The sequence below is a fragment of the Streptomyces sp. DSM 40868 genome (assembly GCF_011820545.1).
Lineage (GTDB): Bacteria > Actinomycetota > Actinomycetes > Streptomycetales > Streptomycetaceae > Streptomyces > Streptomyces eurythermus.
The window spans coordinates 4,361,056-5,042,500 of record NZ_CP050504.1; the positions used below are offsets into that span (position 1 = coordinate 4,361,056).

At 72.2% G+C, this 681,445-nt stretch carries 605 protein-coding genes, 10 tRNA genes, 15 pseudogenes and 2 riboswitches (1 of these 632 cut by a window edge); of the genes and pseudogenes, 362 read left to right on the top strand and 268 right to left on the bottom strand.

All coding sequences use genetic code 11. The annotated features are described in order from the left end of the window. The 3 genes and pseudogenes from HB370_RS19845 to HB370_RS19855 all read right to left on the bottom strand — a co-directional run. Positions 1-1,270: pseudogene (locus HB370_RS19845) on the bottom strand (HAMP domain-containing sensor histidine kinase); its annotated part reaches 269 nt to the left of the window's first position; the annotation flags it as partial. Beyond that, positions 1,267-2,007, bottom strand: coding sequence for a response regulator transcription factor (locus HB370_RS19850; RefSeq protein WP_030786112.1), 741 nt, complete (start codon positions 2,005-2,007; stop codon positions 1,267-1,269). The gene HB370_RS19850 and the pseudogene HB370_RS19845, both read right to left, overlap by 4 nt. Before the next feature lie 115 nt (positions 2,008-2,122). After that, entirely contained in the window at positions 2,123-2,995 is an 873-nt protein-coding gene (locus HB370_RS19855) for a DUF2797 domain-containing protein (RefSeq protein ID WP_078637604.1), read from the bottom strand. 408 nt (positions 2,996-3,403) lie between these two features. On the opposite strand from HB370_RS19855, the gene HB370_RS19860 reads away from it, so the two are divergent. Next, on the top strand, positions 3,404-3,802 hold the full coding sequence (locus tag HB370_RS19860) for a hypothetical protein (RefSeq protein ID WP_244405568.1): 399 nt from the start codon (positions 3,404-3,406) through the stop codon (positions 3,800-3,802). A gap of 256 nt (positions 3,803-4,058) precedes the next feature. Here the strand turns inward: HB370_RS19860 and HB370_RS19865 are convergent, their stop codons facing one another. From HB370_RS19865 to HB370_RS19875, 4 genes and pseudogenes are all read right to left on the bottom strand, one after another. After that, the gene (locus HB370_RS19865; protein WP_157855598.1) at positions 4,059-4,559 is read right to left on the bottom strand and encodes a hypothetical protein; all 501 of its coding nucleotides are present in this window, start codon (positions 4,557-4,559) and stop codon (positions 4,059-4,061) included. Next, complete coding sequence (locus tag HB370_RS19870; RefSeq protein ID WP_157855599.1) at positions 4,543-5,547, bottom strand: hypothetical protein; 1,005 nt, start codon at positions 5,545-5,547, stop codon at positions 4,543-4,545. Before HB370_RS19870 ends, HB370_RS19865 begins: the two co-directional genes overlap by 17 nt. A gap of 438 nt (positions 5,548-5,985) precedes the next feature. After that, positions 5,986-6,368, bottom strand: a pseudogene (locus tag HB370_RS41950) (hypothetical protein). Further along, positions 6,362-6,733 (bottom strand): ATP-binding protein, encoded by a 372-nt coding sequence (locus HB370_RS19875; RefSeq protein WP_244405570.1) that lies wholly within the window; start codon positions 6,731-6,733, stop codon positions 6,362-6,364. Before HB370_RS19875 ends, HB370_RS41950 begins: the two are co-directional and overlap by 7 nt. On the opposite strand from HB370_RS19875, the pseudogene HB370_RS19880 reads away from it, so the two are divergent. The 7 genes and pseudogenes from HB370_RS19880 to HB370_RS19910 all read left to right on the top strand — a co-directional run. Then, positions 6,714-7,127 (top strand): annotated as a pseudogene (locus HB370_RS19880) (DUF2637 domain-containing protein); the annotation flags it as partial. The gene HB370_RS19875 and the pseudogene HB370_RS19880 overlap by 20 nt on opposite strands. Positions 7,128-7,138: 11 nt before the next feature. After that, complete coding sequence (locus HB370_RS19885) at positions 7,139-7,330, top strand: mobile element transfer protein (protein WP_030786125.1); 192 nt, start codon at positions 7,139-7,141, stop codon at positions 7,328-7,330. A 16-nt stretch (positions 7,331-7,346) separates the two neighbouring features. Continuing rightward, positions 7,347-7,541 (top strand): hypothetical protein, encoded by a 195-nt coding sequence (locus HB370_RS19890; RefSeq protein ID WP_167513003.1) that lies wholly within the window; start codon positions 7,347-7,349, stop codon positions 7,539-7,541. A 25-nt stretch (positions 7,542-7,566) separates the two neighbouring features. Further along, positions 7,567-7,806, top strand: a complete 240-nt coding sequence (locus tag HB370_RS19895) for a SpdD protein (protein ID WP_167513004.1) — start codon at positions 7,567-7,569, stop codon at positions 7,804-7,806. Positions 7,807-7,969: 163 nt separating this feature from the next. Beyond that, positions 7,970-9,247 (top strand): replication initiator, encoded by a 1,278-nt coding sequence (locus HB370_RS19900; RefSeq protein WP_167513372.1) that lies wholly within the window; start codon positions 7,970-7,972, stop codon positions 9,245-9,247. After that, positions 9,244-9,450: a helix-turn-helix domain-containing protein gene (locus tag HB370_RS19905; RefSeq protein ID WP_167513005.1), complete on the top strand. Its 207-nt coding sequence runs from the start codon at positions 9,244-9,246 to the stop codon at positions 9,448-9,450. Before HB370_RS19900 ends, HB370_RS19905 begins: the two co-directional genes overlap by 4 nt. Next, on the top strand, positions 9,438-10,673 hold the full coding sequence (locus HB370_RS19910; RefSeq protein WP_208974419.1) for a site-specific integrase: 1,236 nt from the start codon (positions 9,438-9,440) through the stop codon (positions 10,671-10,673). Before HB370_RS19905 ends, HB370_RS19910 begins: the two co-directional genes overlap by 13 nt. 77 nt (positions 10,674-10,750) lie before the next feature. Here the strand turns inward: HB370_RS19910 and HB370_RS19915 are convergent. Together HB370_RS19915 and HB370_RS19920 are read right to left on the bottom strand one after the other, a co-directional pair. Further along, positions 10,751-10,823: transfer RNA gene (locus HB370_RS19915), tRNA-Arg, on the bottom strand. Between the two features lie 202 nt (positions 10,824-11,025). Next, positions 11,026-11,116 (bottom strand) — tRNA-Ser (locus HB370_RS19920). Between the two features lie 165 nt (positions 11,117-11,281). On the opposite strand from HB370_RS19920, the gene HB370_RS19925 reads away from it, so the two are divergent. The 3 genes from HB370_RS19925 (at position 11,282) to HB370_RS42705 (ending at position 17,336) form a co-directional block, all read left to right on the top strand. Beyond that, positions 11,282-11,869, top strand: a complete 588-nt coding sequence (locus HB370_RS19925; RefSeq protein ID WP_078637605.1) for an SSI family serine proteinase inhibitor — start codon at positions 11,282-11,284, stop codon at positions 11,867-11,869. 387 nt (positions 11,870-12,256) lie between these two features. Beyond that, positions 12,257-17,059, top strand: coding sequence for a PAS domain-containing protein (locus HB370_RS19930; RefSeq protein ID WP_244405572.1), 4,803 nt, complete (start codon positions 12,257-12,259; stop codon positions 17,057-17,059). Further along, a complete protein-coding gene (locus HB370_RS42705; RefSeq protein ID WP_348273508.1) occupies positions 16,968-17,336 on the top strand; it encodes a response regulator in 369 nt (122 codons plus the stop codon). Before HB370_RS19930 ends, HB370_RS42705 begins: the two co-directional genes overlap by 92 nt. Positions 17,337-17,506: 170 nt before the next feature. Here the strand turns inward: HB370_RS42705 and HB370_RS19935 are convergent, their stop codons facing one another. After that, positions 17,507-18,088, bottom strand: coding sequence for a TetR family transcriptional regulator (locus HB370_RS19935; protein WP_030786145.1), 582 nt, complete (start codon positions 18,086-18,088; stop codon positions 17,507-17,509). Between the two features lie 133 nt (positions 18,089-18,221). On the opposite strand from HB370_RS19935, the gene HB370_RS19940 reads away from it, so the two are divergent. Further along, on the top strand, positions 18,222-19,433 hold the full coding sequence (locus HB370_RS19940) for an MFS transporter (protein ID WP_030786148.1): 1,212 nt from the start codon (positions 18,222-18,224) through the stop codon (positions 19,431-19,433). A gap of 124 nt (positions 19,434-19,557) precedes the next feature. On the opposite strand, the gene HB370_RS19945 is transcribed toward HB370_RS19940, so the two are convergent. From HB370_RS19945 to HB370_RS19955, 3 genes and pseudogenes are all read right to left on the bottom strand, one after another. Continuing rightward, on the bottom strand, positions 19,558-21,213 hold the full coding sequence (locus HB370_RS19945) for a long-chain fatty acid--CoA ligase (RefSeq protein ID WP_030786153.1): 1,656 nt from the start codon (positions 21,211-21,213) through the stop codon (positions 19,558-19,560). Between the two features lie 153 nt (positions 21,214-21,366). Next, complete coding sequence (locus HB370_RS19950) at positions 21,367-21,924, bottom strand: SigE family RNA polymerase sigma factor (protein ID WP_030786156.1); 558 nt, start codon at positions 21,922-21,924, stop codon at positions 21,367-21,369. A gap of 216 nt (positions 21,925-22,140) precedes the next feature. Beyond that, positions 22,141-22,350 (bottom strand): annotated as a pseudogene (locus tag HB370_RS19955) (lipid-transfer protein); the annotation flags it as partial. Positions 22,351-23,096: 746 nt separating this feature from the next. Between HB370_RS19955 and HB370_RS19960 the strand changes: the two are divergent. Both HB370_RS19960 and HB370_RS19965 read left to right on the top strand, forming a co-directional pair. Next, positions 23,097-23,972: a bifunctional DNA primase/polymerase gene (locus tag HB370_RS19960; RefSeq protein WP_030786162.1), complete on the top strand. Its 876-nt coding sequence runs from the start codon at positions 23,097-23,099 to the stop codon at positions 23,970-23,972. 57 nt (positions 23,973-24,029) lie between these two features. After that, complete coding sequence (locus tag HB370_RS19965) at positions 24,030-24,272, top strand: hypothetical protein (RefSeq protein ID WP_208974420.1); 243 nt, start codon at positions 24,030-24,032, stop codon at positions 24,270-24,272. A gap of 154 nt (positions 24,273-24,426) precedes the next feature. Here HB370_RS19965 and HB370_RS19970 read toward each other — a convergent pair whose 3' ends face one another. The 3 genes from HB370_RS19970 to HB370_RS19980 all read right to left on the bottom strand — a co-directional run bounded on the left by HB370_RS19970 (position 24,427) and on the right by HB370_RS19980 (position 26,461). Further along, complete coding sequence (locus HB370_RS19970) at positions 24,427-24,711, bottom strand: hypothetical protein (RefSeq protein ID WP_030786167.1); 285 nt, start codon at positions 24,709-24,711, stop codon at positions 24,427-24,429. An 84-nt stretch (positions 24,712-24,795) separates the two neighbouring features. After that, positions 24,796-24,882, bottom strand: a tRNA-Ser gene (locus tag HB370_RS19975). Between the two features lie 67 nt (positions 24,883-24,949). After that, positions 24,950-26,461, bottom strand: coding sequence for a trypsin-like peptidase domain-containing protein (locus HB370_RS19980; protein ID WP_030786169.1), 1,512 nt, complete (start codon positions 26,459-26,461; stop codon positions 24,950-24,952). Positions 26,462-26,697: 236 nt separating this feature from the next. Here HB370_RS19980 and HB370_RS19990 point away from each other — a divergent pair, with 236 nt between their 5' ends. The 3 genes and pseudogenes from HB370_RS19990 to HB370_RS20000 all read left to right on the top strand — a co-directional run bounded on the left by HB370_RS19990 (position 26,698) and on the right by HB370_RS20000 (position 29,795). Continuing rightward, complete coding sequence (locus HB370_RS19990; RefSeq protein ID WP_030786171.1) at positions 26,698-27,525, top strand: glycerophosphodiester phosphodiesterase; 828 nt, start codon at positions 26,698-26,700, stop codon at positions 27,523-27,525. Between the two features lie 74 nt (positions 27,526-27,599). Then, positions 27,600-28,181: pseudogene (locus HB370_RS19995) on the top strand (ATP-binding protein); the annotation flags it as partial. 651 nt (positions 28,182-28,832) lie between these two features. Then, complete coding sequence (locus tag HB370_RS20000; RefSeq protein WP_030786177.1) at positions 28,833-29,795, top strand: DUF5926 family protein; 963 nt, start codon at positions 28,833-28,835, stop codon at positions 29,793-29,795. 285 nt (positions 29,796-30,080) lie between these two features. On the opposite strand, the gene HB370_RS20005 is transcribed toward HB370_RS20000, so the two are convergent. Both HB370_RS20005 and HB370_RS20010 read right to left on the bottom strand, forming a co-directional pair. Further along, positions 30,081-30,659 (bottom strand): hypothetical protein, encoded by a 579-nt coding sequence (locus HB370_RS20005; protein ID WP_244405574.1) that lies wholly within the window; start codon positions 30,657-30,659, stop codon positions 30,081-30,083. Positions 30,660-30,714: 55 nt separating this feature from the next. After that, positions 30,715-31,380: a bifunctional DNA primase/polymerase gene (locus HB370_RS20010; RefSeq protein WP_030786182.1), complete on the bottom strand. Its 666-nt coding sequence runs from the start codon at positions 31,378-31,380 to the stop codon at positions 30,715-30,717. Positions 31,381-31,872: 492 nt separating this feature from the next. On the opposite strand from HB370_RS20010, the gene HB370_RS20015 reads away from it, so the two are divergent. After that, positions 31,873-33,390: a PP2C family protein-serine/threonine phosphatase gene (locus tag HB370_RS20015; RefSeq protein WP_208974421.1), complete on the top strand. Its 1,518-nt coding sequence runs from the start codon at positions 31,873-31,875 to the stop codon at positions 33,388-33,390. A 174-nt stretch (positions 33,391-33,564) separates the two neighbouring features. Further along, positions 33,565-35,049 (top strand): aminopeptidase P family protein, encoded by a 1,485-nt coding sequence (locus tag HB370_RS20020; protein ID WP_030786186.1) that lies wholly within the window; start codon positions 33,565-33,567, stop codon positions 35,047-35,049. A gap of 25 nt (positions 35,050-35,074) precedes the next feature. On the opposite strand, the gene HB370_RS20025 is transcribed toward HB370_RS20020, so the two are convergent. Next, positions 35,075-35,518 carry an ATP-binding protein gene (locus HB370_RS20025; protein WP_030786188.1) on the bottom strand — a complete coding sequence of 148 codons (444 nt, stop codon included), beginning with the start codon at positions 35,516-35,518 and terminating at the stop codon, positions 35,075-35,077. Between the two features lie 206 nt (positions 35,519-35,724). Between HB370_RS20025 and HB370_RS20030 the strand changes: the two genes are divergently transcribed. The 9 genes from HB370_RS20030 (at position 35,725) to HB370_RS20070 (ending at position 46,064) form a co-directional block, all read left to right on the top strand. Further along, complete coding sequence (locus HB370_RS20030; protein ID WP_030786191.1) at positions 35,725-36,573, top strand: hypothetical protein; 849 nt, start codon at positions 35,725-35,727, stop codon at positions 36,571-36,573. Positions 36,574-36,745: 172 nt separating this feature from the next. After that, complete coding sequence (locus HB370_RS20035; RefSeq protein WP_030786193.1) at positions 36,746-37,474, top strand: YcnI family protein; 729 nt, start codon at positions 36,746-36,748, stop codon at positions 37,472-37,474. A gap of 104 nt (positions 37,475-37,578) precedes the next feature. Further along, positions 37,579-38,235, top strand: coding sequence for an SCO family protein (locus HB370_RS20040; RefSeq protein ID WP_030786194.1), 657 nt, complete (start codon positions 37,579-37,581; stop codon positions 38,233-38,235). Continuing rightward, positions 38,232-38,699: a copper chaperone PCu(A)C gene (locus tag HB370_RS20045; protein WP_030786196.1), complete on the top strand. Its 468-nt coding sequence runs from the start codon at positions 38,232-38,234 to the stop codon at positions 38,697-38,699. The genes HB370_RS20040 and HB370_RS20045 overlap by 4 nt, the downstream gene beginning before the upstream one ends. A 13-nt stretch (positions 38,700-38,712) precedes the next feature. Further along, complete coding sequence (locus tag HB370_RS20050; protein WP_030786198.1) at positions 38,713-41,043, top strand: copper resistance protein CopC; 2,331 nt, start codon at positions 38,713-38,715, stop codon at positions 41,041-41,043. 8 nt (positions 41,044-41,051) lie between these two features. Then, complete coding sequence (gene efeB, locus HB370_RS20055; protein ID WP_030786201.1) at positions 41,052-42,332, top strand: iron uptake transporter deferrochelatase/peroxidase subunit; 1,281 nt, start codon at positions 41,052-41,054, stop codon at positions 42,330-42,332. Between the two features lie 175 nt (positions 42,333-42,507). After that, complete coding sequence (gene pheA / locus HB370_RS20060) at positions 42,508-43,440, top strand: prephenate dehydratase (protein WP_030786203.1); 933 nt, start codon at positions 42,508-42,510, stop codon at positions 43,438-43,440. A gap of 552 nt (positions 43,441-43,992) precedes the next feature. Further along, a complete protein-coding gene (gene serS / locus HB370_RS20065) occupies positions 43,993-45,270 on the top strand; it encodes a serine--tRNA ligase (RefSeq protein ID WP_037702252.1) in 1,278 nt (425 codons plus the stop codon). Continuing rightward, on the top strand, positions 45,267-46,064 hold the full coding sequence (locus tag HB370_RS20070; protein WP_030786207.1) for a Cof-type HAD-IIB family hydrolase: 798 nt from the start codon (positions 45,267-45,269) through the stop codon (positions 46,062-46,064). The genes serS and HB370_RS20070 overlap by 4 nt, the downstream gene beginning before the upstream one ends. A gap of 63 nt (positions 46,065-46,127) precedes the next feature. Here HB370_RS20070 and HB370_RS20075 read toward each other — a convergent pair. The 5 genes from HB370_RS20075 to HB370_RS20095 all read right to left on the bottom strand — a co-directional run bounded on the left by HB370_RS20075 (position 46,128) and on the right by HB370_RS20095 (position 50,005). Next, positions 46,128-46,214 (bottom strand) — tRNA-Ser (locus tag HB370_RS20075). 289 nt (positions 46,215-46,503) lie between these two features. Further along, entirely contained in the window at positions 46,504-47,223 is a 720-nt protein-coding gene (locus HB370_RS20080) for an ABC transporter permease (RefSeq protein WP_030786209.1), read from the bottom strand. 10 nt (positions 47,224-47,233) lie between these two features. Beyond that, positions 47,234-48,145, bottom strand: a complete 912-nt coding sequence (locus HB370_RS20085) for an ABC transporter ATP-binding protein (protein WP_030786219.1) — start codon at positions 48,143-48,145, stop codon at positions 47,234-47,236. Continuing rightward, entirely contained in the window at positions 48,142-49,050 is a 909-nt protein-coding gene (locus HB370_RS20090; RefSeq protein WP_030786222.1) for an ABC transporter permease subunit, read from the bottom strand. Before HB370_RS20090 ends, HB370_RS20085 begins: the two co-directional genes overlap by 4 nt. Beyond that, positions 49,040-50,005 (bottom strand): ABC transporter ATP-binding protein, encoded by a 966-nt coding sequence (locus HB370_RS20095; protein ID WP_030786226.1) that lies wholly within the window; start codon positions 50,003-50,005, stop codon positions 49,040-49,042. The genes HB370_RS20090 and HB370_RS20095 overlap by 11 nt, the downstream gene beginning before the upstream one ends. 239 nt (positions 50,006-50,244) lie before the next feature. Here HB370_RS20095 and HB370_RS20100 point away from each other — a divergent pair, with 239 nt between their 5' ends. From HB370_RS20100 to HB370_RS20115, 4 genes are all read left to right on the top strand, one after another. Then, the gene (locus HB370_RS20100) at positions 50,245-51,087 is read left to right on the top strand and encodes a M24 family metallopeptidase (protein WP_030786230.1); all 843 of its coding nucleotides are present in this window, start codon (positions 50,245-50,247) and stop codon (positions 51,085-51,087) included. Then, entirely contained in the window at positions 51,084-52,838 is a 1,755-nt protein-coding gene (locus HB370_RS20105) for an SDR family oxidoreductase (RefSeq protein ID WP_030786233.1), read from the top strand. Before HB370_RS20100 ends, HB370_RS20105 begins: the two co-directional genes overlap by 4 nt. 209 nt (positions 52,839-53,047) lie before the next feature. Then, entirely contained in the window at positions 53,048-53,950 is a 903-nt protein-coding gene (locus HB370_RS20110; RefSeq protein ID WP_030786236.1) for an LLM class flavin-dependent oxidoreductase, read from the top strand. 84 nt (positions 53,951-54,034) lie between these two features. Further along, positions 54,035-54,904 (top strand): HAD-IIB family hydrolase, encoded by an 870-nt coding sequence (locus HB370_RS20115; RefSeq protein ID WP_030786239.1) that lies wholly within the window; start codon positions 54,035-54,037, stop codon positions 54,902-54,904. A gap of 98 nt (positions 54,905-55,002) precedes the next feature. Here HB370_RS20115 and cydD read toward each other — a convergent pair whose 3' ends face one another. The 3 genes from cydD to HB370_RS20130 are packed head-to-tail and all read right to left on the bottom strand — an operon-like array spanning position 55,003 to position 61,112. Continuing rightward, positions 55,003-58,521 (bottom strand): thiol reductant ABC exporter subunit CydD, encoded by a 3,519-nt coding sequence (gene cydD / locus HB370_RS20120; RefSeq protein ID WP_167513006.1) that lies wholly within the window; start codon positions 58,519-58,521, stop codon positions 55,003-55,005. A 59-nt stretch (positions 58,522-58,580) separates the two neighbouring features. Then, positions 58,581-59,588 (bottom strand): cytochrome d ubiquinol oxidase subunit II, encoded by a 1,008-nt coding sequence (cydB, locus tag HB370_RS20125; protein ID WP_030786244.1) that lies wholly within the window; start codon positions 59,586-59,588, stop codon positions 58,581-58,583. Between the two features lie 15 nt (positions 59,589-59,603). Continuing rightward, the gene (locus HB370_RS20130; RefSeq protein ID WP_030786246.1) at positions 59,604-61,112 is read right to left on the bottom strand and encodes a cytochrome ubiquinol oxidase subunit I; all 1,509 of its coding nucleotides are present in this window, start codon (positions 61,110-61,112) and stop codon (positions 59,604-59,606) included. 210 nt (positions 61,113-61,322) lie between these two features. Between HB370_RS20130 and HB370_RS20135 the strand changes: the two genes are divergently transcribed. Then, entirely contained in the window at positions 61,323-61,700 is a 378-nt protein-coding gene (locus tag HB370_RS20135; RefSeq protein WP_030786248.1) for a cyclophilin-like fold protein, read from the top strand. 83 nt (positions 61,701-61,783) lie between these two features. Here the strand turns inward: HB370_RS20135 and hisC are convergent, their stop codons facing one another. After that, positions 61,784-62,863 (bottom strand): histidinol-phosphate transaminase, encoded by a 1,080-nt coding sequence (gene hisC, locus HB370_RS20140; RefSeq protein ID WP_030786252.1) that lies wholly within the window; start codon positions 62,861-62,863, stop codon positions 61,784-61,786. Positions 62,864-63,317: 454 nt separating this feature from the next. Between hisC and HB370_RS20145 the strand changes: the two genes are divergently transcribed. The 3 genes from HB370_RS20145 (at position 63,318) to HB370_RS20155 (ending at position 66,838) form a co-directional block, all read left to right on the top strand. Continuing rightward, positions 63,318-64,430, top strand: coding sequence for a LacI family DNA-binding transcriptional regulator (locus HB370_RS20145; RefSeq protein ID WP_030786254.1), 1,113 nt, complete (start codon positions 63,318-63,320; stop codon positions 64,428-64,430). 281 nt (positions 64,431-64,711) lie between these two features. Further along, a complete protein-coding gene (locus HB370_RS20150; RefSeq protein ID WP_030786257.1) occupies positions 64,712-65,791 on the top strand; it encodes a metallophosphoesterase in 1,080 nt (359 codons plus the stop codon). Positions 65,792-65,971: 180 nt separating this feature from the next. After that, positions 65,972-66,838 carry a hypothetical protein gene (locus tag HB370_RS20155; protein ID WP_030786260.1) on the top strand — a complete coding sequence of 289 codons (867 nt, stop codon included), beginning with the start codon at positions 65,972-65,974 and terminating at the stop codon, positions 66,836-66,838. A gap of 96 nt (positions 66,839-66,934) precedes the next feature. Here the strand turns inward: HB370_RS20155 and thiC are convergent, their stop codons facing one another. Then, positions 66,935-68,719, bottom strand: coding sequence for a phosphomethylpyrimidine synthase ThiC (gene thiC / locus HB370_RS20160; RefSeq protein ID WP_030786263.1), 1,785 nt, complete (start codon positions 68,717-68,719; stop codon positions 66,935-66,937). Further along, positions 68,712-68,889, bottom strand: a riboswitch (TPP riboswitch). It overlaps the preceding gene by 8 nt. Before the next feature lie 81 nt (positions 68,890-68,970). Here thiC and HB370_RS20165 point away from each other — a divergent pair. Next, a complete protein-coding gene (locus tag HB370_RS20165) occupies positions 68,971-70,401 on the top strand; it encodes a YibE/F family protein (RefSeq protein WP_030786265.1) in 1,431 nt (476 codons plus the stop codon). A gap of 141 nt (positions 70,402-70,542) precedes the next feature. Here the strand turns inward: HB370_RS20165 and HB370_RS20170 are convergent, their stop codons facing one another. From HB370_RS20170 to HB370_RS20185, 4 genes are all read right to left on the bottom strand, one after another. Next, positions 70,543-70,980, bottom strand: coding sequence for an SsgA family sporulation/cell division regulator (locus HB370_RS20170; protein ID WP_030615049.1), 438 nt, complete (start codon positions 70,978-70,980; stop codon positions 70,543-70,545). A gap of 99 nt (positions 70,981-71,079) precedes the next feature. Then, positions 71,080-71,832: an IclR family transcriptional regulator C-terminal domain-containing protein gene (locus tag HB370_RS20175; RefSeq protein ID WP_280117748.1), complete on the bottom strand. Its 753-nt coding sequence runs from the start codon at positions 71,830-71,832 to the stop codon at positions 71,080-71,082. A 397-nt stretch (positions 71,833-72,229) separates the two neighbouring features. Further along, a complete protein-coding gene (locus tag HB370_RS20180; protein WP_030615053.1) occupies positions 72,230-72,442 on the bottom strand; it encodes a DUF5326 family protein in 213 nt (70 codons plus the stop codon). Positions 72,443-72,575: 133 nt separating this feature from the next. Next, positions 72,576-72,893, bottom strand: coding sequence for a cupin domain-containing protein (locus tag HB370_RS20185; protein ID WP_030786269.1), 318 nt, complete (start codon positions 72,891-72,893; stop codon positions 72,576-72,578). Between the two features lie 103 nt (positions 72,894-72,996). On the opposite strand from HB370_RS20185, the gene HB370_RS20190 reads away from it, so the two are divergent. From HB370_RS20190 to HB370_RS20210, 5 genes are all read left to right on the top strand, one after another. Continuing rightward, the gene (locus tag HB370_RS20190; RefSeq protein ID WP_030786272.1) at positions 72,997-73,374 is read left to right on the top strand and encodes a phage holin family protein; all 378 of its coding nucleotides are present in this window, start codon (positions 72,997-72,999) and stop codon (positions 73,372-73,374) included. A gap of 7 nt (positions 73,375-73,381) precedes the next feature. Further along, positions 73,382-73,873 carry a low molecular weight protein-tyrosine-phosphatase gene (locus tag HB370_RS20195; RefSeq protein ID WP_030786275.1) on the top strand — a complete coding sequence of 164 codons (492 nt, stop codon included), beginning with the start codon at positions 73,382-73,384 and terminating at the stop codon, positions 73,871-73,873. Further along, on the top strand, positions 73,870-75,018 hold the full coding sequence (locus HB370_RS20200; RefSeq protein ID WP_030786280.1) for a cystathionine gamma-lyase: 1,149 nt from the start codon (positions 73,870-73,872) through the stop codon (positions 75,016-75,018). The genes HB370_RS20195 and HB370_RS20200 overlap by 4 nt, the downstream gene beginning before the upstream one ends. Before the next feature lie 225 nt (positions 75,019-75,243). After that, on the top strand, positions 75,244-76,149 hold the full coding sequence (locus HB370_RS20205) for a LysR family transcriptional regulator (protein WP_030786289.1): 906 nt from the start codon (positions 75,244-75,246) through the stop codon (positions 76,147-76,149). 87 nt (positions 76,150-76,236) lie between these two features. After that, a complete protein-coding gene (locus tag HB370_RS20210) occupies positions 76,237-76,719 on the top strand; it encodes an NUDIX hydrolase (RefSeq protein ID WP_030786293.1) in 483 nt (160 codons plus the stop codon). Positions 76,720-76,773: 54 nt separating this feature from the next. Here the strand turns inward: HB370_RS20210 and HB370_RS20215 are convergent, their stop codons facing one another. Continuing rightward, entirely contained in the window at positions 76,774-77,406 is a 633-nt protein-coding gene (locus HB370_RS20215) for an HAD-IB family phosphatase (protein WP_030786296.1), read from the bottom strand. A 153-nt stretch (positions 77,407-77,559) separates the two neighbouring features. On the opposite strand from HB370_RS20215, the gene HB370_RS20220 reads away from it, so the two are divergent. Further along, positions 77,560-78,426 carry a GNAT family N-acetyltransferase gene (locus HB370_RS20220; RefSeq protein WP_030786299.1) on the top strand — a complete coding sequence of 289 codons (867 nt, stop codon included), beginning with the start codon at positions 77,560-77,562 and terminating at the stop codon, positions 78,424-78,426. A gap of 72 nt (positions 78,427-78,498) precedes the next feature. Here the strand turns inward: HB370_RS20220 and HB370_RS20225 are convergent, their stop codons facing one another. Next, positions 78,499-78,918 carry a heme-binding protein gene (locus HB370_RS20225; RefSeq protein WP_030786302.1) on the bottom strand — a complete coding sequence of 140 codons (420 nt, stop codon included), beginning with the start codon at positions 78,916-78,918 and terminating at the stop codon, positions 78,499-78,501. Between the two features lie 112 nt (positions 78,919-79,030). Then, positions 79,031-80,239, bottom strand: coding sequence for an MFS transporter (locus tag HB370_RS20230; protein ID WP_030786305.1), 1,209 nt, complete (start codon positions 80,237-80,239; stop codon positions 79,031-79,033). A gap of 142 nt (positions 80,240-80,381) precedes the next feature. On the opposite strand from HB370_RS20230, the gene HB370_RS20235 reads away from it, so the two are divergent. Together HB370_RS20235 and HB370_RS20240 are read left to right on the top strand one after the other, a co-directional pair. Beyond that, positions 80,382-80,840 (top strand): MarR family transcriptional regulator, encoded by a 459-nt coding sequence (locus tag HB370_RS20235; RefSeq protein WP_030786314.1) that lies wholly within the window; start codon positions 80,382-80,384, stop codon positions 80,838-80,840. 9 nt (positions 80,841-80,849) lie between these two features. Beyond that, on the top strand, positions 80,850-81,302 hold the full coding sequence (locus HB370_RS20240; protein ID WP_030786315.1) for a GNAT family N-acetyltransferase: 453 nt from the start codon (positions 80,850-80,852) through the stop codon (positions 81,300-81,302). A gap of 71 nt (positions 81,303-81,373) precedes the next feature. Here the strand turns inward: HB370_RS20240 and HB370_RS20245 are convergent, their stop codons facing one another. The 3 genes from HB370_RS20245 to dnaB form a co-directional block, all read right to left on the bottom strand. After that, on the bottom strand, positions 81,374-82,759 hold the full coding sequence (locus tag HB370_RS20245) for a serine hydrolase domain-containing protein (RefSeq protein ID WP_030786318.1): 1,386 nt from the start codon (positions 82,757-82,759) through the stop codon (positions 81,374-81,376). A gap of 106 nt (positions 82,760-82,865) precedes the next feature. Next, positions 82,866-83,294, bottom strand: a complete 429-nt coding sequence (locus HB370_RS20250) for a VOC family protein (RefSeq protein ID WP_030786320.1) — start codon at positions 83,292-83,294, stop codon at positions 82,866-82,868. A gap of 85 nt (positions 83,295-83,379) precedes the next feature. Then, positions 83,380-84,858, bottom strand: coding sequence for a replicative DNA helicase (gene dnaB, locus HB370_RS20255; RefSeq protein ID WP_030786322.1), 1,479 nt, complete (start codon positions 84,856-84,858; stop codon positions 83,380-83,382). A gap of 482 nt (positions 84,859-85,340) precedes the next feature. On the opposite strand from dnaB, the gene HB370_RS20260 reads away from it, so the two are divergent. Then, complete coding sequence (locus HB370_RS20260; RefSeq protein ID WP_030786324.1) at positions 85,341-86,678, top strand: MATE family efflux transporter; 1,338 nt, start codon at positions 85,341-85,343, stop codon at positions 86,676-86,678. A 157-nt stretch (positions 86,679-86,835) separates the two neighbouring features. Here HB370_RS20260 and rplI read toward each other — a convergent pair whose 3' ends face one another. The 4 genes from rplI to rpsF form a co-directional block, all read right to left on the bottom strand. Beyond that, positions 86,836-87,282 carry a 50S ribosomal protein L9 gene (gene rplI / locus HB370_RS20265; protein ID WP_030786327.1) on the bottom strand — a complete coding sequence of 149 codons (447 nt, stop codon included), beginning with the start codon at positions 87,280-87,282 and terminating at the stop codon, positions 86,836-86,838. An 18-nt stretch (positions 87,283-87,300) separates the two neighbouring features. Next, on the bottom strand, positions 87,301-87,537 hold the full coding sequence (gene rpsR, locus HB370_RS20270; protein WP_003949403.1) for a 30S ribosomal protein S18: 237 nt from the start codon (positions 87,535-87,537) through the stop codon (positions 87,301-87,303). Positions 87,538-87,617: 80 nt separating this feature from the next. Continuing rightward, positions 87,618-88,193, bottom strand: coding sequence for a single-stranded DNA-binding protein (locus HB370_RS20275; RefSeq protein ID WP_030786330.1), 576 nt, complete (start codon positions 88,191-88,193; stop codon positions 87,618-87,620). A gap of 80 nt (positions 88,194-88,273) precedes the next feature. Then, positions 88,274-88,564, bottom strand: coding sequence for a 30S ribosomal protein S6 (rpsF, locus tag HB370_RS20280; RefSeq protein ID WP_014673750.1), 291 nt, complete (start codon positions 88,562-88,564; stop codon positions 88,274-88,276). A 274-nt stretch (positions 88,565-88,838) separates the two neighbouring features. Here rpsF and HB370_RS20285 point away from each other — a divergent pair, with 274 nt between their 5' ends. The 3 genes from HB370_RS20285 (at position 88,839) to HB370_RS20295 (ending at position 91,503) form a co-directional block, all read left to right on the top strand. Beyond that, positions 88,839-89,153, top strand: a complete 315-nt coding sequence (locus tag HB370_RS20285) for a hypothetical protein (RefSeq protein WP_030786334.1) — start codon at positions 88,839-88,841, stop codon at positions 89,151-89,153. Positions 89,154-89,270: 117 nt separating this feature from the next. Next, positions 89,271-90,389, top strand: coding sequence for a peptidoglycan bridge formation glycyltransferase FemA/FemB family protein (locus HB370_RS20290; RefSeq protein WP_030786336.1), 1,119 nt, complete (start codon positions 89,271-89,273; stop codon positions 90,387-90,389). An 82-nt stretch (positions 90,390-90,471) separates the two neighbouring features. Continuing rightward, on the top strand, positions 90,472-91,503 hold the full coding sequence (locus HB370_RS20295) for an alanine racemase (protein ID WP_030786347.1): 1,032 nt from the start codon (positions 90,472-90,474) through the stop codon (positions 91,501-91,503). Between the two features lie 127 nt (positions 91,504-91,630). Here the strand turns inward: HB370_RS20295 and HB370_RS20300 are convergent, their stop codons facing one another. Together HB370_RS20300 and HB370_RS20305 are read right to left on the bottom strand one after the other, a co-directional pair. Further along, complete coding sequence (locus HB370_RS20300) at positions 91,631-93,187, bottom strand: glycosyltransferase 87 family protein (protein WP_030786348.1); 1,557 nt, start codon at positions 93,185-93,187, stop codon at positions 91,631-91,633. Between the two features lie 144 nt (positions 93,188-93,331). Beyond that, entirely contained in the window at positions 93,332-96,010 is a 2,679-nt protein-coding gene (locus HB370_RS20305) for a transglycosylase domain-containing protein (RefSeq protein ID WP_208974422.1), read from the bottom strand. A gap of 394 nt (positions 96,011-96,404) precedes the next feature. On the opposite strand from HB370_RS20305, the gene HB370_RS20310 reads away from it, so the two are divergent. The 3 genes from HB370_RS20310 to HB370_RS20320 all read left to right on the top strand — a co-directional run bounded on the left by HB370_RS20310 (position 96,405) and on the right by HB370_RS20320 (position 99,576). Beyond that, on the top strand, positions 96,405-97,088 hold the full coding sequence (locus tag HB370_RS20310; RefSeq protein ID WP_030615125.1) for a PadR family transcriptional regulator: 684 nt from the start codon (positions 96,405-96,407) through the stop codon (positions 97,086-97,088). Positions 97,089-97,131: 43 nt separating this feature from the next. Beyond that, positions 97,132-98,214: an inositol-3-phosphate synthase gene (locus tag HB370_RS20315; protein WP_030615128.1), complete on the top strand. Its 1,083-nt coding sequence runs from the start codon at positions 97,132-97,134 to the stop codon at positions 98,212-98,214. Positions 98,215-98,313: 99 nt separating this feature from the next. Beyond that, positions 98,314-99,576 (top strand): MFS transporter, encoded by a 1,263-nt coding sequence (locus HB370_RS20320; RefSeq protein ID WP_030786364.1) that lies wholly within the window; start codon positions 98,314-98,316, stop codon positions 99,574-99,576. Between the two features lie 119 nt (positions 99,577-99,695). Here the strand turns inward: HB370_RS20320 and HB370_RS20325 are convergent, their stop codons facing one another. Beyond that, positions 99,696-101,138: a CCA tRNA nucleotidyltransferase gene (locus HB370_RS20325; protein WP_030786367.1), complete on the bottom strand. Its 1,443-nt coding sequence runs from the start codon at positions 101,136-101,138 to the stop codon at positions 99,696-99,698. A 296-nt stretch (positions 101,139-101,434) separates the two neighbouring features. Between HB370_RS20325 and HB370_RS20330 the strand changes: the two genes are divergently transcribed. The 7 genes from HB370_RS20330 (at position 101,435) to trxA (ending at position 111,281) form a co-directional block, all read left to right on the top strand. Next, positions 101,435-103,807, top strand: a complete 2,373-nt coding sequence (locus HB370_RS20330) for a DUF6049 family protein (protein WP_030786370.1) — start codon at positions 101,435-101,437, stop codon at positions 103,805-103,807. Positions 103,808-103,852: 45 nt separating this feature from the next. Continuing rightward, positions 103,853-106,201, top strand: a complete 2,349-nt coding sequence (murJ, locus tag HB370_RS20335) for a murein biosynthesis integral membrane protein MurJ (RefSeq protein ID WP_030786373.1) — start codon at positions 103,853-103,855, stop codon at positions 106,199-106,201. A gap of 118 nt (positions 106,202-106,319) precedes the next feature. Beyond that, positions 106,320-108,041: a protein kinase family protein gene (locus HB370_RS20340; protein ID WP_030786376.1), complete on the top strand. Its 1,722-nt coding sequence runs from the start codon at positions 106,320-106,322 to the stop codon at positions 108,039-108,041. A 26-nt stretch (positions 108,042-108,067) separates the two neighbouring features. Then, complete coding sequence (gene sigM / locus HB370_RS20345) at positions 108,068-108,817, top strand: RNA polymerase sigma factor SigM (RefSeq protein ID WP_030786379.1); 750 nt, start codon at positions 108,068-108,070, stop codon at positions 108,815-108,817. Beyond that, entirely contained in the window at positions 108,814-109,779 is a 966-nt protein-coding gene (locus HB370_RS20350) for a hypothetical protein (protein ID WP_030786381.1), read from the top strand. The genes sigM and HB370_RS20350 overlap by 4 nt, the downstream gene beginning before the upstream one ends. Positions 109,780-109,931: 152 nt before the next feature. After that, entirely contained in the window at positions 109,932-110,900 is a 969-nt protein-coding gene (trxB, locus tag HB370_RS20355; protein WP_030786383.1) for a thioredoxin-disulfide reductase, read from the top strand. Between the two features lie 48 nt (positions 110,901-110,948). Continuing rightward, entirely contained in the window at positions 110,949-111,281 is a 333-nt protein-coding gene (trxA, locus tag HB370_RS20360; RefSeq protein ID WP_030786385.1) for a thioredoxin, read from the top strand. Positions 111,282-111,350: 69 nt separating this feature from the next. On the opposite strand, the gene HB370_RS20365 is transcribed toward trxA, so the two are convergent. The 9 genes from HB370_RS20365 to rpmH form a co-directional block, all read right to left on the bottom strand. Further along, positions 111,351-111,968, bottom strand: coding sequence for a GNAT family N-acetyltransferase (locus HB370_RS20365; protein ID WP_030786387.1), 618 nt, complete (start codon positions 111,966-111,968; stop codon positions 111,351-111,353). A gap of 199 nt (positions 111,969-112,167) precedes the next feature. After that, complete coding sequence (locus HB370_RS20370) at positions 112,168-113,268, bottom strand: ParB/RepB/Spo0J family partition protein (RefSeq protein WP_030786390.1); 1,101 nt, start codon at positions 113,266-113,268, stop codon at positions 112,168-112,170. Further along, positions 113,265-114,338 carry a ParA family protein gene (locus HB370_RS20375; RefSeq protein ID WP_078637619.1) on the bottom strand — a complete coding sequence of 358 codons (1,074 nt, stop codon included), beginning with the start codon at positions 114,336-114,338 and terminating at the stop codon, positions 113,265-113,267. The genes HB370_RS20370 and HB370_RS20375 overlap by 4 nt, the downstream gene beginning before the upstream one ends. 414 nt (positions 114,339-114,752) lie before the next feature. Further along, positions 114,753-115,469, bottom strand: a complete 717-nt coding sequence (rsmG, locus tag HB370_RS20380; RefSeq protein ID WP_030786395.1) for a 16S rRNA (guanine(527)-N(7))-methyltransferase RsmG — start codon at positions 115,467-115,469, stop codon at positions 114,753-114,755. Positions 115,470-115,584: 115 nt separating this feature from the next. Further along, positions 115,585-116,097 (bottom strand): R3H domain-containing nucleic acid-binding protein, encoded by a 513-nt coding sequence (locus HB370_RS20385; RefSeq protein WP_030786398.1) that lies wholly within the window; start codon positions 116,095-116,097, stop codon positions 115,585-115,587. 15 nt (positions 116,098-116,112) lie between these two features. Next, positions 116,113-117,384, bottom strand: a complete 1,272-nt coding sequence (gene yidC / locus HB370_RS20390) for a membrane protein insertase YidC (protein ID WP_030786401.1) — start codon at positions 117,382-117,384, stop codon at positions 116,113-116,115. Between the two features lie 3 nt (positions 117,385-117,387). After that, positions 117,388-117,753, bottom strand: coding sequence for a membrane protein insertion efficiency factor YidD (gene yidD / locus HB370_RS20395; RefSeq protein WP_078637607.1), 366 nt, complete (start codon positions 117,751-117,753; stop codon positions 117,388-117,390). Then, entirely contained in the window at positions 117,750-118,121 is a 372-nt protein-coding gene (gene rnpA / locus HB370_RS20400; RefSeq protein ID WP_078637608.1) for a ribonuclease P protein component, read from the bottom strand. The genes yidD and rnpA overlap by 4 nt, the downstream gene beginning before the upstream one ends. Positions 118,122-118,142: 21 nt before the next feature. Further along, on the bottom strand, positions 118,143-118,280 hold the full coding sequence (gene rpmH / locus HB370_RS20405) for a 50S ribosomal protein L34 (protein ID WP_003956500.1): 138 nt from the start codon (positions 118,278-118,280) through the stop codon (positions 118,143-118,145). Between the two features lie 371 nt (positions 118,281-118,651). Here rpmH and dnaA point away from each other — a divergent pair, with 371 nt between their 5' ends. From dnaA to HB370_RS20450, 9 genes are all read left to right on the top strand, one after another. After that, on the top strand, positions 118,652-120,550 hold the full coding sequence (gene dnaA, locus HB370_RS20410; protein WP_078637609.1) for a chromosomal replication initiator protein DnaA: 1,899 nt from the start codon (positions 118,652-118,654) through the stop codon (positions 120,548-120,550). Between the two features lie 1,102 nt (positions 120,551-121,652). Beyond that, positions 121,653-122,783, top strand: a complete 1,131-nt coding sequence (gene dnaN, locus HB370_RS20415) for a DNA polymerase III subunit beta (protein WP_030615171.1) — start codon at positions 121,653-121,655, stop codon at positions 122,781-122,783. 238 nt (positions 122,784-123,021) lie between these two features. Next, positions 123,022-123,897: a phosphogluconate dehydrogenase (NAD(+)-dependent, decarboxylating) gene (gene gnd / locus HB370_RS20420; RefSeq protein ID WP_030786407.1), complete on the top strand. Its 876-nt coding sequence runs from the start codon at positions 123,022-123,024 to the stop codon at positions 123,895-123,897. Between the two features lie 35 nt (positions 123,898-123,932). Then, the gene (recF, locus tag HB370_RS20425; protein ID WP_030786409.1) at positions 123,933-125,054 is read left to right on the top strand and encodes a DNA replication/repair protein RecF; all 1,122 of its coding nucleotides are present in this window, start codon (positions 123,933-123,935) and stop codon (positions 125,052-125,054) included. Next, a complete protein-coding gene (locus HB370_RS20430) occupies positions 125,051-125,620 on the top strand; it encodes a DciA family protein (RefSeq protein WP_030786411.1) in 570 nt (189 codons plus the stop codon). The genes recF and HB370_RS20430 overlap by 4 nt, the downstream gene beginning before the upstream one ends. A gap of 385 nt (positions 125,621-126,005) precedes the next feature. Continuing rightward, positions 126,006-128,087, top strand: a complete 2,082-nt coding sequence (gene gyrB, locus HB370_RS20435; RefSeq protein WP_030786414.1) for a DNA topoisomerase (ATP-hydrolyzing) subunit B — start codon at positions 126,006-126,008, stop codon at positions 128,085-128,087. Positions 128,088-128,129: 42 nt separating this feature from the next. Further along, entirely contained in the window at positions 128,130-130,724 is a 2,595-nt protein-coding gene (gene gyrA, locus HB370_RS20440) for a DNA gyrase subunit A (RefSeq protein ID WP_030786417.1), read from the top strand. A gap of 18 nt (positions 130,725-130,742) precedes the next feature. Further along, entirely contained in the window at positions 130,743-131,456 is a 714-nt protein-coding gene (locus HB370_RS20445; RefSeq protein ID WP_078637611.1) for a DUF3566 domain-containing protein, read from the top strand. 111 nt (positions 131,457-131,567) lie between these two features. Beyond that, positions 131,568-131,644, top strand: a tRNA-Ile gene (locus HB370_RS20450). Between the two features lie 68 nt (positions 131,645-131,712). On the opposite strand, the gene HB370_RS41960 is transcribed toward HB370_RS20450, so the two are convergent. Then, positions 131,713-132,003, bottom strand: a complete 291-nt coding sequence (locus tag HB370_RS41960; RefSeq protein WP_244405576.1) for a tyrosine-type recombinase/integrase — start codon at positions 132,001-132,003, stop codon at positions 131,713-131,715. Further along, positions 132,000-132,596 (bottom strand): N-terminal phage integrase SAM-like domain-containing protein, encoded by a 597-nt coding sequence (locus HB370_RS20455; protein ID WP_244405578.1) that lies wholly within the window; start codon positions 132,594-132,596, stop codon positions 132,000-132,002. The genes HB370_RS41960 and HB370_RS20455 overlap by 4 nt, the downstream gene beginning before the upstream one ends. Before the next feature lie 51 nt (positions 132,597-132,647). Here HB370_RS20455 and HB370_RS20460 point away from each other — a divergent pair, with 51 nt between their 5' ends. Continuing rightward, positions 132,648-133,031 carry a hypothetical protein gene (locus HB370_RS20460; RefSeq protein WP_030786422.1) on the top strand — a complete coding sequence of 128 codons (384 nt, stop codon included), beginning with the start codon at positions 132,648-132,650 and terminating at the stop codon, positions 133,029-133,031. Between the two features lie 431 nt (positions 133,032-133,462). On the opposite strand, the gene HB370_RS20465 is transcribed toward HB370_RS20460, so the two are convergent. Both HB370_RS20465 and HB370_RS20470 read right to left on the bottom strand, forming a co-directional pair. Beyond that, a complete protein-coding gene (locus HB370_RS20465; RefSeq protein ID WP_030786425.1) occupies positions 133,463-133,921 on the bottom strand; it encodes a PPOX class F420-dependent oxidoreductase in 459 nt (152 codons plus the stop codon). Between the two features lie 420 nt (positions 133,922-134,341). Then, positions 134,342-138,484 carry an AAA family ATPase gene (locus HB370_RS20470; RefSeq protein WP_030786428.1) on the bottom strand — a complete coding sequence of 1,381 codons (4,143 nt, stop codon included), beginning with the start codon at positions 138,482-138,484 and terminating at the stop codon, positions 134,342-134,344. A 432-nt stretch (positions 138,485-138,916) separates the two neighbouring features. Here HB370_RS20470 and HB370_RS20475 point away from each other — a divergent pair, with 432 nt between their 5' ends. Both HB370_RS20475 and HB370_RS20480 read left to right on the top strand, forming a co-directional pair. Next, positions 138,917-139,084 (top strand): hypothetical protein, encoded by a 168-nt coding sequence (locus HB370_RS20475; protein ID WP_167345749.1) that lies wholly within the window; start codon positions 138,917-138,919, stop codon positions 139,082-139,084. Positions 139,085-139,160: 76 nt separating this feature from the next. Further along, complete coding sequence (locus HB370_RS20480) at positions 139,161-139,439, top strand: ferredoxin (RefSeq protein WP_078637612.1); 279 nt, start codon at positions 139,161-139,163, stop codon at positions 139,437-139,439. Here the strand turns inward: HB370_RS20480 and HB370_RS20485 are convergent. Together HB370_RS20485 and HB370_RS20490 are read right to left on the bottom strand one after the other, a co-directional pair. Continuing rightward, positions 139,417-140,208, bottom strand: coding sequence for a glycosyltransferase (locus HB370_RS20485; protein WP_244405580.1), 792 nt, complete (start codon positions 140,206-140,208; stop codon positions 139,417-139,419). The genes HB370_RS20480 and HB370_RS20485 overlap by 23 nt on opposite strands. 186 nt (positions 140,209-140,394) lie before the next feature. Further along, positions 140,395-140,793: a DUF6344 domain-containing protein gene (locus HB370_RS20490; RefSeq protein WP_244405582.1), complete on the bottom strand. Its 399-nt coding sequence runs from the start codon at positions 140,791-140,793 to the stop codon at positions 140,395-140,397. A gap of 350 nt (positions 140,794-141,143) precedes the next feature. Between HB370_RS20490 and HB370_RS41370 the strand changes: the two genes are divergently transcribed. Further along, positions 141,144-141,272 carry a DLW-39 family protein gene (locus HB370_RS41370; protein WP_003999697.1) on the top strand — a complete coding sequence of 43 codons (129 nt, stop codon included), beginning with the start codon at positions 141,144-141,146 and terminating at the stop codon, positions 141,270-141,272. Positions 141,273-141,577: 305 nt separating this feature from the next. Continuing rightward, positions 141,578-142,930 (top strand): hypothetical protein, encoded by a 1,353-nt coding sequence (locus HB370_RS20500; RefSeq protein ID WP_244405584.1) that lies wholly within the window; start codon positions 141,578-141,580, stop codon positions 142,928-142,930. 34 nt (positions 142,931-142,964) lie between these two features. Here the strand turns inward: HB370_RS20500 and HB370_RS20505 are convergent, their stop codons facing one another. Next, positions 142,965-144,398, bottom strand: a complete 1,434-nt coding sequence (locus HB370_RS20505) for a serine/threonine-protein kinase (protein ID WP_167513007.1) — start codon at positions 144,396-144,398, stop codon at positions 142,965-142,967. A 97-nt stretch (positions 144,399-144,495) separates the two neighbouring features. Then, positions 144,496-145,044 (bottom strand): DNA-binding protein, encoded by a 549-nt coding sequence (locus HB370_RS20510; protein ID WP_030780911.1) that lies wholly within the window; start codon positions 145,042-145,044, stop codon positions 144,496-144,498. Positions 145,045-145,227: 183 nt separating this feature from the next. On the opposite strand from HB370_RS20510, the gene HB370_RS20515 reads away from it, so the two are divergent. From HB370_RS20515 to HB370_RS20525, 3 genes are all read left to right on the top strand, one after another. Beyond that, positions 145,228-145,300, top strand: a tRNA-Ala gene (locus tag HB370_RS20515). A 139-nt stretch (positions 145,301-145,439) separates the two neighbouring features. Continuing rightward, positions 145,440-145,673 carry a cupin domain-containing protein gene (locus HB370_RS20520; protein ID WP_051815588.1) on the top strand — a complete coding sequence of 78 codons (234 nt, stop codon included), beginning with the start codon at positions 145,440-145,442 and terminating at the stop codon, positions 145,671-145,673. Positions 145,674-145,683: 10 nt separating this feature from the next. Next, positions 145,684-146,184: a tetratricopeptide repeat protein gene (locus HB370_RS20525; RefSeq protein WP_030780905.1), complete on the top strand. Its 501-nt coding sequence runs from the start codon at positions 145,684-145,686 to the stop codon at positions 146,182-146,184. Between the two features lie 11 nt (positions 146,185-146,195). On the opposite strand, the gene HB370_RS20530 is transcribed toward HB370_RS20525, so the two are convergent. Beyond that, complete coding sequence (locus HB370_RS20530) at positions 146,196-149,486, bottom strand: BTAD domain-containing putative transcriptional regulator (RefSeq protein WP_030780901.1); 3,291 nt, start codon at positions 149,484-149,486, stop codon at positions 146,196-146,198. 240 nt (positions 149,487-149,726) lie between these two features. On the opposite strand from HB370_RS20530, the gene HB370_RS20535 reads away from it, so the two are divergent. The 4 genes from HB370_RS20535 to HB370_RS20550 all read left to right on the top strand — a co-directional run bounded on the left by HB370_RS20535 (position 149,727) and on the right by HB370_RS20550 (position 154,140). Continuing rightward, positions 149,727-150,269: an SDR family oxidoreductase gene (locus tag HB370_RS20535; RefSeq protein WP_030780898.1), complete on the top strand. Its 543-nt coding sequence runs from the start codon at positions 149,727-149,729 to the stop codon at positions 150,267-150,269. A 214-nt stretch (positions 150,270-150,483) separates the two neighbouring features. Then, complete coding sequence (locus HB370_RS20540; RefSeq protein ID WP_030780895.1) at positions 150,484-151,728, top strand: MFS transporter; 1,245 nt, start codon at positions 150,484-150,486, stop codon at positions 151,726-151,728. 110 nt (positions 151,729-151,838) lie between these two features. After that, positions 151,839-152,687, top strand: a complete 849-nt coding sequence (locus HB370_RS20545; protein WP_051815586.1) for an alpha/beta hydrolase — start codon at positions 151,839-151,841, stop codon at positions 152,685-152,687. Between the two features lie 229 nt (positions 152,688-152,916). Then, on the top strand, positions 152,917-154,140 hold the full coding sequence (locus HB370_RS20550; RefSeq protein ID WP_030780887.1) for an LLM class flavin-dependent oxidoreductase: 1,224 nt from the start codon (positions 152,917-152,919) through the stop codon (positions 154,138-154,140). A gap of 163 nt (positions 154,141-154,303) precedes the next feature. Here the strand turns inward: HB370_RS20550 and HB370_RS20555 are convergent, their stop codons facing one another. Beyond that, a complete protein-coding gene (locus tag HB370_RS20555) occupies positions 154,304-154,993 on the bottom strand; it encodes a DUF5324 family protein (RefSeq protein WP_030780884.1) in 690 nt (229 codons plus the stop codon). Between the two features lie 210 nt (positions 154,994-155,203). Between HB370_RS20555 and HB370_RS20560 the strand changes: the two genes are divergently transcribed. Together HB370_RS20560 and HB370_RS20565 are read left to right on the top strand one after the other, a co-directional pair. Beyond that, positions 155,204-155,734, top strand: a complete 531-nt coding sequence (locus HB370_RS20560; RefSeq protein WP_030780882.1) for a peptidylprolyl isomerase — start codon at positions 155,204-155,206, stop codon at positions 155,732-155,734. Positions 155,735-155,865: 131 nt separating this feature from the next. Next, entirely contained in the window at positions 155,866-156,753 is an 888-nt protein-coding gene (locus HB370_RS20565; protein WP_030780877.1) for a rhomboid family intramembrane serine protease, read from the top strand. Positions 156,754-157,043: 290 nt separating this feature from the next. On the opposite strand, the gene crgA is transcribed toward HB370_RS20565, so the two are convergent. Further along, entirely contained in the window at positions 157,044-157,298 is a 255-nt protein-coding gene (gene crgA, locus HB370_RS20570; protein ID WP_030609281.1) for a cell division protein CrgA, read from the bottom strand. Positions 157,299-157,450: 152 nt separating this feature from the next. Between crgA and HB370_RS20575 the strand changes: the two genes are divergently transcribed. The 6 genes and pseudogenes from HB370_RS20575 (at position 157,451) to HB370_RS20600 (ending at position 161,666) form a co-directional block, all read left to right on the top strand. Then, positions 157,451-158,239: a DUF881 domain-containing protein gene (locus HB370_RS20575; RefSeq protein ID WP_030780874.1), complete on the top strand. Its 789-nt coding sequence runs from the start codon at positions 157,451-157,453 to the stop codon at positions 158,237-158,239. Positions 158,240-158,241: 2 nt separating this feature from the next. After that, positions 158,242-158,441: pseudogene (locus HB370_RS41965) on the top strand (class E sortase); the annotation flags it as partial. A gap of 53 nt (positions 158,442-158,494) precedes the next feature. Beyond that, positions 158,495-158,656, top strand: coding sequence for a hypothetical protein (locus HB370_RS20585; RefSeq protein WP_030609287.1), 162 nt, complete (start codon positions 158,495-158,497; stop codon positions 158,654-158,656). Then, the gene (locus HB370_RS20590; RefSeq protein ID WP_030780871.1) at positions 158,653-159,294 is read left to right on the top strand and encodes an aminodeoxychorismate/anthranilate synthase component II; all 642 of its coding nucleotides are present in this window, start codon (positions 158,653-158,655) and stop codon (positions 159,292-159,294) included. Before HB370_RS20585 ends, HB370_RS20590 begins: the two co-directional genes overlap by 4 nt. A 473-nt stretch (positions 159,295-159,767) precedes the next feature. Further along, positions 159,768-160,892, top strand: coding sequence for a class E sortase (locus tag HB370_RS41970; protein WP_030780868.1), 1,125 nt, complete (start codon positions 159,768-159,770; stop codon positions 160,890-160,892). Between the two features lie 27 nt (positions 160,893-160,919). Further along, a complete protein-coding gene (locus tag HB370_RS20600) occupies positions 160,920-161,666 on the top strand; it encodes a class E sortase (RefSeq protein ID WP_030780864.1) in 747 nt (248 codons plus the stop codon). Positions 161,667-161,733: 67 nt separating this feature from the next. Here HB370_RS20600 and pknB read toward each other — a convergent pair whose 3' ends face one another. The 6 genes from pknB to HB370_RS20630 all read right to left on the bottom strand — a co-directional run bounded on the left by pknB (position 161,734) and on the right by HB370_RS20630 (position 170,164). Further along, on the bottom strand, positions 161,734-163,749 hold the full coding sequence (gene pknB / locus HB370_RS20605; protein ID WP_030780861.1) for a Stk1 family PASTA domain-containing Ser/Thr kinase: 2,016 nt from the start codon (positions 163,747-163,749) through the stop codon (positions 161,734-161,736). A 206-nt stretch (positions 163,750-163,955) separates the two neighbouring features. Beyond that, positions 163,956-165,440 carry a penicillin-binding protein 2 gene (locus HB370_RS20610; RefSeq protein WP_030780858.1) on the bottom strand — a complete coding sequence of 495 codons (1,485 nt, stop codon included), beginning with the start codon at positions 165,438-165,440 and terminating at the stop codon, positions 163,956-163,958. Further along, the gene (locus HB370_RS20615) at positions 165,437-166,879 is read right to left on the bottom strand and encodes an FtsW/RodA/SpoVE family cell cycle protein (protein WP_030780855.1); all 1,443 of its coding nucleotides are present in this window, start codon (positions 166,877-166,879) and stop codon (positions 165,437-165,439) included. Before HB370_RS20615 ends, HB370_RS20610 begins: the two co-directional genes overlap by 4 nt. A 27-nt stretch (positions 166,880-166,906) precedes the next feature. Further along, entirely contained in the window at positions 166,907-168,607 is a 1,701-nt protein-coding gene (locus tag HB370_RS20620; protein WP_208974423.1) for a Stp1/IreP family PP2C-type Ser/Thr phosphatase, read from the bottom strand. Between the two features lie 140 nt (positions 168,608-168,747). Further along, positions 168,748-169,287, bottom strand: coding sequence for an FHA domain-containing protein (locus tag HB370_RS20625; protein WP_030780850.1), 540 nt, complete (start codon positions 169,285-169,287; stop codon positions 168,748-168,750). A 10-nt stretch (positions 169,288-169,297) separates the two neighbouring features. Continuing rightward, on the bottom strand, positions 169,298-170,164 hold the full coding sequence (locus HB370_RS20630) for a DUF3662 and FHA domain-containing protein (protein WP_030780848.1): 867 nt from the start codon (positions 170,162-170,164) through the stop codon (positions 169,298-169,300). A gap of 459 nt (positions 170,165-170,623) precedes the next feature. On the opposite strand from HB370_RS20630, the gene HB370_RS20635 reads away from it, so the two are divergent. After that, a tRNA-Leu gene (locus tag HB370_RS20635) sits at positions 170,624-170,710 on the top strand. 204 nt (positions 170,711-170,914) lie between these two features. After that, entirely contained in the window at positions 170,915-171,997 is a 1,083-nt protein-coding gene (locus HB370_RS41975) for an LAETG motif-containing sortase-dependent surface protein (protein WP_030780845.1), read from the top strand. 173 nt (positions 171,998-172,170) lie between these two features. Here HB370_RS41975 and HB370_RS20645 read toward each other — a convergent pair whose 3' ends face one another. Beyond that, on the bottom strand, positions 172,171-172,776 hold the full coding sequence (locus HB370_RS20645; RefSeq protein WP_037701336.1) for a TetR family transcriptional regulator: 606 nt from the start codon (positions 172,774-172,776) through the stop codon (positions 172,171-172,173). A gap of 155 nt (positions 172,777-172,931) precedes the next feature. On the opposite strand from HB370_RS20645, the gene HB370_RS20650 reads away from it, so the two are divergent. The 3 genes from HB370_RS20650 to HB370_RS20660 all read left to right on the top strand — a co-directional run bounded on the left by HB370_RS20650 (position 172,932) and on the right by HB370_RS20660 (position 175,814). Next, positions 172,932-174,464, top strand: a complete 1,533-nt coding sequence (locus HB370_RS20650) for a DUF2252 domain-containing protein (RefSeq protein WP_078637479.1) — start codon at positions 172,932-172,934, stop codon at positions 174,462-174,464. Between the two features lie 139 nt (positions 174,465-174,603). Continuing rightward, entirely contained in the window at positions 174,604-175,416 is an 813-nt protein-coding gene (locus HB370_RS20655; protein ID WP_030780836.1) for a hypothetical protein, read from the top strand. Positions 175,417-175,484: 68 nt separating this feature from the next. After that, positions 175,485-175,814: a rhodanese-like domain-containing protein gene (locus tag HB370_RS20660; RefSeq protein ID WP_030780833.1), complete on the top strand. Its 330-nt coding sequence runs from the start codon at positions 175,485-175,487 to the stop codon at positions 175,812-175,814. A 42-nt stretch (positions 175,815-175,856) separates the two neighbouring features. Here HB370_RS20660 and HB370_RS20665 read toward each other — a convergent pair. From HB370_RS20665 to paaA, 6 genes and pseudogenes are all read right to left on the bottom strand, one after another. After that, a pseudogene (locus HB370_RS20665) lies at positions 175,857-176,042 on the bottom strand (acyl-CoA dehydrogenase); the annotation flags it as partial. A gap of 213 nt (positions 176,043-176,255) precedes the next feature. After that, positions 176,256-177,320, bottom strand: coding sequence for a 2Fe-2S iron-sulfur cluster-binding protein (locus HB370_RS20670; RefSeq protein ID WP_030780827.1), 1,065 nt, complete (start codon positions 177,318-177,320; stop codon positions 176,256-176,258). Continuing rightward, positions 177,320-177,925 carry a 1,2-phenylacetyl-CoA epoxidase subunit PaaD gene (paaD, locus tag HB370_RS20675; protein WP_030780823.1) on the bottom strand — a complete coding sequence of 202 codons (606 nt, stop codon included), beginning with the start codon at positions 177,923-177,925 and terminating at the stop codon, positions 177,320-177,322. Before paaD ends, HB370_RS20670 begins: the two co-directional genes overlap by 1 nt. Continuing rightward, a complete protein-coding gene (paaC, locus tag HB370_RS20680) occupies positions 177,919-178,650 on the bottom strand; it encodes a 1,2-phenylacetyl-CoA epoxidase subunit PaaC (RefSeq protein ID WP_030780820.1) in 732 nt (243 codons plus the stop codon). The genes paaD and paaC overlap by 7 nt, the downstream gene beginning before the upstream one ends. Next, the gene (paaB, locus tag HB370_RS20685) at positions 178,647-178,934 is read right to left on the bottom strand and encodes a 1,2-phenylacetyl-CoA epoxidase subunit PaaB (protein ID WP_014673816.1); all 288 of its coding nucleotides are present in this window, start codon (positions 178,932-178,934) and stop codon (positions 178,647-178,649) included. The genes paaC and paaB overlap by 4 nt, the downstream gene beginning before the upstream one ends. After that, the gene (gene paaA / locus HB370_RS20690) at positions 178,931-179,947 is read right to left on the bottom strand and encodes a 1,2-phenylacetyl-CoA epoxidase subunit PaaA (RefSeq protein WP_030780813.1); all 1,017 of its coding nucleotides are present in this window, start codon (positions 179,945-179,947) and stop codon (positions 178,931-178,933) included. The genes paaB and paaA overlap by 4 nt, the downstream gene beginning before the upstream one ends. A gap of 606 nt (positions 179,948-180,553) precedes the next feature. Here paaA and HB370_RS20695 point away from each other — a divergent pair. The 3 genes from HB370_RS20695 to HB370_RS20705 are packed head-to-tail and all read left to right on the top strand — an operon-like array spanning position 180,554 to position 183,392. Beyond that, positions 180,554-181,432 (top strand): DUF5819 family protein, encoded by an 879-nt coding sequence (locus HB370_RS20695; RefSeq protein ID WP_037701330.1) that lies wholly within the window; start codon positions 180,554-180,556, stop codon positions 181,430-181,432. After that, positions 181,429-182,643, top strand: coding sequence for an HTTM domain-containing protein (locus HB370_RS20700; RefSeq protein WP_030780809.1), 1,215 nt, complete (start codon positions 181,429-181,431; stop codon positions 182,641-182,643). The genes HB370_RS20695 and HB370_RS20700 overlap by 4 nt, the downstream gene beginning before the upstream one ends. Next, positions 182,640-183,392, top strand: a complete 753-nt coding sequence (locus HB370_RS20705) for a TrmH family RNA methyltransferase (RefSeq protein WP_030780806.1) — start codon at positions 182,640-182,642, stop codon at positions 183,390-183,392. Before HB370_RS20700 ends, HB370_RS20705 begins: the two co-directional genes overlap by 4 nt. A 7-nt stretch (positions 183,393-183,399) precedes the next feature. On the opposite strand, the gene paaN is transcribed toward HB370_RS20705, so the two are convergent. After that, positions 183,400-185,094 (bottom strand): phenylacetic acid degradation protein PaaN, encoded by a 1,695-nt coding sequence (gene paaN / locus HB370_RS20710; RefSeq protein ID WP_030780803.1) that lies wholly within the window; start codon positions 185,092-185,094, stop codon positions 183,400-183,402. A 149-nt stretch (positions 185,095-185,243) separates the two neighbouring features. On the opposite strand from paaN, the gene HB370_RS20715 reads away from it, so the two are divergent. Together HB370_RS20715 and HB370_RS20720 are read left to right on the top strand one after the other, a co-directional pair. Continuing rightward, positions 185,244-186,758: a 3-hydroxyacyl-CoA dehydrogenase gene (locus HB370_RS20715; RefSeq protein ID WP_030780800.1), complete on the top strand. Its 1,515-nt coding sequence runs from the start codon at positions 185,244-185,246 to the stop codon at positions 186,756-186,758. Then, complete coding sequence (locus HB370_RS20720) at positions 186,755-187,342, top strand: TetR/AcrR family transcriptional regulator (RefSeq protein WP_030780797.1); 588 nt, start codon at positions 186,755-186,757, stop codon at positions 187,340-187,342. Before HB370_RS20715 ends, HB370_RS20720 begins: the two co-directional genes overlap by 4 nt. A 2-nt stretch (positions 187,343-187,344) precedes the next feature. On the opposite strand, the gene HB370_RS20725 is transcribed toward HB370_RS20720, so the two are convergent. Beyond that, positions 187,345-187,830 (bottom strand): Lrp/AsnC family transcriptional regulator, encoded by a 486-nt coding sequence (locus HB370_RS20725; RefSeq protein WP_030780794.1) that lies wholly within the window; start codon positions 187,828-187,830, stop codon positions 187,345-187,347. Between the two features lie 188 nt (positions 187,831-188,018). Here HB370_RS20725 and pdhA (HB370_RS20730) point away from each other — a divergent pair, with 188 nt between their 5' ends. The 7 genes from pdhA (HB370_RS20730) (at position 188,019) to HB370_RS20760 (ending at position 196,134) form a co-directional block, all read left to right on the top strand. Next, positions 188,019-189,191, top strand: coding sequence for a pyruvate dehydrogenase (acetyl-transferring) E1 component subunit alpha (gene pdhA / locus HB370_RS20730; protein WP_030780791.1), 1,173 nt, complete (start codon positions 188,019-188,021; stop codon positions 189,189-189,191). Next, complete coding sequence (locus HB370_RS20735; RefSeq protein WP_030780788.1) at positions 189,188-190,192, top strand: alpha-ketoacid dehydrogenase subunit beta; 1,005 nt, start codon at positions 189,188-189,190, stop codon at positions 190,190-190,192. Before pdhA (HB370_RS20730) ends, HB370_RS20735 begins: the two co-directional genes overlap by 4 nt. Further along, positions 190,192-191,589, top strand: coding sequence for a dihydrolipoamide acetyltransferase family protein (locus tag HB370_RS20740; protein WP_030780785.1), 1,398 nt, complete (start codon positions 190,192-190,194; stop codon positions 191,587-191,589). The genes HB370_RS20735 and HB370_RS20740 overlap by 1 nt, the downstream gene beginning before the upstream one ends. 123 nt (positions 191,590-191,712) lie before the next feature. After that, the gene (locus HB370_RS20745) at positions 191,713-192,627 is read left to right on the top strand and encodes an NTP transferase domain-containing protein (RefSeq protein WP_030780782.1); all 915 of its coding nucleotides are present in this window, start codon (positions 191,713-191,715) and stop codon (positions 192,625-192,627) included. Beyond that, a complete protein-coding gene (locus HB370_RS20750; protein WP_030780779.1) occupies positions 192,624-194,030 on the top strand; it encodes a molybdopterin molybdotransferase MoeA in 1,407 nt (468 codons plus the stop codon). The genes HB370_RS20745 and HB370_RS20750 overlap by 4 nt, the downstream gene beginning before the upstream one ends. Next, positions 194,027-195,124 (top strand): potassium channel family protein, encoded by a 1,098-nt coding sequence (locus HB370_RS20755; RefSeq protein ID WP_078637478.1) that lies wholly within the window; start codon positions 194,027-194,029, stop codon positions 195,122-195,124. The genes HB370_RS20750 and HB370_RS20755 overlap by 4 nt, the downstream gene beginning before the upstream one ends. A 29-nt stretch (positions 195,125-195,153) precedes the next feature. Further along, positions 195,154-196,134 (top strand): NAD(P)H-quinone oxidoreductase, encoded by a 981-nt coding sequence (locus tag HB370_RS20760; protein WP_030780773.1) that lies wholly within the window; start codon positions 195,154-195,156, stop codon positions 196,132-196,134. Positions 196,135-196,175: 41 nt separating this feature from the next. Here HB370_RS20760 and HB370_RS20765 read toward each other — a convergent pair whose 3' ends face one another. Then, a complete protein-coding gene (locus HB370_RS20765; protein ID WP_030780770.1) occupies positions 196,176-197,069 on the bottom strand; it encodes a hypothetical protein in 894 nt (297 codons plus the stop codon). Positions 197,070-197,243: 174 nt separating this feature from the next. Here HB370_RS20765 and HB370_RS20770 point away from each other — a divergent pair, with 174 nt between their 5' ends. Further along, the gene (locus tag HB370_RS20770; RefSeq protein ID WP_030780767.1) at positions 197,244-197,780 is read left to right on the top strand and encodes a bacterial proteasome activator family protein; all 537 of its coding nucleotides are present in this window, start codon (positions 197,244-197,246) and stop codon (positions 197,778-197,780) included. Positions 197,781-197,940: 160 nt separating this feature from the next. Here the strand turns inward: HB370_RS20770 and HB370_RS20775 are convergent, their stop codons facing one another. After that, the gene (locus HB370_RS20775; RefSeq protein WP_030780764.1) at positions 197,941-199,599 is read right to left on the bottom strand and encodes a Stk1 family PASTA domain-containing Ser/Thr kinase; all 1,659 of its coding nucleotides are present in this window, start codon (positions 199,597-199,599) and stop codon (positions 197,941-197,943) included. A gap of 343 nt (positions 199,600-199,942) precedes the next feature. Here HB370_RS20775 and HB370_RS20780 point away from each other — a divergent pair, with 343 nt between their 5' ends. Continuing rightward, on the top strand, positions 199,943-201,592 hold the full coding sequence (locus HB370_RS20780) for a protein kinase (protein ID WP_106980629.1): 1,650 nt from the start codon (positions 199,943-199,945) through the stop codon (positions 201,590-201,592). 114 nt (positions 201,593-201,706) lie between these two features. Here the strand turns inward: HB370_RS20780 and HB370_RS20785 are convergent, their stop codons facing one another. Beyond that, positions 201,707-202,723 (bottom strand): phosphotransferase, encoded by a 1,017-nt coding sequence (locus tag HB370_RS20785; RefSeq protein WP_030780758.1) that lies wholly within the window; start codon positions 202,721-202,723, stop codon positions 201,707-201,709. Positions 202,724-203,264: 541 nt separating this feature from the next. Between HB370_RS20785 and pdhA (HB370_RS20790) the strand changes: the two genes are divergently transcribed. Genes pdhA (HB370_RS20790) through HB370_RS20800 form a run of 3 tightly spaced genes read left to right on the top strand, consistent with a single transcriptional unit; the run spans position 203,265 to position 206,881 of the window. After that, positions 203,265-204,482, top strand: a complete 1,218-nt coding sequence (pdhA, locus tag HB370_RS20790; RefSeq protein ID WP_030780755.1) for a pyruvate dehydrogenase (acetyl-transferring) E1 component subunit alpha — start codon at positions 203,265-203,267, stop codon at positions 204,480-204,482. 1 nt (position 204,483) lies between these two features. After that, on the top strand, positions 204,484-205,461 hold the full coding sequence (locus tag HB370_RS20795) for an alpha-ketoacid dehydrogenase subunit beta (RefSeq protein ID WP_030780752.1): 978 nt from the start codon (positions 204,484-204,486) through the stop codon (positions 205,459-205,461). A gap of 10 nt (positions 205,462-205,471) precedes the next feature. Next, on the top strand, positions 205,472-206,881 hold the full coding sequence (locus HB370_RS20800; protein ID WP_030780749.1) for a dihydrolipoamide acetyltransferase family protein: 1,410 nt from the start codon (positions 205,472-205,474) through the stop codon (positions 206,879-206,881). An 85-nt stretch (positions 206,882-206,966) separates the two neighbouring features. Here HB370_RS20800 and HB370_RS20805 read toward each other — a convergent pair whose 3' ends face one another. The 4 genes from HB370_RS20805 to HB370_RS20820 all read right to left on the bottom strand — a co-directional run bounded on the left by HB370_RS20805 (position 206,967) and on the right by HB370_RS20820 (position 210,368). Next, a complete protein-coding gene (locus tag HB370_RS20805; protein ID WP_030780747.1) occupies positions 206,967-207,902 on the bottom strand; it encodes a Bro-N domain-containing protein in 936 nt (311 codons plus the stop codon). A 128-nt stretch (positions 207,903-208,030) separates the two neighbouring features. Further along, on the bottom strand, positions 208,031-208,993 hold the full coding sequence (locus tag HB370_RS20810; protein ID WP_051815584.1) for a DUF1648 domain-containing protein: 963 nt from the start codon (positions 208,991-208,993) through the stop codon (positions 208,031-208,033). Positions 208,994-209,013: 20 nt separating this feature from the next. Beyond that, positions 209,014-209,361 (bottom strand): GntR family transcriptional regulator, encoded by a 348-nt coding sequence (locus HB370_RS20815; protein WP_030780730.1) that lies wholly within the window; start codon positions 209,359-209,361, stop codon positions 209,014-209,016. 104 nt (positions 209,362-209,465) lie between these two features. Beyond that, complete coding sequence (locus tag HB370_RS20820) at positions 209,466-210,368, bottom strand: D-alanyl-D-alanine carboxypeptidase (RefSeq protein WP_030780728.1); 903 nt, start codon at positions 210,366-210,368, stop codon at positions 209,466-209,468. Between the two features lie 198 nt (positions 210,369-210,566). Here HB370_RS20820 and HB370_RS20825 point away from each other — a divergent pair, with 198 nt between their 5' ends. Both HB370_RS20825 and HB370_RS20830 read left to right on the top strand, forming a co-directional pair. Further along, positions 210,567-211,241: a GntR family transcriptional regulator gene (locus HB370_RS20825; protein ID WP_030780725.1), complete on the top strand. Its 675-nt coding sequence runs from the start codon at positions 210,567-210,569 to the stop codon at positions 211,239-211,241. Then, on the top strand, positions 211,238-212,545 hold the full coding sequence (locus HB370_RS20830; protein WP_030780722.1) for an MFS transporter: 1,308 nt from the start codon (positions 211,238-211,240) through the stop codon (positions 212,543-212,545). The genes HB370_RS20825 and HB370_RS20830 overlap by 4 nt, the downstream gene beginning before the upstream one ends. Positions 212,546-212,562: 17 nt before the next feature. On the opposite strand, the gene HB370_RS20835 is transcribed toward HB370_RS20830, so the two are convergent. After that, complete coding sequence (locus tag HB370_RS20835) at positions 212,563-213,387, bottom strand: maleylpyruvate isomerase family mycothiol-dependent enzyme (RefSeq protein WP_030780719.1); 825 nt, start codon at positions 213,385-213,387, stop codon at positions 212,563-212,565. 184 nt (positions 213,388-213,571) lie between these two features. Here HB370_RS20835 and HB370_RS20840 point away from each other — a divergent pair, with 184 nt between their 5' ends. After that, positions 213,572-214,372 carry a carbon-nitrogen family hydrolase gene (locus tag HB370_RS20840; RefSeq protein ID WP_030780716.1) on the top strand — a complete coding sequence of 267 codons (801 nt, stop codon included), beginning with the start codon at positions 213,572-213,574 and terminating at the stop codon, positions 214,370-214,372. A 19-nt stretch (positions 214,373-214,391) separates the two neighbouring features. Here HB370_RS20840 and HB370_RS20845 read toward each other — a convergent pair whose 3' ends face one another. Further along, entirely contained in the window at positions 214,392-214,886 is a 495-nt protein-coding gene (locus HB370_RS20845) for an LURP-one-related family protein (RefSeq protein WP_030780713.1), read from the bottom strand. Between the two features lie 43 nt (positions 214,887-214,929). Continuing rightward, complete coding sequence (locus tag HB370_RS20850; RefSeq protein WP_030780710.1) at positions 214,930-215,937, bottom strand: helix-turn-helix domain-containing protein; 1,008 nt, start codon at positions 215,935-215,937, stop codon at positions 214,930-214,932. Between the two features lie 51 nt (positions 215,938-215,988). Between HB370_RS20850 and HB370_RS20855 the strand changes: the two genes are divergently transcribed. The 3 genes from HB370_RS20855 to HB370_RS20865 all read left to right on the top strand — a co-directional run bounded on the left by HB370_RS20855 (position 215,989) and on the right by HB370_RS20865 (position 219,313). Next, on the top strand, positions 215,989-216,393 hold the full coding sequence (locus tag HB370_RS20855; RefSeq protein WP_030780707.1) for a cupin domain-containing protein: 405 nt from the start codon (positions 215,989-215,991) through the stop codon (positions 216,391-216,393). Positions 216,394-216,538: 145 nt separating this feature from the next. After that, on the top strand, positions 216,539-217,399 hold the full coding sequence (locus HB370_RS20860) for a calcium-binding protein (protein WP_030780703.1): 861 nt from the start codon (positions 216,539-216,541) through the stop codon (positions 217,397-217,399). A 93-nt stretch (positions 217,400-217,492) separates the two neighbouring features. After that, entirely contained in the window at positions 217,493-219,313 is a 1,821-nt protein-coding gene (locus tag HB370_RS20865; RefSeq protein ID WP_030780699.1) for a thioredoxin-like domain-containing protein, read from the top strand. Positions 219,314-219,325: 12 nt separating this feature from the next. Here the strand turns inward: HB370_RS20865 and HB370_RS20870 are convergent, their stop codons facing one another. The 3 genes from HB370_RS20870 to HB370_RS20880 all read right to left on the bottom strand — a co-directional run bounded on the left by HB370_RS20870 (position 219,326) and on the right by HB370_RS20880 (position 222,907). After that, positions 219,326-219,580, bottom strand: coding sequence for a hypothetical protein (locus HB370_RS20870; protein ID WP_030780696.1), 255 nt, complete (start codon positions 219,578-219,580; stop codon positions 219,326-219,328). 86 nt (positions 219,581-219,666) lie between these two features. Next, a complete protein-coding gene (locus HB370_RS20875) occupies positions 219,667-220,965 on the bottom strand; it encodes a M18 family aminopeptidase (RefSeq protein ID WP_030780693.1) in 1,299 nt (432 codons plus the stop codon). Between the two features lie 115 nt (positions 220,966-221,080). Beyond that, a complete protein-coding gene (locus HB370_RS20880) occupies positions 221,081-222,907 on the bottom strand; it encodes an acyl-CoA dehydrogenase (RefSeq protein WP_030780690.1) in 1,827 nt (608 codons plus the stop codon). 310 nt (positions 222,908-223,217) lie between these two features. Here HB370_RS20880 and HB370_RS20885 point away from each other — a divergent pair, with 310 nt between their 5' ends. The 6 genes from HB370_RS20885 (at position 223,218) to HB370_RS20910 (ending at position 227,314) form a co-directional block, all read left to right on the top strand. Then, entirely contained in the window at positions 223,218-223,646 is a 429-nt protein-coding gene (locus tag HB370_RS20885; protein WP_030780688.1) for a calmodulin-binding protein, read from the top strand. 39 nt (positions 223,647-223,685) lie between these two features. Continuing rightward, positions 223,686-224,165, top strand: coding sequence for an SseB family protein (locus HB370_RS20890; RefSeq protein WP_030609496.1), 480 nt, complete (start codon positions 223,686-223,688; stop codon positions 224,163-224,165). A 110-nt stretch (positions 224,166-224,275) separates the two neighbouring features. Continuing rightward, complete coding sequence (locus HB370_RS20895; RefSeq protein ID WP_030780684.1) at positions 224,276-225,247, top strand: pirin family protein; 972 nt, start codon at positions 224,276-224,278, stop codon at positions 225,245-225,247. Between the two features lie 446 nt (positions 225,248-225,693). Beyond that, positions 225,694-226,239 (top strand): DUF5994 family protein, encoded by a 546-nt coding sequence (locus tag HB370_RS20900; protein ID WP_030780682.1) that lies wholly within the window; start codon positions 225,694-225,696, stop codon positions 226,237-226,239. A gap of 242 nt (positions 226,240-226,481) precedes the next feature. Next, on the top strand, positions 226,482-226,778 hold the full coding sequence (locus HB370_RS20905; protein ID WP_030780679.1) for a hypothetical protein: 297 nt from the start codon (positions 226,482-226,484) through the stop codon (positions 226,776-226,778). Then, positions 226,775-227,314, top strand: a complete 540-nt coding sequence (locus HB370_RS20910) for a DUF5994 family protein (protein WP_030780676.1) — start codon at positions 226,775-226,777, stop codon at positions 227,312-227,314. The genes HB370_RS20905 and HB370_RS20910 overlap by 4 nt, the downstream gene beginning before the upstream one ends. Here HB370_RS20910 and HB370_RS20915 read toward each other — a convergent pair. The 6 genes from HB370_RS20915 to HB370_RS20940 form a co-directional block, all read right to left on the bottom strand. Beyond that, positions 227,305-227,460 (bottom strand): DUF6131 family protein, encoded by a 156-nt coding sequence (locus HB370_RS20915; protein WP_167345733.1) that lies wholly within the window; start codon positions 227,458-227,460, stop codon positions 227,305-227,307. The two genes, HB370_RS20910 and HB370_RS20915, sit on opposite strands and share 10 nt — an antisense overlap. A gap of 102 nt (positions 227,461-227,562) precedes the next feature. Further along, positions 227,563-228,171, bottom strand: coding sequence for a hypothetical protein (locus HB370_RS20920; RefSeq protein WP_030780673.1), 609 nt, complete (start codon positions 228,169-228,171; stop codon positions 227,563-227,565). Between the two features lie 26 nt (positions 228,172-228,197). Beyond that, a complete protein-coding gene (locus HB370_RS20925) occupies positions 228,198-228,860 on the bottom strand; it encodes a DUF6286 domain-containing protein (protein WP_078637476.1) in 663 nt (220 codons plus the stop codon). Between the two features lie 55 nt (positions 228,861-228,915). Beyond that, on the bottom strand, positions 228,916-229,308 hold the full coding sequence (locus HB370_RS20930) for an Asp23/Gls24 family envelope stress response protein (protein ID WP_030780669.1): 393 nt from the start codon (positions 229,306-229,308) through the stop codon (positions 228,916-228,918). After that, on the bottom strand, positions 229,305-229,472 hold the full coding sequence (locus HB370_RS20935; RefSeq protein ID WP_030609522.1) for a hypothetical protein: 168 nt from the start codon (positions 229,470-229,472) through the stop codon (positions 229,305-229,307). The genes HB370_RS20930 and HB370_RS20935 overlap by 4 nt, the downstream gene beginning before the upstream one ends. A 7-nt stretch (positions 229,473-229,479) precedes the next feature. Beyond that, positions 229,480-229,965: an Asp23/Gls24 family envelope stress response protein gene (locus HB370_RS20940; RefSeq protein ID WP_030780665.1), complete on the bottom strand. Its 486-nt coding sequence runs from the start codon at positions 229,963-229,965 to the stop codon at positions 229,480-229,482. A gap of 160 nt (positions 229,966-230,125) precedes the next feature. Here HB370_RS20940 and HB370_RS20945 point away from each other — a divergent pair, with 160 nt between their 5' ends. The 3 genes from HB370_RS20945 to HB370_RS20955 all read left to right on the top strand — a co-directional run bounded on the left by HB370_RS20945 (position 230,126) and on the right by HB370_RS20955 (position 232,508). Then, a complete protein-coding gene (locus HB370_RS20945; RefSeq protein WP_030780662.1) occupies positions 230,126-230,716 on the top strand; it encodes an RNA polymerase sigma factor in 591 nt (196 codons plus the stop codon). Beyond that, positions 230,707-231,342, top strand: coding sequence for an Asp23/Gls24 family envelope stress response protein (locus HB370_RS20950; RefSeq protein WP_030780659.1), 636 nt, complete (start codon positions 230,707-230,709; stop codon positions 231,340-231,342). Before HB370_RS20945 ends, HB370_RS20950 begins: the two co-directional genes overlap by 10 nt. 122 nt (positions 231,343-231,464) lie before the next feature. Continuing rightward, positions 231,465-232,508, top strand: a complete 1,044-nt coding sequence (locus tag HB370_RS20955; RefSeq protein WP_030780656.1) for an AI-2E family transporter — start codon at positions 231,465-231,467, stop codon at positions 232,506-232,508. 6 nt (positions 232,509-232,514) lie between these two features. Here HB370_RS20955 and HB370_RS20960 read toward each other — a convergent pair whose 3' ends face one another. Then, positions 232,515-234,692, bottom strand: a complete 2,178-nt coding sequence (locus tag HB370_RS20960; RefSeq protein WP_030780653.1) for a SpoIIE family protein phosphatase — start codon at positions 234,690-234,692, stop codon at positions 232,515-232,517. Between the two features lie 153 nt (positions 234,693-234,845). Between HB370_RS20960 and aspS the strand changes: the two genes are divergently transcribed. Further along, on the top strand, positions 234,846-236,609 hold the full coding sequence (gene aspS, locus HB370_RS20965) for an aspartate--tRNA ligase (protein WP_030780652.1): 1,764 nt from the start codon (positions 234,846-234,848) through the stop codon (positions 236,607-236,609). An 18-nt stretch (positions 236,610-236,627) separates the two neighbouring features. Here the strand turns inward: aspS and HB370_RS20970 are convergent, their stop codons facing one another. After that, positions 236,628-237,332: a nucleotidyl transferase AbiEii/AbiGii toxin family protein gene (locus HB370_RS20970; protein WP_030780647.1), complete on the bottom strand. Its 705-nt coding sequence runs from the start codon at positions 237,330-237,332 to the stop codon at positions 236,628-236,630. Positions 237,333-237,478: 146 nt separating this feature from the next. On the opposite strand from HB370_RS20970, the gene HB370_RS20975 reads away from it, so the two are divergent. After that, positions 237,479-238,822, top strand: coding sequence for a polysaccharide lyase family 1 protein (locus HB370_RS20975; protein WP_030780644.1), 1,344 nt, complete (start codon positions 237,479-237,481; stop codon positions 238,820-238,822). Between the two features lie 72 nt (positions 238,823-238,894). Here HB370_RS20975 and metG read toward each other — a convergent pair whose 3' ends face one another. From metG to HB370_RS20995, 4 genes are all read right to left on the bottom strand, one after another. Next, on the bottom strand, positions 238,895-240,610 hold the full coding sequence (gene metG / locus HB370_RS20980) for a methionine--tRNA ligase (RefSeq protein ID WP_030780641.1): 1,716 nt from the start codon (positions 240,608-240,610) through the stop codon (positions 238,895-238,897). Positions 240,611-240,733: 123 nt separating this feature from the next. After that, entirely contained in the window at positions 240,734-242,383 is a 1,650-nt protein-coding gene (locus HB370_RS20985; RefSeq protein ID WP_030780638.1) for a VWA domain-containing protein, read from the bottom strand. An 87-nt stretch (positions 242,384-242,470) separates the two neighbouring features. After that, positions 242,471-244,414 (bottom strand): FUSC family protein, encoded by a 1,944-nt coding sequence (locus tag HB370_RS20990; RefSeq protein ID WP_030780636.1) that lies wholly within the window; start codon positions 244,412-244,414, stop codon positions 242,471-242,473. Positions 244,415-244,481: 67 nt separating this feature from the next. Continuing rightward, positions 244,482-245,270, bottom strand: a complete 789-nt coding sequence (locus tag HB370_RS20995) for an alpha/beta fold hydrolase (RefSeq protein WP_030780633.1) — start codon at positions 245,268-245,270, stop codon at positions 244,482-244,484. Between the two features lie 88 nt (positions 245,271-245,358). On the opposite strand from HB370_RS20995, the gene HB370_RS21000 reads away from it, so the two are divergent. Beyond that, positions 245,359-246,705 carry a PLP-dependent aminotransferase family protein gene (locus tag HB370_RS21000; RefSeq protein WP_030780632.1) on the top strand — a complete coding sequence of 449 codons (1,347 nt, stop codon included), beginning with the start codon at positions 245,359-245,361 and terminating at the stop codon, positions 246,703-246,705. 264 nt (positions 246,706-246,969) lie between these two features. On the opposite strand, the gene HB370_RS21005 is transcribed toward HB370_RS21000, so the two are convergent. Beyond that, positions 246,970-247,902, bottom strand: a complete 933-nt coding sequence (locus HB370_RS21005) for a hypothetical protein (RefSeq protein ID WP_030780629.1) — start codon at positions 247,900-247,902, stop codon at positions 246,970-246,972. 359 nt (positions 247,903-248,261) lie between these two features. After that, complete coding sequence (locus HB370_RS21010) at positions 248,262-248,744, bottom strand: membrane protein (protein ID WP_030780626.1); 483 nt, start codon at positions 248,742-248,744, stop codon at positions 248,262-248,264. A 163-nt stretch (positions 248,745-248,907) separates the two neighbouring features. Between HB370_RS21010 and HB370_RS21015 the strand changes: the two genes are divergently transcribed. The 3 genes and pseudogenes from HB370_RS21015 to HB370_RS21025 all read left to right on the top strand — a co-directional run. Continuing rightward, positions 248,908-250,068 (top strand): PP2C family protein-serine/threonine phosphatase, encoded by a 1,161-nt coding sequence (locus HB370_RS21015; RefSeq protein WP_208974531.1) that lies wholly within the window; start codon positions 248,908-248,910, stop codon positions 250,066-250,068. Positions 250,069-250,167: 99 nt separating this feature from the next. After that, a pseudogene (locus tag HB370_RS21020) lies at positions 250,168-250,779 on the top strand (hypothetical protein); the annotation flags it as partial. 834 nt (positions 250,780-251,613) lie between these two features. Continuing rightward, positions 251,614-252,036: pseudogene (locus tag HB370_RS21025) on the top strand (hypothetical protein); the annotation flags it as partial. Between the two features lie 44 nt (positions 252,037-252,080). Here the strand turns inward: HB370_RS21025 and HB370_RS21030 are convergent. Beyond that, positions 252,081-252,767 carry a DUF6445 family protein gene (locus HB370_RS21030; protein ID WP_030780621.1) on the bottom strand — a complete coding sequence of 229 codons (687 nt, stop codon included), beginning with the start codon at positions 252,765-252,767 and terminating at the stop codon, positions 252,081-252,083. A gap of 251 nt (positions 252,768-253,018) precedes the next feature. Between HB370_RS21030 and HB370_RS21035 the strand changes: the two genes are divergently transcribed. Continuing rightward, the gene (locus tag HB370_RS21035) at positions 253,019-253,759 is read left to right on the top strand and encodes a DUF4142 domain-containing protein (RefSeq protein WP_030780618.1); all 741 of its coding nucleotides are present in this window, start codon (positions 253,019-253,021) and stop codon (positions 253,757-253,759) included. A 16-nt stretch (positions 253,760-253,775) separates the two neighbouring features. Here the strand turns inward: HB370_RS21035 and HB370_RS21040 are convergent, their stop codons facing one another. Then, positions 253,776-255,434: a glycoside hydrolase family 13 protein gene (locus tag HB370_RS21040; protein ID WP_030780615.1), complete on the bottom strand. Its 1,659-nt coding sequence runs from the start codon at positions 255,432-255,434 to the stop codon at positions 253,776-253,778. 79 nt (positions 255,435-255,513) lie between these two features. Then, positions 255,514-255,864, bottom strand: coding sequence for a metalloregulator ArsR/SmtB family transcription factor (locus HB370_RS21045; protein WP_030780613.1), 351 nt, complete (start codon positions 255,862-255,864; stop codon positions 255,514-255,516). 78 nt (positions 255,865-255,942) lie between these two features. Then, a riboswitch (cobalamin riboswitch) is annotated at positions 255,943-256,127 on the top strand. Positions 256,128-256,155: 28 nt separating this feature from the next. On the opposite strand from HB370_RS21045, the gene HB370_RS21050 reads away from it, so the two are divergent. Then, positions 256,156-257,238, top strand: coding sequence for a HoxN/HupN/NixA family nickel/cobalt transporter (locus HB370_RS21050; RefSeq protein WP_030780610.1), 1,083 nt, complete (start codon positions 256,156-256,158; stop codon positions 257,236-257,238). Here HB370_RS21050 and HB370_RS21055 read toward each other — a convergent pair. The 4 genes from HB370_RS21055 to thrS all read right to left on the bottom strand — a co-directional run bounded on the left by HB370_RS21055 (position 257,135) and on the right by thrS (position 262,083). Continuing rightward, complete coding sequence (locus HB370_RS21055) at positions 257,135-258,214, bottom strand: bile acid:sodium symporter family protein (protein ID WP_208974424.1); 1,080 nt, start codon at positions 258,212-258,214, stop codon at positions 257,135-257,137. The two genes, HB370_RS21050 and HB370_RS21055, sit on opposite strands and share 104 nt — an antisense overlap. A 347-nt stretch (positions 258,215-258,561) precedes the next feature. Further along, entirely contained in the window at positions 258,562-259,413 is an 852-nt protein-coding gene (locus HB370_RS21060; protein ID WP_030780605.1) for an isocitrate lyase/PEP mutase family protein, read from the bottom strand. Between the two features lie 388 nt (positions 259,414-259,801). Next, the gene (locus tag HB370_RS21065) at positions 259,802-260,767 is read right to left on the bottom strand and encodes a nucleoside hydrolase (RefSeq protein ID WP_030780603.1); all 966 of its coding nucleotides are present in this window, start codon (positions 260,765-260,767) and stop codon (positions 259,802-259,804) included. 26 nt (positions 260,768-260,793) lie between these two features. Then, positions 260,794-262,083 (bottom strand): threonine--tRNA ligase, encoded by a 1,290-nt coding sequence (gene thrS / locus HB370_RS21070; RefSeq protein WP_078637475.1) that lies wholly within the window; start codon positions 262,081-262,083, stop codon positions 260,794-260,796. 384 nt (positions 262,084-262,467) lie between these two features. On the opposite strand from thrS, the gene HB370_RS21075 reads away from it, so the two are divergent. Continuing rightward, on the top strand, positions 262,468-263,268 hold the full coding sequence (locus tag HB370_RS21075) for a hypothetical protein (protein WP_030780597.1): 801 nt from the start codon (positions 262,468-262,470) through the stop codon (positions 263,266-263,268). 3 nt (positions 263,269-263,271) lie between these two features. Here HB370_RS21075 and HB370_RS21080 read toward each other — a convergent pair whose 3' ends face one another. Further along, positions 263,272-264,651, bottom strand: a complete 1,380-nt coding sequence (locus HB370_RS21080) for a tetratricopeptide repeat protein (protein ID WP_051815579.1) — start codon at positions 264,649-264,651, stop codon at positions 263,272-263,274. A gap of 114 nt (positions 264,652-264,765) precedes the next feature. Between HB370_RS21080 and HB370_RS21085 the strand changes: the two genes are divergently transcribed. Both HB370_RS21085 and HB370_RS21090 read left to right on the top strand, forming a co-directional pair. Next, on the top strand, positions 264,766-264,966 hold the full coding sequence (locus HB370_RS21085; protein ID WP_030780591.1) for a hypothetical protein: 201 nt from the start codon (positions 264,766-264,768) through the stop codon (positions 264,964-264,966). A 184-nt stretch (positions 264,967-265,150) separates the two neighbouring features. After that, positions 265,151-266,098 carry an MIP/aquaporin family protein gene (locus HB370_RS21090; protein ID WP_030780588.1) on the top strand — a complete coding sequence of 316 codons (948 nt, stop codon included), beginning with the start codon at positions 265,151-265,153 and terminating at the stop codon, positions 266,096-266,098. 10 nt (positions 266,099-266,108) lie between these two features. Here HB370_RS21090 and HB370_RS21095 read toward each other — a convergent pair whose 3' ends face one another. Both HB370_RS21095 and HB370_RS21100 read right to left on the bottom strand, forming a co-directional pair. Then, on the bottom strand, positions 266,109-266,786 hold the full coding sequence (locus HB370_RS21095; protein WP_030780585.1) for a L,D-transpeptidase: 678 nt from the start codon (positions 266,784-266,786) through the stop codon (positions 266,109-266,111). After that, positions 266,776-267,294 (bottom strand): SigE family RNA polymerase sigma factor, encoded by a 519-nt coding sequence (locus HB370_RS21100; RefSeq protein ID WP_037701327.1) that lies wholly within the window; start codon positions 267,292-267,294, stop codon positions 266,776-266,778. The genes HB370_RS21095 and HB370_RS21100 overlap by 11 nt, the downstream gene beginning before the upstream one ends. A gap of 77 nt (positions 267,295-267,371) precedes the next feature. Between HB370_RS21100 and HB370_RS21105 the strand changes: the two genes are divergently transcribed. Continuing rightward, on the top strand, positions 267,372-268,433 hold the full coding sequence (locus tag HB370_RS21105) for a L,D-transpeptidase (RefSeq protein ID WP_167513008.1): 1,062 nt from the start codon (positions 267,372-267,374) through the stop codon (positions 268,431-268,433). A gap of 31 nt (positions 268,434-268,464) precedes the next feature. Here HB370_RS21105 and HB370_RS21110 read toward each other — a convergent pair whose 3' ends face one another. The 3 genes from HB370_RS21110 to HB370_RS21120 form a co-directional block, all read right to left on the bottom strand. Continuing rightward, entirely contained in the window at positions 268,465-268,818 is a 354-nt protein-coding gene (locus HB370_RS21110; RefSeq protein ID WP_030780577.1) for a hypothetical protein, read from the bottom strand. After that, entirely contained in the window at positions 268,815-270,536 is a 1,722-nt protein-coding gene (gene ctaD, locus HB370_RS21115; RefSeq protein WP_030780574.1) for a cytochrome c oxidase subunit I, read from the bottom strand. Before ctaD ends, HB370_RS21110 begins: the two co-directional genes overlap by 4 nt. A 253-nt stretch (positions 270,537-270,789) precedes the next feature. Beyond that, the gene (locus HB370_RS21120) at positions 270,790-271,341 is read right to left on the bottom strand and encodes an EF-hand domain-containing protein (protein WP_030780572.1); all 552 of its coding nucleotides are present in this window, start codon (positions 271,339-271,341) and stop codon (positions 270,790-270,792) included. A 252-nt stretch (positions 271,342-271,593) separates the two neighbouring features. On the opposite strand from HB370_RS21120, the gene HB370_RS21125 reads away from it, so the two are divergent. Both HB370_RS21125 and HB370_RS21130 read left to right on the top strand, forming a co-directional pair. Then, complete coding sequence (locus tag HB370_RS21125) at positions 271,594-272,091, top strand: SigE family RNA polymerase sigma factor (protein ID WP_030780569.1); 498 nt, start codon at positions 271,594-271,596, stop codon at positions 272,089-272,091. A 57-nt stretch (positions 272,092-272,148) separates the two neighbouring features. Then, positions 272,149-273,420, top strand: a complete 1,272-nt coding sequence (locus HB370_RS21130; RefSeq protein ID WP_030780566.1) for a hypothetical protein — start codon at positions 272,149-272,151, stop codon at positions 273,418-273,420. A gap of 30 nt (positions 273,421-273,450) precedes the next feature. Here HB370_RS21130 and HB370_RS21135 read toward each other — a convergent pair whose 3' ends face one another. From HB370_RS21135 to HB370_RS21165, 7 genes are all read right to left on the bottom strand, one after another. Next, positions 273,451-274,464 (bottom strand): sigma-70 family RNA polymerase sigma factor, encoded by a 1,014-nt coding sequence (locus HB370_RS21135; RefSeq protein WP_030780563.1) that lies wholly within the window; start codon positions 274,462-274,464, stop codon positions 273,451-273,453. A 106-nt stretch (positions 274,465-274,570) separates the two neighbouring features. After that, a complete protein-coding gene (locus HB370_RS21140) occupies positions 274,571-275,044 on the bottom strand; it encodes a DUF5994 family protein (RefSeq protein ID WP_244405586.1) in 474 nt (157 codons plus the stop codon). Positions 275,045-275,112: 68 nt separating this feature from the next. Further along, on the bottom strand, positions 275,113-275,412 hold the full coding sequence (locus tag HB370_RS21145; protein ID WP_030780557.1) for an SCO5918 family protein: 300 nt from the start codon (positions 275,410-275,412) through the stop codon (positions 275,113-275,115). An 82-nt stretch (positions 275,413-275,494) separates the two neighbouring features. Then, positions 275,495-276,997 carry a DEAD/DEAH box helicase gene (locus tag HB370_RS21150; RefSeq protein ID WP_037701325.1) on the bottom strand — a complete coding sequence of 501 codons (1,503 nt, stop codon included), beginning with the start codon at positions 276,995-276,997 and terminating at the stop codon, positions 275,495-275,497. Between the two features lie 213 nt (positions 276,998-277,210). Beyond that, the gene (locus HB370_RS21155; protein ID WP_007383480.1) at positions 277,211-277,414 is read right to left on the bottom strand and encodes a cold-shock protein; all 204 of its coding nucleotides are present in this window, start codon (positions 277,412-277,414) and stop codon (positions 277,211-277,213) included. A 266-nt stretch (positions 277,415-277,680) separates the two neighbouring features. Continuing rightward, positions 277,681-278,022, bottom strand: coding sequence for a MerR family transcriptional regulator (locus HB370_RS21160; RefSeq protein WP_030780551.1), 342 nt, complete (start codon positions 278,020-278,022; stop codon positions 277,681-277,683). 299 nt (positions 278,023-278,321) lie between these two features. After that, positions 278,322-279,692 carry a hydrolytic protein gene (locus tag HB370_RS21165; protein WP_244405588.1) on the bottom strand — a complete coding sequence of 457 codons (1,371 nt, stop codon included), beginning with the start codon at positions 279,690-279,692 and terminating at the stop codon, positions 278,322-278,324. Between the two features lie 202 nt (positions 279,693-279,894). Between HB370_RS21165 and HB370_RS21170 the strand changes: the two genes are divergently transcribed. From HB370_RS21170 to HB370_RS21260, 19 genes and pseudogenes are all read left to right on the top strand, one after another. Next, positions 279,895-280,617: a response regulator transcription factor gene (locus HB370_RS21170; protein WP_051815575.1), complete on the top strand. Its 723-nt coding sequence runs from the start codon at positions 279,895-279,897 to the stop codon at positions 280,615-280,617. Between the two features lie 221 nt (positions 280,618-280,838). Then, a complete protein-coding gene (locus HB370_RS21175; RefSeq protein WP_106980628.1) occupies positions 280,839-284,072 on the top strand; it encodes a DUF11 domain-containing protein in 3,234 nt (1,077 codons plus the stop codon). Then, positions 284,069-284,776, top strand: coding sequence for a DUF4255 domain-containing protein (locus HB370_RS21180; protein WP_030780544.1), 708 nt, complete (start codon positions 284,069-284,071; stop codon positions 284,774-284,776). The genes HB370_RS21175 and HB370_RS21180 overlap by 4 nt, the downstream gene beginning before the upstream one ends. Positions 284,777-284,886: 110 nt before the next feature. Next, a pseudogene (locus HB370_RS21185) lies at positions 284,887-286,973 on the top strand (ATP-binding protein). A 367-nt stretch (positions 286,974-287,340) separates the two neighbouring features. Continuing rightward, positions 287,341-288,900, top strand: a complete 1,560-nt coding sequence (locus HB370_RS21190; RefSeq protein WP_030780540.1) for a phage tail sheath family protein — start codon at positions 287,341-287,343, stop codon at positions 288,898-288,900. Between the two features lie 53 nt (positions 288,901-288,953). Further along, a complete protein-coding gene (locus tag HB370_RS21195; protein ID WP_030609652.1) occupies positions 288,954-289,394 on the top strand; it encodes a phage tail protein in 441 nt (146 codons plus the stop codon). Beyond that, complete coding sequence (locus HB370_RS21200) at positions 289,391-289,894, top strand: zinc-ribbon domain-containing protein (RefSeq protein ID WP_030780538.1); 504 nt, start codon at positions 289,391-289,393, stop codon at positions 289,892-289,894. The genes HB370_RS21195 and HB370_RS21200 overlap by 4 nt, the downstream gene beginning before the upstream one ends. Further along, positions 289,891-290,049, top strand: coding sequence for a DUF6760 family protein (locus tag HB370_RS21205; RefSeq protein WP_167345732.1), 159 nt, complete (start codon positions 289,891-289,893; stop codon positions 290,047-290,049). Before HB370_RS21200 ends, HB370_RS21205 begins: the two co-directional genes overlap by 4 nt. Positions 290,050-290,053: 4 nt before the next feature. Further along, positions 290,054-293,392, top strand: coding sequence for a hypothetical protein (locus HB370_RS21210; RefSeq protein WP_157855557.1), 3,339 nt, complete (start codon positions 290,054-290,056; stop codon positions 293,390-293,392). An 89-nt stretch (positions 293,393-293,481) separates the two neighbouring features. Then, positions 293,482-293,907 carry a phage tail protein gene (locus HB370_RS21215; RefSeq protein WP_030780534.1) on the top strand — a complete coding sequence of 142 codons (426 nt, stop codon included), beginning with the start codon at positions 293,482-293,484 and terminating at the stop codon, positions 293,905-293,907. Between the two features lie 80 nt (positions 293,908-293,987). Further along, complete coding sequence (locus HB370_RS21220) at positions 293,988-294,710, top strand: LysM peptidoglycan-binding domain-containing protein (RefSeq protein WP_030780532.1); 723 nt, start codon at positions 293,988-293,990, stop codon at positions 294,708-294,710. Further along, on the top strand, positions 294,707-296,530 hold the full coding sequence (locus HB370_RS21225; protein ID WP_030780530.1) for a VgrG-related protein: 1,824 nt from the start codon (positions 294,707-294,709) through the stop codon (positions 296,528-296,530). The genes HB370_RS21220 and HB370_RS21225 overlap by 4 nt, the downstream gene beginning before the upstream one ends. A gap of 44 nt (positions 296,531-296,574) precedes the next feature. After that, a complete protein-coding gene (locus tag HB370_RS21230) occupies positions 296,575-296,883 on the top strand; it encodes a PAAR domain-containing protein (RefSeq protein WP_030780528.1) in 309 nt (102 codons plus the stop codon). Beyond that, positions 296,883-297,305 (top strand): GPW/gp25 family protein, encoded by a 423-nt coding sequence (locus HB370_RS21235; RefSeq protein ID WP_030780526.1) that lies wholly within the window; start codon positions 296,883-296,885, stop codon positions 297,303-297,305. The genes HB370_RS21230 and HB370_RS21235 overlap by 1 nt, the downstream gene beginning before the upstream one ends. Continuing rightward, positions 297,305-299,266, top strand: a complete 1,962-nt coding sequence (locus HB370_RS21240; RefSeq protein ID WP_030780525.1) for a putative baseplate assembly protein — start codon at positions 297,305-297,307, stop codon at positions 299,264-299,266. Before HB370_RS21235 ends, HB370_RS21240 begins: the two co-directional genes overlap by 1 nt. Beyond that, a complete protein-coding gene (locus tag HB370_RS21245; RefSeq protein WP_030780523.1) occupies positions 299,263-299,838 on the top strand; it encodes a phage tail protein in 576 nt (191 codons plus the stop codon). The genes HB370_RS21240 and HB370_RS21245 overlap by 4 nt, the downstream gene beginning before the upstream one ends. A 742-nt stretch (positions 299,839-300,580) precedes the next feature. Further along, positions 300,581-301,594, top strand: coding sequence for a zinc ribbon domain-containing protein (locus HB370_RS21250; protein ID WP_244405590.1), 1,014 nt, complete (start codon positions 300,581-300,583; stop codon positions 301,592-301,594). A gap of 121 nt (positions 301,595-301,715) precedes the next feature. Next, the gene (locus HB370_RS21255; RefSeq protein WP_030780519.1) at positions 301,716-302,960 is read left to right on the top strand and encodes a hypothetical protein; all 1,245 of its coding nucleotides are present in this window, start codon (positions 301,716-301,718) and stop codon (positions 302,958-302,960) included. Further along, complete coding sequence (locus tag HB370_RS21260; protein WP_030780517.1) at positions 302,957-303,592, top strand: hypothetical protein; 636 nt, start codon at positions 302,957-302,959, stop codon at positions 303,590-303,592. Before HB370_RS21255 ends, HB370_RS21260 begins: the two co-directional genes overlap by 4 nt. Before the next feature lie 36 nt (positions 303,593-303,628). Here HB370_RS21260 and HB370_RS21265 read toward each other — a convergent pair whose 3' ends face one another. Beyond that, on the bottom strand, positions 303,629-306,103 hold the full coding sequence (locus HB370_RS21265) for a tetratricopeptide repeat protein (protein ID WP_030780514.1): 2,475 nt from the start codon (positions 306,101-306,103) through the stop codon (positions 303,629-303,631). Positions 306,104-306,299: 196 nt separating this feature from the next. Here HB370_RS21265 and HB370_RS21270 point away from each other — a divergent pair, with 196 nt between their 5' ends. Next, positions 306,300-309,374: a tetratricopeptide repeat protein gene (locus HB370_RS21270; RefSeq protein ID WP_030780510.1), complete on the top strand. Its 3,075-nt coding sequence runs from the start codon at positions 306,300-306,302 to the stop codon at positions 309,372-309,374. A gap of 383 nt (positions 309,375-309,757) precedes the next feature. Then, positions 309,758-310,165 carry a hypothetical protein gene (locus HB370_RS21275; RefSeq protein ID WP_030780507.1) on the top strand — a complete coding sequence of 136 codons (408 nt, stop codon included), beginning with the start codon at positions 309,758-309,760 and terminating at the stop codon, positions 310,163-310,165. A gap of 21 nt (positions 310,166-310,186) precedes the next feature. Here HB370_RS21275 and HB370_RS21280 read toward each other — a convergent pair whose 3' ends face one another. The 5 genes and pseudogenes from HB370_RS21280 to HB370_RS21300 all read right to left on the bottom strand — a co-directional run bounded on the left by HB370_RS21280 (position 310,187) and on the right by HB370_RS21300 (position 317,948). Further along, positions 310,187-311,053: a diiron oxygenase gene (locus tag HB370_RS21280; protein ID WP_030780505.1), complete on the bottom strand. Its 867-nt coding sequence runs from the start codon at positions 311,051-311,053 to the stop codon at positions 310,187-310,189. 217 nt (positions 311,054-311,270) lie between these two features. Then, positions 311,271-311,807: pseudogene (locus HB370_RS21285) on the bottom strand (GNAT family protein); the annotation flags it as partial. A gap of 65 nt (positions 311,808-311,872) precedes the next feature. Next, positions 311,873-312,478, bottom strand: coding sequence for a hypothetical protein (locus tag HB370_RS21290; protein ID WP_030780499.1), 606 nt, complete (start codon positions 312,476-312,478; stop codon positions 311,873-311,875). Further along, positions 312,475-312,834 carry a hypothetical protein gene (locus HB370_RS21295; protein WP_030780496.1) on the bottom strand — a complete coding sequence of 120 codons (360 nt, stop codon included), beginning with the start codon at positions 312,832-312,834 and terminating at the stop codon, positions 312,475-312,477. The genes HB370_RS21290 and HB370_RS21295 overlap by 4 nt, the downstream gene beginning before the upstream one ends. Continuing rightward, a complete protein-coding gene (locus HB370_RS21300) occupies positions 312,831-317,948 on the bottom strand; it encodes a caspase family protein (protein ID WP_030780493.1) in 5,118 nt (1,705 codons plus the stop codon). Before HB370_RS21300 ends, HB370_RS21295 begins: the two co-directional genes overlap by 4 nt. A gap of 388 nt (positions 317,949-318,336) precedes the next feature. Between HB370_RS21300 and HB370_RS21305 the strand changes: the two genes are divergently transcribed. Then, positions 318,337-319,185: a LysR family transcriptional regulator gene (locus HB370_RS21305; RefSeq protein ID WP_167345731.1), complete on the top strand. Its 849-nt coding sequence runs from the start codon at positions 318,337-318,339 to the stop codon at positions 319,183-319,185. Between the two features lie 478 nt (positions 319,186-319,663). Here the strand turns inward: HB370_RS21305 and HB370_RS21310 are convergent, their stop codons facing one another. From HB370_RS21310 to HB370_RS21325, 4 genes are read right to left on the bottom strand one after another with little or no spacing between them, the layout of a single operon-like run. Then, positions 319,664-320,905 (bottom strand): FAD-dependent monooxygenase, encoded by a 1,242-nt coding sequence (locus HB370_RS21310; RefSeq protein WP_037701313.1) that lies wholly within the window; start codon positions 320,903-320,905, stop codon positions 319,664-319,666. Then, complete coding sequence (locus tag HB370_RS21315) at positions 320,902-321,156, bottom strand: hypothetical protein (protein WP_037701310.1); 255 nt, start codon at positions 321,154-321,156, stop codon at positions 320,902-320,904. The genes HB370_RS21310 and HB370_RS21315 overlap by 4 nt, the downstream gene beginning before the upstream one ends. Then, the gene (locus HB370_RS21320; protein WP_200692124.1) at positions 321,153-321,761 is read right to left on the bottom strand and encodes a VOC family protein; all 609 of its coding nucleotides are present in this window, start codon (positions 321,759-321,761) and stop codon (positions 321,153-321,155) included. Before HB370_RS21320 ends, HB370_RS21315 begins: the two co-directional genes overlap by 4 nt. 51 nt (positions 321,762-321,812) lie before the next feature. Continuing rightward, complete coding sequence (locus tag HB370_RS21325; RefSeq protein WP_030780485.1) at positions 321,813-323,222, bottom strand: MFS transporter; 1,410 nt, start codon at positions 323,220-323,222, stop codon at positions 321,813-321,815. 171 nt (positions 323,223-323,393) lie between these two features. On the opposite strand from HB370_RS21325, the gene HB370_RS21330 reads away from it, so the two are divergent. Beyond that, positions 323,394-324,269 (top strand): LysR family transcriptional regulator, encoded by an 876-nt coding sequence (locus tag HB370_RS21330; RefSeq protein ID WP_030780484.1) that lies wholly within the window; start codon positions 323,394-323,396, stop codon positions 324,267-324,269. Positions 324,270-324,307: 38 nt separating this feature from the next. Here the strand turns inward: HB370_RS21330 and HB370_RS21335 are convergent, their stop codons facing one another. Continuing rightward, a complete protein-coding gene (locus tag HB370_RS21335) occupies positions 324,308-325,984 on the bottom strand; it encodes a class I adenylate-forming enzyme family protein (protein ID WP_051815573.1) in 1,677 nt (558 codons plus the stop codon). 479 nt (positions 325,985-326,463) lie between these two features. On the opposite strand from HB370_RS21335, the gene HB370_RS21340 reads away from it, so the two are divergent. From HB370_RS21340 to HB370_RS21370, 6 genes are all read left to right on the top strand, one after another. Further along, positions 326,464-327,273 (top strand): hypothetical protein, encoded by an 810-nt coding sequence (locus HB370_RS21340; protein WP_037701307.1) that lies wholly within the window; start codon positions 326,464-326,466, stop codon positions 327,271-327,273. 81 nt (positions 327,274-327,354) lie between these two features. Continuing rightward, on the top strand, positions 327,355-328,047 hold the full coding sequence (locus HB370_RS21345) for a class I SAM-dependent methyltransferase (RefSeq protein ID WP_051815571.1): 693 nt from the start codon (positions 327,355-327,357) through the stop codon (positions 328,045-328,047). A gap of 61 nt (positions 328,048-328,108) precedes the next feature. Continuing rightward, a complete protein-coding gene (locus tag HB370_RS21350; RefSeq protein ID WP_078637480.1) occupies positions 328,109-329,353 on the top strand; it encodes a 3-deoxy-7-phosphoheptulonate synthase in 1,245 nt (414 codons plus the stop codon). Positions 329,354-329,405: 52 nt separating this feature from the next. After that, positions 329,406-329,738: an antibiotic biosynthesis monooxygenase gene (locus tag HB370_RS21355; protein WP_030780474.1), complete on the top strand. Its 333-nt coding sequence runs from the start codon at positions 329,406-329,408 to the stop codon at positions 329,736-329,738. 1,407 nt (positions 329,739-331,145) lie between these two features. Continuing rightward, a complete protein-coding gene (metK, locus tag HB370_RS21365) occupies positions 331,146-332,309 on the top strand; it encodes a methionine adenosyltransferase (RefSeq protein ID WP_167513009.1) in 1,164 nt (387 codons plus the stop codon). A 1-nt stretch (position 332,310) separates the two neighbouring features. Further along, the gene (locus HB370_RS21370; protein WP_030790668.1) at positions 332,311-333,261 is read left to right on the top strand and encodes a carbohydrate kinase family protein; all 951 of its coding nucleotides are present in this window, start codon (positions 332,311-332,313) and stop codon (positions 333,259-333,261) included. Between the two features lie 214 nt (positions 333,262-333,475). On the opposite strand, the gene HB370_RS21375 is transcribed toward HB370_RS21370, so the two are convergent. Further along, entirely contained in the window at positions 333,476-333,820 is a 345-nt protein-coding gene (locus HB370_RS21375) for a MerR family transcriptional regulator (protein WP_030790671.1), read from the bottom strand. Between the two features lie 563 nt (positions 333,821-334,383). Here HB370_RS21375 and HB370_RS21380 point away from each other — a divergent pair. Next, positions 334,384-334,758, top strand: coding sequence for a hypothetical protein (locus tag HB370_RS21380; RefSeq protein WP_030790674.1), 375 nt, complete (start codon positions 334,384-334,386; stop codon positions 334,756-334,758). Between the two features lie 76 nt (positions 334,759-334,834). Here the strand turns inward: HB370_RS21380 and HB370_RS21385 are convergent, their stop codons facing one another. The 4 genes from HB370_RS21385 to HB370_RS21400 form a co-directional block, all read right to left on the bottom strand. Beyond that, on the bottom strand, positions 334,835-335,161 hold the full coding sequence (locus HB370_RS21385) for an SCO5918 family protein (protein ID WP_030790677.1): 327 nt from the start codon (positions 335,159-335,161) through the stop codon (positions 334,835-334,837). Between the two features lie 54 nt (positions 335,162-335,215). After that, positions 335,216-335,539: a CBS domain-containing protein gene (locus tag HB370_RS21390; protein ID WP_030790680.1), complete on the bottom strand. Its 324-nt coding sequence runs from the start codon at positions 335,537-335,539 to the stop codon at positions 335,216-335,218. Between the two features lie 109 nt (positions 335,540-335,648). Beyond that, complete coding sequence (locus tag HB370_RS21395; protein ID WP_030790683.1) at positions 335,649-337,148, bottom strand: DEAD/DEAH box helicase; 1,500 nt, start codon at positions 337,146-337,148, stop codon at positions 335,649-335,651. A gap of 179 nt (positions 337,149-337,327) precedes the next feature. After that, positions 337,328-337,531: a cold-shock protein gene (locus tag HB370_RS21400; protein WP_030790686.1), complete on the bottom strand. Its 204-nt coding sequence runs from the start codon at positions 337,529-337,531 to the stop codon at positions 337,328-337,330. A gap of 433 nt (positions 337,532-337,964) precedes the next feature. Here HB370_RS21400 and HB370_RS21405 point away from each other — a divergent pair, with 433 nt between their 5' ends. Together HB370_RS21405 and HB370_RS21410 are read left to right on the top strand one after the other, a co-directional pair. Further along, the gene (locus HB370_RS21405; protein WP_244405592.1) at positions 337,965-338,591 is read left to right on the top strand and encodes a DUF308 domain-containing protein; all 627 of its coding nucleotides are present in this window, start codon (positions 337,965-337,967) and stop codon (positions 338,589-338,591) included. Positions 338,592-338,731: 140 nt separating this feature from the next. Further along, positions 338,732-338,944 (top strand): hypothetical protein, encoded by a 213-nt coding sequence (locus tag HB370_RS21410; protein ID WP_030790692.1) that lies wholly within the window; start codon positions 338,732-338,734, stop codon positions 338,942-338,944. Positions 338,945-339,263: 319 nt separating this feature from the next. Here the strand turns inward: HB370_RS21410 and HB370_RS21415 are convergent, their stop codons facing one another. After that, positions 339,264-339,698, bottom strand: a complete 435-nt coding sequence (locus HB370_RS21415) for a MarR family transcriptional regulator (RefSeq protein WP_030790695.1) — start codon at positions 339,696-339,698, stop codon at positions 339,264-339,266. 201 nt (positions 339,699-339,899) lie between these two features. Here HB370_RS21415 and HB370_RS21420 point away from each other — a divergent pair, with 201 nt between their 5' ends. From HB370_RS21420 to HB370_RS21435, 4 genes are all read left to right on the top strand, one after another. Further along, positions 339,900-341,072: a PP2C family protein-serine/threonine phosphatase gene (locus HB370_RS21420; RefSeq protein ID WP_030790697.1), complete on the top strand. Its 1,173-nt coding sequence runs from the start codon at positions 339,900-339,902 to the stop codon at positions 341,070-341,072. A gap of 136 nt (positions 341,073-341,208) precedes the next feature. Then, positions 341,209-342,099, top strand: coding sequence for an STAS domain-containing protein (locus HB370_RS21425; RefSeq protein WP_167513010.1), 891 nt, complete (start codon positions 341,209-341,211; stop codon positions 342,097-342,099). Beyond that, the gene (locus HB370_RS21430; RefSeq protein WP_078637750.1) at positions 342,096-342,584 is read left to right on the top strand and encodes a hypothetical protein; all 489 of its coding nucleotides are present in this window, start codon (positions 342,096-342,098) and stop codon (positions 342,582-342,584) included. The genes HB370_RS21425 and HB370_RS21430 overlap by 4 nt, the downstream gene beginning before the upstream one ends. Beyond that, positions 342,584-343,030, top strand: a complete 447-nt coding sequence (locus HB370_RS21435) for an anti-sigma regulatory factor (protein WP_030790703.1) — start codon at positions 342,584-342,586, stop codon at positions 343,028-343,030. Before HB370_RS21430 ends, HB370_RS21435 begins: the two co-directional genes overlap by 1 nt. A gap of 138 nt (positions 343,031-343,168) precedes the next feature. On the opposite strand, the gene HB370_RS21440 is transcribed toward HB370_RS21435, so the two are convergent. Further along, the gene (locus tag HB370_RS21440) at positions 343,169-343,672 is read right to left on the bottom strand and encodes a MarR family transcriptional regulator (RefSeq protein WP_030790706.1); all 504 of its coding nucleotides are present in this window, start codon (positions 343,670-343,672) and stop codon (positions 343,169-343,171) included. Between the two features lie 144 nt (positions 343,673-343,816). Between HB370_RS21440 and HB370_RS21445 the strand changes: the two genes are divergently transcribed. Then, on the top strand, positions 343,817-343,984 hold the full coding sequence (locus HB370_RS21445; RefSeq protein WP_157855640.1) for a hypothetical protein: 168 nt from the start codon (positions 343,817-343,819) through the stop codon (positions 343,982-343,984). A gap of 36 nt (positions 343,985-344,020) precedes the next feature. Here HB370_RS21445 and HB370_RS21450 read toward each other — a convergent pair whose 3' ends face one another. Together HB370_RS21450 and HB370_RS21455 are read right to left on the bottom strand one after the other, a co-directional pair. Next, entirely contained in the window at positions 344,021-344,866 is an 846-nt protein-coding gene (locus HB370_RS21450; protein WP_030790709.1) for an RNA polymerase sigma factor SigF, read from the bottom strand. Positions 344,867-345,047: 181 nt separating this feature from the next. Beyond that, complete coding sequence (locus HB370_RS21455; RefSeq protein ID WP_030790712.1) at positions 345,048-345,401, bottom strand: hypothetical protein; 354 nt, start codon at positions 345,399-345,401, stop codon at positions 345,048-345,050. Positions 345,402-345,658: 257 nt separating this feature from the next. Between HB370_RS21455 and HB370_RS21460 the strand changes: the two genes are divergently transcribed. The 3 genes from HB370_RS21460 to HB370_RS41990 all read left to right on the top strand — a co-directional run bounded on the left by HB370_RS21460 (position 345,659) and on the right by HB370_RS41990 (position 348,912). Continuing rightward, positions 345,659-348,316, top strand: a complete 2,658-nt coding sequence (locus tag HB370_RS21460; RefSeq protein ID WP_030790715.1) for an RICIN domain-containing protein — start codon at positions 345,659-345,661, stop codon at positions 348,314-348,316. 214 nt (positions 348,317-348,530) lie between these two features. Further along, a complete protein-coding gene (locus HB370_RS41985; protein WP_244406090.1) occupies positions 348,531-348,716 on the top strand; it encodes a hypothetical protein in 186 nt (61 codons plus the stop codon). A gap of 61 nt (positions 348,717-348,777) precedes the next feature. Next, a complete protein-coding gene (locus HB370_RS41990; RefSeq protein WP_342450996.1) occupies positions 348,778-348,912 on the top strand; it encodes an alkyl sulfatase C-terminal domain-containing protein in 135 nt (44 codons plus the stop codon). Here HB370_RS41990 and HB370_RS41995 read toward each other — a convergent pair. Further along, complete coding sequence (locus HB370_RS41995; RefSeq protein WP_244406091.1) at positions 348,902-349,123, bottom strand: hypothetical protein; 222 nt, start codon at positions 349,121-349,123, stop codon at positions 348,902-348,904. The two genes, HB370_RS41990 and HB370_RS41995, sit on opposite strands and share 11 nt — an antisense overlap. On the opposite strand from HB370_RS41995, the gene HB370_RS42000 reads away from it, so the two are divergent. The 5 genes from HB370_RS42000 (at position 349,041) to HB370_RS21490 (ending at position 352,020) form a co-directional block, all read left to right on the top strand. Beyond that, positions 349,041-349,328: a hypothetical protein gene (locus tag HB370_RS42000; protein ID WP_244406039.1), complete on the top strand. Its 288-nt coding sequence runs from the start codon at positions 349,041-349,043 to the stop codon at positions 349,326-349,328. The two genes, HB370_RS41995 and HB370_RS42000, sit on opposite strands and share 83 nt — an antisense overlap. Positions 349,329-349,381: 53 nt before the next feature. Continuing rightward, on the top strand, positions 349,382-350,005 hold the full coding sequence (locus tag HB370_RS21475) for a DUF6230 family protein (RefSeq protein ID WP_030790720.1): 624 nt from the start codon (positions 349,382-349,384) through the stop codon (positions 350,003-350,005). A 90-nt stretch (positions 350,006-350,095) separates the two neighbouring features. Further along, positions 350,096-350,575 (top strand): DUF6114 domain-containing protein, encoded by a 480-nt coding sequence (locus HB370_RS21480; protein ID WP_244406040.1) that lies wholly within the window; start codon positions 350,096-350,098, stop codon positions 350,573-350,575. A gap of 145 nt (positions 350,576-350,720) precedes the next feature. Next, positions 350,721-351,416, top strand: coding sequence for a hypothetical protein (locus HB370_RS21485; protein ID WP_157855642.1), 696 nt, complete (start codon positions 350,721-350,723; stop codon positions 351,414-351,416). A gap of 160 nt (positions 351,417-351,576) precedes the next feature. After that, positions 351,577-352,020, top strand: a complete 444-nt coding sequence (locus HB370_RS21490) for a hypothetical protein (protein WP_030790728.1) — start codon at positions 351,577-351,579, stop codon at positions 352,018-352,020. Between the two features lie 163 nt (positions 352,021-352,183). On the opposite strand, the gene HB370_RS21495 is transcribed toward HB370_RS21490, so the two are convergent. The 16 genes from HB370_RS21495 to HB370_RS21570 form a co-directional block, all read right to left on the bottom strand. Then, entirely contained in the window at positions 352,184-353,314 is a 1,131-nt protein-coding gene (locus tag HB370_RS21495) for an acyl-CoA dehydrogenase family protein (RefSeq protein WP_030790732.1), read from the bottom strand. Positions 353,315-353,396: 82 nt separating this feature from the next. Continuing rightward, complete coding sequence (locus tag HB370_RS21500; protein ID WP_051816091.1) at positions 353,397-360,164, bottom strand: hybrid non-ribosomal peptide synthetase/type I polyketide synthase; 6,768 nt, start codon at positions 360,162-360,164, stop codon at positions 353,397-353,399. A 25-nt stretch (positions 360,165-360,189) separates the two neighbouring features. Continuing rightward, complete coding sequence (locus HB370_RS21505) at positions 360,190-369,420, bottom strand: type I polyketide synthase (protein ID WP_030790738.1); 9,231 nt, start codon at positions 369,418-369,420, stop codon at positions 360,190-360,192. Positions 369,421-369,540: 120 nt separating this feature from the next. Next, on the bottom strand, positions 369,541-369,837 hold the full coding sequence (locus HB370_RS21510; protein WP_030790741.1) for a putative quinol monooxygenase: 297 nt from the start codon (positions 369,835-369,837) through the stop codon (positions 369,541-369,543). Beyond that, positions 369,837-370,805 (bottom strand): NAD-dependent epimerase/dehydratase family protein, encoded by a 969-nt coding sequence (locus tag HB370_RS21515; RefSeq protein ID WP_030790744.1) that lies wholly within the window; start codon positions 370,803-370,805, stop codon positions 369,837-369,839. The genes HB370_RS21510 and HB370_RS21515 overlap by 1 nt, the downstream gene beginning before the upstream one ends. Continuing rightward, complete coding sequence (locus tag HB370_RS21520) at positions 370,798-372,045, bottom strand: MFS transporter (protein ID WP_078637740.1); 1,248 nt, start codon at positions 372,043-372,045, stop codon at positions 370,798-370,800. Before HB370_RS21520 ends, HB370_RS21515 begins: the two co-directional genes overlap by 8 nt. Continuing rightward, the gene (locus HB370_RS21525) at positions 372,042-373,343 is read right to left on the bottom strand and encodes a hydrolase (RefSeq protein ID WP_244405594.1); all 1,302 of its coding nucleotides are present in this window, start codon (positions 373,341-373,343) and stop codon (positions 372,042-372,044) included. Before HB370_RS21525 ends, HB370_RS21520 begins: the two co-directional genes overlap by 4 nt. Further along, positions 373,340-374,602 carry an ATP-grasp domain-containing protein gene (locus tag HB370_RS21530; protein WP_030790754.1) on the bottom strand — a complete coding sequence of 421 codons (1,263 nt, stop codon included), beginning with the start codon at positions 374,600-374,602 and terminating at the stop codon, positions 373,340-373,342. The genes HB370_RS21525 and HB370_RS21530 overlap by 4 nt, the downstream gene beginning before the upstream one ends. A gap of 57 nt (positions 374,603-374,659) precedes the next feature. Next, positions 374,660-375,616, bottom strand: a complete 957-nt coding sequence (locus HB370_RS21535; RefSeq protein ID WP_051816092.1) for a transketolase — start codon at positions 375,614-375,616, stop codon at positions 374,660-374,662. Further along, entirely contained in the window at positions 375,613-376,431 is an 819-nt protein-coding gene (locus HB370_RS21540) for a transketolase (protein ID WP_051816093.1), read from the bottom strand. The genes HB370_RS21535 and HB370_RS21540 overlap by 4 nt, the downstream gene beginning before the upstream one ends. After that, positions 376,428-378,284 carry a M20/M25/M40 family metallo-hydrolase gene (locus tag HB370_RS21545; protein WP_030790762.1) on the bottom strand — a complete coding sequence of 619 codons (1,857 nt, stop codon included), beginning with the start codon at positions 378,282-378,284 and terminating at the stop codon, positions 376,428-376,430. The genes HB370_RS21540 and HB370_RS21545 overlap by 4 nt, the downstream gene beginning before the upstream one ends. After that, entirely contained in the window at positions 378,281-379,348 is a 1,068-nt protein-coding gene (argC, locus tag HB370_RS21550; protein ID WP_030790764.1) for an N-acetyl-gamma-glutamyl-phosphate reductase, read from the bottom strand. The genes HB370_RS21545 and argC overlap by 4 nt, the downstream gene beginning before the upstream one ends. Further along, complete coding sequence (locus HB370_RS21555) at positions 379,341-380,660, bottom strand: aminotransferase class I/II-fold pyridoxal phosphate-dependent enzyme (RefSeq protein WP_030790768.1); 1,320 nt, start codon at positions 380,658-380,660, stop codon at positions 379,341-379,343. Before HB370_RS21555 ends, argC begins: the two co-directional genes overlap by 8 nt. Then, on the bottom strand, positions 380,657-381,286 hold the full coding sequence (locus HB370_RS21560; RefSeq protein WP_030790771.1) for a DegT/DnrJ/EryC1/StrS family aminotransferase: 630 nt from the start codon (positions 381,284-381,286) through the stop codon (positions 380,657-380,659). The genes HB370_RS21555 and HB370_RS21560 overlap by 4 nt, the downstream gene beginning before the upstream one ends. 14 nt (positions 381,287-381,300) lie before the next feature. Beyond that, the gene (locus HB370_RS21565; RefSeq protein ID WP_030790774.1) at positions 381,301-382,170 is read right to left on the bottom strand and encodes a RimK family alpha-L-glutamate ligase; all 870 of its coding nucleotides are present in this window, start codon (positions 382,168-382,170) and stop codon (positions 381,301-381,303) included. Beyond that, positions 382,167-382,355, bottom strand: coding sequence for a lysine biosynthesis protein LysW (locus tag HB370_RS21570; protein ID WP_030790778.1), 189 nt, complete (start codon positions 382,353-382,355; stop codon positions 382,167-382,169). The genes HB370_RS21565 and HB370_RS21570 overlap by 4 nt, the downstream gene beginning before the upstream one ends. 298 nt (positions 382,356-382,653) lie before the next feature. Here HB370_RS21570 and HB370_RS21575 point away from each other — a divergent pair, with 298 nt between their 5' ends. After that, positions 382,654-385,755, top strand: coding sequence for a BTAD domain-containing putative transcriptional regulator (locus HB370_RS21575; protein WP_063766445.1), 3,102 nt, complete (start codon positions 382,654-382,656; stop codon positions 385,753-385,755). Between the two features lie 10 nt (positions 385,756-385,765). On the opposite strand, the gene HB370_RS21580 is transcribed toward HB370_RS21575, so the two are convergent. Continuing rightward, positions 385,766-385,918: a hypothetical protein gene (locus HB370_RS21580; RefSeq protein ID WP_157855643.1), complete on the bottom strand. Its 153-nt coding sequence runs from the start codon at positions 385,916-385,918 to the stop codon at positions 385,766-385,768. Positions 385,919-386,486: 568 nt separating this feature from the next. Here HB370_RS21580 and gcvH point away from each other — a divergent pair. Next, on the top strand, positions 386,487-386,879 hold the full coding sequence (gene gcvH / locus HB370_RS21585; protein WP_030790782.1) for a glycine cleavage system protein GcvH: 393 nt from the start codon (positions 386,487-386,489) through the stop codon (positions 386,877-386,879). A 109-nt stretch (positions 386,880-386,988) separates the two neighbouring features. Next, positions 386,989-387,162, top strand: coding sequence for a hypothetical protein (locus HB370_RS21590; RefSeq protein WP_157855644.1), 174 nt, complete (start codon positions 386,989-386,991; stop codon positions 387,160-387,162). Positions 387,163-387,821: 659 nt separating this feature from the next. On the opposite strand, the gene HB370_RS21595 is transcribed toward HB370_RS21590, so the two are convergent. From HB370_RS21595 to HB370_RS21605, 3 genes are read right to left on the bottom strand one after another with little or no spacing between them, the layout of a single operon-like run. Then, positions 387,822-388,802 (bottom strand): SUKH-3 domain-containing protein, encoded by a 981-nt coding sequence (locus HB370_RS21595; RefSeq protein ID WP_342450995.1) that lies wholly within the window; start codon positions 388,800-388,802, stop codon positions 387,822-387,824. Beyond that, positions 388,745-389,116: a YwqJ-related putative deaminase gene (locus tag HB370_RS21600; RefSeq protein WP_342447394.1), complete on the bottom strand. Its 372-nt coding sequence runs from the start codon at positions 389,114-389,116 to the stop codon at positions 388,745-388,747. Before HB370_RS21600 ends, HB370_RS21595 begins: the two co-directional genes overlap by 58 nt. Positions 389,117-389,126: 10 nt before the next feature. After that, on the bottom strand, positions 389,127-389,603 hold the full coding sequence (locus tag HB370_RS21605; RefSeq protein ID WP_030790786.1) for an SUKH-3 domain-containing protein: 477 nt from the start codon (positions 389,601-389,603) through the stop codon (positions 389,127-389,129). Between the two features lie 350 nt (positions 389,604-389,953). Here HB370_RS21605 and HB370_RS21610 point away from each other — a divergent pair. Continuing rightward, a pseudogene (locus HB370_RS21610) lies at positions 389,954-390,181 on the top strand (site-specific integrase); the annotation flags it as partial. A gap of 320 nt (positions 390,182-390,501) precedes the next feature. On the opposite strand, the gene HB370_RS21615 reads toward HB370_RS21610, so the two are convergent. From HB370_RS21615 to HB370_RS21625, 3 genes are all read right to left on the bottom strand, one after another. Beyond that, positions 390,502-391,179, bottom strand: coding sequence for a response regulator transcription factor (locus HB370_RS21615; protein ID WP_030790790.1), 678 nt, complete (start codon positions 391,177-391,179; stop codon positions 390,502-390,504). Positions 391,180-391,200: 21 nt separating this feature from the next. Continuing rightward, on the bottom strand, positions 391,201-392,403 hold the full coding sequence (locus tag HB370_RS21620) for a sensor histidine kinase (protein ID WP_037702873.1): 1,203 nt from the start codon (positions 392,401-392,403) through the stop codon (positions 391,201-391,203). 94 nt (positions 392,404-392,497) lie between these two features. Further along, a complete protein-coding gene (locus tag HB370_RS21625; RefSeq protein WP_030790796.1) occupies positions 392,498-394,696 on the bottom strand; it encodes an MMPL family transporter in 2,199 nt (732 codons plus the stop codon). A 303-nt stretch (positions 394,697-394,999) separates the two neighbouring features. Between HB370_RS21625 and HB370_RS21630 the strand changes: the two are divergent. Continuing rightward, a pseudogene (locus HB370_RS21630) lies at positions 395,000-395,463 on the top strand (site-specific integrase); the annotation flags it as partial. Positions 395,464-395,512: 49 nt separating this feature from the next. Here HB370_RS21630 and HB370_RS21635 read toward each other — a convergent pair. Beyond that, positions 395,513-395,586: transfer RNA gene (locus HB370_RS21635), tRNA-Gly, on the bottom strand. Between the two features lie 497 nt (positions 395,587-396,083). Here HB370_RS21635 and dcd point away from each other — a divergent pair. Together dcd and HB370_RS21645 are read left to right on the top strand one after the other, a co-directional pair. Beyond that, positions 396,084-396,659, top strand: a complete 576-nt coding sequence (gene dcd, locus HB370_RS21640) for a dCTP deaminase (protein WP_030790799.1) — start codon at positions 396,084-396,086, stop codon at positions 396,657-396,659. Between the two features lie 13 nt (positions 396,660-396,672). Beyond that, the gene (locus HB370_RS21645) at positions 396,673-397,176 is read left to right on the top strand and encodes a phosphoribosyltransferase (protein ID WP_030790803.1); all 504 of its coding nucleotides are present in this window, start codon (positions 396,673-396,675) and stop codon (positions 397,174-397,176) included. A gap of 84 nt (positions 397,177-397,260) precedes the next feature. Here HB370_RS21645 and HB370_RS21650 read toward each other — a convergent pair whose 3' ends face one another. Continuing rightward, entirely contained in the window at positions 397,261-398,310 is a 1,050-nt protein-coding gene (locus tag HB370_RS21650; protein ID WP_208974425.1) for a Yip1 family protein, read from the bottom strand. 86 nt (positions 398,311-398,396) lie between these two features. On the opposite strand from HB370_RS21650, the gene HB370_RS21655 reads away from it, so the two are divergent. Continuing rightward, positions 398,397-398,735 (top strand): antibiotic biosynthesis monooxygenase, encoded by a 339-nt coding sequence (locus HB370_RS21655; protein ID WP_030790809.1) that lies wholly within the window; start codon positions 398,397-398,399, stop codon positions 398,733-398,735. 212 nt (positions 398,736-398,947) lie between these two features. Here HB370_RS21655 and HB370_RS21660 read toward each other — a convergent pair whose 3' ends face one another. Continuing rightward, positions 398,948-401,215, bottom strand: coding sequence for a (Fe-S)-binding protein (locus HB370_RS21660; RefSeq protein ID WP_030790812.1), 2,268 nt, complete (start codon positions 401,213-401,215; stop codon positions 398,948-398,950). 200 nt (positions 401,216-401,415) lie between these two features. Between HB370_RS21660 and HB370_RS21665 the strand changes: the two genes are divergently transcribed. The 7 genes from HB370_RS21665 to HB370_RS21695 all read left to right on the top strand — a co-directional run bounded on the left by HB370_RS21665 (position 401,416) and on the right by HB370_RS21695 (position 409,486). Further along, positions 401,416-402,441, top strand: coding sequence for an MraY family glycosyltransferase (locus tag HB370_RS21665; protein WP_030790816.1), 1,026 nt, complete (start codon positions 401,416-401,418; stop codon positions 402,439-402,441). A 94-nt stretch (positions 402,442-402,535) separates the two neighbouring features. Then, positions 402,536-404,371: a molecular chaperone DnaK gene (gene dnaK / locus HB370_RS21670; RefSeq protein ID WP_167513011.1), complete on the top strand. Its 1,836-nt coding sequence runs from the start codon at positions 402,536-402,538 to the stop codon at positions 404,369-404,371. Continuing rightward, positions 404,368-405,039 carry a nucleotide exchange factor GrpE gene (gene grpE, locus HB370_RS21675; protein WP_030790819.1) on the top strand — a complete coding sequence of 224 codons (672 nt, stop codon included), beginning with the start codon at positions 404,368-404,370 and terminating at the stop codon, positions 405,037-405,039. Before dnaK ends, grpE begins: the two co-directional genes overlap by 4 nt. Before the next feature lie 33 nt (positions 405,040-405,072). Further along, positions 405,073-406,239, top strand: coding sequence for a molecular chaperone DnaJ (gene dnaJ, locus HB370_RS21680; protein ID WP_030790822.1), 1,167 nt, complete (start codon positions 405,073-405,075; stop codon positions 406,237-406,239). 5 nt (positions 406,240-406,244) lie between these two features. Then, complete coding sequence (locus HB370_RS21685) at positions 406,245-406,712, top strand: helix-turn-helix domain-containing protein (protein WP_030790825.1); 468 nt, start codon at positions 406,245-406,247, stop codon at positions 406,710-406,712. 404 nt (positions 406,713-407,116) lie between these two features. Continuing rightward, positions 407,117-408,223 (top strand): substrate-binding domain-containing protein, encoded by a 1,107-nt coding sequence (locus HB370_RS21690; protein WP_030790827.1) that lies wholly within the window; start codon positions 407,117-407,119, stop codon positions 408,221-408,223. Positions 408,224-408,445: 222 nt separating this feature from the next. Continuing rightward, positions 408,446-409,486, top strand: coding sequence for a LuxR C-terminal-related transcriptional regulator (locus HB370_RS21695; protein ID WP_167513012.1), 1,041 nt, complete (start codon positions 408,446-408,448; stop codon positions 409,484-409,486). 15 nt (positions 409,487-409,501) lie between these two features. On the opposite strand, the gene HB370_RS21700 is transcribed toward HB370_RS21695, so the two are convergent. Beyond that, the gene (locus HB370_RS21700; protein WP_078637742.1) at positions 409,502-410,506 is read right to left on the bottom strand and encodes a helix-turn-helix transcriptional regulator; all 1,005 of its coding nucleotides are present in this window, start codon (positions 410,504-410,506) and stop codon (positions 409,502-409,504) included. Positions 410,507-410,852: 346 nt separating this feature from the next. Between HB370_RS21700 and HB370_RS21705 the strand changes: the two genes are divergently transcribed. Further along, positions 410,853-411,188 carry a hypothetical protein gene (locus HB370_RS21705; protein WP_030790839.1) on the top strand — a complete coding sequence of 112 codons (336 nt, stop codon included), beginning with the start codon at positions 410,853-410,855 and terminating at the stop codon, positions 411,186-411,188. A 145-nt stretch (positions 411,189-411,333) separates the two neighbouring features. On the opposite strand, the gene HB370_RS21710 is transcribed toward HB370_RS21705, so the two are convergent. Next, complete coding sequence (locus HB370_RS21710) at positions 411,334-411,747, bottom strand: TIGR03618 family F420-dependent PPOX class oxidoreductase (RefSeq protein ID WP_030790844.1); 414 nt, start codon at positions 411,745-411,747, stop codon at positions 411,334-411,336. 113 nt (positions 411,748-411,860) lie between these two features. On the opposite strand from HB370_RS21710, the gene clpB reads away from it, so the two are divergent. Then, positions 411,861-414,458, top strand: coding sequence for an ATP-dependent chaperone ClpB (gene clpB, locus HB370_RS21715; protein ID WP_030790847.1), 2,598 nt, complete (start codon positions 411,861-411,863; stop codon positions 414,456-414,458). Between the two features lie 151 nt (positions 414,459-414,609). After that, positions 414,610-415,143: a YbjN domain-containing protein gene (locus HB370_RS21720; RefSeq protein ID WP_030790849.1), complete on the top strand. Its 534-nt coding sequence runs from the start codon at positions 414,610-414,612 to the stop codon at positions 415,141-415,143. 55 nt (positions 415,144-415,198) lie between these two features. Here the strand turns inward: HB370_RS21720 and HB370_RS21725 are convergent, their stop codons facing one another. Continuing rightward, the gene (locus HB370_RS21725) at positions 415,199-416,383 is read right to left on the bottom strand and encodes a pyridoxal phosphate-dependent aminotransferase (RefSeq protein WP_030790852.1); all 1,185 of its coding nucleotides are present in this window, start codon (positions 416,381-416,383) and stop codon (positions 415,199-415,201) included. 820 nt (positions 416,384-417,203) lie between these two features. Here HB370_RS21725 and HB370_RS21735 point away from each other — a divergent pair. The 16 genes from HB370_RS21735 to HB370_RS21810 all read left to right on the top strand — a co-directional run bounded on the left by HB370_RS21735 (position 417,204) and on the right by HB370_RS21810 (position 434,711). After that, the gene (locus tag HB370_RS21735) at positions 417,204-417,728 is read left to right on the top strand and encodes a DUF2617 family protein (RefSeq protein WP_030790858.1); all 525 of its coding nucleotides are present in this window, start codon (positions 417,204-417,206) and stop codon (positions 417,726-417,728) included. A gap of 108 nt (positions 417,729-417,836) precedes the next feature. Beyond that, positions 417,837-419,528: a polyamine aminopropyltransferase gene (locus HB370_RS21740; RefSeq protein WP_030790861.1), complete on the top strand. Its 1,692-nt coding sequence runs from the start codon at positions 417,837-417,839 to the stop codon at positions 419,526-419,528. A gap of 108 nt (positions 419,529-419,636) precedes the next feature. Next, positions 419,637-420,527, top strand: a complete 891-nt coding sequence (locus HB370_RS21745; RefSeq protein ID WP_030790864.1) for an SRPBCC family protein — start codon at positions 419,637-419,639, stop codon at positions 420,525-420,527. A gap of 43 nt (positions 420,528-420,570) precedes the next feature. Beyond that, entirely contained in the window at positions 420,571-421,359 is a 789-nt protein-coding gene (locus tag HB370_RS21750; protein WP_030790868.1) for an aldose epimerase, read from the top strand. A 10-nt stretch (positions 421,360-421,369) separates the two neighbouring features. After that, positions 421,370-421,921 carry an orotate phosphoribosyltransferase gene (gene pyrE, locus HB370_RS21755; protein WP_030620592.1) on the top strand — a complete coding sequence of 184 codons (552 nt, stop codon included), beginning with the start codon at positions 421,370-421,372 and terminating at the stop codon, positions 421,919-421,921. Between the two features lie 141 nt (positions 421,922-422,062). After that, positions 422,063-423,085 carry a class II fructose-bisphosphate aldolase gene (gene fbaA, locus HB370_RS21760; RefSeq protein ID WP_030790871.1) on the top strand — a complete coding sequence of 341 codons (1,023 nt, stop codon included), beginning with the start codon at positions 422,063-422,065 and terminating at the stop codon, positions 423,083-423,085. 62 nt (positions 423,086-423,147) lie between these two features. Further along, entirely contained in the window at positions 423,148-424,605 is a 1,458-nt protein-coding gene (locus HB370_RS21765; RefSeq protein ID WP_030790874.1) for an MFS transporter, read from the top strand. Between the two features lie 160 nt (positions 424,606-424,765). After that, a complete protein-coding gene (locus tag HB370_RS21770; protein ID WP_030620585.1) occupies positions 424,766-425,179 on the top strand; it encodes a DUF3151 domain-containing protein in 414 nt (137 codons plus the stop codon). A gap of 155 nt (positions 425,180-425,334) precedes the next feature. Next, on the top strand, positions 425,335-426,183 hold the full coding sequence (locus HB370_RS21775) for a tryptophan 2,3-dioxygenase family protein (protein WP_030790877.1): 849 nt from the start codon (positions 425,335-425,337) through the stop codon (positions 426,181-426,183). Continuing rightward, positions 426,176-427,360, top strand: coding sequence for a kynureninase (gene kynU, locus HB370_RS21780; RefSeq protein ID WP_030790879.1), 1,185 nt, complete (start codon positions 426,176-426,178; stop codon positions 427,358-427,360). Before HB370_RS21775 ends, kynU begins: the two co-directional genes overlap by 8 nt. A 188-nt stretch (positions 427,361-427,548) precedes the next feature. Continuing rightward, positions 427,549-428,487: an alpha/beta hydrolase gene (locus HB370_RS21785; protein ID WP_030790881.1), complete on the top strand. Its 939-nt coding sequence runs from the start codon at positions 427,549-427,551 to the stop codon at positions 428,485-428,487. A 706-nt stretch (positions 428,488-429,193) separates the two neighbouring features. After that, positions 429,194-430,147 (top strand): alpha/beta hydrolase, encoded by a 954-nt coding sequence (locus HB370_RS21790; RefSeq protein WP_037702899.1) that lies wholly within the window; start codon positions 429,194-429,196, stop codon positions 430,145-430,147. Further along, positions 430,140-431,360, top strand: coding sequence for an acyltransferase (locus HB370_RS21795; RefSeq protein WP_051816096.1), 1,221 nt, complete (start codon positions 430,140-430,142; stop codon positions 431,358-431,360). The genes HB370_RS21790 and HB370_RS21795 overlap by 8 nt, the downstream gene beginning before the upstream one ends. A gap of 79 nt (positions 431,361-431,439) precedes the next feature. Further along, complete coding sequence (locus HB370_RS21800; protein ID WP_037702901.1) at positions 431,440-432,753, top strand: sensor histidine kinase; 1,314 nt, start codon at positions 431,440-431,442, stop codon at positions 432,751-432,753. After that, the gene (locus HB370_RS21805; RefSeq protein ID WP_030790893.1) at positions 432,750-433,430 is read left to right on the top strand and encodes a response regulator transcription factor; all 681 of its coding nucleotides are present in this window, start codon (positions 432,750-432,752) and stop codon (positions 433,428-433,430) included. Before HB370_RS21800 ends, HB370_RS21805 begins: the two co-directional genes overlap by 4 nt. A gap of 60 nt (positions 433,431-433,490) precedes the next feature. Continuing rightward, positions 433,491-434,711, top strand: coding sequence for a cytochrome P450 (locus HB370_RS21810; RefSeq protein ID WP_030790895.1), 1,221 nt, complete (start codon positions 433,491-433,493; stop codon positions 434,709-434,711). 26 nt (positions 434,712-434,737) lie between these two features. Here the strand turns inward: HB370_RS21810 and HB370_RS21815 are convergent, their stop codons facing one another. Continuing rightward, positions 434,738-435,577: a hypothetical protein gene (locus tag HB370_RS21815; protein ID WP_030790897.1), complete on the bottom strand. Its 840-nt coding sequence runs from the start codon at positions 435,575-435,577 to the stop codon at positions 434,738-434,740. Positions 435,578-435,774: 197 nt separating this feature from the next. Here HB370_RS21815 and HB370_RS21820 point away from each other — a divergent pair, with 197 nt between their 5' ends. Continuing rightward, positions 435,775-437,058 (top strand): adenylosuccinate synthase, encoded by a 1,284-nt coding sequence (locus HB370_RS21820; protein WP_030790899.1) that lies wholly within the window; start codon positions 435,775-435,777, stop codon positions 437,056-437,058. Positions 437,059-437,135: 77 nt separating this feature from the next. Here the strand turns inward: HB370_RS21820 and HB370_RS21825 are convergent, their stop codons facing one another. The 3 genes from HB370_RS21825 to HB370_RS21835 form a co-directional block, all read right to left on the bottom strand. Then, positions 437,136-437,786, bottom strand: a complete 651-nt coding sequence (locus tag HB370_RS21825; RefSeq protein WP_030790901.1) for a hypothetical protein — start codon at positions 437,784-437,786, stop codon at positions 437,136-437,138. 110 nt (positions 437,787-437,896) lie between these two features. Further along, positions 437,897-438,592: a GntR family transcriptional regulator gene (locus HB370_RS21830; protein WP_030790903.1), complete on the bottom strand. Its 696-nt coding sequence runs from the start codon at positions 438,590-438,592 to the stop codon at positions 437,897-437,899. Positions 438,593-438,714: 122 nt separating this feature from the next. Continuing rightward, complete coding sequence (locus tag HB370_RS21835) at positions 438,715-440,070, bottom strand: aspartate aminotransferase family protein (protein ID WP_030790905.1); 1,356 nt, start codon at positions 440,068-440,070, stop codon at positions 438,715-438,717. Positions 440,071-440,325: 255 nt separating this feature from the next. Between HB370_RS21835 and HB370_RS21840 the strand changes: the two genes are divergently transcribed. Continuing rightward, positions 440,326-442,389 (top strand): serine/threonine-protein kinase, encoded by a 2,064-nt coding sequence (locus tag HB370_RS21840; RefSeq protein ID WP_030790908.1) that lies wholly within the window; start codon positions 440,326-440,328, stop codon positions 442,387-442,389. A gap of 3 nt (positions 442,390-442,392) precedes the next feature. On the opposite strand, the gene HB370_RS21845 is transcribed toward HB370_RS21840, so the two are convergent. Then, positions 442,393-443,145: an SLATT domain-containing protein gene (locus HB370_RS21845; RefSeq protein WP_030790911.1), complete on the bottom strand. Its 753-nt coding sequence runs from the start codon at positions 443,143-443,145 to the stop codon at positions 442,393-442,395. 259 nt (positions 443,146-443,404) lie between these two features. Here HB370_RS21845 and HB370_RS21850 point away from each other — a divergent pair, with 259 nt between their 5' ends. From HB370_RS21850 to HB370_RS21880, 7 genes are all read left to right on the top strand, one after another. Beyond that, the gene (locus tag HB370_RS21850) at positions 443,405-443,746 is read left to right on the top strand and encodes a YbaB/EbfC family nucleoid-associated protein (RefSeq protein ID WP_030790914.1); all 342 of its coding nucleotides are present in this window, start codon (positions 443,405-443,407) and stop codon (positions 443,744-443,746) included. A gap of 82 nt (positions 443,747-443,828) precedes the next feature. After that, a complete protein-coding gene (recR, locus tag HB370_RS21855; protein WP_030790916.1) occupies positions 443,829-444,428 on the top strand; it encodes a recombination mediator RecR in 600 nt (199 codons plus the stop codon). After that, on the top strand, positions 444,421-445,083 hold the full coding sequence (locus HB370_RS21860; RefSeq protein ID WP_030790918.1) for a DUF5063 domain-containing protein: 663 nt from the start codon (positions 444,421-444,423) through the stop codon (positions 445,081-445,083). The genes recR and HB370_RS21860 overlap by 8 nt, the downstream gene beginning before the upstream one ends. Positions 445,084-445,250: 167 nt before the next feature. Beyond that, entirely contained in the window at positions 445,251-446,522 is a 1,272-nt protein-coding gene (locus tag HB370_RS21865) for an aspartate kinase (RefSeq protein WP_030790921.1), read from the top strand. 36 nt (positions 446,523-446,558) lie between these two features. Next, positions 446,559-447,653 carry an aspartate-semialdehyde dehydrogenase gene (locus HB370_RS21870; protein ID WP_051816097.1) on the top strand — a complete coding sequence of 365 codons (1,095 nt, stop codon included), beginning with the start codon at positions 446,559-446,561 and terminating at the stop codon, positions 447,651-447,653. 312 nt (positions 447,654-447,965) lie between these two features. Beyond that, positions 447,966-448,646, top strand: coding sequence for a SigE family RNA polymerase sigma factor (locus tag HB370_RS21875; RefSeq protein WP_078637745.1), 681 nt, complete (start codon positions 447,966-447,968; stop codon positions 448,644-448,646). Between the two features lie 113 nt (positions 448,647-448,759). Next, positions 448,760-449,851 (top strand): hypothetical protein, encoded by a 1,092-nt coding sequence (locus HB370_RS21880; RefSeq protein WP_030790927.1) that lies wholly within the window; start codon positions 448,760-448,762, stop codon positions 449,849-449,851. 83 nt (positions 449,852-449,934) lie between these two features. On the opposite strand, the gene HB370_RS21885 is transcribed toward HB370_RS21880, so the two are convergent. Both HB370_RS21885 and HB370_RS21890 read right to left on the bottom strand, forming a co-directional pair. Further along, positions 449,935-450,726, bottom strand: a complete 792-nt coding sequence (locus HB370_RS21885) for an SURF1 family protein (protein WP_208974426.1) — start codon at positions 450,724-450,726, stop codon at positions 449,935-449,937. 43 nt (positions 450,727-450,769) lie between these two features. Continuing rightward, positions 450,770-451,549: a class I SAM-dependent methyltransferase gene (locus HB370_RS21890; protein WP_037702903.1), complete on the bottom strand. Its 780-nt coding sequence runs from the start codon at positions 451,547-451,549 to the stop codon at positions 450,770-450,772. Positions 451,550-451,772: 223 nt separating this feature from the next. Here HB370_RS21890 and HB370_RS21895 point away from each other — a divergent pair, with 223 nt between their 5' ends. Further along, the gene (locus HB370_RS21895; RefSeq protein ID WP_030790934.1) at positions 451,773-453,578 is read left to right on the top strand and encodes a prolyl oligopeptidase family serine peptidase; all 1,806 of its coding nucleotides are present in this window, start codon (positions 451,773-451,775) and stop codon (positions 453,576-453,578) included. A gap of 71 nt (positions 453,579-453,649) precedes the next feature. Here the strand turns inward: HB370_RS21895 and HB370_RS21900 are convergent, their stop codons facing one another. Next, positions 453,650-454,216 (bottom strand): dihydrofolate reductase family protein, encoded by a 567-nt coding sequence (locus tag HB370_RS21900; RefSeq protein WP_030790937.1) that lies wholly within the window; start codon positions 454,214-454,216, stop codon positions 453,650-453,652. Between the two features lie 318 nt (positions 454,217-454,534). Beyond that, the gene (locus HB370_RS21905; RefSeq protein WP_037702882.1) at positions 454,535-454,990 is read right to left on the bottom strand and encodes an ATP-binding protein; all 456 of its coding nucleotides are present in this window, start codon (positions 454,988-454,990) and stop codon (positions 454,535-454,537) included. 245 nt (positions 454,991-455,235) lie between these two features. Between HB370_RS21905 and HB370_RS21910 the strand changes: the two genes are divergently transcribed. The 9 genes from HB370_RS21910 (at position 455,236) to HB370_RS21945 (ending at position 460,717) form a co-directional block, all read left to right on the top strand. After that, complete coding sequence (locus tag HB370_RS21910) at positions 455,236-456,090, top strand: helix-turn-helix transcriptional regulator (protein ID WP_030790943.1); 855 nt, start codon at positions 455,236-455,238, stop codon at positions 456,088-456,090. A gap of 11 nt (positions 456,091-456,101) precedes the next feature. Further along, complete coding sequence (locus tag HB370_RS21915; protein ID WP_030790945.1) at positions 456,102-456,302, top strand: DUF397 domain-containing protein; 201 nt, start codon at positions 456,102-456,104, stop codon at positions 456,300-456,302. A gap of 210 nt (positions 456,303-456,512) precedes the next feature. Continuing rightward, positions 456,513-456,779, top strand: a complete 267-nt coding sequence (locus HB370_RS21920) for a hypothetical protein (RefSeq protein ID WP_030790948.1) — start codon at positions 456,513-456,515, stop codon at positions 456,777-456,779. Beyond that, positions 456,748-457,281, top strand: coding sequence for a DUF6879 family protein (locus HB370_RS21925; protein WP_030790950.1), 534 nt, complete (start codon positions 456,748-456,750; stop codon positions 457,279-457,281). The genes HB370_RS21920 and HB370_RS21925 overlap by 32 nt, the downstream gene beginning before the upstream one ends. Before the next feature lie 15 nt (positions 457,282-457,296). Further along, positions 457,297-458,145, top strand: coding sequence for a helix-turn-helix transcriptional regulator (locus tag HB370_RS21930; protein ID WP_030790953.1), 849 nt, complete (start codon positions 457,297-457,299; stop codon positions 458,143-458,145). Between the two features lie 135 nt (positions 458,146-458,280). Next, positions 458,281-458,472: a hypothetical protein gene (locus HB370_RS21935; protein ID WP_030790956.1), complete on the top strand. Its 192-nt coding sequence runs from the start codon at positions 458,281-458,283 to the stop codon at positions 458,470-458,472. Positions 458,473-458,624: 152 nt separating this feature from the next. Beyond that, positions 458,625-458,756, top strand: a complete 132-nt coding sequence (locus tag HB370_RS42485) for a hypothetical protein (RefSeq protein ID WP_280117751.1) — start codon at positions 458,625-458,627, stop codon at positions 458,754-458,756. Between the two features lie 17 nt (positions 458,757-458,773). Next, entirely contained in the window at positions 458,774-459,940 is a 1,167-nt protein-coding gene (locus tag HB370_RS21940) for a methyltransferase domain-containing protein (protein WP_037702905.1), read from the top strand. A gap of 264 nt (positions 459,941-460,204) precedes the next feature. After that, positions 460,205-460,717, top strand: a complete 513-nt coding sequence (locus HB370_RS21945; protein WP_037702884.1) for a GNAT family N-acetyltransferase — start codon at positions 460,205-460,207, stop codon at positions 460,715-460,717. 33 nt (positions 460,718-460,750) lie between these two features. Here the strand turns inward: HB370_RS21945 and HB370_RS21950 are convergent, their stop codons facing one another. Continuing rightward, positions 460,751-462,547 (bottom strand): NAD(P)-binding protein, encoded by a 1,797-nt coding sequence (locus HB370_RS21950; protein WP_030790965.1) that lies wholly within the window; start codon positions 462,545-462,547, stop codon positions 460,751-460,753. Positions 462,548-462,636: 89 nt separating this feature from the next. Beyond that, positions 462,637-464,706, bottom strand: a complete 2,070-nt coding sequence (locus tag HB370_RS21955) for an NAD(+) synthase (protein ID WP_030790968.1) — start codon at positions 464,704-464,706, stop codon at positions 462,637-462,639. A gap of 161 nt (positions 464,707-464,867) precedes the next feature. Here HB370_RS21955 and HB370_RS21960 point away from each other — a divergent pair, with 161 nt between their 5' ends. After that, positions 464,868-465,302 carry a hypothetical protein gene (locus HB370_RS21960; protein WP_051816098.1) on the top strand — a complete coding sequence of 145 codons (435 nt, stop codon included), beginning with the start codon at positions 464,868-464,870 and terminating at the stop codon, positions 465,300-465,302. 114 nt (positions 465,303-465,416) lie between these two features. Continuing rightward, entirely contained in the window at positions 465,417-466,799 is a 1,383-nt protein-coding gene (gene gltX / locus HB370_RS21965) for a glutamate--tRNA ligase (protein WP_244406041.1), read from the top strand. A 6-nt stretch (positions 466,800-466,805) separates the two neighbouring features. On the opposite strand, the gene HB370_RS21970 is transcribed toward gltX, so the two are convergent. Next, complete coding sequence (locus HB370_RS21970) at positions 466,806-467,441, bottom strand: pyridoxamine 5'-phosphate oxidase family protein (protein ID WP_030790977.1); 636 nt, start codon at positions 467,439-467,441, stop codon at positions 466,806-466,808. Beyond that, on the bottom strand, positions 467,442-467,804 hold the full coding sequence (locus HB370_RS21975; RefSeq protein WP_030790979.1) for a metalloregulator ArsR/SmtB family transcription factor: 363 nt from the start codon (positions 467,802-467,804) through the stop codon (positions 467,442-467,444). It abuts the gene before it with no gap. 164 nt (positions 467,805-467,968) lie between these two features. On the opposite strand from HB370_RS21975, the gene HB370_RS21980 reads away from it, so the two are divergent. The 3 genes from HB370_RS21980 (at position 467,969) to HB370_RS21990 (ending at position 470,912) form a co-directional block, all read left to right on the top strand. Next, positions 467,969-469,207 carry an MFS transporter gene (locus HB370_RS21980; protein ID WP_051816099.1) on the top strand — a complete coding sequence of 413 codons (1,239 nt, stop codon included), beginning with the start codon at positions 467,969-467,971 and terminating at the stop codon, positions 469,205-469,207. A 227-nt stretch (positions 469,208-469,434) separates the two neighbouring features. After that, the gene (locus tag HB370_RS21985; protein WP_030790983.1) at positions 469,435-470,268 is read left to right on the top strand and encodes an SDR family oxidoreductase; all 834 of its coding nucleotides are present in this window, start codon (positions 469,435-469,437) and stop codon (positions 470,266-470,268) included. Further along, positions 470,265-470,912 carry a TetR family transcriptional regulator gene (locus tag HB370_RS21990; protein WP_244405599.1) on the top strand — a complete coding sequence of 216 codons (648 nt, stop codon included), beginning with the start codon at positions 470,265-470,267 and terminating at the stop codon, positions 470,910-470,912. The genes HB370_RS21985 and HB370_RS21990 overlap by 4 nt, the downstream gene beginning before the upstream one ends. A gap of 13 nt (positions 470,913-470,925) precedes the next feature. Here HB370_RS21990 and HB370_RS21995 read toward each other — a convergent pair whose 3' ends face one another. Together HB370_RS21995 and HB370_RS22000 are read right to left on the bottom strand one after the other, a co-directional pair. Then, entirely contained in the window at positions 470,926-471,117 is a 192-nt protein-coding gene (locus HB370_RS21995) for a hypothetical protein (protein ID WP_030790987.1), read from the bottom strand. Then, positions 471,114-471,578 (bottom strand): hypothetical protein, encoded by a 465-nt coding sequence (locus HB370_RS22000; RefSeq protein ID WP_051816100.1) that lies wholly within the window; start codon positions 471,576-471,578, stop codon positions 471,114-471,116. The genes HB370_RS21995 and HB370_RS22000 overlap by 4 nt, the downstream gene beginning before the upstream one ends. 733 nt (positions 471,579-472,311) lie before the next feature. Between HB370_RS22000 and HB370_RS22005 the strand changes: the two genes are divergently transcribed. The 14 genes from HB370_RS22005 to HB370_RS22070 all read left to right on the top strand — a co-directional run bounded on the left by HB370_RS22005 (position 472,312) and on the right by HB370_RS22070 (position 488,001). Further along, complete coding sequence (locus tag HB370_RS22005; protein WP_244405601.1) at positions 472,312-473,172, top strand: IclR family transcriptional regulator C-terminal domain-containing protein; 861 nt, start codon at positions 472,312-472,314, stop codon at positions 473,170-473,172. 367 nt (positions 473,173-473,539) lie between these two features. Next, positions 473,540-475,027, top strand: coding sequence for an FAD-dependent monooxygenase (locus tag HB370_RS22010; protein ID WP_030790996.1), 1,488 nt, complete (start codon positions 473,540-473,542; stop codon positions 475,025-475,027). A gap of 108 nt (positions 475,028-475,135) precedes the next feature. Further along, on the top strand, positions 475,136-475,468 hold the full coding sequence (locus HB370_RS22015) for a TcmI family type II polyketide cyclase (protein WP_030790998.1): 333 nt from the start codon (positions 475,136-475,138) through the stop codon (positions 475,466-475,468). Beyond that, positions 475,465-476,736: a beta-ketoacyl-[acyl-carrier-protein] synthase family protein gene (locus HB370_RS22020; protein ID WP_030791000.1), complete on the top strand. Its 1,272-nt coding sequence runs from the start codon at positions 475,465-475,467 to the stop codon at positions 476,734-476,736. The genes HB370_RS22015 and HB370_RS22020 overlap by 4 nt, the downstream gene beginning before the upstream one ends. Next, positions 476,733-477,956, top strand: coding sequence for a ketosynthase chain-length factor (locus HB370_RS22025; protein ID WP_030791003.1), 1,224 nt, complete (start codon positions 476,733-476,735; stop codon positions 477,954-477,956). The genes HB370_RS22020 and HB370_RS22025 overlap by 4 nt, the downstream gene beginning before the upstream one ends. Before the next feature lie 80 nt (positions 477,957-478,036). Then, the gene (locus HB370_RS22030) at positions 478,037-478,309 is read left to right on the top strand and encodes an acyl carrier protein (protein ID WP_030791005.1); all 273 of its coding nucleotides are present in this window, start codon (positions 478,037-478,039) and stop codon (positions 478,307-478,309) included. Between the two features lie 123 nt (positions 478,310-478,432). Further along, positions 478,433-479,215, top strand: a complete 783-nt coding sequence (gene fabG, locus HB370_RS22035) for a 3-oxoacyl-ACP reductase FabG (protein ID WP_030791009.1) — start codon at positions 478,433-478,435, stop codon at positions 479,213-479,215. A gap of 27 nt (positions 479,216-479,242) precedes the next feature. After that, entirely contained in the window at positions 479,243-480,190 is a 948-nt protein-coding gene (locus HB370_RS22040) for an aromatase/cyclase (protein ID WP_030791012.1), read from the top strand. After that, a complete protein-coding gene (locus tag HB370_RS22045) occupies positions 480,180-481,652 on the top strand; it encodes an FAD-dependent monooxygenase (RefSeq protein ID WP_030791015.1) in 1,473 nt (490 codons plus the stop codon). The genes HB370_RS22040 and HB370_RS22045 overlap by 11 nt, the downstream gene beginning before the upstream one ends. A gap of 19 nt (positions 481,653-481,671) precedes the next feature. After that, positions 481,672-483,192 carry an FAD-dependent monooxygenase gene (locus HB370_RS22050; protein WP_051816101.1) on the top strand — a complete coding sequence of 507 codons (1,521 nt, stop codon included), beginning with the start codon at positions 481,672-481,674 and terminating at the stop codon, positions 483,190-483,192. Then, positions 483,176-484,129, top strand: coding sequence for a 4'-phosphopantetheinyl transferase superfamily protein (locus HB370_RS22055; protein ID WP_244405603.1), 954 nt, complete (start codon positions 483,176-483,178; stop codon positions 484,127-484,129). Before HB370_RS22050 ends, HB370_RS22055 begins: the two co-directional genes overlap by 17 nt. Further along, positions 484,113-485,657 (top strand): acyl-CoA carboxylase subunit beta, encoded by a 1,545-nt coding sequence (locus HB370_RS22060; protein WP_030791023.1) that lies wholly within the window; start codon positions 484,113-484,115, stop codon positions 485,655-485,657. The genes HB370_RS22055 and HB370_RS22060 overlap by 17 nt, the downstream gene beginning before the upstream one ends. 25 nt (positions 485,658-485,682) lie before the next feature. Next, on the top strand, positions 485,683-485,892 hold the full coding sequence (locus tag HB370_RS22065; protein ID WP_030791025.1) for an acyl-CoA carboxylase subunit epsilon: 210 nt from the start codon (positions 485,683-485,685) through the stop codon (positions 485,890-485,892). A 336-nt stretch (positions 485,893-486,228) separates the two neighbouring features. After that, positions 486,229-488,001 (top strand): biotin carboxylase N-terminal domain-containing protein, encoded by a 1,773-nt coding sequence (locus HB370_RS22070; RefSeq protein ID WP_167513374.1) that lies wholly within the window; start codon positions 486,229-486,231, stop codon positions 487,999-488,001. Between the two features lie 30 nt (positions 488,002-488,031). On the opposite strand, the gene HB370_RS22075 is transcribed toward HB370_RS22070, so the two are convergent. Continuing rightward, positions 488,032-488,550, bottom strand: a complete 519-nt coding sequence (locus HB370_RS22075; RefSeq protein WP_030782079.1) for a MarR family transcriptional regulator — start codon at positions 488,548-488,550, stop codon at positions 488,032-488,034. A 134-nt stretch (positions 488,551-488,684) separates the two neighbouring features. On the opposite strand from HB370_RS22075, the gene HB370_RS22080 reads away from it, so the two are divergent. From HB370_RS22080 to HB370_RS22095, 4 genes are all read left to right on the top strand, one after another. Continuing rightward, on the top strand, positions 488,685-489,437 hold the full coding sequence (locus tag HB370_RS22080; protein ID WP_051815626.1) for an SDR family oxidoreductase: 753 nt from the start codon (positions 488,685-488,687) through the stop codon (positions 489,435-489,437). A gap of 286 nt (positions 489,438-489,723) precedes the next feature. Further along, positions 489,724-490,203 (top strand): hypothetical protein, encoded by a 480-nt coding sequence (locus tag HB370_RS22085; protein WP_157855563.1) that lies wholly within the window; start codon positions 489,724-489,726, stop codon positions 490,201-490,203. After that, positions 490,200-491,816 (top strand): multicopper oxidase family protein, encoded by a 1,617-nt coding sequence (locus HB370_RS22090; RefSeq protein ID WP_030782068.1) that lies wholly within the window; start codon positions 490,200-490,202, stop codon positions 491,814-491,816. Before HB370_RS22085 ends, HB370_RS22090 begins: the two co-directional genes overlap by 4 nt. Before the next feature lie 28 nt (positions 491,817-491,844). Beyond that, the gene (locus HB370_RS22095) at positions 491,845-492,408 is read left to right on the top strand and encodes a hypothetical protein (protein WP_030782065.1); all 564 of its coding nucleotides are present in this window, start codon (positions 491,845-491,847) and stop codon (positions 492,406-492,408) included. Between the two features lie 314 nt (positions 492,409-492,722). On the opposite strand, the gene HB370_RS22100 is transcribed toward HB370_RS22095, so the two are convergent. The 4 genes from HB370_RS22100 to HB370_RS22115 form a co-directional block, all read right to left on the bottom strand. Continuing rightward, on the bottom strand, positions 492,723-493,514 hold the full coding sequence (locus HB370_RS22100) for an ABC transporter permease (RefSeq protein WP_030782062.1): 792 nt from the start codon (positions 493,512-493,514) through the stop codon (positions 492,723-492,725). Then, positions 493,511-494,488 (bottom strand): daunorubicin resistance protein DrrA family ABC transporter ATP-binding protein, encoded by a 978-nt coding sequence (locus HB370_RS22105; RefSeq protein WP_030782060.1) that lies wholly within the window; start codon positions 494,486-494,488, stop codon positions 493,511-493,513. The genes HB370_RS22100 and HB370_RS22105 overlap by 4 nt, the downstream gene beginning before the upstream one ends. A gap of 133 nt (positions 494,489-494,621) precedes the next feature. After that, positions 494,622-495,464 (bottom strand): DUF4097 family beta strand repeat-containing protein, encoded by an 843-nt coding sequence (locus tag HB370_RS22110; RefSeq protein WP_030782058.1) that lies wholly within the window; start codon positions 495,462-495,464, stop codon positions 494,622-494,624. 81 nt (positions 495,465-495,545) lie between these two features. Then, positions 495,546-496,058 (bottom strand): toxin-antitoxin system HicB family antitoxin, encoded by a 513-nt coding sequence (locus HB370_RS22115; RefSeq protein ID WP_030782056.1) that lies wholly within the window; start codon positions 496,056-496,058, stop codon positions 495,546-495,548. A 293-nt stretch (positions 496,059-496,351) separates the two neighbouring features. Here HB370_RS22115 and HB370_RS22120 point away from each other — a divergent pair, with 293 nt between their 5' ends. Next, on the top strand, positions 496,352-496,834 hold the full coding sequence (locus HB370_RS22120; protein WP_030782053.1) for a hypothetical protein: 483 nt from the start codon (positions 496,352-496,354) through the stop codon (positions 496,832-496,834). Between the two features lie 21 nt (positions 496,835-496,855). On the opposite strand, the gene HB370_RS22125 is transcribed toward HB370_RS22120, so the two are convergent. The 6 genes from HB370_RS22125 to HB370_RS22150 form a co-directional block, all read right to left on the bottom strand. Next, on the bottom strand, positions 496,856-498,280 hold the full coding sequence (locus HB370_RS22125; protein WP_167513013.1) for a non-reducing end alpha-L-arabinofuranosidase family hydrolase: 1,425 nt from the start codon (positions 498,278-498,280) through the stop codon (positions 496,856-496,858). Between the two features lie 155 nt (positions 498,281-498,435). Continuing rightward, a complete protein-coding gene (locus HB370_RS22130; protein WP_030782051.1) occupies positions 498,436-499,296 on the bottom strand; it encodes a hypothetical protein in 861 nt (286 codons plus the stop codon). Between the two features lie 77 nt (positions 499,297-499,373). Beyond that, on the bottom strand, positions 499,374-499,850 hold the full coding sequence (locus HB370_RS22135) for an SUKH-3 domain-containing protein (RefSeq protein ID WP_030782048.1): 477 nt from the start codon (positions 499,848-499,850) through the stop codon (positions 499,374-499,376). A gap of 636 nt (positions 499,851-500,486) precedes the next feature. Beyond that, complete coding sequence (locus HB370_RS22140) at positions 500,487-500,852, bottom strand: hypothetical protein (protein WP_030782041.1); 366 nt, start codon at positions 500,850-500,852, stop codon at positions 500,487-500,489. Positions 500,853-501,416: 564 nt separating this feature from the next. After that, positions 501,417-501,872 carry a helix-turn-helix domain-containing protein gene (locus HB370_RS22145; protein ID WP_167513014.1) on the bottom strand — a complete coding sequence of 152 codons (456 nt, stop codon included), beginning with the start codon at positions 501,870-501,872 and terminating at the stop codon, positions 501,417-501,419. A gap of 691 nt (positions 501,873-502,563) precedes the next feature. After that, positions 502,564-503,886: an EVE domain-containing protein gene (locus tag HB370_RS22150; protein ID WP_030782036.1), complete on the bottom strand. Its 1,323-nt coding sequence runs from the start codon at positions 503,884-503,886 to the stop codon at positions 502,564-502,566. Between the two features lie 441 nt (positions 503,887-504,327). Here HB370_RS22150 and HB370_RS22155 point away from each other — a divergent pair, with 441 nt between their 5' ends. The 15 genes from HB370_RS22155 (at position 504,328) to HB370_RS22225 (ending at position 515,610) form a co-directional block, all read left to right on the top strand. Beyond that, the gene (locus HB370_RS22155) at positions 504,328-504,765 is read left to right on the top strand and encodes a hypothetical protein (RefSeq protein WP_030782033.1); all 438 of its coding nucleotides are present in this window, start codon (positions 504,328-504,330) and stop codon (positions 504,763-504,765) included. Beyond that, positions 504,762-505,727, top strand: a complete 966-nt coding sequence (locus HB370_RS22160; RefSeq protein ID WP_167513015.1) for a hypothetical protein — start codon at positions 504,762-504,764, stop codon at positions 505,725-505,727. The genes HB370_RS22155 and HB370_RS22160 overlap by 4 nt, the downstream gene beginning before the upstream one ends. 555 nt (positions 505,728-506,282) lie before the next feature. Further along, entirely contained in the window at positions 506,283-507,131 is an 849-nt protein-coding gene (locus HB370_RS22165) for a helix-turn-helix transcriptional regulator (RefSeq protein ID WP_078637508.1), read from the top strand. Between the two features lie 95 nt (positions 507,132-507,226). Next, a complete protein-coding gene (locus HB370_RS22170) occupies positions 507,227-507,616 on the top strand; it encodes an ATP-binding protein (protein ID WP_030782027.1) in 390 nt (129 codons plus the stop codon). Positions 507,617-507,791: 175 nt separating this feature from the next. After that, complete coding sequence (locus tag HB370_RS22175; protein WP_030782024.1) at positions 507,792-508,643, top strand: RNA polymerase subunit sigma-24; 852 nt, start codon at positions 507,792-507,794, stop codon at positions 508,641-508,643. Next, positions 508,640-509,461, top strand: a complete 822-nt coding sequence (locus HB370_RS22180) for a hypothetical protein (protein WP_030782021.1) — start codon at positions 508,640-508,642, stop codon at positions 509,459-509,461. The genes HB370_RS22175 and HB370_RS22180 overlap by 4 nt, the downstream gene beginning before the upstream one ends. A 182-nt stretch (positions 509,462-509,643) precedes the next feature. After that, a complete protein-coding gene (locus tag HB370_RS22185) occupies positions 509,644-509,991 on the top strand; it encodes a hypothetical protein (RefSeq protein ID WP_030782018.1) in 348 nt (115 codons plus the stop codon). Between the two features lie 5 nt (positions 509,992-509,996). Beyond that, a complete protein-coding gene (locus tag HB370_RS22190; protein ID WP_030782015.1) occupies positions 509,997-511,361 on the top strand; it encodes an FtsK/SpoIIIE domain-containing protein in 1,365 nt (454 codons plus the stop codon). 86 nt (positions 511,362-511,447) lie between these two features. Then, positions 511,448-512,146 (top strand): DUF2637 domain-containing protein, encoded by a 699-nt coding sequence (locus tag HB370_RS22195; RefSeq protein WP_030782012.1) that lies wholly within the window; start codon positions 511,448-511,450, stop codon positions 512,144-512,146. Positions 512,147-512,159: 13 nt separating this feature from the next. Further along, on the top strand, positions 512,160-512,339 hold the full coding sequence (locus HB370_RS22200; protein ID WP_030734401.1) for a mobile element transfer protein: 180 nt from the start codon (positions 512,160-512,162) through the stop codon (positions 512,337-512,339). A 14-nt stretch (positions 512,340-512,353) separates the two neighbouring features. After that, positions 512,354-512,509, top strand: coding sequence for a hypothetical protein (locus HB370_RS22205; RefSeq protein WP_106980647.1), 156 nt, complete (start codon positions 512,354-512,356; stop codon positions 512,507-512,509). 19 nt (positions 512,510-512,528) lie between these two features. After that, positions 512,529-512,828, top strand: a complete 300-nt coding sequence (locus tag HB370_RS22210; RefSeq protein WP_030782008.1) for a hypothetical protein — start codon at positions 512,529-512,531, stop codon at positions 512,826-512,828. 91 nt (positions 512,829-512,919) lie between these two features. Then, on the top strand, positions 512,920-514,266 hold the full coding sequence (locus HB370_RS22215) for a replication initiator (protein ID WP_030782005.1): 1,347 nt from the start codon (positions 512,920-512,922) through the stop codon (positions 514,264-514,266). Further along, positions 514,259-514,441 carry a helix-turn-helix domain-containing protein gene (locus tag HB370_RS22220; RefSeq protein WP_030782002.1) on the top strand — a complete coding sequence of 61 codons (183 nt, stop codon included), beginning with the start codon at positions 514,259-514,261 and terminating at the stop codon, positions 514,439-514,441. The genes HB370_RS22215 and HB370_RS22220 overlap by 8 nt, the downstream gene beginning before the upstream one ends. Next, a complete protein-coding gene (locus HB370_RS22225) occupies positions 514,441-515,610 on the top strand; it encodes a site-specific integrase (protein ID WP_030781999.1) in 1,170 nt (389 codons plus the stop codon). The genes HB370_RS22220 and HB370_RS22225 overlap by 1 nt, the downstream gene beginning before the upstream one ends. Before the next feature lie 333 nt (positions 515,611-515,943). On the opposite strand, the gene HB370_RS22230 is transcribed toward HB370_RS22225, so the two are convergent. The 3 genes from HB370_RS22230 to HB370_RS22240 form a co-directional block, all read right to left on the bottom strand. Further along, entirely contained in the window at positions 515,944-516,447 is a 504-nt protein-coding gene (locus HB370_RS22230) for a hypothetical protein (RefSeq protein ID WP_030781989.1), read from the bottom strand. Positions 516,448-516,780: 333 nt separating this feature from the next. Then, positions 516,781-518,151 carry a hypothetical protein gene (locus tag HB370_RS22235; RefSeq protein WP_157855561.1) on the bottom strand — a complete coding sequence of 457 codons (1,371 nt, stop codon included), beginning with the start codon at positions 518,149-518,151 and terminating at the stop codon, positions 516,781-516,783. A gap of 199 nt (positions 518,152-518,350) precedes the next feature. After that, positions 518,351-518,740: a hypothetical protein gene (locus tag HB370_RS22240; RefSeq protein ID WP_157855560.1), complete on the bottom strand. Its 390-nt coding sequence runs from the start codon at positions 518,738-518,740 to the stop codon at positions 518,351-518,353. A 179-nt stretch (positions 518,741-518,919) separates the two neighbouring features. Between HB370_RS22240 and HB370_RS22245 the strand changes: the two genes are divergently transcribed. Then, positions 518,920-520,374: a Mur ligase domain-containing protein gene (locus tag HB370_RS22245; protein ID WP_030781980.1), complete on the top strand. Its 1,455-nt coding sequence runs from the start codon at positions 518,920-518,922 to the stop codon at positions 520,372-520,374. 11 nt (positions 520,375-520,385) lie between these two features. Here the strand turns inward: HB370_RS22245 and murF are convergent, their stop codons facing one another. The 4 genes from murF to HB370_RS22265 form a co-directional block, all read right to left on the bottom strand. Next, complete coding sequence (gene murF / locus HB370_RS22250) at positions 520,386-521,759, bottom strand: UDP-N-acetylmuramoyl-tripeptide--D-alanyl-D-alanine ligase (protein WP_030781978.1); 1,374 nt, start codon at positions 521,757-521,759, stop codon at positions 520,386-520,388. 216 nt (positions 521,760-521,975) lie between these two features. Further along, the gene (locus tag HB370_RS22255; protein WP_030781975.1) at positions 521,976-522,212 is read right to left on the bottom strand and encodes a hypothetical protein; all 237 of its coding nucleotides are present in this window, start codon (positions 522,210-522,212) and stop codon (positions 521,976-521,978) included. Further along, on the bottom strand, positions 522,209-522,625 hold the full coding sequence (locus tag HB370_RS22260) for a hypothetical protein (RefSeq protein ID WP_030781972.1): 417 nt from the start codon (positions 522,623-522,625) through the stop codon (positions 522,209-522,211). The genes HB370_RS22255 and HB370_RS22260 overlap by 4 nt, the downstream gene beginning before the upstream one ends. Next, the gene (locus HB370_RS22265; RefSeq protein ID WP_030781969.1) at positions 522,625-523,038 is read right to left on the bottom strand and encodes a recombinase family protein; all 414 of its coding nucleotides are present in this window, start codon (positions 523,036-523,038) and stop codon (positions 522,625-522,627) included. Before HB370_RS22265 ends, HB370_RS22260 begins: the two co-directional genes overlap by 1 nt. A 119-nt stretch (positions 523,039-523,157) precedes the next feature. On the opposite strand from HB370_RS22265, the gene HB370_RS22270 reads away from it, so the two are divergent. The 3 genes from HB370_RS22270 to HB370_RS22280 are packed head-to-tail and all read left to right on the top strand — an operon-like array spanning position 523,158 to position 525,653. Next, positions 523,158-524,201, top strand: coding sequence for a hypothetical protein (locus HB370_RS22270; protein ID WP_030781966.1), 1,044 nt, complete (start codon positions 523,158-523,160; stop codon positions 524,199-524,201). Next, entirely contained in the window at positions 524,198-524,887 is a 690-nt protein-coding gene (locus HB370_RS22275; protein WP_030781963.1) for a YdcF family protein, read from the top strand. Before HB370_RS22270 ends, HB370_RS22275 begins: the two co-directional genes overlap by 4 nt. Positions 524,888-524,939: 52 nt before the next feature. Beyond that, positions 524,940-525,653 carry a WbqC family protein gene (locus HB370_RS22280; protein WP_051815624.1) on the top strand — a complete coding sequence of 238 codons (714 nt, stop codon included), beginning with the start codon at positions 524,940-524,942 and terminating at the stop codon, positions 525,651-525,653. 97 nt (positions 525,654-525,750) lie between these two features. Here HB370_RS22280 and HB370_RS22285 read toward each other — a convergent pair whose 3' ends face one another. The 5 genes from HB370_RS22285 to HB370_RS22305 all read right to left on the bottom strand — a co-directional run bounded on the left by HB370_RS22285 (position 525,751) and on the right by HB370_RS22305 (position 531,159). Beyond that, the gene (locus HB370_RS22285) at positions 525,751-526,146 is read right to left on the bottom strand and encodes a DUF6234 family protein (protein ID WP_051815621.1); all 396 of its coding nucleotides are present in this window, start codon (positions 526,144-526,146) and stop codon (positions 525,751-525,753) included. Positions 526,147-526,352: 206 nt separating this feature from the next. Continuing rightward, the gene (locus tag HB370_RS22290; protein WP_030781953.1) at positions 526,353-528,077 is read right to left on the bottom strand and encodes a mobilization protein; all 1,725 of its coding nucleotides are present in this window, start codon (positions 528,075-528,077) and stop codon (positions 526,353-526,355) included. A 57-nt stretch (positions 528,078-528,134) separates the two neighbouring features. Continuing rightward, a complete protein-coding gene (mobC, locus tag HB370_RS22295) occupies positions 528,135-528,632 on the bottom strand; it encodes a plasmid mobilization relaxosome protein MobC (protein ID WP_030781951.1) in 498 nt (165 codons plus the stop codon). Between the two features lie 926 nt (positions 528,633-529,558). Next, complete coding sequence (locus tag HB370_RS22300) at positions 529,559-530,254, bottom strand: ATP-binding protein (RefSeq protein WP_030781948.1); 696 nt, start codon at positions 530,252-530,254, stop codon at positions 529,559-529,561. Further along, positions 530,251-531,159, bottom strand: coding sequence for a hypothetical protein (locus tag HB370_RS22305; RefSeq protein WP_030781946.1), 909 nt, complete (start codon positions 531,157-531,159; stop codon positions 530,251-530,253). The genes HB370_RS22300 and HB370_RS22305 overlap by 4 nt, the downstream gene beginning before the upstream one ends. A 501-nt stretch (positions 531,160-531,660) precedes the next feature. On the opposite strand from HB370_RS22305, the gene HB370_RS22310 reads away from it, so the two are divergent. The 5 genes and pseudogenes from HB370_RS22310 (at position 531,661) to HB370_RS22330 (ending at position 535,537) form a co-directional block, all read left to right on the top strand. After that, complete coding sequence (locus HB370_RS22310; protein ID WP_030781943.1) at positions 531,661-531,918, top strand: helix-turn-helix transcriptional regulator; 258 nt, start codon at positions 531,661-531,663, stop codon at positions 531,916-531,918. A gap of 119 nt (positions 531,919-532,037) precedes the next feature. Next, a complete protein-coding gene (locus tag HB370_RS42010) occupies positions 532,038-532,364 on the top strand; it encodes a helix-turn-helix domain-containing protein (RefSeq protein ID WP_244406042.1) in 327 nt (108 codons plus the stop codon). A gap of 39 nt (positions 532,365-532,403) precedes the next feature. Further along, a pseudogene (locus HB370_RS22320) lies at positions 532,404-533,918 on the top strand (LacI family DNA-binding transcriptional regulator). Positions 533,919-534,110: 192 nt separating this feature from the next. Beyond that, positions 534,111-535,046, top strand: coding sequence for a DUF6192 family protein (locus tag HB370_RS22325; protein WP_030781940.1), 936 nt, complete (start codon positions 534,111-534,113; stop codon positions 535,044-535,046). A gap of 2 nt (positions 535,047-535,048) precedes the next feature. Beyond that, positions 535,049-535,537, top strand: a complete 489-nt coding sequence (locus HB370_RS22330) for a hypothetical protein (RefSeq protein WP_030781938.1) — start codon at positions 535,049-535,051, stop codon at positions 535,535-535,537. Between the two features lie 338 nt (positions 535,538-535,875). Here HB370_RS22330 and HB370_RS22335 read toward each other — a convergent pair. The 3 genes from HB370_RS22335 to HB370_RS22345 form a co-directional block, all read right to left on the bottom strand. Further along, positions 535,876-535,949, bottom strand: a tRNA-Pro gene (locus HB370_RS22335). Between the two features lie 66 nt (positions 535,950-536,015). Beyond that, positions 536,016-536,774 carry a Pr6Pr family membrane protein gene (locus tag HB370_RS22340; protein WP_030781928.1) on the bottom strand — a complete coding sequence of 253 codons (759 nt, stop codon included), beginning with the start codon at positions 536,772-536,774 and terminating at the stop codon, positions 536,016-536,018. 167 nt (positions 536,775-536,941) lie between these two features. Further along, positions 536,942-537,871 carry a metallophosphoesterase gene (locus HB370_RS22345; protein WP_030781925.1) on the bottom strand — a complete coding sequence of 310 codons (930 nt, stop codon included), beginning with the start codon at positions 537,869-537,871 and terminating at the stop codon, positions 536,942-536,944. A gap of 186 nt (positions 537,872-538,057) precedes the next feature. Here HB370_RS22345 and HB370_RS22350 point away from each other — a divergent pair, with 186 nt between their 5' ends. Then, the gene (locus HB370_RS22350; RefSeq protein ID WP_030781920.1) at positions 538,058-538,525 is read left to right on the top strand and encodes a GatB/YqeY domain-containing protein; all 468 of its coding nucleotides are present in this window, start codon (positions 538,058-538,060) and stop codon (positions 538,523-538,525) included. 420 nt (positions 538,526-538,945) lie between these two features. On the opposite strand, the gene HB370_RS22355 is transcribed toward HB370_RS22350, so the two are convergent. Continuing rightward, positions 538,946-541,303, bottom strand: coding sequence for a transglycosylase domain-containing protein (locus tag HB370_RS22355; protein ID WP_030781917.1), 2,358 nt, complete (start codon positions 541,301-541,303; stop codon positions 538,946-538,948). 559 nt (positions 541,304-541,862) lie between these two features. On the opposite strand from HB370_RS22355, the gene wblA reads away from it, so the two are divergent. Continuing rightward, the gene (gene wblA, locus HB370_RS22365) at positions 541,863-542,201 is read left to right on the top strand and encodes a transcriptional regulator WblA (protein WP_030606400.1); all 339 of its coding nucleotides are present in this window, start codon (positions 541,863-541,865) and stop codon (positions 542,199-542,201) included. A gap of 146 nt (positions 542,202-542,347) precedes the next feature. On the opposite strand, the gene HB370_RS22370 is transcribed toward wblA, so the two are convergent. Beyond that, entirely contained in the window at positions 542,348-543,691 is a 1,344-nt protein-coding gene (locus HB370_RS22370) for an ArsA family ATPase (protein ID WP_030781914.1), read from the bottom strand. Further along, complete coding sequence (locus tag HB370_RS22375) at positions 543,688-544,665, bottom strand: ArsA-related P-loop ATPase (RefSeq protein WP_030781911.1); 978 nt, start codon at positions 544,663-544,665, stop codon at positions 543,688-543,690. The genes HB370_RS22370 and HB370_RS22375 overlap by 4 nt, the downstream gene beginning before the upstream one ends. Positions 544,666-544,760: 95 nt before the next feature. Between HB370_RS22375 and HB370_RS22380 the strand changes: the two genes are divergently transcribed. The 4 genes from HB370_RS22380 to HB370_RS22395 all read left to right on the top strand — a co-directional run bounded on the left by HB370_RS22380 (position 544,761) and on the right by HB370_RS22395 (position 547,187). After that, the gene (locus HB370_RS22380; protein WP_086024262.1) at positions 544,761-544,919 is read left to right on the top strand and encodes a DUF4177 domain-containing protein; all 159 of its coding nucleotides are present in this window, start codon (positions 544,761-544,763) and stop codon (positions 544,917-544,919) included. Further along, positions 544,916-545,380: a RidA family protein gene (locus HB370_RS22385; protein ID WP_030781908.1), complete on the top strand. Its 465-nt coding sequence runs from the start codon at positions 544,916-544,918 to the stop codon at positions 545,378-545,380. The genes HB370_RS22380 and HB370_RS22385 overlap by 4 nt, the downstream gene beginning before the upstream one ends. Before the next feature lie 68 nt (positions 545,381-545,448). Beyond that, positions 545,449-546,360, top strand: a complete 912-nt coding sequence (locus HB370_RS22390) for an NUDIX hydrolase (protein WP_030781905.1) — start codon at positions 545,449-545,451, stop codon at positions 546,358-546,360. Next, positions 546,357-547,187, top strand: coding sequence for an MBL fold metallo-hydrolase (locus HB370_RS22395; protein WP_030781901.1), 831 nt, complete (start codon positions 546,357-546,359; stop codon positions 547,185-547,187). Before HB370_RS22390 ends, HB370_RS22395 begins: the two co-directional genes overlap by 4 nt. Positions 547,188-547,254: 67 nt before the next feature. Here the strand turns inward: HB370_RS22395 and HB370_RS22400 are convergent, their stop codons facing one another. Then, on the bottom strand, positions 547,255-547,929 hold the full coding sequence (locus HB370_RS22400) for a Crp/Fnr family transcriptional regulator (RefSeq protein WP_014674022.1): 675 nt from the start codon (positions 547,927-547,929) through the stop codon (positions 547,255-547,257). A 275-nt stretch (positions 547,930-548,204) separates the two neighbouring features. Here HB370_RS22400 and nth point away from each other — a divergent pair, with 275 nt between their 5' ends. The 3 genes from nth to HB370_RS22415 all read left to right on the top strand — a co-directional run bounded on the left by nth (position 548,205) and on the right by HB370_RS22415 (position 551,418). Continuing rightward, positions 548,205-549,377, top strand: coding sequence for an endonuclease III (gene nth / locus HB370_RS22405; RefSeq protein ID WP_078637503.1), 1,173 nt, complete (start codon positions 548,205-548,207; stop codon positions 549,375-549,377). Between the two features lie 55 nt (positions 549,378-549,432). Beyond that, complete coding sequence (locus tag HB370_RS22410; protein ID WP_030781892.1) at positions 549,433-550,128, top strand: CoA pyrophosphatase; 696 nt, start codon at positions 549,433-549,435, stop codon at positions 550,126-550,128. Positions 550,129-550,218: 90 nt separating this feature from the next. Next, complete coding sequence (locus HB370_RS22415) at positions 550,219-551,418, top strand: MarP family serine protease (RefSeq protein ID WP_030781889.1); 1,200 nt, start codon at positions 550,219-550,221, stop codon at positions 551,416-551,418. A gap of 16 nt (positions 551,419-551,434) precedes the next feature. Here HB370_RS22415 and HB370_RS42015 read toward each other — a convergent pair whose 3' ends face one another. The 5 genes from HB370_RS42015 to acs all read right to left on the bottom strand — a co-directional run bounded on the left by HB370_RS42015 (position 551,435) and on the right by acs (position 556,902). Further along, entirely contained in the window at positions 551,435-551,614 is a 180-nt protein-coding gene (locus HB370_RS42015) for a hypothetical protein (RefSeq protein WP_078637502.1), read from the bottom strand. Positions 551,615-551,752: 138 nt separating this feature from the next. Then, complete coding sequence (locus HB370_RS22425; RefSeq protein WP_030781886.1) at positions 551,753-552,688, bottom strand: alpha/beta hydrolase; 936 nt, start codon at positions 552,686-552,688, stop codon at positions 551,753-551,755. Beyond that, positions 552,685-553,173 (bottom strand): phage holin family protein, encoded by a 489-nt coding sequence (locus tag HB370_RS22430; protein ID WP_030606372.1) that lies wholly within the window; start codon positions 553,171-553,173, stop codon positions 552,685-552,687. The genes HB370_RS22425 and HB370_RS22430 overlap by 4 nt, the downstream gene beginning before the upstream one ends. 122 nt (positions 553,174-553,295) lie before the next feature. Next, a complete protein-coding gene (gene nhaA, locus HB370_RS22435; RefSeq protein ID WP_030781881.1) occupies positions 553,296-554,726 on the bottom strand; it encodes a Na+/H+ antiporter NhaA in 1,431 nt (476 codons plus the stop codon). A gap of 208 nt (positions 554,727-554,934) precedes the next feature. Then, on the bottom strand, positions 554,935-556,902 hold the full coding sequence (gene acs, locus HB370_RS22440; protein WP_244405606.1) for an acetate--CoA ligase: 1,968 nt from the start codon (positions 556,900-556,902) through the stop codon (positions 554,935-554,937). A gap of 387 nt (positions 556,903-557,289) precedes the next feature. Between acs and HB370_RS22445 the strand changes: the two genes are divergently transcribed. Beyond that, complete coding sequence (locus tag HB370_RS22445; RefSeq protein ID WP_030781874.1) at positions 557,290-558,555, top strand: hypothetical protein; 1,266 nt, start codon at positions 557,290-557,292, stop codon at positions 558,553-558,555. 3 nt (positions 558,556-558,558) lie between these two features. On the opposite strand, the gene HB370_RS22450 is transcribed toward HB370_RS22445, so the two are convergent. Beyond that, entirely contained in the window at positions 558,559-559,539 is a 981-nt protein-coding gene (locus tag HB370_RS22450; RefSeq protein WP_030781871.1) for an ATP-binding protein, read from the bottom strand. Positions 559,540-559,640: 101 nt separating this feature from the next. On the opposite strand from HB370_RS22450, the gene HB370_RS22455 reads away from it, so the two are divergent. Next, positions 559,641-560,465: a Fic family protein gene (locus HB370_RS22455; protein ID WP_030781870.1), complete on the top strand. Its 825-nt coding sequence runs from the start codon at positions 559,641-559,643 to the stop codon at positions 560,463-560,465. 332 nt (positions 560,466-560,797) lie between these two features. On the opposite strand, the gene HB370_RS22460 is transcribed toward HB370_RS22455, so the two are convergent. Next, positions 560,798-561,628 carry an HAD-IB family hydrolase gene (locus HB370_RS22460; RefSeq protein WP_030781867.1) on the bottom strand — a complete coding sequence of 277 codons (831 nt, stop codon included), beginning with the start codon at positions 561,626-561,628 and terminating at the stop codon, positions 560,798-560,800. A 592-nt stretch (positions 561,629-562,220) separates the two neighbouring features. Between HB370_RS22460 and ssd the strand changes: the two genes are divergently transcribed. The 7 genes and pseudogenes from ssd to HB370_RS22495 all read left to right on the top strand — a co-directional run. Beyond that, positions 562,221-563,327: a septum site-determining protein Ssd gene (gene ssd / locus HB370_RS22465; protein WP_030781865.1), complete on the top strand. Its 1,107-nt coding sequence runs from the start codon at positions 562,221-562,223 to the stop codon at positions 563,325-563,327. Further along, entirely contained in the window at positions 563,324-564,511 is a 1,188-nt protein-coding gene (locus HB370_RS22470) for a TadA family conjugal transfer-associated ATPase (RefSeq protein WP_030781860.1), read from the top strand. Before ssd ends, HB370_RS22470 begins: the two co-directional genes overlap by 4 nt. A 135-nt stretch (positions 564,512-564,646) precedes the next feature. Then, positions 564,647-565,540, top strand: a complete 894-nt coding sequence (locus HB370_RS22475) for a type II secretion system F family protein (RefSeq protein ID WP_244405608.1) — start codon at positions 564,647-564,649, stop codon at positions 565,538-565,540. Positions 565,541-565,634: 94 nt separating this feature from the next. Further along, positions 565,635-566,423, top strand: a complete 789-nt coding sequence (locus tag HB370_RS22480) for a type II secretion system F family protein (protein ID WP_244405610.1) — start codon at positions 565,635-565,637, stop codon at positions 566,421-566,423. Positions 566,424-566,519: 96 nt separating this feature from the next. Continuing rightward, the gene (locus tag HB370_RS22485; protein ID WP_244405612.1) at positions 566,520-566,720 is read left to right on the top strand and encodes a DUF4244 domain-containing protein; all 201 of its coding nucleotides are present in this window, start codon (positions 566,520-566,522) and stop codon (positions 566,718-566,720) included. Between the two features lie 34 nt (positions 566,721-566,754). Continuing rightward, positions 566,755-567,093 (top strand): TadE family type IV pilus minor pilin, encoded by a 339-nt coding sequence (locus tag HB370_RS22490; RefSeq protein ID WP_030781847.1) that lies wholly within the window; start codon positions 566,755-566,757, stop codon positions 567,091-567,093. Between the two features lie 161 nt (positions 567,094-567,254). After that, positions 567,255-567,629: pseudogene (locus HB370_RS22495) on the top strand (Rv3654c family TadE-like protein); the annotation flags it as partial. Positions 567,630-567,995: 366 nt separating this feature from the next. Here HB370_RS22495 and HB370_RS22500 read toward each other — a convergent pair. After that, entirely contained in the window at positions 567,996-570,473 is a 2,478-nt protein-coding gene (locus HB370_RS22500; RefSeq protein WP_078637501.1) for a DEAD/DEAH box helicase, read from the bottom strand. Between the two features lie 81 nt (positions 570,474-570,554). On the opposite strand from HB370_RS22500, the gene bldG reads away from it, so the two are divergent. The 11 genes from bldG (at position 570,555) to HB370_RS22555 (ending at position 587,225) form a co-directional block, all read left to right on the top strand. Beyond that, positions 570,555-570,896: an anti-sigma factor antagonist BldG gene (gene bldG / locus HB370_RS22505; RefSeq protein WP_030781841.1), complete on the top strand. Its 342-nt coding sequence runs from the start codon at positions 570,555-570,557 to the stop codon at positions 570,894-570,896. Positions 570,897-571,114: 218 nt separating this feature from the next. Then, positions 571,115-571,549, top strand: a complete 435-nt coding sequence (locus HB370_RS22510; RefSeq protein WP_030781839.1) for an ATP-binding protein — start codon at positions 571,115-571,117, stop codon at positions 571,547-571,549. A 297-nt stretch (positions 571,550-571,846) separates the two neighbouring features. After that, a complete protein-coding gene (locus HB370_RS22515) occupies positions 571,847-574,249 on the top strand; it encodes a sodium-translocating pyrophosphatase (protein ID WP_030781834.1) in 2,403 nt (800 codons plus the stop codon). 214 nt (positions 574,250-574,463) lie between these two features. Next, the gene (locus HB370_RS22520) at positions 574,464-575,075 is read left to right on the top strand and encodes a hypothetical protein (protein ID WP_030781831.1); all 612 of its coding nucleotides are present in this window, start codon (positions 574,464-574,466) and stop codon (positions 575,073-575,075) included. A gap of 61 nt (positions 575,076-575,136) precedes the next feature. Continuing rightward, positions 575,137-576,660, top strand: a complete 1,524-nt coding sequence (locus HB370_RS22525) for a class I SAM-dependent methyltransferase (RefSeq protein WP_030781828.1) — start codon at positions 575,137-575,139, stop codon at positions 576,658-576,660. A gap of 254 nt (positions 576,661-576,914) precedes the next feature. Beyond that, positions 576,915-577,112: a hypothetical protein gene (locus HB370_RS41380; protein WP_030781826.1), complete on the top strand. Its 198-nt coding sequence runs from the start codon at positions 576,915-576,917 to the stop codon at positions 577,110-577,112. Between the two features lie 256 nt (positions 577,113-577,368). After that, positions 577,369-580,203, top strand: coding sequence for a type I DNA topoisomerase (gene topA, locus HB370_RS22535; RefSeq protein ID WP_030781823.1), 2,835 nt, complete (start codon positions 577,369-577,371; stop codon positions 580,201-580,203). 264 nt (positions 580,204-580,467) lie between these two features. Next, positions 580,468-583,875, top strand: a complete 3,408-nt coding sequence (gene tmk / locus HB370_RS22540; protein ID WP_030781820.1) for a dTMP kinase — start codon at positions 580,468-580,470, stop codon at positions 583,873-583,875. A 203-nt stretch (positions 583,876-584,078) separates the two neighbouring features. Beyond that, complete coding sequence (locus tag HB370_RS22545) at positions 584,079-585,284, top strand: DNA polymerase III subunit delta' (RefSeq protein WP_030781817.1); 1,206 nt, start codon at positions 584,079-584,081, stop codon at positions 585,282-585,284. A gap of 127 nt (positions 585,285-585,411) precedes the next feature. Continuing rightward, positions 585,412-587,040: an alpha/beta hydrolase gene (locus HB370_RS22550; protein ID WP_030781814.1), complete on the top strand. Its 1,629-nt coding sequence runs from the start codon at positions 585,412-585,414 to the stop codon at positions 587,038-587,040. Positions 587,041-587,148: 108 nt separating this feature from the next. Then, positions 587,149-587,225, top strand: a tRNA-Thr gene (locus HB370_RS22555). Positions 587,226-587,274: 49 nt separating this feature from the next. Here HB370_RS22555 and HB370_RS22560 read toward each other — a convergent pair. Genes HB370_RS22560 through HB370_RS22570 form a run of 3 tightly spaced genes read right to left on the bottom strand, consistent with a single transcriptional unit; the run spans position 587,275 to position 591,172 of the window. After that, positions 587,275-589,464 carry a hypothetical protein gene (locus HB370_RS22560; protein ID WP_030781811.1) on the bottom strand — a complete coding sequence of 730 codons (2,190 nt, stop codon included), beginning with the start codon at positions 589,462-589,464 and terminating at the stop codon, positions 587,275-587,277. Continuing rightward, positions 589,464-590,324 carry a hypothetical protein gene (locus HB370_RS22565; protein ID WP_051815616.1) on the bottom strand — a complete coding sequence of 287 codons (861 nt, stop codon included), beginning with the start codon at positions 590,322-590,324 and terminating at the stop codon, positions 589,464-589,466. The genes HB370_RS22560 and HB370_RS22565 overlap by 1 nt, the downstream gene beginning before the upstream one ends. A gap of 5 nt (positions 590,325-590,329) precedes the next feature. Beyond that, a complete protein-coding gene (locus HB370_RS22570; RefSeq protein ID WP_030781803.1) occupies positions 590,330-591,172 on the bottom strand; it encodes a vWA domain-containing protein in 843 nt (280 codons plus the stop codon). 620 nt (positions 591,173-591,792) lie between these two features. Between HB370_RS22570 and HB370_RS22575 the strand changes: the two genes are divergently transcribed. Continuing rightward, positions 591,793-595,437, top strand: a complete 3,645-nt coding sequence (locus HB370_RS22575; RefSeq protein ID WP_244405614.1) for an AfsR/SARP family transcriptional regulator — start codon at positions 591,793-591,795, stop codon at positions 595,435-595,437. Between the two features lie 111 nt (positions 595,438-595,548). Here the strand turns inward: HB370_RS22575 and HB370_RS22580 are convergent, their stop codons facing one another. Both HB370_RS22580 and HB370_RS22585 read right to left on the bottom strand, forming a co-directional pair. Next, positions 595,549-597,237: a bifunctional 3'-5' exonuclease/DNA polymerase gene (locus HB370_RS22580; protein WP_030781799.1), complete on the bottom strand. Its 1,689-nt coding sequence runs from the start codon at positions 597,235-597,237 to the stop codon at positions 595,549-595,551. A gap of 61 nt (positions 597,238-597,298) precedes the next feature. After that, on the bottom strand, positions 597,299-598,048 hold the full coding sequence (locus tag HB370_RS22585; protein ID WP_030781797.1) for a Clp protease N-terminal domain-containing protein: 750 nt from the start codon (positions 598,046-598,048) through the stop codon (positions 597,299-597,301). A 136-nt stretch (positions 598,049-598,184) separates the two neighbouring features. Between HB370_RS22585 and HB370_RS22590 the strand changes: the two genes are divergently transcribed. After that, entirely contained in the window at positions 598,185-599,294 is a 1,110-nt protein-coding gene (locus tag HB370_RS22590) for a DUF2786 domain-containing protein (RefSeq protein WP_030781794.1), read from the top strand. Between the two features lie 37 nt (positions 599,295-599,331). Here HB370_RS22590 and HB370_RS22595 read toward each other — a convergent pair whose 3' ends face one another. The 3 genes from HB370_RS22595 to rpmB form a co-directional block, all read right to left on the bottom strand. Next, positions 599,332-599,847: a DUF4232 domain-containing protein gene (locus HB370_RS22595; protein ID WP_030781791.1), complete on the bottom strand. Its 516-nt coding sequence runs from the start codon at positions 599,845-599,847 to the stop codon at positions 599,332-599,334. 868 nt (positions 599,848-600,715) lie between these two features. Beyond that, positions 600,716-601,021 carry a 30S ribosomal protein S14 gene (gene rpsN, locus HB370_RS22600; protein WP_030781788.1) on the bottom strand — a complete coding sequence of 102 codons (306 nt, stop codon included), beginning with the start codon at positions 601,019-601,021 and terminating at the stop codon, positions 600,716-600,718. Beyond that, complete coding sequence (rpmB, locus tag HB370_RS22605) at positions 601,021-601,257, bottom strand: 50S ribosomal protein L28 (RefSeq protein ID WP_030606221.1); 237 nt, start codon at positions 601,255-601,257, stop codon at positions 601,021-601,023. Before rpmB ends, rpsN begins: the two co-directional genes overlap by 1 nt. Before the next feature lie 62 nt (positions 601,258-601,319). Here rpmB and rpmG point away from each other — a divergent pair, with 62 nt between their 5' ends. From rpmG to HB370_RS22630, 5 genes are all read left to right on the top strand, one after another. Further along, positions 601,320-601,484: a 50S ribosomal protein L33 gene (gene rpmG / locus HB370_RS22610; RefSeq protein WP_030606219.1), complete on the top strand. Its 165-nt coding sequence runs from the start codon at positions 601,320-601,322 to the stop codon at positions 601,482-601,484. An 8-nt stretch (positions 601,485-601,492) separates the two neighbouring features. Beyond that, positions 601,493-601,747, top strand: a complete 255-nt coding sequence (locus HB370_RS22615; protein ID WP_030781785.1) for a type B 50S ribosomal protein L31 — start codon at positions 601,493-601,495, stop codon at positions 601,745-601,747. Continuing rightward, positions 601,744-602,970: a GTP-binding protein gene (locus HB370_RS22620; protein ID WP_030781782.1), complete on the top strand. Its 1,227-nt coding sequence runs from the start codon at positions 601,744-601,746 to the stop codon at positions 602,968-602,970. The genes HB370_RS22615 and HB370_RS22620 overlap by 4 nt, the downstream gene beginning before the upstream one ends. After that, entirely contained in the window at positions 602,970-603,203 is a 234-nt protein-coding gene (gene rpsR, locus HB370_RS22625; RefSeq protein ID WP_030781781.1) for a 30S ribosomal protein S18, read from the top strand. Before HB370_RS22620 ends, rpsR (HB370_RS22625) begins: the two co-directional genes overlap by 1 nt. Positions 603,204-603,692: 489 nt before the next feature. Beyond that, a complete protein-coding gene (locus HB370_RS22630; RefSeq protein ID WP_030781778.1) occupies positions 603,693-603,962 on the top strand; it encodes a DUF397 domain-containing protein in 270 nt (89 codons plus the stop codon). A gap of 110 nt (positions 603,963-604,072) precedes the next feature. On the opposite strand, the gene HB370_RS22635 is transcribed toward HB370_RS22630, so the two are convergent. Further along, the gene (locus HB370_RS22635; protein WP_030781775.1) at positions 604,073-604,546 is read right to left on the bottom strand and encodes an ATP-binding protein; all 474 of its coding nucleotides are present in this window, start codon (positions 604,544-604,546) and stop codon (positions 604,073-604,075) included. Between the two features lie 369 nt (positions 604,547-604,915). Between HB370_RS22635 and HB370_RS22640 the strand changes: the two genes are divergently transcribed. The 6 genes from HB370_RS22640 (at position 604,916) to HB370_RS22665 (ending at position 610,824) form a co-directional block, all read left to right on the top strand. Further along, positions 604,916-605,740: a helix-turn-helix transcriptional regulator gene (locus HB370_RS22640; RefSeq protein ID WP_051753873.1), complete on the top strand. Its 825-nt coding sequence runs from the start codon at positions 604,916-604,918 to the stop codon at positions 605,738-605,740. A gap of 95 nt (positions 605,741-605,835) precedes the next feature. Next, positions 605,836-607,296 (top strand): aldehyde dehydrogenase family protein, encoded by a 1,461-nt coding sequence (locus HB370_RS22645; RefSeq protein WP_030781765.1) that lies wholly within the window; start codon positions 605,836-605,838, stop codon positions 607,294-607,296. 116 nt (positions 607,297-607,412) lie between these two features. Beyond that, a complete protein-coding gene (locus tag HB370_RS22650) occupies positions 607,413-607,961 on the top strand; it encodes a DinB family protein (RefSeq protein WP_030781762.1) in 549 nt (182 codons plus the stop codon). Between the two features lie 23 nt (positions 607,962-607,984). Continuing rightward, entirely contained in the window at positions 607,985-608,626 is a 642-nt protein-coding gene (locus tag HB370_RS22655; protein WP_030781760.1) for a PadR family transcriptional regulator, read from the top strand. A 215-nt stretch (positions 608,627-608,841) separates the two neighbouring features. Further along, entirely contained in the window at positions 608,842-609,594 is a 753-nt protein-coding gene (locus HB370_RS22660; protein ID WP_030781748.1) for a MerR family transcriptional regulator, read from the top strand. 201 nt (positions 609,595-609,795) lie between these two features. After that, a complete protein-coding gene (locus HB370_RS22665) occupies positions 609,796-610,824 on the top strand; it encodes a VTT domain-containing protein (protein ID WP_030781745.1) in 1,029 nt (342 codons plus the stop codon). A gap of 24 nt (positions 610,825-610,848) precedes the next feature. On the opposite strand, the gene HB370_RS22670 is transcribed toward HB370_RS22665, so the two are convergent. Beyond that, the gene (locus HB370_RS22670) at positions 610,849-612,510 is read right to left on the bottom strand and encodes a threonine/serine exporter family protein (RefSeq protein ID WP_030781741.1); all 1,662 of its coding nucleotides are present in this window, start codon (positions 612,508-612,510) and stop codon (positions 610,849-610,851) included. 130 nt (positions 612,511-612,640) lie between these two features. Then, complete coding sequence (locus HB370_RS22675; protein WP_029381130.1) at positions 612,641-613,132, bottom strand: inorganic diphosphatase; 492 nt, start codon at positions 613,130-613,132, stop codon at positions 612,641-612,643. Between the two features lie 124 nt (positions 613,133-613,256). Between HB370_RS22675 and dacB the strand changes: the two genes are divergently transcribed. From dacB to folE, 6 genes are all read left to right on the top strand, one after another. Beyond that, entirely contained in the window at positions 613,257-614,798 is a 1,542-nt protein-coding gene (gene dacB / locus HB370_RS22680) for a D-alanyl-D-alanine carboxypeptidase/D-alanyl-D-alanine-endopeptidase (RefSeq protein ID WP_030781736.1), read from the top strand. Positions 614,799-614,913: 115 nt separating this feature from the next. Beyond that, complete coding sequence (locus HB370_RS22685) at positions 614,914-616,047, top strand: zinc-dependent metalloprotease (protein ID WP_030781734.1); 1,134 nt, start codon at positions 614,914-614,916, stop codon at positions 616,045-616,047. Between the two features lie 192 nt (positions 616,048-616,239). Next, positions 616,240-617,268: a tRNA lysidine(34) synthetase TilS gene (gene tilS / locus HB370_RS22690; RefSeq protein WP_030781731.1), complete on the top strand. Its 1,029-nt coding sequence runs from the start codon at positions 616,240-616,242 to the stop codon at positions 617,266-617,268. 125 nt (positions 617,269-617,393) lie between these two features. Continuing rightward, positions 617,394-617,954, top strand: coding sequence for a hypoxanthine phosphoribosyltransferase (hpt, locus tag HB370_RS22695; protein ID WP_030606186.1), 561 nt, complete (start codon positions 617,394-617,396; stop codon positions 617,952-617,954). A 196-nt stretch (positions 617,955-618,150) separates the two neighbouring features. Beyond that, on the top strand, positions 618,151-620,190 hold the full coding sequence (ftsH, locus tag HB370_RS22700) for an ATP-dependent zinc metalloprotease FtsH (protein ID WP_030781728.1): 2,040 nt from the start codon (positions 618,151-618,153) through the stop codon (positions 620,188-620,190). A gap of 135 nt (positions 620,191-620,325) precedes the next feature. Next, positions 620,326-620,931: a GTP cyclohydrolase I FolE gene (gene folE, locus HB370_RS22705; RefSeq protein WP_030781724.1), complete on the top strand. Its 606-nt coding sequence runs from the start codon at positions 620,326-620,328 to the stop codon at positions 620,929-620,931. A gap of 25 nt (positions 620,932-620,956) precedes the next feature. On the opposite strand, the gene HB370_RS22710 is transcribed toward folE, so the two are convergent. From HB370_RS22710 to HB370_RS22735, 6 genes are all read right to left on the bottom strand, one after another. Further along, a complete protein-coding gene (locus tag HB370_RS22710) occupies positions 620,957-621,445 on the bottom strand; it encodes a DUF3180 domain-containing protein (protein ID WP_030781720.1) in 489 nt (162 codons plus the stop codon). 78 nt (positions 621,446-621,523) lie between these two features. Beyond that, a complete protein-coding gene (gene folK / locus HB370_RS22715; protein ID WP_030781717.1) occupies positions 621,524-622,135 on the bottom strand; it encodes a 2-amino-4-hydroxy-6-hydroxymethyldihydropteridine diphosphokinase in 612 nt (203 codons plus the stop codon). Continuing rightward, a complete protein-coding gene (gene folB, locus HB370_RS22720) occupies positions 622,132-622,491 on the bottom strand; it encodes a dihydroneopterin aldolase (RefSeq protein WP_030781712.1) in 360 nt (119 codons plus the stop codon). Before folB ends, folK begins: the two co-directional genes overlap by 4 nt. Positions 622,492-622,762: 271 nt before the next feature. Next, entirely contained in the window at positions 622,763-623,296 is a 534-nt protein-coding gene (locus HB370_RS22725) for a nuclear transport factor 2 family protein (protein WP_030781709.1), read from the bottom strand. Continuing rightward, complete coding sequence (folP, locus tag HB370_RS22730; protein ID WP_030781706.1) at positions 623,293-624,207, bottom strand: dihydropteroate synthase; 915 nt, start codon at positions 624,205-624,207, stop codon at positions 623,293-623,295. The genes HB370_RS22725 and folP overlap by 4 nt, the downstream gene beginning before the upstream one ends. Before the next feature lie 94 nt (positions 624,208-624,301). After that, entirely contained in the window at positions 624,302-626,113 is a 1,812-nt protein-coding gene (locus HB370_RS22735; RefSeq protein ID WP_030781703.1) for a phosphatidylglycerol lysyltransferase domain-containing protein, read from the bottom strand. Positions 626,114-626,339: 226 nt separating this feature from the next. On the opposite strand from HB370_RS22735, the gene HB370_RS22740 reads away from it, so the two are divergent. Both HB370_RS22740 and HB370_RS22745 read left to right on the top strand, forming a co-directional pair. Then, positions 626,340-627,467 (top strand): alpha/beta hydrolase-fold protein, encoded by a 1,128-nt coding sequence (locus HB370_RS22740; protein WP_030781700.1) that lies wholly within the window; start codon positions 626,340-626,342, stop codon positions 627,465-627,467. 97 nt (positions 627,468-627,564) lie between these two features. Further along, entirely contained in the window at positions 627,565-629,145 is a 1,581-nt protein-coding gene (locus HB370_RS22745) for a hypothetical protein (protein WP_030781697.1), read from the top strand. 84 nt (positions 629,146-629,229) lie between these two features. Here the strand turns inward: HB370_RS22745 and HB370_RS22750 are convergent, their stop codons facing one another. Together HB370_RS22750 and HB370_RS22755 are read right to left on the bottom strand one after the other, a co-directional pair. Continuing rightward, positions 629,230-630,570 (bottom strand): PH domain-containing protein, encoded by a 1,341-nt coding sequence (locus HB370_RS22750; RefSeq protein WP_030781694.1) that lies wholly within the window; start codon positions 630,568-630,570, stop codon positions 629,230-629,232. A 134-nt stretch (positions 630,571-630,704) separates the two neighbouring features. Next, the gene (locus tag HB370_RS22755; RefSeq protein WP_030781689.1) at positions 630,705-631,208 is read right to left on the bottom strand and encodes a PH domain-containing protein; all 504 of its coding nucleotides are present in this window, start codon (positions 631,206-631,208) and stop codon (positions 630,705-630,707) included. A gap of 31 nt (positions 631,209-631,239) precedes the next feature. On the opposite strand from HB370_RS22755, the gene HB370_RS22760 reads away from it, so the two are divergent. Next, positions 631,240-632,391, top strand: a complete 1,152-nt coding sequence (locus HB370_RS22760; RefSeq protein WP_030781685.1) for an NADH-quinone oxidoreductase subunit D — start codon at positions 631,240-631,242, stop codon at positions 632,389-632,391. A gap of 24 nt (positions 632,392-632,415) precedes the next feature. Here the strand turns inward: HB370_RS22760 and HB370_RS22765 are convergent, their stop codons facing one another. Continuing rightward, positions 632,416-633,471, bottom strand: coding sequence for an SAM-dependent methyltransferase (locus tag HB370_RS22765; RefSeq protein ID WP_244406043.1), 1,056 nt, complete (start codon positions 633,469-633,471; stop codon positions 632,416-632,418). 217 nt (positions 633,472-633,688) lie between these two features. Between HB370_RS22765 and HB370_RS22770 the strand changes: the two genes are divergently transcribed. Together HB370_RS22770 and HB370_RS22775 are read left to right on the top strand one after the other, a co-directional pair. Beyond that, positions 633,689-634,894, top strand: a complete 1,206-nt coding sequence (locus HB370_RS22770) for a sensor histidine kinase (protein ID WP_030781679.1) — start codon at positions 633,689-633,691, stop codon at positions 634,892-634,894. A 71-nt stretch (positions 634,895-634,965) separates the two neighbouring features. Further along, complete coding sequence (locus tag HB370_RS22775) at positions 634,966-635,637, top strand: response regulator transcription factor (RefSeq protein ID WP_030781676.1); 672 nt, start codon at positions 634,966-634,968, stop codon at positions 635,635-635,637. Positions 635,638-635,679: 42 nt separating this feature from the next. Here the strand turns inward: HB370_RS22775 and HB370_RS22780 are convergent, their stop codons facing one another. Further along, on the bottom strand, positions 635,680-636,783 hold the full coding sequence (locus HB370_RS22780; protein WP_030781674.1) for a DUF5937 family protein: 1,104 nt from the start codon (positions 636,781-636,783) through the stop codon (positions 635,680-635,682). A 164-nt stretch (positions 636,784-636,947) separates the two neighbouring features. Between HB370_RS22780 and HB370_RS22785 the strand changes: the two genes are divergently transcribed. Continuing rightward, complete coding sequence (locus HB370_RS22785) at positions 636,948-637,154, top strand: hypothetical protein (RefSeq protein ID WP_030781671.1); 207 nt, start codon at positions 636,948-636,950, stop codon at positions 637,152-637,154. Between the two features lie 154 nt (positions 637,155-637,308). Here HB370_RS22785 and HB370_RS22790 read toward each other — a convergent pair whose 3' ends face one another. Next, the gene (locus HB370_RS22790; protein WP_244406044.1) at positions 637,309-638,427 is read right to left on the bottom strand and encodes a beta-eliminating lyase-related protein; all 1,119 of its coding nucleotides are present in this window, start codon (positions 638,425-638,427) and stop codon (positions 637,309-637,311) included. Positions 638,428-638,674: 247 nt separating this feature from the next. Between HB370_RS22790 and HB370_RS22795 the strand changes: the two genes are divergently transcribed. The 10 genes from HB370_RS22795 to HB370_RS22840 all read left to right on the top strand — a co-directional run bounded on the left by HB370_RS22795 (position 638,675) and on the right by HB370_RS22840 (position 647,058). Further along, positions 638,675-639,631, top strand: a complete 957-nt coding sequence (locus tag HB370_RS22795) for a DUF2520 domain-containing protein (protein WP_030781665.1) — start codon at positions 638,675-638,677, stop codon at positions 639,629-639,631. After that, positions 639,628-640,620 carry a pantoate--beta-alanine ligase gene (panC, locus tag HB370_RS22800; RefSeq protein ID WP_030781661.1) on the top strand — a complete coding sequence of 331 codons (993 nt, stop codon included), beginning with the start codon at positions 639,628-639,630 and terminating at the stop codon, positions 640,618-640,620. Before HB370_RS22795 ends, panC begins: the two co-directional genes overlap by 4 nt. Beyond that, a complete protein-coding gene (locus HB370_RS22805) occupies positions 640,617-642,338 on the top strand; it encodes an L-aspartate oxidase (protein ID WP_030781658.1) in 1,722 nt (573 codons plus the stop codon). Before panC ends, HB370_RS22805 begins: the two co-directional genes overlap by 4 nt. Before the next feature lie 5 nt (positions 642,339-642,343). Next, a complete protein-coding gene (nadC, locus tag HB370_RS22810) occupies positions 642,344-643,321 on the top strand; it encodes a carboxylating nicotinate-nucleotide diphosphorylase (protein ID WP_030781655.1) in 978 nt (325 codons plus the stop codon). Positions 643,322-643,326: 5 nt separating this feature from the next. Beyond that, positions 643,327-644,124, top strand: a complete 798-nt coding sequence (locus HB370_RS22815; RefSeq protein ID WP_030606136.1) for a type III pantothenate kinase — start codon at positions 643,327-643,329, stop codon at positions 644,122-644,124. Positions 644,125-644,305: 181 nt separating this feature from the next. Continuing rightward, the gene (locus HB370_RS22820) at positions 644,306-644,938 is read left to right on the top strand and encodes a hypothetical protein (RefSeq protein WP_030781652.1); all 633 of its coding nucleotides are present in this window, start codon (positions 644,306-644,308) and stop codon (positions 644,936-644,938) included. A gap of 144 nt (positions 644,939-645,082) precedes the next feature. Further along, on the top strand, positions 645,083-645,277 hold the full coding sequence (locus HB370_RS22825) for a hypothetical protein (protein WP_167512918.1): 195 nt from the start codon (positions 645,083-645,085) through the stop codon (positions 645,275-645,277). Positions 645,278-645,516: 239 nt separating this feature from the next. After that, positions 645,517-645,975 carry a BlaI/MecI/CopY family transcriptional regulator gene (locus tag HB370_RS22830; protein WP_078637500.1) on the top strand — a complete coding sequence of 153 codons (459 nt, stop codon included), beginning with the start codon at positions 645,517-645,519 and terminating at the stop codon, positions 645,973-645,975. Positions 645,976-645,984: 9 nt separating this feature from the next. Then, a complete protein-coding gene (locus HB370_RS22835) occupies positions 645,985-646,518 on the top strand; it encodes an amino-acid N-acetyltransferase (RefSeq protein ID WP_030781644.1) in 534 nt (177 codons plus the stop codon). A gap of 204 nt (positions 646,519-646,722) precedes the next feature. Next, the gene (locus tag HB370_RS22840) at positions 646,723-647,058 is read left to right on the top strand and encodes an Lsr2 family protein (protein ID WP_030606126.1); all 336 of its coding nucleotides are present in this window, start codon (positions 646,723-646,725) and stop codon (positions 647,056-647,058) included. Here the strand turns inward: HB370_RS22840 and HB370_RS22845 are convergent. After that, a complete protein-coding gene (locus HB370_RS22845; protein WP_030781641.1) occupies positions 647,037-647,738 on the bottom strand; it encodes an SCO3374 family protein in 702 nt (233 codons plus the stop codon). The two genes, HB370_RS22840 and HB370_RS22845, sit on opposite strands and share 22 nt — an antisense overlap. A gap of 431 nt (positions 647,739-648,169) precedes the next feature. Here HB370_RS22845 and HB370_RS22855 point away from each other — a divergent pair, with 431 nt between their 5' ends. Then, complete coding sequence (locus HB370_RS22855) at positions 648,170-650,695, top strand: ATP-dependent Clp protease ATP-binding subunit (RefSeq protein ID WP_030781638.1); 2,526 nt, start codon at positions 648,170-648,172, stop codon at positions 650,693-650,695. Positions 650,696-650,749: 54 nt separating this feature from the next. On the opposite strand, the gene HB370_RS22860 is transcribed toward HB370_RS22855, so the two are convergent. Beyond that, on the bottom strand, positions 650,750-653,779 hold the full coding sequence (locus HB370_RS22860; RefSeq protein WP_030781635.1) for an NACHT domain-containing protein: 3,030 nt from the start codon (positions 653,777-653,779) through the stop codon (positions 650,750-650,752). A 61-nt stretch (positions 653,780-653,840) separates the two neighbouring features. After that, positions 653,841-654,500, bottom strand: a complete 660-nt coding sequence (locus HB370_RS22865; RefSeq protein ID WP_030781632.1) for an HAD family acid phosphatase — start codon at positions 654,498-654,500, stop codon at positions 653,841-653,843. A 473-nt stretch (positions 654,501-654,973) separates the two neighbouring features. On the opposite strand from HB370_RS22865, the gene HB370_RS22870 reads away from it, so the two are divergent. Further along, entirely contained in the window at positions 654,974-655,525 is a 552-nt protein-coding gene (locus HB370_RS22870; RefSeq protein ID WP_030781628.1) for a M23 family metallopeptidase, read from the top strand. 28 nt (positions 655,526-655,553) lie between these two features. On the opposite strand, the gene HB370_RS22875 is transcribed toward HB370_RS22870, so the two are convergent. After that, positions 655,554-656,156: a TetR/AcrR family transcriptional regulator gene (locus HB370_RS22875; RefSeq protein ID WP_030781625.1), complete on the bottom strand. Its 603-nt coding sequence runs from the start codon at positions 656,154-656,156 to the stop codon at positions 655,554-655,556. Positions 656,157-656,284: 128 nt separating this feature from the next. On the opposite strand from HB370_RS22875, the gene HB370_RS22880 reads away from it, so the two are divergent. Next, entirely contained in the window at positions 656,285-657,853 is a 1,569-nt protein-coding gene (locus HB370_RS22880; protein ID WP_030781622.1) for an MDR family MFS transporter, read from the top strand. 221 nt (positions 657,854-658,074) lie between these two features. On the opposite strand, the gene HB370_RS22885 is transcribed toward HB370_RS22880, so the two are convergent. The 6 genes from HB370_RS22885 to HB370_RS22910 form a co-directional block, all read right to left on the bottom strand. Beyond that, positions 658,075-658,833, bottom strand: coding sequence for an SDR family oxidoreductase (locus tag HB370_RS22885; RefSeq protein ID WP_051815611.1), 759 nt, complete (start codon positions 658,831-658,833; stop codon positions 658,075-658,077). 84 nt (positions 658,834-658,917) lie between these two features. After that, on the bottom strand, positions 658,918-660,270 hold the full coding sequence (cseC, locus tag HB370_RS22890) for a two-component system sensor histidine kinase CseC (protein WP_030781615.1): 1,353 nt from the start codon (positions 660,268-660,270) through the stop codon (positions 658,918-658,920). A 10-nt stretch (positions 660,271-660,280) separates the two neighbouring features. After that, a complete protein-coding gene (gene cseB / locus HB370_RS22895; protein WP_030781612.1) occupies positions 660,281-660,979 on the bottom strand; it encodes a two-component system response regulator CseB in 699 nt (232 codons plus the stop codon). A 38-nt stretch (positions 660,980-661,017) separates the two neighbouring features. Beyond that, positions 661,018-661,617: a hypothetical protein gene (locus HB370_RS22900; RefSeq protein ID WP_037701471.1), complete on the bottom strand. Its 600-nt coding sequence runs from the start codon at positions 661,615-661,617 to the stop codon at positions 661,018-661,020. Between the two features lie 41 nt (positions 661,618-661,658). Then, positions 661,659-662,198 carry a SigE family RNA polymerase sigma factor gene (locus tag HB370_RS22905; RefSeq protein WP_030781607.1) on the bottom strand — a complete coding sequence of 180 codons (540 nt, stop codon included), beginning with the start codon at positions 662,196-662,198 and terminating at the stop codon, positions 661,659-661,661. A gap of 274 nt (positions 662,199-662,472) precedes the next feature. Continuing rightward, positions 662,473-663,348: an A/G-specific adenine glycosylase gene (locus HB370_RS22910; protein WP_030781604.1), complete on the bottom strand. Its 876-nt coding sequence runs from the start codon at positions 663,346-663,348 to the stop codon at positions 662,473-662,475. A gap of 179 nt (positions 663,349-663,527) precedes the next feature. Between HB370_RS22910 and HB370_RS22915 the strand changes: the two genes are divergently transcribed. Beyond that, positions 663,528-664,364: a hypothetical protein gene (locus tag HB370_RS22915; protein WP_208974431.1), complete on the top strand. Its 837-nt coding sequence runs from the start codon at positions 663,528-663,530 to the stop codon at positions 664,362-664,364. 130 nt (positions 664,365-664,494) lie between these two features. Here HB370_RS22915 and disA read toward each other — a convergent pair whose 3' ends face one another. Then, entirely contained in the window at positions 664,495-665,619 is a 1,125-nt protein-coding gene (disA, locus tag HB370_RS22920) for a DNA integrity scanning diadenylate cyclase DisA (RefSeq protein ID WP_030781598.1), read from the bottom strand. Between the two features lie 81 nt (positions 665,620-665,700). Then, the gene (radA, locus tag HB370_RS22925; RefSeq protein WP_030781596.1) at positions 665,701-667,110 is read right to left on the bottom strand and encodes a DNA repair protein RadA; all 1,410 of its coding nucleotides are present in this window, start codon (positions 667,108-667,110) and stop codon (positions 665,701-665,703) included. 187 nt (positions 667,111-667,297) lie between these two features. Between radA and HB370_RS22930 the strand changes: the two genes are divergently transcribed. Continuing rightward, positions 667,298-669,181: a hypothetical protein gene (locus HB370_RS22930; protein WP_037701486.1), complete on the top strand. Its 1,884-nt coding sequence runs from the start codon at positions 667,298-667,300 to the stop codon at positions 669,179-669,181. Between the two features lie 48 nt (positions 669,182-669,229). On the opposite strand, the gene HB370_RS22935 is transcribed toward HB370_RS22930, so the two are convergent. Continuing rightward, positions 669,230-670,087: a hypothetical protein gene (locus HB370_RS22935; RefSeq protein ID WP_030781592.1), complete on the bottom strand. Its 858-nt coding sequence runs from the start codon at positions 670,085-670,087 to the stop codon at positions 669,230-669,232. 71 nt (positions 670,088-670,158) lie between these two features. Here HB370_RS22935 and HB370_RS22940 point away from each other — a divergent pair, with 71 nt between their 5' ends. The 4 genes from HB370_RS22940 to ilvD all read left to right on the top strand — a co-directional run bounded on the left by HB370_RS22940 (position 670,159) and on the right by ilvD (position 674,622). Then, positions 670,159-671,091 (top strand): Ppx/GppA phosphatase family protein, encoded by a 933-nt coding sequence (locus HB370_RS22940; RefSeq protein ID WP_030781589.1) that lies wholly within the window; start codon positions 670,159-670,161, stop codon positions 671,089-671,091. A 93-nt stretch (positions 671,092-671,184) separates the two neighbouring features. Continuing rightward, the gene (locus tag HB370_RS22945) at positions 671,185-671,997 is read left to right on the top strand and encodes a sugar phosphate isomerase/epimerase (RefSeq protein ID WP_030781586.1); all 813 of its coding nucleotides are present in this window, start codon (positions 671,185-671,187) and stop codon (positions 671,995-671,997) included. After that, on the top strand, positions 671,994-672,635 hold the full coding sequence (locus HB370_RS22950; protein ID WP_030781583.1) for a TetR family transcriptional regulator: 642 nt from the start codon (positions 671,994-671,996) through the stop codon (positions 672,633-672,635). Before HB370_RS22945 ends, HB370_RS22950 begins: the two co-directional genes overlap by 4 nt. Before the next feature lie 133 nt (positions 672,636-672,768). Continuing rightward, positions 672,769-674,622 (top strand): dihydroxy-acid dehydratase, encoded by a 1,854-nt coding sequence (gene ilvD / locus HB370_RS22955; RefSeq protein WP_030781580.1) that lies wholly within the window; start codon positions 672,769-672,771, stop codon positions 674,620-674,622. Positions 674,623-674,686: 64 nt separating this feature from the next. Here the strand turns inward: ilvD and HB370_RS22960 are convergent, their stop codons facing one another. Then, positions 674,687-676,849: a serine/threonine-protein kinase gene (locus HB370_RS22960; RefSeq protein WP_030781578.1), complete on the bottom strand. Its 2,163-nt coding sequence runs from the start codon at positions 676,847-676,849 to the stop codon at positions 674,687-674,689. A 159-nt stretch (positions 676,850-677,008) separates the two neighbouring features. On the opposite strand from HB370_RS22960, the gene HB370_RS22965 reads away from it, so the two are divergent. The 4 genes from HB370_RS22965 to proC all read left to right on the top strand — a co-directional run bounded on the left by HB370_RS22965 (position 677,009) and on the right by proC (position 679,635). Further along, positions 677,009-677,332, top strand: coding sequence for an SH3 domain-containing protein (locus tag HB370_RS22965; RefSeq protein WP_030781575.1), 324 nt, complete (start codon positions 677,009-677,011; stop codon positions 677,330-677,332). Positions 677,333-677,394: 62 nt separating this feature from the next. Continuing rightward, on the top strand, positions 677,395-677,919 hold the full coding sequence (locus HB370_RS22970; RefSeq protein WP_030781572.1) for a hypothetical protein: 525 nt from the start codon (positions 677,395-677,397) through the stop codon (positions 677,917-677,919). A 51-nt stretch (positions 677,920-677,970) separates the two neighbouring features. Then, positions 677,971-678,756 (top strand): class I SAM-dependent methyltransferase, encoded by a 786-nt coding sequence (locus HB370_RS22975; RefSeq protein ID WP_030781569.1) that lies wholly within the window; start codon positions 677,971-677,973, stop codon positions 678,754-678,756. A 66-nt stretch (positions 678,757-678,822) separates the two neighbouring features. Continuing rightward, a complete protein-coding gene (gene proC / locus HB370_RS22980; RefSeq protein WP_030781567.1) occupies positions 678,823-679,635 on the top strand; it encodes a pyrroline-5-carboxylate reductase in 813 nt (270 codons plus the stop codon). 64 nt (positions 679,636-679,699) lie between these two features. On the opposite strand, the gene trpS is transcribed toward proC, so the two are convergent. Next, the gene (gene trpS, locus HB370_RS22985) at positions 679,700-680,725 is read right to left on the bottom strand and encodes a tryptophan--tRNA ligase (RefSeq protein ID WP_030781565.1); all 1,026 of its coding nucleotides are present in this window, start codon (positions 680,723-680,725) and stop codon (positions 679,700-679,702) included. Between the last annotated feature and the right edge of the window lie 720 nt (positions 680,726-681,445).

A 681,445-nucleotide genomic window follows, 5' to 3' on the forward strand; every position in this document is an offset into this window, starting at 1 on the left:
GGGTGTGCTTGCGGGCGTTGCCCAGCAGGTTGACCAGCACCTGCTGGATCCGGGCCGGGTCCGCCGAGACCGGCGCCGGGACGTCGGGCAGGTCGAGCCGCCAGGTGTGGTCCGGACCCGCCGCGCGGGAGTCGCTGACGGTGTCGACGACCAGCGGGACCAGATCGGTGTGCTCCCACTGGAGCGGACGGCCGGCGTCGAGCCGGGCGAGCAGCAGCAGGTCCTCCACGAGCAAGGTCATCCGCCCCGCCTCCGACTCGATCCGCCCGAGGGCGTGCCGGGTGTCGGGCCCGATCTCCTCGTGTCCGCGCCGGGTGAGTTCGGCGTATCCGCGGATGGAGGCGAGCGGGGTGCGCAGCTCATGGCTGGCGTCCGCCACGAACTGGCGCACCCGTGTCTCGCTGCGCTGCCGGGCGTGCAGGGCGCCGTGGACGTGGTCGAGCATCCGGTTGAGCGCGGCGCCGACCCGGCCGACCTCCGTGTGCGGGTCGCACTCCGCCTCGGGGACCCGTTCGCTCAGGTTCACCTCGCCGGTGTGCAACGGCAGTTCGGAGACCCGGGTGGCGGTGGCGGCGACCCTTCGCAGGGGGCGGGTGGCGACGCCGACGAGCACGTAGCCGGCGATGGCGGCGGCGACGAGTCCGGCGGCGGTGACGCAGACTTCGACCAGGATCAGGGTGTTGATGTTGTCGTCGGTGTCCTTGGTGGGCAGCGCCACGTAGAAGGCGTCGGCACCGCTCTGGCTCGCCATGTACTTCACGCGGTAATCGCCGAGGCCCGGGATCCGTACGGTGTGCGCGGCGCCGTCCCGAGGCACCGTGCCGAGCGCCGTCTTCTGCGCGCCGGTCAGGCTGTCGGCACGCGACCGCTTGAAGAAGCCGTTGTCGTCGTTCTGCCGCCGGGCGACGGCCGCGCTGCTGATCGAGGAGCCGCGTGCATAGGCGGCGACGGCGCCGAACGGGGTCGGCCCCTTCGTCAGCAGGTTCTCCACCTTGGTGTCCGGGGTGGAGGCGTCCGGCATGCGGGGCAGCGCCCCGGGACCGGCACCGCCGCCGGGTTCCGGGTGCCCGACCCCGCGCAGGGCGATCTCGGTGACCTTGCCGTCCAGCTGCTCGTACAGATGCGAGCGCAGCGCCAGCGTGGTCACCGTGCCGATCACCGCGCACACCACCGCGATCAGCGTCACGGACGCGACGACGAGCCGTGTCCGCAGGGTGCGCGGCTGACCCGCCCGGCGCCGCCGGGGACCGGGCCGCCGCCGCCCGCTCACGACGCGGCGGGCTTGATCAGATAACCGGCCCCCCGCCGGGTGTGGATCATCGGCTCCCGGCCGGCGTCGATCTTCCGCCGGAGGTAGGAGATGTACAGCTCCACGACATTGGCCTGGCCGCCGAAGTCGTACGACCACACGCGGTCCAGGATCTGCGCCTTGCTGAGCACCCGCCGGGGGTTGCGCATGAGGAAGCGCAGCAGCTCGAACTCGGTGGCGGTGAGGTGGATGGACGCACCGCCCCGGAAGACCTCGTGACTGTCCTCGTCCAGGGTCAGGTCGCCCACGACGAGCACGGAGTCGGACCGCCGGTCGGTGGCGCCCGACCTGCGGATCAGCCCGCGCAGCCGGGCGACGACCTCCTCCAGGCTGAACGGCTTGGTGACGTAGTCGTCGCCGCCGGCGGTGAGCCCCGCGATACGGTCCTCCACCGCGTCCTTGGCGGTGAGGAAGAGCACGGGCACGTCCGGCAGTTCGCGCCGCAGCCGCCCGAGCACGGACAGGCCGTCCATGTCCGGCAGCATCATGTCGAGCACGACGGCGTCGGGCCGGAACTCGCGGGCCGCCTGGACGGCCCCCTGTCCGTCGCCCGCGCTCCTGATCTGCCAGCCCTCGTAGCGCAGGGCCATGCTCAGCAGTTCGGTGATCGACAGCTCGTCGTCCACCACAAGCACCCGGACGGGGCTCCCGTCCGGCCTCAGCAGTTCGGTGCGCCCCTGGGGCGAGGTCGTGGTCATGCCGGCCACCCTGTCGGGGCGCTCTGAGAAGACGCTTTCCAGAGTCTGTGATTTCTCTGAGAAACACCCGAGGAACCGTCAGGGGGCCATCAGGAGGCCGTCGGCGCCCCGCCGTTCAGAACAGTCCGTCGGGCTCCCTGCCGAACTCCCGGACGGGGAAAGCGCATCCGTCCACCGCCGGTCCGGCCGGCACCAGCTGCCACCCCGTCATCAGCCGGGTGTCGAGGACGACGGCTCCGCGCCCGCCGACGGCCAGATGGAGATCGGGTCCGGCGGCCGCGACCAGTTCCCCCCGCACGCTCCCGCCCGGCACCAGTTCCAGCACCTCACCGAACGCCTCCGGGACCCCCGCAAGCCCGAACACCCCCATGTGGTCCACGACCTGGCAGGGCTCGAGACGCAGCGACTCGGGCCACCCGGCGAGCGCGACGGCCCGCGCGTGCAGCTCCCGCACCTCGGCGGCGCGCTCCGCTTCCGTGCCCGGCAGCGCCGACCGCACCGCCCGTTTCTCGGTGTACGGAACCCGGTCCGGCACGCCCAGCGCGGCCCGCAGCAACTCCTCGGCGCGCCGCGCGGCCATCAGCGGGCCGGTGCCGAGCCAGCTGAAACAGACGGCGCCCTGTTCGAGCAGCCGGGCCGGTCCCCGCTCCACGGCGGTGATGCCGGCCTTCACCATGCCCGGCCCGAACCAGGCCAGGTAGACCCGGTAGGGCCGGGGGTCGTCCGCGACCGTATCGGCGGCCACCGAGTGGGCCCGGGCCAGCCGCGCGCACTCCTCGCACCGCCCGCCCGTACTCCGCCCCGGCACGACGGCCCGCACCGGACACTCGTTCCCCCGCGCCCCGGCACACGCCCGCACACCCTCCTCCGGCACGGCGAAGGCGATCCGCTTCCCCCGCGTCAGCGCACTACTCCGCCCACCGCCCCACACCAGCGCCGCACCGTCCACCGCCCAACGGATCCCCGAACACTTCCAGACCTGTGCCATCACTGGGGAGGGTAAGGGGTGGGTCGGACACCCTCGGCACCTGGCGAGCTGGGCAATCTGCGCCCTGGGGCGCGCAGTGTGCTCGCGCCCGGAGAGGCAGAGCCCACGCAGGAAGCCGACACCTGCGCCCTCGGGCCTCAGCCACGCTCCCGAAGACAGACCGACGATCTACGAGGCCGACGAGGCCCTGAGCTGACAGGAGCCCTTCTGAGCCGGTTGCCGTCAAAACACTGCCGTCAAGGCAAAAGCCAGAGGCCCCGCAGATCTCTCCACGGGGCCTCTGGTTTGCTGTGCACTCGGCAGGATTCGAACCTGCAACCTTCTGATCCGTAGCTCTACAGAGATCGGTCGCTGACGGTCATACAGGTCGCATGTCGGCCCCGGGGAGACGCTTCAGGGTGGGGCCGGTTGCTGTGGTTGCTGTATCCGGCTGCTGTACAGCAGGATCCCGGTGGGGGTGACGGCATGGAGCGGGAACTACTCGAACGGCTGCTGGTCGGGAACGACGAAGCATCCGTGGCCGCCCTGGCTGCGCTCCGCTGCGGCGCTTCCCACGTGGTCTGGGAGGGGACCACGTCTGCTGGGGCGCTCGCCCGTGTCTATGAACGTCGACTGCGGTACACACGCCGCCGGGGCATCGAGACCACGAACCTGGCACACGCCGTGGATCAGCTCGGCCGGCATCAGCACCCAGTCCGCCTGGGGCAGATCAGGGCTGCTGATGGCGCCTGGACTTTCATGCTGTTCCTCACCGAGGACGGCAGCAGGCTGATCGCGTGCACCGGCGTTCGGCGGACCCGGGTCTGAACCACAGCCGACGAAAGTCAGCCACGACGGCGGGTGCGCCGATCGCTCAGGCGCGCGTATGTCTCGCTGCACCCCCACCGGGCTCAGCCACGCTGCTGATGCCGTCGGCCAGAGCAAGCTGCGACAACCGATGCGTGACCACGGCGCCAGAGCCCCCGATAGGGACTGACGAGAGCGGTAGCTTCCATGAACCCTCCAAACGTGACGCGGATGATCACCGTAGGCTCCAGCACAACACTCCCTTTGATTGCGGAGATCACGTCAGCGATTGAAGGAATGCCGAGCGAATTCGGCGCATGATCATAAAGAGGGTGAGGATGAAGTGAGTCAGAAGCGCCACGAGGATGCTACTCAACCATCGGTTGATCTTTTCCATCCCCATGCCCGACGCCACACCCAAGATGCCTGCCGCCCCTAGAGCCATAAGGAGCGCATATGTAACATTTGCCTGAAGCTGCTTTGCTAGTTTTAGCCGTACATTCTGTGGACCTAGACCGCCGGCTTGGGCAGCCTTCGCCGCTACATCGAAGAGCAATACCAGCAGATTGAATAGAAGTCCAGCCAGGATTGCGAAGGCGGCGAGGATATTACCGACCCCCTTTACCTTCCAATCAAGGAAGGCTCCGAAAGCACCCAACAATACGGGAGCGCCGAGGAAAAAAGAGATTTCCCCCCACATTACTTGATTAGTGGCATGACTTCTTAGGGTCTGAAAATGATCCTTGATGATCGGTACGAGATCAATCATGCGGATCAACGGGTACCTCCAGCCGATAGTGGTCCCAGAGCTCCGGCCACTCGAACTCTCGGTGCATCGCTTCAGTGCTCATTCCCATGGTCTGCGCGAGGTCTTCTGCCAGATCGCGAGCCTTCGAGTACACCCACGCGTCAGTCATCTCGGCGAGTCCGTCCTTGCGGAGCTCGGAGTCCAGGTCATAGAGCATGGCAGGAGTTGTACCAGACGACACTGACAACGTACGGGTGGAACCGGCGATCTTTACTACGACCTTCATCTCTCGATACTCGACTCCGCGCCATTCGAGCATGCTGGCAACATCTGCGTCACCAGTAAACACTGACTCGATCTTTCTCTTTCCGAAGGCGCCGAGTCGCGGAGGTCGCATAACCACCTCGAGGGAGCCCAAATCGCGCTCCGTGTCGCCCATTCCGAGGACCTCGGCAACGTCATGAGGGATCGCTTGCCGAACAAGGCGTATTGCTTTAATTTCACCGCTAGCAAGATACATACCGAAAGCAGCCTCGGACGTCATGTTGTTGATTTCTAGCGTGTAGCCGTGATGCTTCGCAGCGAAAGCCTTTTTAAATGCCTCTGACAGAGCAGCAATGACACCATTTCCCTGGAACCGCTCAGTGAAGAGTAGGCCCGAGGAGGCATTGCGGGGTAGGGTCAAAAAATTACGCAAGTCGGTAAGATCTATATGATCTTCTTCCTTTTGGAAGACAACCTGCCCCGAACTCCTGTCACGGATTCGCGATTGTGCCCCGTATGACCCGTAGCCGAGTTTAAAGTTCAACGAGCGCTTATCCTTGAAGACCTCCTGACACTCAAGAGATCGCTCCTTTTCCGTGATCTCGTAAGGGCGATCCTGGAGACTCAAGAGAAATCCATAAAACTCCTTAAGAAGATCTCCCCCGGATCGATCAAAATTATCGAGTGGCAGGTATTCCGTTTCTCGACTCCTGCGGATCCTCACTGCGTAGCTTGCGAGCGTGTACTTCGCCACTCGGCACCTCCCCTGATGATTATCAGATCTTCCCACATCTGCGTGGAGTTGACGCACTGTTAGGACAATGCGCTTGGTGCGTGGTGTGCCTCGACTGGACGGGGCGCGCAAGCTAGAGGTCGGTGGCGCTGCTTTGGAGCCAGTGGTCACGGCTCCGTAAGCTTCCGGCGCGCCGGGCAAACTATGGGCCTGCCGGGTAAAGCACGACGTGGGGGCCTTGATCTGCGAGGCTCGCGCCAAGGTGGCTAAGCCGTGGAGCCGACCGCCCCAGCCACGACGTACCCCTTCTCTGACGTCAGGTGCCTGCTTGCTGTGCGCGCGGCACGGGCGCCGGCCGGGCTGGAGCGGGGCGGAGACAGGAGCGCAGGCCCGGCCGGTGGCCGGGCCGCGCGCGGTGAGCGGAGCGAGCCGCCTTGAACCAGTAGAGGCAGTTGTAACTCACTCCGCCGAGCGGGGCGTGAAGTCGTACGCGCATGCCGGGAGTCGGTGTCCTGGCGGTGTGCGAGGGGCAGGAAGAACGCCGGTCGGATCGTCCAGGTGATGCGGGTGCTGGCGTGCGTCAGGGACACCGTGCAGGGCTCGGCCCGCAGCAGGGCTCGCCGGGTGTCGATCCGGCCGTCATACATCCACTCCCACGCTTCGGCGGATGCGTCCGAGTCCAGAGCCGGGGAGATCGTTTCGAGGGCGACCGCTACCCAACGGTCCGCTTGGGGAGCGGAGTAGGCGTCGAACGATGCCACCAGTGCCGGCGGCCCCTGTTCGGTCAGGCTCTCCGTCCAGCACTCGCACCAGAATCCCCGCCGGGGCAGTTTCATCAGCATCGTCGGCCTCCCAGCCGTGCGTCGGCGTACAGCTCGGCGGTGACCGTGTGGCCCTGGTCGGTGTCGTGGACGACGACCCGGTGGGCGAGGGCGCTGACCATGCCCAGGCCCCGGCCTCGCTCGGCGTCATGGTCCTGGTGCTCGACCTTGGGGGCCGTGGACGCGCCGCCGTCGTCCGTGACCGACACCGCGACCACCTGAGCCGAGACCGCGACGGCCAGATGGAAGCTGCCCGGCTCCCAGCCGCTGGCCGTGTGGCGGATCGCGTTCGTGCTCAGCTCGCTCACGATCAGCTCGGCGTCGTCGACCAGAGGGGAGTCGCGCAGGATGCCCCCCGGTCCAGCGGCCTGGTGCTGGTTCGTCACCGCCCTCGCCGCCTCCCTCGGCGCCAACGTCGCCACCGCCGGCCTCCTCGACCTCGGCAACGTCCCCGCCTGGTTACGCATCCTCGTCGCGGGCTGGCCCGCCATCGCCTTCCTCGGCGGGACGCTCCTCGCCCACTCCGCCCCCAAGCCGGGCCCCGAGACAGAAGTCATCGAGGACCAGGTGGACGAGCCCGAAACCGCCCCCGAACAACCCTCCATCGAGACACCGACGCGACCGGCACCCATCCCCGTCCCGTCCGCCCTGGTCGACCACGCCCGAAAGGTCGCCGTCGAGCACCACGCCCGTACCGGCGCCCCCATCGACACCCCGACCCTCCGCGCCCGCCTCGGCGTCCCCGCACCGATGGCCGAAGCCATCGCCACCCACCTCTGAGAGGAGACCGCATGTCCGCCAACCGCAGCTTTCGCAACGTCATCCGCATCGGCCCCGTCCAGGTCGGCACCTCCTACGACAACCGGGGCCGTGAGAAGCACACCGCCGCCTGCACCGCCCCGCGCTGCGGCTTCTCCGCCGACTACGACAGCCGCGCCGCCGCCGAACTGGCCGCCCGCACCCACCGCTGCCCCGTTCGCTGAAAGGACCCGGACCACCGTGACCGTCAGCCTGCCGCTCGTCCTCATCCTCGGGTTCTTCGCCTGGGGAGCGATCAAGTTCCTCGGCGTCCGCCCCTGGATCGTCGTTCTCATCGCGCTGTTCGGTTTCTGGCTCTCGCACACCTTCCTCGCCCCCGCCATCGAGTCCGGTACGCGGTCCGGCGTCGGCGTCGTAAACGGTTCACATGACTAGACGAGTAGATAAGGAAGCCCAAGCCGTGTTCCTGCCCAAGTACCCGGAGAATCCAACCCCGCCGTCCGCCCACACCCACGCGCCCACCGATCCGGCACCCGCCCGACGCGGCCTCGCGTCCCTTCCCGTCGATCAGAAGACGGTCGTGGCCCTGCTCGTCGGCGGAGTCGTCCTCACGGCACTCCTGGCCGCCGTCGCCGTCACGGCCATCTCCGTGGCCGTCGCCACCGTCGTCCTGCGCTCCCTGCTCCGCGAGCGGCGCTGAGAACCAGCCCACCTGACACCCGGGACGGCCGCGACACGGCCAAGCATCCGGCCGCCCCGGGCCCATCACCCCTGACCGATCCAGTCAGAAGGAGACCGCCATCTTCACCCGCACCACCCCGCCCCCGCTCCCGGAACTCGCGAAGCTGGCCGAAAGCAGCGGCCTGCCGGGCATCCTGCGGCAGCTCTCCGGGCTCGGCGGCTGCACCCACCCGATCCGCCTCGACGGCCACCGCACCGAGTACGACATCGACACCACCACCGGAGAGATCGGCCGCGTCCTCCACCACCTCGACTCGACCACCCTCCCGGCCGGCCAACTCCTCGTCCGCTGCAACAACCGCCGCACCACCCGCTGCCCAGCCTGCGCCGAGGTCTACCGCCGCGACACCTTCCACCTGATCACCGCCGGACTGCGCGGCGGCAAAGGCACCCCGGAACACGTCGCCGCACACCCCCGCGTCTTCGCCACCTTCACCGCCCCCGGCTTCGGCCCGGTCCACAACCGCCGCACCGACGGCCGCCCCTGCCGCTGCGGAACCCACCACGACCAGGACGACACCACACTCGGCACCCCACTCGACCCGGACACCTACGACTACGAAGCCGCCGTCCTCTGGAACGCCCACGCCGGACAGCTCTGGCGCCGCTTCTCCATCCACCTCCGCCGCGAAGTCGCCAAGCGCGCGGGCCTGTCACAACGCCGCTTCCGCGACCACGCCCGCGTGTCCTTCGCCAAGGTCGCCGAGTACCAGAAGCGTGGAGCCGTCCACTTCCACGCGGTCATCCGCCTCGACGGCCCCGGCGGCGCCGACACCCCGCCCCCGCCCTGGGCCACCGCCGAACTCCTCACCGACGCCATCCATGCGGCAGCCACCAAGGCACGCGTCGACGGCCCGGTCATCGACGGCCGCGCCCACACCTTCACCTTCGGCCGCCAACTCGACGTACGCACCATCCGCTCCGCCGACTTCAACGACGGCCAGGAGCTGACCGAGCGGGCCGTGGCGGCCTACATCGCCAAGTACGCCACCAAGGGCGCCGAAACCGCGACAGGCGCCCTCGACCGGCCGCTCAAGTTCGCTGCCGAACTCGCCCAGCTCGACATCAGCGACCACGCCCGCCGCCTCATCCGAACCGCCTGGACCCTCGGCGCCCGCAAGGACCTGGAACACCTCCGCCTGCGCGCCTGGGCCCACATGCTCGGATTCCGCGGCCACTTCTCCACCAAGTCCCGCCGCTACTCCACCACCCTCGGCGCCCTCCGCGACGCCCGCGCCGCATGGCGCCGCGCCCAGGCAGCAACCGACGAACGCCCGACCGACACGACGTATGTCCTCGCCCACTGGGCCTTCGCCGACACCGGCCTGTCCGACACCGAAGCCTGGCTCGCCGCATCCCTCGAACCCGCCCCCGGAACGGAAGGAGAACCCACCGCATGACCACGGTGACCATCACCCGTAAGTGGCACACCACGGCCGAAGTCGCCGAGATGCTCGGCTTCGGTCTCTCCAAGACCAAGGCGCTCATCCTGAGCGGTGAGATCCGGTCCGTGAAGATCGGCCGGAACCGCCGGATCCTCCCGGCCTGGGTGGACGAGTACGTGGCCCGCTGCACCTCCGAGACCGAGGAGTGGGCGGCATGAGCGGAAAGCGCGCGAACGGCGAGGGCTCCATCTACCCGTACAAGAACGGCTTCGCGGCCTACGTCTGGGTCACGACCCCGGAGGGTGACCGCAAGCGGAAGTACGTGTACGGCAAGACGCGCGAGGAGACCCACGAGAAGTGGATCAAACTGCACAGCGAAGCCAGCAAAGGCCCTGTGCAGACCCGGCACCGCACGGTACAGGCGTTCCTCGCCTACTGGCTTGAGTCGATCGTGAAGCCCAACCTGGCCCCGCTGTCGTACGTGTCCTACGAGGGCTCGGTGCGGCTCTACATCAACCCGCACCTGGGCGGGAAGCGGCTCGACAAGCTGACCGTCCGGGACGTCCGGGAGTGGCTGACCAAGCTGGCCGGCATCTGCCAGTGCTGCGCCCAGGGGAAGGACGCCAGGCGGGCCAAGGCACGGCAGCGGTGTTGCGCCATCGGGGAGTGCTGCGAGGCGTTCCCGTCCCGGCGCGTCATCCAGGCCGCACGTGACGCCCTCCGTGCTGCCCTGACCCATGCCGTGGCCGAAGAGGAGATCGGCAAGAACGTCGCCTCGCTGGTGAAGGTCCCCAAACCGCGCCGCCGCCGAATCAAGCCCTGGTCGGTCGCCGAGGCGGGCCGGTTCCTCGCCGACTGCGCCGCACGGGACGATCACCTCTTCGCGGCCTGGATGCTCGTGCTCTGCCTCGGGCTGCGCCGGGGCGAGGTCCTGGGGCTCACCTGGAAGTCGGTGGACTTCGACGCGGGTGAAATCTACGTGGATCATCAGATCCAGCGGGCCGGGCGGCAGATCCTCCACCGGGAAACCAAGACCGAGGAGTCGGACGACTTCCTTCCTCTCCCGGCGCTGTGCCTCAAGGCCCTCCGCATGCGGCGGGCTCAGCAGATCGGTGACCGGAAGGCGGCCGGTGAGCTGTGGCAGGACACGCGCGGGCTGGTCTTCACCACGAAGTACGGCACTCCGATCGAGCCGGGGAACCTCACCCGGATGTTCGCGCTGCGGGCTCGTCGCGCCGGCGTCCGCGTCATCCCGCTGCGGAACACCCGGCACACGTGCAGCTCGCTCCTCGTCGCCCTGAAGGTGCACCCGAAGGTCGCCCAGCGGATCCTCCGGCACTCCCAGATCGCCATGACGATGGAGGTCTACGCCGAAGCCAGCGAGGAAGAAGTGCGAGCCGCGCTCGGCAAGCTGTCCGATGCCATGGGCGGCGCCAGCTGACGCGGTTGCTGTACTTCGCTGCTGTACACCTCTGAAACGCAAGAGGCCCCGGAGTAATCCGGGGCCTCTCATCTGTGTGCACTCGGCAGGATTCGAACCTGCAACCTTCTGATCCGTAGTCAGATGCTCTATCCGTTAAGCTACGAGTGCTTGTTCTTTTGTTTTGCCTTCGCTCCCGGTCCTTTCGGCCCGCTCGCGGCGACAGGAAGAACATTACATGACTGCCGCCGTCATGTGAAATCCGATCCCCGCACCCCCTCTGACCTGCGGAAACGCCCCCAGGCCCAGTGCGGGGCGAGGGAACCCGGGGAACGACGAAGCCCCGGTCCTGGGGACCGGGGCTTCGGTGGAGCGGAGGCGGAGGGATTTGAACCCTCGATGGGCTTTAAGGCCCAAACCGCATTAGCAGTGCGGCGCCATAGACCGGACTAGGCGACGCCTCCAGCACAACCGCTCCCGCGAGCGCGCGAGTGGTGCGTGCAGATGATGACACAGGCGAGTGCCCTGTCACCAATCGCCCCCCACGGTACTAGGCAGGCGGGCCGCAGGGCAAAGGGCTTCCCGGCCGACACGGCGCAACGTCCCGGCCGGTCCGGCGTTGACAGGGCATGGTCTCTGTTCTGCCGCTCCCGCCGGTCACCGCACGGTGCCGCCACCGCGCCCTGGCGTCCCTCGCCGTCGCCGCCTGCCTCCTCCCCCTCGCCGCCGTACCCGCCGCCGCGGCCGGCGCCATGCCACCGCCGGTCCGGCCCGAGGACCGCGCGTCCGGTGCCATGCCGCCTCCCGTCCGCCCCGAGGACCGCGGTGATCACCTCACCGTCGTGGTCCGGCACGCCGGTGTCGGGCGGGACGGGAGGTACGACGTGTACTGCCACCCCGAGGCCGGCCGGCACCCGGACCCCGCCGGGGCCTGCCGGGTGCTCGACGAGAACACGCGGTGGGGGCGGGACCCCTTCGCGCCGGTCGCCCCCGGCACCGTCTGCACCATGGTCCACGGCGGCCCGGCCACCGCCCGGATCACCGGCACCTGGGCCGGACGCCCGGTCGACGCCACGTACGACCGCGGGGACGGGTGCCGGATCGCGCGGTGGGACCACATGGTGCCCCTGCTGCCGCGGATCGTCGGCCCCGCCCGGACCGAACCACCGACCCTCGGTTCCCTCCAGGCCGAGCCACGCACCAGCGTGTCGGCCTGACCCCCGCCGCAGACCAGCGGCACCCCCCACGCCGAACCACCGACCGAGGATCCCCTCGAGGCCGAGCCAGGAACCCTCGGTCCTCTCTGGGCCGAACCGGGGATCGGTGGGACCGGTCACCGGTCGGGTCGGCCCAGCCCGGCCCCGGACGCGGGTGTGACGTGTGGGTCCGACGGGGGCGCCGGTTCCGTAAAGGACCCGGGAAGGTCTCGCGGAGCCGGGGTATCGGTCATGCGTTCGCCGTCACTTCCTCGTGGGACCTCGCCGCCATCCGGCGCCGCGAGTACGACCCGTGCCCTTAGACTCCCTCGCGTGACACGTCGCGGGCCCCTTGGCAAGATGGCCCGAGCGGTCGGCAAGGTGCGGTAACAGGGAGGAAGGCGTCTCGTGAGCAGCAGGCCATCCCGAGGCGCTGCTCGCCTCGCAGCCATACTCGACGCGCTGCCGGACGCGTTGGTCCTGGTCAACGCCAACGGAACCGTCGTCAACGCCAACACCATCGCGCTGGAGGCCTTCGAGACGCCCGGCACGGCCCTCGTCGGCCGTGGGCTGCTCGATCTGCTGCCGCAGTTCGACTCACGGCTCATCCCCGGCTCGATGCGGCGGCCCGACCACATGGCCCCGCAAGGCCGGACCAAGCCCACCCGGATGGTCGCGCGGCGCACCGACGGGACCGAGTTCCCGGTCGAGGTCACCAGCGCGAACCTGGAGAACGGGCAGCAGGCGTACGACGGTTACGGCTACACCGGTGACGAGCTGCTGATGATCGTGGTCCGGGACCTGTCCGGGACCGTCGACACCGAGGCGGAGCTGGCCCGCTCGCAGCGGCAGACCGAGATGATCCTGCGGGCGGCCGCGGAAGGTGTCGTGGGCACCGACACCGACGGGCGGATCGTGCTGGTCAACCCGGCCGCCGCCCAGATACTGGGGTACCGGGCCGGTGAGCTGGGCGGCAAGGAGCTGCACACCCTCGTGCTGCACTCCCGCGCCGACGGCTCGCCCTTCCCGTACGAGGAGTCGCCGCTCGCCGACACCCTGCGCTCCGGCCGCAAGCACCGGGTGCGCGGCCAGGTGCTGTGGTCCAAGGGCGACCAGAAGGTGCCGGTCGATCTGACCACCGCGCCGGTGCGCGACGGTGACCAGCTCGTCGGCGCCGTGATGACCTTCACCGACCGCCGGCCGTACGACGCCGTGGTCGAGGAGAAGGCCGCGCTGGAGAAGGCGCACGCCGAGGAACTCGAGCGGCTCTCCGAGGAACACGCCTCCGACCTGACCGCACTGCGCCAGCAGCATGTCGCCGAGATCGAGGAGCTGCGCGAGAAGCACGCGGAGGAGCTGGCGGCCGGCGAGGAGCGGTACGCGGCGCTGGCCGAGCGGGAGAAGGACCGGTACGAGGCCCTCTCCGGGCGGCACGAGCAGTTGCTGACCCTGCTCGGGCAGTCGCTGCGCGGGCCGCTGGACGAGCTGCGGCGCGAGCTGTCCGCGCTGGCGGCCGACGACGCCGGCCAGCTGTGGCCCGAGGCCAACCAGGTCCTGCACCACCTGTCCGCCGGGTACTCCCGGATCACCACCCTCATCAACAACGTCCTCGGCTACCAGCGGCTGGACGCGGGCACCGAGGACATCACCCGTACGAAGGTGATGCTGGACGCCGTCGTCGCCGCCGGTGTGGACGGGGCCGTGGAGCTGATCGGGCCGGGGCGGGTGCAGTTCGCCGTGCACGCGCCGCCCATCGAGGCCGAGGTCGACCCGCGGCGGCTCGCCGTCGCGCTCGCGCACCTCGTCGCGGACGTCGCCGGGGTCGACGCCACCGGCAACACGCCCGTGTCGACGGGCGGTTACCTGGACAACACCGTCGTGGTCGCCGCCGCCCAGCGGGGCGAGGTCGCGCGGATCGAGGTACGCGGGCCGTACGCCGGGGGAGACCCGGTGCACGAGCCGATCGTGCGCGGGATCGTGCGCGCCCACGGGGGCGTGCTCCAGACGCACGAGGTGCCGGGCATGAGCGGCAGCGCGTACGTCCTCGAAGTGCCCCTCGGGGGCGGGGCGGGCGCGATCGCCCCGCAGGTCCCGGACGCCACCGGCGCGCAGCTCCCGGACGCCGTCGGCGTGCGCATCGCGGGCGCCGTGGCCGGCGCGCCGCTGCCCGATGCCGTCGCCGGCGCGCCGCTGCCGGACGCCGTCGCCGGTGCGCCGCTGCCGGACGCCGTCGCCGGTGGACCGCTGACGGACGCCGGTGAGGTCGCCGGGGACGATGCCGGCGCGGCCGAGCAGGGCGGCGGAGGCGGCCGGCGGCGTGCCCGGCGGTCCTCCACGGACGCCTTCCTTGAGAGTGACCTGGCCGGTGCCGGTGACACCGGTGAGATCGGGGCACCGGCCCCGACCGGCCGGCGCCGGCGGCGGGCCGCAGCGCCCGCCGGGGAGACCGGCGTGGTTCCGGCCGAGGGCGCGGAGAGCGCCTCCGGCGGGACCGGACGGCGCCGCGCCCGGCCGGCCGACGGTGCCGGTACGGACGCGGGTGCCGTCGAGGGCAGGGGCGCGGGCGACGGCGTGGCCGAAGGGGCCGTCGTGACCTCGGCCGAGCAGAGCGCGGGGGCCGCCGCCTCGGGTACGGGGCTGGGCGGCACCGTGCCGCCGCAGGGCGTGCCCGTGGGTACGGGCCGGCGGGCCCGCCGCGAGGTGGACGCCGCGCCGCAGGCCGCCCTGCCGCCCGCCCTTCCCGCGGCGGAAGCCGGTGGCGCGGTGGCGCCGGGTGCGCGAGCCGTTCCCGTCCAGGGCGGTCCGGTGGTTCCGGCGCAGGGTGGTCAGGCGGGTGACGCGCAGGGAGGCGAAGCCGTCGCCGCCGAGGGCGCCCAGCCGGGCGGGCGGCGCCGACGAGCGCTGGCCGCCGCGGCGGAGCGTGCCGCGGCGCAGGAGGCGAGCGGCCCGCGTACGGTGTTCGCCCTGCCGCCGGCCGACGCCGACCGGTCCCCCGAGACCCCTGAGCCCCAGGGGGCCGATGAGGGCGAAGGGACCCACGAGACTCCGGTCCCGGCGAGTGGTACGGCTCCGGACCCGGTGAGTGGTACGGCTCCGGGTGCGGGTACGGCCGTACCCGTGGCTCCGGGCGCCGACGCGAGCGCTGCCGTACCGGTGGCTCCCGTTGCCGGTGTGCCCACGGCCCCGGACGCCGGTGCGCCCGTCGCTCCGGGGGCCGGGATCGCCGAGGGTGGCCGGCCGCGCGTTCCCGGTGCCGGGCCGCTGCCCGGCCAGGCGCAGTCACCCGCCCAGGCGCCGTTGCCCGGCCAGGTCCCGCTGCCCGGCCAGGTGCAGTTGCCCGCCCAGATGCCGATGTCCGTCGAGGGGCTGCCGGGTGTCGACGGGCGGCACGACGCCGTACCGCTCGACCAGGCCGAGGACCACACCCCGCCGCAGGCGCATCCGACCAGCGCGCCGACGGGCCGTCGGCGCCGGGCCGTGGCGCAGCCCGCCGAGGCCGCCCAGGCGATGGCGCGCAGACGCGAACCCGGCGAGACCCGGCCGCTGCCGGAGCCGGGCGCTCCCGGCCAGGTGCCGCACGGGACCGCCGCCGCACCGCCGGTTCCCGGTCAGCACACCCCCGCGCCCGGCGTTCCGGCGCAGGGCGCGGCCGCGCAGGGCACGATCGGGCAGGGCATCCCCCTCCAGGGCGGTCCCGTGGCTCCCGGCGCCCAGCCCGGCGCCGCCGTACCCGCCCAGGGCACGCCGGGACAGCCCGCACCCGCCCCGGCGGCGCCCACCTCCCCGGCACCCACCCCGGCGACTCCGGCCTCGGCCACGCCGCCCCAGGGCACGCCCGCCCACGGCATGCCCGTCCAGACCACGCCCGCACAGGGCACACCCGTGCCGGGCACACCCGTGCCGGGCACACCCGTCCAGGGTGCCGCCGGACAGCCCACGCCCGCGCCGCAGTCGCCGGCCGCCGCGCAGCCGGGCACTCCGCCCGCCGGTACCCCGGTGGCGGGCCCGGGCCCGTTGCCGTTGCCCGCCGAGGCCGCGCCCGGCCAGGTGCCGGGCGCCCAGCCCGTGCCGGTGCCGCCCTGTCGGCGGTCCCGCGGCCGGCGCCCCGCCGCAGTGGCCGGGTGCCGGCGACACCGCGGGCGCGGGAACCCCGCTCCCGGCTCAGGACCCCACGCCCCCCGCCCCGGCGGCGCCCGCCACACCCGCTCAGGGCACCCCGGCCCCCGGCACGCCTGCCGCTACCGCCCACGGTGGTCAACCGGCGCGCGCCGCACAGCCGTTGCCCGCCGAGGCCGCGGGTGGCGGACCGGTCGACCCGGACTCCACGCAGGGGCGGTCGATCTCCGTGCGGACGCTCGGGCAGGGCGTGCCGTTCGCCCGGCAGGCCGCGCAGGTGCAGCAGCCGACGGCGACCCCGCCGCCGCACGCGCCCGGCGGTTCCGGCCGCCGCCGCAAGCTGGGCACGCCCCCGGACCCGGCCACCCGCCAGGAGGCCCGGCCGGAGCAGGGGGCCCGGCCGCACCCGGCGTCCGAGCCGATGCCCGGTCACCCGGCACCCGTCGGCCGGCCCCCGGCGCCGCAGCCCTCACCGGCCGGTCAGCCGCCCATGCCGGGACGGCCGGCCCCGGGCACCGAGGGAGCCGGGCGGTCGTACGCCATCGGCGCGCCGGAACCCGACGCCGCCGAGGGACCGGAGCCGCTCGACGGTCCGGGCGGGGCCGTGGAGGTGGCGGACACCCCGCGCCCGCAGCCGCTGGACGACGAGCTGCCCCCGGAGCCGCTGGACAACCCGCGCCGGCTGCTGGTGTGGCCCGCGCCGGACGTGACGACCCAGCAGGCGCTCAGCGACCGTGGTTACCGGCCGGTCATCGTGCACTCGCGCGAGGAGGTCGACGCGCAGATCGCGGCCTTCCCCGCCGCGCTCTTCGTGGACCCGCTGACCGGGCCCATCACCCGGACGGCCCTGCAGTCGCTGCGTCAGGCCGCCGTGGCGGCCGAGGTGCCGGTGCTGGTCACGGCCGGGCTCGGCCAGGCGTCGCGCGAGGCGGCGTACGGCGCCGATCCCGCCGTACTGCTGAAGGCGCTGGCGCCCCGGGACAGCGAGCAGCATCCGCCGCGGGTGCTGCTCATCGAGGAGCACCCCGAGATCGCGCTGGCGCTGACCACGACGCTGGAGCGGCGCGGGATGCAGGTGGCGCGGGCCGCGAGTGACAACGACGCGGTGACGCTGGCGGGGCAGTTCCGGCCGAACCTGGTGGTGATGGACCTGATGCAGGTGCACCGCCGACGGGCCGGGATCGTGGACTGGCTACGCGCGAACGGGCAGCTCAACCGCACCCCGCTGGTCGTCTACACCGCCGCCGTCGACCAGGCCGACCGGCCCCGGCTGGCCTCCGGCGAGACCGTGCTCTTCCTCGCCGAGCGGTCCACCAGCACCGAGGTGCAGAGCAGGATCGTCGACCTGCTGGCCCGGATCGGCACCAACTAGGGTCCGCCGGCCGAACGGCACCGCCCGAGCCCCGGTCCGGCCATGACCGTACGCCGCAGGCCGGCCGGACAACGGCCGAACCCCGGCTCGGCCACGACCGAACGCCGCCCGCCGGCCGGACAACGGCCGGACGGACGTCGCACGCCGGCCCGAAAGCGGTCGGCCGCGGACTAGCGCGCGACCAGCCTGCGGGCCGCCTCCTTGACGGAGGCCCGCAGGCGGTCCCGGTCGCCGTCCCCCGTGCCCGCGAGGATGCGCCGCATCTGCGGGACCGCGGAGACCCAGTTCGTCAGCGAGATCAGCAGGATCAGCAGGTCACCGGCCGGGATGGTGTCCGTGATGACACCCCGTTCCTGGCCGTCCCGGATCTGGGCGACCTTGCGGGCGTAGTGGTCCTGGCGGGCCTCCTCGTCGGGCAGTTCGGCGGTGCCGTACTCGATGCCCTCCCAGAAGAGCAGGCGCAGCAGTTCGGGGTGGGTGGCGTGGTAGTCGAGGAGGCGGTCCACCCAGCCGTCGATGTCGTCGGGGTCGACGGGCACGGCCGCGGCCAGGTCCACCATGCACCTGCCGAGGACCTGGGTGAACAGCTCCGCCTTGTTGCCGAAGTAGGCGTAGATCAGCTGTTTGTTGGCCTTGGCCGCGGCGGCGATGCGGTCGATGCGGGCGCCCGCGATGCCGTGCCGGGAGAACTCGTCGACCGCCGCCTCGAAGATCCGGGCCTTGGTGGCCTCGGGGTCCCTCACTGTTGCCATGGGGACAGGGTAGGCGCCCGGGAGTCGGTAACCAACTGTTTGGTTGACGGGAATGCGGACGTCGGTGCACGCTGTTGACGTCTATCAACCAACCAGTTAGTTGCGTGAGCCGGCTCTAAGGAGAAGCTCTTCCATGCCGTCAGCCACCACCACCCACCAGGCAGCGCCCGTCCGGGATCCCGCCCGTGAGCGACCGGCCTCCGGCACCCTCTTCCTCCTGCTCATCGCCGTCTGCACCGCCGTCACGGCCGCCAACATCTACCTCGCCGCCCCGCTGCTCCCGCTGATCTCCCACGACTTCGGCACCACCCCGTCGGCCGTCGCCTGGATCGCCTCGGTGGCCCAGCTCGGTTACGCCGCCGGCCTGCTCTTCTTCGCTCCGCTCGGCGACCGCGTCAACCGCCGGCCGCTCGTCGCCTGGCTCTCCGTCGCCACCACGGTCGCGCTGCTCGCCGCGGCCGTGGCACCGGGCACCGCGGCCCTGGCCGCCGCCGTCTTCGTCGCCGCCGCGGCGACCGTCATCCCCCAGCTGCTGGTCCCGCTGGTGGCCGCCCGCGCCCCCGCCGACCGGCGCGCCCGGCACGTCGCCGCCGTCATCGCCGGCCTGTTCACCGGCATCGTCGCGGCCCGGGTGCTCGGCGGTCTCGCCGGGCAGGGCCTCGGCTGGCGCTGGGTGTTCGCCGGGTCCGCCGTCCTCACCCTCGCCCTGGGGCTGGCCACCGCGCTGGCCCTGCCGTCCGACCGGCCGGCCCGGCAGGGCGGGCTGTTCTCCGGCATGGCCGAGCTGCCGGGGCTGCTGCGCCGCTCCCCCGAGCTGCGGCGGTCCTGCATCCGGCAGGCGGGGATGTTCGGCGCCTGGAGCGCCCTGTGGACCTCGCTGTCCCTGCTGCTGACCGGGCCGGCGTACGACCTGTCCACCGCGACCGCCGGGCTCTTCGGCCTCTTCGGGCTCACCGCCAGCGTGGTGGCGCCGCTGGCGGGCGGCCTGGTGGACCGGTTCGGTGCCGCGCGGGTCGTCGGAACCGCGTTCGTACTGGCCGCCGTCGCCGTACCGCTGTTCTGGCTCGGCGGACACGTGCTGCCGGCGCTGTTCGCCGCCGCGATCGCGATCCACGCGGCCCTGGTCGCCTCCCATGTGGCCAACCAGACCGTGGCCCTGACCACGACCACCGCACCGGCCACCGCCAACACGGCCTACGTCGTCTCGGGCTTCGCCGGCGGCGCGCTCGCCTCGGCCGCCGCGGGCCCCGCCTTCGGGCACTGGGGCTGGGCCGGGGTGTGCGCGGTGGCGGGCGTGTGGCTGGCGCTGGGCTGGGCGACGACGATGCGGACCGGCCGGCGCTGACGCCGATACCGGAGGCCGGGGCCGGAACCCACCACGCGTGGGCTCCGGCCCCGGTCTCGTTCAGCGACAGGAGGTGGCCGGGCACGTACCCGCGACCGTCACGGCCGGAGCGCCCCTACCGCCGTCACAGGTGGGTGACCTGCAGCTCCCCCTCCGCGTACTGCCGGCGCAGCACCTTCTTGTCGAACTTGCCCACGCTCGTCTTCGGCACCGACTCGACGGTGGTCCAGCGCTCGGGCAGCTGCCAGCGGGCGATCCGGGCCTCCTCCGCGAGGAAGGTGCGCAGGGCCTGGAAGTCGGCGCTCGCGCCGGGCCGCAGGACGACCGTGGCCAGCGGGCGCTCGCCCCACTTGTCGTCGGGTACGGCGACCACGGCGGCCTCGGCGACGTCCGGGTGGGACATCAGCGCGTTCTCCAGCTCCACCGAGGAGATCCACTCGCCGCCAGACTTGATGACGTCCTTGGCGCGGTCGGTGAGGGTGAGGTAGCCGTCGGGGGAGATGGTGCCGACGTCCCCGGTCTTCAGCCAGCCGTCCGCGCTGAACTTGTCGCCGGGGCGCAGGGGTTCGGCGTCGGGGCCGTTGTAGTAGGCGCCGGCGATCCAGGCGCCGCGCACCTCCAGCTCGCCGGCCGACTCGCCGTCCCAGGGCAGGTGTGCGCCGTCGGGGCCGGTGAGGCGGGCCTCGACGCCCGCCGGGAAGCGGCCCTGGGTGACGCGGTAGCGGAACTCCTCGTCGGTGCCGACCGCGTGGGCCGGCGGGCGGGCCACCGTGCCCAGCGGGGAGGTCTCCGTCATGCCCCAGGCGTGGCAGACCCGCATCCCCAGCTTGTCGAAGGCCGCCATCAGGGACGGCGGGCAGGCGGCGCCGCCGATGGTGACCTGGGTGAGGGAGGAGACGTCCCGTGGCCGTGCGGTGAGTTCGCCGAGCAGGCCCTGCCAGATGGTCGGGACGGCCGCCGCGTGGGTGGGCCGTTCGGACTCGATCATCGCGGCGAGCGGGGCCGGCTGGAGGAAACGGTCCGGCATCAGCATGTTCACGCCGGTCATGAAGGTGGCGTGCGGCAGCCCCCACGCGTTCACGTGGAACTGCGGGACCACCACCAGGGAGGTGTCCTGGTCGGTCAGGCCCATGGACTGGGCCATGTTGACCTGCATGGAGTGCAGGTAGACGGAACGGTGGCTGTAGACCACGCCCTTGGGGTCACCGGTCGTGCCGGAGGTGTAGCACATGGCGGCGGCCTGGCGTTCGTCCAGCTCGGGCCAGTCGTAGTGGTCGGGCCGGCCGGCGATCAGCTCCTCGTACTCGTGCACCCGGGCGGTGGCGCCCGCCAGCGGGGCGCGGTCACCGGGGCCGGAGACGACGATGTGCTCGACCGTCGGCAGGTGGGGAAGCAGCGGCGCGAGGAGGGGGATCAGCGAGCCGTTGACGATGACGGCCTTGTCGGCCGCGTGGTTGATGATCCACACCAGCTGCTCGGCGGGCAGCCGCAGATTGAGCGTGTGCAGCACCGCGCCCATGGACGGCACGGCGAAGTACGCCTCGACGTGCTCGGCGTTGTTCCACATGAGCGTGCCGACCCGGTCGTCGCCCCTGACGCCCAGCTCGTCCCGCAGGGCGTGGGCCAGCCGGGCGGCGCGGGCCCCTATCTCGGCGAAGGTGCGCCGGTGCGGCTCGGGCTCCCCGGTCCAGGTGGTCACCCGCGACGATCCGTGGACCGTGGACCCGTGGGTCAGGATCCTGGAGATCAGCAGCGGTACGTCCTGCATGGTGCTCAGCACGGAGTCCTCCCGGGCGACATTGCCTACGCGGTGGTAGAGGTTGCGCTGATTCTGCGCGCATACCACGCGGTATGTCACTAGGGGGTGCGTCACGCTCCGGTCACCGTGAGCGGAGTTCACCGGCGGGGCGGTGGTCACCGCGGGCGGAAGGCTCTAGCGGGCCGGGGCCAGCTCAGGGTCCTCTCGCAGCTTGCCCAGGGCCCGGGAGACCGCCGACTTCACCGTGCCCACCGACACCCCGAGCAGCTCGGCGGTCTGTGCCTCGCTCAGGTCCTCGTAGTACCTGAGGACGACCATGGCCCGCTGGCGCGCCGGCAGCCGCAGGACCGCCCGCCACATCGCGTCGCGCAGCGCCTGCCGCTCGGCCGGGTCCTCGCCCACGGGCAGCGGCTCGGGCTCGGGCAGCTCCTCGCAGGCGAACTCGTCCACCCGGCGCTTGCGCCACTGTGAGGTGCGGGTGTTCACCAGCGCCCGGCGCACATAGCCGTCCAGCGCCCGGTGGTCCTCGATCCGCTCCCACGCGACATAGGTCTTGGCCAGCGCGGTCTGCAGCAGGTCCTCGGCGTCGTTCGGGTTCGCGGTCAGCGAGCGCGCGGTGCGCAGCAGGACGGGCTGGCGGGCCCGCACGTACGCCGCGAACGTCGGGTAGAGGGGAGTCTGCCGCCTGGGTGCGGCGGCGGCCGAGGCGCTGGTGCAGACGGGTGTGGTCATGCCTCAACGCTAGGAGTGGGGACCCCGGCCGGGTATCGGCCGCAGGTCCTGAAGACGGGTCCCCCTCAGGTTGTAGGGGTAGGGCTGCCACCACCTCCTGAAGGTGGAGCACGGGCCTGTCCGGTCTGCGGGTACGACCCTGAGGAGCCGCCGGATGCGCCCCTGAGGAGTCACCGGGTACGCACCCGAGGAGCCGTAGAGTACGCCCCCGAGGACTCACCCGTCCGCCGTCAGGACCAGCCCTGATGCCGGTACCCCGGCACCGTCCGTCACCAGGGTCCGCGAGGCCCCCGGCACCTGGTTCACGGCCGTGCCCCGCAGCTGCCGTACCGCCTCCGCGATGCCGTTCATGCCGTGCGGGTACGCCTCCCCGAGCCGGCCCCCGTGGGTGTTCAGCGGCAGCCGCCGCTCGGCCACGAAGTCCGCCGTCAGATCCGCGGGACTGCCAAGGTCGCCGGACACGACTGCGCGGCGGCGCCGAAGCACCGCCGCGCGGTCGTGTCACGACCTTGAAGCACACCCCACGAGGCCCCTCCCCACGAAGGACCTCAGCCGAGGCTCACCCCCACGGACTCACCCCCATGCACAGTCGCCTCCCCCTACAGGCTCACCCCCTACGGACTCACCTCCTACGGGCTCACCCCCACAGGGGAGTGAAGTCGACGGAGCCGTCGCGGTCGCTCTGCTGGACGCCGGCCCACGCGGAACGATTGACCTGCGCGGTATCGCTCTGGTTCGAGGAGGGCGGCCGCGAGCGGCAGGGCGGAGACGGCGGCGAGAACGCGGGCGGTACGGACGCTTGCCATGTGTTCCTCCAAACCAAGCACTGAGCGGCCCGAGGGCCGGAAGTGTGTGAACCGCTGTCCGTGTCGAGGCGGTTGGCCGACCGTCTCGACGATCGTGGACGACGTCGCGCAACCAGAGTTGCCCAGCGGCTCCCCGGCGAACCACTCCGGAAGCCATGATTCGCACTCAAGCGTGATGACAAGTCGATAAACCCCTATCGGCATCTTTAGCCGCTTTATCTCCGAGAGGGGGCAGATGCGACGTTTCTCCCGCCAAGTAGCACAAGGGGTGAATCGTTCCGGCGCAGCTCCATGCCACCCCCACCCGCCGACGCGTAACCGATATCCACCCTTCCTTTCCTCGAACACATGTACGACCATGGGGTCATGGCCACCACCGACCGGCAGGCCACGGCACTGGCCCTCGCGCACGCCCTGTCCGCCGCCGAGCGCGGCCTGGCCGTCATCCCCCTGTCCCGGACGAAGCTCCCGGCCCTGCGCTCCCCCCACCGCGACGACCCGGCACCGCCCGGACCGCCCTGCCACGGCGCCTGCGGCCGCCCCGGCCACGGCGTGTACGACGCCACCACCGACCCCGGGCGCGTCCGTGCCCTGTTCGCCGCCGCGCCCTGGGCCACCGGCTACGGCATCGCCTGCGGGCTGGCGCCGTACCACCTGATCGGCGTCGACCTGGACACCAAGTCCGGCACGGACTCCGCCGCCGCCCTGCGTGAACTGGCCCTGCGCCACCAGTTCACGATCCCGGGGACGGTCGTCGTACTCACCCCCAGCGGGGGCCGCCACCTGTGGCTGACCGGCCCGCCGGACACCGTGGTCCCCAACTCGGCCGGCCGGCTCGCCCCCGGCATCGACATCCGGGGCGCCGGCGGCTACCTGGTGGGCCCCGGCTCCCGCACCGACCACGGCGTCTACGCCGTGGCCCCCGGCACGGCCCGGCTGCCCCCGGCCCCCTGCCCACCGGCCCTGCTCCGCCTTCTGGTCCCCCCTCCCCGGCCCCGCCACCCGGCGCCGACCGCCCCCGGGGACCAGGGGCACGGCCTGGTCCACTTCGTCCTCACCGCGCACGTGGGCCAGCGCAACACCCGCCTGTTCTGGGCGGCCTGCCGTGCCTACGAGACCGGGATCGGCCCCGCCCTGGCGGACGCCCTGACCGAGGCGGCCCGGACGACCGGCCTGCCGGAGCGCGAGGCCCGCGCCACGATCGCGTCGGCGGCCCGGATGACCGGGCACCAGGACCACTGAACGGGTCCCCGGGCGGCTGGGCAGGCGCCGAGGCGCGAACCCTTTTACGATCCGAACGTGACGGACATACCGGATGAACTGATCAGGCTGGAACGCACCGCCGAGGAGGAACGCGCCCGCTTGGCGGGCCTGACCGGCGAGGCGTACGACGAGCAGCGGCGCCGCTTCTGCGCGGCCTCGGACGCGGTGCACGAGGCGATCACCGCCCGGGCCGAGGCGACCGGCACCGACCCCCACGAGGTCGAACAGGCGGTACGCCGCGCGGTACGACAGGCCCAGGAGGACCCGGCGGTGGAGTAGCCGCACCACGCCTCGACGAAGACCGGGACCGTACGACCGGCTCACTGGTTGCCGTCCTGCCCCGCTCTGTGTGCCTCAGCTCGGTCCTCGGCCACCGTTCCGAGCACCCCCGCTGCTGCCGCCGGGCCCCGGTCCCGGCAGGAGGAGTGTCGCTTCAGACGCGCTTCTCGGCGGGTGCCCACGGCGTGTCCGCCCGGAAGCGCCTCCGGAAGACCGTGCCGGGATCGCTGAGGGCCGCCCCGACCGCGTCCGCCGGAATCCTGCCGCTCGTGGCTCGTGTCGGAATCCCCAGGTAACCACAGGACCGGAGGAGGCTCTTGGCACCCGCCCAGTCATCGGCGGCCACGACCACCTCGTCCACGGCATCACACGCGTTGGTCGCGTCGGCCAAGGCGGTGTAGGCGACGACAAGACCCGCCACCCGCACCCTGGCGGCCATGCTTTTCACGTCAACACCCCCTACGCAGAAAGGGCGCCCCTCGTTCAAGGAGCGCCCCTTCGGGCCGCACATCTACAACCTCTGCGGAGGCGGTGGGATTTGAACCCACGGTGACATCGCTGCCACGACGGTTTTCAAGACCGTTCCCTTCGGCCGCTCGGGCACGCCTCCCCGCGCCGGCGGAGGCCGACGGCGCGGGTACAGATTACCGGCCCGTCGGCCGTGGCGGGCGGCCCCGTCAGCTGTCGCCCTCGCGCGCGCCCAGTGTCAGGTCCGCCGTGCGCTCCTGGCCGCCCCGCTTGTAGGTGATCGTGACCTTGTCGCCGGGCTGGTGGGTCCAGATCTCGCCGATCAGGGTGGGTCCGCTGTCGATCACGTGGTCGTCGAGCTTGGTGATGACGTCACCGGGCTTCAGGCCGGCCTTGTCCGCCGGGCCGCCGGACTCCACCGCCGCGGCGCCGCCCGTGCCCTGGTCGGTGATCTTCGCGCCGTCCGAGGAGTCCTCCAGGGAGACGGACGCGCCGATCTTGGCGTACACCGGCTTGCCGGTCTTGATCAGCTGCTGGGCGACGTACTTCGCCTGGTTGATCGGGATGGCGAAGCCCAGGCCGATCGATCCGGACTGACCGGAGCCGAAGCCGCCGCTGCCCGTGGACTGGATCGCGGAGTTGATGCCGATGACCGCCCCGGAGGCGTCCAGCAGCGGGCCGCCGGAGTTGCCCGGGTTGATGGACGCGTCGGTCTGCAGGGCGCTCATGTAGGACGCCTTGCTGGTGGAGCTGCCGTCGCTGGAGGCCACCGGACGGTCCTTGGCGCTGATGATGCCCGTCGTCACCGTGTTGGACAGGCCGAAGGGCGCGCCGATGGCGATGGTCTCGTCGCCGACGGCCACCTTGTCGGAGTCGCCGAGGGCGAGCGGTCGCAGATCGGAGGGGGCGTTCTTGAGCTTGATGACCGCGACGTCGTAGCCCTGGGCGTGGCCGACGACCTCCGCGTCGTACTTCTTCCCGCTCGGGAAGGTTGCCGTGAGCCGGCCGCCGTCCACCGCCTCCGCGACCACGTGGTTGTTGGTGACGATGTGGCCCTGGGTGTCGAAGACGAATCCGGTGCCGGTGCCGCCCTCGCCGTCGCTGCTCTCGGCCTGGATCGTCACCGTGCTGGGCAGCGCCTTGGCGGCCACGTTGGCGATCGTGCCCGGCGCGCGCTTGACCTGCGTGGCGCTGTCGGGGGCGGAGACCGTGGTGGAGCCGCGGTCGTCCCGGTCCTTGGCCAGGGTGTAGCCGAGGCCGCCGCCCAGACCGCCCGCGACCAGCGCGGCCACCAGGACCGCCGCCACCAGGCCGCCGCGGCCGCCGCGCGGCTTGGGTGCGGGCTGCTGCCAGGAAGCTCCCCAGCCCGCGCCCGGACCGCCGGCACCCGGACTCCCGGCATCGCCGCCGTAGACCGGGCCGCCGGCGCCGTACGCGGCTCCGTCGCCATAGGAGCCGTAGGAGGGGGTGGCCTGGGGCGGGGGCGGCCAGGAGCCGTCGGGGGCCGAACCGGCCGGGGCCGCGCCCTGGCCCGCCGGAGCCGTACCCGTACCCTGGCCCGCCGGGGCCGCCGGGTTCTCCTGGGGCACGGGCGGGCGGGGCGCCCCCTGGGCGTTCCCCTCGGGCGCGGTGCCCTGCGGGGAAGCGTCGGGAGAGGCCACCGGCACGGGAGGTGCGGACGGCGCCGGGGGTACCGCGTTGCCCTCGTTCTCGGTGCTCACAGCTCTTCTCCTCGGTCCACGCCTGTTGTCGTCGGTCGCACTGGTCTTGCGGTCAGCTTTTCCCACGGGCCGTCAGAGCACCATAAGCCGTGGCTGTGGGTCCGGCGGTCCTCTTTATATAGGATCTGTTGGGGCATTCACCGTAAAAGTTATATAAGCGATCAGGGCACCGCTCGTTCGTCGTCTGAACGCCTCATCCCGCCCCGCCTGCCCGGCGACGATGGCACCATGACGCGGTGACCCACGCACCACAGCGCTCCATCCAGGTCGTCGCCCACCGGGGCGCCTCCGAAGACGCCCCCGAGCACACCCTCGCCGCCTACCGGAAGGCCATCGAGGACGGCGCCGACGCCCTGGAGTGCGACGTACGGCTGACCGCTGACGGCCACCTGGTCTGCGTCCACGACCGACGGGTGAACCGTACCTCCAACGGCCGCGGCGCGGTCTCCGCGCTGGAACTGGCCGACCTGGCCGCGCTCGACTTCGGCTCCTGGAAGACGCGCGAGGCCTGGCACGGGCGGGACGAGGAACCCGACTGGGAGCACCGGCCGGAGGACCGCGAGGCCACCTCCGTGCTCACCCTGGAGCGGCTGCTGGAGCTGGTCGCGGACGCCGGCCGCCGGGTGGAGCTCGCCATCGAGACCAAGCACCCCACGCGCTGGGCGGGCCAGGTCGAGGAGCGGCTGCTGACCCTGCTGAACCGTTTCGGCCTCGCCGCGCCGGCCTCCGCCGCCGAGTCGCCGGTCCGGATCATGAGCTTCTCGGCCCGTTCTCTGCACCGCGTGCGCACGGCGGCACCGACCCTGCCGACGGTCTATCTGATGCAGTTCGTCTCCCCCCGGCTGCGCGACGGCCGGCTCCCCGCGGGCGTGGGCATCGCGGGGCCCTCGATCCGCATCGTGCGCAACCACCCCGCCTACGTGGAGCGGCTGCGGCAGGCCGGCCACCAGGTCCACGTGTGGACCGTGAACGAGCCCGAGGACGTCGACCTCTGCGTCGAGCTGGGCGTCGACGCCATCATCACCAACCGCCCGCGCGCGGTGCTCCACCGGCTGGGCCGCTGAACGACCGGCCGCACCGGCCGGCCTCGGTCACGGGGAGTGCACCGGCGCGTTCGACGCGTGTGCGGCCGTGACGAATGCGTCACCGGAAGAGGACTGGCCGGTTTCCGGTACAGGCCAAGGGGGCATCCACACCGTGGCGTGGGGCGAAGGAGGTCTCGGGGGTGGCGTTGATGGTGGCACAGGAAGTGCCCACGTCGTCGAGCATGGCCGTACCCCATGGCCCTGCGGGCGTGGGGGAGGCGCGGCACCGGATGCGGGCGCAGCTGCGCGGCGGGGGCGTGGCGGAGTCGGTCATCGACGACGCCGTACTGATCCTTTCGGAGCTGTTGAGCAATGCCTGCCGGCACGGGCGGCCCCTGGGGGACGCGCCGGCCGGGGACGGTGACGTCCGGGCCGCCTGGCGGGTCGACGCGCGCGGCCGGCTCCTCGTGGAGGTCACGGACGGCGGCGGCCCGACCCGCCCGGCGCCGGCGACACCGTCGGTGACCGCGCACGGCGGGCGCGGACTGAACATCATCACGGCCCTCGCCGACGACTGGGGCGTCCGGGACGACGTCGAGGGCGAGGTGACGGTCTGGGTGCTGGTCCACGGGGACGTCCACGATCCCGATGCGGGCCACCCCTATGACGCGTTCGCTACGCGCGTCACCCGGCCCAGGACGGGGAGGACACCGCTCCCGGAGCTGGCGGCGCTGCCAGGCGTGGCGGCGGCCTCCGAGGCGGCACTGCCCGGTGCGTCGGCGGCCCCGGCAGCCGCCCTGTCGGGTGCGTCGGCCGGTGAGGTGCCACTGCCTCACCTGCCCTCCGTGAACGGCACGTTGCCGGACGGGCCCGCCCCGGACGCGCCGCGCACGGGCATATCGGAGGCGGCCCTGTCGGGGATACCGGACACGAGGCTGGCGGGCGTATCGGACACGAGGCCGACGGGCATGCCCACCCCGGACGTGCCCTTGCCCGGCCGGACCACCCCCGGTCTGACCGCCTCCGGCCTGTCCCTGCCGGACCTGTCCGGCCTGGACTTCGCCGACGCGTTCGAGGACTTGGACTGACCGCGACCGACACGGCACGGGCCGCCGGTGCTGCCGGCAGCCCCCGGCCAGTGAAGACGGGCACGGTCGCACCCCGGTACGCGTCCACCGGCGGGCGTCGGCGGCGCGGACAGGAACCGCCGTGCCCCGACCGGCTGTTCCCCGTTCCCCCTCCCAGCCGTCGAGCGCCCGTACGTTGTCCACAGGTTCCCGTCGCTCGGGGTCCGAACGGCTAGGCTCCCGACGTACGAGAAGCGCCGTAACCGGGAGACACCCACCATGGCCAAGAAGCGCCCCCAGACGAAGGCCAAGCCGCAGCTGATCGACGGGGAGATCCCGGTTGTCGGCGCTCGCGAACCCTGCCCCTGCGGCAGCGGCCGGCGCTACAAGGCCTGCCACGGCCGGGCCGCCGCGCACGCCGCGACCGAGCTGGTGCACCGCCCGTTCGAGGGACTGCCCGGCGAGTGCGACTGGGTCGCGCTGCGCGAGCTGGTCCCGGCCGCGACGGCCGAACTGACCCTGCGGGACGGCCTGCCCGAGGGCGTCCCGTCGGTCACGCTCGCCACGGTGCTGCCGATGGCCTGGCCCGCGCTGCGCCGGGACGACGGCTCGATCCTGCTCGGCCTGCAGAACGACACGGCGTCCGGCGACATCAGCCGCGACCTCGCCGACACCCTGCTGCGCGCCCTGGAGGCCGAGCCGGGCACCCCGGTGCAGGGCCGCCGCGCCCCCGCCGAAGGCCCGCGGCTGCAGGACCTGCTGGACCCGGAGGGCGCTTTCCGGCCGGTCGTGCACAGCGGCTTCGAGTTCTGGGTGCCGGACGCGGAGAACGCCACCCCGGAGGTGGCCGCCTCCCTGGAGCGGGCCAACGCCGCCGCGATCCCGACCGTGCGGCTGTCCGGCGTGGACGCCGCCTACTGGTGCGAGACCCCGGAGAAGAACCACCTGCGCTGGGTCATGCCGCACCCGGAGGAGCAGCTTCTGGACGCTCTCGCGCGGCTGCACGCGGCGGGCCGCTCCAGCCTCGGCGAGGGCACCCGGCTCGTGGGCTCCTTCCGTGCTCACGGCCTCACCGTGCCGGTCTGGGACCTGCCGAGCGGAATCTCGGCCAAGGACGTGGAGCAGCCGGCCGCCGAGTTCGCCGAGCGTCTCGCCGCCGCCCTCGCCGTGGCGGAACCGCTCACTCCGGAGGAGCGCCGGGCCCGTGGCGGACTGACCAACCGGCAGGTCACGCTCAGCTGACGCGCCGTACGCGGGGAGGCACGGCCGACCGGGCGGCGGGCCGTGCCTCCGGGCCGCGCGGAGGGTGACTCGTGTCACAACCCGGCGCTTCTCCCGGAAAATCGGTGTCCGAATCGGCAAGACCGAATTTGCGAACCGCCGATCTCTTGTTACGGTTCCTGTAGCCCGGTTGCTGGTGCATCCCCCGTCGCCAGCAACCGGGCCTTTCCATGCCCGCGGCCACGCCCCCGGACGTACCCGCACCGGTGTACGGAACCGGGCGGAGCGTCAACTGCCCGGGACGCCTCAGGTGTTGCTGCCCGAGCGGAGCAGCAGCGCGCCGTTCCCGCCCCGTTCGGCGAACTCGGTGACGGCCGTGTAGGCGTCCGGCCGGCCGCGAAGGTGTTCGCGCGGTGTCTCACAGGTCGCGGGCTCGTCGTCGGTCCCGGTGGCGCAGCGCGTCTGGACGGTCCGGCCGCCCGGTCCCATCATGCTCAGCAGCGAATCCAGCGCTCTGCCCGTGGCGTTGCGGTAGTAGGTGCGCGCCCAGGTGTCCTCGCCCTGCGTCAGCACACAGGTCTGGGCCTCGATGCCGTCCGGCGAGGTGAGCGCCGGGCCGCAGCGGGCGGCGGTGGCGAGCCCGATGCCGAGCAGGAAGGGGGAGCGGCGAGCGCCGTGCGCGCCGGTCTTGGCGTCGGCCCGGACAGCGGTCGGTACGGCGCTCCGGCCGGCCTCGCCCACCTGACCCGCGGACGCCACGGTCAGCGGCAGCGCGGCCGCGGTCGCCACGACGGCCCCGAGGGCGAGCAGCAGCCGCGGCCTGCGCGGGCGCCGCCCGCGGTGGCGGGGCTGTGGGGCGCGGTGGCCACCGGAATGACGCAGCATGTCCGGAAGATAACGAGCGGGCGGGCCCCGCCCGCCCCGGCAGCGCCCGACACCCCTACAACTCCGGCGCGCTCACACCCGTACGAGTGAGGGCGTCGACCACGGCGTCCACCACGGCCTCCACATCGGGCACCCAGGGCACGGCCGAGCCGGGCAGCGGGGCGCGCTCCCAGCGGACGGCGCCCTGGCCGGTCTCGGACGGGGGCAGGGCGAGATAGCCGCCTTCGCCGTGGAAGCGCAGGGAGCCGGGGACGAAGTCCTTGGCGTAGAGCAGTTCGCCGAGCTGTTCCATGGAGTACGGCTTCACCAGCAGCGCCCAGCGGGTGGGCGAGGCGACCACCGGGCCGAGCCGCATGCCGCGCCGGTCGAGCAGGGCGAGGGCGCGGGAGGCCGCGAGGGCCGGCAGGCTGACCGCGCAGGGCGCCCGGCCCCCGGTCGCCAGGATGACCGGAGCGCTCGGCCGGTTGGTCCACCACCAGCGCACCATGCGCGCGTCGGTGGTGGCGGCGAGCAGTCCGGGGTCGAAGGGGTGGGCGCCGGGGACCGTGCACTCCGGGTCGGGGCAGGCGCAGCGGGCCCGCCCCTGCGGGTCCGGCGCCACACCGGGGAGTACCGGCCACTGCCATTCCGTCGCGAAGGTCAGGGCCGCGCCGAGCAGCTCGGGCTTCCCGCCGTTCCGCCTGGACAGGAGCCTGCGTCGCCTTCCGAGGATCTCGCGCATGAGCGCTCGTTCCTTTCCGTTGCACCGCTGGCAACACCGTGGGCTACATCACACCATGTGTCGATCACTTCACTGTGCGTACCTGATGGCGCATCACACCCCGCGCACGGCATGGGAACCCCAAGGGGGGTCGAGCGTGGGCCGCGTCCGCGTCCATAGTGCGTCTATCAAAAGCACGGCCGCGGCGTGGGGTGGCGAAGTCTGGCGTTTTGCGTCGCGCGTGTTTCTCTCCGCCTCCGCCACGGGAGGATGGGGCTCGGTCGTCGGTGGCTATGACGCCCGGGTCCGTCGCCAGGTTCCGGGTGGCCCCCAACCACCCCTGGCCTTCTCCGAGTACGTACCCATCACGACCGTTGTGACGCTCCGTGGAGCAGAGCCAGTCGACCGCAATGGACCGATACCTAAGGCAGTTTTCAGCCAACTTGCCGGTAAGGCAAGGGGTTCGGGCAAAACCCCTCGGGTCTCTTGGACACCAGGAATCCCCGCAGGACAATGCTGGACATCCCCTCACGAGTGCGTGTACATGTGGAGACACTGCTAGCGGCGCAGAATGACATGGGGGTTTGCGATGCTTTCCAGCAATACGCGCCGGTCTGGAAGCCGGACACCATGAACGCCCCGCACCCTCCGAAAGTGGCTGGAATCGATTCAACAGTTCCCACTCCCGCCCACACTGCGACGCCCGTCCCACCCGCCCCCGGCGCCCCTTCCGTCCCGGGCACCCCCGCCGTCCCCGCTCCCCACTCGCCCGCCCCCGGCACCCTGCTCCAGGACCGGCTGGCCGGCTGGGTCTCCGATCTGACGACCCTCCACGAACTCACCGAGCGCCTCTCGCGCACCAGCGCGCTCGACCCCGCCCTGCACGAGCTGCTGCGCGCCGGAGCCGCCCTGGTCGGCGCCCGCCGCGGCCTGGTCGCCCTGGACCCCGCCGACGGTCTCGGCCCCCGCACCAGCCTGGGCCTGGGTCTGGGCCGCGCCGACCTCGGCCACATGGAGACCGTGCCGCGCGACTCACTGCCGTACGACACCTGCGGCACCGCCGAGCTGGTCCACCCCGACCTGCTCGCCGAGGAGGGCCTCGACCCGCGCCACCGCGAGGTGGCCGTCCGTCTCGGCTACGCCGCCAGCTACGCCCTGCCCCTCGCCACCGACTCCGCCGGCCGCCTCGGCGCCGCCGTGTGGTTCTACGACGAACCGGCCGAGCCGGACGAGCACCGCCGCCATCTCGCCGGGCTGTACGTCCGGCACGCCACCGAGCACCTGGCCCGGCTGCTGGAAGTGGAACGCACGCGCGCGTGCGTGGCGACCCTCACCGACGGGCTGCTGCCCTCCCGGCTGCCCCGGGTGCCCGGCGTGCGGCTCGCCGCCCGGCACCGCACGAGCGCGCGCGGCGGCGGCGACTGGTACGACGCCCTGCCGCTGCCGGACGCCGCGCTCGGCCTGTCCGTCGGCTCGGTCACCGGCTCCGGGCCCGGCGCGGTGGCCGCGATGGGCCGGCTGCGCGCCTCCCTGCGCGCGTACGCCGTGATGGAGGGCGAGGACCCGGTCGCCGTCCTGTCCGACCTGGAGCTGCTGCTGCGGCTGACCGAACCGGCCCGCTCGGCCACCGCCCTGTTCGCCTACTGCGAGCCCGCGCTGCGCCGGATCACCCTGGCCGGCGCCGGGCACAGCCCGCCGCTGCTGATCGGCGAGCGGCGCACCGAGTTCGCCGAGACCTCCGTCTCCGCGCCGCTCGGCATGCTCGCCTGCTGGGAGGCGCCCAGCGCCGAGGTGCGGACGGAGCCCGGCGAGACGGTCCTGCTCTACACCGACGGGCTGCTGCACCGTACCGGCGACCCGATGGACCGCGCCTTCGCCCGGCTGCACGCGGCCGCCGCGGGCGTGCCGCGCGCTCTGCGGCACGACCCGGGGGCCGTCGCCGACCACGTCCTGCGCACGGTCCTGCCGGACGGCCTGGACACGGCCGACAGCGAGGAGGACGTGGTGCTGCTGGCGGCCCGCTTCGACTGACGGTTCCCACGACGGTCCCGGCGACGGTTCCGGCCGACCGGTATGACCGGGCATAACAGGTCATCCGCCCCCGCCCGCTCCCGGTACGACCGTACGATGATGGAGGCCCCGCTCGGCCACAAGCAGGAGCGCACGGGCCCCGGGGGAGATCACTGGCGTATCGAGGAGGATCACGTGTCCGACGAGCTCAACCCGGCTGTGCCCGACTCCGCTACCGCGGAGGGCCCGGAGACCGAGCCCGAGGAGCCGGTCAAGCAGCGGAAGAACGGCCTGTACCCGGGCGTCTCCGACGAGCTGGCCGAAAACATGAAGTCCGGCTGGGCCGACACGGAGCTGCGTGACCTGGAGCCCGTCGAGCAGGCCGCGCACACCGCGCGCCGCCGCGCCGCGCTCTCCGCCCGCTTCCCGGGCGAGCGCCTGGTCGTCCCGGCGGGCAACCTCAAGACCCGCTCGAACGACACCGAGTACCCCTTCCGCGCCTCCGTCGAGTACGCGTACCTCACCGGCAACCAGACCGAGGACGGCGTCCTGGTCCTGGAGCCCAAGGGCGACGGCCACGAGGCGACGATCTACCTCCTGCCCCGCTCGAACCGGGAGAACGGCGAATTCTGGCTCTCCGGCCAGGGCGAACTGTGGGTCGGCCGCCGGCACTCCCTCACCGAGTCCGAGGCGCTCTACGGCATCCCCGCCGCCGACGTGCGCGAGCTGGCCGACAAGCTCCGCGAGGCCACCGGCCCGGTCCGCGTGGTACGCGGGTACGACGCCGGCATCGAGGCGGCCCTGACCGACAAGGTCACCGCCGAGCGCGACGAGGAGCTGCGCGTCTTCCTCTCCGAGATGCGCCTGGTCAAGGACGAGTTCGAGATCGGCGAGCTGCAGAAGGCCGTCGACTCCACCGTGCGCGGCTTCGAGGACGTCGTGAAGGTCCTCGACAAGGCCGAGGCGACCTCCGAGCGCTACATCGAGGGCACCTTCTTCCTCCGCGCGCGCGTGGAGGGCAACGACGTCGGCTACGGCTCCATCTGCGCGGCCGGCCCGCACGCCTGCACCCTGCACTGGGTCCGCAACGACGGCCCGGTCCGCTCCGGCGACCTGCTCCTGCTGGACGCCGGCGTGGAGACGCACACCCTGTACACCGCCGACGTCACGCGCACGCTGCCCGTCAACGGCACCTACAGCGAGATCCAGAAGAAGATCTACGACGCCGTGTACGACGCCCAGGAGGCCGGGATCGCGGCCGTCAGGCCGGGCGCCAAGTACCGCGACTTCCATGACGCCGCCCAGCGCGTGCTGGCCGAGCGGCTCGTCGAGTGGGGCCTGGTCGAGGGCCCGGTCGAGCGCGTCCTGGAGCTGGGCCTGCAGCGCCGCTGGACCCTGCACGGCACCGGGCACATGCTCGGCATGGACGTCCACGACTGCGCCGCCGCGCGGACCGAGACCTACGTGGACGGCACGCTCGAGCCGGGCATGGTGCTCACCGTCGAGCCGGGTCTGTACTTCCAGGCCGACGACCTCACCGTGCCCGAGGAGTACCGGGGCATCGGCGTCCGCATCGAGGACGACATCCTCGTGACCGAGGACGGCAACCGGAACCTCTCCGCGGGGCTGCCGCGCCGCTCGGACGAGGTCGAGGCGTGGATGGCCACGCTGAAGGGCTGATCCGGTGACGAAGGACCCCTCGCGCTCACGCGGTGAGCAGCGAGGGGTCCTTCGTCCATTTCAGGATCTTGTCGAAGCTGACCACCGTCCCGCCCAGACCGGGTTTCGCCCCGATGTGGAGGTGGTCGGTCAGCTCCTGGATCAGGCACAGGCCGCGCCCGTGCTCGGCGTCCGCCCGGGCCGGCTCGAAGTCCTGGGCACGGGGCAGACCGGGCCCGGAATCGGCCACCTCGATACGGCACTTCTCCCCGTCGAGGTACGCCGTCACCCGGTAGGCCTGCGAGGCACCGGGCGCGGCGTCCCCGCCGTGCTCGACCGCGTTCGCGCAGGCCTCGGTGAGGGCCAGCGACAGGTCGTAGGAGATGTCCGGGTCGACGCCCGCCGTCTCCATCGTGCCGATCAGCAGCCGTCGCGCGAGCGGCACGCTCGCGGCCTCGCGCCGCAGATGGAGTGACCACCAGATGCTCATGCTCCAGCCTCCTGGCCGCGGCTCGACATACCGTTACGTATTGCCGCGCGTGGGCGACCATAAGCACTCCGTCCGCGTGACCGGGCCCAGATGGCCGATGCGCCGGGGCCGGAATCGGTGTATGGGCGGGTCGAACCGGTGATCGGGGGCGGCTCGGCCGACCTGCCGTAGGCAGTGGCGGAGGGCAGTGGGATGATGAGCCCGCCATGACTGCCCCCCACCCGCGCACGGCGCGCCCCGGAGCCGGGCTCCGGATCCTGCGGGCCGCGGTGTTCGCCGCGGCCTGCGTCGCGCTGGCCGCGGGCGGGCACACCCTGGCCTCCTGCGCGGGCGTGCCGCTGTGGACGCTCGGCGCGGGCTTCCTCGGCTGTCTGCTGCTCGTGGCCCCGCTCACCGGGCGGGTCCGCTCGCTGCCGGGCATCGCCGCGCTGCTCGCCCTCGGCCAGACCGTGCTGCACACGCTGTTCGGGCTGGGCCAGCACGGGGCGATGGCCGCACCGACGGCGGCGATGACCGCCGGGTCCACCGGCTCCGCGCTGAGCGACCGCGCGCTGGTGGACCAGGCCACCCGGCTCCTGTGCGGGTCGACCCCGTCGTCCCTCACCCCCGGGCACGCCTACCGGCTGCTGCTCGACGCCCGGCTGATCGACCGCTCGGGCCGGCCGACGCCGGCCCTGGGCACCCTGGAGCACGCCCACGACGCCGCGGGCGCCTCGGCCGGTCTGCTCCCCTCGCTGCCGATGCTGCTCGGCCACGTGCTCGCGGCCGTCGCCGCCGGCTGGCTGCTGCGCCGGGGGGACCTGGCCGTACTGCGGCTGATCGAACTGTCCGCGCACGGAGCGCACGGAGTCGCCGAGACCGCGCTCATACGGTCCCTGCGCGCCGCGCTCGCGCTGGTGCGCGCCCTGTGCGCCGGACTGCTGCCGGACGCCGGGACCGGCCCGCGCGGCCACCGCACCGACCGGGACGACACCCCGGCCCCGCACACCGCCGTACTCCAGCACACGGTGATCCGGCGCGGCCCGCCCGCCGCCGCCTTCCTCCTCGCCGCCTGACACGACGCGACGACCACCGCGACCGGATCCGAGAGAGCCGGCCGGGAGGCGCCGCCGTCGTGCGGCACGCGCGCGTGCGCACACCGGTACCGGCCGCTTCGAACGGCACGGCCTCGCGTACGCGTACTCCCGATCACCAACGCATCTCACCCGGAGTGGAGTACTCCCTGCCATGAAGGCTTCTCGTATCGCCGCCGCCACCGTCGCCGCCGGCTCGGCCGTCCTCGCCCTGTCCGTCCCCGCGTTCGCGCACGTCACCGTGCAGCCGGAGGGCACCGCGGCCAAGGGCGGCTACGCGGTCGTGGACGTCAAGGTCCCGAACGAGCGCGACGACGCCTCGACCACCAAGGTCGAGATCAGCCTGCCGACCGACCACCCGATCGCCTCGGTCATGCCGCAGCCGGTGCCCGGCTGGAAGGCCACCGTCACCAAGTCCAAGCTGGACAAGCCGATGACCATGCACGGCGAGAAGATCGACGAGGCCGTCAGCAAGGTCACCTGGACCGCCGACGGCAAGGGCATCGAGCCCGGCTTCTTCCAGAAGTTCCCGCTCTCCCTGGGCGCCCTGCCCGAGAACACCGACCAGCTGGTGTTCAAGGCCCTGCAGACCTACTCCGACAAGGAGGTGGTCCGCTGGATCGAGGTGCCGCAGGAGGGCCAGGACGAGCCGGAGAACCCGGCCCCGGTGCTGAAGCTGGCCGCCGCCGACGAGGACGAGCACGGCTCGGCGAGCGCCGCGGACGCCACCGACAAGACCGGCAAGACCGAGAACACGGCCGCCGCGGACTCCGGTGACGGTTCCGACACCACCGCGCGCGTGCTCGGCGTGGCCGGCATCGTCATCGGCATCGCAGGCGTGGCCTATGGCGTCTTCGCCGGCCGCCGCCGCACCGCCGCCTGATCCTCGTTCCACAGCGCGTACCGGGCGTCGCGCGGGGGCCGTCCCCGCGCGGCTTCGCGCGACCCCGGTGCGCACCGGAGTTCACACATCTGGGACATTTTCCTATGCGCAAGAAGACGTTCGCCGCGGCGGCGCTGCTCGCCGCCGCCACCCTGACCCTCTCCGCCTGCGGCAGCGGGAACGACGACGACAACGCACCGATCGCCGTGGTCTCGGGCGGCACCGAATCGAACAGGCCCGCCACCGTCCTCGACCAGCCGTTCGACAAGCCGGCCCTGGTCCTCACCGACACCCACGGCAAGAAGTACGACCTCCGCCAGGAGACCAAGGGCCACCCGACCCTCGTCTACTTCGGCTACACCCACTGCCCGGACATCTGCCCGGCCACGATGAGCAACATCGCCGTCGCCAAGAAGGCGCTGCCCAAGGCCGAGCAGGACGCCCTGAAGGTCGTGTTCGTCACCACCGACCCCGACCGCGACACCCCCGCCGAGCTGGGCAAGTGGCTCAAGGGCATCGACCCCGCGTTCATCGGCCTGACCGGCGACTTCGCCAAGGTCCAGGCCGCCGCCCGGTCCCTCGGCATCGCCGTGGAGCCGACCAAGAAGGACAAGAACGGCAAGCTCGTCTCCATGCACGGCACCCAGGTCGTCGCCTTCTCCCCGAAGACCGACGCCGGGTACGTCCTCTACGGCGAGAACGCCTCGGCCGACGACTACACCAGGGACCTGCCCAAGCTCGTCAAGGGAGCCAACCCGTGAGGCGCCGGGCCGTCCTGACCGCGGGCGCGTTCGCCGCCGCGCTGGCCCTCACCGGCTGCTCGGAGTCCGCGGCGGACTCGGGCTCCAAGACGGCGGAGCTGTCCGTCAGCTCTCCGTACATGCCCCAGCCCGTCTCCGCCGACATGGCCGCCGGATTCCTGACGATCACCAACAAGGGCGGGGCGGGCGACGAGCTGACCTCGGTCAGCAGCGATGTCGCCGGGCAGGTCACCATGCACAGCACCACCGGCGGGGCCATGGCGGAGGAGTCGTCCTTCCGCATACCGGCGCACGGCCGGCTGGTGTTCCGCAGCGGGGGCAACCACCTGATGTTCGAGCAGCTGAAGCGCGCGCCGAAGCAGGGCCAGACGGTCAGCGTGAAGCTCACCTTCGCCAAGTCCGGGCCGCTCACCGTCGAGATGCCGGTGAAGCCCGCGACGTACAACCCGTCGACCGGCCACTGAGGGAGGGACCACCGTGAACCGGACCACCGCCCCCCGTCCGCGGGCCCTGCTGCTGCTCCTGCTCGCCGTCACCGGCGCGCTGCTGGCGGGTGCCTCGCCCGCCTCCGCCCACGCGGCGCTGACCGGCAGCGACCCTGCGCAGGGGGTGGTGGCCGGCACGGCACCCACCCAGGTGTCGCTCACCTTCTCCGAGAAGGTGGCCATGGGTGACGACTCCGTGCGCGTCCTCGACCCCCGGGGCAAGCCGGTGCAGACGGGCAGCCCCGCCAACGTGAGCGGGACGACGTACGCCGTGAAGCTCAAGAGCGGCCTGGCCAAGGGCACCTACACCGTCACCTACCAGGTCGTCTCCGCGGACAGCCACCCCGTCGCCGGCGCCTACACCTTCTCCGTCGGCGCGCCCTCGCAGACCGTCGTGACCGGCACCGCGCCGGCCGCGGGCGGCGGAGTCGTGGGCGGGCTCTACGCGTTCGGCCGGTACGTGTCGTACGCCGGTTTCCTCGTGCTCGCCGGCGGCGCGGCCTTCGTGCTCGCCTGCTGGCAGCGCGGCGCGGGCGTACGGGCCGTGCAGCGGCTCGTCGTCGGCGGCTGGATCGCGCTGACCGCGGCCACCCTGTGGCTGCTGCTCCTGCGCGGCTCGTACACCTCCTCCGGGAGGTTCGCCGACGTCTTCGACCTGGACCTGCTCGGCCAGGTGCTCCAGACCAAGACCGGGGCCGCGCTGGTCTCCCGGCTGCTGCTGCTCGCCGCCGCCGCGCTGTTCGTCGCCGTCCTCTTCGGCACCTACACCCGGCGCGAGGACGTCACCGAGAAGCGCGACCTGACCTTCGGGCTCGCGGTCGGCGGAGTGGTCGTCGCGGCCGGGCTCGCCACCAGCTGGGCCATGGCCGAGCACGCCTCCACCGGACTCCAGCCGGGCCTCGCCATGCCGGTGGACGTCGTCCATATGCTGGCCGTCGCCGCCTGGCTGGGCGGGCTCACCGCCCTGTTGACCGCGCTGTACCGGGCGCCCGCCGAGCAGCCGGTCGAGGCCGCCGCCGTCCGGCGCTTCTCCCGGCTGGCCTTCGGCTCGGTCCTCGCGCTCGTCGTCACCGGCGTCTACCAGTCCTGGCGGCAGCTCGGCTCCTGGTCGGCGTTCACCGAGACCCGCTACGGGCAGCTGCTGCTGGCCAAGATCGCCCTGGTGGCGGTGCTGGTCGGCATCGCGGGCCTGTCCCGCCGGTGGACGGGACGGCTCACCGACCGGAGTGGGGACGCGGAGCGGGAGGGGACGGACCGGGGTCCGGCCGACGCCGCCGTACAGGAGACGACGGATTCGGTCCGGGCCGTCGACGCCCGGATGGAGCGGGCCCCGGACAGTGACGCCGAGCCGGAGCGGACGGGCCTGGTCCCGGCCGCCGACGCCGGACAGCCGGCCCCGGCCCGGGAAGAGCGCAGCACGCCCGCCGGCGCCCGAGAGCAGGTCCCCGCCGCCACGACGACCGGTGGCGGCGGCACGGCCGGGAAGGCCGACGGACCCACCGGTGACGACGGCACGGACCGGAAGCCCAGCGACCTCACCGGTGGCGGCGACGCGGGCCGGAAGCCCAGCGACCCCACCAGTGGCGGCGACGCGGACCGGAAGCCCAGCGACCCCACCAGTGGCGGCGACGCGGACCGGAAGCCCAGCGGCCCCACCAGTGGCGGCGACGCGGACCGGAAGCCCAGCGGCCCCACCAGTGGCGGCGACGCGGACCGGACGGCCGGTGACCCCGGTGACGCCCGGCGGGCCGCCCAGCTCGCCCGGCAGCGCGCGGCCGTCGACGCCGCTCGGCGGAAGCGGCTGCGCGACGCCGACGAGAACCGCTTCGGACTGCGCCGCTCGGTGCTCGCCGAGGCCGGTGTCGCCCTGGTGCTGCTCGCCGTCACCACCGCGCTGACCCAGACCGAGCCGGGCCGCACCGAGCAGGAGGCCAAGGCGGCCGCCTCGTCCCCGGCCGGCTCCGGCACCTCGGCGGCCTCCGGCGCGCTCACCCTGGACATGCCGTTCGACACCGGCGGCACCGACGGCAAGGGCGTCGTCCGCGTCGACCTCGACCCCGCGCGGGTGGGCGGCAACACGATGCACGTCTACGTCCAGCGGCCCAACGGCCGGGCCTTCGACGTCCCGGAGGTGAAGGTCTCCTTCACCCTGGAGGCGCAGAAGATCGGCCCGCTCCCGGTGAACCCGGACCACATCACCACCGGCCACTGGTCGGCGAACGGGGTGCAGCTCCCCGTGGCCGGCAACTGGAGGATCGCCGTCACGGTCCGCACCTCCGACATCGACCAGGCCACCGTCTCCAAGAACGCGCAGATCGGCTGAACCGCACCATGCCCGAGCAGTCCCTCTCCCAGGTCCGTACCCCCGACACGTCGGCGGCGGAGCCGGGGGCCCGCACGAGCGGTGTCTCCCGGCGCGCCCTGCTCGGCACCGCCGGTGCCACCGGGCTCGCGCTCGGCGCGGCCGGCGGGGCCGTGGGCTATGCCGCCGCGCCCGCCGGGGCCACCCCGCTGACCGCGCTCGGTGCCGGCCGGGCGATGTTTCACGGGAAACATCAGCCCGGCATCACCGAGGGCCTCCAGGCACGCGGCCATCTCGTCGCGTTCGACCTGGTGCCGGGCGCGGGCCGCAAGGAGGCGGCGGCCCTGCTGCGCCGCTGGTCGGTCACGGCCGAGCGGCTGATGGCGGGCGAGCCCGCCCCGCACGACGACACCGACGTGGCCCGGGACGCGGGGCCGTCCTCGCTGACCGTCACCTTCGGCTTCGGCCGCAGTTTCTTCGACCGGACCGGGCTGCGGAAGCAGCGGCCGGCCGCGCTGGACCCGCTGCCGGACTTCTCCTCCGACCGGCTCGACAAAGCCCGCAGCGACGGCGACCTGTGGGTGCAGATCGGGGCGGACGACGCCCTGGTGGCCTTCCACGCGCTGCGCGCGATCCAGAAGGACGCGGGGTCGGCCGCCCGGGTGCGCTGGCAGATGAACGGCTTCAACCGCAGCCCGGGGGCCACCGCGCACCCCATGACGGCCCGCAACCTCATGGGCCAGCTCGACGGCACCGGCAACCCGAAGCCGTCGGACGCCGACTTCGAGAAGCGGATCTTCGTGCCCGCCTCCGGCGAGCCGGCGTGGATGGCGAACGGCTCCTACGCCGTCGTCCGCCGCATCCGCATGCTCCTGGACGACTGGGAGAAGCTGTCGACCACGGCCCAGGAGCAGGTCATCGGGCGGCGCAAGGCCGACGGGGCACCGCTGTCCGGCGGTACCGAGACGACCCCGATGGACCTGGAGAAGGCCGACGCCAAGGGCGACTACCTGGTCCCGCTCAACGCGCACGCCCGGATCACCCGGCCCGACCGCAACGGCGGCGCGGCCATGCTGCGGCGGCCCTTCTCCTACCACGACGGCATCGACGCGGACGGCACCCCGGACGCCGGTCTGCTCTTCATCTGCTGGCAGGCCGATCCGCTGCGGGGCTTCGTCCCGGTGCAGCGCAAGCTGGACCGGGGCGACGCGCTGTCCCCGTTCATCCGGCACGAGGCGAGCGGACTGTTCGCGGTGCCGGGCGGGGCGGCGAAGGGCGAGTACGTGGGTCAGCGGCTGCTCGAGGGGTGACGACGGCGGTTCGAGGGCCGTACCGGAGGCCGCTCGAGGGACGGGCCGCTCGAGGGGTCGCGTGAGGGACGCACGAGGGGCCGCTTGGTGGACGAACCAGGTTCAAACCACCCGGCCGAGTGGTATTCCCGAGACACCCGCGCCGGGTCCCTCCGCGGCCATTAGGGTGAGGACCATGCCAGCGAGCTATGCCTATCTCGGCCCGGAGGGCACCTTCACGGAGGTCGCCCTGCGCACGCTTCCGGAGGCGGCCACCCGGGAGCTGATCCCGTACGTGTCGGTGCAGTCGGCGCTGGACGCGGTCCGGGCCGGCGAGGCCGAGGCCGCGTTCGTGCCGATCGAGAACTCCGTCGAGGGCGGCATCACCACCACCCTGGACGAGCTGGTCGCGGGCGAACCGCTGATGATCTACCGCGAAGTGCTGCTGTCGATCACCTTCGCGCTGCTGGTCCGGCCCGGCACGAAGCTCGTGGACATCAAGACGGTCTCCGCCCACCCGGCGGCCCAGCCGCAGGTGCGCAACTGGATGCGCGCCCACCTCCCGGACGCGGTCTGGGAGTCGGCCGCCTCGAACGCGGACGCCGCCCGCCTGGTCCAGGAGGGCCGCTACGACGCGGCTTTCGCGGGCGAGTTCGCCGCCGCCCGGTACGGCCTGGAGGCGCTGGAGACCGGCATCCACGACGCGGAGAACGCGCAGACCCGGTTCGTGCTGGTCGGCCGCCCGGCCCGGCCCGCCGCGCCCACCGGTGCCGACAAGACCTCGGTGGTGCTGTGGCAGCGGGACGACCACCCCGGCGCGCTGCGCGACCTGCTCGGCGAGTTCGCCTCGCGCGGCATCAACCTGATGCTGCTCCAGTCCCGGCCGACCGGCGCGGGCATCGGCAACTACTGCTTCTGCATCGACGCCGAGGGTCATATCGCCGACCGGCGAGTGGCGGAGGCCCTCATGGGACTGCGGCGTATCTGCCTCCAGGTGCGATTCCTCGGCTCGTATCCGCAGGCGAACATGACACCGGACGAGGCCCGGCCGACCCTGCCGGGGACGTCGGACGAGGAGTTCATGGCGGCGGCGGACTGGGTGGCGCGCTGCCAGGACGGCCGCTTCTGACCGGTCATACGGCCTGACGAACGTTATCCACAGAAGTTATCCACAGGTGCCCTTCTCGACCTGGGGACAAGTCGACAGGCGGCGGGCACAGGGTCGACAAATCGCCCTACGGGAGCCGACCCGTGCCACCGCTCCCCGACCCACCCTTCGTCCACCTGTTTCCGTTGGTTCATCTTTCAGGGCGACCGTTTTCCACCCGAAAGTGGGCGTCGACGACGTTTGGGCCGGGAATTCTTCGGCCTGGCGAGACTTTCCGCAGTGATCAATTCGGGAGTCCACAGATCTTCCACACAGCCTGTGGATAACTTTCGAGAGGGCGTGGATCTCTGTGGACAACCGGCTCGCCAAATCCCGTTCTCCACAAGGGAATCGGGTCAACCGGACACCCGCGGCCTGCCCCGTCCCAGGGAGTGAGACACTTTCGCCTTGACCCGAGGCACACCGGAGGGAACACCTCCGGCAATTACCGCATAACGGAACGTAGGCCGCGAATGCGAACTCACCGTAATAGTGATTCGTGAGCCGAGACCCCGCACCGGTAGCCTTGGCCTCGTGATTGACCTTCGCCTGCTTCGTGAGGACCCCGACCGTGTGCGCGCGTCCCAGCGCGCCCGTGGAGAGGACGTCGCGCTCGTCGACTCCCTCCTGTCTGCCGACGAGCGGCGCAGGTCCTCCGGCGTCCGCTTCGACGAGCTGCGCGCCGAGCAGAAGCAGCTCGGCAAGCTGATCCCCAAGGCCGCCGGCGAGGAGAAGGCCGAACTCCTCAAGCGCGCCGAACAGCTGAAGGCCGACGTCAAGGCCGCCGACGCCGAGCGCGACGCGGCCGACGCCGAGACCCAGGAGCTGCTGCTCCGGCTCGGCAACCTCGTCCACCCCGACGTGCCCGTCGGCGGCGAGGAGGACTTCGTCACGCTGGAGACGCACGGCACGATCCGCGACTTCGCCGCCGAGGGCTTCGAGCCCAAGGACCACCTGGAGCTGGGCCAGCTGCTCGGCGCGATCGACGTCGAGCGCGGCGCCAAGGTCTCCGGCTCCCGCTTCTACTTCCTCACCGGCGTCGGCGCCCTGCTGGAGCTGGCCCTGGTGAACGCGGCGATCGCACAGGCGACCGCGGCCGGCTTCACCCCGATGCTGACCCCGGCGCTGGTGCGCCCGCAGTCCATGGCCGGCACCGGCTTCCTCGGCCAGGCCGCCCAGGACGTCTACCACCTCGACAAGGACGACCTGTACCTGGTCGGCACCTCCGAGGTCCCGCTGGCGGCCTACCACATGGACGAGATCATCGACGCGGACCGGCTGCCGCTGCGCTACGCGGGCTTCTCCCCGTGCTTCCGCCGCGAGGCCGGCTCGCACGGCAAGGACACCCGGGGCATCTTCCGCGTGCACCAGTTCGACAAGGTCGAGATGTTCTCGTACGTCGCCCCGGAGGACTCCCAGGCCGAGCACCAGCGCCTGCTGGAGTGGGAGAAGCAGTGGCTGACCTCGCTGGAGCTGCCGTTCCGCGTCATCGACGTCGCCTCCGCCGACCTCGGCTCCTCGGCCGCCCGCAAGTTCGACTGTGAGGCGTGGATCCCGACCCAGGGCAAGTACCGCGAGCTGACCTCGACCTCGGACTGCACCGAGTTCCAGTCCCGCCGGCTGTCCATCCGGGTCCGCGACGGCAAGCAGGTCAAGCCGCTGGCCACGCTCAACGGCACGCTGTGCGCCGTCCCGCGCACCATCGTGGCGATCCTGGAGAACCACCAGCAGGCCGACGGCTCCGTCCGCGTCCCCGAGGTGCTGCGCCCGTACCTGGGCGGCCGCGAGGTCCTGGAGCCGGTGTCCCGGTGAGCTTCCCGTACGGGCTCATCGCCACCGACCTCGACGGAACACTGCTGCGCTCCGACGAGTCGATCTCGCAGCGCACCCGTGACGCGCTCGCCGCGGCCACCGCGGCGGGCGCGGCCCACATCGTCGTCACCGGCCGCGCGGTCCCCTGGACCCGGCACGTCCTGGACGACCTCGGCTACGACGGTCTCGCCGTCTGCGGCCAGGGCGCGCAGGTGTACGACGCCGGCGCGCACCGTCTGCTGACCTCGGTCACCCTGGACCGGCAGCTGGCGGGCGTGGCCCTGGCCAAGATCGAGGCCGAGGTCGGGCCGCTGTATCTGGCGGCCAGCCGCGACGGCCTGGACGGCGAGGTCCTGGTCGGCGAGGGCTACACGGTCACGGGCCGGCTGCCCGGCACCCCGTTCACGGACGTCTCCGACCTGTGGGCGGCGCCGCTGAACAAGATCTACATACAGCACCCGACGCTGGGCGACGACGAGCTGGCGGCGGCGGCCCGGCAGGCGGCCGGCGGCTTCGTCACGGTGGCCATGGCGGGCGCGGGCATCGTGGAGCTGCTTCCGCTCGGCCTGTCCAAGGCCACGGGACTGTCACTGGCGGCCCGCCGCCTGGGCCTGAAGGCGGCCGACACGATCGCCTTCGGCGACATGCCCAACGACATCCCGATGTTCGCCTGGGCGTCCCGGGGCGTGGCCATGGCCAACGCCCACGCGGAGCTGAAGGCGGTGGCCGACGAGATCACCGCCTCCCACGAGGAGGACGGCATCGCGGCGGTCCTGGAACGCCTGCTGGCGTAGCCCGCCGAGCAGCGACGCGAAGAGGCAGCGCTGCCGCGGCAGAGCCCCAGTGGCAATGTCTCGCGGAGGATGCACGGATCGAACGTGCGCGGGCTTTCCAGCCCGACCACGGCTCAGCAAGCCGGTGCCTTGCCACTCGGCCAATCCTCCGGGTGGGCGGCCTCACGCGAGCATGGCGCTCGCGTGCTCGAAGCGGCCGCCCCGGGCGGTTCCCTGGCTCTACGGAGAGATGGCGAACTACTCCGGAGCCGGCCTCGGGCCGCCCTGACGGGAGCCGGGCGTACTGCCGTGCATGGACATCGCCCACCTCCACTCCCGGTTCATGTCGCCGGGACGATCCCGGCGGACGGTGCACGACCACTGTGCCCCGCCGCCGAATCGGACGCCACCGAATAAAAGGCGCGTGGAGAAGGGCGTACAGGAGGCGGCTCCTGCTTCCTCACTCCTCGCCGGCGAGCGTCAGCGACCGCAGCTTCTGGCCGGCGTACCAGGTGGCCAGGACGGTGACCGCCACCAGCAGCACGGTGGCCGTCGGCAGGCCCACGTCGGAGGTCACCAGCGGTCCGTCGGCGATCTTGTGGGCGACGGCCAGCGACCACTGCTGGACGCTCAGGGTGCGCGCGCCCGGCACCAGGGTGCCGAACAGCGCCTCCCAGACCAGGGCGTAGACGAGCCCGAACACCACCGCGTGCCGGGAGACCGTGCCCAGCAGCAGGAACAGCGCCGAGTAGGCGATGGAGGAGACCAGCGCGGCGACCGTGTAGGCCACGGCGACCTGCTGGCCGTTGCCGTTCAGGATCAGGCCCGCGATCAGCGTCGGCACGGCCGAGAAGACCATGGTCACGGCGATGGCGACGATGAGCTTGGTGACGATGATCGTGGGCCGCTTCAGCGGCTTGGACAGCAGGTAGACCACGGATCCGTCGTCGATCTCCGGGCCGATCGCGCCCGTGCCCGCGATCACGCCGATGATCGGGACCATGGTGGCGAGCGCGAAGCCGCCGAGGACGTCGGAGGCGGTCTGGTCGTCGGCCCCGGTCAGGGCGCGTACGGCCACGGAGATCACGATCAGCAGCAGCGGCAGCGCGCCGAGGATGAGGGCCCGGCGACGGCCGAGCAGCGCCCGGTAGGTGAGCCGGGCCACGGTGGGGTCGTACATCTTCGGCCTCCTACGCCGCGACCAGATACGAGAAGACGGACTCCAGGGACTCGTCGGACGGCGAGACCGTGAGGAGCCGGATGCCGTGGTCTCTGGCGACCTTCGGCAGCAGGGCGGTGAAGCGGCCGAAGTCGACGGCCTGGATGCGCAGCACGCCCTCGGCGTGGTCGACCTCGATGCCGGCCGTGGAGGGATCGGCGATCAGCGCGGCCGCGAGGGCGCGGTCGTCGCTGGAGCGCACCAGGTAGCGGTGCGGACGGTCGGTCATCAGACGGCGGATCCGGCGGAAGTCGCCGCTGGCCGCGTGCCGTCCGGCGACGACGACCTCGATGTGCCGGGCGAGCTGCTCGACCTCTTCGAGGATGTGCGAGGAGAACAGCACCGTGCGGCCCTCGTCGCCCATCCTGCGCAGCAGGTCCATCAGCTGCATGCGCTGGCGCGGGTCCATGCCGTTGAACGGCTCGTCCAGCAGGAGCAGGGACGGGTCGTGCACCAGGGCGCTCGCCATCTTCACGCGCTGCCGCATGCCCTTGGAGTACGTGGCGATCTTCCGGTCCTGCGCGTACTCCATCTCCACGGTGGCCAGGGCGCGCTGGGCGGCCTTGGCGTCGAGGCCGTGCAGCTCGGCGTTGGCGAGGACGAACTCGCGGCCGGTGAGGAAGTCGTACATCGCCTCCCGTTCGGGGACGATGCCGATGTGCCGGTAGATGGCCTCGTTGCGCCACACCGGCTGCCCGTCGAGGGTGACGGTGCCGGTGGAGGGGGCGAGGAAGCCGCCCATCATGTTGATCAGGGTGGACTTGCCGGCGCCGTTGGGCCCGAGCAGTCCGGTGACGCCGGGGCCGATGGTCATGGTGATGTCGTTGACGGCGACCACGTTGCCGAACCAGCGGGAGACGTGGTCGATCTTCAGGGTGGTCACAGTCCCACCTTGCGGTAGCGGCGGATGAGGAGGCCGTAGCAGGCGGCGATCAGGCCCAGCACGAACAGGACGTGGACCACGCCCTGGCCGCCGGAGGGACCGGTGCCGCCCGGATAGGCGGAGCTGCCGCCGAGGAACGCGGACTGCACGCCGTCGATCAGCGTGATCGGCGAGAACAGCCCGATCCACGGCACGGCGGAGCTGCTGCCCTGGGTGTCGGCGATGGCCTGGAGGGTGGAGACCGCGCCGTAGGAGATGGTCAGTACGGCGATCACGGCGGCGATGCCGAAGCCGCGGCGCGGGGTGAAGGCGGCGATGACCAGGCCGATGCCGGCGAAGAGCAACGAGAGGAGAGCCACGGAGACCAGTCCCTGGGCGAATTCCTTGGTCTGATGGGCGAAGTCCATCTTGGACAGCAGCGCGCCCACGTACATCACCAGCAGCGGGGCGCCGGTGAGGATGAAGAGCGCGGAGGCGAGCGCCGCGAACTTGGCGCGGACGTAGTCGGCGGTCTCGATGGGCCGCGAGAAGTACAGCGGCACGGTCTTGAAGCGCAGGTCGCGGGAGACCGCCTGGGGTGCCTGCGAGGCGACGTACAGGCTGATCACGGCCTGCGTGACGATCGCGTACCGGGTGTAGGACACCGGCAGTTCGTGCGCCTTGGTGACGACGGCGACGGCCACCATGATGGCGGCCGGCACGCACATCACCGCGAACAGCAGCATCGGCAGCACCTTGGACTTCACCGAGCGGCCGAGGCCGTAGGCGCCGCGCAGGGACTGCGAGTACAGCGAGCGGCGGGCGTAGGAACGGCCGAGGCGGGGGCCGTCGTAGCCGCGGTAGCCGATGTCGTGGATGCGGCTCTGGTCGCCGGTGGGCATTGCCGGGGGATGCTCAACCGCCATGGCCGACGGCCTCCTTCCGCTGTTCGTCGCCGTTGGTGAAGACCTCGGAGATGTGGTGCCGGCGCTGTTCCATGCGCACCAGGCCGAGGCCGAGGTCGGCGACCACGTCGCGGACCAGGTCGTACGTGTCCTCGCCGGTGGCGGTCAGCAGCAGGATGTGCCCGGCGCCGGGCAGTCCGCCGGCCTCCGCGTGGGTGTCGACACCGCGCGCGTGCAGCGCCTCGCGGAGCGCGCGGGTGCCGTCGGGGTGTGCGTCGCTGTCGGTGACCTCGATCGCGAGGGTGGTCGTGGTCTGGGTGAAGTCGGTGGTGGAGCTGGAGCGCAGCAGCTTGCCTCCGTCGATGACGACGACGTGGTCACAGGTGCGCTCCAGCTCGCCCAGCAGGTGGGAGGTGACCAGGACCGAGATGCCGAAGTCGCTGTGGATGCGGCGGATCAGGCCGAGCATCTCGTCCCGGCCGACCGGGTCGAGTCCGTTGGTCGGCTCGTCCAGGAAGACCAGGCGCGGGTCGTGCACCAGGGCCTGGGCGAGCTTCACGCGCTGCTTCATGCCGGTCGAATAGCCGCCGATGGGGCGGTAGCGCTCCTCGTACAGCCCCACGTGGCGCAGGGTGTCGGCGGTGCGCTCCCGCGCGGCGGCGGGTGGCAGGCCGGACATGCGGGCCATGTGGACGACGAACTCGGTGGCCGAGACGTCCGGCGGGAGGCAGTCGTGCTCCGGCATGTACCCGACGCGCTCGCGGATGGCGGCGCCCTTTGCGGCGACGTCGAGGCCGAGCACCTGGGCCCGGCCCTCCGTGGCGGGGGACAGCCCCAGCAGGATCTTGATCAGGGTGGACTTGCCGGCGCCGTTGGCCCCGACGAGTCCGGTCACACCCGGCCCGATGTCCACGGACAGCCGGTCGAGGGCGGTCACCCGGGGGAACCGCTTGCTCAGGCTTTCGGTCGCGATCACAGTCACGCCTTCGACGGTAGTGATCCGGACCACGTCCGTCGTCAGACCTCAGAGCCGTTTCCTCGTCCGCCCCAGGTATTACGGGACCCTAAGGGTCACCCACCCAGGGGAAGCCCGGGCGCGGCGGACGGCCGTCGTCCACGGCCCTTGATCCCGCCTATTGACGCCGCCTCTAACAAGTGCCAGATTCGCCTGTGTCAAGTTACGGACGCGTAGCGCTCTCGACGGGACGGGGCGGCATGACGACGGCAGTGAGCAGCGAACCCTCCGCGGACCTGCGGGGATTCAAACGGGTGCAGCGCCTGGCCTACGAATGCGCGGAGGCCGTCGCGGCCCGGCTCGAACCGGGCGTGACCGAGCGCGAGGCGGCGAGGATGCAGCGGGAGTGGCTGCGCGAGCGCGGGGTGCGGGACTGGTTCCACCTCCCCTTCGCCTGGTTCGGCGACCGCACGGCCTTCACGAACTTCCGCATCCCGCTCCAGTTCTTCCCCACCGACCGCGCCCTGGAGCCGGGGATGCCGTTCATCCTGGACCTGGCGCCGGTGTACGAGGGCTACCCCGCCGATGTCGGCTACTCCGGCTCGCTGGGTGTGAACCCGGTGCAGGACCGGCTGATGGCCGACCTGGAGGCGCACCGGGAGCTGATCCTGCGCGAGGTGCGCGAGCGGCGCCCGCTGCGGGAGATCTACCAGGACGTGGACCGGCTGATGGTCCGCCAGGGTTACGCCAACCGGCACCGCGCCTACCCCTTCGGGGTGATCGCCCACAAGGTGGACCGGGTACGGCGGCGCCGCTGGTCGCCCCATCTGTTCGGTTTCGGCACGCAGTCCCTGAAGGGCCTGGCCTCCGACGCGCTGCACGGCCACCGCGAGGGCTGGTCACCGCTGTGGTCGCCGTACCGCTTCTCGGACCACCCGCCGCGGCCGGGCCTGTGGGCGGTCGAACCGCACCTCGGCTTCCGGGGCACGGGCGCGAAGTTCGAGGAGATCCTGGTGGTCACCGACTCCCGGGACGCCGAGGAGAGCGCGTTCTGGCTGGACGACGATCTGCCGCACGTGCGGCGCTGGGCGGAGGAGAAGTGACCTTGAAGGGTGCGCGCGAGCGCCGGGTGCGTACCGGCGGGGTCGACCTGTGCGTGGCCGAGCTGGGCGACCCGGCCCAGCCGACCGTCGTCCTGGTGCACGGCTACCCGGACAGCAAGGAGGTTTGGTCGGAGGTGGCCGTACGGCTGGCCGACCGCTTCCACGTGGTGCTCTACGACGTCCGGGGCCACGGCCGCTCCACCGCGCCGAAACCCCTGCGCGGCGGCTTCACCCTCGCCAAGCTCGCCGACGACTTCCTCGCCGTCGTGGACGCGGTCAGCCCGGACCGGCCGGTGCACCTCGTCGGGCACGACTGGGGCTCGGTGCAGTCCTGGGAGTTCGTCACCGTCGGCCGCACGGAAGGCCGTATCGCCTCGTTCACCTCGATCTCGGGTCCGTCCCTCGACCACTTCGGGCACTGGATCGACGCACGCGTGAAGCGTCCGACGCCCCGGCGGGTGGGCCAGCTCCTCGGCCAGGGCGCCAAGTCCTGGTACGTCTACCTGCTGCACACCCCGGCCCTGCCCGAACTGGCCTGGCGCGGCCCGCTCGGCAAGCGCTGGCCCCGGATCCTGGAGCGGGCCGAGCGGGTCCCGGCCGGCGACTACCCGACCGGCTCCCTCCCCTCGGACGCGGCGCACGGCGCCTGGCTCTACCGGGACAACGTCCGCGCCCGGCTGCGCCGGCCCCGCCCGGACGCCTACGCCCACGCGCCCGTACAGCTCATCACCCCCGAGGGGGACGTGTTCCTCTCCGAGCGGCTGTACGACGACCTGGACCGGTGGGTGCCCCGGCTGACCCGCCGCACGCTGCCCGCCGGGCACTGGGTGCCGCGCACCCGCCCCGATCAGCTGTCGGCGTGGATCGAGGAGTTCGTCGTGTCCGTGGAAGGCGGCCGGCCCGTCCCGCGCCCCACCGGCCGGCACGCCGAACGGTTCGCCGGGCAGCTGGTGCTGATCACGGGCGCGGGCAGCGGCATCGGACGGGCCACGGCGTTCGCCTTCGCGGAGGCCGGGGCGCGGGTGGTCGCCGTCGACCGGGACGCCGAGTCCGCGGCCCGCACCGCCGAGCTGTGCCGGCTGGTCGGCGCGCCCGAGGCGTGGGCCGAGCCGGCCGACGTTTCCGACGAGCAGGCCATGGAGAAGCTCGCGGAGAAGGTCCACCGCGCCTACGGCGTGCTGGACGTGCTGGTCAACAACGCGGGCATCGGCCTGTCGGGCTCGTTCTTCACCACGACGACCGACGACTGGCGCTCGGTGCTGGACGTGAACCTGTGGGGCGTCATCCACGGCTGCCGGCTCTTCGGGGCCCGCATGGCCGAGCGCGGCCAGGGCGGCCACATCGTCAACACGGCCTCGGCGGCGGCCTACCAGCCCTCGCGCCTGCTGCCGGCCTACAGCACCTCCAAGGCGGCGGTGCTGATGCTCTCCGAGTGCCTGCGCGCGGAGCTGGCGCCGAAGGGGATCGGGGTCACGGCGGTCTGCCCGGGCATCGTCAACACCGGCATCACCGCCACGGCCCGGTTCACCGGCGTCGACGAGGCCGAACAGCGCCGTCGCCGACAGCGGTCCGCCCGCCTGTACGGCCTGCGGAACTTCCCGCCGGAGAAGGTGGCGGACGCGATCCTGGACGCGGTCGCCCGGGACAGGCCGGTGGCTCCGGTGACCCCGGAGGCCAAGGGCGCCCATCTGCTGTCCCGGTTCGCGCCGGGGCTGCTGCGGAGGATCGCGCGGGTGGAGCCGAGGCTGTGAGGCCGGGGACGGGCGCCCGCGGGCGTCACGTCCCCTCCGGTTGTCCACAGTTTCGCCAATTCACCTGTGGATAACCCCACTTCGTTGTGGATCAAACCTCCGACCGGGAAAACACGAGTGATCTGCGTCTCTCTCCGGCGGGTTCATGGCGTGCCCGCGCACGGTGACCGTTTCGTTCGACGCCGGCGGGCCCGCTTACGCTCGGACCCATGAGTCTGCGTCTGAGCACCGTGATCCTTCCGTACCGCCGCTGGCACGAAGGCGCCCGTTCGGCGTGGGTGCGCGCCGAACAGCTCGGCTTCCACACGGCGTACACCTACGACCACCTGACCTGGCGCAGCTTCCGTGACGGCCCCTGGTTCGGTGCCGTCCCGACCCTGACGGCCGCCGCCGCGGTCACCGACCGGCTGCGCCTGGGCACGCTGGTCACCTCGCCGAACTTCCGGCATCCGGTGCCTTTCGCCAAGGAGCTGATCTCCCTGGACGACATCTCCGGCGGCCGGATCACCCTGGGCATCGGCGCGGGCGGCACCGGTTTCGACGCGACCGCCCTCGGCCAGGAGCCCTGGACCCCGCGGGAGCGCGCGGACCGGTTCGCCGAGTTCGTCTCCCTCCTCGACCGGCTGCTCACCGAGGACACGGTGACCTACGAGGGGCGTTTCTACTCGGCCCACGAGGCCCGGAACGTCCCGGGCTGTGCGCAGCGGCCCCGGCTGCCGTTCGCCGTGGCGGCCACCGGCCCGCGCGGTGTGAAGCTCGCCGCGCGGTACGGCCAGGCGTGGGTGACCACCGGCGACCCGAAGCTGTACGAGACCGGTACGCCGGAGCAGTCCGTCGAGGCCCTGCGCGGCCAGATCGGCAGGCTGGCCGAGGCGTGCGAGGCCGCCGGGCGGGACGTGACCGGACTGGACAAGGTCCTGCTCACCGGCTTCACCCCGGACCGCGCCCGGCCGCTGTCGTCCCTGGACGCCTTCGTGGACTTCGCCGGCCGCCACCGCGAGCTGGGCTTCACCGAGATCGTGATCCACTGGCCCGTCCCGGACTCGGTCTTCGCGACCGACGAAAAGGTCTTCGAGCAGATCGCCATGGAGGCGCTCGCCCAGCTGGCCTGACCGGGGCCCGCCACGGACGTCGTCTGTGTCTCATCTGTGCGCAGTCCCGCACGGCCGTGCGGACACCTGCGCGAGAATGGCCGGGTGACCTCAGCGACCAGACAGCACGGGACCCCTGCCGCCGCCCTGCCGGCGCGGCTGATCGCCACCGACCTCGACGGCACTCTGCTGCGCGACGACAAGTCGGTCTCCGCGCGGACCGTCGCCGCGCTGGCCGCCGCCGAGGAGGCCGGGATCGAGGTCTTCTTCGTCACCGGCCGGCCCGCCCGCTGGATGGACGTGGTCAGCGACCACGTCCACGGCCACGGCCTGGCGATCTGCGGCAACGGCGCCGCCGTGGTCGACCTGCACGGCGGCCCCGGAGCCCACCGGTTCGTGAAGGTCCGCGAGCTGGCCCGGGAGAACGCCCTGGCCGCCGTACGGCTGCTGCGCGAGGCGGCCCCCGGCACGGTGTTCGCGGTCGAGCAGACCTACGGCTTCCACCAGGAGCCGGACTATCCCAAGCTGCACATGGAGATACCGGACGCCGTGCTGCCCGCCGAGGAACTGCTCGCCCCCGACGGCCCGGCCGCCGGCCAGCCCGTCCTCAAGATCCTCGCGTACCACCCCTCCCTCGACCCCGACGCCTTCCTCACACTGGCCCGGCTGACGGTCGGCGAACACGCCAACGTCACCCGCTCCAGCCCCAGCGCCCTGCTGGAACTGAGCGGCCCCGGCGTGTCCAAGGCCAGCACCCTCGCCCTGTGCTGCGCCGAGCGCGGCATCTCGCACGAGGAGGTCGTGGCCTTCGGGGACATGCCCAACGACGTCGAGATGCTGACCTGGGCCGGGCAGTCGTACGCGATGGGCAACGCCCACCCGGACGCCATCGCCGCCGCGTCGGGCCGTACCGTCGCCAACAACGACGACGGCGTGGCGGTGGTGATCGAACAGCTCCTCGCCGACCGCGGGTAGCCGACGCCGCCTCGCCGCTCCGACGACGCCCGCCGTGCCGGGCGCCCGCGTCCGGGACGGCATGCCTCGCCGGGCGCCCGCGTCCGGGACGGCACGCCTCAGCGCGCCCCGGCCAGCGCCTCCGCCTCGGACTCCCGCACGGCCATCTCCCGCAGCGGGCCGTCCTCGGCCAGCAGCCGCCGGTACGGCCCGCGCTGCGCCACCCGGCCCGCGTCCAGCACGATCACCTCGTCCACCGCGTCGAGCCCGGCCAGCCGGTGGGTGATCAGCAGCGTGGTACGGCCCTCGGTCGCGGCCAGCAGATCGGCGGTCAGCGCGTCCGCCGTCGCCAGGTCCAGATGCTCCGCGGGCTCGTCCAGGACCAGCACCGGGAAGCCGGCCAGCAGCGCCCGGGCCAGCGCCAGCCGCTGCCGCTGCCCGCCGGACAGCCGGGCCCCGTGCTCTCCGACGAGCGTGTCCAGACCGTCGGGCAGCGACTGGACCCAGTCCAGCAGCCGGGCCCTGCCCAGCGCCGCGCGCAGCTCCGTCTCGGACGCGTCCTTCCTGGCCAGCAGCAGGTTCTCGCGCACCGAGCTGTCGAAGAGGTGCGCGTCCTGGGCGCACAGCCCGACGAGCCGCCGTACGTCGTCCCCCGCCACCGCGCACGCGTCCACCCCGGCGAGCGTGTACGAGCCCGCCCGCGGATCCAGGAACCGCAGCAGCACCTGCGCGAGGGTCGTCTTGCCGGAACCGGAGGCCCCCACCACCGCGATCCGGCGCCCCCGCTCCAGCGTCAGGTCCAGCCCGGCGAGCGCCTCTCCCCGCTGTCCCTCGTACCGGGCGGTCACGCCCTTGAGGACCACCGGGAACGGCGTGACGGGCGCCGGCCGGGGCTGCTCCGGCTCGCGTACGGGCTCGGCGGCGTCCAGGATCTCGTACACCCGCTCCGCGCTGCGCCGCACCCGCTGCCGGTGCCGCACGGCGAGCGGCAGCCCCAGGACGGCCTCGAAGGCGGCCAGCGGTGTCAGTACGACCACGGCCATGGCCACGCCGCCCAGCCGGCCGGCCGCCACCGCCTGGGCGCCGGACAGCGCGGTGGCCGTGACGGTCAGCCCGGAGATCAGCGCGGTGAGACCGTCCCCGAGTCCGGTGACGGCGGCGGCGCGCGCGGCGATCCCGGTGAGGGTGCGATCCGCACGCCGGGCCGCGTCCGTACGGGCCGGCAGCGCGCCGGCGACGGTCAGCTCCGCGGTGCCGGTGAGCAGGTCGGTCACCCGGGTGGCGAGGACGCCACGGGCGGGCGCCAGCCGCCGCTCGGTCCGCCGGGCCACGGCCGCGGTCAGCAGGGGCACGCCGGCGCCCGCCGCCAGCAGACCCGCCGCGAGGACGGCGCCGGCCTCGGGCAGCAGCCAGGACGTGAAGCCGACGGAGGCGGCGGAGACGGCGACGGCGACTCCGGCCGGCAGCAGCCAGCGCAGCCAGTAGTCCTGGAAGGCGTCCACATCCGCGACCAGCCGGGTGAGCAGATCGCCGCGGCGGGTGCCGCGCAGCCCCGCGGGGGCGAGGCGCTCCAGGCGCCGGTACACCGCCACCCGGGTGTCGGCCAGCATCCGCAGGACGGCGTCGTGCGAGACCAGCCGCTCGGCATAGCGGAAGACGGCCCGCCCGATGCCGAAGGCACGGGTCGCGGTCACGGCCACCATCAGATACAGCACCGGCGGCTGCTGCGAGGCCCGCGAGATGAGCCAGCCGGAGGTCGCCATCAGCCCGACGGCACTCCCCAGCGCCAGACTCCCCAGGACCAGGGCCCCGGCCAGCCGCCCCCGGGCCCCGCCGCCCAGCGCGCGAACCCGCGCCAGCACACTCCGCCCCTTGCGGACCGGCGCCCGCTCCTCCTGCGCGCTGGAACTCTTCGGTTCGCCCTCGGGCCCACCGAGCGGGCGAGGACGGGGGTCCAGGGGGCGGAGCCCCCTGGGAGTCCGGCCGTCCACCGGGGACTCCGGGACATCCGCACTACCCAGCCGTACGACCCTGTCGGCCACCCCCAGCAACGCGGGCCGGTGCACGACCAGAAGCACGGTCCGCCCGGCGGCCAGCCTCCGCACCGCCGCCACGACGTCCCCCTCGGTCACCCCGTCCAGCGCTGCCGTCGGCTCGTCCAGCAACAGCACGGGCCGGTCCGCGAGGAACGCCCGGGCCAGCGCGAGCCGCTGCCGCTGCCCCGCCGACAGCCCGGCCCCGTCCTCCCCGAGCACGGTGTCGATCCCGTCCGGCAGCGCCGCCACGAACTCCCACGCGCCCGCGTCCCGCAGCGCCCGCCGCACGGCACCGTCATCGGCCCCGGGCCGGGCCAGCCGTACGTTCTCCGCGACGGTCCCGGCGTACAGGTGGGGCCGCTGCGGCACCCATGCGATCCGCGACCGCCACTCCTCCAGGTCCAGGCCGGCGAGATCGGCACCCCCGACCCGCACCCGTCCCCCGGTGGGCCGTACGAATCCCAGCAACACGCTCAGCAGCGTCGACTTGCCCGCCCCGCTCGGTCCGACCAGCGCCACGGTCTCACCGGGCTCCACACGGAACGACACACCGGTCACCGCGTCCGACGAGCGCCCGGGATAGCGGACGCTGACATCCTCGAAGGCCACGGCGCCCGCCGGCACCGCGCCCGTACCCGACACCGGAACCGGCGTCTCCAGCACGGAGAAGATCTCCTCCGCGGCGGCAAGTCCCTCCGCCGCCGCGTGGTACTGCGCCCCCACCTGCCGCAGTGGCAGATACGCCTCGGGCGCCAGCACCAGGATCACCAGCCCGGTGTACAGGTCCATGTCCCCGTGGACGAGCCGCATCCCGATCGTCACGGCGACCAGCGCGACGGACAGCGTGGCCAGCAGCTCCAGCGCGAAGGAGGAGAGAAAGGCGATCCGCAGGGTGCGCAGCGTGGCCTGCCGGTACTCCCCGGTGATCCGCCGGATGGACGCGGCCTGAGCCTTGGCCCGGCCGAACACCTTCAGCGTCGGCAGACCCGCGACCACGTCCAGGAAGTGGCCGGACAGCCGGGACAGCAGCCGCCACTGACGGTCCATCCGGGACTGGGTCGCCCAGCCGATCAGCATCATGAACAGCGGTATCAGCGGCAGGGTGCCGACGATGATCGCCGCCGACACCCAGTCCTCCGTGACGATCCGGGCCAGCACCGCCACCGGCACGACCACGGCCAGCCCCAGCTGCGGGAGATAGCGCGAGAAGTAGTCGTCCAGGGCATCGACACCGCGCGTGGCCAGGGTGACCAGCGAGCCGGTCCGCTGCCCGCTCAGCCATCCCGGGCCGAGCGCCGCCGCCCGGTCCAGCAGCCGGCCGCGCAGCTCCGACTTCACCGCCGCGCCGGCCCGGTGCGCCGCGAGTTCGGTGAGCCACGCGACCAACGACCGCCCGACGGCTACGGCCGCCAACAGCAGCAGGGGAGTGCGCAGTCCGGCGGCCGACTGACCGTGCTGGAACGCGCCGACGACGATCTCGGCGACGAGCATCGCCTGCGCGATGACCAGTCCGGCTCCCACGGCCCCCAGGCCGATGACGGCCACGAGGAAGAAACGGGTGGCACGGGCGTACCGCAGCAGGCGTGGGTCGATTGGTTTCACGTGAAACATGCCCTTCGGTCCAGAGGGTGTGTTTCACGTGAAACACACCCTCGACGGACTCAGTGAGCGGCGTCGGGAGCGATGTGCTGCGTGCCGATCCGCTTGCGGAAGACCCAGTAGGTCCAGCCCTGGTAGAGCACGACGAGCGGGGTGGCGATCGCCGCCAGCCACGTCATGATCTTGAGGGTGTAGGGGCTCGACGAGGCGTTGGTGACCGTCAGGCTCCAGTCCCCGTTCAGGGTGGACGGCATGACGTTCGGGAAGAGCGAGAGGAAGAGCACCGCCACGGCGGCCACGATGGTGACCCCGGACAGCGCGAACGCCCAGCCCTCCCGCCCGGCCTGATTGGCCACCAGCGCGGCGACCAGGGCGGCGACGGCCACGATCACGGCGACCAGACTCTTGCCGTCACCGCTGTCGGCCTGCGTCCACAACAGGAAGGCCAGCGCCACGAGGGTCGCCACCAGACCGACCCACCGGGCCAGCTTCCGCGCCCGTACCCGGATGTCGCCGACGGTCTTGAGCGCGGTGAAGACCGCTCCGTGGAAGGTGAACAGCGTGAGCGTCACCAGGCCGCCGAGCAGGGCGTAGGGGTTGAGCAGATCCCAGACGTCACCGACGTACTCGAAGTGCTGGTCGATCTTCACGCCCCGCACGATGTTCCCGAAGGCCACGCCCCACAGGAACGCCGGGAGGAGCGAACACCAGAAGATCGCCGTCTCCCAGTTGCGTTGCCAGTTCTCCTCGGGCCGCTTGACCCGGTACTCGAAGGCGACGCCCCGGACGATCAGGCAGACCAGGATGAGCAGCAGCGGCAGGTAGAAGCCGGAGAAGAGGGTGGCGTACCACTCGGGGAAGGCGGCGAAGGTCGCACCGCCCGCGGTGAGCAGCCACACCTCGTTGCCGTCCCAGACCGGGCCGATGGTGTTGATCAGCACCCGGCGCTCGGCTCGGTCCCGGGCCAGCAGCTTGGTGAGGACACCGACTCCGAAGTCGAAGCCCTCCAGGAAGAAGTAGCCGGTCCACAGGACGGCGATCAGGACGAACCAGACGTCGTGAAGTTCCATGACTGTTCCCCCGGCCTAGTACGAGAAGGCCATCGGCTTGTCGGCGTCACGGGTGTCGCCGCCGATCTTCGTGGGCGGGTTGAGGTCGGCCTCGGTGAGTTCGGGCGGGCCGGCCTTGACGTACTTCGCGAGCAGCTTGACCTCGACCACGGCGAGGATCGCGTACAGCGCGGTGAACACGGCCATCGAGGTGATGACCTCGCCCTGGGAGACACCGGGGGAGACCGCGTCCCGGGTCTGGAGGACGCCGTAGACGACCCACGGCTGGCGGCCCATCTCGGTGAAGATCCAGCCCCAGGAGTTCGCGATCAACGGGAAGGCCATCGTCCAGGTCGCGATGCGCCAGTACCAAGGGGTGAGCTTCGGACCGAGCGCCTGCTTCTTGAACAGCACCAGGTGCGGCACCTCGTCCTCGCCGACCCTGAGGTGCTGCGGCAGCATGAACTTCTTGCGGGTCAGCCAGAGTCCGGCCAGCCCGATGGCGAAGGAGGCCATGCCGAAGCCGATCATCCAGCGGAAGCCCCAGAAGGCCACCGGGATGTTGGGCCGGTAGTCGCCGGGCCCGAACTTCTGCTGCTCGGACTTGTTGACGTCGTTGATGCCGGGGACGTACGAGGTGAAGTTGTCGTCGGCGAGGAAGGAGAGCAGGCCCGGGATCTCGATGGCCACGCTGTTGTGGCCCTTCTCCACGTCGCCGTAGGCGAAGATCGAGAACGGCGCGGGCTTCTGGCCGTCCCACAGCGCCTCGGCTGCGGCCATCTTCATCGGCTGCTGCTTGAACATCACCTTGCCGAGGGTGTCGCCGCTGATCGCGGTGAGCAGACCGGCGATGACCACGGTGATCAGACCGAGCCGCAGCGAGGTCTTCATCTCGCGGATGTGCTTCTTGCGGGCCAGGTGGTAGGCGGATATGCCCACCATGAAGGCGCCGCCGGTCAGGAAGGCCGCAGAGAGCGTGTGGAAGGCCTGGGTGAGGGCGGTGTTCTGGGTCAGCACGGCCCAGAAGTCGGTCAGCTCGGCCCGGCCCCTCGCCTTGTCGATCTTGTAGCCGACCGGGTGCTGCATCCAGGAGTTGGCCGCGAGGATGAAGTACGCCGACAGGATCGTGCCGATCGAGACCATCCAGATGCAGGCCAGGTGGATCTTCTTCGGGAGCTTGTCCCAGCCGAAGATCCACAGGCCGATGAACGTGGACTCGAAGAAGAACGCGATGAGCGCCTCGAAGGCGAGCGGGGCGCCGAAGATGTCACCGACGAAGCGCGAGTAGTCCGACCAGTTCATGCCGAACTGGAACTCCTGCACGATGCCGGTGACCACGCCCATGGCGATGTTGATCAGGAAGAGCTTGCCCCAGAACTTGGTCGCCCTGAGGTACTTCTCCTTCTCCGTGCGCACCCAGGCCGTCTGCAGCCCGGCCGTGAGCGCGGCCAGGGAGATCGTCAACGGAACGAACAGGAAGTGGTAGACGGTGGTGATGCCGAACTGCCAGCGCGCCAGTGTTTCCGGCGCCAAAGCCAGGTCCACGTCGTCACTCTCCTTACTACGGCGTGGTCAGCGGCGGTTTGCCCCTGTTTGTTGCCCGCATACAGGAGCAAACGGGACGCGCTTGTGAACGCGTTCACATTCACAAGCCATTATGACGCACTGATTTTCGGCCGAACCAGGGGGGTCCCCCCTATCGCCGTAGCGTCAAGACCTTGGCAGTGACTTCAACATCTTGTTGAATTGCCCGCCATGCAGATACGCATTTCCTGGCCCGCGGGCAGCATCACCGCGAGCCTCGACGCAAGCACCCCGACCGTGCAGGCCCTCGCCAAGGCACTGCCCCTCGCCTCGACCGCGAGCACATGGGGTGAGGAGGTGTATTTCGACACAGGCGTCTCTGTTTCACGTGAAACGGACGCCCGCCAGGTCGTGGAGCCGGGCACGGTGGCCTTCTGGACGGAGGGCAACGCCCTCGCGCTCCCCTACGGCCCTACGCCGATCTCGCACGACGGGGAGTGCCGCCTCGCGAGCCCGTGCAACATCCTCGGCGGCCTGGACGGGGACGCCGGCCTCCTGGCGACCGTACGAGCCGGCGACCCCATCCGTCTGGAACTGATCGAGGACTGATCCCGCCACGGGATCAGTCCCTTGCGGCGTTTCCGTGCCCCTGGGGAGCCACAGCTCCCACGGCACCCGGCGCCGCCCCCGAGTCACCGCTCCTTGGGGAACGCCTCCGCCACCTTCAGGAAGATGTCGTTCGCCTCGGCCTCGCCGATCGTCACCCGCACACCCTCGCCCGGGAACGGCCGGACCACCACCCCATGCTCCTCACAGGCCTGCGCGAACGCGACGGTGCGCTCCCCCAACCGCAGCCACACGAAGTTGGCCTGCGTCTCCGGGACCGTCCAGCCCTGATCCCGCAGCGCGTCGACCACGCGCGTGCGCTCACACACCAGCGAGCCGACCCGGCCCAGCAGCTCGTCCTCGGCGCGCAGGGAGGCGATCGCCGCCTCCTGTGCCAGCTGGCTCACCCCGAACGGCACCGCCGTCTTGCGCAGGGCCGCCGCCACCGGCTCATGGGCGATCGCGAAACCGATCCGCAGCCCGGCCAGCCCGTAGGCCTTGGAGAAGGTCCGCAGCACGCAGACGTTGGGCCGCTCCCGGTACAGCTCCACACCGTCGGGCACCTCGGGGTCGCGGATGAACTCCCGGTAGGCCTCGTCCAGCACCACCAGCACGTCCCGGGGCACACGGTCGAGGAACCGTTCCAGCTCGGCCCGCCGCACCACCGTGCCGGTCGGGTTGTTGGGGTTGCACACGAAGATCAGCCGCGTCCGGTCGGTGATCGCGTCCGCCATCGCGTCCAGGTCGTGCACATCACCCGGCGTCAGCGGCACCTGTACCGACCGGGCGCCGCTGATCTGCGTGATGATCGGGTACGCCTCGAACGACCGCCAGGCGTAGATCACCTCGTCACCGGGACCGCTGGTGGCCTGGATCAGCTGCTGGGCGACCCCCACCGAGCCGGTCCCGGTCGCCACGTGGGACAGCGGCACACCGAAGCGGTCGGACAGCTCGTTCATCAGCCCGGCGCAGGACATGTCCGGGTAGCGGTTGATGTCGCAGGCCGCGGCGGTCACGGTCTCCAGCACGCCCGGCAGCGGCGGGTACGGGTTCTCGTTGGAGGACAGCTTGTAGGCGACCGGGCCGCCGGCCGCGGCCGGCTTGCCCGGCTTGTAGGTGGGGATACCCTCCAGCTCGGCGCGCAGCTTGGGGCTTGTCTCGCTCACCGCAGTCCTCCTCGCGATCACCGGCGGACCGTCGACGCCGCCGGCTTCCAATACTCATCACCATAAGAGGATTCGGCCCGGCTGAGTACAGGCTCGCACTGCCGGACCCATGCCCCCGGGCCCCGGGGAAGGCGCCGATCACACGGCTCCCGTCGGCATCGGGGGCATCACCGCACGAAGGCGTGCGTTTCGGGGGGCGCGCCGTACATATATCTACGCGCCGGTGGCTTGCGCCCTGGCGCGCGTCGCCCGTGCAGGTGAGTTGAGACCTCTTCGAAACATCGGACGCTTGGCAGGTCCGTACGCCTCGGCACATCGCGTCCTACCCTGCAGACCCGCAAAGTCCTTTATTTCTAAGGCACTTGACGCCATATGGCCATGCAGAAACGTGCCTCCCAAGGTGGGCATATGCGGCCGCACCACCCCGCCGCATGAGCCCTACTATCGGCTCGCCATGACAGCAGCAGGGAAGCACCAGGTGAGCCGCGCGGAAACCTCACGTCGAGGCAGTCGGCCGGGCCGGGCGGGCATCAGAGACGTCGCCGCCGCCGCCGGGGTCTCCATCACGACCGTGTCCGACGCCCTCAACGGCAAGGGCCGGCTCCCGGATGCCACCCGGCGCCACGTCCGCGAGGTCGCCGACCGACTCGGGTACCGGCCCTCGGCCGCCGCCCGGACCCTCCGTACGGGCAAGTCGGGCCTGATCGGCCTGACCGTGACGACCTACGGGGATGAACCTTTCACCTTCACGGAGTTCGCGTACTTCGCGGAGATGGCCCGGGCCGCCACCTCGGCCGCACTCGCCCGCGGCTACGCCCTGGTCATCCTGCCCGCGACCTCCCGCCACGACGTCTGGTCCAACGTGGCCCTGGACGGCACGGTCGTCATCGACCCCTCCGACCAGGACCCGGTGGTCAGCGAGCTCGTCCGGCAGGGACTGCCGGTCGTCTCCGACGGCCGCCCGGCCGGCTCCCTTCCCGTCACCGCCTGGGTCGACAACGACCACGAGGCCGCCGTACTCGGCATCCTCGACCATCTCGCCGACGCCGGCGCCCGCCGCATCGGCCTGCTCACGGGCACCTCGACGGACACCTACACCCATCTGTCCACCACCGCCTACCTGCGCTGGTGCGAACGGGTCGGCCAGGACCCGGTCTACGAGGCGTACCCGGCGCACGACCCGTGCGCGGGCGCCGTCGCCGCCGACCGGCTGCTCGCCCGCCCCGACCGGCCCGACGCGGTCTACGGGCTGTTCGACCCCAACGGCACCGATCTGCTCGCCGCCGCCCGCCGCTACGGCCTGCGCGTCCCCGACGACCTGCTGCTGGTGTGCTGCAGCGAGTCGACCATGTACGCCAGCACCGAGCCGCCCGTCACCACACTGTCGCTGAAGCCCCGCCGCATCGGCACCGCCGTCGTCCAGCTCCTCATCGACGCGATCGAGGGCGTCGAGTCCGAGCAGCCGGTCGAGCAGGTGATACCGACCGAGCTGATCGTGCGCACCTCCTCCCAACGGCGGTCCCCGCGCACGACGGTCAGCCCGCCACGCACCCCGGACGACCGGTAGCGCCCCGGGACGTCCCGGGGCGGCGCGGCGGACGCGGCACGGGGCACGTCCGGTGCGGCGCGAGAACCGGTCGGCCGGGGGATCAATCGGCCGACAGCCGGTCGAACATCTGCCCAAACAGGGCGAAAGCCGCGGTGAACCGGAGTCTTGTTCCGATTCACCACCCCTGGGTCATCACACGGCGCGACGCGCATTCCTATGATGGGCCCCACGACACCGCGGACCGCTGCGACCAGGCAGTCCGAAGCGGTGCAGATGCGGCGCGATGGTGGAGGGGTCTGATGACTCAGGGGGCCGGTCAGGGACCCGAGGCGGAGCGGACGGCGACGCTGCGCGACTTCCGGGTACCCGCGTACGTGCACGAGACCGGTCCGTACGCCGACGGCACCCACCCCGGCAACGCCGTCCCGGCCGGCGACGAGGCGTACCCCGAGGGCTACACCCCCACCCAGCGCGACCTGCCGGTCATCAACCGCGGCGACACCCTCCAGCTCCCCGTCGAGCCGGTCCCCGCCCCGCCGGCCCCGCAGCCCGCGACCGGGCCCGGACCGCTCTACGTCGTCGGCGACGTCCACGGCTACCTGGACGAGCTGGTGGCCGCCCTGCAGGAGCAGGGCCTGATCGACGCCTCGGGCCAGTGGTGCGCCGGCACCACCCGGCTGTGGTTCCTCGGTGACTTCACCGACCGCGGCCCGGACGGCATCGGCGTCATCGACCTGGTCATGCGGCTGTCCGCGGAGGCCGCCGCGGCAGGCGGTTACTGCAAGGCCCTCATGGGCAACCACGAGCTGCTGCTGCTCGGCGCCAAACGGTTCGGCGACACCCCCGTCAACTCCGGCGCGGGCACCGCCACCTTCCAGGCGGCCTGGCTGCTCAACGGCGGCCAGAAGACCGACATGGACCGCCTCCAGGACCACCATCTGCAGTGGATGGCCCGCCTCGACGCCGTGGAGGTGGTCGACGGCTACCTGCTCATCCACTCCGACACCACCGCCTACCTCGACTACGGCGACTCCATCGAGGCGGTCAACGACACCGTCCGCGAGACCCTGACCCGTAACGACGCCGACGAGGTCTGGGATCTGTTCCGCAAGTTCACCAAGCGCTTCTCCTTCCGCGACGAGGGCGGCTCCGACGCCGTGCGCACCCTCCTCGACACGTACGGCGGTACCCGCGTCGTTCACGGGCACAGCCCCATCCCCTACCTCCTCGGCGAGGTCGGCTCCGAGGACGGCGAGGAGGGCACCGGCCCGGTCGTCGAGGGGCCGCACGTCTACGCCGACGGTCTCGCCATCGCCATGGACGGCGGAGTGACCATGGCCGGAAAGCTGCTGGTCCAGCAACTCCCGCTGAACGACTGAGCGTTCCCTGGTCAGACGTCCCCCGACCGCGTACGCGCAGGCCGGAGGCCAATTTCCGGCAATCCCCTGTCATCGCGCGCCGTCACGGCTCTACCATCGGCTTGTCCGTAGCAGGCTCCCCTCCGTTTCTGCCCGACGGCAGTCGGCGCGCGAGCCCCAAGCCCTACGGAGCATCGGGGGATGCAGATGAACAGCCTTCCGCAGCACCTGAAGAGCGAGGACCTCCGGGAATTCGAGCGGCTGCTCGACGAGGCGCTGCGCTCCGCACCGCACCGACCGGAACCGGCCGCCAACGGCCGCCCGCTGACCACCGCTCAACTGCGCACCATGGCACTGGAAGCCTCCGCCCTGATCACGGCGGTCGCGGCGGCCGAGTACCGGCACTACGCCGAACTCCGCGACACACCACGCCACCCGGCGCTGTCCGCCCCGGCGGCCACCGGAGACTCCGCCGCCGCGCTCTCTGGTCCGACCGCGCCGGATACGGGCGCCCCGCCCGACGAGGCGGCCGAGGACACCGGCGCGGGCGCCGCCGCGGTCCTCGCCGTGCTGGCGCCCGTCCTCTCCGGGACAGCAGCGGCGATCTTCCTGCTCGTCGGCTACGTCCTGCGGGCGTTGAGCTCCGGGCAGACCCTCGCCCGCACCTTGCTCGCCACCGGCTGGGTGTTCGGCGCGCTGACCGCGGCGACGGCCCTGGTCGCCGCCGCCGGACTGCTGCTCGCCGCCCTGCGCAACCGCGCCCCGGCAGACGTCCGGGCCCTGGACAGGGCGGACGAGGCGGAGGTGGAGCGGGCCAGAGATGCCTGGCGGGACGCCCTGCTGGAGCGGGGCATCCTGCCCTTCCTCCGGGAGGCACTGGCCGAGGCGGGCCCCGCCGGGGCACAGCACCCGGTCCGGCCCGCACCGAGCGGCCGCATCCCGCGTCTGGGCTACGACCGGCCCGGCTTCAGCAGCCCGGGCGACGGCACGGCGTCCGGCCGCCCCCGCTACACCAGCCCCGATTACACGAGCCCGGACTTCGGCGGCCCGGAACACCGCCCCGAGTAACCCGGCCGCGCACCGGCGTGACCCGGCCGGACACCGGCCACCCGGTCGCGCACCGCGCACGGTCTGGCGGGCGCGGTGCGCTCACGGTGGGCCGGTTCAGTCGGCGATGGGCAGGTACACCCGGTTGCCGGCCGCCGCGAACTCCTGCGACTTCTGGGCCATGCCCGCCTCGATCTCGGCCCGGTTGCCGCCGTGCTCCCGCCGGATGTCCTGCGAGATCTTCATGCTGCAGAACTTCGGGCCGCACATGGAACAGAAGTGGGCCGTCTTGGCGGGCTCGGCCGGCAGGGTCTCGTCGTGGAACTCCCGTGCCGTGTCGGGGTCCAGGGCGAGGTTGAACTGGTCCTCCCACCGGAACTCGAAACGGGCGTCGGACAGCGCGTCGTCCCACTCCTGCGCCCCGGGGTGCCCCTTGGCGAGGTCCGCCGCGTGCGCGGCGATCTTGTAGGTGATGACGCCGGTCTTGACGTCGTCCCGGTTGGGCAGGCCCAGGTGCTCCTTGGGCGTGACGTAGCAGAGCATCGCCGTGCCCCACCAGGCGATCATCGCGGCACCGATGCCGGAGGTGATGTGGTCGTACGCCGGCGCGACGTCCGTGGTCAGCGGGCCGAGCGTATAGAACGGAGCCTCATCACAGATCTCCTGCTGAAGGTCGATGTTCTCCTTGATCTTGTGCATCGGGACGTGCCCGGGGCCCTCGATCATCGTCTGTACGTTGAAACTCTTGGCGATCCGGTTGAGTTCCCCGAGCGTCCGCAACTCCGCGAACTGCGCCTCGTCGTTGGCGTCGGCGATGGAACCGGGCCGCAGGCCGTCACCCAGCGAGTACGTGACGTCGTAGGCGGCGAGGATCTCGCACAGCTCCTCGAAGTTCTCGTACAGGAACGATTCCTTGTGGTGCGCCAGGCACCACGCGGCCATGATGGAGCCGCCGCGCGAGACGATGCCGGTCTTGCGGTTGGCGGTGAGCGGGACGTACGGCAGCCGGACGCCCGCGTGGACCGTCATGTAGTCCACGCCCTGCTCGGCCTGCTCGATGACGGTGTCCTTGTAGATCTCCCAGGTCAGTTCCTCGGCCTTGCCGTCGACCTTCTCCAGCGCCTGGTAGAGCGGCACGGTGCCGATCGGGACGGGGGAGTTGCGCAGCACCCATTCGCGGGTGGTGTGGATGTTGCGGCCGGTGGACAGGTCCATGACCGTGTCGGCGCCCCAGCGGGTCGCCCAGGTCATCTTCTCGACCTCTTCCTCGATGGAGGACGTCACCGCCGAGTTGCCGATGTTGGCGTTCACCTTCACCAGGAACCGCTTGCCGATGATCATCGGCTCGATCTCCGGGTGGTTGACGTTGGCCGGCAGCACGGCCCGGCCGGCCGCGATCTCCTCGCGGACCACCTCGGGCGACACGTTCTCCCGGAGGGCCACGAACTCCATCTCCGGGGTGATCTCGCCCCGGCGGGCGTACGCGAGCTGCGTCACCGCCTGACCGTCGCGCCCCCGCCGCGGCTGGCGCGGGCGGCCGGGGAAGACCGCGTCCAGGTTGCGCAGCCCGCCGCGCGGCGAGGTGTGCTTGATCCCGTCGTCCTCGGGACGGACGGGCCGGCCCGCGTACTCCTCGGTGTCGCCGCGGGCGATGATCCAGTTCTCCCGCAGCGGCGGCAGGCCCCTGCGGACGTCCGTTTCGACGAGTGGATCGGTGTACGGGCCCGATGTGTCGTACAGCGTGACCGACTGCCCGTTGGTGAGATGCACCTGACGGACCGGCACCCGGAGGTCGGGGCGCGAGCCCTCGACATACGCCTTGTGCCAGCCGATGGACTTCCCGGCCTCCGTGGACTTCTCGTCCTGGGCGGAGGCAGGCGTGCGTGCGTCCTTGTTGGTCATGAGACCTACTCCCTACGCCGGCATTACCCGGTAACAGGTTCGGCGGTCGACGCAGCGGTTTCCGTCGGCCGACGTTCCCCGCGGAACATCGCTCGTTCCACGTGAAACATCGCATCCACGGAGGTCAGCGCCCTCTCAGCCCGGTGCTCCGAGCTCCCGCGTGTGCAAAGGTGCCTCCACGCTAGCGCCATGTATGGCGCGGTGAACAGTGGGCCCCCCTGCGTTCTTGGGATGATCGGGCGGTGACCAGCATGGAGCAGTACCCCTACCAGCCGCCCGACCCGCACCGCCGAGACGGCGCGGAGCAGGGCACCGGGCACGGTCACCAGGCCGCCGAGACCGGCCACGGAGCCGCTTCCGGGCAGGGACACGCGCACGGTCACAGCCACAGCCACGGCCCGGCCGCTCCCGTCTCCCAGCATCTGCGCAAGGTCATCGCGGCGATCCTGGTTCCCTTCACCGCGGCGGTCCTGGTCGGCCTGGTCGTGCTCTGGCCCGGACAGGCCCCGGCCCACAAGCGCACCGGCGTCGGCTTCGACCGGCAGACCCAGCAGGCCACGGTCACCCGGGTCGTGGAGCTGAGCTGTGCTTCGGCGAACGCCTCCGGTGTGCCCCCGACCGGTGACACCTCCACGGCCGAGGGCAGCTCGGCGCAGCAGCAGGCCGACGGCACCTGCAAGAAGGCCACCATCCGGGTCGACACCGGCAAGGACAAGGGCCGTACGTTCACCGAGATCGTGCAGCCGGACCAGTCGCGCCAGCTCCACCAGGACGAGAAGGTAGTCGTCGCCTACGAGCCCTCGGCGCCGAAGGAGCTGCAGTACGCGGTGACCGATGTGAACCGGAAGTTCCCCATGACGCTGCTCGCGGGGGTCTTCGCGGTGGCCGTGGTGCTGGTGGGCCGGCTGCGCGGTGTCATGGCGCTGGTGGCGCTGGCCGTCAGCTTCCTGGTGCTGACGCTGTTCATCCTGCCGGCGATCCTCGAGGGGTCGAACCCGCTGCTGGTGGCCGTGATCGGATCGAGCGCCATCATGCTGATCGCCCTGTATCTGTGTCACGGGCTGTCCGCCCGTACCTCGGTGGCGGTGCTCGGCACGCTGATATCGCTGGCGCTGATCGGTGTGCTCGGCTCGCTGTTCATCGGGTGGGCCGCGCTGACCGGCAACACGGACGACAACACCGGTCTGATCCACGGCCTGTATCCGTCGATCGACATGAGCGGTCTGCTGCTGGCCGGGGTCATCATCGGTTCGCTCGGCGTCCTGGACGATGTGACGGTGACCCAGACCTCGGCCGTCTGGGAGCTGCACGAGGCCAACCCGTCGATGGGCTGGCGCGGGCTGTACCGGGCGGGCATCCGGATCGGCCGCGACCACATCGCGTCCGTTGTCAACACCCTGGTGCTCGCCTACGCCGGTGCCGCGCTGCCGTTGCTGCTGCTGTTCTCGATCGCGCAGAGCAGCGTCGGGACCGTGGCCAACAGCGAGCTGGTGGCCGAGGAGATCGTGCGCACGCTGGTGGGCTCGATCGGTCTGGTCGCCTCGGTCCCGGTCACCACGGCGCTGGCCGCGCTGGTGGTGTCGGCCGACCGGGCCGCCCCGGACGCCGGGGCGGCCGGGGCATCCGCCGGGGCCCGGCCCGCGCCGGCGCGCGGGGGCCGGGGGCGGCGCCGGAAGCGGTGAGCGCCGGCGGTTCCGCCGCCGCGATGAGCGTCGCCTGGTCCGGCAGCGCGATGGGCGCCGCCGAGACCGGTGCTCGTCGCGCAGAAGCGTTACTGCGGCGCGCCGCGCGGGACCGGCGGAGCGCCCCCTCGCCGTAGCGCTTCAGCCGGCGCTCTGCTCCTCGGCCAGGATGCGGTCCAGGGCCTCGTCCAGATGCGCGTCGAAATCGGCCAGGGCGCCCTCCTGCCCGAGCGGCACCAGCTTGTCCGTGCGGTCGAGGAAGGCCACGAGCGGGGGTGCCGACGAGCGGAAGAGGGCGTGGTCGCCGCCGACCTGAAGACGGATCAGCACCTCGCCCAGCACCTCGGAATCGGCGGGGGAGATGCGCACGTCTCCCTCCCCGCACGGCCGGCCGACCCCGTCGACCAGCAGTTCGCGCCCGAAGGCCCAGGTCACCGGCGCGTCGCCGGGCAGATGAAAGGTGAGCCGCACGGCATAGGGATCACTGGTCTCGTAGCGCAACTCCACCGGGATGCGGAAGGAGAGCTCCTCCGACACGAGAAAGCTCATCATGACTTCTGCCTGTACGGACTCGCGCATTGACTACCCCGTCATATGACGTCGACTGGCCGGGATCGATCCCTCTGACCGTGCTCAAATCTTGCTGAACGTACACAGTAGATTACAAGGAGTGAGTTTTCAGATACTGATAGAGAGCGTGAGCGTGCCCAGGTGACGCCCGATCTCCGTCTGCAGCCGGCGGGCGGCGGGCAGCAGCCGGTCGGCCTGGTGGGCGGGGAGCGAGAGGGCCATCGTGGCTGCGGTGGCGCCGACTGTGATGGGGACCGCCGCGCAGACCGTCCCGACGGCGTACTCCTGGCGCTCCACCGTCGGCTCCATCCGGCGGGTCCGGGCCAGCCGCCGGAGCAGCGCGTCGTCGTCCCGCACGGTGTACGGCGTGAGGGGCCGGACGGGATAGCGCGCGAGATGGTCGCGCCGCGCCTCCTCGTCGAGCTGGGAGAGCAGGCACTGTCCGATGGCGTGGGCATGGCCGGTCTCGCGGAAGTCCGCCCATTCCTCGACCGCCGGTGCCTGCCGGGAGGCGGAGACGCACATGACCTCGATCTCGCCGTCCCGGTACATCGCGTAGTAGACCGGCACACCGATGGAATCGCGCCAGTGCGCGAGCGTGTCCGCCACCATGCTGCGACGTTTCTGCTGTGCTCCGCCGCGGGCCAGGCGTTCGGCGGCGTCACCGAGGAAGAACAGTCCCTTGTCCCGGTGCAGATAGCCCTCGTGCACCAGGGTGCGCAGCAGGTGGTAGGTGGTGGGCAGAGCGAGCCCGGTCTCGCGGGCGAGTTGTTTGGCGGGAGCGCCGTAGGCGTGCGAGGCGACGGTCTCCAGCAGGCGCATGGCGCGCTGGACGGAGCCGATGAGCGTGGCGGCGGGCACGGGCCGCGGTGCCGGCCGGCCGGCGGACGACGGTGGCCCGCAGACATCCGCGGCTGGCGGCGGGCCGGGGCTGTCCGCCGCGGGCGCGGAGCCCTGGCCGGGGACGAGCGGGGAAGGCGATCGCTGGAGAGGGGGTGCGCAGGGGCGCGGTGCGACGGCGGGTGCGGGGGGTGCTGCCGGTGCGGTGTCGACGATGGCCAAGGGGGTCACTCCCGAAGCGCGAGGGGGAGCCCGTGCGAGAGGACGTGCACGGGGGGGGTGGCGCCGCCCACGGAGCCGGAGCCGGTGGGGGGTTCCGGACTTTAACCGTCCGCCAGCGCGCCGGAACCGCTCCGGACCGAAACTTCCCTCCCCCGAGGGAACCGCCCCCGTCACCGCTGACCGATGACCGGGTGCCTCACCACCCGCTGCGCGACGAGGAGTTGCCGGTGAACTTCCGCACGATGTAGATCAGGCCGCCGACCAGGGCGACGAAGACCAGCGCCTTGAACAGCAGGCCGATCACGAACCCGACCACGCTCGCTATCAGACCTCCGAACACGACCAGGGCGATGACCGGCACCGCGACCCACTTCACCCACCACGGCAGCCCCGCGAAGATCTCTCGCATCGCCTCGTCCTTTGCGCTCTCGTGCGTTGTCTGTGGTACGCACTCGATGCTAGGGCCGCGAAGGGACCGAGCGGGGGCCCGGCATCCCTTGTCCTGCCCTGATCCGTCCCCTAGGGAATCCGGGGCACCCGGCTCACGCCTCGGGCGGAGAGAACACGACGAGCACCCTGAGGTCCTCGCTGATGTGATGGAACTTGTGCGGGACCCCGGCGGGCACGTACACGACGCTGCCCCGCGCCACCTGCGTCGTCTCGAGGCCGACCGTGAGCGAGGCCCGGCCGCTGACCACGAAGTACACCTCGTCCTGGTGGTGCGGCTTCTGCGGGTCCTGCTCTCCCGCGTCCAGGGCGTACAGGCCGACCGACATGTTCCGCTCGCGCAGGAACTGCAGGTAGGCGCCGTCGTTGGCGGCGCGCTCCGCCTCCAGGTCATCCAGCCGGAATGCCTTCATCGCCGCTGCCGTCCTCGCTTCACTGCTCGTCGTCGCCCTGCTCCTCGCGGTCCCGCCCGCCGCTGTCCGGCCGGGTTCCGCCTGGTCTGCCACGATCAGACACATGAGGAATTTCCTAGTCAAGACGATCGCCAACGCGGGTGCCCTGGCGGTCGCGGTATGGGCGCTCGACAAGATCACCCTGACCGGTGACAGCACCGCCAAGAAGGCCGGCACGCTGATCGCCGTCGCGTTGATCTTCGGCTTGGTCAACTGGCTGGTCAAGCCGATCGTGAAGGTACTCACCTTCCCGCTGTTCATCCTGACCCTCGGGCTGATCACCCTGGTCGTGAACGCGCTGATGCTGCTGCTGACCTCCTGGGTGTGCGGCAAGCTCGACCTCAGCTTCCATGTGGAGGGCTTCTGGACGGCCGTGCTCGGCGGTCTGATCGTCTCCGTCGTCTCCTGGGCGCTGCACGTCGTCCTGCCCGACGAGGACTGAGCGCGCCATGACCTACCGCGTCTGTTTCGTGTGCACCGGCAACATCTGCCGTTCCCCGATGGCCGAGTCCGTCTTCCGCGCGCGCGTGGCGGAGGCCGGTCTGGAGGATCTGGTGGTGGTCGACAGCGCCGGCACCGGGGGCTGGCACGAGGGGGAGCCGGCCGACCCGCGCACCGTCTCGGTCCTGGAGGAACACGGCTACGACAGCGAGCACACGGCCCGCCAGTTCCTGCCGTCGTGGTTCTCCCGGCTCGACCTGGTGATAGCCCTCGACACCGGCCACCTCAGGGCCCTGCGCCGCCTCGCGCCCACCGAGGAGGACGCCCGCAAGGTCCGACTGCTGCGTTCCTACGACCCCGCTGCCGGTCCCGACCTCGACGTACCCGACCCGTACTACGGGGGCCGGGACGGCTTCGAGGAGTGCCTTGAGATGGTGGAGGCGGCGAGCAGCGGGCTGCTCGCCGCCGTACAGGACGAACTGGAAGGACGGGCCGCATGAGCGAGGGCACGAAGGACGAGGGCCGCACGGGCGACGGCACGCGCGCGGTACGGGCGGGACTGCCCGAGCCGGTCAAGCACGAGCCGACCCTGCCCGGCCCGGTGTTCGCGGCGCACTTCCACCTGCCCGGCGAGGTGACGGGACCGTACTCGTACGGCCGTGACGACAATCCGACCTGGACCCTGCTGGAGCGGGCCATAGGCGAGCTGGAGGCACCGGGGCAGGAGGACGTCGAGACGCTGGTGTTCGCCTCCGGCATGGCGGCGATCTCCTCCGTGCTGTTCTCGCAGCTGCGAGCCGGCGACGCGGTCGTGCTGCCCTCCGACGGCTACCAGGTGCTGCCGCTGGTCCGCGCCCAGCTGGAGGCCTACGGCATCGAGGTGCGCACCGCGCCGACCGGCGGCGACGCCCAGCTGGAGCTGCTGGACGGGGCACGGCTGCTGTGGATCGAGTCCCCGTCGAACCCCGGGCTCGACGTCTGCGACATCCGGCGGCTGGCCGATGCGGCACACGCGCGTGGCGCGCTGGTCGCCGTGGACAACACCCTCGCCACCCCGCTCGGACAGCGCCCGCTGGAGCTGGGCGCCGACTTCTCCGTGGCCAGCGGCACCAAGCAGCTCACCGGGCACGGTGATGTCCTGCTGGGCTACGTGGCCGGCCGCGACGCCGAGGCGATGGCCGCCGTGCGCCGCTGGCGCAAGATCGTCGGCGCGATCTCCGGGCCCATGGAGGCATGGCTCGCGCACCGGTCCATCGCCACGCTCCAGTTGCGCGTCGACCGGCAGAACGCCACCGCCCTGGCGGTCGCCGAGGCGCTGCGGCAGCGGCCCGAGGTCTCCGGTCTGCGCTACCCCGGTCTGTCCGACGACCCCTCGCACCCGGTCGCGGCACGGCAGATGCGGCGCTACGGCTGTGTCGTGTCCTTCACGCTGCCCACGCGCGCGCGTGCCGAGCGTTTTCTCGCGGCCCTGCGCCTGGTGGAGGACGCGACGAGCTTCGGCGGGGTGCGGTCCACGGCCGAGCGCCGCCGCCGCTGGGGCGGGGACGACGTCCCGGAGGGCTTCATCCGGATGTCCGTCGGCGCGGAGGACCCGGAGGACCTGGTGGCCGACGTCCTGCGCGCCCTGGACGAGTCCGCCGAGTAGTTCCTTTCGCGGTGGCCGGCCGCCGTTCCGGGACGGTCCGAGCCTCCCCCCCTCGTGGCTCGGACCGCCTGCGGCCCGGGTGGAAAGACCGCTCGGACAAGGCTAGTTGACTCTGCGTCAGTGTCCAATCACGGTAGCGACAGGGACGTATCGACATATTTATAGTTGGTGCCTGCCTGGCGGCCGGCGGAAGGGCGAGGAGGGCAGGGACAGGGAGGGCACGCCATGGATCTGGCCTTGCTGCGGACCTTTGTCACCGTGCACAGGGCTGGTTCCTTCACCCGCGCCGCCGCTCTGCTCGGCCTGTCCCAGCCGGCCGTCACCTCGCAGATCCGCACACTGGAGCGCCAGCTCGGCAGGCCGCTCTTCCTCCGCCAGGCGCGGGGAGTGACCCCGACGACCATCGGTGACGAACTCGCCCACCGGGCAGCGCCGCATCTCGACGCCCTGGTCGAGATAGCGGAGAGCGGGCTGGACGACGACTCCTCGTCCCGGACGCTGTACCTGGCCGGCCCTCCAGAGTTCACCACCGAACGCGTGCTGCCCGCCCTCACCGGGCTGACCGGCGACGACGGCCAGGGCTTGACGTTACGCGTCTCTTTCGGCACGGCCGAGGAGACGCTGGAGGGGCTGTCCTGCGGCCGGCACGACCTGGCCATCAGCACGACCCGGCCGCGCGGTGCCCTGCTGTCGGCCACTCCGCTGTGTGACGAGGAGCATGTACTGGTCGCGGCCCCGCGCTGGGCGGAGCGGATCGGCGCGGACACCGTGCGACTGAAGGGCGCGCCGGCCCTGGATGACCTGCCCGTGGTCGAGGTCCACGAGTCGCTGCCGTTCGTCTCGCGCTACTGGGCTTCCGTCTTCGACTGCGCCCCGGCCGCCACGGGCACGGTGATCGTCCCGGATCTGCGGGCGGTGCTCTCCTGTGCGAGCGCCGGGGCCGGGCTGGCGGTGCTGCCCCGCTATCTGTGCGCGCGTGCGCTGGAGCAGGGCGCGGTCGTCACCCTGCTCGACCCGGTGGTGCCGCCGTTGCGCACGTACTTCCTGGTGGTGCGGACCGGGACACTCGCCCTGCCCCATGTCGCTCGGGCCCACGAGTGGCTCCGGCATGCGGCCACGGCCTGGTGCTGAGGCCGCCCGGGCGCCGTGTACGCACAGCGGTCGGCTCGTGGCGCTTTGCGATGTTTCACGTGGAACCAGCGGGGCCACATTTCTCCCATGACCGTCCGACCCGTGGTCAAGCGCACCGCCCGTGCCGTTCTCCTGGACGGTGACGACCTGATCCTGATCAAGCGCACCAAGCCCGGCATCGATCCCTACTGGGTCACTCCCGGTGGCGGGGTCGAACCCGGGGACTCGACCGTCGTGGACGCCCTGCACCGGGAGGTGTACGAAGAACTCGGCGCCAAGATCACCGATGTGGTGCCGTGTTTCGTGGACACGGTGGAGCACATCGGTGAGGACGGCGGCGCGACCGGTGTGAAGGTGCAGCACTTCTTCGTCTGCCGGCTGGAGTCCATGGACCCGGCCCTGCGGCACGGCCCCGAAGTGGAGGAACCGGCCGGTGAGTACGAGATCGTCCGCGTCCCGTTCACCCGCGTCGGCATCGCCTCCGTCCACCTCGTCCCGCTGTCCCTGCGTCACTACCTGGACGGGAACATCGAAGGAGTACGGGCCATGCACGCCCCCGACCTCGGATGAGCGGGGCCGGCGAACAGGAGCACGACTCCGGGTGCCGGCAACGGCCTCTTGGGACTACTGCGCCGGTCCGACCAGTTCATAGGCTTCCCACAGGTCCAGGCCCGAGTAGGAGTGGGTGGCGAGGCCGGCCACGTGGGAGTCGGCGTTGACCGCCACGGACACCGGCACGGCGGCGAACAACTCCTTGTCCGACGCCGAGTCGCCGTACGCCACGCAGTCCGCGCGGGTCACGCCGAATTCCGCGCAGAGCCGTTCCGCGATGACCACCTTGGCGGCGGCGTTGAGCACCCCGGACGGGTCGACGGGCTCGGTGAACGGTACGGCCGGGAAACGGGAGCCATGGGCCGCGTGGGCACCCCAGTCCAGGAGGCGTTCGACGAAGAAGGAGGGCGAGAGGGACACCACCGCGCAGTATTCGCCCGCGCTCCTGATCCGCGCCCACACCTCGCGGATCCGGGCCAGCCAGGGAGCCGCCTCGAACGCGGCCCGCACATGCGCGTCGGTCAGGCCGGCCCACAGGTCGTACACCTGCGCGGCATACTCCGGCGGTCCGATCCGCCCGTCCGCGATCGCCCGCTCCAGGGCCACCGTCTCGCTTTCCAGGCCCAACTGGCGCGATATCTCCAGCGGAGCGGTGGTCCCGTGCAGCAACGTGCCGTCCATGTCGAACAGATGAAGTCTGGTCACGACGCCGAGGCTAGTGAGGTCGTGCGGTGTTTCACGTGAAACACCGCACAGCTGTCCGATGGTTGTACGGATGGCCATGAGATGGCCAAAAGCACGTGCGTCTGCATCGAAACAGGTGGACGGCAGGGGCGCCGTTCGGACAGCCTGACCTGCGTGCCAACTCCTTCCCTCACCCATCTGCCCATCCGCCGTCTGACGCTTCGCGATCTCACCGCCTGCGCCGACCTGTCCGAAGACCGGGGGTGGCCACGCGAGGAACACAAGTGGGGCTTCCTCCTCACCGCCGGGAAGGGATACGGCATCGACGACCCCGAGGGCGGTCTGGTCGCCGCCTGCGTCGTCACGGAGTACGGCGCGTGGGGGCGGCCGGATCTCGGCGCCATCGGCATGGTCCTGGTGGCCGAGCGCCATGCCCGTCAAGGGGTCGGCCGCCGTTTGATGCGGCACGTCGTCTCGGTCATGGGGACCACTCCCCTGACCCTGCACGCCACCCCCAACGGCCGACCCCTCTACGAGGAGCTGGGCTTCAAGGTGACGGGCCGGGCCGAGATGCTGAGGGGCCGCTTCACTCCCGGCGGCCGGGAGCCCGCGGTCGTCACGCGTGCCGCCACCGCGGAGGACCTCCCGGCGATCGTGCGCCTCGACGAGGAGGTGTTCGGCACCGATCGAACGCCTCTCATCACCCGGCTGCCCGCCTTCGCCGATCAGTTGCGGGTCGCCGAGGAGGCCGGCCGGCTCATCGGCTACACCGCCGCGTGGCCCAACATGGACACCCATGTCGTCGGCCCGCTGATCGCCCGGGACACGGAGACCGCCAAGGCGCTCATCGCCTCGCTGGCGGCCCGTACCGAGCGCCCCCTGCGCACCGACATCGACGTGCGCCACGAGGAGCTGCTGGACTGGGCCAAGGAGCGGGGGATGGCTTCGGTGGCCTTCAACTCGGTGATGACCTACGGCATCCCGGAGCTGCCAGGGGACTGGACCCGGCGGTTCGCACCCCTGACCGTCGCTGCGGGCTGATCCGCGTACGGACGTGCGCCGGCCCCGCCGCCCGAAGGCGGCGGAGCCGGCGTCACGAGGCCGGCTACCGGGTCAGGCGAGCGCCGCCACGGCCGCGGTGGCGAACCCGTGGTCCTGCTCCGGCGCACCGCCGCCGACACCGATGGCGCCGATCAGCCGGCCGTCCCGGTGGACGGGGACACCGCCCGCGATGAACAGCAGAGGCCGGTCGAGAGCGGTGGGCAGGGTGTGGAAGAGGCCGCCGGGCTGGACGGCGTCGACGAGGTCGGCGGTGGGCGCATTCAGCTGGAGGGCCGTGTAGGCCTTGCGGGTGCTGGTCTCGCCGGAGATCAGCACGGCCCGGTCGTCCCGGCGGAAGGCGAGCAGGTGGCCACCCGCGTCCAGGACGGTGACGCTGACGGTGACTCCGGCGTCCTCTGCCGCCCGGCGGGCCGTGGCGACGAGCAGCTCGGCGTCCTCGATGGTGAGCGGGGCGACGGCGGTGGTGCTCATGGAGCTGTCTCCTTGGATGGTGCTCTGGGGCGGTGCTTGCCGTACCGGGACAAAGGCCCGGTACGGACGACGGTGGGATTACGGGGAGTGAGGCGTCCGGAGTGCGAGCGGCTCAGTGGTGGACGGCGGTCCGCCGCTCGGCCGACGTCCTGGAGGCGACCACGGTGCCGTGCGTACCGTCCCGCCGCTCCAAGGCGGCCGAGAGGAAGGCGAGGAGCAGCGCGGCAGCGGCGAGGACGGCACCGACCCAGTTGGGGGACGCATAGCCGAAGCCGGCCGCGATCACGACACCGCCGAGCCAGGCGGACAGGGCGTTGCCCAGGTTGAAGGCGCCGATGTTCACGGCGGACGCGAGCGTCGGGGCGCCGTGTGCCTGGTCGAGGACGCGCTTCTGCAGCGGCGGCACGGTGGCGAAGCCCAGGGCGCCGATCAGCGCGATGGTCACCGCCGCCGCGATCTTGTTGTGGGCGGTGAGCGTGAAGAGCGCCAGGACGACGGCCAGGGCGCCCAGGGAGATGTACAGCATCGGCATCAGGGCGCGGTCGGCGAACTTGCCGCCGATGAGGTTGCCGCCGACCATGCCGAGGCCGAACAGGACCAGCAGCCAGGTGACCGATCCGTCGGAGAACCCGGCGATGTGGGTCATCATCGGCGCGATGTAGGTGATGGCCGCGAAGACACCGCCGAAGCCGAGGACGGTCATCGCCATGGCGAGCAGCACCTGGGCGTTCTTGAAGGCGGCCAGCTCGTGGCGCAGCCGCACGCCCTGCGGGCGGGGCAGCTCGGGAACGAGCTTGGCGATACCGGCGAGCCCGACGACACCGAGCGCGGCGACGATGCCGAAGGTGACGCGCCAGCCGACGCTCTGCCCGATGAGCGTGCCCAGCGGCACGCCGACGACATTGGCGATGGTCAGGCCGGTGAACATCATCGCGATGGCTCCGGCCTTCTTGTCCGGTGCGACCAGTTCGGCCGCGACGACCGAGCCGATGCCGAAGAAGGCGCCGTGGGCGAGGGAAGCGATCACCCGTCCGATGAGCATGACCGCGAAGACCGGGGCCACCGCGGAGAGCAGGTTGCCGACGACGAAGAGGCCCATCAGCAGCATCAGCATGCGCTTGCGCGGGACCTTGGTGCCGAGCACGGTCATGATCGGGGCCCCGATGACCACGCCGAGGGCGTAGCCGGTCACGAGCAGGCCCGCCGTGGGGATGGAGACCCCGAAGTCGCTCGCGACCTCGGGCAGCAAACCCATGATCACGAACTCGGTCGTTCCGATTCCGAAGGCCCCGATCGCGAGGGCCAGAAGCGCGAGAGGCATGTGGGGGTACACCTTCCCAAACGATTGCAGGAGCGCTTAGCGTGCGTCCACAATAGTTGCAGACGCTGGATAAATGCAAGCGCCGACAATTGCGGCGGTGCTCTACCCTTGTGGGAGCCGCTCCTGGACGGAGGAAACGCCAATGACAGCGACGGACCCAGCGCTCACCGCCCTCGCTCAGGGCTGGTGCGCCCTTTCTGCGCTGCACGGAAGGATCGAGGCGCACATCGAACGCGCCTTGCAGGCCAAGCACGATCTGAGCGTGCGCGAGTACTCGCTGCTGGACGTGCTCAGCAGGCAGCACGCCGGCGATGGCGGACATCTGCAGATGAAGCAGGTCGCCGACGCGGTCGTCCTCAGCCAGAGCGCCACCACCCGCCTGGTGAGCCGGCTGGAGGACCGCGGCCTGCTGGAGCGCTACCTGTGCCCCACCGACCGGCGAGGCATCTACACCAACGTCACCGAGGCGGGCCTGCGCCTGCTGGAAGAGGCGCGGCCCACCAATGACGCCGCCCTGCGTGAGGCCCTGGACGATGCCGCGAAGCTTCCCGAACTGGCCCCGCTGGTACGAGTGGTGGAGTCGCTGAACGTGCCCGCATAGGGTGCGCGCATGGGAGATCTTGAGATACGCGCCGCGACCGCCGACGACCTGCCGGCGATCGTGGCGATGCTCGCCGATGATCCGCTCGGCGCCCAGCGCGAGTCACCGGACGACCTGACGCCCTACCGGACCGCGCTGGCGCGCCTGGCCGCCGATCCGAACCAGCACCTCGTCGTCGCCGTGCGCGAAGGCCGCGTCATCGGCACCCTGCAACTCACGATCATCCCCGGACTCTCGCACCGGGGGGCCACCCGCGCCCTCATCGAGGCCGTGCGCATCCACGCCGACGAACGGGGCAGCGGGCTGGGCAGCAAGCTGATCGAGTGGGCGATCGACACCTCGCGGCAGCTCGGCTGCCGGATGGTGCAGCTGACGTCCGACAAGACACGCACCGACGCCCACCGCTTCTACGAACGGCTGGGCTTCACGGCCTCGCACGAGGGCTTCAAACTGCGACTCTGACCGTGCTCCGGTGCGCCGCAACGGCCAAAGGGGTGTGTTTCACGTGAAACACACCCCTGGCCGGCCGGGGATCAGCCGATGCCCCGCCACCCCTGTGCGTCCACGCCCCCGGGCACCGCGGCCTCGGGGTCGTACGGCTGCCGGGTGAACACAAACGAGCCGAGATCGAGATGGCTCACGGCCCCGTCCGGGCGCCGCACGGGCCGCAGCAGTTCCCCGGCGTAGTAGCCCTCCAGCCCGGTCCAGGTACCGTCCCCGTTCGCGCGGAAGCGGGCCCTGCGGCCTCCCCCTGTCAGCGGCGCCAGGCAGAGCAGCCCGTCGGCGGTCGCGCGCAGGCCGAAGGCGTGCGTCCCCCAGTACCACTGCCCCACCAGCTCCAGCACCGCCGGATCGATCTCGCGCAGCGGCCGCCAGGGCTCGGGGATGCGGGGCTCCGCCTCGGCGACGATTCGCACCAGGTCCGCCGCCACGGCACCCGGCAGCGGACCGCTGGTGCAGTTGGTGAGCACCACCGCGGCGACATCGTCCGCCACGCTGATGGTGAGACTCGCCAGGAAGCCCGGCAGCGAACCGGAGTGCCCGACGAGCAACCGGCCGCCCCGGTGCTGGATCTGCAGCCCGAGACCGTACGTGACCCCGTCCACCACGTCCGCGCTCTCGGCCGGTGCCGCGGGCCTCCGCATCTCCGCCACCGACTCAGCGCCGAGGACCCGGTCGTCTCCCCGGGTCAGGAACGCGGCGAACCGCGCCAGGTCCCCGGTGGTCGACCAGAGCTGACCGGCCGGCGCCATCCGGCCCAGGTCCTCCAGCGGCTCGGGCAGCATCGCGTCGGCCCACGGGTGCACGGCCCAGCCGCCCGCGTGCGGAGCCTGCGGTTGCGTACTCGTCCGGTGCAGGCCGAGGGGCTCCAGGATCTCCTCGCGCAGCACCTCCTCCCAAGGGGCGCCGCGCACCTCCTCCACCAGGGCGCCGAGCAGGGTGTAGCCCGGGTTGGAGTAGTGGTGCCGCCGTCCGGCGGGATGCAACAGGGGCTGCTCGCCCAGCACATCGCTCAGCTCGGGCCGCAGCGAGCCGGGCGTGCGCTCCCACCAGGGCGCGGGTGACTCGGCCGCCAGCCCCGCGGTGTGGGCGAGCAGCTCCGCGATGGTCACCTCCCCCACGCCGGTGCCCGGCAGATGCTTCTCCAGTGGATCACCGATGTCGAGCAGGCCCTGGTCGCGCAGCCGCAGCACCAGCACGGCGGTGAAGGTCTTGGTGATGGACCCGATCCGGTACTGCACTGTCTCGTCCGGTCCGTGTCCGTCCACCGACGTCCGCGCCCCGTGCCACACGGCCCGCCCGTCCCGTACGACGGCGGCCACCAGCGACGGAGTCCGCCCCTCGGCCTGCGCGACGGCGATCCGGTGCAGCAGCGCGCGCCGGGTACCCGGCAGCAGCGATTCCTGATGTGTCGTCATGCGCCCAGTCCACCCCGTGCCGGCGGCGGCCGTCGAATCCATTTACCGTGCTCAGGCCGCCGTGGCACCGCTTGGCGTGGTACGGCTCGTCGCGTTCGCGGGCCCCTCAGTCCAGACAGAACTCGTTGCCCTCGATGTCCTGCATCACGATGCACGAATCATGGCCGTCGTACAGCAGTCGCTGGCGTACCGCCCCCAGCGGGACCAGTCGCGCGCACTCGGCTTCGAGCGCGGCCAGGCGCTCCTCACCGACGAGCCCGGTGCCGACCCGCACGCACAGATGCACCCGGTTCTTGACGACCTTGCCCTCGGGAACGCGCTGGAAGAACAGGCGCGGACCCACACCGGAGGGATCGACGCAGGCGAACCGCGAACCCTGGGCCTCCGGCGGCAGCGAACGGCTGAACTCCTCCCAGCTGGTGAACCCCTCCGGCGGCGGAGGCACGACATACCCCAGCACCTCGCACCAGAAGCGGGCGAGCCGCTCCGGTTCCGCGCAGTCGAAGGTGACCTGGAACTGCTTGATCGACACCATCGGCACACCCTAGTGGCGCGCACTGTGCACCGGAACCCTGGAGCGTCATCGCCACCAGGGCCGAGGTTTCACACGTCAGAGGAACTCAGGTCTGGGCCATGTCCACGAAGCGGGAGTAGTGGCCCTGGAAGGCGACCGTGATGGTGGCCGTGGGGCCGTTTCGGTGCTTGGCGACGATCAGGTCCGCCTCGCCCGCGCGCGGGGACTCCTTCTCGTAGGCGTCCTCGCGGTGCAGCAGGATGACCATGTCGGCGTCCTGCTCGATGGAGCCGGACTCACGCAGGTCGGAGACCATCGGCTTCTTGTCGGTGCGCTGCTCGGGGCCACGGTTGAGCTGGGAGAGCGCGATGACCGGGATCTCCAGCTCCTTGGCGAGCAGCTTGAGGTTACGGGACATGTCCGAGACCTCCTGCTGACGGCTCTCGGCGCGCTTGGAGCCGCCGGACTGCATCAGCTGGAGGTAGTCGATGACGACGAGCTTCAGGTCGTTGCGCTGCTTCAGGCGCCGGCACTTGGCCCGGATCTCCATCATCGACAGGTTCGGGGAGTCGTCGATGTAGAGCGGCGCGGCCGACACGTCCGGCATCCGGCGGGCGAGCCTCGTCCAGTCCTCATCCGTCATCGTGCCGGACCGCATGTGGTGCAGGGCGACCCGGGCCTCGGCGGACAGCAGTCGCATCGCGATCTCGTTGCGGCCCATCTCGAGCGAGAAGATCACGCTCGGCAGGTTGTGCTTGATGGACGCGGCCCGGGCGAAGTCCAGCGCGAGCGTGGACTTACCCATGGCGGGACGGGCGGCGATGACGATCATCTGCCCGGGGTGGAGGCCGTTCGTGAGGGAGTCGAAGTCGGTGAACCCGGTGGGCACGCCCGTCATCTCGCCGCTGCGCGAGCCGATCGCCTCGATCTCGTCGAGGGCGCCCTCCATGATGTCGCCGAGCGGGAGGTAGTCCTCGCTGGTGCGCTGCTCGGTGACGGCGTAGATCTCGGCCTGGGCACGGTTGACGATCTCGTCCACGTCGCCGTCGGCCGCGTAACCCATCTGTGTGATGCGCGTACCGGCTTCGACCAGGCGGCGCAGGACGGCCCGCTCGTGGACGATCTCCGCGTAGTACTCGGCGTTGGCCGCCGTCGGGACGGTCTGGACGAGGCTGTGCAGATAGGCGGCGCCGCCGACCTTGTTGATCTCGCCGCGCTTGGTCAGCTCGGCGGCGATGGTGATCGGGTCCGCCGGCTCGCCCTTGGCGTAGACGTCCAGGATGGCCTGGTAGATCGTCTCGTGCGCGGGCTTGTAGAAGTCGTGGCCCTTGAGGATCTCCACGACGTCGGCGATGGCGTCCTTGGACAGCAGCATGCCGCCCAGCACGGACTGCTCGGCGTCCAGGTCCTGCGGCGGCACCCGCTCGAAGGCGGAGGCCCCGCCGTCCCAGGCGCCGGACTCCCGGCCCCGGTCGTGCTGCTCGTCCCGGCCGCGGGCGCCGTCGCCCCGCCGACGGGAGGCCGGCAGACGATCGCTGGGTCCGCTGTCGGCCCACGGATCGTCCAAGGGCTCGGAAATGCTCACCGAGCCACCTCCTCCCGTCCGCACGGCGGACCTCGCCGTGGCCTCTTTTGTACGGCACGACACTGACAAATCGAGAAGCCCGACTCCGGTTCTCGCGCGTCGGATTTGTGACGGTTCCCGGGCCGGAAGAGGGTCACTCGCCGGGCCGCGGGAAGGAGCGGGCGCCGCACCACGGTAGGCCCGTCGGCACCGTCAGCCAATCTGGTTATCCACAGGCCATGTGGACGACGGGCCCGATGCTGTGGAGAACTCGCCGAAACCTGTGCACGACCCGGTGGACAGCCCTGTGAACAAGCCCTCGATCTTCCCAGCATCACGTCTCTGACCTGCGCTTTTGCGATCCACCGGCTGTGCAGAAGAAAAACTTCCCCAGTCGGGCCAAGATCGCTTCGAACGGTGCCCGAAACGACACGGCCCGAGACGAGAGGTAAGGAGCACTAGACGGTTGCATCGCTTACCTGTGGACGATTAGATTGATGCGCATGACAGAGGCTCCAGACATACCCCAGGCCACCCGGCGGCGGCACGACCGAGAAATCGTCGCGCTGGCCGTCCCGGCCTTCGGCGCCCTCGTCGCCGAGCCTCTTTTCGTCATGGCCGACAGTGCGATCGTCGGCCATCTCGGAACCGCCCAGCTGGCCGGTCTCGGCGTCGCCTCGGCGCTCCTGACCACCGCCGTGAGCGTGTTCGTCTTCCTCGCCTACGCCACCACCGCCGCGGTGGCCCGCCGAATGGGCGCCGGCGATCTCCCGGCGGCGCTCCGGCAGGGCATGGACGGCATCTGGCTGGCGCTGCTGCTCGGCATCGCCGTCATCGCCGTCTTCCTGCCGCTGGCCCCCGGTATCGTCGATCTCTTCGGTGCCTCGTCCACCGCGGCCCCCTACGCCACCACCTATCTGCGCATCTCGGCGCTGGGCATCCCCCCGATGCTCATCGTCCTGGCCGCGACCGGGGTACTGCGCGGCCTGCACGACACCAGGACCCCGCTCTACGTCGCCATCGCCGGCTTCGTCACCAACGCCGCCCTCAACGCCGTACTCGTCTACGGCGCCGGACTGGGGATCGCCGGCTCGGCCTGGGGCACGGTCATCGCGCAGTGCGGCATGGCCGCCGTCTATCTGACGGTGGTCGTCCGTGGGGCCCGTCGGCACGGTGCCTCGCTCCGGCCCGACGCGGCCGGGATCCGTGCCTCGGCCCAGGCCGGCGTACCCCTCTTGGTCCGCACGCTGTCCCTGCGGGCGATGACCATGATCGCCACGGCGGTTGCGGCCCGCCTTGGGGACGCCGACATCGCCGCGCACCAGATCATCCTCTCCCTGTGGAGCCTGCTGGCCTTCGCGCTCGACGCGATAGCGATCGCAGGGCAGGCCATCATCGGCCGCTATCTCGGCGCGGACGACGCCCAGGGGGCCCGCCAGGCCTGCCGGCGCATGGTCCAGTGGGGCATCGCGACCGGTGTCGTCCTGGGCGTGCTCGTGGTGGTCACGCGGCCGCTCTTCCTGCCACTGTTCACCGGCGACTCCGGAGTGAAGGACGCCGCGCTGCCGGCCCTGTTGCTCGTGGCGCTCGCGCAGCCCGTCTGCGGGATCGTCTTCGTCCTGGACGGAGTCCTGATGGGTGCGGGAGACGGCCCCTATCTGGCCTGGGCCATGGTCGTCACGCTGGCTGTATTCGCCCCTGTGGCCCTGCTGGTGCCCACGCTCGGCGGCGGGCTCACCGCGGTCTGGGCGGCTATGGCCCTGATGATGATGGTCCGCATGCTGACGCTGTGGCTGCGCACCCGCTCGGGCCGTTGGATCGTGACGGGCGCGACCCGCTGACGGTTCCGCACGCTTCCGGCCGCCCGCCCGTTTCACGTGAAACATGCCGCGGTGACCGCCCCCGAACCCGGGACGCACGGTCATGCCAAAGGGGCCGCACCCTTCACGGATGCGGCCCCTCTCAACGGCTCAAGCGAGCGTTGCGATCACGCGGCGATCAGGCCGCGACGACCTCGATGTTGACCTTGGCGGCAACCTCGGGGTGCAGACGCACGGACGTCTCGTGGGCGCCCAGGGTCTTGATCGGAGCACCGAGCTCGATGCGGCGCTTGTCGACCTCGGGGCCACCGGAAGCCTTGATCGCGGACGCGATGTCGGCCGGGGTGACGGAACCGAAGAGACGGCCGGAGTCGCCGGAGCGGACGGCCAGGCGGACCTTGACGCCCTCGAGCTGGGCCTTCACCTGGTTGGCCTGCTCGATGGTCTGGATCTCGTGGATCTTACGGGCGCGGCGGATCTGCTCGACGTCCTTCTCGCCGCCCTTGGTCCAGCGGATAGCGAACTTCCGCGGGATCAGGTAGTTGCGAGCGTAACCGTCCTTGACGTCGACGACGTCGCCCGCGGCACCGAGGCCGGAGACCTCGTGGGTGAGGATGATCTTCATGAGTCGGTCACCCTTCCCTTATCGCGCGGTGGAGGTGTAGGGCAGCAGCGCCATCTCACGGCTGTTCTTGACGGCCGTGGCGACGTCACGCTGGTGCTGCGTGCAGTTGCCGGTCACGCGACGGGCACGGATCTTGCCGCGGTCGGAAATGAACTTCCGCAGCATGTTCGTGTCCTTGTAGTCCACGTACGTGACCTTGTCCTTGCAGAAAGCGCAGACCTTCTTCTTCGGCTTGCGCACAGGCGGCTTCGCCATGGTGTTCTCCTGTGTGATCAAGAAGTGGGGGTACGACCCGCCCTCGGCCCGGACCGGCCCGGAAGGCCTGGCCCGAAGGCTTAGAAGGGGGGTTCGTCCGAGTAGCCGCCACCGCCGCCGGAGCCGCCGCCCCAGCCGCCGCCACCCTGCTGGTTGCCACCGGCGGGAGCGCCGGTCGCCCACGGGTCGTCGGCCGGAGCGCCGCCCTGACCGCCACCGGGGCCGCCGCCCCAGCCGCCGCCCTGACCGCCACCGCCGCCGTAACCGCCCTGGCCACCGCGGGCACCGCCACCGGCGGTCTTGGTGACCTTGGCCGTGGCGTTGCGCAGGCTGGGGCCGACTTCGTCGACGTCCAGCTCGTAGACCGTGCGCTTGACGCCCTCGCGGTCCTCGTAGGACCGCTGCTTCAGCCGGCCCTGCACGATGACGCGCATGCCTCGCTGGAGCGACTCGGCGACGTTCTCCGCCGCCTGGCGCCAGACCGAGCAGGTCAGGAAGAGGCTCTCGCCGTCCTTCCACTCGTTCGTCTGGCGGTCGAAGGTGCGGGGAGTGGACGCGACGCGGAACTTCGCGACCGCCGCACCGGACGGGGTGAAGCGCAGCTCGGGGTCGTCGACAAGATTGCCGATGACCGTGATGACGGTCTCGCCTGCCATGGGGGAACCTCTCGGCGGGTTTGCTGCTCTGGCTGCTTGGTTGCTGCTACTCGAATCCCGGGATCAGCTGAGCGCGGGGCTCAGTGGGTCTCGGGACGGAGGACCTTGGTCCGGAGGACCGACTCGTTCAGGTTCATCTGGCGGTCGAGCTCCTTGACGACCGCAGGCTCGGCCTGCAGGTCGATGACCGAGTAGATGCCCTCGGGCTTCTTCTTGATCTCGTAGGCGAGACGACGACGGCCCCAGGTGTCGACCTTCTCAACCTTGCCGCCGCCATCACGGACGACGGACAGGAAGTTCTCGATCAGCGGGGAGACAGCGCGCTCCTCGAGATCGGGGTCGAGGATGACCATCACCTCGTAGTGACGCATGTGGAACCCACCTCCTTTGGACTCAGCGGCCACGGTCGTTCCGTGGCAGGAGGGTTGTGATGCGTACGCAACGGTATCGGCCGCCACTGACAATCGGGGTTCCCTCTGGGGAGCCGGTCGGTGTGACCTGTACAGGTCTGGGCAGACACCAGTGCAGACGGTACAGACTACCCGCACACCCGCTTCCGGTTGAAATCCGGCCGCCGGGCCGGACAATCTGTACACAACGGGTGTGTACGGCGCTACGATGCGCCGCCTTCCGCTGGAGGTGCCCATGGCACAGGCATTGCAACCCAACACCGCCGGTTCCCTCTTCGCCTCGGACGGCAAGCCCCATCCCCTGCAGGACGCCCTGATGGCGGTGACGCTCGTCCTGGGCGTGCTGTCCTTCATCACCGCCTTCTTCCACAGCCTCCACCTGCTGACCTCGTGGGCGGGCCTGGTCGCGCTGTGCACCGGCGTGTACGGACAGTGGATCTCGGTGACCACGCGGCAGCGGTTCGGCCTCATCCTGGGACTCGGTGCCGCGGGGGTCGGCTTCCTGATCGGCATGGCGCACGGTGGTCTGTTCGGCGGTGTCGTCGGCTGACTCCCCGGCTCGAGGCCCATATGCCCAGTCGGGGCGCTCGCGAGGCGCAGTAGGCTTCGGCGCGAGAGCCGGAGCCCCTGAACCCATGGGGACACACCAGCCCGAGGAGCGCCCCGAATGAGCCTGACCCTGAGGACCATCAGTCGCGAGCAGCATCTGGCCTTCATCCAGAGCCTGCCGGCGGCGAGCCACATGCAGGTCCCGGCCTGGGCCGATGTCAAGGCGGAGTGGCGCTCGGAGAACCTCGGCTGGTTCGACAAGAGCGGTCACCTGGTCGGCGTCGGTCTGGTCCTCTACCGCCAGCTGCCCAAGATCAAGCGCTACCTCGCGTATCTGCCCGAGGGCCCGGTCATCAACTGGTACGCGCCGAACCTGGACGACTGGATCCAGCCGATGCTGGCGCACCTGAAGCAGCAGGGTGCCTTCTCCGTGAAGATGGGCCCGCCGGTGATCATCCGCCGCTGGAACGCCGACACGATCAAGCGCGGCATCCAGGATCCGGACGTCAAGCGGCTGCGCGACCTGCAGGCCGACTACATCGAGCCGCGCGCCTTCGAGGTGTCCGACAAGCTGCGCCGCATGGGCTGGCAGCAGGGCGAGGACGGCGGCGCCGGCTTCGGCGACGTGCAGCCCCGCTACGTCTACCAGGTTCCGCTGGCCAACCGCTCCCTGGAAGAGGTCCACAAGAACTTCAACCAGCTGTGGCGCCGCAACATCAAGAAGGCGGAGAAGGCGGGCGTCGAGGTCGTCCAGGGCGGCTACCAGGACCTGCCCGAGTGGCAGCGGCTGTACGAGATCACGGCCGTCCGCGACCGGTTCCGGCCGCGCCCGCTGTCGTACTTCCAGCGCATGTGGACCGCCCTCAACACCGAGGACCCCAACCGCATGCGGCTGTACTTCGCGCGCCACAACGGCGTGAACCTCTCCGCGGCGACGATGCTGATCGTCGGCGGTCACGTCTGGTACTCCTACGGTGCCTCGGACAACATCGGCCGCGAGGTCCGGCCCTCGAACGCGATGCAGTGGCGGATGCTGCGCGACGCCTACGCGATGGGCGCCACCGTCTACGACCTGCGCGGTATCTCCGACTCCCTGGACGAGACCGACCACCTCTTCGGTCTGATCCAGTTCAAGGTGGGCACCGGCGGTCAGGCCGCCGAGTACCTCGGCGAATGGGACTTCCCGCTGAACAAGCTGCTCCACAAGGCGCTCGACATCTACATGTCGCGCCGCTGAGCCGCCGGCGTTTGATTCCATAGCCTTCACAGTTCTTCCCTCTCTGATCCACCCAGCCACGAGAAAGGTCCCGGGTCCGGCCATGGCGCTCACGCTCTACGTCGACACCGCGCGCTGGCGGGCGCACCACAAGCACGTGCAGGAGCAGTTCCCAGGGCTCGTCCCGGTCTGCAAGGGCAACGGCTACGGCTTCGGGCACGAACGGCTGTCGGAGGAGGCCACACGGCTCGGCGCCGATCTGCTCGCGGTCGGCACCACGTACGAGGCCGCGCGCATCAAGGACTTCTTCGGCGGTGACCTGCTGGTGCTGACGCCGTACCGGCGGGGCGAGGAACCCGTTCCGCTGCCCGACCGGGTGATCCGCTCGGTGTCGTCCGTCGACGGCGTCTACGGCCTCGTGGGCGCCCGTGTCGTCATCGAGGTGATGTCCTCGATGAAGCGGCACGGCGTCAGCGAGCAGGACCTGCCGCAGCTGCACCAGGCCATAGAGAACGTCCGGCTGGAGGGCTTCGCCATCCACCTGCCGCTGGACCGCACCGACGGTTCGGACGCCGTCGAGGAGGTCATCGGCTGGATGGACCGGCTGCGCGCGGCCCGGCTGCCGCTGCACACGATGTTCGTCAGCCACCTCAAGGCGGAGGAGCTGATCCGCCTCCAGCAGCAGTTCCCGCAGACCCGGTTCCGCGCCCGTATCGGCACGCGGCTGTGGCTGGGGGACCACGACGCCACCGAGTACCGCGGCGCGGTCCTGGACGTCACGCGCGTGGCGAAGGGCGACCGGTTCGGCTACCGGCAGCAGAAGGCGGCCTCCGACGGCTACCTGGTGGTCGTGGCGGGCGGTACGTCGCACGGGGTGGGCCTGGAGGCCCCGAAGGCCCTGCACGGCGTCATGCCGCGGGCCAAGGGCGTCGCCCGGGCCGGTCTGGCCACGGTCAACCGGAACCTGTCCCCGTTCGTCTGGGGCGGCAAGCAGCGCTGGTTCGCCGAGCCGCCGCACATGCAGGTGTCGATCCTGTTCGTGCCCTCGGACGCCCCCGAGCCGCATGTGGGCGACGAGCTGGTGGCCCACCTGCGGCACACCACGACCCAGTTCGACCGCATCGTGGACCGCTGAGGCAGGTCACGACGGCGGGAAGGCCGTACCCGGAGTCCCGGGTACGGCCTTCCGTCTGCCCGCGCCACGCCGACGGGGCGCGGGCCTTCCGTCTGCCCGCGCCACGCCGACGGGGCGCGCGGTGCTCTCAGAGCGGGCGGTCGTCGGGGGAGGGTGAGCCGGGGCGGCCCCAGTCCACCGGCGGTGCCCCGAACCGGGCGTCCCCTCCCGTCGGGCCGGCCGCCACAGCCCCGAGCGCGAAGGCGTCCGGCGCCCCGTCGAGCACCCCGCCCGAGGGATCGTCGTCCCCGGACCGGCGCACCACGTCCCGCTCCGGCATGAGGATGTCCCGTACGACGACGCCACACAGGTACAGCGTGCCCAGCAGGTGCACCACGATCACCCAGTGGTAGCCCTGCGTCGGCAGTCCCTTGTGGGCGTCTCCGCTGGTCGTGTAGGCGAGGTACATCCAGATGCCCAGGAAGTACGCCACCTCGCACGCCTGCCAGATCAGGAAGTCCCGCCACTTGGGCCGGGCGAGGACCGCCAGCGGCACCAGCCACAGGACGTACTGCGGCGAGTAGACCTTGTTGGTGAGGACGAAGGCGGCCACCATCAGGAAGGCGAGCTGGGCGAAGCGCGGCCGGCGCGGTGCGGTGAACGTCAGCGCGGCGATGCCGAGGAAGCACAGCACCACCAGCACGGTGGCCGCGTTGTTGATGAAGCCTGTGGTGGGCGGGTCGCCGGAGTTCTGTGCCCAGATCAGCCAGAAGGAGCCGAAGTCGACGCCGCGTTCCTTGCTGAACGTGTAGAACTTCGCCCAGCCCTCGCGGATGTGGAAGCCCGACGCGTCGTGGGTGAGCATCACCGGCAGGTTCACCACGAGCCAAGCACCCACCGCGCCCGCCAGGGCCTGGAAGAACGCGCGCCACTTCCCGGCCCGCCAGCACAGCACCAGCAACGGGCCGAGCAGCAGGAAGGGGTACAGCTTGGCGGCCGTGGCGAGGCCCAGCAGGACGCCGAAGGCGAGGGCCCGGCCCCGCGACCACATCAGCATCGCGGTGGCCGTCAGCGCCACGGCGAGCAGGTCCCAGTTGATGGTCGCGGTCAGGGCGACGGCGGGCGCCAGGGCGACCAGCAGGGCGTCCCAGGGGCGCCGGCGGTGGGTACGGGCCACGGTGACGGCGATGACGGCGGCGCACGCCATCAGCATCCCGGCGTTGACGAACCAGTACCACCGCTCCTGGTGCTGGAGCGAGCCGCTGTGCGGGGTCAGCCAGGAGGCCACCTCCATGAACACGCCGGTGAGCACCGGGTATTCGAGGTAGTCCATGTCGCCGGGGAGCTTGTCGAAGTACGGCACGAGATCGTCGGCGAATCCGCGGCCCTGGTAGAGGTGCGGGATGTCCGAGTAGCAGGCGTGGGTGTACTGGCTGCTCGCGCCGAAGAACCAGGCGTCGTGGTAGCAGGGTGCCTTCTGGACCAGGCCGAGGGCGAACATACCGATGGCCACGAGCGCCACGATCCGCACCGGGGTCCACCAGAAGGACCCGGGCAGGGCGCGCCGTCCCAGGGGGCCGCCGATCAGCTCACTGCCGGCGGCGGCGACCTCGTCCTCCCTGGTCGGCGACACTTGTTCTGCCGGGGCGGACCGCACGGGCTCGGGCTCGTGCTGGCTCGCGGGCGTCGTCTCTGCACTGGGCATGGGGCACATCCTGCCGTACCCGTCCGGGAAGCCGTACCCGTCCAGGAATACGCCGAGGGCCGCCGCACCTCGTGGGTGCGACGGCCCCTGTTTCACGTGAAACGCTCCGGGCAGGCCCTACCGTGCCGGCCGGCCGGAACCGGGCTAGCCCTCCTGGCCCGCGAACCAGCCTCCGCCGTCGCCGCCGTTGCCATCGCCCCGGCTGGTTCCGGGTGCGGTGGTCTCGGTGCCGGTGGGCGTCGGGAAGGTGCCTCCGTCGGTACCGCCCGTGTCCGTGCCTCCGATGCCGTTGCCGCCACCGTCGGCGCCGCCGTTGCCGTTGCCGTTGTCACCGCAGTTGTCGCCCCATCCGAAGCCGCAGGTCTCGCTCGCCGAGGGGGTCGGCGTGGGCGTCGTCTTGCTGGGAGTGGGGGTCGGCGTGGCGCTCGGGGTCCGGCTCGGGGTGGGGGTGAAGCTCGGGGTCGGCGTGGGGGCCCCCGCCTGGTTCTGGACCGTGCCGATGGGGGTGGACTTCGGGAAGCCGGGGTCGTTCTGGCCCTTGAGCGCCGCCTTCATGTAGTCGGTCCACACCTGCGTCGGGATGTCACCGCCGTGGATGGAGTCCGTGTTCGCGGTGCCGTTCATGGACAGCAGCCTGTGGTCCTTGGGGTTCTCGCGGAACATCGCCACCGAGGTCGACAGCTGCTGGGTGTAGCCGACGAACCAGGCCGACTTGTTCTCGTCGGTGGTACCGGTCTTGCCCGCCGCCGTACGGCCGAGAGCGAGGGCCTTCGTGGCGGTGCCGTTCTGGATGACGTTCTCCAGGACGTCCGTGACGTTGTTGGCGATGTTGGGGTCCATCGCCTCCTTGGGGGCGGGCTTCGGCTTGACGAAGCTGGGCGCGTCGCTGCCGTTGTGCTTGACGGCCGTCACGGAGTACGGCTCCGTCTGCTGACCCGACGCGGCGAAGGTCGCGTAGGCGTCGGCCATGCGGATCGCGCTGGGCGTGGACGTACCGATGGCGAAGGAGGGGTTGAGGTCCTGCGACATGCTCTGCGGCAGGATGCCGGCCGCCTTGGCGACGTCACGCACCTTGGACATCCCCACGTCGACACCGAGCTGCACGAAAGGTGTGTTGACGGACTGCTCCATCGCCTTGCGCAGGGTGATGTAGCCCCAGGGGTGGTCGCTCTCGTTCTCCTGGAAGAAGTAGGAGTTGTCCTTGTTGAGGTAATACGTCCCGTCCGGTTTGCGGACCTTGAGATGGTCGTCGCCGTTGTACTTGCTCAGCGGGGACACGCCCTGTCCGCCGGACTTGTACGTGCCGTACTCCATGGCCGCGGCGAGCACGAAGGGCTTCCAGGTCGAACCCACGGGGACACCGGAGGTGTCCGCGTTGTTGGTGAAGTGCCCCTTCTCGTAGCCGTCACCGCCGTACAGCGCCACGATCGCGCCGTCCTTGGGCTTCACCGAGGCCGCGCCGAACTGGACGTACTTGTCCAGCTCCCGGTGCTCCGGGTCGAGCTTCTCCTCCTGCACGCTCTTCACGGCCTTGGCCAGCGCGCTGACCTTGTCCTTCTCGAAGGTCGTGTAGATCTGGTAGCCGCCCCGGTCGAACTGCGCCTCCGTGATGTCGGAGTGGGCCAGGACGTACTTCTTCGCCGTGTCGACCAGGTAGCTGACCTGGCCGGTCATGCCCCGGGTCGCCTTGCGGCCGTCGGGCTTGGGGTACTGGGCGATGGCTTCCTTGTACTCGGCGTCGCTGAGGTGCTTGTCCTTGTGCATCTCGCCGAGGATCCACGCCCAGCGCTCCTTGGAGCGCTTCTCGTTGGCCTGCGGGGTCGCCGTCTTGTCGAGGTCCTGGTTGCCCGCGGGGTCGTAGTACGTCGGGCCCTTGAGCAGCGCGGCCAGGACGGCGCACTCGCTCGGCTTGAGGTCGACGGCGTTCTTGCCGTAGTAGGTCTGCGCCGCGGCCTGGATGCCGTACGCGCCCCGCCCGAAGTACGAGGTGTTCAGATAGCCCTGGAGAATCTGGTTCTTGTCGAGCTTCGTGCCCACCTTTATGGAGATGAACATCTCCTTGAACTTGCGGGTGACCGTCTGCTCCTGGCTCAGGTACGTGTTCTTCACGTACTGCTGGGTGATCGTCGAGCCGCCCTGCGTCTGGCCGCCCCGGGCCATGTTGGCCATGGCGCGCGCGATGCCCATGGGGTCGACGCCGGAGTCCTGGTAGAAGGACTTGTTCTCGGCGGAGATCACCGCGTACCGCATCGCCTCGGGGATCTGGTCGATGCTGACGTTCTGCCGGTTGACGCCGGTGCCCGTGGCCACCATCTGGGTGCCGTCGGACCAGTAGTAGACGTTGTTCTGCGACTTCGCCGCGTCGTTCTCGTTAGGGATCGACACCATCGCGTAGCCGACGCCGATCATCACCACCAGGCCGCCGACGAAGCCGACGAACAGCCCGCTGACGAGCTTCCAGGACGGCACCCAGCGCCGCCAGCCGCCCTTGCCGGCCCGCGGGTAGTCGATGAACCGCTTCTTGCCGGGTGCCGTCGTCGCACGGCCCCTGCCGCGTCCGGGGCCCGTGGTGTCGGCCCCTCTGCGCCGGCTGCCTCTCTGCGCCGCGCGGCGCGCCTCGGCCCGGCCGCCGTAGGGGCGCTCCTCTCCCCCCGGGCCGGCGGAGTCCGGCTCATGGGAACGGAATCCATAGGAGTCGGCAGGAGACCCGGTGGCGCCTCGCGGTGCCGCACGGCGGCCGGAGGACGAGCCGGACTGGCCGCGTCGGGCCGCGGCACGTCCGCCTCCCTGCGGCTGCGGCGGTTTGCGACGGTGCTCGCTCATCGAACGATTACTCCTCGGGCAGGCGCACCCGTGCGCGCCTGGAACGGCGGCTGGTTTCCGGTCCCCCCGGAGTACGGATGTGGTCGGTTCCGCATTCACCCGTACTGCACCGGGGACGAGGACGCTCCCCAGGCGTCACGCGGTTCCCGGTGGTGTCCATGCCGCACAGACTACGCAGCGCCAAAACCCACCGAGCCCCGAAGTTCACCCCAAAACAGGCAACTTGCCTCCTACGAATCGGTGATGTGATCCCGTTCACCGCCGTCCCCCTTGTCGCATGTGACGGGCCGTTCTATCGTCGTGATGTATCGAACCGATACATCAGCGTGAGATAAGGCGCTGAGAGGCACTGCGAGACCTGCGGGACCACCCCGCGGGCCGGGAGGAGGCGACGATGAGCCGGCGCTCCGGCATCCTCGAGTTCGCCGTGCTCGGCCTGCTGCGGGAATCTCCTATGCACGGCTATGAGCTGCGCAAACGGCTGAACACATCGCTGGGTGTGTTCCGTGCGTTCAGCTACGGGACGCTCTACCCGTGCCTCAAGACGCTGGTCGCCAACGGCTGGCTGATCGAGGAGCCCGGGAACACCCATGACGACGCCCTCGCCGCTCCCCTCGCCGGGCGCCGCGCCAAGATCGTTTACCGGCTGACGGCGGAAGGCAAGGAACACTTCGAGGAGCTGCTCTCGCAGACCGGCCCCGACGCCTACGAGGACGAACACTTCGCCGCGCGGTTCGCCTTCTTCGGGCAGACCTCGCGCGATGTGCGCATGCGCGTCCTGGAGGGCCGGCGCAGCCGCCTGGAGGAGCGCCTGGAGAAGATGCGCGCCTCGCTGGCACGCACCCGGGAGCGCCTCGACGACTACACGCTTGAGCTCCAGCGCCACGGGATGGAGTCCGTGGAGCGCGAAGTGCGCTGGCTGAACGAGCTCATCGAGAGCGAGCGGGCCGGGCGGGACCTGAGGGGTTCCGCCTCCGGGGGGCCCGCTCAGCAGGACACCACCAATGGATCGACGGGCGGCCTGCCCCGTCGCGGGGAGGCCCCCCGCACGGATACGCCCGACGACACCGCCACGTGAGACCCAGTCAGGGCCTCACTCGTACACACAGGGAGCAACCGGAATGGGTTCGGTTCGCGTAGCCATCGTCGGCGTGGGCAACTGCGCGGCGTCGCTGGTGCAGGGAGTCGAGTACTACAAGGACGCCGACCCGGCGTCCAAGGTCCCCGGCCTGATGCACGTGCAGTTCGGTGACTACCACGTGCGCGACGTCGAGTTCGTCGCGGCGTTCGACGTCGACGCCAAGAAGGTCGGTCTGGACCTGGCGGACGCCATCGGCGCCTCCGAGAACAACACCATCAAGATCTGCGACGTGCCCAGCACCGGTGTCACGGTCCAGCGCGGCCACACCCTCGACGGTCTCGGCAAGTACTACCGCGAGACCATCGAGGAGTCCGCCGAGGAGCCGGTCGACGTCGTCCAGGTCCTGAAGGACAAGCAGGTCGACGTCCTGGTCTGCTACCTGCCCGTGGGTTCCGAGGACGCGGCGAAGTTCTACGCCCAGTGCGCCATCGACGCCAAGGTCGCCTTCGTCAACGCCCTCCCGGTCTTCATCGCCGGCACCAAGGAGTGGGCGGACAAGTTCACCGAGGCGGGCGTCCCGATCGTCGGTGACGACATCAAGTCCCAGGTCGGCGCGACCATCACGCACCGTGTCATGGCGAAGCTGTTCGAGGACCGCGGTGTCATCCTCGACCGCACGATGCAGCTGAACGTCGGCGGCAACATGGACTTCAAGAACATGCTCGAGCGCGAGCGCCTGGAGTCCAAGAAGATCTCCAAGACGCAGGCCGTCACCTCCCAGATCCCCGACCGGGACCTCGGCGAGAAGAACGTCCACATCGGCCCGTCCGACTACGTGGCCTGGCTGGACGACCGCAAGTGGGCCTACGTCCGCCTGGAGGGCCGCGCCTTCGGTGACGTCCCGCTGAACCTGGAGTACAAGCTGGAGGTCTGGGACTCCCCGAACTCCGCCGGTGTCATCATCGACGCCCTGCGCGCCGCGAAGATCGCCAAGGACCGCGGCATCGGCGGCCCGATCCTGTCGGCCTCCTCGTACTTCATGAAGTCCCCGCCGGTCCAGTACTTCGACGACGAGGCCCGCGAGAACGTCGAGAAGTTCATCCGCGGCGAGGTCGAGCGCTGAGGCGCTGAGGACCGCTCGCACGAAACGCTCCTGCCAGGGCTGTGAAGGTCCCCGGGTCACGCGACCCGGGGACCTTCCGCTTATGTGAGGCTGTCGCCCATGCCCGTCGTACGTGATCTGCGCCTGCTGTGGAGCCTGCGGCGTTTCCGGCACCTGCTGTACGTCCGCCTCCTGTCCCAGGGCGCCGACGGGGTCTACCAGGTCGCGCTCGCCGCATACGTCGTCTTCTCCCCGGAGAGACAGGCCTCGGCGGCCGCCATCGCCTCGGCCATGGCCGTCCTGCTGCTCCCCTACTCCCTGGTCGGCCCCTTCGCCGGTGTCCTGCTGGACCGCTGGCGGCGCCGGCAGGTCTTCGTGTACGGCAATCTGCTGCGGGCCCTGCTGGCGGCGGCCACCGCCGTGCTGATCACGGGCGGGGCCCCCGACTGGCTCTTCTACGTCTCCGCGCTGTGTGTCACGGCCGTCAACCGCTTCGTCCTGGCCGGGCTCTCCGCTGCCCTGCCCCGGGTCGTCGACGCCGAGCGCCTGGTGCTGGCCAACTCGCTCTCCCCGACGGCGGGCACCCTGGCCGCGACCGCCGGTGGGGGTCTGGCCTTCGCGGTCCGGATGGTGGCGGCCGACTCCGACGCGGCGGTGGTCCTGTGCGGGGCCCTGTTGTACCTGAGCGCGAGCCTCGCGTCCCTGCGCCTGCCCCCGGGCCTCCTCGGCCCCGACCGGCGCCCGGCCCGCCCCCGTCTCGGCACCGCCCTCGCCGGGACCGCGCGCGAGCTGCCTGCGGCCATCCGGCACCTGACGGCGCCCCGGCGCCGCGAGGCGGCGTGGGCGCTGGCCGCGATGACGCTGATGCGCTTCTGCTACGGGGCGCTCCTCGTCCTGCTGCTCATGCTCTGCCGTTATGCCCTGGCCGGCACCCCCGAGGAAGGGCTGCGGCTGCTGGGGGTGGCACTGGCGCTGTCCGGCGCCGGGTTCTTCGCGGCGGCCGTGGTGACGCCCTGGGCGGCGGGGCGGCTCGGCCCCCGTCGCTGGATCGTGGCGTGCTCCGGTGCGGCCATGGTGCTGGAGCCCGCGCTGGGGCTTCCGTTCGCCACCGGACCGCTCATGGTCGCCGCCTTCGTCCTGGGGCTGATGACCCAGGGAGCCAAGATCGCCACGGACACGATCGTCCAGGCGTGTGTGGAGGACGGCTTCCGCGGCCGCGTCTTCTCCGTGTACGACGTCCTCTTCAACGTCGCCTTCGTCGGTGCGGCGGGGGTGGCCGCGCTGATGCTGCCTCCGGACGGCCGCTCGACGCCGCTGGTGCTGCTCGTCGCCCTCCTCTACGGCGTGATCGCCGTGACCCTGGCCCGCCTCGGACGACGGTGAGACGACCCGCCCCGAATCCGGCAAGACAGAGCGAGGGCCGATGTTTCACGTGAAACATCGGCCCTCGGCGCCACCGTCCCGGGAGGGATGTTTCACGTGAAACACCGCCGGGACCCGGCTCAGCTCTGTGCGGCCCACCACTCCTTGAGGGCCGCCACCGCGGCAGCGTGATCCATGGGGCCGTGCTCCAGGCGCAGCTCCAGCATGTGCTTGTACGCCTTGCCGACGGCCGGGCCGGGGCCGACCCCGAGGATCTCCATGATCTGGTTGCCGTCGAGGTCCGGACGGATGGCGTCCAGCTCCTCCTGCTCCTTCAGCTGGGCGATCCGCTTCTCCAGGCCGTCGTAGGCCCGGGAGAGCGCCGCCGCCTTGCGCTTGTTACGCGTGGTGCAGTCGGACCGGGTCAGCTTGTGCAGGCGCTCCAGCAGCGGGCCCGCGTCACGGACGTAGCGGCGGACCGCCGAGTCCGTCCATTCCCCGGTGCCGTAGCCGTGGAACCGCAGATGGAGTTCGACCAGCCGGGAGACGTCCTTGACCAGCTCGTTGGAGTACTTCAGGGCGGTCATGCGCTTCTTGGTCATCTTCGCGCCGACCACCTCGTGGTGGTGGAAGGAGACCCGGCCGTCCTTCTCGAAGCGGCGGGTACGCGGCTTGCCGATGTCGTGCAGCAGCGCGGCCAGCCGGAGAGTGAGGTCGGGACCGTCCTCCTCCAGCGCGATCGCCTGCTCCAGGACGATCAGCGTGTGCTCGTAGACGTCCTTGTGCCGGTGGTGCTCGTCGCTCTCCAGGCGCAGCGCCGGCAGCTCGGGCAGGACGTACTCGGCGAGCCCGGTGTCGACCAGCAGCGTCAGCCCCTTGCGCGGGTGCGCGGACAGCAGGAGCTTGTTCAGCTCGTCCCGGACCCGCTCCGCCGAGACGATCTCGATCCGCCCGGCCATCTCCGTCATCGCGGTGACGACCTCGGGGGCCACCGTGAAGTTCAGCTGGGCGGCGAACCGGGCGGCCCGCATCATCCGCAGGGGATCGTCCGAGAAGGACTCCTCGGGCGTGCCCGGGGTCCTCAGCACACGGGCCGCGAGGTCCTCCAGGCCACCGTGCGGATCGATGAAGGTCTTCTCCGGCAGCGCCACGGCCATCGCGTTGACCGTGAAGTCGCGGCGGACCAGGTCCTCCTCGATGGAGTCGCCGTACGACACCTCCGGCTTGCGCGAGGTGCGGTCGTACGCCTCCGACCGGTAGGTGGTGATCTCGATCTGGTAGCCGCCCTTGTGCGCGCCGACCGTGCCGAAGGCGATCCCCACCTCCCAGACGGCGTCCGCCCATGGCCGGACGATCTTCAGTACGTCCTCGGGGCGGGCGACGGTGGTGAAGTCCAGGTCGTTGCCGAGCCGGCCGAGCAGCGCGTCCCGGACCGATCCGCCGACCAGGGCGAGCGAGAACCCGGCCTCCTGGAAACGGCGGGCGAGGTCGTCGGCGACGGGCGCCACCCGCAGCAGCTCGGCGACCGCGCGCTGCTGCGCCTGGCTCAGGGCAGAGGGAGTGTCTTCGTTGGGGTTCGGCACAACAGAAGAGGGTACGTGGCCCGCGCGCCCGAAGGCGGCCCGGCCGGAGACGGTCATCGGCGTGCGCCCGCCCCGGAGCACCCCGCCGGGGCGGTGGGACAGCTCCCTGCATATCCACCGCAAGCGCAGCTCTCGCGGCGTACAGCCGCTCTCCCCGCGATACTGGATATAGGGGACGCGCCACGGCTGTTCGCCGATCTTGTGAAGGAGACCGCGGCACTTCCCTTCAGCGCGCATCGTTACCATGCGTGGACGCACATTCCGACGACCACTGACGACGAGGGACGGGCGAGCGCGTGGCCGAGGCGGCTGACTTCCAGGGGACCAGTGCCTCACCTGCCCGCCGGTGGCTGCGGCGCGCCGGAGCACTGCTCACCGGGGCGCCACTGCTGGCCGGTCTGCTCCAGCTGCCCGTCGCCGCGCCCGCGCAGGCCGCCTCCTCGGACTCGGTGTCCGTCTCCCTGGACTCGCTCACCCCGAGCGCCCCCACGGACGGCGACACGCTGACCGTGTCCGGCACGGTGACCAACAACGGCAAGCAGGCCGTCACCGACGCCCATGTGGGCCTTCGGGTCGGCCCCCAGCTGACCACCCGCTCGGACATCGACTCCGTCGCCCGGCACTCCGACGATCCGCAGGGCGGAACCGGCTCCGAGGTCGGCGACAAGTACGAGGAGAAGTTCGACAAGCTCGCCCCGGGCGTCGCCCAGCACTTCAGCATCTCCGTCCCCGTCGACAAGCTCGGCCTGGACGACGACGGGGTCTACGAGTTCGGGGTCGCCCTCTCCGGCGAGACCTCCGCCCGGCCCTGGCCGCGGGTGCTCGGCATCCAGCGGACCTTCCTGCCGTGGCAGCCGTCGGATGCCGGCACCAAGACCAGGACGACGTTCCTGTGGCCGCTGCTGTCCACAGTCCACATGACGGCCAAGACCGGCGCGGGCGACCTGCAGACACCGGAGTTCCTGAACGACGACCTGGCGAAGGAGCTGGCGCCCGGCGGGCGGCTCGCCCAGATGGTGGACCTGGGCAAGGATCTGGACGTCACCTGGGTGATCGACCCGGACCTGCTGGCCTCGGTCGACGCGATGGCCGTGGGCAACTACCGGCTCCAGGCCGCCGACGGCACCAGCACGCCCGGCCCGCGCGAGCACCAGGCGGTCGCCAAGCAGTGGCTGGCCGCCCTGCAGAAGGCGGTGGCCGGCAAGGAGGTCGTCGCCCTGCCCTTCGCCGACCCCGACCTGGCCTCCCTCGCGCACAACGGCACCAGCGTCACCGGCTCGCTCAGCCACCTCAAGGACGCCACCGACGTCGCCGCGACCACTGTCAAGACCGTGCTCCACGTCACCCCGACCACCGACTTCGCCTGGCCGGTCGACGGCGCCGTGGACCGGTCGATCATGAAGGTCGCGACCTCCGCCGGGGCCGACCGGGTGATCGCCCGCAGCGACAGCCTCCAGGAGACCGCCGGGCTGCCGTACACGCCGTCCGCCGCCCGCCCGGTCGGCGGGGGCACCACGGCCGTGGTCGCCGACAGCCGGCTGTCCACGGCGTTCGAGGGCGATCTGACGAAGGCGGGCGCGGCCACCCTGGCCGTACAGCGGTTCCTGGCCCAGAGCCTGGAAGTGAACTCGCAGACCGACAAGCAGCGCAGCATTCTCGTCGCCCCGCAGCGCATGCCCACGGCGAGCCAGGCGCAGGCGATGGCGGCAGCCGTGAAGGCGCTCCAGGGCGGCACCTGGACCCAGCCCCAGGACCTCACCGCGACCGCCAAGGACAAGCCCGACCCGGCCGCCACCACCCGCATCCCCCCGGCGTCCGCCTACCCCGCCTCGCTGCGCAAGCAGGACCTGCCGCGCACCGCCTTCGAGCAGATCGCCCGCACGCAGGCCAAGCTCGACAACTTCCGTGTGATCCTCAGCGACCAGTCCCGCGTCGTCACCCCGTTCGGACGGGCCATAAACCGGGACATGTCCACGTCCTGGCGAGGCCACCGGGGCGCGGCGGAAGGGTACCGGGACGGCGTGGAGGCCTGGCTCGACGAGCTGGCCGACCAGGTCAAGCTGATCGACAAGTCCGAGACCAAGCTCTCGGGCCGCAGCGCCACCATCCCGGTCACGGTCCAGAACAACCTGGTCCAGCCCGTCGGCCACCTGGTGCTGCGCCTGGAGTCGACCATGCCGACCCGTCTGGAGATCGGCGGCAAGGCCTACTACGAACAGCCCGTGGAGATCTCCGGCGGGCACAGCCAGTCGGTGAAGTTCACCACCTCGGCCAACGCCAACGGCCGCGTCGCGGTCATCGCCCAGCTGTACACCGAGGACGGCCGCAAATACGGCGAACCCGTCACCTTCGACGTGAAGGTCACGGAGGTCACCCCCACGGTGATGCTGGTTATCGGCGGTGGCGTCCTGCTCCTCGTCCTCGCCGGCTTCCGGATGTACACCCAGCGCAAGCGCGCCGCGGCCCGGCAGCCCGAGGACGACGGCCCCGACACGGCGGCGAAGGACCCGGCCGAGCCCGGGAACCCCGGGGCACCCGAGGGCCGTCTCCCCCAGGAGTCCGGCTCCGGCTCCGGGGCAGACGACCCGGAGCAGCCGAGTGACCCTGCGCCGGACACCGCACCGGAAAGCGCCGACCCGTCCGGGACGGGTGAGAGAGTGGACCGTTGAGCGATGTCGTGGCCGGTGGGCCCGGGACGATGAGGTGGGGTAAGCATGAACGCGCCGTACGACGGTGACCGCGGCCAGGGCGCGGCCGGCTCGGGCTACCCCGAGCCGCCGCCCGAGCCGGGCCAGGTGCCGCCGCAGCACGCGGCGGACATGTATCTCCAGGACGCCTACGAGCAGGACCCCTACCGGGCGCACGACCTGGCCGCCCAGGACCCGGTCGCCGAGGCGCTCTACGACCGTGCCGCGCACCCGCCACCACCCCCGGGCTCGTACGACGCCCAGCAGCCGCTGTACGCACCGCCCGCACAGTCGCCCTACGCGCCCGACCCCCGCGTGTGGGCACAGCCGCCCGCGCCCGAGCCCGGCGCCGCCGCCACCCAGTACCTGCCGTACGGCGAGGACCCGCGCACGACCCAGTTCGTGGGCGTGGACGACCTGGTCACGCACTCCGGCGAGGAGTACCACGAGCCGGACGCCTTCGCGCACCTCTTCAAGGACCAGCAGCACAGCGGCGGACACGCGCCGATGGATCCCCCGGCCGCCTCCGGCCAGTACCCGCAGCAGTACGGGCAGAGCTCGCAGCAGGGTCACGCGTACGCCGGCGGCTACCCGGCCGGACCGTCCGTGCCCGGGTATCCGGCGCAGTCCGCGGATCCCGCGCCGGCCGTCGCGGCGGACCCGGGCCAGCCGGAGGTCCCCGCGTCGGGTGACACCCCCGCCGGTGCCGTGGCTCCGGTGGCGCCGGTGGCTCCCGCGAAGAAGGGCGGGAAGGCCGCCGGGCTGCTGAAGTCCAGCGCCGTGATGGCGGCGGGCACGATGGTCTCCCGCCTGACCGGTTTCATCCGCTCCGCGCTGATCGCCGCCGCGCTCGGCCTCGGCTTCCTCGCCGACTCCTTCCAGGTGGCCTACCAGCTGCCGACCATGATCTACATCCTCACCGTCGGCGGCGGCCTGAACTCCGTGTTCGTGCCCCAGCTCGTGCGCTCCATGAAGGAGGACGAGGACGGCGGCGAGGCCTTCGCCAACCGGCTGCTGACCCTGGTGATGGTCGCGCTGGCCGCGCTGACCGGGCTGGCGATGTTCGCCGCGCCGCTGCTGGTGCGGCTGCTGGCCAACCCCGTGGCCAGCGACCCCGCGGCCAACGAGGTCGCGGTCACCTTCACCCGCTACTTCCTGCCCTCGATCTTCTTCATGGGCATCCACGTGGTGATGGGGCAGATCCTCAACGCGCGCGGGAAGTTCGGCGCGATGATGTGGACCCCGGTCCTGAACAACATCGTCATCATCGTGACGCTCGGCATGTTCATCTGGGTCTACGGCACCGCCGCCAACTCCCACATGGGCGTCACCACCATCCCGCCGGAGGGCCAGCGGCTGCTCGGCGTCGGTGTGCTGCTCGGCCTGGTCGTCCAGGCCCTGGCGATGATCCCCTACCTGCGCGAGACCGGCTTCCGGATCCGGCTGCGCTTCGACTGGAAGGGCCACGGCCTGGGCAAGGCCGCGATGCTCGCCAAGTGGACGGTCCTGTTCGTCCTCGCCAACCAGGCGGGCGCCATGGTCGTGACCCAGCTGTCGACCGCCGCCGGCGCGGACTCCGGCGTCAAGGGCACCGGCTTCGCCGCCTACGCCAACGCCCAGCTGATCTGGGGCCTGCCGCAGGCCATCATCACCGTGTCCCTGATGGCCGCGCTGCTGCCGCGCATCTCGCGCTCGGCCGCAGAGAACGACACGGGTGCCATCCGCGACGACATCTCCCAGGGCCTGCGCACCACCGCCGTCGCCATCGTGCCCATCGCGTTCGGGTTCGTCTCGCTCGGCGTCCCGATGTGCACGCTGATCTTCGGCTCCGCCGGCACGGGCGCGGCCACCAACATGGGCTACATGCTGATGGCCTTCGGCCTCGGCCTGATCCCCTACTCCGTGCAGTACGTCGTCCTGCGTGCCTTCTACGCCTACGAGGACACCCGCACCCCCTTCTACAACACGGTCATCGTGGCCGCCGTCAACGCCGGCGTCTCGGCCCTGTGCTACTTCGTACTGCCGGCGCGCTGGGCGGTCGCGGGCATGGCCGCCGCCTACGGTCTCGCCTACGCCATCGGGGTGGGTGTCGCCTGGCGCCGGCTGCGCAAGCGGCTGGGCGGGGACCTGGACGGGTCCCGGGTGCTGCGTACGTACGCGCGCCTGGGCATCGCCTCGGTGCCGGCCGCCCTGCTCAGCGGCGCGGCCTGCTACGGCGTCGGACACACTCTGGGCCTGGGCGTCGTCGGCTCCTTCGCCGCGCTGATCGCCGGCGGTGCCGTCCTGTTCGGCGTCTTCTTCGTCGCCGCCCGGCGGATGCGCATCGAGGAACTCAACTCGCTCGTCGGAATGGTGCGGGGACGTCTGGGGCGCTGAGGCGAGGGTAGGCGCACAACCATCGTCCGCCGCCGTGTGTCGTGCATAGCGGCGGACTGTGGGCACAATTGGTTTCGGCGTCGGACAGCGTGCAACGGATGGGGAGGCAGGGACGACGGTGGCGGAACGGAGCACAGCTGCCGTCGACGTGGCAGACAACAGCGGTGAGCAACCGCTGACCGCGAAGGCGGACCAGTCCACGGCCGACGGGGTGGCCAATGACCCGGAGCGGGACACGGACAGCGACGAGGCACAGGGGAGCGGCGGCACCGAGGGTCCCGGACGGAAGGCCTCCGCGCCGGAGTTGCACAGCGGTCACAAGCTCGCCCGGCGCTACCGGCTGGAGGAGTGCGTCACCCGTCTGGACGGGTTCAGCAGCTGGCGTGCGGTCGACGAGAAGCTCCGCCGGGCCGTCGGCGTCCACGTCCTGCCCGCGGGCCACGCCCGGGCCCGCTCCGTCCTCGCCGCCGCCCGTTCCTCCGCGCTCCTCGGCGACCCCCGCTTCGTCCAGGTCCTCGACGCCGTCGAGGAGAACGACCTCGTCTACGTCGTCCACGAGTGGCTGCCCGACGCCACCGAGTTGTCCACCCTCCTCACCGGCGGCCCGCTGGAGCCGCACGACGCCTACCAGATGGTCAGTCAGGTCGCCGCGGCCATGGCCGCCGCGCACCGGGAAGGCCTCGCCCATCTACGGCTGAACCCGAACGCCGTCCTGCGCACCTCCACCGGCCAGTGGCGCATCCGCGGCCTCGCCGTGAACGCGGCGCTGCGCGGCATCAGCTCCGCCACCCCGCAACGCGCCGACACCGAGGCGATCGGTGCCCTGCTGTACGCCGCGCTGACCCAGCGCTGGCCGTACGAGAACGACGCCTACGGCCTGGCCGGCCTGCCCAAGGACATCGGACTCATCCCCCCGGACCAGGTGCGGGCCGGGGTGCACCGCGGGCTGTCCGAGCTGTCCATGCGCGCCCTGGTGAACGACGGCGCCACGGCGTCCCGGCACGAGGCGCCGTGCACCACGCCGGAGGAGCTGGTGAAGGCGATCGGCGAGATGCCGCGCATCCGCCCGCCCGAGCCTTCGTTCGCGGCGCCGCCGGACTACCAGCGCACGACCTACCAGCAGGGCAGCTACGGCCGCCCGGCCCCGCACGCCGGTGCCACCCAGCCCATCGTGCCCCCGCCGCCCCCGTTGCAGAGCCGTACCGGCAAGGCCCTGAAGTGGGCGGTGTCGGCCCTGCTCATCGCCGCGCTGGGCCTGGGCAGCTGGCAGCTGGCGGACGCCCTGATGGACCGCGGCAACAAGCCGGACGACACCAACAAGAGCCAGACCACGGACGGCGGCGGCAAGAACGCCGTGAAGCCGAAGCCGATTCCGATAAAGATCCAGAACGGCCAGGAGTTCGTCGCCAAGGGCGGTGCCCAGAGCCCCGGCAACGTCCCCAACACCTACGACGGTGACGCGTCGACGTACTGGAAGACCAAGAGCTTCAACGAAGGCCCCACGATCGCGCCGTACAAGCCGGGCGTCGGCATCGTGTACGACCTCGGCTCGGCCAAGAAGGTCAGTGCGGCCACCATCGACATGCGCTACGGCGGCGACCACACCACGGTCGAGCTGTACGCCGCGGACTCGCTGTCGCCGGCCTCCCTGGACTCCATGACCAAGCTCGGTGACGTCACGACCACGGGCACCAGCGCCACGGTGAAGGTGACCAAGCAGATCAAGACGCAGTACGTCCTCGTCTGGCTGACGGCCGTGCCGAATTCGGGGTACGACTCGGCCCTGTACGCCAGTCCCGGCTACAAGCAGGCCATCGGCGAAGTGAAGTTCACGGGCTGACGTCTCACCCGGACCGGAGGGGGCAGATGACGGAGGGCGCCGGATACGAAGGAGTGGGCGACCGGGACCTGCTCGCCCGCCACGTGGACGGCGACCCGGAGGCATTCGGCGAGATCGTACGACGGCACCGGGACCGGCTCTGGGCCGTGGCCCTGCGGACGCTGGGGGACCGTGAAGAGGCGGCGGACGCCGTGCAGGACGCCCTGGTGTCGGCCTACCGGGCCGCCCACACCTTCCGGGGCCAGTCGGCCGTCACGACCTGGCTGCACCGGATCACGGTGAACGCCTGCCTGGACCGGGCGCGCAAGGCCGCCTCCCGCAGGACGGCTCCGGTGGACGACACCGAGCGGCTGGAGCAGCTGCTGGAACCGCACGAGTCCGCCTCGGCGCCGGCCGAGCGGAAGGACGTGCACCGTCAGCTCCTCGAAGCGCTCGGCACCCTTCCCCCGGAACAGCGCGCCGCTCTGGTCCTGGTGGACATGCAGGGTTACCCCGTGGCCGAGGCCGCGCGGATCCTCGATGTGCCGACGGGGACGGTGAAGAGCCGGTGCGCCCGGGGCCGGGCCAGGCTGCTGCCCCTGCTCACACATCTGCGGCCCGAACGCGCCGGAGGCCCACGGCCGGACGGTACCGGGGACGCAAAGGAAAACGACCCGGGACGGAACCGGCGGCCAGGGCCGTCCGTCCCACCGGCGACGGGGTCACCGAGCGCACACTCCCAGGGCGCGGGACCGAGCGATCCAGCCGTAGTGAAGGGCGGAGGTGGGCGAGCGTGACATCGACGACGGACACGACCGGGCACCCGGACGTCGCGGAGATCTCCGACCTCACCGAGGGCCTGCTCGCCCCCGACCGGGACAGGGACGTGCGGCGCCACCTGGACGTGTGCGCCTCATGCGCGGACGTGTACGCCTCGCTGGAGGAGATCCGGGGCCTGCTCGGTTCCATGCCGGAGCCGGAGCGCATGCCGGACGATATCGCCGTACGCCTCGACGCCGCCCTCGCCGAGGAGGCCGCGCGGAACACCGGCGCCGAGGCCGCACGGAACGCTGGTGCCGAACGCGGGCGCGATGTCGGTGCCGAGGACGCCACGGGTCATGTTTCACGTGAAACATCGCTCGCCGCGGACCACCGCGCCGAGCGTCCAGCGGATCAACCCGCCGATCGCCCCTCAGGGCGCCCCCGTGCCGCGACCGGGCCGGGCCGCAAGGGCACCGAGCGCGGCCGGCGACGCGGCCGGATCGCCCTGGGGGCCGTTCTCACGGCCGCGGTCCTGGGCGCCGGAAGCCTGCTCGTGACGTCCCTGTCCGGCACCTCCGACCACACGTCGGCCCATGGCACACCGACCGCCTCGGCCGGCGCCTTCTCCGGTGACAGCCTGGAGAACCAGGTCCATTCCCTGCTCACCGCCGAGAAGACGCTGCCACACGGTGGTGACAGGCCCCGGCAGCGCCCGGACGACGGGACTCGGTCGTTCGGGTCCACCGAGGGACCCAACACCTTGATCCAGACCGCTGTCCCGGTCCCCGACTGTGTCCGGCAGGCGCTCCGGCAGAGCGCCGACGTGCTCGCGGCCAAGACGGGAACGTACGCGGGCAGATCGGCCTACCTCGTCGTGGTGGCCGACACCCGTGACAGCGCTCGGGTCACGGCCTATGTCGTCGACGCGTCCTGCGTACAGCACCAGCCCTCGCCGGCCGGCACGGTCCTGCTGAAGCAGTCCCTCGCCCGCCCCTAGGCCGCTGGACCACTCCTTCGGGCGCCCCGGGGTAGGCGTGTGCCCGGACACACCGGGAATGCACGCCCCGTAGGATCCGTTGGGTGGGGTGAGAGTCCCGAAAGGGGCTCCCGCCGGTCGACTGACGCAGACCAGAGACGAGGAATCAAGCCGTGAGCGATGTCCGTAACGTGATCATCATCGGCTCCGGGCCCGCAGGCTACACGGCGGCGCTGTACACCGCCCGTGCATCGCTGAAGCCCCTGGTGTTCGAAGGCGCCGTCACCGCGGGCGGTGCGCTGATGAACACCACCGAGGTCGAGAACTTCCCGGGCTTCCGCGACGGCATCATGGGGCCGGACCTCATGGACAACATGCGCGCCCAGGCCGAACGCTTCGGTGCCGAACTCGTTCCGGACGACATCGTCGCCGTCGATCTGACCGGTGAGATCAAGACCGTCACCGACACCGCCGGCACCGTCCACCGGGCGAAGGCCGTCATCGTCACCACCGGCTCCCAGCACCGCAAGCTGGGCCTGCCGAACGAGGACATGCTGTCGGGCCGTGGTGTCTCCTGGTGTGCCACCTGTGACGGGTTCTTCTTCAAGGAGCACGACATCGCCGTGATCGGCGGCGGCGACACCGCGATGGAGGAGGCCACGTTCCTCTCGCGGTTCGCCAAGTCGGTCACGATCGTCCACCGCCGGGACACCCTGCGCGCCTCCAAGGCGATGCAGGAGCGGGCCTTCGGTGACCCGAAGATCAAGTTCGTCTGGGACAGCGAGGTCGCCGAGATCCAGGGCGACCAGAAGCTCTCCGGTCTGAAGCTGCGGAACGTCAAGACCGGCGAGCTGTCCGAGCTGCCCGTGACGGGCCTGTTCATCGCCATCGGTCACGACCCGCGCACCGAGCTGTTCAAGGGCCAGCTGGACCTGGACGAGGAGGGCTACCTGAAGGTCGCCTCGCCGTCCACCCGTACCAACGTGACCGGTGTGTTCGCAGCCGGTGACGTGGTCGACCACACCTACCGCCAGGCGATCACCGCGGCCGGTACCGGCTGCGCCGCCGCTCTGGACGCCGAGCGGTACCTCGCCGCCCTCGCGGACGAGGACCAGGCGGAGCCCGAGAAGACGACTGTCTGACCTTCCCCCTTCCCCGCCCCACCGCGTAACCGAGGTAAGGAGCCCACTGTGGCCGGCAACGTGAAGACTGTGACCGACGCGACCTTCGAGGAGGAGGTCCTCAAGAGCGACAAGCCCGTTCTGGTGGACTTCTGGGCCGAGTGGTGCGGTCCGTGCCGCATGATCGCCCCGTCCCTGGAGGCGATCGCGGCCGAGCACGGTGACAAGATCCAGATCGTCAAGCTCAACATCGACGAGAACCCGAACACGGCCGCCAAGTACGGCGTCATGTCCATCCCCACCCTGAACGTGTACCAGGGCGGTGATGTCGCCAAGACGATCGTGGGCGCCAAGCCGAAGGCGGCGCTCCTGCGCGACCTGGACGAGTTCATCACGAAGTGATGTTTCACGTGAAACACGATGGGGCCGGCCCGCTTGGGCCGGCCCCATCGGCGCTATAGCGGGCTTTCGCTACAGCGGCCTCAGCGCGGGTTCCTTCTGGACCGCTCCCAGCAGCCGGTCGAGTGCCATCTCCACGTCTTCCTTCCAGGAGAGCGTGGACCGCAGCTCCAACCGCAGCCGCGGATGGGCGGGATGCTGCCGGACCGTCTTGAAGCCCACGGCCAGCAGATGGTCGGCGGGCAGCAGACAGCCGGGCTGCTCCCAGCGGGCGTCCCCGAACGCCTCGACCGCCTTGAAGCCCCGGCGCAGCAGATCCTTGGCCACCGTCTGCACCAGCACCCGGCCCAGGCCCTGCCCCTGATAACCGGGCAGGACGAACCCGGTGATCAGTTGCACGGCGTCCGGCGAGACCGGGCTCGTGGGGAAGGCAGTCGACCGCGGCACATAGGCCGGCGGGGCGTAGAGCACGAAACCCGCCGGGACGTCATCGACGTACACCACCCGTCCGCACGATCCCCAGTCCAGCAGGACGGCGGAGATCCAGGCTTCCTTCTCCAGCGCGGTGGTGCCCGCCGTCACCGCCGCCTCGCCGCTGACGGGGTCCAGCTCCCAGAAGACACAGGAGCGGCAGCGATGGGGAAGATCCTGAAGGTTGTCCAGCGTGAGCGGCACGAGCCGACGCCCCATGAAGGCTGATCCTCGCTTCCTTCGCCCGCCGCATCGCGAGCGGCTGTCAGCTGCTGACCGGTGGATATGCCCTAGCTGATCGCATCGTATCCACGATCCGATTCACTCGATACCGTGCCAAAGCAAAGAGCGGGCCGTGTTCCGGTACACACCGGACACGGCCCGCTCCACTGCCCCGAAGGGCACGAACAACCCGCAATCAGTCCTGCGTCTCGTCGCCGTCGCCGTCCTGAAGGCTCTTCTGGAGGGCCAGCCTCTCGCCCGGGGCGAGCGTGCTGAGGATCCTTTCGAGGTCCTCGGCGGAGGCGAACTCGACGGTGATCTTGCCCTTCTTCTGCCCCAGCTCGACCTTCACCCGCGTCTCGAACCGGTCCGAGAGCCGGGTGGCCAGTTCGTTCAGCGCCGGGGAAGGCACGGACCCGGCCCGGGGCCCCCGGGAGCGCGAGGCCTTCTGAGGCCGTGAGCCCATCAGGGTCACGATCTCTTCCACGGACCGCACCGACAGGCCCTCGGCGACGATCCGATGGGCCAGCCTGTCCTGTTCCTCGGAGTCCTCCACGGCCAGCAGCGCCCGGGCGTGACCGGCCGAGAGCACCCCGGCGGCCACCCGCTTCTGAACGGTCGGCGACAGCTTCAGCAGACGCAGCGTGTTGGAGACCTGCGGGCGGGAGCGCCCGATCCGGTCGGCCAGCTGGTCGTGGGTGCAGTTGAAGTCCTTCAGCAGCTGGTCGTAGGCAGCGGCCTCTTCGATCGGGTTCAGCTGCGCACGGTGCAGGTTCTCCAGCAGTGCGTCCAGGAGGAGCTTCTCGTCCTCCGTGGCCCGCACGATGGCCGGGATGGCCTGGAGACCGGCCTCACGGCACGCGCGCCAGCGGCGCTCGCCCATGATCAGCTCATACCGGCCGGGCCCCAGCTGCCGCACCACGACGGGCTGCAGAAGGCCGACCTCCTTGATGGAGGTGACCAGCTCCTGAAGCGCGTCCTCGTCGAAGATCTCGCGCGGCTGGCGCGGGTTCGGTGTGATGGCGTCCAGGGGGATCTCGGCGAAGTGGGCGCCCACCGGGGCTGCCGGCACCTCGACGGCGGGGCTCGCCGGAACCGCCTCGATGTCCTGTGCGGCGGGCGGCAGCGTGGCCACCTTGGCCGCGGCCACTCCGCGGTCGCCGGTCAGCACCGGGACGGCCGCGGGGGAGGTGGAGCCTCCACCCCCCAGCGCCGCGGAGGCCGGCGTCCTCTCGGTCGGGGCAGCGGGGATCAGTGCGCCGAGACCACGGCCCAGACCCCTCCGTCGCTCGCTCACTGAATCCCCTCCACCATGCTCTGGTCTTTCTGGGCGCCGATGTGGGCCTGGCTCGCGTCATAGCTGATGCCGACGCCCCTCAGCGCGATTTCCCGGGCCGCCTCAAGGTACGAGAGGGCACCGCTCGATCCTGGATCGTAGGTCAGCACCGTCTGCCCGTAACTCGGTGCCTCGGAGATACGGACCGAGCGGGGAATGCTCGTCCGCAGCACCTCTTCACCGAAGTGACTGCGCACCTCTTCCGCGACCTGGGAGGCGAGACGCGTCCGGCCGTCGTACATGGTGAGCAGGATGGTCGACACATGCAGGGCGGGGTTGAGGTGCCCCCGCACCAGGTCGACGTTGCGCAGGAGCTGACCGAGGCCCTCCAGCGCGTAGTACTCGCACTGGATCGGGATCAGTACTTCGGCGCCCGCGACAAGCGCGTTGACCGTCAACAGGCCCAGCGAGGGCGGGCAGTCGATGAGGATGTAGTCCAACGGCTGCTCGTACGCCTGGATGGCCCGTTGCAGCCGGCTCTCCCGGGCCACCAGGGACACCAGCTCGATCTCCGCACCGGCGAGATCGATGGTGGCCGGGGCGCAGAAGAGGCCCTCGACATCGATGACGGGCTGGACCACCTCGGCAAGAGGCTTGCTCTCCACCAACACGTCGTAGATGGAAGGCACTTCGGCGTGATGGTCGATCCCGAGGGCGGTGGACGCGTTGCCCTGCGGGTCGAGGTCGATCACCAGGACCCGGCCACCGTGCAGAGCCAGCGAGGCGGCAAGGTTGACGGTTGTCGTCGTCTTGCCCACGCCGCCCTTCTGGTTGGCGACCACGATGACTCGGGTCTGCTCCGGTCGCGGCAGGCCTGCGCCGGCGCGGCCGAGAGCCTCCACCGCCAGTTGGGCAGCTCGACCGATGGGAGTGTCGTCCATCGGGGGCGGTGTTTCACGTGAAACATCCGCTCCCATCGACTCGGTACGGGGACCGGGGACCGGATCGGTCATCGGTCCCGCGATGTTGGCGTCGGACCGCAAGGATTCACTCTCCTCGACTTCAGGCTCGCGATGAACAGAGCCTCCCATGTCTTCGGGGTCGTGAACCAGTGAGGCCTGGCCATCTGTGGAGAAATCCACCTCTGTGGACAACTCCGTGCCCCTGGAGAGGGACGAGTTTTCCAGGAAGCGGGGCGGAATCTCCGAGGAGCGGGGCGAAGCCCCCGCGGAGCGGGGCAGGACCTCCGGGGAAACGGGGTCCTCTCCGAGTGCGCCGAGGGGCTTCCGGTCGCGCGGTTCGGCCGCAGCGCGGCCACGACTGATGATGCCGTGCAGCAGTGAGCGACGTTTCACGTGAAACACGATGCACAGCCGCTGCGACCGGACCTTTGCGACACTCCGGCTCGCCCGGGTTCGGCAGCTTGTGTGGAGTACGTTCCGTCGTCAGGACGGGTCAGCGCCGGCCGACCCCTACAGCCCACCGGCGCACACCCGTCCTCCGGCTCACCGGCGTCGCCGGGCCCGACCCGTGCGGGCGGCCTTGGCCCGCTTGGCGGCGAAGCGCACACCGCCCGGGCTCTCCCCGACCTCGACCCGCACCACGGTGGACATCGGGTCCACCACGCCCTCACCCACATGCAGGATGGACGTCTCCACCGCCCCCAGCTTGCTCAGCGCGGTGGCCGCCGCCTTCAGCTCCTCCTCGGCGGTGTCCCCCTTGAGCGCGAGCATCTCGCCGTACGGGCGCAGCAGCGGAATGCCCCAGGTGGCCAGGCGGTCCAGCGGGGCCACGGCCCGTGCCGTCACCACGTGGACCGGCGGCAGCTTGCCCATGACCTCCTCGGCCCGGCCGCGCACGACGGTGACATGGTCCAGGCCGAGCAGCTCGACGACCTCGGTGAGGAAGTTGGTGCGCCGCAGCAGGGGTTCCAGCAGGGTGATGTTGAGATCGTCGCGGACCAGGGCCAGCGGGATGCCCGGCAGCCCCGCACCGGAGCCGACGTCGCATACCGTCACCCCCTCCGGAACGGCCTCGGAGAGCACCGCACAGTTCAGCAGGTGCCGCTCCCACAGGCGGGGCACTTCCCGCGGACCGATCAGGCCGCGCTGCACGCCTGCCTCGGCGAGCAGCTCCGCATAGCGGACCGCATCGGCGAAGCGCTCACCAAACACTTCCCGCGCCTGCTCGGGCGCGGGGGGAAGCTCCGCTGCCTCCGTCACGGGGACCGTCCTTCCGTACAGCGCCGGCGCTTCGCGCACCGGCCACCAGAACTACCAGGCTGACAAAGTTCGGCCCCGCCTGCTCAACAGACGGGGCCGGTGGAACGGGGGCCGATCAGGCGGGCAGCACGACGACGAACCGCTGCGGCTCCTCGCCCTCGGACTCGCTGCGCAGCCCCGCGGCCTTGACCGCGTCGTGCACGACCTTGCGCTCGAACGGGGTCATCGGCTTGAGCTTCACGGGCTCGCCGGTGCTCTTCACCTCGGCGGCGGCCTTGGCGCCCAGCTCGGACAGCTCGGAGCGCTTCTTGGCGCGGTAGCCCGCGATGTCCAGCATCAGCCGGCTGCGGTCACCGGTTTCCCGGTGCACGGCCAGCCGCGTCAGCTCCTGCAGCGCCTCCAGCACCTCGCCGTCCCGGCCGACCAGCTTCTGCAGGTCGCGGCTGCCGGTGTCGCTGATGATCGACACGGAGGCGCGGTCGGCCTCGACATCCATGTCGATGTCGCCGTCGAGGTCGGCGATGTCCAGCAGACCCTCCAGGTAGTCCGCCGCGATCTCACCCTCCTGCTCCAGGCGGGTGAGGGTGTCTGCACCCTCGGCAGCGGCGGAGGTGGTGCCTTCCGTCACGGGATGGGCTCCTTCTTACTTCTTGGACGGGGACTTGGGCCGCTGCGGGCCACCCTTGCGCTGGCCGGACTGGGCCTTGCTGCGGGTGCCGGAGCCGGACTTCTGGGGCTGCTTGGCAGCCGCGGGCTTGGCGTCCTGCGGTGCGTCGGACTTCTCCAGCGACGGGGAGTCACCCGTCTTGGTCCCGCCGGACTGGCGCTGGGACTTGCTCTGGCGCTTGGGCTGCTGGCGCCGGGCGGCGGTGGCCGAGTCGGTACCGGCGGCAGCGCCGTCCTCGGTCTGTGCCGCGGCCTGGGCCACGCTCTTCGTCACGGTGCCGTCGGCCTGGGCGGCGAGACCGGCCTTGTTGAGCGCGTTGACGAACTTGCGCTCGAACTCGTTGCGGTCGCGGCCCTTGGCGACGATCGCCTTGACGATGGCCTTCTCGCTGCGCCGGCGGATCTTGCCGTGCTGCGTGACGTGCTTGGTCAGGCGCTCCAGGTAGGCGGCCTGGGCCTTGGAACCCGGGGTCGGGTTGTTGTGGATGACGTACATCTGCTGGCCCATGGTCCACACGTTGGTGGTCAGCCAGTAGATGAGGACACCGACCGGGAAGTTCACACCGAGGACGGCGAACATGATCGGGAAGACGTACATCAGCATCTTCTGCTGCTGCATGAACGGCGTCTTCACGGTGGTGTCGACGTTCTTCGTCATCAGCTGGCGCTGCGTGTAGAACTGCGACGCCGACATCAGCACGATCATGATCGCGGTCACGATGCGGACGTCGGTCAGCGAGGCGTGCAGGGCGCTGACCTGGCTGTCGCTGCTGAAGAACTTGGCGGCCAGCGGGGCGCCGAAGATGTGGGCGTTCCGCGCGCTCTCGAGCAGGTCGGCATCGATGACGCCGATCTTCTTGCCCGACGCGATGCCGGCGAGCACGTGGTACAGGGCGAAGAAGAACGGGGACTGCGCCAGGATGGGAAGGCACGAGGAGAGCGGGTTGGTACCCGACTCCTTGTACAGCTTCATCATCTCTTCGGACTGGCGCTGCCGGTCGTTCTTGTAGCGCTCCTGGATCTTCTTCATCTCCGGCTGGAGCGTCTGCATCGCGCGGGTCGCCTTGATCTGCTTCACGAAGAGCGGGATCAGGCAGATGCGGATCAGGATCACCAGCGACACGATGGACAGGCCCCAGGCCCACCCGGTGTCAGGTCCGAAGATCGCCCCGTACACCTTGTGGAACTGGACGATGACCCAGGAGACGGGCCAGGTGATGAAACTGAAAAGGCTGGCAATCGTGTCCACTAATCATGCTCCTTGGGCATGGGACGAGGTCTCTGCGGCCGGGCTCGAAGGAGACTCCGTTGGTGGCTTCGCTTCGGTGGCCGTTTCGGCGGCGGAGGACCCGCCCCTGCGTGCGCGCCAGGCGTCGCGCAGCATTTCGTGCCACCGCGGACGCTTACGCGGCGGAACATGGTCCACGCCACCCGGCGACCACGGATTGCACCGGAGGATGCGCCAGGCGGTCAGTGCGGTCCCTTTGACGGCACCGTGCCGGTCGATGGCCGTGTAGCCGTAATGGGAGCACGACGGGTAGTACTTGCATACCGGCCCCAGCAGCGGACTGATCGTCCACTGGTACAGCTTGATCAGAGCCAGCAGCGGGTACTTCATCGCGCGCCCCCTCCCAGTAGCCGCTGAAGGGCGGCGTCCAGGTCTCGGGCCAGCTGTGCGTGGTCTGCGTCGCCCGCTCCGGGCAGCGCTCGTACGACTACCAGGCTACCGGGGGGGAACAGGCCGACTCGGTCACGCATCAGATGGCGCAGTCTGCGCTTCACTTTGTTGCGCACGACCGCACCACCCACGGCCTTGCTGACGACGAAACCCGCACGCGTCGGGGGAGCGCTCTCCCCAGGCGCGTGCGGGTCCGTGGCACCGCTTCGAAGGTGGACGACGAGCGTCGGGCGGCCTGCCCGGCGCCCTCGTCGTACCGCGGTCGCGAAGTCCTCGCGCCGCCTCAGCCGGTTCTCGGTGGGCAGCACGATGTCATGACCTGACCGGGATCAGGCGGACAGACGGGCGCGACCCTTGCTACGGCGGGACGCGAGAATCGCGCGGCCGGCACGGGTGCGCATACGCAGCCGGAAGCCGTGGGTCTTCGCGCGACGACGGTTGTTCGGCTGGAAGGTGCGCTTGCTCACTCGGGGGCTCCAGAAAATCGGTAGTGGCGGGGTGCCGTCCTGGCTGTCACCGTGCGCCCACGAGTAGCTCGCGTCACGCCCGAGTGCACCGCTTCCCGATCACCTGACGTGACCTGTGCCCATCGGAGGCAGGCGGCAGCAGCCATCGACAACTCGACCTGGTTACGGTACGCGGGGCCGAGCCGTCCGGTCAAACCGAGGGCTGCCGGGAGACACTGTCCACAGGCTGGGGACAACAACTTGAACCGCACCCGCCGCGCTGACTACCGTGGCTGGACTCCGATTCGTTCCCTTATCCCCGCCCGACCCGATTTTCATCCCGACCCGTCCCCGAACCACACGTTCGTGGGACCTGTGAGAGAGCGTGCCCTGTGGCTGACGTACCTGCCGATCTTGCCGCAGTGTGGCCGCGAGTACTGGAACAGCTGCTCGGCGAGGGCCGCGGACAGGGTGTGGAGGCCAAGGACGAGCACTGGATCCGGCGCTGCCAGCCGCTCGCGCTGGTCGCGGACACCGCCCTTCTCGCCGTGCCGAACGAATTCGCGAAGGGCGTTCTGGAGGGCCGTCTGGCGCCCGTCGTCAGCGAGACCCTGAGCCGGGAGTGCGGCCGCCCCATCCGCATCGCGATCACCGTGGACGACTCCGCGGGCGAGCCCCCGGCGCCTCCCGTCCAGCAGCCGGCGAACCCGCGCTACGAGGAACCGGAGCTGCCCTCGGGGCCGTACGAGGGCTACGGACGGCCCCGTGGCGGCGAGCAGCCGGGCGGCGAGCAGCACTCCGAGCAGCCCCCGGCCGGCCGCTCCGACCAGCTCCCCACGGTCCGCCCGGTCTACCCGTCCGAGTACCAGCGGCCCGAGCCCGGCGCCTGGCCGCGCCCCGGGCAGGACGACTACGCCTGGCAGCAGCCCCGGCTCGGCTTTCCCGAGCGGGACCCGTACGCCTCGCCGTCCTCCCAGGACGGCTACGGATCCGGCGCGGACGCGTACGGCGCGCCGTCCCAGGACTACCGCCCGCAGGGCACGGACCGGCCGCCGTACCAGCAGCAGCGCGGCGACTACGACTCCGCGCGGGGCGAGTACGACCCGTCCCGGACCGAGTACGACCAGCGCGACCCGGTCCGCCGTGAGCTGCCCGATCCGGCGGCCCACCGCGGCGGCCCCGGCCGTCCGGACGGGCCCACCGGCGCCCCCGGCCCGCTGGCCGCGCAGCCGGCGCCCGCGAGCGGCCCCGGCGAGCCGACCGCGCGCCTGAACCCCAAGTACCTGTTCGACACGTTCGTGATCGGCGCCTCCAACCGCTTCGCGCACGCGGCGGCGGTCGCGGTCGCCGAGGCGCCCGCGAAGGCGTACAACCCACTGTTCATCTACGGGGAGTCCGGGCTCGGCAAGACCCATCTGCTGCACGCCATCGGCCACTACGCGCGCAGCCTGTACCCGGGCACGCGGGTGCGGTACGTCAGCTCGGAGGAGTTCACCAACGAGTTCATCAACTCCATCCGCGACGGCAAGGGCGACAGCTTCCGCAAGCGCTACCGCGAGATGGACATCCTGCTCGTCGACGACATCCAGTTCCTCGCGGACAAGGAGTCGACGCAGGAGGAGTTCTTCCACACCTTCAACACGCTGCACAACGCCAACAAGCAGATCGTGCTCTCCAGCGACCGGCCGCCCAAGCAGCTGGTCACGCTGGAGGACCGGCTCCGCAACCGTTTCGAGTGGGGCCTGATCACCGACGTCCAGCCGCCCGAGCTGGAGACGCGGATCGCGATCCTGCGCAAGAAGGCGGTCCAGGAGCAGCTGAACGCGCCGCCGGAGGTGCTGGAGTTCATCGCCTCCCGGATCTCGCGGAACATCCGTGAGCTGGAGGGCGCGCTGATCCGGGTGACGGCGTTCGCGTCGCTCAACCGGCAGCCGGTGGACCTGGGCCTGACCGAGATCGTCCTGAAGGACCTCATCCCCGGCGGCGAGGACAGCGCGCCGGAGATCACCGCTACGGCGATCATGGCGGCCACCGCGGACTACTTCGGGCTGACGGTGGAGGACCTGTGCGGCACCTCGCGCGGGCGCGCGCTGGTGACCGCGCGGCAGATCGCGATGTACCTGTGCCGCGAGCTGACGGACCTGTCGCTGCCGAAGATCGGCGCGCAGTTCGGCGGCCGGGACCACACGACCGTGATGCACGCCGACCGCAAGATCCGCGCGCTGATGGCCGAGCGGCGCTCGATCTACAACCAGGTCACCGAGCTGACCAACCGCATCAAGAACGGCTGAGCCGGCCGTACGCGGGCGCGGAGGGCGCCCCGGGGCACACACCGCCTCCGGGGCGCCCTCCGACGTTCCCGGCGCATGGAGGCCCATAGAGGCCCACGGAGGCGCACCGACGGCTCCGGTACCGAGGACGTCCCGCGCGCCGCGGCGCCCGAACGCGGCGGCGCCCGAACGCGGCCGGCCGCATCCCACGCGGCGCCGACGGCGAGCCAGGCAACCCTTTCGCACCCCTTGGACGGCCCTCGGACCGCCTCCGGCACCCCTCCGACCGCCCTCCGACGACCTCAACACGCGTCCGAAGCGCCGGATGCGACCCCGCGAGCCGTTTCCTCCCCGTCATCCCTTGTTCGATTACCTGCCTGGTTACGGCCTTCCTCCACAGATTCGGCGACTTTCTTCCGTCCACAGACTGGGGACTGCGAAGTTGTCCCGAACTGCGTCCACAGGGAGGCTGGCTCCAGCGCATCCACCCAGCTCACGGGCCTGTGGAATCGTGGACAAACGATCTCCACAGACTGTGGATAACTACGTCGTCCCCAGGCCGGACGTCGCGTTTTCCACCGGTACCCCACAGGCTGGGGGCGGTTGTCCCCAGCGAACCCGGGCTTCTCCACATGGCTGTCCACTGTTCGGCAACCCGACGCCCCCGCTCACCGCGTCGAGTGAAAGGCGTCACAGGAAGCTGCCGGATTGGGTTGTGGGAAACCTGGGTATTCCTGGGGACACAGCTGGGGAGAACTGCCCTCAGCCTGTGGGCGGTGTGTGCAGAACTTTCCGTTCTCCACAGAGGGCCCAGGTTGTCCACCGGCTCCACCCACAGGGGCGGTGGATAAAAAACCCGCGCTGAGCTGGGCAAACGTGGTTATCCACCGTATCCACAGGCCCTACTACTACTCCCGACTAGAGAGAGCTCGGCAATCGTTTTGAAGCGGGGGCTGTGCACAACTCGCCCTCTCGCGCCCGGCTGCCGCTCGGACCGACTTGACCCCGACGGGCACCTACTGTCAGTGCCGTGCGTCAGACTGGTCCCCGGTGTCCTTCCCGTCCCAGGGGGCGGTGACACCGAGTCGGAGGACTCAGTAGCAACAGCAGGAGGCGGCTTACGGTGAAGATCCGGGTGGAACGCGACGTACTCGCGGAGGCAGTGGCCTGGGCGGCACGCAGCCTCCCGGCCCGTCCGCCGGCGCCTGTCCTCGCCGGCCTGCTGCTCAAGGCCGAGGACGGCCAGCTGAGTCTGTCGAGCTTCGACTACGAGGTCTCCGCGCGGGTGAACGTCGAGGCGGAGGTCGAGGAGGAGGGCACCGTCCTGGTCTCCGGCCGGCTGCTCGCCGACATCTCGCGCGCCCTCCCCAACCGGCCGGTGGAGATTTCCACAGACGGTGTACGGGCGACCGTGGTCTGCGGCACCTCCCGGTTCACCCTCCACACCCTGCCTGTGGAGGAGTACCCGGCCCTGCCGCAGATGCCGAACGCGACCGGCACCGTCCCCGGCGAGGTCTTCGCCGCGGCCGTCTCCCAGGTGGCCATCGCCGCCGGCCGTGACGACACGCTGCCGGTGCTCACCGGTGTGCGCATCGAGATCGAGGGCGACACGGTCACCCTGGCCTCCACCGACCGCTACCGCTTCGCGGTCCGCGAGTTCCTGTGGAAGCCGGAGAACCCCGACGCCTCCGCCGTCGCCCTGGTCCCGGCCAAGACGCTGCTGGACACCGCCAAGTCGCTCGGTGCCGGGGACAGCGTCACGCTGGCGCTGGCCGGTGCCGGTGCCGGTGAGGGCCTGATCGGTTTCGAGGGCGCCGGACGGCGTACGACCACGCGTCTGCTGGAGGGCGACCTGCCCAAGTACCGGACGCTGTTCCCGACCGAGTTCAACTCCGTCGCCGTGATCGAGACCGCGCCGTTCGTCGAGGCGGTCAAGCGTGTGGCCCTGGTCGCCGAGCGGAACACCCCGGTGCGGCTGAGCTTCGAGCAGGGCGTGCTGATCCTGGAGGCCGGGTCCAGCGACGACGCACAGGCTGTGGAAAGGGTCGACGCCCAGCTGGAGGGCGACGACATCTCGATCGCCTTCAACCCGACGTTCCTGCTGGACGGCCTGAGCGCGATCGACTCGCCGGTGGCGCAGCTGTCGTTCACCACGTCCACGAAGCCGGCGCTGCTCAGCGGGAAGCCGGCGGTGGACGCGGAGGCCGACGACGCGTACAAGTACCTGATCATGCCGGTCCGGCTCAGCGGCTGACGTTTTCCACAGGTGTGCACGGTGCCGGGCGTCCCTGTGGAAGCCCGGCACCGTGGCCGGGTGGTGCGGCGGACCCGCTCATGGGTGGCCCACGACCGCGAGGAACTACGTTTCCGCAGGTCAGCGCGGGTCTCGCATGAGCGCGTATGCCCACAGCTGTGCGTGAGCGTCCGGGTTTAGGCTCGGCTCGGCACCTCGGTGCCTCTCACGCCACACAGCAACCTAAGGAACACAACTGATGGAGCTCGGTCTCGTCGGCCTCGGCAAGATGGGCGGCAACATGCGCGAGCGGATCCGCCGCGCGGGCCACACCGTCATCGGGTACGACCGCAACGCTGACGTCGCGGATGTCCACAGCCTGGAAGAGCTTGTGGGCAAGCTCAGCGGCCCGCGCGTGGTCTGGGTGATGGTCCCGGCCGGCGAGCCCACCCAGTCGACCATCGACCGGCTCGCCGAGCTGCTGGAGCCCGGCGACGTGGTCGTGGACGGCGGAAACTCCCGCTGGACCGACGACGAGCGGCACGCCGAGGAGCTGGCCGCCAAGGGCATAGGCTTCGTCGACTGCGGTGTCTCCGGCGGCGTGTGGGGCCTGGAGAACGGGTACGCGCTGATGTACGGCGGCGACGCGGAGAACGTCGCCAAGGTGCAGCCGATCTTCGACGCCCTGAAGCCGGAGGGCGACTTCGGCTCGGTGCACGCGGGCAAGGTCGGCGCGGGCCACTTCGCGAAGATGGTCCACAACGGCATCGAGTACGCCATGATGCAGGCCTACGCCGAGGGCTGGGAGCTGCTGGAGAAGGTCGACTCCGTGGAGAACGTCCGCGAGGTCTTCCGCTCCTGGCAGGAGGGCACGGTCATCCGGTCCTGGCTGCTGGACCTCGCGGTCAACGCCCTCGACGAGGACGAGCACCTGGACGCCCTGCGCGGTTACGCACAGGACTCCGGCGAGGGACGCTGGACGGTGGAGGCGGCCATCGACAACGCCGTGCCGCTGCCGGCGATCACCGCCTCGCTGTTCGCGCGGTTCGCCTCCCGGCAGGAGGACTCGCCGCAGATGAAGATGATCGCCGCGCTGCGCAACCAGTTCGGCGGTCACGCCGTAGAGAAGAAGTAAGCCGCAGCACAAGCAGGGAGGTCGGCGGGACGACCATGCACGTCACGCATCTTTCGCTGGCCGACTTCCGCTCGTACGCCCGGGCCGAGGTCCCGCTCGACCCGGGCGTCACCGCCTTCGTCGGCCCCAACGGGCAGGGCAAGACCAACCTGGTGGAGGCGGTCGGATACCTGGCCACGCTCGGCAGCCACCGCGTCGCCTCCGACGCGCCGCTGGTGCGCATGGGCGCCGAGCGGGCGATCGTGCGGGCCCAGGTCCGCCAGGGCGACCGGCAGCAGCTGATCGAGCTGGAGCTGAACCCGGGCAAGGCCAACCGCGCCCGTATCAACCGGTCCTCGCAGGTCAGACCGCGGGACGTGCTGGGGATCGTACGGACCGTGCTGTTCGCGCCCGAGGACCTCGCCCTCGTCAAGGGCGACCCGGGTGAGCGGCGGCGGTTCCTCGACGAGCTGGTCACCGCGCGGTCCCCGCGGATGGCGGGCGTGCGCTCCGACTACGAGCGGGTGCTCAAGCAGCGCAACACCCTGCTGAAGTCGGCCGCGCTCGCGCGCCGGCACGGTGGGCGGTCCATGGACATGTCCACGCTCGACGTCTGGGACCAGCATCTGGCGCGGGCGGGCGCCGAGGTGCTCGTGCAGCGGCTCGACCTGGTCGCGGCGCTCCAGCCGCTGGCCGACAAGGCCTACGAACAGCTGGCCCCGGGCGGCGGTCCGGTGGCGCTGGAGTACAAGCCGTCGGCGCCGGGCGAGGCCCACACCCGCGAGGAGCTGTACGAACAGCTGATGGCGGCCCTCGCCGAGGCGCGCAAGCAGGAGATCGAGCGGGGCGTCACCCTGGTCGGTCCGCACCGGGACGACCTGGTGCTGAAACTCGGGCAGCTGCCCGCCAAGGGCTACGCCTCGCACGGCGAGTCCTGGTCCTACGCCCTCGCCCTGCGGCTGGCCTCGTACGACCTGCTGCGCGCGGAGGGCAACGAGCCGGTGCTGATCCTGGACGACGTCTTCGCGGAACTGGACGCCCGCCGCCGGGAACGGCTGGCGGAACTGGTCGCCCCCGGCGAGCAGGTGCTGGTCACCGCCGCCGTGGACGACGACGTACCCCATGTGCTGGCCGGCGCCCGGTACGCGGTGGCCGGCGGGACGGTGGAGCGCGTATGAACCCCGAGGACCCCGCACCGAACACCCCGAAAGCCCCGGGCGCCCCGAAGGCGGCGAACGCCAAGGAGCCCTCCGGTGTCGACCTCGCGCGCGTGGCGTTGCGCGCGGCGAGGGAGCAGGCACGCGCGCGTGGGGACGCGGCACGGCAGAAGAAGCAGGCCCGGCGCGGCGGCGGCCTGCGCTCCGGTGCCCGCGCCGACGGACGCGATCCGCAGAAGCTGGGGGCGGCGATCAGCCGGCTGATCACCGAGCGCGGCTGGGAGACGCCCGCCGCGGTGGGCGGGGTGATGGGCCGCTGGCCGCAGATCGTCGGTGAGGACCTGGCCAAGCACTGTGTGCCGCAGCGGTACGACGAGGACGAGCGGGTGCTGGTCGTGGCCTGCGACTCCACGGCCTGGGCGACCCAGCTGCGGCACCTCGCGCCCGCGCTGGTGGCCCGGCTCAACCAGGATCTCGGGCAGGGCAGCGTGCGGATGATCAAGGTGCTCAACCCGGGCGGCCCGGCCCGCCGCTACGGCCCGCTGCGGGCGCCGGGCAGCACCGGGCCCGGCGATACGTACGGGTGACGTACCTCACGTCCGCGAGGGCGCACGGGGAGGCCGTCGTGGCCGTACGAGGCGGCGGGGACCGGGTCCGGATCGTCCCCGGATCGCCCGCCGACGGCCTTCTGACCCGCCAGTAGCCACGGGTTGACGACGCGAAGCGCTGAGTGCCGCTGTGAGCCCCTTGGAGCCCCCATCCGTATATCGGGACCCGGCCGAGACCGGTTCAGGGCGGCACATGGGAGCTGAGGTGCCCGCAAACCCCCATCGATGTCAGTGCTACCGGTAGACTGGAAGACAATCCCGCCCCAACGTGGGGACCGCCCGGGAAAAGCTGAGCAACGCTGATCAAGGCTTACCAACGCAACATGCCGCAGCCGCTCCGGCAACCTGCCGACGAGCCCGGCTCGTGCTGTGCCAGAAAGGGCGCTTCGTGGCCGATTCCGGCAACCCCAACGAGAACATCCCGTCCACCGACGCCGGCGTGAACGGCGAGGCCACCGAGTCCGGCGCGGCCTCAGCCTCGTACGACGCCAGTGCCATCACCGTGCTCGAAGGGCTGGACGCGGTCCGCAAGCGGCCCGGCATGTACATCGGCTCCACGGGCGAGCGCGGTCTGCACCACCTGGTGTACGAGGTCGTCGACAACTCGGTCGACGAGGCGCTGGCCGGCTACGCGGACACCATCGACGTGACGATCCTCGCCGACGGCGGTGTGCGCGTCGACGACAACGGCCGCGGCATCCCGGTGGGCATCGTGCCCTCCGAGGGCAAGCCGGCCGTCGAGGTCGTGCTGACCGTGCTGCACGCGGGCGGCAAGTTCGGCGGCGGCGGCTACGCCGTCTCCGGCGGTCTGCACGGTGTGGGCGTGTCCGTGGTGAACGCGCTGTCCACGAAGGTCGCCGTCGAGGTGAGGACGGACGGCCACCGCTGGACGCAGGACTACAAGATGGGCGTGCCGACGGCCCCGCTGGTCAAGCACGAGGCGACCGAGGAGACCGGCACGTCGGTCACCTTCTGGGCCGACCCGGAGATCTTCGAGACCACCGAGTACTCCTTCGAGACGCTGTCCCGGCGTTTCCAGGAGATGGCGTTCCTCAACAAGGGCCTGACGATCCGGCTCACCGACGAGCGCGAGTCGGCCAAGGCCACCAGCGGCGCGGACGAGGCGGGCGCCGACGAGAAGGCCGAGGTCAAGACCGTCACGTACCACTACGAGGGCGGCATCGTCGACTTCGTGAAGTACCTCAACTCCCGCAAGGGGGACGCGGTGCACCCGACGGTCGTCTCGCTGGAGGCCGAGGACAAGGACAAGAGCCTGTCCCTCGAGGTCGCCATGCAGTGGAACAGTGGCTACAGCGAGGGCGTGTACTCCTTCGCGAACATCATCCACACCCACGAGGGCGGCACCCACGAAGAGGGCTTCCGCGCGGCGCTGACCAGCCTGATCAACAAGTACGCCCGCGACAAGAAGCTGCTGCGCGAGAAGGACGACAACCTCACCGGCGACGACATCCGTGAGGGTCTGACCGCGATCATCTCGGTCAAGCTGAGCGAGCCGCAGTTCGAGGGCCAGACGAAGACCAAGCTGGGCAACACGGAGGCCAAGACCTTCGTGCAGAAGGCGGTCTACGAACACCTCAACGACTGGCTGGACCGCAACCCGGTCGAGGCCGCGGACATCGTCCGCAAGGGCATCCAGGCGGCCACCGCGCGCGTGGCGGCCCGCAAGGCGCGCGACCTGACCCGCCGCAAGGGCCTGCTGGAGACGGCGTCGCTGCCGGGCAAGCTGGCCGACTGCCAGTCCAACGACCCGGCCAAGTGCGAGATCTTCATCGTCGAGGGTGACTCCGCCGGCGGCTCGGCCAAGTCCGGCCGGAACCCGCAGTACCAGGCGATCCTCCCGATCCGCGGCAAGATCCTGAACGTGGAGAAGGCGCGGATCGACAAGATCCTGCAGAACCAGGAGATCCAGGCGCTGATCTCGGCCTTCGGCACGGGTGTGCACGAGGACTTCGACATCGAGAAGCTCCGCTATCACAAGATCATCCTGATGGCGGACGCCGACGTCGACGGCCAGCACATCAGCACCCTGCTGCTGACCTTCCTGTTCCGCTTCATGCGGCCGCTGGTCGAGGCCGGGCACGTGTACCTGTCCCGCCCCCCGCTGTACAAGATCAAGTGGGGCCGGGACGACGTGGAGTACGCCTACTCGGACCGCGAGCGCGACGCGCTGATCGAGATGGGCCGCCAGCGCGGCAAGCGCGTCCGCGAGGACTCCATCCAGCGCTTCAAGGGTCTCGGCGAGATGAACGCCGAGGAGCTGCGCGTGACCACCATGGACCAGGAGCACCGGGTCCTCGGCCAGGTCACCCTGGACGACGCCGCCCAGGCCGACGACCTGTTCTCGGTCCTCATGGGCGAGGACGTGGAGGCCCGCCGCCAGTTCATCCAGCGCAACGCCAAGGACGTCCGCTTCCTCGACATCTGAGTCGGTCTCAGCTGACCGCACCAGGAAGGATCTTCACCAGCAATGGCCGACGAGAACATCCCCGCCACCCCCGAAGGTGACGGCGTCATCGCCCAGCGTGTCGAGCCCGTCGGGCTCGAGACGGAGATGCAGCGCTCGTACCTCGACTACGCGATGTCCGTCATCGTCTCCCGCGCGCTGCCGGACGTCCGGGACGGTCTCAAGCCCGTCCACCGCCGTGTGCTGTACGCGATGTACGACGGCGGCTACCGCCCCGAGCGCGGCTTCTACAAGTGCGCCCGTGTCGTCGGCGACGTCATGGGCAACTACCACCCGCACGGCGACTCCTCCATCTACGACGCCCTGGTGCGCCTCGCCCAGCCGTGGTCGATGCGGATGCCGCTGGTGGACTCCAACGGCAACTTCGGCTCCCCGGGCAACGACCCGGCGGCGGCCATGCGCTACACCGAGTGCAAGATGGCGCCGCTGTCGATGGAGATGGTCCGGGACATCGACGAGGAGACCGTCGACTTCACGGACAACTACGACGGCCGCTCCCAGGAGCCGACCGTCCTGCCGGCCCGCTTCCCGAACCTGCTGATCAACGGCTCGGCCGGTATCGCGGTCGGCATGGCCACCAACATCCCGCCGCACAACCTGCGCGAGGTCGCGGCCGGCGCCCAGTGGTACCTGGAGAACCCCGACGTCTCCCACGAGGAGCTGCTGGACGCGCTCATGGAGCGCATCAAGGGCCCGGACTTCCCGACCGGCGCCCTGGTCGTGGGACGCAAGGGCATCGAGGAGGCGTACCGCACCGGGCGCGGCTCCATCACGATGCGCGCGGTGGTCGAGGTCGAGGAGATCCAGGGCCGTCAGTGCCTGGTGGTCACCGAGCTGCCGTACCAGGTGAACCCGGACAACCTCGCGCAGAAGATCGCCGACCTGGTGAAGGACGGCAGGATCGGCGGCATCGCGGACGTCCGCGACGAGACGTCGTCCCGTACCGGCCAGCGCCTGGTGATCGTCCTGAAGCGGGACGCGGTCGCCAAGGTCGTGCTGAACAACCTGTACAAGCACACCGACCTGCAGACGAACTTCGGCGCCAACATGCTGGCGCTGGTGGACGGCGTGCCGCGCACGCTCTCGCTGGACGCGTTCATCCGGCACTGGGTGACGCACCAGATCGAGGTCATCGTCCGCCGGACCAGGTTCCGGCTGCGCAAGGCCGAGGAGCGGGCGCACATCCTGCGCGGTCTGCTGAAGGCGCTGGACGCCATCGACGAGGTCATCGCGCTGATCCGGCGCAGCGAGACGGTCGAGATCGCCCGCGGCGGCCTGATGGACCTGCTGGAGATCGACGAGATCCAGGCCAACGCGATCCTGGAGATGCAGCTGCGGCGCCTGGCGGCCCTGGAGCGGCAGAAGATCGTCCAGGAGCACGACGAACTCCAGGCGAAGATCAACGAGTACAACGAGATCCTGGCCTCGCCGGTCCGCCAGCGCGGGATCGTCAGCGAGGAGCTGGCCGCGATCGTCGAGAAGTACGGCGACGACCGCCAGACCAAGCTGATCCCGTACGAGGGCGACATGTCCATCGAGGACCTGATCGCCGAGGAGGACATCGTCGTCACCGTCACGCGCGGCGGCTACGTCAAGCGGACGAAGACGGACGACTACCGGGCGCAGAAGCGCGGCGGCAAGGGCGTGCGCGGCACGAAGCTGAAGGAAGACGACATCGTCGACCACTTCTTCGTCTCCACCACGCACCACTGGCTGCTGTTCTTCACCAACAAGGGCCGGGTGTACCGGGCCAAGGCGTACGAGCTGCCCGAGGCCGGCCGGGACGCGCGCGGCCAGCACGTGGCGAACCTGCTGGCCTTCCAGCCGGACGAGGCGATCGCGGAGATCCTGGCGATCCGGGACTACGAGGCGGCGCCGTACCTGGTCCTCGCGACCAAGTCCGGTCTGGTCAAGAAGACGCCACTGAAGGATTACGATTCGCCCCGCTCCGGCGGTGTCATCGCGATCAACCTGCGCGAGCGCGAGGACGGCAGCGACGACGAGCTGATCGGTGCCGAGCTGGTCTCCGCCGAGGACGACCTGCTGCTGATCAGCAAGAAGGCGCAGTCGATCCGGTTCACCGCTTCGGACGAGTCCCTGCGCCCGATGGGCCGCGCCACCTCCGGTGTCAAGGGCATGAGTTTCCGCGAGGGCGACGAGCTTCTCTCGATGAATGTCGTCCGACCCGGTACGTTCGTGTTCACTGCCACCGACGGTGGGTACGCGAAGCGGACCGCCGTCGACGAGTACCGCGTCCAGGGCCGCGGCGGCCTCGGCATCAAGGCCGCCAAGATCGTGGAGGACCGTGGTTCGCTCGTCGGCGCGCTGATTGTCGAGGAGCACGACGAGATCCTCGCGATCACCCTCTCCGGCGGTGTGATTCGTACGCGAGTCAGCGAGGTCAGGGAGACGGGCCGTGACACCATGGGCGTCCAACTGATCAACCTGGGCAAGCGCGATGCCGTGGTCGGTATCGCACGTAACGCCGAGGCCGGGCGCGAGGCGGAGGAAGTCGACGGCGACGTGGCCGTGGACGAGACCGCCGAGGGTGCCGCGACCACCGGCACGGACGAGGGTGAGGCACCCTCGGCCGAGTAGCACGAGGAGTGAGTCATCGTGAGCGGAGCCACGGGCGCCGGATCGGCCGGTACCTCCACGGGTACGGAAACGGACGGCGGCGGCCGTGGCTCCGCCGCGCGTGCGGCAAGTGCGAGCGACCCGCACACGACCGACCTGAAGCCGGTGAAGGGGTCCGAGACGGACTCCTCCCGTACGTCTGGATCCCAGGGGGGAACGGTGACGGACACCCGAGGCCCGGCCGGCGAGGCACGTGCGGCGTCGCCGCTGCCCGGTGAGCGGCACCCGGAGCAGCCCGCCGTTCCGTACCACCCGCCGCAGGCCTATCCGGCGCAGGGCGCGGTCCGCAAGCCGCGCACGGGGATGCGGCCGACGGCGCCGCGCACCCGTAAGGCGCGGCTGCGGGTGGCCAAGGCCGACCCGTGGTCGGTGATGAAGGTCAGCTTCCTGCTCTCCATCGCGTTCGGCATCTGCACGATCGTCGCCTCGGCGGTGCTGTGGATGGTGATGGACGCGATGGGCGTGTTCTCGACGGTCGGCGGCACCATCTCGGAGGCGACCGGCTCCAACGAGGCCAACGGCTTCGACCTCCAGGCGTTCCTGTCCCTTCCGCACGTCCTGACGTTCACGTCGGTCATCGCGGTCATCGACGTGGTCCTGGCGACCGCGCTGGCGACGCTCGGCGCGTTCATCTACAACCTCTCCGCGGGCTTCGTGGGCGGCATCGAGCTGACCCTCGCGGAGGACGAGTGACGCGCCGGCCGGCGGCGTCCTGACGGTCCCCGACAACCGATTTTGGGACTGACGGTGTCGTGCGCTAATCTTCAGGAGTCAGCGCGCGGGACACACACCGCAAAGCGCGGCGGGGCTATAGCTCAGTTGGTTAGAGCGCATCCCTGATAAGGATGAGGCCACAGGTTCAAATCCTGTTAGCCCCACCAGCGAAAAGACCCCCGGTCCATTGGGCCGGGGGTCTTTTGACACCCACGCTTGACACCAACAGCGGCGGTCAGCCGATGAGCGGGTCCTCCAGCAGCTCGGCGAGCATCGCGACGGCTTCCCGCTCACTGTCGCCGGCCACGTGGGTGTAGACGTCCATGGTCCTGCTGATCTGGCTATGCCGCAGGATCGCCTGGGCGACCTTGGGGTGCACCTTCAGGAAGGCGAGCAGGGTGCCGCAGGTGTGCCGGGCGAGCCGGACCGTGATGCGGCGGACGCCGGCGCGCTTCACGAGGCGGTCAAAGGTGCGGGAGAAGCCGACCGGATCCGTCAGACCGCCGTGCTCGGACGAGAAGATCACGTCATGGTCCGGTTTCTCGTGCCAGTGATCACCGGCGATCTTCCGCTCCAGCTCCTGAAGCTGGCGGCGTTCATCCAGAGCACGGGCGCAGAACTCCGGGAGGGGGGCAGCGCGACGTTCCGGGTCAGGATCTCTTCCTTGATCGCATGGTTCAGGGCGTTCCGGAGCGTACGAAGCACCTCGAACCGAGTGGGTGCGGGAATCTCCTGCCGGGTCAGCGTGGCCATGAAGGCTCGCACCTGTGCGGCCGACAGGCGGGCGAGTGGCTTTTTCCCCAGGTGTGGACGAATGTAGAGACGCACCTTGGATTCGTACTTGTCGTAGGTGTTGTCCTCCCGATTCGGGCGCACGATGTGCTCGATCCAGTAGTCCAGCCATTCGCCGACCGACCAGGCGCGTGAAGGAACCGGGATGCCGTGACGCTCTTGGTCCTGGAGCTTGCCGAGCTTTTCGTTCGCTTCGTCCCAGGTGGCGCCGTAGACGGTCTTGCGGACGCGATTGCCGTCGGTGTCGGTGACGTACGCGCGTCCCATGTAGCGGCCGTCCGCCCGCCTGGAGATCGTGCCGCCGCTGTTGGGCCGCCTCCTGGCCATCAGGCCGCCTCCCCCATCTGCTGCCGCCGACGCACGGCTGGGAGGCTCGCGATGCAGGTGAGGTTGCCCCGGCGGGGTTTCTGGTGCGAGTGCTGGACGGAGAGCCTGACCGAGCAGGGGCAGCCGACGCTGGTGGCATCGTTCGACGCCTATTCCGCCCCCCAGGCGGACCGTTGGGTAGCGGTCGCCCTCCAGACGATCTCCCCGGCACTGGACTCGGACGCGTCTGCCGAAGCCTGGGAGCGGATGTATGACGGCCGGATCGACACCCGCCGAGCCCTACTGCGGGCCGAGCCCTGCACGGTATCCCTGACCCACGCCGGCACCCGCATCACCTGGACGATCCAGCCGGTGCTCTTCCTGCCCCTCGCACACCGCCAGGGCACCGAGCTCCCGGCATGCGCTCACGACTTCACGCCCCGTCCTGAAGAGTGAGTTACAACTTTCTCTACTGGTTCAAGCCCCGGCTGCGCTCCGCTCCGCCGGGCGCGCTTCCCGGCTCTGGCTGCGCCCGCGCTCCTGCCTTCGGCCCGCTCGGCGCTGCCGCCGCCGACGCGCGCCCACATGTGGATAGGGCCGGGTGGCCATGAGTCGATCACCGCATAGCGCGGCACGTTCAAGACGATGCCTCCGGCGGGGGATCGGCCGGCACCGGGATGGAGGGGGCGCCGTTTCCGCCCGCAGGTCCGTAGTGGCGTGGGATGGGAGCTGGGGAGGGTGTCGGTTGAGGAAGTGGGCAGCTAGACGGCCGCACGGACCATCTCACCGGTGCCACGAGGTACGACAAACTCGCCGTCCGCAATCACGCGACCGTGCTGGCCGCAGCCATCAACGAGTGGCTATGACCAGCACGGACGCGATACGTCCTAACCGTTGATGTCGAGCGCTGTTCCGTACAGACGGTCCACCTTCAACCGGATGACCACTCGGCGCTCAGCAACAAGATGCTCCAGAAACGCATCTTCATCCTCCGGCTTCGCGGCCTGCGGGATCATTCCGAGCAGTTCCCGACCGACCGCATCGCCAGGAACCGTCGTGATCTCGGAGACCTCGGCCTCACCTTCGGCGACGGCGAACGACCACACGTCGCCGCCCTGCACGTGTAGCGCCGCACGCGGGTCGCGTCGCAGGTGCCCGACCTTGATGCGGTCGGCCGTCGTCGAGAACCGCACGATGCGGGCCTCGGAGTCCCAGCTGTACACCATGGTGGTCAGGTGGGGGTGGCCACTGCGCTTGACGGTGGCGAGCGTGCCGAACTGCTGCTTGCCAAGCAGGTTGGAGAGGGCTTCATCGGACAGTGGGCGAGGTGCTGGTCTTTGAGTCATGACGTGATGAACGTCCGTAGCCGCTCCACGATTTCATGGACGTTGTGAGCCCAACCCCCACTTTCACAACGCGCTCTAGTGCGCTGTGTTGGCTTTGTCAAGAGCGTCTCTCTTCGGTGACACCAGTACCTGACACCAACAGGGCCGAACAGCGGCGGACACCGCCGAACGCCGACGGACCGCCAGTCGAGGCGGGGACGAGTTGGCCGACGTTCCAGGGGCCTGTTAGCCCCACCAGCGAGAAGACCCCCGGTCCATTGGGCCGGGGGTCTTCTGCGTGTGCGGGTGGTTTTCGGTGGGGAAGCAAAAGGCCCGACCGCTGGCGACGGGGGATGCACCAGCGATCGGGCTATGGCCAAGGGTAACAAGGTTGTGGGTTGTGTGGGGCCAAGTCCAGGGGAAATCAGGCAGGTTGGCCGATCATCGACCGCACGGAGGGTCGTAGGAGAGGCGCGGCAGGTACTCCTGCCAGCGCTGCTTCGTCAGAACGCCCCGGGTGACCGAACAGATGTGGCGGATCGCCGTGTCCTCGTCCAGGCTCCACAGGCGGACCGTGTCGGTGCCGCTGGAGACGCCGAGGACGTGGCTGTTGGGGCTGAAGGAGAGGAAGTGGCCGGTCTTGGCGTTGGGGCTCATGGACTGGCCGATCGGGGTCGTCCGGGCCGGGTCGGTGACGTTCCACAGGCGGACCGTGTTGTCGTTGCCGCCGCTGGCCAGGGTGTGGCCGACCGTGCTGAAGGTCAGGGACGTCACCGCCTCGGTGTGGCCGGTCAGCGGCCTGCCCAGCGGCTCGGCGTGCGCGGGGTCGGTGACGTTCCACAGGCGGACCGTGTCGTCGTCGCTGCCGCTGGCCAGGGTGTCCCCGTCGGCGCTGTAGGCGAGCGCGTTCACCGGGCCCGCGTGCTCGGCCAGCGGAGCGCCCAGGGGGACGGTGCGCGCGGGGTCGGTGACGTTCCACAGCCGGATCTCGCTGTCCGCGCTGCCGCTGGCCAGGGTGTGTCCGTCGGGGCTGAAGGCGAGCGCGTTGACATAGCCCCGGTGGCCGGTGAGCGGTCTGCCCAGCGGTACGGCGTGCGCGGGGTCGGTGACGTTCCACAGCTGGACGGTGCGGTCGTCGTAGGCGGTGGCCAGGGTGCGCCCGTCCGGGCTGTAGGCCAGCGCGTCCGGTCCCATGAAGCGGGTCCGCAGGGCCAGCGGCGGGCCCGCGGCGACCGGGCGGGCGGGGTCGGAGACGTCCCACAGGTGCACCGTGCGGACACCGGTGAGGACGGCCAGGACGCGGCCGTCGGGCGAGAACACCATGGAGCGCTGGTCGCCGTCGGCCCGCATGAACGGCTCGCCCAGCAGCACGGGCCGGCCCGGCCGGGTCACGTTCCACAGCCGCAGCCGGCCGTCGCGGGCGGCGGTGGCCAGCACCCGGCCGTCCGGCCGGAACGCCCCGCTGCGGCCGACCATGTCGGAGGTCGGGACCGACCACAGCCGCACCTTGCCGTCCCCGCTGCCGGTGGCGAGGGTACGGCCGTCCGGGCGGAACCCCAGGGCGTACATCTCCCCGCTGCTGCCCGCGAGCGGCTCGCCGACCTGGGACGGTGACGCGGGGTCGGCGACGTTCCACAGGCTGGCCGTGCTGTCCGCGCTCGCGGCCGCCAGCCGGCCCCCGTCCGGGCTGAACGCCACCGACCAGATCGGCCCGGTGTGCCCGGTCAGCGGGGAGCCGAGCGCCGTCGCGCGCCCGGGCCGGCGTACGTCCCACAGCCGGATGGTGTCGTCCGCGCTGCCGCTGGCCAGGGTGCGCCCGTCGGGGGCGAAGGCCACCGAGTGCACCAGGTCCGTGTGCCCGCGCAGGGTCCTCAGCGGCTCCGGCCGGCGCGGGTCGGCCACGTCCCACAGGCGGATCGAGTTGTCGTCGCCGCCGGTGGCGAGGGTGTGCCCGTCCGGGGAGAAGGTCACGCAGCGCACCGCGGCGGTGTGACCGCGCAGGGTCTTGAGCGGCTCCGGGCGGTTCGGGTCGGCCATGTTCCACAGCCGTACCGTGTGGTCCTCCCCGGCCGAGGCCAGGGTGCGGCCGTCCGGGCTGAACGCCACCAGGTAGATCGTGCCCCCGTGGCCGGTGAGCGGCTCGCCGAGCGGCACGGGGTGCGAGCGGTCGGTGACGTTCCACAGCCGGATCGTGCCGTCGTCGCCGGCCGAGGCCAGGGTGCGGCCGTCCGGGCTGAACACGGCGCTGCTCACCCAGCTGGCGTGACCGGTGAGCGGCTTGCCGAGCGGTGCCGGGCGGTTCGGGTCGGCGACGTTCCACAGCCGGACCGTGCGGTCGTAGCTGGCCGTGGCCAGGGTGCGGCCGTCCGGGCTGAAGGAGGTGAGGTAGACCGCGCCGGTGTGCCCGGACAGCGGGGTGGCCAGCGGCGCGTTCACGATCGACAGCAGGCGGCTGTACGTGCCCTCGTCCCCGGGGCGCAGCTGGTGCGCGACCAGGTCCAGCTGGGCGGCCAGCGACGGGTCGCTGTGCTGGACCCGGTCGGCCTCGGCGAGGACCTGCTCGAACACGGCGTCGTCGCGCTGCTTCCAGGCGATCACGGCGGAACCGGCGGCCAGCACGGCCAGCACCACCAGCGCCGCCACCGCGGCCCGGCTCAGCCACACCGTCCGTTTGCGCAGCCGCACCGAGGCGGCCAGGAACTCCATCGCGCTGCGGGTCAGATAGGTGTCCCCGGCCGACCGGGCCCAGCTGCGGGCCTGCTCCAGCCGCGACCCCCGGTACAGCAGCGAGCTGTCCCGGCCCGAGTCCTCCCAGGCCCGGCCGTCCTCCTCCAGCCGCTGGCGCAGCAGATGGTCGCCGCGGCCCTCGTCGATCCAGTGCCGCAGCCGGGGCCAGGCGTGCAGCAGCGCCTCGTGGGTGATCTCCACGGTGTCCGCGTCCAGCGTCACCAGCCGGGCCCGCACCAGGGCCTCCAGCGACTCCTCCGTCTTGCCGGGGTCCGCCGACTCCTCGGCCAGCTGCCGCCGGGTGCCGCGCCGCCGGGTGGCCTGGGTGTCCTCGCCGAGCCGGACCAGCCGCAGCAGCAGCAGGCGGGCGGCGGTCCGGGCCGCCGGGTCCAGGCCGGACCAGGCCCGTTCGGCGGTCGCCGCGACCGCGCCCTGGATGCCGCCGGCCGCGCGGTAGCCGGCCAGCGTCAGCTTTCCGGCCTTGCGGCGCTGCCAGGTGGCCAGCAGGGCGTGCGACAGCAGGGGGAGCACGCCCGCGTCGTGCGCCCCGCGCGGGCCGTCGGCGCTCACCTCGCGCACGATCAGCTCGGTGAGCCCCGGCTCCAGCTCCAGGCCCACCGCCTTGGCCGGCCCGGTCACCGCCTCGCGCAGCTCGGTACTGGTCAGCGGGCCGAGCACCATGTGCCGGTGCTGGAGCGCGTCGGCCAGGTCCGGATAGCCGAGGCACTGCTCGTAGAAGTCGGCCCGTATGCCGAGGACGACACGGACCGGCGCGGGGTCCGCGGAGCCGGCCGGCGGGGTGCAGGCGGCGTGCAGGAACTGGATGAAGGAGCGCCGGTCCGCCTCGTCGGCGCAGAGGGTGAACGCCTCCTCGAACTGGTCCACGATGACGACCGGCCGGGTGCCGGGGGCGAACGCCCGGCGGGCCCAGGCCGCGACCGCCGCGCGCACGGCCCGGGTGACGTACGGGGCGTCGCTGCCCGGCAGCGCCGGGTTCCGCGCCGCCTCCCGCTCGGCCCGCCGTGCCTCGGCGGCGACGGCGGCCAGTTCGGGAATCCGGCGGACCAGCTCGCCCAGCGGATCGGCGCCGGGGACGAGTTGGAGGATGGGGTCCTGGGGTTCAGGGGGATCAGGGGGCCCTGAGGGATCGGAGGGTTCGGAGCGCTCGGCGGGTTCGCGCGGGTCGCCGGTGACCGGCGTGACCGTGACGGGAGTGACTGGAGGGGGCGGGGCCGTGTCGTCGTTCAGGGCGCCGTCCCGGATCGCGGGGACGAGGCCGGCGTTGAGGAGGGACGACTTCCCCGCGCCCGAGGCGCCGACCAGCATGACCAGGCCGCCGGACCGCTCGGCCGCGCGGAGCTGGGCGACGAGGGCCTTCGTACTGCGCTCCCGGCCGAAGAACCACCGGGCGTCCTCGCGCCGGTACGGGGCCAAGCCCCGGTACGGGCACACGCCCCCGGGTACCGGCGGCGCCTGGGCCGGTGGCCGCCGGTTCTCCTCCGCGGGCGGCGCGGCCCGGTCGCCGGCCGGACCGGTCAGGGCCAGCTCCCACAGCCGCTGCCAGTGGGCGAGGTCGTACAGGCCGGCCGAGACGGGGGTGGGGCGCAGCCGCCGGGCCTCCGGGATCAGGATGTGGAGGACCGCAGCGAGGGCCGCGAACTGGGCCGGTACGTTCCGGGCCCGCCGCCAGTCGCTGATCCGCTGCGCGGACACCCGCACGGGCCGGCCGCGCTCGTCGACCCGCTGGAGCCGTACGACCGCCTGGGCGACGCTTTTGAGGGGAGGATTTCCGGCCTCCTTGTAGAGCAGCGCGAGCCGCTCGGCGAAGGCTGTGCGTGCCCCTGAGTCGGAACTCAAGGTTCCACCCCTTACTTCCCCCGCGTGTCGGACGTCCGGACCGGAAAACTCACCCTATACGTCTGACCTGCGGTTAAGGGGTGGATCGAGGTCCGGAACCTCCTCGTCGGCGATGACAAATGGCAGGATCCGAACCCGGTAGCGGACTCGTCACACACCGTCCGGACAGGCCACCGGCCCGGTGCTCGGAAAGACAGCCCATGGCGCCGAATGTTCTCGGTCAAATTCGGCCACCTTGTGCCGCGCCCGGGCGGATGAGCCCGCGAGCGCCCCGGAAACCGTCCTCGCACTTCGACCCGCGCCGCGCCGACATGGCGTGGGTCGACGTTCCCGCACCGTTCGGCACCGGTCCCCGCGAGGGGAGGGACCGGTGCCGGGCGGGCGGGAATCGGAACCAGTCAATCCACAGGGTGGGCCCGGCCGGCCGAGCGTATGACGGACCGCCGGCACCAGGTGCTGCTGGCCGGGCTGGACCGGGCGGGCCTGTACGACCTCGGTCCGGAGGACGCGGAGGCGGTCCGCGTCCTGGCCGACCGGCTCGACGAGCCCACCGTCCGCCGGGTCGCCCACTGGCCGGCCACCGCGGGCGGGCGGTCGTAGGCCCTCTCGGCGGGTTGGGAGGGCGGTCCGGCGGGCAGTGACCTTCCGAAGGTCACCGCCCACGGCTGGAGGACGTATGGAGGTCTCCATCGACCGCGCCCTGTGCTACGGCTCGGCCGAGTGCGCGCACCGGGCACCGGACGTGTTCGCGTTCGAGGACGGCTACGGCGTGGTGCGCCCCGGAGGCGTCCGGACGGCCGGGGACCCGCGGATACGGGAGGCGGTCCTGGAGGCGGCCGAGAAGTGCCCCTCGCAGGCCATCGTGCTGAGGGAACAGGCCGCCGCGCCGAGGGAAGTGGCTGCCGCGCCGGAGCAGTGGGGGTCGCCGTTCGCTAGTCGGCCGCCGGAGGCGTAGGTGCCGTCGGCGGGCAGGTCCAGCCGAGGTCGGCGAGCGCGCGGGCACGGGCCTCGGCGACCGCCGTACGGGCCGTTCGCTCGGCGGGGTCGACATGGGCGGCCTGGCCCGTGACCTGCCCGTCCCACTTGCGGTACAGCAGACCGGCCTGCGCCGAGAACCAGCCGCGGCTCACCGCGTCCAGCGCCAGCAGCAGCCCGGTGTCCTCGGAGGCCGGCAGCGCCATCCAGCCGCCCAGCGCGAGCAGCAGCTCACGTCGTACGCACAGGGTCGCCGGATGGACCGGCAGGCGGAAGTCGTTCCGCTTCCAGTGGTCGAGGACGGTGCCGCGCTCCAGCGGACCCTCGTCGGGGTCGCCGGGGAAGCCGGCCGTGGTGCCGTCGGGGAGCAGGTCCAGCACGCGGGAGGTCGCCCAGCCGACGGTGGGACGCGCCTCCAGGACGGCCAGGTCGCGGGCGAGCGCGCCCGGGGTGAGCCGGTCGTCGGCGTCCAGCACCTTGACGTAGGCGCCCCGGGCGCGGGACAGCGCGATCGTCCGGGCCACGCCGGGACCGCCCGGCCGGCCCTGGCGGAAGGACACCCGCGCGTCGTCCGGGACGTACGGGCGGACCTGGTCCGTCGTCCCGTCCTCCTGTACGACCCACTCCCACTCCCAGCCGGCGGGCAGCCGCTGCGCGCACAGGGACGCGTACGCGTCCGGCAGGAACCGGGCGGACGGGCCGTGGACAGCGGTGACTACGGTGACGCGCCGGCTCACGGCAGCGCTCACCACCTTTCCGTGCGGTCGGGGCCTGTTGCCGCTGCCAGCATGGCGTACGGCGGGTCCGGGCACCCGGCGGGTCCCGGAAACAGCGCGAGACCCCCGGCCGGGGCGGCCGGGGGTCTTCCGTGTCGACTGGTGCGTACGCAAGTCGCCTTGTTGTCGAGACGTTGCGGTACTGCGGCGGGCGGGGGCTCAGCAGTCGAGCGCCGCCGGGGCGTGGTCGGGGCTCTGTGCCTCCGCCTCGGCCCGGGTCCGGGGCCGGGTCTGCTGCTGGAGTTCCGTCTCGCTCTGCTGGGTCTCGGTCAGCGGCCGGTGCCGGCAGCTCGGGGCCTTTCCGTGGGCCTCGGCCCGGATCCGCTGCTTCATCGTGGGGGGCAGGGCCCTGGCGCGGGACCAGGCCCAGGGATGTGCGACCGGGATCGTCGGGAGCGTGCGGTGCGCGGTGCCGGTGTCGGCGCTCTCGGTCCGGGGTCCGGCCGGGGCGGCGGTGGCGGTGGCGGCGCCGGCGGAGACGAGGCCGAGCGCCGTGCACAGCGCGAGGAAGGCGGTGACGATGGCGGTCCACATCTTCATGACCTTGGTCCGGGCCATGATCCCCTCACTTTCGGGTTGGGCGATTTGCGTACTTTGTTCATGATGTGTATGAGGGTCGCGATGTGGTGGACCGACGCCCGTGGCGCGTCGATGTTCCGATGAACACCACTCGGATGGGTGCAAGAAGGGAGAAAGCCCTCTAAAAGGCGACGAGTACGGCCGAAGAGGGAGCAAATTAACGGTCCGTGGGGGCCTGGTCACGCTCCGGACGGCACGGCATGTGACCCCGCCTACTAAGCCGCCGGGTGCGGGAGTTGGGCACCGACGCAGGTCACCGACCGATATCGGGCGGTGTGTATAGTCGGGCGCCAGAGGTCCCCTACGTCAAGGAAAGACGAGGTCGCGCGGTGAAGAAGCTGCTCCTGGTCGCACTGGCCGCCATCGGCGGGCTCCTCGTGTACCGCCAGATCCAGGCGGATCGCGCCGAGCAGGACCTGTGGACGGAGGCGACTGACTCCGTGCCCACGGGTTCGTGAGTCCCCCTGTCGAAGCCGATACCCGATCTGTACAGACCCCGGTCGCCCGAGCGGCCGGGGTTCTGCGTTGTCGGGGGGCGTCCCGGGTTGCGGGGGCGCGCGGGCCGGGGTAGCCGGAAGGGGACGTGCTCCCGCGGGGGCCGGACGTTTCGGACGGGTGTACGCGTTGCCCGGATGGCGCAGGGCCCGCCGGGGCAGGATGGAGCCCGCGACGCGGTGCGGTGGTCCGACGAGTGGGGGTGTGGCGCGTGCGGGGCCGAGGGGGTACGGCGTGGGGGCGCGGGGGCGCCGCCCGGTGCGCGGTGGTGGTGTTGCTGCTGGGACTGTGGTCCCTCGTCGGTCCGGTGGCCGGCGCGGGCGCCGAGGAGGCCGGGCCGTCGACCGTAGCGCGGGCCGAGGAGGCCGGGCCGTCGGCCGGCGCCCGGGACGGGGATGCCTACGCCTTCACGCCCGGCGCCCGTACCGTCGCGGGTGCGCCGGACACCGCGAGCGCCGTCCCGCTGGACGCCCACCACACCTACCGCAGCACCCTCCCCCGCGCCGCGAAGCTGTACTACCGCCTCCGGCTCACCGCCACGGAGACGGCGTACGTCCCCGTCACCGCCGTACCGCCCCCCGCCGCCGCCGTCTCCGCCACCGACGGCATCCGCGTCTCGCTCCGGAACGCGAACGGCACCTCCTGCTCCTACGCCTCCGCGCGCTTCGGCGCCGGGATCAGCCCGCGCCCGGTCACGGCCCTGGGGCAGCGCGAGACCGGCAAGGCGCTGTGCCGGGGCAGCGGCACGTACTACCTGCTCGTCGAGCGTCTCGACACCGGGCGCCCGGACGAGAGGGCCGAACCCGGGCCGTGGGACCTGGAGATCGCGCCCGTGACGGAACCGGGCCTGGTCCGGGCCGGCTCCACGACCCCGCCGCGCGCCTGGGACCCGGCCAGTCCCGAGCCCCCCTCCGGGCGGCCCCGTGAACGTTCCGGCGGCACCGGGTTCGCGACCGCGCGAACCGTGGGCCAGGGCGTCTGGCGGACGGAGCTCGCACCCGGCCAGACCCGGTTCTACAAGGTCCCGGTGGACTGGGGCCGACGGCTGCACGCCTCCGCCGAACTGGGCGGCGCCCAGGGTCACGGCTACGTCGGCGGTGCCCTGACCCTCTCCCTCTACAACCCCGTGCGCGGCGCCGTCGACGACACCTCCGCCGGCTACACCGGCACCGCCAAGCCCACCGCGCTCGCCCCGCTGCCGCCGGTGGAGTACGCCAACCGGTACGCCGTACCGGCCGGGGTGACCTCCGTACGGTTCGCCGGTGACTACTACCTCGTCGTGCACCTCAGCACCCGGCTGGCCGAGCCGTTCGGGCGGGGGCCGTACGAGGTGACCCTGCGGGTGCGGGTGGACGGGCGGGCGCACGAGGGTCCCGCGTACGACGGCGGGCCCGTGCCGGAGGACGTCTTCACGATCAGTGACGCGGACCGTGCCGCCGCGCTGACCGGGGGCCTCGGGGACCCGGTCGCCGGGGAGGCCGCCGAGGGGCGGAAGGCCGGTGCCGGTGACGGGGCGATGCGGCTGGTCGCCGTCGGGGGGATCGGCTCGGGGACCGCGCTGCTGCTGGTCCTCGGCGGCTGGACGGTGGCGGCCCGGCGGGCGCACGCGCGGGCCCGGTGACGGCGGGCCCGGTGACGGCGGGACCGGTGCCGGGTCAGAGCCGGGTCAGGGCCCAGAAGCCCACCGTGTAGCAGACGAGCGCCAGCAGCAGGAGGGGGATCACGGCCTTCGCGGGCGGGCCCGGACGCCGGAGCGCCCGCCGCGCCCGGTGCCGCCGGCCGGGCGCGGGCGAGGGTGCCGGGAGCGGCGGGGCCGCGGGTGCCGGGTGCGGCGCGCGGGCGGTGTAGGCGGCGGTGGTGGTGTCGACGGGCGGGGCCGGCAGGGGGTCCGGCATCGGTCCCGGCACCTGGACCGGGGGCGTGTGCGGCGGTGGGGGTGCGGGGGTGGACGGGAGGGGGCGGGGGCCGGGGATCGGGTCCAGGGGGTGCGGAGGTGGGGGGAGACGGAAGCTCCCGGTGTCCGACAGGGAGCCGGTGGAGGAGGAGGCGCTGGGATCCGTGTCGGTACGGGCGTCCGTACTCCCGCCTGGTCCCGTACCCGTGTCACCCGTACCCGTGCCGGTGTGCGGGCCTTCTTGCGAGGCTGTGCCGGAGGGTGGGGCCGGGGGGCCGGCGGGGAGCAGCTCCAAGGCGATGCCGGGGGCCTGGCGGAGGGGGCCGTCGGGGCCGAAACCGGGGGGCAGGGGCCCGAGTTGGTCGAAGATCTCGATGAGCTCGTCGTCGATGCCGGGCTCCGGCAGGAGTTCCGCGGCGGCGGCGAGCGCCTTGCGCGCCCCCGTGGCCGTACGGAAACGGTCCGCGGGATCGGGCTGGAGCAGCGAGGCGACGACCTGCCAGAGCGGTGCCGGGATGCCCTTGGGCGGGCCGGGCGTGCCGTGCTCGAGGAAGTACCGCACGAGCGCCTTGGTGTCCGGCTTGGCGCCCTCGAGGAGATAGAGGGCGACCAGCCCCACGGCGAACAGGTCGGCCGGGAAGTCCGGTTCGGCGCCCTGCATCTGTTCGGGGGCGAGGTAACCGGGCGTGCCCACCACGAGGTTGGTCTCCGTCAGCCGGGGCTCGCCGAGCCGCATGGCGATGCCGAAGTCGGACAGCCTGAGCCGGGGGCGGCCGGTGCCGGTCGCTTCGAGGAGCACGTTGGCGGGCTTGATGTCCCGGTGGACGACGTCCTCGGCGTGGACGGCGGCGAGCCCGGACAGCAACTGGTCGAGCAGCGTGCACACGAAGGCGGGCGGGAGGGGGCCGTAGTCGCCGACCAGGTGGACCAGGGAACCGCCGGTGACCAGGTCCATGGTGAACAGCACCTTGTCGTCGTCGGCGGCCCAGCTGGCCGGGGCGAGGACGTGCGGATGATCGATGCGCATGCCCTGCTCGCGGACGAAGCGCAGCAGGGAGTGGGCGTCGCGCTGCTGAAGGACCTTGGCGGCCACGTAACGCCGCCGGCGGTGGTCCCAGGCCCGCCATACGGCGCCCACGCCACCGCGTCCGATCGGGTCGGCCAGCTCGTACCGGCCGGCGAAGACCTCACCCATGCAGCCGCCGCTCCTCCTCGTGGCCCTGTGCGCCCCCGCTGGTGATCCCGTACCCCGTGTCCCGGCCGGTCCGCCCCCCGGTGCGCCGGCCCGTGGGTCAGCTCTGGTGGGACTGGTAGTGCGCGACGGCGTCGGCGGTGCGGCCGGCGCCGTAGACGCGGAGGAACTCGGCGAGTTCGGGGTGGCTCGGCGCCAGGGCGTCGGCGGCGTCGATGATGTCACCGGCGGCGGCCACCGAACGGAGCAGCGACTGGATCTCCCGGACCACGCGCTTGACCGTGGGCGCGCCCGAGCTGCCGGTGGTCTGGGTGGTGTTGCTGAGCACGGAGCCTCCCTGTGACTTCTTGATCTCCTCCATGCGCTCGGTCGCCTCGGCGGCGCTGACGCTGCCGTCCGCGACCTGGGAGGCCAACTCCTGCAGCAGCTGGACACGCTGGACGACGGCGGGGTTGCCGATCTTGGCGCGCTGGCCGCTCATCAGCTGGGAGAGCATCGGAGCGGACAGGCCGAGGACCGCCGCGAGCCGTGCCTGGTTCAGCCCGAGATCGTCGATGAGCTTACGGAAGAGCGCCCCCAGCGGCTCCCCGTACCAGTTCCGCTGCAGCTCCCGCGCTCTGGCGGTGGCTTCCTGCTGTGCGGCGTCCATTGCGTCTCCCCATCGCTTCCCCTGAAAACCGCGGTTCGCTGTAGCGAACCACGTCGAGCATCTTACGGAGAGTGGTCATCCGCGGGGACCCCCAATCTTTTTGCGGGATACGGGGGGTGACCCGGTACTCTGGTCTGCGGCACCCGCCGGATCCTGATCCTTCCGGCCGGCCGCTGCCGTTCCGGGGCCTTAGCTCAGTTGGTAGAGCGCCGTCTTTGCATGGCGGATGTCAGGGGTTCGACTCCCCTAGGCTCCACTTCCCAAAACCCCCTTTTACCTGCGGAAACGCTGGTGAGAGGGGGTTTTGCCGCTGCTGGGACCCTTTACTCTCCGGTCGACCAACCGGCGGGCGGGGAGCGGCAGCGTCGGGGCATCCACCGATCACCACCGCTTCGGTGAAGCTGCTGCGCATGGACGGGACGCCGGTGCGGGAGGAAGCGCACGGCACGGCCGGGATCCTGATCGTGCTCGACGGCCGGATGGAACTGGCCGTCCAGGGTGACCCGGTGGCGGTGGGTCCCGGGGAGATGTACCGCGTCCCGGCCGGGGCCGCCCATGCCGTGGGGCCGGGCAGCCACGGCACCCTGCTGATCGTGGAGGTTCCCGAGGGGACTGTTCGGACTCTATGATCACCGGTCCATGGACGAACCAGGCAGGGACGAACTGCTCGCCGCCGCTGTCCGGCTGCGCGGGCAGGGGGATCCCGTTCAGGCCCGGCTGCGGCTGCTGGAGCTGGCCGACCGGTACCCCGACGACCCCGAGGTGGCCTACCAGACCGCCTGGACGCACGACGTGCTCGGCCGGGAGGCCGAGGCCGTTCCCTTCTACGAGCGCGCGGTGCGGGGCGGCGGGCTGTCGGCGGAGGACCGGCGCGGTGCCCTGCTGGGCCTCGGCAGCACCTACCGCGTGCTCGGCCGGTACCCGGAGGCGGTGGACACGCTGCGCCGGGCCGTGGCGGAGTTCCCCGGCGACGGGGCCCTGCGGACCTTCCTCGCCATGGCCCTGTACAACACGGGCCGGCACGAGGAAGCCATGCGCCTGACGCTCACCCTGCTCGCCGCCACCAGCGAGGACCCCGGTGTACGGCGGTACCGGCGGGCCATCGAGGAGTACGCGCGCGACCTGGACGCCACCGTCTGAGCGGCCCGGGGCTACCGGCGGACGCCCTCCAGCGCCGGCGCCGCCTCGCGCAGGGCCTGCTCGGGGGTCAGGAGGCTGCCGGTGGTGAAGGAGCGGGTGAAGGCCGCGCCGCCCAGGGTGGCACGGGCCGCCCGCTCGACGCGGTCCACGTCGGTGCGCTCGGCCGGGGGGAGCGGCGCGCCCACGCTGCGCCGGGCCGCGTCGGCCGCGCCGAGCAACAGGGCCGCGCAGGCCGCCGCCGAAGGGGTGCCCCGCAGGGCCGCCGCGCCGGCCAGGCCCTCCAGGGACAGCGCGAGCGCCCGCGGCTCGTCTATCGCGCGGGCCACGTCCAGGCCGCGCAGATGGTGTGCCGCGGCCGTGCCGGCGTCGCCGCGCAGTTCGGCGACGAAGCCCAGCTCGGCCAGCACCAGATGATCGCCGGCCTGCGAGGACACATCGGCGTACCCCTCGCGCAGATGCCGCAGGTGTGCCTCGGCGGCATCGAGGTCGCCGGCGCGGCGGGCGCCGAGCGCGAGGCCCATCTCGGCGTGGATCTCGCCGTATTTGTAGCCCTGTTCGGCGGCGCTGCGCCGGGCCTGTTCGTGCAGGTCGCGGGCGCGGTCCCAGTCGTGGGCCAGCAGCGCCAGGCGGCCCAGGCCGGACAGCCGGGCCGACACCTCGGCAGCGAGGCCCAGTTCGCGGGCGATCCGCAGCCCTTCGTACTGGCGGTCGGCGGCCTCCTCGTACTCGCCCTTGATCTCCGCGAGCGCCGCCAGCGGTGACACCGTCTGGAGTTCGCCCCAGCGATCGCCCAGTTCGCGGAAGAGCGCGGCGCTGCGCCGGCCGTCGCGGCCCAGCCCGGCGAGGTCGCCGCGGACCAGCGCGAGCGTGGCCCGCAGACCGAGCGCGGCGGCGGTGCCCCACGGGTCGTCCGCCGTGGCGAACAGCGTCAGCGCCCGGTCGTTCAGCTCCCCGCTGTCGGCCACCGCGCCCGCGCTGAACAGGCCGTACGCGCACAGCCACAGCGAACGGGCCCGCCGTACCGGGTCGGGCCCGGCGGTGCCGTCGGCGCGGGCGGAGCCGGCGGGCAGGGCCGTGTCGTCGGGGAGGGCGGTGGCCGGGTCGCGGTCTCCGGTGAGCAGGGCGAACGCGGCGTGCAGCAGCGTGAGTTCGCGGCGGTCGGCGGCCGTCGTGGTGTCCAGTACCGCGCGCAGGCTGCGGCGGGCCTGGGCGAGCCGGCCGCGCAGCAGCCACCACCAGGCCAGCGCGGTGGCCAGCCGTGCCGCCTGGGCCGGGTCCCCGGCGGCGGCGCGCCGTACGGCCTCGTCCAGGGCGGAGCGCAGATTGCCGGACTCGGCGTCGAGCCGGACCAGCCAGGACCGCTGCCCGGGGCCGCGCAGCTCGGGTTCGGCGCGTTCGGCGAGCGCGAGGTAGTGGCGCAGATGCCGGTCGCGTACGGCGGCGAGGTCCTCCATCTCGTGCAGCCGCTCGGTGGCGTACGCGGCGACGGACTCCAGGAGCCGGTAGCGCGGGCCGGTGGGCCCGGCCACGACCACCACCAGGGACCGGTCGACCAGCCGCGTCACCAGGTCCGGCACCTCGGCGCAGGACACCCCGTCGCCCGCGCACACCGCCTCGGCCGCCTCCAGGTCGCAGCCGTCGCTGAACGCGGCCAGCCGGCGCAGCACGATGCGCTCCGGCGCGCTGAGCAGCTCCCAGCTCCAGTCGATCACCGCGCGCAGGGTCTGCTGGCGCTCGGGCGCGCCGCGCCGCCCCGAGGTGAGCAGCCGGAACCGGTCGCCGAGCCGGGCCGCCAGTTCGCGCACGCCCAGCGCGCGGACCCGGGTCGCGGCGAGTTCCAGGGCGAGCGGGATGCCGTCCAGGCGGCGGCAGATCTCGGTGACGGCGGCGCGCTCGGAGTCGTCGCAGGCGTCTGGGGCGAGCGGGAAGCCGGGGGCCGCGGCGGCGGCACGCTGGGTGAACAGCCGTACCGCGTCGTCGGTGGGCAGCGGCTCGACCAGGAACACCTCCTCGCCCGGCAGGCCCAGCGGCTCCTGGCTGGTGGCCAGCACACGCAGGCCGGGCGCGGTGCGCAGGAGCAGGGTGGTGAGGTCGGCGGCGGCGTCCACGACGTGCTCGCAGTTGTCGAGGACGAGCAGGGTGCGGCGGTCGCGCAGGACGGCGGCCAGGTGGTGCGCGGGGGACCGGGTGCCGGTGCCGGAGACGGGTACGGCGGAGGGCGCGTGGTCGCTGATGCCGAGGGACGCGGCGACGACCTGGGCGAGATCGGCGACGGCCCCGCCGCGGACGCCGGAGAACTCCACGAACCAGGCGCCGTCGGGGAGTTCGGGTGCCTGGGTGAGGAGCGCGTCGGCCGCCGCCACCGCCAGCCGTGTCTTGCCCACGCCGCCGGGGCCGGTCAGGGTCACCAGGCGGGCCGCGCCGAGGAGTCCGGTCACCCGGTCGAGCGCGTCGCGGCGGCCGATGAGGGGAGTGAGGGACGCGGGCAGGTTGGAGGGGGCGGGCTTGGGGGGCGCGGCGGGTGCCTCGGGTTCCCTGGGAGCGGCTTCGGCGGGGCGTGGCGCGACCGTGAGCGCGGGGTCCTGGCGGAGCACCGCCTGGTGCAGCGCGGCGAGTTCGGGGCTCGGTTCGACCCCCAGGTCGGCCACCAGCCGGGCGCGCAGGTCCTCGTAGGCCGCGAGGGCCTCGCTCTGCCGGCCCGCCGCGTACAGCACCCGTATCTGCAGCGCGCGCAGCCGTTCCCGCAGCGGGTGCCGGGCCACCAGGTCGGCCAGCTCCCCGGCGAGGAGCACGTGTTCGCCGGCCGCCAGGCGGGCCTCGGCCTGCTCCTCCAGCACCGACAGCCGCTGGTCGGTCAGGCGCTGTGCCGCCGCGCGCGCGAACTCCTGGTCGGCGAAGTCGGCGTAGGCCGGTCCGCGCCACAGTCCGAGGGCCTCGGTGAGCAGCGCGGCCCGGTCGTCCGGGGCCTCGACGGCACGGGCCCGGTCCACCAGGGCGCGGAACCGTACGGCGTCCACCTCGTCGGTGTCGTCCAGCCGCAGCCGGTAGCCGGCCGGCTGGAGCTGGACCCGGTCCCGGCCCAGCACCCGGCGCAGCTGGGAGACCTTGGCCTGGAGGGCGCCGGCGGGCCGGCCCGGCGGGCGGTCGCCCCACAGGTCGTCGATCAGCCGGTCCGCGGGGACCGGTCCGCCGTCGTGGGCGAGCAGGTCGGCGAGCAGCGCCCGGACCTTCGCCTCGGGAACCCTGACGGCCACCCCCTCGTCGTCCCACACCGTCAGTGGGCCGAGCACCCCAAACCGCATGCGCGTCACTGTACGTCACGGTGTCGATCCGGTGGGGTGTCCGCCCGGCCGGGCGCCGCCCACCAGCGGTTTCGCCGGTCACCGGTGCTCCTGGCTGCCGGCCGTGAGCCGTACGTCAGCCCGTCCGGGGCGGGCCGTGAGCCGGCCGTAAGCCGTTCCGAAGGTTTCCCGAAGCGCCCGGGCGCAAGGTCGTTTCCACCGAGCCGTTGGGGCAGGTGCGGCGCAGGAAGAGGAAGCAGCATGACCAAGTACGCGGGCCGGACGGCCGTGGTCGTCTCAGAGGCCACCGCCATCGGACTGGCCGTGGCCAAGCGTCTGGTGGAGGGCGGCGCCCACGTCGTGCTGACCGCCCGCACCACGAAGGAGCGGGACCGGCTGGGCGGGGAACTGGGCTCCGCCGCCCGGGTCGTCGCCCCCTCCGACGTGACCGCCTGTCTGGGGCCCGGCGGTGTCGTCGACCTGCTGTTCGCGGATGCCGTGGCCACCGCCCGGCCGCTGCTGCCGCGGCTCAGGGACGGCGGCGCGGTCGTGCTGATGACCCAGGCCCCCTCGCCCGCCGCCGTGCACGCGCTGGCCGGCGAGCTGGTCTCCCGGGGCATCCGCGTCAACGCCGTGGCGCCGGGCTGTATCGAGGCGCCGGGCGGCAACGGGGCGCCCCTGCCGCCCCTGGGCCGCCTCGGCGCCGCCGAGGAGGTGGCCCGGGCCGCGCTCTTCCTGGCCACCGACGCCACGTTCACCACCGGGGCCCGCCTGCCGGTCGACGGAGGACTGACCCGGCCATGACGACGTACCGGACCCGGCCGAGGGGGCGTACGCCACGGCGGGCGTACCCGCGGACCCGGCCATGACGGCGTACCGCACCCGGCCGGCGAGCCGGACTCCACGGCGGGCGTACCGGCGGTCCCGGCCGACGATCCCCGGCCGCCCGCGCACCCGGACCCCCGGCCCCGCCCCGAGCGTTCACCCACTCCGTCCCCGAACCCCTGGAGCACATTCCATGAGCACCACACCCGATACCGCGGCCGGTTCGCCCGTGCGGACCGGCGCCGAGGCGAGCCCGGCGGGCGCCGGCGAGCAGCAGAAGCTGCCCATGTTCGCCCTGCTGGCCCTCGCGACCGCCGTGTTCATCACGAGCCTCACCGAGACCCTGCCCGCCGGTCTGCTCCCGGCGATGAGCGACGACCTGCACGTGAGCGAGTCCGCGACCGGGCAGACGGTCACGATCTACGCCCTCGGCACCGCGCTGACCGCGATCCCGCTGACCGCGGCGACCGCCGGCTGGCGGCGCAAGCGGCTGCTGCTGACCTCCATGGCCGGCTTCGCCGTCGCCAACACCGTCACCGCGCTGTCGTCCCTGTACGGGCTGACGATGGCGGCGCGCTTCGTCGCCGGTGTCGCGGCGGGCCTGGCCTGGGCGCTGCTCGCCGGGTACGCGCGCCGGCTGGCCCCGGTGCCGCTGCAGGGCCGGGCCATCGCGGTGGCGATGGCGGGCGTCCCCGTCGCCCTCTCCCTCGGTGTGCCCGCCGGCACCTTCCTGGGCAAGGTGACCGACTGGCGCGTGGCGTTCCTCGCGATGACCGCGCTGACCGTCGTCCTGCTGGCGTGGATCGCCGCCGCCGTACCGGACCACCCGGGCCAGGAGCGCGGCGAGCGGCCGAAGATGCTGCACGCCCTGCGGGTGCCCGGCGTGGTGCCGGTGCTGTTCGTGACGCTGGTCTTCGTCCTGGCGCACACCATCATCTACGCGTACATCGCCACCTTCCTCGACGACCTCGGCATGGGCGGCAACACCGACCTGGTGCTGCTGGTCTTCGGCGCCGCCTCGCTGGCCGGCATCTGGATCGTCGGCGCGCAGATCCACCACCGGCTGCGCGTGCTGACGATCGCCAGCTCGCTGCTGGTCGCGGTGTCCGCAGCGGTGCTGGCGGTGCTCGCCGACCAGACCGCGTTCGTCTACCTCGCGGCCGTGCTGTGGGGCTTGGGCTGGGGCGGGGTGCCGACCCTGCTGCAGACCGCGGCCGGTGACGCGGGCGGCGAGAAGGCGGCCGACGCGGCCCAGGCCATGCTGGTGACGCTGTGGAACGTCGCCATGGCGGGCGGCGGTGTCATCGGCGGTGTGCTGCTCGACCTGACCGGCAGCGACTCGCTGCCGTGGAGCGTGCTGCTGCTGATGCTGCCGGTGATCGCCGTCGTCGTCCTCGCCCGCGGCCACGGCTTCCCCGCCAAGCGCCCGGTGGCGTAGGCGCGGCGTACGGCGGCGGGGACGGCCGGCTCTCCCCGCCGTACCGGCCTCTCTTCTTTCTCGCCGCCACCCCTTGTTCACCACCCTTGTCATCACCGGAGTGCGGAGCCATGACCGAAGAGACCGGACCGACCGAGACCGCCGAGACGCCGAAGCCGGTGCAGCAGCTGCTGCACCACGTCGAGTTCGGCTCCGGTACACCCGTGGTGCTGCTGCACGGCTACACCATCGACCACCGGCTCCTGCTGCCGCTGGAACCCGTGTTCGCCGCGCGCCGCGGCTGGCGGCGGCTCTACGTCGACCTGCCCGGCTCCGGGCGCTCGCCCCGGCTGACCGGGCCGGTCACGGCGGAGGCCATGGGCGAGGCGGTGCTGCGGTTCGTGGACAAGGTGGTCGGCGACGAGCCGTTCGCGGTCGTGGGCATCTCCTACGGCGGCCAGCTCGCCCGCCATCTGGTCGCCGAGCGCGGCCCGCAGGTGCTGGGCACCGCGCTGATCGCCCCGCTGGTCAAGCCGGACGGGGAGCGGACACTGCCCGAGCGGCAGGTGCGGGCCCGGGACGAGGCGCTGCTGGCCGCGCTCGACCCGGCCGACCGCGAGGTGTTCACGAGCATCGCGCTGTACCAGGACGACGCCGGCTGGAACGCCTTCCGCGACCATGTGCTGCCCGGCTTGCGCGCCCACCACCGCGAGGACGCCGCCGAACTGCTCAAGGCGTTCCTGCTCCGGCAGGCCCCGGAGTCCCGCTTCGAGGCGCACGAGGGCACGCACCTGGTGGTGACCGGACGTCAGGACCACATGGTCGGCTGGCGGGACCAGCTGGAGCTGCTCGACCACTATCCGCGCGCCACCTACGCGGTCGTCGACGGCGCCGGGCACAACGTCCACCTCGACCAGCCGGACACCGTGCACGGGCTGCTGGGCAACTGGCTCGACACTCTGACGGCACAACGCGACTGATCAGACGCCGCACCGGCCTCCCGAGCGGACCGCCGAAGGCATTCCCCGGCCTTCGGCGGTCATCGCGGCCGGCGCGTTCGTCCGGCCCGGTGCCGACCGCTTCGCCCACGGAGAAGGGCGTCCACCGGCGCGACCGCACCGGCCCCGCACGACCACACCGGACCGCCCCCGCACGACCACCCGGGCCCGCCGCCCGCCCGGAGCGCACCCTCGTACCGAAGGAGACCCCGTGACCGCACCTCCGCTGCACCTCGCCGTCGCCCTGGACGCCGCCGGCTGGCACCCGGCGGCCTGGCGCGCCGAGGACGCCTGCCCCACCGAGCTGTTCGGCGCGGACTACTGGACGGACCTGGTCATCGAGGCCGAGCGCGGCCTGCTGGACTTCGTCACCTTCGAGGACGCGCTCGGCTTGCAGTCGGCCGCCTTCCACCGGCCCGACGACCGCACCGACCAGGTCCGCGGCCGCCTGGACGCGGTGCTGCTGGCGGCCCGGGTGGCGCCGCTGACCACGCACATCGGGCTGGTCCCGACCGCGAACGTCACCCACACCGAGCCGTTCCGCATCTCCGCCGGCATCGCCACCCTGGACCACGCGAGCACCGGCCGGGCCGGCCTGCGTCCGCAGATCGCCTCGCGTGCCGCCGACGCCACCCACTTCGGCCGCCGTACCACCCCGCAGCTCACCGACGAGGACGTGCGCGACCCGGAGCGGATCGGCCGGCGCCTGAGCCCGCTGTTCGACGAGGCCGCCGACGCGGTGGCGGCCGCCCGGCGGCTGTGGGACAGCTGGGAGGACGACGCCGAGATCCGCGACGCCGCCACCAGCGGCTTCGTCGACCGCGGCAAGGTCCCCCACATCTACTTCGAGGGCGAACGCCTCAGCGTCCGCGGCCCCGCGACCGTCCCGCGCCCGCCGCAGGGGCAGCCACCGGTGATGAGCCTGGCGCACGCCAGCGTGCCGTACGAGTTCGCGGCGCGCGTCGCCGACGCCGTGTGGGTCACCCCGCACGACCGGGCCGGAGCGGCGGCGATCCTCGCCCAGGTGGACGCGGCCGTGCGGCGCTCCGGCCGGGACACCCGCGCCCGGCCGTTGCTGCGGTTCGCGGAGGTCCTGGTCTTCCTGGACGTCGAGCCGGGCGCCGCCGCCCGCCGCAAGGCCCGCCTGGACGACCTGGACGGCGCCGAACTCGGCTCCGACGCCGAGGTGTTCACCGGCACCCCCGGTGAACTGGCCGATCTGCTGCTGGACTGGCGCGAGGCCGGGCTGGACGGCTTCCGGCTGCGCCCCGGCGCGCTGCCGCACGATCTTCTGGAGATCACCTGCGGCCTGGTGCCGGAGCTCCAGCGGCGCGGGGTGTTCCGAACGGCGTACGACGCGACGACCCTGCGGGGCCACCTGCGCCTGCCGCGTCCCGCAAGCCGCTCCGCGCGGGCAGGCCGAACCGACCTGTGAGGGCGCATGATCTCCGCGCCCCTGAGAAGACGACCGCGGCCGCCTTCCCGGCCGCCGGCCTGTTCATCGCCTGCATGAACCAGGTGATCACCGCGTACGCCACACGCTGACACGGCGGAGCCTCCGCCGCTCCGGCGGAGGCTCCCCGAGCGGGGACGGGGCTTTAGGGCTCGTCCTCCTGGTCGGCCTGCTTGGCCTGCACCTCGGGGTCGAGTTCGCCGGGCTCGGTGCCGTCCACGGAGGCGATCCGGGGCGAGTCGGCGGGGACCTCGGTGGCGGCGGGCGGCTCGACCAGCCAGTCGGGGTTGGCCTGCTTGTCCCACCACTTCCAGGCCGCGAAGGCGCCGCCCGCCAGGACGGTCAGCACCGCGCACACCTTTACGGTCCGGCCGGTGCGGGACCGCCGCTCCTGGCGCCGGACCAGCTTCTGGATGTCCTCGGCCGAGACCTGTCCGCGCAGCGCGGCCATCGCGGCGGCACCGCGCGCGGCGGCCTCGTCGCGCACGGGCGCGGCCGCGGCCACCGCCTGCTCGATCTTCGGACGCGAGTACAGAGCGGCCTGCCGGGCCGCCTTGCGGGCGCGCAGGGCGGCCTCCTGGGCGGCGAGGTCGACCTTCGGCGGCACATGGGTGAGCGCCTGCTCCAGGCGGGGGGCGAGCCGGGCGTCGTACTGCACGCGGGCCTGCTCCGCGGCCTGCGTCACCTTGGGCGCCAGCCGTACGCGTGCCTCCTGCGCGTAGTACGCGGCACGCTCCTTGGCCGTGTCGGCGTAAGGCGCCACCACTTCCGCGGCGTGCAGCACGCTGTCCTTCGCCGAGCCGGTCGCGGCGCGCACGCTGTCAATGCGGGTCACGGGTTCCTCCTCCTCGGTGGCGTACGGTATTTCGACTTTCCACCCTTTTACGGATCATGCCTGCCCGGGGCCGGTGCGGCACGCGCGGGCGGGCATATGGGTGCCGACGGCTCCTCCCGGCGCGATCCGGGCGGTGGCGGCCGGGCGTCGGGCGGGCGGGAGCGTGGAAGGATCGGAGCACCGCGGCGGAACGACGACGGAAGGCGGACCGTGGCCGAGCAGCTCTACGCCACCCTGAAGACCTCTCTCGGTGACATCGAGATCCGGCTCTTTCCGCTGCACGCGCCCGTCACGGTCAGAAACTTCGTGGAACTGGCGCGCGGCGAGCGCGAGTGGACCCATCCCGGCACCGGCGTGCGCAGCAGGGACCCGCTCTACGACGGCACGGTCTTCCACTCGGTGATGGAGGGCTTCATGATCCAGGGCGGCGATCCCCTGGGCAACGGCCTCGGCGGCCCCGGCTACGGCTTCGAGGACGAGTGCCATCCCGACCTGGCCTTCGACACGCCGTACCTGATGGCGATGGCCAGCGCCGGCCCGGGCACCAACGGCTCGCAGTTCTTCATCACCGTCACCCCGAGCACCTGGCTGAACGGCAAGCGCACCATCTTCGGCGAGGTCAGCACCCCGGCCGGCCGCAAGGTCGTGGACGCCATCGCGCGCGTGCCGACCGGACGCAACGACCGCCCGCTGGCCGACGTCGTGCTCCGCACGGTGCTGATCGAGACCCGCGAGGAGTGAACGGCGCTCGCCCCGGACCGCTCACGCGGGGAACGCGGGGAACGCGGGGAACCGCACAGCGCGCTCGTCCGTAAGGATGAAGGGGGCAGGATGGTGCCCTCAGGCACGGACACGACGAGCAAGGGGATCTGATGGAGCAGGCCGCAGGGAGCGCGCAGGACGCCCACAGCGCGCCCGGGTGCTACCGGCACCCGGACCGCGAGACCGGCGTGCGCTGCACCCGCTGTGAACGCCCCATCTGCCCCGAGTGCATGGTCAGCGCCTCGGTCGGCTTCCAGTGCCCGGACTGCGTCCGCGGCGGCACCGGCGAGGGCCCCGCCCCGCAGGCGTCCCGCCCGCGCACGCTCGCCGGCGGCACGGTCACGGCCGACCCCCGGCTGCTCACCAAGATCCTGATCGGGATCAACCTCGCGATGTTCGTCGCGATCAAGGCCGACCCCTCGTTCCTGTACGACGTCGTGCTCTACGGCGGCCTGCCCGAGAAGCCCTTCACGCCGACGTCGGGCGTGGCCGGCGGCGAGTGGTACCGCTTCGTGTCGTCGATGTTCGCGCACGAGGAGTACTGGCACATCGGCTTCAACATGCTCAGCCTGTGGTGGGTCGGCGGCCCGCTGGAGGCGGCCCTCGGCCGGGCCCGCTATCTGGCGGTGTACTTCGTCTCCGGGCTGGCCGGCGGCGCGCTGACCTATCTGCTTGCCGATCCGGCGGCCGCCTCGCTCGGTGCCTCGGGCGCGCTCTACGGCCTCTTCGGCGCCACCGCCGTGCTGATGCGCCGGCTCAACTACGACATGCGTCCGGTCATCGCGCTGCTGGTGATCAACCTGATCTTCACCTTCAACGGGTCCCTGCACATCGCCTGGCAGGCGCACATCGGCGGGCTCGTCGCCGGTGTCGTCACCGGGTACGCGATGGTGCACGCCCCGCGCGAGCGGCGGGCGCTGGTGCAGTACGGCACCTGTGCCGTGGTCCTGGCGCTGGCCTTGGCGCTCGCGTTGATCAGGACCGCCCAGCTCACCTGACCGGGCTGGGGAACACGCTGTCCCCGAACCGTTGTCCACAGCTTGTGCCCGATCTTGTGCACACGGTGCGGGCACAGCTGTGCCCCCTGCCGCTCGGATGTGTTTCCGCAGGTGAGGCAGGGGGCGAACAGATGTCTGGGGGATGTTGGACCAGTCACACCGGCGTCAACATCCGGCAGGTTATCCACAGATCGTCGTTCTTTTTCCCCACTGTGGACAACGGCTGTGGATAACTCAGTGGATAACCCTGGGCAGAGCTGTGCGCGGGGCTATGTCCCCTGCCGCCGGGGCTACTTCCACTGCGTGGAGACACCGAACCCGGCGGCGATGAAGCCGAAGCCGACCACGATGTTCCAGTTGTCCAGGCTGTCGACGGGCAGCGAGCCGTCCGTCACATAGAAGACGACGATCCAGGCCAGGCCGATCAGGAACATGGCCAGCATGACCGGTGCGACCCAGGCCCGGTTGGTCAGCCTGATGGCCTGCGCCTGCTTCGCCGGCGGCGGCGTGAAGTCGGCCTTCTTGCGGATACGTGACTTCGGCACGAGGGTCTCTCCTGTCGATGCGCTGCGTGGCCGCGCAGGGAACTGGGTCGGGCTCGGGGCAGCGTACAAGGGGCCAACATGACGACTCTGTGTGCTCCCCCGGGCGTCCGTTAGCGTAGTGCTTCCGTGGCGCCGAAGGAGATAAGGGTACGTTGAGCAATTCTGCCGACTCCCCCGCGACGGGAGCAACGGGCTCCGGTCCCGCCCGCAGGCCGCGCCCCCGACCGGTGCGGATCCTCACGGCTGCCGTCTTCGCCCTCGCCGGACTGATCTTCTTCACCAGCTTCGACACGGCCAAGGGCACCGACATCCGCCAGGACGCCTCCCTGCTGAAGCTGTCCGACCTGATCCAGGAGCGCAGCCGCAAGAACAAGGGGCTGGACGAGTCCAACGCCACCCTGCGCGACAGCGTGGAGTCGCTGGCCGAGAGCGACGACGGCAGCACCAAGGCCGAGGACGACAAGCTCAGCGGACTGGAGAAGAACGCGGGCACCCAGGAACTGACCGCCAAGGCCGTCACCGTCACCCTGAACGACGCCCCGCCCGACGCCACCGCCAAGCTCCCCGGCTACCCCGAGCCGCAGCCCGACTACCTGGTCATCCACCAGCAGGACCTCCAGGCCGTGGTGAACGCGCTGTGGCAGGGCGGCGCCAAGGGCATCAAGGTCATGGACCAGCGGCTGATCTCCACCAGCGCGGTGCGCTGCGTCGGCAACACCCTGATCCTCCAGGGCCGCGTCTACTCGCCCCCGTACAAGATCACGGCGGTCGGCGACCCGGACCGGCTCAAGCAGGCCCTCGCGGACAGCAGGGCCATCCAGACCTACATGGTCTACGTCAACGTCTACGGCCTCGGCTGGAAAGTCACCGACGACGGCACGGTGACTCTTCCCGGCTACTCCGGCACAGTGGACCTGCACTACGCGAAGCCAGTGGGGTAGCCGTCCGTCAGACCGGCAACTTCGCGGTCGCCGGCCACCGGCGCACCTACGGCGACCCCTTCGACAAAGGGCCGTACCGGACCGTGCCGACGGACCGACGTGCGACCCGGAGTGGGGCCACAGCCACCGGCTGATCGTGCGGGCGCATCTCGATGCCCCCCAGCCTGTGGACAACGGCCGGCCGGAGGCCCTGCGCCGCTAGTCTGGTGACGTACGGCGTGGGTCTGGTGCCGTAGGGGATACGGAAGGGACGGCATGTACGGCTGGATCTGGCGGCATCTGCCGGGGAACGCGTGGGTGAAGGCGCTCATCTCGCTCGTACTGATCCTGGCCGTGGTCTACGTCCTCTTCCAGTACGTCTTCCCGTGGGCCGAGCCACTGCTGCCCTTCAACGATGTGACGGTGGACAACCAGTGAGTGCGCGGATTCTCGTCGTCGACAACTACGACAGCTTCGTCTTCAACCTCGTGCAGTACCTGTACCAGCTGGGTGCGGAGTGCGAGGTGCTGCGCAACGACGAGGTGACGACCTCGCACGTCCGTGGGGGAGGTTTCGACGGCGTGCTGCTCTCCCCCGGGCCCGGGACGCCCGAGGAGGCGGGCGTGTGCGTGGACATGGTCCGGCACTGCGCGGCCACCGGCGTGCCGGTCTTCGGGGTGTGCCTCGGCATGCAGTCGATGCAGGTGGCCTACGGCGGCGTGGTCGACCGGGCGCCCGAGCTGCTGCACGGCAAGACCTCGCTGGTCGAGCACGAGGGCAAGGGCGTCTTCGCCGGGCTGCCCAGCCCCTTCACGGCGACCCGCTACCACTCCCTGGCCGCCGAACCGGCCACGGTCCCGGCCGAGCTGGAGGTGACCGCCCGCACCCGGGACGGCATCATCATGGGCCTGCGGCACCGGGAACACCGCGTCGAGGGCGTGCAGTTCCACCCCGAGTCGGTGCTGACCGAGCACGGTCACCGGATGCTGGCCAACTGGCTCGCGGAGTGCGGTGACCACGAGGCCGTGGCGCGGTCGGCGGGACTCGCCCCGGTGGTGGGCAGGGCCACGGCGTGACCGCGCTGCGCCCCGAGCGCGAGGACGTGTACGGCGGCGGCAGCCCGTACGAGCCCTCCGCCGGTGCGCGGCCGCACCCGAGCGGCCGCCCCGCCGGGCAGCCCGCCGACCCGCCGACGGCCCCCCTGCCCCCACTGACGGACGACGCTCGGACAGCCCCGCTGCCCCGGGACACGGACGAGCCGCGTACCGCGCGGCCGCCCCGGGCGACCGAGGAGCCCCGGAGAGTGCCGCAGCCCCCGGCGACCGCCGGCCCCGGGAGCGCTCCGGGCCGGCGGGTGACCGGGCAACCCCCGGCCGCTCCGTTGCCCCGGATCGCGGACGAGCCCTTGACGGCTCCGCTGCGCCGGGTGACCGGGGAGTCCGGGAGGGCGCCGCGGCCCCCGGCGTCCGCCGGTCGCGGGGGCGCGCCGGATCCCTGGGCGCCCGGGGAGCCCCGCACCGCTCCGTTGCCCCGGGTCGTGGAGGAGCCCTTGACGGCTCCGTTGCGCCGGGTGACCGGGGAGTCCGGGAGGGCGCCGCGGCCCCCGGCGGCACCCGGCCCCGGGAGCGCGCCGGGCCCCCGGGCGACCGAGGACGCCCTGACCGCCCCGATGCCCCGGATCACGGACGAGCCGCGTACCGCGCGGCTGCCCCGGGTGACGGACGAGCCCCCGGCGGCTCCTTTCCCGCCCGTCGACGACGAGACGATGGCGCTGCGGGTGGTGCCGGCGGGGGAGCCCGTGGGCGCCTCTGCGGCCTCCCCGGGCCCGGCCGCCTCCCCCGTCACACCGGGCGGCCGTGCGGCCCGCAGGAAGGCCGCCAAACGGCGTGGCGGGCGCCGGACCGGTGCCGGCCCCCGGACGACCACGGCACCCCCCGCCGAACGGGACCCGCAGCGCCCCCTGACCCGGGTCGAGGCCCGGCGCCAGGCCCGGCTGCGCAAGCCCAGCCCGGCGACCCTGGCGAGCCGGGCCATCGGCGAGCTGTTCATCACCACCGGCGTGCTGATGCTGCTGTTCGTCACCTACCAGCTGTGGTGGACCAACGTCCGCGCGCACGCGCAGGCCGGCAACGCCACACACCGGCTCCAGGACGACTGGGCCAGCGGCAAGCGCAGCCCCGGAGTCTTCGAGCCGGGCCAGGGCTTCGCCATCCTGCACATCCCCAAGCTGGACGTGGTCGCCCCCATCGCGGAGGGGATCAGCAACAAACGGGTCCTCGACAAGGGCATGGTCGGCCACTACGGCGAGGCCCCGCTGAAGACGGCGATGCCCCAGGACAGGACCGGCAACTTCGGTCTCGCGGCGCACCGCAACACGCACGGCGAGCCGTTCCGGTACATCAACCGGCTCTCGCCGGGCGACGCGGTCGTGGTCGAGACGCAGGACACCTACTTCGTGTACCAGGTCACCTCCTCGCTCCCGGTGACCTCGCCGTCCAACGTCAGCGTGCTGGACCCCGTCCCGCCGGGCTCCGGCTTCACCCGCCCCGGCCGCTACATCACCCTCACCACGTGCACACCGGAGTTCACCAGCAAGTACCGGCTGATCGTCTGGGGCAAGATGGTCCAGGAACGCCCGCGAGCCAAGGGCAAGCCGGACGCGCTCATCGAGTAGGGCTCACCGAGTAGGGGCAGAGGAACTGTGGCAGCGACCGCCGACGAGACCGAAGAGACCACGGACGCGCCCGGACCGGCCCCGCGCCGCCGGCGCCCCGGCCGGATCGCCCTGGCGGTCAGCGTCTTCGGTGAACTCCTCATCACGGCGGGCGTGCTGCTCGGCCTGTTCGTCGCCTACTCGCTGTGGTGGACGAACGTGATAGCGGACCGCAAGGCGGACCAGAAGGCCGACAAGGTCCGCGAGCACTGGGCGCGGCAGAAGGACGCGGGCCCGGGGGCGCTCGACACCGGTGACGGCATCGGCTTCCTGCACGTGCCGGCGATGCACAACGGCGAGGTGCTGGTCGAGAAGGGCACCGGCTCGGACGTCCTCAACGACGGCGTGGCCGGTTACTACACGCAGCCGGTCAAGGCGACGCTGCCCACCTCCGGCAAGACCGGCAACTTCACCCTCGCCGCGCACCGGGACGGCCACGGTGCGAAGTTCCACAACATCGACAAGCTGGAGAAGGGCGACCCGATCGTCTTCGAGACCCGGGACGAGTGGTACGTCTACAAGGTCTACTCGATCCTGCCCGAGACCTCGAAGTACAACGTCAAGGTCCTCACCGCGGTCCCCGGCGGATCCGGCCGGAAGAAGCCCGGCCACTACATCACCCTGACGACCTGCACCCCGGTCTACACCTCCCGCCACCGCTATGTGGTCTGGGGCGAACTGGTCCGGACGGAGAAGGTCGACAGCGAGCGCACCCCGCCGGCGGAACTGCGCTGACACCGGCCCGGAACGGCGCGTGGCCCCGCCGGGCATCCCGGCGGGGCCACGCGGAGGCGGGGAGGGGTCAGTTGCCCCAGCCGCCGCCGAAGAAGTCCGTCCCGTCGCCGTCACCGTTGTTGTTGTCGCCGTTGCCGTTGCCGTTGCCGCGGCCGAACGCGACCGTGGTCAGCGTGACCGTCGTGCCGTTCGGGTCGGCCTGGCTGTTCGGCTGCGGGTCCTGCTGGGTGACGAGCGCGTTGTCGTCACCGGAGCTGCCGGGCGCGAACTGGATGTTGTTGAAGCCGGCCTGCTGAAGCATCTGCCGGGCCTCCTTCACCCGCCGGCCGACGACACCCGGCACCGACGACTGCTGCTGCTGGGCCTTGCCGACGCTGATCACCACATTGGTGTTCTTGACGACCTGCTGGCCCGCCGCCGGGTTGGTGTTCTGCACCTTGCCGTCCTGGGCGGGATCGGTGACCGGCGTCTCGGTGCAGCTCGGCACCAGACCCTGGGCCTGGAGCGTGGCCTTCGCCTCGTCACAGGACTTGCCGGTGACGTCGGGAACCGCGATCTTCTCCTCCGGCTTGGCGACCGTGAGGGTGATCGTGGTGCCCTTCTCCTTGCTGACGCCCGGCTCCGGGTCCTGGGTGATGACGACGCCCGGCGTGCGGTCCGACACCTCCAGCTTCTTGTCGACCTCGAAGCCCTTCTCCTTGAGCTGGGACTCCGCCTGGTCGAACTGGGCCCCGCGCACGTCCGGCACCTGGACCTTGGGCGCGCCCGTGGAGATCACCAGGCTGACCGTGCTGTTCTTGTCGACCTTCTCGCCCTGCGGCGGGTCCTGCGAGCACACGTTGCCGGTGGCCTGGTCCTCGCACTCCTTCTTGCTGATCGACACCTTGAGGTCGACGTTGGCGGCCATCTTCTCGGCCGTCTTCTGCGGCTGGCCCACGAACGCCGGCACGGGCACCTTGCCGTCGTTCCCCTTCTTGTCGCCGAAGGCGTACATGCCGATCAGGATCGCGCCGACCAGCACCAGCAGGCCGGCGATCACCAGCAGGACCGTGCCGGTGCTGGACTTCTTCTTCTGCTGGCGGCGGCGGTCCGGGCGGTCGTCGTAGCCGTAACCGCCGTCATCGGGGTTCATCGGCGGCAGCACGGTGGTCGCGCCCGCGTCCGCGCGCAGCGCGGTCGTCGCCTGCTCCTCGGGGTAGCCGCCGTAGCCCACCGCGCCCAGCGCGGCGGTGGCCGCGACCGGCTGGCCGTCCAGGCACGCCTCGATGTCGGCGCGCATCTCGTCGGCCGACTGGTAGCGGTAGTTCGGGTCCTTGACCAGCGCCTTGAGGACGATCGCGTCCATCTCGGGCGTGATCTCGGGGTCGAAGACCGAAGGGGGCTGGGGCTCCTCGCGCACGTGCTGGTAGGCCACGGCCACCGGGGAGTCGCCCACGAACGGCGGCCGTACCGTCAGCAGTTCGTAGAGGAGGCAGCCGGTCGAGTACAGGTCCGAGCGGGCGTCGACCTGCTCGCCCTTGGCCTGCTCCGGGGAGAGGTACTGGGCGGTGCCGATGACCGCGGCCGTCTGGGTCATGGTCATGCCGGCGTCGCCCATGGCGCGGGCGATGCCGAAGTCCATCACCTTGACCTGGCCGTTGCGGGTCAGCATGACGTTGGCCGGCTTGATGTCCCGGTGGACGATGCCGCTGCGGTGCGCGTACTCCAGGCCCTGGAGGATGCCGATGGTCATCTCCATCGCCCGCTCGGGCAGCAGCTTGCGACCGGAGTGCAGCAGCTCGCGCAGCGTGGAGCCGTCGACGTACTCCATCACGATGTACGGGATGGAGACCCCGTCGATGTAGTCCTCGCCCGTGTCGTAGACCGCCACGATCGCGGGATGGTTGAGCGAGGCGGCCGACTGGGCCTCCCGGCGGAACCGGGCCTGGAAGGACGGGTCGCGCGCGAGGTCCGCGCGCAGCGTCTTCACCGCCACGGTGCGGCCGAGCCGGGTGTCGTGCGCGAGGTAGACCTCGGCCATGCCACCGCGGCCGAGCACCTGGCCCAGCTCATACCGGCCGCCGAGGCGACGCGGCTCTTCCATAGCTACCTACCAGCCCTCTCCGTCGGTCTCGGCCGCGCCCCTGTGCGCGGCCGGAGGCGCTGCCGTCCGGGCCTACCGTACCCGGCTCGCTCTGTGTGACCTGGCCAAGCCCGTAACCCGATACAGGACCGGTATCGCAACGTGCGACGATGTGGAAAACGTGTGAGCGGCCTCACTTGGGGGGCCGCGTCACCCGCGGGGGCCCGTCACTTCTTGGCGTTGACGACCGCCTCCATGACGTTCTTCGCGATCGGCGCGGCCAGGCCGCCACCGGAGATGTCGTCGCGGTTGGCGCTCTCGTCCTCGATCACCACGGCCACCGCCACCGGCGAGCTGCCGTCGGGCAGCTTGGCGTAGGAGATGAACCACGCGTACGGGTTCTCGCTGTTCTCCACGCCGTGCTGGGCGGTACCGGTCTTGCCGCCGACCTTGACCCCGTTGATCCGCGCGTTCGTACCGGTGCCCTTCTCGACCACCGTCTGCATCATGTCCTGCAGGATCTGCGCGTTCTTCGGCGACAGCGGCCGGCTCAGCTCCTCCGGCTCGGTCTTGGCGACCTCGTCCAGGTTGGAGGACTGGAGCGTGTCGACCATGTACGGCTTCATCAGCTTGCCGTCGTTGGCGACCGCCGAGGCCACCATCGCCATCTGCAGCGGGGTCGCGGCGGTGTTGTACTGGCCGATGGAGGACAGCGCGGTCTGCGACTGGTTCATGTCGTCGGAGAACACCGAGGCGGTGGCGCGGACCGGGGTGAACTGCTCGGAGTCGAAGCCGAACTTCTTCGCCTCCTCCAGCATCTTGTCGTTGCCGAGGTCGGAGCCGATCTTGCCGAAGACGGTGTTGCAGGAGTACTGGAGCGCGACCCGCATGGTCGCGTTCTCGCACGGGATGTTGCCCTCGTTCTTCAGCTCGGTCCGGGTGCCCGGCATGATCCACGGCAGCGGCGTCTCGGTCCGCTCGTCGGCCGAGGTGTACTTGCCGTTCTCCAGCGCGGCGGCGGCCGTGACCACCTTGAAGGTCGAGCCCGGCGGGTAGGTCTCGCGCAGCGCCCGGTTCAGCATCGGGTCGTCGGGGTTGTATTTCTTCTGGAGCTTCTTCCAGGCCGCCGCGTCGTCGTCGGTGTTGCCCGCGAAGGACGAGGGGTCGTACGACGGGTAGGAGGCCAGCGCCAGGATCTTGCCCGTGGACGGCTCCAGCGCGACCACCGCGCCCTTGCCGCCCTGCTTCTTCAGGCCGTCGAACGCGGCCTTCTGCGCGGCGGCGTTGAGCGTGGTGACGACGTTGCCGCCCTGCTGCTCCTTGCCGGTGATCATGTCCAGGGTCTTGCGGAAGAACAGCCGGTCGTCGTTCCCGGTGAGGATGCCGTCCTCGATGGACTCCAGCTGGGTGGCGCCGAAGGCCTGCGAGGCGTAACCGGTGACCGGCGCCCACATGGGGCCGTTCTTGTACGTCCGCTTGTACTTGAGATCGTTCAGACCGCTCTTGCTGGTCTCGGTGGACCCGGTGATCGGATCGCCGCCGACGATGATGTCGCCGCGCGGGTTGGCGTAGCGGGCGATCGTCACACGACGGTTCTTCGGGTCGTCCTTGAGGCTGTCGGCCCTGACGTACTGGAGGTAGTTGTCCCGCAGCAGCAGGGTCAGCACGAGCAGGCCGCAGAAGATCGCGATGCGGCGCAGGGGCTTGTTCATGACGGGCGGACCACCTGGGTCATCTCGGCGTCGGGGCTGCTCGCGGGGGCGGGCGCCGGGCGGCGGGCGGTGTCGCTGATCCGGATCAGGATGCCGATCAGCGCCCAGTTGGCCAGCACGGACGAACCACCGTACGCGAGGAACGGCATGGTCATACCGGTCAGCGGGATGAGGCCCATGACACCGCCGGCCACCACGAAGACCTGGAGGGCGAAGGCACCGGACAGGCCGATGGCGAGCAGCTTGCCGAACGGGTCGCGGGCGGCGAGGGCGGTGCGCACACCGCGCTCCACGATCAGACCGTAGAGCAGCAGGATCGCCATGACGCCGGCCAGGCCCAGCTCCTCGCCGAAGGTGGCGAGGACGAAGTCGGAGTTGGCGGCGAACCGGATCAGGTCCGAGTGGCCCTGCCCCCAGCCGGAGCCGAGGGTGCCACCGGAACCGAAGGCCCACAGGGCCTGCTGGAGCTGCTCGGAGTGGCCGCCCACGCCCTGGCGGCTGAGGGTGTACTCCCTCATCGGGTCGAGCCAGGACTGGACGCGGCTCTTCACGTGCGTCTCGACGCTCGCCACACCGACCGCGCCGACCGCGGACATCAGCAGACCGAAGACGATCCAGCTGGTCCGCTCGGTGGCGACGTACAGCATGATGACGAACATTCCGAAGAACAGCAGCGAGGTGCCGAGGTCCGTCTCGAAGACCAGGATGAGGATCGAGATCGCCCAGACGACCAGGATCGGCCCGAGGTCGCGGCCGCGCGGCAGGTACAGGCCCATGAAGCGGCGGCTGGCGAGGGCCAGGGCGTCGCGCTTGACCATCAGATAGCCGGCGAAGAAGACGGCGAGGACGATCTTGGCGAACTCACCGGGCTGGAGGGAGCCGAGACCGGGGATGTTGATCCAGATCTTCGCGCCGTAGATGTTGGCCCCGAGGCCCGGCACCAGCGGCAGGATGAGCAGCACCAGGGCGCTGAACATGGAGATGTAGGTGTAGCGCTGGAGGACGCGGTGGTCCTTCAGGAAGATCAGCACCACGACGAACAGCGCGATGCCGAGCGCGGTGTACAGCAGCTGGCGGGGCGCGGCCGTGACGAAGTTGGGCAGTGACTGGAGCAGCTTGGACTGGTCCAGCCGCCAGATCGCGACCAGTCCCAGCCCGTTGAGCAGGGTGGCCAGCGGCAGCAGCAGCGGGTCGGCGTACGGCGCGAACTTCCGTACGGCGAGATGGGCGACGCCGGCCAGCAGCCCGAGGCCCAGGCCGTAGCTGAGCAGCCCGGAGGGGACCTGGTCGCTGATGGCCAGGCCCACGTTGGCGTAGGCGAACACCGGGATGGCCACGGCGAAGACCAGCAGGGCCAGCTCGGTGTTGCGGCGGCTCGGCGCGCCGATGGCGCCGATCGTGGACGTGTGATGCGTCGGCGAATTCGTAGAACTGCTCATCGTGTGACGGGGCCTCTCACGGCTTGCCTACTGCTTACCGCACAGCGAGACGACCTTCTGCTCATCCTCCGAGAGAGTGGGGCCGGGGCTGGGGGTCGCGGACGGGGTCGTGGACGGAGACTTCGAAGGGACCGCCGGGGTCGTCTTCGAGGCCGACGGATTCGGGGCCGGGGTGGCCTTCGTGACGAGGGAGACCTGGGCGAGGGTGACGACCGGCGTGGCGGGGTCCCCGGAGAACGCGGTCTGCGTGCCCGTGCCCGCGGTGGAGCCGGTACCGGCACCGGTGCCGGTACCCGTGGTGGCGCCGGTACCGGTACCGGTGGTGGCGCCGGTGTCGGTGCCACCGGTTCCGCCGGTGCCCTTGTCGGCGTCGGTGGTCTTGCCCTTGTCGTTCTTCGCGTCGCGCGCGGCCTCGTCCGCGGCCTTGCGCTCGGCCTGCTTCCGGCAGGCGGAGGCCTGCACGGCCAGCTCCTCGACCTTCGTCCGGGCCGCCTGGAGGCCGCCCTCCGCGATCGTGGCCTTCACCTGCTTCTGCTGGTACGGCGGCAGGTACTTGAGTTCGATCTCGGGGTGGTCCTTCTCCACCTCCGACAGCGACACCCAGGCCAGGTCCTGGCTGATCCCGCGGTACAGCGCCACGTGCTCGTCCTTGGCGCCGACGTAGTACTGCGTCTGCGTCCAGCGGTAACCGCCGTACAGGCCGCCGCCCACGACGGCCAGGGCGAGGGCGCCGTACAGGGAGGTCTTCAGCCACCTGCGCGGCTTGCGCTGCTTGGTGAAGTCCTCGTCGCCGTACTCGCCGAAGCCGCCGGCCGGGAGGTAGCCGGTGTCACCCGAGCCGGGCGGCCCGAACTCGCCGCCGCCCTGACCACGCCGGCCCAGGTGGGCGGCGCGGCCGGCCGGGGTCTGCATGATCCCGTTGTCCTGCGGGTGGTGCTGGTTCTCGGCGACCGCGCCGACCACCACCGGCTGGTCGGACAGCTGGCCGGCGAGGGTGTCGCCCTGGTCCAGGTCCAGCACGTCGGCGACGATGACCGTGATGTTGTCGGGGCCGCCGCCGCGCAGCGCGAGCTGGATCAGCTCCTGCACGGTCTCCTGCGGACCCTGGTAGCTGGCGAGGGTCTCCTCCATCGTCTGGTGGGAGACCACCCCGGACAGGCCGTCGGAGCAGATCAGATAGCGGTCGCCGGCGCGGACCTCGCGGATGGAGAGGTCGGGCTCGACGTGCTCGCTGCTGCCGAGGGCGCGCATCAGCAGGGAGCGCTGCGGGTGGGTGGTGGCCTCTTCCTCGGTGATCCGGCCCTCGTCGACCAGCCGCTGCACCCAGGTGTGGTCCTGGGTGATCTGGGTGAGGACGCCGTCGCGCAGCAGATAGGCGCGCGAGTCGCCGACGTGGACCAGACCGAGCCGCTGCCCGGTCCACAGCAGGGCGGTCAGGGTGGTGCCCATGCCCTCCAGCTGCGGGTCCTCCTGGACCATGGCGCGCAGCTGGTCGTTGGCGCGCTGCACGGCGGTGCCGAGGGAGGTGAGGATGTCGGAGCCGGGCACGTCGTCGTCGAGCGGGACGATGGTGGAGATCACCTCGGAGGAGGCGACCTCGCCGGCCGCCTGGCCGCCCATGCCGTCGGCGATGGCCAGCAGGCGCGGGCCGGCGTAGCCGGAGTCCTCGTTGTGCCCGCGGATCATGCCCTCGTGCGATCCGGCGGCGAAGCGCAGTGACAGACTCATGCGCACCTCGCCCGTCGGCTCCGAATGCAGCCGGTCGTGTCGAGCCACACTGCCCACCCTCCGGTCGGGAGCGCGCCGGAGACCGGGTGGCGGCCTGCCGCGGCGTGCTCGCTCCGCTCGCGCTTATTCATGACGTGGCACTACTTCCGCAGCTCGATCGCGGTCTTGCCGATGCGGATCGGCTTGTCCAGCGGGATCGGTGTGGGGGTCGTCAGCCGGGACCGGTCCAGGTAGGTGCCGTTGGTGGAACCGAGGTCCTCGATGATCCACTGGCCGCTCTGGTCCAGGTAGATCCTGGCATGGCGGCTGGAGGCGTAGTCGTCGTCCAGCACGATCGTGGAGTCGTGCGCCCGGCCCAGGGTGATGGTCTGGCCCTGGAGCGCCACGGTGGTGCCGGTCAGTGTGCCCTCGGTCACGACCAGCTTGGTGGGGGCGTTGCGGCCGCGCCGGCCGCCGCCCTGCTGGCCGCGCTGCGGCGGAGGTGCGGCCTGCTGCCGGGCCTGCTGCCGGGTCTGCTGGCGCCCGGACTGCTGCGGCCGGGCCGCCTCCCTACGCGATCCGCGCTGGGTGACGCGCGTACCGAACAGGTCGCTCCGGATGACCTGCACGGCCACGATCACGAACAGCCACAGTACGGCCAGGAAACCCAGCCGCATGACCGTGAGGGTCAGCTCTGACATTGCCCCCGCTTCACCCTTCGGCTTGCCTATAGATAACGGTGGTGCTGCCCACGACGATCCGCGAGCCGTCGCGGAGCGTAGCGCGGGTGGTGTGCTGCCCGTCCACCACGATGCCGTTGGTGGAGCCGAGATCCTGGATCGTCGAGGGCGTTCCGGTCCGGATCTCGCAGTGCCGGCGGGAGACGCCGGGGTCGTCGATCCGCACGTCGGCGTCGGTGCTGCGGCCCAGCACCAGCGTCGGGCGGGAGATCTGGTGGCGGGTGCCGTTGATCTCGATCCAGTAGCGGGTGCGCGCGCCGCTCATCGGCGCCGCGGCGGGCCGCTGGGTGGCGGGCTGCGGATAGCCGTACCCGCCGGGCCGGGCGCCGGGCGGCGGCGTCGACGGCATCGGGGGCGCGCCCGCGGGCGGGGCGGCCGGCGGATAGCCGTAGCCGCCGGGGGCGCTCGCCGCGGGGCGGCCGCCCGCCGGGGCGGGCGGTGCCTGCTGGTCCTGCTGGCTGCTGGAGGACGCCAGGGTGCGCGAGCGCACCCGGTACAGACCGGTGTCCAGGTCGTCGGCCTTCTCCAGATTGACCTTGATCGGGCCCATGAAGGTGTAGCGCTGCTGCTTGGCGTAGTCGCGCACCATGCCGGCCAGCTCGTCGCCCAGCTGCCCGGAGTAGGGGCTGAGGCGCTCGTAGTCCGGCGCGCTCAGCTCCACGATGAAGTCGTTGGGCACGACGGTGCGGTCGCGGTTCCAGATGGTGGCGTTGTTGTCGCACTCCCGCTGGAGCGCTCCGGCGATCTCCACGGGCTGGACCTCGGACTTGAAGACCTTGGCGAAGGTGCCGTTCACCAGACCTTCGAGACGCTGCTCGAACTTCTTCAGGACTCCCATGGGGCACCTCCTCCGTCCCTGCCGTCGTCTTGCCTTGCTCTGTGCCGCTGCCTTGCCGGGGTACTGCCGGGTACTGCTTACTGATCGTATCTACGCGCCCGCCAATCAGCCGGTTCCCCCAGCGGCTCCCCTTCGAACTCCGGGCGCGTGTCCTGCTGCCCCTGGATCGTAGAGGCGGGCGAAGACCAGTGTCCCGCACCGGGCTGTGCACCCGGCCCGCCTTCCGGGGAGACGGCCGGGACCGGTACGAGGTTGATACGTGAACCGTGTCTCCCTGAGACGGACGGGCACGGGCGGGACGCGTGAGGACGCGGACGCCGACCCCGCAGGGGGGCGCGCCCGAGGCGGTCGCCGGGGGCGCCCGGGAAGGGATGTGAATCCACCCCGGACGACGTGCTAATGTTCTCGATGTCGGAAGGGGCCAGCCCGAAAGGGAAGGAACCGGAAGACACACCCAATGCGCGGGTGGCGGAATAGGCAGACGCGCTGGATTCAGGTTCCAGTGCCCGCAAGGGCGTGGGGGTTCAACTCCCCCCTCGCGCACCACCGAAATGAGCGGCATCGTAATCACGATGCCGCTCATTTCTGTTTCCCGGGCGTGGTGCTCGTCCGTGATGCGTGACGAAGGTCTCAGGCCCGCAGGGACTGTGATGGCCTTCACATAAAGGCGGGGTAAGGGTGGTGCAACCCTTTACGGCCTCTCCGGGTCATGACTGCGCACGCACTGGTCACTCCCGTTCTGAGGTTCGTATGAAGCTTCGCCGTTCCCTGGCCCTCGCCGCCGCCACGGCCGCCATCACGCCGGCCGTTCTCCTCGCGGCCCCGATCGCCCACGCGGCGGACGGGGACACTCCGGCGACCACCGTCACCGAGACGACGCCGGGCCAGGAGGCATCCTCGCCCTCCGCCGACGAGTCCCCTGCGGCCGACGAGTCCCCCTCGGCCGACGAGTCCCCCGCCGCCGGGAACGGCACGACTCCGTCCGAGGGGGCGTCCTCGCCCGCGGCCGACGGGGACACCGCGCCCACCGCGAAGTCCTCGCCCAGCGCTTCCGCCTCGGCTTCTGCTTCCGCCTCCGCTTCCGTGTCCGCGTCCCCCTCGGCGTCCGCGTCCCCGTCGGACGGCCCCGCCGAGTGCTCCGACGACGAGGCCAAGATCGACGACAACCTGCGGACCGCCCTGTCCGGGCTGCCCTCGAAGATCGTGGCCGGCAGCGGCTTCCACGGCTTCCGGCTGAACGTGAAGAACAGCGGTGACCGTGCGTACCAGCGCGTCGACCTCGGGGTCTTCGCCGCCCAGGTGGACGAGGAGGAGTACTTCATCGACACCAGCCACCTGACCCTGCAGTACAAGGACCCGTCGTCGGGCCAGTGGAACGACATCTCCCTGGACGAGAACGACGAGGGCGCCGGCTACCTCGGCTACACCGACGTCAAGGCCCACGAGTCCTTCTCCATCGACCTGCGCCTGGCCGTGGACAGCTCCGCCCCGGCCGGCCTGGGCTACGCCCTGAGCATCGGCATGTACGCCGACGACGAGGGCAACTGCGTCCTCGCCGGCGACGACAGCTACTACGAGTTCGACATCCTCAAGGCCGGCACCGCCCCGGGTGAGCCCGGGGACGCCAAGCCGCAGGGCGGCAAGAAGCCGCTGCCCCAGCACCAGCCGGCCGGCAACACCAAGATCGAACCCCAGGGCCACCTCGCCGAGACCGGCTCCAGCTCCGCGCTCCCGATGATCGCCCTGGCGGGCGGCGCGGCGGTCGCGGTCGGCGCGGGCGCCATGTTCGTCGTGCGCCGCCGCAAGACGGCCGGTCCGAACGCCACCGTCTGACGGGATCTTCCCTGCTGCCGGCCACAGGACGCGTAGCCGGCGCCGGTGCGGCGGCGGACTTCATGACCTCCGCCGCCATGCCGGTCCCGCGGTGTTCGGGCCGCTGCCGTACTAGGTCCGCCCGAGCCCGCCCGGTACGGCCACGACACGGCCGGGCAGCCGGTGCGGGTCGGTCACAGGCGGAGTCCGCCGAGGCGGTCCAGTGCCCAGGCGAAGAGGGTCGTGAGGTCCGGTTCACCGTCGCGCTCCGCCCAGTACAGGAGCGTCTCGGTGGTCACCGCGACGAGGACGGCCGCGCCCAGCCGGACCTCGTAGGCGTCCGCGTCCCTGCCCGCGCGGCGGGCGAGCAGCGCGGCCGTGTGCGCCACCTGTGCTTCCTGGTGCTGCCACAGGCGCGCGCGCAGCGGCCGCACCCGCGCGGCCAGCCTGAGCCGCGCCAGCGTGGTGTCCGGGTCCGGGCCGACGCGCCGGGCGAGCAGGTCGCGGAGCGTCGCCCGCACCGCGTCGTCCGCCGGCGGCTCCCCCGAAAACCCGGGGCCGGCCGCGCAGGCCGCCCCCGGTTCGTCGGGGGACGGGCCGGGGTCGTCCATGAGGACCACGTCTTCCTTGGCCGGGAAGTAACGGAAGAACGTGCTCGGCGAGACGTCGGCCGCGTCACAGATCTGTTCGACGGTGGTGTGGTCGTACCCCTGCGTCACGAAGAGACGGAGGGCTTCCTGCCGGAGAAGGCGGCGGGTCTTGGCCTTCTTCCGCTCCCGCAGGCCGGGTCGGGTGGTCATGGGCCTGTACCTTCCTGACGCATGCGGCCGCCGCCCATTGTCCCACCGGTGCCGCGGAGTCGATCAGGGCCGCTCAGGGCCCGGTCGACGGCGTCGAAGCCCGGGTCGCCGCGAGCCGTCCCCGGGGCCACTGGTTGTACCGTCTCCCCGAGTTGATGTTCGTACCGACGTACGTTCGAAGATGTGCGGGGGAGGCGGTCGCGGTGACCGGAAGCGGTGAGCGGGTGGCGGGCACGGCGGACCGGGGCGCGCGCCGCCTGCCCCGGGTACGGGGATTCGCCCCGGGGCCGTCCCAGGGAGCGCCGGGCGAGGCGGAGGGCCCGGATTCCCCGGGTACGGCGGCCGGGTTCGGTTCGCCGAAAAAGGAGGGCAAGGCTCTGCGGCGGAGTGTGCCGCGTTCCGCCCACCGCACGCTCGACGCGGACGCCGGCCGCCCCGACGCGGTGACCGCGGTCCGGGAGTCCGGCGCCGGCCGCATCCCCGAGCTGGTCCCGCTGCGGGTGGGCCGGATGGCGGCCGGACCGTTCGCCTTCCTGCGCGGCTCTGCCGGGCTCATGGCGTACGACCTCGCCCGCACCCCCACGACCGGGATCGCCACCCAGATATGCGGCGACGCGCACGCGGCCAACTTCGGCCTGTACGGCGACGCCCGCGGCGACCTCGTCATCGACCTCAACGACTTCGACGAGACCGCGCGCGGCCCCTGGGAGTGGGACCTGAAGCGGCTCGCGGCCTCCCTGGTGCTGGCGGGGCGGGAGACGGGCGCCGACGAGGACACCTGCCGCGCGGCGGCCCGCGACGCGGCCGGCGCCTACCGCCGCACCATGCGGCTGCTCGCCAAGCTGCCCGCGCTCGACGCCTGGAACGCCATCGCGGACGAGGAACTGGTCTCCCACACCGACGCCCATGACCTGCTCGGCACCCTCCGGCGGGTCTCGGAGAAGGCCCGGTCCAACACCAGCGGCCGGTTCGCGGCGAAGTCGACGGAGGCCGTCGCGGGCGGCGGACGCCGGTTCGTGCCCGCCCCGCCGGTGCTGCGCGACATCCCGGACGCCGAGGCGGCGGCGGTCGCCCTGGCCCTGGAGGAGTACGTCGGCACGATCGGCGAGGACCGCCGTCCGCTGCTCGCCCGGCACGCCGTGCACGACGTGGCCTTCCGGGTGGTCGGCACCGGCAGCGTCGGCACCCGGTCCTACGTCGTCCTGCTGCTCGACCACCGCGGGGAGCCGCTGGTCCTCCAGGTGAAGGAGGCGCGCCCCTCCGCGCTCGCCCCGCACCTGGCCACGGCCGGTTTCCCGGTGCGGCCGGTGGCGCACGAGGGCCGCCGGGTGGTCCTCGGCCAGCAGCGGATGCAGGTGGTCAGCGACATCCTGCTGGGCTGGACCACCGTCGAGGGGCGCCCGTACCAGGTGCGGCAGTTCCGCAACCGCAAGGGCAGCGTCGACCCGGCCGCCCTCCCCGCCGACCAGCTCGACGACTACGGCCGGATGACCGGCGCCCTGCTGGCCCGCGCCCACTCCCACAGCGCCGACCCGTGGCTGATCGCCGGCTACTGCGGCAAGAACGAGGAACTGGACGAGGCCATCGCCGCGTTCGCCGTCGCCTACGCCGACCGCACCGAATCCGACCACGCCGACCTCCTGACAGCCATCCGAGCGGGCCGCATCGAGGCGGAGACGGGGGTATGAGCCCCGTCCTCGTTCCGCACGCGCGGACGAGCACCCGGGCGAGTGGGTCCCTTCCACCCGCCTGCGTCCGTCCGGGCCGGGCCGCCGAGAGCCCAGCGCCACGCCTGGGCCGGGCCCGGCGGAGCGATACGCTGAACGCGTGACCTCCCCCGAAGCCGGCCAGTCCCAGGCGCCGCGCCCCGAGGAGCGGCTGGAACAGGCCGTCCGGGCCGCCGAGCAGGCGCTGATCGAGTACGAGATCGCCGTGGAGACGTTCCGCGTGGAGGTGGAGAACTTCTCCCGCCTGCACGACCAGCGGCTCGGCCCGCTGTACGCCCGGATCGAGGAACTGGACGCGCGGATCGCCGAGGCGCGGGCCGCCCGCACCGGCGACCCCGAGGACATCCGGCGCGCCGCCGAGGCCCGTGCCCGGGTGCTGCCGCTCCCGGACGTGGAGGAGCTGCTGCACGGCTGGATGGACGGCGACGGCCTCTTCCCGGAGGCCACCGCCATGCTCACCGGCCAGGCGGTACGGCCCCCGCAGCGGGTGCGCCCCAGTGAGCGGGCCCGCAAGCTCTACCGCGACCTCGCCCGCAAGGCCCACCCCGACCTGGCCCAGGAGGAGGCGGAGCGCAAGCGGCGCGAGGAGTTCCTCAGCCGGGTCAACGCCGCCTACGCCCGGGGCGACGAGGCCCTGCTCACGGAGCTGGCCGCCGAATGGGCCGCCGGTCCGGTGCCGCCCGAGCGCCGGCCGAGCCCCGCCGAGGAGCTGTACGCCCGCCTCGAATGGCTCGCCCAGCGCAAGGAACTGATCACCCTCGTCGCCCGCGAGCTGGAGGAGGGCGCGATCGCCGGGCTGCTCCGGCTCGCCCCGGACGACCCCGACGGGCTGCTCGACGAGATCGCCGGCCGACTGGGCGCCGACATCGCCCAACGGGAGGCGGAACTGGCCGGGCTGCTGGGACAGGGCTGAGCCGGGTTGCCGGGACGGGGCTGAGCCGGGCTTCGGGTAGCGTCGGAGCCATGAATTTCGGAGCTGGTGTGCCCACGGTCCAGGTGACCGACGTCGAGGACGGTGCCTTTCTGCTGGATGTCCGCGAGGACGACGAGTGGCAGGCGGGCCACGCCAAGGGGGCGCTGCACATCCCTCTCAGCGATTTCGTGGCCCGCTACGGCGAGCTGACCGAGGCCGCCCCGCAGGACGGCCGCGTCCACGTCATCTGCCGCTCGGGCGGCCGCTCGGCCCAGGTCACCATGTACCTGGTCCAGCAGGGCCTCGACGCGGTGAACGTCGACGGCGGCATGCAGGACTGGCAGCGGGCCGGCCGCCCGGTCGTCACCGACGACGGCACCCCGGGCTTCGTCGTCTAGCCGTCCCCCAGGATGCGGCCGTCCATCGGCGGGAGCCCTCCGTCAGCCGAGCGGATGGGTGGCCGGCAGGTCCCCGAGCCGCTCCTCGTACGCCGCCGCGGGGCCGAGCGCCGGTTCCAGGTGCTTGGCCCAGGCGTGGTAGCGGTGCAGTGGGCAGTCGGTGTCCGCGCCGAAGCCGCCGTGCGGGTGCTGTGCCGTCTGCACCACCCGCCGCACCCCTTCCGCCGCCAGGCGGCCCGCCAGAGGGTGGTATCCCCGCGCCGCCTGCTGCTCCTCGGTGAAGGTGAAGTCCACGACCTGTCCTCCCGGCGGGTACCGTCGTCTGACGGTCCGTCAAGGTGGAGCAGGTTCAGGAGAAGGGAACGGGCGGTACGGAAGGGGTCGGGACGGCGGCAGCGAGACCGGCGCGAGGGCCCCGCGCTCGCCGGTGGCCCTTGCGGGTCAGCGGTCGAAGTCCAGTTCCACCCTTTCCGTCAGCGGATGCGACTGGCAGGCCAGCACATACCCGGCCTCCGTCTCCTCCGTCTCCAGCGCGAAGTTGCGGTCCATGCGCACCTCGCCCGCGACCAGGAAGGCCCGGCACGTCCCGCACACCCCGCCCTTGCAGGCGTAGGGCGCGTCGGGCCGGTTGCGCAGCACCGTCTCCAGCAGCGACTCGCCCTCCCGCACCGGCCAGGTGCCGCCGCGTCCGTCCAGCCGCGCGGTGATGGTGCTGTGCGCGGGAGCCGCCGCCGTCGCCGCGGGGGCCGAGCCCGCGTCCACGTGGAAGATCTCCTGGTGGATCCGGTCCCGTGCCACGCCCAGGTCGCGCAGCGCCCGCTCGGCGCCCTCCACCAGCCCGTACGGGCCGCACAGGAACCAGCCCGCCACCTCCGCCACCGGCACCAGCGCGGGCAGCAGCCCCGTGAGCCGTTCCCGGTCGAGCCGGCCCGAGGGCAGGCCCGCCTGCTGTTCCTCCCGGGAGAGCACGGTCACCAGCTGAAGCCGCTCGGGACAGCGGTCCTTCAGATCGGCGACCTCCTCGAGGAACATCGTCGAGGCGGCCGTCCGGTCGCTGCGTATCAGACAGAACCGGGCCCGTGGTTCGCGGGCCAGCAGCGTGGCGACGATGGACAGCACCGGGGTGATGCCGCTGCCGCCGACCACCGCCGCGTACCACCCCGGCGCCGGGTCCAGCGTGAAGCGGCCCGCCGGGGTCATCACGTCCAGCTCGTCCCCGACGTTGATCTCCTTCAGCGCGTACGTGGAGAAGGCCCCTCCCTCCACCAGCCGCACCCCCACCCGCAGGGTGGCCGGTCCCTCGCCGGCCGGGAGCGGGGCGGGGGAGCAGATCGAGTAGGTGCGGCGGATCTCCGTGCCGTCCACCCGGCGGCGCAGCGTGAGGTGCTGGCCGGGCGCGTGCCGGTACTGCGCGCGCAGCTCCGGCGGGACGGAGAGGGTGAGGGCGACGGAGTCGTCCGTGAGCCGGTCGACCGCGGCCACCGGGAGCGGGTGGAAGCGTGCCATCACAACTCCTTGAAGTGGTCGAACGGTTCGCGGCAGCCCAGGCACCGGCGCAGCGCCTTGCACGCGGTCGAGGAGAACCGGCTCAGCAGCTCGGTGTCGGCCGAACCGCAGTGCGGGCAGCGGATTGGTTCGGTGCGGGTCTCCGTGTACGGGGCCGCGCTCGTGCCCTCGTCCGTGGCCGTACCCGTGACCGTGTCCGTGGTGGCGTTCGTGGCCGTGGGGCGTGTGCGGGTCGGGCCCAGGGGCAGCGGAACCGGGCCGGCGGCCCGCCGGGCCCGGGGCGGCGCGATGCCGAACTCGCGGAGTTTCTCGCGGCCTTCGGGAGTGATGTCGTCGGTCGACCAGGCCGGGCTGAGCACCGTGCGGACGGTGACCTCGCGCATGCCGTGGGCGCGCAGCACCCGCTCTATGTCGACGCTCATCGCCTCGATGGCGGGGCAGCCGGTGTAGGTGGGGGTGAGATCGACCTCCACCGCGTCCGTGCCGTGGACGTGCACCGCGCGGAGCACGCCCAGCTCCCGCAGCGTGAGCACGGGCAGCTCGGGGTCGGGCACCGTCCCGGCCAGCTCCAGCAGTTCCGCCTCCAGGGCGGTGCCGGTCACCATGTCGCCCCCGGGTGGCTGCGGTGCAGGTGCTGCATCTCGGCGAGCATCCGGCCGAACGGCTCGGTGTGCAGGCCCTGCCGGCCGGCCCCGGCCGACCAGGCACCGGTGCGCGGCCCCTCGGGGAGGGTGAGGGTGGCACGGGTCAGCACGTCGGTGATGGACTCCAGCCATCGCTCCTCCAGCCGCGCCCAGCCGGCGGCCAGGCCCTCCACCGGCTGGAACATCTCCCCGGTGTACCGCCACAGCGCGGCGCACGCCCGGGCCATCCGCTCATGGCTGGTCTCCGTGCCGTCGCCCAGCCGGAGCGTCCACTGCTCGGCGTGGTCGCGGTGGTAGGCGACCTCCTTCACCGCCTTCGCGGCCAGTGGCGCGAACGGGCCGTCGCCTGCGGCCAGGTCGGCGTAGAGGAGGTGCTGGTACGTGGAGAAGTACAGCTGGCGTGCGATGGTGTGCGCGAAGTCGCCGTTCGGCTGCTCCACCAGCTGGAGGTTGCGGAAGGCCCGTTCCTCGCGCAGATAGGCCAGTTCGTCCTCGTCACCGGCCAGCGACAGCAGTACCCGGGCCTGACCGAGCAGGTCCAGGGCGATGTTGGCGAGGGCGACCTCCTCCTCCAGGACGGGGGCGTGCCCTGCCCATTCCCCGAGGCGGTGGGAGAGCACCAGGGCGTCGTCGCCGAGGGCGAGCGCGGCGGTCACCGGGACGGTGGCGGGGCCGGTGGCGGTCACAGGTGCTTCACCCCTTCCGGGATCTCGTAGAAGGTCGGGTGCCGGTAGGGCTTGTCGGCGGCCGGCTCGAAGAAGGGGTCCTTCTCGTCCGGCGAGGAGGCGGTGATGGCGGCGGCCGGGACGACCCAGATGGAGACGCCCTCGCCGCGCCGGGTGTACAGATCGCGGGCGTTGCGCAGGGCCAGCTCGGCGTCGGGCGCGTGCAGGCTGCCGGCGTGGGTGTGGGACAGGCCGCGCCGGGAGCGGACGAAGACCTCCCACAGGGGCCAGTCGGTGGTGCTCATGCTCGCGTCGCTCCCGTCCCACCGGTGTCGCCGGTGTGCTTGGCCGCGTAGGCCGCGGCGGCTTCCCGTACCCACGCGCCCTCGTCGTGGGCGCGCCTGCGCTGGGTGAGGCGCTGTTCGTTGCAGGGGCCGTTGCCCTTGAGGACCTCCCAGAACTCCGTCCAGTCGATCGGGCCGAAGTCGTAGTGTCCCCGCTCCTCGTTCCACCGCAGTTCCGGGTCGGGGAGGGTGAGGCCCAGGGACTCGGCCTGGGGGACGCAGATGTCCACGAAGCGCTGGCGCAGTTCGTCGTTGGAATGGCGCTTGATCTTCCACTCCATCGACTGCGCGGAGTGCTGGGACTCGTCGTCGGGCGGGCCGAACATCATCAGCGACGGCCACCACCAGCGGTCCACCGCGTCCTGGGCCATGGCGTGCTGCTCCGGTGTGCCCTTGCTGAGGGCCAGCAGCAGTTCGTAGCCCTGGCGCTGGTGGAAGGACTCCTCCTTGCAGATCCGGACCATCGCACGGGCGTACGGGCCGTAGGAGCAGCGGCACAGGGGGACCTGGTTGGTGATCGCGGCGCCGTCCACCAGCCAGCCGATCGCTCCGACGTCGGCCCAGGTCAGGGTCGGGTAGTTGAAGATCGAGGAGTACTTCTGGCGGCCGGCGTGGAGTTTGTCCAGCAACTCGTCACGGCTGGTGCCGAGCGTCTCGGCCGCGCTGTACAGGTACAGGCCGTGGCCGGCCTCGTCCTGGACCTTGGCCATCAGGATCGCCTTGCGGCGCAGGGAGGGCGCGCGGGTGATCCAGTTGGCCTCCGGCTGCATGCCGATGATCTCGGAGTGCGCGTGCTGGGCGATCTGCCGGACCAGGGTCGCGCGGTAGGCATCCGGCATCCAGTCGCGCGGTTCGATGCGCTCGTCGGCGGCCACGGCCGCGTCGAAGGCGCGCTGGTAGGCCGTCGTGTCGGCGGTGTCCGGCGCGCCGTCCGCCCCTGTACGGGCCGTGCGCTGCGCGGCTGCTGTGGCCATGCGGTCCCCCTGACCTCGGCTCTGCGGTGAACACTGTCCTTCCAGCCCGGCCCGACCGATCGTTCGGTCCGTGCGCAATCCATGGTGTGCCGGGCCGCCATGGGGTGTCAACCGCTGTGGAAAACTCCCGCCGCGACCTGTGGACAACGTGCGGGGAGGCGGGAGGCGAGCTGGTCCGGGAGGGGATGGGCAGGGTGGAAGGGGGTGGAAGGGGGCGGGGGCGGGAGGGCGTCGCGGGGGCTGGCGCGAGGCGTGCCTCGGCGGGGTGACGGCTGGGGCGAAGTCCGGCTGAGCAGGAGCGGTGACAGCGGCAACAGGCAGTGCCCGGTCGCCGCCTCTGCCGGAGCGCCGAAGCCGTGACCGTCGCGTTCCCGTGTGGCGTTCCGTGGCGTGGGCCACGTCTCGGTTCGTACCCGGGGCTGCGCCCGGTGCCCCCGGCTGAGTACCGTTCCGTGCGGGCGCCGAGAGGTGGCGCCCGTGCGGCATGCGGCGCCTGTGACGAACCCGGCGCCGACGGCTGCCCCCGCCCGGCCGACGCCGGGCGGACGACACCGAGCGGAACGACCGGGCCGAACGAGAATGAGCCGAAACGGGGGACGGGACCCAATGGACGCGTACGACGAGGACTCGCGGGAACCGCAGGCTCCCGACGGGCCGGCCGGGACGCGTCTCCCGGAACAGCCGCCACGCCCGGCCCCGCCACCGGCCGCCACGCCCGAGCCCCGTACCCCCGTGTCCTGGCCCGAGTCCCGCGCCGGTGCCACCGGTACTGAGCCCCGTACCGCCGTCGCCGCGCCCGAGGCCGGGCCGGGTACCGGGAAGGGCCTGCCCCGGCCCCGTACCGGCGTGGCCGCCCTCTCCCTCCCGTATCAGATCGTCGCCGCCATGGCGCTCTCCGTGATCGCCGTGGCCGCCTGTGTGCATGTGCTGATGGTGTTTCTCAGCCTCGCGCCCTCCAACACCGTGACGAAGCAGCACGGCGAGGCGATAGAGGAGTGGGTGTACCCCGAGTTCGAGCAGAACTGGAAGCTGTTCGCCCCGAACCCGCTCCAGCAGAACATCGCCGTACAGGTCCGCGCCGAGGTGCGGATGCGCGACGGCGGGCTGCTCACCACCGCGTGGACCGACCTGTCCGCCCAGGACGGCGCCGCCATCGACGGCAATCCGGCGCCGAGCCACACCCAGCAGAACGAGCTGCGCCGGGCCTGGGACTTCTTCGCCGCCACGCACGGCGCCGACAACCGCGCCGTCGGTCTGCGCGGCTCGCTGTCCGAGCAGTACCTGCGCCGGATCGTGGTGATGCGCCTGCACCGGAGCGATCCGATGAGCCGGGAAGGCGTGATCCAGCGCGTGCAGGTCCGTTCCCGCACCGCCAATGTGCAGCCGCCGCCCTGGAGCCGTGAACGCGTGCCCGACAAACCCGCCTACCGCCTGCTGCCCTGGTGGTCCGTGACGTCCGACGAGGCCGCGGGAGGCGTGCGGTGAACCGTCTCTCCCTGACGCTGTCGCGGGGTGTCGCCCAGGTCACCGGCGCGGCCCTCGGGCCGTACCAGAGCGCCGTGATCCGGATCGGGTTCGCCGGGACCTGGCTGCTGTTCCTGCTGCGCGAGTTCCCCCACCGCCAGGAGCTGTACGGTCCCTCCGGGCCATGGGGCTGGAACCTCGCCAAGCAGCTGACCGACGACAACCAAGCCTTCACGGCGCTGCTGTGGTCCGACGGGCGGCTCTGGTTCGAGATCTGCTACGCGCTGGCCGTTCTCGCCTCTGCGGCCCTGGTGCTCGGCTGGCGCACCCGGACCTCCTCCCTGCTGTTCATGGTGGGCGTGCTGTCGCTGCAGAACCGGAGCGTCTTCGTCGGCGACGGCGGCGACAACGTCCTGCATCTGATGTCGATCTACCTGGTGTTCACGCGCTGCGGTCAGGTGTGGTCCCTCGACGCCCGCCGTGCGGTCCGCGCGGCGGCGGCACGCGCGCGTGGCGAGCGAGTGCCCGCCGACCTGGTGGGACCGGTGCTGTGGGCGGTGCTCGGCCTGGCGCTCGGCACGGCAGCGCTGACCGGGCGGTTCCATGCCACCGAATGGCTGATCCCGGCGCTGCTGTGGACGGCCTGGGCGGGACTCGGCCTGTGGTGGGTCGTCGAGCGCCGGGCGGCCCGGCGGGAGCCCCGGATCCTGCTGGACGTCGTCGCCAACGTCCTGCACAACGGCGCTCTGGTCGTCATCATGGCCGAGGCCTGCCTGATCTACGCCACGGCCGGCTGGTACAAGGTCCAGGGCTCGCGCTGGCAGGACGGCACCGCCGTCTACTACCCGCTCCACCTGGACTACTTCTCGCCCTGGCCGGGGCTCGCGGACCTGATGTCCTCCAGCGGCACGATCATGATGATCGCGGCCTACGGGACGGTCATGGTGCAGGTCGCCTTCCCGTTCACCCTGTTCAACCGGCGGGTCAAGAACGTCCTGCTGGTGGTGATGATGGCCGAGCACGCGGTGATCGCGGTCGTCCTCGGCCTGCCGTTCTTCTCGCTGGCGATGATCGCCGCCGACGCGGTGTTCCTGCCGACGTCCTTCCTGCGCCGGCTCGGCGACCTGGCGGCACGCGCGCGGGGGCGGCTCGCCGGGGGCGCCGGCCATGAGGTCCCGGCACCGCGCCCCACGGAGGAGAGCACGGCCGACCACGTAGGGTTCACCGCATGACCGACCCGCTGAGCCGCTGGCGCGCGCACGCTCAGGGCGCCGTCCTGCTCGACGGTTTCCACGCCCTGAAGCACGCGCTGCGCTTCGGCGCCGAGGTGCCGGTCGCGGTCACCACCGACCGGCGGGCCGCGCTCGTCCTCGCCGAGGAGCTGGCCGGGGACGTGCGCGACACCCTGGACGCCCTGCTGACGGAGGTGTCCGGGCCGGAGTACGCCGCCCTGGTCCCGCGCCCGCATCCGACCGGTGTGGCCGCCCTGGCCGCACGGCCGTCCCGCGCGGAGAATCTGCGCGCGCTCGCCCGTACGCCCCGCACCGCCCCCGTCGTGGTCCTGGACAACCCGCGCAATCTGGGCAACGCCGGTGCCGTGATCCGGCTCGCCGCCGGGTTCGGGGCGACCGGGGTGGTCACCACGGGCACGCTCGACCCCTGGCACCCCACCGTGGTGCGCGGCGGCGCGGGTCTGCACTTCGCGACCGCCGTCGAGCGGCTGGACCTCGACGACCTGCCCGCCGGGCCGCTGTTCGCGCTCGACCCGGAGGGCGAGGACATCCGTGCCACCCGGCTGCCGGACGACGCCGTTCTGGCCTTCGGCTCGGAACGCACCGGCCTGTCGGCTCCGCTGCGCGCCCGCGCCGATCACCTGCTGCGCCTGCCGATGCGCCCCCAGGTCTCCAGCTACAACCTCGCCACCAGCGTGGCGATGACGCTGTACCACTGGAGCGCGACCGGGGGCGCGTCACTGGCTTAGGCCGGGTTCAGGCCTCCCGCCGCACCTCCACCATCCGGAAGCGGTTGGCCACGAAGGCGCTGTCGGTCAGGGCCGCGTTGGCCGCCGGGTTGCCGCCGGAGCCGTGGAAGTCGGAGAAGGCGGCCGTCTGGTTCACGTAGACCCCGCCGGTCAGGTTCAGGGAGAGCTGGGCCGCCTCCTCCAGGCATGCCTCCTCGACGGCCTGCTCGGTCGCGGCGTCCGTGGTGTACGCGCCGACCGTCATCGCGCCCTTCTCCCGGACGGTGCGGCGCAGCAGCTCCACGGCGTCGGCCGCCGAGTCGACGGCGACCGCGAAGGAGACCGGGCCGAAGCACTCGCTCATGTACGCGGCCTCGTCGTCCGGCTTGGCGCCGTCCAGCTTGACGATGACGGGGGTGCGGACCACCGCGTCCGGGAAATCCGGATGGGTGACCTCGCGCGAGGCGAGCGCGACTTCGCCTAGCCCGGCCGCGGCCTCCAGGCGGGCCTTGACGTCCGGGTTGACGATCGCGCCCAGCAGCGCGTTCGCCCGGGCGTCGTCGCCGAGCAGGCCGTCGACCGCGCGCGCGAGGTCGGCGGTGACCTCGTCGAAGGACTTGTGCCCCTGGTCGGTGGCGATGCCGTCGCGGGGGATGAGCAGGTTCTGCGGGGTGGTGCACATCTGGCCGCTGTACAGGGACAGCGAGAACGCCAGGTTGGACAGCATGCCCTGGTAGTCGTCCGTGGAGTGCACGATCACCGTGTTGACGCCGGCCTTCTCCGTGTAGACCTGCGCCTGGTGGGCGTTGGTCTCCAGCCAGTCGCCGAACGCCGTCGACCCCGTGTAGTCGATGATCCTGATTTCGGGGCGCAGTGCCAGGGTCTTGGCGATGCCCTCGCCGGGTCGCTCGGCGGCCAGGGCGACCAGGTTCGGGTCGAAGCCCGCCTCGGCGAGCACGTCCCGGGCGATCCGGACGGTCAGCGCGAGCGGCAGCACCGCGCGCGGGTGCGGCTTGACCAGGACCGCGTTGCCGGTGGCCAGGGAGGCGAACAGGCCGGGGAAGCCGTTCCAGGTCGGGAAGGTGTTGCAGCCGATGACCAGGCCGATGCCGCGCGGGACCGCGGTGAACCGCTTGGTGAGGACCAGCGGGTCGCGCTTGCCCTGCGGCTTGGTCCACTCCGCCTGCTCCGGGGTGCGGACCTGCTCCGCGTACGCGTACGCCACCGCCTCCAGGGCGCGGTCCTGGGCGTGCGGGCCGCCCGCCTGGAACGCCATCATGAACGCCTGGCCGGAGGTGTGCATGACCGCGTGCGCGAACTGGTGCGTGCGGTCGCTGATCCGCTTCAGGATCTCCAGGCACACCACGGCCCGCAGCTCGGGGCCCGCGTCCCGCCAGGCGCGCTGCCCGGCCCGCATGGCGGGCAGCAGCACGTCGATGTCCGGATGCGGGTAGGTCACGCCCAGCTCGATGCCGTACGGGGAGACCTCCCCGCCCACCCAGTCGTCGACGCCCGGCTGGTCGGCGAGGTCGAGGCGGTTGCCCAGCAGGGCGTCGAAGGCGGCCTTGCCCGCCGCCGCGTCCAGGCTGCCGTCCTCGCCGTAGGCCTTCGGGTGCTCGGGGTGCGGGGACCAGTACGCGCGCGTGCGGATCGCTTCCAGCGCCTGGTCGAGCGTGGGCCGGTGCTTCCGGAGCAGCTCGTGGGCGGTCGGTTCGGCGGCCATGCGGGACCAACTCCTCGTCTGGAGAGCCTCTTCGTCGAGTCCGTGACCTGGGCAGGGGCTGCCCGTCAGAGCTAGAGTAACCGAACGATCGGTCGGGACAAGGGGGTCCGCCGCATCTGTGGAAAACGTCGTGCGGGAGGATCGCGCACATGACAGCACTCGACCTCAGCAGCCCCGTGGCCGTCGTCGGCACCGGCACCATGGGCCAGGGCATCGCCCAGGTCGCGCTGGTCGCCGGCCATCCCGTGCGGCTCTACGACGCCGTACCCGGGCGGGCCCGGGACGCGGCCGAAGCGATCGGCGCCCGGCTCGACCGGCTCGTGGAGAAGGGCCGGCTCTCCGCCGGCGACCGGGACGCGGCCCGCGCCCGCCTCACGCCCGCGGACGGCCTCGCGGAGCTGGCCGACTGCGCCCTGGTGGTGGAGGCCGTCCTGGAACGGCTGGACGTCAAGCAGCGGCTCTTCGGCGAGCTGGAGGAGATCGTCGCCGAGGACTGCCTGCTGGCCACCAACACCTCCTCGCTGTCGGTGACGGCCATCGGCGGCGCCCTGCGCCACCCCGGCCGCTTCGTCGGCCTGCACTTCTTCAACCCGGCGCCACTGCTGCCGCTGGTGGAGGTGGTCTCCGGGTTCGCCACCGACGTCACGTCGGCCACGCGCGCGTACGAGACCGCCCGCGCCTGGGGGAAGACCCCGGTGGCCTGCGCCGACACCCCCGGCTTCATCGTCAACCGCATCGCCCGGCCCTTCTACGCCGAGGCGTTCGCCGTCTACGAGGCCCAGGCCGCCGACCCCGCGACCATCGACGCGGTCCTGCGCGAGTCGGGCGGGTTCAAGATGGGCGCCTTCGAACTGACCGACCTGATCGGCCAGGACGTCAACGAGTCCGTCACCCACTCGGTGTGGCAGTCCTTCTTCCAGGACGTGCGCTTCACGCCTTCCCTGGCCCAGCGCCGGCTGGTGGAGTCCGGCCGGCTCGGCCGCAAGAGCGGGCGCGGCTGGTACGACTACGCCGAGGGCGCCGAGCGGCCCGAGCCGCACACCGCCGACAAGGAGCGGCCGCCCGCCCACGTCGTCGCCGAGGGCGGCCTGGGGCCGGCGGCCGAGCTGCTCACGCTGATCCGCGAGGCGGGCATCGAGGTCCGCGAGGAGGACGAGAACCAGGGCACCCGCCTGGTGCTGCCCGGCGGCGGCGACCTGGTCCTGGCCGACGGCCAGACCTCCGCCGAGTTCGGGGACGTCGTCTACTTCGACCTCGCCCTGGACTACCGCGCGGCCACCCGCATCGCCCTGTCCGCCTCCCAGGACACCTCGCCGCGCACCCTCGCCGAGGCCACCGGGCTCTTCCAGGCGCTCGGCAAGGACGTCAGCGTCATCGGCGACGTCCCCGGCATGATCGTCGCGCGCACCGTCGCCCGGATCATCGACCTCGCCCACGACGCCGTCGCCAAGGGCGTGGCCACCGAGGAGGACATCGACACCGCGATGCGCCTGGGCGTCAACTACCCGCTGGGGCCCTTCGAGTGGGGCCGCAGGCTCGGCCGCGACTTCGCCTTCGACATCCTGGACGAGATGCACGAGCGCGACCCTTCCGGACGCTACGCGCCCTCCCTCGCGCTCTACCGTCACGCCTATGCCAACGACCGGCGGGAGAGCACCTCATGACCACGGCCAGACGCGACACGTACACCCCCGAGACGCTGCTCTCCGTCGCCGTGCGGGTCTTCAACGAGCGCGGTTACGACGGCACCTCCATGGAGCACCTGTCCAAGGCGGCCGGCATCTCCAAGTCGTCGATCTACCACCACGTCAGCGGCAAGGAGGAGCTGCTGCGCCGGGCCGTCAGCCGCGCCCTGGACGGCCTGTTCGCCATCCTGGACGAGGAGCCCGCGCGCGTGGGGCGCGCCGCCGACCGGCTGGAGCACGTCGTGCGCCGCATGGTCGAGGTACTCACCGCCGAACTGCCCTATGTGACGCTGCTGCTGCGCGTGCGCGGCAACACCGAGACCGAGCGGTGGGCGCTGGAGCGGCGCCGCGACTTCGACCACCGGGTGGCCGAGCTGATGAAGGCGGCGGCGGCCGACGGGGACATACGCGGCGACGTGGAGGTGCGGCTGGCCACCCGGCTGGTCTTCGGAATGATCAACTCCATCGTGGAGTGGTACCGGCCGGAGGCGCGCGGCGCGACCGGCCCGGAGATGGCCGACGCCGTCGTCCGGCTGGTCTTCTCGGGGCTGCGCCGCGCCTGACCTCAGCCGTCCGGCTCCAGGTCCTCCTCCTCGAACACCAGCAGCGTGCGGGTGCTGAGCACCTCGGGGATCGCCTGGAGCCGCGTCAGCACCAGCTCGCGCAGCGCCCGGTTGTCGGGCGTGTGGACCAGCAGCAGCACGTCGAAGTCGCCGCCCACCAGGGCGATGTGGGAGGCGCCGGGCAGCTGCCGGAGCTGCTCGCGGACCGTGCGCCAGCTGTTCTGGACGATCTTCAATGTGATGTACGCGGACGTGCCGTGACCTGCCCGTTCGTGATCCACGCGGGCGCTGAAACCCCGGATCACCCCGTCCTCGACGAGCCGGTTGATCCGCGCGTAGGCGTTGGCGCGCGAGACGTGGACGCGCTCGGCGACGGACCGTATCGAGGCCCGGCCGTCCCCCTGGAGGATCCTCAGGATGTCCTGGTCGATGGCGTCCAGCGGGCGCGGGGGCGGCAGCGCGCCGCCGTCCTGCGGTCCGTAGGCCATTTGTTCAGGCGCCATGTTCCCCCGCTTCCCCGCCGTGGACGTCCTGCGTTCATTCCAGGCTGTGGAGAACCGTTTGTCCACAGCCCCGGGCTGCCTGTAGCCAAAATGCGCCGTCAACCGAACAATCGGTAGGTGAGACGGGTCACAGACGCTCCGTCTCCTAGCCGCTCCCACGAGGAGGTGCCGTCATGACGGTTCTGGAGCAGCGGGGCGCGTACCGGCCCTCGCCGCCGCCCGCCTGGCAGCCCCGTACGGACCCCGCGCCGCTGCTGCCCGACGCCGAGCCCTACCGCGTCCTCGGCACCGAGGCGGCCGCCAAGACCGACCCCGGCCTGCTGCTGAGGCTCTATGCCCAGCTGGTGCGCGGGCGCCGCTACAACGCGCAGGCCACGGCGCTGACCAAGCAGGGCCGGCTCGCCGTCTACCCGTCCAGCACCGGCCAGGAGGCCTGCCAGATCGGCGCCGCCCTGGCCCTCGAGGAACGCGACTGGCTCTTCCCCAGCTACCGCGACACGCTCGCCGTCGTCGCCCGGGGCGTGGACCCGGTCCAGGCGCTCACCCTGCTGCGCGGCGACTGGCACAACGGCTACGACCCCTACGCCCACCGGGTGGCCCCCCTCAGCACCCCGTTGGCCACCCAGCTGCCGCACGCCGTCGGCCTCGCCCACGCCGCCCGCCTCAAGGGCGACGACGTGGTGGCGCTGGCCATGGTCGGCGACGGCGGCACCAGCGAGGGCGACTTCCACGAGGCGCTGAACTTCGCCGCCGTATGGCAGGCCCCGGTCGTCTTCCTGGTCCAGAACAACGGCTTCGCCATCTCCGTCCCGCTCGCCAAGCAGACCGCCGCGCCCTCCCTGGCCCACAAGGCCGTCGGGTACGGCATGCCGGGCCGGCTGGTCGACGGCAACGACGCCGCCGCCGTGCACGAAGTCCTCGCCGAGGCCGTACGGCACGCGCGCGCGGGCGGTGGCCCGACCCTGGTGGAAGCGGTGACGTACCGCCTGGACGCCCACACCAACGCCGACGACGCCACCCGCTACCGACAGGACGCCGAGGTCGCGGCCTGGCGCGCGCACGACCCGGTCGAGCTGCTGGAACGCGAACTGACCGCACGCGGGCTGCTGGACGAGGCCGGTGTCGAGGCCGCCCGGCAGGACGCCGAGACCATGGCCGCCTCCTTGCGCGAACACATGAACCGGGATCCCGAACTCGACCCCATGGACCTCTTCGACCACGTCTACGCCGACACGACCGCCCAGCTGCGCGAACAGCGGGCCCTGTTGCGGGCCGAGCTGGAAGCCGAGCGGGAGCAGTCAGGGGCCGGCGACGAGCCCGGCGCGCGGGAAGGCGGCGCCCGATGACCACCGTCGCCGTCAAGCCCGCCACCCTGGCCCAGGCACTCACGCGCGCGATGCGCGACGCCATGGCCGCCGATCCCGCCGTGCACGTCCTGGGCGAGGACGTCGGCACCCTCGGCGGGGTCTTCCGCGTCACCGACGGGCTCGCCAAGGAGTTCGGCGAGGACCGCTGTACCGACACCCCGCTCGCCGAGGCGGGCATCCTCGGTACCGCCGTCGGCATGGCGATGTACGGGCTGCGCCCGGTCGTGGAGATGCAGTTCGACGCCTTCGCCTACCCGGCGTTCGAGCAACTGGTCAGCCACGTCGCCCGGATGCGCAACCGCACGCGCGGCCGGATGCCCCTGCCGATCACCGTCCGCGTCCCCTACGGCGGCGGCATCGGCGGCGTCGAGCACCACAGCGACTCGTCCGAGGCCTACTACATGGCCACCCCGGGCCTGCACGTCGTCACCCCGGCCACCGTCGCCGACGCCTACGGGCTGCTGCGCCAGGCCATCGCCTCCGACGACCCGGTGGTCTTCCTCGAACCCAAGCGGCTGTACTGGTCGAAGGACACCTGGGACCCCGAGCGGCCCACGGACGTGGCGCCCATCGGACGCGCGGTGGTGCGCCGCCCCGGCAGCAGCGCCACACTGATCACCTACGGCCCCTCCGTGCCGGTCTGTCTGGAGGCCGCCGAGGCCGCCCGGGCCGAGGGCTGGGACCTGGAGGTGATCGACCTGCGCTCCCTGGTGCCCTTCGACGACGAGACGGTCTGCGCGGCCGTCCGGCGCACCGGCCGCGCGGTCGTCGTCCACGAGTCCACCGGGTTCGGCGGCCCGGGCGGCGAGATCGCGGCCCGGATCACCGAACGCTGCTTCCACCACCTGGAGGCGCCGGTGCTGCGCGTGGCCGGCTTCGACATCCCCTATCCGCCGCCCATGCTGGAGCGGCACCACCTGCCCGGCGTCGACCGCATCCTGGACGCCGTGGCCCGGCTGCAGTGGGAGGCCGAGGGCTGATGGCTCAGGTGCTGGAGTTCAAGCTGCCCGACCTCGGCGAGGGGCTCACCGAGGCGGAGATCGTCCGCTGGCTGGTCCAGGTCGGCGACGTGGTCGCCGTCGATCAGCCGGTGGTCGAGGTGGAGACGGCCAAGGCGATGGTCGAGGTGCCCTGTCCCTACGGCGGCGTGGTCACCGCCCGCTTCGGCGAGGAGGGCGCCGAACTGCCCGTCGGCGCCCCGCTCCTGACGGTCGCCGTCGGCGAACCGGAGGACGGCACGGAGGGCTCGGGCAACGTCCTGGTCGGCTACGGCACCCAGGCACCGGCGGCCCGCCGGCGCCGGGTCCGGGCGGGCACGGCCGCCGTCGACGGACAGGCCCGGCGTCCGGGCACCGCCGACGCCGCCCCGCACGCGCGCGTGGCCGCGCCGCCGCCGACGGCCGGCACCGCACCCGTGTCGGGGCCGGCGGCCGCCCCCGCACCCGCTGGGGGACCGGTCCCCGTGATCTCCCCGCTCGTGCGCAAGCTCGCCCGGGACAACGACCTCGACCTCAGGCAGCTGACCGGCTCCGGCCCGGACGGCCTCATCCTGCGCGCGGACGTCGAGAACGCCCTGCGCACCCGGACCGCGCCCGCGGATACGGCCGCCGGCCAGGCCGTACGGACTCCCGCCGGTACGGCCGGCGGGCAAGCCGGAGCGGCCCCCGCGACAGCGCCCCGCGCCGAGGGCGGGGTGCGGATCCCGCTCAAGGGCGTCCGCGGTGCCGTCGCCGACAAGCTCTCCCGCAGCCGCCGGGAAATCCCGGACGCGACCTGCTGGGTCGACGCCGACGCGACCGGACTCATGCGCGCCCGGGCCGCCATGAACGCCACCTCCGGGCCGAAGATCTCCCTCCTCGCGCTGCTCGCCCGGATCTGCACCGCCGCGCTGGCCCGGTTCCCCGAGCTGAACTCCACCGTCGACACCGAGGCCCGCGAGATCGTCCGGCTCGACCGCGTCCACCTCGGGTTCGCCGCGCAGACCGACCGCGGGCTGGTCGTGCCGGTCGTCCGGGACGCCCACACGCGCGACGCCGAGTCCCTGACCGCCGAGTTCGCCCGGCTCACCGAGGCCGCCCGCACCGGGACACTGACCCCCGGTGAACTCACCGGCGGCACCTTCACGCTGAACAACTACGGGGTCTTCGGCGTCGACGGCTCCACGCCGATCGTCAACCACCCCGAGGCGGCCATGCTCGGCGTCGGCCGCATCGTGCCCAAGCCGTGGGTGCACGAGGGGGAGCTGGCCGTCCGGCAGGTCGTGCAGCTCTCGCTCACCTTCGACCACCGGGTGTGCGACGGCGGCACGGCGGGCGGCTTCCTGCGCTACGTGGCGGACTGCGTGGAACAGCCGGCGGTGCTGCTGCGCACCTTGTAGCAGGGCCCACCTTGTGAAGAGGGAGCGCCTTGTGAAAGGAGACACCCCTGCGGGAGGAGAGCGTGCGCATCCTGTGACCCGCGCCCGGTCCGGAAGCAGGGCCCGACGGGACATACTCGTGGGGTGACCGACGCCGCACCCGCCGCCCCCGGGACACCCGCCCCGTACGACGCCGTCGTACTGGCCGGCGGTGCCGCCCGGCGGCTCGGCGGGGCCGACAAACCCGGCGTCCGGGTCGGCGGCCGGGCGCTGCTGGACCGGGTGCTCGCGGCCTGCGCGGACGCCCGGACGACCGTCGTCGTGGCCGCGCCCCGTCCCACCGCCCGCCCGGTGCGCTGGACCCGCGAGGACCCGCCCGGCGGCGGGCCGCTCGCCGCGCTGGCGGCCGGACTGCGGCACACCACCGCCGGGCACACCGTCGTCCTCTCCGCCGATCTGCCCTTCCTCCGGTCCGGGACGCTCCGCCGGCTCCTGACCGCCCTGCGGGACACGGGCGCCGACGGTGCGCTGCTCACCGACGCGGGCGGCCGCGACCAGCCGCTCGTGGCCGCCTACCGCACGGCCGCCCTGCGCCGCGAGCTGGCCGCCCTCGCCGCCGCCCACGGCGCCCTCACCGGGCTCCCCCTGCGCCGGCTGACCGGAACCCTCCGCCTCACCCGTGTCCCGGACCCGCTCGCGTCGTTCGACTGCGACACCTGGGACGACATCGCCGACGCCAGGGCACGCATCAGGGAGCATGGGCACGTGTTGGATGAATGGATCTCCGCAGTCAAGGACGAGTTGGGCATCGACCTGGACGTCGACACCGGCGTCCTGCTCGACCTGGCCCGTGACGCCGCCCACGGCGTGGCCCGCCCCGCCGCCCCGCTGACCACCTTCCTCGTCGGCTACGCGGCGGCCCGGGGCGCGGGCGGCCCCGAGGCCGTCGCCGAGGCCGCCCGCAAGGCCGCCGCGCTGGCCTTGCGCTGGGAAGAGGAGAGCGACGCTGCCGGGAAGAGCGCTAGCGGCGGGGGCCCGAGCGCCCCGGACGCCGGATGACCGCCCCCGGCACCCCGGCCGGGGCACCCGCCGCCGACACCGACGACCTCGACGTCGAGGAGGCCCTGGCGCTGGTGCGGGAACCCCACCGGGAGCCCCCGGACGACGGCGCCGCCCGCCCGCCCGGCGGTCCGGCCGTACGACAGCCCGCCGAGCGCCACACGGCCACCCCCTGGCCCCACGCCCGCGAGATCGCCGCCCGCGCCGCCCGGACCGCGCGCGCCCACGGCCGGCAGGGCACGGCGGACAGCTCCGCCGGGGACCGGCGCGCGCCCGTCTCCGTGCCCCTCGGTGACGCCCTCGGACTGGTGCTGGCCGCCCCCCTGGACGCGCTCACCGACCTGCCCTCCTTCGACACCTCCGCGATGGACGGCTGGGCGGTCGCCGGGCCCGGGCCCTGGCAGGTACGGGAGGAGGGGGTGCTCGCCGGGCACGCCCAGCCCGAGCCGCTCACCGACGGCGTGGCGGTCCGCATCGCCACCGGCGCCCGCGTTCCCGCCGACACCACCGCCGTCCTGCGCACCGAGCACGGCCGGACCGACGCCCAGGGCCGGCTGCACCCCACCCGCGAGATGTCCCACGGTCAGGACATCCGTCCCCGGGGCCAGGAGTGCCGTACCGGTGACCAGTTGCTGCCCGTCGGTACCCTCGTCACCCCCGCCGTCCTCGGCCTCGCCGCGGCGGCCGGCTACGACACGGTCACCGTCGTTCCCCGCCCCCGCGTCGAAGTCCTGATCCTGGGCGACGAGTTGCTGACCGAGGGCCTGCCGCACGACGGCCTGATCAGGGACGCGCTCGGGCCCATGCTGCCGCCTTGGCTGCGTGCGCTCGGCGCCGACGTCGTGGCCGTGCGCCGGATCGGCGACGACGCCCGGGCGCTGCGCAAGGCGGTCACCGCCTCCCGGGCCGACCTCGTCATCACCACGGGCGGCACCGCCGCCGGACCCGTCGACCACGTCCACCCGGTCCTGGAACGCGTCGGCGCCGAACTCCTCGTGGACGGCGTCAAGGTGCGGCCGGGCCACCCCATGCTGCTGGCCCGCACCAAGGAGCACCAGCACCTCGTCGGCCTGCCCGGCAACCCCCTCGCGGCCGTCTCCGGCCTGCTCACGCTCGCCGAACCGCTGCTGCGGACCCTCGCCGCCCGCCCCGCCCCCGAGCCGTACACCCTGCCCCTGAAGGAGGCGGTGCAGGGGCACCCGTACGACACCCGGCTCATCCCCGTGGTGCTGCGCGGGGACCACGCCGTGCCGCTGCACTACAACGGCCCGGCGATGCTGCGCGGCATCGCCGCCGCCGACGCGCTGGCCGTCGTACCGCCGGGCGGGGCCCGGCAGGGCGAGGAGGCGGAGCTGCTGGACCTGCCATGGGCGACCGCCGGAATCGGGGTGTGTTTCACGTGAAACTTCCGGGCCATGACGCCATCGCCCGCCAAGCGGACGAGCATCTGGTGACCCATCGGGTGAAACTCCCGAGAAAAGTGGTGGAGCGCCCGATCCGCCAGGTCGTCAAGCGGTTGGTCATGGCCCTGGCGGTGCTGGTGGCCACCGCGTTCATCGTCTATGCCGACCACGAGGGCTACCGCGACAACGCCGACGGCTCCGTGAGCCTGCTCGACGCGTTCTACTACGCGACCGTGACCCTCTCCACCACGGGATACGGCGACATCACCCCGGTCAGCGACGGTGCCCGGCTCACCAACATCTTCCTCATCACGCCGCTGCGCGTGCTGTTCCTGATCATCCTGGTCGGCACCACGCTGGAAGTCCTCACCGAGCGCACCCGTGAGGAATGGCGCCTGAACCGCTGGAGGTCCGTCTTGCGCGATCACACCGTTGTCGTCGGCTTCGGCACGAAGGGGCGGTCGGCCATCCAGACCGTCTGCGCGACCGGGCTGAAGAAGGAGCAGGTCGTCGTGGTCGACCCCAGCTCCAAGGCGATCGACGCGGCGACCGCCGAGGGGTACGCCGGGGTGATGGGCGACGCCACCCGCAGTGAGGTGCTCAAGCGGGCCGAGGTGCACAAGGCGCGGCAGATCATCATCGCCCCGCAGCGCGACGACACCGCGGTCCTCGTCACCCTGACCGCCCGCCAGCTCAACCGCGGCGCCAAGATCGTGGCCGCCGTCCGCGAGGAGGAGAACGCCCCGCTGCTGCGGCAGTCCGGCGCCGATGCCGTCATCACCAGCTCCGGCGCGGCCGGCCGGCTGCTCGGCCTGTCCGTGCTGAGCCCGGCCGCCGGCATGGTGATGGAGGACCTCATCCAGCAGGGCAGCGGACTGGACCTCGTCGAACGGCCGGTGGTGCGCGGCGAGGTGGGCAAGACGCCGCGCGAGACGGACGACCTGGTGGTGAGCGTCGTGCGCGGGCACCGGGTGCTGGGGTACGACGACCCGTCCGTCGGCACCCTCCAGCTGACCGACCGGCTCATCACCATCGTCCGGGCCACCCCGGGCAACCAGGTCACTCCGGACACCCGCCCCCTGTCACACGGCTGACCGGGCCGGTGGGGAGTAGCGTCACCGGCATGCATGCGATCACGATTCCCCAACCCGGTGGTCCCGAGGCTCTGGTGTGGACGGACGTCCCCGATCCGGTGCCCGGCGAGGGCGAGGTGCTGGTCGAGGTGGCGGCCAGCGCCGTCAACCGTGCCGACATCCTCCAGCGCCAGGGCTCCTACTCCCCTCCGCCCGGCGCCTCCCCCTACCCCGGCCTGGAGTGCTCCGGCAGGATCGCCGCGCTCGGCCCCGGCGTCTCGGGCTGGGCCGTCGGCGACGAGGTGTGCGCGCTGCTCGCGGGCGGCGGCTACGCCGAGAAGGTCGCCGTACCGGCCGGGCAGCTGCTGCCCGTGCCCGAGGGCCTGTCCCTCCGGCAGGCGGCCGCGCTGCCCGAGGTGGTCTGCACGGTCTGGTCCAACGTGTTCATGGTCGCCCATCTGCGGCCGGGCGAGACGCTGCTGGTGCACGGCGGTTCCAGCGGCATCGGCACCATGGCGATCCAGCTGGCCAAGGCCCTCGGCGCCCGGGTCGCGGTGACCGCCGGCACGAAGGAGAAGCTGGAGCGCTGCGCCGAGCTGGGCGCGGACGTGCTCATCAACTACCGCGAGCAGGACTTCGTCGCGGAGATCAAGCAGGCCACCGACGGCGCGGGCGCCGACGTCATCCTCGACAACATGGGGGCCAAGTACCTGGACCGCAACGTCCAGGCCCTCGCCGTCAACGGACGCCTGGCGATCATCGGTATGCAGGGCGGGGTGAAGGGCGAGCTGAACATCGGCGCGCTGCTCGGCAAGCGGGGCGCCATCAGCGCGACCTCGCTGCGCGGCCGCCCGCTGGGCGAGAAGGCGGCCATCGTCGCCGCCGTCCGTGAGCATGTGTGGCCGCTGCTCGCCGCCGGGGACGTCCGGCCGATCGTGGACCGGGAGCTGCCGATGCCGGAGGCGGCCGAGGCGCACCGGCTGGTGGAGGCCAGTGGTCACATCGGCAAGGTGCTGCTGGTGGCGCCGTAGCGCGAGAGCCGGACGGGCCCCGCGTCGGCGGGGCCCTCTGGTCAGCTCCTGCGCAGTCTCAGGCCCAGCAGGGCCAGGCCGAGACCCAGGCCGATGAGCACCAGGCCGCTGCCCAGCGGCAGGATCCGCAGGACCGGCTCGGTCACGGCCTCGCTCTGCCGGCTCGCCTGCCGGGTGCCGGGCCGTGGCGCGGGCGGGGTGGAGCCCGGGCCGGCCTCCTGGGCCGGGTCCTCGGAGGCGGCGGGCACGTCCGTGGTCTCCGGCTCCGCCGGCTGGACGGCCGGGGTGGCGGTGGCGGAGTCGTCCTCGTCCTCCGCCTCGGTGGCGGGCCGGTCCGGCCGGCCCGGGCGCATCCGCCCCTCACCGGCCCGGCTGCCCGCCCGGGTGGGCTCGGTCCAGGCGAGGGAGCGATAGGGGTGGACCGAGGCCGAGGCCGAGGCGGAGTCGGACGGCAGGGGCACCGGGGTGGCGGAGTCCTTCTGCGCGGGGCCGGAGGAGGCGGACGGCCCCCGACCGGGCCGGTCGCGGCCCGGGTGATCCTCGCCCGTGTGGTCCCGGTCCCCGTCGTGCCGGTCCGTGTGGTCCCGGTCCGGGCGCTCATGTTCCGGGCGCTCCTGCTCCGGGGCACGGTGGTCCGCGTCCGGATGCCGGTCGTGCGGGCGCGCCCCGGCGGAATGGGCCTCGGCGGAATGGGTGCCGGCGGAGTGGCCCGGGGGCGGGAGCTTCGGCACCGACCGCCCCGGTGGCGCGTCCCGGGCGGGTCCCTGCCGCCCCTCGCCGTGGCTCGGCGCGGACGCGGGGGCCGGGCCCGGCTCGGCGGCGTACGCGGACGGACTGCCGTGGACGACGGCGATGCCGTACCACGGCAGCGTCGCGGCCGTGAGGACGGCCGGCAGCCGCAGACAGCGGAACGTGAGTCGCAGGCGTGGAGTCACGTCGGTGACCTCCCGGAGCCCAGGTGTCGTGACCGATGGATAACCGACGGGAACCAGCCTCACATCCAATCCGAAAGGGGGCATTTCGGATTGGGCCGTCGGGTCGAAACGGCGGATCCGCGCCACGCGGGGGCACCACGGTGATGAGGTGGGGGCGTGCGAGAGAATGACGGCATGGAGATGCCGAGGAACGAACGGTCGCCGGAGAATCCGCAGATCCTCGTCGTGGGTCAGGACGGGATGGCACTCGGCGGCGGGGACGAGGACTCCCGTGAGACCCCGGTGACGGAGCAGGTGGAGCAGCCGGCCAAGGTCATGCGGATCGGCAGCATGATCAAGCAGCTGCTGGAGGAGGTGCGGGCGGCTCCCCTCGACGAGGCCAGCCGGGTGCGGCTGAAGGAGATCCACGCCAGCTCCGTGAAGGAGCTGGAGGACGGCCTGGCCCCCGAGCTGGTCGAGGAGCTGGAACGGCTTTCCCTGCCGTTCACCGACGACGCCACTCCCAGCGACGCGGAACTGCGGATCGCCCAGGCGCAGTTGGTGGGCTGGCTGGAGGGCCTCTTCCACGGGATCCAGACGACGCTGTTCGCCCAGCAGATGGCCGCGCGGGCCCAGCTGGAGCAGATGCGCCGCGCGCTCCCGCCGGGTGTGACCGGCCCCGAGGGCGGCGACGAGCACGCGGGCGGCCGTTCGGGCGGCCCGTACCTGTAACCCGCGCGGCCCGCGCCCGGAGCGGCCACGCGATCCGACACGACACGGACACGACACGACAAGGGCCCGGCGGACGACCGCCGGGCCCTTGTCGTGTCCCGTGCCCCCCGGGGGCGTACGTGCGGTGCCCCGCCCTGCCTGCCGGTCACCGCCGGGATGGCTACTGCGGGGGATTGCCCGTCGACACGCTCAGTTCGATGGTGCCCACGTCGTCCGGGTCCACATCGGCGCCCTGGGCGGGGAACTGCTTCAGGACGGTCCCGTCGCCCCAGGTGTTGTCGTCCTCGTGGGCGATCTTCCACGTCCAGCCCGCGGCCTGGAGGCACTGCTTCACGGAGTCGATGTCCTTGTACCGGAAGTCGGGCAGCTCGATCTTGGCCGAGTCCTGCCACGACTCCTGCGGGTCGGTGCACTCGTTCTTGTCGATCCGCCGGGTGTGGTCCGGCCCGCGGTAGCCCGCCCGGTGGGACGCGGACGCCGAGGGGACGGCGCCGCCGCCCTTGGTGTCCGTGCCGTCGTCCTTCAGCGTCAGCGCGACGGTCACCCCGGCGACCACGATGGCCGCCACCGCGACCGAGGTGACGATCACCGGCCGCCTGCCGCGTCCGGAACCGCCGGACGGCCGGGACGGCTGGGACGACTGGGCCGGCCGGGGCGACATCGTGTACGGCGGCGGGGTCTGGGCGGCGGGGCCCTGCGGACCGTAGGCGACGGGCGGGGCCTGGTAACCGGCCCGCGGCGGGTAGCCGTAGGCCGGGGCGGGCGGTGTCGGCGAGCCGTACGGGTTCGGCGCCGGGGCGGGAGCCGGCTGGTACGGCGTCAGCGGCTGCGCCTGCGGGGCCGAGGCCGCCCGGTCGACCGGCGGGAACACCGCGGCGCCGACGCCCGAACCGCTCTGCCGCGGCCCGGCGTCCGGCACGATGCTCGGCGTCGCCGCCTGGAGGGAGGCCGCGACGCGCAGGCACTCGTCGCGCATGGCCTCGGCGGTCGGGAAGCGTTCGTTCGGGTTCTTCTTCAGCGCGCGGGCGACCAGCGCGTCCACGGCGGGCGGCAGCGCGCGGTTGACCGAGGAGGGCGCCACCGGCTCCTCCTGCACATGCGCGTACGCGATCGCCAGCGGCGAGTCCGCGTCGAACGGCAGCCGGCCGGTGACCAGTTGGAACAGCATGATGCCGACCGAGTACAGGTCGGAGCGGGCGTCCACGCCACGGCCGAGGGCCTGCTCGGGCGAGAGGTACTGCGGGGTGCCCACGACCATGCCGGTCTGCGTCATCGAGGTGACGCCGGACTGCATGGCGCGGGCGATGCCGAAGTCCATGACCTTGACCACACCGCGCTTGGTCGTCATCACGTTGCCCGGCTTGATGTCGCGGTGGACCAGCCCCATCTCGTGGCTGATCTCCAGGGCGGCGAGCACATCGGCGGTGATCTTCAGCGCCTTGTCGGCGGGCATCGCGCCGTACTGCCGGATGTCCTCCTCCAGGACCGAGCCCAGCGGTCGGCCCTCGACGTACTCCATGACGATGTACGGCGTGGCCATGCCGTTCAGCTCGTCCTCGCCGGTGTCGAAGACGGAGACGATGTTGGTGTGCGTGAGCTTGGCCACGGCCTGCGCCTCGCGGCGGAAGCGCTCGCGGAACGCCTGTTCCCGGCCGAGTTCGGTGTGCAGGGTCTTGATCGCGACCGGACGGTCCAGCACCGTGTCGTGCGCCAGGTGCACCGAGGCCATGCCGCCCTCGCCGAGCAGGTCGCGCAGCTGGTAGCGGCCCTGGGCCAGGGCCTGCCCCGCGTACCGGCCCGGTGCGCCGTGCTGGCTCATCTCTCCGCGTCCCCCACTGGCCGTCCGGCGCCGTGATCCAGCGAACAGGCCTTGATCGAATGTCTCATTCCCGGCCAAGTCTGCCGGAGGGCACCGACACGTCAAGCTCGGTGCCCGTTCCGTGACCGTACGCGCAAGAAGCGTCGCGCAAGCGTTACAGGGGACGTACGACCGGCGCACATAATTTGCACGACAGCGCCTGCTGGAGGTTTCATGACCGGTCCGTCTCGGGTCCGTCCCGGTTGCGGTTCCGGACCGGCGGCCCCCACGAAGGCTGTAGCGTGGCCGACGGAGACCGTAACAACACCGCGCGCACCGCGGGCAGAAACGACGGCGAGGACTGATGGCACAGACGCAGCGCTCTCAGGGCCCGTCCGACCCCGAGGCGACTGGCGGCGGCATGTCGGACGCGCCGGAGCTGTGGGGCAACGGCGGGCTCGTCGGCGACGGGCGGTACCGGCTCACGCACCGGCTCGGCCGGGGTGGCATGGCCGAGGTGTTCGCCGCCGAGGACGTCCGCCTGGGCCGCACGGTCGCGGTCAAGCTGCTCCGCGCGGACCTGGCCGAAGACCCGGTCTCCAAGGCGCGGTTCACCCGCGAGGCGCAGTCGGTCGCGGGGCTGAACCACCACGCGATCGTCGCCGTGTACGACTCCGGCGAGGACACGGTGGGCGGCCAGTCCGTGCCGTACATCGTCATGGAGCTGGTCGAGGGCCGCACCATCCGCGATCTGCTGATGAACGCCGAGGCGCCGGGCCCCGAGCAGGCTCTGATCATCGTCTCGGGGGTGCTGGAGGCGCTCGCCTACTCGCACCAGCACGGCATCGTGCACCGTGACATCAAGCCGGCGAATGTCATCATCACCCACAGCGGTGCCGTCAAGGTGATGGACTTCGGCATCGCCCGCGCCCTGCACGGCGCGTCCACGACGATGACGCAGACCGGCATGGTCATGGGCACCCCGCAGTACCTCTCCCCGGAGCAGGCGCTCGGCAAGGCCGTCGACCACCGCTCCGACCTGTACGCGACCGGCTGCCTGCTGTACGAACTGCTCGCGCTCAGGCCCCCGTTCACCGGCGAGACGCCGCTCTCCGTGGTCTACCAGCACGTCCAGGACATGCCGGTGCCGCCGTCGCAGGTCGTCGACGGCACCTGCCCGCCGGAGCTGGACGGCCTGGTGATGCGCTCCCTCGCCAAGGACCCCGACGACCGGTTCCAGACGGCCGAGGAGATGCGCGGCCTGGTCCAGTACGGCCTGCAGATGCTGTACGAGCAGGGCGGCCACACCGGCACCTGGAACACCGGCCTGGTGGAGGCGCCCGACGGCCGGCACACCCCGTCGGCCGGTTTCGCGGGGACGACCGTCATGCCGCACCCGGTGGACGCGGGCGGCACCGCGCAGATCCCGCAGCCGATCCTGCCCACGGGCTACGGCAGCGGCGACGACGGCGGCTTCGAGGGGCACGGCAACCGGGGCAGCGGGCGCGGCAAGCTGTGGATCCTCGCCGTCCTCGCGGTCATCGCGATCTCCGCGGGCGTGGCACTGGCGCTGTACAGCACGAAGGACGACGGCGGCAAGGGCGGATCCGACACCAAGCCGTCCGCGACGCACTCCAAGAACACCGAGAAGGAGTCGCCCTCCCCGACCCCGTCCGACGAGGACACCACCGGCGAGCCGTCGGACACCTCGGCGGGGACGGGTGAGTGGAACACGAGCGGTGGCGGCACGGGCGGGGGGCCGGCGACCACGCCGTCGTACCCCCAGTCGCAGTCGGCCTCCCCGCCCCCGAGCAACCAGCCGTCGAGCCCGCAGACCACGCCGTCGCAGCCCACGGACCCGGTGAACGGCGGCACCGACGCCGGCACCACCGAGGGCGGCACGGACGAGGGCACGACCGAGGGCGGCGACACGACCGAGGGCACCACGACCGAGGGCGGCACCTCCGAGGGCACCACGACCGTCGGCGGCACCGCGGGTGACACCGCCGGTTGAAGCGCACCGGCGACGACCGGGCCGACGACACCCTGAGGTGACGCCGGCCGTTCGCCGCGCGCATCGAGGTGACGCCGGCCGCTCACCGCGCGCGTCGAGGCCGGCGTCGCCCGCTCACCGCACGAACGCGTCGCACACCGCGTCGTACTCGCGCGTCCACCACACCGCGAGCGCCGACGCGGCCGGGAACTGGCAGTCCGCGCGCGTGTCGCCGCGTTCGTAGTGCCAGCGCAGCATCCAGAAGTCGTTCAGCCGCTCCCACCACACGCGGTGCACGGCCGCCGTCAGCTCCGAGGGCGTGGCACCGGCCGCGCGCCGGTACGCGCGCGCGTAGGCCCGCACTTTGGGCAGGTGCAGCCGTCCGGAGGGGCGTACGAAGAAGATGGCGGCGGCACGGACGGCCTCCTCCGCGCGCGGCTGCACCCCGAGCCGGTCCCAGTCCACGATGGCGGCCGGGGCGTCGTCCTTGTAGAGCAGGTTGAACGGGTGGAAGTCGCCGTGCACCCAGCCCACCGGGCCGCCGCGCGGCGGGCGCCGGTCCGCGTGCTGCTCCAGCAGGGCGCGGCGCTCCAGCAGCCGGTGCCGGGCGAGTTCGTCGAAGGCGTCGGCGGGCCGGTGCCGGCGTACGTGCGCCAGCAGGTCGTCGATGAGGGCGAAGGTGTCGGCCGGGTCGGCGCTCTCCACGGGGTGCGGGCTCGTCGCCGGGCGGGTACGGCCCTTGGGCGGCATCACCCGCTCCAGGCAGGCGTGGACGGCGCCCAGGAGCGCGCCGAGGCGGGCGCTCTCCGCGCGGGTGAGCTGGCCGCCGTGGCGGTGTCCGCCGTCGATCCAGGGGTGCAGGGCGTAGGCGTGGCCGCCGACGACCGCGACCGTGCGGCCCTCGCGGTGCGCGAGCGGCGGGGCGACCGGGACGCCGAGGTCGGCCAGCCGCTGGGTGGCCCGGTGCCGGCGCTCGATGGCGGCCGGGTCGGCGGTGTCCGGATCGAAGTGGTGCTTGAGGAAGTACCGGCCGCGGGTGGTGCACAGCCGGTAGCCGCGGTTGAGCAGCCCCTGGTCGACCGGCTCACAGGTGAGGGCGGTTCCCGCGGCGTACAGGCGCAGCAGGGCGGACAGAGGGGGCGCGTGAGGCACGACAGGTGGTACACATGAGCGCGGCACGCGCCAGATGTTAGGGCACACGGGAAGCCCGTGAGCTGGGCGTTGTCACAGACAGTCTCCGGCGATCGCTTTCGGTCACGGGCCGGGCATTTGCTCGTACATTCGGGTGACAGTGAAGGCCCCCGGTATCGCCATCGCATTCCGGACTCAGGCAGCCGGGCGGAAATAACGGGATTTCTCCCGCTTCGTGTACGAGTCCCGTCTCACATTGAACTCTTCCCGTGACCTGGGTCGTCGGGATAACGTGCGCTTGCTCGGGCCAGCCGCAAGGCTGTGACCAGCACGCTTTCCCATCCCCTCGATTTACTTGGAAATCCAAGCAAAATCGCAGGTCAAACGGGGTTTCACAGAAATGTGGGGCACTGGGTAACGTGATGGTTGCAGGGCGCTCGCCGGGGCACCTGTCACGCCTGTTCCCGGCCGAGTGGCACCCACCCCGTGCCCGGTGGTCGAAACAGGTGAGCCGCACTGGCCTACCGGCAACCCCGGGGGCCGGAACGACGGAGGAGCACACGTGACCGTGGAGAGCAGTGCCGCGCGCAAGCCGCGACGCACCGCCGCAGGCAAAGCCGGCACCACCGGCAGCAAGACCGGAGCCACCGGCACCAAGCGCACCACCCGTACCACCCGCAGTACCGCGAAGAAGAGCACCGACCCCGACCTCGTACAGCTCCTGACGCCCGAGGGCGAGCGGGTCGCGAACGCCGAGTACGACGCCTACGTCGCCGGCATCACCCCCGAGGAACTGCGCGGCCTGTACCGCGACATGGTGCTCACCCGCCGCTTCGACGCCGAGGCCACCGCCCTGCAGCGCCAGGGCGAGCTGGGCCTGTGGGCCTCCCTGCTGGGACAGGAGGCCGCCCAGATCGGCTCGGGCCGCGCCACCCGTCCGGACGACTACGTCTTCCCGACCTACCGCGAGCACGGCGTCGCCTGGTGCCGCGGCGTCGACCCGACCAACCTGCTCGGCATGTTCCGCGGCGTGAACAACGGCGGCTGGGACCCGAACAGCAACAACTTCCACCTGTACACGATCGTCATCGGCTCCCAGGCGCTGCACGCCACCGGTTACGCGATGGGCGTGGCCAAGGACGGCGCGGACTCGGCGGTCATCGCCTACTTCGGCGACGGCGCCTCCAGCCAGGGCGACGTGGCCGAGTCCTTCACCTTCTCCGCGGTCTACAACGCCCCCGTGGTGTTCTTCTGCCAGAACAACCAGTGGGCGATCTCCGAGCCGACCGAGAAGCAGACCCGCGTCCCGCTGTACCAGCGGGCCCAGGGCTACGGCTTCCCGGGCGTCCGGGTCGACGGCAACGACGTGCTGGCCTGTCTCGCGGTCACCAAGCGGGCGCTGGAGCGGGCCCGCAACGGCGAGGGCCCCACCCTGGTCGAGGCGTACACCTACCGCATGGGCGCCCACACCACCTCCGACGACCCCACCCGCTACCGGGGCGACGAGGAGCGGCAGGCCTGGGAGGCGAAGGACCCGATCCTGCGCCTGCACCGCTACCTGGAGGCAACGAACCACGCGGACGAGGGATTCTTCGCGGAACTCGAGGCCGAGTCCGAGGCGTTGGGCAAGCGAGTGCGCGAAGCGGTCCGCGCCATGCCCGACCCGGACCGGTTCGCCCTCTTCGAGAACGTGTACGCGGACGGACACGCGCTCGTGGACGAGGAGCGCGCCCAGTTCGCTGCCTACCAGGCGTCGTTCGCCGATGAAGGGGGTCACTGAGATGGCCGAGAAGATGGCGATGGCCAAGGCCATCAACGAGTCGCTGCGCCGCGCCCTGGACGCCGACCCCAAGGTTCTGATCATGGGTGAGGACGTCGGCAAGCTCGGCGGTGTCTTCCGGGTGACGGACGGGCTGCAGAAGGACTTCGGCGAGGACCGGGTCATCGACACCCCGCTGGCCGAGTCCGGCATCGTCGGCACCGCGATCGGCCTGGCCCTGCGCGGCTACCGCCCGGTGGTGGAGATCCAGTTCGACGGTTTCGTCTTCCCGGCCTACGACCAGATCGTCACCCAGCTGGCGAAGATGCACGCCCGCTCGCTGGGCAAGGTCAAGCTGCCGGTCGTCGTGCGCATCCCCTACGGCGGCGGCATCGGCGCGGTCGAGCACCACTCCGAGTCGCCGGAGGCGCTGTTCGCCCATGTGGCGGGCCTAAAGGTGGTCTCGCCGTCGAACGCCTCGGACGCGTACTGGATGATGCAGCAGGCCATCCAGAGCGACGACCCGGTGATCTACTTCGAGCCCAAGCGGCGCTACTGGGACAAGGCCGAGGTCGACCCCGAGGCGATCCCGGCCCCGCTGCACAAGGCGCGCGTGGTCCGCGAGGGCACGGACCTGACCCTGGCGGCCTACGGCCCGATGGTGAAGCTGTGCCAGGAGGTGGCGGACGCGGCGGCCGAGGAGGGCAAGCACCTGGAGGTGCTGGACCTGCGCTCGGTCAGCCCGCTGGACTTCGACTCGATCCAGACCTCGGTGGAGAAGACCCGCCGCCTGGTCGTGGTGCACGAGGCGCCGGTGTTCTTCGGCTCCGGCGCGGAGATCGCCGCGCGGATCACCGAGCGCTGCTTCTACCACCTGGAGGCACCGGTGCTCCGGGTCGGCGGCTACCACGCCCCGTACCCGCCGGCCCGCCTGGAGGAGGAGTACCTGCCCGACCTGGACCGCGTGCTCGACGCCGTCGACCGCTCGCTGGCGTACTGAGGAGAGGGACGTGACGACGATGACGGATGCGTCCGTACGCGAGTTCAAGATGCCCGACGTGGGCGAGGGGCTCACCGAGGCCGAGATCCTCAAGTGGTACGTCCAGCCGGGTGACACGGTCACCGACGGCCAGGTGGTGTGCGAGGTCGAGACGGCGAAGGCCGCCGTCGAACTGCCCATCCCCTACGACGGCGTGGTGCGCGAGCTGCGCTTCCCCGAGGGCACCACGGTGGACGTGGGCACGCCCATCATCACGGTCGCCGTGGCCGGCGCCGCCGCGCCCGAGGCCCCCGAGGTGCCCGCCGAGCAGCCCGCCCCGGCCGCGGAGGAGCCCAAGCCGGAGGGCCGCCAGCCGGTGCTGGTCGGCTACGGCGTGGCCACCACCTCGACCAAGCGCCGCCCCCGCAAGGGCCCCCAGGTCGACGTGCCGGGGCCGGCGCAGGCGATCCAGGCCGAGCTGAACGGCCACGGCGCGACGCTCGCCGAGAAGTCCCGCCCGCTGGCCAAGCCCCCGGTGCGCAAGCTGGCCAAGGACCTAGGCGTCGACCTGGCCTCGGTCACCCCGTCCGGCCCGGACGGCGTCATCACCCGCGAGGACGTCCACGCGGCGGCCGCCCCGAGCGCCGCCGCACCGGTCACCGAGGCCCCCGCCGCCGCACCGGCCCCGGCCGCACCGGCCGCCGCCGCGGCTCCGGCGCCCGTGGCGTCGTACGACACCGCGCGCGAGACCCGCGTGCCGGTCAAGGGCGTCCGCAAGGCCACCGCGCAGGCGATGGTCGGGTCGGCGTTCACGGCACCGCACGTCACCGAGTTCGTGACGGTGGACGTGACCCGCACGATGCGGCTGGTCGAGGAGCTGAAGCAGGACAAGGACATGCAGGGCCTGCGGGTCAACCCGCTCCTGCTGATCGCCAAGGCCCTGCTGGTCGCCATCAAGCGCAACCCGGAGATCAACGCCTCCTGGGACGAGGCCAACCAGGAGATCGTGCTCAAGCACTACGTCAACCTGGGTATCGCGGCGGCCACCCCCCGTGGGCTGATCGTGCCGAACATCAAGGACGCGCACGACAAGACGCTCCCGCAGCTGGCCGAGGCGCTCGGCGAACTGGTGACGACGGCCCGCGAGGGCAAGACCTCACCGGCGGCGATGCAGGGCGGCACGGTGACCATCACCAACGTCGGCGTCTTCGGCGTCGACACCGGTACGCCCCTGCTGAACCCCGGTGAGTCCGCGATCCTCGCGGTCGGCGCGATCAAGCTCCAGCCGTGGGTCCACAAGGGCAAGGTGAAGCCGCGTCAGGTCACCACCCTGGCCCTCTCCTTCGACCACCGCCTGGTCGACGGCGAACTGGGCTCCAAGGTCCTCGCGGACGTGGCGGCGATCCTGGAACAGCCGAAGCGGTTGATCACCTGGGGTTGAGGCCCGTCGGTGGGTAACCTCTGACAGGTGAAGGGGACGGTCGCAATTTCTCCTTGCGACCGCCCCCTTCGTCATTCAGTGCCCGTCAGCCTTGATTGAGCACGTACACCGGCGCTCCGTCCTCCGTGCCGCCCCGCGAGCGGATGCAGGCGTGCTTGCGCAGCAGCCGCAGGCATTCGTTGACGCGGTGCACGGACAGGCCGGTCCGCGCCGCGATGGACTCCAGCGGCTCGCGCAGCTCGCCCTTCTCGGCCAGGACCGGGGCGATGACGACGGCCACCGCCCACACGTCCGCCGTCACGGACAGCCGCTGCCGCCAGTCGGCCAGCAGGGCCTCCGTGGTGGGCGGCACCACCGGATCGGCGCCGGGCAGGGGACGCGGGAGGGGGAGTCCGTCGAGCCGGTCCGCGATCCGCTCCATCGCCCGCACCATGGCCTGCTGGACGGCCAGGGTGGCCTTCTGCAGTTCGATCGACTCGCGCTGCCCCTTCGCCAGTTCCTCGTCCAACCGGAGGTTGTGCGCCTCCAGCCGGACGATGGCCTCCGCGACCTGCTCCGGCATGGCATAGGCGACGGGCGCGCCCGGCTCGGCGGGCTGCACCTCGGCTTTTTCGAGAGTGTAAGAACCCTCCCTCTGTACGGTCTCGATGACTTCGGCGACCCACAGTTTGAAGGGCATGCAGGCCGGCTTGGTGCAGGCGTTGACGAGCAGGATGAGACCCTGCAGAGAGATCAGATTCAGGTCTCGGCGCCACCCCCTACCTGCGGGAATGCTGAGACCGTAACCTCCAGTTACGGTCTCGAGTGTCTCTCGGTGATCGTCGGGGACGTGGTCGGCGAGAGCCTTCCGAGAGTTGCTGTGCCCGAGTTCCTTGCAGACATCCACCGCCGGGAACCAATGGCTTCCGTCCGGCATGGTGAGCCGGCGGACCCGGGCTCCGGTCGCCGCGTACACGAAGTCGCTGATGTCGATCGCCTGACGCCGTCCCTCGGCGTCGGGCCGCTTCCTGGGTTCGTTCATGTGAACACCTCCGTCGCGGAACGTAGAACGGAGGAATTCGAATATGCCAACTGCAAGGCTGATATTCGTGATTACAGGTGAATCAGAGGCATGTGGGTGACAAGAGAAGGGCCGACGAAGTAGCTCGGTCAGTCGGTGGGCAGCCGGGTGCGGAGGGTGTTGAGCAGGGCCGCGCCCCGTTCCGCGTCGTCCACGCTCACCGCGAAGTCGGCGCGGCGGCCCCGGGGCCGTATCACCAGACAGTCGCCGGCGCGGAGCATGACCGTCGTGCCGAGGCCGCTGATCCGGTACCCCCAGCCGCCGACCTGGGACGGCAGTCGGCGCTCGGCGCGGGCGGTCTCGATGGCGTCCGGTGACCAGCGGCGCACGGGCCAGCCCAGCGGACCGAACGACACCTCCAGGCCCGCCTCCGACACCTTGGCCTGGACCGAGGAGAACGTGGCCCCGCTGAGCGCGACGACGGCGGACGCCGCGCACGCCGTCCACAGCCCGGCGGGATCGGCCAGGCCCATGGCCAGGGCGACCAGCGCGACGACGGCCACCAGCCCGGCCACCGCCGCCAGCAGGAGGAGCCAGGGGTTGGCCGTGCGGGAGAACCACACCAGGCGTTCGCCCTCGGGCACCTCCAGCGTGGGAGCGGCGGCCGGGACGGCGGCGGGCCGTGGGGCGAACCGCCAGGCGGCCACCGCCGCGACCGCGGCGAGCGCGCCGATCAGCACCACCCCGAGGACCGGCTGGCGGGCCTGGTGCCAGTCGGTGTGGTCCAGGTTCGCCCGGACGACGGACACCTGGGCGCCGACGAGCACCGCCCCCGTGGGCGCGAGCGTCATCACCCGCCAGGAGCGCGCGGCGGGGCCGGAGCGGCGCGGGCGCACGCTGGTCGCGAGGACGGTCAGCAGCCAGACGCCGGCCGGGAGCAGGCAGGCCGCCCACAGGGGGAGCGAGCCGTCGGGGGTGCCGCCGCCGCTCCAGTGGGTCGCCGGCCGGTCGGGCAGCCGGTCCCGCAGGGCCCAGGGCAGCCCGGCGAGCACGGCCGTGACGCCCGCCGCCGCGCCGGCCGGCCACCATCGCGCGATACGGCCCCGGGTCACCGGCCCGGGTTCCCCGCCCCTCATGTCAACCCCCGGATCATGTCGATGACATCGGTCCGGCTGTAGCCCAGCCGGGACGCCTCCGCGACCAGCTCGCGCACCCTGATCTGGAGGCCGGAGCGGCGGGACGCTCCCTCGGCGACCGTGATGCCCCGGCCGCGCCGGAACTCCAGCAGGCCCTCGTCCCGCAGCTCGCGCAGTCCGCGCAGCACGGTGTTGACGTTGATGTCCAGGGCCGCGGAGAGATCGCGGGCGGAGGGCAGCCGGTCGCCCGCGCGGCACTCGCCCTCGGCGATGGCCCGCCGGAGTGCCGCGGCGACCTGTTCGTGCAGCGGGCGGGTGTCGGACGTGTCCAGACGCAGCAGCATGGTGCCAATGAAGCTAGCACCATGCGCGTCATCGGGGAACCCGGCGCAACGGAAAGGGGGCCCGTCGCGGCAGGCGACGAGCCCCCTTCGGGGGTGACCGGATGTCAGCCCAGGCGGGCGAAGCCGTAGTTGAGGAGCTTCTTCGCGTCCGCCTCGCGGTTGGCGATGGAGGAGGAGGCGAGGACGGTGCCGATGACCGTCTTGTTCTTCCGGGTCGCGGCGAAGACCAGGCAGTACTTGGCCTCCGGGCCGGAGCCGGTCTTCACGCCGATGGTCCCGCTGTAGCTGCTGAGCAGCCCGTTGGTGTTCTTCCAGGGGGCCATCGTGCGGGTGCCGCCCGACTTGGTGCGGGTCTTGGCGGTGTACGTCTTGGTCTTGACGATCGTGCGGAACGTGGAGTTCTTCATCGCGCTGCTGGCGATCTTCGTCAGGTCGCGCGGCGTCGAGTAGTTGCTGCCGTTGCCGATGCCGTCGAAGGAGTCGAAGTGGGTGTTCTTCAGGCCCAGGTTCTTGGCGGCGGTGTTCATCTTGCCGATGAAGTTCTTCACGCGCGCCGCCCGGGTCGAGCCGGAGCCGTACTTGTCGGCGAGCGCGTAGGCGGCGTCGCAGCCGGACGGCAGCATCAGGCCGTACAGCAGCTGCCCGACGGTCACCTGGTCGCCCACGATCAGGTGGGCCTGGGAGGCGTTGTTCTTGACGACGTAGTCGCTGTACGCCTTCTGGATCGTGACCTTGGCGTTGAGGTTGAGGTTGGGCTGGGCGAGCACGACCTTGGCGGTCATGATCTTGGTGGTGGAGCCGGTGGAGAGCCGGGTGTCCGCCTTCTTGCCGTACAGCGTCGAGCCATTGGCGTTGTTCATGAGGTACCCGCCCTTGGCCACGATCGAGGGCGCGGTGACGGCCTGCGCGGGTGCCGCGGTGAGGGCGCCGGTGGCGGCCAGCGCGCCGGCGGTGACGGTGACGACGGCGGCCCTGCGGAAACTGGTGCCCATAATGCCGGTAATCAACTGATGTACCTCGAATGTGTTGAATGCCCCTGATGTGCGGCCGAGTTGAGGTGAGTGCGCAAGAGGGCCGCATGTGTGTGACACGTAAGTAGCACAGAAGGTTGTGCGGTCGCCGGGGCGAGGGGCATTTCCAGGCCGCGAGGGTCCGCATGATGGACGGTCCACCGCTTGCGTACGTGTTGTATCTATCCTGTCGGCATGAGAACGGCCGTCGAGCATCCCGCGCCCCAGTCCCTCAAGCAGCCACCCGCCGCCGACCGCGTGTACACCCACGTCAAGCAGGGTGTGCTCGACCGCCGCTACGAGGGCGGCACCCTGCTCACCGAGGGTGAGCTGGCCGAGGCCGTCGGGGTCTCGCGCACGCCCGTCCGGGAGGCGCTGCTGCGGCTGGAGGCCGAGGGCCTGATCCGCCTCTACCCGAAGAAGGGCGCCCTCGTCCTGCCGGTCTCCGCGCAGGAGATCGCGGACGTGGTGGAGACCCGGCTGCTGGTCGAGGAGCACGCGGCCCGCAAGGCCGTACCCGCCCCGCCGGGGCTGCTGGAGCGGCTGACCGAGTTGCTGGAGCGGCAGAAGGAGCAGGCCGCCGCCGGTGACCTGGCCGCCGCCGCGGTCACCGACCGCTGCTTCCACGCCGAGATCGTGCGCAGCGGGGGCAACGAGATCCTCTCCCGGCTCTACGACCAGCTGCGCGACCGCCAGCTGCGGATGGGGGTCGCCGTCATGCACTCCCACCCCGACCGGATCGCCAAGACGCTCGCCGAGCACGAGGAGATCCTGGACGCGCTGCGCGCCGGGGACGCCGAGACGGCCGTCGGGGTCGTGCACCGGCACGTGAGCTGGGTCTCCCACCTCGCGCGGGGTGAGGTCCGATGAGCGCCACGGTGCGCGACGCCACCCTCCCCGGCGACCCTCCGGGCGGCCGCAAGGCGGTCGTCGTCTGGTCCATAGGCGTGGCGGTCTACTTCGTCGCCGTCATCTTCCGCACGTCGCTGGGGGTGGCCGGGCTCGACGCGGCCGACCGCTTCCACGTGGGCGCCTCCGCCCTGTCCACCTTCTCCATACTCCAGCTGCTGGTCTACGCCGGCATGCAGATACCCGTCGGCCTGCTGGTCGACCGGCTCGGCACCAAGAAGGTGCTGAGCATCGGCGCGCTGCTGTTCACCGTCGGGCAGCTGGGCTTCGCCTTCTCCCCGACCTACGGCGCCGCGCTCGCCTCCCGGGCGCTGCTGGGCTGTGGCGACGCGATGACCTTCATCAGCGTGCTGCGGCTGGGCACCCGCTGGTTCCCGGCCCGGCGCGGCCCGATGGTCGCGCAGCTCGCCGGGCTGGTCGGCATGGCGGGCAACCTGGTCTCCACCCTGGTCCTGGCCCGGCTGCTGCACGGCATCGGCTGGACCCCGGCGTTCGCGGGCAGCGCGCTGGCGGGCGCGGTCGTCCTGGTACTGACCCTGCTGTTCCTGAAGGACCACCCCGAGGGCATGGAGCCGGAGCCGTCCCCGCACCGGGGCGCCGCCTACGTCCGCGGGCAGATCGCCGCCGCCTGGCGGGAGCCGGGCACCCGGCTGGGCCTGTGGGTGCACTTCACCACCCAGTTCCCGGCGATGGTGTTCCTGCTGCTGTGGGGCCTGCCGTTCCTCGTCGAGGCGCAGGGGCTCAGCCGTGCCACGGCCGGCGAGCTGCTCACCCTCGTCGTGCTGTCCAACATGGTGATCGGCCTGGTCTACGGCCAGATCGTCGCCCGGCACCACGCGGCGCGGCTGCCGCTGGCGCTGGGCACGGTGGGCGCGACCGCGCTGCTGTGGGCGGCGACCCTGGCCTACCCCGGGCGGCACGCGCCGATGTGGCTGCTGCTGGTGCTGTGCGCGGTGCTCGGCGCCTGCGGGCCGGCGTCCATGCTCGGCTTCGACTTCGCCCGGCCGGCCAATCCGCCCGAGCGGCAGGGCACGGCGTCCGGCATCACCAACATGGGCGGCTTCATCGCCTCCATGACGACGCTGTTCGCGATCGGCGTGCTGCTGGACGCGACCGGGGACGACTACACCGTGGCGTTCGGCTCCGTGTTCGTGCTCCAGGCGCTCGGGGTGAGCCAGATCCTCCGGCTGCGGGGGCGGGCGGCCCGGCGGGAGCGGGAGCGGCTGATCTCCAGCCGTATAGAGACGGTGCACGTGCCCGCGTAGGGGCCCGCGGCCCGGGTCTACGGCGTGACCGCGAAGTTGCGCAGGATGGCCGCCGCCAGCTCCTGGTCGCCGTCCGTCTTCACCCGGTCCGCCGCCGCCTCGGGGGAGACCCGGCCGCAGGCCAGGCGGACGTACGTCTCCCAGTCGAGGGTGAGGGTGGCGGCCGGGCCGAGGGCGGGGACGGCCTCCAGGGTGCCCCGGCCCTGGATGTCGACGCGGACGGTGCGCAGGAACTCGACCGGGCCGTGCACGTCGAACACGATCGCCGAGCTGCGCGGGGCGTTCGCGTCCCGCGCGACCACCTTGGGCAGCGCCTCCAGCAGCACGTCCCGGGTGACGTACGCGCCCGGCGAGTCCAGGTTGCCGGGGCGGCCGAGGGCCGTGCGCAGGTCCTGCTCGTGCACCCACACGTCGAACGCCCGCGTGCGGTAGGCCTGCTCCAGGGTGATCTCCTTGCCGAGCGGGCCGCGCACCAGGGTGCCGGGGTCCCGGGACTCGCCCCGGAGCTGGCGGTTGCGGCGGATGACCGTGTACTCCAGCTCGGCCGTCATCTCCGGCGCGGTGTGGTGCCGGCGGACGTCGACCTGCATCTCCATGTAGCGCTGGTGCTCGGTGGCGACGTGGAAGAGGTCGCGCGGCAGGGCGTGGATGGGGCGCGGGTCGCCGAGCATCTCGCAGTCCATGCCGATGACGTGGGAGATGATGTCGCGCACCGACCAGCCGGGGCACGGGGTCCGCCGGTTCCACTCGCCCTCGACGAGTGACTGCGCCATCTCGGATATCGCTTCGATGGAGTGCGTCCAGGCGTCGGCGTAGGGCTGGAGAGTGGGATGCAGACTCACGGAACGGGACCCCTCGGCGGTCGGTACACGGGCGGGTTTGCGGCGGCGTTGCCGGCGGACGGCGGCTGCACTTCGGCGGGTGTCTTGAGTCGCTAAGTTACGCTGCGGAAAGGCACCCCGGCAGTGCTTTCGTGTGACGATCGTAGGCCCGTATGGACGACTCGAAACCCAGGACGGTGGTAGTGTGCGCGCCTCGCTGATCCAAGCAGCCGTGGACGAGCGGGAACCGGTCGGCTCCCGGCGGCAGCGCCTGGCCGCGCTGGTGCGTGAGCAGAGCGGCTCCGACCTCGTCGTCCTGCCGGAGCTGTGGACCACCGGTGCCTTCGCCTACGAGGAGTTCGGCCGCGAGGCCGAGCCGCTGGAAGGGCCGACGTACGAGGCGATGGCCAAGGCGGCGAGCGACGCGGGCGTGTGGCTGCACGCGGGCTCCATCCCGGAACGCGACCCCGAAGGCCCCCTCTACAACACCTCGCTCGTCTTCTCCCCCTCCGGCGAACTGGCCGCGGCCTACCGCAAGATCCACCGCTTCGGCTTCGACAAGGGCGAGGCCGTGCTGATGGGCGCGGGCCGGGACCTGGTGACGGTCCGGCTGCCGGACACCACGCTCGGCGTGGCCACCTGCTACGACCTCCGGTTCCCCGAACTCTTCCGCGCGCTGGTCGACGCCGGCGCCGAGACGCTGGTGATCCCGGCGGGCTGGCCCGAGCGGCGGCGCGCGCACTGGACGCTGCTGGCCCGGGCGCGCGCGGTGGAGAACCAGGCGTTCGTGCTCGCCTGCGGGACGGCCGGGACCCACGCCGGAGTTCCCCAGGCGGGTCACTCGATCGTGGTGGATCCGTGGGGCGAGGTGCTCGCGGAGGCCGGCTCCGGCGAGGAGGTCCTCACGGTCGACATCGACCCGGCGAAGCCGGCCGCGACCCGCGAGCAGTTCCCGGCGCTGAAGGACCGCGTCCTGGGCCTGGAACCGCCCCGGCACCGGGCCTGAGCCTCCTCGCGGCCGGGGGTCAGTCCTCCTCGCCCTCCTTCTCGGCGAGGTGGATCACGCACACCGCCACCGCGATCAGCAGCGCCGGATCGGCGTCCTCGCGGACGATCTCCACGCCGTAGGTGTCGCGGACGGTCAGCCAGCGGCGGGAGATCACCGCCAGGAGTTCGCCGTCGTACTCCACGGCGAACTCCCGGTCCAGGATCTTCCCGCTGACGTCCAGTTCGGTGCCGTCCACCAGGGCGACCCGGTAGTGGTTGCGCAGCAGGGACAGCCGCTTGCGCCGGATCCGGGCGAGGACCTCGCCGTCCCGTTCGATCACCATGGTGTCGCGCAGCGCGAACATCTTCTGGTGGATGTCGATCAGGACCCGCCCCTGGGTGTCCTTCAGCTCGAAGGTGTCCCGCAGCCGCATGGCCTTGCCGTCGACGAGGTAGACCTTCCGGCCGTGCTCGTCCTCGATCCACCAGTCGTCACCGATGCCGAGGATCCGGTCGCGTACGAGGAATCTCATACGGAGCATGCTTCCCCGGGGCCGGGCGACCGTCACAAACCCGTCATACGGACAGGGCCCCCGCGCCCTCTCCCGGCACCCCGCCGAACCGCTTGCGGTACTCCGACGGGCTCAGCCCCGTCTCCCGGCGCAGCCGGGCGCGCAGATTGGCCGCCGTGCCCAGACCGCTGCGCGCCGCCACCACGTCCAGCCGCTCCTCGCCCCGCTCGATCAGCCGGCAGGCCAGCGCCACGCGCTCCCCGGTGAGCCAGGCCAGCGGAGTCGTGCCGAGCTGGCTGCGGAAGCGGCGGTGCAGGGTGGCGGGCGAGACGGCGGCGCGGGCGGCGAGACCGGCGACGGTCAGCGGCTCGTCCAGGCGTTCCTGCGCCCAGGCCAGCAGCGGGCCGAGGGACTCGTCGGGCACCTCGGGCACCGGGCGCTCCACGAACTGGCGCTGCCCGCCGTCGCGGTGGGCGGCGAAGACGAGGCGCCGGGAGACGGTGTTCGCCGTCTCGGCCCCGTGGTCGCGGCGCCAGAGGTGCAGCCCGAGGTCGAGCGCGGCGGCGCTGCCCGCCGCGGTGAGGATGTCGCCCTCGTCGACGAACAGCACATCGGGTTCCAGCCGTACCGCGGGGTGCAGGTCCCGGAACGTCTCCGCCCACATCCAGTGGGTGGCGGCCCGGCGGCCGTCCAGCAGCCCGGCCTCGGCGAGCGCGAAGGTGCCGGTGCAGAAGCTGACGACGCGGACGCCCCGCGCGTGCGCGCGGCGGATCGCGGCCAGGACGTCCGGCCCGCGCGGCACGACGTTGTCCGGGCGGCCGGGCACGATCAGGGTGTCGGCCGTGTCCACCGCTTCCAGACCGGGCAGGCCGCTCATGGTGAAGAAGCCGTGGTTCATCCGGATCTCGGGGCCGGGCGCGCACAGCGTCACCTCGTAGAGCGGACCGCTCAGGCCCAGCTCCGGGCGGGGCAGCCCGAACATCTCGGTGGCGACACCGACTTCGAACGGGTTGGTGCCGGCGTCCACGAGCACCGCCACCCGGTGCGGGGGCTGAGAGGATTCTTGCGGCATATGCGATTCCTAGCACTCGTACGGCGGTCCGGTCACCCGCACGATGAGCGCATGGCACACACGGAACACCCCGCACCCGTCCTCCTCGAGCAGGCCCTCGCCTCCTTCAGCGAGCAGTGGAGCCCCCGCATCGTCACCACGGTCAACGACTACGACGTGCGCGTGGCGAAGGTGGAGGGCGAGCACCTCTGGCACGTGCACGAGAACACCGACGAGTTCTTCCTGGTCCTGACCGGTGAGCTGCGCATAGGTCTGCGCGAGCCGGCCGGCGAGCGCACGGTGGTGCTGCCCAGGGGCGCGGTGTTCACCGTCCCGCGCGGCACCGAACACAAGCCGTACGCGCGCGTGCCCACCGAGATCCTGCTCTTCGAGCCCACCGGCACCCTCACGGTGGGCGACCGGCACGAGGAGGTGCCGGAGCACGTGGACGCCACCACCGGCCACGCCCTCGGCTGACCGGACGGTGGACTCCACCCGGCGGCGAAGCGGCTGGCCGGTGAACTCTGCGTGCCCCCACGGAAGTTGCCCAACCAAACGGGAGCATCCCGAGTCGGAAGGTGCGTAAGGCGCACGGCCGCGCACGTCCTCTCGGAGGTTTGCCATGCTCGCTCGTCCCGCCCGCCGCCGGATGCTCCGCGCCGTCCCGGCGACGGCCCTCGTCCTCGGTACGGCACTGGCCGTACCGCTCACCCTGGCCGGCCCGGCCGGTGCCGCGACGGCGCCGGCCACCGCCGAGGTCAACGGGTACGACTGGCAGCTCACCTACAAGGCGGCCCCCGGGCAGGCCAACAAGGCCACCGTCACCGCCTCGCTCACCGCCGACCGCACGGCCATCACCTACCTCGTCGACGACGTGGTGCCGGTCGCGGCGGGCCACGGCTGCGACCACCCCGTCGCCGCGGACCGCACGAAGGTCTCCTGCACGGTCACCCTCGTGGACAGCCAGGACCCCTACGCCGCCCTGGTCATGGACCTCGGCGACCGCGGCGACACGGTCGCCTACAAGAACGCCACCGACCAGATCTACTCCTACGCCCAGATCTCGCTGGGTGCCGGCAACGACAAGGCGACCGACTCGGGCCGCCTCGACGGCGCCTACGTCTCGGGTGACGCGGGCAATGACACCCTCACGGTCGGCAAGGAGGGCCTGGCCTGGGGCGGCGACGGCAACGACACGATCAACGCGGCCGGCGGCGGCAATATCGCGCAGGGCGGCAAGGGCGACGACACGCTGCACGGCGGTGCCGGCTCCCAGTCCCTGTCCGGCGACGACGGCAAGGACACGATCACCGGCGGTACCGGCGCCGACGAGCTGTACGGGGGCAAGGGCGACGACGTCCTGTACGGCAACAGCGGCGACGACAGGCTCTACGGCAACAGCGGCAACGACCGGCTCCACGGCGGCCCGGGCCGCGACACCCTCTCCGGCGGTCCCGGCCGGAACGTGGTCCACCAGGACTGACCGCACCTCGGTCTTATCCACAGCCGGGGCGTTCCCGGAAAGTTGTCCACAGGCGCCGAAACGTCCGTCGGCGCGAGGTGGCACCCTGGATCCATGACCGACTCCGCACCCCGACGCGCCCGAGTACGCGCCCCCGAGCTGATCGGCAAGGGCGGCTGGCTGAACACGGGAGACCAGCAGTACACCCTTGCCGACCTGCGCGGACGCATAGTCGTCCTGGACTTCTGGACCTTCTGCTGCATCAACTGCCTGCACGTCCTGGACGAGCTGCGCGAGCTGGAGGAGAAGCACCGGGACACGCTCGTGGTGATCGGGGTGCACTCGCCGAAGTTCGTGCACGAGGCCGAGCACCAGGCGGTCGTGGACGCCGTCGAACGCTACGGCGTGGCGCACCCGGTCCTGGACGACCCGGAGCTGGCCACCTGGAAGCAGTACGCGGTGCGCGCCTGGCCCACCCTCGTGGTGATCGACCCCGAGGGCTACGTCGTCGCCCAGCACGCCGGCGAGGGCCACGCGCACGCCATCGAGCGGCTGGTCGAGGAGCTGGAGGCCGAACACGAGGCGAAGGGCACCCTGCGCCGCGGCGACGGCCCCTATGTGCCGCCGGAGCCCGAGCCGACGACGCTGCGCTTCCCCGGCAAGGCGCTGCTGCTGCCGTCGGGGAACTTCCTGGTCAGCGACACCACCCGGCACCAGCTGGTGGAGCTGGCCGGGGACGCCGAGACGGCCCTGCGGCGGTTCGGCACCGGCACGCGCGGCTTCGCCGACGGCGGCCCGGACCAGGCGTCCTTCAACGAGCCGCAGGGTCTCGCCCTGCTGGACGACGGCTCGGTGGTGGTCGCCGACACCGTGAACCACGCCCTGCGCCGCCTGGACCTCGCCACCGGAGAGGTGACCACCCTGGCGGGCACCGGCAGGCAGTGGTGGCAGGGCTCGGCCACCTCCGGACCGGCCCGCGAGGTGGACCTCTCCTCGCCGTGGGACGTGGCGGTCTTCGGCGGCAAGGTGTGGATCGCGATGGCGGGCGTCCACCAGCTGTGGACCTACGACCCGGACGCCGGGACGGTGGCCGTGGCGGCCGGCACCACCAACGAGGGCCTGGTGGACGGTCCCGGCGCCGAGGCCTGGTTCGCCCAGCCCTCCGGGCTCGCGGCCACCGCCGACCGGCTGTGGCTCGCCGACTCCGAGACGAGCGCCCTGCGCTGGGTGGACACCGACGGGCAGGTGCACACCGCCGTGGGCACCGGGCTGTTCGACTTCGGCCACCGGGACGGCGCCGCCGGCCAGGCGCTCTTCCAGCACCCGCTGGGCGTCACCGCGCTGCCGGACGGCTCGGTCGCCGTCGCCGACACCTACAACCACGCCCTGCGCCGCTACGACCCCGCCACCGGCGAGGTCACCACGCTCGCCACCGATCTGCGCGAACCCAGCGACGCCGTCCTCGTCGGCGAGGACATCGTGGTGGTGGAATCGGCCCGGCACCGGCTGACCCGGCTGCGGCTGCCCGAGGAGGCGGTGCGCGTGGAATCGGTCGCCCACCGCACCCGGCGGGCCGCCACCGAGGTCGCCCCCGGCCGCCTCCGCCTGGACGTGATCTTCCAGGCACCGGCCGGCCAGAAGCTCGACACCCGCTACGGCCCCTCGACCCGCCTGCTGGTCTCCGCCACCCCGCCCGAGCTGCTGCTCAAGGGCGAAGGGGCGGACACGGACCTGTCCCGCGAGCTGGAACTGAACCCCGCCGTGTCCGAGGGCGTCCTGCACGTCTCCGCGATGGCCGCCAGCTGTGACGACGACCCGGCCAACGAGTATCCCGCCTGCCACGTGCACCAGCAGGACTGGGGCGTCCCGCTGCGCCTCACAGAGGGCGGGACGGACCGTCTGCCGCTCGTCCTGGCGGGCATGGACGAGCAGTAGACGGACGGCGCGTCAGATGCCGTAGCCGTCCGAGTAGCCGTCGACACGGTGGTGGCGGTGGGGCTCCTCCTCCACCACCGGTGTCGTCGGCGGGACGACCACACGGCGGCGGCGGGCTATGCCGCTGAACGTCGCGACGCCGATCAGGCCCACGGCCATCAGGATCAGGCCGACGACGGTGACGTTGACGCCCTTCATGTGCCAGTCGGTCGCGAACGTCAGAATGGCCCCCACGCCGATGAGGATGATGCATCCGCCGAGACCCATGAGACCTCGCCTCCCCTTCCGGTTCCGGAATCTCCGGTGCCGTCCGGGTACCCGGCGGGATGCCGCCTAGGCCCTGAGGGCAGGACCTAGCCCTCCAGGAAGGCCGTCAGGGCGTTCGCGAGGAGGAACGGGTCGTCCGCGCCGCACAGTTCGCGGACGCTGTGCATGGACAGGATCGCCACGCCGATGTCGACCGTGCGGATGCCGTGCCGGGCCGCGGTGATCGGGCCGATGGTGGTGCCGCACGGCATGGAGTTGTTCGATACGAAGCTCTGGAAGGGCACGCCCGCCTTCTCGCAGGCCGCGGCGAACACCGCGCGGCCCGAACCGTCGGTCGCGTAGCGGTTGTTGACGTTGACCTTGAGGATCGGGCCGCCGTTGACCCGCGGGTGGTGCGTCGGGTCGTGCCGCTCGGCGTAGTTGGGGTGCACGGCGTGACCGGTGTCGGAGGACAGGCAGACCGAGGCGGCGAAGGCACGGGCCCGGTCCTCGAACGTCCCGCCGCGCGCGAGCACCGAGCGCTCCAGGACGGAGCCGAGCAGCGGGCCGTCGGCGCCGGTGTCCGACTGGGAGCCGTTCTCCTCGTGGTCGAAGGCGGCCAGCACCGGGATGCGGGTGAGCGGGGCACCGGAGGCCGCGACGGCGGTGAGGGCGGCGGCAGCGGCGTGCACGGACAGCAGGTTGTCCATGCGCGGGCCGGCGACCAGCTCCCGGTCCCGGCCGAGGTAGGCCGGCGGCTCCACCGGGTGGGTCATCAGGTCCCAGCCGGTCACCGAGCCCGCGGTCAGCCCGGCCTCCTGCTCCAGGAAGGCGATGAGGTCGCCGTCGCCCACCTGGTCGCCGAGGCCCCACACCGGCTGGAGGTGCCGCTGCTTGTCGAGCTTGAGTCCCTCGGAGCCGACCGAGCGGTCCAGGTGGATGGCGAGCTGCGGCACCCGCAGCAGCGGCCGGTCCACGTTGACCAGGACGGACGAGCCGTCGCGCAGGGTCAGCCGGCCGGCCAGGCCGAGGTCCCGGTCCAGCCAGGAGTTGAGCAGCGGGCCGCCGTAGATCTCCACGGCGACCTGACGCCAGCCGTGCGCCCCGCTGTCCGGGCGCGGCTTGACCCTGAGGCTCGGGGAGTCGGTGTGCGCGCCGATGATGTGGAAGGGAGTGTGCGCCTCGGCGCCCTCGGGCACGTACCAGGCCACGATCGCGCCGCCGCGCAGCACATACTTGCCGCCGTGCGTCCCGTCCCAGGCGTCCGTCTCCGCGACCTGCCTGAAGCCCGCCTTCTCCAGCCGCTCGGCGGTGTTCGCCACGGCGTGGTACGGCGACGGGCTCGCCGCCAGGAAGGACATCAGGTCGTCGGTGTGGCCGCGGTCGAAGCGGGCTGGTGCGCTCATGGGATTCACCTTAACGACGTGCACGGGCCCGCTCCCGGAAAGAGAGCGGGCCCGTGCGAGGAATCGACGGGGACGTCCGGAACGTCGGAAAACCGGACGCCCGGAACGCCGGGACCTAGAACGCGGCCTCGTCCAGCTCCATCAGGTCCAGTTCCACGTTGCCGGCGACCTTGCGGGCGAGGGTGACGCCCGGCAGGACGTTCGCCGCGAAGAACTTCGCCGCGGCGATCTTGCCGGTGTAGAAGGCCTTGTCCTTCGCCGAGGCGGTGGCCAGCTTCTCGGCGGCGACCGCGGCGCCCTTGAGGAGGAGGTAGCCGACGACCACGTCACCGGAGGCCATGAGCAGGCGGGTGGTGTTCAGGCCGACCTTGTAGATGTTCTTGGTGTCCTGCTCGGTGGCGGCGAGGTCGGTCAGCATCACGCCGACGATCGCCTCCAGCTCCACGGCCGCCTTGGCCAGCTGCTCGCGGGCGCCGGCCAGCTCCTCGCCGCCGGTGCCGAGCGCCAGGAACTTCTTGATGTCCTCGGCGAGGGAGTTCAGCGCGGCGCCCTGGTTGCGGACGATCTTCCGGAAGAAGAAGTCCTGGCCCTGGATCGCCGTGGTGCCCTCGTACAGGGTGTCGATCTTGGAGTCCCGGATGTACTGCTCGATCGGGTACTCCTGCAGGAAGCCGGAGCCGCCGAAGGTCTGCAGCGACTGGGCCAGCTGCTCGTAGCCCTTCTCGGAGCCGTAGCCCTTGACGATCGGCAGCAGCAGGTCGTTCAGCGCGTGCTCGGCGGAGGCGTCCTCGCCGTTCGCCTCCTTGATCTGGATGGCGTCCTGGACCGAGGCGGTGTAGAGCACCAGGGCGCGCATGCCCTCCGCGTACGCCTTCTGCGTCATCAGCGAGCGGCGCACGTCGGGGTGGTGGGTGATGGTGACCTTGGGCGCGGTCTTGTCCATGAAGTTCGCCAGGTCCGGACCCTGGACGCGCTCCTTGGCGTACTCCAGCGCGTTCAGGTAGCCGGTGGACAGCGTGGAGATCGCCTTCGTGCCGACCATCATGCGGGCGAACTCGATGATGCGGAACATCTGGCGGATGCCGTCGTGCTTGTCGCCGATCAGCCAGCCCTTGGCGGGGTGCTTGTCGCCGAAGGTCATCTCGCACGTGTTGGACGCCTTCAGGCCCATCTTGTGCTCGACGTTGGTGGCGTAGACGCCGTTGCGCTCGCCCAGCTCGCCGGTCTCGAAGTCGAACAGGTACTTCGGCACGAGGAAGAGGGACAGGCCCTTGGTGCCGGGACCGGCGCCCTCGGGACGCGCGAGCACGTAGTGGAGGATGTTCTCCGACATGTCGTGCTCACCCGAGGTGATGAAGCGCTTCACGCCCTCGATGTGCCAGGAGCCGTCCTCCTGCTGGATCGCCTTGGTGCGGCCGGCGCCCACGTCGGAGCCCGCGTCGGGCTCGGTGAGCACCATCGTGGAGCCCCACTGCTTCTCGGTGGCGATCTTCGCGATGTGCTTCTGGACCTCGTTGCCCTCCTCGAAGAGGATGCCGGCGAACGCGGGGCCCGAGGAGTACATCCACACGGCCGGGTTGGCGCCCAGGATCAGCTCGGCGTAGGCCCAGATCAGGGAGCGCGGCGAGGTGGTGCCGCCGATCTCCTCGGGCAGGCCGAGCCGCCAGTACTCGGAGTCCATGAAGGCCTGGTAGCTCTTCTTGAAGGACGCCGGGACCGGCGCGGTGTTGGTCTCCGGGTCGAAGACCGGCGGGTTGCGGTCGGCGTCGGCGAAGGACTCGGCCAGCTCGTTCTCCGAGAGGCGGGTCATCTCCTCCAGGATGCTCTTGGCGGTGTCGACGTCCATCTCCTCGAACGGGCCGGTGCCGTACACCTTGTCGCGCCCGAGTACTTCGAAGAGGTTGAACTCGATGTCGCGGAGATTCGACTTGTAGTGCCCCATGGCGACGGCTCCGTAGAGGGATCGGCGAGGCACTGACTCCTCGCACCTAGTTCACGTACCAACAAGTAGCTACGATGATGCTACCCGCCGGTAATAAGACGCAACCCCGATCCGGGCATCTGTGACGCGTCTCAAGTGCCGTAGCGGGCGCCTTGTACATGCCAGGTGCATGCCCTCTCCGGGTGCTCCCCGAACACCTCGCCACTCCCGGCCGTTCGAGTGAACCCGTGCCTCCGGTGCGGGCGTGCCGTGTAATCGACTGCCTACGATCCGTAGTCGATCACCCTCATCTCCGTGTCCGGAGGCACTCATGCGACGACTCCTGAGCAAGCTCGGCGGCCTGGCGGCAGCGACGATGCTCACCCTTGGCCTGGCCCACCCCGCGCAGGCGGCGGACCCGGCCTACTTCGAGTTCACGGACATCACCCGGGAGCGGGCGGTCGTCCGGCTCGACGACCCGGCCAAGATCCAGCACGCCCGGGACCTGCTCAGCGGGAAGACCGACGAGCGCCCTCATCTCGTCGGACGGATCGTCAAGCGCCAGGCGTCGTACAACCCGAGGTGGTCCTTCCACTACAACCCGGACACCGTCGACTTCTTCGACGTGGCCATCGAGGTCTGTGACGCCACCCTCCCCTACGTCGAGGACCACCTGGACGAGGCGGGCGGCGCCTTCCTGCCCGGGCTCTTCTGGTGCCCCTGGTCCTCCCGCCTGGTGCGCGAGGTTCCCGCGCCGTAACCCGTCCGGGTGAAGGGGTGGCTCGGTACGCTTCTCCCCATGTACGGCTACGACCAGAACGTGGGCGCTCAGCAGCAGTACGCCCCGCCGCAGCAGCAGATGCCGGGCGGTGTCGGCGGGTACGGCCAGCAGCCGCCGCTCTATCCGGAGCCGTCCCCGCCCTCGCTCGCGGACGCGGTGCGCGCCTTCACCACCGGGCAGATGGCCGCCGAGGACTTCCAGCAGATCTTCGCCACCTCCAAGGTGTACTGCCCGCGCGGCGACACTCCGGGCTTCCTCGCGCTGCACAACACCCAGCAGCCGGTGATCCCGATGTTCACCTCGCTGAAGGAGCTGCGCCGGTACGCGGGCAAGGAGTCCAAGTACTTCGTCATCACCGGCGCCGAGGTGATCGACCTGCTGCCCACCGGCTACGGCTTCGTCCTGGACATGGAGGGCGAGCACCGGATCGTGTTCGACGCGAAGGCGGTCGAGCAGATGGTCGACTTCGCGATGCGGCGCATGTACGGCGGCGGCTGAGCCGGCGCCCGGACGGAGGCCCGGAGGGAATTCCCTCCGGGCCTCTTCCGTTATGGGTGGCAAGAAGTTCAACGCTCAACTAAAGTGGGCGTACCAAGGAGGTACCCGCCATGCCCGCAGTGACCGTCGAGAACCCGTTGACGCTGCCCCGTGTGACCGCTCCCGCCGATGCCGTGGCACGTCCCGTGCTCGCCGTCACGACCGCCCCGAGCGGTTTCGAGGGTGAGGGATTCCCGGTGCGCCGGGCGTTCGCGGGGATCAACTACCGCCACCTCGACCCGTTCATCATGATGGACCAGATGGGGGAGGTGGAGTACGCGCCGGGCGAGCCCAAGGGCACCCCCTGGCACCCGCACCGCGGCTTCGAGACCGTCACCTACATCATCGACGGCGTCTTCGACCACCAGGACTCGCACGGCGGCGGGGGCACCATCACCAACGGCGACACCCAGTGGATGACGGCCGGCTCCGGCCTGCTGCACATCGAGGCCCCGCCGGAGTCCCTGGTCGTGTCCGGCGGCCTCTTCCACGGCCTCCAGCTGTGGGTGAACCTCCCCGCCAAGGACAAGATGATGGCCCCGCGCTACCAGGACATCCGCGGCGGCAACGTCCAGCTGCTGACCACGCCCGACGGCGGCGCGCTGCTGCGCGTCATCGCCGGTGAGCTGGACGGGCACGCCGGGCCCGGCATCACGCACACGCCGATCACGATGATCCACGCGACGGTGGCGCCGGGCGCGGAGGTCACGTTGCCGTGGCGGGAGGACTTCAACGGGCTGGCGTACGTCCTGGCGGGCCGCGGCAGCGTGGGCAGGGAGCGCCGGCCGATCCACCTCGGCCAGACGGCGGTCTTCGGCGCCGGAGGCTCGCTGACCGTGCGCGCGGACGAGCGGCAGGACTCGCACACCCCGGACCTGGAGGTCGTCCTCCTCGGCGGCCGGCCGATCCGTGAGCCGATGGCCCACTACGGCCCGTTCGTCATGAACACCCGCGAGGAGCTCCAGCAGGCGTTCGAGGACTTCCAGAAGGGCCGCCTGGGGACCATTCCGGCCGTGCACGGGATGACGGAGCGCGGAATGTAGGTATCGCCGGTCCGAGTGCGGACGAGTCACGTGCGGAGCCCTCGGTGCGAGGGCTCCGCACGGTGGCGGAAGGCTTCCCCGGCGGCTGCGGCCTGCTGTTCGTGGCCGCGCCGCTGATGCGCCGGTCACGTCGCACAGGACACCGCCGAACGGCGCCGGGCAGACCTGGGCGACGGCCTCGTCCCCGGAGCCGAGCGCGGTGGTGGTGTGCCGCCATGGTCCGGCGGGATCCACCCCGTACTGCGGGCGGTCGGCCACTTCCTGGCGAGGGGTCGACGGCCAGGTCCGAAGACGGGAAATAGCTGGTCATCCCCGCCTTTTCCAGGACATGGGCGAGTAGGCTGAAGACACCGGGAACTCTTCGCGCACCGGCTCCTCCGCGGGTGCCGTTTCCGGTGATCGACGGCGCCGGGCCGCATCCACGGGCCCGGGGACAGGTCCGCATCATGACCGTGACCATTGACCGTACGGCAGCCGGACGGCGCACGGCCTTGCCACCGGCCCGGCTGTCCCTGACGCCCCTGCCGGGCGGTCTGGACGGCGTGTGGTGGCCCCGGTCCCGGGCCCTGATCCGTGAACTGCCGTCCCTGACGGCCGCGTTGGGCGCTCTGCGGGGGCGTGTCACGGAAGTCGCCGTGCACCCCGCCCACTGGCCCGTCCTCCCGCACTGGGTGTCGGACGCCGGGCGCACCGTGCGGGTGAGCTGGTCCGGCGAGGAGCAGGATCCGCACAGGCTCACTCTTCTCTCCGCCGACGGCCGCCGGGACCTGCTGGTGATCCCGCCGGGAACCGGTGCGGACGCCGCCGCGCGGCTGATGGCCGGCGTCGGCGGCGACGCCGGGGTCCGGGAGGGCCCGGCCGACGGGGCTGATGCCCGCAGGAGGGAAGAGGCGTGGGAGACCGACGGCGGAGCGGGTCCCCCGTCGTCCCCGCCCGCGCCCATCGGCTCGACCGGGCTCCGGCAGCCCGCCGACGGAGGTGAGAGGACATGACGGTCACCGTCGTCGCCGTGCTGCTCGTCCTGGTCGCCGTAGGAGCCGTTCTGATCCACCGGCTCAATGCCCAGCACGGCGAACGGATCGCCGACTTCCACTACAGCGACGCTCTGCCGGGGGTCGGCCGCCGGCCACGGAGGCACCGCCTGCCGGCGGCGGCCACCACCGTTCCACCGGTCCCCACCGCGACGGCGACCGGCGCATCCGATCCGGACGAGGGGGACGGAGGAGGGCACATCATGGCCGTGCTGCGCGAGCGGAAGGGTTACCGCGAGAAGATCATGCGGGCTCTGTACCAGGCCGCCGAGGGCAATCGCCTCCTGGGCGTCGAGGGGGCGAAGCTCCGCGACGACCTCGGAATCCCCGCACCGGATCTGGCCGCCGCCTGCTCGTACCTGGCGGGTGAGGGCTGGGTCGTCGTCGACTGGGGGAGGGGCAACACCCCGGAGATGATCACGCTGACCCACCGGGGGATCCGGCGGATGGAGACGGACGAGGAAAGCGGCGTTCCTCCCGAAGGCGGGGTGGCACCGTGACCGGCTCCGGAACGCCCGGCACGCCCAGGCCGCTGCCGGACGCCGTCCACACGGCGGTGCGTCCCGGAACGGCCCTGCTGCGGCTGGAGACGACCCACGCACGCGAGGGGATCCTGGACGGTGCCTGGTGGCCGCGCTCCCGGGACGTCGCCGCCGAACTGCCCCCGCTGATCACCGCGCTGACCGAGTACCTGGGACCCGTCACCCGCGTCGGGCTGGACAGCGGTGCCTGGGACGGACTGCCGACCCGGCTGACGGTGGACGGCCGGGTCGTGCACCTCGACTCCTTCCCGGTCGGCGACGGCACCGTCCTCGTCACCCGAGGAGACCAGGACCACTTCTCCCTGCTGGTGGTCCCGCCGGACACGGCGCCCGACGCGGCACGCGCCGCGATGGCCAGGGCCGTCCGGGCCGACAACGTCACCGGGGCCGGACAGATCCTCATCGACATCGCCCTCGGCACCCCCGCCGTCGATCGCTCCGGTCCCCCGGCCACCGGCCCGTCGCCGACCGGGCCCGGCCCCGGTCACCAGTAGTGGCGTCGGCCGGCGACGGCGTGTCCCATCGCGCCGAGGATCCACAGGATGACTCCCACGACCGCCAGGATGATCCCGATGGTCCACAGGATGGATATCCCGGTGAGGAAGCCGATGACGAGCAGGATGATGCCCAGGACGATCATGATCTCTCCCTTGGGGAGTAGTGCCGGTTCCCCCGCGTGCCGCGGACGGCCACGGGGGCGCTGAAGTCGAACGGGGACGGTCGGCCTCCTTCCTCTTCCTCCCTACTCGGCGCGGTGGGGCCTGTGGCGGGTGACGTGGAGGCGGACCTCGGTGGGCAGGTCAGGCAGGCCGGTGGACCGGCGAGCGGTGCGCAGCGGGCCTTCGCAGAGGGCACCGAGGACGGCGCGCGGCACGGCCTCGGGAGTGAGGGTGAGCCCGACGCGGGTGTGATGGCGGGCGGGCCGGCCGGTGATGCGTACGGTCGCGTGGTCGACCCCCGGCAGGGCCCCGGCCTCGGTCTCGATCGCGTCGCTGAGCGCGCTGTCGCGCACCTCGACGCCCTCCTGCGGGGGTGTGCCGCCGACGGGCAGTGAGCCGGGTCGGTGCCGGCGCAGTTGGGCGAGCAGCCACCACAGGGCGAGCAGGGCGACGAGGGCGAGCGCGGCGATGACCGCGGGCCACCACCACCAGCCCTGGCCGCTCCAGCGGGTCCGGTCGGCGGAGCCCAGCAGGACGTCGGCCGGGGCGGTGAGGGGCCAGCCGTCGGGCGGGACCAGATCGCGCCGCCGGTAGAGGTCCAGTCCGGCGGAGAGGATCAGCAGCCCGCCGCCGAGCAGCACCAGTCCGGTAAGGCCCAGCAGACTGCGGTTGAGTGAGGATCGCGGCGTCATGGCGGGCTCCGGTGCTGCGAGGTCGGTCAGTCGGTGCGTCGCCGCACGCGTACGGCGACGCGGGGAGGACGGGCGAGGGCCAGCCGGTCGCACTCCTCGTCGAGGGCGGCGACGAGGTCCTCCTTCACCTGCCGGGGGTCACGGAAGCGGACGTCCACGCGCGCTCTGACGCGGTGGCGGCGTACCCGGACGCGTGCCGCGCCGACGCCGGGGACCCGCGTCGCGGCGTCCCGCAGCAGGGCGGCGGCCCCGTCGCGGTCCAGGGAGGCCCGCAGCCGGGGGCAGCCGGCGGGGCGGCTCAGGGGCAGCCAGCGGCGCAGACCGGGGGTGAGCGCCAGGACGATCAGCCAGGCGCCGACGGCGGCGGCCACGGCGGCGCCCGTGAGCATCCATACGTCGTCCACGGGGCGGGTGGCCAGCGCGTCGGTCAGATGCCGTCGCCACGCCGCCGCCGGGCGTCCGGCCCGTACGGCGATGACGTCGGCCAGCGCCGCGACCGCCGCGACGAGGATCACCGCGGCGACCAGCGCGGCCGGGACGCGGCGCGCGGACCACGGCCGGTGGGCCCGGTGGCCGCCGTCGCGCCCACCGTCCGGCACGTCGCGTTCGGGTGGGCCGGGCTCCTTCGCCAGCGGCACCGTGGCACGCTCCTCGGCGTCGCGGCCGGGAGGACGGGGGTCCGGTGTCATCGGGATGCCCCTTCCTGTGCCGCGGGCCCGGTGGTCGGGACCGCCGTGCGGCCGCTCACCGGACCCGCCCCCGGCCCGCTTCGGCGGCGGTCACCAGCCGCCGGACGGTGAGGGTGATCTCTCCCACGCGCAAGCCGGTCAGCTGGGCCACCCGTTCGGCGACGTCCCGCCGGATCCGCTCACAGACATGGGGGATGTCGGTGGGGTAGGGCAGATCCAGGGCCAGATGCAGGCGCACCGACCCGGTACGGACGGCGGCGGTGGCGCTGGGCGCCGTCGGCCCGCCCCGCTCCGGCGGTACGGCGGCGCGCCTGGACTGGGCCGTGCGTGCGGCCTGGGTCGCGATGCGGGCGACCACCCGGTCCGGGATGACGGTGGCGCCCCGCTCGGCCGGGGGCGGCAGACCGGTGCCCGACGTCTCGCGGGCGGAACCGGGCCCGGTTCTCACCGCTGCCTCCGGGACCGGAGGTCGAGGTCACCCTGCACGGCGAGACCGACGACCAGCCCCACCGCGCCCAGGACCAGCACCAGCAGAAAAGCCCAGAAGCCGCCGAAGTATCCGGCGAAGCCCAGGGCCATACCGGCCACGAGGCCCGTCGTAGCTGCGTTCATCGTGTACTCACCTCACGCGGCCCTCGTCCGGTCCGGCCTCTTCCTCGTCGTCGGGCAGGTGGACGTCGTCGACGGCGACGTTCACCTCGACGACCTCCAGGCCCGTCATCCGCTCCACGGCGCCGATGACATTGGTGCGGACGCCGCCGGCGACATCGACGATGGAGACGCCGTAATCGACGACGACGTCCAGGTCCACCGCCGCCTGACGCTCGCCGACCTCGACCTTCACCCCTCGCGTGACGGCTCCGGCGCCGCCTCCGGGGACGCGTTCCCGCATGGCCCCGAAGGCGCGGGCCATCCCCGCTCCGAGGCTGTAGATGCCCGGCACCTCGCGGGCGGCCATGCCCGCGATCTTGGCCACCACGCCGTCCGCGATGGTGGTCTTCCCCCGTGTCTCGGCCGGAGCCCCGGCCCCGGTACGGCCCTTGAGCGCGCTCACGCCCGCGTCGGGCCCCCCGCCCCCGCCGACGCTGGTGATGTTGTCCGTCATGGCGGTCGCCTCGATCGGTTCGCTCGGTCGGACACCGGTGTGGCGCCCATCGCGAAGTTGGACATACCGGGCATCACATTCCTCACGCGGATGCGATGTGATGTGCGTCACAAAGCCCTCGCGGGTACCCGGACGGTCCCGAGCTTTGTGCGGGAACGTCATGACCGAACGCGCTGTCCCACCACCGCCGGAACCCGACCTGCCAGGACGCGACCTCCCGGACGGGCTGCTGGTCGTACGGGCGGCCGAGGGGGACGAGGACTCCTTCGCCGTTCTCGTCCAGCGGCACGGCCGGCCCCTCCTGGCCCTGGCCCGCTGCATGCTCGGCAACTCCCAGGACGCCGAGGAGGCGGTTCAGGACGCCTTCGTCAGCGCCTGGCGGCGACTCCCGGAATACCGCCACGGCGCGGAGTTCCGCACCTGGATGCACCGGATCACCGTCAACCGCTGCCTGACCATGCGGCGGCGCCGGCCGCCGCCGCTCCCGCTGGACGCCGTCGCCGAGCCCGCGGCGGAAGACGCCTGGAGCCAGCCCGCCCGGTCCGCCGAGCAGGACGCGGCCACCGCCGCCCTGTCCCGCGCGCTCAGCGATCTGGATGCCGGGCAGCGCATCTGCTGGATCCTGCGGGAGGTGCAGGGCCTGTCCTACAAGGAGATCTCCCATGTCGCCCGGACCAGCGAACAGACGGTGCGCGGCAGGCTGTTCAGGGCGCGCCGATCCCTCCAGGAGGCGATGAGCCCATGGCGCTAGACGGCCCGCGGACGCGGCCTTCCGAACCGGCCGACGGTCCTCCGTTCCAGGGCGATGAGGTGCTCCCCTGCGGCCGGCTCCTCAGCCGGGCCTGGGAACAGGCCCGGGACGCGGCGCCGGCCGCCGACCCGCACACCCTCTCCTGCCCGCACTGCCACGAGGCCGCCGAGGGACTGGCCGTGGTGAGCGCGGCCACCCGGGCACTGCGCGCCGAGGCCACGCCCGTCCTCCTCGCGCTCGTCGGACGCGTCATGGGGATCGTCAGGGCAGAGGTACGGCGCGGGCGGCTGCTGCCCGTGGCCGGCCCCGGCCGGGGAATGCGCATCGCCGAGAACGCCGCGGCGAAGGTGCTCCGGCGGGCCGCCGACACGGTCCCCGGTGCCAGGGCCGCGACCTGCCGGCTCGTCCCCGTGGGTGAAGGCACCGGTGTGCGGGTGACCATGACCCTGGCCGCCGCTCTCGACCACCCGTTGCCCGAGCGGGTCCGCCAAGTGCGCCGATCGGTCCTCCACTCGGCCGGACAGGACCTGGGCATGGCCGTGACGGCCGTCGACATCGCCGTGGTCGACGTCCTGGAGCCGGAGCCGTTCCGCCGTCCTGGCCTCCCGGACGGCCGCGGTACGTGACGACCGTCCTCCGCACGGCCAGTCTCCCCGGCGGCGCACACCTCGACGGCCGGCAGGGCACACCTCGCCCGTCCGGACCCGCGCGGCGGGACGGCGGGCGGCGCGTGTGATCGGCTGGGACCGTGCTCCCGCTGCCCGAACCCGTGCGCCGGCTCGCCGCCTGGTGTGCCGTGGTGCTGCTCGTCGCAGGGGTGGGCTGGGTCGGCGTACGGCTGTGCGGTGAGCTGCGCACGGCCGTCACGCCGGTGCTGCTCGCCCTGCTCGGCACCGCGCTGCTCGGGCCGCTGTACCGGTGGCTGGTGCGGGCGGGGGTGCGGGCGTCGCTGGCGGCCGGGCTCACCTGTGCCGCCGTCGTGGCCGTCGTCGGCGGCGCGGTGTACATCGTCGTCGCCGCGCTCGTCGACAGCGGCGCGGCGATCCTCGCCTCGCTGCGGAACGCCGCCAAGGGGGTCGCCCGGCACTTCGGGGCTGCGGGGACCGGGCTCGACGATCTCGCCGCCAAGGTGCCCGAGCTGCTGCGCAGGTTCGGCGGCACGGCCGCGTCCAACGTCGTCAGCGGGGTCGGCCTGGTCACCGAGGGCATCGCCATGGCCGTCCTCGCGCTGCTGCTCGTCTTCTTCTTCCTGCGCGACTCCCACCGCGCCCTCACGGCCCTGCGCGCCCTCGCGCCCGGCGACAGCGCCGACACCGTGGAGGCCGTCGCCCGGCGGGCCTTCGCCGCGGTGGAGGGGTTCATGCGCGGGACGACCTTCATCGCGCTCATCGACGCCCTGTGCATCACCGTCGGCCTGCTGATCCTCAAGGTGCCCGGCGCGATCGGGCTCGGTGCGCTGGTCTTCGTCGGCGCCTACGTCCCCTACCTCGGCGCCTTCCTCTCCGGCGCGGTGTCCGTGCTGGTCGCCCTCGCCGACCGGGGGTTCGTGATCGCGCTGTGGGTGCTCGGGGTGGTGCTCGCGGTGCAGGTGCTGGAGGGGCATGTGCTGCAACCGGTGATCCAGAGCAGGACCGTGCGGATGCACCCGGCCGTGGTGCTGGTGGCGCTCACCGCGGGGGCATCCGTCGCGGGCATCCTCGGCATGCTCCTCGCGGTACCGGTGACCGCGGCGGCCTTCGGGGTCTGGGCGGAGCTGCGGGAGCGCCGCGGGGAACCGCCGGCCGCCCGCTAGCGCTGCCTACGGGACGTACGACCCCGGCGGGGTTCCGGGTGCGCCCGCCCCCGTCCGTTCCCTCAGTTCGAACCAGATGCTCTTGCCCTCGCCCCGGGGGGCCACGCCCCACGTGTCCGCGAGGAGCTCGATCAGCATCAGGCCGCGGCCGGAGGAGGCCAGTTCGCCGGGACGGCGCTTGTGCGGGAGGTCGTCGCCGGTGTCGAAGACCTCCACCCGCAGCCGCCGCCCGCCCTCCCCGCACAGGACCTCGGCGAGCAGCAGGGCGTCGGCGTCGGTGTGCACCAGCACGTTGGTGACCATCTCGGAGACCAGCAGCACCGCCGAGTCGACCTGCTCGGGCGAGGCCCAGTCGTGCAGCAGCTCGCGCAGGTGCTGGCGGGCCTCGGCGATCCGGTCCGGCTCGTCCTGGGCCACCGACAGCAGGGTGCGCCGCACCGGGGGACCGGCCGTGACGGTGCCGTCGCGCCCGCAGGCCGCGGCCGGCCGGCACAGCAGCACCAGCGCGATGTCGTCCTCGCGGCGGTCGGCCAGCGGGCCGGTGGTGTGGTGCGAGGACGGCCCGTGCACCGCCTGCACCAGGGCGTCGGCCAGCGTCTCCAGGTCCTCCTGGCGGTACTCGCCCGCCCGGTGGTCCTCCAGCAGCATCCGCAGTCTGCGCCAGCCGCTCTCCAGGTCGTGCCCGCCGGTCTCGATCAGACCGTCGGTGCACAGCATCAGCGTCTCGTCGGGTTCGAGGGTGAACCGGGTCGTCGGGTAATCGGCGTCCGGGTCGACGCCCAGCGGCAGCCCGCCCGCCGTCGGCCGCATCATCACCGTGCCGTCCGCCATCCGGATCACGGGGTCCGGGTGCCCGGCGCGGGCGACCTCCAGCATGCCGGTCGCCGGGTCGGCCTCCACGTACAGGCAGGTCGCGAACCGCGGGTCGGCCAGGGCGTCCGGCCCGGAGCCGTCGGTGACCCCGTGCAGGAAGCGGGAGGCGCGGGAGAGGACGGCGTCCGGCCGGTGCCCCTCGGCGGCGTAGGCGCGCAGCGCGATCCGCAGCTGGCCCATGATCCCGGCGGCGCGCACGTCATGGCCCTGGACGTCCCCGATGACCAGCGCGAAGCGGCCGGAGGGCAACGGGATCATGTCGTACCAGTCGCCGCCGACCTGGAGTCCGCCGCCGGTCGGGATGTACCGGGCGGCGATCCGCATCCCCGGGATCTCCGGCCCCAGCGACGGCAGCATGGAGCGTTGCAGGCCCTCCGTCAGCTCGCGCTCCGACTCCGCGGCACCGGCCCGGGACAGCGCCTGGGCGAGCATCCGGGCGACCGTGGTCAGCACCGCCCGCTCGTCGGGCGTGAACGCCACCGGGTAGGTGAACGCGGCCATCCAGGCGCCCATCGTGCGCCCGGCGACCGTCAGCGGCAGGAACGCCCACGAGTGCCGGCCGAAGCGCCGGGCGAGCGGCCAGGTGGCCGGGTAGCGGTCCCGGTACTCCTCCGGGGAGGACAGATAGACGGCCCGCCCGGTGCGGACCACCTCGGCGGCCGGGTAGTCGGTGTCCAGCGGCATGTGGGAGAAGGGGTTCATGTCGCCGGGATGGTGTCCGTGCTGGCCGGTGATCGTCAGCCGGTCGCCCTCCACGCCGTAGACCACGAGGCCGTCCGGGGAGAAACCCGGCATCGACAGGCCCCCCGCCACCCGCAGCACCTCGGCCGTGGACCGTGCCTCCGCCAGCGCCCGGCCCGCGTCCAGCAGGAACGCCTCCCGGGAGCGCCGCCAGTCGCCGGTGACCGCGCTGCGGGCCGCGGGCGTGCCCGGGGCGGGTTCGGTCACCTCCTGGAGGGTGCCGATCAGTTCGTAGGTGCGCCGCTCGGGGTCGAAGGACGGCTTGGACCGGCTGCGGACGACCCGCAGGATGCGGCCGTCGGCGTCCATGACCCGGATGCGGACCTCGGCGAGGGTGCCCTCGGCGGCGGCCAGCCGCACCACCCCGGCGACCTCGTTCCAGTCGACGGGGTGCAGCCGGGCCCGGGTCTGGGCCTCGGTGAGGGTGACCGGCCGCGCGGGCAGCCCGAGCAGCCGCGCCGCCTCCGCGTCCAGGGTGACCAGGCCGGCGGCCGTGTCCCAGTGCCACAGTCCGGTCGCGAGGGCGGCGAGGACCTCCCCGACGGACGGCAGGGGCTCGCCTGTGCGCATTGTCCCACTTTATGGAGAGGTGACCGATGGGTGCCACCTAGGCGGGCGGACGGTAATCGTGGGGAGCCGTTCTTGGGGTGCCCGGTACCCTTGGGATGGCCTAGGCCGTACCCGCCTGGCGACACCCGATCCGCACAGACTGGATGAACGACGATGCATCGGTACAGGTCCCACACCTGCGGCCAGCTCCGCGCCTCTGACGTCGGCACCGACGTCCGGCTGAGTGGCTGGCTGCACAATCGGCGCGACCTGGGCGGCATCCTCTTCATCGATCTGCGCGACCACTACGGCATCACGCAGTTGGTCGCCCGCCCCGGCACCCCGGCGTACGAGGCCCTGGACAGGATCTCCAAGGAGTCCACGGTCCGCGTCGACGGCCGCGTTGTTTCACGTGGAACCGAGAACGTGAACCCCGACCTGCCCACCGGTGAGATCGAGGTCGAGGTCGCCGAGGTCGAGCTGCTCGGCGCGGCCCAGCCGCTGCCCTTCACGATCAACACCGAGGACGGGGTCAACGAGGAGCGGCGCCTGGAGTACCGCTTCCTGGACCTGCGCCGCGAGCGCATGCACCGCAACATCATGCTGCGTACGGCGGTCATCGGCGCCATCCGCCAGAAGATGACGGCGCTCGGCTTCAACGAGATGGCCACCCCGATCCTGACGGCGACCTCCCCCGAGGGCGCCCGTGACTTCGTGGTCCCCTCCCGGCTGCACCCGGGCAGGTTCTACGCCCTGCCGCAGGCCCCGCAGCAGTTCAAGCAGCTGCTGATGATCTCCGGCTTCGACCGCTACTTCCAGATCGCGCCCTGCTTCCGCGACGAGGACGCCCGCGCCGACCGCTCGCCGGGCGAGTTCTACCAGCTCGACGTCGAGATGAGCTTCGTCGAGCAGGAGGACGTCTTCCGGCCCATCGAGCAGCTGATGACCGAGCTGTTCGAGGAGTTCGGCGGCGGCCGTCACGTCACCTCCCCGTTCCCGCGGATCCCGTTCCGCGAGGCGATGCTCAAGTACGGCTCCGACAAGCCGGACCTGCGCGCCAAGCTGGAGCTGGTGGACATCACCGACATCTTCGAGGGCTCGGAGTTCAAGGCGTTCGCCGGCAAGCACGTGCGCGCCCTGCCCGTCCCGGCCGTGCAGGACCAGCCGCGCAAGTTCTTCGACCAGCTCGGCGACTTCGCCGTGTCGCTGGGCGCCAAGGGCCTGGCCTGGGTCCGGGTCGGCGAGGACGGCACGCTGTCCGGCCCGATCGCGAAGTTCCTCACCGAGGAGAACGTCGCCGAGCTGACCAAGCGCCTGTCGCTGGCCCCCGGCCACGCCGTCTTCTTCGGCGCGGGCGAGTTCGACGAGGTTTCCAAGATCATGGGCGCGGTCCGCGTCGAGGCCGCCAAGCGCGCCGGCCACTTCGAGGAGAACGTCTTCCGGTTCTGCTGGATCGTCGACTTCCCGATGTTCGAGAAGGACGAGGACACCGGGAAGATCGACTTCTCGCACAACCCGTTCTCGATGCCGCAGGGCGGTATGGAGGCGCTGGAGACGCAGGACCCGCTGGACATCCTGGCCTGGCAGTACGACATCGTCTGCAACGGCGTGGAGCTGTCCTCCGGCGCGATCCGGAACCACGAGCCGGACATCATGCTCAAGGCGTTCGAGATCGCGGGCTACGACCGCGAGACCACCGAGCGCGAGTTCGCGGGCATGCTCCGCGCGTTCCGCTTCGGCGCCCCGCCGCACGGCGGCATCGCCCCGGGCGTGGACCGTATCGTCATGCTCCTCGCGGACGAGCCCAACATCCGCGAGACGATCGCCTTCCCGCTCAACGGCAACGCCCAGGACCTGATGATGGGCGCCCCGACCGAGCTGGAGGAGTCCCGCCTGCGCGAGCTGCACCTGGACATCCGCAAGCCGCAGCCCAAGTAAGCGAACCACCGCCAGGGCTCAGCCGCCCTGCTCGTCGGACGGCTCGTCGGACGGCGCGTCCGGGGACGCGCCGTCCTCCAGCAGCCGTTCGGCGATGTCGTCGGACCAGGCTTGCGCCCAGGCGCGCAGGGCGGCGACGTCGTCCTCGGCCAGGCCGTACCGGAGGAAGTCCCGGTCGGCGTAGAAGTCCGTGCCCGTCAGCCGTGACTGGAGGGTGGGCAGGTCGAACGGGTCGTGGGCGTGCCGCCGGCCCAGTTCCTCCAGGTCCGGCAGCGAGAACCGGTCCGCGCAGGCGCGGGCGTCGACCAGGTCGACGGCCGCGCCCCGGTCGTACAGCGCCCGGATCTTCGTGCCGACGGCGTCCGCGAGGCAGAGCGCCGGGCCGTAGCCGGTCGGCTCCGGAGGCTGCCAGAACGTCTCCTTGTGCAGTGCCAGCGCGCACGGCTCCCCGGTGGGCGGATCGGTCACCGTCAGCCGCACGGTCAGCGCGGTGACCGCGCCGGTCGCCACCCCCCACCCCCGCTCCTGAAGGGCCCCGCCGACGGCGGCGGCGATCCGCTCCATGGGCTCGGCGCTCTCGGTGGCCAGGTCGACATCGGCGTGCGGGCGGCTCAGCAGACCGTGCGCCTGGAGGGCGTAGCCGCCGGCCAGCACCAGACCGTACGGGCCGCCCGCCGAGGCGGCGTCCGCGAGGAGCCGGCGATGGGGTTCGGGGATGTCCACGGGGACGATTCTCCGGCCTGCCGGGCCCGGGGCGCGACACCTGACCGGGCCGCGGGGAAATTTTCCCGCGCCGGCGGCAACCTCCCGGCGCCGGGCGGCCACTGAGGAGTCGTAAGGCATGTACGACAGACCCTAAGGACTCCTCCGTGGCAGCTCCCTCCCACCGCCGGTCCCTCCGCAAGCGGCGCGTTCTCGCCGTGTCCGCCGCCGTCGTGGCCGCGGGCGTGGGCGCCGGGGTGTTCGTGCTGAACGCGAACGCCGACGGCGTCGACCTGTACCACCAGACCCTCCCCGCCAAGGACGGCTGGGCGGCCTCCGGCACGGGGACCACCGGCGGCGCGAAGGCCGACTCCGCGCACACCTTCACCGTCTTCACCCGCGCCCAGCTCGTGAAGGCGCTCGGCTCGGCCTCGGACACCACGCCCCGCATCATCAAGGTCAAGGGCACGATCGACGCCAACACCGACGACAGCGGTAAGAAGCTGACCTGCGCCGACTACGCGGCCGGCACCGGCTACTCGCTGTCCGCCTACCTCAAGGCCTACGACCCGGCCGTCTACGGCCGCTCCAAGCTGCCCTCGGGCACCCAGGAGAAGGCCCGCGCCGCCGCCCAGGACAAGCAGGCGAAGACCATCGTCTTCAAGGTGCCGGCCAACACCACGATCGTGGGCGTGCCCGGCACCAATGCCGGGATCACCGGCGGCATGCTCCAGATCCAGAACGTGGACAACGTCATCGTCCGCAATCTGACCTTCTCCGCCACCGAGGACTGCTTCCCGCAGTGGGACCCGACCGACGGCGACGACGGCAACTGGAACTCGAACTACGACTCGGTCACCCTGCGCGGCGCGACCCACGTCTGGGCGGACCACAACACGTTCACCGACGCCCCCCACTTCGACAAGGCCAACCCGAAGTACTTCGGCCGCGAGTACCAGATCCACGACGGTGCCCTGGACATCACCAAGGGCTCCGACCTGGTGACCGTCGAGCGCAACCGGTTCACCGACCACGACAAGACGATGCTGATCGGCTCCAGCGACAAGGACAGCACCGGCAAGCTGCGCGTGACGATTCACCACAACGTGTGGAAGGGCATCGTGCAGCGGGCCCCGCTGGCCCGCCTCGGCCAGATCCACCTCTACAACAACGTGTACGACACGACGACCGTCAACGGCTACGCGCCCCAGTACAGCATCAACTCGCGCGCCAAGGCCCAGGTCGTCGCGCAGGCCAACTACTGGACGGTGCCGAGCGGGGGCAAGGTCGCCAAGCTGCTCAGCGGCGACGGCACCGGCTCGGTCGCGGGCAGCGGCAACCTGGTCAACGGCACGGTCACCGACCTGGTCGCCGCGTACAACGCCGCGAGCTCCAAGAAGATCAAGACGACCGTGAACTGGACCCCGGCGCTCACCGCGGGCCTTGAGACCTCGGCGAAGAACCTGCCGGCGGAACTGTCGGGCACCACCGGCGCGGGCGTGCTGAAGTAACCCCGCCGTACGCGAAAGGGCGCCGGGCCGCGACGGCCCGGCGCCCTCCTCACGCGGACGGAAGCGGCGGGGTCAGCCCTCCTCGCCGCCGAAGCGCTCCTTGTACGCGGCCAGGTCCTCGTCCGTCAGCTTGGCGAACAGCACCGGCGGCACCGTGAACGGGGTGCCGGCCGGGACGGCGGCCAGGGCCTTGGCCTCCTCGGCGCTGACCCAGGAGGCGGTGTCGTCCGGCAGGGCGAAGGCACCGCGCATCGCCGCCGAGGTGGCCGGGATCAGCGGCTCGGAGACCACCGCGTACAGGTGGATCAGGTTCATCGCCGTACGCAGGGTGAGGGCCGCGCCCTCCTTGTCCGTCTTGATCTCCAGCCAGGGGGCCTTCTCCTCCAGGTAGGAGTTGCCGGCCGACCACAGGGCGCGCAGCGCGGCGGCGGCCTTGCGGAACTGCAGGGCCTCCATCTGCTCCTCGTACTCGGCGAGCAGCCGGGCGATCTCCTCGCCGAGCCGCGCCTCCGCCTCGCCGGGCTCGCCGCCGGCCGGGACCTCCTCGCCGAACCGCTTCTTGCTGAAGGACAGCACGCGGTTGACGAAGTTGCCGAGGGTGTCGGCCAGGTCCTTGTTGACCGTGGCGGTGAAGTGCTCCCAGGTGAACGACGAGTCGTCTGACTCCGGGGCGTTGGCGATCAGGAAGTAGCGCCAGTAGTCGGCGGGCAGGATGTCCAGGGCCTGGTCGGTGAAGACACCGCGCTTCTGCGAGGTGGAGAACTTGCCGCCGTAGTACGTCAGCCAGTTGAACGCCTTGACGTAGTCGACCTTCTTCCACGGCTCGCGCACGCCCAGCTCGGTGGCCGGGAACATCACCGTGTGGAAGGGGACGTTGTCCTTGGCCATGAACTCGGTGTAGCGGACGGTGTCGTCGGCCTCGTACCACCATGCCTTCCAGTCCCGGTTCTCCGGGTCCTGGTCCGCCCACTCCTTCGTCGCGCCGATGTACTCGATCGGGGCGTCGAACCAGACGTAGAAGACCTTGCCCTCGGCCGCCAGCTCCGGCCAGGTGTCCGCCGGGACCGGGACGCCCCAGTCCAGGTCGCGGGTGATCGCGCGGTCGTGCAGGCCCTCGGTCAGCCACTTGCGGGCGATGGAGGAGGCGAGCTGCGGCCAGTCGTCCTCGTGCCGGGCGACCCACGCCTCGACCTCGTGCTGGAGCTTGGACTGGAGCAGGAAGAGGTGCTTGGTCTCGCGGACCTCCAGCTCGGTGGAGCCGGAGATCGCCGAGCGCGGGTTGATCAGGTCGGTCGGGTCCAGCACGCGGGTGCAGTTCTCGCACTGGTCGCCGCGGGCCTTGTCGTAGCCGCAGTGCGGGCAGGTGCCCTCGACGTAGCGGTCCGGCAGGAAGCGGCCGTCGGCCGGGCTGTAGACCTGGCGGATCGCCCGCTCCTCGATGAAGCCGTTCTCGTTCAGCTTGCGGGCGAAGTGCTGGGTGATCTCGACGTTCTCCGGGCTGGAGCTGCGGCCGAAGTAGTCGAAGGCGAGCGCGAAGCCGTCGTAGACCGCCTTCTGCGCGTCGTGCGCGCGGGCGCAGAACTCGGCCACGGGCAGGCCCTGCTCCTTGGCGGCCAGCTCGGCGGGGGTGCCGTGCTCGTCCGTCGCGCAGATGTAGAGGACGTCGTGGCCGCGCTGGCGCAGATAGCGGGAGTAGACGTCCGCCGGGAGCATGGACCCCACCATGTTGCCCAGGTGCTTGATCCCGTTGATGTACGGAAGGGCGCTGGTGATGAGGTGTCGAGCCATCGTGGCTGCTCCCAGGTCGCTGCTTTTCTGCGGTTTCGAACCTTCAAATCGTAGCCGACACGGGTGGGCCGCCCGCTTCCCGTTTCGCGGACCGGGAAGGGGCGGCCGGGGCACTACGGAGCGTTACGGGCGCCAGTCGGCGAGGACACCTTCGTACAGCTCGGTGTCCGTCAGCTCGCGGGGGGTGGGGCCCGCGTGGAAGAAGGACGCGTTGGGGGTCTTCAGCCTGCGGAGGTAGTCGAAGGCCTTGTTGTCGTGGTCACCGAAGGCGACGAAGGAGAAGAAGACGCCCGGGTGGGTCTCCGCGGCCTCGGTCAGGGCCTGGGTGGCGGGGGTCTTGGCGTCGGGGGCGCCGTCGGTCTGGAAGACGACGAGTGCGGGGACCGTTTCGCCGTTGACGTGCGTGTCGTGGTGCCGGTCGTAGTGGTCGAGTACGGCGGCCACGGCGGCGTGGTAGCTGGTACGGCCCATGCGGCCGAGGCCGGCGTGCGCGTCGTCGATCTTCGTGTCGTGGCCGGGGGTGAGGGAGAGATCGGTGGTGCCGTCCACCTCCGTGGAGAAGAAGACGACGTGGACCGTGGGGTCGGGGGCGGGGTCCAGGTGGGCCGCGAGGGCGAGGGTCTGGTCGGCGAGGGACTGGGCGGAGCCGTCCTTGTAGTACGGGCGCATGCTCGCGGAGCGGTCCAGCACGAGGTAGAGCTTCGCTCGGGTGCCGGTGAGGTTCTTCTTGCGGAGGGTGGTCGTGGCTGCCTTGTAGGCGGTGGCGAGGGCGGGGGTGCGGGACTTGACCTTGGTGAGGGGGGTGGCGGGTTTGGGCTTGGGCGTGGCCTCGGCCTCGGCTTCGCCTTCGGCGGTCGTGCTCCCACCCGCACCGCCCGTGCGGGTTTCGTTGTCGGGTGCGGGCCCCTGCGGGGCGGTGTGCGCCGGCGCCTCGGCTTCGCCTTCGGCGTCCGTGTTCCCACCCGCACCACCCGTGCGGGTTTCGTTGTCGGCTGCGGGTGGCCCCTGTGGGGTGTCCTCGCCGTCGGCGGCCTGCGGGGTCGTGTCCGCCGTCGCCTCGGCTTCGCCTTCGGCGTCCGTCGGCGGCTCGGGCTTCGCCTCAGCGGGGGCTGTCGCCTCCGCCTGCGGCGCGGGTTCGGCTTCTGTCTCCGGCACCGTCTCCGGCTCAGATCCGGCTGCTGCCTCTGTTACGGGCTCCGGCTCGGCTGCCTCCGTTACGGGCTCTGGCTCGGCTGCCGCCTTGGGCTCGGGCTCGGGTTCGGCTGCCGCCTTGGGCTCGGGCTTTGGTTCGGGTGCTGCCTTGGGCTCGGGCTTTGGTTCGGGTGCTGCTTCCGCCACGGGCTCCGGGGCTGCTGCTGCCTCCGTCATGGGCTCCGGGGCTGCTGTTGCTTCCGGTTCCGGGGCTGGCTCGGCCTTCGGCTTCGGTTCCGGTTCGAGGTCGGCTGCCGTCTTCGTTGCTGCTTCCGGGGCGGCGCCTGTTTCCGTCACGGCTTCCGGTTCCGGCTCGGTCGGGGCCGTTGGCTCCGGGGCCCTCTCCGGCTCGGAAGTGGTCTTCGCTTCCGGCTCGCCGGTCTGCTGCTCCGCCGGAGGCGTCTGATGGGGGACCTTGACCTTGTCGAAGGCCGCTGCCACCAGGTCGTGTTCCTCGGGAGAGGACTGGCGGGGTTCGGGGACGGGCGGCTGCTCGGGGGTCTCGGGGGCACCCTCCGGCTCGGTGGCTCGTGGCTTGCGTGAGCGGCCGAACGCGTTCCGCAGGAGAGTGAGAATGCCCATGTGCGCAACCCTTCGCGTGAGTTGTAGCCCGTCGATCGCTGGCCAGGACGGACACGTAAGGTTAGCGGCCCGCCGGTGCGGGACCGGTCAACGCGGCGACGTGATCGAGCGGGCCGCCGCCACCTCCTGGCGCAACGGCTCCAGCACACTGTCCGCCGGCCCGGTGAGATCGGTGCGTACGGCGGTCAGGGTCCGTGCCCGCCGTACGCCTTCGGCCAGCTCCCGTAGTTGCAGGGTCACCTGCGCGATCTCCGCCGGTGACGGGGGCGCCGCGCCGTGCTTGACGCGGACCCGGGCCGCCGTCGTGGCGTCGACGATGCGCTCCACCGCCACCACCAGCGGCCACCACGCGGCGGCCCGCCGGCCGGTCGGCGGTGGCTCGGTCAGGGCGCGCTGGAACTCCGTGCGGATGACGGACAGGTCGCGGTAGAGGCGGCGGCGCATCCGGGCCCGCGCGGCCGGGTCGACTCCGGGGCCGAACGCCCTCTCGACGTAGACCGCCGTGTCGGCCACCGCGTCGGCCAGCCGGTCGCCCACCCGGGTGTGCCAGCTCTCCGGCCAGCACAGGTAGCCGGCCGTCAGGGCGATCGCGCAGCCCAGCAGCGAGTCGTTCAGCCGGGGCAGCAGCAGGGCCGTGCCCTGGCGGTTGAGGACGTCGGACAGCAGGAGGATCACCGGGGTGATGGCCGCGGTCTGGTGGCCGTAGCCCCGCGGGGTCAGGGCGGGGATCAGGGGCGCGAGGAGGAACAGGACCGGTACGTCCCACCAGCCCAGGGGGACCTCGGCGAGGACCACCGCCGCCACCACCAGGCCGGCCACCGTGCCCACGGCGCGCATGAGGGCGCGAGAGAAAACCGAGCCGAAGTCCGGCTTGAGGACGAAGGTGACGGTCAGCGCGACCCAGTAGGAGCGGGGGACCGGGACCAGGGAGACCAGCGCCTGGGCGAGGCCGATGCAGAGGGCCAGCCGGACGCCGTAGCGCCAGGAGTTGGCGGACAGCATGACGTTGCGCGCGGCCCGGGCCGTGCGGACGCCGAGCGTGGCCGGACGGCCCAGGCGGTCGTCGATGCCCCGGGGGTCGACATCGGGCGCGGCGACCACCTCGGCGGTGTGGCGCAGGGCGTGGTCCACCGCCCGGGCCGTCTCCGTGGTGGGCACGGGGAGGTCCGGGGGAGGCGCGGGAGCCGTGCCCGCCGCCACGTCGCGGGCCAGGGCGCGGACCGCCTCGGGGATCCGCGGGGGCAGCGGGCGGGCCGCCAGGTGGGCGGCGGGGGCCGCCTCGATCACCGGGGTGATCGCGTTCAGCTGGGCCAGCAGCCGGGTCAGGTCCGGGCTGCGGCCGTGGTGCCGGGCGCGCCGGGCGAGGATCAGGTCGTAGGACTCGTTCAGGGACTGGGTGACCGCACGGCGGGCCTCCTCGTACGCGTCGGCGCGGTCGGTGCCGGCGGTGGCGAGCAGGTCGGCGACCGCGCGGTAGGTGGCGGCGACCGCGGTCCGCTCGGGGACCCCCGCGCGCAGCGGCCAGGCCAGCAGGGCGAGGAGCAGGACCAGCAGGCCGCCGCCGGTCATCAGGGCCGGGGCCAGCCACCAGGGGGAGGGCATCGGCAGGCCCGCGCCGACCACGCAGTTCAGGAGCAGCAGCAGGCCGGAGACCGAGGCCACCGCGCCGATCGTGGAGATCATCCCGGAGACCAGCGCGACGCCGGTGACCGCGGCGACCGCGTACCAGCCGTGCCCGTACGCCAGGGTGCCCAGGGTCACCCCGACCGCGCCGAAGAGCTGGGGGACGGCGATGTTGAGGATGCGCATCCGGTAGGCGTCGGCGGTGTCGCCGATGACTCCGGACAGTGCGCCCATGGAGGCGAGGGCGCCGTACGCCGGGCGGTCCGCGGCGAGGCCGGCCGCCAGCGGGAGGGCCATGGCGACGGCGGCGCGGGCCACGGCGGCCCAGTTGACCGGCGCCTGCTGGGGTTTGAGGTTCCGCACCAGCCAGTCGGGAGGGGTCAGGCCGATGGGGAACTCTCGGGGCATGGGCCCATTATGGGGGAGTGGTGAATTTTGGGGCGTTTCCCGTCGGGCGGGGGCGCGGGGGCGGGGGCTACGCGTTCTCGTCCAGGCGGGTCAGGAACGCGGCCAGGTGCCGGTTGAACTCCTCGGGGCGCTCCAGGTTGGGCAGGTGGGCGGCGCCCTCGATGACGTGCAGGGCCGAGTCGGGCAGGGCCGCGTGCATCTCCTCGGCGTCGGCTACGGGCGTGTAGGTGTCGTCGGCGCCGACCAGGACCAGGGCGGGCACGGTGACCCTCGTCAACAGGGCGCGGTAGTCGGGGCGTTCGGCACGGCCGCGCAGGGCCGCCGCGGCGCCCTCGGGCGGGGTGGCCGTCATCATGCGGTGCACGTGCGCCTTGACCTCGGCATCGGCGTAGGGCGCGACCATCTTCTCCAGCACCTCGTCGGCGTAGCCCCGCATGCCCTCGGTCAGCAGCCGGTCCGCCATGGCGTTGCGGCCCCGCTTCCCCTCGGGGGTCTCGGCGGCGGGGAAGGTGTCGGCGAGGACCAGGCCGCGGATCCGGTCGCCGAAGCGGTCGTGGCACTCCATGACGATCTGGCCGCCCATGGACAGACCGGCCAGGACGAAGGAGTCCACGGCCAGGTGGTCCAGCAGCTCGGCGATGTCGTCGGCGTGCCGGGAGAGCGGGACCGTGCCGGGGGTCACGGGGGAGGCGCCGTAGCCGCGCAGATCGGGGGCGATCACCCGGCGGCCGGCGGAGAACTCCGCCAGCTGCGGGTCCCACATCGTGCGGTCGAAGGGGTGGCCGTGGACGAGGACCAGGGGAACCCCGGGAGAGGTTTCGGGGCCTTTGTCGGTGTATGCGAGGAAGGGGGGCATGGGCACGACCCTAGGTGTGGCCCTTCGCTCGGCGCAATAAGATCTTTGCCCTCGGTGCAATCCAACGCACCGGAGAACAGGGGGACTTGTGGACGACTACCGGCGCATCGCCGACCGGATCGCGGCCGACATCACCGGCGGACGGCTCCGCCCCGGCCAACGGCTGCCACCCCAGCGGGCGTTCGCCCGGCGACGGGGCATCGCGCCGTCCACGGCGGGGCGGGTCTACGCCGAACTCGTGCGCCGGGGACTGGTGGTGGGCGAGGTCGGGCGCGGCACGTTCGTCCGGGCCACCGCGCCGGACGGGCAGCCGGGGCTCGCCCTCACCGAGGCGGCCGGTGCCCCGCTGGTGAACCTGGAGCTGAACTACCCGTCCGCGCCCGGCCAGGCCGAGCTGCTGGCCCCGGCCCTCACCACCCTGCTGCGGCCGGACGCCCTCGGCCAGGCGCTGCGGCCGGCCGCCGCCGCGGGCACCCCGGCGGCCCGGGAGGCGGTCGCCGCGCTCCTCGCCCAGGGCGGGCTGCGGACCGGACCGGAGCGGATCGTGTTCACCGGCAACGCCCGCCAGGCGATCGCCGCCGCGCTCGCCTCGCTGGTGCGGCCCGGTGGCCGGGTCGGGGTGGAACCGCTGACGTATCCGCTGGTCAAGGAGATCGCGGCGCGCCTCGGCCTGGTCCTCGTGCCGCTCGCCACGGACGCCGAGGGGCCGGTGCCCGAGTCGGTGGCCGACGCCCACCGCGCCGCGCCGCTGTCCGCCCTCTACCTCCAGACCGCCCTGCACAACCCGACCTCGCTGACCACGAGCGCCGGGCGGTTGCGGCAGCTCGCCGACTGTGTCCACAGGCTGGGGATACCGGTGGTCGAGGACCGCATCTGGGCCTTCCTCCAGCCTGGCGGCACACCCCCGCTCGCCGCGCTCGCGCCCGGCCTGGTACACCTGGTGGACAGCCTGTCCAAGCGGATCGCGCCCGGCCTCACCGCCGGTTTCGTCGTCGCGCCCCGGGACCGGGCCGAGGCGGTGGCGCGGGCCGTCCGGTCCGGCGGGTGGAGCGCGGGCGGCTTCGCGCTGGAGGCGGTGGTGCGCTGGCTCGGCGACGGCACCGTGGACCGGCTGGTGGCCGCCAAGCGGCAGGACGCGCGGCGCCGCCAGCGGCTGCTCGCCGAGAAGCTGGCCGGGTTCGCCGTACGTTCCGACCCGGCCGCCTATTTCGCCTGGTGGGAGCTGCCGGCGCCGTGGCGGGCGGACACGTTCACGGCCGCCGCGCTGGACCACGGGATCGCCGTCACCCCCGGCACGGCCTTCGCCGTCGGCACCGGCCGCGCTCCGGACGCGGTCCGGCTCGGCCTCGGCTCCGCGCCGGAGCGGGAGCTGGCACGGGCACTGGTGACCCTCGCCGGCGTGGCGCGGGAGGGGGCGGGCGCGGTCGGTGGGTGAGCCGGGTGGTGGGGGTGGTCTTCTGGTGGTTGCCGGGCCGTAGGGCACGGTCGCGTGGGGGATGGCCTTCGTCGGCGGTACCGGTCAGGCTGGGCCCGGGTCGGTGCGGGGGCGGAGTCGGGCGGGCGTCGGTGACGCTCGCCGGTGGGGCGTGGGAGGGGTGGGCGGGGTCGGTGGGTGAGCCGGGTGGTGGGGGTGGGTCTTTCGGGGGTCGCCGGGTTGTAAGGGCACCGGTCAAGTGCGGGAGGGCCTTCGTCGGCGGTGTCAGGCCTGGGCCCGGGTCGGTGCCGGGGCGGGGGCAGGTGCGGGGGTCGGTGCCGGTGCCGGTCGGCGGCGTCGTGCGGGGCGGGGCAGTCGTAGCCGACGGGTGAGCCAGATGGTGAGGGTGACGGCGATGCCGAGGCCGAGCAGCAGCCAGGCAGCCGTGCGCAGGGAGCCGGTCAGGGCGTCGTAGACCGCGCCCGCCGCGCCGTGCGACACCCCGGCCGGCAGGTCGGCCAGGGTCAGGGCGCGGCCGACGCGGAGGGCGAGCACCAGCAGCGCGCCGCCCAGGGCCGTGCCCAGGGCGGTGGCGGCCACCGCCCGGCGGCGGCGGACGGCGAGTGCGATCCCGCCGACGGCGAACGCCACGGACGCGGCCGGCAGCCAGGTACCGGCGACTTCGAGCACGTGGAACCCCTTCCGGAACGCGGCCAGCCGGTGCGCCGGGAGCACGGCGACCGCCGTGTGCTCCACCGGGATGTGCGCGGCGAGCGGCACGTGGTCGCGGGCGAGCTGACGTTTGACCTGCGCGGTGACGGGAGCCAGGTCGACGGTGACGGCGCCCTCGTCCCGGGCCCGCAGGGCGCGCAGCACGGCGTCGTGGGTGACCCGGTTGCCGGTGTCCCAGGCCAGCCGGAACGCCCGGGTCTGGGTGAAGGAGCGCACCGCGTCGCGCACGAACGGGCGCACCGGGCCGGGCGCCGGGCGGACGTCCAGGCGCTGGTCCACCGCGCGCAGGAGGCCGTCGCCGACGGTGTCCGCGACGGCCTCCCGCACGGCCGGGTCGGCGGCGAGCGGCGCCATGGCGGTGACGTACCGGCCCGTGTCGGCCAGCCCGTACGCCGCCCAGGCCGCCAGCGCGCCGAACGGGGCGAGGAGGCAGGACAGGGTGATCAGTACGGCCGACAGGGCGCTCCTGAGGCGTCGTGAGGGCACATGTCCAGACAAGGGCCCCCGGGGCCGGGGCGCGAGCGGGGGCACTGCGTTCGGGCGGCGGGAGGACCCGCTCGGCGCAATCGCGGACCCACTTGGCGGGGTCCCCGACTCGCGGGACGGGGCGGACCCGCGGGACGGCGTGGACGCGCGGAAGGGCTCGGAAGGGCGCGGAAGGGCTCGGAAGGGCGCGGAAGGGCGCGGAAGGTTCCGTCCTCCGGTGGAGCGTTCACCCGGACGGGTGTTTGCTGGTGCTGGGTGGTTCCGGCGCGGCCGGCTTCTCATGGGTCGTGGAGCCGGACCGGGCCCGGAACCACGCCGGCGCACGCCGGTGCGTATGTCGCCCGGCGTACGCGCGCCGTTCAGCGGATCCGGCGTCCGAAGGCGTCCTCCCGCGTGTAGTAGCGGTAGAAGAACGCGATGAAGGTGGCCGCCGCGACCAGCAGGGCGATCAGGATCGCCCGGAGCACCGGCCTGCCGGACTGGGCGTACAGGAACCCGAACGCGCAGCCGACGAACGCCGTCCACAGCAGCGCGTGCGCCTCCCGGATCATCCGGGGCGCCAGCGCCAGCAGCGCCATGCACAGCACCGCGAACACCAGCGCGCTGACGAAGCCGAGCAGCAGGTTCCAGCCGGTGATCGGGCCGCCGGAGCGGTTGTTGGCCGCCACCCAGTAGCCGTAGACGAGGCCCAGCACGATGGGCACGCCGATCCTGGCCAGCTTGTGCGTACGGGCGTCGAAGACGTCGGGCGGGCGGGCGCGTACATCGGTCGCCCGGCCCTCCACCTCGGGTGTGCGGCCGGGACGGGACATGCCGCCGGGTGCGGGTGCCGCTTGAGCCATGAGAGCACTCCTCTCTCTCCTCGCCCCCGAACTGTCTCCGCTACCAGGGCACACCGGGGTGCGGGGCCCGGCAACTCGGCCGGGAGGGTGCCGGGTGCCCGGATGCGTGCGCATGTCCCCCGTGTTTCGCTGAGGACATGGAGGGCTGCCGGCCGTGACGTGGATGGAGTACGGGCGGCGACCGCTGTTGCGGGTGCGCGGGCGGAGCGTCGCCTGGCTGCTCCCGCTGCTGCTCCTCGCCGGCGTCGTCGTGGCGGACTTCGCCACCGGCGAGAGACTGCGGATGATCTCCTGGATCGTGCTGGTCCCGGGCATCTCCTCGGCGATCTGCGGGACGTGGACGACGGCCGGGTACGGACTGCTGGCGGTGGCCACGTACGTCCTCGTGGACAGCGCCTGGCCCGAGCAGTACCAGGCCGGGCTCGGCGACTTCATCCTGGTCGCCGTCGGCGGCGCCCTGGCCACCCTCGCCGCCGCCGTGCGCGTGCGCCGGGAACGCCAGGTCGTGCACATCCGGGACATCGCCGACACCACCCGGCGCACCGTGCTGCGCCCGCTGCCGCCCGACTGGGCCGGGCTGGAACAGGCGGGGGTGTACCTGGCCGCCGACGTCGAGGCCCGGGTCGGCGGCGACTTCTACGACATCCAGCCCAGCCCGCACGGCACCCGCGTCCTCGTCGGCGACGTGCAGGGCAAGGGCCTCGGCGCGGTGGAGGCCGCCGCCGCGCTGCTCGGCACGTTCCGCGAGGCCGGGTACCACGAGAAGGACCTTGCGACCGTCGCCGAGCGGCTGGAGATCCGGATGCTGCGGCACCGCTCCCACACCGTCGCGCTCGGCGGGGCCGACGGCGACCGGTTCGCCACGGCCGTCCTGATCGCCTTTCCCGGGGACGCGCCGCAGACCCTGGAGATGGTGAACTTCGGCCACGAACCGCCGCTGGCCGTCGGCCCGCGCGGGGTCCGCGAACTGCCCAGCGGCGAGGGCCTGCCGCTGGGCTGCGCCGACCTCGCGGGCGGCCTGCTGCCGCCGGTGCGCCGGGTGCCGCTGGCGACGGACGAGACGCTGTTGCTGGTCACCGACGGGGTGACCGAGGCCCGCGACGGGCCCGGCGAGTTCTACGACCTGACCCGCGAGGTCGCCCGCGCGGTCCGCGCCGACCCGCGCCGGGCCGCCCCGCACCGGCTGGTCCGCCGGGTCCGCGACGGCGTGCTGCGGCACAGCGGGGGCCGGCTGGCGGACGACACCACGGTCTTCGCGGTGCGCCGGCTGCCCGGGGGCGGGGGTCCGCCGGGGGACCTCGAACAGGGATGTTTGCGGTACTGAGGCCCCGGTGCGCGGTGCCAGCGGTTACGGTGCTGGCTGGAGAGCGGATCTACGGAGCCCTCGGGACCGACGGGCCCACGGGTGACAGGGGGAGGCACGATGCCCGGAACCGTGCTGCTGCTCGCGGCCTCGCCGGTGGGCCGGGGGCGCCTGGTGGACGCGGCCGGTGTCCTGCCGGTGCTGGCGGCCGTCGCCCCCGCCGTGCTGTCCGGCGCCGACACCGCGAACGTCGTGGAACTCGCCGACCCGCTGGAACCGCAGGCCGTCCTGACCCGGCTGCGGGCCGCGGCGGCGGCGCCCGGACCGCTCACCGTGTACCTCACCGGGCAGCTGCACCTGGACCGGCGCCAGCACCTGCCCCACCTGGCCCTGGCCCGCACCACGGCGGCCACCGTCCGCTACACCGCGCTGCCCTGGCACTGGATCCGCGAGGAGCTGCGGCTGCGCTCGGCCGCGGACACCGCGTTCGTGGTCGATCTGCACGCCGACCCGGAGGCCTGGAAGCACATCACCGAGCGCGGCCTCGACTGCGGCCCGTACACCGCCGTGTACGGCCGTGTCGCCCCGCCCGCCCGGCGGGGCCGGGCCGAGCCGGCGTACATGAAGACGGTCGCCACCCTGCTGCGCAGCGGCCACCGCCCCCCGCTGGGCACCCTGCACGAACAGGCCCTGAGCCGCATCCCGGAGGAAACCCGCGGCAACCTGCTACTGGCCCACCCCGGAGGCCGGACGGCACCAGTGACAACACCGCCGGCCCCGGTCGTTCCGGCCGCCCCGCCCGCCCCGGTCGCGCCGCCTGGCGCGGGGCCGACCGGCGAGGGGCCGCTCGGCAGGGGGCCGGCCGGCGGGGTGCCGGGCTCGCCGACGCCGGGAGTCTCAGCGCCGGGCCTGCCGGTGCCGAGGCTGTCGGCGCCGTGGGATCCGGCAGCGGACCGGGCCGGCAACGGCCTCGGCGACCGGCCCGGCGACCGGGTCAGCGATCCGCTCGGGGACCGGATCGGCGACCGGCTCGGTGACCAGCCTGGGGGTCCGTCAGGCGACCGGCTCGGTGACCAGCCCGCGGAGCCGTCCGGTGCCCGGGCTGGCGATCCGTCTGGGGACCCGCCCGGCGATCGGCTCGGTGATCAGCCCGACGAGCGCCTCGGTGACCGGCCCGGCGGTCCGCCCGGTGACCGGCTGGATGACCGCTTCGGTGACCAGGCTGGTGATCCGTCCGGTGACCGGGACGGCGAACGCGTCGGCGGTTCGTCCGGTGACCGGCCCGGTGATCACCTGGACGACCGGCCCGGTGAAACGTTCGGGGAGCCGCCCGGTGACCGGCTCGGTGACCGGCCCGGCGGTTCGTCCGGGGACCGCCTTGGCGATCGCCTCGGTGACCGGGCTGGCGATCCGTCTGGTGACCGCCCCGGCGGTCCGTCCGGTGACCGTCCCGGCGACCGCTTGGACGACCGGCTCGGCGATCGCCTGGACGTCCGGTCCGGTGACCGGCCCGGTGGAACGTTCGGGGAGCCGTTCGGTGGGTCGGTCGGCCGGATGTCCGCCGGGGGCGATCCGCATGCTGCCATCAGTGCTGCCGTTCAGGGCGGTCTGCACCGGGAGGCGGACGGGCTGGCCGCGCGGCACGAGGAGGCCGCCGTGCGGGCGTACGGCGCCGGGTCCGAGCAGGCGTTGCACTGGCGGGAGGTGCGGGCCGATCTGGCGATGTTCGCCGGGGACCCGGTGCGCAGCTGCCGGGCCTGGCTCGCGGTGGCCGAGGCGCGGCTGGCCGCCGGGCAGGCGGCGGACGCGCCCGCAGTGGAGGCGGCCGTGGACCGCGCCCACCACCAGTGGAGCCGCATCGAGGACCCCGCGCGGGCCCGCGAACTCGGGACTGCGCTGGCGGAGTTGCGCCTCCGGGTGCCCGGGCGCAGGCGCGGTGCGCTGGAGGACATCCAGCGGCAGCTGGGCCGGCTCCAGGCCGCGCCGTAGGCCGGAGCCCCAGTGTGATGCGGCCGTAGGCGGGAGGCCCGCGTTCAGGCCATCCAGAAGAAGACGGCCGTCATGCGCTTGTCCGCCGGCGTCCGGCCGGTGTAACCGGTCGCGCTGTGCACCAGGTCGGCGCGGTACAGCAGCAGGCGGTTGTACCGGTGCGGGACCCGGACGTCCTCCTCGAAGTGGTCCGCCGGGACGTACCGCGTACCGAGGGCCTCGACGAGGTTGGTGTGCGGGGCCCGGACGATGTTGCCGCCGAGCCGGCCGCCGGGCAGCGACTGCCGGTAGAAGGCGGTCCCGCAGTCCTCGGGCGCCTCCGGATTGAGGTACAGCACGGCCGCGTACCGGCACAGCGCGCGGGAGTCGGTGTGCGGGCGGGGCTCGCTCTCGCCCTCGCCGACCACCTGGACACAGTTGTGATCGAGGGTGCCGCCGCCCGGCGCCCGCTGCACCCACAGCTCCTTCGCCCCGGTCGCCCGCTTCACCAACCGCTCCACGCGGGCCAGTTCACCGGGCTCCAGGCCGGGCGTGGCGCGCAGCCCCGGCCAGGTCTCGGAGGTGTACGGGTGGCCCCGGACCCAGCCCTCCTTGGCCAGGCACCGCTGCCGTACGGCGTCGACGTCGGGCAGGACGTCGTCCAGTACCCAGTAGTCGCGGCCCTTGACGGGCTTGCGGTAGGGCAGGACGGGCAGCGCGGCGGGGGTGCGGGGGGAGGGCGGTGCGGGCATGCGGTGAATCTAGGCGCGCCCCTGGTCTGGCTTCGCCCGGGCGCGGGTCAACCTTCTCCCGTGCGGTGGTCAACCACCGGCCAACACCACCCGGCCGATTCTTTACCCGCCCGCGCTGATACGGACCGGCCCGGTGTCCGTACCCCTTGGGTGTCCGGACCCGCGCACCGCCGTGGGTCCGGTCCGACGACGGAGGATCCCCGGCAGGAGGCACGGTGCGCTTTTCGCGGAACGCGACGGGAACGCTGTTCGTGGGCGGTGCGATGGCCCTGACCCTCGCCGCGCTCGCCTACCCGGGCATGCTCGGCCTGAGCAAGGTCTCCGGGGCGCAGGACCGTGTCATCGCCAGTACCCAGTGGGGGCCGCTGACCGAGCAGGACCGGGACTTCGTGGTGAAGGTGCGGGCGGCCGGGCTGTGGGAGTACCCCGTCGGGCAGATCGGGCTGCGCAAGGGCGGCTCCGAGGCGGTGATCACGGCGAGCCGGCACCTGGTCGACGGGCACGCCGCGCTCGACACCACCTGCCGGAAGATCGCCCCCATGCTGGACATCACGCTGCCCGACGAGGCGAGCCCCCAGCAGCGGGGCTTCGTACGGCAGCTGAACGGGGAGAGCGGCAGGCAGTTCGACACGGACTTCGCCAACATCCTGCGGATGACGCACGGCTCCATCTTCAACACGGTGGCGAAGATCCGGTCCACCACGAAGAACTCGCTGGTGCGGGCCCTGGCCGACCAGGCCAACGACACCGTCCTGGACCACATATCCGTCATGGAGAAGACGGGCCTGGTGGACTTCGACCGGACCCTGTACCAGCAGACCACCCCGCCCAAGCTGCCCGACTCCGACCTGACCCCGCCGCCCCCGGCCGCCGGCCGGCCGCAGGTGGTCCTCACCCCGCCGCCGTCGGCCACCTCCACACCGGTGGACATCGACGGCATCGCGGGCGGCGGCACCGGGGCGGGGCCGAGCCCGGCCCCGCCGGCCGGTTAGCCACGGCCGGGAGGGCTCAGGCCAGCCACACGGTGGTGTCCGGCGGCAGCACCCCGCCGCCGGGCAGCTCGGCGCTGCTCAGCAGGACCTCGCCGGGAGGCAGCGGCACCGGCTCGGCGCCCAGGTTGGTGACGCTGCGCCAGACCTCGCTGCGGGTGAAGTCCAGCACGCCGGCCGGCGCGCCCGGGGTCCAGGTCAGCGTCTCGCCCTCCAGCAGCTTGCGGCGCAGCCGCAGGGCCGTGCGGTACAGCTCCAGCGTGGAGCCCTCCACACCGGTCTGCGCCTGGACCGCGTAGCCGGCGAAGGACGCGGGCTGCGGCAGCCAGCCGGCCCCGGGCCCGAAGCCGTACGACGGCCCGGTCGTCGTCCACGGCAGCGGCACCCGGCAGCCGTCGCGGCCCTTGCGGGTGTGGCCGGTCTGCTCCCAGATCGGGTCCTGGAGCACCTCCGTGGGCAGGTCCGCGACCTCGGGCAGGCCGAGTTCCTCGCCCTGGTACAGATACGCCGAGCCGGGCAGCGCCAGCATCAGCAGGGTCGCCGCGCGGGCCCGGCGCAGCCCGGCCGCCGGGTCGACGGCGGGCGCCGAGCCGTGGGCGAGCAGCCAGGCCTCCGGGTCGGTGCCGGGCGGCAGCACCAGCCGGGAGGCGTGCCGTACGACGTCGTGGTTGGACAGCACCCAGGTCGCGGAGGCACCGGCCGAGCGGGCCGTGGCCAGCTCGCCGGCGATGATCTCGCGCAGCTCCTCCGCGTCCCAGCCGGCCTGGAGGTACTCGAAGTTGAATGCCTGGCCGAGTTCGTCGGGGCGCGCGTACAGGGCCCGGCGGCCGCCCGGGACCCAGGCCTCGGCGACGGCCATGCGGGGCGGGCGGTAGGCGTCGAAGATCTTGCGCCAGTCGCGGTAGATCTCGTGCACCTCGTCCCGGTCCCAGTACGGGTGGCTGCCCGGCGGCAGGTGCCGCAGGGCCGTCTCGCCGGTCGCGCCGAGGGCGCCGAGGTCCCGCAGCGGCTCGGTGAGGTCCTTGGCCAGGCCGTGGGCGACGTCCACGCGGAAGCCGTCCACACCCCGGTCGGACCAGAACCGCAAGGTCGTGCGGAAGTCGGCGCGGACCTCCTCGTTGTCCCAGTTCAGGTCGGGCTGCTCGGGGGCGAACAGGTGCAGGTACCACTCCCCGTCGGCCACCCGGTGCCAGGCGCTGCCGCCGAACACCGACTGCCAGTCGGTGGGCGGCAGTTCCCCGTGCGGGCCGCGCCCCGGCCGGAAGACGTACCGCTCGCGGGCGGCCGATCCGGGCCCGGCGCGCAGCGCCTCCTGGAACCAGCGGTGCAGATGGGAGGTGTGGTTGGGGACGATGTCCACGACGACCTTCAGGCCCAGCCGGTGCGCCTCGCCCACCAGGGCGTCGAAGTCGTCCAGGGTGCCCAGGCGTTCGTCGACACCGCGCGGGTCGATGACGTCGTAGCCGCCGTCGGCGAGTTCGGAGGGGTAGAAGGGGCTCAGCCACAGGGCGTCGACACCGAGCGCGGCGAGGTGCGACAGCCGCTGGGTCAGGCCCCTGAGGTCACCGAGGCCGTCACCGTCGGCGTCGGCGAAACTGCGTGGATAGACCTGGTAGATGACGGCCTGGCGCCACCAGTCGGGGTTCTTGGACGAGAGGTCCGGCGGGCGGTCTGCCATACGGGCTCCCCTGGGACGGACGAGAGTACGGAATCTGTATCTGTCCACATTGCCCGAAAGGGAACCTTTTCCGGGGCGCTCAGGCGGCGCAGTGCTCCAACAGGCCCCTCACGTCCTCGTCCACCACCCGATAGCGCACCACGCGCCCCTCTTTCTCCCCCGCCACGACCCCTGCCGCGCGCAGCAGCCGCAGGGCCTGGGAGACGGCCGGGTCGTTCATGCCCGTGGCGATCGCCAGGTCCGAGACGGCCAGCGGCCCGGTCCGGTGCAGGGCGAGCAGCAGCGCGAGCCGGTTGGCGTCGGCCAGCAGCGAGAATCGGTCGGACCAGGTGCGCAGACGCCCCGCGTCGCCGATCGCGGCGATCGCCTCGCACACCCGGTGACCGTCGATGGTGCGACGATCGGCACGGTCGGCAGGAACGAGATGCATGCCCCCATCCTGGCAGGCGGCGATGTGATCTTGAATACCTGCCCGACTGCGCAGCTATGCAGGAAACCGCGTGCCCCTCTACGGTGGGCGGGCCGTGGTGTTCGGGAAGCCGGTGTGAGACCGGAGCGGCCCTCGCCACTGTGATCGGGGAGTTCCCGTTCCGTCCGGCATCCGCCGGGCCACTGGCCGAAAGGCCGGGAAGGCAGGAACGGCGGACGTGTGACCCGTAAGCCAGGAGACCGGCCACGGCAGCTCACGAAGTGATCCACGAGGTGCTGGAGCGTGAACCCGATGGCTGATGCCGCTACTTTCCGCTGGCGACGCGAGGACACCGTCAAGACGGCGGGGCTGCTGGTGGTGATCCTCGCCCTGCATGTCGTCGCCTTCGGGATCCTCTGTCTGCTGGTCGCCCCGAGGCACTACCAGGTCGGCTCCCAGGTGTTCGGCGTGGGACTGGGGATCACCGCCTACACCCTCGGCATGCGCCACGCCTTCGACGCCGACCACATCGCGGCGATCGACAACACCACCCGCAAGCTGATGGCCGACGGCAAGCGGCCGGTGTCGGTGGGGTTCTGGTTCGCGCTCGGGCACTCCAGCGTGGTCGTGCTGCTGGCCCTGCTGATCGCGGGCGGCACCTCGCTGGCCGGGAAGGTGATGAACGAGGGCTCCACCACCCACCAGGTGCTCGGGGTGCTCGGCACGACGATCTCCGGGTCCTTCCTCTACCTCATCGCCGCCCTGAACCTGGTCGCCCTGGCGGGCATCCTGAAGGTCTTCCGGGCGATGCGCGCGGGCGGCTACGACGAGACGGAGCTGGAACGGCACCTGGACTCCCGGGGTTTCATGAACCGGCTGCTGGGGCGGCTGACGAAGTCCGTGTCCCGGCCGGGGCAGATGTACCCGCTGGGTTTCCTGTTCGGCCTCGGCTTCGACACGGCCACCGAGGTCACCCTGATGGTGATGGCCGGCTCGGGCGCGGCGGCCGGCCTGCCCTGGTACGCGATCCTGTGCCTGCCGCTGCTGTTCGCCGCCGGGATGAGCCTGTTCGACACCCTCGACGGCACGTTCATGAACTTCGCCTACCAGTGGGCGTTCGCCAACCCCGTCCGCAAGGTCTTCTACAACCTCGCCATCACCGGTCTGTCCATCGCCGTGGCCTTCTTCATCGGCACCATCGAGCTGGTCGGTGTGCTGCACGAGAAGTTCGACCTCAGCGACCCGGTGACCGGCTGGGTGGCCGGCCTGGACCTGGACAACGTCGGCTATCTCATCGTCGGCCTGTTCGTGGCGGTGTGGGCGGCGGCGCTGGCGTACTGGCGGCTGGCACGGGTGGAGGAGCGCTGGTCGGTGCGGGCGGCGCCGTCCGACTGAGCCGGCGGGCGAGCGCGGCGCAGACCACCAGCTGGAGCGTGTGGTAGAGCATCAGCGGCAGGACGGTCATGGCGACCTCGTCCGCGGGAAACAGCACGGAGGCCATCGGCAGTCCGCTGGCCAGGCTCTTGGTCGCCCCGCAGAAGACCGCCGTCACCCGGTCCTCGCGGGGCAGCCGCAGCGCCCGCGCGGAGCGGTCGGCGAGCAGCAGGGCGGCGCCGAGCAGCACCGCCACCAGCACACCGAGCAGGACCAGGCGGCCGGGGGACACCCGCTGCCAGATGCCGGTGGTCATGCCCCGGCTGAACGCCGCGTAGACGACGAGCAGGATGGAGCCCCGGTCGCAGAGCCCGATCACCTTGCGGTGCCGGCCGAGCCAGCCGGAGATCCACCGCCGCACCGCCTGCCCGGCGAGGAACGGCAGCAGCAACTGAAGTGCGATGTCGCCGAGTTGGCCCACGCCGATCGGGATGCCGTCGTCTTCGCCGCCGCCGATCAGCCAGACGGCCAGGACCGGGGTGAGGACCACGCCCAGCACCGTGGAGAAGGACGCGGAGCACAGGGCCGCGGCCACGTTGCCACGGGCCAGGGAGGTGAGGGCGATGGAGGACTGCACGGTGGACGGCAGCACCGCCAGGAACAGCACGCCGGCGGTCAGCTCGGCGCCGAGCAGCCCGTCCGGCAGCAGCCGTGCGGCCAGGCCGAGCAGCGGGAAGGCGGCGAACGTCAGGGCGAGCACGGGCAGATGCAGCCGCCAGTGCCGTACGCCGTCGAGCGCGGCCTGCGGGGAGAGCCGGGCGCCGTAGAGGAAGAACAGCAGGCCGATCGCCAGCTTGGTCAGCCATGAGACGGCCTCGGCCGCCGTGTCCTCGGCCGGGACGAGCGCGGCGATCCCGATCGCGCCGAACAGCGCGACGATGTACCAGTCGACACGGCGCGCCAGACCGCGGACCGAGCCGATGAGCGTCTGAGACATGCGCTCCTGCCTTGGAAGCGGGTGGCATGGGGAGGGGGCCGGTGCGAAGGCGGGCCCGGCACAGAGCGGGGTGGGCGCGGGTGAGCGGGGACGGAGTCCGGGGAAGCCGGGATCCTCCGGTCCCCGGACGGACTCCGGAAGCCGGGGATCCCGGTGCCCGGACGGACTCCGGAAGCCGGGGATCCCGGTGCCCGGGCGGACTCCGGGGAAGCACGCCGGGATCCCCGGTCCGGCCCAGGACCGAGCCTCGTTCGCGCCCGGGATCCGGCCGTCGCCCGCCCGGACCCGCCTGTCAACCGCCGTGGGGCCCGCGTGCGGGTGCGCGCGGGCCCCTGGGGCGGCTCAGGTCACGCCGGGGTGTGGACGTGGTGCCGGCTGATGTTCTTCTCCAGCAGCGCCAGGCACTCGGCGACCCCCACGCTGTCCGGCCCGGTCTGCGGCAGGCGGCCGTCGGCCTCCTTCAGCTCGGTCAGGGCGCGGTCGATGGCGGTCTGCGCGGCGAACAGGCAGGGCGTGCTGTAGATGGCGACGTCGACGCCCAGCGCGGACAGCTCGCTCAGCGACAGCCGCGGCGACTTGCCCCCGGCTATCTGGTTGAACAGCAGCGGCTTGTCCCCGATGACCTTGCGCACCTTGTGGATCCAGTCCACGCTGCGCACCCCGTCGACCAGCACCACGTCGGCGTCGGTCGCGGCGAGCGCCTTGGCGCGGCGCAGGATCTCGTCCTCCTCGGTGGCGTCGGTGCGGGCGACCACCACCAGGTCCCGGCGGGACTGCAGGACCAGCTCCAGCTTCTCCAGGTACTCCTCCAGCGGGAGTACCTGCTTGCCGTCGACGTGACCGCAGCGCCGGGGCCGCTTCTGGTCCTCCAGGATGACGCCGGAGGCGCCGACGGCCTCCAGGTTCTGCACGACGTGGCACGCGGTCTCCGGGTCCACGTAGCCGTCGTCGATGTCCACCAGCAGGTGCTGGGCCGGGAACGCCATGCGCAGGCGCTGGACGAAGGCGATGATGTCGGGCCAGGCGATGAAGCCGATGTCGGGCAGGCCGTAGTGGGACGCGGCGAAGCCGAAGCCGGAGACGAACATCCCGTCGTAGTGCTGGGCCGCGACGGACGCGGAGAACATGTCGAAGACGCCGATCAGAGGGGTGGTGCCGTCCGAGTGAATGGCATCGCGTAGCCGGTTGGGGTGGCTCACGGTATCCTCCGTGGTTACTGGTTGCGTGGGCTGTGTGCCGCTGCGACCGTCTGCCCGCCAAAGCTGTTGGCCGCGCGGCATGTTCCGCACCAGACCGGCCGGGTGCCCTTCCTTGTGAGAGGCGCCCGGTCGACAGCTGTCCAGCCCGGTGGCCCGCAGATTAGGAAACACTTTGCCGAGTCACAACCATCTCTTTGCGATGGCGGTCCGAAACGTGGCGTTCCGGAACGGTGGTTCAGGCACGTGAACACCTGCTCACCCATGTGATCGTGAGGTTCCCGACCGGCCCGGGTGCCCGCACGATGGCCGAATCGGGTCTCACCGACGAGCCGGACACCCTTTTTGTAAAGGGCTTTGTCAAGGACCGGACCGACGGGCGCCAGGGTCGTCAGGGCCGTTCCACCGTCTCCAGGTACAGCCTCACGTACCGGTCCACATCCACGTCCAACGCCACGTCCACCACGGCCCGTTCGGAGCCGTCGTCGTGGAACTCGGCCTCGCCGGGGCCGGTCCTGAGGTCCACGACGGTCTGGCCGCGGGCCGGGCCGGGCGCCAGGCAGACCTCGACCGGCAGCAGCCGGGTGGTGAGGCCCGCCGGATCGGCCACCGCGCACACCGCGCCCGCGTCACCGAGGCCGCCGGCGTCCTCCGCTCCCGGCTCCCTGCCCTGCCGGGTCGGCCGGCACGCGAGGAGATCCCCGGCCAGGCGGGTGCCGGGTTCGTCGCTCGCGCGCAGCCGGCGCACCTCGGCGCCGGGGACGACGACCCGCCGGAAGACGTCCAGGCCGTACATGGTGATCGGCACCCCGGCGGTCAGCAGCACCGCCGCGGCCTCCGGGTCGTGCCAGACGTTGAACTCCGCGACCGGGGTGGCGTTCCCGGTGGCCACCGCCCCGCCCATGAACACGATCCGCTCGATGTTCCGGGTGACCTCCGGGTGGGTGCGCAGCAGCAGCGCGATGTTGGTCAGCGGGGCGGTCGGGATCAGCGTCACGGGGCGCGGGCAGGCGAGGATCTCCCGGCGCAGCAGGGTGACCGCGTCCACGTCCGCCGGGCCCCGGGCGGGCGCCGGCAGCCCCAGGTCGCCCATGCCGTCGACGCCGTGCACCGGCGCGTGGCGGGCCGGTTCGATCAGCGGGCGCTCGGCACCCCGGGCCACCGGGACGGCCGGAGCGCCCGCCCGCTCCAGCACGGTCAGGGTGTTGCGGACCACCCCGTCCACGTCGGTGTTCCCGGCGACACAGGTCACGGCCCGCAGATCGAGCCCCGGGTGGCGTACGGCGAACAGCAGGGCCAGGGCGTCGTCGACGCCGGTGTCGCAGTCGATGATCACAGGCACGGGCTGACCGGTCACGGCGGTCTCCTTCCGTCCAGCCGACCTTAGATCAGCGGGTCCTCGTCCCAGAGCACGGCGGAGTGGGCCGCCACCCGTGCGGTGATCCGGCGCAGCAGTTCCGGCACCGGCAGCGCGCCCGGTCGCCGTCCGTCCCGCAGCCGTACGGCGGCCAGCCCGGCGCCGGCCTCCCGGGCGCCGATCACCGCCTGGTACGGCACCAGCCGCGCGGCCCGGATCCTGGCCCCCAGGGTGCCCTGGGCGGGCCCGGCCAGCTCGGCGCGCAGGCCGAGCGCGACGGCCTCCCGGACCAGCCGCTCCGCCTGCTCCAGCTGCTCCTCGGCCACCGGCAGGACGACCAGCTGGACCGGCGCCAGCCAGGCCGGGAAGGCCCCGCCGTGGACCTCGACGAGGTGCGCGACGGCCCGCTCCACGCTGCCGATGACACTGCGGTGCACCATCACCGGCCGGTGCCGGGCGCCGTCGGGGCCGGTGTAGCGCAGGCCGAAGCGGGCGGGCTGGTGGAAGTCGATCTGCACGGTGGACAAGGTGGACTCGCGGCCCGCCGGGTCGGCGATCTGTACGTCGATCTTCGGGCCGTAGAACGCGGCCTCGCCCGGCGCCTCCTCGTACGCCACCCCGGCCTCGGCCAGGACCTGCCGCAGCAGAGCGGTGGCCCGCCGCCACAGCTCGGGGTCGGCGACGTACTTGCCGCCCGCGCCGGGCAGGGAGAGGCGGTGGCGCACGGCCTCGATGCCGAGGTCGGCGTAGGCGCGGCCGATCAGCTCCAGGGCGGCGCGGGCCTCGGCCACCGCCTGGTCCAGGGTGCAGAAGACATGGGCGTCGTTGAGGTGGATGGCGCGCACCCGGGTCAGGCCGCCGAGCGCGCCGGACAGTTCGGCGCGGTGCATGGTGCCCAGCTCGGCGATGCGCAGCGGCAGCTCCCGGTGGCTGCGGGCGCGGGAGCGGTAGATCAGCGCGTGGTGCGGGCAGAGGCTGGGCCGCAGTACGGCCTCCTCGGCGCCGAGCCGCATCGGCGGGTACATGTCGTCGCGGTAGTGGTCCCAGTGCCCGGAGATCTCGTACAGCTCCCGTTTGCCGAGCACGGGCGAGTACACGTGCCGGTAGCCGGCCCGGCGTTCGGCCTCCCGGATGTACTCCTCCAGGGCGTGCCGGACGGCCGCGCCGTCGGGCAGCCAGTACGGCAGTCCGGCGCCCATCAGCGGATCGGTGCCGAAGAGGCCGAGCTCGCGGCCGAGCCGGCGGTGGTCGGGACGGTCGGGGTCGTGGTGGCCGGACTCGTCACGGTGGTCGTGGTGGCCGGGCTGGTGGTTCATGGGGGTCCTTCCGTCGGGGTGGACGGGGGCGGACGGCCCGGGACGCGCCGGAGCCCCGGGGCGTGCGCCCCGGGGCTCGGATGCTGGTCAGGTGTCAGCGCGCCGGGACGGTCTCCGGCGTCGTCGTGCTCGACGGGCACTGCGGGGCGCGCTGCATGGACGGGACGGTAACAGGGGGCGTACGGGCCGCTCCACGGAATTTCCCGCAGGGCCCCGCGTACGCGGATCCTCCCCGGTGCCCCGCGCACGCCGGATGTCCCCCGGCGCCCCGCGGCACACCGGCCGTACGCCCTCACCCGTACGGCTCCGAGCGCTGGTGGGACGCCCGGGCCGGTGGTGCCGTGAGACCAGGCACCCCGGCCGCACGCAGTCCAGGAGGCACCGATGTCCCCCGCGATATCCCCGCGCGTCCCCCGCCTCCCCCGTGCCGTCGCGCTCCCCCTCCTCGCCACCGGCCTGCTGCTCGGCGGCGGCTGCGCGGCCCTCGGGCTGAACCACCCGGCGAGCGCCCCGCACCCGCTGCCCACGCTCGACCGGCCGGCCCCGGGGTCCACGGCGCCCCGGCGGGCCGACGGCTCCACGCTCAGCGACGAGCAGGCGCAGGCCGCGCTGATCACCCAGACCGACCTCGGCGCCCCCTGGACCGCCACGCGCGGCGCGGCCACCTGGCGGGACGGGCTGCTCAAGAGCCGCACGGCGGCCGGGGAGTGCCAGCGGCTGCTCGACGCCCTCTACAGCGACGAACTCCTCGGCGCCCCGGCGCGCGTCGCCGTCGGCCTGGACGACGCCGACACCGAGGCCCAGCTCCGGTTCCAGATCGGTGCCCGCCGCCCGGCGGACGTCGACGCCATGCTGGCCTGGCTGCGGCAGATGCCGGTGCGCTGCGCCCGGTTCACGGCCACCACGGAACTGGGGCTGCTGGAGGACGTGCAGGTGCGGGACGCCCCGCTGCCGGAGGTCGGGGACGCGCGCCAGGGGCTGCGCGTCACCTGTGCCGCCTTCGATGAGGGCGGGCAGCGGTACCTGCTCACGATGGACGTGGCCGCCGTCCGGGTCGGCGAGGACGCCTTCGCGCTCACCAACGGCGGCCTGGGCGACGTACCGAACGAGGCGACCCAGGCCGCCGTGCAGATCGGCGCCCTCCGGCTGGCGGACATCCGCCGGCAGGGCCGGGCGGAGGTGTGAGGGTCACAGCGGGGGACGGTCCGGGGACGGGGGTACGGGCCACAGCGGGGGCTGGGCCGGGGCCGGGCCCAGGGTGGTGGTGCCGGGGGCGGTGCGGTGGCCGAGCCCGGTGCGGTAGGCGTCCAGGGCGGCCTCGGTGCGGCCGGTGCGGCGCAGCAGGTCGCCCAGCAGCCGGCACAGGTCGGCGAGGTCCCCGGCGGCGCCCGCGCGTTCCAGGAGGCTGAGGGCGCGGACGTAGTGCTCCTCGGCGGCCTCGGTGTCCCGGGCGTCCTCGGCGATGATGCCGAGCAGGCGGTGCGCGGCGGCGGCGTGCACGGCGCCGCGCTCGGAGGAGAAGTCCCCGAGGACGCCCTCCAGCAGCTCGGCGGCCTCCTCGGAGCGGCCCCGGCGGTGCAGTACGTCGGCGAGTTCGACGGCGGCCTGGCTGCGGTACAGGGCGGCCCGGGTCCGCGCGAGCATGCCGTGCGCCTGCCGCAACTCCTGCTCGGCGCGGTCCAGTTCGCCGTTCTGCGCGCAGACGTAGCCGCGCATCCAGTGGCAGTTGGCCAGCTCGGTGCGCAGCCGCAGCTGGGCGTACAGCTCGGCCGCCTTGGCCAGGGAGGCGTCGGCCTCGGCGATACGGCCCTCGGCGAGCAGGGTACGGGCGACCGAGCGGTGCATCCGGGCGATCAGCGCGGGGTCGCCGGCCCGTGGGGCGAGCGCCAGGGCGAACTCGGCGGCCTGGGCGGCGCGGGCGTGGGCGCCCATGTCCATGTACGGGCCGATGACGCTGGCGTAGAGCAGCAGCAGCGCGTCCGGGTCGTGCAGTCCGCCGCGGTTCAGCTCGTCGAGCGTGGACTCCAGGAGGTAGACGGCGTAGCGGAGTTCGCCCGCGAGGTAGTGGGCGACGGCCCGGCCGCGCACCGCGGGCACCCGCACCGGCAGGGACTGGTCGGCCAGTTGTGCCTCGGCCCGCTCGAAGCGGTCCCGTGCCTCGCTCAACGCGCCGGTCTCCAGGGCGCATTCGCCGAGGCCGAGCAGCGCGTCGGCCTGTTCGCGGCCGAGCCCGTGCGCCTCCGCCTCGGCGCGCACCAGGCCGTACTGGACGGCGGCCTCCTCGGCCCGGCCGTCGGCGAGGAGCCGCTGGGCCTCGGTGAGCCGCAGCCTGAGACCGGTGGCGAGGTGGGCGGGGCGGCCGGCGGCCAGCTCCTCGAAGGTGACCCCGAGCCGGTCCGCGATGTGCCTGAGCGCCTCGTCGGAGGCCCGGACCCGGCCCGCCTCCAGGGTGGAGATGTAGGCGGGGGTGTACGCCGGTTCCGCCAGCTGCCGCTGGGTCAGCCCCCGCTGGGCGCGCAGCCGCTGCACCCGCCGTCCGACGACCTCCGGTTCGTCCCGTTCCAGCATGCTGCCGTGCCCCCCAACTCCCCCTGCCGCCCTTGCCGTTGGGCGGCGACAGCACCTAGGTTAAACGGCGGATTAAGCATGCTTAACACTCCGCTGTTGTGTTGCGAGGTCGCCGTGTCCGGACGTACATCCGCACCCTACGCATCCCACACCCGCCCCCGCGTCCGTCCGGACGGACGGGGCTCCGCCACGCGGGGCGTCGTCGCGGCCGTGATCGCCGCGTCCGGTCTGCTGCTGGCGGCCAACGTGGGCCCGGCCGGCGCCGCCGACACCCCGCGGACACCGGCGTCGGTGGTCCGGCAGACGGGCGGCTGAGACCGCCGCACCCGCCGCCCCTGCGGGTCCCCTGACAGGCCCCTACGGGTCCCTGCGGGTCACCCTGGCAAGGCCCCTGCGGGTCGCCCTTGCGGGTGGCCGGAGGACGTTCACCCTGCGGGGAGTGACGTTGTGAGCCAATATGGTGACATTGGCCGCATTGCTCTCTTCTAAGGGGGCCTCCATGGCTGTGGACATCCCTCCGCTCGTCAAGACGTCCCGGCTCAGAAGCCGGGGCGGTCTGCTGGGCGAGTGCATGGCGGAGTTCTTCGGGACCTTCGTCCTCATCTCCTTCGGCTGCGGCGTGGTCGCGATGGCGGTCGCCGCGCTGCCCGGTTCCGGCCGGGCCGCCACCACCACCACGATCTTCCTGGCGGCCGGCGACTGGCTGCTCGTCACCTGGGGCTGGGCCTTCGCCGTCATGTTCGGCGTCTACGTCGCCGGCGGCATCAGCGGCGCCCACCTCAACCCGGCGGTGACCCTGGCCATGGCCCTGCGCCGGGGCTTCTCCTGGGCCAAGGTGCTGCCGTACTGGTTCGCCCAGGTCGTGGGCGCCCTCACCGGCGCGGCGCTGGTCTACCTCGTCTACCACGACGCGATCAACACCTTCGACCGCACGGTGACCGGACCGAAGGTGAACGGCCACACCAACACCACCTTCTCCATCTTCGCCACCTTCCCGGCCCCCTACTTCCACGGCGGCGTCTGGGGCCCGCTGATCGACCAGATCGTGGGCACGGCCTTCCTGCTGATGCTGATCGCCGCCGTCATCGACCTGCGCAACCAGGCCGTGCAGGCCAACCTCGGCCCCCTGGTCGTCGGCCTCGTCGTCGCCGCCATCGGCATGTCCTACGGCGCGAACGCGGGCTACGCCATCAACCCGGCCCGCGACTTCGGCCCCCGCCTGTTCACCTACGCGGCGGGCTGGGGCAGCCTGGCGTTCCCGGGAAGCGTGTCCGGCGTCTTCAGCGGCTACTGGTGGATCCCGATCGTCGGCCCGCTGATCGGCGGCGCGCTCGGCATCCTGCTCTACGACCTCTTCATCGGCGACGTCCTGCTCACCCGCACCGAGCTGGCCCAACTCCCCCCACCGGGCCGCTCCACCCCGACCCGCACCCGCCCCGAGGAGTAGGCACCACCCCCTAGGTGCCGGTCCCGGTGATCGTGATGCGGGTGCCGACGGGCGTGTGCTCGTACAGCCAGCGGGCGTCGGGGGTGCGCAGGCCGATCACGCTCAGGGTGGACGGGCGGCGGCCGGGGACGTCGGTGGTGGTGTCGGCCCCGTAGAGGTAGTGGGGTTCCCGTTCGGGGCCGCTGAAGGCCATCACCCAGTCGTGGCTCTCGATCTCGCCCGTGGGCGAGACGCTGAACCGGGCGTGCCGCAGGCGTTCGGTGACCCGGGTGACCGCGTCTCCGCGGAACGGCCGGTTCATACCGGGGGCGGAGATGGGGAACGTCCGTCCCCCGGCCCGCAGTTCCAGGGTGGACAGGTCGATCCGGATGTCGTCGACGGGGGTGTCGCCGTCGGGGGACGGGGGCGGTGCCGGGGCGGTCGTGGAGGCGGTCGCGGCGGGCGGCGCGGGCCGTTCGGCGCCGTCCAGCAGGGTCGTGGCGGTGAGGACGGCCGCGCCCGCGACGACGAGGCCCGCCGACACCAGCCCGGCCCGGCGGGTACGGCGGCGCAGCACGGCCCGGCGGCGCACGGCGGCACCCGGGCCGGGTGCGGGGCGCCGGCCCTGCTCGGCGACCTCGCGCAGGGCGTGCGTCAGCCGGTCGGCGCCCTCCCCGGGCGCGGCCGGGCCCGTCGGGTCATGGGGCATGCGTGGCCTCCTTCGTCCCGGTCATGGTCTCGGCCTCCTCGGGCGACAGCTGACGGGCGAGCGCGGCGCGGCCCCGGGCCAGCCGCGCCTTGACCGTGCCGGCGGGCGCGCCGGTCTCCGCGGCGATCTGTTCCACGCTCAGGTCGCACACGTGGTACAGGACCACGGCCAGCCGTTGTGCCGGGGGCAGGGTGCGCAGCGCGGCGACCAGGGCGACGTGCTCCGGTCCGGGCCCCGGGACCTGCTCCCGTGGGGTGTCCTTGCGGACGAGTTCCAGCCAGCGCCGGGCGCGCCGGAACCGGCTGACGGCGAGCCGGGTGGCCACCGTGCGGATCCACGCCTCCGGTGCCTCGGCCGCGTCGAAGGACGTCCGCCGGTCCCAGGCCCGTACGAACGCCTCCTGCACGACGTCCTGCGCCTCGGCGTGGTCTCCGGTGAAGGCGTACAGCTGTCCGACCAGACGGGGGAAGGCAGCCGTGTAGAAGGCGTCGAACTCCTCCTCCGTCATCCCCGCCCCCCCCGTTCTCCCCGTCCGAAGAGGCGATCCTACGGCGCGGGCGGGACCGGGAATTCCTCCCCGTCCCGATGCAACCGGGGCGCCGCGCCGTGCGTACAGACCATGTCCGTACGCATCCCAGGGGGGAACTTCCGTGTCCACGCACGCGCACCGCTCACGTATCCCGCACGCCCCGTCAGCCCGCCCACGCCGTTCGAAAGCCGTCGCCGGTGCCCTCGCGGCGGCCTGCGCGCTGCTGCTCGCGGCGACCGGCTGCGCGGCCACCGCCTCCACCGCCTCCACGGCCGCGGCCGAGCCGGCCGCCGTCCCGCTCCTCCGCCGCGCCCCGGCCCGCCGCGCCCGCCGTCCCAGAGCCGGCCGCGCTCGCCGGCGCGAAGGTCAACGTCGGCGAGGGGGCCACCGTGGGGGTGGGCATGCCGATATCCGTCACCTTCCCGCGCCCGGTGCCGCGCGCCGAGCGGGCCGCGGTCGAGCACTGGCTCGGCGTCGACGCCCGGCCCGCCGTCACGGGCGCCTGGAGCTGGGTCAAGGACCGCAACCTGCTCGACGGGCAGCGCGTCGACTACCGCCCGCCCGCCTACTGGAAGCCCGGCACCCGCGTCACACTGCGCGTCGGCAGCCACGCCGTACGGCGCTTCTCCATCGGCCGTTCCCTGACCGCGACCGTCGACGTGCGCACCCACACGATGACCGTCACGGAGGACGGCAGGCCCGACACCCGGATCCCGGTCACCGCCGGCCGCCCCGGCCTGGACACCTGGAACGGGACGATGGTCGTGATGGACAAGCAGCCCAGGGTCTACATGGACTCCCGCACCGTCGGCCTCGGCGACGCCTACCACGGCTACTACGCCTGGGCCGTGCACACCACCACGTCCGGCACCTACGTCCACCAGAACCCCGCCGCGAACACCCACGCCGGCCGGGCCAACGTCACCCACGGCTGTGTCGGCCTCGCCACCGACGGCACCGCCGAACGCTTCTACCGGCGGGTGATCCCCGGTGATGTCATCCGCGTCACCGGCTCCAAGGACACGGTCGAGCCCGGCAACGGCTACGGCGACTGGAACCTCACCTGGTCCGAGTGGCTGGCCCACAGCGCGACCCGGCACGGCGGTGACGCACGGTGAGTCGGCTGGGGAGGCTGGGACGCGGCAGGGGTCACAGGGCGAGCAGCAGCAGCGCGGTCAGCGCGGTGCAGCCCGCGCACACCGCGAGCACCACGGCCAGGCAGCGCTGCCGCAGTTGCCGGTAGCGGTGCTCGTACTCGGCCCGCAGCGACACGCACCGGGCGGCGACGCGCTCCAGGTCGGCGCGGGCCCGGCGCAGGGCGTCGGCGGTGTACTGCCGCTCGACCTCCTCGCGCTGGGCCGTCGTCAGCCAGTCCAGGGGGCCGGTGAACTCGCGGGCGCGCCGCTCCGCCTCCGCGACCCGGGCCTGCCACAGCAGGTAGCCCTCGACCTCGTTGCCGAGGTCGCCACCCGCTCCCGTCCCCCGCTTGCGCAGGCCGCTCATCCGCGGGGCCGGTCGCTGGTGGCGATCTCGTAGCCCTCCTGCTCCCGCGCCGCGATGTCCGGGTGGTGCAGGTCGAAGGCCGGGGATTCGCTGCGGATACGGGGCAGGGTGACGAAGTTGTGCCGGGGCGGCGGGCAGGAGGTGGCCCACTCCAGGGAGCGGCCGTAGCCCCACGGGTCGTCCACGCCGACCGGGGTGCCGAACCTCGCGGTCTTCCACACGTTGTAGAGGAACGGCAGCATCGACAGGCCCAGCAGGAAGGAGCTGATGGACGACAGGGTGTTCAGCGCGGTGAAGCCGTCGGAGGACAGGTAGTCGGGGTACCGGCGCGGCATGCCCTCGGCGCCCAGCCAGTGCTGGACCAGGAAGGTGCCGTGGAAGCCGACGAAGAGGGTCCAGAAGGTGATCTTGCCGAGGCGTTCGTCGAGCAGCTTCCCGGTGAACTTGGGCCACCAGAAGTGGAATCCGGCGAACATCGCGAAGACGACCGTGCCGAAGACGACGTAGTGGAAGTGGGCGACGACGAAGTACGTGTCGGAGACGTGGAAGTCCATGGGCGGCGAGGCGAGGATGACGCCGGTCAGCCCGCCGAAGAGGAACGTCACGAGGAAGCCGGCCGCCCACAGCATCGGTGTCTCGAAGGAGAGGCTGCCCTTCCACATCGTGCCGATCCAGTTGAAGAACTTCACCCCGGTCGGCACGGCGATGAGGAAGGTCATGAAGGCGAAGAAGGGCAGCAACGCCCCGCCGGTGACGTACATGTGGTGGGCCCACACCGTGACGGACAGGCCGGCGATGGCGATCGTCGCGGCGACCAGGCCCATGTAACCGAAGATCGGTTTGCGGGCGAAGACCGGGATGATCTCGGTGATGATCCCGAAGAACGGCAGGGCGATGATGTAGACCTCGGGATGCCCGAAGAACCAGAACAGGTGCTGCCACAGCAGGGGCCCGCCGTTGGCCGGGTCGTAGACATGGGCGCCGTAGATGCGGTCCGCCGCCAGGGCGAACAGCGCGGCGGCCAGCACCGGGAAGGCCAGCAGGACCAGCACACCGGTCAGTAGCACGTTCCAGGTGAAGATCGGCATCCGGAACATGGTCATGCCGGGGGCGCGCATGCAGATGATCGTGGTGATGAAGTTGACGGCGCCGAGGATCGTGCCGAAACCGGAGAACGCCAGGCCCAGGATCCACAGGTTGCCGCCGAGTCCGGGGGTGCGGGTGGCGTCCGACAGCGGGGTGTAGGCGAACCAGCCGAAGTCGGCCGCGCCGTTCGCGGTGAGGAAGCCGCCGACCGCGATGAGCGAGCCGAACAGGTACAGCCAGTAGGCGAACATGTTCAGCCGGGGGAAGGCGACGTCGGGCGCGCCGATCTGGAGCGGCATGATCCAGTTGGTGAACCCGGCGAACAGCGGGGTGGCGAACATCAGCAGCATCACGGTGCCGTGCATCGTGAACATCTGGTTGAACTGTTCGTTGGAGATGATCTGCAGGCCCGGACGGGCCAGCTCGGCGCGCATGAGCAGCGCCATCACCCCGCCGAACAGGAAGAACGCGAACGACGTCGTCAGATACAGCGTGCCGATCGTCTTGTGGTCGGTGGTCGTCAGCCACTTCACCACGACGTTGCCGGGCTGCTTGCGCCGGACCGGCAGCTCGTTCTCGTACGACTCCTCGGCCGCCGCGCCACCGCCCTGGGGTTCGTTCAGGATGCTCACAAGTCGTCCGTCTCCCGATGCTCGCGTCCGCCCGTGCCGTGACGGCGGTCCACCCGCCATCCTCACCGTCCCAACGAGCCCCGGGGGGTTGCTGAGCGGCCGATGTACGGCCGTCCGGGTGAGCGATACACCCGAACGCAGCAGCGCACCGGTCGACGGCCCCGGCCGGGAGGGTCCCGGCCGCCCCCTAGAGGTGAGTCCGGAGGGCGGCGCTGGGAGGCTGTTCGAAGCCGAGTGCCGGGGAGCGGCTGGGTCAGATGTGGCCGAAGAAGATGCTGCCCGGGGCGTCGGGGTCGTTGGAGAGGAAGTGCTCGCGCACCGCGCGGATGAACTCGTGGCGGGAGATCGCGCCGTCCCCGTCGGTGTCCAGCCTGTGGAACAGGTCCATCGTCTCCGGCGAGTTGTCCTTCCAGACGTCCCGCGTCAGACGGGCGAACTCGTCCCTGCTGATCTCGTTGTCGCCGTCGGCGTCGACGATGTCGAAGATCGCGTGGCCGCCGCCTTCGGTCACGTTGAGGCGGCTGGTGTCGATGACCGCGAGGCGGTTGGCGAGGACGAACTGCTCCTTGGAGAGCCGGTCCCCGTCCGCGCCCGCGTGGCGCAGCAGCTCCAGCCAGTAGATCTGGCAGAAGGTCTGGAGCGCCCTGGCCCGGCGGTCGTCCTTGGAGAGCCCGTACCCCTGGATGTAGCGGTCCGCGAGCTTCTGGTAGTCCGTCCAGTCGAGGTAGCCGTCCTTGTTGGCGTCCATCTGGTCGAAGGTGCGCTCGAGCTTGACGGTGATGATGTCGTGCACCGCAGAGGTCATGGGCATCCCTTTCCGTGATCAAGTCCGCTGACCTGTTCAGGGTCGGTCACCGCCTTGTGCCAGGCGCCGGAATGCCCAGGTGATCACCCGATGGAGTGATCATTCCCCAGTTCAGCACGACCTCCTGATCCGGCTGCCGGCCCGCCGAGCGGGGCCGGGGGAGGCGGTGGCGGAACCGGATCCGTCCCGGGTGTAACGCGAGCGCACCCCCACCGCGTGTAAGAGACGACGCCGGCCACGAGAGGACACACGGTGAGGGAAGCACCCCCGGACTACCTGGAGTTCGCCGTCGCCCGCAGCGGGCCGCTGTTCCGGACGGCCTGCCTGCTCACCGGCGACTGGCACCTCGCCGAGGACCTGGTCCAGGAGACCCTCGCCAAGATGTACCGCTCGTGGTGGCGGATCAACCGCGCCCAGTCCCCGGTCGCCTACGCCGACACCGTGCTGGTGCGCACCTTCGTCTCCCAGCGCAGGCGCCGCAGCTCCACCGAGCGCCCCAGCGACCGGATGCCCGACACGGCGGGGCCGGCGCCGGACGCCGAGCTGCGGATGGCCCTGCTGGACGGGCTGGCGCGGCTGACGGCCCGGGACCGCGCCGTGCTGGTGCTGCGCTACTGGGAGGACCGCTCGGTGGAGGAGACCGCGCAGGCGCTGCGGTTGTCACCGGGCGCCGTCCGTACCCGGAGCACCCGGGCCCTGCGGCGGCTGCGCGATGTGCTCGGCACCGAGCTGGCCGACCTGACCACCTGACGAGCGCGGCCCGCCGGCGCCCGGCGCCGCGGCCGACGTGAAGAACGGAGACCCAGCATGTCCCGCGACGAGGACTTCGAGACCGGGCTGGCCCGCGCACTGCGCCGGACCGCCGGCGAGTTCCCGCCTCCCTCCGCCGACCTGGTGCGGCGCTCCGTCGGCCGGGGCCGCCGCAAGCGGTTGGCCGCCGCCGTCCGCGTCACCGCCGCGGCCGCAGCCGTGGTCGCGGCGAGCGGCGGACTGCTGGCCCAGGTCCCGCTCGGCGGGCACGGCGACGGCACCCCGGAGCGGCTGCGCACCGGCACCCAGGCCCGCGTCACCGGGCAGCCGCAGTCCCCGAAGCCCGCGCCGCCCAGCGGCGCGGAGATGGTCCGCACGCTCTCCGGACTGCTCCCGCCCGGCGGTACCGTCTCCGCCGCCGGCGGCCGGGACGGCCGGGCGGGTGACGACATCGTCTGGCCGATGGCCAAGCTCACCTACACCACCGCGCGGGGCAGCACCGCCCTGGACGTGACCCTCACCCGGCCGACCCCCGGTGTCCCCGCCGGCCGGCAGAGCCAGGGCGGCTGTCTGCCGGCGCAGGTGCGCCCCTACGACCGGTGCGCCACCGAGAAGCTCCCCGGCGGAGCCGTGCTCACCACCGTCAAGTCGTTCACCTACCCCAGCCGGGACACCGGCCAGAAGCGCTGGTACGCCGTGCTGACCGCCGCCGACGGCGCCGAGGTGACGGTGCAGGAGTTCGCCGGCGGCGGGGAGAAGGAGGCGTCCGGCACGGCCGATCCGCTGCTGTCCCTCGCCGAGCTGTCCGCCATCGCGCGCAGCCCCCGCTGGGACAGCGCGCTCGCCGCGCTGCCCACCCCGCCGCGCGCCCCCGCCACCGGCGGCGAGGCGGTACCCGGCGACCGCATGACCCGGGTGCTGAAGTCCCACCTGCCCCACGGCGGTACCGTCTCCGACCTGAACGCCGATGACGGGCTGGTCCAGCTGGTCTACGACGACGGCCACGGCCGGAACATGGTCGAGGCCGACGCGCAGTACGACATGGCCGACGCCCTGGCCGGGCACATGGGCTGCGCCGGGGTGGCCGGTGACTGCCGGTCCGAGGCGCTGGGCGACGGCACCCGCGTCAAGACGGTCCGAGGCCGGTCGGAGAAGGGCGGCTCGGCCCAGGTGTGGCAGGTCGACGTGCTGTACCCGGACGGCCGGCGGGTGGTGGCCCGCGAGGTGAACTCCTACGCCGAGGCCGGCCCGGTGACCCGGCCCCGGCCCGCGCTGAGCCTGGAGCTGCTGCGGGCCATCGCGCTCGACAAGACGTTCTTCACGGGCTGACCCGGACGCGTGGACCGGGGGCCGGGTCGGTCAGCCCGCCCAGTCGAGCAGGCGTTCGCCCGTCTCGGGGGCCCGTAGGCGGCCGAGTGATTCCTTCTCCAGCTGGCGGACGCGTTCCCGGGTCAGGCCGACCTGTTCGGCCACCTGTTGCAGGGTGCGCGGGTGCCCGTCGTGGAGGCCGTAGCGCAGGCTGAGGATCATGGCCTCGCGCGGGGCCAGCACGCCCAGCGCGTCCCGGAGGTCCTCGGCGAGCGCCCGGTACTCGGCGACCTGGGGCGCCTGGAGGACGTCGGTGGCCGGGATGAGGTCGCCGACCACGGTCTCGCCGGTGTCGTCCACGGGCGTGTCCAGGCTGATCGTCTGCCGGCCGACCCGGCGCAGCCAGGCGACCCGGTCCTCGGCGAGGCCGCTCTCCCGCGCGACCTCGTCGTCCGTCGGCTCGTGGCCGATGCGCAGCTGGAGCTGCCGCTCGACCTTCGCCAGCTTCTGCAGCTGCTCCACGACGTGCATCGGCAGCCGGACCGTACGGGCGTGCTGGGCGAGGCCCCGCTCGATCGCCTGGCGGATCCACCAGGTGGCGTACGTGGAGAACTTGAAGCCCTTGGTGTGGTCGAACTTCTCCACGGCCCGCATCAGCCCGAGGTTGCCCTCCTGGATCAGGTCCAGCAGAGGCACCCCGCGGTGGGCGTGCCGTTTGGCGATCGACACCACGAGCCGCAGATTGGCCCGGATCATGTGGTCCTTGGCGTGCCGGCCGTCCCGTAGGGCCGCCTCCAGCTCCTGGCGCCGGTGCGCCGGGAGACGGTGCGCGTCGTCCCGCTCCAGTTCCCCGGCGGCGTACTGGCCGGCGTCGATGAGTCCGCCGAGGCGTACCTCGTCCTCGGCGTCGAGCAGGGGGGTCGCGGCGATCTGGTTCAGGTACTGGCCGAGCAGATCGGCCTCGTCGCCGGTTTCGGGGACCCGGCTCCGCGGGCGGGCGGAGCGGGCCGCGGTACGGCGGCGCTGCCGCGGGTCGGCCGTGGTGGTGCGTGCCGGACCAGGCATTGTCTTCCGGCCTCCGACTCCTGTCGCTTCGGCTCTGTGCGCCAGAGCCCGGGCTTCGGCGACCGCCGGGTACCCGGCACGGCTCCCGGGATGCGTACCGGGCGCCTCACCGCTCCCAGGTGGCGTCGGCGAACGCCAGCATGTGCGGGGCGGACAGGGCGTTCCACGGATCGGCGGCGGTGGTCAGCAGCCAGCGTGCCGCGTCGGCGGGTTCGCCGGGCGGTACGACCAGCAGTTCCCGCTGCTCGCCGGTGCCGGTGTCCAGGAGGATGGTGTGCGCCTCGGTGTCGACGGCCGACAGGGAGACCAGGATGAGGTGGCCGGGGGCCGGCACCCGGTGCGGGACGTCGGGCCAGGCGGCGGTGTCCACGGTGACGTGGACGACCGTGCCGAGTCCGGCGGCCAGGGCGCCGGCCAGGGCCGGCAGTTCCAGTTCCAGCGCGTCACAGCGGGGCCACCAGGCGCCGTCCAGCGGGCCGTGGCCGCCGTCCGGGGTCAGGGTGAGCCGGGGGAGGGGCATCCGGTAGGTGTGCGCCCCGGCCGGCGGGTGGTGCCCGGCGGGGCTTCCGTTCCTGTCCATGCGTACGATCCCGTCCCGGACGGACCTCGCGGCCGCCCGTTTGCGTCGTGGCGCCGGGGTGGGGCCTGCTAGGCCAGCGGGGTCTCCGCCCAGGGCAGCGTCGAGGGCTCGCGGTGCTCCGGCGGGCGGGGCGCCGCGGCCTCGTGGCAGGTGAAGCCGAGCCTGGTCAGCGCCCGGCTCACCTCGGCCGCCGTGAAATCGCGGCGGTCCTGTCCGGTGATGACCTGCCCGACCTGCTTGACCGGGTAGACCCGGCTGCCGACGGTCACGCAGACGCCGACGGCGGGCTCGGGGGAGACGCCCTCCATCGACTGCTCGACCTCGGACTTGGTCAGGTCGAAGGGGAAACGGGCGATGACACAGCGCATGGTGCCTCCAGCGGAGCGGTCGGGGTGGGGATGGGGCCGCCGGGGGCGCGGTGCCGCCCGGCGGTCTCGGGGTGCCGGCGGGTCAGCGGCTCCCCTCGGCGGCGGGACGTCCGGACGGCGCGCGCCGGGCTCCCCGCCCCCGCCGGGACCGGCCACGCCCGGCGGCCCCGGCTGCGCCGGTGCGCTGGGGGCGTTCGGCGGCCGGCACGGTGACGGTGACGGGCACGCCGGAGGGCGTGCGGGCGCCGGTGATCCGGTTCAGCTCGGGCTCGCCCGGGCGTACGCGGGTGGTGCGGGCGGTGATGCCCGCGGTGCTCATGAGGCGGTCCACCGCGCGCCGCTGGTGCGGCAGCACGAGGGTGACGACCGTGCCGGACTTGCCGGCGCGGGCGGTACGGCCGCCGCGGTGCAGGTAGTCCTTGTGGTCGGCGGGCGGGTCGACGTTCACCACGAGGTCGATGTCGTCGATGTGCAGGCCGCGGGCGGCGACGTTGGTGGCCACCAGGGCCGTGACGTGGCCGTCCTTGAACTGGGCGAGGGTGCGGGTGCGCTGCGGCTGGGACTTGCCGCCGTGCAGCGCCGAGGCCCGTACGCCGACCGACAGCAGGTGCTTGGCCAGCCGCTCCGCCGCGTGCTTGGTGTCCAGGAACATGATCACCCGGCCGTCGCGGGCGGCGATCTCGGTGGCGGCGGTGTGCTTGTCGTCGTCGTGGACGTGCAGCAGGTGGTGTTCCATCGTGGTGACCGCGCCCGCCGACGGGTCGACCGAGTGCACGACGGGGTCGTGCAGGTACCGGCGCACCAGGAGGTCGATGTTGCGGTCCAGGGTGGCGGAGAACAGCAGCCGCTGGCCGTCCGGGCGGACCTGGTCGAGCAGGGCGGTGACCTGGGGCATGAAGCCCATGTCGGTCATCTGGTCGGCCTCGTCGAGGACGGTGACGGCCACGCGGTCCAGCCGGCAGCCGCCGCGGTCGATGATGTCCTTGAGCCGTCCGGGGGTCGCCACGACGATCTCGGCGCCGGCGCGCAGCGCGGACGTCTGGCGGCCGATCGACATGCCGCCGACCACGGTGACCGAGCGCAGGCGCAGTGCCCGCGCGTAGGGGGCGAGGGCCTCGGTGACCTGCTGGGCCAGCTCCCGGGTGGGTACGAGGATCAGGGCGAGCGGCTGCCGGGGCTCGGCCCGCTGTCCGGCCAGGCGGGCCAGCAGGGGGAGTCCGAAGGCGAGGGTCTTGCCCGATCCGGTGCGGCCGCGGCCCAGGACGTCCCGGCCGGCCAGCGTGTTCGGCAGCGTCGCCGCCTGGATGGGGAAGGGCGCGGTCACGCCTTCGGCGCGCAGCGCCTCCCGCAGGGGCTCGGGCAGGTCCAGGTCGGCGAAGTCCTCCACCGGCGGCAGCGCCTCGGTGAGGGTGACGGGCAGGGCGAACTCGCCGCCGGGTGCCCGGCGGGCTCCCGGGTTCCTTCCCTGGGGGCCCTTCGCGCGGGTGGTGCTCCGGGCGGACCGGAAAGGGGCGGAGTCGTTGCCGGTACGGCGACCGGTACCGCCGGTGGCTGCGGCGCCACGGCTGCGGCGGGTGCGGTTCATGATGAGGAACCTCCTCGATGTGCACGGCACGTGTCGAGGAATTCCTTTCGGCGGTACGCAACCGCGGCAGAATTCACAAGAATGAGCCGAAGTAAGAGCCGGAGGGCCGGGAAAGGGCCGTCGGCGGGTAAAGGGGCCCGGCGTCCGCCGGGCAAACGGACCGGGGCCCGCACCCCAAGAGCGCGGGCCCCGACCTCGTAGAACGCGTCAGCGTCAGGCGGGAACGATGTTCTCGGCCTGCGGGCCCTTCTGGCCCTGCGTGACGTCGAAGGTAACCTTCTGGCCTTCCTGAAGCTCGCGGAAGCCGGAGGTGGCGATGTTCGAGTAGTGCGCGAACACGTCGGCGCCGCCGCCGTCCTGCTCGATGAAGCCGAAGCCCTTTTCCGCGTTGAACCACTTCACGGTGCCAGATGCCATATTGAATCTCCCTAGGGGCATGCCGTGATCCGCACTGTGCGGATCCCGAGTCGCCGCGATGATCACCCCTTAGGGGCCCGGAAACTCCGGGAAATCAAAACTGCAACTGTTATCACGATAACACGGCCCGGCCCGACACACCCAGCTTTTTTGTCTCCCGGTCCCGGTGGGGCGATATTCTGGAGCGGCTCCGCGGGAAAACCTTTCGGCGCGCTGCGGGCAATTCTCCAGTGGCGGGGACAGATATGCGGCGTGTCCAGCCGTGATCAGCGGCTGTCGCCGGTGCCGGGTCCGTCCGGCCGGCGGCGCAGTTCCTCGTTGTCCCGCAGCGCCTCGCCGAGCCGGTCCTCGAGGTCGATGATGCGGCACGCGGCCTCGATGGGGGTGCCCTGGCCGACCAGCTCGCGGGCCCGGGCGGCGATCCGCAACTGGCGGCGGGAGTACCGCCGGTGGCCGCCCTCCGAGCGCAGGGGAGTGATCAGCCCCGCCTCGCCGACGGCCCTGAGGAACGCGGGCGTGGTGCCGAGCAGGTCGGCGGCGCGGCCCATCGTGTAGGCGGGGTAGTCGTCGTCGTCCAGATGGCCGGCGGGCGGGTGGTCGGCGGGCATGGCACCTTCGGTTGGGGGCGGGGGCGTGTGGCCCCCGGTACCCCTCACCCTAACGGCGACGCGTACGCGTATGTGGTGCCGCCACGACAGATTTGCCGTGGGCGGGCCCCGCCGGCCGGCAACCGGCTCCCGGACACGCCCCGCCGCGCATGGCGAAACCGCCGCTCCGGGGGCGGCTTCGCGGTCCCCGGAGCGGCGGTTTTCGGTCTCATGCTGGCTGTTTCCGGACGCGGCAAGATCAAACTCTTGGCAGATACACCCAATATCGACCCACAATGCCTCCGAGCATGCGGCTGGAGTTACTGGGCGGTACGCCTGAGTGTCCCGCTCACGTTCACGACCTCGTGGCACCCCTGCGCCTGGCGCCCGGTAGCCGGAGTGCCGGGCTTCTCGCAGGTCACTTCGACGGTCACGGTGTCGTTCTCGGGGATCTTGATGGGGGTCACCCAGTGGTAGTCCTGGTTGCGGAAGGTCTCCAGCGCGATGGTGGTGATCTTGCGGTCCCCGAAGGTGATCGTCATCAAGCCCTCGTCACCCTGGAAGTTGGCGATGACGATGTCCGTGACCTCGAAGACGCTGTCCTCGGGCACCGGATACGTGCCCGGCTTGGTCTGTCCGCGGGTCGACTGGACGTCGATGGTCTGCGAGATCTGTCCGTCGCCGACCCCGGTGCCGTTGCCGACCGACGTGCCGTCGCCGCCCGCCCCGCCCGGACCGCCCGTGCCCTGGCCCCCCGAACCGGCGCCGGGTGCCGTCCCCTTGCCCGTACCCGTACCCGTGCCCGTACCGGGAGCGGTGCCCGGGGTCTGCCCGTCCGCGCCCTGTTCCCCGGCGGGCGTGGGCCGCGGCTGGACCGCCTCGGTGGCCGCTTCCTTGGCGGCACTGCGCACCGCCGGGCGGACCAGCATGAACCAGGCCAGCAACAGCGCGAGCAGCGCCGCGAGCAGGGCGAGCAGCCACTTGGGGAAGATCGGGATCTGGACGAACTCGGCGTCCAGCGGCGTCCGTACGGCGGGCTCGTCCGGCCGGGGCGCGTCCTGCTCGCCGGTCTCGGCGGCGTCCACGGTGAACGGCCACACCACCGGGGCGCCGAACCACACCGGCTTGCCGGTACGGACCCGCAGGCCGATCTCCGCCGACTCGCCGGGCTCCAGCGGGTGTTCCGCCGGGGTGAAGGCGAACGCCAGCTCCTCGCCAGCCTGTCCGGCGGTGAAGCCGACCCGCACGGGGGTGTTGCCCTGGTTGCGCACCGCCAGCCGGTACCGTCCGCGCAGCCAGCCGCGCCGCCTGCGCGGGGCCAGCTCGCTGTGCAGCTCGTGGAACGCCCCGATGCGCACGGTGGTTTCCAGCACCCGCACCGACTCGGGGTGCTCGGCGGGCAGCACCCGTACCCCGAGGGGCACCTCGCCGGCCCGGACCTCCGGGGACCGCGGGGGCTCCAGCCGCAGCGTCACCGTCTCGGACGTGCCCGGATACAGGGAGACCCGCGCGGGCTCCACGGTGGTCCAGGCGGCGCAGTCCCCGACGATCTCCAGGCTGTACGCCTCGACGATGTCGCTGTCGTTGCGCACGGTCACGGTGGTCGTGGCGATGTCCCCCGGCGCCACGACCACTTCCGGAATGTCGAGTCCGGGAGCGCCGGGGCTGGAAGAGGCTGCAGAAGGCGTCACGCCAGCACGGTAGACCGGGCCCGGGCGCCCCACGAGAAGCGCGAGGGCAATGCCCGGGCAGTCGTGGTGCCCCTGCGGTCACCCATCAACTCCCCGAGGGTGGCGGACCGTTGACCGGCCGCTGTCCCGGGTGCGCCGTCCCCCGGCGCTCGTCCCCGCCCACGCACCACCCCGACCAGCACTCATCAGACAGGTACCCCTCATGTCCAGCTTCGAACAAGGCGGTTCGGCCGTGCCCGACGCCACCTCCGCCGGGCCGGCCCCGGCCTGGGCCTCACACCGGACCCCTTCCGCCGACCGTCCCGAACGGGTCACCGTGGCCGTGTACACCGCCGACCCGGTGCTGCGCCTGGGCGTCGTCCAGCAGCTGCGCCAGCGCCCCGAGATCGACCTGCTCGCCGACGCCGACGCCGAGCGGGCCGAGGTGTCGCTGGTGGTGGTGGACCAGGTCGACGACGACGTGGCCGCGCTGCTGCACCGGCTGCGGCACAACACCGCCACCCGTACCGGCCTGGTGGTCGCCACCCTCGGCTCCGGCTCGCTGCAACGCGTCATCGAGTGCGGGGTCGCGGCGGTGCTGCGGCGCGCCGAGGCCGACCAGGACCAGCTGCTGCGGCTCGTCCTCGCCATAGCCAACGGCGAGGGCGTCCTGCCCGGTGACCTGCTCGGCAAGCTCCTCAGTCACGTGGGCAGCCTCCAGCGGTCGGCGCTCGATCCACGGGGGCTGTCCCTGTCCACGCTGACCACCCGGGAGGCGGACATGCTGCGGATGGTGTCGGAGGGCCTGGACACCGCGGAGATCGCCCGCAAGACGTCGTACTCCGAACGGACCGTCAAGAACATCCTCCACGAGGTGATCACCCGGCTCCAGCTGCGCAACCGGGCCCACGCGGTCGGCTACGCGCTGCGCAACGGGCTGATCTGACCGGGCGGCCCGACCGCACAACCGCTGATACGACCGGACGGCCCGACCGCACAACGGGCTGATCCGGCGCGACGGTCCGCCCGGGCAACGCGCGCTGCCCGAAAGCGCACCGCATGTTTCCCCCGGGTATGGCCCCGCCGCCCTCCCGCTCTCGCGCGCGCCCGGGACAGGGTGGCGGGGGCACACCCGGATTGCCGCACCAGACTGCGAGGGGGACCTTGATGGGAACCGCTGGCCCCGGCGGGCGGTACCGCCTGGGGCGGCTCGGCGCGACGGCGCTGTTGCTGATCCCCCTGCTCGGCGCGACCGCGGCCTCCGGCGAGAACCGCACCGCCGACGCCTCGCCACGGGTGGCCACCACGGCCCCGGAGACCCGGATCGCGTTCGCCGGCACCCGGCACCGCAGTCTCGGCGTGCCCACCTCCGCCACGAAGAGCGGCCCGCTGTTCGACGACGACGGCCCGGTCCACAACGACATCCAGCCGTCCGCCCTGGGCGACCAGATGGTCTTCGCCAGCCGCCGCGACGAGAAGGACCCGCAGATCTATCTGCGGTCCGCCAGTGGTTCCGTGCGCCGTCTCACCTTCGGCATGGACGCGGCTCACCCCCGGCTGACGCCGGACGGCGCCGTGGTCTTCGACGCGGCCGCGCCCGGCCCGGACGGCAAGAGCCAGCGCGATCTGTGGCGGGTGGGCACCGACGGCTCCGGGTTGAAACAGCTCACCAAAACCTCCGCCGACGAGACCTACCCGACGGTCTCCCCGGACGGGAAGCACCTCGCGTACTCCAGCAACGAGGACACGGCGGACGGCGCACAGATCTACGTACGGTCGCTGGACGGGCAGGGCATCCCCACCAAGGACACCCCCACCCGGGTCACCGATGCCAGGAACGGCACGGCCACCGAACCGATCTGGAACCCGGTGAACGACGACACCCACCGCAACCTCATCGCGTACACCGCGACCAAGGACGACGGCGTGTCCCAGCTGAGGGAGACGAACGGCACCGGCACCACCGACGGACCGCTGCTCGGCGGGGACCGGGAGGAGTGGCGGGCGCACGCCCCGGCCTGGATGCCGGGCGGGGACGAGGTGCTGTTCCTCAGCCCCGAGATCACCTGCCAGTGCGAGGGCAACTACGACCACGTGTTCCGCGCCAAGCGGCACGACGCCGGGACGCCCGGGCTGGTGCTGGACGAGGACCGGGAGATCGGCTCGCCCACCTGGCTCGGCCCGCTCGACGGCGGCCGGGCGGTGGTGGAGCACCTCACGGCCGAGGGCCCGCACACGGTGACGCTCCAGGACATCCGGGCGGACGGGGCCGACCCCCGCGACCTGAACCTGACGATCCTGAACGAGGACCCGGAGGCCGACACCAACACCGACGCGGGCAAGGACCCGCTCTTCCAGCCCCGGCCCGGCTACGACCCGTGGACCGAGCGGCAGAGCTACACACCGGACGGCCGCCGGATCGTGGTGACCCGTTTCCTGGGCGACCCCGGCAGCCGCGTCGAGGAGATCTGGCTGGCGGACGCCGACGGCACGCACCCGGAGGCGCTGAAGCTCGACGGACGCGGACCGGGCGTCCGGGACACCGACCCGGCGTTCTCCCCGGACGGCAAGTACCTCGCCTTCACCCGGATCACGCCGGGCACCGACGGGGCCGCGCCCACCAGCAAGGTGCTCATCGCGGACGTCGCCGACGGCAGGATCACCGGCGAGATCGTCCCGCCCGACGAAGAGCTCCCGGGCCAGGACGCCCAGCCCGCCTGGTCGTCCGACGGCACGATGCTGGCCTTCACCCGCAACAAGCTGGTCTACGGCGTCGGCGGCAACAAGCACATCTGGACCGTGCCCGTGAAGGACCTGGGCCGGCAGGAAGACCTGAGCGAGAAGATCTGCCCGGGCACCTGCGAGGTCATCGACGACAGCCCCGCGTTCTCCCCCGACGGACTCAGCATCGCCTTCAACCGGAAGAACGGCGGCGGTGTGGTCGACACCGGCGAGCACAACGGCATCATCGTGACCTCCGTGAAAGGCGACAACTGCAAGGTGCTCCTGCCCGGCTCCGCCCGCGACGTGCCGAACGCCTGCCGTCGCGAACTGCCGGAGAACCCCGGGCCGTTCCAGCCCCGGGACGCCGCCTGGACGCCCGACGGCACCTCCCTGGTGCTCAGCTCCCGTCCCGGCCAGCGGGTCAACAGCCCGGAGAAGCTCAAGGTGCTGAACGTCGTGACCGGCGAGCTGACCAAGCTCACCAACGACCTGCCGGGCCGGCACAAGGAGCCCACCGTCCAGCAGTCCGTCGACCTCGCCGTCCGGGCGCCCGGCACCGTCCCGGACGTGACCGTCGGCGACTCCACCACGGTCCGCGTCGAGGTGGTGAACAACGGCCCGGCCGCCTCTCCCGGCACCCGGCTGACCATCGCCCCGCCCGCCGGGGTCACCGTCACCCGGATCATCCGCCCCGACGGCAGTTGCGTCCCCGCGTCTCTCCAGTGCGACCTGGGCGTGGTGCGGCCCGGTGAGACGGTCCCGGTGGACGTCACCCTCACCGGGGTCACCCCGGGGGACGCGCCGGTCGGCTGGTCGGTCACCGGTACGGTCCTCGACCCGCGGCCCACCGACAACGCGGGCCAGACGGTGGTGCCGGTGCGCACGCCCCCGGCACCCACCCCGACCCCGACCCCTACGCCCACTCCCACCCCGACCCCGACCCCGACCCCGACCGTGCCCCCGGCACCCACCCCGACGCCGACACCGCCGCCCACCGTGCCGCCGGTGCCGCCGCAGCCGCCGGCGCCGAAGGCCGGTCCCGGCGTGCGCGTCACGGCCCAGCCGAACCCCGGCTACGTCGGCGGACGGGTCGTGGTGACGTACACCGTCCGCAACGGCCGCAACGCGCTGGCCACCGGGCTGCGGCTGCGCATCGGACTGCCCGCCGGCATCCCCGACAGCGGACCGCCGCCGGGCTGCGACACCTCCTGGCTGTGCGCGCTGCCGGACCTCCAGCCGGGCGCGAGCACCGTCGTACGCGTCGTCCTCAGCCCCAAGAAGGCGATGACCGGCCAGGTCACCGGCGTGCTCACCACCACCGGCACGGACGCCGACCGGAGCGACAACACCGCCCGGCAGCGGCTGCGCATCCTCCAGCCGCGCATCATCGCCGTACCGGACATCGGCAAGCCCGGCTTCGTCACCTCCGTGCGCGGCAAGGACTTCCCGCCCGGAGTGCCGGTGCGGTTCACCTGGAAGCCGGGGATCACCGCGGCGGCGGCGCCGACCGTGCCGGGGCCCGACGGCACGTTCATCGGCCAGCTGCTCATCCTCGCCAAGGACCAGACCGGGCCGCGCCTGATCTTCGCCAAGGGCCCCGGATTCTCCCCGGTGCATACCGACTTCCTGGTGGTCAGCGGCAGCATCCAGCCGCCCGACGAGGTGACCCGCCGGTGATCCACGAGGTCGACGAGGGGCTGCGCCGGCTGCTCACCGAGTCCGGCCTGGAGGCGTCGGGCGTCGAGGTCGTCTTCGACGCCCCCACCCGGGACTGGGCCGCGCGCCGCAGCGCGCCCACGGTCTGCGCCTTCCTGTACGACATCCGGGAGGACGCCACCCGGCGAGGCAGCGGCGCGGGGGAGGTGTACGACGCGGACGGACAGCTCGTGGCGCGGCGCACCCCGCCCCGCTGGTTCGATCTGACGTACTTGGTCACGGCGTGGGCGAGCCGCCCGCAGGACGAACACCGGCTGCTGTCACAGGTGCTCTCCAGCCTGGTCTCCTTCGACACGCTGCCCCCGCGGCTGCTCACCGGCACGCTCGCCGAACTGGGCCTGACGGTGGGCCTGGACGTCGCCGGGGCCGCCGCCGACGTACCGGCCGCCGCCGATGTGTGGTCGGCGCTCGGCGGCGAACTGAAGGCGTCGCTGGGGGTACGGGTACGGGCGCCGCTCGCCGGTGCGGTCACGGCCGTCGCGCCGCCGGTGACCGAGGGACTCGTCGTACGGTCCGCCGCCCGGCGCGCGGACGGGCAGGCGGACTCCGGGCGCCGGCTGCGCTACACGGAGGTGAGCGACCCGGGCCCGCAGGGCTTCGCCGGCCCCCGCGAACGGGGCCCGGCTCCCGCCCGCCGCCGCCACCGGGGAGACCGCCAGCCGTGACCCGCACAACGCGCACCACCCGCACGACCGGGACCACCGAGACGATCGACACCACTGAAACACCCGACATCCTGGAAAGCGCTGGGACGACCGGGACCACCGGGACTTCTGTGACGGACCGCGTCGCCGCCGGGCCGGCCGCGGAGCCGGACACCCGGGTGGACGCTCTGTGGGAGCGGCTGCGGGTCGTCGAGGAGCGGGTGCGGTGGGCGGTGGAGGCGCGGCGGGCCGGGGACCCCGATCCCGACGACCCGTACCGGGGGCAGTACCTCACCCCCGAGGCCGCGGCGCGCATCCTGGACGAGCCGGGCGGGCTCGGCGTACCCGGCCCGGACCCCTGGCAGCCGCCGGCCGATTCCGTCCTCGCCCCTCTCGCCGCGCGGTTCGGGCTGTCACCGCTGGACCTGGACCTGCTCCTGGTCGCGGTGGCGCCCGATCTCGACGCGCGGTTCGAGCGGCTCTACGGCTACCTCAACGACGACCTGACCCGCCGCCGCCCCACCGTCGGACTCGCCCTGGAACTGTGCGGGCTCGCCGGGGCGGCACCCGCACGGTTCCGGCTCGCCCCCGGCGCCCCGCTGGTCGCGGGCGGCCTGGTGGAGGTCACCGAGCCGGAACGGCCGCCGCTGTCCCGCGTCCTGGTGGTCCCCGATCGGGTCACCGCCCATCTCCTCGGCAACGCGTGGCCCGACGCCCGGCTGGCCGGCGTGCTCGACGAGGCCCGTGAGGACCCGACCGCCGAGCCCGAGACGGTGCGCCGCACGGCGGCGGCCGCCCGGACCGGCACCGGCCTGGTCCAACTGCGCGGCCGGGGCGACACCGGCGGCCTGGCCGTCGCCGCGCTCGGCGCGGCGGGCCGCGCCCCCTGGTGCTGGACGCGGCGGCGCTCGCCCGGCGCTCCGCCGACGTCCCGGAGCTGGCACGGGTGGCCGCCCTCGAAGCCCGGCTGACCGGCGCCGGGGTGGTCCTCGGCCCGCTGGAGGCCCTGCCCGACGAACCCGCCGAACGGGCCCGCACGCTCCGGACGCTGTGCACGGCGCTGCGCGGCATCCCCCTGGTGATCCACGGCACCCCCGGCTGGGACCCGGCCTGGGCCGCCGACACCCCCGTCGTCCTGACCGTGCCGGCGCCCTCGCCCGAGCGGCAGGCAGCACGCTGGCGGCACGCCCTGGAGCGGGCCGCCGGTGACGGCTCCGTACCCGGTGACGCCGAGGAGCTGGCCCGGGCGGTGGCCGCGCACCGTCTGGACTCCGGGCAGGTGCGCCGCGCCGCCGACGTGGCCGTGCGCACCGCCGCCCTCGCGGGCCGCCCCGTCCACCCCGACGACCTGCGCGCCGCCGTACGCGCCCAGAACGGCGCGGGCCTGGACCGGCTGGCCCGCCGGGTGGAGCCCACGGTCGGCTGGGACGACCTGGTGCTGCCGCCGCTCACCCACCGGCGGCTGCGCGAACTCGCGCTGCGCGCCCGCCACCGCGAGCAGGTCCTCGGACAGTGGGGAATGCGGCCCGGCGGCGGCCGCGGCCGCGGGGTGATCGCGCTGTTCGCGGGCGAGTCGGGCACCGGCAAGACCATGTCCGCCGAGGTCGTCGCGGCGGACCTGGGCATGGACCTGTACGTGGTGGACCTGTCCACGGTCGTCGACAAGTACGTGGGCGAGACCGAGAAGAACCTGGAGCGGATCTTCACCGAGGCGTCGGCGGTCAACGCCGTGCTGCTCTTCGACGAGGCCGACGCGATCTTCGGCAAGCGCTCGGAGGTGAAGGACGCACACGACCGGCACGCCAACATCGAGTCGGCGTACCTGCTCCAGCGCATGGAGTCGTTCGACGGGATCGCGGTGCTGACCACCAACCTGCGGGCCAACCTGGACGAGGCGTTCACCCGGCGGCTCGACGTGATAGCCGACTTCCCGGTGCCCGACCCCACCCAGCGGCTCGCCCTGTGGGAACGCTGCCTGGGCGACCGCCTGCCCCGGGCCGGCGACCTGGACCTCGGTTTCTGCGCCGACCGCTTCGAACTGGCCGGCGGCTCGATCCGGGCCTGCGCGGTGACCGCGGCCTACCTCGCGGCGGAGTCCGGGGCGCCGCTCACCATGAGCCAGGTGGTGACGGCGATCGCCCAGGAGTACCGCAAGCTGGGCCGCCTGGTCCTGGAGACCGAGTTCGGCCCGTACATGTCGGAGGCCGTACGCGCCTGAGGGGTGCAAGCGGTGGGTTCCGGGGCCCTTTCTCACGCGGGCCACCGCAACTCCCCAGGGGCGCGGGGAACCGCGCGCCCGGCCCGGACGCACCGGCACCCGGCAGCGCACCGGCACCCCTGCGGCGAGACCCGCGTCAGCGGCCCGTCGGCGACCCAGTGCACCGCCCGCGTGTCCGGCGTGTCCAGGGGCGTAGGGGCAGAGCCGGGGCAACGGCGGAGGGCGGGTGGGCGGTCGGGGCGGGATGGGAAAGGCAGCGGTCCTGCCCCCGGTCCGGTCCGCACGTCCCTGTCCCCCCGGCACGTCTGCCCCGCAGACTCGGCCTGGACACAGGTGACCCACCCGCAAGGACCCCGAAGGAGCGAGCATGCCGACGTACCTCACCCCGGGCGTGTACGTGGAGGAGGTGCAGTCCGGTGCCCGACCGATCGAAGGGGTCGGCACCGCCGTCGCCGCGTTCGTCGGGTTCGCCGAGACCGGCCCGTTCCACACCCCGACGCTGGTCACCAGCTGGGACCAGTACACCCAGCTGTTCGGCGGCTTCACCGAGGGCACCTACCTGGCCCACTCGGTCTACGGCTACTTCGCCAACGGCGGCGGCGCCGCCTACGTGGTGCGCATCGGCGGCTCCGCCCAGGACGCCTCCGCCCCGGCTGCCGAGGCCGGCGGGCGGCGCGAGGCCCGGGCGGCCCAGCCCGTGGAGCTGGGCGGCTTCCTGATCGCGGCCCGGCCGGGCGCCGGCGGTGTGTCGGTGGAGATCGCCGACGCCGACGGCGAGAACCCGCCGGAGGACCGCTTCAAGCTGCTGGTCCGCCAGGGCGACCAGGTCGCGGAGACGTACGAGGCCTCCACCCGGAAGAACGTCAAGGGATACCTGGTCACCCAGGCCCGCGGCTCCCGGCTGATCGAGGTCACCGAGCAGCAGGGCGCCACCCAGACCCGCCCCGCCAACCAGACCGTGCCGCTCGCCGAGGCCCCGGCCGCGCCCGCCCCGGCCGGCTCCGGCACGGTGGCCCGCCTCGACCCGGCCGAGTACGTCGGCGACGCGGCGGCCCGCACCGGGTTCGGCGGCCTGGAGAGCATCGACGAGATCACCATGGTCGCGGTGCCGGACCTGATGAGCGCCTACCAGCGCGGCGACATCGACGCCGAGGGCGTGCGCACCGTGCAGCTCGCCGTGATCTCGCACTGCGAGCAGATGGGCGACCGGGTCGCGGTCCTGGACACCCCGCCCGGGCTCAACGCCCAGCAGGTGCGCACCTGGCGCAACGACGAGGCGGGCTACGACTCCCGGTACGCCACCCTCTACTACCCGTGGGTGCGGGTCTTCGACCCGGCCGCCGGACGCAACACCACGGTCCCGCCGAGCGGTCACATCGCCGGTGTGTGGGCGCGCAGTGACGCCGAGCGCGGCGTGCACAAGGCGCCCGCCAACGAGGTGATCCGCGGCGCGGTCGACCTGGAGCTGCGGCTCAGCAAGGGCGAGCAGGACCTGCTCAACCCGATCGGCGTGAACTGCGTGCGCGCCTTCCCCGGCCGGGGCATCCGGATCTGGGGCGCCCGCACCCTCTCCTCCGACCCGGCCTGGCGCTACCTGAACGTGCGCCGGCTCTTCAACTACCTGGAGGAGTCGATCCTCCTGGGCACCCAGTGGGTGGTCTTCGAGCCGAACGACGACCGGCTGTGGTCGAGCATCCGGCGCAACGTCACCGCGTTCCTCACCGAGGAGTGGCGCCGGGGCGCGCTGTTCGGCCGCACCGCCGAAGAGGCGTTCTACGTCAAGTGCGACCGCGACAACAACCCGCAGGAGTCCATCGACCAGGGCCGGGTCGTCTGCGAGATCGGCGTCTCGCCGGTCAAGCCCGCGGAGTTCGTGGTGTTCCGGCTGGCCCAGTTCTCCGACAGCACCAGTCTCATCGACGAGTGAGACGAGCCAGACCAGTGACCCGCGGGTCCAGCAACGGAAGGTGACAGACAGTCATGGCAACGGGCGATGCTCTTTCCACCCACGTCTTCGGCGTGCAGCTCGGTGGCTACCTGGTCGAATCGATCCAGGAGATCAGCGGGCTGACCGTCGAGGAGGACGTCGTCGAGGTCAAGCAGGTCACCGCGGAGGGCAAGCAGATCATCCGCAAGCAGCCCGGCGGCCGGCAGGCGGGCGAGATCACGATCACCCGGGGACTCGACCAGAGCAGTGAGTTCACCAACTGGATCAAGGAGACCCTGAACAACGGGGCCGTGAACACCGCCCGGCAGAACCTCACCATCGAGATCAAGGACAGCGAGGGCAACACGGTCCGCCGTATCCAGCTGATGCAGGGCTGGGCCTCCAAGTGGGAGGGCCCCTCCCTCAAGGCCGGCGAGTCCGCCGCGGCCACCGAGTCCGTCACCATCGTGTTCGAGGAGATCATCGTCGAATGAGGCGTCGTACCGTGACGGCGGGCAACCTGGAGGAGATCCTCCAGCTGACGACGCCCGCCCCGGCGGCCGAGCAGGCGGCGGCGCCCCCCGCCGCCGCTCCGGCCCCGCCGCCGCGCGAGGAACCGCACGGGCTGCGCACCGAGTTCGAGTTCGTGCTGCCGCGCGGCTACGTCGACGAGGCGGGCACGGTGCACCGCGAGGGCGCGATGCGCCTGGCCACGGCCCGGGACGAGCTGCGGCCGCAGATCGACCTGCGGGTCAAGGAGAACCCGGCGTACCTGAGCGTGGTGCTGCTGAGCCAGGTGATCACCCGGCTCGGCACCATCACCGATGTGCACGCCGGGATCGTGGAACGGATGTATGCCACCGACGTCGCCTTCCTCCAGGACTTCTACCGCCGCGTGAACAGCGAGGGCCACACCCGGGCGGCGGTGACCTGTCCGCACTGCGAGGGCGGCTTCGAGGTCGACCTCTCGGGTGGGCGCCTGGGGGAATCGTGACGTACGCCCTTCCCCGGCTCCGGGAGGAGGTCGCGTACATCGCCTATCACTTCCACTGGTCGAGGGAGGAAGTCCTCGACCTGACGCATGACGAACGACGGCAGTGGGTGGCCGAGATCGCCCGTATCAACACCCGCGTGAACGAAGGCGGTTGAGCACATGGCATGGCGGGACAGGCTGCGCCGCCGGTCCGCCGGGACGGGGGGCGCCCGGCGCGGGGAGCGTGACGGTGCCCCGGCTGCCGCCGTGCCCGGTGCTCCGGCCGCCGCCGCGCCGGACGCTCCGGCCGCCTCCGTGCCCGCCGACTGGGACGGCGGCTGGCGCCGTACCGCGCCGCCGGAGCTGACCGTCTCCCGGGCGCCGCTCGGCGTCAGCGACGGACTCGCCTTCCGGTCCGGCCTCGCCGCCTGGCAGAACCCGTCGTTCGACTCCGGCCTCGCCCACGCGCTGCTGCCCACGGCCCCGACGGGCCTGGTCCACGGCGTCACCCAGCGCCCGGCCAGCCCTCGGGCCGCCCGCACCGAAGGGGGCCCGCTGCTGCTGCGGGCGCTGCGGCGGGAGGGCGACCGGGAGACTCCGGACGGACCGGCGCCGGTGCCGGCCGATTCGGCTTCCTCGGGCTCGGCTTCCTCGGGTTCGACTTCTTCCCGTCCGGCTGCTCCGGTCGTGGGGGCCGGGCCTTCCCGAGCTTCCCGTGGCGGGGCCGCGGGGGAGGGGCGTACGGGTGACGCCTCGCCGAGTCGTGGCCTCGCGTCCGCCGGTTCCCCCGCCGTGCTGTCCTCGTCGTCTCCCGCCGTCCAGCGGTCGGTCGAGCCCGGCGCCGGTCCGGTGGTGACTCCGGCCGGCCCCGGCCACCGGCCCACCGCACCGGAGATCCCGGTGGTGCGGCGGGTGACGGCGGTCCCGGGCGCGGCGGCGTCGGGCGGGACCGTCTCCCAAGCACCGTCCGGCTCCGGAGGAGGCGCGCGGGCCCAGGCATCCAGGGCTCCCGGATCCGACGGGTCCGACGTGCCCCGTCCGGCCGTCCGGCCCCGCCCGACGAGCCCCTCCCTGACCGTGGCCCGCCGCCCGGCCGGTGCCGTGCGCCGCGTGCCCGCACTGCGCCCGCCGGCTCCGACTTCGACTCCGGCCTCGGCCCCGGCTCCGGCTCCGGACAAGGGCGCCCAGGCACCGGCCCGCCCCGCCACCGGCAAGGCCCCCGAGGGGCCCGGCGGCCACTCCGCCGCGACCGCCGACACCGGGACGAGGTCCCGCCCGGCCGATCCCGCGCAGGGTACGGCGACCCGTGCACCCCTCGGTGCCCCACTCACCGAACTCCCGTCCACCGCGAGGCCGTTGACGGACAACACCCCGGTCCAGCGGGCCCGGTCCGGCACCGCTCCGGCGCCCGGTCCGGCGCTCCCCGTCGTCCAGCGCCAGGCCGAGGGCGCGTCCGGCACCCCGGGCTCGTCCGACAACGGGTCGAAGGACACGGCCCAGCGCACCCCGGACGGTTCCGCCGGTACCCCGAACGGGCCCGCCGCCCGCAGTGGGGCGCGCGCACGCGGCGGCCTGGGCGCGCCGCTGCCCGAGCTGCCGCCGACCGCCGACATCCCGGGCGGCCGGGGTGACCGGCGTGCTCGGGTACGACAGGACCGGGCACCCGGAGCCACGCCCGACCAGGGACGTACGCCCGCCGACGCCGCGTCGCCCGCGACCGGAGGAACCGGCACGGACGCCCCGTCGCCGGGCCCCGCCACCGTGCAGCGCCGCCCGTCGGCGGACCCCGCCGACGGAAGCGGGCCGGGGGCCGGTACCCCGGCGCACCCCGGAAGCGGCCCGGACGTGCCGCTGCTGGGCGAGGGCGCGGTGCGGCGCGGTCTGGCGGCGGACTCCGCCGGCGGGGGCACCCCGGAAGCCGGTGCCCACCTCGGAGACGGCCTGGCCGCACCGCTGTTGGGCAAGCCCACCGTGCAGCGGAGTGCGGCGGCGGACCCGGTGCCCGGTACCCGTGCCGGAAGCGGCCTCGACGCGCCCTTGGTGGAGAAGCCCAGCGTGCAGCGAAGCGCGGGGTCGGACACCGGCGCCCGGCCGTCGGGCTCGGGCGGCGCTCAGGACGCGCCGTCGGCCGGGAAGAGTGTCGTACAGCGTCGTCCGGCGGGGGATTCCGCCGAGGGGCGTGCTGCTGGGACCGGTACGCCGTCGCGCCCGGGCGGCGCTCAGGACGCGCCGTCGGCCGGGAGGGGCGTCGTGCAGCGTCGTCCGGCGGAGGGTCCCGGCGAGGGGCGTGCTCCCGGGGTCGGTACGCCGTCGCACTCCGGCGGCGGTCCGGACACGCCGCTGCTGGGCAAGGACGTGGTGCAGCGCGCTCTGGCGGCGGACTCCGCCGGCGGGCGCGCCCCCGAGACGGTCACCCACTCCGCGGACGGCCCCGCCACGCCGCTGGTGACACCACCCCAGGTCCAGGCCGGCGCCTCCCAGGCTCCCGTCATGGGCGGCGCCCCTGCCACGCCTCCGGGCCGGGCCCCCGGTACGACCCCCGGTGCCCGGCGCGGCTCCGCCGCCGAGACCCCGGTCGTCGTCGCGCGGGCCGTGGCCGACGGCACGTCCGGTGGACCGGGTGCCCGGCGTCCGGGAGCGGCCGGGCAGTTCCCGCTGACCGTGGCCCGCTCGGCCCCGGCGGCACCCCGTACCCTCTCGCTGCTCGCCGCGCGTCCGCTCACCCTGAACACCCGGCCCGCGGCGGGAGCGGCGGCGCCCGCCGCCCCGCGCCCCACCGGCCGTCCCGTGGTTCCGGTCCGGTGGCCCGGCACCCCGGACCACCGAGGTCCGGCCGCCCCCACGGCGCCCAGCGTCCAGCGGGCCCCGGCCGCGCCAACGCCCGGGCCCGCGGCTGTCGTTCAGCGTGCCCCCGGCCCGGCGGCCGTACGGGCCTCCGCCCCCGTGCGCCCCGGCCCGCAGCCCTCGGCCACGGTCCAGCGCGTCCCCGTCGTCCGCCCGGCCCCGCCCCGCGCGGAGTCGTCCGGGCCGGGCGCCTCCCCCTCGTCCGCCCCGGCCGCGCCCCCCGTACCCGCGCGGGCCCTTCCGGTGACCGCCCCGCAGGCGCCGCCGCTCGCGGAGCGCCCGCCGACGGCGGAGGCCCAGGCACCGGCGGCGCCCGTACCCGTGGTCCGGTGGCAGAACCCCGCGCGGGCCGGTGCCACCGGGGGAAAGGCGCCCGTGGTGCAGCGCGCCGGTGACGACGCGTCCCCGGCCGGGCCGACGCGCGGCCGCCGGCGGTCGGCCACCGTGTCCGGTACGTCGTCCGATACGTCTTCCGGCTCGTCGTCCGGTACCTCGTCCCGCTCGTCGTCCGCCGGCAGGAACGCGACCCGGCGGACCCCCGAGACCCCGCCCGACCCCGGTCACGACCTGGACGAGCTGGCGCGCCGGCTGATCGACCCGGTGGCCCGGCTGCTCCGTGCCGAACTGCGGCGCGGCCGGGAGCGCACCGGACGTCCGCACGACGGGCGCCGCTGAGACCACGGACAGGGATGAGGCGACCCGATGAACGACGCCACGCCAACGAAAGCAGGCCTGCCCGAGGCCACGGAACGGATGACGGACCAATGACGGACAACATCTTCGCGACGAGCGTGTTCTTCCGGCTCGCGATCGGCGGCGACGACCTGGGCGCCTTCCACACCTGCTCCGGCATGGGCGCCGAGGTGGAGATCGAGACCTACGCCGAGGGCGGCAACAACGGCTTCACCTGGCAGCTGCCCGGCCGCGTGAACTGGACGAACATCACGCTCACCCGGCCGGTCACCGCCGACACGCTGAAGATCGGCCGCTGGCTGGACGAGACGCTGAAGCGGGTGGAGCGCAAGGACGGCGAGATCGTCGCGCTGCGGCCGGACCTGAGCCCGATCATCAGCTGGCAGGTGTTCGGGATCGTCCCGGTGCGCTGGCAGGGGCCGTCCTTCGACCCCAGCAGCTCCGAACCGGCCGTGGAGACCCTGGAGATCGCCCACGAGGGACTGCGCCCGTCCTGACCCGCCCCGCCCGTCCCGACCCGCCCCGCCGCGCCTGTTGAGCCGTACCCGCCCGCGCCCGTGAGAAAGGAAGTCCCGGCATGTCACCAGCGTCCCGTTCCAGCCGGGCCAGGGCCCAGCTGACCCTGATGGAACCCCCGGCCTCGGTCGGCGCCAAGCCCGGCGGCACGATCGCGCGGCTGAACCTCCAGTTCAACCCCTCCACCCTGGAGCTGCGCAAGACCACCGAGTGGCGGCGCACCCCCTCCCGGATGGCGGGGCAGTCGGCGCTGCCCGAGTTCGTCGGCAGCGGCCCGCGCGAGCTGAGCCTGGAGGTGTTCCTGGACGCCACCGCCACCCACGACAACTCCGTGGAGCAGGCGGTGGAGAAGCTGATGAAGGGGTGTGTGCCGACCCCGGCCAGCCTGGGCCGGAAGAAGCCGGCCAGCCCCTGGGTGCGGTTCGAGTGGGGCACCGCGCGGACCACCTCGTTCGACGGGGTGCTCTCCAGCCTGTCGGTGACGTACACCCTCTTCGACGTGGACGGCAGGCCGCTCAGGGCCACCTGCGCGCTGTCGATCGAGGAGGCGAGCGTCGACCCGGCGGGCCAGAACCCGACCTCCGGCGCGCGCACCGCCCGCAGTACGCACACGGTGGTGGCGGGCGACAGTCTGGCGATGCTGGCCTGGCGGGAGTACGGCGACGCGACGGCCTGGCGGGTCATCGCGGAGGCGAACGGAATCGACGACCCGATGGCGCTCGTGCCCGGCACCGAACTGGTGGTGCCGGGCCTGCGGGACGCCGGCGGTGAGGAGGAGCGGTGACCACACCCGAGGCGCGGGGCGGCCGGTCGTTCGCGGCGGACCCCGTCATCGAGACGCCCGGCGAGCTGCCGCAGGTCTGGGCCGCCCAGCTGGTGAGCTGTGTGGTGGACGAGAACGTGGGCCTGCCGGACGCGGCACAGCTCACCTTCCGCGACCCCGACCACGAGTTCCTGCGGGCGGTCGGCATCACCATCGGCACACCCTTGCGGGTGTCGGTGGTGACGGTCAACGGGCAGGCCCGCGAGCGGCTGTTCGACGGTGAGGTCACCGCCCTGGAGGTGGACCGGGACCGTACCGGCTCGTTCACGGTGGTGCGCGCCTACTCCAAGGCGCACCGCCTTCAGCGCGGCCGGAAGGTGGTGGCGTACCGGAACATGACGGCGGCCGCGATCGTCCGCAAGGTGGCCGCCGGGGCCGGGCTGGCCTGCGGCACCGTGGAGGCCGCGCCGGTCACGTACAAGCAGCTGTCCCAGGCGAACGTGTCCGACTGGGACTTCCTGCAGTACCTCGCGGCCGAGAGCGGCGCGCAGGTCCGCGTGGACGACAAGGGCGTGCTCCAGTTCACCAAGCCGAAGCAGGCGTCCGGGGCGCCCGCGCCGGACACGCCGGCCACCCGGAACCCGATGGTGCTGGAGTACGGGCGGAACCTGCTGGCGCTGCGGGCCTCGCTGTCGGCGGCGGACGGCGCCGCGCAGGTGGAGGTGCGCGGCTGGGACGTCACCACGAAACGCCCGCTGGTGGCGCGGCAGCCGTCGGTGGAGAGCGACACGGTGGTGCCGGGACTGAGCCCGGCGTTCGCCGCCCGGTTCGGCAGGCAGTCCAAGCTGACCGTCACCGACACCCCGTACCGCACCCAGGCCGAGACGACCGCCGTCGCCGACGCCGTCGCCGGTCAGGTGAGCGCCGGCTTCGCGGACCTGGAGGCCCTGGTCGAGGGCAACCCGCGGCTGCGGGCGGGCAAGCCGGTCGCGCTCGGCAACGTCGGCCCGGCGTTCTCCGGCAAGTACACGGCGACGGCCGTGCAGCACGTCCTGGAGCCGCACGGCGGCTACCGGACCACGGTGTGGGTGAGCGCCAGCCCCGACCGCTCCCTGACCGGCCTGGTGACCGGCGCCAACGCGCCGAGCCGCGGCCCGCGCATGCCGGGGCTGGCGATCGGCGTGGTCACGGACGTGCGGGAGCCGGGCGGCGCCGAGAGCGGCGCGGTGAAGCTGCGGTTCCCCTGGCTGGACGACACGTACACCACCGACTGGGTGCGCACCGTGCAGTGGGGCGGCAAGGGCGGCGGAGGCGTGGTGAGCCCCGAGGTCAACGACGAGGTCCTGGTCGGCTTCGAACAGGGCCTGCTGGACAGCCCGTACGTCATCGGCGGGCTGTACAACGGCGTCGACAAGCCCTCCCCGCACGACGTCCCGCTGATCGACGGCACCACCGGCAAGGTCAACCGGCGCTCCCTCGTCTCCCGCTCCGGGCACCGGGTGGAGCTGCTGGACGCCAGGGCCCCGGGCCCGTCCGGGCTGCGCCTGCGGACCGCCGACGAACGCCTCGAGGTGTTCCTGGACGACCGGCGCGACCGGATCGAGCTGACGGTGTACGCCAGGGGCCGGCAGCCCCTCACCTCCGTCGTGCTCGACGCCAAGGGCATCACCCTGGACGCGGGCCGGGGCGATGTGAGCGTGTCGGGCCGGAACGTGGACATCCAGGGCCGGGTCGGCGTGAAGGTCGGCGGCCGGTCGGTGAGCGTCACCGGCAGCTCGGACGTCACCGTCGACGGCGGCCTGCTCGGCGTCCTGAAGGCCAAGCTCATCCGCATCAACTGACCCGTCACCCCCAGCAGTCAACCGAACCTTCCGAGGAGCAACGCATGCCGGCCGCAGCCCGTACCGGTGACCCCACCAGTCACGGCGGTGTGATCACCACCCCGCCGCCCGGCACCGCCGCGACCGTGGCCCGCGTGCTGATCGGCGGCCGGCCCGCCGCCGTCGTCGGCAGCCAGCACACCTGCGCGATGCCGCCGCACGCGGTCATGGGCCCGGCCAACGTGATCATGCCCAACCCGCTCGCGGCCACCGTCCTGATCGGCGGGCTGCCGGCCGCGCGGGCCCGCGACAAGACCTCGTGCGGCGCCACGATCGTGACCGGTGCCCTCAACGTCCTGATCGGGGGCCTGTGATGAGCGAGCGGTTCATCGGCCGCGGCTGGGCGTTCCCGCTGCGGGTCGGCCCGACCGGCGGCATCGCCCTGGTCGAACGGGAGCGGGAGATCGAGGAGGCGATCCGCCTGGTGCTCGGTACCGCGCCCGGCGAGCGCCCCATGCGCCCCGAGTTCGGCTGCGGCATCCACGACTACGTCTTCGCCCCCGGTGACGGCGCCACCGCCGGACGCATCGCGCAGCAGGTGCGCGAGGCCCTGGAACGCTGGGAGCCGCGCATCTCGGTGGACGACGTGGTCGTCGCCTTCGACGCCGTCGAGGACGGCACCCTCTACATCGACGTGCACTACACCGTGCGCTCCACCAACGACCGGCGCAACCTGGTCTTTCCCTTCTACACCATCCCCTCCGAGGAGGGGGCCGAGGACAGGGGCACGGACTGATGGCACTGCCCTCCCCGAACCTGGACGACCGGCGGTTCCAGCAACTCGTCGACGAGGCCAAGCGGTACGTGCAGCAGCGCGCGCCGGAGTGGACCGACCACAACGTCTCCGACCCGGGCGTCACCCTGATCGAGACGTTCGCCTACCTGGTGGACCAGCTGCTGTACCGGCTGAACCGGGTCCCGGACAAGAACTACACCGCCTTCCTCGACCTGCTCGGCATCCGGCTGTTCCCGCCGGCCGCCGCCGTCGCCGAGGTCGACTTCTGGCTGTCGGCACCGCAGCCCGACACCGTCGAGCTGCCCACCGGCACGGAGGTGACCACCGCGCGCGGCGAGAGCGACGACTCCGTGGTCTTCACCACCACGGACCACCTGGACATCCTGCCCAGCGAGCTGACGCGCCTGGTGACCGCGCACCGCACCGGCGAGCAGACCGACCGGACCGGGACGCTCTCCGAGGGCCGCGACATCCCCTGCTTCCAGGCCGCGCCCGAGCCGGGCGACGCCCTGCTGTTCGGCCTGCCGACGGCCGTGCCCCGGTGCATCGTCGCCGTACGCCTGGACAGCCGGGTGGAGGGCGTCGGCGTGGACCCGCGCCAGCCCCCGCTGGTGTGGGAGGCGTGGGACGGCGGCGGCTGGCGGGTGTGCGAGACCGGCGCGGACACCACCGGCGGACTCAACCGGCCCGGCGAGGTCATCGTGTACGTCCCGGCCGGGCACACCGCCTCCGTGATCGGCGGCACCCGGGCCGGCTGGCTGCGCTGCCGGGTCACCGAGCCGGAGCCGGGCCAGCCGTTCTACTCCGAGTCCCCGACCGTGCGCGAGGCCGCGGTGTTCACCGTGGGCGGCACCATGACCGTGGAGCACGCCGAGACCGTCACCGACGTGCCGCTCGGCACCTCCGAGGGGGTGCCCGGGCAGACGTTCCGGCTGGGCCGCCCGCCGGTCCTGCTCGACCGCGAACCCCCGGTCGTGGAGGTGTCCACCGCCGACGGCTGGCAGCGCTGGGAGGTGGTCGAGCACTTCGGCCGCTCCGGGCCCGCCGACCGGCACGTGAGGGTCGACGCCACCACCGGCGAGTTCGGCTTCCCGCCCGCGCTGCGCGAGCCGGACGGCACGCTGCGCCAGTGCGGCGCCGTGCCGCCCAAGGGCGCGCGGATCAGGGTGGCCCGCTACCGCACCGGCGGCGGCCCGGCCGGCAACGTCGCCCGCGGCGCGATCTCCGTGCTGCGCAGCTCCGTGCCGTACGTCGCCCGGATCACCAACCGGGAGGCGGCGCGCGGCGGGGTCGCCGGGGAGACCATCGAGAACGCCAAGCTGCGCGCCCCGCAGGCACTGCGCATGCAGGAGCGCGCGGTGACCGCCGAGGACTACGAGATCATCAGCCGCCAGGCGGCGCCCTCGGTGCGCCGGGTGCGCTGTCTGCCCGCGGCTCAGGGCGCGGGCGCGGTACGGGTCCTGGTGGTGCCGGACGCGGTCGCCGACGAGGGCGACGACCGGCTCCGCTTCGAGCAGCTGATCCCCTCCGACCAGGTACTCCAGGCGATCACCGCGTCCCTGGACGAGCGGCGCCTGATCGGCACCCGTCTGGTGGTGGAGCCGCCGGTCTACCAGGGCGTCACCGTGGTCACCCGGCTCGCCGCGGCCCCGGGCGACACCGACCGGGTGCGCGACGCGGCGCTCGCCGCGCTGTACCGGCACCTGAACCCGCTGCACGGCGGCCTCGACGGCACCGGCTGGCCGTTCGGGCGGCCGGTGCAGTACGGCGAGCTGTTCGGTGTGCTGCAACGCGCCATCGGCACCGCGCTGGTGGAGGAGATCCGCCTCTTCCCCGCCGACCCGATCACCGGCCGGCGCGGCGCCCCGACGGACCGCATCGACCTGGCCCAGGGCGCGCTGGTCTTCTCGTACCAGCACCAGGTGGTCGTCACGGCCGTGGACCCGGAGGGCGGACGATGAGCCGCGCCGCCGTCCCCGGCCTGCCGAGCCGTCACCCGATCGGCGAACAGCTGCCGGCCCTGTACGCCGACGACGACTTCGCCCAGCGCTTCACCGCCGGCCTGGACACCGTCCTGGCCCCCGTCTTCCTGACCCTGGACACCCTGCCCGCCTACCTCGACCCCCGGGTGGCCCCGGCCGACTTCCTGACCTGGCTCGGGTCCTGGGTGGGCGCCACCGACGACCCCCACTGGCCCGAGGAACAGCGGCGCGAGGCCGTCACCCGCGCCATGGAGCTGCACCGCTGGCGCGGCACCGTCCGGGGCCTGACCGAGGCGCTGCGGCTCGCCCTGGGCGTCCGCGCGGAGGTGACCGGCGCGGGCGCGGCGATCTGGTCGGCGACGCCGGACACGGACCTGCCGCCGGAGTCCGGGGCGGGGCCCGTGGTGCGGGTGTGGCCGGCGGAGGGGGCCGCCGACGGGCCGGGAGTGGACCCGGCCCGGGTCCGCGAGATCGTCCGGGTGATGTGCCCGGTGCACACCGACTGCCGGGTGGAGATCCTGTCCGGTCCGCCCACCGACGAAGGGAGGTGACGCCATGCGCGCGTGTCCCTCGTGCGGGGCGTCGAACGGCCCCACGGACGACTTCTGCGGCAACTGCGGTACGTATCTGGGCTGGTCGGACACCAGTGCGGCGTCGAGCACACCCGCGCGTCCCACCCCCTCGGACCCCGACCCGGACCCGGCCCCGGAGCCCCCGGCCGCCGACCCCGCACCGGACCCCGCCCCGGCGGACGAGCCGGCGCGTCCCGCGCCGTCGCCCCGCGGCTCGTCGCTGCGCTCCCGCCTGACGGGCCGGGCGCGCGGCGAGACGAAGCCGGAGGAGTCGCGGCAGGAGGGGGCTGGGCAGGACGGGGCAAGGGGGGAGGAACCGAGGCCGGCCGGGAGCACCCGCCCCGGGAACGAGCCTCCGGCCGCCACCCCTGACCGGGCTGAACCCGCGAGTACGCCGTCGGGGGAGGCCGGAGCCACGTCCCGCACGGCGCCGTCCGGTTCGGGGGCGACGGACACGGAGTCGTCTGCCGACGCGCGCCGTCCGACAGCGGCGTCCGGCGATTCCCCGGCGGGCGTGCGGGGTTCGGCTGCCTCGCCTGCCGAGTCCCCGTCCGCCGCCCGTGGTTCGTCGGCCGGGCCCACCGACTCCGGACCGGGCTCGCGGGGTTCGTCGGTCGCGCACACCGACTCCTCGGCCGGCACCCGAGGTGCGTCGGCCGCGCCCGCCGGCCCACCGGCCGAGGCGCAGGGTTCATCGAGCGCATCCGCCAACGCTCCGTCCGTGCCGCGCCGTTCGGCAGCCACACCCACCGAGCCCCCCGCACCCGCGCCCGCCGACGTCCCCCGCCGCCCCGACCGCACCACCCCCGCCACCGCGGCCACACCCCCGGCCCAGCCCCGGCACCCGAAGCCCGCGGCGGCAGCGCAGCCCCCCGTAGGGCCGCGTGTCCCGTCGGCGCCGGACGCACCGGGTCCGCGCTCCCCGGCCGCGCCCGCCCCGGAGGGGCCGGGACCGGACGCCGTGCTGCCCGTACGCCCGGCGAAGCCGGTGGCCCCGCGCCCCGTCGTACGGCCCGTGGAGACGCCGGAGGAGGTGGCGGGCAGGCCGTGCCCGTCCTGCGGTACGCCCAACCCGCCGGGCCGCCGTTTCTGCCGCCGCTGCGCGGCCGAGCTGACCCCGGCGGTGAAGCCGGCCCCGCTGCCGTGGTGGCGGACGGTGTGGCCGCTGCGCCGCAAGGTGCGGGCCGGCTCGGGCCGAGGGGTGCGGCTGCTGGTGATCCTGGGACTGCTGGTGGCGCTGTGCGCGGCCGGTCTCTTCCTGCTGCCGGCCGGACGTGCCCTGTTCGAGGACACCCGGGACAAGCTGGGCAAGCCCAAGGCCGTGACCCCGGTGGGCATCAAGGCGAGCGCCGAGCTGTCCGGACACCCGGCGAGGAACACCACGGACGGGGTGAGCAACCACTACTGGGGCGCACCCGCGCCGGGCGCGTCGGTGACGTACACCTTCGGTGAGCCGTTCCGGCTGGTCGACGTGATCATCACCAACGGCGCGTCCAAGTCCCCCGAGGCCTACGCCGACGAGGCGCGCGCGCTCCGGATGGACATGGAGATCACCACGCGCGACGGCGAGGTGCACCGCAAGCGGATCACCCTCGCCGACAAGCCGGGACCGCAGACGATCCCCACCGGATTCAGCGATGTCACCACGGTACGCCTGGTGCTGAACTCCCCGGCGGGCCTGTCCCAGGGCCGTCACCTGGCCTTGGCGGAGGTGGAGTTCTTCGCCCGGAGCTGACACGGGCGCCCCGCCCGGAGGCCGCGCAAGGGAGTTGCAAGGACCCTGCAAGGAAAGTGCCTTCCGGGCCGGGAAGTCCCCTGTCGACCGCTGAACGCGGCGACGAGCGATGGGGGATCGCATGTCCGTCAGCACCACGAAACCAGCACTGATCGAGCAGGGGCACTGGCTGACCGTACGAGACTGCAAAAGGGTATTGGTGGTCGTCCACACCGTGACGTTCGCCCAACGCCTCCAGGAAGTCTTCGGTCTGCTGGAGTCCGACCTGCGCGTCCAGCTGGTGTTCACCGCCGCCCCGCACGCCTTCGGCAGCGGGGTCACGCAGTACCTGCACGAACTGGGCATCACCACGGTGCCCTGGGAGGAGGCCCTACGCACGGAGTTCGACCTGGCACTGGCCGCGGGGTCCCGCGGTGTGCACGAACTGCGCGCTCCGGTCCTGCGCGTCTCGCACGGGGCGGGGCACATCAAACTGCTCACCGACGTCAGCGCGCTCGCCCCGGGGGAGCCGAGGACACCGGGGATGCTGAGCAGGCAGCATCTGCTGCACGAAGGCCGCCTGGTCCCGGCGGCGATCGCCTACGCCCACGAACGGGACGTGGCGGAACTGGCGCGGTCGTGCCCGGAGGCGCTTCCGGTCGCGCACGTGGTGGGTGACCCGTGCGTGGACCGGATCACGGCGGGCCTGCCACTGCGCGAGGACTACCGCCGTGCCCTGGGCATCGAGAGCGGTCAGCGTCTCGTGGTCGTCACCTCCACCTGGGGTCCGGCCTCGACGTTCGGGCGGCTCGACGCCCTGCTGCCGCAGCTGCTCGCCGGGCTGCCGGACGACGGCTACCGCGTCGCGCTGCTGGTCCACCCCAACGTGTTCGCGGGCCACGGCACGTGGCAGGTGCGCGGTTGGCTGGCCGGCTGCCGTGACCGGGGCGTCGCGCTGGTGCCCCCGGAGGCCGACTGGCAGTCCCTGCTGATCGCGGCCGACTGGATCGTCGGCGACCACGGATCGCTGACCGTGTACGGCGCGCTGACGCGGGCCACGCTGCTGCTCACGCCCGGTCCCCGCCGGGAGGTGTCCGCCTACTCCCCGACCGCGCTGCTGACCGCCGTCGCGCCCGTGATCGCCCCGGGGTATCCGCTGGCCGAACAGCTGGAGTACGCGGCACAGATGCGCCGTCGGGGGCAGTACGACGACGTGACCGCCTCGCTGTCGTCGGCGCCGGGCGAGTTCCACCGGCGGATGCGCGCGGTCGTCTACCGGCTGCTGGGGCTGGGGGAACCCGCCCTTCCGCCGCTCGTCTCCCCGCCCCCGCCGCCGCCTTCGCTGCGGCAGTGGGAGATTCCGGCCGGACGGGGAGCGGCGCGGTGATCCGCCGGTCGCCGATCGCCCGGGCGGACGCGTCGGCCGCCCGCCCCGCGGCCGTCCGGGACGCGGAGCCGGGGGCCGCGTGGGCCACCGTCTGTTTCCGTCCGCCGCACACCGGTGCCCCGCCCCGGGAGGCCGGCTTCCGGGGCGGGCCGGCCTGCGTCGTCTGGCGTACGCGGGCGGCGCACGGCCCGGCCCTCGTCCGGTTCGACGCGCTGCCCGTCACGGAGCGGGGGTGTGCGTACCGGCATCCCTCCCCGTGTCTCCATCCGCCCGGCCGGCTGCCGTGTGACACGCATCTGTGGGCGGACGCGGACGGGCCGGAGGCTCTGAGGGTCCACGCCGACGTGCTGGTGAGCCGGGTGCCCAGGGCGGTCACGGAGGCCCGGCGGCGGGTGCGGGTCCTGCTCGCGGAGCATCCGGGGTGTCTTGCCGCCGTCGTGCCCGGCTTCGGCGCGGGCTGCGTGGTCGGTGTGCGGCGGGCGGCGGGTGACCCGTGGTGCGCCCGGCTGGAGCGGGGCGGGCCCCGGGCCCCGGCCTCGCCCCAGGCGGTTGCCTCGGTGCTGCACGCCTGGGTGGCCGCCGGGGGTGTGCCGGGCGCGCTGCGCGCCGTCGTGCCGGCGTTCCCCGGCTGACGCGGGGCCGGCCGGACGGGCCGGCCGCGGCGGTGATCACAGCTGCCGCAGCCGGTCGTCCAGGCGGTCGGCGTCGGCCGGGCTCAGCCGCCGGAAGAGGTCGCGGGCCGCCGCGTAATGGCCGCCCGCTTCCTCCCGGTGGCCCCACGACTCGGCGGCCTGCCCCAGCCACTCCAGGCAGCGCGCCTCCCAGTGCTCCGAGCGGGCGCTGCCCGCGCGGAAGCGGGGCAGCGCCTCCCGTAACAGCCAGGTGCCTTCCCCGAAGTCCCCGGCACGGACCAGGACGTGCCCGAGGAGGGCCAGCACCCGGGTGGCTTCGTAGGTTTCCCCCAGGGCGTCCAGGTCCGCCCGCGCCCGCCGCAGGTGGGCGGCGGCCGTGGCCGGGTCGCCGGCGGCCAGCTCGGTCTCGCCGAGGCGCCGCCGGGTGAGCGCCGCCCCGCGCCGGTAGCCGATCGACTCCCTGAGCCGCAGGGCCCGCTCGAAGTGGCCGCGTGCCTCGTCGGGCCCGTCGGTCAGCAGGGCGATGTGCCCGAGTCCGCTGAGGGCCTGGGCCTGTTGCCGTACATCCCCGTCCGCGGTGGCCATCTCCAGTGCCTGCCGGTACCAGTCGGCCGCCTCCGCGTACTGCCCGGCGTTGCGCAGGCCGATCGCGCCGGAGGTGAGCATGCGGCCCTCCCCGGCCCGGGAACCGCTCTCCCGGGCCGCCCGGAGACCGAGGCGGTGGGCCTCGATCCACATCTCCGTGGGGCGGAGCCGTACGAAGAGGGGCCAGATGAGGTCCGTCAGCCGCCAGCAGGAGGTGTGCCAGCCGGCCCGCGCGCAGTGCCGGACGGCGCCCATCAGCCCGTTGCGGTGGGTGTCCAGCCAGGCCAGCGCCTCGTCGGGGCCGTCGAGCGGGGTGGGCGGAACCGACGCGCCGGGCAGCAGGTCGTGGCCGGGCAGCCGGTGGCTCGGGGTGAGGATGTGCTCCGCCGACGCCGCGGTGGACAGACACCAGCCGACGAACCGGCGCAGTACGTCCGTGCGCCGGGCGGGGTCCTCGCGCTCCTCGCCGAGCCGGCGGGCGTGCGGCTGGACGAGGTCGTGGAGCCGGTAGACGCCCGGCCCCGTCTCCTCCACCAGGTTTGCCTCCACGAGGGCCTGGACGGCGATGTCGGTGTCGTGTTCCGCCTCCCGCGGTGGCGTGTCGTCGGCCGCGACGGCGGTCAGCATCCGCAGGTCGTGGCGGTCCGTGGGCAGCACTCCCATCCGGCGGTACAGCCTGGCGCTCGCCTCCGGCAGCACGTCGTACGCCATGTCCAGCGCGGTACGCATCACGGCCTCCCCGTCGATACGCAGCAGATCGACCGCCCCCTGCCCCCGGGACAGGCGGTCGGCCAGGGCGGACACGGAATGGTGCGGGCGGATCGCGAGCTGCGCGGAGGCGAGGCCGACGGTCAGCGGCAGGCCGCCGCACAGCCGGACCACCTCGTGCGCGGCGGCCGGCTCCCGGGCCACCCGCGCCCCGCCGCCGACGGCCAGCAGCTGTACGGCCGACTCGGCGGGCAGCCCCTCCAGCCGGTGCACGGACGCCCCGTCGACCCGCAGCCCGGTCAGGTTGTTCCTGCTGGTGACCAAGGTGATCCCGGTCGGCGAACCGGACAGCAGCGGACGTACCTGGGCGGCGGTGAAGGCGTTGTCCAGCAGCACGGCCAGCCGCAGCCCCGAGGTCAGCGAACGCCACAGCGCGCTGCGCTGCGCGGTGCCGGCCGGTGGTGAGGACACGCCGAGCGCGATCAGGAAGGCCTCCAGGACGGTGGTGGGCGAGGCCGGCCCGCTCTCCCCGTCGGCGGCCCCTCCGGCCAGGTCGGCGTACAGCTGGCCGTCGGGGAAGCTGTCGGCGTGCGCGTGCAGCCAGTGGCAGGCGAACGTGGTCTTCCCGACGCCCGCGAGCCCGCTGACCACCACCACCTGGGCCGCGTGCGCGGGGTGCTGGGCGCGCAGCGCGTCCAGGGCCCTGCGGTCCGCTTCCCGGTCCATGAACCGTGCCGTCACGGGCGGGAGCTGGCGGGGGACCGGGGGCCGGGGGCGGGGCGCTTCGGCGGGCGGGTGGAAGTGGATGCCTCCGTGGATGTCACGGGCCTGCACGCTGGGGCCGTGGAGCACCGCGTTCCCGCCGATGGCGTTGGCGGTCGAGCCCGGCGCCGGACCGGGTGCCGGACGCGGTGGGGTCGGGGGCGGCGGTGGGGACGGGGTGTGCCGCCGTAACCAGTCGGTGAGCGCGCTCCGCGTCGCCGGGTCCCGCAGGGCGACGGCGGCCAGCTCCCGCGCGAACTCCTGCCAGGGGGGTGCCTCCGGCCGGTACGGGCCCGCCGTGTCGGGAGGCCAGAGCCGGGCCGGCGTCGCGTCCGCACGCGCCGCGGTGTCCACGACCCGGGCCAGCTCGCGCCAGGCGGGGCCTTCCGGGTCGGCACCGATGGCGGCCAGGGCCGCCAGCAGCGCCTGCTGCGTGTCCGAAGGAGAAGCTCCCACGAGTGACTCCTTTCGACTCCTGGAGGAATCACTCCCCGCTCCGGGAGGGAAGGGAACGAAACCGCGGGAACGGTGGGAGCGGAAGAGATTATTTATCGGTCAATTTTGGGCTCCTCGGTTCCGGTTATGGCCTGTGGGAGCGCCTCCATGACACTCTCGAAAACCCGGAGCAGGCCCTACCGGCGGGAGGACGCTGGTGGAGTTCGAGATTCGGCTCTCAGGAGCGGTCGAGGTACGAGCGGCCGGCCGGCGCGGTGATCTCCGCTCGACGAAGACCCGGCTCACCCTGGCCGCCCTGGCGTGGGACGCGGGCCGCACCGTGAGCGTGGACACCCTGATCCACCGGGTCTGGGACGACCATCCGCCCGGCAAGGCCCGGGAAGCGCTGCACGCGCACGTCTCCCGGATCCGCGCCTCCCTGCGGATCGCCGGCAGCGACGCACCCCCGATCACCAGCCGCACCAACTCCTACGTCCTGCAGGTCGACCCGGACCGGGTGGACCTGCGCTGCTACCAGAGCTGTGTCCACCAGGCACGTGCCCTCAGGGAGAGCGACGACCAGGAGGCCGCCCTGCGCCTGCTGGACCGGGCGGACGGGCTGTGGCGCGGCGAACCGCTGGCCGGGATCGCCGGTTCCTGGGCGGAGCACCTGCGGACCGCCGTCGGCGAGACCAGCCTCGCGGCCGCGATGACCCGTACCGAGATCCTGTTGGGCGACGGCAAGTTCGCCGACGCCGTGCCCGTGCTGCTGCCCCTGGCGGAGGAGCATCCGGTGGACGAGGCACTGGCCGAGCGGCTGGCCATCGCCCTGTACGGCTGCGACCGCACGGCCGAGGCCACCAGGCTGCTCCAGCGGACCCGGCAGCGCGTCGTGCGCGACATCGGCCTCGACGCCGGACGCGGCCTGCACCGCGTCCACCAGGGCATCCTGTCCGGCACCCCGGCCGCGGCCCTGCTGAGGCGCACCGGTGCCGACGAGAAGAAACCCGCGCGGCCCGCCCACCGGGTCCCGGACAACCTCCCGAGGGACGTGCCGTGGGTCGGCCGGCGCGAGGAACTGCGCCGGCTCACCTCGGCGCTCTGCGAGGGCCAGGGCAGTCCGGGCGTGGTCGTCACGGTGGAGGCGATCGACGGGATGGGCGGCGTCGGCAAGACGGCGCTCGCCGTCCATCTGGGACACCGATTACGGGACCGCTTCCCCGACGGGCGGATCTTCCTGCACCTGGGCGGGGCCCACCCCGACCGCACGGTCACCACACCGGCCCGGGCCCTCACCGAACTGCTGCGGCTCATCGGCCTGGACGCCAAGGAACTCCCCCACGACACGGACGAGTTGGTCGCCCTGTGGCGGGCGACGGCCCGGGACCGCCGCATGCTGGTGATCCTGGACGACGCCGCCGGATCCGAGCAGGTCCGCCCGCTGCTCCCGGGAGCCTCCCCGGCGGCGGTCGTCGTGACCAGCCGCCGCCGGCTCCCCGGGCTTCCCGGGGTACGGCCCGTCTCCCTCGACGTGCTGCCGCCCGAGGACGCGATCGCGCTGTTCGCCAGGCGGCTGGGGCTGCGGCCCGGCACCGACGAGTCGGACGTCGCCGAGATCGTCCGGATGTGCGGCTACCTGCCCCTGGCCATCGAGATCGCCGCGAGCCGGCTGCTCGCCCGGCCCTCGTGGGGCACCGCCGACCTGCTGTGCCAACTGCGCACCGGCGGCACGCACCTGGCCCAACTGCAGGACGGGGAACGGGCGATGGTGCGGGTCTTCGACCTGTCCTACCGTGCGCTGAGCGCGGAGCAGCAACTGGTCTTCCGGCGCATCGGGCTGCATGTCGGCACGGAATTCACGCCGCACGCGGTGGCGGCGCTGACCGGGTTGTCCGTCCCGGTGGCCGGGCGTGTGCTGGAAGAACTCCTGGCGCATCACCTGGTCTCCGAAAAGTCTCCGTACCGGTTCGCCATCCACGATCTTTTGCGCGACTACGCCCGCTCGTTGATGGAAGCCGGTGACGTGGAGTCCGAGGACGACTGCCGACGGGCGGTGCGTGCCCTGGTCGATCACTACGTCACCACTGCGGACCGCGCTGACCGGCTGGCTTATCCGTTCCGGTTGCGGATCGCCGACTTTACAGATCCTCCCGTTGTGTCATGTCCGGAACTCGCCGACGCGCAGGCGGCCGAGCAATGGCTGATCTCCGAGGGCGGAAATCTGCTCGACATCCTGGACTGGCTCGCGCATCACGGAAACGAGCGTCAACTGGCCATTGCCGTACATGTGTTGGCCGGGTTCCTGGACATGGAGGGGCACGTCCTCACGGCCGAGCCGCTGCTTCGGCGAGCCGTCGCCCACTGGGAATCCGCAGGTGACAGCGCGGCCAGGGCCCGCGCCCTGCTCGACCTCGGCGCCGTCTACACCCACAGCTCCCGCTACGCGGAGGCGATCGCGGCCGCGAGCGAGGCCCTGGAGGCAGCGCGCTCCCTCGGGGAATGGGAGCTGCAGAGCGAGTGCGTCCACCAATTGACGATTCCGCTGTGGCAGACGGGGCAGTACGCTCGGGCGCAGGAACTTCAAAAGGAATCGCTGCATTTCCTGTTGCGAACGGACAACAAGCGGAATATTGCGCGCAGCAGGAACTTGCTGGGTATTACCCACCTCCACCTTTCGGAAAATCGTGAGGCATTGCAGTGTTTCACTTCGGCGCTGGCCGGCTTCACGGAAATCGGGGATGGGCGGGGTCGTTACAGCACGCTGAACAACATCGCGAAACTGTGCCAGCGAACGGGGGATCTGAAGGCCGCCGAGGACGCTTATCGCGAGGCGATCGGCATAGCGGAGGGAATGGGAAACAAAAGGGACCGGGCCACGATGCAGATGAATCTGGCGAGCGTCCTGGACACGCTCGGCAGGACCGGTGAGGCCCTCGCCCTGTACGACAGGGTCCTGGAGATGATGCGAGCCGTGGGCGACCAGCGCGGCGAGGCCCTCACCCTCAACGGGATCGGCCGGGCCCACCGCGCGGCCGGCCGCGGTGAGCAGGCCCTTTCCCTGCACGTCGCCGCTCTCGCGGTGATCCGCCGGATCCAGGCGGCAGGCGAGGAGGCCGATGTGCTCTACGACCTCGCGCTGGCGGAGCGTGAGACGGGGCGCACGGCTCAGGCCGTGGCACACCTGGAGCAGAGCCTTGGGGTCAGCCAGCGGCTCGGGGCCCGGGCCGAGGAGGACCGCGCCGCCCGCGCTTTGGTGGAGTTGCGCGGCACGCTCGATGAGCCTGGGCGGTAAGGAAGGCCGCTCCGGCTTTCGATGCGGATAAGTTCCCCGCTCCCCCTTTGGCGCGCGAAAGTCGAGGCGCGGCCGGGGCTAAGATAACCATCTGAAGCGCTGCCGCCGCATTCCGTGGTGGAGCTGTGCTCGGCCTGCGCCCCCAGTGTGTCCTTCGTGCCCAGGGAGAACTGTGAAATTTAGGTTCGTAATGTTGGCCGCCGTCACCTTGTCCTGTATCGCGTATTTTTCGCCGCACGGTGGCTACCTCTCCGAGCGCGGGCATATGACAGAGGCAAATTCCGACATTGCATCGTAACCGCGCGCACCGGCCCCTCCCGCCCCGAGAGAAGGGGCCGGTCGCCTTCTCCCCACGGGACGCGCGTTCTGGGACCATGGCGCTCATGGACTCGATCTCGGCGGAACTCCTGGTGACGATGGCGACCGGGGCGGCCGGTGAGGCCGGGCGGCAGTTGTGGGCGGCGCTGAGCGGGCTGGTGCGGCGAAGGCCCGACGGGGGAGAGGCGCCGGAGCCGGTGGCCGGAGAGGCGGAACTGGTCTCCCTGGCCGAGGCTCCCCACGATGTCGCGCGGGCGCGGGCGCTGAGCGAGGTCCTCGGACTGCGCGCGGAGCAGGACCCGTGGTTTCTGGCCGGCCTGACGCGCTGGCACGAGGAGGCGCGGAGGCTGGAGACCGGCCAGGGGGACACCAGCAACACGATCAGCGGCGGGACGCAGAACGGGCCGGTCCTCCAGGGGCGTGACTTCTCCGGGATCACGTTCAACGACCCCGGGCCGGGCGGCTCCCGCTGACCCGCCCGGCCGGGACGGGGGTCACACGGTCACCGGCACCCCGATCCTGTGCAGGAAGCCGGTCGCCTTGTGCAGCACCCGGGCGTGCGCGGCCTGTCGTGCCGGGTGGTCCAGGAGCCGTTTGCGCAGCACGAGCCCGTCGGCCAGGCCCGCGTCACGGTAGGCGGCCGGACTGTAGAAGGACGCCATGGTCGCGCGGAGGTACTCCGACAGACAGCGGCCGGCGGTCCGGCGCCCGTCTTCGTCCAGCCCGGACTCCGTCAGCCGCTCCCACAGCAGCCGGGCCAGCCGCACCCCGAACGCGATGTGCCGTCTCTCGTCCTGGTGGTGGATCCGGTTGAGCTGCCGGATGGCCGGGTGCAGCCGGGTGTCCGCCGCCAGCCGTACGTTGTAGTGGCCGACGATCTGCTCGAAGAGCAGGATCCGGGCGAAGACGAGGAAGTTCTCCAGCGCCGGGTCCTGGCCGGCGGAGGGCGGCCGGAGCTTCTCGTCCGGGTAGATCCGGCCGCCGTACCTGAGGCAGAAGCCGGCGAAGAGCCACATGTGCTCGTTCTCCTCACCGACGAAGTGGTGGAAGGACTCGGGCGGCACCTCGAAGCCGGGCGTGTGGACGCGCCGCATCACCTCGATGAGCAGTTCCCGGATGCCGTGGATGTTCAGGCTGTAGAAGTTGACGCTCTCCCAGCGGCTGAGGGCGCACAGCTGCTCGTCGCTCAGCTCGTCGGCGTACTCCGTACCGTGCACGGACAGCAGCTCCGGCGAGAACCAGTACTCGTCCCCGGGCAGTGCGGGCGGCCAGGCGAACGTGGTGCACGGGTTGTGGTAATCACTGCTCGACTTGGCGGACAGCCGGCCGAGCAGTTCCCGGAAGTCGCGGTCGTCGGGCACGGCGCCTCCTGAGTGCCCCCGCGGGCGGCCCCGCCGAGTGCTTGTCAGACCAGCCTGGTTTGCCGGGGCTTCACGCTAACTCGCGTTCCGAAGCCCGTGGAACAGCGCCTTTTCGCCGTTCAAGGGGGTGCGTCCGGCGTGACGGGAAGCGGCTGCCGGGACGTCTGCGGACGAAGGGAGGACAGAGGCGGAGGCGGAGGCCGCGACAGGGCCAGCGCCGCGCGTCCGGGGTCCAGTCGGGGGCGAGGAGTCCGAGCAGCACCTCGTCCAGGAACTCGCCCATCACCCACGCCGCGGAGCGCAGCACGCCCTCGCGGACGAAGCCGTTGCGCTCGGCGGCGCGCGGCATCGCGGTGTTGTCCGCCAGTGTCTCGATCTGCAGCCGGTGCAGGCCGCGCACCACGAAGCCGTAGTGGCACAGCACCGCGACCACGTCGGTGGCGCAGCCCTTGCCGCGGGCGGACGGCAGCAGCCCCAGCCCGACGTGCGCGGACCGGTGGTGGGTGTCGATTCCCCACAGCACCGCGGAGCCGGCCAGCGCGCCGGTGTCCAGCTCCACCACGGAGAACTGGGCGTTGCCCTGGTCTGTGTCGTCCACCGTGAACGGCGCGCGCCCGGCGCCGGGCGTGACCGGCCGCCACGGCCGGCCCTCGGCCCGCGAGTGGGTGACCACGTCGTCGTAGGGTTCCGCCCGCAGCACCGGTATGTCGTCCTCGTGCCGGGCCCTGAGCCCGACCTTCCCGCCCTTCAGCATGCGAGCTTCCTGTCCGGCGGCGCCGACGGCGGCAACCGGATAAGCGTGGGCACACGGGGTCCGGGCTACGGTGCCTTCTCGCAGACCTCGCCGGGTTCCAGGCTCGCTACGGCCGACCAGGGCACCGACACCTTGCCGTTCGTGCCGGAGCGGATCTCCACGTGGTGCCGGTCGGCGCGCACGAGTTCGCCGCACAGCACGCCAGTGCCGGTCTTCACGATCACCGGCCGCCCGGCGGAACCGGGCGTCGTCACCCAGGCGACGAACAGCGCTCCGACGACCAGGACCACTCCCAGGACGCAGCACAAGCGGGCCCAGACCAGGGCCCGGGTCACCCGTGCCACCTCCCGTTCGGTCCAGCGGCGCAGCGCCTGCCCGCCCAGGAGGATCTCGCGCTCCACGGTCCCGTGCGCCGCCCGTACGGCCAGCAGGGACCCCGCGACCAGCAGCACGAAAGCGGTGAACAGCAGCCCGGTGGCGGCCGCGCGGGCCGCCTCGGGCAGGTCGGCGAGGTCGTCCCGCCCCTTCAGCAGCACGAGGACCGCGAACAGGGCCGTCAGGCCGGTGAGGCCGGTGCGCCACCCTTCCGCCTGCCGGCGCAGCTCCGGGAGCCTGGTGAACTCCAGTTCGCGGGCGAGTTCGGCCCAGCGGCGGTCGGAACGCGTGCTCACCGTCGTATCCGCCAGCTCGCGCCGCATCCGATGTACTGCGTGTCCGGGGGGCACTGGGGGTGGGCGTGGCCGCACTCGCACAGGTGCACTTCCGCGAGCAGCGGCTCCGGCCCGTCCTCCGCCCTGCTCGTCGTCCCCCTCCCGAAGAGCCGCCCCAGCCCGCCCTTCGACCCGGTGCCCGGCCGGGCCCACGGGAACAGCGTCCGGGTGGTGCCGTGACAGCGTGGGCACCTCCCCGAGACGATCACTCCGCGTCCGTCCGGGGCGGGCTCCTGGGTGAACAGGGCGGCGTCGACGTCACCGGCGTCCACCTCGGCGTACGGCACGCCGTGATCGTGCCGACCGGCCCGCGTCACGCTGTCTCCTCCCGTTCCCCGGCCTGCTCTCCGGGGGCGTCGGCGGGCTCGAACCGGAGCCCGAACATCTCCGCGTACACCTCCAGCCGCCCGCGCACCCACTCGGGCGTCTCGTCCACGGCCCGGGCACACCGCTCGATCCGGTCCCGGCCGACCGGCCCGGCCGCCTGCGGGAGCCGGCCGTCGAGGTGTGCGGAGAGGATCGCCAGGTCCTGCCAGCGGGGTACGACATCGGGGACACCGGTGATCGACGGCGGCTCCTCCTCCAGGGAGAGGTAGGGGGTGATGCGCCGCTGCCAGGTGTGCCGTACGGACTCGCCGAGCCGGCCGGCGATGCCGACCAGGTCGAGCGGCAGCAGCGGGGACCCGGGCGGGGAGACGCGGTACTCCGGGTCGACGGCGACCGCGTCGTGGGCGGTGGGCACGTCGTCCGGCAGAGCGGCCTGGTCCTCCTCGGACAGTTCCGGTACGAGCGCGCCGACGGCCCGCAAGGGAGCCAGTGCCCGGTACGCCGCCCGCGCACCGAGGGTGCGGCTGCGGGCGTAGTCCACGAGCCCCTTCGCGGTGAGCGGGGCCCAGCGAGGGGTCTCCCACCACTCGTAGTCGTGGTCCTCGTCCGGGCCGGTGTCGATCAGCACCGCCGTCTCGTCCCAGGTCGGGGTGAACTCCCCCAGTTCCCCGGGCGGGCGCGGGGCGACGAGGCCGGCGCCCAGCCCGAGCTTCCGGGCCTCCCGGTGCGCGGTGTCCCACAGCATCGACAGCTTCTGCCGGAGCCGCTGGCTGCCGGTGAACAGCACGGCCGAGGTCGCCGGCACGGGATAGTCGGCGCCCACCCAGCTGGGGTCCTCCCCGGAGAACGCGTACCTGCTGGGCGTCGGCAGGTCGTCCCAGGCGCGCAGCAGGCTTCCCGCGTCGGGCAGCCGTACCCCGGCCTCCCGCAACTCGTCCGCGTACCAGGACAGTTCCTCCCACGACGTCTCGTGGGAGCGGACGAACGCCAGGTCCCGCAGCGAGACGCCGTCCTCCAGCCGGACGCCCGCGTCGTGCAGCCACCGTACGAGGTTGCCCGTGTCGGGGGAGGGCTCCACGTCCCGGCCGGGCGAGCGCCTGGTGTAGCGCCGGCGGTGGACGACCCCGAGGGCCTCCGTCTCGCGGGCCAGGAGGCGTTCGGCCTCCCATACGGTGAGTTCGCACTCCGCGGCCAGCTCCACCGTGGCGGCCCAGGGCAGCACGGGGCGGCCCGCGCCGTCGTGGCCGATGTAGTGACGCAGGACCGGGAACACCTCCGGTGACACGGCGTCCCATCGGTCGGCCAGGACCGGATCGGGCGCGGGGCGGCCCAGCCACGCGAACTCGGCCATCCGCCGCGTCACCTCGGCCGTGCCGAGGCCGGTCGCGGCGGCCACCACCGGTACGTCCCAGGGGTGGATCGCGGGCCGCGCCCGGTGCTTGTCCTCCTTCAGGTACAGAAGCCTTAGCTCGGCCTGCGAGCAGACGTGGTCGCGGTGCCGGGCCGGGACGTCACCGAGCGGCCGGCCCACGAAGGGCGCGTACCGGGCGCATGCCTCGGCCAGCTCCCCGAGGGGCGTGTCGAAGCGGGCGGAGGCGCGGACGATCCCGGAGAGATCGTCCGGGGCGTGCCGGTAGTACATCTCGTCGGCGACCCGTCGCTTCCGGGGCACGGACTGCCCCCAGACGCTGACCCGGAGCCTGTCCAGCGCATCGGGCTCGCTGCCCAGGAGCCCCTGCATGACGCACCAGTCGGTGAAGCCCGGTTTCCAGTCCAGGTCACCGTCGCGGCCAACGGCCGGTCCGGCCAGGCGTGGATGTGCGAGGCGCAGGCCACGCGTCACGCGGAGCACCTCCGCCAGAGTCATGTCCTGTTCATGAGCGGCCAGCACCGCGGAACGCCAGTCGCCGCCGACGTCCGCCGCGATGCCCGACCAGCCCGGACGCGGAACGGGGTGGCCCTCCAGGGACAGCGGGACCGCCTGGTTCCGGGTACGGAACTCGGGGCCGAGAGCGGCCAGCCGCCAGGGCCGGACCGCCTGCGAGAGTTTCTTGTCCTTGTGTTCCAGGCGCTCGGCGTCGAGGGACTTGTCCAGCCTGAACCAGCCGACCTCGTCGAGGTCCATCCGCCGGCCGAACTCGTCCGTCACCGGGACGTGACGCCCGTGCAGGGCCTTCCACAGCACCCGGGCGATCGAGGGCTCCCGGGATTCCAGCTCCCACAGCCACTTCAGGCTGAGGGTGGCTCCCGTGGCGAGTGCGTGGGCGCCCCGCGCGAACTGTTCGTGGGCCCACAGGACGTCGTACTTCTCCAGCTTCTTGCGGTTGACGCTCAGCTCGCCCGCGTGCGGGCCCGACAGGTTGAGCACGTACCCGAAGGGCCGCTGGTCCGTGGCGATGCCGTCGCTCACGATCGCCCCGTTGCCCGAGACCCACCACAGCGTGCCGGGCACGGCCTCGACGACGAACCGGGTGGAGAACTCGCCGGGCCCGTCGCCCGTCTTGAGGCGGCCCGGCCGCCAGGTCTCCCCGGTGCCGTCCTGGTCGCGCACCTCCAGGCGGAACTCGCTGAGCAGGACCAGGGAGCGCAGCACCGCCACGGCGGAGTCGTCGGGCAGCGCGCTCGAGCGCCGCAGGTACAGCCGTACGCGGGTGCCGCCCTCGGGCAGCATCGCCCCGTCCTGCTCGTCGTCCTCCCGGACCCGGAAGAGGCTGCCGCTGACCGGGATCTCGACGCGCCAGGCCGTCCGGGCGGGGCGGCCGTCCGTGCCGACCGGGCGGGTCACGATCGACATCTCGTCGGCGAGCATGAAGTAGCTGAACACGCCGATGCCGAACCGGCTGTTGGGGTACAGTCGCAGCGCGCTGTCGTGACGCAGCCAGGCAGCCTGCTCCCGGCGGAAGGCATGGGACTGGTCGAAGCGGCGGCCGGCCCGGGTGAACGTGTTCTTGAGCTGGTCGACGGTCATGCCGACGCCGTTGTCCACGCACTCGACGTAGCGTCCGCGGCCGTCCTCGCCGGTCTCGATCCGGATCCGGCCCGCCCACGCGGCCGGTTCCCTGCCGAGCGAGCGCAGGTACCTGAACCGCATCTCCCGGTAACGGCAGGCGTCCATGGCGTTCTGGTACAGCTCCCGCAGCGCGAGCGCGGGCTGGCCGTCGTACAGCTTCTCGCCCATCAGCAGCCGGCGGATCTCGGTCTGTGCCAGGGAGAACCGCGCGAGCGGCACGTCGTACGCGTCCGTGCCACGGGTGCGGTCCGGGCGGAGCCGGTGGTCGGACAGCCGCGCGGGCAGGGCCCGGAGCAGCGCGGACTCCTCCCTCGGGAGGTGGCGGGCCGACTCCCGCAGCTGATGGCCGAGGTCGTCGGCGTCCTCGACGACCGAGGCGAGCGCGGCGTGTATCGCCGGGTGCGGGCAGACCGCGTCCAGATGCAGGGAGGCCGGGGTGTCCCCGTCCTGGTCGAGGTCCCAGAAGGCGTCCCGGAGCACGCTGATCACCTCGCCCGGCACCACCGCGTCGGAGACGGCGAGATGCTCGGCGAGGACCTCCGGCAGGCACCGGGTGTCGAAGGCGATCAGGCCCGCGAGGCGGAGCAGCGCGGCGAGCGGGCGCACGCGCAGGCGCCACGGTGTCCTGCGGACGACGTGGCGGTCCGGTGGCAGCCGCTCGTCGTCCGGCGGCGCCCCGGCGGTGAGCCCGGCGGCGACCGCGCGCAGCGCCGTGGACAGCGCTCCGGCCCGGCCGCCGAGCCGCTCGCCCGCCGCCGGCGGGGTGCCGTCCAGCAGCCGGGCCACGAACTCGTCGGCCAGTACGGCGGGTACGGGCTCCTCGTCGGTCACGAACCGCTCGCCGATCCAGCGGTGGACCAGCCACAGCGTGACGGCGTGCCGGTCGTCCCCGGGGTCCGCCAGCCACGAGTACGCGCCCGTGAGTTTCTCGCTGATCTGCGGGTACTGCTCGGTGATCTGCTCGTAGTGCCGCCGCTGACCGTCGGCGTCCCGGTGGCGGCGCACCAGCTGCGGAAGCAGTTCGGCGGCCTGGCTCAGCCGGTCGGCCCAGGCCGTCTCGTGCAGCAGGACGCCGGCGATCAGCGCGGTGACCTCCAGGGCGGACAGCTCGGCGCCCTTGGGCAGCAGCTGGGGGAGGCGTTCGGTCAGCAGCCGCACCGGATACTCGTCGTCGGCCCAGGGGTCCGGCAGCCGTTCCTGGGCGCGGTGCACATGGCGTGCGGCCTGGGCGGCGAGGCGGGACAGACAGTCCTGGAGATGGGCCACGGCTTCCGCGTCGCCCTCCGGCACCCGCTCCCAGAGGGCGGACGTGCGGACGACGTCCTGCCAGGGTTCGAGCAGCCGCCGGCCCTCGGCGATCTCCAGGGCCCTGGTCCGCTCCGCCAGGTCGACGCCGTAGTAGATGCCGACCTTCTGCGGCGGGCGCTGTGCCCGTAAGGAGAGCGCGTGGGTCGCGCGCTCGGCCGCCTGGTACACCTGCTCCACCGTCGTGGCCTCGGTCAGCGGGTCGAGGGCGCGGGCGAGCGACGCGGTGAAGAAGCTGCCCGTCTCCGCGAAGCCGCTGGGCTCGCCGGGGCCGCAGCTCGTCATCATGGCGAAGCCGCTGTGCGGGGGGCCTTTGACCATGTTGCTGCCGAAGGCGGCGCCCTGTTCGCCCACGCCCCAGCGGCAGGCGTCGATGACCCACAGCACGGTGCCGGCCGAGCAGTCGGCCAGATAACGGCTGATGTCGGCTTCCAGGAGCGACTCCCGTACGTGGGGCTGCTCCCACCCGGCCGCGTCGTCGCCGGCGGGGGCACGGGCGTCGGCCGGGACCAGGTAGTCGGTCGTGCCGATCCGGACGCCGTGTCCGGTGAAGTAGAGAAGCACCGTGCTGTCCGGGGGCGCGCCGCCGGAGAATTCGGCGATGCCCGCCGTGATCTCGTTCCGGGTGGGATTCAGCAGGGTCCGCACCTCGTACCCGCTGCCGCGCAGGGAGGTGCCCAGGGCCTCCAGGTCCGCGGTGACCGTCGCCGCCAGGGACGGAAGAAGGTGCTCCGCCCCCGGGTTCGCGCCCACGCCGATGAGCAGGGCCACGCGCCCCTTGTCTTCCACTCGCCCCCCTGAACTCCGCACAGCTGCCCCCATGTTGACATCCGAACCGGCCGGGACGGGGGCGGACCGGGGAACCCGGAGCGGGTGACGAGGGCCTTCTCCTCCGCCGGGGTCTCAGCGGGTGGCTGGATCACGCCTGAGCGAGTCATTGCACATGTGTTCGTTTAACTTTCTTTTCCATTTCTTCTCATTGGATGAATCCAGCCAGTGGGGTAAGAATGAGCCGTGTCCCGGTTCGGGAGCGCGGGTGTTCGGGGGGTCCTGTGTTCTGTCGTCCACGCACGTCCGGGAACGTGCTGCCACCCTTCCTGCCGCGGCCGTCGCTGTGACGGCGCCCTTGGTCGGTCTCAACGGAACGGGTGGGACAGCCTTGCAGCGCGACATCGAAGTGAAGCTTCTGCGTACCCTGCTGGCCGTCGTCGACGAAGGCGGGTTCGCCCGCGCCGCCCAGTCCCTCCACGTCACCCAGCCGACCGTCAGCCAGCAGGTGCAGCGGCTGGAATCGATCGTCCGGACACCGGTGTTCCACCGCACCAAGCGCCCGCTGCGGCTGACCCCGGCCGGCCGGGAACTGGTGGCCCACGCCCGGTACGTGATCAGGCTCAACAACGACGTGCTCAACCGGGTGTCGGCCCTGTGCAGCCACGCCACGCTGAGCATGGGCTGCTCCATCCACTTCGCGGACGGGCTGGGCCCGATGTTCTCCCGGCTGGACGCCGAGATGCCGCACGTGCGGTGCGCGATGGTCACCGACCTCAGCGCCCCGCTGGCCGACCGGGTCGCCGCTGCCGACATCGACGCGGCCCTGCTGCTCGGCATCCAGACGCCCCGCGCGGAGATGCTGGGGCGGCTGCGGCTCGACTGGTTCGGCGGGCCGCCGCCCACACCCGGGCGCGGGGTGCCCGTCGCCCTGCTCGGCGGCAGTTCGGCGCTGAGCCGGCACATCGCCGAGACGCTCGACCGCAACGGCGTCGCCTGGTACTCGGTGCCCTGGTGCACCGATCCGCACACCGTGCGGGCGTCCGTCCAGGCCGGTCTGGCCTGCACGGCACTGTGCGAGAACTCCCACCAGCGGCACCCCGGGATCCGCCCCGCCCGGCCCGGAGTCCTCGGCCCCGCCCCGTCGCCCCTCCCCGTCTACCTGGCCCTCTCGCCCGCCTTGCGCGAGGGCGCCGCGGACGTCGCGCGGGCCGTGGCCCGGATGGTCGTGGCGGGCATGCCGATCGCTCCGCCGTGACCCACCGCAGGGACGTTTCTTCACCGGGTGCGGGCGCCCGCGCGGGAGACCGGCGTCGGCGGGTGGGAAGACGGGCGCCGGCTTGCGGCGCGTGAGCGGCAGGGGCGCGGCGCCGGGCCGGTGGGGGCCGGCAGAGGCGGCGGCGCGGGCGACGCCGGGACGGGTGGTGCACGGCGGTGCCGGGGCGATGCGGGAGACCGGCGTGGGGCGGGTGGGGAGACATGTCCTGGCCGGTGGCGCGTGATCGGCGGGGGATCGACAGCGGCCGTGGCGCCGGGTCGGCGGGGGACCGGGAGTGGGCGACGGCGGCGGACCGGCGCGGGAGCGGGTGGCGCACGGCTGTGCCGGTGGGGAGGCCGTGCCGGCCGGTGATGGGCCGCCGGGCGGGGAGAACCTCCGACGGCGGTCGTGCCGTCCCGCCGGCCCGGGGGAACAGCCGGCCGGGCACGGTCGCCGTCGGAGGTGACGGGGTGGCCGCTCAGTACGAGCCGCGGCCGGCTCCCCGTGCCGTCAGCTTCGGACCGTACGGCGCGGAGTCCAGCCACTCGCCCGCCCTGCGGCCGGCCGCGGCCACCGCCGCGGCGGCGCGCTGGCGCAGCCAGAGGGAGGGACGGTGGGCCAGCATGTGTTCGAGCGCGGCGCTGGCGCAGGCGCGGTTGTAGGTGGCCGCCTCCTTGCGGTCCTGGGCGAACCGCGCGATCGCCGCCCCGGCCGCGGCCGGGTCCCGCCCGCTGTCCAGGGCCTGGGTGATCGCCTCCACCGCCCGGATGGCGTCCGGGACGCTGGAGTTCATGCCGCGCGCGCCGAACGGCGCGAACAGATGGGCCGCCTCGCCGGTCAGCAGGACCCGGCGGTGCTGGTCGGTGAACCGCTGCGCGACCTGCTGCGCGAAGCGGTACGTCGACACCCAGCGGACCCGGTCGCCGTACGCCTCGGGCAGGATCCGCGGGATCCAGCGGCGCAGGCCCTCCGGGGAGACGAACCGCTCCGGGTCGTCGTTCACCAGCAGGTTGAGGTCGACCCGCCAGCCGCCCGCGAACGGCACCGTCAGCACGTTGCGGCCGCCGACGTTCGGATGGCGGTAGTGGAAGACGCGCTCCATCGGCAGCGGATTGTGCTCCGGGTCGTCGTCGAGGTCGACGACCACGAAGGTGTTCCGCGACCGCGGCCCCTCCAGGGGGCTGTCGATCGCCGAGCGCAGCGCGGAACGGGAGCCGTCGGCCGCGACCACGTAGTCGGCCTGCCACTCGCGCCCGGTGGAGTCCTTGAGCAGGACGCCCTCGGGGGTGCTCAGCGCCGAGGCGATCTCCACCCCCCAGTGGAACTCCACGCCCCGCTTGCGGCAGGCCGCCGCCATCAGGTCCTCGGTGATCACCTGCGGCAGGCTGGTGAAGTGCGGCAGGCCCTCGCGGGTGCTCGGCGGGTAGGTTCGGGTGTAGACCTCCTGACCGGCCCAGTACGAGCGTTTCGTCGCCCACATCACACCGCGGCCCGCTATCTCGTGACCGAGGCCGGGGCTCAGCCGCTCCAGTTCGCGCAGCGAGGCGCCGTGCAGATAGGCGGCCCGGCTGCCGGGCCGTACGGTGCTCTCCGTACGGCGTTCCAGGACCACCGCGGGCAGGCCGGCGGCGCGCAGGGCCAGGGCCGCGCTGAGGCCGGCCGGTCCGGCGCCCACGACGAGGACCGGGTGACGGGGGGTGGGTCCGGTGCTCGTGCTCACGCCTGCTCCTTGGCGAGGTGGAGGATGTCGGAGGTGAAGCGGACGATACGGCCGTCCAGGCCGCCGGTGAGGGCGGCGTGCCACACGGCGGTGCGGATCGCGGACTCGTCGCGGCGCAGCACGGCCTCGTCGGCGTCGGTGCTCAGTTCGAGGTAGTCGCCGGCCCGGCGGGCGGTCAGCCCGGCCGCCTCGGCGGCGCGGGCCACGGGCTGGAACTCGGGCACGTCGAGCACGTACAGGGCGAGGCTCACAGGCCGGCTCCTTCCGTGTCCTTGCGGATCAGTTCCGCCTTGCGCCGCCACAGCGCCTCCACCGTCGGCCGCGGCGACTCGGCGACGTCGGCGAGCGCCCGGACCGTCAGCTCGGCGTCCCGCGCGTCGACCGGGGACATGGGGCGCAGCGGCCGGGTGATCTCCAGCTGGATGCCGTTGGGGTCGTCGAAGTAGATGGACTCGATCAGTTCGTGGGCGAGCGGCCGGGTGACCCGGATGCCGTGGCCCTTCAGCCGCTCGCGCCAGGCCAGGAGCTCCTCCTCGGTGTCGACGTGGAAGGCCAGGTGCCGCGAGCGGTGCATCAGGTCGCTCGGGGCGTCCTCCTCGGGCAGTCCGAAGTAGTAGAAGAAGGCGATGCGGTTGCCCGCGCCCATGTCGAAGAAGAAGTGCACGAAGTCCGGGTAGTCCTCCGTGACCCAGCCGGTGGCGGTGATGGCGTGCACCAGGGGCATGCCGAGGGCCTGGGTGTAGAACTCGACGGTGGCGCGGGGTTTCCAGGTGACGAAGGCGAGGTGGTCGACCCCGTCCACGCGCAGGACCGGCGGACCGGCCGGGGGACGGGCGGACGGTGATGCGGTTGCCAATGCTCCTCCAGTGGTTGGGGCAGGGGCGCTGCACGTGGGGCCGGGGTCGGTTCAGCTCGCGGTGCGCCCCCGCAGGCCCGTCACGGTGATCAGCGCCCCGGCCAGCAGGGTCAGTCCGCCGACGACGAGCGCCCACTTGGTGCCGCCGGCGTTGGTCGAGGACAGGTTGAGCACCACACCGAGGACGGCGACGCCGAGCAGGGCGCCGGCCTGGCGGGCGGAGTTGAGCGCGCCGGCCCCGATGCCGGCCAGCTCGGGCGGTACGGAGCTCGCCATGCCCGCCACCAGCGCGGGCAGGGCGAAGGAGACGCCGAAGCCGAAGGCGAGCAGACCGACCACGGTGGCGGTCAGCGCCAGGGCGGAGTCCCCGGTGAACGGCGCTTGGAGCAGCGCGCCGACGCCCATCAGGACGAACCCGGTGGTGGCGGGGCGGCGCGGGCCGATGCGGCCGACGAGACGCCCGGTGTAGATCGGGTTGAAGGCGGTGGGCAGGGTCAGCGGCAGGAAGGCCAGGCCGGCGCTGAAGGAGGAGTAGCCGCGGCTCTCCTGGAAGAACAGCGACAGCACGAACAGCAGCCCGGACAGGCCGAAGTTGGCGAGCAGACCGGAGGCGAGCGCGGCGGAGAAGCCACGGCTGCGGAACATGCGCAGCGGCAGCATCGCCGCGTCCCCGGCCCGCGACTCGGCGGTGACGAACACCGCCGCGGCCACGGCGGCCAGCACGAAGGCGGCGACGACCAGCCCCGCCCCCCAGCCCTTGGCCGGACCCTCGATCAGCGCGTACGACAGGGCGCCGAGCGCGACGACCGCGCTGATCTGGCCGGTGACGTCGAGGCCGCTGCGCTGCTTGATGGCGGTCTCCGGGGCCAGGCGCAGGGTGATCACAAAGCTGACCAGCGCCAGCGGCACGTTGATGACGAAGATCGCGCGCCAGCCGACGGTGTCGGTGAGCGCGCCACCGACCAGGGGACCGGCGGCCAGGGCGAGCCCGGTGATCGCGGCCCAGTTGCCGACGGCACGGGCGCGGTCGGCGGGGTTGCTGTAGGCGTTGGTGATCACCGCGAGGGAGGCGGGCAGCAGCAGCGCGCCCGCCACACCGAGCGCCAGGCGCAGGGCGACCAGGGCACCGAGGGTGTTCGCGGCGGCGGAGATGCCGGAGAGGATGCCGAAGGCCGCCAGACCCCACAGGAAGACCCGGCGCCCGCCGAGCCGGTCGGACAGCCAGCCGGCCGTCAGCAGCAGGGCGGCGAAGGTGATGGTGTAGCCGTTGGTGACCCACTGCAGACCGCTCAGCCCGACGTGGAGGCTGGTGGAGATGGCGGGCAGTGCCACCGAGACGATCGTCATGTCCAGCAGGACCATGAAGTAGCCGAGCGAGAGCCCGACCAGCAGGGTCCGCGAGGGCTTGTCGGTTCGTGCCGGTGCGACGGAAGCCCGCTGCGGTTCCGCCTGCGTCGACATGTAATTCTCCTTCGTTCGATTGCGTGAATTACCGCCATAGAAGAGGAAGTTGCGGGGGGCGGCACAAACCATTCAAGCGGACCGGAAAGGCGAATTGCCGCTGGTGACGACGGGAATGCCCTATGGGTAACATCGGCTGAGCCGATGGGTCGAGCAAGGGGGAGCCAGGACGTGGAGCTACGACATCTTCGGACCTTCGAGACGGTCGCCCGGACGCTCAGCGTCACCCAGGCGGCCAGGGAACTGCACTACGCCCAGTCCAGCGTCAGCGACCAGATCCAGGCCCTGGAGCGCGAGCTGGGCGTTGACCTGCTCGACCGGTCCCAGCGGCGGGTACGGCTGACCCCGCAGGGCGTGGCCCTGTCGGAGTACACCGGGCGGATCCTCAAGCTGCTGGAAGAGGCACGCTGGGCGGTGTCCCGGCCCGACGCCGAGGTGGCGGTCGGCGCGCTGGAGACGGTGGGCCTGCATCTGCTGCCCGCCGTGCTGGCGCGCTACCGCTCGCTGTACCCGGAGGCACGGGTCCGCGTCACCCAGGGCAACCGGGGGGAGCTGTACAAGGCGGTGCGCCGCGGCGACGTCGACGTCTGCCTGACCTTCGGCGCCCCGCCGGCGGACGCGGGGCTGCGGGCCGAGACGCTCGCCGAGGAACCGCTCGTGGTGATCGCCCCGCCGGACCATCCGCTGGCCGAGCGCGGCCGGGCACCGCTCGCCGACCTTGTCAAGGAGCCGTTTCTGGCCACCGAACGAGGGTGCGGCTTCCGGGAGATGTACGACGGCGCCTTCTCCGGCGCCGTCGCCAAGGAACCGGTCGCGGAGGTGTCCAGCATCGGCACCCTCGGCGCGTGCGTGGCCGCGGGGATGGGCTGCGCCCTGCTGCCGCACGTCGCGGTGCGGGCCCAGGCGGACCGGCGCGAGGTCGCGGTGATCGAGGTGGAGGACGCCCGGTTGCGTACGGCGGTCACCATGACCTGGCTGGACCGCAACTCGGCCAACCCCAACCTGGTGGGCCTGCAGACGGTACTGCGCAGACAACTGGCGGCCTGACGGGGGGTGTTGGGCGTCCACTGGTCGTGGGCCGCCGGTCACGCTCCCGCCTCCGCGCGGCTCGCGGGAGCCACGGGGGTGCGCCGGGGCGGCTGTGCGGGCAGTGGGGGCAGGGCGAGCGTCCGCAGCCGGGCGCGGGCGATCTTGCCGGTCACGGTGGTGGGCAGCCGGTCCACCACGACCAGTTGCTCGGGCAGTTTGTAGGTGGCCAGTCCCTTGCCGGACAGATGCCCGGTGACGTCCTCCAGGGTGAGGCGCGTACCCGCGCGCAGCGCGACGACCAGGCTGGCGCGCTGGCCGAGGCGTGGGTCGGGGCGGGCGACGACGGCGTGCTGGGCCAACTGCGGCAGGTCGTTGAGGAGTTCCTCCACCTCCAGCGCGCTGAACTTCAGCCCGCCCCGGTTGATCAGCTCGTCCGCCCGGCCGCGGTAGACGACCGAGCCGTCCGGGCGCAGGGCGGCCAGGTCGCCGGTGCGCAGCCAGCCGTCCGGGGTGAACGCGGCCCGGGTCGGCTCGGGGGCGCGGTGGTAGCCGGAGAACATCCACGGGCTGCGGTACTGGAGTTCACCGGTCTCACCGGGCGCGGCGGGCCCGCCGTCCCGCTGGACGCGGACGGCCGCGCCGAGGGCGGGCCGGCCGATGGTGCCGACCGCCTCGGGCGGATCCCCGGGGCGGGTGTACGTACCGGCGCCGATCTCCGTCATCCCCCACTGCACGATCAGCCGCGCGCCCAGCACCCGCCGTACGCCGTCGGCCAGTTCGCGCGGCACGGGGGCGCCGCCGGTGCGCACCTCCCGCAGACCGGGCGGGGCGTCCGCGGCCCCGGGGGCCGGGAGGGCGAGCAGGTCGCGCAGCTGGGCGGGGACGGCGAAGGCGGCGGTGGCGCCGCAGGCGCGCAGGGCGGCGGCGAACGCGCGGGGTTCCCAGGCGCCGAACAGGCCCACCGCTCCGCCGGTCACCAGGGCGAGATGCACGGAGAGCAGCCCGAAGGCATGGCTGAGCGGGCTCGCGGAGACGATGGTGTCCCGCGCGCCGAACCCGCCGTCCGTCGCCACGGCCGCCGCGTTGCCGAGGAGCCCGGCGTGGCTGTGCACGCACAGCTTCGGCCGCCGGGAGGTCGTACCGGAGGACGCCAGCAGCACCAGGGGGGCCGTGGGATCGGCGGGCGGGGGCGGCAGCCGTACGGCGGGGTCCGCCGCCGCCTCCGTCAGGCTCGCCAGGTCCGGCAGCCCGCCGGTGGAGGCTTGGTCACCGGGGCCGGCGGTCCCGCGTCCCGCGCCGGCGGACACCCAGACGTGCCGCAGCCCGGGGCAGTCCTCGCGCAGGGCGCGGATCTCGCCCAGGCGGTCGTGTCCGGGCCGGCCTGCGGCGGCCACCAGCGCGACCGCGCCGGACTGCTCGATCAGCGACCGCGTCTCACGGCTTCCGTAGGCGGAGTGCAGGGGCAGCAGCAGCACCCCGAGCCGGGCGGTGGCCGCGTGCAGCACCACCAGTTCCCAGGAGTTGGGCAGCCGGGCCGCCAGCACATCGCCGGCCACGAGCCCGTGCCGGTGCAGGGCGGCCGCGGTGTGTTCGGCCTGGCGGAGGCAGTCCCGCCAGGTCCGCCAGCGGCCGCCGTCCCATACGGCGGGCTCCCGGCGGCGGGCGGCCGCGCGTACCAGTGCGTCGGTGAAGGTGCGGGACGGGGTCAGGAAATCCGTGGGTGGAGCGTTCACGAGGAAACCTCCGTTGCGGCAGAACGAAACAAGCACTGCCTTGCGAGAGGGGATTCTGCGGGCCGTCCGATCGCCTGGTCCAGCTTTCACCCGATAAGAATTCCCGATCCTGTGCACACGGCCGGAGTCGATAAGAAAGCTCAATGAAGGGCGCGGAGGAACGCATCGTACCGGGACATCGTTCGGTGCCGCCGATGACCGTCATCGGACAGGCCGAACCGTGGATTCCCTGACGGTAAGAAACATCAATAGAGAACGCGGCTATTCCGCTTGCCCGGGGGCCCGGAAAAAGGCGGGTGCGCACCGATCGACGCCCCCGATATGGGTCATCTACAAGACCGAATCATCGCGTTCTTGCAGGTCAGAGCGGGTGGTTGGCCGGTAGACCGGCAGCCGGCGGCGCCTGGTTCACAGATCGCCCTTGCCCGGAAAACGAAGACCTGCACAGAATTCCGGCGGCCCTGAGGCAGGAGGTATCAATGGCCTTCGTTCAATCCTCCGGCACCACCCACCCCTCATTCCGGCAGGCCGCCGATCCGGCCGCCGACGGCGCGTTCCGCACGGCCGACCTGCGCCGCCTCGACATGGTTGTCCGCGACGCCCGGCACGCCAGTACCGCACCGGCGTCCGAACTTCTCGCACCCCTGCGGCCGGGCGGCACGGCGGCCGTGCTGACCGAGCGGGAGTGCACGTTCGACCACTGCGCCGTCCTGTTGTTCCCCGCCACCCTCGACGCGGGCCTGCGCGACCTCGGGGAGCGGGGACTGGCGCCCCTTCCCGCCGTGCCCAGCACCGTGGTGCGGGCCCGGCTCAGCGCCCGCCACCGGCTGGACCCGGCCCGCTGCGACGTCCACATCACCCGCCTGCGGCTCACCCTGCCGGACGGGCGGCGGCACCCCGCCGTGGAGGTCTTCCTCTTCCCGCGCGACAGCGAGGCGTTCGACGAGCGCATCGCGGCCGCGGAGTCCGCGTACGGCTTCGAGAACCACACCGCGTTCGTCGTCGGCCGCCCCTCCGGCCCCCTGCTGCGCCGGCTCGTCACCGCCTGGCACAGCGAGGCCGGACTGCTGTGGGAGGGCGGCGGCCACAACCCGCACGAGGGCGGACCGGAGGGATCCACCGTGACGTACTTCGTGCGCGACCACCGGCGCCCCGCCCGCCGGCGCCGCTTCGAACTGCACTGCGCCGGCGACCTGCGCGGCGCCACCGACGGTCTGCCCCGCCCGGCCGAGGCGGTCCGCCAGGCATACCAGGCATGGCCGGCCGCCCCGGAGCACCCGGACGCCTGAGCCGGGACCCACGGGGTTCCCCGTGCGCACCGTCCCGTCGCCCCACCCTGCGTACCCATCCCTAGACCACCGGGAGTACCCGTGCTGCGGAACGAAACGCTCAGGAACATCGCGCTCACCCCCGAACTCCACGACTACCTGCTCGTCCAGGGCCGGATGCTCCCCGACCCGCTGCTGGCGGAGCTGGCCGAGCGGACCCGGGAGGCGATCCCGGACCAGGCGCACATGGTGGTCGCCCCCGAGGAGGCCGCCCTGCTGACCTTCCTGGTGCGGCTGCTCGGCGCCCGCACCATCGTGGAGGTCGGCACCTTCACCGGCTCGTCCTCGCTCTGCCTGGCCCGCGGGCTGGCCCCCGGCGGCTCCCTGATCACCTGTGACGTCTCCGCCGAATGGACCGCGCTGGCCCGGGAGTTCTGGACCCGCGCCGGGGTCGCCGACCGCATCGAGCTGCGCCTCGGCCCGGCCGTGTCGACCCTGCGCGCCCTGCCCGCCGAGCCGCACGTCGATCTCGCCTTCATCGACGCCGACAAGCCCGGCTACATCGACTACTGGGAGGAGCTGGTCCCCCGGATGCGTCCGGGCGGGCTGATCCTCGTGGACAACACCCTGTTCAGCGGCCAGGTGATCGACGAGTTCCCCGGGGTCAAGGCCGCCGCCGTGCACGCGTTCAACGAGCACGCCCGCAAGGACGAGCGCGTCGAGCTGGTCCTGCTGCCGGTCGCCGACGGCCTGACGCTGGCGCGCCGGCTGCCCGCCGAGGCGACGTCGTTCTGATGACGCCCGCCACCGCGCCGTACGCGCTCACGCCGACCCCTGGAGGACGACCGTGACCGGGCTGACCCGCCCCGGATATCCGCTGCACCCGCTCGCCGTCGAGGTCCCCCTCGACGATCTCGACGAGGACTTCCCGCGCGACCTCGGCGCGGCCCCGCAGCAGCCGTCCTGGCACGACCCCGTCCAGGCCGCGGCGGCCCGCGCCGAACTCGCGCAGCTGCCGGGGCTGGTGACCTGGGAGGAGGTCCGGCTGCTGCGCACCCTGCTGGCCGAGGCGGCGACCGGCCACTACCTGGTCATCCAGGCGGGCGACTGCGCGGAGGACCCCGCCGAGTGCGCCCCGGCTGCGGTCATGCGCAAGGCGGGCCTGCTGGACGCGCTGGCCGGGGTGATGGTGGCGGCCACCGGGCGTCCGGTGGTGCGCGTCGGCCGGATCGCCGGACAGTTCGCCAAGCCGCGCAGCGCGCCCACCGAGCTGGTCGACGGCACCGAACTCCCGGTGTACCGGGGCCACTTGGTCAACGCGCCGGAGCCCACCGCGGCGGCCCGCCGCGCCGACCCGCGCCGCATGCTGGAGTGCTACTACGCCGCCCACCGCGCCGTGACGTATCTGCGGCAGCGCACCAGCGACTGGGCGCTGCCCACCGGCGCCCCGGTGTGGACCAGCCACGAGGCGCTGGTCCTCGACTACGAGCTGCCGCTGCTGCGCCGCACCACGGCCGGACACGTCCTGCTGTCCTCCACCCACCTGCCCTGGATCGGCGAGCGCACCCGGCACCCGGACGGCCCGCACGCCCGGATGCTGGCGCAGGTGACCAACCCGGTGGCCTGCAAGGTCGGCCCGGCGACCAGCCCGGCGGAGCTGCTCGCCCTGTGCGCCCGGCTGGACCCGGACCGCGAGCCGGGCCGGCTGACCCTGATCTCCCGGATGGGCGTGTCCGCGGTACGCACCGCGCTGCCGCCGCTGGTCGCCGCCGTCCGCGAGGCCGGGCACCGGGTGGCGTGGCTGTGCGACCCGATGCACGGCAACACCGTCAAGGCGCCGTCCGGGGCGAAGGTCCGGGTGGTGCGGACGGTGGTGGAGGAGGTCCGCGCCTTCCTGGAGGTGGTCACCGAGGCCGGCGGCACACCCGCGGGCCTGCACCTGGAGACCACCCAGCACGACGTCGCCGAGTGCGTCCGGTCCGATCCGGCCGAACTCGGCGCCACCCGGGCCGGGACCGGGCCCGCCACTCTGTGCGACCCCCGGCTCAACCCCGAGCAGGCGCTGGAGGTGGCCCGCGCCTGGGCGGCCCCGCCCGCCTGATCCACGCCACCGCCCCATCACCGATGTCATGCCGACGATGAGAGGAAACGTCATGTCAGAGACGGTCATCCGGGAGAACGACGGCACCTACGCCATGATCAACGTCTTCGACGTGGAACCGGAGAAGCAGCAGGAGCTGGCCGAGGTGCTCAGCGAGGGCGCCGAGAAGTTCATCCGGCACCGGCCCGGCTGCATTTCCGTGAACATCCTGACCAGCCTCGACGGCAAGCGCCTGGTCTACTACGCCCAGTGGGTCAGCAAGGCCGACATCAAGGCCACCATGGGCGACCCGGACGTGCAGGTGTACCGGGACCGGGCCGCCGCCCTGGCCAAGCCCGACCCGCACGCGTACACGGTGTTCGCCGTCCACCACCCGGAGAACTGACCACCACCCGCCCGGGCCGTCCGGCCCGGCGGGTCCAGTCGGCCCGGCGGGTCCAGTCGGCCCGGCCGATGATGCGGATTCGGCCCGTCCAGCCGGTCCGGCGGCCCCTGCGGGTCCGGACGGTCCGGTTCATCCGGCCGGTCGGCCGGTCCGGCCTGTCCGTCCGGTCCGGCCGGTCCGGCCTGTCCGTCCGGTCCGGCCCGTGCGTCCGGTCCGGCCCGTCCGGGTCCGGCGGGTCCAGTCGGTCCGGCTGGTCCGGTGGGTCTAGCCGATCTGGTCGAGCCGGTCTATCCGGCCGGTCCGGCGGCCCCTGCGGCCCCTTGCGGCCCCTGCGGGTCCGGTCGGTCCGGTTCATCTGGTCCGTCCGGTTCATCCGGCCGGTCGGCCGGTCCGGCCCGTCGGACCGGTTCGGCCCGTCCGGGTCCGGCGGGTCCAGTCGGTCCGGCTGGTCCGGTGGGTCTAGCCGATCTGGTCGAGCCGGTCTATCCGGCCGGTCCGGCGGCCCCTGCGGCCCCTTGCGGCCCCTGCGGGTCCGGTCGGTCCGGTTCATCTGGTCCGTCCGGTTCATCCGGCCGGTCGGCCGGTCCGGCCCGTCGGACCGGTTCGGCCCGTCCGGGTCCGGCGGGTCCAGTCGGTCCGGCTGGTCCGGTGGGTCTAGCCGATCTGGTCGAGCCGGTCTATCCGGCCGGTCCGGCGGCCCCTGCGGCCCCCTGCGGCCCCCTGCGGGTCCGGTCGGTCCGGCTCATCCGGCCCGTACGGCCGACCTGGCCGGTCGAGTGGTTCCGGCCCGTCCATCCGGTCCGGCCCGTCCGTCCGGTCCGGCCCGTCCGGCGGGTCCAGTCGGTCCGGCGGGTCTAGCCGGTCAGGCTGAGCCGGTCCATCCGGGTCGGTTCCGCGGCCCCAGCGGGTCCAGTTGGTCCGGCTCATCCGGCCCGTACGGCCGACCCCGCCGGCCCGGCGGGTCCAGTCGGTCCAGCGGGTCTAGCCGATCAGGCCGCAGGCCGAGCCGGTCCATCCGGCCGGTCCAGCGGTCCCAGCCGGTCCGGCTCATCCAGCCAGTACAGCCGACCCGGCCGGTCAAGCGATTCGGCCCGTCCGGCGGGTCCAGCCGGTTCAGCCGGTCGTGCCTGTCCAGCGGGCCCAGCCGGTTCCGGCCGATTACGCCCGTCCGGCCGGTCACGTCCGCCCGGCCGGTCACGTCCGCCCGGCCGGTCACGCCCGTCCGGCGGGTCCAGCCGGTTCCGGCCGGTCACGCCCGTCCGGCCGGTCCGACCAGTCACGCCCCTCCGGCCGGTCCGGCCGGTCATGTCCGTTCAACCCGTCCGGCTTCGCGCCGTCCCGGCCCCCCGGGGTGGTGCGAAGCCGGTGTCCCGCCGCCCCCCTTCCCGGGTAAGGAGACGCCCGCAGATGTCCCGTCGCCTGTTCACCTCGGAGTCCGTGACCGAGGGCCACCCCGACAAGATCGCCGACCAGATCAGCGACGCCGTCCTCGACGCGCTGCTCGCCCAGGACCCCTCCGCCCGGGTCGCCGTGGAGACCCTGATCACCACCGGCCAGGTGCACGTGGCCGGCGAGGTCACCACCACCGCCTACGCGGACATCGCGACCCTCGTCCGCGAGACGATCCTCCGGATCGGCTACGACTCCTCCAAGAAGGGCTTCGACGGCGCCTCGTGCGGGGTGTCGGTGTCGATCGGCGCGCAGTCCCCGGACATCGCGCAGGGCGTCGACACCGGAGGCGCGGGCGACCAGGGCCTGATGTTCGGCTACGCCACCGACGAGACCCCCGAGCTGATGCCCCTGCCGATCCGCCTCGCCCACCGCCTGTCCCACCGGCTCTCCGAGGTCCGCAAGAACGGCGCCGTCCCCTACCTGCGCCCGGACGGCAAGACGCAGGTCACCATCGAGTACGACGGCGACAAGGCCGTACGCCTGGACACGGTGGTGGTCTCCTCCCAGCACGCCTCCGACATCGACCTGGAGACCCTGCTCACCCCCGACGTCCGCGAGTTCGTCGTGGAGCCGGAGCTGAAGGCCCTGCTGGCGGAGGACATCAAGCTCGACGTCGAGGGGTACCGCCTGCTGGTCAACCCGACGGGCCGGTTCGAGATCGGCGGTCCGATGGGTGACGCGGGCCTGACCGGCCGGAAGATCATCATCGACACCTACGGCGGCATGGCCCGGCACGGCGGCGGCGCCTTCTCCGGCAAGGACCCGTCCAAGGTGGACCGCTCGGCGGCGTACGCGATGCGCTGGGTCGCCAAGAACGTCGTGGCGGCCGGCCTGGCCTCCCGCTGCGAGGTCCAGGTCGCCTACGCCATCGGCAAGGCCGAACCCGTCGGCCTGTTCGTGGAGACCTTCGGCACCGCACGCGTCCCGCAGGCCGTCCTGGAGAAGGCCATCGGCGACGTCTTCGACCTCTCCCCGAAGGGCATCATCCGCGACCTGGACCTGCTCCGCCCGATCTACGGCCGGACCGCCGCGTACGGGCACTTCGGCCGCGAACTGCCCGACTTCACCTGGGAACGCACCGACCGGGTGGACGCGCTGCGCGCCGCGGCGGGAGTCTGAGATGCGCATCGCCGTCACCGGGTCCATCGCCACCGACCATCTGATGACGTTCCCGGCCCGCATCACCGACCAGCTGCTGGCCGACCGCCTGGACCGGGTGTCGCTGTCGTTCCTCGTGGACACCCTGGAGATCCGCCAGGGCGGGGTCGCCGCCAACATCAGCTACGGGCTGGCCCTGCTGGGCCACCGCCCGCTGCTGGTGGGGGCGGTGGGCGCCGACTTCGCGGAGTACGGCGCCCGGCTGTCCGCACTCGGCGTGGACACCGGCGCCGTCCTCGTCTCCGCCACCCGTCACACGGCCCGCTTCCTGTGCACCACGGACCCGGACGGCAACCAGATCGCGTCCTTCTACCCGGGCGCGATGACGGAGGCGGCGCACATCGACCTCGCCGAGGTCGCCGCCGGCGCGGACGTCGTCCTGATCGGCGCGGACGACCCGGCGGCCATGCTGCGCCACACCCGCGCCTGCCGGGCGCTGGGCATCCGCTTCATGGCCGACCCGTCCCAGCAGCTGGCCCGGCTGGACGGCGGTGACATCCGCGCCCTCGTCGACGGCGCGGACCACCTGTTCACCAACGAGTACGAACACGAACTGCTCCTGCGCAAGACCGGCTGGACCACGGACGAGGTCCTGGACCGGGTCGGCACGTGGGTGACGACGCTCGGCGCGAAGGGCAGCCGTATCGACCGGGCCGGAGAAACAGCGGTGGAGGTGGCGGCGGCCCCGGCGACCGAGGTCACCGATCCGACGGGCGTCGGCGACGCGTTCCGCGCGGGCTACCTCGCCGCCCTGGCGACCGGCGGCACCGCGCCCGAAGCCGCCCGCACCGGCTCGGTCCTGGCCTCCCTGGCCCTGGCAACGGTGGGCACCCAGACCTACCGGGCCACCCCCGCGATCCTCCCGCCCCTCCTCAGAGCCGCCTACGGCCCTGCCACCCCACCTTCCGGCTGAACCCCGAGGCTTTCCTCGCCGGGGAAGAGGGGCTGGGGCACGTGGGGGGTGCCGACGCATCCGGCCCACCGGGTCGTCGTAGGGCGCGCGCCGGGCAGCGCATCGCGGCCGGGCGTCTGACCTGGGGGTTTCTCACAGTGCACGGGGCGCGGGGCGGGGGCCGAAGCCGTTCCCGCGTCGGGAGGCGCCGTCGCGCGGCCCCGGCGGGGTGGGTTCACTTGGCGCCGGTGCTGCCCGCCGATTCGCCGGCGGCACGACGGTACTCGGCGTTGATGCGCTGCGCTTCCTCGAGCTGGTCCTCGAGGATGACGATGCGGCACGCGGCCTCGATCGGGGTCCCTCTGTCGACGAGTTCGCGGGCGCGGGCGGCGATCCGCAGTTGGTAGCGGGAGTACCGGCGGTGTCCTCCTTCCGAGCGGAGCGGAGTGATCAGCCGGGCCTCGCCGATGGCCCGCAGGAAGGCCGGGGTGGTACCGAGCATCTCGGCTGCCCGGCCCATCGTGTACGCGGGGTAGTCGTCGTCGTCCAGACGATCATTCAGAGGGTTGTCCGATGTCATGTCACCTCGCTGTGCAACGCGTCGAGGGGCCCTGATGCCGTACGGCACCAGGGCCCCGAAGGAAATTCAACACCATCTGTCGGCCCTACTGCTGTGCCGACCTTCTGTTTCCGCTACCCGGCCCGGCAGGGCGGAGCGGGGGATCGCAGCTGCGTGACCGGGGACCACCATCCATTCCGGGGTCTTGCGGTACCCGGGCCGAGTGCCTCTCGGACCGGGCGATCCTGATGGCGTCAGCTCCTCCGTTCCTCTCGGACCAATCCACTGAACGAACCTGTACTGCTGTCGGCGGCCTCTCCACCTGCGTCCGGGACGCTACGGCCGCCACCCGCCAGTTCGTGTCTGGCGGGTCTCGCCGGACCATGTCTACGAGAGAAACCGTACCCCTGTCAGCGACAAAAATCTACTGTGACAAGACTAGATTTCACTCGTTCGGTGGCAGACGAATCCTGCCGTGATCGCATCCTCACCAGTGGGCCGGGAGCCGCCTCCGGCCGCCCGTGCGACCACTTACTGCCCCGCGGGCGGTGCGGGGGCGGCCGGGCCGCATAAGCTCTGCTGTCATGTCGAACCCTGATGAGCTGCTCGTCGCCATCTCCGCCGCGGTGGAGTCCGAGCGAAGCAATCAGATGTCGCTGACCGTGGTCGTCGGCGGCGCCGTGATCACCGGCCGGTTGGCTCCCGAGGCCGTATGGCGGGAGCGGGTGGCGGAGGTCCTGAAGGACTCCGACCGGCTCGGCCCCTTCGCGGGCGTCTTCTCCCGTGACCAACGCGGGTCCCGGCCCGGCCGTGACGAGGCGCCCACGCATCTGCACTTCCACCTCGCCCGCATCCTCCAGGGCAGCCTCGGCATCCCGGAGACGGGAGGCATGTACCGAGTCGCCATCAAGGACGTCAGCGCCTGGTCCGTGGGCGACCTCAGCTACTCCGACCGGTGACACAGCGATGGGGGCCCTTCCGACATCTGTCGGAAGGGCCCCCACCGGGATCCTGAGGACGGTTTCCCGCCCGTCGTCATACGGCCACGGAACCGGGCCCGCCGAGCAGTGCCGACGCGGTCCGGAGCGCGTCGGGTCCGGCCACGCCCGCGTCCGCGGGTGCGGCCCCGGGCGCGTCGTGGCAGGTGAAGCCGAGGCGCGTCATGGCTTGGGTGACCTCACCGGCACTGAAGTCACGCGGGTCCTGCCGGGTGAGGACCCGGCCGACCTGCTTGACGGGGTAGCGACGGCGTCCGATGGTCACGGACGCGCCCGTCACGGCCTCGGGCTTGACGCCCTTCATCGACTCCAGCACCCCGATTCTGGTCAGGTCGAACGGGTACCGGGCGATGACACAGCGCATGATGCCTCACAGGGGAGAAGTCGGGGGAGAGAAGGGCGCGTCCGGCCGGGCGGATCAGCGCGAGAGGGCGAGTACGCCCGGAGTCCGGCCGTACTCACCGACGTCACCGGAGCGGGCGCAGGGCTGCTCGGGCAGCGATCCGTCGAGGACGTCCCGCAGCCGGATCCGGTCGGTGTACGCGGAACTGTCGCGGAGCACGGCGAGCCGGACCCGGGTGATCAGGCCCGTGCTCCGGTCGTCCTCGTCGCACACGGTCAGGTACTCGACCCGGGCGCCCGCCATGACGGCCAGAGCCACCTCGACGGTCATGTCGTCCCACACCCGGGGCCCGTGCCCTTCGACGTCCCGGTCCGCGGTCACGGGGGCGGGGTCCGGCATGCGGTGCTGCGTCCGTGCTGGCGTCAAAGGTGTCTCCTTCGGTGGCGGCGGGACGGCCCGGGGGCCTGGTGGCCCCCGGAGACCGAGAGGACTTCCGGGGCGTGCCGGGCTAGGCGGCCGACTCGTTGCCGGGACGCCGCTGTGCCCTGCGGCGCGTTCCCGCGCCGGCGGGCCGGCCCTGGCCGCCGCCGCCCCTGCGGTTCCGGGACGGCGACGACGTGCGGCGGGGGCGTTCCACGACCGGCGCGGTGATGACCACCGGGACGCCGGAGGGGGCCTGGGCGCCGGTGATGCGGGTCAGCTCCGCCTCGCCCGAGCGGACCGGGGTGATCTGCGGGGTGATGCCGGCCGAGGCCATCAGCCGGGTCATGCCGCGGCGCTGGCCGGGGGTCACCAGGGTGACGACGCTGCCGGACTCGCCGGCGCGGGCCGTACGGCCGCCGCGGTGCAGGTAGTCCTTGTGGTCGCTGGGCGGATCCACGTTGACGACCAGGTCGAGGCTGTCGACGTGGATGCCGCGGGCCGCGACGTTGGTGGCCACCAGCACGGTGACGTGACCGTCCTTGAACTGGGCCAGGGTCCGGGTGCGCTGCGGCTGGGAGCGGCCGCCGTGCAGGGCCGCGGCGCGGACACCGCTGTTCAGCAGGTGCTTGGTCAGCCGGTCCACCGCGTGCTTGGTGTCCAGGAACATGATCACCCGGCCGTCGCGGGCCGCGATCTCGGTGGTGGTGCGGTGCTTGTCCGTCTCGTGCACGTGGAGCACGTGGTGCTCCATCGTGGTGACGGCACCGGCCGACGGGTCGACGGAGTGCACCACCGGGTCGGTCAGATAGCGGCGGACGAGCAGATCGACGTTGCGGTCCAGGGTGGCCGAGAACAGCAGCCGCTGGCCGTCGGGGCGGACCTGGTCGAGCAGGGCGGTGACCTGGGGCATGAAGCCCATGTCGGTCATCTGGTCGGCCTCGTCGAGGACGGTCACGGCGACGTCGTCCAGCCGGCAGTCGCCCCGGTCGATGAGGTCCTTGAGCCGGCCGGGCGTCGCGACGACCACTTCCGCGCCGGTGCGCAGCGCACCGGCCTGCCGGCCGATGGACATCCCGCCGACGACGGTGGCGAGCCGCAGGCTCACGGAGCGGGCGTAGGGTGCGAGCGCGTCGGTGACCTGCTGGGCCAGCTCCCGGGTGGGGACCAGGACCAGCGCCAGCGGCCGGCGCGGCTCGGCCCGCCGGCCCGCCGTACGGGCCAGTGCCGCGAGGCCGAAGGCGAGGGTCTTGCCCGAGCCGGTACGGCCACGACCGAGCACGTCACGGCCGGCCAGGGAGTTCGGCAGGGTCGCCGCCTGGATCGGGAACGGTACGGTCACGCCTTCCTTGGCGAGCGTGGCCAGCAGCGGCGCCGGCATGGCGAGATCGGCGAACGCCTCGACGGCGGGCAGCGCCGGTGTGACCGTCTTCGGCGGTGCGAACTCGCCCTGCGCGGGCCGCCGGTTTCCCTGACCGCCGGAGCGGCGCGGGCCGCCGGAGCGGCCGGCGTTGCCACTCCCGCCGAAGCGGTCGTAGCCACGGCCGGTACCGGTGGTGCGGGTGCGGGTGGGACGGGTGCGGTTCATGCGGAACCTTCCTCGATGCGGGCGCGTATCAAGGAATTTCCGCGGCAGTACGAGCGGCGCAGAGAATCGCGAGAACGGGCCGAAAATGACAGGGTCGAATCACCCTGGTAATAAAGCGAGCCGGGGCCCGCACCCCAAGGTGCGGGCCCCAGCTGTGAAGTACGCGTCAGTCCCGAGGGTCAGGCGGGAATGATGTTCTCGGCCGTCGGGCCCTTCTGGCCCTGCGCGATGTCGAAGGACACCTTCTGGCCTTCCAGCAGCTCGCGGAAGCCCTGGGTGGCGATGTTCGAGTAGTGGGCGAAGACGTCGGGGCCGCCGCCGTCCTGCTCGATGAAGCCGAAGCCCTTTTCCGCGTTGAACCACTTCACGGTGCCAGTAGCCATTTTGTTTCTCCTTCGGAGACGGTGTCGGGAATACGCCCTGTGCGTATTCCGTGTCGCCGTGATGATCAACCGTCGGAAAAACCTTCTGGCAACCACACCTGCAACTGATGACGACACTAGCACGTCGGCGCAGGTCATGGGCTGTACGTAATTCCGTCCCGCCCGTGGCCGGGGGAATATTTGTCGCGCGCCGCGTCGATTTCTTACGTTGCCGGAACAGATATTGGTTCGCAGCGGCGCGGTATTACCCCCGGCCGCTTCCGCCCCCAGCGCTGTGACCTCCTGCGACGGGCCCGTGCGCGGCCCCTGCCGTCACCCGCGGCCGGAACCCCGTCGGGCCCGCCGGGGCCCGTGAGGGAGACGAAGCCCACATACACCGTTCCGGGTGATGCCGAGTGGTCGGCCGGCGTCCGCCGACGGCACCGGGGTACGCGTGGCTGACCTGTCCGGCGAGCGTGAAGGGGTGTGGGTGTTGCGACGGCAACTGATGGGGATGCTGGTCGCGCGAGGCTCGGTGGCCTTGCTGTTCGGCGTGGTGGCGCTGGTGTGGCCGGGGGTGACCGCGCTGGCCCTGGCCCTGCTGTTCGGTCTCTACGCGCTCGGGGACGGCCTCGCCCTGCTGACCGGCTCCTGCCGCCGGGAGGGGGACGCGGCGCATCGTGCGGCGCACGCGGCCGGGGGCGTCCTGGGCATCGCGGCCGGCCTGGTCGCCATCGCCTGGCCCGGGGTCACCGCCCTCGCGCTCGGCACGCTGATCGGCGCGTGGGCCGTGACGACCGGCGTGGCGGAGATCTGGGCGGCGGTCCGCTTCCGGCGCGAACTGCGCCACGAGTGGGCGCTGTTCCTGACCGGCGCCGCCTCGGTCGTCGCCGGTGTGCTCCTGTGGGCCCGGCCGGACGTCGGCACGACCGTGGTCGCCCAGGTCATCGGCGGGTACGCCCTCCTCACCGGTGCGCTGGTGCTGTCGGCGGCCCACCGGCTGCGCGGCGAGGACCCCGCGGCACGGCCGGCCCACCGCGCCCCCCACGCCCGGCACGCCCATCACGCCCGTCGCGTCTGACCCGCGTACCCGCGTGCCCGGCACCGGCCCCTCGGGGCCCCGGCCCGGCGGCAAGGGCACAGCATGTTCACACGAGCGCCCCGTAGCCGCCTCCCGTGTGGGCACCCGTCCAGGGCTGTCTGCCGGGAAGGAGCCCGAGCATGGCCATCGTCGCGTGCCTGTTGCTGCCGGTCGTGGGACTGCTGCTGTACGGCATGGACCGGGTCGAGGACTGGCTGACGCGCCCGCCGCGGCCCCCACGTCACGGCGCCGCCCGCCATGGTGCCGCCCGGCACCTGCGCCTGATCCGGGGAGGCGGGCAGGCGGCCGGCGCCCGGGCACGTACCGCCCGGCGGTCGGCCGACGCGGCCTGACACGGGAAGGAACCGGAACACCGGGCCGCATCGCGGGTTTCGCGGTTTCCCGCGATGGCTCCGGACATGCGTCGTACCCCTCTTTCGGAGACATGGCGCACAACCACCGGCAGAACCGGCCCTCACGGGGTATCAGCGTCGTGGAAAGGGCTGTCAGACGCACTGTTGCCGTTTGACAACAATAGCCGTGAGGCAACAAAGTAACCGTGTCGGACGTGCGCGGGGAAGGACCTGGAATGCTCCGGTGGAGGGAGGTCGCTCCGTGCGCCGGCCGCCGTCGCCGAGAGGCAACGGTGGCACCGGTGCCGCGAACGATGGGTCAGGCGGTCCGGCTGCCCGAGTCCGGGGCGTCGTCGAGTATCTGTGTGGCCGCCGTGGCGCAGAACGCTTCCAGCCCCTCCAGCAGCGCGATCCGCTTGGCCGCGGGCATATCCGCCAGTACCTTCCGCAACTCCCCCTCCCTGCGGGACCGCAGATCGGCGAGGAAGGCACGCCCCCGGCCGCTGAGGTGCAGCCGCACCTCGCGCCTGTCCTCCGGGCTCGCCACCCGCTCGACGAAACCGGCGGCCTGGAGCCGGTCGCACAGCCTGCTGGTGGACGGCGGGGTGGACGCCAGGGACTCGGCGAGCGTACGCAGGTTGATGCCGTCGTGGTGCTCCAGGACGTGCAGCACGCGCAGTTGGGACGCGGAGGTGGGCGCGGTCGACGCGCGGCCCCACACGACTTCCAGCAGCTCGACGGCCGTGGTGGTCACACGCGCGACCTCGTCGGGCTCTGGACGGCGGCGGAAGGCAGTCACGGTCACACTCTCGCAGGCACTGGGGCGCCTCTCAGCGTACTAGGCACGTGCGCCCGCCCCAGGTGGCCCGAGCGGCCCGAAGCGGCCCGCGCGGAAGACCGGCCTCGTGGGTGAGACACGTACCTTGTCCGGCGAAAGATTGGTGAATACTCCCTCATGAACAGATTTGTGACCGCTGAACGCGCCCTGCGTACAGCGGCCCCCCACGCGTTGCTCGACGCCACCCGTGCCGTACTGGTGGAGCAGTACGGCGCGGAGGACGTCGAGCTGTTCATGGCCGACTACGGCCTGAGCGTGCTCCAGCCGGTATCGGTCCTGCCGCACACCCTGGAGCCGGTGTCGGTGCACAACAGCCCGGCCGGCCGCGCCTTCGGTTCCCAGCGGCCGTACTGCGAGGACGGGCGCGACGGGCGCGCACGCCTGCACCTGCCGGTCAGTGTGCGCGGCGACCGGCTCGGGGTGCTGTCCGTGACCCTGCCCGGCGGCGAGACCGTCCGCCGCTTCGAGGCGGAACTGGCCGACCTCGCCGACGTGCTGGCGCACGAGGTGATCGTGGCGGAGCGCGACACCGACCTGTATCTCCAGGCGCGCCGCAAGGACCGGCTCACGCTGGCCGCCGAGATGCAGTGGCAGCTGCTGCCCGGCCGCTCCTGCTCCCGCCCCGAGTACGAGCTGGGGGCCCAACTGGAGCCGGCGTACGCCATTTTCGGCGACAACTTCGACTGGTCCGCCACCGCCGACCACCTGATGCTGTACGTCACCAACGGCATGGGCGAGGGCATAGAGGCGTCGCTGCTGACGAACCTGGCCATCAACGCGCTGCGCAACGCCCGGCGCGCCGGCATCTCCATCGCCGACCAGGCGGCGCTCGCGGACCAGGCCGTCTACGCCCACTACCAGGGCCGCTGCTATCTGTCCGTGCTGATGTTCGACTTCGACCTGGCCACCGGCCGGGCCAGTGTCGTCGACGCGGGCTCGCCCCGGCTGCTGCGGCTGCGGGACGGCACCGTGGAGCACGTCACCTTCGACGCGCAGCTGCCGTTGGGCATGTTCGAGGAGACCGACTACGTGGCCCAGGACTTCCAGGTGCGGCCCGGTGACCGGCTCGTCTTCGCCAGCGACGGAGTGCACGCCGTGGCCTCCCCGAAGGGGGAGGCGTACGGGGACGCGGCCCTGGCCCGGGCGATCCAGTCCACCCGGCTGCTGCCCGCCGCGGAGGTGCCGCGCGCGATCCTGCGAGAGCTGACCGGCCACCGCGGCGAGTCCGTACCCGATGACGACGCGCTGGTCGTGTGCCTGGACTGGCACGGCAGGCCGGCCGGTTCGTGAGCGGCGGGCCCGCCCGATTGTGACGATCGCGTGTTGGCCTCCGTACACCTTCCCCCTGATGCTTGCCGCGTGGCAATAATTGTCGGATGGCTCGCCGTCGGCCGGTCGGGGACGCGCACAGCAGGGAGACGATGAAGTGGCGCAGTACGACACGACACCCGAGGTGGCGCGGGAGCTGGGCGCCTTCCTGGAACGGCGCCGCGAGCAGATCGCCCAGCGGTGGGCGGACACCGCGCTGTTCCGCACGGTCTTCACCGTCTCCCGGGACGAGGCGGTCGAGGCGGGCAAAGCCGTGCTGGACGCCCTGGCCGAAGTGGCCCGCACCGGGCGGCTGGAGGACACCGGCGCCCCGGGCTTCGCCGCCGTCAGGGAACAGCTCGGCCGCATGGCCGCCGCCCGCTCCCGGGCGGGACTCGGCGCGTCCCGGATCGCGGGCGAGGTGGCCGGGCTGCGCGAACCGGCCGTCGCACTGCTGCGGGCCGACTCCGAGGACCCCGCCGACGAACGCACGCACGCGTGCGCGCTCGCGCTGACGCTCCTGATGGGCACGCTCCGGCTGGTGGTCATGGAGACCACCGTCGGCGCCGGCGGGGAACTGATCGCCCGGCAGCGGCAGCAGCTGCTGGAGGTGGCCACCCCCGTCATCAAACTGTGGGAGGGCGTCGTCGCCGTACCACTGATCGGCACCCTGGACAGCGCCCGCACCCAGGTCGTGATGGAGTCGCTGCTGGAGGCGATCGTGGACCAGCGGGCCCGGTACGCCATCCTCGACATCACCGGCGTGCCGACCGTCGACACGTTCGTGGCCCAGCACCTGATGAAGACGGTCGCCGCGGCCCGGCTGATGGGCGCGGAGTGCATCGTCTCCGGCATCCGCCCGGCCATCGCGCAGACCATCGTCCACCTCGGCATCGACCTCGGGACGATCATCACCCGGGCCGGCCTCGCCGACGCCCTGGCGTACGCGCTCACCCGGCAGGGCATGGTCGTCTCCCCACCTCCGCGCGCGGGAGCGGGCCCGCGGTGACGGGGCTGTCCGCCGTCCGTCAGGGTCCGGCGCCGGCCTCGGTGCCGGGCAAGGCCCTGGTGGTCACCTTGCGGGGGGAACCGTACGACGGGGCGGCCGAACACCTTCAGCACGACAACGCCGGGCGTGCCGCCGGCTCCTTCCCCGGCGGAGTCCCGGCCGGGGGCGTCGACTCGTTCCCCGATCGGGCCCTGGCCGGGACCATCGGCCTCTTTCCCTGGCGCGTCCCGGACGAGACCATCGATTTCATGCCCGGTCGCGTCCTGGCCGAGATCGCCGACTCCCCGCCCGGCCGTGTCCTGTCCGGGACCGCCGGTCCCGCGCGCCTGCCGGCCACCCGTAACGTCCCGGACACCGGTGACGCACCGGCCACCCGTACCGTCCTGGCCGGGACGCGCCCCGCACCGGACACCGTCAGCGCCCGGTCCCTGCCGGACCGCGGCCCCTCGGCCATCCCATCCGCTCACCCGGAAGAGGGTGCGTGATGCACGCCCCACCCGTCTCGGCCACCCACCTGCCCATCGGCTCGGACGCGGATCTGGCCCAGGTGCGTCAGCACGTGCGCCGGATCGCGGCCGACCTCGGATTCGGTCTCGTACAACAGACGAAGCTGGTGACCGCCGTCAGCGAACTCGCCCGCAACACCCTCGTCCACGGCGGCGGCGGGCACATGGAGATCATCAGGCTGGAGGAGTGCGGCGTCCGGCGCGGCCTGCGGCTGTCCTTCGTCGACGCCGGCCCCGGCATCCGCGACATCGACCTGGCGATGACCGACGGCTACACCTCGGGCGACGGCCTCGGTCTGGGCCTGAGCGGCGCCAGACGGCTCGTCCAGGAATTCGCCCTTGACAGCCACCCCGGCCGGGGCACCACCGTCACCATCACCGACTGGGTCTCCGGCGTGCCGTCGCCCCGTACGGGAACGCCATGAGCGTGGTCCGGCACAACTCCGTTCCCAGGGGCCAGGGTCAACCCGGGGCGTCGGCGCCGTCACGGAGTCGGACAACCACTCCGCGGCGGTCCCCGCTCTGACGGCCACCGGGCCCCGAATCGGTCAAGGACACCACGGTCAGGGGAGCGGCCCGTCGGTCTGCGCGCCCGTACCGCCCCGAGCGGACAGGAAGGCCCGCATGCCCCGGCTCAGCGCCTCCCGCGCGGCGGGGTCCATGCCGGCGAGGACCGCGGCGAGCGCCTGCGATCTGCGCTCGGCCACCTCGCTCAGCACCTGGCGGCCGCGCCCCGTGAGGACGAGCTGCACCTCACGCCGCCTGTGCGGATGCAGCAACCGTTCCAGCAGGCCCGCCGCCTCCAGCCGGTCGCACAGCCGGCTGGCGGTCGGCGGACCTATCTCCATGCCCTCGGCCAGCGCGGTGAGATTGAGCCCCGGCTCGGCCTCCAGGATCCGCAGGGCCCGCAACTGGTGCGGCGACAACCGCAGACTCGCGCCCTGGGCGGCCACCGCCCACAGGTTCGCCAGAGCGTCCACGGCATCGGCGATCTCCCGCGCGACGGCCAGGAGATCGTCCCCCGGTCCGTTCGGCCGGTCGTCCCCGATGCCGCCGAGACGAGTCACGAACACATCGCTTTCAGTAATGGCCTGCCCATACCGATACCACCCTCATCCACAGGCGGTACCCGGCGAGCCGCCGTACAACCACCTCCGCTGGGGCATCGTGGGGACTCGGGCAGAACCGCCCGTTTCCCACGGGCGGGGAGCGTGACCAGGGAGCGGCGGTACGCGAATGCGGCGGTCGGCCGTGATGCGAGCGCGCGGCGGCGGACCGGCGGGTACGACGGCCGGCAGATCCTCGAACGCGCCAAGTCCCGGCCGGACAGGGGTCAGTTCATCGCCGCGATCCGGGAGATCGACGTGAGTCGTTCCTGACGGTGGTACGCCGGCCGACGCGGAGGCGAGGCAGGCTCACCCGGTGGCGAGCATCCCCGAGCGCAGTCGCGCCACGATGCGGGAGATGAGCCGGGAGACGTGCATCTGCGAGACGCCCAGTTCCTTGCCGATCTCCGCCTGGGTCCGCTCCTCCACGAACCTCAGGTGCAGGATCCTCCGCTCCCGCTCGTCCAGCCCGGCGACGAGCGGGGCGAGGGCGTGGAAGTCCTCGACGAGTTCCAGCGCGGTGTCCTCCTCGCCGATGAACTCGGAGAGGGCCGCCTCGCCCTCCTCGGAGTCGCCGGTGATCGCGGCGTCCAGGGAGGCGGAGTTGTAGCCGTTCGCCGCGATCTGGACCTCGACGACCTCCTCCTCCGTGAGGTTCATCAGGGCGGCCAGCTCCGAGACCTTGGGCGCCCGCCCCAGCCGGCTGCGCAGCTCCTCGCTCGCCTTGGCGAGTTCGGTACGGGCCTCCTGCAGTCTCCGCGGCACGTGGACGGACCAGGAGGTGTCCCGGAAGAACCGCTTGATCTCACCGACGATGTACGGCACCGCGAAGCTGGTGAACTGCACCTCACGGGAGATCTCGAACCGGTCGATCGCCTTGATCAGGCCGATCGTGCCGACCTGGACGACGTCCTCCATGTCCTGGCCGCTGTTGCGGAACCGGCGGGCGGCGAAGCGCACCAGCGACATGTTCATCTCGATGAGCGTGTTGCGCGCGTACTGGTACTCGGGCGTGCCCTCCTCGAGCACGGCGAGCCGGTCCAGGAACGTCTTGGTCAGCTCACGGGCGTCCTGGGGTGCGATCTTCTGCGGATCCGCGATCTCGGGCAGCTCCGTACCGGAGTCGGTCGCCGTCCCGACGAGTGCCGTCGTCATCCCAGGCCCTCCCTGCCATCCACGCCCGCCCCCGGTGGGCCGGCCCTCAGCAGCGCGCCTACCCGCTAACAACCACCTCATGTCACCCATGTTCCAAATCACCACCGGACGGCCGGACGCGGCGGTCACCGCGGTCCGGACACGCGACCGGCCGGCCGGTGATCACCGGTGGAGGGGCTGGTCAGGAGAAGACGACGGAGCGCAGCAGCAGACGATCGGACGCACCTCCGCCGGGACGCAGGGTGTAGTAGGTGTCGCCTTCGCAGTCGGCGTCAAGGAAGACGGTGGCGGTGGAGTTCGTGAGGTTCTTCGGCGCCCGCGACACCGCGCCGGGTCCGGCGGCGGGCGTGGGCAGGGTGACGCACTTGCCGCTGGCGGGGTTGTTCAGGAAGCCGACGGCTTCGTATCCCTCGTCGGTGGTGTAGGTGTAGCGGAACTGGCCGGTCGCGGCGGAGGCCGAGCCCGGGGCGGTCAGCAGCAGGACGAGGGCACTGCAGGCGGCACCGACGGCCGCCGTGACGGAACGAAGAGACACGGGTTTCCTTCTGTGGGGTAACCGGAACGGTCAGTCCCAGCGATGCCCAGGAAAAGGCGGGTCAGCCGCTTTGTCCCTCGAACGGGGCTGCCTCAAGCTCCGCACCGGTACGGATGTTGACCCATCGCCCCGACGGTCTCCGGCTCGCGGCAACCTTTGCGGCGCCTGTGACCACCTGAAGGCGGAGCCCGGCCGGTCCCCCCCCGGCCAGGGTTCCGTGTTTCGCAGGTGAACGGCACGCAAGGAGAACACCCCCCATGAACAACCCCACGCACGGCCGGCGTCGCGGGCGCCACCGCCGTGGCTGGACCGCCACCGGTCTGCTGCTCGGTGTGCCCGCCGTCCTCGTGCCGTACCTCCTGTTCACGCAGGAGGACTCGCAGGCCGCGACGGTCGACAGCGGTGCCTACTACCGGCTGGTGTCCGTGCGGAGCGGCAAGGTGATGGACGTCGACGGCTTCTCCACCGCCGACGGCACCCGTATCCGGCAGTGGGCCGACCAGAACACCGCCAACCAGCAGTGGAGGCTGAAGCCCACCGGGGACGGCTACTACGAGCTGGTGAACCGCAACAGCGGCAAGGTGCTGGGCATAGCGGGCGGTTCGACCGCCGAGGGCGCCGTCGCCGAGCAGCAGACCGACAGCTCCTCCAAGGCGCAGGAGTGGAAGATCGAGGAGGCGGGCGGCTCCGGCGCCGTCACCTTCACCTCCCGCCGGAGCGGGCAGGTCCTGGACGTCGCCGGGGGCTCCAGGGCCGACGGCGCGGAAATCGTCCAGCACCGGGGCCGGGACGGCGCCGGCCGGCAGTGGAAGCTGGTGAAGACGGCCGGGACGGGGACGACGGGGGCCGGCGGCGCGCGGACCACGGCGGCGGCCGGACCGTATGTGTGGCGGAACGCCGAGGTGGTGGGCGGCGGTTACGTCACCGGCCTGGTGTTCAACCCGCGGGAGAAGGGCCTGTTGTACGCGCGCACCGACATGGGCGGCGCCTACCGCTGGGACACCGGCGCCGAGCAGTGGATCCCGCTGACCGACTGGCTCGGCGAGAAGGACTGGAACCTGCTGGGCATCGACTCGGTGGCCACCGACCCCGTCGACCCCGGGCGGCTCTACCTCGCGGCGGGCACCTACACCAACGAGTGGGCGGGCAACGGCGCGCTCCTGCGCTCCACCGACCGGGGCCGCACCTTCCGGCGCACCGCTCTGCCGTTCAAGCTGGGCGGCAACGAGGACGGCCGAGGGGCGGGCGAGCGGCTCGCGATCGACCCCGCGGACCCCGCCACCCTGCTGCTGGGCACCCGCAGGAACGGCCTGTGGCGCAGCACCGACCACGGCGTGACCTGGCGGCAGGTCTCCTCGTTCCCGGTCAAGGACGGGGCGGGCAGCGGCGCGGGCATCTCCTTCGTGACGTACGGCCCGGCCGGCAGCGGGACGGTGTACGTCGGTGTCGCCGACAGGTCCACCTCCCTGTACCGCTCCACCGACGGCGGCGGCACCTGGCAGGCCGTCCCCGGGCAGCCCACCGGCCGGCTGCCGCAGCACGGCGTGCTCTCCGGTGACGGCTCGCTGTACCTGACGTACACCGACAACCTCGGACCCAACGGTGTGACGGGGGGTTCGGTGTGGAAGTACCGCCCGGCGGGCGGGGGCTGGAAGAACGTCTCCCCGTCCACCGGCTCCTACGGGTTCTCCGGTCTGGCCGTCGACCCGCGCAAGCCGTCCACGGTGATGGTCACCACCCTCGGCCGCTGGTGGCCCGAGGACGAGATCTACCGCAGCACCGACGGCGGCACCACATGGAAGGCACTGGCGGGCAAGTCGGTGCGCAACGCATCGTCCGCGCCTTACGTCGGCACCCACACCGGGCACTGGATGACCGCCCTGGCCATCGACCCCTTCGACTCGGGGCACGTGCTGTACGGCACCGGCAACGGCATCTGGCGCAGCGAGGACGCCACCGCCACCGACAGCGGCGGTACGAGCCACTGGACCGCGGGGGCCCGGGGGCTGGAGGAGACCTCGCTGATGGACGCGGTGGCCCCGCCCGGCGGCGCCACCGTCGTCACCGCCATGGGCGACCAGGGCGGGTTCCGTCACGGCTCGCTGACCAAGGTGCCCGCCGGGCGGCTGAAGAACCCCATGATGACCAACAGCACCGACATCGACTTCGCGCAGGCCAAGCCCACGATGATGGTCCGTGTCGGCCGGGGCGGCGCGCAGGACGGCGCCTACTCCACCGACGGCGGCGGCACCTGGACCGGCTTCCGGGCGGAGCCGGTGCCCGGTGCCCAGGACGGCCATGTCGCGGTGGCGGCGGACGGCTCCGCCATCGTATGGACCGAGGAGGGCCAGGCCCCGTACCGCTCGACCGACAAGGGCGCGAGCTGGCAGAAGGTCGGCGGCCTCGGGGCCGGCGCCGTCGTCGTCGCCGACCGCTCCTCGGCCAGGACGTTCTACTCGCTGTCCGGTGGCACCCTCTACGCCGCCACCGACGGCGGCGCGACCTTCACCGCCCGCGCCACCGGCCTGCCCGACGGCCGCCTCACGGCCGTCCCCGGTGCCGCCGGAGACCTGTGGATCGCCGGCGGTGCCAAGGGGCTGCTGCACTCCACCGACGGCGGCCGCACCTTCACCACGCTCACCACGGTGAGGTCCGCCTCGGCCCTCGGCTTCGGCAAGCCCGCACCCGGTGCCTCCTATCAGGCCCTGTACCTGATCGGCACCGTCAAGAACGTCACCGGCGTCTTCCGCTCCACCGACAAGGGCGCCACCTGGCTCCGCGTCAACGACGACGCCCACCAGTGGGGCGGCATCGGCTCCGTCGGTGTCATCACCGGCGACCCCGACACCTTCGGCCGTGTCTACATCGGCACCAACGGCCGCGGCCTCCAGTACGGCGACCCGGCCCGTCCCTGAGGTGGCCGGGGCGCGGACGTGCCCCCGAGGGCCCGCGCAAGGAGCTGACCCCCCAACCGCCCGCCAGGCCGTCACCGCCGGCCTGGCGGGCTCAGCTCGGGGCTCCCCCGAGTGGAGTACGTGCGGTCGTGTGGACGTACAGGCCGCGTGAGGGTGGTTACGGCCGCGGCCGCTCGTGTCGTCCGCGAGGGGACCGACATGACGCAGACCGCCGATGCCAAGCCCGCCGAGCGCCGGGTCGCGGAGGCCAACGCCGAGCCTGTGGCGGCAGAGCCGGCTCCGGGTCGACGGCCCGCGCAGCTGGGACGCGGACGTCACCGTGCGCTGGAACCCGGCCGGCGGCGAGCCGGTCACGCAGCGGCTGCGCAACGGCGTCCTCACCCACGTCAGGGGGTACTAGCCCGGACGCGGCCGCACCGGACACGGAGATCACCCTCACCGAGAGCGACCTGCGGGCCGTCCTGCTCGGCACCCTCACCCCGGAGGAACTGGCGGCCCGGGACAGCGTCACGGTCACCGGGGACATCGGCCGGCTGACCGACCTGCTCGGCCATCTCGCCGCCCCCGGCCCGGACTTCGCCATCGTCACGCCCTGAGCCGGGGACGGGCCGACGAGGTGAAGGGCCGGACGCCCAGGCGGCGACTGCTCCCCGCCCCGGGAAAGCCGAAGCCGTCGGACGTGGGCGCGGGGCTGGTCACGGGGCTGTTCTCGATCCCGGAGGGCATGGCGTACGCGTCCATCGCCGGGTTCGACCCGGTCGCGGGCCTGTACGCGGGCAGCGTCCCCGCGATCGTCGGCTCGCTCACCGCCCGTACGGTCCTCATGGTCACCACTTCCAGGCGCCACCCCGCCCGTCGGCATGACCGAGACCGGGGGATCCCGCAACCCGGGAGCCCGGTTCCGTCCGCCATCCGCAGGACCCGGCAGGGCGGGCACCACCCGTACGGCGGCGCGGATGTGCGGCCGGTCACCATGACCGGAAGCCTAGAATCCGTCACCGGACCGCACTGAATATCCGTCTTGTTCGTTTATGGGCTGGTCCTTCCACGATCCAAGGAGACGGGATGTCGCATCACGCCGGCCGGACCCGTTGGCGGCGCTTCGCGGTGCTCATGGTCCCCAGCGTCGCCATCAGCGCGGCCCTCGGCATCGCCATGGCGCAGGGCGCCCTGGCCGCCTCGTTCCTGGTCTCCGGCCAGCGGTTCCACATCACCGCGGACACCCTGACCGCCCGCGGGATCGGCATGTACGGCATGGTGGACGTCTCCAAGGACGGCGAGCACGTACCCGTGCTGGTCACCGGGGCCCGGCACGTGACGATCGACCGGCTGTGCCAGTCCGTGCCGATCGACATCCCGGGACTGGGCACGTACACGCTGAAACTCACCGGCGGGCAGGAACGCCCGGTCGAGGCGTCGCACATGTTCCTCGACGCGACCTTCGAAGCCGCGGGCCAGGCGGACTTCGAGGACCTCGACATCGGCATCGCACAGGGCGAGATCAGCAAGGGTCCGATCAACCCGGACGACAGGAGTTCGCGCTTCTTCGACCCCAGTGGCTTCGGACAGCAGGCCGAATCGGTCCGTATGACCGACGTGCGGGTCACCGCGGCCGCCGTCTCCGCCGGAACCTTCAACGTCCCCGGGATGCGCGTACGGATCGAAGAAGGCCACCACGACTGCGGCTGACCACCGGCAAGAAGGCCCACGGCCCCGCCCCCCCTCCGCGATCCCCGTCGTACGCCACACCGCTGATCAGGACGGCACGTGCTCAACCTCATCCCCGGCAGACCACTCCTGCCGCGCGGCGAAGCCGCCGGCGCCCGGCACGGATTCGGCGCCTGGCGAGGCGAACGCCCCTTCTGGGCGGGCCTGTTCACCATGGCGGCCGGCGTGCCCATCCTGTACTGGCCCTACGCGAACCTGGACATGGACGGGGTGCCCCTGGCCCTCGCCACCACCTCCGGCAGCGGCTCCCTGATCATCGGCGTCCTGCTCATCGCCCTGGGCCTCGCCCTCTGGTACCGCCCCCGTCAACGGGTGTTCGCCGGGCTCGCCACCCTCCTGCTCGCCCTCGTCTCCTTTCCCGTCGCGAACCTCGGCGGTCTCTTCCTCGGCCTGGCCGCGGGCCTGGTCGGCGGCTGCCTGGCCTGCTCCTGGGCACCGCCCGACCCCACCGAACCACCAGCACCATCCCCGGCACCGACCACCGCCGGATCCGTACCCCTTCCCACCGGAGACAGCCGACGTGGCGACTGACCACTCCACGCCCCCCACCGGGACGCGACCACGTACCCGCACGTCCCAACCGGCCCTGTGCGCACTGGCCGCGGTCACCCTCCCCCTGGCCCTGCACTTCCCCACCCCTTGGACGACGAGCCCGTCCCCCGTTCCCGGTGCCACAGTGAGCCCCACGTCGGACGAGAGCGCGTCACCGACCCCCGCGCACACCGCATCGACACCCCAGTCCGGTGTGCCGTCTCCCGGCACCACCCCGCACCACTCCACCAGCCCCACGCCGACGGCCTCCGGCCCCGCGGCGACACCCGCACCCACCACCCGGGCGCCCCGGAAAGGCCCACGACCAACCACGACACCCCCGCCCAAGAGCTCCGCCGCACCGCTCGACCGCCCCCCGGCGCGGCCCGCGCGCACCCCCTGGACCCTGCACGCCGACCGGCTCGTCCTGCGCGCCGTCACCTTCCACGGCACGGTCACCGTGCCCACCGCGGCCGGAGCCCGGCGGGCACTGAAGTTCACCGTACGGTCGCTGGAGGCCCTCGGCCTCGGCCTCACGGCGGGGAAAGGAGACACGGCGATGCGGCTGCGGACCGGACCCACGACCACATCGACGCTCAAGGGGGACGGCGGCAAGGGCGCGGTGACCCTCTACGTCAGCGCGTTGTCCGGCACGGTCACGGCCCTCGACGGCACACCGCTCCCGGGGAACCGGCCCGTCACCCTCACTCCGGACGCCGTGCCCGCCTGGCTGACCCCCGCCGGCCCCGCACACACGATCACCTTCACCGACGCCACGGTCTCCCCCCTCGCCCAGTACGGGGGCAACCTGGCCCTCACGGGGCTGCGCCTGGATTCGTAGATCCCCCCGACGGCTCCCTGCCGGTACGAGCCCACCTCACCCGAACGCCTCACCCGAACGGCTCAGCCCTCGTGGCCGGAAGCCGCTGTGGAGCGGAAGGTCGAAGCACGTGAGGCGGGCCGCCCGGACGTGGCCCGCCACGGGAGAACGGAGTGCGACCATGACCGCACAGCCTCACCCGGGAACGCCGTCCGGCGGTCACACCCCGCCCCCCACCGGACACAGCGCCCTGGCCGCCGGCGGCGCCACCTTCGCCGGCGTCCTGCTGCTCCTCAACGGCATTCTGGCGATCTTCCAGGGCATCTCCGCGATCGCCAAGGACGACGTCTACGCCCGCGTCGGCGACTACGTCTACAAGGTCAACCTCACCGGCTGGGGCTGGATCCTGCTGATCCTCGGCGTCATCGCGGCCGTCGCGGGCGGGGGCATCCTCTCCCGCGCCGCTTGGGCCCGCGCCGTCGGCATCGCGCTGGCGTCGCTGAGCCTGATCGCGCAGTTCCTGTTCCTGCCGTACCAGCCGCTGTGGTCGATCATCGTCATGGCCATCGACGTCTTCGTGATCTGGGCCCTCGCCTCCCACCAGCCGGAGACCGCCCGGCGATGACACGCCGGCCCCGCCGGTCCGCCACCGCGCCCGTCCTCACCTGGCCGCGACGGCCATCAGCCGCGCGACCGACCCACACCACCGGCTCCCCGGCCCGGACGCCCGGCACGCGGCCGGGCGGGGGCAGCCGTGAGGACGGCGGAGTGTGTTGCCGGGCGGTGGGTCAGAGGTAGGGGGAGGGTGCGGTGCCGCCGAGTCGCAGGTCGCCGACGGCGTCGAGGATCTTCTCCGAGGACGCGATATGGCGGCTCGCGGTGATGAGGTCGCGCAGGCACCGGTCGAGCGGGGTGCGCTCGGTGTAGACCGCGGCCGTCCCCACGGCGTCGTACAGCAGCTGGGCCGCCTCCCGGCAGGCGCGGTGCGCGAAATGGCGGGCCAGTGCGGCCGTGCCGCGTTCGGGCGTCAGGCCCGCCGCCTGTGCGGCCCACGCCTTCTCCAGCGTGGAGTACACATAGGCGTCCGCCGCACCGATCAGCGACTCGGCGTGCGCGAGGTCGGCGGGGACGCCCGGCCAGGGCAGCGCCGTACGCCGGGCGGCCAGGATCTCCCTGGCCGCCTTCAGCGCGGCCCTGCCGGTGCCCAGCGGCACGCCCGCCATCTTGAGGGCGAGGTTGTCGGCGCGCAGATGGAGTGGCTCCTGCCGGGTACCGGACGGTACGAGACGGAAGGTGTGCCGTTCCGGGACGAACAGGTCGGCGACCTCGAAGTCGTGGGAGCCGGTGCCGCGCAGCCCGGTGGTGTGCCAGGTGTCGAGCACCCGGGTGTGCGCGGCGTCGAAGACGGCGATCGCCGGGGTGCCGTCCGGGGTCTGGAACCCGGCCATCACCCGGTCGGCGTGGGTGATCCCGCTGGCGTGGGTCCAGCGGCCCGACAGGAGGTAGCCGCCGTCCTGCCGGATCGCCCGCCCCGTCGGCGGCAGCACCGTCGCGGTGATCAGATCCGGATCCGGGAACAGCTCGGCGCACACCTCCGCGGGCAGCGAGACCCGGGCCAGCGCGGCGTTCAGCGCGACGGCCGCGCACCAGGCGACCGAGGCGTCCCCCTCCGCCAGCAGATCGACCGCCCTCGTGAGTTCCGGCACGGTCATCTCGACACCGCCCAGGGCCGGCGGCAGGGCGGCACGCAGCAGCCCGGTGGCCTTCAGGCCGTCGAGGACGTCACCGGGTATCCGGCCCGTGCGCTCGATCTCCGGCGCGCTCGCCGGGAGGCCCGCGGCGTACGCCCGTACCCGGGCCAGGACCGATGCGGCGGTGAGGTCCGTCCCGGCCCGGGTCGGCAGTTCGATGGTGGTCATCCGGTCCTCCTGGTACGGCTGGTGCTCCCGGCCCGGCGGGTTCGGCGGGCCGGGCGGGTCGGGCGGGTCGGGCGGGTCCGGGTCACAGGTCCTCCAGGGCCTTGCCGAGTTCGGCCGCCAGCGTCCGGAGGTTCGGGGAGCGCATGACGCTGTAGTGGTCGCCGGGCACGTCGATGCTCTCCGCCTGGTCACCGAGGAGGTCCAGCCACTGCCGGGTGGTCGCGGTGGTGGCCCCGTCCATGGCCCGCAGCAGCCGGACCCGGCCCCGGTACGGGGCGGGCTCGTGGCCGGCCAGTGCGCGGCTGAGGCGCAGGAACCGGTTCGCGAGCCGTTCCAGGGTGGCGGCGTCGATCTCGGCCGGCAGGACGGCGGCCCGCCGGGCCCGCGTCAGCAACTCCTCGACCGGGGACCGGTCGTGCGCGGGCTCGAACTCGGCCGGCCCGGGGTTCCAGTCGCTTCCCGCCAGCCCGGCCAGGTCACGGGCGAACCGGGCCAGCAGTGCCGCGTCGGAGGCGGGTTCGGCGCGGCCGGGCGGTTCGAGCAGGTCCACCGCCGCGACCAGCTCGACGGTCCTGCCCCGCCCGGTGAGCAGGCGGGCGGTCTCCAGGGCGATCACGCCGCCCATGGACCAGCCGCCGAGCCGGTACGGGCCGTCCGGGAACCGTTCGGTGAGCGCGTCGGCGTAGTGCGCGGCCAGGCCGGCCACGGTCGGCGGTGCCGGTTCGACGTCGGGGTACTGGAGGGCGTACAGCGGTTGGTCGTCGTCCAGGAGGGCGCCGAGCCCGGCGTAGCAGAGCACGTCGCCGCCGACCGGGTGGACCAGGACCAGGGGCGGCCGGGTCCCGGTGTCCCGGAGAGTGACCAGGGCCGGCCGGCCCTCGTCGCCGGACCGCTCGCGCAGCACCTCGGCGAGCGAGGCGAGGGTCGGCCGGGTGAGCAGCGTGGCCACCGGCAGGGACCGGCCGGTGGCCTGCCGGATGCGGGCCATCATCCGCACCGCGAGCATCGAGTCGCCGCCCAGGTCGAAGAAGTTCGCGGTGACGTCGGCCGGTGTGCCGGCGGGCCCGAAGAACTCGGCCCAGATCCCGGCCAGGAGCCGTTCGGCCGCGTCGCGCGGTGCGACCGCCGCACCGGAGCGCGGGGCCGTCTCCCCGGGCGACGGCAGCAGCCGGCGGTTCACCTTGCCGTTGCCGGTCAGCGGCAGCTCGTCCAGGAGGACGATGCGGGCGGGCACCATATAGCCGGGCAGCTCCCGGCGGAGGGCCTCGCGCAGCTCCTCCTCCGAGGCGTCCGACACGGCGTACCCGACGAGCCGTCGGGGGCCGCCCCGTTCGCCCTCGGCCACCGCGGCCGCCGCGCGGACGTCCGGCCGGCGCAGCAGTGCCGCCTCGACCTCGCCCAGCTCGATCCGGTGCCCCTGGATCTTCACCTGGGAGTCGACGCGCCCCAGGAACTCGATGGTGCCGTCCGGCAGGTACCGGCCGAGGTCACCGGTCCGGTAGAGCCGTTCGCCCGTCACCGGGTGGCGCAGGAACGCCGCGCGCGTCTTCGCCTCGTCGCCGAGGTAGCCGCGGGCCAGGCCGGCACCGGCGATGTACAGGTCGCCGGGGACCCAGGCCGGGCGCGGGCGCAACGCCCCGTCCAGCACATGGAAGCGCTGGTTCCGCAGCGGTGTGCCGTACGGGACGCTCGTCCAGTCCGGGTCCACATGGGTGATCGGGTACTGGATCGACCAGATGGACGCCTCGGTCGCGCCGCCCAGGCTGAACACCCGGGCGTCCGGCAGCAGCGAGGCGATGGCCCCGGGGAGGGTGACGGGGATCCAGTCGCCGCTCATCATCACCACGCGCAGCGACGGCGGACCGCCGAGCGCCCGCGCATGCGCGACGAACATGTCCATCAGCGCGGGGACGCTGTTCCAGATCGTCACGCGGTGCCGGTTCGCCAGTTCCAGCCAGGCGGCCGGTTCGCGCTGCGCCGCCGCGTCCGGCAGGACCACGGCCCCGCCGGCCGCGAGCAGGCCGAACACGTCGTACACCGAGAGGTCGAAGTGCAGGGCGGACAGGGCCAGGACGCGGTCGCGGGCGGTCACCCCGAACCGGTCGTTGATGTCCTGGATCGTGTTGACCGCGCCGGTGTGCTCGATCATCACGCCCTTGGGCACCCCGGTGGAGCCCGAGGTGAAGATGACGTACGCGAGGTCGTCGGGACGGGCCGGGGAAGGCGGCAGGGGGCCGCTCGCCCCGGTGTCCTCCGGCTCGGTGTCGACGTGCAGCGAGCGGATGCCGTCCGGCAGGTCGAGCGCGTCCGCGACCGCCGACCGGGTCAGCACCAGACCGATACCGGCGGTCTCCAGGATCGTCCGGAGCCGACGGCCGGGCGTGGCGGCGTCGACCGGTACGTAGGCGGCCCCGGCCTTGAGGATGCCCAGCGCCGCGACGACCTGCTCCCAGCTTTTGTCCATCACGATGCCGACGAGCACGCCCGGGCCCGCGCTGCGGTCGATCAGCCACCGGGCGATCCGGTCGGAGCGGCGGTCCACCTCGCCGTAGTCGAGGGTCCGGCCGGCGGTGATGACGGCGGGCGCGTCCGGCCGGCTCGCCGCCTGCCGCAGGAACCCGTCGTGCAGCAGCCCGGTGGGGACGGGGGCGTCCGTGGCGTTGACGGCCCTGCGCAGCTCCAGGTCGGCCACCGGCGCGAGCACGGACGGCGGACGGTGCCACGCCCCCTCGCCGCACAGGTCCCGCACCAGGTCCAGGTAGGCGTCCCACATCCCGTCGACGACGCCGTCGGGGAACATCTCCTCCACCACGTCCCAGTTGAGGACGAGTTCCCCGGCCTCCTCCAGAGCCTGGTGGTCGAGCCACACCTGTGGTGTCCGGACCGAGCTGGACGCCGGCCTGCCGGAGGTGCCCAGCGTGGTCAGCGCCGTGAGCGCGCCGCGCTCGCCGTCGCCCTGCCCCGAGAAGCCGATCGTGCTGGTGAAGACCACGGGCATGCCGGCCAGGCCGGTCCCGCCCCGGGTGCGGTTGATCTCCCGCAGCACCTCGACGCCGCTGACGTGCCCGTGTTCGAGGTCGGTCAGCAGCTGTTCCTGCAGCCGCGTGGCACCCGAGGCGAAGGTTTCGACGGGAGTGGTGTCGACTTCCAGCAGGGTGGTCGCGCTGAGGTTTCCGACGATCCTGCCGACGTCGTCGTGCAGCGGCCGCCGGTTGAACGCCAGCAGGTTGAGCGTGAAACGCGGTGAGGCGCTCCAGGCGCCCAGCACCTGTGCGTACGCGGTGCACAGGGCGGCCGAGGGCGAGATGCCCGCCGAGGCGGCGTGGTCCTTGAAGCGTTGCCAGGCCTCGGGCGCGATCCGGTCCGTGCGGTGGGTGAACACCGGCCGCCGTGGCGCGGGTCCCGGGCGCAGTGGCAGGGCGGGCGCGGGCGGGAGGGAGGCGACGCGTGCCCGCCAGTAGGCGAGCGACTTCTCCCGCCGCGCGGTGTCCGCCTTGGCGGCGGCGAGCACGTAGTCGCGGTAGGTGAGGCGCGGGGCGGGGGTCGCGGGTGCGCCGTGGCGGTAGGTCTGCGCCCACTCCTGGAACAGCAGCCCGGAACTGCGGCCGTCCACGATCAGCGCGTCGAAGTTGAGGTGCAGCCGGGTGGTGCGGGCGTCGAGCAGGGTGGCCCGGATGTCGAACAGCGGCCAGACCTCGGTGTCGAAGACCTGGTGCCGCATCTCCTCGTGGATCTCCGCCAGGCGGCGGGCCCGTTCGGCGTCGTCGCACGCGCGCAGGTCGACCGTGGTGATCCGGTAGTCGGGGACCTCGGCGAGCACCCGCTGGTGCCCGTCCCTGGAGACGACCGCCCGGAGCATGTCGTGCCGGTGGACGAGGTGCCGGAAGGAGGCGGCGAGCCGGTCGAGGTCGGTTTCCTCCAGGTCGATCTCGACCAGGAAGGAGGTGGAGACGTTGCCGAGTTCGAAGGCGTCGGTCCGGCCGACCAGATAGGCCTGCTGGAGGTCGGTGAGCGGGAACGGCTCGTGGCGGCCCGCCGGGTCGGCGACCAGCGGCGTCGCGGGCTCGCCGGTGTGGTCCCGGGCCGGTGTCGTCGCGGGCTCGCCGGTGCGGTCCGCGCCCTCGCGGGCCGCCTGGACGGTCTGCGCGATCTCGGCGACGCTCCGGCCGTCCAGCAGCTCGGGCAGCGGAACGTCGACGCCGAGCCGCCGGGCGAGGGTCTGCCGGATGTCCATCGCGATCAGCGAGTCGATGCCCAGGCTCCGCAGCGGCAGGTGCAGTTCGTCACCGGTGACGGCCGCGCCGCGCGCCCGGCCGACGATGCCGGCCACCGGCTCCGCGGTGCTCCCGGTCCCTGCCGCGGGCGGCTCTTCCCCGCCGGGTGCGGCCGGTCGTCCCGTTCCGGGCGCGGGGGCCCCGGCGGCGTCGGGCACCGCTTCCAGGCGTACGCCGTCGGCGAGCGCCACGGGCGTGCCGTCGGCGCCGACGAGCCGTACCTGGGCGACCAGCGGTCCGTCGTGAGCCGGAACCCGCGGTGTGCGCGTGGCTCCCGTCCACAGCCAGTACCGTTCGCGCTGGAACGGGTAGCCGGGCAGTGCGGCGGGCGGCCCGGCGGGCTCGCCGTGCACGCGCGTCCAGTCGATCCGGACGCCTCGGGTGTAGAGCGCGCCGAGGCTGTCGAGGAGCGTGCGCCGGGCGTCCTCCCCCTCGCCCAGCGACGGCAGGAACACGGTGTCCTCGGTCGCCCGGACCCGGTCGGGGAGCGGCGAGGCCGGCCCGATCCGCAGGAAGGTGCGGTGTCCGTCCCGCAGCAGAGCGGCCACCTCGTCGGCGAACCGGTCCGGTCCGGTGGCGTCCGCCGGAGTCCGGGCCGCCGCCCGCAGCGCGTCCTGCAGGCTCATCGTGCCCGCGACGCACGCGGCCACCAGCTCGCCGATGCCGTGGCCGAGAACGGCGGCGGGCTCCACGCCCCAGGACCGCCACAGCTCGGCGAGCGCGTACGCGACGGCGAACGGCTCCGGCCGGGTCCCGGCCGGCACGGCGGACGCCTCGGCGCACCGGTTCAGGGCGGCGCGGAACACCGGCTCGGTCTCGGACAGCGCGGCGGTGACCTCGGCGTACCGTGCGTCCGGGCCGCCGTCGAACAGGAACACCGGGCCGCGGCCGGTCTCCGGGGTCCGCCGGCCGACGCGGACACCGGGCGGCGGCGCCCCGCCCGTGCGGGTCCGGATGAGGAGGTCCCGCAGCTCGGCACGGGAGGACGCGACGGCCGTGAGCCGGTGTGTGAAGTGGGCCCGCCCGAGGCTCGTGGTCCGGCAGACCGAGGCGAGCGGATCGCCGTCGGCGCCGTCGGCGAGCAGGTCGGCGTAGCGCGCGGTGAGTTCGGCGAGGGCGGCCGGGGTCTTCGCCGACAGGGTCAGCAGGTGCGGCCCGTCCTGCTCGGCGGGCGCGACCCGCTCTCCGGCCCGCGCGGCGGGCGGCGCCTCTTCGAGGATCACGTGGGCGTTGGTGCCGCTGATGCCCTGCGAGGACACCGCGGCGCGTCTCGGCCCCGCCGTCTGCGGCCAAGCGGTCTCCTCGGCGACGAGTTCGACCGCGCCCGACGACCAGTCGACGTGCGGGGTGGGCTCGTCCAGGTGGAGAGTGACGGGGAGCCTGCCGTGCCGCATCGACAGCACCGTCTTGATGACACCGGCGACACCCGCGGCCGCCTGCGAGTGCCCGATGTTGGACTTCAGCGAGCCGAGCCGCAGCGGCCGGTCCCGGTCCCGCCCGTAGGCGGCGAGCAGGGCGCGCGCCTCGATCGGGTCGCCGAGCGGGGTGCCGGTGCTGCTCGCCTCCACCACCTGGACGTCCCCGGGCGTCAGCCCCGCGTCCCGCAACGCCTGCCGGATGACCCGTTGTTGTGCGGACCCGCTCGGCGCGGTGAAGCCGTTGCTGGTGCCGTCCTGGTTCACCGCGCTGCCCCGCACCACGGCCAGCACGCGATGGCCGAGCCGCCTCGCGTCCGACAGCCGCTCCACCAGCAGGACGCCCACGCCCTCGGAGAACCCGCTGCCCGCGGCGGCGGCCGAGAACGGGCGGCACCGGCCGTCCGGCGACAGGCCCTGCATGCGGGTGAACTCGGTGAACAGCCGCGGGGTCGCCATGATCGTCGCACCGCCCGCCAGCGCCATCGTGCACTCGCCGCGGCGCAGCGACTGGACGGCCAGGTGCAGCGCGACCAGCGAGGACGAACAGGCCGTCTCCACGGTGAGCGCCGGGCCGCGCAGGCCGAGCGTGTAGGAGATCCGGCCGGACGCCACGCCGCCGGCCGTCCCGGTCGCCAGGAAGCCCTCGGCCTCCTCGGGCACGTCGCCGCGCCCCAGTGCGTAGTCGTCGCAGGACAGCCCGGTGAACACGCCGACCTCGGTGTCGCGCACCGAGTCCGGGTCGATCCCGGCGTCCTCGAAGGCCCGCCAGGTGGTCTCCAGCAGCAGCCGTTGCTGCGGGTCCATGGCCAGGGCCTCGCGCGGGCTGATGCCGAAGAAGCCGGCGTCGAAGTCGGCCGCGTCGTAGAGGAAGCCGCCGGAGCCCGTCAGGCTGCGGCCGCCGTTCTCGGGGTCGTACAGGCCGTCGTCCCAGCCCCGGTCCCGGGGGAACGGGCCGACGGTCTCCCCGCCCGAGGCCAGCAGCCGCCACAGGGCGTCCGGCGAGTCGACGCCGCCCGGATACCGGCACGCCATGCCGACGATCGCGATCGGCTCGCGGTCACCCTCCTCCAGCTCGCGCAGGCGCTCGCGTGCCTGGTGCAGGTCGAGGGTGAGGCGCTTGAGGTATCCGAGCAGCTTCTCGTTCGTTTCTGATCCCATGACGGATCGGTCCTCCGTGGGCCGGTCAGGAGCCGGAGAGCTCGCGGTCGATGAAGTCGAGCAGTTCCTCGGCGGTCGCGGCTTCGACGAGCGCCGTCACGTCTGCTTCGGCGAGCGCCGCCACGTCCGCCCCGGGGTCCCCGGAGTCGTCCTCCGGTGCGGCCGGTGTCTCCTCGGCAGGTACGAGTTCGCCGTCCAGGACGGCGACGAGTTCGGGCAGCGTCGGCGCCTCGAACAGCACGGTGAGGGGGAGGGTGAGGTCCGTCGCCGCGTTCAGGCGGTTGCGGAACTCCACCGAGGTGAGCGAGTCGAACCCGAGGTCGCCGAACGGCCTGTCGTCCGGGATCGCCTCGGGCCGGGACCCCAGGACGGCGGCCATGTGTCCGCGGATCACCTCGGCGAGGACCTCGGCGCGTTCCGCGCCGGTCAGGGCGGCCAGCTCCTCCCGCAGCGGCCGCTGCCGCCGGTGTCCGGGGTGGTTCCCGGGCCGGCCCGCTCCGGCCGCCGCCACCACCGAGCGCAGCACCGGCGGAAGGTCCGGTCCGAGGTCGCGCAGGGCCTCGCGGTCGAGCCGGGCGGGCGCCAGGACGGCGTGCGGTGACGGCAGCGCCGCCTCCAGCAGGGCCAGGCCGTGTCCGGGAGCCATCGGCACCAGTCCGGCCCGGGCGAAGCGGGCCCGGTCGGCGGCGGTGAGGGCGCCGATCATGCCGTCCGGGTCGTCCCACAGACCCCAGGTCAGCGCGAGGGCGGGCAGTCCCTGCGCGCGGCGGTGCCGGGCGAGTGCGTCGAGGAACGCGTTGGCGGCGGTGTAGCCGCCCTGCCCGGCGCCGCCGAGCGTCCCCATGATCGAGGAGACCAGGACGAACGCGGTGAGCGGGTGGCCCGCGGTCAGCTCGTGCAGATGCCAGGCACCGTCGGCCTTGACGCGCATCACCCGGTCGATCTGCCCGGCGGTGAGCGAGGTGACCGGCGCGTCGTCCACCACGCCCGCGGCGTGGACCACGGCGGTCAGCGGGTGCCGGCCGGGCACGGCCTCGATCATCGCGGCGACGGCGTCCCGGTCGGCGACGTCCACGGCCGCGAACCGCACCTCGGCACCGAGCGCCTCCAGGGCGGACGCCAGCTCGGCCGCTCCTGGTGCGTCACCGCCGCGGCGTCCGGCCAGCAGGAGCCTTCGTGCGCCGTGTTCGGTGACCAGGTGCCGTGCGACGGCCCGGCCGACGGCGCCGGTCCCGCCGGTGATCAGGACGGTGCCGTCGGGGTCGAGGACCGGCGGGACGGTGAGCACCACCTTGCCGACGTGGGTGCCCCGGCGCAGCAGCCCGAAGGCCTCGGGTGCGCGCCGGACGTCCAGGTCGGTGACGGCGGGCCAGGTGAACGCGCCCTCGGCGAACAGCTCGACCACGCGGTTCAGGAGGCGGGCGAGGTGCTCGGGCGGCAACCCCAGGAGGTTGGAGGTCTGGTAGCGCGCTCCGGGGTGCGCGGCGGCCACCTCGGCCGGGTCGCGCGGATCGGTCCGGCCCAGTTCGACCAGGAGCCCGCCGGGACGCAGCAGCCTGAGCGACTCGTCGACCAGCTCGCCGGTCAGCGAGTTCAGGACGACCGCCATGCGCCGGCCGCCCGCGCCGAAGCGCTCGCCGAACCCGGGCTCACGGGACGAGGCCAGGTGGTCGCCGGCCACGCCGAGGGCACGCAGCGCGGGCCACTTGGCGGGAGACGCGGTCGCGTAGACCTCCGCGCCCAGGTGCCGGGCCAGCTGGACGGCGGCCATGCCGACGCCGCCCGCCCCGGCATGGATCAGCACGGGGTCGCCCGGGCGTACGCCGCCCAGTTCGACGAGCGCGTGCAGGGCGGTCATATGGGCGACCGGTACGGCGGCGGCCCGGGTGTACGACCAGCCTTCCGGGATCTTGACGAGGGTGCGGTGGTCGGCGTGGGCGACCGAGCCGAACGCGCCGGAGAACAGGCCCATCACCCGGTCGCCGGGGGCCAGGCCGGTGACGCCGGGCCCGGTCGCGGTGACTACGCCCGCGCCTTCCAGGCCGAGCGGGCCCGGGTCGCCGGGGTGCATGCCGAGCGCGCCGAGGACGTCGTGGAAGTTGAGCCCGGCGGCGCGTACCGCGAGCCGGACCCGGCCGGGGCCGGGTTCGGCGGCGGCCTCGGGGCAGGGCCGCAGCTCCAGGGCGGTGAGGGTGCCGCGTTCGGGCATGTCGAGGCGCCACTCGGGCGCGTCGCCGGGGAGCGGGAGCGCGGGGTCACCGGCCGCGGGCGCGAACCGGGGCACCAGGACGGCTCCGTCCCGGACCGCCACCTGGTTCTCGTCCGGTACCAGTGCCGCGGCCGGCACCTCGACGGCGTCGGGGGCGAGGTCGACCAGGGCGAACCGGCCCGGGTGCTCGACCTGTGCCGTCCGCACCAGACCCCAGACCGCCGCCTGCGCGAGGTCCCGGACGGTCTCGCCGGGCCGGACGGCGACGGCCCCACGGGTCACCAGCACCAGCCGGGACCCGGCGAGCCGTTCCTCGGCGAGCCACCGGCCGAGCAGATCCCGCGTCCGGCGGGCCGCGTGCCGTGCCGCCGTCGCCGGATCGGTTCCGGGCTCACCGGCCGGGCAGGCCACGACGGCGTGCCCGGCCGGTTCGGCGGCCAGGGCGTCCGGCGAGAAGGCGTCCCACGGGACCGGCACCGGCCCGGCCGGCGGGACGGCCGCCGGCGCGGGCAGCGGTTCCCAGCCCAGCGCGAACAGGGAGCCGCGCGCCAGGGCCGCGGGATCGGCCGGGCGGCCCGCCGTGACCGGGCACAGCTCCAGCGACTCGACCAGACCGGCCGGCTTCCCCGAGCCGTCGAACAGGGTCAGGGCGACGCCCCCGGTCACGGAGGGGGCCGCGTGCACCCGCAGGGAGGTGCGGTCGCCCGTACCGAAGAGGGTCATCCCGCGCCAGCGCAGCGGCTGCACGAGCTGCCCCTCGGGGGCCGGGGCGTCGGCGATCAGGCCGTGCAAGGACGCGTCGAGCAGGGCGGGGTGCAGGTGGTAGGTCCCGGCGTGCGCGGCCTCCGGCTCGGGCAGGACGGCCTCGGCGAACTGCTCGCCGTCGCGTCGCCAGGCGGCGCGCAGCCCCTGGAACACCGGCCCGTGCTCCTGGCCCCGCAGGACCAGATCCTCGTACAGGCGGGCCGGCGGTACCGGTGCCGCGCCGGCCGGCGGCCAGTCCACGGGGGCCGGTGCCGTGGCCGGGGCGGGGCCGAGGGTGCCGGTGGCGTACTCGGTCCACTCCCCGCCGGTCGCCCGGCCGGATATCCGGCAGGCCCGCAGCCCGTCGGCGTCCTCGGCCGCCACCCGCACACGGAGGTCGACGGCGCCGTCCTCCGGGAGTTCCACGAGCGCGGAGACCGTCAGCTCCTCGATCCGCGGCGTGCCGGCGCGCGTGCCGGCGTGCAGGGCCGTCTCCAGGAACACGGCGGGCGGTACGACGATCGTGCCGGACAGGGTGTGGTCGGCCAGCCAGGGATGGGAGCGGGTGGTGAGCCGCCCGGTGAACACCGTCTCGCCGTCCCCGAGCTCGACGGCCGCGCCGAGCAGGGGATGACCGGCCGGGGCCTGGCCCAGTTCGGCCGTGCCGGACGGCCCGGAGGTCCCGGTGAGCCAGTAGCGCCGCCGCTGGAAGGGGTACGTGGGCAGCTCGACGTGGCCGGCGGCCGTTCCGGTGAGCCGCTCCCACGCCAGGGGCAGACCCTGGACCCAGGTCTCCGCGGCGGAGGTGAGGAACCGGCGCAGGCCCCCGTCGTCGCGGCGCAGCGAGCCGGTGACGATCCCGTCGGCCCCGGCCTCCTCCAGGATCTGGCCGATGCTGCCGGTCAGCACCGGGTGCGGGCCGACCTCGACGAACGTGGTGTGGCCGGAGGCGATGAGCGCCTCGACCGCCTCCTGGAAGCGCACGGTGTGCCGCAGGTTCCGGTACCAGTAGGACGCGTCGAGCGCGCCGCCCTCCTGCCAGGCGGCGGTGACCGAGGACATCAGCGGGATCTCGCCGGTGCGCGGCGCCAGCGGGGCCAGCTCGGCCAGGATCCGCTCGCGGATCGGCTCGACCGCAGGGCAGTGCGAGGCGAAGGCCGCCGGGATCACCCGGGCGTTGACGCCCTCGGCCTGGTAGGCGTCGACGAGGGCGGCGATCGCGTCCGCGGCTCCGGCCACGGCGGTGGTGGCCGGTCCGCTGACCGCGGCGACGGCGAGCGTGCCGAGCCGTTGCCGTACCCGCTCCACGGGCAGCGGGACCACGGCCATCGCGCCCGTGCCCATCAGGTCGACGGCCACGGCGCTGCGCAGGGCGATGGCGCGGGCGCCGTCGTCCAGGGAGAGCGCCCCGGCCACGACGGCGGCGGCGATCTCGCCCTGGGAGTGGCCGACCACGGCGTCCGGTACGACCCCGGCCGACCGCCACAGCTCGGCCAGCGACACCATCACGGCCCACAGCGCGGGCTGTACGACGTCGATCCGGTCGAGCAGTGGCGCCCCGGCCAGGGCGTCGGCCAGCGACCAGTCGACGTAGGGCGCGAGCGCGCGCTCGCACTCGGCGAGGCGGGCGGCGAAGACGGGGCTCTCGGCGGCGAGTTCCGCAGCCATGCCCCGCCACTGGCCGCCCTGTCCGGGGAAGACCAGAACGGTCCGGCCGGGCTCGCCCGCGCGGCCGGTGACGACACCGGGGGGCTCCTCGCCGCGGGCCAGAGCCGCCAGGCCCCGGCCGGCCTCCTGCCGGTCACCGGCGATCACCACGGCACGCTCGCCGAGGGCGGCCCTGGCGGTCAGGGCCGGTGCCGCGGCGACCGCGTCGAGCGGTTCGGCGGCCAGCCTCCGGGCCTGCTCCCGCAGCGCCTCCGGGGTACGGGCGGACAGCACGAGCGGCACCACCGGCGGCCGTACCGGTTCTTCGGCGGGGCCGGCCTGGGCCGGCGGCTCCGCCAGGATCACGTGCGCGTTGGTGCCGCTGATCCCGAACGAGGAGACGCCGCAGCGACGGGGTTCACCGGTGTCCGGCCAGGGCCGGGCCCGGTCGAGCAGGGCCACCGACCCGGACGTCCAGTCCACGTGCGGGGACGGCTCGTCGGCGTGCAGTGTGGCGGGCAGGGTCGCGTGCCGGAGGGCCTGGACCATCTTGATGACGCCGCCGACGCCCGCCGCCGCCTGCGCGTGTCCGATGTTGGACTTGAGGGACCCCAGCCACAGCGGCCGGTCCCGGTCCCGCCCGTAGGCGGCCAGCAGGGCGCTCGCCTCGATCGGGTCGCCGAGGGCGGTGCCGGTCCCGTGCGCCTCCACGGCGTCGACCTGCCGCGGCGCGAGCCCGGCGTCGGCGAGCGCGTCCGCGATGACGCGCTGCTGGGCGACGCCGCTCGGCGCGGACAGCCCGTTGGAGGCGCCGTCGGAGTTCACGGCGCTGCCGGCGACGACCGCCAGCACGGGGTGGCCCTGGCGGCGGGCGTCCGAGAGCCGCTCGATCACGAGCATGCCCGCGCCCTCGCCCCACCCGGTGCCGTCCGCCTGGGCGGAGAAGGCCTTGCAGCGGCCGTCGGCGGCCAGCACCCGCTGGCGGGACAGTTCCACGAACATGCCGGGGGTCGCCATGACCGTGACCCCGCCGGCCAGGGCGAGCGAGCATTCCCCGGCGCGCACCGCCCGCACCGCCTGGTGCAGCGCGACCAGCGACGCCGAGCACGCGGTGTCCACGGTCAGCGCGGGCCCGTTCAGGCCGAGGACATAGGCGATCCGCCCGGAGATCACGCTCGCGCTGGTGCCGGTCAGCAGGTGTCCCGCGACGCCGTGCCCGGCCGCCTCCATGCCCGGCCCGTAGCCGGAGTGCATCGCCCCGGCGAACACGCCGGTCCGGCTGCCCTTCAGCGCCGTCGGGTCGATCCCGGCGCGCTCCAGCGCCTCCCACGCGACCTCCAGGAGGAGCCGCTGCTGCGGGTCCATGGCGAGGGCCTCGCGCGGGCTGATCCCGAAGAACTCCGCGTCGAAGTCCGTCGCGTCCCGTACGAAGCCGCCCTGGCGGACGTAGGAGGCCCCGATCCGTTCGGGGTCCGGGTGGTGGAGTGCCGCCAGGTCCCAGCCGCGGTCGTCGGGGAAGTCGCCGATGGCATCGGTGCCCGTGTCGACCAGGTGCCACAGGTCCTCGGGCGAGTGCACCCCGCCGGGGAACCGGCAGGCCATGCCGACGATGACCACGGGGTCGTCGTCGGCCCGCTCCGGCGCGGCCGCCGGGGCGCCACCGGTGGGCGCGCCCGTCCTGAGCCCGTCGACGGCGGCGGCCAGGGCGGCCGGGCTCGGATGGTCGTACAGGACGGTGCTGTCCAGCCTCAGCCCGGTCGCGGCCGACAGCCGGTCGCGCAGTTCGAGCGTCATGACCGAGTCCAGGCCCAGTTCCCGGAACGACCGGCCGGGGCGGACGTCGGCGGCCGACGCGGCGCCCAGTACGACCGCCGTCAGGCTCCGGACCAGCTCCAGCAGCGCTGGGCCGTCCCCGCCGACGGCCGGCGCCGGGGCCCGGACTCCGGTCGCGTCGGGCGCCTGCCCGGCGACTTCGGGCAGTCCGGCCGGCCGGCAGGGGACGCGCTGGAACGGGTAGGCCGGCAGGTCGGTCAGCGGCGGGGAGCCCGGCAGCAGCGCGGTCCAGTCCACCGCGACGCCGCGCACGAAGGCCTCGGCCGCCGCCGTGAGGAACCGGTGCCGGCCGCCGTCGCCGCGCCGGAGTGTGGACAGCGCCGCGCCGTCCCCGCCGTGCAGGTCGATCGTCTGCCGGACGCCCGTCGTCAGCACCGGGTGCGGGCTGATCTCCAGGAACGTCGAGTGGCCCGCGTCCAGCAGCTTCTCGACGGCCGGACCGAACCGCACCGGCTCACGCATGTTGCGGAACCAGTACCCGGCGTCCAGCTCGGCGGTGTCGACCGGTGCGGCGGTGACGGCCGAGTAGAACGGCACGGTCACGGAGCGCGGGGTGATCCCGGCGAAGGCGGTGAGCAGGTCCTCCCGCAGTTCCTCGACATCCGCGCTGTGCGAGGCGTAGTCGACCGGCAGCCGCCGGGTCCGTACCCGGTCCCCGTAGTGCGCGGCCAGCGCGTCGAGCGCGGCGCCCGGGCCCGCGACCACCGTCTGTGCGGGGCCGTTGACCGCCGCGACCGACAGCGAGGCCGCCACCGCCGCGAGGTCCCGCCGCACCTGTCCGGCCGGCAGTTCCACCGACAGCATCCCGCCGCGGCCCGCGATCCGGTTCAGTGCCCGGCCGCGCAGGGCCACGATCCGCGCGCCGTCCCGCAGGGACAGGGCGCCCACGGCGGTGGCGGCGGCGATCTCGCCCTGCGAGTGGGCCACCACGGCGGCGGGCTCCACCCCGGCCGAGCGCCACAGCGCGGCCAGCGACACCATCACCGCCCACAGGACGGGCTGGATCACCTCGTCGCCCTCCAGCGGCGGCGCACCGGGAACACCGCGCAGGACGTCGAGCGGCGACCAGTCCAGGTAAGGGCGCAGGGCCTCGGCGCACGCGCCGATCCGGTCGGCGAAGACCGGGGACGTGTCGAGCAGCTCCGCCGCCATGCCGGCCCACTGCGAGCCCTGGCCGGGAAAGACGAACACCGGCCGGACCGGCGGCCCGTCGTGCCGGCCCTCCACCACGGCCGCCGCCGGCTGCCCGGCCGACCCGGCCCGGAGTCCGGCGAGGAAGCGGTCCCGGTCGTCCGCGACGACGACGGCGCGGTGTTCGAACGTGGTGCGGGTGACGGCCAGCGACCGGGCCACCGAGGCCACGCCCAGTTCCGGCCGCTCCTCCACATGGGCGCGCAACCGGGCGGCCTGCTCACGCAGCGCGGCTTCGTCGCGTGCCGACAGGACCCATGCCAGCGCCCCGGCGCCGTCGGGTCCGGTCAGGAGCGAGGAGGGTGCCCCGGTGCCCTCGTCGGGTCCGGACCGGGCCGAGGGAAACGCCCCGGTGCCGGTTCCGCCGCCGGCGGGCTCCATGCCCTGCGGGTCCGCGATGATCACGTGGCAGTTGGTGCCGCCGATCCCGAACGAGCTGACGCCCGCGAGCAGCGGCTCCTTCGGCGCCGGCCAGGGCCGGGTCTCGGTGTTCACCCGCAGCCGCAGCGCGTCGAGCGGGATCCGCTCACCGGGCCCGGAGTAATTCAGGCTGGGCACGAGTTCGCGCTCGCTGACGCACAGGACGGCCTTGATGAACCCGGCGATCCCGGCCGCGCCCTCCAGATGGCCGATGTTCGTCTTCACCGACCCGACCAGCAGCGGGGCGTCATCGGTGCGGGCCGAACCCAGGGTCGCACCGAGCGCGGCGGCCTCGACCGGGTCGCCGGCCCGCGTTCCCGACCCGTGCAGCTCGACGTACCCGATCTCGCCCGGCTCGACGCCCGCGTCGGCACAGGCGGCGAGGAGCACCCGCTCCTGCGACGCACGGCCCGGCGTCGGCAGCGTCTCGGTCGCACCGTCGTTGTTCAGGGCGCTGCCGCGGATCACGGCGAGGACGCGGTCGCCGTCGCGGACGGCGGCGTCCAGCAGCTTGAGGACGACGATCCCGCCGCCCTCACCCCGGACGTAGCCGTCGGCGCGGGCGTCGAAGGTGTAGCAGCGCCCGTCCGCCGACAGCGTCCCGGCCCGCTCCAGGGCCAGGGTGCTCTCCGGCGCGAGGAGCAGGTTCACCCCGCCGGCCAGGGCCAGGTCGGACTCGCCGTCCCGCAGGCTCGCGCACGCCAGGTGCACGGCGGTCAGCGACGAGGACTGCCCCGTGTCGACCACCAGACTCGGACCGGTCAGGCCCAGCGTGTAGGAGATCCGGTTGGCGATCACTCCCCGCTGCAGTCCGGTCAGCGTGTGCCCGGTCACCGCGTCGGGACCCAGGCCGTGCAGCAGGGTCGCGAAGTCGTCGCCGATCGCCCCGAGGAAGACGCCCGTCCGGCTGTTCCTGAGGTCGCCCGGCAGGGTCCTGGCGTGCTCCATGGCCTCCCAGGCCAGTTCCAGGGCCAGCCGCTGCCGCGGGTCCATGACCGCGGCCTCGCGCTGCGAGATGCCGAAGAACCCGGGATCGAACGCGTCGACCCGGTCGAGGAACCCGCCGCGCTCCGGGCCCCGGCCGTCCCGTCGGCCGGTGATGGCGTCACCGCCGCCGCGCAGCAGCCGCCAGAACGCCTCCGGCCCGTCCGCCTGCGGGAACCGGCAACCGATCCCTACGACCGCGACCGCGCGTGAGTGGCGCTCACGCATGTCGTGACCAGCGCTTCCCATGGTTGATGCACCCCAGTGTCTCTGCCGAATCGGCGGGTGATGTGACGGCGCACGGAGCCGCCCGCGCAGGCGGCCCGGTCCTCGTCGCCCTGACGTCTGCTACTGCGCCCTGCTCACCGGAGTGCTCGGGTGCACCTCGCGTTCGACGCGCGGCAGGAGTTCGGGGATGTAGATCTTCTGGATGGCGTCGCCGGAGTCGTGCGCCTCCCAGTGGGCGCGGCTCGCCCATCGCTCGACGAGGACGAAACGGCCGGGATCGTCCTGCGACTGGTACGCCTCCCAGGCGACGCAGCCGTCCTCGGCGAGACACAGCGGCCGCATCCGGGCCAGGGCGTCGGCCACCGCCGGGATCTCGTCGGACTCGGGCACGCGGACGATGACGAGGAGGTCGAACATCACTGCTCCTTGGAGTGGGAAAGGCCGGCCGGGCCGGCGAGGGCGTCACGGGCGACCGTGGGGAGCCACTGGGCGATCGGGGTGAAGGGGTGGCCGAGGGCCGCGGCGCGGTCGCTCGCCATGCCGAAGTCGGACAGGCACGAGAACGGGGACAGACCGGGATCGCCGGAGGGGTCCTCCTTCTCGATCACCTCGGCCGCCAGTCCCGTGGCGCTCTCCACCGCGGCGCAGACGTCGTAGACGTCCGCGGTGTCCGGAGAGGCGACGTTGACCGCTCCGGTGGCGTCGGCGAGGGCCGCCCAGGCGAGGAAGCCGGCGGCCTCCTCGGCCCGTACCAGTGACGTCCGGCCGGGCGCCGTGTGGGCGACGATGGGCTGTCCGGCCCGGACCCGGTCGAGGTGGAACCGGAGCCGTCCGGTGAAGTCGCCCTCGGCGGCGAGCACATGGGCGACCCGGGCCAGCAGCACCGGCACCTTCGCGCGGCGCGTCAGCGCGGCCTCGGCCTGGCGCTTGCCCTCGCCGTAGTGGGCGTCCAGGTAGCCCGGGGCGTCCCAGGGCAGGGTGGTGTCGAAGTCGTAGTCCGCCGGGTCGAGTTCCTCCTCCCGGGCGCGCGCACCGAACGGCGGGGCCGGGAACCGCCCGCGGAAGGTGTCCTTGTTGTACACCTCGATGGTGCTGGTCATGACGATCTTCCCGGCCCGCTCACCGAACGCCTCGCACACCTCGACGGCGGCGTTGGGCGTGTAGCACATCTGGTGGATCACGGCGTCGAACCGTTCCCCGGCCACCGCGGCGGTCAGCTCGCCGGGGACGTTGACGTCGGCGCGCAGCCGCCGCACCGCGTCACCGAACGGGTCGGGGGTCTGCCCGCGGTTGACGAGGGTGACCCGGTGCCCGTCCGCCAACAGCTTGTGCACCAGCAACTTCCCGAAGAACCGGGTGCCCCCGATGACGCAGATGTCAGACATTTTCTCTCACTGTTCCTTCATTCTCCGTGACTTCGGCGTCCTCGGTCCGCCGGCTGCCGTCGGCCGCGCCGGAGTGCCGGCCGCTCAGGCAGACCAGTGCGCAGCCCGCCGCCAGCAGGGCGGCGACGTACCAGTTGCCGCCCGCCACGCCGAGGGAGCGCGACAGGTCGAACAGGATGCCCGCGGCCAGGGAGCCGGCCATGTTCCCCGCGCTGCGGAAGAAGTGCATCGCGCCCATGGCCTTGGCCAGCCGGTCCTCGGGCACCCGGCGGGAGATCCAGAGGTCGAACGACGGCACGAAGAGGATCTCTCCGAGCACGACCGTCAGACAGCCGACCACCACCCAGGGGGCGGTGCGGCCGGCCCCGAACGCGACGAACGCGACGGTCATTCCCGTCAGTCCGACGGCCATGACCGTCCCCGGGCTGAACCGCTTGCTGAACAGCTGGAACAGCGGGTACTGGAGCACCAGGACGCTCAGGCCGGTGATCCAGAACGGCGCGGACGGGGCCCACCCCGGGACGTACTCCTCCATGTGCAGCGGGATGCCGACCACGAAGCCCAGGGACAGGGACCAGAAGGCGGCGGACAGCAGGAAGTAGCGGGTGGCGCCGCGTACCTCGATGCCCTTGAACGCGGCCAGGCTGAACAGCGGGACGCGCCCGCCCGCGGTGTCCGGCGTCCGCCCGGAGCCGTCCCGGGGGAGCAGCGCCAAGGTGATCAGGCAGAAGCCGGCGAAGAACACGAACACCACCGTGAACAGGGTCCGCAGCTCCACCTCGGCCAGGACGGCGCCCGACAGCGCGCCGCCGAAGAGGCCGACCTGCCCCGCCATCTGGAACGCGGAGAACGCCTTGGGCCGTTCGTCCTCGGGGAAGGAGACCAGGACGTTCTTCAGGCCCGGGAAGGACGTCCCCGAACCGAAGCCGATGAAGAACGCCAGCACGCTGTACGCGAGCACGCCGTCGACGAACCCCATCAGCCCGAGTGCCACGGCTTCCAGCGCGGTGCCGAGGAACACGGCCGTGCGGACACCGGAGCGCGCCGCGATCCCCTCGTAGCAGAAGGTGGCGAGCAGCCGGCCGACGTACGTCATACACATGACCACGCCCGCCCAGAACCCGCTGTCGGACCCGCCGAGGGTGGCGACGAGCACGGGGAACCAGATGTAACTCCCGGTGTTCGCCAGGAGGATGCCGCCGACCACCCCGACGAGCGCGCGCCTGCGCTCCCTGGTCACCGCTCCTCCTTCCGGCCCGCGCCCGCGGCACGCAGCTCGGCGATGGTGCGGGCGACGGCCTGCCGGTCGACGGGCACACCCCGGACGACCGTGCGCAGCGGGAGGGCGGACAGCGGCCGGCCCTGAGCGTGCAGGTTGTAGGTGGCGGCCTCGCCGACGCTCAGCGGGTGGACGCCGCGCTTGTCGCCGCTCAGCTCGTCGAAGTAGCGGCGGCCCCCGACCGTCGCCTGGTGGCGCAGCCGTTCGTCGAGCGAGGCGTCGTCGCCGCGCAGCAGGCCGAGTTCGCTCAGGAAGGAGTAGCCGTGGTACGCGCCCGTGTTGCCGGAGTCGGTACCGATCAGCAGCCTGCCCTGCTCCAGGGTGGCCAGGGCGTTGCGGCGCATGTCGGCCAGCGCCGCCGTACGGGTCTCCTGGCAGCCGAACTCGATGCCGTAGGGCTTCTCGATGGTCCGGGCGAACTCCAGGTTGCGGAGGTCCTGGGTCTCGGCGAAGCCCTCGCGCCCGTACTCCGCCGCGAACTCCTCGCCCGTCATGACCATGGGGCGCAGACCGGCCAGGGTGGAGACGAAACGGGCCCCCTCGAACTCCTTCCAGTCGGCCGCGTCGAGCGTGCGGTCGCGCACGCTGTGGGCGAAGAGGCGGAAGCCGCACTCGTAGGCCCAGCGGGTCTCCTGGAGGGTGTTGCAGTCGATGACCGCGGTGAGGCCCCGGGTGGCGGCGATCCGGGCGGTGAACTCCAGCACCCGGCGGGACAGCCGGGAGAACTTCACCGGGCTGTCCGGCTGTTCGGTGCCGTCCGTGAACATCACCTTGAGGAAGGTGCCGCCGCGTTCGACATTGGACCGTATCGCGTGTTCCAGGTCGGCCTCGGTGGCGATCATGTACACCGGGGCCGGGAACTCCACGCCGTGGCCCGTGAGACCGGCGGCGTTCGTCGTCGCGGTGACCGCGTAACCGCAGTGGACGATCTCGGGGTACGGCACCGCGGAAGCCGCGCGGCCGGCCGCCCAGGCGTCGGCCACCAGCGGGAAGCCGAACATGTCCACCACATGGGTGACGCCGTGGTAGACGTACTGCAGTGCGACGATCCGCGGGTCGTCGGCGGTGTCGTCCCAGTTGGCGGGCAGCGACACATGGGCGTGGGTCTCGGTGTAGCCGGGCCACAACTCGTCCTCGTGTCCGCGGCGGGCTCCGGTGGGCTCGATGCGGGCGAACACGCCGTCCTCGACGGTGACGTCGAAGACGGTGCCGGCGTCGAGGCTGGGAATCGCTACGCCGGAAAGCTCCTCACGGCTCATCGGGCGACCTCGACCTTCATCCCGAGGTCGATCAGGTCCAGCGCCTCCTCGCACCGCTTGTTGACCTCGGTGCGGTCGGCGCCGGTGAAGATGACGTGCCCGATCCAGTCGAAGTTGCTGGTGGACAGGCGGGTGACCGGGGTGCCGGGCTTCTTGTAGGCGAGGGCGTCGTGGAATCCGGGCAGGTCCTTCAGCGCGTCGAAGCCGATGTGCTCGACCGTGCCGGCGACCGGGGCGCCGAACCAGTGGCCGCCGGCCGTGGTCTCGCCGGGGAAGGGCAGCTCGGGACGCTCGCCGAGGGCCTGCCGGATGACCTCCAGGTACGGGTCGACACCGGAGCTGAGCTGCATCAGCGTCGGCACGATCCCGCCGATGAGACGGCCGTTGACCTCGCACAGCACCGGGCCGTCCGGGCCGAGCAGGAACTCGGTGTGGATGAACCCGAAGTCCACGCCGAGCTCGTTCAGCACACGGGTGGTCATGGCGAACAGCTCGTCCTGCAGCGGGTGTCCGCTGAAGTACGTGGCACCCATCTCGATGAAGTACGGGAAGCCACTGAGCGGACGGTCGGTCAGACCGAGGTTGACCACCTCGCCCTTGCCGAGGACGCAGGACTCGACCGAGATCAGCTCGCCGGTGACGAACTCCTCGATGAGCACGTCCGGGATGCGCCGCACACCGCGCCCGTAGTCGGTGACATCCGCGAGGTCGGCGAGGTAGGCGCGCAGGTCATCCTCGTCCTTCAGGTGGAGCACGTGCAGACTTGCCGTGCCGTCGGAGGGCTTGACCACGCAGGGGAAGCCGATCTCGCGGACGGCGGCCTCGACGGCGGCGGGGTCGTCGGCATCCGCGACGTGCGCGAAGCGCGGCTGGCGGACCCCGGTGCCGTCCAGGGTGAGGCGGGTGAGGTGCTTGTGCCGGGCGTTGCGGGCGCCCTCGACGCTCATGCCGGGCAGGCCGAGCGCCTCGGCGACGGCGGCCGTGTGAACGGTGTGGTACTCGCTGTAGGTGGTCACTCCGTGGATGGGGTTCTCCGCGTGCAGCCGGCGCGCCAGCGCCGTCAGCTCCTCGATGGAGAAGGCCTGCTCGCTCTTGACCACCTGGCAGTTCGGGTGGGCGTAGGCGGCTTCGGCCAGCGGGGAGACGCCGAGGTAGAAGTCGGGGTCCACCGACACCAGCGTGACGTCGTGGCCCAGCTCCAGGGCGTTGGCGATGCCGGCGATGCCGTTGGGGTTGCATTCGATCATCAGGATGTGCATGTTCAGCGCTCCGTAGGTTCCGGGGGTGGGAGGGGGAGACGGTCCGGGACGGCGGACTCAGCGGACGCAGGCGCGGACGGATCCGCCGGCGGCCGCCGCCGGTCGCCCGTGGCGTGCCCTCGCCACGGCCGCGAGCACGGCGGGCAGATCGAGGCCGAGCGACGCCATGACCTCCTGGTGGTCGCCGCCGGCCGAGGGCCATCCCTGACCGGCCGCCACCGAGGTGACCTCGCGCCCGGGCAGCAGCAGCGCCAGCGCTTCGGCCACCCCGCCCTGGCTGCGGTGCTCCTCGACGACGACGAATCGGGTGTGCCGGACCGCCAGTTCCGCGGCCGACTCGGCCAGGTGCTCGTGGTCCGCGTACACCAGGTGGGCGTGGGAGACCCCGGTGGCGGCGCGGGCGGCCAGCGCCAGCCGGGTGCCCTCCTCGCCCACCGACACCAGACAGACGTCGCCGGGGTCGCCCTCGGACTCCCAGTTGACCGGCGGCAGTTCCGTACCGGACACGGGCAGCGACTCGTACGCGGCGTTGCGGCCCGTGCGGATGTAGTGCGGTCTGCCGTCGCGGGCCGCGGACCTGATCACGGCGCGCATCTCGGCCTCGCCGTAGGGGGCCGCGATGGTCACGCCGGGCACGCTGCGGAGCACCGCGAGGTCCTCCAGGCAGTGGTGCGTGGTACCGAACCAGGCACCGGACACGCCGGCGTACGGTGCCACGACGGTGACCCCGGCGTTCAGGTAGCCCAGCGTCAGCTTCAGGCTCTCCGCGGCCCGCAGCGCCGCGAAGGGGGCGAAGGTGCTGACGAAGGGCTTGTAGCCGCCGGCGGCCAGCCCCGCGGCCATGTCGATCATGGCCGCCTCGGCGATCCCCACGTTGAAGAACCGGTCCGGGTGCGCGGTCTGGAAGGGGTGGTTCTTGCCGCCCAGGTCGGCCTCCAGGCAGACGATGGACGGGTCCTCGGCGGCGAGGGCGGTCAGCTCCTCACGGTAGGCGTCACGGCCGGAGAGGGTCATCGGATCGCTCGCTTCCACTTCGCGGCGCGGGTGGCGTCGATGGTCACGTAGTGGGAACCCGCCCTGCCCTCCACGGCCGGTACGCCCTTGCCCTTGACGGTGTGGGCGACGACGGCGAGCGGGCGGCGGGCGGCCGACCGGTCCCCGGCGAACAGCTCGGTCAGCGCCGCCAGGTCGTGTCCGTCGGTCTCCGCGACCTCGAACCCGAAGGCGGCGAACCGCTCGGTGAGGGCGGGCAGCGGCGAGATGTCCGCGACGAGTCCGTCGTTCTGCCCGCCGTTGCGGTCCACGACGAGGACGAAGTTGCCCAGCTCCTGTGCCGCCGCCACCTGGCAGGTCTCCCAGACCAGCCCTTCCTGCAGCTCGCCGTCGCCCGCGACGGCGATGCCCAGGCCGCTTCGCCCGCCGAGCCGGCGGGCCAGGGCCCAGCCCGCCGCGTACGGCACGCCGTGCCCGAGGCTCCCGGTCGGGAACCGCACACCGGGCACCTTGGGGCCCGGATGGCCGGTGTAGGGCTGGCCCGCCCGGCCGTACAGCGGCGCCGGGTTCTCCGGCAGCACGCCGCTGACGTACAGCGCGGCGTACAGGCCCGCGGCGGCGTGGCCCTTGCTCAGCACGACCTCCGTGCCGTCCCCGGCGGAGGCCCGGTGCAGGGCGGCGACCAGGATGTCGAGCACCGACAGGCTGCCGCCCAGGTGGCAGCCGCGCTCGGACGCCGCCATGTCGACGATCAGCCGCCGGGCGTGCAGGGACCGCTCCGCCAGGACGGACACGTCCGTCCCGGCGGCCGTGGGCGTGTCGAGTACGGCGGTCATCGGCGGCTTCCTTCCGGAAGGGCGAACCAGCGGTCCACCGCGGCGGCGAGCAGCGCGCGGGCGGCCCGGTACTCCTCGCCGCCGATGCGCTCCTCGTCGGTGTGGTCGAGGGCGGAGTCGCCCGGCCCGTACGCCACCATCGGCACGTCGTGCCAGGTGGTCGCCAGGGTGTTCATGTCCGACGTGCCCTTCTTCACCACGAAGCGGGGCTTGACCCCGGCCGCGGCGAAAGCCCGGGTGAACGCCTTGGCCAGCGGCCCCGAACGGCCGCCCTGGTGGCCCGGGGTGGCACGCAGCACCTCGATGCCGACGCCGTCACCGGCGTGCCCGAGCGCGGCGGTGCGCAGCGCGTCGAGATCGGCCCCCGGCGGCACCCGGAAGTTGAGGATGCCGTGCGCCCGGTCGCGCTCGCGTCCGCGCTCGCACCGGATGTCGATGACCGCGCTGAGCGCCTCGGGCGCCTGGGCGAGCACCGACGCGCGGATCTCACCGAGGACCCGGGTCAGGCGGTCCGGGGCCGACACGGCGTCCAGGCCGGCCGAGTGGCCGGTGGGCACGGAGGCGGTCACCGCCAGTTTGAAGAGCCCGAAGTAGCCGAGGGTCAGCTTCTGCGAGCCGCTGGGCTCGCCGATGACGACCGCGTCGGCCGGGTAGTGGTCCCGTACGTGGAACGCGCCCTTCGAGGAGGAGATCTCCTCCTCGACCGCGCCGACCACGACCAGCCTGCCGTCCTCGGGTACGTCCGCGTCCGCCAGCACCTCCAGGAAGGCGGCGAGACTGCCCTTGGCGTCGACGCTGCCGCGCCCCCACAGCTCACCGTCGCGCCACTCGGCGGGCCAGCGGTGCGGGACCGTGTCGAGGTGGCCCAGGAGCAGCAGCCGGCGGGAACCGGTGCCCCGGGACGCGACGAGGTTGCCCGCCGCGTCGATCCGGGCCTCGATGCCCCGGCTCCGGCACCATTCGGCGAGGCAGGAGGCGAGTTCCGCCTCGTCGCCGGAGACCGACGGCACGGAGACCGCGCGGGTGAGCAGGTCGAGGTCGTCGGCGGGCCCCCGGGTGCGCCAGAACCGGGTCCAGCCCGAGGGCTCGCTCATGGTGTGCGGGCCGGTGATGGCCACGTCGGCGCTGCTGCCCTCCAGGGCGATCTCGGCCGCGCGCACCTTCTGGCGCATGCGTCCGCCGGCGTACCGCGCTCCGTCGCCCGGGTAGGCGTCGGTCAGCGTGGAGTCCGGGTCGGCCGGGTCGGTCAGCAGTCCGGCGGTGCCGGTGACCAGCCGCAGGTGGTCGGCGTCCAGGGCGACCGCGAGCACCGCGGCCAGCACGTCGGCGTCCACGTTCAGCGCGGCGCCGCCGTCCCGGTCGGCGACCGGCGGGGACAGGCAGACCACGTCGTACGCGTCGAGCAGGGCGTTCAGCGCCTCGGTGTCGGCCTCGGCCGGTACGCCCGCCCGGTGGTCACGGACCACGATCGGGCGGCCCTCGGCCGACAGCGCCTTCAGCGGACGGTTGGCCCGGCCGACGACCAGGCCGTTGCGGGCGGCGACGGCCGTGAACGCCTTCAGGCCCAGGGCCCGCAGGCCGTGCGCCACGGCGGGCAGGGTCACCCGCTCGTAGGCGTCGACCAGGTGGTCCATCTCCTCGGGCGGGCAGTAGCGCACCACGTCGCCGTTGGCCAGCCGGAGCGTGGGGACCGGGCGGCCGATGGCCGTGTAGTGGCGTTCGATGCCCGTGGCCCCGCCGGCCACCAGAAGCACACGGGCCCCGCGGGCGACGACGTCGGCGATCTCCTTGTGGATGGCCTCGCGGTCGAGCGTGGCGCTGCCGACCTTGATGACATACAGCGGCCGGGTCATGGCGACACCGCCGTGATCGGCAGACCGGCCGTCTCGTCGAAGCCGTGGATGAGGTTCATGGCCTGGATGGCCTGGCCCGCCGCGCCCTTGATCAGATTGTCCAGGGCGGCCACCGTGACGCACTGACCGTCGCGGACGGCAACCGCCACCTCGGCGACGTTGGAGCCGGTGACGGCCTTGAGCATCGGGAAGTCCTGCGGCGCCTTGGGCGCCGGGCGCACCCGTACGAACGGCTTGCCGACGTACGCCTTGGCGTAGGCGCGCTTGACGTCGAGGGCGCTGACCCCGGGTCGCAGCTCGGAGTAGGCGGTCACCATGATGCCGCGCGCCACGTCCAGGCTGTGTGTGGAGAACCGCAGGTCGACGGCGGCGCCCGTGAAGTCGGCGAGGGCCTGCTGCACCTCCGGCGCGTGCCGGTGGCCGTGCAGCTTGTGCACCCGGAAGTTGCCGCTGCGCTCGGCCGGCTGCTCACCGCCGCCGCGGCCGCCGCCGGTGGACCCGGTCTTGGCGTCGACCACCACTCGGTCGGCGACCAGCGGCTCGGCGCCGGCGAACAGCGGGTACAGGGCGTAGATCGTGGTGACGGCCATGCACCCGGGCAGGCTGACGAACCGGCTGTCGGGTACGCCGGCGCTCAACTCCGGTACGTAGTACGCGAAGTCCTCCAGCGGCGGGTGGGCTGCGGTCCCCGGGTAGTGCTTGCCGATCTGCTTCTCGTCGCGCAGCCGGAAGTCGCCACCCAGGTTCAGCACGCGCTTGGCCCGGTCGGCGACCAGCGGCAGACGCTCGGGCAGGGCACCGGTGGGCAGGCAGCCGAAGGCGACATCGACGGTGTCCGTGTCCGCGAGCTCGGCCAGCGGCCGGAACGTCAGGCCGGCCGCCTTGGGGTGGTTGCGCAGCCAGGGGTGACTGCTGCCCACCGCGGTGCCCGCGGCGCGCTCCGCCGAGAGGAACGCGAGTTCCACCCGAGGGTGCTCCAGGAGCAGCCGGATCACCTCGCCGCCGGTGTAGCCGCTGGCTCCGAGGACGGCGACGCGTATCTTCTCGTGCGCTGCGTCAGCCAAGGCGGGCCGCCTTGTCGTAGGGACGACGGTAGTCGCGGGTCTCGACCAGCTTGCGGATGGCGTCCGGACGGCGGGCGACCTTGCGGAAGGCGTCGGCGTAGCGCAGGATCCGCTCGTACTCCACCGGCGAGCGCAGCTCGCGGCAGAGGACGAGGGTGCTGTCGAGCATGCCGAGGGTGACCGGGAAGTCCTCGGGCCGGTGGTCGCGCACGGCACCGGGATTGAGGGTGAACGGGTAACCGTTGCCGAAGCCGTCCCGGTGCTGGAAGGGCAGGTGGCACGGGATCGGGGTGTTCTGCCATTCGCGGGCCGGGACGCCCTCGGCGACCAGCAGCTCGTGCACGGCCTCCTTGACCGCGAACACCGGGATGTCGTCCAGGCCCACGGCCTCGGGGTGCAGGGTGACGCGGTACATGTTGTACGCGTGGACGTGCCCGTCGGGTACGTGCGGCGGGGTGAACAGGCCGGTCCCGCGCAGGGCGTCGGCGAGCAGCGCGGCGTTGCGGGCGCGGATCTCGTCGTAGTACGGCAGCCGCTTGAGCTGGCTGGCGCCGAAGGCCGCCGCGACCCACGACATGCCGTAGTCGATGCCGTGCCGCTCCAGGTAGGCGCGGGCCCGGTCGTAGCTCTCCTCGGTGGCGAAGAACGCGATGCCGCCCTCGCCGCCGAGCGGGAAGTTCTTGTCGGCCATCAGGCTCTGACCGGCGGCGTCCCCGAAGGAACCGGCCACCTGCTCGCCGATCTTCGCGGAGTGGGCGTGCGAGGCGTCCTCGACCAGGGCGATGCCGTGCCGGTCGGCGAGGGCGCGCAGGGCGGACACGTCGGCGGGCAGCCCGTGCACGTGGACCGGCATCAGCGCGCGGGTGCGGTCGGTGATCGCGGCGGCCGCGGCCTTGGGGTCCATGCAGTAGGTGGCCGGGTCGATGTCCACGAACACGGGGACCGCGTGCGCGGCGACGACGGCCTGCGCGGTCGCGATGAAGGTGAACGCCGGCACGATGACCTCGTCACCGGGCTGTACACCGGCGCCCACCAGCGCCATGTGCAGGCTGGAGGTGCCGCTGGCGGTGGGCAGCGCGTGCGCCGCGCCGACGTAGGAGCGGTACGCCTCGGCGAAGTCGGCGACGACCTTCTCGGGCGCCTGCCGCTGGGCCAGCATCAGGTTGAAGACGTCTTCCTTGGTGATGACCGGGAAGAGGGTGCGGCGCGAGGCCTTGGGGATCATGGCCCCACCGCCGAGGGCGGCGAGTTCGGAGTCGACCTCGGCGGGGTCGGGCAGGGGCAGCGGGGTTGCCGGGAAGTCAGTGATCACGAGCGCGCTCCGGTGGGAGTGGCGGGACGTGCCGCCTGGGTCAGGGCCATCCGCACGCAGGCGGCCACGAGGGGGCTGAGCCGGTAGTTGAACTGGACCCCGGGCACCAGGGAGGCGTCGGCCTCCTCCTGCGTCCACATCGTCCGCAGGTCGTACGCGCCGAAGATCTTCAGTCGCTCGGCCCGGGCCCAGACCCGGTCGTCGTCGGTGAGGACGGCGGCGGCCGGCCCGAAGCCGAGACCGGTGAGGTCCACGACGAGGGCGGGGGCGGTGGAGGTCCGGGTCAGCTCGGCCGCCCGGTCGGCGTTGGCGGAGTCCAGCGACACGTAGTCGTACGCGGCCGGGCCCCGGTCCGCGACGCTGACGCCGAGCCAGTCGAGGAAACGGCCGGTGGCCGCGTCCGGCTCGGGGACGGCGACGGTGTCACCGTGCCCGATGCCCTGGCCGGCGAGCGCCGCGTGGATCGCGGCGGTACGGCTGTTGACGAGGACGGCCCGGGTACGTCCGGTCTGCTTGGTCAGCAGTCGTTCGAGGCCGGGCAGTTCCCGGTCGCTCTTCTCGATGCTCATGACCACGCCGGTGGTGAGGACGCGGGCGAGCACCGTTGCGGTGTCGAACAGTTCCATGGATCTTCTCCGTGTCACACGGCTGAGGCCGTGAGGGTCTCGGCGACGTAGGCGGCGAGGTGGCCGGCCACGTTCACTCCGTGCCGGGCGGAGGAACGGGCGAATTCCGGGTTGGCGTTCACTTCGAGCACGAGCAGTTCGCCCGTGGACCGGTCCTCGACCAGGTCCACCCCGTAGAAGCCGGGGCCGAGGGCGTCGACGACCTGGCCGCAGAGCTTCTCCATCACCGCGGTGACCTCGACGCGCCGGACCTCGGCGCCCAGGTGGGTGTTGGTGCGCCAGTCGTCCGACACCCGCTGGATGGCCACCACCGGGGTCCGCCCGACGACCACCACCCGCAGATCGTGGCCGGGCTTGTCGATGTACTCCTGTACGACGACGGGGAACTGCTTGCCCGTGGCGTCGACGGACTCCCGGCCCGCGGCCCACGCCTCCACGCAGTCGGCGTGGGTCATCTTGCCGACCCCCCGGCCCCAGGAGCCGCTGACCGGTTTGACCACGGCGGGCATGCCCAGGTCGGCGACGGTCTTGCGGACCTGGTCGAAGCTGAAGGCGTGCCGGGTGACGGGGTGCGGGATGCCGTGCCGCGCGAAGAGCAGCGCCTGCAGACCCTTGTCGTTGCAGGTCTCGATCGTCGCCGCGCGGTTGAGGGTGGTGACGCCGGCGTGTTCCAGGCGACGGGAGACGTTGATCGCGTCCCGGTGCGAGAGGTTCCTGATCAGGGCGAGAGCGGGCGGGCCGGTGTGGCCCGCCACGATCTCGGCCAGATCCTCCATGAGCAGCGGTCGCGCCGTCAGACCCTGGTCACGCAACGCGGAGAGGAGCAGCTTCTCCTCCGGGCGCAGCATCGTGACCGAGAGCAGGACCTGGTCGGAGGCTGTCACTCGCCCCAGTCCTCTTCCACCTCGGGGGCGAGGTCGAGGCGTACGCCGGCCGGGGTCTTCTCGACGACCTCGTGCTCCTGGCCGCAGGCCGCGCACTCGGTGATCTCGCCCTTCTCCCAGTCGTCGCGCACCTCGAACTCGGTGTCGCACACGAGACAGCTGGCGACAGCGGTCGCAAGTGTCATGCTGATGACTCCTTCACGTGGAAATGGCGTCGCACGATGTGCCGGCGCCGTTGCTCGCGCACGGATCCCGTCCGCGCGCATTCCGGGTCCGCCGTCCCTCCGGCACCTGTGGATGCCTCGGGAGGCACGGAGAGCGCCACTCTCGGTGGCGGAAAGGAGCCTGCCGGGCGGTGATACCACTCACCTACCGCTCCGGTACCGCTTGCCACGGTGGTCACCTAAGCTTGGTCACCGTAAGTGTTTGACCTGGTACTTTCCAGGCACCGCCGCGGGGGGCACGCATTGGGGCAGGCGCACAGTGACAGGTAGCGAGGACCGAGGGCTGCGGTTCAACGTTCTCGGATCCCTGGAGTGCCTGGCCGACGGGCACCGGATCAGGCTCGGCGGGCCGCTTCAGGAGCGCATCCTGACGTCCCTGCTGCTGGAGCCCGGGCGGACGGTGCCCATCGAGCGCCTCATCGAGACGGCCTGGGGCGAGACCGCTCCCGACACCGCCAAGCAGCAGGTCCGCAAAGCCATCGCCGACCTCCGGCGGCGCCTGCCCGGCGGTCCGGCGCTGATCGTGACCGAGGACGCCGGGTACCGCGGGGCCGTGGAGCCGCTCCGGATCGACCTGCACCTCTTCTCACAGCACGTGCAGAAGGCCGCGTCCGACCGCGCCGAGGGTGAACTCGGCGCGGCGGCCGGGGAACTGCGCAAGGCCCTGGAGCTGTGGCGCGGCCCGGTGCTGAACGGGACGGGCGGCCCGGTGCTCGACGCGGCGTCCACCGTCCTGGAGGAACGACGCCTGGCCGCGGTGGAGGAGCTGTTCGCGCTCAGGCTCCAGCTGGGCGAGGACAGCAACCTCGTCGGCGAGATACGCGAGTTCGCCGACGCCCACCCGCTGCGCGAGGGGTTGCGCGCCCAGCTGATGCTCGCCCTGTACCGCGCCGGCCGGCAGGCGGAGGCGCTCCACGAGTACGCCGCCGTGCGGGACCTGCTGGCGGAGGAGCTCGGGATCAGCCCCTGCCCCGAACTGGCCGGCCTGTTCGAGAAGATACTCCGGGCCAGCCCCGAACTGGACACGCCCGCACCGGCGCACCCGGCCCCCTCACCCCGGCCGTCCGACGGGCCGCGAGCCGTCGAGAACGCCCCGTGCACCCTGCCGTACGACCTGCCGGACTTCACCGGGCGGCACCTGGAACTCAGGCATCTGCTCGACCGGGGACAGCCGGGCGAAGGAGTGCGGATCGTCGCCGTCGACGGCATGGGCGGGGTCGGCAAGACCACCCTCATCGTGCGTGCGGCCCACCGCCTGGCCGCCTCGTACCCGGACGGCCAGCTCTACCTCGACCTGCGCGGCTTCACCCCGGGGGAACGGCCCCTCGCCCCCGAGGAGGCGACGCGCATCCTGCTGCGCGCCCTGGGGACACCCGACAACGCCATCCCCGACGACGCCGGGAGCCGGCTCGCGATGTGGCAGGCCGCCTCGGCCTCGCGGCGGCTGCTCCTGGTCCTCGACAACGCGGCCGACGCCTGTCAGATACGCCCGCTCCTGCCCGCCGCTTCCCAGTGCCTGGTCCTGGTGGTCAGCCGCTGCCGGCTGCTCGACCTCGACGGGGCGCACTGGATATCGCTCGGGACACTGGCACCGCAGGACAGCGCGACACTGCTCACCAGGACGCTCGGCGAGGAACGCGTGGCCGCCGACCCCGAGGCCGCCAAGTCACTGGCCACGCTCTGCGGGCACCTGCCGCTCGCCCTGCGCATCGCCACCGCCAGGCTCCACAACCGCCCCCGCTGGTCGCTGCAGTACTTCGTCGACCGGCTGCGCGAGGAGGACGCCCTGCTCACGGAGCTGCGCTCCACCGAACGCAGCGTCGCCACCACCATCCAGCTCTCCTACGAGTCCCTGGGGGAGGAGCACCGCCGGGCGTTCCGGCTCCTCGGGGTGCATCCCGGGCCGAACTTCGACCCGCACGCGGCCGCGGCTCTCATGGCCATGACACCCAAGGACGCGGAGCAGATGCTGGAAGACCTGCTCGACTCCCAGCTGCTGCAACAGCACGAGGCAGGGCGGTACTCCTTCCACGACCTCATCCGCAGCTTCGCCCTCAGCCTCTGGGACGACTCCGTGCGGCACGAGAAGGACACCGCGGTCGGCCGGTTGATGAACTACTACCTGCGGGCGACCAACGAGGCGTGCCGGATCCTGTTCCCGGGACTGCGCCAGTACGCGTCCGCGCCGCCCGGCAACGCGCCGGGGCTGCCCGCGTTCCGCGACGCGCAGGCCGCCCGCCGGTGGTACGACCGGGAGAGCAGGGGCCTGCAGGCCACCGTCCGGCTGGGACAGCGGCACGACTTCCACCGCCTGGCCAGCTACCTGGCCAGGAACACGGTGCTCCACCTGCACGCGCAGGGAGCCATCCGGGACTTCCGGGAGCTGGCGGAGGTCGCGGTGACCGCGGCCCGCCGGGCGGCGGACACCCAGGCCCTGTGCCTGAGCCTGGCCAACCTGGCCTCGGCGCACCAGATACTCGGAGAGTTCAGGTCGGCGACGGAGGCCGCGGAGGAAGGGCTGCGGGTGGCCCGGTCGCACGGGGACACCATCAGTGAGGCGGCCTTCCTGGACCTGCTCGGCTGGGCACACATCGTGCTCGGCAGCCTGTCCGAGGGATATGACCTCCTGCTGCGGGGCATCGGGCTGCACCGCGAGTTCGGCAACCTCAGGCGGGAATCCATCGCGCTGTGCAACCTGAGCACCCTGCACCTGTGGCAGGGCCGGAGCGCGGAGGCGATCGCCGCCGCCGAACGGGCCGTCATGCTCTGTCAGAAGGTCGGAGAGCGGGAGCACGAGGTGGCCGCCCTCAACGACCTGGTCATCGCCCACCTGGACGGGGGCGACGACGTGTCGGCGCAGCGGCACCTCGACCGGGCCCTGGCCCTCGGCGAGGACTCCGCGATGCCCAGGAACCGGGCCATGTCGCTGGCGCTGCGCGCCGTCCTGCACCAGCGGAACGGACCGGGCGAGGAGGTGATGACGTACGTCGACCAGGCACTCGCGCTCGTCGGCCCGCTCGGTACGGTGACATGGCAGTGCGAGGTCGAGAACATCGCGGGGCTGGTCCACCAGCGCGGCGGAAACCACGAGAAGGCCCTCGGCCTGCACCGGAGCGCCCATCAAAGGGCGCTGGGCATCGGATACCGCATGGGCATGGCACAGGGACTGCACGGCATGGCGAAAGCCGAGCAGTCGCTGGGAAACCATGAAGCCGCCCGGGATCACCTGCGCGGCGCCGAGGAACTGTTCGCTGCCATGAACATCCCCCGAGCCATCCTGGGCTCCTCCGACCGCGCGCCTGTGTCCTGCACGCTTGGTTCTGTCTGCTGCGGCACACAGGCGCGGGACATGGGTCGGTAGCCCGTTCTCGTCACCGGGGGCTGGTGCCCGGCCCCTCATTGGTGGCCAGAATGCGCACGCTCTTCCCGGCCGTGGCGGCCTCGGAGTCGTGCACCGCCACCGCGGTGCCGAAGACAACGGCCAAGGTGACGATGCCGATCAGGCCGGCGAACCTGCTCCCCATGTTTCCCCCTCAGTGCGGAAGTTCCTTCGAACACAACCGATCCTCAATCAAGCACAGACCGTTACGGTTCCGAACCGATACCTTCACAGCACTGCGGGAGCAGAACCCCTCCGCGGAGACGCTCGTGGGAAGGCGACGTCGTCGTCATCGACAGCGAGGCCGTGTCCGTGGCGGAGAAGCGGTGCGCCGGCCTGGCCGGCGCACGTTTGGCCCCGGGGCCCCGGACCTGTCCGTCAGGACGGGCGGGCCCGCCGGGATCGTGCGGCTGTTCCCCGGCTCCCGCACCGAGCCGGGACCGACCGGGCCGGCGCCGAAGGCGCCTGTCCGCTGCCCCCAGCCCCGGACGCTTCGGCCCGCTCCCCGCGCGACGCCCCGAGTCGGACCGGAGGGTGGCACCGGCAGGCTGAGCCGCCTCGCACCAGGATGGCGTGGCATGCCGGTCCGAGGGCCGTACGCCAAACCTCGGCTCACTCGTACGAGTGTGTTCGGTTCCACCCCGGGCCGGGTGTGCAGCAGGCTTGCCGCGCCCACATCCGTGAGGCATCGAAGCAGAACCTCGGAGGCCGGCATGGCGAACACCCCGACCGATCGTCTGTACAGCAAGGACCACGAGTGGGCCGGGATCGAGGGCGACCTGGTACGGATCGGGCTGACGGATCACGCGCAGCGGCAACTCGGTGACGTCGTCTTTGTCGAGCTTCCTTCGGTGGGTGACCGGTTCGAGTCCGGTGAGCCGTTCGGCAGCGTCGAGTCGGTGAAGGCCGTGTCCGAGGTCTACGTGCCCGTGACCGGCGAGGTCGCCGAGGTGAACCCGGCCCTGAACGACAGCCCGGAGCTGGTCAACGAAGACCCCTACGCCGATGGCTGGATGATCCGGCTCCGCACCGACGGCCCGCCGAACACCGACGGCCTCCTCAGTGCCGACGAGTACGCCGAGTACCTCAAGGCGGACTCGGACTGACCTTCGGCGATCGACGGTTCGCGTGACGACGCGCTGTTGTCTCAGGTCCAACCGAGGCGTCATCACACACGCGTCCGTCCCACCAGCGAAGCTGGAAAGCGAGTCGGGCATGACGGCCGTGTGGGGTCAGGGCTATGCCGGAGCCGGTATCGGTGAACTGGGCGGCAAAGGCGGAGGCGACGGCGGCCGGGGGTCCGACGTCTCAGCCGAGGACGGCGACAACGACGCGGACGGCACCGCCGGAACGAACGGCGGCCATGGGGCCGTAGTCACCACGTACTGACAAACCATCCCGGACTACCGGCAAGTCCCAGGGGGGGCGTCATCTGGTGGCGCCCCCTATCGCCTGCCGGTGCCTGCCGGCCGTGCCGACTACGGCGTCCGGCGACCTCTACTGCTACGAGATCATGCATGAACGGCATCGCGCGAACGCATATTGGCAGTGCTCTGCGCCTCGGCTTCAAGCATGCGACTTCACGCACTCAGCGAGGCTGTGCGACGCAGATCATGTCGCAATGCGTCTCGCCTTCCAAGACGCTTCGGCGTTACGCCGGCCCAACGGCCTCGTCGCTCCTTCGACCTGCCCTCAGGTCTCGATTTAAGGCACACGAAGGGCATGCCGCCCCTGAACTGGCCTAGACAACGAACACCAAGTACCTGACCTGGGGGTTTTCATGGAGCGGGTGACGAGAATCGAACTCGCGTTCTCAGCTTGGGAAGCGACGGCGCTTGGACAACCGCGTCCCTGTTGACCTGCGGTTATGCGATTCTGTGGCGGTCCTGGGAGGGTGCGTTCGCACCGCTGCTGACGGTTGTTGTCCGCTCTCAAGGGCACGCTGTGGGCACGGCGCCGTAGTGCCATGTCGGCGTCAGCCGGGTAGACCCTCCCGGTCCCGGGTGACCTCGGCTCGCATGTCAAGCACCTCAGCAGAGCCCCGCCTCTCATGACATCTGCTTCAGACCGCGCAGAGCGTCGACGACTCGTACGTGGAGGCTGCCGGTTCGCGCACCCGCTCCGACGCGGAGGCTGGCCTCGACGTCGTTGGTCTGCATGGCCACATGTCCGAACCGGGCCGAGAACCTGACCAGACCGGGCGAGGTTTCCGCATGTACGCCGGGCACCTCTACGGTCAGCTTCACCTCACAGCCCACGCCGTCGGCGTGGGCCGCAAGGATCTCCTCCACGTCACGAACGATCGGCGACAGCGCCTCATCCAGTAGACCATTCGGTATGCCGATCGACCGCCGGGCAATCTCGACGCCACTGCCACGCAGAGTGGTCAGAGTCAGACAGACGCTCCTGGCGCTGTAAATACCGTGATGGTGCAACACGTACACGGCCGTCAGCGCTGCCTGCACGGCTCCGACAACGGGACCGACGGCCGCCGCCGACTTCAAGTCCCAGGCATGCGCGATTTCGCGAAGCCTGCGCGGAGCCAGCCCGGTGATCATGTTCTCGATGCCTTCGAGCGCACAGTCCCCCATGTGCCAGGAGCCACCGAGCCCGAAAGAGAGAAGTTGTCCCTCTTCACCCACAGCAAGCACGGAGTCGTTTTCGGTCACACCGACCGGGAACAAAGCCACGCGGAGCCCGGCGGACAGGTGGTCCAACTTGATGAGCTGGAACCTGGCCTTCTCCGGATCGATGGAAAACCCGATAGAGGCCACCTCCCGGCCCGGTTCCACCGGCCGGTGATCGAGGCCGTAGAACTCACTCAGAAAGGCTTTCGCGGCAGGAAACAGCGACAGAGACATTCCGTAGCTCTCCGCCATCGCTGCAAGCCGCAGCGCTGCCTGCATCGCCTCTTGCTCGACGTTCCTCCCTGCGGTCCAACCGATCCTCTCCGCAGCCCGGTGGTGCTGAGTCACTCGTCCACCACTTCGATGCCGAGACGCTCCAGCAGAGCTGTGCAAGATCGGCACGGTTTCGCATGACGTCCGTGCTCCGGATCTCCTTCGGGGCGAATCTTTCTCGTCACTATGGCCGACCCCGAAAAATGCCCCGTCGCATCGTCGAGGGTCGTTCTCCCCCCGCTCGGAAGCTGCTCGTCCAAGCCCCACAACTGATCGGAGATAAGTGCGGTCTCCGCGCAGTAACCCATGAACGGTTCCCGCTGCGCGGCAGGAAGCTGCTGAAAAAACTCGGAAACCGCAGGATGTAGATCCGGGTCCGAATCCGCGTCGAGGTCGGTCTGGCTGAAGATCTTGCCGTTCACCAGCAGGGACGCGGCGGTCATCGGAATATGCTCAGGCATAGTAGTCCTCCGCGTGTTCGAGCGGATAGCCACGCGAGTAATTCATGAACGCCGAGTACTTGTCATTTCCGAGGAAGTACTCGCCGCTGTGATGCAGGTAGAAGAACCGCCCCGCTTCGTCCATGAGGATCGTGCCGCCGTCGTACGTGTCGTGCGCGACGGGGAAGACCTTTTTCCCCAGTCCGTCGGCGAGTTCTTGAACGTCTTCCGCTGCGCCCCGGTACATGAGGGCCGGAAGGAACATCACAGTGTCTTCGGGAGAGTCGTGCAGGGGTGCCACAAGGCCGACATGCTCACGCAGAAAATCGAGAGCGGGCTGGATGACGTCAAGACTGCCGCCGTCCCTGCGGAATGATGCCTGACAGTCCTCGATCTCGGTGGCGGCAAGGTCGTCACACCTACGGCCCGGGTGCCATCCGGCCCTCGCCAGCCAGGCGTCAACTGCCTCGGGCGACTTCAATGCGGACACAGTTTTTATCCTTTTCCAGGTCAAACAGCGGTGACGCCGATCAGCGGAAGCATGCGCGCGCAGGAGGCGCAGGGCGGCTTGTACTCCCCGTGGCTCAAGAATCCAGGCTTGTCCGGTTTCATGTCGCCGATCTGCCGCGTATGCACCTGTGCTCCCTCCATCACCCTTCTGATCCCTCAGGCCACGTGATTCGACCGCCTCCCTACCGGGTCACCGAGCTCACCAGGTACGGGCCCACCTGTCACGATCCGTCGGGGAGGAGCAATCCCCGGAGATGCGACCATGCGCCACCGAGGCATCTACGGGCCGCCGAACGGACCCATCGCATGCCACCATCCGTATCGCCACTGGCGAGGGGCATCGTCGGCATGCCGGAGGGCTCCCGGTTCTACGACCTTCACCACACCGGGCACGCGCTCTCGACCCGACCCGGCGCCACGCTCAAGGACACGATGGTCCGTGCCGGGCATTCCTCCGAGAATGCCGCGCTGATCCAGCGGCACTCTGACGACGAGCGGCAAGAAGAGGTCGCCGGCGGCCTCGATCGCCGCACACAACAACAAGGCCCAGGTCTCTGACCTGGGTCTTCATCATGGAGCGGGTGACGAGAATCGAACTCGCGCTCTCAGCTTGGGAAGCGACGGCGCTTGGGAAACCGGGTGGCTTTGACCTGGGCAAACGTCCTCTGGTGCCGAGCCCGGAGGGAGAAACCGCACCGTTCGTGACCTTGGTTGGCCCGTCTTACGGGCACGCTATGGGCACGCCGACGCCCTGGAGGCGCGGGGTCCCGTCCCGACGACTGACGGCCGCTCCGGGCGGGAAATCGAGTGCTGGTCTGAAGGGTGCCCTTGCAGGAGGACATGGAGAAGAGGTGCACGAGGGGCCGTTTCCCACCGGCTCAGGACCGTTCCTCTCCGGCACGGACTAGGCCGGTCTCATAGGCGATGACGACGAGTTGGGCGCGGTCCCGGGCGCCGAGTTTGGCCATGGCGCGGTTCGCGTGGGTCTTGACGGTGACCGGGGTGACGAAGAGGCGTTCGGCGATCTCGTCGTTGGACAGACCGGTGGCGACCAGTGTCATGACTTCCCGCTCCCGCGGGGTGAGAGTGGAGAGCCGTTCGCCGCCGGCCAGGTTGCCGGGGGAGGGCTGGGCGAGGAAGCGCGCGATCAATCCCTTGGTGGCCGCGGGGGAGAGCAGGGCCTCGTCGGCTGCGACGAGGCGGATGGCGTCGAGGAGCTGGGCCGGTTCGACGCCTTTGCCGAGGAAGCCGCTCGCTCCCGCGCGCAGTGCCTGGACGACGAACTCGTCCATCTCGAAGGTGGTGAGGACGAGCACCTTCACCCCGGCCAGATCCTCGTCCTGGCCGATGAGCCTGATGGCCTCGATGCCGTCGACCTCCGGCATGCGGATGTCCATCACCACGACATCGGCCCGCTGCGACCGGGCCAGTTCCAGGGCCTCACGGCCGTTGGACGCCTCGGCGACGACTTCCATGTCCGGCTGGGTGTCGATGAGCAGCCGGAAGGTGCCGCGCAGCAGGGCCTGGTCGTCGGCGAGCAGGACGCGAATGGTCATCGGGAGCCTTTCTAGGGCGGTTCATGGGCGCGGGGTGAGTACGAGGGGCAGCTCCGCGTGCACCCGGAAGCCGCCCTCCGGCCGGGGGCCGGCGATGACCGTCCCGCCGATGGCGGCGGCGCGTTCGCGCATGCCGATCAGGCCGTGACCCGTGCCGGGACCACGGGCGGTGCCGGAGTCCTGGGCGGTCCCGGGGAGTCCGTCGTCGGTGACGGTGATCCGCAAGGTGTCGGTTCCGTAGTCCAGAGTGACCTTCACATGGTTGGCCGAGGCGTGTTTGTGGGTGTTGGTGAGGGCCTCCTGGACGATGCGGTAGGCCGTCAGCTCGGTGGTGGGTGCCGCGGACCGGGGCAGGCCCGTGCGTTCCAGTTCCACGGGCAGGCCGCCCGCTCGGAGATTGGTGATCAGGGAGTCGAGGTCGGCCAGTCCGGGAATGGGCACCCGGGAGTCCGGCGCGTCGTCGGGCTGACGCAGCAGACCCACGGTGGCGCGGAGTTCGTCGAGCGCGGTGCGGCTGTTGTCCTTGATGTGGGCGAGTGCCTGGTAGGCGATCTCCGGGTCGGTGCGCAGCAGGTGGTGGGCCACCCCGGCCTGGGCGTTGACCAGGGTCATGTGGTGGGCGACGACGTCGTGGAGTTCACGGGCGATGCGGACACGCTCCTCGGTGACCCGGCGGCGGGCCTCCGCCTCGCGGGTCCGTTCGGCGCGTTCCGCGCGTGCCTCGGCCCGGTCCAGGCGGAGACGACGACTGCGGCTGGCGATGCCCAGCGCCGTGGCAGCGATCGCGAGGTCGAAGCGGAGGAGGGTGTCACCCGAGACCGGTGACTGGGAGTGGGTGACGGCGAACACCGCTGTGATCACGAGCGTGGCGGTTACGCCGACGGCCCATGCGATTCGTCGGCTGCTGCGGGTGGCGAGCGTGTAGAGAGCGACCAGGCTCGCCGCCGGAGAAAGCGAGAAGTCCGGCGTACGGGCCATGTGTACGAGGTCCACGGCCAACGTGACGAGTACGACGGGCAGTGGCCACCGGGTACGGACGACGAGGGGCGCGCAGGCCAGCGCCGTCCAGGTGACGCCGCCCAACCGCGGCGCATGCCATCCGGAGCCTCCCGTTCCGACGGCACCCGCCGCCACCGCCACGAGGACGACCAGCACGCCGGGCAGCGCGTCGCGCAGCCGCGCGTGACGGGCCAACCACTGCTGGACCACGGCTGTCACCTGCATTCCTTCACTATGCGGCAGCACACGGACCGCGCGGCACGGGCCGGTCGGGGTGGTGTGCCTCCCGCGGCCCGGCGCGTGCGCTCGGCGGATGACGTCAGCGGCCGGTCCCGGCCGTCTCCGGCTCACGGCCGGGACCGGCCCGCCGCGCCGGCTCTTCCACCGGTCCTTCCACCGACACCCGGGGGAGCGCCCGGTCGAGTGAGCGGGGCAGCCACCAGTTGGCGCGTCCGCACAGGTGCATGAGCGCTGGTACGAGGACCATGCGGACCAGCAGGGCGTCGAGCGCGACGGCCACCGCCAGGCTCACGCCGAACTCCGATATCACCCGCATGCCGCCGAAGACGAACGAGCCGAAGACGCAGACCATGATGGTGGCCGCCACGGCGATCACCTTGCCGGTCTCGGTCTGGCCGACCCGGACGGCGCGCTGGTTGTCCCCGGTGTGTGCCCACTCCTCGCGCATCCGGCTGACCAGGAACACCTGGTAGTCCATGGAAAGACCGAACATGATGCCGACGACGAGGATGGGCACGAACGACTCGATGGGCCCGGCGGCGCCGAGGCCGAGGAGCGAGGCGCCGAATCCGTACTGGAAGACGACGACGATCGCGCCGAACGCCACACCGATGCTGAGGACGTTCAGCAGGGCGCCGACGGCCGGGATGAGAAGGCTGCGGAAGGCGACGGTCAGCAGCAGGAAGCCGAGCGCGGCAATCACCAGCACGAACAGCGGCAGCTTGCCCATCAGCACGGAGGCGAAGTCGTCATTGCCGGCGGTGGGGCCGCCGACGTAGACCTTCATCGAGGTGCCCTGCTCGGCCGCCGGGATGACGTCGGAGCGCAGGTGGTCGATCAGGTCGGATGTTTCCGCCGACTGCGGGGAGGTCGTCGGGACGACGGAGATCACACCGACGTCCTGCCCCTTCTGCATGGGGACGGCGCTGACGTCGGCGACGCCGTCGACCTGCTCGATCGCCCTCGCCAGCCTGGCCTCGGCCGCCTGGTCGGCGGCGGTGGGCGCCTCGGCGGCGAGGACGAGCGGACCGTTGAAACCGGGCCCGAAACCCTTCGCGATCATGTCGTACGCCTGCCGGTTGGTCGAGGTCGTGGGCAGGTTGCCGTCGTCGGACGCGCCCAGGCGCAGGGTGAGCGTCGGCAGAGCGAGGACCGCCAGAACGACGAGGGCGACCACACCGAACGTCTTCGGCCGGGTTTGGACGCGCTCGGCCCACCGGCCCCACGGACTCGGCCCCGCCTCGGGTACGACCTGTGTGCGCCGGCCGGCCAGAGCCCGCCGCTGACGGCGGTTGAGGACCCGCGGGCCGATCAGGCCGAGCAGCGCCGGCAGCAGGGTGATGGCGGCCAGTACGGTCAGGATCACGGTGACGGCGGCGCCGATGGCCATGCCGTTGATGATGCCGACGTTCAGGGTGAGCATGCCGAGCAGGGCGACGACGACGGTGAGCCCGGCGAAGACCACCGCACGGCCGGAGGTGTTGAGGGACTTGGCGATCGACTCGCCGACACCCATGCCCGCCATCAGGTGGGAGCGGTGCCGGTTGACGATGAACAGGGCGTAGTCGATGCCCACGCCCAGACCGATCAGCGAACCGAGGGTCAGCGTGGTGTCGGACAGGGTGATCACGTGGCTGAGCAGCATCACCGTGACCGCGGAGGTGCCCACGCCCGCGATGGCCGTGATGATGGGCAGCGCGGCCACCCACACCGCCCGGAAAACGAAGAGCAGCACGACGAAGGCGAGGGCGATGCCCATGGCGTCGGCGACCGCGTTGGGCTCGGGATTGACGGTGAACGCCTGCCCGTTCAGCGCGATGTGCAGCGTTGCCGACTCCGGGGCGGTGGCGAGCTGTTTCACCCGCGCGATCCGGGCGTCGCTGACGCCTTGCTCGAATGACACGGTCGCGTAGGCCGTCGTACCGTCCCTGCTGATCTGCCGGGCCCCGGCCGCCGTGAACGGGCTGCTCACGGAGGCGACACCGGGAGCGGCCCCGATCTTCCTCACGGCGTCGGCCATCGGCTGTTCGGCGGCGGAGTCGGTCACCTTCCCGCCCTTGACCTGCCAGACGACCCGGCCGCTCTTGCCCGCCGCGCTGCTGGCGCCCTTCTGCAGCAGGGCCGTGGCCCTGGCGGAGTCGGTGTTCTGCGAGGTCGGGCTGTTGCCGAAGTCGCTGCCGACCATGCCGACCGCGGCGCCGAGACCGATCAGCAGGCCCACCCAGGCCAGGACGACGGTGAGCCGATGCCTATGGCACCAACGGGCGAGAGGGGACATCGACGGGCCTTTCCAGAGGTACGCCACACGAGCCGGACCAGCAGACCCGGCCCACCCTCACGCTCGCATTCCACCGGTCTCTCGTCGTTGCCCGGACGCAGACACTCGCGTCTACCGCGATCGCAGTAGACGGTTCAGGATGAGGACCCAGACCGGGGTGTGGAGGCGACCGCCCAGTACGTCCGGCCCCGTACGACTCCGACTCCTCCGCCCAGGCATCGCGCCATCCGGTGCCCCACCGGCGCGGAGACATACCACCTCGTCATCCGTGTCCCTCGCGCCGAACCTGAGGGGATCAACGTCCAGCGCGCTCCGGGCCGGACCAAGTCCGACGCGGGCGCCCGAGCCGTCGTATCCACGGCCTTCCTGCGCGAGGAGTTGAGACAGCACCTCGCCTCGTTCGCCGAGATGAGCCTGACGGCTTGGTCTTCTTCGGCGAGAAGGGGGCACCGTTCCGAAGCACATCCTCCGGACGGAAGCGGCGCCGTGCCCGAGTCGCCGTCGAGCTCCCAGACGACCTTTCGTTTCTACGACTTTCGTCACACCGGACACACGCTCTCGACCCGTTCCAGGCCACTCTCAAGGACACGGTGGTCCGCGCCGGACAGTCCTCCGGGAAGGCCGCGCTGATCTACCAGCACTCCGACGAGGAGCGGCAAGAGGAGGTCGCCGCCGGCCTCGACGCCACCGTGCGGAAGGCTCGGGCGGAGGCGGCCAAGAAGACGGCCGACAAGCCTTCTGGCACGGATCTGGCACGCGGCGACTGATCGCCGGACACAACAACAAGGCCCAGGTCTCTGACCTGGGCCTTCAGCATGGAGCGGGTGACGAGAATCGAACTCGCGCTCTCAGCTTGGGAAGCTGATGTTCTACCATTAAACTACACCCGCGTATGTACGGACATGGGGTTCGGGGAATCCCTTGTCCGGACGCTCGCTCACTCTACATCATCTCGGGAGCCGAGTGTTCCCAGGGCGTGGGATCCGGCTGCGGGGGGCGTGAGTTGGGGCGTACCGTGGGGGCCGGAGTGCCGCCTGGAGAGTCGTCTCTTTGATCCCGTAATGTGGCTTTTGGCGTCCGGGCAGAACGCCGGACGCGGCTCTTGGGGAAGGGACTTGAGGGACTTGATGCAACGCACCGTCGTCCGCTGCGCGGACGGGCACGTCTTCAGCACCGCTTCGTTCCCGATGCAGCAGGCCGAGCGGCTCGGCCCCGGCCGGCTCGTGCGGTGTCCGCGATGCGCCCGGCTGCGGAGCGCGGTGCCTGTCGTGTTGGAGAAGCGGTAGGCGGAGAGTAGTGCAGTACCCGCCGTAGTCGGGGCGTGACCGGGAGCGCGCGGCGCCGTCGTGATTGCGATGGTTCCGCGCGCCTTGCGTATCCTCGCTACGTGCTTCTCTCAGACAAGGACATCCGGGCCGAGATCGACGCCGGGCGGGTACGGATCGATCCCTATGACGAATCCATGGTGCAGCCGTCGAGCATCGACGTGCGGCTGGACCGGTACTTCCGGGTGTTCGAGAACCACCGCTACCCGCACATCGACCCCTCCGTCGAGCAGGCGGACCTGACGCGGCTGGTGGAGCCGGACGGGGACGAGCCGTTCATCCTGCATCCCGGGGAGTTCGTGCTCGCCTCCACCTACGAGGTCATCACGCTGCCCGACGACCTCGCCTCGCGACTCGAGGGGAAGAGTTCGCTCGGGCGGCTCGGGCTGGTCACGCACTCCACCGCCGGGTTCATCGACCCCGGCTTCAGCGGGCACGTCACCCTCGAGCTGTCCAACCTCGCCACGCTCCCCATCAAGCTGTGGCCGGGCATGAAGATCGGGCAGCTGTGCATGTTCCGGCTGACCTCGCCCGCCGAGTCCCCGTACGGCAGTGAGCGCTACGGCTCGCGGTACCAGGGGCAGCGCGGGCCGACCGCCTCGCGGTCCTTCCTCAATTTCCATCGGACCCAGGTGTGAGGGCGACTACAGCATGAGCAGCGCAGATGTGCGGGAGAATCTGACCTACGAGCGGTTCGGCACCGCTATCCGGGAGCTGGCGCAGACCATCGCCGACGACGGGTACGAGCCCGACATCGTGCTGAGCATCGCCCGGGGCGGTGTCTTCGTCGCGGGCGGGCTCGCCTACGCCCTCGACTGCAAGAACATCCACCTGGTCAACGTGGAGTTCTACACCGGTGTGGGGACCACCCTGGAAATGCCGGTCATGCTCGCCCCCGTTCCCAATGTGATCGACTTCTCCGACAAGAAGGTCCTGATCACCGACGACGTCGCCGACACCGGCAAGACGCTCAAGCTCGTCCGCGACTTCTGTCTGGACACCGTCGCCGAGGTGCGCTCCGCGGTGGTCTACGAGAAGTCCCACTCGCTCGTGAAGTGCGAGTACGTGTGGAAGCGGACCGACGACTGGATCAACTTCCCCTGGAGCGTCGAGCCGCCCGTCGTGAAGCGGGCCGGGCAGATTCTCGACGCCTAGCCCCCCGGCGCGCAGACATAGGAGACACAGGAAAGGGGCCCCGTGCAGGGGCCCCTTTCCTGTGCACCGGTATCCAGCCGGTACCTAGAACGTGCCGAGCTTCACGATCGACAGCAGCGCGATCAGCTGGATCGCCGACGCGCCCAGCGCCCTCGGCCAGGGCAGGTCGTGGGAGCGGGAGACCATCAGGGTCAGCAGGGCGCCGGCGCCGAGCCAGGTGGCCCAGCCGAGGATCTGGACGAAGCCGGCGTCGCCGCCGAAGAACATGGCGACGATCAGCCGGGGCGCATCGGTGAGGGCCGTGATCAGCATGGACAGGCCCACCGTGGGCTGCCAGGCGCCGTCGCCGCCGAGCTGGCGGGCCAGGGTGTGGGTGACCGCGCCGAGGACGAACAGGCCCAGCACCATCACGATCGCCGTCACCAGCACGATCGGCACCGCGTTGGACAGGGTCGCGCTGATCGCGTCCTCGCGGGCGCCGTCGAAGCCGAAGACGGCGAGCAGGCCGTAGAGGAAGGTCACGATGAGGGCGGGGATCCACATCGTGTAGTCCCGCATGCGCAGGAACGTCTCGTTCGGGGCGAGCACGATCCCCTTCAGCAGGTCCTTCCAGTGCAGCGGCGGGCCGATCGGGGCGGCCGGCGCGGGGGCCGAGCCGGCCTGGTAGGTCGCCCCCTGCGTGTAGCTCGCGGCTTCGTCGACCGAGAAGGCCTGGGTGTGACCCGGCTGGTTCGCCGCGTAGGGGTCGTGCCCGGCGTGGCCGCCGCCCTGGTGGCCGCCGTCACCGAAGTACTCGGGGCCGTCGTCCGCGGGTCCCGGGTAGCCGTAGGGCTGTCCCTGATGCGGGTACGGCGGCTGTGGTGCCGACGGGTAGCCGTACGAGGGGCCCGCGGGTCCCGAGGGGCCCGGGCGGCCGTACGGCGGCTGCCCGTACGCCGGTCCCCCGGGCTGTGCGGGGCCGTGCCCGTGTCCGTACGCCGGTCCCTGGGGCGCCTGCTGTCCTTGGGGGGTACGGTCGTCCCTGCCCCCGCGTCCGATCCTGAATCCAGCCACGTCATCGAACGTACCTGGTCCGGCGGGCCCGCGTGACGGGGCCTGTGGCCTTCGCCCGGCTTTGCGGCCGACCTGTGACATCCCCTAAGGGACCGTCAGCCACCGCACCCCGAATTCCCTCGGGGTTCCACGCCGTTCGGCGGGGCCTCATGGTCCAGGATGGGTCCATGAGCGTAGTGAAGATCAACGTGCTGACCGTTCCCGCCGAGCAGCGGGAGGTGCTGGAGAAGCGGTTCGCCTCGCGGGCCCACGCGGTGGAGAACTCCGACGGCTTCGAGTGGTTCGAGCTGCTGCGGCCCGTGGAGGGCACCGACCAGTACCTCGTCTACACCCGCTGGCGGGACGAGGAGTCCTTCCAGGCCTGGATGGAGGGGCCGATGAAGGCCGCGCACCAGGGCGGCGGCGAGGGTGGCGGCGCGGGCGGTGAGCGTCCCAAGCCGGCCGCCTCCGGCTCGACCCTGTGGTCCTTCGACGTGGTCCAGCAGGCCGGCCCCAAGGGCGCCTGAGCCGGGCCGACAGCGGATACCGGTCCCCAACGGTGCCTGAGCCGGGTCGACAGCGGATACCGGTCCCCAACGGTGCCTGAGCCGGGTCGACAGCGGATACCGGTCCCAACGGCGCCTGAGCCGGGCGATCCCGTGGAGCCCCCGCCGAGAACACGACGGCGCCCCCTGCCTGTGCGAAGCAGGGGGCGCCGTACGCCGGGGGGGGAGCGGAGCTACTTCACCGGCTCCGGCTCCGGCGCGCTCTCGGTCTCCGCGTCACCCGCCGGGTCGACCGGCGTCTTGACGGACTCCAGGAGCAGCTGGGCGACGTCGACCACCTGGATCGACTCCTTCGCCTTGCCGTCGTTCTTCTTGCCGTTCACCGAGTCGGTGAGCATGACCAGGCAGAACGGGCAGGCGGTGGAGACGATGTCCGGGTTGAGGGACAGGGCCTCGTCGACGCGCTCGTTGTTGATGCGCTTGCCGATCCGCTCCTCCATCCACATCCGGGCACCGCCGGCGCCGCAGCAGAAGCCGCGCTCCTTGTGGCGGTGCATCTCCTCGTTCCTGAGGCCCGGGACCTTGCCGATGATCTCGCGCGGGGGCGTGTAGATCTTGTTGTGGCGGCCCAGGTAGCAGGGGTCGTGGTAGGTGATGATGCCCTCGACCGGGGTGACGGGGATCAGCTTGCCCTCGTCCACCAGGTGCTGGAGCAGCTGGGTGTGGTGGATGACCTCGTAGTCGCCGCCGAGCTGCGGGTACTCGTTGCCGAGCGTGTTCAGGCAGTGCGGGCAGGTCGCGACGATCTTCTTCGCGGACTTCGGCTTCTTCGTGGCCGGGTCCTCGTCGTCCTCGCCGAAGGCCATGTTCAGCGCGGCGACGTTCTCCATGCCGAGCTGCTGGAACAGCGGTTCGTTGCCCAGGCGGCGGGCGGAGTCACCGGTGCACTTCTCGTCGCCGCCCATGATCGCGAACTTCACGCCCGCGATGTGCAGCAGCTCGGCGAAGGCCTTGGTGGTCTTCTTGGCGCGGTCCTCCAGGGCACCGGCGCAGCCGACCCAGTACAGGTACTCGACCTCGGTGAGGTCCTCGATGTCCTTGCCGACGACCGGGACCTCGAAGTCGACCTCCTTGGTCCACTCCAGGCGCTGCTTCTTCGCCAGGCCCCAGGGGTTGCCCTTCTTCTCCAGGTTCTTGAGCATCGTGCCCGCCTCGGAGGGGAAGGCGCTCTCGATCATCACCTGGTAGCGGCGCATGTCCACGATGTGGTCGACGTGCTCGATGTCCACCGGGCACTGCTCGACGCAGGCGCCGCAGGTGGTGCAGGACCACAGCACGTCCGGGTCGATGACGCCGTTCTCCTCGGCGGTGCCGATCAGCGGGCGTTCGGCCTCGGCCAGCGCGGCCGCGGGAACGTCCTTGAGCTGCTCCTCGGTCGCCTTCTCCTCGCCCTCCATGGTCTTGCCGCCGCCCGCGAGCAGGTACGGCGCCTTGGCGTGCGCGTGGTCCCGCAGGGACATGATCAGCAGCTTCGGCGAGAGCGGCTTGCCGGTGTTCCAGGCGGGGCACTGCGACTGGCAGCGGCCGCACTCGGTGCAGGTGGAGAAGTCCAGCAGGCCCTTCCAGGAGAACTGCTCGACCTGGGAGACGCCGAAGACGTCGTCCTCGCCCGGGTCCTCGAAGTCGATCGGCTTGCCGCCCGAGGTCATGGGCTGGAGCGCGCCGAGCGCGGTGGAGCCGTCGGCGTTGCGCTTGAACCAGATGTTCGGGAAGGCCAGGAAGCGGTGCCAGGCCACACCCATGTCGGTCTTCAGCGAGACCGTGATCATCCAGATGAAGCTGGTCGCGATCTTCAGGCCGGCGAAGAAGTAGGTGAGGTTCTGGAGCGTGGAGAGGTCCATCTCGCGCAGCCAGGCGACGACCGGGTACGAGATGAAGAACGAGGCCTCGTAGCCGTCGACGTGGTGCTGGGCGCCTTCGAGGGCGTGCAGCATGAAGATGCAGACGCCGACGATGAGGATGACGGTCTCGACGAAGTACGCCTGGCCGAAGTTGGAGCCGGCGAAGCGGGACTTGCGGCCCGGGTCGCGGGGGTGGCTCAGCTGGCGGATCGCGATCAGCACGAGGATGCCGATCACGGTCATCGTGCCGATGAACTCGACGTAGACGTTGTACGGTGCCCAGTCACCGAGGACCGGCAGGATCCAGTCCGCCTTGAACAGCTGCCCGAACGCGTTGACGATCGTCAGCAGCAGGGTGAAGAAGCCGACGGCGACGAACCAGTGCGCCACGCCGACGATGCCCCAGCGGTTCATCCGGGTGTGGCCGAGGAACTCCCGGACCACGGTCAGGGTGCGCTGTGTGGGATCGTTGGTCCGCGTGCCGGCCGGTACCGGCTGGCCCAGCCGCATGTGGTTGTAGATCTGGAGGAGGGCGCGGCCGAACAGTGCCACGCCGACCACGATCAGGACCAGCGACACGATGATCGCGGCGAGTTGCATTGGGGCTCCTGAAGCGGCCTCGGTCGGAACGAGCTGTCTGGGCTGACGAACATTACTAAGCGGTAACTTATGTAGTCCGTCTGAGACTACCCCCATCTTCCGTCGGGATGCAGCAGAGCGCGGGGTGATCTGGATCGCCGCCAGGCAATCGGATCGTGTTATTCGTACCGAATTGATACTTTCGCCCCTACCTTAGAGCCGTGCTCTACGGGATCGCCGCCGCTACCGCCGCCCTCCTCCTGACCGCCGTGCTCGCCGCGGCGCTCCGGGCGCCCGCCCTGCGGGCCGGGATCCTCGACCGGCGCCGGCAGCGTCCCCTCCCGCTGCTCGGCGGGCTCGCCGTGGTGGCCGTCACCTGCCTGGTCGCCGGCATGGGGCAGTGGAGCCGGGTGGCCCCGCTCGGGGAGGGTGTCGGGGAACTGCTGACGGCCGCCGCCGCGATCGCCGCCCTCGGCCTGGTGGCCGACGTGTGGCGGCTGCGTGCCCGGGTGCTCGCCGCCGGGACGGCCGTGGCGGCGGTCTGGGTGGTGCCCTACGACGACACCGGTCTGCCCGGCGGGCTGCTGGCCGTCGGCTGGATCGTGCTCACCACCCTCGCCTTCCGGGGGCTCGACCACGCCGACGGGCTGGCCGGGACGGTCGGGGTGATCACCGCCTTCGGGGTGGGTGCCTGCGCCGCCGCCGAGGTGATGGACGGCCTCGCCGTACTGCTGAGCGTGGTCGCCGCCGCCCTCACCGGCTTCCTGATGCACAACTGGCATCCCGCGCGGATCGGCCTCGGCGCGTGCGGCTCGTTGTTCACCGGGTTCGTGCTGTCCTCCGCCGTCGTCTTCACGCGCGCGGGGTACGCGCTCGGGCCGAGCGCGGCGGTGGTCTTCTGCCTGGGTGCCGTCGCCGTCGCCGACGCCCTGCTCGTGGTGCTCGCCCGGACCACCGCCCGGCGCCCGCTGCTGCGGCGCGGCCCGGACCACCTCGCGCACCGGCTGCGCCGGCTCGGGCTCACCCCGCCGGGGTCGGTCGTGCTGCTGGGGGCGGCCTCGTTCTCCTCGGTGCTGGTGGGGGTACTGGTGCACGCGGGGTGGACGGGGGAGGGTGCCGCCCTCTGGGTCGGCGGCGCGGTCGTCGTCGCCGTGGTCGCCCTCGTACTCCTTCGGATGCCTGTCCAGCAACCTCCTCGTACGGCGTCTACGCAGGTCAGCGGGCACTTGCGTGTAAGGAGCGGATAAGAGTTGAGTCCGATTGACTCAGGTCTGTTGACCCCGCGGGTCTCCTCGGGCACACTTGAGCCTGTTCCACTCAAGTCAGCTGGAGGAATCAACCATGGCACGTGCGGTCGGCATCGACCTGGGCACGACTAACTCCGTCGTCAGCGTTCTGGAGGGCGGCGAGCCCACCGTCATCACCAACGCCGAGGGTGCCAGGACCACGCCGTCCGTCGTCGCCTTCGCCAAGAACGGCGAGGTGCTCGTCGGCGAGGTGGCCAAGCGCCAGGCGGTCACCAACGTCGACCGGACCATCCGGTCCGTGAAGCGGCACATGGGCACCGACTGGAAGATCGGGCTGGACGGGAAGGACTTCAACCCGCAGCAGATCTCCGCGTTCATCCTGCAGAAGCTGAAGCGGGACGCCGAGGCATACCTGGGCGAGAAGGTCACGGACGCGGTCATCACCGTCCCGGCCTACTTCAACGACTCCGAGCGCCAGGCGACGAAGGAGGCCGGCGAGATCGCCGGTCTGAACGTCCTGCGGATCGTCAACGAGCCGACCGCCGCGGCGCTCGCCTACGGCCTCGACAAGGACGACCAGACGATCCTCGTCTTCGACCTCGGCGGCGGCACCTTCGACGTGTCGCTGCTGGAGATCGGTGACGGCGTCGTCGAGGTGAAGGCCACCAACGGCGACAACCACCTCGGTGGTGACGACTGGGACCAGCGCGTCGTCGACTACCTGGTCAAGCAGTTCCAGTCCGGCCACGGCGTGGACCTGTCCAAGGACAAGATGGCCCTCCAGCGCCTCCGCGAGGCCGCCGAGAAGGCCAAGATCGAGCTGTCCTCCTCCACCGAGACCTCGATCAACCTGCCGTACATCACGGCGTCCGCCGAGGGCCCGCTGCACCTGGACGAGAAGCTCACCCGCGCCCAGTTCCAGCAGCTGACGGCCGACCTGCTGGAGCGCTGCAAGACGCCGTTCCACAACGTCATCAAGGACGCCGGCATCTCCATCAACGACATCGACCACGTCGTGCTCGTCGGTGGCTCCACCCGTATGCCCGCCGTCGCCGAGCTCGTCAAGGAGCTGACCGGCGGCAAGGAGGCCAACAAGGGTGTGAACCCGGACGAGGTCGTCGCCATCGGCGCCTCGCTCCAGGCCGGTGTCCTCAAGGGCGAGGTCAAGGACGTCCTGCTGCTCGACGTCACCCCGCTGTCCCTCGGCATCGAGACCAAGGGCGGCATCATGACCAAGCTGATCGAGCGCAACACCACGATCCCGACCAAGCGCTCGGAGATCTTCACCACGGCCGAGGACAACCAGCCGTCGGTGCAGATCCAGGTCTACCAGGGCGAGCGCGAGATCGCGGCGTACAACAAGAAGCTCGGCATGTTCGAGCTGACCGGTCTGCCGCCGGCGCCGCGCGGCGTCCCGCAGATCGAGGTCTCCTTCGACATCGACGCCAACGGCATCATGCACGTCACGGCGAAGGACCTCGGCACCGGCAAGGAGCAGAAGATGACCGTCACCGGCGGCTCCTCGCTCCCGAAGGAAGAGGTCGACCGCATGCGCGAGGAGGCCGAGCGCTACGCGGAGGAGGACCACAAGCGCCGCGAGGCCGCCGAGACCCGCAACCAGGGCGAGCAGCTCGTCTACCAGACCGAGAAGTTCCTCAAGGACAACGAGGACAAGGTCCCCGGCGAGGTCAAGACCGAGGTGGAGTCCGCCGTCGCCGAGCTGAAGGAGAAGCTCAAGGGCGAGGACACCGCCGAGATCCGCACCGCCACCGAGAAGGTCGCGGCCGTCTCGCAGAAGCTGGGCCAGGCCCTGTACGCCGACGCCCAGGGCGCCCAGGCCGCCGGCGGCGCCACCGCCGGTGACGCCAAGGACGACGACGTCGTGGACGCCGAGATCGTGGACGACGAGCGCAAGGACGGTGCCGCGTGACGGAGGAGACCCCGGGCTTCGAGGAGAAGCCCGACGTCCCCTCCGGCGCCACCTCCGACGACGCCGAGCCGAAGGCCGCCTCCGAGGAGGGGGCGGCCCCGGCCGGGGACGGGAACGCAGAGAACGCCGGCCTGGTCGCCCAGCTGGACCAGGTGCGCACGGCGCTCGGCGAGCGCACGGCGGACCTCCAGCGCCTCCAGGCCGAGTACCAGAACTACCGCCGCCGCGTCGAGCGCGACCGGGCCGCGGTCAAGGAGATCGCCGTGGCGAACCTCCTGACCGAGCTGCTCCCGGTGCTCGACGACATCGGCCGGGCCCGGGAACACGGCGAACTGGTCGGCGGCTTCAAGTCGGTGGCCGAGTCGCTGGAGACCGTCGCGGCCAAGATGGGCCTGCAGCAGTTCGGCAAGGAGGGCGAGCCCTTCGACCCGACGATCCACGAGGCCCTGATGCACAGCTACGCGCCGGACGTCACGGAGACGACCTGCGTGGCGATCCTCCAGCCGGGGTATCGCATCGGCGAGCGCACCATCCGCCCCGCGCGGGTGGCCGTGGCCGAGCCGCAGCCCGGCGCGCAGACCGTCAAGGCGGACCAGGCGGAGGACGCCGCCGAGGAGAACACCGCGGCGGACGGCGACAAGGAGAACGGTGGCCCGGACGAGGGCTGACGTGACAACGCAGGGGAAGGAGGGACGTCGGGGATGAGCACCAAGGACTTCATCGAGAAGGACTACTACAAGGTCCTCGGCGTCCCCAAGGACGCCACCGAGGCCGAGATCAAGAAGGCGTACCGGAAGCTCGCCCGCGAGTTCCACCCGGACGCCAACAAGGGCAACGCCAAGGCCGAGGAGCGCTTCAAGGAGATCTCCGAGGCGAACGACGTCCTCGGTGACCCCAAGAAGCGCAAGGAGTACGACGACGCGCGCGCGCTGTTCGGCAACGGCGGCTTCCGCCCCGGACCGGGCGCGGGCGGCGGCTCCTTCAACTTCGACCTGGGCGACCTGTTCGGTGGTGCCGCCCAGGGCGGAGGCTTCGGCGGCGGCATCGGTGACGTCTTCGGGGGCTTGTTCAACCGGGGCGGCGCCGCGGGTCCGCGGACCCAGCCCCGGCGCGGCCAGGACGTCGAGTCCGAGGTGACGCTGAGCTTCACGGAGGCCATCGAGGGCGCCACGGTGCCGCTGCGGATGTCCTCCCAGGCGCCCTGCAAGGCCTGTTCGGGCACCGGCGACAAGAACGGCACACCGCGCGTGTGCCCGACCTGCGTCGGCACCGGGCAGGTCGCACGGGGCTCCGGCGGCGGCTTCTCGCTCACCGACCCCTGCCCCGACTGCAAGGGCCGCGGTCTGATCGCCGAGCACCCCTGCGAGGAGTGCAAGGGCAGCGGACGCGCCAAGTCGTCGCGGACGATGCAGGTCCGCATCCCCGCGGGGGTGACCGACGGCCAGCGCATCCGGCTGCGCGGCAAGGGCGCGCCCGGCGAGCGGGGCGGCCCGGCCGGCGATCTGTACGTGGTCGTCCACGTCGGGGAGCACCCGGTGTTCGGGCGCAAGGGCGACAACCTCACCGTCACCGTGCCGGTGACGTATCCCGAGGCGGCCCTCGGCGGGGAGGTGCGGGTGCCGACCCTCGGCGGCCCGCCCGTCACTCTGAAACTGCCCCCCGGCACCCCGAACGGCCGTACGATGCGGGCCCGGGGCAAGGGCGCGGTCCGCAAGGACGGCACCCGCGGCGATCTGCTGGTCACCGTGGAGGTGCGTGTTCCCAAGGACCTGTCGGGGAAGGCTCGTGACGCGCTGGAGGCGTATCGCGAGGCGACCGCGGGCGAGGACCCGCGGGCGGAGCTGTTCGAGGCCGCGAAGGGAGCTTGAGAGAGATGGATGGCCGTCGACCCCGCCAGCGCGGGGGTTTCTCACCGTACGAACTGACCGATGAGACCCCGGTCTACGTCATCTCGGTGGCGGCCCAGCTCTCCGGACTCCACCCGCAGACGCTGCGCCAGTACGACCGTCTGGGCCTGGTCTCCCCCGACCGCACCGCCGGCCGGGGGCGGCGCTACTCGGCCCGTGACATCGAACTGCTCCGCCAGGTCCAGCAGTTGTCGCAGGACGAGGGCATCAACCTGGCCGGCATCAAGCGGATCATCGAGCTGGAGAACCAGGTCGCCGCGCTCCAGTCCCGGGTCGCGGAGCTGGAGGCGGCCCTGGACGGCGCGGCGGCGGCGATGCGGCAGCGCGAGGCCGCGGTGCACGCTTCTTACCGGCGTGACCTGGTGCCGTACCAGGAGGTCCAGCAGACCAGCGCGCTGGTGGTGTGGCGGCCCAAGCGGCAGCAGCAGGACTGAGAGGCGCCTGCAGGCGCGTGCAGAGGGGCCCGGGACGATCCGGGCCCCTCTCGCGTTGTCCGGGGGTCCGCCGGGACGCCGTGGCGGTAGTTTCGCCTCTGGCTGGATTTATTCGTTGCTCCGGCCGAGTCACAGCGCGGCCCCGGACCGTCCGCGATCACGACTCGTGGCGAACCGGGCCGGTTGTGCGGATCTGGTCCGCCCGGTGAACTTCCTTGAAATGGAGGGTGGGTAAAGACCCCTTGCAGGTGGTTTCGCGTGACCTTCACAGAGGCAGCTGAGCGTGGTGTTGCGCACTCGTTAAGTGATTTTTCTTGACGCCGGGTGGGCGCTCCGCGTTGTCTTTTCAGACATCTGGTCGTAGCGCAGTACCCCTCCGTACCACACCTGAAGTGAGCCCCCGAATGCGTCGTATCGCCATATCCGTGGCCGCCTCCACGATGACCCTCTCGCTCGCCGGCTGCGGCGTGCTGAACGCGACGGAGGACGGGGCGAGCGCGAGCCCGACCAAGGGCGACGACGTCACCGTGGGCCTGTTGCTGCCGGAGAAGGCCAACGCCCGCTACGACAAGTTCGACTACCCCATCATCAAGCGCAAGGTCGCCGAACTCACCAGGAACAAGGGCAAGGTCGAGTACGCCAACGCCGAGGCGAGCGCCGCCCGCCAGGCCGAGCAGCTGCGGAACATGATCGACGCCAAGGCCGACGTCATCCTGCTGGACGCGGTGGACGCGCACGCCATCGCCGGCGAGGTGCAGAAGGCCAAGGACGCGGGCATCCCGGTCATCGCCTACGACCGCCTGGCCGAGGGACCGATCGACGCCTACGTCTCCTTCGACAACGAGCTGGTCGGCGAGGTGCAGGGCCGGACCCTGCTGGAGGCGCTGGGCTCGACCGCCGACATCTCCGACAAGATCGTGATGATGAACGGCTCGCCCACCGACCCCAACGCCAAGCAGTTCAAGGAGGGCGCGCTCTCCGAGCTGAACGGCAAGGTGACGATCGCCGACAGCTACGACACCACGGACTGGAAGCCGGAGAACGCCGAGGCGAACATGGCCAAGGCGATCGCCAAGCTCGGCAAGGCGAACATCGCCGGTGTCTACTCCGCCAACGACGGCATGGCGGGCGGTGTCATCAAGGCCCTGAAGGCGGCCGGCGTCACCAGTCTGCCCCCGGTCACCGGCCAGGACGCCGACCTGGACGCGGTGCAGCGGGTCGTGGCCGGCGAGCAGTACATGAGCGTCTACAAGTCCTACCCGGACGAGGCCGAGGCCGCCGCGCAGATGGCCGTCATGCGGATCCAGGGCAAGGACATCCAGTTCGACGCCCTCACCCAGGACCGGGTGGACAGCCCCACCACCAAGGACATCCCGGCGCGGCTGCTCCAGGTGAGCGCGCTGACCAGGAGCACCGTCAAGGACACGGTCATCGCGGACGGTATCTACTCGGCCGAAGACATCTGCACCGCCAAGTACAAGACCGCCTGCGCGGCGATCGGGCTGAGGTGACCGGTCCGACGGTGCGCCGGTCCGGTGCCTGACCGGCGCTGCCGGAGCCGCCGGTGCGCCGCCACCCCCGCCCTGGTGTGATGTGAAGGCCGAGCGCCACGCAAACCCGGGCGGAACGGGACCACTTGGGCGGTGCCGTCGGAGTACCCGTGTTGCGGACCCGGTCGGCGCCGCGCATAGTTGCGCTGCGGAAGTGGCAGCACACCGGGGGTGAAATGGGCGATGGCCGGGCGCGGGGCGGAGGAGCATCCTCACGGTGCCGACCGGCTGTGTGAGGCCGGGGATCGGGTGTACTCCCGTGCCGTGCGCCGGGGGCGGGTGCCGCGCTCGGACGCCGAGCCCGTGCCCTGCCTGCTGGACTTGGCGCTGCTGCACCCCGATCCCGACGACATGGACTGGCTGGTGCCGACCTCCCCGCAGGAGGTCATGACGCGGCTGCTGCGCGGGGTCTACGACGAGGTCAGCGCGAGCCAGCGGCGGGTGGGCTCGGCGGTGGCCGCGTTCGAGTGGTACGCGGGCCTGGGCCGGCAGCGGGACGCCCTGGCGGCACCGGCCGAGGGCAGCGCCATCCGGGTCCTGGACGGGCTGGCCCGCATCCAGGCCGCGATGGACGAGGCGACCGAGGCCTGCACCACCGAGGTGCTCACCGTGCAGCCCGGCGGCATCCGGCGGGAGGCGGAACTCACCGAGGGCCTGCACCGGGCGCTGGCGCTGCGCGGCCGGGGCGTGCGGATGCGCGACCTGTACACGCACGTGGCGCGGCACGGGCAGGGGCTGCTGAACTACCTGGAGCTGATGGGCGACACGGTGGAGGCCCGGACCCTGGACGAGGTCATCGACCGGCTGATCCTCTTCGACCGCACGGTGGCCTTCATCCCCGCCAACGCCGACCGCACGATGGCCCTGGAGCTGCGCCACCCGGCGCTGGTGGAGTATCTGGTGACGGTCTTCGAGCGGCTGTGGCGGCTGGCCATCCCGCTGACGGCGCCGCTGCCGGACACCGGTATCGAGGGAATCTCGCACCGGGAGCAGTCCATCGCCGCGCTGCTGGCGGAGGGTCACCAGGACGCGGTGATCGCCGAGCGGCTGGGCATCAGCGTGCGTACCTGCCGGGCGCACATCGCCCGGCTGTCGGAGACCCTGGGCGCGGCCAGCCGTACGCAACTCGGTGTGCGCATCGCGCAGGTGGGGCTGGACGGCCACCGACCGCCCCGGCCGGCCGGGGCGATGGCCGGCGCGGATCCGGAACCCCCGGCGGGCTGAACCGGGCGGGCCGGCTCAGTGGTCGCGGTCCAGGATGCCGGACTGGGCGATGAGATAGCCGAGCTGGGCGCGGCTGCCGCTGCCGAGGGCGTGGGCCAGCTTGGCGATGTGGGCCCGGCAGGTGCGTACGTTCATGCCGAGGCGGCGGGCGATGGCCTCGTCCACGTGCCCCTCGACCAGGAGCTTGGCTATGGAGTGCTGGACCTCGGTGATGCCGTCGGAGGCGGTCTCGTAGGGGGCGCCGGCGCTCAGCGGGACCGCGCGGGCCCACATGAACTCGAAGACCTTGATCAGATAGCGGACGAGCCCGGGGTGGCGCAGTTCGAGCGCGATCTCCCCGTCGTCCCGGGTGGGGATGAAGGCCACCGTCTCGTCGCAGATGATCAGCCGCTCGGCCAGTTCGTCGATCGTCCGGTACTCCACCTTGCCGTCGGCGAACTGGGCCACGTAGGCCAGCGTCTCGGGGCTGTAGCGGGCGGGGTGCTGGTAGAGGGTGCGGATGCGGCAGCCGCGCTCGATCAGCGGGCGGTCGCGCTCCAGGGCCTTGGCGAGGGTGTGTTCGAGCCGTCGGCGGCTCGGCTGGACCGTGAGCATCTCGCTCTGGCACTGGGAGGTGGCCAGATCCAGCGCCGCGTTGATCCGGTCAAGCCCTTCCAGCACGGTGATGGAGTGGGTGGTCGCCGTGGGCTGGGCGCTGATGTGCATGAACGGCTCGAAAGCGTCGGCGAGTTCGATGGACTCCCGGCGGCGCTGGCTGATCTCCTGCTCGATCGGGTTGAGCCGCTGGGCCAGGGCGATCGCCGGGGGCACCGGGCGCAGCCAGTTGGGGTCGTCGGGGTCGGGGTGGAGGAGGGCGTATTCCATCAGGCAGGGAGCGGTCTCCACGTCGGCGCGGGCTATGCGGCCCGTCCGGAGAGCGTTCCCGTACAGACGGCTCCCTTCCTCGCACAGGTCGGTCAGACCGTGGGGATGTGTCCGTTTAATCTCGTTTATCGCCAAATCTCCACCCCCCAGGGTCATGAACGTGCAGGAACATGATGCATCGTTTGTGTGGCCATGACGTGCCGGAATGGGCCATCGTCGTATCCGGACGGGGGAGAGGTGACCTTCACATGAGGACGAAGCCGACTATGCATAAGACAATGCTTCGCTCGGCGCTTGTCGCCGCCTTCTCCGCCGCCTTGGCCTTCGGCGTACTGACCGGTCATGCGGGGACGAAGGATGCTGTCGCTCAGGACAGCAGTTGGCGCGTACAGGCCGCTGCTGGCGCCGGCGCCGGTGACAGCAGCTGGGTGATCGTGGCGTCCGATGTCCCGGGCGACAGCTCGTGGGTCCCCCCGGCGGACAGCAGTTGGGCCGTGGAGTCATGACAACTCCACCCGACGACCGGTCCTTCCGTCGCGAAATGGCCACCGCCTACCGGTCCGGCTGGCATTTCATCGACCTGGTCACCGCCATCCCCCACAGCGGTGACTCGCTGATGGTGACCGTGTTCGGTGAGCCGGTCGTCGTCACCCGGGACGAGGACGGGGACGTGCGGGCGTACCGGTGCCTGCGCAGGCCGCGTGGCGCCCCGCAGCCGGTACGGTGTGCCATCCGGTACGGAATGATCTTTGTGAACCTGGACCAGCGGGACCACCGGCTCTCCGAGCCGACGGACTCCGACCTGAGGACCATCTCGGCCACCCCCCGCAGTGCCTGACGCGATTCCCCCGTCGTAAAAGATCGCTCAGGCGCTTCCCCCCGCAGCGGCGTCACCGTGACCTGAACACGGTGACGCCGCTGCCGTTTGCGGGGATATATCGAGGTATGCAGACATTTCCATGCTGGCCGAAAATCGCCGTTCATCAGGCGTTGCCGAGCATCCGGGAGACCTCGATCTCGATCACCACGCGCGCCGGATTCGGCCGGGGTGCGCGCTGATAGCGCTCGGCGTAGCGCCGCTCCGCCTCGGCCACCCGCTCCGGCTCGGTCCGCACCCGCGCCCGCCCCTCCAGCGTCGCCCAGCGCCGGCCGTCCACCTGGCACACCGCGACCCGGGCGCCCGCCTCGCCGGCCGCCGCCACGTACCGGGCCTTCGCGCTGGTCCCGCTGGTGATCACCCGGGCCAGCCGGGCCCCGGCATCGTAGGTCACCCCCACCGGGACCACGTGCGGGCTGCCGTCCGGGCGCAGGGTCGTCAGGGTGCACAGATGCCGTTCGCGCCAGAAGGCGAGGTACGACTCGTCGGGGGCGGACGGATCCGCGGAGTTCCTCGTCATGCGCGCAACCTAGCCGGTAGGCACTCCCGTTCGAAGCTTGAGTGGAATAGACTCAACTTTGTGTACGCTGGTTAAGTCAGCACTGGGAAGCGGTCGAGGAGGAGAACGCAGACGTGGACGCCGAGCTGACCAACAGGAGCCGGGACGCGATCAACGCCGCGAGCAATCGCGCCGTCACCGGGGGGCACCCGGACCTCACCCCCGCCCACCTGCTGCTGGCTCTGCTCCAGGGGCGGGACAACGAGAACATCACCGACCTGCTGGCCGCGGTCGACGCCGACCAGGCCGCCGTACGCTCCGGCGCCGAGCGGATCCTGGCCGGGCTGCCCAGCGTGACCGGGTCCACCGTGGCGCCGCCGCAGCCCAACCGCGAGCTGCTGGCCGTGATCGCCGACGCCGGCGAGCGGGCCAGGGAGCTGGGTGACGAGTACCTGTCCACCGAGCACCTGCTGATCGGCCTCGCCGCGCAGGGCGGTGCCGCGGGCGAACTGCTCACCCGGCAGGGCGCCGACGCCAAGAAGCTGCTGGAGGCCTTCAAGAAGGCCAGGGGAGGACGCCGCGTGACCACCGCCGACCCCGAGGGCCAGTACAAGGCCCTGGAGAAGTTCGGCACCGACTTCACCGCCGCCGCCCGCGAGGGCCGGCTGGACCCGGTCATCGGACGGGACCAGGAGATCCGGCGGGTCGTCCAGGTGCTCAGCCGCCGTACGAAGAACAACCCGGTCCTCATCGGCGAGCCCGGCGTCGGCAAGACCGCCGTCGTGGAGGGGCTCGCCCAGCGGATCGTCAAGGGCGACGTGCCCGAGTCGCTGAAGGACAAGCGGCTGGTCGCGCTCGACCTCGGCGCGATGGTGGCCGGCGCCAAGTACCGCGGCGAGTTCGAGGAGCGGCTGAAGGCCGTCCTCGCCGAGATCAAGGACTCCGACGGCCAGATCATCACCTTCATCGACGAGCTGCACACCGTCGTGGGCGCCGGCGCCGGCGGCGACTCGGCCATGGACGCGGGCAACATGCTCAAGCCCATGCTCGCCCGCGGCGAGCTGCGCATGGTCGGCGCCACCACCCTGGACGAGTACCGGGAGCGGATCGAGAAGGACCCCGCGCTGGAACGCCGCTTCCAGCAGGTCCTGGTCGCCGAGCCCTCCGTCGAGGACACCATCGCCATCCTGCGCGGGCTGAAGGGCCGCTACGAGGCCCATCACAAGGTGCAGATCGCCGACAGCGCGCTGGTGTCCGCCGCGACCCTGTCCGACCGGTACATCACCTCCCGCTTCCTGCCGGACAAGGCCATCGACCTGGTGGACGAGGCCGCCTCCCGGCTGCGCATGGAGATCGACTCCTCCCCGGTGGAGATCGACGAGCTCCAGCGCGCCGTCGACCGGCTGAGGATGGAGGAGCTGGCGATCGGCAAGGAGACCGACCCGGCCTCCCGCGAACGGCTGGAGAAGCTGCGCCGCGACCTCGCCGACAAGGAGGAGGAGCTGCGCGGCCTCACCGCCCGCTGGGAGAAGGAGAAGCAGTCCCTCAACCGGGTCGGCGAGCTGAAGGAGAAGCTGGACGACCTGCGCGGACAGGCCGAACGGGCCCAGCGCGACGGCGACTTCGACACCGCGGCCAAGCTGCTGTACGGCGAGATCCCGCAGCTGGAGAAGGAGCTCGAGGCCGCCTCCGCCGCCGAGGAGCAGGCCGCCCGGGACACCATGGTCAAGGAGGAGGTCGGCGCCGACGACATCGCCGACGTGGTCGCCGCCTGGACCGGCATCCCGGCCGGCCGGCTGATGGAGGGCGAGACGCAGAAGCTGCTGCGCATGGAGGAGGAGATCGGCAAGCGGCTGATCGGCCAGGGCGAGGCCGTACGCGCCGTGTCGGACGCCGTGCGCCGTTCCCGCGCCGGCATCGCCGACCCCGACCGCCCCACCGGCTCCTTCCTCTTCCTCGGCCCGACCGGCGTCGGCAAGACCGAACTGGCCAAGGCGCTCGCGGACTTCCTCTTCGACGACGAGCGGGCCATGGTCCGCATCGACATGTCGGAGTACGGCGAGAAGCACAGCGTGGCCCGGCTGGTCGGCGCGCCCCCCGGCTACGTCGGCTACGAGGAGGGCGGCCAGCTCACCGAGGCCGTCCGGCGGCGCCCGTACAGCGTGGTGCTGCTGGACGAGGTGGAGAAGGCCCACCCGGAGGTCTTCGACGTCCTGCTCCAGGTGCTGGACGACGGCCGGCTCACCGACGGCCAGGGCCGCACGGTCGACTTCCGCAACACGATCCTGGTGCTCACCTCCAACCTGGGCAGCCAGTTCCTGATGGACCCGCTGACCAGCGAGGAGCAGAAGCGGGAGCAGGTGCTGGAGGTGGTGCGGGCCTCGTTCAAGCCCGAGTTCCTCAACCGGCTGGACGACCTGGTGGTCTTCTCGGCGCTGACCAAGCCCGAGCTGGAGCGGATCGCCCGGCTCCAGATCGACCGGCTCGCCCGGCGGCTGGCCGAGCGGCGGCTCACCCTGGACGTCAGTCCCGAGGCACTGGCGTGGCTCGCGGAGGAGGGCCTGGACCCGGCCTACGGCGCCCGCCCGCTGCGCCGCCTGGTGCAGAGCGCCATCGGCGACCGGCTGGCCAAGGAGATCCTGTCCGGCGAGGTCAAGGACGGCGACACGGTCCGCGTGGACCGCTTCGGCGAGGGCCTGCTGGTGGGGCCGGCCACCGGGAAGACGCTCTGACGCGCCCTTCGGCCCCGGGCCGGGGGACCCGGCCCGGGGCCGGGCGCTCTGACACGGCCCTTCAGCTCAGGGCTGAGCGGTGGGTCGGGGCTTGCCACCCCCCTCCCCGCATGGGGGAGGATGGCGGCATCCGCATGAAGGGAAAAACACGGTGAGCATCGACCCGTCCTCGATTCCGAACTTCGGGGGCCAGCCCGAACCGCAGCCCCAAGGACCGGCGGGCCCCGTCCTCCCGGATCAGGACCTGGTGAAGCAGCTTCTCGACCAGATGGAGCTGAAGTACGTCGTCGACGAGGAGGGTGACCTCGTCGCGCCGTGGGAGCAGTTCCGCACCTACTTCATGTTCCGCGGGGACGAGCCCGAACAGGCGATCTTCTCGGTGCGGACCTTCTTCGACCGCCCGCACGCCATCGAGGACAAGCCGCGGCTGCTGGAGACCGTGGACGAGTGGAACCGCCGCACCCTGTGGCCCAAGGTGTACACCCACACCCACGAGGACGGCACCGTCCGGCTGATCGGCGAGGCCCAGATGCTGATCGGCACGGGCGTCGACATCAACCACTTCGTCTCCTCCACGGTCAGCTGGGTGCGGGCCGCGATCGAGTTCGACAAGTGGCTGGTGGAGCAGCTCGGCCTGGACCCGGAGGGCGGCGAGGGCGAGACGCCCGAGGGCGACGCCGAGTAAGACGGCCCCCCGCTCCGGCCGGGGGCCGTGCCCCCGGCCGGACGCGGCACCGCGCTCACATGGAGCGCAGCCGCTCCGCGGCCTCCCGCAGCACCTCCTCGCGCTTGCAGAACGCGAACCGTACGAACGGCGCCCCCGCCTCCCGGTCGTCGTAGAAGACCGCGTTCGGGATGGCCACCACGCCCGCCCGCTCCGGCAGGGCCCGGCAGAAGGCGAAGCCGTCCTTCTCGCCTAGCGGCCGGATGTCGGTGGTGATGAAGTAGGTGCCGGCCGGGCGGAACACCTCGAACCCGGCTGCCGTGAGCCCCTCGGCGAGGATCTCCCGGCGGGCCAGCATGCCCCGGCGGAACTCCTCGTAGTAGGAGTCGGGCAGCGCGAGTGCCTCGGCGACCGCGTACTGGAAGGGGCCGGAGGCCACGTAGGTCAGGAACTGCTTGGCCGAGCGGACCGCGCGGACCAGCTCCGGCGCGGCCGTCACCCAGCCGACCTTCCAGCCCGTGAACGAATAGGTCTTGCCCGCCGAACCGATGCTCACCGTGCGCTCGCGCATCCCCGGGAACGTGGCGAGCGGCAGGTGCTCGGCGTCGTCGAAGACCAGGTGCTCGTAGACCTCGTCGGTCACCACCAGCAGGTCCCGCTCGACCGCCAGCTCGGCGACGGCGGCCAGCTCGGCGCGGGTGAGGACGGTGCCGGTCGGGTTGTGCGGGGTGTTGACCAGCAGCAGCCGGGTGCGGTCGGTGACGGCCGCGCGCAGCTCGTCCAGGTCCAGCCGGAAGCGGCCCTCGTGCGGCCGCAGGGTCACCGGCACCCGCCGCCCGCCCGCCATCGCGATGCTCGCCGCGTACGAGTCGTAGTACGGCTCCAGCGCCACCACCTCGTCCCCCGGCTCGACCAGCGCCAGCAGCGCGGCGGCGATCGCCTCCGTCGCGCCCGCCGTGACCAGCACCTCGGTGTCGGGGTCGTAGGACAGGCGGTAGCGGCGCAGCTGGTGCGCGGCGATCGCGGTGCGCAGCTCGGGGACGCCGGGGCCCGGCGGGTACTGGTTGCCGCGCCCGTCGCGCAGCGCCCGTACGGCGGCTTCCCGGATCTCCTCGGGGCCGTCGGTGTCCGGGAAGCCCTGGCCCAGGTTGATCGACCCGGTCGCCACGGCGAGCGCCGACATCTCGGCGAAGATCGTGGTCCCGAACTCGGCGAGCCGGCGGTTGAGATGAGGGCGTGCGCTGGAGGTCATGCCCGTCATCCTGCGCTCAAGCTCTGGAGTTCCTCAACTCTGCTTTGGCCGCCGGCACGGCCGGGCAATTCCCCGGCACCGCGCGAGAGCGCGGTGACGGACGAGGCGCCCACGGGGGGCCGCTTCGGGGGAACGGAAGGAGGGTGGCGCCATGATCCTGGGCATCATCCTGGCGGTGATCGTCGTGGCGTTCATCGCGCTGGGCGGGAGGCGCGGAAACCGGCGGACGAGGCCGGTGTCCGGCAGGGGCCGCGGACGTGGCGGGGCGTACCGCAGGTCGTCCTCGTCGTCCTCGTCGGCCGCGGTCTACGGCGGCTCGGCGTCGGACAGCTGGTGGACCGGCGGTGACTCCGGCTCGTCCGGGCACCACGGCGGGCACCACGGGGGGCACGGGCACGGGGGGCACTCCTGCGGCGGGGGCTCGTCCTGCGGCGGCGGTTCGTCGTGCGGCGGGGGCTCGTCGTGCGGCGGTGGCGGGGGCGGATGCGGGGGAGGCGGCTGACACGGGGCAGCCGGCTTCCCGGAGATGAGGGGGGAACCGCATCCGGGCCGCACCGCGCCGGGCGTCCGCCGGACAGAGATCCGGCAGGCGCCCGGCGTGTCTTATTCACGACCGGCGCACGCCGTAGTTGAACACGTGAGCTGTGAGCCCCCCGAGGGATGGAAACCCAACGAAGTTGCGTAAAAACCCTGTGGCGGCAGCCTTGTTCATGGTTCCCTCTAAACGCCAACGCAGCCCCTCGAACGCCCCCTGACTCCGCATTCCGGCCGGGCCGGCTGGGCTGAAATTGGCTGATTTCCCCCCAATGCGTGTTAGCGGAGCCGATCCATGCTCACGACCCTGAACACCTCCTATACCGATACGCGCGCTGCCGACCTCGCCTGGGCCCTGGGCCGTGAACCGCTGCCCGCCCTGGCCACCCTCGACCTCGAACTCACCGGTGCCAGACTCCAGTTGCGGCTGCTCGGCGCCTCCCACCAGGTGCTCCTGGAGGAGGAGCGCGGCAACTGCTCGGAGACGGTCGCGTGCATCCCGGGCTCCAGCACCCCGCTGCCGCTGGGCGTCGCCAAACGGGTCGGCGACTGGGAGTACGAGTTCGCCGCCCGGGTCGAGGTGCTCACCCCCGGCTCGTTCGCGGGCCGCGCCCAGGAACTACTGGCCCTCGTCTCCGACCATCCGCACGGCCTCGCCGGAGTCTTCCCGGGCAGCCCGCACGCCTTCACCGCGATGCTGGCCCAGCGGCACGAGGGCCAGGTGCACTGGCGCACCTGGCACGCCTATCCGCAGGACGGACAGCTGGTGGCCACCCGGACCCGGGTCGGCGAGCGGGCGCGGGTGGCCCAGCCGGACTGAGCGGGTCTACGCCTTTTCCGGCGACATAAACCCGCAATGCGTCAACCGCCCCCAGATCCACACGTGTGGGTGACGAAGCGTGCCCGGAACGTGACGTAACGTCGCAGCGTGATCGAACCGCACGCCCCCGCGCCCCCAGGCGCCCCGCCCTCCTGGACGAGCCCCGCACGGCTGCCCGTCCGGCCCGGCACCGGGCGGTTCCTGGTCCTCGCGTGCGTCTTCGTCTGCGCGGCCTGCGGACTCGTGTACGAACTCGAACTCGTCGCGTTCGCCTCGTACTTGATGGGCGACTCGGTCACCCAGGCGTCCGTGGTGCTGTCCGTGATGGTGTTCGCCATGGGTATCGGCTCCCTCGGCGCCAAGCGGCTGCGCCACCACGCGGCGGCCGGCTTCGTCGCGGTGGAGGCGGCCCTCGCCCTGGTCGGCGGATGCAGCGCCATGGCGCTGTACGCCGTGTTCGCCTGGACCGCCGGCTGGGGCGGGCTCTGGGCCGCCGGACCGCGCTGCCTGCTCGTCGCCTTCTCCCTGGCCATCGGCCTGCTCATCGGCGCCGAGGTGCCGCTGCTGATGGAGCTGATCCAGCGCATCCGGCGGCAGGACGCGGGCGGCGCGGTGGCCGACCTGTTCGCCGCGGACTACGTCGGCGCCCTGGTCGGCGGCCTCGCCTTTCCCTTCCTGCTCCTGCCGTTCCTCGGCCAGCTGACCGGCGCGCTGCTGACCGGCACGGTCAACGTGGTCGCGGGCGGCGCCCTGGTCCTCGGCCTGTTCCGGCGCGACCTCGGCCGCCGCGCCCGCCGGCTGCTGCTGCTCACCGGCCTCGCCGTCCTCGGCGTCCTCGCCTGCGCCGCCGCCCTCGCGGGCGACTTCGAGCGGGCCGCCCGGCACGCCGTGTACGGCGGGGACGTCCGGGTGGCCGTGCGGACCGGTGTGCAGGAGATCGTCCTGGCCGGCGGCACCCACGGCCGGCCCCTCGACCTCTTCCTGGACGGCCGGCTCCGCGTCGGCGGCCGCGACGAGCGCCGCTACCACGAGGCCCTGGTCCACCCGGCGCTGACCGGCCCGCACGCGCGCGTGCTGATCCTCGGCGGCGGCGACGGACTGGCCGCCCGCGAGGTGCTGCGCCACCGCGACGTGCACCGCCTCGACCTCGTCGAACTGGACCCGGGCCTGGTGGAGCTGGCCCGCCGCGACCCCGGCCTCGCCGCCCTCAACGCGCACGCCCTCGCCGACCCGCGCGTCCACGTCACCACCGCCGACGCGCTCGCCTGGCTGCGGGGGGCGCGCGGCCGGGCGTACGACGTCGTGATCGCCGACCTGCCCGATCCCGGCATCACCGCCAGCGCCAAGCTGTACTCCCAGGAGTTCTACGGCCTGGCCCGCCGGGTGCTGGCCCCGCACGGCCGCCTGGTGGTGCACGCCGGTCCCGTCGCCGCCCGGCCGCGCGCCTACTGGACCGTCGCCGCGTCCCTCCGTGCGGCCGGCTTCGCCGTCTCCCCGTACCGGGTGCCGGGCCACGACAGCGGCTTCGCGGCCGGCCCCGACCGCTCGCCGGGCGCCACCCGGGCCCCGCACGACAGCGGCTTCGCGGCCGGCCCCGACCGCTCGCCGGGCGCCACCCGGGCCCCGCACGACTGGGGCTTCCTGCTGGCGGCCCCGGGCCCCGCCCCGCCGCCCCTGCGGCTGGGCACCTGGCGGCCGGACACGCTGACCCAGGCGCGGCTGACGGCGGACGCGCGCGCCGCCGACCGCACCCGGATCGACGGGCTGCCGGCATCCACGCTGGTGCGACCCCGTTACTGAGACGCCCTGCCAGGAGGGCGGTGGGCGCGTGGGCCAACGGGGGGCCGGACGCGGAGCGGTCAGCATGCCCGGGTGAGTTCCGGCCGCGAGTGGGTAGGCTCCCGGACCATGGAGCACCAGGTCTTCGTCCAGGCTTCCACCGACCGGCTCGGCGCCGCCCTGGCCGACCCCGCTCGCGTCGCCCGCGCCGTCCCCGGGCTGACCCAGGACGCCGGTGCCGAACCGCTCACCGGCCGGCTGAAACTCCGCGTCGGCGGGCACTCCGTGACCTACCGGGGCACGGCCCGGGTGACCCCGCGCGCCGACGGCACGTACGGTGTCGAGGCCGACGCCGCCGAGGCCCGCGGCACCGGCTCGGTCAAGCTGTCCCTGACCCTGCGCCTCACGCCCGCCGAGGACGGCTGCACGGTCACGGCCGAGGGCACGGCGACCGCGACCGGCCGGATCACGGAACTCCCGGCGGAGACGGTGACGTCGGCGACGACGAGGCTGCTGAGCCGGTTCCTGGAGTCGCTGGCGACGGACGAGGAGCCGGCGGGGGAGGAGTCGGCGGCGGACGACGAGCCGGTGCCGGACGAGTCCGCGGTGGCGGGCGAACCCCGTCCCTCCGTCTTCGACACCGAGGTCCCGCCGCCCTCCCTGGACCGCGACGCGGACGACGCGGACGACGAGGACGACGCGGACGACGAGGACGACGCGGACGACGACACCGCAGAGGCCGAGGGCACCGAAGACACCGGCCCCGTCCACCCCGAGGTGCTCGCCGAGGACTTCGCCGACACCGGGGAGCCGCCCGCCGAGGCCGCGCACGCGCGGCGGACGATGATCGGGCGCAGCGCCGAGGAGGTCGACCACGCCCCGCCGCGCGGCCGGTACGCCCCCGTGCCCGCCCCCCAGACCGTCGTCGGCAACCCGGCCCTGCGCTGGGCGGCGCCCGCCGCGGCCCTCGCGCTGGCCTCGGCGATCGTGGTCACCCGCGCCCTGCGCAGACGACGCTGACCGGCGCCCGCACACCCGCCGCGCACCCCAGTAGTGTCGTCCCGTGAGCAACGAAGACATCACGCTGACCGCAGGCGAAGCGGAAGTGCGCGTCAGCCCCGCGAACGGCGGCCGGATCAGCGGGCTCAAGGTCGGCTCCCTGGAGCTGCTGCGGCAGGGCCCGCGCTACGGCTGCTTCCCGATGGTGCCCTGGTGCGGCCGGATCCGCGACGGCCGCTTCCTGGACGGCGGCACCGTCCGCCGGATGCCGCTCAACTCCCCGCCGCACGCCATCCACGGCACCGCGCGCGACGGCGCCTGGCGCACCGCGCGCGTCTCGGCGGACGAGGCGGTGATCACGTACGAGCTGACCGACCCCTGGCCGCACCCCGGGCGCGTCACCCAGGTCGTCGCGCTCACCGAGGACGGCCTGACCCTGACCATGTCCGTGGAGGCGTACGACGACTCCTTCCCGGCGCAGCTCGGCTGGCACCCGTGGTTCAACCGGAACCTCGACGGCGCGGACGTACGGCTGGACTTCGCGCCCGCCTGGCAGGAGGAGCGCGGCGCCGACCACCTGCCCACCGGCAACCGGACCGACCCCCGGCCCGGCCCCTGGGACGACTGCTTCGGCATGCCCGGCGGGGTCGACGTCACCCTCACCTGGCCGGACCGGCTGGAGCTGAAGGTGGCCTCCCGCGAGGAGTGGGTGGTGGTCTACGACGAGCAGGCCGAGGCCGTCTGCGTGGAACCGCAGACCGGCCCGCCCAACGGTCTGAACACCCTTCCGCGCCTGGTCACCCCGCTGGAGCCGCTGGAGGCGAGTACGACCTGGAGCTGGCGCCGGCTCTAAGCTGGTCGGCATGACGGACGACGTGCGCGGCGCGCTGCTGCAGCAGATCAAGGACAAGGCCGTGGTACACGGCAAGGTGACCCTCTCCTCCGGTCTGGAGGCCGACTACTACGTCGACCTGCGCCGCATCACCCTCGACGGCGAGGCCGCCCCGCTGGTCGGCCAGGTGCTGCTGGACCTGACCGCGGACCTGGAGTTCGACGCGGTCGGCGGGCTCACCATGGGCGCCGACCCGGTGGCCGCCGCCATGCTGCACGCCGCCGCCGCGCGCGGCCGTCGCCTGGACGCGTTCGTGGTCCGCAAGGCGGCGAAGGCGCACGGGCTCCAGCGGCGCGTCGAGGGTCCGGACATCGCGGGCCGCCGGGTCCTGGTGGTCGAGGACACCTCCACCACCGGCGGTTCCCCGCTGACCGCCGTCGAGGCCGTGCGGGAGGCCGGCGCGGAGGTCGTCGCCGTCGCGACGATCGTGGACCGGGCGACGGGAGCCGCAGAGAAGATCGAAGCGGGCGCTGGTGTTCCCTACCGCTTCGCCTTCTCGAAGGACGAACTGGGGCTGGACTGACGATCCGGACGTTCCGGTCTTGACCGGCGCCTGGACCATGGGGTCATGTCTGGGAAGATGGGGCCGACGATGATGTCGCCCCCCAGGTCTAGGTCAGGGCCGTAACGCAGAACCCCTACCCGCAACACAAGGAGCGGACAGATGCCCATCGCAACCCCCGAGGTCTACAACGAGATGCTCGACCGGGCGAAGGCAGGCAAGTTCGCCTACCCGGCCATCAACGTGACCTCCACGCAGACCCTGAACGCGGCGCTGCGCGGCTTCGCGGAGGCCGAGAGCGACGGCATCGTCCAGATCTCGACCGGCGGCGCGGAGTTCCTCGGCGGCCAGTACAGCAAGGACATGGTGACCGGCGCGGTCGCGCTCGCCGAGTTCGCGCACGTCATCGCCGAGAAGTACCCGGTCAACATCGCCCTGCACACGGACCACTGCCCGAAGGACAAGCTCGACGGGTACGTGCGTCCGCTGATCGCGCTGTCCAAGAAGCGCGTCGACGCCGGTCTCACCCCGCTGTTCCAGTCGCACATGTGGGACGGCTCCGCCGAGACCCTCGCCGACAACCTGGAGATCGCGCAGGAGCTGCTGGAGCAGGCCCGCGCCGCCAAGATCATCCTCGAGGTGGAGATCACCCCCACCGGCGGTGAGGAGGACGGCGTCACCCACGAGATCAACGACGAGCTGTACACCACCGTCGACGACGCCATCCGCACCGCCGAGGCCCTCGGCCTGGGCGAGAAGGGCCGCTACCTGCTGGCCGCGTCCTTCGGCAACGTGCACGGCGTGTACAAGCCGGGCAACGTCGTGCTGCGTCCCGAGCTGCTGAAGGAGCTGAACGAGGGCGTCGCCGCCCGGTTCGGCAAGGAGTCCCCGTTCGACTTCGTCTTCCACGGCGGCTCCGGCTCCACCGAGCAGGAGATCCTGACCGCGCTGGAGAACGGTGTCGTGAAGATGAACATCGACACGGACACCCAGTACGCCTTCACCCGCCCGGTCGCCGCCCACATGTTCCAGAACTACGACGGCGTCCTGAAGGTCGACGGCGAGGTCGGCAACAAGAAGGCCTACGACCCGCGTACCTGGGGCAAGCTGGCCGAGGCGAGCATGGCCGCGCGTGTCGTGCAGGCCACGCAGCACCTGCGCTCGGCGGGCAACAAGATCAAGTAAGCGGTGTCCCACGGTGGGCCCGGCGGCTGTCCCTGCCGCCGGGCCCGCTGTATACCTGGGGCATGCCCGACGTCCGGCTGGCCTCGCCCCGGGGCAGGTGGCTGCTGTTCACCACCGTCCTCGGCTCCGCCATGGCGATGCTCGACTCCACCGTCGTCAACGTCGCCCTGCCGCGCATCGGCCGCGACCTGGACACGGGCCTCGCCGCCCTCCAGTGGACCGTCAACGCCTACCTGGTCACACTGGCCGGCCTGATCCTGCTCGGCGGCTCGCTCGGGGACCGGTACGGCCGCCGCCGCGTCTTCGTCCTCGGCGTGGTGTGGTTCGCCCTCGCCTCCCTGCTGTGCGGCCTGGCCCCGACACCCGGGGTGCTCATCGCCGCGCGGGCCCTGCAAGGCGTCGGCGGCGCCCTGCTCACGCCCGGCTCGCTCGCGCTCATCCAGGCCTCCTTCCACCCCGACGACCGGGGCCGGGCGGTCGGCCTGTGGTCCGGGTTCGGCGGGATCGGCGCGGCCGTCGGCCCGTTCCTCGGCGGCTGGCTGGTGGCCGGGCCCGGCTGGCGCTGGGTGTTCCTGCTCAATGTGCCGCTGGCGGCGCTGTGCGTGCCGGTCGCGCTGCGGCACGTCCCGGAGTCCTCCGGCGGCCCCGCCCGCGGCCGCTTCGACGTCCTCGGCGCCACCCTGGGCGCGCTGGCCCTCGCCCTGCTGACGTACGCGCTGATCGAGGCGCCGTCGGGTTCCCCGGCGGTGCTCCCGGCCGCGGCGGCGGGCCTCGCGGTGGCGGTCGCCTTCGGGTACGTCGAGCGCCGCCGCCCCGACCCGATGCTCCCGCCGGACATCTTCGCCTCCCGCCAGTTCACGGCGGTCAACCTGGTCACCCTGTGCGTGTACGCGGCCTTCGGCGGCTTCTTCTTCCTCGTCGCGCTCCAGCTCCAGGTGGTGGTCGGCTACTCGCCGCTCGCCGCCGGTACGGCCCTGCTGCCCACCACGGCCCTGATGCTGCTGTTCTCCTCCCGCTCCGGCGCCCTGGCCGACCGTACGGGCCCGCGCCTGCCGCTGACCGTGGGTCCGCTGCTGTGCACGGCGGCGCTGCTGCTGATGCCACGGGTGGGCGAGGGGGCCGACTACGCGACCGACGTGCTGCCCCCGCTGCTGGTGCTGGGCGCCGGCATGGTCACCCTGGTCGCGCCCCTGACCGCCACGGTGCTCGCCTCCGTCGACACCGCCCGGTCGGGCCTGGCCAGCGGTGTCAACAACGCGGCGGCCCGCGCGGCCGGGCTGGTGGCGGTGGCGGCGCTGCCGCTGGTGGCGGGGATGGGGCCGGAGACGTACCGGGTGCCCGCGGCGTTCGACGCGGCCTTCGACCGGGCGATGCTCCTCTGCGCGGGGACGCTGGTGCTGGGCGCGGTCCTGGCCTTCACCCTGGTCCGCCGCCCGGTCCCGGACTGCCCCCACCCGGAATGCCGGACCCACGGCAATGTGACGGCTCCGCCGTTGGAGGGGGGTCGGCGGGAGGGGTAGGCCGGGAGGGGCAGACCGGGAGGCGTGGGGACGGTCGGGAGGGGCAGACCGGGAGGTGCGGGGACGGTCGGGACAGGTAGGCCGGGAGTGTGGGGTCGGCCGCTTCCCGTACCCCCCTGCCGCCCACCCCCCGTACGCCCCCGTGCGACACACTGAACCCATGACGATTCACCAGAACCTTCTCGGCGGACCGCCCCCGACCCACCTCCCCGACGACCCGGAGCCCCGCGAGGCCCTCGCCGCCGGTACCGCGCCGGCGGAGGTCGCCGCCCAGCACCCCACCTCGTCCCTCGCCTGGGCCCAGCTGGCCGACGACGCGTTCGAGCGGGGCTCGGTCGTGGAGTCGTACGCCTACGCCCGTACCGGCTACCACCGCGGCCTGGACGCCCTGCGCCGCAACGGCTGGAAGGGCCACGGCCCGGTCCCGTGGGAGCACGAGCCGAACCGCGGCTTCCTGCGCGCGCTGCACGCCCTCGCCCGCGCCGCCCAGGCGATCGGCGAGCAGGAGGAGTACGAGCGCTGCTCCCAGTTCCTGAAGGACTCCTCGCCCACGGCGGCCCAGACCCTGGGCTGACCGGCGCGGCGCGCGTCACCGGTGTGGCCCGTCTGGCGGCAGGCGGGCCTTGCCGTCCTCCGGGGCATTGCGGAGGATGGCGGGGTGGGGACCGGGGCCCCCGTGCCGGCATCGGCAGGGGCGGACCGCTACCCGGAGTAACACAGGAGACAGCGATGTCCCAACAGGCTCACCACCCTCACCAGGCCGCTGAGCCCGAGACCCCGAACCTGGATTTCGCGGGGACGACGCCGTACGAGGACTACGTCAAGGCCGACGTCCTCACCCACCTCCAGCACACCCTCTCCGACGACCCCGGCGAAATGGTCTTCCTGGTGACCACCCAGGTCATGGAGCTGTGGTTCACCGTGATCGTGCACGAGTGGGAGACGGCCGCCCATGCGCTCCGTTCGGACGACGTACCGACCGCGCTCGCCGCGCTGAAACGTTCCGTGCGGGAGCTGGAGGCCCTGAACGCCTCCTGGAAGCCGCTCGGCCAGCTGACCCCGGCGCAGTTCAACGCCTACCGCGGCGCGCTCGGCGAGGGCTCCGGCTTCCAGTCGGCGATGTACCGGCGCCTGGAGTTCCTGCTCGGCGAGAAGTCCGCCTCCATGCTCGTACCGCACCAGGGCGTCCCGCGCGTCCACGCGGAACTGGAGAAGGCCCTGCACGAGCCCAGCCTGTACGACGAGGCGCTACGGCTCCTCGCGCGCCGCGGCCACCCGATCCCGGACTCCGTGCTGCACCGGGACGTCTCCGCCCGGTACGAGCCCTCGGACGCCGTGGAGGCCGCCTGGACCGCGGTCTACGCGGGCGACGAGAGCGACGAACTCGCCCGGCTCGGCGAGGCGTTGACCGACGTGGCCGAGCTGGTGTGGCGCTGGCGCAACGACCACCTGGTGGCCACCCGGCGCGCGATGGGCGCCAAGCCCGGCACGGGCGGCTCCGCCGGAGTGGCCTGGCTGGAGAAGCGCGCCCGCAAGAACGTGTTCCCCGAGCTGTGGACGGCGAGGTCCCATGTCTGAGTTGACCCTGCACGCGGAGAAGCTGGACGCGGAGGACGAACTCGCTTCCCTGCGCGACCGGTTCGTCCTCGACGACGCCGTCTACCTGGACGGCAACTCCCTGGGCGCCCTGCCCGCGCACGTCCCCGGCCGGCTGGCCGACGTCGTCCGCCGCGAGTGGGGCGAACTGCGCATCCGCTCCTGGGAGGAGAGCGGCTGGTGGACGGCGCCCGAGCGGGTCGGCGACCGGATCGCCCCGCTGGTGGGCGCGGCGCCCGGCCAGATCGTCGTGGGCGACTCGACCAGCGTCAACGTCTTCAAGGCGCTGGTCGCGGCGGTCCGCATGGCGGGCGACGACCGTGACGAACTCCTCGTGGACGCCACGACGTTCCCCACGGACGGCTACATCGCCGCCTCGGCGGCCCGGCTGACCGGCCGCACCCTGCGCCCGGTCACCCCGGCCGAGGTGCCCGGCGCGCTGTCCCGCCGTACGGCCGCGGTACTGCTCAACCACGTCGACTACCGCACCGGCCGGCTGCACGACCTGCCGGCGCTCACCGCCGCGGCCCACGCCTCAGGCGCCCTCGCGATGTGGGACCTGTGCCACAGCGCGGGCGCGCTTCCGGTGGGCCTGGACGAGCACGGCGTGGACCTCGCGGTCGGCTGCACCTACAAGTACCTGAACGGAGGCCCGGGTTCACCGGCGTACCTGTATGTCCGCGAGGAGTTGCAGGACCGCTTCGACTCCCCGCTGCCCGGCTGGAACTCCCACGCCGAGCCGTTCGGGATGAGCCCCGACTACGCCCCGGCGCCGGGCGCCGTGCGGGGGCGGGTCGGCACGCCGGACATCCTGTCCCTGCTGGCGCTGGAGGCCGCGCTCGACGTGTGGGACGGGGTGTCCGTCACCGCCGTGCGCGCCAAGTCCCTGGCGCTGACGGACTTCTTCCTGCGGTGCGTGGCCGCGTACACCGAGCCCGGCCGGGTGGAGTGCGTGACTCCGGAGCGGCACGCGGAGCGGGGCAGCCAGATCGCCCTGCGCTGCCCGGACGCGGGCCAGGTGATGAAGCGCCTGATCGCCCGGGGCGTCGTGGGCGACTTCCGGCACCCGGACATCCTCCGCTTCGGCTTCACCCCGCTGTATGTGGGCTTCCGCGATGTGGAGCGGGCGGCGCGGGTGCTGGGGGAGGAGTTGGTTTAGGGGGTGCCGAGGGGGGCGGGGTGACAGGTCCGGGGTCCCGGGTGCGGGGCGCGAGCCGGTTCCCCCGCTTCCCTCCCGGCGTGCGTGAAATGCCCGTGTCCCCGCACGTCACCGGCCTGATACCGTCCCGGCCAACGGCCGTTTCCCACCTGGTCCGCCACCCCGTTCCGTAGCTGAGAGGTTGGAGCATGCCGGACGACGCCGCAGCAGCCCGCGCCGCCGCCGAAGAGGAGTCGGCCTTCTCGCACCCGCAGGTCGATCCCGACATCACCGCCGCGTACGGCGACCACCCCGACCAGGTGATCGACTTCTACGTCCCCCGTCCCGGCCAGGCCGCCGCCCCCACAGCCCTCGCCCCGCTGGTCGTCGTCCTGCACGGCGGCGCGTGGCGAGCGCGCTACGACCGTCGTCATGTCACGCCGTTCGCGGCCTACTTGGCGCGCAGGGGGTTCGTGGTGGCCAATGTGGAGTACCGCAGGGGCGGCGAGGAAGGCGGGGGTGGTGCCGGCGGAGAGGGCGGTGTCGGCGGTGCGGGCGGTGCCGGTGGTGAGGGGAGTGTGCCTCCCGCCGGCCGCTGGCCCGACACGTTCGACGATGTCGCGGCGGCCCTGGACGCCCTGCCCGCGCTGGCCGGCGAGGTGGTTCCGCAGGCGGACGCCGGACGTACGGTGCTGACCGGGCACTCGGCGGGCGGCCACCTGGCGCTGTGGGCGGCGGCCCGGCATGTGCTCCCGGCGGACGCGCCGTGGCGTACCGACGGTCCGGCACCGCTGCGCGGTGTCGTCGCGCTCGCGCCGATCGCTGACTTCGAGGTGGCGGAGAAGCTGGAGGTCTGCGACCACGCGACGCGACAACTCCTGGGCGGGCAGGCGGTGTTCGCGGAACGCTCCCGGTATGCGGATCCGGCGCGGCTGCTGCCGACGGGTATCGCCACGACGCTGGTGCAGGGGCGGGCCGATGTCACGGTGCCGCATCAGGTGGCCGAGTCGTACGCGGAGGCGGCGGCGAAGGCGGGGGAGATGGTCGGGCTGACGCTGCTGGAGGACGTGGGCCACTTTCCGCTGATCGACCCGGCGGCGGACGCCTGCGCGGTGGTGGCGGAGGAGATCGCCCAACTGGCCTGGTGATACCCGTAGTACCTGAGAGCTACGCCCCACAACAGCTCCCTGGCGGGACGCCGGCGACACCCCCCGATCCGTAATTTCCTTCCCAGTCAAGCCCGATCGCCGGGCGACCGGAAAGGAAGCCGCCATGGGGACCGGCCCGCGACCCACTACACCTCAGCAGCAGCCGACGCTGACAGGGCCCGACGGGGGCGTTCCGTGCCTGTCACGGATCCCCGCCCGCCAGGCGCGAGCGGAGGGTAAGCCCGTGACGTCGCCGCAGACGCCGGTGGTGGGGCCGCGCAGAGGCGTTCCGCGCTTGGTGAGGATCGCCGCAGGGTCGGTGCGGACGGAGGGCAAGCCCGCGAGATTGCCGCAGACGCCGGTGGTGGTGGGGGCCTACGGGGGCGTTCTGCATCCGGTGGCGGTCCCCACAGGGTTGGCGCGACCGGAAGGCAATCCCGCGGCGGTTCTGCGGTTGCTGATGGCGGAGGTTGGCCACGGGGGCGACCCGCGCCTGACGCCGATTGACGCACGGCCGGTCCGATCGGAGGGCAATCCCGCGACGCACCCGCAGTCGCCGACGGCGAACGCCCCCCACGGGGGCCACCCGCACCCGACGACGAAACCCGCACGGGTGGTGCGGGTGGGAAACACCCCCACAACGCACCCGCACCGGAACCCGCACAGCAATCCCCACCCCTATCCCCTCCTCCTCCTCCGCCGCCTCCTGCTCCCCACCCTCCTGACCGCCGCCATAGTCCTCCCCCTCATAGGCGCGGCCCGCCCCACCATCCCCGCCCCACCCCCCGCGACCCTCACCACCCCCCTCACCCCCGCGACCCTCCCCGCCGCCTACGAAGCGAACCGGAAGAACGCCATCGAAGCCGCCCGCATGGCCGCCGCCCACGGCGACACCCACCGCGCCGAGGCCGACCGCGCCCTCGCCGCCCCCTCCCGCCACCTCCTCGCCTTCGACGGCCGGGGAAGCGGCCAAGCCACGGAGGTCATAGGGGACTTGGCCCACGCCCGGCACATCGCCGTACTGGTCCCCGGCTCGGACACCACCCTCGACACCTACCCCCGCTTCCACCGCGCCGCCGCGTCCCTGTACACGGCCCTCACCCACCACCCCGCCGAAAGCCGTACGGCCGGAAACACCGTCGCCGTCATAGCCTGGCTCGGCTACGAGACCCCGGCCACGGTCAGCACCACCGTCACCACGACCACCCGCGCCGACGAGGCCGCCCCACGCCTCCGCGCCTTCGCCCGCGACCTGCGCACCACGGCACCCGCCGGCGCCCACCTCACCCTCATCTGCCACTCCTACGGTTCCGTGGTCTGCGGCCGGGCCGCCCCCGGCCTCGCCGCGGACGACATCGCCCTGATCGGCAGCCCCGGCACCGGCGCCGACTCGGCCACCACCCTGCACACCCGTGCCCGCGTCTGGGCGGCCCGCGGCGCCGCCGACTGGGTGGCGCACGTCCCGCACGTCCGGGCCGGCCTGTTCGGCACCGGCGCCACCGTCGGCTTCGGCACCGACCCCGTCTCCGCCGCCTTCGGCGCCCGGGTCTTCGACGCGGCCGGTGCCGACCACAGCGGCTACTTCACCCCGGGCTCGGCCTCTCTCGCCAATCTGGCCCGGATCACCCTCGGCGAGACCTCGGAGGTGACCCGTGCCTGAGCAGGCCCCCCGGGCCCACGCCCCCCGCCACCCCTTGCACGCCCTCCGCCTGGGCGCCCGGCGTCTGGACGCCGCCACCCCCGCTTCCCGGGACCGCGCGGTCGACGCGCTGCGGGCCCTCGCGATACTCGGTGTCGTCCTCGGCCACTGGCTGGTGACCGCCCTGGTCGCACAGGACGGCGCCCTGCACACCGAGAGCCCGCTGGGCCACCAGTCCTGGCTGACCCCGGTCTCCTGGCTGTTCCAGACCCTGGCCGTGTTCTTCCTGGTCGGCGGCCATGTGGCGACCCGCAGCCTGGCGACCGCCCAGACCCGGGGCGACTCCTACGGCCACTGGCTGCGCGCCCGCATGGCCCGGCTGCTCCGCCCGGTCACCGCCCTGCTGGCCCTGTGGACGGTGACCGCCGCCGCCCTGCTGCTCGGCGGCACGCCCCTGGCCACCGTCCACAGCCTGGTGAAACTCGCGCTGTCCCCGCTGTGGTTCCTGCTGGTGTTCGCCGCGCTGACGGCCGCCACCCCGCTCGTCGCCCGGCTCAACCCCCTCTGGCCGCTCGCCGTGGTCCTGCACGTGGACCTGCTCCGGTTCGGTCTGCACGTCGGCCCGTCCTGGCTCGGCTGGACCAACCTGGCCGCCGGCTGGCTGGTGCCCTACACCCTGGGCGCGGCCTGGGCCCGGGGCGAGTTGCGCAGCCGCCGGTCGGCCCGGGCCCTGCTGTTCGGCGGTACGGCGGCCACGGTGCTCCTCGTCGGCTGCGCGGGCTACCCGGCGTCCATGGTCGGCGTCCCCGGCGCCGCGGTCTCCAATCTCAACCCGCCGACCCTGGCGGCCGTCACCTTCGGCCTGGCCCAGTGCGGTCTGGCGCTGTCGTTGCGCGACCGGCTGCGCCGGGCGGCGGCGCGCCCCCTGGTCTGGGCGGCGGTGGCCCTGGTCAACCTCTCGGCGATGACGGTCTTCCTGTGGCACCAGACGGCGATGATGGCCGCCACCGCCACCGGACTCGTGGCCGGCCGTCTGCCCGGCCTGCACACCGCGCCCGACTCCCTGCTCTGGGTGGCGTACCGGCTGGCCTGGCTGCCCGTGTTCGCCGTGGCGCTGGCCCTGTGCCTGGCGGCCTTCCGCCACCGAGAACGGGGTCCACGCCGCACGCGCCGCGGTTCGTCCCGGGTGGTCCACCGCCATCTGCCGCCGAGCAAGTCCCCGCGCCATGCCTAAGGTTGACCCCGTGCAGCCCGAGGACCCGACCACCACCCGCGCCGAGGGCCCTCGTACCCCGCCCCGTACCACCGCCCGCCTGCGGGTCTGGCTGGGCGAGGCCCCCGTCCGTCACTCGCCCCCGTACTCCCGGTACCGCTGGGCCCGTCTGCTCACCTACTTCCTGCTCGGCTGGATCGCGCTGATCATCGCCGTGGGCGGCGGTGCAGAGGTCTCCGAGTCCTACGGCATCGCCTTCCCCGTCGCCCTCGCCACCACCGCCCTCCAGGCCGTCGCCCTCCTCCTGGCCGGCTGGCGCCCCGTCCCCGCCTGGGCGTTGTCGCTGACCGCCGCCACCGTCACCGCCCTGCTGGCCCGCCCTCACCTGGCCGTCCTCCCGCCCGACGGTCCCGGCCCCAACTGGCCCTGGACCACGCCCACGCTGATCGCGCACATAGCGGTCTTGCTGCTGCTCGCCCTGCGGGTCCGGCTGGGCGGCGTGGTGGCCGCGCTCGCCGTGACCACGGCGGTGACCTGGGGTGTCCAGGGCGGCCTGGCGGCGGGCCACTACTCCGGCACCGGCACGCTGACGGTGGCCCTGTGCACCGTCATGGCCGTCACCGGCGCCGCCCTGCGCAGCCGCCAGGAGGCCCGTAGCGAGCTGGTCCAGCAGACGACGATCACCGTCGAGGAGCGGGCCCGCCGCACCCTGCTGGAGGAGCGCAGCCGGATCGCCCGGGAGCTGCACGACGTGGTCGCCCACCACATGTCGGTGATCTCCATCCAGGCCCAGGTCGCCCCGCACCTGGTGGAGAACCCCTCCCCGGAGCTGCTGGAGAACCTCTCCGGCATCCGCGCCAACGCGCTGGAGGCGCTGACCGAGCTGCGCCGGGTGCTCGGGGTGCTGCGGTCCGAGCACCCGGAGAACCCCGAGGACCCCTACGGCCTGGGCGCCCCCGGCTCCGGAGCGGCCCCGGACGCCCCCCAGCCCACGCTGGACCGGCTCGGCGCGCTGATCGAGAATACCCGTGCGGCGGGACTGGACGTGACCGCCGAGGTCACGGGCGGGATACGGCCCTACGCACCGGGCGTGGAGCTGTCGGCGTACCGGATCGTGCAGGAGGCGCTGAGCAACGCCCTGCGGCACGCGCCCGGGTCCCGGGTGCGGGTCGAGGTCGGGCATCTCCCGGACGGTCTGCGGCTGAGGGTGGACAACTCCCCGCCGCGGCACCCCGTACCGCCGTCCCCGGGCGCCGGTCACGGGCTGCTCGGCATGCGCGAGCGCGTGGCCATGCTCGGCGGCCGTCTCGTGGCGGGCGGCACCGAGGGCGGCGGCTTCAGCGTCACGGCCTTCCTCCCCGGGGACGTCCCGGACCCGCCCGACCAGCGCCCGACAGGAGAACAGACCCCATGACGAGTGGTACCGGCAGCATCCGTGTCCTGATCGCCGACGACCAGCAGATGGTCCGGCAGGGCTTCACCGTGCTGCTGAACGCCCAGAGCGACATCGAGGTGATCGGGCAGGCGGTGGACGGCCGGGACGCGATCGCCCGGACCGCCGAACTGGCCCCGGACGTGGTGCTGATGGACATCCGGATGCCGGAACTGGGCGGCATCGAGGCGACCCGCCGCATCACCGAGGACCACCCCGCCGTGAGGGTGCTGGTGCTGACGACGTTCGACCTGGACGAGTACGTGTACGACGCGCTGCGGGCGGGCGCCTCCGGCTTCCTGCTCAAGGACGCCTCCGCGGACCAGCTGGCCGAGGCGGTCCGGGTCGTGGCCGCGGGCGACGCCCTGCTGGCCCCCGGCATCACCCGGCGGCTCATCGCGGAGTTCTCCCGCCTGGACGGCGGCGGCCGGGCCCCGCTCAGACGGCGCGCCGGCGAGCTGACCGAGCGGGAGACGGAGGTGCTGGCGCTGATCGCGCGGGGCCTGTCGAACGCGGAGATCGCCGAGCGGCTGGTCGTGGCCGAGCAGACCGTGAAGACGCATGTGGGCCGGATCCTGGTGAAGCTGGGCCTGCGCGACCGTACGCAGGCCGCGGTCTACGCCTACGAGTCCGGAGTGGTCCGCCCCGGCGCCCGCTGACGGCGGGCCGGGCCCGGGCGGAGGCCGGCCACGTGGGCCGGGCCGGGCTAGCGTCCGTCCATGGCAGCTGCTGCGGACCACATCTTCGACCCCTGGGACCCGGCGTTCGTCGCCGACCCCTACCCGGCCTACGCCGAGCTGCGCGCCCGCGGCCGGGTGATCCGGTACGAACCGAGCGACCAGTGGCTGGTGCCGCACCATGCGGACGTCTCGGCGCTGCTGCGGGACCGCCGGCTCGGCCGGACCTATCTGCACCGGTTCACGCACGAGGAGTTCGGCCGTACCCCGCCGCCGCCCGAGCACGAGCCCTTCCACACCCTCAACGACCACGGAATGCTGGACCTGGAGCCGCCGGACCACACCCGGATCCGGCGCCTGGTGGCGAAGGCGTTCACCCCGCGCACGGTGGAGCGGCTGGTGCCGTATGTGCGGGGGCTGGCCGAGGAGCTGGTGGACACCCTGGTCGGCGACGGCGGCGGCGATCTGCTGACGGACCTGGCCGAACCGCTGCCGGTCGCGGTGATCGCCGAGCTGCTCGGCATCCCCGAGGCGGACCGGCCGCTGCTGCGGCCCTGGTCGGCGGACATCTGCGGGATGTACGAGCTGAACCCGTCCGAGGAGACGGCGGCCCGGGCGGTGCGGGCGTCGGTGGAGTTCTCCGGCTACCTCCGGGAGCTGATCGCGGCCCGCCGCGCCGAGCCCGGCGAGGACCTGGTCTCCGCCCTGATCGCGGCCCACGATGAGGGCGACCGCCTCACCGGGCAGGAACTGGTCTCCACGGTGGTGCTGCTCCTCAACGCCGGCCACGAGGCCACCGTCAACGCCACGGTGAACGGCTGGTACGCCCTGTTCCGCCACCCAGGGCAGCTCGCGGCCCTGCGCGCCGACCACTCCCTGGTGCCGTCCGCGACCGAGGAGCTGCTGCGCTACGACACCCCGCTCCAGCTCTTCGAACGCTGGGTGCTGGACGACATCGAGATCGGCGGCACCACGATCCCGAGGGGCGCCGAGGTCGCCCTGCTCTTCGGCTCCGCCAACCACGACCCGGCCGTCTTCGCCGACCCCGGCCGCCTGGACCTCGCCCGCGCGGAGAACCCGCACATCTCCTTCGGCGCCGGCATCCACTACTGCGTCGGCGCGCCCCTGGCCCGTATCGAGCTGGCCGCCTCCCTGACGGCCCTGCTGGAGCGGGCGCCCACGCTCACCCTCGCGGCCGAGCCGGAACGCCGCCCGAACTTCGTGATGAGGGGACTGCGGGGGCTGCGCGTGGAGCTGCGCTGAGCCGGGCGAGCCGTCCCCCGCGGGATTCAGTGGCCGGCGGGCAGGACGAGGCCCCAGGCGCCCTCCACCACCCGCCAGGTCCGCCGGCGCACCGGCCCGGACACCGCCGCGTCCGCGCGGTAGCGGAACTCCGCCCCGGTGACCGTCACCGTGTGCCCGGAGGCCAGCAGCGGGGTCGCCTCCGCGCCCACCGACAGCGGCCGGACCTCCACCGAGGCCACCCCGGCCGCGCCCGGCGTCACCGACACCGCCTCCACCGGCTGGTCCGTGTCGACCACCGGCCGTCCGTCGACCTCCACCCGCAGCCGGGCCGCGTGCGGGGCGGGCACGGCGGACAGCCGGGCCGGGCGGGCGGCGAGCGTGCGGACCAGCGAGCGGTACCAGGGCCGGCCCGAGGAGAGCGGCACCGGGGAGGCGGCGCCCGCCCGCACCGGCACCGGCGGGATGCGCAGCGCGCCCAGGACCACGCCGTCCCCGTCGTCGACCAGCAGGTCCAGCCGCCGCTCCACGCCGTCCAGGACCGCCCGTGCCGCCGCCACCGCGCCGCCGGGCACCCCGAGCGACTCGGCGAGCGCCGTGTCCCCGACCGGCACCACGGACAGCGCGCATCCGCCCAGCTCACCCCGCCGGTGCAGCAGGGTGACGGCCCGGGTCAGCGCCCGGCCGTCCCCCACCACGACCGGCCGCCGCGACCCCCTGCGGGCCAGGGCGCGGGCGAATTCCTCCGGGCCGTCCGGCAGGCACAGCTTGGCCGGCGCACCCGCGCTGAGCACGTCTTTCGCGATCCGTACGGACTCCCCGTCCGCCTGTCGTGCCGCCGGATCGATGATCACCAGCAGCTGATCGGACGTCGCGGAAGTCGCCACCTCGGTCCTGCCTCGCTTCCTCGGGTAGCATCTTTGTGCAAGAGCCCCTTGCGCTATTGCGCCAGGGGCTTCGTCTATTCCGGGGCATCCGGTCCGACGGTTGTGCGACCAACGACGGTCGCGGTGGTACGCGGCGGTGAACGTTACGCCCATGCCCCCGACCTTGGACATGCCCCGCCCGGAAGGGGTGTACGCGCGTGCCCGCACTTGTGCTGCTCGGTGCTCAGTGGGGTGACGAAGGCAAGGGAAAGGCGACGGATCTCCTCGGTGGTTCCGTCGATTACGTGGTGCGTTACCAGGGTGGCAACAACGCCGGCCACACGGTCGTCGTGGGCGACCAGAAGTACGCACTGCACCTCCTCCCTTCCGGAATCCTGTCGCCCGGCTGTACGCCGGTCATCGGCAACGGTGTCGTCGTCGACCCGTCGGTCCTGCTCTCCGAGCTGAGCGGTCTGAACGAGCGTGGCGTCGACACGTCCAAGCTCCTGATCAGCGGTAACGCGCACATCATCACGCCGTACAACGTGACCGTCGACAAGGTGACGGAACGCTTCCTCGGCAAGCGCAAGATCGGTACGACCGGCCGCGGCATCGGCCCGACCTACGCCGACAAGATCAACCGCGTGGGCATCCGGGTCCAGGACCTGTACGACGAGTCGATCCTCCAGCAGAAGGTGGAGGCGGCCCTCGACGTCAAGAACCAGATCCTGACGAAGCTGTACAACCGGCGCGCGATCGCCGCGGACCAGGTGGTCGAGGAGCTGCTGGGCTACGCCGAGCAGATCCGGCCGTACGTCGCCGACACGGTGCTGATCCTGAACCAGGCCCTGGAGGACGACAAGGTCGTGCTCTTCGAGGGCGGCCAGGGCACGCTGCTGGACATCGACCACGGCACGTACCCCTTCGTCACCTCCTCGAACCCGACCGCGGGCGGCGCCTGCACGGGCGCGGGCGTGGGCCCGACGAAGATCAGCCGGGTGATCGGCATCCTGAAGGCCTACACGACCCGTGTCGGCGCGGGCCCGTTCCCGACGGAGCTGTTCGACGAGGACGGCGAGGCGCTGCGCCGCATCGGCGGCGAGCGGGGCGTCACCACCGGCCGGGACCGCCGCTGCGGCTGGTTCGACGCGGTCATCGCCCGCTACGCCACCCGCGTCAACGGCCTGACCGACTTCTTCCTCACCAAGCTGGACGTGCTCACCGGCTGGGAGCAGATCCCGGTCTGCGTCGCCTACGAGATCGACGGCAAGCGGGTCGAGGAGCTGCCCTACTCCCAGACCGACTTCCACCACGCGAAGCCCGTCTACGAGATGCTGCCGGGCTGGTCCGAGGACATCAGCAAGGCCAAGACCTTCTCCGACCTGCCGAAGAACGCCCAGGCGTACGTCAAGGCACTGGAGGAGATGTCGGGCGCCCCGATCTCCGCGATCGGCGTGGGCCCGGGCCGCGACGAGACGATCGAGATCAACTCGTTCCTGTAGAACGAGCCCCCCCTCAGGGGACGCCCTGCCGGTCCGGCCGGCAGGGTGTCTTTCTTTTCCGGGCTCTTCCCTGCGGCTCAGCTGAACACGATCATCGAGCCCTGCGCCAGGGAGCGGGTCGCCGCTGTGTGGAGGCCCAGCCAGACGTGGCGTTCGCGGGCGAAGGGGCTGGGGTCGTAGGGGGCCGGGACCGCCGGTTCCTCCAGTTCCGTGGGGGCCGGGGGCGGGGCGGGGGCGGCCGGGGGGTTGGCCGGGTCGATGCCGATCACGGGGGCCACGTACTGGAGTTCCCGCAGCAGGGTCTGGGAGGAACCCAAGGGGCCGCCACCCGCGAGGAGTTCGTCGTTGGAGAGCGGGTGCGGGAAGTCCACGGGGACGTAGGCGCCCGCGTGGTCGTAGTGCCAGACCAGGTGTGACTGCTGGGCCGTCGACTCGAACATCTCCAGCAACTGCTCGTAGTCGCCGCCCAGTTCGTCCACCGGCGTCACCGGCAGGCCGCAGACCTGGAGCAGGTAGGCCCGGCGCAGGAAGTGCAGGGCGTCGTAGTCGAAACCGGCGACCGGGGCGACGTCGCCGGACAGGCCGGGCATGTACTGGTACACCGGCACCGGCGGCAGACCGGCCTCGGCCAGCGCCTTGTCGTACTGCGCGAGTTCCTCGGCGAAGGGGTTGTCCGGGGTGTGGCACAACACGTCCACGAGTGGTACCAGCCACAGGTCACAGGCCAAAGAGGGCTCCTCGCATCGGCGGGCGCGCCGTCACGCGCGGCGGCGGGTGGTCAGGGAAGGGTAGTCGCTGAGGCCCGGGGACGCTCCCCCGTGGGGCCCGTATCGGTCGTCTACCCGCCCGCCAGGTGTTCCAGCAGTGCCAGCGAGTGCGCGCTCGCGTCGGCGACGATCGCGCGGGCCGTCTCCGCCTCGCGCCGGGCCAGCGCGTCGACCAGTTCGGTGTGCCGGTCCCAGAGCCGGCCGCGCAGCTCGGGCAGGCGCAGCAGGTACTGCACCGCGCACACCCAGGACTGCACGCGCAGCCGGTGCAGGAAGTCCCCGAGGTAGGGATTGCCGAACAGGGCGCTCAACTCGCGCCAGAAGCGCAGGTCGTAGCCGATGAGAACGGTCAGGTCGCCCGCCGTGGCCGCCCGCTGGGCCTCCTCGCCGCGGCGCCGCACGGTGGCCAGGGCCGCGCCCGTGCGGGGGTCCTCCGGCGGGGTGCGGAAGGCGGGGTGGTCCGCGGTGAGCGCCCGGAACATGCCGTCGGTGACCAGGCCGCGGGCCTCGACCATGTGCCGGTAGTCGCCGACCGAGTACTCGGGCACCCGGAAGCCGCGGTGCTGGTCGGCCTCCAGGATGCCCTGCGCGGACAGGTCGACCAGCGCCTCGCGGACCGGTGTCGCGGAGACGCCGTACTGGTCGGCTATCTCCTTGACGGTGAACGCCCGGCCCGGGCGCAGCCGTCCCGCCAGCACCTCGTCACGGAGCGCGTCCGCGATCTGCTGGCGCAGGGTGCTGCGCGTCACGGGGCCGTTGCCGGGCATGCTCCGTGCCTCTCCTCACACGTCCGGATGCGGTGCTCGTACGGACCCGCGAAAGCCGCGGGTCCCTCTTCCTTACGAGCACGTCACCTTACGCGTTCGAACAGGTGTCGCGGCAGTTGTGATCACACGGTGTGTTCGTCGGCGGCGGTCAGCGCGGCGTCGAGCGCGGCCAGCCCCTCCTTCAGTTCGGCCTCGGTCGCGGTGCACGGCGGGGCGATGTGGGTGCGGTTCATGTTCACGAACGGCCACAGGCCGTGCCGCTTGGCGGCGGCGGTGAAGGCGGCCATGGGGGCGTTCGCCTCGCCGGTCGCGTTGTACGGCACCAGCGGCTCGCGGGTCTCCCGGCTGCGCACCAGCTCCAGCGCCCAGAACATGCCCACGCCGCGCACCTCGCCGACGCTCGGGTGGCGGGCGGCCAGCTCGGCGAGGCCGGGGCCGACGACGCTCTCGCCGAGCCGCTTGGCGTTCTCCACGATGCCCTCCTCCGCCATCACGCCGATCGTGGCGACGGCGGCGGCGCAGGCCAGCGGGTGACCGGAGTAGGTGAGGCCGCCGGGGTAGGGGCGCTTGCCGAAGGTCGCGGCGATCTCCTGGGAGATGGCGACACCGCCGAGGGGCACGTAACCGGAGTTCACCCCCTTGGCGAAGGTCATCAGGTCGGGGACGACACCGAACAGGTCGGCCGCGAACCACTCGCCGGTCCGGCCGAAGCCGGCCATGACCTCGTCCAGGATGAAGACGATCCCGTACTTGTCGCACAGCTCGCGCACGCCGGCCAGGTAGCCGGGCGGCGGCACCATGATCCCGGCGGTGCCCGGGATGGTCTCCAGGATGATCGCGGCGATGGTCCCCGGGCCCTCGAAGGCGATCGTCGTCTCCAGGTGCTCCAGCGCCCGGGCGCACTCCTGCTCCTCGGTCTCGGCGTAGAAGCGGGAGCGGTAGAGGAACGGCGCCCAGAACCGGGCGACCCCGTTCGAGCCGCTGTCGTTCGCCCAGCGGCGCGGGTCACCGGTGATGTTCACCGCCTGCTGGGTGCCGCCGTGGTACGAGCGGTACGCCGAGAGCACCTTCGGGCGGCCGGTGTGCAGCCGGGCCATGCGCACCGCGTGCTCCACGGCGTCCGCGCCGCCGTTGGTGAAGAAGATCTTGTCCAGGTCGCCGGGGGTCCGCTCGGCGATCAGCCGGGCCGCCTCCGAGCGGGCCTCGACGGCGAACGCGGGCGCGAACGTGGTCAGCTTCGCGGCCTGCTCCTGGATCGCCGCGACGACCTTGGGGTGCTGGTAGCCGATGTTGGTGAAGACGAGCCCGCTGGTGAAGTCCAGGTAGCGCGTGCCGTCGTAGTCCCAGAAGTACGACCCCTCGGCGCCGGCGACGGCGAGCGGGTCGATGAGGTCCTGCGCGGACCAGGAGTGGAAGACGTGCGCGCGGTCGGCGGCCTTCACTGCGGCGCCGGCTTCGGGGCTGGGCTGAGGGGTCATGCCGGTGAGCGTAAATGTCCGCGATGCGGAAGGCATATCGGCGTCTTGTTCCGTGGACGGGGGGAATCCGCGACAGGTTGTCGACGGGCGGGGGTCGAGGGAGCGGATGGCGTGTTTCCGGTGGCGTCCGGTGTGGCCGGTTTCCGGTGCCGCCGGCCCCTGTTACGGAACCGTGGAATCCGTACCGGACCCGGTGCCGTACCGGCGCACTATTGTCGGGGCGTTGCAGACCTATGGGGGGAAGGCGGCGCGGGGATGGAGAAGCTGGGGCCGGGGGATCCGCCGGCGATCGGGGCCTACCGGCTGCTGGCACGGCTCGGCGCGGGCGGCATGGGGCAGGTGTACCTGGCCCGGTCGGACCGGGGCCGGACCGTCGCCGTGAAGCTGGTCCGCGCGGAACTGGCCGAGCGGGAGGAATTCCGGGCGCGGTTCCGGCAGGAGGTGCACGCCGCGCGCCGGGTCGGCGGGTACTGGACCGCGCCGGTGCTGGACGCGGACACCGAGGCAGCGGTGCCGTGGGTGGCGACCGGGTACGTGGCCGGGCCGAGCCTGCAACAGGTCGTCGGGCACGACCACGGGGCGCTGCCCGAGCGGTCGGTACGGATCCTGGCGGCGGGGCTCGCGCAGGCGCTGGCGGACATCCACGCGGCCGGGCTCGTGCACCGCGATCTCAAGCCGTCCAACGTGCTGGTCACCATCGACGGGCCGCGCGTGATCGACTTCGGGATCGCGCGGGCGCTGGAGACGGCGGCGCCGGGCGAGGAGGGCCTCACCCGCACCGGGGCGCTGGTCGGCTCGCCCGGCTTCATGGCGCCCGAGCAGGTGCGCGGGGACCGGATCACGCCCGCGTGCGACGTGTTCTGCCTCGGCTCGGTGCTCGCCTTCGCGGCCACCGGGTCGCTGCCCTTCGGGACCGCCGACAGCGGGGTCCACGCGCTGATGTTCCGCATCGCCCAGGAGGAGCCGGACCTGAGCGGGGTGCCGGAGGGGATCGCCGACCTCGTACGGGACTGCCTGCGCAAGGACCCGGCGAGCCGCCCCTCGCCGGCGGAGATCCTGGAGCGCACCGGGATGGAGGACACGGTGACCGGGGGCCGCTCCCGCGACCCCTGGCTGCCCAGCGCCCTGGTGGCCCAGCTCGGCCGGCACGCCGTACGGCTGCTGGAGGCGGAGCATCCGGAGGACGGCGGGGGAGCGCCGACGGCGGGGACGGCCGCGCACGCGAACGGAACCGGGACGCCGGCGGACGCCGACGCGCTCGGCGGAGCGGCTACGTCCCACGGGTCGTCCGGTGCCTCACAGGAGTCCGGGGCGCACGGGTCCTATGGGGCTCACGGCGCCGGTGTCTCACGCGAGTCCGTCGCGCCCCACGGGGCCGGTGTCTCCTTCATGGCGGCCAACGGGTCCCCCGAGCACGCCCCTGTCTCCGACGGCGGAGCCCCCGCGCCCGTCGACCACCTGCCCGGCGCCCTGTCTCCGCACGTTCCGCCGCCGCCCGCCGCACCCCCGGCACCGCACGGCTTCGGCCCGGCGTACGGCACCCCGCCACCGGAGCCGTATCCGGGGTCGTACCCGCAGCCACAGCCGCACCCCACCGGCTACGGCTATCCGCAGCAGACCGGCGCCGGCACCGGCGCCTGGGGCGGGGTGCGGCAGCCGTACGGTCCGTATGCCGGCGGACCCGGGGCCACACCGCCGTACGGTCCCCCGGACCCCGGCGGGCCGGAGGAGCCGGAGCGGCGCAGCGGCCGGTCCACCGCGCTGCTCGTCGTCATCGCGCTGGTCGTGGCGGTGGGCGCGGGCGGCTCGGTGTACGCGCTGATGAAGAACGGCAGTACCGGGGAGAGGGCCGGCGGCACCGCCGGTACGGCCCCCGCGCACCGCTCCGCGCCCCCGGACGGCTCGGCGGCGCCCCCCACCTCCGCCGCGCCCACCCCGACCGCCTCCAAGACGTCGGCCGCCGGGGCGATACCCGACGCCTACCTGGGCACCTGGCGTGCCGCCATCAGCAGCGAGAGCGGCACGGGCACCCGCGAACTGACCATCCGGCAGGGCGAGGTGGGGGACACCGTGCTGACCCTGGTCGCGGACGGGCCGACCGAGGGCGGCGGGTCGTACCACTGTGTCTTCGAGGCCGAGCTGACCGGAGCACCCGGCGGGGACGGGCCGCTGGAGATCGGGCCGTCCACCGTCACCACCGGGGAACCGGCCTCCTCCTGCACCCCGGGCGAGGCCACCGAGGTCACCCTGCTGCCGGACGGCAGGCTCGAGCGGACCAAGGCGAGCGGCGGGGAGAGCCTGACCTACAGCAAGGACTGACCGTCAGCGGGGTTCCGGGGGGCGCTGTCTCGGCATGTTCGGGCGGTTTCCGTTCGCCGGGGGCAGCGGGAAACGCGCCCCGCCCGCGGCGCCCGCCTCCTGCCGGGGCACCGTGGCCGACGCCGTCTGGATGCCCAGCGGGGCCGGGCCCGTGCGGAACTGCACCATCCAGTCGGTGGTCTCCGTGCGCACCAGCTCCGCGATGTCCTCGCAGAAGCGCCGCAGCACCGTCAGGCACCGTTCGGCCGCCTCGCTCGCGGTGCCCTCCGCCGGGCCCAGCACCTCCCGGACGCTCTCCGACGCCCAGTCGAACTGCAGGACCTGGAGCCGCCGCTGCACCGCCTGGGCCGTGGCCACGTCCCGCATCCAGCCGGACGTGCACCCGAAGAACCGGTCGACGCCGACGCCGGCGCCCGCGAGCAGCAGCGCCAGACAGCCCCAGGGCGCCACCCCGGCGGCCACCCCGGTGAGGTCCAGCAGCGGCAGCGCCGCCCCGGCCACCGCCCCGGCCGCCACCGTGATCCGCAGCGCGCGCGCCCCGCGCCGCTTCCAGAGCCGGTCCCGCAGATACCAGTCGGCCGTCTCCAGCCCCCGGCGCTCCACCCACCGGTACAGCTCGTCCAGCCGCTCGGCCGGTTCGCCCCAGTCCCCGAGCGGAAACGTCCGCCCGGTCAGATCGCCCGGCCGCAGCCCGGCCGCACCCTCGCCCCGCCCGTCCTGAGGCGGACCCTCGGGCTGCATCTCCGGCTGACCCACCCGGCACTCCCTACTGATCACGACCGGTCGCGTTGCGTGACATTCCATGCCGACGCGCGGCCACCTTCCTACCGCCCAACGGATGACGGAGAGGGAGGTTTCCCCGTTTTTCCGCTCGGAAGAGGGCCTTGATCAGGTATAGGACAGCCGCCTTTCTCACCCGAAAGAGTGGCAGGGCAGGGACCGCGTGGACCACGTAGGCTCATTGACGACTGAGAAAAACGTCGGAGACGACAACGAAGACGGCGAGGAGCTGATCGTGATCCCCGGTGGCCAGCCCAACATGCAGCAGTTGCTCCAGCAGGCCCAGAAGATGCAGCAGGACCTGGCGCGCGCGCAGGAGGAACTGGCGAACACCGAGGTCGACGGGCAGGCGGGCGGCGGCCTGGTGAAGGCCACCGTCACCGGCGCCGGCGAGCTGCGCGCGCTGAAGATCGACCCGAAGGCGGTGGACCCGGAGGACACCGAGACCCTCGCCGACCTGATCGTGGCGGCCGTCCAGGCGGCCAACCAGAACGCGCAGACGCTCCAGCAGCAGAAGCTCGGCCCGCTGGCCCAGGGGCTGGGCGGCGGCAGCGGCATCCCGGGCCTGCCGTTCTGACCCGCTTCCCCGCACCGCCTTCCGGGCGGAGGAGGAAGCCGACTACCGTACGTACCGAAAGGTCTCCAGGAAGGGCAGTCCGTTGTACGAAGGCGTGGTCCAGGACCTCATCGACGAACTGGGGCGGCTGCCCGGCGTCGGTCCCAAGAGCGCGCAGCGGATCGCCTTCCACATCCTCCAGGCGGAGCCGGCCGACGTGAAGCGGCTCGCGCACGCCCTGATGGAGGTCAAGGCGAAGGTCCGCTTCTGCGCGACCTGCGGCAACGTGGCGCAGGAGGAACTGTGCGGCATCTGCCGCGACCCGCGCCGCGACCCCGCCGTCATCTGTGTGGTGGAGGAGCCCAAGGACGTCGTCGCGATCGAGCGCACCCGCGAGTTCCGGGGCCGCTACCACGTACTCGGCGGCGCGATCAGCCCCATCGAGGGCGTCGGACCCGACGACCTGCGTATACGGGAACTTCTCGCGCGGTTGGCCGATGGGACGGTCACGGAGCTGATCCTGGCGACGGACCCGAATCTGGAGGGCGAGGCGACGGCCACGTACCTCGCCCGCATGATCAAGCCCATGGGCCTGAAGGTCACCCGCCTGGCCAGCGGCCTCCCGGTGGGTGGCGACCTGGAGTACGCGGACGAGGTGACCCTCGGCCGCGCCTTCGAGGGGAGACGATTGCTGGATGTCTGACGCCACGCTGCATGCCACGACGCAGAACCCGGACGACTTCGCGGTGCAGATCGCGGACCAGGTGGAGAGCTTCCTGGTGGCCGTCACGGAGGTGGCCAGGGGCGACGAGCCGGGCTCGGCGGTCCCCTTCCTCCTCCTGGAGGTCTCCCAGCTGCTGCTCGCCGGCGGCCGGCTGGGCGCCCACGAGGACTTCGTCCCCGACGAGCGCTACGAGCCCGACCCGGGCCCCGAGCCGGACGTGGACGGGCTGCGCGAGAACTTCGCCCGGCTGCTGGACCCGGTCGACGTCTACTCGGAGGTCTTCGACCCGTACGAGCCCCGCAAGGCGCCCGTGCCGGCCCGGATCTCCGACGACCTCGCCGACATCATCACCGACCTCAGGCACGGCATGGCCCACTACCGCGCGGGCCGCGCCACCGAGGCGCTGTGGTGGTGGCAGTTCTCGTACTTCTCCAACTGGGGGGCGACGGCCTCGGCGGTGCTGCGCGCGCTGCAGTCCGTCCTCATCCACGTCCGGCTGAACCAGCCGCTGGAGGAGCTGGACGGCCTGGACACCGACCAGGCCGACATCGGCGACGAGACGCTGGAGTTCGAGGCGGGCCGGGTCATGGCCGAGGAGATCGGCGCGCCGCTGGGCATCCGCCCGGCGAAGTAGCGGACCGGGCGGCTGCCCTGTGAGCCAGGGCACTTTCGGAGTGCTGCGCGGCCCGCTGGGCAGGGTCGGACCTGGGCGGACGATGTCTCACCATGCGGGAGCAGGTGGGTGGAATTCGGACGCTCGATAGACTGAGCCGACATAAACGAACCGAGCGAGGAGCGCACGTGGGCCTTGTCGTGCAGAAGTACGGAGGCTCCTCCGTAGCCGATGCCGAGGGCATCAAGCGCGTCGCCAAGCGGATCGTGGAAGCGAAGAAGAACGGCAACCAGGTTGTCGTCGTCGTTTCCGCGATGGGCGACACGACGGACGAGCTGATCGATCTCGCCGAGCAGGTGTCTCCGATGCCTGCCGGGCGGGAGTTCGACATGCTGCTGACCGCCGGAGAGCGGATCTCCATGGCCCTGCTGGCGATGGCGATCAAAAACCTGGGCCACGAGGCCCAGTCGTTCACGGGCAGCCAGGCGGGCGTGATCACCGACTCGGTCCACAACAAAGCCCGGATCATCGACGTCACGCCGGGCCGGATCCGCACCGCGCTGGACGAGGGCAACATCGCGATCGTCGCCGGGTTCCAGGGCGTCAGCCAGGACAAGAAGGACATCACCACGCTGGGGCGCGGCGGGTCCGACACGACGGCCGTGGCGCTCGCCGCCGCGCTCGACGCCGAGGTCTGCGAGATCTACACCGACGTCGACGGCGTGTTCACCGCCGACCCGCGGGTGGTGAAGAAGGCCCGCAAGATCGACTGGATCTCCTTCGAGGACATGCTGGAGCTGGCCTCGTCCGGTTCCAAGGTGCTGCTCCACCGCTGTGTGGAGTACGCCCGCCGTTACAACATCCCGATCCATGTCCGGTCCTCGTTCAGCGGACTGCAGGGCACGTGGGTCAGCAGTGAGCCGATTGGGGACAAGAAGGTGGAGCAGGCCATCATCTCCGGTGTCGCGCACGACACCTCCGAGGCCAAGATCACGGTCGTCGGTGTGCCGGACAAGCCGGGTGAGGCCGCCGCGATCTTCCGGACCATCGCCGATGCCGAGGTCAACATCGACATGGTCGTGCAGAACGTGTCCGCCGCCTCCACGGGGCTGACGGACATCTCCTTCACCCTGCCGAAGACCGAGGGCCGCAAGGCCATCGACGCGCTGGAGAAGAACCGTCCCGGCATCGGCTTCGAGTCGCTGCGCTACGACGACCAGATCGGCAAGATCTCCCTGGTCGGCGCCGGTATGAAGACCAACCCGGGCGTCACCGCCGCGTTCTTCGAGGCGCTGAGCAACGCGGGTGTGAACATCGAGCTGATCTCGACCTCCGAGATCCGTATCTCGGTCGTCACGCGCGCCGACGACGTGCCCGAGGCCGTCCGTGCCGTGCACACCGCCTTCGGGCTCGACTCCGACTCCGACGAGGCCGTCGTCTACGGAGGCACCGGCCGATGAGCCGGAGCACGGCCCGATGAGCCGGGGGCCGGCCCGATGACCGGCAGGCCGACGCTCGCGGTCGTGGGAGCGACCGGGGCCGTCGGCACGGTCATGCTCCGGATCCTGTCCGAGCGCGCGGACATCTGGGGCGAGATCCGGCTGATCGCCTCCGCGCGCTCGGCCGGCCGCAAGCTGACCGTGCGCGGGGCCCAGGTCGAGGTGACGGCCCTGTCGGAGGACGCCTTCGACGGGGCCGACATCGCGTTGTTCGGCGTTCCCGGGGAGGTCGCCGCCGCCTGGGCGCCGGTCGCCGCCGCGCGCGGCGCGGTCGTCGTCGACGGCTCCGGTGCCTTCCTGGCCGACGCGGATGTGCCGCTCGTGGTGCCCGAGGTCAATCCGCACGCGCTGCGCTCCCGCCCGCGCGGGATCGTCGCGAGCCCCGGCAGCGCCACCCTGACGATGATCGTCGCCCTGGGCGCGCTGCACGCCGAGTACGGCCTGCGCGAGCTGGTGGTGTCGTCGTACGAGGCGGCGAGCGGGGCCGGGCGGGCCGGGGTGGACACCCTGCGGGCCCAGCTGGCCCTGGTGGCCGGGACCGAGCTGGGCACACAGCCGGGCGACCTCAGGCGGGCCGTCGGGGACGCCACCGGGCCGTTCCCGGAGCCGGTCGCGCTGAACGTCGTACCGTGGGCCGGGCCGCCGCGGGCGGACGGCTGGTCGGCGCGGGAGCTGGCGGTGCGCGAGGAGACCCGCAAGGTCCTCGGCCTGGCCGCGCTGCCGGTCGCCGTGACCTGCGTCCAGGTGCCGGTGGTCACCACGCACTCGCTGACCGTGCACGCCCGCTTCCAGCGCGAGGTCGCGGTCGACGGCGCCCGGGAGATCCTCGCGACCGCGCCGGGCGTGGTGCTGTGCGACGACCCGGCCGCCGGCGAGTTCCCCACCCCGGCCGACGTGGTGGGCACCGATCCGACCTGGGTCGGGCGGCTGCGCCGGGCCCTGGACGATCCGGCCGCGCTGGAGTTCTTCGTGTGCGGCGACAACCTGCGCAAGGGCGCCGCCCTGAACTGTGTGCAGATCGCGGAGTTGCTCGCCGGGCCGGCCGGCGGGGAACCGGCCGGGGCGGACCGGCCCGGTGTGACCGGTTTGTAGGAGCCGCGTAAGAAGTGTGGCCGGGAGCATGGTCCAATTCCCTTGAACCGTCCCTCTTGGCAGCAGAGGATTTCTCTCCCCGCCTTCCGCAACCGTACGGAGGGCGGGGAGCGTCTTTGCGGTCACCCTTGCGGGGCCTGGGGGCGTGATGATCCTGGCGTGGGGACGCCGTGATCGGGGCGTGGGGACGCCCGTTCAAATGGGACATAAGGGAAGAGCGGGACGCATGACGGCACTTGAGGCACGGCCGGTTGTCGCACATGTGACGCCCGGCACGTACAACCCCCGAGGGGGGAGACGTGTCCAACTGGCGTGGCAGAGGTACTCGAACTCAGTGTGGCCCCCGGCGGCGCGGCCCTGCGGCCGCGTCCGGCGCTCCGGCCCCGCACGTCCGGCGGCATGCCGGTGATCGCGCCCATGCCCGCAGCGCGGCCCGCCCGCATACCCAGTCAGCGTGACGGCGCCGAGGAGACTCCGGGTGCCGCGACGGCCGAGGCCGTCGGGACCACCGTCGACCACCTCACCGAGACCTACCGGGCGCACTACCGCTCGCTGCTGGGTCTCGCCGCGCTCCTCCTCGACGACACCGCCTCCTGCGAGGACGTCGTCCAGGAGGCGTTCATCCGTGTCCACTCGGCCCGCAGACGCGTCCGCGACCCCGAGAAGACCCTCGCCTATCTGCGGCAGACGGTCGTCAACCTCTCCCGGTCCACGCTGCGCCGCCGCATCCTCGGCCTGAAGCTGCTCTCCAAGCCGATGCCCGACATGGCGAGCGCGGAGGAGGGCGCCTACGACCAGCTGGAGCGCCGGGAGCTCATCAAGGCGATGAAGGGCCTCCAGCGCCGCCAGCGCGAGGTGCTCGTGCTGCGGTACTTCGCGGACATGACCGAGGCCCAGGTCGCCGAGACGCTCGGCATATCCCTCGGCTCGGTGAAGGCGTACGGCTCGCGGGGCATCGCCGCGCTGCGGGTGGCCATGAGGACACCGGCATGAGCGGCCGCGCCGAAGGGGGCGACCCCCATGAACGTCACGAGCCCTACGCCTGGCACGAGCCGGCACACCGCGACGGGCAACCGCACACGCCAACGCACGCTGGGAACGGAACTGTGAACCACGGCCCCGACGGCACGGGCCCCGAGCGGCCCGGCCCGGTCACCGACGCACCGGACGGCCTCGACGCGGACGAGCCGGACCTGCGCCGCCTGCTGCACTCGGCGGTGGAGGACATCGAGCCGCGCGGGGACAGCCTGGAGCACCTGCGCCGGGCGATCCCCGCCCGCCGCGCCCGCAAGCGCCAGGCGGCGGTCGGCATGGCGGCGGCGGCCCTGTTCATCGGCACCGCGATCCCCGCCCTGGTGCACGTCTCGAACTCCGGCGGCTCCGACCCCAACACCGCCATGGCCGGCCAGACCTCCCAGGCCCAGGGCGGCACCGGCCAGGGCAAGGACAAGGGCACCGTCGGCAAGGCCGGCGAGAAGGACACCGGGAGCGCGAAGCCCAAGCCCGGCAAGGAGCCGGACAAGGGCGCCGGGAAGGACCGGAAGGACGGCCACCGCGCCGGCTCCCCCGGCGGCGCCGGGCCCTCGGCCAGTGCGGCCGCCGGCATCCCGGCGTGCTCACCGGGCCGGCTGGGCTCCGCGAGCGGCACCGTGAACGCCCCCGACTCCGCGGGCGTGGTCTCCGGCACCTTCCGCGTCGTCAACGTCTCCGGCACGGCCTGTACGGTGTCCGGCCCGGGCAGCGTCACCACCGCGGCCCAGGGCGCGGCGGACCCGGCCAAGGTCGTCGCCGTACGGCACACCGCGGGGGACCAGGCGGCCACGGCCCTGCCCGACCCCTCCCTGGAGGTCGCCTCGCTGGTCCTCGAGCCCGGAGCGGCCTACGAGGAGAGGTTCGCCTTCGTGCCCTCCGAGACCTGCCCCGTCACCGGCGGCGAGGGCACCGACGGCGGCTCCGGCACGGGCGGTCCGTCACCGGACCCGTCGCCCACCCAGGAGGCGGGCGCCACCGGCAGCCCGACCGACACCGGCACCGGGTCGCCGGGCGTCACGGCACAGCTGGTCACCGAGGGCGGCACGGCCGAGGGCAGCGTCGCGGTCACCCACACGGCGCAGGACGGCGCACCGTCGGCGACCGCGGTGGTACCGGGGGCGTGCGCGGGGACGGTGTACTACACGGGGCTGCTGGCGGGCCAGTAGGCCCGGTGGCCGGCGCGGGTCCTGCCGGGCCTTCAGGGGTTCTTCCGGCCGGCGCCGGCCCAGGTCGGCCGCGCCGGCCCGGGTCAGCCGCTCGGGACCGGTGTCCGCTCCGCGTCCTCCGGGACCAGGCCCAGCGCCGCGTCCCGCTGGAACTCCAGCTCCCGCCGCAGCAGCCGGAACCACATGAACACCACGAACCCGGCGAACACGAACCACTCGCCGGTGTAGCCGAGGTTCTGGAACGCCTTCAGGTCCAGCCCCGTACCGCTCGGCGCGCTCGCGGGCACGGCCTTCATCCCGGCGTCGGCCTTGTCCAGCGTCACCCACGCGTCGTACAGCCGGTCCGGCACCAGGTTGACCAGCGACGCCGAGCTGATCGCCGCCGTCTGCCCGGCCGGCAGCCCGCCCTGCGCGGTGACCCCGTTGTCCCCCGGGGTCTCGGATGCCTGGAGCGCGCCGGTGACGGTGACCTCGCCGGCGGGCGGGGCGGGAGCCTTCGCGGGGTCCGCCGTGCCCGGCAGCCAGCCCCGGACCACGGGCAGCGCCTTGCCGGAGTCGGTGCGCAGCAGGGTGAGGACGTAGAAGCCGCGCTTGCCGTCCAGCTCCCGGCCGGGCACCAGCAGCTGCTTGCCGTAGTGTCCGCGGGCCGTGACCCGCCGGCCCGAGGTGCTCTTGTCGACGGGAAGCATGGCGTCCAGCGGGCGCGCGGCCTCGGTCCGGTCGGACGTGGCCTGCTCGGTCGCGGCGCGGTGGTCCTGCACCCGCCCCTCGAACCGGCTCAGCTGCCACGACCCCATGAAGACGCAGAACGGGATGGCGAGCAGCACGAAGACGTTGATGCCCCACCAGCGGGGTGTCAGCAGAAACCGGTACACGCCCTCCACGGTACGGCGCCCGGCCCGGTGCCCCGGCCCCGGGTCAGCTCTTGCTCGCCTTCAGGGAGTAGATCAGCGGGACGCGCGGATGGCCCGCGGGGAAGCGGTGGTAGCCGTCGCGGACCTCGAAGTTCGCGAAGCGCGGGAAGAGCGAGACGTCGTGCTCGTGCAGGAACTCCACGCGCAGCCCGGCGGCGGCGAGCGCGGAGACGACGTCCCCGAGGGTGTGCTGCCACTCCACGCTGCGGTTGTGGACGGTGGCGGCGTCCGGGTCGGCGTAGGTGCCTGGTTCGTTCCACACCTGTGCGTCGCGGGCGAAGTAGTCCCGCACGATCCGGGTGCCGGTCTCGTCGTCCAGGGACTCGGTGAGCGGGTGGAACTCGGCGAGGTACAGGAAGCCGCCGGGCGCGACGAGGGAGGCCGCCGTCTCCGCCCAGCGCCGGATGTCCGGCAGCCAGCACAGGGCACCGAGCCCGGTGTAGACGATGTCGTACGACGGCTCGGGCACGGCGCCGGGAGCGTCGTACACGTCGCCGGCGACGAAGGCCGCCCGCTCGGGGCCGTAGCCGAGGTCGGCCGCGAGGGCGCGGGCCGCCTCCACCGCGGGCACGGAGAAGTCCAGGCCGACGACGCGGGCGGCGCCCCGGTGCGCCCAGGAGAGGGTGTCGGTGCCGATGTGGCACTGCAGGTGCAGGAGCGTCCTGCCGGTGACGTCGCCGACCTCTGCCGTCTCGAAGTCGCGCAGGTCGTCGCGGCGGGTGCGGAAGCCGGCGAGGTCGTAGAAGGGACTGGCGACGTGGAGGGGCACCCGCTCGTCCCACATGGCCCGGTTGTCCTCCCGCCAGCCGTCGGGGGTGCGGCTTTCGGGGATGCCTTCGGGTGTGCGGCCTTCGAGGCGGGACGGGGAGGGACCTTCGATACCGGATCCGTCGGATATGGGCGAGGAGGCGGCGGAAACGCTCATGCCCGGAAGTTATCCACAGGCTGCGCACACCCGCCACCCAATTGTCGGCGCGGCCAGGCAGTATGGGCGCATGACTGGGGCCATGAGTGAGAGCAGGACGCCGGACACTACGGACATGCCGGACTGGGAGCGGCGTTTCAGGGCGCCGCGGGTCTCGCTGCCCGACTGGGCGGAGGACGCGCCGGACCGCGCCCTGTTCGTGTCGAACGCGACGGGGACGTACGAGCTGTACGCGTGGGACCGCGCGACGGGCGAGCGGCGGCAGGTGACGGACCGGCCGAACGGCACGACGGACGGCGTGCTCTCCCCGGACGGCGCGTGGATCTGGTGGTTCGACGACAAGGACGGCGACGAGTTCGGCATCTGGCGCCGCCAGCCCTTCACGGGCGGCCCGGACGAGCCGGCCGTCCCCGGCCTCGCCCCGTCCTACCCGGCCGGCCTGGCCCTGTCCCGCGACGGCCGCACGGCGGTCGTGGGCCGCTCCACGGACGACGACGGCACGACGATCCACCTGGCGCGCGAGGGCGCGGAGACGGTGGAGATCTACCGGCACCGCGAGTCCGCGGGCGTCGGCGACCTCTCGTACGACGGCTCGCTGATCGCGATCGAGCACACCGAGCACGGCGACGCCATGCACGCCGCCCTGCGGGTGCTGCGCCCGGACGGCACGACGGTCGCCGAGCTGGACGACACCAAGGGCGGTGTCGAGGAACTGGGCCTGGAGGTGCTGGGCTTCGCCCCGGTCGACGGCGACACCCGGCTGCTCATCGGCCATCAGCGCCGGGGCCGCTGGGAGCCGATGGTGTGGGACGTGGCGACGGGCGAGGAGACGGACCTGGCGCTGGACCTGCCGGGCGACCTCGGCGCCGAGTGGTACCCGGACGGCTCGGCCCTGCTCGTCGTGCACGGCTTCGAGGCCCGCAGCGAGCTGTTCCGGTACGACCTGGCGGCCCGCGAACTGACCCGCATCCCGACCCCGCCCGGCACGGTCTCCGGTGCGACGGCCCGTCCCGACGGCAGCGTGGAGTTCCTGTGGTCGTCGGCCGCCGAGCCCCCGGCGGTGCGGTCCACGGCCGGTGGTGTGGTGCTGGACTCCCCGGGCATGGCGTGCCCTCCGTCGGTGCCGGTGGAGGACGTGTGGGTGGAAGGGCCCGGCGGCCGTATCCACGCCCTCGTCCAGAAGCCGGCGGGCGCCACGGGCCCCCTCCCCACCGTCTTCGACCTGCACGGCGGCCCGACCTGGCACGACAGCGACTCCTTCGCGGCGGGCCCGGCGGCCTGGGTCGACCACGGCTACGCGGTGGTCCGCGTCAACTACCGCGGCTCCACCGGCTACGGCCGCGCCTGGACCGACGCGCTCAAGCACCGGGTGGGCCTGATCGAGCTGGAGGACGTGGCCGCGGTCCGGGAGTGGGCGGTCTCCTCGGGCCTCGCCGACCCCGCGCGCCTGATCCTCACCGGCGCGTCCTGGGGCGGCTACCTCACCCTGCTCGGCATCGGCACCCAGCCGGACGCCTGGGCGCTGGGCATCGCGGTGGTGCCGGTCGCGGACTACGTGACGGCGTACCACGACGAGATGGAGTCCCTGAAGGCCATGGACCGCACGCTGCTGGGCGGCACCCCCGAGGAGGTCCCGGACCGCTTCGCCGCGTCCTCCCCGCTCACCTACGTCGACCAGGTCAAGGCCCCGGTCTACATCTCGGCGGGCGTCAACGACCCCCGCTGCCCGATCCGCCAGATCGACAACTACGTCAAGAGACTCGAAGCCCGCGGCGCGACCCACGAGGTCTACCGCTACGACGCGGGCCACGGCTCCCTGGTGGTCGACGAACGCATCAAGCAGGTGAGACTGGAACTGGACTTCGCGGCACGGCATTTGCCGTCCTGACCCGGGCCCGCCTCGCCGGCTTCCCGGCACGGGCGTCGGGGAACGTCACGTCGACGCCCGCCGGATGGCACTCACGTCCGGCGGGAAGCCGCTGGGTGCTTCCGTACGCGGAAGCGGAGCATCGTGACGGCGCCCGACCGGGTGGTGCTGAAGGGCTCCAGGTCGATCCTGCCGAGGGTCGGGGGCGAGAAGCGGACACCGTCGCCGAGCAGCACCGGTAGGACATACACCAGGATCTCGTCGACGAGCCCGCGCCGCAGGCACTGGGCGGCCACGTCGGCACCAAGGATCTCCAGGTTCTTGCCGCCCGCGGCGCCGCGTGCCGTGGCAACGGCTTCCTCGATGCCACAGGTGAGGAACGTGACGGCGGGGTCCGGCTCGTCGGGAGGCTCATGGGTGAGGACGAACTGTGCTCCCCCGTCGTAGACGGTGTCCTGGTCGGCCATACGCTTGGCCACCTCGTACGTACCCCGGCCGACGAGCATGGCGCCCGTGGCCGCCATGACCTCCGGGAACGCGTCCGCGGTCAGGTACTCGAAGATCCAGTCCATCGCGTGGCCAGGACCGGCGATGAACCCGTCCAGCGACATCGCCCTGTTCACGACCACTTTGCCGGTGCCGCTGCTCACATCACTCATGCGCCTTGTCCAAGAGTCCTGGAGGCCGGGGGGGGGCGAATCATAGTCCGGCCGACGGGAAGGCGACGGCAGGAGTCGCACGCGTATCTGCGGTGGCCCGACGCGAACAACCGGCATCCGGATGCGCTGGTCGCACGGCGTCGGGAACGTGCCTGGGTGCGGAGTGAACGACATGCGGGGTCGTCCCCAGTCCCGGGCCGCTGACCAACCCGCTGATCGTTTGTGGTCACCGCCGGTAGATCGCCAACAGCGAGAGCAGAGCGAGCCCGACCGACATGGCTACCAGACACATCGTCATGCGGCCGACACCGATGCCGATCACTGCGGAGCCTCCGCGGCCGCCCGAAGCTCGAACCAGACGGCTTTCGACCGTGGCGAGAGACCACCGAAGAAGGTGATCCCCCAGCGAGCGGCGTGTGCCTCGACCAGGGCGAGACCACGTCCGTGCTCGAACTCCTCGTGCCGGGGTTGTTTGGGCGCGGGCAAAGGGCACGGTCTGTTGTCGTGCACCCGGACGAGGACTCTCTCGTCGCCGATCGAGACGTCGATGGCGAGCCGCGGCGACCGAGTGTGCCGGATGGCGTTGGTGACTACCTCGGACATACAGAGAGTTCCCGGCTCGACCAGTGAGGGGTGCTGCACGCCGATGAGGGTCACGAGGAAGTCGCGCGCGATCTTCGGCGCGCGCGGGGTGTGGGGGGTACTGAGCCGGTAGCGCTCGGCGTGAGGGCCGAGAAACGGTACGGACGGGGTTAAGGCGGAGGCATGGGGCATGTCTCGTCTCCCAACGCGGTGTGGTTGCCGCGCCTTGCGCCACCGTGGCCCGTCCGTTCCCCCGGGCACCCGCGTACGGGCGTGCAGAACGGCTGCGCTGCGGATTTACCGGCGCGCTGCGCGATGCACCCGAGCGTAGGGGCCATGTATGCCCCGGAGCAAGGTTGCTCCATAAGTATGGTGATAGGCGATGGACCGGTAGCACGGATGCGCGGAACACTGGGCGCGGACAGGGGAAGGGACGCATGCCGCCGAGGGACAACCCAACGGCCCGCCAAGTACGTCTTGGCGCCGAGTTGCGAAAGCTGCGTGAGCGTGCAGGCAGGACTGCTCGCGAGGCGGCAGCGCTCATCTCGACCGATCAGGCCAAGATCTCGCACATCGAAGCGGGCCGGGTCGGCGTCAGCGAGGAGCGGATCCGTCGCCTCGCCGTCTTCTACAACTGCAACGATGACGCCCTGATCGAGGCACTTTGTGCCATCGCTTCCGAGCGTCGCGGCCAGCACTGGTGGGACGACTACCGCGGCATCCTCGCTCCCGGCTTCCTGGACATCGCCGAACTCGAACACCACGCCACGTACCTGCGGTTCCTGCAACCGGTCACGTTCCCCGGGGTGTTGCAGATCGAGGAGTACGCTCGGGCGTTGTTCGCCGGCGTCGTTCCGAGACTTCCCAACGAGGAGATCGAGGCTCGGGTCGAGCATCGTATGCGGCGAGGGCGACTGTTCGAGCGAGAGAACCCGACGCGCGTCGAGGCCATCGTGCACGAGGCCGCCCTGCGTATGCGGGTGGGAGGCCGCAAGGTGGCCCGTGACCAACTCGCCTACGCGCTGGAAGCGTCCGCCGCGCCGTGGCTGACGCTGCGGGTAATTCCCTTCGCATCCGAGGATTTCATCGAGGTCACGCAAACCGTGATGTATGCGGGCGGTACGGTCCCGCAACTGGACACGGTGCACATCGACACGCCCTTCGGTGGTCGCCTTCTGGACGCGTCCGCAGACCTCGACCGGTACCGAACCCTGCTCGACTTCGCACGGCAGGCATCGCTGACACCAGAAGAGTCGCGAAACTTCATTCACCACATCGCTAGAGAACTGTGAGAACTCCAGAAATGGCCGACGGCATCAAGTGGCAGAAGTCAAGTTTCTCCGGGGGCGGCGGCGAACAGTGCCTGGAGACCGCGGAGAACAACGGGCAGATCCTCTTCCGGGAGAGCGACAACCCGGACCTGATCATCACGACCAGCCGGGAGAAGCTCGCCGCGTTCATCCTCGGGGTGAAGGCGGGCGAGTTCGATCACTTCGTGAACTGAGCCGACCAATAAGCAGCATCAGTGCCCTTGTCCATCCGGCCGGGGGTACTGCTGTGTGGTCAGTAGGTGGTAGCGGTTCCGAGTGACCCTCGCCCGCGGCTGGTTCAGGCCGAGGTCGTTCCCGGCGCGCTCCGGGCCCTTGACGATGCTCGTAGTGGTCGGAAACGTCACACGTAAGAACACGCAACCGGTTTGACCCGGGAGGGCAGCATGGACCTGCGGTTCATCGGTATGGACCCGAACACGGGGGGCGAGGGATCGCCGACCGTGTGGGTGGAAGAGGGAACGGCTGACCTGGTACTCCAGGGCGTCAAAGCCGAGGAGATGCTGGAAGCGCTGATCAGTGGTACGGAGTGGGTCGCCGGTCACGCGGTGGGGATCCCCGCCCACGAGACGGTGATCCGCATTTCGGCCCGCATGGTGCCGATCCTGAGGGAGGCGTGCGATGTCGCAGAACGGCGTGCCGAGCTTCGCTGAGCTGCTGGCCGGTACGCGCCGCAGTGCGGTGCATTTGGAGATGCGGGACGTGTACGGCGTTGGTGACGAGGCCGAGGAGTTCGAGCAGTTCAAGCTCACCGGCCACGTCGATCTCGATCCGACGGCGCGGTGGTGGCCCGGCTGGTTGGGCATGGTGCGGGACGCTGTGGGCCGTGGTGTGGTGATGCGTCGGGCCAGGATCGTTTCCGAGCCCGTGACGGACTACATCCGATGGGAACACGCGACCACCCCACTGAACGTCGACGCCGGTGAACTCGTGCGCTGGCTGCCCCGTCGGCGAGCCGTGGACATCGCCTTGCCAGGAGCCGACTTCTGGTTGTTCGACGACCGCTTGGTGCAGTTCAACATCTTCACCGGGAACGGTGACTGGGCGGATCCGGCGAAGGAGTTGAGCGAGGACCCCGCCGTCGTGAAGCTGTGCTCAGAGGCGTTCGAGGCCGTGTGGGAGCGTGCGGTCGACCACGAGAAGTTCACTGTCTGACCCCAGCCTCATCCCATGCCCGCTTCTCCTTCGTCCAGTGCCCAAGCGGCCCGTGAAGCGCTCGCTGTGCGTCTCACGCATCTTCGCCAGGACGCCGGCCTCACCGGGAAGGAACTGTCCGCCCGGTGCGGTTGGCATCCCGCGAAGACCACCCGTATCCAGAAAGCGGAAGTACAGCCGACCGACGCGGACATCCGTGCCTGGTGCACGGCTTGTGACGCCGACGACCAGGCAGACGACCTGATCGCCACGGCCCGCGCGGTCGACTCGATGTACGTGGAGTGGCGCAGGAGCCACCGAACGGGCATGCGCAAGACCCAAGAGGACTTCTACGGCCTCTACGCGCAGACCGGCGTCACCCGCGCCTACGTCTCCAACGTCATGCCCGGCTTCTTCCAGACCCCCGCCTACGCCACGGCCCTCATGGAGGCCATCACCGACTTCCAGGGCACCCCCAACGACGTCTCCGAGGCAGTCGCCGCCCGCGTCGCCCGCAGTCGGTTCCTGTACGAGGGTGGTCACCGGTTCGTCGTGCTCATGGAGGAGTGCGTCCTGCGCTACCGAGTCGGCGACGCCGAGACGATGGCCGGGCAGCTGAGCCACCTGCTGACCGTGATGACACTCCCCTCCGTCTCCCTTGGCATCATCCCCTTCACCGCTCAACGGACCGTGTGGCCGCTGGAGGCGTTCTATCTCCATGACGGCACGCGTAGCGTGGTCGAGACCCTCACGGCCGTGGTCAATGTGGTGCAGCCGCGCGAACTCGCCGACTATCGGCGGGCATTCGGAGAGCTGGCGAAGATCGCTGTTCACGGTGATGCCGCCCGCGCCCTGATCAACTCGGCGATCGCCTCAATCGGTTGATGTTCCGCAATTCCCCGCAATTTCATTGAGGCGCGGCTCGCACGCCTCGTACGGTTCTGTCCGATTCCGTTGCTGCGGACCTGTGCGGAACCGCGTTCGCGACACGACGTTCGCGCCTATCACCCGGAGACTCGCATGACGCTGCGTGCTGCCCTGCCCCAGAGCCCCGCATCAACCTTCGTCGCCGTCGACGAAGCGGGCATCACCAGGGCCGTCTATGTGACCGACGGCAGCGGCCCTCTGACGCGGGCCGTGCGTCGCCAGATGGTGCTTCAGCGGTTGGCCGAAGGCGATCGGCGCGGGCGGGTTGCCCCCGGACAGTCCTGACCGTGCCGAACGTCGCCCGGAGAAAGGAGGCCGTTGTATGGGAAAACACCCTCCGTCATCACCCCCGCCCGAACCTCCCAAGCCATCCAGCCCCCGGCCGGTGGACCGGGCCGTCGACCTAACCACGACACACAAACACCAAGGAGATTCCCATGGGATGGGGAACCGGTAAGGGCGGATCCGGCGGAGACGGCAAGCATGCCGGGGGCAAGGACCCGGGTACGTCGAAGCCGTCGCCGGACACCGCTCAGCCGAAGCCCGAGCCCAAGCACAAGAAGGGCTGAGCCTCGGCATGTACGCCATGAGCAATGAGGAGCAGGCCGCCGCGTGCGGTCTGCTCCGCCTTCTCACCGAAGAACCGGGAACCCTGGGCCCGGAGTTGGTAGCCGCCTTCCGCCGTGTCCCTCGACATGTGTTCCTGCCCCGCAAGGTCTGGCTGGACGAAGAGGGCGACTGGGTGCCCTGTGACCGTGATGCGGAGCCCGCGCGATGGCTCGCCGCCGCGTACGCTGACGCGCCGGTCGTCACGCAAGTGAATGACGGTCGGGAGCCGCGAGACGGTGATGTCTGGCCGTCGTCGTCCGCGTCCGCGCCGTCGATCGTGTTCCGCATGCTGCGGATGCTCGGCCCGCGTCCTGGCCACAGGGTCTTGGAGATCGGCACCGGCACGGGGTGGAACGCCGGTCTCCTCGCCGCTCTGCTCGGGGACGGGAACGTGACGAGCGTCGACGTGGATCCGGCGCTCACCGAGGCCGCCGTCCGCTCCCTGAAGGCGCTGGGTCTTCACCCGGCGGTGGCAGCGGCGGACGGTGCGGGAGGCTTCCCGTCCTCGGCGCCGTACGACCGGATCATCGCCACCTGTTCCGTGCGTCGCCTGCCCTACGCGTGGGTGGAGCAGACCAGGCCCGGCGGGATCGTCCTCACACCCTGGGAGACACCCTGGTTCTGTTACGGGCTGCTGCGTCTACACGTGGGCGGTGACGGGATCGCCTCCGGTCGCTTCGCTCCGTACTCGGCGTTCATGCTGATGCGCGGGCAGCGCACGGACCTGCGGATCTACCGCGATGTGGTGCGGGACGAGCACATCCCCGAGGAGTCCGCGACCGGTCTGGATCCGTGGCTTGTCGCCGGCGCGGATGCCGACGCCCGCTTCGCCGTCGGGCTGCGGCTGCCGGACGTGTGGCACGCCTGGCACCACCGTCCGGACGTTTCGGGCGTGGCGACGCGGCTGTGGCTGGCGACCGCGGATGCCACCTCGTGGGCCGCCGTGGACTGGGACGGCACCCCGGATGCCCGTGAGTACACCGTGTGGCAGTACGGGGACCGCCGGCTGTGGGACGAGGTGGAGGCCACCTATGCGTGGTGGGCGGAACAGGGGCGTCCCCCGGTCGACCGGTTCGGGCTCACCGTCACCCCCGACGGCGGGCGGGCTTGGCTGGACGACCCCTCCGTGAGCTGGTCCCTCTGATGAGTCACCGCAGTTCCGCCAGCCCCCTGCGAGTCGCCGCCACGACCACGCGGTTCCCCTTCTGCCCCGCGCAGGGTGCGGCCCTCGAGTTGAAGGTGGCCGTCGACGTCGATGGCTGCGAAGAGCAGTACGCGCCGTCCGACCGCGATCGCGCCCAGGACCTTTCGGCCGAGCATCGCCCCGCACGGCCCCGGGATGAGCGGCCGTCCGCCTGGATCGGGTTCTACAGTCGGGCCGGGTGGGATGGATCGAGGAGTCGCGCCGATGGATCTGAAGTGGTACGCGCATGCCGACGCACCGGACGTCCGCTCCCTGCTCCTGGACATTCACGACGAGGTGTACGCGAACGATCCTGACCCTTTCCACTCGCGCGAAAGATTCTCGTACTTCGTCGACCTGTGGTCAGGGCGCGAGGACTGGCGTTGCGTCTCGGGCTGGGAGGACGGAGGCCCAGTCGGGTACGCGTACGGTTCGACGTTCAAACCGGGCGGCTGGTGGAAGGGAATGGTCCGGCCCAGGGGCGTGCGCGGCCGGATCTTCGCCCTGTCCGAGCTGATGGTGGTGCCCCAGTGGCAGGGCACCGGCCGGGCACGGCAGATCCATGACGCTCTGATCCATTCGGTCGACGTCGACTTCGTGACACTCCTCGTCGATTCCACGCACCCCAAGGTGCAAGCCCTGTACGAGAAGTGGGGCTACGAGAAGCGGGACGAGGCGAAGCCCTCCCACGACTCTCCTGTGTACGCGGTGATGGTGCGCACGCTGCGGACCGACTGACCAGAGGCGACGAGCCCCCTGAACGGCTCCGCGTCAGCGCAGTTCCGCCAGCCCCCTCCGGGTCGCCGCCACGACCACGCGGTCGCCCTTCTGCAGTACGTGGCCGGAGGAGGTGTCCGGGTGGCCCAGGCGGGCCAGGGCGCGCCAGGAGCCGGTGTGGAAGGCCTCGCGGAGGGTGCGGCCCTCCAGTTGTGGGTGGCCGTCGACGTCGACCGCGGCGAAGAGCAGCACCCGCCGTTCCACCGCGATCGCGCCCAGGACCTGCCGGCCGAGCATCGCCCCGGCGAACGCGGGCGCGGCCAGATGGGTGACGCTGCGGCTGCGGGTCAGGGCGTTCGGGTGGGCGGCGCGCAGGGTGCGGTAGACGGCGGTGGCGAAGTCGTCGTCGTACAGCCGCAGCACCACGCGGAGGTCGGGGCGGACCGTGCGGGCGTAGAGCACGGCCTCCAGGTTGGTGGTGTCGGCGCTGGTCACCGCGAGCAGCGTGCGCGCCCGGTGGATCTGGGCCGCCTCCAGGACGCCCTCCTGGGTGACGTCCCCGAGGACCACCGGCACCCGCAGCCGGCGGGCGGTGGCCAGGCCGCGCGCCTCGGGGTCGGACTCGACGCACACCACGGGGACGTTCAGCTCGCGCAGCCGGGTCAGTACCCGGGTGCCGATCTTGCCGAGGCCCAGCAGCACCACGTGACCACTCAGCCCGCGCGGCGGCCGGCGCAGGGTGGAGGCGGTGCGGAAGGTGCCGAACGCCTCCAGCGCGGCGGCCAGCAGCACCGGCAGCAGGAGCAGTCCGACGAGCGCGGACAGGAGCTGGAGAACCTGACGGCCGAGGGGCTCCTTGAACGCCGGGTCGTCGATGGCGAACAGGTCCAGGAGGGTGATGTAGCAGGCGCGCAGCGGATCGATGCCGGTGACCAGCCACAGGGTGACGGCCAGGGCGATCACGCAGCCGACCAGTCCGGCCAGCGACCAGCGCAGCCGCCGGGAGAACAGCGAGGCGAGCGGCATGACGCCGGTCAGCCGGCGGGCGGGCGTGGCGGACTCCGCGTCCGTGGGGGAGGAGACGTGTTCCAGCACCACGGCCTGCCGGCCGGCGGCCCGCCGTACCTCCTCGTCGCCGGGGAGCAATTCCGGTGGCTGCTCGCCGGCGGACAGCAGGGCGAGGGTGGACAGCCCGGCCCCGTCCTCCCCGGACAGCGGGCGTTCCACGGCCCGCAGCAGCAGGCCCTCGGTCTGTACGATCCTGCTGGTGCCGACGACGGCGGTGGCCGCGAGCACGGGCGCGGCGGTGTCGGCGTCCGACAGTACGGTCGTGGAGGCATCGAGACCGGCGTCCGGGCCGGCCTCCCCGTCCCCGGCGGCCAACGCGGCGGCCTGGTCGAGGAGTTCCTCGATGTGCTGGCCCAGCCGCCGGTTGTAGAGCCGGAGGACCAGCCGCAGCCGGGGGTTGAGCCGGCGGGCGGTCAGCGCGGCGCGGATGTTGGTCTCGTCGTCGTCGTACACCAGGGCCAGCGCGGCGGCCCGCGCCACCCCGGCCTCCGCGAGCACCGCCTCGGTCGGCTCGGCGGCCTCCAACACCGCCTCGCTGTCCGCGCGTTGGCCGGCGGCCGGGCCGGTGGGCTGCCCCGCCGGGCCCGCCCGGCCGACCGTCCCCACCGCGGCGCTGACCATCCGGTCGAACAGCGCCGCCGACGCGGCCCGGGCCCGGCCGACCACCGGGGGCCGCGCGGTGCGCCGGTCCGGCGGTACGACGAGGGTGACCTGTTCGTCGTAGACCCCGCGCAACTCGGCGGCCAGCCGGTGCGCGAGGCCGTCGTCACCGCACACCACCATGTGTGCCCGCGGGACCCCCGGTCCCCCCTGATACGGAACGCTCGCCACGAGGGAAAGAGTGTCCGAAGCCGGGGCCCGGTTCCAGGCGGCTAGCGGGCCGCGGCCGCCGCCGCCTCGAAGTCGAAGCGGGCCAGGTCGCGCAGCCACGACTCCGCGTTGCCGTCCGAGGGGGCGCGCCAGTCGCCGCGCGGGGAGAGCGAGCCGCCGGCCGAGACCTTGGGCCCGTTCGGCATCGCCGAGCGCTTGAACTGCGAGAACGCGAAGAAGCGGCGGCAGAACACCTCCAGCCAGTGCCGGATCTCGGTCAGGTCGTACGCCACCCGCTTGGCCTCGGGGAAGCCGGGCGGCCAGGCGCCGGCCTCCGCGTCGTGCCAGGCGTGCCAGGCCAGGAAGGCGACCTTCGAGGGCCGGAAGCCGTAGCGCAGCACCTGGAAGAGGGTGAAGTCGTGCAGCGCGTACGGGCCGATCTTGGACTCGGTGGACTGCATCTCCTCGCCCGGCACCAGCTCGGGGCTGATCTCGGTGTCCAGGATCGCGGACAGCACCTTGCCGGTCTCGTCGTCGAACTGTTCGCTGGCGACGACCCAGCGGATCAGGTGCTGGATGAAGGTCTTCGGCACCCCGGAGTTGACGTTGTAGTGGCTCATCTGGTCGCCGACGCCGTACGTGGACCAGCCGAGCGCCAGCTCGGAGAGGTCGCCGGTGCCGAGCACGATGCCGCCGCGCTGGTTGGCCAGCCGGAACAGGTAGTCGGTGCGCAGGCCCGCCTGGACGTTCTCGAAGGTGACGTCGTAGACCGGCTCGCCGGCGGCGAAGGGGTGGCCGATCTCCTTCAGCATCAGCCGGGCGGTCGGCGTGATGTCCAGCTCGGCGGCGGTGACACCGAGGGCGCGCATCAGCTTGTGCGCGTTGTCCTTGGTGTGGTCGCTGGTGGCGAAGCCGGGCAGGGTGAAGGCCAGGATGTCGCTGCGGGGGCGGCCCGCGCGGTCCATCGCCCGGGCGGCGACGATCAGCGCGTGCGTGGAGTCCAGGCCGCCGGAGACGCCGATGACGACCTTGGGCCCGCCGATCGCCGCGAGCCGCTGCTGGAGCCCGGCGACCTGGATGTTGTACGCCTCGTAGCAGTCCAGGGCGAGCCGGTCGGGGTCGGCGGGCACGAACGGGAACCGCTCGACGCGGCGGCGCAGCCCGAGGTCGGTGCGCGGCGGGTCCAGCTCGAAGGAGACGGTCCGGAAGTCCCCGGTGCGCGCGGCGTGGGCACGGCGGTTGTCGTCGAAGGTGCCCATCCGGTGGCGTTCCTGCCGCAGCAGGTCGAGATCGACGTCGGCGACGGTGTACTGGTCGCCGAGCGGGAAGCGGTCGGACTCGGCGAGCAGCACCCCGTTCTCGTAGATCATGGTCTGTCCGTCCCAGGACAGGTCGGTGGTGGACTCGCCGAGGCCGGCCGCGGCGTAGACGTAGGCGGCCAGGCAGCGGGAGGACGCCGAGCGGCACAGCAGCGCGCGGTCCTCGGCCCGGCCGACGGTGATGGGGCTGCCGGAGAGGTTGACCAGCACGGTCGCCCCGGCGAGGGCGGCCTCGGCGCTGGGCGGCACCGGCACCCACATGTCCTCGCAGATCTCGGTGTGCAGCACCAGCCCGGGCACGTCCTCGGCGGCGAACAGCAGGTCCACCCCGAACGGCACCTCGGCGCCGGCGACGCGGAGGGTGCCGCCCCGCTCGTCGTGGCCGTCGGCGATCTGCCGGCGTTCGTAGAACTCGCGGTAGTTCGGCGGGTACGACTTCGGTACGACGCCGAGGACGCGGCCCCGGTGGATGACCACCGCGCAGTTGTAGATCCGGTGGCGGTGGCGCAGCGGGGCGCCGACGACCAGGACGGGCAGCAGCTCGGCCGAGCCGGCGACGACCGTGTGGAGCGCCGCCTCGACCTGGTCGAGCAGCGCGTCCTGGAGGAGCAGGTCCTCGATGGAGTAGCCGGTCAGGCCCAGCTCGGGGAAGACGGCGACGGCGACGCCCTCGTCCGCGCACCGGCGGGCCTGGCGCAGGACCGCCTCGGCGTTGGCGTGCGGGTCGGCGATGACGGTGTGGCCCGTGCACGCGGCGATGCGCGCGAAGCCGTGGCTGTACAGCGACCAGAAGTTCAACGGGGCTTCCTTCATGATTCAACAGACCGCACTGACGAAGCGAATCTCCTCCTGAGGGAAGCCTAGATCCCGGCCGCGGGAAGCCCGGGACCCGGCCACGTACTCGGGCACGTACTCGGATCCGGCTGAGTAGGCGCGCTCTGTGCGCGGGCGGCGCGCGGCGCGACGGTGGAGGTATGCGAAAAGGAGCAGGGAAACCCACGCGCATCGCCCTCGGGGTGCTGCCGGTCCTCGCGCCCGCCGTGGTCGCGCCCCTGGCGTGGGCCGGCTGGCTGGGCTGGGACCAGCAGCGGGACGTCCACGCCGACGGCACGACGACCGGCCCGTACCAGGTCTGGCAGGTGATCGGGCTGGTCCTGACCCAGCTGGCGCCGGTGTACTGGGCCACCGCCCGCCGCCACCCCCTCGCCGCCGTCCTCGGCACCTCGGCCGGCCTGACCGCCGTCGCGTACCACGACTGGTCCGACGACGCCAGCGGCCTGTTCGTGATCGGCGTGGGCCTGGTGACCCTCGGCAGCCTCGCCGCGACCGCCGCCGCGACGGCAGCGATCACCTTCGTACGACGCGCCCTCACCGGAGGCGAGCCACCCAGGGTCGGGCACCTGACGTAGGCGGGCTGCCGGCGGTACGGAAAAAAGACGCCGGGGCGAACGGCCGGGCTCGGTACGCTGGGGCGCATGGCTGGTGACCCGGTTCGTGTGCGTTTCGCCCCGTCTCCGACCGGCATGTTCCATGTCGGCGGGGCGCGGTCCGCTCTCTACAACTGGGCGGTGGCGCGACAGTCCGGCGGTCGGTTCGTGCTGCGGATCGAGGACACGGACGCGGCCCGGAACAAGCCGGAGTGGATCGACGGCATCATCAGCGCGCTGGCGGCGATCGGCATCCATGACGAGGATCCGGCTTTCGAGGGGCCGTACTTCCAGTCGCACAACGCCGGCCGGCACCGGGAGGCGGCCGAGGGGCTGTTCGCGGCGGGGCGGGCGTACTACTGCGACTGCACCCGGGAGCAGCTGAAGGAGCGCACGGGGTCGGAGCACCTGGGGTACGACGGGTTCTGCCGGGAGCGGGGGCTCGGGTACGCGGCCGGGCGGGCGCTGCGGTTCCGGACGCCGGACGAGGGGGAGACCGTCGTCGCCGACCTGGTGCGCGGCGAGCCGGCGTTCCCGAACAGCGCGATCGAGGACTTCGTGATCGCCCGCGGTGACGGCTCTCCGGTCTTCCTGCTCGCCAACGTCGTGGACGACCTGGACGAGGGCATCACGCAGGTCATCCGGGGCGAGGAGCATCTGTCGAACACACCGAAGCAGCAGCTGCTGTGGGAGGCGCTCGGTGCCGGGCCGCCGGTGTGGGCGCATCTGCCGGTCATCGTGAACGAGAAGCGGCAGAAGCTGTCCAAGCGCCGGGACAAGGTCGCGCTGGAGGACTACCTCGGCGAGGGCTTCCTGCCCGAGGCGCTGGTGAACTACCTGATGCTGCTCGGCTGGGGCCCGGGCGGCGACCGGGAGATCATGCCGTACGAGGAGCTGGAGCGGCTCTTCCGGATCGAGGACGTCAACACCGCCCCGGCCTTCTTCGACGTGAAGAAGCTGACGGCCTTCAACGGCGAGTACCTCCGCGCCCTGGCGCCCGCGCAGTTCGCCGCGGCCTGTGTGCCGTGGCTCGTCGCGCCGTACGCCCCGTGGCGGCCGGAGGCGTTCGACAAGGACGTCTTCGAGGCGGCGGCTCCGCTGGCCCGGACCCGGTTGACGCGGCTCTCCGAGATCACCGGCTACGTGGACTTCCTGTTCCTCGATGAGCCGGTGGACGACGAGGTGTCGTGGCACAAGGCGATGAAGGAGGGGGCCGCGGACATCCTCACGGACGTCCGCGCCGGACTGGCCGCCGTCACCGGCTGGACGGCGGAGGAGCTGAAGGGCGTCCTGCTCGCCGTGGGGGAGCAGCACGGGCTGAAGCTGGGCAAGGCCCAGGCCCCGGTCCGGGTCGCGGTCACCGGGCGCACGGTCGGGCTCCCGCTGTTCGAGTCCCTGGAACTGCTCGGCCGGGAGCGGGTGCTGGCCCGGCTGGACACCGCGATCCGGAGACTGGCGGGGCGGGGCGCGCCGGGGTAGGACGGGTCAGTCCTGCTCGCCGAGTTCGGCGAGGCGGGCGCGCAGGCGGGCGTTCTCCTGTTCCAGGGCGTCCATGCGGGCGCGGACGGGCCGGAGGGCGGTCTCCAGCTCCTCCTCGGTGTAGCGCGGGGTGATGTGCTGGTGGCAGTTCCAGTTGAAGCCCTCGACCTCGACGATCATCAGGCGCTCCACCTTGCCGTCGGTGCGCGGCTGGTCGAGCCGTTCGGTGAGCGCGGGGTCCTCGTCGAGTCCCTGGGTGCGGGCCCGGCCCAGCAGTTTCAGGCGGGCCTGCCGGGCGTAGTCCATGAAGAACAGCGCGACCCGGCCGTCGGTCCGCAGGTTCCCGGTGGTGATGTACTGCCGGTTGCCGCGCACCTCCGCCCAGGCCAGCCGCCGCTCGTCCAGGACGTGTACGAAGCCGGCGGGGCCGCCGCGGAACTGGATGTAGGGCCAGCCGGTCTCGCCCGTGCTGGCCAGGTAGAACCCGTCCCGGGTGGTGAGGAACGCGGCCTCGTCGGGGCCGAGTTCGTCCGGTCCGGTGTCGGGCTGGGCGAGGGCGCGCACCCCTAACAGGCCGCTGCCCTGCTCCTCCTGGACGCGGCGCACGCTGTCCGTGTAGGCGAGGTGTGCGAACCGTCCCATCTAGCGTTCCCCCTCCTCGTCGCTCGCGGCCGTGCCCGCTTGCGCGGCCGGCGTGGCACCCAGGACGGAGGCGAGCAGTCCGGGGAAGCGCCGTTCCAGCTCCTCGCGGCGGATCCGGCTGACCCGGGTGTTGCCCCGCAGATGCGTCTCGACGAGGCCGCTCTCGCGCAGGGTGCGCAGGTGGTGGGAGACGGTGGAGCGCCCGACCGGAAGCTCCAGCGCGCCGCAGGGCGCCTCGCCGACGGTGTCGAGCAACCGCACGATCTGCAGCCGTACCGGGTCCGCGAGGGCTTGCAGCACGGTGCCGATCTCCACCGTGGCGAGGTCCGGCTGCGGCAGCCGGGTCTCCTCCGTCGTTCGCATCCTGCCTCCAGGCTCTTCCCGCCTCGCGCGGCCCGGCGGCACCGGTGCGGGGGAGGCGAGGTCGCGCGACTATGGCGATGTCGCTCGACATCTACGATACACATCGAACCTCTATTACGATCGACATCGACATACCCGACGTCCATCGAAACTCAGGTGCTTCCATGACCCCTCCCGCCGCACAGCAGGGGCGCGCCTGGCGGACCCACGCCTGTGTGCTCGCACTCGGCACGTTCGCCGTCGGCACCGACGCCTTCGTCATCGCCGGCCTGCTCCCCGACATCAGTGACTCGCTCGACATCTCCGTGGGCGCGGCGGGCCAGCTCGTCAGCGTCTTCTCGCTGGCCTACGCCCTGCTCTCCCCGGTGCTCGCCGCGTTCACCGCCCGCTGGTCACGCCGTACGGTGCTGATCACGGGGCTCGGCGTGTTCGCCGTCGGCAACGTGGTCACCGCCCTCGCCCCCGACTACGCGCTCGTCCTGGCGGCCCGGGTGATCGCCGCGGCCGGCGCCGCGATGTTCACCCCCAACGCGGGCGCGACCGCGGCGACCCTGGCCGGACCCGAGCACCGGGGCCGGGCGATCGCCATCGTCACCGTGGGGCTGACCGCCTCGCTCGCGCTGGGCGCGCCGCTCGGCACCGTCATCGGCGAGGCGCTGGGCTGGCAGGCCACCATGTGGTTCGTCACCGCGCTCGCCCTGGTCGTGGCCCCGGTCATCGCCCTGCGGCTGCCCGACGTCACCCTGGGCGGCCCGACCCAGCTGCGGCGGCGCCTCGCCCCGCTCGCCGACCGCAAGGTCGCCGGGGTACTGGCCGGCACGCTGGTCGCGTTCATCGGCATCTACCTGCCCTACACCTACATCAGCGCCGTCTTCGAGCCCGCCACCGGCGGGGACGGTGACAAGGTGGCCGTACTGCTGCTGGTCTTCGGCCTGGCGGGGACGGCCGGCAACCTCACCGCGGGCCGGCTCGCCGACCGCAAGGGGCCGCGCACGGTCGTCATCGGCGCGACGCTGCTGCTGACGGTGGTGTTCGCGGTCATGGCCGGCGTCCGCTCCTCCTACCCGGCCGCCGTCGCGCTGACGGCGGTGTGCGGCGTCGCCTCCTGGTCGGTGACCGCGCCGCAGCAGCAGCGCGTCATGGCGCTGGCCAGCCCCGGCAGCGAGCCCCTGGCCGTCTCCCTCAACGCCGCCGTGATGTACCTGGCGATCTCGCTGTCCAGCGCGCTGGGCGCCGGGATCCTCGGTGCGACGGGTGCCGTGTGGATCGCCTGGGCGGGCGCCGCCTTCGCCGTGGCCGCGGCGCTGGTCACGGCCGCCGCCGCCCGCACCGAGCGGGCCGGCGCCGGGTCCGCGGAGCCGGAGCGGGAGCCGGCCGGGGCGCAGGAGGCGTCCGCCGGTTAGCGGTATCCGGTGCCGACCGACGGTGGATCAGCGGCGCGAGCTGCGGTCTTACGTCGGAAGACCTAGAACTAAACAGGCGTTGATATTTCTCCTGGGCGGGCGTAGCGTCGTCAACGCCCCTTGTTGGAGAGGGAGTCGGCGAGTGCCCCGGCCGTGCGCAGGTACGACACGCCCTGCGCGACCCCCGTCGGCCGGGGCTCACCCGCCCCCTGACGAAAGGCTGAGGGATGATCCTGGTGACCGGTGCGACCGGCAACGTCGGCCGGAACCTGGTGCGCGAACTGCTGGAAGCGGGAGCGCGGGTACGCGCGCTCACCCGTGACCCGCGCCGCGCCGGCCTGCCGGACGGAGTCGACGTGGCCCAGGGAGACCTGACCGATGCCGAGTCCCTCGCCTCCGCGCTGCGCGGCGTGGAGCGGGCGTTCCTCTTCCCCGTGCACGGCCGGCTGGGCGCGTTCCTGGACGCCGCGACGCGGGCGGGGCTGAAGCAGGTGGTGCTGCTGTCCTCGCAGTCGGTGGTGGACGAACACCTGAGCCGGGAGCGGATGGGCAGGCTCAACGCGGCCGACGAGCAGGCCGTCATCGCCTCCGGTGTGCCGTGGACGTTCCTGCGCCCCGGCCCGTTCATGGTCAACGACCTGCCGTGGGCGTGGGGCGTCAAGGCGGAGGGCGTGGTCCGCGCGGCATACGGCGACGCCGCCACCGCGCCCGTCGACGAGCGGGACATCGCCGCCGTGGCCGCCCGCGCCCTGCTGGACGACGACCACGTGGGACGGGCCTACGAGCTGACCGGCCCCCAGTCGCTGACCCAGGCCGAGCGCGTACGCATCCTCGGCGAGGTGCTCGGCAGGGAACTGCGCTTCGAGGAACTGTCGCCCGAGGCGGCCCGGGAGCGGATGACCCGGCACCTGGAGGCGGAGACGGTCGACTCCCTGCTGCGCATGTTCGCCCGCCAGTCCGGCACGACGGTGCCGGTGTCCACGGCGGTGCGGGACGTCACCGGCCGCCCGGCGCACACCTACGCCGAGTGGGCGGCCCACCACGCCGGTGACTTCAGGTGACCGGAAGCCGTACGCAGGCGGGCGCGGAACCGGAGCGCAAGGGCGAGCGCACCCGCCGGCGGATCATGGAGGCCGCGCGCCGCAAGTTCGCCGAGGTCGGCTACGAACGCGCCACGATCCGGGCCATCGCCGCCGAGGCGGGAGTCGACAAGGCGTCCGTCATCCAGTACTTCGGCACCAAGCAGGAACTCTTCCGCGAGGCGGTCCGCTGGCACGTCCCGATCGAGGAGCTGACGACCCCGGACCCGGCGCGCACGGTCGACAACTACCTCCGCGCCATGCTGAGCAGCTGGGCGGCCGACCCGGACAGCCCCATGGCGGTGCTGCTGCGCACCAGCATGACCAGCGAGGAGGCCGCGGAGCTGCTGCGCCGGCATGTGACCAAGGAGACCGTCGAGCGGGTGGCGGCGAACGTCGACGCCCCGGACGCGCGGCTGCGCGCCGCGCTGTCCGGGGCGATGATGTTCGGCATCGCGACCCAGCGGTACCTGCTGCGCATGCCCGACCTGGCCGAGGCCGACCTGGACGACGTACTGCGCCTGGCGGCACCGCTGTTCCGCACCCTGATCGCCCCCGGCTCGGAGCCGGGGACGGAGCCGGGGGCGGCACCCGGGACGGATCCGGAGACGGTGCCCGGGTCCTGACCGCGAGCGGTCGTCAGCCGAGGGCCTCGGACCGGTCGGCGACGATGGCGATGAGTTCGTCCAGGTCGTACTGGGCGCGCCGGGGGCTGCCGTAGCGGGTGATCTTGCCGCGGCTGGCCCACTTGCGGATGGTGGCCTCCGTCACCCCGGCCGCGAGCGCGGCGAGTTCCGTGGGCACGAAGCGCCGCCGTGGCGTACGGCTCATCGGGCGGCCTCCTCGCGGACACCGGCCCGGTCACCGTCGTGGCGCCGGGTGACGCGCTCGCCGCGCGAGGCGGTCCGCCGCATGCGGTGCGCGACCAGCAGCCACTGCTGCGGCGGCAGCGCGTGCCCGGCGTCGCACGCCACCTGCCCCGGTGTCGCGTCGTCCCCGTCGTGCACCACGGCACGCAGCGTGCCCGCACAGCCGGACCGCAGGCAGCGCCCCAGGTCGACGCGGTGGGCGGGGCCGGGGCCCGCGATACGGCGGGCGGACCTCACGAGCGCGGCGATCTCCTCGGCGAAGTCACCGGCCGCCGGATGCGCGGCCAGCCATCCGGAATGGCGGATGAGGAAGGACACCAGGGGAGGAATCCCCTCCCGGGACGGACCGGCCGTGCCGCACTCGTCCACCACCAGGCGCGCCCAGGAACCGAGCGTGTTCTGGGTCTCCGTCCGTATCGCCATGGCCTTCTCGTTGAGAGAAATTCCGGTGGCGCGGCTTCCGGTGACACGCTGGCGCAGGCTGTGCGGAGTATGCGCTAACATCCGCCCGCATTCCTCGTAAAGCTCCGCGAGGGTACGCAGAGTTGGGATCAGCGCGTCCGCGCTGGGTTTCTCCTCCGACGTTTCTGACAATTGCAGAACTTGGCGCATTCCGTTTCCCCGTTTTTTGAACTGGAATTGCTGTTTGTCGGACCCGTCGTTGGGTCGTGGCTGGCCGGACATGGTTTCGGCCGGGCGCGGATGCCTGCTGCGGCGCAGGAGGGCGCCGCGCGGCGGAATGGCGCGACGCGCGCTGAACGATGGTTTCGAGAGTGCCGGACACGTGCGGTGAAATTGCGGTTTATCAGTGTGTACTGCCCCCGTGCAACCGAATGAATTCTGGCCTGTGGGCCCCCGGCTCGCAGTCACAGTCTGCGTAGGCGGCGAAGGCTTCGTCAAGCAAAGAAAGGGGAAAGTGGAAGTCGGCGATCATTTCTCGCGGGGCGGGAAAACGGGGGATGGATGTCCGGGGTTGCGCCTTACGTCCCATGTATGTGACGGCGATTTCCCTGGAAGGCTTCACCTTTTTGCGTCGTATGTCCGCAGATGTCCGTAAATCCGGCTTGTTCCTTGTTCGGGGGGCCGGGCCGGCCCCCGCCCGACCGCTGCTGTTGACGGATTGTCACCAGGCCGTCTGGTTAGGATGGCCGGGATCGTGCGTGGTGGAGAGACGGGGGTCGCCATGGACATGCACGCGGTTTCGGCCGACGGACGGACCGGCGAGCGCGTCCGTGCGGGCGGCACCACGCACGCGGAGCGCGTGTTCCGGGTCCAGCAGGCGTTCCTCAAGCTGCGCGGCCGGACGCACGGCCCCGGAGAGCTGGCCGAGGCGGCCGGACTCGACGACTCCGCCGTCCACCGCATCCTGCAATCCGGCATCTACGAGGGCGTCTTCGACCGCGTCGGCCGCGGCATGTACCAACTCGGCACCACGGCGGCCCTGGTGGGCATGCAGGCCATGGCGCACACCCTCGACCGCCACACCGCCCGGTCGATCCTGCTCAGGCTGCGCGCCGCCACCGGGGGCGGGCTCGCCTTCCTCTACACGCTCGCCCCGTTCGGCGGCGCCCAGCGGCAGTGTGTCGACATGGCCGTCGGCGACTCCGACCTCTCCGAACTCGGCATGACACCCCGCGAGGTGCTGACCGTCACCCGCTCGCTGCGCGTCGGCGCGTCCGGCCGCGCCATCCTCGCCTACCTCCCGCGCCCCCTCCAGGAACGGGTGGCCGCCGAGCCCGCCGTGACCGAGGCGGGCCCCGGCGTGCTGGTGGACGACGACGCGCTGTGGGACTCACTGCGCGACATACGCGACCAGGGCTACGCCATCGGCCTGGAGGAGTGCATCGCCGGCTGGAACTCCTGCGCCGCCCCCGTGATGTGGGACGGCTGGGTCTTCGGCGCGGTCCTCGTGCTCCTGCCGGACTCCGAGCCCGTCCGCCCGGACGTGATCGACGCGACGACCACCGCCGCGACCCAGCTCAGTCTGTCGCTGGGCCCCCACCACCGCGTCATGTGAACGAGCCGTTCCCGCCCGCTGCCGTGAACAAGTTGTCCGCGCACGGCGATTGACATCCTCCGACCGACCTGTCACGCTGATCGGGCGGCACACGTGTGCCCTCAGGTCGGTGTTCGCTCCGCCTCGCGCCAGTCGCCGGGGCGTGCAGAGCCACCTCGCCGACGCTTCAACCGGCCTCACCGTCTGTGCCCGCGACCCTCGGCGGCCGTACCGCCGCACGTATCCCTCACCCTCACCTTCCCTTTCGTCTGTCGCCTCCGCCCGCCCGGAACCACGTACCCCCGGCGGGCGGCGACATGACGTGCCCTCAGCCACCTCACCGGCGTCTCCCCGTCCCGGGACGTACGCAACAGGAAAGGAGGCGCGGATGGACGCTGCCCTCGTCGACGTTCCCGTGGTCATCGTGGGAGCAGGCCCCACGGGGCTGATGCTCGCCGGTGAACTGCGCCTCGCCGGAGTCGAGATCGTCGTCATCGACCGCCTTCCCCGGCCCAGCGGAGAGTCCCGCGGGCTCGGTTTCACCCCTCGCACCATGGAGGTCTTCGACCAGCGCGGACTGCTGCCCCGCTTCGGCGAGATCGTCACCAGCAAGCTCGGCCACTTCGGCGGCACCCCCGTCGACTTCGGCGTGCTCGACGGCGCCCACTTCAGCGTCAAGGACGTGCCCCAGCACCGTACGGAGGCGGTGCTCGGCGCATGGCTCGCCGAACTCGGCGTCCAGGTGCGGCGCGGCCGCGAACTCGTCGCCCTCACGGCCGGCGAGGACGGCGTCCGCATCGACATCGAGGGCCCCGACGGCCCCGAACGGCTGCGCGCCGGCTACCTGGTGGGCTGCGACGGCGGCCGCAGCACGGTCCGCAGACTCGCCGGGTTCGACTTCCCCGGCACCGCCGCGACCATGGAGATGTACCTCGCCGACATCACCGACTGCGAGGTGCGGCCCCGCCCCATCGGCGAGTCCGTGCCCGGCGGGATGGCCATGTCGGTGCCCATCGGCGACGGCGTCCACCGCATCATCGTCTGCGAGCGCGACAACCCCCCGCGCGAACGCACCGGACCGCCGCCCTTCGCGGAGGTCGCCGCCGCCTGGCAGCGCCTGACCCACCAGGACATCAGCGGCGCCACCCCGGTGTGGGTCAGCGCCTTCGGCAACGCCGCCCGCCAGGTCACCGAGTACCGCCGCGGACGCGTCCTGCTGGCCGGCGACGCGGCGCACATCCACCTGCCCGCCGGCGGCCAGGGCATGAACACCGGCATCCAGGACGCCGTCAACCTGGGCTGGAAGCTCGCCGCCGTCGTACGCGGCACGGCCCCCGAGGCGCTGCTCGACACCTACCACGCCGAGCGCCACCCGGTCGGCCGCCGGCTGCTGACCAACACGCAGGCCCAGGGCCTGCTCTACCTCAGCGGCAGCGAGATGCAGCCGCTGCGCGACGTGCTCGCCGAGCTGATCGCGTACGAGGACGTCAGCCGCCACCTCGCCGGAATGATCAGCGGCCTGGACATCCGCTACGACGTCGGCGCGACCGATCACCCGCTGCCCGGCCGCCGCATGCCGCACCTGGAACTCGTGACCGCCGACGGCGGCAAGACCAGCACCACCGCCCTGCTGCACAGCGCGCGCGGCTTGCTGCTCGACCTCGCCGACGACCCCGGGACCCGGCGCGCCGCCGCCGGCTGGGCGGACCGCGTGGACACCGTCACCGCGACCCCGCACGACACCGCCCAGGACCGGCCGCCGCACGGCGCCACCGCCGTACTGGTGCGCCCCGACGGCCATGTGGCCTGGGCCGCGCCCGGCGGTCCCGGGGAGCTGACCGCCGCCCTGGAGCGCTGGTTCGGCCCGTCCCGCTGACGGCCCCGCCCGCCCCCTCACCACCCCATCTCTTGCGTCACCCGCCCGAGCAACTCCGGCCGCGCCCGGCCGCGTCCGGTCGCGAACCGTCGTGAGGAGACACCCACCATGAAGCACAGCACGTTGATCGTGGCCCGGATGGAGCCGCACGCCAGTGACGACGTCGCGGCCCTCTTCGGCGCCTTCGACGAGACCGAGATGCCCCACCGCATGGGCACCCGCCGCCGTCAGCTGTTCAAGTACCGGGGCCTGTACTTCCACCTCCAGGACTTCGACACCGACAACGGCGGCGAGCTGATCGAGGAGGCCAAGACCGACCCGCGCTTCATCCGGATCAGCGAGGACCTCAAGCCGTTCATCGAGGCGTACGACCCGCAGACGTGGCGCTCGCCCAAGGACGCGATGGCCACGCGCTTCTACCACTGGGAGGCCTCCGCATGACGCCCCGGCGCGTCGTCATCACCGGCATCGGCGTGCTCGCGCCGGGCGGCATCGGTGTGAAGAACTTCTGGAGCCTGCTGAGCGAGGGCCGCACCGCGACCCGCGGCATCACCTTCTTCGACCCCGCCCAGTTCCGCTCGCGGGTCGCCGCCGAGATCGACTTCGATCCGGAGGAACACGGGCTGAACCCGCAGGAGACACGGCGCATGGACCGCGCCGCCCAGCTCGCCGTCGTGGCCACCCGCGAGGCGGTCGCCGACAGCGGCATCGAGCTGACCGGCATCGACCCGTACCGCGTCGGCGTCACCGTGGGCAGCGCGGTCGGCGCGACCATGGGGCTGGACCAGGAGTACCGGGTCGTCAGCAACGGCGGCCTGCTCGACCTGGTCGACCACACGTACGCGGTCCCGCACCTGTACAACCACATGGTCCCCAGCTCCTTCGCCGCCGAGGTCGCCTGGCAGGTGGGCGCGGAGGGCCCCAGCACGGTGGTCTCCACCGGCTGCACCTCCGGCCTGGACTCGGTCGGCCACGCGGTGGAGCTGATCCGCGAGGGCTCGGCGGACGTCATGATCGCCGGCTCGTCGGACGCGCCGATCTCGCCTATCACCATGGCGTGCTTCGACGCGATCAAGGCGACGACCCCGCGCAACGACGACCCCGAGCACGCCTCCCGCCCCTTCGACGGCACCCGCAACGGCTTCGTGCTCGGCGAGGGCTCCGCCTTCTTCGTACTGGAGGAGCTGGAGAGCGCCCGCGCGCGCGGCGCCCACGTCTACGCCGAGATCGCCGGCTACGCCACCCGCTCCAACGCGTACCACATGACCGGGCTGCGCCCCGACGGCGCCGAGATGGCCGAGGCCATCCGCGTCGCGCTCGACGAGGCCCGGATCAACGGCGACGAGATCGACTACATCAACGCGCACGGCTCCGGCACCAAGCAGAACGACCGGCACGAGACGGCCGCGTTCAAGAAGAGCCTCGGCGACCACGCGTACCGCACCCCGGTCTCCTCCATCAAGTCGATGGTGGGCCACTCGCTGGGCGCGATCGGCTCCATCGAGATCGCCGCGTCCGCCCTGGCCATGGAGCACAACGTCGTGCCCCCGACGGCCAACCTGCACACCCCCGACCCGGAGTGCGACCTGGACTACGTGCCGCTCACCGCCCGCGAGCACCGCACGGACACCGTCCTGACGGTCGGCAGCGGATTCGGCGGATTCCAGAGCGCCATGGTGCTCGCCCGGCCCGAGAGGAGCGTGGCATGACCGGCACGGCCACGAAGGTGGTGGTCACCGGACTGGGCGTCGCGGCCCCCAACGGCCTGGGCACCCAGGACTACTGGGCGGCGACCCGGACCGGCAAGGGCGGCATCGGCCGCATCACCCGCTTCGACCCCTCGCAGTACCCCTCCCGGCTGGCCGGCGAGGTCCCCGGCTTCGAGGCCCGCGACCACCTGCCCAGCCGGCTGCTGCCGCAGACCGACCACATGACGCGGCTCGCGCTCGTGGCCGCCGACTGGGCGCTCGCCGACGCCGGGGTCAAGCCGCAGGAGCTGCCCGAGTTCGACATGGGCGTGGTCACCGCCAGCTCCTCGGGCGGCTTCGAGTTCGGCCAGCGCGAACTCCAGGCGCTGTGGAGCAAGGGCGGCCAGCACGTCAGCGCCTACCAGTCCTTCGCCTGGTTCTACGCGGTCAACTCCGGCCAGATCTCGATCCGCAACGGCATGAAGGGGCCCAGCGGCGTCGTCGTCAGCGAGCAGGCGGGCGGCCTCGACGCGCTCGCCCAGGCCCGCCGGCAGATCCGCAAGGGCACCCGGCTGATCGTCTCCGGCGGCATGGACGCGTCCGTGTGCACCTGGGGGTGGGTCGCCCAGCTGGCCGGCAAGCGGCTGAGCACCAGCGACGACCCCGAGCGCGCCTACCTGCCGTTCGACGCCGGGGCGCGCGGGCACGTCCCGGGCGAGGGCGGCGCGATCCTCATCCTGGAGAACGCCGAGGCCGCCCGGTCCCGGGGCGCCCGGACCTACGGCGAGATCGCGGGCTACGGCTCCACGTTCGACCCCAAGCCGGGCAGCGGCCGCCCGCCGGGCCTGCGCAAGGCGATCGAGCTGGCCCTCGCGGACGCGGGCGCGGCCCCGGACGAGGTGGACGTGGTGTTCGCCGACGCCGCCGCCGTCCCGGAGCTGGACCGCATCGAGGCCGAGGCGCTCACCGCCGTCTTCGGCGCCCGCGGCGTCCCGGTCACCGCGCCCAAGACCATGACCGGCCGCCTGTACTCCGGCGCCGCCCCGCTGGACGTGGCCACCGCGCTGCTCGCCATCGAGGAGGGGCTGATCCCGCCCACCACGAACGTCGAGCCGGCCGACGGCTACGACCTGGACCTGGTCACCGGCGAGGCCCGCCCGGCCGAGGTGCGCACGGCGCTCGTGCTGGCCCGCGGCTTCAACGGGTTCAACTCCGCGCTCGTGGTCCGCGCCACCCACTGACCATCCCTCGGCGGGGCCTTCCCGCTTGTTCGAACAAGCGCGGGCGCCGTCCCGCTCGTACACGGAAGAAGGAAATCCCCATGGCCACCAAGGAATTCACCGTCGACGACCTCAAGCGCATCCTCCTCGAAGGCGCCGGCGCCGACGAGAGCGTCGACCTCGACAGCGCCGACTTCCTCGACTCCGAGTTCGAGGCGCTGGGCTACGAGTCCCTGGCGCTGCTGGAGACCGGCGGCCGCATCGAGCGCGAGTTCGGCATCACGCTGGACGACACCGCGCTGACCGACGCCACCACCCCGCGTGCCCTCATCGAGGTCGTCAACGCGCACATCGGTCAGCCCACCGCGGTCTGACCCGGGCGCCGTCGCCCGACACCGGTCGCGAACGACCCTCGCGGCCCCGCCGCCGGACCGGCCGGGAACCACCCCCGGTCCGGCGGCGGCCCTTTTCCGCATCGAGATCCGCAGGAGGAAACAATGGCGCAGGACAAGCGGGTCGCCCTGGTGACCGGGGCGACCAGCGGCATCGGTCTGGCCGTGGCCCGGCTGCTGGCCGAGCAGGGGCACCGGGTGTTCCTGGGCGCGCGCAGCGCCGAGAACGTGGCCGCGACCGTGAAGGAACTGCAGAGCGCCGGCCTGGAGGCGGACGGCGCCACGCTGGACGTCCGCTCCGACGCCGACGTCCACGCCTTCGTGCGGGCGGCCGTGGACCGGTTCGGCACGGTGGACGTGCTGGTGAACAACGCCGGCCGCAGCGGTGGCGGAGTGACCGCGGACATCGCCGACGAGCTGTGGCACGACGTGATCGACACGAACCTCAACAGCGTGTTCCGGCTGACCCGCGAGGTGCTGAACACCGGTGGCCTCAGGCACAAGAGCTGGGGCCGGATCATCAACATCGCCTCCACCGCGGGCAAGCAGGGCGTCGTCCTGGGCGCCCCGTACTCGGCGTCCAAGCACGGCGTGGTCGGCTTCACCAAGGCCCTCGGCAACGAGCTGGCCCCGACCGGGATCACCGTCAACGCGGTCTGCCCGGGCTACGTCGAGACGCCGATGGCCCAGCGGGTGCGCCAGGGCTACGCCGCCGCCTACGACACCACCGAGGACGCGATCCTGGAGAAGTTCCAGTCCAAGATCCCGCTCGGCCGCTACTCCACCCCCGAGGAGGTCGCCGGGCTGGTCGGCTACCTGGCCTCCGACACCGCCGCCTCCATCACCGCCCAGGCGCTCAACGTCTGCGGCGGCCTCGGCAACTTCTGATCCCCCGCCTTCCTAGGAGCTACCGCGATGACCACCCGTGAGGTCGAGCACGAGATCACCATCGCCGCCCCGGCCGAGGCGGTGTACCGGCTGCTGGCCGACGTGGAGAACTGGCCGCGCATCTTCCCGCCCACCATCTTCGCCGACCGCCTGGAGGGCGGGGAGACCGAGGAGCGGATCCGGATCTGGGCCACCGCCAACGGCGAGGCCAAGAACTGGACGTCCCGCCGCACCCTGGAACCGCGGGGCCTTGTGATCACCTTCCGCCAGGAGGTGTCCGCCCCGCCGGTCGCGGCCATGGGCGGCACCTGGATCATCGAGCCGGCCGGCGAGTCCGCGGCCCGGGTGCGGCTGCTGCACGACTACCGCGCCGTCGACGACGACCCGGCCGGCCTGGCCTGGATCGACGAGGCCGTCGACCGCAACTCCCGCACCGAGCTGGCCTCGCTGAAGACCAACGTGGAGTTCGCGCACGCCGCGCGGGAGATCACCTTCTCCTTCGAGGACACCGTCCGCATCGACGGGTCGGCCAAGGACGTGTACGACTTCATCAACGACGCCCACCTGTGGTCCGAGCGGCTGCCGCACGTGGCCAGCGTGCGCTGCGAGGAGGAGTACCCGGGCCTGCAGACCCTGGAGATGGACACCCGGGCCAAGGACGGCTCGACCCACACCACCAAGTCGTACCGGGTCTGCTTCCCGCACCGGAAGATCGCCTACAAGCAGGTCACGCTGCCCGCGCTGATGAACCTGCACACCGGCTACTGGACCTTCACCGAGGACGCGGACGGGGTGTCGGCCTCCTCCCAGCACACCGTCGTCCTCAACACCGACAACATCACGCGGATCCTCGGCCCCGACGCCGGCATCCCCGAGGCCCGCGCCTACGTGCAGAGCGCGCTGAGCACCAACAGCCGCGCCACCCTCGGCCACGCCAAGGACTACGCCGAAGCACGGCGGAACCATGCGGACTGACGTCCTCGTCGTCGGCGCGGGCCCGGTCGGGCTGATGCTCGCCGGTGAACTGCGCCTCGGCGGCGCCGAGGTGGTCGTGCTGGATCGGCTGCCCCGGCCCACCACCGAGTCCCGCGCGACGACCCTGCACGCCCGCACCATGGAGATCCTCGCCGCGCGCGGCCTGCTCGAGGCGCTCGGCACCCCGCCGAACGACGTGATGGGCCACTTCGGCGGCGTCCCGCTGGACCTCACCCTGCCCACGCCGTACCCCGGCCAGTGGAAGGTCCCGCAGACCCGCACCGAGGAACTGCTCCAGGCCTGGGCGCTCTCCCTCGGCGCCACCGTCCGCCGCGGCCACGAACTGCGCGCGCTGACCGTCACGGACACCGGTGCCGAGGCCGAGGCCACCGGCCCCGACGGCCGGCCCGTCCGGGTGAGCGCCCGCTACGTCGTCGGCTGCGACGGCGAGCGCAGCACCGTGCGCGAGCTGACCGGGGCCGACTTCCCCGGGCAGGACGCCACCCGCGAGCTGATCCGCGCCGACGTCGCCGGCATCGACATCCCCGACCGGCGCTTCCAGCGGCTCCAGCGGGGCCTGGCCATCGCCGCCCGCCGGCCCGACGGCGTCACCCGGGTGATGGTGCACGAGTTCGGCCGCGCGGCCCGGCCGCGCACCGGCGCCCCCGCCTTCGCCGAGGTCGTCGACGTGTGGAAGCGCGTGACCGGCGAGGACATCGGCGGCGGCACCCCGCTGTGGCTCAACGCCTTCGGTGACGCCTCCCGGCAGGTGGCGCGCTACCGCGACGGCCGCGTGCTGTTCGCCGGGGACGCCGCGCACGTCCAGATGCCCGTGGGCGGACAGGCCCTCAACCTCGGTCTCCAGGACGCGGTCAACCTCGGCTGGAAGCTCGCCGCCGAGATCCGGGGCCGGGCCCCGGACGGCCTGCTGGACACGTACCACTCCGAGCGGCACGCCGTCGGCGAGCGGGTGCTGAGCACCATCCGCGCCCAGTCGACGTTCCTGCTCGGCGGCCCGGACGTCGAGGCGCTGCGCGAGGTCTTCCGCGAGTTGATCGACCCCGCGCACACCCGTCACACCCGCGCCCACCTGGCCGGCCTGATCAGCGGCCTGGACATCCGGTACGACGTCGGCCCGGGCGACCATCCGCTGCTGGGCGCCCGTATGCCCTACGGCGAGCTGGACCAGGCCCCCGACGCGGCCTGCCGCAAGGCGCGCGGGGTGCTGCTGGACCTCGCGCCCGGCAGCCCGTCCGCGGCGGAGCTGCACGCCGTCGCCGCCGGCTGGGCGGACCGGGTGGACGTCGTCACGGCCGGGTTCCGTACCGCCGACGGACCTTCCGCTCTCTCGGGGGCGCGTGCCGTCCTGGTGCGGCCCGACGGCCACGTGGTCTGGACCGATTCCGGCGCGGGACGGCCGGAGACGGCCCTGCGCCGCTGGTTCGGCGCACCGGTGTCTTGAGTTCGAGGGAGTGACCGACATGTCGAAGTCCGCACCGCGGCCCCCGGCGGGCCCCCGCACGGCGACCGGCCCCGAGGTCCTGGTCGTCGGGGCGGGCCCCACCGGCCTGCTGCTGGCGGGAGACCTCGCCGCCGCCGGCACCCGGGTCACCGTCCTGGAGAAGCGCGGCCGGAAACTGAGCAACCTGACCCGCTCGTTCACCGTGCACGCGCGCACCCTGGAGCAGCTTCAGGCGCGCGGCGTCGCCGAGGACATCATCGCCACCGGCACCAAGCTGCCCACCCTGCCGCTCTTCGGCGACCTGGACATCCACTTCGCGCACCTGCGCACCCGCTACCCGTACGTGCTGATCACCCCGCAGTTTCACGTGGAACAAGTGCTGGAGCGACGGGCCGTCTCCCTCGGGGTGGAGTTCCGCCACGACACCGAGGTGACCGGGCTGCGCCAGGACGCGCACGGGGTCGAGCTGGACGCCGTCACCGCCGACGGCACCCGGGAGACCCACCGTGCGGCCTACGCGGTCGGCACCGACGGGGTGCGCAGCACCGTGCGGCGGCTGCTGGACATCCCCTTCCCCGGCGACTCCGTGCTGCGCTCGGTGATCCTCGCCGACGTGCTGATGAAGGAGGCGCCCGCCGACCTGCTCACCGTGGACGCCAACGAGCACGGGTTCGCCTTCGTCGCCCCCTTCGGCGACGGCTACTACCGCGTGCTCGCCTGGAACCGGCACACCGACAGCTCGGCGGACGAGTCCGTGGACTTCGAGGAGCTGCGCCGGCTGTGCCGGGCCATTCTCGGCCGGGACTTCGGCATGCACGAGCCGCGCTGGGTCTCGCGCTTCCACAGCGACGAGCGCCAGGCCACCCGGTACCGCGAGGGCCGCTTCTTCCTGGCCGGCGACGCCGCGCACGTCCACTCGCCGGCCGGCGGCATGGGCATGAACACCGGCCTGCAGGACGCGATGAACCTCGCCTGGAAGCTGGCGGCGGCGGTGCGCGGCCACGGCGACGACGCCCTGCTCGACACCTACGAGGCGGAGACCCATCCGGTCGGCGAGGAGGTGCTGCGCACCTCGGGCTCCCTGGTCCGCGCGGCCATCCGGCAGAGCGGACGCACCCGGCTCGCCCAGCAGGCGATGGTCTGGTTCGCCGGACACCTCGGCCCGCTCGGCGAGGCACTGGGCCGCCGGGAGGGCCTGGCCGTCTCCGGCACCGGTATCACCTACGGCCGGCAGCGCGGCGACCACCGGCTCGTCGGCCGGTTCTTCCACGGGCGGCTGACCGGCGGACGGCTCGACGGCGCCCTGGGCACCGGCCGGTTCGTGCTGCTCAGCCCCGACGAGGCCGTGCGCACGGCGGTGGCGGACTGGTCCGACCGCGTCGTGACCGCCCCCGCGGACGTCCGCACCACGCTGCTCATCCGGCCGGACGGGTACGTCGCCTGGGCGGCCGACGGCCCCGGCCCGGCGGCGGTCCGCGACGCCCTGAACCGCTGGGCGGGCCCGGCGGAACCCCGGATCCGGCTTGCGTACGCGGGCTGAGGAACGCTGGGCGGTACCGGTACCGGACGCCGTACCGGTACCGGAAACGCTCCCGGTGCCGGACGGCCGGCGCGTGGACCTGTGGCTGCTGCGCTGCCCCGGACCGGGCACCCCGCCCGGCCCTCACGTACGGGCCGGTCCTCACGTACGGGCCGACACCCGCGTACGCCCCGACCCGGACGTACGCCCCGCCCCGGACCCTCTCGCCGACCCGGGCGTCCTCGACGTACTCGACGCGGCGGAGCGGAAGCGGGCGGCCTCCCTGCGCCGGCCCGCCGACCGGGCCCTCTACGTCGCCTCGCACCTCGCCCTGCGCACCCTGCTCGGCGCCTACCTGCGCGTCCCCGCGCGGGAGGTGGTCCTCGTCCGCGAGCCGTGCCCGGGGTGCGGCGGCCCGCACGGCCGCCCGGCGGTCCCGGGCACCCCGCCCCCGCTGCACTTCTCCCTCTCGCACAGCCACGGCCTGGCCCTGATCGGGGTGGCGGCGGTCCCCGTCGGCGTCGATGTGCAGCGGGTGCCGGGTCCCGGCACCGTCGACGCCTGCGCCCCTTCGCTGCACCCGGCCGAACGCGCCGAACTGGAGCGGCTGCCGCCCGGCGCACGCCCCGGCGCGTTCGCCCAGCTGTGGGCGCGCAAGGAGGCGTACCTCAAGGGCATCGGCACCGGCCTGAGCCGCCCCGCGTCCGCCGACTACCTCGGCGCCGACACCCGGTCCCGGCCGCACGGCTGGACGGTCACCGACCTGCCCCGCGCCGACGGCCACACCGCGGCGGTCGCCGTCCTCGGCACGGCGCCCCCGGCCCCGGCCGTGCGCCGGCTGCCCGTGCGCCTCACCTCACCTCACCGACTGACGACCATGCACCAGGCCGCCAACGACCACGAGCCCACCGACCAGTTGGCAAGGCAACCGGAGGGTACCCATGAGGAAACAGCTTGACGAGCTGCTCGACATCAAGGAGTCGGCCCGGGGCGGCCCGGATCCGGACGCGACGCGCCGCCAGCACGACAAGGGCAAGCTCACCGCCCGCGAACGCATCGAGCTGCTGCTCGACAAGGACTCCTTCCAGGAGATCGAGCAGCTGCGCCGGCACCGCGCGACCGGCTTCGGCCTGGAGGCGAAGAAGCCGTACACCGACGGCGTGATCACCGGCTGGGGCACGGTCCACGGCCGGACCGTCTTCGTCTACGCGCACGACTTCCGCATCTTCGGCGGCGCGCTCGGCGAGGCCCACGCCCAGAAGATCCACAAGCTGATGGACATGGCGATCGCGGCCGGTGCGCCGCTGGTGTCGCTCAACGACGGCGCCGGCGCCCGCATCCAGGAGGGTGTCACCGCGCTCGCCGGCTACGGCGGCATCTTCCAGCGCAACACCCGCGCCTCCGGTGTCATCCCGCAGATCAGCGTCATGCTCGGCCCGTGCGCGGGCGGCGCCGCCTACAGCCCGGCGCTGACGGACTTCGTCTTCATGGTGCGCGGCACCTCGCAGATGTTCATCACCGGCCCCGACGTGGTCCGCGCGGTGACCGGCGAGGAGATCGGCCAGGAGGGGCTGGGCGGCGCGGACGTCCACTCCCGGACCTCGGGCGTCGCGCACTTCGCGTACGACGACGAGGAGACCTGCCTGGAGGAGGTCCGCTTCCTGCTGTCGATGCTGCCCGCCAACAACCGCGAGAGCGCCCCGGCCGTGCCCTGCGACGACCCGGCGGACCGGCGCGGCCAGGCCCTGTACGACCTGGTCCCGGCCGACGGCAACCGGCCGTACGACATGCGGGCCGTCATCGAGGAGATCGTCGACGACGGCACCCACCTGGAGGTCCACGAACGCTGGGCCACCAACGTCATCTGCACGCTGGCCCGCCTCGACGGCAAGGTGGTCGGCATCGTCGCCAACCAGCCGCAGTCCCTGGCGGGCGTGCTGGACATCGCCGCGTCCGAGAAGGCCGCGAGCTTCGTGCAGACCTGCGACTCCTTCAACATCCCCCTCGTGACCCTGCTGGACGTGCCCGGCTTCCTGCCCGGCGTGGACCAGGAGCACAACGGCATCATCCGGCACGGCGCCAAGCTGCTGTACGCGTACTGCAACGCGACCGTGCCCCGGATCTCCCTGGTGCTGCGCAAGGCGTACGGCGGCGCCTACATCGTCATGGACTCCCGCTCCATCGGCGCCGACCTGGCGCTGGCCTGGCCCACCAACGAGATCGCGGTGATGGGCGCCGAGGGCGCGGCGGGCGTCATCTTCCGGCGGGACATCAACGCCGCCGACGACCCCGAGGCCGTGCGCCGGCAGCGCGTCGAGGAGTACAAGGCCGAGCTGATGCACCCCTACTACGCCGCCGAACGCGGCCTGGTGGACGACGTGATCGACCCGGCCGACACCCGCGAGGTGCTGATCCGCGGCCTGGCGATGCTGCGCACCAAGCACGCCGACCTGCCGATGCGCAAGCACGGCAACCCGCCCCAGTGACATCGGCAACGGAGGTCCTGTGTCCATGAGCACCACTGAGCCCCTCTTCCGGATCGTCCGGGGACAGGCCGACGCCGAGGAACTCGCCGCCCTGACGGCCGTACTGACCGTGCTCGCGCAGCGGGCGGGCGCCTCGGCGGAACCGGCCGCCCCGCGTCCGGCGGCCGCGCGCTGGTTCCGGCTGGAGCGCAACGCCGGATTCCTGGCCTCGCACAGCTGGCAGACCGCCTCGTAGCCGGCCCGTCCGGCACGCACGTACCACCGCGGACCACGACAGAACCACGGAGCAGCACGTGTCCTCTCCCCACGCGCCCCACGAGGTGGCGGCACCGCGCGCCCGCCTCGGCGCACGCATCGACCAGACGGACCACACCGACACCGGTTCCGGTGTCCTGCCGGGCCACGGGGTACGGCCGCACGCCGCGAGCCCCTTGCCGGCACACCGGTCTCCGCGACGGGGGCACCGGATGGGCGACATCGGGGCGGGCGCCAGGGTGGTACGCATGGGGAGCGGGTGGCAGTCCATGTTGGCGCCGGTGCGGTGCGCCGGGGAAGGGATCTCGAAATGAGTCTGCGCAAGGTGCTCATCGCCAACCGTGGCGAAATCGCTGTCCGCGTGGCCCGGGCCTGCCGGGACGCCGGGATCGCGAGCGTGGCCGTCTACGCCGACCCGGACCGCGACGCTGTGCACGTACGGGCCGCCGACGAGGCGTTCGCGCTGGGGGGTGACACCCCGGCCACCAGCTACCTGGACATCGAGAAGGTGCTGCTGGCCGCCAAGCAGTCCGGTGCGGACGCGATCCACCCCGGCTACGGCTTCCTGTCCGAGAACGCCGAGTTCGCCCAGGCCGTTCTCGACGCGGGCCTGATCTGGATCGGCCCGCCGCCGCAGGCGATCCGGGACCTGGGTGACAAGGTCGCCGCCCGTCACATCGCCCAGCGCGCCGGCGCCCCGCTGGTGGCGGGTACGCCGGACCCGGTGAGTGGTGCGGAGGAGGTCGTGGCTTTCGCCGAGGAGCACGGTCTGCCGATCGCGATCAAGGCCGCGTTCGGCGGCGGCGGGCGCGGTCTGAAGGTCGCCCGCACCCTCGAAGAGGTCCCCGAGCTGTACGAGTCCGCCGTGCGTGAGGCCGTCGCCGCGTTCGGCCGTGGCGAGTGCTTCGTCGAGCGCTACCTCGACCGGCCGCGGCATGTGGAGACGCAGTGCCTGGCCGACAAGCACGGCAACGTCGTCGTGGTCTCCACCCGCGACTGCTCCCTGCAGCGCCGTCACCAGAAACTGGTCGAGGAGGCTCCCGCACCGTTCCTGTCCGAGGAGCAGATGGCGGAGCTGTACCGGGCGTCGAAGGCCATCCTGAAGGAGGCCGGGTACGAGGGCGCGGGCACGTGTGAGTTCCTGGTCGGGCAGGACGGCACGATCTCCTTCCTGGAGGTCAACACCCGCCTGCAGGTCGAGCACCCGGTCACCGAGGAAGTCGCCGGCATCGACCTGGTCCGGGAGATGTTCCGCATCGCCGACGGCGAACCCCTCGGCTACGACGACCCGGTGCTGCGCGGTCACTCCTTCGAGTTCCGTATCAACGGTGAGGACCCGGGCCGTAACTTCCTGCCCGCCCCCGGCACCGTCACCACCTTCGAAGCCCCCTCCGGCCCGGGCGTGCGTCTGGACGCGGGCGTGGAGGCCGGCAGTGTGATCGGCCCGGCGTGGGACTCCCTGCTGGCCAAGCTGATCGTCACCGGCCGCACCCGCAAGGAAGCCCTCCAGCGGGCCGCCCGCGCGCTGGAGGAGTTCCGTGTCGAGGGCATGGCCACCGCCATCCCCTTCCACCGCAAGGTCGTCACCGACCCCGCCTTCGCCCCCGAACTCACCGGCTCCAGCGAGCCGTTCACGGTCCACACCCGGTGGATCGAGACCGAGTTCGTCAACGACATCAAGCCCTTCACCGCCCCCGCCGACGCCGAGGCCGACGAGGATGCGGCGCGTGAGACGGTCGTGGTCGAGGTCGGCGGCAAGCGCCTGGAGGTCTCCCTGCCCTCCAGCCTGGGCATGAGCCTGGCCCGCACCGGGCTCGCGGCCGGGGCCAAGCCCAAGCGGCGCGCGGCGAAGAAGTCCGGGCCCGTCGCCTCCGGCGACACCCTGACCTCCCCCATGCAGGGCACCATCGTCAAGATCGCCGTCGAGGAAGGCCAGCAGGTCAAGGAGGGCGACCTGGTCGTCGTCCTGGAGGCCATGAAGATGGAACAGCCCCTCAACGCCCACAAGGCGGGCACCATCAAGGGCCTGACCGCCGAGGTCGGCGCCTCCCTCACCTCCGGCGCCGCCATCTGCGAGATCACGGACTGACGGGACCGAGGACGCGGCGAGGGGGAGCGGTCAGGTGCGGACCGCTCCCTCCAGGTCGATCAGAAGCGTGCGCAGATCGTCGTTGAGCCGCCGCTGGGTGTCGAGGTCGAGGGCGGACAGCACCCGCGCCTCCGTCTCCGTCTTGGTGGCGAAGACCTCGAGCGCCCGCTGCTCCCCTTCGTCCGTGAGGCAGACCAGTACCTGGCGGCGATCGCCGGCGTCGACCTCCCGGCGCACCCACCCCTTCTTCTCCAGGGCGGCCACGCGCTTGGTGACGGCGCCGGTGGTCAGCTGCATGATGTCCTGGAGCGAACCGGCGGTCACCTGGTGGGGCGGCCCGACCCGGCGCAGGGAGGCGAGCAGCTCGATCTCCCAGGGTTCGATGCCGAAGACGGCCAGTTCACGGCGGAGCCGGGTCTCCAGATGGTGGGCGACGCGCTGAATCCGCTGGCAGAGTTCCTTGGACGTCAGGTCGGGCGCCGTCGAGACCTGCGCGACCTGCTTCATGATCACGTCGACGCGATCGACGGCTTGCTGGCGATCACCCATGGGTCTACCCTAGCTGCTGGCCATTATCTTCCTGGTCGTTTAATTACCAGGAAGCGACGCAGTCGAATAGAGGTGCCTTGCCGATGACTCGTAGCGTCTCCGCATCCGGCCCGCTTCAGGGCAGGATCGCGCTGGTGACAGGCGGTAGCCGGGGGATCGGGGCCGCGACGGCCACCACCCTCGCCGGGCTCGGGGCCGACGTCGTGCTCACATACCGAAGCTCGCTGGACGAGGCCAAGGCCGTGGCGGCCGCGTGCGAGGAAAAAGGTGTAAAGGCCACGGTGCTCAGGGCCGACCTGGACGCGGCCGACGGCGCCGAGGAACTGGTCACCGCCGTGCGGGAACGGGTGGACCACCTCGACGTCGTCGTCAGCAACGCCTGCGCCTCGTACCCGCGCGTGCCGCTGGCCGGCATGGACCCGACCGCGCTCGGCGACAAGGTCCGCAACGACGTCGTCCTGCTGCACCGGCTCACCACCGCCTTCGTGCCCGCGATGCGGGAGCGGGGGTACGGCCGGCTCGTCGTCATCTCCAGCGGCTCGTCCTGGGGCCCGACCGCGCCCGGCCTCGCCGCGCACGGAGTGACGAAGGCCGCGCTGGAGGGCTACGTCCGGTACGCGGCCGACGAGTTCGGCGCCGGTGGCGTGACCGTCAACGGCCTCGCCCTGGGCTTCGTCCTCACCGACGCCTCCTCGGTGGTCCCGCAGCCGGCGCGCGACGCGCTGGCCAACGCCACGCCGGCCGGGCGGCTCGGCACCCCGCAGGACATCGCCGACGCCGTGTCCCTGCTGGCGCGCCCCGAGTCGGAGTGGATCAACGGGGCGACCCTCCCCGTGACCGGCGGCCTCAACTACCCGCTGAACCTGTCCCGCGTCCGCGGCCACTGACACCGGCGGCTTCGGCGACTTCTGCGGCTTCGGCGGCGCGGAGCGGGCGTCCGTTCGCGGGGCGCGCGGTGGGCGTTCGCGGGGGCGGGGAGGGAGCGTACGTACTCCCGCCCGCGCGCCCCTGCCACCCGCGCCCCTCCCATTCGCGCGCCGCTCGAGCCCGTACGTGCGTGACACCTCCGCGCCGCGTGCCCTGGGCGCGCGTCTCTCTCCCCCCACCCGTCAGCCCGTACCCGCACCGGAATCCGTGATGCAGCGATCCTCCTCAGAAGCCGCGGCGCAGGCCGTGCCCCCCACCTCCGACTCGGGCGGATCCGGTCCCCGGGACTTACGGCGTCCCGGCCCGGCCGGTGACCGGCCACCCGCCCGCTGGGCGCACCGGCCGGTGATCGCCTTCCGGATCGTCTCCGTGCTGTTCACCGTCAACACCCTCGTCCAGGCCGCGCTGGCCGGGCTGTTCGTCAACGGCGACGTGGGACTGCTCACCGCCCACGACGTCAACGCGCACGTTCTCACGATGATGCTCGTGGCGGAGACGGCAGCCGCCACCGTCGCCTGGAGGGCGCGCGCGAACCGGGTCTGGCCCACGGTCCTCGGCGCCGCCCTCCTCGTGCTGATCGTCGTTCAGCAGATCGCCGGGTACTCGCGGAACCTGCTGCTGCACATCCCGCTCGGTGTCGCCCTGTTCGGCGGCGCGTGCACGATGACGGTCTGGGCGTTCACCCTCACCCTGCCCGTCCGGACGCTCAAGGCGCTGCACCGATGACCGCGCCCGTCCCTGCCCCGGTACCCGCTCCCTCTCGCCGCGGCTTCCTTCGCCTGGCGGCGGGCGGCGCCGGCGCGGTCGCGCTCGGCGGGCTGGCCGGCTGCGGCACGGACCGCCCCTCGACCGGCGTCCTGCTCGCCAGCGACCCCGAGGTGGAACTGCCGCGCCCGTTCACGCTGCCGCTGACCGTGCCCGCCGTGGCGAAGCCCACGCACGGCACGGACGTACCCGGCACGGACGTGTACGAGGTGACCCAGCGGCGCGCCTCCGTGGAGATCCTCCCCGGCACCCGCACCGAGATCTGGTCGTACGACGGCACCTTCCCCGGCCCGACCTTCCGCGCCCGCTCCGGCCGCCCGGTCCGGCTCCGGCTGACCAACACCCTGCCCACGCCAACCGCGACCCATCTGCACGGCGGCGTCACCCCGCCCGGCTCCGACGGCTACCCCACCGACCTGCTGCACCCGGCGGGGCACCGCGAGGACCCCGCGCACCCCATGCGGGGGATGGCGGGCACGCACGGCGGCACGATGTCCGGGGACGGGTCCGTCACCGGCACGCGCACGTACACGTACCCGCTCCGGCAGCGGGCCGCCACCCTCTGGTACCACGACCACCGCATGGACTTCAGCGGCCCGCAGGTCTGGCGCGGGCTCGCCGGGTTCTTCCTCGTGGACGACGACGAGGAGGACGCGCTGCCGCTGCCGAAGGGCGACCGCGACATCCCGCTGATGCTCTGCGACCGCTCCTTCGACGCCGACGGCGCCTTCCGCTACCCGTCGCTCGACCCCACCCTCACCCGCACCCCCGGCGTCCGGTCCGGCTACATGGACGGCGTGCTCGGCGACGTACAACTGGTCAACGGCCGCCCCTGGCCGTACCTGGAAGTGAGCGCGGCCCGCTACCGGCTGCGGCTGCTGAACGCCGCCAACGCGCGCCGCTACCGGCTGGCGCTCACCACCTCCGACGGCCGCCGCCTGCCCTTCGTCCAGGTCGGCAGCGACCAGGGACTGCTGGCCCGCCCGCAGACCCTCCCCACGCTCACCATGGCCCCGGCCGAGCGCTACGACGTCGTCCTCGACCTCTCCGCCTGCGCGCCGGACACCACCGTCACCCTCGTCAACACCCTGGCGGACGGGGCGATGCGCGACGTCATGCGGTTCCACGTCACCGGCCGGGGAAGGGGCCGCGACGACAGCAGGATCCCCACCCGCCTGTCACGGCCCGGGACGCTGCGCGCCGAACAGGCGGTGACCACCCGTCACTTCGACTTCCGGCTCGGCCGGGACGACATGTGGACCGTCAACGGCCACCCCTTCGACCCGGCGCGCACCTGGGCGACACCCCGCCTGGGCACCGTCGAGCGATGGCGGCTGACCAGCGACTTCCACCACCCCGTCCATCTGCACCTGGCGCACTTCCAGGTGCTGTCACGGGCCGGCGGGGCCCCCGGCGCGGGCGACCGCGGCTGGAAGGACACGGTCGACCTGCGCCCGTACGAGGTCGTGGAGATCCTCGCGCGGTTCGACGGATACCGGGGGCGCTACATGCTCCACTGCCACAACCTCGAACACGAGGACATGGCGATGATGGCCAATTTCCGCGTGGTGTAAGGGAAAACGATCCGAAAGGACGTACGCAATGCCGAAGAAGCAGAGCACCACCGGCGGACCGATCGCGCGCCGCGCCGTGGGCGTGGCCCTGGCCGCCGGGTTCCTGACGCTGGCCGTGGCCGCACCGCAGCCCGCGCTCGCCCTGACCGCCGAACCGACCGCGACACCGGCGAAGACCGCGACGGCCACGGCACCCGGGACGGCCACCACGGCCACCACGGCGACGGCCACGACCGTGCCCTCCCCGGTGGGCACCTGGTCGGTGACGACCCAGGAGTCCGACCACCCGGCCTCGACGGGCACCCTCTTCTTCTACGCCGACCACACCCTGCGGCTGGAGGCGCACCCCGGCCCCGACGGCAAGCCGGTGTTCATCGGCACCGGCGCGTGGCAGAGCGGCTACGGCGGCACGCTCCACTACGCGTTCACCCATCCGCTGCCGGGCACGCGCACCGGAACGGCGTACGTCGCACTGGACGGCGCCCTCACCTCGCCGACCGCCTTCTCCGCCCGCGGCCTGACCAAGCGCGTCTATGACGACGGCGGGACCGAGACGGTGACCATCGTCATGACGGGCACCAAGACCGCCTGACGGGCACCGCGAGGGGAGGCCGAGGGGCGCCGGAGCCGCTCGGCGCCCCTCGGACCGCGGAAGCCGGCGTCGGCGGGACGCGACACCGGCGGCGCCGGCCAGGGAGGAGCCGGGCGCTGTTCACGCCGTCCATCGAAGCCGTCCCGCACACCCCGGGCAAGCCGGAACCGGGACTCCTGACGTGACCCTGACGCGCGCCCACGACTCTTCGACGCTCGGCCGGACCGGCGGGCAAACGGTTTCGGGGCGGCGCACGCCGGCGTGGTGCCGGACGTACACCGCCCCGGAGCGGGACGCGTCAGCGGGGACGGCCGTTACTTCGGTTCGCGGGCGAAGAGCGAGGTGGACCAGACGTAGCCGAGCACCGCCAGCCCGACGCACCAGACGACGGCCAGCCACCCGTTGTGACCGATCTCGGTGCCGAGCAGCAGCCCGCGCAGGGTCTCGATGGCCGGGGTGAACGGCTGGTGCTCGGCGATCGGCTGGAACCAGCCCGGCATCGCGTCGACCGGCACGAACGCGCTGGACAGCAGCGGCAGCACCATCAGCGGCAGGGCGTTGTTGCTGGCCGCCTCGGCGTTCGGGCTGGACAGGCCCATGCCGACCGCGATCCAGGTGAGCGCCACGGAGACGAGGGTGAGCAGCCCGACGGCCAGGAGCCAGTCCAGGGCGGTGGCGTCCGTGGCCCGGAATCCGATGGCCACCGCGACGGCCCCCACGAGCACCACGCTCATCACGCACTGGAGCACGCTGCCGACGACGTGCCCGACGAGCACCGACCCGCGGTGGATCGCCATCGTACGGAAGCGGGCGATGATGCCCTCGGTCATGTCCGTGGCCACGGACACCGCGCTGCCGATCGTGGTGCTGCCGATGGTCATCAGCAGGACGCCGGGGACGAGATAGGCGAGGTACGCGGACCGGTCCGCCCCGCCGTTGCCGATGCCCGCGCTCATCACGTCACCGAAGATGTAGACGAAGAGCAGCAGCAGGACGACCGGCGAGAGCAGCAGGTTCAGCGTCAGCGACGGGTAGCGGCGGGCGTGCAGCAGATTGCGGCGCAGCATCGTCGAGGAGTCGCGCACGGCGAGGGAGAGGGAGCTCATCGGACATCCTCCGGGGACAGGGCCGGCTGGTCGGCGCCGGCGGTGAGGGCGAAGAACACGTCGTCGAGGTCGGGGGTGTGCACGGTCAGCTCGTCCGCCTCGATGCCGGTGGCCTCCAGCCAGTCGAGCAGGGAGCGCAGTTCGCGCTGGCTGCCGTCGCTGGGGACGCGCAGCGCCAGCGACTCGTCGTCCGGTGTGGCCTCGCGCAGCGCGGAGGCGGCGGACCGGTACGCGGACGGGTCGGTGAAGCGGAGCCGCACATGTCCGCCGGGGACGAGGCGCTTGAGCTGGTCGGCGGTGCCCTCGGCGGCGATCCGCCCGCCGTTGAGCACGGCGATGCGGTCGGCGAGCTGGTCGGCCTCCTCCAGGTACTGCGTGGTGAGGAAGACGGTGACGCCGTCCGCGACCAGCTCGCGGACGATCTGCCACATGGTGTGCCGGGAGCGCGGGTCGAGGCCGGTGGTCGGCTCGTCGAGGAAGATGATCCGCGGGTCGCCGACGAGGGTCATGGCGATGTCCAGACGGCGCTTCATGCCGCCGGAGTAGCTCTGGGCGGGCTTCCTGGCGGCCTCGGCCAGCCCGAACCGCTCCAGCAGTTCGGTGGCGACCCGCCGCCCCTCGCGCTTGGGCAGATGGTGCAGAGCCGCCATGAGGAGCATGTTCTCCTCGCCGGTGATCAGCCCGTCGACGGCGGAGAACTGACCGGTGACCCCGATCGCGGCGCGTACGGCCTGGGGTGCGGTGGCGAGATCGTGACCCGCGACCCGGGCCTGCCCGCCGTCGGGGGTGACGAGCGTGGAGAGGATCTTCACGGTGGTGGTCTTGCCGGCGCCGTTCGGTCCGAGCAGCGCGAACACGGAGCCGGCGGGGATGTGCAGGTCGATGCCGTCCAGGACGGTCTTGTCGCCGTACGACTTGCGGAGTCCGGTGGCGGAGATGGCGGCGGCCGACCGCTCCGTGTTGGACGTGGGCATGACAGACATGTCGATGGAGCCCTCCCGTTCGAGCCGAGGAAGTAGAAGGAAGCAGAAGGAAGCAGAGCCGGCGGAGGAAGCCGAAGAAGCGGAGGAAGCGGGCGGGGAGGCCGGCGGGCCCGTGGCCCGGTGCTCAGCTCCGGGCGCGGCGGATGTCGATGTTGCCGTAGCGGGTGCGGGCGCGGACCTGGACGGTGTCCTCGGCCGTGTCCGGGGCGCCGGAGGCGGTGAGCCCGTTGCGCACCTGCCCGGCCCCGGAGCTGACGTCGAGCCAGGCGGCCGTGCCCTCGCGGATGCCGAGGTCGATGGCGCCGTAGGAGGTCTCCAGCTGGACGGTGCCGCGGGCGACGTCCCCCACGCGCACGGTGCCGTGGGCGGTGGTGGCGGTGACCGAGTCCTCGGCGCGCCGCACCTCGATGTCACCGTTGGCGTTGCTCACCCGCAGCGCGCCGGTCGCGACGTCGACGCTCGTGCCACCGTGCGAGTTCTTCAGCACGGCCGGGCCGTCGAGGAGGCCGACACGCAGGCTGCCGGTGCTGGTGCTGATCTCGGCCCGGCCCTCGACCCGCTCCACGGTGATCGAGCCGTGCGAGGCGGTCAGCTCCAGCGGGCCGGTCGCGTCCAGGCGGACATCGCCGGACGAGGTCTTCACCCGTACCTCACCGAGCCGGCCCTCGCCGAGCACCTGGGTCCAGGCCCCGGTCATGTCGACGCGGGAGCCGGCGGGCAGTTCGACCGTCACGTCCACCACGCCGGTGCGGCCGAACAGGTTGGACTTGGGCGTCCGGACGGTCAGCGCGCCGCTCGCGCAGGAGACCTCGGTCTGGTCGGCCGTCCGTACGTCCAGGTCCTTCTTCGGGTTGCGGGGCCGCACCTCCACCACGGTGTCGAGGCGGTCGCTCGCGGTGAACTGGATGGAACCGGCGTCCACCCGCGCGGTGACCGAGATCGGTTCGGGAGTGTCGAAAGAAGGCATGGCTGTCCCGTCCTCGTGAGTCTTGGGAACGTCCCCGCAGGTGGGACGTGGTGTGAGTGAAGTGGAGCGGGCGGGCTGCGGCTAGCGCACCCAGCCCGTGAAGCGCTGTCCGACGGTCTGGCTCTTCTCCGGCGTGCGGGGCCGGGAGCCGCCGTCGACCGCGGCCGACACGGCCCGTACGAGCCAGGCGTTGACCGAGAGCCCCTCGCGGCTCGCGGCCTCCTCGGCCCGGGCCTTGAGCTGGGCGGGCAGCCGCAGATTGACGCGGGCGGTCCCGCCCTCGTCCGCCTCGGCCGGCGCCTTGAAAGCCTCGACGGGCGCGGCCGCCTCCGCGGGGCCCCCGGCTTCGACGGCCGGCAGTGCCACCACGAATTCCGGGTCGAGCCCGCGCAGCCGCACGTCCACCGACCCCGGGGCAAGCTCCCGGGTGACTTCGTCCATGGCGGCGGACAGCACGTTCAGCATGGTCAGCCGAGCCGCCGACTCCAGCGGAGCGGTCAGCCTCTCGGCCAGCTCCCGGGCATCCTCCCCACCGGCTTCAGCGGCCACCGCGAGTTCGCGGCGGAGGGTTTCGACATAGGGCGTGAGGTCCATGACGCCATCATGGCACCATCGTGGCGCCATAGGCAACCCCGTGGTGCCACGGATGGGGCCACGGGTGATGCAGCCACCTGGTATTCCCAGGTCAGAACTGGTGCGAGGCTCCCGGGAAGCCCTACTGATCGACGTCAGGGGAGCCTGCGGGCCGGAAAGACGCCCGCGTATGACGCCAAGGTGACACCGCATGGCGCCACGGTGGCGTCAGGCGTGCGTGGCGGAGAGGACCCTGCCGCGAGTCGGGCAGACTTCCACAGTCGCGGGGGATCAGGGCTCTGGAAAGGGCGGACATGGAGTACGTCACGGCCGTCTGGGACGACGGCGGTTTCCAGGTGGACGCGAGTGCGTACCTGGCCGAGCTGCCGCGGCTGCGCGCCGGCCTGCCCCCGGGCGCCCGGGCTTTCGCCACCGACCCCGGCCACTACGACATCGCGGGCGCCACCCGCTGCGTGAAGGACCTGGAGCTGGCCGGGGTCCGCCTCGCCACCGACAAGAGCGGCGGACTGGTCCTGGAGTTCGCGCCGAACAAGTTCAAGCACGACTCCGGCCTGCGCATCGGTTACTCGGGCGTGCGGCACTTCGCCATCAACTACGCCCACTCGATCGACTGGATGAGCGCCGACACCGTGCTCCTCGACGAGATCCTCCCCGACGAGGACGGCGGCTGCCGGCACGAGATCGCGCTCACCGACGCGTCGATCACCGTCCGGTGCGAGGATCTGCGGGCCGTCTGGACAGAGGAGCCCCGGCCGACGCGCGGCTGGGGCTCCTGAAGCCGGTGACCGGGCGGCGGGTCAGCGCCGCAGGGTGAGCACGGCCGGCCGCCAGGGCAACTGGTTGTAGGGCATGCCCGGGGTGACGGAGGCGGGGTCAAGGCCCTGGTAGAGGAACTGGAGGTTGCAGGGGTCGATGGTCATGGTCTGGTCGGGGTTGTCGCGGACCAGGTCGCCGTGGCTGATGTCGTTGGTCCAGGTGGCACCGCTGTTGGCCTTGCCCGCGAAGGGGTTGCTCTCGGTGGCGGCCTGCGGGGTCCACGACCCGCCGAGGCTGGAGGCCGTGAAGGAGCGGAAGTAGCGCCCGTTCGCCCCCATGGCCTCGACGATCATGAGGTACTGGTTCTGGCCCTTGACCTTGTAGACCTGCACCGCCTCGAACAGGTTGGCCGTGGTGTCGCTCATGATCGTGGTGTACGAGGAGCCGAAGTTGCCCGGGAAGTTCCCGATCGGCATGCTCGCCCGGTAGATCTTGCCGTTGTCACCGGCGAAGAACAGGTACATGTTCTGGTCGTCGGCGATCAGCGTCTGGTCGAGCGGGGCGCCGTCGGGGAGGCTGCCGGTGAACAGCGGCTGCGGGGCGGACCAGCCGTTGGGGTTGGTCGGGTCACTCGACGTGCGGTAGATGAAGGGCGAGGCCCCCCACTGGGAGGCCAGTACCCAGATGTTCTTGGGCGCGAAGTAGAACAGCGTGGGCGCCACCGCGGACTGGCTCATCCCGGTCTGGCCGGCCGACGCCATCTCCGACCAGTTCGTGAACGGACTGAACGCCATCGAGCCGTACGACGTCCCGCCCGACACGTTCGAGCCGTAGACCAGGTGCCTGCCGTTGTACGTCACGGTGCTGAAGTCCTTCAGCGAGGTCCACCCGTGGGCCGGCTGCGCCAGCGCATTGGTCGACGTCCACCGGTAGGCCGACGGAAGCGCGCACGTGCCGCCACCCGGCGCGGTCAGGCCGGTCCACTTCTGGTTGCTGCCACCGTTGCACGTACCGATCTGCACCGCCGTGCCGTTGGCCGTACCGGCGCCCGCGGTCTCCAGACACAGTCCGGACTCCGTGCCGACGACCGTGCCGTCGGCGTTCACCCGCCACTGCTGGTTCGCACCGCCGTTGCAGGACCAGATCACCGGCCGCGTACCGGCCGTGGTGGCGTGCCCCGGAACGTCCAGGCACTTGTCGCCGTACACGGTCAGCTGATTGTTGTCCGTCAGCGTCCACTGCTGGTTGGCCCCGCCGTGGCAGTCCCAGATCAGCAGGTCCGTGCCGTTGGCCTGGCCGGCATTCGCCACATCGAGGCACCGGCCGGAACCGACGCCGCGCAAGGTGCCACTGGTGGCCGCCTCGGCCGGGCCGGCGCCGAGCAGCGCCGCCAAAGAGGCCAGGACCGCGATTGCGGCGGCGAACACCGCGGACAGACGCCTGCGGCTGAACTTTTCCACGTGCATGGGGACCTCGTCATCCTTGAGCCGACGATTCCGGCGCGTTCGCAATACCGAACAAAGGTCGAAGTGCCGAGCAAACTGGATGATGGGAGACCCGCTGAACACCGTCAATACTTCTCACTGAATTCACGAACCGAAACGACTCACAACGCGCCCGGCTACATGTCCCCTTGAAGCTCTTCGACGACCCGCTCGGCCATGCGCCGAGCAGGCTCCAATCGAGGGTCATCGGGATGGGCGTACGGCCCGAGGATCTTCGAGCAGACGAACAACGTCATGAGCTTGCCGTCCCGCGTCCCGAAGTCCCGCCGCCGCTCGTGCCGCACACGATCCGCCAGAGCCGGAACGGCAAGCGAACTCGCCCACAACGAGGCGGAGTCCAGCCCCTGCGGGGCGTTCCCCCAGTCCTCCCAGTCGAAGAGACTGAAAACAGGGGCCGTGACGTTGGCCCAGTTCAGATCGCCATGTGCGGGCACCCAACACCGAACGGCCGTATCGAAACCGCCGGAGAAGACGGCCCGGAGGGACCGGGTGACCGACACCTGGGTGATGCTCTCGCCGTCGGGCGTGGCGACCCTCCCCGTCCGCTGCGCCGCCAGCGCGTCCAGAGAGGCGTTCAACCCCTCCCACCACTCGTCCGAAAGCGCGGGATCCTCACTCAGAACAGCGTTCCCGACAGGAGCCCCCGGCAGGAGATCAGTCTCATCGGCCCGCCACATCACCGCTTCGTCCGAGTCCCGCCACACCACACATCCCTGCCATGCCGGCTGGACGACACCATGCAGGCGAGCGGCACACTCCGCACCGTTCCACCCCTGACCGGTGATCTTGCCGAGCGGACGCCGCTCGACGCGGACCCACGTCCCGCGATCCGTCCGGGCCCCCACGGTCCGACGCTTGCGCACCACCGTATCCCCGAGAAACCGCACCCCCAGAGACCGCGCGACACGATCCAAAACCTCACCAACGGGCTGCACCCGTAGGTCGACAGCCTGACCAGTGGAGACCGGGAGCGGCATGCACGCGACCGTAGCAGCGGGGGGGCGGGAAATGGTCCAACACCGCTCCGTCCGGCTGAAACCGGTCAGGTGCCGGCTCAGGCGTAATGATTCTCCGCGTATTCGAGTGGATACCCCCGCGCATAACTCATCAATGCCGAGTGCTTGTCACAGCCGAGGAAATACTCGCCGCTGTGGTGCAGATAGAAGAACCGCCCGATCTCGTCCATGAGGACCGTCCCGCCGTCGAACGTGTCGTGCGCGACCGGGAAGACCTTCTTCCCCAGCCCGTCGGCGAGTTCTTGCACGTCCTCTGCCGCGCCCCGGTACATGAGACGCGGATAGAACTCCACCCTGTCTCCGGTGGAAGCGTGCCGGGTTGCCACAAGACCGACATGCTCGCGCAGGAATGCGAAAGCGGGCGCGATGACATCAAGACTGCCGCCGTCACCACGGAAATCCTGCAGAACGCGCGCCACCTCGGCAGCGGCGAGTTCGTCACACCGGCGCCCCGGATACCACCCGGCATTCGACAGCCAGGCATCCACCGCCTCGGGTGAATGCAGAACGGTCACGGCTCTCATCCTCTTCCGGTCAAATGGCAGTGACGCCGACGATCGACAGCACGCGCTCCCAGGGGGGCAGAGCTGACCCGTCCCGACCCTTCGCCCGGCCGAATGCGTTCTTCACTTTGCCCAGGTGCCCATGGGCGCTGCGGCCGAGGTCCACGCCGTGGAGGGACAGCTTGACGGCGCCGTCCTCGAACTCGGCATGGTCGAGAGGAACGCATTTCTGCCAGGTCGAGCACCGCGTCGGCGATAAGTTCCCCAACTCCGCCGTGACCGGCTCCGCGGGCTTGGCGGTGATCTCGGCGCTCCAGAGGGCGGGGGGGTGCGCCGACGACCTGTCGGCGGCATGCGTCGCAGATGAAGGCCGGGCAGTGTGGTCGCTTCGGGCGGGTTCGCGCTGTGAAAGCTGCCTGTTGGCCGGACAACGCCCAGACCAGTAGGCCCAGGGCCGTGTAGGGCAAGGACACGCAATCTGTTCCGCCGCCGGTCGAACAATGCCGGGATCGCCGCTGACGGTCCCGCCTCCGGCATGCTTCGGTGCACGCGGGAATGGCAGAGGTCCCCAGCCGGTACCGGAGAAAGTTCTGTCATCTGGGTGGGCTCAGGAGCCCAAGGCTCGCCAGGCCTGCTCGGTGACCACTTTCAGCTCTGCCTGAAGTCACGGGCCAGGAGCTTCATCTCCTCACCCCAGATGGTCACGTTGTCGCCTTTGCGGCCGAACTCCTCTCGGGCCAGTCGGTAGAACCCCGCACCAGGCTCCCCCTTCTCCTTCAGCACCACCATGGCGGAGAGCATCGCCCTTGTGCCGTCCGGGCTCTCCTGGTGGGAGACGTCGGCCAAGAGATGATCCATCTCCACGCTGTGTGCCGGGACGTTGTGGCCCGCATCCTCCAGGAGCTTGCTCAGCTCCCCGTACCGGATCGGCCAGTCCCCGTTACGGGCCCGCTCCAGCAGGATCTCCGCCATGGCCTCCTGGGCCGACTCGTACTCCGATGTCCCTCGCCTCACGGCCTCCCCCTCCACATCGACAGGAGCGCCAGAGTAGCGAGCTCGAGCCGGCAAGACGGTTCGACTGCAGCTCCTGGCACGCAGTGTCGATGCCCTAGCAGTTCGAGGACCAGGGCCGGGATCGGCTCCGTGCCCTCCACCAGGCGCTGAAGGGAATCGCCGGGAGGAGGTATGGACACGCCAAAAGCCAGAGGGCCCTCACCGAATCGGTAAGGGCCCTCTGACCTGTTACTTGGCTGTCGGGGTGGCGGGATTTGAACCCACGACCTCTTCGTCCCGAAGCAACTGGAGTGGGCGTCTGACCTTGGCGTGGTGGGCCTCTCACCAGCGCTGATGGTCCACGGACGTCCGCGCTTGTCCGCCGCTGTTCGCGGGCGTTGTCACGCACTTAGACACTCACTGGCTGGGGCGCTCGACGCTCTACCCTGCTCACGAGCGGACCCGGTACATGCTCGTGCCCCAGCGGACAGCGGCTGCCCTGTCAAAGTGCTCGGCTGAGTTGCGGCATGACTGCGGGACCTTGCCTGACTGGGATGACGGACCGTGTCCGCGGTGGGTCGCGACCTACCCAATAACGGCATTCAGTCCCGTAAGTGCGCGGGTGGCGCGGTCTCTCTCCGCCTGGACTCGCGCCTCGGCCGCAAGCCGGCCCTCCCGCTCAACCAGCAACTGCGCGCGCAGGGCCCGGCACCCATCGCACGCAAGTTCCTCCTCGCTCGGCAATTCGGCCTGCTGTGCAGGGAGGGGGCGCTGGGCCTTGAGCCGTTGCACCTTAAGACGTTCTACGTCGGCACGCGCGAAGAGGTTCGTCCCGTGGTGGCCCTTACCCACCACAGTCAGGTGACCCTCGGCCTTCATCGCGTGGACGGTATCCGTACGCACGCCGAGCAGTTTCGCTGTCTGCGTGGTCGTCAGCTTCTCATCGGGTTGGTTCATGCCTTGCAAACGACCCCTGACACCAAGGAGCCACCACCCCGTTCCGGAGTTCGCCCACTTCAGTGAGTCGTCGATCAGTGGCATGACGAAGATACGCGCCCGCCCATGCCGGACAGCTTCAGACGGCCCGTCTGGTGAATCCACCGTGCCGGCCCACCACCACGGAGCTACGACGACCATCACCCCACCCGCCGCCACCCTCCGGCAACTCAACAGTTCCCGATCTTGTTGACCGTGGCTGGCCACCGCACTGGGCACGGTGGTGGCAGGTACCTCAGCCGACGACAGTCAGCCACGATGGCGGGTGCGCCGGTCAACCAGGCGCGCGTGTGCCTCCCTACCCCTCCTGGCCTCCGCCACCCTGTCGCTGCCGTCGACCAGAGCAAGCCACGACGGCCGTCCCGTAACGACGCTGCCTGAGCTATCAGCTTGGGAAGCTGCGATCGCTTTTGGGTGAACCCAGGGCTGACCTGCGCGAACAGCTCAGGTGTAGCGTTGTCGAGCTCGGGTTCCTTCACCGTGGTTCCCCGCCCTATCTGGTGCGCTTGTGGTGCGAGGTGGAAGCGGTGTGTTGACGGGGCCGCCGTTGTCGCCGAGGGGGTGTCAGCGTCCACGGCTAAGGGCTCGTTGCTTCCCCCGCTTTGGTTGGGGGCAGCCCGGGAGCACTCCTAACCGACAGTTGCGCTTCGTCGGTGGTCAAGGTGAGTCCTGCCAGTGCCGGCCGTGCGTGAACACCCCTGTCCGCTGGCTTGACAGCAGTGGATGTCAGGTCTGGTCACCCGAACACCGACTCTTCCTCCCCTGGCCAAGCCAGCGTCACACCGACTCGCTGGCACAAGTCAACCCACCTGGGCTCGGACGGCTCGCGCTCCACCCAGAGAACAGCCGATACTTGTGGTGCTCGCTCACGTAGTTGATCTTGATAGTCGAGGACCTGGCCGAGACCAGCGCGCAACTGGCGGGCCTCGTTTGCTGGCGTCAGAGATTTGACCTCGCACACGGTTAGACGGCCCGCAGTATCCCGCCACGCGAGATCGAAGTCTGGGTCGGACACATCCGGGGACAGTGCGACGTACCCTCGCTGCTGCGCCTCCGCGGCTAGCAGGTTCTGCAGCCTGCGATGTGTTGACAGATTGCGCCCCATTAGGTCGGGGTCTGGTGCGCTGGGCGTAACGGGAACCGGAGCGACAGTCTCATCAGGGGCTACATAGTCCGTTCCGATCTCCACTTCGGGTGCCGTGATGGTGGTTTGAACCGGCACCATGTGAAAACGGATGACCTTACGCAGCTCACCACCGCCGGTGGCTGGTGCCTCGCCCTCCGTGTACGGTTGGTCTTGGTCTAGCGTCCACTCTCCGAGGTAGCGCACTGTTCCCCGTGCCCCGTCAAATAGGCGCAGCCGCTTACCAGTTTGGGCATGCTCCAGGATGGCCTTGTTGCCCCGGGTCATCTTTTGATCACCAGTTTGGCCTTCACCGGTGTAGTGGAAGGTTCCGTCCTCATTCCAGGTGTCGTAGTAGCCATGCTGATGACCTGAGCTCGGCGCAGTGAAGATCAGGATGTTATTGCTGTCGCCACAAGGAGAGATGCCGTTCTGGGTGCTGCCCCCATATTTGGCGTGGAGATCAACTCTACGGATCTCGTCACCGGGAGTGAGCTGCCATTCTGGATCGGTACCCTCTGACACTTCAATGGCCTCGCGTACGGCTTGCCACTCGTCATCGGTCAACCGGTGAGGACTACCGGCAAACGGCTGCCGAAGGATCGTGGCATCGCTCATGCGGGGGTCGTCAACGAGTTGCTGCTTCGGCACCCGGAGATCCAACCACTTGTCCACGACCAACGGCACGTAGTGCCTGGGGCCCGGGTCCTCGGCCCAGTAGCTCAAGTCGGGCTGGCCGTACTCCGCGGCTCCCGTGAAGTGGCCGTACGCGACTACCCCGGCGTTCCTGCCGGCCACCCACAACACAAATTGGTCGCCGGCTGCGACTTCGTTGACGTAGCGGACAACGGTCCATGAGCTCAGGACGTTGCCGGCACGACGATGCCCCTCAAGGTCGAACTTCTTCGGGTTGCAACTCAGAAGCCAGGTAGACACGCGCCCCCCAGGGTGACTCGGTTGGTGGGTGCACTCTAAAGCGCGGCACTGACACGGGCGGCCGGCGGAGCTTCGCAGGCTCCTCTTCCCCTTGACGTCCACGACCCCACCAGAGGGGTTGCTGTCAGTCGTAGGGCGTATCTTGCCCCACCAGGGTCTCAACTCAGTGGCGGTGCGGGGGCAGTGCTAGAAGACTCTTGCGCGGTGGGAGGCGGGCGTCTGCCTGGGAGAGCTAGTCCGACGGACGGGGAGACCGTGGTGAGGGGACTGATCGCCGAAAGGGTCCCCAACCAGATCATCGGCGATTACAGTAGGTATCGATTCGTTGCTGGTGGTGCTGGGGGGACAGTCCATGGAGGGCACTCGTTGATTCCGCCGTTGACCCCTGGGGGGATGCTGCCTGTGGGGCGTCATCCAGCGACTCTGGAGGAGATCCATGACGTGTTCGTCGCCAACGCCCCTCACGCCGGTCACAGACAACGTCTCTACTCCGCGCTTGAACTCTACGTGGGGTTGGTGCGTGACTTGCTTCCCCGGGCCACACTGTGGGTAGACGGAGGATTCTGCACCCACAAGCCGACGCCGCCCAAGGACATCGATCTTGTCCTGTTCGCGTCGAGGAGACTGGTGCAGCACTTCGATCAGGAGGAGTGGACGCGCATGAGCCAGTTGCTGACGCTCCAGAACCTCACCGCACAAGCGCCACCGACCATGGCAGGTCGCATCCAGCCGATGGGGGGCCTCATCGATGCTTTCCTAGCGGAGGAAGGTAATCCGGACGACGTCGCGCTGTGGGATCACAACTGGTCGTTGGTTAGAGGCGACGATGGGAAGATTGTTGAAGGCGAGCGCAAGGGTTACTTGGAGGTGGCGTTGTGAGCACTCACCTTCATGCCTTGTGGCTAAGGGCGATTGAATCCGCCCAGGGCGATAACCCATTTGATCACCTCCGGCGCGCTTCACTGCAAGCGGCGGCGGAGGATTTTGGGCTTTTTGATGAAATTCAAGAAGTTCCCACTGTGACAGTAAGAGAGCCTGTCGCTATCCAAGTGTGGCTTTCTGACTCTCGCGCACGAAATGGCGAAGTTGCTGCCCTTGAAGCTGGTGACTTCTTGAAGCGAATCCAACGTGCGGTGGCGCGACTAGCGAAAGCCCGCCGCGCCAGGCTCGCTGATGTAGTGCGGTTGAGTCAAGTTGACTTCGACGTAGCACGCCTTAACGTGGCATCCGCTTCGGTGGGTTCCTGGGTGGTCGATCTAAAATACCCAGAGATCGACGAAAATTCTCGCCTTCCTGACGCCTCAACATTGTGGGCCGAGATTGGAGTCGTTGAGCTCGTCAGAGCTCTTCCGGAAGATGACACAGATGAGCGGTCGATTGATTCAATCAACGCTGCTTCACCTGTAATTAGGCGTGCCGTGGCGGACCTGATCTCAGATCGCCCCGAGATGCAACCTGGCCTTAGCATTTCTGTGCGCAGAAGGTCGGGGGAGGTCCTGAAATCTACAATAACTCCGCAGCAAGCCTCCTCCTTGAGAGAAAAACTAGCTGTGGTGCGCGAAGAACGAGGCGTCGTGAGATTTCATGGACGCCTGGATGGACTGCGGACTCGGAGGCAGATTTTTTACCTGGAACTCGAGGGCGGGCGCGAGATTCACGGCTACGTGGATGAATCGCTTATGCCTGCCGTGAAGAATAACCTAGACCGAGAGGTTGAGGTGGAACTAGAAACGTTCGTTCTTCGCGCCAGGTCGGGCAAATCATCGCAAAGACAATACCGTCTTATCAGAGTCGGTGAAGAGCAGACACAGCTTCCGGTTGGTATTGAGCTAACCGAATAGCCGGCTTTTGGCGCATGCGTTCTTGGTGCTCAACGGCCGACGACTGCAACCCATCACCCACCCCAGCTCCCATCCCGTACGCCGTCGACCCACACACCGTGGAGCAGGCGTGGTTCCTGGCGTCCAGGTGGAGCGCGCCACTGTACGAACGACCTGGACGCCAGGGGCCGCGTCTGCTCGGCTCTGCCTGGGTCGATGGCGTACGGGATGGGAGCCCCTTCGCCTGCCGCGACGAACCCGCAGTCGGCGACGGCGCCCTCTCCATCCCGGTGCCGGCCGATCCCCCGCCGGAGGCTCTGCTCTGACAGTGACCTGCGCTCGACGGGTGATCGACTCATGGCCACCGGCCCTCCACCAGTGGGCGCGCGTCGGCGTAGCGTGCGCGGAGCGAGCCGAAGGCAGGAGCGCAGCGCGCAGCGGAGCCGGGAGCGCGCCCGGCGGAGCGGAGCGGAGCCGGGGCTTGAACCAGTAGAGAAAGTTTGAATCACGCTCGGCTGGTGGTCGCTGTGTCCGGTCGTACCAGTGCCTGCTGGCTCGTGGTGTAGAACCCTGGACATGGGGAGTGAGCGGCGGGAGCGGATGAAGGCGCTGGGTGCGCGTCTTCGTGTGCTTCGTGGAGAGTCGGGTCTGACGGGTGCCGTGCTGGCGCAACGGGCCGGCGTAGGTCAGCCGACCGTGTCCAAGATCGAGACCGGGCGCATGGTTCCGAGTCGGGATGTGCTCGACCGGCTCCTGGGCGCCCTCGGCGTGGATGAGTCGGTCTCTCGTGAGGTGCGGGAGCTGCTGGCGGGTGTCGTTGCCGCCGAGGACGCCGAGCCGACCGCCGTTGACGTCGCCGAGGGTACGACCGTTGACGAAGAGGTGCGGGCCGCTCAGTCGGTCCGCTCGTTCCAGTGCGTCGTTCTGCCGGCCATGTTGCAGAGCGCGGAGTACGCCCGGCACGTCTTCCAGAGCGCCCCTCGCTCGACGCCCGAGGCTGTCGGTCGGGCCGTCGCTGCCCGTGTGGATCGGCAGAGCGTGTTGTACGAGCCGGGGCGGGAGTCGGTGTTCGTGGTCACCGAGGCCGTGTTGCGGACCTGGCCGGGGAGTCCGGCGCTGATGCTGGCGCAGTTCGACCGGTTGCTGGCGGTGGAGAGTCTGAGCACGGTACGGCTCGGGGTGATTCCCTGGCGCCGGCCGGTGCCGGTGCTGCCGCGGCACGGCTTCACCTTGTGCGACCAGCGGGCGGTCGTGATCGAGACCTTCGACAACGAACGGGTGTCTACCGCCGCCGCTGAAGTGGCCGCCTACGAGGAGACCTTCGAGCGCTTCGAGCGTGCTGCCGTCTTCGGTGATGAGGTGCGGGAGCTGCTGTTGCGGGTGATGAAGGAGTTCCGCGACCTGGGGGACACCCTCATCCCTTAGAGGAATAATTCCTCGGCATGCCTAGAATGCTGCTTGCTGCTGGGAATACTCTGCCGTCACGCTGTCTAGCCCCCTAGACGAACGGAGAGGTTCCCATGCTGACCAAGTGGTGCCGCGTCTTCCCCGGCCTGCCGGAAGAGGTGTCCAATGCCCGTCACTTCGTGGCCTCCCTGCTCGGGGACCGTGGCCCGGTCGATGACGCCGTCCTTGTCGTGAGCGAGCTGGCGACCAACGCCCTGCGGCATACGCGGAGTGGCATGCCTGGTGGGTGGTTCTTGGTGGTCGTCGGCCTTGGCGACGATCTCGTGCGCATCAAGGTGGTCGACCAGGGCGGCGACCGCGTGCCTCACCTGTGCCCCGTCACCAGCCGTGAAGAGGGAGGTCGTGGGCTACGGCTGATCGATGCCTTGGCGAAGAACTGGGGCTACACGATCTTGCCTGACGGGCGCTTCGTCTGGGCCGACCTGGTGCGGGCGAGCGTATGAGGGCACGGAAAGCGGTGCGCTCGCGGGTTCGCATAGTTGGCGGTGAGGTGTGAGCCCGAGAGGTGTCCCCCGGAGGAGATCGCGCTTCTACGTGATCGGTGTGCGTACCGGGCGGCGGCTGCCTCCCATTCCGTCTAGGGCCCTAGACTCCTGGGTACTGCTAGGAGGTGAGGTCATGTCGGACGAGCTCCAACGGATCATGACGATCGATGATCCGTACCTGCTGCTGCGCGAGGTGACGACTCGCTTGGCGGACGCGCAGCAAGAAGTTACCGAGCTGGCCCGCCTTCGTCGCCGAGTGGTGCAGGACCTGCACGCGCAAGGGCTGTCGTACGCGCAGATCGCCGCGAAGGCCGGCCTGAGCCGCGGGCGGATCCACCAGATCCGGCACACCGGCCCGGCGCCCGAAGGGGCCTTCCTCGGCCGGGGCGCTGTCACCGTCGCCACACCGTTGCGGCGGGACGACGAACGCGGCCGGACCGTCGTCGCCGTGGACGACGTCAGTTCCGGCAAGAGGCTCGAAGACCTGGCACGGTCGTACGGGCTCGACGTCGCCTCGGAGCATGTGCCGGTGACCGGCGAGATCGACCTCAACCGGGACGGCCTGATCGTGGTCTGCGGCCCCCGCATGTCCCAGGCCATGTGGGACACCTACGCCCAGGACCCAGTTCTCCACTGGGAGCGTGCGGAAGACGGGCCCTGGACCGTGGTGGACCGGCAGACCGGCACCGTGTACCGCTCGGGGCAGGACAGCGACCCGGCCCGGCCGTACGACGTCGGCTACCTCGGCCGGCTGCCACGACCGGACGGCAACGGATCGCTGCTCGCGATCGCCGGTATCCACACGCAAGGCTCCCTAGGTGTCGTGCAGCTCCTCGCCAACGACCTGAACGTGATGTGGGGCCAGGTCGGCGACCGCCGGTTCTCCACCCTGGTGGGTGTCGAGTACGACCCCGAGACCAGCGAACCGCAGTCCGTGGAACTGCTCTGCCCCCTGTACCGACACGACGAGGAGACGGCGGCGTGAGGGTCGACCTCGCCACGCTCCCCGCCGACCCGGAACGAGAGAACGAGGACTTCGCCGCCGCCGCTCCCGGCGCGGCCGTGCTCCTCGACGGCGCCGGCGTCGGTGGTGCCGAGACCGGGTGCACACACGGTGTCGCCTGGTTCTCCGGGACGCTGGGCGGCCTGCTGCTCCAAGCCATCACCGCGTCCCCCGCCCGGCCGCTCACCGAGTGCCTGGCCGACTCGATCGGCCGCGTCCGCTCGCTGCACGGCGACAGCTGTGACCTGACGTACCGGGCCAGTCCCACCAGTACGGTCGTCGCCGCACGGATCAACGGGGAAAGGCTGGAGTACCTCGTCCTCGGCGATTCCTCGTTGCTCCTGGAGGCGAAGGACGGTAGTGCGACCGTCGTCACCGACCGGCGCCTGGACGAAGTCGGCAAGCGACTGCGCGGGCCGATTGACGCGCTGCCTACCGGCTCGCCCGAGCATTCCGCTGCGCTCGCCGACTACCGGGAGGCTCTGACCGGTCTGCGCAACCGGCCGGGAGGCTTCTGGATCGCCGGCCCCGACCCGCAGGCGGCCGAATATGCGCTGACCGGCACGGTGGCGCTTGACTCGCTGTCCACCGTGACGCTTTTGAGTGACGGTGCGACCCGGCTCGTCGATCGCTTCCAACGCGCCGACTGGGCGCAGTACTTGGAGGTGCTCGCTTGCTCCGGTCCGGACGAACTGATCCGCCGTGTCCGAGAGACCGAGAAGAGCGACCCCGACGGCCGGCGCTGGCCGCGAGGTAAGGCGCACGACGACGCGACCGTCCTCCACTGGGCCGTTCGGTAGCCCTCTCGCGCGGTTTCGCGGCCACCCCGTATACCCCCCTAGACAGTTGATGGGTCGTCGGCTACCTTCACTGTCAACCCCCCTAGACAGTTGGGGCGGTCGCCCCCGTTGCTGTCTAGGGGGCTATTCAAGCTGCTCGGCGCCGATCTCAGGGCGCCCGAAGACCCCGTGAGGTACTGACAGTGCGTGTGATCCCCGTAGACACCTCCGCCGCGACGCTGCTCGTCACCAAGCTCCCTGAGGTCAAGGTCAGGGACCGTCAGACCGGCGAGGTCGCCGTGGACCCGGTGACCAACCAGCGGCTCATGACGCTGGAGCTGGTGTTCATCGCGGCCGGCGGCTCGGACATGATCAAGGTGACCATTCCCGAAGAGGGGATCGGAGACGGCCTGGTCATGGGCGCGCCGGTCATCCTGTCGGGTCTGGTCGCCCGGCCGTGGGAGAGCGAGTTCGGCGGGCGTAGCCGTCACGGCATCGCCTACCGGGCCGACGCGGTCATGGTCAACGCTCCGGTCGCGGCACAGGGTTGATCGCCATGACTGACGTCGCCTGGGTGCTGCTGCTGGTCCTGCTCCTCGCGGTCGCGCTGCTGGTGGTCCGTCGGCGGATGCCGGTGGTGTTCTGGTGGCTGGTCGGGTATCCGGTCGTCGCGTTGCGGGTGCTGCTGTCGTACCGGGCGACGATGGACGCGTGCGGCCTGACGGTCCCGGCTTCCGCTGTCCGGGTCGCCACGGCCCGGGTGATCGGGCGGCAGGCGGCACCCGTGCCGCCACGGCGGTCCTTCCCCCGGCCCAACGCATCCGGACTCGTCATGCGGCTGCGCATGGCGACCGGGCAGGCGCCCGAGGACTTCACCGCCTCCGCCGACCGACTGCGCCATGCCTGGGGCGCCCACGCCGTCCACGTACGCCCCACGAAACCGGGCTGGCTCGAACTGCGGCTGGTCGGCTGGGACGTGCTCGCCGACGTACGGCCTGCCCGGCGTCAGGCCTCGGCCGAACCGCTTTGCCTGCCGCTGGCGCTGCGAGAGGACGGCGACTGGCACGTACGCGACTTCCGCACCGTGCCGCACGAACTGATCCTCGGCGCCACGCAGTCCGGCAAGTCTGTCTACCTGCGCAACCTGCTGTGCGGCCTGGCCCGGCAACGGGTCGTCCTCGTCGGGATCGACTGCAAGTGGGGTGTAGAACTCGCGCCGTTCGCGCCCCGGTTGTCAGCGCTGGCCGACGACCCGGATCGGGCGCACGACCTCCTCGACGCGCTGCTGGAAGAGATGGAGGACCGGTTTCGGCTGATCGGGCTCAGTGGTGCCGATCCGGACGCTGTTCTCACCTCGGATGTCTGGGGGCTGCCGGACGCCGTACGGCCAGTCCCGGTAGTGCTGGTCGTTGATGAGGTGGCGGAACTCTTCCTAGCCGCGAACAGGGACGACGAGAAGCGGCGTGACGCGATGGTCACCAAGCTCATCCGCCTCGCCCAGCTCGGCCGCGCGGCCGGCATCTACCTCGAAGTCTGCGGGCAGCGCTTCGGCTCGGAACTCGGCAAGGGAGCCACCATGCTGCGGGCCCAACTGACCGGCCGCGTCTGCCACCGCGTCAACGACGAAGCCTCGGCGAACATGGCCCTGGCCGACATCTCTCCCGAAGCAGCGCTGGCCGCCACATCCATTCCTGCCGACCGGCCCGGCGTCGCGGTCGTCGGCGACTCGTCCGGCGGCTGGTCCCGCGTCCGCTCTCCTCTTCTCTCGCTCGAAGATGCGGCGGCCATCTGCCGCGGCACCTCGGCGCTGGTCCCTGAACTGCCCCGGCTGGACCGCTTCCGGCCCGCCGTCGCCGTCGCATCGGCCGGGCCGTCCCCCTCGACCGGCGCCACGCCCACCGCGCGCCCGGTGACCGAGTAGCCCCCTCCCTTCCCTACGGCCGGCGTGACCGCCTCACGCCATCTCCCTACCCCTCCCATGCCCGAAACAGGAAGGAACCGGAGCTGATGCGTGCCCACCTGGCCCGCGTGGACGCCGTCGTTGTCCAGGCCGTCATCGCGGGCGCCCTGTCCTTCTCCCACTTGCACGACCTCGCCGCAGCGGCCGGACAGGGCGGATGGAAGGCGTGGGCCTATCCCGTCAGCGTCGACCTGTTGCTGGTCGCCTCCTGGCGCCGGATGCGCCAGTTGCAGCGAACGGGGCAGGCGGCGGGTAGTCCGCGGCTGTGGTTCCTGGTGGCCCTTGCCGCCTCCCTCGGTGCCAACGTCGCCACCGCCGGACTCCTCGACCTGGACCACGTTCCCGCCTCGCTCCGCGTGGTGGTCGCAGGCTGGCCCGCCGTCGCCTTCTTCGGCGGCACTCTGCTGGCCCACACACCGCCCGGCCGGGAATCTCCGGGGCTCCCAGACTCGCCGACGGCTACTCCGCACGAGCAATGGGACCCTGCTCCGGCTGCTGTCGACGGTCTGGAGCCGGAAGAACTGCCGGCCCCAACCCCCGCTCCCACCCCCGCTGAACCGGAAGCCGTCCCGGCTCCGCCTCCGCCCGGTCCCGCCGTCGCCCTCCCACCCGCCCTTATCCAGCGCGCCCGGGCACTGGCCGACGAACAGCGCTCGACCACCGGCCGCCCCGCCGACCCCGACGCCGTCCGCGCCCGGCTCGGCCTTCCCCCGTCCATGACCGCCTCCGTCGCCGCCCACCTGTGAGAGGAGCACCGCCATGAACCGCCGCTTCCGCAACGTCCGCCGTATCGGCCCCGTGAACGTCGCCTCCTACATCGACCGCGGCAGGCATCGCCACCTGGCTGCCTGCACCGCACCCCGCTGCGACTTCTCGGCCGAGTACGACTCCCGCGCCGCCGCCGAACTCGCCGCCCGCACCCACCGCTGCTCGGCCTGACAGGAGATCACCGCATGCGCGTCCCGCTCTGGCTCGCCCTGCTCTGCGTCGCGGTCCTGGGCGTCAAGCTCATCCGCCCGCCCTGGTGGCTCGTCGCCGTGCTCCTCCTCGGCGGCTACCTGCTGACCGACAGCCTGCTGGCCCCCGTCATCGACTCCCTCCTCAAGTGACCCGTAAGGAGCCCTGCTCATGATCCGGCCGAAGATCCCCACCATGCCGCAACCGACCGTCCCGGTCGCCGCGCCCGCCACTGTCGTGGAGCCGACCGCAGTCACTCCGGCCAAGCCGTCGACGTCCGTTCCTCCGGTGCCGGCCCGCCCGACCATCCAGTTGACGCCCGGCACGGCGCTCGCCCTCGTCGGTGGTGGGACCGCCGTGGTCCTGGTCGTGGGTGCCGTCCTCGTCTCCATGCTGCTCGCCGTCACCGTGACCGCGACATCGGTCGCCGTGTGCGCCGTCGTTCTCCGCTCTCTCCTCACCCGCCGCTGAACCAACGACTCCTTTCGTCTGCCCTGGCTGTCTAGTCCCCTAGACAGTCAGGGCGGCGCCCAACACCCGCACCTCAAGGAGGAACCTGCACATGCGCCCACCGGCTCCCCTTGGAGCCATCCGTCACCTGGCCGCCCTCGCCCGGCACGGCGACCTCGGCTCCTACGCCCGGCAGATCCAGCGCCTCGGCGGCTGCGAGCGGCCCGTACGAATGGAGGGTCACCGGCTCGACGTCCACGCGACCACCGGTGAAATCGTCCGGGAGATCACCGACCGCGACCTTCCGGCCGGGCAGCTCCTCATCCGCTGCAACAACCGTCGCGCCACCCGGTGTGCCACCTGCGCGGAGACGTACCGCAAAGACACCTTCCACCTCGTCACGGCCGGTCTGAACGGCGGCAAGGGCATCGGTCCGGCGGTCGCCCGGCACCCCCGCGTCTTCGCCACCTTCACCGCGCCGTCCTTTGGTCCGGTCCACAACCGCCCGGCCGGCGGCCGGTGCCGCTGCGGACGTACGCACACCGAGGACGACCCCGCTCTGGGCACGCCGCTCGACCCGGAGCGCTACGACTACCGGGCGGCCGTCCTTTGGAACGCACACGCCGGTGCCCTCTGGGGCCGGTTCACCACGTACCTGCGCCAGCAGATCGCCTCCCGCGCGGGCCTCACCCGCTCCGCGTCGCGTGACTGCGTCCGGGTCTCGTACGCCAAGGTCGCCGAGTACCAGCGGCGCGGCGCCGTCCACTTCCACGCCGTCATCCGCTTCGACGGCCCGGGAGGCGCGGAGGACGACCCGCCGGCCTGGGCCACGACCGAACTCCTCACCGACGCGATCCGCTCCGCCGCCCACCTCGCCGAGACACCCGGCCCGGTCATCGACGGCCGCGCCTTCGCCTTCCGCTTCGGCGACCAGCTCGACATCCGCCCCATCCGCTCGGCGGACTTCGCGGGCACCTCGGAGCTGTCCAGCCGGGCCGTCGCCGCCTACATCGCCAAGTACGCCACCAAGGGAGCCGAAACGGCCGGCACGCTCGACCGCCCCGTCCGCAACCCCATCACCGACCTGATCGGCTCCGGCGTCACCGACCACGCCCGCCGGATGATCCTCACCTGCTGGCACCTCGGCGCGCTCCCCGCACTCGAAGCGCTGCGCCTGCGCAAGTGGGCCCACATGCTCGGCTTCCGCGGCCACTTCTCCACCAAGTCCCGCACCTACTCCGTCACCCTCGGCGCCCTCCGCCAGGAACGCGCCGACCACAACGAAGCCTTGGCCCGCGCCCGTGCGGCAGAAGCGGGTCACCCCTTGCCCGACCCGGACACCGTCCTGGTCATCACCCACTGGCGCTTCGCCGGCACGGGTCTCACCGCTGCCGAATCCCTCTTCGCGTCCTCGCGCTCCACTGCCCTCGCCATGCAAGGAGAACCCGACCATGCGTGATGACGAACTGCTCACCGTCACCGAGGTGATGGCCCGCCTCAGGGTCGGCCGGTCCACGGTGTACGACCTGATCCGTACGCGGCGACTGCCCTCGGTCACCATCGGCCGATGCCGACGCATCCCTGCATCGGCCCTGGGCGACTTCATCGCCGGACAGATGGAGCGTGCGGCCTGATGACCAAGCGTCGGAGCCGTGGTGACGGCGGCCTGCACTGGGACGAGAAGCGGCAACGGTGGATCGCCACGGCGAGCCTGGGCTTCGATCCGAGCGGCAAGCGGATCGTCAAGCGGGGGAGTGGCAAGACGAAGACCGAGGCGAAGAACAAGCTCAAGGAGGTGTTGCGGGACCACGAGGACGGTCTGGCTATCGCGCCCACCAACTACACGGTCAAGGACGCGGTCACGGACTGGCTCGCGTACGGCCTGGTGGGCGTCGACACCAGTACGGCCAAGACCTGCGCGATCCTGTGCCGCACCCACGTCATCCCGTCGCTCGGCGCGCGCAAGCTCCGCGACCTGAGCGCGGAGGACGTGGACCGCTGGCTGGCCGCCAAAGCGAAGGCGCTGAGCACGCGCACCCTCCAGTCGATCCACTCGTGCCTGAACCGCTCGGTCAAGCGGGCCATGGCCCGGGACAAGGTGAAGCGGAACGTCGTCGAGCTCTGCTCGGTCCCGCAGGGGCAGGAAGGGCGCCCCTCCAAGGCGCTCACCTTCGCCCAGGCCGAGGCCGTGCTCAAGGGTGCCGAGGGGACCTCGATGTACGCGTACATCGTCGTCGCCCTGCTGACCGGCGCACGCACCGAGGAACTGCGGGCCCTCACCTGGGACCACGTCTTCCTGAAGGGCAAGCCGGACGCCGACCCGCCACAGCCTCCGCACATCGCGGTATGGCGCTCCGTCCGGCGGGGCGGGGACACCAAGACCCGGAAGTCCCGGCGCACCCTCGCTCTGCCGGCGCGCTGCGTCGATGCCCTCTGGCAGCAGTTCGAGGACCAGGGCTGGGACCGGCTCGCCGCCGGCGACAAGTGGGAGGAACACGGCCTCGTCTTCTCCTCGGCCGTGGGCAAGCCGCTCGACGCTGCCAACGTCCGCCGCGCCTTCCGCCAGGCGCTGAAGGGCATCGACGGGATCGACCCCGACGAGTGGACCCCGAGGGAACTGCGGCACAGCTTCGTGTCCCTGCTCTCCGACCAGGGCGTGCCGCTGGAGGAGATCTCCCGGCTCGTCGGGCACTCGGGCACGGCCGTGACCGAGGAGGTCTACCGGAAGCAGATCCGGCCCGTGATCCAGACCGGCGCCGTGGTCATGGACGGGATCTTCGGCACCGACCCGCGACGCTCGTAGACACTCGGAAATCGATAGTCACGCAGATAGACACGCAGCAAAGTCAGAGGGCCCTCACCGAATCGGTAAGGGCCCTCTGACCTGTTACTTGGCTGTCGGGGTGGCGGGATTTGAACCCACGACCTCTTCGTCCCGAACGAAGGTCCCGCAGGCTGCCTACCTGCAAGCGATGACGTTTGCGCAGGTCAGCGCGTCGGTCTCGGCCGGTTTAGGAGGGTCCGGCAGGGGCTCTGGGAGAACATCTTCTCCCAGATTTCTCCCAACGTGCCGAGCTGTCGTGGTGCCGTGGCGCTGGCGTTGTGTTTTACGGAAGCACATTCGCGCCACGGTGGCTCAGGAACTGAGGCTCCTGCGGCGGACACGGAACGTGTACGTGGTGCCGTTCGCGTCCGTGTGGTGTCCCCAGCCGCCGGTGACCGCCAGGTCCCACCCGCGTTGCTCTCGCATCTGCGCGGCGAAGGTGCGACGGTCCTTGACGGAACATCCGCAGGCGAGGCGTAGGTCAATGCTCACGTACTGGCTGCGGGGATTTTGCTCCCGGTCCGCCATGCTCCAGACGACGTCGTGGGTGTGGTCGGCAAGGCCGGACCGCTCCTCGTCGTGGATGATGCCGTGGGCCCGCGCGAACTCGTCCAGGTCGTCGATGGCGAAGAGGTCGCTTCGCCACTGTCCGGGCCAGACGGCGAAGAGGCGTGACTTTCCGGCGACGGCCCGTTGATAGGCATCGAGCCCTGCGCCCTGCGTGACCCGGCCGTCCTCGTGGACTTCGATGTAGCACGTGGTGTCCAGCGTGTACGGGAAATCTTTCCCGGCGGCGGCAGCACTTCTTGGTTCCATGGCCCCCCATCCCGCGGTGATCGTGAGGCCACGCTAGGGCATGGCCCGGCACGGCGCTGCAGTCTCCCCGAGTTTTTCCCAGCGGGTGGCAACCCGCTAGACGGCGCACATCTACTGTCGGTCTTGATGGCCGCACGAGCAGGCAGCGCACCCACAGGATGTCCAAGGTGTGCCCACGCCTGGCCGCACCATGCTGCGGCCAGGCGTGGGCACACCTTGGACATGCACCCGGAGAGAGACGCAGTCGTGCGCGCGCGTGATGTGGGAGCCGTGATCGGGCTGGGCGCCCGCCTGCAGGAGAGGCGCCGTCGCAAGCGCGCACGTGTGAGGTCGTCAGGAGGTGAGGTTCTTACGGCAAGGGGTGGTCGGCCAATCGGCTCGTGCGGTGACGAGCTTGCTGTGCATGACTCGCAGCTTGTCCAGGCCGCCTGACAGCGTCTCGATGAGTTCAGCCAGTTCATCCGGTCCGAGCGGATCGGTCCAGATGTCCTCCGCGAACTCGACTACGACGTGTGGCATGCGGCGCTTCTCCGAAATGTCCGATTCTGGGATCACGGCCAACTGCGGCTCCAACACTCGCCAAGGTGTGGCTGGCTCATTGCTGTCGGACAGGGGGACGTGCACTCCGACGCCGTGGTCCTGATGCCAGATGTCCGCCGGGTGGGTCGGCGACAGGATCTCGCTGCTGTGGTCGTTTCGGCAGAAGGTGGGGCAGGTGACGGTGCGCTGAGCGCCGTCGACCCGGTTGATGTACGTCCACGTTCGACCGTGCTGGACAATCGGGCTGCGGTTGGCGACATGCCTGCGGGCACAGTCGAGGATGTGGTTTGAGGACGCTTCTGCTGGGACGAGGATGTGCATGTCGTTGCCCAGTCGGCAGACTTCGATGTGGCGGCGGTCGGTCTCACGGATGAGACGGAGGCCGTGCTCGGCCAGGTATGCGGCCAGTCCCTCGTCGATCAGCGCCGGTTCCAGCACTCCGGCCGACGGGGGAGGGGCACTGCTGTCAGACCGGGCGGACCGTCCAGCCGAGCGATTGGCCACACGCTCGGGGATGGCTTCGCGGACGTAGGTGAGGATTTCAGGCAGCTCAGCCCCAGGCGGAAGGAGAAGGGTGTCGCCGCCACCCTGACTGAGTTCCATGAGGAGGGGACTATCCAGCCAGGCGGCGTTTGGTCCGTTAGCGACGAGCACCGAGATATTGTGCTCGGCCAGTAGCCTGCCTAGATCAGTTGCCGGATCGCTCGCGGCCTGGCGGAGACGTTCGTTTTGCAGGGCAACGAGTTGATCGGCCAGTTGGCCAAGGTGCTCGGTGAACCGTGACAGCCGGGAGCGGACTTCACGTACGGCGGCCGGCGACTTCAACTCAAGCAGCTCAGCACCGAGATCCACGATGACTTCGTCTTCGGCCGGGTGACCAGGCTCGCTGTCCCAGCGAGTGAGGCGGGCGGCGAGTTCGATGCGGTCCCCCGACCGGTCGGAGAGGATGAGTGGCTCCGGTCCGGCACGGTGCACACCGGAATCATGACTAGCGGGATCGCATTCCAGTCCGATAGCGCTGAAGGCGTCGCAGGCGATGGGGTGGGTGGGCACGAGTACCAGCGCGGCTTGAACACTGGGCGACACGCAGGTCGTGCGCGTCTTGGTGTCGGCGTCCGGTCGTGCAGGAGCTACCGGGAGGGGGGTGGTTGCGCGGGCGCTCATGGTCCAACTCCTTGCAGGGGAAGTGGCGATCCGTGACTGTCCGGGAGTCTGGAGCTCTGCTCGACTCTCTGTGTTCGGTGGGACGACGGCGACAACGTCCGTGGATTAGGCCATAAAGGTGATTTCGGGCCGCGGGTTGATGCGTGGTAATGCCCGACATGCTGGAGCGGCCGGAGGGTGCGGGCGTGGACGTGCCGCCCTAGTCGCGTCGTGGTTGCAAGAGAGCTAGTCGAAGGAGTGCCTGGGCGTACTGCTCGGCGGACATGTTGGCGACCGTTGCGCTTTTCGTCAGGATGTGGTGCTCCGTCGGGTCCAAGCGGATGAGAATGCTGCGGGCTGGGCCGATCCCAAGAAGGCTGGGCGTGTACGGGCGGTTCAGGTGGACCGTGAGCAGGTCGGCGAGGAGTTCTGGGATGGGTGGGCGTGGCTTCTCGCCTCGCCGTATCCATCGGCTGACCCGTGACCGATCAGCAGCGACGCCATGGTGGCCCCGTTCCTGGGCCAAGGCGTTGATCCGTCGGGCGGTCTCGCTGTTGTTCCAGCCCGCCTCGGCGAGGGCCAGCGCGAGCGCGTAGTTCGGGGCCCTCATCTGGTGCTCTCCGAACACCACGGTCCTGCGTGAGCCCGGGGGCCGTGTTGCGAACGCATCCGCAACGTCGCAGGTCGTAGACGGTCCGAGGGGCCTGGCGGGACTGTTGCCGTGCGCCCGGCAACGCGGGCGCGCTGGTTGTCAGAGGCGGCGGTCGTCGCCTCGGAGGAGGCTGTTTCATGGCAGAAACCGCAGTCCCCACGATCACACCGGATCTGTCGGCCGGCGGGCCGGTCGACCTGAGCCGGGTGCACTTCATCGGCGTCGGAGGCACCGGCATGCTCCCGGTGGCACGGGTGTGCGCCGAGCGGGGGTTCACCGTGTCGGGCAGCGATGTCCGGGTCACGGAGGCCCTGAAGGCGCTGGCTCGTCTCAACGTGCGGGTGCACACGGGCCACGCGGCCGAGCACGTCCCGGCTGACGCGACCGCGGTCGTGTTCACGCACGCGATCGGACCGGACAACCCGGAGATCCGTGCGGCGCGAGCGCTCGGCGTGCCGGTCGTGCACCGGTCGACGGTCCTGAACGCGTTGATGGCCGCACAGCCCAAGAAGGTCGCCGTGATGGGGACGCACGGCAAGTCGAGCACCGCGGGCATGCTCGCCTTCGCCCTCGCGCGCCTCGGGCAGGAACCGTCGTACGCGGTCGGAGCGGACCTCGACGTGCCGGGCAGCGGCGGTCACGCCGGGCAGGGCTCTTTCTTCGTCGCGGAGGTCGACGAGTCGGACCGCTCGCACGTCGGTATGAACATGGACGTGGCCGTGATCACTAACATCGGCTACGACCATCCCGAGGTCTACGACGACGAGGAGCAGGTCGTCGACGTCTTCGAGAGCGGCCTCGCGCTGGGTCTGCGCGAAGGCGGCACGGCTGTGGTCGGCATCGATTCGTCGGGCGGTCTGGGACTCGCCTCCCGCCTGACCGCGGCCGAGAACGGACCGGGGGTGGTGACGTTCGGCTTCTCTACGTCTGCGGACTGGCGGCTGACCGAGGTGTCCACCAAGGGCCGGGGCAGCAGTGCGGTGCTCGTCGGACCGGGAGGGGCGGAGTACGCGCTCGACCTGCGCACCGTAGGCGGGCACCAACTGCTGAACGCCGCTGCCGCCGTCATCACGCTGCACGTGCTGGGCCAGGACTGCGGCCAGGCGGTGGAGCAGCTGCGGTACTTCGACGGTGTGGTGCGTCGCATGACGCCTGCTTTCGAGGCGGGCGGCGTCCGGGTGTACGACTCCTACGCCCACCACCCTGACGAGGTGCGCGCGGACCTCGCCGCCGCGCGTTCGGTGGCCAGGGAGCAGGGGCGGGTGATCACGGTGTTCCAGCCGTCCGGTCCCACCCGGCTGACGGTCTTCGGCCGGAGGTTCGGGGAGGCCCTGGCGGACAGTGACGAAGTGGTGGTCACTGGCAGCGCCCAGCGTTTCGCCGTGGCCGGGCTGGAGACGCTGTCCACCTGCATCGACGCCGCGGGTGGCACGTGCCGGCACGTGGAGCCCGACCGGGCCGAGGCCGCCGTCCTCGCGGCGTCGCTGGCCCGGCCCGGTGACGTGGTCGTGCTGATGGGGCCTGGTGACATCGCCGAGGCGGGCCAGGTACTGCGGTCCGCGCTCGGCGACACCGTCGGTACGGCTGTCTGAGCGCCCCGGGGTCAGGGGTTCAGTTGTAGCAGCGCGTCGGCGAGCTGCTGCAGCTGGACCCCGCGACTCGCCTTGACCAGGACGACGTCCCCGGCGCGGAGGATCCTGTGGAGCAGTTCGAGGGCAGCGTCCTGGTCGGGCAGGTGCACGGCCCTTCCACCGACGCCGCCGGCACCCTGCTGCATCCATCCGGCTTCGTCTCCTCCCACCAGGATGATGTGATCGAGCCCCAGCCCGGCCGCGTACCGGCCGATCTCCTCGTGCGCGCTGCGGGCGTCGTCGCCCAGCTCGTTCATCCGGCCGAGTACGGCGACGGAACGCTGGTCCTGGCCGCGGGTCATGGCTGCCAGGGCGTCCAGGGAGTGGCGCATCGAGTGCGGGTTGGCGTTGTAGGCGTCGTTGATGATCGTGACTCCGTCCGGCCTGGTGGTGGTCTCCATCCGCCAGCGGGAACGGGGCAGGGCTTCGGACAGACGGGCGGCGGTCTGCTCTACGTCGAGGCGGGCTTCCCGGGCGACGGCGGCGGCAGCGAGGCTGTTGTGGACCTGAACGTCGCCGACAAACTGGAGCCGTACGCCGGCTCGTCCTTCCGGGGTGACGAGGGTGTAGGAGGCGCGGCCCTGGCCGTCGATCTCGACGCCGGTGGCACGGATGGTCGCGTCCTCGGCGAGGCCGTAGGTGACGACGCGGGCCTGGGTGCGATTGCGCATCACGTCCACGAAGTCGTCGTCGGCATTGAGAACGGCGAGCCCGCCCGGCTGGACCGCTTCCACGATCTCCCCCTTGGCCTCCGCGATGTTCTCGCGGCCCCCGAACTCGCCGACATGAGCGGTACCGACGTTCGTGACGACGCTGATGTCCGGCGGTGCGATCCGGGTGAGGTCGCGGATGTCGCCGATGTGGCGTGCGCCCATCTCCAGTACGAGGTAGTCGGTGTGCCTGTCGGCCATGGTGATGGTCAGCGGGAGGCCGATCTCGTTGTTGAAGGACTGCGGAGTGGATACGACGTTGCCCGGCAGCACTTGAGCGATCAGGTCCTTCGTGCTGGTCTTGCCGGCCGAGCCGGTGATGGCCACCACCTTTGCCGCGGCGAGCCCGTCGTGCAGCAGGAAGTGCCCGAGTCGGCCGAGCGCCCGCAGGACGTCGTCCACGACGATCGCGGGGACACCGACCGGCCGGGTGACGAGCGCGGCGGTGGCCCCCTTGTTGATGGCGGCCTCGGCGTAGGCGTGGCCGTCGGTGTGCTCTCCCTCAAGGGCGAGGAACAGTGACCCGGTGGTGGCCTCACGTGAGTCGAACACCGCGGGCTGGGTGACCTGGGCTTCGGGATCGAGGACGTCGGCGAGGCGACCACCGACGACGTTGGCGATCCTGTTCAGAGGCATGGGTTGCAACGTGTTCTCCCTGCTCAGGTGGTGGATTGTGACGCTACCGGGTGGGCGGTAGCGGTCGGTGTAACGCCGCGATGGACGCGGCGGCGCGGAACGGAGCGAGATACCTCGGCCGCCGAAGGAGTCCCTGAAGCGACCCGTCGGCGGCGCGTGCTTCGGAGGTGCGGCTGGGTTTGCCTGCCGAAGCGCGCCAGTGCGAGTGTCCGGCTATCAGGGCCTCCACCACGCCCGCCACGGCCGAGTGATGATCTCCCGGTAGGTGTGGTGTGAGGGATTACGGCCACCGTGCTCGAACACCCAGCCCTGCGGTTCGGCGAAGTCGGTACTGGTCGGAGAGCTCTCGTCGCAGACCCCGCACTGCATCGCGTAGGTGATGGGCGCGGCGTCCGGCTCCCGGTCGGGCTGGAGGGTCCACTCCTTGTGGCACACGACCGCTCGGGGACTCACCGGTACACCTTCCTCACGGCTGCGCTGACGTACGGGTGCCGCAGCGCGGCCCGGAGGGCGTCGGCATCGGTGAGGGTGTCGTCGTAGGGCAGCTCGTACCAGCCGCCGAACCAGTCGTCGATCTGTTCCAGGCTGGGCGCGACGAGCCACGTGTCGCTGGAGAGATGCCGTACCGGCAGACCCTCCCAGGTGTCGGCGGTGCCGGTTCCGATCGCGTAGTAGAGGCGATCGTTGGGGCCGTCGTACAGCACCGGTCCGATCTTCACCCCGCTGGTCCGCAGGTGTGCCAGGGCCGGCAGCCCGATGTCTGCCGGGGTACGCAGCACGTCCCAGCCATCGCCGACCCGCAGCAGCCGCAGGGCGGGCACGTCGGCGACCATGGGAGCGTACCTCAGGGCGTCGCGTACGGACATCAGGCGCCTCCTGGGTGATGATGCGGCTTTGCGTGTCCGGAACGCGTCGGGAGCGCCGACATCCCGGTGGAGCGGATCACGATCAGGCGGGTGCCCTTCTCCGCTATCTGCCGCATCCGTTCGGGGACGAGCCGCTTCGGGCCGAGGTGGCTGAGGGCCGGGACCACGGCGCTGTAGGTGTCGGGCAGTTCGAGCGCGTCCAGCAAGCCGACGAAGGCGGGGGAGTGGGCGGCCATCGCCGCTTGGCGGTCTGTGAAGACGCCGCACAGTGTCAGTTCGTGCTGTCGGCAGTATTCGGCGAGGCAGTCGACGAGAGCGGCGTGGCGGGCCGGGCCGCCGGCCGCGTAGCGCAGGTAGCCGAAGACCTTCGGGAAGGCGACGGGGCGTTGTTCCGTGATGACTTCGTCGTCCATGGTCACAGCGTCGGCTTCCGCGAACGGCCGCGAAATGACCTGCTGTTGCACTTCCGTTGCACTTTGCGCCCCTTGCGGTCACAGAGAGTGCTTCCATACATGACGGAGGGAGGTCATCCGTGGTCAGTGTGCAGCAGTGGACCGGCCGGGAAGCGAGTGCCCTGCGCGCCGCGCTGCGCATGAGCACGCGCGCCTTCGCCGAGCATCTAGGTGTCGCGCTGCGTACGGTCGCCAAGTGGGAGAGCCTCGGAACGGAGACCCAGCCCCGACCGGACACGCAGGCCATTCTGGACACCGCGCTCGCCCGTGCGGACGCCGCCGCCCAGGCCCGGTTCGAGAACTTCCTCTATCCCGACCGCAAGAGCACGCGGCCGGCGGACTACGAGACGTGGACCGAGGACATCGAGCGCGCCGTCGTCTGCATCAGCCGCCAGAACTTCCCCTTCGCCACCACCCTCTTGAACCGTTGGCTGGGACGCCTTGACCCACACCAGCTCGATCACAAGGGCCTCTACCTCTACGGCCGTTCCCTCGTGCTGCTGGGTGATGTGCAGCGCGACCAGGGAGCGATCCTCGGCCCGCTGTCCGCCCGGCACTCCTACCTGACCGCCCGAGGAATGTTCACGGAGCTGGACATCCCGCGCCGCGTCGCCCAGATCGAGCTTTCGCTCGCGGTCGTCCAGGAAATGTCGGGCCGGCTTCAGCCCTCCGCCCGTCAGTACGAAGTCCTCGCCGATGACGAGCGTCTCAGCCTCCGCGACCGGGCCAGGGCCCGGCTCTGGGTGGGTACGGCCCTCAGCAAGGACGGCGACAACGAGTACGCGACCCGGGTCATGACGGCCGCGACCCGCGCCTTCGAGGACCTGGGCGAGCCGGAGGACTGGTCGGTCGCCCACCAGAAGCTGGCCCTGGCCCACCGCGGAGCCGGTGACCTGACCCAGGCCCTGCACCACATCGACATCGCACGCACCACCGGCACGGTCGACTCCCCGATGCAGCGCGTACGGCTGGACACCGCCTACGGGCACATCCTTCTGTCCGACGCGGCGACCCGGAATGATGGGCTGTCCGTCCTCGATCAGGCGGCGCAGGTGGCCCGGCAGTACGGGCTGAGCCACCAGCTGCGCAGCATCGAGGGCATCCGGAAGGGCCAGCAGGGATGAGTCAGGGAGTGCCAGTGCCGCAGCACGAGCAGCGCCAGATCACCGACGAGCAGTTCCACGACGCGACGCTGATCTGGAACTACCACCAGATGGGCCACGAACAGCGGCCCTGCTCGGCGGCGATCGGCCTGGGAAGCCACGATCTCGGAGTGGCGACCACGGCCGTCGATCTCTACCGCGCCGGCCTGTTCCCGGTCCTGGTCTTCAGCGGCGGCAACAGCCCCACGACCCGTGCCCGCTTCCCACGCGGCGAAGCCGTCCACTACCGCGAGCACGCGCTGAACCTGGGTGTGCCGGACGAGGCGATCCTGGTCGAGCCGAAGGCCGCGAACACCGGGCAGAACATCACCTTCTCGCGGGAGCTGCTGGCCGAGGCCGGCATCGCGGTCGAGTCGCTGCTGCTGATCTCCAAGCCGTACATGGAGCGGCGCTCGTACGCCACCTGCCGCAAGCTCTGGCCCGAGGTGGAGGTCGTGTGCGCTTCCGAGCCGCTGGAGCTGGACGACTACATCAAGTCCATCGGTGACGAGAAGCTGGTTGTGGACATGCTTGTCGGCGATCTGCAACGGGTGATCGAGTACCCGAAGCTCGGCTTCGCCGTCGAGCAGGAGGTACCGGGGGATGTGTATGACGCCTACGAACGCCTCCTCGGCGCCGGCTTCGACAGCCGCCTCATCAGTACCTGAACTGCTGGGTGTCGGCGCGTCGGGCGGGCGCTGCGCGATCCACCAGCCGAACTTGTTCCCCCGGCTGGCCACGCTGGCGAAGCTCTTCGCCGCCGACCGGTGGATCGTTCTCGACGACGTACAGTTCGCCCGCCGCGACTACCAGCACCGCGCCCGCCTCGCCGCCCTGGACGACCCCGCTCGTCAGCAGTGGCTCTCGCTGCCGACGCATCTGCCCCGCGGGCGGCCGACGCTGATCAGCGAGGCCCGGCTCGTGGATCGGCACCGTTCCCGCCGGTCGATCGAGCTTCTTGTGCGCCAGTACTACCGCCGCAGCCGCCACTGGTCTGCCGTACGTGATGTCCTCGGAGCGGTACTGGACAGCCTCGATACGACCGACCGGGTGGGCGGCATCGCCCAGGCATCCACGGTCGCCCTATTGACCGCCCTGGGCTGGAACGGCGAAGTACTCGTCAGCAGAGGGATACCGTGCCGCCAAGGCCGCTCCGAGCGCCTCGCCGACCTCGCGGCCGCCACCGGCAGCACCCACTACGTGTGCGGCACCGGAGGCATGCGCTACCTCGATCACGCGCCCTTCGATGCCCACGGCATCCCCGTTGTTCCCTTCCACACCCCTGTAGACCCGGATGACCCGCTCTGGCAGACGGCACGGCACGCCAGCAGCTTGTGGGCTCTGAGCACGCTGGGGCCTCGGGCGCTGGCGAGTCGGTTGGCTGACCAGGTAGGTCCAGGGGCGGGTAGGGCAGCGATGCCGGCGGCTCGGTAGAGGGAGACTCGCGCCGCACTGGTCTGAAGGTGCCGTGACGAGCTTGAGCTGCTGGATGGAGTGCGTCCAACAGGGTCGGGAGGTGCCCCTGGAGGGCTCAGCAGTTCGCGCTGTAGCGGACGCATCCGGGTGGTGGGGCGTGGCTGCGGTCCCAGTCGTGCTGCGTGGCCATGAGCGCTCCGCCTGCCAGGAGGGCGACCAGCAGATGTGCGATCACGGTCCATCGGGCGCGGGAGACCGCCGCGAGAACCGCCAGGACGAGCACGGTGATCAGCAGTGTCCGTAATCGTCCCATGTACGCGAGACTGGCCGCGTCGATTTCCCATTGCTCGCCTTGCGCCGCCCATACGTCGAGGCCGTAGCCGTATACCGCGTCCAGCGCGAGCCACCCGGCCTCCAGCAGGAACAACGGGATGGCGAAGGCGAGGTCCACGCCCAGGCGGGTCCGGTGCGACCAGGGGCGTCGCCGTCCCTGGGCCGGGATGTCGGTCATGGATGCACGGTGCCGCGAGTGGTGCCGGCGCGCATGAGTACCTGGTACCTGTACCAACCGTGAGCGCCGCGGCCAGCTCCCCGTCTGCGGCACGCTGCCCGAGAACGCTCGCGAAGGCGTTGCCTGCGGTCCCGATCCTGGGCTGGTCCGCCGCGCAACGACCTTCACCCCTTGCACACCATGGGCTTGAGGTAATGGGTCTGCAGCTAGGGTCGGCCCAGCCGGATTCCGGACCGGCCCTGTGTGTGCTGCGCCGCTGGGTTGGCCGGGCGTCCCGCCGTGTGGCTGCCAGCGTCCGCGTGGTTGATGTCGGCGGGTAGGCCGGCGGTGCGGCGTAGACGCCATACCAGTACGTCGCTGACGGACTGCGCCGTGTCGAGTTCCCGTCGTTCTGCGGCGGCGGTCAGGAGGGCTGCGGGGTCGTGGCCGGCGGCCTCGGCGTCGGTGATGGTGGCGGCGAGCGCGTACCAGCCGGGTTCGCTGAGGATCTGCTCGGCCAGCTCCGGTACGGCTTTGCGCAGCATGGCCGTGTGCCGTTGGAGGAGTGGTCGGCCCAGGCGCCGGCCGCGCTGGTAGAGGGTGCCGAGGGGGTGGGCGGCGGCGGCCTGGTATGCGGCGTGCAGGTGTTCGGCCGCCTGGCGGGCGGCGGCTGCCTGCTGGGCGTGGCCCTTCTTCGCGTGCCAGTGGGTGGCGGCGGTGACGAGGAAGAACAGCATGTCGATCACCATGGCGGTGGTAGCTCCGTCCTCCCCGCGGCCGAGGGCAGGGCCGCTGCGGACGAGGTCGCGGGCGGCCTGCCGTAGTGCCTGGTCATGCCCGTGCTGCGAGCGGATGTGGGAGCGTGTGGCGCGCTCGAACGCGAAGGCGGCTTCACGTAGTTCGCGTCGGGTGTGGGCGGCCGAGGTGGCTGCGAGCGCGTCCAGGACCTCGCCCGCGGCAGCGATGTGCGCGGCCACCGTCGCCTCTTCGTCCTGATCGATGACCAGGATCGTCTGCCATGCCGCAGTGGCCGCCCGACGCCGTGCCGTCGCTGGGTCACTGAGCGTCGTGGTCGTGGCCGGCTCCGACGGCTTGTCGCTGTTCCGGTCTGTGGTGGGGCCGGACCAGCGTTTGCGGATGCGGGGCAGAGACAGATCGGGAGCCAGACGCGAGCCGGAGTAGAACACGGGCTCGCCGTCTTTGTTGCGGTCGAAGGGCAGGGCGACCTTGTAGCCGAGGAGATCGCCCGACGGCGCGATGCGCTTGTGGACGATCAGGCCGGCGGCGGCCAGCCGGTCGAAGAACTCCTCCTCGCCGACGGTGCCGGCCACCGCCCGCCGTACGGTCTCGCGTAGTTCCTCCCGGACGGTGCGCTCGCGGCCCTGCCGGTCGGCCTTGTGGCGTTCGGCGCTGGTGGGCCGCTGGGCGGCGGTGCCGTCGCCCTTGTTGAGGCGGCGCAGGCCAAGCTCCACCTCCAGGGTGCGGGCTTGGGTCTGGACGCGGGCGGCGTCGTGGCCGAGGTCGGGTTTGTAGCCGTCCTCGCGGACGAGGGTGGCGACGATGTGGATGTGGTCGTCGGCATGCCGGACGGCCACCCATCGGCAGCCCGCGTCCTGGTCGGGGTCGTCGATGCCGGCGGCGGCGACCATCCGGCGGGCCACCTCGCCCCACTCCTCGTCGGTCAGGAGCCGGTCCTCGGCGGCGTTGCGGACGGACAGGTGCCACACGTGCTTTTTCGGCCGCTGGTCCTGGTCGAGGTTGTCGACGGGCTGGTCCAGGAGCTGCTGGAGCTGTTTGAGGGTGGCGGAGGGGTCGCGGCCGGGGTCGGGTGCGTTGTGGTCCCAGGAGGCGACCAGGTACGGGTCGTCGTGTTCTTCGTGTTTGCCGGGGCCGTACAGGTAGGCCAGGAGGCCGATGGTGCGCTGCCCGCGCTTCTGTATCCGGGGGATCATTTGGTGTCCGAGATGGTTGCTGGGGCTGGTGGGGGTGGGCGTCGTCCGGGTGCCGGGTCAGTGCTGTTCCAGTAGTCGGTCGGTGGCTGCTTGTACGCGGCTCACGGCGCGCTGGACCGCGGTGATGACCGCGTCGAGTTCGGTGGGGTGAGTACCGGTGTTGAGGGCGCGGGCGATCTGGTTGAGGTTGTTGCCGACCTGCCCGAGGTGCCGGCGCGCGGCGAACAGTTCGGTGACCAGCTCACGGTGGCCGGCGATGGCGGCGGCGGTGTTGTCGAGGTCCTGGGCGGCGGCGAGGCCGCTGCGGGCGAGGAAGGCGGGCAGGCTCGTACGGGTCGCGCGAGCGGCGGCGGCGAGCTGGGTCTTCTCGTCGTCGTTCAGGCGGACGCTGCATACGTAGTCGCGCTTGTGCGCGGTCGGTTTCGGCGAGCGCTTGCGCGAGGTCTTCTTCGTGGCGCGGGGCGTGCGCGGTGACGGCTTCTCCTCCGGCTGCGATCCGCCCTCGGTCGCTGCCTGGCGGACCGGCACCTCCTGGTGCCGGCCCGCTCCCGCCACCCCCGGGGCGGGCTCCGGCCAGGACGCCTTCCCCGGCGAGGAAGAGTGTCTTGGCCGATAACTTGCTCCGCCTGGGGCCGGGGTGGTGGTGTCCCGGCGGGGGCTGGGGGTCGATTCGTGGTTTGCCTGGTGCACGGAAGTCTCTCTCGGCCAGCTGAGGCATGGCCTGTGGTGTGGTGTGGTGTGACTCGTGGGGAGGGAGGGCCCGGACGGCTCTCAGGTGGGGGTGGGGCTGTTCTCGGACCGAGCCGAGAGTGGGGACCGGTCCCCACTTCTTCTGGGCGCTGACGTTCGGGGACCGGGCATGGGTCATCGGCGGATGCCGGTCCCGAAAGTGCGGGGACCGGCGGTCTCGGTCCCCGCATCCGATGAGCCCGTTGGGGACCGGTCCTCGGGTTCGGTCCCCGGTCCCATGGGGTCGGTCCCCGGTCCCCTACGGTCGGTCCCCGATTCCCGGTCCCCAGACTCCATCGCGACGCTGACGTCGGTCCCCGTCCAGGTGACGTCGGTCCCCGCCGCACTCCACTTTTCACGCGGCCATAGGCCGCGTGACCTGCTGCTTCGCCGGGACCGGTCCCCGGGACCGATGGGTGCGCTGGGGACCGGACCCCGGTCCCCGATCGAATTCCGGTCCCCGGTCCCCAAATTCGGTCCCCGAGTCGGGCCTCGGCCCCCGACGGGTTGTCGCTGCGTTGGTCCCCGGATGGTCCCCGCACCTTGGGGACCGGTCCCCGCGCTCGGTCCCCGGTCCCCGCGCTCGGTCCCCGGTCCCCGCGCTCGGTCTCCGCCCTCGGTCCCGGTCCCTGCCCTCGGTCCCGGTCCCCGGAGTCGGCCGTCTGCCCCCGCGGTCGGTCCCGGCACCACTGCGGTCCCCGGATGAAAATCCCTCGGAGGTCCGCCCCCGTGGCCGGCGGACCGCTGCCCGGTCAGGTGGGCCGGTGGCGTCGTCGGTCGGGGCCGTCGAGGATGACGCGTTCGGTCATCTCGGCGAGGCGGGAGGCGACGCGGTCGCCGAGGGTGGTGCGGAGTTCGGCGGTGGGGAGGTTGGTGGTGATGAGGGTGGGGAGCATGTGCTCGTACCGGTGGTTGATGAGCCGGTAGGTCAGCTCCTCGGTCCATTCGCTGGTCCTGGCCGCGCCGAGGTCGTCCAGGAGCAGCAGCGGGCTGCGTGCCAGGGTCTGCAGGTCGCGTTCGGTGTCGTGGCCGGCGCGGGGGCGCAGGCGGGCGTGGAGGTCGGCGGTGGTGGTGGCTTCCCAGCGCAGGCGGACCCCGCGGGCGAGGAGGGTGCGGATGGCGCCGTATGCCTGGTGGGTCTTGCCGGTGCCGGTGGGACCGGCGATCAGTAGCGACGGGCCTTCGGCGATACCGGGTCCGCCGGGGCCGGGGCGTCCGGCGCGGGCGATCGCGTCGGCCCAGGCGGTGATCTGCGGGTGGCCGGCCAGGGCGCGGCGGTAGCGGGCGGGGATACGGGCGTCGGCCAGTTCCAGGGCGGTGACCGGCTCGGCCGGGGACTCCCCGGCAGCCGCTGCGGCGGGGTCGATGCCACGCCTGGCCAGGATGCCGTTGAGGCGGGCGGCGATGGGCCCGACCTGCTGGGGTTCGCGGGTGAGGGTGGCGGTCAGAGCTGGTCTCCATAGGCGGCGGCGACATCGGCGGGGTTCGTCCACGACCTGTGGACAACCTGCCTGGCGGGGGTGGCGTTCATGGCCTCGTGCACGAGGCTCGGCAGGATGCGGGGGTGCAGGCCCTTGGCGCGGTGCAGCGCGAGGCCGGCCCGGACGTGTGCGGGGTCGATGCCCTCGTCGAGCAGCTTGCGTACCTCGCGACCGAGATGGTCCAGGACGTCCTTGGGCGGACGGTGTGCGCAAGCGGCGGTGTACTCGGCGATGAGGTGCTTGGCCGAGACGGTGTCGGGCGCGGGGGCGCTTGCGCCCCCCGAAGGGGTACTTCCTAGATCCATGTTCCTAGGTCCTAGATCCGGACCCTGAGGACTCACTGACTGCTCCGTGAGCGGGTCGTGCGCCTTCACGGAGGGCTCCGTGAAACCGTTCTGACCTGCGGTTTCGCTGTCGTCTCCGCGATTCACGGCCGTCTCCTGCTGCTGGCGGGAGCCCTCAAGGAGGGTTCCGTGAGGCGGCGGTGCGGCCTCGGTGAGGCAGGCTCGTGCGGTGCCGCCGACGGTGTCGTGGTGGGGGCATGCGGGGAGCCGGCTCTTGCTGGGCCGGTTGATCTTCTGGTGCTGGTGCCAGGTGACGACGTGCAGGTAACGCTTGTCGTCCGGGCCGGTGTAGCGGCAGATGAGGCCGGCGTCGGCGAGCTGGGCGAGGTCCTTCTCGACATCGGCGGGGGTGTGTTCGGGGCGCAGGACCCACAGCTGTCCGGCGATGATCGCGGCGTGGTCGCGGTGACGGCCCTGGTCGTCGGCCTGGGTGAGCAGGCCGAAGAAGGTGCGCTCGGCGGTCAGGGAGACGGCGGCCAGGGACTCGGAGACGAAGGCTTCGGGCTTGATGGTGCGGATTCGTGCCAAGAGCGGGGCGGTCCTCACTCGGTGGCCAGGGGGCGGGCACCCATGGCTCACCGTCGACGGGGGCGGTGGGGGCGTCAGGTGTGGGGGAGTTACCGGCCGGCTGCCGCGCGGCTCGCTGAGCCGCTCGCGGATTTTCCGGGGCTGTCGTCAACATAGCCACACCCAGTGCGGACAAGTCCAGCCCCAAACGGCCAGATCTCTGACGGCAGAAAGGCGGTCGGAAATCAGGTCGGAGGGGGAGGTGGGAAAACGGTAGGGCACGATCGGCCGCTGACCAAATAGTTGCCCAGGAACCCGAGCCAGAAGGATCACATCGGCAAACCGTTGACGTCTGCGGGCGGCGAAGCTACAACACAACACCCCACGTCAGACACGCTGTCGACGGTGCTCGACGCGCGGGCTGACGAGAGGGGCGTAGCCCCGCGTGCCGTGTGCGCGGGGCGCAACATAGCCGACGATCGCCGGTTAACCAAACCGGCGAGTGCACGCTACAACGGAGCCATGGCAGCACGTTCACTGGAAATCGGCCCAGCCGGAATAAGGGCCGCCCGAAACATCGAAATTCTCCGCACCGAGCGCGGCCTCCCGCAGCGGGAGCTTGCCGCTCGTGTCACCGCTCTCAGCTGGCCGATGTCCAACACGATGCTGTCCCGCATCGAACGCGCCCAGCGACGCTGCGACATCGACGATCTCGCCGCGATAGCCGAAGCCCTGCACGTCTCCCCACTCGCTCTGCTACAGGACTCACACAGCACCTGAGGCCACCTCGCAGCAAGGACGACCGAGCATCCCCCCGTAAGGGCACACCCTTCTTGCCTCCACTCTCGATCCCCCCTGCCCTCGTGGGCCTTCCACACCGAACAGAAGGCGAAGCCTCCCTGCCCCGCCTCTACCGTCCCGAAGAGATCGCCAAGACGCTCGGCTGCTCGGCTTGGTGGGTCAAGGACCGAGCGCGTCGGCGCTTGATACCACACACACGAGTCGGCCGCGCCTACCGCTTCACCGCCGAACACCTTGCCGAGATCATCCGAATGCACGAGGAACCAGCCCCTCTGCGACCCGACCGGCCATCAACGCAGTCCCCTCCGTCCAGCCCGGTCGGTAGGCCGGCACCTGCCATTTCACGGGCAGGGCTCACAACCTCGCCCGCACCACGTCTTCGGGCCCGACCGCCCCGCAGGTCCCAGTACGGCACTGCCGTCTGACAACACCCGGTACACCACAGACAGGAGGTAACCCGAGGCGTGGGCTACGCCGAGAAGCGCGGCAGCTACTGGCGCGGCAGATACAAGATCAGCAAGGGCGAGTACGGCACGGTCGCCGACCCGACGGGCGCGGTGATCAAGTTCGCGACCAAGCGGGAAGCCAAACAGGCCGCGGATGAGGAAGAGGCCAAGATCCGGCGCGGCACCTGGCGCGACCCGTCGGCCGGCCAGGAGACATTCGGGGAGTACGCCAACCGTTGGTACGAGGCCCAGGATCTGGCCGCTTCGACCATGCAGAACTACCGGCGTCACATCGAGCAGCATCTGCTCCCCGTATTCGCGGACAAGGCCCTCGCCGGCATCCTTCGCTCGGATATCGACACCTGGGAGAAGCAGGAGAAGGCCGCGTACGCGGCATCCAGCGTCAAGACGTGGCGCTCGACGCTCCACCTCATCCTGGAAGACGCCGTGGATGAGGGCCTCATCGCCTCCAACCCCGCCGCAAAGCGGCGCGGGCGTGGCAAACGCGCCGGCCGCTCGCGCGACCGTGGCCCCGAAAAGGTCATCACCGATCCGCTGGGCCTGCTGCTCATCGCAGAGCGGGCGGCGCTGCTGTCCGGCCGTGACGACGAGTTCGTCGCCGTCGTCCTCAAGGGCTACACGGGGATGCGGTGAGGCGAGATCGTCGGACTGGAGACCCGGTACGCCCGGCCTGGAGCCATACGCGTGGAGCGCCAGTTGTACGAGCTGGACTCGGGCGAACTGGTCCGTTGCCCGCCCAAGGACGACAGCTACCGCACCATCGACGCGATGGACTGGCTGTCGGCCCTGGTCGCCGACCACATCGCCCGTACGAAGCCCACACCGTGTCCGTGCCACGGCAAGCGGTACGTCTTCCGGGGGCAGGGTACTGCCCGTACCGGTGGCCACCAGGGCGCCAAGCTCGTTGACGTCGCCCGGCTGGCCGGGGTCTCCACAGGGACGGTGTCTAATGTCCTCAACCATCCTGACCGCGTAGTGGAAGCCACACGGGTGCGGGTTGAGAAGGCGATCGTCGACCTCGGGTTCGTGCGGGGCGGTGCGGTGTCGGAGCACGCGGCTCACTGGCGCAGGAACGGTTTTGCGACCTGGCTGTTCACACCAGCATCCTCCGGCTGGTACCCGAAGAAGGCCCCGCAGGAGGCGCGACCCGTGCCCATCCGCGGCGAGCCATGGCCCGGTGTTCCGGCCCGAGGGCGGGGCGCCACCGATCGCGCCGATGCCTGCTGGCTCCCGATCGCCAAGGGCCTCACACCCCACGGTCTCCGCCACACCCACCGGACGATGATGGAGGACCTGGGGACGGAGAAGGTCCTCATGGACGAGCGCATGGGCCACATCGACGGCTCGGTCTCCGCGCGCTACGCCCACGTCACCCCAGGCATGCGTCGGCGTCTCATGCTCGGTCTAACTCGGCAGTGGGAGGCGGCGCTCGACGCCCGCCTGGTCCTGCGCCCGACGTCGCCGGTGCGCGTCCTCAGCGACCTTCTGCGTGCACGCGCTGCCGTTCTCTGATAGCGGCACGGTGCCCCGTAACAATGTTGCGGGGCACCGCCGTCTTCCTGCGAGGGCGGTGAACCGACGCTCACAGGAATGCAACATTAGAGCGATTATCAGGATGGGTCGGGGTAAATTGGGCATAGATGACGCGGCAGCACCGTCGGCAGATGTGTATGACCCGATATCCGACACGCGAGGAGGCTCCTCGTGGCGACCCTGACAGTCCCTGACGGGTACACCAAGACCGGGTGGGAGAAGATCGTCCGCCGCGGGCGGAAACTGATGAAGGAGAAGTCTGGGATCCAGTGGGCTCTCGGAGATCTCGTCATTGAGGCGCTTGATGGGCACAGCCGTGGACACGGCGAGGTGAACCAGGTGATCAAGATGCTGGCGCATCAGATCGGCGCAAATCCGGAGACGCTGCGCTTTTACTACGGGGTCGCCGGGCAGTGGCCGAAGGCGAAGCGCCGGAAGGATGTGAGCTTCACGGTGCACGCAACTTTGGCCTACGTTCCGAGCCGGTACGTCTTGATCCGTAAGGACCCCTACGACCCATTCACAAAGGAACACCGCTGGACGGTGAACGAGGCTCAGAAGGTCGCGAACCGCGCCGTCCACACGCCGACTAACCAGGAAGAGCGTCTCGCTCACACCCGGCGCCTGCTCCACACGGATGAGGACGCAGCCAAGGCGGTCACCGAGATGCTCGGGCGCCCGGACGTCCGGGCCCGCCTCGCATCCGACCAGCACGCCCGGCACCTGATGCGCCAGGCGCAGTACGAGCACTGGCGCGAAGTCGACGAGGCAGCGGAAGCCGAAGCTGAGCTGGCTTCGGCGGACGACGCTGCAGAAGTGGAGGAGGAGTTCGAAGAAGAAGCCGCTCCCCTCGGCGTCCGATACAGCGAGGCCCCGATGGAGATCCTGCGATTGATCGGGGCGTTCGCTTCCTTCTCCGTCTCGCTCCAGCGGATCATCCCCGAGGTCCACAGCCAGGACTACACCGAGGAAACCAAGCAGGCGGTCCTCGACAACGTGCACAAGGCGCGCATGCTGCTCGACTGGTGCGAGACCGCCATCACGACCGGAAGGACTGACCCGGACAAGGCGCTCGCGCGCCTGATGGAGGACGAAGAAGGCGAGTAATCATGACGACGACGCGCCGCCAAGCGGCGCACGACAGCGGAGAGGACATCTGGGGGCGGGTGGCTAAGGCCGGGGAGGACGGCCTCCCTCCGGAACGGGCCATCGGCCGGAACACCAGGAGCCAGTTCGAGCGAGGTAAGACCTGGATCCGAGACGTCAAGTGCGCAGCTGAGAAGAAGAGCTTCGTCCGGTACCGCGGTCACTACGCGGTCACCCTTGACCCCGACAAGTGCACAGCCTACGCGGCCGAGCGCCTGCAATCCCTGTACAGGCAGGCCGTGCGCATCTACAAGTCCTCGCTGAAGGAGCTGCCACCGGAATCACAAGAACTCCTCACGGTGACGCTGCTGACCAAGCAGTTGCAGTCTATCTTCGACGCGATGGACATCCTCAAGGCCGCCGGCTTCTCTCCCGAGACCGCAGCGGCAAAGGCCGGGGCAACAACCTCCGCGAAGAGGTCTTCGGCATCGTCCAGGGGCCGGAAGACCTGACCGCAGTCCACTAAGGGACGGGGTGGGCCCACATCCAGGGTGGACCCACCCCGCCGGTTCGAGGATCGCTTCACCCGGACCGGCCAGCAAGCCGTGCGTGTCCACTTGGATGCCAGAGCCCGAGGGCAAGGCTGGTGGCCAGGTCCACGAGCCCAGGCCGAATTTGCGGACGTGCACTATGGAGAGGTCTGGATGGGGCGAGCCTGGGCGAAAGCTGTCGACCAGCCTGGGAGAAGCCGACCAAGATCTTCTCCTAGATTTCTCCCGAACGATCTCCGGAAACCACTCAGGGGCCTGATCCACTAAGTGGATCAGGCCCCTGACCTGGTACTACGGCGTCGGGGTGGCGGGATTTGAACCCACGACCTCTTCGTCCCGAACGAAGCGCGCTGCCAAGCTGCGCTACACCCCGGTGTCGCTGCTTGTCGCGGCGACGTCGTTTACTTTAGCCCACTGGGGGCTGTAGACGAAATCCGGTTCAGAGGCGGTGGCGGGTCGGGGACGGGCGGGTGTGGTCCAGGGCCACCAGGAGGACCGAGAGGGCGTAGATCCCGAGGCCCAGGAGGAGGGCGTTCGCCAGGGTGCCGCGGTAGCCGTGGGACGTCACGTCCAGGAAGGGATAGAGGTGGCGCGACGGGTCGGACGGGGGGAGGAGGGCGGCTCGGATGAAGGTGAAGGCCAGGTAGGCCAGGGGGTACAGGAGCCAGGCCGCGGTCTGGCGGAGGCGTAGGCGGGGCGCGGGTGTGAGCAGGAGCCAGTCCAGTACGGCCGCCGCCGGGACCAGTACGTGGAGTATCTGGAGCGCCGTCCACTGGGCGTGCCAGCGTTCCGGAGCCGTCGTCGCGCCGGTCATGGAGAACGGCGGCGTCGTGTGGGCCAGGAGCAGGTGGTAGACCAAGGCGCTGATCACGACGTAGAGGAGCGCGGCGCCGGTCACCGCCGACGGGAGCGGGCGGCGGGCCCGCCAGGCCCTCGTCGCCGACAGGAACGTGATCACGGCCAGCAGCGCGGTGGCTTGGACGCTGAAGTGGCTCAGCATGCGGCCCGGGCTGCCCAGCAGCAGTTCCAGCGCGACCCCGCCCGCGGCCGTCACCGAGATCAGGAGGCGGAACACCGCGGCCGTCGGGCGGCGCGCCGGGGCCACCACCGCCGTGGCCGGGACCGGGGCGGGCAGCAGGACGGGCGGGCCCGGGACCGCGGGCAGGTCCGGGATGTCCCTGGGTATCGGGGCGGTCATGCCCTCACGCTAGGAGCGGGGGAGGGGGGCGGCCAGGCGGATTGGGCCGGGTGGGTTACCGCACGACGGCCAGCATCCCGGCCCTCCGTCACCCCGGCCCTCCGTCACCCCGGCCTTCCGTCACCGTGCGTCGGTCGAGTGGAGTGCCGGGGTCCCCCTCCGGCCTGTCACCCCTTCTTCTCCACCAGCGTCAGCAACGTCGCCTCCGGCGGGCACGCGAAGCGGACCGGGGTGTAGCGGTTGGTGCCGCAGCCCGCCGAGACGTGGAGGTAGGACGTACGGCCCTCCACGGTGTGCGTGGACAGGCCCTTCACGCGGTCCGTGTCCAGGTCGCAGTTGGTGACCAGGGCGCCGTAGAAGGGGATGCACAGCTGGCCGCCGTGGGTGTGGCCGGCCAGGATCAGGGGGTAGTCGTCCGCCGTGAACGCGTCCAGTACCCGCAGGTACGGCGCGTGGACCACGCCCATCGAGAAGTCGTACGCCCCCGAGGGCCCGCCGGCCACCCGGGCGTAGCGGTCCCGCTTGATGTGCGGGTCGTCCAGGCCGGTCAGCTCGACGGAGACGCCCTCGACCTTCAGCACACCCCGCGTGTTGGTCAGGTTCAGCCAGCCCGCCGCGTCGAAGCCGTCCCGCAGGTCCTCCCACGGGTTGTGGACCGCACCCACCGCCGGCGCGTTGCCGTTCAGCCCGTGACGTCCGCTCGCCTTCTCCAGCAGGTAGCGGGCCGGGTTGCGCAGCTTGGGGCCGTAGTAGTCGTTGGAGCCGAAGACGTACGCGCCCGGGAACTCCATCAGCGGGCCCAGCGCGTCCAGCACCTCCGGGACGCCCTCGGGGTCGGACAGGTTGTCCCCGGTGTTGATCACGAAGTCGGGGCGCAGCCCGGCCAGCGACTGCAGCCAGCGCTGCTTCTTGCGCTGGCCGCCGACCATGTGGATGTCGGAGACCTGGAGCACACGCAGCGGGCGCATGCCCGGGGGCAGGACGGGGACGGTGACCCGTCGGAGGCGGAAGGAGCGGGCCTCGAAGCCCGCCGCATAGACCAGGCCGGCGGTGCCGGCCGCCACGATTCCCAAGGGGATTCCGTATCGCGCGCGCATCTGTCCATCGTGTCAGACGGGTTGGGCGCGCCGGGACCGGCCGTCGCTGGTCGAGCGGTCGGGCGGACGCGGTCGGGCGGACGTCGGCGGTTATTCAGGGGCGGGCGCGGGTGGCCGCGCGCCCGTGGCCGTGCCCGCCGCTAAATGGGCGGGCGCGGGTGTCCGCGTACCTGCGACAATCGGGCCATGACCACCACGCTCAAGTCGAAGCTGCAGGACGACCTCAACGCCGCGATCAAGGGGCGCGACGAGCTCCGCTCCTCGACGCTCCGGCTGACCCTCGCCGCGATCACCAAGGAGGAGGTCGCAGGCAAGGAGAAGCGGGAGCTGTCCGACGACGAGGTCCTCAAGGTGATCACCCGCGAGGCGAAGAAGCGCCGTGAGGCGGCCGAGGCGTTCGCGCAGGGCGGCCGTGCCGAGCAGGCCGAGCGGGAGAAGGCGGAGGGCGAGGTGCTCGCCGACTACCTGCCCAAGCAGCTGTCCGACGAGGAGCTGGACGCGATCGTCGTCCAGGCGGTGGCCGAGGCGAAGGCGGCCGGTGCCGAGGGGCCGCGGGCCATGGGCGCCGTCATGAAGATCGTGAACCCGAAGGTGGCCGGGCAGGCCGAGGGCGGCCGGGTCGCCGCCGCGGTGAAGAAGCACCTCCAGGGCTGAGCCCCCGGGCCGGCCTCCTGAGCCGGCCCTCTCCTGGGCCGACCTCCCGGGCCGGCCTGCTGGGCTGGTGTCCTCCCGGGCTGACACCCAGGGCGCCGGCCTCCTCCAGCGCCGGCCTCCTCCAGCGCCGGCCTCCTGGGCCGGCCCCTGGCTGACACCGCCCCGGCCCATCCTCCGAGTGCCGTCGCCAACGGCCCCGGCAGGCGCGCCCCCGCGCCCGGCCTCCGTTCCCCGCCCCTACGGCGTCGCCTCTACGGCGTCGCCTCTACGGCGTCGTCCCTACGGCCTCGCCGCTACGGCATCGTCTCCACGACGCGCTACGGCATCGTCTCCACGACGCCTCCACAACCACGGGGCCGCACCCCTCCCCAGAGGTGCGGCCCCGCTCATCCGGCTCCGAACATGATCGGCCGGCCCGTCCTAATGCCGCCGGCCCCCGTGGCCGTTCCCGCCGGTGCCTCCGTTTCCGCCGATCCCGCCGATACCGCCGTCCCCCTGCCCCTGGATGACGTTCTCCGGGAGGGAGAACGTCGGCGTCGGGAACGAGCCGCCGAGGGCGCCCGCGGTGGGGCCGCCGTCAGCGGTTCCGCCGTTCGTCAGGCCGCCGATCAGTCCCCCGGTCGCCCGTCCCGGCGTGTCCCCGTTGTGGTCGTCCGTCGCCCCCCGGTCGCCTTTTTTCTGGTCGTCCTCGTCGTGGCTGTCGTCGGGGAGGTCGACCAGATGGAAGTCGGGGGCGGGCCTGCCCTCCAGCGCGCCGGACATCATGTCGCGCCAGATCGGACCCGGGACCTCGCCGCCGTAGACCTTGTCGTGCGGGACGCCGCCGATGGTGATGTTGGTCATCTTCCGCTTGTGCTGCGGGTCGCCGACCCAGACCGCGCCCGCCATGTTCGGGGTGTAGCCGACGAACCAGGCCGCGAAGCGCTCGTCCGTCGTACCCGTCTTGCCCGCGCTCGGGCGGCTGCCGAGACCGGCCTCCTGGCCCGTGCCGTCCTCGACCACGCCCTTGAGGAGCGTGCTGATCGTGTCCGCGGTTTTCTCCGACATCGCCCGTGAGCAGGTCGACTTCGGGACCGGAAGGGACTTCTGCCGGCTGCCGGCCTTCTGGGTGACCGACTCGATGGCGACCGGGGTGCAGTACGTGCCGCGCGAGGCGAAGGCGGCGTACGCGCTCGCCATCGTCAGCGGGGACATCTCCTGGGTGCCGAGCGCGATGGAGGGCGCCTGGACGATCTTGCGGCCGTCCGCGCGCGCCACGCCCATCTTCTTGGCCATGTCGACGACCGGGCAGATGCCGATGTCGCTGATCAGCTGCACGTAGTAGGTGTTGACCGACTTCGCGGTGGCCTCCGCCATGCCGTACGGGCCGCGCTCGGAGTCGTTCTCGTTCTTCAGCTTCTCCGGCCGCCTCGGGTCGTTGCGCCACACCTTGCCGTCGCACGCGGTCACCGGGCTCGGGTACGCCATCTCGTACGGCGAGGAGTACTCCTGCGCCGGGGACTTGCCGCCCTCGACGGCCGCCGCGGCGACGATCGGCTTGAACGTCGAACCGGGCTGGTAGCCGGCGCCGCCGCCCATGTCCTGGTCCACGGAGAGGTTGATCGTCGTCTCGCCGTTGTTGACGTTGACGCCGTACGGACGGGACTGGCCCATGGCGAGGATCTTGCCGGTGCCGGGTTCGACGATGGTCGCGGCGGTCGCCACGGCGTCGCTGCGGTAGACGTGGTCCTTGACGGAGTCCTGTACCGACTCCTGCGCCTGCGGGTCGAGCGTCGTACGGACCGTCAGGCCGCCCCGGTTCCAGAGCTTGGCCCGCGCCTCCTTCGTCTTGCCGAACACCGGGTCGGTGAGGATGACCTGGCGGACGTAGTCACAGAAGAAGCCGGCGCCCCTGACCGCGGTGATGCAGCCGTTCTTGGGGCGGCTGGTGTGCAGGCCGAGCGGTGCGCGCTTCGCCCGGTCGGCCTCCTGCTGGGAGATGTCGCCCAGCTCCGCCATCCGCTGGAGCACGATGTTGCGCCGCTTGGTGGCCTCCGCCTCGTCGTTGACCGGGTCGTACCGGCTCGGGGACTGCACGATGCCGGCCAGCAGCGCCGACTCCTGGAGGTTCAGGTCCTTCGCGTGCTTGGAGAAGTAACGCTGGGAGGCGGCCTCGACGCCGTAGGCCTGCTCGCCGAAGAATGTGATGTTCAGATAGTTCTCGAGGATCTTCTTCTTGCCGAGCTTGTCCTCGATCTGGATGGCGTACTTCAGCTCGCGGATCTTGCGGCCCAGGGTCTGCTGGGTGGCCTCGGCGACCTTCGTCGGGTCGTCGCCGGCCTCCTCGATGAAGTAGTTCTTCACCAACTGCTGGGTGAGCGTGGAGGCGCCCTGGGCGACGCCGCCCTCCTGCGCGTTCTTGTTGAGGGCGCGCAGCACGCCCTTGAGGTCGACGGCGCCGTGCTTGTAGAAGCGCGAGTCCTCGATCGCGACGATCGCCTTCTGCATGTACGGCGAGATGTCCTTGAGGTCCACCACCGTACGGTCGCGGGAGTAGACGGTCGCGATCTGCTTGCCCTGGCTGTCCAGGATGGTGGTGCGCTGGCTCAGCTGGGGGCTCTTCAAGTCGGCCGGGATCTCGTCGAAGCCCTTGACCGAGCCCTTGGCCGCGAGGCCCAGCGCTCCGGCCGCGGGCAGCGCGATGCCCGCCATGACGGCTCCGGCGAGCACACTGACACCGAGGAACTTGGCGGCCTGCTGCATGGGCGACAGACCACCGCCCGAGCGCTTCTTTGGCATGGGGGCAGCCTAATCCGTACTGTTGAGCGTTCCGAGGGAGCGACCGCTTCTCGGGATGTTCCGAGTGCCGATCGTGACGTGGCCCCGAGGGCTCGCCGGGGCGCCGGCCTCCGTCAGGGCCCCGCAAAGAGGGGATGTCCGCGTTCCCATTCGCCGGACACGCGCACAGGCATTGGCCTAAGCTGCTCTCGACTGTCACAACCGTGCGGTCACCCCTTCCTACGTCCGATTGCCCCGAATCGTTCCGGACACGGCCGGGAATTCCCGGGAAACGGCCCTGTTTCCCCGCCGGGGACGGGCTCGAGCCCCGCCCCGAGTGCCGTCCGGAGCCCGGTGACGCCCACCGCGACTGCCCCGGTTTGCCGGGATGATCACGCATGTCGCCAGCTCACTCCCGTGGGTGATCTGCCGCTTACCCATAGTCCGTTCGGGCCATTCAAGATTGGGCCCGAAGGGGGTGTTGCACTGTCCCCACCTTCCGTAACGTCCTCAACTGGCGGCGGTGAATATGCCGCTGCCGCCGTGGGGGAGCCTCGATTCGGGAGAGGACGGCGCCGGTATGGGCTGGGTAACCGACTGGAGTGCGCAGGCCGCCTGCCGCACTACCGATCCGGATGAACTGTTCGTTCAGGGAGCAGCGCAGAACAGGGCCAAGGCGGTGTGCACCGGATGCCCGGTACGCACCGAGTGCTTGGCCGACGCGCTGGACAACCGCGTGGAGTTCGGCGTGTGGGGAGGCATGACGGAGCGTGAGCGCCGTGCGCTGCTGCGCAGGCGGCCCACCGTGACCTCCTGGCGCAGACTCCTGGAAACCGCCCGCTCGGAGTACGAGCGGGGAGCGGGGATCGTGTCCCTCGACAACGACGAGGTGTACGAGAACTACGCCGCGGTGAGCTGAGGGCTTCCCCGCTCAGGCTCACCACGTCATCACGTTGTGCCCACACACACGGGTACGCGCCGTACGCTCGCCTGTTCGCGTGACGCAAGCCGCGACGTCAGCCGTCTGCTTGCCCGTCCGTGCCGATGTGAGCCGTAGCGCGGTGCCTATATGTGCTCCGTCCGTTCAGGCCGTTGGGCCGCCAGTAGGTTTCCGATGTCGCGCAGGCCCGCGAGGTCGTGGACATCACCGGGCAGCGCGGGTACCTCGACCACCGCCACATCGGGGTGCCGGGCGGTGAAGCGGTCGCGTGTGCGCCGCTCGCGGGCGAGCAGCCGCATGCGCTCGGCGTGCAACCTCAGCAGGCCCGCGGTGAGCCGGTCGACCGAGCGCTCCGTGTCGGCGGGGGAGCCTTCCTCGGGAGCAGGGGCTGCGGTCTCCGGTGCGGAAGATTGTGAACTGCCTTGCGTGTCGGAAGAGTTACGAAGTCCAGCTTTCCCGCCCCCCTGATCCACAATGCGGGGGTCCTCAAGATTTTCCGCGGCCGCGAGCGCCCGCTCGGCCGACAGCCGGCCGGCACCGCTGTCATGGACGCGGTTCAGCACCAGGCCCACCAGCGGCATGCTCTCCGCGGCCAGCCGCTCCACGAAGTACGCGGCCTCGCGCAGCGCGTCCCGCTCCGGCGCCGCCACCACCAGGAACGCCGTACCGGGCGCCTGGAGAAGCTTGTAGGTGGCGTCCGCGCGGGTGCGGAAGCCGCCGAACGTGGTGTCCATCGCGGCCACGAACGTCTGCACGTCCTTCAGCAGCTGACCGCCCAGCAGCTTGCCGAGCGTGCCCGTCATCATCGACATGCCGACGTTGAGGAAGGCCATCCCGGCCCGGCCGCCGAGCTTCGCCGGAGCGGTCAGCAGACGGATGAGCCGGCCGTCCAGGAAGGAACCGAGCCGCTTGGGGGCGTCCAGGAAGTCCAGTGCCGAGCGGGACGGCGGGGTGTCGACCACGATCAGGTCCCACTCGTCCCGCGCCCGCAGCTGGCCCAGCTTCTCCATCGCCATGTACTCCTGCGTGCCCGCGAAGCCCGCCGAGAGCGACTGGTAGAAGGGGTTCGCCAGGATCGCGGCGGCCCGCGCCGGGTCCGCGTGCGCCTCCACGACCTCGTCGAAGGTGCGCTTCATGTCGAGCATCATGGCGTGCAGCTCGCCGTCGCCCTCGGTGCCCTTCACCCGGCGGGGCACGTTGTCGAGGGAGTCGATCCCCATCGACTGGGCCAGCCGCTTGGCCGGGTCGATGGTCAGCACGACCACCTTGCGGCCCCGCTCGGCGGCCCTGAGCCCGAGCGCCGCCGCGGTCGTCGTCTTGCCGACCCCGCCCGAGCCGCAGCACACCACGATCCGGGTCCTGGGGTCGTCCAGCAGCGGATCCACGTCCAGCACGCGCGCGGAAGAAAGGCGGCGGCCCTGCTCGGGCTCCTGTGCCGTCTCGGATGCCTCGGCCGGGTCCGGACTCATGACAACCCCTGCTTCCGCAGCTCGGTGGCGAGTTCGTACAGGCCCGCCAGGTCCATGCCCTCGGCGAGCAGCGGGAGTTCGTGCAGATGCAGGCCCAGCTCGGTGAGGACCGCGCGCTGCTCCTGCTCCAGCGTGTACCGCTCGGCGTACTCCGCGGCCTGCTCCAGCAGCGGGTCCACCAGTTTCTCGGCGTTCCCGCCGCGCCGGACCCCGCCCAGGCCGGCCGCCGAGAGCGCCTGTGCGACGGAGGAACGCTCCACGGTCCGTACGAGTTCCAGGTCGGCCGCGTCCAACACCTGCGGCCGGACCATGTTCACGATGACCCGGCCCACCGGCAACCGGGCCGCGCGGAGTTCGGCGAGGCCGTCGGCGGTCTCCTGGACCGGCATCTCCTCCAGGAGCGTCACCAGGTGCACCGCCGTCTCCGGCGACTTCAGCACCCGCATCACGGCCTGCGCCTGATTGTGTATCGGGCCGATCTTCGCCAGGCCCGCCACCTCGTCGTTCACGTTCAGGAAGCGGGTGATACGGCCGGTCGGCGGGGCGTCCATGACCACGTAGTCGTACGCGAACCGCCCCGAGCGGTCCTTGCGGCGCACCGCCTCGCACGCCTTGCCGGTCAGCAGGACGTCCCTCAGGCCGGGCGCGATGGTGGTGGCGAAGTCGATCGCGCCGAGCTTCTTCAGGGCCCGGCCCGCGCCCCCGAGCTTGTAGAACATCTGGAGGTAGTCCAGGAGGGCCAGTTCGGGGTCGATGGCGAGGGCGTACACCTCCCCGCCGCCCGGAGCGACCGCGATCTTCCGCTCTTCATAGGGCAACGCCTCCGTCTCGAAGAGTTGTGCGATGCCCTGCCGGCCCTCGACCTCCACGAGAAGCGTCCGCTTCCCCTCGGTCGCGAGGGCCAGCGCGAGTGCGGCGGCGACCGTCGTCTTTCCGGTCCCGCCCTTGCCGCTGACGACCTGGAGCCTGCTCACGTCTTCGAGACTAACCAGTCCGGCCGACGGTCACGCGCGAGGCTGTGGATAACGCAGGTCACCGTCCCCGTGGCCGCAGCGGCTACAGTCGGCCCATGACCAAGTGGGAATACGCAACCGTGCCGCTGCTCGTCCATGCCACGAAGCAGATTCTGGACAACTGGGGCGAGGACGGCTGGGAACTCGTCCAGGTCGTGCCCGGGCCGAACCCGGAGCAGCTGGTGGCCTACCTGAAGCGGGAGAAGCAGGCGTGAGCGCGGTCGAGGCCAGGCTGGCCGAGCTGGGCCTGACCCTGCCGGAGGTGGTACCGCCGCTGGCCTCCTACCAGCCGGCCGTGCGGTCCGGGGCGTACGTGTACACCGCCGGGCAGCTGCCGATGGTCGAGGGCAAGCTGCCGGTCACCGGCAAGGTGGGCGCCGAGGTCACGCCGGAGGAGGCCAAGGAGCTGGCCCGCGTCTGCGCGCTGAACGCTCTGGCCGCCGTGAAGTCCGTCGCCGGCGACCTGGACCGCATCGCGCGCGTGGTGAAGGTCGTCGGCTTCGTCGCCTCGGCGTCCGACTTCACCGGGCAGCCCGGTGTCGTCAACGGCGCCAGCGAGCTGCTCGGCGAGGTCCTGGGCGAGAAGGGCGTGCACGCCCGCAGCGCGGTCGGCGTCGCGGTGCTGCCGCTGGACGCGCCGGTCGAGGTCGAGATCCAGGTGGAGCTGGCGCAGTAGACCGCCGTCCTCCCCGCCGGCCCCGGGCACCTCTCGAACAATCGCCCGGCACGGGATAGCCTCCGGCCATGGCGAACGGTCAGTGGTATCCCCCGGAGTGGCCGGACCGCATCCGCGCGCTCGCGGACGGCTCGCTCACCCCGGTGGCCCCCAGGCGCGCGGCCACGGTGCTGCTCCTCAAGGACACCCCGGACGGCCCCGTCGTCCACATGCTGCGCAGACGCGCCTCCATGGCCTTCGCCGGAGGCGCGTACGCGTATCCCGGCGGCGGTGTCGACCCACGCGACGACGACCGCCAGATCCGCTGGGCGGGCCCCACGCGCGCGTGGTGGGCGGACCGGCTCGGCGTCGACGCCGCGGCCGCCCAGGCGATCGTGTGTGCGGCCGTACGGGAGACCTACGAGGAGGCCGGCGTGCTGCTCGCCGGCCCCGACCCGGACTCGGTCGTCAGCGACACCACGGGGGACGACTGGGAAGCCGACCGCGCCGCCCTGGTCGCGCGTGAGCTGTCCTTCGCGGAGTTCCTCGACCGGCGCGGCCTGGTGCTGCGCTCGGACCTGCTGGGCGCCTGGGCCCGCTGGATCACCCCGGAGTTCGAGGCCCGCCGCTACGACACGTGGTTCTTCGTGGCCGCCCTGCCCGAGGGGCAGCGCACCCGCAACGCCTCCACGGAGGCCGACCGCACGGTGTGGATCCGCCCCGCCGAGGCCGCCGCCGGGTACGACAGGGGCGAGCTGCTGATGATGCCGCCCACCATCGCCACCCTGCGCCGGCTGCTGCCCTACGGCACCGCCGCCGAGGCACTGGCCGCCGCGCCCGCGTGCGAGATGACGCCGGTCCTGGCGACCGCCCGCCTCCAGGGCGACGAGATCATCCTCTCCTGGCCGGGGCACGAGGAGTTCACCAAGCACGTCCCGACGGCCTCCTCCACGACCACCGCCTCGCCCGCCCCTTCGACCACCGGTGGAGGTTCCGCATGACCGACGCGAGCGCGCTGCCGGGCCAGCCCCGGGGCGGAACGCTGTCCGGGCCGGCCACCGCACGGGCGGTCAACGTCCTCGCGCCCAACGCCTCCGCGATGACCCTGGACGGCACCAACACCTGGATCGTCGCCGAGCCCGACTCCGACCTGGCCGTGGTGATCGATCCCGGCCCGCTCGACGACGGCCACCTGCGCAACGTCGTGGACACGGCGGAGAAGGCCGGCAAACGCATAGCCCTGACCCTGCTGACCCATGGTCATCCCGACCACGCCGAGGGCGCCGCCCGGTTCGCCGAGCTGACCGGCACGCGCGTGCGCGCGCTGGACCCGGCCCTGCGGCTCGGCGACGAGGGGCTGGCCGCCGGGGACGTGGTCACCGTCGGCGGCCTGGAGCTGCGGGTCGTACCCACCCCCGGGCACACCGCGGACTCGCTGTCCTTCCATCTCCCGGCCGACCGGGCGGTGCTGACCGGCGACACCATCCTCGGGCGCGGTACGACGGTCGTGGCCCACCCGGACGGCAGGCTCGGGGACTATCTGGACTCCCTGCGGCGGCTGCGGTCCCTGACGGTGGACGACGGCGTGCACACCGTCCTGCCGGGCCACGGACCGGTCCTGGAAGACGCCCAGGGCGCCGTGGAGTTCTACCTCGCCCACCGCGCCCACCGGCTCGCCCAGGTGGAGACCGCGGTCGAGGACGGCCACCGCACCCCGGCCGAGGTCGTCGCCCACGTCTACGCCGACGTGGACCGCTCGCTGTGGCCGGCGGCGGAACTGTCGGTCCGGGCCCAGCTGGACTACCTCAGCGAGCACGGGCTGATCTAGCCCGGGCACGGCAACGGGGCCCGGCTCGTGCGAGCGGGGCCCCGTGGGCGTACGGCCGAGGCCGGCGTCAGCGCGACCGCTTGGCCAGCCGCTCCACGTCCAGCAGGATCACGGCGCGCGCCTCCAGGCGGAGCCAGCCGCGCTGGGCGAAGTCGGCGAGGGCCTTGTTCACGGTCTCGCGGGAGGCGCCGACCAGCTGGGCCAGCTCCTCCTGGGTCAGGTCGTGGACGACGTGGATGCCCTCCTCCGACTGCACGCCGAAGCGGCGCGAGAGGTCCAGCAGGGCGCGGGCCACCCGGCCGGGGACGTCGGAGAAGACCAGGTCGGACATGGCGTCGTTGGTCTTGCGCAGACGGCGGGCGACGGCCCGCAGCAGGGCGCCGGCCACCTCGGGGCGGGCGTTCAGCCAGGGCTGGAGGTCACCGTGGCCGAGACCGAGCAGCTTGACCTCGGTCAGCGCGGTCGCGGTGGCGGTGCGGGGGCCCGGGTCGAACAGCGACAGTTCGCCGATGAGTTCGCCGGGGCCGACGACGGCGAGCATGTTCTCCCGGCCGTCGGGGGAAGTGCGGTGCAGCTTGACCTTGCCTTCGGTGACGACGTACAGCCGGTCCCCGGGGTCGCCCTCGTGGAACAGGGAATCGCCGCGTGCGAGGGTCACCTCACTCATGGAGGCGCGAAGCTCCGCGGCCTGCTCGTCGTCGAGAGCCGCGAAGAGCGGGTTGCGCCGCAGAACGTCGTCCACGAGTTCTCTCCTTGTCGACCTGCTCAGGGGATCTTGCTCCCCCGTGTGCCAGGGGACCGTGTTCCCCATTTTGCCGGACGGTCCAAACAGTGTGATCTGTCACAAGGATGCCGCACCCGTCTCCCGGGGTAAGCGTCAGGGGTCCGATCGGGGGCCGCTTCGCCGGGTCCGGGGCGGATGTCGGTGCCGGGCTTTAGGCTGGCCGGGTGTCCAAATCGCCGGTGACAGCACAGGACAAGGGGGCTGGGCGGGTGGTTGTACGTCGCGATTCCGCTGTGGGCGAACGCGCGCCCGATGGAAGTAGTAAAACGGGCAAATCGGCTAAAAAGGCTGTCGGTGCGGAGGGGGAGACCTCGCCCGCGGAGAAAGCCACGGGGAAGGCCGCGAAGAAGGTCACGAAGCGGGCCGGGAAGCCCGCCGAGAAGAAGGCGGCATCGGCGGCCAAGGAGACGGCTCCCGCCAAGAAGACGGCGGCCGCGAAGAAGGCCGCGCCCTCCAAGACCGCCGCCAAGAAGAGCACGCCGGCCAAGAAGACCGCCCCGGCCAGAAAAACCACCTCCGCCAGGAAAGCCGCGGTCGCCAAGAAGGTGAAGCCGGCCGACGTGGTCCTCCCCGCCGAAGCCGCCGTCGAGAAGGCCGCGCCCGTCAAGAAGATCGCCGTCCGGCCGCCGGGCGGCGAGTCCCCCACCGCCCTGGTCCGCCGTGCCCGTCGCATCAACCGCGAGCTGGCCGAGGTGTACCCCTACGCGCACCCCGAGCTGGACTTCGAGAACCCCTTCCAGCTGCTGGTCGCCACCGTGCTGTCGGCCCAGACCACCGACCTGCGCGTCAACCAGACCACCCCGGCGCTCTTCGCCCGGTACCCCGCCCCCGAGGACCTCGCCGCCGCCAACCCGGAGGAGGTCGAGCAGATCCTGCGCCCCTGCGGCTTCTTCCGGGCGAAGACGAGGTCGGTCATAGGGCTCTCCAAGTCGCTCGTCGAGAACTTCGGCGGCGAGGTGCCCGGACGGCTGGAGGACCTGGTCACCCTGCCCGGCGTGGGCCGCAAGACGGCCTTCGTCGTCCTCGGCAACGCCTACGGCCGTCCCGGGATCACCGTCGACACCCACTTCCAGCGGCTCGTGCGGCGCTGGCAGTGGACCGACGAGACCGACCCCGACAAGATCGAGGCCGCCGTCGGCGCGCTCTTCCCGAAGAGCGAGTGGACCGACCTGTCCCACCACGTCATCTGGCACGGCCGGCGCATCTGCCACGCCCGCAAGCCCGCCTGCGGCGCCTGCCCCATCGCCCCGCTGTGCCCCGCGTACGGCGAGGGCGAGACCGACCCGGAGAAGGCGAAGAAGCTGCTCAAGTACGAGAAGGGCGGCTTCCCGGGCCAGCGCCTGAACCCGCCGCAGGCCTATCTGGACGCCGGTGGCAAACCGGCGCCGCCCCTGGGGGCCGCGTGACGGAACGATCTCGGTGCCCTCGGGCGTTGGAGAGGGCAGGACGACGGGGGTGGCGATGACGAGGACGAGCGGTACGCAGGACGGTCCGCTGACGCTCAGCGGCGCGGGGCTGCCGGACTGGCTGGCGCCGGTCCTGCGCGTCGCGGAGACGGTCGAGCCGACGCAGCTGAGCCGCTTCCTGCCGCCGGAGAACGGCTCGGGGCGGCAGTCGGCCGTGCTGATCCTGTTCGGCGAGGGCGAGCGCGGCCCGGAGCTGCTGCTCATGGAGCGCGCGGGTTCCCTGCGCTCGCACCCCGGCCAGCCGTCCTTCCCGGGCGGCGCGCTGGATCCGGAGGACGGCGATCCGCAGGGCGACGGTCCGCTGCGGGCCGCGCTGCGCGAGGCGCGGGAGGAGACCGGGCTGGACCCGGCGGGCGTGCAGCTCTTCGGCGTGCTGCCCCGGCTGTACATCCCGGTCAGCCGTTTCGTCGTCACGCCCGTGCTGGGCTGGTGGCGCGAGCCCAGCCCGGTCGGCGTGGTCGACCCGAACGAGACGGCCCGGGTCTTCACCGTGCCCGTGGCGGATCTCACGGACCCCGCCAACCGCGCCACCGCCGTCCACCACAGCGGCCACAGCGGCCCGGCGTTCCTGGTCGAATCAGCCCTGGTGTGGGGCTTCACGGCCGGGGTGATCGACCGCCTGCTGCACTACGCGGGCTGGGAGCGCCCCTGGGACCGGGGAAAGCAGGTCCCGCTCGACTGGCGCGCGTGACAGGGTGATCCCCGTGCTGAATCCCCGGGGGGCGGCCCCGGGGCCCGGCCGAGCTGCTGGGAGCGGAGTGAGTAGGCGAGGCCTGAAGCAGTGAACGTGCTGGACATCCTGTTGCTCGTCGCGGCCGTGTGGTTCGCGGTGGTGGGTTACCGCCAGGGCTTCGTCGTCGGCATCCTGTCGGTGACCGGGTTCCTCGGCGGCGGTCTGCTCGCCGTGTACACGCTGCCCGTGATCTGGGACGCCACGACCGGCAAGGAGGAGGTCGGCACCACCGCCGCCGTCGTGGCCGTGGTCGTCGTGATCGTCTGCGCCTCCGTGGGCCAGGCCCTGACCACCCACCTGGGCAACAAGCTGCGCCGGCACATCACCTGGTCCCCGGCCCGCGCCCTGGACGCCACCGGCGGCGCCCTGGTCAACGTCGTCGCGATGCTCCTGGTGGCCTGGCTGATCGGGTCCGCCCTGGCCGGTACGACCCTGCCCACGCTCGGCAAGGAGGTCCGGGGCTCCAAGGTGCTGCTCGGCGTCTCCCGGGCGCTGCCCGAGCAGGCCGACACCTGGTTCGCGGACTTCTCCTCCGTACTCGCGCAGAACGGCTTCCCGCAGGTCTTCAGCCCGTTCGCCGACGAGCCGATCAAGGACGTGCGGCCGCCCGACCCGGCCCTCGCGGGCAGCCCGGTCGCCCAGCGCGCCCGGAACTCCATCGTCAAGGTCACCGGCACCGCCCAGAGCTGCGGCAAGGTCCTGGAAGGCACCGGTTTCGTGTTCGCCGACCGGCGCGTGATGACCAACGCGCACGTGGTCGGCGGCGTCGACGAGCCGCGGGTGCAGATAGGAGGCGAGGGCCGCAAGTACGACGCCCGGGTGGTGCTGTACGACTGGGAGCGTGACATCGCCGTACTCGACGTGCCCGACCTGCGGGCGACCGCGCTGCGGTTCACCCGTGAGGACGCGTCCGGAGGGGACGGCGCGATCGTCGCCGGCTTCCCGGAGAACGGCGCGTACGACGTGCGCGCCGCGCGCGTGCGCGGGCGCATCACGGCCAGCGGCGCGGACATCTACCACCGCGGCACGGTCCGCCGCGATGTCTACTCCCTGTACGCCGTCGTCCGGCAGGGCAACTCCGGCGGCCCGCTGCTCACTCCGGACGGGGAGGTGTACGGCGTGGTGTTCGCCAAGTCGCTCGACGACGCGGACACGGGGTACGCGCTGACGGCGGATGAGATCCGGGCCGACATCGAGCGGGGGCGTACGGCGAACGAGCAGGTGGGTACGGACAGCTGCGCCCTGTAGGGCGGCGCGGTGGCGGTCAGCCCCGCGGGTGACGCAGACGCACCGAGACCCAGCGGGCCCGGCGGCGCAGGATGCGCGGGATCCCCACCCTGGGGTCGGCTACCGCGAGTTGCGGCGTGACCCGCTGGGGCGTGCCCGGGCCTGTGGCCGAGCGGCGGTTGCGGGGTGCGTCACTGATGTCGTGCGTCCAGCCCATACCCCGACGTGTGCCCCCGCCCGAAGGTCGATAACCTCCCGCGCGCCCCCTAATTGGCCTATGCGCAAGGCATGTGGCGGTTCGGGGGACACGGGTGGTGAGCCGGATGCCGAACGCACCGGAATCCGCCCCGAACGGTCACCGGTCCGGCTCGGGATCCTTCAGCCAGTTGACCAGTTCCGCGGAGAACGCGGCCGGATCTTCCTCGTGCGGGAAGTGACCGAGACCGTCGAACAGGCGCCAGCGGTACGGTGCTTCGACGTACTCCCCGGAACCGGCCGCGCTGCGGGTCCGGGTCACCGGGTCCAGCGAGCCGTGCAGATGCAGCGTCGGCACTCGTACGGGCCGCTTCATCCTGCGGTAGAACTGCACACCGTCGGGGCGGGCCAGGGAGCGCACCAGCCAGCGGTACGGCTCGATCGAGCAGTGCGCCGTGGAGGGGATGCACATGGCCCGCTGGTACGCCTCCACGTCCGCGTCCTCCGGCGGCCGCGGCCCGGACCACTCCCGGATCAGCCGGCCCACCAGCGCGCCCCCGTCGGCGGTCAGTCGGCGCTCGGGCAGCCACGGCCGCTGGAATCCCCAGATGTAGGAGTTGGCGGCCGTCTGCCGGGCGTCCCGCAGCATCGCCGCGCGCCAGCGCCGCGGGTGCGGCATGGACACCACCGCCAGGCGCCGGACCAGCTTGGGCCGCATGGCCGCCGCCGTCCACGCCAGATAGCCGCCGAGGTCGTGGCCGACCAGCGCGGCGTCCGGCTCGCCGAGCGAGCGGATCACCCCGGTGACGTCGAGCGCCAGGTTGGCGGGGTCGTACCCGCGGGGCGTGCGGTCGCTGCCGCCCACGCCCCGCAGGTCCATCGCCACCGCCCGGTAGCCCGCGTCGGCGAGCGCGGTCAGCTGGTGCCGCCACGTCCACCAGAACTGCGGGAAGCCGTGCAGGAGCAGCACCAGGGGCCCGTCGCCCAGCTCCGCGATGTGGAAGCGGGCGCCGTTGGCGGCGACATCCCGGTGCGTGACCCGGGTCCCGTCCGGGAGGTCGATCCGCACGGGCGAGGGGGCGGCTGGGTCCGTCATGACGACGAGCGTGCCACAGCCTCGATGGCGGCGGGAGCCGGTTCGCCGGGCAGTTCCGGGCGCGGGTGCGGCTTGGCGTTCTGCAGGACGCCCGCCGACTCCTTCATCGAGGCGGCCACCTTCTGCGGGCCCTTGCCCTTCTTGGCCTTCTTCGCGAACACCACGCCGATGAGCCCGAGCAGACCGGCCACCAGTACGTTGGCCGCGAAGGACAGCACGAAGCAGATCGCCAGGTTCCAGTGGCTCCAGGTGCGGATGCCGTACGCCAGGGCGAAGTTGAGCATCGGCAGGGAGAACACCAGGACCGCGCCCGCCATCGAGAAGGCGCCGCCGCTCACCGCGCCACGCTTCACGTCCTGCTTGAGCTGGGCCTTGGCCAGCGCGATCTCGTCGTGCACCAGCGCCGACAATTCGGTCGTCGCCGAGGCGAACAGCTGGCCGATACTGCGTTCGGCGCCGACCGGGCTGCCGTCGGGTGCGCTCATCGCGTTCTCCCTCAGAGGTCTCGTGCCGCACATGTGCTGTGGGGACGGCCGTGGTGCTCGTACGGCCGTCCGGGTAGCCGTCGCGCGCGTGCGGCCGTCTTGTTTTGTACCGTCTCGTCAGATCATGCCGGACGGTCGCCCTCCTCGCCTGCCCCGCCCGGCACTTCCGCAAGCCCGCGGCGTGCCTCGGCGGCCAGCCGCCGGTGTTCGGCGGCCTTGCGCTCGTGGATCTCGGCCATCCGGAGGTGGTACGCCGGGTCGCCCTGTTCGTAGACGTCCGGGATGCCGTCGAGGTCCTCGTCGCGCTCCTCTTCCTCGCACAGCCTGCGGTAGCGGTTGTCGCGCAGCTTCAGCAGCATCGTCGCGCACACCGCCGCGATCAGCGATCCGATGAGGACGGCTGCCTTCACCTCGCCGGTCAGGACGGTGTCACTCCCGAAGGCCAGCTCGCCGATCAGCAGCGACACCGTGAAGCCGATCCCGGCGAGCGAGGACATCGCGAAGACGTCGGCCCATGCCAGTTCCTCGCTGAGCCGCGCCCGGGTGAAGCGGACGGTCAGCCAGGTGCCGCCGAAGATCCCGACCGTCTTGCCCACGACCAGGCCGAGGACGACACCGAGCGTCTCGGGCCTGGCGAACACGTCCCCGAGCGCCCCGCCGGATATCGACACACCGGCGCTGAACAGGGCGAACAGCGGTACGGCGAGCCCGGCCGACAGGGGCCGCACCAGATGCTCGATGTGCTCGCCCGGCGAGTGCTGCTCACCCTCCCGGGTGGTGCAGCGCAGCATCAGGCCCATCGCCACGCCGGCGATGGTGGCGTGCACGCCGCTGTTGTACATCAGCGCCCAGATGACGAGGGCGAGCGGTACGTACACGTACCAGCCGCGTACGCCCTTGCGCAGCAGCAGCCAGAAGACGGCGAGCCCGGCGGCGGCCCCGCCGAGGGCGGCGAGGTTCAGCCGGTCGGTGAAGAAGATCGCGATGATCAGTATCGCGAAGAGGTCGTCGACGACGGCCAGGGTGAGCAGGAAGGCGCGCAGGGCGCTGGGCAGGGAGGTGCCGATGACCGCGAGCACGGCGAGCGCGAAGGCGATGTCGGTGGCGGTGGGCACGGCCCAGCCCTGGAGGGAGCCGTTCCCGGCGAGGTTGGTGAGGGCGTAGACGAGCGCGGGTGCGGCCATCCCGCACAGGGCCGCCACCACGGGCAGCACGGCCGCCTTGGGGTCGCGCAGGTCCCCGGCGACCAGCTCGCGCTTGAGTTCGATGCCGGCGACGAAGAAGAACAGCGCGAGCAGTCCGTCGGCGGCCCAGTGGGCGACGGACAGGTGCAGGCCCAGCGCGCCGGGGCCGAGGTGGAAGTGGCTGACCGTCTCGTAGCTGTGGTGCAGTCCCGGGATGTTCGCCCAGAGCAGCGCGGCCACGGCGGCCAGGAGCAGCAGGACACCGCCGACGGTCTCGGTGCGCAGCGCGTCCGCGATGAAGGTCCGCTCGGGCAGGGACAGGCGCCCGAGGGCCTTGCGGACGGTGGTGGGGGTGCGGGGCGCGGTCACGGGAGACCTCCGGAGGCAGGCAGGCGGAATCACATGCCGACCAGACTTCCCGGCGCACCTGAGGTGTCACATGCTGCGACACTTTCCTTAGTTTACCTAAAGTAGCGCGCGCCGGTCCGATGATCTTCACCGTAGCCGTCCCCGGGGCACCCGGCACGTTCACCGGCCGAGTGCCCCGCAGGACGCCGTTCGACTCCTCCCGGGCCGCTCAGTCCTCGCTGGACGTGGCGGGCAGCTTGGCCTGGATCAGGTCCATGACGGTGCTGTCGGTCAGGGTGGTCACGTCGCCGAGCTGGCGGTTCTCGGCGACATCCCGCAGCAGGCGGCGCATGATCTTGCCCGAGCGGGTCTTCGGCAGCTCGGCCACCGGCAGGATCCGCTTGGGCTTGGCGATCGGGCCGAGGGTGGCGCCGACGTGGTTGCGCAGCTCGCCGATGAGCGTCTCGGTCTCCGACGCCGAGCCGCGCAGGATGACGAAGGCGACGATGGCCTGGCCGGTGGTCTCGTCCGCGGCGCCCACGACGGCGGCCTCGGCGACCGCCGGGTGCGAGACCAGCGCCGACTCCACCTCGGTGGTGGAGATGTTGTGCCCGGAGACGAGCATCACGTCGTCCACCCGGCCCAGCAGCCAGATGTCCCCGTCCTGGTCCTTCTTCGCGCCGTCGCCGGCGAAGTACTTGCCCTCGAAGCGGGACCAGTAGGTGTCGATGAACCGCTGGTCGTCACCCCAGATGGTGCGCAGCATCGACGGCCACGGCTCGGTCAGCACCAGGTAGCCGCCGCCACCGTCGGGCACCTCGTTGGCCTCGTCGTCGACGACCGTCGCGCTGATGCCGGGCAGCGGGCGCTGCGCCGAACCGGGCTTGGCCTCGGTGACGCCGGGCAACGGCGAGATCATCATCGCGCCGGTCTCGGTCTGCCACCAGGTGTCCACCACGGGCGTGCGGTCGGCGCCGATGTGCTTGCGGTACCAGATCCACGCCTCGGGGTTGATGGGCTCGCCCACCGAGCCGAGGACCCGCAGGGAGGACAGGTCGTACTTGGCGGGGATGTCGTCGCCCCACTTCATGAACGTCCGGATCGCGGTCGGCGCGGTGTAGAGGATCGTGACCTTGTACTTCTGCACGATCTCCCAGAACCGGCCCTGGTGCGGGGTGTCCGGCGTGCCCTCGTACATCACCTGGGTCGCGCCGTTGGCCAGCGGGCCGTACACGATGTACGAGTGGCCGGTCACCCAGCCGACGTCGGCCGTGCACCAGTACACGTCCGTCTCCGGCTTGAGGTCGAAGACCGCCCAGTGGGTGTAGGCCGCCTGGGTGAGGTAGCCGCCGGAGGTGTGCAGGATGCCCTTCGGCTTCCCCGTCGTACCGGAGGTGTAGAGGATGAACAACGGGTGCTCCGCCTCGAACGCCTCCGGGGTGTGCTCGGCGGACTGCCGGCCCACCACGTCGTGCCACCACAGGTCGCGACCCTCGGTCCAGGCGACCTCCTGGCCGGTACGGCGCACCACCAGCACATGCTCGACCTGGTCGGCCTTGCCGAGCGCCTCGTCCACGGCCGGCTTGAGCGCGGACGGCTTGCCGCGCCGGTAGCCGCCGTCCGCGGTGATGACGACCTTGGCGTCGGCGTCCTGGATGCGGGTCGCGAGCGCGTCCGCCGAGAAGCCGCCGAAGACGACCGAGTGGGCCGCGCCGATCCGGGCCGAGGCCAGCATCGCGATCGCGGTCTCCGGGATCATCGGCATGTAGATGGCGACCCGGTCACCCTTGCGCACGCCAAGCTCCAGCAGGGCGTTGGCGGCCTTGGAGACCTCGTCCTTCAGCTCCGCGTAGGTGATCGCGCGGCTGTCCCCGGGCTCGCCCTCGAAGTGGATGGCGACGCGGTCGCCGTGGCCGGCCTCCACATGGCGGTCCACGCAGTTGTAGGCGACGTTCAGCTCGCCGTCCTTGAACCACTTCGCGAACGGCGGGTTGGACCAGTCCAGCGTCTCGGTCGGTTCCTTGGCCCAGGTCAGCCGGCGGGCCTGCTCGGCCCAGAAGCCGAGCCTGTCAGCCTTGGCCTGCTCATACGCCTCCGCGGTGACATTGGCGTGTGCGGCCAGGTCGGCGGGGGGCGCGAACCTGCGTTCTTCCTTCAGCAGGTTGGCCAGGCTCTCATTGCTCACGACATCTCCCATTCCAAGGGTGTCCGTTGTGTCCCAGGCCACAGCTCATCAGACCCGGGGGGCCGATGACAAGGGTCGCCGGAAAAATTGGTTTAGACCTGTCGGAGGGGCGTTGTCTGTCACCTCCGGCCTCTGGAGCGGCAGTTGGGCCGGACCGCGCCCGGCCGCGCGGGTTCGGTAAAGGAATCGTAATGCCACGTAAAGGTGCGGAATAGATTTTCGACGTAAATGGAGGAAAGGATCCCCTCTGGGAGTGAATTAATCATTTGATCGGCTTGTCATCCTTATCCCTTCTCGACCCCGTGCGACCTTGGCCGCGCCGCCGGGACAACCCCGGCACATCACCAGAAACGGTCCAAGTCAGCGTGTGCCTGAGAGAAGGAAGAAGGTGGGCGGAACATGGCCGCCACCCAGAGGATCGCCGTCGGTGCCATGGTCGCCGCGGCCTGCGCGGCTTCACTCGCCGGCTGCGCGGGAGACGCCACCGTCGTCAAACCCGGGGCGCCCGGCCCGGAGCAGGGCGCCCCGGCGCCGGGCAGCGTGTTCCGGCCGATCGGCGACGGATCCACCGCGTACACCGGAGCCCAGCCGCATCTGCCCACGCCGGAGCGGCTGAGCCCTGGTCAGAAGCCCCCGCAGTTCGTCGTGTTCTCCTGGGACGGCGCGGGCGAGGACAGCCAGAAACTGTTCTCGCACTTCCGTGAGGTCGCCAAGGAGAACAACGCGACCATGACGTACTTCCTCAGCGGGGTGTACCTGCTGCCGGAGGAGAAACGCGACCTCTACAAGCCGCCGCAGCACTCCCCGGGCCGCTCCGACATCGGGTTCAACGACGAGCGGGGCATCGCCGACACCCTCGAGCAGCTGCGGCTGGCCTGGCTGGAGGGCAACGAGATCGGCACCCACTTCAACGGCCACTTCTGCGGGCCCGACAGCGGGGTGGGCACCTGGTCGGTGGACGAGTGGAAGAGCGAGATCGCCCAGGCCAGAAGTTTCGTGAAGTCCTGGCGGTCCAATACCGGCATGCGGGCGGAGGAGCCGCTGCCCTTCGACTACGACAAGGAGCTGATCGGCGCCCGCACCCCCTGCCTGGAGGGGCGGAAGAACTTCGTGAAGGCCGCCCGCGACCTCGGCTTCCGCTACGACTCCAGCGGGGTCAACGACCAGGTCTGGCCCAAGAAGAAGGAGGGACTGTGGGACCTGTCGATGCAGCTGGTGCCCTTCCCCGGCCACACCTATGAGCAGCTGACCATGGACTACAACTTCATGGTCGGCCAGTCCGGCACCCAGACCCAGGGTGATCCCGACAAGTTCGACTACTGGGGCGACCAGATGCGCGACGGCCTCCTCAAGGGCTTCTACCGCGCCTACGACGGCAACCGCGCGCCTCTGGTCATCGGCAACCACTTCGAGTCCTGGAACGGCGGCACCTATATGCGCGCCGTGGAAGAAGTGGTGAAGGAGGTGTGCACCAAGCCCGAGGTGCGCTGCGTCTCCTTCCGGCAACTGGTCGACTGGCTCGACGCCCAGGACCCGCGGACGCTGGCGCGGCTGCGCTCCCTGGAGGTCGGCGAGGCACCCCGGCAGGGTTGGGCGTCCTTCCTGTCCGGCAGTCCGGCCCCGGCGCCCAAGGGAGTGCCCGGGGCGCCGGCGGACCAGCGGTAGCCGTCAGGCGGGGGTCGCCACACTCTCGCCGAGCACGAAGCCGGGGTCGACCTGCGCCGCCAGGTCGGCCCCGGTGCGCTCGTTCCCCCAGGACTCGGCGTTCTTCAGGTGGAAGTGCACCATCTGACGGGTGTAGCGCTCCCAGTCGCGCCGCTCGTAGGTGGCGTCCACGGCGGCCCGGAGGGTCTCCAGCGCACGGGCGGTGGCCTCCTCCAGGAGGTCGAACCGGGGCGGGCGGCCCTTCTCCATGGCGCGCACCCAGTCCGAGCGCCCGACCGTGACGAGCAGGTCGTCCCCGACCTCCTCGCGCAGGAAGTCGATGTCGTCCGGCTCCTGGATCTTGTTGCCGACGACCTTCAGGGCCACGCCGAAGTCCCGGGCGTACTCCTTGTACTGGCGGTAGACGGAGACGCCCTTCCGGGTCGGCTCGGCGACGAGGAACGTCATGTCGAAGCGGGTGAACAAGCCGGAGGCGAAGGAGTCCGAGCCGGCCGTCATGTCGACCACCACGTACTCGTCGGGGCCGTCGACGAGGTGGTTCAGATACAGCTCCACCGCTCCCGTCTTGGAGTGGTAGCAGGAGACCCCCAGGTCGGCGTCCGTGAAGGGTCCCGTGACCATCAGACGGACGGCGCCGCCGTCGAGTTCCACCGGACGCGCGCAGGCGTCGTAGACCGGGTTGGGCTCGCGCACCCGGACCAGCCGCGATCCCTCGCCGGGCGGGGTCGTCTTGATCATCGTCGCGGCCGAGGCGATGCGCGGGTTGGTGCCGCGCAGATAGTCCTTGATCAGCGGGAGCCGTTCGCCCATGGCGGGCAGTGCCGCCGCCTCGTCCTCGCCGAGGCCGAGGGCGGGACCGAGGTGCTGGTTGATGTCCGCGTCGATCGCGACCACCGGGGCGCCGGCGGCGGTGAGATGGCGGATGAAGAGGGAGGAGAGCGTCGTCTTGCCACTCCCGCCCTTCCCGACGAAAGCAATTTTCATGTTCACCAAGGGTAGCCGGACGATAGCTGTAGGTGTCACGCTGACGTGAAGAAGACCACTCCTTCGTGGGGCGGGCCGCCAGGGTGCGTACTGTCGTACCCATGAGTACGACAGGCGCGACCGCCGACCCGCTCTCCGCCTTGGGCTCGCTGCCCGGTGTGGCCGAATCCGTGGAGTCCGTACGCAAGGCCGTGGACCGGGTCTACGGCCACCGTGTCATGCGGCGCCGCAGCAACGAGATCACCTCCGAGGCCGCCCTGCGCGGCGCCCGTGGCTCGGCGGCGCTGTCCGGGGCGGACTGGGCCCTCGAGGAGGTCCGGCGGCGCAGCGACTTCGGCGTCGACGCCGAGGCCCGTGTGATGGGCGCGGCCCTGCGGCTCACCGCCGAGGCGGGGCAGCTGCTGTCCATCTGGCGCCAGTCGCCGCTGCGGGTGCTGGCCCGGCTGCACCTGGTGGCCGCGGCGGACGGCGCCGAGCAGGTGGGCAGGCCGCGTCAGGCCGGCGAGCCGGTGGACGAGCCGTTGATCGAACTGCCGCTGCCCGACGCCGGGGAGGTCTCCGGCCGGCTGGAGGGACTGGCGGACCTGATCATCGCCGGCACCTCGGCCCCGGCCCTGGTGACGGCCGCCGTCGTGCACGGCGAACTGCTGGCGCTGCGCCCCTTCGTGTCGCACAACGGCCTGGTCGCGCGCGCGGCCGAGCGGATCGTGCTGATCGGCAGCGGTCTGGACCCGAAGGCCGTCTGCCCGGCCGAGGTCGGCCACGCCGAACTGGGCCGCGCCTCCTATCTGGCCGCCCTGGAGGGCTATGTCTCCGGCACGCCCGAGGGCATGGCGGCGTGGATCGCCCACTGCGGACGGGCGGTCGAGCTGGGCGTGCGCGAGTCGACGGCGGTCTGCGAGGCGCTCCAGCGCGGCGCGGCCTGAGCGAAGAACCGGGACGAAGAGATGCGGCGGTACGAATTCTCGTACCGCCGCTGGCATGCTCACCGGGTTACCAAGCGTCCTCGATATGTCGCCCATCAGGTCGGGGTGCTTTGCCCGTCCTGGTGCGGCTGGCCCGTAATCGACGGGTCGACGTCGCGTGGGTGCCCGGTGTTCATGCGAGGTCCGTGGGCCAAGTGCGTAGACAGGGAATCCTCCCGGATGTCCTTTTGGTCTCGCGGGCCTACGTTCTTTGTACCGCGAGCCGGGAGGAAGCGGAACCCCTGCCCGCACTTCTTTACTTTCACCTTCAAACAGGGTGAAAGGGGCGTGGTTCAGGCCGTGGCACGGCGCCGGCTGGCGTACCAGACGAGCCCGGCGGTCGCCGCCGCCGCGCCTATGGCCGCCGCCGCGACCAGCGCGGGGCGGGGCGGTACCGAGAACGCCGGCAGCCGCTTCTTGAGCGGGACCGGGCGGCGGAACTCCAGGACCGGCCAGCCGTGCGCGAGGGCCTCGCGGCGCAGCGCGCGGTCCGGGTTCACGGCGTGCGGGTGCCCGACGGTGCGCAGCATCGGCAGGTCGGTCGCCGAGTCGCTGTAGGCGTAGCAGCGGTCGAGGTCGTAGCCCTCGGACGCGGCCAGCTCCCGGATGGCCTCGGCCTTGGTCGGGCCGTAGGCGTAGTACTCCACCTCTCCGGTGAAGCAGCCGTCCTCGCCCACGACCATGCGGGTCGCGACCACCCGGTCCGCCCCCAGCAGTTCGCCGATCGGCTCGACCACCTCCGCGCCCGAGGTGGACACGATCACCACGTCCCGGCCGGCCGCGTGGTGCTCCTCGATGAGGGAGGCGGCCTCGTCGTAGATGATCGGGTCGATCAGGTCGTGCAGGGTCTCGGCCACGATCTCCCGTACCTGCTGGACGTTCCAGCCGCGGCACAGCGCGGAGAGATACTCGCGCATCCGCTCCATCTGGTCGTGGTCCAGACCGCCGGCCAGGAAGACGAACTGGGCATATGCGGTACGCAAGGCGGCCCTGCGGTTGATCAGGCCGCCTTGGTAGAAGGACTTGCTGAAGGTGAGCGTGCTCGACTTCGCAATGACCGTCTTGTCCAGGTCAAAGAAGGCCGCGGCGCGGGGCAAGGAGTGGTTTTCCACACCCTTGAGCATAGGGGCCCACCATTCGGCGTAAGGTGGGGCGCGTGGGTTTGCCTGAGAGGGCTCTCGGGTACACCATGGAAGTCACGGATCGTTCGCGACCGTGCTAACCCGGTCCGACTCCTCCCCCCCCGAGTCGGCCGTGGGGACGACCCCCGCTCTCCCCCCCGGCGGGGGTCGTCGCATGTCCGGGCGGGTTTTCTCGCTCTTCCCCGTTCTTCACGCGGTCGTACGGCCGGCGTCACGCCGCCGTTGCCGCGCCTTCGGCATGCCCGTGATCGGTTACCGAGGGTAATCATCGGACTGCTCTGTGGAAGTCGCCCACTGATCGGTGCAGGGGTCACCGGTATGGGTGACGAAGTTATTCACAGGGTCTGGGTTGTCCACAGTTTTCCACCAAGATCCACATTATTTCGCGGCTCGCGCCACCGTGTTTCCAGCGCGCTCCGGCCGCGGCGAGTTCTTGGCCGGTTCCGATTGCCCGCAGCGCGTATGGCCGGTTTCCGCCGGCCGTTCACAGGGGGCCGCTCGCCGGTTCTTCACACCTTTGGGAATCGCGTGGCCGAGGAAGCCATGCGGCCCGCACAGCGAAGGGGGAACACCCGTGACCGGAACCGTCACCCACGACCCGCCACCCGGCCCCGCGGACCGGCCCGGACGGCCGCTCATCATCACCGAGGACGCCGTCCTCCTGGACGATCTGCTGCGCCTGTGCGCGGCGGCGGGCGCCACCCCGGAGGTCCGCCACGACGTGCCGGATTCCGGCGACGGCTGGACGGCGGCCCCGCTCGTGCTCGTCGGCGACGACGCCGCCCGCCGGGTGAGCGGGGCCGCGCGCCGGCCCGGCGTGGTGCTGGTCGGCCGCGACCAGGACGACTCCGACGTGTGGAAACGCGCCGTCCTGATCGGCGCCGACCACGTCCTGATGCTCCCCGACGGCGAGGCCTGGCTGGTCGACCGCATCGCCGACGTCGCCGAGGGCACCGGCCGTCCGGCCCTCACCGTCGGGGTCATCGGCGGCCGGGGCGGCGCCGGGGCGTCCACACTCGCGTGCGCGCTCGCCGTCACCTCCGCGCGCGAGGGACTGCGCACCCTCCTGGTCGACGCCGATCCGCTCGGCGGCGGACTCGACGTGCTCCTCGGCGGCGAGAGCGCCGACGGGCTGCGCTGGCCCGCCTTCGCCGCCTCCCGCGGCCGGGTCGGCGGCGGCGCCCTGGAGGAGTCCCTGCCCGAACTGCACTCCCTGCGCGTGCTCAGCTGGGACCGCGGGGACTGCGTCGCCGTGCCCCCGCCCGCGGTGCGGGCGGTGCTGGCGGCCGCCCGGCGGCGCGGCGGCACGGTCGTGGTCGACCTGCCCCGCCGTCTCGACGACGGGGTGGCCGAAGCCCTCGCCCAACTGGACCTGGTCCTGCTCGTCGTCCCGGCCGAACTGCGGGCGGTCGCCGCGGCCGGCCGGGTCGCGTCCGCCGTCGGCATGGTCGTCCGCGATCTCCGCGTGGCGGTCCGCGGACCCTACGCACCCGGGCTGGACGACCACGAGGTGGCCCGGCTGCTCGGCCTGCCACTGGCCGGTCAACTGCCCGTCGAACCGGTGTTGCTCCGCCCGCAGGCGAGCGCCAAGGCCCCCGGCGCGACCGGGCGCGGCCCGCTCGCCCGGTTCTGCGCGCACTTCTGGGAGCGCGTGCTGGTCGAGTCGGGAGGCACCCGATGAGCCTGCCCGGACTCGACCGGGCCGACGGCGCGGCCCTGCTCGACGGTGTCCGCCGCTGGCTCGCCGAGAGCGGCGCCGAACCCACTCCCGCGCGCGTGGCCCAGGCGCTGCGCGAACAGGGCCGGGTGCTCGGTGACGCCGAGGTGCTCGGCACGGCCGAACGCCTGCGGTCCGAACTCGTGGGCAGCGGCCCCCTGGAGCCACTGCTCGCCGACCCGGACGTCACCGACGTGCTGGTCTCCGCCCCCGACCGGGTGTGGGTGGACCGCGGTGGCGGCCTGGAGCTGACCGCGGTCACCTTCCCCGACGCGGCGGCCGTACGGCGTCTCGCGCAGCGCCTGGCCGCGGTGGCCGGACGCCGGCTGGACGACGCCCGGCCCTGGGCGGACGCCCGGCTGCCCGACGGCACCCGGCTGCACGCGGTACTGCCCCCGGTCGCCGTCGGCTGCACCTGCCTCGCCCTGCGCGTCGTGCGGCCCCGGGCGTTCACCGTCGGGGAACTCGTCGCGGCGGGCACGGTGCCGCCCGGCGGCGACCGGATCCTGGAAGCCCTGATCGAGGCCCGGCTCTCGTTCCTCGTCAGCGGCGGCACCGGCTGCGGCAAGACCACCCTGCTCAGCGCCCTGCTGGGGCTGGTCGGACCGGGCGAGCGGATCGTGCTCGCCGAGGACTCGGCCGAGCTGAGGCCGGACCACCCGCACGTGGTCCGGCTGGAGACCCGGCCCGCCAACCAGGAGGGGGCCGGCCTGGTCACCCTCGAGGACCTCGTACGGCAGGCGCTGCGGATGCGGCCGGACCGGCTGGTCGTCGGCGAGGTGCGCGGCGCCGAGGTCGTGCATCTGCTCGCGGCCCTCAACACCGGTCACGGCGGCTGCTGCACGGTCCACGCCAACGCCGCCGCCGACGTACCGGCCCGGCTGGAGGCGCTGGCCACGGCCGCCGGGCTGGACCGGGCCGCGCTGCACAGCCAGCTGGCGGCCGCCCTCTCGGTGGTGGTGCACCTCGTGCGGGACCGGTCCGGGCGGCGCCGGATCGACGAGGTCCACGTCCTGGAGCGGGACTCCACCGGGCTGGTGCGGACGGTACCGGCCCTGCGCTGGGGCGAGCGGGCGTTCGTCCGGGAGCGGGGGTGGGGGCGGTTCCGGGAACTGCTGGGGCCTTATGCGGAGGCCGGGGGCGAGTGAGGAGCGGTGGAGGAGGGCTGGGGCGAACGAGGTCCCGCGCGGTGAGGGCTGAGCACGGACGCCGTCCGGGAGGGACGTGCTCCGAGGTCGGGCGGGGTCCGTCGGGTGGTCGTGCCGGAAGCGAGGGGAGAGGCGATGGAAGTGATCGGCCGGATGGTGATGGAAGTGATCGGTGAGGTGTCGACGGGGGCCGCGGTGCTCTGCCTCGGCGCGCTGGCCTGGCTGCTGGGCGGCCGGCACTACGGGGTCCGGCGGGCCCGGCTGCTGCTGGCCGGCGGCCCGGTGGTGGCGACCGGACCGCCCGCCTGGCCGCAGGCCCTCCTGGACCCGCGGCGATGGCGCGGCCGGTGGGGTGCCGAGTGGGCGGCCCTCGGCGCCGGGCTGGTGATCGCCCTGTGGGGCGCCTCGGTGATCCCGGTCGTCGTGGGGGCGGCCGGAGTGCCGGTGCTGCGCCGGGTGCGGCTGGCCCGGCAGGCCCGGGACGCCCGGGAACGGCGGGCCGACGCGGTGATCGCCCTGTGCGGGGTGCTCGCCGGGGAGGTCCGGGCCGGACGGCAGCCGGGAGCGGCGCTGTCGCGGGCCGCGCGGGAATCCGCCGGGCTCGGTGACGCCCAGGCCGCGGTGGTGGCGGCGGCGCGGTTCGGCGGAGACGTGCCGGGCGCGCTCGCCGCGGCGGCCCGGCAGCCGGGTGCCGAGGGACTGCTCGGACTGGCCGCGTGCTGGCGGGTGGCCGTGGACCAGGGCGCCGGACTCGCCGCGGGCCTGGACCGGCTGGACGGTGCCCTGCGCGCCGAGCGGGACGGCCGGGCCGACCTGCGCGCCCAGTTGGCGGGCGCCCGGGCCACCGCGGTGCTGCTCGCCGTGCTGCCCGTCCTCGGGTTGCTGCTCGGCACGGCCATGGGCGCGGACCCCCTGCGCGTACTGCTGCACACCGGGGCGGGCCTGGGCTGCCTGACGGCCGGGGCGGTGTTCGAGGCGGCCGGGATGTGGTGGGCGACGCGGATCGTGCGAGGGGCGGAGGCGGTGTGAGAGCGGTTCGGCGGGCTGCGGGAAAGCGGCCGGTCCGCGAGGCCGGACGGGCCGGGCGGCCCGGGATGCGTGGGATGCGAAAGGGGTGGGCCGGGTGAGCGGGGACGTTGTCCACAGGCTGGGGATGGCCGGGGCCGCCGTGCTGGTGCTCGGCTGGGGTGCCCGGCGGCTGGAACTGGCGCGTCGGCGGCACCGGGCGCGGCGCCGGGTGGCCGGGTTGCTGGGGCGCGAAGTGCCGTCGGGACGGGTGGGTGCGGTGCCGTTCGCGATGCCGCGCGGCGTACGGCGGTCGCTGGCACCGGCCGGTGCGGCGTGCGGGGCGTGGGTGCTGGTCGGCGGGGCCGCCGGAGTGGTGCTGGGGCTGGGCGTCGGTGTCGCGCTCTGGCGGTGGCGGGACCGGCAGGCGGCGGCCGGGCGGTCCGAGGCGGTCGACACCGCCGGGGCCGCGCGCCGGCTCCCGCTCGCGGCCGACCGGCTGGCCGCCTGCATCGCCGCAGGCGCCGCCCCGGCGATCGCCGCCCAGGCCGTGGGAGAGGCTCTCGGCGGGCCCGTCGGGCAGGCGTTGGCGCGCGGCGCCGCGGAGGTCCGGCTCGGCGGCACACCGGCGGACGCCTGGCGGGGCCTCGCCCTGCTGCCCGGCGCCGGTGCCCTGGCGCGACTGCTGGAACGGGCCGACGACTCCGGGCTCGCCGCGGCCGGTCCGGTCGCCCGTCTCGCGTCGGACGCGCGCGCGGAGTGGGCCCGTACCGCGACGGCCCGGGCACGGCGGGCGGCCGTCCTCGTCTCCGCGCCGGTCGGACTGTGCTTCCTGCCCGCGTTCGTCGCGGTCGGGGTGGTGCCCGTCGTGGTCGGTCTGGCGGGCGGGGTGACGGGAGGGAGGTGAGAGCGAGGCGGACGAGAACGGACGAGAAGAAAGCCGTCAGGCAAGCACGGAGAACGACTACAGACCGGAAAGACCGCAAACCTTATGGGGGTTGAGATGTTCGGAAAGATCAGGAAAGCGGTGGCGAGGCTGCGCGTGACGTGCCGGCAGGACACCGGAATGGTGACCTCCGAGTACGCCATGGGAATCATCGCGGCCGTCGGGTTCGCGGTGCTGCTCTACCAGGTCGTGACCAGCGGCCAGGTCCAGGCGGAACTCCAGGCCATCGTGAAGAAGGCCCTCAGTGCCCGGATGTGAGGAAGGAGGGGAGCGGGGCGGGGACCACGGGTTCGTGACCGTGGAGGCGGCCATGGCGCTGTCCGTGCTGGTGGCGTTCACGATGGCGCTGGTCTCGGGGCTGCTCATGGTGGCGGCGCGGATCGAGTGCGTGGACGCGGCCCGCGCGGGCGCTCGGGCCGCCGCCCGGCAGGACCCGCCCGACGCGGTGGTGCGGGTGACGCGGGAAACCGCTCCGCGAGGAGCGCGGGTGACCGTCGCGCACGAGGGCGACCGGGTCCGGGTCACGGTGGTGGCCCGGCCCCCGCTCCTGAGCGGACTGCCCATCGAACTGCGCGAGGAGGCGGTGGCACTCGCCGAGGACACCGTGCGCACGGGGGAGGCGGACCGGTGAAGCGCGAGTACGAGCCGCCCGGCGGACAGCGGCCCGCCGACGGCGTACGGCAATACACGAGGGCGCCCGGGGGTGGGCGCGGCCGGCTGGGCCGGTGGATCTGCGTGGAGGCGGGGCGGGCGGTGTCTCGGTGGCCGTGCTTCGGCCGGGGGCGTCGTGCGCTGGTGCCGGGCCGCGTGCGCGCGGGTGTGGCGCGGCGGTGGGGGGCCGACCGGGGGTCGGCCACCGTATGGAGCCTCGGGGCGATGGCCTTGCTGTGCGCGGTGTTCGGCGCGGTGCTCTTCTACGGGCAGGCCGTCGCCGTGCGGCACCGTGCGGCCGGCGGCGCGGACCTGGCGGCGCTCGCGGCGGCGGACCACTGGGCCGAGGGCGGCACGGCGGCCTGCGCCCGCGCCGGGCGGCTGGCGGCGGACCAGGGGGTACGGCTGGTGCGGTGCGCGATCGTGGGCGACACCTCGGATGTGACGGCGGCCGTGGGGAGAGGGCCGTTCGCGGCCGAGGTCAGGTCGAGAGCGGGCCCGCCGGGGCCTGTGCCGCAAGGCATCCCGGACGGGTTCCGGGCCGTACCGCCTCCGGCACCGGCCCCGCTGGGACCGGTGTCGCCCGGGAGCCCGGACGGCATCCGGAGCGTACCGCCCGCTGATCCCGGACCACCGGGGCGCGTGGCGCCTGGTATCCCGGCCGTGTTGCCCGCCGAATCTGGAGCGCCGGGGCGCGTGCCGCCTGGTACCCCGGACGGCCCCCGGGCCGTGCCGCCTGCCGAATCGGGAGCATCGGGGCCTGTGCCGCCCGGGATTCCGGACGGACTCCAGGCCGTACCGCCCGCCGAACCGAGAGCGCGCCCGGACCCGCCCAGCCCCCGTGCCCCCAGCCCCTGACCAGCCAGCCCCCGTTCCTATCACCTAACCAGCGTCTGCCCCCTCCGCCGGCTTCTCCGCCGCTCCCCGCAGCAGCACCGTGAGGAGCCGTACCGCGCCCCTCTTGTGCAGCGGGTCGTTGCCGTTGCCGCACTTGGGGGACTGGATGCAGGACGGGCAGCCGGCCTCGCACTCGCAGGAGGCGATGGCCTCGCGGGTGGCGGACAGCCAGGTGCGGGCGGTGTGGAAGGCGCGCTCGGCGAAGCCCGCGCCGCCGGGGTGACCGTCGTAGACGAAGACCGTGGGCAGGAGGGTGTCGGGGTGCAGCGGCACGGACACCCCGCCGATGTCCCAGCGGTCGCAGGTCGCGAAGAGGGGCAGCATGCCGATGGAGGCGTGCTCGGCGGCGTGCAGGGAGCCGCCGAGGATCTCCGGGGTGATCCGGGCCTCGTCCAGCTGGTCCTCGGTGACCGTCCACCACACCGCGCGGGTGCGCAGCGTACGAGGAGGGAGGTCGAGTTTCGTCTCGCCCAGCACCTCGCCGGTGATGAGGCGCCGGCGCAGATAGGAGACCACCTGGTTGGTGACCTCCACCGAGCCGAAGCACAGGCGGCCGGAGCCCCACGGGATCTCGGTGTCCGTCTCCAGGATGGAGATCGACGTGGTGTCGCGGGCGACGGTCGAGTACGGCGGGTCGGCCTGCTCGACCAGGGCGACGGAGTCCTCCAGGTCCAGGGAGCGCACCAGGTAGGTGCGGCCCTGGTGCAGGTGGACGGCGCCCTCGTGGACCGTGGAGTGCGCGGCGCCCGCGTCGACCGTGCCGAGCAGCCGGCCCGTGCCGGACTCCACGATCTGCACCGGGCGCCCCCCGGCGCCGCGGATGTCGGTGAGGTCGGCGGCCCGCTCCCGGCGGGTCCAGTGCCAGGCCCGGGTGCGGCGGCGCAGCAGCTTCGCGGCCTCCAGCTGCGGCAGCACGTCCGCGCAGCCGGGACCGAAGAGCTCCAGGTCCTCCTCGGTCAGCGGCAGCTCCGCGGCGGCGGCGCACAGGTGCGGGGCGAGGACATAGGGGTTGTCGGGGTCGAGGACCGTCGATTCCACCGGTTGGTCGAACAGGGCCTCGGGGTGATGGACGAGGAAGGTGTCCAGCGGGTCGTCGCGGGCGACGAGGACCGCGAGGGCGCCCTGGCCGGAGCGGCCCGCGCGGCCCGCCTGCTGCCACAGGGACGCGCGCGTGCCCGGGTAGCCGGCGATCACCACCGCGTCCAGGCCGGAGACGTCCACGCCCAGCTCCAGGGCCGTCGTCGCGGCGAGGCCGAGGAGTTCGCCGGAGTGCAGCGCGCGTTCCAGGGCGCGGCGTTCTTCGGGGAGGTAGCCGCCGCGGTAGGCCGCGACACGCCGGACCAGGGAGCGGTCGACCTCGGCGAGCCGCTCCTGGGCGATGACCGAGATCAGCTCGGCGCCGCGCCGGGAGCGGACGAAGGCGACCGAGCGCACGCCCTGCACGGTCAGGTCGGTCAGCAGATCGGCGGTCTCGGCGGTGGCGGTACGCCGTACGGGGGCGCCCTTCTCGCCCTGCAACTCGGTGAGCGGGGGCTCCCAGAGGGCGAAGACCAGCTCCCCGCGCGGGGAGGCGTCGTCGGCGACCTCCACCACCGGCAGACCGGTCAGCCGGCGGGCGGAGGCCGCGGGCTCGGCGGAGGTCGCCGAGGCCAGCAGGAACACGGGGGAGGAGCCGTAGCGGGCGCACAGGCGGCGCAGCCGGCGCAGCACCTGGGCGACGTGCGAGCCGAACACGCCGCGGTAGGTGTGGCACTCGTCGATGACGACGTACCGGAGCGACTTCAGGAAGGAGGACCAGCGCGGGTGGGAGGGAAGTATCCCGCGGTGCAGCATGTCCGGGTTGGTGAGGACGTAGTTGGCGTACTGGCGGATCCACTCCCGTTCCTCGAACGGGGTGTCGCCGTCGTACACGGCCGGGCGTACCGAGGTGCCGAGAGGTTGTGAAAGTTCCTTCACCGACCGGCACTGGTCCGCCGCGAGCGCCTTGGTGGGCGCCAGGTACAGGGCGGTGGTGCCGCGTCCGTTCGGTGCCTCGGCCCCGTCCAGCAGGGTGGACAGGACGGGTACGAGATAGGCGAGGGACTTGCCGGAGGCGGTGCCGGTGGCGACGACCACCGAGTCGCCGTCCAGGGCGTGTTCGGCCGCCTGTGCCTGGTGTGCCCAGGGATGCTCGATTCCGCACGCCTGGACGGCCGCGATCACTTCGGGGCGAATCCGGTCAGGCCAGACGGCATGGCGACCCGCGCGCGGGGGCAAGTGCTCCGTATGAGTGATGCGCGCAGCCCGGCTCGGCCCGGAGGCGAGCCGGTCCAGGACCGCGCCCGGAGACGGTCGGGACGCCGGGACCGCCGGGGTTCGATCGGATCGGTGATTCTTGGCCATCGGCACCGAGTGTGTCACTGGTGTGACGGACAATGGAGTCAAGGCGTCGTGCACGCCTGCCGGTAAGTGATTGAATGCCATCGCGGCTGGCGAAGCGTCCCGGGGGCCGCAAGCCGAGGTGCCCGAGGGACAAACGCTCGATAGCAAGGTGCTGGAGGATCCGTGGACCTGTCCCTGTCGACCGAGACCGTCGGCGATCGTACGGTCGTCCGAGTCGGTGGCGAAATCGACGTGTATACCGCGCCCAAGCTGCGCGAGCAGCTGGTCGAGCTGGTGAATGACGGGAGTTTCCACCTCGTCGTCGACATGGAGGGCGTGGACTTCCTCGACTCCACCGGGCTCGGCGTGCTGGTCGGCGGTCTGAAGCGGGTGCGTGCCCATGAGGGCTCGCTGCGCCTGGTCTGCAACCAGGAGCGCATTCTCAAGATCTTCCGTATCACCGGCCTCACCAAGGTGTTCCCGATCCACACCACGGTCGAGGAAGCGGTGGCGGCCACCGACTGATCGGCCGCAGGCCGATCCCGGGACCGTTCGCCGGCGCCGGGCTCCTGCTGGGGCCCGGTCGTCGGCCGGTCCCGTCCTGGGCCGCGCCCGACGACGCGGATGACGCAGACCAGACGCTGCGGACAGGGCGGCCCGGGGTAGAGAAGGACACCAGGGGGTGCGGTCGCCCGGCGGCGGCCCCGTCCCCGACCGCACGCCCGTAGTCGCGAGGGGGATGCATGGCCACCGTCGAACTCCGCTTCAGCGCGCTGCCCGAACACGTCCGGACCGCCCGGCTGGTGGCGGCAGCGGTGGCACGCAGGGCGGGAGTGGACGAGGCCGTCCTGGACGAGGTGCGCCTGGCCGTGGGGGAGGCATGCTCCCGCGCGGTCGGACTGCACCAGAGCAGTGGTGTCACGGCACCGGTGAAGGTGGCGCTGATCGAAGAGGAGAAACAGTTCTCCATCGAGGTCGGCGACGAGGCGCCACACGCCGTCGCGGGCGGCGACACGCCCGGCACCGCGCAGGACGGCGAGACCGAGGTTGAGGAGGACGAGATGGGCCTGGCGGTCATCAGCGGCCTCGTCGACGACGTGGAGGTCACCACCGGACCGAACGGCGGACTGATCCGCATGACCTGGCCGACCACACCGCCGGTCACGACGCTCGTCTGACCGACGCCGTAGCCGCACCCGCGAGGGCCCTGCTCAGCAGGGCCCTCGTCGTATTTTCGGGGCGCCGGGGAATTCGTGAAGGAATTCACGATCAATAGCCCGATAATTTGATCAAGCGCCAATGCGGTCGTCAATGCCCTGAGGGCATTACTTCTTTCGGGTTCCATGTCGTTCTCTCGATCATTTGCTGAAGAGCGAGAGCAGGCCGAATCCGTTTACCGTCCCCTGTTTAGATCACCCCGCGGTACCTACAATCCGTCCACATCTTGAGCTCAGCCCAAGCGTCAAGGAGGACGAATGGCGGGGCTTTCTACCCCTCATCTGGGTCATCCCACTTCTCTCGCAGCAGCGGTTCTGACCGACGACAATCGGATCATCGTCGCCGTTATCGCGGCCGTCGCCCTGGCCGCGCTGGTGGTCGCGGGGATCCTGGTCCGGCAGGTACTCGCGGCGGGCGAGGGAACCGACAGCATGAAACGGATCGCCGAGGCGGTCCAGGAAGGTGCCAAGGCCTATCTCGCCCGGCAGCTGCGCACGCTCGGCGTATTCGCCGTCGTCGTGTTCTTCCTGCTCATGCTGCTGCCCGCGGACGACTGGAATCAGCGGGCCGGCCGCTCGGTGTTCTTCCTGATCGGAGCGGCGTTCTCGGCGGCCACCGGCTATATCGGCATGTGGCTCGCCGTGCGCAGCAACGTGCGGGTCGCCGCGGCGGCCCGGGAAGCGACTCCCGCGGAAGGCGAACCCCGAAAGGATCTCACCACCGTCTCGCACACCGCGATGAAGATCGCATTTCGCACCGGTGGCGTCGTCGGCATGTTCACGGTGGGGCTCGGCCTGCTGGGCGCCTCCTGCGTGGTGCTGGTGTACGCCGCCGACGCGCCGAAGGTGCTGGAGGGCTTCGGTCTCGGCGCCGCCCTGATCGCCATGTTCATGCGGGTGGGCGGCGGCATCTTCACCAAGGCCGCCGACGTCGGCGCCGACCTGGTCGGCAAGGTCGAGCAGGGCATTCCGGAGGACGACCCGCGCAATGCCGCGACCATCGCCGACAACGTGGGCGACAACGTCGGCGACTGCGCGGGCATGGCGGCCGACCTCTTCGAGTCGTACGCCGTGACCCTGGTGGCCGCGCTGATCCTCGGCAAGACCGCCTTCGGCGACTTCGGACTGGCCTTCCCGCTGCTGGTGCCCGCCATCGGTGTGATCACGGCGATGATCGGCATCTTCGCGGTCGCCCCGCGCCGTGCCGACCGCAGCGGCATGAGCGCGATCAACCGCGGCTTCTTCATCTCCGCGGTGATCTCGCTGGCGCTGGTCGCGGTGGCCGTCTACGTCTACCTGCCGGGAAGCTACGCCGGCCTGGACGGCGTCACCGACGCGGCGATCAAGGGCAAGGACGGCGACCCGCGCGTCCTCGCGCTGGTCGCGGTCGCCATCGGCATCCTGCTCGCCGCCGTCATCCAGCAGCTGACCGGCTACTTCACCGAGACCAACCGCCGCCCGGTGCGGGACATCGGCAAGACCTCCCTGACCGGGCCGGCCACCGTCGTCCTGTCCGGCATCTCGGTCGGTCTGGAATCGGCCGTGTACACCGCCCTGCTCATCGGGCTCGGTGTGTACGGCGCGTTCCTGCTCGGCGGTACCTCGATCATGCTGGCGCTGTTCGCGGTGGCCCTGGCCGGCACCGGCCTGCTCACCACGGTCGGTGTGATCGTCGCCATGGACACCTTCGGGCCGGTCTCCGACAACGCGCAGGGCATCGCCGAGATGTCCGGCGACGTCGAGGGCGCGGGCGCGCAGGTGCTCACCAACCTGGACGCGGTCGGCAACACCACCAAGGCCATCACCAAGGGCATCGCCATCGCCACCGCCGTCCTGGCCGCGGCGGCGCTGTTCGGGTCGTACCGCGACGCGATCACCACCAACGTGCAGGACGTCGGGGCCAAGCTGACCGGGCCGGGCTCGCCGCTGAGCCTGTCGCTGGACATCTCGCAGCCCAACAACCTGGTCGGACTGATCGCGGGCGCCGCGGTCGTCTTCCTGTTCTCCGGGCTGGCCATCAACGCCGTGTCGCGCTCGGCCGGCTCGGTGGTGTTCGAGGTGCGGCGGCAGTTCCGCGAGAAGCCCGGGATCATGGACTTCACCGAGAAGCCCGAGTACGGCAAGGTCGTCGACATCTGCACCAAGGACGCCCTGCGCGAGCTGGCCACGCCCGGTCTGCTCGCCGTCATGGCGCCGATCTTCATCGGGTTCACCCTCGGTGTCGGCGCGCTCGGCTCCTACCTCGCCGGTGCCATCGGCGCGGGCACGCTGATGGCGGTGTTCCTCGCCAATTCCGGCGGCGCCTGGGACAACGCCAAGAAGCTGGTGGAGGACGGCCACCACGGCGGGAAGGGCAGCGAGGCGCACGCGGCCACGGTGATCGGGGACACGGTCGGCGACCCCTTCAAGGACACCGCCGGACCCGCGATCAACCCGCTGCTGAAGGTCATGAATCTGGTCGCGCTGCTCATCGCGCCGGCCGTGATCAAGTTCTCCTACGGCGACGACAAGAACCTCGGCGTACGGATCGGTATCGCGGTCTTCGCGCTCCTGGTGATCGTTGTCGCCGTGTACGTCTCCAAGCGGCGCGGCATCGCCGTCGGTGACGAGGACAACGCCGAGCGGGTCACCAACTCGCCCGACGCGGCGGTGGTCTCCTAGCCCGGATCGGCAGGACCCGGGTGACGGACGGGCGGGCGGCGCGTGCTGACGCGCCGCCCGCCCGTCTCGCCGTGTGGGCCCGGCCACGTCGTGAGCCTTCTCTCTCATGGCACAAAAGGTCATAAAAGCTGACCGATCTCTTGCCCGGTAGCGGGGGCGAGGCCGTCCGCCGTGTAGATTCCGGGGGCCGAGAGCCATGGAAGGGACCAATCCGGTGAACAAGAAGCTCGCGGCCGCACTGTCCAGCGGTGCGGTACTGGCAGTCGCGGTGACGGGGTGTGGCGGCGGCGGCGACAAGGGGCCCGACCCCAAGCTGGTGTCCTGGGCCAAGACGGTGTGCGACGCCGTGCCCGCCCAGAGCGCCAAGATCAAGTCGGCCAACGCGTCGATCGCGTCCATCGCCACGGACGGCAACCTTCCGCCGAAGGACGCCCAGAAGACGTACGTCGAGGCCTTCCAGAACCTCGCTGATGGCTACAAGGCCCTCGCGGGCGCCCTCGACAGCGCCGGCGCGCCCCCCGGCATCGACGGCGGAGCCAAGCTCCAGAAGGACGCCGCCAAGAACCTGGCCGGCCTGTCCACGTCGTACACCGAGCTGAAGAAGACGGTCGAGGGGCTCGACACCAAGGACCAGGGCAAGTTCGCCAAGGGCCTCAAGACGGTCGCCGGGCAGACCAAGGAGGTCGGCGAGCAGGGCGACGACGGCACGGAGGCGCTGAAGCGGCTGGAGCAGGGCGAGGTCAAGGAAGCCATGGCCGAGCAGCCCAGCTGCAAGGTCGCCGCGTCCGCCGCGGCACAGTCCACGGCCCCGACGACGACCGGCTGACGTCGGCGAACGGCCCGCGCGGAGTCCGCCCCGGCGGGCCGGCGCGGGCCACAATGGGGGCGTGACTGACACCGGACCCGCTTCCCTGCCCGCCGCCGACCGGCCCGACATCGCCGCGCGCCTGAGGGACGCGCTGCTGGCCGCCTCCTTCACCGCCGACGGACTGCTCGACCTGCTCGGCGCGCCCGCGTACGCGGCCCTGGCCCGCAGCGAGACCGTGCCCGCCCTGCGGGCGACCCGTGGCGACACGCCGCTGGAGACGCTCGTACGACTGTTCCTGCTCCAGCAGCCGGTGCCGCACGCGCGCGTGGCGGCCGTGCTGCCGGTCCAGGAGGCGCTGGAGGCCGGCTGGCTGCGGCGCGTGGGCGGCGACGAGGTGGCCGCGACCGTGGACGTGCGGCCCTACGGCGGTCCCGGCGGCGAGGACTGGTTCATCGTCTCCGACCTCGGCTGCGCGGTCGGCGGGGCCGGCGGCATCGGGCAGCACGAGGAGGGCGTCGTCCTGGGCGTCGGCGGCGCCTCCACCACCCTCGCGGGCATCACCGTGCGCACCCCCGTCGCCTCCGCCCTGGACCTCGGCACCGGCTCCGGCATCCAGGCACTGCACGCCGCCCAGCACGCCACGCGCGTGACGGCGACCGACCTCAACCCCCGCGCGCTGCACATCACGGCGCTCACGCTGGCGCTGTCCGGGGCGCCCGCCGCCGATCTGCGCGAGGGCTCGCTCTTCGAGCCGGTCCGCGACGACGAGACGTTCGACCTGATCGTCTCCAACCCGCCGTTCGTGATCTCCCCGGGTGCCCGGCTGACGTACCGGGACGGTGGCATGGGCGGGGACGATCTGTGCCGCTCGCTCGTCCAGCAGGCGGGGGAACGGCTGACCGAGGGCGGGTTCGCGCAGTTCCTCGCGAACTGGCAGCACGTGGCGGGGGAGGACTGGCAGGACAGACTCAGGTCGTGGGTGCCGCGCGGCTGCGACGCCTGGATCGTGCAGCGCGAGGTGCAGGACGTCACACAGTACGCCGAGCTGTGGCTGAGGGACGCCGGTGACCACCGCGGGGACCCGGCGGAGTACCAGGCGCGCTACGACGCCTGGCTCGACGAGTTCGAGGCGCGCAAGGTCAAGGCGGTCGGCTTCGGCTGGATCACCCTGCGCAGGACCGGCTCCGCCGAGCCGGTCGTCACCGTGGAGGAGTGGCCGCACCCGGTCGAGCAGCCGCTCGGGGAGACGGTCCGGGCGCACTTCGACCGGCTCGACTATCTCCGGGGCCACGACGACGCGGCGCTGCTGGACAGCCGCTTCAAGCTCGCCCCCGAAGTGGTCCAGGAGCAGGTCGGGCTGCCCGGCGCCGAGGACCCCGAGCACGTCGTGCTGCGCCAGCACCGCGGGATGCGGCGGGCGACGAAGGTGGACACGGTCGGCGCCGGGTTCGCGGGCGTGTGCGACGGCACGCTGAGCGCGGGCCGCATCCTGGACGCCATCGCCCAGCTCGTCGGCGAGGACCCGGTACTGCTCCGCGACCGCACCCCCGCCCAGATCCGGCTGCTGGTGGAGCAGGGCTTCCTGGAGCCGGCGGCGGACTGAACGGCCGCGCGCACCCGTCGTACGCGGTCCCACCCCGCTCCGGGGTCCCGAAAGGGTCCCGGAGCCGCGGGGCGCACCGCTCTTCGGAAAACGGCCGGAAAAATATGGCCGGGGGTTTCGGAGGGTGTTTACCCGCTCGCACGTTCGATTAGGTGTCGACCTTCCGTTCACCCCCGTGTCGCTCGCCGGTTCCCCGTGCGTGCCACTCTCCCCACGCCGGGTGCAGCCGGCGGCCGAAAAGGGGTGGGCGGGCGATGGAGAGTGGGCCGGCGATCTTCGCGGGAGCGGTGTTCGCCCTGTTCGGAGCCGGTCTGCTGGTGTGGACCGGGACGCGGCTGTGGCGCCGGGAACCGGTGGGTCTCGGTGTGAGCCGGATCGCATCCAGCGCCCTCGCGGGCATGGCCGGAGCCGTCGCCCTGACCCTGGGCGGGTACTGCCTGACCCGGCTCTGAGGCCATGGAACGCCGCTCCGGCGGGTAAGGGGAGCGTTACGCTCCGGACAGGGGTACCGGGGCGGCCGGGCGGTCCGGGCGGCAGGAATGCCGGTAGTCGGGTTACCGTTCGAGTGGCCGTTGTGGGCTTTTCCCGTTTGACACGGGGGCGGGATGTAGCGTCACACTCCGCAGCGTCACACGAGCCAGCAGTACGCCGCGACCCCGGGACCAAGGCCTGGGGAGGCCCCAGCGTCGACCGGAGAGAAGAGCGAAGTTGTCCCCGACCAGCGAGACCGCACACGGCGGTCGCCGACTCGTCATCGTCGAGTCGCCTGCCAAGGCGAAGACGATCAAGGGCTACCTCGGCCCCGGTTACATCGTCGAGGCGAGCGTCGGGCACATCCGCGACCTTCCCAACGGTGCCGCCGAGGTGCCCGAGAAGTACACCGGTGAGGTCCGCCGCCTCGGTGTGGACGTAGAACACGACTTCCAGCCGATCTATGTCGTCAACGCGGACAAGAAGGCCCAGGTAAAGAAGCTCAAGGACCTGCTGAAGGAATCCGACGAGCTGTTCCTCGCCACCGATGAGGACCGGGAGGGCGAGGCGATCGCCTGGCACCTCCAGGAGGTCCTGAAGCCGAAGATCCCGGTCAAGCGGATGGTGTTCCACGAGATCACCAAGGACGCGATCCGCGCGGCCGTCGCCAACCCGCGCCAGCTCAACCAGAAGCTGGTCGACGCCCAGGAGACCCGCCGGATCCTCGACCGCCTCTACGGCTACGAGGTCTCCCCGGTGCTGTGGAAGAAGGTCATGCCCCGGCTGTCGGCCGGCCGCGTGCAGTCCGTCGCCACGCGACTCGTCGTGGAGCGGGAACGCGAGCGCATCGCCTTCCGTTCCGCCGAGTACTGGGACCTGACGGGCACCTTCGGCACCGGCCGCGCCGGAGACCCGTCGGATCCGTCGTCGCTGGTCGCGCGGCTTCAGACCGTCGACGGCAGGCGGGTCGCGCAGGGCCGCGACTTCGACTCCGTGGGACAGCTCAAGAGCGCGGGCATCCTCCACCTCGACGAGGCGACCGCCCGTGGCCTCGCCGCCGCCCTGGAGAACGCCAGCTTCTCCGTGCGCTCCGTCGAGTCCAAGCCGTACCGCCGCTCGCCGTACGCCCCGTTCCGTACGACGACGCTCCAGCAGGAGGCCAGCCGCAAGCTCGGCTTCGGCGCCAAGGCGACGATGCAGATCGCGCAGAAGCTGTACGAGAACGGCTTCATCACGTACATGCGTACGGACTCCACGACCCTGAGCGACACCGCGATCTCCGCGGCCCGCGCCCAGGTCACGCAGCTGTACGGCGCCGACTACCTGCCGCCGCAGCCGCGCACGTACGCCGCCAAGGTCAAGAACGCGCAGGAGGCCCACGAGGCCATCCGTCCGTCGGGTGATCGTTTCCGCACGCCCGCGGAGACCGGCCTGACCGGCGACCAGTTCAGGCTCTACGAACTGATCTGGAAGCGGACCGTCGCCTCCCAGATGAAGGACGCGACCGGGAACAGCGTCACGGTGAAGATCGGCGGCACGTCCGCCGACGGCCGGGACGTCGAGTTCAGCGCGTCCGGCAAGACGATCACCTTCCACGGCTTCCTGAAGGCCTACGTCGAGGGCGCCGACGACCCGAACGCCGAGCTCGACGACCGCGAGCGCCGGCTGCCGCAGGTCGCCGAGGGCGACGCGCTGTCCGCCGAGCGGATCACGGCCGACGGCCACGCCACCAAGCCCCCGGCCCGCTACACCGAGGCCAGCCTGGTCAAGGAGCTGGAAGAGCGCGAGATCGGCCGCCCGTCCACGTACGCGTCGATCATCGGCACGATCCTGGACCGCGGCTACGTCTTCAAGAAGGGCACGGCCCTGGTGCCGTCCTTCCTGTCCTTCGCCGTGGTCAACCTGCTGGAGAAGCACTTCGGGCGGCTCGTCGACTACGACTTCACCGCCAAGATGGAGGACGACCTCGACCGGATCGCCGCCGGTGAGGCGCAGGCCGTGCCGTGGCTGAAGCGCTTCTACTTCGGCGAGGGCCGGGGCGGCGTCGGCAGCGCGGCCGAGGCGGGCAACGGCGACGGCGACCACCTCGGCGGCCTCAAGGAGCTGGTGACCGACCTGGGCGCGATCGACGCCCGCGAGGTCTCCTCGTTCCCGGTGGGCAACGGCATCGTGCTCCGCGTCGGCCGCTACGGCCCGTACATCGAGCGCGGCGAGAAGGACACCGAGGAGCACCAGCGCGCCGACATCCCGGACGACCTGGCGCCGGACGAGCTGACCGTCGAGCTGGCCGAGGAACTGCTCGCCAAGCCGAGCGGCGACTTCGAGCTGGGCACCGACCCGGAGACGGGCCACCAGATCGTCGCCAAGGCCGGCCGCTACGGCCCGTACGTCACGGAGGTGCTGCCCGAGGGCACCCCCAAGACCGGCAAGAACGCGGTCAAGCCGCGGACGGCCTCGCTGTTCAAGTCCATGTCTCTCGACACGGTGACGCTCGAGGACGCGCTGAAGCTGATGTCGCTGCCGCGCGTCGTCGGCACGGACGCCGATGGCGTGGAGATCACCGCGCAGAACGGCCGCTACGGCCCCTACCTGAAGAAGGGCACGGACTCGCGTTCGCTGCAGTCCGAGGACCAGATCTTCACGATCACGCTGGAAGAGGCCCAGGCGATCTACGCCCAGCCCAAGCAGCGGGGGCGGGCCGCCGCCAAGCCGCCGCTGAAGGAGCTGGGCGAGGACCCGGTCTCCGGAAAGCCGGTCGTGGTCAAGGACGGCCGCTTCGGTCCGTACGTCACCGACGGCGAGACCAACGCGACCCTGCGCTCCGGCGACAGCGTCGAGACGATCACTCCTGAGCGTGGTTTCGAGCTGCTCGCCGAGAAGAGGGCGAAGGGGCCGGCCAAGAAGACCGCGAAGAAGGCTGCGGCCAAGAAGACCGCCCCGGCGAAGAAGACCGCCGCCAAGAAGACGGCCGCCAAGAAGACGACGGCCGCCGTGAAGAAGACGACCGCCAAGAAGACGGCCGCGAAGAAGACCACGGCGTCCAAGGCGTCGGGTTCCGGCGCGGAGGACTGACAGCGGACCCGGGGACGGCGGCCGGCTGAGGCTCCCCGGCCGTCCCTGGCCTCCCCCGGGGGCGTGCGGTGCGGGCTTCTTCGGGGGCGGCCGGTGTCAGGCCCTCTGCGGGGGCGTCCGCGCACGCGGCCCCGGCTGCCGCCGCCCCGCTTCGCACTCGGCTTCGCGAAACGAACGCCCGCCCCGGTGCCCGCGCGGTGCCGGGGCGGGCGTACGTCCGGACACGCGAGGTGTGGTGTCGGCGGCTGCGGATAGGCTGAACGCATGACGCGAGCCGAGCAGCCAACGGCCCACCCCACAGCCCCGGACGACGCCCTGGTCGCGGACTCCCGCGAGCGCGCCGTCCGTTCCCTGCTGCGCCGACCGCAGCTGAGGCGCCTGTGGAGCGCGCAGCTGGTGAGCGGTGTCGGCGACACCCTGTCCCTCCTCGTCCTCGTCGTGCTGGTCCTCCAGGCGTCGGTCGCCGAGGGCGCCTTCGGCGGTGGCTACCGAGGCGTGGCGTTCGCAGTGGCGACGGTCTTCGCCGCCCGCATCCTCGCCACGCTGGTCTTCGGCGCCGTCCTCCTCGGCCCGCTGACCTCGCTCACCTCCGAGGAGGGCCCGCTCGACCGCCGCTGGACCATGGTCGGCGCCGACGGCCTGCGCGCCGCGCTGCTGATCGTCGCGCCCCTGTGGATCGACTGGGTCCCGGGTGACGCGCTCACCGTCCTGCTGGTCACCGCCTTCGTCACCGGCGTCGCCGAGCGGCTGTGGACGGTGTGCCGGGAGAGCGCCGCCCCCGCCCTGCTGCCGGCCCCGCCCCCGGAGGGCGCGACCGTGCGCCCGCTGCCGGACCATCTGGACGCCCTGCGCCGCCTGACCCTGCGCACCACCTTCCTCGCGGTCCCGCTGGCCGCCGCGGCCCTGATCGTCGCCGCCCTGCTGAACAACCTGCTGGGCACCGGCGTGGCCTGGTTCGACCAGCACCAGGCGGCCCTCGGGTCGTATGTCGCGGCGGGCCTGTTCGCCGCCTCCCTGTCCGTGCTGACGTCCCTGGAGGTGCCCGGCACGCGCACCCCGCGCGCGCGGTCCCCGCTGGAGGGCCTGCGCCGGCCGCGCACCGGCACCGGTGTCGACAAGGGCCGTACGGGCGTCGCCCCGCTGCTGGTCCTGGCCTGTGCCGGGGTCGCCGGCGCGATCGCCGCGGCCGTCTCGGTGTGCGTGCTGCACGCCCGGGACCTGGGCGGCGGCCCGGTCCTCTACGGCCTGCTGGTGCTGGGCCTGACCGGCGGTGTCGCCGTCGGCATCCGGACCGCCCCCGCGCTGCTGCCCTCCCTGTCCCGCCGCCGCCTGCTGGCCCTGGCGATCGCCGTCACCGGCATCGCGCTGCTGGCCGCCGGGCTGGTCCCGGACGTCACCACGGTCCTGCTGATCGTCACGCTGGCCGGTGCCGCCGCGGGCGTCGCCGCGAACACCGGGCACACCCTGCTCGACCAGGAGACCGAGGACTACCGCCGGGTCCGCACCACCGAGCACCTGCACGCCGTGGTCCGCGTCTTCATAGCGCTCGGCGTCCTGATCGCACCGCTGTTCGCCGCGCTGATCGGCCCGCACCGGCTGGAGAACGGCAAGTTCGTCTTCGCGCACGGCGGCGCCGCCTTCACGCTCATGCTCGTCGGCGCGCTGCTGCTGCCGGTGGCCGCGCTGGTGCTCGCCAAGGTCGACGACCGCTCCGGCGTGCCGCTGCGCCAGGATCTGAGGGACGCGCTGCTCGGCGGCGACGACCCGGTCACGGCACCGGCGGCCAGCGGCTTCTTCATCGCCCTGGAGGGCGGTGACGGCGCCGGCAAGTCCACCCAGGCCGAGGCCCTCGCCGAGTGGATCCGCGCCAAGGGCCACGAGGTCGTGGTCACCCGCGAACCCGGCGCCACCCCGGTCGGCAAGCGGCTGCGCTCCATCCTGCTGGACGTGTCCTCGGCGGGGCTGTCGCACCGCGCGGAGGCGCTGCTGTACGCCGCCGACCGCGCCGAGCACGTCGACACCGTCGTACGGCCCGCCCTGGAGCGCGGCGCGGTGGTCATCTCCGACCGTTACATCGACTCCTCCGTCGCCTACCAGGGCGCCGGCCGGGACCTGTCCCCGACCGAGGTCGCCCGCATCAACCGCTGGGCCACCAACGGCCTGGTCCCGCACCTCACCGTCCTGCTGGACGTCTCCCCGGAGACCGCCCGCGAGCGGTTCACCGAGGCACCGGACCGGCTGGAGTCGGAGCCGGCGGAGTTCCACGCGCGCGTGCGGGCCGGTTTCCTCACGCTGGCCGCGTCCGACCCCGGCCGCTACCTGGTGGTGGACGCCGGACAGGAACCCGAGGCCGTCACCACCGTGATCCGGCACCGGCTGGACACCGTGCTGCCGCTGTCCGAGGCCGAGATCAAGGTCCAGGAGGAAGCCCGGCGCAAGGCCGAGGAGGAGGCCCGCCGCAAGGCGGAGGAAGAGGCCGCCCGCAAGGCCGAGGAAGAGCGTCTGGAGCGCGAGCGCCAGGAGCAGCTCGCCCGGCTGCGTGCCGAGGAGGAGGAGCGCAAGCGGCGCGAGCTGGAAGAGGCGCAGCGGCGCGAGGCCGAGCGGCAGGCGGAGGAGGCCCGGCAGCGGGCCGAGGAGGCGCGCCGGCGCGCGGAGGAGGAGCGGCAGCGGCTGCTCGCCGAGGAGAAGGCGCGCGCGGAGGCGGAGGCCCGCCGCAAGGCCGAGGAGGAGCAGCGCCGCAAGCAGGCCGAGGAAGAGGCCCGGTTGCGCGCCGAGGAAGAGGCCAGGCAGGCGAAGCTGCGTGCCGAGGAGGAGGCCCGGCAGGCGAAGCTGCGTGCCGAGGAGGAGGCGCGGCGTCTGGAGGCGCAGCGCAAGGCCGAGGAGGCGCTGCTGCGTGCCGAGGAGGCCCGGCGGCAGGCCGCCGAGGCCGCGGCGGCGGCCGACGCGGCGGCCCGCAGGCCCAGCGCGCCGCTTCCCGCGGCGCCGGGCGTGGCCCCGGACGACGCCACGGTCTCCACGCCGGTGGTGGCCCCGGGCACGGCCCGTGGTGCCCAGGGCGTCGAGCAGACCGAGGAGACCGTCCCGACACCGGCGGTGTCGCCGGACGCGCGGACAGCGCAGACACCGGGTGCGTCGGGCACGACGGGCACGACGGGACGGCGTACGGACGGACCGGCCACGGACGACACGACGGTGCTGCGACCGGTGCGCGAGGAGCGCGACCGGACCGCCGAGGGTCCCCGGGACACCTACCCCGACCCCGAGGTGACCGCCGAGCTGCCGCAGCCGCCGGCGCCGACCGGACCGGGGGAGGAGACGGCGGTGCTGCCGCAGGTGACCCCGGGCGCGGCGGACGAGACGGCCGTGCTGCCGCCCGTACGGAGTGACGACCCGGCGGACCGGGTGCCGCCCGGCTACTTCCGCGACGAGCGCCCCGCGGCGAGCCCCGACGGTTCCGAGGCCCGCACGCGCGAGATGCCCCAGCTCGACGCCGACGGCACGCCCCGCCGCCGTCCGCGCCCCGACTGGGCCGAGGAGACCCCGCTGGACGACCTGCCGTCGCTGGCCGACGAACTGCTCGGGTCGTACGACGAGGGGGAGTACGGCGACGGGGGCGCGAGCGAGGAGCAGGGCGGCCGGGGCCGAGGCCGGGGCCGGGGCCGACGGGGCTGACCAGGCGTCCCGGGGCCTTCGGCCGGTGCTCCGTTGCCCCTGGCAGGCGCCGCGTGGCCCTCGGGCGGCAGCTCGTGGCCTGCGGCCGGCAGCTCGTGGTCCTCGGCCGGCGGCCCGTCGTCCTCGGGTGGCGGCCCGTTGTCAGTGCCCACCCGCACAATGGATTCCGGAACGCGGAATGTGACGGAAGGGCGGCGTGACCCATGACCGTGTGGGACGACCTCGTCGGGCAGGAGAAGGTGAGCGCGGTGCTCGATGCGGCCGCGCGGGACGCCGACGCCCTCGTCACGGCGGTCTCGGCGGAGCAGCCGCTGCCCGAGGCGTCGAAGATGACCCACGCCTGGCTGTTCACGGGCCCGCCCGGCGCGGGCCGGAACCAGGCGGCCAGGGCCTTCGCCGCGGCCCTGCAGTGCGTGAGCCCCGACCGTGCGCTCGGCGGCGCCCCCGGCTGCGGCTTCTGCGACGGCTGTCACACGGCGCTGCTCGGCACCCACGCGGACGTCACGACGGTCGCCGCGGTCGGCGCCGAGATCCTGGTCAAGGACATGCGGGACACGGTTCGCAAGTCGTTCACCGCCCCGGCGAACGGCCGCTGGCAGATCATCCTGGTCGAGGACGCCGAGCGGCTGAACGAGAAGTCGGCCAACGCCGTCCTGAAGGCCGTGGAGGAGCCCGCCCCGCGTACGGTCTGGCTGCTGTGCGCCCCCTCCATCGAGGACGTCCTGCCCACCATCCGCTCCCGCTGCCGCCACCTGAACCTGCGCACGCCGTCCGTCGACGCGGTCGCCGACATGCTCGTACGGCGCGACGGCATCGAGCCGGAGGTCGCCGCGTCCGTCGCCCGCGCCACCCAGGGCCATGTCGACCGGGCCCGCCGGCTGGCCACCGACCCGGCGGCCCGCGAGCGCCGCGCCGCCGTGCTGCGGCTGCCGTTGCGGCTGGACGAGGTGGGGGCCTGCCTCAAGGCCGCCCAGGAGCTGGTCGACGCGGCGGCGGAGGACGCCAAGCAGCTCGCCGAGGAGATGGACGGCAAGGAGACCGAGGAGCTGAAGGCGGCGCTCGGCGCGGCCCAGGGCGGCCGGCTGCCGCGCGGGACGGCGGGGGTGATGAAGGACCTGGAGGACATGCAGAAGCGCCGCAGAACCCGCACGCAGCGCGACAGCCTGGACGTGGCCCTCGGCGACCTCACCGCCTTCTACCGCGATGTCCTCGCCCTCCAGCTCGGCACGCGCGTGGCGATCGCCAACGCCGACGCCGGGGACGCCCTGGAGCGGCTGGCGAACGGCAGCACCCCCGAGTCCACGCTCCGCCGCATCGAGGCGATCTCCGCGTGCCGCGAGGCCCTGGACCGCAATGTGGCCCCGCTGCTGGCGGTGGAGGCGATGACGATGGCACTGCGGGCGGGCTGAGACGAAGAGCCGGGCTGATGCGCTCAGGGGGAGTACCAACCGGTCCGGAGCGGGGGGCGTATCCCCCGTAGGAGGCACAATGCCCACGCACCGCACCTGATGCATCGCGGAGCGTTACGCTCGCCTGATGCGAACCAGGCCATCTCCCCGTACCCGCGGTTCCCGCCGAGCCCACCGGATCCGAGGCACCCGTCCCCGGGCGACGGCCCGTCTCACCGCCACACTCCTCGGGGCCGCCGCACTGCTGGTGTCCGCCTGCTCCCCGGGGAACCCGGCGGCGCCGTCCGGCGGAACGGTGCAGGCGGCGCTCGCCGCGCTGCCGCGGACGACGCCGGCGGCGCTGACGCCGTACTACAGCCAGCGGCTGCGCTGGCGGGAGTGCGGGGTCCCCGGATTCGAGTGCGCGACGATGAGGGCCCCGCTGGACTACGCGAGCCCCGACGCGGGCACCGTCCGGCTCGCCGTCGCCCGCAAGAAGGCCACCGGTACGGCAGGGCGGCTGGGCTCGTTGCTGGTCAACCCGGGTGGCCCGGGCGGCTCGGCGGTGGACTACCTCCAGCAGTACGCGGCCCTCGGCTACCCGGCGCGGATCCGCGCCCGCTACGACATGGTGGCGATGGACCCGAGGGGCGTCGCCCGCAGCGAGCCGGTGAAGTGCCTCGACGGGCGGCAGATGGACGCGTACACGCAGACGGACACGACGCCCGACGACCAGCGGGAGCGGGACGCGCTGGTCGCGGCGGACCGGAGGTTCGCGGAGAGCTGCGGGGCCCACTCGGCGCGGCTGCTGCGGCATGTCTCCACGGTGGAGGCGGCCCGGGACATGGACATCCTGCGGTCGGTGCTCGGGGACCGGAGGCTGAACTACGTAGGGGCGTCGTACGGCACGTTCCTCGGGGCGACGTACGCGGGGCTGTTCCCCGAGCGGGTCGGCCGGATGGTGCTGGACGGCGCGATGGACCCGTCCCTGGACGCCCGCAGGATGAACCTGGACCAGACGGCGGGCTTCGAGACGGCGTTCCAGGCGTTCGCGAGGGACTGCGTGCGGCGGTCCGACTGCCCGCTCGGCGGCAGGGGCGCGCCGCCCGCGCGGGTCGGCGACCGCCTGCGGGCGTTCTTCCGCGAGCTGGACGCCCGCCCGCTGCCGTCGGGTGACGCGGACGGCCGCCGGCTGGGGGAGTCGCTGGCCACGACCGGGGTGATCGCGTCGATGTACGACGAGGGGACCTGGCCGCAGTTGCGCGAGGCGCTCACCTCGGCGATCAAGGAGCACAACGGCGCGGGCCTGCTCTCCCTCGCGGACACCTACTACGAGCGGGACGCCGACGGCCACTACAGCAATCTGATGATGGCCAACGCGGCCGTGAACTGCCTGGACCTGCCGTCGGCGTTCTCGGGCCCCGAGGAGGTCGAGAAGGCGCTGCCCGCGTTCGAGAAGGCGTCCCCGGTCTTCGGGCCGGGCCTGGCCTGGGCCTCGCTGAACTGCGCGTACTGGCCGGTGCGGGCCACGGGGGAGCCGCACCGCATCGAGGCGAAGGGGGCGGCGCCGATCGTGGTGGTCGGCACGCTCCGCGACCCGGCGACGCCCTACCGCTGGGCCCGGTCCCTGGCCGGGCAGCTCTCCTCGGCCCGCCTGCTGACCTACGCCGGCGACGGCCACACGGCGTACGGGCGGGGCAGCGGCTGCATCGACACGGCGATCGACACCTACCTCCTCCGAGGCACCCCGCCGTCCCCCGGAAAGCGCTGCTCCTGACCCCTCCCACCCACCCCGGAACCCCCTGCTCCGGGGTGGGTACGAAGCACCCCCGGAAACTGTGTAGACTTACCGACGTTGCCGATCGCACCATGGTGCGAGCAGCACGCCGCTTTAGCTCAGATGGCCAGAGCAACGCACTCGTAATGCGTAGGTCTCGGGTTCGAATCCCGAAAGCGGCTCCACTGGAACCCCAGGTCACATTGCCCGTGACCTGGGGTTTTCTGTTGCCGGTCAGCGGCCTGTCGCGACGAAGCGCAGGTATCGGCGCAGGCCGAAGGCGCGGCGGTGTTCCGCGCGCGCCGTGGCGAGCCGGGTGGTCAGACGGCCGTGCGTGGTGGTGGCGTCGGCGAGTTGGGTCTGACGCTGAAGCAGCACCGCGCGCTGCTGCTGGGTGGCCGCCCGGTGCTGCTGCTTCTCCTTGTTGACCTGCTGCAGACGGGTGGTGATGCGCTGCTGGAGCTGGTCACGCTTGTCTCGGGCCGTGCTCTCGGCCCGCGTGATCTCCGCTTCGTAACTCTTCTTCCGCGCGGCGAACCGCTGTCGGATCGCGGCCCGTTCCTGGGCGCCTACGCTGGTGGGAGCCGACTTCCGGGCCCGCTGCTCCAGCGAGGCCCGCCAGCTTTCGAGCGCCGCCGCCCGGACCTCGCCGACGCCTGGGACCTTGACCTTGTATCCGTTGGCGCGGACGAGGTACGCGTCGCGACTGCCGTTTCTGCTGCCCTGTACGTACCGGACCCCCGTGAAATCGGCGGCTGTGTGGATACCTGCGGCGATCAGGGTCGTGACCGTTCCGCTGCCCATGTTGGAGAGCTTCTTGACATCCTGGATGGGCGTCCGGCGGAGTTTGTCCTGGATGTGCGTCCTTATCGCCGCCGCCAGCGCGGTGTCCAGCTGCTGCTGCTCCTGGGTTGCGAGACCGCTCAGCTTGGTCCGGAGATCGCCGGTCTCCTTGTTGAGCTTGGCGGTGATCCGCGACTGCTCGTCGCGCAGCTCGGTCTGCAGGCCCTTGATCTGCCGGCTGATCTGTGCGTCCCGGCTCGCGCCGGCCGCGTTCAGGGATTCGATCTCCTGGTGGATCTTCTGCGCCGCTGCAACGGATTCGGCCAACGCGTCCACCTGCTGCTGGAGCACCAGTATCCGGGCCTTCGAAGCCCGGGCTTCGGGGCGGGAGCGTCGGGTGGCGTGGAGGGCGCCGCCGGACAGGAGCAGAGCTCCCAGCTGAGCGGCGGCCATGTAGCCGGCCGGCAGGGTGCTGATGGCCGTCAGTGTGGCCGGTGCTGCCGATCCGGTCAGCGCGAACACGCCGGCGAGGACGTCTCCGGGGCGCCGGCGCGCGAAGCCTGTACCGGCGGCCGTACCCGTACCCGTACCCGTGCCGCTTGCCGCGGGCGTGCTCCGGGGCTGCGGAATGTGCCCTGCCAGCCAGGCGGGGGATCCGCCCCGCTGGTTCGCCGCAGGGGCCGGACGAGGGGGCGGGATCACCGCTGCCGTGGTCAGCGGGGGAACTGCCTGGGCGGCCGCCGTGAGGTGCCCGTGGGTCTGCGCGGCCAGTGCCCGGAGGTCCGGGTCCGCATGGGTCAGCAGCAGGCTCCAGGCCGGTGAGGAGCGCGGCTCCTTGAAGTCGTCCTCCTTCAGGATCAGGAACTCGCCCTGATCATCGTGCAGTTGGTCCCAGACGGCGGGGTCGGTGGCGATCGCGACGAGGCTGAGGTAGATGACCCAGGCCGAGAAACGGTCCATGGCGGGGCCGAAGTCCGCGCTCGTACGCGTCGGGGACTGGTAGTTGCGGTGACCGTTCTCCGTGGCGCCCTGCCCCTTCAGCGCGGGCACGTACATCCCGTCGTAGTCGACAAGACGGAGCGTGTTGTCGGCGGCGACCAGGAGATTGCCGTGCTGGAGGTCGCCGTGGGCGACGCCGAGCCGCTCCAGGTCGGCGACCAGTGCGGCGAAGCGTTCGGCCATCCTGCGAACGGCCGCCGTGTCCCGGGCGTTCCGCTCGATCCACGTGATCAGGCCGGTGCCCTCCACCCAGGCCATCTTCAGGGCCGGGTACCACTCGCCGGCGACGAGGACGCCCCTCGGCAGGTATTCGATGGTGACCGGCCAGGGCTGGGACAGTTCGGCGGGCTCGAGGCCGGCGAGCTGCCCGCTGATGGCCTGGTAGCGGGCCTCCAGCGTGCTGCTGTCGCGGGTGAAGCACTTCAAGGCGTACCGCTGTCCGCCCGGGGCGGTGATGGAGAAGACGCTCGCGAAATTTCCCGAGATCGCCTTCGGACCGAGTACGGGGCTCTGCTGGACCGTCCCGTGTTTGAGGTCCGGGTCCTCGAAGCACAGTGTGGGGTTCTGCAGGGCTTCCACGTAGTTCGCGCCGGTCGGGAATTTCCGAGCGGCGGCAGGTCCGCCGGTGCGGGAGACCGCCATTACCCCTCCGTCTTCACCCGCATGCGAATGAGGGCCACGTCGTCGTTGCGCATCCGGGACTTGTCGCGCTCGCTCAGGACCCACTCGGTGAAGGTCTCTTCGCCCAGATCGGCGAGCTTCCCGAGCTGCTTGCCGGTTCCGCCCGAAGCGAGTTCGGGGTGGGAGAGCAGCCATGCGGCCAGCGCATCGGTCGCCAGCAGAAGCTCGTCGTCCGCGCGCAGTTCACCGGTCGCGGTCGACGCGCGGTCGGTGATCAGGGCGGCATCCCGGTTGCGGCTGCCGAGCAGCTGTGGGGTGATGCCGAAGCCCTCGCCGTCGGCGATGGGGAACGAGGCGATCAGCCGGCCTTCGCGGAGATGGAAGAGGCAGCTGTCGCCGAGCGCGAAGGCGTGCCAGCTCCAGGGCCGCGGGGCCGCGGGGTCTTCCGGGGCCGCTGCCGCCGCCCGGAGGTGGACGGCCACCAGTGTGGCGAAAGCCCCTTTGTCCAGCCCCGGCTGCTCGTACCAGGTGATGGGCCGGCCGCGGGCCGCCCGCTCGGCCTGGTACTCCGCGATGTAGCCGTCCCACTGGTCGACGGTGCGGGCCAGGAGATCCTCGACGAAGGACCCGGCCCCGCTGTTCTCCCTGTCGTCCCGCCGGTCGTCGGCAGCCGCCATCGAGGCAACGGCACCTCGTACGAGCTTCCTGGCCCAGGCCCCGGAGAGCAGACTCTCGGACGCCCCGTCGGACACGGCGGCGAAGACGGAATGCCCGTCGGGTGACGACGTGAGGTGTGTGGCGTCCTCACATTCCTCGCGGAGGCTGCCTGCCTTGGGCACCAGGAAGCACTGGGAGTCGATGGGCGTCGGGTGTGCGCCCATGGTGATCAGCGCAGTTCCGTGGCGCGCGTACCGATGTCGAGGAACTCGACGATGGAGGTGATGTCGGCGTTGTAGACGAAACCGCGTGTGGCCTCGCTGACCCGGTGCCCCTGCGAAGCAGCGTAGGAGCGCATGTGGCTGGGCAGCACGCTCGACATGTGGAAGAGCAGCCGGGAGTAGGCGTCCGGGAGTTCGGCCTCGCTGTCGGGGAAGGTGACGGGAGTCCCGCTGGTCCCGGACACGTGCAGGTTGAAGAGGAGCACCGATCCGTCGGCGGTGGCGTGCGAGGCGAGCCCGATGGCCGCGCTCGTGGGATCACCGTCGGTGGACTCACCGTCGGTCAGGTTGAGAACGATGGGCGGGAAACCGCCCGGGTGCTCGTCGACCCAGCGGGCCACCAGGGAGTCGGCGTAGCCGAGGGCGCGGGTCATGGGGGTGCCGCCGTTGGTGACCGGGTCCATCCAGACAGGGAACTGAACGGTTGTCTCGACGAGGCCGCCGGCGCCGTCCGGCACCTTCTTCGTACGGCTCTCCAGACGGGCGGGGTTGTTCGCGATCTCGCTCAGCGGTACGAGGTCCCGGCCGGCGAGCGCGCCGGTGAAGGCAGAACCGACCTGGTTGTGGCCGTAGCCGATCACCGCGACATGGAAGTAGTCGCGGACGCCCTCTTCCTTCGCGCACTTGACGGAGAGTTCGGTCAGCAGCCGGTTGATGGCGTCCGACACGACCTGGGCGCGCTGCTGCACCGCTTCACCGCTGCCGATGGGATCGCTCATCGACGCCGACTGGTCCACGAGGAAGATGAAGCAACCGGGGTTGGTCCGGCTGATCTCGGCGGTGTACGGCATCTCGGCGGCCAGCTCCTCTGCGCGACAGGGGCTGAGCGCCACGGCATAGGACGCGCGCGGAAACCTGACCCCCCAGGGAGGCTGATGCTAGCGGATGCGGTGCGGCCGTGCGGCCGGACCGGCGGGAGACCGGAGGCGGGCTCGTCCTCACCCAGGGGGCGGCTCCTGGGGTACGCCCGGGCAAGGTCACCGACCTCTTCGAGTGGCCCGTGGCATTCCGGCCGTGGTGAGGGGCGGGACGGGGCCCCGGTCGTTCACCTCCGCCGGCCGGGGCCCTTGTCGTCCCCGGATCCAGCCTGCGGCGACACTCCCCCGAGTTACGCGACATACGCGCGCGCCGTCGAGCCAGATCCGATGGAATGATCACATCAGGATTCGCCAACGGATCGCTAACATGTGGCCAACGGTTCGTCAGAGGGTCACTGAACGGCTGGCTCGAACTCGCCCGTCAGGAGCGGGAACAGCCCCTCGAACGAGGGAGGTTCCGCAGGCCGTTCGGTGGGCAGGAAGTGGCGGGAAACCGTTGTGGACAGGGCGGGTTTCCGCCAGACATCGGCGGGCAGGCGCCCGCTGCGCAGTGCGGTCGGCCCGGCCGCGCGGGAAGGCTGTGGAGCGGCGTGATGCGGCGGTGCGAGCTGCGCTTCGGACTGCTGGGACCGCCGGTCCTCTACGACCGACCGTCGTACGAAGTCTCGTACGAGCCCTCGTCCGGGGCCTCGGGTGATGCCTCGTCCGGGGTCTCCGGTCCTGGGGCTTCCCGTTGTGTCGCCGAGGAGACCGGTGAGCCCGCGGGCGACGTCCCCGGCCTTCACGTCCGGTCCATCGGCAGCCCCAAGGTCCGTGCCCTGCTCGCCGCGCTGCTGCTGGAGCCCGGCCGCGTCGTCTCCGTCGAGGTGCTGAAGGACGCGCTGTGGGGCGGCGCGCCGCCCGTCTCCGCGCGGGCTTCCCTGCACAACCACGTCACCCGGCTGCGCCGGCTCCTGGACGACCCCGAGCGGCTCAGGGCCGTACCGCCGGGCTACGTGCTGCGCGTCGACCACGGCGAACTCGACGTGCACGTCTTCGACACCCGGGCCGCCGAGGCGCGGGCCGCGCACGTCCGGCGCGACTGGCCGGGCGTGCTGCGGGCCTGCGCCGGCGCGCTCGCGCTGTGGCGCGGCACCCCGCTCAGCGGGCTCCCCGCCGACATCGGCGGCTACGCCTTCGTGCAGCGCCTGGAGCAGGCCCGGCTGCTGCTGCTGGAGTGGCGGTACGACGCCGAACTCGCCCTCGGCGGCGCCCGCTTGGCCGCGCTCGTGCCCGAACTGACGGCCCTGGTCGCCGACCATCCGCTGCGCGAGGCGTACCACCGTCAGCTGATGCTCGCGCTGCACCGCACCGGGCGCCAGGCCGAGGCCCTCGCCGTCCACCGCGACCTGCGCGCCCGTCTGGTGGAGGAACTCGGTATCGAACCCGGCCCGGCGGTCCGCGAGGCGCATGTCGAGGTGCTGCGCGGCCGTTGCGAGCAGGCACGTGATGACTCCCGGTCAGAGCCCTGGCCGGGGGAGGAGCCGCGGGGTGACGCCACCGGCGGCCCGATCGCTGCCGGGAGTGCCGGTACCGACGACGGCACCGGCTCCGGCGGTACCGGTGAGGCTGGTGCCGGCCTCGAGGGCGCCGTCGACGAACCTGCCTCCGCCTCGTCTTCCGGCGCCTTCCCCGCACCCCCGGCCCCGGGGACCGACACCGGCCCCCCCGCCCCTGGCCCCACGGCCTCCGGTTCCCCGCAGACCCCGCGTCCGGCCCAGCTGCCCGCGCCGCCGGCCCACTTCACCGGGCGGACGGACGTACGACGCGAGTTGCGCCAGGCGCTGACCGGGCCGCCCGCCTCCGTCCCCGCCGTCGCGGTGATCAGCGGCATGGCCGGGGTCGGCAAAAGCGCTCTGGCCCTGCACGTGGCCCATGAGCTGCGGGAGCTTTTCACCGACGGTCAGCTCTACGTCAATCTGCACGGCGCCACCCCCGGCATGACTCCGCTCACCGCCGCCCAGGCACTGACCGCGCTGCTGCGCGACCTCGGTGTGGGCCCGCGGAACATCCCCGAACACCCCGACGCCGCCGCCGCGTTGCTCCGCTCGCTGCTCGCCCCCGCCCGCCTTCTGCTGGTGCTGGACGACGCGGCGAACGCGGCCCAGGTCCGGCCACTGCTGCCGGCCGGGCCCGGCTGCGCGGTGATCGTTACCAGCCGTTCGCCGCTCACCGCCCTCGACGGCGCCCGACGCTTCCCGCTCGCCCCGCTGACCGGCGAGGACAGCGCGGCCCTGCTGCGCGCGGTCAGCGGGCGCGCGGGGCTGGACGAGGGCCACCCGCTGGTCGAGCTGACCGGCCGGCTCCCGCTGGCGCTGCGCGTGGTCGCCGCCCGGCTCGTCGCCCGCCGCGCCCTCACTCCGGACGTCCTGGCCGGTCAGCTGGCCGACACCGGCAGCCGGCTGCACCACCTGGAGTACGACGATCTGAGCGTCCGCCGCTCCCTGGCCGTCGCCCACGACGCGCTCGCGGCCGCCGAGCGCGAGGCCGACCGGGACGCGGCCCTCGCCCTGCGCCGTATCGGCGCGCTGGACCTGCCGACGTACGGTGCCTCGCTGATCGCCCGCCTCACCGGTACCGACGAGCGGCGCGCCGAGGCCGCCCTGGACCGGCTGGTCGACGTGGCCCTGCTGGAGGAGACGGCGTACGGCCGTTACGCACCCCACGACCTGGTCCGCGACTTCGCCCGCGAACTGGCGGAGGCCGACGCACGGGCCACCAGCCGGGCCGCCACCCCTGCGGAGACCGCCGCCCACCCACGGGCCGTCGACGCCGAGGCCACCCCCGCGCGGACCGCTCGGACGCGGGCCGCCACCGGGGACGCGTTCCCGGGGCCGGACGAGCCCGGCACCACCGCCCTCCACGCCTGCGCCGACCTCGTCGCCCTGCGCTGGTACGCCGCCGTGTCCGAGCGGGTGCTGGAGGCGATCGTGGAGCCGGGCATCGACCAGGACGACCGGCGGCGGCCGACCGCGGCGCAGCCGGCCGAGCACGCCACGGACGTGGCCGCGCTCGCGTCCTTCGAGTCGGCCGAGGAGGCGTTCGGCTGGGGCGAGACGGAGCTGGAGAACATCGTCGCGCTGGTGGCGCGGAACGCGGACACCGACGATCCGCGCACGGCCGCCCACCTCTCCGTGCTCACGCGGCTGCTCTCCCCGTACGTGCAGCGCAGCGGCCGGGTCGCCGAGATGGAGGTGCTGGGCCGGGCCGGGCTGGCGGTGGCGCGCCGGCTGGGGGACCCGGCGGCCGAGGGGTACGCGCTGTGCGACCTCGCCGCGCTGCACTTCCTGACCGGCCGGCAGAACGACTCCCTCGCCCTCACCGACCAGGCCCTGGAGATCTGGGGGCGGCTGGGCATGGTCTCCCGGATCCGGCGCTGTCTGAACAACCGGGGGCTGCTGCTGGAGGGCCTCGGGCGGTTCACGGAGTCGGGTGAGGCACTGCGCCGGAGCCTCGCCTACTCGCGGCTGCTGAACGACCCCTACGGCGAGGCCGTCACCCGCAGCCACCTCGGCAACCTCTACGAGCACACCGACCCGCGTGCCGCCATCGAGCAGCACCGGCGCTCGCTGGCGATCGGGGACAGGATCGGCGCGGTCATCGTGCGGCACTCGGCGCACTGCAACATCGGCTACGCCCATCTGACCCTCGGCGAACCGGAGTCCGCCGCCCGGCACTTCGAGGAGAGCCTGCGCATCCTGGGCGGCCACGGCGACTGGCACGGCGAGGCCCAGACCCGGCTCGGTCTGGTCCGCGCGCTGCGGCAGCTGGGGAGGACCGAGCGGGCGGCCGAGGAGTGCGCCGAGCTGCTGCGCCGGGCCGACGCCCGCGCCGACCGCTACATGGGCGGGCTGGCCCTGCACCAGCACGGGCTGCTGCTGCGCGAGCGGGGGCTGCGGACGGAGGCGTACGACGCCTGGCGCGCGGCACACACGGCACTGGACGGCACGGACGAGCAGGCTGTCCTGGCGGAGCTGCGGGAGCTGCTGGGCGACGGCTCCGACGCGTCCGACGCCGCGGACCTTGCTGACGCCGCGGGTCTCACTGACTCCGCTGACTCCGCTGACGTCGCTGTCCGAGCGGGGCCGTCGGGCGGAGGCCCGGGCGCGGGCAGCGGACGGGACGGTGCGCCGGACGGCGGGGGCCTTGGCGCTTCCGGAGAACCGGATCCGCCGAGCGAGAACCCGGAGACCGGCTGAACGGGACCTGCCGACCACCCGGCTGACCGCCCACCCAGCGGTCCGTTGAACCCGCACCCACCAACGGGCGCCCCCGCCTTCCGGTGGACCTCGGCCGCCCGCCGCACCCCCTCACTTGGCATCGGCATAGCACTCCACCACCGCCGTCGTGAACGGGAACCGCACCGGGGTCTCGCCGAAGGTCAGCCGGCCGGCCAGGGCGGCGGAGTCGCGGATGGCCCGGACGACCGCCTCGGCCTCCTCGGCGGGGCAGTGCACGATCACCTCGTCGTGCTGGAAGAAGACCAGCTCGGCCGCCATGTCCCACAGCGCCCGGCGCAGCGCGGCGAGCAGCAGCAGGGCCCAGTCGGCGGCGCTGCCCTGGACGACGAAGTTGCGCGCGAAGCGGCCCCGCGCGCGGGAATCGGCCGAGGCGTATCCGGGGACCCAGCCGGACCGGCCCTCGCTCTCCTCCTCGCCGCCCGGGATGCCCGCCTCCTCCGCCGTGTCCTCGCCCGAACCGGCGGCCGGCGGGCAGGTGCGGCCCAGCCACGTGCGCACCAGCCGGCCCTCCTCGCCCGCGCGGGCGGCCTCGTCGACGTAGGCGACTGCCTTCGGGAAGCGGCGGCGGAGCGCGGCGAGGTTCTTCAGGCCGTCGCCGGAGGTCTGGCCGTAGACCGCGCCGAGCACGGCGAGTTTGGCCTGCTCGCGGTCGCCGGAGAAGGCGCGGTCGGAGACGGACTGGTAGAGGTCGCTGTCGCGGCCGGCCACTTCCATCAGACCGGGGTCGCGGGAGATCGCGGCCAGTACGCGCGGCTCCATCTGGTCGGCGTCGGCCACCACCAGCCGCCAGCCGGGGTCGGCGACCACGGCCCGCCGGATCACCTTGGGGATCTGCAGACCGCCCCCGCCGTTCGTCACCCAGCGGCCGGTGACCGTGCCGCCGGCGAGGAACTCGGGGCGGAAGCGGCCGTCACGCACCCAGTCCTGGAGCCAGGACCAGCCGTGTGCGACCCAGATGCGGTACAGCTTCTTGTACTCCAGCAGGGGGGCGACGGCCGGGTGGTCGACGGACCGGATCTCCCAGCGGCGGGTGGACTTCACCTTGATCCCGGCCTGCGCGAAGGCCTTGACCACATCGGCGGGCAGGTCCGGCCGCACCCGGCGGCCGAAGGCCGCGGACACCTCGTCGGCCAGTTCGGCGAGGCGGCGCGGCTCGCCGCCGCCCGCGTACCGCTCGCCGAGCAGTTCGTGCAGCAGTGCGCGGTGCACCTCGGCGCTCCACGGCAGGCCGGAGCGGTTCATCTCGGCGGCCACCAGCATCCCGGCCGACTCGGCGGCGGTCAGCAGCCGCATCCGGTCGGGGTGGGTGGTTTTTTGGTGGCGGTGCTGCTGTTCGGCGTAGACCGCGAGCAGGTCGGGCAGGGGCAGATGGTCGCCGGCGGGTTCGAACAGCGGGGACTGGGCGCCCGGTTCGGCCGCGCGCTGCGGCGGGTCGGGCGGGACGGGGCCACCGCGGAGGCGGGCCAGGGCGGCGGCGGCCGAGCGTGGCTCGCCGTACCGGCCCTCGTGGCCCAGCAGGAGTGTCTCGGCGTCCTCGATGTCGTAGCACCGCTCCACTCGCACCCCCGTGGCGAGCAGACGCGGATAGACCTCGGCGGTCGACCGCCACACCCAGCGCGTCACCTCCGGGCGGCTCCGCACCGCCCCGGCGAGATCGTTCTCCCGCCGCACCGGTCCGGCGGGCAGCCCGTCCGGGCCGAGGGGGGCGACGTCCACGCCTCCGTCCTCGGCCGGTGCGAGCGCCCACCGGTCCGTCATGTCCGCGAGTGTGGCAGGTGGGTCTGACAATCGGCCGTGGCCTCGGGCGGAACCTGTGGATCTACGCCTGCGAGCCGCCCGGGGCGGGGGTGGTGTTCTCCATCAGCAGCGCCAGCATCTTGCGCAGTTCCTCCTCGGTGGCCGGCTTGGTGACGCCGAGGCCGCTGAGGACGCCCTGGCCGTTCTCGTGCTCCAGCAGGGCCAGCAGGATGTGCTCGGTGCCGATGTAGTTGTGGCCGAGCCGGAGGGCCTCGCGGAAGGTGAGTTCCAGGACCTTCTTGGCGTCGGGGGCGTAGGGGACGAGGTCGGGGACGTCGTCGGCGGCCGGCGGCAGCGTGGCGGTCACGGCCTGGCGTACGGCGTCCAGGAGCACGCCCTGCGTGGTGATCGCCTTGGCGGCCAGGCTTTTGGGCTCGGACAGCAGGCCGAGGACGAGGTGCTCGGGGCGGACCTCGGTGTTGCGGGCGGCCAGCGCCTCGTTGTGCGCGGCCATGACCACGTTCTGCGCGCGCTGGGTGTAGCGGCTGAAGCCCTGGCTGGGGTCGAGGTCGGCGGACTCCTTGGGCACGAACCGCTTCTGTGCCGCCTGCCGGGTCACGCCCATGCTGCGGCCGATCTCGGTCCAGGACGCGCCCGAGCGGCGGGCCTGGTCGACGAAGTGCCCGATCAGGTGGTCCGCCACGTCACCGAGGTGGTCGGCGGCGATCACCGCGTCCTGGAGCTGGTCGAGGGGTTCGGGATGGACCTTCTTGATGGCCTCGATGAGGTCGTCGAGGCGCACGGAAGCCGTGAAGTTCGGGTTGGTCGCCATAGTGTCAACCGTAGGTTGCGCCCCTAGGGGTGTCAACCAACGGTTGTCAGTTGGTCCGGTGCGCCTCCGCCAGGGTTGTCCACAGCCTGTGGACGACCGCCCCCGCTTGTCGGTGGCGCGTGGCACGATCGGGGCTGTGACCAGTACTGCCAGCACCGTCGAGCGGGCCTTCAGGGCCGCTCTCTACGACGACACCGACACCGGGCTCGACACGGGTGCCTCCCTGCTCGCCGCCGATCCGGGGGCCGACGCCGAACTCGGGCGGCGCGGTGTGGAGTTCGTCGCGGCGGCCTGGAGACGCGGCTGGCAGCCCGCCGACGTCGTACGACTGGTGCGGCGCGAGCTGGAGGACCCGCACGTCCACCTGGCCGCCGCGCTGATCCGGGCGCAGGCCGGGCGGGACCGTCCGCGCGGGCGCCGCTGGGCCGACCAGCTGGCCGCGCTGCCGACCGGTGCCGACCGCGCCACGGACCGCTTCTCGCACGCCACCACCGTCCTGGAGCTGTACCGCCTGCTGCTGCGCCTGCCAGCCCTGGAGCCGCTGGACGACGAGCCCCGGCGCGCCCCCGGCCCGGCCGCCTCCCGCATGCTCACCCGCATCCGCGCGCTGCTCGCCAAGGCCGAGGCCACCGGTTATCCGGAGGAGGCGGAGGCACTCAGCGCCAAGGCGCAGGAACTGATGGCCCGGCACAGCGTCGACGAGGCACTGCTCGCCGCCGAGGCGCCCGCGCCGGATGCGCCCGGCGCCTGCCGGATCGGGGTCGAGCCGCCGTACGAACAGGCCAAGGCGGTCCTGCTGGACGCGGTGGCCACGGCCAACCACTGCCGCGCGGTGTGGAACGAACCGCTCGGCTTCTCCACGGTCGTCGGCTTCGAGGCGGACCTGGAGGCCGTCGAGCTGCTCTACACCTCGCTGCTGGTGCAGGCCACGCACGCCATGACCAGGGCCGAGGCGGCCCAGCGGGCCGGCGGGCGCAAGCGGACCAAGACCTTCCGGCAGTCGTTCCTCGCGGCCTACGCGCACCGCGTGGGCGACCGGCTCGCGGCTGCCGCCGAGACCCAGGTGACCCAGGACCTGCTGCCGGTGCTGGCCACGCGCGCGATAGCCGTCACCGGGCGGCTGGAAACCATGTTCCCGCAGACCACGACGACCCGGCTGCGGGGCGTCAGCGACGCGGCCGGCTGGACCGAGGGCGCCCGCGCGGCGGACCAGGCCCAGGTCAGGGCCCGTCCGCGGCTGGAGTGAGCCTCGGTGCCGGAGTGCGCCTCACCGGTCCTGTAGCTCAGTCGCCGACCTGCTGGAAGGCGCTCACCGAGGCGTCCGGCCCGCTCCCGTCGGCCTTCCCGGCGACCGGGCCGTACTTCCACGGGAAGCTCCGGCCGGTGTCCGTACCGGGCAGGGTGATCTTCACGGTCTTCGCCGCGAGGGTGTTCTCGGCGCCGTCCTTGCCGCGTACGTAAGTGAGCGAGAAGGACGCGGAGTCGCCCTTGGCCAGCTTCAGCTTCTGGGCCTTCGCGCCCTTGAGCGTGGGCACGGTGACGTCGTTGCCGCCGCCGCTCAGCACGACGTCCGGGAAGTGGTCCAGGGTGCAGGGCGCGCTCTGATTGGTGAGGCTCACCGGGATCTCGCCGGTGTCCCCGGCGGCCGGAGCGACGCTCGCGGAGCCGATCTGCACGGAGACCCCGCCGATCTCGCAGGCCGAGTCGGCGTTGTTCCCGCTCTTCCCGCCACCGTCGTCGCAGGCGGTCAGCAGCAGGGCGGCGGCGAGAGCGGTGACGGTGAGCGGAATGGCGCGCATGGGCGGGTCCCTGTCCTGGTGGTGACGGTGCCCTTGCATCATGGCGCCTGCCCCCGAGCCCCGTACGCCCGCCCCTCCGGAACCCGGCCCCCGGACCCTCGAACCCCCGCGCGGCCGGGCCCCTTTCAGGGATCTCGCGCCACCCTCCGGGACGGCAGCGCCCCGGCCCGGTCGCCCGGTGGCCGGCCGGAGGGCCCGGGATCCGGTCCGGTCGCCCAGTGGTCGCGAAGGCGGCGGCCTGCGCTCCGGCCCGGTCGCCCGACGGTTGCCAGGCGGCCCGCGACCATGCCCGGTCGCCCGGAGGGCCCGGGATCCGGCCTGGCCGCCCGGTGGTTGCCAAGACGGCCCGTGGCCCGGCTTCATCCCGGCGGTTGTGAAGGCGGCGGCCCGGGATCCGGCATGGTCCCCCGGTGGTCGCCAAGGCGGCGGCCCGCGACCAGACCCGGTCGCCCGGTGGCCGCCAGGATGGCTCCCGCCCGGTCCGGTCGCCCGGCGGCTACCGCGCTGGCCTGCGCCCATGTCCGGTCGCCGGGCGGCTGCCAGGACGGCTCCTGCCCGGCCCGGTCGCCTGGCGGTTACCGCGCTGGCCTGCGCCCATGTCCGGTCGCCCGGTGGCTGCCAGGACGGCTCCTGCCCGGCCCGGTCGCCCGGCGGTTACCGCGCTGGCCTGCGCCCATGTCCGGTCGCCCGGCGGCTGCCAGGACGGCTCGCGCCCGGTCCGGTCGCCCGGCGGCTGCCAGGACGGCTCGCGCCCGGTCCGGTCGCCCGGCGGCTGCCAGAGCGGCCCGCGATCCGGCCGGGGCGTCCAGCGGTCAGTCGGCCGGCCCGCCCCCCCGCCCCCGTCACCCGCATCGAGCGGTGCGGGCCCTCACCAGGACGACTTGCGGACCCCGGGCAGGAATCCCTGGTGTGCCAGCGTCCGCAGGTTCACCCGGGACAACCCGAAGGCGCGCAGGTGGCCGCGCGGGCGGCCGTCGATCTGGTCGCGGTTGCGGACGCGCGTGGCGCTGGCGTCCCTCGGCTGTGCGCGCAGTTCCCGCTGGGCGGCGAGCCGTTCGGCCTCGGGCGTGGAAGGCCGGCGGATGATCTCCTTCAGCTCGGCGCGGCGCTCGGCGTACCGGGCGACGATCTCCCTGCGCCGTTCGTTCTTCGCGATCTTGCTCTTCTTCGCCATCAGACCCGTACCCCCCGGGCGCGGATGCGGGCGACGGCCGCCTCCACACCGATCGCGTCCACCGTCTTGACCGCCTTCGCGCTCAGCCGCAGCCGGACGTACCGGCCCTCGCCGGGCAGCCAGTAGCGCTTGGTCTGGATGTTGGGGTCGAAGCGGCGGGAGGTGCGCCGGTGGGAGTGGGAGACGCGGTTGCCGAAGCCCGGCCGGGCCCCGGTGAGCATGCAGTGCGCGGACATGGTGACGTAGCTCTCCTCGCAGCGAGTCAGCAAATGGAATTCATTTTCAGTAAGGTAGCAGCATGCCACGCAACGAGCTGCGCCCGGTCATCAAGCTCCGGTCCACCGCCGGGACCGGCTACACCTACGTGACCCGCAAGAACCGCCGCAACGACCCGGACCGCCTGACGCTGCGCAAGTACGACCCCGTCGCCGGCCGGCACGTCGATTTCCGAGAGGAGCGCTGAACTCCGCCATGCGCAAGGGAATCCACCCCGCCTACGGACCGGTCGTCTTCCGCGACCGCGCCGCCGGGCACGCCTTCCTCACCCGGTCGACCATGACGAGCGACAAGACGGTGGAGTGGGAGGACGGCAACACCTACCCGGTCGTGGACGTCGAGATCTCGAACGTCAGCCACCCCTTCTACACCGGCACCGCGCGCGTCCTGGACACCGCCGGACGCGTCGAGCGCTTCGAGCGCCGGTTCGGGAAGCGGGGCGGGAAGTGAGCCTGGCCGTGGCCGTCGTCGGCGGGCTGCACGCCGCGGCCCGCACGGCGGCCGTCGACCGGCTGCTCGCCGACGTACCCGGGAGCGTCGTCCTGCACCACGACCTGTCCACGGCCTCCGCCGGCCGGGTCGCGCGCACCGTCAGGGACCGCGACGGCATCGTGTCGCGCGGCGAGACGCCCCTGGTCAACGACTGTGCCTGCTGCGCGCTGCGCGAGGACCTGGTGCCCGAACTGCGGCGGCTGGCCGACGCGGGGAGCACCCGGCTGGCGATCGTCGAACTGTGGGACTCCGTCGAGCCGAAGGCGATGGCCGAGGTGATCACCTCCGGCGGCCTGACCGTCACGTCCGTGATCACGGCCGTGGACCCGGCGCTGGTGCTGCCCTACCTGGGCAACGGCGACGACCTCGCCGAGGCCGGGCTCGCCGCGGCGGCCACCGACCGGCGCACGGTCGCCGACACCTTCGCCCGGCAGCTGGAGTACGCGCCCGTGCTCGCCGTGGCCGACTCCCCGGAGGCCGACGACGAGGACATGGAGCTGCTGGCCCAGCTGCACCCGACGGCCCGCCGGGTGCCGATCGGCGCGGGCACCGGGGACGGTGAGCCGCCGACGCCGCCGACGCCGCCGACGCCGCCGGGGTCGACGGCCCGGCCGGTCCCGGGCGGTGCGGACGCCGGGGCCCAAGGGCCGCTCGCCCGGGCCGCCCTCGCCGGCTTCGACGTGGAGGCCGCCGCCGCCGCCCAGCACCCGGCCTGCGCGCTGCTGCCCCAGGAGGCCGACGACCACGGCGTCTCCACCCTGGTCTGGCACCGCCGCCGGCCCTTCCACCCGGAGCGGCTGTACGCGGCGCTGGAGGACCTGACCTGCGCCGCCGCCCGCAGCCGGGGCCGGTTCTGGCTCGCCGACAAGCCGGACGCGCTGCTGCACTGGGACGCGGCGGGCGGGGCACTGTGCGTGGAGAGCGCGGGGCCCTGGCTCGCCGCGCTGCCGGACGCGGCCTGGGAACTGGTGCCGCCGGTGCGCCGCGCCGCCGCCGCGCTGGACTGGCACCCCGAGCACGGCGACCGCTGCAACCACCTGGTGTTCACCTCGCCCGGCCTCGACCGCGAGGGACTGACCAGGCTGCTGGAGTCCTGCCTGCTCACCGACGCCGAGTACGCCGCCGGGCGGGACTCGTGGCGCCGGCTCCCGCCCGCCTTCGACACCCTGCTGGAGGTCTGATGCCCCGCAAGAGCGACCGCTCCTCCGTCCGCAACCGCCCCAACCCGCTGGACGAGGCCGGCGTCACCTACATCGACTACAAGGACACCGACCTGCTGCGGAAGTTCATCTCCGACCGCGGCAAGATCCGCAGCCGCCGCGTCACCCGGGTCACCGTCCGCCAGCAGCGGCAGCTCGCGCGGGCCGTCAAGAACGCCCGCGAGATGGCGCTGCTGCCGTACGCCGGCCGCTGAGCCCCCTCGCGCAGGCAGGCGCCGCCCTACGCTCCCCCGTAGGGCGGCGCCTGCCTCTTGCCGTACCCCCCGGTGGCCGCCCCGGAGCGCTACGCCGACCGGTACCGGATGATCTCCGTCACGTGTCCCGGTGCCCGCGTCCTCCTGTCGTAGCGGCGGATCGGCGGGTCTACGCCACCGGGCGGAGGCCGTCCCTCCGGTGGGCGGACGCCGTTCCGGCCAGTCCGCCGGGCCGATCGGTCGCCGGACAGGGGAACATGAGCGGTGCGGTACGCGTCTCTTCCCGTGCGGGGCGGGGCATGTCCTGCCTGCTCCGGGGCAGACGCCGGAGCGGCTCTGGTAAAGCACACGTCAAAGGTGTAATCACGGGAACACCGCTCGTGCACGTGCATCTGCTCATGCATCTGCACGTGAACAGAGTTATGATCCGGGTCAGTTGACCACAGCACCTATGGCCACACCAGCCAGTGCACCACCGGGGAGCGACCTGTGGACCGCGACGTTGACGGCGTGTACGGGGGGTACGACGTGTACAACGGCATGGCTGCCACGCAGCTGGACGGAGTGGCCTGGCAGAAGAGCAGGCACAGCAACTCGCAGGGTTCCTGCGTGGAGTTCGCGCGGCTGCCGGGCGGTGATGTCGCCGTGCGCAACTCGCGCTTCCCGGACGGGCCGGCGCTCGTCTACACGCGCGCGGAGATCGAGGCCATGCTCCTCGGGGTCAAGGACGGCGAGTTCGACCACCTGATCGCGAGCTGACACCCGGTTCGTCGACAGGGCACGACCCGCGTCACAACAGCGCGCGTACGCACCGGCGAGCCGCGGGTGTACGCGCGTAGAAACCGGGCGTGCGCCCGCGCCGTACGGGGTCAGCCCGCCGGGTGCATCCGGAACAGCGCCCAGACCACCTTGCCCTCGAGGGTGCCCGCGAGCGGGTGCCAGCCCCAGCTGTCGGCGAAGGAGTCGACGAGGAAGAGGCCGCGGCCCGACTCGGCCGAGAAGTCGTCCGAGTCCCTGGGGGCCGGCGTCTCGTGGCTCGGGTCGCGCACCGCGCACACCAGCCGCTCGCTCCAGCGCATCAGGTGCAGCCGCACGGACGGGAGGCCGTCGGTGGGACAGGGGTCCCCCGGCACCGCGTGGCGCAGGGCGTTGGTGACGAGTTCGGAGACGACGAGGCACACATCGTCGAAGCGGTCGCCGACGTCCCACCGGCCCAGGGTGTCGCGGGTGAAGCGCCGGGCCTCGCGCACCGCCTCGTAACGGGCGGGGAGGGCGCAGGAGGCGGCATCGGACACGGCCGCGGGATCCAGCGGCGGAAGGCCCTGCCGTAACGGCTTGAGCATGGTCGATCCATTCGTCCCCATGCGAGGCACTCCCGGGAATTCGCGGTCGTTGCGATGCAGCGGTGGCGCGGCACCCATGGTTTCGGAAGCGCAGAGCAGATGCAAGGGCAGATGCACGTGCACGCGGCCGAAATGGCACATCCCGTACCGCTTCTTGGCCATTTTTTCCGCCGACTTCGCCCAGGAAGCCGCCAGAGGTCCGGACCTCCTGCCCGGTCCGGGAAGGGTGGAAACGGCCGAGCTCTTTCCGTTTGCGTAACCGGGCGAGTACTGCTCGGAGTGTTTTAGTGGCAGACTTCGGCCCCTGGGAGACGGTTGGGGAGGCTGGCGAAAGTGAGCGCGGGAGAGCCCGGATCGGTGGTGCGGCGGATGCTGCTCGGCTCGCAACTCAGGCGACTGCGGGAAGCGCGGGGGATCACGCGCGAGGCGGCGGGATACTCGATCCGCGCCTCCGAGTCGAAGATCAGCCGCATGGAGCTGGGCCGGGTGAGCTTCAAGACCAGAGACGTCGAGGACCTGCTGACGCTCTACGGCATCACCGACGAAGCGGAGCGCGAGTCGCTGCTGTCCCTCGCCCGGGAGGCCAACGTGGCGGGCTGGTGGCACAGTTACACCGACGTCCTGCCCAGCTGGTTCCCCACCTATGTGGGCCTGGAGGGCGCCGCCTCGCTGATCCGGGTCTACGAGGTGCAGTTCGTGCACGGCCTGCTCCAGACCGAGGAGTACGCCCGCGAGGTGGTCCGGCGCGGCATGAAGGGGGCGAGCGCCGCCGACATCGAGCGCCGGGTCGCCCTGCGCCTGGAGCGGCAGCGGCACCTGCTCTCCGACAACGCCCCGGAGCTGCACATCGTCCTGGACGAGGCCGCCCTGCGCCGCCCCTACGGCGACCGGGACGTGATGCGCGGCCAGCTCCAGCACCTGATCGACATCTCCGGGCGGCCCAACGTGCGGCTCCAGGTCATGCCGTTCAGCTTCGGCGGGCACTCCGGGGAGAGCGGCGCCTTCACCATCCTCAGCTTCCCCGAGTCCGACCTGTCCGACGTGGTCTACCTGGAGCAGCTGACCAGCGCCCTCTACCTGGACAAGCGCGAGGACGTCGCCCAGTACGAGCAGGCCCTGAAGGAGCTCCAGCAGGACAGCCCCGGCCCGGACGAGAGCCGGGACCTGCTCCGCGGCCTCCTGCAACTCTCCTGACCCTGGAGGGCTCTCAACTCGCGGTACTCACCAGTACGATGACGTCCTGTCAGACACGGCGTAGATCTGGTGTCCGCTAGCGATTGAGGGATCACATGTCGTCCTACTTCAGCGACCTGGCCCAGCAGTACATCGACGGCGAGTGGCGCCCGGGCACGGGCTCCTGGGACGTCATCGACTTCGACCCCTACAACGACGAGAAGCTGGCCTCGATCACCGTGGCCACCGTCGAGGAGGTGGACCTGGCCTACCGGGCCGCCGCCCGTGCCCAGAAGGAGTGGGCGGAGACCAACCCCTACGCCCGGCGGGCCGTGTTCGAGCGCGCGCTGCGGCTGGTGGAGGACCGCGAGCAGGAGATAGCCGACCTGATCATCGCGGAACTGGGCGGCACGCGCGTGAAGGCCGCCTTCGAACTCCACCTCGCCAAGGAGTTCCTGCGCGAGTCGGTCCACCTCGCGCTGCGCCCCGAGGGCAAGATCCTGCCCTCCCCGGTCGACGGCAAGGAGAACCGCGTCTACCGCGTGCCGGTCGGCGTGGTCGGTGTGATCAGCCCGTTCAACTTCCCCTTCCTGCTGTCGCTGAAGTCGGTCGCCCCGGCCCTCGCGCTCGGCAACGGCGTGGTGCTCAAGCCGCACCAGAACACCCCGATCGCCGGCGGCACCCTGATCGCGAAGATCTTCGAGGACGCCGGGCTGCCCGGGGGCCTGCTGAACGTCCTGGTGACCGACATCGCCGAGATCGGTGACGCGTTCCTCGAGCACCCCGTCCCGAAGGTGATCTCCTTCACCGGCTCCGACAAGGTCGGCCGGCACGTCGCCACCGTCTGCGCCAAGCACTTCAAGCGCTCGGTCCTCGAACTCGGCGGCAACAGCGCGCTGGTGGTGCTGGACGACGCCGACATCGACTACGCGGTGGACGCGGCGGTCTTCAGCCGGTTCGTGCACCAGGGCCAGGTCTGCATGGCCGCCAACCGGGTCCTGGTGGACCGCTCCGTCCACGAGGAGTTCACCGAGAAGTTCGTCGCCAAGGTCAAGAGCCTGAAGGTCGGCGACCCGCGCGATCCGCAGACCGTGATCGGCCCGGTGATCAACTCCGCGCAGGCCGCCGCGATCTCCGGCACCGTCGAGCAGGCGCTCGCCGAGGGCGCCACCGCCCTGGTGCGCGGCGGCACGACCGACAACCTGGTCGAGCCGAGCGTGCTGACCGGCGTGCCGGCCGAGTCCCCGCTGCTCCAGCAGGAGGTGTTCGGCCCGGTCGTCTTCCTCATCCCGTTCGACGGCGAGGAGGACGCGGTACGGATCGTCAACGGCTCGCCGTACGGCCTGAGCGGCGCCGTGCACACCGGGGACATCGAGCGCGGTGTGGCCTTCGCCAAGCGGATCGACACCGGCATGTTCCACGTGAACGACGGCACCGTCCACGACGAGCCGATCGTGCCCTTCGGCGGGGAGAAGCACTCCGGCGTCGGCCGCCTCAACGGCGAGACCACGCTGGAGGCGTTCACCACCGTCAAGTGGATCTCGATCCAGCACGGCCGCAGCGGATTCCCGTTCTAACCGCGTCGGCTTTCCGCCCGGGGCCATTGCGGTCAGGATCTGACCGCAATGGCCCCTAGCGTCTTTCCCGTCGGGGCGAACGCCCCGGCGGACGGCCAGACGAGAGGCGGCGGGCCATGGTCATGCACGTGCCGGCGGAGGACAAGGGCGACGAGCGGGGAGCGCTGCTCGCGTTCATCGAGGAACAGCGCGGCGGGATCCGCAGGGCCCTGCTCGGACTGACCGAGGAGCAGGCCCGCAGCCGCCCGAGCGCGAGCGAGCTGTCCCTGGGCGGCCTGCTCAAGCACGTCGTCGAGGTGGAGCAGGGCTGGGTGGCCCGGGCCAGGCAGGAGCCGCCCGCCGTACAGCGGGACGCGTCGAACTGGCACGAGACGTTCCGGCTGACGGACGGCGAGACGGTCGCCGGGCAGCTGGCGTACTGGGAGCGGGTGGCCGGCGAGACCGAGGAGCTGATCCGCTCCGCGACCAGCCTGGACGACACCTTCCCGCTGCCGCCCGACCCGTGGTTCCCGCCCGAGGGCCGCGTCTCGCTGCGCTGGCTGTGCCTGCACCTGATCCGCGAGACGGCCCGGCACGCCGGCCACGCCGACATCATCCGCGAGTCGCTGGACGGCAGGACCGCGTTCGAGCTGGTGGCCCAGGCGCAGGGCGGCTCCCCGGCCTGATCGCGGGTCCTAACCTGGTCCCCATGTCAGCGATCCGTCTCCTCGTGCTGGGCGCGGTCCGTCAGCACGGCCGGGCCCACGGCTACCAGGTGCGCAACGACCTGGAGTACTGGGGCGCGCACGAGTGGTCCAACGCCAAGCCCGGCTCGGTCTACCACGCCCTGAAGCAGATGGCCCGGCAGGGACTGCTGCACGCGCACGAGACGGCGCCGTCCACGGCCGGCGGACCGCCGCGCACCGAGTACGAGATCACCGGCCGCGGCGAGGAGGAGTTCTTCCGGCTGCTGCGCGAGTCCCTGGTGTCCTACGACCAGAAGCCCGACGTCCGGTCGGCGGCCATCGGCTTCCTGGTCGAGCTGACCCGCGCCGAGGCCCTGGAGCTGCTGCGGGAGCGGATCCGCCGGATCGGGCGGTGGCGGGACTCCGTCACCGGGGAGTACCTCCCCGAGGGCGGCCCGCAGCAGCTCGGTCACATCGGCGAGATCATGCGCATGTGGCTGCACACGGCCGACTCCGACGCGGCCTGGACCCAGGGACTGATCGACCGTCTGGAGGCGGGCGCGTACACCTTCGCGGGGGAGGGCGAGCCGTTCGTCGGCGTCCTCGCCGAGGGTCAGGAGAACCCGTACGCGACGGGGGAGCGGCACCCGGAGGACGACCGCTGAGCGGCCCCGCCCCCGTGGCCGCCCGCGACCGGCTTGCACCTCACGCGACGTGAGGCCGCAGGGTGGACGGCGTACCGACCGAAGGAGCGGAAGAAGTGAGCCACCCCGTGGGACACCACAGGACCGTGGGGCACGACAGGACCGTGGGGCACCACAGGTCCGTGGGGCAGGACTGGCCCGCGGGAGAGGACCGGTCACCGGACCGGGTCTACTCCGTGGGGCAGGTCGCCGGGTTCGCCGGGATCACGGTGCGCACCCTGCACCACTACGACGAGATCGGACTGCTCGTGCCCGGCGCGCGCACCCACGCCGGGCACCGGCGCTACACCGACGCCGATCTCGACCGGCTCCAGCAGATCCTGTTCTACCGGGAGCTCGGCTTCCCGCTCGACGAGGTCGCGGCCCTGCTCGACGACCCGGACACGGACCCGCGCGCGCACCTGCGCCGCCAGCACGAGTTGCTGACCGCCCGGATCGAGAAGCTGCAGAAGATGGCCGCGGCCGTGGAGCACGCCATGGAGGCACGCAAGATGGGCGTCAACCTGACACCGGAGGAGAAGTTCGAGGTCTTCGGCGACTTCGACCCGGACGAGCACGCGGACGAGGTGGAGCGGCGCTGGGGCCACACCGAGGCATACCGGCAGTCGCAGCGCCGGACCGCCGGCTACACCAAGGAGGACTGGAAGCGGATCAACGCCGAGCTGGACGCGATCCACGGCCGGATGGCCGGCCTGCTCGCCGAGGGCGTGCCCGCGGACACGGAGCCGGCCATGGAGGTCGCCGAGGAGCACCGCCGGTTCATCACGGGCGCGTACTACGACTGCGGGCCCGAGCTGCACGCGTGCCTCGGCGAGATGTACGTCACCGACGAGCGGTTCACCGCCACGTACGAGGCCATCCGTCCCGGTCTGGCCCGTTACATGCGGGACGCGATCGTGGCGAACGCGGCCCGGCACAGCGCGTCCTGAGCGTCCCCGGCCCGGGAGCGCACGGGGTTCGCTCCCGGGCCGGAACCCCGCGAGTCCCCTGAGTCACACCTTTCTCAGGGGCCTCGCACAGGGCATCCTGGAGCCACCGGTGGAACCTGGGGCGGTCACCTCGCGTTGATAGCTTTGTGCGGCCGTACTTGGACGCCGTAGCCGCCCTCACCCCTTCAGGAGCCCGGACCCGTGATGACACTCGCCCTAGGCCCGAGCTGGCTCGATCCCAACTACCTGCTCGACACCTACAGCATCTGGGGCCTGCTGCTCATCGTCTTCGCCGAGTCCGGCCTGCTCATCGGCTTCTTCCTGCCGGGTGACTCGCTGCTGTTCACCTGCGGCCTGCTGATCACCTCCGGCGATCTGGACTTCCCGCTGTGGGGGGCGATCGCCCTGATCTGCCTCGCCGCGATCCTGGGCGACCAGGCGGGCTACATGTTCGGCAAGAAGGTCGGTCCGTCCCTGTTCAACCGCCCGGACTCCCGCCTGTTCAAGCAGGAGAACGTCACCAAGGCGCACGAGTTCTTCGAGAAGTACGGCCCGAAGTCCCTGGTCCTGGCCCGGTTCGTGCCGATCGTGCGTACGTTCACGCCGATCATCGCGGGCGTCAGCGGCATGCGGTACCGCTCGTTCCTGGTCTTCAACATCATCGGTGGCGTCCTGTGGGGGGCCGGCGTCACCCTGCTCGGCTCCTGGCTCGGCAACATCGCGTTCGTCAAGACCAACATCGAGGCGATCCTCATCCTGATCGTCCTCGTCTCCGTGATCCCGATCGCGATCGAGTTCCTGCGTGCCCGCGGCAAGGAGAAGAAGGCCGCCCAGGCCCGGCCGCAGCCCCAGCCGGTGCCGGCGCAGCAGCCCGCCTACCAGCGGCCCCAGCCGTCGTACGGGCAGCAGCCCCCGGTCATGGACGACGCCACGACCCAGTTGCGGCGCGTCCAGCCGGAGCAGCCGCACCACGAGGAGCAGCGGTACGAGCAGCCCGGCTACCAGCAGCAGCCGCAGCAGCAGGACTGGAACCGGCAGCAGGGCTACGACCAGTACTACGACGGGCAGCAGCAGTACCAGCAGCCGTACGACCAGCAGCAGTACCCGCAGCAGCAGAACTGGGACCAGCACCAGGGGTACGGGCAACAGCAGGGTTACGGGCAGCAGCAGGGCTACGACCAGCAGCAGTACGACGAGAACGGCTACCCGTACGACCAGCGCCGCCAGTAGCCCCGGGGCCCGGGCGTACGGCGCTCAGAATCCCCTGGTGCGCTTCGCTGCCCGGCGCTTCCCGGCGGAGCCGATGCGCAGGAACAGCCGGGAGATCTCCGACCCCAGGTTGACCCCGATGGCGATGGCCATGGCCAGTGACACGGCCTTGGCCAGCGACACCAGCCCCTTGTCGATGTCGTTCTGCGCTATGGACAGCAGCCCGAAGTAGGTCGCGGAACCGGGCAGCAGCGGCCCGATCGCGGCCGTGGTGTACGGCAGCGCGGAGGCGAACCGGTACCGGGCGAGCAGCTGCCCGAACAGGCCCACCAGGCCCGCCGCGACCGCCGTGGAGGCCACCGGTGAGATGTCGCCGGCGTAGCGCATCGCGCCGTACACCGACCAGGCGACGCCTCCGTTCAGGGTCACCCAGAGCACGGTGGAACGTTCCTGCTGGAGCAGGACGGCGAAGGTCAGGGACAGCAGCATCGAGGCCGCGATCTGGAGCAGCGGCTGTTCCGAGACCCGCAGCGCGGCCTCCGGGTCCAGCTCGCCGCCGATCTTCACGCCGAAGTACAGGACGGTCAGCACCCCGGTGACGATGCCGACGAAGAAGTACATGACCTCCAGCAGCCGCGCGGAGGCGGTGATGTAGAAGCCCGTCAGCCCGTCCTGCACCCCCGCGACCAGAGCCCGCCCCGGCAGCAGCGCGAACAGCCCACCGGTGATCACCGCCGAGCCCTGCACGTTCACATGGGCCAGGGTCAGCGCCACCCCGATCGCCGCGGGCGGCATCGCGGCCACCGTGAACTGGTAGAACTCCGGCAGCCCGCGCCCCGCGCACAGCCACGCCAGCCGGTCGCCGAGCATCGCGCCGACGGCCGCCGCGAGGAACACCACCGGGTCGCCCCGGCCCGCCACCAGCAGGGAGGCCGCACCGGCCAGCAGTCCGCCGGACAGGGTCAGCACCCAGCCGGGGTAGGGGTGCCGGTTGCGGCGGATCTCCGCCAGGCGCCGGTAGGCCTCCTCCAGGGAGACCTCGGTCTCCGGGTCGCTGAGGTCGTCCACGAGATGGAAGACGGCCGCCAGCCGGGTGTAGTCGGTGCCCCGCCGCCGCACCGTCCTGGACGCCGTCACCGGGTCCTCCACCAGCGACGGCTGGTGCGAGATCGACAGCAGCGTGAAGGTGACGTTCGGCTCGCACCGGTCCAGGCCGTAGGACCGGCACACCGCGAACATCGCGGCCTCCACGTCCTCCGCGCCCTCACCGCCGGCCAGCAGCAGCTCGCCGATGCGCAGGGACAGGTCCAGTACGCGCGGGACGGCCGGGCCGCCCTCCTCCTCGCGCTGCACCGGCTCCGGGGCCGGCCGCTCGGTCACCGGCATGCGCAGCATCGTGCGCATCCGGTCCTGCCAGGGCGCGTCCTTGATCAGGCTGACCAGCGGCACCCCGGTCGCCGGCGTGAACGCGGCCGGCGCCTCCTTGGCGCTGTAGGTGCGCGGCGGCGTGAACGCCGAGCCCTCCGGCTCGGCACCGGGCGGCTGCGGCGTCTGCAGCCCCTCCGGCACCGCGAACTCGGAGGTCGTCTCGCTCTCTCCGCCGGTCTTCGGGACATCGAGACCCTGGGGGATGGCGAACTCGGAGGTGATCTCCGGGTCGTACCGAGCCTCGTCCGACCGGGGCTTGCGGTCCTCCGCCTCCGTCACTTCGCACCGCTCCCTGCACCACACCTCGCGTAGCCCTCAGTATGCGCACACGTACCCCGAAGGGGCGCACGCGTGCACACACGCGAACGGGCCGCACGCCTGCGCGTGCGGCCCGTCCACCGAGCGGGGGTCAGTGACCGCCCTGCTCCTTGAAGCGCTTGTAGGACCGCTCGATCTCCGCCTCGGCGTCCGTCCGGCCCACCCAGTTGGCGCCCTCGACCGACTTGCCGGGCTCCAGGTCCTTGTACACCTCGAAGAAGTGCTGGATCTCCAGGCGGTCGAACTCCGACACGTGGTGGATGTCACGCAGGTGCTCCACACGCGGGTCGGTGGCCGGAACGCACAGCAGCTTGTCGTCGCCGCCCGCCTCGTCCGTCATCCGGAACATGCCGATCGCACGGCAGCGGATCAGGCAGCCCGGGAAGGTCGGCTCGTCCAGGATGACCAGCGCGTCCAGCGGGTCGCCGTCCTCGCCGAGGGTGTTCTCGACGAAGCCGTAGTCGGTCGGGTAGGCGGTCGAGGTGAAGAGACGACGGTCCAGGCGGATCCGGCCGGTCTCGTGGTCCACCTCGTACTTGTTCCGCGAACCCTTCGGGATCTCGATCGTGACGTCGAACTCCACCGGTGGCTCCTCCATGATCAGCACATAGTTCTGGTGGTTAAGTGTCCCTCACGCAGGTGTGTGATCGCGAAAGGGGCTGGTGGTCGTGCCAGAGCTGGGGCCTTGGCGAGCCGCGGGACCGCGGGTGGCGCGGCTCGCGAACGCCGTCCGACCGAGTCTCGCGCGCGCCGTGACGGCCGTGAAGCCGCGGCTCGCGCGGCTGCGGGCCGTGCGGACCGGCCCTGTGCACCTCCCCCGTCTCCCCCGTCCGCGCACCGTCCGGACCTGGCAGTACACCGCGGGCGCCGCCACCGCCGGCCTGGCGCTGGCCGCCGGTGCGGTGACCGTGGCCGGACCCTGGGACGCCTCGGGTCAGCGTACGGCCGAGCGGGACCGCGCCGCCGCCCTGGAGCGGACGGGTGGCGCAGATCACGGCCGGCCCGGTACGGCATCCCGGCCCGCGCCGAGCGCCGGACCCGTCCTGACCGGCCTGGGCGGCGTCACGGGCGCCGTGGGCACCAAACGGTCCGCGCCGGACGCTCAGGCCGTCTCCGACGCCCTGAAGCCCTTCCTGGACGCCCCCGAGCTCGGCGACAGCCACGCGGCGGCCGTCGTCGACGTCACGACCGGCGAACGCCTGTACGACGCCGACGGCGGCAAGGCCCTCGTCCCGGCCTCCACCACCAAGATCGCCACCGCCGTCGCCGCCCTGTCCGCCCTCGGCCCGGACCACCGCCTCACCACCCGCACCGCCCTGGAACCCGGCACCCGGAAACTCGTCCTGGTCGGCGGCGGCGACCCCACCCTCACCGCGCGCGCCCGCAGCGGCGGCTGGGCGAGCCTGCGGACGCTGGCCGCGGACACCGCGAAGGCCCTGCGCGAGCGCGGCATCGACAAGATCACCCTGTCCTACGACACCACCCTGTTCACCGGCCCCGCCCTGCACCCCATCGGCGTCAACGACAACCTCGCCCCGGTCAGCGCCCTGACCGCCGACGAGGGCCGCACCGACGACTCCGTCAGCGGCCCGGTGACCCGCGTCGGCGACCCGGCGGCGGACGCGGCGGCCCGGTTCGCCGGCTTCCTGAAGGAGGCCGGCATCACGACCACGCCCCCCGGCCCGTCCAAGGCCGGCACGCGCGCGCAGACCCTCGCCCGGGTCTCCTCGCCCCCGCTGTCCGCCCTGGTCGAGCGGATGCTGACCAACAGCGACAACGACATCGCGGAGGCCCTGGCCCGGCACACGGCCCTGGCCGGCGGACGTCCGGCGAGCTTCGCCGGCGGCGCCGAGGCCATCGCCACGCAGCTGCGGGGGCTGGGCCTGCCGACGGCGGGCGCCGTCTTCCGCGACGGCAGCGGCCTGGACCGCGCCGACCGGCTCACCGCCGACCTGCTGACCGGCCTCCTGGTCCGGGCGGCCGACCCGGACCGCCCCGGCCTGCGCCCGGTCCTCACCGGCCTGCCGGTGGCCGGCTTCACCGGCACCCTGAGCAATCGTTTCGCCGACGGCGCGTCCGGCGTCGTACGCGCCAAGACCGGCACCCTGACCGGCGTGAACACCCTCGCCGGCACGGTCGTGGACGACACCGGCCACCTGCTGGCCTTCGCCTTCCTGGCCTCCGGCACCACCGACCCCACACAGGCCCAGTCGGCCCTGGACGAGGCGGCGACGGCACTGGCGAGGTGACCGGGGCCGTCCGCCCCGGGCCCGCCGCACCACCGGGCGCCGGGGCGACCCCCTCGGCCCCTGCCGGCCCGCCACGGCCTGCCCCAAGCGGCAACGAGCACGTACGGTTGACAACATGACTGGCTTCGGTGGCACCGCATCTCCCGGGATGGTCGACTGGAACCTCGCGGTGGCGACCGCGACACGGCTCGTACGGCCCGGCCCCGACGTCAGCCGTGACGAGGCCAGGGCCGTCGTCGCGGAGCTGCGCCGGCACGCGAGGGCCTCGGAGGAACACGTCCGGGGCTTCACCCGCATGGGCACGGAGGAGACCCACGACACCCCCGTCCTCGTGGTCGACCGCCCCGGCTGGGTCCGCGCCAACGTCGCGGGCTTCCGGGAGATCCTCAAACCGCTGCTGGAGAAGATGCAGGAACGGCGCGGCGGCGGCCCGGGCGGCGCGGTCCTGGGCGCCGTCGGCGGCAAGGTCACCGGCGTGGAACTGGGCATGCTCCTGTCGTTCCTGTCCTCCCGGGTCCTCGGCCAGTACGAGACCTTCGCCCCCGCCGGCCGCGATCTGCCGGCCGGCCAGAACGGCGGCGGCCGGCTGCTGCTGGTGGCGCCCAACATCGTCCACGTGGAGCGCGAACTCGACGTCGAGCCGCACGACTTCCGCCTGTGGGTGTGCCTGCACGAGGAGACCCACCGCACCCAGTTCACCGCCGTGCCGTGGCTGCGCGACCACCTCGAGGGCGAGATCCAGTCGTTCCTCGCGGAGACCGACGTCGACCCGATGACCTTCCTGGAGCGCATCCGGGACGCCGCCCAGTCCCTGGCCGGCGGCCGCCCCGAGGGCGAGGAGGAGGACGGCGGGCGCTCCTTCGTGGAGCTGGTGCAGACCCCGGCCCAGCGGGAGATCCTCGGCCGGCTCACCGCCGTGATGTCGCTGCTGGAGGGCCACGCCGACTACGTCATGGACGGCGTCGGCCCCAGCGTCGTGCCGAGCGTCGCCGAGATCCGCGAGAAGTTCCAGCAGCGCCGCGCCAAGGGCGCCTCCCGCCTGGACGCGGCCCTGCGCAAGCTGCTGGGGCTGGATGCCAAACTGAGGCAGTACCGCGACGGCGAACGGTTCGTGCGAGCGGTCGTGGAACAGGTGGGCACCGACGGCTTCAACCGCGTGTGGACCTCGCCCAACACCCTTCCCACCAAGGCGGAGATCGCCAAACCGGCGGACTGGGTCGCGCGGGTGCACGGCAGGGCCGAGGGGTGAACGGCAGGGCGGAGTCGTGAAGGGAATCCGGCCGACGGCAGGCGAACGCCCCTCCAATCACCCGTCCGAGGGACCGTATGCCATGCGTAGGCGTGCGATGCTCGGGGAACGCCCCGGTTCTGTCACCATCTACACACTCTGAGTGACCGTCCCGGGCTCACCCCCCGGAAAACTTCATGAAGGGAACCGGACATGGGTCCCCATCCTGCGGTCGCGGCGATACGCCTGGCGGTCCGCCGCGTCCTCCACGACATCCTGAACGACCAGACCTCCCGCGCCCCCGCGGGCCGGACGGCCGAGCGGCTCCCCTCCCCGCTCGTCCTCGTCGCGTGCTCCGGCGGCGCCGACTCCATGGCCCTCGCCTCCGCCCTCGCCTTCGAGGCCCCCAAGCTCGGCGTCCGCGCCGGCGGGGTCACCGTCGACCACGGCCTCCAGCCCGGCTCCGACCTCCGCGCCGAAGAGGTCGTCGTGCGGCTGCGCGAGCTGCGCCTCGACCCGGTCGAGTCCGTCGCGGTGACCGTAGGCCGCGAGGGCGGCCCCGAGGCCGCCGCCCGGGACGCCCGCTACGCCGCCCTGGACGCCGCCGCCGAACGCCACGGCGCCACCGCGATCCTGCTCGGCCACACCCGCGACGACCAGGCCGAAACCGTCCTGCTCGGGCTCGCCCGCGGCTCCGGCATCCGCTCCCTGTCCGGCATGGCCGCGGTCTCGGGGGCCGGCGGCCGTTACCGGCGGCCCTTCCTGCACCTGGACCGCCAGACCGCCCGCAAGGCCTGCATGGTCCAGTCCCTGCCGGTCTGGGACGACCCGCACAACGCCGACCCGGCCTACACCCGCTCCCGCCTCAGGCACGAGGGGCTGCCCGCCCTGGAGAAGGCCCTCGGCAAGGGCGTGGTGGAGGCGCTGGCCCGCACCGCCCAGCTCTCCCGCGACGACGCCGACGCCCTGGACACCTGGGCCAGGCAGGCCGAGACCTCCGTACGGGACGCGGCCGGCCTGCTGGAGTGCGCCAAGCTGTACGCCCTGCCGCCCGCCGTGCGCCGCCGGATCCTGCGCCGCGCGGCCATCGAGGCCGGAGCCCCGGCCGGTGCGCTGTTCGCCCGCCACATCGAGGAAGTCGACCGCCTGATCACCGGCTGGCGCGGCCAGGGAGCCATCAATCTCCCGGGCCGAGTCGTCGCCCAGCGGCAGGGTGGCAGACTGGTGATTCGGCAAGGCTGACGACCGGCCCCCACGGAGTGCCCGCATCCGGTGCCCTCCGGCGGGCCGGGCGGCCCCCGGGGCCGTACACGCGGCCGGAGCCGGTGGCCGCACACGCGGCCGTAAGTGCGGGACGACCGAAAGTGATGCGGGTGGACGCGAAAGACATGGGTGCCGACCTCCAGCGGGTGCTCATCACCAAGGAAGAGATCGACGCGAAGCTGGCCGAGCTGGCCGCGAAGATCGACGCGGAGTACGCGGGCAAGGACCTGCTGATCGTCGGCGTCCTCAAGGGCGCGGTGATGGTCATGGCGGACCTCGCCCGGGCGCTGTCCACCCCCGTCACCATGGACTGGATGGCCGTGTCCTCCTACGGCGCGGGCACCCAGTCCTCCGGTGTGGTCCGCATCCTCAAGGACCTCGACACCGACATCAAGGGCCGGCACGTCCTGATCGTCGAGGACATCATCGACTCCGGCCTGACCCTGTCCTGGCTGATCAACAACCTCGGCTCGCGCGAGCCCGCCTCCCTGAAGGTGTGCACGCTGCTGCGCAAGCCGGATGCCGCCAAGGTCGCCATCGACGTCGAGTGGGTCGGCTTCGACATCCCGAACGAGTTCGTCGTCGGCTACGGCCTCGACTACGCCGAGAAGTACCGCAACCTGCCGTTCGTGGGTACGCTCGCGCCTCACGTCTACGGCGGCTGAGCCACTCGGCCCAAGCCCTGTAGGACGATCGGGAACCCCAGCGGGTTCCGCGCCGTTGAAGCAAGCGGAGACGGGTTTTCCCAGCCGTCGAATCGGCTCCGTGCGGCTTCGGGCAACAATGCTGGGGTACCGTCAGAAGAACTGTCTTATCAAACTCACTATGGCAGGAGGGACGGGGCGGCACCGCTCCGTATGGATGGACGTGAAGCGATACTTCCGTGGGCCGGTCATGTGGATCGTGCTGGCCGTCCTTGCCGTGGTCGTGTTGATGCAGGTCGTCGGCTCGTCCGGCGGCTACAAGACGGTGGACACCGGCCAGGTCGTGGCGGCGATCAACGCGAACAAGGTCGAGTCGGCCAAGCTCACCACCGGTGACGAGCAGAGCATCAAGGTCACGCTGAAGGACGGCTACAAGGTCGAGGGCAGCTCGAAGATCCAGGCGAGCTACATCGGCGACCAGGGTGTGCAGCTCGCCGGCACGCTGCAGACCAAGTACCAGGAAAAGCAGATCACGGACGGCTACACGGTCTCGCCGTCCAAGCAGAACCCGTTCGTCGGCGTCCTGCTGTCCCTGCTCCCCTTCGTCCTGATCGTGGTCGTCTTCCTGTTCCTGATGAATCAGATGCAGGGCGGCGGCTCCCGGGTCATGAACTTCGGCAAGTCCAAGGCGAAGCTCATCACCAAGGACACCCCGAAGACGACCTTCTCCGACGTCGCCGGCTGTGACGAGGCCGTCGAGGAGCTCCAGGAGATCAAGGAGTTCCTCCAGGAGCCGGCCAAGTTCCAGGCCGTCGGCGCCAAGATCCCCAAGGGCGTGCTGCTCTACGGCCGCCCGGGTACCGGCAAGACCCTGCTCGCGCGCGCCGTGGCGGGCGAGGCGGGCGTCCCGTTCTACTCGATCTCCGGTTCCGACTTCGTCGAGATGTTCGTCGGTGTCGGTGCCTCCCGGGTGCGTGACCTGTTCGAGCAGGCCAAGGCGAACGCCCCGGCGATCGTCTTCGTGGACGAGATCGACGCGGTCGGCCGCCACCGCGGCGCCGGCCTCGGCGGCGGTCACGACGAGCGCGAGCAGACCCTGAACCAGCTGCTGGTCGAGATGGACGGCTTCGACGTCAAGGGCGGCGTCATCCTGATCGCCGCCACCAACCGGCCGGACATCCTCGACCCGGCGCTGCTGCGCCCGGGCCGCTTCGACCGGCAGATCGCGGTCGACCCGCCGGACCTCCAGGGCCGTCTGGAGATCCTCAAGGTCCACCAGAAGGGCAAGCCGGTCGCGCCGGACGTCGACCTGTCCGCCGTGGCCCGCCGCACCCCGGGCATGACCGGTGCCGACCTCGCCAACGTGCTGAACGAGGCCGCGCTGCTCACCGCCCGCGGCGACCAGAAGCTGATCGACAACAAGGCGCTGGACGAGGCGATCGACCGCGTGGTCGCGGGCCCGCAGAAGCGGACCCGGATCATGTCGGACAAGGAGAAGAAGATCACCGCGTACCACGAGGGCGGTCACGCCCTGGTCGCGGCGGCCTCGCCGAACTCCGACCCGGTCCACAAGATCACGATCCTGTCCCGCGGCCGTGCCCTCGGTTACACGATGGTCCTGCCCGACGAGGACAAGTACTCGACCACCCGCAACGAGATGCTCGACCAGCTCGCCTACATGCTGGGCGGCCGGGCGGCCGAGGAACTGGTCTTCCACGACCCGACCACCGGTGCCGCGAACGACATCGAGAAGGCCACCAACCTGGCCCGCGCGATGGTCACGCAGTACGGCATGACCGAGCGTCTCGGCGCGATCAAGTTCGGCGGCGACAACAGCGAGCCGTTCCTCGGCCGTGAGATGGCGCACCAGCGGGACTACTCGGAAGAGGTCGCCGCGCTGGTCGACGAAGAGGTCAAGAAGCTCATCGAGACCGCGCACAACGAGGCCTGGGAAATCCTGGTCGAGAACCGCGACGTGCTCGACAACCTCGTTCTCCAGCTGCTGGAGAAGGAGACCCTGGGCAAGGAGGAGATCGCCGAGATCTTCGCCCCCATCGTCAAGCGCCCGCCGCGGCCCGCCTGGACCGGCTCCTCGCGCCGCACCCCGTCCACCCGTCCGCCGGTGCTCTCCCCGAAGGAGCTGGCACTGACCAACGGCGCGAACGGCGCGACGGCGTCGATCAGCACCGCGAAGTCGACGGCGGCGGAGTCCGCCCCGGTGACGGACCAGTCCCCGGAGGACCGCTCCGACGGCTGATCGGCCCGCGGACGCACGGCCCGGAATGAATGCCGCGACCCCCAGGTTCTAGCCTGGGGGTCGCGGCATTTCGCATGTCCGCAGTTTCGGCAAGGCGAGACAGACGCGCGTCATGGCGCGGGAACGAGGAACCACATGACCGACCCGGTGACGCTGGACGGCGAGGGCCGCATCGGCGAATTCGACGAGAAGCGCGCCGAGAACGCCGTGCGGGAGCTGCTGCTCGCGGTCGGGGAGGACCCGGACCGCGAGGGGCTCAAGGAGACGCCGGCCCGGGTCGCGCGAGCCTACCGGGAGATCTTCGCCGGCCTGTGGCAGCGGCCGGAGGACGTGCTGACGACGACGTTCGACCTCGGGCACGACGAGATGGTCCTCGTGAAGGACATCGAGGTGTACTCGACCTGCGAGCACCACCTGGTGCCGTTCCGGGGCGTCGCCCACGTCGGCTACATCCCGTCCGAGACCGGCAAGATCACCGGGTTGTCCAAGCTGGCCCGTCTCGTCGACGTCTACGCCCGCCGGCCGCAGGTGCAGGAGCGCCTGACCACGCAGATCGCGGACTCCCTGATGGAGATCCTGGAGCCGCGGGGTGTCATCGTCGTCGTCGAGTGCGAGCACATGTGCATGTCGATGCGCGGCATCCGCAAGCCGGGCGCGAAGACCATAACGTCCGCCGTGCGCGGTCAGCTGCGCGATGTCGCCACGCGCAACGAGGCCATGAGCCTCATCATGGCGCGCTGAGCCGCCCGCCGGGCGCGGCGGGCGGTCAGGCCGCCGGCTGCGCCCCCGGAGGGTTCTGGTCGTCGTCCTCGGGGAGCCGGCACACCCGCTCCAGGAACAGGGCGGCCGCTATCACGCCGAAGCCGGCCAGGGCCGAGAATCCGGCGTAGATCGCCTGGTCGCGGCGGGCCGGGAAGTCCAGCAGCTCCAGCAGGAAGACGCCCGTGCCGCCGTACATGCCGGCGACGAGGGCCGCGACCAGGGCGCTGGCCTGGCCGAAGACGACCGCCCGGGCGGCCATCAGCGGATCGACGCCCTTGGCGCCGGGCCGGCGCTCACGCTGGGCCTTCAGCCGGGCGCGCAGCGAGAGCGCCGTGGAGAGCAGCACCACCGCGATCAGCGCGAGGACCACGGGGGCGGCCAGGGGGACGCTCGGGAGGGTCCCGATCGAGTTCCAGAGGCGGGCGCCCGCCCAGGACAGGACGCCGGCCACGACGAACACGCCCGCCAGCACCCTGATGCGCAGCTCTCTCACGGTGTCCCTTCAGTTGTTCCCCCGGACCGTCCCGGACGGTGGTCGTTCTTCGGTCCCGACCCGCCTCGACCTTAACGACTACTCGGGCAGCCGGAGTTCCAGGTCCTTCCGGTGCGCCACACCCTCACGGGTGATCGCGGACAGCAGTTCGGCGACCGTGCCACGGCCGGGGAGCTGGGCCTGGGGGTCCACGTCGTGCCAGGGCGCCAGCACGAAGGCGCGCTCGTGGGCGCGCGGATGGGGCAGGGTGAGCTGCGGGTCGTCCGAGGTGACGTCGGCGTACGCCACGATGTCGACGTCCAGTGTGCGCGGGCCCCAGCGCTCGTCCCGCACGCGGTGGAAGGCCTCTTCGACGGCGTGCGCCCGCTCCAGCAGGGAGGCGGGGGGCAGGGTCGTCTTCAGCACCACGACCGCGTTGAAGTACGACGGCTGGCTGCCGGGCTCCACGCCCCACGGCTCGGTCTCGTACACCGGCGAGACGGCCTTCACCCGCACGCCCGGGGTGTCCTCCAGGGCGTCCACGGCCCCCTGGAGGGTCTCCAGGCGGTTGCCGAGGTTGGAGCCGAGGGAGATCACGGCCCACTGGGGGTTGTGCAGGGTGGTGTCGGCGGCGTCCACCTTCTCGACGACCGAGACGGGTACCGGCTGGACGGTCGGGTCGCTGTGACCCTGGCGGAAAGGTCGGGTCATACTCGGCTCCGGGTGATGGTGACGGTCACGTCGTCGAAGGGGACGGTGATCGGCGCGTCCGGCTTGTGGACGCACACCTCGACCTCCTGAACCCCTTCGTGCTTCAGGCAGGTCCGGGCGATCCGCTCGGCGAGGGTCTCGATGAGGTTCACCGGCTCGCCCTCGACCACGGCCACGACCTCCTCGGCCACGATGCCGTAGTGCACGGTCTTCGTCAGGTCGTCGTCGGCCGCGGCCGGCCGGGTGTCCAGACCGAGGACGAGGTCCACGATGAAGGTCTGGCCGTCCTCGCGCTCCTTGGGGAACACCCCGTGGTGCCCACGGGCCTTGAGGCCGCGCAGCGCGACACGATCCACGCGAATCACTCCTGCAGTCGTCGGGAAGGACCGGCCCGTGCCGCGTGCGGGCGGCACACCGGTCTGGAGACGAATCTACCTGCGGGCACCGACAGCGCCCGGCCGCGGGGGCGCGGGTGCGGGCCGGAACCCGGAGGGTTCACCGCGGGTTTCCCCTGGGGAACCCGGCCGTGTCAGGGGCCGGTAGCCGCTTCTACCCGGGGGTAGGTGATTCCAACCACGTGTCCGTCTCCCGGACGGTCCGCCGCCCGGGGCCGGGTGGGGCGGCCGGTCAGGCGAGGGGGCCGTCGTCCGGGTGCGGGCCGTTCGCACCGGTGTCGTCGTCGTCCTCGGCGGTCTCGGCCAGGACGGGGGAGGCGTGGTGCGACCACAGCTTCCAGCCCGAGGGGGTGCGCCGGAACACGTTCGTGGCGACGACGAGCTGGCCGAGCAGCGGCCCCAGCTCCGCGCCCTCCTCCGGTGCGGGTCCGCCGCTGAGGATGTTCTCGGTGCAGGTCACCAGCGCGGTGTCGCCGGTCACGGAGACGTGCACATCGGTGAGGAAGAACTGGATGTAGTCGGTGTTGGCCATGATCAGGGCGTACGACCTGAGGACCTCGCCGCGGCCGGTCAGCACCGGCCAGCCGGGGTGCACGCAGGAGATCACGCCGGTGTCCGCGGGGTCGTGGTACGTCTCGTCCACGCCCAGTTCCGCGGGCGTCAGCCAGAGCGCGGAGACCTCTTCGAAGTCGCCGCGTTCCAGTGCCTCGTAGAAGGCGGTGTTGGCGGCTTCCACCTGCTCGACGTCGGTGTGGGGGGCGCTCACCGGGCTCCTTCCGGCCCGCGCTCGCCGTCCGCGCCGTGCGTGCGCTTCGTGCCGCGCGCCTCGTCCACGGCCCGGGCGACCCGTACCGCGTCCGCCGTGGCGCGTACCTCGTGGACGCGCACCGCCCACGCGCCGGCGTGCGCGGCGAGTGCGGAGACGGCGGCCGTGGCCGCGTCCCGTTCCCGGGCCGGCGGGGGCGGGCCCTCCGGTCCGGCCAGCACCCGGCCGAGGAACCGCTTGCGGGAGGCGGCGACCAGCAGCGGGTGACCGAGGCCGCGCAGCCGGTCCAGGTGGGCGAGGAGGGCGAGGTCGTGCTCGGCCTCCTTGGAGAAGCCCAGGCCCGGGTCGACGACGACGCGGTCCGGGGCGACGCCGCCGGCCAGCACGGCCTCCACGCGCGCGTGCAGCTCCTGGACGACTTCGGCGACCACGTCCGTGTAGACGCCCTTGACGTTGCCGCCCTGGAGGAAGCCGCGCCAGTGCATGACGACGAAGGGGGCGCCCGCGGCGGCCACCACCGGGATCATCGCGGGGTCGGCCAGGCCGCCGCTGACGTCGTTGACGAGGGCGGCACCGGCCGCGAGGGACTGTTCGGCGACGGAGGCGCGCATGGTGTCGACGGAGACGACGACCCCCTCGGAGGCCAGGCCGCGCACCACGGGCACCACCCGGCGCAGCTCCTCGGCCTCGTCCACGCGGGTGGCGCCGGGCCGGGTGGACTCGCCGCCCACGTCGACCAGGTCCGCGCCCTGGGCGACCAGGTCCAGGCCGTGCTTGACGGCGACGGTGGTGTCGAACCAGCGGCCGCCGTCGGAGAAGGAGTCGGGGGTGACGTTCACGACCCCCATGACCGCGCACCGGTCCCATGCCGGAAGGCCGGCCACCCGGCCGCGCCCGCTGATGCTGTTCATACGTTCAGCGTAGGCCCAGGCCGGTGCCGGGAACGCGCTGCGGCCCCCTCGGCGAGGGGGCCGCCGGCGGGCCGGGGCGTCCGGTGCGCGGTGCTCAGGCGGCCCGGACGTCCCGCTCGCCCACGTGCCCGCACGGGCGTCCGGGCGCGGGGCGGCGCCGGCGCAGGAAGCGCGGCAGCGGCACGGCGAGGTCGACGAAGCCCTCGGCCTGCATGGCGGCGAAGCCGATGCGGGGCAGGTCGGCGGGGGCCCGGTAGACCACGAACCGCGGCTCCCAGCGCGGCTGGAACTTGGCGTTGAACTTGTACAGCGACTCGATCTGGAACCAGCGCGAGAGGAACACCAGCAGCCCGCGCCAGGCGCGCAGCACCGGACCGGCGCCGATCTTCTCCCCGCGCGCGAGGGCCGAGCGGAACATCGCGAAGTTCAGCGAGACCCGGGTGATGCCGAACTTGGGAGCGGCCTGGAGGGCGGCGACGATCAGCAGCTCGTTCATGCCCGGGTCGGCGGCGCGGTCGCGGCGCATCAGGTCCAGCGAGACGCCGTCCTTGCCCCACGGTACGAAGTGCAGGATCGCCTTCAGATCGCCGTACTCGCCCGGCTCGTCGTCCTGCTTGTGCGCGGTGGCGATCAGACAGTCGCCGTCGGCCGGGTCGCCGATGCGGCCGAGCGCCATGGAGAAGCCGCGCTCGGTGTCCGTGCCGCGCCAGTCCTCCGCAGCCCGGCGGATCCGCTCCAGCTCGGCCTCGCCGAGGTCACGGATGCGCCGCACCCGGGTTTCGTAGCCGGCCCGCTCGATGCGCTTGACCATCTGGCGCACATTGCGCATCGCGCGTCCGGCGAGCGAGAAATCCGCCACGTCCACCACCGCCTCGTCGCCCAGTTCCAGGGCGTCCAGGCCGGTCTCGCGGGTCCACACCTCGCCGCCGGTCTCCGAGCAGCCCATGACGGCGGGCGTCCAGGAGTGGGCCCGGGCCTCGTCCATGAAGCGCTCGATGGCGCCCGGCCAGGCCTCGACGTCCCCGATGGGGTCGCCGCTGGCGAGCATCACCCCGGAGACGACCCGGTAGGTGACCGCGGCCTTGCCGCTCGGCGAGAACACCACCGCCTTGTCGCGGCGCAGCGCGAAGTGGCCGAGCGAGTCGCGCCCGCCGTGCCTGGCCAGCAGGGCGCGCAGCTTCTCCTCGTCCTCCTCGGTGAGGCGGGCGGCCGGGTGCTCCGGGCGGAAGGCCAGGTAGATGGTGGTCACGGCGGTGATCCAGCCGAGCGCGCCGAGGGAGAAGGCGACCGTCCAGGACGTGTTGCCCTGGTAGTCGACCGGGCCCTCGAAACCGAACAGGCCGTAGATGACGTGCGTCAGCCGGTCGGCCAGGCTCGGGTCGCCGATCGTCCGGCCCGGATGGACGCTGACGATGACGAGCCCGAGGAGGACCGAACCGGCGCTCATCAGAACGAAGTTGGCGAGGGCGCGCCACCGGCTGCGCGGATCGGGCAGGGCGGCGAACTGGTCCCGGTGGCGCAGCAGCGGCACCAGCAGGGCGACCGCGATGAGCGCGCCGACGAGCGAGTGCCGGTACGCGAACTGTGCCGCCGCGCCCGCCGGGAGCAGCGCCACCGCGGCCCGCCAGGCCCGGCGCTTGCGCCGCTTGAGCCCGTGCGCGAGCAGCAGCAACAGCACGCCCGCGCTGAGCGAGAGCGCCGCCGCGAACGGCCCGAACGAGCCGGGCAGCACCTCGGCCAGGGCGTGCATACGGCTGTGCCGGAAGCGCGGGAAGACACCCGCGGCGATGTCCAGGAGGCCCACGAGCGTGGCCGCCCGGCCGACCAGAACGGGAACGGCCTCGGGGCGCGGCCCGCGCAGCAGGCGCCGCCCGCGGCTGGACCGACTCGGAACCCCGCCCGACACTTCCCCATCTATCCTGACAGACATCGCATCCCGTAGTTCAGCGAGAGACCTTGAATCCGGTGCCATCGGGGCATCCGGCGACATTGCGCCCTCTAGGACGGTGTCTGGGGGAGGGAGGTTCACTCCCCTCCGGAAAGTCGGGTCAAAGGCCAAGGAAAGCCCCGGGCAAGCGCGCGCACCAGGCGTGGGTACGGCACGGGCGGAAAGCGCGGACAGGAAACAGCCCATGGGTCTCACGAGCAACAAAGTGCTGTGGCTGGCGATAGTGATCGCCGCCGTGCTGTTCATCGGCACGGTGTGGCTGTGGCCGCGCCTGGCCCGGCAGCACTGGCGGTCCGTCAGCGGGCGGGTCGGTCTGCTGCTGGCCACCCAGGTGGCGCTCTTCGCCTCCGTCGGCCTCGCCGCCAACCAGGCCTTCGGCTTCTACGCCAGCTGGGCCGACCTGTTCGGCACGGAGACCGGGCAGGGCGTGGTGGTCGACCACTCGGCGCACGGCGGCGACGGCGGCCCGCTCCAGGTGGTCTCCACCTCCGAGGTGCCCGGCGTGCACTCCTCCCGGCCGGAGCGGGGCGGACAGATCCAGAAGGTGGACATCGTCGGCCGTACGACGCACATCGCGACACCGGCGTACGTGTACCTGCCGCCGGAGTACTTCCAGCCGCAGTACCGCACGCGCACGTTCCCGACGACGGTCGTGCTGACCGGCTACCCGGGCACCGCGCGGTCGCTGGTGGACAAGCTGAACTACCCGAGCACCGCGCAGCGGCTGGCCAGGGACGGGCGCGTACAGCCGATGATCCTGGTGATGCTGCGGCCGACCGTGGCGCCGCCGCGCGACACCGAGTGCGTGGACATCCCGGGCGGGCCGCGGACGGAGACGTTCTTCGCCAAGGATCTGCCGGACGCCGTCCTCGGTCACTACCGGGCCGGCAAGCGGCCGGGCGGCTGGGGCATCGTCGGCGACTCCACCGGCGGCTACTGCGCGCTCAAGCTCGCCATGCACCACCCGCGCGTGTACGCGGCCGGCGCGGGCCTGTCGCCGTACTACAACGCGCCGATCGACCCCACTACCGGCGACCTCTTCCACGGCGACGCCAAGCTGCGCAACCGAGCCGACCTGTTCTGGCTGCTGCGGCACGAGCCCGCGCCGGACACCTCGCTGCTCGTCACCAGCAGCAAGGTGGGCGAGCACAACTACAAGTCCACGATGGACTTCATCCAGCGGGTGCGGGCCACCGACCGGACCCGGATCTCGTCGATCATCCTCGACAGCGGCGGTCACAACTTCAACACCTGGCGGCGCGAGATCCCGCCGACGCTCCAGTGGATCAGCGGACGGCTGGCCGACCACTGAGCCGGCGTACGGTCTGACGCCTCGTGAGGCCCCTGGTGTGGCCGTGTTTTTACGGGCCGGGGCCCACGATCCACCTACGCGCGGTAAGTTTCTGGCCATGCCACGTGGACGCCACCGCCATTCCTCCCCTCTGCACCGGCTGTTGCCTCCCTCGGCGATCGCCGGCGTCTCCGTCGTCTGCGCGTCGGCTCCCTGGGTGTTCTCCGAGGCCACGGTGTTGCGCGCGCTGGCCGCCGCGGCAGCGGCGACAGCGGTCGTCGGCGCGTTCGTGATGCGCCGCTGGGACGTGCAGGCGGGCCGGCGAGTCGCCGAGCTGACGCGCGCGCGTGCCGGTGACGAGTGGCGCTTCGAGGAACGGGTCGCCGAACTGGAGACCGACCTGGAGGAGTCCCGCGAACTGCGCGCGAAGCTGGAGCAGCGGCTGCGCGCCAAGCGCGCCGAGCTGGCCGGCCTGCGCAACGAGCACGCGGCCCTGCTGCGCCGGTACGCCACCGCCGAGACCGAGCGGGCCAGCGCCCTGGAGGGCCGCCGGCTGCTGGAACTCGAAGCGACGGTGCCGGAGCCGGCCCCCGCGCGCCCGACGGCCCCCGCGCTGCCGCCCGCCCGCTCCGCCGAGGCCGCCCCGACGGCACCCGCGGTGTTCTCCCCCGAGGGCGCCCGGCTGTACCGGCGGGCCCTCACGGCACTGGCCCGCTTCGAAGGGCGGGCTCCGGGCGAACCCGGGGACGGGCCGGAGGGCCGGCTGGGCACGGCCACCGAGACGGCTTCGGAGGGGGATGAGCCCGGGGCCACCGGGGCCGGTTCGAGAGGGACTGGGTCCCGGGAGGCCGTGAGCGGGGAGGCCGTGACCGGGGAGGCCGGGGCGGCGGGGTCCTTGGCCGGGAAGCCTGCGGTGGTGGAAACCGGGGCTGGGATGCCTGGTGCGGTGGAACCCGGGGCGGGGGCGCCTGGTGCGGCGACGCCGGTGGCCGGCCCGGCGCGGGTTCCTGGGCAGGGGGGTTCCGGTGGTGAGGTCCCGGGTGGGGCCGCTACGGTCGCGGGGTCCGCTGCCGCTTCGGGGTCTGCTCCCGTTCCGGGGTCTGCTGCCGCTTCGGGGTCTGCTCCCGTTCCGGGGTCTGCTCCCGCTCCGGTTGCCGGGGCCGTGTCCGGGGCTGCCTCCGCTTCCGGGGTGCCCTCCGTGGCCGTCGGCCCCGTCCCCGAGGCCCCGGCCCCCGCCTCCGGTGCCCTGACCGCTCCGGCCTCCCCGGCCGCTCCCGACTCCCAGCCCGCTCCCGCCGGCCCGGCGCAGGGGGTCGCGGACCGTCCGGGCGGTGCCGTCGACGCCGTAGCGCCGGCCGGTGGGCCCGTGGTGCCGGCCGCCGGGAACTTCGGTGTGCCGCCCGCCGTGGCCGTCGTGCCGGCCGCGCCCGCGCGGCGGCCGGTGACCGAGGGCGGGTTCGACTTCTTCGGCACGCAGAAGGAGAAGAGCACCCCGAAGGCCGCGCTGGACTCCGTGCAGAACGAGGACCTGGCCGACGTGGTGGGCCCCGAGGCGCTCGCCGTGCACAAGGCCGAGGCCGAGGCCGGGTTCAAGCCCGCCGACGAGCGGTCCCGGGGGATCGGTCAGATCATCGACCTGACGGCGCACGACGAGACCGAGCAGATCGACGTCCAGGGGCTGCGCAGCGCGGCCTCCTGAGCCACCGACGACAGCACCGCGACGGGCCCGGCTCCCCCGAGGGAGCCGGGCCCGAGGCGTGTCGGCCCGCGGATCGCGCGCCGGTCAGCGCGCCGTCATCCAGCGGTCCGGCGGGGCGTCCCTGCGGCCCGTGCGGGACCTCTCCGCCTGCTCGGCGAGGAGCCGCGCGGCCTCCCCGGCGTCGCGCAGCCGGGCCGTGACGGTCTTGTCGGCGCCGGTGTCCACGTGTACGTCGGCGAGCCCCCAGCGCCGCTCCCAGGGCCCCTGGGTGAGCCGTACGCTCTGCACCTTGGCGTGCGGCACCAGCGAGAGCCGGCGGCACAGCAGGCCGCTGCGGGCGGCGAACACCGGGCCGGTGACCGCGAGCCGGTGCCCGCGCCACCACACCGGCACGCACCAGCGGGCCCGGCGCGGTACGGGCGACAGCCCGGCCGGCACCGACGCCCCGGGCAGCACGCGCGCGAGGACCGCCTCGGCGACCGCGCGCGGGGCGACCGGCACCAGCACGGAGTTGTCGGATCCGGCCACATCGAGTTCGACCCGGACCCAGCCGCGCCACCGCCACAGCAGCGGTTCCACGATCCGTACCGTCTGCACCCGGCCGGGCGGCACCGTCTCGTGGGCACGGTCCAGCAGCCCGCGGTCGATGCGCAGCCCGTCCGGCGACTCGCTCACCGTCCAGTCGAACTCGGTGACGAACCGGCCCACGCTGCTCGCCCCGGCCGTGCCGAGCAGCGGCAGGGCGGTGACGAGGACCGTCCACACGTTCTCCGTGAAGAGCCACAGCAGGGTGGGGACGACCAGCGCGGCGCACAGCGAGCCCCAGGTGGCGCCCGTCAGCACCAGGGAGCGCGCCAGCTCGCGTGGGGGCACGCGCAGCAGGACGTGCGCCGGTGCCTCTCCGACCTCGCGCGCCGTCTCGGGCGCGAAACCGGCCGCGCGCGCGAGCAGCTCCGCGCGCAGGGCGCGCGCCTCGCGCTCGCTCAGAAAGGCCAGTTCGTCCTTGTCGTCGGTGCCCACGACGTCGATGCGCAGCTTGGCGACGCCCGCCACGCGCGCGAGGAGCGGTCGGGAGACGTCCACGGCCTGGACGCGCTCCAGCCGGATGTGCGCGGTGCGCCGGAACAGCAGTCCGGTGCGTATGCGCAGCTCGGTGTCGGTGACCGCGTAGTGCGTGAACCACCAGGACAGGAAGCCGTAGAGGCCGGCCGCCGGCACCAGCACCGCGATACCCAGCAGGAGCATGGTGTCCGTGAGCCGTGCGAGCTGCTCCTGCGCGGCGTTCGGGTCGTGCACCGCCCAGCCGGCCAGCACCGCGAGCGGCGCCCACGCCCGGCGCAGGGGTGTGACCGGGTGCAGCCGGCGCTCGATGACGGGCGCCCGCCCGGGCACACCGGCGTCCGCGCCCTCGCCCCGCTCCGGCACACCGGTGTCCGCGCGCTCGCTCTGCTCCGGCACACGGGTGTCCGCGCGCTCGCCCTGCCCGGATGTGCTGCCGCCCGTGCCTTCGGCCCGCCCGGGTATGCCGCCGCCCGTGCCCTCGGCCCGCTCCCGGGACGTCACAGGCCCGCCGATCGTGCCTCGCCCAGCTCGGTGAGCCGGTCGCGCAGCCGTTCCGCCTCGGCCGGGTCGAGGCCGGGGATGGTCGCGTCGGTCGCGGCGGCGGCCGTGTGCAGCTGTACGGTGGCCAGCCCGAAGCGCCGCTCCAGGGGCCCGGAGGTCACCTCCACCAGCTGCATCCGCCCGTACGGCACCACCGTCTCCTCGCGCCACAGGACACCGCGGCTGATCAGCAGGTCGTCGGCGCGCTCGGCGTACCGCCAGGAGCGCCAGTTGCGCTCCAGCAGCCGCCAGCACAAGGCGGCGCACGCCGGCGGCAGCAGCGCGCACGCGGCCCACGCCGGGCCCGCGAAGAGTCCCGGCAGCAGCCCGGCCGCCACCGCGAGCACCCCCGCCCACACCGCCAGCAGCAGCCGCCGCACCCGCAGCAGCCCCGGCTCCAGCCGCCGCCACACCGGCTGGTCCGCCGGCTCTCCGGTCCCGTCCAGGCTCCCCGTTTCCATGTGCCCAGCGTACGTAGGGGAAACTGGGCCCATGACTCCTACGACGGAGACCACGGTCGGCATCGGCGGTGCGGCGGAGAGCACCGACATGGTGCTCAACATCGGGCCCCAGCACCCGTCCACGCACGGTGTGCTGCGGCTCAGGCTCGTACTGGACGGGGAGCGCATCGTGCGCGCGGAGCCGGTGATCGGATACATGCACCGGGGCGCCGAGAAGCTCTTCGAGGCGCGCGACTACCGGCAGATCATCGTGCTCGCCAACCGCCACGACTGGCTGTCGGCGTTCTCCAACGAGCTGGGCGTGGTCCTCGCCGTGGAGCGGATGCTCGGCATGGAGGTCCCCGAGCGGGCGGTGTGGACGCGCACCCTGCTCGCCGAGCTGAACCGGGTGCTGAACCACCTGATGTTCCTCGGCTCCTACCCGCTGGAGCTGGGCGGGATCACGCCGGTGTTCTACGCGTTCCGGGAGCGCGAGGTGCTCCAGAACGTGATGGAGGAGGTCTCCGGCGGGCGGATGCACTACATGTTCAACCGCGTCGGCGGCCTCAAGGAGGACCTGCCGGCGGGCTGGACGGCACGCGCGCGTGCGGCCGTCGCCGCGGTGCGCTCGCGCATGGACGTCTTCGACGACCTGGTGCTCGGCAACGAGATCTTCCGGGGGCGCACGCGCGGGGTGGGGCAGCTCTCGCCGGAGGCGGTGCACGCCTACGGCGTGAGCGGGCCCATCGCGCGCGCCTCGGGCGTCGACTTCGACCTGCGCCGCGACGAGCCGTACCTGGCCTACGGCGATCTCCAGGACGTGCTGAAGGTGGTGACCCGCGCCGAGGGCGACTGCCTCGCCCGCTTCGAGGTGCTGCTGGCGCAGACCCACAACGCCCTGGACCTCGCCGACGCCTGCCTGGACCGGCTCGCCGGGCTGCCGCCCGGGCCGATCAACCAGCGGCTGCCGAAGGTGCTGAAGGCGCCCGAGGGACACACGTACGCGTGGACCGAGAACCCGCTCGGCATCAACGGCTACTACCTGGTGAGCAAGGGCGAGAAGACCCCGTACCGGCTGAAGCTGCGCTCGGCCTCGTACAACAACATCCAGGCGCTGACCGAGCTGCTGCCGGGAACGCTGGTGGCGGACATGGTCGCGATCCTGGGCTCGATGTTCTTCGTGGTCGGCGACATCGACAAGTAGGCCGCGCCGGGCCCGCCACGGGGCCTACGCGTCCGCTTCCAGGGGGTCCGGGATGCCGGCCGGCTGGAGCAGCCAGCCGAAGTCGCCGAGGCCGCCCGCCGCCGTGAGTTCGGCGGCCTCCCCGGCGCTCGCGAGGGCGCGTACGTAGCCGGCGGGGTCCGTGGAGGCCAGCGTGAGCGGGGGGCGTGCGCCGGTGATGTCCAGGGCGCGCAAGGCAGCGCGTTGCGTGAGCAGGCGCGGTCGGGGCAGTTCGCGCGCTGTTCCGGGAGTCCCGTGCGCCGCCTCGGAGGACGCCTGCGCCGGAGCCGACGGCGAGTGCGGCGGGTACGGCCTGCCCGCCGGGTGCGGCGTGCCCGGTGCCGCCGCGCACGCGTCCAGCGCGACGTGCGCCGTGATGTCGCACGAGCCGTCCGGCACGGGCGCCGTCTCGCGTCCCTCCCGGAAGCCGGTGAGCGTCCCGAAGGGCGGGCGCGTGTCCACGGTGTGCGCGTAGTCCACGGCCACCGCGAGCCCCCGCGCCAGCCGCGCCACGGCCGACGCCCAGGCCTCGTCCCGGGGCAGTCCGATCTCCGCCCGCAGCCCCTCCTCGGCCGGCAGCGGCCACCAGCGCGCGAGCCAGTCGGCCGCCGCCCCCGTCACCGGTTCCCCGAGCCGCTCGGAGCCGTCCCGCGCCACGAGCACCAGCCGGGGCACGCCGGCCGCGTCCACCTCGACGACGTCCACGGGGACGTTGTCCAGCCACTCGTTGGCGAACAGCAGCCCGGTGACCTCCTCCGGGATCTCGTCGCGCCAGAGGATCCGTTCGTCCAGGCCGGCCGGGCGGCCGGCGATCTCGACGGCGTACGCGCGCGTGCGCGCGGCCACCTCGGCCGGCAGCGCGGCGAGGACCCCGCGGGCCAGCTCGCCCCGTCCGGCGGCCATGTCGACGAAGTCCAGCACGGCGGGCTGGCCGAGCGCCGCGTCGACCCGGCACAGCAGCCGGGCCACGGCCCGCGCGAACAGCGGGGAGGCGTGCACGGAGGTGCGGAAGTGACCGGCCGGCCCCTCCGGGCGCCGGTAGAAGCCACCCGGCCCGTACAGCGCCGCCCCGGCCGCCGCGCGCCAGCCGCGCGGGCCCGGGTCTCCGGGAGGTGCCCCGCCCGGGTCCCCGGGGGGTGCCCCCGTCGTCTCATCCGTCACGGAGCCAGACTAGGCGCACAGGTGATCACGGCATCCACCTTGCGGAGTACGCGCGCCGGGCGCGGATCGGCCCTTCGGTTGACCCCTACACGCACTCGGTTTCCCTACGCTGGGTTACGTGCAGCGCCTCTATGACTTCCTCCGTCGCCACCCGACCTGGGTCGACACCTTCTGGGCCGTCGTCCTGTTCGGGATGTCCGGGCTGAGCGAGGTCAGCATGGACGGGTCGCCGGACCACCACGGGTCGCTGCCCGCCGGTCTGGCCGTGTCCACAGTCCTGTCCGTGGTCGTGGCGCTGCGCCGCCGGTTCCCGGAGCCGATGCTGCTGGTCGCCCTGGTGACCGGGCTGGCCCAGCTGGTCCTGGACGTCGAGACGACCGTCGCCGACTTCGCCATGCTGGTGATCACGTACACCGTCGCGGCGGTCGGAGCGCGCTGGGCCTCCCGGCTGGCGCTCGCCGTCAGCTTCTGTGCGGCGGCCGCGGCCCAGATCCGCTGGCCGCAGGAGCAGGCCGGCTTCGCCGGGCAGGTCGCCATCGCGGTCTTCCAGACGGTGCCCTTCGCCCTCGCCTGGGTGCTCGGTGACTCCATGCGCACCCGGCGCGCCTACTTCGCCCAGCTGGAGGAGCGCGCGGCCCGCCTGGAGAAGGAGCGCGAGGCGCAGGCGAAGGTCGCGGTCGCCGCCGAGCGCGCCCGGATCGCGCGCGAGCTGCACGACGTGGTCGCGCACAACGTGTCGGTGATGGTGGTGCAGGCCGACGGCGCCAACTACGTGATGGACACCGCGCCCGACCAGGCGAAGAAGGCCCTGGAGACGATCTCCTCCACCGGCCGCCAGGCCCTGGCCGAGATGCGCCGTCTGCTGGGCGTGCTGCGCACCGGTGAGCACCAGGAGACCGGAGAGTACGTCCCGCAGCCCGACGTCGAGCAGATCGACGACCTGATCGAGCAGTGCCGCAGCTCCGGCCTGCCGGTCGACTTCAAGGTCGAGGGCACTCCGCGCCCGCTGCCCAGCGGGGTGGAGCTGACGGCGTACCGGATCGTGCAGGAGGCGCTCACCAACACCCGCAAGCACGGCGGGCCGGGCGCGGGCGCGAGCGTACGGCTGGTCTACTTCGACGACGGCCTGGGCCTGCTGGTCGAGGACGACGGCAAGGGCGCCCCGCACGAGCTGTACGAGGAGGGCGGCGCCGACGGCCGGGGACACGGCCTGATCGGCATGCGCGAGCGCGTCGGCATGGTCGGCGGCACGCTGGACGCGGGACCGCGTCCCGGCGGAGGATTCCGCATCAGCGCCCTGCTGCCGCTCAAGCCGGCGCACTGACCCCGTCGCGCGCCCCCGCGCGCCCCACCGCACCGCCAAGACGGCAACCGACAAGACACGGAAGAGGACCCATGACGATCCGCGTGATGCTCGTCGACGACCAGGTGCTGCTGCGCACCGGGTTCCGGATGGTGCTCGCCGCCCAGCCGGACATGGAGGTCGTCGCGGAGGCGGGCGACGGCGTGGAGGCCCTCCAGGTGCTGCGGTCCGCCGCCGTCGACGTGATCCTGATGGACGTCCGGATGCCGAAGCTGGACGGCGTGGAGGCCACCCGGCGGATCTGCTCCGAGCCCGACCCGCCGAAGGTGCTCATCCTGACCACGTTCGACCTGGACGAGTACGCCTTCTCCGGGCTGAAGGCGGGCGCCTCCGGCTTCATGCTCAAGGACGTGCCGCCCGGCGACCTGCTGGCCGCGATCCGTGCCGTGCACAGCGGTGACGCGGTCGTCGCTCCCTCCACCACCCGGCGGCTGCTGGACCGCTTCGCGCCGATGCTGCCCGCGACCGGCAAGGAGCCCCGGCACAAGGAGCTGGAACGGCTCACGGAGCGCGAGCGCGAGGTCATGGTGCTGGTCGCGCAGGGCCTGTCCAACGGCGAGATCGCGGCCCGGCTGGTGCTGAGCGAGGCGACGGTGAAGACCCACGTGGGCCGCATCCTGACCAAGCTCGGCCTCAGGGACCGGGTGCAGGTGGTCGTATTGGCGTACGAGACGGGACTCGTGCGCGCGGGCGGTCACGGCTGACGGCGACGACCGACTCCGGGCGGCGGCTCGGCGCGCGCCCCCTCAGCGCAGTACGCCCTCGATGAAGTCGCTGCCCAGCCGGGCCACCGCGGTCAGGTCCAGCTGGTGCTGGACGTACCGGCCGCGACGACAGTCGGTGATCAGGCCCGCCTTCTTCAGCACCGACAGGTGCCGGGATATCTCGGGCGCGGTCATGCCGTGCGCCTCGGCCAGCTCGCTGGTGGTGTGCGGGGAGCGCGCCAGGTGCCGGCACAGCCGCATCCGCACCGGGTGCGCCAGCGCGTCCAGCCGGCGCGTGAGCTGCTCCACGGACGGGGCCTGCGGCCGGGGACCGCTCGCCGGATAGGTGATCGTCGGCTGCCAGCCGTACCGGTGCAGGACCATCACGTGCGGCCAGCCGAGGCTGGTCGGCACCAGCACCAGGCCGCCGTCGCCGGTGGCGGTGCGGCCCACCAGCAGCTTGTCGACCGTGATCACCCGGCCCTCCTCGTCCAGCGAGACCGCCCCGGACAGGGAGGCGAGGGCCTCCCCGAGCCCCTTGCGGCGCAGCAGCTCGGTCTTGTGCCGGGCGTCCGCGGCCAGCTGGGGCTGGATACGGGCCCAGGTGTCGGCGAAGAACGCGTCGTCGCAGTCGAGCATCAGCTGCCGGAACCAGGCGCGCACGGCCGGCGGATCCGACAGCAGGCGGTGGGTGAACCGCTCCTGCACGGACCCGCGCGCGGCGGCCAGCTCCAGGGAGCGCCGGCGCAGCTCCGGATCGTCCAGCGGACCGGCCTCCTGGACGTCGTAGCGCAACTGGCAGGTGAACTCCAGCGCCGCGTGGACGAACTGCTCGTCCGTCAGTTTGTCCAGCAGGTCCAGCTCTTCGGCGAGCGTGGCCCCGGGCATCGCGCGTCCGCCCGGGATGCCGGCGAACGGCGCGAAGACGTCCGAGAACGTCGAACGCCACAGGAAGTCCGCCTCGCACAGCCGGTCGGCCAGGCAGGGCTCCAGCCGGGAGGAGACGGCGGTCGCCCAGCCCCGCAGGTCGGGATGGTGGCCGGGCTCGCTCAGCGCGTGCAGCGCCATCCCCAGCTCCGCCAGCGGAGACGGCACGACGGTGACCCGCTCCAGGGGCAGTCCGGTGATGTCGATGGTCACGCTCATGCACCCATCGTGCACCCGCCCACTGACAACGTCCCCGTCGATTGACGGCTGGCGTCAATCGACGGGACAACCGCACGGGACGGACAGCAGGCTGAAGGCACCGGGGCAGCCGCGGAGCCCGATCAGTCACCCGATCAGCCAACGTCCCGAGAAGGCGATCCGCCATGAGCATCACCCAGCAGTACCTCCTCGACAGTTACCGCGCCCGCCTGCACGGCGAGCCCGAACCGCCCGCGCCGGGCCGGCACGACCTGGCCGCGCTGCGTGAGGTGCGCGAGTACCGGCACTTCAGCGCCGTCGTCGCCGAGCGCCCGGCCCGCGGCCGGCTGCGGTACGCCCTGCGCCGCTGGCTGAGCCCCAGAGCGCTGTGACGACCCGCGCGGTCCGTGATCGCGGCGGCCGCGCCACCGGCGACCGCGCCGCCGCCCGCCGCCGTGATGCCGTGGTGCCGTGGTGCGCCACGGCTCCGGCACGCGGGTGCCGTAGCGCTCCCGGCCCCCGCGTGCGGCCCCTTCCGCGCGCCGGTCAGGCTCCGGGCAGCCGGCGGGCGAAGTCGGCGACGGCCGCCCGCACGTCGTCCGCCGTCCACTCCAGGCCCTGCGCGCGCACCGAGACCTCGGTGAACGCCAGCCCCGGGCCGCCCCGGTCCCAGGCGTCGGCGAAGAGGAACGTGCCCGTCTCCTCGGCCTGGGACACGGCGGCCTCCATCAGCACGTCGGCGTCGTACGGCAGCCAGACCCGGAACTCGTTGGTGTGCGGTTCCTCGGGGTGCACGCGGGACCACGGCACCTCGGCCGCCGCGAGACCCTCGCGCAGCGCGGCGGCGACCACGCGCGCGTGCCGCACATAATCAGGCAGCCGGGGCAGCTCGCGCTCCAGCCCGACGAGCGCGGACAGCACGGTGGGGAACTGCTGGTAGACCGCGCCGCCGTACCGGTGCCGCCAGGTCCTGGCCTCCTCCACCAGCGTCCTCGGGCCGGCCAGCGCGGCCCCGCCGAAGCCGTCGAGGGACTTGTAGAACGACACGTAGACGCTGTCGGCCAGGCCCGCGATCTCCGACAGGGACCGGCCGAAGTGGGGCGTGCACTCCCACAGGCGCGCGCCGTCGAAGTGCACCACCGCGTCCCGCTCCCGCGCGGCCTCGACGACCTCGGTCAGCTCCTCCCAGGTGGGCAGCACGAAACCGGCGTCCCTGAGGGGCAGTTCCAGCATCAGCGTCCCGAAGGGCTCGGGGAAGTCGCGTATCTCGGCCGCCGTGGGCAGCCGGGGCTCCCCGGTCACGCGTACCGGCCGCAACCCGCTGACCTGGCTGAACGCATGCCGTTCGTGCACCTCGGGGTGGGCCAGGGCGTGCAGGGCCACCGTGGGACTCCCGGTGCGGCCCGCCCAGCAGCGCAAGGCCACCTGCTGGGCCATCGTGCCGGTCGGGAAGAACGCGGCGGCCTCCGTGCCGAGCAGGGCCGCGACCCGCTGCTCCAGGTCCTCCACGATCCCGTCGCCGTAGACGTCCGCGTACCCGTCCAGGTCGTACACCTCGGACGCCGCGTCCAGGACCGCCAGCCGCTCGCGGACCGTGCGCCGGAAGCCCGGCCGCCACAGCACCCGTTCCGCCTTCGCGAAGGCGGCCCGGCGCCGCTCCCGCATCCGCTCGGCCGCCGTGGGCTCCGCGCCCGCCCGCCGGTCGTCGTCCTCGTGCCCGTCCGGCACCACCGCATCAGTCATGGACGGATCATGCCGCCCCACGCGCGGGCGGGCAGTCGGTTTTCCTGCCGGAGCGTGTGGACAAACCCACAGCCTGTGGACAACCGGCCGCCGCCCCACCCGATAGCGTTAACATGACGAGAAATCGTCCGGTACCCAGAGCGGACTGGAACGGGAAGGCCGCCGTCGCGTGAGTACAGTCCACCAGCCAGACCTCAAGGACCGCCCCGCGCGGCTCACCGTCGGTGTCGTCGGCGCCGGCCGCGTGGGCCCCGCGCTGGCCGCGTCCCTCCAGCTCGCCGGGCACCGCCCGGTGGCCGTCTCCGGAGTCTCCGACGCCTCCCGCAGGCGCGCCGAGGCCATGCTCCCGGACGTCCCCCTGGTGCCGCCCGCCGAGGTCCTCCAGCGCGCCGACCTGGTGCTGCTCACCGTCCCCGACGACGCCCTGCCCGGCCTGGTAGCCGGTCTCGCCGAGACCGGCGCGGTACGGCCGGGCCAGCTGCTGGTGCACACCTCCGGCCGGTACGGCGCGAAGGTCCTGGACCCCGCCCTGCGCGCGGGCGCGCTACCGCTGGCCCTGCACCCGGCGATGACCTTCACCGGCACCCCCGTGGACGTACAGCGTCTGGCGGGCTGCTCCTTCGGCGTCACCGCGCCCGAGGAGCTGCGGCTGGCCGCCGAGGCCCTGGTGATCGAGATGGGCGGCGAGCCGGAGTGGATCAGCGAGGAGAATCGTCCGCTGTACCACGCGGCCCTCGCCCTCGGCTCCAACCACCTGGTCACCCTGGTCGCCCAGGCGATGGAGCTGCTGCGCACGGCCGGCGTCGGCGCGCCCGACCGGATGCTCGGCCCGCTGCTCGGTGCCTCCCTGGACAACGCGCTGCGCTCCGGCGACGCCGCCCTGACCGGCCCGGTCGCGCGCGGGGACGCCGGCACGGTCGCCGCGCACATCACCGAGCTGCGCAGGCACGCCCCGCAGACCGTGGCCGGCTATCTCGCCATGGCCCGCGCGACCGCCGACCGCGCGCTGGCGGCCGGTCTGCTGAAGGCGGAACTCGCCGAGGACCTCCTGGGGGTACTCGCCGACGGGGGCCGACCGGACCAGGGAGACGACGGCACGACCGGCACCGAGGGGAACGACCGATGACCACCGCCCTGCTGAGCACCGCCGAAGAGCTGCACGCGCGCGTGCGCCACGGCCGCCGTGCCGTCGTGATGACCATGGGCGCCCTGCACGAGGGCCACGCGACCCTGATCCGCTCCGCGCGCGAGATCGCGGGCCCGGACGGCGAGGTCGTCGTCACCGTCTTCGTCAACCCGCTCCAGTTCGGCGCCGGCGAGGACCTGGACCGCTACCCGCGCACCCTGGACGCCGACCTGGAACTCGCCGGGCGGGCCGGCGCCGACGCCGTGTTCGCGCCCTCCGTGGACGAGGTGTACCCCGGCGGCGAGCCCCAGGTGCGGGTGTCCGCCGGGCCCATGGGAGAGCGCCTGGAGGGTGCCTCGCGGCCCGGCCACTTCGACGGCATGCTCACCGTCGTCGCCAAGCTGCTGCACCTCACCCGCCCCGACATCGCCCTGTTCGGGCAGAAGGACGCCCAGCAGCTGGCCCTGATCCGGCGCATGGTGCGGGACCTGAACTTCGGCGTCGAGATCGTCGCCGTGCCGACCGTGCGCGAGGAGGACGGGCTCGCCCTGTCCAGCCGCAACCGCTACCTGTCGCCGGACGAGCGCCGGACCGCGCTCGCGCTGTCCCGCGCGCTGTTCGCCGGCCGGGACCGGCACGCGGCCCAGGAGGCGCTGCGCGCGCGGGCCCGGGAAGTGCCCTCCACGCACGCGCGTGCCGAGGCGCTGAGCGCCATAGGCGAGTCCCGCGCGGCGGCCGACGCGCACGCCGTGGCCACCGCCGCGCCCGGCGGCCCGGCGGCCGTGCGCGCCGCCGCCCGCCAGGTGCTGGACGAGGCCGCCCGCCTCGACCCGCCGCTGCGGCTGGACTACCTGGCGCTGGTCGACCCCGCCGACTTCACCGAGATCGGCGACGACTTCACCGGCGAGGCCGTCCTCGCCGTCGCCGCCCGGGTCGGCGCGACCCGGCTGATCGACAACATTCCCCTCACCTTCGGAGCCGCCTCGTGACCAGCACAGGCATACGACTGCACGCGCCCGCCCCCGGCTGGGCCATCTCCGCGGACGTGGTCGTCGTCGGCTCCGGTGTGGCCGGCCTGACCGCGGCCCTGCGCTGCCAGGCCGCCGGCCTGACCACCGTTGTGGTCACCAAGGCCCGGCTGGACGACGGCTCCACGCGCTGGGCGCAGGGCGGCATCGCGGCCGCGCTCGGCGAGGGCGACACACCCGAACAGCACCTCGAGGACACCCTCGTGGCCGGCGCGGGCCTGTGCGACGAGGAGGCCGTGCGGATCCTCGTCACCGAGGGCCCCGACGCGGTCCGGCGGCTGATCTCCACCGGCGCCCACTTCGACACCGACGACGAGGGCGACATCCACCTCACCCGCGAGGGCGGCCACCACCGGCGCCGCATCGCGCACGCCGGCGGCGACGCCACCGGCGCGGAGGTCTCCCGCGCCCTCGTGGCGGCGGTACGCGCGCGGGGGCTGCACACCATCGAGAACGCGCTGGTCCTGGACCTGCTGACGGACGCCGACGGCCGTACGGCCGGTGTCACCCTGCACGTGATGGGCGAGGGCCAGCACGACGGCGTGGGCGCCGTGCACGCCCCCGCGGTGGTCCTCGCGACCGGCGGCATGGGCCAGGTGTACTCCGCGACCACCAACCCGTCGGTGTCGACCGGCGACGGCGTGGCGCTGGCACTGCGCGCGGGCGCCGAGGTCTCCGACCTGGAGTTCGTGCAGTTCCACCCGACCGTGCTGTTCCTCGGCGCGGACGCCGAGGGCCAGCAGCCGCTGGTCTCCGAGGCGGTGCGCGGCGAGGGCGCCCACCTGGTCGACGGCGACGGCGTGCGCTTCATGCTGGGCCGGCACGAACTGGCCGAGCTGGCACCCCGCGACATCGTCGCCAAGGGCATCCTGCGGCGGATGCTGGAGCAGGACGCCGAGCACATGTACCTGGACGCCCGGCACTTCGGCGCCCGGATGTGGGAGCAGCGCTTCCCGACCATCCTGGCCGCCTGCCGCGCCAACGGCATCGACCCGGTCACCGAGCCCATCCCGATCGCCCCGGCCGCGCACTACGCCTCCGGGGGCGTGCGGACCGACGCCCACGGCCGCACCACCGTGCCCGGCCTGTACGCGTGCGGCGAGGTGGCCTGCACCGGCGTGCACGGCGCCAACCGGCTCGCCTCCAACTCCCTGCTCGAAGGGCTCGTCTACGCCGAGCGGATCGCCGCCGACATCGCCGCGGAGCGGGCGGACGACGGCCTCCACGCGCGCGTGCCCGTGCCGGTCCCGCAGCCGGACCAGCCGGCCCACCCGCTGCTCGCCGCCGAGACCCGGTTCGCCATCCAGCGGATCATGACCGAGGGCGCGGGCGTGCTGCGCTCCGAGGAGTCCCTCGCCCGGGCCGCAGGCAGGCTCCAGCGGCTGCACGCCGAGGCCCGGGAGGCGCTGGAGGAGAACGGCAAGACCGCCGAGCCCGGCGTGGACACCTGGGAGGCCACCAACCTCCTGTGCGTGGCCCGGGCCCTGGTCGCCGCCGCCCGGCTGCGCGAGGAGACCCGCGGCTGCCACTGGCGCGAGGACCGCGCCGACCGCGACGACGCCCACTGGCGGCGCCACATCGTCGTACGGCTCAACCCCGACCGGTCGCTGGCCGTACGCACCACCGACACCGCAGACTTCCCCCCGACCCGGCAGACCCAGCGCCCCCAGGAGCAGTGACAGACGTGAGCACCGACGACCTTCCTCTCGCCCCGACCGGCGGCTGCGGCGACGGCTGCGGCTGCGGCGCCGAGGGTGACGAGGAGTACCTGGAGTGCGGGCTGGACCCCGCGCTCGCCGAGCTGCTGGCCGCCGCCGGGCTCGACCCCGTCGAGGTCGAGGACATCGCCACCGTCGCCATCCAGGAGGACCTGGCCGGCGGCGTGGACGTGACCACGGTGGCGACCATCCCCGAGGACGCGGTGGCCACCGGCGACTTCACCGCGCGCGAGGCGGGCGTCGTGGCCGGCCTCCGGGTCGCCGAGGCCGTGCTCTCCGTGGTCTGCACGGACGAGTTCGAGGTCGAGCGGCACGTGGAGGACGGCGACCGCGTCGAGGCCGGGCAGAAGCTGCTGTCGGTCACCACGCGCACCCGTGACCTGCTCACCGCCGAGCGCAGCGCCCTGAACCTGCTGTGCCGGCTGTCCGGCATCGCGACCGCCACGCGCGCGTGGGCGGACGCGCTGGAGGGCACCAAGGCGCGCGTGCGCGACACCCGCAAGACGACCCCGGGCCTGCGCGCGCTGGAGAAGTTCGCCGTCCGCTGCGGCGGCGGCGTCAACCACCGCATGTCGCTGTCCGACGCGGCCCTGGTGAAGGACAACCACGTGGTCGCCGCCGGTGGCGTCGCACCGGCCTTCAAGGCCGTACGGGAGGCCTTCCCGGACGTGCCGATCGAGGTCGAGGTCGACACCCTGCACCAGCTGCGCGAGGTGGTGGACGCGGGCGCCGACCTGATCCTGCTGGACAACTTCACGCCCGGCGAGTGCGAGGAGGCCGTCGGCATCGTCGGCGGCCGGGCGCTGCTGGAGGCCTCCGGCCGGCTGACGCTCGCCAACGCGCGCGCGTACGCGGACACGGGTGTGGACTTCCTGGCCGTCGGCGCGCTCACCCACTCCTCGCCGATCCTGGACATCGGCCTGGATCTGCGCGAAGCGGAGTAACGCCCATGCTGCTCACCATCGACGTCGGCAACACGCACACCGTCCTCGGCCTGTTCGACGGCGAGGACATCGTCGAGCACTGGCGCATCTCCACGGACGCGCGCCGCACGGCGGACGAGCTCGCGGTGCTGCTCCAGGGCCTGATGGGCATGCACCCGCTGCTCGGTGAGGAACTGGGCGACGGCATCGACGGCATCGCGATCTGCGCGACCGTGCCGTCGGTGCTGCACGAACTGCGCGAGGTCACCCGGCGGTACTACGGCGACGTACCCGCCGTCCTGGTCGAGCCGGGCGTGAAGACGGGCGTGCCGATCCTCACCGACAACCCCAAGGAGGTCGGCGCCGACCGGATCATCAACGCGGTCGCGGCCGTCGAGCTGTACGGCGGCCCGGCGATCGTCGTCGACTTCGGCACGGCGACCACGTTCGACGCGGTCTCCGCGCGCGGGGAGTACGTCGGCGGGGTGATCGCGCCCGGCATCGAGATCTCCGTGGAGGCGCTGGGCGTCAAGGGCGCGCAGCTGCGGAAGATCGAGGTGGCCCGGCCGCGCAGCGTGATCGGCAAGAACACGGTCGAGGCCATGCAGGCGGGCATCGTGTACGGGTTCGCCGGCCAGGTCGACGGGGTGGTGGACCGGATGGCCCGGGAGCTGGCCGACGACCCGGACGACGTGACGGTGATCGCCACGGGCGGGCTCGCGCCGATGGTGCTGGGGGAGTCCTCGGTGATCGACGAGCACCAGCCGTGGCTGACGCTGATCGGGCTGCGCCTGGTCTACGAGCGGAACGTCTCCCGGCTCTGAGGAGCGCCGGCGCCCCCCGCGCGGGCGCCGGCCCGATCCGGGGCGCCCGGCGGTCTCGCCGGTGGCCCCGGACGGGGGAACCACGCAACGACACGCGACCAAGAAACATCCCTTTCTGTCACTTTTGTCCGATTAGCGATAGCGTCGCCGCATGCCCACGCCATACGGATCCCGCGGCGGCATGGCGTTCGGCGCGGAGGAGCTGCGTGTGCTCCGCCGTGCCCTCGCCCTCGCCCTCCACCCCGGCCACGCCTCCGCCGAGGACGTGCAGGACTGCCTCCGGCTCGCCGAATCGCTGGACGAGGCGCTGAGCGAGGGCGCCAGACTGCGCGCCTTCCTGGTGGCCGACCTGGGCCGGTACCGGGCCGCTCTGCCGGGTACGGCCGCCGGTTATCTCACCCTGCTGGAGGAGGCCCTCGGGGCCGGGCACCGCCCGACGCCGGACGATCTCGCCGCGCTGCGGGCGCTGCGCGGGAACAGGGTGGCGGCGGCGCTGCTGGACCGCTGCCGGGCGCTGGCCGAACAGGACGTACGAGCGCGGTTCGCCCAAGGCGCGCGCAGGGTGCCGGCGCCCGCCGTGCCGCCCGCGCGGACGCGTCTGCTGGCCCTCGCGGGCGGCGCGGGGGAGTCCGGGGCGCGACGGGAGGACGGGGCGGCCGAGGAGCCGCCGGTGCCCCCGGCGGAGCGGCCGGGTCCGGAACCGGGGAAGCGGAAGCCGGGGGAGCCGAAGCGGCCCATTCCCACGCCGGGGGAGGTCTTTCCGCGGCGCAAGCCGACACCGCCGCCCGCTCCGCAGCAGCTGGCCGCGGTCTGACCCGCCCTCCGGCCGGGCTCGTCGTTCCCACCCGCACCACCCGTGCGGCTTTCACGGCCGGGTGATGCGGGTGGCTCTGTGTGCGGGGGCCCTGAAACACGCGGCGGGGGGTTCGTACACCCCGCCCCTTTCGCCCGTTCCCCCGTGGCTACTCTGGAGGGCATGGACTACGTCTCCGCGCTCGTGCCCCCGGTCGTCATGGCCGTGTTCTTCATCGGTGTGGTCAGGGTGATCGTGAAGACCCAGGGTGGGGCCGCCAAGACCAAGGAGGACGCGGCCGTCGACGCCGCGCTCGCCCGCGCGGACGCCGCGCCCGAGAGCCCCGCCGCCGGCGCCTGAGCGAAATCCCGGCCGGACGGAACTCCGGCTGAGCCCCACCCCGGCAACGGGCCCGCGACGCGGACGGCCCGGCCGTGGGTTCCGTCTGCGCTCGGCCGCCCGCGTACCGCCAGTCGTACCGGCGTGCCCACCGTCACCCGGGCCGCTCTTTCCGGCCACGCGCCCTTTTTGCTCGGGTTTGTGGTCATAGCGCACGTCCGGCACGCCATTGGGCGGATCTCCCACTATTGTTCTGAGCTGTGCCTCGCCCATTGGGAGAACTCGAAGACGCGGTCATGACGCGGGTGTGGAAGTGGAACCGCCCGGTGACCGTTCGAGAAGTCCTGGAAGACCTCCAGCAGGAACGGTCGATCGCGTACACCACCGTGATGACCGTTTTGGACAATCTCCATCAGAAGGGCTGGGTGCGCCGTGAGGCGGAAGGCCGGGCCTATCGATATGAGGCCGTGTCGACACGTGCCGCGTACGCCGCGGCCCTGATGAACGACGCCTGGTCCCAGAGTGACAACCCGGCCGCCGCTCTCGTCGCCTTCTTCGGCATGATGAGCGAGGAACAGCGCCAGGCCCTCAGAGACGCCGTACGCATCGTCCAGGGCCCGGAAGAAACCCGGGAAGCCCCGGAAGCCCGGCAACCGGAAGCCGCCGAAGCCCGGCAAGAGGAGAACCCCGGCTCGGCAGAGGACGCCGACGGGCGATAGCGTCCGCTCATGTCAGCAGAGCGTCCCGAAGTCTCCGCAAAAGCCATCACCGTCCGGCGGGCCCGGACCAGCGATGTCCCGGCCGTGCGCCGCCTCCTCGACGCCTACGTCCGCGACCGCATCCTGCTCGACAAAGCGACCGTCACGCTTTACGAGGACATCCAGGAGTTCTGGGTCGCCGAACGCGATGACAACGCCGAGGTGGTCGGCTGCGGTGCGCTGCACGTCATGTGGGAGGACCTGGCGGAAGTGCGGACTCTGGCGGTGAAGCCCGGCCTCAAGGGCGCCGGCGTGGGCCATCAGTTGCTGGAGAAGTTGCTGGAGACCGCACGCTGGCTCGGCGTTCGCCGGGTTTTCTGCCTGACCTTCGAAGTGGACTTCTTCGGGAAGCACGGCTTCGTGGAGATCGGCGAGACGCCGGTCGACACCGATGTCTACGCGGAGCTGTTGCGTTCCTATGACGAGGGCGTCGCGGAGTTCCTCGGTCTCGAACGAGTGAAGCCGAACACCTTGGGCAACAGCCGGATGCTTCTGCATCTGTGATCGCCAATGCCCTGGTGCCCTATGTCCGAAACGCGCATGTTTCCGGGCGGGGTCGGGGTGCGGAGTCGCCGCCGAGGGTTTGTGTTTTTCCGGCAAAAGCGGTTTGCTTTCCGACGTACTGCAGTACTGCATATAACAGGGGCGGCGAAACGGCGGACGCCGCACACCCCCTGGTCCTCAACGTTATCGATGAAAGGAAATGCGGTGGCACAGAAGGTTCAGGTCCTTCTTGTCGACGACCTCGACGGCGGCGAGGCGGACGAGACCGTGACGTTCGCGCTGGACGGCAAGACGTACGAGATCGATCTCACGACCGCCAACGCGGACAAGCTGCGCGGTCTTCTGGAGCCCTATGTGAAGGGCGGGCGCCGTACCGGTGGCCGTGCTTCCGGCGGGCGTGGAAAGGCGCGTGCCGCTTCCGGCGGCAACCAGGACACCGCGGCCATCCGCGCCTGGGCCAAGGAGAACGGTTACGAGGTCAACGACCGCGGCCGTGTTCCCGCGTCGATCCGTGAGGCCTACGAGAAGGCCAACGGCTGATCCCGCCGATCGGCGGGGCGCCCGGCGCACCCGCGTCGCAGCCGGACCCGGTGACAGTGCGCTGCCACCGTGTCCACCAGCCGCACCAGATCGGGGGCGCTCCCCTCGCGCCCCAGGGCCGGAGCGGCCGTCGTACCCGGCATGCCCGGCATGCCCGGCATGGCCGGCAGCGAGGCCTCGACGTCCTCGCGTCCCGGCCCGGGGGGCCGCAGCCACACAGCGGCCCCCTGCGCTGACGCCGCCCGCCCGGACGCGGCCCACGCGGGGCCGGCCGGCGCCGGAGCCTCCAGCGTGCCGCCGGGCCCCAGGGCCCGCAGGTCCAGGGACACCGGGGCCCACTCCAGCCACTCCAGCAGTCCCGGCAGCTCCTCCGCGCCGCCCGGCGCCACCAGCAGCTCCATGCGGTCGCCCCGGAGGATCACCGGGGAGCCCGGCGCGAGATGCCGGAGCGCTTGGGCGCCCGCCTCGGCCGGCACCTCCAGCACGTCGAACCGCACCCCCGTGACCAGCCGCAACGGCCGTCCGGGCACGGTCGGCCAGCCCAGTCCGCTCTCGTACCAGTGCCGGGCCCCGGCGTCCGGGCCGACGTCGGCGCCGGGGCCGCCGGCCGCCGATGGGTCCGGGACGACGGGCTGTCGGGGGAGGGGAATCGCGGGTGTCACGGGGACCGGTCCAGCCATGCCAAGTGCAACCGCCGCAACGGCATCCGGGTTACGCTGGGTGCCCCGACGGCTGCGCTCAGTGCCGGAGGAGGGGATGTGTGGGGGTCCGGGGAGGCGCAAGGTTGTTCGCCCATAGCGGAGGGAACCGGTGCGCGCGGCATGGAGTGTCAGTCCCTGCGGGTAAGACATCCCTAGTGGGAGGGGGCGACACGCAGGACAGGCCGTCTCACGTTCGCCAACGGCGTACTGGCGAGTGGGGTAACTGCCTGGCCTGCGGGAACATCGTCTCGCACCATCGGGTTGGAGCAGATGTCGGCGCACACGGTCAGGAGGCCATCGACGGTGTCGGCAGTTGGAATGAGCGGTCCCCGCTTGCGGGACTAAGCTGCGGAAGGACAGGGAGGGGAAGTTCCCCCCCACTGCCTGACCGCTCTGAGGAGCGATTAACGATGTTCGAGAGGTTCACCGACCGCGCGCGGCGGGTTGTCGTCCTGGCTCAGGAAGAAGCCCGGATGCTCAACCACAACTACATCGGCACCGAGCACATCCTCCTGGGTCTCATCCACGAGGGCGAAGGTGTCGCCGCTAAGGCCCTGGAGAGCCTCGGCATTTCGCTTGAGGCGGTCCGCCAGCAGGTGGAGGAGATCATCGGTCAGGGCCAGCAGGCCCCGTCCGGCCACATTCCCTTCACCCCCCGTGCCAAGAAGGTCCTGGAGCTTTCGCTCCGCGAGGCCCTTCAGCTGGGCCACAACTACATCGGCACGGAGCACATCCTGCTCGGCCTGATCCGCGAGGGCGAGGGCGTCGCCGCCCAGGTCCTGGTCAAGCTGGGCGCAGACCTCAACCGGGTGCGGCAGCAGGTCATCCAGCTGCTCTCCGGTTACCAGGGCAAGGAGACCGCCACCGCGGGCGGCCCGGCCGAGGGCACCCCCTCGACCTCTCTCGTCCTGGACCAGTTCGGCCGGAACCTCACCCAGGCCGCTCGTGAGTCCAAGCTCGACCCGGTCATCGGGCGCGAGAAGGAGATCGAGCGGGTCATGCAGGTGCTGTCCCGCCGTACGAAGAACAACCCGGTCCTGATCGGTGAGCCCGGCGTCGGCAAGACCGCCGTCGTCGAGGGCCTCGCCCAGGCCATCGTCAAGGGCGAGGTGCCCGAGACCCTCAAGGACAAGCACCTCTACACGCTGGACCTCGGCGCCCTGGTCGCCGGCTCCCGCTACCGCGGTGACTTCGAGGAGCGCCTGAAGAAGGTCCTCAAGGAGATCCGCACCCGCGGCGACATCATCCTGTTCATCGACGAGCTGCACACGCTGGTCGGTGCGGGTGCCGCCGAGGGCGCCATCGACGCCGCGAGCATCCTCAAGCCGATGCTGGCCCGCGGTGAGCTCCAGACCATCGGTGCGACCACGCTGGACGAGTACCGCAAGCACCTGGAGAAGGACGCGGCCCTGGAGCGCCGCTTCCAGCCCATCCAGGTCGCCGAGCCGTCCCTGCCGCACACGATCGAGATCCTCAAGGGCCTGCGCGACCGGTACGAGGCGCACCACCGCGTCTCCATCACCGACGAGGCCCTGGTCCAGGCGGCCACCCTGGCCGACCGCTACATCTCGGACCGCTTCCTGCCGGACAAGGCGATCGACCTGATCGACGAGGCCGGCTCCCGGATGCGCATCCGCCGGATGACCGCTCCGCCGGACCTGCGCGAGTTCGACGAGAAGATCGCCGCCGTCCGCCGGGACAAGGAGTCCGCGATCGACTCGCAGGACTTCGAGAAGGCCGCCTCCCTGCGCGACAAGGAGAAGCAGCTCCTGGCCGCCAAGGCGAAGCGGGAGAAGGAGTGGAAGGCCGGCGACATGGACGTCGTCGCCGAGGTCGACGGCGAGCTGATCGCCGAGGTCCTCGCCACGGCCACCGGCATCCCGGTCTTCAAGCTGACCGAGGAGGAGTCCAGCCGCCTGCTCCGCATGGAGGAGGAGCTGCACAAGCGGGTCATCGGCCAGAACGACGCCGTCAAGGCGCTGTCGAAGGCGATCCGCCGTACGCGCGCGGGTCTGAAGGACCCGAAGCGTCCGGGTGGTTCGTTTATCTTCGCCGGCCCGTCCGGTGTCGGTAAGACCGAGCTGTCCAAGGCGCTCGCCGAGTTCCTCTTCGGTGACGAGGACGCGCTGATCTCCCTCGACATGTCGGAGTTCAGCGAGAAGCACACGGTCTCGCGCCTCTTCGGTTCGCCCCCCGGCTACGTGGGCTACGAGGAGGGCGGCCAGCTGACGGAGAAGGTCCGCCGCAAGCCGTTCTCGGTCGTCCTGTTCGACGAGGTCGAGAAGGCCCACCCGGACATCTTCAACTCGCTGCTGCAGATCCTGGAGGACGGTCGGCTGACCGACTCCCAGGGCCGGGTCGTGGACTTCAAGAACACGGTCATCATCATGACGACCAACCTCGGCACCCGGGACATCTCCAAGGGCTTCAACCTCGGCTTCGCCGCCGCGGGTGACACGAAGACCAACTACGAGCGCATGAAGAACAAGGTGTCGGACGAGCTGAAGCAGCACTTCCGCCCCGAGTTCCTCAACCGCGTCGACGACGTGGTCGTCTTCCCGCAGCTCACGCAGGAGGACATCCTGCGGATCGTCGACCTCATGGTCGGCAAGGTGGACGAGCGCCTGAAGGACCGGGACATGGGCATCGAACTGTCCCAGTCCGCCAAGGAGCTGCTGTCCAAGAAGGGTTACGACCCGGTGCTGGGCGCCCGGCCGCTGCGCCGCACGATCCAGCGCGAGATCGAGGACACGCTCTCGGAGAAGATCCTCTTCGGCGAGCTGCGCCCCGGTCACATCGTGGTCGTGGACACCGAGGGCGAGGGCGACGCCGCCACCTTCACCTTCCGCGGTGAGGAGAAGTCGGCCCTGCCGGACGTCCCGCCGATCGAGCAGGCCGCGGGTGGGGCTGGTCCCAACCTGAGCAAGGACGCGTAAGCCTCCGGCGGTTCAGCCGGGTGAAGGGGCCGGTGCCTTTGGGCGCCGGCCCCTTCAGCGTTGTTCCAGGGTGACTTCGGCGTAGGGGAAGAGATGGGCGACGTGGGAGACGGGGAAGGAATGGCCGGGACGGGTCACCAGGACCACCGAGCGCAGGCCCGGCAGCCTGGAGGCCAGGACGGACAGCTCTTCCACGTCGAATGACGAGGAAATGCGCACCTCTTGAATGCCAGGGAGTTCCGGCATGTGGTGCAGGCCCCGGCAGGAGTTCCCCTGCAGATGGAGCCGGACGAGCCCGGGCAGTTCGGTGACACGTCTCCAGTCGTCGGCCGTCAGCTCCGCGGTCAGCAGCCCGAGACTCAGCGTGCGCAATCCCGCCAAGCGCTCCAGTCCGCGCAGTCCTGTGCTCTCGGTGCTGTCCCCACCGAGATGGAGGAACCGCAGTGGAGCGTCGACCGGCAAGATTTGGCCGAGATCGGTGCCCGGCAGCCGCTGGGTCACGGCGAGTCTGGCGAGTGATCGCAGGGTACGCAGTTGCGTCGGATCGGCGATGCCCGAGCAGTCGAACTGAACGAGCGGCAGCTCGGCGAGGCGGTCCACACCATGTGCCGGGGGGCAGCCGTACACCGACAGAGCCCGCAGGGAGCGGAACCGCGTCAGGGCGCACAGACAGGTGAGATACGGATTGCCCGACAGGGTGAGCGCCAGCACCGTCTCGGGTGCCGGCACCGCGGCGACGATGTCCTCGATCCGGTGCGGGCCCAGGAAGTGCAGGCGTTGCCAGGGACGCATCCGGGCCACTTCCGCGCGCTTTTCGGCCGTCTCGCAGGTCAGGATGAGATCCGTGCGGTCCAGGTGGTCCAGCACCTCGGCCGCGTAGACACCGGCGTCGAAGCGCCCCCACGTGCCCACGAGCTGCCGCCGCACATCAAGGTCCGGGTGGTCCCGGAACCGTCGCAGTACCGTCAGTGCCCCCTCCGGCTCCTCCTCCCCGAGCAGGGAGGCGGTGACCGTGACCCCGTGTGCCTCCTCGGCCGTCAGTCCCTCCGGCCCCGGCAGCAGTTCCAGTACCAGCGGGCCCGCCTCCGCCAGGGCGTGAGCGTCCTCCGTCGTCCTGGGCGGTATCAGCGCGCCCGCCCGTTGCTCGACCTCCGCCCGCACGGCCGGGTCCAGGGCCGTCGCGTGTTCCAGGCAGGCCAGGGCCAGCAGGGTCAGGCGTGGGGTGTCGCGGGCCAGCAACTGCCGGAGGACCGACGCCCGTTCGCGTGGCCGGGCGTGGGCCACCGCCATGCGGATGACGTCCTCCCACTGGGTGTCGTCGGCGTGGCTGACGAGGACGTCCAGGTGGCCCTCCTCCACCGCGTAGCGCGCGCCCAGGTAGTCCTGGAAGGTGCGGTGGACGAAGTGGACCACGCCCTGCGCCGGCTGTCGCAGCAGGCCGCTGCGCAGGAGCAGCGCCCGCAGTACCGTCGCCGCGTCCCCGGACGCCGACGCGATCGTGGGCAGGCAGCGCTCCACGATTCCCTCGGCCGTATCGAGGTCCATCTCCGTACGGCCGCTCAGCACCAGCGCGTACGCCAGCCGCTGGAGCAGTTCCAGCTGGGCCTCCTCGCCCAGCTCGGCACCCATGCCCCGCTCCCGGTCCCGGCGGGCGAGGAGCATGGTGAGGGCCGCGTCGTACAACTCCTTGCGACCGGTGGGGAGATAACCCCGCCGCTCGCGGTGCAGGGCGCAGATCAGGCCGCACATCAGGGGGTTGGTGGCCAGCCGGGCCAAGTCGCGCTTGGTGCGCAGGGAGTCCAGGAGCGGCTGTTCGTACTCCGGTGCCCGCGCGGCCTCGTGCCAGCGGTGCACGAACGTGGCCACCTCGGCGCGACGCATCGGGGCCAGGGTCAGTTCCCGGAAGCCCTCGTCGGCGAGCCAGTCGGGGCGTACGGCGGTCGGGCGGGAGGTCAGGAGGACGGCGTTGCCGGGGTAGGCCGCGAGCAGGGAGCGCAGCCAGTCGCGGGTGCGGTGGCGGTCGGCGGCCGGGATCTCGTCCAGGCCGTCGACCAGGATCAGGCCCCGGCCCGCGGCCAGGACGCGCTCGGCCCAGCCCTGGGGCGGGGTCAGCGGGCAGCCCACCGCCGCCAGGAAGCCGTCCGGCGCGGGCAGAGGGCCGGTGCGGATCAGGGTGCGCAGCGGCAGGACGTACGGGATCCGGCCGGCGTCACGGGCCGCGGTGACCGCCAGCCACTGCACCAGCGTCGTCTTGCCGGAGCCGGCGTCCCCGCGCAGCAGCACCCGGGAGCCGCCGGCCAGCGCCTCCTCGGCGGGCAGCCGGCCGGGCGCGGCGGGCGGGTGCCCATGGGGCTCCAGGTCGGACGGCCGCTCCTCCTCGGTGGTCGCCTCCAGGCTCAGATAGGCGACTTGGAGCGGCCAGCGGTCGGGGGAGTCGCGCAGGTCGATGCCGTAGATGGTGATGTGGTCGTGGCGGTCGGCGAGGTAGGGGAGGTAGCGGCGTTCGAAGGCCGCGTCGCGGGCGTCGGGGCGCGGGGTGCGGGCGATCAGCTCGTCCACCTTCGCTATGAGCTCCGCCTGCGCCCGGCTCTGCTCGACCAGGGTGCGGGCCACGAAGGTGGACCGCCGGGTGAAGAACTCCAGGATGTGCAGGCAGGCCCACTCGGTGGCGGAGTCGAGGAAGGCGTGGGCGTCGGCGGACAGGCCGTCCGGCGGCGGGGCGTGGCGCAGCAGCAGCCGGGCGAGTTCCGCGCTGCCCAGCCGTACGGCCTGTACGTCGTCCATCTCCAGGTCGCCGAGGGCGAGCAGGCGGCGGGCGAGCGCGTCGGCGACCGCCGTCTGCTCGTCGGCGGGGAACGGGGGCTCGCCCGGTGACTCCACCGCCTGGGTCACGATCCGTTCGGCGAGCCGGTGGACCTCCTTCTCGCCCAGTGTCCGCTTCTCGCCCCGGAACGACACCAGTGCCGACAGCCGTACCGGCCGGTCGACCAGGCCCGCGCCCGGGCCGTCCTGGACGAACAGCTTCCTCACCAGCGGGCCGATCAAGCCGGAGACCAGCTTGCCGCCCAGTACGACCGGCTCCATCCGTCACCCCCGTGTGCGTACCGCGTACGGAGGGAGCCTAGCCAAGGGTGCGCGGTGGGGGTTACGACAACTGGCCGTCGTAGTCGGGCAGCTTGAAGGTCTTCTCGGCGTGGCCGCCGGAGAGGTCCGTGGCGTTGTTGCCGATGTTGGCGATGATCGTGTAGCCGTCGTTCTCGATGCCGACGCGCTGGGCGGTCTTGTAGGCGGCGACGTCCTTGAAGAGGTCGCTCAGGCCGCGGACGTACAGGCCGGAGACCTCGTAGCCGTCGTGTTCGAGGTTGTACTCGGTGGGCCAGTACAGGACGCCGGGGCGGGCGGTGACGAAGAAGAGGGAGACGCCGTGCTCCTGGGCGTAGCGGGCGGCGTCCAGGACGGGCCGGTTGGCGGGCTGGGGGTAGCTGAAGCCGAAGTCGGTCTCCAGCGTGGTGTTGTCTATGTCGAAGACGATCGCCTGCTTCTCGCCGGGCCGGGCGGCGGCGATGCGCTGCTTCAGGTAGGGCAGGGCCTGGTCCATGACGGCCTGGCAGTCCTTCTGCCAGGTGGCGTAGTCGACCTTCGCGGAGGCGGCGGTGGCGGTGGCGGTGGCCACGGAGCGGGCCGGGGCCGGCGGCGTGCCGTCCGCCGCCTGTACGGCCGGGGCGGTCCCTACGGCCAGGGCGGCCAGCGCGGCGATGGAGACGGCGGTCACGGAGCTTCGGCGCGCCCAGGGGCGTCTGGTCATCGGTGGGGGTCCTCTCACGTCCGGACGCGCGTCCGTACGCGTCCTGAATGTCAGGGGCATGATCTGAGCCGAGGGTGGCGCGAGAGGAACCGTAGGGTTACCGGACGGTAGGTGAATAGAGGTCTGCGTCACAATTCCGCCCCTGCCCGTTTATCCGGCCGGTGATGTGCCGCACAGGACGTAAGTCACCTACTAAGGCGCCCGGTAGATGGAAATAGGCGGATAAAACGGACTTTTAGTGCGGAAGTTGCGGCGGAAGGCAGAGAAAAGCCCGACGTCAGGCGCGGTGCCTGCCGGGTGGGGAAAGTGCCGGAATCGCCGTTTTAGTAGGGCATCTACTACTCACCGCCGTAGTTGGGCCCTTTGTCAGGCTTCGGGGTGCTCGGTTACCAAGTAATGGCCGCTTCGGTGGATGTCCTCGTGGACGTTCGCGCACCGGGTGGCCGACCAGTCCCCGAACTCACGAGGTCACGATGTTCCGACGCTTCACGTCCCGCTCCGCCCGTACGTCCTCGCTCCGCACCCGCGTGGCCGTCCTGGCCGCCGGTTTCGGCGCCACGGCCGTGCTGGGCACCGGGGTCGCGAGCGCCGCCACCGCGTCCGCCACGTCCTGGGTCGACCCGGTGAAGCACTACACGCTCTCCGCCGGCTACATGCAGGCCGGCAGCCACTGGGTCGCCAAGCACAGCGGCCAGGACTTCGCCGTGCCGACCGGCACCGAGGTCGTCGCCGTGCACGGCGGCACCGTCGTCAAGGCCGGCCCCAACGGCGCCGGTGACGGCCCGGCGTACGGCAACGCCATCGTCATCAAGCACGGCAACGGCACCTACTCGCAGTACGCGCACCTGTCCCGCATCGATGTGCGGATCGGCCAGGTCGTGGCGACCGGCCAGCACATCGCGCTGTCGGGCTCCACCGGCAACTCCACCGGTCCCCACCTGCACTTCGAGATCCGCACCACCCCGAACTACGGCTCCGCCGTCAACCCGGCCGCCTTCCTGCGCGCCCACGGTGTGACGGTCTGACCCAGGCCCTGTCGTTCGGCGACGGGACCTAGTCCCCCTTGTGGCGGGCGTGTTCGTGCGCCTGCCGGATCATGTCCAGGGCGACTTCGAGAACGGCCTCGCGCCTCTTCTCGGGGTCGTCTTCGACGTCCTGGAGCACGAACATCCCGGCGTGCAGCGTGAACATCGCGCTGACCGAGCGGACCTGGTCCACCAGCTCCGCCTCGGGCGTGATGAGGATGTCCCGCAGCCCGCGCATCCGGTCCTTGAAGGTGTCACCGATGCGCAGCTCACGGACCGTCGCCTGGTTCTCCTGCATGAAGCGGAAGAGCGGTTCCGCGCCCGCGAGCGCCTCGCTGTAGCGGCGGATGATCTCCTCTTTGGTCTCCAGGGTGCCCGGCTGCCGTCTGCCCCACTCGATCAGGTCCTCGATCGGTTTCGTCAGATCCTCGAAGAGGCTGACGATGATCTCTTCCTTCGTCTTGAAGTGGTAGTACAGCGCCGCCTTGGTGACGTCGAGGCGCTCGGCGATCTCCCGCAGGGAGGTCTTCTCGTACCCCTGCTCCGCGAAGAGCTCGAGGGCAACGTCCTGGATGCGCTGGCGGGTGTTGCCGCGGCGCTGCTGCTTGGTGCCGTCCATGGTGCCGCCCATCCTCGTACTCCTCGGGCCCCCACGGAAACTTACTTGACGCCCGGCTAGTAATCCCTCTACCGTCCCAGTGTACTGAGAACTAGCCGGGCGGCAAGTAAGTATCGCCCCGTGGGGGAAACGGAAAGACGATGGCGGACACGGCAGAAGACGTTATAGCGGGCAAACGCCCCCGAAGCGTGCGAGTGGTGTTGCTCGCGCTCATGATCGCGATGATGCTCGCGATGCTCGACAACATGATCGTCGGCACGGCGATGCCCACGATCGTGGGTGACCTGGGCGGTCTGGAGCACCTCTCCTGGGTCGTCACCGGTTACACCCTCGCCACCGCGGCCTCCACGCCGGTCTGGGGCAAGGTCGGCGACATGTACGGGCGCAAGGGCGCCTTCCTCGGCTCCATCGTGATCTTCCTCATCGGCTCGGCGCTGAGCGGCATGGCCCAGGACATGGGCCAGCTGATCGGCTTCCGGGCCGTGCAGGGGCTCGGCGCCGGCGGCCTCATGGTCGGCGTCATGGCGATCATCGGCGACCTGGTGCCGCCCCGGGAGCGGGGCAAGTACCAGGGCATGATGGCCGGCGTCATGGCGCTGGCCATGATCGGCGGTCCGCTGGTCGGCGGCACCATCACCGACAACTGGGGATGGCGCTGGGCCTTCTACATCAACCTGCCGCTGGGCGCGGTCGCCCTCGCGCTGGTCACCGTCGTGCTCCAGCTGCCGAAGAAGCGGTCCAAGGCGGGCATCGACTACCTGGGTGTCGTCCTGCTGACCGTCGGCATCACCGCGATCGTGCTGGTCACCACCTGGGGCGGCACCGAGTACGCCTGGACCTCCGCGCGGATCATGGAGCTGACCGGCATCGGCGTGGCCGCGCTGATCGGGTTCGTGTTCTGGCAGACCAAGGCCGCCGAGCCGGTGGTGCCGCTGCACATCTTCAAGAGCCGCAACTTCACCCTGATGGCCGTCATCGGCTTCATCACCGGCTTCGTGATGTTCGGCGCCACCCTCTTCCTGCCGCTGTACCAGCAGGCCGTGCAGGGCGCGTCCGCGACCAACTCCGGTCTGCTGCTCCTGCCGATGCTCGGCGCGATGCTCCTGACCTCGATGGTCGCCGGACGGATCACCACCAACAGCGGCCGGTACAAGATGTTCCCGATCGCCGGCGGCGCCCTGATGATCGTCGGCCTGTACCTGCTGTCGACGATGGACACCGGCACGAGCCGGTTCACCTCTGGCGTCTACATGGCCGTGGTCGGCGCGGGCATGGGCTGCCTGATGCAGATCACCATGCTGGTCGCGCAGAACAGCGTGCAGATGAAGGACATGGGCGTGGCCTCCTCCTCGGCCACCCTGTTCCGCACGCTCGGCTCCTCCTTCGGCGTCGCCATCATGGGCGCGCTGTTCAACCACCGCGTCCAGGACGTCATGGCCGAGCGGGCCGGCACGGTCGGCGCGAAGATGACCGCCAAGTCGGCGCAGCTGGACGCGGACAGCCTGGCCAAACTGCCGGCGGCGGCCCGCGAGGCATATCAGCACGCGGTGTCCTCCGGAACGCACTCCGCGTTCCTGCTCGGCGCCGTGATCGCGGTGCCGGTGCTGATCGCGGCCCTGTTCGTCAAGGAGGTGCCGCTGAAGGGCGGTCCGAAGGCGGCCGGCGAGGGCGCGGAGGCGGCACCGCAGCCGATGGTGGAGGCCGTCTGATCCTCCCGGCCCGGAAGGCTCCGGCGGGCGCGTGTCCGCCCGAGCCGGCCCGGTCTCCCCGGTCTCCGAGGCCCTGGTCCAGGAGGCTCGGTCCCGAAGGCCCCGGTGCGTGTCCGCCACCGGGGCCTTCGGCCGTCTCCAAGGGGCCTTCCAGCGCCCGGCGCCCGGCCCCGCCTACGGTGACGAGCCGGCGCTGCCGACCGAGGCCCCCGGGGTGCCGGTCAGCGCAGTGTGTAGCCGCCGTCGGGGTACAGCGTCGAGCCGGTGGTGAAGCCGTTGGTGAACAGGAACACCACGGCCTGCGCGATCTCGTCCTCCGTGGCGAGCCGGTGCAGCAGCGTGTCCCTGCGGTACTGCGCGAACGCGGCCTCCCGGTCCGCGGCGGGACGGCCCGCCCACAGGTTGCCGTCGACGGTGCCGGGCGAGACGACGTTGACCCGGACCGGCGCCAGCTCGACCGCCAGACCGCGCCCCAGCCCCTCGATCGCGGCGTTGCAGGCCGCGTAGGCGGGCGCGGGCGCCGGCGGGCGGGCACCGGCCGCGCCGGACATCAGGACCACCGAGCCGTCGGCGGCCAGCTTCGGCGCGGCCTGCCGGACGGCGTGGTACTGCCCCCAGAACTTGGAGACGAACGGGCTCTCGGCGTCCTCGTCGCTGAGGCCGAGCATCGGGCCCACCCGGTAGGAGGCGGCGGAGGTGAACAGGTGGTCCACCCGCTCCAGCGGTGCGAAGAAAGCGGCCAGCGACGCCCGGTCGGTGGTGTCCACGGTCCGCCAGGAGGCCGCCGGTCCCAGTTCCCGCGCGGCGGCGGCCAGCCGGGCCGGTGTCCGCCCGCCGAGCACCACCTCCGCACCCGCCGCCACGGCCTGGTGCGCCACCCGCAGCCCGATGCCCGATCCCCCGCCGATCAGGACCACGGTGCGTCCCCGCAGCGCCGGGGTGCCCGGTCCGGGGTCGGTGGAGGGGGTGCGGCTGCTCATCGGCGCTCCGTACGGTCCGTGGGCGGACAGGGTCGACCGTGATCAACTGGCCTGCTCCCAGCGGTATTCCGGGTCCCCCAGTCTCTAACCCGCCCCGGACACCGGAAGCACCGGATAGCTGCCCGTGTTGGTCGGGGCGTGCTCCGGCAGCCACAGGACGGCCACCGCGCCCTCCGCGGGCGTGCCGGCGGGCGTGCCGGCGGGGCGTACGTTGCGGAAGGTCAGCCGGGCGCCGAGCACCCGGGCCTGGCCGGCCGCGATGGTCAGGCCCAGCCCGTGGCCCTGACCGGCGCGGTCCTTGCTGCCGGTGCGGAACCGGCTCGGCCCCTCGGCCAGCAGCTCCTCGGGGAAGCCGGGGCCGTGATCGCGGACCCGGATGACCCGGCCCTCCACGCTGACCTCGACCGGCGGCCGGCCGTGCCGGGCCGCGTTGGCGAGCAGATTGAACAGCACCCGCTCCAGGCGCCGCGGATCGGTGGTGACCTCCGACTCGTGCACCACCCGTACGGCCACGTCCGGGTCCTTGGCCGCCACCCGGCGCGCCACGAACTCGCCCAGCATGATGTCCTGGAGTTCCGCCCGCTCCGAGGCGCTGTCCAGCCGGGCCACCTCCAGCACGTCCTCGACCAGCGTGCGCATCGCCTTGGCCCGGTCCAGGACCAGCTCCGTGGGCCGGCCGGGCGGCAGCAGCTCGGCCGCCGTCAGCAGTCCGGTCACCGGGGTGCGCAGCTCGTGCGCGATGTCGGCCGTGACCCGCCGCTCGGCCTCCAGCCGCTGCCGCAGCGCGTCCGCCATGGCGTCCACCGCGCGCGCCAGATCGTCGGTCTCGTCGCGTACGACCCCGCCGATGGCCTCCCGCACCCGTACGTCGGTCTCGCCCTTGGCGACCCGGTTCGCCGCCGCCGCGGCCTTCCGCAGCCGGCGCGACAGCTGGCCGCCGATCAGCACGCCGAGCGCGCTGCCGCCGAGCACCACCGCGACCGAGCCGATGACCAGGGCCTGGTCCAGATCCCTGAGCATGTCGACGCTGCGGTCGGGCAGGTGCATGTGCACGGACAGCACATGCCCGCCCTTGACCGGCACGGCCGCCCAGATGTCCGGGTCCTCGCCGTGCCGGGAGACATCGCTGGCCCGCCGGCTGCGCCCGACGCTCTCGCGCAGCGCGTCCGGCAGCTCGGGGTCGTCCACCTTGACGTAGGGGAAGACCGGTCCCCGGTTCAGCTCGTAGTTGCGCTGGGCCAGCACCAAGCGGTCGTTGGCCAGCTCGCGCGCGTTGTCCAGCATCGAGACCCGGGCCGCGTTGTGCACGACCAGGCTGAGCACGACCGCCACCAGACCGGCCACCAGCGCGATCGCCGCGCTCAGCTTCCATCTGAGCCCCGTGCGCAGTCCCGCGCGCTCCATGCGCCGGACCGGGTTCCGCAGGATCCCCCGCATACCGCCCCGCTCAGGCCTTCAGCTTGTAGCCGAAGCCACGGACCGTCTCGATCCGGTCCTGGCCGATCTTCTGCCGCAGCCGCTGGACATGCACGTCCACGACCCGGGTGTCCCCGCCCCAGCCGTAGTCCCACACGCGTTCCAGCAGCTTGTCGCGGGAGAGCACGGTGCCCGGCGCGGAGGAGAACTCCAGCAGCAGCCGCATCTCGGTCGGGGTGAGCGCCACCGGCCGCCCGGCCCGCCGTACCTCCATGCCGTCGGTGTCGATCTCCAGGTCCCCGAAGGTCAGCGTGCCGGTGACCGCGTCCCCGGACTCCTGCGCCCGCTCCCCGCCGGCGTGCCCGAAGCGGCGCAGCACGGCGCGGATCCGGGCGACCAGCACGGCACCGTCGAACGGCTTGGTCACGTAGTCGTCGGCGCCCGCCTCCAGGCCGAGGACGACGTCGATGGAGTCGGCGCGCGCCGACAGCATGATCACCGGCACGGTGGACTCGTCCCGGATCCGCCGGCACAGGCTGACCCCGTCCAGGCCCGGCACCATGACGTCCAGCAGGGCGATGTCGGGACGGTTCGCCCGGAACGCCTCCAGGCCCGACAGGCCGTCGGGCATCGCGGTGACCGCGAAGCCGTCCCGCTCCAGGGCGAGCTGGGTGGCCTCGCGGATGACGTCGTCGTCCTCGACGAACAGGACGTGGGTCTGGTCTGCCATCCCGGTGCTCTCAGTCCTCGTGGTGTGCGTGTGGGGGATCAGGTGGCCGGCACGGGCCGCGGGGACCCGTCGGCGGACTTGCCGTACTCGTTGCGGGTGGGCTTGCCCGGGACGAACCGGCCGGCCTTCCAGGTGTAGGGGGTCACGACGTCCCCGGACGGGCTGGAGATCGGATCGTCCTGCTCGTAATACTGCCTGGTCACCGACAGGGTGCCGCGGTCGATCTCCGCGTAGACCGGGGACTCCTCGCTCTTGAAGACGTTCTTGAACACCCCGTTGTCGTCCCGGTACACGTACGAGCCGATGCCGACCCAGTCCGCGCAGGTCATCACGTTGATGACGACGTCGTCCACCGGGGCGTCGGTGAGATCGCCGTACGAGACGTCCACCTGGTAGTCGTCGCCGTCGCACGGCTTCAGCTCCCGCTTGACCGCCGGTGACACCTGGGGGTCGCGTTTGAGCAGCGCCACGGCGTCCACCCGCCGGAACTTGCCGAAGGCGCTCGCGGAGGGGGAGGCGCCGGCCACCGCCGCGGCCGAGGCGTGCGCCGGGCCCTCGTCCCGGGCGCCGGTGCCCCCGCTGCCACAGGCGGCGAGGAAAAGGGCGAGGGCGGCGAGCGCGGTCCCCACCGCGATCACCGCCTGTGAACTCCTTCGGACCCCTTCGGGTCCGGCCCCGGTCAGGCCGCGCAACGCTCCCGCTCCTCACGCTCCAGCGCGCGTGCGTCCAGATCGCGGGCCTCCAGCTCCTCCCGGAGCCGGGCGAGCGCCCGGTGCAGCGTGCTCTTGACCGTACCGGCCGACATGCCGAGGGCCGCGGCCGTCTCCTCTGTGGACATCTGCTCCCAGTGTCGCAGCACCACGACACTGCGCTGCTTCGGTGCGAGCACCTTCAAGACGTCCATCAGCAGGGCCCGGTCGGCGTGCTGCTCGGTGGAGTCGTCCACGGAGGCGTCCGGCAGCTGCTCGGTCGGCACCTCCTCAAGCTTGCGCGCCCGCCACCACTCGGTCCGGGTGTTGATCATGACCCGGCGCAGATAGGCGTCGGCGAGCCGCTTGTCGGCTATGCCCTCCCAGCGGCCGTACGTCCGCACCAGCGCGGTCTGCAGCAGGTCCTGGGCGTCGACCGGGTCCGGAACCAGCCGGCGGGCGCTGCGCAGCAGCGCGTCCTGCCGGGTGCGGACGTACTCCTCGAATTCGAGCACCTCGCCCTGCGCCATGATCAACCGCCTCCGTTCCCCGTCGCGTCTCCGGCTCGTGCCGGAAGTCCCGCTGTTCCCGCGCCCGGTGGTCCGCCGGGCACGGAGAAGAAGCTACGGAGCGGTTGTCACGGGGCTGTGCGGACCAGCCTGCGGCCGGCAATCGGCTATCCGTCGGTTGTGTAACGGAAGCCGCGACGGGGTAGAGCGCGCGGGAGTTACGTCCCGTTATGGGAGGCTTTGCCGCCTCTGATCCTTCGTAACGGACACCGTGGGACTGTGACCTGGCTGTGCGTCAGCCCAGCGGCAGCCGGTACAGACCGCCGGGCAGCGGCTCCACCAGACCGTCCGCGACCAGCCCGTCCAGCGCGCGGGCCCGCTGCACCGGCTCGTGCCACACCCGGTCCAGCACCGCCTGCGGCACCGGCGCGTGCGCCTCCCGCAGCACGGCCAGCAGCTTGCCGCGCACCTGCCGGTCCGTGCCGGCGTACGTCTGCCCGCGCCGCGGCGGCCCGGAGTGCTCCGGCTTGCCCGCCAGCCGCCAGGCGCACTGCCCGGCGATCGGGCACCGCCCGCACCCCTCGTTCTTCGCCGTGCACACCAGCGCGCCCAGCTCCATGGAGGCGGCGGCCCAGCGCGCGGCGGTCCGCTCGTCCTCGGGCAGCAGCTCCCGCGCCAGGCGGCGCTCGGCGGCCGTGGTCGCGTTCGGCGGGTACTGCACCCCGGTCACCGCCCGCGCGATCACCCGCCGCACATTGGTGTCCAGCACCGGGTGCCGCTGCCCGTACGCGAACGAGGCGACGGCCGCCGCCGTGTACTCGCCGATCCCGGGCAGCGCCAGCAGCTGCGCGTGGTCCGTCGGCACGTCCCCGCCGTGCCGCTCCGTTATGGCGACCGCGGCGCCGTGCAGCCGCAGGGCCCGGCGCGGGTAGCCGAGCCGGCCCCAGGCGCGCACCGCCTCGCCCGGCGCCTCCTTCGCCAGGTCGGCGGGGCGCGGCCAGCGGGCCAGCCATTCCTCGTAGACGGGCAGGACCCGGTTCACCGGGGTCTGCTGGAGCATGAACTCGCTGACCATCACGCCCCACGGGCCCGCCTCCGGGCGGCGCCAGGGGAGGTCACGGGCATGGGCGTCGAACCAGGCGATCACGGGGGCGTGGAGCTTCTCAGTCATGGCCCTTCGATCCTGCCACGGGTGGCCGGGCGTCGTGCGTGAGGGCGCGGTCACCGAGCGTGGCGAAATATGAAGAACCGTGCCGCCCAACGCAGTTACCGGAATGATGATCCGGAAAAGTTAGCTGCGGCACGGCGGGTGAAGCGAGCAAGCGCGGTGATCTCTCGTACAGTTTGCGCGTGGGATCTCTGCGCAATCCGGTCGGGCCGCTTCCCTCCTCCATCTACTGGCGTCGGAGGGTCGTACTGCTGTCCGTGGTCGCTCTGTTGGCGCTCGTGATCACGTTGATCGTCACCACCGGCGGCGGGGGCGGCAAGAAGAACACCTCCGGGTCCGACGGCAAGAACCCCACGCACGTCATCACCCCGGGACCGAGCCAGTCCGGCCCCGCGATCAGCCAACACCCGGGCGGACGCGACGAGTCGGGCGGCGACGACACCGGCGGCGGCGCGGACTCCGGGAGCTCCGGCGGCGGCGCGACGGGGTCGGCCGGCGGCTCCGGCGGCTCGTCCGGTGCCGGTGGCTCCTCCGGCTCGGCCGGTTCCTCCGGCACGGGTCCGGGTTCCGGTGCCGCCGTCGCCGCGGGCGACGCGCTCCCCGGCTCCTCCGCACTGCCCGACTGCCCGTCCTCAGCAGTGGAGTTGGGCCTGCGCAGCGTGCGCAACTCCTACTCGCCGGACCAGACCCCGACCTTCGAACTCACCGCGAAGAACGGCTCGTCGGCGGACTGCAAGGTCGATCTCGGTCCGAGCCACACGGTGTTGACGATCACCCCGGCGGACGGCGACGACGCCTTCTGGTCCTCGGACGACTGCCCCAAGGGCCCGGGCAGCCTGGCCTTCCGGGTGCCGGCCGGCCAGAGCGTCACCTACACCGTCAAGTGGGACCGCAAGCCGAGCGCCGCCCACTGCGGCACCCCGTCCGGCGGCCCGGCCAAGCCCGGCACCTACCTGCTGGAGGCCAAGGCTCCGGGCCTGGCCGAGGTACAGGCGTCGTTCGTCCTGTCGGCGGACTGAAAAGAGCGCCCCGAAGGGGCGCGGGGCCGTAGCAATATGCGGCTCCGCCGCGTGGGCGCGAGCAACCACGACGAATCCGCACACGCCGTACGACACAAGGACCCGAGCTGTCAGGCGCCCGGCCGAATTTCTAGACGTACCGCTCCAGGATCGACGACTCCGCCAGCCGCGACAGCCCCTCCCGTACGCTGCGCGCCCGCGCCTCGCCCACGCCGTCCACGGTCTGCAGGTCGTCCACGCTCGCGGCCAGCAGCTTCTGCAGGCCCCCGAAGTGCTCCACCAGCCGGTCGATGATCGCGCCCGGCAGCCGCGGCACCTTCGCCAGCAGCCGGAAGCCGCGCGGCGAGACCGCCGAGTCCAGCGACTCGGGCGACGCGGTGTAGCCCAGCGCACGCGCCACCGTGCCCAGTTCCAGCAGTTCCGCGTGGGTCAGCGCGTCCAGCTCGGCCAGCGCCTCCTCGACCGTGCGGGACCGCTTCGCCGTCGGCTCGGGCACATAGTCGCGGACGACCAGCTCGCGGTCCGGCTCGACCCCCGCGATCAGCTCCTCCAGCTGGAGCGCGAGAAGCCGGCCGTCGGTGCCCAGCTCGACCACGTACTCGGCGATCTCGGTGGCGATCCGGCGGACCATCTCCAGCCGCTGCGCGACCGCCGAGACGTCCCGGACCGTCACCAGGTCCTCGATCTCCAGCGCCGACAGCGTGCCCGCGACCTCGTCCAGCCGCAGCTTGTACCGCTCCAGCGTCGCCAGCGCCTGGTTCGCGCGGGACAGGATCGCCGCCGAGTCCTCCAGGACGCGCCGCTGACCGTCCACGTACAGGGCGATCAGCCGCATCGACTGGGAGACCGAGACCACCGGGAAGCCGACCTGCTTGCTCACCCGGTCCGCCGTGCGGTGCCGCGTGCCCGTCTCCTCCGTGGGGATCGTCGGGTCCGGCACCAGCTGGACGCCCGCGCGCAGGATCTTCGACAGGTCCGACGACAGCACGATGCCGCCGTCCAGCTTGCACAGCTCCCGCAGCCGGGTGGCCGTGAACTCGACGTCCAGCACGAACCCGCCCGTGCACATCGCCTCGACCGTCTTGTCCGAGCCGAGGACGATGAGACCGCCGGTGTTGCCGCGCAGAACCCGTTCCAGGCCGTCGCGCAGGGGCGTGCCCGGCGCCACGGCGCTCAGCGAGGCGCGCATCAGACCGTCGGAACCGGCACTCCCACCGGACTTGCCGGGAGCCGCTGCCCGGTCGTTGGCTGCCACTGCACTCCTCCGGTCGCAGGTTCTGACGCGGCCCCCGCACCCGCACTCGGTTCGTACGGACGGGCGAGACCAGGGCAAAGTCTACCGGCGCTCCTCCGCCTCCCGTGGGGCCTCTCGGCGACGGGAGCGCGGCAGAACCCGCAGCGCGTCCCCTATGTCGGCGACCTCCAGCACCTTCATGCCGGGCGGCACCTTCCCCGGGTCGGACGGTACGAGGGCGTGCGTGAAGCCCAGCCGGTGCGCCTCGGCGAGCCTGCGCTGCACCCCCGTGACCCGTCTGACCTCGCCGGCCAGGCCCACCTCGCCGATCGCCACCAGGTTCTTCGGCAGCGGGGTGTCGCTGGCGGCGGAGGCCAGGGCGAGGGCGACGGCGAGGTCGGCGGCGGGCTCCGACAGCTTCACCCCGCCGACCGTCGCGGAGTAGATGTCCCGCTTGCCGAGCGCGCTGATCCGGCCGCGCTGCTCCAGGACGGCGAGCATCATCGACACCCGCGAGGTCTCCAGGCCGGACGTCGTACGCCGGGGAGAGGGGATCTGCGAGTCCACGGTCAGCGCCTGCACCTCGGCCACCAGCGGGCGGCGGCCCTCCAGGGTGACGGTCAGGCAGGTGCCCGGCACCGGCTCGGCGCGGCGGGTCAGGAACAGGCCGCTGGGGTCGGCGAGGCCCGTGATGCCCTCGTCGTGCAGCTCGAAGCAGCCGACCTCGTCCGTCGCCCCGTACCGGTTCTTCACGCCCCGCACCAGGCGCAGGCGCGCGTGCCGGTCGCCCTCGAAGTGCAGGACGACGTCCACCAGGTGCTCCAGGAGGCGGGGGCCGGCGATCGCGCCGTCCTTGGTGACGTGGCCGACCAGCAGCGTGGACATGCCGCGCTCCTTGGAGGCGCGGATCAGGGCGCCGGCCACTTCCCGGACCTGCGCCATGCCGCCGGGCGCGCCGTCGATCTCGGGCGAGGCGACCGTCTGCACCGAGTCGAGGATCAGCAGGGACGGCTTGACCTCGTCCAGATGGCCGAGGACGGCGGCCAGGTCGGTCTCCGCGGCCAGGTACAGATGGTCGTCCAGGGCGCCGATGCGGTCGGCGCGCAGCCGCACCTGGCTCGCGGACTCCTCGCCGGTGACATAGAGGGTGCGGTGCTCGGCGCTCGCCGACTTGGCGGCCACGTCCAGCAGCAGGGTGGACTTGCCGACGCCCGGCTCGCCCGCGAGCAGGACCACCGCGCCCGGCACGAGACCGCCGCCGAGCACCCGGTCCAGCTCGGGCACGCCGGTGGTGCGGGCGGTGGCCTGCCGGCCGTCGACCTGGCCGATGGGCAGCGCGGAGGTGCTCACCCGGCCCGGCGCCGTCGTGCGGACCGCGGGCGCGCCGTACTCCTCGACCGTGCCCCACGCCTGGCATTCGGGGCAGCGGCCGAGCCACTTGGCCGTCTGCCAGCCGCACTCCGTGCAGCGGTACGACGGGCGGTCCTTGGTGGTCTTGGTACGGGCAGCCATGCGCAAACCGTAGCCCGCGGCACTGACAACGCGGCGGGAGCGACCGCTTCCCGGCCGCTGCTTACCGGGTCCGAAGGTGGAACAAAGCCTTCCTGTCCCCTTATGAGGGATCGTTTCACCCGTATGGATTAAAACTGCTCAAGGTTCCGGAACGGGCACTCCACTGACGCCTACGGTCGCACGGGTGATGAGCAGCAGCCCGGAGACCACCACCCGCACGACGGGGGCGCGCCAGGCGCACAGCGAGGCGTGTGACGCACGACGAGAGGCCCGTGAGGCTGGAGAAGCGCGCGAGGCCCATGAGGCTCGACCAGCACATGAGGCCCGTGAAGCCCGCGAGGCGCGGGAAGTCCGTGAGGCGCGCGACCGCGCCGCCGCGCGTGCCATCGCCCAGCGCACGCCGGCTCGCTACGAGCCGTATCTGGACGGCCTGTTCACCTACTGTCTGTCGGTGCTGTGCGACCACGACGCGGCCACCGCCGCCCTCGCCGACGCCCTCACGGTGGCCGAGCGGCGCGGCCACCGCCTTCCCGACTCCGCCGACGACCTCAGAGCCTGGCTGTACGCCCTGTCCCGCTGGGCGTGCCTGCGCAGACTGGCCGAGCCGAAGCCGAAACGCCAGGGAGCGCACGCGGCGGGACGGGCCGGAGCGGAGAGGGGCGCGGGGAGAGGGGCCGGGGCCGGTTTCGGGGCCGGTGTCGGCAGGAGCGGCGGAAGAAGCGCCGGCAGGGGGGTGGGGAAAGGGCCCGGGAGCGGCGTCCCGGAGGCGGCGGCTCCCGCGCCGGAGGCCGAGGATCGGCGGCGCCGTGAACTCGCCCTGCTGGCCTGGCCGGAGGCGGCCGGTACCACTCCGGAGCAGCGCGAGGCCCTGGAACTCGCCGTCCGTCACCACCTCACCGCCCACGAGGTCGCCGCCGTCCTCGGCATGCAGCCGCCCGCCGCGCGCGACCTGCTCGCCTCCGCCGCCTGCGAGGTCGAGCGCACCCGCGCGGCCCTCGCCGTCGTGGAGGCGGGCGGCTGTCCCGGCGTGGCCCACCTCACCGGCGACGGCCGGCTGGTCCTGGGCACCGCCCTGCGCCGCGAGCTGGTCCGGCACGTGGACGACTGTCCGCGCTGCCGTCGTACCGCCGAGCGCGCCGTTCCCGGCCGCTGGCCCGGCGCCATGGTCACCCCCGCCGAACTGCCCGTCCTCCAGGCCCCGCGCACGGCCCTCCACATGACCCTGGCGCACCAGCCACGCGCGCGTGGCGCGGCCGTACCCCGTTTCGACCGGCGCGGCTTCCCGATGGGACCCAAGGACCGGGCGGCCCGCCGGGAGCGGCTGCGGGCGCGGGCCGTCACGACGACGGTGGTCGCCACGGTCGTCGCCGCGCCGGTCCTGGCACTGTGGGCCGCGTACCGGGGCGGGCCGGCCGGGGAGGGCGACGGCCCGTCCGCGACCGCGCGCGAGGCACCGGGCCCCGACGCGCTCGGCGACGGCCCGGCCGGGACCTACGAGAACGCCGGGAACGCCAGTACCAAGGCGGGCCCGCGCCTGCGCGGCGACGGGAAGGCGGATGTCTCCGTGCAGGTCGTCAGCGTCGGTGGAACGGGGCGCGGGGACGCGGCCCGGCTGACGGTCGGCGCGGCGAACGACGGCGACACCACGCTGATCACCCTCACGGCGTCCTCGGGGTCGTCCGACATCCGCTGGTCGGTCTCCACGTCGGCCCCGTGGCTGTACTTCAGCCGGTCCTCGGGGACCCTCGCCCCCGGCCGGACCCTGACGATCAAGGTGTACGTCGACCACCTGCGCGAGCCGTCCGGCCCCTGGCACGCGCGCGTGGCCGTGGCCCCGGCGGGCGCGGTGGTCTCCATCGACGGCTACGGCACGGCACCGTCGCGCCCGGCCCCGCGCCCGTCGTCCGCACCGCCCTCTCCGGCCCCGTCCACGCCGGCCACCACCCCGCCGACGAGTTCCTCTCCGCCCCCGGACCCGACCCCGCCCCCGTCGAGCCCGCCCCCGTCCACCCCGGAAACCCCGGCCCCGACCCCGCCCGAAACGCAGACGCCGAGCCCTGCGGGGAGTTAGAGGGGGCGAGGGGCAACGACTCACCCGGCCCGCGCGACGACCCCGGGGTCAGCCCACCGGATCCGCGGGGTGCGGTGCCACCAGGGGCAGCTGGGAGGCCAGGCGCTGCTCGCACAGTTCCACGAGGCGGTCGTAGCCGGCCTTGCCCATCAGTTCCGTCAGTTCGGCGCGGTAGGAGACGTAGACCGGTTCGCCCGCACCGTGGGCCGAGGTCGCCGAGGTGCACCACCAGTGCAGGTCGTGGCCGCCGGGACCCCAGCCCCGGCGGTCGTACTCGCCGATGGACACCTGGAGCACGCGCGTGTCGTCCGGGCGGTCGATCCAGTCGTAGGTCCGCCGGATCGGCAGCTGCCAGCACACGTCCGGCTTGGTCTCCAGCGGCTCCCGGCCCTCCTTGAGGGCCAGGATGTGCAGCGAGCAGCCCGCGCCGCCCGCGAACCCGGGCCGGTTCTGGAAGATGCAGGAGCCCTGGAACGGCCGCGTCTGCCGGGAGCCCTCCTCGTCCTCGGAGATCCAGCCGCCGCGCGTGCCCTCGTCGTGGTGCTGCCAGATCTCCGGGGTGAGCCGCGCCACGTGCTCGGCGACCCGCTTCTCGTCGTCCTCGTCGGAGAAGTGCGCACCCAGCGAGCAGCACCCGTCGTCGGCACGGCCCGCCTGGATGCCCTGACAGCCGCTGCCGAAGATGCAGTTCCAGCGGGAGGTCAGCCAGGTCAGATCGCACCGGAAGACCTGTTCCTCGTCCGCCGGGTCCGGGAACTCCACCCAGGCGCGGGCGAAGTCGAGACCCTTCTCGTCGCTCACCCTCGCCTCCTCGGGAGCCATGACGGACTTGCGCTTCTTGTCCGTCTTGTCGACCTTGCCAGCCTTGTCGGCCTTGTCGAGATTGGCCTTTTTCGTCTTTGGCACCCGTCCAGGGTAAGTGGCCGGGGACCACCGGGGACACCGAGGACGGCCACTGTGGCAGTAGCGTTCCGTACATGAGACTCGGTGTCCTGGATGTGGGTTCGAACACGGTGCATCTGCTGGTGGTGGACGCCCACCCCGGCGCGCGCCCGCTGCCCGCGCACTCCCACAAGGTCGAACTCCGGCTCGCCCAGCTCCTCGACGACAGCGGTGCCATAGGCGAGGACGGCATAGACAAGCTGATCGACGTCGTACAGGACGCGCTCCAGGCCGCCGAGGACAAGGGCGTCGAGGACCTGCTGCCGTTCGCGACCTCCGCCGTCCGCGAGGCCGGAAACGCCGACGACGTCCTGGGGCGCGTGGCCGACAAGACCGGCGTACGGCTCCAGGTCCTCAGCGGCGCCGAGGAGGCCCGGCTCACCTTCCTCGCCGTACGCCGCTGGTTCGGCTGGTCCGCCGGAAAGCTGCTGGTCCTGGACATCGGCGGCGGCTCCCTGGAGATCGCCTACGGCATGGACGAGGAGCCGGACGCGGCGGTCTCCCTGCCGCTCGGCGCCGGCCGCCTCACCGCCGGCTGGCTGCCCGGCGACCCGCCCGCCCCGGAGGACGTCCGCGCCCTGCGCCGCCACGTCCGCACCGAGATCGCCCGCACCGTCGGCGAGTTCGTCCGCTTCGGCGCCCCCGACCACGTGGTGGCCACCTCCAAGACCTTCAAGCAGCTCGCGCGCATCGCCGGCGCCGCCCGCAGCACCGACGGCCTCTATGTCCAGCGGGAACTCAAACGCCAGTCCCTGGAGGCGTGGGTCCCGAAACTCGCGGGCATGACCGCCGCCCAGCGCGCCGGACTCCCCGGGGTGTCCGAGGGCAGGGCCGGCCAGCTGCTCGCGGGCGCCCTGGTGGCCGAGGGCGCGATGGACCTCTTCGGCGTGGAGAAACTCGAGATCTGCCCGTGGGCCCTGCGCGAGGGCGTGATCCTGCGGCGCCTCGACCACATGGGCTCCGCCTAGCGCACCCGCCCCCGCAGCCGCGCAAATGGCGAACGTCACAACGGTGAACAGGCACACAGCGCCCGGGCCTTCCCACGCCGTAAGGTGACGAGCGTGGCTGAACCAACGGACGTGCGCATCGCGCTCTCGACCGCCTCCGTCTACCCGGAGTCCACGGCGACGGCCTTCGAGATCGCCGCGCGCCTCGGTTACGACGGTGTCGAGGTCATGGTGTGGACCGACCCGGTGAGCCAGGACATCGAGGCGCTGCGCCGCCTGTCGGACTACCACGGCGTCCCCATCCTGGCCGTCCACGCCCCCTGTCTGCTGATCACCCAGCGGGTGTGGACCACCGACCCCTGGACGAAGCTCCGCCGGGCCCGGGCGGCGGCGGAGAAGCTCGGTGCCTCCACCGTCGTCGTCCACCCGCCGTTCCGCTGGCAGCGCCAGTACGCCCGGGGCTTCGTCGAGGGCATCTGGCGGATGGCGGACGAGACGGACGTGCGGTTCGCCGTCGAGAACATGTACCCGTGGCGCTACCGCGACCGCGAGATGCTCGCCTACGCCCCCGACTGGGACGTCACCCACAACGACTACCGGCACTTCACGATCGACCTCAGCCACACGGCGACGGCCCGCACCGACGCCCTGGACATGGTCGACCGCATGGGCGACCGGCTCGGGCACGTCCACCTCGCCGACGGCCGCGGCTCGGCCAAGGACGAGCACCTGGTGCCCGGCCGCGGCACCCAGCCCTGCGCCGAGCTGCTGGAACGCCTGGTGCGCACCGGCTTCGACGGTCATGTGGTGATCGAGGTCAACACCCGGCGCGCGATGTCCGGCGCCGAGCGCGAGGCCGACCTCGCCGAGGCCCTGGCCTTCACCCGCACCCACCTGAGCGCGGCCGTACGGGTACCCCGCCGATGACCGCGCCCCGCCCCCCGGCCACGGACGGCGCCGCCCCCCGGCCTCCCGCCCGCCGCCGGGGCCGCCCCCCGCGCACCGAGTCCGCCGGCACCCGGGACCGTATCCTCGCCGCCGCCCGCGAGGAGTTCTCCGCGCGCGGGTACGAGAAGACGTCCGTACGCGGCATCGCCAAGGCCGCCGGGGTGGACTCCGCGCTGGTGCACCACTACTTCGGCACCAAGGAGCAGGTCTTCGAGGCGGCGATCGAGGTCGCCTTCGCCCCCGCGCTGGCCGCGCCGGACGCGATCGCCGAGGGTCCGGCGGACGGGGTCGGCGAGCGGCTGACCCGGTTCGTGCTCGGCATCTGGGAGGACCCCGCCACCCGGGCCCCGCTGCTGGCGATCGTGCGCTCGGCCGTCGACAACGACACGGCCGCCGCCGTCCTGCGCCGTCTGGTCGCCGCCCAGCTGATGCGCCGCATCGCCGCCCGGCTCCAGCTGCCGGACGCGGAGCTGCGCGCCGAACTGGCCGCCGCCCAGCTGGTGGGCTGTGCCATGCTGCGGTACGTGATCAGGCTGGAGCCGCTGGCGTCGGCGGACTTGGAGCAGATCATCGTCCGTGTCGCACCCGTCGTGCAGATCCATCTGACGGCCCCCTGAAAAGCCGCCCGCCGGGAGTCGTCCCGGGCCTCCGATGGAACAGACGTCCCGGTATTCGGACACCTTGTCCCGCCAGCTGGATGAGCGGCGTACGCTCGACAACAGGCACACCCGTCTGAAGGAGCGAGCGACGATGCCCGAGCTGAGGTCCCGCACAGTCACCCACGGCCGCAACATGGCGGGCGCCCGCGCCCTTATGCGCGCCTCCGGTGTACCCGGTGCGGACATCGGCCGGAAGCCGATCATCGCCGTCGCGAACTCCTTCACCGAGTTCGTGCCCGGCCACACCCACCTCCAGCCGGTCGGCCGGATCGTCAGCGAGGCGATCAAGGAGGCCGGCGGCATCCCGCGCGAGTTCAACACCATCGCGGTCGACGACGGCATCGCCATGGGCCACGGCGGCATGCTGTACTCCCTGCCGTCCCGCGACCTGATCGCGGACTCGGTCGAGTACATGGTCGAGGCCCACTGCGCCGACGCCCTGGTCTGCATCTCCAACTGCGACAAGATCACCCCGGGCATGCTGATGGCGGCCCTGCGCCTGAACATCCCGACGGTGTTCGTCTCCGGCGGCCCCATGGAGTCCGGCCGCGCCACCCTGGTCGACGGCACGGTCCGCACGCTCGACCTGGTCGACGCGATCTCCGACGCCGTCAACGACAAGGTCTCCGACGAGGACATCCTCCGCATCGAGGAGAACGCCTGCCCGACCTGCGGCAGCTGTTCCGGCATGTTCACCGCCAACTCGATGAACTGCCTGACCGAGGCCATCGGCCTGTCCCTGCCCGGCAACGGCTCGGTCCTCGCCACCCACACCGCCCGCCGCGCCCTGTACGAGAACGCGGCCCGCACGGTCATGGACCTCACCCGCCGCTACTACGAGCAGGACGACGACACCGTCCTGCCCCGCAACATCGCCACCTTCCAGGCCTTCGAGAACGCCATGGCCCTGGACATCGCGATGGGCGGCTCCACCAACACGATCCTGCACCTGCTGGCCGCCGCCCAGGAAGCGGGCGTCCCGTTCGGCCTGAACGAGATCGACGCCGTCTCCCGCCGCGTGCCCTGCCTGGCGAAGGTCGCCCCGAACGTCGCCAAGGACCGCACGTACTACATGGAGGACGTGCACCGCGCCGGCGGCATCCCGGCCCTGCTGGGCGAGCTGCACCGGGCCGGCCTGCTCAACGAGGACGTGCACGCCGTGCACAGCCCGTCCCTGGCCGACTGGCTGAAGACCTGGGACATCCGCGGCGGCTCGCCCTCGCCCGAGGCGGTCGAGCTGTGGCACGCGGCGCCCGGCTGCGTCCGCTCCGCCGAGGCATTCTCCCAGTCCGAGCGCTGGGAGGCCCTGGACGAGGACGCCGAGAACGGCTGCATCCGCTCCGCGGAGCACGCCTACTCCAAGGACGGCGGCCTGGCCGTGCTGCGCGGCAACCTCGCGGTCGACGGCTGCGTGGTGAAGACGGCCGGCGTGGACGAGTCGATCTGGACCTTCGAGGGCCCGGCGGTCGTCTGCGAGTCCCAGGAGGAGGCCGTCCAGCGGATCCTCACCCAGGAGGTCAAGGACGGCGACGTCGTCGTCATCCGCTACGAGGGCCCCAAGGGCGGCCCCGGCATGCAGGAGATGCTGTACCCGACCTCGTACCTGAAGGGCCGCGGCCTGGGCAAGACCTGCGCCCTGATCACCGACGGCCGCTTCTCCGGCGGCACCTCGGGCCTGTCCATCGGCCACGCCTCCCCCGAGGCGGCCTCCGGCGGCACCATCGCCCTGGTCCAGGACGGCGACCGGATCCGCATCGACATCCCGAACCGCACGATCGAGCTGCTGGTCGACGACGCCGAGCTGGCCCGCCGCGAGCAGGCCCTGAACGGCGTCTACGCCCCGAAGAACCGCGACCGCAAGGTCTCCGCCGCCCTGCGTGCCTACGCCGCGATGGCCACGAGCGCCGACAAGGGCGCGGTGCGCGACGTGTCCCGCCTCGGCTGACCGCTGACCGACAAGGGCCGCCCTCCCGATGGGGGCGGCCCTTTCGTCGTCCACGGCACCGGTGTCACCAGGCGCCCGGCGCGCGGCCGTCCACGGTGAACACCGTGCCGTCCGGCGCGGTCGCGCAGACCCGGGCGCCGACCGGCACCGGAGCGGGCGGTGTGCTCATGACCCGCGCCGAGTCGGCGCCCAGCCGCGCGGGCGTCTGCCCCACCAGCCGCCCCTTCGCCGCGTCCACGGCGAGCAGCCGGCCGTCGCCCGAGGTCAGATACACCCGCCCGTCCCGCGCGACCGGCAGCGAACCACGGCTCACCGACGTCTCCAGATGCCACAGCCGCCTGCCCGCCGCCACGTCCACGGCGTCCAGGGAACCGCCGGTGGCCAGCACGTAGACGACGTCCCCGCGCACGGTGGCGTGCGCGCCGTCGAGCACGGCGGGCAGCGCCACCCGCCGGGTCGCACCCGTCGCGGGGGTGTAGCGGACGACCTCCCGGGCGCCGTAGCCGCTGTCCATCGCCAGGAAGAACACCGACCCGTCGGCCGCCCGCGCGCCGACCGGCTTGAGCCAGCCGCGCAGCCGCACGTCCCACCGCACCCGGCCGCTCGCCGGATCCACGGCGGTCACCCGGGTGTGCCCGCCGTCGGCGGACGTACGGGTCGCATAGGCCGAGGGCCCGCCGGGGAACGCGACGAAGGACGGCGCGCCCTGCCCGGGCACGGCCCCGTGCCAGCGGGTACGGCCGGTCGCGCCGTCCACGCCGGTGACCGTGCCGTCGGCGGCGGTGAGCAGGGCCGTGTCACCGGCGTACCGCACCGTCGTGCCCACGGGCAGCCGGCGCCGCCACACCTCCTCGCCCGTGGCCGGGTCCAGCCCGGCGAGCCGGGAGCCGCCGTCGGTGTACGGCTGCACCAGGCCGCCGGAGACGACCGGCGGACCGCTCGTGGCCCGGGTGTCCACCGCCTGCCGCCACAGCAGCCGGCCGTCGGCCGCGCCGAGCGCGTACACGACCCCCGGCCGCGCGCAGAACAGCTTCCCGGTGTCGTACGAACACTGCGGCATGCCCTCGCCGCCGACCGCAGGCCGGGCCGTCCAGCCGCCGGAGGCCGCCGTCAGGGCCGGCGCGGCCGGGGGAGCCTGATCGTTTCTCCCGGTCGCCCACACCGCGGCGAGCCCTCCGGCCAGCGCCAGCCCGACCACCCCGGCCACCAGCGCCGCCGACCGCCCGCGACCGAGCCGCCACTTCGGGCGCCCCCCGGCACCGGCGGCCACCGGCTCCGACACCCGACCGCGACCGGGCCGCCACTTCGGGCGCCGCCCGGGACGCGGGGACTCGGACACCGGTGCGGGAGCGTCCCCGCCCGTCCGCTGCGCCGGTATGAACGCCTGGGTGTCGTACGAGGCCGCCACCGAGCGCAGCTCCCGCATCAGCTCGTCCGGCGTGGGCCGGTCCTCCGGCTCCTTGGCCAGACACCGCCGCACCAGCGGCGCGAGCCCCAGCGGCACCCCGGTCAGATCGGGCTCGTCGTGCACGACCTGGTAGGCGACGATGTAGGGACTGTCGGAGTCGAACGGGCCGCGCCCGGTGGCCGCGTGCACGATCACCGAGCCCAGCGCGAAGACATCGGCGGCCGGCCCGACCTCGCGGGGCCGCCGGAACTGCTCCGGCGCCATGAACGGCGGGGTGCCGATCAGCTTTCCCGTCTCGGTGCGCAGCTCGCTGTCCTTGGGCCGGGAGATCCCGAAGTCGATGACCTTCGGCCCGTCCTCGGCGAGCAGCACGTTGCCGGGCTTCAGATCCCGGTGCACCACCCCGACCCGGTGGATGTCGCGCAGCGCCTCGGCCAGCCCCGCCATCAGCCGGCGCAACTGCTCCGGAGTCATGGGGCCGTTCCGCTTCACGTGCTCCGAGAGGGTCGGCCCGGGGATGTACAGGGTGGCCATCCAGGGCCGCTCGGCCTCCGGATCGGCATCGACGACGGGCGCGGTGAAGGCGCCGCTGACCCGGCGGGCGGCGGCCACCTCCTGCCGGAAACGCCCCCTGAACTCGGGATCCCGGGCGAACTCCGCGTGGACGACCTTCACCGCGAGCTTCATCCCCGAGGTGCTCCGGGCGAGATGGACGACCCCCATGCCGCCGGAGCCCAGAGAGGACTCCAGCCGGTAGTGGCCGGCGTATTCCGGAAGCTCCGCTTCCGCGTTCGCCCCGGCATTGCGCTGTGGCGCCATGGACCACCCCCGTGCTGTTCGTCCGCGCGCGCGACGCACGGAGCCTAGTCGATGACTCGTACGGGACTAAGGCGGCTTGCTAGCGTCTGCCCCCGAGTCGCGCACACGTTCCGCGCCGGCTCGCACCGAGTTCGCAAGCGACGGGGGAGGACCACTTTCATGTCTGTCGACACACAAGAGGCCGGGGGCGTGGACGAGGGCCGGGTCGGCCTGACCACGCAGGCGGCCGCGGCCGTACGCACCTACGCCGTCGCCCCGGGCGTCCGGCTGAACGTCCGCAGCGGCCCGGGCACCCAGTACAACCTGGTCCGCGTGCTCCCGGAGGGCGTCCGCCTGCCGATCTACTGCCAGACCCCCGGCACCACGGTCTCCGGCCCCTACGGCACGACCAACATCTGGGACCTCATCGACAACGGCGAGTACGTCTCGGACGCCTACGTCCACACCGGCAGCGACGGCTACATCGCCCCCCGCTGCGGCTGACCGCACGCACCAGGCCGGGCCCCGGCCGGGAGACCGTCCCCGGCCGGGGCGATAATCGTGCCGTGAGCGACGAAACCGGCACCCAGGACAGCGCGGCCGGCCCCATCGGCGACACGGAGCGGGACGGCGGCCCCCGCCCCGAGCCCCTGCGGTTCTTCGGCACCTCCTGGGTCGGCCACGACAACGGCTACGCGGCCCGCCGCGCCGGCGTCGCCGTCGGCTCCCTCGCCGCCGCGGCCGTCTCCTGCCTGGTGCTCCGCCTCGCCTACGAAGGCATCCGGATCGCCGACACCGGTCCCTTCGTGAGCGTCCTCATCGTGGTGATGTTCGCGATCTGCAGCGCCTTCGCCTTCCGCAACACCTGGGAGGGCTTCGGCAAGCGGCACGACCCGCAGCGCCAGGCCTCCCTGCGCGGCATGCTCGCCATCGGCTTCGTCGGCTCCCTCCTCGCCTACTTCGTCCGCTCCCTCGTCGAGGCGCCGGGCGAGAAACTGCACCGCGAGGAGTACGAGAAGGCCCGCGAGGCCCACGCCCGCCGCACCACCCGCCGCACCGGCAACCCCTCCCGCAAGAAGCGCCGCCGCTGAACCGCCGCGCGGGGTTCCCGCACCTCACCGGGATGCCGTAGACCTGAGCACATGACAGCCGCCCCGCCGCCCGCCGACCCGCACGCCGCCCGCGCCGGATCCTTCAACGCCGTCGCCGCCCGGTACGCCGCGAACCGGCCCTCCTATCCGCCCGCCCTCCTCGACGCCGTCGAGGAACTGGCCGGCCGCCCCCTGTCCGGCGCCAAGGCCGTGGACGTCGGCGCGGGCACCGGGATCGCCAGCACCCTGCTGCACGCCCGCGGCGCCGACGTCCTCGCCGTCGAACCCGGAGCGGGCATGGCCGCCGAGTTCCGCCGCGCCCTGCCGCACATCCCGCTCGTCCGGGGCGACGGCAACGCCCTGCCCCTCGCCGACGCCGGCGCCGACCTGATCACCTACGCCCAGTCCTGGCACTGGACCGACCCGGCGCGCTCGGTGCCGGAGGCGCTCCGCGTCCTGCGCCCGGGCGGCGCGCTGGCCCTGTGGTGGAACACCAACGCCCAGGACGTCGACTGGATCGCCGAGGCCGCCGGCCGGGCCGGCCGCTCCCTCGGCATCGACGTCGCCGCCGAGCAGCGCAAGGCCGGCGAACGCGTCGAACAGGCCGACCCCAGCGGACGCCTGGACTTCACCCGCCGCACGATCCGCTGGAGCCGCCGGGTACCGATCGACACCCACCTCGCCAATGTCGCCACCCACTCCGCCCTCCTCGTCGTCCCCGAGGAGCGGGCGGCGGCCTTCCTGGAACAGGAGCGCGCCCACCTCCTGGAGGTCTTCCCGGACGGCGTGGTCGAGGAGACCTACGACGTCCTCCTCGTCGTCGCCCGCACTCCCTGACCCGCCGCCGTTCCGCCCACCGGACAACCGGCCCGCACCGCGCACCCCGGTGCCAGACTGATCCGCATGAGCCAGAAAGTCGCAGTCCTCGGCACCGGCAAGATCGGCGAAGCCCTGCTCAGCGGAATGATCCGGGCCGGCTGGGCCCCCGCCGACCTCCTGGTCACCGCCCGCCGCCCCGAACGCGCCGAAGAACTCCGCGCCCGTTACGGCGTCAACCCGGTCACCAACAGCGAGGCCGCCAAGACCGCCGACACCCTGATCCTCACGGTCAAGCCGCAGGACATGGGCACCCTCCTGGACGAACTCGCCCCGCACCTGCCCGCCGACCGCCTCGTCATCAGCGGAGCGGCCGGCATCCCCACCTCCTTCTTCGAGGAGCGCCTGGCGCCGGGCACCCCCGTCGTCCGGGTCATGACCAACACGCCCGCCCTCGTGGACGAGGCCATGTCGGTCATCTCCGCCGGCAGCCACGCCACCGAGCAGCACCTCGCGCACGCCGAGGAGATCTTCGGCGGTGTCGGCAAGACCCTGCGCGTCCCCGAGTCCCAGCAGGACGCCTGCACCGCGCTGTCCGGCTCCGGCCCGGCCTACTTCTTCTACCTGGTCGAAGCCATGACCGACGCCGGCATCCTGCTCGGCCTGCCCCGCGACAAGGCCCACGAGCTGATCGTCCAGTCCGCGATCGGCGCCGCCGTGATGCTCCGCGACAGCGGCGAGCACCCCGTCAAGCTCCGGGAGAACGTCACCTCCCCGGCCGGCACCACCATCAACGCCATCCGCGAGCTGGAGAACCACGGCGTACGGGCCGCGCTCATCGCCGCCCTCGAAGCCGCCCGCGACCGCAGCCGCGAACTCGCCTCCGGCAAGAAGGACTGACGGCCCCGGCCCCCGCGGGCGGCGGCCACCGCCGCCCGCGAGAACCTGTTCCGCGAGAACCTGTCTACGGAGCGGCGCTCAGCGAGGGCTCCGCCACGGGCGGCAGCAGCCCGATCGCCCGGTAGGCCGTATCGACCGTCGGCCGGGCCAGCTCCCGCGCCTTCCGCGCGCCCTCGCGCAGCACCCCCTCCACATACGCCGGATCGGCGCACAGCTCCCGGTGCCGGTCCCGCACCGGCCGCAGCACCTCCACCACGGCCTCCGCGGTGTCCTTCTTCAAGGAGCCGTACGAGTCGTAACCGGCCGCCAGCGACTCGGGGCTCCCGCCCGTGCACGCCGCGAGGATGTCCAGCAGATTGGCGAGGCCCGGCCGCGCCGCCCGGTCGTGGACGACCTCCCGCCCGCTGTCCGTCACGGCCCGCAGCACCTTCTTGCGCACCACGTCCGGCTCGTCCAGCAGATAGACGACCCCGGTCCCCGACTCGTCCGACTTCCCCATCTTCCGCGTCGGGTCCTGGAGGTTCATCACCCGCGCGGCCACCGGCGGCAGCGTCGTGCGCGGCACCACGAACGTGTGCCCGTAGCGCTGGTTGAACCGCACCGCCACATCCCGGGCCAGCTCCACGTGCTGCGTCTGGTCCTCGCCGACCGGCACCTCGTCCGCGCCGTACGCCAGGATGTCCGCCGCCATCAGCACCGGGTACGTCAGCAGTGACAGCCGCAGGCTCCCGCCGCGCTCCCGCTGTTTCGCGGCCTTCTCCTTGTACTGGATCATCCGCCGCATCTCGCCGTCGGTCGCCACGCACTCCAGCAGGTACGACAGCCGGGTGTGCTCGTCCACGTGGCTCTGCAGGAAGAGGGTGCACACCTCGGGATCGAGCCCGGCCGCCAGCAGCAGCGTCGCCGTCTGCCGGCTGAGCCTGCGCAACCGCGCCGGGTCGTGGTCCACGGTCAGCGCGTGCAGGTCCACCACGCAGAACAGCGAATCGGCCCGGTGCTGGTCCACCTCGGCCCAGCGCCGCATGGCCCCCAGGTAGTTGCCGAGGGTCAGGTGCCCGGTCGGCTGGATCCCGCTGAAAACCCGGGTCATGTCCACTCCACCTTCTGGTCGGGACCGCCGCCCCTGCGGCCGGCCCCCTCAGACCCGGAGGGAGAGACGAGAACGGCCGCCGAAGCGGCGGCCGTTGAGTGCATACGTGAGTACGGCCGCCGTCAGGCGGCCCACCAGAGCTGGGTGCACGTACGCGTCATCACGTCGTCCACAGTACGCCTCAGGGGTGCTCCACGGCAGCGGGTTGACACGCCTCCCGCCGATCCGTAGTGTTCTCCGAGTTGTCCGACGTGAGCGCCGACTCCGGTCGGTCCCCGGACAGCCATTCCGCAAGCACCACCCACTCATCGACGCTCCGGCGCCGACTGCTTTGGCGTGCGTATTTGCGAAATGAGGAATCCGCGTTCGAAAGGACGCCGGCCCCCGATTAGCTCGGGAGCCAGGAATCCGCTAAAGTCTCACTCGTCGGAACGGCCCAACAGCCGCGAAGACAAACCCCGCTGACCGGGGATCAGACGCCGAAAGGATCTGATAGAGTCGGAACCGCCGGAAAGGGAAACGCGAGAGCGGGAACCTGGAAAGCACCGAGGAAATCGGATCGAAAAAAGATCTGATAGAGTCGGAAACGCAAGACCGAAGGGAAGCGCCCGGAGGAAAGCCCGAGAGGGTGAGTACAAAGGAAGCGACCGTTCCTTGAGAACTCAACAGCGTGCCAAAAGTCAACGCCAGATATGTTGATACCCCGTCTCCAGCATCAGC

What these genes read in the sequence shown, in the direction of transcription:
- HB370_RS19850 (WP_030786112.1), bottom strand. Translation starts at nt 2,007, where the DNA reads ATGACCACGACCTCGCCCCAGGGGCGCACCGAACTGCTGAGGCCGGAC.
- HB370_RS19855 (WP_078637604.1), bottom strand. Translation starts at nt 2,995, where the DNA reads ATGGCACAGGTCTGGAAGTGTTCGGGGATCCGTTGGGCGGTGGACGGT.
- HB370_RS19885 (WP_030786125.1), top strand. Translation starts at nt 7,139, where the DNA reads ATGTCCGCCAACCGCAGCTTTCGCAACGTCATCCGCATCGGCCCCGTC.
- HB370_RS19905 (WP_167513005.1), top strand. Translation starts at nt 9,244, where the DNA reads ATGACCACGGTGACCATCACCCGTAAGTGGCACACCACGGCCGAAGTC.
- HB370_RS19925 (WP_078637605.1), top strand. Translation starts at nt 11,282, where the DNA reads ATGGTCTCTGTTCTGCCGCTCCCGCCGGTCACCGCACGGTGCCGCCAC.
- HB370_RS19935 (WP_030786145.1), bottom strand. Translation starts at nt 18,088, where the DNA reads ATGGCAACAGTGAGGGACCCCGAGGCCACCAAGGCCCGGATCTTCGAG.
- HB370_RS19940 (WP_030786148.1), top strand. Translation starts at nt 18,222, where the DNA reads ATGCCGTCAGCCACCACCACCCACCAGGCAGCGCCCGTCCGGGATCCC.
- HB370_RS19950 (WP_030786156.1), bottom strand. Translation starts at nt 21,924, where the DNA reads ATGACCACACCCGTCTGCACCAGCGCCTCGGCCGCCGCCGCACCCAGG.
- HB370_RS19960 (WP_030786162.1), top strand. Translation starts at nt 23,097, where the DNA reads ATGGCCACCACCGACCGGCAGGCCACGGCACTGGCCCTCGCGCACGCC.
- HB370_RS19970 (WP_030786167.1), bottom strand. Translation starts at nt 24,711, where the DNA reads ATGGCCGCCAGGGTGCGGGTGGCGGGTCTTGTCGTCGCCTACACCGCC.
- HB370_RS20000 (WP_030786177.1), top strand. Translation starts at nt 28,833, where the DNA reads ATGGCCAAGAAGCGCCCCCAGACGAAGGCCAAGCCGCAGCTGATCGAC.
- HB370_RS20005 (WP_244405574.1), bottom strand. Translation starts at nt 30,659, where the DNA reads ATGCTGCGTCATTCCGGTGGCCACCGCGCCCCACAGCCCCGCCACCGC.
- HB370_RS20010 (WP_030786182.1), bottom strand. Translation starts at nt 31,380, where the DNA reads ATGCGCGAGATCCTCGGAAGGCGACGCAGGCTCCTGTCCAGGCGGAAC.
- HB370_RS20015 (WP_208974421.1), top strand. Translation starts at nt 31,873, where the DNA reads ATGCTGGACATCCCCTCACGAGTGCGTGTACATGTGGAGACACTGCTA.
- HB370_RS20025 (WP_030786188.1), bottom strand. Translation starts at nt 35,518, where the DNA reads ATGAGCATCTGGTGGTCACTCCATCTGCGGCGCGAGGCCGCGAGCGTG.
- HB370_RS20030 (WP_030786191.1), top strand. Translation starts at nt 35,725, where the DNA reads ATGACTGCCCCCCACCCGCGCACGGCGCGCCCCGGAGCCGGGCTCCGG.
- HB370_RS20035 (WP_030786193.1), top strand. Translation starts at nt 36,746, where the DNA reads ATGAAGGCTTCTCGTATCGCCGCCGCCACCGTCGCCGCCGGCTCGGCC.
- HB370_RS20040 (WP_030786194.1), top strand. Translation starts at nt 37,579, where the DNA reads ATGCGCAAGAAGACGTTCGCCGCGGCGGCGCTGCTCGCCGCCGCCACC.
- efeB (WP_030786201.1), top strand. Translation starts at nt 41,052, where the DNA reads ATGCCCGAGCAGTCCCTCTCCCAGGTCCGTACCCCCGACACGTCGGCG.
- pheA (WP_030786203.1), top strand. Translation starts at nt 42,508, where the DNA reads ATGCCAGCGAGCTATGCCTATCTCGGCCCGGAGGGCACCTTCACGGAG.
- HB370_RS20080 (WP_030786209.1), bottom strand. Translation starts at nt 47,223, where the DNA reads ATGTACGACCCCACCGTGGCCCGGCTCACCTACCGGGCGCTGCTCGGC.
- HB370_RS20090 (WP_030786222.1), bottom strand. Translation starts at nt 49,050, where the DNA reads ATGGCGGTTGAGCATCCCCCGGCAATGCCCACCGGCGACCAGAGCCGC.
- HB370_RS20100 (WP_030786230.1), top strand. Translation starts at nt 50,245, where the DNA reads ATGACGACGGCAGTGAGCAGCGAACCCTCCGCGGACCTGCGGGGATTC.
- HB370_RS20110 (WP_030786236.1), top strand. Translation starts at nt 53,048, where the DNA reads ATGAGTCTGCGTCTGAGCACCGTGATCCTTCCGTACCGCCGCTGGCAC.
- cydB (WP_030786244.1), bottom strand. Translation starts at nt 59,588, where the DNA reads ATGGAACTTCACGACGTCTGGTTCGTCCTGATCGCCGTCCTGTGGACC.
- HB370_RS20135 (WP_030786248.1), top strand. Translation starts at nt 61,323, where the DNA reads ATGCAGATACGCATTTCCTGGCCCGCGGGCAGCATCACCGCGAGCCTC.
- HB370_RS20145 (WP_030786254.1), top strand. Translation starts at nt 63,318, where the DNA reads ATGACAGCAGCAGGGAAGCACCAGGTGAGCCGCGCGGAAACCTCACGT.
- HB370_RS20150 (WP_030786257.1), top strand. Translation starts at nt 64,712, where the DNA reads ATGACTCAGGGGGCCGGTCAGGGACCCGAGGCGGAGCGGACGGCGACG.
- HB370_RS20155 (WP_030786260.1), top strand. Translation starts at nt 65,972, where the DNA reads ATGCAGATGAACAGCCTTCCGCAGCACCTGAAGAGCGAGGACCTCCGG.
- thiC (WP_030786263.1), bottom strand. Translation starts at nt 68,719, where the DNA reads ATGACCAACAAGGACGCACGCACGCCTGCCTCCGCCCAGGACGAGAAG.
- HB370_RS20165 (WP_030786265.1), top strand. Translation starts at nt 68,971, where the DNA reads ATGGAGCAGTACCCCTACCAGCCGCCCGACCCGCACCGCCGAGACGGC.
- HB370_RS20170 (WP_030615049.1), bottom strand. Translation starts at nt 70,980, where the DNA reads ATGCGCGAGTCCGTACAGGCAGAAGTCATGATGAGCTTTCTCGTGTCG.
- HB370_RS20180 (WP_030615053.1), bottom strand. Translation starts at nt 72,442, where the DNA reads ATGCGAGAGATCTTCGCGGGGCTGCCGTGGTGGGTGAAGTGGGTCGCG.
- HB370_RS20185 (WP_030786269.1), bottom strand. Translation starts at nt 72,893, where the DNA reads ATGAAGGCATTCCGGCTGGATGACCTGGAGGCGGAGCGCGCCGCCAAC.
- HB370_RS20190 (WP_030786272.1), top strand. Translation starts at nt 72,997, where the DNA reads ATGAGGAATTTCCTAGTCAAGACGATCGCCAACGCGGGTGCCCTGGCG.
- HB370_RS20195 (WP_030786275.1), top strand. Translation starts at nt 73,382, where the DNA reads ATGACCTACCGCGTCTGTTTCGTGTGCACCGGCAACATCTGCCGTTCC.
- HB370_RS20200 (WP_030786280.1), top strand. Translation starts at nt 73,870, where the DNA reads ATGAGCGAGGGCACGAAGGACGAGGGCCGCACGGGCGACGGCACGCGC.
- HB370_RS20205 (WP_030786289.1), top strand. Translation starts at nt 75,244, where the DNA reads ATGGATCTGGCCTTGCTGCGGACCTTTGTCACCGTGCACAGGGCTGGT.
- HB370_RS20210 (WP_030786293.1), top strand. Translation starts at nt 76,237, where the DNA reads ATGACCGTCCGACCCGTGGTCAAGCGCACCGCCCGTGCCGTTCTCCTG.
- HB370_RS20225 (WP_030786302.1), bottom strand. Translation starts at nt 78,918, where the DNA reads ATGAGCACCACCGCCGTCGCCCCGCTCACCATCGAGGACGCCGAGCTG.
- HB370_RS20230 (WP_030786305.1), bottom strand. Translation starts at nt 80,239, where the DNA reads ATGCCTCTCGCGCTTCTGGCCCTCGCGATCGGGGCCTTCGGAATCGGA.
- HB370_RS20235 (WP_030786314.1), top strand. Translation starts at nt 80,382, where the DNA reads ATGACAGCGACGGACCCAGCGCTCACCGCCCTCGCTCAGGGCTGGTGC.
- HB370_RS20240 (WP_030786315.1), top strand. Translation starts at nt 80,850, where the DNA reads ATGGGAGATCTTGAGATACGCGCCGCGACCGCCGACGACCTGCCGGCG.
- HB370_RS20245 (WP_030786318.1), bottom strand. Translation starts at nt 82,759, where the DNA reads ATGACGACACATCAGGAATCGCTGCTGCCGGGTACCCGGCGCGCGCTG.
- HB370_RS20250 (WP_030786320.1), bottom strand. Translation starts at nt 83,294, where the DNA reads ATGGTGTCGATCAAGCAGTTCCAGGTCACCTTCGACTGCGCGGAACCG.
- HB370_RS20260 (WP_030786324.1), top strand. Translation starts at nt 85,341, where the DNA reads ATGACAGAGGCTCCAGACATACCCCAGGCCACCCGGCGGCGGCACGAC.
- rplI (WP_030786327.1), bottom strand. Translation starts at nt 87,282, where the DNA reads ATGAAGATCATCCTCACCCACGAGGTCTCCGGCCTCGGTGCCGCGGGC.
- rpsR (WP_003949403.1), bottom strand. Translation starts at nt 87,537, where the DNA reads ATGGCGAAGCCGCCTGTGCGCAAGCCGAAGAAGAAGGTCTGCGCTTTC.
- HB370_RS20275 (WP_030786330.1), bottom strand. Translation starts at nt 88,193, where the DNA reads ATGGCAGGCGAGACCGTCATCACGGTCATCGGCAATCTTGTCGACGAC.
- rpsF (WP_014673750.1), bottom strand. Translation starts at nt 88,564, where the DNA reads ATGCGTCACTACGAGGTGATGGTCATCCTCGACCCCGATCTCGAGGAG.
- HB370_RS20285 (WP_030786334.1), top strand. Translation starts at nt 88,839, where the DNA reads ATGGCACAGGCATTGCAACCCAACACCGCCGGTTCCCTCTTCGCCTCG.
- HB370_RS20290 (WP_030786336.1), top strand. Translation starts at nt 89,271, where the DNA reads ATGAGCCTGACCCTGAGGACCATCAGTCGCGAGCAGCATCTGGCCTTC.
- HB370_RS20295 (WP_030786347.1), top strand. Translation starts at nt 90,472, where the DNA reads ATGGCGCTCACGCTCTACGTCGACACCGCGCGCTGGCGGGCGCACCAC.
- HB370_RS20300 (WP_030786348.1), bottom strand. Translation starts at nt 93,187, where the DNA reads ATGCCCAGTGCAGAGACGACGCCCGCGAGCCAGCACGAGCCCGAGCCC.
- HB370_RS20305 (WP_208974422.1), bottom strand. Translation starts at nt 96,010, where the DNA reads ATGAGCGAGCACCGTCGCAAACCGCCGCAGCCGCAGGGAGGCGGACGT.
- HB370_RS20310 (WP_030615125.1), top strand. Translation starts at nt 96,405, where the DNA reads ATGAGCCGGCGCTCCGGCATCCTCGAGTTCGCCGTGCTCGGCCTGCTG.
- HB370_RS20315 (WP_030615128.1), top strand. Translation starts at nt 97,132, where the DNA reads ATGGGTTCGGTTCGCGTAGCCATCGTCGGCGTGGGCAACTGCGCGGCG.
- HB370_RS20320 (WP_030786364.1), top strand. Translation starts at nt 98,314, where the DNA reads ATGCCCGTCGTACGTGATCTGCGCCTGCTGTGGAGCCTGCGGCGTTTC.
- murJ (WP_030786373.1), top strand. Translation starts at nt 103,853, where the DNA reads ATGAACGCGCCGTACGACGGTGACCGCGGCCAGGGCGCGGCCGGCTCG.
- sigM (WP_030786379.1), top strand. Translation starts at nt 108,068, where the DNA reads ATGACGGAGGGCGCCGGATACGAAGGAGTGGGCGACCGGGACCTGCTC.
- HB370_RS20365 (WP_030786387.1), bottom strand. Translation starts at nt 111,968, where the DNA reads ATGGGGCGTCGGCTCGTGCCGCTCACGCTGGACAACCTTCAGGATCTT.
- HB370_RS20375 (WP_078637619.1), bottom strand. Translation starts at nt 114,338, where the DNA reads ATGGGAGGCTCTGTTCATCGCGAGCCTGAAGTCGAGGAGAGTGAATCC.
- yidD (WP_078637607.1), bottom strand. Translation starts at nt 117,753, where the DNA reads ATGAAGTACCCGCTGCTGGCTCTGATCAAGCTGTACCAGTGGACGATC.
- gnd (WP_030786407.1), top strand. Translation starts at nt 123,022, where the DNA reads ATGGAGCTCGGTCTCGTCGGCCTCGGCAAGATGGGCGGCAACATGCGC.
- recF (WP_030786409.1), top strand. Translation starts at nt 123,933, where the DNA reads ATGCACGTCACGCATCTTTCGCTGGCCGACTTCCGCTCGTACGCCCGG.
- HB370_RS20430 (WP_030786411.1), top strand. Translation starts at nt 125,051, where the DNA reads ATGAACCCCGAGGACCCCGCACCGAACACCCCGAAAGCCCCGGGCGCC.
- gyrA (WP_030786417.1), top strand. Translation starts at nt 128,130, where the DNA reads ATGGCCGACGAGAACATCCCCGCCACCCCCGAAGGTGACGGCGTCATC.
- HB370_RS20455 (WP_244405578.1), bottom strand. Translation starts at nt 132,596, where the DNA reads ATGGCCAGGAGGCGGCCCAACAGCGGCGGCACGATCTCCAGGCGGGCG.
- HB370_RS20460 (WP_030786422.1), top strand. Translation starts at nt 132,648, where the DNA reads ATGCAGGTGAGGTTGCCCCGGCGGGGTTTCTGGTGCGAGTGCTGGACG.
- HB370_RS20465 (WP_030786425.1), bottom strand. Translation starts at nt 133,921, where the DNA reads ATGACTCAAAGACCAGCACCTCGCCCACTGTCCGATGAAGCCCTCTCC.
- HB370_RS20475 (WP_167345749.1), top strand. Translation starts at nt 138,917, where the DNA reads ATGACGGACCGCCGGCACCAGGTGCTGCTGGCCGGGCTGGACCGGGCG.
- HB370_RS20480 (WP_078637612.1), top strand. Translation starts at nt 139,161, where the DNA reads ATGGAGGTCTCCATCGACCGCGCCCTGTGCTACGGCTCGGCCGAGTGC.
- HB370_RS20490 (WP_244405582.1), bottom strand. Translation starts at nt 140,793, where the DNA reads ATGGCCCGGACCAAGGTCATGAAGATGTGGACCGCCATCGTCACCGCC.
- HB370_RS20505 (WP_167513007.1), bottom strand. Translation starts at nt 144,398, where the DNA reads ATGGGTGAGGTCTTCGCCGGCCGGTACGAGCTGGCCGACCCGATCGGA.
- HB370_RS20510 (WP_030780911.1), bottom strand. Translation starts at nt 145,044, where the DNA reads ATGGACGCCGCACAGCAGGAAGCCACCGCCAGAGCGCGGGAGCTGCAG.
- HB370_RS20525 (WP_030780905.1), top strand. Translation starts at nt 145,684, where the DNA reads ATGGACGAACCAGGCAGGGACGAACTGCTCGCCGCCGCTGTCCGGCTG.
- HB370_RS20530 (WP_030780901.1), bottom strand. Translation starts at nt 149,486, where the DNA reads ATGCGGTTTGGGGTGCTCGGCCCACTGACGGTGTGGGACGACGAGGGG.
- HB370_RS20535 (WP_030780898.1), top strand. Translation starts at nt 149,727, where the DNA reads ATGACCAAGTACGCGGGCCGGACGGCCGTGGTCGTCTCAGAGGCCACC.
- HB370_RS20540 (WP_030780895.1), top strand. Translation starts at nt 150,484, where the DNA reads ATGAGCACCACACCCGATACCGCGGCCGGTTCGCCCGTGCGGACCGGC.
- HB370_RS20545 (WP_051815586.1), top strand. Translation starts at nt 151,839, where the DNA reads ATGACCGAAGAGACCGGACCGACCGAGACCGCCGAGACGCCGAAGCCG.
- HB370_RS20565 (WP_030780877.1), top strand. Translation starts at nt 155,866, where the DNA reads ATGGAGCAGGCCGCAGGGAGCGCGCAGGACGCCCACAGCGCGCCCGGG.
- HB370_RS20585 (WP_030609287.1), top strand. Translation starts at nt 158,495, where the DNA reads ATGTACGGCTGGATCTGGCGGCATCTGCCGGGGAACGCGTGGGTGAAG.
- pknB (WP_030780861.1), bottom strand. Translation starts at nt 163,749, where the DNA reads ATGGAAGAGCCGCGTCGCCTCGGCGGCCGGTATGAGCTGGGCCAGGTG.
- HB370_RS20610 (WP_030780858.1), bottom strand. Translation starts at nt 165,440, where the DNA reads ATGAACAAGCCCCTGCGCCGCATCGCGATCTTCTGCGGCCTGCTCGTG.
- HB370_RS20615 (WP_030780855.1), bottom strand. Translation starts at nt 166,879, where the DNA reads ATGAGCAGTTCTACGAATTCGCCGACGCATCACACGTCCACGATCGGC.
- HB370_RS20620 (WP_208974423.1), bottom strand. Translation starts at nt 168,607, where the DNA reads ATGAGTCTGTCACTGCGCTTCGCCGCCGGATCGCACGAGGGCATGATC.
- HB370_RS20625 (WP_030780850.1), bottom strand. Translation starts at nt 169,287, where the DNA reads ATGTCAGAGCTGACCCTCACGGTCATGCGGCTGGGTTTCCTGGCCGTA.
- HB370_RS20630 (WP_030780848.1), bottom strand. Translation starts at nt 170,164, where the DNA reads ATGGGAGTCCTGAAGAAGTTCGAGCAGCGTCTCGAAGGTCTGGTGAAC.
- HB370_RS41975 (WP_030780845.1), top strand. Translation starts at nt 170,915, where the DNA reads ATGAAGCTTCGCCGTTCCCTGGCCCTCGCCGCCGCCACGGCCGCCATC.
- HB370_RS20645 (WP_037701336.1), bottom strand. Translation starts at nt 172,776, where the DNA reads ATGACCACCCGACCCGGCCTGCGGGAGCGGAAGAAGGCCAAGACCCGC.
- HB370_RS20650 (WP_078637479.1), top strand. Translation starts at nt 172,932, where the DNA reads ATGTTCGTACCGACGTACGTTCGAAGATGTGCGGGGGAGGCGGTCGCG.
- HB370_RS20670 (WP_030780827.1), bottom strand. Translation starts at nt 177,320, where the DNA reads ATGGCACGCTTCCACCCGCTCCCGGTGGCCGCGGTCGACCGGCTCACG.
- paaD (WP_030780823.1), bottom strand. Translation starts at nt 177,925, where the DNA reads ATGGTGACCGGCACCGCCCTGGAGGCGGAACTGCTGGAGCTGGCCGGG.
- paaB (WP_014673816.1), bottom strand. Translation starts at nt 178,934, where the DNA reads ATGAGCACCACCGACTGGCCCCTGTGGGAGGTCTTCGTCCGCTCCCGG.
- paaA (WP_030780813.1), bottom strand. Translation starts at nt 179,947, where the DNA reads ATGGCCACAGCAGCCGCGCAGCGCACGGCCCGTACAGGGGCGGACGGC.
- HB370_RS20695 (WP_037701330.1), top strand. Translation starts at nt 180,554, where the DNA reads ATGGACGCGTACGACGAGGACTCGCGGGAACCGCAGGCTCCCGACGGG.
- HB370_RS20705 (WP_030780806.1), top strand. Translation starts at nt 182,640, where the DNA reads ATGACCGACCCGCTGAGCCGCTGGCGCGCGCACGCTCAGGGCGCCGTC.
- paaN (WP_030780803.1), bottom strand. Translation starts at nt 185,094, where the DNA reads ATGGCCGCCGAACCGACCGCCCACGAGCTGCTCCGGAAGCACCGGCCC.
- HB370_RS20715 (WP_030780800.1), top strand. Translation starts at nt 185,244, where the DNA reads ATGACAGCACTCGACCTCAGCAGCCCCGTGGCCGTCGTCGGCACCGGC.
- HB370_RS20720 (WP_030780797.1), top strand. Translation starts at nt 186,755, where the DNA reads ATGACCACGGCCAGACGCGACACGTACACCCCCGAGACGCTGCTCTCC.
- HB370_RS20725 (WP_030780794.1), bottom strand. Translation starts at nt 187,830, where the DNA reads ATGGCCTACGGACCGCAGGACGGCGGCGCGCTGCCGCCCCCGCGCCCG.
- pdhA (WP_030780791.1), top strand. Translation starts at nt 188,019, where the DNA reads ATGACGGTTCTGGAGCAGCGGGGCGCGTACCGGCCCTCGCCGCCGCCC.
- HB370_RS20735 (WP_030780788.1), top strand. Translation starts at nt 189,188, where the DNA reads ATGACCACCGTCGCCGTCAAGCCCGCCACCCTGGCCCAGGCACTCACG.
- HB370_RS20740 (WP_030780785.1), top strand. Translation starts at nt 190,192, where the DNA reads ATGGCTCAGGTGCTGGAGTTCAAGCTGCCCGACCTCGGCGAGGGGCTC.
- HB370_RS20750 (WP_030780779.1), top strand. Translation starts at nt 192,624, where the DNA reads ATGACCGCCCCCGGCACCCCGGCCGGGGCACCCGCCGCCGACACCGAC.
- HB370_RS20760 (WP_030780773.1), top strand. Translation starts at nt 195,154, where the DNA reads ATGCATGCGATCACGATTCCCCAACCCGGTGGTCCCGAGGCTCTGGTG.
- HB370_RS20770 (WP_030780767.1), top strand. Translation starts at nt 197,244, where the DNA reads ATGGAGATGCCGAGGAACGAACGGTCGCCGGAGAATCCGCAGATCCTC.
- HB370_RS20775 (WP_030780764.1), bottom strand. Translation starts at nt 199,599, where the DNA reads ATGAGCCAGCACGGCGCACCGGGCCGGTACGCGGGGCAGGCCCTGGCC.
- HB370_RS20780 (WP_106980629.1), top strand. Translation starts at nt 199,943, where the DNA reads ATGGCACAGACGCAGCGCTCTCAGGGCCCGTCCGACCCCGAGGCGACT.
- HB370_RS20795 (WP_030780752.1), top strand. Translation starts at nt 204,484, where the DNA reads ATGGCCGAGAAGATGGCGATGGCCAAGGCCATCAACGAGTCGCTGCGC.
- HB370_RS20805 (WP_030780747.1), bottom strand. Translation starts at nt 207,902, where the DNA reads ATGAACGAACCCAGGAAGCGGCCCGACGCCGAGGGACGGCGTCAGGCG.
- HB370_RS20815 (WP_030780730.1), bottom strand. Translation starts at nt 209,361, where the DNA reads ATGCTGCTGCGTCTGGACACGTCCGACACCCGCCCGCTGCACGAACAG.
- HB370_RS20825 (WP_030780725.1), top strand. Translation starts at nt 210,567, where the DNA reads ATGAGAACGGCCGTCGAGCATCCCGCGCCCCAGTCCCTCAAGCAGCCA.
- HB370_RS20830 (WP_030780722.1), top strand. Translation starts at nt 211,238, where the DNA reads ATGAGCGCCACGGTGCGCGACGCCACCCTCCCCGGCGACCCTCCGGGC.
- HB370_RS20845 (WP_030780713.1), bottom strand. Translation starts at nt 214,886, where the DNA reads ATGAGATTCCTCGTACGCGACCGGATCCTCGGCATCGGTGACGACTGG.
- HB370_RS20850 (WP_030780710.1), bottom strand. Translation starts at nt 215,937, where the DNA reads ATGCCGCAAGAATCCTCTCAGCCCCCGCACCGGGTGGCGGTGCTCGTG.
- HB370_RS20855 (WP_030780707.1), top strand. Translation starts at nt 215,989, where the DNA reads ATGGCACACACGGAACACCCCGCACCCGTCCTCCTCGAGCAGGCCCTC.
- HB370_RS20860 (WP_030780703.1), top strand. Translation starts at nt 216,539, where the DNA reads ATGCTCGCTCGTCCCGCCCGCCGCCGGATGCTCCGCGCCGTCCCGGCG.
- HB370_RS20865 (WP_030780699.1), top strand. Translation starts at nt 217,493, where the DNA reads ATGACCGACTCCGCACCCCGACGCGCCCGAGTACGCGCCCCCGAGCTG.
- HB370_RS20870 (WP_030780696.1), bottom strand. Translation starts at nt 219,580, where the DNA reads ATGGGTCTCGGCGGATGCATCATCCTCATCGGCGTGGGGGCCATTCTG.
- HB370_RS20875 (WP_030780693.1), bottom strand. Translation starts at nt 220,965, where the DNA reads ATGAGCGCACCAGCCCGCTTCGACCGCGGCCACACCGACGACCTGATG.
- HB370_RS20880 (WP_030780690.1), bottom strand. Translation starts at nt 222,907, where the DNA reads ATGGGGCACTACAAGTCGAATCTCCGCGACATCGAGTTCAACCTCTTC.
- HB370_RS20885 (WP_030780688.1), top strand. Translation starts at nt 223,218, where the DNA reads ATGCGACGACTCCTGAGCAAGCTCGGCGGCCTGGCGGCAGCGACGATG.
- HB370_RS20890 (WP_030609496.1), top strand. Translation starts at nt 223,686, where the DNA reads ATGTACGGCTACGACCAGAACGTGGGCGCTCAGCAGCAGTACGCCCCG.
- HB370_RS20895 (WP_030780684.1), top strand. Translation starts at nt 224,276, where the DNA reads ATGCCCGCAGTGACCGTCGAGAACCCGTTGACGCTGCCCCGTGTGACC.
- HB370_RS20900 (WP_030780682.1), top strand. Translation starts at nt 225,694, where the DNA reads ATGACCGTGACCATTGACCGTACGGCAGCCGGACGGCGCACGGCCTTG.
- HB370_RS20905 (WP_030780679.1), top strand. Translation starts at nt 226,482, where the DNA reads ATGGCCGTGCTGCGCGAGCGGAAGGGTTACCGCGAGAAGATCATGCGG.
- HB370_RS20915 (WP_167345733.1), bottom strand. Translation starts at nt 227,460, where the DNA reads ATGATCGTCCTGGGCATCATCCTGCTCGTCATCGGCTTCCTCACCGGG.
- HB370_RS20920 (WP_030780673.1), bottom strand. Translation starts at nt 228,171, where the DNA reads ATGACGCCGCGATCCTCACTCAACCGCAGTCTGCTGGGCCTTACCGGA.
- HB370_RS20925 (WP_078637476.1), bottom strand. Translation starts at nt 228,860, where the DNA reads ATGACACCGGACCCCCGTCCTCCCGGCCGCGACGCCGAGGAGCGTGCC.
- HB370_RS20935 (WP_030609522.1), bottom strand. Translation starts at nt 229,472, where the DNA reads ATGAACGCAGCTACGACGGGCCTCGTGGCCGGTATGGCCCTGGGCTTC.
- HB370_RS20940 (WP_030780665.1), bottom strand. Translation starts at nt 229,965, where the DNA reads ATGACGGACAACATCACCAGCGTCGGCGGGGGCGGGGGGCCCGACGCG.
- HB370_RS20945 (WP_030780662.1), top strand. Translation starts at nt 230,126, where the DNA reads ATGACCGAACGCGCTGTCCCACCACCGCCGGAACCCGACCTGCCAGGA.
- HB370_RS20950 (WP_030780659.1), top strand. Translation starts at nt 230,707, where the DNA reads ATGGCGCTAGACGGCCCGCGGACGCGGCCTTCCGAACCGGCCGACGGT.
- HB370_RS20960 (WP_030780653.1), bottom strand. Translation starts at nt 234,692, where the DNA reads ATGCGCACAGGCGAGCCCCTGCCGTCCGTCGGGGAGGTCCTCGCCGCC.
- aspS (WP_030780652.1), top strand. Translation starts at nt 234,846, where the DNA reads ATGCATCGGTACAGGTCCCACACCTGCGGCCAGCTCCGCGCCTCTGAC.
- metG (WP_030780641.1), bottom strand. Translation starts at nt 240,610, where the DNA reads ATGGCTCGACACCTCATCACCAGCGCCCTTCCGTACATCAACGGGATC.
- HB370_RS20985 (WP_030780638.1), bottom strand. Translation starts at nt 242,383, where the DNA reads ATGGGCATTCTCACTCTCCTGCGGAACGCGTTCGGCCGCTCACGCAAG.
- HB370_RS20990 (WP_030780636.1), bottom strand. Translation starts at nt 244,414, where the DNA reads ATGCCCCGAGAGTTCCCCATCGGCCTGACCCCTCCCGACTGGCTGGTG.
- HB370_RS20995 (WP_030780633.1), bottom strand. Translation starts at nt 245,270, where the DNA reads ATGCCCCCCTTCCTCGCATACACCGACAAAGGCCCCGAAACCTCTCCC.
- HB370_RS21010 (WP_030780626.1), bottom strand. Translation starts at nt 248,744, where the DNA reads ATGGCTCAAGCGGCACCCGCACCCGGCGGCATGTCCCGTCCCGGCCGC.
- HB370_RS21015 (WP_208974531.1), top strand. Translation starts at nt 248,908, where the DNA reads ATGGAGTACGGGCGGCGACCGCTGTTGCGGGTGCGCGGGCGGAGCGTC.
- HB370_RS21030 (WP_030780621.1), bottom strand. Translation starts at nt 252,767, where the DNA reads ATGCCCGCACCGCCCTCCCCCCGCACCCCCGCCGCGCTGCCCGTCCTG.
- HB370_RS21040 (WP_030780615.1), bottom strand. Translation starts at nt 255,434, where the DNA reads ATGGCAGACCGCCCGCCGGACCTCTCGTCCAAGAACCCCGACTGGTGG.
- HB370_RS21045 (WP_030780613.1), bottom strand. Translation starts at nt 255,864, where the DNA reads ATGCATCTCGTTCCTGCCGACCGTGCCGATCGTCGCACCATCGACGGT.
- HB370_RS21050 (WP_030780610.1), top strand. Translation starts at nt 256,156, where the DNA reads ATGGCTGATGCCGCTACTTTCCGCTGGCGACGCGAGGACACCGTCAAG.
- HB370_RS21055 (WP_208974424.1), bottom strand. Translation starts at nt 258,214, where the DNA reads ATGTCTCAGACGCTCATCGGCTCGGTCCGCGGTCTGGCGCGCCGTGTC.
- thrS (WP_078637475.1), bottom strand. Translation starts at nt 262,083, where the DNA reads ATGAACCACCAGCCCGGCCACCACGACCACCGTGACGAGTCCGGCCAC.
- HB370_RS21075 (WP_030780597.1), top strand. Translation starts at nt 262,468, where the DNA reads ATGTCCCCCGCGATATCCCCGCGCGTCCCCCGCCTCCCCCGTGCCGTC.
- HB370_RS21080 (WP_051815579.1), bottom strand. Translation starts at nt 264,651, where the DNA reads ATGCTGGAACGGGACGAACCGGAGGTCGTCGGACGGCGGGTGCAGCGG.
- HB370_RS21090 (WP_030780588.1), top strand. Translation starts at nt 265,151, where the DNA reads ATGGCTGTGGACATCCCTCCGCTCGTCAAGACGTCCCGGCTCAGAAGC.
- HB370_RS21095 (WP_030780585.1), bottom strand. Translation starts at nt 266,786, where the DNA reads ATGCCCCATGACCCGACGGGCCCGGCCGCGCCCGGGGAGGGCGCCGAC.
- HB370_RS21100 (WP_037701327.1), bottom strand. Translation starts at nt 267,294, where the DNA reads ATGACGGAGGAGGAGTTCGACGCCTTCTACACGGCTGCCTTCCCCCGT.
- HB370_RS21105 (WP_167513008.1), top strand. Translation starts at nt 267,372, where the DNA reads ATGCAACCGGGGCGCCGCGCCGTGCGTACAGACCATGTCCGTACGCAT.
- HB370_RS21110 (WP_030780577.1), bottom strand. Translation starts at nt 268,818, where the DNA reads ATGAGCGGCCTGCGCAAGCGGGGGACGGGAGCGGGTGGCGACCTCGGC.
- HB370_RS21120 (WP_030780572.1), bottom strand. Translation starts at nt 271,341, where the DNA reads ATGACCTCTGCGGTGCACGACATCATCACCGTCAAGCTCGAGCGCACC.
- HB370_RS21130 (WP_030780566.1), top strand. Translation starts at nt 272,149, where the DNA reads ATGTCCCGCGACGAGGACTTCGAGACCGGGCTGGCCCGCGCACTGCGC.
- HB370_RS21135 (WP_030780563.1), bottom strand. Translation starts at nt 274,464, where the DNA reads ATGCCTGGTCCGGCACGCACCACCACGGCCGACCCGCGGCAGCGCCGC.
- HB370_RS21140 (WP_244405586.1), bottom strand. Translation starts at nt 275,044, where the DNA reads ATGGACAGGAACGGAAGCCCCGCCGGGCACCACCCGCCGGCCGGGGCG.
- HB370_RS21145 (WP_030780557.1), bottom strand. Translation starts at nt 275,412, where the DNA reads ATGCGCTGTGTCATCGCCCGTTTCCCCTTCGACCTGACCAAGTCCGAG.
- HB370_RS21150 (WP_037701325.1), bottom strand. Translation starts at nt 276,997, where the DNA reads ATGAACCGCACCCGCCGCAGCCGTGGCGCCGCAGCCACCGGCGGTACC.
- HB370_RS21155 (WP_007383480.1), bottom strand. Translation starts at nt 277,414, where the DNA reads ATGGCATCTGGCACCGTGAAGTGGTTCAACGCGGAAAAGGGCTTCGGC.
- HB370_RS21160 (WP_030780551.1), bottom strand. Translation starts at nt 278,022, where the DNA reads ATGCCCGCCGACCACCCGCCCGCCGGCCATCTGGACGACGACGACTAC.
- HB370_RS21170 (WP_051815575.1), top strand. Translation starts at nt 279,895, where the DNA reads ATGTCCAGCTTCGAACAAGGCGGTTCGGCCGTGCCCGACGCCACCTCC.
- HB370_RS21175 (WP_106980628.1), top strand. Translation starts at nt 280,839, where the DNA reads ATGGGAACCGCTGGCCCCGGCGGGCGGTACCGCCTGGGGCGGCTCGGC.
- HB370_RS21190 (WP_030780540.1), top strand. Translation starts at nt 287,341, where the DNA reads ATGCCGACGTACCTCACCCCGGGCGTGTACGTGGAGGAGGTGCAGTCC.
- HB370_RS21195 (WP_030609652.1), top strand. Translation starts at nt 288,954, where the DNA reads ATGGCAACGGGCGATGCTCTTTCCACCCACGTCTTCGGCGTGCAGCTC.
- HB370_RS21200 (WP_030780538.1), top strand. Translation starts at nt 289,391, where the DNA reads ATGAGGCGTCGTACCGTGACGGCGGGCAACCTGGAGGAGATCCTCCAG.
- HB370_RS21210 (WP_157855557.1), top strand. Translation starts at nt 290,054, where the DNA reads ATGGCATGGCGGGACAGGCTGCGCCGCCGGTCCGCCGGGACGGGGGGC.
- HB370_RS21215 (WP_030780534.1), top strand. Translation starts at nt 293,482, where the DNA reads ATGACGGACAACATCTTCGCGACGAGCGTGTTCTTCCGGCTCGCGATC.
- HB370_RS21220 (WP_030780532.1), top strand. Translation starts at nt 293,988, where the DNA reads ATGTCACCAGCGTCCCGTTCCAGCCGGGCCAGGGCCCAGCTGACCCTG.
- HB370_RS21230 (WP_030780528.1), top strand. Translation starts at nt 296,575, where the DNA reads ATGCCGGCCGCAGCCCGTACCGGTGACCCCACCAGTCACGGCGGTGTG.
- HB370_RS21235 (WP_030780526.1), top strand. Translation starts at nt 296,883, where the DNA reads ATGAGCGAGCGGTTCATCGGCCGCGGCTGGGCGTTCCCGCTGCGGGTC.
- HB370_RS21240 (WP_030780525.1), top strand. Translation starts at nt 297,305, where the DNA reads ATGGCACTGCCCTCCCCGAACCTGGACGACCGGCGGTTCCAGCAACTC.
- HB370_RS21245 (WP_030780523.1), top strand. Translation starts at nt 299,263, where the DNA reads ATGAGCCGCGCCGCCGTCCCCGGCCTGCCGAGCCGTCACCCGATCGGC.
- HB370_RS21255 (WP_030780519.1), top strand. Translation starts at nt 301,716, where the DNA reads ATGTCCGTCAGCACCACGAAACCAGCACTGATCGAGCAGGGGCACTGG.
- HB370_RS21275 (WP_030780507.1), top strand. Translation starts at nt 309,758, where the DNA reads ATGGACTCGATCTCGGCGGAACTCCTGGTGACGATGGCGACCGGGGCG.
- HB370_RS21325 (WP_030780485.1), bottom strand. Translation starts at nt 323,222, where the DNA reads ATGTCGACGCAGGCGGAACCGCAGCGGGCTTCCGTCGCACCGGCACGA.
- HB370_RS21340 (WP_037701307.1), top strand. Translation starts at nt 326,464, where the DNA reads ATGGCCTTCGTTCAATCCTCCGGCACCACCCACCCCTCATTCCGGCAG.
- HB370_RS21355 (WP_030780474.1), top strand. Translation starts at nt 329,406, where the DNA reads ATGTCAGAGACGGTCATCCGGGAGAACGACGGCACCTACGCCATGATC.
- metK (WP_167513009.1), top strand. Translation starts at nt 331,146, where the DNA reads ATGTCCCGTCGCCTGTTCACCTCGGAGTCCGTGACCGAGGGCCACCCC.
- HB370_RS21370 (WP_030790668.1), top strand. Translation starts at nt 332,311, where the DNA reads ATGCGCATCGCCGTCACCGGGTCCATCGCCACCGACCATCTGATGACG.
- HB370_RS21375 (WP_030790671.1), bottom strand. Translation starts at nt 333,820, where the DNA reads ATGACATCGGACAACCCTCTGAATGATCGTCTGGACGACGACGACTAC.
- HB370_RS21380 (WP_030790674.1), top strand. Translation starts at nt 334,384, where the DNA reads ATGTCGAACCCTGATGAGCTGCTCGTCGCCATCTCCGCCGCGGTGGAG.
- HB370_RS21385 (WP_030790677.1), bottom strand. Translation starts at nt 335,161, where the DNA reads ATGCGCTGTGTCATCGCCCGGTACCCGTTCGACCTGACCAGAATCGGG.
- HB370_RS21390 (WP_030790680.1), bottom strand. Translation starts at nt 335,539, where the DNA reads ATGCCGGACCCCGCCCCCGTGACCGCGGACCGGGACGTCGAAGGGCAC.
- HB370_RS21395 (WP_030790683.1), bottom strand. Translation starts at nt 337,148, where the DNA reads ATGAACCGCACCCGTCCCACCCGCACCCGCACCACCGGTACCGGCCGT.
- HB370_RS21400 (WP_030790686.1), bottom strand. Translation starts at nt 337,531, where the DNA reads ATGGCTACTGGCACCGTGAAGTGGTTCAACGCGGAAAAGGGCTTCGGC.
- HB370_RS21410 (WP_030790692.1), top strand. Translation starts at nt 338,732, where the DNA reads ATGGCCATCGTCGCGTGCCTGTTGCTGCCGGTCGTGGGACTGCTGCTG.
- HB370_RS21420 (WP_030790697.1), top strand. Translation starts at nt 339,900, where the DNA reads ATGAACAGATTTGTGACCGCTGAACGCGCCCTGCGTACAGCGGCCCCC.
- HB370_RS21435 (WP_030790703.1), top strand. Translation starts at nt 342,584, where the DNA reads ATGCACGCCCCACCCGTCTCGGCCACCCACCTGCCCATCGGCTCGGAC.
- HB370_RS21450 (WP_030790709.1), bottom strand. Translation starts at nt 344,866, where the DNA reads ATGACGACGGCACTCGTCGGGACGGCGACCGACTCCGGTACGGAGCTG.
- HB370_RS21460 (WP_030790715.1), top strand. Translation starts at nt 345,659, where the DNA reads ATGAACAACCCCACGCACGGCCGGCGTCGCGGGCGCCACCGCCGTGGC.
- HB370_RS41985 (WP_244406090.1), top strand. Translation starts at nt 348,531, where the DNA reads ATGCCAAGCCCGCCGAGCGCCGGGTCGCGGAGGCCAACGCCGAGCCTG.
- HB370_RS42000 (WP_244406039.1), top strand. Translation starts at nt 349,041, where the DNA reads ATGGCGTACGCGTCCATCGCCGGGTTCGACCCGGTCGCGGGCCTGTAC.
- HB370_RS21475 (WP_030790720.1), top strand. Translation starts at nt 349,382, where the DNA reads ATGTCGCATCACGCCGGCCGGACCCGTTGGCGGCGCTTCGCGGTGCTC.
- HB370_RS21490 (WP_030790728.1), top strand. Translation starts at nt 351,577, where the DNA reads ATGACCGCACAGCCTCACCCGGGAACGCCGTCCGGCGGTCACACCCCG.
- HB370_RS21495 (WP_030790732.1), bottom strand. Translation starts at nt 353,314, where the DNA reads ATGACCACCATCGAACTGCCGACCCGGGCCGGGACGGACCTCACCGCC.
- HB370_RS21500 (WP_051816091.1), bottom strand. Translation starts at nt 360,164, where the DNA reads ATGGGATCAGAAACGAACGAGAAGCTGCTCGGATACCTCAAGCGCCTC.
- HB370_RS21505 (WP_030790738.1), bottom strand. Translation starts at nt 369,420, where the DNA reads ATGCGTGAGCGCCACTCACGCGCGGTCGCGGTCGTAGGGATCGGTTGC.
- HB370_RS21510 (WP_030790741.1), bottom strand. Translation starts at nt 369,837, where the DNA reads ATGTTCGACCTCCTCGTCATCGTCCGCGTGCCCGAGTCCGACGAGATC.
- HB370_RS21515 (WP_030790744.1), bottom strand. Translation starts at nt 370,805, where the DNA reads ATGTCTGACATCTGCGTCATCGGGGGCACCCGGTTCTTCGGGAAGTTG.
- HB370_RS21525 (WP_244405594.1), bottom strand. Translation starts at nt 373,343, where the DNA reads ATGAGCCGTGAGGAGCTTTCCGGCGTAGCGATTCCCAGCCTCGACGCC.
- HB370_RS21530 (WP_030790754.1), bottom strand. Translation starts at nt 374,602, where the DNA reads ATGCACATCCTGATGATCGAATGCAACCCCAACGGCATCGCCGGCATC.
- HB370_RS21535 (WP_051816092.1), bottom strand. Translation starts at nt 375,616, where the DNA reads ATGACCCTCTCCGGCCGTGACGCCTACCGTGAGGAGCTGACCGCCCTC.
- HB370_RS21540 (WP_051816093.1), bottom strand. Translation starts at nt 376,431, where the DNA reads ATGACCGCCGTACTCGACACGCCCACGGCCGCCGGGACGGACGTGTCC.
- HB370_RS21545 (WP_030790762.1), bottom strand. Translation starts at nt 378,284, where the DNA reads ATGACCCGGCCGCTGTATGTCATCAAGGTCGGCAGCGCCACGCTCGAC.
- HB370_RS21560 (WP_030790771.1), bottom strand. Translation starts at nt 381,286, where the DNA reads ATGGAACTGTTCGACACCGCAACGGTGCTCGCCCGCGTCCTCACCACC.
- HB370_RS21570 (WP_030790778.1), bottom strand. Translation starts at nt 382,355, where the DNA reads ATGACACTTGCGACCGCTGTCGCCAGCTGTCTCGTGTGCGACACCGAG.
- HB370_RS21580 (WP_157855643.1), bottom strand. Translation starts at nt 385,918, where the DNA reads ATGGGGAGCAGGTTCGCCGGCCTGATCGGCATCGTCACCTTGGCCGTT.
- gcvH (WP_030790782.1), top strand. Translation starts at nt 386,487, where the DNA reads ATGGCGAACACCCCGACCGATCGTCTGTACAGCAAGGACCACGAGTGG.
- HB370_RS21590 (WP_157855644.1), top strand. Translation starts at nt 386,989, where the DNA reads ATGACGGCCGTGTGGGGTCAGGGCTATGCCGGAGCCGGTATCGGTGAA.
- HB370_RS21600 (WP_342447394.1), bottom strand. Translation starts at nt 389,116, where the DNA reads ATGACCGCCGCGTCCCTGCTGGTGAACGGCAAGATCTTCAGCCAGACC.
- HB370_RS21615 (WP_030790790.1), bottom strand. Translation starts at nt 391,179, where the DNA reads ATGACCATTCGCGTCCTGCTCGCCGACGACCAGGCCCTGCTGCGCGGC.
- HB370_RS21620 (WP_037702873.1), bottom strand. Translation starts at nt 392,403, where the DNA reads ATGCAGGTGACAGCCGTGGTCCAGCAGTGGTTGGCCCGTCACGCGCGG.
- HB370_RS21625 (WP_030790796.1), bottom strand. Translation starts at nt 394,696, where the DNA reads ATGTCCCCTCTCGCCCGTTGGTGCCATAGGCATCGGCTCACCGTCGTC.
- HB370_RS21645 (WP_030790803.1), top strand. Translation starts at nt 396,673, where the DNA reads ATGAGCAGCGCAGATGTGCGGGAGAATCTGACCTACGAGCGGTTCGGC.
- HB370_RS21650 (WP_208974425.1), bottom strand. Translation starts at nt 398,310, where the DNA reads ATGTCACAGGTCGGCCGCAAAGCCGGGCGAAGGCCACAGGCCCCGTCA.
- HB370_RS21655 (WP_030790809.1), top strand. Translation starts at nt 398,397, where the DNA reads ATGAGCGTAGTGAAGATCAACGTGCTGACCGTTCCCGCCGAGCAGCGG.
- HB370_RS21660 (WP_030790812.1), bottom strand. Translation starts at nt 401,215, where the DNA reads ATGCAACTCGCCGCGATCATCGTGTCGCTGGTCCTGATCGTGGTCGGC.
- dnaK (WP_167513011.1), top strand. Translation starts at nt 402,536, where the DNA reads ATGGCACGTGCGGTCGGCATCGACCTGGGCACGACTAACTCCGTCGTC.
- dnaJ (WP_030790822.1), top strand. Translation starts at nt 405,073, where the DNA reads ATGAGCACCAAGGACTTCATCGAGAAGGACTACTACAAGGTCCTCGGC.
- HB370_RS21685 (WP_030790825.1), top strand. Translation starts at nt 406,245, where the DNA reads ATGGATGGCCGTCGACCCCGCCAGCGCGGGGGTTTCTCACCGTACGAA.
- HB370_RS21690 (WP_030790827.1), top strand. Translation starts at nt 407,117, where the DNA reads ATGCGTCGTATCGCCATATCCGTGGCCGCCTCCACGATGACCCTCTCG.
- HB370_RS21695 (WP_167513012.1), top strand. Translation starts at nt 408,446, where the DNA reads ATGGCCGGGCGCGGGGCGGAGGAGCATCCTCACGGTGCCGACCGGCTG.
- HB370_RS21700 (WP_078637742.1), bottom strand. Translation starts at nt 410,506, where the DNA reads ATGACCCTGGGGGGTGGAGATTTGGCGATAAACGAGATTAAACGGACA.
- HB370_RS21705 (WP_030790839.1), top strand. Translation starts at nt 410,853, where the DNA reads ATGACAACTCCACCCGACGACCGGTCCTTCCGTCGCGAAATGGCCACC.
- HB370_RS21710 (WP_030790844.1), bottom strand. Translation starts at nt 411,747, where the DNA reads ATGACGAGGAACTCCGCGGATCCGTCCGCCCCCGACGAGTCGTACCTC.
- HB370_RS21725 (WP_030790852.1), bottom strand. Translation starts at nt 416,383, where the DNA reads ATGACGGGCATGACCTCCAGCGCACGCCCTCATCTCAACCGCCGGCTC.
- HB370_RS21735 (WP_030790858.1), top strand. Translation starts at nt 417,204, where the DNA reads ATGCTCACGACCCTGAACACCTCCTATACCGATACGCGCGCTGCCGAC.
- HB370_RS21745 (WP_030790864.1), top strand. Translation starts at nt 419,637, where the DNA reads ATGGAGCACCAGGTCTTCGTCCAGGCTTCCACCGACCGGCTCGGCGCC.
- pyrE (WP_030620592.1), top strand. Translation starts at nt 421,370, where the DNA reads ATGACGGACGACGTGCGCGGCGCGCTGCTGCAGCAGATCAAGGACAAG.
- fbaA (WP_030790871.1), top strand. Translation starts at nt 422,063, where the DNA reads ATGCCCATCGCAACCCCCGAGGTCTACAACGAGATGCTCGACCGGGCG.
- HB370_RS21765 (WP_030790874.1), top strand. Translation starts at nt 423,148, where the DNA reads ATGCCCGACGTCCGGCTGGCCTCGCCCCGGGGCAGGTGGCTGCTGTTC.
- HB370_RS21770 (WP_030620585.1), top strand. Translation starts at nt 424,766, where the DNA reads ATGACGATTCACCAGAACCTTCTCGGCGGACCGCCCCCGACCCACCTC.
- HB370_RS21775 (WP_030790877.1), top strand. Translation starts at nt 425,335, where the DNA reads ATGTCCCAACAGGCTCACCACCCTCACCAGGCCGCTGAGCCCGAGACC.
- kynU (WP_030790879.1), top strand. Translation starts at nt 426,176, where the DNA reads ATGTCTGAGTTGACCCTGCACGCGGAGAAGCTGGACGCGGAGGACGAA.
- HB370_RS21785 (WP_030790881.1), top strand. Translation starts at nt 427,549, where the DNA reads ATGCCGGACGACGCCGCAGCAGCCCGCGCCGCCGCCGAAGAGGAGTCG.
- HB370_RS21805 (WP_030790893.1), top strand. Translation starts at nt 432,750, where the DNA reads ATGACGAGTGGTACCGGCAGCATCCGTGTCCTGATCGCCGACGACCAG.
- HB370_RS21810 (WP_030790895.1), top strand. Translation starts at nt 433,491, where the DNA reads ATGGCAGCTGCTGCGGACCACATCTTCGACCCCTGGGACCCGGCGTTC.
- HB370_RS21830 (WP_030790903.1), bottom strand. Translation starts at nt 438,592, where the DNA reads ATGCCCGGCAACGGCCCCGTGACGCGCAGCACCCTGCGCCAGCAGATC.
- HB370_RS21835 (WP_030790905.1), bottom strand. Translation starts at nt 440,070, where the DNA reads ATGACCCCTCAGCCCAGCCCCGAAGCCGGCGCCGCAGTGAAGGCCGCC.
- HB370_RS21840 (WP_030790908.1), top strand. Translation starts at nt 440,326, where the DNA reads ATGGAGAAGCTGGGGCCGGGGGATCCGCCGGCGATCGGGGCCTACCGG.
- HB370_RS21860 (WP_030790918.1), top strand. Translation starts at nt 444,421, where the DNA reads ATGTCTGACGCCACGCTGCATGCCACGACGCAGAACCCGGACGACTTC.
- HB370_RS21870 (WP_051816097.1), top strand. Translation starts at nt 446,559, where the DNA reads ATGACCGGCAGGCCGACGCTCGCGGTCGTGGGAGCGACCGGGGCCGTC.
- HB370_RS21890 (WP_037702903.1), bottom strand. Translation starts at nt 451,549, where the DNA reads ATGTGGGACGAGCGGGTGCCCCTCCACGTCGCCAGTCCCTTCTACGAC.
- HB370_RS21895 (WP_030790934.1), top strand. Translation starts at nt 451,773, where the DNA reads ATGAGTGAGAGCAGGACGCCGGACACTACGGACATGCCGGACTGGGAG.
- HB370_RS21900 (WP_030790937.1), bottom strand. Translation starts at nt 454,216, where the DNA reads ATGAGTGATGTGAGCAGCGGCACCGGCAAAGTGGTCGTGAACAGGGCG.
- HB370_RS21905 (WP_037702882.1), bottom strand. Translation starts at nt 454,990, where the DNA reads ATGCCCCATGCCTCCGCCTTAACCCCGTCCGTACCGTTTCTCGGCCCT.
- HB370_RS21910 (WP_030790943.1), top strand. Translation starts at nt 455,236, where the DNA reads ATGCCGCCGAGGGACAACCCAACGGCCCGCCAAGTACGTCTTGGCGCC.
- HB370_RS21915 (WP_030790945.1), top strand. Translation starts at nt 456,102, where the DNA reads ATGGCCGACGGCATCAAGTGGCAGAAGTCAAGTTTCTCCGGGGGCGGC.
- HB370_RS21920 (WP_030790948.1), top strand. Translation starts at nt 456,513, where the DNA reads ATGGACCTGCGGTTCATCGGTATGGACCCGAACACGGGGGGCGAGGGA.
- HB370_RS21925 (WP_030790950.1), top strand. Translation starts at nt 456,748, where the DNA reads ATGTCGCAGAACGGCGTGCCGAGCTTCGCTGAGCTGCTGGCCGGTACG.
- HB370_RS21930 (WP_030790953.1), top strand. Translation starts at nt 457,297, where the DNA reads ATGCCCGCTTCTCCTTCGTCCAGTGCCCAAGCGGCCCGTGAAGCGCTC.
- HB370_RS21935 (WP_030790956.1), top strand. Translation starts at nt 458,281, where the DNA reads ATGACGCTGCGTGCTGCCCTGCCCCAGAGCCCCGCATCAACCTTCGTC.
- HB370_RS42485 (WP_280117751.1), top strand. Translation starts at nt 458,625, where the DNA reads ATGGGATGGGGAACCGGTAAGGGCGGATCCGGCGGAGACGGCAAGCAT.
- HB370_RS21940 (WP_037702905.1), top strand. Translation starts at nt 458,774, where the DNA reads ATGAGCAATGAGGAGCAGGCCGCCGCGTGCGGTCTGCTCCGCCTTCTC.
- HB370_RS21945 (WP_037702884.1), top strand. Translation starts at nt 460,205, where the DNA reads ATGGATCTGAAGTGGTACGCGCATGCCGACGCACCGGACGTCCGCTCC.
- HB370_RS21950 (WP_030790965.1), bottom strand. Translation starts at nt 462,547, where the DNA reads ATGGTGGTGTGCGGTGACGACGGCCTCGCGCACCGGCTGGCCGCCGAG.
- HB370_RS21955 (WP_030790968.1), bottom strand. Translation starts at nt 464,706, where the DNA reads ATGAAGGAAGCCCCGTTGAACTTCTGGTCGCTGTACAGCCACGGCTTC.
- HB370_RS21960 (WP_051816098.1), top strand. Translation starts at nt 464,868, where the DNA reads ATGCGAAAAGGAGCAGGGAAACCCACGCGCATCGCCCTCGGGGTGCTG.
- gltX (WP_244406041.1), top strand. Translation starts at nt 465,417, where the DNA reads ATGTTCCATGTCGGCGGGGCGCGGTCCGCTCTCTACAACTGGGCGGTG.
- HB370_RS21970 (WP_030790977.1), bottom strand. Translation starts at nt 467,441, where the DNA reads ATGGGACGGTTCGCACACCTCGCCTACACGGACAGCGTGCGCCGCGTC.
- HB370_RS21975 (WP_030790979.1), bottom strand. Translation starts at nt 467,804, where the DNA reads ATGCGAACGACGGAGGAGACCCGGCTGCCGCAGCCGGACCTCGCCACG.
- HB370_RS21980 (WP_051816099.1), top strand. Translation starts at nt 467,969, where the DNA reads ATGACCCCTCCCGCCGCACAGCAGGGGCGCGCCTGGCGGACCCACGCC.
- HB370_RS21985 (WP_030790983.1), top strand. Translation starts at nt 469,435, where the DNA reads ATGATCCTGGTGACCGGTGCGACCGGCAACGTCGGCCGGAACCTGGTG.
- HB370_RS21995 (WP_030790987.1), bottom strand. Translation starts at nt 471,117, where the DNA reads ATGAGCCGTACGCCACGGCGGCGCTTCGTGCCCACGGAACTCGCCGCG.
- HB370_RS22000 (WP_051816100.1), bottom strand. Translation starts at nt 471,578, where the DNA reads ATGGCGATACGGACGGAGACCCAGAACACGCTCGGTTCCTGGGCGCGC.
- HB370_RS22010 (WP_030790996.1), top strand. Translation starts at nt 473,540, where the DNA reads ATGGACGCTGCCCTCGTCGACGTTCCCGTGGTCATCGTGGGAGCAGGC.
- HB370_RS22015 (WP_030790998.1), top strand. Translation starts at nt 475,136, where the DNA reads ATGAAGCACAGCACGTTGATCGTGGCCCGGATGGAGCCGCACGCCAGT.
- HB370_RS22020 (WP_030791000.1), top strand. Translation starts at nt 475,465, where the DNA reads ATGACGCCCCGGCGCGTCGTCATCACCGGCATCGGCGTGCTCGCGCCG.
- HB370_RS22025 (WP_030791003.1), top strand. Translation starts at nt 476,733, where the DNA reads ATGACCGGCACGGCCACGAAGGTGGTGGTCACCGGACTGGGCGTCGCG.
- HB370_RS22030 (WP_030791005.1), top strand. Translation starts at nt 478,037, where the DNA reads ATGGCCACCAAGGAATTCACCGTCGACGACCTCAAGCGCATCCTCCTC.
- fabG (WP_030791009.1), top strand. Translation starts at nt 478,433, where the DNA reads ATGGCGCAGGACAAGCGGGTCGCCCTGGTGACCGGGGCGACCAGCGGC.
- HB370_RS22040 (WP_030791012.1), top strand. Translation starts at nt 479,243, where the DNA reads ATGACCACCCGTGAGGTCGAGCACGAGATCACCATCGCCGCCCCGGCC.
- HB370_RS22045 (WP_030791015.1), top strand. Translation starts at nt 480,180, where the DNA reads ATGCGGACTGACGTCCTCGTCGTCGGCGCGGGCCCGGTCGGGCTGATG.
- HB370_RS22050 (WP_051816101.1), top strand. Translation starts at nt 481,672, where the DNA reads ATGTCGAAGTCCGCACCGCGGCCCCCGGCGGGCCCCCGCACGGCGACC.
- HB370_RS22060 (WP_030791023.1), top strand. Translation starts at nt 484,113, where the DNA reads ATGAGGAAACAGCTTGACGAGCTGCTCGACATCAAGGAGTCGGCCCGG.
- HB370_RS22065 (WP_030791025.1), top strand. Translation starts at nt 485,683, where the DNA reads ATGAGCACCACTGAGCCCCTCTTCCGGATCGTCCGGGGACAGGCCGAC.
- HB370_RS22075 (WP_030782079.1), bottom strand. Translation starts at nt 488,550, where the DNA reads ATGGGTGATCGCCAGCAAGCCGTCGATCGCGTCGACGTGATCATGAAG.
- HB370_RS22090 (WP_030782068.1), top strand. Translation starts at nt 490,200, where the DNA reads ATGACCGCGCCCGTCCCTGCCCCGGTACCCGCTCCCTCTCGCCGCGGC.
- HB370_RS22095 (WP_030782065.1), top strand. Translation starts at nt 491,845, where the DNA reads ATGCCGAAGAAGCAGAGCACCACCGGCGGACCGATCGCGCGCCGCGCC.
- HB370_RS22100 (WP_030782062.1), bottom strand. Translation starts at nt 493,514, where the DNA reads ATGAGCTCCCTCTCCCTCGCCGTGCGCGACTCCTCGACGATGCTGCGC.
- HB370_RS22105 (WP_030782060.1), bottom strand. Translation starts at nt 494,488, where the DNA reads ATGCCCACGTCCAACACGGAGCGGTCGGCCGCCGCCATCTCCGCCACC.
- HB370_RS22110 (WP_030782058.1), bottom strand. Translation starts at nt 495,464, where the DNA reads ATGCCTTCTTTCGACACTCCCGAACCGATCTCGGTCACCGCGCGGGTG.
- HB370_RS22115 (WP_030782056.1), bottom strand. Translation starts at nt 496,058, where the DNA reads ATGGACCTCACGCCCTATGTCGAAACCCTCCGCCGCGAACTCGCGGTG.
- HB370_RS22120 (WP_030782053.1), top strand. Translation starts at nt 496,352, where the DNA reads ATGGAGTACGTCACGGCCGTCTGGGACGACGGCGGTTTCCAGGTGGAC.
- HB370_RS22125 (WP_167513013.1), bottom strand. Translation starts at nt 498,280, where the DNA reads ATGCACGTGGAAAAGTTCAGCCGCAGGCGTCTGTCCGCGGTGTTCGCC.
- HB370_RS22130 (WP_030782051.1), bottom strand. Translation starts at nt 499,296, where the DNA reads ATGCCGCTCCCGGTCTCCACTGGTCAGGCTGTCGACCTACGGGTGCAG.
- HB370_RS22145 (WP_167513014.1), bottom strand. Translation starts at nt 501,872, where the DNA reads ATGCCACTGATCGACGACTCACTGAAGTGGGCGAACTCCGGAACGGGG.
- HB370_RS22165 (WP_078637508.1), top strand. Translation starts at nt 506,283, where the DNA reads ATGGGGAGTGAGCGGCGGGAGCGGATGAAGGCGCTGGGTGCGCGTCTT.
- HB370_RS22170 (WP_030782027.1), top strand. Translation starts at nt 507,227, where the DNA reads ATGCTGACCAAGTGGTGCCGCGTCTTCCCCGGCCTGCCGGAAGAGGTG.
- HB370_RS22175 (WP_030782024.1), top strand. Translation starts at nt 507,792, where the DNA reads ATGTCGGACGAGCTCCAACGGATCATGACGATCGATGATCCGTACCTG.
- HB370_RS22190 (WP_030782015.1), top strand. Translation starts at nt 509,997, where the DNA reads ATGACTGACGTCGCCTGGGTGCTGCTGCTGGTCCTGCTCCTCGCGGTC.
- HB370_RS22195 (WP_030782012.1), top strand. Translation starts at nt 511,448, where the DNA reads ATGCGTGCCCACCTGGCCCGCGTGGACGCCGTCGTTGTCCAGGCCGTC.
- HB370_RS22200 (WP_030734401.1), top strand. Translation starts at nt 512,160, where the DNA reads ATGAACCGCCGCTTCCGCAACGTCCGCCGTATCGGCCCCGTGAACGTC.
- HB370_RS22205 (WP_106980647.1), top strand. Translation starts at nt 512,354, where the DNA reads ATGCGCGTCCCGCTCTGGCTCGCCCTGCTCTGCGTCGCGGTCCTGGGC.
- HB370_RS22210 (WP_030782008.1), top strand. Translation starts at nt 512,529, where the DNA reads ATGATCCGGCCGAAGATCCCCACCATGCCGCAACCGACCGTCCCGGTC.
- HB370_RS22215 (WP_030782005.1), top strand. Translation starts at nt 512,920, where the DNA reads ATGCGCCCACCGGCTCCCCTTGGAGCCATCCGTCACCTGGCCGCCCTC.
- HB370_RS22220 (WP_030782002.1), top strand. Translation starts at nt 514,259, where the DNA reads ATGCGTGATGACGAACTGCTCACCGTCACCGAGGTGATGGCCCGCCTC.
- HB370_RS22225 (WP_030781999.1), top strand. Translation starts at nt 514,441, where the DNA reads ATGACCAAGCGTCGGAGCCGTGGTGACGGCGGCCTGCACTGGGACGAG.
- HB370_RS22230 (WP_030781989.1), bottom strand. Translation starts at nt 516,447, where the DNA reads ATGGAACCAAGAAGTGCTGCCGCCGCCGGGAAAGATTTCCCGTACACG.
- HB370_RS22235 (WP_157855561.1), bottom strand. Translation starts at nt 518,151, where the DNA reads ATGAGCGCCCGCGCAACCACCCCCCTCCCGGTAGCTCCTGCACGACCG.
- HB370_RS22240 (WP_157855560.1), bottom strand. Translation starts at nt 518,740, where the DNA reads ATGAGGGCCCCGAACTACGCGCTCGCGCTGGCCCTCGCCGAGGCGGGC.
- HB370_RS22245 (WP_030781980.1), top strand. Translation starts at nt 518,920, where the DNA reads ATGGCAGAAACCGCAGTCCCCACGATCACACCGGATCTGTCGGCCGGC.
- murF (WP_030781978.1), bottom strand. Translation starts at nt 521,759, where the DNA reads ATGCCTCTGAACAGGATCGCCAACGTCGTCGGTGGTCGCCTCGCCGAC.
- HB370_RS22260 (WP_030781972.1), bottom strand. Translation starts at nt 522,625, where the DNA reads ATGTCCGTACGCGACGCCCTGAGGTACGCTCCCATGGTCGCCGACGTG.
- HB370_RS22265 (WP_030781969.1), bottom strand. Translation starts at nt 523,038, where the DNA reads ATGGACGACGAAGTCATCACGGAACAACGCCCCGTCGCCTTCCCGAAG.
- HB370_RS22275 (WP_030781963.1), top strand. Translation starts at nt 524,198, where the DNA reads ATGAGTCAGGGAGTGCCAGTGCCGCAGCACGAGCAGCGCCAGATCACC.
- HB370_RS22285 (WP_051815621.1), bottom strand. Translation starts at nt 526,146, where the DNA reads ATGACCGACATCCCGGCCCAGGGACGGCGACGCCCCTGGTCGCACCGG.
- HB370_RS22290 (WP_030781953.1), bottom strand. Translation starts at nt 528,077, where the DNA reads ATGATCCCCCGGATACAGAAGCGCGGGCAGCGCACCATCGGCCTCCTG.
- HB370_RS22310 (WP_030781943.1), top strand. Translation starts at nt 531,661, where the DNA reads ATGGCAGCACGTTCACTGGAAATCGGCCCAGCCGGAATAAGGGCCGCC.
- HB370_RS22330 (WP_030781938.1), top strand. Translation starts at nt 535,049, where the DNA reads ATGACGACGACGCGCCGCCAAGCGGCGCACGACAGCGGAGAGGACATC.
- HB370_RS22340 (WP_030781928.1), bottom strand. Translation starts at nt 536,774, where the DNA reads ATGACCGCCCCGATACCCAGGGACATCCCGGACCTGCCCGCGGTCCCG.
- HB370_RS22345 (WP_030781925.1), bottom strand. Translation starts at nt 537,871, where the DNA reads ATGCGCGCGCGATACGGAATCCCCTTGGGAATCGTGGCGGCCGGCACC.
- HB370_RS22350 (WP_030781920.1), top strand. Translation starts at nt 538,058, where the DNA reads ATGACCACCACGCTCAAGTCGAAGCTGCAGGACGACCTCAACGCCGCG.
- HB370_RS22355 (WP_030781917.1), bottom strand. Translation starts at nt 541,303, where the DNA reads ATGCCAAAGAAGCGCTCGGGCGGTGGTCTGTCGCCCATGCAGCAGGCC.
- wblA (WP_030606400.1), top strand. Translation starts at nt 541,863, where the DNA reads ATGGGCTGGGTAACCGACTGGAGTGCGCAGGCCGCCTGCCGCACTACC.
- HB370_RS22370 (WP_030781914.1), bottom strand. Translation starts at nt 543,691, where the DNA reads ATGAGTCCGGACCCGGCCGAGGCATCCGAGACGGCACAGGAGCCCGAG.
- HB370_RS22380 (WP_086024262.1), top strand. Translation starts at nt 544,761, where the DNA reads ATGACCAAGTGGGAATACGCAACCGTGCCGCTGCTCGTCCATGCCACG.
- HB370_RS22390 (WP_030781905.1), top strand. Translation starts at nt 545,449, where the DNA reads ATGGCGAACGGTCAGTGGTATCCCCCGGAGTGGCCGGACCGCATCCGC.
- HB370_RS22395 (WP_030781901.1), top strand. Translation starts at nt 546,357, where the DNA reads ATGACCGACGCGAGCGCGCTGCCGGGCCAGCCCCGGGGCGGAACGCTG.
- HB370_RS22410 (WP_030781892.1), top strand. Translation starts at nt 549,433, where the DNA reads ATGACGAGGACGAGCGGTACGCAGGACGGTCCGCTGACGCTCAGCGGC.
- HB370_RS42015 (WP_078637502.1), bottom strand. Translation starts at nt 551,614, where the DNA reads ATGGGCTGGACGCACGACATCAGTGACGCACCCCGCAACCGCCGCTCG.
- HB370_RS22425 (WP_030781886.1), bottom strand. Translation starts at nt 552,688, where the DNA reads ATGACGGACCCAGCCGCCCCCTCGCCCGTGCGGATCGACCTCCCGGAC.
- HB370_RS22430 (WP_030606372.1), bottom strand. Translation starts at nt 553,173, where the DNA reads ATGAGCGCACCCGACGGCAGCCCGGTCGGCGCCGAACGCAGTATCGGC.
- acs (WP_244405606.1), bottom strand. Translation starts at nt 556,902, where the DNA reads ATGGGAGATGTCGTGAGCAATGAGAGCCTGGCCAACCTGCTGAAGGAA.
- HB370_RS22445 (WP_030781874.1), top strand. Translation starts at nt 557,290, where the DNA reads ATGGCCGCCACCCAGAGGATCGCCGTCGGTGCCATGGTCGCCGCGGCC.
- HB370_RS22450 (WP_030781871.1), bottom strand. Translation starts at nt 559,539, where the DNA reads ATGAAAATTGCTTTCGTCGGGAAGGGCGGGAGTGGCAAGACGACGCTC.
- HB370_RS22455 (WP_030781870.1), top strand. Translation starts at nt 559,641, where the DNA reads ATGAGTACGACAGGCGCGACCGCCGACCCGCTCTCCGCCTTGGGCTCG.
- HB370_RS22460 (WP_030781867.1), bottom strand. Translation starts at nt 561,628, where the DNA reads ATGCTCAAGGGTGTGGAAAACCACTCCTTGCCCCGCGCCGCGGCCTTC.
- HB370_RS22470 (WP_030781860.1), top strand. Translation starts at nt 563,324, where the DNA reads ATGAGCCTGCCCGGACTCGACCGGGCCGACGGCGCGGCCCTGCTCGAC.
- HB370_RS22475 (WP_244405608.1), top strand. Translation starts at nt 564,647, where the DNA reads ATGGAAGTGATCGGCCGGATGGTGATGGAAGTGATCGGTGAGGTGTCG.
- HB370_RS22485 (WP_244405612.1), top strand. Translation starts at nt 566,520, where the DNA reads ATGTTCGGAAAGATCAGGAAAGCGGTGGCGAGGCTGCGCGTGACGTGC.
- HB370_RS22500 (WP_078637501.1), bottom strand. Translation starts at nt 570,473, where the DNA reads ATGGCATTCAATCACTTACCGGCAGGCGTGCACGACGCCTTGACTCCA.
- HB370_RS22510 (WP_030781839.1), top strand. Translation starts at nt 571,115, where the DNA reads ATGGCCACCGTCGAACTCCGCTTCAGCGCGCTGCCCGAACACGTCCGG.
- HB370_RS22515 (WP_030781834.1), top strand. Translation starts at nt 571,847, where the DNA reads ATGGCGGGGCTTTCTACCCCTCATCTGGGTCATCCCACTTCTCTCGCA.
- HB370_RS41380 (WP_030781826.1), top strand. Translation starts at nt 576,915, where the DNA reads ATGGAGAGTGGGCCGGCGATCTTCGCGGGAGCGGTGTTCGCCCTGTTC.
- tmk (WP_030781820.1), top strand. Translation starts at nt 580,468, where the DNA reads ATGACGCGAGCCGAGCAGCCAACGGCCCACCCCACAGCCCCGGACGAC.
- HB370_RS22545 (WP_030781817.1), top strand. Translation starts at nt 584,079, where the DNA reads ATGACCGTGTGGGACGACCTCGTCGGGCAGGAGAAGGTGAGCGCGGTG.
- HB370_RS22550 (WP_030781814.1), top strand. Translation starts at nt 585,412, where the DNA reads ATGCGAACCAGGCCATCTCCCCGTACCCGCGGTTCCCGCCGAGCCCAC.
- HB370_RS22560 (WP_030781811.1), bottom strand. Translation starts at nt 589,464, where the DNA reads ATGGCGGTCTCCCGCACCGGCGGACCTGCCGCCGCTCGGAAATTCCCG.
- HB370_RS22565 (WP_051815616.1), bottom strand. Translation starts at nt 590,324, where the DNA reads ATGGGCGCACACCCGACGCCCATCGACTCCCAGTGCTTCCTGGTGCCC.
- HB370_RS22570 (WP_030781803.1), bottom strand. Translation starts at nt 591,172, where the DNA reads ATGCCGTACACCGCCGAGATCAGCCGGACCAACCCCGGTTGCTTCATC.
- HB370_RS22575 (WP_244405614.1), top strand. Translation starts at nt 591,793, where the DNA reads ATGCGGCGGTGCGAGCTGCGCTTCGGACTGCTGGGACCGCCGGTCCTC.
- HB370_RS22580 (WP_030781799.1), bottom strand. Translation starts at nt 597,237, where the DNA reads ATGACGGACCGGTGGGCGCTCGCACCGGCCGAGGACGGAGGCGTGGAC.
- HB370_RS22585 (WP_030781797.1), bottom strand. Translation starts at nt 598,048, where the DNA reads ATGGCGACCAACCCGAACTTCACGGCTTCCGTGCGCCTCGACGACCTC.
- HB370_RS22595 (WP_030781791.1), bottom strand. Translation starts at nt 599,847, where the DNA reads ATGCGCGCCATTCCGCTCACCGTCACCGCTCTCGCCGCCGCCCTGCTG.
- rpsN (WP_030781788.1), bottom strand. Translation starts at nt 601,021, where the DNA reads ATGGCGAAGAAGAGCAAGATCGCGAAGAACGAACGGCGCAGGGAGATC.
- rpmB (WP_030606221.1), bottom strand. Translation starts at nt 601,257, where the DNA reads ATGTCCGCGCACTGCATGCTCACCGGGGCCCGGCCGGGCTTCGGCAAC.
- rpmG (WP_030606219.1), top strand. Translation starts at nt 601,320, where the DNA reads ATGCCACGCAACGAGCTGCGCCCGGTCATCAAGCTCCGGTCCACCGCC.
- HB370_RS22615 (WP_030781785.1), top strand. Translation starts at nt 601,493, where the DNA reads ATGCGCAAGGGAATCCACCCCGCCTACGGACCGGTCGTCTTCCGCGAC.
- rpsR (WP_030781781.1), top strand. Translation starts at nt 602,970, where the DNA reads ATGCCCCGCAAGAGCGACCGCTCCTCCGTCCGCAACCGCCCCAACCCG.
- HB370_RS22635 (WP_030781775.1), bottom strand. Translation starts at nt 604,546, where the DNA reads ATGCTCAAGCCGTTACGGCAGGGCCTTCCGCCGCTGGATCCCGCGGCC.
- HB370_RS22640 (WP_051753873.1), top strand. Translation starts at nt 604,916, where the DNA reads ATGCTGCTCGGCTCGCAACTCAGGCGACTGCGGGAAGCGCGGGGGATC.
- HB370_RS22645 (WP_030781765.1), top strand. Translation starts at nt 605,836, where the DNA reads ATGTCGTCCTACTTCAGCGACCTGGCCCAGCAGTACATCGACGGCGAG.
- HB370_RS22650 (WP_030781762.1), top strand. Translation starts at nt 607,413, where the DNA reads ATGGTCATGCACGTGCCGGCGGAGGACAAGGGCGACGAGCGGGGAGCG.
- HB370_RS22655 (WP_030781760.1), top strand. Translation starts at nt 607,985, where the DNA reads ATGTCAGCGATCCGTCTCCTCGTGCTGGGCGCGGTCCGTCAGCACGGC.
- HB370_RS22685 (WP_030781734.1), top strand. Translation starts at nt 614,914, where the DNA reads ATGACTGGCTTCGGTGGCACCGCATCTCCCGGGATGGTCGACTGGAAC.
- tilS (WP_030781731.1), top strand. Translation starts at nt 616,240, where the DNA reads ATGGGTCCCCATCCTGCGGTCGCGGCGATACGCCTGGCGGTCCGCCGC.
- hpt (WP_030606186.1), top strand. Translation starts at nt 617,394, where the DNA reads ATGCGGGTGGACGCGAAAGACATGGGTGCCGACCTCCAGCGGGTGCTC.
- ftsH (WP_030781728.1), top strand. Translation starts at nt 618,151, where the DNA reads ATGGACGTGAAGCGATACTTCCGTGGGCCGGTCATGTGGATCGTGCTG.
- folE (WP_030781724.1), top strand. Translation starts at nt 620,326, where the DNA reads ATGACCGACCCGGTGACGCTGGACGGCGAGGGCCGCATCGGCGAATTC.
- folK (WP_030781717.1), bottom strand. Translation starts at nt 622,135, where the DNA reads ATGACCCGACCTTTCCGCCAGGGTCACAGCGACCCGACCGTCCAGCCG.
- folP (WP_030781706.1), bottom strand. Translation starts at nt 624,207, where the DNA reads ATGAACAGCATCAGCGGGCGCGGCCGGGTGGCCGGCCTTCCGGCATGG.
- HB370_RS22740 (WP_030781700.1), top strand. Translation starts at nt 626,340, where the DNA reads ATGGGTCTCACGAGCAACAAAGTGCTGTGGCTGGCGATAGTGATCGCC.
- HB370_RS22745 (WP_030781697.1), top strand. Translation starts at nt 627,565, where the DNA reads ATGCCACGTGGACGCCACCGCCATTCCTCCCCTCTGCACCGGCTGTTG.
- HB370_RS22755 (WP_030781689.1), bottom strand. Translation starts at nt 631,208, where the DNA reads ATGGAAACGGGGAGCCTGGACGGGACCGGAGAGCCGGCGGACCAGCCG.
- HB370_RS22760 (WP_030781685.1), top strand. Translation starts at nt 631,240, where the DNA reads ATGACTCCTACGACGGAGACCACGGTCGGCATCGGCGGTGCGGCGGAG.
- HB370_RS22775 (WP_030781676.1), top strand. Translation starts at nt 634,966, where the DNA reads ATGACGATCCGCGTGATGCTCGTCGACGACCAGGTGCTGCTGCGCACC.
- HB370_RS22780 (WP_030781674.1), bottom strand. Translation starts at nt 636,783, where the DNA reads ATGAGCGTGACCATCGACATCACCGGACTGCCCCTGGAGCGGGTCACC.
- HB370_RS22785 (WP_030781671.1), top strand. Translation starts at nt 636,948, where the DNA reads ATGAGCATCACCCAGCAGTACCTCCTCGACAGTTACCGCGCCCGCCTG.
- HB370_RS22790 (WP_244406044.1), bottom strand. Translation starts at nt 638,427, where the DNA reads ATGCGGGAGCGGCGCCGGGCCGCCTTCGCGAAGGCGGAACGGGTGCTG.
- panC (WP_030781661.1), top strand. Translation starts at nt 639,628, where the DNA reads ATGACCACCGCCCTGCTGAGCACCGCCGAAGAGCTGCACGCGCGCGTG.
- HB370_RS22815 (WP_030606136.1), top strand. Translation starts at nt 643,327, where the DNA reads ATGCTGCTCACCATCGACGTCGGCAACACGCACACCGTCCTCGGCCTG.
- HB370_RS22820 (WP_030781652.1), top strand. Translation starts at nt 644,306, where the DNA reads ATGGCGTTCGGCGCGGAGGAGCTGCGTGTGCTCCGCCGTGCCCTCGCC.
- HB370_RS22835 (WP_030781644.1), top strand. Translation starts at nt 645,985, where the DNA reads ATGTCAGCAGAGCGTCCCGAAGTCTCCGCAAAAGCCATCACCGTCCGG.
- HB370_RS22845 (WP_030781641.1), bottom strand. Translation starts at nt 647,738, where the DNA reads ATGGCTGGACCGGTCCCCGTGACACCCGCGATTCCCCTCCCCCGACAG.
- HB370_RS22855 (WP_030781638.1), top strand. Translation starts at nt 648,170, where the DNA reads ATGTTCGAGAGGTTCACCGACCGCGCGCGGCGGGTTGTCGTCCTGGCT.
- HB370_RS22860 (WP_030781635.1), bottom strand. Translation starts at nt 653,779, where the DNA reads ATGGAGCCGGTCGTACTGGGCGGCAAGCTGGTCTCCGGCTTGATCGGC.
- HB370_RS22865 (WP_030781632.1), bottom strand. Translation starts at nt 654,500, where the DNA reads ATGACCAGACGCCCCTGGGCGCGCCGAAGCTCCGTGACCGCCGTCTCC.
- HB370_RS22870 (WP_030781628.1), top strand. Translation starts at nt 654,974, where the DNA reads ATGTTCCGACGCTTCACGTCCCGCTCCGCCCGTACGTCCTCGCTCCGC.
- HB370_RS22875 (WP_030781625.1), bottom strand. Translation starts at nt 656,156, where the DNA reads ATGGGCGGCACCATGGACGGCACCAAGCAGCAGCGCCGCGGCAACACC.
- HB370_RS22880 (WP_030781622.1), top strand. Translation starts at nt 656,285, where the DNA reads ATGGCGGACACGGCAGAAGACGTTATAGCGGGCAAACGCCCCCGAAGC.
- HB370_RS22885 (WP_051815611.1), bottom strand. Translation starts at nt 658,833, where the DNA reads ATGAGCAGCCGCACCCCCTCCACCGACCCCGGACCGGGCACCCCGGCG.
- cseC (WP_030781615.1), bottom strand. Translation starts at nt 660,270, where the DNA reads ATGCGGGGGATCCTGCGGAACCCGGTCCGGCGCATGGAGCGCGCGGGA.
- cseB (WP_030781612.1), bottom strand. Translation starts at nt 660,979, where the DNA reads ATGGCAGACCAGACCCACGTCCTGTTCGTCGAGGACGACGACGTCATC.
- HB370_RS22905 (WP_030781607.1), bottom strand. Translation starts at nt 662,198, where the DNA reads ATGGCGCAGGGCGAGGTGCTCGAATTCGAGGAGTACGTCCGCACCCGG.
- HB370_RS22910 (WP_030781604.1), bottom strand. Translation starts at nt 663,348, where the DNA reads ATGACTGAGAAGCTCCACGCCCCCGTGATCGCCTGGTTCGACGCCCAT.
- radA (WP_030781596.1), bottom strand. Translation starts at nt 667,110, where the DNA reads ATGGCTGCCCGTACCAAGACCACCAAGGACCGCCCGTCGTACCGCTGC.
- HB370_RS22930 (WP_037701486.1), top strand. Translation starts at nt 667,298, where the DNA reads ATGAGCAGCAGCCCGGAGACCACCACCCGCACGACGGGGGCGCGCCAG.
- HB370_RS22940 (WP_030781589.1), top strand. Translation starts at nt 670,159, where the DNA reads ATGAGACTCGGTGTCCTGGATGTGGGTTCGAACACGGTGCATCTGCTG.
- HB370_RS22950 (WP_030781583.1), top strand. Translation starts at nt 671,994, where the DNA reads ATGACCGCGCCCCGCCCCCCGGCCACGGACGGCGCCGCCCCCCGGCCT.
- ilvD (WP_030781580.1), top strand. Translation starts at nt 672,769, where the DNA reads ATGCCCGAGCTGAGGTCCCGCACAGTCACCCACGGCCGCAACATGGCG.
- HB370_RS22960 (WP_030781578.1), bottom strand. Translation starts at nt 676,849, where the DNA reads ATGGCGCCACAGCGCAATGCCGGGGCGAACGCGGAAGCGGAGCTTCCG.
- HB370_RS22965 (WP_030781575.1), top strand. Translation starts at nt 677,009, where the DNA reads ATGTCTGTCGACACACAAGAGGCCGGGGGCGTGGACGAGGGCCGGGTC.
- HB370_RS22975 (WP_030781569.1), top strand. Translation starts at nt 677,971, where the DNA reads ATGACAGCCGCCCCGCCGCCCGCCGACCCGCACGCCGCCCGCGCCGGA.
- proC (WP_030781567.1), top strand. Translation starts at nt 678,823, where the DNA reads ATGAGCCAGAAAGTCGCAGTCCTCGGCACCGGCAAGATCGGCGAAGCC.
- trpS (WP_030781565.1), bottom strand. Translation starts at nt 680,725, where the DNA reads ATGACCCGGGTTTTCAGCGGGATCCAGCCGACCGGGCACCTGACCCTC.